Origin of the sequence: Pseudomonas simiae (assembly GCF_000934565.1) — a bacterium.
Classification (GTDB): Bacteria; Pseudomonadota; Gammaproteobacteria; order Pseudomonadales; family Pseudomonadaceae; genus Aquipseudomonas; species Aquipseudomonas simiae.
Genome location: NZ_CP010896.1, coordinates 1033641 through 1956386, shown reverse-complemented (window position 1 = coordinate 1956386; position 922746 = coordinate 1033641). Strand labels below are relative to the sequence as shown.

The 922746-nt window shown below is 60.2% G+C and carries 860 protein-coding genes, 3 tRNA genes and 5 pseudogenes (2 of these 868 running past the window's edge); 388 read left to right on the top strand and 480 right to left on the bottom strand.

The genetic code is table 11. From position 1 onward, the window contains the following. The 7 genes from lpdA to sdhC all read right to left on the bottom strand — a co-directional run. On the bottom strand, positions 1–568 hold the start of the coding sequence (gene lpdA, locus PF1751_RS08935; RefSeq protein ID WP_010211733.1) for a dihydrolipoyl dehydrogenase. It extends 869 nt beyond the left edge of the window; only the first 568 of its 1437 coding nucleotides appear in the window; the start codon lies at positions 566–568; the stop codon falls past the left edge of the window. A gap of 100 nt (positions 569–668) precedes the next feature. Beyond that, on the bottom strand, positions 669–1895 hold the full coding sequence (gene odhB, locus PF1751_RS08930; RefSeq protein ID WP_010211736.1) for a 2-oxoglutarate dehydrogenase complex dihydrolipoyllysine-residue succinyltransferase: 1227 nt from the start codon (positions 1893–1895) through the stop codon (positions 669–671). 44 nt (positions 1896–1939) lie between these two features. Then, a complete protein-coding gene (locus PF1751_RS08925) occupies positions 1940–4771 on the bottom strand; it encodes a 2-oxoglutarate dehydrogenase E1 component (RefSeq protein ID WP_010211737.1) in 2832 nt (943 codons plus the stop codon). Positions 4772–5033: 262 nt separating this feature from the next. Further along, positions 5034–5738, bottom strand: coding sequence for a succinate dehydrogenase iron-sulfur subunit (locus PF1751_RS08920; protein ID WP_003172807.1), 705 nt, complete (start codon positions 5736–5738; stop codon positions 5034–5036). Between the two features lie 11 nt (positions 5739–5749). Continuing rightward, on the bottom strand, positions 5750–7522 hold the full coding sequence (sdhA, locus tag PF1751_RS08915; protein ID WP_010211741.1) for a succinate dehydrogenase flavoprotein subunit: 1773 nt from the start codon (positions 7520–7522) through the stop codon (positions 5750–5752). A gap of 3 nt (positions 7523–7525) precedes the next feature. Further along, complete coding sequence (gene sdhD, locus PF1751_RS08910) at positions 7526–7894, bottom strand: succinate dehydrogenase, hydrophobic membrane anchor protein (RefSeq protein WP_003172805.1); 369 nt, start codon at positions 7892–7894, stop codon at positions 7526–7528. Continuing rightward, complete coding sequence (sdhC, locus tag PF1751_RS08905) at positions 7888–8262, bottom strand: succinate dehydrogenase, cytochrome b556 subunit (protein ID WP_003172804.1); 375 nt, start codon at positions 8260–8262, stop codon at positions 7888–7890. Before sdhC ends, sdhD begins: the two co-directional genes overlap by 7 nt. Before the next feature lie 364 nt (positions 8263–8626). On the opposite strand from sdhC, the gene gltA reads away from it, so the two are divergent. Continuing rightward, positions 8627–9916, top strand: coding sequence for a citrate synthase (gene gltA / locus PF1751_RS08900; RefSeq protein WP_003204440.1), 1290 nt, complete (start codon positions 8627–8629; stop codon positions 9914–9916). Positions 9917–10219: 303 nt separating this feature from the next. Here gltA and PF1751_RS08895 read toward each other — a convergent pair whose 3' ends face one another. From PF1751_RS08895 to PF1751_RS08885, 3 genes are all read right to left on the bottom strand, one after another. Continuing rightward, positions 10220–11878, bottom strand: coding sequence for a cation acetate symporter (locus PF1751_RS08895; protein ID WP_010211744.1), 1659 nt, complete (start codon positions 11876–11878; stop codon positions 10220–10222). After that, positions 11875–12186: a DUF485 domain-containing protein gene (locus PF1751_RS08890; protein WP_010211745.1), complete on the bottom strand. Its 312-nt coding sequence runs from the start codon at positions 12184–12186 to the stop codon at positions 11875–11877. The genes PF1751_RS08895 and PF1751_RS08890 overlap by 4 nt, the downstream gene beginning before the upstream one ends. Before the next feature lie 255 nt (positions 12187–12441). Beyond that, positions 12442–13293, bottom strand: a complete 852-nt coding sequence (locus tag PF1751_RS08885) for a glycine betaine ABC transporter substrate-binding protein (RefSeq protein ID WP_044286888.1) — start codon at positions 13291–13293, stop codon at positions 12442–12444. A gap of 332 nt (positions 13294–13625) precedes the next feature. Between PF1751_RS08885 and PF1751_RS08880 the strand changes: the two genes are divergently transcribed. Next, entirely contained in the window at positions 13626–15179 is a 1554-nt protein-coding gene (locus PF1751_RS08880) for a glycoside hydrolase family 17 protein (protein WP_044286886.1), read from the top strand. 65 nt (positions 15180–15244) lie between these two features. Here PF1751_RS08880 and PF1751_RS08875 read toward each other — a convergent pair whose 3' ends face one another. Further along, positions 15245–15613 carry a hypothetical protein gene (locus PF1751_RS08875; protein WP_010211750.1) on the bottom strand — a complete coding sequence of 123 codons (369 nt, stop codon included), beginning with the start codon at positions 15611–15613 and terminating at the stop codon, positions 15245–15247. A 236-nt stretch (positions 15614–15849) separates the two neighbouring features. Here PF1751_RS08875 and PF1751_RS08870 point away from each other — a divergent pair, with 236 nt between their 5' ends. Both PF1751_RS08870 and PF1751_RS08865 read left to right on the top strand, forming a co-directional pair. Further along, a complete protein-coding gene (locus PF1751_RS08870) occupies positions 15850–17148 on the top strand; it encodes a serine protein kinase PrkA (RefSeq protein WP_010211752.1) in 1299 nt (432 codons plus the stop codon). After that, a complete protein-coding gene (locus tag PF1751_RS08865; protein WP_010211753.1) occupies positions 17141–17929 on the top strand; it encodes an MlaA family lipoprotein in 789 nt (262 codons plus the stop codon). The genes PF1751_RS08870 and PF1751_RS08865 overlap by 8 nt, the downstream gene beginning before the upstream one ends. Before the next feature lie 50 nt (positions 17930–17979). On the opposite strand, the gene PF1751_RS08860 is transcribed toward PF1751_RS08865, so the two are convergent. Continuing rightward, positions 17980–18894, bottom strand: coding sequence for a DUF808 domain-containing protein (locus tag PF1751_RS08860; protein ID WP_042570804.1), 915 nt, complete (start codon positions 18892–18894; stop codon positions 17980–17982). Between the two features lie 134 nt (positions 18895–19028). Here PF1751_RS08860 and PF1751_RS08855 point away from each other — a divergent pair, with 134 nt between their 5' ends. Together PF1751_RS08855 and PF1751_RS08850 are read left to right on the top strand one after the other, a co-directional pair. Beyond that, entirely contained in the window at positions 19029–19634 is a 606-nt protein-coding gene (locus PF1751_RS08855) for a TetR/AcrR family transcriptional regulator (RefSeq protein WP_010211756.1), read from the top strand. Positions 19635–19782: 148 nt separating this feature from the next. Beyond that, entirely contained in the window at positions 19783–20241 is a 459-nt protein-coding gene (locus PF1751_RS08850; RefSeq protein WP_010211757.1) for an REP-associated tyrosine transposase, read from the top strand. A 134-nt stretch (positions 20242–20375) separates the two neighbouring features. On the opposite strand, the gene PF1751_RS08845 is transcribed toward PF1751_RS08850, so the two are convergent. Then, complete coding sequence (locus PF1751_RS08845) at positions 20376–20816, bottom strand: GlcG/HbpS family heme-binding protein (protein WP_044286883.1); 441 nt, start codon at positions 20814–20816, stop codon at positions 20376–20378. A 256-nt stretch (positions 20817–21072) separates the two neighbouring features. Here PF1751_RS08845 and gcl point away from each other — a divergent pair, with 256 nt between their 5' ends. The 8 genes from gcl to PF1751_RS08805 all read left to right on the top strand — a co-directional run bounded on the left by gcl (position 21073) and on the right by PF1751_RS08805 (position 30544). After that, complete coding sequence (gcl, locus tag PF1751_RS08840; protein WP_038453017.1) at positions 21073–22848, top strand: glyoxylate carboligase; 1776 nt, start codon at positions 21073–21075, stop codon at positions 22846–22848. A 10-nt stretch (positions 22849–22858) separates the two neighbouring features. Further along, positions 22859–23641 carry a hydroxypyruvate isomerase gene (gene hyi / locus PF1751_RS08835; protein WP_010211763.1) on the top strand — a complete coding sequence of 261 codons (783 nt, stop codon included), beginning with the start codon at positions 22859–22861 and terminating at the stop codon, positions 23639–23641. Between the two features lie 165 nt (positions 23642–23806). Next, positions 23807–24697, top strand: coding sequence for a 2-hydroxy-3-oxopropionate reductase (locus tag PF1751_RS08830; RefSeq protein ID WP_010211764.1), 891 nt, complete (start codon positions 23807–23809; stop codon positions 24695–24697). A 189-nt stretch (positions 24698–24886) separates the two neighbouring features. Next, positions 24887–26167 carry a glycerate kinase type-2 family protein gene (locus tag PF1751_RS08825; protein WP_044286882.1) on the top strand — a complete coding sequence of 427 codons (1281 nt, stop codon included), beginning with the start codon at positions 24887–24889 and terminating at the stop codon, positions 26165–26167. Then, the gene (gene pyk, locus PF1751_RS08820; protein WP_044286879.1) at positions 26157–27572 is read left to right on the top strand and encodes a pyruvate kinase; all 1416 of its coding nucleotides are present in this window, start codon (positions 26157–26159) and stop codon (positions 27570–27572) included. The genes PF1751_RS08825 and pyk overlap by 11 nt, the downstream gene beginning before the upstream one ends. Before the next feature lie 130 nt (positions 27573–27702). After that, a complete protein-coding gene (locus PF1751_RS08815; RefSeq protein WP_010211768.1) occupies positions 27703–28578 on the top strand; it encodes an urea transporter in 876 nt (291 codons plus the stop codon). A gap of 31 nt (positions 28579–28609) precedes the next feature. Continuing rightward, positions 28610–29434 carry an ion transporter gene (locus PF1751_RS08810; protein ID WP_010211769.1) on the top strand — a complete coding sequence of 275 codons (825 nt, stop codon included), beginning with the start codon at positions 28610–28612 and terminating at the stop codon, positions 29432–29434. 105 nt (positions 29435–29539) lie between these two features. Next, positions 29540–30544 (top strand): sulfate ABC transporter substrate-binding protein, encoded by a 1005-nt coding sequence (locus PF1751_RS08805; protein WP_010211770.1) that lies wholly within the window; start codon positions 29540–29542, stop codon positions 30542–30544. Positions 30545–30673: 129 nt separating this feature from the next. Here the strand turns inward: PF1751_RS08805 and PF1751_RS08800 are convergent, their stop codons facing one another. Then, positions 30674–31288, bottom strand: a complete 615-nt coding sequence (locus PF1751_RS08800; protein ID WP_021492218.1) for a DUF5666 domain-containing protein — start codon at positions 31286–31288, stop codon at positions 30674–30676. 176 nt (positions 31289–31464) lie between these two features. Between PF1751_RS08800 and PF1751_RS08795 the strand changes: the two genes are divergently transcribed. Next, positions 31465–32661 carry an MFS transporter gene (locus PF1751_RS08795; RefSeq protein WP_080923188.1) on the top strand — a complete coding sequence of 399 codons (1197 nt, stop codon included), beginning with the start codon at positions 31465–31467 and terminating at the stop codon, positions 32659–32661. A 9-nt stretch (positions 32662–32670) separates the two neighbouring features. Here PF1751_RS08795 and PF1751_RS08790 read toward each other — a convergent pair whose 3' ends face one another. The 3 genes from PF1751_RS08790 to PF1751_RS08780 all read right to left on the bottom strand — a co-directional run bounded on the left by PF1751_RS08790 (position 32671) and on the right by PF1751_RS08780 (position 35137). Further along, the gene (locus tag PF1751_RS08790) at positions 32671–34227 is read right to left on the bottom strand and encodes a M10 family metallopeptidase C-terminal domain-containing protein (protein ID WP_044286877.1); all 1557 of its coding nucleotides are present in this window, start codon (positions 34225–34227) and stop codon (positions 32671–32673) included. 305 nt (positions 34228–34532) lie between these two features. After that, positions 34533–34937, bottom strand: coding sequence for a type II toxin-antitoxin system HicB family antitoxin (locus tag PF1751_RS08785; protein WP_010211776.1), 405 nt, complete (start codon positions 34935–34937; stop codon positions 34533–34535). An 11-nt stretch (positions 34938–34948) separates the two neighbouring features. Beyond that, the gene (locus tag PF1751_RS08780; RefSeq protein ID WP_010211777.1) at positions 34949–35137 is read right to left on the bottom strand and encodes a type II toxin-antitoxin system HicA family toxin; all 189 of its coding nucleotides are present in this window, start codon (positions 35135–35137) and stop codon (positions 34949–34951) included. 319 nt (positions 35138–35456) lie between these two features. Between PF1751_RS08780 and PF1751_RS08775 the strand changes: the two genes are divergently transcribed. Beyond that, positions 35457–35933 carry a GNAT family N-acetyltransferase gene (locus tag PF1751_RS08775; RefSeq protein ID WP_010211779.1) on the top strand — a complete coding sequence of 159 codons (477 nt, stop codon included), beginning with the start codon at positions 35457–35459 and terminating at the stop codon, positions 35931–35933. A gap of 24 nt (positions 35934–35957) precedes the next feature. Here PF1751_RS08775 and phnN read toward each other — a convergent pair whose 3' ends face one another. The 12 genes and pseudogenes from phnN to ccmA form a co-directional block, all read right to left on the bottom strand. Continuing rightward, positions 35958–36530, bottom strand: coding sequence for a phosphonate metabolism protein/1,5-bisphosphokinase (PRPP-forming) PhnN (gene phnN / locus PF1751_RS08770; RefSeq protein ID WP_010211780.1), 573 nt, complete (start codon positions 36528–36530; stop codon positions 35958–35960). After that, a pseudogene (locus PF1751_RS28240) lies at positions 36530–36720 on the bottom strand (alpha-D-ribose 1-methylphosphonate 5-triphosphate diphosphatase); the annotation flags it as partial. The pseudogene PF1751_RS28240 and the gene phnN, both read right to left, overlap by 1 nt. 88 nt (positions 36721–36808) lie before the next feature. Beyond that, entirely contained in the window at positions 36809–37204 is a 396-nt protein-coding gene (locus tag PF1751_RS08765; protein WP_010211781.1) for a hypothetical protein, read from the bottom strand. 16 nt (positions 37205–37220) lie between these two features. Next, the gene (gene ccmI, locus PF1751_RS08760) at positions 37221–38408 is read right to left on the bottom strand and encodes a c-type cytochrome biogenesis protein CcmI (RefSeq protein WP_010211782.1); all 1188 of its coding nucleotides are present in this window, start codon (positions 38406–38408) and stop codon (positions 37221–37223) included. Next, a complete protein-coding gene (locus PF1751_RS08755; RefSeq protein WP_010211783.1) occupies positions 38401–38874 on the bottom strand; it encodes a cytochrome c-type biogenesis protein in 474 nt (157 codons plus the stop codon). The genes ccmI and PF1751_RS08755 overlap by 8 nt, the downstream gene beginning before the upstream one ends. Beyond that, on the bottom strand, positions 38871–39407 hold the full coding sequence (locus PF1751_RS08750) for a DsbE family thiol:disulfide interchange protein (RefSeq protein WP_010211784.1): 537 nt from the start codon (positions 39405–39407) through the stop codon (positions 38871–38873). Before PF1751_RS08750 ends, PF1751_RS08755 begins: the two co-directional genes overlap by 4 nt. Continuing rightward, on the bottom strand, positions 39404–41392 hold the full coding sequence (locus PF1751_RS08745) for a heme lyase CcmF/NrfE family subunit (protein ID WP_010211787.1): 1989 nt from the start codon (positions 41390–41392) through the stop codon (positions 39404–39406). Before PF1751_RS08745 ends, PF1751_RS08750 begins: the two co-directional genes overlap by 4 nt. 3 nt (positions 41393–41395) lie before the next feature. Next, on the bottom strand, positions 41396–41851 hold the full coding sequence (gene ccmE / locus PF1751_RS08740; protein ID WP_042570794.1) for a cytochrome c maturation protein CcmE: 456 nt from the start codon (positions 41849–41851) through the stop codon (positions 41396–41398). After that, positions 41848–42024 (bottom strand): heme exporter protein CcmD, encoded by a 177-nt coding sequence (gene ccmD, locus PF1751_RS08735; protein WP_010211791.1) that lies wholly within the window; start codon positions 42022–42024, stop codon positions 41848–41850. The genes ccmE and ccmD overlap by 4 nt, the downstream gene beginning before the upstream one ends. Then, a complete protein-coding gene (locus tag PF1751_RS08730) occupies positions 42021–42776 on the bottom strand; it encodes a heme ABC transporter permease (protein ID WP_044286875.1) in 756 nt (251 codons plus the stop codon). Before PF1751_RS08730 ends, ccmD begins: the two co-directional genes overlap by 4 nt. A gap of 83 nt (positions 42777–42859) precedes the next feature. Next, positions 42860–43528, bottom strand: coding sequence for a heme exporter protein CcmB (gene ccmB / locus PF1751_RS08725; protein WP_003189951.1), 669 nt, complete (start codon positions 43526–43528; stop codon positions 42860–42862). Continuing rightward, a complete protein-coding gene (gene ccmA / locus PF1751_RS08720) occupies positions 43525–44160 on the bottom strand; it encodes a cytochrome c biogenesis heme-transporting ATPase CcmA (protein ID WP_044286874.1) in 636 nt (211 codons plus the stop codon). The genes ccmB and ccmA overlap by 4 nt, the downstream gene beginning before the upstream one ends. Before the next feature lie 200 nt (positions 44161–44360). Here ccmA and fliK point away from each other — a divergent pair, with 200 nt between their 5' ends. Then, positions 44361–45938, top strand: coding sequence for a flagellar hook-length control protein FliK (gene fliK / locus PF1751_RS08715; protein ID WP_044286870.1), 1578 nt, complete (start codon positions 44361–44363; stop codon positions 45936–45938). Continuing rightward, positions 45935–46264 (top strand): EscU/YscU/HrcU family type III secretion system export apparatus switch protein, encoded by a 330-nt coding sequence (locus tag PF1751_RS08710; protein ID WP_010211799.1) that lies wholly within the window; start codon positions 45935–45937, stop codon positions 46262–46264. Before fliK ends, PF1751_RS08710 begins: the two co-directional genes overlap by 4 nt. Before the next feature lie 128 nt (positions 46265–46392). On the opposite strand, the gene PF1751_RS08705 is transcribed toward PF1751_RS08710, so the two are convergent. After that, complete coding sequence (locus tag PF1751_RS08705) at positions 46393–47619, bottom strand: molybdopterin molybdotransferase MoeA (protein WP_044286869.1); 1227 nt, start codon at positions 47617–47619, stop codon at positions 46393–46395. Continuing rightward, on the bottom strand, positions 47603–48142 hold the full coding sequence (gene moaB / locus PF1751_RS08700; protein WP_010211803.1) for a molybdenum cofactor biosynthesis protein B: 540 nt from the start codon (positions 48140–48142) through the stop codon (positions 47603–47605). Before moaB ends, PF1751_RS08705 begins: the two co-directional genes overlap by 17 nt. A 76-nt stretch (positions 48143–48218) precedes the next feature. Here moaB and mobA point away from each other — a divergent pair, with 76 nt between their 5' ends. Together mobA and PF1751_RS08690 are read left to right on the top strand one after the other, a co-directional pair. Beyond that, positions 48219–48821: a molybdenum cofactor guanylyltransferase MobA gene (mobA, locus tag PF1751_RS08695; protein ID WP_021492229.1), complete on the top strand. Its 603-nt coding sequence runs from the start codon at positions 48219–48221 to the stop codon at positions 48819–48821. Positions 48822–48900: 79 nt separating this feature from the next. Beyond that, a complete protein-coding gene (locus PF1751_RS08690; RefSeq protein ID WP_010211805.1) occupies positions 48901–49122 on the top strand; it encodes a YgdI/YgdR family lipoprotein in 222 nt (73 codons plus the stop codon). Between the two features lie 55 nt (positions 49123–49177). Here PF1751_RS08690 and PF1751_RS08685 read toward each other — a convergent pair whose 3' ends face one another. The 3 genes from PF1751_RS08685 to PF1751_RS08675 all read right to left on the bottom strand — a co-directional run bounded on the left by PF1751_RS08685 (position 49178) and on the right by PF1751_RS08675 (position 50788). Then, positions 49178–50068 carry a pseudouridine synthase gene (locus PF1751_RS08685; RefSeq protein WP_010211806.1) on the bottom strand — a complete coding sequence of 297 codons (891 nt, stop codon included), beginning with the start codon at positions 50066–50068 and terminating at the stop codon, positions 49178–49180. A 73-nt stretch (positions 50069–50141) separates the two neighbouring features. After that, the gene (locus tag PF1751_RS08680; protein ID WP_021492231.1) at positions 50142–50477 is read right to left on the bottom strand and encodes a hypothetical protein; all 336 of its coding nucleotides are present in this window, start codon (positions 50475–50477) and stop codon (positions 50142–50144) included. A gap of 74 nt (positions 50478–50551) precedes the next feature. Then, positions 50552–50788, bottom strand: a complete 237-nt coding sequence (locus PF1751_RS08675) for a glutaredoxin family protein (protein ID WP_044286868.1) — start codon at positions 50786–50788, stop codon at positions 50552–50554. 150 nt (positions 50789–50938) lie between these two features. Between PF1751_RS08675 and PF1751_RS08670 the strand changes: the two genes are divergently transcribed. After that, positions 50939–52675, top strand: coding sequence for a cation:proton antiporter (locus tag PF1751_RS08670; protein WP_021492232.1), 1737 nt, complete (start codon positions 50939–50941; stop codon positions 52673–52675). Here PF1751_RS08670 and PF1751_RS08665 read toward each other — a convergent pair. Then, a complete protein-coding gene (locus tag PF1751_RS08665; protein WP_044288112.1) occupies positions 52662–53870 on the bottom strand; it encodes an ammonium transporter in 1209 nt (402 codons plus the stop codon). The two genes, PF1751_RS08670 and PF1751_RS08665, sit on opposite strands and share 14 nt — an antisense overlap. A gap of 342 nt (positions 53871–54212) precedes the next feature. On the opposite strand from PF1751_RS08665, the gene PF1751_RS08660 reads away from it, so the two are divergent. The 8 genes from PF1751_RS08660 to PF1751_RS08625 all read left to right on the top strand — a co-directional run bounded on the left by PF1751_RS08660 (position 54213) and on the right by PF1751_RS08625 (position 62955). Next, on the top strand, positions 54213–54527 hold the full coding sequence (locus PF1751_RS08660; RefSeq protein ID WP_010211812.1) for an ElaB/YgaM/YqjD family protein: 315 nt from the start codon (positions 54213–54215) through the stop codon (positions 54525–54527). Between the two features lie 2 nt (positions 54528–54529). Beyond that, a complete protein-coding gene (locus PF1751_RS08655; protein WP_021492234.1) occupies positions 54530–54913 on the top strand; it encodes a phage holin family protein in 384 nt (127 codons plus the stop codon). After that, entirely contained in the window at positions 54910–55251 is a 342-nt protein-coding gene (locus PF1751_RS08650) for a hypothetical protein (protein ID WP_010206381.1), read from the top strand. Before PF1751_RS08655 ends, PF1751_RS08650 begins: the two co-directional genes overlap by 4 nt. 91 nt (positions 55252–55342) lie before the next feature. Continuing rightward, on the top strand, positions 55343–56506 hold the full coding sequence (locus tag PF1751_RS08645) for an EAL domain-containing protein (protein WP_038452997.1): 1164 nt from the start codon (positions 55343–55345) through the stop codon (positions 56504–56506). 71 nt (positions 56507–56577) lie between these two features. Next, positions 56578–57909 (top strand): deoxyguanosinetriphosphate triphosphohydrolase, encoded by a 1332-nt coding sequence (locus PF1751_RS08640; protein WP_010211819.1) that lies wholly within the window; start codon positions 56578–56580, stop codon positions 57907–57909. Between the two features lie 148 nt (positions 57910–58057). After that, on the top strand, positions 58058–58447 hold the full coding sequence (locus PF1751_RS08635; protein WP_021492236.1) for a response regulator: 390 nt from the start codon (positions 58058–58060) through the stop codon (positions 58445–58447). 240 nt (positions 58448–58687) lie between these two features. Then, a complete protein-coding gene (locus PF1751_RS08630; protein ID WP_010211823.1) occupies positions 58688–59311 on the top strand; it encodes a response regulator transcription factor in 624 nt (207 codons plus the stop codon). Positions 59312–59319: 8 nt separating this feature from the next. Continuing rightward, positions 59320–62955: a transporter substrate-binding domain-containing protein gene (locus PF1751_RS08625; RefSeq protein ID WP_044286867.1), complete on the top strand. Its 3636-nt coding sequence runs from the start codon at positions 59320–59322 to the stop codon at positions 62953–62955. 38 nt (positions 62956–62993) lie between these two features. Here the strand turns inward: PF1751_RS08625 and PF1751_RS08620 are convergent, their stop codons facing one another. Together PF1751_RS08620 and PF1751_RS08615 are read right to left on the bottom strand one after the other, a co-directional pair. Further along, positions 62994–63476 carry a GAF domain-containing protein gene (locus PF1751_RS08620; RefSeq protein ID WP_010211827.1) on the bottom strand — a complete coding sequence of 161 codons (483 nt, stop codon included), beginning with the start codon at positions 63474–63476 and terminating at the stop codon, positions 62994–62996. Further along, positions 63473–64363 (bottom strand): ATP-binding protein, encoded by an 891-nt coding sequence (locus PF1751_RS08615; RefSeq protein WP_044286866.1) that lies wholly within the window; start codon positions 64361–64363, stop codon positions 63473–63475. Before PF1751_RS08615 ends, PF1751_RS08620 begins: the two co-directional genes overlap by 4 nt. A gap of 164 nt (positions 64364–64527) precedes the next feature. On the opposite strand from PF1751_RS08615, the gene PF1751_RS08610 reads away from it, so the two are divergent. Then, the gene (locus PF1751_RS08610) at positions 64528–66837 is read left to right on the top strand and encodes a hybrid sensor histidine kinase/response regulator (protein WP_029529199.1); all 2310 of its coding nucleotides are present in this window, start codon (positions 64528–64530) and stop codon (positions 66835–66837) included. Here the strand turns inward: PF1751_RS08610 and PF1751_RS08605 are convergent. The 3 genes from PF1751_RS08605 to msrB all read right to left on the bottom strand — a co-directional run bounded on the left by PF1751_RS08605 (position 66791) and on the right by msrB (position 68293). Continuing rightward, positions 66791–67270, bottom strand: coding sequence for a MarR family winged helix-turn-helix transcriptional regulator (locus PF1751_RS08605; protein ID WP_010211832.1), 480 nt, complete (start codon positions 67268–67270; stop codon positions 66791–66793). The two genes, PF1751_RS08610 and PF1751_RS08605, sit on opposite strands and share 47 nt — an antisense overlap. Then, positions 67267–67752 carry a glutathione peroxidase gene (locus PF1751_RS08600; protein ID WP_010211834.1) on the bottom strand — a complete coding sequence of 162 codons (486 nt, stop codon included), beginning with the start codon at positions 67750–67752 and terminating at the stop codon, positions 67267–67269. Before PF1751_RS08600 ends, PF1751_RS08605 begins: the two co-directional genes overlap by 4 nt. Positions 67753–67900: 148 nt before the next feature. Beyond that, the gene (gene msrB / locus PF1751_RS08595) at positions 67901–68293 is read right to left on the bottom strand and encodes a peptide-methionine (R)-S-oxide reductase MsrB (protein WP_044286865.1); all 393 of its coding nucleotides are present in this window, start codon (positions 68291–68293) and stop codon (positions 67901–67903) included. A gap of 202 nt (positions 68294–68495) precedes the next feature. Here msrB and PF1751_RS08590 point away from each other — a divergent pair, with 202 nt between their 5' ends. Next, a complete protein-coding gene (locus tag PF1751_RS08590; protein WP_010211837.1) occupies positions 68496–69707 on the top strand; it encodes a pyridoxal phosphate-dependent aminotransferase in 1212 nt (403 codons plus the stop codon). 304 nt (positions 69708–70011) lie between these two features. After that, a complete protein-coding gene (gene htpX, locus PF1751_RS08585) occupies positions 70012–70899 on the top strand; it encodes a protease HtpX (RefSeq protein ID WP_010211838.1) in 888 nt (295 codons plus the stop codon). A gap of 56 nt (positions 70900–70955) precedes the next feature. Here htpX and PF1751_RS08580 read toward each other — a convergent pair whose 3' ends face one another. Further along, the gene (locus tag PF1751_RS08580) at positions 70956–71612 is read right to left on the bottom strand and encodes a thiopurine S-methyltransferase (protein ID WP_010211839.1); all 657 of its coding nucleotides are present in this window, start codon (positions 71610–71612) and stop codon (positions 70956–70958) included. A gap of 103 nt (positions 71613–71715) precedes the next feature. Between PF1751_RS08580 and PF1751_RS08575 the strand changes: the two genes are divergently transcribed. Next, the gene (locus PF1751_RS08575) at positions 71716–72483 is read left to right on the top strand and encodes a DODA-type extradiol aromatic ring-opening family dioxygenase (RefSeq protein WP_010211840.1); all 768 of its coding nucleotides are present in this window, start codon (positions 71716–71718) and stop codon (positions 72481–72483) included. 96 nt (positions 72484–72579) lie between these two features. On the opposite strand, the gene PF1751_RS08570 is transcribed toward PF1751_RS08575, so the two are convergent. Continuing rightward, positions 72580–74253, bottom strand: coding sequence for a DEAD/DEAH box helicase (locus PF1751_RS08570; RefSeq protein WP_010211841.1), 1674 nt, complete (start codon positions 74251–74253; stop codon positions 72580–72582). A gap of 422 nt (positions 74254–74675) precedes the next feature. Between PF1751_RS08570 and PF1751_RS08565 the strand changes: the two genes are divergently transcribed. Next, the gene (locus PF1751_RS08565) at positions 74676–75467 is read left to right on the top strand and encodes a crotonase/enoyl-CoA hydratase family protein (RefSeq protein WP_021492240.1); all 792 of its coding nucleotides are present in this window, start codon (positions 74676–74678) and stop codon (positions 75465–75467) included. 118 nt (positions 75468–75585) lie between these two features. Here PF1751_RS08565 and PF1751_RS08560 read toward each other — a convergent pair whose 3' ends face one another. Continuing rightward, on the bottom strand, positions 75586–76341 hold the full coding sequence (locus PF1751_RS08560; RefSeq protein WP_010211844.1) for a spermidine synthase: 756 nt from the start codon (positions 76339–76341) through the stop codon (positions 75586–75588). Between the two features lie 123 nt (positions 76342–76464). Between PF1751_RS08560 and PF1751_RS08555 the strand changes: the two genes are divergently transcribed. Continuing rightward, complete coding sequence (locus PF1751_RS08555) at positions 76465–77811, top strand: class II 3-deoxy-7-phosphoheptulonate synthase (RefSeq protein WP_010211845.1); 1347 nt, start codon at positions 76465–76467, stop codon at positions 77809–77811. 114 nt (positions 77812–77925) lie between these two features. On the opposite strand, the gene PF1751_RS08550 is transcribed toward PF1751_RS08555, so the two are convergent. Together PF1751_RS08550 and PF1751_RS08545 are read right to left on the bottom strand one after the other, a co-directional pair. Continuing rightward, complete coding sequence (locus PF1751_RS08550) at positions 77926–79152, bottom strand: winged helix-turn-helix domain-containing protein (RefSeq protein WP_044286863.1); 1227 nt, start codon at positions 79150–79152, stop codon at positions 77926–77928. Between the two features lie 45 nt (positions 79153–79197). Continuing rightward, a complete protein-coding gene (locus PF1751_RS08545) occupies positions 79198–79404 on the bottom strand; it encodes a DUF1127 domain-containing protein (RefSeq protein ID WP_010211847.1) in 207 nt (68 codons plus the stop codon). A 70-nt stretch (positions 79405–79474) separates the two neighbouring features. Here PF1751_RS08545 and PF1751_RS08540 point away from each other — a divergent pair, with 70 nt between their 5' ends. After that, positions 79475–80356, top strand: coding sequence for a LysR family transcriptional regulator (locus PF1751_RS08540; RefSeq protein ID WP_032882913.1), 882 nt, complete (start codon positions 79475–79477; stop codon positions 80354–80356). Here the strand turns inward: PF1751_RS08540 and PF1751_RS08535 are convergent. Next, positions 80346–81095, bottom strand: a complete 750-nt coding sequence (locus tag PF1751_RS08535) for a sulfite exporter TauE/SafE family protein (RefSeq protein ID WP_010211849.1) — start codon at positions 81093–81095, stop codon at positions 80346–80348. The genes PF1751_RS08540 and PF1751_RS08535 overlap by 11 nt on opposite strands. A gap of 108 nt (positions 81096–81203) precedes the next feature. On the opposite strand from PF1751_RS08535, the gene PF1751_RS08530 reads away from it, so the two are divergent. From PF1751_RS08530 to PF1751_RS08515, 4 genes are all read left to right on the top strand, one after another. Further along, positions 81204–82154 (top strand): LysR family transcriptional regulator, encoded by a 951-nt coding sequence (locus tag PF1751_RS08530; protein WP_010211850.1) that lies wholly within the window; start codon positions 81204–81206, stop codon positions 82152–82154. Between the two features lie 80 nt (positions 82155–82234). Next, a complete protein-coding gene (locus tag PF1751_RS08525) occupies positions 82235–82687 on the top strand; it encodes a MarR family winged helix-turn-helix transcriptional regulator (protein ID WP_010211851.1) in 453 nt (150 codons plus the stop codon). Positions 82688–82862: 175 nt separating this feature from the next. Next, the gene (locus PF1751_RS08520) at positions 82863–83282 is read left to right on the top strand and encodes an organic hydroperoxide resistance protein (RefSeq protein WP_010211852.1); all 420 of its coding nucleotides are present in this window, start codon (positions 82863–82865) and stop codon (positions 83280–83282) included. Between the two features lie 28 nt (positions 83283–83310). Further along, positions 83311–84327, top strand: coding sequence for an alpha/beta hydrolase (locus PF1751_RS08515; RefSeq protein WP_044286862.1), 1017 nt, complete (start codon positions 83311–83313; stop codon positions 84325–84327). Between the two features lie 64 nt (positions 84328–84391). Here the strand turns inward: PF1751_RS08515 and PF1751_RS08510 are convergent, their stop codons facing one another. Continuing rightward, positions 84392–84964, bottom strand: coding sequence for an elongation factor P (locus tag PF1751_RS08510; RefSeq protein ID WP_003172723.1), 573 nt, complete (start codon positions 84962–84964; stop codon positions 84392–84394). Between the two features lie 49 nt (positions 84965–85013). Continuing rightward, a complete protein-coding gene (gene earP / locus PF1751_RS08505) occupies positions 85014–86147 on the bottom strand; it encodes an elongation factor P maturation arginine rhamnosyltransferase EarP (RefSeq protein WP_044286861.1) in 1134 nt (377 codons plus the stop codon). Positions 86148–86279: 132 nt separating this feature from the next. On the opposite strand from earP, the gene PF1751_RS08500 reads away from it, so the two are divergent. Together PF1751_RS08500 and PF1751_RS08495 are read left to right on the top strand one after the other, a co-directional pair. After that, positions 86280–86648, top strand: coding sequence for a hypothetical protein (locus PF1751_RS08500; RefSeq protein ID WP_044286860.1), 369 nt, complete (start codon positions 86280–86282; stop codon positions 86646–86648). Positions 86649–86653: 5 nt separating this feature from the next. After that, positions 86654–87136, top strand: a complete 483-nt coding sequence (locus PF1751_RS08495; protein WP_031290914.1) for a GreA/GreB family elongation factor — start codon at positions 86654–86656, stop codon at positions 87134–87136. A 121-nt stretch (positions 87137–87257) separates the two neighbouring features. Here PF1751_RS08495 and cysB read toward each other — a convergent pair whose 3' ends face one another. From cysB to PF1751_RS08470, 5 genes are all read right to left on the bottom strand, one after another. Further along, complete coding sequence (gene cysB, locus PF1751_RS08490) at positions 87258–88232, bottom strand: HTH-type transcriptional regulator CysB (protein ID WP_010211864.1); 975 nt, start codon at positions 88230–88232, stop codon at positions 87258–87260. A 103-nt stretch (positions 88233–88335) separates the two neighbouring features. Then, complete coding sequence (locus tag PF1751_RS08485) at positions 88336–88836, bottom strand: universal stress protein (protein ID WP_010211866.1); 501 nt, start codon at positions 88834–88836, stop codon at positions 88336–88338. 70 nt (positions 88837–88906) lie between these two features. Next, positions 88907–89812, bottom strand: coding sequence for a 5'-nucleotidase (locus PF1751_RS08480; RefSeq protein WP_010211867.1), 906 nt, complete (start codon positions 89810–89812; stop codon positions 88907–88909). A 15-nt stretch (positions 89813–89827) separates the two neighbouring features. Further along, the gene (locus PF1751_RS08475) at positions 89828–90790 is read right to left on the bottom strand and encodes a putative 2-dehydropantoate 2-reductase (RefSeq protein WP_021492248.1); all 963 of its coding nucleotides are present in this window, start codon (positions 90788–90790) and stop codon (positions 89828–89830) included. Continuing rightward, positions 90787–91173, bottom strand: coding sequence for a YbbN family protein (locus PF1751_RS08470; protein WP_010211871.1), 387 nt, complete (start codon positions 91171–91173; stop codon positions 90787–90789). Before PF1751_RS08470 ends, PF1751_RS08475 begins: the two co-directional genes overlap by 4 nt. Between PF1751_RS08470 and PF1751_RS08465 the strand changes: the two genes are divergently transcribed. Both PF1751_RS08465 and PF1751_RS08460 read left to right on the top strand, forming a co-directional pair. Continuing rightward, complete coding sequence (locus tag PF1751_RS08465) at positions 91172–91606, top strand: PilZ domain-containing protein (RefSeq protein WP_042570783.1); 435 nt, start codon at positions 91172–91174, stop codon at positions 91604–91606. The genes PF1751_RS08470 and PF1751_RS08465 overlap by 2 nt on opposite strands. A gap of 130 nt (positions 91607–91736) precedes the next feature. Beyond that, entirely contained in the window at positions 91737–92813 is a 1077-nt protein-coding gene (locus PF1751_RS08460) for a 3-deoxy-7-phosphoheptulonate synthase (protein WP_010211874.1), read from the top strand. A 63-nt stretch (positions 92814–92876) separates the two neighbouring features. On the opposite strand, the gene PF1751_RS08455 is transcribed toward PF1751_RS08460, so the two are convergent. After that, complete coding sequence (locus PF1751_RS08455; RefSeq protein ID WP_003189869.1) at positions 92877–93158, bottom strand: GNAT family N-acetyltransferase; 282 nt, start codon at positions 93156–93158, stop codon at positions 92877–92879. Between the two features lie 612 nt (positions 93159–93770). Here PF1751_RS08455 and oprI point away from each other — a divergent pair. Next, positions 93771–94022, top strand: a complete 252-nt coding sequence (gene oprI, locus PF1751_RS08450; protein ID WP_003172710.1) for an outer membrane lipoprotei OprI — start codon at positions 93771–93773, stop codon at positions 94020–94022. Between the two features lie 134 nt (positions 94023–94156). On the opposite strand, the gene PF1751_RS08445 is transcribed toward oprI, so the two are convergent. From PF1751_RS08445 to PF1751_RS08435, 3 genes are all read right to left on the bottom strand, one after another. Next, positions 94157–95125, bottom strand: coding sequence for a L,D-transpeptidase family protein (locus PF1751_RS08445; RefSeq protein ID WP_010211877.1), 969 nt, complete (start codon positions 95123–95125; stop codon positions 94157–94159). Positions 95126–95197: 72 nt separating this feature from the next. Further along, positions 95198–95491, bottom strand: coding sequence for a hypothetical protein (locus PF1751_RS08440; RefSeq protein WP_010211879.1), 294 nt, complete (start codon positions 95489–95491; stop codon positions 95198–95200). A gap of 58 nt (positions 95492–95549) precedes the next feature. Then, a complete protein-coding gene (locus tag PF1751_RS08435; RefSeq protein WP_010211880.1) occupies positions 95550–96155 on the bottom strand; it encodes an arylesterase in 606 nt (201 codons plus the stop codon). A gap of 10 nt (positions 96156–96165) precedes the next feature. On the opposite strand from PF1751_RS08435, the gene PF1751_RS08430 reads away from it, so the two are divergent. Together PF1751_RS08430 and PF1751_RS08425 are read left to right on the top strand one after the other, a co-directional pair. Beyond that, a complete protein-coding gene (locus tag PF1751_RS08430; RefSeq protein ID WP_005786391.1) occupies positions 96166–96849 on the top strand; it encodes an ABC transporter ATP-binding protein in 684 nt (227 codons plus the stop codon). Then, positions 96849–99359, top strand: a complete 2511-nt coding sequence (locus PF1751_RS08425) for an ABC transporter permease (protein WP_010211881.1) — start codon at positions 96849–96851, stop codon at positions 99357–99359. The genes PF1751_RS08430 and PF1751_RS08425 overlap by 1 nt, the downstream gene beginning before the upstream one ends. A gap of 45 nt (positions 99360–99404) precedes the next feature. On the opposite strand, the gene greB is transcribed toward PF1751_RS08425, so the two are convergent. Together greB and PF1751_RS08415 are read right to left on the bottom strand one after the other, a co-directional pair. Then, on the bottom strand, positions 99405–99878 hold the full coding sequence (gene greB / locus PF1751_RS08420) for a transcription elongation factor GreB (RefSeq protein WP_010211882.1): 474 nt from the start codon (positions 99876–99878) through the stop codon (positions 99405–99407). Between the two features lie 113 nt (positions 99879–99991). Then, positions 99992–100963 (bottom strand): hypothetical protein, encoded by a 972-nt coding sequence (locus PF1751_RS08415; protein ID WP_042570781.1) that lies wholly within the window; start codon positions 100961–100963, stop codon positions 99992–99994. Positions 100964–101182: 219 nt separating this feature from the next. On the opposite strand from PF1751_RS08415, the gene PF1751_RS08410 reads away from it, so the two are divergent. Genes PF1751_RS08410 through PF1751_RS08400 form a run of 3 tightly spaced genes read left to right on the top strand, consistent with a single transcriptional unit; the run spans position 101183 to position 104577 of the window. Then, positions 101183–102109, top strand: coding sequence for an ABC transporter ATP-binding protein (locus PF1751_RS08410; RefSeq protein ID WP_044286858.1), 927 nt, complete (start codon positions 101183–101185; stop codon positions 102107–102109). Further along, the gene (locus tag PF1751_RS08405; protein ID WP_044286856.1) at positions 102106–102831 is read left to right on the top strand and encodes an ABC transporter permease; all 726 of its coding nucleotides are present in this window, start codon (positions 102106–102108) and stop codon (positions 102829–102831) included. The genes PF1751_RS08410 and PF1751_RS08405 overlap by 4 nt, the downstream gene beginning before the upstream one ends. 15 nt (positions 102832–102846) lie before the next feature. After that, on the top strand, positions 102847–104577 hold the full coding sequence (locus PF1751_RS08400) for a Gldg family protein (protein WP_044286855.1): 1731 nt from the start codon (positions 102847–102849) through the stop codon (positions 104575–104577). 4 nt (positions 104578–104581) lie between these two features. Here PF1751_RS08400 and PF1751_RS08395 read toward each other — a convergent pair whose 3' ends face one another. The 3 genes from PF1751_RS08395 to PF1751_RS08385 all read right to left on the bottom strand — a co-directional run bounded on the left by PF1751_RS08395 (position 104582) and on the right by PF1751_RS08385 (position 107097). Continuing rightward, a complete protein-coding gene (locus tag PF1751_RS08395) occupies positions 104582–104890 on the bottom strand; it encodes a hypothetical protein (protein WP_010211889.1) in 309 nt (102 codons plus the stop codon). A gap of 247 nt (positions 104891–105137) precedes the next feature. Beyond that, complete coding sequence (locus PF1751_RS08390) at positions 105138–105572, bottom strand: DoxX family protein (RefSeq protein WP_010211891.1); 435 nt, start codon at positions 105570–105572, stop codon at positions 105138–105140. A gap of 103 nt (positions 105573–105675) precedes the next feature. Next, complete coding sequence (locus PF1751_RS08385) at positions 105676–107097, bottom strand: MltF family protein (RefSeq protein WP_038452984.1); 1422 nt, start codon at positions 107095–107097, stop codon at positions 105676–105678. Positions 107098–107333: 236 nt separating this feature from the next. Here PF1751_RS08385 and PF1751_RS08380 point away from each other — a divergent pair, with 236 nt between their 5' ends. From PF1751_RS08380 to PF1751_RS08360, 6 genes and pseudogenes are all read left to right on the top strand, one after another. Beyond that, positions 107334–108140 carry a TatD family hydrolase gene (locus PF1751_RS08380; RefSeq protein WP_010211895.1) on the top strand — a complete coding sequence of 269 codons (807 nt, stop codon included), beginning with the start codon at positions 107334–107336 and terminating at the stop codon, positions 108138–108140. 51 nt (positions 108141–108191) lie between these two features. Next, positions 108192–108848 (top strand): annotated as a pseudogene (locus PF1751_RS29795) (HAMP domain-containing protein); the annotation flags it as partial. Continuing rightward, a complete protein-coding gene (locus PF1751_RS29790; RefSeq protein WP_373422441.1) occupies positions 108834–109718 on the top strand; it encodes a methyl-accepting chemotaxis protein in 885 nt (294 codons plus the stop codon). The pseudogene PF1751_RS29795 and the gene PF1751_RS29790, both read left to right, overlap by 15 nt. 198 nt (positions 109719–109916) lie before the next feature. Next, entirely contained in the window at positions 109917–114635 is a 4719-nt protein-coding gene (locus PF1751_RS08370; RefSeq protein ID WP_044286854.1) for an RHS repeat-associated core domain-containing protein, read from the top strand. After that, the gene (locus tag PF1751_RS08365) at positions 114632–115057 is read left to right on the top strand and encodes an Imm50 family immunity protein (RefSeq protein WP_044286853.1); all 426 of its coding nucleotides are present in this window, start codon (positions 114632–114634) and stop codon (positions 115055–115057) included. The genes PF1751_RS08370 and PF1751_RS08365 overlap by 4 nt, the downstream gene beginning before the upstream one ends. Before the next feature lie 123 nt (positions 115058–115180). Next, on the top strand, positions 115181–115543 hold the full coding sequence (locus PF1751_RS08360) for an Mpo1-like protein (RefSeq protein ID WP_010211905.1): 363 nt from the start codon (positions 115181–115183) through the stop codon (positions 115541–115543). Positions 115544–115545: 2 nt separating this feature from the next. Here PF1751_RS08360 and PF1751_RS08355 read toward each other — a convergent pair whose 3' ends face one another. From PF1751_RS08355 to PF1751_RS08345, 3 genes are all read right to left on the bottom strand, one after another. Beyond that, positions 115546–116343 (bottom strand): acyl-CoA thioesterase, encoded by a 798-nt coding sequence (locus PF1751_RS08355; protein WP_044286852.1) that lies wholly within the window; start codon positions 116341–116343, stop codon positions 115546–115548. Positions 116344–116433: 90 nt separating this feature from the next. After that, positions 116434–117195: a CHAD domain-containing protein gene (locus tag PF1751_RS08350; protein ID WP_044286851.1), complete on the bottom strand. Its 762-nt coding sequence runs from the start codon at positions 117193–117195 to the stop codon at positions 116434–116436. Between the two features lie 44 nt (positions 117196–117239). Continuing rightward, a complete protein-coding gene (locus PF1751_RS08345) occupies positions 117240–117518 on the bottom strand; it encodes a hypothetical protein (RefSeq protein WP_003172685.1) in 279 nt (92 codons plus the stop codon). A 216-nt stretch (positions 117519–117734) separates the two neighbouring features. Between PF1751_RS08345 and PF1751_RS08340 the strand changes: the two genes are divergently transcribed. Then, positions 117735–118772, top strand: coding sequence for a patatin-like phospholipase family protein (locus PF1751_RS08340; protein WP_010211909.1), 1038 nt, complete (start codon positions 117735–117737; stop codon positions 118770–118772). A gap of 131 nt (positions 118773–118903) precedes the next feature. Here the strand turns inward: PF1751_RS08340 and PF1751_RS08335 are convergent, their stop codons facing one another. The 6 genes from PF1751_RS08335 to kdpF form a co-directional block, all read right to left on the bottom strand. Continuing rightward, positions 118904–119593 carry a response regulator gene (locus PF1751_RS08335; protein WP_010211910.1) on the bottom strand — a complete coding sequence of 230 codons (690 nt, stop codon included), beginning with the start codon at positions 119591–119593 and terminating at the stop codon, positions 118904–118906. A gap of 37 nt (positions 119594–119630) precedes the next feature. Continuing rightward, positions 119631–122282, bottom strand: a complete 2652-nt coding sequence (locus PF1751_RS08330) for a sensor histidine kinase (protein WP_044286850.1) — start codon at positions 122280–122282, stop codon at positions 119631–119633. A 146-nt stretch (positions 122283–122428) separates the two neighbouring features. Next, positions 122429–122974, bottom strand: coding sequence for a potassium-transporting ATPase subunit KdpC (kdpC, locus tag PF1751_RS08325; protein ID WP_010211912.1), 546 nt, complete (start codon positions 122972–122974; stop codon positions 122429–122431). Positions 122975–123038: 64 nt separating this feature from the next. Beyond that, complete coding sequence (gene kdpB, locus PF1751_RS08320) at positions 123039–125096, bottom strand: potassium-transporting ATPase subunit KdpB (protein ID WP_010211913.1); 2058 nt, start codon at positions 125094–125096, stop codon at positions 123039–123041. Between the two features lie 12 nt (positions 125097–125108). After that, complete coding sequence (kdpA, locus tag PF1751_RS08315) at positions 125109–126803, bottom strand: potassium-transporting ATPase subunit KdpA (RefSeq protein ID WP_044286849.1); 1695 nt, start codon at positions 126801–126803, stop codon at positions 125109–125111. Between the two features lie 9 nt (positions 126804–126812). Beyond that, a complete protein-coding gene (gene kdpF, locus PF1751_RS08310) occupies positions 126813–126902 on the bottom strand; it encodes a K(+)-transporting ATPase subunit F (protein WP_010211917.1) in 90 nt (29 codons plus the stop codon). A 394-nt stretch (positions 126903–127296) separates the two neighbouring features. Between kdpF and eat the strand changes: the two genes are divergently transcribed. Beyond that, a complete protein-coding gene (eat, locus tag PF1751_RS08305) occupies positions 127297–128661 on the top strand; it encodes an ethanolamine permease (protein WP_010211919.1) in 1365 nt (454 codons plus the stop codon). A gap of 112 nt (positions 128662–128773) precedes the next feature. After that, entirely contained in the window at positions 128774–128941 is a 168-nt protein-coding gene (locus tag PF1751_RS28235; RefSeq protein WP_003172675.1) for a DUF2897 family protein, read from the top strand. An 8-nt stretch (positions 128942–128949) separates the two neighbouring features. Here PF1751_RS28235 and PF1751_RS08300 read toward each other — a convergent pair whose 3' ends face one another. Both PF1751_RS08300 and PF1751_RS08295 read right to left on the bottom strand, forming a co-directional pair. Further along, positions 128950–129798 carry an urea carboxylase-associated family protein gene (locus tag PF1751_RS08300; protein ID WP_010211920.1) on the bottom strand — a complete coding sequence of 283 codons (849 nt, stop codon included), beginning with the start codon at positions 129796–129798 and terminating at the stop codon, positions 128950–128952. 15 nt (positions 129799–129813) lie between these two features. Beyond that, positions 129814–130458 carry a GntR family transcriptional regulator gene (locus tag PF1751_RS08295; RefSeq protein WP_029529202.1) on the bottom strand — a complete coding sequence of 215 codons (645 nt, stop codon included), beginning with the start codon at positions 130456–130458 and terminating at the stop codon, positions 129814–129816. A gap of 120 nt (positions 130459–130578) precedes the next feature. Between PF1751_RS08295 and PF1751_RS08290 the strand changes: the two genes are divergently transcribed. Then, complete coding sequence (locus PF1751_RS08290; RefSeq protein ID WP_010211924.1) at positions 130579–131157, top strand: TetR/AcrR family transcriptional regulator; 579 nt, start codon at positions 130579–130581, stop codon at positions 131155–131157. Positions 131158–131175: 18 nt separating this feature from the next. Here PF1751_RS08290 and PF1751_RS08285 read toward each other — a convergent pair whose 3' ends face one another. Further along, positions 131176–131508, bottom strand: coding sequence for a ComEA family DNA-binding protein (locus PF1751_RS08285; protein WP_010211925.1), 333 nt, complete (start codon positions 131506–131508; stop codon positions 131176–131178). A 559-nt stretch (positions 131509–132067) separates the two neighbouring features. On the opposite strand from PF1751_RS08285, the gene PF1751_RS08280 reads away from it, so the two are divergent. Genes PF1751_RS08280 through PF1751_RS08230 form a run of 11 tightly spaced genes read left to right on the top strand, consistent with a single transcriptional unit; the run spans position 132068 to position 143942 of the window. After that, positions 132068–133057 carry an FAD-binding oxidoreductase gene (locus PF1751_RS08280; protein WP_010211926.1) on the top strand — a complete coding sequence of 330 codons (990 nt, stop codon included), beginning with the start codon at positions 132068–132070 and terminating at the stop codon, positions 133055–133057. Between the two features lie 12 nt (positions 133058–133069). Beyond that, positions 133070–133843 carry a glucose-1-phosphate cytidylyltransferase gene (rfbF, locus tag PF1751_RS08275; protein ID WP_010211927.1) on the top strand — a complete coding sequence of 258 codons (774 nt, stop codon included), beginning with the start codon at positions 133070–133072 and terminating at the stop codon, positions 133841–133843. Positions 133844–133845: 2 nt separating this feature from the next. Further along, positions 133846–134931 carry a CDP-glucose 4,6-dehydratase gene (rfbG, locus tag PF1751_RS08270; protein ID WP_021490938.1) on the top strand — a complete coding sequence of 362 codons (1086 nt, stop codon included), beginning with the start codon at positions 133846–133848 and terminating at the stop codon, positions 134929–134931. Between the two features lie 24 nt (positions 134932–134955). After that, positions 134956–136269 carry a lipopolysaccharide biosynthesis protein RfbH gene (rfbH, locus tag PF1751_RS08265; RefSeq protein ID WP_021490939.1) on the top strand — a complete coding sequence of 438 codons (1314 nt, stop codon included), beginning with the start codon at positions 134956–134958 and terminating at the stop codon, positions 136267–136269. Between the two features lie 3 nt (positions 136270–136272). Beyond that, the gene (locus PF1751_RS08260; RefSeq protein WP_042570769.1) at positions 136273–137988 is read left to right on the top strand and encodes a thiamine pyrophosphate-binding protein; all 1716 of its coding nucleotides are present in this window, start codon (positions 136273–136275) and stop codon (positions 137986–137988) included. Then, a complete protein-coding gene (locus PF1751_RS08255; protein ID WP_038452977.1) occupies positions 137988–138920 on the top strand; it encodes an NAD-dependent epimerase/dehydratase family protein in 933 nt (310 codons plus the stop codon). Before PF1751_RS08260 ends, PF1751_RS08255 begins: the two co-directional genes overlap by 1 nt. After that, positions 138902–140227, top strand: a complete 1326-nt coding sequence (locus tag PF1751_RS08250) for a hypothetical protein (protein WP_226994543.1) — start codon at positions 138902–138904, stop codon at positions 140225–140227. Before PF1751_RS08255 ends, PF1751_RS08250 begins: the two co-directional genes overlap by 19 nt. Further along, positions 140224–141204, top strand: coding sequence for a glycosyltransferase family 2 protein (locus tag PF1751_RS08245; RefSeq protein ID WP_021490942.1), 981 nt, complete (start codon positions 140224–140226; stop codon positions 141202–141204). The genes PF1751_RS08250 and PF1751_RS08245 overlap by 4 nt, the downstream gene beginning before the upstream one ends. A gap of 43 nt (positions 141205–141247) precedes the next feature. Then, positions 141248–141892, top strand: coding sequence for a DapH/DapD/GlmU-related protein (locus tag PF1751_RS08240; RefSeq protein WP_010211938.1), 645 nt, complete (start codon positions 141248–141250; stop codon positions 141890–141892). 42 nt (positions 141893–141934) lie between these two features. Continuing rightward, complete coding sequence (locus PF1751_RS08235) at positions 141935–142732, top strand: glycosyltransferase (RefSeq protein WP_010211940.1); 798 nt, start codon at positions 141935–141937, stop codon at positions 142730–142732. Beyond that, positions 142725–143942 carry a glycosyltransferase family protein gene (locus PF1751_RS08230; protein WP_010211941.1) on the top strand — a complete coding sequence of 406 codons (1218 nt, stop codon included), beginning with the start codon at positions 142725–142727 and terminating at the stop codon, positions 143940–143942. The genes PF1751_RS08235 and PF1751_RS08230 overlap by 8 nt, the downstream gene beginning before the upstream one ends. A gap of 73 nt (positions 143943–144015) precedes the next feature. Here the strand turns inward: PF1751_RS08230 and PF1751_RS08225 are convergent, their stop codons facing one another. The 17 genes from PF1751_RS08225 to mtnA form a co-directional block, all read right to left on the bottom strand. Next, positions 144016–146010: a polysaccharide biosynthesis protein gene (locus PF1751_RS08225; protein WP_010211942.1), complete on the bottom strand. Its 1995-nt coding sequence runs from the start codon at positions 146008–146010 to the stop codon at positions 144016–144018. A 96-nt stretch (positions 146011–146106) separates the two neighbouring features. Beyond that, positions 146107–147120: an MraY family glycosyltransferase gene (locus PF1751_RS08220; RefSeq protein WP_010211944.1), complete on the bottom strand. Its 1014-nt coding sequence runs from the start codon at positions 147118–147120 to the stop codon at positions 146107–146109. 128 nt (positions 147121–147248) lie between these two features. Continuing rightward, a complete protein-coding gene (locus tag PF1751_RS08215; RefSeq protein ID WP_031290440.1) occupies positions 147249–148508 on the bottom strand; it encodes a glycosyltransferase family 4 protein in 1260 nt (419 codons plus the stop codon). Positions 148509–148514: 6 nt separating this feature from the next. Continuing rightward, positions 148515–149645: a non-hydrolyzing UDP-N-acetylglucosamine 2-epimerase gene (gene wecB, locus PF1751_RS08210; protein WP_010211946.1), complete on the bottom strand. Its 1131-nt coding sequence runs from the start codon at positions 149643–149645 to the stop codon at positions 148515–148517. 68 nt (positions 149646–149713) lie between these two features. Next, positions 149714–150832, bottom strand: coding sequence for a UDP-2-acetamido-2,6-beta-L-arabino-hexul-4-ose reductase (wbjC, locus tag PF1751_RS08205; RefSeq protein ID WP_038452973.1), 1119 nt, complete (start codon positions 150830–150832; stop codon positions 149714–149716). 3 nt (positions 150833–150835) lie between these two features. After that, positions 150836–151870: a polysaccharide biosynthesis protein gene (locus PF1751_RS08200; RefSeq protein ID WP_010211948.1), complete on the bottom strand. Its 1035-nt coding sequence runs from the start codon at positions 151868–151870 to the stop codon at positions 150836–150838. A gap of 510 nt (positions 151871–152380) precedes the next feature. Next, positions 152381–152611 carry a lipopolysaccharide assembly protein LapA domain-containing protein gene (locus PF1751_RS08195; protein WP_010211950.1) on the bottom strand — a complete coding sequence of 77 codons (231 nt, stop codon included), beginning with the start codon at positions 152609–152611 and terminating at the stop codon, positions 152381–152383. A gap of 20 nt (positions 152612–152631) precedes the next feature. Then, the gene (ihfB, locus tag PF1751_RS08190; RefSeq protein WP_003218804.1) at positions 152632–152928 is read right to left on the bottom strand and encodes an integration host factor subunit beta; all 297 of its coding nucleotides are present in this window, start codon (positions 152926–152928) and stop codon (positions 152632–152634) included. Positions 152929–153060: 132 nt separating this feature from the next. Beyond that, entirely contained in the window at positions 153061–153345 is a 285-nt protein-coding gene (locus PF1751_RS08185; RefSeq protein ID WP_042570764.1) for a lipoprotein, read from the bottom strand. Between the two features lie 162 nt (positions 153346–153507). Then, positions 153508–155193 carry a 30S ribosomal protein S1 gene (rpsA, locus tag PF1751_RS08180; RefSeq protein WP_010211953.1) on the bottom strand — a complete coding sequence of 562 codons (1686 nt, stop codon included), beginning with the start codon at positions 155191–155193 and terminating at the stop codon, positions 153508–153510. Positions 155194–155313: 120 nt separating this feature from the next. Further along, the gene (gene cmk / locus PF1751_RS08175) at positions 155314–156003 is read right to left on the bottom strand and encodes a (d)CMP kinase (RefSeq protein WP_010211955.1); all 690 of its coding nucleotides are present in this window, start codon (positions 156001–156003) and stop codon (positions 155314–155316) included. Further along, entirely contained in the window at positions 156000–158210 is a 2211-nt protein-coding gene (locus PF1751_RS08170) for a bifunctional prephenate dehydrogenase/3-phosphoshikimate 1-carboxyvinyltransferase (protein WP_038452970.1), read from the bottom strand. Before PF1751_RS08170 ends, cmk begins: the two co-directional genes overlap by 4 nt. A 28-nt stretch (positions 158211–158238) precedes the next feature. Next, positions 158239–159351, bottom strand: a complete 1113-nt coding sequence (gene hisC, locus PF1751_RS08165) for a histidinol-phosphate transaminase (protein ID WP_010211961.1) — start codon at positions 159349–159351, stop codon at positions 158239–158241. A 9-nt stretch (positions 159352–159360) separates the two neighbouring features. Continuing rightward, complete coding sequence (pheA, locus tag PF1751_RS08160; protein WP_003172650.1) at positions 159361–160455, bottom strand: prephenate dehydratase; 1095 nt, start codon at positions 160453–160455, stop codon at positions 159361–159363. Then, entirely contained in the window at positions 160455–161540 is a 1086-nt protein-coding gene (gene serC / locus PF1751_RS08155; RefSeq protein ID WP_010211962.1) for a 3-phosphoserine/phosphohydroxythreonine transaminase, read from the bottom strand. The genes pheA and serC overlap by 1 nt, the downstream gene beginning before the upstream one ends. A gap of 243 nt (positions 161541–161783) precedes the next feature. Continuing rightward, a complete protein-coding gene (gene gyrA / locus PF1751_RS08150; RefSeq protein ID WP_010211963.1) occupies positions 161784–164438 on the bottom strand; it encodes a DNA gyrase subunit A in 2655 nt (884 codons plus the stop codon). A 424-nt stretch (positions 164439–164862) separates the two neighbouring features. Further along, complete coding sequence (mtnA, locus tag PF1751_RS08145; RefSeq protein WP_021490949.1) at positions 164863–165939, bottom strand: S-methyl-5-thioribose-1-phosphate isomerase; 1077 nt, start codon at positions 165937–165939, stop codon at positions 164863–164865. A 108-nt stretch (positions 165940–166047) separates the two neighbouring features. Between mtnA and PF1751_RS08140 the strand changes: the two genes are divergently transcribed. The 4 genes from PF1751_RS08140 (at position 166048) to PF1751_RS08125 (ending at position 169736) form a co-directional block, all read left to right on the top strand. Continuing rightward, positions 166048–167379, top strand: a complete 1332-nt coding sequence (locus tag PF1751_RS08140) for a TRZ/ATZ family hydrolase (protein WP_044286847.1) — start codon at positions 166048–166050, stop codon at positions 167377–167379. Positions 167380–167443: 64 nt separating this feature from the next. Beyond that, on the top strand, positions 167444–168142 hold the full coding sequence (gene ubiG / locus PF1751_RS08135) for a bifunctional 2-polyprenyl-6-hydroxyphenol methylase/3-demethylubiquinol 3-O-methyltransferase UbiG (protein WP_010211967.1): 699 nt from the start codon (positions 167444–167446) through the stop codon (positions 168140–168142). Between the two features lie 4 nt (positions 168143–168146). Beyond that, positions 168147–168818 carry an N-acetylmuramic acid 6-phosphate phosphatase MupP gene (mupP, locus tag PF1751_RS08130; RefSeq protein WP_021490951.1) on the top strand — a complete coding sequence of 224 codons (672 nt, stop codon included), beginning with the start codon at positions 168147–168149 and terminating at the stop codon, positions 168816–168818. A 177-nt stretch (positions 168819–168995) separates the two neighbouring features. Continuing rightward, entirely contained in the window at positions 168996–169736 is a 741-nt protein-coding gene (locus PF1751_RS08125; protein ID WP_010211973.1) for a YciK family oxidoreductase, read from the top strand. Between the two features lie 137 nt (positions 169737–169873). On the opposite strand, the gene PF1751_RS08120 is transcribed toward PF1751_RS08125, so the two are convergent. From PF1751_RS08120 to PF1751_RS08095, 6 genes are read right to left on the bottom strand one after another with little or no spacing between them, the layout of a single operon-like run. Next, the gene (locus tag PF1751_RS08120; RefSeq protein WP_010211974.1) at positions 169874–171388 is read right to left on the bottom strand and encodes an ABC transporter substrate-binding protein; all 1515 of its coding nucleotides are present in this window, start codon (positions 171386–171388) and stop codon (positions 169874–169876) included. Between the two features lie 32 nt (positions 171389–171420). Next, positions 171421–172392, bottom strand: coding sequence for an ABC transporter ATP-binding protein (locus tag PF1751_RS08115; protein ID WP_042570758.1), 972 nt, complete (start codon positions 172390–172392; stop codon positions 171421–171423). Continuing rightward, positions 172389–173345: an ABC transporter ATP-binding protein gene (locus PF1751_RS08110; protein WP_044286846.1), complete on the bottom strand. Its 957-nt coding sequence runs from the start codon at positions 173343–173345 to the stop codon at positions 172389–172391. Before PF1751_RS08110 ends, PF1751_RS08115 begins: the two co-directional genes overlap by 4 nt. After that, positions 173342–174199 carry an ABC transporter permease gene (locus PF1751_RS08105; RefSeq protein WP_044286844.1) on the bottom strand — a complete coding sequence of 286 codons (858 nt, stop codon included), beginning with the start codon at positions 174197–174199 and terminating at the stop codon, positions 173342–173344. Before PF1751_RS08105 ends, PF1751_RS08110 begins: the two co-directional genes overlap by 4 nt. Beyond that, positions 174196–175143 (bottom strand): ABC transporter permease, encoded by a 948-nt coding sequence (locus PF1751_RS08100; RefSeq protein ID WP_021490955.1) that lies wholly within the window; start codon positions 175141–175143, stop codon positions 174196–174198. Before PF1751_RS08100 ends, PF1751_RS08105 begins: the two co-directional genes overlap by 4 nt. A 3-nt stretch (positions 175144–175146) precedes the next feature. Beyond that, on the bottom strand, positions 175147–176034 hold the full coding sequence (locus PF1751_RS08095; protein WP_010211983.1) for a proline iminopeptidase-family hydrolase: 888 nt from the start codon (positions 176032–176034) through the stop codon (positions 175147–175149). 183 nt (positions 176035–176217) lie between these two features. Between PF1751_RS08095 and PF1751_RS08090 the strand changes: the two genes are divergently transcribed. Both PF1751_RS08090 and PF1751_RS08085 read left to right on the top strand, forming a co-directional pair. Next, complete coding sequence (locus tag PF1751_RS08090) at positions 176218–176982, top strand: LuxR family transcriptional regulator (protein WP_010211985.1); 765 nt, start codon at positions 176218–176220, stop codon at positions 176980–176982. A gap of 91 nt (positions 176983–177073) precedes the next feature. Continuing rightward, positions 177074–178006: a proline iminopeptidase-family hydrolase gene (locus PF1751_RS08085; RefSeq protein ID WP_010211986.1), complete on the top strand. Its 933-nt coding sequence runs from the start codon at positions 177074–177076 to the stop codon at positions 178004–178006. 97 nt (positions 178007–178103) lie between these two features. On the opposite strand, the gene PF1751_RS08080 is transcribed toward PF1751_RS08085, so the two are convergent. Next, positions 178104–179606, bottom strand: a complete 1503-nt coding sequence (locus tag PF1751_RS08080) for a nucleobase:cation symporter-2 family protein (RefSeq protein ID WP_010211987.1) — start codon at positions 179604–179606, stop codon at positions 178104–178106. A 158-nt stretch (positions 179607–179764) separates the two neighbouring features. Between PF1751_RS08080 and PF1751_RS08075 the strand changes: the two genes are divergently transcribed. Further along, positions 179765–180598, top strand: coding sequence for a hypothetical protein (locus PF1751_RS08075; protein ID WP_044286843.1), 834 nt, complete (start codon positions 179765–179767; stop codon positions 180596–180598). Between the two features lie 122 nt (positions 180599–180720). Here the strand turns inward: PF1751_RS08075 and punC are convergent, their stop codons facing one another. Continuing rightward, positions 180721–181911 (bottom strand): purine nucleoside transporter PunC, encoded by a 1191-nt coding sequence (gene punC, locus PF1751_RS08070; RefSeq protein ID WP_044286842.1) that lies wholly within the window; start codon positions 181909–181911, stop codon positions 180721–180723. Between the two features lie 122 nt (positions 181912–182033). Between punC and punR the strand changes: the two genes are divergently transcribed. Then, the gene (gene punR / locus PF1751_RS08065; RefSeq protein WP_044286841.1) at positions 182034–182957 is read left to right on the top strand and encodes a DNA-binding transcriptional activator PunR; all 924 of its coding nucleotides are present in this window, start codon (positions 182034–182036) and stop codon (positions 182955–182957) included. Here punR and PF1751_RS08060 read toward each other — a convergent pair. Beyond that, on the bottom strand, positions 182938–184107 hold the full coding sequence (locus PF1751_RS08060) for an aspartate aminotransferase family protein (protein WP_010211993.1): 1170 nt from the start codon (positions 184105–184107) through the stop codon (positions 182938–182940). The genes punR and PF1751_RS08060 overlap by 20 nt on opposite strands. Positions 184108–184209: 102 nt before the next feature. On the opposite strand from PF1751_RS08060, the gene PF1751_RS08055 reads away from it, so the two are divergent. After that, positions 184210–185115 (top strand): LysR family transcriptional regulator, encoded by a 906-nt coding sequence (locus PF1751_RS08055; RefSeq protein ID WP_010211994.1) that lies wholly within the window; start codon positions 184210–184212, stop codon positions 185113–185115. On the opposite strand, the gene PF1751_RS08050 is transcribed toward PF1751_RS08055, so the two are convergent. Then, positions 185112–185735 carry an HAD family hydrolase gene (locus PF1751_RS08050; RefSeq protein WP_010211995.1) on the bottom strand — a complete coding sequence of 208 codons (624 nt, stop codon included), beginning with the start codon at positions 185733–185735 and terminating at the stop codon, positions 185112–185114. The genes PF1751_RS08055 and PF1751_RS08050 overlap by 4 nt on opposite strands. 301 nt (positions 185736–186036) lie before the next feature. Here PF1751_RS08050 and PF1751_RS08045 point away from each other — a divergent pair, with 301 nt between their 5' ends. Next, positions 186037–187272: an anthrax toxin-like adenylyl cyclase domain-containing protein gene (locus PF1751_RS08045; protein ID WP_010211997.1), complete on the top strand. Its 1236-nt coding sequence runs from the start codon at positions 186037–186039 to the stop codon at positions 187270–187272. 68 nt (positions 187273–187340) lie between these two features. Here the strand turns inward: PF1751_RS08045 and fabV are convergent, their stop codons facing one another. Continuing rightward, positions 187341–188534 (bottom strand): enoyl-ACP reductase FabV, encoded by a 1194-nt coding sequence (gene fabV / locus PF1751_RS08040; protein WP_010211998.1) that lies wholly within the window; start codon positions 188532–188534, stop codon positions 187341–187343. Between the two features lie 309 nt (positions 188535–188843). Between fabV and PF1751_RS08035 the strand changes: the two genes are divergently transcribed. Both PF1751_RS08035 and ppnN read left to right on the top strand, forming a co-directional pair. Further along, on the top strand, positions 188844–189668 hold the full coding sequence (locus PF1751_RS08035; protein ID WP_010211999.1) for an aspartyl/asparaginyl beta-hydroxylase domain-containing protein: 825 nt from the start codon (positions 188844–188846) through the stop codon (positions 189666–189668). 150 nt (positions 189669–189818) lie between these two features. Continuing rightward, positions 189819–191192 (top strand): nucleotide 5'-monophosphate nucleosidase PpnN, encoded by a 1374-nt coding sequence (ppnN, locus tag PF1751_RS08030; protein WP_010212000.1) that lies wholly within the window; start codon positions 189819–189821, stop codon positions 191190–191192. A 1-nt stretch (position 191193) separates the two neighbouring features. Here the strand turns inward: ppnN and PF1751_RS08025 are convergent, their stop codons facing one another. Further along, the gene (locus PF1751_RS08025) at positions 191194–191586 is read right to left on the bottom strand and encodes a RidA family protein (RefSeq protein WP_010212001.1); all 393 of its coding nucleotides are present in this window, start codon (positions 191584–191586) and stop codon (positions 191194–191196) included. Positions 191587–191740: 154 nt separating this feature from the next. Between PF1751_RS08025 and PF1751_RS08020 the strand changes: the two genes are divergently transcribed. The 3 genes from PF1751_RS08020 to PF1751_RS08010 all read left to right on the top strand — a co-directional run bounded on the left by PF1751_RS08020 (position 191741) and on the right by PF1751_RS08010 (position 192836). Continuing rightward, a complete protein-coding gene (locus PF1751_RS08020; protein ID WP_042570752.1) occupies positions 191741–191998 on the top strand; it encodes an AbrB/MazE/SpoVT family DNA-binding domain-containing protein in 258 nt (85 codons plus the stop codon). Further along, complete coding sequence (locus PF1751_RS08015; protein WP_010212003.1) at positions 191995–192390, top strand: PIN domain-containing protein; 396 nt, start codon at positions 191995–191997, stop codon at positions 192388–192390. Before PF1751_RS08020 ends, PF1751_RS08015 begins: the two co-directional genes overlap by 4 nt. Before the next feature lie 71 nt (positions 192391–192461). After that, on the top strand, positions 192462–192836 hold the full coding sequence (locus PF1751_RS08010; protein WP_010212004.1) for a hypothetical protein: 375 nt from the start codon (positions 192462–192464) through the stop codon (positions 192834–192836). Between the two features lie 6 nt (positions 192837–192842). On the opposite strand, the gene PF1751_RS08005 is transcribed toward PF1751_RS08010, so the two are convergent. After that, positions 192843–193172, bottom strand: coding sequence for a YXWGXW repeat-containing protein (locus PF1751_RS08005; RefSeq protein ID WP_010212005.1), 330 nt, complete (start codon positions 193170–193172; stop codon positions 192843–192845). Positions 193173–193302: 130 nt separating this feature from the next. Further along, positions 193303–194202, bottom strand: a complete 900-nt coding sequence (locus PF1751_RS08000) for a DMT family transporter (protein WP_010212007.1) — start codon at positions 194200–194202, stop codon at positions 193303–193305. 99 nt (positions 194203–194301) lie between these two features. Between PF1751_RS08000 and PF1751_RS07995 the strand changes: the two genes are divergently transcribed. Beyond that, positions 194302–195138 carry a LysR substrate-binding domain-containing protein gene (locus PF1751_RS07995; RefSeq protein WP_010212009.1) on the top strand — a complete coding sequence of 279 codons (837 nt, stop codon included), beginning with the start codon at positions 194302–194304 and terminating at the stop codon, positions 195136–195138. A gap of 65 nt (positions 195139–195203) precedes the next feature. Here PF1751_RS07995 and mqo read toward each other — a convergent pair whose 3' ends face one another. Next, the gene (mqo, locus tag PF1751_RS07990) at positions 195204–196850 is read right to left on the bottom strand and encodes a malate dehydrogenase (quinone) (RefSeq protein WP_010212011.1); all 1647 of its coding nucleotides are present in this window, start codon (positions 196848–196850) and stop codon (positions 195204–195206) included. 483 nt (positions 196851–197333) lie between these two features. Here mqo and PF1751_RS07985 point away from each other — a divergent pair, with 483 nt between their 5' ends. Continuing rightward, positions 197334–198521: an MFS transporter gene (locus PF1751_RS07985; protein ID WP_038452963.1), complete on the top strand. Its 1188-nt coding sequence runs from the start codon at positions 197334–197336 to the stop codon at positions 198519–198521. Positions 198522–198626: 105 nt separating this feature from the next. On the opposite strand, the gene PF1751_RS07980 is transcribed toward PF1751_RS07985, so the two are convergent. After that, positions 198627–198848: a hypothetical protein gene (locus tag PF1751_RS07980; RefSeq protein WP_021490975.1), complete on the bottom strand. Its 222-nt coding sequence runs from the start codon at positions 198846–198848 to the stop codon at positions 198627–198629. A gap of 112 nt (positions 198849–198960) precedes the next feature. Here PF1751_RS07980 and PF1751_RS29415 point away from each other — a divergent pair, with 112 nt between their 5' ends. Then, positions 198961–199173, top strand: coding sequence for a hypothetical protein (locus tag PF1751_RS29415; protein ID WP_021490976.1), 213 nt, complete (start codon positions 198961–198963; stop codon positions 199171–199173). Positions 199174–199735: 562 nt separating this feature from the next. Here the strand turns inward: PF1751_RS29415 and PF1751_RS07970 are convergent. The 3 genes and pseudogenes from PF1751_RS07970 to PF1751_RS07960 all read right to left on the bottom strand — a co-directional run. Beyond that, positions 199736–200011: a hypothetical protein gene (locus PF1751_RS07970; RefSeq protein ID WP_010212016.1), complete on the bottom strand. Its 276-nt coding sequence runs from the start codon at positions 200009–200011 to the stop codon at positions 199736–199738. 1 nt (position 200012) lies between these two features. Beyond that, positions 200013–201557 carry an S-type pyocin domain-containing protein gene (locus PF1751_RS07965; protein WP_010212017.1) on the bottom strand — a complete coding sequence of 515 codons (1545 nt, stop codon included), beginning with the start codon at positions 201555–201557 and terminating at the stop codon, positions 200013–200015. A gap of 692 nt (positions 201558–202249) precedes the next feature. Next, a pseudogene (locus PF1751_RS07960) lies at positions 202250–202795 on the bottom strand (site-specific integrase); the annotation flags it as partial. A gap of 101 nt (positions 202796–202896) precedes the next feature. Here PF1751_RS07960 and dusA point away from each other — a divergent pair. Further along, on the top strand, positions 202897–203907 hold the full coding sequence (gene dusA, locus PF1751_RS07955; protein ID WP_010212019.1) for a tRNA dihydrouridine(20/20a) synthase DusA: 1011 nt from the start codon (positions 202897–202899) through the stop codon (positions 203905–203907). A 140-nt stretch (positions 203908–204047) separates the two neighbouring features. Here the strand turns inward: dusA and PF1751_RS07950 are convergent, their stop codons facing one another. Further along, the gene (locus tag PF1751_RS07950; protein ID WP_010212021.1) at positions 204048–204716 is read right to left on the bottom strand and encodes a class I SAM-dependent methyltransferase; all 669 of its coding nucleotides are present in this window, start codon (positions 204714–204716) and stop codon (positions 204048–204050) included. A 387-nt stretch (positions 204717–205103) separates the two neighbouring features. Here PF1751_RS07950 and tal point away from each other — a divergent pair, with 387 nt between their 5' ends. Next, the gene (tal, locus tag PF1751_RS07945; protein ID WP_010212023.1) at positions 205104–206030 is read left to right on the top strand and encodes a transaldolase; all 927 of its coding nucleotides are present in this window, start codon (positions 205104–205106) and stop codon (positions 206028–206030) included. A 212-nt stretch (positions 206031–206242) separates the two neighbouring features. Here the strand turns inward: tal and rssC are convergent, their stop codons facing one another. Further along, positions 206243–206725, bottom strand: coding sequence for an anti-sigma factor antagonist RssC (rssC, locus tag PF1751_RS07940; protein WP_010212025.1), 483 nt, complete (start codon positions 206723–206725; stop codon positions 206243–206245). Then, the gene (gene rssB / locus PF1751_RS07935) at positions 206725–207906 is read right to left on the bottom strand and encodes a two-component system response regulator RssB (protein ID WP_010212027.1); all 1182 of its coding nucleotides are present in this window, start codon (positions 207904–207906) and stop codon (positions 206725–206727) included. The genes rssC and rssB overlap by 1 nt, the downstream gene beginning before the upstream one ends. Positions 207907–208182: 276 nt before the next feature. On the opposite strand from rssB, the gene PF1751_RS07930 reads away from it, so the two are divergent. Beyond that, positions 208183–208479: a PilZ domain-containing protein gene (locus tag PF1751_RS07930; protein ID WP_010212028.1), complete on the top strand. Its 297-nt coding sequence runs from the start codon at positions 208183–208185 to the stop codon at positions 208477–208479. 60 nt (positions 208480–208539) lie between these two features. On the opposite strand, the gene PF1751_RS07925 is transcribed toward PF1751_RS07930, so the two are convergent. Beyond that, a complete protein-coding gene (locus PF1751_RS07925) occupies positions 208540–209229 on the bottom strand; it encodes an MlaA family lipoprotein (protein ID WP_010212030.1) in 690 nt (229 codons plus the stop codon). Between the two features lie 195 nt (positions 209230–209424). Between PF1751_RS07925 and PF1751_RS07920 the strand changes: the two genes are divergently transcribed. Together PF1751_RS07920 and PF1751_RS07915 are read left to right on the top strand one after the other, a co-directional pair. After that, positions 209425–210033 carry an HAD superfamily inactivated hydrolase PcrP gene (locus tag PF1751_RS07920; protein WP_010212032.1) on the top strand — a complete coding sequence of 203 codons (609 nt, stop codon included), beginning with the start codon at positions 209425–209427 and terminating at the stop codon, positions 210031–210033. A 110-nt stretch (positions 210034–210143) separates the two neighbouring features. Beyond that, positions 210144–210410: a DUF4404 family protein gene (locus PF1751_RS07915; RefSeq protein ID WP_010212034.1), complete on the top strand. Its 267-nt coding sequence runs from the start codon at positions 210144–210146 to the stop codon at positions 210408–210410. Between the two features lie 136 nt (positions 210411–210546). Here the strand turns inward: PF1751_RS07915 and queF are convergent, their stop codons facing one another. Together queF and copI are read right to left on the bottom strand one after the other, a co-directional pair. Beyond that, the gene (queF, locus tag PF1751_RS07910) at positions 210547–211377 is read right to left on the bottom strand and encodes an NADPH-dependent 7-cyano-7-deazaguanine reductase QueF (RefSeq protein WP_021490981.1); all 831 of its coding nucleotides are present in this window, start codon (positions 211375–211377) and stop codon (positions 210547–210549) included. Positions 211378–211446: 69 nt separating this feature from the next. After that, complete coding sequence (copI, locus tag PF1751_RS07905; protein ID WP_010212040.1) at positions 211447–211959, bottom strand: copper-resistant cuproprotein CopI; 513 nt, start codon at positions 211957–211959, stop codon at positions 211447–211449. Between the two features lie 155 nt (positions 211960–212114). Here copI and PF1751_RS07900 point away from each other — a divergent pair, with 155 nt between their 5' ends. After that, the gene (locus PF1751_RS07900) at positions 212115–212795 is read left to right on the top strand and encodes a heavy metal response regulator transcription factor (protein WP_010212042.1); all 681 of its coding nucleotides are present in this window, start codon (positions 212115–212117) and stop codon (positions 212793–212795) included. Beyond that, the gene (locus PF1751_RS07895; protein WP_021490983.1) at positions 212792–214138 is read left to right on the top strand and encodes a heavy metal sensor histidine kinase; all 1347 of its coding nucleotides are present in this window, start codon (positions 212792–212794) and stop codon (positions 214136–214138) included. The genes PF1751_RS07900 and PF1751_RS07895 overlap by 4 nt, the downstream gene beginning before the upstream one ends. A gap of 106 nt (positions 214139–214244) precedes the next feature. On the opposite strand, the gene PF1751_RS07890 is transcribed toward PF1751_RS07895, so the two are convergent. The 3 genes from PF1751_RS07890 to PF1751_RS07880 all read right to left on the bottom strand — a co-directional run bounded on the left by PF1751_RS07890 (position 214245) and on the right by PF1751_RS07880 (position 217492). Further along, positions 214245–215489 (bottom strand): lipoprotein-releasing ABC transporter permease subunit, encoded by a 1245-nt coding sequence (locus PF1751_RS07890; protein ID WP_010212046.1) that lies wholly within the window; start codon positions 215487–215489, stop codon positions 214245–214247. Between the two features lie 61 nt (positions 215490–215550). Next, positions 215551–216234 carry a lipoprotein-releasing ABC transporter ATP-binding protein LolD gene (gene lolD / locus PF1751_RS07885; protein WP_017477213.1) on the bottom strand — a complete coding sequence of 228 codons (684 nt, stop codon included), beginning with the start codon at positions 216232–216234 and terminating at the stop codon, positions 215551–215553. A 7-nt stretch (positions 216235–216241) separates the two neighbouring features. Next, on the bottom strand, positions 216242–217492 hold the full coding sequence (locus PF1751_RS07880; RefSeq protein WP_010212047.1) for a lipoprotein-releasing ABC transporter permease subunit: 1251 nt from the start codon (positions 217490–217492) through the stop codon (positions 216242–216244). 94 nt (positions 217493–217586) lie between these two features. Between PF1751_RS07880 and PF1751_RS07875 the strand changes: the two genes are divergently transcribed. Both PF1751_RS07875 and PF1751_RS07870 read left to right on the top strand, forming a co-directional pair. Beyond that, positions 217587–218171 carry a PilZ domain-containing protein gene (locus tag PF1751_RS07875; RefSeq protein ID WP_010212049.1) on the top strand — a complete coding sequence of 195 codons (585 nt, stop codon included), beginning with the start codon at positions 217587–217589 and terminating at the stop codon, positions 218169–218171. 46 nt (positions 218172–218217) lie between these two features. Continuing rightward, complete coding sequence (locus PF1751_RS07870; RefSeq protein WP_010212050.1) at positions 218218–218940, top strand: glycerophosphodiester phosphodiesterase; 723 nt, start codon at positions 218218–218220, stop codon at positions 218938–218940. A gap of 42 nt (positions 218941–218982) precedes the next feature. Here PF1751_RS07870 and sthA read toward each other — a convergent pair whose 3' ends face one another. Continuing rightward, positions 218983–220377: a Si-specific NAD(P)(+) transhydrogenase gene (sthA, locus tag PF1751_RS07865; RefSeq protein ID WP_010212052.1), complete on the bottom strand. Its 1395-nt coding sequence runs from the start codon at positions 220375–220377 to the stop codon at positions 218983–218985. Between the two features lie 234 nt (positions 220378–220611). Here sthA and PF1751_RS07860 point away from each other — a divergent pair, with 234 nt between their 5' ends. Then, positions 220612–221145, top strand: a complete 534-nt coding sequence (locus PF1751_RS07860) for a chalcone isomerase family protein (RefSeq protein ID WP_044286840.1) — start codon at positions 220612–220614, stop codon at positions 221143–221145. A gap of 161 nt (positions 221146–221306) precedes the next feature. Here PF1751_RS07860 and PF1751_RS07855 read toward each other — a convergent pair whose 3' ends face one another. Next, positions 221307–222770 (bottom strand): glyceraldehyde-3-phosphate dehydrogenase, encoded by a 1464-nt coding sequence (locus PF1751_RS07855; protein WP_021490985.1) that lies wholly within the window; start codon positions 222768–222770, stop codon positions 221307–221309. Between the two features lie 340 nt (positions 222771–223110). Here PF1751_RS07855 and mfd point away from each other — a divergent pair, with 340 nt between their 5' ends. The 3 genes from mfd to PF1751_RS07840 are packed head-to-tail and all read left to right on the top strand — an operon-like array spanning position 223111 to position 229841. Then, positions 223111–226560, top strand: a complete 3450-nt coding sequence (gene mfd, locus PF1751_RS07850) for a transcription-repair coupling factor (RefSeq protein ID WP_021490986.1) — start codon at positions 223111–223113, stop codon at positions 226558–226560. 11 nt (positions 226561–226571) lie between these two features. After that, positions 226572–227138, top strand: a complete 567-nt coding sequence (locus PF1751_RS07845) for a CsiV family protein (protein ID WP_042570741.1) — start codon at positions 226572–226574, stop codon at positions 227136–227138. Between the two features lie 9 nt (positions 227139–227147). Continuing rightward, positions 227148–229841, top strand: coding sequence for a DEAD/DEAH box helicase (locus tag PF1751_RS07840; protein WP_044286839.1), 2694 nt, complete (start codon positions 227148–227150; stop codon positions 229839–229841). 49 nt (positions 229842–229890) lie between these two features. Here PF1751_RS07840 and nagZ read toward each other — a convergent pair whose 3' ends face one another. After that, positions 229891–230901, bottom strand: coding sequence for a beta-N-acetylhexosaminidase (gene nagZ / locus PF1751_RS07835; RefSeq protein ID WP_010212060.1), 1011 nt, complete (start codon positions 230899–230901; stop codon positions 229891–229893). A 136-nt stretch (positions 230902–231037) separates the two neighbouring features. Continuing rightward, positions 231038–231745 carry a TetR/AcrR family transcriptional regulator gene (locus tag PF1751_RS07830; RefSeq protein WP_010212061.1) on the bottom strand — a complete coding sequence of 236 codons (708 nt, stop codon included), beginning with the start codon at positions 231743–231745 and terminating at the stop codon, positions 231038–231040. Between the two features lie 263 nt (positions 231746–232008). On the opposite strand from PF1751_RS07830, the gene lexA reads away from it, so the two are divergent. Together lexA and sulA are read left to right on the top strand one after the other, a co-directional pair. Beyond that, the gene (gene lexA, locus PF1751_RS07825; protein WP_003172575.1) at positions 232009–232617 is read left to right on the top strand and encodes a transcriptional repressor LexA; all 609 of its coding nucleotides are present in this window, start codon (positions 232009–232011) and stop codon (positions 232615–232617) included. A gap of 10 nt (positions 232618–232627) precedes the next feature. Further along, a complete protein-coding gene (gene sulA, locus PF1751_RS07820; RefSeq protein ID WP_010212066.1) occupies positions 232628–233101 on the top strand; it encodes an SOS-induced cell division inhibitor SulA in 474 nt (157 codons plus the stop codon). Between the two features lie 119 nt (positions 233102–233220). Here sulA and PF1751_RS07815 read toward each other — a convergent pair whose 3' ends face one another. From PF1751_RS07815 to PF1751_RS07785, 7 genes are all read right to left on the bottom strand, one after another. Then, complete coding sequence (locus PF1751_RS07815; RefSeq protein ID WP_010212068.1) at positions 233221–233454, bottom strand: hypothetical protein; 234 nt, start codon at positions 233452–233454, stop codon at positions 233221–233223. 167 nt (positions 233455–233621) lie between these two features. Beyond that, positions 233622–234143 (bottom strand): DUF6586 family protein, encoded by a 522-nt coding sequence (locus tag PF1751_RS07810; protein ID WP_044286838.1) that lies wholly within the window; start codon positions 234141–234143, stop codon positions 233622–233624. 248 nt (positions 234144–234391) lie between these two features. Continuing rightward, the gene (gene topA, locus PF1751_RS07805) at positions 234392–237013 is read right to left on the bottom strand and encodes a type I DNA topoisomerase (protein ID WP_044286837.1); all 2622 of its coding nucleotides are present in this window, start codon (positions 237011–237013) and stop codon (positions 234392–234394) included. A 114-nt stretch (positions 237014–237127) separates the two neighbouring features. Continuing rightward, complete coding sequence (locus PF1751_RS07800) at positions 237128–237364, bottom strand: DUF1653 domain-containing protein (RefSeq protein WP_010212074.1); 237 nt, start codon at positions 237362–237364, stop codon at positions 237128–237130. Positions 237365–237461: 97 nt separating this feature from the next. Further along, positions 237462–238637, bottom strand: a complete 1176-nt coding sequence (gene fadA / locus PF1751_RS07795; protein ID WP_021490991.1) for an acetyl-CoA C-acyltransferase FadA — start codon at positions 238635–238637, stop codon at positions 237462–237464. Positions 238638–238666: 29 nt separating this feature from the next. Further along, positions 238667–240814: a fatty acid oxidation complex subunit alpha FadB gene (fadB, locus tag PF1751_RS07790; RefSeq protein ID WP_005786151.1), complete on the bottom strand. Its 2148-nt coding sequence runs from the start codon at positions 240812–240814 to the stop codon at positions 238667–238669. Between the two features lie 481 nt (positions 240815–241295). Next, the gene (locus tag PF1751_RS07785) at positions 241296–241733 is read right to left on the bottom strand and encodes a hypothetical protein (protein ID WP_010212076.1); all 438 of its coding nucleotides are present in this window, start codon (positions 241731–241733) and stop codon (positions 241296–241298) included. A gap of 105 nt (positions 241734–241838) precedes the next feature. On the opposite strand from PF1751_RS07785, the gene PF1751_RS07780 reads away from it, so the two are divergent. After that, the gene (locus PF1751_RS07780) at positions 241839–242279 is read left to right on the top strand and encodes a universal stress protein (RefSeq protein ID WP_044286836.1); all 441 of its coding nucleotides are present in this window, start codon (positions 241839–241841) and stop codon (positions 242277–242279) included. Positions 242280–242360: 81 nt separating this feature from the next. On the opposite strand, the gene PF1751_RS07775 is transcribed toward PF1751_RS07780, so the two are convergent. Continuing rightward, positions 242361–244280 (bottom strand): ATP-binding cassette domain-containing protein, encoded by a 1920-nt coding sequence (locus PF1751_RS07775; RefSeq protein ID WP_010212078.1) that lies wholly within the window; start codon positions 244278–244280, stop codon positions 242361–242363. Positions 244281–244493: 213 nt separating this feature from the next. Between PF1751_RS07775 and PF1751_RS07770 the strand changes: the two genes are divergently transcribed. Beyond that, on the top strand, positions 244494–246422 hold the full coding sequence (locus PF1751_RS07770; protein ID WP_021490993.1) for a transglycosylase SLT domain-containing protein: 1929 nt from the start codon (positions 244494–244496) through the stop codon (positions 246420–246422). 91 nt (positions 246423–246513) lie between these two features. Here the strand turns inward: PF1751_RS07770 and PF1751_RS07765 are convergent, their stop codons facing one another. After that, positions 246514–248298, bottom strand: coding sequence for an ABC transporter transmembrane domain-containing protein (locus PF1751_RS07765; protein ID WP_162484835.1), 1785 nt, complete (start codon positions 248296–248298; stop codon positions 246514–246516). Positions 248299–248556: 258 nt separating this feature from the next. Between PF1751_RS07765 and PF1751_RS29210 the strand changes: the two genes are divergently transcribed. Then, positions 248557–248730, top strand: a complete 174-nt coding sequence (locus PF1751_RS29210) for a PA1571 family protein (protein ID WP_010212086.1) — start codon at positions 248557–248559, stop codon at positions 248728–248730. A 53-nt stretch (positions 248731–248783) separates the two neighbouring features. Here PF1751_RS29210 and pdxB read toward each other — a convergent pair whose 3' ends face one another. Next, positions 248784–249926 (bottom strand): 4-phosphoerythronate dehydrogenase PdxB, encoded by a 1143-nt coding sequence (gene pdxB, locus PF1751_RS07755; RefSeq protein WP_021490995.1) that lies wholly within the window; start codon positions 249924–249926, stop codon positions 248784–248786. Positions 249927–250066: 140 nt separating this feature from the next. Here pdxB and PF1751_RS07750 point away from each other — a divergent pair, with 140 nt between their 5' ends. Further along, positions 250067–251461 carry an MATE family efflux transporter gene (locus PF1751_RS07750; RefSeq protein WP_044286834.1) on the top strand — a complete coding sequence of 465 codons (1395 nt, stop codon included), beginning with the start codon at positions 250067–250069 and terminating at the stop codon, positions 251459–251461. Positions 251462–251474: 13 nt separating this feature from the next. Here the strand turns inward: PF1751_RS07750 and tusA are convergent, their stop codons facing one another. Then, positions 251475–251726 carry a sulfurtransferase TusA gene (tusA, locus tag PF1751_RS07745; RefSeq protein WP_010212093.1) on the bottom strand — a complete coding sequence of 84 codons (252 nt, stop codon included), beginning with the start codon at positions 251724–251726 and terminating at the stop codon, positions 251475–251477. A 134-nt stretch (positions 251727–251860) separates the two neighbouring features. Beyond that, a complete protein-coding gene (gene rlmM / locus PF1751_RS07740; protein WP_021490997.1) occupies positions 251861–252937 on the bottom strand; it encodes a 23S rRNA (cytidine(2498)-2'-O)-methyltransferase RlmM in 1077 nt (358 codons plus the stop codon). Between the two features lie 191 nt (positions 252938–253128). Between rlmM and acnA the strand changes: the two genes are divergently transcribed. Continuing rightward, positions 253129–255870, top strand: a complete 2742-nt coding sequence (gene acnA, locus PF1751_RS07735) for an aconitate hydratase AcnA (protein WP_010212095.1) — start codon at positions 253129–253131, stop codon at positions 255868–255870. A gap of 188 nt (positions 255871–256058) precedes the next feature. Here acnA and PF1751_RS07730 read toward each other — a convergent pair whose 3' ends face one another. Together PF1751_RS07730 and cysK are read right to left on the bottom strand one after the other, a co-directional pair. Beyond that, the gene (locus PF1751_RS07730) at positions 256059–256997 is read right to left on the bottom strand and encodes an aspartyl/asparaginyl beta-hydroxylase domain-containing protein (protein ID WP_010212097.1); all 939 of its coding nucleotides are present in this window, start codon (positions 256995–256997) and stop codon (positions 256059–256061) included. A gap of 109 nt (positions 256998–257106) precedes the next feature. Further along, positions 257107–258081, bottom strand: coding sequence for a cysteine synthase A (gene cysK, locus PF1751_RS07725; protein ID WP_044286832.1), 975 nt, complete (start codon positions 258079–258081; stop codon positions 257107–257109). 126 nt (positions 258082–258207) lie between these two features. Between cysK and PF1751_RS07720 the strand changes: the two genes are divergently transcribed. The 3 genes from PF1751_RS07720 to PF1751_RS07710 all read left to right on the top strand — a co-directional run bounded on the left by PF1751_RS07720 (position 258208) and on the right by PF1751_RS07710 (position 261407). Next, positions 258208–259284, top strand: coding sequence for a DUF748 domain-containing protein (locus tag PF1751_RS07720; RefSeq protein ID WP_010212099.1), 1077 nt, complete (start codon positions 258208–258210; stop codon positions 259282–259284). Positions 259285–259383: 99 nt separating this feature from the next. Continuing rightward, positions 259384–260229, top strand: a complete 846-nt coding sequence (locus tag PF1751_RS07715) for an AAA family ATPase (protein WP_003210690.1) — start codon at positions 259384–259386, stop codon at positions 260227–260229. Then, positions 260229–261407 carry a vWA domain-containing protein gene (locus tag PF1751_RS07710; protein WP_010212101.1) on the top strand — a complete coding sequence of 393 codons (1179 nt, stop codon included), beginning with the start codon at positions 260229–260231 and terminating at the stop codon, positions 261405–261407. The genes PF1751_RS07715 and PF1751_RS07710 overlap by 1 nt, the downstream gene beginning before the upstream one ends. A 41-nt stretch (positions 261408–261448) precedes the next feature. Here PF1751_RS07710 and PF1751_RS07705 read toward each other — a convergent pair whose 3' ends face one another. The 4 genes from PF1751_RS07705 to PF1751_RS07690 form a co-directional block, all read right to left on the bottom strand. Continuing rightward, positions 261449–261988 (bottom strand): hypothetical protein, encoded by a 540-nt coding sequence (locus tag PF1751_RS07705; protein WP_010212102.1) that lies wholly within the window; start codon positions 261986–261988, stop codon positions 261449–261451. A gap of 117 nt (positions 261989–262105) precedes the next feature. Beyond that, the gene (locus PF1751_RS07700; RefSeq protein WP_044286831.1) at positions 262106–263014 is read right to left on the bottom strand and encodes a 5-oxoprolinase subunit C family protein; all 909 of its coding nucleotides are present in this window, start codon (positions 263012–263014) and stop codon (positions 262106–262108) included. After that, positions 263011–263715, bottom strand: coding sequence for a 5-oxoprolinase subunit PxpB (gene pxpB / locus PF1751_RS07695; protein WP_010212105.1), 705 nt, complete (start codon positions 263713–263715; stop codon positions 263011–263013). The genes PF1751_RS07700 and pxpB overlap by 4 nt, the downstream gene beginning before the upstream one ends. Further along, a complete protein-coding gene (locus tag PF1751_RS07690; RefSeq protein WP_044286830.1) occupies positions 263712–264452 on the bottom strand; it encodes a 5-oxoprolinase subunit PxpA in 741 nt (246 codons plus the stop codon). The genes pxpB and PF1751_RS07690 overlap by 4 nt, the downstream gene beginning before the upstream one ends. 176 nt (positions 264453–264628) lie before the next feature. Between PF1751_RS07690 and PF1751_RS07685 the strand changes: the two genes are divergently transcribed. Continuing rightward, a complete protein-coding gene (locus tag PF1751_RS07685; protein WP_010212109.1) occupies positions 264629–265567 on the top strand; it encodes a LysR family transcriptional regulator in 939 nt (312 codons plus the stop codon). 110 nt (positions 265568–265677) lie between these two features. On the opposite strand, the gene PF1751_RS07680 is transcribed toward PF1751_RS07685, so the two are convergent. Genes PF1751_RS07680 through PF1751_RS07670 form a run of 3 tightly spaced genes read right to left on the bottom strand, consistent with a single transcriptional unit; the run spans position 265678 to position 267575 of the window. Continuing rightward, complete coding sequence (locus PF1751_RS07680; RefSeq protein ID WP_010212110.1) at positions 265678–266220, bottom strand: DUF2937 family protein; 543 nt, start codon at positions 266218–266220, stop codon at positions 265678–265680. 11 nt (positions 266221–266231) lie between these two features. After that, positions 266232–267008, bottom strand: coding sequence for a class II glutamine amidotransferase (locus PF1751_RS07675; protein WP_010212112.1), 777 nt, complete (start codon positions 267006–267008; stop codon positions 266232–266234). Positions 267009–267038: 30 nt separating this feature from the next. Further along, positions 267039–267575, bottom strand: coding sequence for a hypothetical protein (locus tag PF1751_RS07670; protein WP_010212114.1), 537 nt, complete (start codon positions 267573–267575; stop codon positions 267039–267041). 25 nt (positions 267576–267600) lie between these two features. Between PF1751_RS07670 and PF1751_RS07665 the strand changes: the two genes are divergently transcribed. Both PF1751_RS07665 and PF1751_RS07660 read left to right on the top strand, forming a co-directional pair. After that, positions 267601–269643 (top strand): S9 family peptidase, encoded by a 2043-nt coding sequence (locus PF1751_RS07665; protein ID WP_042570733.1) that lies wholly within the window; start codon positions 267601–267603, stop codon positions 269641–269643. Between the two features lie 68 nt (positions 269644–269711). Beyond that, complete coding sequence (locus tag PF1751_RS07660; protein ID WP_021491003.1) at positions 269712–270197, top strand: cyclic nucleotide-binding domain-containing protein; 486 nt, start codon at positions 269712–269714, stop codon at positions 270195–270197. Here the strand turns inward: PF1751_RS07660 and PF1751_RS07655 are convergent. Beyond that, the gene (locus tag PF1751_RS07655; protein ID WP_010212119.1) at positions 270194–270469 is read right to left on the bottom strand and encodes a hypothetical protein; all 276 of its coding nucleotides are present in this window, start codon (positions 270467–270469) and stop codon (positions 270194–270196) included. The two genes, PF1751_RS07660 and PF1751_RS07655, sit on opposite strands and share 4 nt — an antisense overlap. 78 nt (positions 270470–270547) lie before the next feature. On the opposite strand from PF1751_RS07655, the gene PF1751_RS07650 reads away from it, so the two are divergent. Continuing rightward, positions 270548–271234, top strand: a complete 687-nt coding sequence (locus PF1751_RS07650) for a spermine/spermidine synthase domain-containing protein (RefSeq protein WP_010212120.1) — start codon at positions 270548–270550, stop codon at positions 271232–271234. A gap of 119 nt (positions 271235–271353) precedes the next feature. On the opposite strand, the gene PF1751_RS07645 is transcribed toward PF1751_RS07650, so the two are convergent. After that, a complete protein-coding gene (locus PF1751_RS07645; protein WP_010212121.1) occupies positions 271354–272274 on the bottom strand; it encodes a ParB/Srx family N-terminal domain-containing protein in 921 nt (306 codons plus the stop codon). A gap of 98 nt (positions 272275–272372) precedes the next feature. Here PF1751_RS07645 and PF1751_RS07640 point away from each other — a divergent pair, with 98 nt between their 5' ends. From PF1751_RS07640 to PF1751_RS07630, 3 genes are all read left to right on the top strand, one after another. Then, complete coding sequence (locus PF1751_RS07640) at positions 272373–272747, top strand: YajD family HNH nuclease (RefSeq protein ID WP_010212122.1); 375 nt, start codon at positions 272373–272375, stop codon at positions 272745–272747. Positions 272748–272916: 169 nt separating this feature from the next. Continuing rightward, positions 272917–273384 carry an RNA methyltransferase gene (locus PF1751_RS07635; RefSeq protein WP_010212123.1) on the top strand — a complete coding sequence of 156 codons (468 nt, stop codon included), beginning with the start codon at positions 272917–272919 and terminating at the stop codon, positions 273382–273384. Between the two features lie 68 nt (positions 273385–273452). Beyond that, on the top strand, positions 273453–273803 hold the full coding sequence (locus tag PF1751_RS07630; RefSeq protein WP_021491006.1) for a YgaP family membrane protein: 351 nt from the start codon (positions 273453–273455) through the stop codon (positions 273801–273803). Between the two features lie 43 nt (positions 273804–273846). On the opposite strand, the gene PF1751_RS07625 is transcribed toward PF1751_RS07630, so the two are convergent. Together PF1751_RS07625 and PF1751_RS07620 are read right to left on the bottom strand one after the other, a co-directional pair. Beyond that, positions 273847–275067 (bottom strand): hypothetical protein, encoded by a 1221-nt coding sequence (locus PF1751_RS07625; RefSeq protein WP_029529208.1) that lies wholly within the window; start codon positions 275065–275067, stop codon positions 273847–273849. Between the two features lie 12 nt (positions 275068–275079). Further along, positions 275080–275529 (bottom strand): YcgN family cysteine cluster protein, encoded by a 450-nt coding sequence (locus tag PF1751_RS07620; RefSeq protein WP_044286829.1) that lies wholly within the window; start codon positions 275527–275529, stop codon positions 275080–275082. Positions 275530–275683: 154 nt separating this feature from the next. Here PF1751_RS07620 and PF1751_RS07615 point away from each other — a divergent pair, with 154 nt between their 5' ends. After that, positions 275684–276268: a nitroreductase family protein gene (locus PF1751_RS07615; RefSeq protein WP_044286828.1), complete on the top strand. Its 585-nt coding sequence runs from the start codon at positions 275684–275686 to the stop codon at positions 276266–276268. Positions 276269–276336: 68 nt separating this feature from the next. Here the strand turns inward: PF1751_RS07615 and PF1751_RS07610 are convergent, their stop codons facing one another. The 6 genes from PF1751_RS07610 to PF1751_RS07585 form a co-directional block, all read right to left on the bottom strand. Then, positions 276337–279846: an OspG family effector kinase gene (locus PF1751_RS07610; RefSeq protein ID WP_044286827.1), complete on the bottom strand. Its 3510-nt coding sequence runs from the start codon at positions 279844–279846 to the stop codon at positions 276337–276339. 164 nt (positions 279847–280010) lie between these two features. Further along, positions 280011–280943, bottom strand: a complete 933-nt coding sequence (locus PF1751_RS07605; protein ID WP_010212132.1) for a D-2-hydroxyacid dehydrogenase — start codon at positions 280941–280943, stop codon at positions 280011–280013. A gap of 107 nt (positions 280944–281050) precedes the next feature. Next, positions 281051–281344, bottom strand: coding sequence for a YcgL domain-containing protein (locus PF1751_RS07600; protein WP_010212133.1), 294 nt, complete (start codon positions 281342–281344; stop codon positions 281051–281053). Continuing rightward, positions 281341–282474, bottom strand: a complete 1134-nt coding sequence (rnd, locus tag PF1751_RS07595) for a ribonuclease D (RefSeq protein ID WP_010212135.1) — start codon at positions 282472–282474, stop codon at positions 281341–281343. Before rnd ends, PF1751_RS07600 begins: the two co-directional genes overlap by 4 nt. A gap of 122 nt (positions 282475–282596) precedes the next feature. After that, complete coding sequence (locus tag PF1751_RS07590; RefSeq protein ID WP_010212136.1) at positions 282597–283196, bottom strand: class I SAM-dependent methyltransferase; 600 nt, start codon at positions 283194–283196, stop codon at positions 282597–282599. Positions 283197–283296: 100 nt separating this feature from the next. Beyond that, the gene (locus PF1751_RS07585) at positions 283297–284667 is read right to left on the bottom strand and encodes a glutamine synthetase family protein (RefSeq protein WP_044286826.1); all 1371 of its coding nucleotides are present in this window, start codon (positions 284665–284667) and stop codon (positions 283297–283299) included. 342 nt (positions 284668–285009) lie between these two features. Between PF1751_RS07585 and PF1751_RS07575 the strand changes: the two genes are divergently transcribed. After that, on the top strand, positions 285010–285783 hold the full coding sequence (locus tag PF1751_RS07575) for a transporter substrate-binding domain-containing protein (protein WP_042570728.1): 774 nt from the start codon (positions 285010–285012) through the stop codon (positions 285781–285783). Here PF1751_RS07575 and cynR read toward each other — a convergent pair. Beyond that, complete coding sequence (gene cynR / locus PF1751_RS07570) at positions 285758–286624, bottom strand: transcriptional regulator CynR (protein WP_044286824.1); 867 nt, start codon at positions 286622–286624, stop codon at positions 285758–285760. The genes PF1751_RS07575 and cynR overlap by 26 nt on opposite strands. A 112-nt stretch (positions 286625–286736) precedes the next feature. On the opposite strand from cynR, the gene PF1751_RS07565 reads away from it, so the two are divergent. The 3 genes from PF1751_RS07565 to PF1751_RS07555 are packed head-to-tail and all read left to right on the top strand — an operon-like array spanning position 286737 to position 288764. Then, on the top strand, positions 286737–287369 hold the full coding sequence (locus PF1751_RS07565; RefSeq protein ID WP_010212144.1) for a carbonic anhydrase: 633 nt from the start codon (positions 286737–286739) through the stop codon (positions 287367–287369). 30 nt (positions 287370–287399) lie between these two features. Continuing rightward, a complete protein-coding gene (gene cynS / locus PF1751_RS07560; RefSeq protein ID WP_010212145.1) occupies positions 287400–287870 on the top strand; it encodes a cyanase in 471 nt (156 codons plus the stop codon). Positions 287871–287924: 54 nt separating this feature from the next. Further along, a complete protein-coding gene (locus PF1751_RS07555; protein ID WP_010212147.1) occupies positions 287925–288764 on the top strand; it encodes a cache domain-containing protein in 840 nt (279 codons plus the stop codon). A gap of 132 nt (positions 288765–288896) precedes the next feature. Here PF1751_RS07555 and PF1751_RS07550 read toward each other — a convergent pair whose 3' ends face one another. Both PF1751_RS07550 and pobA read right to left on the bottom strand, forming a co-directional pair. After that, on the bottom strand, positions 288897–290414 hold the full coding sequence (locus PF1751_RS07550; protein WP_044288111.1) for an MDR family MFS transporter: 1518 nt from the start codon (positions 290412–290414) through the stop codon (positions 288897–288899). A 66-nt stretch (positions 290415–290480) separates the two neighbouring features. Continuing rightward, on the bottom strand, positions 290481–291665 hold the full coding sequence (gene pobA, locus PF1751_RS07545) for a 4-hydroxybenzoate 3-monooxygenase (protein WP_175439680.1): 1185 nt from the start codon (positions 291663–291665) through the stop codon (positions 290481–290483). Positions 291666–291854: 189 nt separating this feature from the next. Here pobA and PF1751_RS07540 point away from each other — a divergent pair, with 189 nt between their 5' ends. After that, positions 291855–292733 (top strand): helix-turn-helix domain-containing protein, encoded by an 879-nt coding sequence (locus tag PF1751_RS07540; protein ID WP_010212151.1) that lies wholly within the window; start codon positions 291855–291857, stop codon positions 292731–292733. Between the two features lie 43 nt (positions 292734–292776). On the opposite strand, the gene PF1751_RS29205 is transcribed toward PF1751_RS07540, so the two are convergent. Then, complete coding sequence (locus PF1751_RS29205; protein ID WP_021491014.1) at positions 292777–292953, bottom strand: hypothetical protein; 177 nt, start codon at positions 292951–292953, stop codon at positions 292777–292779. Positions 292954–293051: 98 nt separating this feature from the next. Beyond that, positions 293052–293957, bottom strand: a complete 906-nt coding sequence (locus PF1751_RS07535) for a LysR family transcriptional regulator (protein ID WP_010212155.1) — start codon at positions 293955–293957, stop codon at positions 293052–293054. 104 nt (positions 293958–294061) lie between these two features. On the opposite strand from PF1751_RS07535, the gene PF1751_RS07530 reads away from it, so the two are divergent. Both PF1751_RS07530 and PF1751_RS07525 read left to right on the top strand, forming a co-directional pair. Further along, a complete protein-coding gene (locus PF1751_RS07530; RefSeq protein WP_010212157.1) occupies positions 294062–294928 on the top strand; it encodes an MBL fold metallo-hydrolase in 867 nt (288 codons plus the stop codon). Between the two features lie 34 nt (positions 294929–294962). Continuing rightward, positions 294963–295577 carry an NAD(P)-dependent oxidoreductase gene (locus PF1751_RS07525; RefSeq protein ID WP_021491016.1) on the top strand — a complete coding sequence of 205 codons (615 nt, stop codon included), beginning with the start codon at positions 294963–294965 and terminating at the stop codon, positions 295575–295577. A gap of 55 nt (positions 295578–295632) precedes the next feature. Here PF1751_RS07525 and PF1751_RS07520 read toward each other — a convergent pair whose 3' ends face one another. After that, positions 295633–296511, bottom strand: a complete 879-nt coding sequence (locus tag PF1751_RS07520) for a LysR substrate-binding domain-containing protein (protein ID WP_042570720.1) — start codon at positions 296509–296511, stop codon at positions 295633–295635. 111 nt (positions 296512–296622) lie between these two features. Here PF1751_RS07520 and PF1751_RS07515 point away from each other — a divergent pair, with 111 nt between their 5' ends. The 4 genes from PF1751_RS07515 (at position 296623) to PF1751_RS07500 (ending at position 302161) form a co-directional block, all read left to right on the top strand. Further along, entirely contained in the window at positions 296623–298248 is a 1626-nt protein-coding gene (locus tag PF1751_RS07515; protein WP_044286823.1) for a 5-guanidino-2-oxopentanoate decarboxylase, read from the top strand. Next, entirely contained in the window at positions 298245–299687 is a 1443-nt protein-coding gene (locus PF1751_RS07510; protein WP_044286822.1) for an aldehyde dehydrogenase family protein, read from the top strand. The genes PF1751_RS07515 and PF1751_RS07510 overlap by 4 nt, the downstream gene beginning before the upstream one ends. 213 nt (positions 299688–299900) lie before the next feature. Then, the gene (locus tag PF1751_RS07505) at positions 299901–301088 is read left to right on the top strand and encodes a cyanate transporter (protein WP_044286821.1); all 1188 of its coding nucleotides are present in this window, start codon (positions 299901–299903) and stop codon (positions 301086–301088) included. 137 nt (positions 301089–301225) lie between these two features. Beyond that, positions 301226–302161 carry a LysR family transcriptional regulator gene (locus PF1751_RS07500; protein WP_021491021.1) on the top strand — a complete coding sequence of 312 codons (936 nt, stop codon included), beginning with the start codon at positions 301226–301228 and terminating at the stop codon, positions 302159–302161. A 13-nt stretch (positions 302162–302174) separates the two neighbouring features. Here PF1751_RS07500 and PF1751_RS07495 read toward each other — a convergent pair whose 3' ends face one another. The 9 genes from PF1751_RS07495 to PF1751_RS29200 all read right to left on the bottom strand — a co-directional run bounded on the left by PF1751_RS07495 (position 302175) and on the right by PF1751_RS29200 (position 310139). After that, positions 302175–302537, bottom strand: a complete 363-nt coding sequence (locus PF1751_RS07495) for a 5-carboxymethyl-2-hydroxymuconate Delta-isomerase (protein ID WP_010212167.1) — start codon at positions 302535–302537, stop codon at positions 302175–302177. A gap of 48 nt (positions 302538–302585) precedes the next feature. Further along, on the bottom strand, positions 302586–303509 hold the full coding sequence (locus PF1751_RS07490) for a LysR substrate-binding domain-containing protein (RefSeq protein WP_010212169.1): 924 nt from the start codon (positions 303507–303509) through the stop codon (positions 302586–302588). Between the two features lie 57 nt (positions 303510–303566). Continuing rightward, positions 303567–304883 carry an MFS transporter gene (locus tag PF1751_RS07485; RefSeq protein ID WP_010212170.1) on the bottom strand — a complete coding sequence of 439 codons (1317 nt, stop codon included), beginning with the start codon at positions 304881–304883 and terminating at the stop codon, positions 303567–303569. A 55-nt stretch (positions 304884–304938) separates the two neighbouring features. Next, on the bottom strand, positions 304939–306261 hold the full coding sequence (locus PF1751_RS07480) for an MFS transporter (RefSeq protein WP_044286820.1): 1323 nt from the start codon (positions 306259–306261) through the stop codon (positions 304939–304941). Positions 306262–306334: 73 nt separating this feature from the next. After that, complete coding sequence (locus PF1751_RS07475; protein WP_042570717.1) at positions 306335–307213, bottom strand: SMP-30/gluconolactonase/LRE family protein; 879 nt, start codon at positions 307211–307213, stop codon at positions 306335–306337. Positions 307214–307278: 65 nt separating this feature from the next. After that, complete coding sequence (gene kce, locus PF1751_RS07470) at positions 307279–308211, bottom strand: 3,5-dioxohexanoate:acetyl-CoA acetone transferase (protein ID WP_010212174.1); 933 nt, start codon at positions 308209–308211, stop codon at positions 307279–307281. A 67-nt stretch (positions 308212–308278) separates the two neighbouring features. Next, complete coding sequence (locus PF1751_RS07465; RefSeq protein ID WP_010212176.1) at positions 308279–309067, bottom strand: SDR family oxidoreductase; 789 nt, start codon at positions 309065–309067, stop codon at positions 308279–308281. Further along, a complete protein-coding gene (locus PF1751_RS07460; RefSeq protein WP_010212177.1) occupies positions 309064–309786 on the bottom strand; it encodes a GntR family transcriptional regulator in 723 nt (240 codons plus the stop codon). The genes PF1751_RS07465 and PF1751_RS07460 overlap by 4 nt, the downstream gene beginning before the upstream one ends. Positions 309787–309995: 209 nt before the next feature. Then, positions 309996–310139 carry a hypothetical protein gene (locus PF1751_RS29200; protein ID WP_010212178.1) on the bottom strand — a complete coding sequence of 48 codons (144 nt, stop codon included), beginning with the start codon at positions 310137–310139 and terminating at the stop codon, positions 309996–309998. 197 nt (positions 310140–310336) lie between these two features. Here PF1751_RS29200 and tcuC point away from each other — a divergent pair, with 197 nt between their 5' ends. Next, positions 310337–311644, top strand: coding sequence for an MFS transporter (gene tcuC / locus PF1751_RS07450; protein ID WP_038452843.1), 1308 nt, complete (start codon positions 310337–310339; stop codon positions 311642–311644). Next, positions 311641–312399 carry a substrate-binding domain-containing protein gene (locus PF1751_RS07445; protein ID WP_042570716.1) on the top strand — a complete coding sequence of 253 codons (759 nt, stop codon included), beginning with the start codon at positions 311641–311643 and terminating at the stop codon, positions 312397–312399. Before tcuC ends, PF1751_RS07445 begins: the two co-directional genes overlap by 4 nt. Here the strand turns inward: PF1751_RS07445 and PF1751_RS07440 are convergent. From PF1751_RS07440 to PF1751_RS07425, 4 genes are all read right to left on the bottom strand, one after another. Continuing rightward, complete coding sequence (locus PF1751_RS07440; RefSeq protein WP_010212183.1) at positions 312391–313293, bottom strand: LysR family transcriptional regulator; 903 nt, start codon at positions 313291–313293, stop codon at positions 312391–312393. The genes PF1751_RS07445 and PF1751_RS07440 overlap by 9 nt on opposite strands. Positions 313294–313448: 155 nt before the next feature. Next, a complete protein-coding gene (locus PF1751_RS07435) occupies positions 313449–314477 on the bottom strand; it encodes a histone deacetylase family protein (RefSeq protein ID WP_021491028.1) in 1029 nt (342 codons plus the stop codon). Between the two features lie 11 nt (positions 314478–314488). Then, positions 314489–315718, bottom strand: coding sequence for a Zn-dependent hydrolase (locus tag PF1751_RS07430; RefSeq protein ID WP_044286819.1), 1230 nt, complete (start codon positions 315716–315718; stop codon positions 314489–314491). 13 nt (positions 315719–315731) lie between these two features. Beyond that, a complete protein-coding gene (locus PF1751_RS07425) occupies positions 315732–317051 on the bottom strand; it encodes an MFS transporter (protein ID WP_010212187.1) in 1320 nt (439 codons plus the stop codon). A gap of 158 nt (positions 317052–317209) precedes the next feature. On the opposite strand from PF1751_RS07425, the gene PF1751_RS07420 reads away from it, so the two are divergent. Further along, on the top strand, positions 317210–318175 hold the full coding sequence (locus tag PF1751_RS07420) for a LysR family transcriptional regulator (RefSeq protein ID WP_044286817.1): 966 nt from the start codon (positions 317210–317212) through the stop codon (positions 318173–318175). Positions 318176–318225: 50 nt separating this feature from the next. Here the strand turns inward: PF1751_RS07420 and PF1751_RS07415 are convergent, their stop codons facing one another. Next, positions 318226–318480: a hypothetical protein gene (locus tag PF1751_RS07415; RefSeq protein ID WP_021491030.1), complete on the bottom strand. Its 255-nt coding sequence runs from the start codon at positions 318478–318480 to the stop codon at positions 318226–318228. Between the two features lie 282 nt (positions 318481–318762). Between PF1751_RS07415 and PF1751_RS07410 the strand changes: the two genes are divergently transcribed. After that, positions 318763–319989, top strand: coding sequence for an MFS transporter (locus PF1751_RS07410; protein ID WP_021491031.1), 1227 nt, complete (start codon positions 318763–318765; stop codon positions 319987–319989). 567 nt (positions 319990–320556) lie between these two features. On the opposite strand, the gene PF1751_RS07405 is transcribed toward PF1751_RS07410, so the two are convergent. Further along, complete coding sequence (locus tag PF1751_RS07405; RefSeq protein WP_044286816.1) at positions 320557–320979, bottom strand: response regulator; 423 nt, start codon at positions 320977–320979, stop codon at positions 320557–320559. Between the two features lie 155 nt (positions 320980–321134). On the opposite strand from PF1751_RS07405, the gene PF1751_RS29075 reads away from it, so the two are divergent. The 5 genes from PF1751_RS29075 (at position 321135) to PF1751_RS28030 (ending at position 325119) form a co-directional block, all read left to right on the top strand. Beyond that, positions 321135–321205: transfer RNA gene (locus PF1751_RS29075), tRNA-Ser, on the top strand. Positions 321206–321746: 541 nt separating this feature from the next. Continuing rightward, positions 321747–321962, top strand: coding sequence for a hypothetical protein (locus PF1751_RS07400; RefSeq protein WP_044288109.1), 216 nt, complete (start codon positions 321747–321749; stop codon positions 321960–321962). 312 nt (positions 321963–322274) lie between these two features. Then, entirely contained in the window at positions 322275–323366 is a 1092-nt protein-coding gene (locus PF1751_RS07395; protein ID WP_044286815.1) for a ParA family protein, read from the top strand. A gap of 8 nt (positions 323367–323374) precedes the next feature. Then, on the top strand, positions 323375–324046 hold the full coding sequence (locus PF1751_RS28810) for a hypothetical protein (RefSeq protein ID WP_144407255.1): 672 nt from the start codon (positions 323375–323377) through the stop codon (positions 324044–324046). 221 nt (positions 324047–324267) lie between these two features. Then, positions 324268–325119: a hypothetical protein gene (locus PF1751_RS28030; protein ID WP_052806505.1), complete on the top strand. Its 852-nt coding sequence runs from the start codon at positions 324268–324270 to the stop codon at positions 325117–325119. A gap of 66 nt (positions 325120–325185) precedes the next feature. Here PF1751_RS28030 and umuC read toward each other — a convergent pair whose 3' ends face one another. Then, a complete protein-coding gene (gene umuC / locus PF1751_RS07385) occupies positions 325186–326460 on the bottom strand; it encodes a translesion error-prone DNA polymerase V subunit UmuC (protein WP_044286814.1) in 1275 nt (424 codons plus the stop codon). Beyond that, the gene (locus tag PF1751_RS07380; RefSeq protein ID WP_044286813.1) at positions 326453–326878 is read right to left on the bottom strand and encodes a LexA family protein; all 426 of its coding nucleotides are present in this window, start codon (positions 326876–326878) and stop codon (positions 326453–326455) included. The genes umuC and PF1751_RS07380 overlap by 8 nt, the downstream gene beginning before the upstream one ends. Before the next feature lie 101 nt (positions 326879–326979). Between PF1751_RS07380 and PF1751_RS07375 the strand changes: the two genes are divergently transcribed. Further along, positions 326980–327729, top strand: coding sequence for an SOS response-associated peptidase family protein (locus tag PF1751_RS07375; protein ID WP_044286812.1), 750 nt, complete (start codon positions 326980–326982; stop codon positions 327727–327729). 123 nt (positions 327730–327852) lie between these two features. Here the strand turns inward: PF1751_RS07375 and PF1751_RS07370 are convergent, their stop codons facing one another. The 33 genes from PF1751_RS07370 to PF1751_RS07210 all read right to left on the bottom strand — a co-directional run bounded on the left by PF1751_RS07370 (position 327853) and on the right by PF1751_RS07210 (position 355374). Then, positions 327853–328647, bottom strand: a complete 795-nt coding sequence (locus PF1751_RS07370) for a DNA adenine methylase (RefSeq protein ID WP_044286811.1) — start codon at positions 328645–328647, stop codon at positions 327853–327855. 149 nt (positions 328648–328796) lie between these two features. Further along, a complete protein-coding gene (locus PF1751_RS07365; protein ID WP_044286810.1) occupies positions 328797–329339 on the bottom strand; it encodes a lysis system spanin subunit in 543 nt (180 codons plus the stop codon). Then, complete coding sequence (locus PF1751_RS07360; protein WP_044286809.1) at positions 329321–329884, bottom strand: glycoside hydrolase family 19 protein; 564 nt, start codon at positions 329882–329884, stop codon at positions 329321–329323. The genes PF1751_RS07365 and PF1751_RS07360 overlap by 19 nt, the downstream gene beginning before the upstream one ends. A 63-nt stretch (positions 329885–329947) precedes the next feature. Beyond that, positions 329948–330991: a phage late control D family protein gene (locus PF1751_RS07355; RefSeq protein WP_044286808.1), complete on the bottom strand. Its 1044-nt coding sequence runs from the start codon at positions 330989–330991 to the stop codon at positions 329948–329950. A 16-nt stretch (positions 330992–331007) separates the two neighbouring features. Next, positions 331008–331214, bottom strand: a complete 207-nt coding sequence (locus PF1751_RS07350; RefSeq protein ID WP_044288107.1) for a tail protein X — start codon at positions 331212–331214, stop codon at positions 331008–331010. Then, complete coding sequence (locus PF1751_RS07345; RefSeq protein WP_044286807.1) at positions 331189–332034, bottom strand: phage tail protein; 846 nt, start codon at positions 332032–332034, stop codon at positions 331189–331191. The genes PF1751_RS07350 and PF1751_RS07345 overlap by 26 nt, the downstream gene beginning before the upstream one ends. A 9-nt stretch (positions 332035–332043) precedes the next feature. Continuing rightward, positions 332044–334527, bottom strand: coding sequence for a phage tail tape measure protein (locus tag PF1751_RS07340; protein WP_044286806.1), 2484 nt, complete (start codon positions 334525–334527; stop codon positions 332044–332046). A 140-nt stretch (positions 334528–334667) separates the two neighbouring features. Further along, positions 334668–334970, bottom strand: a complete 303-nt coding sequence (locus tag PF1751_RS07335; RefSeq protein WP_044286805.1) for a phage tail assembly protein — start codon at positions 334968–334970, stop codon at positions 334668–334670. 14 nt (positions 334971–334984) lie between these two features. After that, the gene (locus PF1751_RS07330) at positions 334985–335488 is read right to left on the bottom strand and encodes a phage major tail tube protein (protein WP_044286804.1); all 504 of its coding nucleotides are present in this window, start codon (positions 335486–335488) and stop codon (positions 334985–334987) included. A gap of 13 nt (positions 335489–335501) precedes the next feature. Next, positions 335502–336668, bottom strand: a complete 1167-nt coding sequence (locus PF1751_RS07325) for a phage tail sheath subtilisin-like domain-containing protein (protein WP_044286803.1) — start codon at positions 336666–336668, stop codon at positions 335502–335504. Between the two features lie 98 nt (positions 336669–336766). Continuing rightward, positions 336767–337438, bottom strand: a complete 672-nt coding sequence (locus PF1751_RS29410; RefSeq protein ID WP_226994542.1) for a tail fiber assembly protein — start codon at positions 337436–337438, stop codon at positions 336767–336769. A 3-nt stretch (positions 337439–337441) separates the two neighbouring features. Then, positions 337442–339508 carry a phage tail protein gene (locus PF1751_RS29345; protein ID WP_080923186.1) on the bottom strand — a complete coding sequence of 689 codons (2067 nt, stop codon included), beginning with the start codon at positions 339506–339508 and terminating at the stop codon, positions 337442–337444. After that, the gene (locus tag PF1751_RS07310; protein WP_044286802.1) at positions 339505–340110 is read right to left on the bottom strand and encodes a phage tail protein I; all 606 of its coding nucleotides are present in this window, start codon (positions 340108–340110) and stop codon (positions 339505–339507) included. Before PF1751_RS07310 ends, PF1751_RS29345 begins: the two co-directional genes overlap by 4 nt. Continuing rightward, the gene (locus PF1751_RS07305) at positions 340107–340994 is read right to left on the bottom strand and encodes a baseplate assembly protein (protein WP_044286801.1); all 888 of its coding nucleotides are present in this window, start codon (positions 340992–340994) and stop codon (positions 340107–340109) included. The genes PF1751_RS07310 and PF1751_RS07305 overlap by 4 nt, the downstream gene beginning before the upstream one ends. Next, entirely contained in the window at positions 340991–341317 is a 327-nt protein-coding gene (locus PF1751_RS07300) for a GPW/gp25 family protein (protein WP_044286800.1), read from the bottom strand. The genes PF1751_RS07305 and PF1751_RS07300 overlap by 4 nt, the downstream gene beginning before the upstream one ends. A gap of 5 nt (positions 341318–341322) precedes the next feature. Next, positions 341323–341514, bottom strand: a complete 192-nt coding sequence (locus tag PF1751_RS07295; protein WP_044286799.1) for a hypothetical protein — start codon at positions 341512–341514, stop codon at positions 341323–341325. A gap of 46 nt (positions 341515–341560) precedes the next feature. Then, a complete protein-coding gene (locus PF1751_RS07290; RefSeq protein ID WP_044286797.1) occupies positions 341561–342136 on the bottom strand; it encodes a phage baseplate assembly protein V in 576 nt (191 codons plus the stop codon). Next, on the bottom strand, positions 342133–342651 hold the full coding sequence (locus tag PF1751_RS07285; RefSeq protein ID WP_044286795.1) for a hypothetical protein: 519 nt from the start codon (positions 342649–342651) through the stop codon (positions 342133–342135). Before PF1751_RS07285 ends, PF1751_RS07290 begins: the two co-directional genes overlap by 4 nt. Continuing rightward, complete coding sequence (locus tag PF1751_RS07280) at positions 342644–343300, bottom strand: hypothetical protein (RefSeq protein WP_044286794.1); 657 nt, start codon at positions 343298–343300, stop codon at positions 342644–342646. Before PF1751_RS07280 ends, PF1751_RS07285 begins: the two co-directional genes overlap by 8 nt. Then, entirely contained in the window at positions 343297–343617 is a 321-nt protein-coding gene (locus tag PF1751_RS07275) for a head-tail joining protein (protein ID WP_032889615.1), read from the bottom strand. Before PF1751_RS07275 ends, PF1751_RS07280 begins: the two co-directional genes overlap by 4 nt. 2 nt (positions 343618–343619) lie before the next feature. Further along, a complete protein-coding gene (locus PF1751_RS07270) occupies positions 343620–344615 on the bottom strand; it encodes a major capsid protein (protein WP_044286793.1) in 996 nt (331 codons plus the stop codon). A 63-nt stretch (positions 344616–344678) separates the two neighbouring features. Next, positions 344679–345017, bottom strand: a complete 339-nt coding sequence (locus PF1751_RS07265; RefSeq protein WP_044286792.1) for a head decoration protein — start codon at positions 345015–345017, stop codon at positions 344679–344681. Then, on the bottom strand, positions 345014–346144 hold the full coding sequence (locus PF1751_RS07260) for a head maturation protease, ClpP-related (RefSeq protein WP_044286790.1): 1131 nt from the start codon (positions 346142–346144) through the stop codon (positions 345014–345016). Before PF1751_RS07260 ends, PF1751_RS07265 begins: the two co-directional genes overlap by 4 nt. Then, complete coding sequence (locus PF1751_RS07255; RefSeq protein ID WP_044286789.1) at positions 346141–347622, bottom strand: phage portal protein; 1482 nt, start codon at positions 347620–347622, stop codon at positions 346141–346143. The genes PF1751_RS07260 and PF1751_RS07255 overlap by 4 nt, the downstream gene beginning before the upstream one ends. Beyond that, entirely contained in the window at positions 347622–347828 is a 207-nt protein-coding gene (locus tag PF1751_RS07250; RefSeq protein WP_044286788.1) for a phage head-tail joining protein, read from the bottom strand. The genes PF1751_RS07255 and PF1751_RS07250 overlap by 1 nt, the downstream gene beginning before the upstream one ends. A 1-nt stretch (position 347829) precedes the next feature. Further along, positions 347830–349854 carry a phage terminase large subunit family protein gene (locus tag PF1751_RS07245; RefSeq protein WP_044286787.1) on the bottom strand — a complete coding sequence of 675 codons (2025 nt, stop codon included), beginning with the start codon at positions 349852–349854 and terminating at the stop codon, positions 347830–347832. Between the two features lie 4 nt (positions 349855–349858). Next, complete coding sequence (locus PF1751_RS07240) at positions 349859–350416, bottom strand: hypothetical protein (RefSeq protein ID WP_044286786.1); 558 nt, start codon at positions 350414–350416, stop codon at positions 349859–349861. Positions 350417–350610: 194 nt separating this feature from the next. Continuing rightward, complete coding sequence (locus tag PF1751_RS07235; protein ID WP_044286785.1) at positions 350611–350955, bottom strand: phage holin family protein; 345 nt, start codon at positions 350953–350955, stop codon at positions 350611–350613. A gap of 527 nt (positions 350956–351482) precedes the next feature. Further along, complete coding sequence (locus PF1751_RS07230; protein ID WP_044286784.1) at positions 351483–351848, bottom strand: PA0613 family protein; 366 nt, start codon at positions 351846–351848, stop codon at positions 351483–351485. Then, entirely contained in the window at positions 351841–354057 is a 2217-nt protein-coding gene (locus tag PF1751_RS07225; RefSeq protein WP_044286783.1) for a VapE domain-containing protein, read from the bottom strand. The genes PF1751_RS07230 and PF1751_RS07225 overlap by 8 nt, the downstream gene beginning before the upstream one ends. After that, positions 354047–354385 carry a TraR/DksA family transcriptional regulator gene (locus PF1751_RS28225; protein ID WP_476726662.1) on the bottom strand — a complete coding sequence of 113 codons (339 nt, stop codon included), beginning with the start codon at positions 354383–354385 and terminating at the stop codon, positions 354047–354049. The genes PF1751_RS07225 and PF1751_RS28225 overlap by 11 nt, the downstream gene beginning before the upstream one ends. After that, complete coding sequence (locus PF1751_RS07215; RefSeq protein ID WP_032889628.1) at positions 354267–354785, bottom strand: phage regulatory CII family protein; 519 nt, start codon at positions 354783–354785, stop codon at positions 354267–354269. Before PF1751_RS07215 ends, PF1751_RS28225 begins: the two co-directional genes overlap by 119 nt. Positions 354786–355113: 328 nt before the next feature. Then, entirely contained in the window at positions 355114–355374 is a 261-nt protein-coding gene (locus tag PF1751_RS07210; protein ID WP_044286779.1) for a hypothetical protein, read from the bottom strand. A 78-nt stretch (positions 355375–355452) separates the two neighbouring features. On the opposite strand from PF1751_RS07210, the gene PF1751_RS28220 reads away from it, so the two are divergent. Beyond that, a complete protein-coding gene (locus tag PF1751_RS28220) occupies positions 355453–356184 on the top strand; it encodes a LexA family protein (RefSeq protein ID WP_044286778.1) in 732 nt (243 codons plus the stop codon). Between the two features lie 8 nt (positions 356185–356192). Here the strand turns inward: PF1751_RS28220 and PF1751_RS07200 are convergent, their stop codons facing one another. Then, positions 356193–357215 (bottom strand): hypothetical protein, encoded by a 1023-nt coding sequence (locus PF1751_RS07200; RefSeq protein ID WP_044286776.1) that lies wholly within the window; start codon positions 357213–357215, stop codon positions 356193–356195. A 210-nt stretch (positions 357216–357425) separates the two neighbouring features. Here PF1751_RS07200 and PF1751_RS29190 point away from each other — a divergent pair, with 210 nt between their 5' ends. The 11 genes from PF1751_RS29190 (at position 357426) to PF1751_RS07150 (ending at position 364266) form a co-directional block, all read left to right on the top strand. After that, positions 357426–357602, top strand: a complete 177-nt coding sequence (locus tag PF1751_RS29190; RefSeq protein ID WP_167337364.1) for a hypothetical protein — start codon at positions 357426–357428, stop codon at positions 357600–357602. After that, positions 357599–358180, top strand: coding sequence for a hypothetical protein (locus PF1751_RS07195; RefSeq protein ID WP_044286775.1), 582 nt, complete (start codon positions 357599–357601; stop codon positions 358178–358180). Before PF1751_RS29190 ends, PF1751_RS07195 begins: the two co-directional genes overlap by 4 nt. 9 nt (positions 358181–358189) lie before the next feature. Further along, complete coding sequence (locus tag PF1751_RS07190; RefSeq protein WP_044286774.1) at positions 358190–358474, top strand: phage antirepressor KilAC domain-containing protein; 285 nt, start codon at positions 358190–358192, stop codon at positions 358472–358474. Positions 358475–358629: 155 nt separating this feature from the next. Next, on the top strand, positions 358630–358956 hold the full coding sequence (locus PF1751_RS07185; protein ID WP_044286773.1) for a pyocin activator PrtN family protein: 327 nt from the start codon (positions 358630–358632) through the stop codon (positions 358954–358956). A 46-nt stretch (positions 358957–359002) separates the two neighbouring features. Continuing rightward, positions 359003–359404 carry a hypothetical protein gene (locus PF1751_RS07180; protein ID WP_044286772.1) on the top strand — a complete coding sequence of 134 codons (402 nt, stop codon included), beginning with the start codon at positions 359003–359005 and terminating at the stop codon, positions 359402–359404. Next, positions 359401–359622 carry a hypothetical protein gene (locus tag PF1751_RS07175; protein WP_044286771.1) on the top strand — a complete coding sequence of 74 codons (222 nt, stop codon included), beginning with the start codon at positions 359401–359403 and terminating at the stop codon, positions 359620–359622. Before PF1751_RS07180 ends, PF1751_RS07175 begins: the two co-directional genes overlap by 4 nt. Then, complete coding sequence (locus tag PF1751_RS07170; protein WP_044286770.1) at positions 359619–360161, top strand: phosphohydrolase; 543 nt, start codon at positions 359619–359621, stop codon at positions 360159–360161. The genes PF1751_RS07175 and PF1751_RS07170 overlap by 4 nt, the downstream gene beginning before the upstream one ends. Beyond that, positions 360158–360727 carry a hypothetical protein gene (locus tag PF1751_RS29405; RefSeq protein WP_226994541.1) on the top strand — a complete coding sequence of 190 codons (570 nt, stop codon included), beginning with the start codon at positions 360158–360160 and terminating at the stop codon, positions 360725–360727. The genes PF1751_RS07170 and PF1751_RS29405 overlap by 4 nt, the downstream gene beginning before the upstream one ends. Beyond that, entirely contained in the window at positions 360724–362673 is a 1950-nt protein-coding gene (locus PF1751_RS07160; RefSeq protein ID WP_044286769.1) for a DNA cytosine methyltransferase, read from the top strand. The genes PF1751_RS29405 and PF1751_RS07160 overlap by 4 nt, the downstream gene beginning before the upstream one ends. A 166-nt stretch (positions 362674–362839) precedes the next feature. Next, the gene (gene xisR / locus PF1751_RS07155; protein WP_008036021.1) at positions 362840–363055 is read left to right on the top strand and encodes an excisionase family protein; all 216 of its coding nucleotides are present in this window, start codon (positions 362840–362842) and stop codon (positions 363053–363055) included. After that, positions 363052–364266, top strand: a complete 1215-nt coding sequence (locus PF1751_RS07150) for an Arm DNA-binding domain-containing protein (protein WP_044286768.1) — start codon at positions 363052–363054, stop codon at positions 364264–364266. The genes xisR and PF1751_RS07150 overlap by 4 nt, the downstream gene beginning before the upstream one ends. 17 nt (positions 364267–364283) lie before the next feature. Here PF1751_RS07150 and PF1751_RS07145 read toward each other — a convergent pair whose 3' ends face one another. The 6 genes from PF1751_RS07145 to dapA all read right to left on the bottom strand — a co-directional run bounded on the left by PF1751_RS07145 (position 364284) and on the right by dapA (position 369539). After that, positions 364284–365180: an SDH family Clp fold serine proteinase gene (locus tag PF1751_RS07145; protein WP_044286767.1), complete on the bottom strand. Its 897-nt coding sequence runs from the start codon at positions 365178–365180 to the stop codon at positions 364284–364286. Between the two features lie 670 nt (positions 365181–365850). After that, a tRNA-Ser gene (locus PF1751_RS07140) sits at positions 365851–365940 on the bottom strand. An 83-nt stretch (positions 365941–366023) separates the two neighbouring features. Then, on the bottom strand, positions 366024–366737 hold the full coding sequence (gene purC / locus PF1751_RS07135) for a phosphoribosylaminoimidazolesuccinocarboxamide synthase (protein WP_010212191.1): 714 nt from the start codon (positions 366735–366737) through the stop codon (positions 366024–366026). Between the two features lie 27 nt (positions 366738–366764). Then, entirely contained in the window at positions 366765–367523 is a 759-nt protein-coding gene (locus PF1751_RS07130; protein ID WP_021491032.1) for an MBL fold metallo-hydrolase, read from the bottom strand. Between the two features lie 4 nt (positions 367524–367527). Next, positions 367528–368643: an outer membrane protein assembly factor BamC gene (gene bamC, locus PF1751_RS07125; RefSeq protein ID WP_010212194.1), complete on the bottom strand. Its 1116-nt coding sequence runs from the start codon at positions 368641–368643 to the stop codon at positions 367528–367530. A 17-nt stretch (positions 368644–368660) separates the two neighbouring features. Continuing rightward, positions 368661–369539 carry a 4-hydroxy-tetrahydrodipicolinate synthase gene (gene dapA, locus PF1751_RS07120; RefSeq protein WP_010212195.1) on the bottom strand — a complete coding sequence of 293 codons (879 nt, stop codon included), beginning with the start codon at positions 369537–369539 and terminating at the stop codon, positions 368661–368663. Between the two features lie 273 nt (positions 369540–369812). Here dapA and PF1751_RS07115 point away from each other — a divergent pair, with 273 nt between their 5' ends. Both PF1751_RS07115 and PF1751_RS07110 read left to right on the top strand, forming a co-directional pair. Next, positions 369813–370373: a glycine cleavage system transcriptional repressor gene (locus PF1751_RS07115; protein ID WP_003172487.1), complete on the top strand. Its 561-nt coding sequence runs from the start codon at positions 369813–369815 to the stop codon at positions 370371–370373. 10 nt (positions 370374–370383) lie between these two features. Further along, positions 370384–370857, top strand: coding sequence for a peroxiredoxin (locus tag PF1751_RS07110; RefSeq protein ID WP_010212196.1), 474 nt, complete (start codon positions 370384–370386; stop codon positions 370855–370857). A gap of 52 nt (positions 370858–370909) precedes the next feature. Here PF1751_RS07110 and PF1751_RS07105 read toward each other — a convergent pair whose 3' ends face one another. Together PF1751_RS07105 and PF1751_RS07100 are read right to left on the bottom strand one after the other, a co-directional pair. Next, the gene (locus PF1751_RS07105; protein WP_010212197.1) at positions 370910–371980 is read right to left on the bottom strand and encodes an AI-2E family transporter; all 1071 of its coding nucleotides are present in this window, start codon (positions 371978–371980) and stop codon (positions 370910–370912) included. 30 nt (positions 371981–372010) lie between these two features. After that, a complete protein-coding gene (locus PF1751_RS07100) occupies positions 372011–372250 on the bottom strand; it encodes a sulfurtransferase TusA family protein (RefSeq protein WP_042570712.1) in 240 nt (79 codons plus the stop codon). A gap of 94 nt (positions 372251–372344) precedes the next feature. Here PF1751_RS07100 and PF1751_RS07095 point away from each other — a divergent pair, with 94 nt between their 5' ends. Next, on the top strand, positions 372345–373778 hold the full coding sequence (locus PF1751_RS07095; RefSeq protein WP_010212199.1) for a M48 family metalloprotease: 1434 nt from the start codon (positions 372345–372347) through the stop codon (positions 373776–373778). A 65-nt stretch (positions 373779–373843) separates the two neighbouring features. On the opposite strand, the gene PF1751_RS07090 is transcribed toward PF1751_RS07095, so the two are convergent. The 4 genes from PF1751_RS07090 to rpoE form a co-directional block, all read right to left on the bottom strand. Next, a complete protein-coding gene (locus PF1751_RS07090; protein WP_010212202.1) occupies positions 373844–375283 on the bottom strand; it encodes a DegQ family serine endoprotease in 1440 nt (479 codons plus the stop codon). 234 nt (positions 375284–375517) lie between these two features. Further along, complete coding sequence (locus PF1751_RS07085) at positions 375518–376480, bottom strand: MucB/RseB C-terminal domain-containing protein (RefSeq protein WP_010212204.1); 963 nt, start codon at positions 376478–376480, stop codon at positions 375518–375520. 15 nt (positions 376481–376495) lie between these two features. Beyond that, the gene (locus tag PF1751_RS07080; protein ID WP_003172479.1) at positions 376496–377083 is read right to left on the bottom strand and encodes a sigma-E factor negative regulatory protein; all 588 of its coding nucleotides are present in this window, start codon (positions 377081–377083) and stop codon (positions 376496–376498) included. Positions 377084–377115: 32 nt separating this feature from the next. Further along, positions 377116–377697, bottom strand: coding sequence for an RNA polymerase sigma factor RpoE/AlgU (rpoE, locus tag PF1751_RS07075; protein WP_003172477.1), 582 nt, complete (start codon positions 377695–377697; stop codon positions 377116–377118). Between the two features lie 462 nt (positions 377698–378159). On the opposite strand from rpoE, the gene nadB reads away from it, so the two are divergent. Continuing rightward, on the top strand, positions 378160–379776 hold the full coding sequence (nadB, locus tag PF1751_RS07070) for an L-aspartate oxidase (protein WP_021491034.1): 1617 nt from the start codon (positions 378160–378162) through the stop codon (positions 379774–379776). Here the strand turns inward: nadB and PF1751_RS07065 are convergent. Next, positions 379745–380191 carry a protein YgfX gene (locus PF1751_RS07065; RefSeq protein WP_042570710.1) on the bottom strand — a complete coding sequence of 149 codons (447 nt, stop codon included), beginning with the start codon at positions 380189–380191 and terminating at the stop codon, positions 379745–379747. The genes nadB and PF1751_RS07065 overlap by 32 nt on opposite strands. Further along, the gene (locus tag PF1751_RS07060) at positions 380175–380429 is read right to left on the bottom strand and encodes an FAD assembly factor SdhE (RefSeq protein ID WP_044286766.1); all 255 of its coding nucleotides are present in this window, start codon (positions 380427–380429) and stop codon (positions 380175–380177) included. Before PF1751_RS07060 ends, PF1751_RS07065 begins: the two co-directional genes overlap by 17 nt. Before the next feature lie 140 nt (positions 380430–380569). Between PF1751_RS07060 and ygfZ the strand changes: the two genes are divergently transcribed. Beyond that, positions 380570–381511: a CAF17-like 4Fe-4S cluster assembly/insertion protein YgfZ gene (ygfZ, locus tag PF1751_RS07055; RefSeq protein WP_044286765.1), complete on the top strand. Its 942-nt coding sequence runs from the start codon at positions 380570–380572 to the stop codon at positions 381509–381511. 36 nt (positions 381512–381547) lie between these two features. Beyond that, positions 381548–382369, top strand: a complete 822-nt coding sequence (locus PF1751_RS07050; protein WP_021491036.1) for an HDOD domain-containing protein — start codon at positions 381548–381550, stop codon at positions 382367–382369. Here PF1751_RS07050 and PF1751_RS07045 read toward each other — a convergent pair whose 3' ends face one another. Together PF1751_RS07045 and PF1751_RS07040 are read right to left on the bottom strand one after the other, a co-directional pair. After that, entirely contained in the window at positions 382370–383755 is a 1386-nt protein-coding gene (locus tag PF1751_RS07045; RefSeq protein WP_010212218.1) for a sensor histidine kinase, read from the bottom strand. Continuing rightward, positions 383748–384419, bottom strand: a complete 672-nt coding sequence (locus tag PF1751_RS07040; RefSeq protein ID WP_010212220.1) for a response regulator — start codon at positions 384417–384419, stop codon at positions 383748–383750. Before PF1751_RS07040 ends, PF1751_RS07045 begins: the two co-directional genes overlap by 8 nt. Before the next feature lie 234 nt (positions 384420–384653). On the opposite strand from PF1751_RS07040, the gene PF1751_RS07035 reads away from it, so the two are divergent. The 6 genes from PF1751_RS07035 (at position 384654) to PF1751_RS07010 (ending at position 393454) form a co-directional block, all read left to right on the top strand. After that, a complete protein-coding gene (locus tag PF1751_RS07035; protein ID WP_044286763.1) occupies positions 384654–385946 on the top strand; it encodes an OprD family porin in 1293 nt (430 codons plus the stop codon). 33 nt (positions 385947–385979) lie between these two features. Further along, on the top strand, positions 385980–386963 hold the full coding sequence (locus PF1751_RS07030) for a Bug family tripartite tricarboxylate transporter substrate binding protein (RefSeq protein ID WP_010212225.1): 984 nt from the start codon (positions 385980–385982) through the stop codon (positions 386961–386963). A 164-nt stretch (positions 386964–387127) separates the two neighbouring features. Next, positions 387128–387586 (top strand): tripartite tricarboxylate transporter TctB family protein, encoded by a 459-nt coding sequence (locus PF1751_RS07025; protein WP_010212226.1) that lies wholly within the window; start codon positions 387128–387130, stop codon positions 387584–387586. A 1-nt stretch (position 387587) separates the two neighbouring features. Next, positions 387588–389102 carry a tripartite tricarboxylate transporter permease gene (locus PF1751_RS07020; RefSeq protein ID WP_010212228.1) on the top strand — a complete coding sequence of 505 codons (1515 nt, stop codon included), beginning with the start codon at positions 387588–387590 and terminating at the stop codon, positions 389100–389102. Further along, positions 389095–390123: an AbrB family transcriptional regulator gene (locus PF1751_RS07015; RefSeq protein ID WP_010212230.1), complete on the top strand. Its 1029-nt coding sequence runs from the start codon at positions 389095–389097 to the stop codon at positions 390121–390123. Before PF1751_RS07020 ends, PF1751_RS07015 begins: the two co-directional genes overlap by 8 nt. Positions 390124–390292: 169 nt before the next feature. After that, a complete protein-coding gene (locus tag PF1751_RS07010; RefSeq protein WP_044286762.1) occupies positions 390293–393454 on the top strand; it encodes a hypothetical protein in 3162 nt (1053 codons plus the stop codon). A 525-nt stretch (positions 393455–393979) separates the two neighbouring features. Here PF1751_RS07010 and PF1751_RS07005 read toward each other — a convergent pair. From PF1751_RS07005 to ung, 4 genes are all read right to left on the bottom strand, one after another. Continuing rightward, positions 393980–396271, bottom strand: a complete 2292-nt coding sequence (locus PF1751_RS07005) for an autotransporter outer membrane beta-barrel domain-containing protein (RefSeq protein ID WP_044286761.1) — start codon at positions 396269–396271, stop codon at positions 393980–393982. A 198-nt stretch (positions 396272–396469) separates the two neighbouring features. Beyond that, entirely contained in the window at positions 396470–398431 is a 1962-nt protein-coding gene (locus PF1751_RS07000; protein ID WP_044286760.1) for a hypothetical protein, read from the bottom strand. A gap of 193 nt (positions 398432–398624) precedes the next feature. After that, positions 398625–400646 (bottom strand): hypothetical protein, encoded by a 2022-nt coding sequence (locus PF1751_RS06995; RefSeq protein ID WP_044286759.1) that lies wholly within the window; start codon positions 400644–400646, stop codon positions 398625–398627. A 212-nt stretch (positions 400647–400858) separates the two neighbouring features. Beyond that, positions 400859–401551 carry a uracil-DNA glycosylase gene (gene ung / locus PF1751_RS06990; RefSeq protein ID WP_010212240.1) on the bottom strand — a complete coding sequence of 231 codons (693 nt, stop codon included), beginning with the start codon at positions 401549–401551 and terminating at the stop codon, positions 400859–400861. A gap of 136 nt (positions 401552–401687) precedes the next feature. Between ung and PF1751_RS06985 the strand changes: the two genes are divergently transcribed. Next, positions 401688–402800, top strand: a complete 1113-nt coding sequence (locus PF1751_RS06985; protein ID WP_044286758.1) for an enoyl-CoA hydratase/isomerase family protein — start codon at positions 401688–401690, stop codon at positions 402798–402800. Positions 402801–402852: 52 nt separating this feature from the next. Here the strand turns inward: PF1751_RS06985 and PF1751_RS06980 are convergent, their stop codons facing one another. Then, positions 402853–403218 carry a hypothetical protein gene (locus PF1751_RS06980; protein WP_010212242.1) on the bottom strand — a complete coding sequence of 122 codons (366 nt, stop codon included), beginning with the start codon at positions 403216–403218 and terminating at the stop codon, positions 402853–402855. Between the two features lie 262 nt (positions 403219–403480). Between PF1751_RS06980 and PF1751_RS06975 the strand changes: the two genes are divergently transcribed. The 8 genes from PF1751_RS06975 to PF1751_RS06945 all read left to right on the top strand — a co-directional run bounded on the left by PF1751_RS06975 (position 403481) and on the right by PF1751_RS06945 (position 408607). Then, positions 403481–405103: a methyl-accepting chemotaxis protein gene (locus PF1751_RS06975; RefSeq protein WP_010212243.1), complete on the top strand. Its 1623-nt coding sequence runs from the start codon at positions 403481–403483 to the stop codon at positions 405101–405103. Between the two features lie 84 nt (positions 405104–405187). Then, complete coding sequence (locus tag PF1751_RS06970) at positions 405188–405400, top strand: cysteine-rich CWC family protein (protein ID WP_010212244.1); 213 nt, start codon at positions 405188–405190, stop codon at positions 405398–405400. Beyond that, on the top strand, positions 405400–406092 hold the full coding sequence (locus PF1751_RS06965; protein WP_010212245.1) for a pseudouridine synthase: 693 nt from the start codon (positions 405400–405402) through the stop codon (positions 406090–406092). Before PF1751_RS06970 ends, PF1751_RS06965 begins: the two co-directional genes overlap by 1 nt. 304 nt (positions 406093–406396) lie before the next feature. Further along, positions 406397–407281, top strand: coding sequence for an alpha/beta fold hydrolase (locus PF1751_RS06960; RefSeq protein ID WP_044286757.1), 885 nt, complete (start codon positions 406397–406399; stop codon positions 407279–407281). A gap of 25 nt (positions 407282–407306) precedes the next feature. Beyond that, positions 407307–407501 carry a hypothetical protein gene (locus tag PF1751_RS28210; RefSeq protein ID WP_080923184.1) on the top strand — a complete coding sequence of 65 codons (195 nt, stop codon included), beginning with the start codon at positions 407307–407309 and terminating at the stop codon, positions 407499–407501. Next, a tRNA-Gly gene (locus PF1751_RS06955) sits at positions 407492–407565 on the top strand. Before PF1751_RS28210 ends, PF1751_RS06955 begins: the two co-directional genes overlap by 10 nt. A gap of 188 nt (positions 407566–407753) precedes the next feature. Then, positions 407754–408278 carry a DUF3833 domain-containing protein gene (locus tag PF1751_RS06950; RefSeq protein WP_021491043.1) on the top strand — a complete coding sequence of 175 codons (525 nt, stop codon included), beginning with the start codon at positions 407754–407756 and terminating at the stop codon, positions 408276–408278. A gap of 23 nt (positions 408279–408301) precedes the next feature. Continuing rightward, entirely contained in the window at positions 408302–408607 is a 306-nt protein-coding gene (locus PF1751_RS06945; protein WP_010212252.1) for a DUF6482 family protein, read from the top strand. Positions 408608–408682: 75 nt separating this feature from the next. Here the strand turns inward: PF1751_RS06945 and PF1751_RS06940 are convergent, their stop codons facing one another. Further along, positions 408683–409867 (bottom strand): MFS transporter, encoded by a 1185-nt coding sequence (locus tag PF1751_RS06940; RefSeq protein WP_044286756.1) that lies wholly within the window; start codon positions 409865–409867, stop codon positions 408683–408685. Beyond that, positions 409864–411027: an MFS transporter gene (locus PF1751_RS06935; RefSeq protein WP_044286755.1), complete on the bottom strand. Its 1164-nt coding sequence runs from the start codon at positions 411025–411027 to the stop codon at positions 409864–409866. The genes PF1751_RS06940 and PF1751_RS06935 overlap by 4 nt, the downstream gene beginning before the upstream one ends. 95 nt (positions 411028–411122) lie before the next feature. Here PF1751_RS06935 and PF1751_RS06930 point away from each other — a divergent pair, with 95 nt between their 5' ends. From PF1751_RS06930 to PF1751_RS06920, 3 genes are all read left to right on the top strand, one after another. Further along, a complete protein-coding gene (locus tag PF1751_RS06930; RefSeq protein WP_021492355.1) occupies positions 411123–412016 on the top strand; it encodes a LysR family transcriptional regulator in 894 nt (297 codons plus the stop codon). Positions 412017–412266: 250 nt separating this feature from the next. Then, positions 412267–412767, top strand: coding sequence for a methylated-DNA--[protein]-cysteine S-methyltransferase (locus tag PF1751_RS06925; protein WP_010212257.1), 501 nt, complete (start codon positions 412267–412269; stop codon positions 412765–412767). Positions 412768–412851: 84 nt separating this feature from the next. Continuing rightward, positions 412852–413277 carry a low affinity iron permease family protein gene (locus tag PF1751_RS06920; RefSeq protein ID WP_010212258.1) on the top strand — a complete coding sequence of 142 codons (426 nt, stop codon included), beginning with the start codon at positions 412852–412854 and terminating at the stop codon, positions 413275–413277. Positions 413278–413331: 54 nt separating this feature from the next. Here PF1751_RS06920 and PF1751_RS06915 read toward each other — a convergent pair whose 3' ends face one another. Then, on the bottom strand, positions 413332–413859 hold the full coding sequence (locus PF1751_RS06915) for a DUF4142 domain-containing protein (RefSeq protein WP_005785958.1): 528 nt from the start codon (positions 413857–413859) through the stop codon (positions 413332–413334). Between the two features lie 204 nt (positions 413860–414063). Further along, positions 414064–414981, bottom strand: coding sequence for a LysR family transcriptional regulator (locus tag PF1751_RS06910; RefSeq protein ID WP_010212259.1), 918 nt, complete (start codon positions 414979–414981; stop codon positions 414064–414066). A 77-nt stretch (positions 414982–415058) separates the two neighbouring features. Between PF1751_RS06910 and PF1751_RS06905 the strand changes: the two genes are divergently transcribed. Then, complete coding sequence (locus PF1751_RS06905; RefSeq protein ID WP_010212261.1) at positions 415059–415547, top strand: DMT family transporter; 489 nt, start codon at positions 415059–415061, stop codon at positions 415545–415547. Here the strand turns inward: PF1751_RS06905 and PF1751_RS06900 are convergent, their stop codons facing one another. The 5 genes from PF1751_RS06900 to PF1751_RS06880 form a co-directional block, all read right to left on the bottom strand. Further along, entirely contained in the window at positions 415548–416879 is a 1332-nt protein-coding gene (locus tag PF1751_RS06900) for an MFS transporter (protein ID WP_010212262.1), read from the bottom strand. It lies immediately after the preceding gene. A 59-nt stretch (positions 416880–416938) separates the two neighbouring features. Beyond that, entirely contained in the window at positions 416939–417880 is a 942-nt protein-coding gene (locus PF1751_RS06895) for a hydroxymethylglutaryl-CoA lyase (RefSeq protein ID WP_044286754.1), read from the bottom strand. After that, positions 417877–419070 carry a CaiB/BaiF CoA transferase family protein gene (locus PF1751_RS06890; RefSeq protein WP_010212266.1) on the bottom strand — a complete coding sequence of 398 codons (1194 nt, stop codon included), beginning with the start codon at positions 419068–419070 and terminating at the stop codon, positions 417877–417879. The genes PF1751_RS06895 and PF1751_RS06890 overlap by 4 nt, the downstream gene beginning before the upstream one ends. Positions 419071–419159: 89 nt before the next feature. Continuing rightward, on the bottom strand, positions 419160–420068 hold the full coding sequence (locus PF1751_RS06885) for a LysR family transcriptional regulator (RefSeq protein ID WP_010212267.1): 909 nt from the start codon (positions 420066–420068) through the stop codon (positions 419160–419162). Then, the gene (locus tag PF1751_RS06880) at positions 420068–420742 is read right to left on the bottom strand and encodes an NAD(P)H-binding protein (protein ID WP_010212268.1); all 675 of its coding nucleotides are present in this window, start codon (positions 420740–420742) and stop codon (positions 420068–420070) included. The genes PF1751_RS06885 and PF1751_RS06880 overlap by 1 nt, the downstream gene beginning before the upstream one ends. Positions 420743–421079: 337 nt before the next feature. Here PF1751_RS06880 and PF1751_RS06875 point away from each other — a divergent pair, with 337 nt between their 5' ends. Continuing rightward, the gene (locus tag PF1751_RS06875) at positions 421080–422306 is read left to right on the top strand and encodes an aminotransferase class I/II-fold pyridoxal phosphate-dependent enzyme (RefSeq protein WP_044286753.1); all 1227 of its coding nucleotides are present in this window, start codon (positions 421080–421082) and stop codon (positions 422304–422306) included. Positions 422307–422409: 103 nt separating this feature from the next. Continuing rightward, positions 422410–423597, top strand: coding sequence for an MFS transporter (locus PF1751_RS06870; RefSeq protein WP_010212270.1), 1188 nt, complete (start codon positions 422410–422412; stop codon positions 423595–423597). Here PF1751_RS06870 and yiaY read toward each other — a convergent pair. Beyond that, a complete protein-coding gene (gene yiaY, locus PF1751_RS06865; RefSeq protein WP_010212271.1) occupies positions 423564–424712 on the bottom strand; it encodes an L-threonine dehydrogenase in 1149 nt (382 codons plus the stop codon). The genes PF1751_RS06870 and yiaY overlap by 34 nt on opposite strands. 123 nt (positions 424713–424835) lie before the next feature. Here yiaY and PF1751_RS06860 point away from each other — a divergent pair, with 123 nt between their 5' ends. Further along, entirely contained in the window at positions 424836–425852 is a 1017-nt protein-coding gene (locus PF1751_RS06860) for a DUF4917 family protein (RefSeq protein ID WP_044286751.1), read from the top strand. A gap of 139 nt (positions 425853–425991) precedes the next feature. Here the strand turns inward: PF1751_RS06860 and PF1751_RS06855 are convergent, their stop codons facing one another. Further along, complete coding sequence (locus PF1751_RS06855; protein WP_010212274.1) at positions 425992–426519, bottom strand: helix-turn-helix domain-containing protein; 528 nt, start codon at positions 426517–426519, stop codon at positions 425992–425994. Between the two features lie 105 nt (positions 426520–426624). Between PF1751_RS06855 and PF1751_RS06850 the strand changes: the two genes are divergently transcribed. The 6 genes from PF1751_RS06850 (at position 426625) to PF1751_RS06825 (ending at position 433823) form a co-directional block, all read left to right on the top strand. After that, positions 426625–427407: an aldolase gene (locus PF1751_RS06850; protein ID WP_010212275.1), complete on the top strand. Its 783-nt coding sequence runs from the start codon at positions 426625–426627 to the stop codon at positions 427405–427407. Positions 427408–427435: 28 nt separating this feature from the next. After that, on the top strand, positions 427436–428308 hold the full coding sequence (locus PF1751_RS06845) for a dihydrodipicolinate synthase family protein (RefSeq protein ID WP_010212276.1): 873 nt from the start codon (positions 427436–427438) through the stop codon (positions 428306–428308). Between the two features lie 200 nt (positions 428309–428508). Next, positions 428509–429048: an RNA polymerase sigma factor gene (locus tag PF1751_RS06840; RefSeq protein WP_021492365.1), complete on the top strand. Its 540-nt coding sequence runs from the start codon at positions 428509–428511 to the stop codon at positions 429046–429048. Next, the gene (locus PF1751_RS06835; RefSeq protein WP_044286750.1) at positions 429045–430016 is read left to right on the top strand and encodes a FecR family protein; all 972 of its coding nucleotides are present in this window, start codon (positions 429045–429047) and stop codon (positions 430014–430016) included. The genes PF1751_RS06840 and PF1751_RS06835 overlap by 4 nt, the downstream gene beginning before the upstream one ends. Before the next feature lie 128 nt (positions 430017–430144). Then, positions 430145–432703, top strand: coding sequence for a TonB-dependent receptor (locus PF1751_RS06830; RefSeq protein ID WP_010212279.1), 2559 nt, complete (start codon positions 430145–430147; stop codon positions 432701–432703). A 220-nt stretch (positions 432704–432923) separates the two neighbouring features. Further along, positions 432924–433823, top strand: a complete 900-nt coding sequence (locus PF1751_RS06825; RefSeq protein WP_042570696.1) for a DMT family transporter — start codon at positions 432924–432926, stop codon at positions 433821–433823. Between the two features lie 13 nt (positions 433824–433836). Here the strand turns inward: PF1751_RS06825 and PF1751_RS06820 are convergent, their stop codons facing one another. From PF1751_RS06820 to PF1751_RS06805, 4 genes are all read right to left on the bottom strand, one after another. Continuing rightward, positions 433837–435054 (bottom strand): class I SAM-dependent methyltransferase, encoded by a 1218-nt coding sequence (locus PF1751_RS06820; RefSeq protein WP_044286749.1) that lies wholly within the window; start codon positions 435052–435054, stop codon positions 433837–433839. A 130-nt stretch (positions 435055–435184) separates the two neighbouring features. Continuing rightward, positions 435185–435802: a TPM domain-containing protein gene (locus tag PF1751_RS06815; RefSeq protein ID WP_010212282.1), complete on the bottom strand. Its 618-nt coding sequence runs from the start codon at positions 435800–435802 to the stop codon at positions 435185–435187. Positions 435803–435830: 28 nt separating this feature from the next. Continuing rightward, entirely contained in the window at positions 435831–436559 is a 729-nt protein-coding gene (locus PF1751_RS29630; RefSeq protein ID WP_010212285.1) for a TPM domain-containing protein, read from the bottom strand. 18 nt (positions 436560–436577) lie between these two features. Continuing rightward, on the bottom strand, positions 436578–437189 hold the full coding sequence (locus PF1751_RS06805) for a LemA family protein (RefSeq protein ID WP_010212287.1): 612 nt from the start codon (positions 437187–437189) through the stop codon (positions 436578–436580). Positions 437190–437427: 238 nt separating this feature from the next. Here PF1751_RS06805 and bglX point away from each other — a divergent pair, with 238 nt between their 5' ends. Then, entirely contained in the window at positions 437428–439719 is a 2292-nt protein-coding gene (gene bglX, locus PF1751_RS06800) for a beta-glucosidase BglX (protein WP_010212288.1), read from the top strand. A 130-nt stretch (positions 439720–439849) separates the two neighbouring features. Here the strand turns inward: bglX and PF1751_RS06795 are convergent, their stop codons facing one another. Both PF1751_RS06795 and PF1751_RS06790 read right to left on the bottom strand, forming a co-directional pair. Beyond that, positions 439850–441007 carry a phospholipase D-like domain-containing protein gene (locus tag PF1751_RS06795; protein WP_021492369.1) on the bottom strand — a complete coding sequence of 386 codons (1158 nt, stop codon included), beginning with the start codon at positions 441005–441007 and terminating at the stop codon, positions 439850–439852. Position 441008: 1 nt separating this feature from the next. Beyond that, a complete protein-coding gene (locus tag PF1751_RS06790; protein WP_010212292.1) occupies positions 441009–441599 on the bottom strand; it encodes a YceI family protein in 591 nt (196 codons plus the stop codon). A gap of 290 nt (positions 441600–441889) precedes the next feature. Between PF1751_RS06790 and PF1751_RS06785 the strand changes: the two genes are divergently transcribed. Beyond that, positions 441890–442180, top strand: coding sequence for a DUF3077 domain-containing protein (locus PF1751_RS06785; RefSeq protein WP_010212293.1), 291 nt, complete (start codon positions 441890–441892; stop codon positions 442178–442180). 183 nt (positions 442181–442363) lie between these two features. Here the strand turns inward: PF1751_RS06785 and PF1751_RS06780 are convergent, their stop codons facing one another. Beyond that, positions 442364–442678: a hypothetical protein gene (locus PF1751_RS06780; protein WP_010212295.1), complete on the bottom strand. Its 315-nt coding sequence runs from the start codon at positions 442676–442678 to the stop codon at positions 442364–442366. Next, positions 442675–443748, bottom strand: a complete 1074-nt coding sequence (locus PF1751_RS06775) for a serine hydrolase domain-containing protein (RefSeq protein WP_044286748.1) — start codon at positions 443746–443748, stop codon at positions 442675–442677. Before PF1751_RS06775 ends, PF1751_RS06780 begins: the two co-directional genes overlap by 4 nt. Before the next feature lie 186 nt (positions 443749–443934). On the opposite strand from PF1751_RS06775, the gene olsB reads away from it, so the two are divergent. Together olsB and PF1751_RS06765 are read left to right on the top strand one after the other, a co-directional pair. Further along, positions 443935–444690 (top strand): L-ornithine N(alpha)-acyltransferase, encoded by a 756-nt coding sequence (gene olsB / locus PF1751_RS06770; protein ID WP_003172415.1) that lies wholly within the window; start codon positions 443935–443937, stop codon positions 444688–444690. Then, the gene (locus PF1751_RS06765) at positions 444690–445481 is read left to right on the top strand and encodes a lysophospholipid acyltransferase family protein (protein ID WP_010212301.1); all 792 of its coding nucleotides are present in this window, start codon (positions 444690–444692) and stop codon (positions 445479–445481) included. The genes olsB and PF1751_RS06765 overlap by 1 nt, the downstream gene beginning before the upstream one ends. Before the next feature lie 106 nt (positions 445482–445587). Here PF1751_RS06765 and PF1751_RS06760 read toward each other — a convergent pair whose 3' ends face one another. Next, positions 445588–446172 (bottom strand): acyl carrier protein phosphodiesterase, encoded by a 585-nt coding sequence (locus tag PF1751_RS06760; protein WP_044286747.1) that lies wholly within the window; start codon positions 446170–446172, stop codon positions 445588–445590. 154 nt (positions 446173–446326) lie between these two features. Here PF1751_RS06760 and PF1751_RS06755 point away from each other — a divergent pair, with 154 nt between their 5' ends. Genes PF1751_RS06755 through PF1751_RS06745 form a run of 3 tightly spaced genes read left to right on the top strand, consistent with a single transcriptional unit; the run spans position 446327 to position 448918 of the window. Next, complete coding sequence (locus PF1751_RS06755) at positions 446327–446653, top strand: ArsR/SmtB family transcription factor (RefSeq protein WP_010212305.1); 327 nt, start codon at positions 446327–446329, stop codon at positions 446651–446653. Between the two features lie 13 nt (positions 446654–446666). Further along, entirely contained in the window at positions 446667–447833 is a 1167-nt protein-coding gene (locus PF1751_RS06750; protein WP_010212307.1) for an MFS transporter, read from the top strand. Between the two features lie 29 nt (positions 447834–447862). Beyond that, positions 447863–448918 carry an alkene reductase gene (locus tag PF1751_RS06745; RefSeq protein ID WP_010212309.1) on the top strand — a complete coding sequence of 352 codons (1056 nt, stop codon included), beginning with the start codon at positions 447863–447865 and terminating at the stop codon, positions 448916–448918. A gap of 255 nt (positions 448919–449173) precedes the next feature. Here the strand turns inward: PF1751_RS06745 and PF1751_RS06740 are convergent, their stop codons facing one another. Next, positions 449174–449806, bottom strand: a complete 633-nt coding sequence (locus tag PF1751_RS06740) for a TetR family transcriptional regulator (RefSeq protein ID WP_010212311.1) — start codon at positions 449804–449806, stop codon at positions 449174–449176. A gap of 286 nt (positions 449807–450092) precedes the next feature. Here PF1751_RS06740 and PF1751_RS06735 point away from each other — a divergent pair, with 286 nt between their 5' ends. The 6 genes from PF1751_RS06735 to PF1751_RS06710 all read left to right on the top strand — a co-directional run bounded on the left by PF1751_RS06735 (position 450093) and on the right by PF1751_RS06710 (position 459927). After that, positions 450093–451247: an efflux RND transporter periplasmic adaptor subunit gene (locus PF1751_RS06735; protein WP_010212312.1), complete on the top strand. Its 1155-nt coding sequence runs from the start codon at positions 450093–450095 to the stop codon at positions 451245–451247. A gap of 3 nt (positions 451248–451250) precedes the next feature. Beyond that, complete coding sequence (locus tag PF1751_RS06730) at positions 451251–454412, top strand: efflux RND transporter permease subunit (RefSeq protein WP_010212313.1); 3162 nt, start codon at positions 451251–451253, stop codon at positions 454410–454412. Next, positions 454409–455866, top strand: coding sequence for an AdeC/AdeK/OprM family multidrug efflux complex outer membrane factor (gene adeC, locus PF1751_RS06725; RefSeq protein WP_010212314.1), 1458 nt, complete (start codon positions 454409–454411; stop codon positions 455864–455866). Before PF1751_RS06730 ends, adeC begins: the two co-directional genes overlap by 4 nt. 199 nt (positions 455867–456065) lie before the next feature. Next, positions 456066–457316 (top strand): OprD family porin, encoded by a 1251-nt coding sequence (locus PF1751_RS06720; RefSeq protein WP_010212315.1) that lies wholly within the window; start codon positions 456066–456068, stop codon positions 457314–457316. A 90-nt stretch (positions 457317–457406) separates the two neighbouring features. Beyond that, entirely contained in the window at positions 457407–458909 is a 1503-nt protein-coding gene (locus PF1751_RS06715; protein WP_080923183.1) for a M91 family zinc metallopeptidase, read from the top strand. A gap of 118 nt (positions 458910–459027) precedes the next feature. After that, positions 459028–459927: a polysaccharide deacetylase family protein gene (locus PF1751_RS06710; protein WP_044286746.1), complete on the top strand. Its 900-nt coding sequence runs from the start codon at positions 459028–459030 to the stop codon at positions 459925–459927. 133 nt (positions 459928–460060) lie between these two features. Here PF1751_RS06710 and pcaC read toward each other — a convergent pair whose 3' ends face one another. The 11 genes from pcaC to pcaR all read right to left on the bottom strand — a co-directional run bounded on the left by pcaC (position 460061) and on the right by pcaR (position 470755). Beyond that, positions 460061–460459 carry a 4-carboxymuconolactone decarboxylase gene (gene pcaC / locus PF1751_RS06705; protein ID WP_010212318.1) on the bottom strand — a complete coding sequence of 133 codons (399 nt, stop codon included), beginning with the start codon at positions 460457–460459 and terminating at the stop codon, positions 460061–460063. 10 nt (positions 460460–460469) lie between these two features. Then, complete coding sequence (gene pcaD / locus PF1751_RS06700) at positions 460470–461261, bottom strand: 3-oxoadipate enol-lactonase (protein WP_021492378.1); 792 nt, start codon at positions 461259–461261, stop codon at positions 460470–460472. A 10-nt stretch (positions 461262–461271) separates the two neighbouring features. After that, on the bottom strand, positions 461272–462627 hold the full coding sequence (locus PF1751_RS06695; protein WP_044286745.1) for a 3-carboxy-cis,cis-muconate cycloisomerase: 1356 nt from the start codon (positions 462625–462627) through the stop codon (positions 461272–461274). 10 nt (positions 462628–462637) lie between these two features. Next, positions 462638–463933, bottom strand: coding sequence for an MFS family transporter (locus PF1751_RS06690; protein ID WP_010212323.1), 1296 nt, complete (start codon positions 463931–463933; stop codon positions 462638–462640). Between the two features lie 137 nt (positions 463934–464070). Next, positions 464071–464637 (bottom strand): protocatechuate 3,4-dioxygenase subunit alpha, encoded by a 567-nt coding sequence (gene pcaG / locus PF1751_RS06685; protein WP_021492379.1) that lies wholly within the window; start codon positions 464635–464637, stop codon positions 464071–464073. A 1-nt stretch (position 464638) separates the two neighbouring features. Then, positions 464639–465343, bottom strand: coding sequence for a protocatechuate 3,4-dioxygenase subunit beta (pcaH, locus tag PF1751_RS06680; protein WP_010212326.1), 705 nt, complete (start codon positions 465341–465343; stop codon positions 464639–464641). A 17-nt stretch (positions 465344–465360) separates the two neighbouring features. After that, positions 465361–466566, bottom strand: a complete 1206-nt coding sequence (gene pcaF, locus PF1751_RS06675; RefSeq protein WP_175439626.1) for a 3-oxoadipyl-CoA thiolase — start codon at positions 466564–466566, stop codon at positions 465361–465363. Continuing rightward, the gene (locus PF1751_RS06670; RefSeq protein ID WP_175439627.1) at positions 466563–467345 is read right to left on the bottom strand and encodes a CoA-transferase subunit beta; all 783 of its coding nucleotides are present in this window, start codon (positions 467343–467345) and stop codon (positions 466563–466565) included. Before PF1751_RS06670 ends, pcaF begins: the two co-directional genes overlap by 4 nt. Beyond that, the gene (locus tag PF1751_RS06665) at positions 467342–468199 is read right to left on the bottom strand and encodes a CoA transferase subunit A (protein WP_010212331.1); all 858 of its coding nucleotides are present in this window, start codon (positions 468197–468199) and stop codon (positions 467342–467344) included. The genes PF1751_RS06670 and PF1751_RS06665 overlap by 4 nt, the downstream gene beginning before the upstream one ends. Before the next feature lie 227 nt (positions 468200–468426). Next, on the bottom strand, positions 468427–469767 hold the full coding sequence (gene pcaK / locus PF1751_RS06660) for a 4-hydroxybenzoate transporter PcaK (protein ID WP_010212334.1): 1341 nt from the start codon (positions 469765–469767) through the stop codon (positions 468427–468429). A 145-nt stretch (positions 469768–469912) separates the two neighbouring features. Then, the gene (pcaR, locus tag PF1751_RS06655; protein ID WP_010212335.1) at positions 469913–470755 is read right to left on the bottom strand and encodes a pca regulon transcriptional regulator PcaR; all 843 of its coding nucleotides are present in this window, start codon (positions 470753–470755) and stop codon (positions 469913–469915) included. Positions 470756–471302: 547 nt separating this feature from the next. On the opposite strand from pcaR, the gene PF1751_RS06650 reads away from it, so the two are divergent. After that, on the top strand, positions 471303–471503 hold the full coding sequence (locus tag PF1751_RS06650; RefSeq protein WP_003189295.1) for a hypothetical protein: 201 nt from the start codon (positions 471303–471305) through the stop codon (positions 471501–471503). 313 nt (positions 471504–471816) lie between these two features. Continuing rightward, on the top strand, positions 471817–473292 hold the full coding sequence (locus tag PF1751_RS06645; protein ID WP_010212339.1) for an inorganic phosphate transporter: 1476 nt from the start codon (positions 471817–471819) through the stop codon (positions 473290–473292). Between the two features lie 169 nt (positions 473293–473461). Here PF1751_RS06645 and ccoM read toward each other — a convergent pair whose 3' ends face one another. Both ccoM and PF1751_RS29185 read right to left on the bottom strand, forming a co-directional pair. Then, complete coding sequence (gene ccoM / locus PF1751_RS29720; protein ID WP_010212341.1) at positions 473462–473578, bottom strand: cytochrome c oxidase subunit CcoM; 117 nt, start codon at positions 473576–473578, stop codon at positions 473462–473464. Between the two features lie 143 nt (positions 473579–473721). Then, positions 473722–473883 carry a hypothetical protein gene (locus PF1751_RS29185; protein WP_010212343.1) on the bottom strand — a complete coding sequence of 54 codons (162 nt, stop codon included), beginning with the start codon at positions 473881–473883 and terminating at the stop codon, positions 473722–473724. Between the two features lie 131 nt (positions 473884–474014). On the opposite strand from PF1751_RS29185, the gene PF1751_RS06630 reads away from it, so the two are divergent. From PF1751_RS06630 to PF1751_RS06620, 3 genes are all read left to right on the top strand, one after another. Beyond that, the gene (locus tag PF1751_RS06630; RefSeq protein ID WP_010212345.1) at positions 474015–474881 is read left to right on the top strand and encodes a LysR substrate-binding domain-containing protein; all 867 of its coding nucleotides are present in this window, start codon (positions 474015–474017) and stop codon (positions 474879–474881) included. A gap of 90 nt (positions 474882–474971) precedes the next feature. After that, positions 474972–475442: a RidA family protein gene (locus PF1751_RS06625; RefSeq protein ID WP_010212347.1), complete on the top strand. Its 471-nt coding sequence runs from the start codon at positions 474972–474974 to the stop codon at positions 475440–475442. Next, positions 475439–476620, top strand: coding sequence for an aminotransferase class V-fold PLP-dependent enzyme (locus PF1751_RS06620; RefSeq protein WP_044286743.1), 1182 nt, complete (start codon positions 475439–475441; stop codon positions 476618–476620). Before PF1751_RS06625 ends, PF1751_RS06620 begins: the two co-directional genes overlap by 4 nt. On the opposite strand, the gene PF1751_RS06615 is transcribed toward PF1751_RS06620, so the two are convergent. Next, the gene (locus tag PF1751_RS06615) at positions 476617–476958 is read right to left on the bottom strand and encodes a hypothetical protein (RefSeq protein WP_010212350.1); all 342 of its coding nucleotides are present in this window, start codon (positions 476956–476958) and stop codon (positions 476617–476619) included. The two genes, PF1751_RS06620 and PF1751_RS06615, sit on opposite strands and share 4 nt — an antisense overlap. Positions 476959–477177: 219 nt before the next feature. Here PF1751_RS06615 and rapA point away from each other — a divergent pair, with 219 nt between their 5' ends. Further along, entirely contained in the window at positions 477178–480024 is a 2847-nt protein-coding gene (gene rapA, locus PF1751_RS06610; RefSeq protein ID WP_010212351.1) for an RNA polymerase-associated protein RapA, read from the top strand. A 180-nt stretch (positions 480025–480204) separates the two neighbouring features. Here the strand turns inward: rapA and PF1751_RS06605 are convergent, their stop codons facing one another. Further along, the gene (locus PF1751_RS06605) at positions 480205–481551 is read right to left on the bottom strand and encodes a spinster family MFS transporter (protein WP_010212352.1); all 1347 of its coding nucleotides are present in this window, start codon (positions 481549–481551) and stop codon (positions 480205–480207) included. Positions 481552–481802: 251 nt separating this feature from the next. Between PF1751_RS06605 and PF1751_RS06600 the strand changes: the two genes are divergently transcribed. The 3 genes from PF1751_RS06600 to PF1751_RS06590 all read left to right on the top strand — a co-directional run bounded on the left by PF1751_RS06600 (position 481803) and on the right by PF1751_RS06590 (position 486954). Further along, positions 481803–482168: a YkgJ family cysteine cluster protein gene (locus tag PF1751_RS06600; protein WP_021492384.1), complete on the top strand. Its 366-nt coding sequence runs from the start codon at positions 481803–481805 to the stop codon at positions 482166–482168. Between the two features lie 140 nt (positions 482169–482308). Next, the gene (locus PF1751_RS06595) at positions 482309–484573 is read left to right on the top strand and encodes a putative bifunctional diguanylate cyclase/phosphodiesterase (protein WP_010212354.1); all 2265 of its coding nucleotides are present in this window, start codon (positions 482309–482311) and stop codon (positions 484571–484573) included. A gap of 203 nt (positions 484574–484776) precedes the next feature. Next, entirely contained in the window at positions 484777–486954 is a 2178-nt protein-coding gene (locus tag PF1751_RS06590) for a hypothetical protein (RefSeq protein WP_044286741.1), read from the top strand. A 309-nt stretch (positions 486955–487263) separates the two neighbouring features. Here PF1751_RS06590 and PF1751_RS06585 read toward each other — a convergent pair whose 3' ends face one another. Continuing rightward, the gene (locus PF1751_RS06585; RefSeq protein ID WP_010212359.1) at positions 487264–487566 is read right to left on the bottom strand and encodes a DUF2288 domain-containing protein; all 303 of its coding nucleotides are present in this window, start codon (positions 487564–487566) and stop codon (positions 487264–487266) included. 341 nt (positions 487567–487907) lie between these two features. Here PF1751_RS06585 and PF1751_RS06580 point away from each other — a divergent pair, with 341 nt between their 5' ends. From PF1751_RS06580 to PF1751_RS06540, 9 genes are all read left to right on the top strand, one after another. Then, on the top strand, positions 487908–489035 hold the full coding sequence (locus tag PF1751_RS06580) for a branched-chain amino acid ABC transporter substrate-binding protein (protein ID WP_010212361.1): 1128 nt from the start codon (positions 487908–487910) through the stop codon (positions 489033–489035). Between the two features lie 229 nt (positions 489036–489264). Further along, positions 489265–490188, top strand: a complete 924-nt coding sequence (gene livH, locus PF1751_RS06575; RefSeq protein ID WP_003172375.1) for a high-affinity branched-chain amino acid ABC transporter permease LivH — start codon at positions 489265–489267, stop codon at positions 490186–490188. Further along, positions 490185–491438: a high-affinity branched-chain amino acid ABC transporter permease LivM gene (locus PF1751_RS06570; protein WP_010212364.1), complete on the top strand. Its 1254-nt coding sequence runs from the start codon at positions 490185–490187 to the stop codon at positions 491436–491438. Before livH ends, PF1751_RS06570 begins: the two co-directional genes overlap by 4 nt. Continuing rightward, complete coding sequence (livG, locus tag PF1751_RS06565) at positions 491435–492202, top strand: high-affinity branched-chain amino acid ABC transporter ATP-binding protein LivG (RefSeq protein WP_044286740.1); 768 nt, start codon at positions 491435–491437, stop codon at positions 492200–492202. The genes PF1751_RS06570 and livG overlap by 4 nt, the downstream gene beginning before the upstream one ends. Before the next feature lies 1 nt (position 492203). After that, the gene (locus PF1751_RS06560) at positions 492204–492905 is read left to right on the top strand and encodes an ABC transporter ATP-binding protein (RefSeq protein WP_010212366.1); all 702 of its coding nucleotides are present in this window, start codon (positions 492204–492206) and stop codon (positions 492903–492905) included. 260 nt (positions 492906–493165) lie between these two features. Beyond that, positions 493166–493462, top strand: a complete 297-nt coding sequence (locus tag PF1751_RS06555) for a BufA1 family periplasmic bufferin-type metallophore (protein WP_010212367.1) — start codon at positions 493166–493168, stop codon at positions 493460–493462. A gap of 23 nt (positions 493463–493485) precedes the next feature. Then, positions 493486–494364, top strand: a complete 879-nt coding sequence (bufB, locus tag PF1751_RS06550; RefSeq protein ID WP_021492388.1) for an MNIO family bufferin maturase — start codon at positions 493486–493488, stop codon at positions 494362–494364. Beyond that, complete coding sequence (locus tag PF1751_RS06545) at positions 494361–495137, top strand: HvfC/BufC N-terminal domain-containing protein (RefSeq protein ID WP_042570683.1); 777 nt, start codon at positions 494361–494363, stop codon at positions 495135–495137. Before bufB ends, PF1751_RS06545 begins: the two co-directional genes overlap by 4 nt. After that, a complete protein-coding gene (locus PF1751_RS06540) occupies positions 495134–495619 on the top strand; it encodes a DoxX family protein (RefSeq protein WP_010212370.1) in 486 nt (161 codons plus the stop codon). The genes PF1751_RS06545 and PF1751_RS06540 overlap by 4 nt, the downstream gene beginning before the upstream one ends. On the opposite strand, the gene PF1751_RS06535 is transcribed toward PF1751_RS06540, so the two are convergent. Then, positions 495616–496524 (bottom strand): LysR family transcriptional regulator, encoded by a 909-nt coding sequence (locus PF1751_RS06535; protein ID WP_021492390.1) that lies wholly within the window; start codon positions 496522–496524, stop codon positions 495616–495618. The two genes, PF1751_RS06540 and PF1751_RS06535, sit on opposite strands and share 4 nt — an antisense overlap. A 105-nt stretch (positions 496525–496629) precedes the next feature. Between PF1751_RS06535 and PF1751_RS06530 the strand changes: the two genes are divergently transcribed. The 3 genes from PF1751_RS06530 (at position 496630) to PF1751_RS06520 (ending at position 499717) form a co-directional block, all read left to right on the top strand. Further along, the gene (locus PF1751_RS06530) at positions 496630–497229 is read left to right on the top strand and encodes a short chain dehydrogenase (protein ID WP_010212372.1); all 600 of its coding nucleotides are present in this window, start codon (positions 496630–496632) and stop codon (positions 497227–497229) included. Between the two features lie 96 nt (positions 497230–497325). Next, positions 497326–497997 carry a COG3650 family protein gene (locus tag PF1751_RS06525; protein WP_021492391.1) on the top strand — a complete coding sequence of 224 codons (672 nt, stop codon included), beginning with the start codon at positions 497326–497328 and terminating at the stop codon, positions 497995–497997. Positions 497998–498103: 106 nt separating this feature from the next. Next, on the top strand, positions 498104–499717 hold the full coding sequence (locus PF1751_RS06520) for an NAD(P)/FAD-dependent oxidoreductase (protein WP_010212374.1): 1614 nt from the start codon (positions 498104–498106) through the stop codon (positions 499715–499717). 43 nt (positions 499718–499760) lie between these two features. On the opposite strand, the gene PF1751_RS06515 is transcribed toward PF1751_RS06520, so the two are convergent. Then, positions 499761–500855: a PLP-dependent cysteine synthase family protein gene (locus PF1751_RS06515; RefSeq protein ID WP_010212375.1), complete on the bottom strand. Its 1095-nt coding sequence runs from the start codon at positions 500853–500855 to the stop codon at positions 499761–499763. Positions 500856–501072: 217 nt separating this feature from the next. Here PF1751_RS06515 and nhaA point away from each other — a divergent pair, with 217 nt between their 5' ends. Then, positions 501073–502266, top strand: a complete 1194-nt coding sequence (nhaA, locus tag PF1751_RS06510; protein WP_010212376.1) for a Na+/H+ antiporter NhaA — start codon at positions 501073–501075, stop codon at positions 502264–502266. Positions 502267–502991: 725 nt separating this feature from the next. Here the strand turns inward: nhaA and PF1751_RS06505 are convergent. The 6 genes from PF1751_RS06505 to dinG form a co-directional block, all read right to left on the bottom strand. Beyond that, the gene (locus tag PF1751_RS06505) at positions 502992–503456 is read right to left on the bottom strand and encodes an outer membrane lipoprotein (protein ID WP_003189251.1); all 465 of its coding nucleotides are present in this window, start codon (positions 503454–503456) and stop codon (positions 502992–502994) included. Positions 503457–503725: 269 nt separating this feature from the next. Then, entirely contained in the window at positions 503726–504373 is a 648-nt protein-coding gene (gene pdxH, locus PF1751_RS06500) for a pyridoxamine 5'-phosphate oxidase (RefSeq protein WP_021492392.1), read from the bottom strand. Positions 504374–504400: 27 nt separating this feature from the next. After that, positions 504401–505543, bottom strand: a complete 1143-nt coding sequence (locus PF1751_RS06495; protein ID WP_021492393.1) for an OmpA family protein — start codon at positions 505541–505543, stop codon at positions 504401–504403. Between the two features lie 143 nt (positions 505544–505686). Further along, positions 505687–506832: an EstA family serine hydrolase gene (locus PF1751_RS06490; protein WP_021492394.1), complete on the bottom strand. Its 1146-nt coding sequence runs from the start codon at positions 506830–506832 to the stop codon at positions 505687–505689. Positions 506833–506912: 80 nt separating this feature from the next. Then, complete coding sequence (locus PF1751_RS06485; RefSeq protein ID WP_010212382.1) at positions 506913–509210, bottom strand: beta-galactosidase; 2298 nt, start codon at positions 509208–509210, stop codon at positions 506913–506915. A gap of 89 nt (positions 509211–509299) precedes the next feature. Further along, the gene (gene dinG / locus PF1751_RS06480; protein ID WP_010212383.1) at positions 509300–511444 is read right to left on the bottom strand and encodes an ATP-dependent DNA helicase DinG; all 2145 of its coding nucleotides are present in this window, start codon (positions 511442–511444) and stop codon (positions 509300–509302) included. A gap of 99 nt (positions 511445–511543) precedes the next feature. Here dinG and PF1751_RS06475 point away from each other — a divergent pair, with 99 nt between their 5' ends. Further along, the gene (locus tag PF1751_RS06475) at positions 511544–512008 is read left to right on the top strand and encodes a CopD family protein (protein ID WP_042570682.1); all 465 of its coding nucleotides are present in this window, start codon (positions 511544–511546) and stop codon (positions 512006–512008) included. Positions 512009–512127: 119 nt separating this feature from the next. Here the strand turns inward: PF1751_RS06475 and PF1751_RS06470 are convergent, their stop codons facing one another. Together PF1751_RS06470 and PF1751_RS06465 are read right to left on the bottom strand one after the other, a co-directional pair. Then, positions 512128–512886 (bottom strand): hypothetical protein, encoded by a 759-nt coding sequence (locus PF1751_RS06470; RefSeq protein WP_010212385.1) that lies wholly within the window; start codon positions 512884–512886, stop codon positions 512128–512130. A gap of 160 nt (positions 512887–513046) precedes the next feature. Beyond that, a complete protein-coding gene (locus PF1751_RS06465; RefSeq protein ID WP_042570681.1) occupies positions 513047–513742 on the bottom strand; it encodes a PA1041 family peptidoglycan-binding anchor lipoprotein in 696 nt (231 codons plus the stop codon). Between the two features lie 190 nt (positions 513743–513932). On the opposite strand from PF1751_RS06465, the gene PF1751_RS06460 reads away from it, so the two are divergent. The 4 genes from PF1751_RS06460 to PF1751_RS06445 are packed head-to-tail and all read left to right on the top strand — an operon-like array spanning position 513933 to position 515605. Next, entirely contained in the window at positions 513933–514430 is a 498-nt protein-coding gene (locus PF1751_RS06460) for a DUF6231 family protein (RefSeq protein ID WP_010212387.1), read from the top strand. 4 nt (positions 514431–514434) lie between these two features. After that, the gene (locus tag PF1751_RS06455; RefSeq protein ID WP_010212389.1) at positions 514435–514905 is read left to right on the top strand and encodes a YchJ family protein; all 471 of its coding nucleotides are present in this window, start codon (positions 514435–514437) and stop codon (positions 514903–514905) included. 20 nt (positions 514906–514925) lie between these two features. Beyond that, positions 514926–515408, top strand: coding sequence for an LEA/WHy family protein (locus tag PF1751_RS06450; RefSeq protein ID WP_021492408.1), 483 nt, complete (start codon positions 514926–514928; stop codon positions 515406–515408). After that, on the top strand, positions 515405–515605 hold the full coding sequence (locus PF1751_RS06445; protein ID WP_003189235.1) for an SEC-C metal-binding domain-containing protein: 201 nt from the start codon (positions 515405–515407) through the stop codon (positions 515603–515605). Before PF1751_RS06450 ends, PF1751_RS06445 begins: the two co-directional genes overlap by 4 nt. A 131-nt stretch (positions 515606–515736) precedes the next feature. Here the strand turns inward: PF1751_RS06445 and PF1751_RS06440 are convergent, their stop codons facing one another. Both PF1751_RS06440 and PF1751_RS06435 read right to left on the bottom strand, forming a co-directional pair. Beyond that, the gene (locus tag PF1751_RS06440) at positions 515737–517122 is read right to left on the bottom strand and encodes an ATP-binding protein (RefSeq protein ID WP_021492409.1); all 1386 of its coding nucleotides are present in this window, start codon (positions 517120–517122) and stop codon (positions 515737–515739) included. Then, positions 517119–517829 carry a response regulator gene (locus PF1751_RS06435; RefSeq protein ID WP_010212395.1) on the bottom strand — a complete coding sequence of 237 codons (711 nt, stop codon included), beginning with the start codon at positions 517827–517829 and terminating at the stop codon, positions 517119–517121. Before PF1751_RS06435 ends, PF1751_RS06440 begins: the two co-directional genes overlap by 4 nt. Positions 517830–518027: 198 nt before the next feature. Between PF1751_RS06435 and PF1751_RS06430 the strand changes: the two genes are divergently transcribed. From PF1751_RS06430 to pdeM, 16 genes are all read left to right on the top strand, one after another. Then, positions 518028–520409 carry a TonB-dependent receptor gene (locus tag PF1751_RS06430; RefSeq protein ID WP_044286739.1) on the top strand — a complete coding sequence of 794 codons (2382 nt, stop codon included), beginning with the start codon at positions 518028–518030 and terminating at the stop codon, positions 520407–520409. 3 nt (positions 520410–520412) lie between these two features. Then, a complete protein-coding gene (locus tag PF1751_RS06425; RefSeq protein WP_042570677.1) occupies positions 520413–521093 on the top strand; it encodes a Fe2+-dependent dioxygenase in 681 nt (226 codons plus the stop codon). Between the two features lie 28 nt (positions 521094–521121). After that, the gene (locus PF1751_RS06420) at positions 521122–522237 is read left to right on the top strand and encodes an ABC transporter substrate-binding protein (protein ID WP_044286738.1); all 1116 of its coding nucleotides are present in this window, start codon (positions 521122–521124) and stop codon (positions 522235–522237) included. A 94-nt stretch (positions 522238–522331) separates the two neighbouring features. Beyond that, the gene (locus PF1751_RS06415) at positions 522332–523390 is read left to right on the top strand and encodes a FecCD family ABC transporter permease (RefSeq protein ID WP_044286737.1); all 1059 of its coding nucleotides are present in this window, start codon (positions 522332–522334) and stop codon (positions 523388–523390) included. Then, on the top strand, positions 523387–524172 hold the full coding sequence (locus PF1751_RS06410; protein ID WP_044286735.1) for an ABC transporter ATP-binding protein: 786 nt from the start codon (positions 523387–523389) through the stop codon (positions 524170–524172). The genes PF1751_RS06415 and PF1751_RS06410 overlap by 4 nt, the downstream gene beginning before the upstream one ends. Before the next feature lie 105 nt (positions 524173–524277). Next, entirely contained in the window at positions 524278–524922 is a 645-nt protein-coding gene (locus PF1751_RS06405) for a glutathione binding-like protein (RefSeq protein WP_010212403.1), read from the top strand. A gap of 101 nt (positions 524923–525023) precedes the next feature. Then, positions 525024–527465, top strand: coding sequence for a penicillin acylase family protein (locus PF1751_RS06400; protein WP_044286734.1), 2442 nt, complete (start codon positions 525024–525026; stop codon positions 527463–527465). A gap of 122 nt (positions 527466–527587) precedes the next feature. Continuing rightward, entirely contained in the window at positions 527588–528592 is a 1005-nt protein-coding gene (locus PF1751_RS06395; protein ID WP_010212407.1) for a ligase-associated DNA damage response exonuclease, read from the top strand. Next, positions 528589–530223, top strand: coding sequence for an ATP-dependent DNA ligase (locus PF1751_RS06390; RefSeq protein ID WP_010212409.1), 1635 nt, complete (start codon positions 528589–528591; stop codon positions 530221–530223). Before PF1751_RS06395 ends, PF1751_RS06390 begins: the two co-directional genes overlap by 4 nt. A gap of 240 nt (positions 530224–530463) precedes the next feature. After that, positions 530464–531243 carry a transporter substrate-binding domain-containing protein gene (locus PF1751_RS06385; RefSeq protein ID WP_021492416.1) on the top strand — a complete coding sequence of 260 codons (780 nt, stop codon included), beginning with the start codon at positions 530464–530466 and terminating at the stop codon, positions 531241–531243. A gap of 57 nt (positions 531244–531300) precedes the next feature. Next, entirely contained in the window at positions 531301–532029 is a 729-nt protein-coding gene (locus tag PF1751_RS06380) for an ABC transporter permease (RefSeq protein WP_010212412.1), read from the top strand. Next, complete coding sequence (locus tag PF1751_RS06375; RefSeq protein ID WP_044286733.1) at positions 532026–532736, top strand: ABC transporter permease; 711 nt, start codon at positions 532026–532028, stop codon at positions 532734–532736. The genes PF1751_RS06380 and PF1751_RS06375 overlap by 4 nt, the downstream gene beginning before the upstream one ends. A gap of 26 nt (positions 532737–532762) precedes the next feature. Further along, positions 532763–533881: a succinylglutamate desuccinylase/aspartoacylase family protein gene (locus tag PF1751_RS06370; protein WP_021492417.1), complete on the top strand. Its 1119-nt coding sequence runs from the start codon at positions 532763–532765 to the stop codon at positions 533879–533881. Positions 533882–533894: 13 nt separating this feature from the next. Beyond that, the gene (locus tag PF1751_RS06365) at positions 533895–534659 is read left to right on the top strand and encodes an ABC transporter ATP-binding protein (RefSeq protein ID WP_010212416.1); all 765 of its coding nucleotides are present in this window, start codon (positions 533895–533897) and stop codon (positions 534657–534659) included. Positions 534660–534716: 57 nt separating this feature from the next. Next, positions 534717–537197, top strand: a complete 2481-nt coding sequence (locus PF1751_RS06360; protein WP_044286732.1) for a ligase-associated DNA damage response DEXH box helicase — start codon at positions 534717–534719, stop codon at positions 537195–537197. Then, the gene (gene pdeM / locus PF1751_RS06355; protein WP_010212418.1) at positions 537197–537847 is read left to right on the top strand and encodes a ligase-associated DNA damage response endonuclease PdeM; all 651 of its coding nucleotides are present in this window, start codon (positions 537197–537199) and stop codon (positions 537845–537847) included. The genes PF1751_RS06360 and pdeM overlap by 1 nt, the downstream gene beginning before the upstream one ends. A gap of 3 nt (positions 537848–537850) precedes the next feature. On the opposite strand, the gene PF1751_RS06350 is transcribed toward pdeM, so the two are convergent. Next, positions 537851–538048, bottom strand: coding sequence for a hypothetical protein (locus tag PF1751_RS06350; RefSeq protein ID WP_010212420.1), 198 nt, complete (start codon positions 538046–538048; stop codon positions 537851–537853). Between the two features lie 108 nt (positions 538049–538156). Continuing rightward, complete coding sequence (dcd, locus tag PF1751_RS06345) at positions 538157–538723, bottom strand: dCTP deaminase (RefSeq protein ID WP_010212421.1); 567 nt, start codon at positions 538721–538723, stop codon at positions 538157–538159. A gap of 388 nt (positions 538724–539111) precedes the next feature. Between dcd and PF1751_RS06340 the strand changes: the two genes are divergently transcribed. After that, on the top strand, positions 539112–539321 hold the full coding sequence (locus PF1751_RS06340; protein WP_002554837.1) for a cold-shock protein: 210 nt from the start codon (positions 539112–539114) through the stop codon (positions 539319–539321). A gap of 206 nt (positions 539322–539527) precedes the next feature. Here the strand turns inward: PF1751_RS06340 and rpoS are convergent, their stop codons facing one another. From rpoS to PF1751_RS06300, 8 genes are all read right to left on the bottom strand, one after another. After that, positions 539528–540532: an RNA polymerase sigma factor RpoS gene (rpoS, locus tag PF1751_RS06335; RefSeq protein ID WP_042570670.1), complete on the bottom strand. Its 1005-nt coding sequence runs from the start codon at positions 540530–540532 to the stop codon at positions 539528–539530. A gap of 106 nt (positions 540533–540638) precedes the next feature. Beyond that, positions 540639–541475, bottom strand: a complete 837-nt coding sequence (locus PF1751_RS28200) for a peptidoglycan DD-metalloendopeptidase family protein (protein ID WP_044286731.1) — start codon at positions 541473–541475, stop codon at positions 540639–540641. A 209-nt stretch (positions 541476–541684) separates the two neighbouring features. Further along, entirely contained in the window at positions 541685–542320 is a 636-nt protein-coding gene (locus PF1751_RS06325) for a protein-L-isoaspartate(D-aspartate) O-methyltransferase (protein WP_010212427.1), read from the bottom strand. Positions 542321–542361: 41 nt separating this feature from the next. After that, positions 542362–543111 carry a 5'/3'-nucleotidase SurE gene (gene surE, locus PF1751_RS06320; RefSeq protein ID WP_021492421.1) on the bottom strand — a complete coding sequence of 250 codons (750 nt, stop codon included), beginning with the start codon at positions 543109–543111 and terminating at the stop codon, positions 542362–542364. Beyond that, positions 543099–544157 carry a tRNA pseudouridine(13) synthase TruD gene (gene truD / locus PF1751_RS06315; protein WP_044286730.1) on the bottom strand — a complete coding sequence of 353 codons (1059 nt, stop codon included), beginning with the start codon at positions 544155–544157 and terminating at the stop codon, positions 543099–543101. The genes surE and truD overlap by 13 nt, the downstream gene beginning before the upstream one ends. Continuing rightward, a complete protein-coding gene (gene ispF, locus PF1751_RS06310) occupies positions 544154–544627 on the bottom strand; it encodes a 2-C-methyl-D-erythritol 2,4-cyclodiphosphate synthase (RefSeq protein ID WP_010212431.1) in 474 nt (157 codons plus the stop codon). The genes truD and ispF overlap by 4 nt, the downstream gene beginning before the upstream one ends. Positions 544628–544681: 54 nt before the next feature. Further along, a complete protein-coding gene (fghA, locus tag PF1751_RS06305; protein ID WP_010212433.1) occupies positions 544682–545527 on the bottom strand; it encodes an S-formylglutathione hydrolase in 846 nt (281 codons plus the stop codon). A gap of 8 nt (positions 545528–545535) precedes the next feature. After that, positions 545536–546648, bottom strand: coding sequence for an S-(hydroxymethyl)glutathione dehydrogenase/class III alcohol dehydrogenase (locus tag PF1751_RS06300; RefSeq protein ID WP_010212435.1), 1113 nt, complete (start codon positions 546646–546648; stop codon positions 545536–545538). Between the two features lie 109 nt (positions 546649–546757). Between PF1751_RS06300 and PF1751_RS06295 the strand changes: the two genes are divergently transcribed. Further along, positions 546758–547654: a LysR substrate-binding domain-containing protein gene (locus PF1751_RS06295; RefSeq protein WP_010212436.1), complete on the top strand. Its 897-nt coding sequence runs from the start codon at positions 546758–546760 to the stop codon at positions 547652–547654. A gap of 129 nt (positions 547655–547783) precedes the next feature. Here PF1751_RS06295 and ispD read toward each other — a convergent pair whose 3' ends face one another. The 23 genes from ispD to rpsB all read right to left on the bottom strand — a co-directional run bounded on the left by ispD (position 547784) and on the right by rpsB (position 573980). Beyond that, positions 547784–548491, bottom strand: a complete 708-nt coding sequence (gene ispD / locus PF1751_RS06290) for a 2-C-methyl-D-erythritol 4-phosphate cytidylyltransferase (protein ID WP_010212439.1) — start codon at positions 548489–548491, stop codon at positions 547784–547786. Continuing rightward, a complete protein-coding gene (gene ftsB, locus PF1751_RS06285) occupies positions 548488–548766 on the bottom strand; it encodes a cell division protein FtsB (RefSeq protein WP_003231201.1) in 279 nt (92 codons plus the stop codon). Before ftsB ends, ispD begins: the two co-directional genes overlap by 4 nt. A gap of 184 nt (positions 548767–548950) precedes the next feature. Beyond that, the gene (gene eno, locus PF1751_RS06280) at positions 548951–550240 is read right to left on the bottom strand and encodes a phosphopyruvate hydratase (RefSeq protein WP_003189193.1); all 1290 of its coding nucleotides are present in this window, start codon (positions 550238–550240) and stop codon (positions 548951–548953) included. 157 nt (positions 550241–550397) lie between these two features. Beyond that, complete coding sequence (kdsA, locus tag PF1751_RS06275) at positions 550398–551243, bottom strand: 3-deoxy-8-phosphooctulonate synthase (protein ID WP_010212442.1); 846 nt, start codon at positions 551241–551243, stop codon at positions 550398–550400. Between the two features lie 5 nt (positions 551244–551248). Next, positions 551249–552880, bottom strand: coding sequence for a CTP synthase (locus PF1751_RS06270; RefSeq protein ID WP_010212443.1), 1632 nt, complete (start codon positions 552878–552880; stop codon positions 551249–551251). Between the two features lie 273 nt (positions 552881–553153). Further along, positions 553154–554473: a tRNA lysidine(34) synthetase TilS gene (gene tilS / locus PF1751_RS06265; protein WP_044286729.1), complete on the bottom strand. Its 1320-nt coding sequence runs from the start codon at positions 554471–554473 to the stop codon at positions 553154–553156. Positions 554474–554647: 174 nt separating this feature from the next. Beyond that, positions 554648–555595, bottom strand: coding sequence for an acetyl-CoA carboxylase carboxyltransferase subunit alpha (locus tag PF1751_RS06260; RefSeq protein WP_010212445.1), 948 nt, complete (start codon positions 555593–555595; stop codon positions 554648–554650). 137 nt (positions 555596–555732) lie between these two features. Then, positions 555733–559254 (bottom strand): DNA polymerase III subunit alpha, encoded by a 3522-nt coding sequence (gene dnaE, locus PF1751_RS06255; RefSeq protein ID WP_042570667.1) that lies wholly within the window; start codon positions 559252–559254, stop codon positions 555733–555735. Between the two features lie 73 nt (positions 559255–559327). Further along, entirely contained in the window at positions 559328–559954 is a 627-nt protein-coding gene (gene rnhB, locus PF1751_RS06250; protein WP_162484837.1) for a ribonuclease HII, read from the bottom strand. A 2-nt stretch (positions 559955–559956) separates the two neighbouring features. Continuing rightward, complete coding sequence (gene lpxB, locus PF1751_RS06245; protein WP_021492425.1) at positions 559957–561096, bottom strand: lipid-A-disaccharide synthase; 1140 nt, start codon at positions 561094–561096, stop codon at positions 559957–559959. 2 nt (positions 561097–561098) lie between these two features. Beyond that, a complete protein-coding gene (gene lpxA, locus PF1751_RS06240) occupies positions 561099–561875 on the bottom strand; it encodes an acyl-ACP--UDP-N-acetylglucosamine O-acyltransferase (RefSeq protein ID WP_010212450.1) in 777 nt (258 codons plus the stop codon). Beyond that, positions 561872–562312 carry a 3-hydroxyacyl-ACP dehydratase FabZ gene (gene fabZ, locus PF1751_RS06235; RefSeq protein WP_003172281.1) on the bottom strand — a complete coding sequence of 147 codons (441 nt, stop codon included), beginning with the start codon at positions 562310–562312 and terminating at the stop codon, positions 561872–561874. Before fabZ ends, lpxA begins: the two co-directional genes overlap by 4 nt. 111 nt (positions 562313–562423) lie before the next feature. Further along, a complete protein-coding gene (gene lpxD / locus PF1751_RS06230; RefSeq protein ID WP_010212451.1) occupies positions 562424–563479 on the bottom strand; it encodes a UDP-3-O-(3-hydroxymyristoyl)glucosamine N-acyltransferase in 1056 nt (351 codons plus the stop codon). A gap of 3 nt (positions 563480–563482) precedes the next feature. Next, a complete protein-coding gene (locus tag PF1751_RS06225) occupies positions 563483–563986 on the bottom strand; it encodes an OmpH/Skp family outer membrane protein (protein ID WP_003219314.1) in 504 nt (167 codons plus the stop codon). A 45-nt stretch (positions 563987–564031) separates the two neighbouring features. Further along, entirely contained in the window at positions 564032–566419 is a 2388-nt protein-coding gene (gene bamA, locus PF1751_RS06220) for an outer membrane protein assembly factor BamA (RefSeq protein WP_044286727.1), read from the bottom strand. A gap of 74 nt (positions 566420–566493) precedes the next feature. After that, entirely contained in the window at positions 566494–567846 is a 1353-nt protein-coding gene (gene rseP, locus PF1751_RS06215; protein WP_044286726.1) for a sigma E protease regulator RseP, read from the bottom strand. 53 nt (positions 567847–567899) lie between these two features. Continuing rightward, positions 567900–569090: a 1-deoxy-D-xylulose-5-phosphate reductoisomerase gene (gene ispC, locus PF1751_RS06210; protein ID WP_044286725.1), complete on the bottom strand. Its 1191-nt coding sequence runs from the start codon at positions 569088–569090 to the stop codon at positions 567900–567902. Next, positions 569087–569893, bottom strand: a complete 807-nt coding sequence (locus tag PF1751_RS06205; RefSeq protein WP_010212458.1) for a phosphatidate cytidylyltransferase — start codon at positions 569891–569893, stop codon at positions 569087–569089. Before PF1751_RS06205 ends, ispC begins: the two co-directional genes overlap by 4 nt. After that, positions 569894–570649: a polyprenyl diphosphate synthase gene (gene uppS, locus PF1751_RS06200; RefSeq protein WP_010212460.1), complete on the bottom strand. Its 756-nt coding sequence runs from the start codon at positions 570647–570649 to the stop codon at positions 569894–569896. A 17-nt stretch (positions 570650–570666) separates the two neighbouring features. Next, a complete protein-coding gene (gene frr, locus PF1751_RS06195; RefSeq protein ID WP_010212461.1) occupies positions 570667–571224 on the bottom strand; it encodes a ribosome recycling factor in 558 nt (185 codons plus the stop codon). After that, positions 571221–571964, bottom strand: coding sequence for a UMP kinase (pyrH, locus tag PF1751_RS06190; protein ID WP_003172271.1), 744 nt, complete (start codon positions 571962–571964; stop codon positions 571221–571223). The genes frr and pyrH overlap by 4 nt, the downstream gene beginning before the upstream one ends. 211 nt (positions 571965–572175) lie before the next feature. Beyond that, positions 572176–573039, bottom strand: a complete 864-nt coding sequence (tsf, locus tag PF1751_RS06185; RefSeq protein ID WP_010212467.1) for a translation elongation factor Ts — start codon at positions 573037–573039, stop codon at positions 572176–572178. A 203-nt stretch (positions 573040–573242) separates the two neighbouring features. Next, entirely contained in the window at positions 573243–573980 is a 738-nt protein-coding gene (gene rpsB, locus PF1751_RS06180; RefSeq protein WP_003189158.1) for a 30S ribosomal protein S2, read from the bottom strand. 387 nt (positions 573981–574367) lie between these two features. Between rpsB and map the strand changes: the two genes are divergently transcribed. The 3 genes from map to dapC all read left to right on the top strand — a co-directional run bounded on the left by map (position 574368) and on the right by dapC (position 579281). Then, on the top strand, positions 574368–575156 hold the full coding sequence (gene map, locus PF1751_RS06175; RefSeq protein WP_010212469.1) for a type I methionyl aminopeptidase: 789 nt from the start codon (positions 574368–574370) through the stop codon (positions 575154–575156). A 73-nt stretch (positions 575157–575229) separates the two neighbouring features. Further along, on the top strand, positions 575230–577932 hold the full coding sequence (locus PF1751_RS06170) for a [protein-PII] uridylyltransferase (RefSeq protein WP_021492430.1): 2703 nt from the start codon (positions 575230–575232) through the stop codon (positions 577930–577932). 149 nt (positions 577933–578081) lie between these two features. Further along, entirely contained in the window at positions 578082–579281 is a 1200-nt protein-coding gene (dapC, locus tag PF1751_RS06165; protein WP_010212472.1) for a succinyldiaminopimelate transaminase, read from the top strand. 13 nt (positions 579282–579294) lie between these two features. On the opposite strand, the gene PF1751_RS06160 is transcribed toward dapC, so the two are convergent. Beyond that, positions 579295–580938: a Na+/H+ antiporter gene (locus PF1751_RS06160; protein ID WP_021492431.1), complete on the bottom strand. Its 1644-nt coding sequence runs from the start codon at positions 580936–580938 to the stop codon at positions 579295–579297. A 267-nt stretch (positions 580939–581205) separates the two neighbouring features. On the opposite strand from PF1751_RS06160, the gene PF1751_RS06155 reads away from it, so the two are divergent. The 4 genes from PF1751_RS06155 to PF1751_RS06140 all read left to right on the top strand — a co-directional run bounded on the left by PF1751_RS06155 (position 581206) and on the right by PF1751_RS06140 (position 584262). Further along, the gene (locus PF1751_RS06155) at positions 581206–581514 is read left to right on the top strand and encodes an arsenate reductase (RefSeq protein ID WP_231501198.1); all 309 of its coding nucleotides are present in this window, start codon (positions 581206–581208) and stop codon (positions 581512–581514) included. A gap of 33 nt (positions 581515–581547) precedes the next feature. Then, positions 581548–582582 carry a 2,3,4,5-tetrahydropyridine-2,6-dicarboxylate N-succinyltransferase gene (dapD, locus tag PF1751_RS06150; protein ID WP_010212585.1) on the top strand — a complete coding sequence of 345 codons (1035 nt, stop codon included), beginning with the start codon at positions 581548–581550 and terminating at the stop codon, positions 582580–582582. 64 nt (positions 582583–582646) lie between these two features. Further along, positions 582647–583852 carry an aminotransferase class V-fold PLP-dependent enzyme gene (locus tag PF1751_RS06145; protein WP_010212587.1) on the top strand — a complete coding sequence of 402 codons (1206 nt, stop codon included), beginning with the start codon at positions 582647–582649 and terminating at the stop codon, positions 583850–583852. After that, positions 583849–584262, top strand: a complete 414-nt coding sequence (locus PF1751_RS06140; protein WP_010212588.1) for a SufE family protein — start codon at positions 583849–583851, stop codon at positions 584260–584262. Before PF1751_RS06145 ends, PF1751_RS06140 begins: the two co-directional genes overlap by 4 nt. Before the next feature lie 112 nt (positions 584263–584374). On the opposite strand, the gene tcdA is transcribed toward PF1751_RS06140, so the two are convergent. Continuing rightward, positions 584375–585184 carry a tRNA cyclic N6-threonylcarbamoyladenosine(37) synthase TcdA gene (gene tcdA, locus PF1751_RS06135; RefSeq protein WP_010212589.1) on the bottom strand — a complete coding sequence of 270 codons (810 nt, stop codon included), beginning with the start codon at positions 585182–585184 and terminating at the stop codon, positions 584375–584377. Positions 585185–585401: 217 nt separating this feature from the next. Here tcdA and PF1751_RS06130 point away from each other — a divergent pair, with 217 nt between their 5' ends. From PF1751_RS06130 to PF1751_RS06115, 4 genes are all read left to right on the top strand, one after another. Beyond that, positions 585402–587993 (top strand): glycosyltransferase, encoded by a 2592-nt coding sequence (locus PF1751_RS06130; RefSeq protein WP_010212591.1) that lies wholly within the window; start codon positions 585402–585404, stop codon positions 587991–587993. Positions 587994–588248: 255 nt separating this feature from the next. Beyond that, the gene (dapE, locus tag PF1751_RS06125; protein ID WP_010212593.1) at positions 588249–589400 is read left to right on the top strand and encodes a succinyl-diaminopimelate desuccinylase; all 1152 of its coding nucleotides are present in this window, start codon (positions 588249–588251) and stop codon (positions 589398–589400) included. Beyond that, on the top strand, positions 589400–590209 hold the full coding sequence (locus tag PF1751_RS06120) for a putative RNA methyltransferase (RefSeq protein ID WP_010212595.1): 810 nt from the start codon (positions 589400–589402) through the stop codon (positions 590207–590209). The genes dapE and PF1751_RS06120 overlap by 1 nt, the downstream gene beginning before the upstream one ends. Positions 590210–590263: 54 nt before the next feature. Beyond that, positions 590264–590641, top strand: coding sequence for a hypothetical protein (locus PF1751_RS06115; RefSeq protein WP_010212596.1), 378 nt, complete (start codon positions 590264–590266; stop codon positions 590639–590641). A 140-nt stretch (positions 590642–590781) separates the two neighbouring features. Here the strand turns inward: PF1751_RS06115 and PF1751_RS06110 are convergent, their stop codons facing one another. Beyond that, positions 590782–590991, bottom strand: coding sequence for a cold-shock protein (locus tag PF1751_RS06110; RefSeq protein WP_003219353.1), 210 nt, complete (start codon positions 590989–590991; stop codon positions 590782–590784). A 182-nt stretch (positions 590992–591173) separates the two neighbouring features. Between PF1751_RS06110 and plsB the strand changes: the two genes are divergently transcribed. Genes plsB through PF1751_RS06095 form a run of 3 tightly spaced genes read left to right on the top strand, consistent with a single transcriptional unit; the run spans position 591174 to position 594876 of the window. Beyond that, positions 591174–593693: a glycerol-3-phosphate 1-O-acyltransferase PlsB gene (plsB, locus tag PF1751_RS06105; RefSeq protein ID WP_021492436.1), complete on the top strand. Its 2520-nt coding sequence runs from the start codon at positions 591174–591176 to the stop codon at positions 593691–593693. Positions 593694–593744: 51 nt separating this feature from the next. Further along, positions 593745–594146: a YbaY family lipoprotein gene (locus tag PF1751_RS06100; RefSeq protein WP_010212599.1), complete on the top strand. Its 402-nt coding sequence runs from the start codon at positions 593745–593747 to the stop codon at positions 594144–594146. A gap of 40 nt (positions 594147–594186) precedes the next feature. Beyond that, positions 594187–594876 (top strand): DUF4197 domain-containing protein, encoded by a 690-nt coding sequence (locus PF1751_RS06095; protein ID WP_010212601.1) that lies wholly within the window; start codon positions 594187–594189, stop codon positions 594874–594876. Between the two features lie 437 nt (positions 594877–595313). Here PF1751_RS06095 and PF1751_RS06085 read toward each other — a convergent pair whose 3' ends face one another. Next, on the bottom strand, positions 595314–598379 hold the full coding sequence (locus PF1751_RS06085) for an efflux RND transporter permease subunit (protein WP_010212605.1): 3066 nt from the start codon (positions 598377–598379) through the stop codon (positions 595314–595316). A 6-nt stretch (positions 598380–598385) separates the two neighbouring features. Next, complete coding sequence (locus PF1751_RS06080) at positions 598386–599486, bottom strand: efflux RND transporter periplasmic adaptor subunit (RefSeq protein WP_021492439.1); 1101 nt, start codon at positions 599484–599486, stop codon at positions 598386–598388. A gap of 93 nt (positions 599487–599579) precedes the next feature. Here PF1751_RS06080 and PF1751_RS06075 point away from each other — a divergent pair, with 93 nt between their 5' ends. Continuing rightward, on the top strand, positions 599580–600215 hold the full coding sequence (locus tag PF1751_RS06075) for a TetR/AcrR family transcriptional regulator (RefSeq protein ID WP_010212608.1): 636 nt from the start codon (positions 599580–599582) through the stop codon (positions 600213–600215). A gap of 190 nt (positions 600216–600405) precedes the next feature. Here the strand turns inward: PF1751_RS06075 and PF1751_RS06070 are convergent, their stop codons facing one another. Then, complete coding sequence (locus tag PF1751_RS06070) at positions 600406–601188, bottom strand: class I SAM-dependent methyltransferase (RefSeq protein ID WP_021492440.1); 783 nt, start codon at positions 601186–601188, stop codon at positions 600406–600408. Between the two features lie 96 nt (positions 601189–601284). Here PF1751_RS06070 and PF1751_RS06065 point away from each other — a divergent pair, with 96 nt between their 5' ends. Beyond that, positions 601285–601905, top strand: coding sequence for a hypothetical protein (locus PF1751_RS06065; RefSeq protein WP_044286722.1), 621 nt, complete (start codon positions 601285–601287; stop codon positions 601903–601905). A gap of 3 nt (positions 601906–601908) precedes the next feature. On the opposite strand, the gene PF1751_RS06060 is transcribed toward PF1751_RS06065, so the two are convergent. The 7 genes from PF1751_RS06060 to ppc all read right to left on the bottom strand — a co-directional run bounded on the left by PF1751_RS06060 (position 601909) and on the right by ppc (position 609126). Continuing rightward, positions 601909–602607 (bottom strand): extensin-like domain-containing protein, encoded by a 699-nt coding sequence (locus tag PF1751_RS06060; protein ID WP_044286721.1) that lies wholly within the window; start codon positions 602605–602607, stop codon positions 601909–601911. Positions 602608–602610: 3 nt separating this feature from the next. Next, on the bottom strand, positions 602611–603438 hold the full coding sequence (locus PF1751_RS06055) for an isocitrate lyase/PEP mutase family protein (RefSeq protein WP_044286720.1): 828 nt from the start codon (positions 603436–603438) through the stop codon (positions 602611–602613). A gap of 27 nt (positions 603439–603465) precedes the next feature. Further along, the gene (locus PF1751_RS06050; protein WP_044286719.1) at positions 603466–604326 is read right to left on the bottom strand and encodes a DUF72 domain-containing protein; all 861 of its coding nucleotides are present in this window, start codon (positions 604324–604326) and stop codon (positions 603466–603468) included. Further along, positions 604326–604616: a hypothetical protein gene (locus tag PF1751_RS06045; RefSeq protein WP_016979856.1), complete on the bottom strand. Its 291-nt coding sequence runs from the start codon at positions 604614–604616 to the stop codon at positions 604326–604328. Before PF1751_RS06045 ends, PF1751_RS06050 begins: the two co-directional genes overlap by 1 nt. A gap of 160 nt (positions 604617–604776) precedes the next feature. Then, positions 604777–605463, bottom strand: coding sequence for a tRNA (adenosine(37)-N6)-threonylcarbamoyltransferase complex dimerization subunit type 1 TsaB (gene tsaB / locus PF1751_RS06040; protein WP_044286717.1), 687 nt, complete (start codon positions 605461–605463; stop codon positions 604777–604779). Between the two features lie 90 nt (positions 605464–605553). Further along, positions 605554–606201 (bottom strand): adenylate kinase, encoded by a 648-nt coding sequence (gene adk / locus PF1751_RS06035; RefSeq protein WP_010212617.1) that lies wholly within the window; start codon positions 606199–606201, stop codon positions 605554–605556. Positions 606202–606498: 297 nt separating this feature from the next. Next, the gene (gene ppc / locus PF1751_RS06030; RefSeq protein ID WP_042571737.1) at positions 606499–609126 is read right to left on the bottom strand and encodes a phosphoenolpyruvate carboxylase; all 2628 of its coding nucleotides are present in this window, start codon (positions 609124–609126) and stop codon (positions 606499–606501) included. A gap of 185 nt (positions 609127–609311) precedes the next feature. On the opposite strand from ppc, the gene PF1751_RS06025 reads away from it, so the two are divergent. From PF1751_RS06025 to lptF (PF1751_RS06015), 3 genes are all read left to right on the top strand, one after another. Further along, complete coding sequence (locus PF1751_RS06025; protein WP_010212620.1) at positions 609312–609656, top strand: hypothetical protein; 345 nt, start codon at positions 609312–609314, stop codon at positions 609654–609656. A gap of 270 nt (positions 609657–609926) precedes the next feature. Further along, the gene (locus PF1751_RS06020) at positions 609927–610352 is read left to right on the top strand and encodes a DUF4398 domain-containing protein (RefSeq protein WP_010212621.1); all 426 of its coding nucleotides are present in this window, start codon (positions 609927–609929) and stop codon (positions 610350–610352) included. 55 nt (positions 610353–610407) lie between these two features. After that, positions 610408–611193 (top strand): lipotoxin F family OmpA-related lipoprotein LptF, encoded by a 786-nt coding sequence (gene lptF / locus PF1751_RS06015; RefSeq protein WP_010212622.1) that lies wholly within the window; start codon positions 610408–610410, stop codon positions 611191–611193. 29 nt (positions 611194–611222) lie between these two features. Here the strand turns inward: lptF (PF1751_RS06015) and PF1751_RS06010 are convergent, their stop codons facing one another. From PF1751_RS06010 to PF1751_RS05925, 17 genes are all read right to left on the bottom strand, one after another. Next, the gene (locus PF1751_RS06010) at positions 611223–611417 is read right to left on the bottom strand and encodes a hypothetical protein (protein ID WP_021492447.1); all 195 of its coding nucleotides are present in this window, start codon (positions 611415–611417) and stop codon (positions 611223–611225) included. 185 nt (positions 611418–611602) lie between these two features. Next, entirely contained in the window at positions 611603–611947 is a 345-nt protein-coding gene (locus PF1751_RS06005) for a hypothetical protein (RefSeq protein ID WP_010212624.1), read from the bottom strand. 168 nt (positions 611948–612115) lie between these two features. Next, positions 612116–612442 (bottom strand): PA3694 family proteiin, encoded by a 327-nt coding sequence (locus PF1751_RS06000; protein WP_010212625.1) that lies wholly within the window; start codon positions 612440–612442, stop codon positions 612116–612118. After that, positions 612439–613344, bottom strand: coding sequence for an alpha/beta hydrolase (locus PF1751_RS05995; protein WP_010212627.1), 906 nt, complete (start codon positions 613342–613344; stop codon positions 612439–612441). The genes PF1751_RS06000 and PF1751_RS05995 overlap by 4 nt, the downstream gene beginning before the upstream one ends. 156 nt (positions 613345–613500) lie before the next feature. Then, a complete protein-coding gene (locus PF1751_RS05990; RefSeq protein ID WP_010212629.1) occupies positions 613501–614778 on the bottom strand; it encodes a flavohemoglobin expression-modulating QEGLA motif protein in 1278 nt (425 codons plus the stop codon). A gap of 21 nt (positions 614779–614799) precedes the next feature. Then, positions 614800–615348: a hypothetical protein gene (locus PF1751_RS05985; protein WP_021492448.1), complete on the bottom strand. Its 549-nt coding sequence runs from the start codon at positions 615346–615348 to the stop codon at positions 614800–614802. A 145-nt stretch (positions 615349–615493) separates the two neighbouring features. Then, positions 615494–616210 carry a TetR/AcrR family transcriptional regulator gene (locus tag PF1751_RS05980; RefSeq protein ID WP_016979842.1) on the bottom strand — a complete coding sequence of 239 codons (717 nt, stop codon included), beginning with the start codon at positions 616208–616210 and terminating at the stop codon, positions 615494–615496. A gap of 106 nt (positions 616211–616316) precedes the next feature. Next, positions 616317–617816, bottom strand: coding sequence for a lysine--tRNA ligase (gene lysS, locus PF1751_RS05975; protein ID WP_044286716.1), 1500 nt, complete (start codon positions 617814–617816; stop codon positions 616317–616319). A gap of 83 nt (positions 617817–617899) precedes the next feature. Further along, positions 617900–618995 (bottom strand): peptide chain release factor 2 gene (gene prfB, locus PF1751_RS05970; protein ID WP_100215725.1). Its coding sequence is split into 2 segments (ribosomal slippage): positions 617900–618922 and positions 618924–618995, totalling 1095 coding nucleotides; the frame shifts between segments, so codons are not numbered across the junction. Between the two features lie 239 nt (positions 618996–619234). Beyond that, positions 619235–620236 carry a response regulator gene (locus PF1751_RS05960; RefSeq protein WP_010212639.1) on the bottom strand — a complete coding sequence of 334 codons (1002 nt, stop codon included), beginning with the start codon at positions 620234–620236 and terminating at the stop codon, positions 619235–619237. A gap of 51 nt (positions 620237–620287) precedes the next feature. After that, positions 620288–621298, bottom strand: coding sequence for a chemotaxis response regulator protein-glutamate methylesterase (gene cheB, locus PF1751_RS05955; RefSeq protein ID WP_010212641.1), 1011 nt, complete (start codon positions 621296–621298; stop codon positions 620288–620290). Next, entirely contained in the window at positions 621295–623559 is a 2265-nt protein-coding gene (locus PF1751_RS05950) for a hybrid sensor histidine kinase/response regulator (protein WP_044286715.1), read from the bottom strand. The genes cheB and PF1751_RS05950 overlap by 4 nt, the downstream gene beginning before the upstream one ends. Then, positions 623556–624257, bottom strand: coding sequence for a chemotaxis protein CheW (locus PF1751_RS05945; RefSeq protein WP_010212644.1), 702 nt, complete (start codon positions 624255–624257; stop codon positions 623556–623558). The genes PF1751_RS05950 and PF1751_RS05945 overlap by 4 nt, the downstream gene beginning before the upstream one ends. After that, on the bottom strand, positions 624254–625513 hold the full coding sequence (locus PF1751_RS05940; protein WP_010212645.1) for a CheR family methyltransferase: 1260 nt from the start codon (positions 625511–625513) through the stop codon (positions 624254–624256). The genes PF1751_RS05945 and PF1751_RS05940 overlap by 4 nt, the downstream gene beginning before the upstream one ends. Beyond that, positions 625510–626022, bottom strand: a complete 513-nt coding sequence (locus PF1751_RS05935; RefSeq protein WP_010212647.1) for a chemotaxis protein CheW — start codon at positions 626020–626022, stop codon at positions 625510–625512. The genes PF1751_RS05940 and PF1751_RS05935 overlap by 4 nt, the downstream gene beginning before the upstream one ends. After that, positions 626022–627644, bottom strand: coding sequence for a methyl-accepting chemotaxis protein (locus PF1751_RS05930; RefSeq protein WP_010212648.1), 1623 nt, complete (start codon positions 627642–627644; stop codon positions 626022–626024). Before PF1751_RS05930 ends, PF1751_RS05935 begins: the two co-directional genes overlap by 1 nt. A 148-nt stretch (positions 627645–627792) precedes the next feature. Continuing rightward, entirely contained in the window at positions 627793–628503 is a 711-nt protein-coding gene (locus tag PF1751_RS05925; protein WP_010212650.1) for a tellurite resistance TerB family protein, read from the bottom strand. Between the two features lie 168 nt (positions 628504–628671). On the opposite strand from PF1751_RS05925, the gene PF1751_RS05920 reads away from it, so the two are divergent. From PF1751_RS05920 to PF1751_RS05880, 9 genes are all read left to right on the top strand, one after another. Then, positions 628672–629583, top strand: coding sequence for a LysR family transcriptional regulator (locus PF1751_RS05920; RefSeq protein WP_010212651.1), 912 nt, complete (start codon positions 628672–628674; stop codon positions 629581–629583). 133 nt (positions 629584–629716) lie between these two features. Beyond that, positions 629717–631174 (top strand): gamma-aminobutyraldehyde dehydrogenase, encoded by a 1458-nt coding sequence (locus tag PF1751_RS05915; RefSeq protein ID WP_010212652.1) that lies wholly within the window; start codon positions 629717–629719, stop codon positions 631172–631174. Positions 631175–631246: 72 nt separating this feature from the next. Next, a complete protein-coding gene (gene ydcS, locus PF1751_RS05910) occupies positions 631247–632398 on the top strand; it encodes a putative ABC transporter substrate-binding protein YdcS (RefSeq protein WP_010212653.1) in 1152 nt (383 codons plus the stop codon). 201 nt (positions 632399–632599) lie between these two features. Beyond that, on the top strand, positions 632600–633634 hold the full coding sequence (locus PF1751_RS05905; protein ID WP_010212654.1) for an ABC transporter ATP-binding protein: 1035 nt from the start codon (positions 632600–632602) through the stop codon (positions 633632–633634). Between the two features lies 1 nt (position 633635). Beyond that, the gene (locus PF1751_RS05900) at positions 633636–634565 is read left to right on the top strand and encodes an ABC transporter permease (RefSeq protein ID WP_010212656.1); all 930 of its coding nucleotides are present in this window, start codon (positions 633636–633638) and stop codon (positions 634563–634565) included. Beyond that, positions 634555–635364 (top strand): ABC transporter permease, encoded by an 810-nt coding sequence (locus tag PF1751_RS05895; protein WP_021492451.1) that lies wholly within the window; start codon positions 634555–634557, stop codon positions 635362–635364. Before PF1751_RS05900 ends, PF1751_RS05895 begins: the two co-directional genes overlap by 11 nt. Positions 635365–635541: 177 nt before the next feature. After that, entirely contained in the window at positions 635542–636966 is a 1425-nt protein-coding gene (locus tag PF1751_RS05890; protein ID WP_010212660.1) for a gamma-aminobutyraldehyde dehydrogenase, read from the top strand. A 63-nt stretch (positions 636967–637029) separates the two neighbouring features. Next, complete coding sequence (locus tag PF1751_RS05885) at positions 637030–638892, top strand: flavin monoamine oxidase family protein (RefSeq protein ID WP_010212662.1); 1863 nt, start codon at positions 637030–637032, stop codon at positions 638890–638892. A gap of 345 nt (positions 638893–639237) precedes the next feature. Then, entirely contained in the window at positions 639238–640863 is a 1626-nt protein-coding gene (locus PF1751_RS05880) for a glucan biosynthesis protein D (RefSeq protein ID WP_044286714.1), read from the top strand. 100 nt (positions 640864–640963) lie between these two features. Here the strand turns inward: PF1751_RS05880 and PF1751_RS05875 are convergent, their stop codons facing one another. Next, positions 640964–641149: a hypothetical protein gene (locus PF1751_RS05875; protein WP_010212665.1), complete on the bottom strand. Its 186-nt coding sequence runs from the start codon at positions 641147–641149 to the stop codon at positions 640964–640966. Positions 641150–641404: 255 nt separating this feature from the next. Between PF1751_RS05875 and PF1751_RS05870 the strand changes: the two genes are divergently transcribed. Beyond that, entirely contained in the window at positions 641405–642001 is a 597-nt protein-coding gene (locus PF1751_RS05870; RefSeq protein ID WP_021492454.1) for a TetR/AcrR family transcriptional regulator, read from the top strand. Positions 642002–642003: 2 nt separating this feature from the next. After that, entirely contained in the window at positions 642004–643173 is a 1170-nt protein-coding gene (locus tag PF1751_RS05865) for a DUF418 domain-containing protein (RefSeq protein ID WP_044286712.1), read from the top strand. A 47-nt stretch (positions 643174–643220) separates the two neighbouring features. On the opposite strand, the gene PF1751_RS05860 is transcribed toward PF1751_RS05865, so the two are convergent. Both PF1751_RS05860 and PF1751_RS05855 read right to left on the bottom strand, forming a co-directional pair. Further along, positions 643221–644327 (bottom strand): NADH:flavin oxidoreductase/NADH oxidase, encoded by a 1107-nt coding sequence (locus PF1751_RS05860; RefSeq protein WP_010212669.1) that lies wholly within the window; start codon positions 644325–644327, stop codon positions 643221–643223. Between the two features lie 127 nt (positions 644328–644454). Next, on the bottom strand, positions 644455–646356 hold the full coding sequence (locus PF1751_RS05855) for a potassium transporter Kup (protein WP_010212670.1): 1902 nt from the start codon (positions 646354–646356) through the stop codon (positions 644455–644457). Between the two features lie 288 nt (positions 646357–646644). Between PF1751_RS05855 and rimO the strand changes: the two genes are divergently transcribed. The 5 genes from rimO (at position 646645) to tsaA (ending at position 650615) form a co-directional block, all read left to right on the top strand. Continuing rightward, positions 646645–647985, top strand: coding sequence for a 30S ribosomal protein S12 methylthiotransferase RimO (rimO, locus tag PF1751_RS05850; RefSeq protein ID WP_005785474.1), 1341 nt, complete (start codon positions 646645–646647; stop codon positions 647983–647985). Positions 647986–648082: 97 nt separating this feature from the next. After that, positions 648083–648553, top strand: a complete 471-nt coding sequence (locus PF1751_RS05845; protein WP_021492456.1) for a GNAT family N-acetyltransferase — start codon at positions 648083–648085, stop codon at positions 648551–648553. Between the two features lie 125 nt (positions 648554–648678). After that, positions 648679–649389, top strand: a complete 711-nt coding sequence (locus PF1751_RS05840; protein ID WP_010212674.1) for an rRNA pseudouridine synthase — start codon at positions 648679–648681, stop codon at positions 649387–649389. Between the two features lie 65 nt (positions 649390–649454). Then, positions 649455–649916 carry a YehS family protein gene (locus PF1751_RS05835; protein ID WP_010212675.1) on the top strand — a complete coding sequence of 154 codons (462 nt, stop codon included), beginning with the start codon at positions 649455–649457 and terminating at the stop codon, positions 649914–649916. Between the two features lie 3 nt (positions 649917–649919). After that, entirely contained in the window at positions 649920–650615 is a 696-nt protein-coding gene (gene tsaA / locus PF1751_RS05830) for a tRNA (N6-threonylcarbamoyladenosine(37)-N6)-methyltransferase TrmO (protein WP_010212676.1), read from the top strand. Positions 650616–650762: 147 nt separating this feature from the next. Here tsaA and fpr read toward each other — a convergent pair whose 3' ends face one another. Further along, positions 650763–651542: a ferredoxin-NADP reductase gene (gene fpr, locus PF1751_RS05825; RefSeq protein WP_003189055.1), complete on the bottom strand. Its 780-nt coding sequence runs from the start codon at positions 651540–651542 to the stop codon at positions 650763–650765. A 123-nt stretch (positions 651543–651665) separates the two neighbouring features. On the opposite strand from fpr, the gene PF1751_RS05820 reads away from it, so the two are divergent. Next, positions 651666–652592, top strand: coding sequence for a LysR family transcriptional regulator (locus tag PF1751_RS05820; protein ID WP_010212678.1), 927 nt, complete (start codon positions 651666–651668; stop codon positions 652590–652592). A 3-nt stretch (positions 652593–652595) separates the two neighbouring features. On the opposite strand, the gene PF1751_RS05815 is transcribed toward PF1751_RS05820, so the two are convergent. From PF1751_RS05815 to PF1751_RS05805, 3 genes are all read right to left on the bottom strand, one after another. Further along, positions 652596–652958, bottom strand: coding sequence for a diacylglycerol kinase (locus PF1751_RS05815; protein ID WP_003172176.1), 363 nt, complete (start codon positions 652956–652958; stop codon positions 652596–652598). A gap of 75 nt (positions 652959–653033) precedes the next feature. Next, a complete protein-coding gene (erdR, locus tag PF1751_RS05810; RefSeq protein ID WP_010212680.1) occupies positions 653034–653684 on the bottom strand; it encodes a response regulator transcription factor ErdR in 651 nt (216 codons plus the stop codon). 138 nt (positions 653685–653822) lie between these two features. Next, positions 653823–654542 carry a tRNA-uridine aminocarboxypropyltransferase gene (locus PF1751_RS05805; RefSeq protein WP_042571731.1) on the bottom strand — a complete coding sequence of 240 codons (720 nt, stop codon included), beginning with the start codon at positions 654540–654542 and terminating at the stop codon, positions 653823–653825. Between the two features lie 179 nt (positions 654543–654721). On the opposite strand from PF1751_RS05805, the gene PF1751_RS05800 reads away from it, so the two are divergent. After that, positions 654722–655162 carry a PA3611 family quorum-sensing-regulated virulence factor gene (locus PF1751_RS05800; protein WP_010212685.1) on the top strand — a complete coding sequence of 147 codons (441 nt, stop codon included), beginning with the start codon at positions 654722–654724 and terminating at the stop codon, positions 655160–655162. Positions 655163–655438: 276 nt separating this feature from the next. After that, positions 655439–656551, top strand: coding sequence for an LOG family protein (locus PF1751_RS05795; protein ID WP_010212688.1), 1113 nt, complete (start codon positions 655439–655441; stop codon positions 656549–656551). Positions 656552–656612: 61 nt separating this feature from the next. On the opposite strand, the gene recX is transcribed toward PF1751_RS05795, so the two are convergent. The 25 genes from recX to PF1751_RS05675 all read right to left on the bottom strand — a co-directional run bounded on the left by recX (position 656613) and on the right by PF1751_RS05675 (position 671988). Further along, positions 656613–657080 carry a recombination regulator RecX gene (recX, locus tag PF1751_RS05790; protein ID WP_021492459.1) on the bottom strand — a complete coding sequence of 156 codons (468 nt, stop codon included), beginning with the start codon at positions 657078–657080 and terminating at the stop codon, positions 656613–656615. 8 nt (positions 657081–657088) lie between these two features. Then, positions 657089–658147, bottom strand: a complete 1059-nt coding sequence (recA, locus tag PF1751_RS05785) for a recombinase RecA (RefSeq protein ID WP_003189042.1) — start codon at positions 658145–658147, stop codon at positions 657089–657091. Positions 658148–658231: 84 nt separating this feature from the next. Then, positions 658232–658732 carry a CinA family protein gene (locus tag PF1751_RS05780; RefSeq protein WP_010212691.1) on the bottom strand — a complete coding sequence of 167 codons (501 nt, stop codon included), beginning with the start codon at positions 658730–658732 and terminating at the stop codon, positions 658232–658234. Between the two features lie 81 nt (positions 658733–658813). Beyond that, positions 658814–659308, bottom strand: coding sequence for a lysis system i-spanin subunit Rz (locus PF1751_RS05775; RefSeq protein WP_010212694.1), 495 nt, complete (start codon positions 659306–659308; stop codon positions 658814–658816). Further along, a complete protein-coding gene (locus tag PF1751_RS05770) occupies positions 659272–659829 on the bottom strand; it encodes a glycoside hydrolase family 19 protein (RefSeq protein ID WP_010212696.1) in 558 nt (185 codons plus the stop codon). The genes PF1751_RS05775 and PF1751_RS05770 overlap by 37 nt, the downstream gene beginning before the upstream one ends. 6 nt (positions 659830–659835) lie before the next feature. Beyond that, positions 659836–660843, bottom strand: coding sequence for a contractile injection system protein, VgrG/Pvc8 family (locus tag PF1751_RS05765; protein ID WP_044286711.1), 1008 nt, complete (start codon positions 660841–660843; stop codon positions 659836–659838). Positions 660844–660852: 9 nt separating this feature from the next. Further along, positions 660853–661065, bottom strand: coding sequence for a tail protein X (locus PF1751_RS05760; RefSeq protein ID WP_010212700.1), 213 nt, complete (start codon positions 661063–661065; stop codon positions 660853–660855). Then, positions 661058–661441: a phage tail protein gene (locus PF1751_RS05755; RefSeq protein ID WP_010212701.1), complete on the bottom strand. Its 384-nt coding sequence runs from the start codon at positions 661439–661441 to the stop codon at positions 661058–661060. Before PF1751_RS05755 ends, PF1751_RS05760 begins: the two co-directional genes overlap by 8 nt. Continuing rightward, positions 661441–662901, bottom strand: a complete 1461-nt coding sequence (locus tag PF1751_RS05750; protein ID WP_044286710.1) for a tail tape measure protein — start codon at positions 662899–662901, stop codon at positions 661441–661443. Before PF1751_RS05750 ends, PF1751_RS05755 begins: the two co-directional genes overlap by 1 nt. A gap of 5 nt (positions 662902–662906) precedes the next feature. After that, complete coding sequence (locus PF1751_RS29620) at positions 662907–663032, bottom strand: hypothetical protein (RefSeq protein WP_010212704.1); 126 nt, start codon at positions 663030–663032, stop codon at positions 662907–662909. Then, positions 663029–663601: a phage tail assembly protein gene (locus tag PF1751_RS05740; RefSeq protein ID WP_010212706.1), complete on the bottom strand. Its 573-nt coding sequence runs from the start codon at positions 663599–663601 to the stop codon at positions 663029–663031. The genes PF1751_RS29620 and PF1751_RS05740 overlap by 4 nt, the downstream gene beginning before the upstream one ends. Positions 663602–663653: 52 nt before the next feature. Next, positions 663654–664160, bottom strand: coding sequence for a phage major tail tube protein (locus PF1751_RS05735; protein ID WP_010212707.1), 507 nt, complete (start codon positions 664158–664160; stop codon positions 663654–663656). Continuing rightward, positions 664160–665326, bottom strand: a complete 1167-nt coding sequence (locus PF1751_RS05730; RefSeq protein WP_021492463.1) for a phage tail sheath protein — start codon at positions 665324–665326, stop codon at positions 664160–664162. Before PF1751_RS05730 ends, PF1751_RS05735 begins: the two co-directional genes overlap by 1 nt. 2 nt (positions 665327–665328) lie before the next feature. After that, positions 665329–665502 carry a hypothetical protein gene (locus PF1751_RS29180; RefSeq protein ID WP_021492464.1) on the bottom strand — a complete coding sequence of 58 codons (174 nt, stop codon included), beginning with the start codon at positions 665500–665502 and terminating at the stop codon, positions 665329–665331. Positions 665503–665587: 85 nt separating this feature from the next. Then, positions 665588–665824, bottom strand: a complete 237-nt coding sequence (locus PF1751_RS05725) for a tail fiber assembly protein (protein ID WP_021492465.1) — start codon at positions 665822–665824, stop codon at positions 665588–665590. A gap of 9 nt (positions 665825–665833) precedes the next feature. Then, complete coding sequence (locus tag PF1751_RS05720; protein ID WP_021492466.1) at positions 665834–666586, bottom strand: hypothetical protein; 753 nt, start codon at positions 666584–666586, stop codon at positions 665834–665836. A 68-nt stretch (positions 666587–666654) separates the two neighbouring features. Further along, positions 666655–667194, bottom strand: a complete 540-nt coding sequence (locus PF1751_RS05715; RefSeq protein ID WP_044286708.1) for a tail fiber protein — start codon at positions 667192–667194, stop codon at positions 666655–666657. Further along, on the bottom strand, positions 667191–667829 hold the full coding sequence (locus PF1751_RS05710) for a phage tail protein I (protein WP_021492468.1): 639 nt from the start codon (positions 667827–667829) through the stop codon (positions 667191–667193). The genes PF1751_RS05715 and PF1751_RS05710 overlap by 4 nt, the downstream gene beginning before the upstream one ends. After that, positions 667826–668821 carry a baseplate J/gp47 family protein gene (locus PF1751_RS05705; RefSeq protein ID WP_044286706.1) on the bottom strand — a complete coding sequence of 332 codons (996 nt, stop codon included), beginning with the start codon at positions 668819–668821 and terminating at the stop codon, positions 667826–667828. Before PF1751_RS05705 ends, PF1751_RS05710 begins: the two co-directional genes overlap by 4 nt. Then, positions 668818–669150: a phage baseplate protein gene (locus tag PF1751_RS05700; protein ID WP_010212717.1), complete on the bottom strand. Its 333-nt coding sequence runs from the start codon at positions 669148–669150 to the stop codon at positions 668818–668820. Before PF1751_RS05700 ends, PF1751_RS05705 begins: the two co-directional genes overlap by 4 nt. A gap of 9 nt (positions 669151–669159) precedes the next feature. Beyond that, on the bottom strand, positions 669160–669771 hold the full coding sequence (locus tag PF1751_RS05695; RefSeq protein WP_010212718.1) for a phage baseplate assembly protein V: 612 nt from the start codon (positions 669769–669771) through the stop codon (positions 669160–669162). Between the two features lie 3 nt (positions 669772–669774). Continuing rightward, positions 669775–670290, bottom strand: a complete 516-nt coding sequence (locus tag PF1751_RS05690) for a hypothetical protein (RefSeq protein WP_010212719.1) — start codon at positions 670288–670290, stop codon at positions 669775–669777. A gap of 21 nt (positions 670291–670311) precedes the next feature. Continuing rightward, positions 670312–670656, bottom strand: a complete 345-nt coding sequence (locus PF1751_RS05685) for a phage holin family protein (protein ID WP_010212721.1) — start codon at positions 670654–670656, stop codon at positions 670312–670314. Between the two features lie 250 nt (positions 670657–670906). Further along, positions 670907–671104: a hypothetical protein gene (locus tag PF1751_RS29165; RefSeq protein WP_021492473.1), complete on the bottom strand. Its 198-nt coding sequence runs from the start codon at positions 671102–671104 to the stop codon at positions 670907–670909. Positions 671105–671253: 149 nt separating this feature from the next. Next, complete coding sequence (locus PF1751_RS05675; RefSeq protein WP_010212723.1) at positions 671254–671988, bottom strand: LexA family transcriptional regulator; 735 nt, start codon at positions 671986–671988, stop codon at positions 671254–671256. A 267-nt stretch (positions 671989–672255) separates the two neighbouring features. Between PF1751_RS05675 and PF1751_RS05670 the strand changes: the two genes are divergently transcribed. From PF1751_RS05670 to fdxA, 4 genes are all read left to right on the top strand, one after another. Further along, complete coding sequence (locus tag PF1751_RS05670; protein ID WP_010212724.1) at positions 672256–672744, top strand: Panacea domain-containing protein; 489 nt, start codon at positions 672256–672258, stop codon at positions 672742–672744. After that, positions 672737–673108: a hypothetical protein gene (locus PF1751_RS05665; RefSeq protein ID WP_010212726.1), complete on the top strand. Its 372-nt coding sequence runs from the start codon at positions 672737–672739 to the stop codon at positions 673106–673108. Before PF1751_RS05670 ends, PF1751_RS05665 begins: the two co-directional genes overlap by 8 nt. A gap of 169 nt (positions 673109–673277) precedes the next feature. Continuing rightward, positions 673278–675869 carry a DNA mismatch repair protein MutS gene (gene mutS / locus PF1751_RS05660; RefSeq protein ID WP_042571726.1) on the top strand — a complete coding sequence of 864 codons (2592 nt, stop codon included), beginning with the start codon at positions 673278–673280 and terminating at the stop codon, positions 675867–675869. 142 nt (positions 675870–676011) lie between these two features. Then, entirely contained in the window at positions 676012–676335 is a 324-nt protein-coding gene (fdxA, locus tag PF1751_RS05655) for a ferredoxin FdxA (RefSeq protein WP_003208688.1), read from the top strand. 490 nt (positions 676336–676825) lie between these two features. On the opposite strand, the gene apbC is transcribed toward fdxA, so the two are convergent. Continuing rightward, positions 676826–677920 (bottom strand): iron-sulfur cluster carrier protein ApbC, encoded by a 1095-nt coding sequence (apbC, locus tag PF1751_RS05650; RefSeq protein ID WP_010212730.1) that lies wholly within the window; start codon positions 677918–677920, stop codon positions 676826–676828. 171 nt (positions 677921–678091) lie between these two features. Here apbC and metG point away from each other — a divergent pair, with 171 nt between their 5' ends. The 4 genes from metG to PF1751_RS05630 all read left to right on the top strand — a co-directional run bounded on the left by metG (position 678092) and on the right by PF1751_RS05630 (position 682305). Beyond that, entirely contained in the window at positions 678092–680143 is a 2052-nt protein-coding gene (gene metG / locus PF1751_RS05645) for a methionine--tRNA ligase (RefSeq protein WP_021492527.1), read from the top strand. 214 nt (positions 680144–680357) lie between these two features. Next, positions 680358–681311: an electron transport complex subunit RsxB gene (gene rsxB / locus PF1751_RS05640; protein ID WP_010212733.1), complete on the top strand. Its 954-nt coding sequence runs from the start codon at positions 680358–680360 to the stop codon at positions 681309–681311. 65 nt (positions 681312–681376) lie between these two features. Next, entirely contained in the window at positions 681377–682015 is a 639-nt protein-coding gene (gene nth / locus PF1751_RS05635) for an endonuclease III (RefSeq protein WP_010212734.1), read from the top strand. 107 nt (positions 682016–682122) lie between these two features. Next, a complete protein-coding gene (locus tag PF1751_RS05630) occupies positions 682123–682305 on the top strand; it encodes a PA3496 family putative envelope integrity protein (protein WP_010212735.1) in 183 nt (60 codons plus the stop codon). Positions 682306–682389: 84 nt separating this feature from the next. On the opposite strand, the gene PF1751_RS05625 is transcribed toward PF1751_RS05630, so the two are convergent. The 3 genes from PF1751_RS05625 to PF1751_RS05615 form a co-directional block, all read right to left on the bottom strand. Next, positions 682390–683022 (bottom strand): response regulator transcription factor, encoded by a 633-nt coding sequence (locus PF1751_RS05625; protein ID WP_010212736.1) that lies wholly within the window; start codon positions 683020–683022, stop codon positions 682390–682392. A 623-nt stretch (positions 683023–683645) separates the two neighbouring features. Beyond that, a complete protein-coding gene (locus PF1751_RS05620; protein WP_010212738.1) occupies positions 683646–684863 on the bottom strand; it encodes an argininosuccinate synthase in 1218 nt (405 codons plus the stop codon). Positions 684864–684992: 129 nt separating this feature from the next. Further along, the gene (locus PF1751_RS05615; RefSeq protein ID WP_044286705.1) at positions 684993–685901 is read right to left on the bottom strand and encodes a flagellar protein MotY; all 909 of its coding nucleotides are present in this window, start codon (positions 685899–685901) and stop codon (positions 684993–684995) included. Between the two features lie 156 nt (positions 685902–686057). On the opposite strand from PF1751_RS05615, the gene pyrC reads away from it, so the two are divergent. Beyond that, a complete protein-coding gene (gene pyrC, locus PF1751_RS05610) occupies positions 686058–687104 on the top strand; it encodes a dihydroorotase (protein WP_010212741.1) in 1047 nt (348 codons plus the stop codon). Further along, complete coding sequence (rnt, locus tag PF1751_RS05605) at positions 687101–687772, top strand: ribonuclease T (protein ID WP_010212742.1); 672 nt, start codon at positions 687101–687103, stop codon at positions 687770–687772. Before pyrC ends, rnt begins: the two co-directional genes overlap by 4 nt. Before the next feature lie 106 nt (positions 687773–687878). Here the strand turns inward: rnt and PF1751_RS05600 are convergent, their stop codons facing one another. Next, complete coding sequence (locus PF1751_RS05600) at positions 687879–688481, bottom strand: peroxiredoxin (RefSeq protein ID WP_003172097.1); 603 nt, start codon at positions 688479–688481, stop codon at positions 687879–687881. A gap of 244 nt (positions 688482–688725) precedes the next feature. Here PF1751_RS05600 and PF1751_RS05595 point away from each other — a divergent pair, with 244 nt between their 5' ends. Both PF1751_RS05595 and bfr read left to right on the top strand, forming a co-directional pair. Then, on the top strand, positions 688726–688944 hold the full coding sequence (locus PF1751_RS05595; protein WP_003208706.1) for a bacterioferritin-associated ferredoxin: 219 nt from the start codon (positions 688726–688728) through the stop codon (positions 688942–688944). A 201-nt stretch (positions 688945–689145) separates the two neighbouring features. After that, positions 689146–689616, top strand: a complete 471-nt coding sequence (bfr, locus tag PF1751_RS05590) for a bacterioferritin (RefSeq protein ID WP_010212744.1) — start codon at positions 689146–689148, stop codon at positions 689614–689616. A 69-nt stretch (positions 689617–689685) separates the two neighbouring features. Here the strand turns inward: bfr and grxD are convergent, their stop codons facing one another. Next, positions 689686–690024, bottom strand: coding sequence for a Grx4 family monothiol glutaredoxin (gene grxD, locus PF1751_RS05585; protein ID WP_010212745.1), 339 nt, complete (start codon positions 690022–690024; stop codon positions 689686–689688). 77 nt (positions 690025–690101) lie between these two features. Next, the gene (locus PF1751_RS05580) at positions 690102–692210 is read right to left on the bottom strand and encodes a molybdopterin oxidoreductase family protein (RefSeq protein ID WP_044286704.1); all 2109 of its coding nucleotides are present in this window, start codon (positions 692208–692210) and stop codon (positions 690102–690104) included. Positions 692211–692645: 435 nt separating this feature from the next. On the opposite strand from PF1751_RS05580, the gene argF reads away from it, so the two are divergent. Beyond that, positions 692646–693566 carry an ornithine carbamoyltransferase gene (gene argF / locus PF1751_RS05575; RefSeq protein ID WP_010212747.1) on the top strand — a complete coding sequence of 307 codons (921 nt, stop codon included), beginning with the start codon at positions 692646–692648 and terminating at the stop codon, positions 693564–693566. Continuing rightward, on the top strand, positions 693563–694672 hold the full coding sequence (locus PF1751_RS05570; RefSeq protein WP_010212748.1) for an ABC transporter ATP-binding protein: 1110 nt from the start codon (positions 693563–693565) through the stop codon (positions 694670–694672). The genes argF and PF1751_RS05570 overlap by 4 nt, the downstream gene beginning before the upstream one ends. Before the next feature lie 142 nt (positions 694673–694814). Here the strand turns inward: PF1751_RS05570 and ybaK are convergent, their stop codons facing one another. Beyond that, positions 694815–695285 carry a Cys-tRNA(Pro) deacylase gene (ybaK, locus tag PF1751_RS05565; protein ID WP_010212749.1) on the bottom strand — a complete coding sequence of 157 codons (471 nt, stop codon included), beginning with the start codon at positions 695283–695285 and terminating at the stop codon, positions 694815–694817. Positions 695286–695612: 327 nt separating this feature from the next. Between ybaK and PF1751_RS05560 the strand changes: the two genes are divergently transcribed. The 11 genes from PF1751_RS05560 (at position 695613) to PF1751_RS05510 (ending at position 708049) form a co-directional block, all read left to right on the top strand. Further along, positions 695613–696470: an MIP/aquaporin family protein gene (locus PF1751_RS05560; protein WP_010212751.1), complete on the top strand. Its 858-nt coding sequence runs from the start codon at positions 695613–695615 to the stop codon at positions 696468–696470. A 78-nt stretch (positions 696471–696548) separates the two neighbouring features. Next, entirely contained in the window at positions 696549–698054 is a 1506-nt protein-coding gene (glpK, locus tag PF1751_RS05555) for a glycerol kinase GlpK (protein ID WP_010212752.1), read from the top strand. Between the two features lie 83 nt (positions 698055–698137). Continuing rightward, on the top strand, positions 698138–698893 hold the full coding sequence (locus PF1751_RS05550; RefSeq protein WP_010212755.1) for a DeoR/GlpR family transcriptional regulator: 756 nt from the start codon (positions 698138–698140) through the stop codon (positions 698891–698893). Between the two features lie 299 nt (positions 698894–699192). Continuing rightward, positions 699193–700731: a glycerol-3-phosphate dehydrogenase gene (gene glpD / locus PF1751_RS05545; RefSeq protein ID WP_010212758.1), complete on the top strand. Its 1539-nt coding sequence runs from the start codon at positions 699193–699195 to the stop codon at positions 700729–700731. Positions 700732–701036: 305 nt separating this feature from the next. Further along, a complete protein-coding gene (locus PF1751_RS05540) occupies positions 701037–701963 on the top strand; it encodes a glutamate/aspartate ABC transporter substrate-binding protein (protein WP_010212760.1) in 927 nt (308 codons plus the stop codon). 193 nt (positions 701964–702156) lie between these two features. Then, positions 702157–702903: an amino acid ABC transporter permease gene (locus PF1751_RS05535; protein WP_010212762.1), complete on the top strand. Its 747-nt coding sequence runs from the start codon at positions 702157–702159 to the stop codon at positions 702901–702903. Beyond that, positions 702903–703574: an amino acid ABC transporter permease gene (locus PF1751_RS05530; RefSeq protein ID WP_010212763.1), complete on the top strand. Its 672-nt coding sequence runs from the start codon at positions 702903–702905 to the stop codon at positions 703572–703574. The genes PF1751_RS05535 and PF1751_RS05530 overlap by 1 nt, the downstream gene beginning before the upstream one ends. Then, positions 703571–704305 (top strand): amino acid ABC transporter ATP-binding protein, encoded by a 735-nt coding sequence (locus tag PF1751_RS05525; protein ID WP_010212765.1) that lies wholly within the window; start codon positions 703571–703573, stop codon positions 704303–704305. Before PF1751_RS05530 ends, PF1751_RS05525 begins: the two co-directional genes overlap by 4 nt. A 158-nt stretch (positions 704306–704463) precedes the next feature. After that, on the top strand, positions 704464–706365 hold the full coding sequence (aauS, locus tag PF1751_RS05520) for a two-component sensor histidine kinase AauS (RefSeq protein ID WP_044286703.1): 1902 nt from the start codon (positions 704464–704466) through the stop codon (positions 706363–706365). Next, on the top strand, positions 706362–707711 hold the full coding sequence (gene aauR, locus PF1751_RS05515; RefSeq protein WP_010212769.1) for a two-component response regulator AauR: 1350 nt from the start codon (positions 706362–706364) through the stop codon (positions 707709–707711). Before aauS ends, aauR begins: the two co-directional genes overlap by 4 nt. A gap of 8 nt (positions 707712–707719) precedes the next feature. Continuing rightward, positions 707720–708049, top strand: coding sequence for a GlpM family protein (locus PF1751_RS05510; protein WP_193387814.1), 330 nt, complete (start codon positions 707720–707722; stop codon positions 708047–708049). Between the two features lie 34 nt (positions 708050–708083). On the opposite strand, the gene PF1751_RS05505 is transcribed toward PF1751_RS05510, so the two are convergent. Genes PF1751_RS05505 through PF1751_RS05480 form a run of 6 tightly spaced genes read right to left on the bottom strand, consistent with a single transcriptional unit; the run spans position 708084 to position 715431 of the window. Then, on the bottom strand, positions 708084–709481 hold the full coding sequence (locus PF1751_RS05505) for a sigma-54-dependent transcriptional regulator (protein WP_010212772.1): 1398 nt from the start codon (positions 709479–709481) through the stop codon (positions 708084–708086). Beyond that, positions 709471–711240: a sensor histidine kinase gene (locus PF1751_RS05500; protein WP_010212774.1), complete on the bottom strand. Its 1770-nt coding sequence runs from the start codon at positions 711238–711240 to the stop codon at positions 709471–709473. Before PF1751_RS05500 ends, PF1751_RS05505 begins: the two co-directional genes overlap by 11 nt. After that, positions 711240–712364, bottom strand: coding sequence for a GNAT family N-acetyltransferase (locus PF1751_RS05495; protein ID WP_010212776.1), 1125 nt, complete (start codon positions 712362–712364; stop codon positions 711240–711242). The genes PF1751_RS05500 and PF1751_RS05495 overlap by 1 nt, the downstream gene beginning before the upstream one ends. A 31-nt stretch (positions 712365–712395) precedes the next feature. Continuing rightward, positions 712396–713346: an alpha/beta hydrolase gene (locus PF1751_RS05490; protein WP_044286701.1), complete on the bottom strand. Its 951-nt coding sequence runs from the start codon at positions 713344–713346 to the stop codon at positions 712396–712398. Further along, entirely contained in the window at positions 713343–714737 is a 1395-nt protein-coding gene (locus PF1751_RS05485; protein ID WP_044286700.1) for an aspartate aminotransferase family protein, read from the bottom strand. Before PF1751_RS05485 ends, PF1751_RS05490 begins: the two co-directional genes overlap by 4 nt. Beyond that, entirely contained in the window at positions 714730–715431 is a 702-nt protein-coding gene (locus PF1751_RS05480) for an MtnX-like HAD-IB family phosphatase (protein WP_021492535.1), read from the bottom strand. The genes PF1751_RS05485 and PF1751_RS05480 overlap by 8 nt, the downstream gene beginning before the upstream one ends. Before the next feature lie 228 nt (positions 715432–715659). On the opposite strand from PF1751_RS05480, the gene PF1751_RS05475 reads away from it, so the two are divergent. Both PF1751_RS05475 and PF1751_RS05470 read left to right on the top strand, forming a co-directional pair. Further along, positions 715660–716430: a MipA/OmpV family protein gene (locus tag PF1751_RS05475; RefSeq protein ID WP_010212785.1), complete on the top strand. Its 771-nt coding sequence runs from the start codon at positions 715660–715662 to the stop codon at positions 716428–716430. Between the two features lie 55 nt (positions 716431–716485). After that, complete coding sequence (locus tag PF1751_RS05470; protein WP_010212787.1) at positions 716486–717358, top strand: fatty acid desaturase; 873 nt, start codon at positions 716486–716488, stop codon at positions 717356–717358. 80 nt (positions 717359–717438) lie between these two features. Here the strand turns inward: PF1751_RS05470 and PF1751_RS05465 are convergent, their stop codons facing one another. The 5 genes from PF1751_RS05465 to PF1751_RS05445 form a co-directional block, all read right to left on the bottom strand. After that, positions 717439–717843, bottom strand: coding sequence for a DMT family transporter (locus tag PF1751_RS05465; RefSeq protein ID WP_010212788.1), 405 nt, complete (start codon positions 717841–717843; stop codon positions 717439–717441). Next, on the bottom strand, positions 717840–718220 hold the full coding sequence (locus tag PF1751_RS05460) for a DMT family transporter (RefSeq protein WP_010212789.1): 381 nt from the start codon (positions 718218–718220) through the stop codon (positions 717840–717842). Before PF1751_RS05460 ends, PF1751_RS05465 begins: the two co-directional genes overlap by 4 nt. Continuing rightward, positions 718217–719137 (bottom strand): arginase family protein, encoded by a 921-nt coding sequence (locus PF1751_RS05455; protein WP_010212790.1) that lies wholly within the window; start codon positions 719135–719137, stop codon positions 718217–718219. The genes PF1751_RS05460 and PF1751_RS05455 overlap by 4 nt, the downstream gene beginning before the upstream one ends. An 82-nt stretch (positions 719138–719219) precedes the next feature. After that, positions 719220–719873 (bottom strand): DsbA family oxidoreductase, encoded by a 654-nt coding sequence (locus PF1751_RS05450; RefSeq protein ID WP_044286699.1) that lies wholly within the window; start codon positions 719871–719873, stop codon positions 719220–719222. 55 nt (positions 719874–719928) lie between these two features. Further along, the gene (locus tag PF1751_RS05445) at positions 719929–720948 is read right to left on the bottom strand and encodes an alpha/beta fold hydrolase (protein ID WP_010212792.1); all 1020 of its coding nucleotides are present in this window, start codon (positions 720946–720948) and stop codon (positions 719929–719931) included. Between the two features lie 206 nt (positions 720949–721154). Here PF1751_RS05445 and PF1751_RS05440 point away from each other — a divergent pair, with 206 nt between their 5' ends. Both PF1751_RS05440 and metR read left to right on the top strand, forming a co-directional pair. Next, the gene (locus PF1751_RS05440; protein WP_044286698.1) at positions 721155–726806 is read left to right on the top strand and encodes a dermonecrotic toxin domain-containing protein; all 5652 of its coding nucleotides are present in this window, start codon (positions 721155–721157) and stop codon (positions 726804–726806) included. 209 nt (positions 726807–727015) lie between these two features. After that, complete coding sequence (gene metR, locus PF1751_RS05435; protein WP_021492540.1) at positions 727016–727933, top strand: transcriptional regulator MetR; 918 nt, start codon at positions 727016–727018, stop codon at positions 727931–727933. On the opposite strand, the gene PF1751_RS05430 is transcribed toward metR, so the two are convergent. The 3 genes from PF1751_RS05430 to nosR are packed head-to-tail and all read right to left on the bottom strand — an operon-like array spanning position 727930 to position 730193. Beyond that, positions 727930–728442 carry a GNAT family N-acetyltransferase gene (locus PF1751_RS05430; RefSeq protein ID WP_010212799.1) on the bottom strand — a complete coding sequence of 171 codons (513 nt, stop codon included), beginning with the start codon at positions 728440–728442 and terminating at the stop codon, positions 727930–727932. The two genes, metR and PF1751_RS05430, sit on opposite strands and share 4 nt — an antisense overlap. Continuing rightward, positions 728439–728846: an NUDIX hydrolase gene (locus tag PF1751_RS05425; protein ID WP_010212801.1), complete on the bottom strand. Its 408-nt coding sequence runs from the start codon at positions 728844–728846 to the stop codon at positions 728439–728441. The genes PF1751_RS05430 and PF1751_RS05425 overlap by 4 nt, the downstream gene beginning before the upstream one ends. A 45-nt stretch (positions 728847–728891) precedes the next feature. Then, positions 728892–730193 (bottom strand): response regulator c-di-GMP phosphodiesterase, NosR family, encoded by a 1302-nt coding sequence (gene nosR, locus PF1751_RS05420; protein ID WP_010212802.1) that lies wholly within the window; start codon positions 730191–730193, stop codon positions 728892–728894. 216 nt (positions 730194–730409) lie between these two features. Between nosR and PF1751_RS05415 the strand changes: the two genes are divergently transcribed. The 7 genes and pseudogenes from PF1751_RS05415 (at position 730410) to PF1751_RS05390 (ending at position 739686) form a co-directional block, all read left to right on the top strand. Beyond that, entirely contained in the window at positions 730410–732284 is a 1875-nt protein-coding gene (locus PF1751_RS05415) for a putative bifunctional diguanylate cyclase/phosphodiesterase (RefSeq protein WP_042571717.1), read from the top strand. A 58-nt stretch (positions 732285–732342) separates the two neighbouring features. Then, on the top strand, positions 732343–733278 hold the full coding sequence (locus tag PF1751_RS05410) for a cytochrome-c peroxidase (RefSeq protein ID WP_226994552.1): 936 nt from the start codon (positions 732343–732345) through the stop codon (positions 733276–733278). Continuing rightward, positions 733275–735092, top strand: coding sequence for a DAHL domain-containing protein (locus tag PF1751_RS05405; protein ID WP_044286697.1), 1818 nt, complete (start codon positions 733275–733277; stop codon positions 735090–735092). The genes PF1751_RS05410 and PF1751_RS05405 overlap by 4 nt, the downstream gene beginning before the upstream one ends. Next, positions 735089–736489 (top strand): ATP-binding protein, encoded by a 1401-nt coding sequence (locus PF1751_RS05400; RefSeq protein ID WP_010212808.1) that lies wholly within the window; start codon positions 735089–735091, stop codon positions 736487–736489. Before PF1751_RS05405 ends, PF1751_RS05400 begins: the two co-directional genes overlap by 4 nt. 104 nt (positions 736490–736593) lie before the next feature. After that, positions 736594–738213, top strand: coding sequence for an FMN-binding glutamate synthase family protein (locus PF1751_RS05395; RefSeq protein ID WP_044286696.1), 1620 nt, complete (start codon positions 736594–736596; stop codon positions 738211–738213). Between the two features lie 93 nt (positions 738214–738306). Continuing rightward, positions 738307–738405: pseudogene (locus tag PF1751_RS29390) on the top strand (cupin domain-containing protein); the annotation flags it as partial. A 132-nt stretch (positions 738406–738537) separates the two neighbouring features. Next, positions 738538–739686 (top strand): OpgC family protein, encoded by a 1149-nt coding sequence (locus PF1751_RS05390; RefSeq protein ID WP_010212810.1) that lies wholly within the window; start codon positions 738538–738540, stop codon positions 739684–739686. A 96-nt stretch (positions 739687–739782) separates the two neighbouring features. On the opposite strand, the gene PF1751_RS05385 is transcribed toward PF1751_RS05390, so the two are convergent. Next, positions 739783–741201 (bottom strand): amino acid permease, encoded by a 1419-nt coding sequence (locus PF1751_RS05385; RefSeq protein WP_010212811.1) that lies wholly within the window; start codon positions 741199–741201, stop codon positions 739783–739785. Positions 741202–741680: 479 nt separating this feature from the next. Here PF1751_RS05385 and PF1751_RS05380 point away from each other — a divergent pair, with 479 nt between their 5' ends. The 3 genes from PF1751_RS05380 (at position 741681) to PF1751_RS05370 (ending at position 750704) form a co-directional block, all read left to right on the top strand. Beyond that, a complete protein-coding gene (locus PF1751_RS05380; RefSeq protein WP_226994540.1) occupies positions 741681–742349 on the top strand; it encodes a hypothetical protein in 669 nt (222 codons plus the stop codon). 73 nt (positions 742350–742422) lie between these two features. Then, positions 742423–745524, top strand: a complete 3102-nt coding sequence (locus PF1751_RS05375) for a transglycosylase domain-containing protein (protein ID WP_044286694.1) — start codon at positions 742423–742425, stop codon at positions 745522–745524. 83 nt (positions 745525–745607) lie between these two features. Further along, entirely contained in the window at positions 745608–750704 is a 5097-nt protein-coding gene (locus tag PF1751_RS05370; RefSeq protein ID WP_044286693.1) for a dermonecrotic toxin domain-containing protein, read from the top strand. 42 nt (positions 750705–750746) lie between these two features. Here the strand turns inward: PF1751_RS05370 and PF1751_RS05365 are convergent, their stop codons facing one another. Continuing rightward, complete coding sequence (locus PF1751_RS05365) at positions 750747–754832, bottom strand: hypothetical protein (protein ID WP_044286691.1); 4086 nt, start codon at positions 754830–754832, stop codon at positions 750747–750749. Between the two features lie 431 nt (positions 754833–755263). Beyond that, entirely contained in the window at positions 755264–760966 is a 5703-nt protein-coding gene (locus PF1751_RS05360; RefSeq protein WP_044286689.1) for a membrane-targeted effector domain-containing toxin, read from the bottom strand. 158 nt (positions 760967–761124) lie between these two features. Here PF1751_RS05360 and PF1751_RS05355 point away from each other — a divergent pair, with 158 nt between their 5' ends. Then, positions 761125–761694: a PadR family transcriptional regulator gene (locus tag PF1751_RS05355; RefSeq protein ID WP_044286688.1), complete on the top strand. Its 570-nt coding sequence runs from the start codon at positions 761125–761127 to the stop codon at positions 761692–761694. Further along, a complete protein-coding gene (locus PF1751_RS05350) occupies positions 761691–762458 on the top strand; it encodes a siderophore-interacting protein (RefSeq protein WP_021492549.1) in 768 nt (255 codons plus the stop codon). Before PF1751_RS05355 ends, PF1751_RS05350 begins: the two co-directional genes overlap by 4 nt. A gap of 14 nt (positions 762459–762472) precedes the next feature. Here the strand turns inward: PF1751_RS05350 and PF1751_RS05345 are convergent, their stop codons facing one another. From PF1751_RS05345 to PF1751_RS05295, 11 genes are all read right to left on the bottom strand, one after another. Further along, positions 762473–763438 (bottom strand): fimbrial protein, encoded by a 966-nt coding sequence (locus PF1751_RS05345; RefSeq protein ID WP_044286687.1) that lies wholly within the window; start codon positions 763436–763438, stop codon positions 762473–762475. Positions 763439–763536: 98 nt separating this feature from the next. Beyond that, a complete protein-coding gene (locus PF1751_RS05340) occupies positions 763537–764085 on the bottom strand; it encodes a fimbrial protein (protein ID WP_021491808.1) in 549 nt (182 codons plus the stop codon). 11 nt (positions 764086–764096) lie between these two features. Next, positions 764097–764576: a fimbrial protein gene (locus tag PF1751_RS05335; protein WP_010212829.1), complete on the bottom strand. Its 480-nt coding sequence runs from the start codon at positions 764574–764576 to the stop codon at positions 764097–764099. A gap of 13 nt (positions 764577–764589) precedes the next feature. Continuing rightward, on the bottom strand, positions 764590–765084 hold the full coding sequence (locus PF1751_RS05330) for a fimbrial protein (protein WP_010212830.1): 495 nt from the start codon (positions 765082–765084) through the stop codon (positions 764590–764592). Positions 765085–765094: 10 nt separating this feature from the next. Further along, positions 765095–765667, bottom strand: coding sequence for a fimbrial protein (locus PF1751_RS05325; RefSeq protein WP_010212831.1), 573 nt, complete (start codon positions 765665–765667; stop codon positions 765095–765097). Positions 765668–765688: 21 nt separating this feature from the next. Further along, the gene (locus tag PF1751_RS05320) at positions 765689–766450 is read right to left on the bottom strand and encodes a fimbria/pilus periplasmic chaperone (protein ID WP_010212832.1); all 762 of its coding nucleotides are present in this window, start codon (positions 766448–766450) and stop codon (positions 765689–765691) included. Continuing rightward, a complete protein-coding gene (locus PF1751_RS05315) occupies positions 766447–769050 on the bottom strand; it encodes an outer membrane usher protein (protein WP_021491809.1) in 2604 nt (867 codons plus the stop codon). The genes PF1751_RS05320 and PF1751_RS05315 overlap by 4 nt, the downstream gene beginning before the upstream one ends. Before the next feature lie 19 nt (positions 769051–769069). Beyond that, positions 769070–769630 carry a fimbrial protein gene (locus PF1751_RS05310; protein ID WP_010212835.1) on the bottom strand — a complete coding sequence of 187 codons (561 nt, stop codon included), beginning with the start codon at positions 769628–769630 and terminating at the stop codon, positions 769070–769072. A gap of 50 nt (positions 769631–769680) precedes the next feature. After that, the gene (locus PF1751_RS05305) at positions 769681–770190 is read right to left on the bottom strand and encodes a fimbrial protein (RefSeq protein ID WP_032883091.1); all 510 of its coding nucleotides are present in this window, start codon (positions 770188–770190) and stop codon (positions 769681–769683) included. 702 nt (positions 770191–770892) lie between these two features. Then, complete coding sequence (locus PF1751_RS05300) at positions 770893–771516, bottom strand: Pr6Pr family membrane protein (RefSeq protein ID WP_010212837.1); 624 nt, start codon at positions 771514–771516, stop codon at positions 770893–770895. A gap of 4 nt (positions 771517–771520) precedes the next feature. Then, positions 771521–771754, bottom strand: a complete 234-nt coding sequence (locus PF1751_RS05295; protein ID WP_010212838.1) for a VF530 family protein — start codon at positions 771752–771754, stop codon at positions 771521–771523. A gap of 140 nt (positions 771755–771894) precedes the next feature. Between PF1751_RS05295 and PF1751_RS05290 the strand changes: the two genes are divergently transcribed. Both PF1751_RS05290 and PF1751_RS05285 read left to right on the top strand, forming a co-directional pair. Further along, the gene (locus PF1751_RS05290; RefSeq protein ID WP_044286686.1) at positions 771895–773913 is read left to right on the top strand and encodes a TonB-dependent receptor; all 2019 of its coding nucleotides are present in this window, start codon (positions 771895–771897) and stop codon (positions 773911–773913) included. A 380-nt stretch (positions 773914–774293) separates the two neighbouring features. Continuing rightward, positions 774294–776711 carry a glucose/quinate/shikimate family membrane-bound PQQ-dependent dehydrogenase gene (locus PF1751_RS05285; RefSeq protein WP_044286685.1) on the top strand — a complete coding sequence of 806 codons (2418 nt, stop codon included), beginning with the start codon at positions 774294–774296 and terminating at the stop codon, positions 776709–776711. 61 nt (positions 776712–776772) lie between these two features. Here PF1751_RS05285 and PF1751_RS05280 read toward each other — a convergent pair whose 3' ends face one another. The 9 genes from PF1751_RS05280 to PF1751_RS05240 form a co-directional block, all read right to left on the bottom strand. Continuing rightward, positions 776773–779109: a putative bifunctional diguanylate cyclase/phosphodiesterase gene (locus PF1751_RS05280; RefSeq protein ID WP_021491812.1), complete on the bottom strand. Its 2337-nt coding sequence runs from the start codon at positions 779107–779109 to the stop codon at positions 776773–776775. A gap of 935 nt (positions 779110–780044) precedes the next feature. Continuing rightward, positions 780045–781220 (bottom strand): ABC transporter substrate-binding protein, encoded by a 1176-nt coding sequence (locus PF1751_RS05275; RefSeq protein ID WP_021491813.1) that lies wholly within the window; start codon positions 781218–781220, stop codon positions 780045–780047. Next, complete coding sequence (locus tag PF1751_RS05270) at positions 781217–782191, bottom strand: CobW family GTP-binding protein (protein WP_038452746.1); 975 nt, start codon at positions 782189–782191, stop codon at positions 781217–781219. Before PF1751_RS05270 ends, PF1751_RS05275 begins: the two co-directional genes overlap by 4 nt. Before the next feature lie 87 nt (positions 782192–782278). Continuing rightward, positions 782279–782572 (bottom strand): hypothetical protein, encoded by a 294-nt coding sequence (locus tag PF1751_RS05265; protein ID WP_021491815.1) that lies wholly within the window; start codon positions 782570–782572, stop codon positions 782279–782281. Between the two features lie 13 nt (positions 782573–782585). Then, positions 782586–783335: an SDR family NAD(P)-dependent oxidoreductase gene (locus tag PF1751_RS05260; protein WP_010212852.1), complete on the bottom strand. Its 750-nt coding sequence runs from the start codon at positions 783333–783335 to the stop codon at positions 782586–782588. Between the two features lie 42 nt (positions 783336–783377). Further along, entirely contained in the window at positions 783378–784139 is a 762-nt protein-coding gene (locus PF1751_RS05255) for an SDR family NAD(P)-dependent oxidoreductase (RefSeq protein ID WP_042571706.1), read from the bottom strand. A gap of 10 nt (positions 784140–784149) precedes the next feature. Next, positions 784150–785490: an MFS transporter gene (locus tag PF1751_RS05250; protein ID WP_010212856.1), complete on the bottom strand. Its 1341-nt coding sequence runs from the start codon at positions 785488–785490 to the stop codon at positions 784150–784152. A 140-nt stretch (positions 785491–785630) separates the two neighbouring features. After that, positions 785631–786509 (bottom strand): polysaccharide deacetylase family protein, encoded by an 879-nt coding sequence (locus tag PF1751_RS05245; RefSeq protein ID WP_010212857.1) that lies wholly within the window; start codon positions 786507–786509, stop codon positions 785631–785633. A gap of 11 nt (positions 786510–786520) precedes the next feature. Further along, positions 786521–787843, bottom strand: a complete 1323-nt coding sequence (locus tag PF1751_RS05240) for an amidase (protein WP_044286684.1) — start codon at positions 787841–787843, stop codon at positions 786521–786523. Positions 787844–788180: 337 nt separating this feature from the next. Here PF1751_RS05240 and PF1751_RS05235 point away from each other — a divergent pair, with 337 nt between their 5' ends. From PF1751_RS05235 to cmoB, 6 genes are all read left to right on the top strand, one after another. Beyond that, a complete protein-coding gene (locus PF1751_RS05235) occupies positions 788181–789170 on the top strand; it encodes a GntR family transcriptional regulator (protein WP_042571704.1) in 990 nt (329 codons plus the stop codon). A 92-nt stretch (positions 789171–789262) separates the two neighbouring features. Continuing rightward, positions 789263–791683 (top strand): endopeptidase La, encoded by a 2421-nt coding sequence (gene lon, locus PF1751_RS05230; protein ID WP_010212861.1) that lies wholly within the window; start codon positions 789263–789265, stop codon positions 791681–791683. A gap of 192 nt (positions 791684–791875) precedes the next feature. Beyond that, positions 791876–792265 (top strand): protease inhibitor I42 family protein, encoded by a 390-nt coding sequence (locus tag PF1751_RS05225; RefSeq protein ID WP_042571703.1) that lies wholly within the window; start codon positions 791876–791878, stop codon positions 792263–792265. Between the two features lies 1 nt (position 792266). Beyond that, positions 792267–792923, top strand: coding sequence for a lysoplasmalogenase (locus PF1751_RS05220; protein ID WP_042571702.1), 657 nt, complete (start codon positions 792267–792269; stop codon positions 792921–792923). 36 nt (positions 792924–792959) lie between these two features. Beyond that, entirely contained in the window at positions 792960–793703 is a 744-nt protein-coding gene (gene cmoA / locus PF1751_RS05215) for a carboxy-S-adenosyl-L-methionine synthase CmoA (RefSeq protein ID WP_010212868.1), read from the top strand. After that, positions 793700–794656 carry a tRNA 5-methoxyuridine(34)/uridine 5-oxyacetic acid(34) synthase CmoB gene (gene cmoB / locus PF1751_RS05210; protein ID WP_010212870.1) on the top strand — a complete coding sequence of 319 codons (957 nt, stop codon included), beginning with the start codon at positions 793700–793702 and terminating at the stop codon, positions 794654–794656. Before cmoA ends, cmoB begins: the two co-directional genes overlap by 4 nt. 79 nt (positions 794657–794735) lie before the next feature. On the opposite strand, the gene tadA is transcribed toward cmoB, so the two are convergent. The 10 genes from tadA to lptF (PF1751_RS05160) form a co-directional block, all read right to left on the bottom strand. Continuing rightward, the gene (tadA, locus tag PF1751_RS05205; protein ID WP_010212871.1) at positions 794736–795233 is read right to left on the bottom strand and encodes a tRNA adenosine(34) deaminase TadA; all 498 of its coding nucleotides are present in this window, start codon (positions 795231–795233) and stop codon (positions 794736–794738) included. Continuing rightward, complete coding sequence (locus PF1751_RS05200; RefSeq protein WP_029529236.1) at positions 795233–796609, bottom strand: multicopper oxidase family protein; 1377 nt, start codon at positions 796607–796609, stop codon at positions 795233–795235. Before PF1751_RS05200 ends, tadA begins: the two co-directional genes overlap by 1 nt. A 277-nt stretch (positions 796610–796886) precedes the next feature. Continuing rightward, on the bottom strand, positions 796887–797630 hold the full coding sequence (gene pdxJ / locus PF1751_RS05195; RefSeq protein ID WP_021491822.1) for a pyridoxine 5'-phosphate synthase: 744 nt from the start codon (positions 797628–797630) through the stop codon (positions 796887–796889). 51 nt (positions 797631–797681) lie between these two features. Further along, complete coding sequence (gene recO, locus PF1751_RS05190; RefSeq protein ID WP_021491823.1) at positions 797682–798368, bottom strand: DNA repair protein RecO; 687 nt, start codon at positions 798366–798368, stop codon at positions 797682–797684. A 165-nt stretch (positions 798369–798533) separates the two neighbouring features. Next, positions 798534–799436 carry a GTPase Era gene (gene era, locus PF1751_RS05185; RefSeq protein WP_010212878.1) on the bottom strand — a complete coding sequence of 301 codons (903 nt, stop codon included), beginning with the start codon at positions 799434–799436 and terminating at the stop codon, positions 798534–798536. Beyond that, positions 799429–800118 (bottom strand): ribonuclease III, encoded by a 690-nt coding sequence (gene rnc / locus PF1751_RS05180; protein ID WP_010212880.1) that lies wholly within the window; start codon positions 800116–800118, stop codon positions 799429–799431. Before rnc ends, era begins: the two co-directional genes overlap by 8 nt. Positions 800119–800268: 150 nt before the next feature. Then, positions 800269–801123: a signal peptidase I gene (lepB, locus tag PF1751_RS05175; protein ID WP_010212881.1), complete on the bottom strand. Its 855-nt coding sequence runs from the start codon at positions 801121–801123 to the stop codon at positions 800269–800271. Positions 801124–801128: 5 nt separating this feature from the next. Then, positions 801129–802928 (bottom strand): translation elongation factor 4, encoded by a 1800-nt coding sequence (gene lepA / locus PF1751_RS05170; RefSeq protein WP_003188853.1) that lies wholly within the window; start codon positions 802926–802928, stop codon positions 801129–801131. A 151-nt stretch (positions 802929–803079) separates the two neighbouring features. Then, a complete protein-coding gene (gene lptG, locus PF1751_RS05165) occupies positions 803080–804159 on the bottom strand; it encodes an LPS export ABC transporter permease LptG (RefSeq protein ID WP_044286683.1) in 1080 nt (359 codons plus the stop codon). Beyond that, positions 804152–805270, bottom strand: coding sequence for an LPS export ABC transporter permease LptF (gene lptF, locus PF1751_RS05160; protein ID WP_042571699.1), 1119 nt, complete (start codon positions 805268–805270; stop codon positions 804152–804154). The genes lptG and lptF (PF1751_RS05160) overlap by 8 nt, the downstream gene beginning before the upstream one ends. A 283-nt stretch (positions 805271–805553) precedes the next feature. Between lptF (PF1751_RS05160) and PF1751_RS05155 the strand changes: the two genes are divergently transcribed. The 5 genes from PF1751_RS05155 (at position 805554) to rlmF (ending at position 812245) form a co-directional block, all read left to right on the top strand. Further along, on the top strand, positions 805554–807044 hold the full coding sequence (locus tag PF1751_RS05155; protein ID WP_010212886.1) for a leucyl aminopeptidase: 1491 nt from the start codon (positions 805554–805556) through the stop codon (positions 807042–807044). Between the two features lie 67 nt (positions 807045–807111). After that, positions 807112–807540, top strand: coding sequence for a DNA polymerase III subunit chi (locus tag PF1751_RS05150; RefSeq protein ID WP_010212887.1), 429 nt, complete (start codon positions 807112–807114; stop codon positions 807538–807540). Positions 807541–807547: 7 nt separating this feature from the next. Next, positions 807548–807931: a hypothetical protein gene (locus tag PF1751_RS05145; protein WP_010212888.1), complete on the top strand. Its 384-nt coding sequence runs from the start codon at positions 807548–807550 to the stop codon at positions 807929–807931. A gap of 212 nt (positions 807932–808143) precedes the next feature. Next, on the top strand, positions 808144–810990 hold the full coding sequence (locus PF1751_RS05140; protein WP_044286682.1) for a valine--tRNA ligase: 2847 nt from the start codon (positions 808144–808146) through the stop codon (positions 810988–810990). Positions 810991–811228: 238 nt separating this feature from the next. After that, positions 811229–812245, top strand: coding sequence for a 23S rRNA (adenine(1618)-N(6))-methyltransferase RlmF (gene rlmF / locus PF1751_RS05135; protein ID WP_010212891.1), 1017 nt, complete (start codon positions 811229–811231; stop codon positions 812243–812245). Between the two features lie 66 nt (positions 812246–812311). Here the strand turns inward: rlmF and PF1751_RS05130 are convergent, their stop codons facing one another. Beyond that, a complete protein-coding gene (locus PF1751_RS05130) occupies positions 812312–812593 on the bottom strand; it encodes an HU family DNA-binding protein (protein WP_005785131.1) in 282 nt (93 codons plus the stop codon). A 396-nt stretch (positions 812594–812989) separates the two neighbouring features. Here PF1751_RS05130 and yejK point away from each other — a divergent pair, with 396 nt between their 5' ends. Continuing rightward, complete coding sequence (gene yejK / locus PF1751_RS05125) at positions 812990–813994, top strand: nucleoid-associated protein YejK (protein WP_010212893.1); 1005 nt, start codon at positions 812990–812992, stop codon at positions 813992–813994. Next, positions 813994–814344: a glutaredoxin family protein gene (locus tag PF1751_RS05120; RefSeq protein WP_010212895.1), complete on the top strand. Its 351-nt coding sequence runs from the start codon at positions 813994–813996 to the stop codon at positions 814342–814344. The genes yejK and PF1751_RS05120 overlap by 1 nt, the downstream gene beginning before the upstream one ends. Here PF1751_RS05120 and PF1751_RS05115 read toward each other — a convergent pair whose 3' ends face one another. The 5 genes from PF1751_RS05115 to PF1751_RS05095 are packed head-to-tail and all read right to left on the bottom strand — an operon-like array spanning position 814345 to position 818106. Beyond that, positions 814345–815322 carry a FecR family protein gene (locus PF1751_RS05115; protein WP_044286681.1) on the bottom strand — a complete coding sequence of 326 codons (978 nt, stop codon included), beginning with the start codon at positions 815320–815322 and terminating at the stop codon, positions 814345–814347. Continuing rightward, on the bottom strand, positions 815319–815897 hold the full coding sequence (locus PF1751_RS05110) for an RNA polymerase sigma factor (protein ID WP_010212898.1): 579 nt from the start codon (positions 815895–815897) through the stop codon (positions 815319–815321). Before PF1751_RS05110 ends, PF1751_RS05115 begins: the two co-directional genes overlap by 4 nt. An 8-nt stretch (positions 815898–815905) precedes the next feature. Then, positions 815906–816232, bottom strand: coding sequence for a DUF3325 domain-containing protein (locus tag PF1751_RS05105; RefSeq protein WP_021491827.1), 327 nt, complete (start codon positions 816230–816232; stop codon positions 815906–815908). Then, positions 816233–817807: a PepSY-associated TM helix domain-containing protein gene (locus PF1751_RS05100; RefSeq protein WP_044286680.1), complete on the bottom strand. Its 1575-nt coding sequence runs from the start codon at positions 817805–817807 to the stop codon at positions 816233–816235. Continuing rightward, a complete protein-coding gene (locus PF1751_RS05095) occupies positions 817804–818106 on the bottom strand; it encodes a DUF3649 domain-containing protein (RefSeq protein WP_010212901.1) in 303 nt (100 codons plus the stop codon). Before PF1751_RS05095 ends, PF1751_RS05100 begins: the two co-directional genes overlap by 4 nt. Before the next feature lie 170 nt (positions 818107–818276). On the opposite strand from PF1751_RS05095, the gene PF1751_RS05090 reads away from it, so the two are divergent. From PF1751_RS05090 to fecA, 3 genes are all read left to right on the top strand, one after another. Beyond that, positions 818277–818765 (top strand): sigma-70 family RNA polymerase sigma factor, encoded by a 489-nt coding sequence (locus tag PF1751_RS05090; protein ID WP_010212902.1) that lies wholly within the window; start codon positions 818277–818279, stop codon positions 818763–818765. After that, on the top strand, positions 818762–819703 hold the full coding sequence (locus PF1751_RS05085; protein WP_010212903.1) for a FecR domain-containing protein: 942 nt from the start codon (positions 818762–818764) through the stop codon (positions 819701–819703). Before PF1751_RS05090 ends, PF1751_RS05085 begins: the two co-directional genes overlap by 4 nt. A 91-nt stretch (positions 819704–819794) precedes the next feature. After that, positions 819795–822131, top strand: coding sequence for a TonB-dependent Fe(3+) dicitrate receptor FecA (gene fecA / locus PF1751_RS05080; RefSeq protein ID WP_044286679.1), 2337 nt, complete (start codon positions 819795–819797; stop codon positions 822129–822131). A 64-nt stretch (positions 822132–822195) separates the two neighbouring features. Here the strand turns inward: fecA and PF1751_RS05075 are convergent, their stop codons facing one another. Together PF1751_RS05075 and PF1751_RS05070 are read right to left on the bottom strand one after the other, a co-directional pair. Further along, entirely contained in the window at positions 822196–822606 is a 411-nt protein-coding gene (locus PF1751_RS05075; protein ID WP_010212906.1) for an HPF/RaiA family ribosome-associated protein, read from the bottom strand. A 212-nt stretch (positions 822607–822818) separates the two neighbouring features. Beyond that, positions 822819–823766, bottom strand: a complete 948-nt coding sequence (locus tag PF1751_RS05070) for a LysR substrate-binding domain-containing protein (protein ID WP_010212907.1) — start codon at positions 823764–823766, stop codon at positions 822819–822821. Positions 823767–823903: 137 nt separating this feature from the next. Between PF1751_RS05070 and PF1751_RS05065 the strand changes: the two genes are divergently transcribed. The 3 genes from PF1751_RS05065 to PF1751_RS05055 all read left to right on the top strand — a co-directional run bounded on the left by PF1751_RS05065 (position 823904) and on the right by PF1751_RS05055 (position 827220). Beyond that, positions 823904–825280 (top strand): L-serine ammonia-lyase, encoded by a 1377-nt coding sequence (locus PF1751_RS05065; protein ID WP_044286678.1) that lies wholly within the window; start codon positions 823904–823906, stop codon positions 825278–825280. 61 nt (positions 825281–825341) lie between these two features. Then, positions 825342–826628 carry a serine/threonine transporter gene (locus PF1751_RS05060; RefSeq protein ID WP_044286677.1) on the top strand — a complete coding sequence of 429 codons (1287 nt, stop codon included), beginning with the start codon at positions 825342–825344 and terminating at the stop codon, positions 826626–826628. 277 nt (positions 826629–826905) lie between these two features. Further along, positions 826906–827220, top strand: coding sequence for a DUF3509 domain-containing protein (locus PF1751_RS05055; protein WP_010212911.1), 315 nt, complete (start codon positions 826906–826908; stop codon positions 827218–827220). Here the strand turns inward: PF1751_RS05055 and PF1751_RS05050 are convergent. Continuing rightward, positions 827217–827705 (bottom strand): phosphate-starvation-inducible protein PsiE, encoded by a 489-nt coding sequence (locus tag PF1751_RS05050; protein ID WP_010212913.1) that lies wholly within the window; start codon positions 827703–827705, stop codon positions 827217–827219. The genes PF1751_RS05055 and PF1751_RS05050 overlap by 4 nt on opposite strands. 274 nt (positions 827706–827979) lie before the next feature. On the opposite strand from PF1751_RS05050, the gene PF1751_RS05045 reads away from it, so the two are divergent. Then, positions 827980–828240, top strand: a complete 261-nt coding sequence (locus tag PF1751_RS05045; RefSeq protein ID WP_010212914.1) for a YebG family protein — start codon at positions 827980–827982, stop codon at positions 828238–828240. Between the two features lie 89 nt (positions 828241–828329). Here the strand turns inward: PF1751_RS05045 and PF1751_RS05040 are convergent, their stop codons facing one another. Further along, the gene (locus PF1751_RS05040) at positions 828330–829043 is read right to left on the bottom strand and encodes a dienelactone hydrolase family protein (protein WP_021491833.1); all 714 of its coding nucleotides are present in this window, start codon (positions 829041–829043) and stop codon (positions 828330–828332) included. A gap of 247 nt (positions 829044–829290) precedes the next feature. Here PF1751_RS05040 and PF1751_RS05035 point away from each other — a divergent pair, with 247 nt between their 5' ends. Next, positions 829291–830598, top strand: coding sequence for an acetamidase/formamidase family protein (locus PF1751_RS05035; RefSeq protein ID WP_010212917.1), 1308 nt, complete (start codon positions 829291–829293; stop codon positions 830596–830598). Between the two features lie 8 nt (positions 830599–830606). Here the strand turns inward: PF1751_RS05035 and PF1751_RS05030 are convergent, their stop codons facing one another. Then, a complete protein-coding gene (locus PF1751_RS05030) occupies positions 830607–831626 on the bottom strand; it encodes a Leu/Phe/Val dehydrogenase (RefSeq protein WP_044286676.1) in 1020 nt (339 codons plus the stop codon). A gap of 187 nt (positions 831627–831813) precedes the next feature. Between PF1751_RS05030 and PF1751_RS05025 the strand changes: the two genes are divergently transcribed. After that, positions 831814–832617 carry a SirB1 family protein gene (locus PF1751_RS05025; protein WP_021491835.1) on the top strand — a complete coding sequence of 268 codons (804 nt, stop codon included), beginning with the start codon at positions 831814–831816 and terminating at the stop codon, positions 832615–832617. Here PF1751_RS05025 and PF1751_RS05020 read toward each other — a convergent pair. From PF1751_RS05020 to hmgA, 4 genes are read right to left on the bottom strand one after another with little or no spacing between them, the layout of a single operon-like run. Further along, positions 832614–833981, bottom strand: a complete 1368-nt coding sequence (locus tag PF1751_RS05020; RefSeq protein WP_044286675.1) for an MFS transporter — start codon at positions 833979–833981, stop codon at positions 832614–832616. The genes PF1751_RS05025 and PF1751_RS05020 overlap by 4 nt on opposite strands. 39 nt (positions 833982–834020) lie before the next feature. After that, positions 834021–834662 (bottom strand): maleylacetoacetate isomerase, encoded by a 642-nt coding sequence (gene maiA, locus PF1751_RS05015; protein WP_044286674.1) that lies wholly within the window; start codon positions 834660–834662, stop codon positions 834021–834023. Between the two features lie 12 nt (positions 834663–834674). Continuing rightward, the gene (gene fahA / locus PF1751_RS05010) at positions 834675–835961 is read right to left on the bottom strand and encodes a fumarylacetoacetase (RefSeq protein WP_044286673.1); all 1287 of its coding nucleotides are present in this window, start codon (positions 835959–835961) and stop codon (positions 834675–834677) included. A 3-nt stretch (positions 835962–835964) separates the two neighbouring features. Continuing rightward, positions 835965–837248 carry a homogentisate 1,2-dioxygenase gene (hmgA, locus tag PF1751_RS05005; RefSeq protein ID WP_044286672.1) on the bottom strand — a complete coding sequence of 428 codons (1284 nt, stop codon included), beginning with the start codon at positions 837246–837248 and terminating at the stop codon, positions 835965–835967. A gap of 120 nt (positions 837249–837368) precedes the next feature. On the opposite strand from hmgA, the gene PF1751_RS05000 reads away from it, so the two are divergent. Beyond that, the gene (locus PF1751_RS05000) at positions 837369–838148 is read left to right on the top strand and encodes an IclR family transcriptional regulator (protein ID WP_010212925.1); all 780 of its coding nucleotides are present in this window, start codon (positions 837369–837371) and stop codon (positions 838146–838148) included. A gap of 1 nt (position 838149) precedes the next feature. Here PF1751_RS05000 and dacB read toward each other — a convergent pair whose 3' ends face one another. The 7 genes from dacB to PF1751_RS04965 form a co-directional block, all read right to left on the bottom strand. Further along, positions 838150–839595 (bottom strand): D-alanyl-D-alanine carboxypeptidase/D-alanyl-D-alanine endopeptidase, encoded by a 1446-nt coding sequence (gene dacB, locus PF1751_RS04995; RefSeq protein ID WP_042571690.1) that lies wholly within the window; start codon positions 839593–839595, stop codon positions 838150–838152. 51 nt (positions 839596–839646) lie between these two features. Next, entirely contained in the window at positions 839647–842085 is a 2439-nt protein-coding gene (locus tag PF1751_RS04990) for a TonB-dependent siderophore receptor (RefSeq protein ID WP_080923182.1), read from the bottom strand. Positions 842086–842193: 108 nt separating this feature from the next. After that, positions 842194–843129 (bottom strand): glutathione S-transferase family protein, encoded by a 936-nt coding sequence (locus PF1751_RS04985; protein WP_044286670.1) that lies wholly within the window; start codon positions 843127–843129, stop codon positions 842194–842196. A 75-nt stretch (positions 843130–843204) separates the two neighbouring features. Beyond that, the gene (locus PF1751_RS04980) at positions 843205–843480 is read right to left on the bottom strand and encodes a GIY-YIG nuclease family protein (protein ID WP_010212929.1); all 276 of its coding nucleotides are present in this window, start codon (positions 843478–843480) and stop codon (positions 843205–843207) included. Positions 843481–843516: 36 nt separating this feature from the next. Then, positions 843517–843987, bottom strand: a complete 471-nt coding sequence (locus PF1751_RS04975) for a nuclear transport factor 2 family protein (protein WP_010212931.1) — start codon at positions 843985–843987, stop codon at positions 843517–843519. Positions 843988–844091: 104 nt separating this feature from the next. Next, positions 844092–844727: a response regulator gene (locus PF1751_RS04970; RefSeq protein ID WP_029529239.1), complete on the bottom strand. Its 636-nt coding sequence runs from the start codon at positions 844725–844727 to the stop codon at positions 844092–844094. A gap of 181 nt (positions 844728–844908) precedes the next feature. After that, positions 844909–845736, bottom strand: a complete 828-nt coding sequence (locus PF1751_RS04965; protein ID WP_021491839.1) for a response regulator — start codon at positions 845734–845736, stop codon at positions 844909–844911. 417 nt (positions 845737–846153) lie between these two features. Here PF1751_RS04965 and PF1751_RS04960 point away from each other — a divergent pair, with 417 nt between their 5' ends. The 9 genes from PF1751_RS04960 (at position 846154) to PF1751_RS04920 (ending at position 854662) form a co-directional block, all read left to right on the top strand. Further along, entirely contained in the window at positions 846154–846783 is a 630-nt protein-coding gene (locus PF1751_RS04960) for a DUF1120 domain-containing protein (RefSeq protein ID WP_010212935.1), read from the top strand. A 41-nt stretch (positions 846784–846824) separates the two neighbouring features. Further along, positions 846825–847445, top strand: a complete 621-nt coding sequence (locus PF1751_RS04955) for a DUF1120 domain-containing protein (RefSeq protein WP_010212936.1) — start codon at positions 846825–846827, stop codon at positions 847443–847445. Between the two features lie 46 nt (positions 847446–847491). Further along, positions 847492–848118, top strand: coding sequence for a DUF1120 domain-containing protein (locus PF1751_RS04950; protein WP_044286669.1), 627 nt, complete (start codon positions 847492–847494; stop codon positions 848116–848118). An 82-nt stretch (positions 848119–848200) separates the two neighbouring features. Next, the gene (locus PF1751_RS04945) at positions 848201–848824 is read left to right on the top strand and encodes a DUF1120 domain-containing protein (protein ID WP_044286668.1); all 624 of its coding nucleotides are present in this window, start codon (positions 848201–848203) and stop codon (positions 848822–848824) included. A gap of 52 nt (positions 848825–848876) precedes the next feature. Continuing rightward, positions 848877–849503, top strand: coding sequence for a DUF1120 domain-containing protein (locus PF1751_RS04940; RefSeq protein ID WP_010212939.1), 627 nt, complete (start codon positions 848877–848879; stop codon positions 849501–849503). A 79-nt stretch (positions 849504–849582) separates the two neighbouring features. Beyond that, complete coding sequence (locus PF1751_RS04935; RefSeq protein ID WP_080923181.1) at positions 849583–850305, top strand: fimbria/pilus chaperone family protein; 723 nt, start codon at positions 849583–849585, stop codon at positions 850303–850305. A 124-nt stretch (positions 850306–850429) separates the two neighbouring features. Then, positions 850430–852871, top strand: coding sequence for a fimbria/pilus outer membrane usher protein (locus PF1751_RS04930; RefSeq protein WP_042571684.1), 2442 nt, complete (start codon positions 850430–850432; stop codon positions 852869–852871). Between the two features lie 10 nt (positions 852872–852881). Continuing rightward, a complete protein-coding gene (locus PF1751_RS04925; protein ID WP_042571683.1) occupies positions 852882–854006 on the top strand; it encodes a DUF1120 domain-containing protein in 1125 nt (374 codons plus the stop codon). Between the two features lie 17 nt (positions 854007–854023). Beyond that, entirely contained in the window at positions 854024–854662 is a 639-nt protein-coding gene (locus tag PF1751_RS04920) for a DUF1120 domain-containing protein (RefSeq protein WP_021491842.1), read from the top strand. Here PF1751_RS04920 and PF1751_RS04915 read toward each other — a convergent pair. From PF1751_RS04915 to PF1751_RS04890, 6 genes are all read right to left on the bottom strand, one after another. Then, the gene (locus tag PF1751_RS04915; protein ID WP_021491843.1) at positions 854659–855924 is read right to left on the bottom strand and encodes a CynX/NimT family MFS transporter; all 1266 of its coding nucleotides are present in this window, start codon (positions 855922–855924) and stop codon (positions 854659–854661) included. The genes PF1751_RS04920 and PF1751_RS04915 overlap by 4 nt on opposite strands. Beyond that, positions 855914–856573 carry a FadR/GntR family transcriptional regulator gene (locus tag PF1751_RS04910; protein WP_010212949.1) on the bottom strand — a complete coding sequence of 220 codons (660 nt, stop codon included), beginning with the start codon at positions 856571–856573 and terminating at the stop codon, positions 855914–855916. Before PF1751_RS04910 ends, PF1751_RS04915 begins: the two co-directional genes overlap by 11 nt. A gap of 212 nt (positions 856574–856785) precedes the next feature. Further along, the gene (locus tag PF1751_RS04905; RefSeq protein WP_003171943.1) at positions 856786–857550 is read right to left on the bottom strand and encodes an amino acid ABC transporter ATP-binding protein; all 765 of its coding nucleotides are present in this window, start codon (positions 857548–857550) and stop codon (positions 856786–856788) included. A gap of 11 nt (positions 857551–857561) precedes the next feature. After that, complete coding sequence (locus PF1751_RS04900; RefSeq protein WP_021491844.1) at positions 857562–858659, bottom strand: amino acid ABC transporter permease; 1098 nt, start codon at positions 858657–858659, stop codon at positions 857562–857564. A gap of 10 nt (positions 858660–858669) precedes the next feature. Beyond that, positions 858670–859851: an amino acid ABC transporter permease gene (locus PF1751_RS04895; protein ID WP_010212953.1), complete on the bottom strand. Its 1182-nt coding sequence runs from the start codon at positions 859849–859851 to the stop codon at positions 858670–858672. 72 nt (positions 859852–859923) lie between these two features. Next, positions 859924–860955 carry an amino acid ABC transporter substrate-binding protein gene (locus PF1751_RS04890; RefSeq protein ID WP_010212954.1) on the bottom strand — a complete coding sequence of 344 codons (1032 nt, stop codon included), beginning with the start codon at positions 860953–860955 and terminating at the stop codon, positions 859924–859926. A gap of 346 nt (positions 860956–861301) precedes the next feature. Here PF1751_RS04890 and PF1751_RS04885 point away from each other — a divergent pair, with 346 nt between their 5' ends. Both PF1751_RS04885 and rhlB read left to right on the top strand, forming a co-directional pair. Next, positions 861302–861958, top strand: coding sequence for an alpha/beta hydrolase (locus PF1751_RS04885; RefSeq protein WP_010212955.1), 657 nt, complete (start codon positions 861302–861304; stop codon positions 861956–861958). A 102-nt stretch (positions 861959–862060) separates the two neighbouring features. Continuing rightward, positions 862061–863524: an ATP-dependent RNA helicase RhlB gene (rhlB, locus tag PF1751_RS04880; protein ID WP_010212956.1), complete on the top strand. Its 1464-nt coding sequence runs from the start codon at positions 862061–862063 to the stop codon at positions 863522–863524. Between the two features lie 115 nt (positions 863525–863639). Here rhlB and PF1751_RS04875 read toward each other — a convergent pair whose 3' ends face one another. From PF1751_RS04875 to PF1751_RS04845, 7 genes are all read right to left on the bottom strand, one after another. Further along, positions 863640–868409 carry an RHS repeat domain-containing protein gene (locus PF1751_RS04875; RefSeq protein WP_044286666.1) on the bottom strand — a complete coding sequence of 1590 codons (4770 nt, stop codon included), beginning with the start codon at positions 868407–868409 and terminating at the stop codon, positions 863640–863642. Positions 868410–868462: 53 nt separating this feature from the next. Continuing rightward, on the bottom strand, positions 868463–869434 hold the full coding sequence (locus PF1751_RS04870) for a hypothetical protein (protein ID WP_021491846.1): 972 nt from the start codon (positions 869432–869434) through the stop codon (positions 868463–868465). A 246-nt stretch (positions 869435–869680) separates the two neighbouring features. Beyond that, on the bottom strand, positions 869681–870130 hold the full coding sequence (gene moaE / locus PF1751_RS04865; RefSeq protein WP_021491847.1) for a molybdopterin synthase catalytic subunit MoaE: 450 nt from the start codon (positions 870128–870130) through the stop codon (positions 869681–869683). 2 nt (positions 870131–870132) lie between these two features. Next, positions 870133–870375 (bottom strand): molybdopterin converting factor subunit 1, encoded by a 243-nt coding sequence (moaD, locus tag PF1751_RS04860; protein ID WP_010212960.1) that lies wholly within the window; start codon positions 870373–870375, stop codon positions 870133–870135. Continuing rightward, positions 870372–870845, bottom strand: a complete 474-nt coding sequence (moaC, locus tag PF1751_RS04855; protein WP_010212961.1) for a cyclic pyranopterin monophosphate synthase MoaC — start codon at positions 870843–870845, stop codon at positions 870372–870374. Before moaC ends, moaD begins: the two co-directional genes overlap by 4 nt. Positions 870846–871012: 167 nt before the next feature. Next, entirely contained in the window at positions 871013–872407 is a 1395-nt protein-coding gene (locus PF1751_RS04850) for a PhoH family protein (protein ID WP_005785025.1), read from the bottom strand. A 339-nt stretch (positions 872408–872746) separates the two neighbouring features. Next, on the bottom strand, positions 872747–873871 hold the full coding sequence (locus tag PF1751_RS04845) for a polysaccharide deacetylase family protein (protein WP_044286665.1): 1125 nt from the start codon (positions 873869–873871) through the stop codon (positions 872747–872749). 169 nt (positions 873872–874040) lie between these two features. Between PF1751_RS04845 and yaaA the strand changes: the two are divergent. The 13 genes and pseudogenes from yaaA to PF1751_RS04780 all read left to right on the top strand — a co-directional run bounded on the left by yaaA (position 874041) and on the right by PF1751_RS04780 (position 892162). Then, positions 874041–874822 (top strand): annotated as a pseudogene (yaaA, locus tag PF1751_RS04840) (peroxide stress protein YaaA). A gap of 835 nt (positions 874823–875657) precedes the next feature. After that, positions 875658–876974: a nucleotide sugar dehydrogenase gene (locus PF1751_RS04835; protein WP_021491850.1), complete on the top strand. Its 1317-nt coding sequence runs from the start codon at positions 875658–875660 to the stop codon at positions 876972–876974. Between the two features lie 83 nt (positions 876975–877057). Continuing rightward, positions 877058–878539, top strand: a complete 1482-nt coding sequence (gene alg8, locus PF1751_RS04830; protein WP_032882964.1) for a mannuronan synthase — start codon at positions 877058–877060, stop codon at positions 878537–878539. A gap of 38 nt (positions 878540–878577) precedes the next feature. Continuing rightward, the gene (locus tag PF1751_RS04825; RefSeq protein WP_010212971.1) at positions 878578–879744 is read left to right on the top strand and encodes an alginate biosynthesis protein Alg44; all 1167 of its coding nucleotides are present in this window, start codon (positions 878578–878580) and stop codon (positions 879742–879744) included. Between the two features lie 89 nt (positions 879745–879833). Continuing rightward, on the top strand, positions 879834–881258 hold the full coding sequence (algK, locus tag PF1751_RS04820) for an alginate biosynthesis TPR repeat lipoprotein AlgK (protein ID WP_392397716.1): 1425 nt from the start codon (positions 879834–879836) through the stop codon (positions 881256–881258). Then, positions 881255–882742: an alginate export family protein gene (locus tag PF1751_RS04815; protein ID WP_010212974.1), complete on the top strand. Its 1488-nt coding sequence runs from the start codon at positions 881255–881257 to the stop codon at positions 882740–882742. Before algK ends, PF1751_RS04815 begins: the two co-directional genes overlap by 4 nt. Next, entirely contained in the window at positions 882742–884331 is a 1590-nt protein-coding gene (gene algG / locus PF1751_RS04810; protein WP_021491854.1) for a mannuronan 5-epimerase AlgG, read from the top strand. The genes PF1751_RS04815 and algG overlap by 1 nt, the downstream gene beginning before the upstream one ends. Positions 884332–884342: 11 nt before the next feature. Continuing rightward, a complete protein-coding gene (locus PF1751_RS04805) occupies positions 884343–885791 on the top strand; it encodes an alginate O-acetyltransferase (protein WP_010212978.1) in 1449 nt (482 codons plus the stop codon). Between the two features lie 8 nt (positions 885792–885799). Further along, positions 885800–886909, top strand: a complete 1110-nt coding sequence (locus PF1751_RS04800) for a mannuronate-specific alginate lyase (RefSeq protein WP_080923180.1) — start codon at positions 885800–885802, stop codon at positions 886907–886909. A 226-nt stretch (positions 886910–887135) separates the two neighbouring features. Further along, entirely contained in the window at positions 887136–888668 is a 1533-nt protein-coding gene (locus PF1751_RS04795) for an MBOAT family O-acyltransferase (protein WP_010212981.1), read from the top strand. 11 nt (positions 888669–888679) lie between these two features. Then, complete coding sequence (locus tag PF1751_RS04790; protein ID WP_010212982.1) at positions 888680–889864, top strand: alginate O-acetyltransferase; 1185 nt, start codon at positions 888680–888682, stop codon at positions 889862–889864. Between the two features lie 16 nt (positions 889865–889880). Continuing rightward, positions 889881–890537 carry an alginate O-acetyltransferase AlgF gene (locus tag PF1751_RS04785; RefSeq protein ID WP_044286663.1) on the top strand — a complete coding sequence of 219 codons (657 nt, stop codon included), beginning with the start codon at positions 889881–889883 and terminating at the stop codon, positions 890535–890537. 173 nt (positions 890538–890710) lie between these two features. Beyond that, on the top strand, positions 890711–892162 hold the full coding sequence (locus PF1751_RS04780) for a mannose-1-phosphate guanylyltransferase/mannose-6-phosphate isomerase (RefSeq protein ID WP_010212986.1): 1452 nt from the start codon (positions 890711–890713) through the stop codon (positions 892160–892162). A 90-nt stretch (positions 892163–892252) separates the two neighbouring features. Here the strand turns inward: PF1751_RS04780 and PF1751_RS04775 are convergent, their stop codons facing one another. After that, positions 892253–892582, bottom strand: coding sequence for a hypothetical protein (locus tag PF1751_RS04775; RefSeq protein WP_010212989.1), 330 nt, complete (start codon positions 892580–892582; stop codon positions 892253–892255). Positions 892583–892911: 329 nt separating this feature from the next. On the opposite strand from PF1751_RS04775, the gene PF1751_RS04770 reads away from it, so the two are divergent. After that, entirely contained in the window at positions 892912–893376 is a 465-nt protein-coding gene (locus PF1751_RS04770) for a hypothetical protein (protein ID WP_010212990.1), read from the top strand. 14 nt (positions 893377–893390) lie between these two features. Continuing rightward, positions 893391–894203: an SDR family oxidoreductase gene (locus PF1751_RS04765; RefSeq protein ID WP_044286662.1), complete on the top strand. Its 813-nt coding sequence runs from the start codon at positions 893391–893393 to the stop codon at positions 894201–894203. Here the strand turns inward: PF1751_RS04765 and PF1751_RS04760 are convergent. Beyond that, positions 894200–895057: a LysR family transcriptional regulator gene (locus tag PF1751_RS04760; protein ID WP_044286661.1), complete on the bottom strand. Its 858-nt coding sequence runs from the start codon at positions 895055–895057 to the stop codon at positions 894200–894202. The genes PF1751_RS04765 and PF1751_RS04760 overlap by 4 nt on opposite strands. Positions 895058–895168: 111 nt before the next feature. Between PF1751_RS04760 and PF1751_RS04755 the strand changes: the two genes are divergently transcribed. Together PF1751_RS04755 and PF1751_RS04750 are read left to right on the top strand one after the other, a co-directional pair. Continuing rightward, on the top strand, positions 895169–896353 hold the full coding sequence (locus tag PF1751_RS04755) for an MFS transporter (protein WP_021491859.1): 1185 nt from the start codon (positions 895169–895171) through the stop codon (positions 896351–896353). Next, positions 896350–896751 carry a hypothetical protein gene (locus tag PF1751_RS04750; protein WP_021491860.1) on the top strand — a complete coding sequence of 134 codons (402 nt, stop codon included), beginning with the start codon at positions 896350–896352 and terminating at the stop codon, positions 896749–896751. Before PF1751_RS04755 ends, PF1751_RS04750 begins: the two co-directional genes overlap by 4 nt. A gap of 7 nt (positions 896752–896758) precedes the next feature. On the opposite strand, the gene PF1751_RS04745 is transcribed toward PF1751_RS04750, so the two are convergent. From PF1751_RS04745 to PF1751_RS04730, 4 genes are read right to left on the bottom strand one after another with little or no spacing between them, the layout of a single operon-like run. Beyond that, entirely contained in the window at positions 896759–897619 is an 861-nt protein-coding gene (locus PF1751_RS04745) for an efflux RND transporter periplasmic adaptor subunit (RefSeq protein ID WP_021491861.1), read from the bottom strand. A 10-nt stretch (positions 897620–897629) separates the two neighbouring features. Beyond that, a complete protein-coding gene (locus PF1751_RS04740) occupies positions 897630–897830 on the bottom strand; it encodes a DUF1656 domain-containing protein (protein ID WP_010213002.1) in 201 nt (66 codons plus the stop codon). Beyond that, positions 897820–900006, bottom strand: a complete 2187-nt coding sequence (locus PF1751_RS04735) for an FUSC family protein (protein ID WP_044286660.1) — start codon at positions 900004–900006, stop codon at positions 897820–897822. The genes PF1751_RS04740 and PF1751_RS04735 overlap by 11 nt, the downstream gene beginning before the upstream one ends. 10 nt (positions 900007–900016) lie before the next feature. Continuing rightward, positions 900017–901528 carry an efflux transporter outer membrane subunit gene (locus PF1751_RS04730; protein WP_044286659.1) on the bottom strand — a complete coding sequence of 504 codons (1512 nt, stop codon included), beginning with the start codon at positions 901526–901528 and terminating at the stop codon, positions 900017–900019. Between the two features lie 180 nt (positions 901529–901708). Here PF1751_RS04730 and PF1751_RS04725 point away from each other — a divergent pair, with 180 nt between their 5' ends. The 5 genes from PF1751_RS04725 (at position 901709) to PF1751_RS04705 (ending at position 906132) form a co-directional block, all read left to right on the top strand. Continuing rightward, positions 901709–902677 carry a LysR family transcriptional regulator gene (locus tag PF1751_RS04725; RefSeq protein ID WP_010213008.1) on the top strand — a complete coding sequence of 323 codons (969 nt, stop codon included), beginning with the start codon at positions 901709–901711 and terminating at the stop codon, positions 902675–902677. Positions 902678–902801: 124 nt separating this feature from the next. After that, on the top strand, positions 902802–903776 hold the full coding sequence (locus PF1751_RS04720) for a 2-hydroxyacid dehydrogenase (RefSeq protein WP_042571676.1): 975 nt from the start codon (positions 902802–902804) through the stop codon (positions 903774–903776). A gap of 123 nt (positions 903777–903899) precedes the next feature. Further along, positions 903900–904802: a chemotaxis protein CheV gene (locus PF1751_RS04715; RefSeq protein WP_016974976.1), complete on the top strand. Its 903-nt coding sequence runs from the start codon at positions 903900–903902 to the stop codon at positions 904800–904802. Then, positions 904799–905281, top strand: coding sequence for a GNAT family N-acetyltransferase (locus PF1751_RS04710; RefSeq protein WP_021491863.1), 483 nt, complete (start codon positions 904799–904801; stop codon positions 905279–905281). The genes PF1751_RS04715 and PF1751_RS04710 overlap by 4 nt, the downstream gene beginning before the upstream one ends. A gap of 107 nt (positions 905282–905388) precedes the next feature. Then, positions 905389–906132 carry a YkgJ family cysteine cluster protein gene (locus PF1751_RS04705; RefSeq protein ID WP_044286658.1) on the top strand — a complete coding sequence of 248 codons (744 nt, stop codon included), beginning with the start codon at positions 905389–905391 and terminating at the stop codon, positions 906130–906132. A 43-nt stretch (positions 906133–906175) separates the two neighbouring features. Here the strand turns inward: PF1751_RS04705 and PF1751_RS04700 are convergent, their stop codons facing one another. After that, positions 906176–906946, bottom strand: a complete 771-nt coding sequence (locus tag PF1751_RS04700) for a transporter substrate-binding domain-containing protein (protein WP_042571675.1) — start codon at positions 906944–906946, stop codon at positions 906176–906178. A gap of 163 nt (positions 906947–907109) precedes the next feature. Then, complete coding sequence (locus PF1751_RS04695; protein WP_010213018.1) at positions 907110–907343, bottom strand: hypothetical protein; 234 nt, start codon at positions 907341–907343, stop codon at positions 907110–907112. Between the two features lie 214 nt (positions 907344–907557). Here PF1751_RS04695 and PF1751_RS04690 point away from each other — a divergent pair, with 214 nt between their 5' ends. The 6 genes from PF1751_RS04690 to PF1751_RS04665 all read left to right on the top strand — a co-directional run bounded on the left by PF1751_RS04690 (position 907558) and on the right by PF1751_RS04665 (position 917045). Continuing rightward, entirely contained in the window at positions 907558–908724 is a 1167-nt protein-coding gene (locus tag PF1751_RS04690) for an efflux RND transporter periplasmic adaptor subunit (RefSeq protein ID WP_044286657.1), read from the top strand. Then, entirely contained in the window at positions 908721–911810 is a 3090-nt protein-coding gene (locus tag PF1751_RS04685) for a multidrug efflux RND transporter permease subunit (protein WP_010213022.1), read from the top strand. Before PF1751_RS04690 ends, PF1751_RS04685 begins: the two co-directional genes overlap by 4 nt. A gap of 31 nt (positions 911811–911841) precedes the next feature. Further along, entirely contained in the window at positions 911842–912519 is a 678-nt protein-coding gene (locus PF1751_RS04680; RefSeq protein ID WP_010213025.1) for a heavy metal response regulator transcription factor, read from the top strand. Next, positions 912509–913873, top strand: coding sequence for a heavy metal sensor histidine kinase (locus tag PF1751_RS04675; protein ID WP_044286656.1), 1365 nt, complete (start codon positions 912509–912511; stop codon positions 913871–913873). Before PF1751_RS04680 ends, PF1751_RS04675 begins: the two co-directional genes overlap by 11 nt. Before the next feature lie 264 nt (positions 913874–914137). After that, positions 914138–915460 carry an OprD family porin gene (locus tag PF1751_RS04670; protein WP_044286655.1) on the top strand — a complete coding sequence of 441 codons (1323 nt, stop codon included), beginning with the start codon at positions 914138–914140 and terminating at the stop codon, positions 915458–915460. Between the two features lie 85 nt (positions 915461–915545). After that, positions 915546–917045 (top strand): sensor domain-containing diguanylate cyclase, encoded by a 1500-nt coding sequence (locus PF1751_RS04665; protein WP_010213028.1) that lies wholly within the window; start codon positions 915546–915548, stop codon positions 917043–917045. Between the two features lie 77 nt (positions 917046–917122). On the opposite strand, the gene lpxC is transcribed toward PF1751_RS04665, so the two are convergent. From lpxC to murC, 6 genes are all read right to left on the bottom strand, one after another. Further along, positions 917123–918034 (bottom strand): UDP-3-O-acyl-N-acetylglucosamine deacetylase, encoded by a 912-nt coding sequence (lpxC, locus tag PF1751_RS04660; protein ID WP_003171886.1) that lies wholly within the window; start codon positions 918032–918034, stop codon positions 917123–917125. Between the two features lie 112 nt (positions 918035–918146). Continuing rightward, positions 918147–919343, bottom strand: a complete 1197-nt coding sequence (ftsZ, locus tag PF1751_RS04655) for a cell division protein FtsZ (RefSeq protein WP_010213029.1) — start codon at positions 919341–919343, stop codon at positions 918147–918149. A 74-nt stretch (positions 919344–919417) separates the two neighbouring features. Further along, positions 919418–920680, bottom strand: a complete 1263-nt coding sequence (gene ftsA / locus PF1751_RS04650) for a cell division protein FtsA (RefSeq protein WP_010213031.1) — start codon at positions 920678–920680, stop codon at positions 919418–919420. A 15-nt stretch (positions 920681–920695) separates the two neighbouring features. Further along, a complete protein-coding gene (locus PF1751_RS04645; protein ID WP_010213032.1) occupies positions 920696–921565 on the bottom strand; it encodes a cell division protein FtsQ/DivIB in 870 nt (289 codons plus the stop codon). Between the two features lie 4 nt (positions 921566–921569). Continuing rightward, positions 921570–922526 (bottom strand): D-alanine--D-alanine ligase, encoded by a 957-nt coding sequence (locus PF1751_RS04640; RefSeq protein ID WP_044286654.1) that lies wholly within the window; start codon positions 922524–922526, stop codon positions 921570–921572. Next, positions 922523–922746 carry the 3' portion of a UDP-N-acetylmuramate--L-alanine ligase gene (gene murC, locus PF1751_RS04635; protein WP_010213034.1) on the bottom strand. Its footprint extends 1222 nt past the window's final position, so the window shows 224 of its 1446 coding nt (coding positions 1223–1446); its start codon lies beyond the right edge, outside the window; its stop codon occupies positions 922523–922525. Before murC ends, PF1751_RS04640 begins: the two co-directional genes overlap by 4 nt.

The following is a 922746-nucleotide window of genomic DNA, read 5'->3' as shown; positions in this document are numbered from 1 at the left end:
CAGCGCCGATCACGCCCAGGCGCTTAGGCACGGCTTGGAATTCCAGGGCACCGGTCGAATCAACGATCACGTTCTGGTCAACTGGAGCAGGCGGAATGTCGATTGGACGGGAGCCTGGAGCCAGGATCACGTTCTCGGCTTCGATGATCTCGGTCGAACCGTCTGGCTTGGTGATTTCAACTTTCTTACCGGCCAGCAGCTTGCCGTGGCCTTGCAGGGAAGTCACACCGTTGGCCTTGAACAAGGTGGCAACGCCGGAAGTCAGGCCTTTGACGATGTTGGCTTTACGGCCGACCATTGCAGGTACGTCCATGGTCACGCCAGCATGGTGGATGCCGTGGATCGCGAAGCCGTCTTGGGCTTCGTGGAATTTCCAGGAGCTGTCCAGCAGCGCCTTGGAAGGAATGCAACCAACGTTCAGGCAAGTACCGCCCAATGCCAGTTTGCCTTCCTTGTCGGTGTATTTTTCGATGCAAGCAGTCGAGAGGCCCAATTGTGCGGCCTTGATGGCGGCAACGTAGCCGCCAGGACCTGCACCAATCACTACGACGTCAAATTTCTGTGTCATGAAAATAGATCCTCTATTTGCGACAAGCTTTTAGCCGCAAGCGGCAAGCCAAGCTGCTTTTTTCTTACAGCTTGCAGCTCGCAACTTGCAGCTGCTTCAATCAGATATCCAGCAACAGACGAGCCGGGTCTTCCAGCAGGTTCTTGATGGTCACCAGGAAAGTCACGGCTTCTTTACCATCGATCAGGCGGTGATCGTACGACAGCGCCAGGTACATCATTGGGCGGATCACGACTTGGCCGTTGATGGCCATCGGACGCTGGATGATGTTGTGCATGCCCAGGATCGCGGCTTGCGGTGGGTTGACGATCGGGGTCGACATCATCGAACCGAAGGTACCACCGTTGGTGATGGTGAAGGTACCGCCGGTCATCTCGTCGATGGTCAGCTTGCCGTCACGGGCTTTCTTGCCGAAGGTGGCGATGCCGCCTTCGATTTCGGCCAGGCTCATCAGCTCGGCGTTACGCAGTACTGGAACCACCAGGCCACGGTCGCTGGACACGGCAACGCCGATGTCTGCGTAGCCATGGTAAACGATGTCGTTGCCGTCGATGGAAGCGTTCACTGCCGGGAAGCGTTTCAGCGCTTCGGTGGCGGCTTTCACGAAGAAGGACATGAAGCCCAGGCGCACGCCGTTGTGGGACTTCTCGAACAGATCCTTGTACTTCGAACGCAGGGCCATGACTTCGGTCATGTCGACTTCGTTGAAGGTGGTCAGCATCGCCATGTTCGACTGTGCTTCAACCAGACGCTTGGCCACGGTGGCACGTACACGAGTCATCGGTACACGCTTCTCGGTGCGGTCGCCAGCGGCGAACACTGGAGCAGCGGCAGCCGGGGCAGCAGCCTTGGCAGGTGCGGCAGCTGGAGCGTTTTTCTTGGCTTCAACAGCGGCAACCACGTCTTCCTTGGTCACACGGCCGTCTTTGCCGGTGCCCTTGATGGAAGCCAGGTTGATGCCATTCTCTTCAGCCAACTGACGGGCAGCCGGTGCAGCGATTGGATCTTCACCACCAGCAGCCGGAGCAGCGGCTGGAGCCGAAGCAGCAGCTGGTGCAGCGGCAGCGGCAGGAGCGGCAGCAGCAGCGCTGCCCTCTTCGATCGAGCCCAGTACCTGGTTCGACAGCACGGTAGCGCCTTCTTCGGCAACGATTGCGCCCAGCACGCCGTCAGCTTCGGCCAACACTTCCAGCACGACTTTGTCGGTCTCGATGTCGACGATCAGGTCGTCACGCTTTACAGCGTCGCCTGGTTTTTTGTGCCAGGTGGCAACGGTGCCATCGGCAACCGATTCCGGGAATGACGGGGCTTTGATTTCGATAGCCATTATCTGTGGGTCCTTAAAATTCGGTTTCAGTCAGCGCGAAGGCGTTAAACAGTGAAAGCATCTTGCAGCAGTTTTTCCTGCTGCTCGGCGTGCATCGACGCATAACCACACGCAGGTGCAGCGGAAGCATCACGGCCGGCATATTCAAGGCCCAGGGCCTTGTTGTGGTTGCCGATGCTGCGACGCAGGTGATGCTGGCTGCTGTACCACGCGCCCTGGTTCATCGGTTCTTCCTGGCACCACACCACATTAGTGAGGTTGGTGTAAGGCGCGATGGCCTCCATCAGGTCGTCTTCCGGGAACGGGTAAAGCTGCTCGATACGCACGATGGCGATGTCTTCGCGGCCTTCGGCACGGCGTTTTTCCAGCAGGTCGTAGTAGACCTTGCCGCTGCACAGGACCAGGCGCGTCACTTTTGCCGCGTCCAACGCGTCGATTTCCGGGATCACGGTCTGGAACGAACCATCCGCCAGATCTTCCAGGGTCGAGATGGCCAATTTATGACGCAGCAGCGACTTCGGCGTCAGCACTACCAGCGGCTTGCGCAGTGGGCGGATCACCTGGCGACGCAGCAAGTGGTAGATCTGGGCCGGCGTAGTCGGCACGCACACCTGGATGTTGTGCTCGGCGCACAGCTGCAGGTAACGCTCCAGACGGGCCGAGGAGTGCTCAGGACCCTGACCTTCATAACCGTGTGGCAGCAGCATGGTCAGACCGCACAGGCGACCCCACTTGTGCTCGCCGCTGGTGATGAACTGGTCGATAACCACTTGGGCACCGTTGGCGAAGTCGCCGAACTGAGCTTCCCAGATCACCAGCGCGTTTGGCGTGGTGGTCGAGTAACCGTATTCGAACGCCAGAACCGCTTCTTCGGACAGGAACGAGTCGTACAAGTCGAAACGTGGCTGGCCTTCATACAGGTTCTGCAACGGGATATAGGTGCCCGCGTCTTTCTGGTTGTGCAATACCGCGTGACGGTGCGAGAACGTACCACGGCCGATGTCCTGGCCGGTCATGCGGATCGGGTGACCTTCGAACGCCAGGGTCGCGTACGCCATGGTTTCGGCGTAACCCCAGTTGATCGGCAGGCCGCCGGCTTGCATCTTCTGGCGGTCTTCGTAGATCTTCGCCACTTGGCGCTGGACCACGAAACCTTCAGGAATTTCCAGCAGTTTGGCGGACAATTCCTGCAAGGTCTTCAGATCGAACGACGTATCGTGACGCGCAGTCCAGGCGTGGCCCAGGTATGGACGCCAATCAACGAACAGCTCTTTGTTCGGCTCTTTAACCAGGCTTTTTACTACATGCAGACCGTTGTCCAGCGCGTTGCGGTATTCATCGACTTTGGCCTGAACACGTGCATCGTCAACCACACCGGCCTTGGTCAGGCTTTCGGCGTACAGCTCACGGGTGGTGCGCTGCTTGGTGATCTGCTGGTACATCAACGGCTGGGTGCCGCTTGGTTCGTCGGCTTCGTTGTGACCGCGACGACGGTAGCAAACCAGATCGATCACTACGTCACGCTTGAACTGCATGCGATAGTCGATAGCAAGCTGGGTCACGAACAGCACGGCTTCCGGATCATCACCATTCACATGGAGAATCGGCGCCTGGATCATCTTGGCAACGTCGGTAGCGTACTCGGTAGAGCGCGCGTCCAGCGGGTTGCTGATGGTGAAGCCAACCTGGTTGTTGATGACGATGTGAACGGTACCGCCGGTCTTGAAGCCGCGGGTCTGCGACATCTGGAAAGTTTCCAGGACCACGCCTTGACCGGCGAATGCCGCGTCACCGTGGATGGAAATCGGCAGGACCTTTTCACCGGTGGTGTCGTTACGACGATCCTGGCGGGCACGGACCGAACCCTCGACCACTGGAGAAACGATTTCCAGGTGGGATGGGTTGAAGGCCATGGCCAGGTGAACTTCACCGCCGGTGGTCATCACGTTGGACGAGAAGCCCTGGTGGTATTTGACGTCACCGGAACCCAACTCGACTTTCTTCTTGCCTTCGAACTCGTCGAACAGCTCACGCGGGTTCTTGCCGAAGGTGTTGACCAACACGTTCAGGCGACCACGGTGAGCCATGCCGATCACGATTTCCTTGGTGCCGTAGGAACCGGAACGCTGGATCAGCTCGTCGAGCATCGGGATCAGGCTTTCGCCGCCTTCCAGGCCGAAACGCTTGGTGCCCGGGTATTTGGTGCCCAGGTATTTTTCCAGGCCTTCGGCAGCGGTGACGCGCTCGAGCAGGTGGCTGCGTACGTCGGCAGACAGCACCGGACGACCACGCACACCTTCCAGGCGATGCTGGAACCAGTGGCGTTGCTCGGAATCGGTGATGTGCGTGAACTCAGCGCCAATGGTGCGGCAATATGTCTGCTGCAACGCTTCGTGAATTTCGCGTAGGCTCGCTTCCTCTTTGCCGATGAACAGGTCGCCGGCACGGAAGGTCGTATCAAGATCGGCATTGGTCAAGCCGTAATGATTGATCGACAGGTCAGCAGGTGCAGGACGCTTCCAGAGCCCCAGCGGGTCAAGCTGGGCCGCCTGGTGGCCACGCATCCGGTAGGCCTGGATCAGTCGCAATACTTCAACTTGCTTCTTCTCATGCTCACTGCTCACGCTGCCGGCGGAAACCGGTTGGGCGCGGCGCTGGTTCTTTGCCAGCAGCACGAACTGATCGCGAATTGTTGCGTGCGATACATCGGTGGCAGCGTTGCCGTCTGAAGACAACGTCTGAAATTTGGTGCGCCATTCTTCTGGCACAGCGTTAGGGTCGTGCAGGTAGAGCTCATAAAGCTCTTCCACATAGGCAGCGTTACCACCTGAAAGATAGCCGCTGTTCCACATGCGCTGCATCACGCTTTCTTGCATGCTTGGTCACCCTCGATTTGGGGACACCACCGGCGAAAACACCGAGTTTGCTTGCAAAAGGCCAAGTGCAGCGACCAAAACAAGCCACTTAGGATCACGCTGATAGTTCGGGTACCAACCCGAATGCCCCTGCTTGTCTCATTTCTTCAAAATAAGAGCCGCGGCTTTGTAAGTCGCTGCTCAAGTTAAAACTACGGCGCCGGTTGAAGCCTGCGCCGTAGCATTTACGGGCACAACGGTCCTGCCTTTACTACAACGTCGGTTACACGCCGCTCTGCAGCAGCATGTTACGGATGTGACCAATGGCCTTAGTCGGGTTCAGGCCTTTGGGACATACGTTGACGCAGTTCATGATCCCGCGGCAGCGGAATACGCTGAACGGGTCATCCAGCGAAGCCAGACGCTCGGACGTCTTGGTATCACGGCTGTCTGCCAGGAAGCGGTAGGCTTGCAGCAGGGCAGCTGGACCCAGGAACTTGTCCGGGTTCCACCAGAAGGACGGGCACGAAGTCGAGCAGCAAGCGCACAGGATGCACTCGTACAGACCGTCGAGCTTCTCGCGCTCTTCCGGGGACTGCAGACGCTCGATGGCCGGAGCCGGCGTGTCGTTCTGCAGGAACGGCTTAACTTTCTCGTATTGCTTGTAGAAGATGCTCATATCGACGACCAGGTCACGGATAACCGGCAAACCTGGCAGTGGACGAACGATCAGCTTGTTGCCTTTGACCACGGCGGACAGCGGCGTGATGCACGCCAAGCCGTTTTTGCCGTTGATGTTCATGCCGTCGGAACCGCACACACCTTCACGGCAAGAGCGACGATAGGAGAAACCTTCGTCCTGCTCTTTGATCAGTGCCAGTACATCCAGCACCATCAAGTCTTTACCACCGGTATCGACCTGGAATTCCTGCATGAACGGCGCAGCGTCCTGATCAGGGTTGTAGCGGTAAACACTGACTTTCAACATGGCAGCCACCCTTAGTAAGTCCGAATCTTCGGTTCAAACGTCGGAACCGTCTTCGGCGAGAAATTCACGGCACGCTTGGTCACGCGCTTGTCACCCGGGAAGTACAGGGTGTGGCACAACCAGTTTTCGTCGTCGCGATCTTCAAAGTCTTCACGGGCGTGAGCACCACGGGACTCCTTGCGAACCTCGGCAGCGATTGCGGTCGCTTCGGCCACTTCCAGCAGGTTTTGCAGCTCAAGGGCTTCGATACGAGCAGTGTTGAACGCCTGGCTCTTATCGTTGATCTTGACGTTGGCGATGCGCTTGCGCAGATCGGCCAGCTGGGCAATACCCTTCTGCATGTATTCGCCGGTACGGAATACACCGAAGTAGTTCTGCATGCAGCTTTGCAGCTCGCGACGCAGGGTAGCCACGTCTTCGCCATCGGTGCGCTCGTTCAGAGCGTTCAGGCGAGCCAGTGCAGCCTCGATGTTGGCATCGGTCGCGTCATCGTATTCGATGCCGTCGGTCAGCGCCTTTTCCAGGTGCAGGCCGGCAGCGCGGCCGAATACCACCAGGTCGAGCAGCGAGTTGCCGCCCAGACGGTTGGCACCGTGCACCGATACGCAAGCCACTTCGCCTACAGCGAACAGACCGTGGATGATCTCGTCCTCGCCTTCGGCGTTCTGGGTGATCGCCTGGCCGTGGATGTTGGTCGGCACGCCGCCCATCATATAGTGGCAGGTTGGAACAACCGGAACCGGAGCAACCACCGGGTCAACGTGAGCAAAAGTCTTGGACAGCTCGCAGATACCTGGCAGACGGCTGTGCAGCACTTCTTCGCCCAGGTGATCGAGCTTCAGCAGCACGTGGTCGCCATTCGGGCCACAGCCATTACCGGCGATGATCTCTTTAACCATCGAACGGGCAACAACGTCACGACCAGCAAGGTCTTTCGCGTTCGGAGCGTAACGCTCCATGAAACGCTCGCCGTGCTTGTTGATCAGGTAGCCACCTTCACCACGGCAACCTTCGGTCACCAGTACACCAGCGCCGGCGATGCCGGTCGGGTGGAACTGCCACATTTCGATGTCTTGCACCGGTACGCCGGCACGCAGTGCCATGCCGACGCCGTCACCGGTGTTGATCAGGGCATTGGTGGTCGACGCGTAGATACGGCCTGCACCGCCAGTCGCCAGCACGGTAGCCTTGGCGCGGATGTAGGTGGTTTCACCGGTTTCGATGCAGATGGCGATCACACCGACGAACTCGCCTTGCGCGTTCTTCACCAGATCGACCGCGTAGTACTCGTTCAGGAACGTGGTACCGGCTTTCAGGTTGCCCTGATAAAGGGTGTGCAGCAGCGCGTGACCGGTACGGTCGGAAGCGGCGCAAGTACGGGCAGCCTGCCCGCCTTTACCGTAATCCTTCGACTGACCGCCGAATGGACGCTGGTAGATACGGCCTTGCTCGGTGCGGGAGAACGGCAGACCCATGTGGTCCAGCTCGAACACCGCGGCCGGGCCTTCCTGACACATATATTCGATAGCGTCCTGGTCACCGATGTAGTCGGAACCCTTGACGGTATCGTACATGTGCCAGCGCCAGTCATCGTTCGGGTCGGCGGAGGCGATGGCGCAGGTGATGCCACCCTGGGCCGATACGGTGTGGGAACGGGTCGGGAACACCTTGGTGATCACGGCAGTCTTGTGACCGCCCTGGGCCAGCTGCAGCGCAGCGCGCATGCCAGCACCGCCGCCACCAATGATGATGGCGTCGAATGAAATAGTTGGAATGTTAGCCATGAATCAGATACCCCAAAGAATCTGCACACCCCAGACGAAGTAAGCGAACATCGCGACGCCGCAGACTGCCTGGAAGAGGAAACGTACTGCGGTCGCGGACTTGCCCAGCGCCATCGGCGTCAGGTAGTCGGTCGCGATGGTCCACATGCCGACCCAGGCGTGTGCGCCCAGGGCAACAAGGGCCAGCAGACTGAAGATTCGCATTGCATTGTGGGAGAACAGGCCATGCCATTGCTCATAGCCGATACCCGGATTTGCAACGAGGTATCCGATCAGGAAAATGAAATAAGCCGCGAGAACGACCGCAGACACACGCTGTGCCATCCAGTCATAGAGGCCCGAACGCGACAGATTCGTAACGCTGGTTACCATATCCAAACTCCTGCCAGAACGATCAGCACCACGGAAATGGCGATGATGATTTTCGAGCCCAGGCGGCCGCCTTCCAGCGTCTCACCGATGCCCATATCCATGATCAAGTGGCGCACACCGGCTACCAGGTGATACAGCAGAGCGGACAGGAGGCCCCATGCTACGAACTTGGCCAGCGGGCTGGTCAAGCATGCCTTCACCTCGGCGTATCCTTCCTCGGAACCCAGGGATTTGCTCAATGCATAAAGCATGATGCCCAAGCCCAGGAACAGGATGATGCCGGAAACACGGTGCAGGAACGACGTAACGCCGGTGATGGGGAGTTTGATGGTCCTTAGGTCTAGGTTTACAGGTCGTTGGCTATTCACGGCTTTTTTTCACACTGAAGAGCCCCTAACAATCAGGGCAAAGTTGTTGGGGAGTGCACTGGTCAGGTAAGCACCACCCAGGGAGTGCGACCCCCAATGAAAGCAAGCCCAAAAGCCCTTGGCGGTCGGTGGCCGAGTATAGACAGTTAGGTTACTAATGACAACGCGCACTCCTCACCCTAATAGCGGATTGCGCTGGGGGAATAAAAGGCGTAAACGGCAGTCAATTTCGAGGAAAAAGTACGGTTAAAGCCTTCTGCTGCAAGACTTTAGGCAAATTGACATCTGGATTTATATCAATATAGTGGTGCGGGCCCTGCGTGGGGGGTCTGTCTGATGATTTGAAGCATAAATAGGAGGCCACATGGCTGACAAAAAAGCGCAGTTGATCATCGAGGGCGCAGCCCCCGTCGAGCTGCCCATTTTAACCGGCACCGTTGGTCCCGATGTTATCGACGTACGGGGCCTGACGGCCACGGGCCGTTTCACATTCGACCCAGGCTTCATGTCGACCGCCTCTTGCGAGTCGAAGATCACCTACATCGATGGTGATAATGGCATTTTGCTGCATCGCGGCTACCCGATCGAGCAACTGGCCGAGAAATCGGACTATCTGGAAACCTGCTACCTGCTGCTAAATGGCGAATTGCCAACAGCCGAGCAGAAAGCCCAGTTTGTCAGCACCGTGAAGAACCACACCATGGTTCACGAGCAGTTGAAGACCTTCTTCAACGGCTTCCGTCGCGACGCCCACCCGATGGCCGTCATGTGCGGCGTGGTCGGCGCCCTGTCGGCCTTCTATCACGACTCCCTCGACATCAATAACCCGCAGCATCGCGAAATCTCCGCGATCCGCCTGGTTGCCAAGATGCCGACCCTGGCCGCAATGGTTTACAAGTACTCCATGGGCCAACCCATGATGTACCCGCGCAACGACCTGACGTACGCGGAAAACTTCCTGCACATGATGTTCAACACGCCGTGCGAGATCAAACCGATCAGCCCGGTGCTGGCCAAGGCCATGGACCGGATCTTCATCCTCCATGCCGACCACGAACAGAACGCCTCCACCTCTACCGTCCGCCTGGCAGGCTCTTCGGGTGCCAACCCGTTCGCCTGTATCGCCGCCGGTATCGCCGCACTGTGGGGCCCTGCCCACGGCGGTGCGAACGAAGCCGTATTGACCATGCTCGATGAAATCGGCGATGTCTCGAACATCGACAAGTTCATCGCCAAGGCCAAGGACAAGAACGATCCGTTCAAGTTGATGGGCTTCGGTCACCGGGTCTACAAGAACCGCGACCCGCGCGCCACCGTGATGAAGCAGACCTGCGACGAAGTGTTGAAGGAACTGGGCATCAAGAACGATCCGCAACTCGAACTGGCCATGCGCCTGGAAGAGATCGCCCTGACCGACCCGTACTTCATCGAACGCTCGCTGTACCCGAACGTCGACTTCTACTCGGGGATCATCCTCAAGGCGATCGGCATTCCAACCAGCATGTTCACCGTGATCTTCGCCCTTGCGCGGACCGTGGGCTGGATCTCCCACTGGAAAGAAATGCTCTCCAGCCCGTACAAGATTGGCCGCCCACGCCAGCTGTACACCGGCTACGAGTCGCGTGACATCACCCAGTTGGAAGATCGCAAGTAAGCATTCAACCGCTTAGTTGCACTGAATAAGGCCTCCTCTGGAGGCCTTATTTGTTTCTGCCAGCACCGACCTCCGCAGGCGTTGGCTTGCCAGCGATGAGGCCCACAAGCATAGCTCCAGGTTCAAGGAGGGCTATCGTCGGCAAGCCGGCCACTAGAATGGATCGTGGTTGACCCAGCCAAGGTGAAGGCACTTTTATTGATACAGGATTTGAGAAACAGTTTTGTGGAATCCGTTACCAATAAAAGCAAAAAAATGCCCCGATCTCACGACCGGGGCATTTTTTTGTAGCGGTTACAGCGGTTAGTGGCTAACAGCCCCACTCGACCCCAGGCCAGTCTGCGAACGCACAAACTGCGGGAAGTACAGCGCACGTTCTTTCTCTGCCGCCGACGACTTGTCGGTGATGGAGAAGAACCAGATGCCGACGAACGCAATGATCATCGAGAACAGCGCCGGGTACTCATAAGGGAAGATGGCTTTTTCATGGTGCAGGATCGACACCCAGATGGTCGGGCCCAGCACCATCAGGCCAACGGCACTGACCAGCCCCAGCCAACCACCAATCATCGCACCACGGGTGGTGAGGTTTTTCCAGTACATGGAAAGCAGCAACACCGGGAAGTTACAACTGGCAGCAATGGAGAACGCCAGGCCGACCATGAACGCAATGTTCTGGCTTTCGAACAGGATACCCAGGCCGATAGCCAAGACGCCCAAGGCAATCGTGGTGATCTTCGAGACGCGAATCTCGTCCTTGTCGTTGGCCTTGCCTTTCTTGATCACGCTGGCGTACAGGTCATGGGACACCGCCGAAGCACCGGCCAGGGTCAGACCGGCAACCACCGCGAGAATGGTGGCGAAGGCCACGGCCGAGATGAAGCCCAGGAAGATACTGCCACCCACCGCGTTGGCCAGGTGCACTGCCGCCATGTTGTTGCCGCCCATCAAGGCGCCTGCTGCATCCTTGAACGCCGGATTGGTGCTGACCAGCAGGATCGCGCCAAAGCCGATGATGAAGGTCAGGATGTAGAAGTAACCGATGAAACCTGTGGCGTAGAACACGCTCTTGCGCGCTTCTTTAGCGTCGCTGACGGTGAAGAAGCGCATCAGGATGTGTGGCAGGCCAGCCGTACCGAACATCAACGCAAGCCCGAGGGAGAACGCTGAAATCGGGTCTTTCACCAAGCCGCCGGGGCTCATGATCGCCTCACCTTTAGGGTGAACCTTGATCGCCTCGGAGAACAGGGCATTGAAGTCGAAGTTGACATGCTTCATCACCATCAGCGCCATGAACGAGGCCCCCGACAGCAACAGCACGGCCTTGATGATTTGTACCCAAGTGGTCGCCAGCATGCCGCCGAACAGCACATAGAGCACCATCAGGATACCCACCAGGATCACCGCTACATGGTAGTCCAGGCCGAACAGCAGTTGAATCAGCTTGCCCGCACCAACCATCTGCGCGATCAGGTAGAACGCCACCACCACCAGCGAACCACAAGCCGACAGGCTGCGGATCTGGGTCTGGCCCAAGCGATAGGACGCCACGTCGGCAAAGGTGTACTTGCCCAGGTTACGCAGGCGCTCGGCGATCAGGAACAGAATGATCGGCCAGCCCACCAGGAAGCCGATCGAATAGATCAGGCCGTCATAACCGGAGGTGTAGACCAGCGCGGAAATCCCCAGGAAGGACGCCGCCGACATGTAGTCACCGGCAATCGCCAGGCCGTTCTGGAAACCGGTGATCTTGCCGCCGGCCGCGTAGTAGTCGGCTGCCGACTTGTTGCGCTTGGAGGCCCAATAGGTGATGCACAGGGTGGCGCCGACAAACACGACGAACATCACGATGGCCGAAACGTTCAGGGGTTGCTTGTGCACTTCACCGGTCAATGCGTCCGCCGCCCAAACGGCTGGAGCAAAGATCGAAGCACCCAATATTGCCAGTAGACGCCGGATCATTGCGCAGCCTCCTTGAGAATCGCATTGTTCAGGTCGTCAAACTCGCCATTGGCCCGACGCACATAGATGCCGGTCAGGACGAAAGCGGACACAATCAGCCCGACGCCCAGGGGAATGCCCCAGGTGATCGACGAACCGGGGCTGATCTTGGCCCCCAGTAATTGTGGCCCATAGGCGATCAACAGGATGAAAGCGGAGTAAAGCCCTAGCATGATCGCCGAGAGAATCCAGGCGAACCTTTCCCTTTTTCTCACCAGCTCCTTGAAACGCGGGCTGTTTTGAATCGAGAGGTAAATGCTGTCGTTCATTGTTTTTATCCTCGCAGCACAGCTTTTTTATTATTGGAACGTATCCACTGTATGCGGCTGCGGAACAGGTTCCAGACGACCTTAGTATTAGAGGGAGTGTAGCGAGGGTTTGCGCGAGCACAGGAAGATTTGCGAGGCGTGAAATTAATGTGGGAGGGGGGCTTGCCCCCGATGGCGGAGCGTCAGTCAAAAACACTCTGACTGGACCATCGCCATCGGGGGCAAGCCCCCTCCCACAGGGTTGTAACTGGGGTTCTACTTACCGACCCATTCGGCGACACGCTCAGGGTGCTTGGCAACCCAGTCCTTGGCCGCGGCATCAGGCTTGGCGCCTTCTTGAATCGCCAGCATCACTTCGCCGATTTCGTCCTTGGAGGACCACTGGAATTTCTTCAGGAAGGCCGCGACTTCCGGCGCTTTCTTCTCCAGGCCTTTGCTGCCGATGCTGTTGACGGTTTCAGCAGCGCCATAAATTCCTTTTGGATCGTCCAGGAAACGCAGTTTCCACTTGGCGAACATCCAGTGTGGCACCCAACCGGTGACCGCAATGGACTCCTGTTTGTCTTCGGCACGGGTCAACTCGGCGATCATTGCCGCGCCCGAACTGGCTTGCAGTTTGTAATCGAGGCCGTACTGCTTGATGGCTTCGTCGGTCTTGAGCATCACGCCCGAACCGGCGTCGATACCGACGATTTTGTTCTTGAAGGTGGTGTCGGTCTTGAGGTCTTCGATGGACTTGGCCTTGACGTACTCCGGCACGATCAGGCCGATCTTCGCGTCTTTGAAGTTGGGGCCGTAGTCGACCACCTTGTCCTTGTTCTTGGCCCAGTACTCGCCGTGGGTGACGGGCAGCCAGGCGGAGAGCATGGCGTCGAGCTTACCGGTGGCCACGCCCTGCCACATGATCCCGGTGGCGACGGCTTGCAGTTTCACGTCATAACCGAGCTTGGACTTGATCACTTCTGCCGCCACGTGGGTGGTGGCCACGCTGTCGGACCAGCCATCCACATAGCCGATGCTCAGGGTCTTGCTGTCGGCGCTGGCCAGTGTGGAGCTCATCGCAACTACCAGAGTGGCAGCTGCGCCCAAGAGTCGTCGCATCTTCATAGTACTTCCCCGAAAGTGCTGCGCCCGGCGAATGCCGAGCGACGTCAACCTGTTGTTATGTGGTGCACCGCGCCCCCTTCACGCGCATCGATCACGGTAGTGCGCCGTCAGCGGAGTACTGACACCTCGATCATCAACCTGCCCGGGTGTTCGACCTGCTCTGTCAACGACATCCTGCAAGCAAGGAACGACATCACATCGCCAGTAGGATGTTTTGTAGGACCCTGCGTCAAAATCCCGCCTGAACTTTGCATGTCAAAATTATGCATCCCCACTGAGAAGGGGAAAATCCGGGTAAGATGCGCGCCTTTGCTCCTCCAGATAAGCCGACCATGCCTGCGACTGCCCGCTTCCCTGCCCTGCCCTATTGCTTCGCCTTGATCCTCGGCCTGCTGGCCCTCTTTGCTTATTGGTATGGCCTCGGCCGGCCCGTCGTGCTGCCCGATGTCGCCAGCGCCACGCACAAGATGCAGTGCGCGTCCTATACCCCGTTCGATAAGGATCAATCGCCGTTCGACCAGCCGTTCGCCCTGCGCCCCGAACGCATGGACGCCGACCTTGCCCTGCTTGCCACCCGCTTCGAGTGCATTCGCACCTATTCCATGACCGGCCTGGAAGCCTTGCCGGACATGGCGCGCAAGCATGGACTGAAGGTGATGGCCGGGGCCTGGGTGAGCAGCGACCCGGTAGCGACCGCAAAGGAAATCGACGAACTGATCGCCTCGGCCAACGCCCACCCGGATGTGGTCACCGCCGTGATCGTCGGCAACGAAGCGCTGCTGCGCAAGGAAGTCACCGCCGCACAGCTGGTGAAGCTGATCAAGACCGTCAAAAGCCAGATCAAGCAGCCGGTGACCTACGCGGATGTGTGGGAGTTCTGGCTGCAACACCCGGAAATCGCCCCGGCGGTGGATTTCCTCACTATCCACCTGTTGCCGTACTGGGAAGATGATCCATCGGGCATCGATCAGGCCCTCAAGCACGTGGGCGATGTGCGCCAGACCTTCGGCAACAAGTTTGCACCCAAGGACATCTTGATCGGTGAAACCGGCTGGCCAAGCGAAGGCCGCCAGCGCGAGACCGCCGTACCGAGCCGGGTCAATGAGGCCAAGTTCATGCGCGGTTTTGTAGCCATGGCTGAGGCGAATGGCTGGCACTACAACCTGATTGAAGCCTTTGACCAACCCTGGAAACGTGCGAGCGAAGGCGCCGTGGGCGGTTACTGGGGCCTGTTCGATGCGGATCGCCAGGACAAGGGCATCCTCGCCGGGGCGGTGACCAACGTGCCGTACTGGCCGCTATGGCTGGGCGTCGGCGGGATTATCCTGTTGGGCACTCTGGTGCTGGGGGGGCGTGTACGCAGCCCGCGTGCCGCTATTGCCCTGCCGCTGTTGGGTGCAGTGGCGGCTTGCTCCATCGGCACCTGGGCCGAGCTGACCCGCGTGACGGCGCGCTTTAATGATGAATGGGTGTGGGCGGGGTTGCTGCTGGTGTTGAACCTGCTGGTGCTGGCTCACGCGGCATTGGCGTTGAGCGCACGGGAAGGTTGGCGTGAGCGGGCATTCGACTGGCTGGAGCAGCGCGCAGGCTGGCTGGTGGCGATTGCCGGGTTCGCGGGTGCGGTGATGATGCTGACGTTGGTGTTTGATCCGCGCTATCGCAGCTTCCCAAGCGCGGCGCTGCTGTTGCCAGCCTTGGTGTACCTGGTGCGACCGGTGACGGGACCGCGTCGGGAGATTGCGCTGCTGGCCTTTATCATCGGTGCTGGCGTTGCGCCACAACTGTACCGTGAAGGCTTGCTGAACCAGCAGGCGTGGGGCTGGGCCGTGGTCAGCCTGCTCATGGTTGCAGCCTTGTGGCGTTGCCTGCGGGTGCGCAAGGCTTAAGACCGCTTTCGCGAGCAAGTCGAAGCGTCGAACCGCCGCTTCGACTTGCCTGCGAAGAGGTTCTATCAAGCAGCCCGAGGCTTCCTGACCAACCGCAACCCCGCAATCACCACCGCAAACACCGCAAACGTGGTGTTGTACAACGCCAGCGCCGGCAGGCCGAACACCATCCCCAGCACCGCCAACCCCCACCCCGCCCGCCCCGGCACGAAAAACGCCAGCACCGACGTGATCAACGCCGCCCAGCCCAACACCTTGAAGTGAATCATCAACCCCAGGTTTGAACGCAGCTGGCATTCCCAGCGGCTGGCCTCATCCGCGCAGATCCCCACCCACTGGCCATCTTCCATAAAGCCGTAGCGTGCGCCATAACTGGCGGCCAGCCACAGCGGCAGGGCAATTAGCAGCAGTATCAACGGAAAACGATGGGACATTGGGGGCACTCCAATAGGCAAAAACGGCGCTCAGCTTAATGCGCCAGAGGCCGTTGGCAAGGCGCATACACACAATTAATTTTTACCTATACGTGTCAACGTGTATCGTCTGGCTACTATTACCCCGATTCCGCCTTTTTTCCGACATTTCGTGCCGCGTGATGGCACTTCGGCGAGTGGACGGCGGTCATAGCCTGCGAACTTCATTAAGTACGTTTCCTCCTAGGGATTAAGTCATGCTCCGTTCCTTGCGCTGCGCTGCCTTGCTGGGCAGCCTTTTTTTGAGTGCGTCAGCACTGGCCGTCGATATCGACCAGGCCACCTATGGCTTCCCTTTGACGAATCCGTTCGAAGCGACCATCGCCACTACCCCGCCTGACCTTCGGCCGAAATTGCCGAGCGATGACGAGATCAACCAGTCCGACTACACCCTGAACATGCGCCCCGAGCGCGAGTTCAGCCTGCCGGACAACTTCTGGGCGGTGAAGAAACTCACCTACCGCATCGCCAAACAGGATCGCGCCGCGCCGTTGATCTTCCTGATCGCGGGCACCGGTGCGCGGTTTGACAGCAGCATCAACGAATACCTTAAAAAGCTGTATTACCAAGCCGGCTACCACGTGGTGCAACTGTCGTCGCCCACCAGCTTCGACTTCATCAGCGCCGCCTCGCGCTTCGCCACCCCGGGTATCACCCAGGAAGACGCCGAAGACATGTACCGCGTGATGCAAGCCGTGCGTGCGCAGAACGCTTCGCTGCCGGTGACCGACTTCTACCTCACCGGCTACAGCCTCGGCGCGCTGGATGCGGCGTTCGTCAGCAAGCTCGACGAGACCCGTCGCAGCTTCAACTTCAAGAAAGTCTTGCTGCTCAACCCGCCGGTCAACCTCTACACCTCGATCACCAACCTCGACAAGCTGGTGCAGACCGAGGTGAAAGGCATCAACAACACCACCACCTTCTATGAATTGGTGCTGAGCAAGCTGACCCGCTACTTCCAGCAAAAGGGCTACATCGACCTGAACGATGCCCTGCTCTACGACTTCCAGCAATCCAAGCAGCACCTGACCAACGAACAAATGGCCATGCTGATCGGTACCTCGTTCCGCTTCTCGGCGGCCGACATCGCCTTCACTTCGGACCTGATCAACCGCCGCGGCCTGATCATCCCGCCGAAGTACCCGATCACCGAAGGCACCAGCCTGACGCCGTTCCTCAAGCGTGCGCTGCAGTGCGACTTCGATTGCTACCTCACCGAACAAGTGATTCCGATGTGGCGCGCCCGCTCCGACGGCGGCAGCCTGTTGCAACTGGTTGACCAAGTCAGCCTGTACGCCCTCAAGGACTACCTGCACACCAACCCGAAGATCGCCGTGATGCACAACGCCGACGACGTGATTCTTGGCCCAGGCGACCTCGGCTTCCTGCGTAAAACCTTCGGCGATCGCTTGACCGTCTACCCCCTGGGCGGCCATTGCGGCAACCTCAATTACCGCGTCAACGCCGACGCCATGCTGGAGTTCTTCCGTGGCTAAATATCTTCTGCTGCTTGCCGCCTTGATGTGCGCAGGCGTGGCCAATGCCGACAACAGCAAGGCCCATGAGCCGGTCAATGTCGACGCCGATGGGTTCAAGGAACCGCTGACCAAACTCAAGTTCAACCCGGGCCTGGATCAGCGTGAGTTCGAGCGTTCGTCGCTCACTGCACTCAACGTGTATGACCCGCTGGAGTCGTGGAACCGTCGCGTGTACCACTTCAACTACCGCTTCGACCAATGGGTGTTCCTGCCGGTGGTCAACGGCTACACCTACGTGACGCCCAGCTTCCTGCGCACCGGCGTGAGCAACTTCTTCAACAACCTGGGCGATGTGCCCAACCTGTTGAACAGCCTGCTGCAGCTCAAAGGCCATCGCTCCCTGGAAACCACCGGCCGCCTGCTGGTCAACACCACCATCGGCATCGCCGGCCTGTGGGACCCGGCTACCGCCATGGGCCTGCCACGCCAGAGCGAAGACTTTGGCCAGACCCTGGGGTTCTACGGCGTGCCAGGCGGTGCGTACCTGGTGCTACCGATCTTTGGCCCGTCGAACCTGCGCGACACCGGCGGCCTGATCGTCGACTACGGCGCGGAAACCCAGATCAACTTCCTCAACGTGTCGGAAGTCAGCTCCAACCACCCGGAAATCTGGGCGTTGCGTGCGGTAGACAAGCGTTACCAGACCAGCTTTCGGTATGGCCAGATGAACTCGCCGTTCGAGTATGAGAAGGTGCGGTACATCTATACGGAATCACGCAAGTTGCAGATTGCCGAGTAAACGCCCACAAAAAAGGCCATTCGATTGAATGGCCTTTTTTTATTGCGCGATCAAGCCTTCGCGGTGTTCCAGAGCTTGCCCACCCCGCTGACCACCGCCAGCACCACCGCGCCGGCGATGATCCCCGCCACGCCATTGAGCAACGTCGGCACCAACCACGCCATCCCGCCAGCACTCTGGCTGACCGTCTCGATCCAGTGATGCACCACCGGCACGCCGTGGGTAAGGATCCCGCCACCCACCAGGAACATCGCCGCCGTACCGATCACCGACAGGCTCTTCATCATGTAAGGCGCCGCGCGCAGGATAGCGCCACCGATACTGCGCGCCGCCTGGCCAGGCTTCTGGGTGAGCCACAGGCCCAGGTCATCCAGCTTGACGATACCGGCCACCAGCCCGTAGACGCCCACGGTCATGACGATGGCGATACCGGACAGTACGATCACCTGCTGCGTCAATGGCGCATCGGCCACGGTGCCGAGGGTAATGGCGATGATCTCGGCCGAAAGGATGAAATCAGTGCGAATGGCGCCTTTGATCTTGTCCTTTTCAAAGGCCACCAGGTCGATGGCCGGATCGGCCACAGCCTTGACCAATTGCGCATGTTCGGCGTGGTCTTCGACCTTGCTGTGTAGGAACTTGTGCGCGAGTTTCTCGAAACCTTCGAAACACAGGTAGGCCCCGCCAAGCATCAGCAGCGGCGTCACCGCCCACGGCGCAAACGCACTGATCAACAAGGCGGTTGGCACCAGGATCAACTTGTTGACGAAGGAACCCTTGGCCACCGCCCACACCACGGGAATTTCCCGCTCGGCGCGCACCCCGGAGACCTGTTGGGCATTGAGCGCCAAGTCATCACCCAGCACGCCGGCGGTCTTTTTCGCCGCCATTTTCGTCATCAGGGCAACGTCATCGAGTACTGCGGCGATATCGTCGATCAACACCAACAAACTGCTTCCTGCCATGAATCGGGCTTCCATTAGAGAGGGATGGACCGAGCATAGCGCGGCGCAACGCTTTATGGGCACATTGTTGAGGCGCGCGGATGGCCGGTGCTACCATGCGCAACCGCCTGTACTGGCAAGGAAACCTCTGGTTCATGAGCACCATTCGCGAGCGCAACAAAGAAAAAATCCTGCGGGCGGCCAGCGAGGAGTTTGCCGACAAGGGCTTCGCCGCGACCAAAACCAGCGACATCGCCGCCAAGGCCGGGCTGCCCAAGCCCAACGTCTATTACTACTTCAAGTCCAAGGACAACCTCTACCGCGAGGTGCTCGAAAGCATTATCGAGCCGATCCTGGCTGCTTCCACGCCGTTCAACCCGGACGGCGAGCCCTCGGTGGTCCTGAGCAACTACATCCGTTCCAAGATCCGCATCTCCCGCGACCTGCCCTTCGCCTCCAAAGTGTTCGCCAGTGAAATCATGCACGGCGCGCCGCACCTCAGTGCGGACCAGGTCGAGCAGCTCAACGCCCAGGCCAAGCACAATATCGCGTGCATCCAAAGCTGGGTGGATCGTGGCCTGATTGCGCCGATTGACCCCAATCACTTGATGTTCAGCATCTGGGCGGCGACGCAGACCTATGCGGATTTTGATTGGCAGATCTCGGCGGTAACCGGGAAGGCCAAGCTGGATGAGGCGGATTATGAGGCGGCGGCGCAAACGATTATCAGACTGGTGCTCAAGGGGTGTGAGCCGGACTGACATAAATAGCAAGAACACTGCCACCCCCCTGTGGGAGCGGGCTTGCTCGCGAAAGCGCCCTCCCAGACACATCCTGCCAAAAGCCTGCCGATCGGCATTAACTAGCTGATCTAGCCTCTCAGAACTCCATCTGAAGAGAGGCTAAGGAATGCCTGATCCAGCCAAATCACACCGCCTGCGCATCGGGCGGTTTAGCGAACCCAGCCGTATCTATCTGATTACCACCAACACTCACGAACGTGCGCCGATATTCAGTGATTTTCATCTAGGCCGTTTGGTCGTCTGGCAATTCAGGCTTGCCCAGTCTCAAGGACTGGCAAACTCGCTGGCGTGGGTGGTGATGCCAGATCATTTCCACTGGCTGGTCGAGCTACAAAAAGGCTCGCTGGGGGATCTGATGTGCCAAGTGAAATCCAAGAGCACTCGAAGCGTGAACGGTGCTACTGGTCGCAAAGGTAGGCTTTGGCAAACCAGCTTTCATGATCGCGCGCTGCGCAAGGAAGATGATCTGGTCAAAATGGCCAGGTATGTGGTGGCCAATCCCCTACGGGCGGGACTGGTGGAGCGGATTGGCGACTATCCGTTGTGGGACGCGATTTGGTTGTAGAGTCGATACCGAGTTGCCCTCTTCGCGAGCAAGCCCGCTCCCACATTTGACCGTATTCACCCATATAAATGTGTGAACCCAATTGAGTGTGGGAGCGGGCTTGCTCGCGAAGGGGACCTATCAGTCACCTCAAATCAGGCCGACACCCCCGCATCCGCCATCAACCCCACCCCCTCGATCGCCGTAATCGCGCACTGCTCATCAATATCCGACGTATCCCCGCTGATTCCAATCGCCCCCAGCACCACGCCCTCCTGACTCCGAATCAACACCCCGCCCGGCGCGGGCACCACGCTGCCCTGCCCCAGGCTATTCAACGCCGCGATAAACGCCGGGCGCTGCTGCGCGTCCAGCGCCAGCAGACGTGAGCCCTTGCCCAGGGCGATCGCGCCCCAGGCCTTGCCGATGGCGATCTGCGGGCGCAGCAGGCTGGCGCCATCTTCGCGTTGCAGGGTGACCAGATGGCCGCCGCTGTCGAGCACGGCGATGGTCAGCGGTGCGGCTGAGATGGTGCGCCCGGCGCTGAGGGCCTGGCTGGCCAGTTGGGTGGCGAGTTTCAAGGTTAAAGCGCTCATGGTGCCGTCCTTCTTTTGTTATTGGGAAAGCGGTGGAGGTCTGAATGATCAGATGCTCGATCAAACAAATAGAACACAATGACTTTTAGTTTTGTATACAATATTTTCGCACAAAGGCTCCATACGTCGAAAAAAGCTGTTCCGACGAACGTAAAGACCCGTGCATAAAATGCATTGACCTGCGCCGCTCGCCGTGAATACACTTTGACCAGACACCACTTGTATACAATTACAAAACGCAAGAGGCACCAAAATTATGAGCAAAATGAGAGCAATCGAAGCCGCTGTCCTGGTGATGCGCCGCGAAGGTGTGGACACCGCCTTCGGCATCCCGGGCGCCGCGATCAACCCGCTGTATTCGGCCTTGCAGAAGGTGGGTGGCATCGATCACGTCCTTGCTCGCCACGTTGAAGGCGCCTCCCACATGGCCGAGGGTTACACCCGCACCAAGGCCGGCAATATCGGCGTGTGCATCGGCACCTCAGGCCCGGCGGGCACTGACATGGTCACCGGCCTGTACAGCGCCTCGGCCGACTCAATCCCGATCCTGTGCATTACCGGCCAGGCACCCCGCGCCCGCATGCACAAGGAAGACTTCCAGGCCGTGGACATCACCAGCATCGTCAAGCCGGTGACGAAGTGGGCGACCACCGTCCTCGAACCCGGCCAAGTGCCGTACGCCTTCCAAAAAGCCTTCTACGAAATGCGCTCCGGCCGCCCGGGCCCCGTGCTGATCGACCTGCCGTTCGACGTGCAGATGGCCGAGATCGAATTCGACATCGACGCCTACCAGCCACTCCCCCTGGCCAAGCCACTGGCAACCCGCGTGCAGGTGGAAAAAGCCCTGGCGCTGCTGGACAAGGCTGAACGCCCACTGCTGGTGAGCGGTGGGGGCGTGATCAACGCCGACGCCAGCGAGCTGCTGGTTGAATTCGCTGAACTGACCGGCATCCCGGTGATTCCGACCCTGATGGGCTGGGGCACCATTCCGGACGATCACCCACAGATGGTCGGCATGGTCGGTTTGCAGACGTCCCACCGTTATGGCAACGCGACGATGCTCAAGTCGGACGTGGTGCTGGGCATCGGTAACCGCTGGGCCAACCGCCACACCGGCTCGGTGGAGGTGTACACCGAGGGTCGCACGTTCATTCACGTCGACATCGAGCCGACGCAGATCGGCCGCGTTTTCACCCCGGACCTGGGCATCGTCTCCGACGCCGGCTCCGCCCTGACGATGTTCATTGAAGTGGCCCGCGAGTGGAAAGCCGCCGGCAAGTTGAAGGACCGCAGCGCCTGGCTGAACGACTGCCAGCAACGCAAAGCCACCCTGCACCGCAAGACTCACTTCGACAACGTGCCAGTCAAGCCACAGCGCGTTTACGAAGAAATGAACCAGGTGTTCGGCAAAGACACCTGCTACGTCAGCACCATCGGCTTATCGCAAATTGCCGGCGCGCAATTCCTGCACGTGTACAAGCCGCGGCATTGGATCAACTGCGGCCAGGCCGGCCCGTTGGGTTGGACCATTCCCGCCGCGCTCGGCGTGGTCAAGGCTGACCCGAGCCGCAAGGTGGTGGCACTGTCGGGCGACTATGACTTCCAGTTCATGATCGAAGAACTGGCCGTGGGCGCGCAGTTCAAGCTGCCATACATCCACGTGGTGGTGAACAATTCCTACCTCGGTCTGATCCGCCAGGCCCAGCGCGGGTTTGAAATGGACTACTGCGTGCAGCTGTCCTTTGACAACCTCAACGCCCCGGAACTCAACGGCTATGGTGTAGACCACGTCGCCGTCGCCGAAGGCCTGGGTTGCAAGGCCCTGCGCGTATTCGAACCAAGCCAGATCGCGCCGGCCCTGCGTCGCGCCGAGGAGATGATCGAAGAATTCAAGGTTCCAGTGATCGTTGAGATTATTCTGGAGCGCGTCACCAATATTTCCATGGGCACCGAGATCAACGCCGTCAACGAATTCGAAGATCTGGCACTGGTCGGCAACGATGCGCCGACTGCCATTTCCCTGCTCGATTAAGGAGAACCTTATGCCGCGTTTCGCCGCCAACCTGTCCATGCTGTTTACCGAACAGGACTTTCTTGCCCGTTTCAAAGCGGCCGCCGATGCGGGCTTCGAAGGTGTCGAGTACCTGTTCCCCTATGAGTTCAGCTCTGCCGAAATCAAGGCGCAACTTGACGCCCACGGCCTGACCCAGGTGCTGTTCAACCTGCCGGCCGGCGACTGGGCCAAGGGCGAACGCGGCCTGGCGTGCCACCCCGACCGGGTCGAGGAGTTTCGTGCCGGGGTCAAGCTGGCGATCGCCTACGCCCAAGTGCTGGGCAACACCCAGATCAACTGCCTGGCAGGCATCCGGCCACAAGGCATTGACGACGAGATCCTGGAAAAGACCTTCGTCGCCAACCTCAAGTACGCCGCCGAAAAACTGCAAGCCGTGGGCATCAAGCTGGTGATGGAAGCGATCAACACCCGTGACATCCCAGGCTTCTATCTGAACAACACGGCGCAAGCCCTGTCGATTCGCGAACAGGTGGGCAGCGACAACCTGTTCCTGCAATACGACATCTACCACATGCAAATCATGGAAGGCGATCTGGCCCGCACCATGGCCGCGCACCTGGGTGAGATCAACCACATCCAGCTGGCGGATAACCCAGGGCGCAACGAGCCGGGCACCGGCGAGATCAACTACCGCTTCCTGTTCGAACATTTGGACCGCATCGGCTACACGGGTTGGGTCGGCTGTGAATACAAGCCGTTGACCACCACCGAAGCCGGTTTGGGTTGGCTCAAAACCCACAACGCGATCTAACAGACACAACACAAACCCCAAATGTGGGAGCGGGCTTGCTCGCGAAAGCGGTGTATCAGTCGACGCCAATGTTGAATGAAATACCTTCGCGAGCAAGCCCGCTCCCACATTGGACCTGCGGCGTTTGACAGGTCGCTACATACCGAATAACAAGAGGCTTTTCTCATGGCAAAAATCGGATTTATCGGCACCGGCATCATGGGTCAACCCATGGCCGCCAACCTGCAGAAAGCAGGTCACCAACTGTTCCTCTCCGAGCACCACGGCAAGGCTGCGCAGGCCCTGGTCGACGCGGGCGCCGTGGCCTTGGCCAACCCTCAGCAAGTGGCGCAGGAGGCCGAGTTCATCATCGTGATGGTGCCGGACACCCCGCAGGTCGACGACGTGCTGTTCCGCAAAGACGGCGTCGCGGCGGGCCTGTCGCCGAACAAAGTCGTGATCGACATGAGCTCGATCTCCCCCACCGCCACCAAGGCGTTCGCAGCAAAGATCAACGAAACCGGCGCGCAGTACCTGGATGCACCGGTGTCCGGCGGTGAGGTCGGTGCCAAGGCCGGCACCCTGAGCATCATGATCGGCGGCGAACCGCAGACCTTCGAACGCGCCCTGCCGCTATTCCAGGCCATGGGCAAGAACATCACCCTGGTGGGCGGCAATGGTGATGGGCAGACCGCCAAGGTCGCCAACCAGATCATCGTGGCGCTGAATATCCAGGCGGTGGCCGAAGCGCTGCTGTTCGCCTCCAAGAACGGCGCCGACCCGGCCAAGGTGCGTGAAGCGCTGATGGGCGGGTTCGCTTCGTCGAAAATCCTTGAGGTGCATGGCGAGCGCATGATCAAGGGCACCTTCGACCCGGGCTTCCGTATCAACCTGCACCAGAAAGACCTCAACCTGGCCCTGGCCGGTGCCAAGGAATTGGGGATCAACCTGCCGAACACCGCCGGTACGCAGCAAGTCTTCAGCACCTGCACCGCGATTGGCGGCGGTAACTGGGACCACTCGGCGCTGATCAAGGGCCTGGAACATATGGCGAATTTCTCGATTCGCGATAAATAACCCCGCTTCACCGCACCTTTGAAATTCGGTCGAGTGTGGGAGCGGGCTTGCTCGCGAAAGAGGTCGATCAGTCAGCATGGATGTTGGATGTCAGACCGCATTCGCGAGCAAGCCCGCTCCCACATTTGATCGCATTCCGATCCGAAACGTGATGCACCTCTAATAACAAGAATCCCCGGGAGCCCGCTTATGTCGGTCGATCCGCAACACCTGCTTCGCGAGCTGTTTGCCACAGCCATCGACGCCGCCCACCCCCGGCAAGTCCTTGAACCCTACCTGCCCGCCGACCGCAGCGGTCGTGTGATCGTGATCGGCGCTGGCAAAGCGGCTGCCGCCATGGCCCTGGTCGTGGAAAACGTCTGGCAGGGTGAAGTCACCGGCCTGGTCGTGACCCGCTACGGGCACGGCGCGCCGTGCCAGAAAATCGAAGTCGTCGAAGCCGCTCACCCGGTGCCCGATGCCGCCGGCCTGGCCGTGGCCCAGCGCGTGCTGGCACTGATCAGCAACCTGACGGAGCACGACCGCGTTATCTTCCTGTTGTCCGGCGGTGGCTCTGCCCTGCTGGCGCTGCCCGCCGAGGGCATCACCCTGGCCGACAAACAGGCCATCAACAAAGCCCTGCTCAAATCCGGTGCCACCATTGGCGAGATGAATTGCGTGCGCAAGCACCTGTCGGCCATCAAAGGCGGTCGATTGGCGAAAGCGGCATGGCCGGCCACTGTATACACCTACGCGATTTCCGACGTGCCGGGCGACCAGGCCACGGTGATCGCCTCCGGCCCGACGGTCGGAGACCCCAGCACCTCGCAACAAGCCCTGGCGATCCTCAAGCGCTACAACATCGACGCCCCCGCTTCGGTGCGCAGCTGGTTGCAAAACCCCGCCTCGGAAACCGTCAAGCCCGGCGACCCGGTGCTCGCCCGTAGCCACTTCCAATTGATCGCCCGCCCCCAGCAATCCCTGGAGGCAGTCGCCGTAAAAGTGCGCCAGGCCGGGTTCAGTCCATTAATCCTCGGCGACCTGGAAGGCGAAGCGCGGGACGTGGCTAAAGTGCACGCCGGCATCGCCCGACAGATCGTGCAACACGGCCAGCCGCTGGCAGCGCCGTGCGTGATTCTCTCCGGCGGCGAAACCACCGTGACGGTACATGGCAATGGTCGTGGCGGACGCAATGCAGAGTTCCTGCTGAGCCTCACCGACAGCCTAAAGGGCCTGCCCGGCGCGTACGCCCTGGCCGGTGACACCGACGGCATCGACGGCTCGGAAGACAACGCCGGCGCCATCATGACGCCGTGCAGTTATTCGCGCGCCGAAGCCCTCGGCCTGTCGGCCAGCGACGAGCTGGATAACAACAACGGCTACGGCTATTTCGCCGCCCTCGACGGTTTGATCATCACCGAGCCCACGCGCACCAACGTCAACGACTTCCGCGCCATCCTGATCCTTGAGACTGCCAAACATGACGCCTGACAAGAAGGTCAAAATCCTCGCCACCCTGGGCCCGGCCACCGACGGTATCGACGACATCCGCGAGCTGGTGGAAGCTGGCGTGAACATCTTCCGGCTCAATTTCAGCCACGGCGACCACGCCGACCACGCCCAGCGCTACCAGTGGATTCGCCAGGTCGAGCGTCAGCTGAATTACCCGCTGGGTATCCTCATGGACCTGCAAGGGCCGAAGCTGCGGGTCGGGCGCTTTGCCGAGGGCAAGGTGCAACTGGTGCGTGGCCAGGCATTGCGCCTGGACCTGGACGAAACACCGGGCGACCAGCGTCGGGTCAACCTGCCCCACCCGGAAATCATCGCGGCGCTGGAACCCGGCATGGACCTGCTGCTGGACGATGGCAAGCTGCGCCTGCGGGTCATCACCAAACATGCCGACGCCATCGACACCACCGTACTGAACGGCGGCGAATTGTCTGACCGCAAAGGCGTGAACGTCCCACAAGCCCTGCTGGAGCTCAGCCCATTGACCACCAAGGATCGGCGCGATTTGAGCTTCGGCCTGGAGCTGGGCGTGGACTGGGTGGCACTGTCGTTCGTACAGCGCCCGGAAGATATCCGCGAAGCCCGCGAGCTGATCGGCGACAAGGCCTTCCTGATGGCCAAGATCGAGAAGCCCTCGGCCGTGCAGCGCCTGCAGGAAATCGCCGAACTGAGCGACGCGATCATGGTGGCCAGAGGCGACCTGGGCGTGGAAGTGCCCGCCGAGAGTGTGCCGCAGATCCAGAAAGACATCATCAGTACCTGCCGCCAACTGGGCAAACCGGTGGTGGTGGCGACCCAGATGCTGGAGTCGATGCGCTTCTCACCGGCTCCGACCCGCGCCGAAGTCACCGATGTCGCCAATGCCGTGGCCGAAGGCGCGGACGCGGTGATGCTGTCGGCGGAAACCGCATCCGGCGAATACCCGCTGGAAGCCGTGCAGATGATGAGCAAGATCATCCGCCAGGTGGAGAACGGCCCGGATTACCAGGCTCAGCTCGACGTCAGTCGACCGAAGGCGGATGCCACCGTATCGGACGCCATCAGCTGCGCAATCCGCCGCATCAGCAGCATCCTGCCGGTGGCAGTGCTGGTGAACTACAGCGAGTCGGGCAGTTCCAGTCTGCGCGCGGCGCGGGAACGGCCGGTGTCGCCGATCCTCAACCTCACGCCGAACCTGTCCACGGCGCGGCGGTTGAGCGTGGCGTGGGGCGTGCATTCGGTGGTCAATGACAGGCTGCGCCAAGTAGACGAGGTGTGTTCCACGGCGCTGGAGATTGCCCAGGCGCAGGGGATGGCGGAGCGTGGGGATACCTTGGTGATTACGGCGGGGGTGCCGTTCGGGCAGCCGGGGTCGACGAACTCATTGCGTATCGAGACGTTGATTTAGCGTCTGTAAGGGCCTCATCGCGGGCAAGCCCGCTCCCACATTTGATCGATGTTCGACATGAAAACTCGGTCAACTGTGGGAGCTGGCTTGCCTGCGATAAGGGCAACTCGGCCTGATTGAATGACCCCAAATGCACAACCCAACCTGTCCCGACTGGGCCGAAGCCCTGCTTAACGGCTTCAGCCAGATCTTCCTGCAGCGCCAGCCGCTGTGTGGCCTGCTGTGCCTGCTGGCGATCCTGATCGGCGCGCCGACCTTGCTTGGCGGCGCGCTGCTGGGAGGCCTGGCGGGGTTGCTCACGGCCCAGCGCCGGGGCTATCCCAAGGCCGAACGCCAGGCAGGGCTGTACAGCTACAACGGCGTGTTGCTGGGGTTGTTGATCAGCCAGCACTTCGCCTGGTCAGCCGTGTTGCCGCCGCTGATCCTGGCGTGCGGTGGCTTGAGTGCGATCCTGACGCGGCAATGGTTGAAACGCGCCACTCAGCCCAGTGATTTGCCCGCCTACACCGCACCGTTTGTCGGCCTGGGTTGGTTGCTGCTGGGCACCGTGCCGGAGCGCGCATTTGCCCTGAACGTACCCGACGCCTCGGCCATCTTCACCGCGCCTTTTACCGGGCTCGCCCAAATCATGCTGCTGGACCAGCCTGTGGCCGGCGCCTTGATTGCGTTGGGCCTGTGGTTGGCCAACCGCCGCGCGGCCACCTGGGCGTTGATCGGCGCCAGTGTCGGCGTACTGATCGCGCTGTGGCTGGACGAACCCGCCACTGCCCTCCTTGGCCTGCACAGCTACAACCCGGCGCTGGCTGCCGTGGCGTTGAGCCAAATACGTCGCCAACCCTGGCTGCCGCTGCTCGGCATCCTGCTGGCGATCACCCTCACCCCAGGCTTTGCCGCCCTGCATCTGCCTGCGTTGACCGCGCCGTTCATCCTCGCCTGCTGGCTGGTGCGCGCTGGCGCTCGGGTGCTGCGCAAACCCCGCATGGACAGGCCCTTCGAATCCCCCTAGGCTTGCTCGATATTCGTTTCAGGCGGGATTTATGGACAGCAATAACGACTGGCGCCAGCGGCTCTACGTCATGGTTTTTCAAAGTGACACGGTCGCCGGGCGGCGCTTTGACGGCATCTTGCTGCTGATCATCCTCGCCAGCCTGGTGATCGTGATGCTCGACAGCATCGACCAGATACACCAGAACTACGCCGATGTGCTGGCCTATATCGAATGGGGCTTCACGCTGATCTTCCTGATCGAATACGGGTTGCGCCTGTATTGCTCGCCCAAGCCGTTACGCTATGCCTTCAGCTTTTATGGGCTGGTGGACTTGCTGGCCATCGTGCCCGGCATCCTCGCGCTGTATTACAGCGATGCGCAGTACCTGCTGATCATCCGCATCATCCGAATGCTGCGGATCTTCCGCGTGCTCAAGCTCAGCCCCTACCTCAAGCAGGCCAACTACCTGATGTCGGCGTTGCGGGGCAGCAAGCAGAAGATCGTGGTGTTCCTGGTCAGCGTGTGCACGCTGGTCACGGTGTTCGGCACCTTGATGTACGTGATCGAAGGTCCGGAGCACGGCTTTACCAGCATCCCCAAGGGCATCTACTGGGCCATCGTGACCCTGACCACCGTGGGCTTTGGCGACATTGTGCCGAAGACGCCGTTGGGCCAGGTGATTTCATCGCTGGTGATGATCACCGGTTATTCGATCATCGCCGTGCCCACCGGGATTTTTACCGCTGAACTGGCGAGCGCAATGCGGGGCGAACAGCTGCAAACCGACTGCCCGGTGTGCAAGAAGAACAGCCATGAGCCAAATGCCGCCTTCTGCTCGCGCTGCGGGAGCAACCTTTTCCATAAAGTGGAATAAGCAAAGTACGTTTTAATCTTTAAGCGTCTATGCGGCGCCAGCTATAGTCGCTGGCAAATTGCCCCTACTCAATTGACAACCGTCTCGAACAACAAGGAATGAGCAGTGAAAAAACTCGTTAGCGCCTCTCTCCTGGCCGCCGGCCTTGCCCTGGCGGGCGCCGTCCAGGCCGCACCCGTCACACTGCTCAACGTCTCCTACGACGTAATGCGCGATTTCTACAAGGACTACAACGCCGCTTTCCAGAAGCACTGGGAAGCCGAACACCCGAACGACAAGCTGACCCTGCAGATGTCCTTCGGTGGTTCCAGCAAACAAGCGCGCTCGGTGATCGACGGCCTGCCGGCTGACGTGATCACCATGAACATGGCCACCGACATCAACGCCCTGGTCGACAATGGAAAGCTGGTGCCGGACAACTGGGTCACTCGCCTGCCGAACAACAGCGCGCCGTTTACTTCCGCCACGGTCTTCATCGTGCGCAAAGGCAACCCAAAAGCCCTGAAGGACTGGCCGGACCTGTTGAAAGACGGCGTGCAGGTGATCGTGCCCAACCCGAAAACCTCGGGTAACGGCCGCTACACCTACCTGTCGGCCTGGGGCTATGTGCTGAAGAACGGCGGCGATGAAAACAAGGCCAAGGCCTTTGTCGGCAAGCTATTCAAACAGGCACCGGTGCTGGATACCGGTGGCCGTGCGGCCACCACCACCTTCATGACCAACCAGATCGGCGACGTGCTGGTGACGTTCGAGAACGAGGCGGAAATGATCGCCCGTGAATTCGGTCGCGATCAGTTCGAAGTGGTCTATCCAAGCGTCTCCGCCGAAGCCGAGCCACCGGTGTCGGTGGTCGACAAGGTGGTCGAGAAGAAAGGCACCCGCGTGGCCGCCGAAGACTACCTGAAGTACCTGTGGTCGCCGGAAGGTCAGGAAATCGCGGCGAACAACTACCTGCGTCCACGTGACCCGAAAGTGCTGGCCAAATACACTGACCGCTTCCCGAAAGTCGACTTCCTGTCGGTAGAGAAGACCTTTGGTGACTGGCGCACGGTGCAGAAGACCCACTTTAATGATGGTGGGGTGTTTGATCAGGTTTACTCGGGTCAATAACTGACGCAACGCACTAAACCTGTGTGAGCGGGCTTGCTCGCGGATGCGGTGTATCAGCCAACTGATTCAGTGACTGATACTCCCCATTCGCGAGCAAGCCCGCTCCCACATTGGGTTCTGCGCCAGACTTTACATCGGTGGTGTCACGCCATCCTTGCCGGCTGAGATAGCCTGGGCAGTGATGATCCCATCCGCCCCCTGCGCCGCAAACATCACCACCTTCACCCCTGGCTTGAGCAAGCTGCGATCGCCAGGTTCCAGGTTGACGATCGGCACATCCTCCGGCACCACGATCTTCTGTTCGCCGCCTTTGTATTTCACCGTCAACGTCCGCCCGTTGCTGACCACCAGGTCGCCGACGGTGCCGTTGGTCATGCTGCTGCCTTCCTTCAAGTCAAACGCGCGATGCCCGTCGCCCGTGCCGGCCATGGCCGGTGGGAACACGTGCACTTCCAGCGCCGTCAGGCTGCCATCGGCGTTGGGCATGGCGGCGGAGCCAATGTAGCTGCCCGGCTTGATCTCATCGATCTTGGCCAGGGTGACCGCGCGCACCTGAGTGCTTGGGGTCAGGTGCACGATGACGTCCTCGCCGCTGTTGACCTTGACGTGCATCGCGTCGCCCTCCATCGCCGTGATGGCGCCGCGTACGCCCACCCGCGGGACATCCTCGGCCTGGGCCAGGCCCACGGCCATGGCGGCGGCAAGCGTGGAAGCCAGGAGCATCTTGTTCAATGTGATTTTCATGACCTTCAATTTCCTGTTTCGGCAGTTGTGCCTGAATGTATCATCACCCTTCGCGCCGAAAGTTAACGATTCACTCATCATTACTGGGCATGAGTGTTATCACTGCAAGCGGCCTACCCGGTCTACGGTGTTGTCTTTAGGCTCGCCTCACTTTCATTCGCTTTTATGAGAACACCATGAACGCTACCTCCCACGCTACAACCACCATGACCCGGAGCATGGTGATGCTGTTCGCGTTTTGCTGCGGCGCCATCGTTGCCAACATTTACTATGCACAACCGATCATCGAGCTGATCGCGCCGGACATCGGCCTGACGCCCGCCATGGCCAGCCTGATCGTCTCGTTGACACAAATTGGTTACGCCCTGGGCCTGTTTTTCCTGGTACCGCTGGGTGACCTGCTGGAAAACCGCAAGCTGATGATCGCCACCACCGTGCTGGCCATCGCCAGCCTGTTGGGGGCGGCATCTACCGAACAACCGAACCTGTTCCTGCTGGTGTCGCTGCTGATCGGCTTCAGCTCGGTGTCGGTGCAGATCCTGATCCCGCTGGCCGCGCACCTGGCACCCGCCGAGTCCCGAGGCCGCGTGGTCGGCAGCATCATGGGCGGTCTGTTGTTGGGCATCCTGCTGGCTCGGCCCGTGTCCAGCGTGGTGGCGGACCACTTCGGTTGGCGCGCAATGTTCATGGCCGCTGCGGCGTTGATGGCGTTAATCAGCGTGGTGTTGCTGATCACCATCCCCAAGCGCCAGCCCGACCACAGTGCCACCTATGGCCAGTTGCTGCGCTCCCTCGGCACGTTGCTGCGTGAGCAACCGGTATTGCGCCAACGGGCGTTCTATCAGGGTTGCATGTTCGCCACCTTCAGCCTGTTCTGGACCGCTGCCCCACTGGAACTGGCGCGTAACCACGGCCTGAGCCAAAGCGAGATCGCGCTGTTTGCACTGGTCGGTGCGCTGGGCGCCATTGCGGCGCCCGTCGCCGGTCGCCTGGCCGATGCCGGGCATACCCATCGCGCTTCGTTGCTGGCCATGCTGTTTGCGGCGTTGAGTTTCCTGCCGGCCTTTGTACACCCGTTGTACAGCGTGATCGGCCTGGCCGTGACCGGTGTGGTCCTGGACTTCTGCGTGCAGATGAATATGGTGCTCGGCCAGCGCGCTATCTACGCCCTCGACGCCAACAGCCGCAGCCGCCTGAACGCGCTGTACATGACCAGCATCTTTATTGGCGGCGCCTTCGGCTCGGCGATTGCCAGCAGCGTGTATGAACACGGCGGCTGGCTGGGCGTGATGCTGGTGGGCAGCGCATTCCCTCTGATTGCGTTACTGCGGTTCCTCAGTGCTTCACGCCAGGCCACAGTCGCCACTGCTTGAGGCAGCGGTTCAAGACTGGTTTTTTTCCGCGGATGCTTGGCCGGACGGCGATGTCAGCCGGCTCAGCAACTGCGAGAAAAATGCTAGCAGGGTGGTGGCGAACATCTGAATCAAGCCGGCGGCGTGTTCCTGTGCCTTATCCGGCAACGGGGAGGGAGCGGGTGTTGGGACCGGAGGCGGTGTCGGTGTCGGCGTCGGCGTGGGTGTCGGCGTGGGTGTCGGCACGGGTGCAGGTGCAGGCTGAACCTCAGGCGCTTGACCGCCCCACTGCACATCAGTTGGCTTGATCGCGCCCTTGCTCTTGATCAATAGGTCCGCGTTGCCCGTTCCCTTCAGGTCAATGGCCAGGCTTGAAAGGCCTGTGCCGGGGTCATGCTTGAGCACCGCTTCACCGGCTCGCCCCGTGAACCGATCAGTGAAGGCCAGGCCGCTCAGCCCAGCGCCCTTCAAGGCGCCCGACACATCGATCTTGTCCGTACCGCTGGTGAAATCCTGGATCATGTCCGGGTCAGTCGGCGTGGAGTCGCTGGCCTTGTCGTAGACAAAGGTGTCCGCGCCGCCACCGCCTCTCAGGGTGTCGCCCCCTCCGCCGCCCTTGAGCCGATTCGCGGCCTCATTGCCCGACACAGTGTCCCGGCCAGAGCCGCCAATCGCGTTTTCAATCGTGCAGCCCTTGGCAATGGACACATTGCCCTTCAGCCCGCCCACATCGGAAAACGATTCGGCTTTCAGGTTGATGTTCTGATCCTGGGAGAACCCGGAGAAGTCCATCGTGTCGACGCCACCACCGTCCCAGACACAGAAAACCGGTTTGTCAGCAGCGCTCTTGAGGCTCATCGCCTCGCGCTCAGTATTGGAGTTGAAGCCATAGGTGGTATTGGTGTTACGGGTTTGGTGATTGGCCCCGTACAAGCGTTGTGCCGCTGCAATATCGTCCATCATCGGCGCGGACGGATTCTGCCCTTTGAAGTCGTGTCCCTTCTGGTTTTTTTCCGACCAATAACTCATCACCGTACGCGCCTTGGTATCCTCGGCGTAGACCGCGCTGTTCAGGTAATCGAAACCGTTCCCGTTGTAGTTCCCTGGATGCTGCAGGCCAATGGCGTGGCCGATCTCATGGATAGCCGTTATCGAAAACTGACTGCCCAATGCCGGTGCCCCGTTTTCTCTGCGCGTGCCAATCGTGGCTGAAGTCTGGGTAGTGAAACGGCCAGGAAAGGTGGCCACCCCTCGATCACCGCCCGGATTGTTGCGAATGTTGAGAGTGCCGTCCGTCCCACTCGCCTGCTCGCGAAAGTTGATATTGGCGACATCCTGCCAGGACTGCACTGCCTGGCGGACGCGCCCCTGCTGCTGGTGGGTGAAGCTGTTGTCCACCGTGTAATTCACATCGACTTTCGAATCACCATTACGGTCATGAAAACGCAGGTTTTCCCGGGTAAGTTGATTAGCCGCCTGGTCCGTTGTGTAAGACGGTTTACTCCCAGCCCCCACACCCAACGGGCCGAAGTCCGCTACCGGCACGCTATTCAGAGAACTCCTACTGCGCAGGTCATAATTATTCATTGTGCGACACCTTTGGTTTCAATAACGGGAGCCGGTCAAGCGATCGTTGACCAACCCTTCCAGAGGTAAATTCGCACGCTGAAAAATCCGATACCAACGCAGATTTGGTTCTAACCGCAACACCTGCGCGCGTCGAAACAGGAGGCGATACAACCAGGTATTCCGTTGCAATTTAAACACCCGACAACACAAAATCCCCGGCGGCATCGAGTTGTTTTAACAAGAAAAAAACAAAATCTAAAAAAGCACTTCGGGTGCCAGTACGCTATTTTCCCAACGATCAGGACATATCCCTTAAATCTTCCTCAGGACCGCACCAGCTTCTCCAGCGCGGCATCCGCCAGAAAGGAAGAGCGACTCTTGACCTTGTGCTCACGCACATAACGGTCGATGCGCTGGATGACATAACCGGGCAAGGTCACATTGACCTTCTCGGTCTTGCCCAGGTAGGGCGAGATGTCCAACTCCAACATCCCCCAGCCCATGCCGGCGTAATCTTCGTGCGCATGATGGTTGGCCACCGACGTTGGCAGGGGAATCGGTCCACCCTCTGCGGCAATCTCTTGCAGCATGATGTGGGCGACTTCCACCGCAGCGTTATAGGCCTCCTCAAAACTGTCCCCAGCGGTGACTGCGCCAGGGATGTCGGGGATCTGAATACCGGTGGCGGTGAAGTCATCGCCCCATTCGATACAGATTGGGTATTGCATGAATGTTCTCCTTAAAACTGAAACAAGCCGGCGCGTTTCCTGATGCTTTTGACAGTGCCCAGCGGCAGGTCCTTTTTTGGGTGGGGTACCGGAATGGTGTACGGGTTATAGCGGTGAGTAAAAATATGATGACTGCCCGCGACCCGGTCCAACACCCAACCCGCCTCTTGCAGTTCTTTGATCAATAACCTGCTTTGCACCCCTGCCTCCTTGGCTTGGCCTGAATAAAAGTAACCCTAGAGTTATCTTTACTCAAGCACAAAAGACGCGGGGCTGACTGACGGCTGTTTTACGGGATATTGAAAACCTGCCTGCTCGACACCGTAAACACATGAGAAGACATCGACGTCGCCCTGCGCATCGGTGAACTGGTCTGGAATAGGTGGACGGGTTTACTGAGGCGCGCCCCACATAACACGGCTGAACGGCGTGTAGTTGAGTAGAACCTGCGTAGATGCCTGGATACTCTTGAAGTACCGATGGGCCAATGTTCTGCCTGTCTCCCATAAGGAAAGCAAAATGACCGTGACCATACGACCCCTGCAGGAAAACGATCGAGCACCGGTGATTGCCATGCTCAAGGAGGGCGTTGCATTCAAACACTTTCTACCCACTGCCTACACCCAAGCGAACGCGTTGCTTGGCGCCGCACTTTCTGGCGTACCTTTCACGATGATCAAGTTGAGGGCGGGACAAACGCGTCCCCATCAAGTCACTTCCAGAGCCTGGGTGGCCGAAGTCAACTCCGTGCCTGCGGCGTTCGCACTGTCGCTGGTGGATGCTAATGAAATCGAAATCCACCTGGCCTGGACGCTGAAAGCGTTACGCCGGACAGGGTGCATGACAGCGCTGATTCAACACGAAATCACTTTGAACAATGGCCAGAAGCGTATCTACGCACGGTGCTATAAAAAGTCCACATGGGCGGTGAGTTGCTTCCAGAAAAACGGGTTCACCCTCGCCAACACGGGTGATCCCGTCGAGTTAACCCTATAGCCTCAATACTGCACAACGCCCGCGTCAGGCGCATGCCGAGTGCCCGTGGTCGAGGCAGCACAGCAGGCGCTCGACCGTATGTTCCAGGGGACCGGAGTTGTCCAGCACGAACAACCCCGCCCCATTCCCCGCGATCAACTCGGCAGTGAACCGCGCATTGCGTGCCAGGCGGGCGTCGATATCCACCAGTGCCTCACGCCCGCGTGCGATCAAGCGCTGGCGTAGTACCGCCTGATCCACCGTCAGCAGCAACACCAGCGACGTCGGATAACGCTCGCGGGTCTGTGCCAGGTGCGCACGGGAGCCGTTGACCAGCACGTCGTCACCTGCCGCCAACCAATCGTCGATCACTTTCGGAATGCCATAGGACAAGCCATTCGCCTGCCAGCTGAGGGCAAATGCGCCCTCGGCCTGCATCGAGGCAAACTGCTCCGGGCTAACCCCTTGCGCCGCCTCGCCCACCGCTTCCGCCGAGCGAGTGATAACGCGGCGCACAATGCGACAACCGCGCTCGGCCAGACGTGGGCGTGCGGCATCCAGCAGGCTGTCCTTGCCCGAGCCGGAGGGCCCGATGAGATAGATCAACCTGCCTGCCATCAAAACACCCTCTTCGCTTGTCGCCCTGCTTGTTGCACTACCGGAAGCCCAGGCTAATCATCTTGACTGCTCGCCAGAGGCTGGCCGGGTAATAGTCACTGGAAAGTATACCCAGCAATCCCTCAGCCGCCAGGCCGGCGGCGGCCACATTACCCGAGTCCCACCCGCCGCGCACCACGTTTGGCGCGCCCTCTTACCTGGGCGACGTTAAGTGGGGGGTTGATGGCCAGGTTGGCTGTTGAGAATAAAAAAGGCGACCTTTCAAAGGTCGCCTTTTGTCATTGCGCGTATTGCTTGCTCAACCCCGGCGGCACGCCTTGCACGTCGGTTTCTTCCCATGGGCCGTTCGGGCTGATGGAGCGGCTCCAGCCGTTGCTCCAGCGGTAGTAGGTGCGCTGGCGGTAGAAGGTGTCGGGCTGTTCGTCGAGCACATACACCTGCATCCTGCCGTCCCAGTGGCTCACCGCGCCCGGCGGTGGGGCGAACGTCGCTGACTTAGTCGGCACTGGCTTCGGCGCTGGGGTCACCGGGCCGGACGGCTTGGTGCTCGGCTGGGTCGACGGGCCCGACGGTGGAATGGTCGGGCCGGTGGGCGCAGGAGGTGGGCGGTGGACCGCACAAGCGCTCAGGCCCAATACCAGGCTGAGCAGGGTGATTCTTGCGAGTGCGGTCATAGGCGTTTCCTCGAAATTACTTATCCGGACTGTCGATGGTCAGCTGCTGCAGCGCAGTGGTGGTGCTGGCCAAGGGTTGGCTGCGGCCGATCCATTCGCCAGCTGTCGGAACACCTGCCCGGGATATGCGCGCAACCAGTTGGACTTCGGGGAAGTTCGACAGTTTCAACTGCGGCATCATTGCGTCGGCATCGCCCAGTTCGACGGTGATCGGCAGTTCGGCGACGGTGACGCGTTTGGCTGCCAACGGTGCCGGCGGGCCTTTCACGGCGCGGGCGAAGATGAATACGCTGTCGGTGGGCAGGGCTTTGGCCTTCACGTCGGCGCTCAGATCCACACGAACTTTCATCGCGGCTTTTTGAGGGGCGACGGTGCCACCGCTCTCTTTGAGTTTTTCGGCAGCACGGTCGATACCGCCTTGCAACGCCGCACGGGAGTTGTCTTCCGGTGGCAGCTGGGCCAGCAGACGGTTCCAGTAGTCGATAGCCTCCTGATAACGCTGGCCTTCAAACGCAGCGATACCCAGCAGGCCAAGGCTGGTGACTTCCTTCGGATCAAGCTTCAAGGCCTCGTCCGTCAACGCCTGAACCTTGGGCGACCACTGTTTGTTGTCGGCAAAGTACTGCGCCTGGGCCCATTGGCCGAGCAGTTCCGGCTGACGACCGGCCAGCGCCACGGTGCGTTCGAACACGTTGGCGGCATCGGCGGACCGGTCCTGGGCCATGTAGGCACGGCCCAGAAAGTACAGGCCTTCTGCCGAATCCGGCTGGGCGGCAGCGGCGCGTTCCAAGCGCTGGGTCATGTCTTCCATGGACACCGGTGGCTGGGCGAATTCGCGGGTGAGTTCAACCTTGTCGCTGGCCCCGTAATGCAGGTACAGCGCAACACCCAGGACTGGCACCAAAAACGCGGCCATAAATGGCAGCGGCTTGCCCAGGCGCGATTCACGGGGCTTTTCTACACCTTCAGTGTCGGCCAGCAATTCACGCGCCGCTTCGGCGCGGCCGGTGTCGAGTTGCGCGGCGTTGAGCACGCCTTCGTCCTGCTGCACTTGCAGCTCGGCGACACGCTCTTGGTACAGCGCCACGTTCAACGCGGTGCGGTCCTCTTCACGCTGGGCACGGCGGCCGCGCAGTATAGGGATCAACAGGAAACTCAGGGCAATCAGAAGCAGCAAGCCGGCTGCGAGCCAGAAATCAATCATCAGTCTTGGTGTCCAGCAATTGGTCGAGGCGTTTACGCTCTTCAGGGGACAGCGCGTCGGAACCATCGGTCGGCGCGGCGCGGCGGCGGCGCACAATCACGGCCATCACCACCACGCCAGTCAGCAACAGCCCGGCGGGGCCGAACCAGAGCAGCGCGGTCTTGCCGGTGAGGGCCGGTTTGTAGCGCACGAAATCACCGTAGCGGTCGACCATGAAGTCGATGATCTGCTGGTTGTCCTTGCCCTCCCCCAGCATGCGGAAGATCTCTTTGCGCAGGTCGGCGGCGATGGGTGCGTTGGAGTCGGCGATGTCCTGGTTCTGGCACTTGGGGCAGCGCAGTTCCTTGGTCAGTTCGCGAAAGCGCTCGCGATCACCGTCCTTGGCGAACTCGTAGGTGTCGATGGCGGCATGGGCCACGCCGACCAGTCCAAGCGCCAGGACTGCAGCGGCTAACAGACGCTTCATGGCTTGGCCTCATCGACCAGTGCCTGGTACTTGGCGGCCAGTTGCTCGCGCCAGACCACTTCGTCAATCACGCCGACGTACTTGTCACGGATCACGCCCTTGGCATCGATGAAAAAGGTTTCCGGGGCACCGTAGACGCCGAGGTTCAGGCCGAGGTTGCCGTCTTCATCACGGATATCCAGCTGATAAGGGTTGTGGAACTCGGCCAGCCATTTCAAGGCCGCCGCATTGTCGTCCTTGTAGTTGATGCCGTAGATCACCACGCCCTTCTCGGCCAGCTTGTTCAGCACCGGGTGTTCGACACGGCAGGAGATGCACCAGGTGCCCCACACGTTGACCAGCGCCGGTTTGCCTAGCAAGTCAGCTTGAGTCAGGGTCTTGTCGCCCTGCACGGTCGGCAGTGAAAACGCCGGGAACGGCTTGCCGATCATCGCTGAGGGCAGCTCGGCCGGGTCCAGATACAGGCCGCGATACAGGAACACGGCGACCACCAGGAACAACGCCAGCGGCACAACCATCAACCAACGCTTCATACCGCCGCTCCTTGCAGACCGAGGGCTTCACGCACCCGGCTCTTGACCTTGACCCGATAACGCCGGTCCAGCGCAGCCAGCAAACCACCGAAACCGGTGAGCAAGCCGCCGAACCAGATCCAGCGTACAAACGGTTTCACATGCACACGCACCGCCCAGGCACCGTCGCCCAAGGGTTCACCCAGCGCCACATACAGGTCGCGGGTGAAACCGGCGTCGATACCGGCCTCGGTCATCATCGAACTCTGCACGGTGTACAGACGTTTTTCCGGGTGCAGCACGGCGATTTCCTTACCGTTGCGGACTACACGAACGGTGCCTTTGTCTGACGTGAAGTTCGGCCCTTCGAAGTGCTTGGCGCCTTCAAAAATGAAGTGGTAACCGGCCAGGTCCATGGACTCTCCCGGTGCCAGGCGCAGGTCGCGCTCGGCGCTGTTCTGACTGGAGAGCACCACACCCAGGGCGCACACGGCGATGCCGATGTGGGCGATCTGCATGCCCCAATAGCTGCGGGTCAGGGTTGGCAGGCCTTTGATCAGGCCTTTGTGGCGAGTCTTGTCAAAGATGTCACGCACGCCGGCCAGCAATACCCAGGCGGCGAGCAGGAAGGTGGCGAGCACTGCCCAGTTGAAATCGCCGTAGGCAACCCAGGCGATCACGGCCAAGGCCACGCTACCGAGCAGCACCGGCATCAGCATGCCCACCAGCCATTTCACCGGGGTGTCTTTCCAGCGCACCAGCACGCCAACGGCCATCACCACCATCAACAGGCCCATCAACGGGATAAACAACGCGTTGAAGTACGGCGGGCCCACGGACAGCTTGGCGCCGCTCAAGGCATCCAGCACCAGCGGGTACAGGGTGCCGAGCAGGATCATCGACGCGGCCACCACCAGCACCAGGTTATTGCCCAGCAACAGGGTTTCCCGCGACCACAGGTTGAAGCCGACCCGGCTCTTGACCACTGGCGCACGCAACGCAAACAACGTCAGGGAACCCCCCACCACAAACAGCAGGAAGATCAGGATGAAAACGCCGCGCTCAGGGTCGGACGCGAACGCATGCACCGAGGTCAGCACGCCCGAACGCACGAGGAATGTGCCGAGCAGGCTGAGGGAAAACGCCGCGATGGCCAGCAGCACGGTCCAGCTCTTGAACACGCCGCGTTTTTCGGTGACGGCCAGCGAGTGAATCAGCGCGGTGCCGACCAGCCAGGGCATGAAGGAGGCGTTTTCCACCGGGTCCCAGAACCACCAGCCGCCCCAGCCGAGTTCGTAGTAGGCCCACCAGGACCCCAAGGTGATACCGATGCCGAGGAACGCCCAGGCCACGATGGTCCACGGCCGCGACCAGCGCGCCCAGGCCGCATCGAGACGTCCGCCGAGCAAGGCGGCGATGGCAAAGGCGAAGGCCACCGAGAACCCCACGTAACCCATGTAGAGCATCGGCGGGTGCACGATCAGGCCGATGTCCTGCAGCAGTGGGTTGAGGTCGTGCCCGTCCGCCGGGATCTGCGGCAGGATGCGGCTGAACGGGTTGGAGGTCATGATCAGGAACAGCAGGAAGCCGATGCTGATCATGCCCATCACCGCCAGCACGCGAGCCAGCATCACTTGCGGCAGTTGCCGTGAGAACACCGACACGGCGAAGGTCCAGCCGCCGAGGATCAACGCCCACAGCAGCAGCGAACCTTCATGGGCGCCCCACACGGCACTGAACTTGTAGTACCAAGGCAACGCCGTGTTGGAGTTGTTGGCGACGTAGGCGACGGAAAAGTCGTCGGTCATGAAGGCGTAGGTCAGGCAGCCAAACGCGAACAGCAGGAACGCAAACTGGCCCCAGGCCGCAGGCTGCGCCAGGCTCATCCACAAGCGATCACCGCGCCAGGCGCCGAGCAATGGCACCACGGCCTGGACGATGGCAAAGCACAGGGCGAGGATCATCGCCAACTGACCCAGCTCCGGAATAAACAGTGCGGACGTCATGGCTTAGCCCTCCTTGGCAGGCGTTGGCGCGGATTGGCCGCTGTCTTTCAGGGCCTTGGTGACTTCCGGCGGCATGTATTTCTCATCGTGCTTGGCCAGCACTTCGTCGGCCACCACCACGCCGTCGGCATTGAGCTTGCCCAGGGCGACGATGCCCTGGCCTTCGCGGAACAGGTCCGGGAGGATGCCGCGGTAGGTGATGGTCACGGCCTTGTTGAAGTCGGTGACCACGAAGGTCACGTCGAGGGAATCACCGGAACGCTTCAGTGAGCCCTTTTCAACCATGCCGCCGGCGCGGATCCGTGTGTCCACCGGCGCTTCGCCATTGGCGATCTGGGTCGGGGTGTAGAACAGGTTGATGTTCTGCTGCAGGGCGCTCAAGGCCAGGCCGACGGCAATGCCGACGCCCACCAGAATCGCAAGGATGATCAACAGACGCTTTCTACGCAGCGGATTCACTTATCGGTCTCCCGGCGCAGACGACGCGCCTCTTGTTGCAGGTAACGCTTGCGGGCCAGGATCGGCGCGGCGACGTTGAGGGCCAGCACTGCCAGGCAGATGCCATAGGCCGTCCAGACATACAGGCCGTGATGGCCCATGGCGAGAAACTCGCTGAAAGAAGCAAAACTCATGCGCGCGCTCCCAGGCTGCTTTGTACTTCGGCCTTGACCCAACGGGTGCGCGATTCACGCTTGAGCACTTCGAGGCGCATGCGCATCAGCAGCACGGCGCCGAAGAAACAGTAGAACCCCAGCACCATCAACAGAAGCGGCGCCCACATCTCTACGGGCATTGCCGGCTTTTCGGTGAGCGTGAAGGTGGCGCCCTGGTGCAGGGTGTTCCACCACTCTACCGAGTATTTGATGATCGGGATGTTGATCACGCCGACAATCGCCAGCACCGCGCAGGCTTTGGCAGCGCTGTCACGATTGCTGATCGCGTTGCCCAGGGCAATCAGACCGAAGTACAGGAACAGCAGGATCAACATGGACGTTAGTCGTGCATCCCACACCCACCACGAGCCCCAGGTGGGTTTGCCCCAGATCGCGCCCGTGACCAGCGCCACGGCAGTCATCCACGCACCAATCGGCGCAGCGCATTGCAGGGCCACGTCCGCCAGTTTCATCTTCCACACCAGGCCGACGATGCCGCACACCGCCAGCATCACGTAGCAGGACTGGGCCAGCATCGCGGCGGGAACGTGGATATAGATGATGCGAAAGCTGTTGCCTTGCTGGTAGTCCGGCGGCGCGAAGGCCAGGCCCCAGACCAGGCCGATGCCGATCAGCAACACGGCGGCGACGCTCAGCCACGGCAGCAGCTTGCCGCTGATGCCATAGAACCATTTGGGCGAGCCGATCTTGTGAAACCAGGTCCAGTTCATTGCTGTATCCATCACGGTAGCTTTTCGTCGTTGCGAAAAGCTTAGGGTCTTTACTGGTTAAGACAACGCTTAACCAGACCTCATTATTCGCCGACGCTGATCTTCAGGCCGGCGGCTATAGCAAAGGGTGTCAGGGTTACCGCCAGGGCGGTCAGGCTACCAAGCCACAAGAGGTAACCAGTCGCCGGCATGCCCATGAGCGCGGCCTGCAAAGCACCACTGCCCAGGATCAATACCGGGATGTACAAAGGCAGAATCAACAGGGCCAGCAACAGGCCACCCCGCTTCAAACCCACGGTCAACGCTGCGCCCACCGCCCCCAACAGGCTGAGCACCGGCGTACCGAGCAACAAGGACAGGAGCAACACCGGCAGGCATTCGACGGGCAAGCCCAGCATCATCGCCAGCAGCGGCGAGAGCAAGACTAGCGCCAGGCCGGAAAAAGCCCAGTGTGCCAGCACCTTGGCCAGTACCAGAAGTGGCAGGGGGTGCGACGAAAGGACCCACTGTTCTAGGGAACCGTCTTCGAAATCACTGCGAAACAACCCGTCCAGCGAGAGCAGAACCGATAAAAGCGCGGCCACCCACACCAGTCCTGGGGACAAGGTTTGCAACAGTTTAGTCTCAGGGCCGACCGCCAGCGGGAACAACGCGATGACAATCGCGAAAAACACCAGCGGGTTGGCCAGTTCGGCCGGCCGACGGCACAGCAACCGCGCTTCGCGGGCGACCAACAGGGCGAATACGCTCATGCTGACCACTCCCCCAGGTCAAGATCACGGTAGCCGGCGGGCATACGCGTCAGGGTGTGGTGGGTGGTGAGCAATACCGTGCCGCCCTGTTCGCAATGCCGCGCCAAGTGCTCTTCAAGCTGGGCGACGCCTTGTTTATCCAGGGCGGTGAAGGGCTCGTCGAGAATCCATAACGGCGGGCCCGGCAGATACAAACGCGCCAGAGCCACGCGGCGCTGTTGACCGGCGGACAAGGTGTGACAGGGAACATCTTCAAAGCCTTTGAGGCCGACGGCGGCCAGAGCCTGCCAGATGGCATCGCGGGATACGGGATGATGCAGGGCGCTGAGCCAGCTGAGATTTTCTTCGGCGGTGAGCACGTCTTTGATCCCGGCGGCGTGGCCGATCCAAATGAGGTTGCGTGCCAGTTCGGTGCGTTGTTCGTTGAGGGGTTTGCCATTCAGTCGAACTTCACCAGCCGTGGGTTGCATCAACCCCGCCAGCAGGCGCAGCAAACTGGTCTTGCCGCTGCCGTTGGGCCCGCTGACCTGCACCATGTCACCGCCCGTCAGCCGCAATTCGAGGTGCTCGAACAGCAGGCGCAGGTCGCGTTCACAGGAGAGCGCTACGGCTTCAAGAAGAGGGCTGGTCAAAAGATCGCGGGCCTTTACGGTTCAAGTCGGCGGTGCAGCGGCCGTTAAAGAGAAATGCACAATAACGGCTTTGGCGACCGATTTTAGAGAGCTGGATCAAATAGTTGTGAGGTTTTTACCGCTCTCTTTGCAGACGGGCGGCATTATACATGTGATGCCCTACTCTAAAGAGGGCAATTTCCCCAGAGACGACGCGCGCGATGACCGGTGAGATCAACCTTCCTACGCTTCCACCTGCTCCGGCAGCCGGGCCCGGCCCTGCGCCTGTGGCCGGCGAACTGTTGAAACTGCTGGAGCCGCAGATCGGCCTGATCGACCCAGGCAAAACCGCGAATGCCGAGGTCATCGCCCTGAAACAAGGCGGTGAAGCCTTTCAGTTGTTGCTCAAGTTGACCCTCGAGGGCGGTCGCCAGACATTGGTGCAGGCAAGCAGCCCGCAGCCGCTGCCGCTGGGCAGCAACGTGGCGGTGAGCCAGACGCCCACCGGCAACCTGACCCTCAGCCTGCAACAAGCCTTGAGCGCCAATGTCGCCGCCCTCACCCGCATCGACACGGATCAGATGCCGGTGGGCACACTGTTGCAGGCCAAGGTGCTGACCACCCAGATGCTGCCCCAGGGCACGGCGCAACCGGCGATCTATCGGTCATTGGTCACCGTGCTCAACAGCGCGCTGGCCGGCGCGACCCTGAGCGTGGAAAGCCCCCAGCCACTGCGCGTCGGCAGCCTGCTCAGCGCTGTGGTGCAGAATACGCAGACCTTGAGCTTTGTGCCGTTGAGCGGGCTCAAGGATCAGTTGGCCGTCACGCAGCAACTGTCGACCCAGCAAAGTCGCCAGGGCTCGCTGGATGCGGTCTTCACCGCGCTGCAAAACCTGCCGCGCGGCGACACGACCTCCGCCGAGCTGCGCGACGCCGCCGAGCGTTTGCTTGCCGCCCTGCCCGACCTGGCCCAGGTCAGCAATCCCAAGGTACTGGCGCAAGTCATCCAGAACAGCGGCGCGTTTCTTGAAGCCAAGCTGCTTGCCGGGCAAAACCCACAGATCCCGCCTCTGGATATGAAAGGCGCCTTGCTGCGCCTGGTCGCCGATTTGCTGCCAGCCCTACCCGCCAACACCAATATGAATGCCATCCTCGCCGCCAACACCCTGGCCCAGGTGCTGCCCAACTTCGTGCGCAGTCCACTGAATACGCTCGGCCAGGTCAGCGCGCGCCAGATGCCCGCCGGCTTCCCACTGCCCGAACGGTTGATGGCAAAACTGGAAGGCGAAGGCGACCTGGAAAACCTGCTGCGCCTGGCCGCCGGGGCGATCTCGCGGTTGCAAAGCCATCAGCTGTCGAGCCTGGAACAAACAGGCACCACCGCCGACGGCCGCCTGCAAACCACCTGGCAGTTGGAAATCCCCATGCGCACCCTGCAGGACATCGTGCCGTTGCAGGTCAAGTTCCAACGCGAAGAGCCGGCGCCGGACAAGGATCAGCCCGATCGCAAAGAAAAAAAGGACGCCAAACAGATGCTCTGGCGCGTCGAGTTGGCTTTCGACATGGAGCCGCTGGGGCCTTTGCAGGTCCAGGCGCAATTGAGCCAGGGCAAACTGTCCAGCCAGTTGTGGGCCTCCCGGCCCTTTACCGCCAGCTTGATCGAAAGCCACTTGGGCAACCTGCGCGAACGCCTGGTGACATCGGGCATCAATGTCGGCGACCTCGATTGCCACCTCGGCACCCCGCCGCGCGGGCCTAAAACCGGACTGGAGCAACGCTGGGTGGATGAGACCGCATGAAAAACCCTACGCCACCGCGCCAGGCGATCGCCCTCAAGTACGACGGCCAGCAGGCACCAACCCTGACCGCCAAGGGCGACGATGCCCTGGCCGAGGCCATCCTGAAGCTGGCGCGGGAAAACGAAGTGCCCATCTATGAAAACGCCGAGCTGGTGAAGCTGCTGGCGCGGATGGAACTGGGTGACAGCATTCCAGAGGAGTTGTACCGCACGATTGCCGAGATCATTGCGTTTGCATGGACATTGAAGGGCAAGTTCCCGGTGGGGTATGACCCGGATGCGGGCCCGGTGGAGCGGGATGTGACGGAGCGTGGGGATGACTACTGACTCACAGACAAACACAAAACAAACTGTGGGAGCGGGCTTGCTCGCGAATGTGGTGTGTCAGCCACTCAATGCGCTGGCTGATCCAACGCATTCGCGAGCAAGCCCGCTCCCACTTTTTTGACCTGTGTTCAGTTCAGAACTTCACTTAGAGGAATGAAATTGACCCGGTCACCCATCTCCAGCGTCGTCCCCTCCAACACCTCCACAAACCCCTCCGCCCACGCCGCACTGCGCAGCACGCCGGAGCTCTGGTTGCGGTAGATGATCGCCTTGCCCTGCTCGATACGACCGCGCAGGTATTCGCGGCGATTGCCCGGCTTGGACCAGGTGAACCCCACTGGCACTGCAAAACGTAATGGCTCGACATCCTGCACACCTTGGCGGCGCAGCAAGTAAGGGCGTGCCAGCAGCGCGAACGTCACCAACGTCGACGCCGGGTTGCCTGGCAGGCCGATCACCGGTACGCCACGGAAGTGGCCGAAGGTCAGCGGCTTGCCGGGTTTGATAGCCAGCTTCCACAACGCCAGCTCACCCTCTTCACGCAGGGCGATCCCAAGAAAGTCCGCTTCGCCCACCGACACACCGCCCGTCGACAGGATCAAGTCGACACTGCCCAAACCGCCCAGACGTGTGCGGGTCTGCTCCAGATCGTCCGGCAAGATGCCGGCGTCGATCACTTCGCAACCCATGCGCGCCAGCCATGAGCACAGCACCCGTCGGTTGCTGTTGTAGATCTGCCCCGGCCCCAGCGGCAAGCCCGGCTCGATCAGTTCATCACCGGTGGACAAAACCGCCACGCGCGGGCGGCGTACCACCGCCAGGCGATCACGACCGAGGGACGCCGCCAGCCCCAGTTCAATCGGGCCCAGGCGCGTGCCGGCCGACAACACTAACTCGCCAACCGTGGTTTCCTGGCCCTGGGGGCGGATGTTCTGGCCGGCGTGCAGAGGTTCGGTGAAGCTCACGCGCTCATCGGCGTGAACCACGGCGTTTTCCTGCATTTCCACGCAGTCGGCCCCTTCCGGCACCGGGGCGCCGGTGAAGATGCGGGCGCAGGTGCCCGCCGCCAGAGGCTGTGGCGCCTGGCCTGCGAAAATCCGCTGGCTGACCACCAACGGCTCCCCCGTCCAGTCCGCCAGGCGTACGGCGTAACCGTCCATGGCGCTGTTTGGCCACGGCGGCAGGTCGAGGGTGGAGATCAGGTCTTGCGCCAGTACACGGCTGTCGCAGTCCGCCAGCAGCAGCGTTTCCTGCTCGCGGATCGGCGCGGCTTCGGCCATGGCCAGCAGCTGTGCCAACGCGTCTTCCACCGGCAGCAGAGCGCCGGTCTTGCCGGGCTTACCCACGGGACTCACAAGGCTCAGCCTGTTTCAGGTGCGGTACGAAATTGCACGGGCGGTGACGGTTGTCCAGTTGCTCGGCGAGGATGCCATCCCAACCGGTGCGCACCGCATTGGTGGAACCCGGCAGGCAGCACACCAGGGTGCCATTGGCCAGGCCGGCCAGGGCACGGGATTGCACGGTGGACGTGCCAATGTCGGCCACGGAAATCTGACGGAACAGTTCACCAAAGCCATCGACCTGTTTGTCCAGCAGGCAGCTCACCGCTTCGGGGGTGCTGTCGCGGCCGGTGAAGCCGGTGCCGCCGGTGATCAGCACGACTTGCACCACGTCTTCGGCGATCCAGTGAGCGACCTGGGCGCGGATCTTGTAGAGGTCGTCCTTGAGCAGCACGCGCTCGGCCAGGTGGTGGCCGGCGGCAGTCAGGCGGTCGACGAAGACCTGGCCGGAGGTATCGGTGTCGAGGGTACGGGTGTCGCTGACGGTCAATACAGCGATATTCAGGGGTACGAAGGGCGCATCTGCCTTGGCTTTCATGGCACGGTCCGGTTGTCGAAGGAACAGCCCGATGTTATATCACAGGCCCCCCTTTTGCTGCCGCTGCGGAACCGTTATGCCTATCGATTCATCCCTCCTGCCCTGCTCGGTGCTGCTGCTGTCCGGCGGGCGCGGCCAACGTATGGGCGGCCAGGACAAAGGCTTGCTGGAATGGCGCGGCCAGCCCTTGATCGCGCACGTGCAACGTTTGGTGCGACCGCTCACGGATGACCTGATCATCTCGTGCAACCGCAACCCGCAACACTATGCCGCCTACGCCGACCAGTTGGTGAATGACGACAGCCCGGACTTCCCCGGCCCGCTCGCCGGTATCCGGGCGGGGCTCGCCGCCGCACGTCATGCGCACCTGCTGATACTGCCGTGCGATGTGCCGCATATCGACGCAGGGCTGATCCAGGCGCTGCGTGAAACCGCGCAACGCAACCCGCGGCTGCCGGTGATGGTGCGCCATGGTGCGTTCTGGGAACCGTTGATCTGCATCGTCCCCACCGGCCTGCGCGACGCGGTAGACAGCGCGTGGCACGCCGGTGAGCGCAGCCCGCGCAAGCTGTTTCTACAACTGGGCGGCGTGGGTCTGGAATGCCCGGCGGATGACCCTCGCCTGGCCAACCTTAATACGCCGGAGCTGTTACAGACGCCATCGGGCGTGTCAGAATGAACCTCGCACAAGGAACTTTGTCGGCGCTGCACGCGTCACAAGGTCAGCTATTAAAAAGTATTCTCTCGGAGACAGACTCATGACTCAACGGACCATCGCCGCTCTCATGCTTGCACTGGGCCTCGCCACCCTCGCCGGTTGCGCCTCGCCAACAGTGATCACCTTGAATGACGGTCGCGAAATCCAGGCCGTCGACACCCCGAAATACAATGAAGATTCGGGTTTCTACGAATTCGAACAACTTGACGGCAAGCGCACCCGCATCAACAAAGACCAGGTTCGCACCGTCAAAGACTTGTAAGTCTTAACGTTTGCCATCAAGGCCCGCCTCGCGCGGGCCTTGTCGTTTCCGGGGGTTACCAGTCGAGGGTGATCCGACTGCGGAAACTGCGCTCTTCACCCGTGACCGGGTCAATGAACCGCACACCCTGGGCGAGCAGTTTGAGGGGGTTGGCGTAGTCGTCTACCGCGTCCTTGATCACCTCTGGGTAGAACGGGTCGTTACAGATACTCGCGCCGAGGGCGGTCATGTGCACGCGCAACTGGTGTTTCTTGCCCGTCACCGGGAACAGGCCATAACGCCACAAATCGCCCTTTTTCTCGCGCACCTCCACGGCCGTTTCGGTGTTGGCGACACCCTGACCTTCCTGCATGCGAAAGAACGGTTCGCCATCGACCAGCCGGCTTTTATGCACCCTGGGGAACGTCAGGTCCGGCAGCGCTGGCGCAATGGCTTCGTAGAATTTATCGATCTGGCGCGTGGGAAACAGTTGCTGGTAAGCCGAGCGACTGGCCGGGTTGGCCGAGAACAGGACCAGCCCCGCGGTGTGCCGATCGATACGGTGTAACGGCACCAGCGATGGATTATCCAGGCGGCGAATCAAACGGCGCAGCAGGGTTTGCTCGACGTATTCACCGGCCGGGGTCACGGGCAGGAAGTGCGGTTTGTCGGCGACCACCAGATGCTCGTCGGCATACAGGATGGTTTCCTGCACCGGGATGACTTTCTCGTTTGGCACTTCGCGGAAATAGTAGATGCACAAGCCTTCCTTGTAGGCCAGGTCCAGGGCGATCGGGCTGCCGTTGATATCCAGCACTCGGCCTCGCGCGATGCGATCCAGCCAGTGTTCGCGGCCGATGGCCGGAAAGTGCTCGCACAGGCAATCCAGCACCGTCACCCAAGGGCCGGGGGGCAGATACAACGTGCTGGCTTGGTGTTGGGACGCGGAAAAACCGGAGGTGGACATGAAATGCTCGACGCCTTTGACCAAACAGGCGGGCATTATCCCGCATGCAGCGGGATTGAGCCTAGGGCCGATCTCAGGCCTTGGCCAACTCCGCCCGCAGGATCGGCGAGGCACTGGCGGCCTCGGTGAATTCCTTGAGCCAGCGCAGCACATCCACCGCTTCCCAACGGCCCGGATCGTACAACGCGTACAACAACCCCTGGTACCCCACCACATCCAGCTGCTTGTGGTAGCCGGCGCGCTGGAACAGCGCCTCGATCTCGGCAAAACAGGTATTGAAGTGCACTTTGTTGAACGGCGTCTTGCCTTCCGTGACCAGACCATCGAGGCACAGCTCCTTCACCGCATCGCGCACCACGTCGGCGGACATGCGATTGACGCTGCTTTTCAGTTGTTCGACATTCACCACGGGCGTTCCCTCTATTTCAATCGCTGTACAAACATACAGTAACTTAATATTTGGAAACCTGCCATCGCATAAACCTAACGAAGGAAGGCAACAACCTGTTGTGTGTCGAATGGCCAATCCAGTTCCGCACCGCTGTCCACCCGACGCAGCACCGGAATCCGCAGGCCATAGACGTCGGTCAGGTCCTCGGGGTCGGTGATATCCACCAGTTCGACCAGCAACCCGTTATCGACGAGCGGCATGATTTCGGCTTCGGCAATCTCACAAAGATGGCAACCCACGGTGCCTAATAGCTGGCATTCAGGAAGCATGACGAATGGACCTGATCAGAAAGTAGGTCAACATTCTATGCCCGGTGGCGGCATGAAGCCCACCACCACAAAAACCCTGACCCAGGTCACCATGGCCTATAACTGATTCACCGACTCTTGCGGCTTTTTGCCTGCCCCCTTGCAACGGAGATGCGTGTGTTTGCCAACCTGCTGATCATTCTGGCCTCATCCCTGGTGGTGATTGCGCTGTTTCGCCGGCTGCAGTTGCCGCCCGTGCTGGGCTACCTCTGCGTCGGCCTGGCCGTGGGGCCCACCGCGCTGGACTGGGTGAATGACAGCGAAGAGTTGCCCGACCTTGCCGAGCTGGGCGTGGTGTTCCTGCTGTTCTCCCTGGGCCTGGAGTTTTCCTTGACCAAGATGCTGGCCCTGCGCCGTGTGGTGTTTGGCCTGGGCAGCCTGCAGGTGTTGGGGTGCGGGGTGCTACTGGGGCTGTTGCTGATGATCCTGGGCGTGGCGCCGGGTATCGCCCTGTTGCTGGGGGCTGGGCTGGCGCTGTCATCCACGGCCATCGTCAGCAAGGAGCTGACCAGCCTCGGGGAAATCTTCAGCAGTCATGGCCAGAACGCCATTGGCGTGTTGCTGTTCCAGGATGTGGTAGCGGTGTTACTGCTGACCTTGGTGCCGGTGTTCGCCGGCACTGGCGAGCAAGCCTGGTATTGGGCGCTGCCACTGACCCTGGGCAAGACCGTGGTGTTGTTTGTCGGCCTGCTGCTCGCCAGTCGCTGGTTATTGCCACGGCTGTTTCATGAAGTGGCGGCCTCCCATTCAGCGGAGTTGTTTGTGCTGCTGGCGCTGGTGATCGTGTTGCTGACCGCCTGGCTCACTCACCTCTTGGGGCTCTCCCCGGCTCTTGGGGCGTTCCTGGCCGGCATGTTGTTGGGCGAAAGCCACTACCGTCACCAGATCGAGGCGGATATCCGGCCCTTTCGCGACATCCTGCTAGGGTTGTTTTTCGTCAGCATCGGCATGCTCATCGACTTGCAATTGTTTGTCAGCCACAGCCTGCTCATCCTCGGCCTGACCCTTACCTTGATGCTGGTCAAAGGCTGCGTGGTCGCCGTGCTGGTCAAGCTGCGCGGCAGCGACAGTGAAACAGCCTGGCGCAGCGGCCTGGCCCTGGCCCAGGGTGGCGAGTTCTGCTTTGCATTGATGGCACAGATGCAGCAGAGCCGGTTGATCCCTGACGAATTCAACGGTTTGTTGCTCGCGGCGACCTTCTGCTCGATGTTGCTCACGCCGCTGCTGTTGCGCGCCGCACCTGGCATCGCCCTGCGCCTGCACCGCAAACCCAACCAGCAAGTGCAACTGGAAGAAATCACTGCGCTGAACGCCGAGCTGCGCGGGCACGCAGTGATCTGCGGCTATGGCCGCGTCGGCCAATCGATCGGGCGTTTTCTGCGCAAGGAACAACAGGCATATATCGCCCTGGATGACGACCCGGAGCGCGTACAGGAAGCAGCCACCGAAGACAGCAGCGTGCATTACGGCGACTGTCGGCGCGGCGCCCTGCTCAGCGCGGTCGGCGTGGAACGTGCGCGGCTGGTGGTGATTGCCGTGGACAACAGCGATGTCGCCTTGGCGGTGTTGAAAGAGGCGCGCCGGATCAACGCCGAAGTGCCGATCCTGGTGCGCACTCGCGATGACAGCCAGCTCGCGGAACTGAAAGCCGCGGGCGCCAGCGAAGTGGTGCCCGAGCTGTTGGAGTCGAGCCTGATGCTCGCCTCCCACGCCCTGATCCTGCTAGGCCTGCCGGACCAACAGGTCCAGGCGCGAGTCGATGAGGTGCGGCAGAACCGCTATCGCCTGCTGCACGGCTTTTACTCACACCCGGACGCCGCTGACGAGGCGCCGATCAATCCTGACTGACCGCGCCGATCTTGTGGATCGACAGGTCCGCACCGTAGTACTCCTCTTCCTGGCTCAGGCGCAGCCCATGCACGCGCTTGATCACGCCGTATACCAGCAGGCCGCCCACCAACGCCACCAGCACGCCAAGGGCCGTGCCGATCAACTGGCTGATCAGGCTGACGCCGCCCAATCCACCCAGGGCTGTCTGGCCGAAAATGCCGCAGGCAATGCCGCCCCACACGCCGCACAGGCCGTGCAAGGGCCACACACCCAGCACGTCGTCGATCTTCCAGCGATCCTGGGCCGCGATGAAGAACCACACAAACAAGCCGCCAGCGACTGCACCCGTGACCAGCGCGCCCACCGGATGCATCAGGTCGGAACCGGCGCAGATCGCCACCAACCCGGCCAGTGGGCCGTTATGCAGGAAGCCTGGGTCGTTGCGGCCGATGATCAGGGCCGCAACCGTGCCACCCACCATGGCCATCAGCGAGTTGACCGCCACCAGGCCGCTGACGCTGTTCAGGGTCTGCGCGCTCATCACGTTGAAGCCAAACCAGCCGACGATCAGAATCCAAGAACCCAACGCCAGGAACGGAATGCTTGACGGCGCGAACGCCACCAAGCGCCCCTCGCGGTAACGTCCGTTGCGCGGACCAAGCAGCAACACCGCCGCCAGCGCCAGCCACCCGCCCATGGCATGCACCACCACGGAGCCAGCAAAGTCATGGAAGCTGGCACCGAAGGTCGCGAGCAGCCAGGCCTGCAGACCGAAATTGCCGTTCCACACCAGGCCTTCGAAAAACGGATAGATAAATGCCACGATCAACGCCGTAGCGCAGAGTTGTGGAGCAAACCGTGCACGCTCGGCAATGCCCCCGGAAATGATGGCTGGGATCGCCGCCGCAAAGGTCAGCAGGAAGAAAAACTTCACCAGACCATAGCCATGGTCGGCACTGATCACCGCCGCCGGTTGCATGAAGCTCACACCGTAGGAGATCCAATAGCCTATAAAGAAATAGGTCAACGTAGAGATAGCGAAGTCGCTGAGGATCTTCGACAGCGCGTTGACCTGGTTTTTCTGGCGTACCGTACCGACTTCAAGGAACGCGAAGCCCGCGTGCATCGCCAGGACCATGACCGCGCCGATCAGGATAAACAGGGTATTGGAACTGTGGACGAGCGTGTCCACTGCACTGTGCAAATTTTCCATGGAGGTTGGCAGGCCTGCAATAAAGGCAAAAAGCACCAAAGCGGTTCAATCCGGGGTTGCGCGCACTAAATTGGCACCGCCGGCCCCACCCCTCTTAAGAGGGCGTGAACCGCTTTAGCGCAGCGATCAACACAACAAGCCGATACCGATAGGGTTTTTCCGCGAATTTCAGTTATTTAGGGTAAGGTTTTTCAAGGCTTCCTGCCCGACCGCCCAGATTCAGCGCAGGCCTCAGGGCCTGCGCACCAAGGCAAAGCAAAAGCTGTACCACACAATTGCACTGAACCTTCACCGAAGCCGGTGACTCGAAAACGTACAGATCAGCCAATCACGGAGATACCCATGGCCAGAAGAACTGCAAAGACTGCTCAAGAAATACTGATGGCGGATTTTCAAACCCTGGTCAGCGACACTGAAAAGTTGCTGGATGACACCAAGGTGCTGGCGGGTGACCAGGCTGACGAGCTGCGCAGCAAGATCCACGAAAGCCTGCTCAAGGCCCGCGAAACCCTGCAATTGACCGAGGACTCCCTGCGCGAACGCGGGCAGGCGGCGGTCACTGCGACCGAAGATTACGTGCAAGCCAACCCTTGGCAGTCGGTGGGCATTGCTGCCGGCGTGGGCTTTCTGATCGGCCTGCTGGCCACAAGGCGCTAATCATGTCTATCGGCGAAACGGGCTCGTCCACGGGCACCACCTCAAGACGTCTGGGCGCGGCCGTACTGGGCTTGCTGCACAGCCACGTCGAATTGTTTGGCATCGAATTGCAGGAACAGAAAGCCCGCACCGTCAGCCTGCTGCTGTTTGCCGGCCTGGCGCTGGTGTTTGCGCTGCTGTTGCTGGTGGGCCTGTCCACGCTGGTGATGATCCTCGTCTGGGACACCGGTTATCGCCTGACCGGGATCATCAGCCTGTGCGTGTTCTACACCCTGGCCGCAGCGTTTTGCGGCGTGCGCTTAAAAGCGGCGGTGTTTGATGAGTCCACGCCGTTCCACGCCACCCTCGAAGAGCTGGCCAATGACCGGGAGCGCCTGCTGCCATGAGCATCACTGAAATCCCGAAAACCACCTCCCGCCGGGAAATGCGCAAGGCGTTGATTCGTCTGCGCATGGAAATGCACCGTCAGGAGATTCGCCACGAGTCCCAGCAGTTGATGCTGCCTTTGAACAAGGTGCGCAACATGGGCCATAACTGGCAAGACAGCCTCGGCCTCAAGCACGCGCCGCTGTGGGGCGTGGCCGCGGTGACGCTGATGGGCTTCTTTACCGGCAAAGGCGCCAAGGGCGGTGGTATCGGCAGCCTGACGCGCCTGGTGCGCCTCGGTGCCGGCTTGATCCCGCTGATCAAACTGGCCATGCAGGGCTCTTCGCGTAAAAGTTGAGCCTGGCTGGCTGCATTCTTGCTAACAGAAACGGCCCGGCCCTCATTTCGAGGGTCGGGCCTTTTTTCGCCAACCATTCTAAGGAGGCGCCGTGATCGACGGGCAACCGCTCGCCTGCTTCCAGCCGTTTATCGACACTGCCACGGGCCGCATCGCCGGCGTCGAGGCCCTGGGCCGTCTGCGTCAGGCTGACGGTCGCCTGCAGTCCGTAGGCCCGCTGTTCGCTGACCCGCGCACACCGGGCGCAACCTTGCGCCGACTCGACCGACAGATTCGCGACAATGCGCTGAGCCGCTTGCATGAAGCCCCCAAAGACTGGTTCCTGAGCCTGAACATCTCGCCACGTTGGATCAATCGCCTGCGACCGGGCCAGGCCCTGCCGAGCCTCAAACAGATCCAGCACCATGGCGTCGATCCGCAGCGCATCGTGTTCGAGATCACCGAGCTGGGTGGCGACATCCGTCGCCTGGCTGACGTGGTGGCGCGCTATCGCGAAGCCGGTGCGCGCATCGCCATCGACGACTTTGGCGCCGGCTATTCCCAGCTCGACCGGGTGCTGGCGTTGCAGCCGGATATCCTCAAGCTGGACATGCGCCTGTTCCAGGAAGCTGCCCGTGGTGGGCCGAGCAGTGAAGTGGTGCGGGCCCTGGCGCAAATGGCCGAGAAGACCGGCTGCTGGATCATTGCCGAAGGTGTGGAAACCGAGGCGCAGTTGCGCTTTGCCTTGGAGTGCGGCTCGCGCTATGTACAGGGTTATCTGTTTGCCCCGGCCCGGTTGGACTGGTTCGCCGCCGACGCCTTCGTCCCGCGCTTCGCCCAATTGCGCGCGGCCTATGTCCAGCAGAAGCTGGCGGAGCGCGGGCGGATCATGCAGCTGCGCCATCAACTGGTCGAACTGATGAAGATCCTGCAAACCTGGGCCCAGGCCCAGGCACCGTTGAGCAAACTGCCGCAACTGCCGGCGTTTCCCTGGCTGCTGCGCTTCTACCAGTGTGACCGGCATGGCACCCAACTGACACCCAACTTCGAGTGGCGCCAGGATGCCTGGCAGTCCGACAGCCGCTACCTGGGCCACAACTGGTCATGGCGCCCCTACTTCTATCACTTGCTGGCCGAAGGCTGGGAAGAACGTCGCCTGACCCTGTCCTCGACCTACCGCGACGCCACCACCAACCAGTATTGCCTCACGGCCGGACAATTCTTCGAAAACGGTCAGCGTTTGCTGTTAATCGATATCGACGCGGCCGGGCTGTAGATTTTCGCTTGCCCAGGGCACGCTGAACCGGGAAGCTGGGAGGGTCATTCACCGCACGGAGAGTACCCGCCTTGGATTGGCCCACCCTGTTGACTCGCGAACGTCTTGGCAAACCGCTGCACAGCCCGGAAGAACTGGGGCGTAGCCCGTTTCACAAAGACCATGACCGTATTATCTTCTCCGGCGCCTTTCGTCGCCTGGGGCGCAAGACCCAAGTGCACCCTGTCTCCAGCAACGACCATATCCACACGCGCCTGACCCACTCCCTGGAAGTGAGCTGCGTGGGTCGCTCCCTCGGCATGCGCGTCGGTGAAACCCTGCGCAACGCCCTGCCCGACTGGTGTGACCCCAGCGACCTGGGCATGGTGGTGCAATCGGCCTGCCTGGCCCATGACATCGGCAACCCACCGTTCGGGCACTCTGGCGAAGACGCCATCCGCCACTGGTTTCAACAAGCCGCAGGACGCGGCTGGCTGGACGACATGAGTAGCGCCGAGCGTAACGACTTCCTCAACTTCGAAGGCAACGCCCAAGGTTTCCGCGTATTGACCCAGCTGGAATACCACCAGTTCGACGGCGGCACCCGGCTGACCTATGCGACCCTGGGCACCTACCTGAAATACCCATGGACCGCCCGCCACGCGGACTCCCTGGGTTACAAGAAGCACAAGTTCGGCTGCTACCAGAGCGAACTGCCGATCCTCGAGCAGATCGCCCACAAGCTCGGCCTGCCGCAACTCGAAGAACAACGCTGGGCCCGACACCCGCTGGTGTACTTGATGGAGGCGGCGGATGATATCTGCTACGCCTTGATCGACCTGGAAGACGGCCTGGAAATGGAGTTGCTGGAATACGCCGAAGTCGAGTCGCTGCTACTGAACCTGGTGGGCGACGATCTGCCCCAAACCTATCGCCAACTGGGCGCCCATGACTCGCGCCGACGCAAATTGGCAATCCTGCGCGGCAAGGCCATCGAACATCTGACCAACGCAGCCGCACAGGCCTTCGTCGAACAGCAGGACGCCCTGCTCGCCGGCACCCTGCCCGGCGACTTGGTAGAACATATGCACGGCCCGGCCAAGCGCTGTGTGCTGGATGCCAAGGACATGGCGCGCAAGAAGATCTTCCAGGACAAGCGCAAGACGCTGCACGAGATCGGCGCCTACACCACCCTGGAAATTCTCCTGAATGCGTTCTGCGGTGCGGCCCTGGAGCAGCACGGCGGACGCACGCCGTCGTTCAAGAACCGACGCATCCTCGATCTGCTGGGCAACAACGCGCCAGACCCGGCGTGGCCGCTGCACACCTCGTTCCTGCGAATGATCGACTTTATCGCCGGCATGACCGACAGCTACGCCACCGAGATGGCCCGTGAGATGACCGGGCGCTCTAGCCCTCAATAGCGTTTGATCAACCGCCTGCTCCCTGAAAGGAAGCTACCTACGAAGGGAACAGAGCGGCCTGATCGAATTCGTACAAGCATACGATGAACAATCGCGCACGCTTTTACGTCGTGCCCAATCGCCATCTGACTCACCGTGTGCCCATCCTATGCTCAAGTCCAACCTTCGACTCCTGGTGGTGGAGGATCACCCCTTTCAGCGCCTTGCCACCCAGTGCCTGCTCAAGAGCTTTGGCTTCGACCAATTGACGCTGGCTGAAAACGCTGAACAAGCGATCCAACTGATGACGCAGGGCGAAGCCCCCTTCGATCTCATGCTGTGCGATCAATGCCTGCCCGACCTGCCTGGACTGGAGTTGATAGAAATAGCCAGCCGCCAATGTTTTATAGCAGGTGCCATTTTACTCAGTGGTTTACCCGTGATCGAATTGGAGTATCTGAGCAAGCAAGCCTTTCGGCGGAATCTGCCGCTGCTGGGTTACTTATCAAAACCGCTGAACCAGGACGAACTCATGGCTTTCATCAATGTAGGAAATTAAACATCCTGCCTTAAGAGAACTTACCGAGATTGGCTAGATAACATCAGGCATGCGGTTTACCCTTCAAATAACCTGAGGCGCCGACATGAACGCCCACAAAGCCTTCGCAATGCGTGAGCCTAAGCCGTTTTTGTTGTAGGACTTTTCCTGTTTTGCACCTTCCCCCCCGCTGCTTCATCCTCCCACCTCAACTTCTGAGCTAATGTGCCCGCTTTATTTGCACTTGCGTGGAATATGATTATGAACACAGTTTTCATCATCGATGATCACCCTGTAATCAGGCTGGCCATTCGAATGCTGCTGGAACACGAAGGCTATAAAGTCGTCGGCGAAACCGATAATGGCTGTGATGCGATACAAATGGTTCGCGAGTGCCTTCCGGACTTGATCATTCTGGACATCGGAATCCCAAAACTGGATGGGCTCGAAGTGCTATGCCGCTTCAACTCCATGAATACCTCCATGAAGACCCTTATCCTCACGGCGCAAACCCCCACCCTGTTTGCTACTCGCTGCATGCGCTCAGGTGCTGATGGTTATGTGTGCAAGGAAGGTGATCTGAGTGAATTGCTGAGTGCGATCCGCGCCGTATTATCCGGTTATAACTACTTTCCCAGCCAGGCCTTGAATACGAGCGGACCGGAAGCAAACTACGAAGAGTTGGAGCTGTTCAAAACAGTGAATGATCGAGAGTTAATGGTATTGCAACTTTTTGCACAAGGCCGTACCAACAAGGAAATTGCCAAAGGAATGTTTTTAAGTAACAAAACCGTCAGCACGTATAAAAAGAGGCTTATGCAAAAACTGAAAGCAAAGTCCTTGGTAGAACTTATCGAGCTGGCAAAACGAAACGCGCTGGTGTGAGAAAGCGGATGCCGAAGTGTATAAAGGACTATCTCATTATTTTGAGCGCAGGCGTGTGCCTGAGCACCACTGTGCTCGCCGCTGCAACACAACCGGAGCACTATAATTTACTGAGCCGCGCAGGGAACGTCCAACTGGACACGCCAATGGACGCCACTCAACGCCGGTGGCTGCAGAACAAACGTGAGCTGATCCTGGGTACGGCAGCCCCCGACTACCCGCCGTTCGATATCACGTCGAGCGGGTACGACTATGAAGGCATCACCGCCGATTACGCCGGGGTGTTGGCCAAGGCACTGGCGTTACCCGTCAGGGTGCAACGCTACCCGACCCGGGAGGCGTCCATCCAGGCACTGGAGTCAGGTGAAATCGACCTGCTGGGTTCTTCCAACGGTTTTGAAGCCACCCATCCATTGCTCACCCTTTCGGCACCGTATGCCGTGGACCAGCCTGTTCTGGTAACACGCGAAGGAGAAACCCGCAGCCTCAGCGATGGCCTGGCCGGTCTTCGCTTGAGCCTGGTCTACCACTACCTGCCCCTGGAGGAGGTACAAAAGCTGTATCCAAAGGCCATTATTCGTGCCTATCCCTCCTATCAGAATGCGTTGAATGCCGTCGCATTCGACCAGGCCGATGTGTTTCTTGGCGATACCATTTCCACCCATTACATGATCAACAAGGGTTACCTGAAAAATATCCATATGGCCAACTTCGGCAAGCACGAAGCCTACGGATTTAGTTTTGCCCTGCGCCAGGACCAGCCCATCCTTTTGAACATCGTAAACGCCGTGCTGGCAGCACTGCCCACCCATGAACGGGAAAACATCGCCAAACGCTGGAGTGCCGGCAGCGACATTCTGCTGACCGATCAGAAGCTGCAACTGACCCAACGCGAAGAGCGTTGGCTCAAGGCACACCCCGTGGTCACGGTCATCGCCAACGAAACCTTTGCGCCGCTGACGTTCTTTGATGCCGACGGCAATTTCCGCGGCATTACAGCCGACCTCCTGGAACTGATACGCCTGCGTACCGGGCTACGCTTCGAGATTCAACGCGGGCGTGACATCAACGCGATGATCGAACAAATCGACACCGGCAAAGTCGATATCATCGGCGCCATTGTGCCCAGCAGTGAGCGAGAGACGCAGTTGAATTTCAGCCGTCCCTACCTGGAAAACTCCTACGTACTGCTGACGCGCAAAGAGCCTGACGCCCCGTTGGACCTGGAACAAATGGCCGGCAAACGTCTGGCGATCACCCAGGGTAACCCGCTCGAAGTCACTCTTCGCAAGGACTTCCCACATATCCAACTGGTGGAAACCAGTGACACCTTCAAGGCTGCGGAATTACTCGCGCAAGGCCACGTTGAGGGTGCGGTGAACTCACTGGTGGTCGCCAACTACTTGCTGTCTTCACACGTCTTCCAGGACAGATTACAGATCGGCACCAGCATCGGCACCCTGCCAGCCCTTTTCGCGCTGGCCACCTCACGCGACGCCACGGAATTGAGCTCGATCCTGGACAAGGCGCTGCTCAGTATCGCTCCGGATGAGCTCGGTGTGATCAACAGCCGCTGGCGAGGCTACACCGCCGCCTCCGACAGCTACTGGCGCGATTACCACGACTTGATTGCCCAGATCATCATCGGCACCGGGCTGCTGCTATTGATCTCGCTGGCCTGGAACGCCTACATGCGCCGCCAGATAAAACATCGCAGGATGGCCGAGCGCGCTCTCAACGATCAGTTCGAATTCATGCGCGCGCTGGTCAATGAAACGCCTCATCCGATTTACGTACGCGACCGCAACGGCCTGTTGCAGACCTGTAACGACAGCTACCTGCAGGTATTCGACGTCAAGCGTGAGGACGTCATCGGAAAAAGTGCCCTTCAGATCAGTACGGCACTGGAAACAGAAGCGTCGCAATACCACGCTGACTATCAGCGTGTGGTCGCGCAAGGCAACCCGCTGATCGTGGATCGCCCCCTGCATATTCGCGGAAAAAAACTGACGATCTATCACTGGATCCTCCCCTATCGCGACTCGACCGGCGAAGTCCAGGGCATCATCGGAGGCTGGATCGACATCAGCGAACGGCGCCAACTGTTCGATGAGCTGCGCGCGGCCAAGGAGCGTGCCGATGAGGCCAACCGCGCCAAAAGTACCTTCCTTGCGACCATGAGCCACGAAATACGCACACCGATGAACGCCGTCATCGGCATGCTGGAACTGACCCTCAAGCGAGCAGATCAGGGCCATCTGGATCGCCCGGCCATCGAGGTTGCCTACCACTCGGCCAAGGACCTGCTGGAGCTGATCGGCGATATCCTCGACATCGCGCGCATCGAGTCAGGCCGACTGAGCCTGTCCCCCGAGCGGGTAAACCTGAAGGACGTGATTGAGTCGGTGGTCCGCGTGTTCGACGGCCTGGCGCGCCAGAAGACGCTCAGTTTGCTGCTGGAGTTCAAACCTGGGCTTGACGACACCGACGTCCTGATCGACCCGCTGCGCTTCAAACAAGTGCTGTCGAACCTGGTGAGCAATGCCATCAAATTCACCGAGCGCGGTGAGGTGAAGGTCAAGGTGGAGGTGCACGCTACCGACCTGCCGCAGCAAGTCGAAATGAAGCTGGTGGTCGAGGACACGGGTATAGGCATCAGCCGAGAAGACCAATTGCGCTTGTTCGAACCCTTCTCCCAGGCCGACAACTCGGGGCACCTGGCCCGCAGCGGGGCGGGCCTGGGGTTGGTGATCTGCCGCAGCCTGTGCGCAATGATGGGCGGGCAATTGAGCCTGAGCAGCGTTCCCATGGTGGGCACGCAGGTGTACGTAAGCCTTAAGATGCACAGCCTGCAGCCCGTGCATGCGGTGGAAGAACCCAAGCCGGCAACCCCCACGCCTGCGCCGGTGCTCAATGTGCTGGTGGTAGATGATCACCCCGCGAACCGCTTGCTGATGTGCCAGCAACTGGGTTACCTCGGCCACCAGTTCACGGCTGCCCAGCATGGCGCGGCCGGCTTCCAGGCTTGGCGCCAGGAACACTTCGACCTGGTCATCGCCGACTGCAACATGCCCATCATGAACGGTTATGAGTTAAGCCGGTCCATCCGTGAATACGAACAACGCGAGCAGTTGCCCCCTTGCGTCATACTGGGTTTCACGGCCAATGCCCAACCGGAAGAGAAGCGGCGCTGCGCTGAAGCGGGAATGAACGACTGCCTGTTCAAACCCATCAGCCTCACGATACTGGAGCGACAGCTGGCGCAGATCGGTCCACACCCCACCAGTACACTGCTGGATCTGAGCAGCTTGGACGCGTTGACGGGAGGCGACCCGCAACTGAGCCGGCGCCTGCTGGAGGAGTTGTTGAGCAGCAGCGCGCATGACCGCCAGGAAATAATTGCGCTAGTAGCTCGACAGGCGCCACTCCAAGACATCATCGAACAGGCGCACAAGATCAAGGGCGCCGCGCGCATTGTGCAAGCCAGCGTACTGGCCGCTCAGTGCGAAGCGCTGGAACAGGGGTGTGCCCGAGGTGATGAACTGCCACTGATCGAAACCGGCATCAAGACTCTGGAAAAATGCATGCTTGAACTGGAAAGGCAGCTGCGAATGCAACTGGACAGTTTAACGACAGAGCAATAGGCGGGAGCGAGCCTCCCGGCTCGCCCCCGATGGAACCGTCAGCAGTCGGTCAATTTCAGGAAAATCGCCGCCAGTTGTTCAATACCCGCCTGGTCCTCAAGGGTAAAACGCGACAGCGATGGGCTGTCGAGGTCAAGGACGCCAATCAGCTTGCCGTCCTTGACCAGAGGCACCACCAGTTCGCTGTTCGAGGCGCTGTCACAGGCAATATGCCCGGGAAACTCGTGCACGTCCTCCACACGCTGGGTTTGGCGCGTTGCCGCTGCCGCGCCGCACACGCCACGGCCGAATGGAATGCGCACACAGGCGATCTGGCCCTGGAACGGGCCCAGCACCAGTTCTTCGTTACGGTTGAGGTAGAAACCGGCCCAGTTCAAGTCGTCCAGCTGGTTGAACAGGAACGCAGAGAACTGCGCGCTATTGGCGATGAAATCCCGCTCATCGGCCAGCAGCGACTCCAACTGCGCGCACAGCATGGCATAGCCATTCAGGCCGGTACCGGCGCTTTGTAGGTCGATCATGATTGACGCTCCAGCAATTTAAGGCCCACCCAGTAACGGGCGAACTGGTAAGCGCAGCGGCCGTTGCGGTTGCCACGGCCGGTTGCCCAGCGTACGGCGAGGATGTCGAGGGCTTCATCGCGCTGCCACTGCAAACCGGCCTTGCTCGCCAGCTCGCCGATCCAGTGCTCCACCACATCCAGGAAATGCTCCTGGGTAAACGGATAGAACGACAGCCACAAACCAAACCGATCGGACAAGGCAATCTTGTCCTCTACCGCTTCGCTTGGGTGCAACTCACCATCCACGCGTTTCCAGTTGTCGTTGTCGCTCTGGTTTTCCGGCACCAGGTGGCGGCGGTTGGAGGTGGCATACAGCAGCACGTTTTCCGGGGCCTGTTCGAGTGAGCCGTCCAGTACGCTTTTCAGTACGCGGTAATCGCCTTCACCGGCCTCGAATGACAGGTCATCGCAGAACAGGATAAACCGCTGCGGCAGCTTGACCAGTTGCTCGACCACACGCGGCAGGTCGGCCAAATGGTCGCGCTCGATTTCGATCAGGCGCAAACCGGCCTTGGCATGCTGGGCGAGCAAGGCACGCACCATGGACGATTTGCCAGTGCCACGCGAACCCCACAGCAAGGCGTGGTTGGCGGGCAGGCCGTCGATGAATTGCTGAGTGTTGCGTGCCAGTGTTTCACGTTGCTTGTCCACACCGATCAGGTCGGACAGGCGCATCTCCAGGCTCACGTCCAGCGGCAACAAGAAACCACTGCGGCCCTCACGCTGCCAGCGGGCAGCCAGGCACTGGTTCCAATCAATGGTTTGGCGCGGCGCGGGCAACAAGGGTTCCAGGCGGGCTAGCACTGCGTCGGCCCGTTCAAGAAAGGCATCCAATCGAGAGTCCACGATTATTCCTCTGGCAAGTTCTTGCAAAAGATGGCGTATTGGCAACCCTGCGGCAGACCGCACGAGGCTGCGTAAAAAAACGATTCATGCCAGGTAAGCCAGAGCCTGTGGATGTTCAGCTATGCTTGCCGGGCGAAGGGAAACGTGAAGTGGTTCAACACTCGATGGATATCAAGTTCGCCCACCGCTTGTCTTATAAACAAGCCAGATTGACTGTGCTGGTCGGTTTCGTCTTGGGAACCTTGCTCAGCCTGATCCAAATCGGCATTGATTATGCCAGCGAAGACGCATCCATCAACCGCGAAATTCGCTCGCTGATCGAAATCAGCCATAACCCCGCCTCACGCATCGCCTATAACATCGACGCCGAACTGGCCCAGGAACTGACCCTGGGCCTGCTGCACTCCCCCGCCATCATTCATGCCCAGTTGATCGACAACAACGGTGTGGTGTTGGCCGATGTCGACCGCCCACGCAAAGAAAGCTCCTACCGCCCGGTCAGCGACTTCCTGTTCGGTGCCAACCGCCAGTTTGAAGACCGATTGTTCCTCAGCCATATGCCCAACGAGTCCCTCGGCGTGCTACGCCTGGACGTGGACACCTATGCCTTTGGCAGCCGCTTCCTGCGCCGCGCGGAGGTCACCCTCCTCAACGGCTTCGTCCGCAGCCTGTTACTGACCGGCATCTTGCTGGGTTTGTTCTACGTGATGTTGACCCAGCCCCTGGTACGTATCATCCGCGAATTGAGCAACCGCAAACAGGCACGCCTGGATTGCCCACCGGGCCATGAGCACGACGAAATCGGCGTGCTGGTGAACGTTGCCAATCAGCAGTTTGAAAACATGGAGACGGAGATCCAGCAACGTCGTCACGCTGAAGATCGGCTCACCGAATACCTCGGGCAACTGGAAGACATCGTCTCTGCCCGTACCCTGGAGCTCAAAGCCAGCAACCAGCGGCTGAGCCAGTCCAACGATGAACTGGAAGCGGCGAAGATGCATGCATTGGGCATGGCCCAGGCACGGGCGGCGTTCCTGGCCAACATGAGCCACGAAATCCGCACACCGCTCAACGGCCTGCTGGGGATGATCGCGTTGTCACTCGACAGCCCACTCAACGCCGAACAGCGCCAGCAACTGTCTATAGCCCATGACTCGGGCAAGGTGCTGGTGGAGTTGCTCAACGATATCCTCGACCTGTCCAAGTTCGACGCTGGCCAGTTGGAGTTGGAGCGCATCCCGTTCGACCTGGGTTCGCTGGTGGAAGACACCGCCAACCTGTTGTCGCAGAACGCCGCGCCGAGCGTCGAGCTGACGTGCCTGATCGACCCGCAGTTTCCGGCCCAGGTCCTGGGCGACCCGACCCGTGTACGGCAGATCGTCAGCAACCTGCTGTCCAACGCCTTGAAGTTCACGCGCTTCGGCCGCGTGGATGTTCGCCTCAGCGCGCATGAAGGCCAGGTACGTATCGAGGTCTGCGATACCGGCATCGGTATTGCGCAGGAAGCCCAGGTGAAGATCTTCCAACCCTTCACCCAGGCCGGCGCCGGTATCACTCGCCAGTTCGGCGGCACGGGCCTGGGTCTGGCGCTGACACATAACCTGTGTGAAGCCATGAAAGGCCGGCTGAGCATCAGCTCCGAAGTGGGGTTCGGTAGCCAGTTCTGCGCCGACCTGCCGCTGCCCACCCATCTTCCCGCAATACAACCCGCACCGCTCAAGGGTGAAGTGATCGCCATCACCAGCACCGGCAGCGGCCTGACGGAACTGCTCACCACCCTGCTGCCCCACTGGGGGCTGACACCCCGATGCTACCCGCGTGATGAAGATTTAAGCGGGCAAACCCCCGACCTGCTGATCACCGACTGCCCGGAATGCCTGTTTCGCCTGCGCCCCACCATCACGGCACCGATCCTGGTGGTGACCGCCTATGGCAATTTCATGCCCAGTGAAGAAGTCGCCGCACTCGCACCGCTGCAACAACAGGCGCGCCCGCTGAGCCGCAATGCGCTGTATCAGATACTGCAACGTAACTTGCGCAGCGACGCGCAACTGATCCTCGACCCGATCCAGATGGAAACCGCGCCCCTGGTGCACAGGGCACGCATCCTGCTAGTGGAGGACAACCCGGTCAACCAGCTGGTGGCCAAGGGTATGCTCAGCAAACTGGGGTGTGAGGTGATCGTGGCCGCCCACGGTGGCGAGGCACTCAAGTTTCTTGAGGAACAACACTTCGACCTGGTGTTGATGGACTGCAATATGCCGGTGATGGACGGCTACGAAGCCAGCCGGCAGATTCGTCGCAGCGGGCGCTGGCCGGACCTGCCGATTGTCGCGTTGACCGCCAACGCGCTGTCCGAAGAGCGCGAACGTTGCCGGGCCGCGGGCATGAACGACTACCTGGCCAAGCCGTTCCGTCGCGAAGAACTCAGTGGCCTGCTGGAGCTGTGGGTGCCGAAGACGACAAGTCTCTGATCTGCCGAAGCAACTGATCCAGGCCATCGCGCAGGGCGTCGGCCTGGTTCAGGTCGATGCCGCTGTCACACAGCAGCCGGGTCTTGAGCCCATGAGCCTGGTCGCGCAACTGCACACCGGTTTCGCTCAAGCTCAGGTGCACCTCCCGCTCATCCTTGGCGCTGCGCTGGCGCTTGACCAAACCGAGTTGCTCAAGGCGCTTGAGCAGCGGCGTCAGCGTGCCCGAATCCAGCATCAAGCGCTCACCCAACGCCTTGACCGTGGGTTGCGCCGGCGTGGCGGCGTGCCACTCCCATAACACCAGCATCACCAGGTATTGCGGATAAGTCAGGCCCAATTGATCGAGCATCGGCTTGTATGCGCGAGTCACCGCCCTGGACGCGGCGTAGAGCTTGAAACACAGTTGGTTGTCGAGAGCCAGGGAGACGGTCATTTGAGCAGGGCTTCGATCTCTTGGGTCAGGTCCTGCGGCTTAGTGGTCGGCGCAAAGCGTTTGACCACCTGGCCGTCACGGCCGATGAGGAACTTGGTGAAGTTCCACTTGATGCCCTTGGAGCCCAGCAGGCCCGGCGCCTGTTCTTTCAGTTGCACGAACAACGGGTGGGCGTCGCTGCCATTCACGTCGATCTTCTTGAACAGCGGGAAGCTGACGCCGAAATTCAGCTCGCAGAACTCGGAAATTGCGCCTTCGTTACCGGGCTCTTGCTTGCCGAACTGGTTGCAGGGGAAGCCCAACACCACTAATCCCTGGTCCTTGTACTGCTGCCAGAGCTGTTCCAGCCCCTTGTATTGCGGGGTGAAGCCACATTTGCTCGCGGTGTTGACCACGAGGATGGCCTTGCCGGCGAAATCGGCCAAGGTCTTTTGCTCACCCTTGATGGTGGTGCAAGGGATGCTCAGCAGGTTGTTGCTCATGGCAATGCCTCGATCGGGAGAAAAGAACAACAAACATAGTAAGCAATTTAATTGCGTGCAATTTAATTGACGATATTGATGCCGTGATATCAACCCACACCTGTAGGAGCAAGCGGGCTCGCTCCTACAGGGCGCCACGCGATTCAATTCAGCGCGGGACGAGGTTCAGGCACACCGAGTTGATGCAGTAACGCAGGCCGGTCGGCGGCGGACCGTCCGGAAACACGTGCCCCAGGTGGGCATCGCATTTGGCGCAGGTGACTTCGGTGCGGATCATGCCGTGGCTGACGTCACGGATCTCGACCATGGCGCTGTCGGCGATCGGCGCATAGAAGCTCGGCCAGCCGCAGCCGGAGTCGAACTTGGTCTTGGCGTCGAACAACGGCTCGTTGCAGCAAATGCAGTGGTACACACCGTCGGTCTTGGTGCCATTGTACTTGCCGCTGAAGGGTCGCTCGGTGCCCTTGAGACGGCACACGTTGTATTGCTCCGGATCGAGCATCGCCTTCCATTCTTCAACGGTTTTCTGCAACTTTTCCATCGGTACACCTCGGCAACTGAAAAAGCCTGATCTGTGTCTTTTCCATGGATCAGGCGGCACGTATGATTGCGCCTCTTCAAAACGCCAGTCTGGCACCCGCGCTACCGGCATTCAAACGTATTTATGGGTGCGGGCCCCGCAGGATTCGCAGTACGGTAGTGTCCCCACCGTCTGGATCGTTCATTTTCAGGATCACATCGCCATGCAGGTCAGCAAATCGAACAAGCTCGCCAACGTCTGCTACGACATTCGCGGCCCAGTGCTCAAGCACGCCAAACGCCTGGAGGAGGAAGGCCATCGCATCCTCAAGCTGAACATCGGCAACCCGGCGCCTTTTGGTTTCGAAGCGCCGGACGAAATCCTCCAGGACGTGATCCGCAACCTGCCCACCGCCCAGGGCTACAGCGACTCCAAGGGCCTGTTCAGCGCACGCAAGGCGGTGATGCAGTACTACCAACAAAAGCAGGTGGAAGGTGTCGGCATCGAAGACATCTACCTGGGCAACGGCGTGTCCGAGCTGATCGTGATGTCCATGCAGGCCTTGCTCAACAACGGCGACGAAGTGCTGGTGCCGGCGCCCGACTACCCACTGTGGACCGCCGCTGTGACCCTGGCCGGCGGCCATCCGGTGCACTACCTGTGTGACGAAGGCGCCGACTGGTTCCCGGACCTGGCCGACATCAAGGCCAAGATCACCCCGAACACCAAGGCTCTGGTGATCATCAACCCGAACAACCCGACCGGTGCGGTGTACTCCAGGGAAGTCTTGCTGGGCATGCTCGAACTGGCACGCCAGCACAACCTGGTGGTGTTCTCCGACGAGATCTACGACAAGATCCTCTACGATGACGCTGTACACGTGTGCACCGCCTCCCTGGCGCCGGACCTGCTGTGCCTGACCTTCAACGGCCTGTCCAAGTCCTACCGCGTGGCGGGCTTCCGTTCCGGCTGGATCGCGATCTCCGGCCCCAAGCACAACGCCCAGAGCTACATCGAAGGTATCGACATACTGGCCAACATGCGCCTGTGCGCCAACGTACCGAGCCAGCACGCCATCCAGACCGCCCTGGGCGGCTACCAGAGCATCAATGATCTGGTTCTGCCCCAAGGCCGGCTGCTGGAACAGCGCAACCGCACCTGGGAACTGCTCAACGCAATCCCGGGCGTGAGCTGTGTGAAACCCATGGGTGCGCTGTACGCCTTCCCGCGGATCGACCCAAAGGTGTGCCCGATCCTCAACGATGAGAAATTCGTGCTCGACCTGCTGCTGTCGGAAAAGCTGCTGGTGGTGCAAGGCACCGCATTCAACTGGCCGTGGCCGGATCACTTCCGCGTGGTGACGCTGCCGCGTGTGGACGATCTGGAAATGGCCATTGGTCGCATCGGCAACTTCCTCAAGTCCTATCGCCAGTAATGGAAACGGCGCTGTACGACCGACAATCGGTCGTACAGCGAGTATCTGGCAACACTTCTCTGCCTTTCCCACAGACAGGCAGTTCGCGGTCAGCGCAAAAGCCACCTACCCCCCGTAATTACAGGGCTGCGAGGCTACGGAAAACCGATTCAGCCGTCTTTCCCCTATCGGAAATGCCCTTCAAGGCTCTACATTCAAGCTGTAGGACACAGTTTGAAATAGTCGCTCGGTTGAATCACCCCATGCCGCACCTTATATACCCCGCAGTACGCGACATATTAAGCATGAGGAGAATTCTACAACCATGATGCGCATCCTGCTGTTCTTGGCCACTAACCTTGCGGTCGTGCTGATTGCCAGCATCACCTTGAGCCTTTTCGGCTTCAATGGGTTCATGGCGGCCAACGGGGTTGACCTGAACCTCAATCAGCTGCTGATTTTCTGTGCGGTCTTTGGTTTTGCCGGCTCGCTGTTCTCGCTGTTCATCTCCAAGTGGATGGCGAAGATGAGCACCAGCACCCAGGTGATCACCCAACCCCGTACCCGGCACGAGCAATGGTTGCTGCAGACCGTTGAGGAGTTATCCCGCGAAGCCGGTATCAAAATGCCTGAAGTCGGGATCTTCCCGGCTTATGAAGCCAACGCCTTTGCGACCGGCTGGAACAAGAACGACGCACTCGTTGCGGTTAGCCAGGGCATGCTGGAACGCTTCTCGTACGATGAAGTGAAGGCCGTACTGGCCCACGAGATCGGCCACGTGGCCAACGGTGACATGGTCACCCTGGCGCTGGTACAAGGCGTGGTGAACACCTTCGTGATGTTTTTTGCGCGGATCATCGGCAACTTTGTCGACAAGGTGATCTTCAAGAACGAAGGCGGCCGCGGCATTGCCTACTTCGTGGCGACCATCTTCGCCGAGTTGGTACTGGGCTTCCTGGCCAGCGCAATCACTATGTGGTTCTCACGCAAGAGAGAGTTCCGTGCAGATGAAGCCGGTGCCCGCCTGGCCGGTACCGGGGCGATGATCGCAGCGCTGCAACACCTGCGCTCCGAGCAGGGCCTGCCGGTGCACATGCCGGACAGCCTGACCGCCTTCGGCATCAACGGTGGCATCAAGCAGGGCATGGCTCGCCTGTTCATGAGCCACCCGCCGCTGGAAGAGCGTATCGACGCACTGCGTCGCATGGGCTGATAACCCGCATTGCAAAAAAGGGGCGATTGGATCGCCCCTTTTTTTATGGACAAGGTTTACGCCCTGCCCAGCCAATAAACCCGCTCATCAAGCCGCGTGACACCCTCCTGAACAAACTTCCAGCTCTCCCCCAGGACGTCTTGCTCTTGCAGCGTCTTCACGGTCCAGTCCGAGCCGAACAGCACCTTGACTTCATCATCCGTCACAGCAAACGGTGGCCCGGCTTTTTGCGACTGGTCGTAATCAAGGGTGATCAGCAGTCCCTGGCAACCCGAAGGCAGCAGGCGACTCAAATGCTCGGCGTACTGCGCACGCATCAGCGGCGGCAAGGCGATCAGGGCGGCGCGGTCATATAATGCGGTGCAACCGGCCAAGGCTTCGGCGTCCAGAGCGAAGAAGTCGCCGCACCACACTTCGATCAGATCAGTCTGGTACACCGTAAAGGCATCCCGCCGAGTGATACGTGGCACAAGGTTCTGTTCGCTGAAAAACGCCTCCACGGCCTGCTCCGACAGCTCCACCCCCATCACCCGCAGCCCATGACTGGCCAACCACATCAGGTCCAGGCTCTTGCCGCACAAGGGCACCAGCACCCTGGCGCCCTCGACGAGCGCCAGCTGCGACCAATGCCGTTGCAGGTAAGGGTTGACCTCGGGCAGATGAAAGCCGATCTGATTGCGCGCCCAGCGCTCCTGCCAAAACTCAGGTTCCATAGATCCTCCATAAAATTCGATCAAATGGTGCTAAAACTTATATTAGATTTAGATCAATGATCTGACTGAAGATGGGCCCATGTTAACGCTCAGGACCCCACTTATGCTCCCCAGCCTGTTTATCTCCCACGGTTCGCCCATGCTTGCCCTGCAACCCGGTGCCAGCGGCCCGGCCCTGCAGCGTCTTGCTGCCGAGTTGCCACGCCCGAAGGCCATCGTGGTGGTGTCGGCGCACTGGGAAAGCGACGAACTCCTGGTCAGCGGCAGCGCCACGCCTGAAACCTGGCACGACTTCGGCGGATTCCCCCGCGAATTGTTTGCCGTGCAGTACCCGGCGCCGGGCGACCCGCAACTGGCCGGTAGGATTGTCGAGTTGCTGAAGGCCGACGGTCTGAATGCCCGCACCGATGACCGTCGTCCATTCGACCACGGCACTTGGGTGCCGCTGTCGCTGATGTACCCAACGGCCGATATCCCGGTGGTGCAGGTGTCCCTGCCCAGCCGCATGGGCCCTGCCCTGCAGACCCGTGTCGGGCATGCCCTTGCCAGCCTGCGCGAGCACGGCGTACTGCTGATCGGCTCGGGCAGCATCACCCACAACCTGGGCGAGTTGGACTGGCATGCAGGGCCTGAAAGCATCGAGCCATGGGCGCGAGACTTCCGGGACTGGGTGGTCGATAAGCTGGCAGCCGACGATGAAGCCGCCCTGCACGACTATCGGCGCCAGGCGCCGAATGCCGTACGCAGCCATCCCAGTGACGAGCACCTGCTGCCGCTGTACTTCGCACGTGGCGCTGGGGGTGATTTCAGCATCGCGCACCAAGGCTTCACTATGGGCGCGTTGGGCATGGACATCTACCGCTTCGGCTAACGCCCCTTGCCGTCGCCTACAGGCGAATTTCAGCCAAAAAAAATCCCCGAACCAGTCGGGGATTTTTTATGTGCGATCAATCAGCCCAGGGGCGGATCAATCTTCGCGGTAGCGACGCAGCTTCAGCTGCTTACCGGCAACGCGAGTGTCTTTCAGCTTGGCCAGCAGTTTTTCCAGACCGTCTTCCGGCAGCTCCACCAGGGAGAAGCTGTCACGAACCTGGATGCGACCGATGGCTTCACGTGCCAGGCCACCCTCATTGAGGATAGCGCCCAGCAGGTTCTTGGCAGCGATACCATCACGCGCGCCCAGCGCGGTACGGCAACGAGCACGGCCTTCAGCCAATGGCACTGGAGCACGACGCTCGCGATCACCACGGTCTGGACGGTCGCCGGAACGCTCTGGACGATCACCGCGCGGCGCGCTGTTCGGCACCAGTGGACGTTCTTTCTCGATAGCTGCCAGGGTCAAGGCTTGACCATTGGTCGCCTTGCGCAGCAGGGCTGCAGCCAGGGCACGCGGGGTGCAACCGATATCGGCGGTCAGGCGGTCCAGCAGGTCGCCGTGGGTCGATTCAGCGTCAGCCACCAGTGGCGACAGGCTGTTGGTCAGTTTCTTGATGCGAGCATCCAGAACGGCTTGGGCATCCGGCAGGCGGACTTCGGCAACTTTCTGACCGGTTACACGCTCGATCACTTGCAGCATGCGGCGCTCGCGTGGAGTCACCAGCAGCAGTGCACGACCTTCGCGACCGGCACGGCCAGTACGGCCGATACGGTGAACGTAGGACTCTGGGTCGTACGGCATGTCAACGTTGAACACGTGGGTGATACGTGGAACGTCGAGGCCACGGGCGGCAACGTCGGTCGCCACAACGATGTCCAGACGGCCATCCTTGAGAGAGTCGATCACGCGCTCACGTTGGTTCTGGGCGATGTCACCGTTCAGCGCAGCGGCTTTGTAGCCTTTGGCTTCTAGGGCACTGGCCAGGTCCAGGGTCGCTTGCTTGGTGCGCACGAACATGATCAGGGCGTCGAAGTCTTCGACTTCCAGCAGGCTCAATACAGCCGAGGTCTTCTGGTCAGCGTGAACCAACAGGTGAGCCTGTTCGATCGCGGTAACGGTCTGAGTCTTGGTCTGGATCTTCACGTGCTCTGGATCGCGCAGGTGACGCTCGGCAATGGCACGGATCGACTGCGGCAGGGTGGCCGAGAACAGAACGGTCTGACGGGTCGGTGGCAGCGCCTTGAAGATGACTTCCAGGTCATCCATGAAGCCCAGCTTCAACATTTCGTCAGCTTCGTCCAGAACCAGGTGGTTCACGGTCGACAGGACTTTCTCGTCACGACGCAGGTGGTCGCACAGACGGCCCGGCGTGGCGACAACGATCTGTGCGCCATTACGGATTGCTTTCAGTTGTGGGCCCATAGGCGCGCCGCCGTAAACGGCCACAACGGTTACGCCCGGCATTTGCTTGGCGTAGGTTTCAAAAGCGGTTGCTACTTGCAGCGCCAACTCACGGGTTGGCGCCAGGATCAGGGCTTGCGGTTCGCGCTTGGCAGGATCGATGCAATGCAGGATAGGCAAAGCGAACGCGGCGGTTTTGCCGGTACCGGTTTGCGCCTGGCCGATCATGTCCTTGCCGGCCATGATGATCGGGATCGATTGCTGCTGAATCGCCGAAGGCTCTTCGTAGCCGGTCGCTGCGACGGCTGCAAGAATATTCGGGTTAAGATTAAAAGCGGCGAAGCCGCCGGTTTCCTGGGTCATGGGTCTGCCTCTAAGTGCATCCGCAAAGACCCATGCTCCAAAGCTGCGCATGCCGTGTTGAGACTCAAGAGTCGCCCTGGCTGCTTTGTCGGCGGGGATTTGCGAAAACGAATGAATGAAAAAGATTCGTCAAGGGAGAGTCCGCTGTGCGGACGTGCAGCCGAAGCTGACTTCGGGGAATTGCGCTACCTAAACGCGGCCCGGTTAAAGGCCGGCGCGCACTATACCGGAAATAGCTGAAAAAGGGAGCTTTTTTTATCGCAAAGCACCGACAAACCGCGCTGTGTCACAGCCTTTGCAGATAACACCGGCAAGGTCTATTTTTCAAAGGCCCGGCCCTGCTGGTCATAACACTTAAACGTTTCACCTTACCTTTCGGCCCCTTTGGTCCGAAATCCTTCCCTGCGCCCGAGGGCACACCCATGAATCAAGCCAGTACCAGCCGCGTCAGCCGTGAACTCCAGGGTCATGTCTTGCTTTTAGGCCTGGACCGGGTGGCCAAACGCAACGCGTTCGATCTGGATCTGCTCAATGAGCTGAGCCTGGCGTATGGCGAATTTGATCGAAACACCGACGCGCGGGTCGCCGTGGTGTTCGCCCATGGCGATCACTTCACCGCCGGGCTCGATCTGGCCAATGTCAGCGGGGTGATGGCCGGTGGCTGGCAGCCGCCCTTGGGCGGCTGCGATCCCTGGGGCGTGTTTGCCGGCCCACGCGTGAGCAAACCGGTGATCGTCGCGGCCCAGGGTTACTGCCTGACTATCGGGATAGAGCTGATGCTGGCTGCAGATATCAACCTCTGCGCCAGCAATACGCGCTTTGCGCAGATGGAAGTTCAGCGTGGGATCTTTCCGTTTGGCGGCGCGACGTTGCGCTTTCATCAGATTGCCGGCTGGGGCAACGCCATGCGCTGGCTGTTGACCGGCGACGAGTTCGACGCCCATGACGCCCTGCGCCTGGGCCTGGTGCAGGAAGTGATGGCCAGCGAAGACCTGCTGCCCCGCGCCGTCGAACTGGCCAACCGTATCGCCCGCCAGGCACCTCTGGGCGTACAGGCCACGTTGATGTCGGCACGGCTGGCGCGGGTGGAAGGTGAGACCGTGGCGGCTGCGGCTTTGCCGCCGATGGTGGATAAACTGCTCAACAGCGAGGATGCCAAGGAAGGCGTGCGGGCGATGATCGAGAAGCGCCCTGGGGTGTTCAAGGGTATTTGAACGGGCAGTACCGGCCTCTTCGCGGGCAAGCCCGCTCCTACAGGGGAATGCATTTCAACAGGGAAATGCGGTCAAAATGTGGGAGCGGGCTTGCCGGCGATGGCGTTGTTACAGGCGACTAGGTTGCGGGACGAATCGCCTTGATCAACGGCTGCAACGAGTATCCCAACCGCGGCGCCAACGCTTCGGCACGCGCCGAAAGCGCACCCAGGTCCAATACCTGATCCAGCTCCGACGGCACCAGCAGAATCACATTGCCCTCCTTCACCGGCAGTTCCCAGTAATGCCGGTGGTACAAGCCACGCAACAACGCCGCCCCCAGGGGCTTGCCGTCATCGGTGGCCCACTGGTTGATCACCAGCCAACCACCGGGATTGAGTTTTTTCTGGCAGTTTTCCAGGAAGGTCCAGGCCAGGTGCCCGACACCGGGGCCGACGTCGGTATAGAGGTCAACAAAGATCAAGTCGGCCGCTTCGGCGCTGTCGAGCAATTGCAGGGCATCGCCAATGCGAATATACAGCCGCGGGTCGTCGTCCAGCCCCAAGTACTCGATGGCCAGGCGCGGCACATCGGGGCGCAGCTCGATGGCTTCCACGTCTTCCAGCGGCAGGAACTTGAGACAGGCCTGGGTCAGCGTGCCGGCGCCCAACCCAAGGAACAGCGCGCTTTCCGGTTGCTCATGGCACAACGCGCCGATCAGCATGGCGCGGGTGTAGTCGTACTCCAGCCAGCTTGGGTCGGCGGTAAATACGCAGCTCTGTTCGATGGCATCTCCGAATTCCAGAAACCGGTAATCCGCCACTTCGAGCACACGGATCATGCCGAAATCATCATGGACTTCGGCCAGCAGGCGCTCGACACGCTCCTCGGTCATCACTACTCCTAACGGTTTACCGCACGGCAAAGGCGCGATTGTCGGCCAACCGGCGGCAACAGGTCACGCACTAATTGCTGATAACATTGGCGCCCGATCTCTAATCAGCCAATCGAGTTCATGATGAGCCAACCCTGGAGCCCCGACAGCTGGCGCGCCCTGCCGATCCAGCAACAACCCCAGTACCCGGACGCTGCGCACTTGCTGCAAGTAGAGCAGAACCTGGCCAGCTACCCGCCACTGGTGTTTGCCGGGGAAGCCCGCGAGTTGCGTCGCCAGTTTGCCGAGGTGACCCAGGGCCGCGCATTCCTGCTGCAAGGCGGCGATTGCGCCGAGAGTTTTGCCGAGTTCTCCGCCGCGAAAATCCGCGACACCTTCAAGGTACTGCTGCAGATGGCCATCGTGATGACCTTCGCCGCCGGTTGCCCGGTGGTCAAGGTCGGGCGCATGGCTGGCCAGTTCGCCAAGCCGCGCTCGGCCAACGATGAAACCATCGACGGCATCACCCTGCCCGCTTACCGTGGCGACATCGTCAACGGTATCGGCTTCGACGAAACAAGCCGCGTGCCGGACCCGGACCGCCTGTTGCAGTCCTACCACCAGTCCACCGCCACCCTTAACCTGCTGCGCGCCTTTGCCCAGGGCGGTTTTGCCGACCTGCACCAAGTGCACAAGTGGAACCTGGACTTCATCGCCAACTCCGCGCTGGCCGAGAAATACAGCCAACTGGCCGACCGCATCGATGAGACGCTGGCCTTCATGCGCGCCTGCGGTATGGACAGCTCGCCGCAACTGCGCGAAACCAGTTTCTTCACCGCCCACGAAGCGTTGCTGCTCAACTACGAGCAAGCGTTCGTGCGCCGCGACAGCCTGACCAACGACTACTACGATTGCTCGGCGCACATGCTGTGGATCGGCGACCGCACCCGCCAACTGGATGGCGCCCACGTCGAGTTCCTGCGTGGAGTGAACAATCCGATCGGGGTCAAGGTCGGCCCGAGCATGAACCCGGATGACCTGATCCGCTTGATCGACATCCTCAACCCGGACAACGACCCCGGCCGCCTCAACCTGATCGCACGCATGGGTGCAGGCAAGGTCGGCGACCATCTGCCAGGCCTGATTCGCGCCGTGCAGCGCGAAGGCAAGCAGGTGCTGTGGAGTTCCGACCCGATGCACGGCAACACCATCAAGGCCAGCAGCGGCTACAAGACCCGCGACTTTGCGCAGATCCTGGGCGAGGTGAAGGAGTTCTTCCAGGTGCACCAGGCCGAGGGGACTTATGCCGGCGGGATTCACATCGAGATGACCGGGCAAAACGTCACCGAGTGCATCGGCGGCGCGCGGCCGATCACCGAGGATGGATTGTCGGACCGCTACCACACCCACTGCGACCCACGGATGAATGCCGATCAGTCGCTGGAATTGGCGTTTCTGATTGCCGAGACGCTTAAACAAGTCAAACGCTGAGATTTAAGTCGCCTGCACTGACGCCTTCACGAGCACGCCCGCTCCCACATTCGACGGCATTCCTACAGGATCTACGCGGTCACATGTGGGAGCGGGCTTGCTCGCGAAGAGGCCCTAAAGCCCACCCCTATCAAGCATTGCCGCCCTTAACCGGTCGGCACTCGGCCGCTGGCAATTGAGCTGCACCTGTTCCAGTCCCAGCCAACCGGCCATTTGCAACAGGTTCTGCGCCAGCGCCTGCATACCCTCATCATCGAGTCCCGACTCTTCTTCGTGCACCGCATGCACCGCCAGGCGTCCATTGGCGCGTTCGGCGCGCAGGTCGACGCGTGCAGCGATCCGTTCGTTGTACAGAAACGGCAGCACGTAGTAGCCGTACACTCGCTTGTCTTGCGGGGTATAAATCTCCAGGCGGTATCGGAAGTCGAACAGACGCTCGGTGCGGTTGCGCTCCCAGACCAGCGAGTCGAACGGCGACAGCAGAGCGCTGGCCGGCACGTTGCGTGGCACTTTCGGGTCAGGCAGGCAGTAAGCCGGTTGCTTCCAACCTTGTACTTGGCAAACCCGCAGTTGGCCGTCTTCCACCAGTTCGGCGAGGCGAGAGCGGCTGTCGGCAGGGTCGAGACGGAAGTAATCGCGCAGGTCCTTCTCGGTGCCCACGCCCAGCGCCGTAGCGCTGTGCAGCAGCAAACCGCGCTGGGCTTGCGCCTCAGTCACAGAGGTTTGAAGGATATCGCTGGGAATGACCCGCTCTGGCAGATCGTAGAGACGTTCAAAGCCGCGTCGGCCTGCAACAGTCACCAGGCCGGCAGCAAACAGCCATTCCAGCGCGTGTTTCTCATCGCTCCAGTCCCACCAAGGACCGGCACGTTCCGCACGGGTCGACAAACTACCAGCACCCAACGCGCCTTGCTGCTCGACGGTCTGCAAGACCCGCCGGATCGTGGCCTGCTGCTCACGCCCAAAACGCGCCATTTGCGAATAAATTCCCTGCCCCTGCTGCGCCCGCGCCATGCGCCAACGCATCAACGGGTAAAGCGCCAGCGGCAACAGCGAAGCCTCATGCCCCCAGTATTCGAACAACGAACGCCGCCGGCCCTGGCTCCAGGCCGCCTGCTCAAGGAGTAAAGGGGAGTAATGACCCAAACGGGAAAACAGCGGCAGGTAATGCGAGCGCACCACGGCATTCACTGAATCGATCTGCAATACACCCAGACGCTCGATCATCCGGTTGAGATGCGCAGCCTTAATCAGTGCAGGCGCCTGGCGCCCGGAAAAACCCTGGGCCGCCAGCGCCATGCGCCGAGCTTGCTTGAGTGAAAAAGACAGGTCGGCGGGCATGGGAATCTCCGTATGGGCGCGCCCCCCACCCTACTGCATCTGCGATCATTTTCGCAGCGGGTCTTGCCAGAAATGCAGCTGCCGCTCCTGCTCTACGTCGCCGCGATTGAGCCCGATATCCTTGAGTGCATCATCGCTCAAGGTTGCCAGCATCTGGCGTTCCGCATGCACCACCTGCCAACGGGCAATCTTGTGAAACAGCCCGGCAAACGGACGTTTCGCCATCAACACAAAACCTCTTTGACCTTTCATCTTCGCGCCCTCCAGTGGGGATGGCGCAAGTGTGTGCCTGGGCTTATGATCAATCCAACGAATGTTTTTTATGCAATACATCTCAGAGATTGATCAATTGTCCAGCTTTCCGAGCATCGACACAGAAGTGCTGCGCACCTTCGTCGCCATTGCCGACCAGGGAGGTTTCACCCGCGCAGGTGAATTGGTCAACCGCACCCAATCGGCGGTGAGCATGCAGATGAAGCGCCTGGAAGAAGACGTGTTGCAGCGCAAGCTGTTCGAGCGTGATGGTCGGCAGGTGCGACTGACGCCCGAGGGCCAGGTGTTGCTGGGCTATGCACGGCGCATCCTGAAACTGCACAGTGAGGTGTTCAACACCCTGCGTGAGCCGCACATGGTGGGGTTGGTGCGCATCGGCACGCCAGATGATTACGTGATGCGTTTCCTACCGGGAATTCTCAAGCAGTTTTCCAAGGCCTACCCGCTGATTCAGATCGAGATGCACTGCGAATCTTCATCAGTGCTGATGCAGCGGCGGGATTTGGCGTTGACCGTCGTCAGCCGCGAGCCAGGCAATGAAATCGGTGAGCTGTTGCGCACAGAACGCATGGTGTGGGTGGCAGCGCCCTGCTTTTGCACGGACGAGCATGATGCCCTGCCACTGGCGATGTCCGGTGTCGACTGTCTCTATACCCAGTGGGCGCGCTCAGCACTGGAGGCAGCCGGGCGGGATTATCGCCTCGCCTATCACAGCTCCAACGTGGCGGCGATCCAGGCAGTGGTCAACGCCGGCCTGGCGGTGATGGTCAGCATGGAAAGCCTGGTGACTGAAGACCTGCGGGTGCTGGGCAAGGACGAGGGCCTGCCCCCCCTGCCCTCGATGAACCTGCACTTGTTGCGCAACCCCCAGATGAATTCGCCCATCACCGACTGCCTGGCGGAATACATCATCGAAGGTTTCAGACCTTAAAGGTCAGCATCACCGCGCACACCACCAGAAAGCCGCAGAACAGGCCGCGCAGTACACGCTCCGGGAGGGCGTGGGCGACTTTCACGCCCCAACTGATACTGAGCAAACCGCCGATGGCCAAGGGGACGCCGATCATCCAGTCCACTTCCTGGTGCCAGGCGTAGGTGACCAGAGTTACACCGGTACTCGGCAGTGCCAGGGCCAGGGACAGGCCTTGGGCAACCACCTGGCTAGTGCCGAACACACTGGTCAGCACCGGCGTGGCAACCACTGCGCCACCCACACCGAATAAACCGCCCATGGAACCGGATGCCGCACCCAGCACCCCGAGCCACGGCCAGGAGTAACGCATCTGCGCCGTCGGCGGTGCGTTGCGGGTGAACATGCGCACCAGGTTGTAGGCCGAGAGCGTCAGCAGGAAGGCAATAAAGCCGATGCGCATGGCGCCCGCATCCAGGCCCACGGCCCAGATCGAACCGAGCCAGGCGAAACTGAAACCCATCACGCCCAACGGCAACGCATGGCGCAGTTCAATGCGGTTGCGCTGGTGGTAGCGCCACAGCGCTAGCATCACATTGGGCACGACCATCACCAGTGCCGTGCCCTGGGCCAGTTGCTGATCCAGGCCGAACAACACGCCCAGCACCGGGATCGCGATCAGCCCGCCGCCAATGCCGAACAGCCCACCCACTGTGCCGAGGGCCGCGCCCAATACCAGGTACATCATTAAATCCAACACAGCTTGTCACTCCTCAATCACAGGCCTTGCATCCTACGCAGTCGACTCTGGCGCGGAAACGCACAGCAACGCACAATGGCTATGCCAATCTCGCATAAGCGTTCGTTTATGAACCCCAATACTCTGACTAATCAACTGAGCCTGTTTCTCGATGTGTTGGAAACCGGCAGTTTTTCCGCGGCAGCACGCCGTCATCCCTTGACGCCCTCCGCGGTGGCGCGGCGGATCGACAGCCTGGAAAGCTCGGTGGGCAGCCGCCTATTCCAGCGCAGCACCCACGCGGTAGTGCCGACCCCGGCGGGTGTGGCGTTTGCCGAGCGGGCGCGGCGGATCGTCAGCGAGTTGCAATTAGCACGGGCCGAAGCCGTGTCGTTGAGCCATGCGCCGGAGGGTCTGATTCGGGTGGATGCGCCGGCGGCGTTCGGTCGACGGCACCTGGCGCCGGTGATTGCGGACTTCCTGAATGTCTACCCAGGGCTGGATGTGCACCTGCATCTGATCGACAGTTTTGTGGACATGCAGGGCGCGCACCTGGGCAAGGTTGACCTGGTACTGCGCGCCGGGCATATCGTCGACACGCGGTTGATAGCTACCCCACTGGCGAGCATCGTGCGCGTCGCCTGCGCCAGCCCGGCCTATCTGAAGAGCCGAGGCACGCCAAACCACCCTCAGGAGCTGAGCGAACACGACGGGCTGGACTGGGATGGCCTGGCGCCAACATTCGCCTGGCGATTCGAGCTGGATGGGCGCCGTGCTACCTATCGCCCACGTCGCATCCGCATGAGTGCAAATAACGCCGAAGCCTTGCTGTCCGGTGCCCTGGCCGGACTGGGCATTGCCCACCTGCCCACCTGGCTGGCCAGTGAATACCTGGTGCGCGGCGAACTGCTGCCATTGTTTTGCGAAAATGGCCTGCCCAGCCCCGAAACCACCGGGATCTATGCACTACGCCTGGAACAGCAACCCAACGCACGCAGCCGCTTGTTGCTGGAATACCTCAAAACCCGCTTCAGCCCCGTGCCGCCGTGGGACCTGGCATTGCAAAGTGGCTTGGTCTGACCGCTCGGACAGAATTATCTGGCGCATTAAAGATTTGCCCGCTAGATTCCAGCCCAGAGACGTTTTCCGGAGGCAACGCCATGAGCAAAAATCCCGATCCTTGCGAATCCCTGATGCTGGATAACCAGCTGTGCTTCGCCCTGCACTCCACCTCGCTGCTGATGACCAAGGTCTACAAGCCACTGCTGCAAGCGCTGGGCCTGACCTACCCGCAGTACCTGGCCATGATGGTGCTGTGGGAAGAGGATGGTTTGACCGTTGGCGAAATCAGCAGTCGCCTGCTGACTGATCCGGGCTCGCTGACACCGCTGCTCAAGCGCCTGGAAGTCGAAGGCCTGCTCAGCCGTACCCGCAGCCGCGAAGATGAGCGCGTGGTGGTCGTGGAATTGACCGCCGCCGGCCGCGCCCTGCAAGACCGGGCCATGGGAATTCCCCACTGCATCCTCGGTGCAAGCGGCCTGGAGTTGGACCAATTGCGTAAGTTGCAGGGCGACCTGATTGCGTTGCGCGCTAACCTGCAAGCCAGCATTTAAACCCCTTCCCCCTCAAGGGCGTCGACTCCGCTGCGCCCGCAGACAATGACCGTTCGTACCGCCCCCTGAAAAATTTTATAAATTTATCTTGCGCGCAAAACATTAGCGCTATACATTCACCTCACCAACTACTTAGCGCGCAAACATTTAGCGCTAAAACAAAGAGGAAAACGCCATGCAAACGCTCTATACCGCAGTAGCTACCGCCACCGGCGGCCGTGATGGCCGTGCTGTTTCCAACGACAACATCCTCGACGTCAAACTCTCCACCCCTAAAGAACTGGGTGGCGCCGGCGGCCAGGCCACCAACCCTGAGCAACTGTTCGCTGCCGGCTACTCGGCCTGCTTCATCGGCGCCCTGAAATTCGTCGCCAGCCAGACAAAACGCAAAATCCCGGATGACGCCTCGATCACCGCCCACGTCGGTATCGGCCAGATTCCTGGTGGTTTCGGCCTGGATATCGACCTGCACATCAGCCTGCCGGGCCTGGCTCAAGACGACGCGCAAAGCCTGGTCGACGCCGCTCACCAAGTCTGCCCGTACTCCAACGCCACCCGTGGCAACGTTGATGTACGCCTGCACGTGACTGTCTAAATGACCTCGGCCGCCCCTGGAGAACGGAATGAACACAATTGGTAAAGCACTCACCGGCACCCTGCTCGCCTTGTCCATCACCAACGCCTTTGCTGCGTCAGGTGAAGTCGAACACTCCACCCAAGCTTTTCTGGACGTGTTGAACGCCGGCACCGGCAAACCGATGGAACAACTGACGCCAAAGGACGCCCGTGCCGTACTGACCGGCGCCCAGGCCGGTGTGAAGCTGACCTTGCCCAAAGCGGATGTGAGCCAGAAGACCATCCAGGTCGATGGCAAGCCGCTGGACCTGACCATCGTGCGTCCGGCCGGGGTCAAGGGCACATTGCCGGTGTTCATGTTCTTCCACGGCGGCGGCTGGGTGCTTGGGGACTATCCGACCCATGAACGCCTGGTGCGGGATCTGGTGGTGGGTTCGGGGGCGGTGGCGGTGTTCGTCAACTACACACCTTCGCCGGAAGCGCACTACCCGGTGGCGATCAACCAAGCCTACGGCGCGACAAAATGGGTGGCCGAGCACGACCAAGAGATCAACGTCGATGGCAAGCGCCTGGCGGTAGCGGGCAACAGTGTCGGCGGCAATATGGCGGCAGTGGTCAGCCTGATGGCCAAGGACAAGGGCACACCGGCGATCAAGTTCCAAGTGCTGTTATGGCCGGTGACCGACGCCAATTTCGACACAGGGTCCTATAACCAATACGCCGAAGGGCACTTCCTCACCCGCAACATGATGAAGTGGTTCTGGGACAACTACACCATCGACGCCAACCAGCGCGCCGAGATCTACGCCTCGCCGCTGCGGGCGACCCTTGATCAGTTGAAAGGCTTGCCGCCCGCGCTGATTCAAACAGCCGGCGCCGACGTGTTACGCGATGAAGGCGAAGCCTATGCCCGCAAGCTGGACGCAGCCGGTGTAGCGGTCACCGCCGTACGTTACAACGGCATGATCCACGACTACGGTTTGCTCAACGTGGTCAGCCAAGTCCCAGCAGTCCGCTCCGCGCTGCTCCAGGCCTCGGATGAGCTGAAGCAACACTTGAAGTAAAACGTAACGCGCATAAAAAAGCCCGACGCATGGTCGGGCTTTTTTCGTATCGGCAGGGCCAGAATTACTTCTTGGCGCGACCTTTGTACGAACCACCTTCGCGGGTGTCGATTTCGATCAGGTCGTCGATTTCGATGAAATCGGCCACTTGCAGTTCGGTACCGTTGCTCAGCTTGGCAGGCTTCATCACCTTGCCCGAAGTGTCGCCGCGAGCGGAACCTTCGGTGTAGGCCACTTTACGCACGATGGTGGTCGGCAGCTCTACGGAAACCAGGCGCTCTTCGAAGAAAATAGCTTCGCAGACGTCTTCCATGCCTTCTTCGATGAACGGCAGAACGGCTTCGATATCTTCAGCGTTCAGCTCGTACATGGTGTAGTCAGTGGTGTCCATGAACGTGTAGGTGTCGCCGCTGATGAAGGACAGGGTCGCTTCTTTGCGGTCGAGGATTACGTCGTCCAGTTTGTCATCGGCGCTGTAGACGATCTCGGTCTTGTAACCGGTCAGCAGGTTCTTCAGCTTGGTCTTCATGATTGCGCTGTTACGACCAGACTTGGTGAACTCAGCTTTCTGAACCAGCCAAGGGTCGTTTTCGAGACGGATCACTGTACCGGGTTTCAGTTCTTTACCAGTTTTCATTGCATATATCCGAAATTTGGATGGGATTTACAAAATTCAAGGTGGCGTATCATATCCAACTTTCATAAAACTTCACCAGCGCCGTCGCAAGATCGGCCTGCAAACCCTGTTCCAGACACCATGTTTCGGCGCGCTGGCTCACCTCCGGCCAGTGCTCCAGCAGCATTTTCCACGGTTGAGCCATATCGGCCTCCGTGTTCCAGGCTTGCCAGAGACCGATCAACGCCGCGCTTGCCGCCGCTGATAAGTCGGCGGTGTACAGCTCCAGGAAGGCGTCGAGCTTGTCGAGATGGATGTCTTCGTCCTGACGGTAGATGTGCCACAACAACGGCCGCCCGGCCCATTGGGCGCGCACGAACGAGTCTTCGCCGCGCACGGCATTGAAGTCGCAGCACCACAGTAGACGGTCGTATTGTCCCTGGCGCACGAACGCGATGACCTGCACCGTCAGCGATCCGCGTTGCTGGATATCGCCCGCGACCAGCCGTTCCACATCGAGCCAGCGCTGCACGTCGCCCAGAATACGCCCCTCCGGAACCAGCAGATGAGTGGCACGCCCGTCCGTCGATAACACGTCGAGCCAGCTGGCGAGGCCAGCATTTTCGTAGGCGAACAGAGAGATCAGCCGCGCATCGACTGCGGGAACTATGCCCAAGGCTTGTAGGAAGTCTCGTTGTGCACCGGCATCCTGCTGAAACGCATTACGTTGTTCCAGCAACCGCGCCTCACGCAATAACCCGCCAGTGCCGGTGCGGAACCCGGGAAAGAAGAAGTACTTCTGCACGCCCTTGAATTTCACCGATGGCAGCCGATGACAGCCCACCACCCACTCTTCAGCACTCAGGTAATCCAGGTTCATCCACAACGGCGTACGTTCGCGTTCAGCCATGGCTTCCATATAGTCGGGCGGTAACTGGCAGGCGAACGCGGCGATCACCACATCCGCTGCCGGTACACTCACCCACTCGGCCGGCCAATGGCGCACTTCGACGCCTTCCTGCCATTGCAGGTCTTGCTCCACATCGATGTCCGGACACATGCGTTCGAACGCGCGCAGGTCGTCGACCCACAAGCGCACATCGCAGGCGTGCTCCGCGACCAATTGCCGGGCCAGGCGCCAGGTCACGCCGATGTCGCCGTAGTTGTCGACGACACTACAAAAAATATCCCAGCGGGCTTTCATTCCGGGCTCCAACGCTCAAAGGCTCGATTGTCCGCATAAATGCGCGGATGCAGAAGACTTGATCGCGATTATTCTGCACGGTGGCTGTGCGACAATTGCCGCCACGCCGTCAATGCCTGCCAGGAGGCCATCATGTCTGATCGTCCGTTGTCGCTGTTCAAGCTCAGTGCTTCCATCGCGTTTGGGGTGTGGTTGGGGTTTATCGCCATCGCGCTAACGGCTTGGCTGGCATCGCGCTACCTGTTCCCGCAGAGCCTGGCACCGGTGGCCCAGGCCGTGCAGCAATTGGGCAAGCCTGCGGTGGTAGTACCTGAACCGCCGAACCGCATGTTCGAGCAGTACCAGCAAAACCTGCAGAAGCAGGAACAACAACAAACCCTGGACCAGGCCCGCAACAATGCGCGTAACTTGTCCAATCCCAAATGCCAGTTCTGGCTGCAACAGGACCAGAACGCCCCCAACGAAAAGACCCGGGCCAATGTCCTGCAATTCTGCGATTGATGACCATGAATAAACACGCCGTGCACCAGCTCGTACTGGAAAAGCTCACCCTCGACCTCGACATTGCCCAACGCGCCGCGCAGACCGCCTACGAAACCGCGACCCACGAAGAAAACATCGCAGAGAACAAATACGACACGCTGGGGTTGGAAGCATCCTACCTGGCGGCGGGGCAAGCCAAACGCGTGGAGGAGATCAAGCAAGCGTTGGCGCTGTGCCAGAACATGCAACTGCGTGCTTACGATGATCAGCGGGGCATTGAAATCGGCGCGCTACTGGGCCTGGAAGACGAAAACGGTCGCCAGCAGTGGCTGTTCCTGGCGCCGGACGCGGCAGGCTTGAAGGTCGATGTGGTCGGGCAACCGGTGACCGTCATCACCCCGCGCTCGCCACTGGGCAAAAGCTTGCTGGGTAAGTTCGAAGGCGATGAGGTGGAGATTCTGGTGGCGGGCGCTCGGCAACATTTTACAGTTACCGAGGCTAGATAACCTGTAGGAGCGAGTTTGCTCGCGAAGCACACAAGCACGCCGCGTTAATCCTGGCGCCCTGCGTTATCGTTGACGATTGTCGCGAGCGGGCTAGCTCCTACAGGGGATCGCATTCATTCACTTAATGGACGGGCAGCTCAACGCCATCAAACAACGCTTCCAGCTCCTGCTTATTGTGGCACTGGATCGCCTTGGCCATGACCTCACGGGTCAGGTGCGGCGCAAACTTCTCGATGAAGTCGCACATGAAGCCCCGCAGGAAGGTGCCACGACGGAAGCCAATCTTGGTCACGCTGGACTCGAACAGCTCGCTGGCATCCAGCACCACCAGGTCTTTGTCGAGCGCAGTGTCGACCGCCATCTTGGCGACGATGCCCACGCCCAGCCCCAGGCGCACGTATGTCTTGATCACGTCGGCGTCGGCTGCGGTGAACACCACTTTCGGCGTAAGACCGCGATGGCTGAAGGCTTCGTCAAGCTTGGAACGGCCGGTAAAACCAAATACGTAAGTCACGATCGGGTATTCAGCCAGGGCTTCCAGGGTCAACTTCGGCAGCTTGGCCAACGGGTGACCTTGAGGCACGACGACGCAACGGTTCCAGCGGTAGCACGGCATCATCACCAGGTCGCCGAACAGCTCCAGGGCCTCGGTGGCGATGGCGAAATCGACGGTGCCGTCAGCGGCCATCTCGGCGATCTGCATCGGCGAACCCTGGTGCATGTGCAGGGCCACGTCCGGGTACTGCTTGATGAAATCGCGGATCACCGGCGGCAACGCATAACGCGCCTGGGTGTGGGTGGTGGCGATGGACAGGGTGCCCTTCTTCTCGTTGGAGAATTCCTGGGCGATCTGCTTGATGCTTTCGACTTTGCGCAGGATCTCGCCAGCGGTGGTGATGATGCGCTCACCGGCCGGGGTGACACGGGTGAGGTGCTTGCCACTGCGCGCGAACACTTCAACGCCCAGCTCGTCTTCGAGCAGGCGGATCTGCTTGCTGATACCGGGTTGCGAGGTGTAAAGGCTTTGAGCGGTAGCGGAAACGTTGAGGTCGTGGTGCGCCACTTCCCAGATGTAGCGCAGTTGTTGAAGCTTCATATGTGTCCCTCAAAGCAGATAGACGCCACGGGTATCAGCGACGGTATATAACTATATTAAAGGTTCGATGGATAAATCTAGAACTTTTTATCGTTCCCAACCATCACACGTCCTCACTGCGTCGACGCTGCAACGAAGGCACCAGGTAAACCGGCACCGTAGACAACTGCAGCACCCGAGCAGCCGTGCGCCCCAACGGGGTGGCCGCCGCGGTTGCATGGCTATGACTACCTACGATCAACAGGTCTACGGAAAGTTTGCGCAGTTGGTCGAGTATCACCTCACACGGGTCCCCCTGGATCACCCGTACCGAGCGAATCAACTTCAGGTCTTGCTCCCCGTCACCCAACTCCTCGCGAAAACTGTCCAGCACCCGCTGTTCGATCGTCGCCATGACCGTGGTCACCCCCTGACTTTGCCACTCACTCAGGGCCTTCTCATCAAGGTAGCTCTGTAACACCGATTCGGCGAACAGCCCGATGGGCTCGACTACGTGAATCACATACAGGTCCGCCTTGAACGTCCGCGCCAGCGCCAGCGCATGCTGCATCACATAAGGCGCATACAGACCGAGGTCCGTGGCGTACAGCATCGAACGAATCATAGAACCTCCTGGGCGGCCAGGATGGCGGAGATGAAATCAGCTTAGCAGCGCCTCGCTGACTTCGACTGACTTACAGCTTCACCTCATTACTGATGCCATGGGGCACATGCCCGGTGGCGACAAACTCCATGGCTTTCTCGCAATGCCCGGCCTGGTCATCGAAGAACACATCGGCAGCAAACGCCTCCAGGAACGCGGATTTTTCCAGGCCGCCCAGGAACAACGACTCGTCCAGGCGAATATCCCATTCACGCAAGGTGCGAATCACCCGCTCGTGTGACGGCGCCGAACGGGCAGTGACCAAGGCGGTGCGGATCGGGCAGGCCTCATCGGGAAACTCGCGCTGCAATAAGTTGAGTGCCGCCAGAAACCCTTTGAAAGGACCGCCGTGCAAAGGCTGGCGCGCCGACTCCCGCTCATTGGCCTGGAACGCCTCCAGCCCCCCGGCCTGGTACACGCGTTCCGACTCATCGGAGAACAGCACCGCGTCGCCGTCGAAGGCAATGCGCAGTTCTTCGCTGGAGGCACGGTTCGGACCGCCGGACAGAATCGTCGCCGCTGCAAACCCGGCATCGAGGGCACTGCGCACGTCTTCAGCGTGGGTTGAAAGAAACAGATGGCAACCAAACGCTGCCAGATAAGGATAAGGACTACGCCCGCCTACGAAAGCGGCGCGGGAAATATCCAGGCCGTAATGCTGGATTGAATTGAACACGCGCAGGCCAGTGTCGGCACTGTTGCGCGACACCAACACCACTTCGACCCGGGCACGGCCGAGACGGGCATTGAGGCTCAGCAGCTTCTTGACCAGCGGGAAAGCGTCACCGGGCTCGAGGATTTCCTCCTCGTGTTCGATCTGGTACTGGCGGTAAGTCTCGACCCCTTCGGCCAGGTAGACCTTGTGGCTTTCACTCAAGTCAAAGAGTGCCCGCGACGAGATCGCCAGCACCAGTTTGTCGCCCAATCCCTTTGCCATCGTGTGCCCTCGAACTCAGCGGTTATGTCGATCAATGAAACTCAAGGCTTGGTACAGCGCCTGCACCCGCGGCAGTTCGCACCCGGCAGCCTTGGCGGCAGCGAGTGGCCGGGCGTAGATCGCCGCCAGTTCCAGCGGGCGTTTGTGCACGTGATCGTGGTACATGCTCGGCAGATAGTCGTCCATGGTTTCGGTCATGGTGAACATCTGCTCGGCGTAGCTTTGCGGGATGTCATGACCACAGGCGTGGGCACCCTGTATCACTTCGGCCATCAGCGCCTGGATCAGCGCGCGACTGGACTCGTCGGCCATCATGGCCGTGGTGCCCGCGCCCAATAATACCGAGAGGCCGTTGTAGGGCACGTTCCACACCAGTTTGTGCCAACGGGCCTGATGCACGCTGGCCATGGCCTGGGACTCAATGCCAGCTTTGTGAAACAGCGCTGCGCCGGCTTCGACGATCGCCTGTTGGGCGGCACCATCATTGGCCGCCGTGCCACTGTGATAACCCAGGTTGACCCGGCCTAACGCCTGATGCTCGATCACGCCGGGGGCAGAGCGGTGCACGCCGATGTAGCACAGGCCACCCAGCAGGTGCAGCGATGCGGGCAGGTGCTGACGCAGGCTGTCTTCGACATCGAGGCCGTTTTGCAGCAGCACCACCTTGGCATCCGGCGCGGCCACCTGGGCGAGGGTCGGGGCCAGCTCGAGGTTGCCGGTCGACTTGGTGCCTACCAGCAACCAGTCGCACGGCGGCATATCGGCCGCACGGGCATACGCTTGTACCGGATGCAGGTGCAAGGGGCCATGCACCGTGCTGTTCAGATGCAGGCCGTGCTCGCTGACCGCCGCGTATTCACTGCGCAACAGGAAGTGCACATCGAAACCGGCGCGCGCCAGCATCAAGCCGTAGAAACCGCCGATGGCGCCGGTGCCGATGATGCCGATCCGCGGCGACTGGGGTGTAACTGCTGTCATGGCAATTCCTCAGGTGGACGGGTGAGTGCCTGTTTTACTGAGTCGAAAACGTCGTCACGCGTAAGACGTGTGTGTATTTGCCCCAGGAATTGACCCTCGCACACCACGAACAGCGCCGGCAAATGAAAGATCTGGTAGCGTTCGACCGCCCCACCGTTCTGCCCGGCGTCCACCCAGCACACGCGGTCCACTGGCAACGGCCAGCCCGGCAACTGTTGGCGCGCCCAACGGCAACTGGAACACCCCTGGCTCGTAAACACGACGAGCGAAATACCTGGCAATCCCAGCAATTGCTGGTCAATATCCAGGTCGGTCAATTCCAGTTCCTTCACTATACTGCTGCCACCGCCGTCAATTGGACGGTGCTCGGAGTCCGTGTACATGGGTCGTTTTGTACCTCACCCTGATGATGTCGCTGTCGAGTTAATCCAACGCCCCTCTCCTGCTATCCCCCGCCAACGCCTGCACACCAGCGGCCTGGGCGGCATCGCCTGCGATTGGCCACGTGCCTGGCGCGAAGGCACGGCGGTTGATCTGCACATCCCCTCCCTGGGCGCCAGCGCGCGTTATCCGGGCTATGTGGCGTGGTGCCGCAAGGTGGAAACCGGCTACCGCGTCGGTATCTCGTTTACCGACGAACATGCCTTGTTCGGTGCCCGCATGGGTGAGCAAGCATGCCGGATACAGCGCTATTGCCGCCAGCACGAAGATGCCGAGCCGACACCCCAGCAACTCGAAGCCCTCGCCCGCGAGTGGGTATCGCGCCATGCGGGCGAGTTCTCCCATGAGGCCTTTGTGGCGCCAGCACTGGATTAAAGCGGGCTTTGCCCATTGTCGCGGGCCCGTGTTACGCGCTAAGGTTCCTCCCCCTGCATTCAAATCATGCTGTGCTCCGCCGCACGGGGATGGCTGGCGGCCGGCACCCGTGACCCTGACGAGTAACACGATGGCTGATTTACCGATCAATGACCTAAACGTCGAATCCAACGAGACCCTGATCACACCCGATCAGCTCAAGCGCGAAATCCCCCTGAGCGACGCTGCCCTGCAGACCGTCACCAAGGGCCGCGAAGTCATCCGTGACATTCTCGACGGCACCGACCACCGCCTGTTCGTTGTCATCGGGCCTTGCTCGATCCACGACCTGAAGGCTGCCCACGAGTACGCCGAACGCCTGAAAGTACTGGCGGCGGAAGTGTCCGACACGCTGTACCTGGTGATGCGCGTCTATTTCGAAAAACCGCGCACCACCGTCGGCTGGAAAGGCTTGATCAACGACCCGTACCTGGACGACTCGTTCAAGATCCAGGACGGCTTGCACATCGGTCGTCAATTGCTGCTGGACCTGGCCGAGATGGGCCTGCCCACTGCCACCGAAGCCCTGGACCCGATCTCCCCGCAGTACCTGCAGGACCTGATCAGTTGGTCGGCCATCGGCGCACGTACCACCGAATCCCAGACTCACCGTGAAATGGCGTCCGGCCTGTCCTCGGCCGTGGGCTTCAAGAACGGCACCGATGGCGGTCTGACCGTGGCGATCAACGCGCTGCAATCGGTCTCCAGCCCACACCGCTTCCTGGGTATCAACCAGGAAGGTGGCGTGTCCATCGTCACCACCAAGGGCAACGCCTACGGTCACGTGGTATTGCGTGGCGGCAACGGCAAGCCCAACTATGATTCGGTCAGCGTTGCGCTGTGCGAGCAGGCGTTGAACAAGGCGAAGATCAAGCCGAACATCATGGTCGACTGCAGCCACGCCAACTCCAACAAGGACCCGGCTCTGCAGCCGTTGGTGATGGAAAACGTTGCCAACCAGATCCTGGAAGGCAACCAGTCGATCATCGGCCTGATGGTCGAGAGCCACCTGAACTGGGGTTGCCAGGCGATTCCAAAAGACCTGGCCGACTTGCAGTACGGCGTGTCGATCACCGATGCCTGCATCGACTGGTCCGCCACCGAAAACACCCTGCGCAGCATGCACGCCAAGCTCAAGGACGTATTGCCTAAGCGCAAACGCACCTGATTTAAACTGCGCACACAAAAACGCCGGGCTCAGCCCGGCGTTTTTCATTGCATTGTCTATGTCTTACAGCTTGGCGGCATGGCGCTGGTGGCGCTCCATGTAGCGTTCGACGTAGGAGCAGGACGGGATCACCGTGTAACCGGCCTCTTCGGCGAACTTCAAGGCTTCCTCGGTCAATGCCGCCGCAATCCCACGGCCCCGCAGTGCGTTGGGCACGAAGGTCCGATAGATGTCCAGGGTCTGTTTGCCGAGGTCCATATAGGTCAGATAGGCACGATGACCGTCCACATTGGTCTCGAACTGATGACCAGCCTGGTCATGGTGGATGGACAACGCCTCGCTCATCACTACTCCTCGCGGGTCTTGGTTTCTGACCCCTACCTTACCGATGTTTTTCCGGCGAAGGAACATCTACGCCACCCCGTGCCGGTTTCGACAACGAGAAAACCCTGAGCGCTTACAACCAGCACGTAGGGAATAGTAGGCACCAATCCTGAAATTGCTCAAGGCGCACTCGTCATCCGCTGCCGCTGGTGGATATAGAAAGGGCTCCGATCAACCTGGGATCGAAAGCCTGAACATTGCCGGCACTTGAACCTTAAGACGAACAGGCGCTCTTAAAGTCACCTCTACATGCGTAAAAGATGCAGGACAACGCAAAGCCATGCTGAACGGAAGTATCAGCGTGGATATATAAAATTTCATCTGTTTGCAAGGCTTAACACATGCGGGCCGGCCCTTTCAGCCTGGATCCAATTTTTGCCTGTTCGAAAAAATTGGACGGTTTTTATACAAACCTCCAAAAGATTAGCCAAAATAGATTCGGCGCGAGAATTTTTTTTGCTTCTTGCGCTACGTCAGTTTACTTACTACAAGTAATGGGTAGTATGTACGCCGGCTATTAGCTCACTCTGGGCGAACTAGCTATCTAATAGAAAGTCCTTGAAGGGGAACACGATGAACAACGTTCTGAAATTCTCTGCTCTGGCTCTGGCCGCAGTTCTGGCTACCGGTTGCAGCAGCGTCTCCAAAGAAACCGAAGCTCGTCTGACTGCAACTGAAGACGCAGCAGCTCGCTCCCAGGCCCGTGCAGACGAAGCCTACCGTAAAGCTGATGAAGCTCTGGCTGCTGCTCAAAAAGCACAACAGACTGCTGACGAAGCTAACGAGCGCGCTCTGCGTATGCTTGAAAAAGCTAGCCGCAAGTAATAATCCCTCGGGGTTGTTATCAAGCCGATCCATTTATGGGTCGGCTTTTTTATTGCCTGGGGTGTGTACCTCAATCTCGGGCAATAAAAAGCCCGCCCCGGCGCAAGACCGTGGCGGGCTTATGATCGAGCGACTTATTGCTGCAGGTCGATCGGCGCGCTCACGGCGACCGAGGCCGCGCCAGGCTCGCCGATCTCCGTCGGCAAACCATCTTCCGCCGCGACCACGTCGCGCACCTGGTCCCAGTTCACCCGCAATTGATTGGCCAAGTCTTCACGCTTGAGCAAGGCGTTGATGACAGCGGTGTGTTTATCGACCACCGACGGCGTCCCGTCATCATTCAACGGCGTATGTGCTTCCAGGTAGACCTTGCCACCACTGCGACCGAATTTATAGGCATCGTTGATGATGCGCACCGACGTCCCCACCGGCACCATGCCCGCCATCTCCAACACGTTGTTGTTGAACATACGGAAGCAGCCGTGACTTGTACGCGTGCCGATACCAAATTTCATGTTGGAACCGTGGATCAGGTAACCCGGCGTGCCCAGGGTGAACTTGAACGGGCCCAGCGGATTGTCCGGGCCGGCCGGCACCACGTTGGGCAGCGGGTCACCATTGGCGGCGTGCTCGGCCTTGATCGACGCGGGCGGCGTCCAGGTCGGGTTGGGTGTCTTGGCGATGATGCTGGTGTGGGCAATAGGAGAACCCCAGCCTTCACGACCGATCCCCAACGGGAACGTGTAGACCACGTTCTGGCCCTTGGGGAAGTAGTAGAGTCGGTATTCCGCCAGATTGATCACGATGCCTTCGCGCGGGCCCGGCGGCAGGATGAAGCGCGTCGGCAGCACGATCTCGGTGCCCGCGCCCGGCAACCATGCATCCACGCCGGGGTTGGCGGCGACCATCTCCGAGTAACCCAGGTCATAGGTGGTGCCCAGGTCGGCAAAGGTGTCTTCGTACTTGGCCTTGATCACCTGGACCTGGCCGACGATGTCTTCACCCGGCGGTGGCAAGGGCAACTGCAGGGCTGACGCAGAACCGGCCGCACAGAGTGCAGCGAGAGACAGGCAGCAGGTGACGACGGAAAGGCGCGACAACATCCGGTAAATCCTTCGCAGACGACGGGTAGGTAAACATCGATTGTATACGTGAAGCGCGCTTCTAGCTGCCCCCTACAACTCGAAACGCAGCTCCGGCCAGATCGGCGGCGTACCCCGCTTCTGGGACTCCAGGATCGCACGGCACAAAGGGCACAGGCGCTGGTCCTGGAAAATCGAACGATCCACCCGCGACCAGCGCGGTTGCGCAGGCAAGAGCGTGCCGCAGAGTGTGCGATCGATGGAGCCCCCCAGCTCAAGTTGACGCGCCACCAGATGCACCCGCACTTCCTGACAGGCGAACAGGTCCAGCTGCTCGTCCGGCTCGATCAGTTGGTAGTTAAACAGGGACCAGGCAGGACGCGACATCGGGGGCTCCAAATCGGGGGGGCGCCACCTTAGCCGAAAGCCTGCCGGTAGAAAAGCGTCATAACAGCGGTTTTAGCGTCGGCCAGACATTTTCCAGCAACTTATTCTGGGCGCCGACCGCCGGGTGAAGTTGATCGGCCTGCATCAGCTCCGGATGCCCGCCCACGCCGTCGAGGAAAAACGGCACCAGCGGGACGTTTTTTTGCTTGGCCAACGCACCATAGACCTCGGCAAATGCGGTGGTGTATCGCGGGCCATAGTTGGGTGGCAGTTGCATCCCCAACAACAGCACCTTGGCCCCGCCGGCCTTGGACTGATCAATCATCGACGCAAGATTTTGTTGCAATTGCGCGGGTGGCTGGCCGCGCAAGCCATCGTTGCCACCCAACTCGATCACCACCACGTCCGGCTTATGCTCTGCAAGCGCCGCCGGCAGCCGCGCCAGGCCTCCGGCGCTGGTATCCCCGCTGATGGAAGCATTGACCACTTTATCGTCGAAACCTTCCTGTTTGAGCCGTTGTTGCAGCAGGGCAACCCACCCTTTGCTGGTATCCAGGCCGAAACCGGCACTGATACTATCGCCAACGATCAGGACTGTACCCGCCGCTGCGTTCTGGGCCATGCACATCAAGGCCAGGCCAGCACTCAAAAACCACATTCGCATCGGATTCTCCATGGGCGCAAGCATTCTCACCGCGCGGAACCTTAGCAAAGTGGTTCCCAGCGCGGAAGGTGAACTGACTATCCTGCACGAACTGAGCCTGGAACTGAACAAGGGCGATAGCCTGGCTATCGTCGGCAGCTCCGGCTCCGGCAAATCCACCCTCCTCGGCCTGCTGGCCGGCCTGGACCTGCCCAGCAGCGGCGAAGTCACCCTCGCCGGGCAAGCCCTCAGCACCCTCGACGAAGACCAGCGCGCACGCATCCGTGCCGAGCACGTGGGCTTCGTGTTCCAGTCGTTCCAACTGCTCGACAGCCTCAACGCGCTGGAAAACGTCATGCTGCCGCTGGAACTGGACGGCCGCAAAGACGCCCGAGAACGCGCCCGACACTTGCTTGAGCGTGTCGGACTGGGCCAACGCCTGACCCACTCGCCGCGCCAACTTTCCGGTGGCGAGCAACAACGGGTGGCGATTGCCCGCGCCTTTGCCGCAGAACCGGACGTGCTGTTTGCCGATGAACCCACCGGCAACCTCGACAGCCACACCGGCGAGCGCATCAGCGACCTGCTGTTCGAACTCAACAAAGAGAGCGGCACGACCCTGGTGCTGGTCACCCACGACGAGCGTCTGGCCCACCGTTGCCGACGCCTGATCCGCCTTGAAGCCGGCCTGATGGTCGCGCCCCTGGAGCCTTGATGGCACGTTTGCCGCTGTTGCGCCTGTTCAGCCTTGCCATGCGCCAATTGCTGCGCGACGCCCGCGCCGGCGAATTGCGCGTGTTGTTCTTCGCCCTGCTGGTGGCCGTGGCAGCCAGCACCGCCATCGGTTACTTCGGTGCGCGTCTCAATGGCGCCATGTTGTTGCGCGCCACCGAGTTCCTCGGCGCCGACCTGGTACTGGAAGGCAGCTCGCCCGCACGACCGGAGCAAATCCGCTCAGGCACCGAACTGGGCCTGGATCACGCCCGCATCGTGGAATTTTCCAGCGTCATTGCCACCGATAACGGCATCCAGCTCTCCAGCATCAAGGCAGTCAACGAGCAGTACCCGTTGCGCGGTGAACTGAAAAGCGCGGCGGCCCCCTTTGGCGCTGAAACCCCAGGCGGCGGACCAAAACCCGGTGAAGCCTGGGTGGAAGCGCGCCTGCTGACCGCGCTGGACCTCAAGGTTGGCGACAGCATCGATGTGGGTATGAAGACGCTGCGCCTGGCCCGCGTGCTGACCTACGAGCCGGACCGCGCCGGCAACTTCTACAGCCTGACGCCAAGGGTGATGATCAACCTGGCAGACCTGGACGCCACCGGTGTGGTGCAGCCCGGCAGCCGCGTGAGTTATCGCGAATTGTGGCGCGGCCCACAGGGCAGCACCGTGCTGCAGACCTATCGAGACCTGGTCAAGCCAGGCCTCGCCGCCAACCAACGCTTGCAGGACTCCCGGGACGGCAACCAGCAGATCGGCGGCGCCCTGGGCAAGGCCGAGCGCTACCTGAACATGGCCAGCCTGGTGGCCGTGCTGTTGGCCGGTGTGGCCGTGGCGCTGTCGGCCAACCGCTTCGCAACCCGACGTTTTGACGCCAGTGCGTTGCTGCGCTGCCTGGGATTATCGCGACGCGAAGCCATGTTGCTGTTCAGCCTGCAATTGAGCGTACTGGGATTGCTGGCGAGCCTCACCGGCGCCGTGCTCGGCTGGCTGGCGCAGTTTGGCCTGTTCTATTTCCTCCACGACCTGCTGCCGGCGGACGTGCCACCCGGTGGGCTGCTGCCGGCGATCGCCGGGATCGGTACAGGGCTGGTCGCCCTCGCCGGTTTCGCCCTACCGCCCCTGGCCGCACTGGGTCGTGTGCCACCGCTGCGGGTATTGCGTCGCGACATGCTGCCGATTCCTTCCAGTACCTGGATGGTCTATGGCGCGGCGCTGTTTGCCTTGGGCCTGATCATGTGGCGCCTGAGCCTCGACCTGGTGCTGACCTTCGCCCTGCTGGGCGGCGGCGTGGTCGCTGCGCTGATACTCGGCGGCTTGCTCCTGCTGCTGTTGCAAAGCCTGCGTCGCCTGCTGGCCCGCGCGTCACTGCCTTGGCGCCTGGGCCTGGGCCAACTGTTGCGTCACCCACTGGCGGCGGCGGGTCAATCCCTGGCCTTCGGCTTGATCCTGCTGTCCATGGGCTTGATCGCCCTGTTGCGCGGCGAGTTGCTCGACACCTGGCAAAACCAGTTGCCCAAGGATGCGCCCAACTATTTCGCCTTGAATATCCTGCCAGCCGACAAGGACGCCTTTGGCGCCCGCCTGCTGGAACTGCAAGCGCAATCCGCACCGCTGTATCCGGTGGTGCCGGGACGTTTGATCAGTATTAACGGCGAACCCGTACAGGAAATCGTCAGCAAGGACTCCAGCGGTGATCGCGCGGTGCAACGCGACCTGAGCCTCACCTGGGCCGCCGAACTGCCGCCGGGCAACGCCCTGACCGCGGGCTCGTGGTGGTCACAACAACCCACCGATGAAGTCCCTGGCGTCTCTGTCGAAGCCAAGGTGGCGGAAAGCCTCAAGCTCAAGCTCGACGACCACCTGGTGTTCACGGTCGGCGGTGAAAATCGTGAAGCGCGGGTAACGAGCCTGCGGACCATCAACTGGGACAACTTCCAGCCCAACTTCTTCATGATCTTCCAACCGGGCACCTTGAAGGATCTGCCGACCACCTACCTGACCAGCTTCTACCTGGCGCCAGGGCATGACCAGCAGATCGTCGACCTGTCGCGGGCATTCCCGGCGGTGACCATCTTGCAGGTTGAGGCGCTGCTGGAGCAGTTGCGCAGCATCCTTGCGCAAGTGACCCTTGCGGTGGAATACGTGCTGCTGTTTGTGTTGGCGGCGGGGATGGCGGTGCTGTTCTCCGGCCTGCAAGCCACCTTGGATGAGCGCATCCGACAAGGGGCACTGCTGCGCGCACTGGGCGCCGAGCGCAAGCTATTGGTCAAGGCCAGGCGCATCGAGTTCGGTTTGCTGGGTGCCGTGAGTGGCCTGCTCGCAGCGCTCGGGACCGAGTTGGTGACCTTTGTGTTGTATCGCTATGCGTTTGACCTGGCCTGGCAGCCTCATCCGTGGCTGTTGCTGCTGCCGGTGATCGGTGCCGTACTGATCGGTGGTGCAGGTGTGTTTGGCACTCGTCGTGCGCTCAATGCCAGCCCACTGACCGTGCTACGCGAAGGCTGAAACGCAGTCGGCCCGCGTTCATTACTGAATGCGGGCCGACTTCGCTCACTTCACATATTCGATGCGGGTGATCCACCAGCACACTTCTCCGCTCGGGGTCTGCACGATAGCCTCATCGTCTACCTGCTTGCGCAACAACGCACGCGCCATGGGTGAATCGATGGAGATGTAGTCCATTCGATCATAAATCTCGTCATAGCCGACAATGCGAAAACGCTTGGTCTCACCCTGCTCGTTTTCGATGTCTACCCAAGCACCGAAGAACACCTTGCCCTCTTGCTCGGGCATGTACTCCACCACACGCATGTCTTCCAGGCGCTTGCGCAGGTAGCGCACGCGACGGTCGATCTCACGCAGCAGCTTCTTGTTGTACTGGTAATCGGCGTTTTCGCTGCGATCTCCCAGCGAGGCCGCCCAGGTCACTTTGCGCGTGGTGTCCGGGCGCTTTTCGCGCCACAGGTAATCCAGCTCCTTCTTCAGCGCTTCATGACCTTCTTTGGTAATCAGCTTGGTACTCAAACGCTTGCATCCCGAGGCAATGTCCATAGGTGCCGATCCGCCTGTGCTCAAAGCCCAGGCGCCGGCTGGCTGGCGTTGATGATAAATGAACCGGCGAAAGTAGCCAGGCCAGTCTAGCCATCCAACGCCTGATCCAGCTCAAGCAGTACTCCCCGCAAACTCTGTCGCAAGCCCGATACCTGCGACGTCATCACCTTCAGGGCTTCGGTCCTCTGGCTGACGGCAAGCGAATGATCATGCAATTGAGTGGTGCGTTGTTCCAACTCTCGAACCTTCTGATCCAATTGTTCCTGCTCCTGCTGCAATCGCGCCTGCCATTGCTCAAGTGCCGATTCCCGTTCGATGGCTGCCAACTTTTGCTGAGTCAGCTCTTGAGCAACGCGGGCCAGATTGGTCAATGTGCTGTCCACTTCGAACAGCGTACTGGGGTCTTCGGGCGGTGGGCGTTTCGGTGGTTCCAACCCATCGGCCGGTGAGGCCGGCGCCATCATTGAGGGAGCCTCGACAGGTAGCTGTCGGCTTTCCTCAACGGACTGTTGATGCACAGGTGCCCGGACGGGCTCGGAAGGGGTCATCGCTTTGGGAGATGAACTCATTTGCGACGAGAAACGAATGGATGGCACGATCACTGAAGCGCTTTCGATCGCCGGCAGCGTCGGCGCAGACATGCCCAGGGTGATCACCTTCATCACCAGCGCCTTCTTGATGATCACCGAATGATGGTCCTCGGGCCTGGCAGGCGGCAGCTTGCAGCCTTTCAAATCAACAAAATGATAGGGCACCTGGGTTTCCGTAACCCCGCCCGCCTTCATTCCCGAAGCGGCCAACGTCAGAATTTGCTTAAACACATGTAATGCCAACTGCAGATCTTCCCTGGACTCAACCGCGCCCAGGAAGTAGCGATCAACTTTCTTACGTAACACGGCGATATAAACCCTGGAACTTTCCGGCTCTACTTCCTCATCCATACTGTAGACAAGAAAGTTAGAGGCCGTCTGACCTACGGCAAACCCACAGAGCAGTGCACCGTTAACTGGAGCATCTTGACCGTTGCGCTCAAGAACAAGGGTACGTAGCAACATCATGGCATTCAGGCCTCATTGTGCAGGGCAGAAGTTTATCTAAACAATAAATAAACATTCAAAAATTGGACATTCCGAAACCTAGCACATTGTTTCAGCGGCCTGTCTAACCGGCGCGTAGGACTTCTCTTAATAAGCGTTATCGACATTCCCAAAAGTGGCCATTACCCGTACCCTTTTTTCACGCCCCTTACGTCATGCCAAACTTTTTCGGTAAAAAAAATGATCGAAATAAGCAACCTGACAAAACACACGGGTAACACAACCATACTCAGCGACCTTTCATTCAGCGCCACTCAACAAGAATGCCTGGGATTATTCGGGCAGGATCATACGGCGAAAACTACCCTGCTCGACCTATTAGCAGGTTCAACGCAGCCGTCCAGCGGTCATATAAAAATCCAGGGGTTCGATATACAAACCCACGCACTTAAAGCAAAACAACGCGTTGGCTATCAACTGTCCATGGACCTTGGCCATCCAACGATGTCCGTCAGCGCGTTCCTTAAATTCATCGCGGCCGTTCGCGGCCTCCACGGCGCAGACAAACGCGCGCGGCTGGAACAGGCGGTAGCGCGACTGGATCTGTTTGCGGTGCTCAATGCCCCCCTCGATGCGCTCTCCATCGGCTGGAAACGCAAAGTCGCCATCGCCCAGGCCATCCTGCACAGCCCTGCCCTACTCCTGCTGGATGAACCAACCGAAGGGCTCGCGCCTGATCAGAAGCATTCATTCAGGGGGCTTATCCAGTCATTGACGCAAGAAATGACAGTGATCATCGCCTCTCGTCATTGCGATGAACTGTCCGAGTTCTGCACACGTGCACTTGTCATCGCGGGTGGTCGCCTGGTCGCCGACACCCCACTGCCTGATCTACAACGCGACTCGCGTCATTTCCAGGCCGTCACCTTGGCCGCGGACACCCCACTGGACCTGCTGGCGCTGGCCGTACTGCCCGGCGTGGCTGGCATCGAAGAGCATCGACATGCACCCGGCACGGTGACCGTTCTCGCCATGCCGGGGCACACCATCTATCCCCATATCAACACGCTGATTGCCAGTCGCCGCTGGAAAATCAACTCATTGAGCCTGGAACCAGGTCGCTTGAATGATGTGGTCCACCACCTGAGCCAGGAGGCGCCCCGTTGAAATTATTACCGATCATTTTAAGGCGCCAGCTCGCCAGTTATGCCTGCACACCCAGTACTTACCTGCACATTGCCGTCTTCCTGATACTGTCAGTGACATTGGGAAGATACGTAAGCCCGTGGCCAGAACAGAACAGCAGTGACTTGCAGGTTTTCTTCCAGTTTCACCCCTGGTTGTACTTGTTACTGACGCCTGCCTTGGCCACGCAACTCTGGGCGGATGAATCCAGTGCAGGTTTTCTCGGGCTGATGAAAACCATGCCCATCACAACCTATGAATGGGTGATCGGAAAATTCCTCGCCGCCTGGCTCGTAGCAGGCACAGCCCTGTTACTGATGTTTCCTCTGGTCATCATCGCCAACTACTTGGGCAAGCCCGACAACAGCGTTATTGCTTCGCAATGGGTCGTTAGTTGGTTACTCGCGGGCAGTTACTTGTCGGTGGGTTGTTTTATTTGTGCATTTGTACGCCAACGCACCGTCGTTTTCGGATTGACCCTGGGCCTGCTTCTGACAGCCAGCGGGCTTTCTGCCATCTTGGATGCGCTTGAACATCAAGCCCCTATCGCGCTGATTGACAGCTTGGCAGCACTTAGCCCTACGTTGCGATTCAGCAACATCGATGATGGGAAACTCACACTTCGGGACACGCTTTACTTCATCAGTATGATTCTCGCCTTTCTCACTGCGACGACTGTCACCCTCAACTACAAACACAGCTGAGAAGGGAAACTCTTAATGCGGTCCTCGCTGCGCAACAGCATGACACTCACCGTCACCCTCCTGCTTTTCCTGGCGTTCAATCTGGTTTGGGTAGGCAAACTGCCTGATCTACGGTGGGACCTTTCCGAGCAAAAAATCCACACTTTAGCGCCTGCCGTAAAACAGCTGCTGACTGCACTGGAAGACCCGGTGGACTTGTATTATTTCAACTCCAACAACAACCTGAAAAGAAGCTACGCGCTACAACGCTACAGCAAGCGCATTGAAGACCTGCTCAAGGAATATGAGGAAACGGCCAATGGCATGATCAACCTGCACCTTATTGAACCGGCCCCTTTTTCGGAGGACGCCTACAAAGCCCGACTGTCAGGACTTGACGACAATGCGGGTTTTCTCGGCCTCATCGGCACCCGTGTCGGTCACGGTGTGCGGCGCATCGGCGCCTTCAGCCTCGACCAAGAGCCTTTGCTTGAGTATGAAATCGGCCATCTGCTTTATAAATTGCAGCACCCGGAGCGCCCGGTCGTTGCGTTACTGTCGGGGCTGGCGATGGACGAATCTGCGAGCCGGCTGTTGCAGGAACTGCGGCAGGCGTTCGACCTGGTCAACCTGGAGCCGAGTGCCGCATCCGTCCCCCAGCCGATCAAAACGCTGCTGGTCGTGCACCCACAGGCGTTGTCTGAGCGAGCCCTGTATGCAATAGAACAATTTGTCTTGAGGGGCGGCAGATTGATGATGTTTATCGACCCGTTGACTGAACAACGTTCAAACCTTCCCCCCGAAAACACTCGACTGAACGAGTTGCTGGCGGCCTGGGGTATCCAGATGCCGACGAACAAGCTGGTGGTCGACGACCTCTACACGCCACGGGAAACCCCGGGCGCGCCCAATCAGGTGCGATTGAACCTGCCCCGCCAGGCGATGAACACAAATGACATCAGTACCTGGAACCTCAATAGGGTGACGGTATCGAGCAGTGGCGCCCTCTCCCAACTGGGCAAGAGCCGCACGACCTTCACCCCGATCCTACAAAGTTCCGAACAGTCTGTCCTGTTGGATGCCAATAGCCTCACGAGCGCAGCCAAGATCGACGCATTGATGGAAGAGGCGTCGAATCAGGAACGATCTCATGTGATTGCTGCGCGTATCGAGGGGCCGAGCTATTCGGTGTTTCCCGATGGCATCAACGGGCTGCCGCCCGGTTTGCAAAAAGCGGCCAATATTCATGTCGTGGTGGTTGCTGACACGGACATGCTCATGGACAAGGTCAACAACTCCGCGCCGGACGGCAACGCGCTGTTTGTCTTGAATACGCTGGACAACCTGTCCGCCCCCGACACACTCGCCGCCATTCGCCCGCGCGTGGCGCAGGAACGTTCGTCAAACCGGCTGGAAGCTATGCGCAAAGTCGCGAAGCAGGCCTATCGCGTGAAAGCCGGCGAACTGGAGCGGCGTCTGCAACGCACGGAACAAGAATGGCAACGGCTCAGCCCGTGGACAACCGCCCTCGGCACCCAGGCAGTGGATACCACCACGCGGTTGCAGGCGCTCAACAAGGAGCGTCTGCGCCTGCCCATGGAGCTGCATGCCCTGGAGCTCGAAGCTTATGCCCAGGTACGCCATATGGAGTGGGCTATAAAACTGGTCGTGACCTTTGCGATACCCCTGACGTTATGCCTGATCGCCTGGATGGTCTTTCTGGGCCAACGCCGTCGTCGGCTCAAAGCCGGCAGTATGATTCACTGAACGCTCAACGACGGGCGATCAGCCCTTGCCGAGCAATGCGGGTCAACTGACGGATGACCTCATCGGCGTCGCTTGCACTTGGCGCCTGGATAACGGCAAGGTCGAAACTGTTGCTGGCAAACCGCGCAAGGGAATCGCCATCTTCGACAAACTGGATCAGGAACGCGGAAGGTCGGCCCGTACGACGCGGCCAGCCGTCCAGGTAACGCAACAGCGTCGGCTGGTGCTTGCCGCCCAGGAGGATTTTAGGATTGCGTTGAGTGAGGTCCGCAGTGATCGGAGCCAGGCGTATCAGGGGGCGTAGTGCATTCATCGTGTCGTGTCTCTGCCTCAAAAGTCTGCGGGCAGGTGAGAGGCAACACCGAACCAGCGCTTTAGCGGAATTTCGAAGCATGGAGCATGCTTCTGTCGGGACCGATAACGATCACCCATGGCGCCCCGCAATTAGCTGTTTAAATCGGCGCATGAGCGGCATCCTAGAGAAGCCGGAGGGGCGGTGTCAAGAATCCAGATCAGCAAAAAGCCCGCACATGGCGGGCCTCTTGAAGGTTCTACGGGGATCAGTTGGCGATGGCGCGATCCGCAGACAGCTTTCCGGCGCCTTCCAGCAGCACCGCCAGCGAACCACCGAGCAAGGCCAGCGCGAACTCATAACCGTTGTTGGCCATGAACAGGCCGTTATGGATATGCACCGAGAAGATCGCCACCAGCGACAGGATGGTCAGGCCCAGTGCCGCAGGGCGAGCCAGCAGGCCGATAATCAACGCCAGGCCAGCAAAGAACTCGGTGCCGCCCGACAACAGCGCCATCAGAGTACCCGGCGCCAGGCCGATGCTTTCCATCCACTGGGCTGTACCGGCCAGACCGTAGCCGCCAAACCAGCCGAAGAGTTTCTGCGAACCGTGGGCGGCAAAAATGATGCCGACGACAATGCGCAAAATGGTCAGGCCGTAACCGGCGCGGGTGGCCAGGATGCTGTTGATCAGTGGGCTCATGGTGATAATCCTTTTCTAAGTAGGGGGTGGTTGGCCGCTATATTAATCAGTTTAGGCAATGATAAAAGCCGAAAAAATGCCTGATTAATATCGATTAAATCGATTACTTACGTGAGGCGATTTTCGGCGCTGGCGGCTCCAGGGACTCTCGCTCCCTCTCGAACGCCAAATAGTACTTGTTGACGCTATTAACATAGCTGACGCCGCCCATCCCTACTTGCTCCATGGCGATGCGTTCAACCTGGAAGAACCACTGATTCGGGTTCAGCCCCCGGCGCTTGGCTTCGGTGCGCATGCCCTGCACCCGCTCCGGCCCCATGTTGTAGGCCGCCAGTACAAACGCCATCCGCTCGCGCTCGTTGAGCTTGGGACTGGCAAAGAACTTGCGGCGGATCATCGCCAGGTAGCGCGCACCCGCCTGCACATTGCTATCAAGGCTCTCGATATTGTTGACCCCCACTCGCTGCGCCGCGGACGGCGTGATCTGCATGAGGCCGGTGGGACCACCACTGTTGCGTGCACCCGGATCAAGCGCCGACTCTTTGAAGGCGAGTGCCGCCAGGTTCAACCAATCCATGCCTTGCTCGCGGGCATGTTTTTGTAATACCGGGCGCAGTTTTTCCAGGCGTTGGCGGTCAACGCGTGCCAGGGGGTTGCGTACTTGATAGAGACGCCGGTAAATACGCTGGAACGCCACATCCTGGTCGGCCGGCGTCCGGTAGGTCTTGAGGAATCGATCAATACTGGCCCGCAGCATCGAGGCATCCTGGCGCACGAACCAGTATTCGTCGCCCGGTTCGCTGATCGCTACCTGCTTATCAAATCGCAACTTGGGCAGGATCTTCGACCAGCGTTCGGCAATCGGCTTTTCAACAATAGTCAGATGAAAAATGCCGGCCTGGACCATTTCCAGTACATCTTCCACAGCCAGGGTCGGGTCCACCCACTCCACTTTCACCGGCGGTTGCTTGTGCAACGCCAGCTTCTGATTGACCTGGCTGATGGCATCCGCCGCCGCGCTCCCGGTGGTCAGCGCCAGGGTGCGACCGGACAGTTGCTCCAGTTTGGTGAACCGCCGCTCGCCCTTCACACCCACCAGCCACAGCGGCACATCGCTGACAATCGGATCGCTGGCGCTGATCTTGTGCGCCGCCTTCACATCAAGCAATTCACCCGGTGCCACCAGGTCACCTTCGCCACGGGCCAGGGCGCCGAGCAACTGGTCCTTGGCCTTGGGAATGATCTTGAGGTTGATTTCCTGGCCATCACGGGCATGACCATTGAGGTATTGCTCGAAGGCGCGCAGGCGATGGTACTCGACGCCGATGGCCTGGCCCTGGACCTCGCCGGAGCTGTTACGGCTCTGATTGACCAATACGCGCAGGGTGCGACTGGAGCGAATCTCTGCCAGGTCGCGGACCTTGCCGGGCTTGGTCACTTCCAGCGGCCCGTCCAGACGCGCAACCGCCGCCACGGGCAGCAGCAACGTCAGGCACAACATAAGCAACGCCGAGGGTCGGATCATCCGCTCTCCGGAAAAGAATACTGGCCAACGCGCTCGCGAAAAACGAGGCGGTGGGTGTCAGAAACAGAGCGCTTTATGCGCAGGCTTTGCGCGCAACGGTGGCACAGGGTAAGGCGTTCGGCCCACCACAATGAACTTGCGACGTTCAAAGACAGCTATAACTCGTTGTAGTTCTTCGTTTTTCTTATAAATCTACAGCTCTGATATGCTTTCCGGCCGCAGGCGGAGATAGCACCATGCAACTCATTGATATCGGCGTCAACCTGACCAACTCCAGTTTCGACGAGAAGCACCAGGCTGTACTCGACCGAGCCTACGCCGCCGGCGTACAGCAATTGGTGCTCACCGGCACCCACATTGAGGGCAGCGAACAGGCCTTGGAGTTATGCGAAAAACTGGATGAAAGCGGCCAACGCCTGTTCAGCACCGCGGGTATCCACCCCCACTCCGCCAGCGACTGGAACGGCGACAGCGCCAAGCGTCTGCGCGGTTTGCTCAGCGAAAGCCGCGTACGGGCTGTGGGTGAATGCGGGCTGGATTTCAACCGGGATTTCTCCCCGCGACCGCAGCAGGAAAAAGTCCTGGAAGAACACTTGGCCCTGGCCGTCGAGCTGAAGTTGCCGGTGTTCCTCCACGAACGTGACGCCAACCAGCGCCTGTTGGAAATTCTCAAGGACTACCGCGACCATCTCACGGCCGCCGTGGTGCATTGCTTTACCGGCGAACAGCAGGCGTTGTTCAGCTACCTCGACCTGGACTTGCACATCGGCATCACCGGCTGGATCTGCGACGAACGCCGTGGGACACACCTGCACCCACTTGTCAGGGAAATTCCTCGTGAGCGTCTGATGCTGGAAAGCGACGCCCCTTATCTGCTGCCACGCACCCTGCGCCCCAAGCCGAAAAATGGCCGGAATGAGCCGGCGTACCTACCGGAAGTCCTGCGCGAAGTCGCCCTGCATCGAAACGAAAGCATGGAAGACCTCGCCCGCCACAGCACGGCATGCGCCCGTCGCTTTTTTGGACTGCCTGAAGTGGATTGATGCGGTGCATTGACCCACGTCAAAACCGTTTGACTCGATAGCGGCACAATAATGGCACCTTGCCAATGCTGTTTCCGCTATCAGAGAAAACCTTCCATGGGTGCCTGGCTTAGCAATATCTCGCTGAAGTACAAATTCTGGGCCGTCAACGCGGTCGCCTTCATCACTACTTTGTTGCTGGTGCTGTATGCCGTGCAACTTGAACAACAGGCGCGCAGCACGGCCTCCCACGCCTCGGCGCAGGCACAAGCGCGGCTGCTAGACGCCTGGCCGGCTGGGGAAACACTGCCCAAGGGCGAGCACTGGCTGACGTTCAAGCGCGGCCAAATCCCACAATTGGCCGATCAGGATCTGTCAGCCCTGGGCAGCGCCACGGGTTGGGTCGAGTTCAACCCTATGCCCGTGTTCGGTGATAACCCGCTGCTGGGCGCTGAAGTCGTCGCCCGCCCTGATGGTCAATACATTGCCGTCCTTGCCTACGCGCCCAGCTTGAGCCAAGTGTTCGAGGAACGCTTCGCCAACTATGCAGTGGCGGTCCTGATCCTGATGCTGGCGATGCTCGGCGCGTCGCAATTGCTGATCCGCTTCCTGCTCAGCCAGCTCAACACCCTCAAGGACGTGATGCTGCACGTAGAGAAAACCGGCGATCTGTCGGCTCGCGTACCCTTGGCGTGCAAGGACGAAGTCGGCCAGATGGCCAGCGCGTTCAACGCGATGCAGGCCGGTTACCAGCGCGTCGTGAACACCGTGGCGCACACCGCCCGGCAACTGGACGATGGCGCCGCACGGCTGGCCAGCAGCATGAACGAGGTACAGCACGGCATGCTCGGCCAGCAAAGTGAAACCGACCAGGCCGCCACCGCCATCAACGAGATGACTGCAACGGTTCATCACATTGCCCAACACGCAGGCGCCACAAGGGATCTCTCCCAGACCGCCGATACCCTCGCCGGCAGCGGCCAGGAAGTGGTCACCCGGGTACAACGCTCGATCGCCGGCCTGTCCACCGGCGTGCAACAAACCGCCGTAATGATCCAGAAGCTCGCCGAAGACAGCCAGAAAATCAACGGCGTGGTCAGCGTGATCCACAGCATCGCCGAGCAGACCAACCTGCTCGCCCTCAACGCCGCCATCGAAGCCGCCCGCGCCGGAGAAATGGGCCGTGGCTTCGCCGTGGTCGCCGACGAAGTGCGCAACCTGGCCAAGCGCGTGCAAAGCTCCACCGATGAAATCACCCGCATGGTCTCGGCTCTGCAAGCGGGCACCCGCGACGCGGTGGACTTCATGCAGGAAAGCTCATTCAAGGCCGACGACTGCGTGCATCAAGCCCAGGAGGCCGGCGCCGCGCTCGCCGAAATCACCGGTGCCGTGGCGCAGATGCGCGAAAGCAACACCCAGATCGCCGTCGCCGCCGAACAGCAAAGCCACGTGGCCGAAGAAATGAATCGCGCGGTCGTCAGCATTCGCGACGTGACCGAGAACACGGTGCAGCAGACCGTCGACTCGGCGACCACCAGCAATCAACTGGCCACCCTGGCCGGAGAACTGAGCAAGGCGATTGGGCAGTTGAAGCTGTAGGACTGTTCAACCTGTAATCTCCCTCCTACAACCGAGCCTCGGTTTACCCGAGGTCTTGGCGAAACTTCCTAGCCTTCCTGGCGAATAACGCCGACTTCTTTTCCCTGCCAACCTCTCCAAAGTCTCTCGCCTGACCAATCAGCGCGAGGGACCGCCGATGCTCTTCTCTATCAGTGCCCCACTCAATGGGGCCGTTTCATGATTCCCGTTATTGCGCAGTTCGTCCTCTACCCCATGGATGCCGAAACGCCGGACGTGGAAACCGTCTTTCGTGACTTCAGGTCGTGCCTGAACTCATTTGACGAATGGGCCGAGAGCTTCTGGAGTGGTTCAGCGCTGGACGTGGAGCAAGTATTCAGAGTCGGGGAAGACGTTGCCCTCGTCGCTCCCGCGTCCTCCAAAAAACCCAATCGCACGGTCGCCGTCTGCAAGGCTCAGGGCTCATTGACCCTGGTGCACATGTTTGAAAGCACGCGGTTTGTTCCTATCGGCAATACGCCGGTGATGCTGCAAGCCATCGGATCGGACGGCAAGCCGTTCGGTGCCCCTATCCGACGAACCATCGATGCCAGCGGCATTCTTGAAGTCAACGAGTGCGTCCGCGATCAACGCTACCAGGTCACCTTTTACCCCAACGTTTCCAAGGCACACGTCAAGGCGCTGTATGCGTCTTATCAGTCGGTGATCGCCGGGCTGGAACATCGCCTGCGTGATGAATGGACGAAGACCTTCAAGCCGCGATGGAAAGACTTCGCCAGCGCCACGCCGTTCGAGCGAAGTGCGATGCAGGGCGTGGCGTTTGCGGGTGGGATCGGTAAGGCGCTCTATAACCTCTGGGATAACGTCACGCAACTGTACGACCTGTTGGCGGACCTCAAGGCCAATAGCGAGAAATTGCTGCAGTACATCACCCAGGCCGAACTGGACGAGCTGCTAAAACTGGGCAAGGACGCCATCGCCCATGGCCTGCTGATGCTGAGCGATGAGCCACTGTTGTTCATCTATCTGTCGGCAATGGTCGCCTGGATACGCATGCTTGCGCCGCCAGAGATGTATGAACTGGCGGGCGAAATCACCGGTGAGGTGCTGATCAATCTGTTTTTGATCTGGACGACGCGGGGCATGGGCGTACACGTTCGACTGGGTCTGCAGGTGTTGGGGCCTATCAAGTCGGGTCGCGTGCGTAGATGGCTGGAAAGGCTGGTCGATCAGCTCGTCGGGCCTCGGTTGGACGCGCATGTCGAAGCGGCCAAGCCGTTGTTGCTGGGCAGCGCGGCGACGCCGATCAGAGTAATTCCGGATGTGCCATTGAAGGTTGGGGATCAGGTGGTTGCCAACCCGGTACCGCTGGTTCGGGACAAGGCCACGCAACGGACGGTGTTGGTTCGGCAGGAGACTGTCGACGATGTGCCTGCTTCTGCTCGAAACCCGGCTGGGAATGTCGCTGCGTCTTCGGACAAGACCGCCACCAACGGGTGCCCGGTGTCCATGGTCACGGGCGAGGAACTGCTGACCCTCACCGATGGAACGCTGGACGGGCTCTTGCCGTTTGAGTGGACCCGCTTGTACCGCACCAGTGCGGTGGAAATGGACTGCGGGTTGGGGTTTGGCTGGAGTCACTCGCTGGCGCATCGGCTGAGTGTTTCCGGGGATGCGGTGGTGTGGACCGATCATGAAAATCGCTCGACCACCCTGCCCCTGCCCACCGCTTCTCGGCCCGCGATCACCAACAGCCTGGCCGAAGCGGCGATCTACCTGGGGGCTGTGCCCGATGAGTTAGTCCTGTCTCAAGGGTCACGTTTCTACCACTTCCACGACGGTGTGCTGACAGCGATCAGCGATGCCTATGACAACCGGCTGCGCATTTCCCGTAATTACCTGGGGCAGATTGAGCGGTTGGATAACGGCGTCGGGCGCTCGTTGTTTTTGCGCTATGCGTCGGGCCGCATTGTGGCGGTGGATTACCAGATTGAGCGGGCTGTGGATGACGGCCCGTTTGTCTGGGTGACGGAGCAGAACGTTGTTTCCTACGCCTATGACGCTGGTGGACGACTGGTTTGTGCGACCAACGCTGTAGGCGAAAGCGAGGTTTATCGGTACGACGAGCAGCACGTGATTCTTGAGCGTGGCTTGGCCGGTGGAGCGAGTTTCTTTTGGGCGTGGGAACGGGCTGGCAAGGCCGCTCGGTGTGTCCGGCATTGGGCCAGTTTCACGCAGATGGACACGCGGTACGCCTGGGATGACAACGGGCAGGTCACGGTGTTTAACGCCGACGGAAGCCAGGAAGTCTACGTGCATGACCAGCGGGCGCGGCTGGTGCAGCGCGTGGACCCTGACGGTGCCCAACACTTTAAATCCTACGATGACAAAGGCCGACTGACGGTTGAGCAGGATCCGCTGGGAGCGATCACGGCGTATCAGTACGACGAAGCCGGGCGTTTGGTGGCGCTGTTTCCGGGGGACGATGAGCCGACGACCTACGAGCATGACAATGGATTCGTACGGGTTGTAAGGCGGGGTCAGGCGGTCTGGAAATACGAGCGTAATGACCAGGGCGACGTGACGCGCAAGACCGATCCTGACGGCAACGCTACTGACTACAGCTACAACAAATATGGGCAACTGGTTGGTGTCTGGTACCCGGATCACAGCTGTCATCGGCTGGTGTGGAATGAGCGTGGGCAGTTGCTTGAGGAGCAGTTGCCGAACGGCGTCATCAAGCGCTATTGCTATGACGACCTTGGGCGACAGGTTGCCCGTGAAGATGCACAGGGGGCGCTAACCCAGTATCAATGGGACAGCGTGGGTCGGTTGATCCGTGTTGTGCTACCGGGCGGTGCCACACGGGAATACAGCTACAACGCTTACGGAAAAATCACCTCCGAACGTAATGAACTCGGCCACGTCACCCGCTACGAATACGCCGACGGCCTGCACCTGATCAGCCGTCGCATCAACGCTGATGGCACTCAGGTCAAATACCGGTACGACAACGTTAGGTTATTGCTGACCGAGATCGAAAACGAGGTGGGCGAAACCTACCGACTCCAGTATCACGCCAATGGCCTGATCCAACAGGAAACAGGATTTGACGGCCAGCGCACCGCTTACGTCTATGACCTCAACGGCAACCTGCAGGAGAAGACCGAACACGGCGATGACGGCAGTCAGCTGGTTACCCGTTACGAGCGTGACCATGCCGGTCGACTCGTAAGAAAAACCCTGCCCGACGGCAACCAAGTCGATTACGCCTACGACCGCCAAGGCAACCTCTTAAGCGTCGAGGATGGCCACTGGGCGCTGGCCTACGAGTACGACAGCCAAAACCGCCTCACCGCCGAGCACCAAGGCTGGGGCACCCTGCGCTACGGCTACGACGCCTGTGACAACCTGCAAACCTTGCGCCTACCGGACAACAACCGGGTGACGTTCAATCATGCCAAAGGCGGCCTGCTTGGGAAGGTCGAGGTAAATGGCCAAACGCTCACCGCTCATCTATTCGACACCGGTCGAGAACACCAAAGAGGCCAGGGAAAGCTGCTCAGCAGTTACCAGTACGACACTCAGGGGCGCCTGTTCAACCACGGACTGTGCAACGTCGAAGGTGCCATTTACCAGCGCCAGTATCACTACGACACATGCGGCAACCTCACCCGGCGCCTAGATACCCGTAAAGGTGAACACCACTACCACTATGACGCACTGAGCCGCCTCATCCGCGCCGACCACTCCCAAGGTGAGCAGGAACGCTTCGCCCACGACCCCGCCGGCAACCTGCTCATGCAAAACCGCCCCGGCCCCGACATCGTCGCCGGCAACCGCCTGATGATCCAAGGTGACCATCACTACGACTACGACGCCTTCGGCAACCTCATCCGCGAACGACGTGGCAAGGGCCACACCCTCGTCACCGAATACCGCTACGACTGCCAGCATCGCCTGATCGGCACCACCCAACCCAACGGCCAAACCGCCAGCTACCGCTACGACCCGTTTGGGCGGCGTATCAGCAAAACCGTTGACGGCATCACTACGGAGTTTTTCTGGCAGGGCGACACACTCATCGCCGAGCACCACGCGAACCGCCATCGCAGTTACCTCTACGAACCGGACACCTTTCGCCCGCTGGCCCTGCTGGAAGGCTTCGGCCCAAAGGAAACCAAGGCCTACCACTACCAACTCGACCACCTCGGCACCCCACAGGAACTCACCAACCCCGACGGCGAAATCGTCTGGTCCGCGCACTACCGTGCTTACGGTGAAATCACCCGCGTCGATATCGGAAAAGTCGACAACCCGCTGCGCTTCCAAGGCCAATACTTCGACCAAGAAAGCGGGCTGCACTACAACCGCCATCGCTACTACAATCCGGATATCGGCCGTTACCTGACGCCGGACCCGGTGAAGCTGGCGGGTGGGATCAACACGTACCAGTACGCGCCCAATCCTACGGGTTGGGTGGACCCCCTTGGGCTAAATGCTAACTGCACTGGCTCAGTAAAGAAAAACCCAACCTGCGCTGTACCTGTTGAACCTGACGTACCTGATATATCTCGTAAAGGAGCGTTCCGCGAAGCAAAAAGAGACGCCAATATACCGATGGCACAACAACCTGATGTAATTACCGCTCCGAGGTCTGGCACAAAAAAACAATACAGCATTGTGAAAATGTCAGATATAAACGGAAAAGCAATTTTAGATAGCTCGGGAAAACCTATTCACACGAGGGTCTACCAATATACGAGGGCTGATGGATCCAAAGTGTTAATACAAGACCATTCAGCCGGGCATAAATTCGGCGCTCCAAACGGAGCTGGCAATCAAGGCGCTCACTTCAATCTGCGTCCATTTGAGACACCGCGAACCGGCAGTGTTCCGGGAACAAAAGACCATTACGTATTCAAGGATAAAAAATGAAACACTGGAACGATCTTGACGGGAGTATATTTTTTAACAAAGTGTTCAGCCAACCGATTGAAATCGGCAAAGCTTACATTCATTCACTGGGCATAGAAAATGACCAACCCTCTTTTGGAATAGGTTTTGACATACCAGACTTCCCTGATGTGTTGCCTGAAAAATGGAAGAACAAAGGATATAACACGTGCAGAATTGCACTAAGCTGCTCCGAGGTTAGCAACTTAAAAATAGTAAACCTCCCGCACAGGGACATATTTATAATAAATATAAAGCGAGAAAACGGGTACTTCTTGCTCACCGCAAACTCAAAAAATGCTTCTATTGAACTCACAGCCAAGTGGCTTTCCATGGAAGGGCCGACAGTGTATATAAATAACCCCGAACCAAGAGACTATAACTGGGCAGACAATACTCTATAAAAATCAAAAACGTGAATTACGCAACCGGTCCTATGAACGCTATAGCGAACGCCAATTCGCCCACCCGACCAACCCCACCTAAACTCTCTCCATGCCATTTCAACGGACAGAGGATTCACCACCATGGGCAAACGTCACCCCAACCTTCCCGCCTGGCAATGGCGTAACTACCCGCAGAACCATCAGCACCCGACCAATCTGGCGTTGCACCTGATTGCCGTGCCGCTGTTCATCATCGGGTTTCTGTTGATCGTGTCCGGGGTTTTCAGCCTGAGTCTGGCCAGTTTCGCCGTGGGTGTGGTCGGGATCCTGGCCGGTTTGGCGTTGCAGCGTCATGGCCATAGCCTGGAAGCCGAGGCCAGTGAGCCGTTCAGTGATCGTAAAGATGCGGTGCAGCGACTGGTGGTCGAGCAGTTCGTGACCTTTCCGCGTTTTGTCCTAAGTGGTGGCTGGTGGCGCGCCTGGCGACAACGCCACCGGCATTGAGGTCAGGCAAAGACCACTACGGTCTGGCGGCTGATGGCGATCAACTCGCCGCTCGGGCTCCAAAGGGCGGCGGCGGCGTGGCCGTAGCCGTCGCGGGCGTGCTCGATGGTGACGTGGTACTGGCACCAATTGAGGGTCGTCAGATCCTGCAAGGGCTGGATAAATTCGATGGTCCAAGTCAGGGTGCTGCCGGGTGCCGGCTTTTTCAGGTGCGGCAGCAAAGCCGGAGGCCAGGCATCGACCAGGGCGAGGATATGCGCTTCAGTCAGTGGCTCTTCTTTGACATCTCCGCGTAAGCGAACCCAACCGCCCATGTAACGGGATTTATTGCCGGTGAAGGGTAAGCCGCCGACACTCCAGCGCATCGCCAGGTGGCGCATGAATTCGGGGGTGACGCCCTTGATGTAGGGCAGCTCCTGGCATTCATCCCAATGTTTGAACACCGGTGGCGCTGCGCTCTCGACAGCAATTTCCGACTCACGGGACGCACCGAAACTGGCCTGTACCAATGTCGCCACTTCACCGTTCTGCACCACACGGCCAAGCAATTGGCTGACGGCCTTGCCTTCGCGCAACACTTCGACTTGGTAACTGGCAGGAACGTCCGGCGCTACAGGGCCGACAAAGGTGATGGCCAGCGACCGTAGCGGACGCTCGGCGGGCACCTGGGCACGCAGCGCTTCGTATTGCAATGCGGCCACCAGGCCACCAAAGGTCGCGCGGCCCTGGGCCCATTCGGCAGGGATAATGACATCCAGCGGGTTGCTGCGGGCAGCGTCGAGTAAATCACTAAAGCGCATGGCGGTCTCACATCAACAGGAACAGATGAGCGATCTTAACCATCGGGCTAGCCAGGTACAGCGCCTATTCCGGCCAAAAGCCGGACCGGTTCAGAAACAATCGGCGCTGAGTTTTTCCAGCACGCGGTCCGCCTGCCCTTCAGCCTTGGCCATGGTGCGCTGCCAGACCGCAACACAAGGTCGCAAGTCCACCTGCTGCTCAGCCTGGGCCAGCCATTGCCAGCAATCATGCCAATCCCCTAAAGCGCCCTGCGCGTTTTTCAGACGTGACATCGCGTTGGCAGGCAACTTATCCAATTCGGGATAGGCTTCGGCGGCATAGCGCACCCGCTTGATCAACAACCGCAGGCGGTGCCGGTCATGGTCAGGGTCTTTCAAGGCCTTACCGAGTTGCTGCCATTGCTTGGCCAGACGTTTTTCAATGCGCGGGCGCAGGCCTTTGAGCAATTTCTGATGTTCAGAAGCACGGATAAAACGCGGAAAGGCATCCAGGATCAGCAGCAAATGCGCAAGCTCAGGGCTTTTCGCCACCTGGCGATAGGCCTCAGGTTGCAGACGCAAGCGTCGGTTGGCGGCCTCGTGATGACCGTGTTGGTGCAAATACGCCGCCAGCACCTCGCGGTCGCGTAGCGGCGTCGTCAGTTGGCCGACGGTGCTGGCGGCCAACTCAAGCTGTTCCACCCCCGGCAACCCGCGCAAGGGGCGCAACAGGCTGCGCAGACGGCGCACGGTGGTGCGCAGGTCATGCAGGGCTTCATCGTCGGTAACGGCGGCGAGGCGAGCCTGGCAGCTCAGTAACCCTACTTCCAGGCCAATGACCTGAGCAACTAGCTGATCGACCAAAGCTGACATCCTGCCCTCACTTCCAGATGAAAAGTCCTACTCGCTGCTGCAGGTCAACGCCCGGCGCGAGACTCACGAATATAGAACCGCGCTTTCTCGGCCTTGTTGGAGCAGCCTTCAAACGCTTCAAATTGTTGCTGGGTCTTGGCGCCCGTCAATAACGATAGCGCTTTAGAGTAGCTCACCGTGCCAGCAAAGCCTTCAGCCTTGGCAAGATCCAGCTCTTTCCAGGCAGCGTCCAATTGGCTGCCGCAGCTGTCGCGGTATGCGGTCTTACCAGCACAACCGGCCAGGGCCAGCATGATCACAGGTACACACATCCAGGCTTTCATTGATGACACCTCAAAAAGAAAAAACAGTCGTACGTTGTAGACGTTGCCTACATGGAAAAGTGCCTGTCCCTAGCCTGAAATCGATAGTACCTACATACCAGAGCATACCCGAGCACCGTGGCTATTCTGGAAAAATATCGCAGGTCGCCTGCGAAGATTGAAGCCGCCCCCTCAATGGGTGCATTGTGGGACCCTGCCTTGGGGAGGACATGGACCATGAAAAAACGTGTTGCCTTGGTGCTGGGCTCCGGCGGGGCTCGTGGTTACGCCCACATCGGCGTGATCGAAGAGATCGAACGGCGCGGCTATGACATCGCCTGTATCGCCGGGTGCTCCATGGGTGCCGTCGTGGGCGGGATCTACGCCGCCGGCAAGCTGGATGACTATCGGAACTGGATTGAAAGCCTCGATTATCTCGACGTACTGCGCCTGGTGGACGTGAGTTTTCGCCTGGGCGCGATTCGCGGTGAGAAGGTCTTCGGCCAGATCCGCAAGATCGTCGGCGAGATCAATATCGAAGAACTGCGCATCCCCTACACCGCCGTCGCCACCGACCTGACCAACCAGCAGGAAATCTGGTTCCAGGAAGGCTGCCTGCACCAGGCCATGCGCGCCTCGGCGGCGATTCCCAGCCTGTTCACCCCGGTGATGCAGGGCAACCGCATGCTGGTGGACGGCGGCCTGCTCAACCCACTGCCCATCGTGCCGGTGGTGTCGAGCCATTGCGACTTGATCATCGCGGTCAACCTCAACGCCACCAACCAGAAGCACTACCAATTGCCAGTGATCCAGCGCCCGCCCGCCTTCAAGAGTCGCTTCAACAACCTGGCGAAATCACTCGGTTCGCACTTGCCGTTCCGGCGCAAGCAGGCCGAACAATTGATGAAGCTGGAGCAAGAGGCATTGGAAGCGCAGGCGGCGGAGATCAACCCTTGGCTGGACTCCGCCGAGCCGGAATCCCAGCAACCCGCCGCCGCACCGGAAAAACCCGGCGCACCAAAGTCAGCGACCGGGTCATTTATCATCGATAACGTCGGCCCGGCATCGCTCCTCGACTTGATCAACCAGAGCTTCGAGGTGATGCAGACGTCGCTGGCGCAGTACAAGATTGCTGGCTACCCGCCTGACGTGTTGATCAACGTGCCGAAACGGGTGTGTCGTTTTTTCGAGTTTTACAAGGCGCCGGAGTTGATCGCGCTGGGTCGGGAGATTGCCAGCGATACGCTGGATCGGTATGAGAGTGAGCAGAGTTGAAACCTGTGGTGCTGCTGATAGCCTCTTCGCGAGCAAGCCCGCTCCCACATTCGACCGCATTTCAAAGGCGGAACTCGTTCAAGTGTGGGAGCGGGCTTGCTCGCGAAGAGGCCCTGCCAGACGCCAAAAATCTAGGCACTCAGCAACCGGTAACCCACCCCCGCCTCAGTCACGATAAACCGTGGCTGTGTAGGATCATCCGCCAACTTCTGCCGCAGATGCCCCACCACGATCCGCAGATAGTGGCTGTCTTCGGTATGGGTCGGCCCCCAGATATCCTTGAGCAATTGCTGCTGGGTAATCACTCGCCCCGGATGCCGCGCCAATTGGGCCAGCACCGCGTATTCCTTGCGGGTCAGCGCCACTTCGGCACCGTCCAGGAGCACACGGCGATAGGCCAGATCCACGGTCAGCGGACCAAAACGCAAGGCCGCTTCCTGGGCTTCCCCCGCTGGAGCCTGACGCAGCAGCGCGCGCACCCGGGCGAGAAACTCCTGGATGCCAAAGGGTTTGGTCACGTAATCATTGGCTCCGCCGTCAAGCGCCTCGACCTTTTGCCCTTCACTGGCCCGCACCGACAGCACCAACACCGGCACCGTCGACCACTCGCGAAACTCGCGCAGCACCTGCTGCCCGTCCATGTCCGGCAGGCCAAGGTCGAGCACGAGCAAGTCCGGCTTGCTCAGCGCCGCCTGGGCCAGACCTTCGTTGCCGGTGCCGGCCTCTATCACTTTGTAGCCCTGGGAGGCCAGGCTGATGCGCAGGAATTTGCGGATCTGCGGCTCGTCATCAATGACCAAAATCGTCGCGGTCTGGCTCATGGTGTCCCATCAAAATCCGTGAAGAAAACAGGGTAGCTCATGCCTCGCGTTCCAGGCCAGGTTGTGTCGGCAAAGGCAGGAACAAGGTGATGCAGGTGCCACGCCCGTCGATCCCGTCGGCCACGCTGATATGCCCACCATGGGCACCGACCATGCCCTGACAGATCGCCAGGCCCAGTCCTGTGCCCTGCCCGCCGCGATCGCCTCGGGCGGCGGTGTAGAACATGTCGAAAATCTTTGCGCGCTCCTCCTCGGGAATACCCGGTCCTTCATCGGCCACGGCGAAAAACAACTGGTTATCCGACACGCCGGCACTCAACTGCAAGCGGCCTTGCGGCGGCGAAAAGCGCGCGGCGTTTTCCAACACATTGACCAGCGCTTGTTCGATCAACGCGGCGTGCACATACAACAATGGCAACTCAGCGGGCACGTCGGTACTCACCTTTAACGGTGCCAGCACCGCACGCAGGCGGCCCAGGGCGCTGCCGACAATATCGCCCGGCGACACCCAATCCCGCGCCAGTTTCAACGCGCCGTGGCCGAGGCGCGTCATGTCCAGCAAGTTTTGGATGTACCTATCGAGACGTTCGGCCTCATCACGTGTGCCTTCGAGCAACTCGCGGCGGTCCTCCAATGGAATGGCCTCACCGAGCGCCAGCAGGCTATCGATGCTGCCGCGCATAGAGGTCAAGGGCGTGCGCAGATCGTGGGACACCGACGCCAGCAAGGCACTGCGCAGTTGCTCGGTCTCACCGTGCAGCCTGGCAGACTCCAACTCCTGGGCCAGTTGCGCCCGCGCCAAAGCCTGGGCCAGCGGTTGGCTCAAGGCGGTGAGCAAGCGACGGCGTTGCCCACTTAACTCCAGTCCAGGCTTGGGACTGACGCCCAGCAACCCCAGCGGGCCCTCCTCGCCCGACAACGGCCACCACCACCAACGCCCGAACGGCAAGGTACCGGTGCCCATGCCCGCCGGCTGGTCATGTTGCCAAGCCCAATCAGCCGCGGCGCGCTCGGCTTCGGTGAGCGTCAGCGGGCCGCCGGTCTCGATCGTCCAACCACCCTGCCCATCGCGATTGACCAGGCACAGGTCCAGGTCGCTCCAGCCTTCCAAGTGATGCGCAGCGGCGCTGACCACCGCCTGACGATCAGTAGCAGCGGTGAGTTTGCGTGACAGGTCGAGCAGTTCGCTGGTTTCTTCCTGGGTATCGCGCAACGCCTGCAACTGCCGGCGTTGACGCGCGGCCAGGTTGCCGGTCAACGCCGCCATCAACAGGAAGAACAACAGGGTCAGCACGTCCTCTTCGCGTTGGATCGAGAAAGAAAAATTCGGCGGAATGAACAGAAAGTCATAGGTCAGGAACGACAACGCCGCGCACACCAGCGATGGACCCAGGCTGCTGCGCACCGCCACCAGCAACACAGCGGCGAGAAACACCAGCGAGATATTCGGCAGCGGCAGGACGCTGGACACTGCCCACGCCACCGCCGCCGCCACCACCGTCGCCACGACCGCCAGCGCATAGTCGAACCACACCAGCCCACGCACATCGGGCAACCTTGGCGGTGCCGGGATATCATCGCTGTCGAGCACGTTGATTTCCAAGCCACGCGCATTACGCAGCAAACGCGCGGCCAGGCCACCACCGAACAGTCGGCGACGCCAACGCATTCGTGACTGGCCGACCAGCACCAGGCTGGCACGGCGCTCGGCGGCGTGCTGGATCAGGGTTTTGGCCACCTCCCCCGCCCGCAGCAACACCACCTCGCCCCCCAGACGCTCGGCCAGTTGCTGGGCATTCTGCAAGCGCAAGCGAAACTGCTCGTCCCGCGGGCGGCCGTTATCGATATGCACCAGGGTCCACGGCAAATGTCGACGCTGCGCGACGCGGCTGGCATGGCGCACCAGGCGCTCGGCCTGCGCATCACCATCCACCCCCACCAGCAGGCGACCGCGCACCGCCGGCGCGGCCTGGCCGAGCTGGCGATAGCCTTGGGCCAAATCGTCATCGACGTGGGCGGCGGCGGTTTGCATCGCCAGCTCACGCAAGGCCATGAGGTTGGTCTGGGTGAAAAACGCATCGATGGCCGCGCGGGCCTGCTCCGGCACGTAGACCTTGCCGTCGCGCAGACGCTCCAGCAGCTCGCGGGACGGCAGGTCGATCAGCAGCAGTTCGTCGGCCTCTTGCAACACCCAGTCCGGCAGGGTTTCGCGCACCTGCACGCCGGTAATGCCGCGTACCTGGTCATTGAGGCTCTCCAGGTGCTGGACGTTGACCGTGGTGAATACGTTGATGCCGGCAGCGAGCAATTCCTGGATGTCTTGCCAGCGCTTTTCATGGCGACTGCCGGGCGCGTTGCTGTGGGCCAGTTCGTCCACCAGCACCAGCCTGGGCTTGGCGGCAAGCAGGCCGTCGAGGTCCATTTCTTCGAGCATCACGCCGCGGTATTCGCTGCGCAGCAAGGGTTGCTGCGGTAAGCCGCTGAGCAAGGCTTCGGTCTCGGCGCGGCCGTGGGTTTCGACCACACCAGCGATCAACTTCACGCCTTGGCGCAGCTGGGTGTGCGCGGCCTGGAGCATGGCGTAGGTCTTGCCCACACCGGGTGCAGCACCGAGGAATACTTTGAGTCGGCCACGGCCGTCCCGGGGCAGATCGGCTAGCAGGGCATCGGCGCGGCCGGAGTCGCTCATGCTTGGGGGTTCCTTCAGGTATTCAAGTATTCGGGCCCACTGAAGATCCAATGTGGGAGCGGGCTTGCTCGCGAAAGCGGTCTATCAGTAACAAATACATTGGCTGATACATCGCTTTCGCGAGCAAGCCCGCACCCACAGGAGGTTCAGAGTTTTTCCAGCGCCATGTTCAGCGCCAGCACGTTCACCACCGGCGGGCCCACCAGCGGGCTTTCGATATGCTCATCGAGCAACCGCTGCAGGGTCGACACCGGCACATTCCGCGCCGCCGCCACCCGCGCCAGTTGATAGGCAATCGCCTGCGGTGGCAAGTGTGGATCAAGACCGCTGCCAGAGGTAGTCAGCGATGCCAAAGGCACCGGCCCTTGGCTGCGCACCCACTGCTTGTTCGCGTCATCAAAAATGCGCGTCGCCAGCGCCGGGTTGCTGGGGCCAAGGTTACTGGCACTGCTGGAAACCGTCGCGAAAGCGCCGGCCGATGGACGTGGGTGGAACCAGCTGTCGCCGGTAAAATCCTGGGCGATCAGGCTGGAGCCGCGCACCTTGCCACTGTCGTCGCGCACCAGGCTGCCATTGGCCTGGTCCGGGAAAGCGACCTGGGCGACGCCGGTCACCACCAGTGGGTAGGCGACGCCAGTGATCAGGGTCATGAGCACCAGCAGGCTCAGGGCCGGACGGATCATGTTGGACATTTGGGATTCCTCAATTCGGTCATTGCAACCTGTGGGCACCCATCGGGTACCCGCAGGATTCGGGTCAAACCAGGTGCAACGCAGTCAGTAGCATGTCGATCGCCTTGATCCCCACGAACGGCACAAGGATCCCGCCCACCCCGTAGATCAGCAGGTTGCGACGCAGCAGCGCCGCCGCACTCGCCGCTTGCACACGCACACCGCGCAGCGCCAATGGAATCAGCACCACAATGATCAACGCGTTGAACACGATGGCCGAGAGAATCGCGCTCTGTGGGCTTTGCAGGTGCATCACGTTGAGCGCGCCCAGTTGCGGATAGATCGAGGCGAACAGTGCCGGCAGGATCGCGAAGTACTTGGCCACGTCGTTGGCGATGGAAAAGGTGGTCAGCGCGCCACGGGTCACCAGCAATTCCTTGCCGATCTGCACCACATCCAACAGTTTGGTCGGGTCACTGTCGAGGTCGACCATGTTGGCGGCTTCGCGAGCGGCCTGGGTGCCGTCATTCATTGCCATGCCGACGTCGGCCTGGGCCAGCGCCGGGGCATCGTTGGCACCGTCGCCGCACATTGCCACCAGGCGACCGTCGTTTTGTTCATGGCGAATGCGCGCGAGTTTTTTCTCCGGCGTGGCTTCGGCCAGCACGTCGTCCACGCCCGCTTCAGCAGCAATCGCAGCGGCGGTCAGCGGGTTGTCGCCGGTGACCATCACGGTGCGAATGCCCAGTTTGCGCAGCTCGGCGAAACGCTCACGGATGCCGGGCTTGACCACGTCTTTGAGGTGGATCGCACCGAGCAACTTGCCATCAGCACACACCAGCAACGGGGTGCCGCCGCTTTGGGCAATCTTGTCGATTTCCCGCGACAGTGCCGGTTGCAAGTCGCGGCGTGGCTGACCGATAAACGCCAACAGCGAATCCACCGCGCCTTTGCGGAACACACGACCCTGGTAGTCGACACCGGACAACCGGGTTTCCGCGCTGAACGGCACGGCGGTCAGCTCATCCGCAGAAGGTTCGGCCTGAGGGTGCAAGGCGCGCAGGTATTCGACGATGGATTTGCCTTCCGCAGTGTCATCCGCCAGGGAGGCAAACAACGCGCCCTCGGCCACTTCCTTGCCGCTGACGCCAGGCGCCGCGACTACCGCCGCACACCGACGGTTACCGAAGGTGATGGTGCCGGTCTTGTCCAGCAGCAACACGTGCACGTCACCTGCCGCTTCCACGGCACGGCCGGACTTGGCGATCACATTGAGGCGCACCAGGCGGTCCATGCCGGCAATACCGATGGCCGACAACAAGCCGCCGATGGTCGTAGGAATCAGCGTCACCAGCAGTGCGACCAGGAACACCAGGGGCAAGCTGCCGCTGGCGAAATGGGCGAACGGCTGCAGGGTCACCACCACCAGCAGGAAAATCAGGGTCAGGCCGATCAGCAGGATATCCAGCGCGACTTCGTTAGGGGTTTTCTGGCGTTTGGCACCTTCCACCAGGGCGATCATGCGGTCGAGGGTCGACTCACCAGGGTTGGCGGTGATGCGGATCAACAGCCAGTCCGACACCAGCCGGGTGTTACCGGTGACGGCCGAACGGTCGCCGCCGGACTCGCGGATCACCGGTGCGGACTCACCGGTGATCGCGGCTTCATTGACCGCCGCAATCCCTTCGATGACTTCGCCGTCACCGGGGATCATTTCCCCGGCGGCGACGCGCACTACATCGCCTTTGCGCAGGCTGGTGGCCGGCACGACCTTGAAGCTGCCATCGGCCTCCTTGCGGCGAGCGCTCAGGCCTTCGCTGCCGGCCTTGAGGCTGTCGGCACGCGCCTTGCCACGCCCTTCGGCCAAGGCTTCGGCGAAGTTGGCGAACAGCACGGTGAACCACAGCCACACCGCGATCTGCACGGCGACATAGGTTGGCACGGTGGTATCGGGCACGAAGCACAACACGGTGGTGAGGATCGCGGTCAGTTCGACCACCAGCATCACCGGCGAGCGTTGCAGTTGGCGGGGATCCAGCTTGACGAAAGCCTGGACCAGCGCCGGGCGCCACAGGGCGGAGATGGCGGTTTTGGCGGGTTCCTGGGTTTGCACCGGAGCCGCGTTTTTTGCAGGCATATTCATTTTCATATCCCCTTAGAAGCCCATGCTCATGTGTTCAGCAATAGGGCCCAGTGCCAGCGTCGGCAGGAAGCTCAGGCCGCCCACCAGCAAAATGGTCACGGTCAACAGGGTCACGAACAGCGGGCCATGCGTCGGGAAGCTGTTCTGGCCGATCGGTGCGGTCTTCTTCATCGCCAGGCTGCCGGCCAGGGCCAGTACCGGGAGGATGTAGCCGAAGCGGCCGATCAACATACCCAAGCCCAGCATCAGGTTGTGGAACGGGGTGTTGGCGCTGAAGCCGCCGAACGCCGAACCGTTGTTGGCACTGGCCGAGGTGTAGGCATAGAGCAATTGGCTGAAACCGTGGGGGCCGGGGTTACTGATGGCACCGGCCGGGCCTGGCAGGCTAGCGGCGATGGCACCGAGTACCAGCACACCTACCGGCATCACCAGCAAGGTCACCACCAGCAATTGCACTTCCTTGGCCTGCAACTTCTTGCCCAGGTATTCCGGGGTGCGACCGATCATCAGACCGGCGAGAAACACGGCGATCAACACGTTGAGCAACATGCCGTACATACCGGCGCCGACGCCGCCGAAGATCACCTCGCCCACCATCATGTTGACCAGCGCAACCATGCCGCTGAGGGGGCTGAGGCTGTCCTGCATGCCGTTGACCGAACCGTTGGACGCCGCGGTGGTTGTCACCGACCACAACACCGTACCGGTGGTGCCGAAGCGTGCTTCCTTACCTTCCAATGGAGCGGTCTGCTCCACGGCTGGGTTGTTCAGGGTCGGATTGGGCTGGTATTCAGACCACAACGAGGTCGCGCCGCCGATCAGGAACAGCGCCAGCATGCAGCCGAGGATTGCGCGGCTTTGGCGCAGGTCTTTGACGTAGTGGCCGAAGGTGAACACCAGCGCCACCGGGATCAGGATGATCGATGCCACTTCGAACAGGTTGGCCCAGGCAGTCGGGTCTTCAAACGGGTGCGCCGAGTTGACACCAAAGAAGCCACCGCCATTGGTGCCCAATTGCTTGATCGCAATCTGGCTGGCTGCGGGGCCCAGAGGGATCACTTGATCCACGCCTTGCAGGGTGACGGCATCGACATAGTGGGCGAAGGTTTGCGGAACGCCCTGCCACACCAGTAACAACGCCAGCACCAGGCACAACGGCAGCAGGCCGTAGAGGGTGGCACGGGTCATATCAACCCAGAAGTTGCCCAAGGTCTGGGCCGATTTGCGACCAATCCCACGGCAAAGAGCGACCAAGACTGCCAGGCCGGTGGCGGCACTGACGAAGTTCTGCACGGTCAGGCCGGCCATCTGGCTGAGGTAGCTCAGGGACGCTTCACCGCTGTAGGACTGCCAGTTGGTGTTGGTCATGAAACTGACCGCGGTGTTGAAGGCCAAAGTCCATTCCTGACCCGGCAATTTCTGCGGGTTCAGTGGGAGATAGTCCTGGAACACCAGGATCGAGAACAACAGCAAAAAGCCCGCGAGGTTGAAGGCGAGCAAGGCCAGCATGTATTTCTGCCAGCTTTGTTCCTGATGCTCGTCCACGCCCGACAGGCGATAACAGGCGCGCTCCACCGGGCCGAATACCGGCGTGAGCCAGGTGCGCTGCCCTTCCATCACCTTGTAATAGAACCGCCCCAGGAACGGAGCCGGCACCAGCACCACCGCAAAGAAGGCAATGATCAGCCAATAGTCATAACTGTGCATGGCCTGCTCCTAGGTCCGATCCGCGCGTAACAGCGCAACCAGCAAATAAATGAACAGCGCCACGGCCAATAGCAGTGACACCCCGTCCAGAACGCTCATGGAAGTCTCTCCGTTTAGCGGCGAGTGCCGCGTGTGGAGCAATTGTCCGCAGGAGTGGTGTAAAGGAACGAGAGCGAGGGGGTGGGTGGGGCGTAAAGACGGCGTAAAGAGTGGGTTTATGCGGGGTTTACAGGGGGGATTAGCCGTTAGGAAGGCCTCAGCGCGGGCAAACCCGGCTACCACATCGGTATGCGGTCAACCTGTGGGAGCCGGGCTTGCCCGCGATGACGGCAGTTGCAACCCCACCGCACTCAACTGGTGCGAGGCTGGAAAAATTCAAACACTAAACCATCCCACGCACGACACTTGCTCCGCTTTACGACAATGATGCTCAGCCTGGCATGTCCGCTGCAACACCTTGAATCATTCCAAACGGTTCAGGGAGAGCAACACGATGAACACACAACTCAAACCCACTTTAGGCACCCTGCACTTGTGGGGCATCGCCGTCGGGCTGGTGATCTCCGGTGAATACTTCGGCTGGAGCTATGGCTGGGGCGTCGCAGGGACCCTGGGCTTTCTGGTGACCTCATTGATGGTCGCCGCGATGTACACCTGTTTCATCTTCAGTTTCACTGAACTGACCACCGCCATTCCTCATGCTGGCGGCCCTTTTGCCTACAGCCGCCGTGCCTTTGGTGAGAAAGGCGGCTTGATCGCCGGGCTCGCGACCTTGATCGAATTCGTCTTCGCACCGCCTGCGATCGCCTTGGCCATTGGCGCTTATCTTAATGTGCAATTTCCCGCACTCGATCCGAAACACGCGGCCGTCGGTGCTTATATTGTGTTCATGGGCCTGAACATCCTCGGCGTCAAACTCGCCGCCACCTTTGAACTGGTGGTGTGTGTGCTCGCCGTCGCCGAGTTGCTGGTGTTCATGGGCGTCGTCGCACCTGCATTCAGCTTCAGCAACTTCGCCCTGAACGGCTGGGCCGGCTCAGACACCTTTGGCGCACCCGCGATTGCCGGCATGTTTGCCGCGATCCCTTTCGCCATCTGGTTCTTCCTCGCCATCGAAGGCGCGGCCATGGCTGCTGAAGAAGCGAAAGATCCGAAGCGCACCATTCCAAAGGCCTACATCAGCGGCATCCTGACCCTGGTGATCCTGGCCATGGGCGTGATGTTCTTTGCTGGCGGCGTGGGTGATTGGCGCACCCTGTCCAACATCAACGACCCCTTGCCGCAAGCCATGAAAACCGTGGTCGGCGACAGCTCAGGCTGGCTGCACATGTTGGTGTGGATCGGCCTGTTCGGCCTGGTGGCAAGCTTCCACGGCATCATCCTCGGCTACTCGCGTCAGTTCTTCGCCCTGGCCCGCGCCGGTTACCTGCCGTCTTTCCTCGCCAAACTGTCGCGTTTTCAGACACCCCACCGCGCAATTATCGCCGGTGGCGTGGTCGGCATCGCGGCTATCTATAGCGATGGCCTGATCAACCTGGGCGGCATGACACTGACCGCAGCGATGATCACCATGGCGGTGTTCGGTGCCATTGTGATGTACATCATGAGCATGCTCAGTCTGTTCAAACTGCGTAAGACCGAACCGCTGCTGGAACGCACCTTTCGCGCACCAGGCTACCCGATCGTGCCGGGTATTGCGCTGGTACTGGCGGTGGTGTGCCTGGTAGCCATGGCGTGGTTCAACGCGCTGATCGGGCTGATCTTCCTGGGCTTCATGGTGGTGGGATTCGCCTACTTCCAGATGACTGCGCAAGACCGCGCCGATGCACCGGCAGATGCGATGTTGACCGGGCTCTGATCTACTGAGAGGCAGAACGGGCCTACACTGAACTAGTGAGAAAGCCCGTCACTCAAAGCAGTTATTCCCGTGGGAAAGTTCTCCCACGGCAATCTGCCTCAAGGAGAGCCTTATGCCGTGGTATGCGTGGTTGATTATGGTAGTTGCGATCGGGTCGATCGTCGGTGGGCTGATGATGCTGCGCGACAGCGCCAACAAAGTCGAACTCACCGACGAACAACGCAAGCGCGTGGCCGAGCGCAATGCCCAGGCGGATGCCAAGGACGCGCAGGATCGCTGAACCTTGGGCTATTCCCAGGACGCCTTGGCAATATGCAACCCGTGCTGCCCCTTATAGGCAGCACGTTCGGGCTGACTCCAACCGCTCAGAAGCTCATCCTCCAACGTATAGACCTCAACCCCCAGCGGGCGGCATACCGTCAGCGGGTCCTGTGCATCCGGCCCCCACATCGGCAACGACAGATCCCCACCCGGGCACGTCGACAGCGCGCACAACAAATCAATCTCGGCAAAAAACTCCAGGTAATCGCCCTTCTGCGCCGGGCAGGCTTTCATGAAGTACATATCGTCGTGATTGAGGCCCGTGCACTGGAAAATATTCAGCACGTCATGCACGTCGAATTCCGTCAGACCGTGGGGCAAAACTGCACGGGTCAGGTTCGAATGGCAATGGTGGTGAAAGTCTTCGCCGGTGAGCATGCGGTTCACATAGGGATCGCAACGCGTACCGAGCAAGTCATGCAGACGCCCGCCGTGCTCATCGATGCCGTAACCGGCCAGGCTGTCATCGGTGATCGTCACCAAAGGCCGCAGAAATGGCAGGTTCGACCACAGCCGGTCATGAGTGCTGACATGCGCGCCCTGCAACTGACGCGTACGCGCCGCCCACAAACGCTCGCGGGGGTCATTGGCGTTCCACACGTTGAAATCCCCCACCTGCGGACCGACTGGCGTGGTCACACGGAATACATGCCCGGCCGGCACCTTCCACGCCCTGCCCGTGCGAATCGGCACCTCAAACGCCTCAATCAAGCGCCGTTGATCTTTTCGATCACGAATGCGCTCGTAAAACGCCGCATCGACCTGCAGCGCCGAACCTTTACTGACCTGATAAGCGGCCGGATAGTCTTTGTACATGGTGCAGATCCTCGATCAGGGATGGTTGAACAGGGCCAGGGACACGCGTTCCGAGTCATCCAGGTACAGGCTCATCGCCTCCCCTGCCGCCGGTTTATCCTGCTGGACCAATAACGTGTAAATCTCACGATCACGCTCCAACCACGGCGATTGGAAGCGTTGCTCATCAGGCGCAGCGCAGAACACCAGACGCAACTGGGCGATGACCTGGGCAAAAAACTCATCGAACAAAGGGCTGCGCATCAACCCTACGATCTGCTGATGAAACATCAGGCTGTGGGTGGCGACCGCCCGCCAGTCTTCGCGCTCACGGGCCAGGGTGGTGGCGTCGATGGCGTTTTGCATGCGTTCGGATTGGGCTTCTGTCAGAGGACCACTCTGGGCGATGGCCTGCAGTTCCAGGGTGCGACGAACGACAAATAAGTCACGCACTTCCTCACACTCCAGCCGCCGCACCATAACCCCCTTGTTGCGCACATAACGGGTCAAGCCTTCTTGCCCTAAACGGTGCAACGCTTCACGGATGGTATTGCGCGATGCGTTATAGGCTTTCACCAGCTCCACTTCGATCAACGGCATGCCTGGTAGCAGCCGCCCACCGATGATGTCAGCGCGAAGCTCCAAGGCAATCTGGTCGGCTAACGACAAGCTGAGCGTCATGGTCACCTCACGATTGTTGAACAATCTTTTACGTTTAGGTAATCACGTTTCATGCCAACGTGCAGATGTGTAAAAAGATTCAAGTTGGTTAGAATGCCAACCTGTCACTGAGGCCGTCCCATGCGTTACTCACCCGACCACAAAGCCCAGACCCATCAACGTATCATCAAGGAAGCCTCCGTACGCTTTCGACGCGACGGCATCGGCGCGACTGGTTTACAGCCATTGATGAAGGCGCTGAACCTGACGCATGGTGGGTTTTATGCGCACTTCAAATCCAAGGATGAGTTGGTGGAGAAGGCGCTGCAGGCGGCTGCGGCAGAGCTGGATGCTCATTGCGAAATGCTGTTCAGCCAGGAGCGGCCGCTGGAAGCCTTTATCGACAGTTACCTCTCGAAATGGCACATGACGTCTCCGGACCAAGGCTGCCCACTGCCTACCATGTCCTCCGAACTCGGCCTAAGGGGCCAGCACAGTACAACAACGGACGCAGTACTCGACGCGCGGCTAAAGCAGATTGATACGGCTTTAGCGGATGGACGGAGTGATGAACAAAGCCTGGTGATGATGTCGACGCTGGTCGGAGCATTGGTGCTCGCCAGGAGTGTCGAAGATCCGGCATTGGCTATGCGAATCTTGGAGGTTGTGCGCGCGCGTTTGAAAACCCAGGTTTCAACGCGTGAAAAAGCCGGTCAGTGACCGGCTTTCTCGCCTGACTTAATTGATCACCAGCCTTTCGCGGTTCTTCTCCAGCAAAGCCTTACCAATCCCCTTCACTTCCAACAACTCATCTACCGCCGTGAACGGCCCATTGCTTTCGCGATACGCAACGATCGCCCTGGCCTTGGCAGCCCCGATGCCGAAGAGATCACGGCGCAGGGTTTCGGCATCGGCGGCGTTCAGGTTGACCTTGGCGGATTGCTCGGCCTTGGACATCTGAGTGGCGATAGGGGTTGGGGCTTCGGGCTTGATGGAAGGGGCTGCGGTGGTCGTAGCGGAGATGCTGGTGAGAAACGCGAAGATAAGGGCGCAGATGTAGGTGTTTTGCATTGGTGACGCTCCATGACATCGATGAGGGAAAAGCAGCTTTCCTAAGCTGCCTCCCAAACTTAGGTGATGTTGGGTAGGAGTCAAAAACGGGTGGGTTACAGAGTATGACCGCAACCCGCAAGGCCAGTGAGACGGCCTGCTCAGGCCTCGTCCATCCTGCATTTCCAGTTAAGGTCCCAAACAGGTAGAATTGCCGCCACTTATGGGCAGCCCGGCCGCAATGCGAACTTAAACGCCGGTCGACACAGTGCAAGCCTCATCGGGTCGTTCACTATTAAATACACGGCAACTCACTGCGATGTTGCCGTTTGTTATGTATGCGATTCAACGGTGGGGCGTTAGCGCTGGTTGCTTCTATCCGCTTTGAACTCTACTAAAAATGCCCCTCATCAGGGGTGTAGTCTGCGCGTTGAATGCGGTATGACGTTCGGCGTAATGACGACAGGAGATGTAAACGTACATGGGTATCAAAAGCTTCGGGCAGAGGTGCACCGCTCCCCACATGTCAGGGGATGAATTGAATCCTTGTGACGTCAACGTTGAGCGTGGTGCCTGACGCATGTCTATTGTCACGCTGTCGAACCACAAGTCATTCACGGGTGAATCCGGCAAAAGCCTTCTGGAGTGTGCAAAGTCACAAGGTACCGTACTGGAATACAGCTGCCGTACCGGTCGTTGCGGCGTCTGCAAGGCCAACGTGCTCCAGGGTGATACAGAGGTGATGCAACCAGAACTCGCCCTTACGGACGAAGAGCGTGCCAACGGCGCCATCCTGACGTGCTGCCGAGCAGCGTTGACTGATGTTGAACTGGATATCGAAGACTTGGGCTTGCTGGCCGACATCCAGATCAAAACCATGCCTTGCCGCCTCGATACACTGGAGCGCCTAGCGGACGACGTGGTACGGGTCGTCCTCAGGACACCGCCCAAAAGCGCGCTGTTCTACCTTCCTGGGCAGTACATCGACGTCATAGGCAAAGACGGTGTGCGCCGCAGTTATTCGATTGCCAACGCCGTACGCGAGGATGCCAAGCTCGAACTGCATATCCGCCAAGTACCTGATGGAGTGATGAGCCAGTATTGGTTTGGTGAAGCCCAAGTCAATGACCTGCTGAGGCTGGAAGGCCCACTTGGCACCTTCTGCCTGCGTAACGCCAGCACTACAAACTTGGTGTTCATGGCGACAGGTACCGGGATCGCCCCCGTAAAGGCCATGCTCGAAGCCTTGGCGAGTACATCCGAACCCCTCATCGGCAAGCGCGTTTACGTTTATTGGGGGGGGCGTACGGAAAACGACTTGTACTGGCTCCCTGACTTCCCGACGCTGGGCATGACTTACCGCCCCGTGCTTTCACGCGCGGGTAAACACTGGCCAGGCGCCACCGGATACGTTCAACAGGCCGTCCTTGCAGAAAACCTTGACCTGGCCGATACCTCGGTCTATGCCTGTGGCTCTGAAGCCATGATCCATACGGCGCGCGAGATGCTGACACAGGCTGGCCTGCCCCTCAAACATTTCCATTCTGATGCCTTTGTAAGCTCGAATTGACCCGGAGACAGCATGAAAGCAGTTATTTTGGCCGGTGGCCTGGGAACACGGCTAAGCGAAGAAACCAGCGTGCGCCCCAAACCCATGGTCGAGATCGGCGGCAAACCCATCCTCTGGCACATCCTGAAGATGTACTCCGCGCATGGCATCAATGACTTCATTATCTGCTGCGGCTACAAGGGCTATGTGATCAAGGAGTATTTTGCCAACTACTTCCTGCACATGTCCGACGTCACGTTCAACATGCGCGACAACACCATGAAAGTGCACGACCAACGTGCTGAAGACTGGAACATCACCCTGGTCGATACTGGCGACGAGTCCATGACTGGCGGTCGCCTGCGTCGTGTCGCCGACTACGTCAAGGACGAAGAAGCCTTTTGCTTCACTTATGGCGATGGTGTCAGCGATCTTGATATCAGCGCGACCCTGGCCTTTCACAAGGCACATGGCAAGGCGGCAACGCTCACCGCAACGTTCCCCCCCGGCCGTTTTGGCGCACTGGATATCCAGAAAGGCCAAGTGCTGAACTTCAAGGAAAAACCCAAAGGAGATGGCGCGCTGATCAACGGCGGCTTCTTCGTCTTGAGCCCCACGGTTCTCCAGTACCTGGAGGACGACAGCACAACCTGGGAACAAGAGCCGCTGATGAAGCTTGCAGCCGAGGGCCAACTCATGGCCTACGAACACCCGGGGTTCTGGCAACCTATGGATACGCTGCGTGACAAACACTACCTGGAAGATCTTTGGCAGTCTGGCAAAGCTCCCTGGAAATCCTGGGACTGAATATGAAGTCGACCGTTTCTCCTACCTTCTGGCAAGGCAAAAGAGTCTTCCTGACCGGCCATACCGGGTTCAAAGGTAGCTGGCTGGCGCTATGGCTAACGAGCATGGGCGCGCAGGTTAAGGGGTTTGCCCTGGCGCCACCGACACACCCTGCCCTGTTCGTCGAGGCCAAGGTGGCCCAAGGCATGGAGTCGGAGCAAGGCGATATTCGTGATCGCGCAGTAATCGCCCAAAGCATGGTGAGCTTCAACCCCGACGTGTTGATCCACATGGCGGCGCAGCCGTTGGTCCGTTTGTCCTATCGCGAACCCGTCGAGACCTACGCCACTAACGTAATGGGCACCCTGCATGTGCTGGAAGCCGCACGCCAATGCCCCAACCTGCGGGCTATCGTCAACGTCACCACCGACAAATGCTATGAAAACCGTGAGTGGGAATGGGGCTATCGTGAAGACGAACCCATGGGTGGTCACGACCCGTACAGCAACAGCAAAGGCTGCGTGGAGCTGATCACCAGCGCCTACCGCAAGTCATTTTTCAATGACCCGCAAGGTGCTGCGTTGGCGTCCGGCAGGGCCGGCAATGTGATTGGCGGCGGCGATTGGGCGGAAGACCGGCTGATACCTGATATTCTCGGTGCCTTCGAGAAGGGTCAGCCCGTCACGATACGCAATCCGAAGTCCACCCGGCCGTGGCAACACGTGCTGGAGCCGCTGAGCGGTTACCTTGTGTTGGCACAACATCTCTGGACCCATGGGCATCGTTTTGCCCAGGGCTGGAATTTCGGTCCCAAGGATGAAGATGCACGCCCTGTGGAGTGGATCCTCGATCACATGGTACAGGCTTGGGGTACAGGTGCCCGTTGGCAACTGGACCAGGACCCGCAACCGCATGAGGCCAACTACCTCAAGCTAGATATTTCCAAGGCGCGCGCCCACTTGCACTGGGCCCCCAGCTGGAACCTCGAAACCACGCTCGCCCGGATTGTTACCTGGCATCGTGCCTGGTTGAGCGGCAACGACATGCAGGCCCTTTGCCTGGAAGAAATCAATGCCTACATGCTCGCCATGCATGCCAGCAGCAACTAACTCTATTTTTTAGCAGGATTTTTCATGACACCCGATATGCTCCGCCAGGAAATCAGCAAGCTCGTCGAGCAGTACGCCAACATTGCATTGGCGAGCAAGCCGTTCGTGGCCGGCGAAACTGTCATTCCACCGTCCGGCAAAGTGATCGGTGCGCGGGAGTTGCAGTTGATGGTCGAGGCCTCCCTGGATGGATGGCTGACCACTGGCCGTTTCAATGCCGAATTCGAGAAAAAGCTCGCTGAGTTCATCGGTGTCAAATTCCTACTGTCGGTCAACTCCGGCTCTTCCGCCAACCTGGTTGCCTTCAGCACCCTGACCTCACCCAAACTCGGTGAGCGCGCGATCAAGAAAGGCGATGAAGTGATTGGCGTGGCTGCGGGCTTCCCGACCACGGTCAACCCCATCGTTCAATTCGGCGCGATCCCGGTGTTCGTTGACGTTGACATGGCCACCCACAACATCAACGCCGACCTGATCGAAGCGGCCATCACGCCAAAAACCAAGGCAATCATGCTTGCCCACACCCTAGGCAACCCATTCAACCTGGGCAAGGTCAAAGCCCTGTGCGAAAAGTACAACCTGTGGCTGGTGGAGGACTGCTGTGATGCCTTGGGTGCAACCTATGACGGTAAGCTGGTAGGCACTTTCGGTGACATCGCCACCCTCAGCTTCTACCCCGCGCACCACATCACCATGGGCGAAGGTGGTGCAGTGTTCACCAACAACCCGATGCTCAAGGTGATTGCCGAGTCGTTCCGCGACTGGGGCCGCGATTGCTACTGCGCACCGGGTTGTGACAACACCTGCGGCGACCGTTTCGGCCAGCAATATGGCAGCTTGCCCCAAGGTTATGACCACAAGTACGTGTACGCGCATTTGGGCTACAACCTGAAAATCACCGACATGCAAGCCGCCTGCGGCCTGGCCCAGCTCGAACGCGCCCAGGACTTCATCGATACGCGCAAGCGCAACTTCGCGCTGCTCAAGGAGCGCTTGTCCAGCCTGTCCGAATTCCTCGAAATTGCCGAGGCAACCCCTAACAGCGACCCATCGTGGTTCGGTTTCCCGGTGACGCTCAAGGAAAGCAGCGGGGTCAAACGAGTCGACCTGCTCAAGTACCTTGACCAGCACAAAATCGGCACGCGCCTGCTATTCGCCGGCAACCTGACACGCCAGCCTTACTTCCAGAACCTGGAGTACCGTGTGGTTGGCGAACTGACGAATACCGACCGCACCATGAATCAGACCTTCTGGCTCGGTGTACAGCCTTCGTTGGGCCAGGAACATTTCGATTTTGTGGGTGAAAAGCTGGAAGAGTTTTTCGGGATCGGTTTCTAAACAATGAAAGCATCAGATGCGGTAGCGTTGGTTCTTGCGCAGAACAAGGTTCTGTATGGTTATGAGTTGATCGGCGGAATGATCACGCACCTGGTTGACAGCATCAATCAGTTGGGCAAGACCAAGCTGGTCTCGGTTCACCATGAACAAGGGGCCGCGTTTGCTGCATCCGCAGTTTCCCGCGCCACACATCACGAAGTGCTCGGCGTCGCCCTGGGCACAAGTGGTCCCGGCGCCACCAACCTGATCACCGGCATCGCCGATTGCTGGCTTGATAGCCATCCGTGTCTTTTCTTGACGGGCCAGGTCAACACCTACGAACTCAAGGGCGAGAGAAATATCCGCCAACAGGGTTTCCAGGAGCTGGATAGCGTGGCGCTGGTCAGCAGTATTACCAAGTACGCCTATCAGGTCAGGCATGTAGACGAGTTGCTTCCGTGCTTACAAAAGGCTATCGACCTCGCCAGGGAAGGACGACCAGGCCCGGTACTGCTGGATATCCCGATGGATATTCAGCGAACCGACATCGATGATGCCGCGGTCAGCGCGTTTTTGTTGCCTTGCGCGCAACAGATTGCAGCGCCACTGCAAGCAGCCGACCTCGAGACGATCAGCAATGCACTGGCTTGCGCTCGGAACCCGTTGATCCTGCTGGGCGGGGGGGCCGTCAACACGCCTAACTTCGCACATTGGCTCAATCAGTTGGAGACGTCTGGTATCCCTTACGTAGCCAGCTTGAAAGGGGCTGAAAAGATCCCGGCGAGCGCCAATTACCTGGGCATGCTCGGCGCTTATGGAACGCGTGCAGCCAATCATGCCGTGCAGAATTGCGACTTTCTGCTGGTACTGGGCAGCCGCCTGGATGTTCGGCAAACCGGTGCCAAACCCGAGGACTTCGCCCGCAAAGCCAAGGTTTTCCAGATCGACCTGATGGAAGGGCAACTGAACAACCGCGTTAAGGCGCACGCCTCCTACGTGATGGAACTGAACACCTTCTTCGCAGACTTCCCCCTTTGCGAAGTGCAAGAAAACGCGGCATGGGCTGCCTGGGCTGCTGATTTGCGAGCTGATTTCGATCAGAGCTTTGTCGATGAATACACTGATTGGTCAGTGAGCCCCTTCGTCATCTGCTCAACCCTTGGCGCTTTGACCAAAGGGCATGGTGTCGATTTCGTCGCCGACGTCGGCAACAATCAGATGTGGGCAGCACACACGTTGCGATTGAGCCCTGGCCAATCCATGCACCACTCAGGTGGCCTGGGCACCATGGGGTTCGCGATCCCCGCGGCCATTGGCGCCTGCAATGCAGGCAACAAACCTGTCATTGTCATAACAGGTGACGGGGGCGCCCAGCTCAATATCCAGGAACTGGATATCATCGCCCGCGATCAACTGCCCGTCTTGATCATTGTGCTTAACAATCACTCTCTGGGAATGGTCCGCGGGTTCCAGGAAATGTATTTCGAAGGCCGTAACTCGTCGACCTACTGGAACGGCTACACCTCACAGTTCAAAGCCATTGGTGAGGCTTACGGCATCAGCTCCACGGTCGTGAGCACCCATGAGGAATTTGCGGCGCAGGTCGGGATGTTTATTGAATCACCCCGTCCCGCACTGATCGAACTGATGATGCCCGACGCCCGAGAATGCCGTCCTCGGCTGGAATTTGGCCGCTCGATTGATCAGCAGTTGCCTGAAAAAACGCGGACAGCACGCTGATGCACATCGCAATATTCGGCGCGAACAGCCAAATTGCCCAGGACCTGACCCGTTCACTCGCCGCAGCTCGAACGTTCGACCTGAGCCTGTTCGTGCGGGACAAAAACAAACTCGACACATCGGCATTGATACCCACAGGACAACGAAGTATCAAAATCTTTGAATACGCCGATTTCGATCGCAACACTGCGTTCGATGCAATCATTAACTTTGTAGGGGTCGGTGACCCTGCAGTGGCATCGAAAATGGGGTCTGCCATTTTCGATATCACCTATGAGTATGACAAACTCGCACTCGACTATCTCAAAGCCAACAACAAGTGCCGCTATATATTTCTGAGCAGTGGTGCAGCTTATGGCGGTGATTTCGAAACCCCCGCGCAAGCCCAGACACTCGCCACGTTTGACATAAACAATTTGAAAACAACGGATTGGTACGCTGTCGCAAAGTTTTATGCCGAGACGAGGCACCGAGCGCTTCAGGGTCTTAGCATTGTGGATATCCGGGTATTCAACTACTTCAGTCACACACAAGACTTGAGTGCACGTTACTTCATGACCGACGCTGTCCGCGCAATCAAGGACAACACCGTACTGACGACGTCTCCCGCCAACATGTTTCGTGACTACATAACCCCTTTGGACTTTTACACGCTGATATCCAAGGCATTGGCCTTCAATGGCGACCTCAATATAGCTGTCGATTGCTATACCAAAGCCCCAGCCGACAAGTTCTCAATACTCGACCATCTTCAGAGTAATTTCGGCCTGCAATACACCACCGAAAAAGCCACCCAACACATTAATGCTACCGGCGCAAAGCAGCACTATTACTCCGAAAACAGAATGGCATCGACATTGGGCTACACCCCACATTTCAATTCCATTGAAGGATTGACTCATGAAATCGAAAGATGTCAATTCATCAAATGAACTATAAAAAAATATTCGATCATGACTTTCGCAACACTGCAATAAATCAGTTATGGCGATTACTCTCGGGACCTGCGTTGCTCATCCTAGTCCCCCTTTACCTGTCGTCCGAAGCCCAAGGATACTGGTACACCTTCATCAGTATGGCCGCACTTGCCGTGTTCGCAGACATGGGATTTTCTGCCGTACTGCTATTGTTCGCCTCGCATGAGTTTGCACACCTCAAGTTCAACAATCAGAAAGAACTTTGTGGCACACCTGAGCACATCAGCCGATTGGCGACATTATTATCGTTCGCCATGCGCTGGGCCGGCGCCATGGCGCTCGTTGTTTTCCCGGCCGTGCTGTTGATCGGGTATTTCATACTCAATGGAAAGACCTCCCTGGTCAACTGGCAACTACCGTGGTTGGTGTACGGTGTGGCATCCGTCATTGTATTCATTAATAGCATTGCACTGTCATTCATCGAAGGATGCGACAGTGTTGGTGACATTCAGAAAATTCGTTTCCACATCAGCGTGATCAGTGTGTGCGTGACCGTCATCCTGCTGATCAGCGGCGCAGACTTGTATGCTCTGGCCTTTTCGTTATTAGCCGGTGCACTGGCAGGCACCTCAATAATCCTTCATCGCTACAAAGCCATGTTGGGACAGCTTTATAAACTGACAAAAGTCAACAGCCACCCTTGGTTCAAGGAAATAATGCCGCTCCTGTGGCGCTTCGCATTGAGCTGGATCAGCGGCTATTTTGTACTGTCTATATTTACCCCCCTGTCCTTCAGCTATCACGGGGCCGTACAAGCGGGCCAAGTTGGCTTTTCAATGGCGATTTGCATGGCCATGTTCAGCATCGCGAACATATGGGTAACCATTATCACCCCAAAAATAAATATGTATGCGGCCCATCGTAATACAACGGCGCTCGATCAAGCCTTCAAAAAAGGCTTAGCACTGGCAATAGCGACTTATGCAATGGGTATGGTAACGCTCTTCACTGGCCTATGGCTGATGGAGGGCCAGCCGTTGATAGAGAACCGCCTGCTGCCCACCCTCCCTCTGTTGATGGTCAGTACAGGATGGCTGATGCAGTTAATCGTCAATGCAATGGCGATCTACATGAGGGCCTATAAAAAAGAACCATTGGTCGTGGTATCGGTCGTCAACGGGCTATATGTCGCGATCACTACCTTGCTGGCTGCGAAGTACCTTCCATTTGAATACCTGTTCTCTGGCTTCACAAGTGCGTACGTCTTGGTCTTGCCGTGGGTTTATTGGATTTTTAGATCTTTCAAAAGGCGTTCATCATGAGTCTTCAGCCTAACCCTGTATTGTCCATTGCACTGCCTACCTACAACCGAGCGGACTTCCTTGACAGTTCGCTGGCCGCACACCTGCCGATACTAAAGCACCACAACATTCAAATTTTCATTTCCGATAATGCCTCGACAGATGAAACCTTTCAGGTTGTCGAGAAATGGAAAGCCGAATACCCCCTGTTGCACTACTCACGTAACCACGAAAACCTGGGTGCTGATTTAAACTTTGAAAAAGCACTGTCTTTATCGGACACCGCGTACACATGGCTGTTGGGCGATACCTCTCAATTCTGTGCCGACGACCTCGACAAGGTATTGACTCGCTTAAATACAAACACCCCTTACGACGCCGTACTGGTAAATCTGGTAGGCAAGATTGAAACGCCAGAATCCACCTATCAAGACGCCAATGCATTGTTACAAGATCTCGCAGGGCTCATGAGCTGCATGAGTTGCTTGATCTATAGCAAAGCACTGATAAATGATGCCAACTTTTCTCGCTATCACGATTCAAACTTCATACAAACAGGTATCATCTTCGAGTCTATTGCGAACCGCCCCTTTCAAATTCATTGGTTACCCCAGGTGTCCATTACGTCACTTGAAAGCCCGCACCTCACAAAAACCAGCTGGGCCCACACAGACAAAATATTCAAGATCGGCCTGACCTGCTGGGTAAACTTTATATTTTCGTTACCGGTCAGCTATTCATTGCAAGGAAAACTTGAAGCCTGCACCCGCTTTGGCCAAGTATCCGGCGCGTTCACGATCAAGGGTATGCTGTCTCTGAGGGCCAGGGGGTTGTTAAACTACGGCATCTATAAAGCGTACCGACCGGACCTCAGGCTTTCCGTAGCCTACCCTAGCTGGATCGTCATGGTGATATCAGTCGTACCAAGATCGATGCTCAGCAAGGTGGTCAACCTCTATCTCAAACGCACACGCACTCTACCGGTGACAAACCAATAGTTTGCTTCCACCTGTTTACGCCAGCCAACATGAGTAGACCGCGGTGTCCTATTTTTTAAAAAAACTCAAGCAACATCACGTCTTTATCGTTCCTATGGTGTTCGGGCAATGTCTTTTAGTATGGCGAGCGTTTATTCATCTCAGAGCCTTCCCAGCCCCCGGGCGACGTGCCTACCTTGGCCGTGCGCCCAAGGTCTTTGGCCTGGAACACATTACGCTGGGTAATAACTTCAGGGTAGGTGAAGGGCTCTGGCTACACGCGATCTCTCAATACCTTACGTTCAAGTACCAGCCGCAGGTCGACATTGGTGAGAACTTCTCCGCCAGCGACCATTTGCATATAGCGTGTTGCAACAAAATAACGATTGGTCGCAATGTCTTGATGGGCAGCAAGATTCACATCACCGACCATTCCCACGGCGCCTACTCGGGGGAGAACCAATCCAGCCCCTACGAAACACCTTTTGAAAGAAAGCTGGCCAGCAGCGGCCCCGTGACCATTGGCGATAACGTATGGATCGGGGACAATGTCGTCGTACTGCCGAACACCTCTATTGGCAATGGGTCGATCATCGGCGCCAACAGCATTGTCACCAAAGATATCCCCAGTCATGTCATTGCTGTGGGCTGCCCTGCCAGGGTCGTGAAAGTCTGGAGCGATAAAGAGAGCAAATGGTTGAATGTTTAAGCGTGACCCAGCACAGGCGGCTCCACACATCAAAGGTATGGCATGACGCGTAAGATTGCAGTAGGTATTGTTGTCTATCACGCAGGCGCTGAATTATTGCGCAGGCTCGAATTGACGTCGTCGAATGGATTTGAAGTCTACGTGTTCGACAACTCACCTGACGTTACCAACGTGCGAGAACTCGCTGAGCCTGACCCGCGCATCCATTATTTCACCTGTGGCAAAAATCTGGGGCTGGGCATCGGCATTTCAACAGTGTGTGCCAATGCCTACCAACAAGGTCATTCAGCGCTGCTGTTTTTTGATCAGGACACCGGGTTCAGCAGCGAAACACTGTCTTATATAGAAAACAACTATGCCGACAACATCGACGCCTACAGCGAGTTCAGCGCAATTGCCTTTAAAGCCGATGGAAGCGCCCGGGTACGGGATGTACCTTTACTTATCAACAGCGGCAGCCTTTACTTTCTGGATAAACTCAATGCCCTTGATTGGATGGACTGCAGCTACTTCGTCGACAGTGTGGATTATAAGCTCTGCCTGGATTCGTTAAACAAGGGCTATCGCATTGGCGTCTGCGGTGCCACACCGGGTTTCGATCATGTCACGGAGCAGGCTGATAGTCGCTATCGCATCGCGGGCCGCACGTATTCAATGCGGGCCTATTCAGGGTCCAGAATAAAAGACACTGTTGCTTCGAATCTCAAACTTATCTTTTCTGCGCTCAAGAGCCGCCAGGTTGGTTTCGCGCTGAGAATAACTAGATTACTGACCCTCTATTGCGCCTCCCAGATCCTCGTCAGGGTAATCAATACATTAGGAATTTTTAAACGTGACTGATGAAAAAGGCATGACCGGCGAGCGCTCAGCCATTTTTACCGTATGTAATCTGGCTTATTTATCCAAGGCGCTGGTGCTGGCCGAGTCATTGGATAAATTCGATCAGCCGAAACTGAAGATCTATATTTTTGATCGCAAGGTCGAGATAGACCTCCCGACCGACCTGGCGGAGTTTTATTGGGTTGAAGAGATCGGATTGGCCGACGTACGGCACTACGCCTTCAAATACGACATCGTCGAGTTCAGCACCAGCCTCAAGCCCTGGATCACCTTAAAGCTCCTTGAGCAGCACGACAAGGTGGTCTTCCTGGACCCGGATACCTGCGTATTTAGCCGCCTCGATGGCTTATGGAGAGAGCTCGACACGCGGGATATCATTCTAACGCCCCACTACGTCACACCTCATGTTGAAGGTGATATCGGGATGCTGCGCTTTGGCTCCTTCAACCTGGGCTTCTACGCGGTTTCCAATACCTCAGAAGGCATACGGTTTCTCCAGTGGTGGAATGAGCGCTGCCTGGAGCACTGCTATTTCGAAACGCAATTCGGACTTTCGACAGATCAGAAATGGGTCAGTATCGCTCCCTGTTTCTTCCCGACCCTGCACGTGTCATTCAATCTTGGTTACAACGTGGCTTTTTGGAATAGCCATGAACGAACCCTCTCGCCTGACGGCCGGGGTGGCTATACAGTAAACGGGGAATGCCCACTGGTTTTCTTCCATTTCAGTTCGTTTGACGAGAAGAACCCGGCACTGTTGAGCAAGCGTGCATTTGCGGGAAGAGAGAAAAAACGTGAAGACCTTCAGGAAGTTAGTTTCTATTACAAAGAACGACTCTCCAACTTCTCATCCTTCCCCTCCAGCGCAGCCTATGCATTTGATTACATGAGCGATGGAAAATACATATCCCCCACGCTGAGAAGGGCCTACGCCAGCGTACTGGATGAGCTACCCACCGGCCATGACCCCTTTGATGCCAACGGCCCTGTTTACACATTTGCCAAGAAGAACTACTTGTTCGAGGCAGGTGGGCAATACAAACCCGCCGGGTTTGGCGATGCGCAAACTCACTCCGGAAAGCTCCAGATCATCAATTCTTTACTGAAGGGAATTCTGTACGTGGTAGGCCCCAATCGGTTCATGAACCTATCGAGGCTGTTCGTCTACCTGTCGAGCTTCCGACTGAACAAAAAGTTGTGGAAGCTCTAATGTAAAGGCTATCGCGCTCTATTGTGAGCTCTGATGGACCGGAAGACAGGCCCATCAGAGCGGCATGGCGATGTCAGACTTCGCGGTGTCGCTGAATGTGCATCCAGTCGACAATTTCACCTTCCGGACTGTAGCCACTGACGGTGTTTTTCAAGAGCTGCCTGACGAGCGCAAAATCACCCGCTTCAACCGCCGTCAACAACCCGTGCAACCGGGCTTTGAGCACTTCCCACCCCAACAGTTCTTCATTGGCCCGCATGATCATCGGATGACGAGTAGCAGCCACGTTGTCGCCGATCAACAATTCTTCATACAGTTTTTCACCGGGCCGCAGCCCACTGAAATTGATCAGGATATCCCCATGCGGATTGGTGTCGGAGCGGATACTCAGGCCTGATAGATGAATCATCTTCTCGGCAAGCTCTACGATTTTCACAGGCTCGCCCATGTCGAGCACGAAGACATCCCCCCCCTGCCCCATCGAACCCGCTTGAATAACCAGCTGTGCCGCCTCGGGTATCGTCATGAAATAGCGGGTTATTTTCGGATGGGTCACTGTCAAGGGCCCGCCGGCCTGGATCTGCTTATGGAACAGCGGAATGACCGAACCTGACGAGCCCAGCACGTTGCCAAAGCGAACCATGGTGAAACGGGTCTTGTTGACCCGCGAGATGTTCGAGGCATCACCAAACAACGTCGGTGCCACTTCTTTGCTCAAGGCTTGCAGAACAAGTTCCGCCAACCGTTTGGTGCTACCCATGACGTTGGTTGGCCGCACGGCCTTGTCGGTCGAAATAAGTACAAAGTTCTCGACACCCGCCTGCAGGGCGGCCTGAGCGGTATTAAGGGTGCCAATTACATTATTGAGAATACCTTCGGCAATATTGTGCTCCACCATAGGCACATGTTTATAGGCTGCTGCATGGTAGACCGTATCGACCGACCAGGTATTCATGACCTCCAGCAGTTTGTCCTGATGCCGCACCGAACCCAGTATCGGCAGCAGCGTTACATTCAATGATTCTGATTGAACGCGCTGTTCAAGTTCGGAGAGGATGCAGTAAAGGTTGTACTCACTGTGATCGAACAACAACAGGCTGGTAGGCTCCAGCGTCAGAATCTGGCGGCAGAGTTCCGATCCGATCGAGCCACCCGCGCCGGACACCATCACGACACGGTGCTTGATGCAGCGCTCCAGCAACTCAGGCTGCGCCGGGACGGGATCTCTGCCCAGCAGGTCAGCAATGTCCACTTCCTGGATATCGTCGACTTTGACTCGACCGCTGGCCAAGTCCATAAAACCGGGAACACTGCGTACATGCAGCGGGTAACCCTCCAGATAACCCAGTATCTCTCTGCGACGAGCCCGCGTGGATGACGGTATCGCCAGCAGCAGTTCCTCAGCGCCAGTCTCGTCGATCATCTGCTGGATACGTTTGGGTTTGTACACCTGCAACCCCGAAATGATGCGATCCGAGATGCCACTGTCATCATCGATAAAAGCGACCGGACGCATTACCCGCCCCATGCGTAAGGCCGCTACCAATTGATTACCCGCCGCACCGGCCCCGTAGATAGCCACCTTGATAAGGCCATCATCACGACTGGTGAAAGGCACGTGCTGCGCAGCGGTAAACCAGTCCCCCTGAAAGTACTGACGCATTGCCAAACGCAAGCCGCCAATGATGACCATGCTTAGCCACCAATAGTTGAATACGATTGAACGTGGCACCACCGTCTGGTGATTGCTGTACAAGTACACCACAAGGGCCAGCAACAACGCGGAGAGACTAACGGCCTTGATGATCGCAATAAGCGCATCATTGCCGAAATAACGCATGACTGCCCGGTACATGCCAAAGTGGATAAAAAGCGGGATGGCAATCACCGGCGCACTGAGAAAGAGCCACAAATGGACTACGAAGGGGTTGTTGAGGTCATCAAACCCGAGGCGCACGACAAATGCCAACCATAACGCCGCCCATACCAGAACGATGTCGGTCGCCACTTGCAAGAAACGTTTCTGCCTGCGCGGCAAGCCCACCAATCGGGCACGTAAACTATCCATAAACCCTTTTATACCTCAGTCCCTAGTACTGCCAGCAAAAAACGACAGTCATGTGAGTGTGCAGCAGCCCCATGAAACTACAGCGCCAGTCAATTATCACGCTTTCTCAAGCTCCCCCGCGTGAAACTTGATAGCCAGCAACACCAACGGAATATACGCCACCAGCAGCCCCAAAACGCCGTCAAACCCCAGGCCGACAAAGAGGGCGATAGGCAATAGCCACAACAAATTAATCGCCATCACCGTCAGCGTAACCGGCAAATGGCGCCCCGCCACGCGGGATGCAAACTGATAGGCGTGACTGCGATGCGCTTCATAGACCTTGTCCCCACGCAACAGGCGTCGACCTAAAGTGAAGGTCGCATCAACAACGAATACGCCCAGCAAAATCAACCAGACCCAAAGCATCTCAGGTGCAGCCCACGCCGCCTGAAGCGACAAGATGCCAATCACCACTCCCAGGAAGCCACTCCCAGCATCGCCCATGAAAATGCGGGCGGGAGGGAAGTTCCAGTATAAAAACCCAAGCACCGCAACCGCCAACAGCATCGGTGCAAGCATGAGGTTTTCATGACCAGTCAGCCAGTACACCAGGCACGCGCCTGCACAAGCGCAGACGGCCTCGATGCTGGCAATACCGTCAATACCGTCCATGAAGTTATACAAGTTCAGCATCCAGACCAGATACAAGGCTGCCAGTAAGTGCCCGAACCAGCCAAGGTCCAATTCATTGCCGAAAAGACTGATCGTGGGCAGTCCTCCCATCCAGGCCAACGCCCAGATCGCTGCGCCAAAGTGGGCCAATAGACGCCAGCGCGCTGCGATATGACCATGATCGTCGAGAAAACCAACGACCGCGATCAACGCCCCAGCCCCCAACAATGGCCACGCGACACCCCAACTGATCCAGCCAGCAATAGCTACGACTACCAACGCCACCAGGTAGGTCAGTACGATTGCGACTCCCCCCCCTCGCGGCGTCGGTACAGAATGCGAACTGCGACCATTGGGAATGTCCATCAAACTACGCGATAGGGCATAACGGCGTAGGACCCAAGTCAATAGAAGCGATGCTGAGAGCACGGCGGTAAACACTAACCAAATGGTCATGTAGGAAACAGTTCCTGAAACAGATGCGGGCAAAAGGGCTTAGCATTCATTGCTGATCGACACTGACTGGCGCAGGCATCGCCCAGGCTGTACTGCCAAGAGCGGTGCCGGTGAGCATAGATTTCCGGTCATTTTTCGTTCCGCCTCAACGTCGCCTTCCTGAAAAGTGCTTCAAGGCGGTCGAACAAGTTCTCTTTGGAAAAATGCTCAAGGTAGTAACGCCTTCCCAAAAGGCCCATGCTCTCGAGCTCGGACTTGGGCAAGGCGCCCATGGTACGCACGATACTTGCCAGTCCCTGGGCATCGCCTGAACCACAGACCATGCCTGCCCCCGACCTGGTAACGACGTTGGCCGCTTCGCCGTCAATCATGGCGATCACGGGTTTTCCCGATGCCAGGTAAGCCTGGACCTTACCCGGGATGGTTTTCTCGAAAACGTCGTTTGTCCTTAACGAAACCAGCAGTGCGTCAGCCACGGCGAACAGCGCCGGCATTTTTTCCAAAGGGTGCCGGCCGAGCAGCAAGACGTTGTCCATGCGGTTTTCCGCCACATGCTTGGCCAACCATTGACTGGCTCGGCCATCCCCCACAATTACCCAGCGCACGGGTAGGTCTGTCTTCACAGCCTTGACTGCAGCCATGATGGCCGGAAAATCCTGAGCATCACCGATATTGCCGGCAAAGAGGATCGTAAACACGGCATCGTCGCTCTGTAGCAGATCGGAAGACGCCTGTACCTCGCCGGAAAAATCATCCTCAGCCCAACTGGGAAAATACACGAGCCGATCTGCGCCCATTGCACGTGTACAGTATTGTTTGACGTTCTCCTCGAACGACCGCGACTGTAACAACAAGTAATCGGTACGGTTGTAGATCCAGGACACCACTTTGCCGACAAGCCCAAGCAGTCTGGGACTCTTGACAACCCCAACCGCCCTCAGGCTCTCCGGCCACAGATCCAACACCCAAATGAGTACCGGGGCCTTTTTCAAGCGGCCAAGCAACAGGGCCGGGATCGCCCCCATGATTGGCGATACCCCATACACAAAAATCGAATCGAATGACTCACCACGCAGTTTGTAACTGCCCACGATAGAGGCACTGCTGAAATACGAAAGGTAATTCAAGGCCAGCGTGAAGTTGCCCTTGCCGCGCGCCAGCATCGGCACCCTGATCACACGAGCCCCTCGAAAGTTCGAAAACTGCGCGGGCTCACGCCGAAAATCGGTAAAGACCTGCCCTTCCGGATAATTGGGCACACCTGTGAGCACTGTCACCGCATGGCCTTTGGCGACAAAGCCTTCGACCATGTTGTTGATGCGCATATTTTCGGGCCAGAAGTACTGGGTCACCACCAGAATCTTGAGTGGCTTTTGCTGGGAGAGCATGTCCACTCAATATTGCTTCCATACAGTGCGCATGACGTAGTCACGGTAACTATGGATGATCCGAACGACTTTTTCAGCGACATTGGGCATGCTGTAATCCGCGACAAGCCGTAACGTCCGTTCTTGCCCCGCGGCCTGGCTTTCCAGAAGCTGCAAGCCTTGCATGGCGCGCTCGACTTCCAGACCGACCATCATGACCGCCGCCTCTTCCATCCCTTCCGGCCGCTCATGGGCCTCACGCAGATTCAGCGCGGGGAAATTGAGGATCGATGATTCTTCGTTGATGGTGCCGCTGTCCGACAACACCACTTTGGCTGTCAGTTGCAACTTGTTGTAGTCCTTGAACCCCAACGGCTTGAGCAATTGCACATTCTTGTGGAAGCTAACGCCCATGGCATCGACGCGCTTTTGCGTACGAGGGTGAGTGGTCACGATCACCGGCAAGTCGTAATGCGCAGCAACGGTGTTCAATACTTCGACCAACTTGAGGAAGTTCTTGTCGGAATCAATATTCTCTTCGCGATGCGCACTCACGACGAAAAACTTGCCGGCCTCCAAGTCAAGCCGCCCCAGTACATCCGAAGCCTCGATGCCATCGCGGTAGTAATTGAGCACTTCAAACATAGGACTGCCCGTCTTTATCACCCTGTCCGGCGGCAGCCCTTCGCTCAACAGGTAATCACGCGCAATGCTGCTGTAGGTCAGGTTGATGTCAGCGGTGTGATCAACGATGCGGCGATTGATTTCTTCAGGCACGCGCATGTCAAAACAGCGATTGCCGGCTTCCATGTGAAATGTCGGGATCTTACGACGCTTGGCCGGGATCACAGCCATGCAGCTGTTGGTATCACCGAGGATCAAGAGGGCTTCGGGTTTCACCTCCTCCAGCACCTGATCCACCGCAATGATCACGTTGCCGATCGTTTGCGCACCACTTGCGCCAGCAGCGTTGAGAAAATGGTCAGGCTTGCGAATACCGAGGTCCTGGAAAAAAATCTCGTTCAATTCGTAATCGTAGTTCTGCCCGGTATGCACCAGAATGTGTTCACAGTGTTCGTCAAGCTTGGCAATCACTCGTGACAATCGAATGATTTCAGGGCGTGTCCCCACAACCGTGACAACTTTCATTTTTTTCATTTCAACACTCTTCCAGAATCATTGGCATCGGCGCCGTCCGCCCCATGCATTGCCTGATGCACCCATGCTCAGGCTTGAGTACCCACCGGCATTGCAAAGGTGTCCGGGCGCTCACGATCAAAGATCTCGTTGGCCCAGAGCATGACAATCATCTCTTCCTCCCCGACATTGGTAATGTCGTGAGTCCAGCCTGGCACCGTTTCCACTATCCGCGGCTGCTCACCCTCGGTAAACAGCTCATAAAACTCCCCTGATACTATATGGCGAAAGCGAAAGCAGGCCTTGCCTTTGATTACCAGGAATTTCTCGGTCTTGGAGTGGTGGTAATGACCGCCACGCGTCACGCCAGGGTGGGCGGTGAAATAAGAAAATTGCCCACTGTCCCGCGTCTTCAGCATTTCAACAAAAACACCGCGCGGGTCACCGTACTTCGGAACGTCGTAGGTAAATTGCTCGACCGGCAGGTAACTGACGTAGGTCGAGTAAAGTGCTCGCACGAGGCCTGTGCCCACAGCCTCGCTGATCAGCGTGTCGCGACTGTCGCGAAACGCATGCAACTGATCCGCCAACTCGCCCACAGAAATGCTGTACACCGGGGACACCTGAGCAACTGAGTCCTGAGGCGAGCCGGCGTCCATTAGCTGAGTGAAACAGTCGACCACATCGTCGATGTAAACCAGGCTGACCATCGCGTGTCGATCATTGACCTGGATCGGCAGACCTCGGGTGATGTTGTGGCAGAAAGTCGCCACGGCCGAGTTGTAATCAGGCCGAGCCCATTTTCCAAACACGTTGGGCAGGCGCAGGACATGAACCTTGGAACCGTGGCTCGCCTGTAGATCGTGCAACGCATGCTCAGCAGCCAGCTTGCTGATACCGTAAGGATTATCTCGATCCGCCTGCGTCGAGGAGGTGTAAAGCACGGGAGTGGGCTTGCCACTCATTTTGATCGCGTCGCACAGGGCCAAGGTCAAGTCAGTGTTGCCCACCTTGAACTCATCGGACGATTGCGGACGATTGACCCCTGCAAGGTGGAAGACAAAATCGACCTCGGCAACCAGCGCGGGCAATTGAGAGATGCTGTTATCACGGGTGAAGGCGACCACGTCGATATCATTGCGCTCACTTAAATGCGCAATCAGGTTCCTACCGACAAAACCGTTGGCGCCGGTGATCAGTACCTTCATCACTCACTCCTCCGGCGTAGCGAGTTCGCCACGCTGGATCGCCTTCATGAACTCAAGTTTGAGCAGCAGCCGTTGCATGCCGGCCACATCCAACCTCTCGGTGTTATGAGAGTTGTAGTCTTCCGTGCGAGAGATTTTTTCTTCCCCCTGCTCCACGAATTTCGAATAGTTCAAGTCACGCAGATCAGGGGGGATGCGGTAGTAATCACCCTTGTCTTCAGCGCAAGCCATTTCTTCACGGCTCAGCAACGCTTCAAACAACTTTTCGCCATGACGAGTGCCGATAACCTGAATAGGATGCTCAGGCTTGCCGACCATTGCGGTCAAGGCCTTGGCCAGGGTTTCAACTGTCGCCGCCGGTGCCTTCTGAACAAAAAGATCACCATTGCGACCATGTTCAAAAGCATACAACACAAGGTCTACGGCATCAGCCAGCGTCATCATGAAGCGAGTCATGCTCGGGTCGGTCAACGTCAACGCGTTACCTGCACGAATCTGCTCGATGAACAAAGGAATTACAGAACCCCGTGACGCCATGACGTTACCGTAGCGAGTACCGCAGATAACTGTCTTTGCATCATCCACGTTACGAGATTTGGCAATCATGACTTTTTCCATCATGGCCTTGGAGATACCCATGGCATTGATGGGGTAGACAGCCTTGTCGGTACTCAGGCAAACCACTCGTTTGACCGAATTCTGGATAGCGGCTTCCAGGACATTTTCAGTGCCAATAACGTTGGTCTTGACCGCCTCCATGGGATGAAACTCACAGGAAGGCACCTGCTTCAGCGCGGCAGCGTGAAAAATGTAATCCACGCCGCGAGTGGCATTGAGAACGCTCTGGTAGTCGCGCACATCACCTATGTAAAACTTCAGCTTGGTGTCGGCATAGCGCTTGCGCATGTCGTCCTGCTTCTTCTCATCGCGACTGAAGATGCGGATTTCTGCGATACCACTGTCGAGGAAACGCTTGAGGACGGCGTTGCCGAATGAACCGGTGCCACCGGTGATTAGAAGCGTTTTTCCGCTGAACATAGTAAGTCCTAAAGCAACGCGCACAGCACGACAAGCTTCTAGTCGGCCACTCACCTCAATGCCTGCAGACCAACAAAGCCAACATGCCGCCCCGGAATACTCAACGGTGAAGAGGTTCAAGGAAAACGTCGAAGCTCGTTAGCAAACAGCCCGAAAAATAAGCTTTGTGTGGTGCAGTTAAAGATGAAGGGCATGGAAATTGGTGGCTATTTTAAGGCCTGCGTCCTTAAAGTCAAAAGCGAACACAGATGCGTGAGGGCATGCCTCAACGGTAATGAGAGGACGGGAACCAGACCCGACACCTTGGGGGATTAACGCCTACTGGTTATTGATGTGACATGACGAAAGTTTTCATACAGATAAACGCTCAACAGCCTGATCAGTACAGTAAAGACTCTCACCTTAAAACAGGAGGAATAACTCAGACTTATGTCAGGTTACGTCTACCAAGAGAATAGAACGCCGCAGGGTTCAAGCATTAGACTACGGCAGCCCCCAAGCACATACCGATCAAGCCTTCTGACGGGTTTTCTTACGACCGAACACGACCGCTATCGCCGGACCAACGATCATTCCCACCAGCAACGCCAATAAGGTGAAAACTGAAACTGGCAGCTCAACCGTGGACCAACCGAAAAACGACAGTGTTGCACCTTGCTGATTCTCGAGCACAAAAAAAACGACGACGAGCGCGAAGAACAAAACAGATACAATCGATGCAAAGCGCCTGAGTCTAGCCATAACGTTCTCCTGAAAGTCAATCAGACGCCTTCTTCCTCGTCTTCGTTCACCCGATCACGCAATTCCTTCCCCGGCTTGAAATGAGGTACGAATTTGCCGTCAAGACTGACGGACTGGCCGGTTTTTGGATTACGACCCACACGAGGTGCGCGATAGTGAAGTGAAAAACTCCCAAACCCACGGATCTCAATGCGATCACCGGTCGCCAGGCATTGGGACATTTGCTCAAGCATAGTCTTGATAGCCAGCTCGACATCCTTGGATGAGAGCAGCCCTTGATGGGTGACAATTCGTTCGATCAACTCCGACTTCGTCATATTTTTCCCTTCTTTTTCAAGCAGCTAGGAAAAGCGCTTCGAAGGTTTTAGCATGACTTGATGAATTTGAACAGCCCGTTAGACAACTTATCTGCAGGACCGATGGCAACCTCCTATAGGCGCATTCCATCATCAATTACAGATAACCAGCATGGTGCGAGTTACTGCGCCGGCGGGGTTCCAGCCGAACAGGTAGTCGCCCTCTTCGTCCGCGGCGTCGCTGGACTTGGTGATGACCCTGTACCCCTGCATCTTGCACTCTCGTGCAGCGCGCTTTTCACACTTCTCCCACTTGTTACCCAGGCCCGAGCAATCGATCTCGATGCCGCCGACGCCGCGCTTGGCGTGGGTCTTCGCGCTGGTGGTGGAGCAGCCCGCAAGCACGACCACTGCGAGCATTACGATAAGCCTGTTCATTCAAATCCTTATTGAAGCGACAACACGAGAACCGCTTTTTTCTTAAGACTACAATCAGTTCTGACACTGAGCTATACGCCTTGGTTCTCGGTGTTGATTCAACGAATTTCAGGCACAAAAAAGGGCGACCGAAGTCGCCCTTTTTCTATGGCCTGACAGAACTTAGTTCTGCTTAGCCATTGCTTCGCGCAGCAGGGAGGCCATGGTGGTCTCGCCTGGTGCAGCTTCCGGAGCCGATTTCAGGCTCTGGATTGCTTCTTTCTCTTCCACTTCGTCTTTCGACTTGATGGAGAGTTGGATTACGCGGCTCTTGCGGTCAACGCTGATGATCTTGGCTTCTACTTCCTGGCCTTCCTTCAGAACGTTGCGCGCGTCTTCAACGCGGTCACGGCTGATTTCGGAGGCTTTCAGAGTCGCTTCGATATCGTCGGCCAGAACGATGATGGCGCCTTTGGCGTCAACTTCTTTCACAGTGCCTTTAACGATGGCGCCTTTGTCGTTCTCTTGAACGTACTCGGAGAACGGATCGCTTTCCAGTTGCTTGATGCCCAGGGAGATGCGCTCGCGCTCTGGGTCAACCGACAGGATAACGGTGTCCAGCTCGTCGCCCTTCTTGAAACGACGAACAGCTTCTTCGCCCACTTCGTTCCAGGAGATGTCGGACAGGTGAACCAGGCCGTCGATGCCGCCGTCCAGACCAATGAAGATACCGAAATCGGTGATCGACTTGATGGTGCCGGAGATTTTATCGCCCTTGTTGAACTGGCCAGAGAAATCTTCCCATGGGTTAGATTTGCACTGCTTGATGCCCAGGGAGATACGACGACGCTCTTCGTCGATGTCCAGAACCATAACTTCCACTTCGTCGCCGACTTGTACGACTTTCGAAGGGTGGATGTTTTTGTTGGTCCAGTCCATTTCGGAAACGTGTACCAGGCCTTCCACGCCTTCTTCCAGCTCAGCGAAGCAGCCGTAGTCGGTCAGGTTGGTCACACGCGCGGTAACGCGAGTGCTTTCTGGGTAACGGGCTTTGATAGCAACCCATGGATCTTCACCCAGTTGCTTCAGGCCCAGGGAAACACGGTTGCGCTCGCGATCGTATTTCAGAACCTTGACATCGATCTCGTCGCCAACGTTGACGATTTCGGAAGGATGCTTGATACGCTTCCAAGCCATGTCGGTAATGTGCAGCAGGCCATCGACGCCACCCAGATCGACGAATGCGCCGTAATCGGTGAGGTTCTTGACGATACCTTTGACTTGTTGGCCTTCCTGCAGGGATTCCAGCAGAGCTTCACGCTCGGCGGAGTTCTCTGCTTCCAGGACGCTGCGACGGGAAACGACAACGTTGTTGCGCTTCTGGTCGAGTTTGATGACCTTGAATTCGAGTTCTTTGCCTTCCAGGTGCGTGGTGTCGCGCACAGGACGAACGTCGACCAAAGAACCTGGCAGGAACGCACGGATGCCGTTAACGTCGACAGTGAAGCCGCCTTTAACCTTACCGTTGATAACGCCCTTGACCACTTCTTCAGCTGCGAAGGCTGCTTCGAGAACAATCCAGCATTCAGCGCGCTTGGCTTTTTCACGGGACAGCTTGGTTTCACCGAAACCGTCTTCAACCGAGTCCAGAGCAACGTGAACTTCGTCACCGACATTGATTGTCAGATCACCAGCATCGTTGTAGAACTGTTCCAGCGGGATCAGAGCTTCAGACTTCAGACCAGCGTGAACGGTTACCCAGCGAGCTTGGTAATCGATATCAACGATAACACCGGTGATGATGGAGCCTGCCTGAAGGTTCAGGGTTTTTAGGCTTTCTTCAAAGAGTTCCGCAAAGCTTTCGCTCATTTTAATTCCTGTTGATAAGGGCGAAGAATACGCCCATCTCCACACCCCAGACGGTGTGGGTCAGTTTCAGTTAAAAGAAGCCACCGCAGGACTATGACTGGTCCCCTGCGGCCTTCTTGATCACCCGGCGATATCGCGAATGGCGATTTCACTCAAGATGCGTTCCAGCACCTGCTCGATGGACAGCTCCGTGGAATCCAGCTGTATGGCATCAGCCGCCGGCTTGAGCGGGGCTACTGCGCGCTGGGTATCACGCTCATCGCGTGCACGGATCTCATCTAGCAGACTCGACAGACTAACACCATCGACTTTGCCCTTCAACTGCAAGTAGCGGCGGCGAGCCCGCTCCTCGGCGCTGGCGGTCAAGAAAATCTTCAAGGGTGCCTCGGGAAACACCACGGTTCCCATGTCACGGCCATCGGCGACCAGGCCCGGCGGCTCCTGGAACGCCCGCTGGCGCTGCAGCAGCGCATCACGCACGGCCGGCAGCGCGGCAACCTGGGAAGCCCACGAACCGACTTGTTCGTTACGCAGGTCATCCGTCACATCGTCTCCTTCGAGGATGATGCGCTGGGGATGACCTTCCGTCGCACCGACGAACTGCACATCGAGGTGCGCTGCCAGCAGCTTCAGGGATTCTTCGTTGGTCAGGTCGACGCCATGGTTGCGTGCGGCGAATGCCAGCAGGCGGTACAGCGCGCCGGAATCCAGCAGGCACCAGCCCAGGCGCTCGGCCAGGATGCCGGCGATCGTGCCTTTGCCCGAGCCGCTTGGCCCGTCGATGGTAATCACCGGTGCTTTGATATTCACAATTGAGCCTCTTGGGCAACACGGATGCCGACTTGGGCACACAGTGTAAGAAAGTTCGGAAAAGACGTAGCAACATTGGCGCAGTCACGGATACGAATCGGCGTCGCCGCCCGCAGGGAGGCCACACTGAACGCCATGGCAATCCGGTGATCACCATGGGCATGGACTTCACCACCGCCTATCAGGCCACCGTCAATGATAATCCCATCGGCGGTGGGTTCACACTTCACCCCCAGCGCCAACAGACCATCGGCCATGACCTGGATACGGTCGGACTCCTTCACGCGCAGCTCTTGAGCCCCACGCAACACGGTTCGCCCCTCGGCACAGGCCGCCGCGACGAAGAGCACCGGAAATTCATCGATCGCCAACGGCACCAGCGCTTCGGGAATCTCGATCCCCTTCAACGCTGCCGCGCGCACCCGCAGATCTGCGACGGGCTCGCCACCTACCTCACGCTGGTTTTCCAGCGTGATATCCGCGCCCATCAGCCGCAGAATATCGATCACGCCGGTACGCGTCGGATTGACACCGACGTGCTCCAGCAGCAGCTCAGAACCCTCGGCAATCGAAGCCGCCACCAGAAAGAACGCCGAAGAAGATATATCCCCCGGCACTTCAATATGGGTAGCCGCCAGCGCATGACCGGACTCCACGGACGCCGTCGCCCCCTCCACCGCCACCGGATAACCAAAACCGCGCAACATGCGTTCAGTATGGTCACGGGTCGGAGCAGGCTCGGCCACCACAGTTTTACCTTCAGCGTACAACCCGGCCAGCAGCAGGCAGGATTTGACCTGGGCACTGGCCATCGGCATCGCGTAAGCCAGGCCTTTCAACGACTGCCCACCACGAATGGTCAGCGGCGGACGCCCTTCCGGCCCCGTCTCGATCACCGCGCCCATTTCCCGCAGAGGCTTGGCCACGCGACTCATCGGGCGCTTGGACAGGGACGCGTCGCCGGTCAGCACACTGTCAAAGCTCTGCGCTGCCAACAAACCAGACAGCAACCGCATGGAAGTACCGGAGTTACCGAGATAAATCGGCCCCGGCGCCGGTTTCAAGCCATGCAGCCCCACGCCATGAATGGTCACACGCCCATGGTGCGGACCTTCGATCACCACGCCCATGTCGCGAAACGCCTGCAAGGTCGCCAGGGCATCTTCGCCCTCAAGGAAACCTTCGACCTCAGTCACACCCTCAGCCAACGAACCCAGCATGATCGACCGATGGGAGATCGACTTGTCGCCCGGCACCCGAATGCGCCCGCTCAAGCGGCCACCCGGTTCGGCGAGGAAGGTCAGCTCATCAGCGGTCACAGCGGTTTCCATGTAGGCCCGGCGCGCCAGGATCTTGCTGAAATGCTCACGCGCCACCCGCGCACGGGTAAACACGCCCAATAATTGATGGCCATCTCCGGCATCAACTGCGTCGCGCAAGGCGTCGAGGTCGCTGCGGAAGGTGTCCAGGGTGCGCAACACCGCTTCGCGATTGGCGAGGAAGATGTCGTGCCACATCACCGGGTCGCTGCCGGCAATCCGCGTGAAGTCGCGAAAACCACCGGCGGCGTAACGGAAAATATCGAGGTTCTCGTTGCGCTTGGCCAACGAGTCCACCAGGCCAAATGCGAGCAAATGCGGCAGATGGCTGGTTGCGGCCAACACTTCGTCGTGACGCTCGACCTGCATATGCTCGACATCCGCACCCAGCTCACGCCACAGACGGTCCACCACCGCCAGTGCAGCCGGATCGGTCTGTTCCAGCGGCGTCAGGATGACTTTATGGCGACGGAACAGCTGCGCATTGGACGCCTCTACTCCGCTCTGTTCGGAGCCCGCAATCGGATGACCCGGCACGAAGCGCGCCGGCATACCACCAAAGGCCCGTTGCGCCGCGCGCACCACATTGCCTTTGGCACTGCCGACATCCGTCAGTATCGCCTGCCCCAAGTCCATGCCGGCCAGTACGCCGAGCAATTTCTCCATGGCCAGGATCGGCACGGCCAACTGGATCACATCAGCGCCCTGGCAGGCGAGCGCCAGGTCCGCTTCACAGCGATCCACCACCCCCAACTCAACCGCCAACTTGCGCGATTGCGGGTCCAGGTCCACACCAACCACTTCGCTACACAGCCCACTTTCACGCAGGCCTTTGGCGAAGGAGCCGCCGATCAACCCCAGACCGATCACCACCAGGCGACCGATCATAGGCACAGCAGGTTTCAATGCAGTGACATCAACCACGGGCCAGAACCTTGGCCAGCGCCTCCAGGAAGCGGGCGTTTTCTGCCGGCAGACCGATGGTAATGCGCAGGTGGTTCGGCATGCCGTAGTTGGCGGTCGGACGCACAATGACGCCTTCGCGCAACAGGCCCTGGAATACCGGCGCAGCGACCTGGCCGAGGTCGACACAAATGAAGTTGCCCTTGGACGGAATCCAGCCCAGGCCCAACTCACGGAAGCCTTCCTGCAACTGCAGCATGCCGCTTTCGTTGAGGCGACGGCCTTCTTCCAGGTACTCGGCATCCTTCACCGCCGCACAGGCTGCAGCCAGCGCGAGGCTGTTGACGTTGAACGGCTGACGCACACGGTTCAGCACGTCGGCAACCACTGCCGTGGACAAACCGTAGCCGACTCGCAGCGATGCCAGGCCATAAGCCTTGGAGAACGTGCGCGAAACCAGCAGGTTCGGGTACGCCGCCAGGAAATCCAGGCCGTTCGGCAGATCACTGCCTTTGGCGTACTCGATGTATGCCTCGTCCAGCACGACCAACACATGCTCCGGCACGTCTTGCAGGAAGTCGCTCAGCGCTTGCGCGTCGAACCAGGTGCCGGTCGGGTTGTTAGGGTTCGCAATAAACACGACGCGGGTCTGGGCATCAATGGCCGCCAGCATGGCCGGCAGGTCATGACCCCACTCTTTCGCGGGGACCACTTTCGCATCAGCGCCCACCGCCTGGGTCACGATCGGATAGACCGCAAACGCATGCTCGCTGAACACCGCATTCAAACCTGGCGCCAGATACGCACGACCAACCAGCTCAAGAATGTCGTTGGAGCCATTGCCCAGGGTGACCTGGTTCAGCTCGACACCGCACTTTTGTGCCAGCAGAGACTTCAAGGCAAAGCCGTTACCATCGGGATAGCGGGTCAGCTCAGCCAACTCTTCACGAATCGCCGCCAACACCTTCGGGCTCGGGCCCAGCGGGTTTTCGTTACTGGCCAGCTTGACGATGTTCGCCGGATCCAGGTTCAACTCACGCGCCAGCTCATCCACAGGCTTGCCCGGAACGTAAGGCGACAGTTGTTGCACGCCCGGCTGAGCCAGGGTGAGGAAGTTACCACTCATGTTAAAGCCTCACAAAACCGCTTTCGGGTAAGAGCCCAGCACCTTGAGTGCCACGGCTTCCTGACTGATTTTCTCCAGCACACCCTTGACCAGCGGGTCGCGGTGATGGCCGATGAAGTCGATAAAGAACACGTAAGTCCATTTACCGCTGCGCGAAGGACGAGTCTCGATGCGCGTCAGGTCAATCCCGTTATCATGGAACGGCACCAGCAGCTCATGCAGCGCGCCAGGCTTGTTGCTCATGGAGACAATGATCGAGGTCTTGTCGTCGCCAGTGGGCGGCACTTCCTGGCTGCCGATCATCAGGAAGCGCGTGGAGTTGTCCGGGCGGTCCTCGATTTTCTCGGCCAGGCGCGTCAGGCCGTACAGCCCAGCGGCCATATCACCGGCGATGGCCGCCGAATTCCACTCACCCTTGACCCGCTTGGCGGCCTCGGCGTTGCTGGAGACAGCTACCCGCTCGACATTCGGATAATGCGCGTCCAGCCACTTGCGGCACTGGGCCAGGGACTGGGCGTGGGAGTAGATGCGGCTGATACTGTCGGTCTTGGTATTCTCGCCCACCAGCAGGTGATGGTGGATGCGCAGCTCGACTTCGCCGCAGATGACCATGTCGTGTTCGAGGAAGCTGTCCAGCGTGTGGTTGACCGCGCCTTCGGTGGAGTTTTCCACCGGCACCACGCCAAAATTCACCGCGCCGGCCGCCACTTCACGGAACACTTCATCGATCGCCGCCATTGGCTTGCTGATCACCGCGTGACCGAAGTGCTTCATGGCCGCCGCTTGGGTGAAAGTGCCCTCGGGACCCAGATAAGCCACTTTCAGCGGTTGTTCCAGCGCCAGGCACGAAGACATGATTTCGCGGAACAACCGCGCCATCTCTTCGTTGCCCAGTGGGCCCTTATTACGCTCCATGACACGCTTGAGCACCTGGGCTTCACGCTCGGGACGGTAGAACACCGGCACTTCGCCTTCGGCCAGGGAGGCCATCTTCACCCGTGCCACTTCCTGGGCGCACCGCGCGCGCTCACTGATCAGCTCCAGGACTTTCTCGTCCAGGCTGTCAATGCGCACGCGCAGGGCCTTGAGTTCTTGCTCAGACATTAGCCGTGTTCCTTTTCGAACGCTGCCATGTACTCAACCAGCGCGTTGATCGCGTGGATGTCGACGGCATTGTAGATGGAGGCGCGCATGCCACCGACCGAACGGTGCCCCTTGAGGTTCAGCAGGCCACGCTCTTCGGCACCGACCAGGAACGGCTTGTCCAGGCGATCATCAGCCAGGCGGAACGGCACGTTCATCCACGAGCGATCAGTCAGGTTGATCGGGTTGCTGTACAGGCCGCTGGCGTCGATGAAGTCGTACAGGACGCGCTTCTTCTCTTCGTTGAGCTTGCCCATGGCGGCGACACCGCCCTGCTCTTTCAGCCATTCGAACACCAGGCCGGAGAGGTACCAGGCAAACGCTGGCGGAGTGTTGTACATCGAGCCGTTATCGGCCGCGACCTTGTAGTTGAGCATGGTCGGGCACAGCGAACGGGCGCGACCCAACAGGTCCTCACGGATGATGTTGACCAGGATGCCGCTCGGACCGATGTTCTTCTGGGCGCCGGCGTAGATCATGCCGTACTTGGACACATCGATAGGGCGCGAGAGAATGTCCGAGGACATGTCGCACACCAGCGGAACGTCACCGACTTCCGGCACCCAATCAAACTCCAGGCCGCCGATGGTTTCGTTCGCGACGTAGTGCACGTAGGCCGCGTCCTTCGACAGCTTCCACTCATTCTGACCGGGAATGGCGAAGTAGTCGTACGGCTTGGCGGTACCCGCGACATTGACGTGACCGTAACGCGAGGCCTCTTCAATAGCCTTCTGACCCCAGATACCCGTGTCGATATAGTCAGCCGTGCCGTCTTCCGGCAGCAGGTTCAGCGGGATCTGGGCGAACTGCTGGCTGGCGCCGCCCTGCAGGAACAACACTTTGTAGTTGGATGGGATGTCCAGCAAGTCACGCAGATCCTGCTCGGCCTTGGTGGCGATGGACACGAACTCATCGCTGCGATGGCTCATTTCCATCACGGAGAGGCCTTTTCCATGCCAGTCGAGGAGTTCACCCTGCGCACGCTGCAGGACTGCTTCAGGAAGCGCCGCGGGACCGGCACAGAAGTTATAGGCTCTCTTGCTCACATCCAATCTCACTCTGATTTGGTGGGGCTGCAATCATGTTCGGCAACAACCTTTCTCTGGAGCGAACCCTTGTGGGAGCTGGCTTGCCTGCGATAAGGGCACCTCGGTAGCGCAGTGATACCGCGGCGCTGCCATCGCAGGCAAGCCAGCTCCCACATTGACCGCGTCCAGCCAAAGGACGTGCTATTTCACAAGGGACAAACAACAAGGGGGCGAATCTTCATCCGCCCCCTGTGTGTCCGCTTATTCCTGCGGTTCTTCTTCGTCTGCGGCAGCGTCGAGGGTTGGCTCGTCGACGTTGTCATCGCCTGCTGCGATCACCTCGCCTTCGAATTCCTCGCCTTCCAGCTCTTCGCCTTCGACTTCCGATGGCTCCTGGACACGCTCCAGGCCGACCAGTTTCTCGTCCTTGGCCAGCTTGATCAGGGTGACGCCCTGGGTATTACGGCCCAGGCTCGACACTTCAGCCACACGGGTACGTACCAGGGTGCCCTGGTCGGAAATCAGCATGATCTCCTCGCCATCGAGCACCTGGACCGCGCCGACCAGACGGCCATTGCGGTCGTTGCTGACCATGGCGATCACGCCTTGGCCGCCACGCTTATACTCCGGGAACTCGCTGATGGCGGTGCGTTTGCCATAACCGCGCTCGGAAGCGGTGAGGATCTGGCTGCCTTCTTCCGGGATCAGCATCGAAATCAGCTTCTGCCCTTCTGGCAGGCGCATGCCGCGCACACCGCGGGCGGTACGGCCCATGGCGCGAACGTCGGATTCCTTGAAGCGCGTGACCTTGCCGCCGTCGGAGAACAGCATGACTTCACGCTCGCCATCGGTGATGGCCGCAGAGATCAGCACGTCGCCTTCGTCCAGCTCCAGGGCGATCAGGCCCACGCTGCGCTGACGGCTGAAGGATTCCAGCGGGGTCTTCTTCACGGTGCCTTTGGCGGTGGCCATGAAGATGAAGTGACCTTCGGTGTATTCCTCGACCGGCAGCATGGTGGTGATGTATTCATCACTGTCCAGTGGCAGCAGGTTGACCAGTGGGCGACCACGGGCAGCACGGGACGCTTCCGGGATTTCGTAGGTTTTCAGCCAGTACACCTTGCCTTTGCTGGAGAACAGCAGCAGCGTGGTGTGGCTGTTGGCGACCAACAGGTGAGCAATGTAGTCCTCATCCTTCACGCCGGTCGCCGATTTACCTTTACCACCACGACGCTGGGCCTGGTACGCAGCCAATGGCTGGGTCTTGGCGTAGCCACCGTGGGAGATGGTCACCACACGCTCTTCTTCCGGGATCATGTCACCCAGGGTCAGGTCGAGGCGCGCATCGAGGATTTCGGTACGGCGCACGTCACCGTATTCGGCGCGGATCACTTCCAGTTCTTCGCGGATCACTTCCATCAGGCGCACGGCGCTGCTGAGGATGCGGATCAACTCGCCGATCTGGTTGAGGATCTCCTGGTACTCGGCCAGCAGCTTCTCGTGCTCCAGACCGGTCAGGCGGTGCAGGCGCAACTCCAGGATGGCCTGGGCCTGTTCCGGCGACAGGAAGTACTTGCCTTCGCGCAGACCGTATTGCGGGTCCAGGGTCTCCGGACGGCACGAGTCGGCGCCGGCACGTTCAACCATGGCCACCACGGCGCTGGATTCCCAAGGCGTGCTGATCAACGCTTCCTTGGCTTCCGACGGGGTTGGCGAGGCCTTGATCAGGGCGATTACCGGGTCGATGTTCGACAGCGCAACTGCCTGGCCTTCCAGGATGTGGCCGCGCTCGCGGGCCTTGCGCAGTTCGAACACGGTGCGGCGTGTGACCACTTCGCGACGGTGACGCACGAAGGCTTCCAGCAGGTCCTTGAGGTTCAGGATGCGCGGGCGGCCGTCGATCAGCGCAACCACGTTGATACCAAACACGCTTTGCAGCTGGGTCTGGGCATAGAGGTTGTTGAGGATCACCTCAGGCACTTCGCCACGACGCAGCTCGATCACCACGCGCATACCGTCTTTGTCGGACTCGTCGCGCAGTTCGGTGATGCCTTCGAGCTTCTTCTCTTTGACCAGCTCGGCGATCTTCTCGATCAGGCGCGCCTTGTTCAGCTGGTACGGCAGTTCGGTGATAACGATCTGCTGGCGGCCACCGACCTTGTCGATGTCTTCGATGATCGAGCGGGCGCGCATGTAAATGCGGCCGCGACCGGTGCGGTAGGCTTCGATGATGCCGGCGCGACCGTTGATGATCGCGGCAGTCGGGAAGTCCGGGCCGGGGATGTATTGCATCAGCTCATCGACGGTCAGCTCCGGGTTGTCGATGAGGGCCAGGCAACCGTCGATGACTTCACCGAGGTTGTGCGGCGGGATGTTGGTGGCCATGCCCACGGCGATACCGCTGGAACCGTTGACCAGCAGGTTGGGGATCTTGGTCGGCATGACCGCCGGGATCATTTCGGTGCCGTCGTAGTTCGGCACCCAGTCCACGGTTTCTTTATGCAGGTCGGCCAGCAGCTCATGCGCCAGCTTGGTCATGCGCACTTCGGTGTATCGCATGGCCGCGGCGTTGTCGCCGTCGACCGAACCGAAGTTGCCCTGGCCGTCTACCAGCAGGTAGCGCAGGGAAAACGGCTGGGCCATCCGAACGATGGTGTCGTACACCGCAGTGTCGCCGTGAGGGTGATACTTACCGATCACGTCACCGACAACACGGGCAGATTTCTTGTACGGCTTGTTCCAGTCGTTACCCAGCTCGCTCATCGCGAACAGCACACGCCGGTGCACGGGCTTCAAGCCATCGCGCGCATCAGGCAGTGCCCGACCGACAATTACGCTCATCGCGTAGTCGAGGTAGGACTGTTTCAGCTCGTCTTCGATATTGACCGGGAGGATTTCTTTGGCCAGTTCGCCCATGAGAAGCCTGATTCCTTTTTCGGGTGAAACCTCGTCACATCCATATGGGACGAACGAAGCTCGCCGCTGCCGGCAGAGTGCCTGACAACGACTTACGACAAATCAACGAGTTATGACACGGATCTGCACGTTATAGGCCACCCCTCGGGGCGACCCTGGAAACCGCCGGATGTTATCACAATCGCCGCCACGCACCTATCCCCCTGATGCGCATGGAGCATAGTAAGTTGACGGATGACAGGCTTGAGGGCGACGAGAGGGGCTCAGAGGCAGGGTCGTGCTATTTTTTGAAGGCAGATCCGAAGGTTTTCTTGACTTATAGACCCCTTCGCGAGCAAGCCCGCGCCCACATTTGAGTGGTGAACACATTCAAAATGTGGGAGCGGGCTTGCTCGCGAATGCAATCGGACAGGCGCCAACGCCCTCAATGCAGGCGTTTACGGCACATCAACTTGGCCAGCTTGGCGGTGTCCGGCCGTTCGACGATGCCTTTTTCGGTCACGATCACGTCAATCAGGTCGGCCGGGGTCACGTCAAACACTGGATTGAAGGCGACGACATCCGCGGCGAAGCGCTGGCCGGCGACTTCCAGCAACTCACCGGCGTCGCGCTCTTCCAGCGCTACGTCATCGCCAGTTGCCATCATCATGTCCAGGGTCGAACTCGGCGCCACCACCATGAACCGCACGCCGTGGTGCATGGCACACACTGCCAACTGGTACGTCCCGATCTTGCTGATCACGTCGCCATTGGCGGCAATGCAATCAGCACCGACGATCACCCAGGTCACGCCTTTGGTCTTGAGGATATGCGCGCCAGCGGAATCGGCATTCACCGTCACAGGGATGCCCTCGCCCGCCAGCTCCCAGGCGGTCAGCCGCGAACCTTGCAGCCAGGGCCGGGTTTCATTGACGTAGACCTGCTCGACCATGCCTTCCAGATAGGCCGCACGAATCACCCCGAGCGCCGTACCCACACCGCCGGTCGCCAGGGCGCCAGCGTTGCCGTGGGTGAGGATCGCCTGGGCATTGCCCTGGTGCTTGCGGATCAAATCGACCCCCAGTTGAGCCATGGTGAGATTGGCTTCGCGATCACTTTCATGGATGGCAATGGCTTCTGCTTCAAGCACCGCCAGCGGGTCGGCGTGCTTTTTGACGCGATCCAGGCGGTCACGCATGCGTTTCAACGCCCAGAACAGGTTCGACGCGGTCGGTCGGGTATCGGCTAACAGTGCATAGTCTTCTTCCCACGCTGCCTGCCAGTCACCGCCCTCGGCGATCCGCTCACGCGCCGCCAGCACCAGGCCATACGCCGCGCTGATACCAATGGCCGGTGCACCGCGCACCACCATCGAACGAATGGCCGCCGCCACATCATCGACCGTAGAGCAAGCCACCCAGCTTTCCCGGGATGGCAAGGCACGCTGATCGAGCAGGTACAGCGCGCCATCACGCCAATCGATGGCCTTCACTTTCTCCGCTGCCAACAGTCGATCGCGCATCCCTTACTCCGCACTCATAAACAAAGCCGCCGATTATAGCGATCCGCCAGCCAGGACGCTCGGGTATACTTCGCCCTTCTTTTATAGCTGCCTGGGAAGAAGCCTGCGATGACCGCCACTGCCGCCCCGCTCGACTTATTGTTGCTGCCTACATGGCTGGTACCTGTCGAACCCGCTGGCGTGGTGCTCAAGGAACATGGCCTGGGCATTCGCGATGGGCGCATTGCCTTTATCGGGCCACGGGCGGCAGCGCTCAAGCTGGTGGCCAACGAAGTGCGCGAACTGCCGGGCATGCTGCTCAGCCCCGGCCTGATCAACGCCCACGGACATGCGGCGATGAGCCTGTTTCGCGGCATGGCCGACGACCTGCCGCTGATGACCTGGCTGGAAAAACACATCTGGCCTGCCGAGGCCAAGTGGGTCGATGAAGCCTTTGTGCGCGATGGCACCGACCTGGCCATCGCCGAACAGCTCAAGGGCGGCATCACCTGCTTCTCCGACATGTACTTCTACCCCAAAGTCGCCAGTGACTGCGTGCACAACAGCGGCATCCGCGCGCAGATCGCAATTCCGATCCTCGACTTCCCGATCCCCGGCGCCAGTACGCCCGACGAGGCGATTCGCCAAGGCGTCGAGCTGTTCGGCGATCTCAAGCACCACCCACGCATCAAGATCACCTTCGGCCCGCACGCGCCTTACACCGTGTGTGATGACAACCTGGAGAAAATCCGGGTGATCGCCGAAGAGCTGGACGCCGCGATCCACATGCATGTTCACGAAACCGCCTCTGAAGTGCAGCAAGCGGTCGAGCAGACTGGCGAACGGCCATTGGCGCGTCTGGGTCGCCTCGGGCTGTTGGGGCCGCGCTTCCAGGCCGTTCATATGACCCAAATCAGCGAGGATGACCTGGCTTTGCTGGTAGAAAGCAACACCAGCATCGTTCACTGTCCGGAATCCAACCTGAAATTGGCCAGCGGCTTTTGCCCGGTGGAGCGTCTGTGGCAGGCTGGCGTGAACGTGGCCATCGGCACCGATGGCGCTGCCAGTAACAATGACCTCGACCTGCTGGGCGAAACCCGCACCGCCGCACTGTTGGCCAAGGCCGTCGCCGGCTCGGCCACCGCGCTGGATGCCCATCGCGCCTTGCGCATGGCGACGCTCAACGGTGCGCGGGCCATGGGCCTGGAAAGCAAAATTGGCTCGCTGGAGGTCGGCAAGGCGGCGGATATCGTGGCCTTCGATCTTTCCGGGCTGGCGCAACAACCGATCTACGATCCGGTCTCACAGCTTATATATGCCACCGGACGCGATTGCGTGAAACACCTTTGGGTCGCCGGCAAGCAATTGCTCGACGACCGGCAATTGACCCGCATGGATGAACAACAGTTGACCGCCACGGCCATCGCCTGGGGCCAGCGCATCAGCAGGCACCACGAATAACGAAGGTTTTGAACCCTGAGGTTCAGGACTGACAAACCGATTTATCAGATTTAGAGGATTCACCATGAGCAACGTCGACCACGCCGAAATCGCCAAATTCGAAGCCCTGGCTCACCGCTGGTGGGACCGTGAGAGTGAGTTCAAGCCCCTGCACGACATCAACCCGCTGCGGGTCAACTGGATTGATGAACGCGTCAACCTGGCCGGCAAGAAGGTGCTGGATGTAGGCTGCGGCGGCGGCATTCTCAGCGAGGCCATGGCGCAGCGCGGCGCCACCGTAATGGGCATCGACATGGGCGAAGCGCCCCTGGCCGTGGCCCAGCTGCACCAGCTGGAATCCGGCGTGAACGTGGAATACCGCCAGATCACCGCCGAGGCCCTGGCCGAAGAGATGCCCGAGCAGTTCGACGTGGTTACCTGCCTGGAAATGCTGGAACACGTACCGGACCCGTCCTCGGTGATCCGCGCCTGCTTCCGCATGGTCAAGCCGGGGGGCCAGGTGTTCTTCTCCACCATCAACCGCAACCCCAAGGCCTACCTGTTCGCGATCATCGGCGCCGAATACATCATGAAGCTGCTGCCGCGCGGCACCCATGACTTCAAGAAATTCATCCGCCCGTCCGAGCTGGGTGCCTGGAGCCGCCAGGCCGGGCTGACCGTCAAGGACATCATCGGCCTCACCTACAACCCGCTGACCAAGCACTACAAGCTGGCCAACGACGTTGACGTCAACTACATGATCCAGACCCTGCGCGAGGAGTGAGCCTGTGAAGTTGCGAGCGGTTCTCTTCGACATGGACGGTACCCTGCTGGATACCGCGCCGGACTTTATCGCCATCTGCCAGGCCATGCGCGCCGACCGCGACCTGGCGCCGATCAACCCCCAGCACATCCGCGATGAAATCTCCGGCGGTGCGCGGGCGATGGTGGCCGTGACCTTCTCGATGGACCCGGAATCTCCAGGCTTTGAAGAACTGCGCCAGGAATTCCTCGAACGCTACCTTGTGGGCTGCGCGGTCCACAGCAAACTGTTCGACGGCATGGCCGAGCTGCTGGAGGACATCGAGAAGTCCAAGCTGATCTGGGGCGTGGTGACCAACAAGCCACTGCGCTTTGCCGAGCCGATCATGCAGCAACTGGGCCTGGCCGAGCGCTCGGCGCTGCTGATCTGCCCGGATCACGTGAAGAACAGCAAGCCGGACCCGGAGCCGATGATCCTGGCGTGCAAGATGCTCGACCTGGACCCGGCCAGCGTGCTGTTCGTGGGTGATGACCTGCGCGATATCGAATCCGGCCGCGACGCCGGCACGCGCACTGCAGCGGTCACCTACGGCTACATCCACCCGGACGACAACCCACGCCATTGGGGCGCCGATGTGGTGGTGGATCACCCGTTGGAACTGCGCAAGGTATTGGATAACGCGCTGTGCAGCTGCTAATTGTTTGCCGCCCCTGCAAACACTGAGGTCAATGTGGGAGCTGGCTTGCCTGCGATAGCGCAGTGTCAGCCAGCACATATGCCAGCTTACAGACCGCTATCGCAGGCAAGCCAGCTCCCACAGGAATTGGATTCCACATTGAGAGCTGTATCACCTTGAATTTTGTCGAGGCTATTTATGTTTGATTACTCCGCACGTCCAGAACTGCTCAAAGGCCGGGTGATCCTGGTGACCGGTGCCGGTCGCGGGATCGGCGCGGCGGCGGCGAAAACCTATGCCGCCCATGGTGCCACGGTGCTGTTGCTGGGCAAGACCGAAGCCAACCTGGCCCAGGTGTATGACGAAATCGAAGCGGCGGGCCAGCCGCAACCGGTGGTGATCCCGTTCAACCTGGAGACCGCCCTGCCCCATCAGTACGATGAACTGGCCGCGATGATCGAAAAGGAATTCGGCCACCTCGACGGCCTGCTGCACAACGCCTCGATCATCGGCCCACGCACGCCGATCGAGCAATTGTCCGGCGAGAATTTCATGCGCGTGATGCACGTGAACGTCAACGCGATGTTCATGTTGACCAGCACGCTGCTGCCGCTGCTCAAGTTGTCCCAGGATGCGTCGGTGGTGTTCACTTCCAGCAGTGTCGGGCGCAAGGGTCGGGCTTACTGGGGCGCCTATGGTGTGTCGAAGTTTGCCACCGAAGGCTTGATGCAAACCCTGGCCGATGAACTGGAGGATGTGGCCGCGGTACGCGCCAACAGCATCAACCCCGGCGGCACTCGCACCAGCATGCGGGCCCAGGCGTATCCGGGGGAAAACCCGATGGAAAGGCCGGCGCCGGAAGAGATCATGCCGGTGTACCTGTACCTGATGGGGCCGGACAGTACCGGCATCAATGGGCAGGCGTTTGACGCGCAGTAACAACTGACACAACCGGAACTAAATGTGGGAGGGGGCTTGCCCCCGATTGCAGGGTGTCAGTCACTGTATCTGTGATTGACCCACCGCTATCGGGGGCAAGCCCCCTCCCACATTTGTATTGCGGTGTTCTCTGGCTCTTAGTTCTTCACTACTTCCTCAAGGGTGAAGCGCCCCAACGGGTTCTGCAGGAAGTTGCTCACGTTCTTGCGTGAGATGTTGATGTAGGGGCTGTAGTACAGGTCGATCCAGTTCACATCCTGTTTCGCCAGTTTCTGCAGTTCCACATACATCTGCTCACGCTTGACCGGGTCAGCCTCGATGCGTGCTTGCGCCACCAGTGCCTTGACCTTGTCGTTCTTGTAACGGGTCATGTAGTTCTGGTTGGTGTCGTGGCCCAGCACGAAGGTGGTCTTCTGGTCCGGGTCGAGGATGTCGTTGGTCCAGTACATCACCGAAATATCGTACTCACCGTCCACCAGCATCTGCCAGCTCTGGGTCGGGTCGACCTTTTGCAGGTTGGCAGTCACGCCGACCTTCGCCAATTGATCCTTGATGATCACCGCAATCTGCTCGTCGGCTTCGTTGCCGGCATTGACCACGTAGTTGAGCTTCAAGTCCTTGGCACCGGCCTGCTCCAGCAGCTTCTTGGCGGCGGTCGGGTCGTACGGGCGTTGCAGGTTGTTGGCGTAGTGGTACAGCGAGCCCTTTGGAATGTAGGAATAAGCCACGGTGCCTTGACCGTAAGTGGCGGTCTTCACCAGCGATTGTTTGTCGATGGCCATGTCCAGTGCCTGACGTACTTCTGGCTTGGCCAGCAGGCCATGCTCGTGGTTGATCAGCAGGTGATCTTCACGGGTGGACGGGTCGGCATGGATCACCACGTTCTTGTCTTTCTTCAGCTCTTCAACCCGCGAGAACGGTACGAAGATCGCCGTGTCCAGCTCGTTGTTCTGCACCATGCGCATGCGCGTATTGTCGTCGGTGACGGAGACCCACTCCACGCCATCCAGGCTCACGTTCTTGGCCTGCCAGAAGTTCGGGTTCTTTTTCAGGATGACGCGATCACCCTTGCGCCACTCGTCCACGGTAAACGCGCCGGAGGTCACGGGGTTTTCCGAGTAGGCGTCTTCGCCCATCTTGGTCATGGCTTTTTCCGACAGGATCGACACCGTCGGCGACGCCAGTTGCGAGAGAAAGGCCACAGCCGGGGTCTTCAGGGTGACCACCAGGGTTTTCGGATCTGACGCCTTGGCCGTGTTGATCAGGTTGAAAGGGTCTGCCCACAGCGAGGCTTTGTTGTCGCGGATGCGCAGCAGGCTGAACGCTGCATCATCGGCGGTGATCGCCGAACCGTCGGAGAACTTCGCATCACGCAGCTTGAAGGTGTAGGTCAGGCCATCCTTGGAAATGTCCCAGCTTTCTGCCAGGCCCGGCTCCATCTTGGTGCCCAGGTTATCGACGCGCACCAGGGTGTCGTAGACGTTGGCGAAGACCCAGGTGTCGCGGTTTTGCGCGCTTTTGATCGGGTCGAACGTGGTGCTGTCCTCACGGCAGCCGATGGTCAGTACACCGGCGGCTTGCGCCAGGCCGGCAGTCAGGGACCATGCGGTCAATGTAGCGGCGGCGAGCAACTTCAAGTGGCGCGATTGCATATCACAACTCCTTGTTAATGAATGGCAGAGGGTTAAAGCAAAGGTTCTTCAAGCACGCAACTGTACCGATGCTCGTGCAGGAAATGCGTCGGCGGCAACACCACGGAACACATGGTCCGGGCATGCCGACAACGTGGGTGAAAGGCGCAGCCTGCAGGCAAGTTCAGCGGGCTCGGGGGTTCACCCGGCAAGGGCTCTGTCGGCAACGGCCGATGCGGATCGATCTCGGGAATCGCCTGGATCAACGCCGCCGTGTACGGGTGGCGTGGCGCCGTGAAGACCGACTCCACCGGCCCCTCCTCAACGATCTTGCCCAGGTACATCACCGCCACGCGATCGCACAGGCGACGCACGATAGCCAGGTCATGGGCGATGAACAGGATCGCCAGGTGCATGCGCTGCTGCAGTTCCAGCAACAGGTTGATGATCTGGCCCTGGATCGACACGTCCAGCGCCGCCACGCACTCGTCGGCGATGATCAGGCGCGGCTCCACCGCCAAGGCCCGGGCGATGCCGACGCGCTGGCACTGACCGCCGCTGAGTGAGCCGGGTTTACGACTGGCCAATTCGGGCCGCAGGCCGACCAGATCGAGTAGTTCATTGACGCGATCTGATATCCGCTCCGGCGCAACCTTGCGTTGCACGCGTAGTACTTCGGCAATCGTTTCGCCGATGGTATGCCGCGGGTTCAGTGCGGCGTACGGGTCCTGGAAGATCATTGCGGTTTCATGGCGCAGCCGGGTGATGTCGATGGCGCTGCCGTGGGCCATGTCGATGCCATCAAACAGCACCTGTCCGGCGCTGATCGGGTTGAGGTGCAAAATGGCGCGGCCCAAGGTGCTTTTACCGCTGCCGGACTCACCGACCAACCCGAGGGTTTCACCCGCCGCCAAGCTCAGCGATACACCGTTCACCGCCCTCACCCACTGTTTGTTCAAGCCGAACAAGCCGGTGCCGGACGCGGCGAACTTCACCTCAAGGTCCTTGATCTGCAACAGGCTCATGGCTGCGCTCCCAACGGGTAATGACAGGCGACTCGCTGGCCTTCCGGCAGCACTTCGGTGCACAAGGCCCCGACTTGCGGGCAGCGCGGGTTGAACCGGCAGCCGGCAGGCAAGGCGTCCAGCAGCGGCGGCTGCCCGGGAATCGTGCGCAGCAAAGCGTGGCCGCTGCTGTGAGCAGGTTGGCAGTCGATCAAGCCGGCGGTGTACGGGTGCTGCGGTTGCGCCAGCACATCGTATTTGCTGCCGTGCTCGCACAGGCGCCCCGCGTACATCACGGCGATGGCGTCACAGGTTTGCGCAACCACGCCAAGGTCGTGGGTAATCATGATGATCGACAGGCCACGCTGGTCGCGCAGTTCCAGCAACAGCCGCAGGATTTGCGCCTGCACCGTCACATCCAGCGCCGTGGTCGGCTCGTCAGCGATCAGCACTTTCGGGTTGCAGCCCAAGGCGACTGCGATCATCGCGCGCTGGCGCATGCCGCCGGAAAACTCTTGGGGGTAGTTGTCGACCCGCGCCTGGGGATCGGGGATGCCCACTTGGCGCAGTATCTCGATGGCCTGCAGGCGCGCGTCTTTTTTCGACGCACCTTGATGCAGGCGGATGCCCTCGGCAATCTGCTCGCCGATGCGCATCAGCGGGTCGAGGTGGCTGCTGGGGTTCTGGAAAATCATGCCCAACTGACCGCCACGCACCGCCCGCATGCCAGCGTCATCCAATGACAGCAGGTCCTGGCCGCCCAGCCGGACCGCACCGCCTTGCACGCGCAGGTTGGGCGATGGCAGCAGGCGCATCAAACCGCGACAGGCCATGGTCTTGCCCGAGCCGCTTTCCCCCACCAGCCCGAGGATCTCGCCCTCGGCCAAATCGAAAGACACGCGATCGACCAAGGTCACATCACGCCCTGCGTTGTTGGCAATCACACTGAGGTCGCGCACTTGCAACAGGCTCATGAGCGATCCCCCAACACTTGCGCCACGCCATCGGCGAGCAGGCTGAACCCCATGGCCAAGGTCACGATGGCCAGCCCCGGAAAGGTGCAGATCCACCAGGCAGTGGTGATGAAGGCCTGTCCTTCGGCCACCATCGTGCCCCATTCGGCGGTCGGCGGTTGCACGCCCAGGCCCAGGTAACTCACGGCGGCGCCATTGAGCAGCACCAACACCGCGTCCGACATGGAAAACACGATGGAGCCGAACATCGCATTGGGCAGCAGGTGCCGGAACAGAATCCGCCCATGGCCAAAGCCCAGGCTTTTGGCGGCCAGGGCAAAGTCGCTTTCCTTGAGCACCAGGATCTGCGAGCGGATAAGCCGCGCGTAGGACACCCAGCCCACCAAGGCCATGGCGATGTAGAAGCTCTTCAAGCCTGGGCCGAGAATGGCCATGATCGCCAGCATCAGCACCAGGAACGGGAAGGCCAGGATCACATCGATCACACGCATGCAGACACTGTCGAAACGCCCGCCGATGTAACCGGAGACCGCGCCGATGAAGGTGCCGATCATGAACGGGAAGATCACCCCGACGATGGCTAACTGGAGGTCTATACGCGCGCCCCAGATAACCCTCGAAAGAATGTCCCTTCCGTAGTTATCGGTGCCAAATGGATGAGCAAGGCTGGGGCCGAGCAAACTGAAATCGGTGTTCTGCGCAATCGGGTCATATGGCGCGATCCACGGTGCAAACAGCGCAAGCACCAGCCATGCCAGCAGAATCAACAAACCCCACGCAGCCGTCAGCCGGCCATTGCGCAAACCAAAGCGCAGGCGCAAGCGCCAAGGGGCAATCAACAGACGACTGCTCATTGCATCTTCACTCGCGGGTCGAGGGCCACGGTCACGACGTCAGCGATGAAGTTGACGATCACCGTCGCGCAAGCCAGCACCATGGCCACGCCCTGCACCACCATGTAATCGCGGGTGAAGATCCCGCGTACCAACAATTGGCCGATGCCGGGGATGGCGAACAGGCTTTCGATCACCACCGTGCCGCTGATCAGCCAACCGATGTTCACCGCCAGCAGATTGACCGCCGGCACCAGGGAATTGGGTAGCACATGACGGCGAAACACTGCGGCTTCCGACAACCCACGCGCCCGGGCGGCGGTCACGTGGTCGGCCTGCAGTTCCATCAACATGCTCGCCCGCAAGTTGCGCACCAGCACCGCCGACAGTGCCAGGGCAATCGTCAGGCATGGCAGCACCATGTGATGCGCTTTATCCAACCAGGTCCGGCCGTAACCGGATACTGGAAACAGGCCCCACTGCACACTCAGCAACAGGATCAGCATCAAGCCCAGCCAGAACGCCGGCATGCCAAGGCCAACCGTGGTGAACACGCGAATCAGGTTATCCGCCCAGCCACCCTTGTTGCGTGCGGCGAAGGTCGCCAACGGCACGGCGATCAGCAGCGCCAGCACCACACTGCCGAGCACCAGTACCAGGGTGGGTTCAATACGCGTGACGATCAGCTTGAGCGCATCGACCTTGTACAGCAGCGATTGGCCAAGGTCGCCCTTGAGCAGGTTCTTCAGAAAGTAGAAATATTGCAGCCACAACGGCTGGTCGAGGCCGTACTGGGCGCGGATTTTCAGCAAAGCGTCCGGCGTGCTGCGCGAACCCAGCAAAGCACGCGCCGGGTCGCCGGGAATCGAGCGCACCAGCACAAAGGTGATCAGGCTGATGCCAAACAGCACCGGCAGCAATTGCAGCGGCCGGTACAAGACAAAACGGTAGCGCGCCAGGTTCATCCGTCAGCCCCGATGACGCGCAAGGAAGTCCAGCAACACCGGAAAATACGCATGGGGCTCCTCATAGAAAGGCATATGGCTGCTGTTGGGGAACACGTGCAGTTCGGCGTGTCGGGCCGCCAGTTTCATGCGCATGGCGCAGGCTGGGGTGAGTTCGTCATGCTGGCCGGTGGTGATCAGGATCGGCATCTTGAAATCGGCCATCTCAGGGATGCGGTTCCAGTCCTTGAGGTTGCCGATGTAGAGGAATTCGTTGGGGCCTTGCATGGTTTCGTAGGGGCCCATGTTCCAGTCGTCAAGGGAGCGTTTGACCGGTGCGGGCCACTCGTCCAGGCGGCACACGTGACGATAGTTGAGCAAGGTGATCGCGGCCTGGTACTGCGGGTGGTCCAGGGTGCCCATGGCTTCGTGGCGTTGCATCATGGCTACCGTCTCGCTGCCAAGGGCGCCGCGCAGGCGTTCCAGCTCTTGGGACAGGTGCGGAATGTCGCCAACGGTATTTTCCAGGATCAGGCTTTTCAGCGCGTCGGGATAATGGATGGCATATTCGATACCGAGCCAGCCGCCCCAGGAATGCCCGAGCAGGTGCACGCGACCGAGATCCAGGGCCTGGCGCACGGTTTCGACTTCTTCGACATAACGGCGGATTTCCCACAGAGAAACGTCGGTGGGCCTGGCTGATGCGCCCGTGCCAAGCTGGTCGAATGCAACCACTCGCAGGTTATGGTCTTTGAGCCAGCCATGGGCGTCTCGCAAGTAGTCACACGGCAAGCCTGGCCCGCCGTTGAGGCACAACAGCACCTCATCGCCTTCGCCAAAGCTGTAAACCACGAGGTTATGGCCGTCGACTTGCACGTTGTACTGCTGGTCGGGGGCAATTTCACGCCACATGCATACATTCCTTGTCTAGTGTCGGGCTGGCAGGCAGCGGCCGTTGATCAGACCAACACTACCTAGGATGTCGTGCGGCCATAACCTAGTATTTCTTATAGGTTTAGCCTGGCAGTCCTTCGCCGGGGCGTGGCATTCTACTTGCAGCAAGTCGAGATTCAAATGAATTCGGGAGCAGAACGGATGCTGGCCAAGCTGACTGCGTTAAATCACCGTCTGATGCCGGGCAGGAGCCTGGATGAGCAGATGGACAATACGTTTATCCTCGCCCAGCAACTGGGCTTCGATGCATTGGTGTATGACTACACCCCCGTGCCGATCGATCAGGATGGCGCATTGATCACACCCTCGGTGCTCGCACTGCGCAATACGCCGCCCGACTGGCACGCCTTGTGGTGCAGCGAAGGGTTCTACCAGATCGACCCGGTGCAACATCTGGCCCTGAGTACGGTGTCACCGTTCGTATGGTCCTACGACGTCAAGGTCGATACCCCGCTGCAAAAGATCATCGATCCCTGCCATGCGCCGGTGTCGTCCTACTTGCACGACCAGGAATTGACCTGCGGCGTCAGCGTACCGATCCACCTGCCTCGGGGCGGCTTCGCGTCGCTGACCGGACTACGAACGGGCAAGGCCCGCAGCGTGCTGCAGGATGTGCAGCAGACCTTGTCGGATTTCAGCCTGATTTCCCATGCCTTGCAGGAAGCAGCCTACCCGCTGTTTAGCAAGGAACTGCGCACTTATCCGCATATCCACCTGACCAAACGCGAACGCGAGTGCCTCAAATGGGCCGCCGATGGCCTGACCGCTGCCGAAATCGCCACGCAATTGAGCCGCTCTCTGGCGGTGGTCACCTTGCACCTGGCCTCGGCGATGCACAAGCTGGGGGCCAAGAACCGCGTGCAGGCGGTGGTGCGCGCCACCCATTACCGCCTGCTAGACGACTGACCACCGGCAAAACCTAGCTGTTTTGCTAGTTACTTAAATTTCGCCCACGCATTATCGTGTCCCTGAGCCTTTTTTCAGAGCAGGGTACGAAATGGAATTCATCGAAAAAATCCGCGAAGGGTATGCGGCGTTTGGCGCCTACCAGACCTGGTACCGCGTCACCGGTGACTTGTCGAGCGGTCGCACTCCCCTGGTGGTTATCCACGGTGGCCCCGGTTGCACCCATGATTACGTTGACGCGTTCAAGGACGTCGCCGCCAGCGGCCACGCCGTGATCCACTATGACCAGTTGGGCAACGGCCGCTCTACTCATCTACCCGAAAAAGATCCGTCCTTCTGGACCGTGGGCCTGTTCCTCGAAGAACTCAACAACCTGCTGGACCACCTGCAGATCAGCGATAACTACGCGATTCTCGGCCAATCCTGGGGCGGCATGCTCGGCAGTGAACACGCGATCCTGCAGCCCAAGGGCTTGCGCGCGTTCATCCCGGCCAACTCGCCGACCTGCATGCGCACTTGGGTCAGCGAAGCCAACCGACTGCGCAAATTGTTGCCGGAAGGTGTGCATGAAACCCTGCTCAAGCACGAGGCCACCGGCACTTACCTGGACCCGGAATACCTCGCCGCCTCAAGGGTGTTTTATGACCAGCACGTGTGCCGAGTCATCCCGTGGCCGGAGGAAGTGGCGCGCACGTTCGCCGCGGTCGATTCAGACCCGACGGTGTACCACGCCATGAGCGGCCCGACCGAATTCCACGTGATAGGCAGCTTGAAAGACTGGACTTCCATTGGCCGTCTGTCGGCGATTAACGTGCCCACGCTGGTGATCTCCGGCCGACACGACGAAGCCACGCCACGGGTGGTCAAACCGTTCCTGGATGAAATCGCCGATGTGCGCTGGGCACTGTTTGAAGACTCCAGCCACATGCCCCATGTGGAGGAGCGCCAGGCGTGCATGGGCACCGTGGTGAAGTTTCTGGATGAGGTGTGTTCTGTGCATTACAAAGAACACAAGGCCGGATAGTTTCCAATATGGGAGCTGGCTTGTCTGCGATGACGGCGGTGAATTCGCCCTTGCTATCGCAGGCAAGTCAGCTCCCACACTGCGCCCCTGTTCGGCGTCAGACCTCGGTGGTCTCTGCCTTGTGCGCTTTCCTCGACACATCCGCCACCAACGGAATCTCTCTCCCTTCGGCATCAAACAACTTGCCGCCCTTGAAGTAATCCCCATCACGCAGTTCCGACACATCTCGGAAGCACAGACTGCGCTCGGTTCCCGCCACAAACACTGACTGCTGGTCCGAATTACCGGCGGTGAAGTGGTTGAACGCCAGGTTCAACAGGATCGCCATGATCGCCGACGAGCTGATACCCGAATGGAAAATGGTCGCGAACCAGCTCGGGAAGTGATCATAGAAGCTCGGTGCCGCAATTGGGATCATGCCAAAACCGATGGAAGTGGCCACGATAATCAAGTTCATGTTGTTGCGGTAATCCACCTTCGACAGCGTGCGGATACCACTGGCCGCCACGGTGCCGAACAGCACTATCCCGGCACCGCCCAACACGGAGGTCGGCACCGCCGCGATCACCCTGCCCATGAAGGGCAGCAGCCCAAGAATCACCAGAAACAGCCCACCGGTGGCCACCACAAAGCGGCTCTTGACCCCGGTAACCGCCACCAGCCCGACGTTCTGGGCGAACGCACTCTGGGTAAACGAACCGAAGATCGGTGCAAACATGCTCGACAGCATATCGGCGCGCAGGCCGTTACCCAGGCGTTTGGAATCGACCTTGGTGTCGATGATCTCGCCCACCGCCAGGATGTCCGCCGAGGTCTCGACCAGGGTCACCATCACCACGATGCACATGGAGATGATCGCAGCAACGTGGAAGGTTGGCATGCCGAAATGGAATGGCGCTGGGAAACCGAACATCGGCCCCTGAGTCACGCCGGAGAAGTCGGCCATGCCAAGGAACACCGCAATCACCGTGCCGATAACCATCGCCAGCAGGATCGACAAGCGCGAGATGGTTGCGCTGCCGATTTTGCTCAGCAGCAACACCAGCACCAGGGTCAACGCCGCAAGGCCGATGTTGGACATGCTGCCGAAATCCGCCGCGCGACTGTTGCCGCCCATGGCCCAGCGCGCCGCAACGGGCATCAGGGTCAGGCCGATGGTCGTGATCACAATGCCAGTGACCAACGGCGGGAAAAACTTGGTGATCCGTGAAAAAACGGGGGTTATCAATAACCCGATAAACGACGCGGCCATCACCGCCCCAAGAATCGCCGGCACACCGCCGGCGCCATCACTGCCGACAATCGCCACCATGGTTGCCACGCCGGCAAACGACACGCCCTGCACCAGCGGCAATTGACAGCCAAAAAACGGTAGACCCAAGGTCTGCAGCAGCGTGGCCAGGCCGCCGGCAAACAGCGACGCAGCGATCAGCAGGCCGATATCCGCCGGGGACAACCCGGCCGCCTGGCCGACAATCAGGGGGACCGCAACGATTCCGCCGTACATCGTGAGTACATGTTGCAGACCGTAAGCCATGTTGGCGGCGACGCCGAGATTCTCATCTTCTGGCCGCTGCGGTGACGCCTTCGGGATAGTCATGGTGAGGGGTTCTCTGTTTTTGTTGTGCGGCCACTGTATGCAATGTTTGGAGTGGATGTCCATAGAGTTGTATACAATCAATCAGACAAGTTACCCTCCAACGGCGTTACAAAAACAATCCGACCGTGATGAGCCAGAACGCCAAAGGACCCATAACAATGAAAAAGGCACTACAGGGCGCCACCGTCGCGCTTACCCTTCTCGGCGGCGGGGAGGCCGTCGCAGTAGAGTGGATGAACAACAGCGTAGGATTTCGCTACGGCCAGCAGTTCACCAATCCGAATAACCCCGACGAATTCAGCAAGCGCATCTACAGCTTCACTCACGCAAGCGGCTACCAGTACGGCAGCAATTTCCTCAACCTCGATGTGTTTCTGTCCGACAGCCGCGACCCGCGCAAGGGCACCGATCATGGCGGGAGTGAGGTGTATGCGGTGTACCGCCACCAGCTGTATGCGTCGCGGGTATTCGATGTGCCGCTCGGCACCGGCCTGGTCAAGGACTACGCGCTGACGCTGGGTTTTGACGCCAACCGCAACAACAACTTCGCCTCAGCCAAAAAACGCGCGCTGGTGATCGGCCCGACGTTGAAGTTCAACACTGTCGGCGTACTCGACCTGAGCCTGATGTACTACAAGGAAAGGAACCACACTGGCATCCCCGGCGCGCAGGAGTCGAACCACACCTTCGACGACACTTACCTGCTCAACTTGACGTGGATGCGCCCATTCGAAATCGCCAGCCATGCGGCGAAATTCCAGGGGTTTATCAATTACGTCGGGGAAAAAGGCGACGACTACCACGGCCGCGACACCGCGCCGGAGGCCCTGATGCGCACCGCGCTAATGGTGGCGGTGCGACCGGGCAAAAGCGTCAAGCCGAACCTGTACCTTGGGGTGGGTTACGAGTATTGGCATAACAAGTTTGGCGTGGATGGCGGCCGGGGTAGCCGCACATCGACGCCGACGGTGAACCTGGAAGTGACGTTTTAACTGAAGAAGCCCGATCAAACCGTGGGAGCTGGTTTGCCTGCGATGCGGGCGACTGGGTGTGTCAGGTACACCGAGCCGATGCTATTGCAGGCAAGCCAGCCCCCACAGTGTTGACCGCGTTGTTACTTCAGATTCGGTGCCAGGGCTGAATTGTCGGCTTTCGGCCGCGCCAGCCAGTAGCCCAGCACGGCCAGCGGCGCGGTCGCCAGCATCACGATCGCGGTAATCAGCAGCGGCTGGTCAAGCATCGACGACACCACCAGGCTGCTGAGAAAACACAGGCCCAGTTGCAGGGTGTTTTGCAATGCCGCCGCCTTGCCGGAATTTTCCGAAAACGGCATCAGCGCATTCGCCACCACGATGGGGTAACTGGCACCGTTGCACAGCGCCATCAGGCAGAACGGAATCAACAAGGTGGTGAGGGTTGGCACCGTCAAGGTGGCGACCAGGTACAGCGCCACCATGCTGATGCAGTACGCCAGCAGCAACCAGGGCAACAGCGTCTTGCCCTGGAAGCGCTGCAAGGCGCTGCGGCAACTGTAGCCACCGACCAGGAACGCCAACGTAGGCAATACGTAACTCAGGCCAATATCATTCGGGCTGTAGCCCATGCCGCCGAGGATGAAGGGCGACGCCGTCAGCCAGGCGAAGAAGCTGGCCGAGCAGGCGGCAAAAATCATCACATTCCCCGTAAATACGCGGGACGTGAGCAACTGTCCATAACCGAGGCGCACCGGCTCGCGCCCCTCCGTCGGGCGTTTCGGCATGCCACGCAGGAATACGGTCGGCAGCAGCAACAGCACCGACACCCCCAGCAACACGCCGAAGATCGCCTGCCAACCGAAGTGATTCAGCACCATCGCGCCCAACAGCGGCGCCAGCGCTGGCGACAACGACATCAGCGGCATGATGCTGGCGAACACGCGATGGGCCTTGTCGGCCGGGTAGCGATCAATCACCAGTGCCTGCCAACTCACGGCGGCGGAACACACACCAATCGCCTGGATAAAGCGCAGCGCCAGCAATTGCGGCGCGGTCTCGACCCAGAACATCCCCGCGCAGCCCAACACAAACAGGCTCAGGCCGGCGAGCAGGATGGGTTTTCGCCCCAAGCGGTCGGACAACGGCCCCCACAACAACTGCCCCACCGCAAAGCCGGCGAGGAAAATACTCAAGCTGGCACCCACTGCGCCAGCGCCAATCTGCAACTGCTCGCCCATGGCACCAAATGCCGGCAAGTACATGTCCATGGCGAGGTAACCGAGCATGCTCAGTCCCGCCAGATACCAAGTGAAGCCAAAAGAGTTTTTCATTGAAGCCTTGTTCATTCTGCCATCAAACTATTTGCTGACTGGCGCCCATTATGAAGCTGACAGATTCTCTGTGAAGCGATAATAATTGGACACTCTTATCAATAAATTTGAAGGCAGTCAGCATGTGGTCCGAATATTCCCTGGATGTGGTTGACGCCGTGGCACGCCATGGCAGCTTCAGCGCCGCAGCCCAGGAACTGCATCGAGTGCCGTCGGCCGTCAGCTATACCGTGCGCCAGCTGGAAGAGTGGCTAGCGGTGCCCTTGTTCGTGCGACGCCACCGAGACGTGGAACTGACGCCCGCCGGCCGCTTGTTTATCGACGAAGCCCGTGGCGTGATGAAGAAAATGCTCGGCACCCGGCGCCTGTGTCAGCAGGTCGCCAATGGCTGGAGTGGCCAGTTGAAGGTCGCGGTGGACTCCATCGTCAAACCCCAACGCTGTCGGCAGCTGGTGCTGGACTTCTATCGACAGTTTCCCGAGGTCGAGTTGCTGCTGGAGTACGAAGTGTACAACGGCGTGTGGGATGCCCTGGCAGATGAACGCACCGACATTGTGATCGGCGCGACCAGCGCGGTGCCGGTGGCCAGCCACTTCACCTTCCGCGATATGGGTTTGTTGAATTGGCTGTGCGTGGTCAGCGCGCGACACCCGCTGGCCAGCGTCGAAGGATTATTGAGCGACGATCAGCTGCGTCCCTTTGCCTCCCTGTGCATGACCGACACCTCGCGCAACCTACCCAAGCGTGACACCTGGACACTGGATAACCAGCGTCGGCTGGTGGTGCCGAATTGGGCATCCGCGATCGATTGCTTGCGCGACGGTCTGTGTGTAGGCATGGCGCCGGCGCATCAGGTGTTGCCGTGGATCGAACGCGGTGAGCTGGTGGCGCTGCAATTGAGCCGGCCGTTTCCGGCCAGCCCGTCTTGCGTGGCGTGGGCACAGAACAAGCTGTCCCCGGCCATGGCTTGGCTGCTGGAGTACCTGGGCGATACCGAGACCCTGAACCAGGAGTGGCTTAACGGCCCTACGCCAGTAACCGGGTAATGGCCCGCACGATCATCTCGACCTCCTGAGTATCCAGGGTCAGCGGCGGCAGCAGGCGAATGATCTTGCCCCGCGTGACGTTGATCAGCAACCCGTGCTCCTGGGCGGCGCGCTGAGCCAGGTCCCGGCAGGGGCTGGCCAACTCGATACCGATCATCAGCCCCTGGCCACGAATCGCCACGACCTGCGCATGCTCATTCAATTCCACGCGTAACCGGGCCAACAGGCGTTCGCCCTGTTGTGCTGCGTTCTGCAGCAAGCCTTGTTCTTCGATGATGTCCAGCACGGTGCATCCGACCCGACACGCCAGCGGATTGCCGCCGAACGTGCTGCCATGACTGCCCGGTGTAAACAATTGGGCCACCGCGGCCCGAGCCAGGCACGCGCCGATCGGCACGCCATTGCCCAGGCCTTTGGCCAGGGTCATCACGTCCGGGACGATGCCTTCATGCTGGAAGGCGAACCAGGTGCCGGTGCGGCCGATGCCGGTCTGGATCTCGTCAAGCATCATCAGCCAGCCCTGGCGTGTGCAGTGATCGCGCAAGGCTTGCAGGTAACCCGACGGTGCCGGCAGCACACCACTTTCACCCTGGATCGGTTCCAGCAGCACCGCGGTGATGCGCGGACCAAATGCCTTGGTGATCGCTTCCAGTGCCGCCAGATCACCAAAGCGTACCTTGAGAAAATCCCCCGGTAACTGTTGGAAGCCCAGGCGGACCGAGGGGCCATCGCTCGCGGCCAGGGTGCCGAGGGTTCGGCCATGAAAGGCGTTCTCCATCACCACCACCAACGGCGCTTCAATGCCCTTTTTCCAGCCATGCAGGCGCGCCAGCTTAAGCGCGGTTTCGTTGGCCTCGGCGCCGGAATTATTGAAGAACGCGCGATCCAGGCCTGACAACTGAGTGAGGCGCTGGGCCAGCCGTTGTTGCCAGTCGATGCTGTAAAGATTGGACGTGTGCAACAGCAAGCCCGCCTGCTCGCTGATAGCCGCCACCAGCCTGGGGTGCGAATGGCCGACATTGGTCACCGCCACACCGGCCACCGCATCCAGGTATTCGCGACCTTGCTGGTCCCATAGGCGCGTACCCAAGCCGCGGGTAAAGCTCAGGGCCAAGGGTTGATAAGTGGTCATCAGGCAGGCGGCGGTCATGGTGCGGGCTCCAGTGCATCGTAGTGATGACTGCAGTATCGTTAGCCACCTGAGCTGGATAAACTGCGCATTCCTGCAATGACTTTAAACCAGGGCTTGATAATGGATCTGTTCCAGGCAATGTCGGTGTACGTGAAAGTGGTCGAGACCGGCAGCATGACGGCGGCAGCCCAAGCCTGCGGGATGTCTACCACCATGGTCGGCAACCACCTACGTGCGCTGGAGCAGCGGCTGGGCGTCAGCCTGCTCAAACGCACCACACGCAAACAAAGTCTCACTGAATTTGGTGGCCAGTATTACCAGCGTTGCCTGGAAGTACTGGGGCTGGTAGCCGACTCCGAACAGCTTGCCGAGCAAGCCCACAGTGATGTCCCCAAAGGCACCCTGCGCATCACCGCGCCCCCCGTGTTCGGCACCGAACGCCTTACACCGGCCTTGAGCGAATTTTCCCGACGCTACCCATTGATCAATCTGTACGTGGTACTGAGCAATGAGCGGATGGACTTGGTCGACAGCGGCTTCGACGCGGCGATTCGCCTTGGCGAACTGGAAACATCCAGTCTGATCGCCAGGCCAATGCAGGCCTACACCCTCACCCTCTGCGCGTCACCTGATTACCTGGCGCGACGTGGTACACCTCAGACCCCCGATGACCTGCAGCACCACGACTGCCTGGCGTTCGCCTACCCGGCGAGTGACAACTGGCGCGACGCCGACAAACTGTGGCGCATGACCGGCGAGAGCGGCGAGGTGGAGGTTCCAGTATCCGGCTCTTTGACCATCAACAGCTCGCAAGGCCTACGCCAGGCGGCCGTCAACGGCATGGGCATCATCATGCTGGCCGATGCCCTGGTGCAGCCGGATCTGGAGAGCGGCAAGCTGGTGGCCTTGCTCACCACCTATCGACTCCCCAGCCGCCCCATGCATCTGCTCTACGGCCAGGACCGTTATCGGCTGCCCAAGCTGCGCGCCTTCGTGGATTTCGCCATGGAAAAATGGGCGCGCTAAAAGCCCACGCCCCATTCTCGCAATTGAGCGGCAGTGCGCTCGGCGGACACATGATGAATCCCCCGCCAACCGAGGGCGATGGCTGCTTCGATGTTGCCGGCAACATCATCGATAAACACCACTTCCGCCGCCTGGATATCTGGCAGGTGGGCCCGTACCTGGCTGAGGCTGGCGTCGTAGATCGCTGCGTCAGGCTTGATGAGTTTCAACTCGCCGGACACCACGATATCGCGAAAAAATTGGAGGAAGGGGTAGTTGGCCCGCGCATACGGGAAGGTCTCAGCCGACCAGTTGGTGAGCCCGAACAGCGGCATATCGGCCTGGTGCAGCGCCTCGAGGATCGCCACGCCTTCCGTCAACGGGCCACGCAGCATTTCGTGCCAGCGATCGTAATAGGCTTGGATCAGGCGTTCATGATGCGGGTGTTGCTCGATCAGGCTGCGGGTGCCTTCGGTCAGGGAGCGACCGGCATCCTGCTCGGTGTTCCACGCCTGGGTACAGATATTCTCGAGAAACCACTGCCGTTCGCCATCATCGGCAATCAGCGTGCGGTAAAGGTGCTGCGGGCTCCAATCGAACAGAACCCCGCCGAAATCAAAAACCACTGCACGCACGGTCATATGCGCCTCCCAATTAACTAATGTGCTGCGACAGTCTCCTACAGCAATGACACGCGGCGGCAAGCAATCAACTGTAGGCCCCTTCCGATAATGTCATGGAACGCGCACTACCAGCAGCGCTGTAACCCCCGGCATTCGAGACTTGCACCGTCTTTCGTCGATTCGGCGCCGTACAGCCAGACATACTTTTTTCGCCCCGCCCCTAAAAAATGGCTCTAGTGTCTGCCCTGCAATCGAGGGAATGCTCGGGTCTGGAAGGGATCATCCAACATGCCGATGAAACATGACTTGGAGACATTCAATGAGAGACATCATCTCCCCTGCTATTTCACCTTCCGCACTCAGCCTGCACGTAGTACTGAGCGCTCAAGCCAGTCGGTCGACTGGCATCGCCCAAGAGACGAACAACTCGGTAAATCTCGCACTTGAACGCGTCAGGGGGCAGACCGGAATAGTGCCGAGCCATCTTGCGCCCTTGCAAAATATCGCGGTGGATACCAACTCCATCATCGGTGTACGTCCCGTAGAAACCGTGGCTACCGGGTTGATAGAGGCCGGCCACCCCACCAAGGATTTTCACATCAAGGGAAAAAGTGCCAACTGGGGACCGCAGGCTGGCCTGATCTGTACGAACCAAGCGTTCAGCAAGCTTGAAAAACTCAAGGAGGACGCGCCCGCAAAAGTGACTCGCGCCAACGAACAAATCCAGGAGTGCATCCGCGATGGACATGCCGTCGCAGTGCCTCTGAGTATTTCGAGCCACCGCCTCGGCGAACTGATGAAACTCGGCCAGATCACCGACCTGACAACAAAGACACACAGCGACACGCTGCGTTTCAGTGCCCAAGGCCCCAGCCAGCAGATGTATGCATTCGAAGGCAAACGCACATCGCCCTCAGAAGATAGCTATCTGATCTTCCACGAAGGCAAACCCATTGAAGTGCTGGCAAAACGCGAAGGAGGCAAGGCACTGACGGCCGATTATGACCTGCACATGGTCGCGCCCCACCTCAGCGATTTTGGCCCACAGGACAGAATCCCGGTGCCCGACATAGCGCACAGTGTTTTCACTCACCGAATCGATCGCTACAGGCAGCAACGACCTGACCCCAGCACCTTTCAAGTGCCGCAAGCGTTACGCGCAGACTATGAAAGCGCCGCACACTTCTATCAAAAGGAAGACCCCGATCTGGGCAATGCCACGCCACGGATAAAGCAAATGATTGAGCTGATCAATCACCGTTTGGTCGGCAATGGAGAGCGGGTGGTACACCACAATGCGGACTCCGGTAGCCCCGCGACGGAAGTCGCCGCCAACTACCCGGCAACCTTCTTTCTACCCACAAAGCTTGGGCGCTTTGACGAGGTCAGCATCATCAACAACAGCAAGGAAATGGCGGAACTGATAACAACAGCCAAAGACAGCGGCTATCACGTTGCTGTTAATCCGCTTTGGGAGAAAGAAGTAACTGGCATCAAACGCTCTGGTTTCACCCATGCGCAGGAGCGGCTGGCGTCGACCTTTCGCCAAGATTGAGCACCTTGGGCGCAAACCAGACAGCAGCCTGATAACAGATTTATCGAGGCTGCTGTCGACCCCCGCGATTATGCCGAGATGAGACCGTTGATCTTCACGGTCGGGTTCACGTCAGCATCGTAGTCCACGCCATCGATTTCAAAACCGAACAAGCGCAGGAATTCAGCCTTGTAGCCGGCAAAATCGCTGATCTCGTTGACGTTGTCGTCGGTGACCTGGTTCCACAGGGCTGCCACGGCGTCCTGGACCTTCGGTTCCAGCTCGGCCAGGTCGGCACGCAGGCGGCCGTCGGCGTCGAGTTTCGGCTGGCTGCCGTACAGGCTGTCCTTGAACAGGCCGTAGACCTGCTCGATGCAACCTTCGTGGGTGCCCTGCTCTTTCATCACTTTGAACAGCAGAGACAGGTACAGCGGCATGATCGGGATGGCCGAGCTGGCCTGGGTGACCACGGCCTTGAGCACCGATACACGGGCATCGCCCTTGAGTGCAGCGAGGTTGTCGCGCAGGGTCAGGACTTTCTTGTCGAGGTCTTTCTTGGCTTCGCCGATGGAGCCGTTCCAGTAGATGTCCTGGGTCAGCTTCTCGCCAAGGTAGGTGAACGCGGTGGTCTTGGCGCCTTCGGCCAGCACGTCGGCGTCACGCAGGGCGTCGATCCACAGCTGCCAATCTTCGCCGCCCATCACTTTGACGGTGCCGTCGATTTCTTCCTGGGTTGCAGGCTCCAGGGTGGTGTCGACCACAACGCCCTTGTCGGTGTTGATACCACGCAGGGTCACAGCTTTGCCGATCGGCTTAAGGGTGGAATTGTGCACCACGCCTTGCGGGTCGGTACGGCGTGGCGCGGCCAGGCTGTAGACGACCAGGTCGATCTTGCCCAGGTCTTTCTTGATGGTTTCGATGGTCAGGCGCTTGATCTCGTCAGAGAACGCGTCGCCGTTGATGCTCTTGGCGTAAAGGCCTTTCTCGACTGCAAATTTCTCGAATGCGGCGCTGTTGTACCAGCCGGCGGAACTCAGCTTGCCTTCTTCGCCTTCTTTCTCAAAAAACACGCCCAGGGTATCGGCGCCGCAGCCAAACGCAGCGCTGATGCGCGCGGCCAGGCCGTAACCGGTGGATGCACCGAGGACCAGGACCTTTTTCGGGCCGCCTTCGATGACGCCGTGCTGAGTGACGTAGTCGATCTGCTCTTTGACGTTCGCTTCACAGCCAACAGGGTGAGCGGTCACACAGATGAAGCCACGAACCCGCGGTTTGATGATCATAAAATTTCTGCCTCTTCCAAGGTGCCGAAGGCCAGTGGTGGCCATTCAACTTCAATCGTACCGGTCTATGACGTCCAAAAAACCGAAGCGTCACGATAGTCGCAAATCTTCTGTTTACAAAATCCAATCCGCTCAACGCAGCCAGCGTTAAAAACTGTGTAGAGCCTTCACAATTTTGCAATATTTAAAACGCCTCTCCAGCGCCGAACGCCTTATCATGACGCAGTTGTTTCAATATGTTTCAAAACCCCACCACTCGCGGCCACGGATCCGGACCTGTCGAATGGCGTCCTGCTGGAGCTGAGTGTCATGAACAAGCCTGCTTTGCGTAAAAAAGCGGCATCGGTCGCCTGGGTACTCGGCGTCCTGCTGATTATTGATATGTTCCCCGAAACCACATTGGTATTTCTCGGGCTGGTGGTGATCTGCGGTATTTACGACTTCCTGCGCAATGGCCTGTACGACGCGCCCACCATCAAGAAATATTTTATCGGCAGCGGCCGCAACACCTGGCTGCTGGCGCCGTTCAATACCCTGTTCGACCTGTTGAGCTCGCGTAACCGACACGTTTACACCATGGCCGACCTACCGCCAGCCTGGCGTGAAGAGCTGCAACAGGTGATCGAAGACGCCATGGCCCACAAGGACGAAATCATTGGTTACCTGGACGAACGCATGGCCGAGAAGAAGCGCGGCATGTTGTTTTTCCAGTGGTATGGCCAACCCATCGAGACCACCCTCGACATTCCGAGACTGCGCAGAAAACTACCGTTCGTGAAAACCATTGGCGTGTCGGTATTCAATGAAAACCGCTCCACCTCATTTCATTTCGGCCCCCTGCGCATGATGTTCCGCGTGCTCTACAACATGGCACCGGCGCCCCATCACGAGGGCGTCTACATCCAGGTGGGCAGGCACAAGCATTACTGGCACGACGACCCGCTGTTTATTTTCGATGACACCCTGATGCACGCCTCTTTCAACAAAAATGATGCCAAGCGTTACTGCCTGTTTATCGATATCGTGCGACCGACACCGGTGCCCCAGGTTCTCAACGCCGTGATCGCGGGGTTTGCCGGCATGGCCTTTACCCTGCGTCGGGTTTTCTACAAAAACTGGAAGCTGATTCAGTAAGTTCTGCGGCATGATGGTGTTGGACGGTGTTTGCGCTCTGCCTTGCGCCTGAGGTAAATATCCGTCTCGAGCGACCGAATTCGGCGCCCATCATTCTCAAGCCATCGCGGCCCCTCGTGGGTGCGGTGGCTGCGCTTTCAAGGAATCAGAATGCCCCAACGTCAAGTCATCAATGCGTCCGTCAGCCCCAAAGGCAGCCTCGAAACCCTGTCCCAACGTGAAGTCCAGCAACTGAGCGAAGCCGGTACCGGCAGCATCTACACCCTATTCCGCCAGTGCGCCCTGGCGATCCTCAACACCGGCGCGCACATCGACAACGCCAAGACCATTCTCGACGCCTACAAAGACTTCGAAGTGCGCATTCATCAACAGGACCGTGGCGTGCGCCTGGAATTGCTGAACGCCCCCGCCGATGCCTTCGTCGATGGCGAAATGATCGCCAGCACCCGCGAAATGCTGTTCAGCGCCCTGCGTGACATCGTCTACACCGAAAACGAGTTGGACAGCCAGCGCATCGACCTGAGCAACTCCCAGGGCATCACAGACTATGTGTTCCACCTGCTGCGCAACGCCCGTACGCTACGCCCCGGTGTCGAGCCGAAAATCGTGGTGTGCTGGGGCGGGCACTCGATCAATACCGAAGAATACAAATACACCAAGAAAGTCGGCCACGAACTGGGCCTGCGCAGCCTCGACGTGTGCACGGGCTGCGGCCCCGGCGTGATGAAAGGTCCTATGAAAGGCGCGACCATTTCCCACGCCAAGCAACGCATTACCGGCGGGCGCTACCTTGGCCTGACCGAGCCGGGCATCATCGCCGCCGAAGCGCCGAACCCGATCGTCAATGAGCTGGTGATCCTGCCGGACATCGAAAAACGCCTGGAAGCCTTCGTTCGCGTCGGCCACGGCATCATCATCTTCCCGGGCGGTGCGGGCACGGCCGAAGAGTTCCTGTACCTGCTGGGTATCCTGATGCACCCGGACAACCGCGACCTGCCCTTCCCGGTCATCCTCACCGGGCCGAAACATGCCGCGCCGTACCTGCAACAGTTGCACGCATTCGTCGGTGCCACCCTGGGCGAAGCGGCGCAAGCGCACTACCAGATCATCATCGATGACCCGGCCGAAGTGGCGCGCCAGATGACCGTCGGCCTCAAGGCCGTGAAGCAGTTCCGCCGCGAGCGCAACGACGCGTTCCACTTCAACTGGCTACTGAAGATCGACGAAGGCTTCCAGCGCCCGTTCGACCCGACCCACGAGAACATGGCGAGCCTGCAACTGAGCCACGCATTGCCGCCCCACGAACTCGCCGCCAACTTGCGCCGTGCGTTCTCCGGGATCGTGGCCGGTAACGTAAAGGACAAAGGCATCCGCCTGATCGAGCAGAACGGTCCTTACGAAATCCACGGTGACCCGGCCATCATGAAACCGCTGGACGAGCTGCTACAGGCGTTTGTCGCCCAGCACCGCATGAAGCTGCCAGGCGGCGCGGCGTATGTGCCGTGTTATCGAGTGGTTCAGTAAGCTAGCGCTGCACCGCCACGCATTTGATTTCCACCAGCAGACCGGGGTGTGCCAGTTCGGACACCCCGATGGTGGTCCAGGCGCAATGCCCGCGTGGGAACAGGCTGTTTTTCACGTCACGGAAAACTGCCATGTGCTGGCTCATGTTGACGTGGTAGGTCGTCATGTCCACCACGTCTTCGAAGCGGCAACCACCCTCCTCCAATACTTCCCGCAGGTTTCCCCAGGCGGCGATGAATTGCGCCTCGGGATCTTCGATCACGGCCAGTTGCGGAGTGCGGCCGACCTGGCCCGCGCAGTAAAGAGTGTTGCCAACCTTTACCGCTGGCACGTAGCCGGCGCGCTCGACAATGGGTTGCATGGTGGCAGGAATGATCAGATGGCGGTCGGTCATAGCTTGTATCTCTTTGGGCCTGAGGCGGGCGTGTGAGCGTGCAACGTTCGAGCTAGGGTTTTACCTGTTCCCACCTACTCACACCAGCGAGCGACCTATGGACCAACGGATCTTGCCCTTCATAAATCCTTACCTTAGGGTAAGGAATATCACGATGGAGATTTTCACGATGTCGACCGCCACACTGACCTCAAAAGGGCAAATCACCATCCCTGTAAAAGTGCGCACCGCACTTGGCCTGGAAACGGGCGACCGGGTTGAATTTGTCGAAACGGAAGACGGCACGTTTTCCATTATTGCCGCGAGCAGAACCGTCCAGGATCTCAAGGGGCTTATCCGCAAGCCCGCACAGGCCGTATCGATCGCAGACATGAACCGCGCCATCGCCGTGCAGGGAGCCAAGGCCGGATGATTGGGCTCGATACCAATGTGCTGGTGCGTTACGTCACCCAGGATGACCCCGTGCAATCACCCAAGGCCTCTGCCTTGATCGAATCGCTGACCACCGTTTCACCGGGCTTCGTCAGCCTGGTGTCCGTGGTGGAGTTGGTCTGGGTGCTGCAAAGCTGCTATCAATCGACCAAAAGCGACGTGGTGACGGTGCTGGAAACGCTGCTGCGTACCCGTGAGCTGACCGTTGAGCATGCCGAAATCATCTGGCAGGCGCTGCGCCGATTCACGGCCGGTAAAGCCGATTTCGCCGACTACCTGATCGAACGCTGCGCCCATGCGGCAGGCTGTGAGTACACCGCCACCTTTGACCTCGACGCGGCCAAGGGAACGGGCATGAAACGCCTCGCCTGAAGCCTCCGCGTTGCGGGGAGTTCCGGGCTTTGGTAAAAAACGCCTCTACTCCGATCAAGAGAACGACCAACGTGCGCACGCTGCTTCTCGCCGCCATGGCCCTGGCGCCAACCCTCGCCCTGGCCGACACCATCGCCTGGCCCGACTTGCCCAAAACCTGCTTCGTCAGCGGGCGCGCCGCCACAAGTGCAGATATCGACAGCGGCTGCGCGGCGTTCCTGATCAATGTGCAAGGCAAACCGGCGGGAACACCGATCAACGTGGATGTCCCGCAGTACGCCCTGCACGTAGACGAGGCCACCGGCAAGGAAACGCCGGTGATCATCATCCAGGCTGAAGAGAACGGCGCGACCAGGATAGTGGGCTACCAGGAACTGGGCAGCGATCAACTCGGTGCTGCACTGCTGCGGGAGGTTCGGCTCCTGGGCACCCAAAAGCCGATTTAGCCTGACTCAGCGAACCCAGCCCCCACCCTGCCAGTGATACCCATCATTACGCTGCACCCAATGCGGATGCACGTAGCGGTACCCCTCGCGCACCGGCTCCCAGTGGCCATGCACCGCGACATAGCGTCCGCCTTCCCAACGCCAGTAACCGCGCGACCATATATAGCCGTAGCGCACCGGCGGCTCGACTTCGATCACTTGCACTGGCGGCGGTTGCGGCGCGACGACTTCGACATACTCACGTTGCACCGGCCTGCGCTCGTGCACGACGCGCTCTTGCACACACCCGGATGCCGCGACGACCATGGCTACCAATGCTGCATAACGTAGCAACATAAAAAACCCTCGGGCGTTGACGCCCACTACCTGCACCGTTAAAAAATGCCCCCTTGTTTCAACCTCGCTCCTGCTCGGCCCTGAGTATTTTTAACAGGTGATGTCTGTCAGCTTGCTGAACCCGCAGTCCTCAAGAGGCGCAGGCGACGGTCGGTCGCTTGCGGCGTATCAACAACAGCCCGCCGACGACCACGGCAATGCCGGCGTAGGTCGAGACCTGGATCACGTCGCCAAACATCAGCGCCGCCCATACCAGGGTGACCGGCGGTTCCAGGTAGACCAGCGCCGCCACCTGGGTCGCGGTCATCACGCGCAGCAGCATCCACAGGCTCAAATAGGCGACGAAGGTGGAGAACAGGGTGAGCCAGACAATTGAGATCAACACGTCAGGGTCGTGGGGAATACTTAGCGTATCGGTGTAGAGCACGGCGCCGGTAAAACCGATCAAGGTCAGCAACGACTGGATGAACAGCGGCAGCACCAAGCCTGCGTCCTGGCGTTGAACGGTGCGGCGCTCATACAGGGTAGCCAGCGTCAGCCCCAACGCGGCGGCCAGGGGCAACAGGTACATGACCAGGCCGACGCCCTCCCCACCACCGCCGTACTGCCCAGCGATCACGATGGATACGCCTACGAAGCTGATCATCAGCCCCGTCCACTGCCAGCCGCCACTGCGTTCAGCCGCGCTGCCACTCGACAGCGCCGCCGTCATTAACGGTTGCGTCGCCGCGATGATTGCAGCGATGCCGGGAGACAAACCATTCTGGATCGCGACGTAGAGGCAACTCAGGTACAGGAACTGCGAGAGAAATCCGATGACGGCGTAATGGCGAACCTGCACCCAAGAAACCTTCAGTAACCTGACGTTCAATAACAGCCCCAGGCACAGCGAGACCAGCAGGAAGCGCCAGAACAGCAGATTGAAGGCACCGCCGCCTTGCGTACCCAGTTTGGCGCCGATATAGCCAGAGCTCCATGAAAGTACAAATGCCACCTGCAACAACAGCCGCTTTAAGGTTGGTCGCGTCATGAAGCCTGCCCGTCAGTCCAAGTTGACTGAAAGGCTAAGGGCAGCACATGCTTCTGTATATTTGAATAAACTGCACTATCAATTCGCAATAGTGGAATCATGGCCAAACAACTGAATATCGACCTGTTGCGAACGTTCCATGCCGTGGCGCGCTTTGGGCGGTTCAACGAAGCAGCCGAGCATGTGCACCGCAGTGCCTCCACCGTGACGACACAGATACAAAAGTTGGAGGATCAGGTCGGCCAACGCCTGTTCAGCCGTAGCAATCAAGGCGTTGAGCTGACCCTGTACGGCAGGAAACTGCTGGTCGAAACCACCGAATTCCTCAAGAGTCATGACCGCCTGCTGATCTCGCTGATGCCACAGCGCATGCAGGGAAAAATTCGCTTGGGCATTCCCGACACCTACGCACCGGCGTTTATGCAGGATTTGCTGCCGCAGTTGATCGCTGACAACCCGTTGCTGGAGCTGGAAGTCGAAGCGCGTACCAGCGGTGAACTGTTGAATTTGTTTATGGCCAACCAGCTCGACCTAGCTATCACCGTCAGTGCCCAACCACTGGCACAGGGCGAGCGCCTGGGGCCGGTTCAGCCGCTGTGGGTGGCGGCCGAGCATTTCAGTTATCCGCCGAACGCGGCGCTGCCGATCACCGTGCCTGTCGTCGGCTGCCCGTATCGTGCGGCGGCCTTGCAGGCGTTGAAAGACCATGGGATTTTCCACCGTGTGCTGCTGGAAAGCCCCAACTCATCAGCGGTCGAAGCCTGCGTGCGCAGTGGCGTGGCGGTGGGCCTGATGGAAGAAAGCCGTATGGGCGAAGGGCTGATGCACATGACAGAGCTGCCGCCTCTGCCGGCGCAGCATCTGTACCTGCTGTGCGATACCGGTAATGCGCTGGCGTTGCACTTGCACGAGCAAGTCAGGCATTTCAAGGTCTGAACGGCACGCCTAAAAAAGCCCGCTGACCGTTACCGGTCAGCGGGCTTTTTAACATCAGGCTTGGCTTACAGCGCCAGGTCAGACGCCGGCTTGCTCGGCTCAGCCGCAGGCTTGGCAGCCTCGGTGGCCTTTGGTGCAGCCACTTGCGGAATCACAGGCGGTGTAGGCAGTTGCAGGATCTCGGCGGTGTAGGCCCATTCCTTGGCGACCGCTTCAGGGCTGTCGTTCAGCTTGGTGCCGTAGCTCGGTACGATCTGGTGCAGCTTGGTCTGCCACTCAGGGGTCGCCACCTTGTCCTTGAACACTTTCTGCAGCACGGTCAGCATGATCGGAGCCGCGGTGGACGCGCCTGGCGATGCGCCCAACAGGCCGGCAATGGTGTTGTCGGCGGAGCTGACGACTTCGGTGCCGAGTTTCAGCACGCCGCCCTGCTCTTCGTCACGCTTGATGATCTGCACGCGCTGACCGGCTTGCCACAGGCGCCAGTCGGATTGCTTGGCGTTCGGGAAGTACTCTTGCAGCGCCTTGAAGCGGTCGTCGTCCGACAGCATCAGTTGGCCGGCGAGGTACTCGACCAGTGGGTATTCGCGAATACCGACTTTGGTCATTGGCCAGATGTTGTGGGTGGTGGTGCTGGTCAGCAGGTCCAGGTACGAGCCTTCTTTCAAGAACTTGGTCGAGAAGGTGGCGAATGGGCCAAACAGGATCACGCGCTTGCCATCCAGAACACGGGTATCCAGGTGCGGAACCGACATCGGCGGTGCGCCAACCGAAGCTTTACCGTAGGCCTTGGCCAGGTGTTGCTCGGCCACGGTTGGGTTATCGGTCACCAGGAACGAGCCGCCTACCGGGAAGCCAGCGTATTCCTTGGCTTCAGGAATGCCCGACTTTTGCAGCAAGTGCAGTGCACCGCCGCCCGCGCCGATGAACACAAACTTGGCGTCGGTCTCGGTCTTGGTGCCGTCTTTCAGGTTTTTGTAGCTCACACGCCACGAACCGTCGGCGTTCTTGGTGATGTCCTGCACTTCGCTCGACAGTTTCAGGTCGAACTTAGGGGTGGTTTGCAGGTGAGCGACGAACTGGCGGGTGATCTCGCCGAAGTTCATGTCGGTACCCAGCGGGCTCCAGGTGGCCGCGATTTTCTGGTTCGGGTCACGCCCTTCCATCATCAGCGGAACCCACTTGGCGATCTGCGCCGGGTCTTCGGAGTACTGCATGCCGGCGAACAGCGGGCTGGCTTTCAGGGCTTCGTAGCGTTTTTTCAGGAACTTGATGTTGTCATCGCCCCACACAAAACTCATGTGCGGTGTGGTGTTGATGAACGAACGCGGGTCCTTCAGCACGCCCTGACGGACCTGCCAGGCCCAGAACTGACGGGAGATCTGGAACGCTTCGTTGATCTCGACCGCTTTCGGGATCTCAACGTTGCCGTTCTTGTCTTCAGGGGTGTAGTTCAGCTCAGCCAGGGCCGAGTGACCGGTACCGGCGTTGTTCCAGCCGTTGGAGCTTTCTTCGGCGACGCCGTCGAGGCGCTCGACCATTTCCATCGACCAACCCGGCTCCAGCTCATTGAGCCATACACCCAGGGTCGCACTCATAATGCCGCCGCCGATCAGCAGCACATCGACTTTCTTTGCCTCTTCCGCGTGAACGGAGCTGATCCCCAGCGACAAAGCCAGCCCCAGCAGGGCAGTGTTTACTTTTTTAAACATCAGTAGCACCTATGATAAAACGCCATCCGCCCTACCGCCCCTGATCATGGGCAACCCTCTATCACGCTGCGCCAGGCAACGCACCGCGGGGTTTGCACATTCACGAGAGAGCCGCAGGGTGGGCACACAAGGCCGACGTATCGACCTCACTGTTTATGTCCCTTCTGCGCTGACTTCTTATCATTATTGGCTTCAGCTACCTGGGCGAGAGCCAATCGCTGGGACGTATACGGATGTACGCACCAGAGAAAGACTAGACCAAGACGGCGCGCAGAATATCACGGCAAAAGGCCGTTATGCGCTGTTTGGCCAATTGACAGCTCTAAATCGCGGGTTTTAACCCGTCGATGTCAAGCGTGGCAGGCGCGACCTGAGGTCACAGGCCTGGAACTCTCACGCAAAAGGCTGTTCTAGACACCTTTGCCGCTGCTTGCGTAGCATCGGCGGCTCTCCTTCGTGCAATCCATCCCAATAGAGTTACCCATGACTATCCAGCAAACACCCGGGCACGTGCTGCCCGCGCGCAGCGCCGCCAAAATGGAAGCGGCCATGGCCGTGGGCGCCTTCGCGATCGGTACTGGCGAATTTGCCATCATGGGGTTGATGCCCGACATCGCCCAAAACCTGGGTTTGAGCGAACCCCAGGTCGGCCACGCCATCAGCGCCTACGCCCTGGGCGTCATGGTTGGTGCCCCGCTGCTGGCCATCCTCGGTGCCAAGCTGCTGCGTAAACACATGCTGCTGTTGCTGATGGGCCTGTACGCCCTCGGCAACCTGGCCACTGCGTTCACCCCGACCTTCGGTTCGCTGGTGGCCTTTCGCTTCATCAGCGGCCTGCCCCACGGCGCCTACTTCGGCATCGCTGCCGTCGTCGCGTCCAGCATGGTACCCAACGACAAACGCGCCGGCGCCGTGGCCCGCGTGATGATGGGCTTGACCCTGGCCATGCTGCTCGGCAACCCCATCGCCACCTTCCTTGGCCAGCACCTTGGCTGGCGCTCGGCATTTGCGCTGGTCAGCGTGATTGCCCTGTGCACCATCGCGCTCGTCTGGCAGTACGTGCCCCATCGCCACGACGAACAACGCAGCGACCCACGCAAGGAGATGCGCGCTTTCACCAAGCCTCAAGTGTGGATGGCCTTGTCGATTGGTGCGATTGGGTTTGCCGGGATGTTCTGCGTGTTCAGCTACCTGGCGCCGACGATGCTGGAAGTGACCAAAGTGTCGCCGCAGTGGATTCCCTTCGGCCTGGCGGCGTTTGGCGTGGGCGGCATCATCGGCAACATTGCCGGTGGCAAACTGTTCGATCGCATGCAGTTCCGTGCAGTGGGCTTGATCCTGGTGTGGTCGATGGCCGTGCTGCTGTTCTTCCCCTTCGCGGTATCGTCGCTATGGGGCGTGCTGCTGAGCATGGGTCTGGTCGGCACCATGGTGGCCCTGGCCGCACCGCTGCAAATCCGCCTGATGGATATTGCCCACGAAGCCCCGAGCCTGGCGGCAGCGTCCAACCACGCGGCGTTCAACCTGGCAAACGCACTGGGGCCATGGTTCGGCGGCATGGCGATTACGGCCGGGTACGGCTGGACCAGCACCGGCTACATCGGCGCCGCGACAGCGCTGGTTGGCTTGGGCATCTACCTGATAGCCCGCCGCATGAAAGGCGGGCACTGACACTTCCCAGACCACCACAGCCCTAATGTGGGCACTCTGATGTGGGAGCGTGCTTGCCCGCGATAGCGGTGGGCCAGTTCAATACATAATGACTGCCCGCCCCCATCAATCATCATGCAACAACCCCGCCCCATACTCCCCATAACTACTCCCCAGCCCACTGCCGCCAAAATTCATCTTGGCGGCCTTGCTGGGGCTGCGGTCCCCAAACGCCTGGCATCCGCCTGAAAAGCACGGATCGCTGTTCAAGCCTGATGAGCCCGACGAACAAGCGGCTAACAGCAACGTGCCAGCAATCATCGCGACTTTGACGAAGTTGGAGATCATATCTTCAGTTCCCTGTGGACGGGAGGCGCGGAGGTCCTCTCTTAAGCAGGAGCGTAGTCCTCAACGGCGCAGGGAATTATGAAACTTTGCAGGGGGACAGCGTGGGTTCAGGTTGCCGCCTTGGGGTCTTGCCGACCTGGTCAAAACCAACGGCCAGACTCTGAGTGACCTGGCGATGGAGGTTCTGCACGACGACATCGAGCACGAAAAAACGCCGACAGCTCAGATCGAGTTGGCAGTGAAAGAAGCCGAGCTAGGCAAATTCGCCACCGATGACCATATGGCAACTAGGCGCGTTCAGAGCTGGCGTCGGCATGCGAGTTGAGTGGCTTGAAAGCGCACTCAAGCATCTGGAAGACGAAGCAAACTATATCGGACTCGAAAATCCACAGGCGGCTACCGTTCCCGTTCGAAGTGTTGAATGCGCGAAACAGTGCTCTCGGACAGCCAAGATGCATCCCTGATAAACTGCGCGATATTCGCCTCGTTGACTCAGACCCCAAATGCCCCTACAAACCGCCACCCTCTCCCGCCGCTTCTCCGTAGCTCCCATGATGGATTTGAACTGCTAATTCTACAGACATTGTAATACGTGCCCTGTAGCGCACGATAAAAACCCCGTACCACTTTCGTACCACTCCCCTCCTGAAATAGCCCTCGCCTGGCCGACAAAACCACACGTAAGGCACGGTGCTTATCGCCAATGCCTGTCGCTCCAATCCCAACCTCCCCTTCAAACGTCAACATCTGACGCTGTGTGGGTATCCATGACCCATTTGGGTATACCTAAAAAGCACAAGCATCAAGAGTATCCAGAATACGGAGAGGAATAACTTTTCAAAATCCAAGCAAAAAAAACCCAGCTTGAGCTGGGTTTTTTTGCAGACCTAAATATCACTCAACGTATACTTATTCTCAATCATGAATGCTGGCGCACTCCAGTTTGGACCTTTTCTTATTCCTCCATCAACATGTTCAACCACCCCTTCGAGCTCCATATTTTCAATAAGCTTCAAAAGCTCCAAGTTATTTGAAATATTGGCCCACCCATTCCTGCTGTAGAGTCGATCCAGCATTGGATACGAAATTGGTTTGTTTCTTACAATAAAAAGAACTACATCCCTTGGTGCTTCAGCGACTACCACGTCATTAATGTTACTCATTTTACTCTCCATATACTTGTTTAATTTCTGCAGCAATGGCTTCAGGCGTATAGAACAAATCGTCAGCATCCCTCAGCTTATAGTCTTCTAAGGTTGCAGCATGAGCATTATTCCAAACATTTCCTTCTACCCCATCAGCTACCCCGAGCGCCCTGTAACGTTCTAACTCTCGAATTTCATGGGTGTAAAATCGTTTATCAACATCCGTAACAGGGATCTGACCACTTAGTATCTTTTCTAGCCGTTCAATCATAATCTTATTAGCATCAGAAGGTACGAATCGTGACGTATGCAATTTAACCAGATCAATACCTTCCTGAGTCACCGTTGCCGTTGCCCAATCAAGATCTTGGATTGGACCTCCGGCTTTATCAGGATTGTACATCCGTCCGCTGTGTACACCTTTAGTGGTAGCACCGTCGTACGGACTATTAAATACCGCATAAATCGGTGGCAAACCCGAATCCGCGGGGTAAACGTAAATAGCGTCTCGGATGCTCAATTGGCTGGCAATCGGAAACGGCTCAGCTTTGACGTCAATTAGGGTCAGAGTGATGCCTGTGTATACCGGAGTCTCCACGGGCTGTACCGGAGTTGCCGTTGAGCTATTTCCTGGTACTGCAATAGGGAATGCCAGGGTGATCGGCGGTGTATCGGTTGTAGTAAACGTATAGGCGTTGGCCACAGGATCAAGCACCAATGCCCTTACCGGAACAGTTGGGGCTAGTCCACCAGTGACCTGGGTGGCCACTACCGAATACTTCGATTGATCACCATAAAGCCGATATAGCACATCAACCGTCCCACCAGCCGCCGCTACCTCGAGAAGATTATCAGGCAGGCTAGGCGCCAGTTCCTTAGCGGGCAGATCCAGCATTGTCGCGGGCAGCTCCCCGTTGCCAAGGGACTCTGAATACGTCAAAGCTCCAATACCGACTGCCGTGGCCGCACTCACAACTGTACTCAGCGCTACCTTAGCCGCTTGAATCGCCGCCTCCAACGTAACGCCTGAACCTGCCGTGACGGCAATAGAGCCTGCAGCCGTACTCAGTTGCATAGCACCGGCTGCGGGAAGCCTGAACGTGTGAGCTGCTTTAAGTGCTGCGGCTTCAGCAGCTACCCTAGCAGCCTCAGCTGCTGCCGCCTCATCGGCAAAACGTTTGGCCTCAGCGTCTGCACGTGCTTGGTTAGCCTGTGCTTGAAGATTCTGCTTCAGGACATTTAAATAATCGATCTCCCGATTGATATATTTTGCAGCATACGCAGCCTCAAGTGAGGTGTACCATTCTTTATAATTTTTATCTGGAGGGTAGTTTGTCTTGCTCCCGCTGATTGCATCTTTAATAAATTGCATAGTCGGGAAACGAAAGAAATCTCCATAGTAGTACTTATCAGCAATCGCTTTTTGAGCAGCAGCAGCCTGTGATTTTTGAGTGATTAGCGTATCTACCGAACGAATATGCTGTTCGATTTTCTCGACTTCGCCCGCGGGACCGCCGTCATTTTGTTCTATTGCAGTAATGCTTTTTGCAATAGATTCGGGCATCAACTGAAGATTCGTTGCAAAGCTCGCCTCTTGATCCTTAACATTTTTGGAAATAATGGGGGGGGTATGTGCTAAGTATATAAGTACGCGTTGCAACGTTAATTAGCTGTCCAGTGTGACTATGTGAGAAATCACTGTCACCACCTCCGCCTCCGAATGTCTGTGGTTCATATATTATTAATATCGTTGATTTTAATTTCTGGAAGATAAAGCGTGTCGCCAATCATAGGCATAGTGAATTTCCTTTTCGCTATATTCAGTACGATAGCTCTCATATTTCAGTAAAGTGAACGGCTGATTACCCCATCACCTTACTACCCTCTGATGAACGGCTTCGGCTCTGAAGCTCTCTGTTTCTGAGAAGCTCAACGAACAAAAATCCCCGTCTGCTGCACTCTTCATCATGCCGCACACACACTGTATGCATACACAGCAAAGACCGCAACAAAAAATATGCATTTATGCATATCCAGACTGGCAAACGGGGGATATCGGGGTCAGACCACGATATCTAACGTACTGGCCTCCCTCCGATCCGGCACATTCCACACGTAGCAATGTGCAACGCGAGGTGGTGAGAAGCGCACAAGCCTCTCCCACACCCTAGACCCATCCCTGATAAACTGCGCCCCATTCGCCTCGCTGGCTCAGACACCCCAATACCCCTACAAACCGCTCCCCTCTCCCGCCGCTTCACGCTCGCGGCTTTTTAGGTTGTAGCCCAGCTTGCGCAGTACTCGGCGGGCGCCGCCCATGGCGAGCGGATCGACCTGGTAACCCCAAGCATCTTTGGCGATCGCCAGAACGGCGCCGAGGTGCGTCAGGTCGTTGCCGGCAGTTTGTGGCTGAACGCCGCCGCCCTCGCGGCTCATTCGGAAGAGTGCAAAGTCGACCAGGCATTGGGTGGTGACGTCGATATCGTTCAGTTGGCCGATGTCCATCTTGCCGATGGCTTCAAGCGTGGCCTTCTTGGTTTTGCCCAACGGCCTGGCCTTTCCCACTTCCAACAGGTACTGGTCGATCATGTCTTTGACGGTGACGCCCTACCGGCTGGCCCGCTCGATCGCACCTGGCTGGTCCAGCTCCGATTCGCGCTTGCGCGTCCACGCCTGGGCAGCCTGTTTACGGGCGAAGGTCTGGCTCTCTTGGTAGACTTGCACTCCGTCGCGTTTGATGCGGATTTGAGCCGTGTAGCTCACAGTCCCATCCGCCAGTTTTCTTGCCCTGATAGTTGCCATTTTGAAAGTGGTACGCGTCAGTTTTGAGGTGGTACATCGTACCACCGAGCCTAAAAACGCCTGAAAACGCCCTAAAACTCGCCAAGAACACGTTGAGTAAAATGCTAGATAAACAGAGCTTTAGCCCAGCAGAATCAAGCCCCGCACTGTCTCGGCGCTTTAGCGTTGCACCTATGATGGACTGGACCGACCGCCACTGCCGGTTCTTCCTGCGCCTGCTCTCCAAGCACGCCCTGCTCTACACCGAGATGGTCACCACCGGCGCGATCCTCCATGGCGACCATGACCGTTTCCTGCGCCACAACGAAGCCGAGCACCCGCTTGCACTGCAACTGGGCGGCAGTGTCCCCGCCGATTTGGCCGCCTGCGCGCGCATGGCCGAGGCCGCTGGCTACGATGAAGTGAACCTGAACGTCGGCTGCCCCAGCGATCGGGTGCAGAACAACATGATCGGCGCGATCCTGATGGCGCATCCGGCGTTGGTGGCGGAGTGTGTGAAGGCGATGCGCGATGCGGTGTCGATTCCGGTGACGGTGAAACATCGCATCGGGATCAATGGGCGGGACAGTTATGCGCAGTTGTGTGATTTCGTCGGGACGGTGAAGGACGCAGGCTGCACCAGTTTCACCGTGCATGCGCGGATTGCGATTCTGGAGGGGTTGTCGCCGAAGGAGAACCGCGACATTCCGCCGTTGCGGTATGACGTGGCGGCTCAGTTGAAGCGGGACTTTCCAGAGCTGGAGATTGTGCTCAACGGTGGGATCAAGACATTGGAGCAGTGTCACGAGCATTTGCAGGTGTTTGATGGGGTGATGCTGGGCCGGGAGGCTTATCACAATCCCTATTTGCTGGCAGAAGTGGATCAGCAGTTGTTTGGTAGTGAGGCGCCGGTGATCAGTCGCGCAGAGGCGTTGGTGCAGTTGCGGCCTTATATTGCGGAGCATTTGGCTTCGGGTGGGTCGATGCACCATATCACTCGGCATATCCTGGGGCTGGGCACCGGTTTCCCGGGGGCGCGCAAGTTCAGGCAGTTATTGTCGGTGGATATTCATAAGGCACGTGATCCGTTGGCGTTGCTGGATCAGGCGGGGGCTTTGCTGGAAGGGCGGTAATGCATTGGCTTGTGTCATTGCGTGAGCAGCCCCGTTCTCACCGTCTTGACGACACGGGGCGCTATCGGAGTTAGCCCCGCTACCCTTGCAAGCGCCAGTAGTCAGTGCGGAGCCCCCGTCCACCTACTTACTACCTACGCTTACATGCGCTGTAGAACATAACTGTTTTCAAAGCCATGAACACTGCCCAGTATGTTGAAGCCTTGAAAGAAACCGGCGGCCCTGAGCAGGTCGACTGCAGGCCCCACTTCAGGCGAATGCTTGAAATCGCGGTAATCGTCCAACACGATGAAGCCTCCCGGCACCACGCTCGGCGAATACAGCAGGAAATCCAGCAACACGTTGCGCGCGGTGTGGCCACCATCGATATGCAACAGCGCAACCTTGGGCGCAAGGTTGTAGAAACGCTCGGCACTCAGTTCCGAAAAGCCGCGTATCACCTCTGCATTGGGCAGCATCAGTTCCTTATAGTGACTGAACTCTTCGAACTGGTTCGGCAACTCGAACGGGTCGATCCCGATGATACGGCGTTCGCAATTGCACACCTCGTTCATCAGCATCAACGACTTGCCCTTCCACACGCCAATTTCCACCACATCGCCTGGCAGCTCGGCAATCAGAAGAGACAGGTAGCCCAAGAGGCGTACATGTTCATGGAACGACAACTCAGTACGCACCATTGCATGTTCAGGCACCAAGTTGGCCTGCGCCTGTTCGAAATGCTGGCCGATCAATTCCCACACCTGCGCGATGCTGTTAGTCAATTCCGGGTTGCTGGTGAAGTCATTGAGCTCTTGGATAGTTAGCATGTTTTCCCTGATTACTGCGAGAGGCTAGTTGAGAGACCGTATTTGAAAATACCCTGGTGTCCAGCCCTGAACGGAGGGTGCATCATCATGCATGACATGAGTATTAGACCAGAATAGAGATGTCCTTGAATCGCGACAAGAAACGTCCAGTGCCGGCAAGGATGTTTTCAAACCCGCTCACAAAGGTGTCGCTATCGTCGTTGGGTGGGCATACGGCAATTGGGTTGAACCTGCCACCGATTTTGCCCTCCTATTCAATAGCAAGGCCCGCCATTCAAACGCCTGTTTTCAGGTTGTTGCCCTCGCAAACGATCGAACGCATTTGCGCCCTTGAGCGCCTGCCGGCGCTCGGGTAATGTCATCAGACCCACAGGACAGAGCACGCCCATGACTTCCAAGCTGGAACAACTCAAGCAATTCACCACCGTCGTAGCCGATACCGGCGATTTTTCTACCCTCGCCAAGCTCAAGCCGCAAGATGCCACCACTAACCCTTCCCTGCTGCTCAAGGCCGCTTCGATCCCAGGCTATGCCAAGCTGCTGGATGAGTGCGTAAAGGACTGCAACGGTGATGTGGGCCTGGCCAGCGACCGCTTTGCGGTGGCGGTAGGTCAAGAGATCCTCAAAGTGGTGCCGGGCCGTATTTCCACTGAAGTGGATGCCCGCCTGTCGTTCGACACTGACGCCGTACTCAAGCGCGCGCACCGTCTGATCGACCTGTACGACAAAGCCGGCGTTGGCCGCGACCGCGTACTGATCAAGATCGCCTCCACCTGGGAAGGCATCCGCGCCGCCGAGCAGCTGGAAAAAGAAGGCATCCAGACCAACCTGACGCTGTTGTTCTCCTTCGCCCAGGCCGTGGCCTGTGCAGAGGCTGGCGTGTTCCTGATCTCGCCGTTCGTGGGTCGAATCTACGATTGGTACAAAAAGGCCAACGGCAACGACTACACCGGTGCTGAAGACCCGGGCGTGCAGTCGGTGACGCGCATCTACAACTACTACAAGGCCAACGGCTACAAGACCGTGGTGATGGGCGCGAGCTTCCGCAACCTGAGCCAGATCGAAGAGCTGGCTGGGTGTGATCGCCTGACCATCAGCCCGGACTTGCTGGAGAAGCTGGCGGCGGATGAAGGCAAGCTGGAGCGCAAGTTGTCGCCAGGCCATGCCGGTGAAGCCCGCGTGCATCTGACTGAAGCGCAGTTCCGTTGGGAGTCCAACGAGGACGCGATGGCGACTGAGAAGCTGGCGGAAGGTATTCGTCAGTTTGCTCGGGACCAGGAGAAGCTGGAGGCGCTGCTGTCGGCCAAGCTGTAAGGGCAGATAGCAGCAAAAAGGGCGGCACCTTGGCGGGTGTCGCCCTTTTTTGTGCTGCCAATTTCAAGCCAGTCACAAATCCAATGTGGGAGGGGCGGTGCGACGATTCGACTTGCTCCCGATGGCGGTGGGTCAGTCAGCATATTTATGACTGACATACCGCAATCGGGGGCAAGCCCCCTCCCCCATTTTGATCACATTTCAATTGAGGATCAGTGGCGCTCGAGGGCGTTGACGAGGTCGTGGAAGGCTTCGCGGTTGGACTCGTTGAGGCCCATGAGGATCTTGTGCGCTTCCAGCACCTTGACCCGTACGATCTCTTCGGACTGGTCTTGCGACGGCAGGTCGGTGAGGCATTCCGGGCAGGGAATTGGGCGGTCAACGATGTTGAACACCTGGTCAAAGCCCATCGACTGCAATAGACGGGTGATGTCTTCGTGGGTGGTGACCACAGTCGGCAACAGGCCGACCTTCTGCCGAGACAGAATGGACAACTTGGCCAGCAGGCCAAGAGTGGTGCTATCGATGCTGCGGGTTTCGGTCAGATCGATCACGATCGCCGAGAAGTTCAGCGCTGTGAAGATCCGCTCAATCGTCGCATCCAGCGCCGAACACAAGGTCAGGCGCACTTCGCCGACAAACTTCAGGACAAACGTCCCGTCTTGCTCGGCGAATTGGATTCTTCCGGTACTCATCAAAGATTCCTGCTCAACACCAATAGGGCGATATCATCCGGCATCTCCCCTAGCGTGGCCAATCCAAAAACCTGCCGCAGGCCATCCAGGCTGCCGCCCGCCGACTTGACCTTTTGGGGCAAGGCGGCTTCTTTCTCTTTGAGTGTAGGCTCTGGAAGAAGGTCCAGGATGCCGTCTGACATCAGCGTGAGGCTGAACGTCGGCGGCAGCTCCAGGATGTGGTCTTCGTAGGTGGCTTCGTTGAACAAGCCTACCGGCAGACCACGCCCCTCCAGGTAACGCACACTGTCTGGAGTGTATAAAACCGGCATCGGCAGGTGACCGCCAATGCTGTAGGTCAAAAGACCGGTTTCTTCATCAATCACGCCGCCGACCATCGTCACGTGCTTGCCCAGCTTGCAGCTGATCAGGCCCCGGTTGATGTGGCCCAGTACCTCGGAGGGCGTGAACTCCGGCAAGGTGCCATTGCGCTTGGATTCGAACAACAACCGCGTGGTCATGAACTTCAACAACACGGTGACAAAAGCAGAGGAAGCGCCATGGCCGGAGACATCGGCCAGGTAGAACGCCACACGTCGCTCATCCACACGGAAGTAATCGACAAAATCACCCGACAAGTACAGTGACGGGATGATCTGGTGGGCAAACTGGAAGTCGTCGATGGTCCAGGGGCTGACCGGCAGCATGTTCATTTGCACCTGGCGACCGGCATTCTGGTCTTCCTGGAGCAGGTTGAGGCTGGCTTCGAGTTCGCGGTTGGCGGTTTCGAGCTTTTCGCGGTAGCGCTGGTTTTCCACCAACAGGCGCGCACGATCCAGGGCACGGCGCACCGAGTGCTCCAGCACCGCCAGGTCTTCCAGGGGTTTGATCAGATAATCGGCGGCACCCAGGCGCAAGGCTTCGACAGCATCGTTCATCACCCCGGCGCCCGACACGACAATCACCGGCGTCTGCGGGGCGAGCTCAGTCACCTGGCGAATCAGCTCCAGGCCGCCCATCTGGGGCATGCGCAGGTCGCAGATCACAAGGTCGGGCTGGTCGCGCTCGAATACCTGGAGACCCTGTTGGCCATTACCGGCCTGCAGGACGCTGAAGCCACTGTCTTCCAAATAGGCCGCGAGGCTCGCGCGCACTACTTCGTCGTCATCGATTATCAGCAGCGTGGCACTGGTTTTTTGCATGTGGGCAAACGGCGCCAGAATTAGGTTGGCGTAGGTGGCGCGACAAGGGTCGGGCGCACGTACTGGATTCGCTTTCTAGCCTCTCTGTCCTACAAAGCATTGGGATTTTCCCCATGCACAACGGTAAAGCAGAGGTGCCCTTCTAAGGCGCAGACGGTACTCCCATCCGTCAGGGGTTTCAAGCTCATGCCGATGGTCGCCGAGCGTCTTTACACCGCAAATCACCGGGAGTTATAAGAACAGGCACGACCACAACACAAAGTAAGGATGAAGCCCATGAGCGAACACGAGCGCGACTACGCCGAAAAACGCGATTTCATCCGCATGCGCGTGGATGCCGATGTGTCGCTGATCCACGCAGGACAAGAGATCGCCGGGGTGTGCGTGGACCTGTCCAGCTCCGGCATGCAGGTGCAGGCGCCACGCCAGTTCAATGTAGGCGACCTGTTGACCGTGCGCATCGATTCGGAGCACGCGGCACTGAAAGGCCTGGAGGCCGATACCCAGGTGGTGTGGACCAGGGCCACAGGCGAAGACCAGCACCTGGGCCTCAAGATCCTGAAAATGCGCTGAAACCGCGCACAAAAAAGGCGACCCAAGTGGGTCGCCTTTTTCATTTCAAAACGTCACAGCTTAAAAGTCGTCAACGACCTTGCCGTCCTTGACCTTGAACTCACGGTTCTGCAGGTAAGCGTTACGAATGAAGGTGTACTTGTCACCAGTGATCAGCTTCTCGCTGTCGAGCAGGCTGGCACGGGTGTCGACGATGTTCAGGCCAAAGGTGCTGTTGCGCCAGCCGATATCGTTCATGTAGCGGTACGGTTGGGTGTAGCTGTCCACGTACTTGGACGGCGCGTCACGCAAGGTGCTTGGGCCCAACAGTGGCAGCATCACGTACGGACCGCTGCCGACACCCCAGTAGCCGAGGGTCTGGCCGAAGTCTTCGTCGCTGCGTTGCAGCCCCATTTTGGTGCCGACATCGATGAAGCCCAGCACGCCGAAGGTGGTGTTGACCAGCAAACGGGCGGTGTCGACACCGGCATTATGCGGCTTGAGTTGCAGCACGTTGTTGGCCAGGTTGCCCACATCGCCAATGTTGCGGAAGAAGTTGTGAATGCCATCCTGCACGAACTGCGGAGTCACGAACTGATAGCCCTGGGCCAATGGCTTGAGCGCATAGGTATCAACGGTGTCGTTAAAGGTAAAGATCGGGCGGTTGACGCTTTCCCATGGATCGTCTTCCGATGCAGCCTGTGCGGCGAAAGGCGCCAGTAAGACAGTGGCACACACCGACAACTGAGCGAAATAGTGGCTCCAGCGCATAGCTTTTGCTCCTTGAATGGTCTGTCATGGGCGCTATGCCCTGAATAAGGCCGTCAGTATATGACGGAAGTCGCCAATTAGGCAGCAACTAGGAATCGTCAGACCTAAAATGGACAAAATTCCTACAATTAACAATCCTGTCATCGACTTGTCATCCCGGCTCGATAGCGTTGGCGCTATTTCAGGGATGTCGACATGCCTCACGCCGAGATAGCCATCGCCAGCGCTCCCACTTTGACTGCCGTCCTGTTTGGCCTGAGTGGCTGCCTGGTGGACTTCGGTTCCCGGGCGCGCACCGACTCGCCCTCCCCGGACTCCCAAGCCACACCGGGCGCGCTGAAAATCCTGCGAGCCCTCAAGGAGCAAGGCGTACCCTGCGCCTGGCTGGATGAACTCCCCCCCTCCATCACTACCCCACTCGCCGCCGGACTGCCCGACTGGCTCAAGGCGACGTCGCCCTCCTCCATTCGCTGGCCCGCGCCCCACGCCTGCTGGCAAGCCTTGATGGAACTGAACATCGAACGCCTGGAAGGCTGCGTATTGGTCAGTGGCGAACCGCGCCTGTTGCAATCAGGGCTCAATGCCGGGCTGTGGACCATCGGCCTGGCCTCCTGCGGCTCATTGTGCGGCATGGCGCCCGAACAATGGCAGGCGCTGAGCGAACAGGAACGCGAACATAAGCGCGGCAAGGCCACCGTTGCCCTTTACGGGCTGGGCGTGCACTCGGTAATCGATCACTTGGGCGAACTCGGCACATGCCTCGCCGATATCAGCCTGCGCCAGCTCAAAGGCGAAAAGCCCTGACACGGATCATGCACAGTCGACGCCAGTGGATTAATCTAAAGGTCAGCCCGTAGACCTTTCTCGGCGTGCCGCGGTCTATGCCAGTGCCTATCGATAAAAGGAAACACGTCATGCCTGATCGCAAAAAACTGGAAGAACAGGTCGAGATCCTGCGCGGGCAGTTGGAACAGGAACCGCCGCTGTCGGAAGAGAAACGTGATGCATTGGAAGCCTTGATTGCCAAGTTCGAATTACAACTCGAATTGGAACCGGCTACGCAAACCCCCAGTATTTCCGACGATGTGAATCAAGCGGCCATCGAGTTCGATGCTGAGCACCCGGTGATTTCCGGGACCTTGCGCAATATCATGATCACCTTGGGCAATATCGGGATCTAAACCAATCCCCAAGGCAATCACAGAAACCAATGTGGGAGCTGGCATGCCCGCGATAGCGATCATTCAGTCATCCATCAGGTGACTGATACACCGCCCTCGCAGGCAAGCCCGCTCCCACATTTGATTTGCGTGATAGCTACTGACGAGCCAGGCGCACGTTCTGGAACGCCACATCCTCAGTGCTGCGATACGGGTTGATATCCAGCCCGCCGCGCCGCACATAGCGCGCATACACCGTCAACTTCTCCGGCTTCAGCAAACGCTGCAAGTCCAAAAAGATGCGTTCCACACACTGTTCGTGGAAGTCCGAGTGCTGGCGAAAGCTCACGATGTATTCCAGCAGGCTGGCGTGATCCAGCGCCGAACCGCGATATTCCACCACGACACTGCCCCAGTCCGGTTGGCTGGTCACGGGGCAGTTGGATTTAAGCAGGTGGCTGTGCACGCTCTCCTCGACAACACGTGAGTCATCGCAACGCAGCAGTTCCGGGCGCGGATGCTCATAGTTGCTGACACTGATATCCAACTCATCGATGCACACACCTGGCAAGGCCATCACACCTTCGGCCTCGATCTCGGCCAGGCTGCGGATACGCACGCTCACCGGCTTGCCGGCGGCAGCACTGAGGTCAGTGCGCAAAGCGGCTTCCAGGCTGGTCGTATCGGCAAACGCAGTCTGGTTCAACGAGTTGAGGTACAACTTGAACGACTTGGACTCGATGATGTTCGGCGAGTCGGCCGGGATGCTGAACTCACCGATGGCCACCACCGGCTTGCCCGACGGGAGCAGCCAGGACAGTTCGAAGCAGTTCCAGAAATCCACACCCTTGTAAGGCAGGGTCTCGGCGCTCAGGCCAAGCTCGGCCCATTTGGCGGCACGCGGGATCGGGAACAGCAACGAAGGGGTGTAGGTGGAGATGTATTCACTGGACTTGCCCAGCGGCGAATGTTCGGCTGCGGGATGCATGGCGGAAACCTGGCTAAATTAACCGCACCAGTCTACCAGCCTTTGCCCCCGCGCCTAAGCGCCAGCGGATCAATCGACGTTGAGCTTGCCGACCATGCCCGCCTGGTAGTGCCCCGGAAGGTTGCAGGCAAACTCCAGGCCCGTGGCCTGGGTGAACGTCCAGGTCAGCTCGGCAGTTTTACCGGGCTCGACCAATACGCTATTGGGATCATCGTGTTTCATCGCACCATGCCCCATTGCTGCATGGTCCATCTTGCCCATGCCCGTGGCGGTCAGCATGCCGCTGGCCTGCATCTGCAGCATTTCCTTCTGGTGTTCGGCATGCATGGCCGCGTCGCCCAGGTTGAATTCGTGAAGCAACTGGCCCTTGTTGACCAGCACGAAGCGCACCGTCTCACCGGCTTTCACGTCCAGGGACTTGGGCGAAAAGGAAATGTCCTGCAACGTCACTTCTACTGTACGCGTGGCTTTGCTCGCCGGCGCCGCTTCACCGAAAGCATAGGTGTGGGCGGCATCGGCCATTGCTTCAACACTCAACGCCAGCAGGCAACTTGCCAATAACAGGGGTGTGCGCAACGCCATCTGTCTTCTCCTGAAATATATGAACAGCTTGGGCAGCACTCTAAGATTGCGCCGCTGCCAGCCAGCTGACTGCTAGATTACAACTTTGTCAGGTTGGTCCCCTGCCCTGGCACTCAAGGTATAAAGCCGTCGTCCACCGTTGCCAAGAGCCGCCCATGAAACTGCTGATCGTCGAAGACCAACCCAAAACCGGCCATTACCTGCGCCAGGGCCTGGCCGAGGCGGGTTTTACCACCGAACTGGTGGCCGACGGCACCAGCGGCCAGCACCTGGCGCTGACCGGTGACTACGATCTGTTGATCCTCGACGTGATGCTGCCGGGCCGTGACGGCTGGCAGATTCTCCAGGCTGTGCGCAGCGCCGGGCTGGATATCCCAGTGCTATTCCTCACCGCCCGCGACGCCGTGGAAGACCGCGTGCATGGCCTGGAGCTGGGCGCCGACGATTACCTGGTCAAGCCCTTCGCCTTTTCCGAACTGCTGGCGCGGGTGCGCAGCCTGTTGCGCCGAGGCAGCAGCACGCCCCAGGAAACCGCGCTGCAACTGGCCGACCTGCGCCTGGACCTGATCCGCCGCCGCGTTGAACGGGACGGCCAGCGCATCGACCTGACAGCCAAGGAATTTTCCCTGCTGGAACTGCTGCTTCGGCGCCAGGGCGAGGTGCTACCCAAATCGCTGATCGCCTCCCAGGTGTGGGACATGAACTTCGACAGCGACACCAATATCATCGAAGTGGCGATCCGCCGCTTGCGCCTGAAAGTCGACGATAACTTCCCCAATAAACTGATCCACACCGTACGTGGCATGGGTTATGTGCTGGAGGAGCGGTTCAATTGATCAAGCGTCTGTCCCTCGCCAGCCGCCTGGCGCTGCTGTTTGCTGCCTGCACCGCGGTGGTGTCGCTGATCGCCGGGGTGCTGTTCAACCACGCCAGCGAGGCGCACTTCATTGAGTTGGACCAGCAACAACTCGACAGCCAACTGGTGGCGCTGCGCGGTACGTTGCAGGGTGTCGACTCGCCGGGCACCTTCGCCAGACGTGAAGCGCAACTGCGCGCCGAACTCAATCACCAGCCCGAGCTGCGGGTGCGTATCACCGCCGCCGGCCAGCGTTGGCTGGACGATGCGCCAGGCGTGAACTTGCCCGACGCGCCCGGCCTGCACAGCCTGCAAAATGCCGGCACCGACTATCGGGTGTACAACGCGCCACTCACGCCAGGCCAACCCGACTCCCCCCTGCTGACGCTGATGCTCGACATCACCCACCACCAGCATTTCCTGCAGCGCATGCAGCACCTGATCTGGCTCACCGTCGGCCTGTCAGCCCTGGCGACCGCCCTGCTCGGCGCCTGGGCCGCGCGCAGTGGGTTGCAGCCGTTGCGACGCATGGGTGAAGTGGCCGCCAGTGTGTCGGCTCACTCCCTGACCCAGCGTTTGCCCCAGCAACACATGCCCGTAGAACTGGCCGAACTGGCCCAAGCCTTCAACGCCATGCTGGGTCGACTGGACGATGGGTTCCAGCGCCTCTCGGCGTTCTCCGCCGACATCGCCCATGAACTGCGCACGCCGCTGTCGAACCTGCTCACCCAGACCCAAGTCATCCTGACCCAGCCGCGCCCGCTGGAGGATTACCGCGAGGCGCTGCACAGCAACCTGGAAGAGCTGCAATGGATGGCGCAATTGGTCAATGACATGCTGTACCTGGCCAAGGCAGACCATGGCTTGCTCATGCCTAAACGCGTGCCTTTGGCGCTGGCAGATGAGGTGGATGCCTTGCTTGAGTTTTTCGCATTACTGGCGGAAGACGCTCAAGTCAGCCTGATTCGCGAAGGTACTGCCCATACCCTGGGTGATCGCGGCATGCTGCGCCGGGCCCTGTCGAACTTGCTGGATAACGCGCTGCGGTTCACGCCAGCGGGCGGCGAAGTGCGGGTGCGGATGACGGAAGGTGTGACGTTGACGGTTGAGAACACGGGGGAAGGCATTCCACCGGAGCTGTTACCGAAGTTGTTTGACCGCTTTTATCGGGCGGATCCCGCACGGCGTGAAGGTAGCAGCGAGCATGCGGGACTGGGGTTGGCGATTACCCAGTCGATTGTGCGGGCGCACGGGGGGAGGATTTTTTGTGAGTCTGAGGTGGGGTTGACGCGGTTTGTGATCGAGTTGCCCAAGGGGGATTGATGCAAGCTGGGCCAGCCCTTTCGCAGGCAAGCCAGCTCACACATTTTGAATGTATTCACAAGTCAAAGTGTGGGAGCTGGCTTGCCTGCGATAGCGATCTAAAGCTTCAGGAATACCTCAGCGCATGCGCCGGCTCTATCTTCGCCGCCCGATACGCCGGATACAGCGTCGCCAGGAAGCTCAACACAAACCCCGCCGTGCAAATCAGCACCACATCCCCACCTTGCAGTTCAGAAGGCAGGTTGCTGACAAAATACACATCCGAACTGAAAATATGCTGCCCGGTGACCCGCTCGACCCAGCCCACCAGCTCGCTCACGTTCAGCGCCGCAATCACGCCCAGTACGCCGCCAATCAAGGTACCGACGATACCGATCACTGTGCCCTGCACCATGAAGATCGCCATGATCTGCCGTGGCGTGGCGCCGATGGTGCGCAAAATCGCAATGTCCGCGCCCTTGTCGTTCACCACCATGATCAAGGTAGCAATGATGTTGAACGCCGCCACGGCGACGATCATCAGCAACAGCAGGCCGATCATGGTCTTTTCCATCTTCATCGCGCTGAACAGGCTGCCCTGGGTGTGGGTCCAGTCGTCAGGTTTGTAGGCGGCGCCCAGGCTGGCGGCGATGTCCGACGAGACCTTGGGGGCTGCGTAAAGGTCTTTCACCGCCAGGCGCACGCTTTGTACCTGGTTCGGTTGCCAATGCTGGATCTCTGCGGCGTCGGCCATGTGGATCATGGCCATGGACCCATCCAGCTCGGCGCCCACCTTGAAAATGCCCACGACATTCAAACGCTGCATACGTGGCGTGATGCCACCCGGTGCGGTGCTGATTTCCGGCACGATCAAGGTGAGCTTGTCGCCCACATTCAGGCGGAAACGCCGGGCAGTGATTTCGCCGACCACCACGCCAAACTCGCCAGGTTTCAGGTCATCCAGTTTGCCCCGCACGATGTGCTGGGCCACGATCGACACCTTGCCCTCCTGCGCCGGGTCAATGCCGCTGATCTCGATCGGTTGCATCGCGCCCTTGTAGGAGAACATGCCGTCCATCTGCGTGAAGGGGACTGCGGCAGTCACTTGCGGATTCTTCATCGCGGCGGCGGCCACGGGCTGCCAATCGTCGATCGGGTTCACGCCGACGATGGTCGCATGGGGCACCATGCCGAGGATGCGCGAGCTCATTTCGCGCTGGAAGCCGTTCATCACCGACAACACCACGATCATCGCCAAGACGCCCAGGGCGAGGCCGATCATCGAGGTCATCGAGATAAACGAGACAAAACGGTTGCGGCGCTTGGCGCGGGTATAGCGCGTGCCGATAAAAATCGATAACGGTCTGAACATTCGCGGGCACCGTTGAAAAAATGAAAAAGCCCGACGCTTGAAGCGCCGGGCTTGAAACGGGTCAGATGGCGACCAGATGACCTTCCTGCAGGTGCAACACGCGGTCCATCTGGCGGGCCATGCTCATGTCATGGGTCACCACCAGGAACGCGGTGCGCATCTGGGTGCTCAGTTCCAGCATCAAGTCCTTGATGCCCTGGGCGGTATGGGAGTCGAGGTTGCCGGTCGGCTCATCGAGCATCACCAGCCCTGGGTTGTTCACCAAGGCGCGGGCGATGGCCACACGCTGGCGCTCGCCGCCGGACAATTCAGCCGGTTTGTGCTCAAGGCGATGACCGAGGCCGACGCGCTCCAGCAGGGCCTTGGCGCGCTGGCGGGCTTCCGGGATTGCGGTCTTGCCGATCAACAACGGCATACACACGTTTTCCAGCGCGGTGAATTCCGGCAACAGGTGGTGGAACTGGTACACAAAGCCCAGCGAACGGTTGCGCAACTGGCCGCGGGCCTTTTCACCCAGGGCCGACAGCTCTTCGCCGGCCAGCCATACACTGCCCTGGGACGGCGTATCAAGGCCGCCCAGCAGGTTCAGCAAGGTGCTTTTGCCGGAACCGGAACTGCCGACGATCGCCACGCGTTCGCCCGGATGCAGTTCGAGTTGCAGGTTGGACAGCACCACCACCGATTCCGGGCCTTCCTCGTAGGATTTGCCCAGGTTGCGGCAGCTCAGGATTGCTTTTTCACTCATGCCCGATTCACTCATAACGTAAGGCCTGTGCTGGCTGGGTACGTGCCGCGCGCCAGGCTGGATACAGGGTGGCAAGGAAACTCAGGACCAACGCGGCGCCGCCCACCATCAACACGTCCTGGGCCTGAACCTGGGACGGCAAGTAGTCGATGAAGTAAACGTCGGCGTTGAGAAACTTGTGGCCGATCAGGGTTTCGAGGCCAGCGATGGCCGCACTGACGTTCAGCGCGGCCAGAATGCCGACGGCCGTGCCGATCAAGGTGCCGACCACGCCGATCACGGTGCCCTGCACCATGAAGATCGCCATGATCTGCCCCGGCGTGGCGCCGAGGGTACGCAGGATGGCGATATCGCCCTTCTTGTCGTTCACCACCATCACCAGCGTGGAGATGATGTTGAAGGCCGCCACGGCGACAATCAGCAGCAACAACAGGCCGATCATGGCTTTTTCCATGCGAATGGCCTGGTACAGGTTGCCGTGGGTACGGGTCCAGTCGCGGGCGTAGTACTGGGACTCGCCCAGGTGCTGGGCAATTTCCCAGGCGCCGCGCGGCGCATCGAACAGGTCGGCAAACTTCAGGCGCAGGCCCTGCACCTGGTCCGGCTGCCAGCGATGCAGGCGCGCCAGGTCCGTGAGGTTGGTCAGGCCGAGGTAGCCGTCGATCTCGCCGGCGCCGACGTGGAAGGTGCCGACAACGGTGAAGCGCTTCATGCGCGGGAACATGCCGGCCGGGGTCACAGTGACTTCCGGCGCGACGAAGGTCAGCTTGTCGCCAAGGCCCACGCCGAGCTTGGCCGCGGCCTTGTCGCCGATGACAATGCCGAAGCTGCCGGGCGCCAGGTCATCGAGTTTGCCCGACAACATGAACTTGTCGATGATCGAGACGTTGCGTTCCTGGGCCGGGTCGATGCCATTGAGCAGGATCTTCTGCACCTTGCCATCGTTGGTCAGCAACCCCTGCATCTGGGTGAACGGCGCTACGGCCAGCACCTTGGGGTTCTGCTTGACCTTGTCGGCCAGGCTCTGCCAGTCGCTGATGGGCGCATCGCCCTCGATGGTCGCGTGGGGCACCATGCCCAGCACGCGGGTACGCATCTCATGATCGAAGCCATTCATCACCGACAGCACCACGATCATCACGACCACGCCCAAGGCGAGCCCGATCATCGACGTCAGGGAAATGAACGACACAAAATGATTGCGACGCTTTGCACGGGTATAACGCGTGCCGATAAATACGAAGAGAGGTCTGAACATGTCGGGGCTTGTTCGGAGGAAAAGAAGACGTCCCGGTGGCGGGGTCTGGTAAGCAGCTTTACACTCTGACCATTACCGCTAGCTGGGGTTCGCCATGTCGACATTAGATGAAGAAGAACGCCGCGAATACTACCGTATCGACGACATGATCGCACTTCAAATCAAAAGCCTGTCTGCCCCCGAGGCGGCGAGCAAGGAAGTGTTGCTGGATGATTCTCCACTGTTCAATTTACTCAGTGAATTGCACCTGAGTGAATTCGAAGCCCAGCACCTGCTGCGCCAGCTCAGTGAGAAGGATCGCACCCTCGCGGCCTTCCTCCGCGTGCAGAACAAACGCCTGGATCTGCTCAGCCAGATCATGGCGCGCGGCCTGCTGGATGAGGTCGGCGCACCGCAACCGGTGATCATTTCCGAAGGTGGCATCGATTTCCAGCACCCCACCCCCCTGCCGGCCGGCGCACACCTGGCGGTCAAGCTGGTGCTAATGCCCCAGGCGCTCGGCCTGCTGCTGCGCGCGCGAGTCACGCATTGCGAACCCAAAGGCGCAGGCTTTGACGTCGGCACGGAATTCGAAGCCATGACCGACGCCCAACGCCAACTGCTGGCGCGCTACATCCTGCAGAAACAGGCCCAGGAACGGCGCTTGGCGCGGGAACAGAGCGACGCCCAAGACATTTGAATTCTCGCACTCACCCCGCCAGACGATCTGGCGTAAAGGAGCAACTGTGACCCTGATCTACGGCCACCGCGGTGCCAAAGGCGAAGCACCGGAAAACACCCTGACCAGCTTCCAGGAGTGCCTCAAGCACGGCGTACGCCGCTGCGAACTGGATTTGCACCTGTCCATGGACGGCGAGCTGATGGTCATCCACGACCCGACCCTCAAGCGCACCGCCGACCGGCGCGGCAAAGTCGTCGAGTACTCGGCGGCGGACCTGGTGAAAATGGACGCGCGCAAGGGTGGACCGGGCTGGGTCAACCCTTGCCCGATCCCGCGCCTGGAAGAGCTGTTCGAAAAGTGCGATTTCGATCACTGGCAACTGGAGGTCAAAAGCGCTTCACGCACCCGCGCCGCCACCACCGTGCTGGCGATTCGCGAAATGGCCGTGCGCTTTGGCTTGATGGACAAAGTCACCGTCACCTCAAGTTCGCGGGAAGTGTTGAAAGCAGCCGTTGAACTCACCCCCGACCTGTCACGCGGCCTGGTCGCAGAATACGCCTGGCTCGACCCGCTAAAGGTCGCGCAGAACTACGGCTGTGAGATTCTGGCGCTGAACTGGACGTTGTGCACCCCTGAACGTCTGGAAAAAGCCCAGCGCCAGGGCTTGCACGTGTCCGTGTGGACAGTCAACGAACCTGCGCTGATGCGCAGGCTCGCCGACTTCGGCGTAGATAGCCTGATTACAGACTTTCCCGGTTTGGCCACTGCCACCCTCGGGAATTACTGAAATCGGTCTCCCCGGCCGGCTCAGGCCACCGGCCGGAGCCGCTCAAAAAAGCCGGTTGAGGCCGTCGTAGGCCGCTACCCGATAGGCTTCCGCCATGGTCGGGTAGTTGAACGTGGTGTTGACGAAGTACTTGAGGGTATTGAGTTCGCCCGGCTGGTTCATGATCGCCTGGCCGATATGCACGATCTCCGAGGCCTGGTAGCCGAAGCAATGCACGCCGAGGACTTCCAGGGTTTCACGGTGGAACAGGATCTTCAGCATGCCTTGCGGCTCACCGGCGATCTGCGCACGCGCCATGCTCTTGAAGAACGCCTTGCCCACTTCGTAAGGCACCTTGGCCTTGGTCAGTTCGTGCTCGTTCTTACCGATCGAGCTGATCTCCGGAATGGTGTAGATCCCGGTCGGTACGTCGTTCACATAGCGCCAGCTGCCATTGTCGACAATGCTGCCAGCGGCTGAACGGCCCTGGTCATGGGCGGCACTGGCCAGGCTCGGCCAGCCAATCACATCACCGGCGCCGTAAATGTTGGTCACGCAGGTGCGGTAGTTCTCATCGACTTCGATCTGGCCACGGCTGTTGACCTTGACCCCGATGTTTTCCATGCCCAGCTTGTCGGTGTTACCAGTGCGGCCGTTGCACCACAGCAAGGCGTCGGCCTTGATCTTCTTGCCGGACTTGAGGTGCAGGATCACGCCGTTATCCAGGCCTTCGACCCGCTCGTACTCTTCGTTGTGGCGCACAGTGATGTTGTTGTTGCTGAAGTGGTAGCTCAACGCCTGGGAAATTTCCGAGTCGAGGAAGCTCAGCAACTGGTCGCGGTTGTCCACCAGTTCGACCAGTACACCCAGGCCGCTGAAGATCGAGGCGTATTCACAGCCGATCACCCCGGCGCCGTAGATGATCAGTTTGCGCGGGGTGTGGCCCAGGCTCAGGATGGTGTCGCTATCGTAGATACGCGGGTGGTGGAAATCGATGTCTGCCGGACGATACGGACGCGAACCCGTGGCGATGATGATGTGTTTGGCCACCAGCTTCTCGACCACGCCGTTGGGGCAGACCACTTCGATGGTTTGCTCGTCGGCGAAGCTGCCGGTGCCAAAGAACAAGTCGACGCGGTTACGGGCGTAGTAGCCGGTACGCGAGGCGACTTGCTTGGAGATGACTTTCTCGGCGCTTTTGAGCACGTCCGGGAACGAGAACCAGCGCGGCTCACCAATGGCCCGGAACATCGGGTTGGTATTGAACTGCATGATCTGGCGCACGGAGTGACGCAAGGCCTTGGACGGGATGGTGCCCAGGTGGGTGCAGTTACCGCCGACCTGGCGACGGCTATCGACCATCGCCACCTTGCGCCCCGCTTTGGCGGCGTTCATCGCCGCACCTTCTCCAGCCGGGCCGGAACCCAGTACCACCACGTCGTAGTTGTAGACAGCCATGCGTACTCCTCAGAACAGGCCAGGCGTACGGTTGGACGCCGGGCTAAATCATGCCGCGGCCAGCGGTCATGAAGGACAATTTGGCTCAAGTGTGTGAACCGGGGCACAGTCTATATAAGGCTCAACGCCGCGAACATTAACCCTTGGTCGCGTCGTAGGCCAGTCTTGCCTTTACTACAACATCAGGAATTTGCAATTACACTGCCGACAAGCACCCTTACAGGACGGGCAATTATGCGACACGTCGTTTTCTGTTTATTACTGATGCTGTCCATCATGGTGCAGGCCAATGAGGCGGATCGGCTGAAGCAGGCCGATTTTCCGGCGCAGTCCCAGCAACTGACGTTGAAAAACCAGGCGGTGCTCACTTACCTCTGGGCGGATGTTTACGCGGCTGCGCTGTATGCCCCGTCCGACCTGAGCGCCAAGCAGGCTTGGGCACAACAAAAAGCGCTGCGCCTGACGCTGTATTACTTTCGCGACATCGACCGCAATGACGTGATCAAGGCGGCTAATACAACGCTGGAACGCCAGCAAGCCAACGCGAGCTTGAAGCCGGAACTGGAAAAACTGCATGCTCGCTTTCGTAATATTCAAGCCGGTGATCGATACGCCCTGGATTATCGACCAGGGCGTGGCTTGCACCTGGAGATCAATGGGCAAGTGGTGTTCAGCAGCCGCGATGACGCGCTGGCGCGGGCATACCTCGGGATTTGGTTGGCGCCCGAGGGGTTGTCCGCCAGCCTGCGCAACAAGCTTTTGGACTGAAGGCCCCATCGCAGGCAAGCCAGCTCCCACATTTGAATGTATGCACCTATGAGAATGTGGGAGCTGGCTTGCCTGCGAAGAGGCCCCACCAAACAACACAAAACCCCCAGCCATAAAAAAAGCCCCGAACCAGTCGGGGCTTTTTCATTCAACGCTAATGCTTAGCGCGGGAACGCAGGCGGGTTGACCCCGGCCATGTCTTCCATCACGCGAACCACCTGGCAGCTGTAGCCGAACTCGTTGTCGTACCACACGTACAGTACAACGCGGTTGTCCTGGGTAATGGTCGCTTCGGCGTCCACCACACCGGCGTGGCGCGAGCCCACGAAGTCGGTGGAGACCACTTCCTGCGAGTTGACGAAGTCGATTTGCTTATGCAGATCGGAGTGCAGCGCCATGTAGCGCAGGTACTCGTTCATCTCTTCACGGGTAGCGGCTTTCTCAAGGTTCAGGTTGAGAATGGCCATCGACACGTTTGGCGTCGGAACGCGGATCGCATTACCGGTCAGTTTGCCGGCCAGCTCAGGCAAGGCCTTGGCAGCAGCGGTGGCAGCACCGGTCTCGGTGATCACCATGTTCAACGCAGCGCTGCGGCCACGGCGATCGCCTTTGTGGAAGTTGTCGATCAGGTTCTGGTCGTTGGTGTACGAGTGAACGGTTTCAACGTGGCCGTTGACGATGCCGAACTTGTCATTCACAGCCTTCAGCACCGGCACGATGGCGTTGGTGGTGCAGGAAGCGGCGGAAACGATCTTGTCGTCAGCGGTGATTTCAGCGTGGTTGATGCCGTGAACGATGTTCTTCAGCTTGCCTTTGCCAGGCGCGGTCAGGACAACGCGGTCAACACCCGGGCAGGCCAAGTGCTGGCCCAGACCTTCGGCGTCACGCCATACACCGGTGTTGTCCACCAGCAGGGCGTCCTTGATGCCGTACTGGGTGTAATCCACCTCGGACGGGTTCTTCGCGTAGATCACCTGGATCAGGTTACCGTTGGCGGTGATGGTGTTGTTTTCTTCGTCGATGACGATGGTGCCGTTGAACGGGCCGTGTACCGAATCGCGGCGCAGCAGGCTGGCACGCTTGGTCAGGTCGTTCTCGGCGCCTTTACGCACCACGATGGCCCGCAGGCGCAGGCCGTCGCCGCCACCGGTTTTTTCGATCAGGATGCGTGCCAGCAGGCGGCCGATACGACCGAAGCCGTACAGCACAACGTCGGTGCCTTTGCGGGCAGCGGCGTTTTGCTGGCCAACCACATCGGCCATTTCTTCACGCACGAACTGCTCGGCGGTACGGCCGGCGCCTTCCTTGCGGAATTTGTAGGCCAGCTTGCCCAGGTCTACCGATGCCGCGCCGAGCTTGAGCTCGCTCATGGCCTTAAGCAGTGGGAATGTTTCGTGGACGGAGAGTTCGCTGTCGTCGGCGGAACGGTGACGCGCAAAGCGGTGGGCTTTGAGAATCGCGATGACGGACTGGTTGATCAGGCTGCGGCCATAGATCGAGCTCACCACATTGTTATTGCGGTACAGCTGACCGATAAGCGGGATCATCGCTTCTGCGAGTGCTTCACGGTCGATCCATTCACCAAGACACTGGTCGGGCTTCTGAGTCACGGGAACCTTCCACATGTAGGGGCTGAAAAAAGGGGCTACATTATGCCGCCCGACCGCCCCCGGAGCAATGCGCCTTCAGCAACAAAAAGCCCTTGCGGAAAATTGACACCCCGCTACAGCCCAGTAAATACGCGGGTTCCAGAAGGCCACTAATGGCACGCGCAAGACAACTTGTCCGTAACCCTCCGAAAAACGCGTACATTTTGGCACTACATATTGAGTCAAAACCCGCCATTGTTTGTCTTAGCCACTACATTTCCCATAAACCGTAATAGGCTCAGTCAGAAACTGACAGGCGGCACCTTGGGCCGTTACAATTACCGACTTTGTCGCAACGCTTGGAGCTCAACCTTCCGTGCCCGTTCTGCGTCTACCGCTTCTCCCTGCCGCGGCAGGTAAACAGCACTGGGGCAACCTGCCCGGTGCCGCCCTGAGCCTGGCCATCGCCGAGGCTGCCAGCGCAGCCAAGCGCTTTACCCTGCTGCTCACCGCCGACAGCCAAAGCGCCGAACGGTTGGAGCAGGAGCTGAGCTTCTTCGCCCCCGATTTGCCGGTGCTGCACTTCCCCGACTGGGAAACCCTGCCCTACGACCTGTTCTCGCCGCACCAGGACATCATCTCCCAGCGTATCGCCAGCCTGTACCGCCTGCCGGAACTGGCCCATGGCGTGCTGGTGGTGCCTATTACCACGGCGCTGCATCGTCTGGCGCCGACCAAGTTCCTGCTGGGCAGCAGCCTGGTGCTGGATATCGGTCAGAAGCTCGACGTGGAACAGATGCGCACGCGCCTGGAAGCCAGCGGCTACCGCTGCGTGGACACGGTGTACGAGCACGGCGAATTCGCCGTGCGCGGGGCGCTGATCGACCTGTTCCCGATGGGCAGCAAGTTGCCGTACCGCATCGACCTGTTCGATGACGAAATCGAGACCCTGCGTACCTTCGATCCGGAAAACCAGCGCTCCATTGATAAAGTCGACTCGGTCAAGCTGCTCCCCGCGCGGGAATTCCCGCTGCAAAAAGACGCGGTCACCCGCTTCAAGGCGCGCTTCCGTGAACGCTTCGACGTGGACTTCCGCCGCTGCCCGATCTTCCAGGACCTCAGCAGCGGGATTACCCCGGCCGGTATCGAGTACTACCTGCCGTTGTTCTTTGACGAAACCTCCACCCTTTTCGATTACCTGCCCCAGGACACCCAGGTGTTCTCGCTGCCGGGTATCGAACAGGCCGCAGAAAACTTCTGGAACGACGTGCGTAACCGCTATGAAGAGCGCCGCGTCGATCCGTCCCGTCCTTTATTGCCGCCTGCAGAACTGTTCCTGCCAGTGGAAGACTGCTTCGCGCGCCTGAAAAGCTGGCCGCGTGTGGTCGCCAGCCAACAGGATGTGGAAACCGGCGCTGGCCGTGAACGCTTCCCGGCGGCAACACTGCCGGACCTGGCGATCCAGGCCAAAGCCACGCAACCGCTGGAAGCGCTGTCCAACTTCCTCGGCGACTTCCCTGGCCGCGTGCTGTTTACCGCCGAATCCGCAGGCCGTCGCGAAGTGCTGCTGGAACTGCTCGAACGCCTGAAGCTGCGACCGAAAACCGTCGACAGCTGGCCCGATTTTGTCAAAAGCAAAGAGCGCCTGGCGATCACCATCGCGCCACTGGACGAAGGCCTGTTGCTGGATGATCCGGCTCTAGCGCTGATTGCCGAAAGCCCGCTGTTCGGCCAGCGTGTGATGCAGCGCCGCCGTCGTGAAAAACGCGCCGATGCCAACAACGATGCCGTGATCAAGAACCTCACCGAGCTGCGCGAAGGCGCGCCGGTGGTGCATATCGACCACGGCGTCGGCCGCTACCTGGGCTTGCAGACCCTGGAGATCGACAACCAGGCCGCCGAATTCCTCACCATGGAATACGCCGAGGGCGCCAAGCTCTATGTACCGGTGGCCAACCTGCATTTGATCGCCCGCTACACTGGCAGCGACGACGCCCTGGCGCCGTTGCACCGCTTGGGCTCGGAGACCTGGCAGAAAGCCAAGCGCAAGGCCGCCGAACAAGTGCGCGACGTCGCCGCCGAACTGCTCGACATCTATGCACGCCGCGCGGCGCGCGAAGGTTACGCGTTTGCCGACCCGAAAGCCGACTACGCCACCTTCAGCGCCGGCTTCGCTTTCGAGGAAACCCCGGACCAGCAAACCACCATCGAAGCCGTGCGCGCCGACATGCTCGCGCCCAAGCCCATGGACCGCCTGGTCTGCGGCGACGTGGGCTTCGGCAAGACCGAAGTGGCCATGCGCGCCGCTTTTATTGCCGTGCATGGCGGCAAGCAAGTAGCGATTCTGGTCCCCACCACCTTGCTCGCCCAGCAGCACTACAACAGCTTCCGCGACCGCTTTGCCGACTGGCCAGTGACCGTGGAAGTCATGAGCCGCTTCAAATCGGCCAAGGAAGTGAATGCGGCCATCGCCGATTTGGCCGAAGGCAAGATCGACATCGTGATCGGCACGCACAAGCTGCTGTCGGACGACGTGAAGATCAAGAACCTGGGCCTGGTGATCATCGACGAAGAACACCGCTTTGGTGTGCGTCAGAAAGAACAGCTCAAGGCCCTGCGCAGCGAAGTCGACATCCTCACCCTCACCGCCACACCGATTCCGCGCACGCTGAACATGGCGGTGTCGGGCATGCGCGATCTGTCGATCATCGCCACGCCGCCGGCACGTCGCCTGTCGGTGCGCACCTTCGTGATGGAGCAGAACAAGAGCACGGTCAAGGAAGCGCTGTTGCGCGAACTGCTGCGCGGCGGGCAGGTTTACTACCTGCACAACGACGTAAAAACCATCGAGAAATGCGCCGCCGACCTCGCCGAGCTGGTGCCGGAGGCGCGTATCGCCATCGGCCACGGCCAAATGCGCGAGCGCGAACTCGAACAGGTGATGAGCGACTTCTACCACAAGCGCTTCAACGTGCTGATCGCCTCGACCATCATCGAGACCGGTATCGACGTGCCAAGCGCGAACACCATCATCATCGAACGGGCGGACAAGTTCGGCCTGGCCCAACTGCACCAACTGCGCGGCCGGGTGGGGCGTAGTCACCACCAGGCGTATGCCTACCTGCTGACGCCGCCGCGCCAACAGATCACCTCCGACGCCGAAAAGCGCCTGGAAGCCATCGCCAACACCCAGGACCTGGGCGCCGGTTTTGTACTGGCCACCAACGACCTGGAAATCCGTGGTGCCGGTGAACTGTTGGGCGACGGCCAGAGCGGGCAGATCCAGGCGGTCGGTTTCACCCTGTATATGGAGATGCTTGAGCGCGCGGTGAAAGCCATCCGCAAAGGCGAGCAACCGAACCTCGATCAACCGCTGGGCGGCGGTCCGGAGATCAACCTGCGCTTGCCGGCGTTGATTCCCGAAGACTACCTGCCGGATGTGCATGCGCGGCTGATCCTGTACAAACGCATCGCCTCGGCCACCGACGAAGAAGGTCTCAAGGACCTGCAGGTGGAGATGATCGACCGCTTCGGCCTGTTGCCGGAACCGACCAAGAACCTGGTGCGCCTGACCCTGCTGAAATTGCAGGCCGAGCAGCTTGGCATCAAGAAAGTCGACGCCGGGCCGCAGGGTGGGCGCATCGAGTTCGAGGCGCAGACACCGGTGGATCCACTGGTGCTGATCAAGCTGATCCAGGGCCAGCCCAACCGCTACAAGTTCGAAGGGGCTACGCTGTTCAAGTTCATGGTGCCGATGGAACGTGCCGAAGAACGCTTTAATACATTGGAGGCGTTGTTCGAGCGCCTCATCCCGAAATCTGCTTGAAGGACGCCCCGATGCGCCTGTTCCGCATTTTGAGCCTGTTGTTGGTGGTAGCGGCACCTGCGGCGTTCGCCGACAGCCCCTACCAGGTGGAAATGATCCTGGTGCGCCAGAACGCGGAGCCGGTGATCAACAGCCGCGCCGCGCCGGAAAACTGGGATGCCGGCGCCGTGCGCCTGGGTGATAAATGGAGTCCGCCGCGCCTGAGTAATATCGTCGACAAGCTGCGTGCCGACTCAAGCTACACGGTGCTGGCGCACAAGGCCTGGGAGCAGAACCTCGGCGATCAGCCGGTCAAAGTCGCCATCACCGACGGCCAGGAGCAGTTCGGCCAGTTTCCCATCGAGGGCGTGTTGAGCCTGCAATTGGGGCGTTTTACCGATATCGATGCGAACTTCTGGATCAACCAGTTCGACGCCAACGGCAGCGTGATCGCCAGCGAACACTTGAGCCAGACCGATGTGCGCACCAAGAACAACCAGCTCAACTACCTGGACGGCGGCCACCTGGCGTTGCTGATCAAGATCACCTCGCTGACCGCCAAGCCCCCCAGCGCGCCACCGCCCGACATCCAGGACTGATCCAGCGCCATGCCCCTGACAGCGTCGCTGACCAAACCCCTGGCCCCTTCGTGGGCCAATCGCTTTAAAGAGCAAAGCCTGGAGCGCGGGCGACGTTATGCCCTGGAGAACCGGGTGCGCATTGTCGAGTGCGGTGACAGCACCATTGTCGCCAGTTGCGAAGGCTCGGGCGGCAACGTCTACCGGCAGACCATTTCGCTGCGCGAATCGGCCAAAGGCACGCTGATCCTGGTGGACAGCCGCTGCACTTGCCCGGTGCACACCAACTGCAAACATATCGCGGCGGTGCTGCTCAAGGTCCAGGAAACCCTGGCCTACCCGGCCGCTGCACAAGATGCCGAGCTGCTGGAAAAACTCCAGGCCGTGCTGGAAAACCGGGTGGCGTTGCCGCAGGTGGTGATGGAGGATGTCGTGCCCGTGCCGCGCTTGTGGCTCGCCAGTGTCGAGTTCAGTGCCTTTGAACCGCGCAACGGCAAGATGCAGCGCTATATCCAGCATCGCGCGGCGCTGTCGTTCAACTACTTGGGCAACTATGTCAGCGGGCAGAAAAACGCCGACATCATCGTGCGCCAGGAAACCCAAAGCCTGCGCATCAAGCGGCATCCGGAGCTTGAGCAGCCGTACCGTGAACAACTGCGCCTACTGGGTTTCAAGATCGCCACGCGCCAGAGCAAGGCGCTGCCGGAAAGCGCCGGCGAGCTGTTCGAGATGGTCAATGACAGCGCCTGGCTGAACTTCACCCTCAATGCATCACCGACCTTGCGCGCCGAGGGTTGGGAGTTGCAGATCGATGAGGATTTCGGCTTCGACCTGAGCGCCGTCGATGACTGGTACGCCACCGTCGATGAAGGCCCGGAGCGCGATTGGTTCGACCTGGAGCTGGGAATTATCGTCAACGGTGAGCGGCTGAGCCTGCTGCCGATCCTGCTGAACCTGATGCGCTCCCACACCGAGATCCTCAACCCGGAAAAACTCGCACGCCGCCGCGATGATGAACTGATCCTGGTGAACATCCCCGGCCTGCCCAATGGCGGGCATGGTCCGCTGCAAGTCGCCCTGCCCTACGGTCGTCTGAAACCGGTGCTGGCTACCCTCGGCGAGTTCTACCTGCAGGACGCCGGTACCACCACACTGCGCCTGGCGAAGGCCGACGCGATTCGGTTGAACCCGCTGGAAGATCTACCGCTGCAATGGGAAGGTGGCGAGAAGATCCGCAACTTTGCCCAGCGCCTCCGAGACATCAAGGACTTCACCTGCGTGGCCCCCGAAGGGCTGAACGCGACCTTGCGTCCGTACCAGCTGGAAGGCTTGAGCTGGATGCAGTCACTGCGCCAGCTGGAGGTTGGCGGGATACTGGCGGATGACATGGGACTGGGCAAAACCCTGCAGACCCTGGCGCATATTCTCACGGAGAAAATCGCCGGGCGCCTGGATCGACCGTGCATGGTGGTAATGCCCACCAGCCTGATTCCCAACTGGCTGGATGAGGCAGCGCACTTCACACCGCAACTCAACGTGTTGGCACTGTATGGCGCAGCACGTAAGAAACATTTCGCGACCCTGCAGGACTATGACCTGCTGCTGACCACCTACGCCCTGCTGCCCAAGGACATCGAACAGCTCTCAGCCCTGCCCCTGCATGTGCTGATCCTCGATGAGGCCCAGTACATCAAGAACCCGTCCAGCAAGGCGGCCCAGGCCGCACGTGAGCTGAATGCACGACAGCGCCTGTGCCTGAGCGGCACGCCGCTGGAAAACCATTTGGGCGAACTCTGGTCGCTGTTCCACTTCCTGCTCCCAGGCTGGCTGGGCGACGTAAAAAGCTTCAACCGCGACTACCGCACGCCCATCGAAAAGCGCGCCAGCGATGTGCGATTGCAACACCTGAACGGTCGGATAAAACCCTTCCTGCTGCGCCGCACCAAAGAGCAGGTGGCAACAGAGCTGCCACCCAAGACCGAGATCATCCACTGGGTCGACCTCAATGAGGCCCAGCGCGACGTGTACGAAACCATGCGCCTGGCCATGGACAAAAAGGTGCGCGACGAGATCACTCGCAAGGGCGTGGCACGTAGCCAGATCATCATTCTTGAGGCACTGCTGAAGCTGCGCCAGGTGTGCTGCGACCTGCGCCTGGTCAACGATGCAACCCTGCCCGCCCGTGGCAGCAGCTCGGGCAAGCTTGATAGCTTGATGGAAATGCTTGCGGAGCTGTTTGAGGAAGGCCGGCGGATCCTGCTGTTTTCCCAGTTCACCTCGATGTTGAGCCTGATCGAAGTCGAGCTGAAAAAACGTGGCGTGGCCTACGCACTGCTCACCGGCCAGACAAGGGATCGACGCACACCGGTGAAGGATTTCCAGAGCGGCAAGCTACAGATTTTTCTGATCAGCTTGAAGGCCGGGGGCGTCGGCCTGAACTTGACCGAAGCCGATACGGTGATCCACTACGATCCTTGGTGGAACCCGGCCACGGAAAACCAGGCCACCGACCGCGCCTATCGCATCGGTCAGGAGAAGCCGGTGTTCGTCTACAAGATGATTGCCCGAGGCACGGTGGAGGAGAAAATCCAACACCTGCAGAAGGAGAAATCCGACCTGGCAGCGGGGGTACTGGACGGGCGCACCACCGGGGACTGGCAACTGGGCAATGAGGACATTGAAGCGTTGTTTGCGCCATTGCCGCACAAGCAAGAGAAGCGTTGACGGTTAGACCGCTATCGCAGGCAAGCCTGCGATAGCCGCGACGCGGTGTTCAGCCGATCAACTGAGCATCCCGCAACGCGGTAAGCGCCGCCAACCAGCGCGGGTCCTGCTTGTAGTCCGTCGACGCAATCGCCTGGCCGCGCATGCGTGCGATTCGAGCTGATGGCTTGACCTTCATGCGCTGGGCGGCGGTCAGCGCCAGCTCAGCAGCCGCGCGATCATTGCATACCAACCCCATGTCGCAACCTGCCGACAGCGCCGCTTCGATGCGACTGGCGGCATCGCCCACCACATGGGCACCGGCCATGGACAGGTCATCGCTGAAAATCACCCCATCGAACTGCAATTCGCCGCGCAGGATGTCCTGCAACCAGCGGCGTGAGAACCCGGCTGGCTGGGCATCGACTTGCGGGTAGATGACGTGGGCCGGCATCACCGCCGCCAATTGCTTGCTCAAGCGCGCGAAAGGCACCAGATCATGCGCACGAATCTGCTCAAGACTGCGTTCATCATTGGGAATGGCAACGTGGGAATCGGCCTCGGCCCAACCGTGACCAGGAAAATGCTTGCCGGTGGCCGCCATGCCGGCACTGTTCATGCCACGGATAAAGGCACCGGCCAGCACGGCGGCGCGCACGGGGTCGCCTTCGAAGGAGCGGGTGCCGACCACGGCGCTGCGTTGGTAGTCCAGGTCCAGCACCGGGGCGAAGCTCAGGTCCAAGCCAACGGCCAACACTTCAGTCGCCATAATCCAGCCGCATTGTTCGGCCAGGTATTCGGCGTTGGGGTTATCCGCCAAGGCACGCATGGCCGGCAAGCGCACAAACCCCTGACGCAGACGCTGTACGCGGCCACCTTCCTGATCGACGGCCAACAGCAGGTCCGGACGCACGGCACGAATCGCCGCACTCAACGCCCGCACCTGACGCGGATGCTCGATGTTGCGCGCAAAGATAATCAGGCCACCCACTTCAGGCTGGCGCAGCAGGTGGCGGTCCTCGGCCGTGAGCCAGGTGCCGGCAACGTCGACCATCAAAGAACCTTGCAGGGCAGCAGTCATAAACCTTCCTTAAATAACGCACACAACCCGTTGCCCTCACCAGGCACGGTGAGCACAACGGGTTGCGAGTAAATAGCTGAATTCGGCATGGGCCGCTAGCTTAGCGGATGCAAGCGGCCGCGCCCACCCGGCGCGGTCAAACCTTGGCGGGTGTTGGCACGGACTTGCTGCGTGGACGCAATTGGGCGGCGGCCATGGCGGCGTCGGTCACACCGGTTTCGGCGCGCATGCCGGCAGCCAGGAACGGCACCATCAGGCGCATGACCTGTTCAATGGAGGTGTTGACGCCGAAATCAGTCTCGGCAATCGCCCGCAACGCCTTGATCCCGGACATGCTGAACGCGGCGGCACCGAGCATGAAGTGCACGCGCCAGAACAGCTCAATCGGTGGAATACGCGGAGCGGCTTCGTTGACCAGCAACATATAGCGACGAAATACCTTGCCGTACATGTCTTCCAGATAACGCCGCAGGTGCCCCTGGCTCTGGCTGAACGCCAGGCCCAGCAGGCGCATGAAGATCGACAAATCGTTGCCGCTCCTGGGCTGAACCACCAGGGCCTGCTCAACGAGGATTTCCAGCAATTCTTCCAGGGTCGGCTTGTGGTCAGCCTTGGCCTGGCGACGCTCAAGCTCACGGTCAAGGCTGGTGCAGAACGGCCCCAGGAAGCGCGAAAACACCGCCTGGATCAGGGCCTTTTTCGAACCGAAATGGTAGTTCACAGCAGCGAGGTTAACCCCAGCCTTGCTGGTGATCAGCCGCAACGACGTTTCAGCAAATCCTTTTTCCGCAAACAATTGCTCGGCAGCATCGAGAATGCGTTCAACGGTTTCCGACTGGGCCATGGCTACTCCGCCTGACAAACACTTGTTTGAAACATACGTTTCAGGTTGTGTCTTGTCAAGCCTGCGGGTTCGCTTTCCGGCCGGGCAGTCATGTATTTCATCGCTATTTAATCACATCCTTACGCCTCTGTAGGCAGCGCTATCTCTGGCGTGTGGGAAGCCTGCACGATGACCGTCCAGCGGCGCACTCGAAAAGGAGGATTGCCAAGCGCAGTACACTGTATATAATCCCAGTCACTGTATAAAAAGACAGAGCGATCAACATGCTAAAACTGACGCCACGCCAAGCTGAGATTCTGGCTTTTATCAAGCGCTGCCTCGATGACAACGGCTACCCGCCGACGCGAGCGGAAATTGCGCTGGAACTGGGGTTCAAGTCCCCCAATGCCGCCGAAGAACACCTCAAGGCCCTCGCTCGCAAAGGCGCGATCGAGATGACCCCCGGTGCCTCGCGCGGTATCCGCATCCCTGGCTTCGAAGCCAAGGCCGACGAATCGACCCTGCCGATCATCGGTCGCGTCGCTGCCGGTGCGCCGATCCTGGCGCAGCAGCACGTCGAGGAATCCTGCAACATCAACCCGACCTTCTTCCATCCGCGCGCCGACTACCTCTTGCGGGTCCATGGCATGAGCATGAAGGACGTGGGCATCTTCGATGGCGACCTGCTGGCCGTCCACACCACCCGCGAAGCCCGTAATGGCCAGATCGTCGTCGCCCGTATCGGCGATGAAGTCACCGTCAAACGCTTCAAGCGCGAAGGCAGCAAGGTCTGGCTCCTGGCCGAGAACCCTGAGTTCGCCCCGATTGAAGTGAACCTGAAAGATCAGGACCTGGTGATCGAAGGCTTGAGCGTCGGCGTCATTCGCCGCTAAAGGAGGCATCATGCAGCTCGTCCACACCCCACAACACACACAACTGTCGCTGTTCGAGGCCTTCATGGCCCAACCCCTTGCGCCCATTCTCAAGGAAACGGTCGAAGCGCCCTGGAGCGCCGAGCCTGAGGCGTTCAGTGAATTGTCGTTGCGCGGTGCAGCGGGGAGCTGCCTGAGCCTGCTGGCGCCGATCCTACGCGAATTGAGCGAAGAGCAGGACGCGCGCTGGCTGACGCTGATCGCCCCACCCGCCAGCCTGACCCAAGCCTGGCTACGGGACGCCGGCCTCAACCGCGAGCGCATCCTGCTGCTGCAACCGCGCGGCGCGCAAAGTGCGCAGCAATTGACCTGCGAAGCCCTGCGTCTGGGCCGTAGCCATACGGTGGTGAGCTGGTTGAATCCACTGAGTGTCAGTGCCAAGCAACAACTGATCAGTGCCGCGCGCACGGGCGATGCTCAGAGCTTGAATATTCGATTGGGATAAGTACTGAGCGGCGAAAGCCCTGTAGACAATCCCGCACTCCACGAACGTCCGTGGTGAGCGGGATTCTGCAGTGAGCCAGCTTGCCCGCTCACCACAGCACGTCCTCTTCTCACTGGAACTCAGTGAAGAACGCGCGGCCCGTCTTCTTTCTCCGGCTCGCCTTCTGCCAGGCGACCTGCCATCTGCACGCCCACGCTCAACATGGCTTTAGCCACTTCCACGTGCTGGCCCTGCAGGAACACTTTGGCGTCCTCGGAAAAATCCAGAATGACCAGAGAACCCTCGTCCTCAGCCCGACGCAGCTCGATTCGGCCGTCAGGCAACTCAACAATTTCCAGAAAGGACGTCGGCATAAAAGTCTGTTCTCCACGAAAGGCCGGGATTATATCAGTCATCCGCTGCGTTTCGCTGAGGATCTGGCCAGGTTTCGTTGCGGCTTGATGAATGGTGCCAGGATGACCCGGTTCACATGTGGGAGCGAGCTCCCACAGATTGATCGGTGTAAATCAGTGACGCCGCCTCAGCACTCGTTGAGGCCTTCGCGAAAGCGCAGCGCCATCTTTTTCAGTGCCTGGCGCCAGCTTTCCAGCTCTTCCCGGCTCAACGGCTTGGGCTCATCCTCTTCAACCGCAACCGCCACGATCAACGGTTGAGTCACATCGCCCTTGGGCACATGGGGAATACGCGGCGGTTGGAACATATCGGCATGCGCCTTGAGCAGGCGTGAGACCCAGCTGTCGGGGCTTTGGGCCATTTCAACCAGCTCAGCCAGCTCAGGAATCGCCATCGAGTCCAGCACTTCGCGGTTCATGATCATCTCTGCACGAGGCGAACCCGCCTGGGGCAAACGGTAGAACCCGGCGATTTCATGGCACAGGCCCAGCAAGGCACCGTACAGGTGGAACAATGCCGCTTCACGCCCCGCCTGGACCAGCGCGATGGCATTCATCTCTTTCCCCTCCTCGGCGCGGCCAAGGGCTTCCAGGGACAAACCCGCGAAGTAAATTTTCTGGTTGGTACGGGTATAGAGTTCGTTGGCCATAACGGCAATCTCCACAACGAATAAGCGTGATGCTGGCTGAACAGTGTCACGGATCAGCCGAGCCTACTGCAAGTGCAATAAACCGCTGCTTATGGGGGGCAAAACTCGACGTTCAGATCCAGACTGATCCAAATGTGGGAGGGGGCTTGCCCCCCGATTGCGGCGCATCAGTCATACACATGTCGACTGATATACCGCTATCGGGGGCAAGCCCCCTCCCACATTGGATCTTCAGCGCATCCGACGGGTCAAGCGCCCTGGCGCTTGTCCTCGACCTTCCACTTGCCGCCGTCGTAGAACGCTTTCCAGCCAGTAGGCTTGCCGTCCACTTCGGTCTGCACGTACTGCTCCTTGGTCTTGCGGCTGTAACGGATCACGGCTGGGCGACCATCCGGATCCTTCTTCGGCGCTTCACACAGGAAGTGGTACTTCGGATCGATCTCGTCCTTGTGCGGCACGATCTCCAGCACCAGCGGTGCACGGGTCTCGCGGTTTTTCGGGAACTGGCTGGCAGCCAGGAACAGCCCCGAAGCGCCGTCACGCAGGATGTAGGTGTCGTTGACCTTCTCACACTTGAGTTCAGGCATCTTCACCGGGTCCATCTTCGGCGGCGCCGCGTCACCGCTTTTCAGCAGTTTGCGGGTGTTCTTGCACGTCGGGTTGGTGCAGCCGAAGAACTTGCCGAAACGGCCAGTCTTGAGCTGCATCTCGCTGCCACACTTGTCGCATTCCAGGCTCGGACCTTCGTAGCCTTTGATGCGATAGGTGCCCTCTTCAATCTCGTAGCCGTTGCAATCCGGGTTGTTACCGCAGATATGCAGCTTGTGCTTTTCATCCAGCAGGTAGGCGTCCATCGCCGTGCTGCAGATTGGGCAACGGTGCTTGCCACGCAGTACCAGCGACTCGGATTCCCCCTCGTCATCGGCAGCGATTTCGTCACCCGGCACCAGGTTGACGGTGGCCTTGCAGCGCTCTTTCGGCGGCAGGCTGTAGCCCGAGCAACCGAGGAACACGCCGGTGGACGCCGTACGAATCTGCATCGGGCGGCCGCAGGTCTGGCACGGGATGTCAGTCATCACCGGCTGATTGGCGCGCATACCGCTTTCAGGGCTTTCAGCTACTTCGAGTTTTTTCTTGAAGTCGCCGTAGAACTCGTCCAGCACGTTTTTCCAATCGCGTTCGCCCTGGGCCACGTCATCGAGGTTCTCTTCCATGCCGGCGGTGAAGCCGTAGTCCATCAGGTTGGAGAAGCTTTCCGACAGGCGTTCGGTGACGATGTCGCCCATCTTTTCCGAATAGAAACGACGGTTGTGCAGCGCAACGTAGCCACGGTCCTGAATGGTGGAGATGATCGCCGCGTAGGTCGAAGGACGACCGATACCGCGTTTTTCCATCTCTTTCACCAGGCTGGCTTCCGAATAACGCGCCGGCGGCTTGGTGAAGTGCTGGGACGGGTCGAGCGTGATCAGCTTCAGCGTATCGCCCTGGGCCATGTCCGGCAGCACATCGTCATCGCCAGGCTTGGCGATTTGCGGCATCACACGGGTATAGCCGTCGAACTTGAGGATACGGCCCTTGGCACGCAGCTCGAAGTCAGAAGCCGCCACCGTGACGGTGGTGGACAGGTATTGCGCCGGCAGCATCTGGCAGGCCAGGAACTGGCGCCAGATCAGCTCGTAGAGGCGCTCAGCGTCGCGCTCCATGCCGCTCAGCTTGGCAGGCGTGGTATTGGCGTCGGAAGGACGGATCGCTTCGTGAGCCTCTTGTGCGCCTTCCTTGCTGCTGTAGACGTTCGGTTTCTCGGGCAGGTACTTCTTGCCGAACTCTTCTTCAATATAAGTACGCGCCATCGCGACCGCGTCCACCGACAGGTTGGTGGAGTCGGTACGCATGTAAGTGATGTAGCCGGCTTCGTACAAGCGCTGGGCCATCATCATGGTTTTCTTCACCCCAAAGCCCAGGCGGTTGCTCGCGGCCTGTTGCAGGGTGGAGGTGATGAACGGTGCCGATGGCTTGCTGCTGGTCGGCTTGTCCTCACGCTTGACGATGCTGTAACTGGAAGACTTGAGCTTTTCCAGCGCCGCCATGGCCTGGGCTTCGTTCAGCGGCTTGAAGGCCTCGCCTTTCTCGCGGGCCACTTCAAAGCGCACGTTGGCGCCCTTGGCAGTGCCCAGATCGGCGTGGACTTCCCAGTACTCTTCGGGGATGAACGCACGGATTTCGCGCTCACGCTCCACCACCAGCTTCACCGCAACCGATTGCACACGGCCGGCGGACAGCCCACGGGCGATCTTGGCCCACAGCAGTGGCGAGACCATGTAACCCACGACGCGGTCGAGGAAACGACGGGCCTGTTGGGCGTTGACGCGGTCGATGTCCAGTTCGCCGGGTTTGGAGAAGGCCTCTTGGATGGCCTTCTTGGTGATTTCGTTGAACACCACACGCTTGTAGCGGCTGTCGTCGCCGCCGATGGCTTCCCGCAGGTGCCAGGCAATGGCTTCCCCTTCGCGGTCCAAGTCCGTTGCGAGATAGATGGTGTCGGCATCCTTGGCGAGCCGGCGCAGCTCTTCGATGACCTTTTCCTTGCCTGGAAGGATTTCGTACTTGGCCTTCCAGCCATGATCCGGGTCCACACCCATGCGCGAGACCAGCTGCTTGCGCGCTTTCTCTTTAGGGCTGAGCACCGGACCTTCGCCCGCAGCCGCCTTGCCGCGCTTGGCGGCTGGCTCCTTACTGGCGCTAGCCGAACCGCTGGTGGGCAGGTCTCGGATATGGCCGATACTCGACTTCACCACGTACTCGTTGCCCAAGTACTTGTTGATGGTCTTGGCCTTAGCCGGGGATTCCACAATGACCAGCGATTTGCCCATGGATCGGAAAATTCCTGAATTCGAGAAGTGAAAGGCAGTTGGCGCCTGTCGCGGCAACGCTATATATAGTGGCAACAAGGTGAGGTCAAGCGCAGCATTCTGCGCGACCCGCCGTTATTGCCCTGAAAAAAGACTGGGTTCGGCCTGGACCAAAGCAAAGCGCGGGACCTGCTCGCCGTCAACTTCGACGGTCTCCAGGAACATGCTCAAAGGACGCACCCAAAAGCCGTAATCGCCATACAGTGCTTGGTAGAACACCACTTCTTCTTCGGTCTCGGAGTGGCGCGCCACACTGAAAACACGGTACTGCGGACCTTTATAATGCTGGTAGAGCCCTGGTTCGACTTTCATGCTCTGGCCCTCTTACAAAATTTGTTAAAAAAAAAATACAAAACCACCCAAAAACAAAAACCGGGGCACTGGGCCCCGGCTTCCGTCAACCCAACGCTTAGACGCGTTCGAAGACGGTGGAAATGCCTTGGCCGAGACCAATGCACATGGTGGCTACCCCGAGGTTGCCGCCATTTTGCTTCATCACGTTAAGCAAAGTGCCGGAGATACGTGCACCGGAGCAACCAAATGGGTGGCCCAGGGCAATCGCGCCGCCGTGCAGGTTAACCTTCTCATTCATCTTGTCGAGTACTTTCAAATCTTTCAGCACCGGCAGGGCCTGTGCGGCGAAAGCTTCGTTGAGCTCGAAGAAGTCGATGTCGTTGATGGTCAGGCCCGCGCGCTTCAAGGCTTTTTGTGTGGCCGGTACTGGACCATAGCCCATGATTGCCGGGTCCACACCCGCCACGGCCATCGAACGGATCACGGCCAGCGGTTGGATACCCAAGTCCTGGGCACGCTGCGCCGACATCACGATCATGCACGAAGCACCGTCGGTGATTTGCGACGAAGTACCGGCTGTCACGGTGCCGCCCTTTGGATTGAACGCTGGCTTGAGGGCCGCCAGGCTTTCCAGGGTGGTATCCGGACGAATGGTTTCGTCGTAGTCGAACAGTTTCAGGAAACCGTTCTCGTCATAACCGTTCATCGGGATGATTTCATCCTTGAACTTGCCTTCCAGGGTCGCCTTGTGGGCGAGCTGGTGGGAACGCAAGCCGAACGCGTCCTGGGCTTCGCGGGTAATGCCGTGCATTTTGCCAAGCATTTCTGCGGTCAGGCCCATCATGCCCGAGGCTTTCGCCGCGTACAGCGACATGTGCGGGTTAGGATCGACGCCGTGCATCATGCTGACATGGCCCATGTGCTCCACACCACCGACCACGAACACATCACCGTTGCCGGTCATGATCGCCTGGGCGGCGGTGTGCAGCGCGCTCATCGACGAACCGCACAGACGGCTCACGGTCTGGCCCGCGGCAGTGTGCGGGATCTGGGTCATCAGCGACGCCATGCGCGCGATGTTCCAACCCTGCTCCAGGGTCTGGTTGACGCAGCCCCAGATCACGTCCTCGACTTCGTTCGGGTCGACCTTGGTGTTGCGCTCCAGCACTTTGCTGATCAAGTGTGCCGACATGTCTTCGGCACGGGTGTTGCGGTGCATGCCGCCCTTGGAGCGGCCCATCGGTGTGCGACCGAAGTCGACAATCACCACGTCTCTTGGATTCAAGCTCATAAATATTCTCGCTCTAGTCGTCTGGGCGCTTAACCGAAGAAGCTCTGGCCGTTCTTGGCCATTTCACGCAGCTTCGCGGTCGGGTGGTACAGCGGGCCCAAATCAGCGTATTTGTCAGCCAGGGCAACGAACTCAGCCACACCGATCGAGTCGATGTAACGCAGTGCACCACCACGGAATGGAGGGAAACCAATACCGTACACCAGGCCCATATCGGCTTCGGCGGCGGTCTCGACGATGCCGTCTTCCAGGCAACGCACGGTTTCCAGGCACAGGGCGATCATCATCCAGTTGATGATGTCCTCGTCGGACACCTCACGCTGTTCGTAGATGACCGGAGCGAGCACTTCGTGCACCGACGGATCGGCCACTTTCTTCTGCTTGCCCTTCTTGTCAGCCTCGTAGGCGTAGAAGCCCTTACCGTTCTTCTGGCCCAGGCGCTTGGCCTCGTACAGCGCGTCGATCGCCGAGCGGCGGTCGTCTTTCATGCGATCCGGGAAGCCTTCAGCCATGACGTCGCGACCGTGGTGGCCGGTGTCGATGCCGACCACGTCCATCAGGTATGCCGGGCCCATTGGCCAGCCGAATTTTTCCATGACTTTGTCGATGCGCACAAAGTCCACACCAGCGCTGACCAGCTTGGCGAAACCGCCGAAGTACGGGAACAGCACGCGATTGACCAGGAAGCCCGGGCAGTCATTGACCACGATCGGGTTCTTGCCCATTTTCTTGGCGTAGGCAACGGTGGTGGCAACGGCCAGCTCGCTGGACTTCTCGCCACGGATCACTTCTACCAGCGGCATCATGTGCACCGGGTTGAAGAAGTGCATGCCGACGAAGTTTTCCGGACGCTTGAGGGCCTTGGCCAGCAGCGAGATGGAAATGGTCGAGGTGTTGGAGGCCAGGATGGTGTCGTCTTTGACCTGGGCTTCCACTTCAGCCAGTACGGCTTGCTTGACCTTAGGGTTCTCGACAACCGCTTCGACCACCAGGTCGACATGACCGAAATCGCCGTAGGACAGCGTAGGACGAATGCCGTTGAGCACTTCAGCCATTTTCGCGGCGGTCATGCGACCTTTGTCCACGCGACCGACCAGCAGCTTGGCGGCTTCCGCCAGGCCTTGCTCGATCCCGTGTTCGTTGATGTCTTTCATCAGGATCGGCGTGCCTTTGGACGCCGACTGGTAAGCGATACCGCCGCCCATGATACCGGCGCCGAGTACGGCAGCCTGTTTCACGTCCTTGGCGATTTCGTCGTAGGCCTTGGCCTTTTTCTTCAGTTCCTGATCGTTCAGGAACAGGCCGATCAGGCTCTGGGCTGCGGAGGTTTTCGCCAGTTTGACGAAGCCAGCCGCTTCCACTTCCAGGGCTTTGTCGCGACCGAAGTTCGCGGCTTTCTGGATGGTCTTGATCGCTTCAACCGGCGCCGGGTAGTTCGGGCCGGCCTGTCCAGCCACGAAACCTTTGGCGGTTTCGAACGACATCATTTGTTCGATGGCGTTGAGCTTGAGTTTTTCCAGCTTCGGCTGACGCTTGGCCTTGTAGTCAAATTCGCCGCTGATGGCGCCCTTGATCAGGTTCAGTGCGGCTTCGGCCAGTTTATCCGGGGCAACTACAGCGTCGACAGCACCGACTTTCAGGGCGTCTTCAGCCTTGTTTTCCTTACCGGCGGCGATCCATTCGATAGCGTTGTCGGCACCGATCAGACGCGGCAGGCGTACGGTGCCGCCGAAACCTGGGTAGATGCCCAGTTTGACTTCAGGCAGGCCGATCTTGGCAGTGGCCGACATGACGCGGAAGTCCGCCGCCAGGCACATTTCCAGGCCACCGCCCAACGCGATGCCGTTGATCGCGGCGACGGTCGGTACGTTGAGGTCTTCAAAATCGCTGAAGATCTTGTTGGCTTCGAGGTTGCCAGCCACCAGCTCGGCATCGGGCAGCTTGAAGTTGTCGACGAATTCGGTGATGTCAGCGCCGACGATGAACACGTCCTTGCCGCTGGAGACGATCACGCCCTTGACCGAAGCATCAGCTTTGATGGTGTCTACGGCCTGACGCAATTCATTCAGGGTTAGACGGTTGAACTTGTTGACGGACTCACCCTTGAGGTCGAATTTCAGTTCGACGATGCCACTTTCAAGAGCCTTAACCGTGATGGCTTTACCTTCGTAAATCATCAACTGATCTCCACGATATGGAAGCTGAACAGTACACATTGGACGCTGGCCTCTGGCTGGACATTGATGAATTCGCCAATGTTCACGCCAATCCGCCAGGCACACCCGCCAATGCGATAGTCGGGATTCTGTATGAGTCGTCTGACAGACAAACGCTCAATTCATACGCCCGTTTGATTTGGGTACGCCACCTTCATCCAATTCCGGGCAATTGTCAATCGCTCGAAAGGCTAGGAAAAACGCGACTTTCCAGTCATTTCAGAACCCCGACCATAAGCCCGTGATTCGTCAATATTCAACTATTCACGAAATCAATAATAGAAAAGATCGGGGAAAAGGCTGTACAGAACGGGATATACCGCTAGGCTAGCGACAACCCTGACGCGCCTGGATGAACATCCGACGCGGGAAACACAGATTTACCGGCCTGCCTGGCCAACTCCAGCCCGATGATGATGTCGGGCTTTTTATTGCCTGGCTTTTAGGCAAGCGCCTTGAGCAACACATCGATATCTTTCAACACACTCGCCTCGCCCTTCTCGCCCCAATACAACGCAATCATCTGCTTGTCGGCCTCGACCTTGTAGACGTTGGTCGGCAGCTTTGCAAAATGCGGCAACAACTTCTCATCGACACACACTTCACGCCACTGATTGACCCACACACCCGGCTCCAACTGCCAGTAACTCCAGATGGCCGGCGTGCTCCCGCGCCGTGGCCGGCAGTACTGCGCACAGGGGCTCGGCGGCTCCTGCTTGAGCCAATGGGGCCACTCCTGGGGCGCCAACTGCATGGCCAGGCCGATACGGCGTGCTTCCATGCGCAGGGCCATGCGCCCGCTCTGATGGCGCGACGGGCGCAGCCATGCCAGAGGGCTCAGAACCACCACAAGGATTGACACCACTATCCAGACCGTCATATGTGTACTCCCGAATTTCTAGATGAGCGGATTTGATCTGACGCAACCCCATCCGCTTGAAAGCAGCCATACTGAACTTATTGCAGTCCCCTGGAGGAACGCCCCATGTCCTACGAACATATTCTGGTCGCTGTCGACCTGACCGAAGAGTGCGATCCAGTCATCAAGCGCGCCCGCGCCTTCGCGATCGCCAGCGGTGCCAAACTGTCGCTGGTGCATATCGTCGAACCAATGGCCATGGCCTTTGGGGGTGACGTGCCCATGGACCTTTCCCAGTTGCAGCAACAACAGTTCGATCAGGCCAAAGAGCGCCTGGACCGGTTGATTCTCAAATACCCCGAAGTGACCAAGGAAAACTCCCACCTCACTTACGGCCAACCGCGCCAGGAAATCCACCATCTGGCCAAGGAACAAAACTGCGACCTGATCGTGGTGGGCAGCCATGGCCGGCATGGCCTGGCGTTATTGCTGGGCTCCACTGCCAATGATGTATTGCATGGCGCGCCGTGTGATGTGCTGGCCGTGAAGCTGGTGAAACCCTCTTAAGCACATTTTCAACTGTATTTCATATAAAAAACCCGGTGCTCATGAAAATGAACACCGGGTTTTTTATTACGTGCAGATCACTCAGGCATCCAGCTCGGCCCAACGCTCAACCAGCACTTCCAACTCCTGATTCAGTTTCTCCAGGGAAGCAATCACCTTGGCAGTTTCCGCCGCCGGACGCAGGTAGAAACCGGCGTCAGCCATCTCCGCTTCTACCGCGGCAATCTGCTGTTCCTTGGCGTCGATATCACCCGGCAAGGCTTCCAGCTCACGCTGCAGCTTGTAGCTGAGCTTCTTCTTGCCAACCGGCGCCGACTCCACAACCGGCGTAGCAGCCGCCACCGGCGCCACCACCGCCGAATTCAGGTCAGCTTTGCCGGACTTGCTCTCGGTCACGCCCAGCAGACGCGGCGAGCCGCCCTGACGCAGCCAGTCCTGGTAACCACCGACGTATTCACGCACCTTGCCTTCGCCTTCGAAGACCAGGGTGCTGGTGACCACGTTGTCGAGGAATGCCCGGTCGTGGCTGACCATCAGCACAGTGCCGTTGAAGGTCAGCAGCACTTCTTCCAACAGCTCGAGGGTTTCCACGTCGAGGTCGTTGGTCGGTTCGTCGAGGACCAGCAGGTTGGCCGGCTTACTGAACAGCTTGGCCAGCAGCAGGCGCGCACGCTCTCCCCCGGACAAGGCTTTCACCGGTGTACGTGCACGCTGCGGGCTGAACAGGAAGTCGCCCAAGTAGCTTAGGACGTGGCGGCTCTGGCCGTCGATATCGATGAAGTCGCGACCTTCGGCGACGTTATCGATCACGGTTTTTTCCAGGTCCAACTGGTGGCGCAACTGGTCGAAGTAAGCCACGTCGATGCGCGTGCCCTCTTCCACGGTGCCGCTGGTCGGCTGCAGACCGCTGAGCATCAGCTTGAGCAATGTGGTCTTGCCGGTGCCGTTGGCGCCCAGCAGGCCGATACGGTCGCCGCGCTGCAGGACCATGGAGAAGTCCTTGATCAGGAACGGGCCGTCCGGGTGATGGAAGCTGACGTTCTCCAGCACCATCACCTGCTTACCCGACTTGTCGGCGGTGTCCAGCTGGATATTGGCCTTGCCGGTGCGCTCGCGACGCTCGCTGCGCTCGACCCGCAGGGCTTTCAGGGCACGTACGCGACCTTCGTTACGGGTGCGGCGGGCCTTGATGCCTTGACGGATCCAGACTTCTTCCTGGGCCAGCTTCTTGTCGAACAGCGCGTTGGCGGTTTCTTCGGCGGCCAGCGCGGCTTCCTTGTGTACCAGGAAGCTGGCGTAGTCGCCGTTCCAGTCGATCAGACCACCACGGTCCAACTCAAGGATGCGGGTCGCCAGATTCTGCAGGAAGGAACGATCGTGCGTGATGAACAGCACAGCGCCCTGGAACTCCTTGAGGGCTTCCTCCAGCCAGGCAATCGCGCCGATGTCCAGGTGGTTGGTCGGTTCATCGAGCAACAACAGGTCCGGCTCGGAAACCAGGGCCTGGGCCAGCAGCACACGACGACGCCAGCCACCGGACAACTCGGCGAGCGTCTTGTCGGCCGGCAGTTGCAGGCGGCTCAAGGTGCTGTCGACCAGTTGCTGCAAGCGCCAGCCATCACGGGCTTCGAGGTCTTGCTGGACGTGCATCAGCTTGTTCAGGTCGTCTTCGGTGACACAGTTTTGTGCCAGGTGATGGTATTCGGCGAGCAGCGCGCCGACGCCGTCGAGGCCTTCGGCAACCACGTCGAACACTGTCCGTCCGTCGGCCACCGGCAATTCTTGCGGCAATTCGCCGATCTTGAGGCCCGGCGCGCGCCATACGGAGCCGTCATCGGGCTTCTGGTCGCCTTTGACCAGCTTCATCATGCTGGATTTGCCGGTGCCGTTGCGGCCGATGATGCACACCCGCTCACCACGGGCGATCTGCCAGGACACCTTGTCCAACAACGGCATAGCGCCGAAAGCAAGGGACACATCGCTGAATTTGAGCAGGGTCATACGCTTCTCCAAAAACTGGGCGCGCATTCTACCTGAGTTAGGGGTGGGATGCGGCTGGCATTTTCGCTACCGACACGTTCTGTAGGACATTTCCAACGAACTTGAACGAACCGCCCGGCAAAGCTTTCGTCTGCGTTGGGCAAAAGGCTAAGCTAGGGGCAATCAGTGTCGGCGGTGCCGATGCTAGTCGTGATTTCTCTGCACGGACGTCTCATGCGCAGCCGCCTTTTCAACTTTTTATCTTGTCTGCTTCTTTCCGCCACCGCCGTTCAATCCGCACAGGCCGTGGACCTCACCACCCAACGTCAATATTACGATGAAGCCAAACGCGCCTTGGCCAAGGGCGATACCGGGCCTTACATGCAATACAGCCAAGCCCTGGCCGACTACCCGCTGACACCGTACCTGGCCTATGACGAACTGACGGCACGCCTGAAAACCGCGAGCAACCAGGAAATCGAGCAGTTCCTCGCCAAAAACGGCGACCTGCCCCAGGCCAATTGGATGAAGCTGCGCTGGTTGCGCTGGTTGGCCGAGCGTGGCGACTGGCAGACCTTTGAAAAGTACTACGACGCCAAGCTCAATTTCGTCGAACTCGACTGCCTGCATGGCCAGTTCCAGCTCACCCACAACCTGAAAGCGGAAGGCTACAAGACCGCCGAAAAACTGTGGATGACCGGCAAGTCCCAACCGGCGGCCTGCGATGTCACCTTCGGGCAGTGGGCGGCTGACGGCCAACTCACTGAACAGAAGATCTGGGATCGCGCCAAACTCGCCGCCGAAGCGCGCAACTACGCGCTGGCCAACAGCCTGGTGAAAACCCTGCCCACCCTCGGCGCCCAAGGCCGCTTGATGGTGGACGTGGCGCAGAAGCCCGACATGCTCAGCGACCCTTCACGCTTCCTGCCGGCCACTGAGGCCATGTCTGACGCCGTGGGCCTGGGCCTGCGCCGCCTGGCACGCCAGGATCCCGACAAGGCCATGGCCCTGCTCGACGGCTACGCCAGCAGCATGCACTTCTCCCGTGACGAAAAAGTGTCGATCGCCCGCGAAATCGGTCTCACCCTGGCCAAGCGCTATGACCCGCGCGCCCTTGAGGTGATGACCAAGTACGATCCCGAACTGCGCGACAACACCGTCTCCGAGTGGCGCCTGCGCCTGCTGCTGCGCCTGGCGCGCTGGGAAGACGCCTACCAGTTGACCCGCAAGCTTCCCCAGGACCTGGCTACCACCAACCGCTGGCGCTACTGGCAGGCCCGCAGTCTGGAATTGGCCGAGCCGAAGAACCCGCAAGCGCTGGTCCTGTACAAACACTTGGCGCAAGAACGCGATTTCTACGGGTTCCTGGCGGCGGATCGCTCCAAGGCCCCGTACCAGCTGAAGAACAAACCGCTGCTAATGAGCCAGGCACTGGTCAGCAAGGTGCGTAACACCCCGGGCGTACGTCGTGCCCTGGAGTTCTACGCACGTGGCCAGGTGGTGGATGGCCGCCGTGAGTGGTACCACGTGAGCCGTCACTTCAACCGCGACGAGATGGTTGCCCAGGCCAAGCTGGCCTACGACATGAAATGGTACTTCCCGGCGATCCGCACCATCAGCCAGGCGCAGTACTGGGATGACCTGGACATCCGCTTCCCGATGGCGCACCGCGACACCCTGGTGCGCGAAGCCAAGGTGCGCGGCCTGCACTCCAGCTGGGTGTTCGCGATTACCCGTCAGGAAAGCGCCTTCATGGATGACGCCCGCTCTGGCGTCGGCGCCAGCGGCCTGATGCAACTGATGCCCGGTACCGCCAAGGAAACCGCACGCAAGTTCAGCATCCCCCTGGCCTCCCCCGCCCAAGTGCTGGACCCGGACAAAAACATCCAGCTCGGCGCCGCCTACCTGAGCCAGGTGCACAGCCAGTTCAACGGTAACCGTGTGCTCGCCTCCGCCGCCTACAACGCCGGCCCCGGCCGCGTGCGCCAATGGCTGCGCGGCGCGGATCACCTGAGTTTTGACGTGTGGGTGGAAAGCATCCCGTTCGACGAAACCCGCCAGTATGTGCAGAACGTGCTGTCTTATTCGGTGATCTACGGCCAGAAGCTCAACTCACCACAGCCGCTGGTGGATTGGCATGAGCGGTATTTTGACGATCAGTAATAAAGGCAGCTTTAAACAGCAAGTTTGAAGCTGCACGCCATATAAAAATGCCCGCATTTCTCAATGCGGGCATTTTTTTTGGGGGTGAGATTTAGTGCGAGGCGCTTTCCTCCACCCCATCACTGAACTGCAACGCTGCCAACCGCGCATACAGCGGATTGCTCGCAATCAACTGCTGATGCGTGCCTACCGCCACCAGCTTGCCCTGGTCCATCACCGCAATGCGGTCGGCGTTCTTCACCGTGGCCAGTCGATGGGCGATCACCAGCGTGGTACGCCCTTGCATCAATTGCGGCAAGGCCTGCTGGATCAGGTGTTCGCTCTGGGCATCGAGGGCGCTGGTGGCCTCGTCCAGCAGCAGAATCGGCGCGTCCACCAGCAGCGCCCGAGCGATGGCCAAGCGTTGGCGTTGGCCGCCGGAGAGGCCCATGCCGCCATCGCCCAGGTGGGTTTGGTAGCCGTCGGGCATTTGCAGGATGAAGTCATGGGCGTGGGCAATGCGCGCGGCGGCCTCGACCTGCTCGGCGGTGGCCGTCGGGTTGCCGTAGCGGATGTTCTCTTCGACGTTGCCGAAAAACAACGCCGGGCTCTGGGACACCAGGGCGAAATGACGGCGCAGGTCCATGGGGTCGAGTTCGGTCAGCGGGTGGCCCTCCAGCAGGATGCGGCCTTGCTGGGGGTCGTAGAAGCGCAGCAACAGATCAAAAATCGTCGATTTGCCCGCGCCGGACGGGCCGACCAAGGCCAGGGTTTCACCGGGGTTGATGGTCAGGTTCAGGCCATCGATGGCATAGCTGTCGGGACGTGAGGGATAGGAAAACCGCAGGTCTTGCAACGCCATGCGCCCGCTGACCCGCTCCGGCAGTTGGACGGTGCCGGTGGCGGGCGCCTGGATTTCGTTGCTCGACTGCAACAACTCGCCAATGCGCTCGGCGGCACCAGCGGCGCGTTGCAACTCGCCGAGCACTTCGCTCAGGGTGCCGACCGCGCTGCCGACGATCAGGCTATAGAACACAAACGCCGCCAGCTCACCGCCGGAAATGCGCCCGTTGATCACATCCATGCCACCGACCCACAGCATCACCCCGACGGCGCCGAGCACCAGCATGATCACCAGGGTAATCAGCCAGGCGCGCTGGGCGATGCGTTTGCGCGCGGTGGTAAAGGCCTCTTCCACGGTCACGGCGAAACGCTGTTCGTCCTGCACCTGGTGGTTGTAGGCCTGCACGGTTTTGATCTGGCCGAGGGTCTCGGACACATAGCTGCCCACGTCGGCGATGCGGTCCTGGCTTTGGCGCGACAGGCTGCGTACACGTCGGCCGAAGATCAGGATCGGCGCCAGCACCAGTGGCAGTGCCACCACCACGATACTGGTGAGCTTGGGGTTGGTGACAAACAGCAACACGATGCCACCGATGACCATCAAGGCATTACGCAGGAACAACGATAAAGACGAGCCGATTACCGATTGCAGCAACGTGGTGTCAGTGGTCAGCCGCGACTGGATCTCCGAACTGCGATTGTTCTCGTAAAAGCCCGGATGCAGATAAATCAGGTGGTTGAACACTTGCCGACGGATGTCCGCCACCACCCGCTCGCCGATCCACGAGACCAGGTAAAACCGCGCAAACGTACCCACTGCCAACCCCAGCACCAGCATCATGAACAGGCCGATGGACTGGTTGAGCAGGTGCGGCGACTGGGTCATGAAACCCTGGTCCACGAGCAATCGGATGCCCTGCCCCATCGACAAGGTAATACCGGCGGTGACGATAAGCGCCAACAGCGCGCCGAGCGCGTGCCAGCGGTAGGGCGCAATGAAGCGGCTGGCCAGGCGAATCGCACGGCGTTGACGGACTGAGAACATGGAGGGCATCACCTGCGCAGGGGAGATAAGTGTCTACCTCACAACATTGGGGGAACTTGGGTAAATAACAATGAGTCAGGTTAATTATGCCCGCCGATGCTGATCCCTAGAGGCTATCGGTCTAACCCCCAGCTGGAAATTTGTAGCGGTTTCTGGTGGACTGGGTGTTCGAACCGCTGACCCGACAGGGAGTTGTAACAGCCTGGTCACGCGGGCGGCTTAGAGTAATAAGCAGAGTAGGTACACAACCTGATGAGGAGACAGGCCATGACCTTGCAAAATAGCAGCGATGCCAAGATTGAAGTGATCCGCCAGCCGCAGCAATTGCCTTGCTCGTATATCGACGCCCAAGGCCGCGAAGTGCAGATTACCGAAGAGATGATCCAGCAAGCGTGCAGCGAACTGGAACAGCGACTGGTTAAGCCTGCCCGGCAAGGCTGAAGCGCCGACGCTCTTTCAAACCCGGCCCAGGTGGCCGGGTTTTTTATCGGGGTCTAAACGCCCGCGGCGCCCAATGCGCTGACGATGTTCGACAACGCGGCCGACTCACCGTTGATGCTCACCCTCAAGCCATCAATCTCACGGCGCTCAGGGTAGTTTTTGCGCAGCAGGTCAAACGCCTTGCGCTGTTCTTCCACCGTTCCTACCAGGCTACGCCGGAAATCCGCATCATCGCGACGCGGGTCGTACACGCTGCGGCACAGGGTCGCCAGCGCCCAGGCCGGGTCAGTGGACGCATTCAACTGCACCTCGGCCAACCACGGCTGCGGCAGCAAATCACTCAACTGGATGCCGGGTTCCTGACCCAGGTGCGTGCAGAACGCTTGATAAATCTGCGCGGTGCCGCGTTGCTTGCCGTCCAGGCTGTAGCCAGCGATGTGCGGCGTGGCCAGCACGCAGAGGTCCGCCAGGTCCACGTCCACTTCAGGCTCGCCCTCCCACACATCCAGCACCGCTTGCAGGTCTTCGCGCGCCAGCAACACCTCGCGCAGGGCGGCGTTGTCCACCACCGGGCCACGGCTGGCATTGATCAGCCAAGTGCCGGGCTTGAGCTGGTTGAGCCGCTGACGATCGAACAAATGCCAAGTGGAACCGTTGCCGGATTTGGTCAGCGGGGTGTGCAGGCTGATCACATCGCATTGCTCGATGATCTGGTCCAGGCTGACGTAATCGCCGTCCTCGGCGATCTGCCGTGGCGGGTCGCAGACCAGCACGTTCCAACCCAGCCCTTTGAGCACCTTGACCAGCCGTCCGCCGACTTCACCGGCGCCAACCACGCCATAGGTGCGGTGATTGAGGTCGGCGCCTTCGATTTCAGCCAGGGTCATCAGGCTGCCCAGCACATAGTCCACCACGCCACGGGCGTTGCAGCCGGGGGCACTGGACCACTGGATGCCGGCCTGCTTGAAGTAATCGAGGTCCAAGTGGTCGGTGCCGATGGTGCAGGTGCCGACGAAGCGCACCTTCGTCCCCTCCAGCAGGGCGCGGTTGACGTTGGTCACCGAGCGCACCAGCAGCACGTCGGCCTGCTCGACCGTGGCGCGGTCGATGGAACGGCCGGGGACGCGGCGAATCTCGCCAAATCCCTGGAAGAATGCATCGAGCAGCGGAATATTTTCGTCGGCAACAATCAGCATGGCAGGCTCCTTTGGCGGACCCGCAGTGTACAGGGATCGCAGCCCTCGCTTACAAATCGCTAACACAGGTTTTTTCCTGACCGATGCGTCAACGCGTAGAATCCGCCGTCCTTGCGCTTCCTTCTATTGGACACCTGTACGTGAACACTGCTACCGCCACCCTCACCCGTCCCGCCCGCATCAGCCGGGAAGTGCGCGGCCTGTTGACGCTCGCCTTGCCGATCATGATCGGCCAACTGGCGACGACCGCGATGAGCTTTGTCGATGCGGTGATGGCCGGGCGCGTCAGCCCTCAGGACCTGGCGGCCGTGGGCCTGGGCAACTCGATCTGGATCCCGGTGTACCTGCTGATGACCGGCACGCTACTGGCCACCACGCCCAAAGTCGCGCAGCGCTACGGGGCCGGCCAGTTCAGTGAGATCGGGCCGCTGGTGCGTCAATCCTTGTGGCTGGCAGTGGTGGTCGGCATCACTGCATCGCTGTTGCTGCTGTGCGCCGAACCGATCCTGCATGTGATGAACGTGGAGCCGGACCTGATCGAGCCCTCAATGGGCTACTTGCACGGCATCGCCGCTGGCATGCCGGCCATTGCGCTGTATTACGTGCTGCGCTGTTTCAGTGACGGCCTGGGCCGCACGCGGCCGAGCATGGTGATGGGCCTGTGTGGCCTGGCATTGAATATCCCGCTGAACTACATCTTCATCTACGGCCACCTGGGTGTGCCGGCCATGGGCGGCGTCGGTTGCGGCTGGGCCACAGCCATTGCGATGTGGGTGATGATGCTCGGCCTGGCCGTCTGGACCCGCTGGGGCCCGGCTTACCAGAGCAGCGAACTGTACAAGCGTTTCGACTGGCCGCAATGGGCGGTGATCAAGCGTGTATTGAGCATCGGCCTGCCCATCGGCATCGCGATCTTTGCCGAATCGAGCATCTTCGCGGTGATTGCCCTGCTGATTGGCAGCCTGGGCGCCACCGTGGTCTCAGGTCATCAGATCGCGCTGAACGTCAGCTCGCTGGTGTTCATGATCCCCTACTCCCTGAGCATGGCCGTCACCGTGCGGGTCGGCCAGGCCCTCGGGCGTGGCGAACCGCGTGAAGCGCGCTTCGCGGCTGGCGTCGGCATGGGCACGGCGCTGGCCTACGCCTGCCTGTCCTGCAGCCTGATGCTGCTGTTTCGCGAGCAGATCGCGGCGATCTACACACCAGACCCGGTCGTCATTCACTTGGCTTCGATGCTGATCGTGTTCTCGGCACTGTTCCAGTTCAGCGACTCGATCCAAGTCACGGCCGCCGGTGCACTGCGCGGCTACCAAGACACACGCGTGACCATGGTACTGACCTTGTTCGCCTATTGGGGCGTAGGCCTGCCGGTGGGTTATGCCCTGGGGCTGACAAACTGGCTGGGCGAGCCAAGCGGCCCAAGCGGCTTATGGCAAGGGCTGATCGTGGGCCTGAGCTGTGCCGCAGGAATGTTGCTGGTGCGCCTGGCGCGCAGCGCACGCCGGCGCATTCGCGCCGATAAAGCACGGGGCTGAATCGATCGTGTGATCAGTCGGCTTTTTTGCGGATCCAGTACAGGTATGTACCGGCCTGCTCCTGCTGATCCACCAGCTCGTGGTCAAGGAACACGCAGAACTTGGGGATATCGCGGCGCGTGGACGGGTCGGTCGCGATCACCTTGAGCAAACCGCCTGGTGGCAGGTCGCGGATGTGCTGGTGCAGCATCATCACCGGCTCCGGGCAGTTGAGGCCGGTGGCGTCCAAGGTGCCGTCGACGGGCAGTTCTTCTGCATGACTCATACTTCACTCCTGAAACTAACCCGATCTCCTGTGGGAGCGCGAAGACGCGGGCACATTCACCATAAATTTCGACAGTTATACCGCTTTCGCGAGCAAGCTCGCTCCCCCATGGGCCCTGTGATCACCTCAAGGGCTCAGCGGGCCTTGGTTTTCTTCACATCCACCAACCGACGCAAATGGCAGGTCACTTCCTCACGGTCGTGGTACAGCTGCTTGCAGCCGATCTCCACGCGGATGCCGCGTGCCTTGAAGCCGTCTTCGATACGCTCCAGCAGGCGCTTCACCTCGGCGTAGCGCTGCTTCATCGGCAGCTTCAGGTTCACCACCGCCTCGCGGCAATACCCCTCGCCGATCCAGGTTTCGAGCAACGCCGCGTTACGCGCCGGCTTTTCGACGATATCGCAGACCATCCAGTCCACCGGCTGCTTGGGGACGAAGGTAAAACCGTCGGCCATCAAATGCTGCACCAGACCAGTGTCCATCAGGCTTTCAGCCATCGGCCCGTTGTCGATGGCCGTCACCAGCATGCCGCGGTTGACCAGTTGCCAGGTCCAGCCGCCGGGCGCTGCGCCGAGGTCGACACCGGTCATGTCGCCGTGCAGACGCTCGTCCCACTGGTCGCGGGGGATGAAGTGGTGCCAGGCCTCTTCCAGCTTGAGGGTGGAACGGCTCGGCGCTTCACGGGGGAACTTGAGGCGCGGGATGCCCATCGGCCACATCGCCGAGTTGTTCGATTCGGCTAGGCCCATGAACACTTCGCGGCCGCTCTTGAAGGTCAGCAGCAGGCGCGGTTTGCTCGGGTCGTCCACCAGTTTGCCGGCGTTCAACAGGGCTTTGCGCAGGTGCACTTCGAATTTTTTGCAGAAGTTCGACAGTTCCTTGCCGTCGTTGGTGTCGACCATCTCCAGCCACAGGCTGCCACACACCGGGAATTCGCGCAGGTGGGCGAGGATCACGCTGATCCGGTCGGTTTCCGGCAGGTCGATGAACACTCCGCGCGCCCACTGCCGTGGAAAGATCAGCTCGGCAAAACGCTGGCCGTGCATCAGGCGCTGGGCGCCGTCTTCTTCGGTGCAGACAAATTCGGCGCAGGCGCTGCCGGTCTTGGCCTTGGCGTAGCCGGAAACGTTCAGGCGCGCGGCGTGCTCCGCGATCTCGGAACAGACTTCGCCTTCAAAACCCGGGCGGCAGTGCATAAAAAGGGTGTTCATTGAATCTCCTGGCAACTGGGCTTGCTGTAGCGCAAGTCCTGTCATGAAAACGCGCGCATGATAGCCGAGTTCGGAACCTTGGACTTAACGATAGAGTCCAGTTATTAGCCTGCTAATGAAAACAGGGCTAAGTTGATAGCTCTGTTCGTCCCGTCAGGTCCGTAGCCGTGCGGACCATAAGGAGTCGTGTCATGTCATCGCTTGATAGCCTGAGAACCCTTAAGACCCTTGAAATAGACAGTAAAACCTACCACTACTTCAGCCTGCCCGAAGCCGCCAAGAGCCTGGGTGACCTGGACAAGCTGCCGATGTCACTCAAGGTGCTGCTGGAAAACCTGCTGCGCTGGGAAGACAACAAGACTGTCACCGGCGCCGACCTCAAGGCCATTGCCGCCTGGCTCAAGGAACGCCAGTCCGACCGTGAGATCCAGTACCGCCCCGCCCGCGTATTGATGCAAGACTTTACCGGCGTACCCGCCGTGGTCGACCTGGCCGCCATGCGCGCCGCCGTGGCCAAGGCCGGGGGCGACCCGCAGCGCATCAACCCGCTGTCCCCCGTAGACCTGGTGATTGACCACTCGGTGATGGTCGACAAGTTTGGCACCACCGGCGCTTTCGAGCAGAACGTCGACATCGAAATGCAGCGCAACGGCGAACGCTACGCCTTCCTGCGCTGGGGCCAGAGCGCCTTTGACAACTTCAGCGTGGTGCCACCGGGCACGGGCATTTGCCACCAGGTCAACCTCGAATACCTCGGCCGCACGGTCTGGACCAAAGACGAGGACGGCCGCACCTACGCCTTCCCAGACACCCTGGTCGGCACCGATTCCCACACCACCATGATCAACGGCCTCGGCGTACTCGGCTGGGGCGTGGGCGGGATCGAGGCAGAAGCGGCGATGCTTGGCCAACCGGTGTCGATGCTGATCCCGGAAGTGATCGGCTTCAAGCTCACGGGCAAATTGAAGGAAGGCATCACCGCCACTGACTTGGTGCTGACCGTGACCCAGATGCTGCGCAAAAAAGGCGTCGTGGGTAAATTCGTCGAATTCTATGGCGACGGCCTGGCCGACCTGCCCTTGGCCGACCGCGCCACCATCGCCAACATGGCCCCGGAATATGGCGCCACCTGCGGCTTTTTCCCGGTGGACGAGGTGACGCTGGACTACTTGCGCCTTTCCGGCCGTCCAACCGAAACCGTCAAGCTGGTCGAGGCTTACACCAAGGCCCAAGGCCTGTGGCGTAACGCCGGCCAGGAGCCGGTGTTCACCGACAGCCTGGCCTTGGACATGGGCAGCGTCGAAGCCAGCCTGGCCGGACCAAAACGCCCACAGGACCGTGTCGCCCTGCCGAATGTCGGGCAGGCCTTCAGCGACTTCCTCGACCTGCAATTCAAACCCACCAACAAGGAAGAGGGCCGCCTGGAAAGCGAAGGCGGCGGCGGGGTTGCCGTGGGCAATGCCGACCTGGTGGGCGAAACCGACTATGAATACGACGGCCAGACCTATCGCCTGAAAAACGGCGCGGTGGTGATCGCTGCAATCACCTCCTGCACCAACACCTCCAACCCCAGCGTGATGATGGCGGCCGGGCTGCTGGCGAAAAAGGCCGTGGAAAAGGGCCTGACGCGCAAACCTTGGGTTAAAACCTCCCTGGCCCCAGGCTCCAAAGTGGTCACCGACTACTACAAGGCAGCGGGCCTTACCCAGTACCTGGACAAGCTGGGCTTCGACCTGGTGGGTTACGGCTGCACCACCTGCATCGGTAACTCGGGTCCGCTGCCCGAGCCGATCGAGAAAGCCATCCAGAAGGCCGATCTTGCCGTGGCTTCGGTGCTGTCGGGTAACCGCAACTTTGAAGGCCGCGTGCACCCGCTGGTGAAAACCAACTGGCTGGCGTCGCCGCCGCTGGTGGTGGCCTACGCCTTGGCGGGCACCGTGCGCATCGATATCAGCAGCGAACCGTTGGGCAACGATCAGCACGGTCATCCGGTGTACCTCAAGGACATCTGGCCCACCAGCCAGGAAATCGCCGACGCCGTTGCTCAAGTCACGACAGGCATGTTCCACAAGGAATACGCTGAAGTGTTTGCCGGTGACGAGCAGTGGCAAGCGATTGAAGTGCCACAAGCTGCGACCTACGTGTGGCAGAAAGACTCCACCTACATCCAGCACCCGCCGTTCTTCGACGACATTGCCGGGCCTCTGCCGGTGATCAAGGACGTCAAGGGCGCGAATGTGCTGGCGTTGCTGGGAGACTCGGTCACCACCGACCACATCTCCCCGGCCGGCAACATCAAGACCGACAGCCCCGCCGGCCGCTACCTGCGCGAACAAGGCGTGGAACCGCGCGACTTCAACTCCTACGGTTCACGCCGCGGCAACCATGAAGTGATGATGCGCGGCACTTTTGCCAACATCCGTATCCGCAATGAGATGCTCGGCGGTGAGGAAGGCGGCAATACGCTGTACATCCCCACCGGCGAGAAAATGCCAATCTACGACGCCTCGATGAAATACCAGGCCTCAGGCACGCCGCTGGTGGTGGTGGCCGGCCAGGAATATGGCACCGGCTCAAGCCGTGACTGGGCGGCCAAGGGTACCAACCTGCTGGGCGTCAAGGCGGTGATCGCCGAGAGTTTCGAGCGGATTCACCGCTCCAACCTGGTGGGCATGGGTGTGCTGCCGTTGCAGTTCAAGCTGGATCAGAACCGCAAGTCGCTCAAGCTGACGGGTAAGGAGAAGATCGACATTCTTGGGCTGACCGACGTGGAGATCGTGCCACGGATGAACCTGACGCTGGTGATTACGCGGGAGGATGGCAGTAGCGAGAAGGTCGAAGTGCTGTGCCGGATCGATACGCTCAATGAAGTGGAGTACTTCAAGTCGGGGGGCATCCTGCACTACGTGCTGCGCCAACTGATCGCGTCCTAAGAGGCTCTCTAAAACAATGGAGATCTAATGTGGGAGCTGGCTTGCCTGCGATGGCGGCGGGTCAGCCAGCCTATCTGCAACTGACACACCGCTATCGCAGGCAAGCCAGCTCCCACAGTTTTGGTCGCATTTCAGGCATAAAAAAAGCGCTGCATCGCGAGATACAGCGCTTTTTTACGCAGTGCCTGTCAGCCGAACAGCCACTTCCACAGCAGCACCAGCACCACTACGGCCAGCACTGGCCGCGCAATGCGGTAAGCCTTCGGATGCTTGCGCTTCCACTGCTTGACCACACCGCTGAACTTGTCGCTGAACGTCTTGCTCCAGGCATACGCCTGGTTGATCCCGCCCACACGCTCGTCATCCAGGTTCTGCGGCGCAGTCGCGCGCCCCAACTGCTTGCTGACCCAACGGTTGATACGGGTCATCACGCGGTTGCTCAGCGGACGCTCGATGTCACAGAACAGAATCACACGGGTCTGCTCAGTCTCGTTCTTGACCCAGTGCACGTAGGTTTCGTCGAACATCACGTCGTCACCGTCGCGCCAGGCGTACTCCTCGCCATCGACAAAGATACGACAGGCGTCGGAGTTCGGCGTGGACAGGCCCAAGTGATAACGCAGGGAACCGGCAAACGGGTCGCGGTGCGGGTTGAGGTGGCTGCCGCCCGGCAACAGCGCGAACATCGCGCCTTTCACGTTAGGAATGCTGCTCACCAACGCCACGGTTTTCGGACACAGCGCCTCCGCCGATGGCAGGGGTTTGTCGTACCACTTGAGGTAGAAACGCTTCCAGCCCTTCTTGAAGAACGAGCCGAAACCGGCGTCGTTGTTCTTTTCGGCCGCGCGGATGTAACCCTCGTCGAACAGGTGCATGGCCTCTTCGCGGATCACTTCCCAGTTGTCCTTGAGCACATCCAGTTCCGGGAATTTGCTGCGGTCCAGGTACGGCTTGGACGGCACCGCCGAAAACAGGTACATCAGGGCGTTATAGGGGGCGAACAGCGCCGAATGGTTAACGAACTGGCGCAACATCGGCAAACGCGCCTTGCCGCGCAGGTGCACATACAACGTGCTGCCGATAAACAACGCCAGCACCGACAGCTTGGCGGCCAAAGAAAAGGTCATGCAGCAACTCCTGGAAATAAGCGCCTGGCCAACAGCAGACGTAGCAGCCGGCCATGATAAACAGTTGGGCCATTATGCAGAAGGCCCGGGTGTTCGGCGCTGACTCAAATCAAGCCTGGTTTTCTTGCTCGGTAAACAAATCGCTGAACAGCATGCTCGACAGGTAGCGCTCACCGGAGTCGGGCAGAATCACCACGATGGTCTTGCCCTGCATCTCCGGTTTCTCGGCCAGGCGCACTGCCACAGCCATCGCGGCGCCACAGGAGATACCGCACAGAATCCCTTCTTCCTGCATCAGGCGCAGAGCCATGGCCTTGGATTCGTCGTCGGTCACCAGCTCCACGCGGTCGACCATCGATAGATCGAGGTTCTTCGGTACGAAACCGGCGCCAATACCCTGGATCTTGTGCGGGCTGGGCTTGATCTCTTCACCGGCCAGCGCCTGGGTGATCACTGGCGATGCGATCGGCTCGACGGCCACCGACAGGATCGGCTTGCCCGCGATGTTCTTGATATAGCGTGAAACACCGGTGATGGTGCCGCCAGTGCCCACGCCCGCGACCAGCACATCCACGGCGCCGTCGGTGTCGTTCCAGATTTCCGGACCAGTGGTTTTCTCATGGATGGCCGGGTTGGCCGGGTTTTCGAACTGAGCCGGCATGAAGTAAGTGGCCGGGTCGCTGGCGACGATTTCGCCGGCTTTTTCGATCGCGCCCTTCATGCCCTTGGCCGGCTCGGTCAGCACCAATTCGGCGCCGAGGGCCTTGAGCACCTTGCGCCGCTCGATGCTCATGGAGGCCGGCATGGTCAGCAGCAACTTATAGCCACGGGCCGCAGCGACAAACGCCAGGCCAATACCGGTGTTGCCGGAGGTGGGTTCGACAATGGTCATGCCCGGCTTGAGTTTGCCGGTGCTTTCAGCGTCCCAGATCATGTTTGCGCCAATGCGGCATTTCACCGAGTAGCCTGGGTTACGCCCTTCGATCTTGGCCAGGATGGTCACGCCACGCGGTGCGATCCGGTTGATCTGAACCAGGGGCGTGTTACCGATGGAGTGCGCGTTGTCTGCAAAGATGCGGCTCATGACGGGTCCTATTGGGCAGTCTTCAGGAAGGCAACAAGGGTATGCCTCGTGCCGCGAAGCGTCCAGTCGGAGGAACGTTGCGCCCCTCGCAACAGTCCACCTCCTATACGGACAGAGGACCTCCCCATGAAACGTCGCTACAGCTGGCCACTATGGACCGTTGCCGGAATACTGGTGCTACTGGTCGCCTTGAGCATCGCCCTGCCCTATCTGGTGCGTAACTATTTGAATGACAAGCTCGCCAACATGGGCGACTACCGTGGCCAGGTGACCGACGTGGACCTGGCCCTGTGGCGCGGTGCCTACCGGATCAACGGCCTGGAGATCATCAAGGTCGACGGTAAAGTGCCCGTACCGTTCGTCAAGGCGCCGTTGGTCGACCTGGCGGTGAGCTGGCATTCACTGTGGTACGACCATGCGGTGGTGGCCAAGGTGCTGTTTATCCAGCCTGAAGTGAACTTCGTCGACGGCGGCGCCAACCAGCAGGCGTCCCAGACCGGTAAAGGCACCGACTGGCGCGAGCAGTTGAGCAAGCTGGCGCCCATCACACTCGACGAAGTGCGCATCGAAGACGGCAAGATCGCCTTTCACAACTTCAACTCCAAACCACCGGTCAACATCAACGCCACGGACGTCAACGCGAGCTTCTACAACCTGACCAACGTGGTCGACGTCAAAGGCAAGCGAGACGCCCGCTTTGAGGGCAAGGCGCTGCTTCAGGGCCAGGCACCGCTGGAAGCGACCGCCACGTTCGACCCGCTGAGTGATTTCGAGAATTTCGAATTCCGTTTCCGCGCCAAAGACTTGCAGCTCAAGCGCATGAATGACTTCGCGTCGGCCTACGGCAAATTCGACTTCAAGGCCGGCACCGGCGACGTGGTGATCGAAGCCCAGGCGGAAAAAGGTCAGTTGACCGGCTACATCAAACCGCTGATGCGCGATGTAGAAGTGTTCGATTGGCAACAGGATGTGGAAAACAAAGACAAAAACATCTTCCGCTCGATCTGGGAGGCCGTGGTCGGCGCCAGCGAAACCGTGTTGAAAAACCAGGCGAAAAACCAGTTTGCCACCCGCGTTGAACTCAGTGGCAGCGTGCACCAGCAAAATGTCAGCGCGTTTTCCGCATTTTTGGCGATTTTGCGCAACGGGTTCATCCAGGCGTTCAATGCCCGCTATGAACAACCCAAGCCCTCGGCGGACTGAAGGTGACTGGTCATTCAGAGACTGAATAAGCCGCCTGCGTTCACAGTCGCCGGGGCTGCGCGGTATAGTCCGGGCATTGATGAATGCGAGGAGACACCGATGAAGTTCGAAGGCACCCAGGCCTATGTGGCTACCGATGACCTGAAACTGGCCGTCAACGCCGCCATTACCCTGGAGCGGCCGTTGCTGGTCAAGGGCGAGCCTGGCACCGGCAAGACGATGCTCGCCGAGCAATTGGCCGAGTCCTTCGGCGCCAAGCTGATCACCTGGCACATCAAGTCCACCACCAAGGCCCACCAAGGCCTGTACGAGTACGACGCGGTCAGCCGCCTGCGCGACTCGCAACTGGGCGTGGACAAGGTGCATGACGTGCGCAATTACTTGAAGAAGGGCAAGCTCTGGGAAGCGTTCGAATCCGAAGAGCGGGTGATCCTGTTGATCGATGAAATCGACAAGGCCGACATCGAGTTCCCCAACGACCTGCTGCAGGAACTCGACAAGATGGAGTTCTACGTCTACGAAATCGACGAGACCATCAAGGCCAAGAAACGCCCGATCATCATCATTACCTCCAATAACGAAAAAGAGCTGCCGGACGCGTTCCTGCGCCGCTGTTTCTTTCACTACATCGCCTTCCCCGACCGCACCACCCTGCAAAAAATCGTCGATGTGCATTACCCCGACATCAAGAAAGACCTCGTCAGCGAAGCGCTGGACGTGTTCTTCGACGTACGCAAAGTGCCGGGCCTGAAGAAAAAGCCCTCCACCTCGGAGTTGGTCGACTGGCTCAAGCTGCTGATGGCCGACAACATCGGCGAAGCCGTGCTGCGCGAACGCGACCCGACCAAAGCCATCCCACCGCTGGCCGGTGCGCTGGTCAAGAACGAGCAGGACGTACAGTTGCTGGAGCGTCTGGCGTTCATGAGCCGTCGCGGTAATCGCTGATGTTGCTCAACCTGTTCAACGAGATGCGCGCCGCCAAGGTGCCGGTGTCGGTGCGCGAGCTGCTCGACCTGATCAACGCGCTGAAACAGCGCGTGACCTTCGCTGACATGGACGAGTTTTACTACTTGGCCCGGGCGATATTGGTCAAGGACGAGCGGCATTTCGACAAGTTCGACCGGGCGTTCGGTGCGTATTTCAACGGCCTGGAAAAACTCGACGACCACCTGCAGGCACTGATCCCCGAAGACTGGCTGCGCAAGGAGTTCGAACGCTCGCTGAGCGATGAAGAACGCGCGCAGATCCAGTCCCTTGGCGGCCTCGACAAGCTGATCGAAGCCTTCAAGAAACGCCTGGAAGAACAGAAAGAACGCCATGCCGGCGGCAACAAGTGGATCGGCACCGGCGGCACCAGCCCGTTCGGTTCCGGCGGCTACAACCCGGAAGGCATCCGTGTCGGTGATGCCGGCAAGCGTCAGGGCAAGGCCGTGAAGGTGTGGGACCAGCGCGAGTACAAGAACCTCGACGATCAGGTGGAACTGGGCACGCGCAACATCAAGGTCGCCCTGCGTCGCCTGCGCAAATTCGCACGCCAGGGTGCGGCCGAAGAGCTGGACATCGACGGCACCATCGACCACACCGCCCGCGACGCCGGGTTGCTGAATATTCAGATGCGCCCCGAGCGGCGCAACACCATCAAGCTGCTGTTGCTGTTTGACATCGGCGGCTCGATGGATGCCCACGTGAAGATCTGCGAAGAGCTGTTCTCGGCGTGCAAGACCGAGTTCAAGCACCTGGAGTACTTCTACTTTCACAATTTCGTGTACGAATCAGTGTGGAAGAACAACCAGCGCCGCACCTCGGAACGTACTTCCACCCAGGACGTGCTGCACAAGTACGGTGCGGACTACAAAGTGATTTTTATCGGCGATGCGTCGATGGCGCCGTATGAAATCACCCAGGCCGGCGGCAGCGTCGAGCACTGGAATGAAGAGCCGGGGTATGTGTGGATGCAGCGCTTCATGGCCAAGTACAAGAAGCTGATCTGGATTAACCCGTATCCGAAGGACACTTGGGGGTATACAGCGTCGACCGGGATTGTGCGGGAGTTGGTGGAAGATCAGATGTATCCGCTGACCCTGCGCGGGTTGGAAGAAGGGATGCGCTTCTTGTCGAAGTAGCCTGCTCCCTGTAGCCGCACGCTGCGGCTACAGGTCTGCCATCAAGCGGTCCCAGCGTCGATCCAGCCGCACTTCAGGAACAGCGCGGAAAACTGTTTGACCAGCTCGGCGTCCTTTCTGTCGACCTTACGGTCATTGTTGACGTCCTGGTTGATCGAAACGCCGGCAAGGCCATTTCCATCGGCATAAATCGCTGCGGTGTAGGCAATACTCTCATCGGTCGGTGCGCCCTCGCCTTGATGAAAATGCAGCCGCACGGTGTCAGGCACGCCATTACCATCAAAATCTCGGGCAAATACTTTCAAATATTTATCGAAAGGTTCGTCGAGACTGAACCAATTGAACTCAAGAAACAGTTGGGCCAGCTCAATCGCTTGTGCACGGTCGACAGCATCGACGACGCCGTCCTGATTCACATCATCGGCGATCACCCAGTCCAACTGCCCGTCATCAGTGATATCGAACGTCGTGGCTTGATGAACAAGCGTCGGCGTGCAGGTGTCGTCGTGAAACTCAAGTGTGACCACATCGGGTACATCGTTATCGAGCACGTCGTGTGCGTAGATCTTCATGTAGCGCATGTTGAATCCTGATAGTGAATGCACCCTCAAGACTTCCATGCGCCACCTTGCAAACCAATACGGCAAAGGACTCAGGTAGTGTGGGATATCTCTGCGAGTGTCCCACTGCCTCAGCGGTCAAATGAACTGGCGTAGACATTCAAGTTGCTGACGATGCGCCGTCTCCTGCACCACTGGCGTCAAGCGTACTTTCTCTCCTGGCAGGCATTGCGCCAGCCGCGCCAGCGACAGAGGCGTCAGTGCCCCCAGACGCGGGTAGCCACCGATGGTCTGCCGATCATTGAGCAACACAATCGGCTGCCCATCCGGCGGCACTTGGATCGCCCCCAACGGAATGCCTTCGGAGATCAACGACGGCCCCTGATACTGCAACGGCGTGCCCAACAAACGCATGCCCATGCGGTCGGCGCGGCTGTCGAGGGCCCACTCTGTGTTGAATGCATCGAACAGGCTTTGCCCACTGAACTGGCCGATTTGTGCGCCGACAATCACGTCCAACGGTGCTTTGGTTGGCAGGGTTAAATCGCTGAGAACCTTCATTGCGCCGCCTGTGCCGGAATACGCCAAGCGCCCGCCTTCGGCCAATGCCTTGCCAAAGCCGTCCACCCCGCCCAGTTCCTCGCGCACAACGGTGGCGCAACTGCCCAGCACATCCGGCGCATCAAAGCCGCCCGGTGCGGCCAGATAGGCCCGCGCCCCCTTGAATGGCTGGGTGAAACGCAGGCGCTGGCCCTTTTGCAGGATGAAACTGCGGCCGGGGCTGATGGGGCGTTCGTCGATGTACGCGCCCAAGTCCGCTCCGGCCAGGGCCAGCAGGCAATAATCGTCGGCTTGCACGGTAAAACCGCCCAGGGTGATTTCCACCACCGGCGCGTCCAGCGCATTGCCCAGCAGCCAGTTGGCCCAGGACATCGACACCCAGTCCAGCGCTCCGCCCTGGGTCACGCCAAGGTGACGCACGCCAAAACGGCCGCCGTCCTGCAACAGGCACAGCGGCGTGCTGGCCTCAATGATCAAGCGGCTCATGCCTGCGCCTCCAACGGCGTGTCATCGCCACCTAATGTGATGAATTGAGCGTGATCGACGGGCTCGAAGCGCACCGTGTCACCAGGCTGCATCAGGCTGTAGCCCTCGCGCTCGCGGTCAAAGAGTCGGGCCGGGGTGCGGCCTATCAGGTTCCAGCCGCCCGGCGAGACCACCGGGTAAGCGGCGGTTTGCCGTTCGGCGATGCCGACACTGCCGGCCGCCACGCGTTTGCGTGGGGTGTTCAGACGTGGCGCGGCGAGTCTTTCATCCACCAGGCCCATAAAGGCAAAGCCGGGGGCGAAGCCGAGGGCAAACACCTGGTATTCGTGGGCGCTGTGGCGGCGGATCACTTCATCCACCGACAGGCCACTGCGCTGGCTAAGCAGGGTCAGTTCGGGGCCGACGCTCAGGTCGTACCACACCGGCAGCACATGGCACTGGCCACTGCCTTGGGCCTGTGGCTGCAGGTCGGTGAGGGCCAGGTCGATCAACTCCCGCGCCTGGGCCGGGCTCAATGCCGTCAGGTCGTAATGCACCATCAACGTGGTGTAGGACGGCACCAGGTCCACCAAGGCCGCACCAAAATCGCTGCGCAAGCGCTGGGTGGCGGCAAGCATCCACGGCATATTGGCTTCGGCGATTGCATCAAATAGGCGCACCATCAGGCAGTCGATGGCCACCACTTCAATCCGAGGCTTCATGCTGGCTTCAATGCCTCGCAGATGCGTTGCACGGCGGCGACCGAGCTGGCGTTGTCGCCGTGTACGCACAAGGTATTGGCCTGCAGGACCAACGGGCTGCCGTCGCTGGCGGTGAGCGGTTCACCCCGGGAAATGGTCAGGGCTTGCTGCAGGATGGTGTCGGAATCGTGGTGCACGGCGCCGGGCAACTGGCGCGAGACCAGGTGGCCCTTGTTATCGTAGGCCCGGTCGGCGAAGGCTTCGAACCACAGGGTTACACCGTATTCATCGCCCAAGGCCTGGGCCGCGCTGTTGTCGCGCGTGGCTAGCAGCATCAGTGGCAGGTCGCCGTAGGCGGCCACCGCCTGCATCACCGCACGCAACTGTGCGGGGTTGGCCATCATGTCGTTGTACATCGCTCCGTGAGGCTTCACGTAGCTGACACGCCCGCCTTGTGCCCGGCAGATGCCGTCGAGGGCACCGATCTGATAGTGCAACAGATCCTGGATTTCCTGAGGGGTGTAGGCCATCGAGCGACGGCCAAAGCCTTGCAGGTCCTGATAGGCCGGGTGCGCACCGACTTGCACACCCTGTTTGAACGCCAGGGTGACCGTCTTGCGCATGATGCTCGGGTCGCCGGCATGGAAACCGCACGCCACGTTGGCGCAATCAATGAACGGCATGACCTCGGCGTCCAGACCCATGGTCCAGTTGCCAAAGCTTTCGCCAATATCGCAATTGAGTAAAAGACGGCTCACGGACTGTCGCTCCTGTAGGCTTTATTTTTTTGTAGTGTGGGATTATTTACGCAGAACTCGCAACTTGTCCTGACACCCCAACGGCGCTTATCGTGGAATGGCTCGATTTTTGGCGCTGGCCCGGTACGGCGTCCAACTAATAAAAACCGATCCATGCATAAGAAAAAGTTGATCCCATGAATTTGAAGTTCCTCGAAACCTTCGTCTGGGTAGCCAAGCTCAAGAGTTTCCGCCTGACCGCCGAGAAGTTGTTCACCACCCAGGCGTCGATCTCCAGCCGTATTGCGGTGCTGGAAAGCGAACTGGGGGTGAAGTTGTTTCTACGCGACTCACGCGGCGTGAGCCTGACCCCTGAGGGTTTGAAAGTGCTCGATTATGCCGAGCAGATGATGGTGACCATGCAGGGCCTGAAACAGTCCCTGGAGACCACCAGCAGCAAGGTCGGGCGCATTCGGATAGGCGCGATGGACACGGTTATCCACACCTGGCTCAGCCCGCTGGTGGCGGAACTGATGGACCACTTCCCCCTGGTAGAAATCGAATTGGTCGCCGATACCGCGCTGAACCTCAGCGATCAGCTGCAAAAAGGCTTCCTCGACCTGATCCTGCAAACAGACCTGGTGCGCCTCGAAACCGTACGCAGCCTGGAATTGGCCAGCCACCCCATGGCCTGGATCGTCGCCAGCCAGTCGATCTACAACCGTGACTACGCCTCCCTCGCAGAACTGGCCCAGGAACGCATCATCACCTACTCGAAAAACTCCCACCCGCACCAGGACGTCATCAGCCTGATGCAAGCCAACGGCGTGGCCGCGCCACGGATGAACTGCGTGAATTCAGTATCGGCCATCACCCGCTTGCTGCGCGATGGTTTCGGTATAGGCGCGCTGCCGCCGGTGCTGGTCAGCGAAGAACTGGCGCGTGGGGAATTGGTGATGTTGCCGATGGCGCAGAAACTGCCGAACTTGCAGGTGGTGGTGTCGTGGCGCGTAGGGGTGGAGTTGGTGGAGGAGATTGTGGGGTTGTGCCAGAAGGTGGTGGCGCGGTATGCCGAAGAAGTCGGTGAAGAGCGGATGGTACTGAGCACACCAACCTTACTGAGGAAACCGGATTAAACATGTGGGAGCGGGCTTGCTCGCGAATGCGGCGTGTCAGTCAAAGATGTTGTGACTGATCTACCGCATTCGCGAGCAAGCCCGCTCCCACAGTTGGATCTGCGTATGGTTTACAAACCTTTCAGGTCGCGCTCTTCGATCGGCCGGCTTTGGCGCAGGCGCTTGCCGCCCAGCACGACCCAGTCGATCAGGCGGAACAGGCATTCGATGCCAAACGACAACAGCATCGCCCCGCCCAACCCCCAGCCCATGGCCTCAGGCGTGAGCAGGATCTGGTAGCTGTAGCCGTTCCAGGTTTCCTGGCGGATATCCGGGTCCGCCGCCACCGCCACTTGCAGGGCGCGGATGTACCACGGGCCTTGCATGGCCTGGAATTGCTTGTCCAACGCCACCTGGCGATCCAGCATGGCGCCCAGGCTGTTGGCGTCACTCTGGAACACCGGGTCATCGCTGGCGCGGTAGTGCGCGACCAACGCCTTCAAGTCACCGTTGAAGAACTGCCGGGCAGTGGTCTCAAACCCACTGAGACCGGTCTGGGCCTCGATCAAATGAGCTTCGACGCGCTTGGCGTAGTCGTTGATGAAGCCCGGCACTTGCACGCCGACCAACAGGCCAATCGCAAACAGCACCAACCGCAGATAACTGAGCAACATGGTCGATATCCTTACTCGGTGATGCCCTGGCTGACGCATTCACCGCGTCGCCACAGGCTCCATTGGCCCGGTTCGTAGCGGGTCCAGTTTTCGTTATCGGTCAAAGGTTCGGTGGCAATCACGGTCACCACGTCATTAGGCGTGGTTTCGGCCTGAAAATCGACGATCACGTCGACATCTTTCAAGCGTGCCGGACCAAACGGGGCGCGACGGGTGATCTGGGCCAATTTGGTCGAGCAATAGCAAAACAGCCAGTCGCCGTCGCTGAGCAGGCAGTTGAACACACCTTTGCTGCGGTATTCGGCACAGGCGGCGATCAGGTCCGGCAGGACGTCTTCAATGTCCACCGGCTCAGGGAAGGCTTCGCGCACACGGTTGAGCAAATCGCAGAAGGCCGCTTCGCTGTCGGTATCGCCCACCGGGCGGTAGAAAGTGGCGCGTGGGGTGAAGTCGGCCAGTTGGCCGTTGTGGGCAAAGCACCAGTTACGGCCCCACAGTTCGCGAACGAACGGGTGAGTGTTGGCCAAACTGACCTTGCCGACGTTGGCCTGGCGGATATGGCCAATCACCACTTCACTTTTGATCGGGTAACGCTGCACCAGCAGCGCGACTTCCGATTCACTGCTGGCGGCCGGGTCCTGGAACAGGCGCAGGCCACGGCCTTCGTAGAAGGCGATGCCCCAACCGTCACGGTGCGGACCGGTGCGCCCACCGCGCTGCATCAGCCCGGTGAAGCTGAACACGATATCGGTGGGGACGTTGGCACTCATGCCCAATAATTCACACATGCCAGGGCTCTCGCAGCAGGGCGGACAACGTTAAAGGCGCGGTTCGACGCGCATACCGCTCACCGGCGCAGGACGCCGCATAGGCACGTCATCGTCATCTTGATCCGGCTCGGCGGCCAGGGCGGCATCAGCAGCGGCCTTGCGCTCACGGCGGGCGTTGGCGGCCCGTTCGATGGGCCAGCGGATCAGCGCAAACACCAGGTACACGCCAAAGGCGATCATGGTGTACATGAACAGATCGGAAATGGCCCGCCAGGCGTTGTTGCCGACCTTGAGCACCAGGTCCAGGGCCGTGATCGCCACGGCCGGCGCGAACTGGGTCTTGACCGGGTCGACAATGGTCGGGCTGAAGAGCAGCACCGCCATCAGCAATAGCAGCGGCTCGCGCAGCCAGCGCCAGATCCAGCGGGTCATGCGCCACCACACCAACAGGCAGCCCAAAGCGGCGAAGGCGTAAAGGCCCCAAGCGATCAGATAGTCGTTCTCGGTCATGGTGTCCATGGCAAGGTTGGCAAACAGGCGGCTATGATAACGGCTTTTGCGTGTCGCGGCTGCAATGCCTGCCACCGTCCGCCCGATAGAGAATAATCCCATGCCCGTATCGACCGCTCCGATTGCCCGCAAGGCCCAAGGCCCAGACCCGTACGCCTGGCTGCAAGTGCGCGACAGTGCTGAGGTGCTCGATTACCTCAAGGCTGAAAACGCCTGGCAGGAAGCCCAGCTCGCCGACCAGGCAGCGCTGCGCGAAACCCTGTTCGAGGAGATCAAGGGCCGCATTCTCGAAACCGATCTGTCGTTGCCTTCGCCGTGGGGCCCGTATTTGTATTACACCCGCACCACCGCCGGTGACGAATACGCCCGCCACTACCGCTGCCGTCGCCCGGCCGACGACAGCAACCAGGTGGATGACAGCAGCGAAGAATTGCTGCTGGACCCGAACGAGCTAGCCAATGGTGGCTTCTTCTCCCTTGGCGCGTTCAGCATCAGCCCCGACCACCAGCGCCTGGCCTACAGCCTCGATACCAGCGGTGAAGAGATCTACACCCTCTACGTGAAGGAATTGGCCACCGGTAAAGTCAGCGAACTGGAGTTTGAACACTGCGACGGCAGCATGACCTGGGCCAACGACAGCCTGACCCTGTTCTTCGGCGAGCTGGACGACACCCACCGCCCGCACAAACTGTATCGCTATCGCCTGGACGGCACGGCAGCGCAGGAAGTGTTCCATGAGCCGGACGGACGCTTCTTCCTGCATTGCTACCGTTCCAGCTCCGAGCGCCAGCTGCTGCTGTCACTGGGCAGCAAGACCACCAGCGAAGTCTGGGCCCTGGACGCCGATCAGCCGCAGCTGGACTTTACGTGCCTGGCGCCACGGGTCGAGGACCACGAATACGATGTCGATCACGGCCAGCTGAATGGCGCGTGGACCTGGTTTATCCGCAGCAACCGCGATGGCATCAACTACGCTCTGTTCGTGGCGACCGACATTGGCGATGTGCCGACCGAAGCTGAGTGGCAGAACCTGATCCCCCACAGCGACGAGGTGATGCTCGACGGCGTGAGCCTCAACACCCACGCCATGACCCTGAGCCTGCGCATCGGTGGCCTGCCGGTGATCGAAGTGCATCCACAGGGCTTGCCGGCCTATCGCGTGGAATTACCTGACGCCGCCTACAGCCTCTACGTACAGAACAGCCTGGAGTTTGTCAGCGACAAGATCCGCCTGCGCTATGAAGCCCTGAACCGCCCGGCCCAGGTTCGTCAGTTGGAACTGGCCAGCGGCGCGCAACAGGTGCTCAAGGAAACCCCGGTACTCGGCGTGTTCAACGCCGACGATTACGTGAGCCAACGGCTGTGGGCCACCTCGGCGGATGGCACCCAGGTGCCGATCAGCCTGGTGGTCAAGCGCGACCAGTTGGGTAAACCCACGCCACTGTATCTGTACGGCTATGGCGCCTACGGTTCGAGCCTGGACCCGTGGTTCTCCCACGCACGCCTGAGCCTGCTGGAGCGAGGCGTGGCGTTTGCCATCGCCCACGTGCGTGGCGGCGGGGAGTTGGGCGAAGCCTGGTACCGCAATGGCAAGCAGGCGCACAAACAGAACACGTTCAGTGACTTTATCGCCTGTGCCGAACACCTGATCGCCGAGGGTCTGACCACCTCCAAGCAACTGGCCATCAGCGGCGGCAGTGCCGGTGGCCTGTTGATCGGCGCGGTGCTCAATCAGCGCCCTGAGCTGTTCCAGGCGGCGATTGCCGAAGTGCCCTTCGTCGACGTGCTCAACACCATGCTCGACCCGGAACTGCCGTTGACCATCACCGAGTACGACGAGTGGGGCAACCCTGAAGAACCGGACGTCTACGCACGCATCAAGGCCTATGCGCCCTACGAAAACGTTCGCGCCCAGGGCTACCCGCACCTGCTGGTGATCGCCGGCTACAACGACAGCCGCGTGCAATATTGGGAAGCCGCCAAGTGGGTGGCCAAGTTGCGCGACACCAAGACCGACGACAACCTTCTGTTGCTCAAGACCGAACTGGGCGCCGGCCACGGTGGCATGAGCGGTCGTTACCAGGGATTACGTGACGTAGCACTCGAATATGGCTTTGTGTTCAAGGCGCTGGGGCTGGTTTAAGGAACTTAGCGGGGCGGTCCTGTCTGAACACAGGACTGCCTACTGATTGATGGATCAAGATTGCTGCCATGGCATTACCGACACTCATGAGCTCTTCTTTACAAACCGAAATCCGCGACATGCTTATGGATTGCGGCCTGTTCGACCCGCTGTTGCCGGAAGACTTTCATGTCGCCGCCGGCTATTTCAATATCAGCAGCATTGCCCGCGATGAGGTGATTTTCCTTGAGGGCGATGCCGGCACCTTCATGTGCATCCTCCACAGCGGCCAGGTGGCGGTGCAGAAAACCAACCACGAAGGTCAGCGCCTGACCATCGCGACCCTGCGCAGCGGCCGGGCCTTTGGCGAGATGGCCGTACTCGACGGCGAGCGGCGTTCCGCCAGTTGCGTAGCGGCCAGTGACTGCGTGCTGCTGAACCTGGGCAAGGACTCCCTGGAAAAGATGCTCAACGAGGCGCCCAGGGTCGCCGCCAAGATCATCCGCGCGATAGCTATCGCCCTGTCCAAGCGCCTGCGCATGGCCGACGGACAATTACTCTCGCAACAGATCTAACCGCCAGGCGTCTTCGGCTTGCTGTCATTTTGCAGGCCCGGCACCGTCTGGTCCTTGGGTGGCGTTGGCAGCACGATAGGCACCAAGGGTGGCGAGCCATTGGTCTTGGGCACGGCGGGCGGGGTGACTTGCGGGTATAACGTCGGCGTCGGAGTGCCCGGCGCGCCTGGGGTTGGGGCGGGCGCGACCGGTACGGTTTGCAACTCCTGAGCCTGCGCCGCACCTGAGGCGAGCGCGCTCAACACAATGACCGTTAGAATGCTGCACTTCATCGATGGCTCCATGGCCTGACCGGAATATCGTAAGGCTACTCCCAACCGCGCAAGAATGCCCTTCCCAATGAGATTCCCATGAAACGTTTCGTTCTGCTGGACACCACCCCGATCCCCGATAACGGCGGTGCCTTGTGCCTGTTCGAATACGGTGAAGATTTCGTCATCAAGATCCAGGGCGGCGACGGTGGCCAGTTGATGAACACGCGCATGCACGGCTCTGAAGATGCGCTGGCGGAAATCCCCTGCCGCAAAGTCGCTGGGCGCCCCGGCTCACGGGTATTGATTGGTGGCTTGGGCATGGGCTTTACCCTGGCGTCAGCCCTCAAGCACTTGGGCAAGAGCGCTGAAGTGGTCGTCGCAGAACTGGTGCCGGGCGTCGTGGAATGGAACCGGGGGCCGCTGGGCGAAAAATCCGGCCGACCGTTGCTGGACCCGCGCACGGTGATCCGCATGGAAGACGTGGCCAAGGTGCTGCAAGCCGAGCCCCAAGGCTTTGACGCAATCATGCTGGACGTGGACAACGGCCCCGAAGGCCTCACGCAAAAGGCCAACAGTTGGCTCTACTCGGCCGCTGGCCTGGCCGCCTGCGCCAAGGCCCTGCGCCCCAAAGGCGTGCTGGCCGTGTGGTCAGCCAGCGCCGACAAGCTGTTCAGCGACAAACTGCGCAAGGCCGGTTTCAAGGCCGAGGAAGTGCAGGTGTTTGCCCACGGCAACAAGGGCACACGGCACACCATCTGGATTGCGGAGAAGCTCAAGGGCTGATCACACTGCAGGTCTAATGTGGGAGCGGGCTTGCTCGCGAATGCGGTGTGTCATTCAGCACATCAGTGACTGAAACACCGCATTCGCGAGCAAGCCCGCTCCCACATTGTTGATCTGCGCTATTGTTGGGAATTACGGTAATCGATCACGTACGGCACTTTTTTGTCGAACGTTTTCTCCAATTCATCGCGGTCCAGCGTCGTCATGCCGCCCAGTTGATGGGCGGTGAAACCGCTGTCGCCGACCGGTGAGCCCGGGGCCAGGCTGACCATGCGCTTGGCGACGGCTTCTATCGCGTCCTTGTAGCCAGCCTTCTTGTTCAGGTTGTACTTGCCCAGATCAATTTGCGTGCGCAGCCAGTTGCCCCAATAGAACTCCAGGAACTCCGGCGCGATCTCGCCAGCATCAGGTTTGCCATACGCGGCCTTGCGGGTGAAATACACCAGGCTGCGGAAGGTGTCGTCCTGCAGGTTCTTGAAGCCCAGGTGCGCCGGCAACTGCTCGGGCGGCAGGGTCTGGCCCTGATTGTCCTTGAGCCAGACCTTGCGCGCGGCCTCCATGCGCTGCCAGAAGTTGGCCATGGTCGGGCTGTTGCTGAAGTCGTCGGTGACCCTGACCCACATGTTCAGGCGAGGTCCGCCGCCGGGCGCTTCCCACAAGGTGGTGAAGCTGTGGTGACCGTCGGTCAGGTACAACTGGCCGCCGGGGCCGACTACCACGGTTTTCATGTCGTCAGGATGGGTGCCCACCGGATCCTTGCAGGTGAAGCTCGCCGGCTTTTGCAGGTCCGCGCCCTTGGGCACGTTGTCGGCCTCGCCCTGGCCGTTGGTTTCGCAGTATTCATCGAAGACCTTGTTGGGTTTATCGGCGAACAGGCCAAGGCTGTAGTAGATCTGATCGAAACCCACCACGGCCTGGGTCGGGTGCAATTGCTCCAGGGCCACCTCGATCACCTGACCGGGCTGAGGGGTAGAGAACGCTTGGGCTTGGGCCGTGAGCCCACACAGCAACAGTGCAACAGTCCATGAATGCAGACGCATGAGTTTCAGATCCTTATCGATAAAGTGAAGCGGTTATTTGCAACGCGAGCGGCTAGAATCAACCCTATCCGTGAACCATCAAATAGCCAGGAGCCATGATGAGCTCGACCAACCCGCCCTCCCACACCGCCAAGCTGGATCGCATCCTTGCCGATGCCCAGCGCGACCGGGAAATGGGCTACCGCGACAAAGCCTTGAAGATGTACCCCCACGTGTGCGGCCGCTGCGCCCGTGAGTTCTCCGGCAAACGCCTGAGTGAGCTGACCGTACACCACCGCAACCACAATCATGATGACAATCCCCAGGACGGTTCCAACTGGGAGTTGCTGTGCCTGTATTGCCACGACAACGAACACTCGCGCTATACCGACCAGCAATACTTCGGCGACGGCTCCACCAGCAGCCCGACGATTGCCAAGGCCACGCATAATCCGTTTGCGGCGTTGGCCGGTCTGATGAAGAAGGACGACTGAAGGCCTTCGTCGGCTGTAACGGCCTCATCGCAGGCAAGCCAGCTCCCACACTTTTGGTCTGTGAACACATTCAAATGTGAGAGCGGGCTTGCTCGCGAAGGCGATCGGCCAACCACGGCATCACTCCAAGGCCGTATAATCGCCGTTTTCCTCCAAGGCACCCTTCCCCGTGGGCAATAAACGCTACAGCTGCATCGGTCTGTATAACCCCAAATCCCCCGAAAACGTCGGTTCGGTCATGCGTGCCGCCGGCTGCTACGGCGTGGCCTCGGTGTTTTACACCGGCGTGCGTTACGAGCGCGCGCGGGACTTCATCACCGACACCAAGAAGGTCCACCACGACATTCCGCTGATCGGCATCGATGACCTGAAAAAGATCCTGCCCCTGGGCTGCATCCCCGTCGCCGTGGAGCTGGTGGAAGGCGCTCGCCCCCTGCCCGAATACACCCACCCTGACCGCGCGCTGTACATCTTCGGCCCGGAAGACGGCTCCCTCGACAAAGAGATCCGCGACTGGTGCGAAGACGTGATCTACATCCCGACCACCGGCTGCATGAACCTCGCCGCCACCGTCAACGTGGTGCTCTATGACCGCTTGGCCAAGGGCAACAACACCCGTTCGGGCCCCAAATACTGATATTTTCGGAACATCCGGCACCTGCGGGCAGTCAGCTATTTATCACTAGCCCTCGTTGGAGACAGATCATGAGCGACAGCAAAACCTTGCGACCTATCATCGAGCACACCCCGTTTGAAACGCAGCCGCAGCAAAACGTGCACGGCTGGGAGCGCATCGGCTCGGTGGCCGGTGGCGTGATGATGGTGGGCAAAGGCCTGCGCCGTGGCGGGATTTTCGGCTTGATCCAGGTGGCGATCGGCGGTGTGGCGCTGGTGCGGGGTGTCACCGGGCACAGTTCGCTCAAGGACAAGCTGGCGCAAGGTCGTCAGGAGATGAACACCGTGCGGACGAAGATCGAACGTGCCGGGGCAGAGCTACAGAACTTGAAGACCAAGGCGGAAGTGGCGGCTGAGAAGGCGGTTAAAACCTCAGTCTGATCTTCCATGTGATGGAGATCAAACTGTGGGAGCGGGCTTAGGATCAGCGCAGCAGTTTGGAATCCAGCACCACTGAGGGCTCGCCGATAATGCTCTCGGCCAGCTGCACGAACTCCGCGGTGGTGATGCGGTTGGCCCGCATCACCGCTTGCGCGAGGTCATCCAGCGACCGCTTGTTATGAGTCTTCACGCGGATCTCGCGGTCCAGTTCCTGCAACACCACCACCGCCCGCGACACCGTCGCGCCACTGACGTGCTCGCCGCGCAGGCTGGTCACGCCCTTACCTTCCTTTGCCAATCGCGCCTGTATTGCCTGATAGCGCTCGTCGGTGATGCCACCGGCCCGACGCATCAGCTCAATGGCGTAATACTCGGCCAGTCCTTCGCTGATCCAGTCACTGGTGTCGTGGTCATTGAAACGCCCGACCGCCTGTACCACTTCGCGTAACAACGGGCTGCTGCCGTTTTCGCTGACCAGCGGCGTGCGGCTGCTGAGGTAGATCGAGTCCCGCGCCGAGAACGCGCCACGGCGCATCGGGTCGCTGGCGCCCACCACCAGCAGCTTGGTCGGATGCCGTGGGAAAGCCGCCTCCACTTGGGGCCAAACGAATGTCAGCAACGTCAACACATCCATCCGGCGCATGGCCTGGCCCTTGGGCGAAGCCACGGTCACTTCCGTCTCGCCCAAACGCACACGGCGGCTACCGAGGTTGCCGGCGAGCATCCAGCCGGTGGGCCGGTCGAACAGGCGGGAGACGTTGTCGATACGGAATGTGTTCTTGCCGATGCGCGGCCAGGCGGTTTCGATGCTTTTCCAGCCGGCCGGCAGTTCGAAGACCAGGCGTGAGACCAATTCAACGCCGTCCTGCTGATCGAGGCGCGCGGTCGGCACCAGGTCTTCACCGCGAAACAGCGCCCAGCTCGGCGTCATCCGCGCTTCATAGATACCGGCCTTGCGCGCATGGGTGAGGCGTACGCGGTAGGTCAGGCTGGCTTTGTCGGCGCTGGGTTGCCATAGGCCGCGATGTTCGGTGATGCTCCACTGGCCGTCAGCCTTGAAATCGCTGTAGTCACCGTCGGAGCCAAGGTCGAAGTTCAAACTGCGCACCGCCGAACCCTTGGACAGGCTCACCCGCACTTCGGCCTGATCACTCAGGGGTAAGAGTTTGACGTGATAATCCAGGTCGACTTTCTTTGCGCACCATGCAGACGTGCTCAGCGTCAGCAACACCATAGATGCTGCCAACTTGATTGCCCCCCTCATACACACTCCTTCTCAGCCCGCGCGGAAAATCAGGTAGTCCTCCCAGTCATCCTCCGGCACGCTGCCTTCGCTGAGCATGCGCCCGGACTGGGAAATGCGTTCGTGGTGCACGGCATCGCGGTCGCCGCAGACCAGGTGGTGCCACAGTGGCAGGTCCTTGCGTTCGCTGACCAGGCGATAACCACAGGTGGGCGGCAACCATTTGAACTGGTCGGCCTGACCCGGCGTGAGCTGGATGCAGTCGGGCACCGATGCACGACGGTTGGGGTAGTCGGTGCATTGGCAGGTTTTCAGGTCGAGCAGTTTGCAGGCGATCCGCGTGTAATAGACGCTGTTGTCGTCTTCGTCCTCGAGCTTTTGCAGGCAGCACAGGCCACAGCCGTCGCACAACGACTCCCACTCCTCCTGGTCGAGGTGATCAAGGGTTTTGCGTATCCAGAAAGGTTCGACTTTGGCGGCCATGGCTCTGCATCGGTATCGGTGGGTGAAAAGGCCGCCAGTCTAGTGCCCAAGGCCTCTGGGGCCAAGCGCTTACGACTGGCGGTGTCACAACACTTGTCAGTCTAGTGGCCGCGCAGTAGCTTTGAGCGCCGAATTGACGATCAGGAACTGCTCCATGACACGTGTTGCCGACTATCCGATCCACACCCAATTCACCGACCGCTGGTCGCCCCGTGCCTTCACCGGCGAGAGCATCTCCCAGGAAACCCTGCTGAGTTTCTTCGAAGCCGCGCGCTGGGCGCCGTCCGCCTACAACTCGCAGCCATGGCGCTTTCTCTACGCCCGCCGCGACACGCCGGATTGGGAGCGTTTCCTGGGTTTGCTGAATGAATTCAACCGTGGCTGGGCGCAACACGCGTCGGCCCTGGTGATCATCGCCTCGAAAACCGACTTCACTGCCCCCGGCGCCAGCGAAGAAACCCCGGCCCTGTGGCACACCTTCGACACGGGCTCGGCCTGGGGCCACCTGGCGCTGCAGGCCAGTCTCAGCGGCTGGCACACCCACGGCATGGCCGGTTTCGATCAGGAACTGACCCGCAAAGAGCTGAAAATCCCGCAAGGGCATGCGCTGCATGCCGCCGTGGCCGTGGGCAAGCTGGGCGATAAGTCGACCCTGCCTGAATACCTGCAAGGTCGCGAAACACCCAGCCCGCGCAAGCCGTTGAGCGAGCTGGTTTGCGAGGGCGATTTCAGCCTCTGAGGCCGATGGAGCTGACAGTGAGTTGCCAGGCGATGGCAACTCACTGAGGGGTTATTGGATCCAATGGCTCACGGCGCTTTAGCGACAAGTGCCGCATATTGCTTGAGTAACCTCTGCTTCTTCCTTTCATAGTCCTGCATCAAGAACGAGACCATGAACTCAGAGGACAACGCGTCCATATCCACCGGGTAAATTTTATTGTCGTTCGCGCTGTACATGAAGTTTTTCAACTGTAAATCGTTGTGGTAAATATCCTTCGCCTCCATCTCTGCGAACGTATCCGCCAGCAGTGAGCGGGCCTCCGGCGGTAAACTGTTCTTGTTGATGTGCGCAAGGTCCACCCCTTCGATCCTGCCCATGACCAGATACCTGCGACCGTCCTCGACGATTGTGCGTGCAAACCCATCGCCATAGTATTTATTCAAATATTGAACGTCGGATAATTCGATGTTATCCGAGGGCGTGTATCGCGTCGGTCCTAAATCCTTATAGGCGCGCTTCCCATCAAGACTGGCGTAGACGACGCCCTCGCCCCCTCTGCCAATCACCGGCCCGCAGTCTGCCTTGATCGACGTTGGAGCACCGCCCTGGAGTCCCAGGCGTCGCCATTGATCACCCTGGACATGCTCGACCAGCAACCCGGTTTGTCGGTTGTTGTGATAGACCCGGGCCTGTACTTTTCCGTCGGCTGTACGCGCCACTTGCCGTACTTCGTAAAGGGCGGTTCGGCCACTGCCGTCGGTATGGCGGATATGCGACAGGTGGCCGTCAGCAGCGACATATACGCCCTGACTGTTGCGTGAGAGCCCGGTAATTCTTGACCGAGGCACGCTGAATTGACGAAACATCCCATTGCTCAGTTCGCCCTCGGGTACGGTCGGCAAGTGGGTAATCTTGCCATCCACCGCGCGGACCCCGGGAGCGAAGTCGTGAATAGGTCGGTCGTAGGGGCGCATGGTTTGCGTATCCAGGGCGTACCATTTGCGCCTGTGCTGCACGGCAACGCCCTCAACATTTTCGCCCGCCACCTTGAAGACCCCGATGGCCGCGTCCCCATGCTGCTTGCTAGCGGCCTTGAGCAGGTCATAACCGCCGGCCGTGCCCCTGAGCACATTGAACTGGCGGACCAGATAACGGCCACCGCCAACCGCCAACCTGCCGCCCCCCACCAGCAGCTCGCCGATGCCACTCAAGGGGTTGAATGCCTCAACGACCTTTGCGCCGATAAACCTCGCAGCCTTGGCCGCCTGACTCGCCGTTGAAAGCCCTTTGCCCAGCACCTTGCCTGCCTGCGCAGCCTTGCCCGCGCCTAAGGTGACCAAGCCCACGACGTCTAGGGCCAGGTCGAAGAGGCCCTGGCCGACATTGCCATGTTTAAAGTTGACGATGGCCGAACGCAATGGGATCAGGCTGCGAAAAAACTCAGCAATCGCCTCATTCCGGGCACTGTCCTGGTCAAACGAGGTCATGCCCCTGGCCTCGTTCAACAGGTCATCGTTCTTCAGGTCGAGGGACTTCACGAATACGTCGGCGATAGCATGACTGCGCTCGGAGTTGAAGCTGTCAGGCGGCTGCGTACCTTCAGGCTGGGCCAGGAACCGCCGGGCGGGCTTATCGTTGCCAGGTTCAAACAGCGCGGTACGAGAGAGGATGTTAGCGTCGCGCTCTTCCATTTTGTCGGCGGTATAGGGTTCAGTGCGGCGACGTTTCAGGAAGTTCTGTTTTTCAATAGAGCCTTGGCGCGTATCGATCAGATAAATATCCACCTGACCATTAGTTTGCGTCGCTTTCACCTCCAGCGTATGCCCTCGGACGTGCAGAGCAGGCGGGGTCAATAAATCACCGGCAATTTTGTATTGGTGGGTGTGAAAGAACTCCAGCTTGCCGAACTCCAGGTTCTTGCGGTCTTCCAAGGGCAATGTCGAAATCAGGTGCCTGACCAGGCCTTGCTGGCCCTCGCCTTGCGCTTGTATAGCACTGTCGTAGGCTGTCTTGAACGGGGTGGCGACCCCTAGTTTGCCGGCCCAATACAGATTACAGAACTTATCGACGGGGAGGCGTTTGTCATTGGATACCCAATGATCTTCAGGCCCCAGCGCTCCCCCTTCCATGACGATATCCAGCATCGAACGCATGCCGGGATAAACGCCGGGCCGCCCTTCCTTTAACCTTGCCTTCTGAATATTCTTCACTTCGAACAAGCGGGGGTCCAGCTCGGGGAATGCCGCTTGAAGTTGCGCAATGCCCATCGCTGAACGACTGGGGATTGCGGTTTGCAGCGCGTCGCTGGTGGTCTTCAGTGAACTCAGGTGACTGTTGAATGCAGTCCTCACACGCTCCATGGCACTCGCCGAGGGTGCCTCTTCGGTATCGATGAGCAGTCCATTGACGGTGCCCCAGTCCTTGAGTGCCTGATAGTCGATCTGTTGGCAGAGCTCTTCGTCGACAGGGAGCGTCTCGGCGCCCAGCAAAATCTCGGCGTACCCCATGCCCAGTGTTCGGCCCGGGGTTTGCGCTTCGATCCTGGCCACTGCCATCGCCAGTTGAGCCCAGAGCACGCTGCCATAGGTCACACTCGCCGGAATGTCTTTGACCAGATACTCAGGTGCCGTCCTGGCCAACAACAGATAGGCCGCCAGAGGGGCGGTTTGTGCGTTGGCCCGGCCTTTTTCAACCAGGTGTTTACCCAACCCCTCAATGACCACCGTGGCCGGCTGCCCCCAATGCTGGCTGCGCGCCAGATCATACCCGGCGACGCTGTTGCGAGCCGGATCAGCCTGACTTTCGGGGTCAAGACCCAGATGGATGGCGGTCAACACATAGTCGTTGTTGGCCACACCCGTCGGGATACCCTCCAGCCTCGACTGGATCGCCTGCCCCAGGGCCTGGGCCTTGGGTGAACCGAGCAGTTTTTCCATCGCGACGATAGGCGTTTTCAAGTCGGCCTCGGACACCGCGCTGCCGCTCATCAAATACCCCAGGGCGCCCTTCTCACGCTCCGCCAACGGCAGACCGGGCAAACCGCTGGCGTTGCTTTGAAGCAGGGCGAGCACAGCCTCCTGGTCGTTGCTGGCCATGGGCTGCGGCCAGGACAGCGCGCCACTGAGGTTGCCCAGGGGATGGACCTGCGCCTGCAGGACGCTCGAATCTTTCAGCGTTACCAGCGCTTCGAGGGTTTTCGGTACCTGCAGGCCGCAGCCAAGCAGGTAGTCCTCAAGGCTGACCATGCGGTTCTCAGGCAGAGTCGGGCCTGGCCACGAGGAGTCTTCGCACACAAACAGTGTTGTACTTTTAAGATGCGACGCCAGCGCCGTTTCCATCCGCTTCCGGGCCTTGGATGCCGACTCATCGGGAACGAGCTGCTGAGTGAGGTCTTGAATCAGACGCTGGAGTGATTGCGCCAGGGCAAGCTGGTTACAGCGGTCTCCCAACGCTTTCTGCAATGCCGATGAAGGCTTGGGTACAGGGGCGTCGGTTGCCGCTGTCCCCCCTTGGCGCTGCAAGGCAACGGGCGGGGCGGCGCTATTGGGAAGCACCAATGGCTGGGTATAAACAACGGGCGAATTCAGAGTGGTCATGTTGTTAGCTGTCCTTAGTCAAGAAGATGTCCTACAAAGTGCGCGCGTCAGCGTTCTTTGCCATCTCTGCGTGGAGCCCCTTGAAAAAAGGTTCCATCTTGACTGTCAGACGGTATGTACATGACCCAAGGTAAACGAGTGCGCCCGGCGGGCGGGCGCTGCCGTCAGTAACCGCGCTCGAAATCCACTTCCCCGCGCAGCGCTTGCTTGGCCTGATACGCCCGCAGGTTTTGCACAAACAGCTCGACCATCAACTCCGGCGACGTCGGCGCCGAGCTGTGGCCGGTCAGCAACAGGCCCCAGGCGGTCCAGAACGGATGGCGCTGCGGCAACGGCTCCTGACGGCAGACGTCGATCACCGCGCCCGCCAAATGGCCCTCTTTCAACGCCTCGACCAGGTCGGCATCCACCACCGCCACCCCGCGCCCGACGTTGATGAACAAGCCGGTCGGCTTGAATTGCTTGAACAGCGCCGCGTCGTACAGATCATGGGTACTTGGCGTGTTGGGCAGCAGGTTGATCACGTAGTCCACCTCCCCCACCATCCGGCCCAACTGGTCGAGCCCGGCCACTTCGATAAACGGCGCCTGCTCGCGTGCGGTGCTGGCGATGCCGTACAGCTTCACGCCGAACGGCACCAGGAACTCGGCCACACGTTGGCCGATATCGCCGGTACCGACGATCAGCGCCTTGCGCCCCGCCAGGCTCTGGCCCATGCGGTTGTCCCATTTGCGCTCGACCTGGCTGACCAGCCGCGCCAAGACCTCGCGCTCATGGCCGAGCATGTAGGTAAGGACAAACTCGGCCATGACCTGGCCAAAGATGCCGACTGCACGGGTCAGGCGATAGTCACGGGGCAAGCCTTCAGCCAGCAACGGCGTGATGCCGGCCCAGGTCGATTGCAGCCATTGCGGGCGATGGCCTTGGCGCAGCAGCGTCGCCAACAGGTCCGGCTGGCCCAGCCAGACCGGGCAATCGGCGGCCAGGCGCGACAGTTCGGCCGAGTCGCCGCTGGTCAGCACTTCAAGGTCCGGTGCCGCTTCGCCGAGCAATTGGGCGTAGAGCGGGTGATCCTGTTCAGCAATCAGAACACGCATGCATAAAACCTTTCAAAAACAGTACGGACGGCCGCCCGCATCCTTACGGCCACCGCCCACTTATACGATTCCATTGAAGCAAGTGCCCCGGACGGAGCACCGGTCGATCACATCGGGTCGTTGCGGCGCAGCAGCTCTTCGGGCAAGTGTTCGATGTACTCGTCCTCGGGGGGCGGCATTTGCAGGTGGTAACCCTGCTTGTCGAGGTTTTCCAGCACCTGCACGATGTCTTCCTGTTGCAGCTTGCGCTCAGGCGTAAGCACCAGGTTGAACGCGTGTACCGGCTTGCCGAACACGCTGAGCAGGCCTTCAGGCACACGCTCAAGGGCGTCGCTTTTCAGGACATAAAGGTACATGCCGGCGCGTTTAGGGCTGCGGTAGATGGAGCAGATACGTTTCAAGGCTGTTCTCCGGCGGAGGCCAGGCTGTCGAGCAGCGCCTGGCCCATCAACTCGCGGCGCCAGCCACGCAACGAGTCTGGCAATTGATAAGGACCATCGGGATAGCCACTTTTGACCAGGGCTTCGAGGGTTTTCTTGCGTAGCATCAGTTCCGGCGCCATCTCCAGGCGTTCGGCTTCAGCCTGGCCAATCGCGCGCAGTTGCTTGATCAGTGCAGCGGCATCCACCGGCAACGGTTCGGCAACGGCGGGCGGCCATTGGTCCATCGGTACGCTGCCGGCACGCTTGATCAGGTCGAGCAGGAACTGGCCGTCCTGACGCACGGTACGCGGGTGCATGTCTTCGATCTTGCCCAGGGCGGCGAGGTTATCCGGCTGGGATTTGGCCAGGGGCCATAACGAGTGCTCACGAATGATGCGGTTGCGCGGCAGGTCACGGGCGCGGGCCTGCTGCTCGCGCCAGGCGCACAGTTCACGCAGCACGGCGAGCTGGGCGCGCGACAGCTTCCACGCCAGCTTGGCGTCGCGGTACACCTCGTACGGGTCGACTTCGCGGCGCAGGTTGGCGACCAACTCCGCACCGTCTTCCAACACCCAGGCGTACTTGTCGTCCGACAGCTGCGGACGCAGACGCGTGTAGACCTCGGCCAAGTGCACCGCGTCTTCGGCGGCATAGCTGACTTGCGTCTCCGACAATGGCCGCTGCAGCCAGTCCGAACGGGTCTCGCCCTTGGGCAGCTCGATATCCAGCACGGCTTGCACCAGGCGCGAGTAGCCCATGGAGAAACCGAGGTTCAGATAGGCGGCGGCCAATTGAGTGTCGAACAACGGCACTGGCAGGCTACCGGTCAAGCGCAGCAACACTTCCAGGTCTTCACTGCAGGCATGCACCACCTTGATCACCGCCGGGTTCTCCAGCAAGGCGGCCAAGGGTTGCCAGTTGTCGATGGTCAGGGGATCGATCAGGTAAGCGCTTACGCCATCACCAATCTGGATCAGCCCGGCAATGGGATAAAAGGTATCGACCCGCATGAATTCGGTGTCGAGGGCGACGAATGGCAACTGCTGCCATTCGGCGCAATGCTGGCCGAGGCTATCGTTGTCGCAGATCCAGTGAATATCGATGGCCACACGGCTCTCCCTTGAAGAATGGCGCGCAGTATATATCGCGAAAGGGGCTAGCGAGCATCCGCAGTGCACAGGCGACCATGAAAACTCAGACAAGAGATGAAGAATAGTCCGACAGGCGGGAGTTATCCTCTCTTACGTAACACGTAAACCCGCCACAGGCTTGAGCCCGGCATGAATTCCTGGTGATGCAGGACCTTGAAACCCGCCTGGCGGAACTCGTCCTCTACGGCGGTACGGGAATTGACCGAGACAATCACCGTGTCACGGCTGACCCGGTGGAACTCGCGCAGCAGGGCCAATCGCCCTTCGCTGCTGGGCACATGGCGAAACAATTCCAGGCAGAAAATGCAATCCACCGCATTTGCCGACAACCCGATGGTAAACGCCGAGCCGTGGAAGGTCTTGACCCGCTTGAGTAGGGACGCCGGGTGGTGGGTGCGGGCGTGGTCGAGCATGCTCTGGGAGTTGTCGGACGCCAGGATCACCCGGTTGATGTGTTCGGCCAGCACCGGCCAGAAGCGTCCCGAGCCACAGGCCAGGTCCAGCACCAACCCAGGCTCACCGGCGACTTTCAGCGCGTGGCGCACCAGCCACTCGTCGCGCCACGATGCCAGTCGCTGCCGCAGCCTTGGCGGGCGTGTATCGCCGCAGACCCTGGCGTGCTCGCGGTCACAGCGTTCGGCGTATTCAATCTCGATGGAGGATGGTGGTTGTGGCGACATCGCAGGCTCATGTGGCTGAAACGGTAGTGAACGACCTTGATTCGCAGCTTAACCACTGCGATGTCAAAAAAAGGTCGAAGCATTCACCACCGCAGCCCGATCACGCCTGATGCAGATACCAACGCCAGTCCTGCGCTCCCACCTCGCCCATGAACTGGCGGTATTCAGCGCGCTTGACCGCCAGGTACACGTCCAGGAATTCAGTGCCAAATGCTTCTCGCGCCCAGCTCGAACCTTCCAGGGCGCGTAACGTGGTGAGCCAGTCGGTAGGCAGCAACGCTGTGGCCTGGGCGTAGCCGTTGCCTTCTACTGGAGCGCCGGGGTCGCGCTGTTCGCGGATGCCGCGATGGATACCGGCCAGAATCGCAGCGGCGGCCAGATAGGGGTTGGCGTCGGCGCCGCAGATACGGTGTTCGATATGCCGGGAGTTCGCCGGCCCGCCCGGCACGCGCAGGCTGACGGTGCGGTTGTCGACGCCCCAGGTGGCGGCCAGCGGCGCATAGCTGTTGGTCTGGAAGCGGCGGTAGGAGTTGGCGTTGGGGCAAAACATCAGCAGTGAATCGAGCAAGGTGCTGAGCATGCCGCCCACCGCCTGGCGCAACAGCGGCGTGCCATCGGTGGCTTCGCTGGCGAACAGGTTATTGCCCTGGGCATCCGCCAGGCTCACGTGCATGTGCATGCCGGTGCCGGCCAGGTCGTCGAACGGCTTGGCCATGAAGCAGGCGGTCATCCCGTGTTGATGCGCCACGCCTTTGACCAGGCGCTTGTAGCGCACTGCTTCGTCCATGGCTTGCAGCGCGTCGGAGCGGTGCTCAAGGGTAATTTCCACCTGGCCCGGCGCGTACTCGGAAATCGCCGTGCGCGCCGGGATGCCCTGCAGTTTGCAGGCGCTGTAGAGGTCGGCGAGGAAGGGTTCGATCTGCTCCAATTCGCGCAGGCCGTAAACCTGAGTCGAACGTGGGCGGCCGCCGTCCACATCCCGCGCCGGTTGCGGGCGGCCGTTGCTGTCGGGCTTCTGGTCGAGCAGATAGAACTCCAGCTCCGCCGCCATCACCGGGTAATAACCGTCGGCCTTGAGCGCGTCGATCACCTTGGCCAGCAAATGCCGGGGATCGGCGACGGTGGCGGGCAGGCCTTCAGTCGGGTGCATGCTGACTTGCACGGCCGCCGTCGGAATCAGGCGCCACGGCATGCGCTGCAAACTGCCGCTGATCGGGTAGGCGCGGCAGTCGATATCGCCCACCTCCCACACCAGACCGGAGTTTTCCACGTCGTCGCCATTGATGGTCAGGCCAAGGATGGTGCTGGGCAAAGGCCGGCCACTTTCGTACACCGCCAGCAACTCATCGCGGTGCAGCAACTTGCCGCGCGGCACGCCATTGTTGTCGAGGATAAACAGCTCGAACATCTCGATGTCCGGGTTTTGTTCAAGGAAGGATTGGGCTTCGTGCAGGCAGGCAAAAACACTCATGGGCATTCTCATACGTAGGGGGCCGGCAGGCGCGCAGGTGCGCGCCATCGAGGGGATGGATCAACGTAGGAATGCGGTATCTGGTGGGCGTGCGTGTCGGCAGTGGAACAAGGCCCAGAACGCGAGATCGGACGGCAGTGTCGCGGTGTGTGTGTCGGAGGAGCCGTCCATGCGGGAATCACAGTGCTAGAGATAACCGCCAGCGTCACACGCCTGCACAGGTGATTAAATTCAGGGTTGACGGAGTTTGGTTGCAACTTGGCTAAACATTCGCCACACCTTGCCACGTTGCCCAACGCTGGAAATAATGAGCCCCCGCCCAAGCCCCAAGGACTCGACCGCATGAAAGCGCCTTTCGCCCTCTGTGTACTGGCAAGTTTGGCAACCAGCGCCCTGGCGGACACCACGCCTTCGCACCTTGACCAGGTGTTGCAGCGCGGCACGCTGACCGTGTGCACCACCGGCGACTACAAGCCCTACACCTCGCTGCGCGCCGATGGCAGCTATGAAGGCATCGACATCGCCATGGCCGAGTCCCTGGCCAAGAGCCTCAACGCAAAAATCCAATGGGTGCCCACCACCTGGAAAACCCTGATGCCGGACTTTCTGGCCCAGCGCTGTGACATTGCCGTGGGCGGGATTTCGGTGTCGCTGGAGCGCCAGAAAAAAGCCTTCTTCAGCCAATCCCTGGGCGTCGACGGCAAGATCCCGTTGGTCCGCTGTGCCGACGTGCAGCGTTACCAGACCGTCGACCAGATCAACCAGCCCCAGGTACGCGTGATCGAACCGGCCGGCGGCACCAATGAAGTGTTCGCCCGCGCCCACTTGGGCCAGGCGCAGATCCGCCTGCATGACAACGTGACCATCTTCGACGAACTGCTGGCGGGCAAGGCCGATGTGATGATCACCGACGCCAGCGAGGCGCGTTACCAGCAAAAGCTCAAGCCAGGGCTGTGTGCGGTCAACCCCGAGCGGCAGATGCAGTACAGCGAAAAAGCCTTCTTGTTGCCGCGTGATGATGTGGCCTGGAAAAGCTACGTCGACCAATGGCTGCACCTGAGCCAGGCCACGGGAGCCTATGACGCTATCGTCAGCCAGTGGCTGGCCACGCCTTGATCAATGCCACAAACGCACGGCACGCGGCACTGCGATAGGCGCCCTTGCGGCTCAGCAGTGCCACGGTGCGTTGGGGCAACGCCGGGCTGATTGCCACCGCGTTTAACCCTGGCTGGGCCTGGGCGATTGCGCTGGGCAGGAGGGTCGCCAGCGCCGTGCTGCGCACGATTTCGATGATCGCGCTGATGGAGTTGGCCTCCATTGCAATCACAGGGTTTATCCCTTGGGTACGACAGTAGTCATCGATGTAGCGCCGGGTCGCAAAGCCCTGGTTCAACAACACCAGTGGTTGCGTCAGCCACTGCCGGCTGTCCAACCCCGGATGGTTTGCGCCGACCACCCCACTCAGCGTTTCCACAAACAGCCCTTCGCACTCGATGTCCGGCAGATGCTCGCCGGTAAAACCAATGCCGATATCCAGCGCGTCTTCCGCCAGGGCGGTTTCCATGCGGTCCTGGGTCAACTCCTCGATGCTGACCGTAATCCCCGGATGCCGCTGGTTGAACTGGGCCAGCAACGGCCCGACCAGGTAGGCGGTAAACGTCGGCGTCATCGCCAGGCGCAGGTTGCCCCGGCTCAAGTCCTGCACGTCATGCATGGCACGGGTGCCGGCCTGCAGGTCCTGCAAGGCCAGACGCGCAAAACGGACATAGGCCTCGCCGGCATCGGTCAGGCGGACACTGCGCCCGGAGCGGTCCAGCAGCGGTGCACCCAGGGTGTCTTCCAACTGCTTGATCTGCTGCGACAAGGTCGGCTGTGACACATGCAGCGCCTCGGCGGCGCGGGTGAAGTTGCGGTGTTCGGCCACCGCCAGCAGGTAACGGATATGGCGCAGCAGCATCGAAGCCCCCAACTATAGGCATGACCAATAGCAACCATCATAAACCGGTCTTGGACGCTATAACTTAAAACTTCCATCCTTGCCCCCATCAGCGACGCAAGGAGAACCTCCCATGCAACATCTCATCGACGGCTTCCGTAAATTCCAGGCCGAAGCCTTTGGCCAACGCAGCGACTTGTTCAAGCACCTGGCCACCACCCAAACCCCCGGCACGCTGTTTGTGTCCTGCTCTGACAGCCGCGTCGTCCCCGAGCTGCTGACCCAGCAGGAACCGGGCGACCTGTTCGTGATCCGCAATGCGGGCAATATCGTGCCGTCCTACGGCCCGGAGCCAGGCGGCGTATCGGCTACCGTCGAATACGCGGTGGCGGTGCTGGGGGTCAGTGACATTGTGATCTGCGGCCATTCCGACTGCGGCGCGATGACTGCCATCTCCACCTGCAAATGCCTGGACCATCTGCCCGCCGTGGCCAATTGGCTGCGCCATGCCGAGTCGGCCAAGGTGATCAACGCCGCCCGCCAGCACGCATCGGACGCCGCCCGCCTGGATTCACTGGTGCGTGAAAACGTGATCGCCCAATTGGCCAATCTCAAAACCCACCCTTGTGTCGCCCTGGGCCTGGAACAAGGCCGGCTGAGGTTGCACGGCTGGGTGTACGACATCGAAACCGGCGCCATCGACGCCCTGGACAGCCGCAGCGGGCACTTCGTTTCGCTGCTCGGCCAGCCCACTCACGCTGCCTGATCCCCCTTTTCCAACCCAGAGGACCTCACCATGTTGCAATCCAACTTCTCGCAAACCCCACGCCTGGCCCTGGCCGATACCGTTATCGACCTCAAGGCACGCAAGAACCTGTCCTGGCAGGACCTCACCGACGGCACCGGGCTGAGCCTGGCGTTCGTCACCGCCGCCCTGCTCGGCCAGCACCCGCTGCCCAAGGAGGCTGCAGACGTGGTCTGCGACAAGCTCGGCCTGGACCAGGATGCCAGCCGACTGCTGCAAAGCGTGCCCCTGCGCGGCAGCTTTCCCGGCGGCGTGCCAACGGACCCGACGATGTACCGCTTCTACGAAATGCTCCAGGTCTACGGCTCCACCCTCAAGGCACTGGTGCATGAGCAATTTGGCGACGGCATCATCAGTGCAATCAACTTCAAGCTGGACATCAAGAAGGTCGAGGACCCGGACGGCGGCTCCCGCGCGGTAATCACCCTGGACGGCAAGTACCTGCCGACCAAACCCTTCTGAGTCGCCCGCGACCGTCTACGCTCTTGTCACATCAACAAGAACGAGGGACGGGTAATGAAGGTATTGTTCCGACTCACCTGGCTGCTGCTGTTGTGTTTCAGCCAGGTGCACGCCACAACGACTCAGGATGAAGACGCCAAGGCGGCCAAGGCGCTGCTGGAAAAAGCCTTGGCCTACTACCACAGCAATGGCGACAAAGCGTTTGCCGCCTTCAGCCGACAGGGCGAATTCATCGACCACGACCGCTATGTGTTCGTGGTCGACACCCAAGGCGTGCTGCTGGCCAGCGGTGGCCCCTCCTCCGCCTTGATCGGCCGTGATGTGTCCGAAGTGCTGGGGCCGGATTTGCGCCAATCCTTCAAGGATGCGCTCAAGGTGTCGGAAGATCAGGGCATCCAGCAGGCCGACTATCGCTGGCAGAATTGGAACGATGGCAAGGTTGAACACAAGCATGTGTTCTATCAGCGCGTGGGCGAACGCATCCTCGCGGTAGGTTATTACCTGCCAAGGGCCACGCCGGAACAGGCCCGGGCCCTGCGCGACAAGGCCGCGACGGCCTTGCTCAAGGATGAAACCGGCACGCTCAAGGCGATCAACTCACTGCAGGGCGGTTTCCTGCAGGATGACCTCTATGTGTTCGTGGTGGATCTCGATACCCAGCGCTATGTGGCCCATGGCACCAACCTGCGCCTGGTCAACACCGACTTCAGCAAGATCAAGGACCCGGACGGCAAGCCGGTGGGCGAGCCGATCCTCAAGTTGATGGCCGAGCAGCACCAGGGCGAATACACATACCGCTGGAAAAATCCGGTCACCGACAAGGTCGAGAACAAGCATGCGTATATGCGCAAGGCCGGGCATTTCATGGTGGCGGTCGGGTATTACAGTCCGTAATAAGGAGTGCAATGCTATTCATTGCAAGAGCTGGCTTGCCTGCGATGGCGGTTCATCAGTTACAGAGGTACTAACTGCCCCACCACCATCGCAGGCAAACCAGCGCCCGCCTTTGAATCTTCAGGGTGTCCGTTATTTTGCCTTGTCGTCACGGCCGCGCAGCACCCGATTCGGCATCGCAATCGCCGCCGCCAACCCCAACAGGGATACCGCCGCACTCACCATCAACAAATGCCGGAACGTCACCGCCAACTCCCCGCGCAAGGCATCCTGCGCCGGGCCAGGGGCGGCATTGAGGCCGTCGAGCAGCACGTTACCGGAACTGCCCTCGGCCACCCGCGCGCCGCTGGCCAGGTGAGCAAAACTGGAATCCTGCAACAGCGCCAGCAACAGTGCCGACATGCACGCCACCCCGACTGCCCCGCCCAGGGAACGGAACAAGTTGGTGGTGCTGGTGGCGACGCCGATGTCGCGCTGTTCCACCGAGTTTTGCGTGCCGACCAGCGAAGTCGGAAACTGCATGCCGGCCGCGATCCCACACAGCAGCATGAACACGGCCGTCAGCCCCACTGCCTGGGGCGCGCTCAGGGCCATGCCGAGGATCGCAAACGGGCTCAGCAATGCACCGCTGAGGATCATCGGTTTATAGCGCCCGGTCACCGAGGTCATGCGCCCGGCAAAATAGGCACCCATTGGCAGGCCCATGGCCAATGGCAGCAAGTGCAGGGCCGCGCTGTCCGCGCCGGAGCCGGTCACCGTCTGATAACGCAGCGGCATCAACACCGTCAGGGAAATCGCCTGGAAGCTGGTGAAAAAGATCGTACACCAGCACAACACCGCACTGCGGTTGGCGAACAAATGCATCGGCAACAACGGCTCCCGCGCCCGGCGCTCGTGCCAGACAAACACCGTCAACGCCACCAGAGCAATCATCAACAGCCCCAGCACTTCGTCGTCACGCCAATGATGACCCTGACCGATTTCGGTGATACCCAACAGCAAGGCGGTCAAGCCGATGATCATCAGAACAGTGCCGAGGTAATCGATGATCGGCTTGCGCTGCGGCACCGGCAGCCCCACCAGCGTGCGATGGGCCACGTACCAGGCGCCGGCGCCCAAGGGCAGGTTGATCAGGAACACCCAGCGCCACGACAGGTACTCGGTCATGTAGCCGCCGAGCACCGGCCCGGCTACGCTGGCGACCGCGTACATGCTGCTGAAATAGCCCTGGTAGCGGCCACGCTCACGGGGCGCGATGATGTCGCCGATGATCGCCTGGCTCACCGAGATCATGCCGCCGGCGCCGATGCCCTGGAGGATCCGCGCCAGCACCAGTTGCTCCATGCTTTGCGCCATGCCGCAGAACAGCGAGGCCAGGGTGAACAGGCCCATGCCGATCAGCATCATCGGCCGCCGCCCGTACAGGTCGCCGAGCTTGCCGTAGATCGGCACCGCCACGGTCATCGCCACCATGTAGCCCGAGATGACCCAGGCCAGCAGGTTGACGTCGTGGAACTGCGCGGAAATAGCAGGCATGGACACGGCGACAATGGTCTGGTCCAAAGCCCCCAGGAAGATCGCCATCATCAGTGAGGCGAGGATGCTGCGCACAGCGGGCAGTGGCGGAGCAGGCTGATTGAGGTGCGTCACGGCAAGACCTTCGAGCAGGGCCCGCGGGAAAAGGCGGCCCACGGGAATGCTCGATACGATAGCAGGCTATTCGATAGCTTCGTAAGGAAGTCCGACGTAATTTTCTGCGATGGTTTTGCGACCTGCCTCGGAGTGGATGAAGTACTCAAGCTCACTCTCGGCGATGCGCTGGGTGAAACCGTCGGCCTCGGGAAACTGATGCAACATCGAGGTCATCCACCAGGAAAACCGTTCGGCCTTCCACACCCGCCGCAGGCAGATGGCGGAATAACGCTCCAGCAGATCCACGCGCCCTTCGCCGTAGACCTTGAGCAGAATCCGGTACAGCGTACTCACATCACTGGCCGCCAGGTTCAAACCCTTGGCCCCGGTGGGCGGCACGATATGCGCCGCGTCGCCGAGCAGGAACAGGCGTCCGTACTGCATCGGCTCCACAACAAAACTGCGCAACGGCGCGATGCTTTTTTCGATCGACGGGCCCGTCACCAACTGTTCGGCGAGATGGCTGGGCAGGCGGGTTTTCAGTTCGTCCCAGAAGCGTGCGTCGGACCATTCGTCAATCGGTTCCTCCACCGGCACTTGCAGGTAATAGCGACTGCGCGTCGGCGAACGCATGCTGCACAGCGCAAAACCGCGCGAGTGCTTGGCGTACACCAATTCAGCGTGTACCGGTGGGGTGTCGGCGAGGATGCCCAGCCAACCGAAGGGATAGACCCGTTCGAAGACCTTGAGCGATTCAGCCGGGATCGACTGGCGCGCAACGCCGTGGTAACCGTCGCAACCGGCGATGTAGTCACACTCCAGGCGAAAGGCTTCGCCCTGATGTTCGAAGGTCAGCCAGGGTCGATCACTTTTGAGGCCGTGGGGCTGCACGTTGCGCGCTTCATACAGGGTGGTGGCGCCTGCGGCGGTACGGGCGGCCATCAGGTCGCGGGTGACTTCGGTCTGGCCGTAGATCATCACCGACTGGCCGCCGGTCAAGCCCTTGAGGTCGATGTGCGTCAGTTGGTCGTTCAGTGCCAACTCAAAACCGTCATGCACCAGGCCTTCGCTGTCCATGCGCCGGCTGACGCCCGCCTGCCGCAGCAGGTCGACCATGCCTTGTTCCAGCACCCCGGCACGGATGCGGCCTTGCACGTAATCGGCGCTCTGGCGCTCTAGGATAAGGGTTTCGATCCCCGCTTCATGGAGCAGTTGACCGAGCAGCAATCCGGAAGGACCGGCGCCGATAATGGCGACTTGGGTTTTCAGCGTTTTCATTATTTTTATGGCCCGCAATTTCCACCCGAACGGATCGGGTGAAAGAGTTGTCATTGGTCTTGTTGCTGACATTTTTCACTTGAGTGAGCGGCATAAGAAGGTGAAAACTGAGCCAAAGCCTGCGCTTTTTGCCAATCGGGGCGATTACCGCACCACTCTGCCGAGTATCGGGTTGAAACCATGACCAAAACCGCAATTCCGGTCTTCAAGCTTTACGGGGAACACCAGCAATGGCCCACCCCCGATTTGTTGCACTGCGAAACCATTTCCCGGCGCAGTCGGGAATACCAGTGGGAAATCCAACCCCACCGGCACGCGGATCTTTGCCAATTGCTGTACGTGCACAAAGGCCAGGCACAGTTGGAAATCGAAGGTCAGCGCACCACGCTGAATGAGGCGACCTTGCAGGTATTGCCGCCACTGTGTGTACACGGCTTCCGCTTTCCCGAAGACGTTGAAGGCTACGTAGTGACACTGTCGGCGCCGTTGGTCAGCCACCTGCAAGCACAGCTGGGCACAACGGTGGATGGTTTGCAGACACTCGGCAGCTACCCGGCAGGTAAAGACAGTGATTACCTCAATAGCCTGTTCGCCCGCTTGCAGGACGAATACGCCGATGAACAACCGGCACGGGACATGATGATGCACGCGTTGGTCAGCGTGTTGCTGGTGTGGATCAGCCGCCAGGCCATCCAGCGTCGTCACCCGCGGGCGCCGAGGGGGCGTGAATACTTCCGGCGTTTTACCCAGTTGGTCGAGCAGCATTACCGCGAACACCCGAAGATCGAAGACCTGGCCCACAAACTGGGGATCTCGGTCTCACACTTGAACGGGACGTGCCGGGAGTTGGGTGGGCAACCTGCGCTGCAGATCATGCATGACCGCCAATTGCTGGAAGCCAAGCGCCTGCTGACTTACACCAGCATGACCATCAATGAAATGTCAGAGGTGCTGGGCTTTTCCGATCCGACCAACTTCTCTCGGCTGTTTCGCCGACGGGTCGGGTTCTCGCCCAAGGCGTTTCGCGAACAGCTGAAGGCCGAAGCGCCACACAGCTAAGGTTGGAAACCGATATCTGTGGAAACTCTACACAGCCTCACTGCTAGCGCAAGGCACTGAAACTGCCGGTACGCGGAACGCATTGATCCTGATGGCAGCTGATCGCAAAGGTCGGCTGCATACGGGTCTGCTCCACGCGGTAGGCGGCGGCCCCGTAGAGTGCGCTGGCAAGGGCGCACAGGCTGAAAATCATCAGGTACTTCCTGGTTTTAATGCTCATGGCACAGACCTCTGCGGATCTACAGGGTGCTGTCTAAAGCATAGGTCAACCCCGCCGAGTTGCCATTATCGGGCGACATTCAACAGGGTTATGTCGAGCTAAAGACCCACATCCCACGCCGGTTCCTCCGGGAACCGCAGCACCAGGAAATCCAACAGGCTGCGCAACGCCGAGGGCATGTGCTTGCGCGAGGCGTACACCGCGTAGATGTTCATCTGCCGCGGCTCGGCCTCGGGCAACAAGCGCACCAGTTCGCCACGACGGATGTAATCGCCCGCCTGGTAAGTGGGCAACATCGATACCCCAGCCCCGGCCAACGTCACACGCAACAGCGTGCTGGCCTCGTTGGAGGTGATATTGCCGTTGATCGGCACCGAGACATGCTCGCCCCGCTCTTCGAAATGCCACAGGCTTTTACCGAAATAGGAATGGGTGAGGCAATTGTGCGCGGCCAGGTCTTCGACTTTCTGCGGGGCCGGATGCGAAAGCAGGTAGGCCGGCGAAGCACACACCACTGAGCGGCACACCGTCAGGCGCCGGGCAATCAAGTTGGGATCCAGGTCATTGCTGGTACGGATGGCCAGGTCGATGCGCTCATCCACCAGGTTCACCGTACGATCGAGCATCTGCAGGTCGACTGTCACCAGCGGGTAGCGCTTGACGTACTCGGCAATGGCCTCAGCCAATTGCGCCTGGCCGAAAGACGTACTCACACTCAGACGCAGCAGGCCACGGGGGGCGTCGTCGGGCTCGCTGACGGCGGCCTGCATATCGCCGCACAGTTCCAGCAATTGCCGACAGCGTGGCAGGGTTTCACTGCCGGCCGCCGTGAGGCTGAGCTTGCGCGTGGTGCGGTGCAGCAAACGTGCACCGACCCAGTCTTCCAACTCGGCCAGGTAACGCGACACTACCGGCCGTGACAGGTCCAGATGATCGGCTGCAGCGGACTGGCTGCCCAAGTCCACCACGGTGACAAACACACGCATTGCTTGAAGACGATCCATGATCTGCCCGATTTCAGAAACAAACTATGTCCCAGCATCGCATTTTTAGTCTGGTTTTGTGCAACTAAGCTCTGTGCATCCTTTAACGATGCTGGAGCTGCCCGATGTTCTCAACCTTCAAGCGCTTGACCCTGGCCACCGCCGCCCTGGCCTTCGCCGCCCATGCGGCAGCGGCCGACCTGAGTCTGGACGTGTACAACCCAGGCGAAGCCGCGATCTTCCCGGTCAGCTCGGTGCTGGTCAGCGGTGCCAAAGACGCGATCCTGGTGGACGCCCAATTCGGCAAAGGTCAGGCCGAGCAACTGGTGCAGAAGATCCGCGCCAGCGGCAAACACCTGACCACTATCTACATCAGCCATGGCGACCCGGACTACTACTTCGGCCTCGACACGCTCACCGCTGCCTTCCCTGACGCCAAGGTGCTGGCCCCGCAACCGGTGGTCGACCACATCAAGGCCACCGTGGCCGGCAAGCTTGAGTTCTGGGGCCCGAAAATGGGCGCCGACAAGCCCGCCAAAACCATCGTGCCGCAGGCACTCGAAGGCTCCAGCCTGAGCCTGGAAGGCCAACAGCTTGAGGTGATCGGCCTGGAGGGCCCGCAGCCAGACCGCAGCTTTGTCTGGATCCCGTCGATCAAGGCCGTGGTCGGTGGTGTGGTTGTCGCCGAAAACATTCACCTGTGGATGGCCGACACCCAGAGCGCGCAGTCCCACAAAGATTGGCTCGCCACCCTGCAACGCATCGAACAGCTGAAGCCGCGCACGGTGGTGCCAGGCCATTACCTGGGCACGCCGACACTCGCTTCCGTGGCCTTTACCGCCGACTACATCAAAGCCTTCGACACCGAGACCGCCAAGGCCAAGGATTCTGCCGCCCTGATCGCGGCCATGAAAAAGCGTTACCCCACCCTCGCCGACGAAAGCTCGCTGGAACTGAGCGCCAAAGTCGCCAAGGGCGAAATGAAGTGGTGAAGGGTGTTTAAACCCCAACGTACTGGAGAACGTCATGAGCAAGATTGCAATCATTGGTGCCACCGGCCGTGCCGGTAGCCAACTGCTGGAGGAAGCCCTGCGCCGCGGGCATAGCGTTGTGTCGATCGCACGTCACACCGACACGCTGGCGGAGCGCCCTGGCGTGATCGCCAAGCAAGTGGATGCGCTGGATGCACACGCCCTGCAGCAGGCCGTGAGCGGCAGCGATGTGGTGATCAGTGCAGCGCACTTCGCCACCCTGCCCGCCAGCGCCGTGATCGGGCCGGTGAAGAAAGCCGGGGTGAAACGCCTGCTGGTGGTGGGCGGTGCCGGGTCACTGTTGCTGCCGGGTGGCGGTCGGGTGATCGACAGCGAAGGTTTCCCGGCTGAGTACAAAGCCGAAGCCAGTGCGGGGGCTGCGTTTCTCGATGCGCTGCGTCAGGAGAAGGAACTGGATTGGACCTTCCTGTCGCCGTCGGCGGAGTTCGTTGAGACCGAACGCACCGGCACCTTCCGTCTGGGCCAGGATGAACTGCTGGTGAGCAGTGAAGGCCGCAGTTGGATCAGCTTTGCCGACTATGCCATCGCCTTGATCGACGAAGTGGAATCGCCAAAGCACTCCCGCCAGCGTTTCACCGTGGGCTACTGACTCAACGCGGTTTAAAACGGTGGGAGCTGGTTTGCCTGCTCCCACCGTTTGATCTTCAGTGTTGCGAGAGTTGCGCTTGGCTGACCAACCAATCCATCAGGGCTTCAAGCCCGGCGGAAGGCTTCGTCCCCGGCGGATACACCAGGTAATACCCCATCCCCGTCGGCACCCGCAGTTCAAACGGCATCACCAACCGCCCCGCCTTCACATCCTCGCCAATCAACGCACTGTCGCCAATCGCCACACCGGAACCCTGGGACGCCACCGTCATCGCCAGGTCCAGCGTTTCAAAATGATGCCCCTGGCTCAGATTGCCCAGCCGTGTATTCGCCGCCTTCAGCCACAACGCCCAGTCGCGTTCATCCCGCGTGGGGTGCAGCAAGACCTGTTGCTGCAAATCTGCCGGTGTGCACACGCCATTGAGCAGTGCCGGGGCGCACACCGGCGTGAGCTGTTCATCGAACAGATGCCGCGCCTCGGCCGATTGCTCGGCGATGGGCGCATAGATCACCGCCGCATCGAATTGTTCGCGGCGAAAGTCCACCGTGTAGGCCACGGTCGTGGTGAGTTCCACCGGCACGTCCGGGCGTTCCTTCTGCCAATGCATAAGGCGTGGCAGTAGCCAGCGCATCACACACGTGGAAGCCTTGAGTTGCAGGGTCTGGCGGCGACTGCCGATCTGCTCCACCGCCTCGCCGAGCAGGTCAAACACCTGCTGTGCGCGCAGTGACCACTCGCGCCCCTCTTCGGTCAGCCTCAAGCCCCGCGCCTGGCGTTGGAACAGTGCGTAGCCCAGATGGCCTTCCAGCCCCGCGATCTGCCGGCTCACCGCGCCTTGGGTGATGTGCAACTGCTCGGCGGCGCGGGTGAAGTTGCAGCACTGGGCCGTGACCCAGAAGGTGTGCAGCGCGGGCAGTGGCGGGAGGCGTTTCATAGGAACGGAGCCATGACGTGAGGACATGGCTAGTATGACTTTTTATCGATTGTTGCCGCTACGGCCCAGCCGGTCCAATAACGCCTTACCTCAACAATAAGAGCGACATGTATGGCGACCTGCGGCGAAGTATTGGTCAAGCTCCTGGAAGGCTACGGCGTGGACCAGGTGTTTGGCATCCCCGGCGTGCACACCGTGGAGCTGTACCGCGGCCTGGCCCGCTCCAGCATCCGTCACGTCACCCCGCGCCACGAACAGGGCGCCGGCTTCATGGCCGACGGTTATGCACGCACCCGCGGCAAACCCGGCGTGTGCTTCATCATCACCGGCCCCGGCATGACCAATATCACCACCGCCATGGGCCAGGCCTACGCCGACTCGATCCCAATGCTGGTGATTTCCAGCGTGCAGTCGCGCAGCCAATTGGGTGGCGGACGCGGCAAGTTGCATGAGTTGCCGAACCAGAGCGCGATGATGGCCGGCGTGGCGGCGTTCTCCCATACCCTGATGTCAGCGGCGCAATTGCCGGGCGTGTTGGCGCGGGCGTTTGCGTTGTTCCAGGCCGGACGGCCGCGCCCGGTGCACATCGAAATCCCGCTGGATGTGCTGGTAGAAAATGCCGACGCACTGCTGGGCAGTGAACCGGTCAGCGTGGCCCGAGCCGGTGCGGCGCCTTCAGCGGTCAAGCACATGAGCCAGCTGCTCGCGGCGGCCAAGAAACCCTTGATCCTGGCCGGTGGTGGCGCCATCGACGCCGCCCCGGAACTGACCCGACTGGCCGAGGTACTCGGCGCGCCGGTGGCCCTGACCATCAACGCCAAAGGCCTGCTGCCCTCCAGCCATCCGCTGCTGATCGGCTCGACCCAGACCCTGGTGGCCACCCGCGCGTTGGTGGCCGAAGCGGACGTGGTATTGGCCATCGGTACCGAGCTGGCGGAAACCGACTACGACGTGACCTTCGCCGGTGGTTTCGAGATCCCCGGCGCCCTGTTGCGCGTCGACATCGACCCCGACCAGACCGTGCGCAACTACCCGCCGCAAGTAGCACTGGTGGCCGATGCGCAAATCGCCGCGCAAGCGCTGTTGACCGAGTTGGGCAGCGAACCCTTGCCAGCGCGTAACAGCGCGTGGGGCGCTCAACGTGTCGCCCACTTGTGGGCTGAACTGACACCCACCTGGGACACCGCCACCCGCGCGCAAACCCTGTTCCTCAACACCGTCCTGGAAACGCTGCCCAATGCCGTACTGGTCGGCGACTCCACCCAGCCGGTGTACAGCGGCAACCTGACCCTGAACCTCGATCACCCGCGCCGCTGGTTCAACGCGTCCACCGGCTACGGCACCTTGGGCTACGCCCTGCCCGCCGCCATCGGCGCCTGGCTGGGGCGTGGCGATGGGCAGCCAGTGGTGTGCCTGATCGGCGACGGCGGCCTGCAATTCACCCTGCCGGAACTGGCCAGTGCCGTGGAGGCGCGCACGCCGGTGATCGTGTTGCTGTGGAATAACCACGGCTATGAAGAGATCAAGAAATACATGGTCAACCGCGCCATCGAGCCGGTCGGCGTGGACATCTACACGCCGGACTTTATCGGTGCGGCCAAGGCACTGGGTTGCGCCGCCGAAAGCATTCAAGGTGTTGAGTCGCTACGCGTGGCATTACGCGCCGCATCTGATCGCCAAGGGCCGACGTTGATTGAAATCAACCAGGGGCTGTGGATGAAGGCGGTGACGGTATGAACGCGGTATTGAACGGTGTGTATATCAATGGGGCATGGCGTGCCGGGCATGCCTCGCTTGAGGTGATCAACCCCGCGACTGAGGCCGTCCTGGCCCATGTCAGTATTGGCGACGCGAACGCGGTGTCTGAGGCGGTCGAGGCCGCCAGCGCCGCCTTCAGCGCCTGGTCGAAAAGCACCGGCCGCGATCGCGCCGCGCTGTTACGCACGATCGCCCAAGGCGTGGGCGAGCAGCGCGAACACCTGATGCACCTGCAGTCGAGCAATAACGGCAAACCGCTGTTTGAAGCCGCGATTGATGTGGACGATGTGATCGCCACCTTCGACTACTACGCCAGCGTGGCCGAGGCGATGGATGCCAGCCAGGATCGCCCGGTGGAGCTGCCCAGCACTGACTTCAGCGCCCGCCTGCGCCGTGAGCCATGCGGCGTGGTGGGGCTGATCGTGCCGTGGAATTTCCCGATGGTGACCACTGCCTGGAAACTCGCCCCGGCGCTGGCGGCCGGCTGCTGCGTGGTGCTCAAGCCTTCGGAAGTCACGCCGTTGGCGGAGTTGCAACTGGCGCGGATCATTGCCGAGGCCGGCTTGCCGACCGGGGTATTCAACCTGGTGTGCGGCACGGGCCTGGACGTCGGCGCGCCGCTGGCGGCGGATCGCCGCGTGGCGAAGATTTCCTTCACGGGCAGCAACGCCGTCGGCGTGCAGGTGATGCAGCGCGCCGCCGAAACCATCAAGGGTGTGAGCCTGGAACTGGGCGGCAAATCCTCCCTGCTGGTGTTGGCCGATGCCGACCTCGACCTGGCGGTGGAGCTGGCCTGCGGCGGTGGCTTCTTCAACGCAGGGCAGATGTGTTCGGCCACCAGTCGTGTGTTGGTAGCCGACAGCCTGGCGGATGAGTTCCTTCGACGTCTGCAGGCGCGGGCCGAAGGCATTCGCGTGGCTGACCCCTTTGCCGATGACGTGGAAATGGGCGCGCTGATCAACCGCGTGCACTATCAACGTGTGCGGGGGCATATCCAGCGCGGCGTTGAAGATGGCGCACGCCTGCTGTGCGGCGGCGACCGCCCGGTGGATCTGCCGAAAGGTTTTTTCATTCGCCCGACCGTGTTCACCGACGTACCGCTGGACAGCGCGTTGTGGAACGAAGAGATCTTTGGCCCGGTGCTCTGCGTACGACGTTTTACCTGCGAAGCCGAGGCCATCGCCTTGGCCAACGACAGCGATTTCGGCCTGGTGGCGAGTGTGGTCAGCGCCAGCACGGAAACCGCCGAGCGTGTGGCGAATGCCTTGCAGGCCGGGCTGGTGTGGATCAATGCGCCGCAAGTCATCTTCCCGCACACCGCGTGGGGCGGCTACAAGCAGAGCAGCATTGGTCGCGAGTTGGGGCCGTGGGGCCTGGCAGCGTTTCAGGAGATCAAGCACGTGATCAGGTCCAACTAACACCGAAGATCCCCTCTGGGAGCGGGCTTGTTCGCGAAGCGGTGCGTCAGTCGATGAATGCATTGGCTGAATCACCGCTTTCGAGAGCAAGCCCGCTTTTTGATCAGCGGTGAATCCGTCACCTGCAATTTTTCAATAGCCTCTGCGACTTTCTCATTTGCCCCCTCCTCCCACCCATGGCCTGATTCCCCCTTGTTCTTTCAAGGCCGTCCCATGGAAACCGTTCAAACAAAACCCATTACCGCCGCCTGGCTGATGATCAGCGTCGTACTGGTCGCCCTTAACCTACGCCCGTCGATGGCCGCTGTCGGCCCCCTGTTGTCCTCGATTCGCGGCGACGTGCCATTAAGTTTCAGCAGCGCAGCCCTACTCACCATGTTGCCGGTGATGGCCATGGGCTTGGCGATGTTCTTTGGCATGGGCCTGGCCAAGCGCTTTGGCGAGCACCGCAGCATCGGGGTGTCGCTGGTGGTAATTGGCGTGGCGACGTTGTCGCGGCTGTTCCTGGATTCGGCGCTGGAGTTGATTGTCAGCGCCGTCGCCGCCGGCGTGGGGATCGCGATGATCCAGGCGCTGATGCCGGCGCTGATCAAGTCGCGGTTCAGTGACAACGTCTCGCTGTTCATGGGCCTTTACGTCACCGCAATCATGGGGGGCGCAGCGCTGGCGGCATCGTTTGCACCGTTCGTGCAGGTGCAGACCGGCAGCTGGCGCATCGGCCTGGCGATTTGGGCCGTGCTGGCACTGTTGGCCTTGGTGTTTTGGTACGCCCAGCGCTCAGCGTTGCCGCCACTGCCCCAAGCCGGCGCCGGACCTCAAGCATCATTTTTTGGTAACGGGCGCGCGTGGTTGCTGGCGGTGTTTTTCGGCCTCGGCACCGCGTCCTACACCTGCGTTCTCGCCTGGCTGGCGCCCTACTACGTGGAGCAAGGGTGGAGCGAGCAAAACGCCGGCTTGCTGCTGGGTTTCCTGACGGCCATGGAAGTCGTGTCCGGTCTGGTCACCCCCGCCATCGCCAACCGTCGCCAGGATAAACGCGGCGTGGTGGCGGTGCTGCTGGTGCTGATCATCCTCGGTTTCTGCGGCCTGATTCTGAGCCCGCAACACCTGAGCCTGCTGTGGCCTTGCCTGCTCGGCCTGGGCATCGGCGGCTTGTTCCCGATGAGCCTGATCCTGTCCCTCGACCACCTGGACAACCCGCGCCGCGCCGGTGGCCTCACCGCGTTTGTGCAGGGCATCGGCTACTTGATTGCCGGGGTGTCGCCACTGATCGCCGGGATCATTCGTGACCAACTGGGCAGCTTCGAATGGGCCTGGTGGTCGCTGACGGCGGTAATCGGGCTGATGCTGTTGATCGTCACGCGTTTCAACCCAAGGCATTACGCGCGACATATCCGTTGAGGTCGTGTTGCAAACAATATTTGTCTCACCCCAAACATAGAAACGTCCTACAGAGCATTCTATTGGCACGCTCGTTCCGTTAAGCTTTTATGCTGTCTTGTACTGAGTTCGGTACAACGGGTTTACGGACGAAACCGATGTTAAACAGTAACTTGCTCAGAAAGCTCGATATGCAGGACTTGATGGTGTTTATCGCCGTCTATGACCAGAGCAGCGTTACCGAGGTGTCTGAAACGCTGTTTGTCAGCCAGTCCACCGTGAGCTACAGCCTGAAGAAGCTGCGTACCAGTTTTGAAGACGAGCTGTTTATCAACACGCGGGCCGGCATGCGGCCGACGTACAAGGCCACCACCATGTACGGCCATGTGCAGAAAATCCTCGAAAGCATCAACCTGTGCCACGCCGGTGGCCAGGCCTTCGATCCGACGCAGAAGGCCGTGACCTTTAACGTGTGCGCACCGGAATATTTCGAGCAATTGATCCTGCCGCGCCTGCTGAAGAACTTCGATCACGCCGACCTGCCGGTGATCGTCAATGTGCAAAAGCTGGAAACCGACATCCCCGCCGACGCCTTGCGTGAAGGTCGCCTCGACCTGGTGATCTGCTTCGGCCCCAACTTCCACCGTGCCCACAAAGACTTCCGCACCCAGATGCTGCTGGAAGACGACCTGGTGTGCGTATTCGACAAACGCTCGGCACCGCGGGAGCCGGCCTTCAGCCTGCATTCCTTCGTTGAACGACGCCACGTGTTTCCCACGCCGTGGACCTCCGATACCAACATGATCGACGGCTGGCTCGCGCGTCAGGCCCACAAGCGCCAAGTGATCGCCCGCGCCAACAGCTACAGCGCGGCGCTGAAAATGATCACGGGCACCGACTTCATCGTCACACTGCCCCGTCGTGTGCAAAAACTGTTGGCACCGGCCACAGTGTTCGGCCATTGCGAAGCGCCGAACGGCTTGCCGGGGTTCACGCTGGAAATGCAGTGGAACGAAACCAGTGAACAGGACAGTGCCAATACCTGGTTCAGGGAACAGGTGGTCAAAGTCTGCGCGGATCAGGGTTTACTTTGAAGCGTGCGGTGGGTCAGCCGATGGCGACTTTGCTGTAGGAATCGCGATCCATGTCTACCAACTGGACACTCAGTTGAACCTGCACACCTTCCGGCCAATCGCCCAGATCCTGCAGTGCCGCCAGCAGGCTTTGCGACAGCTGCTGCTTGACCTGCGGCGACCGCCCGCTGAGCAGCGATAGCTTCACCGCGATAAAACCGCGTGGGTCGAGGGACGTGCCCACTTGGAACGTCTCGACCTTGACTGCACGGCTTTTGATATCGAACTCGGAACCGAACTGGCCGGACCCCATCAGCACATTGTTGAGCCGCAACAGGGTTTTCTCGACGGCAAGGCCGGTCAGGTTGGCGGTGTATTCCAGGTGCAGGTGTGGCATGGAGGGCTCCGAGTTTTTTGTAGGAAGATACCTAGATATACCACGGAGTCAGGCCTTGGTCGCCAAACCTCGATCACTCATGAACGCTTCCAGTCGCGAGCGTACCCAACGCTCGGCAGGGTCGGTGTCCACATGGCTGAGCCAGACCATGGACAAATCCAGGGTCGGCGTCTCGAACGGGAACGGCTCACAGAACAGGTGGCCCGACACGGCCATGGCCTCGGCGGTGTAGTCCGGCAAGCTGGCGATCAGGTCGGTGCCGGCGAGCAAAGCCGGCAATGCACTGTATTGCGGCACCGACAACACCACCTGACGCTTGCGGCCGATTTCCGCCAGCCACTCATCGGCGAACCCCGCCACGTTGGCGGTGTGGGACACCAGCACATGAGGGCGTGAGCAATATTCATCGAGGGTCAGCGGTGTTTCCGAGGCATCGGCACGCAAGATGCGCGGGCGGATATGGCGCAGCAGCTTGCGCTTGGCGTTCGCCGGCAGGCCACGGGTCTGGGTGATGCCCACGGTGATATCACCGGAGGCCAGCAGGTCGGGAATGCGCCAGTAGTCCACATGTTGCACCACGAACACGACTTGCGGCGCTTCCTGGCGCAGCGAGCGCAGCAGCGGCGGTAACAGGCCGAACTCGACGTCATCGGACAGGCCGATGCGAAAGGTCATGGTGCTGATGGACGGGTCGAAGTCGTGGGTCAGGCTCAGGGCCGAGGACAACGAATCCAGCGCCGGCGACAGATGCTGGATGATTTCCTCGGCCCGCGCCGTGGGCTCCATGCGGTGGCCGACGCGAATGAACAGCGGGTCGTTGAACAACGTGCGCAAACGATTGAGGGCCGAACTGATGGTCGGCTGGCCGAGAAACAGCTTCTCCGCCACACGCGTCACGTTGCGCTCCAGCATCAGCGCTTCGAACACCACCATCAGGTTGATGTCGGCCTTGCGTAATTCATTGCGATTCATCGGCGCCTGCCCATTTCCCAAGACAAGCCGCAGTGTAGAAAGCCCCGTAGCCGGCGTCTACGTGTAGGACGCTTCGCTGGCCTGTGCGCCACGCTCAGGCTCATGCCCCATGCGCAAACGCAATGCCGCCAGCGCTGCGACCACCAACACCAGCGCAATCACTTTCAAGCCATTCATCGCGTTGCCGGTGCTTTGCTCGATCACCCCCATCACCGAGGGCCCGACAAACCCACCGAGCAGTCCGCACGCGTTGACGAAACCCAGCCCGCCCGCCAGCGCAACGCCTTTGAGGCGTGAAGCCGGGTACAGAAAAATGATCGACTGCACCACGAAGAACATCACCGCCGACAGGCAAAACCCGAGCAGGCTGAACACCGGCCCCGACACCGACGCAATGCCCAGGCCCAAGGCCATGGTCAATAACCCCGTGACCAACAACCGCCGGCAACGTCCGGGCGTGGTGGCAAAACGCGGAATCAGCAAGGCACCGAGTGCCGCCGCGATCCACGGCAACGAGGTCAGCAGGCCGACGCTCATGGTGCTCAGTTCGCCGTATTTGCTGATAATGCTCGGCAGGAAAAAGATCACGGTATAGATAGTGATCTGGTGACAGAAGTACACAAAGATCGCCAGCAGGATTTGCGGGGTCAGCCAGTTTTTCAACGAGTGACCGCCCTCGCCCGCGCCCTCCTCGGTTTCCTGGGCGATGCGCTGTTCGATCCCGCGTGCTTCCTCGGCCGACAGCCACGGCGCCTTGCTCGGGCGGTCCGGCAGTTTGCGCCAGACCACCCAGGCAAACGCCACCGCCGGCAAGCCTTCCAGCATGAACATCCACTGCCAGCCGTGCCAGCCAAGCATCCCGTCCATGCGCATCAAGGCCGCGCCCACCGGGCCGCCGATGATGTTGGCGAAGCACACGCCGAGCAGGAAATAACCGGTGGCGCGCGCCCGTTGTTCACGGTTGAACCAGTAGGTCAGGTAGAGCATGACACCCGGAAACAAGCCGGCCTCGGCAATGCCCAACAACAGGCGCAGCACGTAGAACGAGGTCTCGCCTTGTACAAAGGCCATGGCCGCTGAAATCAGGCCCCAGGTCACCATGATCCGCGCGATCCAGAACCGTGCGCCCACCTTGTGCATGATCAGGTTGCTGGGGATTTCCGACAGCGCATAGGTCAGGAAAAACAGCCCCGCGCCCAAGCCATACGCTGCGGCGGAAATGCCCAGGTCGACGTCCAGGTGATGCTTGGCCAGGGCGATGTTGGTGCGGTCCAGAAAGCTGAGGATGTAGGCAATGATCAGCAAGGGCATCAGCTTGACGAACATCAGTTTGTTCAACGCCTGCGGTGTACGGGCGGAGGGGGTGGTAGTCATCGGCAATTCCTCTTGGCGCCCCGCCAGCCGGGCTGGGGGACGCATCGATGTTGTTCTAGGAGTCGAGTTGCACAACCAAGGCCTGGGGGCGATGGGAAAACAGTTGCAGCAGCGCGCCGCCCAGGGCGCAGCCGGCCATCACAAAGAAACACACGGTGTAGCCGTGCAGCGTGGTCCAGCCGCCGCCCATGGCGATCAGGCTGCCCATCAGCACGGGCGCCAGGCCGCCCCCGATGAACATTGCGGTGGTGATGATGCCGTTGGCGGTCGACGTTGCCGACGGTTCGGCGGAGTCACAGGCCACTGCGTAGTAGATCGGCCACACCGCATTGGCCACCAGGCCGAACAGCAGTTGCACGACCACGATCAATGTCAGGGTGTTGGCGAAATAGAACGCGCCCACACTCGCCGCCATCCATAGCCCGCAGATGATCAGGGTGGTGCGTCGGCCGATGATGTCCGACAGCGACGGCCACACCAGTTGCCCGAGAATGCCGGTGAGGGTGAACACCACACTCATCCCCGCCGACTCGGCCAGGGACAGCCCGGCGATGTTGTACAGGTAGGCCGGCAGCACGATGTTGACGCCCATGTACACCACTTGGGTAAGCATCGTATTACCGGCCGTAAGGGCGATATTGCGGTTGCGCAAGGTGGCGACGAAGGTCCGCCAGGCTTCACCCTTTACCGAACTGGCCGGGGCGTTGTCCGGTGGGGTCATGCCTTTGGCGGCGATGTCGACGTACAGCGCGGAGATGCGTTCAGCGGTGGAATAACGCGCCCAGAAGATCATCAGCGGCAACGCCACCACGAAGGCGAAGAAGAACACATAGCGCCAGTTCTCCTCACCGAACACGGTGATGACGAAACTCGCAACAATCCCGCTGAGCATCGCGCCGATCGGATAACCGGTGTGGTGCGCACCCAAGGCAAACCCGCGACGCTCCACCGGCCACCATTCGGCGGTATTGCTCACCCCTACCGGTTCGCCCCAGCCGGCGCCGAGGTTGACGCCGACGCGCAGGGCAATGAAGGTGGCGAGGTTGCCGCTCAAGGCCTTGAAGCCGGACAAAAACGAAATGGCGGTGTAGCCCAGCACCAACGGCACCTGAAAGCGCGCACGTTTCCAGCCGCCACCGTATCGGTCGCTCCACATCGAACCGGGGATATCCAGCAGCGCCAGGGCCAGCATGACCACCGTGGCCACGGTACCCCACTGGTCGGCGGATAAATCGAAATGCTTGGAGATGGTCGGCCCCAGGCGCAACACGATCTCACGGTCGTAGGCGTTAAGGATCCAGATCATCCAGCAGACCAGCAGCGATACCCAGGAATGCCGGTGAATGCTGCGCAGCGACGCTTTTTTTATAGTTGCCATGGGCCTCTCCAGGCGCGCGAGGGCGCGCACTGACACAAGGTTGCGAAGGAATATGCCTTGTCACACACACGCGCTAGCTGGCGAACCGTCGCTCGGCTATTCCTTGCACGCCCAACCCGGTAATGGCGAACAGCGCTCCGCGCTGCTGGCCGTCTGCCGGAAAACGCGGCAACGGCGGCTTGGCCATGGAAGTCACAAACAGGGTGTCCAGATTCGGCCCGCCAAAAGTCAGGCTGGTGACCTTTTTCACCGGCATCTGGATGATGCGGTCGACAAAACCTTCTGGGGTATAGCGCACCAGCTTCCCGGCATAGACCAACGCCTGCCATAGGCAGCCTTCGGCATCCACGGTGCAACCATCGGCGGCGCCCCCGCCGCGGGTATCGACCTTGGCGAAGGTGCGGCGGTTGCTCACGTTGCCGGTGGCGAGGTCGTAGTCGTAGGCCCAGATCTCGCCGGACCAGGTGTCGCAGAAGTAGAAGGTGTCACCCGACGGGCTCCAGCACGGGCCGTTGGACACGATGATGCCTTCGTCCAGGGTGTGCAGGCTCAGGTCGGCGTCCAGGCGGTAAAGCTTGGCGCTGGCGTTGTCTTCCTGGGTGTCCATGGAGCCGAAGATAAAGCGGCCCTGGCGGTCGACCTTGCCGTCGTTGAGGCGGTTGTCTGGCAGATGCGGTTCCGGATCAGCGATCAGGTTGAGTTCACCGCTCTTGAGGTCGAGTGTGTGCACGCCGTTTTGCAGGGCGACAATGGCCGACTCACCGTCCTGGCGCAGGGCCATGGAGCCGATTTTCTGGCCCACCTCCCAGGCGCGCAGTTCGCGGCCGTCGTCGGTGCAGCGCAGGATGCGGCCGTCGGCGCTGTCGATCCAATACAAGCGTTGTTGCTCGACGTCCCACACCGGGCCTTCGCCCAGGGTGGTCTTGACGTCGACAAGCACTTCGATACGCATGGTGTGATCCCCTTATTGTTGTTGTGCGGGATGCAGGCCGCGCCTTGACGCGGCGGTTAGTCGGGTTAGAAATTGACCTGGTCGCGCCCTTTGAGCCCGAGGATTTCCCGCGCTTCATCCGGCGTGGCGACGCGGTGCCCCAGCGCTTCGATCACCGTACGAATGCGCCGGACCTGATCGGCATTCGACGCCGCCAGTTTGCCCGGGCCATCCCACAGCGAATCCTCAAGCCCCACTCGCGCGTTGCTGCCCATGGACAGGCCCATGGTCGCCAGCGGAATCTGCCCACGCCCGGCGCCGAGGATCGACCACACGTAGTCGCTGCCAAACAGACGGTCGGCGGTACGGCGCATGTGCGCCAGGTCTTCCGGGTGCCCGCCGATACCGCCGCGCAGGCCGAACACCGACTGGATGAACAGCGGTGGCTTGAGCAGGCCGCGCTCCAGAAAATGCGCGGCGGTGTAGAGGTGGCCGATGTCGTAGCACTCAATCTCAAAACGGGTGCGGTTTTCGGCGCAGGCATTGAGGATGTGGGTGATGTCGCGGAAGGTGTTGCGGAAGATTCGGTCGTCACTCTCTTCCAGGTACGGCCGCTCCCAATCGTGCTTGAAGTCGGTGAAGCGGTTGAGCATTTCGTACAGGCCGAAGTTCATCGAGCCCATGTTCAGCGAGGCCAATTCCGGCTTGAACTGCATCACCGGCTGCAGGCGCTCTTCCACCCCCATGGTCGGCGCACCGCCGGTGGTGATGTTGATTACCACGTCGCTGGCGGCCTTGATCTGCGGCAGGAATTCGGCGAACAGTGCCGGGTCCTGGCTGGGGCGACCGTCGTTGGGATCACGGGCATGCAGGTGCACAATCGCGGCGCCGGCTTCAGCGGCACCGATGGCGGCGTCGGCAATTTCCTGGGCGGTGATCGGCAGATGCGGCGACATCGACGGCGTATGAATCGCACCGGTAACGGCGCAGGTAATGATGACAGGACGATTTTTGGACATGACGAATCTCCGACTTTTATTCTTATGAAAAAAATCCTGGGTATTGCGCGATGTGGTCTTGCGTGGCTTACAGGTACTCGACGTTACCGTCGACGCTGATCGCCTGGCCGGTCACGTTGCGTGCGGCGGGCGAACAGAGGAACAAGGCCATGGCTGCCACGTCTTCGGCGGTGACCATGCGCTTGAGGGAAATCTTGTTGAGGTATTCCTGGCGCATCTCGGCTTCGGGCACGCCGACCTGTTCGGCACGCGCACGGATCACGCCGTCCATACGCGGGCCTTCGACGATGCCGGGCAGCAAGGCGTTGACGCGGATATCGCTCTCGCCCAGCTCCGAAGCCAGGGATTTCATCAAGCCGACGATCGCCCATTTGGTTGCCGCATAGGGCGTGCGCCACGCGTAACCCAAGCGCCCCGCCACCGAGGCGATATGCAGCAGATGGCCGTGGGACGATTCCTTGAGCATCGGCACTGCGTGGTGGGCAAACCGGTATTGCGCGGTGAGATTGATGTTGATAGTGGCTTGCCACTCGGCGTCGCTGATCGCATCGATCCCGCCGGTGGGCCCGGCGATCCCGGCGTTGTTGACCAACACATCGAGGCCACCGAAATGCTCGCGCTGCACCTTGAACACCGCCTCGATCTGCGCGGCGTCGCTGACATCGGCGCGGGTGGCGACGGTGCCTGGGTATTTGTCGCGAAACACCGCCAGGGCCGACTCGCTCACATCACACACATGCACCTGGGCACCGGCTTCCAGATACGCCGCCGCCAGCACTTCACCAATGCCGGCAGCCCCGCCGGAAATCAACACACGTAACCCAGGATAGGGCTGCAGCCGTTGTAGGACACTCATGCACGTTTACCTCCTGAAACAGACGACCGCGAACGGTCGTTCTTGACGAGCAGGCGCGCGAGGGAGTCGGCGGCCTGCATGATGTCATCGGTCACCGCTGCGCGCGCGCCCCCGCCATCGCGGGCAGCCAGGGCTTCGACGATGCGCGTGTGCGCCTCCATCGAGCGTTGCAGGTGAGCTTTATCCGGGGCGACCAGCGCAAAGCACGGGCCCATGTGCAGCCAGAAGTTTTCCACGGCGGCCATGGTCAACTCGGCCTGGGCCACCGCGTAGATGCGCCGGTGAAAGGCAAAGTTGGTCCACAGGTAGCGGGACACGTCGACTTCGTCGGCGGCGTGCTGCATTTGCTGGCACAGGTCAGTGATTTCATCGAGGTCGGCCTTTTGCAGGAGCAGCACGGCTTTTTCCGCCAGCAGCCCTTCGAGGGCGACCCGGGCATCGCGAATTTCCCGCAGGCGTTCGACCGTCATCAAGCGGACGCGCAGACGGGAGGTCTCGGTGACTTCAAAAGCGTTTTCGGCGCTGAGGCGCTGCAGGGCTTCACGCACCGGCATGGGACTGGAACCGAGGGCTTCGGCAAGGCCGCGGATGGTGAGCTTCTGGCCGGGTTGGAAACGGCCACTCATCAAGGCTTCGCGGATCTGGCGGTAGACCTGGTCTTGCAAGGTATCGCGGGACACCTGGCGCAGGGTGGGCAGGAGAAGCGGACCATCTGTCATGAGGCAAAACCTGTGTTGTCGTTCTTATGGCCTCAATATGTGATCACAAATCAAATATGTCAAATATTTTCCCACCCCGATAGCGCACATCACAACTGTGGGAGCGGGCTTGCTCGCGAAAGCGGTGGGCCCGCCAACACATTGGTTGACTGACGCACAGCGTTCGCCAGCAAGCCCGCTCCCACAGTTTGACCCTATCTAACCTGGGACTACGGCTTGAGTGGACGCTCCTGATCCCGCTCGGAAAGCTCTGTCCCATCATCGGGATGTTTCCAGGTCTGCGGTTTTTCTTCCTCCCGCTGCCGGGTCTGCTCACGCTCCCGCTCATCCCGTTGCTTCTGTTGGTCAGTCATCGCCACCTCCCGTCCGTAAGACTTGGTCAAACCTTCAGCATAGAACAGCGAATGCTGTTGTTGATTTATTACCGATTGATAGCAATGGCACATCAATGCATCCAAATTTGTCACTTATCATTTCTAAATGTGTCAGCCACTATTCTCGGTCTTAGGCGAAACAAGCACTTTAAAAAGAACGCTGGAGACACAAAACCATGACTAGCCCTACCCGACCCGACTCTGCCCGCTCGAAAGTGGGTGCGGTATTCCGCGTTACTTCGGGCAACTTCCTCGAACAATTCGACTTCTTCCTGTTCGGTTTTTACGCCACCTACATCGCTGCCGCATTCTTCCCTGCCGCTAATGAGTTTGCGTCATTAATGATGACCTTCGCCGTGTTCGGTGCAGGCTTCCTGATGCGTCCGTTGGGCGCGATCATCCTGGGGGCCTACATCGATGACGTCGGTCGCCGCAAAGGGTTGATCGTGACGCTGTCGATCATGGCCAGCGGCACGCTGCTGATCGTGCTGGTCCCCAGCTATCACACCATCGGCCTGTGGGCGCCGTTGCTGGTGCTGCTCGGTCGCCTGTTGCAAGGCTTCTCGGCCGGCGCTGAACTGGGCGGTGTGTCGGTGTACCTGTCCGAAATGGCTACGCCCGGCCGCAAAGGCTTCTACACCAGCTGGCAATCGGGCAGCCAACAGATCTCCATCGTGGTCGCCGCCGCGCTGGGTTATGGCCTGAACGTGTGGATGGAACCCGCCGTGGTAGCGGATTGGGGCTGGCGCATTCCGTTCGCCATCGGCTGCGTGATCATTCCGTTCATCTTCATCCTGCGTCGCAGCCTGCAGGAAACCGAAGAGTTCGCCAACCGCAAGCATCGCCCGACCATGCGCGAAGTGCTGGCGACCCTGGTGAAGAACTGGACCGTGGTGATTGGCGGCATGCTGATGGTGGCCATGACCACTACCGCGTTCTACCTGATCACGGTGTATGCGCCGACCTTCGGCAAGACCGTGCTGCAATTGAGCACGTCCGACGCTCTGTTAGTGACCCTGCTGGTGGCAGTGTCGAACTTTATCTGGCTGCCGATCGGTGGCACCCTCAGCGACCGTTTCGGCCGCAAGCCGGTGCTGATCGCCATGACCGTGCTGACGGTTCTGACCGCTTATCCAGCGCTGTCCTACGTGGTAAATGCACCGAGCTTTGCCCATATGCTGGAAACCCTGCTGTGGTTCTCCTTCCTCTACGGCCTGTACAACGGCGCAATGATCCCGGCGCTTACCGAAATCATGCCGGTGGAAGTGCGCGTGGCGGGTTTCTCCCTGGCCTACAGCCTGGCCACCGCGATTTTCGGTGGTTTTACCCCGGCGATCTCTACCTGGTTCATCCACATCACCGAAGACAAAGCCTCGCCGGCCTACTGGATGATGTTCGCCGCAGCGTGTGCGCTGTGCTCGACGCTGGCGCTGTATCGTCGCGCCAATGCTCGCGGACAAGTCATGCAGGGGGCGGCGCAATGAAGACGTTGTATAAAACCCTATCGGCGCTGGCCCTTGGCGTCCTGTCGCTGTCGGTCCAGGCCGAACAGCTCAAGGTGATGACCTCCGGTGGCTTCACCGCCGCGTATAAAGTGCTCGGCCCGCAGTACGCCAAGCAAAGCGGCGACAGCCTCGAAACCATTTTGGGTCCGTCCATGGGCAAGGCGCCGGAAGCGATTCCCAACCGCCTGGCCCGTGGCGAACACGCCGACGTGGTGATCATGGTCGGTTACGCCCTGGATGAGCTGATCAAACAAGGTAAGGTCGACCCGGCCTCCCGTGTGGAACTGGCGGACTCGCGTATCGGCCTGGTGGTGAAGGCCGGCGCGGTCAAACCTGCGATCGGTACTGACGCCGAGCTGAAAGCCGTGCTGAGCAAGGCCAAATCCGTGGCTTACTCGGACAGCGCCAGCGGTGTGTATGTCGAGAAGGAGCTGTTCAAGAAGCTCGGCATGCCGGCCAAAGGCACCATGATCGAACGCCTGCCGGTGGCCGAGCAGGTGGCCAAGGGCGACTACGAGGTGGGCTTGCAGCAGGTCGCGGAACTGTTGCCGGTGCCGGGTGTGACCTACGTCGGCAAGATTCCGGAAGACGTGCAATCGGTGACGCGCTTCGCGGCGGGCATTCCGCTCAACGCCGAACACCCGGAGCAGGCCAAGGCGTTGTTGCAGTATCTGGCGTCGCCCCAGGCGCAACCGGTGGTACAAGCCACCGGCCTGGACTCGGTGTCACCCTGACCGAAACGGCATCTCCCGCACCAACCGCTCCAACTCCAGCGCCGCTGGCGGCAAGGTCCGCCCGCGGCGTTTGATCAACCCCACATTGCGCATCACCTGAGGCTCCACCAGCGGCACACTCACCAGAATCGGGTGCTCGACCGCCGGCATCGCAATCGACGGCACCATCGCCACCCCCAGCCCCGCCTCCACCAGCCCGATCATGGTGGTCACGTGGTGCGTCTCGCAGATACTCGGCTTTTTCACCCGTACGCCGCGCAAGGCCTGATCGAGCAGGAAGCGGTTGCCGGAGGTCTTGTCCACGGTGATGTAGTCGTGTTCATAGGCCTCGGACCAGGGCACGCTGTCGCGCTGTGCCAGTGGGTGATCGCGGCGACAGGCCAGCACGTAGCGCTCCTGCAGCAGCAGTTCGAACTCCACGTCATCGGCCAGGCTGCCGCTGAAACTCACACCGAAATCCGCCTCGCCACTTTCTACGGCATTGCACACTTCACCGGCACTGGCGTCCAGCACCCGCAGGCGAATCTTTGGATACAGCTTGTGGAATTCGGAGATCACGTGGGGCATGAAGTAGTACGCCGTCGACGGCACGCAAGCGATGGTGACATTGCCCATGCGTGTGGACGCGACATTGCTGATGCCCATGAGCGCGAGATCGAGATCGTCGAGCATGCGCTCGACCTTAGGCAGGAAGGCACGGCCGACCATGGTCAGGCTGACGCGCCGCGTGGTGCGTTCGAACAGCTTCACATCCAGGGCGGTCTCAAGCTTTTCGATACGCCGGCTGAGGGCCGGCTGCGAAATCCGGATGGCTTCGGCGGCACCGCGAAAACTGCCCTTGTCTACCACGGCGCGAAAGGCTTGGAGGTCGTTGAGGTCGAAGTTGATGATCACGGGAGGGCCAATGTGGTCGAGGTAGCGGGCATTATCGTACGGGAGCCGATGGGGCGCCATGCATGCCGGGATCAGCTTGTCGTAATACCCCTGCTACCCGCCTCCCCGTGAACCCTTACCGTAAATCACCCCGGCGTCGAGTCGGTGCAAACAGGTTAAAGCCGCTGCCAAACCTGCGGCCCATTAAAAAACGCCTGCGCATTGCTATCCAGCGTCTCCAGGTGATACCCACCCTCCTGCACGATCACACAGGGCAATCCCAACCTGCGAATGCACTCACCCAACCGCGCGAACCCCTCGCGCGTTACTGCGACTTTGCTCTGCGGGTCCAGCTCGTAGATATCGAAACCCAGTGACAGCACCAGCACCTCTGCCGAGAAGTTCTTCACCGCCGCCAAAGCCAGTTCCAGTTTTTCGAAGAACACGGCCTCACTGGCACCGTGGGGCATCGGCAGGTTGAGGTTGAAGCCTTGGCCTGCTGCGTTACCGCGCTCTTCGACGAAGCCGGCAACGCCAGGGTAGAAATTGGTGGGGTCACCGTGAATCGAAACGTAAAGCACGTCGTCACGGTCGTAGAAAATCTCTTGGATGCCTTGGCCGTGGTGCATGTCGGTGTCGAGCACGGCGACGCGCTGGAAACCTTGGCGCAATGCCTGCGCTGCTACCGCAGCGTTGTTGATGTAACAGAATCCCCCCGCTGCATCGTAACGAGCATGATGTCCCGGTGGACGACAGAGCGCGTAGGCCGCCGGGGCGCCCTCAAGAATGTCCTTGGCGGCAGCAACGGCGCTCTGGGCCGACCAGTAGGCCGAGCGCCACGTCAGCTCACCGATCGGGCAACTGCCATCCGCCAGGTAGCGCGCAGCCTGGGCAAGGATGCCGCGCAGGGCGTTGGGCTCGCGCACGAAGATATTGGACATGACTTCGTCGCCCCAGTCTTCGGGGATTTCCTGCCAACGTTGGTGGGCCTCCTGCAGAAATGCCAGGTAAGGCGCACCGTGTACCGCCAGCAGTGGATCGAGGCCGTAGTCCTGCGGCTGCTGGATGTCAAAACCCAAGGTGCGTGCCGCCAACAGCAGATGACGGGCACGCTCGGGGACCTCCTGCGGCGTACGCATCTGGCCACGGGAGTAGTAGCTGCGCGGATGATGCAGAAGTTGTTCGGGATGAAAAAACGTACGCATGAAAAATCTCCTTACTGAACCTGGCCGGCGCGCTTCAACACGGCATTGAGCAATACGTCGGTGCCCTGGCGCACGTCCTCGGGCAACACGTCTTCGGCTTCGTTGTGACTGAGGCCGCCGACGCAAGGGATGAAGATCATCGCCGTCGGGCAATAGCGCGCCAGGTGGATGGCGTCGTGACCGGCACCGCTGACGATAGTTTGCTGGCTGTAACCCAGGGCATCCACGGCGGCTTGTACGCAGGTGACGCAGTCGGCGTCGAAGGGCGTGGCCGGGCTGATCCAGTGTGGGCTGACGGTCACGGACAGTCCGCGTTGCTCGGCGATGGCCTGCAACTGTCGGCGCACCTGTTGTTCCATGGCGTCGATATCGTCGTCGCGGTGATGACGCAAATCGACGGTGAAATTCAGCAGACCAGGGATGGTGTTGCGCGACGATTTGGCGATGCTTAATTCACCTACAGTGGTCAGGCCTTCCGGGGCAAAATCCGCCGCCAGTTTCTCCAGCGCCTGGATCATTTGTGCGGCGCCATACAACGCGTCTTTACGCAGCGGCATCGGCGTAGTGCCGGCGTGGGCAGCCATACCTTCGACGCGCACATCCAGCCAGCGAATTGCCTGTCCACCGGTGACCACACCGATGCTCTTGGCATTGTCTTCAAGGATCGGGCCCTGTTCGATATGCGCTTCGAAATACGCATCCACCGCGCCACCCAGTGGGCGTGAACCGTTGTAGCCAGTTGCACGCAAGGCCTCGGCCACGCTGATACCATCGACGTCGGCAGTGGCCAGGGCCTTGTCCAGCGCCAGGGTGCCGGTGAATACCGCCGAACCGAGCATGGCGGGTGTAAAACGGGCGCCCTCCTCGTTGGTCCATACCGCAATTTCCAGTGGTTTGCGTGTCTGGATCCCGTGATCGTCCAGGCTGCGAATCACCTCCAGACCCGCCAATACACCGTAGACACCGTCGAAGCGGCCGCCCTCGGGTTGTGTGTCGAGGTGACTGCCCATCATCACCGGTGCCGCGTCCTTGTCCGTACCGGCACGGCGGGCGAACAGATTGCCGATGGCATCCACGCTCAGGCTCAACCCGGCGGCCGCGCACCAGTGGCTGAACAGTTCGCGACCGGCTTGGTCTTCGCCGCTCAAGGCCAAGCGACAACTGCCACCGCGCGCCGTGGCGCCAATCTCGGCCATGGCCATCAGGCTGGCCCACAGGCGCTCGCCGTTGATCTTCAACATTACAATCACTCCCTCAAACGCTATGGGCCATTTCAAGACGGTGCGCGGAGGCATGGCGGCGCGACAACGCCAGCACACACACCAGCGAGACCGCCGCGATCAAGCTGTAAAACACTGCCATTGGCCACCATTGGCCTTGGTATTCGTGGGCCAGCCAGGTTCCGATCAATGGCGTAAGGCCACCCGCCAGGGCGCCGCACACCTGGTACGCCAGGGAAATCGCGGTGTAACGCACGCGGGTTTCAAACAGGCCGCTGACGAAGCCGGCGATCACGGCATAAAACGACGCCATGCACACCACTGCCAGGGCGATGCCGAGGATGATCAAAGGCGCCTGGCCGCTGCTGACCAGGACAAACATGGGGTAAGGCGAAGCCATGGCCAATACGGTCATCGCGCACAGGAAACGCGTGGCACCGACCTTCTCCGCCACCCAGGCAGCCAACGGCTGGACGCAGAACTGGATGATGGCGACAAAGAACAGGCACTCCAAAATCAACGAGCGCGGCAGGCCCAGTTGCTGAGTGCTGTAGGCAATCATGAAGGTGTTGGTGAAATACACGCCAGCGATGCCCAGGGTGTTGGCACCGATGCACAGCAGCAGCGGACGCCAGGCGGTTCGCAGCACTTCAATGACGGGCGCCTGGTCTTTCTTGATCGCCCGCGCTTTTTCCGCCAGGGCTTTGTCTTCAAGAAACTCCGGCGACTCGTTCACGCCCAGGCGAATCGCCAGGCCGACCACCAACAGCAACGCACTGGCCAGGAACGGCACGCGCCAGCCCCAGCTCAATAGCTCGTCTTCCGGCAGGCGGGTTACCGCACTGAACGCCAACAGTGACAGGATCAACCCAGCCGGGCTGCCCAATTGCGCGAAGGAAGCAAAGAAGTTGCGCCGGCCTTTGGGCGCATGCTCGCCCGCCATCAGCACCGCGCCGCCCCACTCACCGCCGACGGCAATACCCTGCACCACGCGGAGCAGGACCAGCAGTACTGGCGCAGCGGCACCGATCTGCGCGTAGGTCGGTAGCAGACCGATACACACGGTGACCACGCCCATCATCACCAGGGTAATCACCAGGGATTTTTTGCGGCCAATCCGGTCACCGATGTGCCCGAACACAATGCCGCCCAACGGCCGCGCAAAGAAACCCACGGCAAAGGTGCCAAACGCAGCCATGGTGCTAAAGAGCTTGTCGTCAGAAGGGAAAAACAGTTGGCCAAACACCAGCGCCGCGGCGGTGGCGTAGATGTAAAAGTCGTACCACTCGATCATGGTGCCGATAAAAGCGGCGGCCGCAGCACGGCGAGGCTGGGGCGAAGCGGAAGGCTTCATGGGGCTGGCTCCTTTGGTTATTTTTTTGGCAGGAGAAAGGTCGAACGCATGCGCTCTGATGGCGCTTGTTGAGGGTGATTTATCGTCTTGGGGCTATGATTAGTCAATTTTCTATTTATTATTCCAATTATAAATCCTGCTTATTATCGAGCTTCACCATGCCCGACGCCCGCCGCGACATTCACCCTTTGCTCAACGACCGCCTGGACTGGAACCTGCTGCGCACGTTCCGCGTGATCGGCCAGGAGCTGAGCATCAGCCGCGCCGCCGCCCGTCTGCACTTGACCCAACCGGCGATCAGCCAGGCACTCAAGCGGCTGGAAGAACAACTCGATTGCCAACTCATCGTTCGCCGGGGTCCACGCTTTGTGCTGACGGAGGCCGGTGAGCAGATCTTCGCCATCGCCGGCGAGATGTATGGCCAGGTGTCGCAGATGAGTAACGCCCTGCAAAAACCCGGTGATGAAGTGATCGGCAAAGTGCGATTGCTGATGATCAGCCGGATCAACTCGGACACCTTCGATGAATACCTGGCGGACTTTCATCGTGAACACCCTCGGGTAGACCTGGAAGTCGAGGTGATGCGCAGTTCGGACATCGTCGCCGCGCTCCTGGAAAAAACCGCGACGCTGGGCCTGAGCCTTAACCGTCGGCCACAGCCACGTCTGGAACAACACCTGCTCCTGCGCCAGCGTTATGCGTTTTTTTGTGGGCGACACCATCCGCTGTTCGGGCGCATCGGTTTGGCGGAGGGGGACCTGCAATCGGAGAACTTCGTCAGTTTTACCAGCGACCAGATTGGCGGGATGCTCTCACCGTTGACGATTTTCCGCGACCAGCAAGGGTTCAGTGGGCGGATTGTGGCGTCGTCTTCAAGCCTGGAAGAAGTGCGGCGTTTGGTGATCGCCGGCTTCGGCCTGGGCTGCCTGCCGATCCATGTGGTCGCGGATGATGTGAAAAACGGGCTGCTCTGGCGGTTACCGCCGGATGGGGGAATAACGGACGTGGACATTCACCTACTGTGGAATCGAGAGCAGAAGATGAGCCGCGCGGAAACCGTGTTTATTCAGAGCCTGACAGCGCGCCTGGCTGACCACGGCGCGCACGCTTCTAAAAGTGGATGAACGCCTCTCTGAAGGGAGTGGTCAAGCCAGAACAACAGGGAACCTTTTACTCAGCGTCCCCGTTCTTTATTGGCTTGGGAGAGAACCGAGGCCGCAAGGGATTTTGCAGCCTCACTGTACTGGTCGCTTTGAAGCACTTTCCCCGCCTTCTCCTCCAGCACAGCGCTTGTCTGCTTCTCGGTACTGCGCTGAGCCAACGCTGAAGCGGCAAGGCTTTTGGCAATGACCGAAGCGTCTGGATTATTGAGGGTGTCGGCCGCCAGGGTAGCTATCTTGCCGGAGGTTTTTTTCGTGTTCTTGCTCATGATGCAATTCCTTTGCAGTGGTTAGCGCCTGATCGAGTGCGCTATCACAACGTAATAAACTGCAGGAGCCACTGCAATGCGCTGCCTGTAGGCAACGTTTTGCAAGTCCGTGAGAAAGGTGCATCGGTCATGCAGTGCGTGCTAGAGCGTCGCATCGATAGCACTGATGATTACTATCGAAACGAGCGCCTGCTCGATTTTCAGCACTGATTCCTATAATCGCTTCCTAATTCCCTCCCCCTCGCCTGGCTTCGGGCGACGTTCACCCTGGAACCCAACACTATGCCAAGTGCCAGCCAGGCCCCTCGCGGCCTTCCCGAACATAATCAACAGAGCGTCAAACAGCAGTGGCTGGCGATTCTCTCAGTCGCCGTGGGCGCCTTTGCCTTGGTGACCAGCGAGTTTCTGCCAGTGGGCGTACTCAACGATGTCGCTGCGGACCTGAGCATCAGTGCCGGTCACGCCGGCCTGATGGTCACCCTGCCCGGCATCATGGCCGCGCTCGCCGCCCCCCTGCTGTCGGTGATCATTGGCGCCATGGACCGCCGTTATCTGCTGATCGGCCTGACGCTGATCATGATCATCGCCAACATGGTGGTGGCCTTCGCCAGTGATTTCAGCCTTCTGCTATTCGGTCGCGTATTGCTGGGTATCAGCATCGGCGGTTTCTGGGCCACAGCCATCGCCCTCAGCGGCCGCCTGGCACCCAAAGGCGTGGATGTCGCGAAGGCCACCTCGATCATCATGATGGGCGTGACACTGGCCACCGTACTCGGCGTGCCCGTAGGCACATGGCTAAGTGGCTTGATGGGCTGGCGCATGACTTTCCTGGTCACCGCGTTGCTGGGCTTACCGGTGCTGCTGGCACAGGTCCTCCTGCTCCCCATACTCAAGCCGGAAAAACCCATTCTTGTCAGCGACCTGCCGGCGTTGTTCATCAATCCACGGGCTCGGGTCGGTTTGATCGCGGTATTGCTGATCGGTCTTGCACACTTTGCCGCGTACACCTACGTCGCGCCTTTCTTCAAGAACAGCTCCGGCTTCGATGGTCCGACCATCGGCTCGCTGCTGCTGATGTTTGGCGTGGCCGGTGTAGCAGGTAACATCTTTGCCGGTTTCGCCGCCAACCGCAGCGTGCGCTACACCCTGCTGCTGGTCGCGCTGATGATCGGCACCAGCACCGCCCTGTTCCCCTACTTCGCCACCGGCCTGACCGGCGCCTCCATGCTGATCGCACTCTGGGGCTTCGCCTTCGGCGCCTTCCCGGCCTGCGCCAGTATCTGGATGTTTGTCGTAGCGCCCAAGGATGTGGAGCGTGGCATGCCGCTGTTCGTTGCGTTGTTCCAGGTGATTATTGCGCTGGGCTCGTTCTTCGGCGGACGGATCGTCGACCAGATGGGCAGCGCCGTGCTGTTGAGCCTCGCGACCGCATTGGTAGGCGTGGGTTTTGTGACGGTGCTGGTGCTGGGGCGGAATGTGAGCAATAGCTTGGCAGCGCAGCCTGCCTGACCGGGAACGTAGTCACTGAAAAGCCTGCTGGGTGTTGAGCTCAGCGGGCTTTTTCGTTTAATGGGGGTAAGCGATGACCGCTATTCCCGGAGATCAGCACCGGGAATCTGCATCAAGGCGTTCGGAGCCATTAAACGACGGCAAGGGAAGCGTCGATAACTCAATCTCTGACAGCCGGAAACCTTCTCGCCTCTATCCGTTGCGACGGATCTGGGCTCTCCAGGCGTCACCGCGTTTCTCGTATTAGGCTATTTACGGATATTGGCGGGTGCTTGGGGGGCGCGAAAGAGAAGGCATTTCCCCAAACACAAAAAAGCCCCGAGGCGGTTAAGCGCTCGGGGCTTTTTAAATATGGCGGAGAGATAGGGATTCGAACCCCTTCTCATATCTCTAAGGACCGCTCCCGGCCAGCAAATTCGGTGTTTTCTCGCGCCGCATATGGCGTATCAAGGTCTACAGCGGTCCTGAGTTTGCCCTAATTATGCCCTAAATCCTTCCGTCTGACTGGCACTGCCCCGCTGAACTCGGCCGGTGCTACTCCGATAGCACCCGGCAACCTCACCGTTATCAAAAACCGTCACGACGTTTTCCGAGGGGGGCCCCAGGTTGAAGCAGGTTTGCAACTGCCATCACCAAATCATTCAAAGACCAGGGCTTGTTCAGGTACGTCGTTGGAGAGGGCACAATGGAGGGCTCAAGCGCGTAGCCGGACGTGAGAATCGTAGCGGTAGAGGGCCATTTCGCCTTCACCATTTCTATGAATTCCGCACCTTGGAGTTGACCTGGCAAACCATGATCCGCGATAACCAGCGGACACCCCTCCGGCATGCTCAGTAGATAAATCAAAGCGTCATCGGCGGTTTCGAAGTCAACTGAATGAAGACCGATCTCGGTCATGATATCGACCATCAAAATGCGAAGAGTTGGATCGTCCTCGACCACGATCACCCGTCCTGTGACTGGCGAGAGTTTTTCCCATTCTAGATACACTATTTGATTCCTAGCCGAGGTCAGAATTCCGCTTGAGGGAGGTATTAACCTGTACATTGTAGGCGCATTTTGGGGGAGGAAATATGACTTCTAACGGATGAGAAATGCACCAATTTTTAAGGGTGATTCTTCATTGCTGGGCTTTGCAAACGGCAGCGGTGTAGTCAAAAATAACCGTAGACAGCTTTCCAAGCTGATAACGAGGGTTCGATTCCCTTCACCCGCTCCGCTATTTTTCAAGGCCTCCAGCCTAACCCGCCTCCACCAGGCGTCTGTTTGTATTTTTTGCAGGCTCCTGACGTTTTGTAACAAACACCAGCGGCTAGACATTCCGTCACACTGAAGTGTCCCGACGTAACGCCATCCATTCCCCGCTTCAGACCCATCATGCTAGACAGCTCTGATTCTGATCCTACCGCAACCCCCCATTGTGTATGGGTATGTAAGGGATTTTTGGGGATAGGCCCGAGGTTGCTGGCCGTAATGCGTGCATGCATCCGATTGCATAAGCGCATATTCGGCATTAGATGGCATAGATTGGCGTATGGTTTGCCCCATTTTTGCCCCACGCTCGGCGATTGAGGCTTTAGAGAAACGATCCGCCCGATGATGGATTGGGCGTAGCCCTCCTCCAACGCACCCGCCAACTTGGCTAACCCGCCGTAGTCTCTCTGCTTTTGTAGCAATTTCTAAGCAATCCGCGATTCCTGCCTGACAAAGGCACTACCCGTACTATGCTTGTACTTTTCTGGAAAAGAGTCGACGCCATGCTAGGTGATTATTCCCTGTCAGATGTACTGGAGAGGCTGTACACCAACCAGCTGGCCCTTGAGGCCGCCTTGATGGAACTGACACTACATGTCGAACAGCAGGGGGAGTCAGACCTTGGGGATAATATCCGCGGAGCATTGCAAACGATTGGTGAAAACGCTGGCCACATCAAACAGGGTCTAGCCAAGCTCAAGGGTTCAGGTGCCGGCTAAGCCACTTCTATGTCCTTTCAGAATCGCAGCGGGCAAGCCTGGTGATGGTTAATATTAATTTGTATGACACGCTATTTTAAGTAAAAGGCAGTCGATGCTCCCCTAAGGTTGCTTAGGCCAAAATCTGATATTCGTCACGTCAATCACGAATCGGTCTCCCCTCGGGGCGATTTTCTCAGTGGGAGCCTCTGGAAAACTCCCTGGCTAACCCTGATCCTGAAATCTGTGTTAAAAAGCTCACCAGTGGCCATTGGCTAGTGTGATTTATTCATAAATGCAATGAATACCCTAAACGGGAAAAGGAATAACCCTTTGAAAATTATTACTTTGTATAACCATAAAGGCGGTGTATCCAAAACCACGACCACCTTTAATATCGCGACTTATTTGGCCAACTCCGGCAAAAAAGTACTCATGGTCGATGCCGACCCCCAGTGCAACCTTACCGAAATCGCACTGGCTCGAACTATACAAAGTCTTGATGCGGCCGCAGCGAAATCTGCAAATCACAAAGTAAGCGAATTACCCGGGACTAGTATACTTGATGCTCTGAATCAGAGAATAAAAGGTGATGCGGCATTTATTGATATAAACAAGGTTAAAACAGTAGAAGTACACAAAAACCTGTATTTAATTAGAGGTGCCGTTGACTTAAGCTCTATTGAGGATGATTTAGCAGAAGCACATGTTCAAAGAATGAGCATGAGAACAAACCTTATGCGGACCTATGTCGCAATTGGTGACTTTCTCATCCGGCTTGCGAAAAAAGAAAAGTTTGATTATATCTTTATAGATGTTGGCCCTAGTTCAGGAGCCTTAACAAGAGCCTTTTTTCTTGTGTGTGATGGTTTCTTTATTCCGGTCGCACCTGATCGTTTTAATGTGCAAGCCATCGGAACTCTTTCGCACATTTTGCAGCGTTGGATGAAGGAACATCAGCAAGTAGTTTCGCAATACGAATCTTTAGACATGCCCATTCGCTCAGGTAAGCCGGCATTTCTTGGTGCTGTCGTTCAAGCCTTCAAGAAATATGCGGGTGAAGCGAAGCCAGGCTTCAAACTTTGGATGCAACGTCTCCCCCTGGAGATTGATGAAAAACTAAAACCGATTTACTTCAATGACCCCATCAGCGAACCCTTGTATTTGCCTACGCAAAAAGTAAAGTCTGCGGATTATTCAATATCAGTTGAAATACCTGACTTCAACCAACTTGCCCCGCTTATGCAGGAGGTAGGAAAGGCCGTTTTTAATATTGATCAAGCTGACACAGCACTGATCACCAAAAGCCTTAAGCCTTGGAAGGGAAATAACTGGAGCGGCGCACAAAAAAGAATGGCAACTTATAAAACTCTTTTTGGATCGATTTCAGATATTATCAATGAGTTTGATGCGAAGAAGCCATGAATACAACCATGAAGATCCACTTCGTAGCTTTCCTTGATATTCTTGGATTTAAAGCCTTGGTAGATAGGGAAGTTCGCTCAGGCTCTGGAGAGCATCTTGAAAAGCTTCTGCGTTGTCATCAAAAATGTGCAGAGATCTTCAAGTCAGATCCAGATCTGAACATAATCCAATTTTCGGACTCAATAGTAATTTCTCGCCCATATGACGCATCGCATTTCATACCCTTTATCACGAGTATCGCTGAATATCAAAGATATCTACTTGATGAACAACTGCTATGCAGGGGAGGTGTAGCAGTAAATCAACACTTTACAAATGGAACCTTTACGTTTAGCGCAGGCCTTATCGATGCGTACAATGTGGAAAGTAAATCAGCACGCTATCCCCGAGTGGTCATCGCACCAGATGTAATTGATCTTATATACCCCAACTCTTCTCCTTCTGTTGAGATAGTGAAGGAAGATGATGGATTGTACTTCATAGATTATATTGGCATAACTAAAGACAAACGACCGCGCCTGCTTAAACAATCAATCCGAAATGTTGTTAACTCCCTAAAATTCAGTGACACATCTTCCATCAGGGAGAAGGGGATATGGCTTGCTAATTACTCAGATGCAATTTTAAGAACAAATCACACGCCTCCAAAATTTGAGGGAGGCCGAATTCAAATAATTTGAAATTCAAAATAACTAACAAAACAATCACAATATACTCGGCACTCGCCTATAGACATCGTTTATGGGGGAACTTAACTAAGCCAATGAGCACGCTGGCTCTCACATGGGAGTAAAAGTCTATTGTTGGCCGATAACTGTCTTCCGTGAGTAGTGGTACTCGCCTTCACAATCCCTGCCGACTACTTCTCAGAAGCGGGCAAAGCTCATCCAGGATGGACACCATGCGCGACCTTCGATTCAGCCGTACCTTTACCTTGCTTCAGCAGGAGGGACATCTCGCTAGAGCATCATTACTGTCGGGAATCGACTTGCTTTTAAAAGCGAATCTTGACGAGAGCAAAATAGGAAATTTTTACTCAGCATTCTTTCAACTCACAATAGGATTCGAGCGAATTCTGAAGCTTGTGGTTATTACTAATCACATGCTCGAAAATAACTATACACCTCCGACAGATGAAGAATTACGCAGAAAATACGGTCACAACATTAAGTCAACTTATCTGCATGCGCTTAAAGTGCGCAATAAATGGGGGTACGAGAAGGTTGTCGCACCGGTTTCCGGCAGCGTAGAAGACAAAATTCTAGACTTTTTGGAAAGCTTTGGGAATAAGGCTCGATATTACAATCTTCGCGAACTCAACAACACCACAGCAGATCGCGGACCTTTGGGCAACTGGTACACAATATGTAAAGAAGCAGCGAGAACCGAAATAGGGTATGTAAAACTCGACAAGGATGCCGAAAGAATTATGTACCAAATGGATCAAGCAGGGTTAGTCGGCTACTCTGCGAGGTTCGATTTCGATGGCCATCCGATGACCCTGTTCGACGATTACTGGAGAATGCACTTAATCCAGAAAGTTTCCCCGCACCTAGTTTGGAAAATAGTAAAATTCATTACTCCGCTGTATAACGCTCTCAGATATATCGCTGATGAAGCTATGGACTACGAGCGCAGACACCAGCTCGAACTTCCGGTTATTCCACACCTGTACGAGTTCTTTGTTTTCTCACTTGCAACAAAGTCAGACACTCTACGTAGAAAAACATGGGCTCGACTTTTTCTCGGTTAACTAAGCTCAGAAAAACGGAGTAACATTAGTTACTGCTGGCCGGCAGCTATTGGCCGAAAGCTGCCGCTACCTACAGACTACAGACCATAGTTGATCAAGCTTCGTCGTGTAACTCTGGCTCATCATATCGCGACGCATGCCCCAATCAGGATCTGCCGGCACACAAGCCGAACGCAAAGTGCCCCTACCCCATCGCTCATTGATCTGGTCCATGACTGTCATCACCCGAGTTGCCTCAGCCGGCTGAGATATAGCAAACAAATCATCGGTGTACTCACCTGGCTGACAAAGATTGAGCAGCATTACCTCAGCCTTGCTGTACTTAAAGCCCGGTCGAAATATCCGATCAAGCGCACCCACCGCTGCTTGAGTAAGCAGCCGCACATCATCAGTGGGGTACGGCATATCCACCACAACCCCGTTGGCATACTTCGCCTCCTCTGGGTTGAACATGCCAGTGCGGATGCACACCCGCACCTTCTTGCACAGCGAGCCCTGGGCGCGGAGCTTCTCAGAGGCGCGCATCATGTAGGTGGCCACCGCCTCCTTTATGGGCGACAGCTCGGTCAGCCGCGTGCCGAACATGCGGCTGCAGCAGATCTCCTGCTTTGGCGGATCTGGCTCATCCAGCTCCAGGCAAGGCGTGCCGCCCAACTCCCTGGCGGTCTTCTCGATCACAACGCTGAACTTCTTACGGAGCGTCCACGGATCGGCCTTAGCCAGGTCCATAGCCGACTTGATACCCATGGCATCAAGATGGAGTTTCATCTTGCGACCGACACCCCACACCTCCGCCACGTCCGTATTGCGTAGCACCCAGTCACGCTTAACCGAATCGGTGATGTTGACTACTCCACCAGTTTGGGCCTGCAGGCGCTTCGCGGTGTGGTTTGCCAGCTTCGCCAGGGTCTTTGTGTGAGCGATACCAACGCCGACAGGGATACCGGTGCAGCGAAGCACCTGAGCGCGAATCTGTCGGCCTAATACATCCAGCTCACCGATACCAGTCAGGTCGGCGAACGCCTCGTCGATGCTGTACACCTCCACTGCCGGCACCATCGCCTCGATCAGGCTCATCACGCGCTCGCTCATGTCGCCGTAAAGTGCATAGTTGGAGGAGAACGGGACGATGCCGTGCTGCTTGAGCTTATGCTTGATCTGGAAATACGGCTCGCCCATCTTGATAAAGGGTTTGGCGTCGTAGCTCCGGGCGATAACACAGCCGTCGTTATTGCTCAGTACCACGACGGGCACCTTCGCCAGGTCGGGCCGGAATACCCGCTCGCAACTGGCATAGAAGCTGTTGCAGTCGATCAGTGCGAAGGTTGGCTGCTTAGACATGGCTGCGCACTGTGCTGGTGATCACGCCCCAGATCGACAGTTCGTCGCCTTCGAGAACGTAGCGCGCCGGGAACTTGGGGTTTTCGGAAAGCAGGACCACCTCCCGGCCGCGCTTGCATAGGCGCTTGCACACAGGCTCGTTGTTGAGCAGCGCCACGACCACGTGCCCATGGATCGGCTCGATGGCACGATCCACCACGGCCAAGTCACCATCGAAGATCCCGACGCCTTGCATGCTCTCACCGGTGATTGCCACCAGGTACACGTGGGGCGCACGGATATTCAGGACCTCATCCAATGAGATGTGCTGCTCAATGTGATCCGCTGCCGGCGACGGGAAGCCGGCCGGAACCTGGAACGAGCACAACGGCAACTTCGCGCCGACCTCAGCGATGGGACCTAGAATGGTAAAGCTCATGATGCGGCCTTTTACAATTACTGTATGAATGTACAGTTAACTTCGTAGGACGCCTGCGGTCAATTTTTCTGTAGGGGATTTCGACAAGCGGAGAAGTGCGTATGTGTGGGCGATTCGTGCAATACGAAGGGATGGCGATCTTCATTGAAGAGCTGAGCCCGCAGATAGAGCTGTTCAGCGGGTATGACGCTCAGCCTATTGATCGCTACAACGTCGCACCGTCGACGCGGGTGCAGGTTCTACACACTTTAGAGGATGGGCTGCATATCGATGCAGTGAAATGGGGATGGGCGCCATTCTGGGCGACGGGAAAACGTCCGGATCCGATTAACGCTAGGGTTGAGACGGTCACCACCGGGAAGTTCTTCAAACAGCTCTGGCCGAATGGCCGGGCCATTGTGCCCAGTGAAGGCTGGTATGAATGGGTAAAAGATCCGGACGATCCGAAGAAGAAGCAGCCCTACTTCATCCGCCTGAAGAGCCGGCGTCCGATGTTCTTCGGAGCGCTTGCCCAGGTCAATCCAGGGTTGGAGCCTCATGAGGGCGATGGTTTTGTCATTATCACCGCCGCAAGCGATCAGGGCATGGTCGATATCCACGACCGGCGCCCTTTGGTGCTGACGCCAGAGCATGCCAACGAGTGGCTTGATCACGGCATAACCCCATCGCGAGCGGAGGAAATTGCAAAGGAGCTGTGCCAACCCACGGAAGAGTTTGAATGGTTTCCCGTAGGCAAGACCGTAGGGAATGTTAGAAATCAGGGCCCAGAACTGATTGAGCCAGACAGATCAGCTCAGATACCACATCACGAAGGCGACTGCAGAGATCCACACCAGGGTAAGCAGAAATGAAAGACCCGCGAGTTGCTTATCCATCTGCTACCCAATGTGAGGTTAAAAGACTGCAATACGAGCTACAGGAGCAACTTTAGTTCAGTGAGGGCAACGCGCCACCGTTCAAAACGGCGGCACCTATCAGAACAGCCCACCCAACGCTGCCGGCTCCCAATTCATGATTACCAACTCACCGCTGATCTCGGCTTTGCCTTGGCGCTGGTTAGCTGTGCTGTATCGAATATCTACCGTCTCGAAGTGAAAGCCTTCAAACACGCGACGGATATCCGGGTGGTCGTTGATGCTGACCATCACCTTTCCTTTACACCGTCGCATGAAGTCGGCCATGCGCTCGTAGTTTTCAAAGGGGAAATCCACACCATAACCGGCCGTCTGCCAGTAAGGCGGATCCATGTAGTGGAAAGTGTGTGCACGGTCATAGCGCTCAGCGCAGTCCAGCCACGGCAGGTTCTCCACATAGGTGCCGGACAACCGCTGCCAAGCTGCAGAAAGGTTCTCCTCGATCCGCAGCAGGTTGATGGCCGGGCCTGTGGTCGCGGTACCAAACGTCTGCCCAGTGACTTTGCCGGCAAAAGCATGGTGCTGCAGATAGAAAAACCGGGCGGCGCGCTGGATGTCGGTGAGGGTTTCAGGGCGGGTCATCTTCTGCCACTCGAATACCTGGCGGGAGCTGAGCGCCCATTTGAACTGGCGCACGAACTCCTCCAGATGGTTTTGCACGACGCGGTATAGCGTCACCAGGTCGCCGTTGATGTCGTTGAGGACTTCAACCGGTGCAGCCTGGGGACGCATGAAATAAAGCGCGGCGCCGCCGGCAAAGACTTCGACGTAGCATTCGTGGGGTGGGAAGAGCGGAATAAGGCGGTCGGCCAGACGGCGTTTGCCGCCCATCCAAGGGATGATGGGTGTGGACATGTATAAGCAAGACCTTTGCTGTATGGATAAACAGTGCTAGGCTCGCTCCGCTTTGTGCACGAAGCAGGAGCCTTGGCTGGACTTGCAGGGTCGATCTGCGGGGAAGGTGGCCGGGTTGGATGTTGACGCATCCTGCCCGGCCGCTCCTTTTACTTCGATGTAGAGACTTCTTTTGCGTAGGCCTGACAGGCCCGCAGGGCGATCAATCCTTGGTCGCCGGCATCGGTGATTCCGATAATTCGTTGAGCATGCGCTGGGTCAAGTTGGGCTCTTGTGGGGCCATGAACCACGCGGGCGGTGGCGGTGGTGGTTCGCACTGCACAGTTGCCGGTGGTTTCGGTGGCGGCGAGAACGACTGACAGCCGCAGATCAGCAGTAGCCAGGCGATCACGCAGACGAGCCTGCTTCGTTTGCTCATCGGTCAATTCCTTGTGGTGGGTTTCGTCGTTGTTGTGCAGGCGCTGCTCCAGGGCAAAGCGCTTGTCCTGCTCTTTGCGCTGCAGGGCGGCAGCGGCCTGGGATAACTCGCCGAGGGTGTCGGCATGGAGCCGGGCCTGGTGCTCCAACTGCTTGCCATAGCGCCAGTCTTGAGCGGTCCAGGCCAGGGCAGCCGATCCGGCGGCCAACATCACCAGCAGCAGGCCGACCGCCGCAATCCGGTATTGCGTGGGGATCAGGTCGAAGAGACGCATAACACCACCCTCGCCCTGGCCCACAGTTGCAAACGATCTTCCAAACCGTTGAGCCCGCCGTTGATCCGCCGGGTGATGGTGTTGAATTGCTCTTGATCCGCGAGCGCGTTTAATCCGTTAATCGACCAGAACCACGCGGCCGACTCGGCGGCCCATTGCGGTAGTTCGAGCAGCTCCGGCGTGCGCAGCAATCGCTCATCGCCGAACAGCGCCAGGCTGCAACGCAGATAGTTGTCGTGGCCGGTGATCTGGATCAGCCCACGGCCGCGGTACCGCTGCCCGTCACCATCAGCAGCAGGCGTGTTCCCCAGCTTTGCAGCCAGCGGGCCGGTATCGTACTTGCTGAGGTATTGATCGCTCCCCAGTTCACGCACGTACTGCAGTTGGCCGGACTCGTGACCGACCTGGGCGAGGAATGCTGCCTGACGCTTTGGCGTATCGATCTTGCGATTGGTCATGGCTGCGTTTAGCGCGGATACAAAAAAGCCCGCTTGGCGGCGGGCGTTGGGCATGATGCGTTGGAGTTGTTGCTCGGTAATGGACATCGCTTTTTCCCAGGCAAAAAAAGACCGCTCGATGGCGGCGGGTGGTGAAGCAGGTACGGGCAGTTACAGTTCCAGGACTTTGACCTCCTTGGACTTCTTCGTTTTCTTACCGGCCGCCTTGGCCTTTCCCTTCTTCCCTGCGTTGCATTCCACGGTCGTGCTCCAGCCGGACTGGGTGAACACCTGTTCCACCGAGTCGACAAGAAACTCGCTGTCCAAGCCTTCCTTGAAGCCCTGCGCGTTGATCTGCCGCTCAGCGAACAGATCGGTGCGCCCTACCATCTCCAGGCGAACCTCGGCGGTGGAGCGGTTGAATGCCGCGAGTCGGGCTTTGGCCGTCTGCTCAGCGGCGGATTTATTCGGATGGATATGCCGGTCGGTATGAACGGGTGGCAACCCTGCAGGCGCGTCGTCGTTGTCCAGGGTCAGATTGACCAGTTCGCCGGTTTTCTTGTCTTGGTACCTCGCCTTGACGGCTTTCTGCGTGGTGCGGTCGGTGAAGCGGAACTGCCAGCGGCTGACGTCACTGCGGCGGATGGTGATCGCTGGCAGGCTCTTACCGCTGGCGGTCTGTCCACTTTGGCGAGGCAGCACCAGAAGCTTGCTGTAGGCGACCTTAGCCGTGCAGTCGTGATCCTTGGCGAGCCGGGTGATGAAGTTGAAGTCCGATTCATTCAACTGGTCCGCCCGAGGCACCACCGTGGCGACTGAACATTCAGGCTTCCAGCCGTTGCGAGCGGCAATGTCGCTGACGATCCTGGACAGCGGCACATTTTCCCAACTGCCGCTGCGGGTGGTCTTGCCGCTGCCACGCATGTCGCTGGCCTTGCCGCGAATGACCAGGGTGTCAGGTGGGCCGGAGACCTCAATATCGTCGACGGTGTAGCGCCCCAGGCGGGCCAGTGCTTTGCTGTCGTAGCCCAGGTAGACCTCAATCGCAGCCCCTTTCTTTGGAAGGGACACGGCGCCGTCACGGTCATCAATGCGCAACTCAAACTCGTCCGACTCCATGCCGGGCTTGTCCAGCGTGCGCAACAGCAAAAGGCGGTCGTTGATAAGGGCTGTGATATCAGCCCCATCGGCCACAATTCGAAAGACGGGTTTCATGGATACTCTCCGAGATTCAATCCCACAACTGCACCTGCTCGCCCACAGGCTCAGGGAGATCAGGAAAGGTAATCAGCAACCCAGTGCGTAAAGGCTGCGGCTCATCCGCCAACAACCGATTGACAGCCAGCACCGCCTCGATCGTACCGTTCAGGTGCCCATAATGCTGGTAACACAACGTATCCAACAGGTCGCCATCAGACGTTCTGCATATCATCGCCATAGCGTGTGAACTCCAAACTGAAAGTTTGCTTGCGCGGGATCCCGCCAGCCAGCAACGCGCCCTGCTCTTCCTCCAGGCTGCGCAAGCACCAGGTGCCGAGGACTACGCCGTAGCCGGTGGTCAGGTTCAACGGCAGTAACTGGGCACCGATGGAGCGAAGGGTGTCCAGCTGCTTGAGGCCGCCTTTGAACGTGGGGAAGATCGCACCCTTGAGGCTGAGCTTTTCCTCCCCCATGCCCACGGCCTGCTGCGCCGGTCGACGACTGAGGCGCTCTTGCGAGGCCCAGCGGAATTCCGTCTGCCGGCGCAGTTCGTCGAACGCCGCCGTGTCTAGGTTGAAGTAGAACGGCTGGGCGTTGGTTTGCAGCGGCTGCAGGATCAACAGATGCGGGAACGACTTCACCGCTTCCGCCAAGGGCGTGGCGTTTGGCGCCAAGGCGCTGGTGGGCAAAATGTTCGCCAGGCTTGGGCTGACCTTGCCCGCCACCTGGTTGATCGCCGTGCTGGCCCGGGCGGCTTGTTCCTTCAAGGTGCCCAGCCGCTCATCAATGGCCGATATTGCACGGGTCGTTTTGCTGTAGGTCGACAAGACCGCGCCGACCTTGGACTGCGCCGCATCAATCCCGCGCATCACCCGCTGCAGCTTTTCGCCCACGTCCGGCGGAACACCGGGAATGCTGGAGAGTTCATCAGCCGCCCCGGTGATTTCGCCAATGGCACCGTTCACCGGCCCGATCATGCCGTCGATGCTGTGCCGGCCTGCCTCCCCGGCCTGGACCAGGGATTTGAAGCCGGATTGCAGTTGCTCCATGTAAGCCATAAGAACTCCTTAAACGTGAGGGGCATCGAACAAGTTGCGCCGCGCCTGCTCCCGGCTGAACTCCTCGAACAGCTGACGCATGTACGGCATCATTTCCTGCGCCAGTTGCCGTGGATCCTTAACGTCACCCTGCACTGTCACCGGCATGGTTGGGGCGAACGTCCAGGCCTGCTCAACGCGAGCAGGATCCGGCCTCGCGGCGGCGCCGGCACTGAGCAACGCAGGCACTACCGCTGCTGATGGTGCCGGCGCCAAAGAACGGGCAACATCCCCCATCAATGGACCGGTAGCCGGAGTCGGCGCCAGTTGCGCAAACCGTGTAATGCCTGGTCCGCTGGGCTTCGGCAGCAGCAATGGCGAAGGCTGAGCCAAGCGTTCTATCGGCTTATCCGGTCCACCGAAGGCAGCCTTGCCTACCGCACTACCCAGCTCGCCGCCGCCCCAGCTACCGAGGAACCCGCCAATCAATCCGCCGACGACGGTGCCGATCACGGGCACCACCGACCCAATGGCGGCACCTGCAGCAGCACCGGCCAGCGTGCCGGCCAATGTCCCAGCAGCGTTGCCGTAACCTTCGGCTTTTTCGTCGCGGGTCTCTGCATTCTGATAGGTATCAGCAGCGATCAACCCAGCCTCGATCAGCGCCATGGGCGCCCCGACCTTGGCGAACCCGAGCCCCCTGCCCATCATGGCCTTGGGCGCGAAACGACTAGCAGTAGCGCCAAGCGGCGCTGCAGCCGCAGCGGTGCTGGCGGCAGCCCCTCGACCACCGCGCCCACGCTTACCCTTGCCACGGCGCCGCTTCCCATCCCCACCATCGATCCCACCAGCGCCACCGGAGGGGTTAGTAACGAACACCCGCTGGATCACATTCGGATTGCCCATCAACGAACCACGTCCAACGTTCAGTAATCCCTTGCCGATCTTGATTGCGTTGATCGCAGCGCCCAGGCCGACAACACCGGCCGCCAGCACCGTCGCACCGCTGATGACGGTAGGAAACTTCCCTGCCAACTCCCCAAGCCCATACGCCACTTTCGCCAGCCCGTCCGCCGCGATGTCCGTCAGCGGCCGCACCGCATCACCGATACGCGTCATCGATGATTCAATGCCGGCAGTCGCGGAGGCCCACTTCCGGTTGGACGTTTCTCGCGCTTTCGCCGCGTCAGCCTCGATCTTGGCCTTGCCATCCGTGTCTTTGATGGTCGACATATCCGCCTTGATCTTGTCGCCATATTTGATCTGCGCGAGCAGACCCGCACTAGCGCTTTGATCGCTGACGATGTTCGCCAATCCGGCGGCCTCGGTCAGAGCGATCATGGCCTGCTCTTCCTCGGCACTGCCATCCGCCGAAGCCTTTATCTTGGCCTTGAGCGCCTCGATTTTCTTGGCCTTGGCCGGATCCTGTTTCTTGATTAACTGCTCGCTGAGCATGATGAACGCGTCGACCGGGTTCGCCGCCTTACCGCTTTTGGTCGCGGCGAGAATCGAGCCGGCCAGGTCGTAGCCTTTCTTGGCGAACCGTTCCTGGCTGGTGCTGCTGATCACGGCGTTGAGCAGGTTGTTCATGTTGGTGGCCGCCGCCGCCGCGTCCTGGGTTTGCGAGAACTGCGACTGCAAGCTGGCCCCGAGGAAGCGCACCGCCTCGGGGCCTTCCATGCCCAGGCGCTTGATGTTGCCGAGCATGGCCGGCAGATACCGCGCCATCTCTTTGGGACCGAACGCGCCGATGTCACCTGCCGCTGCAACCTGGCCCAGCATCGCCGCCATGTCGCCCTGCTTGACTCCCGCCTCCTTGAAGGAGTTGATCAGGGTCGCGATGGTTTCAGGCTCCATGCCCTGGCCGTCGATCAGGTCGGCGATCTGCCCGGCATAGGCGGTGGCCACGTCCCAGTCCACGCCTTTCTCGATCAAAGCGCCGACCGATTTCGCGAGCAGTTGCTGGCTCATGCCCTTTGCTGCAGCGACCTTGCTGATGCTCTCCGCCAGTTTCGCCTCATCGCCGGTACCGGCGGTGTGTGCCCACAACGACATCTGGCGGATCTGCGCCTGGTAATCGCCAGAGACCTTGGTCGGAATCGCCAACGACGCAGTAAGCGCCGCTGCTTTGCCGAGGGAGTTCTTCATGCCCTCCTTGCCCTGCTGGATCTGCGAGTGGCCCAGCGCCTTAAGTTCGGCGCCACGCGCTACCTGGCCGAGGGCCTGGTATTCCTTACGCAGATTGCCGACTTCAATACCCTGCTCTTTCAGGGTTTTGAGGTTGTTTTCCAGCTTTCGCAACAGACCGTCAGCCGACGCCGCACCGGTGTCGTGGGCCTTTTTCCATTCGTCTCGCAGGCGGATCGTGTCGCCGATGGTGCTCTGCAGTACGCGGGCCTTGGCGCCGGTCTCGCCAAGCTTCTTGATGCGGCCCTCAACATCCTTGAAGGCAGCGCCGACCGTGGAGCTGACGGCGCCGCCGATGACCAGGCCGAGCGCCAGGTTATTTGCCATGTGATCACTCCGGGCAGGGATGCGGGGCTCAGTCCGTGAGCCACCAGATCATCGTGGAAAAGGGCATGGTCTCGATTTCGCTGGCCGCAAATGAATACTGCGTTGCCAATCGTTTCGCGACCGTCTTCTGCAGATCGGCGTTAAACCCCGTCGTCCTGCACCAGGCGAAAATAGGCGGCCTGCAACCGCTGGTAGTCCGTCAGTTTTAGCCCCTCCAGATCCTTGGCACCGGCTTCAGAGAGGGAGGCGAACAAATGCATCTCGCGCAGTTCATCGTCGCCGCCGCTCGTGGCGTTAGCAGCACGCACTTCGCGCACAGTGGGGGAGCGTAGAGTCAGGCGGTCGACCATAACGCCATTGATTTCGCTTGGGCGAGACAGCGTGATGGCGGCGCTTTCAGAGGTGATGGTCAGCCAGGTAGGTAGTTTTTTCAAAGTGCTCATGATGAGAGTTTTCCTTACAGGCCGAGGTCGCGGCGGACGCTGGCAAGTTGATCGACACCGTTGATAACCCGGACGCAGTTGACCGGATCGATCTCGTACATCAGGCGACCGGCGACTTCGAGCTTGTAATAACTGACCGCTACGGCGTACTTGAACTCCCCCGTTTCTCCGGCTTTCCAGTCACCAGAATCGATCTCTTTCAGCATGCCGCGAAGGGTGGCAACCACCGCAGTGGTCGCGCCTCTCTGACCTTTGAAGGAGCCACGGAACACCGCGTTGAATGCAGTCTGATCAGCCAGGCCGTAAAACTTCATCGCCTCAGGGCGTACACCCTTTCCGGCGAAACTAGCCTCCAGTTTCTCCATGCCCTGATCCATCTCGACCGGGGCATCCATCCCCCCGGCGCGATGCTCTTCGGTTTTCAAGGTCATCTTGGGAAGGGTCACACTGGTGATATCCCCAGCAAAGCTGACGCCATCGATATGGGCGTTCATGTTGTAGAGCGTTTGCGGAACCATCGTCGGCTCTCCTTTATGCGTTGGTGTCGAGAACTTCGGTCAGCCACTGGTTGGTGACCTCGACGCGGAAGTTAGGGTTTTCTGCCGGCGGTACATCGGTGAAGCGGATGTTCCAGTACACCTTGCCCTGCTCCAGCTGGCTGGCCGTGTTCAGTACGGGGTCAGCGAACACCTCGAAGTTGATCACTGCCCCCTGGTTTTTCAGGTCACGCATGAACGCCGCGAGGCCTTCGGTCACGTCGCTGACGTAGGTCTTGGTGATCGAGCGGTCGACCGCCCATTTGTGGCCGTAGAGGATCGCGTCCATCACGATGTCCATGGTCCGAACACGGGTAACGAACGCCCACTTCGGATCGCTGGAACAGGTGCGGTTGCCCCACAGGCGGTAGCCGTCATCACGGATGATGGTGGTGATCTGCGCGTTGTTGAGCAGGTTCGCCCGGCAGGTTTCGTCCCCATCTAGGAACTCAATTGGTCGGCCCGTACCGGTGACGCCGACGAACTCTTTATTCGACGGCGAGGCCCAGAAGCCGTACTCAGAATCGGTCCAGGCGAAGAGCCCGGCGACCCAAGCAGAACTGGGTGCGTCGATGGTGGCACTGAGCGCGGTGTCCCAGTACTGCACGCCAGGGTCAACCAGGAAAACGCGCTTGCTGCCGAAGTTTTCGCGGTACTCCATGGCCGCTTCGTCAGTTGTGTTGGGGCCGTCGATGATCGCCAGGGCACGCAACTTGTCACTCAGGGCCACAAGCGCCGTGGCGGCGGCCAGCGTCGCAGTGTGTTTGGGCGCGGCCAGCAAACGAGGCTGCGCGTTAAAGCGGCTTTTGCCGTCGAGCAGCGCCTGCATCCCGGTTCGCGTGCCATTTGCCAGGACGCCGCCAATGATGGCCGATGTCTGTGCGGCGGCGTCGGCCAGCTTTTCCACACCGCAGGCGACGATCACGGCCTTGGAGCGAACATAGATGGCCTTGACCGCCTTGGTGATCGCCGCATCTGGCCCCCAGGCGGCGATGGCTTCGCTCTCGCGGGTGATCAGCATCAGTTGATTGGGCAAGGCGCTGGCATTGGGACCAGGCGTGAAGGTGTCGCAAAGCCCGATGATGGACGAGGACGGCACCGCGATAGGCCGCGTGCCGGTGTCGACGTTGGTCACGGTGACGCCGTGAAAGAATCCACTCATGATTGAACTCCAGAAACGAGAAAGCCCCGCATAAGCGAGGCCGTAGGTTGTTCGTGTTACGCGTAACGGAAAAGAAAACGCCCCGTCAGTGCGGGGCGTTATTGGATCAACTCAGCCAGCCATGCCGGCTGTACCGGCCGGTACTCGACTGCCGGGAAATGTTCCGATTCGGGCCAGTCGCGCAGATCCTGGCGGTAGCCCTGCAACTGCTTGTACTGCTCGGCAGTGAGGGTTGTAGGGCGCTCGGCCTCCAGTTCGTCACGATGACGCGAGATCAGCGGATCAGTCTGCAGCAACGCCCGGTCACGGAGGGCACGCCCGCGGTTTTTCAGATCCTCTACTGTAGGCGGCGGCGCTGGTGCTGTACTCGGACGCCCCTTTTTGTCAGGTACAAGGATCGACCCGCCCAGCGAAAGTACCCGGTAGATTTCGTCATGTTCTTCCTGAGAAACGTCCACTAGCTCGGATTCTAGCGGCAACAAACACTTGGGGTTGGGCACTACAATCAACGGCGGTACAGCGCTGTAATCTGGCGTTTCAATTAACGGCACCACTGCGTCAGGATCAGGCACAAAAATAGTTTGACCTACTGATTCATCCCCCTCGATCCAGGCAGGGTTTGGAACTGAAACAGTTGGCTGAATCCACTCAGGATCGGGAACGCGGGTAATTGGCTGTATCCAATTCGGATCGGGAACTGTAATTGTTCGAGTTCCGTGTAACACCTCGTTGAAGAACGCATTTTCTTTACAGCTATAGAATATTTTCACGTGTTAATCACCTCGCGCCTCAACAATTGCAACCATCCCCGTTTGAAGCACCGACGCCCACTCCTCCACGCGCATCATGCAACCCGTGGGGGTAGCATCATAATAAGTGCCTACTGCCGTACACCAGCCAGTACTTGAAGGAATCCTAAAAGTAATCTGCGCATTTAAAAATCGGTTGGGAAATTTAAAAGGCCACGCTACGCTCAAGGTTTTCGTAGATGAAATATCATCGACTATGACCTCAACCCATTGCTTGATTTCTCCAGTGTCTGCGTTCTTACTCCAGCCGTTAGCAGCGAGAAGCGCAGTGTCTTTCGGCCTGTTACCGGAGTGCCAAAGCGTGTGGGCCACCAGGCCCATAGATGCGCCACCAACCTTAAACTGATTGTCCGTATCAAGACCCAAATAGGCTGCATAGACGCCCGCACGGTGAAAGCATATAGACGCTGATGCGGCTGCATTGCCCTCGTTGGAAACTTGAAAAGAACCCGTATTAACCGTGTTAACTGTACCTATAGCGCCAGTATTCCCCGAACCAAAGGTCGGATTTGAAAACGAGGGGACGTTTTGTCCTTTTTTAATGTATTCAGATGGCTTGAAGTTGTTTTCACACCAAATGAATCCAAGATCGCTTTCATCTACTGTTGCTTTAAGTCCATTAGAGGACCACCCAATTTTAACTTTATTAGTGGCCTGCCCGATCCCGCCGCCCTGTTGAACAGGTGTAAAGTCAAGACGCCTTTGCAAAAAAATAGCAGCATTGGCAGTCTTGCTCCAAATGTACGGGTATTCAATGTTTGCCGACGCAAACCCTACGCCAGTAGCGTCATCCCCGTTTACTTTTGAGTCCGGAGTAAAGTTGCCAGAGTGCCACAGAACACGATAAGCAGCGGGCCCACCGGCGCCCGTGTACCTAATTCTAAAATCCTCCGCAGTAACACTTGATACAATATCGAGACAGTAAGCCCCAGCCGGACCCGGATACTTTATATGCAGACCTACTGCATAGGTCATACTTGCCGGAATATCAGTAGTGTTACCTTCCGAAGCCGCAAAAAACTGAGTTGTAGGAAGGCCTGAGATTGCGCCCGCGACCATCGGAGCGCTGGTCATCAAACCACCCGTCCCAATCGGCATGGCATCCGTAATACCCGCGCCAGCGAGTGTCGTGGGGTTCGTTCCCGCAATAACGCGACCGAGCTTGTCCACGGTCACGCTACGGTAGGTACCCGCCACAATGCCCGTGCGCCCGGCGACCATCTCGAACACCAGCGGCGTAGTGCCCAGGACAATCGGGGCATCCGTCACCAGTTGCCAGACGCTGTCACCGTTGGCGGTACCTTTCTCAACGTGCACAAACAAGCCCGGTGTCATCTCGACACTCGTGTCAGCATCTTGGGCACGCTTCCAGGCACCGCTGGCCGATACGATGTAAATCCCGTTGTCCTTCGCCAGTGTCCGATTTTTCACCAAAACACGATCGGCATCTGACAACAACACATCATCGACAGTCTGAATGCCACTCAAAACGATGTTGGTCGTGGTGGCCACCAACACTGAATGCTTGAAGTCCTGCTTGTTGATCGCCTCGGTGATCGCTAGATCAACCCACTCGCGAGTCGCCAGGACGATGGCGGGGTCGATCTTCAACACGATGTTGTTGATGCTTGAAACAATGAAGTTCATCCGCACAATCTGTGTGCGGCCTGATCCCTGGTCCAGCAACGATTTGTAGCTAGGCGCACAATTGGAAACCGCGACCAGGTCGCCGTCCGAATCGTACACACCGATTTCGCGAATCCACCAGCCGCCGACGTCTGCCGGGATCACCTGCTCGGCAATGATCACCGCCGCGTTAACCGGATCGACGCGCAGTTGATTCAGTGGCGCCCGCCGCTGCTCGTTGATCAGCTTGGTCTGGGTTGCACTTGGGATTGGGTCAGTGCCGTTGGCATCCCCCACCCCCAGCGCAGTGAGATTCCAAGGAATGCCCAGGGCGTTGGCGTTCGCCAGCTTCGCGGCCCCCACGTTGGTGAGGATCGCCATAAATTGCGAGTTGCGATCAATCATGGGTAAACGTCCAGAGTGTCTATGCTGTGTTCGCGCCCGACCACGCCGATGTAGCCCGTGACTTCGATGTCACGTTGCACGGGTGGGTAGACGTCGATTACGTCGCCTTCGTAGAGGGCGACACCGATGTTTGTGGCGCCTTGGGTTTCGAGGCTAATCGCGAGTCCGGTCAACGGCCGACTGACGGGTTTGGCGTCGTCGATCAGACGCTCCAGCTCCAGGTACATCTCTTCGGTGATGCCGGTATCCAGCACGCCGACCTTCAAGGCGAAAGTGCCGGGAATGCCCTTGGGCGTGGTCTGCCACCACTCCAGCACCTCGATTAGGTAGCCGAGCGGCTCGACCACCCTGCGCAACGCGCCGATGGTGCCCTTGTGGGCATGCACGTAAAACGCGGAGCGGATGGCGGAACGCTTAACGGCTTCCGACCATTTGTTGTCCCAGCGGTCGACCGACCAGGTCCAGGCCAGCCAAGGCAGCAGATGCGCCGGACAGGTGTCAGGGTTATATAGGGTACGGAGCGGGATCTCGGTTTTCTCAGCCAGGGCGGCCTCAATGGCGCGCTCCAGTTGTGTACTGTTCAAGGGAAGCAGACTGGTCATGTGGAGCCCCCTAGGACAACGCTGAAACCTGTGCAATAGGCGGCTTGGAACTTGGTCGGTTTCAGGTCGACCCAGTTTTTAAGCTCGACCCGGCCGACGCCACCGACATGCAGCTGCGCGTCGATAGCAGATCGGGCGACTTCCAGAGCCAGGCGTTTACGCGGATTGATCCAGGCCGCGAGGCGCTTGATCGCCTCAGCCAAGAAGGCGTCGTTTTCAGGACCGGCACCGGTCATATGCAACACCGCATCAATCCGGTACTCCAGGATCTGTGCGCTTTGCACCGTAAGGCGGTCACCCACCGGACGAATGTCATCATCACTAAGCCTGGCGTATACCTGGTCGAGCAGAGCCCGGTCGGCTTTGCCGTTGCCGGCGAGGCTCAGCACAGTCACCACCACTACGGCCGGTGATGGGCTTTCTGCCGTGGCATCGGCCACCAGCGCCGAGGCGTTGCGCGCATGGAAGATGTAGCTGTTGCGCGGGCCGGCGGTGGTCAGCCCTTCATACACCAGTTGGATACGCTCACGCAGGGCATCGTCCGATTCCCTGACCTCCTCCACTGGAGGCACCGCCTGCAGGTTGGCCGGTTGAATCACTAGGCGCTGGAGTTTGACGTTGGCTGCAAGCTGGTCCAGATCGTCCTTCTCGGCGTACGCCAACATCAGCGCCTTGGCCGCATCGTTAACCCGCGCCCGGTTCTGCATCTTGCAGTACGCCCCCAGCTCCACCAGCTTGACCACCGGGTCGCTCTCCAGCGCTGCCGACCAGTTGTCGCCCATGTGCCCACGAAAGGCTGCAAGCCCTTCTTCGTACAACGCTTCGTAGTCCAAGGCCTCCAGCACCTGCGGCGCCGGCAGTGCCGATAAATCCACTGTGCTCATGCCGACACCTCCAGCAGCAGGCGTTCGCCCTGGTATTCACCGGTTAATTTGAAGTCGATGCGCCCGCCGACAATGGCGACGACCTGCACCTGTTCGAGCTTTAGCCGCGGCTCCCAGCGCTCCAACGAGCGAGCCGCCTCGGCCTGTACCGCACTCTTCCAACCAGCGTTAACCGGCAAGTCGACAAAGCGCCGGATCTGGCTACCGTATTCAGGTCGCATCCGCCGACTGCCGACCGGCGTGGAGAGAATGTCCCCGATGGACTGCCGGAGATGGTCGAGCCCGGACAGCGGTTGACCGGTGCGGCGATCCATTCCGATCATCAGGGTTACTCCTGCACCATTTCCGGGTGGGTCATAAGGAAAGCGAGCTGCTCGTCGGTGGTGGCCGTCACGCGGGCCTTGCTCACGGCCATAGTGCTGCCATCGGGCAGCACCAATGTGCGGGAGGTAAAGAGCGTGTCGCGAAACACGCGGCCGGGCCCAATCTCGTCCTGGCTGTCGGGTTTGTTCCTGCTCATCAATGGATGCTCCTAAAACGAAAAACCCGCACTAGGCGGGTCGGGATCAGTGTTTATGGTTCGGCGTGTTGCCGCCGACGTCGATGACCTTTCCAGCACTGTTGATGTCGCCGGTCGTATTCAACTTGCCGTTAATCTGGGTTGTACCGTCGATGGTGATGGTGCCCACCAGATTGATCTCGCCCGACACCAAGCGCGTGCTGTCCGGCGTCATCTCAAGCACAGACCCGCCGACCTTGACCGTGACGTTGCCCACCGGCAGGTCGATGGTGTAGCTATGGGCCTGCCAGTCGTAGACCAACGAACCACCGTCGTCGAAACGCCACACCTCGACGTGGTCGCGGTTGTCCGGCTGGGCGCCTGCATTGCCGTACAAGCCAGGGATGAAGGTACCCATCGCCGGCTCACCGCTTGGGCTGATCAACACGCCCTGCTCTTTCAGGCTCGGCACTCGCCAGTGGCGCGCCTTACCTGCCGCCTGGCTGTGCCAACGCACCCAGGCGCTGGTCCAGTCACCCGACTGCACACGCACCATGGCGGTGGTCAGATCCACCGCCACCACCACGCAGGGCATCACCGTCGAGGCAATCATGCGGTCATGCTGGGCACTGGCGTAGCTCATTGCAGATCCTCCGGTTTGATCTGCCCAACCCCCGGTCCCATGTCGATGACCAATGAACCCGGCGGTTCATCCGGCCACGGCCATTCCTCGGCCCCCAGGTAAACCGTCTGGTCCCACTCCACCAGCCAGACGAAGTAGCCATCCAGTTCGGGCTTGGTCCAATCCTGGGAGGATCGAACAAACTCGGCGCAGTCGACCTCCAACCCCCAGCTCTGCCCACGCAGAAGCACCGCAAGTTGGGAGGCCAACTGCACGGCCTGCCGTTGCGGATCTCCGCTGATCGAATCGACGATGATCCGCGCCTCGAACTTGCAGGTCAGCGAGGTTTCACCGGTACCGATATCCGGTGCGGGTTCCATCTCGGCCATTTCCAGCAGCACCACAGGCGTGGGGATGCTGGTGTCAGCCGACAGATCCGGCCAGAACGATGCGCCCTGGATCCCCGGCAATTTCTCCTGCAGGTGCTGCTCGATGGCCTCATACAGCCTTTCGAGGCTAAAAGGTTGATCAGACACGGGCGGTCCCCTTGAGGTACTTCTGCAATTCAAAGTTAAGCTCTTGCTTGAGGATCTCCAGCAAGCGCTCGTCAGCGCGTTTCACCCAGCTGTCGAAGTGCGGTCGCACCTGGTCCAGCGAGACCTTGGCTTTCGCCAGTGGGAAGCGGTTGTCGCTCTCCGCGATAAAGCCCGAGCTGCGCCGGCCCAGAGTGCTGCCGGGGTAGTCCGAGGCGCTGAAGTGCTTGCTCGACGTGCGGATCCAGATGTCAGGACTGCTTCCATACACTTGCTTGAAGAACGCCCCCTGATAACGCCGCCCAGCCACCGAGACGCCAGCACGGGTTTGCCGGGCCTTACCGATCCGGCTTGCCTCGATGGCATTGACCCCAAACCACAACTTGCCGCGCATTGCCCCGCCGCTGACCGGGTATGCCCGCAGGCGTTGACGGACAGCGCCGATGGCGATGCGTTCCTGCTTGCCCACGGCGCGGGCGATGTGGGTACGCAGCCATCCCAGTGTCTTGTTGATCGCACGACGCTGAGCCGCCGCTGCAGCCTTGGGCACCAACTGCCCGAACTCGCGCAAGGCCTGGGAATGCACCGCTGACGGCTGAATGTTGATCATCCCGCTGTCGCGCTTGTGCTGAACGTAAGTGCCGACACTCATGGACGCTTCCTCAGAATCAGGGCAACCAGGCCATCGCCACCGGGCTCCAGCTGCAGCAGGTCGTAGTCGCCCCCGCCGTCCAGTGTCGGCAAGTCGATGGTGACCCGCAGGCCCTTGCTCAGGCCGTCCGAATCTTTCACGCGAATCTCAAAGCGAGGCTCGCGTAATCCGGTGTGGACCTTGCCGAACTGCGGCGCTTTCCAGGGCGCCGCGAACATGCCTAGCACCGGCTCGGCGCGGCCCTCGATCAGGGCACTGTCGCCCAAGGTGTCGAACACCACGTCGTCGATGTCGTCGATCAGCTCGCGGAAGGCCACGGTCAGAGTTCCAGCAGGATCTGCGCCCGAGGTCGTGTGCACAAGTGCAGCGGGTTGGACTGGGCTTCACCGGCCACGCCCTTGCCGAACTGCATTGGCTCGATCTTGCTGTAGTACGGGATGCCCTGGGTGTTGACCGTTTCCATGTAGTCGGCCGGCGCGAAGCACGAGATGTACAAATCCGGCACGCCCTCAGGGATCAGCAGGGCCTTGTCGTCGTGGACGAAAGCAACACCCGCTACCTTGCCGCGATAACGCTCCCAGACGATCCCGCCGAACTCGAAGCTTTCACGGGCATCACCGCGCAGCGCAGCGGCCTGCTGACTATTAAGATAGGTCTCCTTGACCGACTTATGCACGATGAGCTTGTTCCAGAAGTTCTTGCCACACATCGCGCGGGAGCCGCTGCTGGTGACGCTGCCGAGGGCTTCCTCCTGCATGTCCAGCGCTTCGCCGCATTTGACCCGCAGCTCGGTGTCTTGACTGTTCAGCCCCATCTGCAGCTTCTGGCGATTCACGCCGAAGGATTTATAAATGTCCAACAGCACTGTCTTGCCATCGGCGTCCAGTACCTGACCGTTCAACGCCCCCATGCGCTGGAACTCGTGGGTGGCATCCAACTGGCGGCGCGCTTTCGCGAGGCGCTTGTTGACCACGTCCTGCACGGCCTGCAACTCACTTCGGGTACCAAACGCGCGAATGCCCTGGATCTCGTCGGCCTTGATGGTGAAGCGTTCCGGCAGGTGCACGGTGTTGAACGGAATCAACTGACGCTTGGTCGCACCGACCACCATGCCCGAAGTGCCACGCTCACCCGCCGGCACCAGGGCCAGAGTGTCGCCGTCCTTCTCGATCTGCACAGTCAGGGTGCTGATGCCCTCTTCGCGGAACAGGCCGAGGCTGCTGATGCGGCCCGGCAGGTATTCCTGATCATTGATTGCAGCGGTCAACGAGGAAACGCTGAACGCATCGTCTTCAAAAATGGCGATATCGGCCATGGGGTACTCTCCAGAAACGAAAAATCCCGCACTGGGCGGGATGCATAAATAGGGGGGAACGTCTTAGCGAACGATCAGGTGTTGAGCGTTCAAGGCTTTTTCGGCCGCAGGGTCGAGGCCGGTCAAATGCGCTTCACTGACCTCCGCCAACCGTACGATGGCACGACCGCGCCGCACAACATCCGACTCGCTCAAAGGTCCATAGAGGATCGCGACAGCGTTCTCGCTGCCATCCTCAGCCGTCGGTTTATACGGCGCAAACTCACCAGTGGCAGTGACCAGGCCCAGGATCTGACCCGGCTCCAGAGCGGCACCGGCGGCGACGTTGATCGCTTCGCGGGAGATGTTGCCTGCGCCCTCGGACAGCAGGAACTCGCCTGCGTGCATCGATTCAGTTTTCATGCTCTTGCTCCTTTCGAGTTACCGTTTTGTGCCGCCTGACGGCTGGACCAGATTGATTGGGTGTCGACCTGCTTGGCCTTGATCGCCGGGGCTGGATCATCGTCCAGCGGCAGGCTGTTGTTGATTTCGAACCCCCCGCCGCTGCCTACCAGCTTGTCGAAGAGACGCGCACGGACTGCAGCTTCATCGAGTCCGGCGGTTATAAATTCGCCCGTCAGCTCTGGCAGGCGTGCCGCGACACAGAGGCCGTGCAAGGCTTTTGCATTGGTCAGTGCTGCCTGGATCACCGCTTCGCTTTCCAGCTTCGTCGCAGCGAGTATCGGATCCACCAGGTTACCAATGCCCGCAGCAGCACAACCCTGTGTGACCATCAGCGCCAGCTTGGCCGCATCCAGTACGGGGATAGGATCGGGCTCCTGTTGTTCAACTTCCGGCTCTTCGTCCAATTGGGCGAGCAATTCAGGCGGGGCATTCTGGAAACGCTGCAGGACGCTACCCTGGCCTAGACAGGCGCTGACCTTGAGGCCGTCGCCCACTTCATCGGCCAGGCCCAGCGCTACCGCCTCGTTGGCCGTGAGCCAGGTTTCAGCGTTGACCATGCGCCGCAGCTCGGCTTCGTCGATGTCGGGCGCCTTGGCTTTGTAGGCAGCGATGATTGCTTCCAGCGTTTGGTCCAACACATCGGCGACGCGGCGGAAGTCTTCAGCATCTCCACCGGTGAAGGTGTAGGGGTTGTGGATCATCAGCATGGCGTTGGCCGCGATCACTACCCGGTGAGCGCCGCACACCGCAACACTGGCCGCGCTCGCCGCGAGGGCATCAATACGACCCGTACAGCGCTCGCCCAGCCGGGACAACGCGTTGTGGATCGCGAGACCGTCGAAGAGATCACCGCCAATGCTGTTGAACGCGACTATCACCGGGGACGCGCCGTCATCCATGGCGCGCAGATCCTGCACGAATTGATTAGCAGTGACGCCCCAGGCTCCGATCTCGCCGTACACGAAAATCTCGATATTGCGTTGCTCAGCCTCGCCGCTGGCCTGGAGCGTGTACCAGCTTTTGTCGGCGACCTTGACCTGCTTGCCCGCCATGTCATAAACGCGGGGCTTGGCTTTTTTGCTCATGGTTGTTCCTTGTCATCAATAGGCTCGATGGCATCAAGAGTCGTGTAGTTGAGTCCGAGATCCGTGGACCTAGCGAGGTCGGCAGCGTTTTCAGCGTCGATGGTTTCCGCGTCGTAGCCGTTGCGCAGACACATCTCACTGCGTGAACCAAAGCCCGCTTGCACTTCCATGCGTCGCGCCTGTACGTCCTGAACCGGCTGTATGTAGGCCCAGCCTTGCGGCACCCAACGTGTGCGGAGGTATTCGCGGCGGCGTTGCGCGTAGTCCGGCAGCACCAGGGCGCCGGACAAGACCGCCATGTCCATCCAGGCAGCGCGAACCGGGCGACACAGCTGGTGCACATACACGCCGAATTGCAGTTGCTCCAGACGGCGCCGGAATTCGTTGAGCACCACGCGCAGCGCCCGGTCGTTGACCTCCCGCATGTCGCCGGTGAGGATCTCGTAAGGCGTGCCCGAACCCGCCGCCGCAGCCATAAGTTGCTGACGCATGAAGTCCGGGTAGTTGTTGCCGGCGTCTGGTGGCTTGGAGAACTCCACTTCTTCACCTGGCCCCAGCTCCTGCATGGTGCCGGGCTCCAGGGCAACCATCGGCGTGAAGCCGTCGCGGTCAGTGGTCAGCAGTTGCCCGGTGACAGGGTCGCGTGGTTGCTGCCCGCTGTCCGGGGCTGGCCGCTTGATGAAGCCGGCGAACAGATTCGCCACCTCCTGGCGGAACAGCACCGCGTCGTCGTAGTTGTCCAGGCTGCGCAGGCGCTTAAGCACCGGGGCCAAACGTGGCACGCCGCGCAACTGCCCCGGTTCCATCGGTTCAAAGATGTGCAGCACCTGCGCCGCCGGAACACGCACCAACTGGTTGTAACCGACATTCAACGACGACGAATCGCGTGGGTGCGACAGGTACATCCAATACGCCACACGCTTGCCGGCCGGGTTGAACTCGATCCCGGCGCGGATCACGTTGCCGTTTTTGGCCGTCTCGAACTTGTCGTGTGGGACAAACTCAGGGGCCAGCGCCTGCAGCTGCAGCGGCACCGCCAAACCTTCACTTGGGCTGCGCGGTCGCAACCGCACAAAGCACTCGCCGGCCGTTTCCACGGTGCGCGCCACCAGGGCCTGCATGCCGTAGAAGTCGGTCAGCTCATCGGCGTCCGCTTCGTCCACCCAGTCATCCCAGAGCTGCTGCTGGAGTTTGCGCAGATCTGCGTCTTCAGTCGCAGGCCTGGGCGTGATGCCCGTGCCGATCAGGTTGCTGACGCGCTTGTCGATGACGTTGAACGCATACGGGTCATTGCGCACCGCCGCCCGCGAACGTGCCCGCAGGTTGCGCAACGCCGGGGTGTTGATGCTGTTGATGCCGTTGTCGGTGGCTTCCCAACTGGCCGAGCGTCGGCCCTCACCGGCGCCTTCGTAACTGGCCTTAATATTCGACGGCAGCAAGAATCCGTTACGGGTCAGCGTCGGATAATGTCGGGCCATTAGATTCCCTTGCCTCCGTGGGTAAGCCGGATCACGCGAGAGCGCGGCCCGGCGGATTGGCTCAGCGACGTGCGGATCTCGTCACGGGCCTTGAGCAGTTCGTCGATAGAGCGGTACTCCACCGTGCGGTCGCTGTAGCGCACGGTCTTTTCACCGCGTGCAATGGCGCGCTCGATGACTTCGAGGTGCTTGGGGGTAAACGACATATCAGCGTCTCTTCAGGTAACCGCTGGTGGAGCTGCGGCGTTGAGGGGGGTCAGCGGGTCGCGATTGGGCGACAGGTGCAGCAGGTGGCGGTGCGGGTAGCGACTGACGCGCCGCAACTGGTTCCGGTGTTTCGTCAGCGTCGAAGCGCTTGCCCTGCACGGGCTTGACGCCCAACACATCGTCGAACAAACCGGCTTGCGCCAGCGCTTGTCGCACCCGCTCCCAGTCGTGTTCCTGGTAGCGGTTGATGCCGAGGTAATGCGCCATCGCCAGGCAATACACCATCAGGTCGAGCGCTTCGTTGCGCTCAGCCTTGCCCTTGACCCACTCGATGCGCTTGTGGCCCTTGATGTAGCGGGTAACCTTACGTTCAACAACGCATTGTTCGAAAAACTCATCTGGCAAGTCGTTGGCAAAGTGCAAAGCCCCTGGGCCTGACTCGAACGAGTAACGGTTGTAGATCCAGTCCTTGGCGGTGTCGGTACCAACGAACCATAATTCAACGCCGTTACGCTCCGTCTGCCCTTTCCAGGTCACGTCCATCATCGAAGGACGTTGCGCGATTACGTTCCTGCCGGGCTTGCTCGCCCCCTTGACCGCTAACACGTTGCGCCAGCGACGCAGGCGGCAGAACTGGTAAACCTCGTCGGTGTGGTGACCACCGGAGTCGACCGCTGTAGCGAGGATCGCCAAGCCCACACCGCACGGATGCCGGTAGCGAACCTTGAGCTTGTCATCAAGCACAGACCAGGTGCTTTCATTCGCCGGATCGCCCCAAATGACCTGGTGGTCAATGACCCATCGTTCCATACCAACCCCGAAGCCCATGACCATCAGTTCCAGGCGATTAGCCTGGACGTCGACAGAGGCAGTCAGCATCAGTACACCCAACGGCATCGAGCCGACCCCATAGGTCTCCAGCCGTGCCCGTGCAATGAGGACGGCAGCCTTAGTTTGTTCCTGCGCGCTGTCCCAGACCTTAGCAAGACGTGTGTTGTAGAACACTTGCATGGGCTCCAGGTCGCCTTTGACCTGCGCCTTTTTGGCCTTTTCAAATTGCTTGGCGAGAGACTTCCAATCCATCCAGCCCAGTGGCGAATACAACGCATTGAGGTGAAAACCAACCGTCTCTCCATCGCCCTGGGCATGGGCGCGCCACTCGCCACGGGCAAGCATGTCACCCTTGTGGTGTTCCTCAATCAGCACATCACAATCCGGCGCCGCGCACTCGTAATGCACGACTCTGTAGTCTTTCGAATAGTGGAGCCGCTCCCATTCCAACGTTTGCATGTGCCCGCATGTCGGGCACGGTACGTAGAAATAACGCTGGTCACTGCCCTCGAACAGATCGTCGATGCGCGAGGCGCCCTTGATCGTTGGCGAACTGGAGAAGTAGAACTTGGCATTGCGGCCAAAGGTGCTGCCCCGTGTTTCTGCCAGCTCAATAGGATCCCCCTCCTCACCGATATCCACTTCCCAGCGGTCGATCTCATCGCCATATACATACCGCGCCGACAATTCTGAAAGGTTGGCAGCGGAGCCTGCGGTGGTGACATACAACGCCCCACCCTCGAACTCTTTAGTGTCCATGGTATTGCGTGAGTCTCGCGACCGACTTGAGGCAACACGCTCACGCAGCACAGGCGTAGCCTTGATGGTCTTGCTGATTCGGGACGAAACCCGTTTAGCCAATCCAAGGCTAGGCAGCAGCGCAAGGATGTTTGATGGTGCCATATGGATCAGGCCGCCGATCCAATTCAATCCGATCTGCGTTTTCATCAACTGCGAGGCGACCATCGTGATTACGCGTTTGCAGGGGTGAGCCGGCGAAAGGCAACGCATCGGTTCCCTGGCATATGGTGTGCGCGATGTGCGGTACTGTCCTGGTTCAGCGGCCCCCGTATCACGCGGGATCCGCATGTACTCGTCAGCCCACTGGTCAATCCAAACATCCGGATCGGGCTGCAGGCCACGGAAATACGCCTCACGGTACACCTCCGCACCATCAGAAATTTCCGTGTGCATGGGCTTAACTCGTCGTCAGTGCATGTTCAAAGTCAGAGGAAGACATACGATCAGCGTCTTCCAGCGAACGCCGTATGGCGGCGGTCAGATGCCTTTCAATTTGCCAAGGGTCAGTCATTGCAGCCAGCTCCGGCGCGAGTTGTGGCGACATCCCTAGCAGTTGGTCACGCAACAGACGACCCGCATTGAAGGCGCCGATTTCCACTGCTTCGCGGTCCACCAAGGTGCCTTGCTGTTTGCGATAGTTGTCTCGCTCCTGAAGTGCAAGATAGTGCTCTCGCAGGGCACGAGACTTCTGAAAGTCTGCCGCCTGCCCAACTTGCGGCACCGCAGGTTCTTCGGCGGCTGTTTGCGCCTCTCGCTCAAGGCGAAGCCGGTTGTGGCGGTCGGCAACGGCGGCTTTGCTGGGGTCCGCCGACTCAGCCAGCAGCGCTTCAGTGGCTTCCAGTTCGACCTTGCCGTCATCGGTCAGCACCAGGCGATCCTGATTAGCCAACTTGGAAACATAAGATTTGGCCCAACCACGTCGTGCCGCAAACTCCGTTTTGCTGATTACGGTCATGATGGAATCTCCTGTTCACCCAGTGAATCCGGGGTAGTTCACCTGTTCACCTCAGTTCACTAAGCTGGTGAACTGTCCGCTAACACTTTCCCGCGGGTTTCATGCCCCGTGTCCCTCGAATGCCGCCAGGGTCCCCGGCGACTTTTCGACGCCCGATTTTGGTGCAGGCCACGTATTCCGTGGCCTCCAGCGCATCACCCCTGACTACTACCCGAGGGTGGCACGTCGCACACGCCCAACCGCTTGGCGGCCCAGCGTTCGTACAAGCCGATGGCGACATCGGCCCCGGCCATCGCGGTAAGGCAGCCGATGCTCCCCGCCGCCAGGACCGACATGCCCGAGGCGTGCAACAACATCATGGTGGAAAGCCCGCAGACCACACAGGCCCCTGAGCGGAGTACCAAGCGGCGAACCAAGGACCAACCGCTCACCCCCGCTTTGTCGGCCCGCCATGCCTCGCCGGAAATCCCGCCGACCAGGGACAGTACGATCACCATCCAGATCGGCATCTCAATAAGCGCTTGCTGCTCGTTTGTCATCGCCCTACCCCATAAACGCAAAAACCCGGCGCAATGGCCGGGTTCAGTGTGGTGGTGAGTCCCGCTGCTTGCGGTCGCACCTATCGAAGATGGGTACTTTTTACAGGTCGATTCCGGTGGCAGCAAGCGGGTTTTAATGCCATGGCGCAATACGGGTGCAATACAGGTATGACGCAGGTGTAACGCAGGGACAACGCATTCAATCGGCTATCGCTTCTGGTGCCCTGTCTGACCTGTCCCACTATTCTGGATCGAAGTAGGACAGCTACAGGCGCCTGAATACGGGGCTCTGCCCTACTGCCTTACCTTTTTTACTTTTCTCTTGTGTATAGAGAGAAAGCTAAAAGCACGCGTGCGCGCCATGGGCGCGATTACGTACCCGCTATGCTCATGTGTGCGTGGGGCGGGTGAAGGTTGGACGGTAGGACAGGCCAGCAACGACGCGGCCTGCGCCTGTCCAACTGCGCTAAATAGCAGTCGGACAACGCGGGACAGTAGGACAAGGGCACGCGGAGTGACGCCGAGGGTCATGCAGCCTTCCCCATCAGCATGCCGGCGATGTGCAGGTGTGCTTCGTGCAACCGCTGATAGTAGGTATCCCGACTGCATCCGCAGTGGGTGTACTTCTGCGACAGGAAGCTCTCCTGGTTGCAATAGTGCTCGCGCACGACGACCGACAGCTGCGGCGGCAAGTGCTTGTTGACGATCAGCTCAATGTCGGCCGACTCGTCCAGCAGCACCCGACTACCCCGCGTACCGCGTATCAACTCCCCTTTGCACTCCATCAGCATGGCGATCATGTTGCCGCCACTCGGTCCACCCGCGCCGTCCGGCACAGGCGAATGCAGATCCTGCGCCCAGAGCTTGAGCATCTCGTCGATTCGCTTAATCAAAGCAAGGCTCCTCGATCACCGACTGCTGCAACGCAGGCGCACGCCCCCAGCCCGCAGGCTTTTCGTAGGCCCAGGGCCGCACCCCGCTTTTTGCCAAAGCCGGCATGCGTCGCTTACGCCAACCCAGCCGGTGCATGATCGCCCCGACTCGCATCTGCTCGGGCTTGCCCCAATGACCGAAGTCGAGCTTCAGCGCCTGGGTCAGGATCTCGTTGCCGGTGGCGGTTTCGCCGATCTGCGACTCTTCCATCCAGGCGAGGATTGGCCCCTCCCATTCATCCACCACAAAGCGCTCGTCCTGCGCCTCGGCGAACATCCACGATTCGTCCTTAGTCACCCACCAAATGTCGCCGGCCTCGAAGCAGAACAACGCCTCGGCCCACAACTGATCGCGGATCTCGCGCAGTTGCTCCAGTTCGACCTTGTTACAGAACACCGGCCAGTAACGACGGTTGCCCGTGGCGTCCTTGAGATATTCCTCTTGGTTGGTGGTACCCACGAAAACACACTGGCGTGGCACGTCGTTCGTCCTGCGGCCGTAGCTCTCGCGGTAGGTGTCGGTGGACGCAGAGAAAAACTGCTTGGCCTTGGTGCTTTCCGCCTTGTTGAAGCTGTCCAACTCCCCCAGCTCAACGATCCACTTGCCGCGAATCGCCTGGAAGCTGTCCTTGTCACCGAGGGCAAAAGGCGTGTCCATGAACCACTCGCCACCGAGGACGCCCATAGCCGTGGACTTACCGGCGCCCTGCCCGCCTTCGAGGATCATCACCGAGTCGGCCTTGCAGCCTGGGCGCATCACCCGAGCAACTGCGGAGATCAGCCAGCGCTTGCCGACCTTGGCGGAATATTCGCTGGCATGGACACCCAACACATCGGTCAGCCAGGTTTCAATGCGGGGTACGCGGTCCCACTCCAGCCTCTCCAGGTACTCGCGCACCGGGTGAAAGGCGTGGTCGTGGGCAACCACACTGACCGCCTCGATCACATGGGAGGCTTTGACCCGCAGGTTGTATTGCTGCGCGAGCCACTTCATCACTCGCATGTCGTCAATGTCGGCCCAATCGCCGGCACCGCCACCGAAGGGCGCGGAACGTAGCTTGACGATCTTGGAGCTGAACACGCTGTAACCAATGACCCCGGCCCAGCGCTCGTCATTACCCAGGATCAGCTCGACGTTTTGCATGTGCGCGATCAGCGAGCCGTTTTCGGTGCGGGCGAGCTGGTCTTTCCAGCCACCCGCTGCAGGAGGCTTTACCACCGCCAGCACCTGACGGCGGACGGCCTCCAAACCTTCGGCGACGTGCAGGTCATTGAAGTCGGTCCACTTGATCTCGCGCTCGCCGGAGAACACCGGCGCAACCACCTGGCCGCCGACTATCAGCGCGGCGTTGGCGGCTTTCTCTTCGCCGGGGTTCCAGGGTTCACCGTTAGGGCGCTTGGTCCTCCAGTCATCGTCGCGGCAGATGATCAGCGGGCAACCGGGAAAGCGCTCGCGCATCGCCTTCGAGACCGGCAGTAGGTTGCCCGCATCGAAGGCGATGGCGACAGTGAGCGACGTCGCCATGTGCAGGCTTGCGCCCGTGGCGTAGCCCTCACACACCAGCACCGGCTCGCCGGGTTCAGGGTGCGGGCCGATCAGGTGGAAGGCGCCCTCTTTCGACATGCCGTAGGGCCAGTAGGCTTTGTCGCGCCCGGTGTCCTCTTGCTTGACCGGGAAGATCACCTGTAGGCCGACGATCTGGTCGCGCACGTTGCACATGGGCACTAAAAATGCGCCGGTACGGGGCGCATAGCGGACTTTGAAGCCGACGATCTGCTTTCGATCCAAGTAGGCGCTCTTGCCCTTCTCGGGCATGCGTTTGAACAGGCTGGCAGCACGGTTGGCGGCCCGACGCGACGCATTGGCGGCGACCTCGGCAGCCTTGCGTTTGGCCTCTTCCTGCCGAGCGCGCATGACTTCGCGTTCTTCAGGGCTCATGCGCCCGGCCTTGACCTTGATCTTCTGGGTGTCACCAGAGCGCCAGTCACCGAAGCTGCCGAAGATCAGCGTTTCGTTTTTCTCGGTTCGGTGTTCATGGACAATGTACCAGCCGTTTTTTTCCTTGCCTTTGTCCTGAGTGGTTTTGCAACGGGTGAGCTTGCCGAACACCAAAGGTTGGTCGGGCTCAAGGCCGTAGTCCGCGAACTGGATGATTACTTCATCGAGCATAACGCGAAGCCCTCAGATCATCAGCGGCCTGACATTCAATGCAGTGGGTGCACCCAGGCTGCGCCAATCGGCGACCTTCCGGGATCGGCTCATCACATTCATCACAGAACATTAGGGAATGCAGAGCCGTGGCGCGCTTAAGAGCAGCGCGTGCGGCTTGAGCCTGATCAAGCCGCTCCTGCACCAGGTCATTTGCAAAGTCAGCAATATCAGCCACGTTCCACCCCGCGAGTCGTCTGGTTGACGTAACGGGCGCGGTTGTACATGCCCAACAATCCCTGAATGCCGCGAAACACCAACTGACGTATCTCGGCCAACTCGCCGTCATCGACCTTGCCGTCGCCAATGTGCTTGGCCCAGGTCTCGGACAAATCCGCGACCTGCCGAAAGAACTGCGCGATGCCCGTGGTTAGGGTTTCGGGCATGTCATTGGTGTACGCCTCGGCCAACTCCTGCCAGATCGTGTCACCGACAAGGCCATGCACTGCATCGAGAATGCGGCGGTCCTTGGTGAGTTCGAGAATCTCGCCAAACTCCTGGATGTTGACCGTATGCGAGGGGTGTGTGGGAGATAACTTGTGCTGCAGCGTGGTGGCATTTCTACCAGTGGTGGCGGCGATTGCAGCGGCACCGCCGGGATAGTCCCGTGCGGCGTGGTACAAGGCTAATTCGAGCGTCAGTACTTCCCTTTGCGCTCGATCAACACAGCTTAAAGCTACTCGGCTCATGGCATTAATCCTACGAAGTTGCCAGTGCCCCGCGACATGCAGTGGTGTTACATTTGCCGCGTGGCTTGAAAGGGCCCAAACGCCGGCTAGATCTGTGGATCAAAACCGGCACCGTGCCGAGGCGAACAATCCGTTGCTCACCTCTGGCGCAACAGCTGCCTAATCTGTGGTGGAAAAGGCAGCAACCCAAGACATCCGTGTCTTGGCAGCGCGATAAAGGGAGGTGGTTTGCATGTGGTGTGCCCTCCTACCTTCGTCGCGACCCGACAGCACTGTGGTGGTGTGTGCCGGGAGGAACTGGGCGGCCCTTGGGTCGCCTTTTTTCTATCTACATTGCAGCTTTCTGCGGGGCCGATGCATGGAGCAACCAGGCAGCGTCAAACGCGTTGCCCTTCTGCTCTGCAGCGGTCGCCAAAAGTTTTGCGTAGTGGGTTTCACCGGTGTAATCGGTGCGGGGAAGGCTGGCAGCCAAGCGCCACTTATTGAGCGCCTGATAACTCCTTTCACACACCTTGGCGGCGGCACCAATTCCGCCTACTGCTTCAAATGCGAACGCGATGGCGTTCGGAAAATCTGCGGGGTCCAACATGGCAACCTCCATTTATCAACTCGCGGTTGATATTAACATCAACTGACTATTGCGCAACCCCTGTGAGAGTATCAACTCATGGTTGATAAGAACGAGCTACGGGCAGCTTTCACGGCGCGCCTTCACGAAGCACTCGACGATGCCGGTGTACGCACCCGGGGACGTGGCGTGGATATTCATAAGCATTTGAGGAGTGCTGGTGTTAACAAGAGCCCACAAGCAATCAGCAAATGGCTGAATGGCGATGCCATCGCTGAAGCAGACAGCATGGTTGAGCTATGCTCATGGTTGCAAATTAGGCGAGAGTGGTTGGAGTACGGAGTAAAACCTAAAAACTTAAGCGACACTCACAAGTCGGTTGTCTTAGAAAGTAAAGAAGATAGCAATATAAGAGAGATAGCTCAAAAATTTGGAAAAGTACCGTTAATTTCTTGGGTCCAAGCAGGCGCTTGGTGTGAAACCCCATCAAACTTCGAATACTACGAAGCTGACAGTTGGCTCTCGTGTCCCGTATCTATAAGTAATCAAGGTTACGCATTGAAGGTTCAAGGCGATTCCATGACGAATCCAGGGCCAGGCCGAAGCTACCCAACAGGCTGTATTATTTTTGTTGATCCTGAAGCGGAAACACGACCAGGAGACCGAGTGATAGCAAGGGTACCAAGAACGAATGAGGCTACCTTCAAAGTTCTTGTTGAAGATACTGGACGTCAGTTTCTCAAGCCTATAAACCCTCAATATCCGATAATCGAAATAACCGAAGAAACCCACATCTGTGGAAAAGTAGTGGGCTCATTCATACCAGAGTGACTACAGTATTATTGAACAGCTCTGAGCGGCATGCTTATTTCCGACGCAACTAACTGTTCCTCTGAAGACACCCCCTTACCATCGAAAGAGTGAGGGATTGATATTAAGATAGATACACCGACTCCTTCCTTGATCCATTGATGGCATGCGATGTTAAGCTCTTGCGGGCTATCCGAGTCAACGTGATAAGCGTTTCCATCATCAAAAACACAGTGCTTTCTAACTTCAAGCCCGTTAGTGCAAATAAGGTTCAATCTAAACCCATCGGTAGGCTGCAACGCCTTGAATGTAAACATAAACCAATGATCTAGGCCGTACTCAAGCACATGAATTTCGATATCTAAATGATCTTGACCTTTTCCTATTTCCTCAGTAGCCACCGATCCCAACCTGTCGTGTGCCCCTACGTTTTCCTGTGGAAAAAGCTCAATTGCCTCGAATACTCGCCTTTCGCCGTTTGGTTTGTGTACGATCACTCTCTCTATGCGGGAGTGAATATCACCTTCATCAAACCCAACCTTGATCGGCTGATATCCCGTAGCACCTGGAAAGAGCCTGTATGAATAAATACCACTAACGGCAACTAACTTTTTACTATTGTCATAAAAAGCCCTAGCCGTTATCGTGTAATTACTCCTTACACACTTCTCCCTAATTTCAAGAGTTTTACTTACATGATGGGAATAGAACCTTGTAATATTGGAGTATATTTTACTTTCCGCGTCACTCGCCTTAAGTATCGCATGCAGGGCCTCCTCTTTATCTTTGGAACTTAAATTTCCAAGAAAGCGCCTGCTTACAACCACATCCTCTAGCAGATCTTTTATTTTATCAACAAATTCAGCGGTACCCATTGTATAAGTAAAAATCGAAGCAACAATAATTGCGACCGCAACACTTTGGATAAGCTGTATCACAACATAAGGCAAAAAGCCTGCCTGTCCAAAATACTTATTAAAAATAATTGCGATCAGAAGCAGGATAACTCCTAGCCAAAGATATTTTGAAAAAAGTAACGGCAAGTGCTTCATCGATTGAGGACCAGTATAGGTTATTTTAATTAGAAAGCTTTATCGAAACTCTTTAAAGCGCGCAGAGTAGAAATGTGATGTCAATATGATGCTAATTCGATTTCGCTTTAAACTCAACAGAACCGACAAATATCAACCAATGGTTGTTGACAAAAATAAACCAACGGTTGATATTGCTCTCACTCTTTCACCACAGAGCGAGGCAACACTATGCACACCACAGCCACCCTGCACGTCCACCCGGCCGCTGCTAACCCCTCCCGCATCTTCGAAATCCGCCGCCTGGCACAAGACTGCGGTTGCGCCTTCATCGCATCCAAACCCAAGCTGAAACAGCGCTACGCACCCGCCCCCTTCGATCCAAACGGCGGAGGGCATGCGGCATGAAAAAGTACCAACTCGACAACCGCACCCTGACCTTGCTCAAGGCCCAGGTCAGCCTGACCCAAACCTTCAACCACCTGCTGCGCGCCGAAACACAGCGTGAGGCTCTGGCCTTTCGCCTGAACGTCGAGCGCCGCAAAGTCGACACGCACTTCACCGTTGAACTGGGTAGTGAACGCCACACGCTGACCCTGACCAATACCAAGAAGATGCACCTCAAGCTTGCGGACTTCATTGAGGAGATCGTCAACGGGCCAACCACCTCTGCCGATCCGTCGTCTCTGCCGCATGCAGAACGCAGCTATGGCGTGTTCGCGACCGGCCACAGGCAACAGGTCTTCAACCTAGTGCAAACCGGCGGCGCCCTCAGCCTCGACATGGGCTTCGAGCAACCGATCAACCTGGCAATTCACCGCAACAAAACCCGCGCTGGCATCACCACCATCATGAGCATCGGCGTCAGAAAGCCACGCACTAAGTGCTTCACGGTGTACGGCAGTGACGTGGAGATCTACTCCATGGTGGCCGAGTCCATCACCCATCTGGCTGCCGTGGCGACTCCCGCCGCGCATGCAGCCTAGGAGGTTGCGATGGAACGTAGCCTGGAAAAAGCCGCCAAGTACTTCGGTCTCACCCGCCCCAAGCTGATCGCGCTCATGCGTGAAAAGGGCTTGCTCAATGACAGCAACTTACCGGCCTTCCCCGTCCGTGATCGCGAGTACCTGCGGGTCAAGGACAGCAACTGGTACCACGAGAAAGCCGGCATGCAGTACAGCCAGTCAACCAAGGTCCGACAAGCCGGCATGCCCTGGCTGGCGAATCAGCTCGGCCTCGAACTGCCAGCCGTCCCGGCAGATAACCGTGACGTGGCCTAGGGAGTACGCCCGCCAGATCGTCGCCATGGGCACACGCGAGGAGCGCAACGCTGCGCTCCTCGAAGTGCCGGAGCATCTGCGGGAGCTGACCAAACGCCATTGCCTAAATGCCTGGAACCACCCTTCACGACTCAAACGTAAGGAGGCCGCTGCCCATGAGCAACATCAGTCAAACACCGCTACGACTGCAACCCGCACCGGATAGCGCGACCGTCGAGATGCTTCACCAACTCTTCGGCGACGTGCTTATCCCACTGGAAAAGCTGCGCGTGCATTACTTCAAGAACCTCAACGAAAAGACCTTCACTGAGGCGATCAACAGCGGGCGTATTCAACTGCCGGTAACGACCCTCGATCACAGCGTCAAGGCGTTGCGGTATGCCCACATAAAGCATGTCGCAGCACTGATCGACATCCGCGCCTACAAGGCGGACGAGGATATGCCGCGACCGCAAAACGATTCATGCGAGCAAGACAAGTAACTCAGATGGCTGCCACCACCAGCCAACACCACCAGGAGCACACCACATGACTGCAATTCAAATCTGCGCATTGATCAGTATCGTTATCGCCGCCGCGACTCTTTATTGGGTCGGATACCGCGGCGGGCTGGCCGATGGCCGAGAGGATGGCTACGGCGAAGGGCACTCTCACGGATACACCATGGGGCGGGACGAAGCTTCAGCGGCATACGCAACCTCTCTCCAAAAAATGTCAGACCAATGCCGACGCACTGAGCTTTTGTTGAGTAGGGAGCCACAAGACCGCTACACCCTTCTCGCCATCGCCGAGAAACTGAAGCTCGCCGCTGACACCTTCCGCGCCGTTAGATCCGAAAGCCAAGCAACGCAGGCACTTGCCCTACGTGACCAGGCGCTAGACATGGCTGCGCTAATGGATCACTTCGAGCTGAAGGGGGATGCAGCATGAGCCGCGCCATCCCCATGCTGCGCCTAACCCCTCAAGCCGCCGGCACACTGCAGCAGCAACACGCCAAAACCACCAACGAACTGCGAGCCCTGACCCGCTACAACAAAGAGCTCGACCGGCAGTTGAAAGCTCTGATCGGCTACGAGGCTCTGCGCCAATTGCACAAGGCAACCGACAACGCCCTGCTGCTCGCCGATCTCGTGAGGGAAGCCGCATGAACTGGATCCTCACCTCTACCGGCAAGCGCTTCGACCTGTTCGAACCTGACGCCGACATGATCGACCCACGGGACATCTCGCACTCGCTGGCCCATCTGTGCCGCTTCAACGGCCATACCCGCGAGTTCTACAGCGTGGCCCAGCACAGCTGCATCGTCGCCGAGCTGGTGCCGGAAGAACACAAACTCGCGGCCTTGCTGCACGACGCCGCCGAGGCGTACGTGGGCGACATGACGCGGCCACTCAAGCAGTGGATTAGCGCCTACCAGCACTTCGAGGATTGCATCTGGTGGCGCATTTGCGAGCGGTTCGACATCGCTCCAGAACTCCCCGCCTGCATCTACAAGGCCGACCTGATTGCACTGGCGACAGAGCGCCGCGACCTCATGCCAACCGATCCGGCTATCTGGGATTGCTTGGTCGGCATCGAACCCATGGCCGAAACCATCCGCCCATGGCCTGCAGCAGAAGCTCGACTCACCTATCACCAGCGCCTGATGGACCAACTCGCAATCGAACACCGGAGGAAAGCGGCATGAAGAACCACCAGGACAACGCCAACGCCCAGCCCGCTTTGCTCCGCGCTGCAGGTGGCGTCGACACGCTAGAAACAAACAGTCTCTGCTGCGCAGCAGCAGGCATTATTGCCCCATCCAGTGCCACTGCCGAGGCACTTATACCCCACGAAAAGCTGCGCGGGGCAGCGCTCGCTGATGCAACGCTAAACGCTCAGGAACGCCCGCCCGCGCAGCCTGTCGTGGGGTATACGCAAGCTTCGGGCAATCTGGATGCCGTTGCGAAGGGCGAGCAGTTGCTAGCCCCAACCATAATGCTCGGAACCCAGGATCAGAACGACTTTACGACCATACACAACGCCGAGGAGATGCTGAGAAGTGCGCAAATGGGGCTTTCCAAAGCAATTCAAAGTGCGTTCCCAGTCGGCAGTAAGCTACGAGTCAGCATAGGTCACATGGAACTCACCGTAGCAGTTACCAGCCACAGCCAAATATGGTGGCGACGCCCCGATGAGTTCTACGCCAAGAACGTAGAAACTGGGAAGCGGCAAATCTTTAGCCACCACCAAGTTCTAGAGGTTCTGTCATGACCACCCTCAGAACGCAACCGCTCGACCTTAAGACGCAGTACCGCCTGGGCTTCTCCCCTCTGGACGACGAAATCGTTGTCGACTTCTTCTGTGGTGGCGGCGGGGCTGGTACAGGCCTGGAGATTGGTCTGGGCCGGGCAGTGAACGTGGCGAAGAACCACAGTCCGCAGGCGATCAGCATGCACACCGTGAACCACCCCGGCGCCCGGCACTTCACCACCGACGTGTTCGAGGGTGACCCTGACATCGAGTGCGGCGGCAAAGCCGTAGGCTGGTTCCACATGTCGCCAGATTGCACGCACCACTCCCAGGCCGCCGGCGGCCAGCCGCGCAAGCGCGAGATCCGCAACTTGTCGTGGATCGGCCTCAAGTGGGCAGGCATGAAGCGGCCCCGGGTGATCAGCCTGGAAAACGTGAAGCAGATCCTGCAGTGGGGTCGACTGATCGCCAAGCGCGACAAGGCCACCGGGCGCGTGGTGAAGCTAGGCGGCGACGTTGCCGCACCTGGTGAGGTTGTGCCGGTGGGCCAGCAATTCCTGATCCCTGACCCAAAACAGCGCGGCCGTACCTGGCGCCGATTTGTGGCCTTGCTGGAAGGCATGGGCTACGTCGTGGAGTGGAAGGTGATCCGGGCATGCGACTTCGGCGCGCCCACCAGCAGGGAACGCCTGTTCATGATCGCCCGGTGCGATGGGCAGCCGATTGTGTGGCCGGAGGCGACACACGCCAAGAACCCCAACAAGGGCCAGCAGAAGTGGAAAACAGCCGCTGACTGCATCGACTTTACCGACCCGGGCAAAAGCATCTTCGGCCGCAAGAAGAACCTGGCCCCGGCCACCCTGCGCCGCGTTGCAAAGGGGATGAAGAAATTCGTCATCGATAGCGCAGCACCGTTCATTGTGCCGATCGCCAACTGGTCCGGTGAGGCAGTGCAGTCCGCCGATGAGCCGCTGCGGACAATCACCTCCTATCCGAAGGGCGGCGCCTTCTCGGTGGTCAGCCCCACGCTGATTCAGTCAGGTTACGGCGAACGCCCAGGGCAAGAGCCACGGGTGCCGGGCGTGGATCAGCCGCTGGGGACCGTTGTCGCCGGGGGCGTCAAACACGCACTGGCTTCCGCCTGCATTGTCCAGGCCGGGCACGGCGACGGTTCCGGCGCAAACAAACGCCGCTCCCACGGGGTCAACGACATCTGGGGGCCGATCGGCACCGTAACCGCGAGCGGAGGCGGCCAGTCCGTCAGCGCCGCGGTGATGATCCAGGCCAATGGCGGATTCAACACCGTACACGCCAAGGACATACTCGACCCGATGACCACGGTGACCAACACCGGCAGCCAGCAGCAACTGGCGACAGCGAACCTGGTGCACTTTCGCGGCAACTGTGACGCACGGGACGCCAACGACCCACTGCACACCATAAGCGCCGGCGGCCAGCACCACGGGTTGGTCAGCGCGTTCATGGAGCGGGCATTCGGCGGCAGCGTCGGCCAGGGCCTGGATGATCCGGCGCCGACCATCACTGCCGGTGGCGGCGGCAAGAGTTCGCTGGTGTCGCTTACCCTCTCGCCTGAACACGAAGCTGGTGCCCTGCGGATCGCTGCCTTCCTGATCAGCTACTACGGCACCGAGAACATCAGCGCTTGCGACTCACCAGCACCAACCATCACCACCAAGGACCGGCTCGCAATGGTCACCGTGATGGTGAAGGGCATGCCGTACGTGATCGTCGATATCCGCCTGCGGATGCTGAAGCCGTCCGAGCTGTACAAGGCTCAAGGCTTCCCGGCCGACTACATCATCAGCCACGGCGCCGACGGTAAGCCGTTCACCAAGACCCAACAAGTGCACATGTGCGGCAACAGCGTCAGCCCGCCGCCGATGGCAGCACTGGCTCGAGCGAACAACCCGTGGCGCCAAGCAGAAGCGCTGAAGGAGGCCGCATGACTGCGCTTCGTCGAACAGTCCGGATCCGGCGCGGGCAGATGCCCCCGCTCGATTTACAAACCATCTGCGACAAATGCAATAAGTCGCGGGCACACGGTAGCCACGAACAATACAGCAAGCAGCGCCAGGCCGAAGGCATCACCCGGCGCGCAGGGGACAGATCACAATGAGCGCAGCAGAGAAACTCGACTTCCACATTACACCGGGCGCCTGGTTCCGCCAGGACCTGCTGTATCCAGTCTTCGGCTTAAGCACCGAAGCAGTTCGCAAATACCGCACCCGTGGCCTATGGCTCGAGGGCAAGCACTGGCGTTACGACCCAGCCAACGTGATCGTCTACAACCGCGCGGCCATTGAGCGCTGGATGGAAGGAAAACCATGATCGACAAAATGCCGACCGGCGTTGAGATGAATGGCAAGCAGCTACGCATCTGGTTCATCTTTAACGGTCAACGGTGCCGGGAACCCTTGGAAGGGATCTCGAAAGTCAACAAAGCCGCGATCGCCTATGCAGACAACAAGCGCCGCACCATCCTTGCAGAAATTAAAGAGGGCCGCTTCGACTACGCGGCCCACTTTCCGAACTCGCCTAGGGCTGCCATGTTCACGGGGACTGGCGGCCCTTCGCTAAAGCGCACAGTGAAGGAAGGCATTGATCGCTGGCTGGAGGTTCAGCGCGCGCTCAAAGCTTCGAGCACCGTCGTCAACTACGTCAGCAAGGCCGTTCACGTCGAGAAGAAATTCGGCAAGCGCCGGATCGTCGACATCAGCAAGAGCGACATCGAGTTGTTTCAAGCGCAGTTGCTCAAGCAAGGCTTAGCCCCAAAGACTGTGAACGACATTTTTACCGTTGTCCGCGGGGTCTGGGCCGACGCTTTCGGCGATGGCATCTTGAAAGCCAACCCACTCGACAGGATCAGCAACGTTGGATCTGACGTTGACCTGGAGCATGCCGACCCCTTCAGTCGCGCCGAGATCGAGTTGATCGGCAAAGCAGATCCCAACCGGCGTGCTGACGCCCGGATGATTGAGTTCAACTGCTGGGCCGGGCTGTCCCTGTCCGAACTCATCGGGCTCGCCGTTGAAGACGTCGACCTCGAAGCCGGCCTGGTACACGTCCGCCGGGCATTGGTCGTCGGTGAATTCAAAGTCCCCAAAGAGCGCTCCAGGGTTCGAGTCGTGGAGCTGATCGACCCAGCTCTCAAGTTGATGCGAGAAATTGTCGCCGCTGCCAAGGAAGCACCGACTGTTGATATCACCATCATCCAGCGCGACAACATCACGTCGAAGAAGATGAAAGTCAGGTTTCTTTTTCGTAGCTCCACCAGCGGTTTGCTCTGGAATGGCAAGACAGTGAGCAACTGGTTTACAGCTCACTTGCAAAAGGCAGAAGTCCGCCATCGAGGAGCCAACCAGTGTCGCCACACATTTGCCAGTCAGATGCTGTCGAGCTATGTTCCGGTCGAATGGGTCGCCAGGCAACTGGGGCACGCCGACACGACGATGGTCAGAAAGCACTACGGCAGATGGATACCGAGAGATACCAAGAGCATGGCAGGTATGGTCTCTGCCATGCTGGGATTTCGGTCCTAATCTAAAGGCTCAACTGATCATTGAGAAAACAGAACGATAGCGCTGCCGTTATGGTTCTCAATGATCTTGCCTGCAGGCGAGTTTGCAAATGTATGCATATAAGCGTGATGCACTGTAAGCACCAAATCCTGCAGCTCTTCGTCATCTTCCAGCTTCACCACCTTCAGACCAAAACCCACCGCATCCTCAACATGCAAATGCCGGGAATGAGTCTTGGTTCCAGCGTGATCATTCAGCGCAAGGACGATGTTATCCGCTTTTGCGACCGCATCCGCATCGCCTTTAAACATGCCACTCACGAGCCAATTTTTAACAATGAGATCTGCTAGCTCAATTGCCTTCTCACACTCCCCCAAAAAGGTAGGATGGTACTTATTGATGATTGCCTGCCAGATCGGTGTGGAACCGGGATCGCGCTTAACCGCCTCGATAGCGTTATCGAACTCCTCAAGAACCCCGTGTGCCGGAATGCCGCCAAACTGCGGGTCAAATGGCCCGATATTTGATTGCTTGCCCATAATAATTTCAGAACACGCACAGGCGATCATAGTGCCGGCCGACATCGCTAGCTGCGGAATCACCGCCCGAATATCGGTTCCATACATTTGACGCAGGTAATGAACAATAGATTCCGCAGCGGACAAGTCGCCACCCGGGGTGTGTAGGATCAAATCCAAACCTTGACTGCGATCCAGGCCGTGAACCGCATTCATAAATCCATTTTTATCGTCATCGTTCACTTGCCCGAACGCATAACCCGGCTTCTGAAGGAAGCCGGAGTAATAGGCAATGACGTTACGGCCTGTCTTCTTCTGCAAAAGCCCCAGGTACTTTCTGCGTACTTCGTCAACAGCGTTCGTGCTCGACTGAGCCTTGATAACGATCTCTTCTAAAACCTGGGTCCAATTTGGCATATAAGCGTCCATAAAAAAGCCCGGCTGAATACCGGGCTTTTGAGAGAATACTGAATTACTTTTTGGATATGACTTTCGCCGCGCTGCCTGCAGAAGTGGCAGCGTAACCTACGCTAGCCTCAGTCAGAATCGAACATTTCTTGAACTGACGAGCGTAGCTATGTGCGCCCTGATAAGCAGCGCCAGGGGAAGGATTCAACCCTAGAAGTGCGAAACCAGCCTCGAAATCAGTACGATTTGTTTGCATATGCAGCTCCGATAAAGTCTCGTATCCATACGAGCCCAAAAATTTGGTACGAGATGCTAGCAAATGGCTACAGACATTTGAAGCACCAAACGTACATTCTTAATGTATCCGATAGTCGTAACGACGAATGGTTCCGGCGTTCGGATCTTGAATTCCTAGGCAAATATTGCGCTTTTCATCTGCAATCAGAATCTAGCTGATGGCAACGTGATGCGCCATTGCATTTTTTTATCAAGCGCCGCCGATAATGCAGTTCCGACGATAAGTATTCTTTGCCCTGTACGGACCCCATGTCGGCGCTGAGCGTCCTTGAGCGGTGTACAGCGTCGAAATACTGCCCTAAAAATGCCCTCATTAAGTCATCAGAAACGAAAAAGCCCCTGTAATCTTCAACGATTACAGGGGCTTAGACGTATTCAATAATGGCGGAGAGATAGGGATTCGAACCCTAGGTACCGGTGAAGGTACAACGGATTTCGAATCCGTCCCATTCGGCCACTCTGGCATCTCTCCAACGGCGCGCATCATAACAGCGTGGATCAGGAAAGCAAAGCGCCGAAGCGATTTTTTTCCGTGCTATCAGATGCTTGCGTCGATTAAAGCGGTACGCCCAGACGGTTGGCGACTTCTTCGTAGGCTTCGATGACGTCACCGAGGCCCTGGCGGAAGCGGTCCTTGTCCATCTTCTTCTTGGTGTCTTTGTCCCACAGGCGGCAGCCATCAGGACTGAATTCGTCGCCCAGGACGATGGAGCCGTCGTGGAAGACCCCGAATTCGAGCTTGAAGTCCACCAGCAGCAGGCCAGCGTCGTCGAACAGCTTGCTCAGCACGTCGTTGACCTTGAGGGACAACTCCTTCATGCGCGCCAGTTGCTCAGCGGTGCCCCAGCCGAATGCCACGACGTGGGATTCGTTGATGAACGGGTCGCCCTTGGCGTCGTCCTTCAGGAACAGTTCAAAGGTGTAAGGGTTGAGCTTGAGGCCCTCTTCCACGCCCAAACGCTTGACCAGGCTGCCGGCCGCGTAGTTACGCACGACGCATTCAACCGGGATCATGTCGAGCTTCTTGACCAGGCACTCGTTGTCGCCCAGCAGTTTGTCGAATTGGGTCGGAATGCCGGCCGCTTCGAGCTTCTGCATGATGAAGGCGTTGAACTTGTTGTTCACCATGCCTTTGCGATCAAGTTGTTCGATGCGCTTGCCGTCGAACGCCGAGGTGTCGTTGCGAAACAGCAGGATCAGGCGGTTGGCGTCGTCGGTCTTGTACACCGACTTGGCTTTGCCGCGGTAGAGTTCTTCACGTTTTTCCATGATGGGCTCCGCTTGCTAAATGGTGGGCTAGGCGATGTGTCGCCAATCGAGCCCTGAATCTTGATCGGCCAGTTGCAGCCAGTCCGGGTCGCACCCGAGGGTGTCGACAAAACATTGCCGGGCCAGCTGCGGCAGGTTGTTCTTGCTGCTCAGGTGGGCCAGGACCAGGTGTTGCAAGTCTTGCCAGCCCAACTCATACACCAGGTACGCCGCCTGGTGGTTGTTCAAATGCCCCAGCTCGCCGCCCACCCGTTGCTTGAGAAAGTACGGGTAATGACCACGCGCCAGCAGGTCTCGGCAGTGGTTGGACTCGATCATCAATGCATCCAGGTCACGGTAACCGTCCAGCACCTTTGAGCAGTAGGAACCCAGGTCGGTGAGCACGCCGAAACGCCGCTCACCGTCACTGAATACGTACTGCGTCGGCTCCTGAGCGTCGTGCGCTACGGCAATCACATTGATGCTCAACGCACCAATCTGCAGCGTCTCGCCACCAGCCAGGAAACCTGCAGGTTCGATGGGTTTGCGCATCCCGCGCAAGGTACCGCGACTGAGGTACACCGGGAGATTGTAGCGCCGAGACAGCAAACCCACGCCATGCACGTGGTCGGCATGTTCGTGGGTCACCAGAATCGCGCTCAGCTGCGCGGGGTGAACCCCCAGTCGCAGCAGGCGCCGCTCGGTTTCCCGTAACGAGAAACCACAATCCACCAGCACGTACGTGTCGTCGTGGGCGACCAGCGTACCGTTCCCTTGGCTACCGCTGCCGAGAACGGCAAAACGCACCGGATCAGCCCAGGTTGTCTTGAATCACGCCCAACACTTTGCGCGCTGTTTCAGCGGGCGCAACGGTGTTGATGTTCTTCTCGACGGTGACCTGCACGCTTTCGCCTACCTTGCTCAAACGAACCTGATAACGCTCGGCGCGGGTCTCGATCTCTTCCTTGGTCGGTTTGCTGCCGAACAGCTTGCCGAAGAAACCTGGCTCGTCGTCTTTGCGCTCGGCTTTTTCAGCCACGTTGATGTAGTACAGGCCCAGACTGCGGTTGATGTCTTCTACACGCCAAGGGCCCTGTTCCAATGCACGGCCAACGCTGGCCCAGGCACGGTCGAGGTCTTCACCCAGGTTCAACACCACGTTGCCGCTGCCATCTTCGGTGAGGCTGACGCGGCTTGGGGTGTCGTAATCACGTGCGGCGAGCAGGGAAACCGAACCGCCCTTCTCGGAGATACGGCTCATGCTGGCCAGCATCTCGTCGACCAGTGCCGAGTCGACACCGGTGTTGACCGAACGGTTGGTGAAATCAACGTTGGCGGTGCTGCCGGCCGGACGCTCGGCGCTGACCACATAGACTTCACTGGTATTACGCTGCACGCCTGGCTCGATGCGCACGCGCACACGGGCCTCGCTGTCGGCGGCTACACCACCGGCCTGCAGGCGCTTGGCCATGGTGGCGGACAGTTCGCTGCCCTGCTGCCATGCGGTGGTGAATTCACCGGTCTGCGGGCGCTGCTCGTCGATGCGGAAGCCGTTGTCCTGGAAGAACTGCACGGCCACTGGCCAGACTTCGGCAGGTGGGCGCTGAGCCACGATCCAGCGGGAGTCACCACTCTTCTGCAGACTGTAGTCGCTGGCATCCGCCACGGCCGAGATCGGCTGTGGACGCGGCACCACGTACTCACCCTTGGCGGTGTCGTCGGCGACATTGCGCGGAATCGGCAGCAACGGGTCAAGTCGCTTGGCGACGTTGACGCCCGGCGGCAGCTCCATAGGTTTGGTAGGTTGTGCTTCCAGGTAATCGCTACCGCGGTCACGGAAGTAGCCTTCCGGGCCCCAGATCCAACCGCAGCCACTGGTGCTGGAGATAATCAAGGCAAGTGCGGAAAGTCCGGCCAATCGCTTCATGCGTAGTGCTTCCTCAATTAAACCAGGACGCCGGACTGGCGCAGGGCCTGTCGCAGCGGTTCGTGACAGGCTTCGCTGAGACGGGTGAGCGGCAGACGGATACCGTCCGGCATCATGCCCATTTCAGTCAGCGCCCATTTCACGGGAATAGGGTTGGATTCGATAAACAGTGTCTTGTTGAGCGGCATCAGCTTCTCGTGGATCGCACGGGCGGTCACGGCGTCGCCGGCAATGGCGGCGGCGCACATTTCGCTCATGGCCCGCGGGGCCACGTTGGCGGTCACGGAGATGTTGCCCTTGCCGCCCAGCAGGATCAGCTCGACAGCGGTGGCGTCGTCACCGGAATACACCAGGAAATCGCTGCTCACGCCGGCCAGGATGTCCTTGGCGCGTTGCAGGTCGCCAGTGGCTTCCTTGATACCGATGATGTTCGGCACGGTGGACAGGCGGATCACGGTCGCGGCCTGCATGTCGCACGCGGTGCGACCCGGCACGTTATAGAGGATCTGCGGAATATCGACCGCTTCGGCAATCGCGCGGAAGTGCTGGTACAAGCCTTCCTGGGTCGGCTTGTTGTAGTACGGGGTCACCAGCAGGCAGGCATCGGCGCCGGCTTTCTTGGCGTTTTTGGTCAGCTCGATCGCTTCTCGCGTCGAGTTGGCGCCCGTACCGGCGATCACGGCGATACGGCCCGCGACACGCTTGACCACGAATTCGATCACCTGGATGTGTTCTTCCACATCGAGGGTGGCCGATTCACCGGTGGTGCCGACCGCCACGATGGCGTTGGTGCCTTCTTGCAGGTGGAAGTCCACCAGTTTGCCCAGGCTGTCCCAGTCGAGATGACCTTGTGCATCCATGGGTGTGACCAGTGCCACCATACTGCCCGCAATCATGCAACCGCTCCTGCCGGAAAAAGAGAGCCGTAATGGTACTGGCGCCAAGATGCTTGCACAAGCGAAGTACCGCCTGAGGATGCGTTCTGGCGCAACTAAACGACGGGCAATGCCATCATTGGGCCAAAGCCTGCCCAGAAGCACGATGAAATCGAGCCGATCACGCAATGAAAACGCCACCTCCTATCCCTTGGCGACGGTTTTCGCTACCCTTCATCCTTTGATCGATACAGCCCGCACAGTATCGACCGCTCATCGTTTTAGGAAGGCTGCATGTCCACCCCCACAGTTCGCGAACAATTCCTTGTTATCAGTGCCCTCGGCGCCAACCCCATGGAGCTGACCAACGTCCTGTGCCGCGCCAGCCATGAAAACCGCTGCGCCGTCGTGACCTCCCGCCTCACCCGCCATGGCGAGTGCAGCGCGTTGGTCCTGCAGATCTCCGGCACCTGGGATGCCCTGGCGCGCCTGGAGACCGGCCTGCCAGGCCTGGCTAAAAAGCACGACTTCACCGTCAATGTGGTGCGCAGCGCCGCCCTGGAGAATCGTCCCCAAGCCCTGCCTTATGTAGCGTATGTCAGTTCCGCCTACCGTTCGGACATCGTCAACGAACTGTGCCAGTTCTTCATCGACCACAACGTCGAGCTGGAGAACCTGACCTGCGACACCTACCAGGCCCCGCAAACCGGCGGCACCATGCTGAACGCAACGTTCACCGTGACGTTGCCGGCTGGCGTGCAGATCAGCTGGCTGCGCGACCAGTTCCTGGATTTCGCCGATGCCCTGAACCTCGACGCCTTGATCGAGCCATGGCGCCCACAGAACCCAATGTAAGGAAGTTTTCATGGCGGTAGTCATCGACAAACCCGTAGCCGATTTCGAAGCCCAGGCCACCAGCGGCCAGACCTTCAGCCTCGCTGCCCTCAAGGGCAAGCAAGTGGTGATCTACTTCTACCCGAAGGACAGCACGCCAGGCTGCACCACCGAAGGCCAGGGCTTTCGCGACCAATACGCAGCATTCAAAGCGGCTAACACCGAAGTGTTTGGCGTGTCGCGGGACAGCGTGAAGTCTCACGAGAACTTCAAGGGCAAGCAGGCATTCCCCTTCGAGCTGATCAGCGACAAGGACGAGGCGGTCTGCCAACTGTTCGACGTGATCAAGTTGAAGAAGCTGTACGGCAAGGAATACCTGGGCGTGGATCGCAGCACCTTCCTGATCGACAAGGAGGGCGTGTTGCGTCAGGAATGGCGTGGCGTAAAGGTGCCGGGGCATGTGGATGCCGTCCTGGCGGCAGCGCAGGCGCTAAGCAAAGGCTGAAACGCAGCGAGCTCTTGTGGTGAGCGGGTTTGCCCCGCTCAACCACAAAAAATCACAGCAACGGCGCCACCACTGGCTCCTGCCGTGGCCACGCATCCAGCACCGCCTTGAACAGCGTCGCCAGCGGGATCGCAAAGAACACCCCCCAGAACCCCCACAGCCCACCGAACAACAACACCGCGCAGATGATCGCCACCGGGTGCAGGTTGACGGCCTCCGAGAACAGCAGCGGCACCAGCACGTTGCCATCCAGCGTCTGGATGATCCCGTACACCGCCATCAAATAGATGAACTGGTCACTCCAGCCCCACTGGAACAGCGCAATCAGCGCCACCGGCACAGTCACCACCACCGCGCCGACATACGGCACCACCACCGAAATACCTACCAGCAACGCCAGCAAGGCCGCGTAGTTCAGGTCCAGGGCAATAAAGGCGATGTAGGTCACGCCGCCGCAGATAATGATCTCGATGACCTTGCCGCGAATGTAGTTGGCGATCTGCCGATTCATTTCCTCGGCCACCCGGGTAATCAGTGCACGCTCGCGTGGCAGATAGCCACGTACCCAGCGGCCGATCATGACGCGGTCCTTGAGGAAGAAGAACACCAGGATCGGCACCAGCACCAGGTAGATCATGATATTGACCAGCAGCGGCAGGCTGGACAGGGAAAAGGTCAGCGCCCATTGCCCGAACTTTCCGATCTCGCCGCGCGCCGCTTCGATGGCCTGCAACACCTGTTCGTCCGACACCAGGTGCGGGTAGCGCTCCGGCAACAGCAGCAACAGCGATTGCCACTTGGCGAGCATGCCCGGCAGCTCGTTGAACAGCGTGATCAATTGATGCCACAACAGCGGTAATACCACCACGATAAACAGCACCAGCAGCCCCATGAACAAGGCGAATACCAGCCCCACGGCGGCTCCACCCGGCAAGCGCAAACGCTCCAGCGTGGTGACCAAACCTTGCATCAGATACGCCAGTACCATCCCAGCCAATACCGGCGCCAGCATGCCGCCCAAGGTGAGCACGGCCGTGAAGGCCAGAAACAGCAGGACCGCCAGTACCACGGCCTCCTCGTCGGAGAAGTAGCGCTGGATCCAGTCTCGTAACACTTTGAACATCAATCAACCTCGGGTGGTGGAGCGAACGGTTCAGGCCTTGCGCAACCAGTAACGGTACACACCGGCGGCGTCTTCTTCATGCAACAGCGTGTGGCCGGCCAGCTTGGCAAAGGTGCGGAAGTCACGCTGGGAGCCCGCGTCCGTGGCGATCACCTTGAGCACTGCGCCACTGGCCAGACGATTGAGTTCCAGCTTGGCCTTGAGCAAGGGTAACGGGCAATTGAGGCCGGTGGCATCGAGTTCGGCATCAAAGGCGACAGCGTCGGTCATGGTTTACTCCGGGCAAGCATTGGGGATGCTTAGAATATCTGGTCCGAAGCTCAGTGTCCGGCTACAGTAAGCTCTTTGTCGAAAGGCTCTGTGCATGACTTTTTTGCGCCCCACCCTGCTGACGCTGGCTTGCCTGCTGGCCTCCCCAGGCTTCGCTGACGACCTGCCGTCACTCGGCGACGCCAGTTCTGCCATTGTCTCGCCACAACAGGAATACCAGTTGGGTCGCGCCTGGCTGGCGTACCTGCGGGGCCAGGTCTCGCAACTCAACGACCCGCAGCTCAAGGATTACGTCGAAACCAGCGTCTACAAGTTGGTGGAGACCAGCCAGGTCAACGACCGGCGCCTGGAGTTCATCCTGATCAACAGCCCGCAACTGAACGCTTTCGCCGCGCCCGGCGGGATTGTCGGGGTCAACGGCGGCCTGTTCCTCAATGCCCAGACCGAAGGGGAATATGCCTCGGTACTGGCGCACGAATTGGCGCACTTGTCCCAACGCCACTTCGCCCGTGGCGTGGAAGCCCAACAGCGCATGCAACTCCCGATGATGGCCGCGCTGCTGGGCGGCATCATTGCCGCAGCAGCTGGCGCGGGTGACGCTGGTATTGCCGCTATTGCCGGCACCCAGGCGGCTGCGATCCAGGAACAGCGCCGGTTCTCGCGTCAGAACGAGCAAGAGGCTGACCGCATCGGCATCCTCAACCTCGAAAAAGCCGGTTACGATCCGCGCTCCATGCCGACCATGTTCGAACGCCTGATGCGTCAATACCGCTTCGACGCCAAGCCGCCGGAATTCCTGCTGACGCACCCGGTGACCGAATCGCGAATCGCCGACACCCGCAACCGCGCCGAGCAAGCCAAAACCGGCGGCAAGGAAGACAGCCTGCGCTATCAACTGATCCGCGCACGGGTGCAGCTGCAGTACGAAGACACCTCCGGCCTCGCCGCCAAACGCTTCCAGGCGCAGTTGGACGAAAACCCGAAGAACGATGTGGCGCGCTATGGCCTGGCCATTGCCCAGATCAAGGGCTCCCAGTTCAAACAGGCACGGGAAAACCTGGCGCCCCTGCTTGCGAAGACACCCAACGACATCACTTACAACCTGGCGCAGATCCAGCTGGACATTGACAACGGCCGCTTGCCTGACGCCCAGCAACGTACGGACAAGATGCTGACTCAGTATCCGGGCAACTACCCGCTGAATCAGATACGCGTGGATCTTCTGCTCAAGCAGAACCGTACCGCCGATGCGGAAAAGGCGTTGGACAGCTTGCTCAAATCTCGTCCGGACGACCCTGACGTGTGGTACCAGGTCGCAGAGACACGCGGCTTGTCCGGCAACATTATCGGCCTGCACCAAGCCCGCGCCGAGTACTTTGCGCTGGTGGGGGATTTCCAGCAGGCCATCCAGCAGTTGGATTTCGCCAAGCGTCGCGCCGGCAACAACTTCCCGTTGTCTTCGCGGATCGACGCCCGTCAACGCGAGCTGATCGAACAGGAACGCCTGGTCAAAGGGATGATGAGCTAACTCCATCGCCCACAAAAAAGCCCCGCCTTCATTCAACGAAGGCGGGGCTTTTTGTTTCTACCGACTTACTCGGCGAGCTTGAACGTAATGAAGCTTGCACGCCCCTGACGCAGCACTCGCATCGACACCGAACGATTCTTCGGCAACGCCTTGGCGATGTCGGTGAACTGCTTGGTGCTGTCGATGGCCTGGTTATTCAGGTGGGTAATCACGTCACCCGGCTGCAGGCCGATCAGAGAGGCAGGGCCGTCCTGCACTTCCTTGATCACCACGCCACTCTTGAGGTCGAAGGTCTTCTTCTGCTCAGCGGTCAACTCAGCCACGGCAATGCCCAGGCGGTTGCTGCTACGCTCGGCACCTGGCTTGGTGTTGCCCAGGGCATCCAGGGTTGCGCCCTCCTCAGGGATGGCACCGACCGTCAGTTCAACGGTCTGGCGCTTGCCTTCACGGATCACTTCCAGCTTGGCCTTGCTGCCGGCCTTGAGTGCGCCCACCAGGTGTGGCAGGTCGGCCGACATGACGATCGGCTGGCCATTCATGCTCAGGATCACGTCGCCGACATGCAGGCCGCCTTTGGCAGCAGGGCCGTCGTCCTGGATCTGCGCGACCAGGGCACCGGCCGGCTTGTCGAGACCGAAGGATTCCGCCAGGTCTTTGTTCACTTCCTGGATCACCACACCCAACCAGCCACGGCTAACCTTGCCGCCGCTTTTCAGCTGGTTGGAAACGTCCATCGCCACGTCGATCGGGATAGCGAACGACACGCCCATGAATCCGCCGGAACGGGTGTAGATCTGCGAGTTGATCCCCACCACTTCACCCGCCAGGTTGAACAGCGGACCACCCGAGTTACCCGGGTTGATCGGCACGTCGGTCTGGATGAACGGCACGTAGTTCTCGTTCGGCAGACTGCGGCCGATGGCGCTGACGATACCTTGGGTCACAGTGTGGTCAAAACCAAACGGCGAACCGATGGCAACGACCCACTGCCCAGCCTTCAGGTCCTGGGATTTACCCAGCTTCAGCACCGGCAGGTCTTTGCCTTCGATTTTCAGCAGCGCCACGTCGGAACGTGGATCGGTGCCCACCAGCTTGGCTTTCAACTCACTACGGTCAGCCAGGCGCACGAGAATTTCGTCGGCGTCTGCAATCACGTGGTTGTTGGTAAGGATGTAGCCATCCGACGAGATGATGAAGCCCGAGCCCAGGGACTGAGCCTCACGCTGGCCACCGCCACCGCCACGGGGGGCGCGCGGTTGCGGCATGCCGCGCTCGAAGAACTCGCGCAGCATCGGCGGCAGGCCTTCCAGGTCCGGCATCTGCTGGTTGGAGACTTTGCGCTCCGGCAGTTTTTGCGTGGTACTGATGTTCACCACGGCCGGCGAGGCTTGCTCAACCAATTGGGTGAAGTCAGGCAACTCGACCGCTTGCGCGGGCAAGGCCTGACCTAGCACCAATACCGTGGCGACTATGGATAGGTAAGACTTCAAACGTGGTATCGACATACAGCTCCCGTTACGACGAGCAGGGTTGAGCGACAGGGTTCAAGAAACGCCGAAAACTGCGACCGACATCTTTGTTCCGCGAACAAAACAAGGCCAGAGCCGACAAGCCCTGACCTATAAAAAACATAAGAGATTTTTGCAAGTGAAAATGCTGATCCAGACATTTCATGCTCTCGGCAGCCAACCTGGCATGCAAATACAGTGAAACGTCAGGATGAACATAGGATTAACGACTCACGGCTGCACGGCTGGCTTTTTTTCACCACGCACCGACAACGCGATACGTTCTGCAGTGCCGATCGGGATTTCGCCCACCACCGTCACCATCATCTCGCCATCCACTGTATTGAGGCGACGGGATACAGCGACCGTAGGGCCCAGTTGCGTGCGCGTTTCGGTGACACTCGCATCGCTGATTGGCTCAAGGAACACTGAGAAACGCGCCAGCCCATCCTCATACATCAGGCTGTCGACTGTCGCCTTGGTCTGGGTGTCTTTACGCGAGCTGGTGCTGGTCAGCTGAAAGCCCGGCGGCAACCATTCCAGATGCCACGCCTCAGTAGGCTGCACGACGGGGGCTTTTTCATTGGCGACGGAGAGAGGTGCGCACTCGCTACTGGGCTGCAGATCGCGATCATCCGGCACAACCGAAGTGTTCAATCGCGTGAACTGGAAGCGCTCAAGCAACTGCCCCTGATCATTCAGCAAAAGGGATTTGAGCGGCAGCGCGGTTTCGCGATCCAGGTGCAGTTCAAAACCGTAGCGATACTGGTCACGCGGCGTGATCGACACGATCACCGCATTACGCCCGGCCACGCGGGATTTGCCAATGACGGCCAGTTCGTAGAATTGCTTGAGTTTTTGCGGATCCAGCGCACGGGATGGCGCATCGCGCGAGTTGCCCAGGCCTGCGACGAGAGTGCCGCTGACACATTGGGTCCGGCCATCCAGCCGCACGACTTCCTGGGCAGAACCATCGAGCTGCAAGAGCCGCTCACGGACCTGACCCTCCTGGACACGATGCCAGATGTCATGGGTAGAAAAACTGCCGTTACGTTCATAGACGAACGTACCTTGAAAGCTTTGCTGCTGCTCTGCACGCCCAAGTCGAGTCAGCCAGTCTTGGGCTTCGTCGGCGTGGGCGGGGAGTGCAAAACAACCACTGAGCAAAAGCGTAAGGAGCGGTATGGCTCGCATAGAGCTCCTTACGGATTAGCGGTTTTCCAAACTGGCTGCACGCGCATAAGGCAGAGCGCTTTCAGTGCCCTTCAGAGCCGATTCCTGTGCATGTTGGCGCAGGTAGCCTGGAAGACGCTGGTCCTGCCAGCCGGATTGCCCTTGCAATACACCGTTGGCCATCGGGCCTGTGGTGTCAGAGCTTTCCTTGTAGCCGGCCAGTACCGCTGGGCCTTTGACCTGAGGGCCTGCCATCACCGGCTGTTGAGTCTGCTGGGCCAGTTCGGCACCGGCGATCTCGTCCTGGTTGTACAGGCGAACACCGGCCAACACCGCAACAGTCACCGAAGCAGCAACTGCCAGGCGACCCAGGCTACGCCATGGTCCACGAGCAGCTTTTGCCGGAACGGCTTCATCAGCCAGCGCGGCAGAAACGGCCGCAGCAATATCCAGACGAGGGATTAGAAGATCCTTGTGCATCACCGCCCGAGCGACTTGGTAACGAGACCAGGTATCACGGGTTTCGGCGTCATCAAATGCGTTGAGCACTCGACGAAGTTCCAGTTCATCCGCTTCGTTATCCATCACTGCGGACAGCGATTCCTGCAGGGCATCACGACTCATGGCGGTTCCTCTCTTGGCTGTCGCCGCTGTCTTTAGTTCTCTTGCAACAACGGTTGCAAGGCTTTATCGATGGCTTCCCGGGCCCGGAAAATCCGTGACCTTACAGTCCCCACCGGACACTGCATGACGCTCGCAATGTCTTCGTAACTCAGACCATCGAATTCACGTAAAGTTAACGCCGTACGCAAATCTTCTGGCAGTTGCTGAATTGTGCGATGAACGGTGCCTTCGATCTCGTCGCGCAGCAATGCACGCTCCGGCGACTCGAGATCCTTGAGGCCGTGATCACCATCGTAAAATTCTGCATCTTCTGAACTTACATCGCTATCCGGTGGGCGGCGTCCGCGAGACACCAGATAGTTCTTCGCCGTGTTGATGGCGATCCGGTATAGCCACGTGTAAAACGCGCTATCACCGCGAAAGTTACCAAGTGCACGGTAAGCCTTGATAAAGGCTTCCTGTGCAACGTCCTGCGCTTCATGGGTGTCGTGCACAAACCGCACGATCAACCCGAGAATTTTGTGCTGGTATTTCAGCACTAGCAGATCAAAAGCTCGCTTGTCGCCGCGTTGGACGCGCTCGACCAGCTGCTGATCCTCTTCCTGGGTTAGCATGAACACTCCTCGTTGTACTTTAAGGAGGCTTGCATAACTAAACGATCAGGCTTGCAAACATAGACTCGGTCTTTTCGCAAAAGTTCTCCCCCTTCAAGCAAGTTTCCGGCACGCACTGATTTGGCACACACGAAAAACGCAGTACGGGCATAGCCGACTGCGCGAATAATCTTGTCGCCGGTTTTCTGACGCGTCCAATGCTCCCGACGGGCCAATAAACTCAACGTTTTCCCAGCTTTCGGGCAACCTGCTATTGAGTCGGGGCTCATGCAAAAAGTTCCCGTTTCAATAACCTGCCGATTTTACCCAAGCCGCGCACCGTAATCTCACATTGCCACGAATGCCCGGCTATTGTGCCGCTCCACCCCTCTATATACTAGTAGCCCGTGTGACCCTTTGATTCGCCGACCCAGGCGTCCTGTTTGCGCCACCTCTTCGGATCGCTTTTGCGGAATCCCTCAAATGAGCCAACAGTTTCAACACGATGTCCTGGTGATCGGCAGCGGCGCGGCCGGCCTGAGCCTTGCGCTGACCCTTCCCAGCCACCTGCGCATTGCGGTACTGAGCAAGGGCGACCTGGCCAACGGCTCGACATTCTGGGCCCAGGGCGGTGTCGCCGCGGTGCTGGACGACACCGACACCGTGCAATCCCACGTCGAAGACACCCTCAATGCCGGGGGTGGCCTATGCAATGAAGAGGCCGTGCGTTTCACCGTCGAGCACAGCCGCGAGGCCATCCAATGGCTGATCGATCAAGGCGTCCCCTTTACCCGTGATGAACACGCGGGGAGCGACGACGGCGGCTTCGAGTTCCACCTGACCCGCGAGGGCGGCCACAGCCACCGCCGCATCATCCATGCTGCCGACGCCACCGGCGCCGCCATCTTCAAGACGCTTCTCGAACAAGCCCGCCAACGCCCCAACATCGAATTGCTGGAACAACGCGTCGCCGTCGACCTGATCACCGAAAAACGCCTAGGCCTGGACGGCGAGCGCTGCCTCGGCGCCTATGTGCTCAACCGCGCCAGCGGCGAAGTCGACACCTACGGCGCGCGCTTCACCCTCCTCGCTTCGGGGGGTGCAGCCAAGGTCTACCTCTATACCAGCAACCCCGACGGAGCCTGTGGCGATGGCATTGCCATGGCCTGGCGCTCGGGCTGCCGGGTGGCCAACCTGGAATTCAACCAGTTCCACCCTACTTGCCTGTATCACCCACAGGCGAAGAGTTTCCTGATCACCGAAGCCCTGCGCGGCGAAGGTGCCCACTTGAAACTGCCCAACGGCGAACGCTTCATGCAGCGCTTCGACCCACGCGCCGAACTGGCCCCGCGCGACATCGTCGCCCGCGCCATCGACCATGAAATGAAGCGCCTGGGCATCGACTGCGTCTACCTGGACATCAGCCACAAACCCGAAGCTTTTATCAAGGCGCACTTCCCTACCGTGTACGAGCGCTGCCTGACGTTCAACATCGACATCACCAAAGGCCCGATCCCCGTGGTGCCCGCCGCGCACTACACCTGCGGCGGCGTGATGGTCGACCAGCACGGGCGCACCGACGTACCGGGCTTGTATGCCATTGGCGAAACCAGCTTCACCGGCCTGCATGGCGCCAACCGCATGGCCAGCAACTCGCTGCTCGAATGTTTCGTCTATGCGCGCTCAGCGGCGGCGGACATTCTCGAACAACTGCCACGCGTTCCGGTGCCGGCAGCCCTGCCCCGCTGGGACGCCAGCCAGGTTACCGATTCGGACGAAGACGTGATCATCGCCCATAACTGGGACGAGCTGCGCCGCTTCATGTGGGACTACGTGGGGATCGTACGCACCAACAAGCGCCTGCAGCGCGCGCAGCACCGAGTGCGATTGCTGTTGGATGAAATCGACGAGTTCTACAGTAACTACAAGGTCAGCCGCGACTTGATCGAACTGCGCAACCTGGCCCAGGTGGCGGAGCTGATGATCCGCTCGGCCATGGAACGCAAGGAAAGCCGCGGCCTGCATTACACCCTCGACTACCCGCAGATGCTGCCCGAGGCCCGCGACACTATCCTGGTGCCAACCACCTACGGCGGCTGAACTTCAGGCGTACCCGCAGGCGCCGATGCACATCGGCGTCCTGCGAATCCCTGGGTACACACACCGAACGGACCCGCCATTCGCCCTGCACCCGGTAACGCAGAACGACGATCAATGGCAAGGCGAGGCTGTCCGGACGCAACTGCACGCTGTGCCAGCCCCGCTCCGCACTGAGCAACTGCCAACCATCAGTGTCACGGCGCAGACCACGAATCGACGAACGGTGGGTCAGCAGAATAAAGCGCGGCAAAACCCAAGCGGCGTGCAACAGACACACCAGCAGGCCAAGGCTTGAATAGGACAGATCAAGAAACAAAAACGCACCCAGCGCGAACAGCTGGGCGAGGAGATACGCCGCCAGCAACAGCCGTGAGGCCTGCCAGCGGCATTCAAAGGTATTACTTGGGCTGGACACGGTCCAGGATCATCCTGACCATGCGCTGCAACTCTGGGTCTTCGGATTCGGCGCGCTCCATGAACCAGCCGAACATGTCCTGGTCTTCACAAGTCAGCAGCCTGACGTAGAGGTCGCGATCCACCTTACTGAGCGTTGCGTAGACCTCTTTGGTGAAAGGCACCAGCAACACATCAAGCTCAAGCATGCCACGACGGCTGTGCCAGTAGAGACGATTGATTTCTACATCTTCGACCATGGAGCGCTCCTCAAATAGGCGGCAAGTATACAGGGCCGACGGCACCGGAACAGTCGGCTTTGGTCGCCCCATACGGAAACTATCCATTTGCCGGGCGCCCCTCTATGATGCACCCATGACTTTTTGACCTGCGATGACCCATGGCCGACTCTGCTTTCTTCTGCCCCCTGTCCCACGAAGGCGTTCTCGCCGTCCGCGGTGCCGACGCCGCCAAATTCCTTCAGGGCCAACTGACCTGCAACCTCAATTACCTGAGCGATACCCAGGCCAGCCTCGGCGCGCGCTGCACGCAAAAAGGGCGCATGCAATCGAGCTTCCGCATCCTGCTGCAAGGTGACGGCGTGGTGCTGGCCATGGCCACCGAGCTACTGGAACCCCAGCTGGCCGACCTGAAGAAGTACGCCGTGTTCTCCAAATCCAAACTGACCGACGAAAGCGCCGCCTGGGTGCGCTTCGGTCTGATGAATGCGGAGCCGGCCCTGACCAGCCTTGGCCTTGAACTGCCCGCCGAGACCGACAGCGTCGTTCGCAGCGATACCTTGATCGCCATCCGCGTCTCCCCTGACCGCGCTGAACTTTGGGTGCCTGCCGAGCAAGGCGACGCCGTACGCAATCAATTGGCTGCAACCCTTGAACAAACCGATCTGAATGAATGGCTGCTGGGGCAGATCCGCGCCGGCATCGGCCAGGTCATGCCGCAAACCCGCGAACTGTTCATCCCGCAGATGCTCAACCTGCAGGCCGTGGGCGGCGTGAGTTTCAAGAAAGGCTGCTACACCGGCCAGGAAATCGTCGCGCGCATGCAGTACCTGGGCAAACTCAAACGTCGCCTGTACCGATTGAGCCTTGATGCGCCTGAAATGCCCGAGCCAGGCACTCCGCTGTTTTCGCCCAGCCACACCAGCGCGATCGGCGAAGTGGTCATTGCGGCAAAAACTGACCAAACCGTTGAACTTCTGGCCGTGTTGCAAGCCGAAGCTGCCGATAGTGGCGATGTGCATGTAGGTACGCCGGAAGGCCCCCGTTTGCACCTGCTCGACCTGCCTTACACGCTCGACCGTGATCGAGAGATCCAGCGCTGATCGCCGTACCTTTTTGCAACACCCTAGAGAGCATGAATGAACACGCTGGCGGAAAAAGTCCAACAGGCTTTAGTGAGGGCCATCGACAACGATGAGCTGGTTCTGCCGACATTGCCGGAAGTGGCCCTGAATATTCGCCAGGCCGCCGAGGACCCGGAGATCAGCATCAGCCACTTGAGCAAAGTGATCGGTCGCGACACCGCGCTGTCGGCGCGCCTGATCAAAGTGGTCAACAGCCCGTTGTTGCGCGCCACCCAGGAAGTCACCGACCTGCACACCGCCATCACCCGGCTGGGCACCAACTACAGCAGCAACCTGGCAATCGGCCTGGTGATGGAGCAAATTTTCCACGCCCGCTCCGACGTGGTCGAACAAAAGATGCGTGATGTATGGCGCCGCAGCCTGGAAGTGGCGGGCGTCAGTTACGCCCTGTGCCGCAGCCACAGCCAGCTCAAGCCAGACCAGGCGGCACTCGGCGGCCTGGTGCATCAGATCGGCGTATTGCCGATCCTGACGTACGCCGAGGACCACTACGAGTTGCTCGCAGACCCGGTCAGCCTCAACCATGTCATCGAGAGTATCCACCCGTTACTGGGCGACAAACTGTTGGGAGTCTGGGACTTCCCGGAAATGCTGGCGAAACTGCCCGGCCAATACCTGGACCTGGAACGCGACTCGCCCAAGCTCGACTACATCGACCTGGTGCAGATCGCCGTGTTGTATTGCCATCGCGGCACCGATCATCCCTTGGCCAGCGTACCGGTCTCGACCTTGCCGGCGCTCAAGAAACTGCGGGTCGACCCCTACAGCGATGCGTTGCGCGCCGAGCTGGATGAAGCCCGCTCGATGTTCTACTGATCAACCCGCGATAAAACTCACCCGCACCTTCAAGCCGGCCTGCTCGCCATCGTGCAGGCTGATCTGGGCCAAGTGCGCCCGACAAATCTCACCGACAATCGCCAACCCCAGGCCAGACCCCATCCCCTGCTGGCTGCGACGGTAGAAGCGCTCGAAAACGCGGTCCCGCTCATCCAGCGGGATCCCAGGGCCATCGTCCTCCACTTCCAACACGGCGGGCGCCGTCACCCGCAGGATCACATTGCCCCCCGGAGACGTGTGAGCCAGTGCGTTATCCACCAGGTTGCTCAGCAACTCATTCAATAAGGTTGGCTCACCGCGCAGCCACACGGGCTCGTCGGCCTCCAACGCCAGCGCCACGCCGCGCGCGTGGGCCAACGGGGCCATGGCCATACCCAGCTCCCGCGCCAACTGGCTGAGGTCCAGCAATTGCGCGCCGCCTTCGGCAATCGCGCGGGCACCGTTTTCAATGCGTGCCAGCGACAACAACTGATTGGCCAGATGCGTCAGGCGGTCAGTGCCCTGGGCTGCGGTTTCCAGGGTGCTGCGCCAAGTAGCGGGATCCTCGGCGCGCAACCCCAGCTCCAGCCGGGCCTTGAGGGCCGCCAGCGGGGTACGCAGTTCATGGGCTGCATCGGCGATGAACTGCGCTTGACGTTCGAATTGGCCGCGCAGGCGCTCGGTGAAATGGTTGAGGGAGCGCACCAGCGGCCCAAACTCATGCTGCACTTCCACCAAGGGCAATGGCCGCAAGTCGTCTGGCTGACGTTCTTCTACCGCCGTGCGCAGGCGCTCCAGCGGGCGCAACGCGGCACTGACGGCAAACCACACCAACAACAATGCGCCGACCGCAAGCATCCCCAGGCGCAGCAACGTGTCCGCCATCAGACTGCGGGCCATGCTCACCCGCGCTTCATCGGTTTCAGCGACACGGATCTCCGCCATGCCGTTCATATTCGGTTCGGAGACCGCCTTGAGCAGGCTCACCACCCGCACCTGCTGGCCCTGGTACATGGCGTCATAGAAGCGTGCCAGCGCCGGATAGTCATCGGTACGCGGCGTGCCAGGCGGCGGGCCGGGGAGGTTTTCGTAGCCGGAGATCAGCTTCTGATGGATGTCATTGACCTGGTAATAAATGCGCCCGGCGCTGTCGTAGGCGAACGTATCCAGGGCCACATACGGAACGTTCGCACTCAAGGTGCCATCCACCTGGGTCAAGCCTGCGGCAATGGTGCGCGCCGAGGCCAGCAGCGTGCGGTCGTACGCGGTGTCGGCGGCCTCGCGGCCGTTCCAGTAGGCGCTCATGCCGCTGGCGAGCATCAACAGCACCAGCAACAGCGCCAGGTTCCACAGCAGGCGCCAACGCAGGCTGCTGGGCTTATGCATCGCGGGCTTCCAGCAAGTAGCCGAGGCCGCGGAAGGTCACGATGGCGATGGGCTGGCCATCGAGTTTCTTGCGCAGGCGGTGCACGTAGATTTCGATGGCATCGGGGCTGGCTTCTTCGTCCAGGCCGAACACTTGGGAAGCCAGCTGCTCCTTGCTCATCACCCGGCCCGGTCGTGCAATCAGCGCCTCAAGCACTGCTTGCTCACGGGAGGTCAGCGTCATCAGCTCGCCGCCCACGGTGAAACGCCGGGTGTCGAGGTCATAGACCAACACGCCGCAGGCCTGCTGGCGCTCGCCGCCCAACACACTGCGCCGCAACAGTGCCTTGACCCGCGCCTCCAACTCCGTGAGCTCGAAAGGTTTGGCGAGGTAATCGTCGGCGCCAAGATTGAGGCCGTGCACACGGTCCTTCACATCACTGCGCGCGGTCAGCATCAACACCGGAAGATTTTTTCCACGGGCGCGCAAACGTGCGAGCACCTCGAAACCGTCCATGCGTGGCAACCCCACATCGAGGATCGCCGCCGCGTACTCCTCGCTGCTCAGGGCCAGGTCCGCCGCCACTCCATCGTGCAGCACGTCAACGGTCAAACCCGTGCTCTTGAGCGCTTGCGCGACGCTTTCGGCAAGTTGCAGATGGTCTTCAACCAGCAAGACACGCATGGATTTCTACCTCGTTCAGGGGTGGTCGGCGCCACGCTTTGGCGGGCAGTTTACAGGCGCCGCCTGCCCTGTGAAGCCCGAAAACATTGAAAGGCCGTTGAAAGGTTAGTGAAAGCTTCGCCCTTTAGCATCCAGCTACGGTGGTCTATGCCCGCCGAGCGACCTCAACGTCGCGCCCGAAAAACGCCTCGAAGCGTTTTCGCCAAAATAAGAACAATAACGGAGTACACAACGATGCTGTCGACACAGCCCCAGGCCTCCTCGCCTGTTCGTTTTTCTCGTCTGACCCAGATCGCCCTCGCCAGTGCTGCTACGCTTGCCGGCTTTTCGCCGCTTAGCCAGGCTGCCTTCTTCGAAGACAGTAGCGCGACCCTGGAAACCCGCAACATGTACTTCAACCGCGATTTCCGCGACGGCACCAGTGCGCAGCAATCCAAGCGCGACGAATGGGCCCAGGGCTTCATGCTCAATCTGCAATCGGGCTACACCGACGGCACCGTCGGCTTTGGTGTGGACGCGCTGGGCATGCTCGGGGTCAAGCTCGACTCCAGCCCCGACCGCACCGGCACCGGCCTATTGCCCACCCATGACGACGGCCGTGCCGCCGACGAGTACTCCAAGCTGGGCCTGACCGGCAAAGTGAAGATCTCGGCCACCGAGCTGAAAATCGGCTCGCTGATTCCCGAATTGCCGATCCTCAAGCCCAACGACGGGCGCATCCTGCCGCAGACCTTCAATGGCGGCCTGATCACCTCGAAAGAATTCAAGAACCTGGTATTCACCGGTGGGCGCCTGGACAAAGCCAAGGACCGTGACGACACCAATTACGAAGACATCGCCCTCAACAACAAGAACAGCCGCTTCGTCAGCGGCGCCACCGGCAAGCACTTCAACTTCGGCGGCGCGGACTACAAGTTCGCTGACAAGATCACCGGCAGCTACCACTTCGCCCAGCTGGATGACGTGTACCGCCAGCACTTCCTCGGCCTGGTGGCCTCGCGCCCGATGGGGCCTGGCACCTTCGGCACCGACCTGCGCCTGGCCATCAGCGATGATACCGGCGCAGCACGCGGCGGCAAGATCGACAACACCTCCCTCAACGGTCTGTTCAGCTATGCCCTCAATGGCCATAAGCTCAGTGCCGGTTACCAGCACATGTCCGGCGACAGCGCCTTCCCGTATGTGGATGGCAGCGACCCGTACCTGGTCAACTTCGTGCAGATCAACGACTTTGCCGGCGCCGAAGAGCGTTCCTGGCAGGCGCGCTACGACTTCGACTTCGCCAAGCTGGGCATCCCCGGCCTGAGCTTCATGAGCCGTTACCTCTCGGGTGACAACATCAAGCTCAAGAACGGCGAGACTGGCAAGGAGTGGGAACGCAACAGCGAGATCAAGTACGTGGTGCAAACCGGCACGTTCAAGGATGTGGCGGTGCGCCTGCGCAACGCCACCTACCGTTCCAACTACTCCGCCCGTGATGCGGATGAAATGCGCTTGCTGGTCAGCTATAGCGTTGCGCTCTGGTAGTAACCCCTCATAACAACAAAGACGGAGATAACCATGACCCCTTCACTGCGTAAATTAGCCCTCGCCGCCGGCTGCATGCTGTTCGCCGGCCAACTGTTGGCCGCCGATGAACCCAAGCGCCCGGAATGCATCGCCCCGGCCTCGCCTGGCGGTGGGTTTGACCTGACCTGCAAACTGGCGCAAAGCGCGCTGGTCAACGAGAAACTGCTGAGCAAGCCAATGCGCGTGACCTACATGCCAGGTGGCGTGGGCGCAGTGGCCTACAACGCCGTAGTCGCCCAGCGCCCTGCCGATGCCGGTACGCTGGTGGCCTGGTCCAGCGGTTCGCTGTTGAACCTGGCCCAGGGCAAGTTCGGTCGCTTCGATGAAAGTGCCGTGCGCTGGTTGGCGGCGGTGGGCACCAGCTACGGGGCTATCGCCGTGAAAGCCGACTCGCCCTACAAGACCCTCGACGATCTGGTCAAAGCCTTGAAGAAAGATCCGGGCAGCGTCGTAATCGGTTCCGGCGGCACCGTCGGCAGCCAGGACTGGATGCAAACCGCGCTGATCGCCAAGGCGGCCGGGATCAACCCGCGTGAACTGCGTTACGTGGCACTCGAAGGCGGCGGCGAAATTGCCACGGCCCTGCTCGGTGGCCATATCCAGGTGGGCAGTACCGACATCTCCGACTCCATGCCGCACATCCTGAGCGGCGACATGCGCCTGCTGGCGGTGTTCTCCGAGCAGCGCCTGGACGAGCCGGAAATGAAAGACATTCCGACTGCCAAGGAACAAGGCTACGACATCGTCTGGCCAGTGGTGCGCGGTTTCTACCTCGGGCCAAAAGTCAGCGATGCCGACTACGCCTGGTGGAAAGACGCGTTCGACAAGCTGCTGGCCTCCGACGAGTTCGCCAAGCTGCGTGACCAGCGCGAGCTGTTCCCGTTCGCCATGACCGGCCCGGAGCTGGACACCTACGTGAAGAAACAGGTGGCTGACTACAAAGTGCTGGCCAAAGAGTTCGGCCTGATCCAGTAATTGCCCCTCTGTAGGAGCGAGCTTGCTCGCGAAAAACGCAACGACACCGCGCTTATCCAGGCAGCACGCAGCCTCGTTGACGTTCTTCGTAAGCAAGCTCGCTCCTATAGCGTCGCCATATTCCGTAGCCGCGCCCCGTTCGGGGCGCGATCCAGGAGTTCCCTATGCTCTTACAACGCATTTTCGCCGCCGTGTTGCTGCTGGCTTGTGCCGGCCTCGCGCTGATGGCCTGGCCGTATCAAGCGTCGTTTTCCTACGAGCCGGTAGGACCTCGCGCCTACCCGCTGCTGATGCTCGGGCTGATGAGCCTGGCACTGATCTACATGCTGTTCCGCCCCCAGCCGACCAAGCACACGGAAGAAGAACCCGCGCTGGACCGCGAAACCCTGATCAAGATCGGCGTGTGCGTCGCGCTGTTGATCGTGTTTGCCGGCACCTTCGAACCCCTGGGTTTCATCCTCAGCAGCATGCTGATCGGCATCCCGATGGCGCGCCTGTATGGCGGCCGCTGGTTGCCCAGTGCAGTGATCGTCGGCCTGATGGCGATTGGTCTTTACCTGCTGTTCGATAAAGCCATGGATGTGCCGCTGCCCCTCGGCCTGCTCGACGTTCTGGAGAATTGATATGGATACTTTCGGCTACTTGGGCCAGGGCTTCGGCGTTGCACTGTCCCCTTACAACCTGGTGACCGCGCTGTGCGGCACCCTGATCGGCACCGTGGTCGGCCTATTGCCAGGCCTGGGCCCGATCAACGGCGTGGCGCTGTTGATCCCCATCGCCTTCGCCCTGGGCCTGCCACCCGAATCGGCGCTGATCCTACTGGCAGCCGTGTACCTGGGCTGTGAATACGGCGGCCGTATCAGCTCGATCCTGCTGAACATCCCGGGCGAAGCGTCCACCGTGATGACCACCCTTGACGGCTACCCAATGGCCCGCAAAGGCTTGGCTGGCGTGGCGCTGTCGTTGTCGGCGTGGAGTTCGTTCATCGGCGCGTTTATCGCCACCTGCGGCATGGTGCTGTTTGCGCCGTTGCTGGCCCAATGGGCGATTGCCTTCGGTCCGGCGGAATATTTCGTACTGATGGTGTTTGCGATTGTCTGTCTCGGCGGCATGGCCGGTGACAAACCCTTGAAGACGTTCGTGGCGGCGCTGATCGGCCTGTTCCTGTCGGCGGTCGGCATCGACGCCAACAGCGGCGTGTATCGCTTTACCGGGGATAACATCCACCTGACTGACGGCATCCAATTTGTGGTGCTGGTGCTGGGCCTGTTCTCCATCAGCGAGATCCTGTTGCTGCTGGAAAAAACCCACCGTGGCCAGGAAGCGGTCAAAGCCACCGGGCGCATGATGTTTAACTTGAAGGAAGCTGGCGCGGTGTTCGTCGTCAACATCCGCTGTGGGTTGCTTGGTTTCATCATGGGCGTATTGCCAGGTGCCGGTGCGACGCTGGCGTCAGCCGTTGCCTACATGACCGAAAAACGCCTGGCCGGTGCCAGCGGTAAATTCGGTCAGGGCGACATGCGCGGCCTCGCCGCTCCGGAAACCGCCATCGGCGCGTCCGCCTGCGGTGCCCTGGTGCCAATGCTGACCCTCGGCGTACCAGGTTCGGGCACCACGGCCGTGATGATCGGCGCACTGTCGCTGTACAACATCACCCCTGGCCCGCTGCTGTTCCAACAGCAACCGGACATCGTCTGGGGCCTGATCGCCTCGTTGTTCGTCGCCAACATCATGCTGGTGATCCTCAACATCCCGATGATCCGCATCTTCACCCGCATCCTTGCCGTGCCGAACTGGGCGCTGGTACCGGTGATCGCCATCATCACGGCGATTGGCGTGTACGCGGTTCACGCCACCACCTTCGACCTGTTCCTGATGGTCGGTATCGGCATCTTCGGCTACATCCTGCGCAAGCTCGATTTCCCGCTGTCGCCGGTGCTGCTGGGCTTTATCCTCGGTGGCTTGATGGAGCAGAACCTGCGTCGTGCGCTGTCGATTTCCAACGGTGACCTGCAGATCCTCTGGTCGAGCCCGATCACCTTTGGTGTGTGGGTACTGACCGCGCTGATGCTGGCCTTCCCGCTGATCCGCATCTACCGCAAACGTGCCTTGCAGCGTCGTGCCGTGGCCGATGTCTGAGGTCACCTTTAAACATTGGTGGGGAACACCGCTGGTCGGCCTGGCCGGCGGTTACCTGGCCAGCCTCGTCGGCTGGCCTTTGCCGTACATGGTCGGCTCATTGCTGGCGATCATCCTGGTGCGCTGCCTCACGCCGTGGCAGTTGGCGGAGATTCCCGGCGGGCGCAAATGCGGCCAATGGGTGGTGGGCATCGGCATCGGCCTGCACTTCACGCCGGTGGTGATCGAACAGGTGATGAGCCACTTCGGGCTGATCTTTTTCGGCGCACTGGTCACCAGTATGTCGAGCGTGGTTGGCGTGTGGTTGATGCGCCGCAGCGGTGAAGACCGCGCCACGGCGTTTTTCTCCAGCATGCCGGGCGGTTCCGGTGAGATGGTCAACCTCGGCGCACGCAATGGCGCCGTGCTCAGCCGTGTCGCGGCGGGGCAGAGTCTGCGCGTGTTGGTGGTGGTGCTGTGTGTACCGGCGATCTTCAAGTATCTGCTGGAAGGCGGTACACCGCAGTTTCATCCGGCGCCCGTGAGCTGGCCGTGGCTGTTAGCGCTGTTTCCGATGGGCGCACTGGTCGCCTGGGGTTGGCAGCGTTTGCGTCAGCCGAACCCGTGGTTGTTCGGCCCCTTGCTGGTGAGCGCCACTGCCAGTGTGATCTGGGACCTGCATATCGGCCTGCCCGACGGCGGCAGCCAAATCGGCCAATGGTTGATCGGCAGCGGTCTGGGTTGCCACTTCAACCGGCAGTTCTTCCGTCGGGCACCGTCATTCATGGGTCGCACCCTGATCGGCACAGCCCTGACCATGGCGCTGGCGACATTGGCAGCGGTGGGCTTGAGTGCCTTGACCCACCTGGACCTGCGCTCGCTGACGTTGGGCATGATGCCGGGGGGGATTGCCGAGATGAGCCTGACCGCCGAGACGCTGCAGTTGTCCGTTCCCCTGGTGACGGCCATGCAGGTGATGCGTTTGTTGTTCGTCCTGTTCCTCGCCGAACCTCTGTTCCGGCACTGGAACCGTCAACCCTGACCCTCGGTAACGTGAGCGGCTCGCGTGCGGGCCGCTGCCGTTTGTCGGCACTGTCAATTCTCACAGCTGGTTGCTCCCCAGCTTCCGCGTTACACCTCTTCGCAACTACTCCCACTCAGTAAATGGGCCGTAGACATTGAGTTCCTCAATAACTGCAGAGGCTTCCACCATGGGTAACGACGAAGAGCTTTCCAAAAATCCAGACCAGCGTTTGATCAAGCTCTCAGAGGGGCGCTCACTGCTTACGCCTTACTCAAGCACGCGCCCCCTCAAAAAGACGCCATCGGTGCAGCGTACGTTCATCGACCGTCGTTACTTGGTGCCGCCCCCGTCCGACCTGTCGCTCAACTCGACGCAAGCCTTCAAAAAGGTTCACCTCGAAGATTTGGTACTGTACATCCCTGCAAGTACCCGGCCGGTGCAAGGCTACGATGCAGGTATCAACCTCGTCGCAATCACCACGCATGAGGAGGGACTACTGATCGGCTTGCTGCCATTTCTGGAGGCGGCAGCCCTGGATTTCGTGGAGCTGTTCTGGGGCTCTCTGACCGACCCCGTCGCCTCCACCACCATCCAACAGCATGAAGTGGATAACGCTGAGGTGATTCCCCTGTTCGTACCGTCAAGTTCGATCACCGACGGTAATACCTATCCAGTGTTCTTCAGGGTGACACGCCTCGGCCAGGCGGTAGGAGAAACAAGAAAATTCGCACTGAAGGTCGATAAGGTGAAACCCGGCGGGGACAATCCGGACGGGGACAGATTTGTAAACACGAACCTGCTCAAGCCGATCATTCCCCAAGAATTTCTCGACTTTGGCGTTACAGAAGACGACGCCCAAAACTGCATAGAGATTCGCGTCCCCTACTACCCTGCCGATACCTCACTGTCACCCCGCACTTACCGGGCGGTGCGGGATGTTGTTCGCCTGAAAATCGGCGATGCATTATTCGAACACTCAGTGTCGCAGGAGGAACAGGGTAACCATGACGACATTGTTTTCAAGCTGTGCATTGAACATTGGCGCCAGATCGGCAGCGGCCATCACGTCGCTGAGTGGAGCGTGATTGATGAATGCGGAAACTATTCCGACGGCTGGTCGGTCGCCGAATTCCTCCTGGTCTACCTGAACGATGGTTCAGAGCCATTGTTGCCCCATTGTTTCTTCAGTGAGGCTCCGGAAGACATCCTAGATCTCGACCACGTGGTTGGCGATTTCGTGAACATCGTCGTTCTAATCGCGAATAACGGCTACCAATTGGGCGACGTGATCAAGGTGACCCTCATCGGCAAGACGTTGCGTGGGCAAACGGTGAGGAAAACCTACAGCTCTGATCCACTGACATCCACCACGACGCGCCAGCTCAAAATTCCATGCCCGGTAAGCGACCTGATACCGTTGATCAAAGGTGAGGCTCGACTTAGCTATGAGCGAATTCGCTTTGGCGCGCAGAATAGAGGCTCACACCTCACGCCGGTCACTATTATCGGCACCGCCATTCCCGGCGGACTTCGCGCCCCGATTTTTCGCGAGGCTGTCGATGGAATACTGCCTGCCGATACCACCATCATCAACATCGACATCCTTAAATATGACGACCAGGACTACTTTGACCGCATCACGCTGAAGCTGTTGGGTCGCTACCCTAACGGCAAGTTTTACTACCACGAAGAATCCAAAAATGCAGGCGTAGGCAATGTGGTGTTCTCGATTATCAATGGCCCCGAGGGTGACATTGCCAAATTGGCAGGTGGCAGCCTGACTGCCTCTTATACCCGTCAGAATAGCGAGGGACCACTACCATCCCCGGACACAACAGTTAGTATCAGTGCCTCTACGGCTGTACTGCCAGAACCGCGAGTGCATGAGGCGCCACCGCCTGATTACGTGTTTGATTCGAACCAGTCCACCGGTGATGCCACCATTGAGGTCGACCCCCACAGCGACATCATCGAGGGGGATACGGTCATCCTGCATGCTGAAGGCTATGTGCCAGGTGGCAGCGCGCCGCCCCAACCCTTCTTTGTCTCAGACACTTGGAAAGACCGGCCACTGCCTTTCACGCTTAAGCGCCAGTACATCCTGCTCAATCAAAATATGAATATTTTCTACGAGCGCTCGCGTCCAGGCGTTGCACCACGCATCTCGAACACCGTGCACATGAGAGTCCTCGCTGCGCGCCATTTGCCCGCGCCTTTCGTTTATAACAGCACACCCGTGGACGACGAAAACGCGACTATCAACCCGGTCATTGCTGATAACACTGCGCAGGTGACGGTTCGCGTGCAATTTGCACCGATGTCTTCGAACGATCTCATCAAACTCGAACTGCAGGGCAACCCCGGTGCGACGCTACCGTCCATAGCACCTCAATACGGCAACCCAACTGCGGGTTTTGTCGATTTCAAATTCTCTAACAGCGTGATCGGCGACCACATTGGGAGCGTCCTGCGTCTTCAGTATCACGTCACAACCAATGGCATCACCGATGACTCAAGGGTACTGAACCTGCGCGTACTGGACTTCGATGAAGTACCCGGCGGCAATCCACTGCCGCAGCCAAGGCTCAATGGCCTGCCACCCGGCTCAAAAATAGACTTGAATGCGTTCAACACCGATTGCTGGGTGAGCCTGGCGCCCTGGACGTTAAGCCGCAAGGACCAACGGATCTGGCTCAAGCTCCATAGTGTTGGCGCAACCCCCTTGACACTGTTGAACGGCCATCTGATCGACCAGACCCAAGCCGACAACGGGATAGTGAATGAAAAGGCAATGCGCAGCTGGTTTACCGCACTGACGGATGAAAGCAAGGTGACGGTAAGTGCAGCCGTCACTTTCAATGGCGATACTAATGAACTGAACGCCAAACCCTTTCCGTCGAGCAACTACTTCATCCAAGCGCTTCGGTTCTATGATTTGACGGACTTTGAGTTATTAAGCTGGAATCAGTGGGTCAACATCGTCAGCAGTCTGGGCCTGATCAGAAACGTCAACAACAACAATTTCTGGTTTGTAAAACTCAACAATGGCAGCCCTATCACTCCCGGCGTCATTAAATCCTTTTTTATCAAAAGCGGTAAAACCTACGACTTGAGTTTCAAAATGAAGGTGGATTTGAACCCCTATCAACCCTTTGTTTACATGGAGTTCGGCACTCAGTCAGAACATTTCCTGCATAACAATCCCGGAGTATGGACCTCACACTCCCGGACCTTTGCATTGCCTGCCGGGGTTCCGTCTCAGTTCTTGCCTATACGCATCTATTTCAAGAGTGGTTTCTCAGGGGCCGAGTTTTCACTGGATGATATTTTGGTTGTGGAGCGGCCATAGACTCATTGTTCAAGACCGGTGCCGGGTGGTGACATTGCTACCCGACACCACCACTTTTGATGCAATAAAAAAGCCTCTCTACCGTCAGGAAGAGAGGCTCGCTGATTTGTTATTTTCTGGGTACACACTTTTTCAGAGTGTCATCAAAATCTTGTCCAGCCGGGCACTGCATCGGGTATTTTATCCATCGATTGATATTGACGTGGTATATACACCGATAATACCAACCGGGCGATACGCTTTTGAAATAGCCGGCGCTAGTGCAAGCTGGATCCCCCCCCGGGTACTCACTCGAAATCGTCTCGGTAGGGCCGCTGGAACAAGCGGCGAGCAGTACAGCAACACCTGCCGCCAGTAATACCTTGGGGACGGTACGCATAACTTTTTTACTTGTAAGACGCTGCATGGGAATCTCCTGATAAGGAATGCCCATCCAGTTAGCCCCCAAAAAAACAAACCGCCTACTGTCAGATTTGACAGGTTGGCGGTTTGCCCGACGAACGGAGAGTCCTGCACCGGCAACGTTTAGAACGCGTAGCGCAGCCCCACATTCACCCCCAGGGGTTGCTTGATGTTCTTGCCCACGCTCCGCTCCAGGTCCGCATGCATGCTCAGGTTCTGCGACACCGACATCGCTACACCCGCTCCCAGCTTCAAGCGTGAGCCCGACAGGTCGTTGTTGAACGAGTTATCGTTGACGAACACTTTGTTGCTCTGGTCGAACTCATGGGCGACCGCAGCTTTCAAGTAGGGCTGCAGCACGCCGCCGCTGTCGAGTTGGATGTTATTGCCGGCAGTGACGCCCAACTCACCGATCACCGAACTCGAACGGTCCCCCTTGGCTTCCAGGCCGTTGTCCAGTGTGTAACTCTGGGCCTGGGTGATCACCGCCGCCAATTGGCCGTAGGGCTCGACGAAATAGCCGTCATCCAGCGTGATGTGACGACCAAATTCGGCCGAAGCGCCCATGGCATTTTGCGTGTAGTTGCCCTTGCTCTTCTTGCCGTCGCTCATGGCCACGTTGGACTCATTGTGGAGGCGGTTGAACTTGAGCACGCCGTCGAAGTAAAAGCCGCTTTCGCTGTCCAGCCACGTTGCATAGCCGCCCACATAGTAACTGTTGATGGTGGCCTTGCTGCCCAGGTTCAGGTCCAGGTCCGATTGGCTGTGGCCGGCCATTGCACCGATCAGCCACTGCCCATCGCCGGCCTCCAGCGGTGCATCCGCACCCAGGGTGAAACCGCGCTGACTCTGGTTGTAACCCAGACCAGTCTTGTCGTTGGACACTTCATACTTGTTGCCGTAGGCGCGAGTCCACAAACCCGCGGTCTGGCCGCCGTTGAAACGCAGTTCGCCCATGCGCGTCCGCAGGTTGGTCATTTCCCCCAGCAGCACACTCGGCGCTGCGTTGAACAACGCCAGCACTGAGTTGGTGCTCGGGCTGATGACCTTGCTATCCGGGTCCAGGTACCAATCGTGATTCTGGTTATCCGCCGCCAGGTCGTAAGAATAGGTACCGCGGTCGACCCGACCACCCACCAGGCTGAAACTCGCCACACCGTCGGCGGTGTGCACCATGTGCAGGCGCTCGTTCAACGGGTCGGCCCCCGTGGCCGCGAGCAGCAACTGATGGTGACCGGCAGACGTGCCCGTTACATTCAGGAAGTCGCCGGTCAGCGAGCCGAAATCCGCCTTCATGATGAACGTACCGCCGGTGCCGGACAGGTTGGCCACGTCCAACTTATAGAAGGCTCCGGACTCGCCGAACTTGACGTTACCGCCATTCATCGACAATGCGTTGAGGGCCTGTTGGCCATCCACCATCACCCAGGTGGCGTCGCTGTTGACCGACAGTTTGTCGACATTGTCCAGGCGCCCGGTCAGTACCGAGCCATTGTTCAGACCCACGTTGGCGCTGCCGCCGCTGTTGACGATGTCGCCGTTCATGAAGGCGACATCCAGGTTCAGGTCCAGAGCGCTGTCTTTGCCCACCTGGATATTGCCGTCGAGCGCACTGTTATTCACGCGCATGTTGGCCGAGCCACCACCGCTCAGTTCCAGCATATTGCCGTTCTTGCCGCTCAAGGATGAACCATTGGTTACATCAATTTCGGCCATGATCGGGCTCAACACTGAGATTGCCGGGCCGCCAAGCCCCTCGACGCGTGAACCGTCCAGGGTCAAGTGAGGAGACTCAATGGCCGTCGAACTCTCACGTGCCATGACGACACCGGTTGTCGCCCCCGTGATTTCACTGTTCCTGGCAATGGCTGCGCCCCCCAACAGCCTTAGACCCTGCTGGCTGCTGCCGGTCACCTTGGAGTCATTCAACTCCAACAGACTATGGGAAGTAACGTTGGCGCCGTAAGTCGCACCGGTAATTTCACTCCTGCTGACTTGAGCGTGAGAGCCGATGGTGGTGCCTGGTTGGTGAGCAACGTTCAAGCCGCCACTGGTGTAGCTGGTCACACTCGCGTCGGTGATCGTGGCGTTCGATTCACTCAGTGCGACAGCTGCCTGGAATCTGTGCGTCGAGGTCACCGTAGCCGACTTAATGGTCAGTGTAGAGCCGTTGGTCGCCTGTATTTCTTGAACGATGGCATTGTCGTGGATGTTGAGGGCCGCATTATTCTGCGCGATATAGGCCAGCGCACCTGACCCGGGATAGACGTCAAGTTGGCCGGTGCCAACATTGCCGTCCACGGTGACAGCCGATAGCGCATGTTCACTCAAAAGATACAGTGGCCCGACAGCCATGAGTTTTATAGTTTTGAATAAACGCGAATAACGAAAATGATGGGGATTAATAGATTTCATGCTTTGTAGCCTCAGAAGTAAATACCAGTTCGAACCCGGAACCCGTATCGAATAGGTCTCCGTTTTCCACGGCGCTGAGACTAAAGAGCTGAATCCCCCGAACACGTAGGACTTTTCTTAATATCCCCTGCTTAACGGCTATAGGTTGTTGCAGTAAAAGGCCCCACCGCCTCACAAAGGCGAGTGGGGCCAAGGCAATCAGAGTGTCCCGCTACGGCGTGTTGCGCCTGGCACACAGGTAGGAGGTGTGCCAGAAGCAACCAGGTCCCAAAGCGCCCTGACTTCCATGGAATTCCCACGATCCCCTGTGGACGGCCGGAAGAGTGTCCAACGCACACCGACATAGCCCCGACCTGAGGTACCCGTATAGTCCCTGAACCAGGCGCTCAAATCCAAAGGCACGATCAAGCCCAGGTTTACATGGCTACTGTCGATATCGAAATCAGCACTTATCACCGGGGACCCGATAGGTGCGCCGAGAGGCGTTCCAGCGGGGACATAGGCGTATCGGTAGGCCTCGATCTTGACCTTATCCCCCACTTGGAGTATCGCCGGGTCCAGGACTTTGATTGGAACACCCAGCCATGGACTCCGTGAACAATTGATGAAGTAACCGGCATGTGGGTGAGATGGCAAGACTGCTGCGTTGTTGAAACTAGGATCGGCCAACCCCGCCAGATTGAAAATTTCAACCACCACATTTTGAGTCGGGGTGTGTTTGTAGTTGATCGCATCGCGGATCTTGCAATAAATCGGGAGGGCAGAGCTATTGCCAAACGATTCGATGAGCGTCCAGTCAACGGTAAAAGGCACCTGAAAACCCGCTGGCTCCGAGCCTGTGGCGGCATAGGTGGACGCGACATCTCCGTTGGGGCCATAGATCAGGTCGATGAAGTCGCCCGTTGTCAATCCCGCAGGCAACGCTAGAGTAGCCGTTGCATCAAAGCCACGATCCTTTTCAGAGATACGGTTGTCTGGACGCGGCAGAGGCCCGCCGCCCAACAGTACGGGCATGGCGAGCGTCGGATCCACAGGACCTGGGCCGGGGTTTTGGCTGTCACCTGGCTCACGCAGGTCGACATCCACTTGAACGACGACTGACGGGAAGGTGGGGCTGTCAGCGCGATCCACAAAAAGCTGAATATCAGCAGTGTAAAAACTACCACCCGTCGCAATGGCAGCATAACGGGCGGGAATATCAATCGGCCCACTGATCGAGCCGATGGATTGGTTGTAGATCTCTACCGTTCCCCACGTCACTCTCAGGAAATACGTGGGCAAGTGGCCTGTAATGCTTTCCAGCCGTACTGTTGCACCATTGCGGGCTTCTTCTTTGTCGACCAGCGGCGCCTCCAAAACTCTGATAGCGCCGAACACCGGCGGATTGTTGAGCCTTACGCGCACATAGGCCGGATCAGAGAGGTTCGTCTGGTTTCCTGAACGATCAATTAGCCGGTAGGTATTCTCGATTGTACCGGCTCTTTCCAGGATCACTGCAGTGGGGATGATCGCCGTAATGGCGCCAGTCAAGGGGACGTCACCTTCAATGTGCGTCGTGGAGGTGCCCACATGAATACTGTACTTGTCCCCGCCCCGCCGCTCTGCAGGCTCGGGAATGGTGCATTCCAGACCCAGCTTACCCTCTAGGTATGTGGGGGTGAGTTCCGCGCCATAGTTTTCAAATTCAAGCGGGGCAGGCTGTTTATTACCATTAGGATCCCGTGCATCCACATACACTCGCCTGACGTTGTAGTTGATGACGTTTTCGCTTGCGTTAACCACAACGACTCTGATGTCCTTGAGCCCATTTTCTTTAAGCGCATCTCGAGGCCCCAAGTTGATAACCACAGGATCAGGTAGATTGACGCTGGTTTCAAAGCTCGTGATGAATTCAGGCCGGTCATTAACCAATACGGTGAGCGGCTCGAACGCATTGAAAAGCCCGCGCTCCCAAGGCCGTATTTGCAGCACCAAACCCGTCTGTTGCAGCGCCCGCGGCACTACATCACGGTGCGTATCACCCACGATAGCCTGTAACAGACCCTCGATAATTGGCGGCGGCGAAAAAGAAGGGTTCTCGATGGGGTCCTCCCAGTCCTCCAAAGGCCCTAGCTCTTGAACGCTGCTTTTGTTGATGGGTTTCTGTGTATTACTGGACATAACTCTAACTCCTGATAAGGATAGGTATCTGTCCGGGTATACAAGGCATGCTTGACCACACACCCGGCTGTCATTACTCAAGGAAACAACTGACGTTCAACTGGTATGGCTTCACAAACCTGATGATGTCTCGTTCATTGAATAGACTTTGAGAAGGTTGCATAACTGTCAAATCTGACAGTTATGCAACGTTTTAATCATCCGAAAGACAAGGCGGCTGGCCAGCCAGGCGAGTCAACTTGATGTACACCAACTTGCGACCGGAATAGCCCATGCCTGCGCCAAAGGGCCTGATGACCTGGTAGCGTGCGACAGCCGAGCCATGGCGAGGCTCAGTCTGGCCCGGCGCAGGCTCTACCAGACCGGGTGCCTTGATGTACGGAACGAACGGCACCTGAAAGGTATATCCGTCACGGTGTTCATTCCCGGTCAGCGTATGCTTGAAGGTCTGGATGGTTTCAGGGATGACCGCACCGGAAAAGCCGGCGGGATGCGCATAACTGGCCCAGTGTAATTTCAGCTCATCGCCTGGGGCCAACCGGCTCTCATCCCCAGGAATCTTGACGCCCACGCCGTTAACCCACGGCCGCAAAGAGCAACTGATAAACCCGGAATCCGGGCCTGTGTCGTAGGTCACCCCGACATACTCGAGGTCTTTCAACCCCACAATCGGGATGATGTTGATTAATACCGGCGTATCCCGTGCTCGCTGCCTGTTAACGCCGTTGAAGGTCCAATAAAAGAACGGAACCAGCCCGCCCGCCAGAATCTCGATGAAGGCCCAGTCGACAAACCATTCGACTTCCTTCCCGGCCGTGTCCCCCAGTTTCACTTCATACGTCGCAATCGGTCCTGGATGGGTGCCCGCCATCAACTCCAGCAATTCACCTGGTTTCGGATTGTTGTATAGAGGGGCCACCACACGTACGCGCAGCCCTTCATCATTCACGCTCAACTGGTTGTCACCATCTTTACCTTTGACGGTCACCACCGGCAGCAAGTGGTTGGTCGGTTTCGGATTGTCAGGGCTCACATCCCCTGCCACGGTCAGGTTAACCGGAACAAACCGGGTGGCCGAAGGCCTCGCGGGCGCAGTCCCCCGCTGCCAGTTGTATTCTGCTCGGATCACCCCTGGTGTGTACTCATAACCGCCACTGGCCAACACTGAATACGGAATGCGGACGGTGATAGGCCACGCCTGAATCTCGGTAATCTGGATAGAAGCCAGGGGTATACGGTCCCAGAAAGGATGCAAAAAATCCCCCGGCGCGGCGCCGTATACTTCGAGGATTTGCATGTACACGCCATCCGGTTTTTGGCGGGCGTCATCGAGGTTTATCAGGCCGTCCGCCAATTGAGGTATCTGAACAGGACGCAGCTCGACGGGCGTCGGCGTCAAACTGATCAATAGAGGGGAAGTAAGGGAAGGGCCAGACTCGCGGCCCGAGCGGTCGCGCAGATAATAGAGGCCGTTGTACTCGGCATTTTTCAACCCGCGCAGATAGTCGCCGGGAAAATGTAATTCAACAGGTCGAGTCCCGTTTTTGTGCTCTTGTGTGATCTCTGTCGTGGCAACAATGTCCAGACGGCGGCTACGTTTGCGCGCAGGTTTGTGGAAGGGCAATAGGGTCAGATAACCCTCGACAACGTCACCTAAACGGGCGTCCAACCACAGAGGAGCGATAGTGCCGATCACCTGATTTCCATTGGCTGGATCATCCAGGTATGCGTCGGTGACGCCTTCGGCATCGATCTGCGCAGAAAACCGCAACCGCGGTCCGCGCTGCCCCTGATTCGGGCCGACCCTGTCGCTGTCCAACAGGGTTATGAATGAGGCAACGCCAGGGTTGCCGCTGCTTTCTCTCAAGACCACTTCGTATTTCAGACGATGCAGCCCGCCGACATCCATAAGATACGAAGGCACCACGGCATCGACATCAGGCAGGTCGGATTCGTCATAGGGCGCCTCCAGCTTTTTGGTCTCAAACAGAGCGTCATCCCAATACCACTTGAATACCGTTATATCGCCCGGATCGAGACTATCACTGCCGGGCGGAAGTTCAGGCACCTCAACGCGCAGTCCCGTGCTTTGAAACGACACAGGTATTTTCCGGCCGTCATCGTCAGGCATCAAATCCAGTGAGTCAGGCGCCAACGGTGCGTGCAACTCCAGAATGCCGGCGTTTGTCACTCCAATGGGTTCAGGTTTTGGCATGTCTACTCTCCTCGGCAAGCCTCAGTGAGGGTTATTGGCCATCGGTTACAGAGACCAGAGAGAGGAGTTAATGCGATTGAAGCCGAAACGGATACTGTCAGAACTAACAGGTACGGCCGGGCCGAAAGTGCTTGGTTTGCGTGAAACGCACGACCAAAGCACCGTCAAACAATGACTTGCGGGAGCGGGGGAAACTTGCCCCCGCACAACCATCAGACAGGCGGCAACCGCCACTCGATCGGCGTCTCGCCATTCTGCTCAAGAAACTTGTTGGTGCGACTGAAATGCCCGCAACCCAAAAACCCGCGATACGCCGACAGTGGCGACGGGTGCACCGAGGTCAGCACCAGGTGCTTGGTGGCATCGATCAGCTTCTGCTTGCCTTGGGCATGAGCGCCCCAGAGCAAAAACACCAGGTGCGGCTGATGTTCGCTGACCACCTCGATAATCCGATCGGTAAAGAACTGCCAGCCCTTGCCCGCATGGGCGTTGGCGTTGGCGCGCTCGACGGTCATGGTGGTGTTGAGCATCAGCACGCCCTGGTCGGCCCAGCTTTGCAGGTAGCCGTGATTGGGGATGTCGATGTTCAGGTCGCGCTTGAGCTCTTTATAGATATTGACCAGTGACGGCGGCGCCGGCACACCCGGTTGCACCGAGAAGCACAGGCCGTGGGCCTGGCCGGGGCCGTGGTACGGGTCCTGGCCGAGGATCACGACTTTGACCTTATCCAACGGCGTGGAATTGAGCGCGTTGAAAATCAGCGGGCCGGGCGGGTAGATCTCTTTGCCGGCGGCATGTTCCTGGCGCAGGAACTCGCGCAGTTGGGCCATGTACGGCTGCTCGAACTGATCCCGCAGGGCGTGTTTCCAGCTGGGTTCGAGTTTGATACGGTCGTCTTCGGTCATGGTTGAATGGTCTTGTCAAAAAGAATGAGGCGAACCCTAGGAAAGCCGACCCCGCTTGTCAATTGATCTGACACACCACCGACACTTTCCTACGAAGCGATCATACTCATCCTTCAACGTATCGATTGAGGTCACGATGAACCTGCACTTCGAAGAACTGACCGGCAGCGACGGTGCCCGCATCGGTATCGCCAGCCTCGATGCTGAAACGTCCCTCAATGCGCTCTCCTTGCCGATGATCCTCGCCCTGGGCGAACGCCTGGACACCTGGGCCAAGGATCCGAACATTGTCTGCGTGCTGCTGCGTGGCAACGGCCCCAAGGCATTTTGCGCCGGAGGTGAAGTGCGCAGCCTGGTTCAGGCTTGCAGGGAACAGCCAGGCGCTGTCCCGCCCCTGGCTGCGCAGTTCTTTGCGGCGGAATACCGCCTTGATTATCGCCTGCACACCTACCCGAAACCGCTGATTTGCTGGGGCCACGGCTACGTACTGGGGGGTGGGATGGGCCTGCTGCAAAGTGCGGCGGTGCGCATCGTCACGCCGAGCAGTCGGTTGGCCATGCCAGAGATCAGCATCGGGCTGTACCCGGACGTCGGCGCCAGTTGGTTCCTGTCGCGGCTGCCAGGCAAGCTCGGGTTGTTCCTGGGCCTCACGGGCGCCCATATCAACGGCCGCGACGCTTTGGACCTGGGACTGGCCGACCGCTTCTTGCGCGACGACCAGCAAGACGAACTGCTCGACGGCCTGCTACAACTGAACTGGCAGGAGCAAACCTCAATGCAGCTCAACAGCCTCCTCAAGGCGTTGGCCCAGGAAGCTGTCGAGCAACAACCGCAGGCACAATGGCTGCCACGCCGGGCACAGATCGACGAATGGCTGGACGTAGGCGATGTGCGCTGTGCCTGGCGGGCCTTGAGCCAACTGCGCGAACACGCTGACCCGCTGTTCAGCCGGGCCGGCAAGACGCTCAGCGAAGGCTGCCCGTTGACCGCGCACCTGGTGTGGGAACAGATCCAGCGCGGCCGGCATTTGTCCCTGGCCCAAGTGTTCCAGATGGAATACACCATAAGCCTCAATTGCTGCCGTCACCCGGAATTCAGCGAAGGCGTGCGTGCGCGGTTGATCGACAAGGACCAGACGCCCCATTGGCACTGGCCGGATATCAACGCGATTCCGGATGCGGTGGTGCAGGCGCATTTCAATAAGGCCTGGGAAGGTCGCCACCCCCTGGCCGACCTGTCCGATTACTAGCAGTTGCCCATAAAAAAGCGGCGCTTCGTGCGCCGCTTGCAATGCAGACGTGTCAACGGTGACCGCCGCGACCACCTCCATGGTCGGAACCGCGGCCGTGCCCGCCATTCCCCCAACGGTTACCGCCGCCCCAGCCTTGGTTCGGGTAAGGCCGGTAACCGGCGCGCGGTCCGTAATAACGCGGGGCCGGCTGGTAATAACGCGGCGCTGAGTAGTAGCGCGGTTGTGGCGCGTAATAGCGCGGTGCAGGGTAGTAGTCACGCCGATACGGGTACGCCGTACCACCACCGTAGTAATACACCGGCGCCGGTGATGTGTAGACCTCGGACCGATAGTAGCTCTGGCCTCCATCGTAATAAGGCACACAAGCGGAAAGGGTCAGACCGAGTAAAGCGCTGAGCAGCAGTCGTCGATACATGGCGGCCTCCTGGACCGCGGAAGAGCGCCTCCAGCGACGCGGGAGGGCGGCATTCAGCTTTCACTGAATGACGAGACATCTGACATCAAAAACGGAATCTGGTGCGTTTTCGCAACAGCTTGATACATCTGCGCCAGCTTTATCGGTTCAGTAAATTTGTCTGGCTCGCAACTTTCTCAATTGCGATGATGTCACTATGACATCGCACAAAGCCAGGGAGGCTCTAGCGTGCGCCCTTCGCTACCCTGTTCGGACCTGACCCATGAAGATTTCAACCAAACTGCTGCTCTCGTTTCTACTGTGTGCGCTGGTCACCCTAGCGGTAGGCCTGCTGGGAATCAAAGGGGTGGTTCGCCTCTCCACGGCATTGGAACTGACGTTTTCCAACAACCTGGTTTCGGTGAGCAACACGGCCGCCACCCTCAACGGCCTGGTGGCCCACAACCGCGGCCTGTACCGCTTGATGGATGCCAGCAAGGGTGACGTCTCCCCGCAGGATCGCGACCGCGTGCGCCAGGATATAGCCCAGGAACTCAAGCGCAGTCAGGCGTCCTACGCCACCTACCGCGCAACCCCGCTGGAAGATGACGAACGGGCGGCGGGCGACAAACTCGACCAGATCTGGCCCACCTACATCAGCAGTTCCGAACGCATCATGGCACTGCTCGATGGCGGCCAAGTCGACCAGGCCCGTGCCCAGCTCAACACCAGCAACAATGAACTGTTCCGCCAGGCGCGTGAGCTGATCCGCGTGATGATCGAGTCCAATAACCGCCAGATCAAGGAAGGCGCGGTCGCCGCCGATGAGCTGCGCAACAGCGCGTTGACGTGGATGATCAGCGGCATTGTGCTGGCCTTCCTCATTGCGATCATCATCGGTGTGTTGATCACCCGCCTGATCACCCGTCCCATCGCTCAAGCCGTACAGAGCGCACAACGCATTGCCCAGGGCGACCTGACCCAGGCCATCATCACCGAGCGCACCGACGAAGCCGGGCAACTGCTGATGGCGTTGTCGGACATGCAAGGCGGCCTGAAAAGCACCCTCGTGGAAATCGCCAACGCGTCCGACCAACTTGCATCGGCGGCTGAGGAACTGAGTGCGGTCACTGATGAAAGCAGCCGCGGCCTGACCCGCCAGAACGATGAAATCCAACAAGCAGCCACCGCCGTCAACCAGATGACCGCCGCCGTGGACGAAGTGGCCAGCAACGCCGTCTCCACCTCCGAAGCCTCGCGCCAGGCCACCACCGAGGCCGAAGATGGCCGCCAGCAAGTGGAGCAGGCAGTGTCCGGCATGAGTTCGATGGTGGTCGAGATCAACGACTCCACACAATCGGTTGCAGACCTCGCCGGCCAAGTGCGAGAAATCGGCAAGGTCATCGATGTGATCCGCGGCATCGCCGACCAGACCAACCTGCTGGCCCTCAACGCGGCCATTGAAGCCGCCCGCGCGGGTGAGCAAGGACGTGGTTTCGCGGTGGTCGCCGATGAAGTGCGGGCGCTGGCCCACCGCACCCAGATATCCACGGTCGATATCGAAAAGATGATTGGTGATGTGCAGACCGGCGCCGACGATGCAGTCGCGGCAATGAACAAGAGCCTGACGTGGGCCAACAACACCCAGACCCTGGCGCAGAACGCCGGCGAAGCGCTGCAACGAATCACCGCCAGTGTAGCGAAGATCAATGAGCGTAACCTGGTGATCGCCTCGGCCTCGGAGGAGCAGGCCCAGGTGGCCCGCGAAGTGGACCGCAACTTGCTGAACATCCAGGACTTGTCCACTCAGACGGCGGCCGGCGCCCATCAGACCAACGCGTCCAGCCAGGACCTGTCGCGCCTGGCCACTTCGTTCAACGTACTGGTCAGCAAGTTCCAGCTCTAAGTAGCCTGGGCAGGGGCGGCCCTGTATCGTACAAGGCATACCGGGATTCTCCGGAACCTTGCCCGATCCAGCCTGAACCTGCCCATGACCACGCCAACCCTTTGCCCCGCCTGCGGCGCCCGCAACGACTGCTCCCTGGCTGACCCACGTACGGTCGACCAGGCGTGCTGGTGCTACAGCGTCACCATCGACCCGGCAGTCCTCCAGGCCTTGCCCGACGAATTGCGCAACAAGGCTTGCCTGTGCCCGCGTTGCGCCCAGGTCGATGAACAACTGCGTGGCGTTGAGCCGACGTAATGCGGGTCGATCGTTTCCTCAGTAACCTGCCGCGTTTCAATCGCAAGCAAGTGCGCCTGTTGCTGGTTGAGCAGCGGGTGTCGGTCGATGGCGTGGCGGTCAGCGATCCCCATCATGAGGTGCGCGCATTCAGCCGCGTATGCGTTGACGATGAGGTGCTGCAGGCGGGCAAACCGGCACGCTATTTCATGCTGCACAAGCCCCAGGGTTGCGTGAGCGCCACGGCGGATCCGCAACACCCGACGGTGCTGGATTTACTCGATGAGCCGGACAAAGATGAATTGCACATTGCCGGTCGCCTGGACTTCAACACCACCGGTCTGATGCTGATCACCAACGACGGCCAATGGTCGCGTCGCCTGACGCAGCCGCAGACCAAACTGCCCAAGGTCTACCTTGTGGAGACCGAGCAGGACATCGGGTCGGACTACGCCGCAACGTTTGCCCGCGGCCTGTATTTCGCCTTCGAAGACCTGACTACCCAACCCGCCGAACTGGTGTTGCTGGGACCGAGAACTGCGCGGCTGAGCATCATCGAAGGGCGCTATCACCAGGTGAAGCGCATGTTCGGGCACTTTGATAACAAGGTCGTCGGCCTGCATCGCGAGCGCATGGGGCCCTTGGTGCTGGATGCCGCCCTTGCACCGGGTGAGTATCGAGCACTTACCGACGACGAAATCCGAATGGTCTGATGACCGTTCAGCCGGTGATGGCAAAAAACCGCTTCACCGCCTTGCGAGGTGCCCGCTCTGCTGCTTGAATCAGGATCACCAGTTCAAATATGACTGGCGAGTCGCCTATAACCTCCAAGAAACACCTTGCCCCGCCCGCGCTTGATCCACGGGCTTTCCCGGCAAACAGCCCGCCCTAACAACACCCGTCGGCCAGCCGTCATTGGATCGACATGGGCCTCCTTTTCCAGGCGTATGCCTACCTGTCACAAAGCTCGTGCAGAGTGATCTGCGCGCCCTACCCGCTTGCCAGGAGTCTTACGACATGAGGCCAGAAATCGCTGTGTTGGATATACAGGGTCAGTATCGGGTTTACACGGAGTTCTATCGCGCGGACGCTGCTGAAAAGACCATCATCCTGGTCAACGGCTCCATGGCCACCACGGCATCCTTCGCCCAAACCGTGAAAAGCCTGTACCCGCAATTCAATGTGGTTTTGTACGACCAGCCCTATGCTGGCCGCTCCAAAACCCACAACCGTCATGAGCAGATGCTGACCAAGGAAATCGAAGGCCAGATCTTGCTTGAGCTCATCGACCACTTCGCCGCCGAACACGTACTGTCCTTTTCCTGGGGCGGTGCCGCTGCCCTGGTCGCCCTTGCCCACCGCCCTCGTCGCGTGGAAAAGGCGGTGATCAGCTCATTCTCCCCGGTGATCAACGCACCGATGCGCGACTACCTGGAACGCGGCGTCGACTACCTCGGCAACCTCGACCGCGACCGCGTCGGCCATTTGGTCAACAGCACCATCGGCAAACACCTGCCGTCATTGTTCAAGCGTTTCAACTACCGGCACGTGAGCAGTCTGGCCGAACATGAATATGGGCAGATGCACTTTCACATCAGCCATGTGCTGAACAGTGATCGCCTGTGCTACCTCAAGGCGGCCAGGCAGATCGACATTCCGGTGTTGTTTCTGAATGGTGAATGGGACGAATACACCAGCGCCCAGGACGCCAAGCTGTTTGGCCAGCACGTGGCGAACAGCCGCTTCAGCACCATTCAGGCGACGGGGCATTTCCTGGATATGGAGCACAAGGCGGCGTGCCGAGATAGTCGGGACGCAGTCGTGGGCTTCTTGAAACCGGAGCGGCAGGTCAGCCGGTTGCGCTATCAACAGGGCCAGACACAGCATGCCTTCGCACTCTGAAATACGCTCCCTTGCAGGAGCGAACTTGCTCGCGAAGAACGTCAAGGATAACGCTCGCTTCCTGGAGGAACGCGGCGCGCTTGAGTCTTTCGCGAGCAAGCTCGCTCCTACACTGGGTCAGTTCGTCCAGTGTGACACCTGTAACCCACACATTTTTGAAGAAAAACTTCAAATCCCGGCGAACATCTGGTACAAAGTCAGCCGCTCTGAGCGGGTATAGTTTAATGGTAGAACAGTAGCTTCCCAAGCTTCCGACGAGGGTTCGATTCCCTCTACCCGCTCCACTCAAATTCGCGTTCCGCGTCAGGTTGTTTTTGACGGGGGATGCCTAAAGAAACCGGTCCTTTGAGACCGGTTTTTTTGTGGCTGCGATTTACGGTAGCAGTCATGCCTGTCGGACATACCTGTACAAATTAATATTTTTGTACAACTATCACTGCAACGCGCCGAGGCACGATCAAGGAGCCAAGCAATGACACGTCTATTGGTTTCATTGTTGCTGATGTTGAGCTTGAGCAGTTGCGCCAACGTAGGCGTCAAGCACTACGCTGACCAGCAACCGCAATTGGACCTGGAGCGGTTCTTCAGCAAGCCCGTCAAGGCCTGGGGGATTTTCCAGAAGCGCTCGGGCGAGGTGGCCAAGCGTTTTGAAGTAGATATAGCCAGCCGGCGCGAAGGTAACGCCTTGATTCTCGACGAACGCTTCCTGTACAGCGACGGCACGCGTCAGCGGCGGGTGTGGACGCTGACACCCGACGGTCCGGGGCGTTGGCGCGGTCGGGCGGGTGATGTGGTCGGCGAGGCCATCGGCGAGGTCGCGGGGAACGCGCTGCGTTGGCGCTACCGACTCAACCTGCCGGTAGACGGTTCTGTCTACGAGGTGAGCTTTGATGACTGGATGTACCTGATGGACGAAGACACCCTGATCAATCGCTCCAGCATGACCAAGTTCGGCGTCGAATGGGGCCAGGTCACGTTGTTCTTTCGTCGCCAGTGAATGACCTGCAACGGAGGTGAATCATGCATCTGCAGAAACTGACTGAATGGGCGGTAAACGGAGAAGTTCGCGAGCTGCAGTTGCAGTCGCTGGAGGGTGGCTTCTATATCGCGCGTGTCAGGCTGGATGATGTCGAAATGACGTTGCTGGGCGATGATAACCAGCCGCTGCGCATCCGCTCCACCACGCACTTGCGCGACTTGTTGCAACGGGTTCCGCCGTTTCCCTGTGTGCTGGTGCAACAGTGCGTGCACGATGAAATGTGCGGAGTTCGGGAAGGCCCCATTGGCGCATTGCGGATTCCGTTTACGCTGGATGCGTCCTTTTAAGGCGGTGCAGGTATTGAGGTCGTTCCTATCCTCCAGGTTCGAATGGATCGATTTCGCACTGTGTAATCGCGAGCGTCAATCCGGCTCAGTCATCCCCCGCTGCCCCCCCCACGCCAACGGCAACGTCACCAACAACACCCCCGCCAGCACCATCACCGCCACCGGCACGCCCAACGCATCCCCCACGCCACCAAACACCACGGGCGCCAACGCTCCGCCACCAATCGTGCCGGTGTAGAACACGGCAAATGCCTGCTCGCGCTTCTCGGCTCCCGCCAGGTCCGGCACAGCCCCGTAAAGCACTGAAGACGTGCCATTGAGCACCAGCCCCAACAGCGGCAACATCACCATCAGCCCAGTCAGCGGCAAATACACCGCAGCGACGATCAGCAAGGCCGTGCTGCTCTCCGTCAGCCATACGGTCCTCATCATGCCGATGCGCGCCCCCAGGTAGCCGCAGAATAATTTGCCGAACGCGCCGCCGATAAACAGCAGGGTCAAGGCCAGGCCAATACCAGCAGTGCCGGCGCCCTTGGCGGCCAGCAGAAACGGCAGGAAGGTGAGAAACCCCATGCGCACGGCGCTGTCGAGGGTGCCGGTGAGGATCAGCGCGCGCAGGCCCGTGGTGGAGCCGGTTCCGATGGGCGACTTGGTTTTTTGGGGCGCGACCGAGGTGCGCGACTGGCTGGGAATCAACCACCACAACAGGCCCGCCGCAGCCAACCCCAGCCATCCCAGGAACGTGGCACTGGCGCGCCAACTGATGACCGTGAGCGACAGACCGACCAGCCCCGGAACCAGGGTTTTGCCGATATCGCCGGAAAAGTTGTACTGGGACAGTGCCTGCTTGATTCCACCGCCGTCCTCGTAGGCATCGCTGATCATCGAAGAAGCCAACGGGTGTTGAGTGCTGGCGCCCAAGCCACCTAACATCAGTGCCATTAACAGCATCGTCAGCCCGGTCGCTTGGCCTGCCAACACGTACGCCGCACCGGCGAGCGCGGTGCCGCCCACCAGCATCGGCACACGTCCCCAGCGTTTCGCAGCACGGCTGGCCATGAGCTGGAACACCGCCATCATCCCGGAATAGGCACCGCGTAAAAGTCCGATCTGAGCGTAGGACAGCGCAAACTGCGCCTGCCAGATCGGCAGTAGCACGTAGATGACATCGGTAAGACCATCATGCACGGCATGGGCGCTGCAGCCGGCGATCAGCGTGCGGCGGCGTGTGGAAACAGGCATGGCGACGGCGTGATTCATGGTGTCGGGATCAGTTCAGGTTTAACGGGCTTCCAGCCGGTCAGGGCGATCAGCAAGGTCAGTATCTGGAAGGCAATAATCAGCGTCACGCACCCGGCCCAGCCCCAACGCTCCCAGATCAACGCCGGGACAATCGCACCACAACTGCCGCCCAGGTAATAAAACGTGAGGTACATGCCCACGGCGCCGGCTTTGTTGTCGCCGGCGGTAGCGGCGGTGAAGGCGTTGGCCGCCGCCTGGGCGAGAAACACCCCGGTAGAACTGAGGGCCAGGCCCACCACGATGCACCACAACGAGGGCACCAGCGTCAGCGCTGAACCGCTGATGCCCAGCCCGGCAGCGACGCTGAGCAGTTCAGCGTGAGGCCGGGACTTGCTGAGGCGGCCGGCGACGGGGATCACGATCAGTGCCAGCAGAAACACCGTATACAGCGTCCCCAACGCTGCAGGCCCCAGGCCGAAAGGCGGTAATCCGAGGTACAAACCTGCGTAGGTAAACGCCGCCACTTGGGAAAACAACACGCAAAAACCTACAGCGTAGGCCGCCAACAAAGGCTTACGAAAAACCGCCGAGAAAGCGGTTTCACCCCTCAACGATCGCCCACGGCTGGCAGGCAACAGGAACTGGATAAACCCGCCCACCATCAAACTCAGCACCGCCAGCAGTTCAAACGCTTCGCGCCAGCCTGCGTATTCGGTCATCACCCCCGTGACAAAGCGTCCGGCAAACCCACCCAACACGGTGCCCGCCACGTACAGGCTGGTGACTTCGGTGACCGTGCCACCTCTCCAGCGGTCGCCGATATACGCCACGCTGGTGGCAAACACCACCGGGATCAACATCCCTTCGACAAACCGCCACACCAGCACCTCGGCAAAGCTGTCGGCATAGGCTGTCATCAGCGCCGGCACCGCCAGCAGCAAGGCCGCCACGCTGATCACCGTGCGCTGCTCGAAGCGTCCGGTCAGCCGGCTGACAAACGGCGCGGTGATCGCCACGGCCAGCGTCGTCACGGTGATGCTCCACCCCGCCATCTTGGCGCTGATGTGAAACTGCGTGGCAAAGGTCTGCAGAATGCTCTGGGTGGCATACAGGTTGAGAAACGCCGCGCAGCCACACAGGAACAGGGCTAGGCGGGCACAATGCAGGCGCGGTTTCATGAAACCTCTCGTTTTATTTTGTGAGGTCTTTATAGAATGGCCGGCAGGTCTGAAACCAATACCGATTTCGGACCGATCAATACCCAAGGATCAGGATGCTCGACCTACGCAAGCTGCGTTACTTTCTGACGGTCGCCGAAGAGTTGCACTTCGGCCGCGCCGCCATTCGCCTGCACCTGGCGCAGCCGCCGCTGACACGGCAGATATCGGCGCTGGAGACCGAGTTGGGCTTCAAGCTATTCGATCGCACCAGCCGCACGGTCAGCCTTACCGCGCAAGGCCGGTCGTTCCTGCCCTACGCCCGCGGCGTGCTGGAGCAGGTGGAATTGGCGCAAGTGATCGCGGGCAAACTGGCGGCGGGCACCGCAGGGCAGCTAACGTTGGGTTATGTGAGTTCGATTGCCCTGTCGGACCTGTTCAGCCAGGCGATCCAGGCGTTTGCCCAGCGCTTTCCCGATGTGCAGTTGACGCTGGTGGAATGCGCCTCCGGCAGCCTGGGCGCGCAAGTGGCGGATGGGCGGCTGGATCTCGGTTTGAGTCGCTTGTTGCCGCAAGACGAAGCGGTGCAAGCGCTGTCGCTGGGCGAAGAACGGTTGGTGGCCGCCGTGTCCAGTGAAAGCCCGTTGGCGCGCCAGCCAAGCGTCAACCTGGCGCAGCTCAGTGCCTACCCGTTGATTCTGTTTCCTGCAGATTATGGATCGGGGCTCAACCAGTCCATCGAACAGCTTTATCGGCATCACGGCCAGCCTTTACGCCTTGGACCGACCGGGCGGCAGATCACGTCGATCATTGCGCTGGTGGCTGCCGGACAAGGTGTGGCGTTGGTGCCGGAATGTACCCAGAGCCTGATGAATAAGGGCGTGACGTACAGGCCGTTGGTGGAAGTGGACGCCTGTGCCCAGTTGTTGGTGTTGACCCGGACTGCAACAAAAAGTGTGCTGGTTGATGCGTTCCTCGCCGTCATTGCGCAGCCCCTGCACATGCGGTAACTCGATCGCAACACCTCTCCCGGACGCCATTCCTATGCGCTCACACATGCCAACTACCGCCGCCCCAAAAAGACCGGTCATCGACCCCCACGGGGTTGATGGCCCTTGGTTACATCGCGTGGTTGTACGCTTATCCGGCGTTCTCGGAATGGCGCGACTGGCGGCGCTGAATTTGACCGCAAGAAACGTAGTTTGCCCATAGGGCCGCCGGTCTAGACTCCCCCTACACCCACCTTCAGGAGCCCTGATCATGGCCTACGAATACAAGCTCATGCCCTCCCCTGTCGGCCAGCTCACCCTGGTGGCGCGCAACGATAAACTCGGCGCCATCCTGTGGGCTACCGAGCGCGCCAACCGTGTGCGTCTGGGCGACTTGTACGAAGCGCCTGAAAGCCCGGTGCTGTTGGAAACCGAATGCCAGTTGCAGGAATACTTCGCGGGTACCCGCACACATTTCGAGCTGGAACTGGACTTCGCCGGCACCGACTTCCAGAAACAGGTCTGGCAGGCGTTGCTGACCATTCCCTTCGGCGAAACCCGCAGCTACAGCCAGATCGCCCAGCAGATTGGCAACCCCAAAGCCGTACGCGCAGTGGGGGCGGCCAATGGGCGTAACCCCATCTCGATCATTGCGCCGTGCCATCGGGTCATTGGCGCATCGGGCGGGTTGACCGGCTTTGCGGGCGGGTTGGAAGCCAAGCAGTATTTACTGACGCTGGAAGGGACAGGCCAGGCCGAACTGGTGTTCTAAAAACGCGGATCAAATGTAAAAAGAAATTTCAAAGCCACCGTGCGGTCCATTATTTCATCACCCCCTTACAAAGGAAAAACGGTCATGAAATTCTCCGCAGTCTCTCAATCCCTGTCCCGTTGGGCCGGCAGCCCGCGCACGTTTTACGCGGCAGTGGCGTTGATCCTGGCATGGAGTCTGAGCGGGCCGTATTTCCACTACAACGACACGTGGCAACTGATCATCAATACCTCAACCACCATCATCACGTTCCTGATGGTGTTCCTGATCCAGAACACGCAGAACCGCGACAACGACATCCTGCATATCAAGATCGATGAACTGCTACGTGTGTCCAAGGATGCGCAGAATGCCGTACTCAGCCTGGATGGACTGGATCGCAAGGAACTGGAAAAACTGCGCCAGGAATACCGCAGCATCGGCAACGCGGGCACGGTGAGTCTGAACAGCAGTTGCGGTCATGCTGCCGACGATGCGGCACCGATCAAAACCGATTTGAACCAGGCATGAAAAAACGGCGGTTGGAACAGGTCCAACCGCCGTTTTTTACTTCAAGTCATGGCTTCAACCGTCGCCTTGATGACCTTTACCGTAAGTCGATGCCAAGGCGCGAGCCTTTTGCAGACGCTCTTCCAACTTGGGCAGCGTCTCATCCACCAGGGCTTTTATTTCCGGCACATCCGACGCTGCACCTTCCTTCTTGAACAGGGCAATGGCGTCTTCGTTTTCCTTGACCTGTTGCGCCGTATAGGCCGCATCAAAGGAGTCGCCGTCCTTGAGTTCGGGCATCAAGGTTTCGGCTTTGTCGACGATCTTTTCCCGAGGCGCCACCGGCAGGTCAAGCTTCTTCGCGATAGCCGCCAGGTGCTGGTTGGCCAGGGTGCGTTCGTTGATCACCTCGATGGTGTAATCCTTGATCTCCTGGGACGAGGTCTTGGCGTGAGCCATGCGACTGGTTTCGATATCGGCCATCCCTTTGGCCGAAGCCTGCTCGATGAATTCAGCAGGCGACTGGGCGAAGGCATTGCTGGCGCCGAGGCCCAGCAGCATCGCGAAACTGGCGGTGCGTAACCGGATAGCCATGCGGCTCATGATGGGTTCCTCCAGGCTAAAAATAAGGGCGGGGGAACACACCCCGCCCTCAATTCGAATTTTCAGGGCGGCAAAGGTTTAGAAAAAACTCGCCAGTGCGACGAACGGTCATCGTCAAATCCAGCGGGCTTGTTGCCAAAAGAGCCCCGGCAGTGAGAGGTAGGCGAGGTGGGTGAAGCCGCAGCGCAGGGTGTTGTTGTCCTGTCAGCAGTGGCCTTCGGACAATACACCCTGCACCTGCCCAATCAACCACTGCAACCCCGAATCCCCACCCCGCCGTGCATGCCACGCCAGCTCAAATGCAAACGAAGGGATATGAAACGGCGCGGGCACCGCCAGCAAGTGCTGGTGATCAATATTCAGCAGGCCACGGGACGATACGGTAAGGATCAGGTCGGTGCCTTGAATCAGTTGCGGCGCTACACCCCAGTGCGGCAGGCTGATCGCCACATGCCGACGTTCCCGAATCGTTGTCAGTGCCCGCTCGATTTCCGGAGTGCCACTGCCGCGCATTTCCAGCAATACATGGGGGCGTGACAGGTAGGTCGGCAGATCCAGTGTGCCGCTTGCCGGCAGGCTATCGCGGTCCACAAGGCACGTGTAGTGCTCTTCAAACAACGGCGTAGTCCGCAGTTCGGCAGGCATATCGGGAAAAACACCCGCCGCCAAGTCGAGGTCGCCATTGAGCACCCCGTCCACCATGCCCTCACGACTGGCCTGGATGATTTGCAGATCGATACCCGGCGCTTCGCGGCGCAGCGTTCGCACCAGGTCGGGTAGGAAAATCGCCGCACTGTAATCGGACATCGCCACCCGAAACCTGCGCTTGGCCGACGCCGGGTCAAAGCGGTTCGGCGCCAGCAACGCCTGTACCTGGCCGAGCGCTTCTGTCAGCGGCGGGGCCAACTCCAGCGCGCGAGCAGTCGGCACCAGACTGCCACCTTGGCGTACCAGCAGCGGGTCACCCAGCAGGTCACGCAAGCGTGCCAACGCGTGACTGACCGCCGGTTGGCTCAGGTGCAAGCGCTCAGCCGCACGGGTGACGTGTTGCTCGCTGAGCAAGGCGTCGAGGATCACCAGCAGGTTGAGGTCAATGCGGCGCAGATCATTCATCAGCTGCATGCTCTGCATAAGAAATTGGAATTTAAATTTGCGCGACGAATAGCCTAGAGTCCAGCAAAACCTCTGGGAGATTCGACATGACAACGTTGCATTGGGTGGGTTTATTCGCGCTGGCGGTCATCGCGGGGGCGGTGGTGCCGTTTCAGAGTGCGATAAACGCCAACCTCGGGCGCGGGCTTGGTCACCCGCTGTGGGCCACGCTGGCGTCGTTGCTGGTGAGCATCATCGTGTTGCTGCCGGTGATTCTGGCGCTGCGCCTCCCGCTGCCGAGCCTGGCGTTTATCAGCAAGGCACCGCTGTGGATGTGGGCCGGTGGCGCGTTTGGCGTGTGTTTTATTTCCCTGGCGTTGATGCTGTTGCCCAAGCTTGGCGCCTCGGGGTTTATCGCACTGGCCATGGCCGGGCAGATTCTGGCGTCGCTGGTGCTGGATCACTTCGGTCTGTTCGGCCTGGTGGAACGCCAACTGACAACGCCCCGCGTACTGGGGGCGTTGTTGTTGATCGGCGGCGTGGTGTTGATTCAGTTCAGTGCCACACCTGCCCGGGCGTTGGCAACCGCAGGCTGATCAACCCTTATCGAGGGTGCGCAGTTTCTGCGGCAGGCCCCACAGCAGCAATGCTGCCGCCAACAGCGCACACACGCCAATCACGTACAGAGCGGGTGTGGTACTGCCGGTGAGGTCCTTGATGCGCCCCACCATCACCGGGCTGACAATGCCACCGAATTGCCCGAGGGTGTTGATCACCGCAATACCGCCCGCCGCGCCTGCACCGGCACCGGCCAGCAACTTGGGCGGCAGCGTCCAGAAGGTCGGGATCGAGGCAATGATGCCCGCGCCCAGCATGCCCAGGGCAATGATCAGGAAGGTGGTGTGGTCGGCAAAAATGCCAGCACTGAAGAAGCCCACTGCCCCGAGCACCACCAGGCCGCAGACGAACTTGCGGCGCTCACCCGTAGCATCCGACAGCCGCCCGATCACTACCATGCTGATGGCGCCACACACATAAGGAATCGCCGTGAGCAGGCCGATCATCACCGGGCTCTGGGTGCCCGCGCTGCGGATCAACTGCGGCGCCCAGAAGTTGAGGCCGTAGGATGCCACCTGGATCAGGAAGTAGATGAAGCCGAGCATCAGGAACCCTGGAATACGGATTGCCGACAACAGCGAGCCACCGTGCTGGTTCGGCTCATGCTTGGCGATGCGGCTCGACAGCAGGGTCTTCTCCGCCGCCGTCAACCAGTGGGCGTCTTCGATGCGATCCTTGAGCAGCGTCAGCACCAGAAACCCCAGGCCGATGCATGGCAAGCCGCCGAGCAGGAACAACCAGTGCCAGCCGCGCATCTGCAACACACCGTCGAGGTGTTCCAGCACCAGGCCGGAAAACGGTGCGCCCACCAGGCCCGCAAACGCCGACGCCAGGAACAGCATCGAGGTGATGCGTCCTCGGAAATGCTGCGGGAACCACAGGGTCAGGTAATACAGCACACCCGGCGCGAACCCCGCCTCCATCGCGCCGATCAGAAAGCGCAGCGCATAGAACTGCCACTCAGCCGTGACAAACACCATGGCCGCCGTCGCCAGGCCCCACGACATCATGATCCGTGCAATCCAGCGCCGGGCGCCGACCTTGTACAGCATCATGTTGCTCGGCACTTCAAAGATCACATACCCCACCACGAACAGCCCGGCCCCCAGGCCATAGGCGGTGTCGCTCAGGCTCAGGTCCGCCTGCAGTTGGAACTTGGCAAAGCTGATGTTGATCCGGTCAAAAAACGCGAACAGGTAGCACACCATGATCAGCGGCATCAGGCGCCAGGCGACCTTGCTGACCAGGGCTTTTTCGGCATCGATTTCAGCGGCCGGGCGCGCGCCGGCCTCCAACGTATTAGTGCTCATGGTTTCTCTCCAGCGGGCTGCTCACAGGCGCCCGATTGTTTTTGTTGTCTGGTGCGGCGTTACAGCGTGGCGATGTACGCCGGGGGTGGATGCAGGTCGCAATTGCGTCCGGCCTTGGCTACCTGGCCGGGCAACTCGTGTCCAAGCAACGCGGGAAGACGGCGGGACATATTCAGCAGGTGCGGCAGGTCGATGCCGGTGTGAATCCCGACTTCATCACACAGGTTCACCAGGTCTTCGGTGCAGATATTGCCCGACGCCCCCGGCGCAAACGGGCAGCCACCCAAGCCACCGAGCGCCGCGTCAAAACGACGGGCGCCGGCCTCATAGGCGGCCAGCACATTGCACAGGCCCAGGCCGCGGGTGTTGTGGAAATGCAGGGTCAGATCACTGGCGGACACGCGCTCCAGCACGCGTTTGACCAAGCGTTCCACTTTGCGCGGGTTGGCCATGCCAGTCGTGTCCGCGAGGCTGATGCCCCGGATACCCAGTGCTTGATACGCCTCGACAATCTGCAACACGCGGTCTTCATCGATCTTGCCTTCGAACGGGCAACCGAAGGTGGTAGCGATGCTGGCGTTGAGCCTCACCGGGAAATCGCCGGCAAAACTGACGATGTCACCAAACGCCGCCAACGACGCCTCGCAGCGCATGCGCATATTGGCCAGGTTGTGGGTCTGGCTGGCGGACATCACCAGGTTCAGTTCATCGGCGCAAGACTCAATGGCACGCTGCGCGCCCTTGAGGTTGGGGATCAGCGCCACGTAGATCACACCGGCCTTGCGCTCAATGCCCTTGAACACTTGCTCACCATCGCGCAACGCCGGAATGGCCTTGGGCGAGACGAACGAACCCGCCTCGATCCGCGAAAAACCGGCGAGGGAAAGCTGGTCGATGAGGGCGATCTTGTCGGCCGTCTCGACCCAGGTCGGCTCGATCTGCAGGCCGTCGCGCGGCGACACTTCCTGCACGATCAGCGCGTCGCAGTAGTCGGAAATCATTGCACCACTCCCGCGGTTTTCAGGCGTTGGATATCAGCGCCGGTGAGGCCCAGGCTACCGAGAATATCGTCGGTGTGCTGGCCCAACGTCGGGCCCTGCCAATTCACGCCGCCAGGGGTTTCCGAGAGCTTGGGGACGATGCCGGGCATCTTCACCGACACACCGCCGGGCAGCTCGGCATTGAGCAACATGTCACGCGCCTGGTAGTGCGGGTCGCTGACGATATCGGCTACGGAGTAGATACGCCCGGCCGGTACTTCAGCGGCCTCCAGAGCGCTGAGCACTTGCTCGATGGGCCGGCTGCTGGTCCAGTGCGTGATCGCGGCGTCGAGTAACCCACTCTTGGCGGCCCGACCATCGTTGTGGACGAATTCAGGCGCTTCGGCCAGATCGGCACGGCCAATGGTGGTCATCAACCGCTTGTAGATCGGATCACTGTTGCCGGCGATTACCACGTAGGCACCGTCGGCCGTCAGGTAAGTGTTGGACGGTGCAATGCCCGGCAAGGCGCCGCCGCTGCGTTCGCGCACATGGCCGAGCATGTCGTATTCCGGCACCAGGCTTTCCATCAGGTTGAACACACTTTCGGCCAGCGACACATCGACAATCTGCCCGTCGCCCTGCCCCGTCTTGACCCGCAGCAACGACATCAGTGCGCCAATCACACCGTGCAACGAAGCCAGCGAATCCCCCAGGCTCACGCCCACTCGCGCTGGCGGCGAATCCGGATTGCCGGTGGTGTAGCGAATCCCGCCCATGGCCTCGCCAATCGCACCAAAGCCCGGACGGTCACGATAAGGGCCGGTCTGGCCGTAGCCGGAGATGCGCACCAGGGTCAACTTGGGGTTGAGGGCATGCAACACGTCCCAGCCGAGGCCGAGTTTCTCCAGGCCGCCGGGGCGCAGGTTTTCGATGAGGACGTCGGCGTCGCCGAGCAATTGCTTGATCAGGTCCAGGCCTTCCGGCGACTTGAGGTCCAGCGCCAGCGACTTCTTGTTGCGCGATTGCAGGTACCACCATAGCGAGGTGCCTTCGTGCAGCTTTCGCCATTTGCGAAGCGGATCGCCTTGGCCCATGGCTTCGATCTTGATCACCTCGGCACCAAACTCGGCCATCATCCGGGCGGCAAACGGCGCGGCAATCAAGGTGCCGATCTCGACCACCTTGATACCGCTCAGGGGAGCCGTCATGGGGTGTACCTCTTGTTCTTGGAATGTGACGCCAAGACTAGAGGCCAGAGGCCGGAGAAATCCAACCGTCAGTTGGCAAGGAGCGTTCGCTAAACGCGAACACTCAGATAATCGAACAGCAGCCGGCTGACCGGCGACAACTGCGCCTCATCGCGCACTACCAGGATCAGGCTGCGATCCGACCAGTCGTCCGTCAGCGGCACGGCATGCAAACCCAAGGCACGCCCAAACAGTTCGTACGCTTTCTGCGGCAGGATGCCGATGCCCATATTCGCCTGGACCATCCGGCACATCGCATCGAACCCCGGCACATGAATGCGCAGGCGCAGCATCTTGCCCGCCTCGCGTGCGGCGGCGTGGGTGCGCATATTGATCGAGCTGGCAGCGTGCAGGCCCACGTAATCACTGTCCAGGGTGTCGGCAAATGCCAGGTTTTTGCGCGCCGCCAATGGGTGATCCGCCGGCATCAGCACCACCAGTTTGTCGTGGCGATAGGTCACGCTGGGCAGGCCTTTGGTATCGGTGTCACTGGAGCAGATGCCCAGGTCCGCCACGCCATCCAGCACGCCTTGCACCACGCCATTGCTGGGGCGTTCCTCCAGGTCGGTTTTCACTTCGGGATGCCGTTCGGAAAAATCCCGCAGGTCTTCCGGAAGAAACTGAATGATTGCCGACAGGTTGGCCAGCATCCGCACATAACCGCGCACGCCGTGGCTGTGCTCGCCCAGCTCCAGGCCCATCTTCTCGACGTTGAACAGCATCTGCCGCGCATGGTGCAACAGCGTTTCGCCGGCCGCCGTCAGGTCCATGCCCTTGGCCCGTCGCACGAACAGACTGACGCCCAGCACCTGCTCAAGCTCCATCAGCCGCTTGCTGGCGGCCGACACGGCAATGGCTTCACGGTTGGCGGCGCGGGTCAGCGTACCTTCCTCAAACACCGCAACGAACAGCTGCAGCGTGATCAAGTCCAGCCGACGCACCAGGCTCTTGTGCAACATCAGCGACGCTCGCTGGCCAGCCGATTGATCTCGGCCTGCTCCACCACCGGCTGCGGCGCACCTTGGCTTGCCACCTGCAACATCGCCCGGCCCACCGTCTCGGTGCTCACGACCCAACCCGGCTTCAGCCGCCGCACCAACGACAACAACGGCCCAAGCACTGAGTAGAAGGTCTGGTACAACGGCGTCTTCGAACGCACGCCATGCAACGGCTGGATCACTCCCGGCCGAAACAGATACACGGCCTTGAACGGCAGGCGCAGCAACGCGTTCTCGGTCTTGCCCTTGATCCGCGCCCACATCGACTTGCCCGCCTCGGAGCTATCCGTACCGGCGCCGGACACATAGATAAACGTCATCTGCGGATTGAGCCGCGCCAGCGTACTGGCGGCGACCAGGGTGAGGTCATAGGTGAGTTGGGTGTACTGGGTTTCATTCATCCCCGCCGACGAAACGCCGAGGCAGAAGAAACACGCATCAAAGCCTTGCAGCAGATTTTCCAGGGGCTGGAAATCCAGCATGTCGCTGTGCAACACCTGATGCAGCTTACCGTGCTCCTGGGTCAAGGGCGTGCGGGCGACGGCGACGACTTCCTGCACGTCGGCGGCCAACAGGCACTCGCGTAGCACGCCCTGGCCGACCATGCCGGTGGCACCGAATAATAGAACTCTCATCTAGTACTCCCTTCATCCCGCCAGTTTGACTACCTGAGAGACAGGCCTTCGAAAGCCATCGTCACATCCGTCCTCAACACTGCCACCTTACTCAATATAGTGAGAGGCGACCTCAACAAATCGCAAGCCCCCTCAAACGCTTAGCTCGACACACCACAATAAAATACTCCTCGCCCCCATTACTACATAGACGCAAACATTGATTTGCCATTAAACCTCGTAGGAAATTACTCACACTAAAATATTCGCCTGGCATTGATCGTATAGGAAGCGCCTGACTTAACCTTCAAAACTTTTCCCGTTACTGTTTCCGCCCATCACCTCCAAGGACGAAAAAATGGAAACCCCACAAGTCACACATAAATTCTCAAACCACAAAAAGATAATCGCGCTCTCTGATAAAGACTGGCAATCAGCCAAAACCGGACGAATTTGTGAACTTAATGCAACCGTAAAGAAACCCAACTATTTTACTGACCAATATGGACGAGACCTTCACCACTTCTGCACCACCTCATATCTTGGTCTTGACTACCACCCACAAATATTGGAAGGCGCGATCCAAGGCATAACGACCGCTAAGACATTACGAATCGCAAATTCAAAAAATCGATGCAAGCTAGACATACTTGAGCAATACGAAACAACGCTATCAACTCTATTAAACTCAACATATCTAAGCACCTTGTCCTGCAGTGCAGCCAGTGCCGGCTTATTGCCCTTACTTGCTAGTGGCGCCTTCACTGATAACACGCCCCCGACAATGGTATTCGACAAACACTCTCATTATTCGATGAACCATATTAAAGCTTCCTGTGCAGATGAGACAGACGTAACAACCGCACCTCACAATGACATATGTTTTATTGAAGACTTATGTAAGACGCGCAAACACGTCGCTTACATAGCGGACGGCATCTACAGCATGGGTGGACAAGCGGATATTGACAGCTTGCTCTATCTTAAATCGCGGTATGGGCTATTTCTTTATCTGGACGACTCTCACGCTTTATCTGCATTTGGAGAGAAAGGAAGAGGATTCATCCGACCACACTTTCAATCGCTAGACGATCAAACTTTGATTGTCGCGTCTCTCGGCAAGTCATTCGGTGCCAGCGGAGGATTAGTGATGTTTGGTAGTGAAAAACAAAAGAGCCTCATGTATCGATACGGCGGTCCTAGCAACTGGTCCCAAAGTTTAAATTCCGCCTCTATCGGCGCAGGCCTAGCCTCTATAAAAATCCATCAAACGAATGAGTTACTTATACTCCAGGAAAGGCTCCTCGCCAACATACAGCTATTTGACAGCCTTATAGAGACGGAGCAGCAAGGTACGCGCACTGCTATCCGTTTGATACCCTGTGGCGAGGCGGAAAAAGCGAACATAATCGCTGCACAACTCGCTAACAGTGGCTTCTTCACTTCGGCCGTGTTTTTCCCCGTGGTGCCCCGAGGGAACGCGGCAATTCGCGTAACGCTCCGAGCGGACATGGCCCATGAAACAATACTTTCATTTTGCTCAAGGCTCATGAGTCTGATAGAAGAAAATAAAATCGACCTTTAATCTTTGTGCTTTCCAATAATTCAGAGTTTCTAACAATGCGGCTCGTTCTAACAGTTGGGTTTTCGATGACTTGCTCAACACTCGCAATGACGGATGCCCATTCTTGAAAAACTCGACCACCCTCACCCTAGCCTGCAGTGCCGCCTTCCTCGCCCAAGTCGGAATCAGCAGCTACCTGCCCGCCGTGCCAGCAATCGCACGTTCCCTCCCCGCCGCCGAAGGCCACGTCGCGCTGGCCCTAGCGATCTACTTGGTCGGCATGGCTTTGCCGATGTTGTTGTGGGGCCACCTGAGCGAACGCTTTGGGCGCAAGCCTGTGCTGTTGGCAGCGCTTGCCGTGTATGCGTTGGCGAGTGCAGCAATCCCTTCAGCGTTCAACGTTGAAGCGTTCCTGGCATTGCGGCTGGTTCAAGGGCTGGGCGCGGGCGGTGTTTCGGTGATGGCGCGAGTATTGGTGCGTGATAGTTTCAGCGGTGCTTTGCTGGCAAAGGGTTTGTCGTGGCTGGGCATGACCTTTGTGATTGCCTTGGGTATCGGCCAATTCGCAGGTTCGTTGTTGCAGGTGATCTTGGGCTGGGAGGCGATCTTCTACGGGTTGGCGATTGGCGCGCTCGGGTTGATGCTGGTGTTGCAGCGGGTGATGTTCCCGGCACTGGTGAAAGCTGACGAGTCTCTATCCGCCTGGCGCATCTATGCCACGATCGTGCGGCATCCACCGTTTCTGTACCCAGCCTTGGCCGGTGGCCTGGGTTATGGGGTGATCATTGCCTTCAACACCTGTGCACCGTTGATACTGCAAGGGCGTTTCGAGTGGAGCGCGGCGCAATATGGTGGGTTGGGTTGGCCAATCAGCGCGGCTTATCTGGCGGGGGCATTGATGGTCAACCGCTTTGTGGCGCGCTCGGGTCGATTAACGATGATGGGCTGGGGCGTAGCCCTGTTGCTGACAGGAACGGCAGTGATGCTTTTAGGCAGTGTGTTTGCTGGCGGGCTCGCCATCTTGTTGTGGCTGCCGTATTGCGTGGCAGTGCTGGGGCAGTCGATGAGTTACCCAATCAGTTTGTCCGTGGCCAACGATGAGTCGCCGGTGAGTGGTTCCTACGCCATGGCGTTGAGCGGTTTCATGCACCAACTCATGGCGGCGTTGATTGGCGGTATGGCGAGCCTGCTAGTGAGTCAGCAGGCATGGTCGTTGGCGGCTTTATGTATGGCGTTGGCGGGCGCCGCGTGGGTGTGCGTCGCCCGCTGCCGGGCAGATCAAAACGCGCTGCGGAAGATCTCCTCAATCTGACGTTGATCCGCCCGCCGAGGGTTGGTCAGTCCGCAGGCATCCTTCAGTGCGTTGGTCGCCAGCAATGGAATGTCCTGCAACTTGGCACCCAGCTCGCGCAATCCGGCGGGAATCTCAACGTCATGGGCCAGGCTACGAATCGCGGCGATGGCGGCCTGGGCGCCCTCTTCGTCGCTGAAACCCTTGACGTCGGCGCCCAAAGCGCGGCCTACGTCGCTCAGGCGTTTGGCGCTGACGCTGGCGTTGAAGCTTTGCACGTGGGGCAGCAACACCGCGTTGCACACGCCGTGCGGCAGGTCGTAGAAACCGCCCAACTGGTGCGCCATGGCGTGCACAAAACCCAGGGACGCGTTGTTGAAGGCCATGCCGGCGAGGAATTGCGCATAGGCCATATTCTCCCGCGCGGCTTTGTCGCTGCCATCGCGTACCGCCAGGCGCAGGTTGGCGCTGATCAGTTCGATGGCCTTGATCGCGCAAGCGTCGGTGATCGGATTGGCGGCGGTGGACACGTAGGCTTCGATGGCATGAGTCAGCGCGTCCATGCCGGTGGCGGCGGTGAGGCCCTTGGGCATGCCGACCATCAGGCTCGGGTCGTTGACCGACAGCAGCGGCGTGACGTTGCGGTCGACGATGGCCATTTTCACATGGCGGGTTTCGTCGGTAATGATGCAGAAACGGGTCATCTCGCTGGCGGTGCCGGCGGTGGTGTTGATGGCCACCAGGGGCAGTTGCGGTTTGCTGGACTGGTCGACGCCTTCGTAGTCGCCGATATGCCCGCCGTTGGTCGCGCACAGGGCGATACCCTTGGCGCAGTCATGGGGTGAGCCGCCGCCCAGGGACACCACAAAATCACAGGCGCTTTCCTGCAACAGGGTCAGGCCTTTTTCGACGTTTTCAACGTTGGGGTTGGGCTTGGCGCCATCGTAGATCACCGAGTCGATGTCCTGCATCGCCAGTTTCTCGGCGATCATGCTCGCAACGCCCGCCTTGGCCAGGCCGGCGTCAGTGACGATCAGCGCCTTGCGAAAACCATAGTTGCGGATGGCGATCATGGCTTCGTCGAGGCAGTCGGTGCCCATGATGTTGACGGCGGGGATGAAGAAGGTGCTGCTCATGGCGAATCCTCAGAGGCTTTATACCTACAGCATCAACCTGCGCCCTCTGCGGCATCTTGATCAGGATCAACGTCGACCCGTGATAAAGTCACCGCTCAGCCGATTTCGAGTAGACCCGCCGCAATGAAGGATTTCCAGGATATTGACGCCCACCTTGAAGACTGGAGCGCAGTGCGCAGCAGCACCGACTTCAGCGGGATTCTGATCGGCAATGGCGCGAGCCGTACGATTTGGGAAGACTTTGCCTACGACTCGCTGTTGGAAAACGCCCGTACAGTCGAAGAAAAACCCCTCAGCCAATCCGAACTCAGCGTGTTCGACGCCCTGCAAACCCGCAGCTTCGAGCAAGCCCTGGGCGCGTTGAAGACCACCAGCCGGGTCAACAAAGCCCTGGCCGTCAGCTCAGCGGCGCCGCGCAATCGTTATTACGCGATCAAGGAAGCCTTGATCAATACCATCCACGCGGTGCATATCCCGTGGCGCCTGGTGCAGCCGTCGACGCTGGCGACGATCAACGATGAGCTGAAGCATTACGCCACCGTGTTCACCAGCAACTACGACTTGCTCAACTATTGGGCGATCCTGCACACACCAGGCATCGACGACCTGTTCCGCAGCGCCGACGCCAGCTTCGACCTGCGCAATACCCGCACCGATACCACGCGCATCCTCTACCTGCACGGCGGCCTGCACCTGGTGCGCAACCTCGATGGCACCGCACGCAAATTGCCGACCACCGACAGCACCTTGCTCAGCAGTTTTGCGATCAACAACACGATCAAGACCCTTGATGATGTGCCGCTGTTCGTCAGTGAGGGCAAGGTGGAAGAGAAGCTCAAGACCATCCGCAGTTCGGATTATTTGTCGTTCTGCTATGAGCAGTTGCTGAGCCACGAAGGGGCGCTGTGCATCTTCGGGCATGAGTTGGGCCCACAGGATAAACACCTGGTGGATGCGATTCGCCAGGCCAACGTGACGACGCTGGCGATCTCGGTGTCGGGGCGCAGTGATGGGTTCATCCGCCAGCAGAAGCGGCGGTATTCGGAATTGTTCGATGGGACTGGCGTGGCACTGAAGTTCTTTGCGGCGCGGACGCATCCATTGGGTCATCCTGCGCTGTCAGTGCCTGTCGAACGCTGATTTTTTGTGCGACTTCGATCCATTGTGGGAGCTGGCTTGCCTGCGATACAGGCACCGCGGTCTGTCAGCTGAATCGAGGTGATGCTATCGCAGGCAAGCCCACTCCCACATTGACCGCGTTCACAAGGCCAGCGCGACGTCAGTCTTCCGCGCTGTGCACCACCACCAGCAATTGCGCCTGCACATCCCCCACCGAACGCAGCCGATGGGGCTTCTGCGCATTGAAGTGCAGCGCATCGCCACGCTCCAGGATCACCCGTTCGTTCATGAAATCCACCTCCACCTGGCCTTCGTGCACAAACAGAAACTCTTCCCCCAGATGCTCCTTGAAGGTCTTGTCGGTGAACTCCGCCGGCGGATAGATGATGAACGGCAGCAGGCTGCGTTCACTGACCTGATGGGCCAGCACCGCATAACCGGGTGACGTGTCAGGCCGTTCATGGCTGCGCACCAGGCTGTAGCTGTCGAGGCTGACGCTGTCTTCGCTGAACAGCTCTTCGACCTTCACGTTCAGCGCCTTGGCCAGCTTCAGCGCGGCGGCAATCGAAGGCGTGTTGAGCCCGCGCTCCACCTTGGACAGGTAACTCTTGGTCATCCCGGACTTTTCAGCCAGGGCTTCCAAAGTAACACCAAGTTTTTTTCTCAATAATTTCAAACGGATAGACATGCGCTGCGATTTATCCATGCAGTAAGCGATGAGCTGTGCTTGCCAATGACACAAAGTGTCATATAGCATCATTAGTGTCATTAGCAGCCACCCAGGACACCCGATATGGCCAAGACATTAGCACTCCCAAAAGACCAACTGGTCAAGCAAGCACTCGTCCAGATGCAAAACACCCTGGCAGATAATACGTGGACTGACCGGCAAAAGCTGGCGCTCACTTGCCGCATCCTGTTCGAGAACGGCCACGACTCTGGCCTCGCCGGGCAGATCACCGCGCGCGGGCCGGAACAGGGCACCTATTACACTCAGCAATTGGGCCTGGGTTTTGATGAGATCACCGCCAGCAACCTGTTGCTGGTAAACGAGGATCTTGAAGTACTGGAAGGCCACGGCATCCCCAACCCCGCCAACCGTTTTCACAGCTGGGTCTACCGTGGGCGGCCGGACGTAAACTGCATCATCCACACTCATCCCACCCATATCGCCGCGCTGTCGATGCTGGAAGTGCCGCTGCAGGTGTCCCATATGGACCTTTGCCCGCTGTACGAAGACTGCGCCTTCCTGGAGGCTTGGCCGGGCGTACCGGTGGGCAATGAAGAAGGCGAAATCATTACCACGGCACTGGGTGACAAACGCGCGATCCTGCTTTCGCACCACGGTCAGTTGTCCACCGGGGCGAGCATTGAGGAGGCCTGCGTGATCGCGCAGTTGATCGAGCGCGCGGCCAAATTGCAGTTGCTGGCGATGTCGGCCGGCACCATCAAGCCGATCCTGCCGGAGCTGGGACGCGAGGCCCACGACTGGATCTCCCGACCCAAGCGCCATGGCGCCGCGTTCAACTACTACGCCCGGCAGAACCTGCGTCAACACGCCGATTGCCTGAACTGAATTGCCCTTTTCCGACCGGAGATTTTCCATGTCCAGCCCTAACATTCACGGCATCATCGGCTACACCATCACCCCGTTCAGCACCGACGGCCAACGCATTGACCTCAACACACTGGGTCGCTCCATCGACCGCCTGATCGAGGGGGGTGTGCACGCCATTGCGCCACTGGGCAGCACCGGTGAAGGTGCGTACTTGAGCGACGCCGAGTGGGACGAAGTCAGCGCCTACAGCCTGGCAAAAATCGCCCGTCGCGTGCCGACCATCGTCAGCGTATCCGACCTCACCACCGCCAAAGCCGTACGCCGCGCCCGCTACGCCGAAGCCAATGGCGCCGATGTGGTGATGGTGCTGCCGACGTCTTACTGGAAACTCAGCGAAGCGGAAATCCTCGCCCACTACGCCGCGATCGGCGACAGCATCGGCGTACCGATCATGCTCTACAACAACCCGGCCACCAGTGGCACGGACATGTCGGTGGACCTGATCCTGCGCATCATCAAGCAGGTCCCCAACGTGACCATGGTCAAGGAGAGCACCGGGGATATCCAGCGCATGCACCACCTGCATCGCCAGAGCGACGTGCCGTTCTACAACGGCTGCAACCCCTTGGCGCTGGAAGCCTTCGCGGCGGGCGCCAAGGGTTGGTGCACGGCGGCGCCGAACCTGATCCCAGAGCTCAATCTGGCGTTATATGAGGCGGTATTGGCGAATGACCTGACCCAGGCGCGGGAAGTGTTTTACCGCCAGTTGCCGTTGCTGGACTTCATCCTCAAGGGTGGATTGCCAGCCACAATCAAAGCCGGGCTGCGGTTGACCGGATTGGAAGCCGGTGATCCTCGGTTGCCGGTGTTCCCGCTGGGTGAAGTGGGGATCGAACAACTGAAAACATTACTGCGCTAACCACGACTCCCTGTGGGAGCGGGCTTGCTCGCGAATGCAGTGCGCCAGTCAATGGATAAATCGACTGACACACCGCTTTCGCGAGCAAGCCCGCTCCCACATTTTTTACTGGGTACATCCGTAAAATAGAGACAAATGACAATGGTTCTCGATACCATTCGCGACTTTCTCCAAGTCGTGCTTCGTCAAGAAGGATATCCATGTCTCGTCCCAAGCCCGACCCGCTGTCGGCCGATGCCTTTCGCGGGTTCTATACAGATATTCTGTATTTCCTGCGCAAGCGCACAGACAACGCCAGCGACGCCGCGGACATGACCCAGGATGTCTTCACTCAGTGGCTGGACTACCGCGACCGCGCCAAGGTCGAGCAGCCACGGGCGTTTCTGTTCCAGATGGCGCGCAACCTGCTGCGTGATCACTGGCGCAAACAGAAGGTACGGCACACCGTCCACTCTGATCAGGCCGACATGGACGCCGAGCCTGCCACCGACGAGCAAAACGATCCCATGGCCGCCGTGCAACGCCTGCAACGCCTGGAACAGTTGAAAGAAGTCCTCGCCGAACTCTCGCCCCGCCGGCGAGAAGCCCTTATGCTGCACCGCTTCGAAGGCTTGAGCCAGGCGCAGATCGCCGAGCGCATGGGCATATCGACCAGCATGGTGGAAAAGCACATCGCTTTTGCCCTGCTGCATTGCAAGCGACGCCTTCAACACGAACCCGGCACGGAGCAGCCAGAATGAACCGCCTGAGCGACACCGACTTGCTGGACATCAAGGACAGTGACTCCATCGATGCCCAAGCCGCCAGCTGGTTTGCCCGCAACCGCAATAATGACGTGGGGCGTGCCGACCGCAAGGCCTTTGCCGCCTGGCAAGCCGAGCCCGCCCATGCCCGCGCCTATGCCGAATTCGAGCAACTGTGGTCAGACCTGGCCCAGCTGCAGCAACTGAACAAGCCCACGGCACTGCCCAAACGCAAACCGTCGGTGTGGCGCCCAGCCCTGGCCGTGGCGGCCGCGTTGTTGTGCGCGGTAATGGCCCCCCACCTCGGCGCGCCCCGTGAGCTGTATCACACCCAGGTCGCAGCCCACGCCAAAGGCATGCGCACGCTCAACCTGCCCGATGGCAGCAGCGTGTATGTAAATGCCAACACCCGCGTGCGCGTGGATTTCACCGCGCACCAGCGCATCGTGCACCTGGACAAGGGCCAGCTGTACCTCGAAGTGGCCGCCGACAAAGAACGGCCGCTGTTCGTGCAAGCGGGCGAGGCCAATATCCGCGTGGTCGGCACCGGCTTCGATGTGCGGCGCAGCCAACAGCAACTGGTGGTCAGCGTCGCCCATGGCCAGGTCGCGTTCGAGCCTGATGCAAAAATCCCGGTCACCCTGCTGGGCGCCCAGCAACGCGCGATCTTCAGTTACGCCAAGGGCACGGTACAGCAGCAAACGCTCACCGCCGGAGAGGTTGCCGACTGGCGCAGCGGTCACCTGTCGTTTCGCAACCGCGACCTCGCCAGCCTGATCGATGAGCTGAGCCTGTACCGCCCCCAGGCACCGTTGCAGGTCAGCAACGCCGTGGCGCACCTGAAGGTCTCGGGCAATCTGGATGTGAATGATCCCGACGCCCTGCTCAACGCCCTGCCTGCGCTGTTGCCGGTCAAAACCGTGACGTCGGCAGATGGCATCGTACGCATCGAACCGAGCAAATAACCCGACAGAATTCTTATTTGAGAATATTTTGCATTCGCGGGTGTGGATTTTTCCGCCAGCCCCGTCTTCCTCCGGTCTGAGTTCGATACGTACACCTTTTCGGCCATTTGGCCACACCGGGGGATTTCATGTTTCGCGCGCCTTGCCACGCTTCGCACCTGTTCTTTCGACCGACGCTCATCGCTAGCTGCCTGGTATTCAGCCTCAATGCACAGGCCGAGTCGCTCACGCTGCAACTGCCGGCGCAGCCGCTGGCGACATCCTTGAGCCAGGTGGCGCAGCAGGCGAAAATCCAGCTGTTGTTCGATGAAGAACTGCTCAAGAACGTGCAGGCGCCGGCACTCAACGGCAACTTCACGCCGGAAGTGGCGATTCGCACCCTGCTGAAAAACGGTGAGCTCACCTTGATCAAGGTCGGCAGCACCTACGTCGTGCGCCCCGATGAAGGCACCACCACCCAGAGCGGCGTGATCCAATTGGACGCTCTGAGCGTGATCGGCACAGGTACCGAGGTCAATTCCAGCACCGTCGGCCGCTCCACCCTGAGCCAGGAAGACATCGACCGTTACCAGTCCAATAACATCCCCAGCCTGCTGCAGACCCTGCCGGGCGTTAGCCAGGGCGGCTCGCTGAAACCTGGCGGCCAGACCATCAATATCCGCGGGTTCGGTGATGCCGAAGACGTACCGCTGACCGTCGATGGGGCCACCAAGAGCGGCTTTGAGCGCTATCAGCAAGGCACAGTCTTCATCGAGCCCGAGCTGATCAAAAGCATTGAGGTGGAGAAAGGCCCCAACTCCCCCTTCACCGGCAACGGCGGGTTTGGCGGTACGGTCAACATGACCACCAAGGATGCCCCCGACCTGCTCAAGGACGGTCGCAACAGTGGCGCGATGCTCAAATACGGTTACTCCAGCAACGACCATGAGCAGGTCTACAGCAGCGCCGTGTTCGGACGTACCGACGATGGTCGTTTCGACGCACTGGCCTACCTGACCCAACGCGACGGCGACGACATGAAGGTCGCCGCCAAACTGCCCAACGAAAACAATCAGTACCCAATCAACCCTCAGCGCCTGCCGAACTCCGCCCAGAATGTCGACGGCAAGCTGTTCAAGGTCAACGCCCACTTCACCGAAGAGCACGCCGTTGGCTTGTCCTACTCGCGGTCACACAGCAACCGCTGGACGCCGTTCTCAGCGGCCAGCTACCCGACGCCGCCCACCCAGGCCAACATTGACCGCTATGGCTACGAAGCAGCGCTGAAGCGTTTTCTGGCCCATCGCGACACGGTCGACACCACTTGGTCGGGCAAATACGAATACACACCCGTGGATAACCCGCTGGTGGACCTGACCGTCAAATACTCCCAGTCCAACACCGACCAGACCGACGAACGCGACGCCACGGCATTTTTTCAACTGGCCACCGGCGGGCGCAAAATGGACACCGCCTACACCGACAAAAACCTCGACGTGCGCAACGTCAGCTTGTTTGACACTGGCCCGTTGCAACATGCCGTCACCGTGGGCGGGCAGATCCGCAAGCACATCCGCGAGACCGAGATGTGGATGCCGGGTACCACCTACAACACCCCGCGTTACAACTACGGGCATTTCCAGCCGGGCTTCATGCCCCACGGCAAAGTCGATACCAACAGTTTCTTCGTGCAGGATGCGGTGACCCTGGGCGACGTCACCATCACGCCATCGATGCGCTACGACCACGTCCGCAACCGCGGCGAAGCCAACGATGCGCCGTACTACAGCAACCCCGATCCGTCCATTGGCCACGACTACAGCGACCGCACCTACACCGGCTGGTCGCCGCGCCTGGCAGTGTTCTGGACCGTCAACCCGAACCTCGGGCTGTTCGCCAACTGGAGCAAGACCTGGCGCGCGCCAGTGATCGACGAACAGTACGAAGTCCAAGGCCTGGGCAGCCGCACCGCCACCAGTGTCGACCTCGACCCGGAACGCATCACCTCGATCAGCGTGGGCAGCGTCAGCAGCTTCGACAACCTGATCGCCCACGACGACAACCTGCAACTGCGCACCACCTTCTTCCACAACAAAGTCGAAGACGAAATCTTCAAGGCTACAGGCGTCGGCTGCCAGAACCAGGCCATTAACGGCGGCAGCATCTCCACGGCTTGCCCGCCGGGCGCCCTGTCCAACTATCGCAACATCGGTGGCCTGACCATCAAGGGCTTCGAGCTCGAATCTTTCTACAATTCCACCTACCTGTTTGGCTCGGTGTCGTTCGCCTATGCCAAGGGTGATCATGAAGGCGCCTACACCAACCCCTGGGGTCCGGATGTGGCGGCACGGGATATCCCGCCGACCAAATGGGTACTGGTGCTTGGCACCCATATTCCCGCCTGGGATGCCCAGGTCGGCTGGACCGGCCAGTTCATCGGCGCGACCTCCCGTTTGCCCAGCGACAACTATTCCGGCGGCCCGGGCAGCGGCGTGGGCGACCTGTTCTACGACCAGTACGGCAACAAGCGCTACAACACTCAGGGCCTGTTCGCCAAATGGAAACCACAACAGGCCTACCTGAAAGGCACTGAGGTGAACTTCACCGTGGACAACGTGTTCAACAACAACTTCCGCCCGGCCCTGAGTGGCGACCGCGCCTACACCAAAGGCCGCGACGCGAAGATCAGCGTCACGCGCTTCTTCTAAAACGGGCACGGCCGTTGTGGGAGCCGGGCGTGCCCGCGAGGGAGGCGACGCGTTTTTTGCGTAAAACTGCGGTGCGCCCATCGCAGCCTCGCGAACGCTCGACAGCTCCCACCCGACAGCAACTGTACGGATAAATCCGCACGCAGCTGTAGACCCTTGATCGGTGAGGGATGTGGCTAGATGGGCTTCCCTTGAAGCCCTCTAGATTCGGTTCTTCTCCATGAGCTCGCGCGAAAACACCGGCATGGCCCTCGGCCTGCTGGGCGTCATCATCTTCAGCCTGACCCTGCCCTTCACCCGCATCGTGGTGCAGGAAATCCATCCGTTACTCAACGGCCTGGGCCGTGCGTTGTTCGCGGCGATCCCGGCGGCGGCGCTGTTGCTGTGGCGTCGCGAACGCTGGCCGACCTGGCGTCAGGTGCGTGGGCTGTGCCTGGTGATCGCGGGCGTGATCCTGGGTTTCCCGGTGCTGTCAGCGTGGGCCATGCAGACCCTGCCGGCATCCCATGGCGCACTGGTCAACGGCCTGCAACCGCTGTGCGTGGCGCTGTACGCGGCGTGGCTGTCCCATGAACGACCGTCGAAAGCCTTTTGGGCCTGTGCGGCACTGGGCAGTGGGTTGGTATTGAGTTATGCGTTGATCACCGGCGCCGGCAGTATCCAGGCGGGTGATTTGCTGATGCTGGGCGCGATTGCCGTGGGTGGGCTGGGTTACGCAGAAGGCGGCCGACTGGCCAAGGAAATGGGCGGCTGGCAGGTGATCTGCTGGGCGCTGGTGCTGTCGACGCCCGTGCTGATCGGGCCGGTGTGGTACCTGGCGGCGCAGCATCAAGGCGCGATTTCCATGCGCGCCTGGTGGGCATTCGGCTACGTGTCGCTGTTTTCGCAATTCCTCGGGTTCTTCGCCTGGTACGCCGGGTTGGCCATGGGCGGGATTGCGCGAGTCAGCCAGATCCAGCTGTTGCAGATCTTCTTCACCATCGCGTTTTCGGCGCTGTTCTTTGGTGAACACATCGAGCCGATTACCTGGCTGTTTGCGTGTGGGGTGATCGTGACGGTGATGCTGGGGCGCAAGACGGCGGTGCAGCCTGCGCCAGCCCCCAAGGCTGCCACTCTTTAAATCGCATCGTGCTTCAGGCCAGGTAGCCATCCGCGCGCAGCAGGGTTTCCAGGCAGTGTTCGGTGATGTGGTAGAAGGCCTTGAGCTCCTGGATTTTCTCCAGCAACTGCGCGTTGTCCACAGGCTCGGCGCGTTTGACCGCAAGAATCATCTTGTTCTTGTTGGTGTGCTCCAGTGAGATGAACTCGAACACCTTGGTCTCATAACCACAGGCTTCGAGGAACAACGCACGCAAGCTGTCGGTGACCATTTCCGCCTGCTGGCCCAGGTGCAGGCCGTATTGCAGCATCGGCTTGAGCAGCGCCGGGCTCTGGATCTGCAGGCGGATCTGCTTGTGGCAGCACGGCGAGCACATGATGATCGACGCGCCGGAACGGATGCCGGTGTGGATCGCGTAGTCCGTGGCAATGTCGCAGGCATGCAGGGCGATCATCACGTCCAGCTCGCTGGGCGCCACGCTGCGCACATCACCGCATTTGAACACCAGCCCCGGATGCTCCAGGCGGGCGGCGGCGGTGTTGCAGAGGGTCACCATGTCTTCGCGCAGCTCGACGCCGGTCACTTCGCCTTCGGCCTTGAGGGTGTTGCGCAGGTAGTCGTGAATGGCAAAGGTCAGGTAGCCCTTGCCCGAGCCGAAGTCGGCGACGCGCACCGGCTGGTCCAGCTTCAAGGGTGACGAGGTGAGCGCATGGCTGAACACTTCGATGAACTTGTTGATCTGCTTCCACTTGCGCGACATCGACGGGATCAGCGCCTGCTTGGCGTCGGTCACGCCCAGGTCGGCGAGAAAGGGTCGGCTCAGATCGAGGAATCGATTCTTCTCACGGTTATGTTCAGCCGACGGCGCTTCACGCAGTTGCTGCGGCTTGCTTTTGAACAGTGAGCTTTTGTTCTTTTTGCTGTATTCCAACTGGGCTTCGTCAGTCAGCGACAGCAGGTGCGCATTCTTGAACGAGGTTGGCAGCAACTCGGCAATCGCCGCCACACCTTCCGCCAGCAGGAAGTTCTTGGTGATGTCGCGGGTCTTGTAGCGGTAGACGAAGGACAGGCACGCCTGTTCCTTGACCGTGACCGGCTTGATGATCAGCCGATGCAACTCGGCTTCCTCACCGACGTACTTGGCCAGCACCAGCTTGATAAAGGCGTTCTGCGCGAGGCTTGCGCTGAGCAGTTCGACGAACTGGGCATGATGATCCGGCGCAGGACGGGCAGGTTGAGCGGTGACAGACATGAACTAAAACGCCTCGGGCAGGGAATGCCGGGCATTTTAGGGGGGATAGCGGTTCAGGGCACGGGGTTATTTGACTAACGGTCAGTGTATTGCCGACACAAAACCCACATTTAGAACTGCACTGTCTGGATTACTCGAGTACGACCAATCGATTCGGCAGTTCGTTACGCGTCTGCGTCACCGGCACATGCACCTTCAACAACTCGCCACAGGCCTCGATGCAACTGATAAACCCAGCCAGTGTCTGCCCCTGTTTCACCTGCTGGGTAAACGCCTTGACGATCACATCCCAGCTGCTGTCATCCAGGCGTTTGGAAATGCCGTCATCCACCAGGATCTCCACGTACCGCTCTGCCTCGCTGACAAAGATCAGCACGCCGGTGCTGCCCAGCGTGTGGTGCAGGTTCTGCTCCAGGAACTGCCGCCGCGCCAGGTTGGACGCACGCCAGTGGCGCACCGAACGGGGGATCAACCGCGTGGTGACCTTGGGCAGGCGGAACACCAGGCACAACACGATGAATGTCGCCCATTGCGCCAGCAACAAGGTGTACATGGTCAGGTAACCCGACAGGTAATGCACCACACCGGGCACCACCAACGCGATCAGGCTGGCCCACAACAGTGGGATGTAGGCGTAGTCGTCGGCGCGGGCGGCCAACACGGTCACCAGTTCCGCGTCGGTGGTTTTCTCGACGCGGGCGATCGCTTCCGCGACTTGGCGCTGCTCGTGTTCAGTCAGTAATGCCATGGTTGTCGTTGCTCTCTCATTATTATCATCACCAGCCGCCTGAAGCCCCGCCGCCGCCAAAGCCGCCACCGCCGCCCCGGAAACCACCACCGCCGCCCCCGCCACCACCGCCACGGCCGCTGCTGCTGAGAATCGCCAGCAAGATAGCGCCCACCGGCAGCCCCATGCGATTGCACAGCCACAACACGCCGATCAGCAGGATAAACAGGCCAATGGAAAACCCGGGATTATCCTTGGCAAAGTTGGCATCCGCCACATGCGCCGGCACGGCCAGCGGCTCGCCGCCCACCACCTGCACCATCGCCGAAACGCCGTCGCTGATGCCCTGGCTGTAATTACCGGCCTTGAACTTAGGCGCGATCACTTGGTTGATGATCACCCAGGACTGCGCATCGGTCAGCGTGCCTTCGAGGCCATAGCCGACTTCGATGCGCAATTTGCGCTCATCCCGGGCGACGATCAACAGCGCGCCGTTGTCCTTGCCCTTCTGGCCGATGCCCCATTGGCGGCCGAGTTGATAACCGTAATCCTCAATGGGCACGCCCTGCAGGTCTGGCACCGTGACCACCACGATCTGGTCGCCACGGGTTTGCTCCAGTGCCTGCAATTGCTGGGTAATCTGCTCGCGCACCGCCGGGTCGATCATCTGGGCGGTGTCCACCACCCGCCCGCTCAACGCCGGGAAGCTCAGCGCCGCCTGGGCCACGCCCACGCAGGCCAACAACCACAGCGCCAGGCCTATCCGTAATAAACGCATCGACACCTCAGTGCAGCCTTATTTGAACTTCACTTGCGGCGCTTTATCGGCATCGGCGCTGGTGGCTTCAAACGTGGCGCGGATCGGCAAGTCGCTGTACATCACGCTGTGCCACAGGCGGCCCGGGAAGGTGCGGATCTCGGTGTTGTAGGCCTGCACTGCCTGGATAAAGTCGCGGCGGGCCACGGCGATACGGTTTTCAGTGCCTTCAAGCTGGGATTGCAGGGCCAGGAAGTTCTGGTTGGCCTTCAGGTCCGGGTAGCGCTCGGACACCACCATCAAGCGGCTGAGTGCACCGCTCAAGCCGTCCTGGGCCTGTTGGAACTGCTTGAGTTTTTCCGGATTGTCGAGGGTGCTCGCATCCACTTGGATCGAGGTGGCCTTGGCCCGTGCTTCAATCACGGCGGTGAGGGTGTCCTGCTCATGGGCAGCGTAGCCCTTGACCACTTCCACCAGGTTGGGGATCAGGTCGGCGCGGCGTTGGTATTGGTTTTGCACCTGACCCCAGGCGGCTTTGGCCTGTTCGTCCAGGGTCGGGATGTTATTGATGCCACAACCGCTCAGCACTGTGCTGATCAATAGCAGCGCCGCGGCTTTCAAGCCCCAGCGGTAACCTTGTGCTGCTTGCATGGTGTTTCTCCTGCCCAATCTTGATGGAATGTTACGACTAACCCTATACACCGCGCGCTTGGGGCATAATCCGCCACCACTGGAATGCATCGAACCAATCAGCTACAAAGATGCCCAGCGCGAAAAAGAGTTCAGAGTGTGCTGCATTTATCTGAACAACACCCGAACAACAATAGACGCTCCCCACATTTTGGCCGATCAGCGTAATTGCTGTGCAGTGAGCCGAAAAAGGATATTCATGAAGAAGCTGTGTTTGCTCGGCCTTGTTGCCACTCTGGCCACCCATCCCGTCTGGGCAGAAACAAAGCCTGCTGCGCTTAAGGACAAGGACGCCTTCGTCAGCGACCTGCTCAAGCAGATGACCCTGGATGAAAAGATCGGCCAATTGCGCCTGATCAGCATCGGCCCCGAGATGCCCCGTGAGCTGATCCGCAAGGAAATCGCCGCCGGTCGCATCGGCGGCACGTTCAACTCCATCACCCGCCCGGAAAACCGTCCGATGCAGGACGCGGCCATGCGCAGCCGCTTGAAGATCCCGATGTTCTTCGCCTACGACGTGATCCACGGCCACCGCACGATTTTCCCGATCAGCCTGGCGCTTGCCTCCAGCTGGGACATGGACGCCATCGGCCGCTCCGGGCGCATCGCCGCCCAGGAAGCCGCCGCCGACAGCCTCGACATCACCTTCGCGCCGATGGTCGACATCTCCCGCGACCCACGCTGGGGTCGTACGTCCGAGGGCTTCGGTGAAGACACCTACCTGGTCTCGCGCATTGCCGAAGTGATGGTCAAGGCGTTCCAGGGCGTGAGCCCCGCGAATGCCGACAGCATCATGGCCAGCGTCAAGCACTTCGCCCTGTACGGCGCGGTGGAAGGCGGCCGCGATTACAACGTGGTCGACATGAGCCCGGTCAAGATGTACCAGGACTACCTGCCGCCGTACCACGCGGCGATCAAGGCCGGTTCCGGCGGCGTGATGGTGGCGCTGAACTCGATCAACGGCGTACCCGCCACCGCCAACACCTGGCTGATGAACGACCTGCTGCGCAAGGACTGGGGCTTCAAGGGCCTGGCCGTGAGCGACCATGGCGCGATCTTCGAACTGATCAAGCACGGCGTGGCCAAGGATGGGCGCGAAGCCGCCAAGCTGGCAATCAAGGCCGGCATCGACATGAGCATGAACGACTCGCTGTACGGCAAGGAATTGCCGGGGCTGCTCAAGTCCGGCGAGATCGAACAGAGCGACATTGATAACGCCGTTCGCGAAGTGCTCGGCGCCAAGTACGACATGGGCCTGTTCAAGGACCCCTACCTGCGTATCGGCAAAGCCGAGGACGACCCGGCCGACACCTACGCCGAAAGCCGCCTGCACCGCGCAGAAGCCCGCGACATCGCGCGCCGCAGCCTGGTGCTGCTGAAAAACCAGAACAACACCCTGCCACTGAAAAAATCCGCGACCATCGCCCTGGTCGGCCCGCTGGCCAAGGCGCCGATCGACATGATGGGCAGTTGGGCCGCTGCCGGCAAACCGGAACAATCGGTCACCCTGCTCGACGGCCTCAACGCGGTGATTGGCGAAAAAGGCAAGATCATCTATGCCCGTGGCGCCAACATCACCCAGGATAAGGCCGTGGTCGACTACCTGAACTTCCTCAACTTCGATGCCCCTGAAGTGGTGGATGACACCCGCCCTGCCCAGGTGATGATCGACGAAGCGGTCAAGGCCGCCAAGGAGGCCGATGTGGTGGTCGCCGCCGTGGGTGAGTCCCGTGGCATGTCCCACGAATCCTCGAGCCGCACCGACCTGAACATCCCGCAGAGCCAGCGCGACCTGATCAAGGCCCTGAAGGCTACCGGCAAGCCGCTGGTGTTGGTGCTGATGAACGGCCGTCCACTGTCGATCCTCGAAGAGAACCAACAGGCCGACGCGATCCTGGAAACCTGGTTCGCCGGCACCGAAGGCGGCAACGCGATTGCCGACGTGCTGTTTGGTGACTACAACCCGTCAGGCAAGCTGCCGATCACCTTCCCACGCTCGGTGGGGCAGATTCCCACCTACTACAACCACCTGACCATCGGCCGGCCGTTCACCCCAGGCAAGCCGGGCAACTACACCTCGCAGTACTTCGATGACACCACCGGGCCGCTGTTCCCATTCGGATATGGCTTGAGCTACACCACGTTCAGCCTGTCGGACATGGCGCTGTCGTCCACCACGCTGAACAAGACCGGCAAGCTCGATGCCAGTGTCACCGTGAAAAACACCGGCAAGGTGGATGGGGAAACCGTCGTCCAGCTGTACATCCAAGACGTGGCCGGCTCGATGATCCGCCCGATCAAGGAGCTGAAGAACTTCCAGAAGGTCATGCTCAAGGCGGGTGAAGAGCGCACGCTGCACTTCACCATCACCGAGGAGGACTTGAAGTTCTACAATACCCAGCTCAAGTTCGCGGCAGAGCCGGGTGAGTTCAATGTGCAGATCGGGTTGGATTCCCAGGATGTGCAGCAGCAGACCTTCGAACTGCTCTAACGCCTGATGCGGTCAGAACATGTGGGAGCGGGCGTGCTCGCGAATGCGGTGGATCAGTCACTGTTTTTAGTAACTGACACGCAGCCTTCGCGAGCACGCCTGCTCCCACATTTCGATCGAGGTGACCTGATTAGCCGCGTCGGTCAAGCAAGTTGACCACCAACCGATCAATCCAGCCCCACACCCGCTGCTTCACCCGTCGCCACAACGGCCGCGACTTCCACGCCTCCAGGCTGACCGCCTGGCTCTGGGTAAAATCCCGTTCGAAACTGCCCGCCACGGCCTCGGTCAATGCCGGGTCCAGCGCTTCCAGGTTGGCTTCCAGGTTGAAGCGCAAATTCCAGTGATCAAAATTGCACGAGCCGATGCTTACCCAATCGTCCACCAGCACCATTTTCAAGTGCAGGAAGCACGGCTGGTATTCAAAGATCTGCACGCCCGAACGCAGCAAGCGCGGGTAATAACGGTGGCCGGCGTAACGCACGGACGGGTGATCGGTGCGCGGGCCGGTGAGCAACAAACGCACGTCGACGCCGCGCCCGGCGGCACGGCGCAAGGCACGGCGCACGCTCCAGGTCGGCAGGAAGTACGGTGTGGCCAGCCAGATACGCTGCTGGCTGCTGTTCAAGGCGCGGATCAGCGATTGCAGGATATCGCGGTGCTGGCGGGCATCGGCATAGGCCACCCGACCCAGGCCGGGGCCCGTCGCCGGCACCTTGGGCAACCGCGGCAAACCGAAATGGGTGGCGGGTTTCCACTCCCGACGAGCTGCATTGGCATGCCATTGGCGATCGAACAGCGCCTGCCAGTCCAAAACCAGCGGCCCGCTGATCTGCACCATGACTTCATGCCAGTCGGCGCTGTCGTTGCCTGGCGTCCAGAATTCATCGGTCACCCCGGTGCCGCCCACAAAGGCCATGTCCTGGTCAATCAACAGCAGTTTGCGATGATCGCGGTACAGGTTGCGCATCCAGCGGCGCCAATTCAGACGATTGTAGAAACGCAGCTCCACACCCGCGTCCGTCAAGCGTTTGCGCAACCCGAGGGTAAACGCCAGGCTGCCGTAATCATCGAAGAGGCAGCGCACCCGCACGCCGCGCTCAGCGGCGAGGACCAGTGCCTGCACCATCGCTTCGGCGCAGGCACCGGCTTCCACCAGGTACAACTCCAGCTCGACCTGCCGCTCGGCGCGGGCAATGCCCACCAGCATCTGCGGAAAAAAATTCGGCCCATCGATCAGCAATTCGAAACGGTTGGCGCTGCGCCATGGGAACACCGCGCCGCTCATGTCAGCGCGCCGTGAAAATCAGCACCGCACCCACCGGCACCGACAGACTGATCGACTTGAGCCCCGCCGCCTTGCGCAACGCTGCCACGCCCGGCGCCAGGTCGAAGTCCTCGGCATGCACCACCAGCGGTTCCAGGGTCACCACCTGGAAACGCCGGTCATCCAGGCGCGTCGCCAGCAGCTCGGCGCTGTAGGTCTGGGTCTTGCCGTGCAGGGTCACGGACAACGGCAGGCGCAATTCCAATTGCGCACCAGGGGCCAAATCGTTGATCGGTTGCAGGTTGATCTGCGCGTTGATCAGCGCGTCTGGAAACGTCTTGATCTCGAACAACTGATTGCGCATGCGCTCGTCGCGCAGCGGAACGCCGCTGTTGACCGACTCCAGCTCCACCTCCAGTTGCGCCGCGCCCTTGCTGTCGACTTTGCCGTGCAACACCAGGAAGCGCTGCACTTCGGCGATTTCGGTGTTCTTGGTGGTGACGAACGACAGGCGCGAGGACTCGTTATCCAGATACCAGTCGGCATGGGCAGGCACAGCGGCGGCGGCCAAGAGGGCGAAGGCCAGGGGTTTGATCACAGAAGCGTTGAACATTGAAAACTCGCGGGGCGAAAAACCTGAACGAACCTTAACCGTCCATTGGAGCGGAAGCAAAGTCTGTGATGAGCGGGCGTGGAATCCCGGGAAAGAACACGCGACAGCGTCGTCAAACAATTAGTCGGCGCTTTTTTGTGCCTGCTGTTTGTGCTTTATCGCGACTGTACGTGGGAGGCCTTGTGCCTGCCGAGTTGCTTCTTCTCGGATTCCAACCTGCGTACAGCTGCCACCCCCACGCTTGGAATCGTGACTGGCAGCTCTTTTTGGTTGTACCAAAGGAGCAAGCTATGCCGTACGAAATACCCTCAGCCGAAACTATCGGCGCCGCGACCTTTGCAGATTGCGGAGAAAACAAAAGCCATTTGAAAGTGTTCCGTGTCAACGCAGGGGTTCCGCTGCTGGAAGCCCTTGAACACGCCTCGCACGTGCTTTATTACGCAAAAATGCTCTCGCTTGAGGCCGCCATGGACCCCAAGGCGGAGAAGTTCGCTTTCGCCTCGCACTATTTGGGTGAAATGGGCAAAGCGATCATTGATGATCTGCTGTTGGCTATGCAACCTGGCAGCCCAGCCACGTAGTAAGTCGTTCGCGCCCGATGCAGTGCATCGGGCGCCTACCAGTGCTTCTCTCATTTCCAATGATTAGTGCAAATCCCCTGTGGGAGCTGGCTTGCCTGCGATAGCGGCAGGTCAGTCAACATCACTATCGCCTGTGCCGCCATCATCGCAGGCAAGCCAGCTCCCACATGGGGTCGCGGTGTGTCAGGGGTTCAAGCGGCAGCCCTGCCGATCCCCCAACCACCGTGCACTGTGCGTACGCCCCAAACCGCTGGCCGTGACTTCACTGCGCTCGGGGTTATCGGTAAAGGCACTGGTGGGCACGTACTGCTTCACATACCCCCGGCAATACTCCGCCGGGTTGTTCGCCACATACCGACACGAGCAATACTCCTTGGCCGTATACGCCGCGATGATGTCGGGGAAAGCTTGCAGGTTGACGCGCTCGTGCCAGATCCACCCCAGCAGGGCGAGCAACAGCAGCAGAAACAGGCTGGTAAACGGACGACGACGGATCATGGCTGCACCGCCGCAAGCACGCGTTTAAGCAGTTCGTTGTGGCGATAGCTGCCATCGCGATCATCGCCGTAGCGTACGATCACTAGATGTTCTTCAGGCATCACAAACAGCGCCTGACCCCAATGGCCGAGGGCCGCAAAGGTGTCGGCGGGCGCGTCTGGCCAGGGCCGTGGCGCACCTTGGTTAAGCCACCAGTGACCGCCGGGAACGGCTTCGTCCTGGCCGGCTTTGTAGTTATCGAACGGCTGACGGTTGAAGGCAACCCAGTCTCTGGGCAGCAACTGGTGTTCCCCCCAACGGCCGTCCCGTGCCATCAACAGGCCGACACGCGCCAGGTCGCGAGCCGTGAGGTAGGCGTAAGAGGAAGCGACGAAGGTTTCATCGGCGTCGGTTTCCCAGGTGGCATTGCGGATCCCCAATGGCTTGAACAACGCATCCCACGGGTAACTCATATACGCCTTATGCCCGAGCATGCCTTTGAGGGTGGCGGACAGGATGTTGGTGTCACCGCTGGAGTACCGGAACACCTGGCCCGGTGCAGTGGCGGCCTCGGTATCGGCGGCAAAGTCAGCCATGTCGCCGCGGCCACGGGTGTAAAGCATCGCCACCACCGAAGATTTCAGTGGCGCGTATTCATAGTCTTCCTGCCAGTCGAGGCCCGAGGCCCAGTGCAGCAAGTCGGCCATGGTCACAGTCGGGTGCTGCTTCATCGACGGGTAAAAACGCGCGGCGGGGTCGGTCAATTTGAAGCGGTTTTCGCCGTAGGCCACGCCCAGCACGGTCGCCATCAGGCTTTTGCTGACGGACCAGGTGAGGTGCGGAGTGCTGGCGGTGGTGGGCGTGGCATAGCGTTCGTAGACGACCTGGCCGTCGCGGATCACCAACAATGCGTCAGTGCGGATGCCTTGGCGGGTGGCGTCGTCTCGCGCCGGAAAAGCGTAAGCATCCAGAGCATCAACTGCGGGACCCGAGAGCGGTGTGCCCTTGGCCCATTCCTTATCGGGCCAGGTTTCGGCGTAAGCGGCAACGGTGACGAACAACAGGGCAACGCACAACAGGCCTCTGACCATGGACGCAAACTCAAGGGGGCATTCAAGCCCGCGAGCCTAGCCGAGGGTGATGACAGATTTGCGACATGGAGGGCTGTCATCCAAGCGTCACCATAACTTCATGGAGATGACACCGGGCCTCCATAGCCTGACTTTGGACAACAAAGTCGACCGGCCGAAATCGTGGCCGGCACTCGGAGACTCGCCATGACTCAGATCGCCCGCATCAGCGACACCGGCAATGAACGCCGTCTGCAAGCCGAACGCCTGGTTGGCGCGCAGGCGTTGCAGGAAGCCCAGGCCCTGCGGTTCAACGTGTTCAGCGGCGAATTCAACGCCAAGCTGAAAGGCGCGGAACTGGGCCTGGACATGGATGACTATGATGTTCACTGCAGCCACATCGGCGTGCGGGACTTGAACAGCGGTCGACTGGTGGCCACCACTCGCTTGCTGGACCACCAGGCTGCCAGCACCTTGGGTCGGTTCTACAGCGAAGAAGAATTCAGCCTGCATGGCTTGCTCCACCTGCAAGGCCCGATCCTGGAAATCGGCCGCACTTGCGTCGATCCGGCCTACCGCAACGGTGGCACCATTGCCGTGTTGTGGGGCGAGTTGGCCGAAGTGCTCAACCAGGGTGGCTACAGCTACTTGATGGGCTGCGCGAGCATCCCGATGCACGACGGCGGCATCCAGGCTCACGCGATCATGCAGCGCCTGCGCGAACGCTACCTGTGCAATGAACACCTGCGCGCCGAACCGAAAAAACCCCTGCCGGCGCTGGACCTGCCGTCCAACGTGATCGCCGAAATGCCGCCACTGCTCAAGGCTTACATGCGCCTGGGGGCGAAGATCTGCGGCGAGCCGTGCTGGGATGAAGATTTCCAGGTGGCCGACGTGTTTATCCTGCTCAAGCGCGATGAGCTATGCCCGCGCTATGCACGCCACTTCAAGGCGGCCATGTGATGAGCCGCCTGCGCGTGTACGGGCGCATTGCCCGCGTACTGCTAGTGGTGGCACTGGGCTTGAGCATGGCCAGTGTATTCGGCGTGTTCGAACGGTTGGGCGTGGCCAACTCGATGGTGCGCCGCCAGCGCTGGTCGCGGTTCTTCATGGCGCGGCTGACCAACGCCCTGCCCTTTCGCGTGACGGTGCACGGTGAGTTGCCGCAAACGCCGATGCTGTGGGTGAGCAATCACGTGTCCTGGACCGACATTCCCCTGCTGGGCATGGTGACGCCGATGTCGTTCCTGTCCAAGGCCGAAGTGCGTACCTGGCCGGTGGCAGGCTGGCTGGCGGCCAAAGCCGGCAGCTTGTTTATCCGCCGGGGTTCGGGCGATAGCCAGTTGATCCGCAAGCAGATGACCCGTCACCTGGAGCAACAACACCCGCTGCTGATGTTCCCCGAAGGCACCACCACCGACGGGCGCAGCCTGCGCACTTTCCACGGGCGTTTGCTGGCCAGTGCGATCGATGCGGATGTATGCCTGCAACCGGTGGCGATCCGTTATCTGCGTGAGGGGCAAGTGGACCCGCTGGCGCCTTTTATTGGCGATGATGATTTGTTGTCGCACCTGATGCGCTTATTTGCCAACGACCAGGGCGATGTGGAAATCCATGTGCTCAAGCCAATTGCCTGTGCCGGGCAGGAACGCGCGGCGCTGGCGTATCAGGCGCAGCAGGCGGTGCAAAAGGCGTTGTTTGGGCCCTTGCCCGAGGCAGAACAGATCGCGGCTCGACCGGCATTCGCGGCATAAAGCGGGCATGGTCAACGTGTGGGAGCTGACTTGCCTGCGATAGCGGTGGGTCAGCAACACATGTATCAACTGGCAGACTGCAATCGCAGGCAAGCCAGCTCCCACCTTAAATCGATGGCGTCAGTCGGGAGTGTGCAAAGGCCTGCAGCTCGGGATAGAGCAACCGGAAGTCTTCACTCAGCGGCTCATACAACTCGCGCAATTCCTGCATGGCATGCCCCAGTTCCTCGGGCTGTGTCAGGCGCCGGGCGATCCCGCGCAACACCTGCTCCATCACCGCAAACTCGCGGTAGGAGCCCAGCCAGTCATCCGCCGCCATATACGGTGCAATCTGCGCCAGCCGCCCCGGCAACTGCGGCTCGGCCGCCAGCACGCGGTAAACCTGCGACGTGAAATGCTCAAGGGGCTGGTCGGCATACAAGGTCCAGTCCCGCGCCAGGCAGTGATCGAAAAACACATCGAGGACGATCCCGGCATAGCGTCTACGGGTAAGGCTGAAGCGCGACAGCGCCTCCCCCACCAGCGGGTGGCTGTCGGTGAAGCGGTCGATGGAACGATGCAGCTGGATCGCCGATTCAATTTGCGGGCTGAACTGGCCCTGCAGGCGGCCTTTGACGAAGTCGCCATACAGGCTGCCCAGCAGTTGCGCAGGAAGTTGGCCGCCCAGGTGCAGATGTGCGAGATAATTCATGGCGCGCAGTCTATCACTGCCCTCAACGTATCGTTATAACCCGATATACCGATTAAGCCTAGGCTCAGACCAAAATCATATTGGTCTATCGGGATAGACCGATATAAAGTTCGCCTCATCGCGATATAACGCTGTACAAAACCGAGCATCTGCCATGTCCATCGACCTCGACGAAATAATAAAAGCCCTGGCACACCCAGTACGACGAGACATCCTCACCTGGCTGAAAGACCCCAAAGTGCAGTTCCCCGAACAATTGCACAACCACGAATACGGCATCTGCGCCGGGCAGATCGACCAACGCTGCGGCTTGTCCCAGTCGACCGTGTCAGCCCACCTGGCCACCCTCCAACGCGCCGGGTTGATCAGCAGCCAGAAGGCCGGCCAGTGGCACTTTTTCAAACGCAACGAGGACACCATCCAGGCGTTCCTCGCGGCGCTCACCACCGAACTCAGCGCGGACGACAACGCCGCGTTGTAACAAGGAAACGATAATGCCCCTCTCGCTACTCATACTGGCCCTCAGTGCCTTCGCCATCGGCACCACCGAGTTCGTCATCATGGGCTTGCTGCCCGATGTGGCAGCGGACCTGGGTGTGTCAATTCCCGGCGCCGGCTGGCTGGTGACCGGCTACGCCCTGGGCGTGGCCATCGGCGCGCCCTTCATGGCGCTGGCCACCGCCAAGCTGCCTCGCAAGGCGGCCCTGGTAGCGTTGATGGGTATCTTCATTATCGGCAACCTGCTCTGCGCCCTGGCCAGTGACTACAACGTGCTGATGTTTGCCCGTGTCGTCACCGCGCTGTGCCACGGTGCGTTCTTTGGTATTGGTTCGGTGGTCGCCGCCAACCTGGTGCCCGCCAACAAGCGAGCTTCGGCCGTGGCCCTGATGTTCACCGGCCTGACCCTGGCCAACGTGCTCGGCGTACCGCTGGGTACCGCACTCGGCCAGGAAGCCGGCTGGCGCTCGACCTTCTGGGCAGTGACGGTGATTGGTGTGGTGGCGTTGATCGGCCTGATCCGCTTCCTGCCCGCCAAGCGTGATGAAGAGAAACTCGACATGCGCGCCGAACTGGCCGCCCTCAAGGGCGCCGGCATCTGGCTGTCGCTGAGCATGACCGCGCTGTTTGCCGCGTCCATGTTCACCCTCTTCACCTACGTAGCGCCGCTGCTCGGCGATGTCACCGGCGTGTCGCCCAAGGGCGTGACCTGGACCCTGCTGCTGATCGGCCTGGGTCTCACCGTGGGCAACATCATCGGCGGCAAATTGGCGGACAAACGCCTGGCGGCCACCTTGATCGGCGTGTTCATCAGCATGGCGGTGGTCTCCACGGCTCTGACCTGGACCAGCGTCGCCGTGATCCCGACCGAAATCACCCTGTTCCTGTGGGCCACCGCGTCGTTCGCCGCCGTGCCGGCGTTGCAGATCAACGTGGTGACCTTCGGCAAGGCCGCACCGAACCTGGTGTCCACCTTGAACATCGGCGCTTTCAACATCGGCAATGCCCTCGGCGCCTGGGTGGGCGGCAGTGTGATTGCCCACGGTTTCGGCCTGACCCGCGTGCCCTTGGCCGCAGCGGTCCTGGCGATCCTCGCGCTGTTGGTGACCCTGATTACTTTCCGCCAGACCGGCGATGCCGACCTGGCCCCTGCGACCCACTGATCCACTTCAAAGACAAAGGTGCTTTCCCCATGACGACTATTTTCGATCCGATCAAACTGGGCGACCTGGAACTGTCGAACCGCATCATCATGGCGCCGCTGACCCGCTGCCGTGCCGACGCCGGTCGTGTGCCCAACGCGCTGATGGCCGAGTACTACGTGCAACGCGCCTCCGCCGGGCTGATCCTCAGCGAAGCCACGTCCGTGACGCCGTTGGGCGTAGGCTACCCGGACACACCGGGCATCTGGTCCAACGATCAGGTGCGCGGCTGGGCCAACGTCACCAAGGCGGTTCATGGCGCGGGCGGCAAGATCTTCCTGCAACTGTGGCACGTGGGCCGTATTTCCCATGAGTCGTACCTGAACGGCGAAACCCCGGTGGCCCCGAGCGCAATCCAGCCTAAAGGCCACGTCAGCCTGGTGCGCCCATTGGCCGACTACCCGACCCCCCGCGCCTTGGAAACCGCTGAAATCGCCGACATCGTCGACGCCTACCGCACCGGTGCCGAGAACGCCAAGGCCGCCGGTTTCGACGGCGTGGAAATCCACGGCGCCAACGGATACCTGCTCGACCAGTTCCTGCAGAGCAGCACCAATAAGCGCACTGACCAGTACGGCGGCTCCCTGGAAAACCGCGCTCGCCTGTTGCTGGAAGTCACCGATGCAGCCATCGAAGTCTGGGGCGCTGGCCGTGTGGGTGTGCACCTGGCACCGCGGGCCGACGCCCACGACATGGGCGACGACAACCTGGCGGAAACCTTCACCTACGTCGCCAGCGAACTCGGCAAGCGTGGCATTGCGTTCATCTGCTCCCGTGAGAAAGAAGCCGGCGACAGCCTCGGCCCACAACTCAAGAAAGCCTTCGGCGGCGTGTACATCGCCAACGAACGCTTCACCAAGGACAGCGCCAACACCTGGCTGGCTTCGGGCAAAGCGGATGCGGTGGCCTTCGGTGTGCCGTTTATTGCCAACCCGGATTTGCCAGCACGCTTGAAGGCAGATGCGCCGCTGAACGAAGCGCATCCGGAAACCTTCTATGGCAAAGGCCCAGTCGGCTACATCGACTACCCGACCCTGGCGCTGTGAGGTAAAAACTGAAATGAAAAAGCCCCGGTTCGCAGGAACCGGGGCTTTTTTACGCCTATCTTGTCGAGTACGCGGGACCTGAGAGCAATACTCCTTCACAACCGTGCAACAAAATCGCTACAAAATACTTAGGCGGCTACCTATCAACCGCTGGACAGCCCGTATATAAAGTCACCCCACTAATCAGGCGGAAGGACGATTGACTGTCCTTGGGCTTTACTGTTGACACAACCTGATGCAATTACGCATTTTGTCTTAATTGCGCAGACTGGGGCTCCAACGCAGCATGTCCAGCCCCGCATCCACCCAGCGTTCGGCTTCCTGATGTAACTGGAAGCTGTCGGGAACCAGCAGCCACTGGCCGATCAGCCCGTTGATGTAGGCATGGATGCACACCGCGCCACGGGTGGTATCAAGATTTTCCGGAAGTTGCCCGCGGTGGACCGCGTTACGCAAGGTCAGGCCGATGCGCAGGTTGCATTCGAGGCTATGGGTCTGACGTTGGCGACGCATGTCGCACATTTCATCGGTGAATTCGCACTTATGAAACAAGATCTCGTTGATGCGCCGGGTTTTCGGGTCCAGGGCCACTTGATGAAACAAATGAATCAACAGTTTGCGCATGCAGCCCAGCGGGTCGAGTTCGTCCTCGCTTTCACTGGCCCTGGCCAACTCGTCCAGCGGCTCATGCAGCGTGTCGAGCAGCGCCTGCAGCAAATCGGATTTGTTACTGAAATGCCAGTAGATGGCACCCCGCGTCACACCGGCCAGCGCGGCGATGTCCGCCAGCGTGGTCCGCGCGACGCCGCGTTCATAGAACGCTTGCTCGGCGGCTTGAAGAATCTGGCTGCGCGTTTCCTGAGCTTCCTCTTTGGTGCGACGAACCATGGCAGTACAACCTCAATCAGGACACTTGGGACTATCGTTAACGCAGAATTAACCGCCAGTACCGATAATCCGAATATTTGTGGGACGACACCGTCATGGGTGCCGAACGTAATGGAATCGAGGCTTTGGGCGTTGCTTTGTCAACACTCCGCGCAGCCTGTCAAGAGTTTACAAACAACCATGAACGTAAGTATATTGCGTAGCAAGCTACTTATCTACTCAGTGTTTGTTTTTTACCCTTCCACCCTTCTTGTGCGCATCCTGCGCGCCTGACCCGAGGATCTTCATGCAACTTAAGCCAGCTGTTACCGCTCTGGTCACTGCCGTCGCCCTGGCATCGCTGCTCAGCGGATGTAAAAAGGAAGAAGCGGCTCCGCCCGCTCAAATCCCTCAGGTCGGCGTGGTCACTATCCAACCGCAAGCCTTTACGCTCACCTCCGAATTGCCGGGTCGCACCACCGCGTACCGCATTGCGGAAGTGCGACCGCAGGTCAACGGCATCATTCTCAAGCGCCTGTTCAAGGAAGGCGGCGACGTGAAGGAAGGGCAACAGCTCTACCAGATCGACCCTTCGGTGTATGAAGCCACCCTGAAAAGTGCACAAGCGAGCCTGACCCAGAGCAAGTCGATCAGCGACCGCTACAAGCAGTTGGTCGATGAGCAAGCCGTCAGCCGTCAGGAGTACGACACTGCCGTCGCCAACCGCATGACGTCGGAAGCCAACGTGCAAACCGCCCAGATCAACGTGCGTTACACCAAAGTGTTCGCGCCGATCTCCGGGCGTATTGGTCGTTCTTCGGTGACCGAAGGCGCACTGGTCAGCAACGGCCAGGCCGATGCCATGGCCGTGATCCAGCAACTGGACCCGATCTACGTCGACGTCACACAGTCTTCGGCAGAAATGCTGAAACTGCGCCGCGACCTGGCCAGCGGCCAACTGGAAAAAGCCGGCGACAACGCCGCCAAAGTCAAGCTGACCCTGGAAGACGGCAGCGCCTATGGCGTGGATGGCAAGCTGGAGTTCTCCGAAGTGTCGGTCGACCAGACCACCGGTTCCGTGACCCTGCGCGCCGTGTTCCCGAACCCTGACCACACCTTGCTGCCGGGCATGTTCGTTCACGCCCAGTTGCAAGCCGGTGTGAACAGCAAGGCAATCCTGGCCCCGCAGCAAGGCGTAACCCGTGACCTGAAGGGCACTCCAACAGCGCTGGTCGTCAACGCCGACAACAAGGTCGAGCAGCGCGAACTGGTGGCCAACCGTACTTACGGCGCCTACTGGCTGGTGGAAAAGGGCTTGAACGCCGGCGACCGTGTGATCACAGAAGGCTTGCAGTACGTCAAGCCGGGCGCCGAGGTCAAGGTCAAGGCGGCCGACAACGCCAAACCTGCTGACGCCGGCAGTGCTGCTGCTCCTGCTGCCGCTGCTGGCAAAGGGGAGTAATCCATGTCGAAATTTTTTATCGACCGCCCCATTTTCGCCTGGGTTATTGCCCTGGTGATCATGCTGGTCGGGGCACTGTCGATCCTGAAGTTGCCCATCAACCAATACCCGGCCATCGCGCCGACCGCCATCGACATCCAGGTGACCTACCCAGGCGCGTCCGCACAAACCGTGCAGGACACCGTGGTGCAGGTCATCGAGCAACAGCTCAACGGTATCGACAACCTGCGTTATGTTTCCTCGGACAGTAACTCCGACGGCAGCATGACCATCACCGTAACGTTCAACCAGGGTACCAACCCGGACATCGCCCAGGTTCAGGTGCAGAACAAACTGAACCTGGCGACTCCACTGCTGCCGCAAGAAGTGCAGCAGCAGGGTATCCGCGTGACCAAGTCGGTGAAGAACTTCCTGATGGTGATCGGTCTGGTGTCGGAAGACGGCAGCATGACCAAGGACGACCTGTCCAACTACATCGTGTCGAACATCCAGGACCCGATTTCCCGGACCGCAGGTGTCGGTGACTTCCAGGTGTTTGGTTCGCAGTACGCCATGCGCATCTGGCTTGACCCAAGCAAGCTGAACAATTACCAGCTCACGCCAGTGGATGTCAGCACCGCGATCTCCGCACAGAACGTGCAGGTGGCTACCGGCCAACTGGGTGGCCTGCCTGCCCTGCCCGGCACTCAGTTGAACGCGACCATCATTGGCAAGACGCGCCTGCAGACGGCGGAGCAGTTCGGCAACATCCTCATGAAAGTCAATACAGACGGCTCCCAGGTACGCCTGAAGGATGTCGCGCGTATTGAGCTGGGTGGCCAGAACTACAGCATCGCTGCACAGTTCAACGGCAAGCCGGCTTCCGGTATGGCGATCAAGCTGGCTTCGGGCGCCAACGCCCTGGACACCGGCAAAGCAATCCGTGCCACCGTAGCGCAGCTCGAACCGTTCTTCCCGCCAGGCATGAAGGCGGTGGTGCCGTATGACACCACCCCGGTCGTGACCGAATCGATCTCCGGTGTAGTCCATACCCTGGTCGAAGCGATCGTGCTGGTGTTCCTGGTGATGTTCCTGTTCCTGCAGAACTTCCGTGCCACCATCATCACCACCATGACCGTACCGGTGGTGCTGTTGGGTACCTTCGGGATCCTGGCGGCGTTCGGTTTCACCATCAACACCTTGACCATGTTCGGCATGATCCTGGCCATCGGCTTGCTGGTGGATGACGCCATCGTCGTGGTGGAAAACGTCGAGCGGGTGATGGCCGAGGAACACCTGTCGCCCAAAGAAGCGACGGTCAAGTCCATGGGCCAGATCCAGGGTGCCCTGGTGGGTATTGCCCTGGTACTGTCGGCGGTACTGTTGCCGATGGCATTCTTCGGTGGTTCCACCGGTGTGATCTACAAACAGTTCTCCATCACCATCGTTTCGGCCATGGCGTTGTCGGTACTGGTTGCGCTGATCTTCACCCCGGCCTTGTGCGCCACCATGCTCAAGCCGATCGACCCGGAAAAACACGGCCAACCCAAGCGTGGTTTCTTCGGCTGGTTCAACCGCACCTTCGACCGTGGCGTACTGAGCTACGAGCGCGGCGTGGGTAACATGATCAAGCACAAGATCCCGGCGTTCCTGGTGTACGCACTGGTTATCGCCGGCATGATCTGGCTGTTCATGCGCATCCCTGCGGCGTTCCTGCCCGATGAAGACCAGGGCGTGATCTTTGCCCAGGTACAGACGCCGGTCGGTTCTACGGCTGAACGGACGCAAAAAGTCATCGACGATATGCGCATCTTCCTGCTCAACGACAAGGAAGGCGAGCCGGGCGAAGGCAAAGGCGTGAAATCGGTATTTACCGTAAACGGCTTCAACTTCGCCGGTCGTGGCCAAAGCTCGGGCCTGGCCTTTGTGATGCTCAAGCCGTGGGACGAACGTGACGCCTCCACCTCGGTGTTCGAGATCGCCAAGCGCGCCCAGGGCTACTTCATGCAGACCTTCAAGGACGCCATGGTATTTGCCATCGTGCCGCCGTCTGTACTGGAACTGGGTAACGCCACGGGCTTCGACGTGTTCCTGCAAGACCAGGGCGGGGTCGGCCACGATAAATTGATGGCGGCGCGTAACCAGTTCCTCGGTATGGCAGCACAAAGCAAGATTCTGGCAGGTGTGCGCCCCAACGGCGTGAACGATGAGCCGCAGTACGAGCTCACCGTCGACGACGAGAAGGCCAGTGCCCAAGGCATCACCCTGTCGAGCATCAACCAGACCCTGGCGATTGCCCTGGGTGGCAGCTACGTCAACGACTTCATCGACCGCGGTCGGGTGAAGAAGGTGTACGTACAAGGTGAAGCCGCCAGCCGCATGTCGCCTGAAGACCTGAACAAATGGTACGTGCGCAGCGACTCCGGGAAGATGGTGCCGTTGTCCGCCATCGCGTCGGGCAAGTGGATCTTCGGTTCGCCGAAACTCTCGCGCTACAACGGTGTAGCGGCGATGGAAATCCTCGGTACTCCGGCACCGGGTTACAGTACCGGTGACGCCATGGCCGAAGTCGAGCGTATTGCCAAGCAACTGCCGGCAGGTATTGGCTATGCGTGGACCGGTCTGTCGTACGAAGAACGTCTGTCCGGCTCCCAGGCACCTGCGCTGTACGCCCTGTCGCTGCTGGTAGTGTTCCTCTGCCTCGCGGCACTGTACGAAAGCTGGTCGATCCCGATCGCGGTGATCCTGGTAGTGCCCCTGGGGGTTGTGGGTGCGTTGATAGCGACCAGCATGCGCGGGTTGTCCAACGACGTGTTCTTCCAGGTGGGCCTGTTGGTGACGGTGGGCTTGGCGGCGAAAAACGCCATCCTGATCGTGGAGTTTGCCAAAGAGCTCCACGAACAAGGCAAAGGCATCGTCGAGGCGGCCATCGAGGCGTCACGCATGCGTCTGCGGCCGATCATCATGACCTCCATGGCGTTCATCCTCGGCGTATTGCCGCTGGCGATCTCCTCGGGCGCAGGTTCGGGTAGCCAGCACGCCATCGGTACCGGTGTCATCGGCGGTATGATCACGGCCACTGTATTGGCGATCTTCTGGGTGCCGTTGTTCTTCGCAACCGTATCCGCTGCTGGCGAGCGTAAAAAGACTGACACAACTGAAACCCCTAAAGAGGCTGGCCAATGAGCAAGTCGCTACTTTCCCTAGCCGTCACGGCATTCGTGCTCAGTGGCTGCTCGCTGATACCTGACTATCAGCGCCCCGAAGCGCCGGTGGCCGCACAGTTCCCGCAGGGGCCGGCGTATTCGTCGGCCCAGGCGCCGAGCCAGGCCGCTGCCGAGCAGGGCTGGAAGCAGTTTTTCCATGACCCTGCCCTGCAACAGCTGATCCAGACCGCGCTGGTGAACAACCGTGACCTGAGGGTCGCGGCCCTGAACATCGACGCGTATGCCGCGCAATACCAGATCCAGCGCGCCGACCTGTTCCCGGCCGTTTCGGCCACGGGCAGCGGCAGCCGTTCGCGCACTCCGGCCCGCCTGTCGCAGACTGGCGAGTCGACCATCAGCAGCCAATACTCGGCCGGTCTCGGGATCAGTTCTTATGAGCTGGACCTGTTCGGTCGCGTGCGCAGCCTGAGTGAAGAAGCCCTGCAAAAGTACTTCGCCACTGAAGAAGCGCGGCGCAGCACCCAGATCAGCCTGGTGGCCAGCGTGGCCAATGCCTACCTGACCTGGCAGGCCGACAAGGAACTGCTCAAGCTCACCCAGGACACCCTGGATGCCTACGAGCAGAGCTTCAAGCTCACCTCGCGCAGCAACGAAGTCGGCGTGGCCTCGGCCCTCGACCTGAGCCAGTCGCGGACCTCGGTGGAAAACGCCCGGGTTGCCCTGGCACGCTATACCCGCCAGGTGGCCCAGGACGAAAACAGCCTGACCCTGCTGCTGGGCACCGGCCTGCCGGCGAATATCACCAGCAAGCCGCTGTCGGATGACCTGCTCAGCGAAGTGCCGGCCGGCTTGCCATCGGACCTGCTGCAACGTCGTCCCGACATTGTGCAAGCCGAGTACAACCTCAAGGCGGCCAATGCCAACATCGGCGCGGCGCGTGCCGCGTTCTTCCCGAGCATCACCCTGACCGCCAGCGCCGGCACCGCAAGCCCGAACCTGGGCGGTTTGTTCAAGGGCGGTTCGGGCACCTGGTCGTTCGCCCCGCAGATCAACATCCCGATCTTCAACGCCGGCAGCCTGCGCGCCAGCCTGGACTATTCGAAGATCCAGAAAGAGATCAATGTGGCGAACTACGAGAAGGCGATCCAGACCGGCTTCCAGGAAGTGTCCGACGGCCTCGCCGCACGTGAAACCTACAAGCAGCAACTGGATGCCCAACGCGGATTCGTCGCAGCCAACCAGGATTACTACCGCCTGGCCGAGCGTCGCTACCGCATTGGTGTCGACAGCAACCTGACGTTCCTCGATGCCCAACGCCAACTGTTCAGTGCCCAGCAATCGCTGATCACCGACCGCCTGGCGCAGCTGACCAGCGAGGTCAACCTGTACAAAGCCCTCGGCGGCGGCTGGAACGAGCAGACCGCGAAGAACGAGCCGTTGAAAGAAGAAGCACCGGCACTGAAGTTGTTCTGATGGTGTTGTAAAAAGTCGCACCGCTGCAAAAAAAACCGCTTCCCTCACCGGAAGCGGTTTTTTTATGCCTCACTTTTGCCCTGATAACTTGCGTTCGATCATCGCCCACAACCCGCCCTTCCCCACTTTCCTCGCCCCCGCACCGCCCCGCACCATGGCCGCCACCTGCATAAACCCAATAACAACAGGTCCTTTCGCCATGAGCACTTTCCACCCGCGCCGGCTGCTGCTGGCAACCGCTGTCGCCAGTCTCGCCCTGCCCGTCGTCGCCGAAGAACACGGTTTTCTCGAAGACGCCAGCGCCAACCTCAACCTGCGCAATTTCTTCTTCAACCGCAATTACACCAACCCCACCAAGGCCCAGGGGGGTGCGCAGGAGTGGACCCAGAGCTTCATCCTCGACGCCAAGTCCGGCTTTACCCAGGGCACTGTAGGTTTCGGCGTGGATGTGCTGGGGTTGTATTCGTTGAAGCTCGATGGCGGACGCGGCACCGGGGGCACCCAACTGCTGCCGTTGGATCATGATGGCCGCCCTGCGGATGAATTCGGGCGCCTGGGCGTGGCGTTCAAGGCGCGCATTTCCAAGACGGAAGTGAAGGTCGGCGAGTGGATGCCGGTGCTGCCGATCCTGCGCTCAGACGACGGCCGCTCCCTGCCGCAAACCCTGCGCGGCGGCCAGATCACTTCCAAAGAAATCGATGGCCTGACCCTCTACGGCGGCCAGTTTCGTGCCAACAGCCCGCGGGACGACAGCAGCATGAACGACCTGTCGATGTTCGGTAAAACCGCGTTCACCTCCGACCGCTTCAACTTCCAGGGCGCCGAGTACGCGTTCAACGACAAGCGCACCCAGATCGGCCTGTGGAATGCCCAACTCAAAGACATCTACAGCCAGCAGTTCATCAACCTGATCCACAGCCAACCGCTGGGCAACTGGACCCTGGGCGCCAACCTCGGTTTTTTCTACGGCAAGGACGACGGCAGCGCCCGCGCCGGCGAGCTGGACAACAAGACCTGGTCGGGCCTGTTCTCCGCCAAGTACGGCGGCAACACCTTCTACCTCGGCCTGCAGAAACTCACCGGCAACAGCGCCTGGATGCGCGTTAACGGAACCAGCGGCGGCACCCTGGCCAACGACAGCTACAACGCCAGCTACGACAACGCCCAGGAGAAATCCTGGCAAGTACGCCACGACTACAACTTCGCCGCCCTCGGTGTGCCGGGCCTGACCCTGATGAACCGCTACATCAGCGGCAGCAACGTGCACACCGGCACCGTCACCGACGGCAAGGAATGGGGCCGCGAAAGCGAACTGGGCTACACCGTGCAAAGTGGCAGCCTGAAAAACCTGACGGTGCGCCTGCGTAATTCCAGCATGCGCCGTGACTACAGCAACAATGAGTTCGATGAAAACCGGTTGATCGTCAGTTACCCGATCAGCCTGCTGTAAGACCGAATTACATTTCTGGAGGAACCATCTGAAGCGTCAGGACAATTCCAGGAGACAGGGTCAATACCAGGCCCCCTATAGGGATTACACATGGACGTTTCAAACCGTATTGCACACGCTCAACCCAACCTGCCTGCCGGGGCGCACAGTTCGACGACTGCGCGCCCTACAGCCTTCAACAATAGCCACTATGGCCTTGTATTACGCCCCCGCCCGGTACTCACGCCCGACAAACCGGTCCAAGCTCACCGACACCCCTTTCTGGATGACGGCAATTTAAAAGCCAGCGGCCAGTCAGTGTGGGAGCAAGACAACTCCTTCAGCCTGAACAACAGTCTGATTCTTGAAACCGGCGACAAGGCCGACCGGGTCCATATCAGCCAGACGTACTCCGGCCAACTGGATGTTCGGGTCAACGGCCGGTTATATCGTTTTGACAGTCAGGATAAAGACGGTAAAGCACTCACCTTTCATCTCAAGACCCACGGCGGTAACGACAACATCCGCATCGACGCCAACGTGACGCAGCCCGTCATCGTGGAGGCCGGCGACGGCAATGACCGTGTGCAGGCCGGCGCGGGCTACACCCGCCTGTTCGGTGGTAAAGGCGACGATGTGCTGCGCCTGGGTAGCGGCCTTGGCTATGCCGAAGGTAACGACGGTGACGACACACTCATCGGCGGTACGGGCGACAACGTGATGTACGGCAACAACGGCAATGACCGCCTCTACGCCGGTGCGGGTGCAAAAAGCAAAACCAGCTACCTGGATGGCGGTAACGGTAAGGATTTACTGTACGCGGGCAACGGTCATACCGTGTTGCATGGAGGGCCCGGTGACGATCGCTTGATCGGCCACGATCGCAGCACGTTCTACACCGGCAGTGGCTGCGACAAGGTGATTGCCAATCGCCCTGGCGACCGGATCTACGCTCAAGCGGGCGATACGATCAAGCGCCTCAACGGCTCGGTGTTGACCACCGTCACAACCGACCAGTCGTCGCTTGTAGGTTTTCGCATCAAGGGCTCTGCCGATTTTATTCAAAGGGTCGAAGACGATCTGGCCTTGCTGCGCAGTTCCCCCCAGGGCAAACAGATGCTGGCCGAGATGAATGCGATCGCCCTACGTAACGGCGCACCGGTGATGCTTGTGGAGGATCGGGTCGACGTGGGTAGCGGCTACGTTTATGGCAGTCAGGAACTTAAGGCATTGCTGCAATACGAACGGCCCCCCGTGGTGGGGGACGACCCCAAGTGGGGGTTTATGGTCGACGGTGTGCCGGGGTCTCGGGCTGATCGAGCTGAAATCATCTACAACCGTTCCGCCCTGAACGTACTGGGTGCCAGCACGTACTCGCCGATCACGACGCTCTATCACGAAATGGTTCATGCCTATAACGCTGGTAACGGCACGGCTTTATCGGGCTCGACCACTGAAACATTCGAGGGCGAGCAACACGATGTCCCCAACAGCGAACGTCAGGCCGTAGGGCTGCCCACCACACCCGCGACCACCCCCAACCCCAAACCCTTCACTGAAAACGCCTTGCTTGAAGAGATGGGCAAGCCACTGCGCACACAATACGTGGGCTGATCCTTAGCGATGCTCGTTTGTCAGCCTGTAACCTCCCACCGCCCATCTTGCTGTATGGTGCGCGCCTGCCGCTGCTGATCCACCCCGCAGCGGCCTTCCATTCGAGCCCGCGCACACCATGAAATCCTTCGCCATCGCATCCGCCATGCTGACCCTGGCCTTGAGCCTCAGCGGTTGCATTGGCTCGCCCATCGCCCTGACGCCAGAGACCGAACAGCGCCTGCAAACCCAGGCGCAGATCCGCTTCCTGCTGACCTTCGATGACGGCCCGAGTGCGTCGGGCTACAACAACCCGAGCCGGTCGGTGATAGCCGACCTGGCGCAGAACCCGGTGCTGCCGCAGATCAAGGCGGTGTTCTTCCTGCAGACCGAAGCGGCTCGCTCCGGCGGCAGCTCACGGGGTCGCAAGACCATGGAGCGCGAGTATGCGGCCGGTCACATCCTGGCCTTCCACACCGCCACGGGGTTTCACACCAACCACCGCTGGCTGAACGACGCGGAACTGGAAAGCACCCTCACCCGAGGCGCGGCCGATATTGCCGCGATCACCGGCAGCCTGCCGGTGCTGGTGCGCCCGCCGTTCTGGAATTACGACCGCCGCACCTTCGCCGCCTACCAGCGCCATGGCATGCACGTGCTGCTCACGGATTTAAGTGCCAATGACGGCAAGATCTGGGGCTTCAACGGCAGCCCGCGCAGGCGCGCCAATCTGTATCGACAGTTGTCGGTAGTGCGCGAGCGCATTGCGTTGGGTGAGTTGCCGACGGTGGACGGTGTGATACCGGTGGTGGTGACCTTCCACGACATCAACCGCTACACCGCGCGGCATATGCAGGAGTACCTGCAGATCCTGCTGGACAGCGCCCGGATCAACGGCCTGAAGACGTCCGCGGAGCCCTTCTACACCGACACGGCCCAGCTTCAGCGCGCGGCGCTGGCGCGTACGGTCAAGGATGTGAGTGAAGAGGTGCATCTGCCAGGCGTGTGGAATTGGGTGTGGGACGCCGACTCCCACTGATGTTTAAAACCCGGTAAAGACTAGCGGTGGGAGCGGGCTTGCTCGCGAATGCGATGTGTCAGTCAGCACAGGTATTAACTGAACCACCGCTTTCGCGAGCAAGCCCGCTCCCACGTTTTGACCGTATTTCAACTCAGTCAGCCTGGCGCGACTCGACGCCCAGCTCATCCCACACCGATTCCGCCAGGTGAAACGTCGCGTTCGCTGCCGGGATCCCGCAGTAGATCGCGCTCTGCATCAGCACTTCCTTGATCTCGGCGCGGGTGACGCCATTGCTCGCGGCGGCGCGCAGGTGCAGCTTGAGTTCTTCACTGCGGTTCATGCCGATCAGCATCGCGATGGTGATCAGGCTACGGGTGTGCCGGGGCAGACCGGGACGGGTCCAGATGTCACCCCAGGCATGGCGGGTGATCATTTCCTGGAACTCGCTGTTGAATTCGGTCAGGGCATTGAGGCTGCGGTCGACATGGGCGTCGCCCAGCACTTCGCGGCGCACCTGCAGGCCCTCGGCATAACGTTGTTTCTCGTCCACGAAAAGCTCCTCAGTAGCCCAACAAGAATTCAATGACGCAGTCGCTGAACGCCGCACCGGCCTGCACATTGGACAAGTGCGCCGCATAGAACTCGGCGTACTCGGCGCCCTGTACATGGTTCTGGATAAAGTGGCTGCCCGCAGGCGGTGTGACGGCATCTTCAGTGCCGGCAATGACCAGGGTCGGTACTGTGATCGAAGCCAGTTGCTCGCGGAAATCCGCGTCACGTACCGCTGCACAATTGGCGGCATAACCTTCGGGCGATGTGGCCGCCAGCATGTCGGTAATCTGCTTGGCCTGGTACGGGTTGGCGGCCGCAAAGTCCGCGGTGAACCAGCGTGCAATCGATGCATCGCGCAGCGCTACCATCGCCGCTGCGCCATCACGCAGCACCATTTCAATGCGCGGGTTCCACACCTCGGGCGTGCCGATCTTGGCGGCGGTGTTGCACACCACCAGGCGCTGCAAACGCTGCCCGGCATTGATACCAAGCCATTGGCCAATCAGGCCGCCCATGGACAGCCCGCAAAAATGCGCGCGTTGGATATCCAGTGCATCCAGCAGCGCGATCACATCCTGACCGAGTTGCTCAATGCTGTAGGGGCCTGGGGTAACCAGGGATTTGCCATGGCCACGGGTATCGAAACGCAGCACGCGAAAATGCTGGGTGAAGGCCGGGATCTGGAGGTCCCACATGTGCAGGTCGGTGCCCAGCGAGTTGGAGAGCACCAGTACTGGCGCACCCTCAGGCCCGTCCAATTGGTAATGCAGTTCGCCCTCGGCGAGTTGTACAAATGCCACGGTGGTCTCCTCAAGCAAAGTGTTCGGCTACGGCGCGGGTGACCCAGGTGTGGGCCTGGCCCAGGTAGTGGGCAGGATCAAGCAAACGGTCCAGCTCAATCGCGGACAGTTCGGCGGTGACTTGCGGCTCATCCGCCAGGACCGCACGCAGGTGACGCCCCTCTGCGACGGCACGCTTGCAGCACTGCTCCAGCAGATGGTGGGCGGTTTCGCGACCGAGGCGCTGGGCAAGCACGATGCTGACGGCCTCGGCCAGTACCAGGCCGTGGGTCAGGTCGAGGTTTTGCGCCATGCGCTGCGGATCGACTTCCAGGCCTTCGCTCACCAGCAACGCCTGATGTAAAGCGCCGGACACCAAACGGCAGATCTCCGGCAGGGTTTCCCATTCCGCATGCCACAGGCCCAGGCTGCGTTCGTGCTCTTGGGGCATGGCGCTGAACATCGTCGAGACCAGGCCCGGCACTCGGGTAGCGGCGCTGATCAGCACGGCCGCACCCACCGGGTTGCGCTTGTGCGGCATGGTGGACGAGCCGCCCTTGCCCGGAGCCGACGGCTCGAACACCTCGGCAGCTTCGGTCTGCATCAACAAACTGATATCACGGCCCAATTTGCCCAGGCTGCCGGCGATCAGGCCGAGCACGCTGGCGAACTCTACCAAGCGATCCCGTTGGGTGTGCCAGGGTTGCTCGGGCAAGCTCAGTTGCAACTCAGCCGCCAGCGCTTCGGCCACCGGCATGGCCTGCTCACCAAGCGCTGCCAGGGTTCCGGATGCGCCACCGAATTGCAGCACCAGCAAGCGCGGTTTCAGCGCCGTCAGGCGCTGGCGGTTGCGGGTAACCGCGCCCAGCCAGCCGGCGATTTTCATCCCCAGGGTGACCGGCGTTGCATGCTGCAACCAGGTACGCCCGGCCAAAGGCACGTCGGCATATCGCTGGGCCTGGGCGGCAAGCCTATCCCCCAGGCGCACCAAATCCGCCTCGATCAACTCCACCGCCCGCCGCAGTTGCAGCACCAGGCCGGTGTCCATCACATCCTGGCTGGTCGCCCCCAGATGCACGTAGCGCTCAGCCCCGGCATCTTCACTGGCAATCAACTTACCCAGCGCCTTCACCAGCGGAATCGCCGAATTACCCGCCGTGGCAATCGCCGCGCCGAGGGCATCCACGTCATACAACGAGGCCAGGCACGCCTGGGCGATCGGTGCGACGGCGGCCTGGGGAATCACCCCGACCTGGGCCTGGGCCCGGGCCAAGCCCGCTTCAACATCCAGCATGCCCTGCAAGCGTCCCTGGTCGCAGAACACCTCGGCCATGCTGCCCCCCGTGAAGTAAGCGTCGAACAATTGATTGCTCGTGCGCAAAGTCATAACGCGTCCCTTATAGATCGTGGTGCAAGTACTCCGCCTGTTTCGGCAGACGCAAGCTGAACAGGAAGGCCACCGCCATCATGCCGGTGACGTACCAGTAGAAGGTGTTTTCCATGCCCATGGATTTGAGGCCCAGGGCCACGTATTCCGCCGAACCACCGAAGATCGCGTTGGCCACCGCGTAGGCCAGGCCTACCCCCAGGGCACGCACGTGAGGCGGGAACATTTCCGCTTTCACCAAGCCGCTGATGGAGGTGTAGAAACTCACAATGGCCAGGGCCAGGGAGATCAACACAAAGGCCAGGAATGGGTTGGTGACGGTTTTCAAGGTCAGCAGAATCGGCACCGTGCACAGGGTGCCGAGGGCGCCGAACCAGAGCATCGAGTTACGACGGCCGATCTTGTCCGAGAGCATGCCGAACAGCGGCTGCATGCACATGTACACAAAGAGCGCGCCGGTCATGATGTAGCTGGCGGTCTTGGCGTGCATGCCGGCCGTGTTCACCAGGTATTTCTGCATGTACGTGGTAAAGGTGTAGAAAATCAGCGAGCCGCCGGCGGTGTAGCCGAGCACGGTGATAAACGCCGCCTTGTGGTTGCGGAACAACGCAGCCACGCTGCCGGCGTCCTTGTCCTGGCGGGTTTCCTTGCTGGTGGTTTCCTTGAGGGTGCGACGCAGCAGCAGGGAGATCACCGCCGCAATGGCGCCGATCACGAACGGAATCCGCCAGCCCCAGGCGCGCAATTCTTCTTCGGTAAGGATCTGTTGCAAGATCACCACCACCAAAACCGCCAGCAGTTGCCCGCCGATCAGGGTCACGTACTGGAACGAGGCGAAGAAGCCGCGCTGGCCCTTGAGTGCGACTTCACTCATGTAGGTCGCGGTGGTGCCGTATTCGCCACCCACCGACAAGCCCTGGAACAGCCGCGCCACCAACAGCAACGCCGGGGCCCAGGCGCCGATGTCTTTGTAGGTGGGCAGGAAGGCGATCACCAGGGAACCGGCGCACATCATCAGCACCGAGATCATCATCGAGTTCTTGCGCCCGTGCTTGTCGGCCACCCGGCCAAACAGCCAGCCGCCGATCGGGCGCATCAGGAAGCCGGCGGCGAACACGCCGGCGGTGTTAAGCAGTTGGACCGTGGGGTCGTCCGACGGGAAGAACGCCGGCGCAAAATAAATGGCGCAGAAGGCATAGACGTAGAAGTCGAACCATTCGACGAGGTTGCCGGAGGATGCCCCTACGATCGCAAAAATCCGTTTGCTGCGTTCTTCTCCGGTGTAGTGGCTCGTTGTTGTTGTCATGTTTTTTCACTCAGTGGGAACGGTTATAGCCTAGACATACTTTGCAACAACCATGTCATGCAAGCGGACTTTTGGATATGTGTTGCCTGGTAGAGCCCTATCGGTGGGCTTTCCTCCGATAGGGCCCTAAGGTCAACTCAATAATCGAAGAACACCGTTTCCTTCTCTGTCCCCTGCAAAATCACATTCCACTGATACACCCCCGCCGCATCCTGCTGGGCAATCAAGGTACTGCGACGCTCGGCTGGCACACATGCCAGCAACGGGTCATCACCGTTCAGCGCCTCGCCCTCGAAATAAATCCGCGTCAGCAGGTGTTTCACCAAACCCCGGGCAAACACCAGCACTACTAGGTGCGGCGCCTGGGTAGTGCCCTTCAAGCCCGGCACGGCACCCGGCTTGATGGTGGTAAAGCGAAACCGCCCTTCGGCGTCCACCGGCACCCGGCCGAAACCTTCGAAGTTCGGATCGACGGCTTTGTCCTGCTCGTCTTCCGGATGGTCATATTTGCCGGCGGCATTGGCCTGCCAGACTTCGAGCATGGCGTCATTGACGACATCGCCGTTGCCATCCACCACTTGCCCGCTGATCGCCACGCGTTCGCCGAGGGTGGCGCTCACGGTCAGGTCTTCGCGGTTCAGCCAGGTCAGGCCGATGTGGTAGTACGGCCCGACGGTGTGGGACGTGGTCGCGTTGAGTGTCATCTCATTTCTCCATCGGCGTGGCGTCGCGGCCGCGCAGGACGATGTCCCAGCGGTAGCCGAGGGCATAGGAAGGAATGGTTTTTTCCAGGTCGAAACGGGCGATCAAGCGTTCCTTGGCCGAGGTGTCCGGCACGCAGTTGTAGATCGGGTCGTATTCCAGCAGCGGGTCGCCGGGGAAGTACATCTGTGTGACCAGTCGCGTCAGCACACTCGGGCCGAACAGCGAAAAGTGGATATGCGCCGGGCGCCACGCGTTGTGGTGGTTTCCCCACGGGTAGGCGCCGGGCTTGATGGTCTGGAACTGGTACCAGCCATCGGCGTCGGTGACGGTGCGACCGGTGCCGGTGAAGTTCGGGTCCAGCGGCGCGTCGTGCAGGTCGCGCTTGTGGTTGTAGCGGCCGGCAGCGTTGGCCTGCCAGATTTCCACCAGAATGCCCGGCACCGGCAAACCGTTTTCGTCCAGTACGCGGCCATGAATGATGATGCGTTCGCCTTGAGGCTCGCCGTCATGCTGGGCAGTGAGGTCGTTGTCCTTGGCGTTGACACGCTCGGCGCCGATGGTCGGGCCGGTGATTTCCGACAAGGAATGGGGCAGGAACACCAACGGCTGGGACGGCGAACGCAGGTTCGTCGACTGGTAGGCCGGGTGCAGGTAATCAGGTTGAGTGCCCGCTTGCGGGCGCCGGTATCCAGGCTTGTCACTCATGGTGCAGTCCTCTCTTATTAGATGCGTTCAATCGCCAGGGCCAAGCCTTGGCCGACGCCCACGCACATGGTCGCCAGGCCTTTGCTGCCGCCGGTTTTTTCGAGTTGGTGCAGGGCTGTCAGCACCAGACGCGCGCCGCTCATGCCCAGCGGGTGGCCAAGGGCGATGGCGCCGCCGTTCGGGTTGACCTGGGGTGCGTCGTCAGCGATGCCCAGTTCACGCAGCACGGCCAGGCCTTGGCTGGCGAAGGCTTCGTTGAGTTCGATGACGTCAAAATCGGTGACCGCCAGGCCGAGGCGCTCGACCAGCTTGCGCACGGCCGGCACCGGGCCGATGCCCATCACTCGCGGTGCGACACCGGCGCTGGCCATGCCCAATACACGGGCGCGGGCGGTCAGGCCGTGTTTCTTGACGGCTTCGGCGGAGGCCAGGATCAGCGCCGCCGCACCGTCGTTCACGCCCGAGGCATTGCCGGCGGTGACGGTCTTGTCGGGGCCATTGACCGGTTTGAGCTTGGTCAGGGCTTCCAGGGTGGTGTCCGCGCGCGGGTGTTCATCCTGTTCGACGACGGTTTCGCCTTTTTTATGGGCGACCCGTACCGGCACAATTTCTTCGGCGAAAAAGCCAGCGGCCTGGGCCGCTGCGGTGCGTTGCTGGCTGCGCAGGGCAAAGGCGTCCTGGTCGGCGCGGGACACGTGGTAATCGTCGGCGACATTATCGGCGGTCTGCGGCATGGCATCCACGCCGTACTGCGCCTTCATCAACGGGTTGATAAAACGCCAGCCGATGGTGGTGTCCTCCAGCTTCATAGTGCGCGAAAACGCTGCGTCGGCCTTGCCCATCACGAACGGCGCGCGGGACATCGACTCGACGCCACCGGCAATCGCCAGCTCCATTTCGCCGCTGGCGATGGCGCGGAAGGCGGTACCGATCGCGTCCATGCCCGAGGCGCACAAGCGGTTGAGGGTCACGCCGGGAATGCTTTCCGGCAGGCCCGCCAGCAACAGCGCCATGCGCGCCACGTTGCGGTTGTCTTCACCGGCCTGGTTGGCGCAGCCGAGGAAAACCTCGTCGACTGCCGTCCAATCCACCGAAGGATTGCGCTCAATCAGCGCCTTGATCGGCAACGCTGCCAGGTCATCGGCACGCACGGTGGACAGGCCACCGCCGAAACGACCGATGGGAGTGCGGATGGCATCACAGATAAATACATCGCGCATCAGGCTTCTCCCGGCGCTTGGCCATGGGCGGCCGCGGTGCGTGCTTCAAGGTCACGCAGGGCGGTCAGCTCTACGTCTGTCGGTTCGGCGGTGGTGTCGACCTGGTCGGCAAAACGAATCGCCCAACCGGTGGCGGCCACCACTTGCTCACGGGTCACGCCAGGGTGCAACGCGGTGACCACGAACTCATGGGTGCCCGCTTCCGGCTCCATGATGCACAGGTCGGTAATAATCCCTACAGGCCCCGCCCCTGGCAGACCCAGGCGTTTGCGCGAATCGCCGCCTTCGCCATGGCCGACCGAGGTGATGAAGTCGAGCTTGTCGACAAACGAACGCGCCGACTGCTTGAGGATGATCAGCACGCTCTTGGCCGAACCGGCGATTTCCGGCGCGCCACCGGCACCCGGCAGGCGTACTTTAGGCTGATGGTAGTCACCGACCACGGTAGTGTTGATGTTGCCGAAACGATCGACCTGGGCCGCGCCGAGAAAGCCCACGTCGATGCGCCCGCCTTGCAGCCAATAGCGAAAGATCTCACCGGTCGGTACGACGGTGTCGGCGGTTTCCGCCAGCTCGCCATCACCGATGGACAGTGGCAGTACCGACGGCTTGGCGCCAATCGGGCCAGACTCGTAGATCAACACCACGTCTGGCGACGAGGTCAGGCGCGCCAAGTTGGCCGCCTTGGACGGCAGGCCGATGCCGACAAAGCACACGGAACCGTTCTTGAGGCGGCGCGCAGCGGCGACGGTCATCATTTCATTGGTCGAGTAAGCCATTATTTGGCCTCCTGCGCGGTGGCCAGCTTGGCCTGGAATTCGGTGAAGTCGGCAGTGCCGTGGATGTATTCGTTGATCCAGGCGGTGAAAGTCCCACGGTCGCGGGCGATCGGGTCCCACGCCTGGTAGAAGCGGTTATCACGCTCGTTGTAGCCATGGGCGTAGGACGGATGCGCGCCACCCGGCACATGGCACACCGCGGTCAGCGCCCAGGTCGGGAGCACGCAGCTGTTCATCGGCGCATTCAGGTCATCGACAATTTCTTCAACGGTGACGATGCAGCGCTTGGCGGCCAGGGCCGCTTCTTTCTGCACACCGAGAATGCCCCACAGCAACACATTGCCCTTGCGGTCGGCCTTTTGTGCGTGGATTACGGTGACATCCGGACGCACCGACGGCACCGCCGCCAGCACTTCGCCCGTGAACGGGCAGGTGACGGTCTTGATCAGCGGGTTGACCTTGGGCAAGTCGGAGCCGGCGTAGGCGCGCAGTACCGCGAACGGCAGGCCCGAGGCACCGGCGACGTAGGCATTGGCCAGGTCGGCATGGCTGTGTTCTTCGATTTCCAGCGGTTGCGGCCATTGCTTCTCGACCGCGTCCCGCAGGCGATGCAGGGAGCCCACGCCAGGGTTTCCGCCCCAGGAGAAAATCAGCTTGCGGGCGCAGCCGGCACCGATCAACTGGTCGTAGATCAGGTCAGGCGTCATACGCACCAGCGTCAGGTCTTTCTTGCCCTGACGAATGATTTCATGACCCGCTGCCGTAGGGATCAGATGGGTGAAGCCTTCCAGTGCGACGGTGTCGCCGTCGTTCACAAATTGCTTCACCGCGTCACGCAGCGCGAGGATTTCAGCCATGGGTTTCGGGCTCCCGGTATGGATCGAAAAAGGCGCTGAGGGGGCGCCGAAGTGCTTGAAGATTAAGCCGGGGAAATGGGCCAAACAATCCGATAATCGACTCAGCGTTCGATTATCGAACGGATTGTTGCCTGGCTAATCATCTGGAGGAACGCGGTAAATGTGGGAGCTGGCTTGCCTGCGACAGCATCGCCGGCCAGCCAGCTCCCACAGGGGCAGCGGTATCCTCAGGTAGCGTCGGCGTGGCTGACCATGCCTTTGATGACGACAGCGGCGGTTGCCAACGCAGCGGGGATCACCAACGCCGTGAGCACTTGTTCGAAGTTCCAGCCCAGGCCCAGTAAGGTCGCCCCCATCCAGGCGCCGAGAATCGCGCCGAAGCGACCGATGCCAAGCATCCACGACACGCCCGTGGCGCGGCCCTGGGTCGGATAGAAACGTGCAGCCAATGAAGGCATCGCCGACTGGGCACCGTTGACGCACATCCCGGCAATCAGCACCAGGGTTGCCAGTAGGGTGATATTGCCCAGGCTCTGGCCTACCGCGTAGGCAAACACCCCGGCCAGCAGGTAGAAGCTGCCGATGACCTTGTGCGGATTGAACCTGTCCATCGCCCAGCCCACGCCCACCGCACTCAGCACGCCACCAAACTGGAACAAGGCGCCGATGAATGCGGCCTGTTCCAGGCTGGCCCCGCTGTCACGCATCAGGGTCGGCAACCAACTGGTGAGCAGATAGACGATCACCAAGCCCATGAAGTAGGTGAGCCACAGCAGCAACGTACCGGCGCTGTAGGTGCCGGAGAAGATCACCGCAAACACGTTGCGCGCCTTGACGGTTTTTTGCTCGGGTACGCTGAAGCTGGTGGCTTGGCCGACGATAACGGGATCAATGGGAGACAGGGTTTTGCGCACCTTGTCGGTGCCGCGATTGCGCACCACCAGGTAGCGTGCCGACTCCGGTAGCCACAGCATCAGCACCACCACCAGGATCAATGGCAGGATGCCGCCGATCAGCAACAAAGCATGCCAGCCAAACGCCGGGATCAGCTTGGCCGAGATAAACCCGCCACCGGCCATGCCCAGGTTGAAGCCGCAGAACATACTGGTCACCAACAGCGACTTGTGGCGTTCCGGCGTGTATTCGGACAGCAGCGTCGTGGCATTCGGCATGCCGGCGCCCAGTCCCAGTCCAGTGAGAAAACGCAGCACCAGCAACTGATCGACGTTGCTGCTGTAGGCGGAGGCCAAGCTGAACGCGCCAAACACCAGTACCGCGCCCACCAGCACCACTTTACGGCCGAAGCGGTCGGCCAATGGTCCGGAACCCAGGGCACCAAACACCATGCCGATCAACGCGGCACTCATCACCGGGCCGAGGCTGGCGCGGTCGATGCCCCAGTCCTGGGACAGCGCCGGCGCGATAAAGCCCATGGCGGCGGTGTCGAGGCCATCGAGGAACACAATCAGGAAACACAGGATCACCACGCGCCACTGATAACGTGACAGTGGCTGGGCGTTGATGAAGGACTGAACGTCTAATGGGGTACCGACAGAAGGCTGATTCATTGTTTTTATTTCCACACCGATGGCGGGCTGACGACCTGGGGTCGTCATTATTATTGGTGCGCTTGAACAGCGCTGCCGCACATTAATAAGCCGGGGGAAACACCGTCAATTGAGCAAACCGGGATCTGTGCGGTGACCGAACAGCTTAGGCGAACAGTTGCGCGCTCAACTCACGGCTAGCGCTGAGCATGTTCGGCAGAAAGCGCTGTTCCAGCTCACTGCGGCTGACGCGTCCGGCATGGGTGCTGACGTTCAGCGCGGCCAGCACCTGACCCGATGCGTCATACACCGGCACCGCGATGGATCGCAGGCCTTGCTCCAACTCCTGGTCGACGATGCACCAGCCCTGCTGACGCACTTGTTGCAGGCATTCGAACAGCGCCGCGGGTGTGGTCAGGGTGCGGCTGGTCTTGGTTTGCAGGTCGGCATGGTCGAGGTAATCCTGCAGCGAGGCGTCGTCCAGCGCGGCAAGCAGGATGCGTCCCATGGAGGTGCAATAGGCCGGCAGGCGCCCACCCACCGACAGGTCCACGGAAATCAGGCGCTGGGTGGTGGCCGAACGGGCAATGTACAGAATGTCGTCGCCTTCGAGGGTGGCCATGTTGCAGGCTTCGTGGAGCTGCTCGCTCATGCGGTCCAGATAGGGCTGGGCCGACACGGCCAACGGCGTGGAAGACAAATAGGCATGGCCGAGGGTCAGGACTTTGGGCAGCAGCGAATAGGTCCGCCCGTCGGTAGTGGCGTAGCCGAGCTTGATCAGGGTATGCAGGCAACGTCGCACGGCGGCGCGGGGGATTTCCGTGCGGTGGCTGATCTGGGCGATGGTGAGGTGGCGCTTGCGTTCCTGGAATGCCTGCACCACGGCCAAGCCGCGGGCCAGGGACGTCATGAAGTCCGGATCACCGGTAAATGCCTGGATACGCTTGGCCGGAGAGGCAACGATCGGCGGCGCTACTGACGCGAAAGAGTTGCGCAATTGATCGTTCATGTCGGGATCCTTTCTCTTATTGTCGACCGCAAGGGAGGTTCGGCTGCTATTACAAGCCGCGTCAGCCGGGATGCACAAGGCAGCGCTGACAACATTGTGCGATTATCGGACGATCATTCGATTATCGCAATTTTCCGGTTCGCGCCGTAGGCCAGCCCGCAGGATTGGGTAAAAGCAAACGGTGCTTATTAACCTGTTAAGTTGGGTAGAATTTATGACGCCAGAATTCACGCAATTACCCGCGCGACGGTGTAACAAAACGCTCACACAAAGTTGACGGTTTTTAACTTTAAGCTGATAGTGTTATTCGAACGCGCCGCTATAATGTGCGCTATGCGCAGGTTCACCTGGTTTGTTTATCAGGTCGGGGCCACGCCAGATGATGCACCCGCTGTGCATGGTCGAAACTACATGCCTTGAATGCCCCCGCTAAACAAGTGGCCGCGTGTGCTTATTCCAAACTTGAACGTTTCAACTTGGAACACGCGAGGAAGCATTCCGGCATAAAGCTGCAACGTATTAACACTCAACTCAATTAGGTAGCAATGTGACGAAAGATGAACTGCGCGCGGAACTTGAGCGCCAGGAGCAACGTTACAAGGACGTTTACGGCGGGGAAGTCACCACCTACGCCGCCCAGCCTGAGCCTGAACGCAAACCCTGGCGCAAGCGAGCCAGCCTGCTCGACCAGGCATTTGCCCAGGAAATCCAAAAGATTGAACAAGAGCTGAAAACCGAAGAGCCATAAGCGATCCGGTCTGAGCCACAAGGTTCTGCCTCGGCTGCCGGCACATAGCCAGCAGCCGGCAACCTTGAATCCCACCACCATCGGTAAAATTTCATACAAATGTTTCAGGCGTGACGTTTTTGTGACAAAACCCCGCCCTGAGGCCTCTGCGCTTTATAAATCAAAGACTTGCCAAAGCCCCGAAAACCCTGGGATGCACGCCTTTCACGGTGTTTTTTTCGGTGAAGATTGTTACCGATGAGCAGCTAGTGCATCGATTACTGAGGTTTTCTGGCATAATCGCGCCCCCTTACGACCGGGTCAGAAAACCTTCATGATCGATTTATTCAGCGGACTGGATGCTTGGGTTCTCGTGAGCCTGTTGCTCGCCCTGGCCTTTGTCCTCGCCTTCGAGTTCATCAATGGCTTTCATGACACCGCTAACGCGGTGGCCACAGTCATCTATACCAAAGCCATGCCGCCGCACTTGGCCGTGTTCTTCTCCGGGGTGTTCAACTTCCTCGGCGTGTTGCTCGGTGGTGTCGGCGTCGCCTACGCCATCGTGCACTTGCTGCCGGTGGAGTTGCTGATCAATGTGAACACCGGCCATGGCTTGGCGATGGTCTTCTCTTTATTGGCGGCGGCGATCACCTGGAACCTGGGCACCTGGTACTTCGGTATCCCGGCTTCCAGCTCCCACACCCTGATCGGTTCGATCCTCGGTGTCGGCCTGGCCAATGCCCTGATCAACGATATTCCCCTGGCTGACGGTGTGAACTGGCAGAAAGCCGTGGATATCGGCGCCTCGCTGGTGTTCTCGCCAATGGCCGGCTTCCTGGTCGCAGCCCTGGTGCTGATCGGCCTGAAGTGGTGGCGTCCGCTGTCGAAGATGCACAAGACCCCGGACCAGCGCCGCAAGCTCGACGACAAGAAACACCCGCCGTTCTGGAACCGCCTGGTGCTGGTGATTTCCGCCATGGCCGTGAGTTTCGTACACGGTTCCAACGACGGCCAGAAAGGCATCGGCCTGATCATGCTGGTGCTGATCGGTATCGTACCGGCGCAGTTCGTCCTCGACCTGGGCAGCACCACATACCAGATCGAACGTACCCGCGATGCGACCGTGCATCTGAGCCAGTTCTACCAGCGCAATAACGCCACGCTCGGTGAGTTCCTGGCCCTGGGCAAAAGCGTGAAAAATGACCTGCCGGGCAAGTTCCAGTGCAACCCGCAACAGACCGAGCCCACCATCAACGCGCTGGTCGACACCTTGAAAGGCGTGTCCGACTATCATTCGCTGACCTCTGACCAGCGTATTGAAGTGCGTCGCTATTTGCTCTGCCTGGATGACACCGCGAAAAAAGTCGGCAAGCTGCCAGGCTTGGATGCACGTGAAAAGTCCGACCTCGACAAGCTGCGCAAAGACTTGACCGCCACCACCGAGTACGCCCCGTTCTGGGTCATCCTCGCCGTTGCACTGGCCCTGGGCCTGGGCACCATGGTGGGCTGGAAGCGCGTCGTACTGACCATCGGTGAGAAGATCGGCAAGCAAGGCATGACCTATGCCCAGGGCATGTCGGCGCAGATCACCACCGCGACCATGATTGGCTTCGCCAACATCTTTGCGCTGCCGGTCTCCACCACCCACGTGCTGTCTTCCGGCGTGGCCGGCACCATGGTCGCGAATAAAAGCGGTCTGCAAGGTGGCACGGTGAAGACCATCCTGATGGCCTGGGTCCTGACCCTTCCGGCCACCGTGGCCTTGTCGGCCGGGTTGTTCTGGTTGGCATCCAAAGCGCTGGGTAGTTGATAACCTGCCTGTCATAAAAAAGGTGCGATCCGCGAGGATCGCACCTTTTTTTATGTTCGTATTTCTGTAGAAGCCGGCTCCTACAGGGAATGGCGTTAATTCGAACGCAAAAAAAAGGGCGACCGAAGTCGCCCAAAATGCCTTGCGTGCTCATGTAATCTGGAAAGACCTATGGTTTTTTACGCTTGTTCGCGTCTTTCCAGATAAAAATTCCAAATCCTACAAAAAACATCACCATGAGGCTTACAGTCAGCACTCCGGCAAACACCACATTATCGATAAACATGACCGGCCTCCTGTGCTTGCCCTGTTGCGATAGGGCTAAGTTAATGGAGAACGCGGATTGGAAAATTGACGGGGATCAATGTTGCCCGCGACGGGGCATAAAGAAGGGCAATAACTGACCTGCATCAGCAGATGCAGGCTGTTTCAACGCTTTTTCGGTTTGTTCTTCGGTTTTTTCTTCACTTTGCTGAGCGGCATTGCCTGTTCGAATGCCTGGCGCACTTCATTCAGGCGCTTGTCATTGAGGTCATGCACGCGCTTGGCACGTTCGGCATTCAGGTCGATCAGCTTGTCGTCTTCACTCATGGCTTGGCTTACGTCGTGGAGGGAATGGCCCAATAATGCGGGCTCAAGCGGCCAACGGCAAATCAGCGGGCGACAAAAGGCAAGGCATCGCACAAAATCGAGGCCTTTCCCAAACCCGGAGACGCCCTCAGGTGGCACTGCACAAGGACCTTCCGCCGTTGCTGGCACTGCGTGCCTTTGAAGCCGTGGCGCGGCATCTGAGTTTTATCAAGGCCGCCAGCGAGTTGTCGGTGACCCAGAGCGCCCTCAGCCACCAGGTGCAAAAACTTGAGCAGCACCTGGGCAAACCACTGTTTATCCGACGCACCCGCGCGATCGATCTGACCGCCGACGGCCAACAGTACTACGACGAAATCCGCCCTGCCCTCGATGCCATCGCTGCCGCCACTCGCACCCAACGGGTTGCCCCCCGCGCCACTGTCTTGCGCATCGGCTTGTTGGCCTCCTTTGCCACGCTGTGGCTGGCGCCGCGTCTGGCCGGGTTTCTAACCCGTTACCCGCATATCCAGGTTGAGTTGTTGCCGTCTATTCAACTGGCCAACGTCGCTGCGGCCGAGGTCGACCTCGCCATCCGATACGGCAAGGGAGATTGGCCTGATGTCCAGGCCACGCGACTGATGCAGGAAGTCATCTCCCCGGTGTGCAGCCCTACATTCAAAGCCATGCAGGACAGCCCACTATTAATGGCCACTTCGCACCGGCCGTTCGAGTGGACCGACTGGTCCGCGCACTACCAGGTCGACCTCGCCCACCACCCCCGCGTGATGCTGCACGACTACAACATCGTGGTCGAAGCCGCCGTGGCTGGCCAAGGTATCGCGATGGGCCGGCATCGCCTGATCGAACGCCGGCTGCAGGACGGCAGCCTGGTGGAGGCCTTCGACTGGCCGCCCTATCACAGCGACATCGGCTATTGGCTCATCGCTCCCCAGGGCAGCACCAACGAAGCCGCCGCGTGCTTCAGCCGGTGGCTGAAGGAAGTCTGCGCCGACGGGTGAGTTATTTCGATACGTTGCGTGAGATCTATCCGTTTGTCGCTCACCCAGGCAACGCACATGCTGAAACCTCCTGAACAGAGAGGATTGATCATGAGCGACTCCATCCGCCAACGCGTGCAAGCCTTGGGCCTCACGCTGCCCACCCCCAGCCAGCCGATTGCCAACTACGTCAATCATGTCATCAGCCAGAACCAGCTGTTCGTCTCCGGGCAGATTCCGCTGGTAGATGGCAAACCAGCCTACGTCGGCCGCTTGGGCGAGTCCGTCAGCGATGAAGAAGGCGCACACGCGGCGGAACTGGCAGCCCTGGGCCTGCTGGGCCAATTGAGCGATGCCTTGGGTGATGACTTGTCACGCCTGGTACGCACCGTGCGCCTGGGTGTGTTTATCGCCAGCAGCGCTGATTTCAAACAACAAAGCGTGGTCGCCAACGGCGCGTCCAATCTACTGGTCAACGCACTGGGCGAAAAAGGCCGACATGTGCGCACCGCCGTGGGTGTTTCAAGCCTGCCGGCCGGCGTGGCGGTGGAGGTTGATGCCATTTTCGAGCTGCGTCCGTGAGCCCGCTCGAAGTCCAGCGCCTGCGAGATGACACGCCGGGTTGCCAATCCGGCATCGTGCACTTCAACCCTGCCGGCGCCTCCCTGCCCAGCCAGGCAACCCTCGATGCGATCATCGAACACCTGCAACGCGAAGCCCGGGACGGCCCAATGGAAGCCGGTGAACATGGCGCCGTGCTGGTGGAAAAAGCCCGTCGCGCCGCCGCGCAATTGCTCAACGCCCCCGCTTCATCAATCGCGTTTGCCAGCAGTGGCTCGACCGCCTGGAGCCTGGCGTTTCAGGCCTTGGGGCCTTGGCAGGCGGGCGATCGTATTCTGGTGGGCCGCCATGAATGGGGTGGCAATCTGGCCAGCATGGAGCTGGCTGTACAAGCCGGTGCCCGAGTGGAAACCATCCCCTGCGATGACAGCGGCGCGGTCTGCCCGCTGGCGCTGGAATCGATGATCGATACACACGTCAAGCTGATCGACCTCACTTGGCTCCCGGCCAATGGCGGCCTGATCAACCCCGCCCAGGCCATCGGTGAAGTGGCGAGACGTCATGCCATCCCCTACTTCATCGACGCCGGCCAAGCCGTCGGCCAGGTGCCCGTGGATGTGCAGGCGTTGCAGTGCGACGTGCTCAAGTCCGCCGGACGCAAACACCTGCGCGGCCCACGGGGCACCGCACTGCTGTATGTGCGGCCGGATTTTCTTGAACAGTTGAACCCGGCCCAGCGTGACGTATTTTCAGCGCCATGGACGGCCCGGGGTTTTGACCTGCGCAATGACGCCCGTCGCTTCGAAACCAGCGAGACCTCCTTCGCCTTACTGGCTGGCCTGGGCAACGCATTGCAAGAGATGAATCGTCTGGGCATCGAGCGCGTCTGGGAAAGGGTGTCGCAAACCGCCGAGCAAATCCGCGACGCATTGCGTGGGATTGCGGGTATTACCCTGCATGACCTGGGCACCCATCAATCAGGCTTGATCGCCTTCAACCTGGCGGGCTGGGATGCCTTCGAACTGAAACGGCGACTGGGCTTGAAGCGCATCAATATCGGCGCCAACGGCATGGCCTACACGCCGCTGGATATGCAGGCGCGGGGCCTGAAAAGCGTGGCGCGGGTCTCGGTCAGCCCGCTCAACACCGAGCACGATATCGAGTTGTTGATCGCGGCCCTGCGCGAGTTGTGCGACTAAACCTCGACGTCTACCCACAAGCCCTGGCGCGGGGCATCTTCGATCAGCGGCACCACCGGCACGGTGTTGTCGGCATTGAGCACATCCCCCGGAATGGCCAGGTGCTGCTCCGGGTCTTCATCGGCCTCACGCCGGCGTTTCTGTTGTTCCTGCTGGCGGCGTTGTTCTTCGCGCAGCAAAAAGGTCGACGTCTCGGCGTCGCCTTTTTTCAGGTCGATGGTGCTCTCGTTGGAGCCGGGTTGAACTGGCACCACGGGCGGGATATCCGGCTTCTGTCGCACCGGATCGAGTTGTGACGTGACCGGCACAACGCTGACGGGCAGCATGGGTGGCAGCATAGTGATTATTCTCCTGATCAACAGGCTGTCGGCGGGTTGCCGGGCGACTTGAGCGCAGGCTCGCCAACCTGTGACCCAGTCGACACTGTCAAGTGCCCGCCACCCGTCGATTCAACTTCCGATACGCCGCGCCAACGGAGTAGTTTTTCTCAGAGTCCTTGGGCGTGGGGGCTTGTTCCGTTAAGATAGTCGGCTTTTTCACGGCGGGAGTCAGGCAGCATGGCGCAGCAGTATCAACCGGGGCAACGCTGGATTAGTGACAGCGAAGCAGAGCTGGGGTTAGGCACCGTTCTGGCACAGGACGGCCGCTTATTGACCGTGCTCTATCCGGCCACTGGCGACACTCGCCAGTATGCGCTACGGAATGCGCCCCTCACTCGCGTGAGGTTTTCGCCGGGTGACAGCATCACCCACTTCGAAGGCTGGAAAATGACCGTTCAGGAAGTCGACGATGTCGACGGCTTGCTGGTGTACCACGGCCTCAATGGGCAGAACGAGCAGGTCACCCTGCCGGAAACCCAACTCTCGAACTTCATCCAGTTCCGCCTGGCCAGCGACCGCCTGTTCGCCGGGCAGATCGACCCGCTGGCCTGGTTCTCGCTGCGCTACCACACCCTGGAACACACCAGCCGCCAATTGCAGTCCTCGTTGTGGGGCTTGGGTGGCGTGCGTGCACAACCGATCGCGCACCAGTTGCACATCGCCCGTGAGGTCGCTGACCGTATCGCGCCACGGGTATTGCTGGCTGACGAAGTGGGCTTGGGCAAGACCATCGAAGCCGGCCTGGTAATCCATCGCCAACTGCTGTCGGGCCGCGCCAACCGCGTGCTGATCCTGGTCCCGGAAAACCTGCAGCACCAATGGCTGGTGGAAATGCGCCGCCGCTTCAACCTGCAGGTTGCGCTGTTCGACGAAGAACGCTTTATCGAAAGCGATGCCACCAACCCGTTCGAAGACACCCAACTGGCTCTGGTTGCGCTGGAATGGCTGGTGGACGACGAAAAGGCCCAGGACGCGCTGTTCGCCGCCGGTTGGGACCTGTTGGTGGTCGATGAAGCTCACCACCTGGTATGGCATGAAGACAAGGTCAGCCCGGAATACGCGCTGGTCGAGCAACTGGCCGAAGTGATCCCTGGCGTATTGCTGCTCACCGCCACCCCGGAGCAATTGGGCCAGGACAGCCACTTCGCGCGTCTGCGCCTGCTCGACCCGAATCGCTTCCACGACCTGCAAGCCTTCCGCGCCGAGAGCGAGAACTATCGCCCGGTCGCCGAAGCCGTGCAGGAGCTGCTGGACAAAGGTCGTCTCTCCCCTGCCGCGCACAAGACCATCCAGGGTTTCCTCGGCAACGAAGGTGAAGCGCTGCTGACCGCCGTCAACGATGGCGACACCGAAGCCAGCGCACGCCTGGTACGCGAGCTGCTCGACCGCCACGGCACGGGCCGCGTGCTGTTTCGCAACACCCGTGCCGCTGTGCAAGGTTTCCCAGAGCGCAAACTGCACGCCTACCCGCTGCCGAACCCGGACGAATACCTCGAGTTGCCGCTGGGCGAACACGCCGAACTGTACCCGGAAGTCAGCTTCCAGTCGCAGCCGGACATCGAAGAAGAAAACCGCTGGTGGCGCTTCGACCCGCGCGTCGAATGGCTGATCGACCAGCTAAAAATGCTCAAGCGCACCAAGGTCCTGGTGATCTGCGCCCACGCCGAAACCGCCATGGACCTGGAAGACGCCCTGCGCGTGCGCTCCGGCATTCCGGCCACGGTGTTCCACGAGGGCATGAACATCCTCGAGCGTGACCGCGCCGCCGCTTACTTCGCCGATGAAGAGTTTGGCGCCCAAGTGCTGATCTGTTCGGAAATCGGCAGTGAAGGCCGTAACTTCCAGTTCTCCCACCACCTGGTGCTGTTCGACCTGCCGTCCCACCCCGATTTGCTGGAACAGCGCATCGGCCGACTGGACCGGATCGGCCAGAAACACGTGATCGAACTGCACGTGCCGTACCTGGAAACCAGCCCGCAAGAGCGCCTGTTCCAGTGGTACCACGAAGCGCTCAACGCCTTCCTCAACACCTGCCCGACCGGCAACGCCTTGCAGCATCAGTTCGGCCCACGCCTGCTGCCGCTGCTGGAAAACGCCGATGACGGCGAGTGGCAAGCCTTGATCGACGAGGCCCGCGCCGAGCGTGAGCGCCTGGAAGAAGAACTGCACACCGGTCGCGACCGCCTGCTGGAACTCAACTCCGGCGGCGCGGGTGAAGGCGATGCACTGGTGGAAGACATCCTTGAGCAAGACGACCAGTTCGCCCTGCCGATCTACATGGAAACCCTGTTCGACGCCTTCGGCATCGACAGCGAAGACCATTCGGAAAACGCGCTGATCCTCAAGCCCAGCGAAAAGATGCTCGACGCCAGTTTCCCCCTGGGTGACGACGAAGGTGTGACCATTACCTACGACCGTAACCAGGCGCTGTCCCGCGAAGACATGCAGTTCATCACCTGGGAACACCCGATGGTGCAGGGCGGCATGGACCTGGTGTTGTCCGGTTCCATGGGCAACACCGCCGTGGCGCTGATCAAGAACAAGGCGCTGAAGCCAGGCACCGTGTTGCTGGAACTGCTCTACGTCAGCGAAGTGGTTGCCCCGCGCTCGCTGCAACTGGGCCGTTACCTGCCGCCGGCAGCCCTGCGCTGCCTGCTGGATGCCAATGGCAACGACCTGTCGAGCCGTGTGTCTTTCGTGACCCTCAACGACCAATTGGAAAGCGTGCCACGGGCCAGCGCCAACAAGTTCATCCAGGCCCAGCGCGACCAGCTGACGCCACGGATCAACGCGGGCGAAGAGAAGATCACCCCGCAACATGCCGAGCGCGTGGCCGAGGCCAAGCGTCGCCTGGCGGCGGACACCGACGAAGAACTGGCACGCCTGACCGCCTTGCAAGCGGTCAACCCGACTGTGCGCGACAGCGAGCTGGTGGCCCTGCGCACCCAACGCGAGCAAGGCCTGGCCATGCTGGATAAGGCGGCGCTGCGACTGGAAGCGATTCGGGTTCTGGTAGCAGGTTAATCGTGGTTTGAAGCACAAAAAAGGCCCGCGCAATGCGGGCCTTTTTTCGCTTGTCGCGGCCCCGGTGTGGTGGGTGCCGGCCTCTTCGCAGGCAAGCCAGCTCCCACAGTTGACCGAGTTGTCATGTCGATAACCGTTCAATGTGGGAGCTGGCTCGCCTGCGAAGGGGTCAACCCGATCTCAGGCGGGAACCCCGGCAGCCGGCACCTGCACGTCCCCCAATCCTTCCTTCATCTTCTTGGCATCGCGCACAAAGCTGCGCGACGCCTGGAACAGAAACAGCATGGTCAAGAACAGCGCCACCGGGATCAGGTACATGGCGTCATGCAACCCCACCGCTTTATATGCTTCGGTCATCTGCTCCGCCCCCGCTGCGTACATCGCCGAATGGGCAAAATGATCGGAGAGCCCGCCCACCACGATCGGCCCCATGCCCCCCCCCAACAAGTACAACCCGGCAAAAAACAGCGCCATCGCCGTGGCGCGCAGGCGCGGTTCGACCACGTCCTGAATCGCCGTGTACACGCAGGTGTAGAAGTTATAGGCAAACAACCAGCCCACGCTGAACAGCGCCACGAACACACCAATCTCAATGCGCCCGGCGTGCAACGCCCAGGCGGTGGTCACGGTGGAGATAATCAGGCTGAACGCGGCGAACAACAGCCGACCATTGGCAACCCGCTGATGGATCTTGTCGGCGACCCAGCCCCCCAACGTCAGGCCCACCAGGCCGGTCAAACCGACGATCACGCCAGTGGCGACGGCGGCTTCCTGCAACGGCATCAGGAAATAACGCTGCAGCATCGGCACCAGGAACGAGTTGCAGGCATAGGTCGCAAAGTTGAAGCACAACCCGGCCAGCACCAGCCACAGAAAGGTCGGCACCGCCAACACACGGCGGATCGGGCGGTCGACGCGTTCTTGGGACACCTGCACGGTTTCGGCGGCGCCGCGCTTGGGCTCCTTGATATAGAACATGAACACCGCCAGGATCATGCCCGGTACCGCCGCAATAAAGAACGGTGCGCGCCAGCTGTCGAACGCCTTGACCATCCAGCCGATGGTAAAGAATGCCAGCAACAGCCCCAACGGCAGGCCCAGCATGAAAATGCCCATGGCCCGCGCGCGACGGTGCGCCGGAAACAGGTCGCCAATCAGCGAGTTGGCCGCCGGTGCATAGCTGGCTTCGCCAATGCCGATGCCCATGCGCACCAACAGAAACGTCCAGAAACTGCCGACCATGCCATTGACCGCCGTCAGCCCGCTCCAGGCGAACAAGCCCCAGCCCATCAGTTTGCTGCGCGAGCCGGTATCGGCCAGGCGCCCGAGGGGCAAGCCGGCAATGGCGTAGACGATGGTGAAGGCGGTGCCGATGATGCCGAGCTGGAAGTCGCTCAGGTGCCATTCCATGCGGATTGGCTCGATGATGATCGCCGGAATCGTGCGATCGAAGAAATTGAACAGGTTGGCGAGGAACAGCAGGAGCAGAATGCGCCAGGCATTCGCCGCTTGGGTCGAGTTCTGCATGGGTCCGTCTCTTTTATTGTTATGAGAGCTGCGATGCCCGATGCATCCTGCCCGGTACCTGCAACATAGTCAGACAGCACCCGGTTGTCTGTAATGATTCGTAAAGCTGATAGGGCATGATTTCGCCCGGCAGCACGGGACTTCGCCCACAAAAATATAAGTGCCTGCCCCCCTTCCCAACGGCCATGGCCCGGATAGAATGGCGAGCCTTCCGTAACACCCCAACCCTACTTTTCTTATCGATGACGCCCATGTCCGAAGCCAGTCCGTGTCTGAATTGCGGTGCCTGCTGTTCACACTTTCGTGTGTCTTTCTTTTGGGGAGAGTGCGCCTCGTCGGGGGGCACGGTGCCCGATGACCTGGTGGTGCAGATCAACCCCACCCGCGTGGCGATGATCGGCACCGACCAGAAGCCGGCGCGCTGTTGCAGCCTTGAAGGAGAAGTGGGCCAAGGCACCCGCTGCACGATTTACGAACAACGCTCCAGTGTGTGCCGCGAATTCGAGGCCTCCTGGTATGGGGGCGAACACAACGCCGATTGCGATGCAGCCCGCGCCGCGTTTGGCCTGGCGCCTCTGGAAGCACCGTTCGAACTGGACCTGCCCATCAGCGCTTAGCATCAAACGCTATGGGTGGCATGCCAAAATCGTAGAGAATCAAAGTGCCATTACTCCTTGGCGAATTCTCCTAGCCGTCTACACTCGTTCTCATTGGTCATCGCCGTAGGCAGTGACGTGACGCTATGACGGGACATGCTATGGAATGGCTGGGTCTGCATTTTTTTACCGAACTTCCAGCGAGCGGGCACTTATTACTCAATTGCAGTCATAACCCCTTCCTGGTGTTGCTCGCCTACCTGGTTGCGTGTGCGGCGGGCTTTGGCACACTGGACATGGCCGAACGCGTCGGCCATGTCGAAGACCCTACCGCGCGGCGCCATTGGCGCTGGCTCGGTGCCGGTTGCCTGGCAGGCGGGATCTGGTCCACCCATTTCATCAGCATGCTGGCCTTCCAGGCCCCGATTGTGATCCATTACGAACTGTTCATGACGTTCGCATCCTTGCTGATCGCGCTGATCGCGTCGTTGATCGCCATGCAAACCCTCAGTCACTCCAACCTGCGCTTTCACCAGTATTTGCTGGCGTCCATCTGGATGGGCATCGGCATCGCCTTGATGCATTACGTTGGCATGTCGGCCATGCGCTCCCAGGCCCAGATGTATTTCGATTCGGGACTGTTCCTGGCCTCGGTTGGCATTGCCATGGGTGCCAGCCTCGCGGCGTTGTTGCTGTCGAGTTACCTGCGCACGGGCACGGGCGTGTTCCATCAACTGCTCAAATACGCCGCCAGCCTGGTCTTGGGCGCGGGGATCCTGAGCATGCATTTTACGGGCATGGCCGCTCTGCAATTAATCGTCCCCACCGGCGCTGACCTCTCACTGGCAGTGGATAACAACCCCATTCAACTGGGCCTGTCGGTGGCCGTCATCACCCTGCTGGTGATCGGCAGCAGCATCAGCGCCGCTCTGGCCGACAAGAAACTGCAGCACAAGGAACGTGACCTGCGCCGGGTCAATGCACTGCTCAGCGAACTGGACCAGGCTCGCGCCTCGCTGCAACAAGTAGCCCATTACGACGCCCTGACCAGCCTGCTCAATCGCCGAGGGTTCAACCAGATTTTTGCGGAGAAGCTCGCCGAAAAAACCGCCTCCAACGGCATGATGGCCGTGATATTCCTCGATATTGATCACTTCAAGCGCATCAATGACAGCCTCGGGCATGACGCCGGCGACCAGTTACTCAGCGTGCTGGCCGGGCATATCAAGGGCTCGGTGCGCAGCCACGCGGATGTGGTCGCACGGTTTGGCGGCGATGAGTTTTGCATCCTGATCAGCATTCACCACCGCGACGAAGCCCGGCACCTGGCCCAGCGCATCATGCAACAGATGAAAGAGCCCATCGAATTGGCCGGCCGACGCATGGTGATGACCACTAGCATTGGTATCAGCCTGTTCCCCGACGACGGCCTGACTTGCGAAGAACTGCTGAAAACCGCCGATCTGGCGCTGTACCAGTCCAAGGATGCCGGGCGCAACAATCTCAACTTTTTCAGTTCCAACCTGAAAACTCGCGCCTTCCTCGAACTGCAACTGGAAGAGGAATTACGCGGAGCGCTGCGCACCCATAACCAACTGGTGTTGTTCTATCAACCGATCTTCGACATGAAATTGGGCAAGGTCACGCGGCTCGAAGCCCTAGTGCGCTGGCAACATCCACAGCACGGCTTGCTGGCCCCGGACCGCTTTATCGGCATCGCCGAAAGCAACGGTCTGATTGCCGAACTGGACCACTGGGTGTTGCGCCAAGCCTGTCATGACCTGAGCCTGCTGGCTGACCGCGGCTACACCGACTTGACCATGTCAGTGAACTGCTCGGCCCTTAACCTGGCGCGCGATGAGCTGGCGGATGAAATCGAAGACGCGTTGCGCTTCAGCGGGATCGGCGCCAACCGCCTGGAGCTGGAAGTCACCGAAAACGCACTGATGGGCAACATCAGCAGCACCTTGGCGTTGCTGCGGCAGATCCGCGCGCTGGGCGTGTCGCTGGCCATCGACGACTTCGGCACGGGCTACTCGTCCCTCGCTTATCTCAAACGCTTGCCACTCAACACCCTGAAGATAGACCGCTCGTTTATCCAGGACATTCCCAAGTCCACCGCCGATATCGAGATCGTCCAGGCGGTGATCGGCATGGCTCACACCCTGCACTTGCAGGTGGTGACCGAAGGCGTGGAAACCCAGGCCCAATTCGAGGTGCTACTCAAGCATGGCTGCGATTTCGTGCAGGGTTACCTGCTAAGTCCGGCGGTGCCGGCCAGTGAGATCATCGGCGTGATGCAGGGCATCAACCAGCGCAACCCTCTCCCTGCGCACAGAGGGGTGGGCAGCAAGGACAGCAGTTCGACGAAAGACCCCTCCCCAAACCGTGGCAGCTCCACGTCGATCGTCAGGCCAATTCGTTGACGTCGAATCCTTGGCATTTAGCCATCATTTGCCTAAAGAACCCCGACAAACGGCCGATTCATCAGAGTCCGGCCAGGTTTTCCCTGAAAACACTCGGGTTTAGCCCACTCGCCCAGGACAAGGACGCGCAGTAAAGTCGCGAACTCCCACTCCGTGATGGCTACTTGATACTCTTTAGCCGTCCGCCCAGGCACATGGCGCAAATGACCTCTAAAAATAACTCTGCCACCCTGATATCCGACGTGTTGCCCCCAGCGCCTGCGGACAAACCCTCAGGTTCAACGTCATTGAGCACCACCCGCCCGTCGGCCACCCAGCAATACCTGTACTTCACCGAAACCAATACCGACCGTATCCTCGACAACCTCGACGGCCTGCGCGACATGGTGTTCCCGCGCCCGCCCCACTTGGAAGGCGACACCGACCCGCGCAACGAGCAGGAATTTCCCTCGGTATGCCTGATCGGCCTGGGCCGCTGCGGTTCGAACATCGCACTGGACGTGGCGGAGTTGGTGTACAACGCGCGCAAGTTCTACCTGAACGAATTCAGTAACGAAGACAAATCGCAGGACAAGGGCTACAGCCCGGCCCAGTGGATCCGCAACAATCTGCGCCTGGGCGGCGGCAAGGCCAGCAAACCCGTGTTCCTGGTGGAGCCGCTGGTCATGCTCGGCGACCTGGACAAGGACATCGCCGGGCGCATCCGTTTCTCGCGCAAGGGCGAAAAAAGCGGCTTCCTGCGCGACTACAGCAAAATGAAGATCATGGACTTGTCGGAGGTCCATGCCGGTGGTGCCGGTAACGCGCCGATCCTCGGCCAGTACCTGGCCAAGATCATCCTCAACAAAGACACCCAGCGCTTTTCCAGCCCCGATTGGAAGATGATCCACTCGTACCTGATCGACTCTTGCGGTATCAAAGCCAACCAGTCGCGCCTGTACTTCTCGATCTTCAGCGCCGGCGGCGGCACCGGTTCGGGCATGGCCTCCGAATTCGGCCTGGCCCAGCAGCACTCGTACATGAACAAAACGTTCGACACCAAGCCCGCCGACGAGCACGACAGCAAAAGCGGCCATGCCTTTGTGTTCGAGCCGATCTTCACCAGCGGCATCTGCGTGCTGCCGAATATTTCCGACCACCGCAGTGAAATGTCCGAGGCGCTGCACATCAACGCCGGGCGACTGCTGTGCAAATACCTGTCGGAAGAATGGGATTTCTCGTACAACTTTGCCAACGAAGACAGCAGCGAAGCCAGCGTGAAGGGGCGTATCCGGCCGTGGAACGCGATGATGCTGATCTCCAACGACATCATGCGTTATGCCGAAGAAAGCGATGACGGCAATATCCAGAACATTGACGTCAATGCGATGGAAAAACACGCCAACCAGTACATTTCCCAGCAGATCTTCAACATCCTCACGGCCCAGGCCGTGACCACCGACTACGACCAGAACTACTTCCGTCGTGCCGGTATCGACATCGGCGAAACCATTCGCCTGGATGCCAACGACCTGTTCATGAGCCTGGCCGGCCCGGTGGCGATTGCCTATGCCGAATCCGTCGTCCCGGAAACCCCGGCGCCGTCGAGCGACAAGTTCAAGGTATTCGACAAAGAGCCGCAGCGCCTGAACATCGACGACCTGTTCTTCCGCTCCATCGACCTGCCGCACTTCAACAAGGTCACCCAAGCCATCGAAGGCATCAGCCTGCTGCCGATCGAGTCCAAGCGCTACAAGGCGTCGCTGGAGCAGTACAAGAATTCGGGCTACGACGCGGCCGCGTTGCACGACCTGCACTTCTTCAAAAACTGTTCGTCGGTGGTGTCGATCGTTTCATTGCCCAAGGACTACAAGCTGTCCTACATGGACCTGAACCGGCTCAAGACCCACCTCAACAGCCTGTTCCCCAATACCACCCTCAAGCGCTATGCCCTGGTGATCGGCGCTTCGGCCAACTTGTCGCTGACCACCCTGATCGCCAAGAGCCCGTGCCTGTCGGACGACTTTCTTACGCTGATCGTGGCATTCATCAAACGTTGCTTTGCGCGCAACCCGTACCGCTTCGATGACACGCTGGACAATTCGATCCTGGACTTCATCATCCACGAGGACTTCGACGAAGACCGTATCGACGAGCTGCTCAACGAGTTCGAAAACCCGGCGAAGATCCTCGATACCAACTGGTACGCGATCAAACCGATGTATGAGAAGAAGTACCGCGAGTTGATCAACGACAAAGAGAAGTTTGTGTCGATCAATGACATCCGCCTGTCACGGGATTGCGTGAAGAAGGCGATCAAGTACCTGCGCGAGATTTACCGTCACCGGATTGGGAAGACCAAGGTTATTTCGTTGAATAACCATACCGGGAAAACCGCCTAGGCCGCGTTGCCCTCTTCGCGAGCAAGCCCGCTCCCACAGTTGACCGTGTGCATCCTGCACAAATGCGGTCGCATGTGGGAGCGGGCTTGCTCGCGAATGCGGCAGTCCAGACAACAGATACCTTCAGTCCTGGCACACCTGGAAACAATTGCGCAGCGATTCGGCCAGCGCCCTAACTGTTCCCATGACGTGCACGTCACCCTCACCTGTGACCTTTCTCTACGGCAACGTGCCATCACGGCGTCAGCAGTTACTCCGCTACACACTTAAGACAGCAAAAACCACGCACCTTTTTCGGGCAATCTTTTCTTACACTGCCCTTTCCTGGATCAGAATCCACGGCGATACCACCACCGCCCACAGGCTCGGATCACGCTCAACCAGGTCCAATGCCCGCGTCGCAGACACTTCGCCAAGGCTCCCGGCGGCCAGCCAGGCAGCGACTTTGTCGCGATTATCTTCGGCCATGCCTTCGGCGGCCTCGATCAAATCCAGGCCGGCGTCGACCCACAATAGGGCACCCTTGGCAAAGAACGGCTCAAGCTCCTTCCAGGATATTTCGGCGGTTTCACCGAGCAGCTTGGCATAGAGGGTGCTAGGTTCTTGCGTCATGGGAGTTCACCTTGGGAAAAAATCGGCGCAATCATAGCGTCACACCTCAAGCAGAAAAACCCAGTTGCAAATGAGTCACCGATAGAAAGTGTCAGGAAAGCCAAGGATTGCCTGAAACTCCGGCATAACCCCGCCGCAATTCTGTCTTTTTCTTTCATTTAAGCGACATACCCGGGTTTTGCCCCCAGCAGCCAGCTTTTCAAGCGATCAACCGGCGCTCTACACTGTACCGGTACAGTTGCCAGGGCACTGCCGGGGGGATATCCGAGATATCTGATCCGGTTCTGCAGCTCACAAGGCCGCTAGAACTATAAAAAATACAACAGTAAGAGTGGAGCACTATGAATAAGGCTACTAAGCAGATTTCCAAACTGTTTGCCGCTATGGTCCTGGCTGGGGTTGCCGGCCATTCGTTCGCAGCCGACACCATCAAGATCGGTATCGCAGGTCCTAAGACCGGTCCAGTGACGCAATACGGCGACATGCAATTCATGGGTGCCAAGCAAGCCATCGCCGACATCAACGCCAAAGGCGGCGTCGACGGAAAAATGCTTGAAGCCAAGGAATACGACGACGCTTGCGATCCTAAACAAGCCGTTGCCGTCGCCAACAAAGTGGTCAACGACGGCGTCAAGTTCGTGGTCGGTCACCTCTGCTCCAGCTCCACTCAACCTGCCTCCGACATCTATGAAGATGAAGGCGTGATCATGATTACCCCGGCTGCCACCAGCCCGGAAATCACCGCGCGTGGCTACAAGCTGATCTTCCGCACCATCGGCCTGGACAGCGCTCAAGGCCCAGCCGCCGGCAACTACATCGCCGACCACGTGAAGCCGAAGATCGTGGCCGTACTGCACGACAAGCAGCAATACGGTGAAGGCATCGCCACCGCCGTCAAACAGACCCTCGAGAAGAAAGGCACCAAGGTTGCCGTCTTCGAAGGCCTGAACGCCGGCGACAAAGACTTCTCCTCGATCATCCAGAAACTCAAGCAAGCCAACGTCGACTTCGTCTACTACGGCGGCTACCACCCTGAGCTGGGCCTGATCCTGCGCCAAGCCAAGGAAAAAGGCCTGAACGCCAAGTTCATGGGGCCAGAAGGCGTCGGCAACGACTCCATCTCGCAAATCGCCCAGGGCGCTTCCGAAGGCCTGCTGGTGACCCTGCCTAAATCCTTCGACACCGACCCGGCCAACAAAGCCATCGTTGAAGAGTTCGCGAAGAACAAGCAGGACCCAACCGGTCCATTTGTGTTCCCAGCCTACTCGGCCATTGAAGTGATCGCCGGCGGTATCAAGGCTGCGAAGAGCGAAGACACCGCCAAGGTGGCCGAAGCCATCCACGCGGGCACCTTCAAGACCCCTACCGGCGACCTGAGCTTCGACGCCAAGGGCGACCTGAAGGACTTCAAGTTCGTGGTGTACGAATGGCACTTCGGTAAACCAAAAACCGAAGTTTCCCCTCAGTAAGCCAGGCATTACTGGTCCAACAAGCCCACTGTGAGAGCAGTGGGCTTTGTTTTACGAGGTTTATGGGCCTGACACCCGCGATCCGGGCGCTGGCTCACCTGAAAATCTTAAAACCGTCACCAGCGGTTCGCTGGCAAACGCTTTGTGCAAATGTGCTCACAGAACACAGCACGGGGCCGGAACATGACTCCACCAGTGAAATGCGTATCGGGTTTTTAGGAGCGCTGTAATGCCTGAGATCTATCATTTTTTCCAACAGCTGGTTAATGGCCTGACCATTGGCAGCACCTATGCCTTGATAGCCATTGGCTACACAATGGTTTACGGCATCATTGGAATGATTAACTTCGCCCATGGCGAGGTCTACATGATTGGTTCCTACGTGGCCTTTATCGCCCTTGCCGGGTTGGCCATGATGGGTATCCACTCCCTGCCGCTGTTGATGACCGCTGCGTTCCTTGCGTCGATCGTCGTAACCAGTGCCTATGGCTACAGTATCGAGCGCGTTGCCTATCGCCCCTTGCGTGGCAGCAACCGTTTGATCCCGCTGATTTCCGCCATTGGCATGTCGATTTTCCTACAGAACACCGTATTGCTGTCCCAGGATTCCAAGGACAAGTCCATTCCCAACCTGATCCCGGGGAGCTTCTCCTTCGGTCCGGGTGGTGCGGAAGAAGTCCTGATTTCCTACATGCAGATCCTGGTTTTCGTCGTCACTCTGGTGGCGATGCTGGGCCTGACCCTGTTCATCTCCCGCTCCCGTCTGGGGCGCGCCTGTCGGGCCTGCGCCGAAGACATCAAGATGGCCAACCTGCTGGGCATCAACACCAACAACATCATCGCCCTGACCTTCGTGATCGGCGCCGCGCTGGCCGCCGTTGCAGCGGTGCTGCTGAGCATGCAGTACGGCGTGATCAACCCTAATGCCGGTTTCCTGGTAGGCCTCAAGGCCTTTACCGCGGCGGTATTGGGCGGCATCGGCAGTATTCCGGGCGCGATGCTCGGTGGCCTGGTGCTGGGTGTGGCCGAAGCCTTTGGCGCCGATATCTTCGGCGACCAGTACAAGGACGTCGTGGCGTTCGGCCTGTTGGTTCTGGTGCTGTTGTTCCGTCCGACCGGCATCCTGGGCCGTCCGGAGGTTGAGAAAGTATGAGCAGATATCTTAAATCGGCGTTCTTCAGCGCCTTGCTGGTATGGGCCGTGGCCTTTCCGGTACTCGGTCTCAAGCTGAGCATTGTCGGCATCAATCTGGAAGTGCATGGCACCGGTCCCGTGACCCTGACCATCATTGCCCTCTGCTCGGTGCTGATGTTCCTGCGCGTGCTGTTCACCCAGCAGGTCGGTGCCCTGTTCAAGAGCAACCGTGGTCCGTTGGTGTCGCCCAAGGTCAGCCAATTCCTGACCCTGCCACGCACGCAGCGCTACATCATCATTGCCCTGATCATCGCCGCACTCATTTGGCCGTTCTTCGGCTCGCGCGGCGCGGTCGATATCGCCACCCTGATCCTGATCTACGTGTTGCTGGGCCTTGGCCTGAACATCGTGGTCGGCCTGGCCGGCCTGCTCGATCTGGGTTACGTGGGCTTCTATGCCGTGGGTGCCTACACCTACGCACTGCTCTCGCATTACCTGGGCTGGAGTTTCTGGATCTGCCTGCCATTGGCGGGCATGGCGGCGGCCACGTTCGGCTTCCTGCTGGGCTTCCCGGTACTGCGCCTGCGCGGTGACTACCTGGCGATCGTGACCCTGGGCTTCGGTGAAATCATCCGTCTGTTCCTGCGTAACCTCACCGACATCACCGGCGGCCCCAACGGTATCAGCAGCATCCCCAAGCCGACGTTCTTCGGGCTGTCGTTCGACCGTACCGCCGCTGAAGGCATGCAGACCTTCCACGAATACTTCGGGATCGACTACAACCCCGTGAGCAAAGTGGTGTTCCTGTACCTGGTGGCGCTGTTACTGGCATTGGCCGCCTTGTTCGTGATCAACCGCCTGCTGCGCATGCCGATCGGCCGCGCGTGGGAAGCGTTGCGCGAAGATGAGATCGCCTGCCGCGCACTGGGCCTGAACCCGACCATCATCAAACTCTCCGCGTTCACCCTGGGGGCTGCGTTCGCCGGTTTCGCCGGCAGCTTCTTCGCCGCTCGCCAAGGCCTGGTGACCCCGGAGTCGTTCACCTTCATCGAGTCGGCGATCATCCTCGCCATCGTGGTATTGGGTGGCATGGGCTCGCAACTGGGCGTGATCCTGGCGGCGATCGTGATGATCCTGCTGCCGGAAATGATGCGTGAGTTCAGCGAATACCGCATGTTGATGTTCGGCGCCATGATGGTGCTGATGATGATCTGGCGTCCTCAAGGCCTGCTGCCCATGCAACGTCCACACATGGAGCTGCGCAAATGAGCCGCGAGATCCTGAAAGTCGAAAATCTGAGCATGCGCTTCGGCGGTTTGCTAGCGGTCAACGGCGTAGCCCTGACCGTCAAAGAAAAACAAGTCGTCGCGCTGATCGGCCCCAACGGCGCCGGCAAGACCACGGTGTTCAACTGCCTCACCGGTTTCTACAAGCCGAGCGGTGGCAGCATCCTGCTGGACGGCCAACCGATCCAGGGCCTGGCCGGTCACGAGATCGCCCGCAAAGGCGTGGTGCGGACCTTCCAGAACGTGCGGTTGTTCAAGGACATGACGGCGGTCGAGAACCTGCTGATCGCCCAGCACCGTCACCTGAACACCAATTTCTTCGCAGGCTTGTTCAAGACCCCGGCGTTCCGCAAGAGCGAGCGCGAGGCCATGGAATATGCGGAGTACTGGCTGGACAAGGTCAACCTCACCGAGTTCGCCAACCGCCCCGCCGGCACCCTGGCCTATGGGCAGCAACGTCGCCTGGAAATCGCCCGTTGCATGATGACCCGTCCGCGGATCCTCATGCTCGACGAACCCGCGGCCGGCCTGAACCCCAAGGAAACCGAAGACCTCAAGGCCCTGATCGGCGTATTGCGTGAGGAAAACAACGCCACCGTGCTGTTGATCGAACACGACATGAAACTGGTCATGAGCATTTCCGACCACATCGTGGTGATCAACCAGGGCACACCTTTGGCCAACGGCACGCCGGAGCAGATCCGCGACAATCCTGAAGTGATCAAAGCCTATTTGGGGGAAGCGTAAAATGCTGCAATTCGAAAACGTTTCCACTTTCTACGGCAAGATCCAGGCCCTGCACAGCGTCAACGTGGAAGTGCGCCAAGGCGAGATCGTCACGCTGATCGGCGCCAACGGTGCCGGCAAATCGACCTTGCTGATGACCCTGTGCGGTTCGCCGCAAGCCCACAGCGGCAGCATCCGCTACATGGGCGAAGAACTGGTGGGCCAGCAGTCGTCGCAGATCATGCGCAAGAGCATTGCGGTGGTGCCGGAAGGCCGTCGCGTGTTCTCGCGCCTGACCGTGGAAGAGAACCTGGCCATGGGCGGGTTCTTCACCGACAAGGGCGACTACCAGGAGCAGATGGACAAGGTGTTGCACCTGTTCCCGAGGCTCAAGGAACGCTTCAGTCAACGCGGCGGCACCATGTCCGGCGGTGAGCAGCAAATGCTCGCCATCGGCCGTGCGCTGATGAGCAAGCCCAAGCTGTTGCTGCTGGACGAACCTTCACTGGGCCTGGCGCCGATCATCATCCAGCAGATCTTCGACATCATCGAACAACTGCGCAAGGACGGTGTGACGGTGTTCCTGGTGGAACAGAATGCCAACCAGGCCTTGAAGATCGCTGACCGCGCCTATGTGCTGGAAAACGGCCGGGTGGTGATGCAAGGGACTGGCGAGCAGTTGCTGACCGATCCCAAGGTGCGCGAGGCGTACCTGGGCGGTTAAGAGACGGTTGCTGTAGGAACCCGATCAAAAATGTGGGAGCGGGCTTGCTCGCGAATAAAGTGGATCAGTCAGCACATTCAGTGACTGAAACACCGCATTCGCGAGCAAGCCCGCTCCCACATTTTGCTTTGTGTGATCCCTGAAACTTTCATTGTTTGAAATTATTTTCAAGCGATGTGTAACGAATCTCACCTTCCCGCCTCTAGTGGTGCAAGCAGGCACTCAAGCCCGCCAATTCAACCCACTGCTGGAGATTCAACATGACTACCAAACTGTCCGCCGCCACCCTCGTCCTGGCCCTCGGTTCCGCCCTGAGCCTGTCCACCCTGGCCACCACCGCCCACGCTGCCGACGACATGCAGAAATGCTTTGGCGTCGCCGAAGCTGGCAAGAACGATTGCGCCGCGGGTGCCGGCACTTCCTGCGCCGGCACCTCGAAAACCAAAGACCAGGCCAACGCCTGGAAACTGGTCCCGGCCGGCACCTGCCTCAAGACCCCAAGCTCCACCTCGCCGACCGGATTCGGCCAGGAAGCGGCCTTCACTGCCAAGTCCTGATCCCTCGCAAAACCTGAGTACTGATGATGACTCTTTCATCCCTGCACGCCATCTCCCAGGCTCAGGCGCCCGGCCTCCCCCGCCGGGCCGGGCTGGGGCTCAAGCATGAGCATTTCCTTGAAGTGCTGGAGACCTCACCCGACATCGGTTTTTTTGAAGTGCACGCCGAAAACTACATGGTGGCCGGCGGCCCGTTTCATCATTACCTGGGGTTGATCCGCGAACAGTACCCGTTGTCCTTGCACGGTGTGGGCCTGTCCATTGGCGGCGAACACCCGCTGGACCGTGAGCACCTGGCACGGTTGGCCACGCTGATCGATCGCTATCAACCCCAGTCTTTTTCCGAACACCTGGCCTGGTCGAGCCATGGCCCGGTGTTCCTCAATGACCTGCTGCCCCTGGCCTACGACAGCGCGACCCTGCAACGGGTGTGCGAACACATTGACCAGGTACAGAGCACCTTGAAGCGCCCAATGCTGCTGGAAAACCCGTCGACTTATCTGCAATTCCAGCGCTCGACCCTGGACGAGACCGACTTCATCAGCGAAATCATCCGCCGCACCGGCTGTGGTTTGCTGCTGGACGTCAACAACGTCTATGTGTCGTGCATCAACCATCAGCGCGATCCACTCGCCTACATCGATGCCCTGCCGCTGCAGGCCGTCGGCGAAATTCATCTGGCCGGTTTTGCCGAAGACACTGACAGCCTCGGTGATCGCTTGCTGATCGATGATCACGGCGCGCCAATCGATAACGCCGTGTGGCAGCTGTACGAAAAAGTACTGGCACACGTTGGCTCGGTTGCGACCCTGATCGAGCGGGATAACCAGGTGCCAGCATTCGGCGCACTGCTGGCCGAGGCTCAACAGGCCGAATGGCATCTGTCGCAGGTGACCCCATGAGCCTGCATGACGAGTTCGCCGAGGCCTTGTTGGCGCCGGATCTGGCCTGCCCCGATGGCCTGTTCAGCAGCAATGGCGCCGACCCTGCCAGCCGCTTTGTGGTGTATCGCAACAACGTGCACAGCGCGTTGATCAACGCACTGGCAACGGCTTACCCGGTGACATTACAACTGGTGGGCGAGGAATTTTTCCGCGCAATGGCCGGCCTGTTTGTGCAGGCTTGCCCACCCACCAGCCCGTTGATCAGCGAGTACGGCAGTGCGTTCGCGGCGTTTATCCAGGACTTCGAGCCTGCCGCCAGCGTGCCCTACCTGGCCGATGTCGCACGCCTGGAACGCTTGCGCGTGCGTGCCTACCACGCAGCAGATACCCAGCCGCTGGAACAGCAGGCGGTTCTCCAAGCACTGCAAGGCCAGTCAGCCCTGGGGAAATTGCGCCTGCAACTGCACCCCTCCCTTGCCACATTGAATTCAACTTATGCGGTGGTAGCCATCTGGGCCGCACACCAGCTCGAAGGTGGCCTGGCCACCCTGAATCCCTGGCACGCCCAGGGTGCGCTGGTCATGCGTCAGGGCCTGAAGGTCCAGGTCTTTGCTATCGACCACGGTTCAGCCACGTTTATCGACAGCCTGGCCCATGGCACGCCCTTGGAAATAGCCGTGGAGCAGGCGCTTGAAGTGTCAGTCGAGTTCGACCTGCACCAATGCCTGACGCTGCTGATCAGCCACAACGCCATCACTCATTTGTATCCAGAACAAAAGGTATCGCCATGAATACTCGTCCGTCGTACCTGATCAATCGGGTCATCGCGCTTTTCGAGCAGATCCCCTACAGCCTGATCGCCTTTCTCGCACGTTTTTCCATTGCCGCGGTGTTCTGGAAATCCGGGCAAACCAAAGTCGAAGGCTTCGCGATTGATTTGATCAGCGGCACCTTCCAACTGGGTGAACCCAAACTGGCAGCCTCAACGTTGCCGTTGTTTCGCAGCGAATACCACGTGCCCCTGTTATCGCCCGAAGTCGCAGCGCCAATGGCCGCATTTGCCGAGCACTTTTTCCCGGTATTGATCCTGGTGGGCTTTGCCACACGCTTCTCGGCCTTGGCCCTGATCGGCATGACCCTGGTGATTCAGCTGTTCGTCTACCCGGACGCCTACCCGACCCACGGGACCTGGATCGCGCTGCTATTGTTGCTGGTGGCCAAAGGGCCGGGACGCCTGTCCATCGATCACCTGATCGCCCGTCGCTATGCTTAAAGCCGATCCAGGGCCTCGCCGCTGCGCTTGAACCAACCCACCAGATAATCGGCTAACACCTGGGTGCGGCGCGGCAAACCGCCCTGATAGGGATGCACCAGGTACATCGGCATGCTCCGCGTCTGATAATCGCGCAGGAGCCAGCGCAAACGGCCGTCCGCTAATTCCGCGGGGAGAACATAGGACGGCAGCCGCGCAATACCGGCGCCCACCAATGCGGCCTTTTTCAACAGGTTGTAGTGGTTGGAGGCGAATGTGCCGCTGACCCGCACCCGCAGCAATTCGTGCTGCTGGTGATACAGCCACTCTTCACGCCCGCTGTAATGGCTGTTGAGCAGGCAGGTGTGCGCGGCCAGGTCGGACGGGGTCTGCGGCTCGCCATGCTCCTCAAGGTAGGCTGGGCTGGCGCAGGTCATCTCATGCCAGGCCAACAACGGCTTGGCCACCAGGCGCTCATTCTCGATCGCGCCTAAGCGTACCCCCAGGTCAAAGCCATCCCGCGCCAGGTCGCGGTAGCTGTTGTTGAGCTCCAGCTCGATCTGTACCTGCGGGTACTGCTTGGAAAACTCCAGCAACAATCCGTCGAAGAAGGTCTCGCCCAGCGACACCGGCACCGTCATGCGTACCGGCCCAGCCAGATCATCCTTGAGCCGGGCCAACGCCTGTCGGGCACGATCCACCTGCACCACCAATGCCTGGGCCTGGGGCAGCAACGCTGCGCCGGCCGCGGTCAGGCTAAGCTTGCGGGTGGTGCGGTGCAGCAATACCACGGAAAACCGCGCTTCCAACTGGCTGATCCGCTTGGACAACTGCCCTTTGCTGCAGCCCAATTGCTCGGCGGCCACGGTAAAACTACCGGCTTCGATCAGCACCGCAAACGCGGCCAGGTCATCCATGTCACTCACGGATTGTTTCCATTTGAAAACCAAAGGTTGCCTATTAGCACGTTTATTCGCCAAAAAAGCCACTCTAGACTGAACCCTCACTTAACTCCCTGGAGGAACAGCACCATGAAAATCCTATTGATTGGCGCCAGCGGCACTGTCGGTTCAGCGATCAAGGCGGAACTGGCCCAGCGTCACGACGTGATCAGCATCGGCCGCAACAGCGGTGACTTCCAGGTGGATATCAGCGACAGCGCGTCGATCCGCAAACTGTTCGAACAGACCGGCAAGTTCGATGCCCTGGTCTGTGCGGCAGGCAGCGTGAAGTTCGTGGCGCTAGGCGAGATGAGCGAAGGCGATTTCGAACTGGGCCTGCGTGACAAACTGATGGGCCAGGTCAACCTGCTGCTGATCGGCCGCGAATACGCCAACGATGGCGCCTCATTCACCTTCACCAGTGGCATTCTGAACCGCGACCCGATTCGCACCGGGGCTTCAGCTGCGCTGGTCAATGGTGCGCTGGATGCTTTCGTCAAAGCAGCGGCAATCGAGCTGCCACGTGGCCTGCGTGTCAACTCGGTGAGCCCGACGGTGTTACTGGAAGCCATGGACAGCTACGCACCGTACTTCCGTGGCTACAAACCGGCGCCGGGCGCCGACGTGGCATTGGCCTACGCAAAAAGTGTGGAAGGCTTGCAGACCGGCCAGACGTTTATCGTGGGGTGATCAGGCTGCCTGTCAGAATTACCTGAAGCTAACGGGCGGGGTTGTGATGCAGCGCAGGCCTGCGTAACGTGGCGGCACTTGTCTGGAGACCCGATAATGCGTGCCGCCCATACCCTTGCCCTACTTGCCTTGTTTCCCCTGTTTGGCGCCTGCCAGATGTTCGATAACGATCCGGCCAAGCCTTCTACGGCCGGGCTGACCCGAATGCAGGGCGAACTCACCGCAGTCGGCGGCAAACTGCTGTTCCAGCCGTGCAATGACAAACGCAACTACGTGGTCAACGACACCGGCGGCACCAGCATCCTGCAGGAAGCGGCCTCCCTCGCCGGCGAGCAAGGCGCGTTGTTTGCCGACCTGCGTGGCAAGTTCTCCGGGGTCGCCAGCGGCACCCAGGGCAGCGTCGACCTGCAACAACTCTACCGCGTCGAGCGCTCGACGTCGGCCTGCGACGACCCGGACTTCAAACGCATGATCCTGCGCGCCAACGGCCACAAACCGACCTGGGTGATGAACGTCACCGCCAAGGGCCTGGTGCTGGAGCGCGAAGGCCAGCCGCCACTGGCGGTGCCCTATGTGGAAGAACAAATCGGTGACGGCCGCTTCAACCTGATGACCGAAGCCAACAACCAGCACGTGGAATTGTGGGTAGCCCCGCAGCGTTGCGTCGACCCGGTCAGCGGCAGCCTGCAACACATGACCGCCGAGTTGCGCGTCAACGGCCAGGTGCAGCGCGGTTGCGCGTCGTTCGGCGGCTCGCGCGACGACTGACGCGACCCCACGCTGTTTTAACATGACGGGAAACCGCCATTGAGGCTTATAATCGCCGGTTTGCAAAACAGCCGGCCTCCGAGCCCGCCGCCTACCGGATCCTGTCATGTTACGAATCACCGAACTCAAGCTGCCCATCGACCATCCCGAAGAAGACCTGCGGCCCGCCATCGTGCAGCGCCTGGGCATCGCCAGTGATGACCTGCTCGATTTCACCCTGTTCAAGCGTAGCTACGACGCCCGCAAGAAATCGTCGGAGCTGTGCTTCATCTACACCGTCGACTTGAATGTTAAGGGCGAAGCCGCCCTGCTGCTCAAGTTCGCCGATGATCGCAACGTCAACCCCGCGCCAGATGTCAGCTACAAAGTCGTGGGCCAGGCGCCGGAAGGCCTGGTTGAACGGCCGATCGTAGTGGGTTTCGGCCCATGCGGGATCTTTGCCGGGCTGTTGTTGGCACAAATGGGCTTCAAGCCGATCATCCTTGAGCGCGGCAAGGAAGTACGCCAGCGCACCAAGGACACTTGGGGCCTGTGGCGCAAAAGCGTGCTCAACCCAGAGTCCAACGTGCAGTTCGGGGAAGGTGGCGCCGGGACCTTTTCCGACGGCAAGCTGTACAGCCAGATCAAAGACCCGAAATTCCACGGCCGCAAAGTCCTGCACGAGTTCGTCAAGGCCGGTGCACCGGAAGAAATCCTCTACGTCAGCAAGCCGCATATCGGTACGTTCCGCCTGACCGGTGTGGTAGAGAACATGCGCGAGCAGATCATCGCCCTCGGCGGTGAAGTGCGTTTCGAGCAGCGGGTTACCGACGTGCTGATCGAGGACGGCCAGTTGAACGGCGTGGTCGTCGATGGTGGCGAGCAAATCCTGTCCAAGCACGTGATCCTGGCCCTGGGTCACAGCGCCCGCGACACCTTCCGCATGCTCCACGGCCGTGGTGTGTACATGGAAGCCAAGCCGTTTTCGGTGGGTTTCCGCATCGAGCACCCGCAATCACTGATCGACGCCGCGCGCCTGGGCAAATACGCCGGGCATCCGAAACTTGGCGCCGCCGACTACAAGCTGGTGCACCACGCCAAGAACGGCCGCTCGGTCTACAGCTTTTGCATGTGCCCAGGCGGCACCGTGGTCGCGGCGACTTCCGAGCCGAACCGCGTGGTCACCAACGGCATGAGCCAATATTCGCGCAACGAGCGCAATGCCAACTCCGGCATCGTGGTCGGCATCACTCCGGAGGTGGATTACCCGGGCGGTCCGCTGGCAGGTATCGAGCTGCAGGAGCGCCTGGAGTCCCACGCTTATGTCCTCGGTGGCAGCAACTACGAGGCGCCGGCGCAGTTGGTGGGTGACTTCATCGCCGGCAAGCCGTCCACAGCGATCGGCAGCGTGGAACCGTCCTACAAACCAGGCGTTTCCCTGGGCGACTTGGCGCTGGCCTTGCCGGACTTCGCCATCGAAGCGATCCGCGAAGCCCTGCCGGCGTTCGAGAAGCAGATCAAAGGCTACTCGCTGCACGATGCCGTGTTGACCGGCATTGAAACGCGCACTTCGTCGCCGCTGCGGATTACCCGTAACGAATCGATGCAGAGCTTGAACGTGAAAGGTCTGTTCCCGGCGGGGGAAGGCGCCGGTTATGCCGGAGGGATTCTGTCGGCAGGTGTGGATGGGATTCGCATTGCCGAGGCGTTGGCGCGGGACATGTTGGGCCTGCAAGCCTGACACATTCCCTTGTAGAAGCCCGGCTCGCCGGGCTTCTACAACGTTAAATGTTGGCGCGCAGAATACTGTCCGGCAACGGCTCGCCGCGCTCGACACTGGCCGCAACCGCTGCAATTAACCCGTCCAGCGCATACCCCTGCCCCGCCAGCCAGGCCTGATCGTAGTAAGTTGTGGCGTAGCGCTCACCGCCATCACACAAGATCGCCACAATCGAGCCCGACTCTCCCGCCGCTCTCATCTGCTGCGCCGCCACCAAAGCGCCAACCAGGTTAGTCCCGCTCGAACCGCCGACCCGCCGCCCCAACCGCTCGGCCAGGTAGTGCATGGCCGCCAGCGACAGTGCATCCGGCACCTTGACCATCGCATCGATCACCTTGGGCAAAAACGATGCCTCGACCCGTGGCCGACCAATGCCCTCAATCCGCGAACCGCAGTCCAGGCGCAAACTGGCATCACCACTCTGGTAGAAATCAAAGAACACCGAGCGTTCGGCATCGGCACACAACACGCGGGTGCAATGCTGGCGATAACGTACATAACGACCGAGGGTCGCGGTGGTGCCGCCCGTACCGGGGCTGGAGATCAACCAGCTCGGTTCTGGATGTTGCTCGAAACGCATCTGCTGGAAGATCGACTCAGCGATGTTGTTGTTTGCCCGCCAGTCGGTGGCGCGCTCAGCGTAGGTGAACTGGTCCATGAAGTGACCGCCACTTTCCCGCGCCAGACGTTCGGATTCGGCATAGATCTGCGTGGGATCCTGTACCAGGTGGCTCTTGCCGCCGTAGAAGGCAATCTGCGCGATTTTCTCCTGGGACGTGGTGGCCGGCATCACCGCAATAAACGGCAGACCGAGCAGGCGCGCGAAGTAGGCTTCAGAAATCGCCGTCGAACCGCTGGATGCTTCGATCACCGGCGCGCCCGGCTTGAGCCAGCCATTGCACAGCGCGTAGAGAAACAGCGAACGCGCCAGCCGATGCTTCAGGCTACCGGTGGGGTGGCTGGACTCGTCCTTGAAGTAAAGCTCGATGCCCGGCAACCCCGGCAGCGGCAAAGGGATCAAGTGCGTGTCCGCGCTGCGCTGGAAGTCAGCTTCAATGATGCGAATGGCTTCGCGAGCCCAGGGACGATGGTCACTCATGGAGAGTTTCTCTAAAGGGTGTAAGCCCTGATTTTAGGGGGTTTCCTACGTGTCACACAGATACAGTACCGATTCAATCGGGCGCACAATTGCTAGGTTCAATCGCAACGTCATTCCAAACCGTCGCTTATAACAAATAAGAATATAACTTTTGTTTTAACAACTAACGGTACGGGTTAGGGTACCCACCTATTGAATCTGGATTGGAGAGCATCCCTTGCCTCTGCGTAGCACTTTTACCCGTTTCTTCCAGCTGGAAGCCGCCAGCGGTCTGTTATTGATCGCGGCTGCGGCACTGGCGTTGATCATCAACAACTCCCCTTTGTCGCACCTGTACGCTGCGTTTCTTGATGTACCGGTGGTGGCGCAGATCGGTGCGTTGAAAATCGCCAAACCGGCCTTGCTGTGGATCAACGATGGCCTGATGGCCCTGTTCTTCCTGTTGATCGGTCTGGAGGTCAAACGTGAGTTGCTCGACGGCCACCTGTCAAAGCCCTCGCAAGTGGTACTGCCCGGCGCAGCGGCTATCGGCGGCATGGTCGTGCCGGCGTTGATCTACTGGGCGATCAACAAGGATTACCCCGCCGCACTCTCCGGCTGGGCGATTCCCATGGCGACCGACATCGCCTTCGCCCTCGGCGTGCTGGCCTTGCTGGGCAAGCGCGTGCCGGTGTCGCTGAAGCTGTTCCTGATGACCTTGGCGATCATTGACGACCTTGGCGCGATCATCGTGATTGCCGTGTTCTATTCCGCCGACCTGTCCGGCGCCGCCCTGGCGGGCGCAGCTGCCTGTCTGGTTGCCTTGATTGCGATGAACCGCCTGGGCGTCATCAAGCTCGGACCATACCTGATCATTGGGCTGATCCTGTGGGTGTGCGTACTCAAGAGCGGTGTTCACGCGACGCTTGCGGGTGTGACATTGGCATTCTGCATCCCGATGCGCACCAAGAACGCCGAGCCCTCACCGCTGCTCACGCTGGAACACGCGCTTCACCCGTGGGTGGCCTACGGTATTTTGCCGCTGTTTGCCTTCGCCAACGCCGGCGTATCCCTGACCGGCGTCAGCCTGGAAAGCTTCACTCACCATGTGCCGATGGGCATTGCCGCCGGTTTGTTGATCGGCAAGACCGTGGGTGTGTTTGGCCTCACCTGGCTGGCCATCAAGACCGGCCTCGCTGCCTTGCCCAACGGCGCCAACTGGGGCCAGGTGTTTGGTGTGGCGATCCTCTGCGGCATCGGCTTTACCATGAGCCTGTTTGTCGGTTCGCTGGCGTTTGTGCCGGGTGCCAGTGAGTTTGCTGGGGAGGACCGGATGGGGATTCTGACGGGGTCGATATTGGCCGCGTGTATTGGTTATGCGGTGACGGCGATGGCGAGTCGCAAGAAGGCCGAAACTTCAGGTTTGAACTGACAGCGCCGAAAACCAAAAAGCCGCCTCGGCTTAAACCGAGGCGGCTCCACTTTTCAGACCTTACCGGTCATCGAAGCTGTCCCGCAGAAATACCCACACGTGGTAGACACGCAGGCTATTCACTACGAGGTTCCACGTACGTCGTGCAAACTTCGACATACTCGGCCCTCCTAACGTTAGGCCTTACCTCCAGCGCACTTACCGGAACACGTGAGCCTTTGGATGCAGGTCAATGCATCTTTGAGGCGGCCGGGTTGATGGGCTTCCCGCATGAATCCGGCACGGCTTACTAGCCCGTGGCGATCAGTCCAAAAATTCGCGCGCGTACCCGGCTCGCCTATTAGCGAAAAACGTAGAACAAGGGGGAGCCTAACGAATCTCCCGAATGAAGGTGTGACGAAAAGTGGTTAAATATCCAGTACTGCTTATGAGATCTATTGCAATTTTTTGCAGTAAAAATTGAAAACAGAAAAGCGTCAAGAATGGCCTTCGTCGACTTCTCTCAACCTTGCATGACGGTGTGACCGGAGGTACTATCCCGGCCGCAGGTCAATGCATCTTTGAAGTCGCAGCCCCGTCAATAATGGGGTTCGCAATAAAAAACCGCCCTACTAAGGCGGTTTTTTAATGCCTGCATTTTTTGCAGTTCAACCCGGCCACACCCCATAAAACCAAAAACCCCAACCGGTCACCCGGCTGGGGTTTTGTAGTTCTACAACCAGCGCTTAACGCGTAACGCGGCTAGTACCATCAACAGTCATGATGCGCACACGGTCACCAATGCGGAAGATTTCATTCTCCTGCACAGCCTGCACGTAGGCACGCATGCTGCCGTCGTCTTCGCGAACGGTGATTTCTACACCTTGAGTGCGAGTCAGGCCTTCTTCGGTGGCCGAACCCAGCAGGCCGCCAGCGACGGCGCCGATCACTGCGGTCACGATGCTGCCACGGCCGCCGCCGATGGCGCTGCCGCCAACGCCGCCGATGACTGCGCCGGCTGCACCGCCGATTGGGGTCTTGGTACCTTCGATTTTTACCGGACGCAGGGATTCGATGGTCCCCATGCGCACGGTCTGTACACGACGCGCTTCGTCACGGGAATACGAGTCGCCGGTCAGACTCGAGGCGCAGCCACCCAGCAGCAACGACAGGGTGGTAAAGCAGGCAACCAGTAAAACTGACTTACGCATAGCATCAACTCCAAAGGACAGGTGGTCATTAAACGCTGCAGCTTGACGCCTGTCACGGCAAGCACCGCAAAAAATTGCTTTCATTCAGCCTTAGTACAGACTGCCCACACCAGAAAACTCGACGAACGGTAGTTCTACCTTCAAGGTTTACATTGATTGTAGTCGCAACGGTCGCCGAGAACTCGGCGCGGCAGTACACGTCCGACGTCTCTGGAATAGAGACGTCGGAGTGACGGGATGCATTCAACGGAAATGACGAAAGGTGCAGCTCAGGGCGCCAGGCGTTCGCGGGTCCAGTCGGCCCCTTGCAGGCGGTAGTTCAGACGGTCATGCAAACGGCTGGCACGACCCTGCCAGAACTCGATTCGCTCCGGCAGCAAGCGATAGCCACCCCAATGCTCAGGGCAGTCGGGCTGGGTGTCGCTGAAACGCTGTTCGGTGGCCTTCAGCAGGTCCTGCAGTTCCTCTCGATCACGAATGACCTGGCTCTGCGGCGACGCCCAGGCGCCCAGCCGGCTCCCCAGCGGGCGGACCTGATAATAAGCGTCCGACTCTTCAGCCGTGACTTTCACCACCCGCCCCTCGATCCGCACTTGGCGCTCCAGGGTCGGCCAGAAGAAGGTCATGGCCGCAAACGGCCGCGCCGCGAGCTGCTGGCCCTTAGCACTCTGATAGTTGGTGAAGAAGGTAAAACCCTGCGCGTCCAGGCCCTTGAGCAGCAGGATGCGGCAGTGCGGGCGACCGTCCTGGTCAACCGTGGCCAGGGTCATGGCATTGGCCTCCACCGGTGGCTGCTCGGTTTTCACCGCGTCAGCAAACCACTGATGGAACAAGGCAAATGGCTCGCTCGGGGCCTGGGCCTCGCTCAAACCATCCCGTGTGTAGTCACGGCGCATATCGGCCAGTGCCTGGGTCATGCGGCTTTATCCTTCTGGTTCAGCGGATCAGTTTTTGGCCTGGTCGTTAGCCGGTGCCGCAGCCTTGGCTTTGGCCGGCGCAGGCTTTTTGGCAGCAGGCTTGGCCGGGGCTTTCTTGGCGGCTGGCTTGGCGGCGGCTTTCTTGGCTGGCGCCTTTTTAGCCGTAGCTTTGGCAGCTGGAGCCGGAGCCGGAGCGGGAACATTCTGCACAGCAACCATCTCGGCGACAGGCGGGGTCTTGCCCGACTGGTACTTGCTCAGCAGCGCCAGCATGGTGGTGCGCTGGGTCAACATGATTTCCATGCGACGGTTCAGGGCACGGCCCTGATTGCTGTCGTTGGCGGCACGGGGCATCAGGTCGCCCATGCCACGCAACATCAGGCGATCCTGCTTCAGGCCGCTGAGGCTGAAGATCGAAGCGATGGATTGTGCACGCTCTTTGGTCAGCGCTTGGCTGGCCGGGGCGGTGCCGGTGGCATCCACATGGCCGAGTACCAGCACGGCGGTCTTGGGATCGGCTTCAACAGCCTTGGCAACGCGCGTGAACGGACCGAGGGTGACCGGCAGCAGCATGGTCGGGCGTTTCGGGTTGTAGGAACCGTCTACCGGCGCAATCACGACGAGCACGTTGTCGCGCCGCTCCAGTTGCAGGTTGCTGTCCTTGATGGCGGCGCGCAGGCGCGGCTCATAGTCGTCCAACCAGGCCTGGGTGATTTTCGGGTCAGGCATTGGCACGTTGGTCACGTCGACCTTGGCCAATGGCTTGGGTTTGCTTTCGAACGGCCACCACCAGCGGGTTTCGCTGTCTGTCTTGGCGACGGCCGGAGCAGTTGCAGGCTCGGCGGCCTTGAGATCGGCTTTCAGGTCAGCCTTGGCATCGGCGGCCTTTTCGTCGGCGCTCTTGGAAGAGAACGGCCACCAGCTGGAGCCGGTGTCAGCCTTGGCGGCTGGCGCCGGCGCGGCGGTGGCGGCTACCGGCGCTACAGGCTTGGCACCCGCAGCCGGCTTGGCGTCTGGCTTGGCGTCGGTTTGGGTCACTGCGTCCTTGGTCGCGGCCTTGTCAGATCCAAATGACCACCAATGCCCGCCCTCGGCATCATTTTGTGGAGTTTGTGCGCAGCCGGTAATAGTGAGGCATAGCGCCAGTGCCAAGGACTTGTTCGATAACATGAGATATCCACAAAATGAGAAAAGAAACGGGGGTCTGGATGACCCGTTAAACAGACGCTTACAGAACATCAAAGTTAGATCATTTCGTTCAGCGTCTTCTTATACTTGCCTTTGTAACAAAAAATCGTGAAACAGCAAGAGGTTTACAGACAACCGGCCAATATTCCGACCAACTTCTGCGCCCGGGGGTCCATAAGTACATAAGGTCCCAATGTATTAGTCACGAAACCAAACGCTACATCATGCTCTGGGTCGGCAAAGCCTACCGAGCCGCCTGCGCCGGGATGCCCGAATGCACGCGGGCCAAGGCCGAAGGTGGCATTGGGCAGCTGCGGTTGGTCCAACATGCAGCCCAGGCCAAAACGGGTTTGTGTCAATAATGTTTTATCCGGCCCGATACTGTGTTCGCGGGTCAATTGTTCAAGCATATCGGCTTCAAGCAAACTACCGTCCAATAAACCACTATAAAAGCCTGCCAGGCTGCGTGCATTACCGTGACCATTTGCCGCCGGCTGCTGCATGCGGCGCCATTCAGGTTTATTAGTACTGGTCAGAATAGACGGCGGATTGGCAAATGCACGTGTGGTCATGGCCGAAGGTTCACGCATCATTACTTGCAGTAAACGTTGTGCGGCTTCATCGCCCATATTGCCTTTGCTGCGCGCTATATGTGCCACGCGATAAAACTCTGCATCCGCCAGGCCCACATGGAAGTCCAGCCCAAGTGGCCGTGCAACCCGCGCCACGATTGACTCTCCCGGCCCGCGCCCATCGGCGCGACGCAGCAATTCACCCACCAGCCAGCCGTAGGTGATCGCCTCGTAGCCGTGGCCTTGGCCGGGCGTCCACCACGGGGCTTCTGCCGCCAGGGTGTCGACCATCAGTTGCCAGTCGTACAGTGCCTCGGTGGGGAGCATTTCGCGGATCGCCGGTAAACCAGCCTGGTGGCAGAGCAAGTGGCGCAGGGTAATGGTTTCTTTCCCGGCCGCAGCAAATTCCGGCCAATAGTTGGCCACGGGTGCGTCCAGTTGCAACTTGCCTTCGGCCACCAGCTGCAGGGCCGTCACGGCTGTGAAGGTCTTGGTGCAGGAGAACAGGTTGACGATAGTGTCGCTGTGCCACGCTTCGACACCGTCCTTGTCGGCGGTACCGGCCCACAGGTCGACAACGGTTTCACCGCCGATCTGGATGCAGAGCCCGGCACCACGCTCCTGAGGGTCATCGAACAAGGCGGCGAAGGCTTCACGTACCGCTTCGAACTGGAGTTCGTAATGACCCTGAATCTGCACCTGAGCGCCCTCGAAAACATCAAAAAAGTGGCCGACATTGTTCCAGCCCTTGTGGGTTTTGTGAACCCGTCAGCACTCAATCAATGACCATTTCCAGAGTGCCCGCCCGCATGTCCGGCGCCCTGCCCCGGGCCTTTGCCCTCGTGTCCGGCCCTGCCGCCTTCGCTTTCACGCACAGCCCCCGCTGCCTTGGCCTTTTCCGCTTCCTTGCCCAGTTGATCGACGGCCGCCAGGTTGCTTTTGCGTACGCTGTCGACAAAGCCCTGGAACGGCACGTCGGTGATGCCTACCAGGCCAAAATGGCCGTTTTCACCGTCCAGCAAACGCCCGGTGGCCGGCTGATCCAGGTACTGGAACCAATGCACGCCAACGATCGACGGCTCGGCCATGGCCTGCTTCAAGAAGTTGCCATAGGCCGCGCCACGGTCTTCCTCACGGGCCAGCTGCGTCACGCCCCCCCAGAAAGGCCCACGGTCGGCCGAGCCGAAGTTGAATTCGGTGATCAACACCGGCTTGTCCAGCGCACGCAGGGCGGCGAAGTCGTAACCGTCCTGCGGCTTGAGGGTGTACATGTTGAAGCTCAGCACATCGCAATACTGTGCACAGGACGCCACGGCTTCCGGTGTGCTGACCGCAAAACGACCGCCTAATAGCAGTTGATTCGGCGCATGCCACTTCAGCGAATCGGAAATGGTCTTGAAATAGGCATCGGCGAAGGTCTTCTGGAAGTACTTGAAGTCCGCTTCGATTTCCGGGTGCTCAGGGTTGGGCACCGGCGGTTCGAAGCCCGGGTCTTCCATCAGTTCCCACCCCTTCAATTCGATGCCCCAGGCTTTCGACAGGCCTTCCTCATTACGGTATTTGTCGCGCAGTTGCTTGAGAAACGCACGCTTGGCCGGGACGTCGGTGGTCATGCGCAAGGTGCCATAGGCCAAGGCATAGCGGGACTTCGGATCATCACCTGGGCCGGCCCAAGCCAACTCGTTGTCGGCAAAGAAACCGATCAGCCACGGATCATCGCGATGATCGCGAGCAGCGATGGCCACGGCGCGCTCAGTGGCCATGGCAAAGCGCGGGTCGAACGGGTCGGGCATGCCGCCCCACCAGTCAGTGCCAGTACTGATGCTGGTGTAGTCGCCGACGATCGACAGCGGCAAGGTATAGGGTACGCGGTCGGCGCTGGCCAGGTCGCCATCGCTCCAGTTGCCCACGGTATTGAAACCCCAGGCTTGCAGGCGGTCGAGGGTGTGAGTGGTCCAGCGTTTCTGGTCAAAACCTTCACCGCCATAGGTGCGCTGCAGGTTGGCGCCGTAGAAATCGTACCAGCGCCCGGCGCCAAAGCTGCGGCCCTCACCTGCGCCATTGCCCGTGCGGTTGTCACCACTGCCGTAATACTTGTCGAACGGTTCGCCGGCCTTGGGCAGCGCCGCAAACATCCATTCACGACCGGACACGTAGGTCTGGTTGTTGTCCGGGGCCACGGTATTGACGCCCAGGGAGTAGAACGGATGCCCCTCCGGCGTCACCAGGTACCAGCGCCCGTCGCGCTTCTCGGTGCGGAAAAAACCGCTGGCGTCGAACGCGGGGCCCTTGTTCCAGCCGCCGTACTGATCCAGGGCGGACTTATCCCGCGTGGCCAGCCAGCCCTGGAGCTGCTGTTGCTCCTTGGCGGAGGCAGCCTTGAGCTGCTCGTCGCTGCTGACTTTTTCCGGCCAGCGCGCACGGGTGGATTGACCATAGGCATCCACCAATTCGCTGTAGGCAGCCTTCAATACGGGCTCGCTGTCCTGCACGCCAAAGCGCTCCAGCAAGATACTCTGGGCGGCGTTGGGCTTGATCATCGACAAAGTCACCGAAACCACCTGGCTGCGGTCGATTTCACCCGCGCTGCTGGCCAGCAATACCCGCTGGCCGTCCACAGTGATCGGCATCGGCGGACCGGCCTTCATGCCCTGGCTCAATGGTGAATTGGCTTGCAATGGGACCAGCAGGGTCTGCGCCGGACCCGCCGGCAGGTCGATGCGGCTGACCAGGGTACGGCCGTCGTTGCTCTGCACCTTGACGTAGAGCGTCAATGCCCAATCCATCGCACTCTGGATGCGCAGGCTCATAGCCCCCGACTGGGACCAGTCCCAGGCGCCGGTCTGTGGGCTGAGGACCAGGCTCGGTTCGGCAGCCGGGTTGAACGTGATACGGCGCAGCACTTCGCCTTCAGGCGTCTGTTCGGCGTTGTATTGCGGCAGGCTGGCGTCCTGGGTCGCCACCTTGACCACATCGGCAGGCCGGACGAAATTGAACAGGGTCTGTTGCCCTGCAGGCGCGGCCATCAAGGGCGCGGCGAACAGCAGGGCAAAAAGGGCGGGCAGCGTGCGAATCATACGAGCAAGGTTCTCCCAGGCGGCCGATGAATGGCCTGATGAATGACAGTCAGATAGACCACGAAGTGGGCGAATCCGCCCACTGTGGCTTAAGAAATTTCGCGCCTGAACGGCGGCAAGGCATTAAGGATAGCCTTGCCATAGCGCTGGGTGACCAAACGGCGGTCAAGCAAGGTGATGGTGCCTCGGTCTTCCTCGGTACGCAGCAAGCGACCGCAGGCCTGGACCAGCTTCAGGGAAGCATCCGGCACCGAGATTTCCATGAACGGGTTGCCGCCCCGTGCTTCGATCCATTCGGCCAAGGCCGCCTCGACCGGATCGTCCGGCACCGAGAACGGAATCTTGGCGATCACCACGTGCTCGCAGTAGGCACCCGGCAAGTCCACACCTTCAGCAAAACTCGCCAGGCCGAACAGTACGCTGGAGTCCCCACCATCAACGCGCGCCTTGTGCTTGTTCAGGGTTTCCTGCTTGGACAGGTTGCCTTGGATAAACACCTGCTTGCGCCAGTCACGGTCGAGGCCGTCGAACACGTCCTGCATCTGTTTGCGCGACGAGAACAGCACCAGCGTACCGCGTGAACCCTCTACCAGCTCTGGCAGGTCACGGATGATCGCAGCGGTGTGGGCCGCCGCATCCCGTGGATCAGCCTTGAGGTCCGGCACCCGTAACACACCGGCGTCGGCGTGATGGAACGGGCTGGGCACCACCGCGGTGACGGCCTTTTTCGGCAGGCCGGCGCGCATGCGGAAGCGGTCGAAAGTGCCCAGGGCCGTCAGCGTGGCCGAGGTGACCAGGCAGCCGTAGGCCACGTTCCACAGGTTGCGGCGCAACATCTCGGCGGCCAGGATCGGGCTCGCGTTGACCTCGATGTCGAACAGCGCACCGCTTTCCGACAGGGTCAACCAACGCGCCATGGGCGGGTTGTCTTCCGGGTCTTCAACAGTAAAGGCCGTCCACAACTCCCAGTTGCCCTGGGAACGGGACAACAGGCTGCCGAACAACGGATACCATTCCTCGGCCTGGTTGCTGGCGATGCCGATATTGACCTCGCCGTCCATGCCCTCTTTGAGCAGGTCGGTGAGACGGGTGAACAGGTCGGTCAGGCGTGAAAAACCCTTCTTCAGCTCGATGCCCATTTCGCGCATGTGCTCGGGAATCAACCCGCCGACAAAACGGTGACGCGGCCGCTCACGGCCCTCGACGTCTTCGCCGGGTTTGAAATCAGCCACCTGCTCGCAGGCGCTGAACATGAATTGCTGCTGGGTCTTGATCTCCCGCGCCAGCTCCGGCACCTGTTCGATCAGCTTGCCCAGGTCACCGGGCAGCGGGTGCTGGGCCAGCAACTTGGTGAGATTCTTCGCGGTGGTTTCCAGCCAGTCGGCAGTGGAGCGCAGGCGCGTGTAGTGGGCGAAGTGGCCGATGGCCTTGTCGGGCAGGTGGTGCCCTTCGTCGAAGACATAGAGGGTGTCACGCGGGTCCGGCAATACTGCGCCGCCGCCCAGGGCCAGGTCAGCCAGGACCATGTCGTGGTTGGTGACGATCACATCGACCTTGCCCATGCCTTCGCGGGCCTTGTAGAAGGCGCACTGACCGAAGTTGGGGCAATGGCGGTTGGTGCATTGGCTGTGGTCGGTGGTCAAGCGTGCCCAGTCGGCGTCTTCCAGGGCGGTGGGCCAACTGTCGCGGTCGCCGTCCCATTTATTGCCGGCCAGTTTCTCGATCATGCTGGTGAACAGCTTCTGGCTGGCCTCATCGACTTCGATCTTGAAGCCTTCTTCTTCGAACAGCTGGGCAGTGGCGGTCTGCGCATGGCCTTCCTGCAACAGTACGTCGAGCTTGGACAGGCACATGTAGCGGCCACGGCCCTTGGCCAGGGCGAAGGTGAAGTTCAGGCCGCTGTTGCGCATCAGGTCGGGCAGGTCTTTGTAGACAATCTGCTCTTGCAGGGCGACGGTGGCGGTGGCGATCACTAGGCGCTTGCCGGCGGCCTTGGCGGTGGGGATCGCGGCCAGGCTGTAGGCCACGGTCTTGCCGGTGCCGGTGCCAGCCTCGACCGCCACGACCGCGGGCTCACCCTCGCGGCGACCTTCGTCGTCGGTGTCGATATCCCCGAGGACCTTGGCCACTTCGGCGATCATCAGGCGTTGGCCGTAGCGCGGTTTCAAGCTCTTGGCTTCGAGAAAACGCGAGTAGGCGCCCTGGATCGTGGTTTTGAGTTCAGTGCTGATCATGGATAGTCGGGCGCAAAAAACGCTGGATAAATTTTCAGTGGTTCGGATCGGCGGCTATCATACCCCGCTAATGAATCCCGCGCAGAACGGAGTACCACAATGACCGCGTTTAGCCTCGTTTACACCCTGCATGTATTGGCCGCCCTGGTATGGGTCGGCGGTATGTTTTTCGCCTGGATGATCCTGCGCCCCGCCGCTGTCGCGGCACTTGAGGGCCCGGCCCGCCTCAGGTTATGGGCGAATGTGTTTCAACGTTTTTTCGTATGGGTGTGGGTCGCGGTGGCGATTTTGCCGATCAGCGGCATTGGCTTGCTGCAATTGCGCTTCAACGGGTTTGAGACGGCACCGCGGTATGTGCAGGTGATGATGGGGTTGTATCTGGTGATGACGGCGTTGTTTATCCGTATCCAGGCGTTGAAATTCCCGGAATTGCGCACGGCGGTGGCGGCTGAGGATTGGCCGGCAGGGGCTGCGGTGCTGGGCCAGATCCGCCGGTTGGTGGGGATCAATTTGATCGTGGGGTTGGTGGTGGTGGCGATTGCTTCGGCTCGGCCGATGTTATAAGGGTGTTCTTCAGGGCCTCTTCGCGGGCAAGCCCGCTCCCACAGTTGACCGAGTTCCAACATGAGAATGCGGTCGAATGTGGGAGCGGGCTTGCTCGCGAAGACGTCAGCCCAAACGACTCACAGCCGCTGAATTGTCACAGTGCCTGCAGGCCCAGCCGGCCCTGGCTGCCCTTCCAACCCTGGGCGGCCTTTCTCGCCGCCATCAGCGCGGTACACCAGGCAGCCTTTGGACTGGCCACCCTTGCCGGGCTTGCCCGCTGTGCCAGCCAAACCTCCGGCACCGCCATCCACCCACACCTTGATCTGCTGCGCCGGGAAGTCCTGCGGCAGTTCGACCCGCACCTGCGCACCCGCCGCGCCTGGCAAACCGTCACCGCCGTTATCGCCATTGGCGCCACGACCGGCCGAGCCCCAGGTGCAGCCCGGGTCTTCGCCATTGGCGCCATCCAGCCCGGCATAACCTTGGGCACCGGCGCCGCCACGGGCGTCCACCGACAGTTCTTCGGCTACCAGAGAATTGATGCGCAACGTCAGGTCACGCCCGGCCTTGGCCGGCTTTTCGTGGGTGCCGGGAGCGCCGCGTGAGGTGATCTGGCTGCCGTGATCCAACTGCGCATGGCGCACTTGCAATTGCAGCGCAGTGTTACCGGGCACGATGGCGATACGGGCGTCGCGGCCCAGATGCAGTTCATCCACGGTGACTTGGCTGATGGTGGCCGGAATCAACAACGTGCCGTAGTCCGCCACGTCCAAGCGCTCCAGTTGCAACACACTGGTGCTGCTGGGCAGGCGCATCAACGAGTTGGTTTCAACACTGACGCTCTGGGCCAGGGCAACGGGGCTGACCAACAGGGCCAGCAATAGAACCTTACGCATCGTGGAGCTCCCCTGAAAATTTTCAAAAAATATTTCTAGTTTTTCTTTGGACGCACAGTAACGACTTCCACAGGCGCTTTGCCAGTGAAGGATCAAAAAAGATGATAAAGGGGGAGGATTGGCAGCAATGCCCCTGTGGATCCCACAGGGGCAAGGGCCGTCAGCGGTTGATCTGGATTTCGGTGCGGCGGTTCAAGGCGCGGCCTTCAGCGGTTTTGTTATCCGCTACAGGATGGCTTTCACCTGCGCCGGTCACCGATACGAAATTGCTGCGCGGCACACCGGCACCGATCAGGTAGTCCGTCACCGAATGGGCGCGTTTGTCCGAAAGCTTCTGGTTGTAGGCGTCGTTGCCGACGCTGTCGGTGTGCCCACTGACCCGCAACTGGGCGGTCGGGGCTTCCTGTTTCAAGCGCGTGGCGATGGTGTCGAGATTGGTTTTGTCCGCCGCCGTCAGCTTGGCCGAGTCGAACTGGAAGTGCACATCGCGGATCACGATGGTTTCTTCCTTGACCACCACCACTTCCTCAACCACGGCCGGTGGCGGTGTCGGTGGGCAACCATTGGCATCCACCTGCACACCTTTTGGCGTGCCTGGGCACTTGTCGCGGCTATCCGGCACACCATCACCGTCTTCATCACCATCGCCGTGCACCCAGCAATAGGCACCGGCCATGCCGCCGATCAGCAGCGCACCAGCGCCCGCATAGGCCGAGCTTTCAGTGGCACCGATCGCCGCACCGGTCACACCGCCAATGGCGGCGCAGGTGGGCCAATCGGTTTTTTGCAAACCTGCGCAACCTGTCAATACTCCGGTTAGCAGAACCAAGGGTAGAGCTGTCCGCATGATGCTCATCTGATTTCTCCTGAGGGGATCGGCGGGGGCCGATGGGTGGAGTAAAGACGGCTCTTTTCATCTGCGCCACTACGCCGCGCCCCTGTATTCATTGAGGATCGCCGCATTCGTAGGACTTTTCGCCGCCACCCGCTCTAGGCCCGCACGCTCAGCCGCGCTAGTCTCTATGGTCCCGATGTGAGGATCTCTGATGACCGCTGGTATTTCTGCCCGTACACCTCAGCAAGCCTTGGCCGCCTTGCTCGATCTGCACCAGCCCAAACGCCTGCTGCTGTTGGGCGCCAGCCAGTTCCCGGCGCTGGAGGCTTTTCAAAAAGCCCACCCGGACACTCAGGTGTCCGTCGCGGCACCGGGCGCGTTGCCCACAGAGCTTGCCGCACAGCGGTTTGACCTGGCGCTGGTGGTGGACTGCCTGGAGCACCTGTCAAAACCGCAAGGCCTGACGCTGCTCGGCGGCATCCGTAACCTGAATGCCAGCCGCATTGCGGTGCTGGTGGACCTGGGCGCCTGCGACTGGAAGGACACGGACTTTTTCTCCCTGGCCCTGCAGGCCGGTGAGCGATTCCAGCGCGACGAGCAGGTTCTCACGCTGTTTACCTATGATCTGCTTGACTATAAACAGGTGCCGGACTGGCTCAACGCCCGCTTCTGGGCCAACCCGGAAAACTTCGGAAAGTATTGGTGGTAACCTGATGAGTACATCCATTTGCCCCTGCGGCAGTGGCAACCTGCTGGATGCCTGCTGCGGCCATTATCACGCCGGCCACCCGGCACCCTGCGCCACCGCGTTGATGCGTTCGCGTTATAGCGCCTACGTCTTGGGCCTGGTGGATTACCTGATCGCCACCACCCTGCCCGCGCAACAAGCCGGGCTGGACCGAAATGCCATCGCCGCCTGGAGTGCCCAGAGCACCTGGCTCGGCCTTGAGGTGGAAAGCTCCGAGGTGTTCGGCGGCCAGCCGGAACACGCGTTCGTGACCTTCACCGCGCGCTGGCACGACAGCAACGGCGAACATAGCCACCGCGAGCAGTCTTCTTTCGTACAGAATGACGGGCGCTGGTACTTCATCGACCCGACCGTGGAAGTGAAGGCCGGACGCAACGATGCCTGCCTGTGTGGCAGTGGGCAGAAATTCAAGAAGTGCTGTTCCAGCTACCTCTAAAAACGCTAAGGATTAACGCCATGCTTCGGATGTACAGCTTGATGCTGGCGTTAGCCCTCGGTTTGAGCGGTTGCGCGTCGTGGTTTGAAGACGACTCCCCCCCGCCCCACGTGTCGCTGGTGAAAGTCGAAGTGGTGCGCGCCAAGTTGCTGGAGCAGAAATTCAAGCTGTACTTTCGCGTGGATAACCGCGACGACGCCGACCTGACTGTGCGCGGTTTGATTTACAAGGTCACCCTGGGCGACTTCGTGCTGACTGAGGGCGAGTCCAATGAATGGCTCACCGTGCCGCCGCGCAGTCATAAGTTTTTCCGGGTGTCGGTGCGCACCAACCTCTGGCCGCAGATCCGTGATGTGGTGCAGATGCTGAAAAATCCCGACCGGCCTGTGCCGTATCGCTTGGATGGCGAGCTGAAAACCGGATTATTCATCGGTTATGACGTGCAGGTGAACCACAATGGCGAGATAATCCCCGGCGATTTTATTCCGGAGCGACATCGATGACTCAGCAACCCCATGTCCATGGTCCTGACTGCAACCACGATCACGATCACCATGATCACGACCACGGCCATGTCCACGGCCCGAACTGCGGCCATGCTCACCAGGAGCCCGTGCGCAACGCCTTGAAGGACGTGGGTCGCAATGATCCTTGCCCGTGCGGCAGCGAGAAGAAATTCAAGAAGTGCCACGGGGCGTAAGGCCCAAATGTGAGCGGGCTTGTGTGGGAGCGGGCTTGCTCGCGAATACGGTGTGTCAGTCACCTGATGCATCGACTGAAAGTCCGCTTTCGCGAGCAAGCCCGCTCCCACATTTAGATTGCGTTTCACATTCAGGATTTGCTTTGGAATCGCAGCTCCGCCTCAAGGCCCCCACCTTCCCGATTACGCAAGCTCAACCGCCCGTCATGCGCCTTGGCGATGGTGTGAGCGATGCTCAAACCCAACCCATACCCGCCGGTCTCGGCATTGCGTGAGCCTTCTACCCGATAAAACGGCTCCATCACCTGCTCCAGCTGTGCCTGGGGAATCCCCGGCCCTCGGTCGCTGATAATGATCGTCAAGCTATCCGCCTGGTCCTCGACCCGCACCGTCACATCGCGGCCATAACGCACCGCGTTCTCCAGCAGGTTCTGCACACACCGCTTGAGGCTGCGGGCGTACCCCGGCAGTGGCTGTTTTGCGCGGCCTTCGATCACCACGTTCTCGCCCACATCCTGCAGATCCGCCTGCAAGCTTTGCAGCAAGGCATTGATGTCGATGTTCTGCCGTGACTCGTTGATTTCACCGCTGCTGACAAAATCCAGCGTACTGGCCACCATCTGTTCCATTTCCTCCAAGTCACTGCGAAAACGTTCCTTGGTGCGGTTGTCCTCAAGCATCTCGGTGCGCAGGCGCAGGCGTGTGATCGGTGAACGCAGGTCGTGGGAAATAGCCGCAAGAAACCGCGTGCGCTCGGCGATGTTGGCGATCAGCCGCTGCTGCATGGCATTGAAGGCCTGGGCGGCACGGCGCACTTCGGTAGGGCCATCCACCGACAACGGCGGACGCTGGATATCCCTGCCCAGGGCTTCGGCCGCCTTGGCCAACGCGTTGAGCGGGCGGATCGCCAGGCGCACCGCCACCAGAGCGATCAGCACCAATACCAGTACCCGCAGCAAATAAATGCGCATAACGTAATCGAACAACAGGTCCAGCGGTGAGGTGCTGGTCCAGCCCTGTTCTTCGCTGGCATCCACCTGCAACCAGCGGCCGTCGGGCAGGCGCAGGTCGATCAGAAACTGCCCCACCACCGGTTTTGAACCCAGCAGGGTCGACAGCCCGGCGGTTTGCCCTTCGGCATCCACCAGCGACAGGCGCAACAGGATCAGCGTCTGGGCGTAACCGGTTTTTTCCGACAATACCTTCTTGATCAACCGTTCGGTGGGCCGGTCGCTGTCGTGAAGCGTGCTAGGCGTATTACTGGCCTGGTCGCTGAGGGTCAGGCGGAAGGTCGGCGTGTCGAGCATCTTGATCAGCAGGTCCGCCTGTTGCGGGTCGCCGTGCACCAGCCGCACCACGTCCGCCAAGCGCGTGGCGATCAAGCGCGCAGGGATTTCCAGCACCTGCCCGTGGCGCCGGTCGTACCAGATGCTGCTGGTCAGCGCCTGCGCCGCGAGCATGCCGCTGACCAAAATCAGCACCAACCGCCCGAACAGCGAACGCGGCAGCAGTCTCACGATTCCAGCACAACGTCGTCGGCGGTGAGCATGTAGCCTTCGTTGCGCACGGTCTTGATCACATTGGCCGGCAGTTGCGAGCGCAGACGGCTGACGCACACATCGATGGAACGGTCGAACGGCGTGCTGTCCTTGTCGAACACGTGATTGAGCAGGAAGTCGCGGCTCAACGGGCGATTGGGGTGCTGCAACAGCAGGCGCAACACGCGGTAATCGGAGTTGCCCAGGCTGACCACCACCCCCTCCGGCGACAGTAACTGCCGCGCTCGCGTGTCGAGCTGCCAGCCTGCGAAACGGATGCTCGGCGCTTCATCCAGGCGCGCACGGTCGGGAAAGCTCTGCACCCGGCGCAACACCACCTTGATCCGCACCAGCAGTTCGCGTGGGTCGAACGGTTTGGGCAGGTAATCGTCGGCGCCGATCTCCAGGCCGACGATGCGGTCGATCAACGAACCTTTTGCCGTGAGCATCACCACCGGCGTGTTTGAGTTCACCCGCAATTCGCGGCACAGGCTCAGGCCGTCTTCACCGGGCAGCATCAGGTCGAGAACGATCAGGTCGATGACATTCAGCGCCAGGCGGCGGCGCATTTCCTTGCCGTCGGCCGCAGTGGAGACCTGGAAGCCGGCGTCGCTCAGGTAGTCGCAGAGCAACTGGCGGATTTGCGGATCGTCATCAACGATCAGCAGGTGGTCTTGCTTGGCCATGGGCAGTCAATCCAAAAAACAATGAAACGCAGCAAATAGCCGAAAGTTCAGCCAGCCGTGCAGGCAAATGTAATGGAATGTTGTAGGAAACCATAATCACGCATCAGCGATACAAACCCGGGGCATGGCAGGGGAAAACGCTCTTTAGACTACCGAACCTAAATGAGAGTAATTGTAATTTAGACTCGGAAGTTGCCCATGTCATCGCCCACACCTCGCAGCCACACGCTGCACACCACCCTGGCACCGATGTTCGGCCTACTGGCTGCCGGCGGCGTCGTCCCGGTCGCCTTGGCTGGCGCGCCAGCGGCCAAGTCCAACGATTCGGTGCTGAGCCTGCCGGAAATCAAGGTCGATGGTGAAGCCACTTCCACGTTCAAAGTAGGCCGGGTGACCTCGGCAAAAATCAGCCAACCGCTGCTGGACGCCCCGCAAAGCGTGACCATCGTGCCGCAGCAGGTGCTCAAGGAGCAGAATGCGCAGACCTTGCAGGAAGTGTTGCGCAACGTGCCGGGGATTACCTTCATGTCCGGCGAAGGCAACCTGGGGTGGGGCGACCTGTTTTCGATTCGCGGGTTTTCTTCCGAACAAAGCCTGACCGTCGATGGCGTGCGCGATGCGGGCATGTCCACGCGCACCGACACCTTCAACCTGCAACAGGCGGAAGTGTTCAAGGGCACTGGCTCCATCGAATCCGGCGTGTCCGCCGTGGGGGGCAGCGTCAATCTGGTGAGTAAAGAAGCGCACCTGGGCGATGCCAACCGCGTCTCGGCCGGTATCGGCACCGATGCCTACCGCCGCCTCACCGCTGACCTGAATAAACAGATCAACGACACCACTGCCCTACGTATCAACCTGATGAAGCACTACAACCAAGTGGCCGAACGTGACGACGTGGACTACGACCGCTGGGGCATTGCCACCTCGTTCGGCTTTGGCCTGGGCACCGACACGCGCTTTTTCCTCGACACCTTCTACCAGAAAGACACCAATACGCCGGACGGCGGCGTGCCGATCCAGCGTGGGACGAATGGCGATCGCATGCCCGGCGTGAAGCGCTCCAACGGGTACGGCGACTCGAGCCTCTACACCCAAGAGAACAAAACCACTTCGCTCACGGCGCGCTTCGAGCATGACTTCGACTGGAATGACGCCAACCTGCGCAACCAGACGCGTTGGGAACGCAGCGACAATTTTGCCGTGCTCTCCCCGGCGCGCTTCTTCGCCGCCAACGCCAACGGCCAGAAGACCTGCACCGGCACCCGTTGTGCGACCTTGGGCTACACCGGTGTAGGACCGATCAGCCAAGTGCCGGGCAGCACGGTGAATGCCTACTCCGACTACGTGAACAACAGCAATACCGCCTACGGCATCCTGCGCGGCAGCGATTTCGGCTTGTCCAAGCGCTACACCATCCTCGACAACCAGACCGACTTCAATTTCAACCTCACCACCGGCAGCCTGCAACACGCCGTGGTCAGCGGCTTGGCGTTCTATCACGAGACTTACGGCGGCCTGAAACGCAGCGCCAAAGTGCCGGCCGGCGACATGTTGTTCGACATGAACGCCCCCAACCACAGCTTCGCCAGCACCTACGTGACCAAAGGCGAAGGCGACCCGCGCTCAGTGATCGACAACGCCGGGATCTACCTGGGCGACACCATCACCCTCAACGATCAGTGGCAAGTGCTCGGGTCGCTGCGCTACGACAACTGGCGTGCCCAGACCAGCCAACGCGGTCAAGCCAGCATCAGCAGCACCGACGGTGCCGTCAGCGGTCGGGTTGGCGCGGTGTTCAAGCCGTTGCCCCACGGCAGCCTCTATGTGTCCTACAGCGAAGCGGCGCAGCCGTCCGCGTTGGGTGCGTCGACCAATAACCAGATCTACGGCACGGCGAGCACCCGCAACTACAGCCCGGCCAAGTCCAAGACCTATGAATTGGGCACCAAGTGGGACATTGCCCACGATATGCTCAACGTCACAGCAGCGATCTTCCGCACCGAACTGGACAATGCCTGGGAATACCAGGACGGCGAATCCGCCCCGGTACGCGCCCTACCCGCCAAACGGGTCGACGGCATCGAACTGGGCCTGCAAGGCAATATCACCCCGCGCTGGACCGCCTACAGTGGTTTCTCGGCCCTCAAAAGCACGCAGACCAAAGGCATCAACAAGGGCGCCGAAGCCAAGAACGTGCCCGACCTGACCGCCAATCTGTGGACCACCTACGCCGTCACTGACGCCCTGAGCCTCAGCTACGGCGAGCAATACGTGGGCCGCCGCCGTTACACCGACAACAAATACGTCGGCGGCTTGAACAACAACAGCAGTTACGCCAACGGCCCGTCCGGCGTGTACGCGATCTACACCCGCGACCACGAAAAAGCCCCCGGCTACTGGCTGAGCAACCTGGCCGCGCAATACAAAGTGAACAAGGACACCACGGTCAACCTCAACCTCAACAACGTGTTCAACAAGTTCTACTACAGCCAGGTCGGCGCCTCCCTCGACGGCTTCCAGCTCTACGGCATCCCAGGTGCCGGGCGCACCCTCACCGCCAGCGTCGACTATGAGTTCTGAACCGTGCTGATCGAAATCCCGGCGCTGTTCAGTGCCAGCGAAGTCGACGCCACCGTGGCCACCTTGCTCGATCAGCCCTGGGTTGACGGCAAGGTGACCGCCGGACAGCGCTCGGCCATGGCGAAAAATAACCGGCAGTTGTCGGAGGATTCGCCAGTGGCCCATCGCATCGGTGAGCAGATTCTGGCGCGGCTGTCGGACAACGCGCTGTTTATGTCCGCCGCCTTGCCCAAGCGCATCTACCCGCCGCTGTTCAACCGCTACAGCGGTGGTGAAGGGTTCGACTGGCATATCGACAACGCCATTCGCGGCATCAAGGGCGTGCGCGAGCGTGTGCGCACCGACATCTCCGCCACGCTGTTCCTGGCCGACCCGGCCAGCTACGACGGCGGTGAATTGGTGATCCGCGACACCTTCGGCGAACACGCTGTGAAGCTGCCCGCCGGCCATTTGCTGATCTACCCCGGCAGCAGCCTGCACAAGATCAACCCAGTGACGCGCGGTGAGCGCATCGCCAGTTTTTTCTGGATCGAAAGCCTGGTGCGCGAAGACAGCCAGCGCCAGTTGCTATTGGACATGGACGTGGCGATCCAGACCCTCACCGCCCAAGACGCCGATCACCACGCGCTGCTGCAACTGAGCGGCGCTTACCACAACCTGTTGCGGCGCTGGAGCGATGGCTGATGCGCCGCCTTCACCTGGAGTCCCTGCCATGTTGAAACCCCGTAATGTGCTCACGCTCGGCGTGCTGTTTGCCGCGCTGGTCCTGGGCCATGCTGAAACCGCTGCCGCCCATGAAGTCACCGATGTGCTGGGCCGCAAGGTCGAAGTGGCTGACACCGTAAAGCGCGTTGTCCTGGGTGAAGGCCGGCTGATTTCGGCGTTTGCGTTGCTGGACAAGGACGCGCCCTTCCAGCGCATCGTCGGCTGGCAGAACGATTTGCGCTTGCTCGACCAACACACCTACAGCACCTACGTGGCGAAATTTCCGGCAGTGAAAGACATCCCGCTGATCGGGCAAGCGTCGGAACAAAGTGTCAGCGCCGAGGAAATCCTCTCGCTGAAACCTGACCTGGCAGTGTTCAGCATTTCCGGTCACGGCCCCACCGAACACAGCCCGGTCGCCGATGTGCTGGCCCAGGCGGGCATTCCGGTGGTGTTCGTCGACTTCCGCATCAACCCGGTGCAGGGTACTCACACCAGCATGACCGCGCTGGGCCAGGCATTGGGGCGTGAAGCCCAGGCCAAGGCGTTCCTGGATTTCTATGACCAGCACATCAAGGTGATCACCGATGCGGTCGCCACCTTGCCGGCGGGGCCGCGCCCGAGTGTGTTCCTCGAACTGCTGGCCGGCGTTTGGCAAGCGCCGGGGCATACCACCGGCAAGAGTGGCATGGGCGAACTGATCGCACTGGTTGGCGGGCGCAATATCGCCGCTGGCGTGGTGCCGGGTGCGCTGGGCGATATCAGCGTCGAGTACGCGCTCAAGGCCGACCCGGATGTGTATATAGCCACCGGCAACCGCAAGCCCGGCTTGATCTTGGGCGCGGGTGTCGGCGCAGATGAAGCCCACGAGGCGCTGGACCGGGTATTGGCGCGTCCCGAATTCGCCAATCTTCGTGCAATCCGTGAGGGCAATGCCCACGGCCTGTGGCATGACTTCTACAACTCGCCGTACAACCTGCTGGCGATTGAATCGTTGGCCAAATGGGTGCACCCGGAGCTGTTCGCCCAGCTGGATCCGCAGACGACCATGGACCAGATCAACGCGCAATTCCTGGGGATGCCGTTGCAGGGTGCCTATTGGATCGACAGCAAGCCCAAGTAACGTTGATCGCCCTATTGGAATGCAGTCAGTGTGGGAGCAGGCTTGCCAGCTCCCACATTTGGATCCTCTTCGCTTTCAAGATTGTGTGAGTTCAATGACCACTCAAACCCTCGACCTCGCCAGCGCCACCCATGGCTATCGCCGTCTGCTGGCGCGGCGCGCCTGGCTGCTTGGCCTGCTCGGTACGGCGCTGGTGTGCGCCATCCTCGTGGACCTTGCCAGCGGCCCCTCGGGCATGGGCCTGCTGGCCTTGCTGGACGGAATCCTGCACCCGTCCCACCTCAGCGTCACCGACCAGGTGATCATCTGGAACGTGCGCCTGCCCTATGCACTCATGGCAGTGCTGGTGGGCTGCGCGCTGTCGCTGGCCGGGGCCGAAATGCAGGCGATCCTGAACAACCCGCTGGCCAGCCCGTTCACCTTGGGCGTGTCGTCGGCGGCGGCCTTGGGCGCGTCCCTGGTGATTGTGTTTCCGGTGACGACACTGTGGGTCTCGGCCAATACGGCGATTTCCATCTCGGCATTTATCTTCGCGGCGGCGTCGGTATTTTTGCTGCAAGCCATGTCGCGTTTGCGCGGCGCCGGGGTGGAAAGCCTGGTGCTGTTCGGCATCGCCCTGGTGTTTAGTTGCAACGCGGTGGTGGCGCTGCTGCAACTGGTGGCCACCGAAGATGTGTTGCAACAGTTGGTGTTCTGGACGTTGGGCAGTGTGACCCGTGCCAACTGGGACAAGCTCGGCATCCTGGCGCTGGTGGTCGCGGTAGTGCTGCCGTTTTCCTTTGCCGCCGCACCGCGCCTGACCCTGTTGCGCATGGGCGAGGACCGTGCGCAAAGCTTTGGCGTGGACGTGCAGCGCCTGCGGTTTTTCTCACTGCTGCGCATCAGTCTGCTGTCGGCCACCGCCGTGGCCTTTGTAGGCACCATCGGTTTTATCGGCCTGGTGGGTCCGCATATCGCGCGGATTCTGGTGGGCGAAGATCAACGCTTCCTGCTACCGGCCAGCGCCTTGACCGGCGCGTTGCTGCTGGCGCTGTCGTCGATTGCCAGCAAGCTGATCATGCCCGGCGTGATCGTGCCGGTGGGCATCGTCACCGCGTTGGTGGGCGTGCCGATTTTCGTGGTGTTGGTGTTCAAGCGGGGGAGGCAGTTATGAGCGAAGGGTTGAGCGTACACAATGCCCAGGTAAGTTACGGGCGCCGCCAGATCGTGCACGACCTGAGCCTGCCCACCCTGCCCCACGGCAGCATCACCGCTCTGATCGGCCCCAACGGCGCGGGTAAATCCACCTTGCTACGTGCCGTGGCCGGGCTGGAAAAGATGCAAGGCGTTGTGCGATTGGGTGACCTCGACCTGTCGGCCATGTCCGTCGCCGAGCGCGCGCGGCGTGTGACCTACATGCCGCAAAACTTGCCACCGGGACTGAGCCTCAGCGTGATGGAAAGTGTGATCGCCGCCCTGCGCGTGGCGAATGTCGAGGTCATCCCGTTGTCCAGCGACGCCTGCCTGCGTGAAGCCTTCGACGCCTTGCAGCACATTGGCATCGCGCATTTGGCCGATCAGTTGCTGAGCACCCTATCCGGCGGCCAACGCCAACTGGTCAGCCTCGCCCAACTCATCGCCCGTCGCCCGCAGGTGATGCTGCTGGACGAACCCACCAGCGCCCTCGACCTCAATTACCAACTGAAAGTCATGGATTGCGTGCGCGATTTGGTGCGCGAACACAACCTGATTGCCGTGGTGGTGCTGCACGACATCAACCTCGCCGCGCGCTTCGCCGACCATATTGCCGTGCTGCGCCAGGGACGGTTGTATGCCAGCGGTGCAGCGGACGACGTGCTCAACCCACTGCTGTTTGCCGAGGTGTATCGCGTGCGGGCACGCATCGAGCGCTGTTCGCAGCAGACGGTGCAGGTGTTGGTGGACGGCGCCTTTTAATTTGCTTCTATGGGTATGCGCAAATGTTTCATTGAAACTTCGCACACCCAACATTACCTATACCTACAGGCATTCGCTCAAGCATCACCACTTTTGGAGAGCTTCATGATCGACCTGTATTACTGGACTACCCCTAACGGTCACAAAGTATCGCTGTTCCTGGAAGAAGCCGGCCTGCCCTACAAGGTGCACCCGATCAACATCGGCCAGGGCGACCAGTTCAAGCCTGACTTCCTGAAGATCGCTCCCAACAACCGCATTCCGGCCATCGTCGATCAGAACCCGACCGACGGTGGCGCGCCGATTTCGCTGTTTGAATCCGGCGCGATCCTGCTGTACCTCGCGGAAAAAACCGGCCAGTTCATTCCAAAAGACCTACGCGGTCGCCAGGAAACACTGCAGTGGTTGTTCTGGCAAATGGGCGGCCTGGGGCCGATGGCCGGTCAGAATCATCACTTCAGCCAGTTCGCACCGGAAAAAATTCCGTATGCGATCAAGCGTTATGTGGACGAGACCGCTCGCCTTTACGGTGTGCTGGATCGGCGTCTGGCAGACCGCGCGTTCGTGGCGGGTGAGGCCTACAGCATTGCTGACATGGCGATCTACCCGTGGATTGTTTCCCACAAGTGGCAGAGCCAACGGCTGGAAGATTTCCCACACCTGCACCGCTGGTTCAACAGGATCAAGGAGCGGCCGGCGACGGTCCGCGCGTATGAGCTGGTGCAGAAAGTGAACCCGCCCAAGTCTTGATACGCATTTCCTGAAAATAAGGCATAGCTCCTGCTTGCGTCGTTTCGCCGCGCTCACTAACGTAGCGCCTTTACTGACGCTACCCCCGCAGGAGCTTTGCCATGGCCTCGCCAGCCCTCTCACATTTTCTTCCCCGGTTCGGCGTTGCCGCGGCAGTGGCCAGTGCGTTAAGCCTGGCCGGTTGCCAGCTCCAGAGCACCCAGGACACCCTGCCCCCGGTCGCCGGCGTGCAGCCGCTCAAAGGCCTGGCACAGAATGTTTCCGTGCGCCGCAATGCCCAAGGCATGCCGCTGATCGAAAGCAACACGTTCCATGACGCACTGTTCAGCCTCGGTTATGTGCACGCCAGTGATCGCATCACACAGATGGTCACCCTGCGCCTGTTGGCTCAGGGCCGCCTGGCGGAAATGTCCGGGCCCGAGGTGCTGGATGTCGATCGATTCATGCGCGCGGTCAACCTGAAGAAAAGCGCGGGCGAGCTGTATAACGCATCGAGCCCGCGCCTCAAGCGCTTCTTCGAAGTGTATGCCCGTGGCGTCAATGCCTACCTGTTCCGCTACCGCGACAAGCTACCGCCAGACCTGGCCCAGACCGGGTACAAGCCCGAGTACTGGAAGCCGGAAGATTCGGCGCTGCTGTTCTGCCTGCTGAACTTCAGTGAATCGGTCAACCTGCAGGAGGAAATCGCATCCTTGGTGCTGGCACAGAAAGTCGGCGTCGACAAACTCGCCTGGCTCACCCCAAGTGCGCCGGATGAAGCGATCCCGGTGGCCGAGGCCGAGAAACTCAAGGGCGTGAATTTCAGCCAGATTACCGGCCTCGCCGGCCTGGACGCGGTCGGCCAGCAACTGAGCAGCCTCAACTCGCTGGCAGTGACCACATCGAGCAACTGGGCCATTGGCCCGCAACGCAGCCGCAGCGGTAAAAGCCTGTTGGCAGGCGACCTCGCCGCCCAGCCGCAAGCACCGTCTCCGTGGAGCTACGTGCAGATCCGCGCGCCGAAGTACCAGGCCGTGGGCGCCTCGATTGCCGGCCTGCCGACACTGCTGTCCGGCTTCAACGGCAAAGTCGCGTGGAGCATGAGCACGGTCAAGGGCGACACCCAGGACCTGTTCCTGGAAAAGGTCAAACGCCAGGGCAGCGCGTTGTATTACGAGAACAACGGAAAATGGCTACCCGCTGGTGTGCGTAACGAAACCTTCTTCGTCAAAGGCCAACGCTCGATTCGTGAAGTGGTGTACGAAACCCGCCACGGCGCCCTGCTCAACAGCAGCCAGGCGCTGACCACCGGTTTGGGTCTGGCGCTGCAAACCGCCGAACTCAAGGATGACAAGAGCCTGGACGCGTTCTTCGACCTGTCCCGTGCACAAAACGCCGGCAAGGCCTCGGACGCGACGCGCGAGATTCGCGCCATTGCCCTGAACATGATCTTCGCCGACGCCAGCAACATTGGTTGGCAAGTCACCGGGCGCTTCCCCAACCGTCGCGAAGGCGAAGGCCTGCTGCCGTCGCCCGGCTGGGACACGCGGTTTGACTGGGATGGCTACGCCGACGCGATGCTGCACCCCTATGACCAGGACCCGGCCCAAGGCTGGATCGGCACCGCCAACCAACGCACCGCACCGCGCGGTTATGGTATGCAGTTGTCCAACTCCTGGGATGCACCGGAGCGCAGTGAGCGCCTGGCGCAACTGGCCAATGCCGGCAAGCATGACAGCCGCAGCATGATCGCCATGCAGTACGACCAGACCACCACCTTCGCCGCCAAGCTCAAGACAATGTTCCAGGCGCCAGGCATGGCCCAGCCGCTGAAACAGGCGATCGACGCACTGCCGGCGCCCGAACAGACCAAGGCACGGGAAGCGCTGGGGCGTCTGATGGCCTTTGACGGTCGCCTGGCGTCCACCTCCGCCGACGCGGCGATTTATGAACTGTTCCTGCAAGAAAGCGCCAAGCAGATCTTCCTTGACGAACTCGGCCCGGAAAACAGCGCCAGCTGGAAGGCGTTTGTCAGCAATGCCAGCCTGTCCTACGCCGCCCAGGCCGACCACTTGCTGGGCCGCGAAGACAGCCCGTTCTGGGATGACGTGCGTACCCCGCAAAAAGAAGACAAACCGGCGATCCTCGCCCGCAGCCTGGCCGCCGCGATCAGCGCGGGGGATAGCCAGTTGGGCGCCGATCACAAGGCCTGGCAGTGGGGCAAACTGCACACCACCACCTGGAAAAACACCAACGGCCAGGCGATCCGCGGCCCGCTGGCCTCCGGTGGCGACCACAACACCCTGAACCCTGCGCCTTACAGCTGGGGCCAGGACTTCACCACCACCCAAGTGTCGGCCCTGCGCATGATCGTCGACTTCGGCCAAGTGGAACCGATGATGGGCCAGGCTGGCATCGGCCAGTCCGGCAACCCGGCCAGCCCTAACTATGCCAATGGCATCGACCCGTCGCTCAAGGCCCAATACCTGAGCTTCCCGATGCAGCCGCAGAACTTCGAGAAGGTGTATGGAAAAGCCAGATTGACCCTGACGCCCGGTAAATAACCGGATCAACATGTGGGAGTGGCTTGCTGTGGTGAGCAAGCCCGATCACTGCAAATAGTTAATCGAACTTCTCCTCTGCCAACTGCCTCCTACCTGATAAGCCCATCGCCCCCGGCACGCCCATGGACCTTGTCATCGCCCGCCCCGAAGGCCTCTACTGCCCCGCCGGAGATTTCTACATTGACCCCTGGCGCCCGGTGGAACGCTCGGTCATCACCCACGCCCATGGCGACCATGCCCGCACCGGGAACCAGCACTACCTGGCCGCCGCCCCTGGCGAAGGCATCCTGCGTTCGCGGCTGGGACAGGACATCAACCTGCAGACCCTGGCCTACGGCGAACAATTGCTCCACCACGGCGTCACCCTGAGTTTTCACCCCGCCGGGCATGTATTGGGTTCGGCCCAGGTTCGCCTGGAATACAGGGGCGAAGTCTGGGTCGCATCCGGCGACTACAAGGTCGAACCCGACGGCACCTGCGCGCCCTTCGAGCCGGTGCGCTGCCACACCTTTATCACCGAATCCACCTTTGGCCTGCCGATCTATCGCTGGCAGCCCCAGGCGCAGATTTTTGCCGGGATCAACGCCTGGTGGCAGGCGAATATCGCAGCCGGCAAAGCCAGCGTGTTGTTCTGTTACTCCTTCGGCAAGGCTCAGCGCATCCTGCATGGCATCGACGCCAGCATCGGCCCGATCCTCAGCCATGGCGCGGTCGAACCATTGAATCGGGTGTACCGCGAGGCCGGCATTTATATCCCTGAAACCCTATACGCCGGTGACTTCAAGAAAACCGACCCGCTGCTGCGCCAGGCCTTGATCATCGCGCCGCCTTCCGCCGGCGGCAGCAGTTGGATCAAGCGCTTCGGCGACTACAGCGACGCTTTCGCCAGCGGCTGGATGCGCCTGCGCGGCACCCGACGCAGGCGCGGCGTGGACCGGGGGTTTGTGCTATCGGACCACGCCGATTGGCCTGGCCTGCTGTGGGCCATCGAGCAAACCGGCGCCGAGCGGGTGATGGTCACTCACGGGTCTGTCGGCGTTCTGGTGCGCCATCTGCGGGAAAAAGGCCTGGATGCCCAGGGCTTCACGACTGAATACGGTGATGACGAAGAAGAGGCCAGCGCATGAAGGCCTTTGCCGAGTTGTACGCCAACCTAGACGCCACGACCTCCAGCAACGCCAAGCTTGCCGCGCTGCAAGCCTACTTCCAGGATGCCGCACCGGAGGATGCCGCCTGGGCGGTGTATTTCCTGTCCGGCGGGCGACCTCGGCAACTGGTGCCGACGCGCCTGTTGCGCGATATGGCCACCGAAGCGTCCGGCATCGAGCCGTGGTTGTTCGAAGAAAGCTACCAGTCGGTGGGCGACCTGGCGGAGACCATTTCCCTGCTGCTGCCGGAATCTACCTACACCTCGGAGGACGGCTTGGCAGTGTGGCTGGAGGAAAAACTCCTGCCCCTGCGTGGTCTGCCGCCATTGGAATTGGCCGAACGTCTACCGGCGTTATGGTCACAACTGGATCAGCCCAGCCTGATGGTGTGCATCAAGTTGATCACCGGCAGCTTTCGCGTTGGCGTGTCCAAACTGCTGGTCACCCGCGCACTCGCCGCGATGGCCGATCTGGACAGTAAGCGCGTGGCGCAACGGTTGGTGGGCTACACCGACTTATCCAACCGTCCTACGGCCCAAGGCTACCTCAAGTTGATCGCCGCCGAATCGCCCGACGAACATGCACAACGGGGCGGACAGCCTTATCCGTTTTTTCTCGCCCATGGTTTGTCACAACCGGTGGAGCAATTCCACGATTTGCTGGGCTCCCCCGCCGATTGGCAAGTGGAATGGAAGTGGGATGGCATCCGCGCGCAGCTGGTGAAACGCGAGGGCCGCCTGTGGATCTGGTCCCGTGGCGAAGAATTGGTAACCGAGCGTTTCCCAGAACTGCACAGCCTGGTGAGCGGCTTGCCCGATGGCACGGTGATCGACGGTGAAATCGTGGTATGGAAAGACACGGTGCAACCCTTCGCGCTGCTGCAACAGCGAATTGGCCGCAAGACCCTGAGCAAAAAAGTGCTGGAAGATGCTCCGGTTGCGGTACTGGCCTACGACCTGCTGGAACACCAGGGCGACGATTGGCGCAACCACACCCAGGCTGAGCGTCGCACGCAGCTTGAGCGGGTGATTGCCCAGTGCAATCAGCCCGTACTAGTGGCGTCTGCGCTGTTGACCGGCGCGACCTGGGAAGCGCTGGCCAAACAACGCGAAGCCTCCCGCAGCCTCGGCGTGGAAGGCATGATGCTCAAGGCGCGGGATGGCCTCTACGGCGTCGGCCGCACCAAGGACATGGGCGTGTGGTGGAAGTGGAAGGTCGACCCGTTCAGCGTCGACGCGGTGTTGATCTATGCCCAGCGCGGTCATGGTCGGCGCGCCAGCCTCTACAGCGACTACACCTTCGCCGTGTGGGACGGACCGCCCGGCAGCGAACGCACCCTGGTGCCGTTTGCCAAGGCCTACTCCGGCCTGACCGACGAAGAAATGCGCAAGGTTGACGCCATTGTGCGCAAGACCACGGTGGAAAAATTCGGCCCGGTCAGCAGCGTGACGCCGAGCATGGTGTTTGAACTGGGGTTCGAGGGCATTGCCCTGTCCAAGCGACACAAAAGTGGGATTGCGGTGCGGTTTCCGCGGATGTTGCGCTGGCGGCAGGACAAATCCGTGGAAGAGGCTGACAACCTTGCCACCCTGCAAAACCTTCTGACCTGATTGTTTGGCAACAAATACCAGCTCCCACATTCTTGAGGTGTGCCAGACCCAACTTGGTGCAGTGTTTTTTGTGCGCCCATTTTCGGGCATCTCCTACACTCACTTCTTCCTTGTCTCACCTTTTAAAACGCTCATTCGGAACTATGGTGCAGAAATTGCTACTTGTGATCCGTCTGACACCGTTCAGTAACAGTCCTAAACGCGCCACAAGCGCTTATCTTGGTTTCCAGGGATTACATAATGAAAAAAGCATTGCTGACCCTTTCTGCACTGGCCCTGTGCATGGCCGCCGGTTCCGCGCTGGCCAAGGAATACAAGGAATTGCGTTTTGGTGTCGATCCGTCCTACGCACCGTTCGAGTCCAAGGCCGCCGACGGCAGCCTGGTAGGCTTCGATATCGACCTGGGCAATGCGATCTGCGCCGAGCTGAAAGTGAAGTGCAAGTGGGTAGAAAGTGACTTCGACGGCATGATTCCAGGCCTGAAAGCCAACAAATTCGATGGCGTGATTTCGTCCATGACCGTGACCCCAGTGCGCGAGAAAGCCATCGACTTCTCCAGCGAACTGTTCTCCGGCCCTACTTCGTTGGTGTTCAAGAAAGGCGCAGGCTACTCGACGCCTGAGTCCCTCAAGGGCAAGTCTGTGGGCTACGAGCAAGGCACCATCCAGGAAGCCTATGCCAAGGCCGTACTGGATAAAGCCGGCGTGACCACCAAGGCCTACGCCAACCAGGACCAGGTGTATGCCGACCTGACCTCCGGCCGTCTCGACGCTTCTGTGCAGGACATGCTGCAAGCCGAGCTGGGCTTCCTGAAGTCGCCGGCCGGTGCCGGTTATGAAGTCAGCGCGGCGATTGACGACCCGCTGCTGCCGTCGAAAACCGCGATCGGTATCAAAAAAGGTAACACTGAACTGAAGGCGCTTTTGGATAAAGGTATCAAAGCGTTACACGATGATGGCACCTACGCCACCATTCAGAAGAAACACTTTGGCGATCTGAACCTGTACAGCGGCAAGTAATGCCTGGAGCGCCCCTCCCCTGGAGGGGCGCTTTTTTATCGCCATAGGTCCCGATTTATGTTCGAAGAACTGTTGCAAACCCTCGGCCTGAGCGCGCTCAGCCTGAAGGGTTTCGGCCCGCTGTTGCTGCAAGGCACCTGGATGACTATCAAGTTGTCGGTGCTGTCCCTGGCCGTCAGCGTGTTGCTGGGCCTGCTCGGCGCCAGCGCCAAACTGTCCAGCCTGCCCTTCCTGCGCATTCCCGCCCAGCTCTACACCACGCTGATCCGCGGTGTGCCCGACCTGGTGCTGATGCTGCTGATTTTCTACAGCCTGCAAACTTGGCTGACCGGCCTCACCGACTTCATGGAATGGGAATACATCGAGATCGACCCCTTCAGCGCCGGGGTGATCACGCTCGGGTTTATCTACGGTGCGTACTTCACCGAGACTTTTCGCGGCGCGATCCTCGCGGTGCCGCGTGGTCAGCTGGAAGCCGCCACGGCCTATGGGCTCAAGCGCGGCCAGCGGTTTCGCTACGTGACCTTCCCGCAGATGATGCGCTTTGCCCTGCCGGGTATCGGCAATAACTGGATGGTGATGCTCAAGGCCACGGCCCTGGTGTCGATCATCGGCCTGGCCGACCTGGTCAAGGCCGCCCAGGATGCCGGCAAGAGCACCTATCAGCTGTTTTACTTTTTGGTACTCGCGGCATTGATCTACCTGTTGATCACCAGCGCGTCCAACTTCGTCTTGCGCCGCCTTGAACGTCGCTACTCCGCTGGCGCCCGGGAGGCCGTGCGATGATCGAACTCTTGCAGGAATACTGGCGCCCCTTCCTTTATAGCGATGGCCAGCACATCACCGGCCTCGCCATGACCATGTGGTTGCTCACCACCGCCTTGGTCATTGGCTTCCTGGTGTCGATCCCGTTGTCCATCGCCCGCGTGTCGCGCAAGCGCCTGGTACGTTGGCCAGTGCAGTTCTACACCTACCTGTTCCGGGGCACGCCGCTCTACATCCAGCTGCTGATCTGCTACACCGGCATCTACAGCATTGCCGCCGTGCGCGAACAGCCGTTGCTGGATGCGTTCTTCCGCGACGCGATGAACTGCACCATCCTGGCCTTCGCCCTCAACACCTGCGCCTACACCACGGAGATTTTCGCCGGGGCGATCCGCAGCATGGCCCATGGTGAGGTCGAAGCGGCCAAGGCCTACGGCTTGAGCGGGTGGAAGCTCTACGCCTACGTGATCATGCCGTCGGCGTTGCGTCGCTCGCTGCCGTACTACAGTAATGAAGTGATCCTGATGCTGCACTCGACCACGGTGGCCTTCACCGCGACGATTCCAGACATCCTCAAAGTGGCGCGGGATGCCAACTCGGCCACCTTCATGACCTTTCAATCCTTCGGTATCGCTGCGCTGATCTACCTGACCGTGACCTTTGCCCTGGTCGGTCTGTTCCGGTTGGCGGAGCGTCGCTGGCTGGCCTTCCTCGGGCCGAGCCATTAAGCCGTTTTTTATGTTCAGGAGCTTTCATGCGACATCAAGTCCATGAACTGATCGCGCCGGTGCCAGGAACGGCGCGGCAGATTCACAGTTTTCACTTCGGCCCGGATCAGGCCGCGGGCAAAATCTACATTCAGTCGTCACTGCATGCCGACGAGCTGCCGGGCATGCTGGTGGCTTGGCACCTCAAGGTGCGACTGGCTGAACTGGCGGCGGCCGGTCGCCTGCGCAGCGAGATTGTGCTGGTGCCCATTGCCAACCCCGCGGGCCTGGAACAGGTGCTGATGGATATTCCCCTGGGCCGCTACGAGCTGGAAAGCGGACAGAACTTCAATCGTCTGTTTGTCGACCTCAGTGAAGCGGTGGGTAATCAAGTCGAGGACCTGCTTGGGGACGATCCCCAGCACAACGTCGAGTTGATCCGCGCGGCACTGTCTACCGCCCTCGCCGCACAAAGCGCTGAGACCCAATTGCACTCCCAGCGCCTGGTCTTGCAACGCCTGGCGTGCAATGCCGATATGGTGCTGGACCTGCATTGCGACTTCGAAGCCGTGGCGCACTTGTACACCACGCCCGAGGCCTGGCCGCAGGTGGAGCCGTTGGCGCGTTACATCGGTTCGCAGGCCAATCTGCTGGCGACCGACTCCGGCGGGCAGTCCTTCGATGAGTGTTTCACCCTGGTGTGGTGGCAGTTGCAGCAACGCTTCGGTGAGCGCTTCCCGATCCCCATGGGCAGTTTTTCGGTCACCGTCGAACTGCGTGGCCAAGGTGACGTCAACCACGGCCTGGCCGCCCTCGACTGCCAGGCGATCATCGATTACCTGATCCACTTCGGCGCCATCGCCGGTGACGTTGCACCGCTGCCCGACCTGCCTTACCCGGCCACACCGCTGGCGGGTGTTGAACCCGTGGCAACGCCTGTGGGCGGCCTGCTGGTATTTTGCGCCCTGCCGGGTGAATACCTGGAAGCCGGACAACTGATCGCTGAAATCATCGACCCCCTTTCCGACCGCGTAACGCCCGTGCATTGCCGCAATGCCGGCCTGCTCTACGCCCGTTCGCTGCGCCGCATGGCCACTGCCGGGATGGTCATCGCCCATGTCGCAGGCACCGAGGCCTACCGCAGCGGCTATCTACTTTCGCCTTGAGGATGCACGCCCCATGTACAAATTGACCGTTGAAGGCCTGCATAAAAGCTATGGCGACAATGAGGTGCTCAAAGGTGTTTCGCTCAAGGCCAAGACCGGTGACGTGATCAGCCTGATCGGCGCCAGCGGCTCGGGCAAGAGCACCTTTTTGCGCTGCATCAACTTCCTGGAAACCCCCAACGACGGCGCCATGACCCTCGACGGCCAGCCGATCCGCATGGTCAGCGACAGACACGGCATGCGCGTGGCTGATGACGCCGAATTACAGCGCCTGCGTACGCGCCTGGCCATGGTGTTCCAGCACTTCAACCTGTGGAGCCATATGAGCGTGCTGGAGAACATCACCATGGCCCCGCGCCGGGTGCTGGGGTGCAGCAAGAAGGACGCCGAAGACCGCGCGCGTCGTTACTTGGACAAGGTGGGCCTGCCCGCACGCGTGGCTGATCAATACCCGGCGTTCCTCTCCGGCGGCCAGCAACAGCGCGTCGCCATCGCCCGCGCCTTGGCCATGGAACCGGAAGTGATGCTGTTCGACGAGCCCACCTCAGCCCTCGACCCGGAGTTGGTGGGTGAAGTGTTGAAGGTGATCCAGGGGTTGGCCGAGGAAGGCCGCACCATGATCATGGTCACTCACGAAATGAGCTTTGCACGCAAAGTGTCCAGCCAGGTGTTGTTCCTGCACCAGGGGCTGGTGGAAGAGCAAGGTCCGCCGGAAGAGGTGCTGGGCAATCCGAAGAGCGAGCGCTTGCAGCAGTTCTTGAGTGGCAATTTGAAGTAAACCTTTGGTCGCTCTGGAGGGTCTGTGGAATAGGCCTTCCAGAGTGTCAGCAGCCCCATGGCAAAAGCCACCGATTTCGCCAAACGCTGGTTCGCCGCCAAAGGCTGGAAGCCGTTTGCCTTTCAGAAAGAGGTATGGGCGGCGGTCAAGAGCGGTCAATCGGGGTTGCTGCACGCCAGCACCGGTGCGGGTAAAACCTATGCGCTGTGGTTCGCCGCCCTCAATCGCTTCGCCATCGCTCGCCCGCCTGTTACCGCTAAACGCAAACCGCCCGCTGAGCCGCTGACGGTGTTGTGGATCACGCCCATGCGTGCGCTGGCCGCCGACACCGCCCGCGCCCTTGAAGCCCCGCTTGAGGCGTTACAGATTCCCTGGAGTGTCGGCCTGCGCACTGGCGACACCAGCAGCAGCGAGCGCGCACGCCAGACCCGGCGCCAGCCCACCGTACTGGTCACCACCCCGGAAAGCCTGACGCTGATGCTCGCCCGCGCCGACAGCGAAGTGAGCCTTGCGCACCTGCGCATGGTGGTGGTGGATGAATGGCATGAGCTGATTGGCAATAAACGCGGTGTGCAAGTGCAATTGGCACTGGCGCGACTGCGGCGCTGGCACCCTGATTTGATGGTATGGGGGATTTCGGCGACCTTGGGTAATCAAGCTCACGCGCTGGAAGTCTTGGTCCCACAAGGTGACGGGATCAATGTGCAGGGGCAAACGGCTAAACAGTTGATCATCGATACGTTGTTGCCACCCGTGACTGAACGCTTTCCGTGGGCCGGGCATATCGGTTTGAAGATGTTGCCCCAGGTAGTGGCTGAAGTGGACGCCAGCAGCAGTTGCCTGGTGTTTACCAATACACGGGCGCAGTCGGAGATCTGGTTTCAGGCGTTGCTGGACGCACGCCCCGATTGGGCCGGGGTGATTGCGCTGCACCATGGCTCGCTGTCCCGAGAGACCCGTGACTGGGTGGAGCGGGCCTTGAAAGACGGCCAGCTCAAGGCAGTGGTGTGCACCTCGAGCCTGGACCTGGGGGTGGACTTCCTGCCGGTGGAACGCGTGCTGCAGATCGGCTCGGCCAAAGGCGTGGCGCGTTTGATGCAACGCGCCGGTCGCTCGGGGCATGCGCCAGGACGGCCGTCGCGGGTGACGCTGGTGCCGACCCACAGCCTGGAGCTGGTGGAAGCTGCCGCCGCTCAAGATGCGATTGCGCAACGGCGTATCGAAGCACGGGAATCGCCTTACAAGCCTTTGGATGTACTCGTACAGCACTTGGTCAGCATGGCATTGGGCGGCGGCTACAAGCCCGACGACTTACTGGTGGAAGTGCGGGGTGCCTGGGCCTACCACGACCTGACGGATGAAGACTGGGCCTGGGCCCTGGGTTTTGTGCGTCATGGTGGGCTGTCGTTGACCGCCTATCCGGATTACCGCCGCGTGGAACCGGACGAGCACGGCATCTGGCGCGTCCCGGATGCCCGGCTGGCACGGCGTCACCGAATGAGCGTGGGCACGATCGTCAGTGATGCGAGCATCCATCTGAAATTCTGGAGCAAAGGCGGAGGTGGCAAGAACCTTGGCAGTGTCGAGGAAGGGTTTATTGCCCGGCTGAAGCCGGGAGATGGCTTCCTGTTCGCCGGCCGCCTGCTTGAGCTGGTGAGGGTAGAAAACATGACGGCCTATGTGCGCCGCAGCAACGCTAAAAAAGCTGCCGTTCCACGCTGGAATGGCGGGCGCATGCCGCTTTCCAACGAGCTGGCGCAAGCGGTTGTAGAGCGCTTTGATGCAGCGGCTCAGGGGCACTTCGAGGGGCCGGAGATGCAGGCGGTACGCCCTTTGTTGCAGACGCAGGTGCGCTGGTCCGGCTTGCCGACCCGCGAACACCTGCTGGCGGAAGCGCTGAAGTCACGGGAAGGCTGGCACCTGTTTCTCTATCCCTTTGCCGGACGCCAGGTGCATTTGGGGCTGGCGAGCCTGTTGGCGTGGCGTGTGAGCCAGGGGCAGGCCGTCACCTTCTCGATTGCAGTCAATGATTATGGACTGGAGCTGTTGAGTGCCACTGAAGTGAATTGGCCGGCATTGCTGAATGAAGCACTACTGAGCCCTGAACATTTGCTGGAAGACGTGGTGGCCAGCCTGAATGCCGGGGAACTGGCCCTGCGTCGTTTTCGCGAGATCGCACGGATCGCCGGGCTGGTGTTTGCCGGGTATCCGGGCGCCCCCAAAAGTACCCGTCAGGTGCAGGCGTCCAGTGGGTTGTTCTTTGAGGTGTTCAAGCAATATGACCCGCAGAACCTGTTGCTGACCCAGGCCGGCGAAGAAGTCCTGCGCGATGAGCTGGACATTCGTCGACTGGAGCAAACCTTACGTCATCTTTGCGCGCTGAAACTGGAGTTGCATCGGATCCAGCGGCCCACGCCCCTGGCCTTCCCATTGCTGGTTGAACGGATGCGCGAAAGCATGAGTTCGGAAAAACTCTCGGAGCGCATCGCACGGATGGTCAAGGACCTGGAAAAAGTCGCGGACAACGGGAAACGCTGATGCTGTGCACGGTGGAGCTAGAGGGTGAGGAGCTGTGGCTGCTGGCGGACAAGGCTGTCTACTGGCCAGCGCGCCAATGCCTGATGATCGCCGATGCACATTTCGGTAAGGCCTCGGCGTATCGCAGCCTGGGACAACCGGTGCCGCAAGGGACCACCACGGAAAACCTGCAGCGCCTGGATCGGTTGCTCTCGGCGCTGCCCTGCACGCAGGTGATCTTTCTTGGCGACTTCCTGCACGGCCCGGGCTCGCACGCCAGCGGCACGCTGGGCGCATTGAGAAGCTGGCGAGCCCTCAATCCTGACCTGCCCATGACCTTGATTCGCGGCAATCACGATAAACGCGCAGGCGACCCGCCCGAGGACCTGAACATAAACGTGGTCACAGAGCCGCTGCTGATAGGCCCTTTTGCCCTGCAGCACGAACCTGACGCCCATCCCAGCCACCACGTGCTGGCGGGGCATGTGCATCCGGTGTATCGATTACGTGGCAAGGGTCGGCAGAGCTTACGTTTGCCGTGTTTTGTGATCGGCGTCCGAGTCAGCCTGCTGCCGGCGTTCGGCGCATTTACCGGCGGGCATGGGGTGGAACAGGACAATGACCGCCAAATCTATGTGATTGGCGATCATGACGTCTGGCCAGTGGGCTAGGGATCAGGCAACCGGTGCGGGTGGTGGCTCGTCCGGCAATGTCGGCTCACCAGGTTCGGTAGGTTGTGGGTAATCCGGCTCGGGTTGGCCGGGGATGCCGCCCGCATAAGCAGGATCGGCCATCAGGGACCAGGCCAGAACGCCAATCTGATTGGGTTCAAGCCGGGCAAGTTCTGCGCTGATTCGCGGGTCGATCTTCATAAGGTACTCCTCAAGCGTGGCTCGGCGCGTTTTACACGTGCCGAGGCAGTACACCTAGATAGAGTCACTTTATGCAGACTAATTCCCTTTGCGCGTAGGTGCTTTCGATCAAGCGCGTGGGAGGGTGACGCCGCGCTGGCCCTGATACTTGCCTGCACGGTCTTTGTAGGACACTTCACAGGCTTCATCGGACTGCAGGAACAGCATCTGTGCCACGCCTTCGTTGGCGTAGATTTTCGCCGGCAGCGTGGTGGTGTTGGAGAATTCCAGGGTCACGTGGCCCTCCCACTCGGGTTCAAGCGGAGTCACGTTGACGATGATGCCGCAACGCGCATAAGTGCTTTTACCCAGGCAGATGGTCAGCACGTCGCGGGGAATACGGAAGAATTCCACGGTGCGCGCCAGGGCGAAGGAGTTCGGCGGAATGATGCACACGTCGCTCTTGACGTCGACGAAGCTCTTTTCGTCGAAGTTCTTTGGATCGACAATCGCTGAATTGATGTTGGTGAACACCTTGAACTCATCGGCGCAGCGCACATCGTAGCCGTAGCTGGAAACGCCGTAGGAAATCACCGGTGCATCGCCTTGGCCACGGATCTGGCGCTCGACGAACGGTTCGATCATGCCGTGTTCCTGCGCCATGCGGCGAATCCACTTGTCCGATTTGATGCTCATGGCGTGTGTCCTGAATAGCGAGGTGGAAAAATTCTGTGGGGCATCTTACCGGGGCCGGCGTTGGGGTTCAAAGGCCGCGGGCCTTTTCTTGACGAATGCGCCGCCTGCCATAAGCCGCAGCTAGCGGGGCCGGGATATGTATGGGCATGCCAGTGAGCAGAAATACCACCGCCAGTCACGAATTTGGAGAAACCTTCGGAAATATCATTGGCACGTCCCGGAAAAAGGGTTAAGGTGGCGCCACTGTGCTGCTTGTGTCACTGAGAATCTCTACACGATATGTTGAATTTCGATCCAACCATCTCCAAGAATTTTTCCTGCTCTTTGCACTCAGTCTCGGCCAGGGCTTTTCCTGAGTCGCAGTTAACTTTGTCCAAGGAGATACACCATGTCTAATCGCCAAACTGGTACCGTTAAGTGGTTCAACGATGAAAAAGGCTTCGGCTTCATCACTCCACAATCCGGTGACGACCTGTTCGTTCACTTCAAAGCTATCCAATCCGACGGCTTCAAAAGCCTGAAAGAAGGCCAACAGGTTTCTTTCATCGCTACCCGCGGTCAGAAAGGCATGCAAGCTGAAGAAGTTCAAGTTATCTAACTTGTACTGACTTAGTCGAAAAGACCCCGCCCTTAAAAGCGGGGTTTTTTTATGCCTGTCATTCGGTGCTGCTTGCGATGTAATGGCCGAGCACAAAAAAATGTGGGAGCGGGCTTGCTCGCGAAGGCGGTGCGTCAGTTACAGATGTACTGACTGATCCATCGCCTTCGCGAGCAAGCCCGCTCCCACATTGGGTCCTGCGTCGTCTATTGAAACAACGACTCACTCGACAAGCCATTCTTCTCGAGGATCTCACGCAGACGCTTGAGCCCCTCCACCTGGATCTGCCGCACCCGCTCACGGGTCAGGCCGATCTCCAGACCTACGTCTTCCAGGGTGCTGCTCTCATGGCCGCGCAGGCCGAAGCGGCGAATCACCACCTCACGCTGCTTGTCCGTGAGTTCCGACAGCCACTGGTCAATGCTTTGGGAAAGATCATCGTCCTGCAACAGCTCGCAAGGATCGGTAGGACGATCATCCGTCAGGGTGTCCAGCAGGGTTTTATCCGAATCCGGACCCAGCGAGACATCGACCGAAGACACCCGCTCATTGAGACCCAGCATGCGCTTGACCTCCCCTACCGGTTTTTCCAGCAGGTTGGCGATTTCTTCGGGCGAAGGTTCATGATCGAGTTTTTGGGTAAGCTCACGTGCCGCCCGCAGGTAGACGTTGAGCTCCTTGACCACATGGATCGGCAACCGGATCGTGCGGGTCTGATTCATGATCGCCCGTTCGATGGTCTGGCGAATCCACCAGGTGGCATAGGTTGAAAAGCGGAAGCCCCGCTCAGGGTCGAACTTCTCCACCGCCCGGATCAAGCCCAGGTTGCCTTCCTCGATCAAGTCCAACAGGGACAGCCCACGATTGACATAGCGTCGGGCGATTTTCACCACCAGGCGCAGGTTGCTTTCAATCATGCGCTTGCGCCCAGCCGGATCGCCCTTTTGCGACAAGCGCGCAAAATGGACTTCTTCTTCGGGGGTAAGCAGAGGGGAAAAACCGATTTCATTGAGGTACAGCTGGGTCGCATCGAGCGCCCGCGTGTAGTCAATGTACTTGTGTTGCTTTAATGCGGTGGCGTTCTTGGATTTGGTGCGAACTGAAGGTACAGCTGGTCCCTCATTCGACATCGATTCCGTATCGATACCGGCCTCCATAAGGAGAACCTCATCGTCGATGTCAAACTCCGGCGCTTCTTTACTGAGAGCCATTGTTATAGTCCTTTGGTGAGTTCGACCTCAAGCTCAAGCGGCGCCTTTATCCTTGGCAACGCTGGAGCCTGTTCCTTCTACGTGAGGGAACAGGCTGTGCAACACATCAACGACGGGGTAGGAATTGCAGAGGATCTACAGGCTTCCCTTGGCGGCGAATCTCAAAGTGCAGTTTCACCCGGTCTGTACCAGTTGACCCCATTTCAGCAATTGTCTGTCCGACCTTGACCTGCTGCCCCTCCCGAACCAACAGCCTACGGTTGTGGCCGTAAGCACTGACGTAGGTATCACTGTGTTTGATGATGACCAGCTCGCCGTAGCCCCGTAAACCACTCCCGGCGTACACCACTGTCCCATCAGACGCAGCTAAAACAGGCTGTCCCAAATCCCCGGCGATATCAATGCCTTTATTCAAACTACCGTTTGAAGAGAATTTTCCAATCAACACGCCGTTCGAGGGCCATCCCCAACCGGTCGGCGCAGGCCCGGCAGGCGGCAACGGCGCGGGTGCCGGCTTGGCCGCAGACGCCGGTTTGGCGGTACCTGCAGGCCTAGTGATAATGGTGGTTTTGCTCGAAGACGACGGCGAAGATCCGGTGTTTGTCACAACTGTCGTAGGGGTCGAACCGGTGCGGCCGTCGAAACGAATCGTCTGACCCGGATGTATCGTGTAGGGCACGGGAATATTGTTACGAGCTGCAAGCGCCTTGTAATCCCAGCCATAACGGAAGGCGATCGAGAACATCGTATCGCCCTTGCGCACCACGTATTGCCCGGTGGTCACCGTCGGCTTTTGCGGTACCGCATTGTTACGGTCAACCACCCGTGCGCCGCTGCTTGGCGAGCTGGAGCACCCGACCAACACGGAACTGAAGACGAGGCCAAGCACCAGTCGATGAAAGCTTGTTTTACTCAGACGCTGCGCAAGACCTGTGAGACTCACCCGCCGCTCCCTTTGTGGTGGCTGAATATGAACGCCTGTATCAGGCTTGAAATATGACGCAAGTATAACTGGGCATTGGCTTTTTACCGGCATACGACTGAAACGAAACATTCATCGTGTTTAATGCCGGCGCCCGATCATGTTGACTCGATAGACCCCGCCGTAAGACACATCCGCGCCAACAGAATTCACTGCCTGCGAACAAATGATCAGGCCAGCGGGCCATTGAGCAGCGGCACGAAGCGCACGGCGCCCAGTACGTGCCGGGAAAAGCCTTCTTCCTCACGGATAATGAGCATCAATTGTTGCACTTCACCGGAGCCCACCGGGATGACCAGACGCCCACCCGGAGCGAGTTGATCGAGCAACGCCTGGGGCACATCGGTGGCCACGGCGGTCACGATGATGCCGTTGTACGGCGCCAGCGCCGGCCAGCCTTCCCAGCCATCACCCCAGCGGAACACCACGTTGCGCAGGTTCAACTCCACCAGACGCTCCTTGGCACGGTCTTGCAGCACCTTGATGCGCTCGACCGAGAACACCCGCTCCACCAGTTGTGCCAGCACGGCGGTCTGGTAGCCGGAGCCGGTGCCGATTTCCAGCACCTTGTCCAATGGACCCGCCGCCAGCAATAGCTCGCTCATGCGCGCCACCATGTAAGGCTGGGAGATGGTCTGGTTGTGGCCGATGGGCAGCGCCGTGTCTTCGTAGGCACGATGAGCCAGGGCTTCATCGACAAACAGGTGCCGAGGCGTGCGCCGGATCACTTCCAGCACCTGGGCGTTGGACAAGCCCTCTTCGTAAAGGCGCTGGATCAAGCGTTCGCGGGTACGCTGGGAGGTCATCCCGATACCCCGACGCAGCAAGTCGTCTTGTTCACGGCCCATCAGCGCAGCCCCTCCAGCCAGCCATCGAGACCACTGAAGGCATCGCTGAAGGTGCGATCGAACTGCAACGGAGTAATCGACACATAGCCTTGCATCACGGCATGAAAGTCCGTGCCTTCCCCGCCATCTTCGGCATCTCCCGCTGCAGCAATCCAATAACCTTCCTTGCCACGCGGGTCGACCACCTTCAACGGCGCCGCCGCACGGGCACGATGGCCCAGGCGTGTCAGCTGGATGCCGCGGATATGGTCGAGGGGCAAGTTGGGGATATTGACGTTGAGCACGGTGCGCGGAGGCAGGTTCAAGGAGCCATGGGCTTGCACCAGCTTGCGCGCAAAATACGCAGCAGTCGGCAAGTTATCCAGTTGGCGCGAAGCAAACGAAAAGGCGAACGCCGTACGCCCCAGGAAACGGCCTTCGAGAGCCGCCGCCACGGTGCCGGAATACAGCACGTCATCGCCCAGGTTGGCACCGAGGTTGATACCCGACACCACCAGGTCCGGCTCCTGATCCAGCAGGCTGTTGATCGCCAGGTGGACACAGTCGGTGGGGGTGCCGTTCACGCTGATAAAGCCATTGGCCAGGACGTGCGGGTGCAACGGACGGTCGAGCGTCAGCGAACTGCTGGCGCCGCTCTTGTCCTGGTCGGGGGCAACCACCACGCACTCGGCGTAATCTTCCAGCGCAGCATAGAGCGCGGCAAGACCGGGTGCGGTGGCACCGTCATCGTTTGATATCAGAATACGCATGGGTTGTCCGTCTGCCCCACCGGCACCAGATCCACAAGCTCGCGCACCAAGACAGTGGCGAAGCATCCGGCCGGCAGGACGAATTCCAATTGCAGAATGTCCAGCGAGGGATAATGCCACGTCAAACCGCCAATGGGCAGTCGCAGAATGCGACGTTCCTGGCTCATACCGGCATTCACCAGCCAATCGCGCAGGTCGGCTTCACCGGCGGCAACGGCCTGTTCAAGCTCAAAGGTTGCACCACTGGCCGGCGAATCGCCCTCACCCCACTGTGGCCCGGTCGGGTGCAGGTCCAGGATCGCCAGGCGTGGGTCGCTGCATTCGGCCTCCCCCGCCGGGAAAAAACTGCGGCTGTCGGTAAAGGCGAGCAAATCGCCGACCTGGGCACGCTGCCAAGATCCATCGGCCACACGCGCCGCCAACACTTTGTTGAACAGGAAGCTGCGCGCCGTGGAGAGCAAACGCGAACGCACGTTGCGCTGCTCCGGCAACGCCCTGCGCGCGGCCCACTCACGGGCGTCCACCACGTTGCCGCCGTTGTGGCCAAAACGCTGGGCGCCGAAATAGTTGGGAATGCCGTGCTGTGCAATCAGTTGCAACCGCGCGTCGATGGCTGCGGTATCACCGGCCAACTGGGTCAGGCGCAAGGTGAAACCATTGGCTGAGTGTGCACCGCGCTGCAGCTTGCGCTTGTGGCGGGCGGTCTTGAGGATCTTGAGCGTGTCATTCTCCGCCGCGCTCATGTCCGGATCGGCCTTGCCGGGCAGCTGCACGCTGAACCATTGGCGGGTCAACGCCTGGCGGTCCTTGAGCCCGGCATAGCTGACGGTGCGCAACGGCACGCCAGCCGCTTTGGCAATCCGCCGCGCAGCTTCCTCGGTGTTGAGCCCGCGCTTCTCCACCCACAACCACAGGTGTTCACCCTCGCCGGTCAGCGGGATATCCAGCACCTCGTCGACCTGGAAGTCTTCGGCCGTTGCCTTCAGCACCGCACGGCCCAAGGCCTCGCCATAGGCCCGTGGACCCAATAGTTGCAAGTCATTCATGCGCGCAGCAACAAGGCGACAGAGTGCACGGCAATGCCCTCTTCACGACCGGTGAAGCCGAGCTTTTCGGTAGTGGTGGCTTTCACGTTCACTTGGTCCAGTTCAATGTGCAGGTCGGCGGCAATCAGCGCGCGCATCGACTCGATATGGGGGGCCATCTTCGGCGCCTGGGCCACGATGGTGTTGTCGACGTTGCCGACCTTCCAGCCTTTGGCGTGGATCAGGCCGACCACATGACGCAGCAGTACGCGGCTATCCGCGCCCTTGAAGGTCGGGTCGGTGTCCGGAAAGTGCTTGCCGATATCGCCCAACGCCGCGGCACCGAGCAAGGCATCGCTCAAGGCGTGCAACACAACGTCGCCGTCGGAATGAGCCAGCAAACCCTGGTGATGTGCAATGCGCACACCGCCCAGGGTGATGAAATCGCCTTCAGCGAAACGGTGCACATCGTAGCCGTGGCCAATACGCATAAAAAAACGCCCCGATTTAATTCAGGGCGTGATTCTACCTACTTTTGCCTCACATTAACCGAGCAAAGCGCGGCCATGGTGTCGCAAATGGTCTTCGATGAAGCTGGCGATAAAGAAGTAGCTGTGGTCATAGCCAGGTTGCAGGCGCAGCTCCAGCGGATGGTTGGCCGCCTTGGCCGCTTGCTGCAGGGCTTCAGGCTTGAGTTGCACGGCGAGAAAATCGTCGCGATCGCCCTGGTCCACCAGCAGCGGCAGCTTTTCCGAGGCTTCGCTGATCAGCACGCAGGCGTCCCACTCACGCCACTTCGAACGCTCTTCGCCCAAATAACGCGAGAAGGCTTTCTGACCCCACGGGCAATCCATCGGGTTGTTGATCGGCGAAAAGGCCGACACCGACAGGTAACGTCCTGGGTTGCGCAATGCGCACACCAGCGCCCCGTGGCCGCCCATGGAGTGGCCGCTGATGCCGCGTTTGTCCGAAGCCGGAAAATGCGCTTCAACCAATGCAGGCAATTCCTGCACCACGTAGTCATGCATCCGATAGTGCTTGGCCCACGGCTCCTGCGTGGCATTCAGATAGAAGCCGGCACCGAGGCCGAAATCCCAAGCATTATCCGGATCGCCCGGCACACCCGGCCCACGCGGGCTGGTGTCCGGCGCAACGATGATCAACCCCAGTTCGGCAGCCATGCGCTGGGCGCCGGCCTTCTGCATGAAGTTCTCATCGGTGCAGGTGAGACCGGACAGCCAGTACAGCACCGGCAACTTGCTGCCCTGCTCCGCTTGCGGCGGCAGGTAGACGGCGAACGTCATGTCGCAACCGAGCACATCGGAATGATGCTTGTAGCGTTTGTGCCAGCCGCCGAAGCTTTTCTGGCACGACAGGTTTTCCAGACTCATGGCCGACCTCAGAAGTGGATGACGGTACGAATGCTCTTGCCTTCATGCATCAGGTCAAACGCTTTGTTGATGTCTTCCAGGCCCATGGTGTGGGTGATGAAGGTGTCCAGCGGGATCTCGCCGGTCTGGGCCATTTCCACGTAGCTCGGCAGTTCGCTGCGGCCGCGCACGCCGCCGAATGCCGAACCGCGCCAGACGCGACCGGTCACCAGTTGGAAGGGACGGGTGGCGATTTCCTGGCCTGCACCGGCCACGCCAATGATCACCGACTCGCCCCAGCCTTTATGGCAGCACTCAAGGGCGGCGCGCATCAGTTGCACGTTGCCGATGCATTCGAAGGAGAAGTCCACGCCGCCGTCGGTGAGGTCGACGATCACGTCCTGGATTGGGCGATCGTAGTCTTTCGGGTTGATGCAGTCGGTGGCGCCCAGTTGCTTGGCGATTTCGAACTTGGCTGGGTTGATGTCGATAGCAATGATGCGGCCAGCCTTGGCCTTGACCGCGCCGATCACCGCCGACAGGCCGATGCCGCCAAGGCCGAAGATCGCCACGGTGTCGCCCGGCTTGACCTTGGCGGTGTTGATCACCGCGCCGATACCGGTGGTGACGCCGCAGCCGAGCAGGCAGACTTTTTCCAGCGGCGCTTCTTTAGGAATCTTGGCCACGGAAATTTCCGGCAGCACGGTGTACTCGGAGAAGGTCGAGGTGCCCATGTAGTGGAAAATTGGCTGGCCTTTGTAGGAAAAACGCGTGGTGCCGTCCGGCATCAGGCCTTTGCCCTGCGTGGAGCGAATGGCCTGGCACAGGTTGGTCTTGCCCGACAGGCAGAATTTGCACTTGCCACATTCCGGGGTGTACAGCGGGATCACGTGATCGCCCACGGCCACCGACGTTACGCCCTCGCCAATCGCTTCAACCACCGCACCGCCTTCATGGCCGAGGATCGATGGGAAGATGCCTTCCGGGTCGGCGCCCGACAGGGTATACGCGTCGGTATGGCACACGCCGGAAGCGACCACGCGCAACAGCACTTCGCCAGCCTTGGGCATGGCGACATCCACTTCGACGATCTCAAGGGGCTTTTTGGCTTCGAAAGCTACGGCGGCGCGGGACTTGATCATCCGGGTTTCTCCAGGGAGTTGAAAACTGAGAAGGTGAGTGTAAAACATGGCTGACTGATGAATAATCCAGACAAAAGCAAAACTTTATTGCTGTACAGGGACAATCGACGTGCTTGAGAACCGCTGGGAAGGTATCGATGAGTTTGTCGCCGTGGCCGAATGCAGCCAATTCACGGCCGCGGCAGAGCGACTGGGAGTGTCGTCGTCTCACATCAGCCGGCAGGTGGCGCGCCTGGAAGAACGCCTGCAAACACGTTTGCTGTACCGCAGTACGCGCAAGGTGACCCTGACTGAAGCGGGCCAGACCTTCCTGCAACATTGCCAGCGCCTGCAGGACGGTCGCGAAGAAGCCTTGCGCGCGGTCGGCGACCTCACCAGCGAACCCAAGGGCATGTTGCGCATGACCTGCGCCGTGGCTTACGGCGAGCGCTTTATCGTGCCGCTGGTCACGCGGTTCATGGGGCTCTATCCGCAGTTGCGGGTGGATATCGAGCTGAGCAACCGCCAGCTGGACCTGGTACACGAGGGCCTCGACCTGGCGATCCGCCTGGGGCGTCTACAGGATTCGCGCATGGTCGCCAGCCGCCTCGCACCTCGGCGCATGTACTTGTGTGCATCACCGTCCTACCTCGCTCGGTACGGTCGGCCGCATAGCTTGTCGGAATTGAGCCGGCATAACTGCCTGATCGGCAGCTCGGATATCTGGCAACTGGCCCAGGACGGGCGGGAATTTTCCCAGCGCGTGCAGGGAAACTGGCGCTGCAACAGTGGGCAGGCTGTGTTGGATGCGGCGTTGCAGGGCGTGGGATTGTGCCAACTGCCGGACTATTACGTGCTGGAGCATCTGCACAGTGGCGCGTTGGTGTCGTTGCTGGAGGCGCATCAGCCGCCGAATACGGCGGTATGGGCGTTGTATCCCCAGCAGCGGCATTTGTCGCCGAAGGTTCGCAAGCTGGTGGATTTTTTGAAGGTAGGGTTGGCTGAAAAGCCGGAGTACAGCGGTTGATTACTCAGTGTTTGCACTGGCCTCTTCGCGAGCAAGCCCGCTCCCACACTTGGCCGCGTTTCCCCAGTGGTAACACGGTCAGAGGTGGGAGCGGGCTTGCTCGCGAAGGGGTCGACTCGATGTCACTGACTACCGCCGGTTCGCCCACCGCAACCGTAACCACTCCAAATCCTCCGGCCGGGTCACCTTGATATTGTCCGAGCGCCCTTCAATCAGGCGCGGAGCCTGGCCGGACCATTCCATGGCCGAAGCTTCATCGGTAATCACGGCATCGGCCACCAGGCTGTCAGCCAAAGCACGATGCAAAGCACCCAGGCGGAACATCTGCGGTGTATAAGCCTGCCAGATCAGGCTGCGATCGACGGTCTCGACCACACGACCGTGCTTGTCGACGCGCTTGAGCGTGTCGCGGGCCGGCACGGCCAGCAAGCCGCCCACCGGGTCATCCGCCAGATCAAACAGAAGTTTGTCGAGGTCTTCACGACTCAAATTGGGGCGCGCAGCATCGTGCACCAACACCCAATCGTCATCGCTGGCACCTAGGGCATTGAGCTGCAGCAACGCATTGAGCACAGACCCCGAACGCTCGTCGCCTCCGTCCGCACGCACAATGCGTGGGTCGTTGGCGCAAGGCAGGTTTGGCCAATAAGGATCATCTACAGCAAGACTGACCACCAACCCTTTAAGGTCTGGATGATCAAGAAAGCAGCCAAGGCTGTGTTCGAGAATAGTGCGCCCGCCCAACTGCAAATATTGCTTGGGACGGTCCGCGGCCATACGGGCACCGACGCCCGCGGCAGGAATCACGGCCCAGAAGGCCGGCAAACTGCGATTCATTGGGCCAACTGGTAGAGGGTTTCGCCCTCCTTGACCATGCCCAGTTCATGACGGGCCCGCTCTTCAACGGTCTCCGTACCTTTTTTCAGCTCAAGCACTTCGGCATCGAGGACGCGGTTGCGCTCCAGCAAGATCTCGTTTTCGGCGTGCTGTGCAGCAATTTGCTCGGTCAGGTCTTTTACCTGCGCAAAGCTGCCATTACCCACCCATAGGCGGTACTGCAGGCCAGCCAGCAACAAGAGCAAGACGAGGAACAACCAATTGGGACTGCGCATCGAATATCGGGTATCCAGTGAAAAAAGACAGCCATGCAAAACTTTTGAAACAACTGATAGCACGAAGCCTGGAAGAACCAGGCTTGTGCTTGATAGCCATCAGATTAGCGTCGAAATACACACTGTCGTGAGTTTTCCGACGCAATCCGCCGACTTTTTAGCATGTTTTACCATCAAGTAGCGATCAGCCGCGAAACTCGCCGCGACCGTTGTACTTGGCCTTGCCTGCCAGTTGCTCTTCGATACGCAGCAATTGGTTGTACTTGGAAACACGGTCGGAACGGCACAGGGAACCGGTCTTGATCTGGCCCGCCGAGGTGCCCACGGCCAGGTCGGCAATGGTCGAATCTTCGGTTTCGCCGGAGCGGTGGGAGATCACGGCGGTGTAGCCCGCAGCCTTGGCCATCTGGATCGCTTCCAGGGTTTCGGTCAGGGTGCCGATCTGGTTGAACTTGATCAGGATCGAGTTGGCGATCTTTTTATCGATGCCTTCTTTCAGGATCTTGGTGTTGGTCACGAACAGGTCGTCGCCCACCAGTTGGATTTTCTCGCCGATCTTGTCGGTGAGGATTTTCCAGCCGTCCCAGTCGGACTCGTCCAGGCCGTCCTCGATCGAGATGATCGGGTAGCGCTGGGTCAGGCCCTTCAGGTATTCCGCAAAACCTTCGGAGTTGAACACTTGGCCTTCGCCGGACAGGTTGTATTTACCGTCCTCGTAGAATTCGCTGGCCGCGCAGTCCAGGGCCAGGGTCACGTCGGTGCCCAGCTTGTAGCCAGCGTTGGCCACGGCTTCGGAGATCACTTTCAGTGCATCTTCGTTGGACGCCAGGTTCGGTGCGAAACCACCTTCGTCACCCACGGCAGTGCTCAGGCCACGGGCCTTCAGTACGGCTTTGAGGTGATGGAAAATCTCGGTGCCCATGCGCAGGCCTTCGGAGAAGGACTTGGCACCCACCGGCTGCACCATGAATTCCTGGATGTCGACGTTGTTATCGGCGTGCTCGCCACCGTTGATGATGTTCATCATCGGCACCGGCATCGAGTACACACCCGGAGTACCGTTCAGGTTGGCAATGTGCGCGTACAGCGGCAGGTCCTGGTCCTGGGCAGCGGCCTTGGCAGCGGCCAGGGACACAGCGAGGATAGCGTTGGCGCCCAGGCTGCCTTTGTTTTCGGTGCCGTCGAGCTTGATCATCGCGTGGTCCAGGGCTTTCTGGTCCAGCGGGTCCTTGCCCAGCAGCAGGTCACGGATCGGGCCATTGATGTTGGCTACCGCCTTGAGTACACCCTTGCCCAGGTAACGGCTCTTGTCGCCATCACGCAGTTCCAGCGCTTCGCGCGAACCGGTAGAAGCACCGGACGGCGCGCAGGCGCTGCCGATGATGCCGTTATCGAGAAGCACGTCGGCTTCGACGGTGGGGTTGCCACGGGAGTCGAGAACTTCACGACCTTTGATGTCGACGATTTTTGCCATTGTTGTAAACACTCCAAAGTTGACGAAAACGACGCAGCTGAAGGGAATCTTTTGACCGACCGCAAGGGTGGAACAACGGGGCAGGCTTGCAGGCGACAAGGCTCAGGCCCGCAGGCCTGAGCGTAAAGCGTGGGAAAGTCTACCGGAGAAACGACGCTTACGCGGTCTCTACCGTCGGAAAACTCTTGACCAGTTCGTCCAACTGCTTGAGCTGGGCCAGGAATGGCTCCAGCTTGTCCAGGCGCAGGGCGCATGGGCCGTCGCATTTGGCGTTGTCCGGATCCGGGTGGGCTTCCAGGAACAGGCCTGCCAGAGACTGGCTGATGCCCGCCTTGGCTAGGTCCAGTACCTGGGCACGACGCCCGCCAGCGGAGTCGGCGCGACCACCGGGCATTTGCAATGCATGGGTCACGTCGAAGAACACCGGGTATTCGAACTGTTTCATGATGCCGAAACCGAGCATGTCCACCACGAGGTTGTTGTAGCCGAAGCTCGAACCCCGCTCGCAGAGGATCAACTGGTCGTTACCCGCTTCCACGCACTTGTTCAGGATGTGTTTCATCTCCTGGGGCGCGAGGAACTGGGCTTTCTTGATATTGATCACAGCGCCGGTCTTGGCCATCGCAACGACCAGGTCGGTCTGGCGCGACAGGAAGGCCGGCAACTGGATGATGTCGCACACCTCGGCGACCACGGCAGCCTGTTCAGGCTCGTGGACGTCGGTGATGATTGGCACGCCGAAGGCTTGCTTGATGTCCTGGAAGATCCGCATGCCTTCTTCAAGGCCCGGGCCGCGATAGGAGGTCACGGACGAACGGTTGGCCTTGTCGAAGCTGGCCTTGAATACGTAAGGGATACCGAGTTTCTCGGTGACCTTTACGTACTCTTCACAGACCTGCATCGCCATGTCGCGGCTTTCCAGCACGTTCATGCCGCCAAACAGCACCATGGGCTTGTCGTTGGCAATCTCGATGTCGCCTACGCGAATGATCTTCTGGGCCATCAGGGTTACGCCTTCTTCTGATGTTGCGTCAGTGCTGCTTTGACGAAACCGCTGAACAACGGGTGACCGTCGCGCGGCGTCGAGGTGAACTCAGGGTGGAACTGGCACGCCACGAACCACGGATGATCCGGCGCCTCAACCACTTCAACCAGCGCGCCATCACCGGAGCGACCGGAGATTTTCAGGCCAGCCTCTTTGATCTGCGGCAACAGGTTGTTGTTCACTTCGTAGCGGTGACGGTGACGCTCGACGATCACGTCCTTGCCGTAGCAGTCGTGAACCAGCGAGCCCGGCTCCAGCAGGCAGTCTTGCGCGCCGAGGCGCATGGTGCCGCCCAGGTCGGAGGCTTCGGTACGGGTTTCGACTGCGCCGGTGGCATCTTCCCACTCGGTGATCAGGCCCACGACCGGGTGGCCGCTCTTGCTGTCGAACTCGGTGGAGTTGGCGTCTTTCCAGCCCAGCACGTTTCGGGCGAACTCGATGACGGCCACTTGCATGCCCAGGCAGATACCCAGGTACGGCACCTTGTTCTCGCGAGCATATTGAACAGCCGTGATCTTGCCTTCCACGCCGCGCAGGCCGAAACCGCCTGGCACGAGGATAGCGTCCACACCTTCGAGCAGCGCAGTGCCCTGGTTCTCGATGTCTTCAGAGTCGATATAGCGCAGGTTGACCTTGGTACGGTTGCTGATACCGGCGTGGCTCATCGCTTCGATCAGCGACTTGTAAGCGTCCAGCAGCTCCATGTACTTGCCGACCATGGCGATGGTGACTTCATGCTCAGGGTTGAGCTTGGCGTCGACCACGGCTTCCCACTCGGACAGGTCCGCGCCATTGCATTGCAGGCCGAAACGCTCGACCACAAAATCGTCCAGGCCTTGGGAGTGCAGGATGCCCGGGATTTTGTAGATGGTGTCGGCGTCTTCCAGCGCGATCACCGCACGTTCTTCAACGTTGGTGAATTGCGCGATCTTGCGACGCGAGGAAATGTCGATCGGGTGATCGGAGCGGCATACCAGCACGTCCGGCTGCAGGCCGATGGAACGCAGTTCCTTGACCGAGTGCTGGGTAGGCTTGGTTTTGGTTTCGCCGGCCGTGGCGATGTACGGCACCAACGTCAGGTGCATCAGCATCGCGCGCTTGGCGCCGACTTCGAAACGCAGCTGGCGGATGGCTTCGAGGAACGGTTGGGATTCGATGTCACCCACGGTGCCACCGATCTCGACCATCGCCACGTCGGCATCGCCTGCACCCTTGATGATGCGGCGTTTGATTTCGTCGGTGATGTGCGGGATCACCTGGATGGTTGCACCCAGGTAGTCACCACGGCGCTCCTTGCGCAGCACGTGCTCGTAGACACGGCCGGTGGTGAAGTTGTTGTTCTGGGTCATGGTCGTGCGGATGAACCGCTCGTAGTGGCCCAGGTCCAGGTCGGTCTCGGCGCCGTCGTGGGTGACGAACACTTCACCGTGCTGGAACGGGCTCATGGTGCCCGGGTCAACGTTGATGTACGGGTCCAGCTTGAGCATGGTGACCTTAAGTCCCCGCGCCTCCAGGATGGCCGCCAATGAAGCGGAGGCAATGCCTTTCCCCAATGAAGAAACAACACCGCCCGTGACGAATATGTAGCGCGTCATGAAAAACCCTAGAAGTCTGCGTTAAAGCGGTCCGAGCCGCCGGGGAAAGCGAAGGAAGGCCGAAGCCCCCGATCACCTGCATTAATCACAGTGCACCTTTCAAAAAAACCGCCGCGTTGTGACAGACCAGCAATGGAACACCGGTACGTTGATCGCTACACATTTTTTGGAATCGCCCAGCAAAGACTGCTTGGTAATCGGCAACTGCTGCGATTCAGTTGAATCCACAGAAGTTGTATCAAGAAGGGAGCGTAGTCTACCGGAAAGGCTCTATCAGCTCAAACCTTGATCGCAGGTCTGTGGCATCCAATGTAATTGCCGGTCATCCGTTGAGCTGGCCCATGCCCCCGCGACGGTTGGGACAGCCAGCAATTGCTCGCCCCGATAGACCAGCGGCAATCTGCCACGGACGAAGCCCGGCAAACCACTTTCATTCAGCAGGCGCTTCAGGTCGCGCCGGCCTCGACCTGGCACTTCGACGATTTCGCCCCCCTGGCGATAGCGGATCACCAATGGGCATTCGGGGACGTTGCCGATAAATCTCAGCTGACCGTTGCCCGGTAACTCTAGTGGGTTTTGCGGATCGGGCCAGCGCACCGATGCGTCAGAAAACGCCGACCACGCTGAAGGTAACCACCAGATGCGCTCACCACAACGATGCAGTTGTCCGTCGGCCAGGTGCCACACGGGTTGTGCATCGCCTTTGGCATCACGCAGGGCATACCAACTGGCCCAGTGGTCGGTGTCAGGCATTCGAGTCAGCGGAGCCAACCAATGCCGCAAGGCATTGCACTGGCGGGCATCGGAAAGTTCTCGTAATGGCGCAAGCGCCAATGAAGGCAAAGGCAACCAGGCAAACGCTGAAGGCTGATCGGCAGCCCGCAGATCCATCTGCGCCAACTCGTCAAGCAGACCCTGTGCCTCGGCCAAGTGTTCGGCCGTGCGCGCCAGGCTGGAGACTGCCTGGGGCCAGCGTTGCGTCAGGGTCGGGAATACATGATGGCGCAGGTAATTGCGGGAAAAACGTGGATCGGCGTTGGAGGGATCTTCGATCCACTTCAATTGATGCTGGTGGGCGTAGGCCTCCAATTCACCACGGGAGGTATTCAACAATGGCCTCACCACATGCCCGCCCGACAATGGGCGATACCCAGGCATGGCCGCCAACCCTCGCACCCCTGCCCCGCGCAAGAGACGAAAGAGCAGGGTTTCGGCCTGATCGTCGCGATGCTGGCCGGTGAAAAGCACCTCCCCTGCCCCTATTACCTGCATGAACGCCTGGTAACGCGCATCGCGGGCCGCACGTTCAAGGCTCGCACCAGGACTGACTTGCACGCGCATGACCCGCAAGGGCACGCCCAGGCTGTCGCAGACCGATTGGCAATGCGCGGGCCACGCATCGGCAGCAGCTTGCAGGCCATGGTGGATATGGACAGCACTGAGAACAGGCAGATTTTCAAGTTTGGCCAGCGAGGCCAGAAGGTGCAACAGGACGGTGGAGTCGAGACCGCCGGAGAATGCGATATGCCAGGCCGGCGCGTTGCGCCAGGGGGCCAGGGTACGCAGGAATGTGGCCGGCAGGGTTGGTTTCATCACACGTCACCACTGCAAAGCTGGAATACGTTCGTCAGCATACACAAAACAAATGTGGGAGCCGGGCTTGCCCGCGATGCAGGCACCTCGGTCTATCAGTGATACCAAGGTGATGCTATCGCAGGCAAGCCAGCTCCCACACAAGCCGACTCCCACATTGGGTACAGCGTCGGCTTAGAGACCGTAGCTCATCAGACGCTCGTAACGACGAGCCAGCAGCGCTTCGTTATCCAGCTTCTTGAGCATCGCCAACTGCGAACCCAGTTCAGCGCGGATAGTCGCGGCAGCCGCAGCCGGGTCACGATGGGCACCGCCCAGAGGCTCGGCGATCACTTTGTCCACGATACCCAGGCCTTTGAGGCGATCGGCGGTGATGCCCATGGCTTCGGCAGCGTCCGGCGCTTTTTCGGCGGTTTTCCACAGGATCGAGGCGCAACCTTCCGGCGAAATCACCGCGTAGGTCGAGTATTGCAGCATGTTCAGCTGGTCGCAGACGCCGATGGCCAGAGCGCCGCCGGATCCCCCTTCACCAATCACGGTGGCGATGATCGGGGTTTTCAGGCGGGCCATGACGCGCAGGTTCCAGGCGATAGCCTCGCTCTGGTTGCGCTCTTCAGCGTCAATACCTGGGTAGGCACCCGGGGTGTCGATGAAGGTCAGGATCGGCATCTTGAAGCGCTCGGCCATTTCCATCAGGCGGCACGCCTTGCGGTAGCCTTCAGGACGCGGCATGCCGAAGTTGCGGCGGACCTTCTCGCGCACTTCACGGCCTTTCTGGTGACCGATCACCATCACCGGCTGGTCGTCCAGGCGAGCGATACCGCCCACGATGGCCGCGTCGTCGGAGAAGTGGCGGTCGCCGTGCAACTCGTCGAACTCGGTGAAGATGTGCTGAATATAGTCCAGCGTGTACGGACGGCGCGGGTGGCGAGCCAGGCGCGCGATCTGCCAACTGGTCAGCTTGCCGAAGATGTCTTCGGTGAGCGAGCTGCTCTTGTCTTGCAGGCGAGCGATCTCATCGCCGATATTCAGCGAATTGTCATTGCCGACCAGGCGCAGCTCTTCGATCTTGGCTTGCAGGTCAGCGATCGGCTGTTCGAAATCAAGAAAATTCGGGTTCATAAGCGTCCGTCTTGGGTCGACGGCCAGGGAGTGCCTGGCCAGCCGGTTGTCTGTTCGCGCCCTACCTTAAGGGAGAGGCGCGTCCAGGTCGAGATTAAATGTTTCGTCGAGAACAGGCGAATTGCGGTGCCTGGCCGTCAACGGTATTGGAGGAAGACGTTGTCACGGCCGAACTGGTCACGCAATGCTTGAATCAAGCCATCAGCCGGATCGATTCGCCAGGTCTCCCCAAACTGCAACATGGCCTTGGCGTCACTGCCGGTGTACTCCATGGTCACCGGGCACGCGCCACGGTGGCGTTTGAGCAACTCACCCAACCAGCGTAGCTGATCGCCCTTGAGCGCCTCGGTTTTCACCTTCAAGCGCAGGCTTTCGGCCAGATTGGTGCGCGCGTCTTCCATGCTCATCACCCGCTTGATCCGCAGGCGCAGGCCGCCGGAGAAGTCATCGTTGCTGACCTCCCCTTCCACTACCACCATGGCGTCGGTCTGCAACAGCGACTGCGCGGAGTGGAACGCGTCGGCGAACAGCGAGGCTTCGATGCGCCCCGAACGGTCGTCGAGGGTGATGAACCCCATCTTGTCGCCCTTTTTATTCTTCATCACCCGCAGGGCGATGATCATGCCGGCGACGGTCTGGGTATCCCGCGCAGGTTTCAGGTCGATGATTCGCTGACGGGCGAAACGGCGGATTTCACCTTCGTATTCGTCAATCGGGTGGCCGGTGAGGTACAGGCCCAGGGTGTCTTTCTCACCCTTGAGGCGCTCCTTGAGCGTCAGCTCCTTGGCCTTGCGATGGTTGCCATATACATCGGCATCCTCTTCGACGAACAAACCGCCAAACAGATCGGCGTGGCCGCTGTCGTGGGTACGGGCGGTTTGTTCGGCGGCCTTGATCGCTTCTTCCATGGCGGTGAGCAATACCGCACGGTTCCGGTCGATATTCGCCTGGTAAGCCTTGGGCTCGTCGTAAAAATACGGGCCGAGACGGTCGAGCGCACCGCTACGGATCAGACCATCGAGGGTCCGTTTGTTGATGCGCTTGAGGTCAACCCGCGCGCAGAAGTCGAACAGATCCTTGAAGGGTCCGTCCTGGCGCGCTTCGGTGATGGCTTCCACCGGGCCTTCACCCACCCCCTTGATCGCGCCCAACCCATAAATAATGCGGCCTTCGTCGTTTACCGTGAATTTGAACTCCGAGGCGTTCACGTCCGGTGCGTCGAGACGCAGCTTCATGGTGCGCACTTCCTCGATCAAGGTCACGACCTTGTCGGTGTTGTGCATATCCGCCGAGAGTACCGCCGCCATGAAAGGCGCCGGGTAGTGCGCTTTTAGCCAGGCGGTCTGGTACGACACCAGGCCGTACGCGGCGGAGTGGGATTTGTTGAAGCCATAACCGGCGAATTTTTCCACCAGGTCGAAAATGTTACCGGCCAGGTCCGCGTCGATATTGTTGGTCGCGCAACCCTCAATGAAACCGCCGCGCTGCTTGGCCATCTCTTCGGGTTTTTTCTTACCCATGGCTCGACGCAGCATGTCCGCGCCGCCGAGGGTATAGCCGGCCATCACCTGGGCGATCTGCATCACCTGTTCCTGATACAGGATGATGCCGTAGGTCGGCGCCAGTACTGGCTTGAGGCCTTCGTACTGGTAGTCGGAGTGCGGATACGCCAGCTCCGCGCGACCGTGCTTACGGTTGATGAAGTCGTCCACCATGCCGGACTGCAGCGGACCCGGACGGAACAGGGCCACCAGTGCGATCAAGTCTTCCAGGCAGTCGGGCTTGAGCTTTTTGATCAGCTCTTTCATGCCCCGCGACTCAAGCTGGAACACCGCCGTGGTTTCGGCTTTTTGCAGCAAGGTGTAAGTCGGTTTGTCGTCCAGCGGGATAAACGCGATATCCAGCGGCTCTTCATTGACCTTGGCGCGGTCGCGGTTGATGGTCTTGAGCGCCCAGTCGATGATCGTCAGGGTTCGCAGGCCAAGGAAGTCGAACTTCACCAGGCCGGCCGCCTCCACGTCGTCCTTGTCGAACTGGGTGACCAGGCCGCCGCCTTCCTCATCGCAATAAATCGGCGAAAAGTCGGTGAGTTTTGTAGGCGCGATCACCACACCGCCGGCGTGTTTACCGACGTTACGCACCACGCCTTCAAGCTTGCGGGCCATGTCCCAGATTTCGGCGGCCTCTTCATCGATCTTGATGAAGTCGCGCAGGATCTCTTCCTGCTCGTAGGCTTTTTCCAGGGTCATGCCGACTTCGAACGGGATCATCTTCGACAGACGATCCGCCAGGCCGTAGGACTTGCCCTGAACGCGCGCCACGTCGCGAATTACAGCCTTCGCCGCCATGGAACCGAAGGTGATGATCTGGCTTACCGCGTTGCGGCCGTATTTCTCGGCCACGTATTCGATCACGCGGTCACGGCCGTCCATGCAGAAGTCGACGTCGAAGTCGGGCATGGAAACCCGTTCCGGGTTCAGGAACCGCTCGAACAGCAGGTCATATTCTAGCGGATCCAGGTCGGTAATCTTCTGCACGTAGGCCACCAGCGAGCCGGCACCCGACCCCCGGCCCGGCCCTACCGGTACGCCGTTGTTTTTGGCCCACTGGATAAAGTCCATTACGATCAGGAAGTAACCGGGGAAGCCCATCTGGATGATGATATCCAGCTCGAAATTCAGCCGATCGACATAAACCTGGCGCTTGGCCTCGTAATCTTCGGTGGTGTCCTTGGGCAGCAGGACGGAAAGACGCTCCTCCAGACCATCAAACGACACCTTGCGGAAGTACTCATCGATGGTCATGCCATCGGGAATCGGGAAGTTGGGCAAAAAGTGTTTGCCCAGCTTCACTTCGATATTGCAGCGTTTGGCGATTTCGACGGAGTTTTCCAGGGCCTCGGGCAGGTCGCTGAACAGCTCGGCCATCTCCTCCGCGCTCTTGAGGTACTGCTCTTCGCTGTAGTTCTTGGAGCGGCGCGGGTCATCCAGGGCCCGGCCTTCACCGATGCACACGCGGGTTTCGTGGGCCTCGAAATCTTCCTTCTTGATAAAGCGCACGTCGTTGGTGGCGACCAGTGGCGCCCCCAGCTTGTCGGCCAGGGCCACGGCGGCGTGCAGGTGCTCTTCATCGTTGGGGCGATTGGTGCGCTGGACTTCCAGGTAAAAGCGATCGGGGAAGACCTGCATCCACTCCTTGGCCAGTACTTCAGCTTCCTGGGGGTTGCCACCCAGCAGCGCGATACCGATCTCGCCCTCTTTGGCGGCCGACAGCATGATCAGGCCTTCGCTGGCCTCGGCAACCCATTCGCGCTCGATGATGATCGAACCATTGCGCTGGCCATCGATGAAACCGCGGGAAATCAGTTCGGTAAGGTTGCGATAACCCACGCCGTTCATCGCCAACAGGCTGATACGGCTCAGGGGGTTATCCGGGTCTTTGTTGGACAGCCACAGGTCAGCGCCGCAGATCGGCTTGATACCGGCGCCCATGGCGTTCTTGTAGAACTTGACCAGGGAACACATGTTGTTCTGATCGGTCACCGCGACCGCAGGCATGTTCATACCCACCAGGGTTTTGACCAGCGGTTTGATCCGTACCAGGCCGTCGACCAGGGAGTATTCAGTGTGCAGGCGTAGGTGAACGAATGAAGCCGGCATAGTGATCTCTTATACGTGGAAAACAACAAGGCCCGGATTGTACCGGGCCTTGAGCAAAACATCAGCCTTGCGACTACACCTCGTTGAGGCTCTCGCGCAACTCGTAGGCCTGGCGAACCGGGGCGAACGAGCGGCGGTGAATCGGCGTCGGACCCAGGCGAGCCAGGGCTTCCAGATGAACGGGCGTCGGGTAGCCTTTATGGCCGCCAATGCCGTAGCCTGGATAGATCAGTTCGAACGCGGCCATTTCACGATCACGGCTGACTTTGGCCAGGATCGAGGCGGCCGCGATAGCAGGCACTTTGCTATCCCCCTTCACCACCGCCTCAGAAGGCATGGCCAGCTTGGGGCAACGGTTACCATCGATCATCGCCATTTTTGGCGTGATATGCAGGCCTTCAACCGCACGCTGCATCGCGAGCATGGTGGCGTGGAGAATGTTCAGTTCGTCGATTTCTTCGACTTCAGCCCGGGCGATATGCCAGCTCAGGGCTTTCTCAATGATCTCGTCGTAAAGCTTTTCACGGCGCGCTTCGGTGAGTTTCTTCGAGTCGTTGAGGCCGAGGATCGGGTGGTTCGGATCGAGGATCACCGCCGCCGTGACCACCGCACCGCACAAAGGCCCACGCCCGACTTCGTCAACGCCGGCCACCAGCTCATGGGCTTGTGCGACCAGGCTGAAATCCAGGCCCATTTGCATCGTCATAGGCTTTCCTGTTTATGGCCGATCAGGGTCAGCACGGCGTCGGCCGCCTGGTTCGAGGCATCACGGCGCAGTATGCGGTGAATATCGTCGAAACCACGGGTCTGTTCTTCGCCACCGTCGATCAAGGGTAATAGCGTTTGTGCGAGCGCCTCGGGCGTTGCATCGTCCTGCAACAACTCCGGCACCAACAGGCGCTGGGCCAGCAGATTGGGCAGGGAGATGTAAGGACTTTTGACCATGCGCTTGAGAATCCAGAACGTCAGCGGCGCCAGGCGGTAGGCCACTACCATTGGGCGCTTGTACAGCAAGGCCTCCAGGGTAGCGGTACCCGAAGCGATCAGCACCGCATCACAGGCCGCCAGGGCCAGGTGTGACTGGCCGTCGAGCAAGGTCAACGGCAGGTTGCGGCCTTCCAGCAGTGTTTCGATCTGCGCGCGCCGTTGCGGGCTGGCGCAAGGCAGCACGAAACGTACACCCGGCTTCAAGGCCAGCAGGCGTTCGGCAGCGTCAAAAAACACCGAGGCCAGACGGCCGACTTCGCCGCCACGGCTGCCAGGCATCAGCGCGACCAGCGGGCCATCGGGCAAGCCCAACTCGGCACGCGCAGCGGCGCGATCAGCCTGCAGCGGAATCGCGTCGGCCAGGGTATGCCCGACAAACCGCACCGGCACGCCCTTCTCTTCATAGAACCGGGCCTCAAACGGCAGCAGAGTCAGCATCAGATCACAACCTTCGCGGATCTTCAGCACGCGTTTCTGCCGCCACGCCCACACAGACGGGCTGACGTAGTGCACGGTCTTGATCCCGGCCTGACGTAACTTGAGTTCGATATTGAGGGTGAAGTCCGGCGCGTCGATGCCGATGAACACGTCGGGTTTTTCTTCGATCAGCGTCTGGATCAGCAGCTTGCGACGGGCCAGCAGCTCGCGCAGGCGACCCAGCACCTCGACCAGCCCCATGACCGACAAACGTTCCATGGGAAAGTAGGACGTAAGCCCTTCAGCCTGCATCAGCGGACCACCGACGCCAATGAACTCCACCGCCGGGTGCTGGGCCTTGAGGGCCCGCATGAGACCTGCGCCCAGAATGTCGCCGGAAGCTTCCCCGGCCACCAGTGCGATACGCAGATTGGCCATGATTAGCGGGTGATGCCGCGAGTCGACGCCTGGATTGAGTCACGGAACACCGCGACTTCCGGGAACAGCGCTGCCGGCTCGGCCAGTTGGGTCAATGCCTGCTCAACGGTGAGCCCTTGGCGGTAAACCACCTTGTAGGCACGTCGCAGGGCATGGATGGCGTCTTCACTGAACCCGCGACGGCGCATGCCTTCGAAGTTCATGCTGCGTGCTTCCGCCGGGTTACCGAATACCGTGACGAATGCCGGAACATCTTTGCCAATGGCCGTGCCCATGCCGGAAAAGCTATGAGCGCCGATATGGCAGTACTGATGCACCAGGGTGAACCCGGACAGGATCGCCCAATCGTCAACGTGCACATGCCCGGCCAACGCGGTGTTGTTGACCAGGATGCAGTGGTTGCCGATGACGCTGTCGTGACCGATGTGCGCGTAAGCCATGACCAGGTTGTGATCACCCAGGGTGGTTTCGGCCCGATCCTGAACGGTGCCACGGTGAATGGTCACGCCTTCACGGATGATGTTGTGATCACCGATGACCAGGCGAGTCTCTTCGCCCTTGTACTTCATGTCCGGGGTGTCTTCGCCTACCGAGGAGAACTGGTAGATGCGATTGTGTTTGCCAATGCGGGTCGGACCTTTGAGGATCACGTGCGGCCCGATGACAGTCCCCTCGCCGATTTCCACACCTGCGCCGATGATCGACCAGGGGCCGACCTCAACGTCGGCGGCCAGAACGGCCGACGGATCGATGATTGCGCGAGGGTCAATCAAACTCATAGTTTGCGTTCCGCACAGATGATCTCAGCGGAGCACACCGGCTTGCCGTCCACCGAGGCCTGGCATTCGAACTTCCAGATCTGGCGCTTGCAGCTGATGAACTTGGCTTCCAGGATCAACTGGTCGCCAGGGGTCACCGGATTGCGGAAACGCAACTTGTCGGAGCCCACGAAATAGTAAAGCGTGCCGTCGGCAGGCTTGAGGTCGAGCATTTTGAAACCAAGGATACCGGCAGCCTGGGCCATCGCTTCGATGATCAACACACCCGGCATGATGGGATGCGCGGGAAAGTGACCGTTGAAGAACGGTTCGTTGATGCTGACATTCTTGTAGGCACGAATGCGCTTTTCCTCGACGTTGAGGTCCACTACGCGATCCACCAGCAGGAACGGGTAACGGTGAGGCAGGTATTCGCGAATCTCGTTGATGTCCATCATTTCGGGGGGAAGCCTGTAATAAAGATTGGGGGCGGGCGAACTAAAAGCACGCCCCGCTAGCAAATCAAGGAGGCAGTCTAGCGGCTGTGCACACTTGATATGGAAATGGTATCAGCCTTCTGATGAAGCATTACCGCCAGGGGTCACGTCCCCAACACGCTTTTCCAGCTGTTTGAGACGTCGAGCCATGTCGTCAAGCTGCCTCAACCGAGCTGCACTCTTGCGCCATTCAGCCGCGGGCTGCATGGCGGTACCGGAAGAGTAGGCCCCAGGCTCGGTAATCGAGTGAGTGACCATGGTCATGCCGGTGATGAAGACGTTGTCGCAAATATCGATATGCCCGACCAACCCGACGCCACCGGCGAGCATGCAATGCTTGCCGATCTTGGTACTGCCGGAGATACCCACGCAGGCCGCCATGGCGGTGTGATCGCCAATCTGCACGTTGTGGGCGATCTGGATCTGGTTGTCGAGCTTCACGCCGTTGCCGATCACGGTATCGGCCAGGGCCCCGCGATCGACAGCGGTGTTCACGCCAATCTCCACGTCGTCGCCGATCAATACGCCACCGACCTGGGCGATCTTGTTCCAGATACCCTTGGCGTTGGCAAAGCCGAAGCCTTCACCGCCAATTACGGCACCCGACTGAATGACCACGCGCTCACCGATACGCACATCGTGGTACAGGGTCACGCGGGGAGCCAGCCAACCGCCGGCGCCGATTTCGCAGCGCGCACCGATAAAGCAATGGGCACCGACCGTGACACCGGCCGCGATGCGTGCACCGCTCTCAATCACCGCAAAGGCACCGATGCTGGCCGCAGGATCAACCTGGGCATCGTCGGCAACCACCGCAGACGGATGAATACCGGCGGCAGCCTTGGGTTTGGGATCGAACAGATGCGAAACCCGCGCATACGCGAGGTACGGATCGGGCACCACCAGTGCATCCCCGGCAAACCCTTCGGCGTCAGCGGCTTTCAGCAACACGGCTGCAGCTTGGCTGTCGACCAGGTATTTACGGTATTGGGGGTTTGCGAGGAAGCTCAACTGAGCTGGGCCAGCCTCCTGCAAGGTGGCTAGCCCAGTGATTTCCTTCTCCGGGGAGCCACGCAAGGTGGCCCCCAGGAACTCGGCCAACTCGCCGAGCTTGATAGTCGCGGTCATGGCTTACTTCAGCTGGTTCATGCGCTCGATCACCTGACGGGTGATGTCGTATTGAGGCTTGACGTCGATCACAGCGCCACGCTCGAACACCAGGTCAAAGGCACCTTTCTTGATGACTTCTTCCACAGCGCTATCGAGCTTCGGCTTCAGTTGTTTCAGCATTTCACGGTCAGCAACAGCCTTGGCTTCGTTCAGTTCCTTGGATTGGAACTGGTAGTCACGGGCCTTTTGCTTGAACTCAAGCTCCAGACGCTCGCGTTCGCCTTGCTGCATCTTGTCGCCACCGGCCACCAGACGATCCTGGATGCCCTTGGCGCTGCTTTCCAGGGTCTTGAGCTTGGTCAGTTGCGGGCCGAATTTCTTCTCGGCATCCACGGCGTATTTCTTGGCCGCATCGGATTCCAAGAGGGCCATCTGATAGTTCAGGACGGCGATTTTCATTTCGGCGAAGGCCGGGGTCGCTACCAACACAGTTGCCAGCAGCACCAATTGAGTCAACTTACGCACGATGTACTCCTACAGAATCCGTTGTCGTTATCTTGGGTCAGACGCTTAGAACGTCTGGCCGAGGGAGAATTGGAAAATCTGGGTTTCAGCGTTATCCGGTTTCTTGATCGGCATGGCCAGAGCAAAGCTCAATGGGCCAAGCGCAGTCACCCAGGTCACACCCACACCCACGGAGCTTGCCAGGTTGCTCAGGCTCACATCGTTGCACTGGGTGTTGGACTTCACACCACTCGGGTTTTTGATCTGCTCGCACTTGGAATCGAACACGTTACCCACGTCCCAGAAGACCGAAGTCCGTAGGGAACGCTGATCCTTCACGAACGGCAGCGGGAACAGGATTTCCGCACCGCCCTGGATCAAGACGTTACCACCGAATGGCAGCGGGTCATTGTCCGAGTCAGCCACAGTGCCCTGGTTACCGGTTACGCCAACACCACGACTTGGAGTACCACGTGGGCCCAAGGTGCTGTCTTTGAAACCACGTACGGAGTTGAAGCCACCCGCATAGTAGTTCTCGTAGAACGGTAGACCATTGGTGGAGCCATAACCATCGCCATAACCCAGCTCAGTGTGCAGGCGCATGGTGTAGTTGTCGCTCAACGGCGTGAACAACTGGCCACGGTAGTCGAGCTTGAAGAACGACAGGTCGCTGCCCGGCGTGGTGGTTTCCAGGGTCAGGCTCTGGGAATGGCCACGGGTCGCCAGTACGCCCTTGTTCAGGGTCGACTCGGACCAGCCGGCAGACGCCTTGAAGTTCAGGAACTTGTCACCTTCACGACGGGTGAAGTCAAAGATTTCGTCCACGGTGTACACACCGGTCTTGATCTCATCCTGCTGTGCAGTGAGGCCGAAGGTCAGGCGCGACGTTTCGCTGATCGGGTAACCCACGTTGACACCGGCACCGAGGCTGTCGATCGCATAGCTTGCAACGTCAACGTCGAGGTCTTTGTAGTCGGTGGTGCGGTAGAAGGCGTTGTAGCCCAGGCTCACACCGTCAGCAGTCCAGTAGGGGTCGGTATAGCCGAAGTTGTATCGGCTCTGGTATTCGCTTCGGGTCAGGCCGATGGACACCCGGTTACCGGTACCCAGGAAGTTGTTCTGGGTGATCGAACCACCGAGGATCAGACCGGCGCTCTGTGCGAAGCCGACGCTGGCGGTGATCGAACCCGATGCCTGCTCTTCCACGGCGTAGTTCACGTCAACCTGGTCATCCACACCCGGTACGGCCGGGGTTTCGACGTTGACTTCCTTGAAGAAGCCCAGGCGCTCAAGACGGGTCTTGGACTGGTCGATCAAGTAAGTCGACGCCCAGCCGCCCTCCATCTGACGCATTTCACGACGCAGCACTTCGTCCGCAGACTTGGTGTTGCCGCGGAAGTTGATACGGTTCACATAAGCACGCTTGCCGGGGTCGACCACGAAAGTGATGTCCACGGTGTGGTCATCATCATGAGCCGTCGGCACGCCATTGACGTTGGCGAAGGTGTAGCCTTCGTTGCCCAGGCGGCGGGTAATGAGTTCGGAGGTGGTCGTCATCAGCTTGCGCGAGAACACCTGATCCTTCTGCACCAGCAGCAGCGCCTTGACCTGGTCTTCAGGTACTTTAAGGTCACCGCTCAGTTTTACGTCACGAACCTTGTACTTCTCGCCTTCGTTGACGTTGACCGTGATGTAGACGTGCTTCTTGTCCGGGGTGATGGACACCTGGGTCGAAGCGATATCCATGTTGATATAGCCACGGTCCAGGTAGTAGGAACGCAGGCGCTCCAGGTCACCGGACAGCTTTTCACGGGCGTACTTGTCATCGTTCTTGAAGAACGACAACCAGTTGGTGGTCTTGAGCTCGAACAGGTCGATCAGGTCTTCATCAGCGAACTTGGTGTTACCCACCACGTTGATGTGCTGAATCGCCGCCACGGTGCCTTCGTTGATGTTGACCTTGAGGCCGACACGGTTACGCGGTTGCGGTACCACTTCCGTTTCCACGGTTGCGGAGTAGCGACCCTGGGCAACGTACTGGCGTTGCAGTTCGTTACGCACACCTTCGAGGGTGGCGCGCTGGAAGATCTCGCCTTCGGCCAGGCCAGACTGTTTCAGGCCTTTCATCAGGTCTTCAGTAGAGATCGCCTTGTTACCTTCGATCTCGATACTGGCGACGGAAGGTCGCTCGACCACGGTGATGACCAGGACGTTGCCTTCGCGACCCAGTTGGATGTCTTGAAAGAAACCGGTTTTGAACAGCGCACGAGTGGATTCCACCAGGCGACGGTCATCAGCCTGTTCACCGACGTTCAACGGTAATGCACCAAAGACGCTACCCGCGGAAACCCGCTGGAGGCCATTGACGCGAATATCGGAGATGGTGAAGGACTCGGCGTGAACTTCGGCGATCATCAATACGGTGAGAACCGCAGTTAGCAGCAGACGTTTCATGAAGTCCTTTCTTATTCCAACTGGCAATAAACAAACTGCCGCAAAATGCGGCAGATTCGCAATTCAGCGAAGCGTTACAGTCGACCCAGATCGTTGACCAAGGCTAATAACATCACCCCGACCACCAAACTGATACCGATCTGTATCCCCCAACCCTGCACCCGATCCGACAAGGGGCGACCACGCACCCACTCGACCAGATAAAACAACAGATGCCCCCCATCCAGTACAGGAATGGGCAACAAATTCAGAACACCCAGGCTAATACTCAGATAAGCCAAGAAATTCAGGAAATCCGCGACACCCGACTGGGCAGAAGCGCCCGCCACTTTAGCAATGGTTATCGGTCCACTCAAGTTTTTTACCGAGAGCTCGCCGAACAACATTTTCTTGAGGGATTCGAGGGTCAGCACACTCATGGTCCAAGTGCGTTTTGCACCTTCGCCAATTGCAGCCAACGGCCCGTAACTCACCTCACGCACCATCGATGGCGGCCAATCGACACCTTTGACCCCGGCACCCAGGTAACCCCCGGCCGCCTTGGCCTCCCCACGAACCGACAAGGTCACGGGGACGTCGATTTGAGCACCGTCGCGCTCAACTTTCAGCATAATTTTAGTATCAGGACGTACACGGACCAGGTCGACCACCTGCTGCCAGTCGCCCAGCGGCTGACCATCGAGGGCCAACAGGCGATCACCGGTTTTCAGGCCGGCAGCCTGGGCCGGACCTTTCGGGTCCAGCTCCGCGAGGACCGGTGGCAAGGCCGGACGCCATGGACGTATGCCCAGAGACTTGATCGGATCAGGCTCATCAGCGCCCTTGAGCCAATGGTCGAGGGCCAGCTCACGCGGGGTTTCGCGGGTGGAATCCTGCTCGCGCACCACCACCTTGACGATGCCGCTTTCACCCAGGCGACGCACCAACTGCAAATTGACCGCACCCCAGCCCGTGGTGGGTTCGCCATCAATAGATACAATTTCCTGCCCGACAACCAACCCTGCCTTGGCGGCAATACTGTCCGACTCGACCGCACCGATGACCGGACGCACCTGCTGGCTGCCCAGCATGGCCAAGACCCAGAAAAACACCATCGCCAACAGAAAGTTGGCGATCGGACCGGCGGCGACGATGGCAATGCGCTGACGAACGGTCTTGCGATTGAACGATTGGTCTAACTGATCTGCCGGCACTTCGCCTTCGCGCTCGTCGAGCATCTTGACGTAGCCGCCCAAAGGAATGGCCGCAATCACGAACTCGGTGCCGTGACGGTCGTGCCAGCGCACCAGCGGCATGCCGAAACCGACGGAAAAGCGCAGTACCTTGACGCCGCAACGACGCGCCACCCAGAAGTGGCCGAATTCGTGGAAGGTAACCAGCACACCCAGAGCAACCAGGGTGCCGACAATCATGTAAAGCGCACTCATCTAATTTCTCCGCATTCCAATCCAGTGCCTGAAGGCTCAAACCTGCCCACAGACTAACGCGCGTTGCGGTTCAACCATTTTTCTGCCAAGGCTCGGGCCTTGGTGTCAGCCTCGAATACCGCCGCCAGATCATTGACCGCCACAACAGGCTCAAGCGCCAGGACGTCTTCGATGATACTCGCGATCTGCGGAAAGCGGATGCGCCGTTCGAGAAACGCTGCCACAGCCACTTCATTGGCCGCGTTCAACATCGCCGGTGCGCTGTTACCCGCTTCAGCCGCTTGCCGCGCCAGGCGCAGGCAAGGAAAGCGCTGTTCATCCGGGGCCTCAAAGTCCAGCCGGGCCACCGCAAACAGATCCAATGGCGCTACGCCCGAGTCGATCCGCTCCGGCCAGGCCAGGGCATTGGCAATCGGCGTGCGCATGTCGGGGTTACCCAACTGCGCCAGGACCGACCCGTCCACGTAGTCGACCAGGGAATGAATCACACTTTGCGGGTGAATCACCACCTCGACCTGATCCGGGCGCGCATCGAACAACCAGCACGCCTCGATCAGCTCCAGCCCCTTGTTCATCATGCTTGCCGAATCCACGGAGATTTTACGCCCCATGGACCAGTTCGGATGAGCGCACGCCTGGTCGGGCGATACATGCTCCAGCTCGGCCAGTGGAGTCTGCCGGAATGGGCCACCGGAGGCGGTCAGCAGGATCCGACGCACCCCCATCTGGCTCAGGCCACGCGCAAAATCGCCGGGCATGCATTGGAAAATTGCATTGTGCTCGCTGTCCAGTGGCAGCAGCACCGCACCGCTCTTGCGCACCGCCTGCATGAAGAGCGCACCGGACATGACCAGCGCTTCTTTATTGGCCAACAGGATCTTCTTGCCAGCATCCACGGCAGCCAAGGTTGGGCGCAGGCCCGCAGCGCCGACAATAGCGGCGACCACGGTATCCACCTCGGCGTCGGCCGAGACCTGGCACAACCCCTGCTCCCCTACCAGCACTTGAGTGGCAAGCCCGGCAGCCCGCAGATCATCCTGCAGGCCACGGGCCGCTGCGCCCTCAGGCACCACGGCGAAGCGCGGCGCGTGACGCAGACATAAGGCCAGCAACTCACTCAGACGGGTAAACCCGGTCAGGGCGAAGACTTGATAGCGATCAGGGTGACGAGCAATCACGTCCAGGGTGCTCAACCCCACCGAGCCGGTTGCACCCAGCACGGTGACTTGCTGCAGGCGGCTCACGAAGCGGTCATCCACAACAGTACGGCGAAGATCGGAATGGCAGCGGTCAGGCTGTCGATACGGTCCAGCACGCCGCCGTGACCCGGCAGCAGGTTGCTGCTGTCCTTGATCCCGGCCTGACGCTTGAACATGCTCTCGGTGAGGTCACCCACCACCGAAATAAATACCACAATGGCAGTGGCCAGCAGCGCCAGGAAGATGTCCTTCACCGACCAGCCACGCACCACACCGACCACCAGCGCGATCACCAGCGTCAACGCCAACCCGCCATACACGCCCTCCCAGCTCTTTCCCGGACTGACCGCCGGCGCCAGCTTGCGCTTGCCGAAGGCCCGGCCGGAGAAGTAGGCACCGATATCAGCACCCCATACCAGCACCATGACCGCCAGGATCAGCCAGTTACCCATTGGATAACGCTTGATCTCCACCAACCCTTGCCACGCCGGCAACAAGATCAGCAAACCAATCACCAGCTTGCAGGCCACACTGGACCACTTCCCACTGGTGCGTGGATAGGTCAACACCAGGAATGTCGCCAGCGCCCACCACAGCACCGCCGCCCCCAACACCCACGGCGCAATGTCCGGCAGGATGTACAGGAGGAATGCCAAGGCAGCCACCACAGCGGCGTACACAACGCGCGGCAATTGCGTGTTGAAACCCGCCAGGCGCGCCCACTCCCAGGCCCCCAGGGTGACCACCAGGCCGATAAACAGCGCAAAGGCAGAACCGTCGAGCAGGAAAAACCCACACAAGGCGATCGGCAACAGGATCAGTGCTGTGATGATTCGTTGTTTAAGCATTTAAACCCGGGCTCCAGCTTCGATCTGCTCGCTCGTTTTACCAAAGCGACGCTGACGGGAAGCGAAATCGGCCAGTGCTTTACGCATGGCATCGTGTTTGAAGTCCGGCCAGAACAGGTCGGAGAAGTACAATTCGGTATAGGCTAGCTGCCACAACAGGAAATTGCTGATGCGGTGCTCACCCCCGGTACGGATGCACAAGTCAGGCAGCGGCAGGTCGCCAGTCACCAGGCAGGTTTGCAACAGTTCGGGCGTAATGTCGTCCGGCCGTAGATGACCGGCCTGCACTTCGCGCGCCAGACGCTGTGCAGCCTGGGCGATATCCCACTGGCCACCGTAGTTGGCGGCGATCTGCAGCACAAATCGGTTGGCACCCGCTGTAATCGCCTCGGCTTCGCGCATGGCGGTTTGCAGTTCGGGGTGGAAGCGGGAGCGATCGCCGATGATGCGCAGGCTGATGTTATTGTCGTTGAGCCGCTTGGCTTCACGACGCAAGGCCTTGAAGAACAGGTCCATCAAGGCACTGACTTCTTCGGCGGGCCGCTGCCAGTTCTCACTGGAGAAGGCGAACAAGGTCAACACTTCGACCTTGGCCTCGGCGCATACCTCGATCACAGCCCGAACCGCATCGACACCCGCTTTATGCCCGGCAACACCCGGCATAAAGCGTTTCTTCGCCCAGCGATTATTCCCATCCATGATGATCGCGACGTGGCGCGGCACCACAGAGGGCACAGTCTGCTTGGTCTTTTCCATGAAGGCGTCCTGACCCCTTATACGGCCATCAGGTCCTTTTCTTTTTCTTCCGTGGCCTTGGTGATCTGGGCCTCGGCATCTTTGGTCAGCTTGTCGATATCAGCGACGGCACGACGCTCTTCGTCTTCGCTGATTTCCTTGTCCTTGACCAGCTTCTTCAGGTCACCCAGGGCATCGCGACGGATGTTGCGCACGGCAACACGCGCGTCCTCGGCTGCGCTGCGCGCCTGCTTGGTGAAGCCCTTACGGGTTTCTTCGGTCAGGGCCGGCATGGAGATCAGTAGCAGCTCACCCAGGTTGGTCGGGTTGAGGTTCAAACCGGCGCTCTGGATGGCCTTGTCGACAGCACCCAGCATGTTGCGCTCGAACGCTACGACTTGCAGGGTGCGCGAGTCTTTAACGGTAATGTTGGCAACGCTGCTGATAGGGGTATCGGAACCGTAGTAAGGCACCATCACGCTGCCCAGGATGCTTGGGTGCGCCTTGCCGGTACGGATCTGGCCGAATGCATGGCTCAGGGATTCCAGGGATTTGTGCATACGCGCCTGGGCGTCTTTCTTGATTTCGTTGATCATTGTTGGCCTTCCTCGATCAGAGTCCCTTCTGCGCCGCCGTGTACGATGTTCAGCAGGGCGCCGGGCTTGTTCATGTTAAATACGCGCAGCGGCATCTTGTGGTCGCGGCACAGGCAAATAGCCGTCAGGTCCATCACGCCCAGCTTGCGATCCAGTACTTCATCGTAGGTCAGATGATCGAACTTCTCGGCATGCGGATCTTTGAATGGGTCTGCGGTGTACACGCCATCGACCTTGGTCGCCTTGAGCACCACGTCAGCATCGATCTCAATGGCGCGCAGGCACGCTGCCGAGTCGGTGGTGAAGAACGGGTTACCCGTGCCAGCGGCGAAGATCACCACTTCCTTGGCGTTCAGGTGGCGCATGGCTTTGCGGCGGTCATAGTGATCGGTCACGCCGACCATGGAAATAGCCGACATCACGATAGCCGAGATATTGGCGCGTTCCAGGGCGTCGCGCATGGCCAGGGCGTTCATCACAGTGGCCAGCATGCCCATGTGGTCGCCAGTGACCCGATCCATGCCAGCAGCGCTCAGTGCCGCACCACGGAACAGGTTGCCGCCGCCGATCACCAGGCCGACCTGTACGCCGATACCGACCAGTTGGCCGACTTCCAGCGCCATGCGGTCGAGGACTTTGGGATCGATCCCGAACTCTTCCGAGCCCATCAGGGCCTCGCCGCTAAGCTTGAGTAGAATGCGTTTATAGCGAGCCTGATAACCACTGCCCTGCTGAGCCATTGCGAATCTCTCCTGCGGCGTATTTTTCAAAAATTCTTGGCGAGCCGTTTACGGCTTGCGTTCACTCTAGCTGGACGCTGCTACAGCGCCATCGGAACACGGCTTTGTAAGCCAGTTCCGAAGGGAAGCCAATTAAAATCGGCCTTCCCATTTGAAAAGAGGCTGCGCGCGTGAGCGGGCAGCCTCTCTTGGGCGACAGTTTAAAACTGTCTTATTGCTTGGCGGCAGCCAGCTGGGCAGCAACTTCTTCAGCAAAGTTGTCGACCGGCTTCTCGATGCCTTCGCCTACTTTGTAGTAAGTGAAGGAAACGATTTCAGCACCGGCTTTCTTGGCCAGTTCGCCAACCTTGACTTCAGGGTTCTTGACGAACGCCTGCTCAACCAGGCTCGCTTCAGCCAGGAACTTGCTGATACGGCCTTTGATCATGTTTTCAACGATGTTTTCTGGCTTGCCGGCGATCTTGTCGGCGTTCAGGCTCAGGAACACAGCTTTTTCGCGCTCGATTGCTTCCTCGGAAACTTCCGAAGGCAGCAGGAACTCAGGGTTGCTTGCAGCAACGTGCATAGCGATGTCTTTGGCCAGCTCAACGTTGCCGCCTTTCAGAACAACAGCTACACCGATCTTGTTGCCGTGCAGGTAACCGCCAACAACATCACCTTCAACGCGAGTCAGGCGACGGATATTGACGTTTTCGCCAACCTTGCCGACCAGTACCAGGCGATCAGCTTCTTGAGCTTCGATCAGAGGCTCGACAGTGGTCAGCTTCTCGTCGAATGCTTTCTTGACGCTGGAAGCAACGAATGCCTTGAAGTCGTCTTGCAGGGCAAGGAAGTCGGTCTGCGAGTTCACTTCCAGCAGAACGGCGGCTTTACCGTCTTCTACCAGGGCGATAGCGCCTTCAGCAGCGACGTTGCCGGCTTTCTTGGCGGCCTTGATGGCGCCCGAGGCACGCATGTCGTCGATGGCTTTTTCGATGTCGCCGCCGGCCTTGGTCAAGGCCTTTTTGCAATCCATCATGCCTTCGCCGGTACGCTCACGCAGTTCTTTAACCAACGCTGCAGTAATCTCTGCCATTTCAAAATCCTCTTGGATAGGTTTTCAACCATTCCACCCGATCAAACGGGCGATCAATTCTTCCCGAATCTCCGTTGTAGGCTGCTGCACGTTACAGTCGCTAGGTTGCGCCATCATACGTGAGCGCCGACAAACGGTTTTCGAGGTGGCAAAAAGGGGGCCAAGCCCCCTTTTTGCTTACTGAGTCAACGCCAGGGCGTCAATTACTCAGCGGCAGCTACCGGAGCTTCTTCAACGAACTGCTCGGTACCACCAGCAACGTGGTTACGACCACGGATTACAGCGTCAGCCATCGAACCCATGTACAGCTGGATAGCGCGGATTGCGTCATCGTTGCCTGGGATGATGTAGTCAACGCCTTCCGGGCTGCTGTTGGTATCGACTACGCCGATAACAGGGATGCCCAGCTTGTTGGCTTCGGTGATCGCGATGCGCTCGTGATCAACGTCGATAACGAACAGTGCGTCAGGCAGACCGCCCATGTCCTTGATACCACCCAGGGAACGATCGAGCTTTTCCAGGTCACGGGAGCGCATCAGCGCTTCTTTCTTGGTCAGCTTGGCGAAAGTACCGTCTTCGGCTTGTACTTCAAGGTCACGCAGACGCTTGATGGAAGCACGGATGGTTTTGAAGTTGGTCAGCATGCCGCCCAACCAGCGGTGATCGACGTACGGCGAACCGCAACGTGCTGCTTCTTCAGCAACGATCTTGCCAGCGGAACGCTTGGTGCCGACGAACAGAATCTTGTTTTTGCCCTGGGCCAGGCGCTCTACGAAAGTCAGAGCTTCGTTGAACATTGGCAGGGTTTTTTCAAGGTTGATAATGTGGATCTTGTTACGCGCGCCGAAAATGTATTTACCCATTTTCGGGTTCCAGTAACGGGTCTGGTGACCGAAGTGCACACCGGCCTTCAGCATATCGCGCATGTTGACTTGGGACATGATAGTTCCTTAATAAGTCGGGTTTGGCCTCCACGTATCCCAATGACCAACCAGCGACTTCAAAGCCTCCGGCACCCAGGTCATCGTGTCGACACGTGTGTGGATTTAAGCCTTTCGGGGCATCCCCGGAAAGCGGCGCATTTTATACCACAGCATCGGCAAAAACGGAACACGCAATCACATTTGCCGCCGTCCGCGTTCGTGTAACCCCTTGAATAGAGCCAACATAGCCCTACCTTATAGAAAGAAGCGATCATCAGAGGCTCATGATTTGATGCCATCGTCTGTTAGAATCGCGTTTTCTGTGGCTTGTGCGAATTCTGCAACCTTTTGTCGCACGCCCGTAAACCGTATTGATTTCAGCGCGTCGCGCTAGAGAGAGCCTGTATGACCGTTAGTTTGAAAACCGCCGAAGACATCGCTGGCATGCGCATCGCCGGCAAACTGGCTGCCGACGTGCTGGAGATGATCGCCGAACACGTCAAGCCCGGCGTGACCACCGAAACCCTGAACCAGATCTGCCACGACTATATAGTCAACGTACAGGGCGCCATCCCTGCGCCGCTGAACTACAAGGGCTTTCCCAAGTCGATCTGCACCTCGGTCAACCACGTGGTCTGCCACGGGATTCCAGGTGACAAGCCATTGAAGGACGGCGACACGCTGAACATCGACGTCACCGTGATCAAGGACCGCTACTTCGGCGACACCAGCCGCATGTTCCACGTCGGCAACGTGCCGGTCTGGGCCGAGCGCCTGTCCCAGGTGACCCAGGAATGCATGTACAAGGCCATCGAGATCGTGAAACCCGGCTGCCGCCTGGGCGACATCGGTGAAGTGATCCAGAAGCATGCTGAAAAGAATGGTTTCTCGGTGGTGCGCGAATTCTGCGGCCACGGTATCGGCACCGTGTTCCACGAAGAGCCGCAGATCCTGCACTACGGCCGCGCCGGCACCGGCATGGAGCTGAAAGCAGGCATGACCTTTACCATCGAGCCGATGATCAACCAGGGCAAGGCCGACACCAAGGTACTGGGCGACGGCTGGACCGCCATCACCAAGGACCGCAAGCTCTCGGCCCAGTGGGAACACACCCTGCTGGTCACCGAAACCGGTTACGAAATCTTCACCCTGCGCGCCGACGATACGATCCCACGCGTCTCGGGTGCCGCTTAGGTGTAGGCAACGTTGCTTTGGTTTTCCCACGCCATGTTGTGACTGACTGATAGATAGAAAGGAAAGCCGATCAATGCCCCAGGTGGATCCCGAACTCTTCGACCGTGGCCAGTTCCAGGCCGAACTGGCCCTGAAGGCGAGCCCTATCGCCGCGTTCAAGAAGGCCATCCGCCAGGCCCGCGAGGTGCTTGATCAGCGTTTTCGCAGTGGCCGGGATATCCGCCGACTGATCGAGGACCGCGCCTGGTTCGTCGATAACATTCTGCAAAAGGCCTGGGAGCAGTTCAGTTGGAGCGAAGACGCCGACATCGCCCTGGTGGCGGTCGGCGGCTACGGGCGTGGCGAGTTGCACCCCTATTCCGACATCGACCTGTTGATTCTGCTGGACAGCGCCGACCATGAGATCTTTCGCGATTCCATCGAGCGTTTTCTGACGCTGTTGTGGGACATTGGCCTGGAAGTCGGCCAAAGCGTGCGCTCGGTCGACGAGTGCGCCGAAGAGGCCCGCGCCGACCTCACCGTCATCACCAACCTCATGGAAAGCCGCACCATCGCCGGCCCCGAGCGCCTGCGCCAGCGCATGCTCGAAGTCACCAGCACCGCGCACATGTGGCCGAGCAAGGACTTCTTCCTGGCCAAGCGTGCCGAGCAGAAGGCCCGGCACCACAAGTACAACGACACCGAATACAACCTGGAACCCAACGTCAAAGGCTCGCCCGGCGGCCTGCGGGATATCCAGACGATTTTGTGGGTGGCCCGTCGCCAATACGGCACCCTTAACCTGCGCGCCCTGGCTGGCGAAGGTTTTCTGGTAGAGAGCGAAAACGCCCTGCTGGCCTCGTCCCAGGAATTCCTGTGGAAGGTGCGCTACGCCTTGCACATGCTCGCCGGGCGTTCCGAAGACCGGCTGCTGTTCGACCACCAGCGCTCCATCGCCACCCTGCTGGGCTTTGAAGGCGAGGACGCGAAGACCAGCATCGAAAGCTTCATGCAGCAGTATTACCGGGTGGTCATGAGCATTGCCCAGCTCAGCGACCTGATCATCCAGCACTTCGAAGAGGTGATCCTGGCCCCCGAAGACGAAGCGCCGCCGCAGCCGATCAACGCACGCTTCCAACTGCATGACGGCTATATCGAGGCTCGCAACGACAACGTGTTCCGCCGCACGCCGTTCGCCATGCTGGAAATCTTCGTACTGATGGCCCAGCAGCCGGAAATCAAAGGCGTGCGCGCCGACACCATTCGCCTGCTGCGGGAGAACCGTCACCTGATCGACGACGATTTCCGCAACGATATCCGCAACACCAGCCTGTTTATCGAGCTGTTCAAATGCAAGATCGGTATCCACCGCAACCTGCGGCGCATGAACCGTTACGGCATCCTCGGGCGCTACCTCCCAGAGTTCGGCTTTATCGTCGGGCAGATGCAGCACGACCTGTTCCATATCTATACCGTGGACGCCCACACCCTGAACCTGATCAAGCACCTGCGTAAGCTGCAGTACACCCAGGTGTCAGAGAAATTCCCGCTGGCCAGCAAACTCATGGCCAAACTGCCCAAGCCCGAGCTGATCTACCTGGCCGGCCTCTACCACGATATCGGCAAGGGCCGGCATGGCGACCACTCAGAGGTGGGTGCAGTTGACGCCGAGGCTTTCTGCCAACGCCACCAGTTGCCCGTGTGGGACAGCCGCCTGATCGTCTGGCTGGTGCAGAACCACCTGGTGATGTCGACCACAGCCCAGCGCAAGGACTTGTCCGATCCGCAGGTGATCCACGACTTTGCGCAGACCGTCGGCGATGAAACCCGTCTCGACTACCTGTACGTGCTGACCGTCTCGGATATCAATGCCACCAACCCCACGCTGTGGAACTCTTGGCGCGCCAGCCTGTTGCGCCAGCTGTACACCGAGACCAAGCGCGCCCTGCGCCGAGGCCTGGAAAACCCGGTGGACCGCGAAGAGCAGATCCGTCGCACCCAGAGCGCGGCCCTGGATATATTGGTACGCGGCGGCAACGATCCGGACGACGTCGAGCAGTTGTGGTCGCAGTTGGGGGATGACTACTTCCTGCGCCACACCGCGGGCGATGTCGCCTGGCACACTGACGCAATCCTGCAACAGCCCGCCGATGGCGGCCCGCTGGTACTGATCAAGGAAACCACCCAACGCGAATTCGAAGGCGGTACGCAAATCTTCATCTATGCGCCCGACCAGCACGACTTCTTCGCCGTGACCGTGGCAGCCATGGACCAGCTCAACCTGAACATCCATGACGCCCGTGTCATCACCTCCAGCAGCCAGTTCACCCTCGACACCTATATCGTGCTCGACACCGATGGCGACTCGATTGGTGACAATCCGGCACGGGTGAAAAAGATCCGCGAAGGCCTGACCGAGGCCCTGCGCAACCCTGACGAATACCCGACCATCATCCAGCGTCGGGTGCCGCGCCAACTCAAGCACTTTGCGTTTGCGCCCCAGGTGACCATTTCCAACGACGCCCAACGACCGGTGACGGTGTTGGAGCTCAGCGCCCCGGATCGCCCAGGCCTGCTGGCCCGCATCGGCGGGATTTTCCTGGAGTTCGACCTGTCGTTGCAGAACGCCAAGATCGCGACCCTCGGCGAGCGTGTGGAAGACGTGTTCTTCATCACCGATGCCGACAACCAGCCGTTGTCCGACCCGGAACTGTGCCTGCGCTTGCAGGAAGCCATCGTCCAGCAGCTGAGCGTTACCCAGGAACCCGGCGTCGAGCTGACCAGACTGACCATTTGAATTAATTTAACGTCCCAGTGGGCACGGTCCCTGTGGGAGCTGGCTTGCCTGCGATGGCATCGACTCGGTATGGCTGATACTCCGAGTGTACGCATCGCAGGTAAGCCAGCTCCCACAAAAAAGCCGTCCTCCTCCTGATCGAGGCCCTCATGAACAACGCCCTGAACCAGCTACAGCCCTACCCGTTCGAGAAACTGCGCGCCCTGCTGGGCAGCGTCACGCCCAACCCGGACAAGCGCCCTATCGCGCTCTCCATCGGCGAACCGAAACATAAATCGCCAACCTTCGTGGCCGAAGCGCTGAGCAACAACCTCGACCAGATGGCCGTGTACCCGACCACCCTGGGCATCCCGGCCCTGCGCGAAGCCATCGGTGCCTGGTGTGAGCGTCGCTTCAACGTGCCCAAGGGCTGGCTCGACCCGGCGCGCAATATCCTGCCGGTCAATGGCACCCGTGAAGCACTGTTCGCCTTCACCCAGACCGTGGTCAACCGTGGCGACGACGCGTTGGTGGTGAGCCCGAACCCGTTCTACCAGATCTACGAAGGCGCCGCGTTCCTGGCCGGGGCCAAACCGCACTACCTGCCGTGCCTGGACGCCAACGGCTTCAACCCGGACTTCGAGGCCGTGACACCGGACATCTGGAAACGCTGCCAGATTCTGTTCCTGTGCTCGCCCGGCAACCCGACCGGCGCGCTGATCCCGGTCGACACCCTGAAAAAACTCATCGCCCTGGCCGACGAATACGACTTCGTCATCGCCGCCGACGAGTGCTACAGCGAGTTGTACTTCGACGAACAAAGCCCGCCGCCGGGCCTGTTGAGTGCCTGCGTCGAACTGGGCCGCCAGGACTTCAAACGCTGCGTGGTGTTTCACAGCCTGTCTAAGCGCTCCAACCTGCCGGGCCTGCGCTCCGGTTTCGTGGCCGGCGACGCAGACATCCTCAAGGCTTTCCTGCTGTACCGCACCTACCACGGCTGTGCGATGCCAGTGCAAACGCAACTGGCCAGTATTGCTGCCTGGCAGGACGAAGCCCACGTGCTCGCCAATCGTGACCTGTACCGCGAGAAGTTCGATGCGGTGCTGGCGATTCTCAAACCGGTGCTGGACGTCGAGAGCCCGGATGGCGGCTTCTACTTGTGGCCGAATGTGAATGGCGACGACGCCGGGTTCTGCCGTGACCTGTTTGTGGAAGAACACGTGACCGTAGTGCCGGGTTCGTACCTGTCGCGGGAAGTGGACGGCTTCAACCCTGGCGCCGGCCGTGTGCGCCTGGCACTGGTCGCGCCGTTGGCGGAGTGTGTGGAAGCGGCGGAGCGGATTCGGGATTTCATCCAGCGTCGCCGCTAAGACCTGACCGGGTTCACTTCACCTGGCCCAGATTCGCCTCACTCATATCCAGCTCCGCCAACACCTCCCTCAGCACGTCATCACCAATCTGGTGATGACGGCTCAGGCTGTACAACTCCAACCGCTGCGCCCGCAGGGCCTTGAGGCGCAGCTTTCGCTCCAGCAAGTCCATCTGCTGCGCCAGCGCCTGGGCTTCGGCGGAGTCGTTGAACACTTCTAACTGATGGCGATATTCCGACATCAGCCGTGCCTTGAGCTCAGTGGCGAGCGCGGCCTGGGCGGCGTCCTGAGTTTCGACTTCTGCGGGTTCCTCCGCTTCAAGCGCGTGAATTGCCGCAACGGCAGTTTTCTTCCAGGCTTCACGCACCTCCTTGTGGCGCTTCTCGTCCGGGCTCTTTTCAATGCCCCGCAGCAACAATGGCAAGGTGATACAGGCGGCGATCAGCGATAACAGAATCACCCCGGCGGCGATAAAGATCAGCAAGTCACGCTCCGGAAAATCCTGTCCAGGCGCCAGCAACAATGGCACCGACATCACACCCGCCAACGTCACCGCACCGCGTACCCCACCGACCGTCAACAACCAGCAGGAACGGGCCGTCGGCACCAGCGTCAATTCACTTTTCCCACGCAGCCTGCGCAGCAAGCCCGACAACCGCCAGATGCTCTGCACCCAGATAAAGCGCAACACCACCAGCACCAGGAAGATCGCGACCACATCCAGGCAGCGATAAAACAAGGTCGGCCACAGCGTCGGCTCATGGCTGACCACCGCCTTGATGATGTCCGGCAGTTGCAGGCCCAGCAGCAGGAAAATCAAACCATTGAAAGCAAACTCCAGCAGTGACCACACGCTGCGATTGAGCAAGCGCGTACTGGTCTGGCGTGGCAGCAGGTCGAGCCAGCTTTGCATCATGCCCGCCGCCACCGCCGACAAAATGCCCGATGCCCCCAGGCGCTCGGCCAGCACATAGGCCGCAAACGGTAACAACAACATGAACACCACGTGGGTCGCCGGGTCGTCCCAGCCGCGGGCGATCATCCACGCGCGCAGGCGGCCGACCAGCCAGCTCAGGGCCACGCCTACCGCCAGGCCACCCACTGCCACCAAGACAAACGTGAGGCTGGCATCCGCCAGGGAAAACACACCTGTCAGCGCTGCCGCCAGGGCGAACTTGAAGGTCACCAGGCCCGATGCATCATTCATCAAGGCCTCGCCCTGGAGCATGTGCATCAGCGGCGTGGGCAAACGATTCTGGGAAATGGCCGACACTGCCACGGCATCCGTCGGCGACAACACGGCCGCCAGGGCGAAGGCCACCGGCAGCGGGATCGTAGGCAAGAGCCAATGGATGAAGTAACCGGCGCCGACCACCGTAAACAGCACCAGGCCCACCGCCAACGTCAGGATCGGCCCGCGCAGCCGCCACAATTCCCGCTTGGGCATGCGCCAGCCATCGGAGAACAGCAACGGCGGCAGAAACAGAAACAGGAACAACTCGGGGTCCAGCGCTACGTGCAGGCCAAGCGTAGGCCAGGCGAGCAAGGCACCGGCGGCAATCTGGACCAGAGGCAACGGCAGAGGAATGACACGCCCGACAAGACGCGAAACGCTGACCAGCATCAGCAGGATAAGAACGGTGTAGGCGGTTTGCATAAAGCGGGTTTCCCGGACAATCGACTTGCAACGACACACATCAGGCAACAACTCGCCTTTGAAGTGCCATATTACCCAGCTATGTTACCGCCCATGCTGCCGGCCGGCATTTGCACATACGTCGCACACCAGCATGACGAGGGGCACCAGCCCGCTGGTCATGGCATAATCCGTGACCTTTCGTTTCCACTTGGTCCAAAGGGGGGCAATTCCTTGACCGCTTCAAGCAAAACGTTGCACCTTTTCGGCATCAAAGCCTGCGACACCATGAAAAAGGCGCGCACCTGGCTCGATGAGCACGGCGTCAACTATGAGTTCCACGATTACAAAACGGCCGGTATCGACCGCGAACACTTGACCCAATGGTGCAACGAGCACGGTTGGCAGGTGGTTTTGAACCGTGCGGGCACCACCTTTCGCAAACTCGAAGACGAACGCAAAGCCGATCTCGATCAGTCGAAAGCCATTGAATTGATGCTCGCACAACCCTCGATGATCAAGCGCCCGGTGCTTGATCTCGGTGACAGAACCCTGATTGGCTTCAAGCCAGATAGTTATTCGGCGGCCCTCAAGTAGGCCAGCCCTTACCATTTTTGTAGAGGTAACAGCATGTCCCATTCCCTGTTCAGCCTGGGCTTCGGCGTTGGCACTCAGAACCGCCAAGGTGCTTGGCTGGAAGTGTTTTACGCACAACCGCTGCTCAACCCGTCGGCAGAAATCGTCGCCGCCGTTGCGCCGATCCTCGGCTACACCGAAGGCAACCAGGCCATCACTTTCACCATCAGCCAAGCGCTGCAACTGGCTGATGCACTGAAGAATGTCGACGCTACCCAAGCCGCGTTGCTCAATCGCCTGGCCGAAAGCCACACGCCGCTGGTCGCCACCCTGCTGGCCGAAGACGCCGCACTGACCTCCACGCCTGAGGCTTACCTCAAGCTGCACCTGCTGTCCCACCGCCTGGTCAAGCCTCATGGCCTGAGCCTGGCCGGTGTATTCCCGCAGTTGCCGAACGTAGCCTGGACCAGCCAAGGCGCGATCGACATCGCCGAACTGGCCGAACGCCAGCTGGAAGCGCGCCTGCGTGGCGAACTGCTGGAAGTGTTCTCGGTGGACAAGTTCCCGAAAATGACCGACTACGTGGTGCCGAGCGGTGTACGTATCGCTGATGCCGCGCGTATCCGCCTGGGTGCCTACGTGGGCGAAGGCACTACCGTGATGCACGAAGGCTTCGTCAACTTCAACGCCGGCACCGAAGGCCCGGGCATGATCGAAGGCCGTGTATCGGCAGGCGTGTTCGTCGGCAAGGGTTCGGACCTGGGTGGCGGTTGCTCCACCATGGGCACGCTGTCGGGCGGCGGCAATATCGTGATCAAGGTCGGTGAAGGCTGCCTGATCGGCGCCAACGCCGGTATCGGTATCCCGTTGGGCGACCGTAACACCGTGGAGTCGGGCCTTTACGTCACCGCCGGCACCAAGGTTGCGCTGCTGGACGAGCAGAACCAACTGGTCAAAGTGGTCAAGGCTCGCGAGCTGGCCGGCCAGTCGGACCTGCTGTTCCGTCGCAACTCCGAGACCGGTGCCGTGGAGTGCAAAACCCACAAATCGGCCATCGAACTGAACGAAGCGCTGCACGCTCACAACTAAGCAGCCACTCGATGCCACTAGCGGGCCCCGACCCTGGGGCTCGCTTATACGAGTCTTGAACACCATGCTAGTGCCCTCCCCCTGGCGCGCCGACTTCCCGGCCATCGCCACCCTGCAGCGGCAAGACCAGACTTACCTGGACAACGCCGCCACCACGCAAAAGCCCCAGGCCTTGTTGGATGCCATCAGCCATTACTACGCCAACGGCGCAGCCAATGTGCACCGTGCCCAGCATTTGCCAGGTGCCCATGCGACCCAGGCGTTCGAAGACAGCCGCAGCAAGGTCGCGCAGTGGTTGAATGCAGGCGACAGCGGGCAGATTGTGTTTACCCACGGCGCGACGTCTGCGCTGAACCTCTTGGCTTATGGCCTTGAGCACTTATTCAACGCGGGCGATGAAATTGTCATCAGCGCCCTGGAACACCACGCCAACCTGTTGCCCTGGCAGCAACTGGCCAAGCGACGCGCACTGACGCTGGTGGTGTTGCCACTGGGTGATGACGGCGTCATCGACCTGCACGCCGCCGCCGAGTTGATCGGCCCGCGCACGCGCCTGCTGGCAGTGAGCCAGTTGTCCAACGTGCTCGGCGCCTGGCAGCCGCTGGAAGCCCTGCTGGCATTGGCCCAGCCACACGGTGCCCTGACCGTGATCGACGGCGCCCAAGGCATCGTTCATGGCCGCCATGACGTACAGGCCCTGGGTTGCGACTTCTATGTGTTTTCCAGCCACAAGCTGTACGGCCCGGACGGCGTCGGCGTGCTGTTTGGGCGCAATGAAGCCCTGCACCACCTGCGCCACTGGCAGTTCGGCGGCGAGATGGTGCAGCAGGCCGATTACCACAGCGCCAGCTTCCGCCCCGCGCCGCTGGGTTTTGAGGCCGGCACACCGCCGATTGCCAGCGTGATTGGCCTGGGCGCCAGCCTGGATTACCTGAGTTCGCTGGATCAGCAGGCAGTGATCGCCCATGAAGCGGCGTTGCATGACTACCTGTTGCGCGGGCTGAAAGCCCGCAATGGCGTACACGTGCTGGGTTCGCCCCAAGTGGCGTTGGTCAGTTTTGTCGTCGAAGGTGTGCATAACGCCGACCTCGCGCACCTGCTCACCGAGCAAGGCATTGCCGTGCGCGCCGGTCATCACTGCGCCATGCCGCTGCTCAAAGCGATGCACTTGTCGGGGGCGATCCGTGTGTCCCTGGCGCTGTATAACGATTCCGACGATCTGGAGCGTTTCTTTGAAGCGCTGGACCAAGCCTTGGATATGTTGCGATGAGCCTACCGGTTGATGCAGTGGCTGCACTGGAAGCTTTTCAGGCCGTCGGCAGTTGGGAGCAACGCGCGCGGATGCTGATGCAATGGGGCGAGCGTCTGCCTGCCATGGCCGATGAGGATAAAGTCGAGGCTAATCTCGTGCAGGGCTGCGAGAGCCTGGTGTGGCTGGTCGGCCGCTTGGACGATGGCCACTGGCAGTTCGCCGCCAGCAGCGAGGCACGCATGATCCGCGGGTTGGTGGCGTTGCTGTTGGCGCGGGTCAATGGGTTGTCTGCCACAGAATTGCAGGCGGTGGATCTGCCTGACTGGTTCAACCAGTTGGGCCTGTCCCGCCAACTCTCACCGTCGCGCAGCAATGGCCTGAATGCCGTGCTGCAGCGCATGCGAGCACTAAGCCATACACCAAACTAAGTGGGAGCTGGCTTGCCTGCGATGCAGGCAACTCGGTCTGTCAGTCAGACCGCAGTGATGCTATCGCAGGCAAGCCAGCTCCCACATTTCAAGCGGTGCACGGCATTAAGATTTAAGTGGGCTTGACCCGCTCGGATGGCCTGCGTACACCGGCCACGATCTTATCGACCGCCTTGGTGGCCGCGACCATGCCGAAGGTGGCCGTCACCATCATCACCGCACCAAACCCACCCGCGCAGTCCAGTTTCACGCCGTCCCCGACAAAACTCTTCTGCAAACAAATGCTGCCGTCCGGCTTGGGATAGCGCAGTTGTTCGGTTGAAAACACGCACGGCACGCTGTAATGGCGAGTCACGGTACGTGAGAACCCATAGTCGCGACGCAAGGTGGAACGCACTTTCGAGGCCAGCGGATCATTGAACGTACGGTTCAAGTCGCAGACCTGGATCAGTGTCGGGTCGATCTGCCCGCCGGCGCCGCCGGTGGTGATGATCTGGATCTTGCGGCGCTTGCACCAGGCGATCAACGCAGCCTTGGCGTTGACCGCGTCGATGCAGTCGATCACGCAATCAATAGTGGGCGTGATGTATTCAGCCATGGTGTCGCGGGTCACGAAGTCCGCCACCGCATGCACCGTGCAATCCGGATTGATGCCGCGCAGGCGTTCTGCCATCACCTCGACCTTGGGCTTGCCCACGGTGCTGTCCAGCGCGTGCAACTGGCGGTTGCTGTTGCTGACGCAGACATCATCCAAATCAAACAGCGAGATCTCACCCACCCCACAACGGGCGATGGCTTCCGCCGCCCACGAGCCCACGCCGCCGACGCCGACGATCGCCACATGGGCTGCTTTCAAGCGCTCCAGGCCTTCAATGCCATACAAGCGGGCGACGCCTGCAAACCGTGGATCTTCTGTACTCATGACCATTACCCCAAAAACTGGCGCGCATTATGGACTACAGAGCGACAAGTTCGAAGCGACAAGCTACAAGTAAAGAACTTAGATGGCCTTTCGCTGACTAATGTCCGGTTTTTCTCTGCTTGCTGTACGGTCAGGGAGGGGCCGGTGTAGGATGCGCGCCGTTCGGCGCAGGCCGACACCTCTTTTCGTTCCACACCCTTTGGAACCCGAAATAGCCATGGCATCGCGTAAATTTGGACTCAACCTGGTGATCGTGTTGGCAATTGCCGCGCTGTTCACCGGTTTCTGGGCGCTGATCAACCGCCCCGTCACCACCCCCAACTGGCCTGAACAGATCTCCGGTTTTTCCTACTCGCCGTTCCAGCAAGGCCAGTACCCCCAGAAAAATCAATTCCCGACCGACGATCAGATGCGTCGTGACCTTGAGATCATGAGCAAGCTGACGGACAACATCCGTACTTATTCGGTCGACGGCACCCTGGGGGATATCCCCAAGTTGGCGGAAGAATTCGGCCTGCGCGTGACCCTCGGGATCTGGATCAGCCCGGACCTTGAGCGCAACGAGCGGGAAATCCAGCGAGCCATCGAAATCGCCAACACCTCGCGCAGCGTAGTGCGGGTGGTGGTCGGTAACGAGGCGGTGTTCCGTAAGGACATCACGCCAGAAGCGCTGATCGTGCTGCTGGATCGAGTGCGCGCCGCTGTAAAAGTGCCGGTGACAACCTCCGAGCAATGGGACATCTGGGAGAAGAACCCACAACTGGCCAAGCACGTCGACCTGATCGCCGCGCACATCCTGCCGTTCTGGGAATACATCCCGATGGACAAGGCCGGCCAGTACGTACTCGACCGCGCCCGGGACCTGAAGAAACTGTTCCCGAAAAAGCCGCTGCTGCTCTCGGAAGTAGGCTGGCCGAGCAACGGCCGCATGCGCGGAGGCAATGAAACCTCCCCGGCCGACCAGGCGATCTACCTGCGTACGCTGGTGAACAAACTGAACCGCCAGGGCTTCAACTACTTCGTGATCGAGGCCTTCGATCAGCCGTGGAAAGTCAGCGACGAAGGCTCGGCGGGTGCTTACTGGGGCGTGTACAACGCTGCACGCCAGCAGAAATTCAACTTTGAAGGGCCCGTGGTCGCGATTCCGCAATGGCGTGTGCTGGCCATCGGTTCGGTGGTACTCGCGCTGCTGTCCCTGACCCTGTTGATGATCGACGGCTCGGCCTTGCGCCAGCGTGGTCGCACCTTCCTGACCTTTATCGCGTTCCTCTGCGGTTCGGTGCTGGTGTGGATCGGCTACGACTACAGCCAGCAATACAGCACCTGGTTCAGTGTCACCGTGGGCATCCTTCTCGCGCTCGGCGCCCTGGGTGTGTTTATCGTGTTGCTGACCGAAGCCCACGAACTGGCGGAAGCGGTGTGGACCCACAAGCGTCGGCGTGAATTCCTGCCGGTTGAAGGGGATTCGGACTACCGCCCGAAAGTGTCGATCCATGTGCCGTGCTACAACGAGCCGCCGGAAATGGTCAAACAGACCCTCGACGCCCTGGCCGCCCTCGATTACCCGGACTACGAAGTCCTGATCATCGACAACAACACCAAGGACCCGGCGGTATGGGAACCGGTGCGCGACTACTGCGAAACCCTGGGCCCGCGCTTCAAGTTCTTCCACGTCGCGCCTTTGGCTGGCTTCAAGGGTGGCGCGCTGAACTACCTGATCCCGCACACCGCCAAGGATGCCGAAGTGATCGCAGTGATCGACTCCGACTACTGCGTGTCGCCAAACTGGCTCAAGCACATGGTGCCGCACTTCGCCGATCCGAAAATCGCCGTGGTGCAATCGCCGCAGGACTACCGCGACCAGAACGAAAGCACCTTCAAGAAGCTCTGCTACGCGGAATACAAGGGCTTCTTCCATATCGGCATGGTCACCCGCAACGACCGTGACGCGATCATCCAGCACGGCACCATGACCATGACCCGTCGCTCGGTGCTTGAGGAATTGGGATGGGCTGACTGGTGCATCTGCGAAGATGCCGAACTGGGCCTACGCGTATTCGAGAAGGGTCTGTCGGCGGCGTATTACCACGACAGCTACGGCAAAGGCTTGATGCCGGATACCTTTATCGACTTCAAAAAACAGCGTTTCCGCTGGGCCTACGGCGCGATCCAGATCATCAAGCGCCACACCGCCAGCCTGCTGCGCGGCAAGGACACCGAGCTGACCCGTGGCCAGCGCTACCACTTCCTCGCGGGCTGGTTGCCGTGGGTGGCGGATGGCATGAATATCTTCTTCACCGTTGGCGCGTTGTTATGGTCGGCGGCAATGATCATTGTGCCGACGCGGGTTGATCCGCCGCTGCTGATTTTCGCAATCCCGCCGTTGGCGTTGTTTGTGTTCAAGGTGGGCAAGATCATCTTCCTCTACCGTCGAGCGGTAGGCGTGAACTTGAAGGATGCGTTCTGTGCGGCCCTGGCCGGTCTGGCGTTGTCGCACACCATCGCCAAAGCGGTGCTGTACGGTTTCTTCACCACCAGCATTCCGTTCTTCCGCACACCGAAAAACGCGGATAACCACGGCTTCTGGGTAGCCATCTCCGAAGCCCGCGAAGAGATGTTCATCATGCTGCTGTTGTGGGGCGCGGCACTGGGGATCTACCTGGTGCAGGGCCTGCCAAGCAATGACATCCGCTTCTGGGTGGTGATGCTGCTGGTGCAGTCGCTGCCGTACGTGGCGGCGCTGATCATGGCGTTCCTGTCGTCGCTGCCGAAACCTTCGGCGAAGGCTGAGCCCGTCACAGCCGCGTAAAAACTTGCGCAATGCACTAAACGGCGGCCTCTGGCCGCCGTTTTGCTATAAGATAACGGCCGTTTTGCAAGACTTGGCCTGGACCACTGCTTTCCTGTGGGAGCGGGCTTGCCCGCGATAGCATCACCGCGTTCTGACTGATAGACCGAGGTGTCTGCATCGCAGGCAAGCCAGCTCCCACCTGGCTCTGCGCCGCTTCACAGGTTGTATTTCACATTCGTCCTGCGCCCATTACACGCTTTCCGGAGTTTCCCCATGACGGCCCATGCCGACCTTTCGCCGACCCTTCAACTTGCCATCGACCTGATCCGTCGCCCCTCCGTGACGCCGATCGACGCCGATTGCCAGAAGCTGATGATGCAGCGCCTGGGCGACGCCGGTTTTGCGCTGGAACCGATGCGCATCGAGGACGTGGACAACTTCTGGGCCACCCATGGCAAACACGATGGCCCGGTGCTGTGTTTTGCCGGCCACACCGACGTGGTACCGACCGGCCCGGTGCAGGCGTGGCAGAACGATCCGTTCGACGCACTGATCGATGAAAACGGCATGCTCTGCGGGCGTGGCGCGGCGGACATGAAAGGCAGCCTGGCGGCCATGTTGGTGGCGGCTGAACGTTTCGTCACCGATTACCCGGACCACAAGGGCTCGGTGGCTTTCCTGATCACCAGCGATGAAGAAGGTCCGGCGCACCACGGCACCAAGGCCGTGATCGAACGCCTGGCCGCACGCAAGGAGCGCCTGGACTGGTGCATCGTTGGCGAACCGTCGAGCACCACGCTGGTGGGCGATGTGGTCAAGAACGGTCGTCGCGGTTCCCTCGGTGCCACGCTGACGGTACGCGGTATCCAAGGCCACGTGGCCTACCCGCACCTGGCGAAGAACCCGATCCACTTGGCGGCGCCGGCCCTGGCCGAATTGGCCGCCGAGCACTGGGATGACGGCAACGCCTTCTTCCCACCCACCAGCTTCCAGATCTCCAACCTCAATTCCGGCACCGGCGCGACCAACGTGATCCCCGGTGACCTGAAGGCGGTGTTCAACTTCCGCTTCTCCACCGAATCCACCGTCGAAGGCCTGCAGCAGCGGGTTGCCGAGATTCTCGACAAACACGGCCTGGACTGGCACGTGGAGTGGGCGCTGTCGGGCCTGCCGTTCCTCACCGAACCGGGTGCGCTACTGGATGCCGTGTCGGCCAGCATCAAGGCGATCACCGGTCGCGAAACCCAGGCGTCCACCAGCGGCGGTACCTCCGATGGGCGATTCATCGCCACATTGGGCACCCAAGTGGTCGAGCTGGGCCCGGTCAACGCGACGATCCACCAGGTCAATGAACGCATCCTCGCCAGCGACCTCGATGTGCTGACCGAAATCTACTACCAGACCCTGATCAAGTTGCTCGCCTGATGCTGGCCTGCCCCATTTGCAGCGCACCGCTGAACGCGGTGGACAATGGTGTGGCGTGCCCGGCAGGGCATCGTTTCGACCGCGCACGCCAGGGTTACCTGAACCTGTTGCCGGTGCAGCACAAGAACAGCCGCGACCCCGGCGATAACCTGGCGATGGTGGAAGCGCGCCGCGACTTCCTCAACGCCGGGCACTACGCGCCAGTGGCCCAGCGCCTGGCCGAGCTGGCCGCTGAACGTGCGCCGGCGCGCTGGGTCGACATCGGCTGTGGCGAGGGTTACTACACCGCGCAGATCGCCGACGCCTTGCCCCACGCCGACGGCTATGCACTGGATATCTCCAAGGAAGCGGTCAAGCGTGCCTGCAAGCGCAACCCGGCGCTGACCTGGTTGATCGCCAGCATGGCCCGTGTGCCGTTGGCGTCAGGCAGTTGCCAGTTCCTCGCCAGCGTGTTCAGCCCACTGGACTGGGAAGAGGCCAAGCGCCTGCTCAGCCCCGGTGGCGGCTTGATGAAAGTCGGCCCGACCAGCGGCCACCTGATGGAGCTGCGCGAGCGTCTGTACGACGAAGTGCGTGAGTACACCGACGACAAGCACCTGGCCCTGGTGCCGGACGGTATGAGCCTGGCGCACAGCGAGACGTTGGCGTTCACCCTGAGCCTGGCCGAGCCCCAGGACCGCGCCAACCTGCTGGCCATGACCCCGCACGGCTGGCGTGCCAGCGCCGAGCGCCGCGCACAGGTGATCGAGGCGGCCGAGCCGCTGGTGGTCACTGTGTCGATGCGCTACGACTATTTCGTGCTTCAATAAATAACTTTCCAGCATCCGCGAATGGATTTTCGAATCCCGCAACGAGGAACATCCATGCGCCAACCCGATATCGAGATTTACCTGAAGGACGCCGACGTCGACCACAAGGCCATCGCCGCCTGGCTGGGCGCCGCCCTGGGTCCGTGCTCCGACTGGGTCCAGAAAGGCCAGACGTACAAATGCAAGGCCGGCAACGTGCCTGTCACCTGGCTGCCGAAAGCTGTCGGCAAATGGAACAGTCTGTACCTGGAAAGCGACCAGACCCCATGGGATGACGACATCGCCTGCGCCCGCGCTGCATTTGTTGCGCTGAACGTGGAAGTGCGTTGTGCACCGGGGACCTGGGTTGAGGAAGAAGGTGAGGAAAGCGCTGACACCTGGATTCGGATCAGCGAAGACGGTGAAGAACAGATCACCTGGAAAACTGCCTGATCCTGAATGGTGAACCCAATCAAACTGTGGGAGCTGGCTTGCCTGCGATGGCATCACTACGGTCTTACTGAATAGACCGAGGTGTCTGCATCGCAGGCAAGCCAGCTCCCACAGTTGGTTGGGTTACCCAGCCAGGGGCTTTATAGACCGACCACATCCTCCGCCTGCAACCCCTTCTCGCCGGTCACCACGGCGTATTCCACCTGCTGGCCCTCGGCCAGGGAGCGGTGGCCTTCGCCGCGAATGGCGCGATAGTGCACAAACACGTCCTTACCGTCTTCGCGCTGGATAAACCCATAGCCCTTTGCATCGTTGAACCACTTCACATTGCCGGTTTCACGCGTTGCCATCTGTCTTACTCCCACATGCATTTTTATTGTTGAGCCGCTCGCATTGAACTGCCGAGTATAAGACAGGCTCAAAAACGATCAACTCAAGTTTACATCGCTGCTTTTTTGCCGATTTTCGGCGAATACGGCACACTACTCGCCCGAGCGCCTGCTCGGTTTTTTCCACTTGAAGCAGCACGCCTATGACCCGTTCCCCGTTTCGCCGTCTAGTGTTCGGCACCTTGCGCCGACTGTTGTACCTCTGGGTCCGCTCGGAGACGATCAACCAGTCGTCCCTGACCCTTAACCTGGACCGCAGCCGGCCGGTGTTCTATGTCCTGCAATCACCCTCCCTCACCGAATTGGCCGTGGTCGATGCCGAGTGCACCAAGGCCGGCCTGCCGCGCCCGGTGCTGCCGGTCTCGGTCGGCCCGTTGATGGAACCCGCGGCGTTCTTCTACCTGACGCCGGAGCCGGACTGGCTCGGCCGCCAGGACAAGCGCGGCGCGCCGCCCACACTGACCCGTTTGGTCGGCACCCTCACCGAGCACGCCGAAGAGAATGCACAAATCATTCCGGTCAGCGTGTTCTGGGGCCAATCCCCCGAGAGCGAGTCCAGCCCGTGGAAGCTGTTGTTTGCCGACAGCTGGGCGGTCACCGGGCGTCTACGCCGCTTGTTAAGCATCCTGATCCTGGGTCGCAAGACTCGGGTGCAATTCTCCGCGCCTATCAACCTGCGTGAATTGATCGAGCACAATAAAGGCCACGAACGTACCGTGCGCATGGCCCAACGCATCCTGCGCGTGCACTTTCGTAACCTGAAGACGGCGGTGATCGGTCCCGATTTGTCACACCGCCGCAACCTGGTGAAGGGCTTGGTCAACATGCCGCTGGTGCGCCAGGCCATTGCCGATGAGGCCGAACGGGAGAAGATCAGCCCGGAAAAAGCCAAGGCCCAGGCCCTGCGCTACGGCAACGAGATCGCCTCGGACTACACCTACACCGCAATCCGCTTCCTCGAAGTGGTGCTGAGCTGGTTCTGGAACAAGATCTACGACGGCATCAAGGTCAACAACATCGAGGGTGTGCAAAAGGTTGCCCAGGGTTACGAGGTGATCTACGTACCGTGCCACCGCAGCCACATCGACTACCTGTTGCTGTCCTACCTGCTGTTCAAGAATGGCCTGACCCCACCGCACATCGCCGCCGGCATCAACCTGAACATGCCGGTGATCGGCAGCCTGCTGCGCCGTGGCGGTGCGTTTTTCATGCGCCGCACCTTCAAGGGCAACCCGCTGTACACCTCAGTGTTCAACGAATACCTGCACACCTTGTTCACCAAGGGCTTCCCGGTGGAGTACTTCGTCGAAGGCGGCCGTTCGCGCACCGGGCGCATGCTGCAACCAAAGACCGGAATGCTGGCGATCACCCTGCGCAGCTTCTTGCGTTCTTCGCGCATGCCCATCGTATTTGTGCCGGTTTACATCGGTTATGAGCGCGTACTGGAAGGCCGCACCTACCTGGGTGAGCTACGCGGTGCGAGCAAGAAGAAAGAGTCGATCTTCGACATCTTCAAGGTAGTCGGCGCGCTCAAGCAGCGTTTTGGTCAGGTTGCGGTCAACTTCGGCGAACCGATCAAGCTGGCCGAATTCCTCGACAGCGAACAACCGGGCTGGCGCGCCCAGGACCTGGCCCCGAACTACAAACCGGCCTGGCTCAACGAAACCACCAACCGCCTCGGCGAACAAGTGGCACGCCACTTGAACGAAGCCGCGGCGGTAAACCCGGTCAACCTGGTGGCCCTGGCATTGCTGTCCACCACCCGCCTGGCCCTGGACGAACAAGCCATGGCGCGCCAACTGGACCTGTACCTGGCGCTGCTGCGCCGCGTGCCCTACTCGCCCCACACCACCCTGCCCGACGGCGATGGCCTGGCGCTGATCAAGCACGTCAAGGACATGGACCTGCTGTCGGAACAGAGCGACGCCCTGGGCAAGATTCTGTACCTGGACGAGCAGAATGCCGTCCTGATGACCTATTACCGCAACAACGTGCTGCACATCTTTGCCCTGCCGGCGCTGCTGGCGAGCTTCTTCCAGAGCAGCTCGCGGATGAGCCGCGAGCAGATCCTGCGTTACACCCACGCGCTGTACCCGTACCTGCAATCGGAACTGTTCATTCGCTGGTCGCTGGAAGAGCTGGACACGGTGATCGACCAATGGCTGGAGGCCTTTGTCGAGCAAGGGCTGCTGCGCTTCGAGAACAACGTGTACCTGCGCCCGGCGCCGAGTTCGCGGCATTTTGTGCTGTTGACCCTGCTGTCCAAAACCATCGCGCAAACCCTGCAACGCTTCTACATGGCGATTTCGCTGCTGCTCAACAGCGGCCAGAACAGCATCAGCGCCGAAGAACTGGAAGACCTGTGCACGATCATGGCCCAGCGCCTGTCGATCCTGCATGGCCTCAACGCCCCGGAATTCTTCGACAAGAGCCTTTTCCGACATTTCATCCAGACCTTGCTGGAGCAAGATGTGCTGCGCCGCGACGAGGCCGGCAAACTGAGTTATCACGACCTGCTCGGCGAACTGGCCGAAGGCGCGGCCAAACGCGTGCTGCCGGCGGAGATTCGCCTGTCGATCCGCCAAGTGGCATTGCATCGCGTGGACGGCGCCGCCGAGGCACCCGTCGACCCCGAAGCCACTGCACCTGAAGAAACCCGCTAGATTTAAACAGGCGCCGGATGGATTCCGGCGCCGTTGAAAAGGAGCAACACCATGAAAAAAATCATCCTCCTGGGCCTGACTGCCCTGCTCGGAGCCTGCCAATCCATGAACCCCGCCCCCAAAGCCAGCCTCGACGGCGAAGTGTTCTATCTGCAACGCATCGCCCTGCCGCCCACCGCGACCTTGAGCGTCAGCCTGCAGGACGTGTCGCTGATGGATGCGCCGGCCGTGACCCTGGCTGAGCAGAAAGGCCCGGTCAAAGGCCAGGTGCCGCTGCCGTTTCACCTGAGCTATGACCCGGCGCAAGTCAAACCTGGCCACACTTATTCGGTGAGCGCTCGCATCGAAGTGGATGGCAAGCTACTGTTTATCACCACCGAACGGCACGCTGTGCAGCTCAATGGCCAAGACGCGCAACCCCTGCGCCTGCGGGTTGATGCTGTCGCCCACTGATAGTCTCCAGAACTTAAGCCAGATTAAAAAGGAAGCGCCCATGCTCCGTAACTCCCTTCGTTTCACTGCCCTGTGTGCCGGCCTGCTGCTCGGTGCCAACGCCATGGCCCTGGACTTGAGCAGCCTGTCCCAGGGCGACGCCAGTGGCGGCCTCAAGGACGCCCTGACCCAAGGCGCGCAGATCGCCGTGAAGCAACTGGGCGTACCGGGTGGTTTCAGCAACAACCCGGAAGTGAAGATCGGTCTGCCTGGCAAGCTGGGCAAAGTCGCCGACAAACTGAAAATGTTCGGCATGGGTGACCAGGTGACCCAGTTGGAAACCAGCATGAACAAGGCCGCCGAAACCGCCGTGACCCAGGCCCAGCCGATCCTGGTCAACGCCGTAAAGAACATGAGCGTGACTGACGCCAAGGGCATCCTCAGTGGTGGCCAGGACTCGGCCACCCAGTACCTGAACAAAAGCAGCCGCGAACAGATCCGCGCCAAGTTCTTGCCGATCGTCAAGGCCGCGACCGACAAGGTCGGCGTCGCCCAGCAATACAATGCCCTGGCCGGCAAAGCCGCTGCCTTTGGCGCAGTGGACGCCAAGAGCGCCAACGTCGAAAACTACGTGACCGAACAGGCGCTGGATGGGTTGTTCAAGATGATTGCAAAGCAGGAAGAAACCATTCGCGAGAACCCTGCGGCCGCCGCGACCAGCCTGGCGAAGAAAGTCTTCGGCGCACTGTAAAACCGGGAATGAATCCAGGCAGGTGTGGGGGGCTCACCTGCCCGGTTCCAAGCAGTTCTTCTACGATCAGAAGAACTTTCCTAAACCAAAACCACCGAATGCGATCATGCCTAGGGGCATCACACCGAAGCCTATGGTCATACTCTTGTTGGGCTTGCAAGAGTCCTTGCAAGGATCCTTGCAAGGGTTGGTAGGCTTGGCAGGTTCAGGCTTGCTAGGCCCGCAAGGATTACAACCCCAGCTCGACTTAGACGCGCTGATATTGATATTAAGCATTCCCATAAGCACTCCTTGAATCATTGAATTGAAGCGTCCACCAACAGGCGTGAACCCTGATTGGCGAAAGACCTGACAATCAGGTAATCAATGAGTGGCCCCACACCTTGGAAGCGTTCCCGCCTCCGCATCCCCTTTGTGAAAAACCCTACGACAACTCTTTACCCAGCCTGTGGTTTGACCCGGAACCATGCTGCGTACAAGGCCGGCAAAAACAACAGCGTCAGCGCCGTCGCCACAATCAGACCGCCCATGATGGCCACGGCCATTGGCCCGAAGAACACACTGCGTGACAGTGGGATCATGGCCAGCACTGCTGCGAGGGCTGTCAGCACAATCGGGCGGAAGCGTCGGACCGTGGCTTCGATAATCGCCTGCCAGGGCGCCAGGCCCGCCTTGATGTCCTGTTCAATCTGGTCGACCAGAATCACCGAGTTGCGCATGATCATCCCGGACAGCGCGATGGTGCCCAGCATGGCCACGAAGCCGAACGGCTGGCGGAATACCAGCAGGAACAGCGTCACGCCAATCAGGCCCAGCGGCGCTGTCAGGAACACCATCGCAGTGCGTGAGAAACTGCGCAGTTGCAGCATCAACAGGGTCAGCACCACCACGATAAACAATGGCACGCCGGCTTTGACCGAGTTCTGGCCACGGGCGGAATCTTCCACCGTACCGCCGACATCCAGCAGGTAACCATCCGGCAGTTCAGCACGCACGCCTTCAAGGGTCGGCAGGATCTGCTGGACCAGCGTCGCCGGCTGCTCCTTGCCATAGATGTCCGCGCGAATGGTCACCGTGGGCAGACGGTTGCGGTGCCAGATGATGCCTTCTTCAAAACCGTATTCGAGGGTGGCGATCTGCGACAGTGCTACGCTTTTGCCATTGTCGGTCGGCACCGCCAGGCTGGGCAGCAACGACAGTTCGGTGCGTTCATGCACGGTGCCGCGCAGGAGGATTTCGATCAACTCGTTGTCCTCGCGGTACTGGCTGACGCTGGAACCGGTCAACGAGCTCTGCAGGAATTTCGACAGGTTGGCCGTGCTCACGCCGAGGGCGCGGGCGCGGTCCTGATCGATATTGAGGTAGACGATCTTGCTCGGCTCTTCCCAGTCGAGGTGCACGTTGGCCACGTGGGGATTTTCGCGAACCTTCACCGCGACTTTCCGAGCCAGGGCGCGGACTTCCTCGATATGTTCGCCAGTCACGCGGAACTGCACCGGATAGCCCACAGGCGGGCCGTTCTCCAGGCGTGTGACCCGTGAGCGCAGGTCAGGGAACTGTTCGTTCAGGGTTTGGATCAGCCAGGTGCGCAGGCTTTCGCGCTCCTCGATGGTTTTGGCCAGCACGACAAACTGGGCAAAGCTGGCGGCCGGCAGTTGTTGGTCCAGCGGCAAGTAGAAACGCGGCGAACCGGTGCCGACGTAGGCCACGTAGTTGTCGATGCCCGCGTGTTCCTTGAGCAAGGCTTCCAGGCGCTTGACCTGGTCGGCGGTGTTGCTCAGGGAGGCGCCTTCCGCCAGCTTCAGATCCACCATCAGCTCCAGACGGCCAGATGCCGGGAAGAACTGCTGCGGCACAAAACGGAACAGCGCCACCGAGCCGATAAACAGCAGCAGGGTGAGGACGATCACGGTTTTGCGCCGGCGCACGCACCACTCCACCATGCGTCTTACGCGCTGATAGAAGGGTGTGCCGTAGGGATCCGGCCCATCGGTGCCGTGCTTGGCCGCATGAATCTTCGCCAGGTCCGGCAGGAGCTTTTCCCCCAGGTAGGGCACGAACACCACCGCAGCCACCCAGGAGGCGAGCAACGCAATGGTCACTACCTGAAAGATCGAACGGGTGTATTCGCCAGTGCTCGATTGCGCGGTGGCAATCGGCAGGAAGCCCGCTGCGGTGATCAGCGTACCGGTGAGCATCGGGAACGCGGTGCTGGTCCAGGCGAAACTCGCGGCCTTGAGCCGGTCGTAACCTTGCTCCATTTTGATCGCCATCATTTCCACGGCGATGATCGCGTCGTCCACCAACAAACCCAACGCCAGCACCAAAGCACCGAGGGAAATCTTGTGCAAGCCGATGCCGAGGTAGTACATGGTGGCAAACGTCATCGCCAGCACCAGCGGAATCGCCAGGGCCACTACCATGCCGGTACGCACACCGAGGGAGAAGAAGCTCACCAGCAACACGATGGCCAGTGCTTCGGCCAGCACTTGCACGAATTCGCCGACGCTGGTTTTCACCGCTGCCGGTTGGTCTGACACCTTGCGCAGCTCCATGCCGGCCGGAAGGTTCTTCTGCAGGCGTGCGAATTCACCTTCCAGGGCTTTACCCAACACCAGAATGTCGCCGCCATCACGCATGGCCACGGCCAGACCGATCGCGTCTGCCCCCATGTAGCGCATGCGCGGTGCCGGTGGGTCGTTGAAGCCGCGGTGGATGTCGGCTACGTCGCCGATGCGGAAGGTACGGTCGCCCACGCGAATCGGGAAGTTGCGGATTTCTTCCACCGTCTTGAAGTTACCCGACACGCGCAGTTGCACACGTTCGCTCGGGGTTTCAAAGAAACCGGCCGTGGAAACAGCATTCTGCTCCTGCAACGCCTGCTGGACTGCCGCCAGCGGTAAACCGAGGGTCGCCAGCTTGAGGTTGGACAGTTCGATCCAGATTTTTTCGTCCTGTAGGCCTAGCAGCTCGACCTTGCCCACATCCGCCACGCGCTGCAGCTGAATCTGGATACGGTCGGCGTAGTCCTTGAGTACGGCGTAGTCAAAGCCGTCGCCGGTCAGGGCATAGATATTGCCGAAGGTGGTGCCGAACTCATCATTGAAAAACGGCCCCTGGATATCCGGCGGCAAGGTCTGGCGGATATCGCTGATCTTCTTGCGCACCTGGTACCACAGCTCAGGAATCTGCGCTGAATGCATGGAGTCACGGGCGATAAAGGTGACCTGGGATTCGCCGGGGCGCGAGAACGAGACGATGCGCTCGTACTCACCGGTTTCCATGAGTTTTTTCTCGATGCGCTCGGTGACTTGCCGCGACACTTCCTGGGCCGTGGCGCCAGGCCAATTGGTCTTGATCACCATGGCCTTGAAGGTGAACGGCGGGTCTTCGCTTTGTCCCAGCTTGGAGTAGGACAAGGTGCCAACCACTGCCAGCAGGATCATCAGGAACAGAACGATCTGGCGATTACGCAACGCCCATTCGGAAAGATTGAAACCCATCGGGGACTACTCCTTGGCCGCCAGATTCACCACACGGTTGGAGCGATCCACCGGGCGCACCTGCTGGCCCTCGTGGAGCACATGCACACCCGCAGCAATGACCCAATCCGTAGGGCTTAACCCTTCCAGTACCGGTACGGTTTTTTCACCGAAAGCACCGATGCGTACCGGTGTGCGCTTAAGGGTATTGTCGGGCTGCACACGCCAGACGTAGGACGCACCGTTCTCCGCACTGAGAGCCGACAGTGGGACCGAGAGAGGAATATCGCCGTCGACCTGTATGAATACACGTGCGCTCTGACCCAGTTCCGCCGGGACTTTGCCGCCGGTGAATGCCACGCGGGCAGCAAACGTACGCGACTTTGGATCGGCGGCCGGTGACAGTTCACGAATGCGGCCGGTGAAGCGCTGGTCAGGCTGGCTCCACAGCTCGACCGACACCGGCTGGCCGATCTTGAAACGGCCAAAACCCTGCTCCGGCAGGCTGATCAGCACTTCGCGCTCGCCATCGGTCGCCAAGGTAAACACGGTCTGGCCGGCGGACACCACCTGGCCAACTTCTACCGCACGCTTGGCCACCACCCCATCCTGTGGCGCACGCAGCACCGCATAGCCGGCCTGGTTGCTGGCCACGTCGAACTCGGCCTTGATCTGCTTGAGACGAGCAACACCGGCTCGGTAGAGATTTTCGGAATTGTCGTACTGGGAGCGGCTGACCATCTGACGGTCCATCAGGGTCTTGTAGCGGTCACGCTCGGCGCGCACCAGGCTCAGGTTGGCCTCGGCGGCGGCGACTTGGGCACGGGTGGCTTCCAGTTGCAGGCGCACATCTTGCGGGTCGAGTTCGGCCAGCGCCTGGTTGGCCTTGACCCGCTCGCCCTCTTCCACTAACCGCTTGCTGACTTTGCCACCGATGCGAAAGGCCAGGTCCGGTTCATAACGGGCGCGCACTTCACCGGGGTAGCTGTCCATCGACTGTGAAGAAGGTTGTGGCTGCACCACCATGGCCGGACGGATGGTGGTCTGGGCCGCTTCTTCATGGCCGCATCCGGCCAACAGGAAGACCAGACTGACAGGCAACGCAAAGGGCAGGAAAGTACTGCGCATGCTGTAGGACCTTTCGCAAATGGAGCTAAGAATAATTATACTGGCGGGTATGTTATTAATACCAAACTCACCAGTCCAGTATTAAAGGTGAAAATGTCCGACAATCCTGTGAACACCAATAGCCCCGGGCGTCCCAAGGACATGGCAAAACGCCAGGCAATCCTCGAAGCAGCGAAAATCCTGTTTTTGAGCAATGGCTACGCCAGTACCAGCATGGATGCCGTGGCCCTTGAGGCCGGCGTGTCGAAACTGACCGTGTACAGCCACTTCAACGATAAAGAGACCTTGTTCACCGCCGCGGTGGTGGCCAAGTGCGAAGAACAACTGCCGGTGATGTACTTCGAGCTGCCTGCGGGCATGCCCGTGGAGACTGTGTTGCTGAATATCGCGCGGGGGTTCCACCGCCTGATCAACAGCGAGGAGTCGGTCAACCTGCATCGCCTGATGATGACTACTGGCAATCAGGACGTGAAACTCTCGCAGATCTTCTTCGAGGCGGGCCCGATGCGCATGTTGCAAGGCATGGAGCGCCTGCTTGGCAAAATCGACCAGAGCGGCGCCCTGAGCATCGACAAACCGTTCACGGCAGCCGAGCACTTCTTCTGCCTGCTCAAGGGCACGGCGAACTTTTGCTTGCTGTATGGCTGCGGCGGGCAACTGAGCGAAGAAGCTGCCGAAGCCCATGTGCAGGACGTGGTGGGGTTGTTTATGCGGGCTTATCGGCCCTGAATCTTCATTGACCTTAAGGGCCTCATCGCAGGCAAGCCAGCCCCCACATTTTCGACCGATTTACACCTGACAGGGCTCGGGCGACTATCAGGCCGTCATGGGAGCAAGCTCCCTCGCCACGGGCCCAGCGCCACACCGACAAGTGTGTAGACATCTATGCGGCGATGAGGGCCTCAAACCTAAAGCAGCTTCAGGGTTTGAGGGCTTTCTTGGGGTAGATGTCATACCGGCTGGACTTGCCATCCAGCGCATGGCTCGGCTTGGGCCCGTCAATGCACGGTGCCTTGCGCGGGCGCTTCACCACCACGCGGTGGCTGGCCAGGGCCAGGGCCGCAGCCAACAGCGCCGGCGCGTCCGGATCATCGCCCACCAGCGGTCGGAACAGGCGCATTTCCTTCTTCACCAGGGCGGTTTTCTCACGGTGCGGGAACATCGGGTCGAGGTAGATCACCTGGGGCGGCTCGCCTTCCCAGTTGAGCATCACGTCGATGGAGTTGCCCTTGAGCAACTTCATGCGCGCCACAATCGGTGCCACCTCAAAATCATCCGCGCCACGTGCCAAACCATCTTCGAGCAAGGCGCCGATCAACGGTTGGCGCTCGATCAGGCTCATCTCGCAGCCCAAGCTGGCCAGCACAAAAGCGTCCTTGCCCAGGCCGGCTGTGGCGTCCAGCACCCTGGGGCGCACGCCTTGGGCGATGCCCACGGCCTTGGCGATCATCTGCCCGCTGCCACCACCGTACAGGCGCCGGTGCGCTGCCCCGCCTTCGACAAAGTCCACCCGCACCGGTCCAGGCGCGTCGGGCCCGAGCTGTTGCAGCTGTAGGCCGTGTTCCCCCACTTGCAAGGAAAAGTCCGCATCCGCCACGTGCATCGGCAAACCCAGCAGTGACGCCCACTGTTCGGCACGGCCCTGGAAACCTTCGCCCAAGGCCTCGACCTGGATGCGGCTGGCCGCTGGTTGTTCGCTCATCAATCACTACGCTCAAAAATATTAAGGATCGGCAAACAGCGGCCGATAAAAACAACAGTCAGGTATTTTGCCAGAGCTGAGCGTCGACCGAGAAAAATGTCAGACATTCTTCCCCTAACCATCGGTGTACTGCCGACCCATAACCACTACGGCCTGCGCAATACTCAAGCGCTGGCCGGGGTGAGTCATGTGTGGCAGGACTTCTTCGCCCGTGCATTGGCCGAGCAGCTCGGCGATACGCCGGACGCGCTGGCTGTGCAGGCGCCGGTACCGGCGGATCCAGCGGTAGAGCCCAGCGAAGGCGCCGATCTGTTGGCGCAGATCCTCACCCAGCGCGAATGCGATGTGAGAGACACCGAGATCGCCCCACCGGAACCGCTGTTCCTGCCGATCGCCGAGCTCGAGACCGGCTTGCTGCCACCTGCCGCCCCGCCGTTCCCTGAAGAAGAAATCGTCGCCCAGCAGCGCCAGCAGAACTTCGAAAGCGGTTGGGTGCGCCCGATCGTGCTGACCGCCGGCCAACCATTGCCGGAGCCTGGCCCGGCGCCGGAGCCACGCCCACTGCACCTGCCTATCGCCGAGTTCGAACTCGACCTGCTGCCGCCCGCTGCCACGCCGTACCCGACCGAAGAACTGGTTGCGCAACAAAAGGCGCTGGACTTCGACTACTACTGGGCTCGCCCGCTGGTCACCCAAAACCTGCGTCTGGCCGCCTGACACTCAGCGACACACCCACCAACGCCCCATATCCAGATGAAAATGGTTGCGGTGCGCGGCGTTGTAGTCCGGGCTCAGTACCACGTTGAAATCATCGCAGGCGCTATCGCGGACCTCTCGCAAGAACCGCGCCTTCTCCCCCTCCCCCGGCCAATCCCTGAGCACGCTGACAGTGCGACCGTCCGCCAGGCGGAAACCGGCAATGTCCAGGGCATTGGCCGACGCATGCTGGCTGAGTCGCCCTTCGGCGCGGTTATACATATTGCGGCAGGCAAAGCTGCCTAGATGATCGACCCGCGCCACCGCCTGGCCGAACACGGCCTGGGCCGCCGGTTGCAGGCTGTGGCGCTCGAACAGCGCGAATGCCACCGCCAGCGGGCAACTGGCGAGAAAACTGCTGCTGAGTCCAACTGCCGCCCCCTGAACGCGTAAGGTATTGCGCAGCGGACACGCGGCATCGGCGGGCGTATCGGCTTGATGGCTGACGCGCAGGCCCGAGGTTACCAGCACCTGGTCGCACAACGCCGGGTCATCCTGCAGACGCCCCAGCTTGTAGCGCGTCAACAGATTCGGGCTAGCGCGCACATCCAACGGTGCCCACGGGTTCCAATCGGCCGGCAGCGGCACCCAGCCACGCCAAACGCCAACGGCACAGGCGCCGGCCAGGATCAGCAACACGCCTGTCACTTTGAAAAAACTCACCCCTTAGCCCTTGAAGAACTGATTGGCCTGCCTGAACGGCATCTTGCGCTCGGTAAAGGTGAACGTGCCCAGTTCGTACACTTCCTGGGCTGCGCGATAGAACTCACCATAGGCAGCCAACGCCAGGGCCGAGCCGACGCTGATGCGCCGCACACCCATCGCGCTGAGCTGCGCGACGCTGAGGTTCAAGCCGCCAGACATCAATACGTTCACCGGTTTGGGCGCCACCGCCTTGACCACCGCCAGCACTTCCTCGGCACTGCGCAGGGCCGGCGCATACAGCACGTCGGCACCGGCTTCGGCGTAGGCTTGCAGACGGCGGATGGTGTCGGGTAAATCCAGGCGACCATGCAGGAGATTTTCCGCGCGGGCGGTCAGGGTAAAGGGAAATGGCAAGCTGCGCGCGGCGGCCACCGCAGCTTCGACGCGCTCCACGGACAGGTCGAAAGGATAGATCGGGTCAGCGGCAATGCCCGTCGCGTCTTCGATGGAACCGCCGACGACACCGGTGGCAGCGGCACGCAGGATGGTCTGGGCGCAGCCTTTCGGGGTGTCGCTGAAGCCGTTCTCCAGATCCGCCGATACCGGCAACACCGTGGCCTTGGCAATCATGCTGGCATTGATCAGGGTGTCTTCCAGGGACAACGCCCCTTCCGCGTCCGGGCGCGCCAGGCTGAACGCGTAGCCCGCACTGGTGGTGGCGAGGGCTTCGAACCCCAAGCTGGCCAGCATCACGGCAGAGCCTGCATCCCACGGGTTGGGCATCACGAACGCACGGTCACGCTCATGCAAGGCCTTGAAGGTTTCGGCGCGAAGGGTTTGGGCATCCATGTCTGGCTCCTGGCGGGGAAAGGAGCCCTAGAGTAACCCCAGTTGCTCCACGGCGGGGGCACGATCCAGCACAGTTAAGGCTGGCAGACCGGGCAGACGCGCCATCAACTGGTCATGAAAACGCAGGGCCAGTTGGGCGGCGAGGCGGTTATCCGAGGTGTGCAGGAATACGTAGGGGGTGCGGCCTTCTTCGATCCAACCTGCGACTTTTTCCACCCAAGGCACCAGGAACGGATCGTTGGCTTCCAGTTCGGGATGACCGATAAAACGCACCTGAGGGAACTGCGTCAGTGCCGCCGGCCGGGGGGGCACCTTGGGTTTTTTCGACTGGGCGTGCAGTACGGCAGCCGATGTAGAGGTGCAACTGAACAACGCGCGCGGGTCCAGGCAGATACGCTCCACGCCCCGATCCCGTAACAAGCGGTTAAGCATGCGCTCCGCGTCGCCTTTGGCGAAGAACGCCTGATGGCGTACTTCCACCGCCAGGGGCCGCTCCAAACCATCAATGAAACCTGCCAACTCCCCCAGACGCTGCGGTGTGAACGTCGCGGGCAGCTGCAACCACAGCGGCGATACGCGCTCACCCAATGGGCTCATCAAGCCCACAAAGCTTTCCGCAGCCGGTAGCTGTTCAATCAGGTTGCCGCTGTGGCTGATATCACCGGGAAACTTGGCCGTGAAACGGAAATCGTCGGGCATGATCTCAGCCCAGCGTTGCACCGTGGCGGTCGATGGGCGGGCATAGAACGTGGTGTTGCCTTCAACGGCGTTGAAGACCTGGGCGTAAAGCGCAAGGTAGTCGCTGGAACGGGCATCGGCGGGGTACAGGTACTCGCGCCAGGCGTTTTCACTCCAGGACGGGCAACCGAGGTAGTAAGGCAGACGCATCAGATGTGGATGTCGAGGCCCAGCACTTCCATATCCCATTCGACAAAACCGGCGGTGGTCAGGTAGCTGGCCAGGGCGGTGGCGACGCTTTTGCTCATGGAGCGCGGGAAGACCATGTCTTGCTGACGGGCGGGAAGACCACTGATGCGTGCTTGAGCGTTGGCCTGCGCGTCGGACTGGACCTCGATGAAGTCCGGCGAATCCTCGACGGACTCGTCTACCGTGACGTTTGCCTTACGCGGCTTGCGCTTGATTGGGTAGGACTGTGAGGAAAAGCCATCAATACGCATGGGCGCGAACTCGCTATCAGTAGTGGCATTTTGGCAGCATCATCCGTGGTGCGCAAATGCTCTGGTGATAACTAGAACACATAATTTGAAAAAGGTTTTAAATCGGGGGCAAATTCTGACGATTGGTGAAGTTAGCCCCAAACTGCCATCATTTTTGGCGTCAAATAATCCCGCGTTCGGCCTTGGTCTGCGCCACTTTATCGCGCAGGTACACAGGTGCAGCCTGGTCTGCAGGAATCGCCTCGCCGCGTTCGAACGCGAAGCGCGCGAGGGTCAACAAGTCTTCACCGTGGGGCAACATCGCCGCATCCTGGCCCACCAACGGCACAGCGATGCGCTCGCCATAACCCCAGCCGGTGCCAGCACCGAACCAGTCGCCGCTGGCATCGACAGGCAATACCGATGACTCCGGTGCCTGCACGGCTTCCACACCGACCAGGCGCATTTCACCCGCTGTTTCGCGGTAGCAGCCCCAATAGACTTCATCCATACGCGCATCGATGGCCGCTGCCACCTGCTGGGCGCCGTGTTCACGCAAGGCGCGCTGCGCCAGCATGGCAAGGTTGGACACCGGCAGCACCGGGCGCTCCAGGGCAAACGCCAGGCCCTGCACCACGCCGATAGCGATACGCACACCGGTAAACGCACCCGGGCCACGGCCGAAGGCGATGGCATCTACCGCTGCCAGCGTAGTGCCGGCGTCTTCCAGCAGTTGCTTGATCATTGGCAACAGCTTCTGCGCATGCAGGCGCGGGATCACCTCGTAGTGGCTCGTTACCTTGCCATCGTGCAGCAAGGCAACGGAGCAAGCTTCAGTCGCGGTGTCCAGGGCCAGCAGGGTGCTCATCGGTGTAGGTGTCCAAGTCGAAAAAAAGTGCGCCAGTATAAACAACAACGGCCCGCAAGCGGGCCGTTATCCGTGTAGCCGGCAGAGGGATCAGCTGAGTGCTTGCAGCACTTTGGCGGTGATCGCTTCAACCGAGCCGACGCCAGGAATGTGGCTGTACTTCGGCTTGCCCTGGGCGGCGGACAGCTTCTGGTAGAAATCCACCAGCGGCTTGGTCTGGGAATGGTAGACCGACAGGCGATGACGCACGGTTTCTTCGGTGTCGTCCTTGCGCTGCACCAGGTCTTCGCCGGTCACATCGTCCTTGCCTTCCACTTTTGGCGGGTTGTAGACGGTGTGATACACGCGGCCAGAGGCTTCGTGAACGCGACGACCGGCAATACGCTGGACGATCTCTTCATCTTCCACCGCGATTTCAACCACGGCATCCAGCTCAACGCCGGCCTTCACCAGGGCTTCAGCCTGGGGAATGGTGCGGGGGAAGCCGTCGAACAGGAAACCGTTCTTGCAGTCTTCCTGGCTGATGCGTTCCTTGACCAGGTTGATGATCAAGTCATCGGAAACCAGGCCACCGCTGTCCATCACGCTCTTGGCGATCAGGCCCAGCTCGGTACCAGCCTTGACGGCCGCACGCAGCATGTCGCCGGTGGAGATTTGTGGAATGCCGAATTTTTCAGTGATGAACTTTGCCTGAGTACCTTTACCGGCCCCGGGAGCTCCCAGCAGAATGACGCGCATCGATGTGCTCCTCAATTTTTTATATAGAGATGACGCTCGGATTCGCCGCGTGGGGGCAAATCTCGTAGAAGTGTGGCTCGTAAAAATAGAATTCGGGCCGCCCAAACGGCCAAAGGCTGATCAAGATACACAGCAGGCCTTAACCACACAAGCCGCCAAAAGTCGCAGGAACCCGCGCAGCGCTTACGTCATAGGTAGGGTGTGCCTGGGTGCAACCCGGCCCCATAAACGCCGGCCGCCCGTTTCAGGGCGGCCGCCGTGGTTTATCTGCAAGCTATTGAGAACACGCAAAAAACCCTAGCCAGTGTTACGCAAACCAGCGGCGATACCGGCCACGGAGACCAGCAGCGCCTGTTCCAGAGGGCTGTCCTGTGCCGCTTCCTGCTGGCGTGAGCGCGCCAGCAACTCGGCCTGCAGCAAGTGCAAGGGGTCAAGGTAGGTGTTGCGCAATCGGATGAACTCCAGGGTGTCCGGGCTATGGGCCAACAGTTGCGACTGGCCGGTCAGGCCAAGCACCACGCTGCACGCCTGCGACAATAGGTCGCGCAGATGTGCACCCAATGGCAGCAGGTCCGGCTGCACCAGGCGCTCGTCATACAGGCGGGCGATATCGGCATCGGCTTTGGCCAGCACCATTTCCAACATGTCGATGCGGGTACGGAAGAACGGCCACTGCTCGCGCATCTGCCCCAGCAGCTCGCCTTCTCCGCGTTCCAGCGCCTTGCTCAGCGCCGCCTCCCACCCGAGCCAGGCCGGCAGCATCAGGCGAGTCTGGGTCCAGCCGAAGATCCAGGGAATCGCACGCAAGCTTTCAATTCCACCCGCACGGCGTTTGGCCGGGCGACTGCCCAGAGGCAAGCGACCCAGCTCCTGTTCCGGCGTGGATTGGCGGAAATACTCGACGAACTGCGGATTTTCCCGCACCACGGCGCGGTAAGCGCTGACACCGTCTGCCGCCAATTCATCCATCAAATGGCGCCAGGCCGGCTCTGGCGGCGGTGGTGGCAGCAGGGTCGCTTCCAATACCGCAGCCAGATAGAGATTGAGGTTCTGCTCGGCGATATCCGGCAGGCCGAACTTGAAGCGGATCATCTCGCCCTGTTCGGTGGTGCGGAACCGCCCCGCCACCGAACCCGGTGGCTGCGACAGGATCGCAGCGTGGGCCGGGCCGCCGCCACGGCCAACGGTGCCGCCCCGACCGTGGAACAACAGCAGCTCCACCTGCTGCTCGCGGCAGATATCCACCAGCCGTTCCTGCGCGCGGTACTGTGCCCAGGCTGCCGCGGTAGTGCCGGCGTCCTTGGCCGAGTCCGAGTAGCCGATCATCACTTCCTGCGGCCCCTGCAAACGCGCGCGATAGCCCGGCAACAGCAACAGTTGCTCGATCACCGGGCCGGCGTTATCCAGGTCGGCCAGGGTTTCGAACAGTGGCACCACACGCATCGGCCGTTGCACGCCCGACTCTTTAAGCAACAGTTGCACTGCAAGCACGTCCGAGGCAGCGCCGGCCATGGAGATGACATAAGAGCCCAACGATGCAGCCGGTGCGGCGGCGATTTCCTTACAGGTGTTGAGCACCTCGGCAGTGTCCGCCGACGGCTTGAAATAGCCCGGCAGCAGGGGTCTACGGTTAGCCAGTTCCTTCATCAGGAAACTGATACGGGCCTCTTCGTCCCAGTCCTCGTACCGACCCAGGCCGAGGTAATCGGTGATTTCCGTCATGGCGGCCGAATGGCGACTGGAATCCTGACGCACATCCAGACGCACCAGGAACAGCCCGAACGTCACCGCCCGACGCAGGCAGTCGAGCAACGGGCCATCGGCAATCACCCCCATGCCGCACGCGTGTAGCGAGTGATAGCACAGCTCCAGCGGCTCCAGCAGGTCACGGTTGTTCTGCAATACGTCGGCCGGCGCCGGGGTACTGCTGCTCAACGCGGTGTGCGCCCATTGGCGCGTCGCCCGCAGGCGCTCGCGCAGTTGCTTGAGCAAGGCGCGATAAGGTTCGACGCTATCACCGACCTTGGCCTGCAACGCCGGGCTGGCTTGCTGCATCGACAGCTCGGAGGCCAAGTGGTCGATATCGCGCAGGTAGAGGTCGGCAGCCATCCAACGCGCCAACAGTAAGACTTCACGGGTGACCGGCGCCGTGACATTCGGGTTGCCGTCACGGTCGCCGCCCATCCACGAGGCAAAGCGGATCGGCGCGGCTTCCAGGGGCAAGCGCAAACCGGTGGCGGCATGCAGCGCCTGATCGGCCTTGCGCAGATAATTGGGTATCGCGTGCCACAGCGAATGCTCGATCACCGCAAAGCCCCACTTGGCTTCGTCCACCGGCGTAGGCCGGGTGCGGCGGATTTCTTCGGTGTGCCAGGCCTCGGCGATCAAGCGTTGCAGGCGCTGGCGGATCTGCTCGCGCTCTGCGGTGGTGAGGTCGCGGTGATCTTGCGCCGCCAGTTGGGCGGCGATGGCATCGTATTTCTGGATCAGGGTGCGACGCGCCACTTCGGTAGGGTGGGCGGTGAGCACCAGTTCGATCTCCAGGCGCCCCAACTGGCGGGCCAGGGATTCGTTGCTGTGGCCTTCGCTTTGCAGGCGCGCCAGCAACTCGGGCAATACGCGGGACTCGAACGGTGCCGGCTGGGACTCATCACGCCGGTGGATCAGTTGGTACTGCTCGGCGATGTTGGCCAGGTTGAGAAACTGGTTGAACGCCCGTGCTACCGGCAACAGTTCATTTTCCTGCAACTGGTTGAGGCGGGTGCTCAGCTCATCCCCGGCCCCCCGACGGTCCGCCTTGGCGCCTTTGCGGATCTGCTCGATCTTGTCGAGGAAATCATCGCCGTACTGCTCTCGAATGGTGTTGCCCAACAGCTCACCCAGCAGGTGAACATCCTCACGCAAGCGTGCATCGATATCACTCATCAGCCAATCTCCAGCCAGAAATCCGGGACGCGCAGGTTTGCCAGAGTGCCGCCAGCATCAATTTATGACAAGACTTTAAACCTTGTGAGTTGCGGCTAGTCTCAAGGTTAAGTCGTCGCGTTTATCCACGCAGGCGACTGGACACTCATCACCGCCTGCTAAACGCGGGCTTCATTGAGGTTGCCATGAAAATTCGAGAACTGGCCCAGCACTGGGAAGAGAACGCCAAGGGTCGCCTGACCAAGACCGAATACGCCATCCATCTGGATATGGAGTCCGCCGCGCGGCTGGCGGCCATTACCGAGATGTACCCCAAACGCCACCCTGAAGAATTGCTCGGTGAGTTGATCGGTGCCGCCCTTGAAGAGCTGGAAGCCAGCTTCCCTTACATCAAGGGCCAGCAGGTGATTGCCACCGATGAAGAAGGCGATCCGCTGTACGAGGACGTCGGCCCTACCCCACGTTTTCTGACGCTGTCGCGCCGCTATCTGCATGATTTGTCGGCGAGCACTGACGAACAGAAACACTGACACCCTTACCAAACCCCTGTATTCCGGGCTCCTGACGGGCCCGGCGTACCACTGCGCAACGCAGAAGTTCCAATTTTTTATGCTGACCAATCAGTCAGATATTTTTTTAGGCAAATCGCCATCTTCTCTGAACTTTTGAAAAAAGCCTCCGGTCACAGCCAGTAAGCCATCACTTGGAACGGTCGTTTTAAAGGGCAATTTGTGCACCAGTGCCAGCCCCGCCGCCGCAGACCAGTGACATGGATTTTAATGTTTTTCAGGAGTTATCCAATGGAGTTGAAGACGATGAAGACCAGCACTGCCAAATCCTCGTTTAACCACCTGCGCGGGCTTAAATTGGCCGCGCTGGCAATCGGCACCAGCTTCGTCCTGGCGGGCTGCGCCGGCAACCCTCCGACCGAGCAGTACGCGGTCACCCAGTCCGCCGTGAACAGCGCCGTCAGCGCTGGCGGCACTGAGTACGCGGCTGTGGAAATGAAGTCGGCCCAGGACAAGCTCAAAGAAGCCGAAATTGCCATGCACGACAAGAACTACGACAAAGCTCGCCAGTTGGCTGAACAAGCCGAGTGGGACGCTCGCGTCGCAGAACGCAAGGCTCAAGCCGCCAAGGCTGAACAGGCTGTGAAGGATTCCCAGAAGGCTGTTGATGAGTTGCGTAAGGAAGGCATGCGTCCGGCTGCTATCCAGCAGAAGTAAGACGCTTCCTGTGACCAAATCGCACCTGATATCGAATTGAAAGGACGACACGACTATGCGTAAACAATTGATGATCCCTGCCCTGCTGGCGATGAGCGTTGCACTGGCGGCCTGCTCCACCCCGCCAAACGCGAACCTGGAAAATGCACGGACCAACTTCTCGTCCCTGCAGACCAACCCGCAAGCCACTAAGCTCGCGGCCCTGGAAACCAAGGACGCCAGCGAATGGCTGGACAAGGCTGACAAGGCCTACCGCGACAAGGAAGACGAGAAGAAAGTCGACCAACTGGCTTACCTGACCAACCAGCGCGTTGAAGTGGCCAAAGACACCATCGTGCTGCGTGAATCCGAAGCCAAGCTGAAAAACGCTGGCGACGAGCGTGCCCGCGCCTTGCTGGATGCCCGCGATGCGCAGATCAAGCAACTGCAGGACAGCCTGAACGCCAAGCAGACCGATCGCGGTACGCTGGTGACCTTCGGTGACGTGCTGTTCGCCACCAACAAGTCTGACCTGAAATCCAGCGGCCTGGTGAACATCACCAAACTGGCTCAGTTCCTGCGCGACAACCCGGATCGCAAAGTGATCGTCGAAGGCTACACCGACAGCACCGGTTCCGATTCGTACAACCAGAGCCTGTCCGAGCGTCGTGCGGCTTCGGTACAACGCGCACTGGCTCAACAAGGCGTGGATATCTCGCGCATCGTGACCCAGGGCTACGGCAAGGAATACCCGGTTGCCGACAACGGCAGCGTGTCGGGCCGTGCCATGAACCGTCGCGTTGAAGTGACTATCTCCAACGACAACCAGCCGGTCAAGCCACGGTCTTCCGTTGCTAACTGATTGATTGGCATTGGTTAAAAAAACCCACCTCACGGTGGGTTTTTTTTTGGCTCATCAAACTGAATAGTGCGATTCGTGTCCTCGGCTGGCATTTCAATCTTCGCGCCCGCCTGCTCATCCACCCGTTGATCGCGCTTGTACTTGCGAGCGGCTTCCTGTTCCAGCGCTACATGCTGCCTTGCCATGGCCAACATGTTTTCCAACACAGGAATGTGTATTTTCATCCTCGACCCAATCTAGGTAGGTTTCAGCATTTTATGTGGCATTTAAGTCGAAGCGGTTCCAGACATTTCCATTTCAGTTGCATGACATGCGGCAGCCTGCATTACGCCCCCCACGTCGCTACAGGCTGAATAGCTGATCAGCACGAAAAAACCGCCCCGAAAGGGCGGTTTTTGAGAGGTGCCGTTCAACCACCGACCTTACCGGTGCCCTGGGTCTCCGGCATTTGGATCTGGCCCTGTCCCTGGCCGCTACCTTGACCATCTTGGGCGCCTTGATCACCTTGCGCGCCCTGTGCGCCTTGATCATTTTTTTGCTTAAGCAGCTTTTCCAGTAGTTTCATCAGTTCGTCGAGCTCACCTCCGCCCTGGCTACCCTGACCACCTTTAGCACCTTGTGACTGCATATCTTTGATTTTACTTTGGACGTCCTGGATCTGCTGATCGAGGCCTTGGCCTGATGAGGCACCCCCGCCGACATTCCCACCATTGCCCATGTTTCCTACACCCGATACTCCGTTTATACCCGCCATATAGGCTCACTCCAGACTAATGAAAAAATGGACCGATCAGCAAAGCCAATCAGTCCATGATCTGTGGTGAGCGCACCCGGCCGGTTCCGGTCGGCCGAGCGCCTGGCATGCGTTAAATCATTAGTCGGTACTCAAAACGGAGCTTTCCCACAGTGGGAAAAACAGCGTTCACTCCTGTAATTGCGGGGTTTCCTGCCCCATGCAACGCACGGCCTGCTTCTTGTTGTTCACCAGCACACCGCTGAGGCCTTTCTGCTCGGTGTCGAACATCACCAGCACGCCATCCACGCACTGCGCCACTTGCGCGGCCGGGGTCAAGGAGATCTTGTAGTCCTCGCCTGGCACCGTTTTGAGCATGGTGAAATCGCTGAGCAGCAGGGCGTCTTCCGGCTTGGCGAAGTGCAGGTAACCGTAGAACCACAGGCAACCGACGGTGCCGATGATGGTGCCAATGCCGGTGAGGATCAGCGGGATCATGTTGCGTTCTTCGCTCATTGCGGGCTCTCTGATGAATCAACTTTAGGAATGGGGTAGTTCGGAATTTCGCCCAGGCGGCGCAGGCCGTTGAAGTGTTGCGGGTCATCCAGGTAGCGCAGCATCACGGTTTGCCAGGTCTTGTCGGCAAAAGTCTGCACATGCCCGCCCCGGGTCAACTGCAACACCCGTGGCGGCGGTGCGGCCTGGTACAGGCGGATGCCATTTGCCACCGGCACGATCGGGTCATCCAGGCTATGAAACAGCAGCTTGGGCACGCCAGTGAGCCGGGGCATGGCATGGATTGCACTGTCAGCATCCGGCACCAGCCAGGACAGGGGCACCTGCAATGGCCATGTTAACCAGGAGGTGCTCAGGGCGAATTGTCCTACGTCACGATAACTGGCAGGCACGCCGTCCAGCACCAGGGCTTTGAGCTGGGATTGGCGCTCCGGGTGAGCGGCCAGGTAGTGCACCGCCAGCGCCCCGCCCAGGCTTTGACCGAGGACGATCAGCGGCTGGCCCTGGGTTTCAGGCGCCTTGTCGATCCAGCTGAAGGCCGCATCCACATCCTGGTAGATCGCTGGCAGCGAGGGTTTGCCTTCCGACAAGCCGTAGCCTCGATAGTCCAGTAGCAGCACTTGGTAACCCTGCTCTGGCAGCCACCAACTGCCGCCCAGATGCCAGGCCAGGTTGCCGCCGTTACCATGCAAATGCAGCACCGTGCCCTTGAGCGGCACACCGGGCTTGGCCGGCAACCACCAGGCGTGGAGCTTCACGCCGTCGGCGCTGGTCAAGGTGACATCACGGTACTGCAGGTGTGCTTTTTCCGGCGTGAACGGCAGGCCGGGTTCGGGATAGAACAGCAATGAGCTGCAGCCGTTCAATGTGAGTAGCAGGCACAAAATGCCGAGGATTCTCATCCGTTGAAGCCTCGCTATTATTCGAAATTTTAAATCTTTCAGCGATTCAAAGGTGGGAGCGGGCTTGCTCGCGAAAGCCGTGTGTCAGTCAACTTATGTATATCTGATGTTCCGCTTTCGCGAACAAGCCCGCTCCCACCGGTCGATCCGGTTTCGTCAAAGGATATTCGAGTAATCCGCCTCGATCCGATCCAGGCTCAAATGGTTGAGGAAGTTGGAGAAGCACATCCACGCCGCCAGTGCGTTCATGTCGCGGAACTGCTCTGGCAGGTACTTGGGCGGCACCACCAGGCCTTCGTCCACCAGTTGGCGCAGGGTACGCATGTCTTCCAGGGTGGTCTTGCCGCAGAACAGCAGCGGCACTTGTTCCAGCTTGCCTTTGCGCACGGCGAGCTGGATGTAGTTGTAGACCATGATGAAGCCCTTGAGGTAGGACAGGTCCTTGGTAAACGGCAGACCAGTCGGCACTGAACCTCGGAAAACCCGACTGGCGTTGCCGTAACTTTCGGCCATCTCAAAGCCTTGCTCGCGGAAGAACTCGAACACCTGCAGGAAGTCGGCCCCCTCTTCCACCATGTGGATAGCGCGGGTGCGGTTGGTCAGCTTGCGCAGACGGCTCGGGTAGGAGGCGAAGGTGATGATTTCCATCAGGATCGCCAGGCCTTCCTGGGTCACGGTAGACGACGGCGGGCCTTTGGACAGGAACGTGCAGATCGGCTGGTTCTGGCCATTCAACGTGGTGCCCACGTGCACCAGGCCTTCATGCACTTCCAGGGCGCGTACGTCGCGGTCGTTGAACATCGCATCGGCGCGGATCTTGATGTAGTCCGCACCCGCCGCCGCGTCGGCGACGATACCGTCGGACTCAAACACGCGAATAGTCTCTTCGGCCTCGCCGAACACCTTGTTCAGGCGGGTTTGCAGCAGGGCCACGGCGTCCTTGGCGGTGAGGGTCTTGGCCTCATCCTTCAAGTCCCCACGGCCATCGATGTTGTTCAGATAGTCCGAAAGCATCAGGCCCAGATCGGCCAGGGTCGGGTCACCCGCGTGGAACGCATCGGAAGCAGCGCCATAAAGCTCTTGTGAAATCAGGCCGAAATCCTCGGTGCCGCGTGCTTCGAGCATGCGCACCACCATGCGGTATTCCTTGCACATGCGGCGCATGATCTGCCCCACCGGACTGAACTGGCCGAGACGACGGGTGATGTCGCGCTCGATGTTCTGGAACTCCAGCTTCACCGCGCTGGAATCGAACGACAGCGGCCGGTTGAGGTAGTAGTCGCGGCTGACCGCCGGCATTTCCTTGCCCTTGGCCTTGAGGAACCCCTGGCGAATGTTCTCGTCCCACTTCACGGCGTCGAGGACGCGAATCGGTGTTTGCGCCAGCACAATGCGATCAGACAAGGTGCGTATCGTCTGCTGGTAATCGTCCACCCGGTGCTTCCTCTTTAAACGTTATTTGCCCGCACGCTGGTAGCGCACGGCTTCCACGAATACATCGGCGTTGGCCGGGTCATCCAGGTAGGCAAACACCTGGTCCAGCGGGCCGTCGACCAGCACCCCGGGCCCTTCGACGGTTTCCACCGTGCTGCCCTGTAACGCCTTTTGGCCTATGGCTTGATGGATCTGCTCCAGGTCGAGGTTGTAGACCACCAATTCATGCTTTTCGTTGATTTCGAAGCCCGCAAGGATGAAATGCCCGCCGAGCTTGGCCGGCAGCGGCGCCGACAAGTACCAGCGGTTGCCATGCCGGGACACAGTAAACAAGTACTCATCACGCTGGTTCGGCTTGGCTGTAGGGTAGCTCACGGCTTTATAACGGTGTTCACCGACGCGCGTGATTCGCAGGTTGAGCGGCTCGCCCCAGGCGTTTTTGCTCGACCATTTCCCCAGCAAGCCCGCGGGTGCGGCTTCACGGGCCGGCATCGGGTCCTTGAAGGTCACCAGGCAGCCGCTGAGCAGCAGGAATGACAAGGCAATTACCGCGATTCGCCAGGCTTTCATCGAGTACTCCACGGGGTATGGGTGGAACCGTTTTGTGTGGGAGCGGGCTTGCTCGCGAAAGCGGTGGCTCAGCCAAATGTGTATCGACTGACACTGCGCATTCGCGAGCAAGCCCGCTCCCACATAAAGCACGTTCCGTAAATGACTACACCGAGGCCAAGACCAAATGCATGTAACGCTTGAGGATCTCAAGCATTTCTTCACCGGTCAGAGGCTCTGCGCCGCCCAGCAGGCCCTGATATTCCATCCGACTGATTATCGCCGTCAACACTTTGGCATCCTGTTGTGGCTCGCGGGAGCCCAACACCTGGAAAAACTGCCCGGTGCCTTGCAACAGAATCTGCTGGTGGGAACGCACCAACTCGGCCAGGCGCGGGTTGAGCAAGGCTTCCTGACGGAACGCCTGCTCGGCCATCAGGTGTTCACGACGGTTGGTCAGTTGCCGCAAGACGTAATCGGCGGTCAGCCGCGCAATGTCATCGGCCAGTTGCGAGCGTGACTGCGGGCTGCCATCGCCATAGGCGACCATCTCGCGCAAAAGGCCTTCGTTACGCACCCACAGTTTGCCCATGAACGCTGCACTGCGCTCGACGTATTGGGCGAAGGTGTCGGTGAGCAGATCGTCGATGTCCTTGAAATAGTAGGTGGTGGCCGACAAGGGCACCCCCGCCTCCGCCGCCACCGCGCGATGGCGCACGGCGCGCACGCCATCGCGCACTACGATGCGCATGGCTGCATCGAGAATGTCTTGCCTGCGTTGCTCGCTACCCCGACGGCTGGCCTTGCGGCCTTGGTACTGGACGCTTTCAGCCACGGCAGCGGCAATGCCGGCGGCGCCTTCTTGAGCGGTTACGCGGTTCACGACTCACATCCTTGAATAGATCAAAACCTGGCGCTGTTTGCTTGACGCTTATTGACGCCACATAAAAAAGCCGCCTTATAAAAGGCGGCTTCGGATTTCGCTTCGGTTACGCTTGCGGCCGCATGTGCGGGAACAAGATCACGTCGCGGATCGACGGCGAGTTGGTCAACAGCATCACCAGACGGTCGATGCCGATACCTTCACCGGCCGTTGGCGGCATGCCGTATTCCAGGGCGCGGACGAAGTCAGCGTCGTAGTGCATGGCTTCGTCGTCGCCGGCGTCCTTGTCGGCCACCTGGGCCATGAAGCGCTCGGCCTGGTCTTCCGCGTCGTTAAGCTCGGAGTAGGCGTTGGCAATCTCGCGACCACCGATGAACAGTTCGAAACGATCGGTGACGTTCGGGTTCTCGTCGTTGCGACGGGCCAGCGGCGACACTTCGAACGGGTACTGGGTAATGAAGTGCGGCTGTTCCAGCTTGTGCTCCACCAGCTCCTCGAAAATCATCACCTGCAGTTTGCCCAGGCCCTCGAAGCCCAGCACCTTGGCACCGGCTTTCTTGGCGATCGCACGGGCCTTGTCGATGTCGTTCAGGTCGTCGGCGGTCAGCTCAGGGTTGTACTTGAGGATCGAGTCGAATACCGACAGGCGCACGAACGGCTCGCCAAAATGGAACACCTTGTCGCCATACGGCACGTCGGTGCTGCCCAGGACCAGCTGCGCCAGCTCGCGGAACAGTTCTTCGGTCAGGTCCATGTTGTCTTCGTAGTCGGCGTAGGCCTGGTAGAACTCCAACATGGTGAATTCTGGGTTGTGACGCGTCGAAACGCCTTCGTTACGGAAGTTGCGGTTGATCTCGAACACTTTTTCGAAGCCGCCAACAACGAGGCGCTTGAGGTACAGCTCCGGCGCGATACGCAGGAACATTTCCATGTCCAGTGCGTTGTGGTGAGTTTCGAACGGCTTGGCTGCGGCACCACCGGGGATGGTTTGCAGCATTGGGGTTTCCACTTCCAGGAAGTCGCGCTGCATCAGGAAGGTACGGATGTGCGCGATCACTTGCGAACGCACACGGAACGTGTGGCGCACTTCTTCGTTGACGATCAGGTCAACATAGCGCTGGCGGTAGCGCTGCTCGGTGTCGGTCAGGCCGTGGTGCTTGTCCGGCAGCGGGCGCAGCGACTTGGTCAGCAGGCGCACGTGGGTCATCTCGACGTACAGGTCGCCCTTGCCGGAACGGGCCAGGGTGCCTTCGGCGGCGATGATGTCGCCCATGTCCCAGGTTTTCACCGAGGCCAGGGTTTCTTCAGGCAAGGTCTTGCGGTTGACGTAGACCTGGATGCGACCGGTCATGTCCTGGATCACCATGAACGAGCCACGGTTGAGCATGATGCGACCTGCCACCTTGACCGGGATCGCAGCCTCTGCCAGCTCTTCCTTGGTCTTGTCCGCGTACTGTTTCTGCAAGGCATCGCAGTAGTTTTCGCGACGGAAGTCGTTGGGGAAGGCATTGCCCTTGGCGCGCTCGGCAGCAAGCTTTTCCTTGCGCAGGGCGATCAGGGAGTTTTCTTCCTGTTGCAGGGCCTGGTCGAGTTGTTGGTCGCTCATGTCTTTAAATTTTCCATCACAGGTTCGTTGCCCCCAGGCCTGCGGCCTGGGGATCGCGGGCAAGCCCGCTCCCACATAGGGTGTTACAGGCCGGATTTCAGGCTGGCTTCCAGGTATTCGTCGATATCACCGTCGAGCACCTTGTCACAGTCACTGCGTTCGATGTTAGTGCGCAGATCCTTGATCCGCGACGCATCGAGCACATAAGAGCGGATCTGGTGACCCCAGCCGATATCCGACTTGGTGTCTTCGAGCGCTTGGGACGCGGCATTGCGTTTCTGCATTTCCTGCTCGTACAACTTGGCCCGCAGCATTTTCATGGCGGTGTCCTTGTTGGCATGCTGGGAACGTTCGTTCTGGCAGCTGACCACGGTGTTGGTCGGTACGTGGGTAATACGTACGGCCGAGTCGGTGGTGTTTACGTGCTGACCACCGGCACCGGAGGAACGGTAGGTGTCGATGCGCAGGTCGGCCGGGTTGATTTCGATCTCGACCTTGTCGTCGATCTCTGGGGAGACGAACACCGCAGAGAACGAAGTGTGACGACGGTTGCCGGAGTCGAACGGACTCTTGCGCACCAGGCGGTGCACGCCAATCTCGGTGCGCAACCAGCCAAAGGCGTATTCACCCTTGATGTGCACGGTCGCGCCCTTGATACCGGCGACTTCACCGGCGGACAGTTCCATGATGGTCGCTTCGAAACCGCGTTTGTCCGCCCAGCGCAGGTACATGCGCAACAGGATGTTGGCCCAGTCCTGGGCCTCGGTGCCGCCGGAACCGGCCTGGATGTCGAGGTAGGCGTTGTTCGGGTCCATCTCGTGGCTGAACATGCGGCGGAATTCGAGTTTGGCGAGGTTTTCCTCGAGACGGGCCAGCTCGGCGACGACATCGCCCACTGCGCCTTCGTCGTTTTCTTCGACGGCCATGTCCAGCAGGTCACGGCAATCGGCCAGGCCGGTGTTCAGTTCGTCGAGGGTGTCGACGATCTGCGCCAGCGCAGCGCGCTCGCGACCCAGTTCCTGGGCGTATTCAGGTTTGTTCCAGACAGCAGGATCTTCAAGCTCGCGATTGACTTCGGTCAGACGCTCATGCTTTTGATCGTAGTCAAAGATACCCCCGAATAGTTTCGGAGCGCTCGGACAGGTCCTTGATGGTGTTAAGGATCGGGTTGATTTCCATGGCGGGCAGCACTCGTTGGCGAACTTTTGAAAGCCGGCGAGTATAACGGCAAATGGGGGGGAACGGCAGTCCGCTTGGCGAAAAGGCGTGGGGTTTGTACACGATCCGTAGAACGATACGGATCAAATGTGGGAGCCGGCTTGCTTGCGAATGCGGCGGGTCAGTCACGGATATATCAACCGACCCAGCGCATTCGCGAGCAAGCCCGCTCCCACATTTAGATGTCCAGCGCCTTCAGGTCACTCGATCCCCACCTGATTGCGCCCATTATGCTTGGCCGTATACAACCCCTTATCCGCCGCCATGATCAATTGACGACAGTCCGTGCCCTGCACCGGCGTCAGGGTCGAGAGCCCAATGCTGATGGTCAGACTTGAGCCCTCGGTCGGTGCGTTATGCGGGATTTTCAGCGCGGCAACCGCCATGCGCAGCTTTTCAGCCACCAACCGAGCACCGCCCGGCGAGGTATTCGGCAGCACCAGAGCAAACTCTTCACCGCCGTAGCGAGCCGGCAGATCCGAGGGGCGGCTGCTGGCTTCGCGGATGGCGGCGGCAACCTTGCGCAAGGCCTCGTCACCTTCGACATGCCCAAAGCTGTCGTTGTAGGTCTTGAAGAAGTCCACGTCGATCATCAGCAGCGACAATTGAGTCTGGTCACGCATGGCACGGCGCCATTCCAGTTCCAGGTACTCATCGAAATGACGCCGGTTGGACAGCCCGGTAAGACCATCGGAGTTCATCAACCGCTGCAGCACCAGGTTAGTGTCCAGCAACTGTTGCTGGCTGACCCGCAGCGCGCGATAGGCTGCATCCCGTTGCAACAAGGTCATGTACGAGCGCGAGTGATAGCGGATCCGCGCCACCAGTTCGATATTGTCCGGCAGCTTGACCAGGTAGTCGTTGGCACCCGCCGAGAACGCCGCGCTCTTGATCAGCGGGTCCTCCTTGGTGGAAAGCACGATGATAGGGATGTTCTGCGTGGCCGGGTGATTGCGGTATTCACGCACCAGGGTCAGGCCGTCGAGGCCGGGCATCACCAGATCCTGCAGGATAACGGTCGGTTTGATGCGGATCGCCTGGGCAATCGCCTGGTGCGGGTCGGCGCAGAAGTGAAAGTCGATGTTTTCTTCATGAGCCAGGCCACGCCGCACGGCTTCGCCGATCATGGCCTGGTCGTCGACCAGCAACACCATGGCAGCATTTTCGTCGGTCTTGATGTCGTCGATCTGTAAATCATTCATGTGCAGTCACCTGAATTACTGCCGGCAAGCCGGTGCTGCGGGAGGTCGTGTTCATTTGGCGAATACCTCCAGCAGTCGGGGCGCAATTCTATCCAGTGGGCGAATTTCAACAGCAGCATCAATCGCCGCCGCCGCTTTGGGCATGCCATACACCGCCGAGCTTTGCTGATCCTGGGCGATGGTCAAATAACCTTGTTCACGCAGTAACTTGAGGCCCTGGGCCCCGTCGCGCCCCATGCCGGTCAACAGTACGCCGACGGCATCGCCATTCCAGTGGCTGGCCACGCTTTCGAAAAACACGTCGATCGAAGGCCGGTAAATCTCGTTCACCGGCTCTGCGGTATAGGCTAGCGTGCCGTTCTTCAATAAACGAATGTGGTGGTTGGTGCCGGCCAGCAGCACCACGCCGCTTTGCGGTGGCTCACCTTCGCGGGCCAGGCGCACCGGCAAGCCGGAGGCGCTGCTCAGCCACTCGGCCATGCCGGCAGCGAACACCTGGTCGACATGCTGCACCAGCACGATGGCCGCGGGAAAGTCACGGGGCAAGCCCTTGAGCAGGATTTCCAGGGCGGCCGGGCCGCCCGCAGAGGACCCGATGGCCACCAGGCTCTGGCGTTTGCCGGTGATGCGCGGGGCCAAAGCTTCCGCACGCACGCGGCTGCCGCGCTGACCGATCAGCCAGCCGATGTTGAGGATCTTGCGCAACAGCGGCGCCGCCGCATCCTTGGGGTTGCCCACGCCCAGGGTCGGGGTGTCCACTACGTCGAGGGCGCCGTGGCCCATGGCTTCGAACACTCGGCTCACGTTGGCCTGGCGGTCGACGGTGACGATAAGGATGGCGCACGGGGTCTGGGCCATGATCTGGCGGGTGGCTTCCACGCCGTCCATCACCGGCATGATCAGGTCCATCAGGATCAGGTCCGGCGTCAGTTCAGCGCAGCGCTGCACCGCTTCCAGGCCATTGGCGGCCACCCAGACAACTTGATGCGCGGGCTCGAAGCTCAAGGCGCGGCGCAAGGCCTCCACCGCCAGGGGCATGTCATTGACGATCGCAATCCTCATGCCCGCGCGCCTCCGATCAGTTCCATCACGGCGTCCAACAGGGCGTCATCATGAAAACTGGCTTTGGCTAAATAATAGTCGGCGCCGGCGTCCAGTCCACGGCGTCGGTCTTCTTCGCGATCCTTGTAGGACACCACCATCACCGGCAACGATTGCAGGCGACTGTCACGGCGCAAGAGTGTGACCAATTCAATACCGTCCATACGAGGCATATCAATATCAGTGATCAACAGGTCAAAGTCTTCGGAGCGCAAGGCGTTCCAGCCGTCCATGCCATCGACCGCCACGGCCACTTCATAACCACGATTAAGTAACAATTTGCGTTGCAGCTCGCGCACGGTCAGTGAGTCATCCACCACCAACACCCGTTTACGCGGAGCCTCGGTGCTTTGTTGGCTGCGCCGGGCAATCCGTTCCAATCGGCCGGTGTTCAGCAGCTTATCCACCGAACGCAGCATGTCTTCAACGTCGACGATCAACACCACCGAGCCGTCATCCAGCAACGCGCCGGCGGAAATATCCTGGACCTTGCCCAGGCGATCATCCAGCGGCAAGACCACCAGGGTACGCTCGCCGATAAAGCGCTCCACGGCAATCCCATACACAGCATCGCGCTCGCGGATCACCACGACTTTCAAAGTGTCCGACGGGTTCTGCCCCGTCGGGCGCTGCAACAACTGGCTGGCGGCAACCAGGCCAACATGCCGGCCCTCGTGCCAGAAATGCTGGCGACCTTCCAGTTGCACGATGTCGTCCGGCGCCAGGTCGCACATGCGCTCGATGTGAGCCAGTGGGAACGCGTAGGCTTCTTCGCCGACTTCCACCACCAGACTGCGCACCACCGACAGGGTCAAGGGTACTTCCAGGTGGAAACGACTGCCCTGCCCTGCCGTCTGCTCCAACACCACCGCACCGCGCAGCTGGCGGACCATATGCTGCACCGCATCCAGGCCGACGCCGCGCCCGGACACCTCGGTGACCTTGTCGCGCAGGCTGAACCCCGGCAAGAACAGGAACGTCAGCAACTCTTCTTCGCTCAGGCGCTGGGCCGTTTCCAGCGGCGACAGATGCCGGTCGACGATGGTGCCGCGCAGGCGTTCCAGGTCGACGCCATTACCGTCATCGCTCAATTCCAGCACCAGCAGACCGGCCTGATGGGACGCGCGCAGGCGGATCAGGCCTTCAGCCGGCTTGCCTGCGAGCAGGCGTTGTTCGGGCATTTCGATGCCGTGGTCGACGGCATTGCGCAATAAATGCGTGAGCGGCGCTTCAAGTTTTTCCAGCACGTCACGGTCGACCTGGGTCTTGTCACCCTCGATCTCCAGGCGTACCTGCTTGCCGAGGCTGCGGCCCAGGTCACGCACCATGCGCACCTGACCGGCCAGCACATCGGCAAACGGACGCATGCGGCAGGCCAGCGCGGTGTCATACAACACCTGGGCGCGCTGCCCGGCCTGCCAGCCGAATTCATCCAGTTCGGCGGTCTTTTCCGCCAACAAGGCCTGGGCTTCGCTGAGCAGGCGACGCGTATCGGCCAGGGCCTCTTGAGCTTCGAGGTTCAAATTCTCAGTCTTGAGTTGCCCGTCCAGCGTGTCCAGGGCCCTTACGCTCTGGCTTTGAATGCGTTTGAGGCGCTGCAGGCTAGCCAGGTACGGTTTGAGCCGCTGGGTTTCCACCAGGGATTTGCTCGACAGATCCAGCAGACTGTTCAAGCGCTCGGCCGTCACACGCAGCACGCGCTCGCCGCCTTCGGTCATGCGTTTGTTGTGACGCGGCGGCTCGGCGACCACCGGCGGCGCGGGCTCAGGCTCCGGCGGCAGTGCTTCAACGACAGGCACAGGCTCCGGCGGCGGCGCCTTGACCGGCGCCTGGGACGGGTCCAACAGGCGCTCCATCAACGCCACATAGGCTTCGATATCGGCCGGCCCCACGTTATTGCCGGGCGTGGCGATGCGCATCAGCAGGTCGGTGCCTTGCAACAACGCGTCAATATGTTCAGGTTGCAGGTACAGGCGGCTTTCCTGGGCAATGACCAGGCAATCTTCCATGACATGGGAGACGCTGACCCCGGCGTCTACCCCGACGATACGCGCCGCGCCCTTGAGCGAGTGGGCGGCGCGCATGCAGGCTTCGAGCTGGTCGGCCTGGGTGGGGTTGCGCTCCAGGGCCAGCAGGCCCGCGCTCAGTACCTGGGTCTGCGCGTCGGCTTCCAGGCTGAACAGTTCCAGCAGCGAGGCATCGCGCATCTGGTCGGGGGTCATGTGAGGCTCCGGGTCACGGCGGACAACAATTGCGCCTCGTCCAGCCAACGCAGGCTGCGGCCTTTCCACTGCAACACGCCTTGGGTGTAGCGTGCGCTGGCCTGAGGGCCGGAGGCCGAAGCCGCCTTCAAGGTGCGCTCATCGATGGCGTGGATACCGTCGACTTCATCCACTGGCACCACCACCGGGCCATCCTCTGCCGCAATGATCAACATGCGCGGCATGATGCGCCCACCGCTGGCGCCGTTGCTGGTCACGTCCAGGCCCAACAGTTCCACCAACGACAGGCACGCCACCAGCGCGCCGCGCACGTTGGCCACGCCAAGCAAGGCGCGCGAGCGTTGGTGCGGCAGGGAATGGATCGGTTGCAGCGGCGCCACTTCCACCAGGCAACGCGTGGCGATGCCCAGCCATTCTTCGCCGAGACGGAATATCAGCAACGAACGGGTGACCACGTCTTCACCCAACTCGACAGCGGCATGCGGGCGATGCGCGTCCTGCTGCAAGGCGTAGCGATCCAGCAAACGCGTGGCCGCCGCCGAGTACACCGAGCAGTTGCGGCAATGGATATGGTCCGCCAGCAGCGGGCAGGATTTGTCGCCATGGATGCCGATGCGGTTCCAGCAGTCATCGATGGCTTGGGTGTCGGCCAAGGTCAGGTCCAGGCCCCCGGTGTCGAGCGCGTCGGTGTTACTCATCGTTTGGACTCACTGTCAGCTCGCTCGCTACGGGCGGCCCGCGCCTGCAAGCGGCGCGCTCCCGCACTGTCGCCCTGGGATTCGAGCAATGCCGCCAAGTGCATCAAGGCCTGCGGGTGCTGGGGTTCCAGGTACAAGGCTTTTCGATAATAGCCCTGGGCTTCCAGGGCGCTGCCGGCCACGTCGCTGAGCAACCCGAGCCAGTAGAACACCTGGGCGGCCGGCGGGTGATTGCTCAAATACTGTTCGCACGCGGCACGGGCTTCGGCACTCTTGCCTTCATTGGCCAGGGTGGCGATGCGACCGAGCAGGTCGCCCGCGTCGGTGTGCGGCGCCTTGATCGGCACCACCTGGGCCCTGGCCGTGCTGAACGGCCGAGGCTTGGTCGGAATCGGAGCCGCACTGCGTGGCGGGATGGGCGCGGCGATCGGCACAAACACGGGTTCCGGCTTGACCGGCTCGGCATGCCGACTGAACGCAAAGGACTGCGGCACCCCAATCGAACGCATGCCATGACGCCCCAGCAGGCTGCCCTCGGCCGGGCCGATGAACAGCACGCCGTCCACGTGCGTCAGGCCCTTGAGCACATCGAACACTTGCTTCTGGGTCGGTTGGTCGAAGTAGATCAGCAGGTTGCGACAGAACACGAAGTCATAGCTCGCCTCATTCGCCAGCAGGCCAGGATCGAGCAGGTTGCCCACTTGCAGGCGCACCTGCTCGCGCACGCGCTCGGCAATGTGGTAACCGTCGTCATACTCGGTGAAATGGCGGTCGCGAAAGGCAATATCGCCACCACGGAAAGAATTTCTGCCATACACCCCGCGCCGCGCGCGCTCTACCGACAGCGGGCTGACATCCAGGCCCAGCACCTTGAACTGGTGCGGCGCCAGGCCAGCATCCAGCAAGGCCATGGCAATCGAATACGGTTCTTCACCGGTAGAGCATGGCAGGCTGAGGATGCGCAGGGCGCGCATCTGCTTGATCTCGGCAAGTCGCGCCTTGGCCAGACGGGCCAGGGTCGCGAACGATTCGGGATAACGGAAAAACCAGGTTTCCGGAACGATCACCGCTTCGATCAGCGCCTGTTGCTCATCCTCGGAGCTTTGCAGGTGCTGCCAGTACTCACCGGCCGTTTGCGCATTAACGGCCTGGCTGCGTTGGCGCACCGCACGCTGGATGATGGCTTCGCCGACCGACGCGACATCCAGGCCGATGCGCTCTTTGAGGAAGGCAAAGAAACGCGGATCGCTGCTCATAGGCTCAGCTCGGCAGAAAACAGCAAGGCGCGCACGTCATCGGTGAGCAGTTCGTTGACGCCAATCCATTGCATCAATCCCAAGGCATCTTCACGCACCAGCCCCAGATACGGCGCCTCGCGGTTGTCCAGGCCGTAGGGCTTGAACTCCCCCAGGTCGCAACGCAGGGTGTCGGTGGCTTGCTCCAGGATCAGTCCCAACCTGCGGGGTTCAACCCAAGGCTGCGGCTGGTAATTGACCAGCACCAGGCGCGTACTGGTACGGGCCTGGGCCGGCTTGCCGAACGTCAGGGCGCTAAGGTCAATGACCGGTACCAGCGTGCCGCGGTGGGCAAAAATGCCCGCCACCCATACTGGCGCATGGGCAATGGGTTTGAGCGGCAGGCGCGGCAGCACCTCGGCCACTTCCGTGGCCTTGAGGGCGTAACGTTCGTCGCCGATGTGGAACACCAGAAACAACGCTTTCTTCGCTGCCGGGACGGCGCCGCTTTTAGCCGCGAGGTCGCTCATCAGACTTTGAAACGCGACACGCCGCTGCGCAGACCGACCGCGACCTGGCTCAGCTCATCAATGGCAAAGCTGGCTTGACGCAGGGACTCGACAGTCTGGCTGCTGGCATCGCCCAGTTGCACCAGGGCGTGGTTGATCTGCTCGGCGCCCGTAGCCTGGGCCTGCATGCCTTCGTTGACCATCAACACCCGCGGCGCCAGGGCCTGCACCTGATGGATGATCTGCGACAACTGCTCGCCCACTTGCTGCACTTCGAACATGCCGCGACGCACTTCCTCGGAGAACTTGTCCATGCCCATCACGCCAGCGGACACCGCCGACTGGATCTCGCGCACCATTTGTTCGATGTCGTAGGTGGCGACAGCCGTCTGGTCGGCCAAGCGACGCACTTCGGTGGCCACCACGGCGAAGCCACGCCCATATTCACCGGCTTTTTCGGCCTCGATCGCGGCATTGAGCGACAGCAGGTTGGTCTGGTCCGCGACCTTGACGATAGTCACCACCACCTGGTTGATGTTGCCGGCCTTCTCATTGAGGATCGCCAGCTTGGCGTTGACCAGGTCGGCGGCGCCCATGACCGAGTGCATGGTTTCTTCCATGCGCGCCAGGCCTTGCTGGCCGGAACCGGCGGCAACCGACGCCTGGTCGGCGGCAGTGGACACTTCGGTCATGGTGCGTACCAGGTCCTTGGACGTGGCCGCGATCTCGCGGGAGGTGGCGCCGATTTCGGTGGTGGTGGCCGCGGTTTCAGTGGCGGTGGCCTGTTGCTGCTTGGAGGTGGCGGCAATCTCGGTCACCGAGGTGGTGACCTGCACCGACGAACGCTGAGCCTGGGAGACCAGGGCGGTCAGCTCGGTCATCATGTCATTGAAGCCGGTTTCCACTGCGCCAAACTCGTCTTTGCGCTCCAGGCTCAAGCGTTTGCTCAGGTCGCCGTCGCGCATGGTTTCGAGGATGTCGACGATGCGCTGCATCGGCGCCATGATCGCGCGCATCAGCAGCAGGCCGCACAGGCCGGCGGCGAGGACGGCGATGACCAACGACACGGCCATGCTGACCTTGGCCGACAGCACCGACTCGTCGATTGCCGCGGTGGCGCGGTCGGAGACGTTCTTGTTTTCGGTAATGATGTCGTTGAGCTTCATGCGCCCTTCGACCCAGATCGGCGTCAATTGCTCTTCCAGCAACGTACGCGCACCCGGCAGGTCACCGGCATCGACACGCTCCAGCAGTTGCGCGAGCACTTTGTTGTAGGTGATATGCGCTGCCTTGAAGTTATCGAACTCCATTCGGTCGGCCTGACCATGAATGGTTTTTTCATAGGTGGCCATCTGCTGCGCAATACGCGCCTCGAAGGACTTGTAGTCCGACTTATCCGAATTGGTAAGGTCTTTTTCGTCGCGCAGGCCGATGATATCGATGGTCTCCAAATAGCTATCGACCCAGGCGCTGCGGATCATCGAACTGAGGTAGACCCCCGGCACCGCATCGTCCCGGACTGCTTCCTGGCTTGCTTCGATCTTCAGCAACCGCGAGTAGGACACCACGACCATCAGCAGCATGATCGCGATAATGACCGCAAAGCTCGCCAAGATCCGTTGGCGCAAGGTCCAGTTCTTCACAGTAATTCCTCGAAGGGCCATTCAAATGGGGGGAGTATAGCTGAGCGCAAGCCCTCATTTATCAACGGGTTTTGATGTAGCGCTCACAGAATGCAAAAACACCCCGGGCCATGCTGGCAACCGGGGTGTTGGTGGTCAGGCGGCAGCCTCAGAGGGTGGCTTGGCGTACCTGTTTTTCCAGCTCCAGCTTCAAGCCTGGCTCCAGTTTCAGTTGGCGTGCCAGCTCGTCGAGGTAGGCCTTCTCCATGAAGTTTTCCTCGTCCACTAGCATCACGCTGGCGATGTACATCTCGGCCGCCATTTCCGGCGTGCCGGCGGCCCGCGCCACGTCGGCGGGGTCCAGGGGCTTGTTCAGTTCGGCATGCAGCCAGCTGTGCAACTCGCGGTCGTTATCCAGCTTGGTGAATTCGCCCTCGATCAGTTCGCGCTCGCGCTCATCCACATGGCCGTCGGCCTTGGCGGCGGCGACCAGCGCCTTGAGGATGCCCTGGCTGTGTTGCTCGACCTGCGCCGGTGGCAAGCGGTCGATGGTCTGCGGTTCGCCTTGGGGCGCATTGGCCTGGCTGGCCTGCCAGTTGCCGTAGGCTTTGTAGGCGATAACGCCCAATGCCGCCAAGCCGCCGTAGGTCAGGGCCTTGCCGCCGAACTTGCGGGCTTTCTTGTTGCCCAGCAGCAGACCCATCGCGCCGGCCGCCAGGGCGCCGCCGCCCGCACCACCGAGCAGGCTGCCCAGGCCACCACCGCCAAGCAAACCGCCCAACGCACCTTTGTCGTCCTGTTTACGCTGGCCGCCAGCCTTGTTTTGCAACATGTCCTGGCCGGACTTGAGCAACTGATCGAGCAATCCACGGGTATTCATTCGTAGCCTCCAGACACTAGGGTTCATAAGACCAATAGGCTCCCAGCGTAAAACTAAGTGCCAAAAAGCCCCGATCTAGAGTGCTTCCAGATGTAACGCAGCCGCCCTTCGCTTAAATCGATATACACTCGAACACATCTATAAAAATAGCTCACTGGTAATTCCAGCATGATGACCTTGCGTCAAATCCGGCACTTTATTGCAGTGGCCGAGACCGGCTCGATCTCTGCCGCCGCGCAGACCGCGTTTATTTCCCAGTCCACCCTGACCCTGGCGATCCAGCAATTGGAGCAGGAAATCGGCGTCAACCTGTTCAACCGTCACGCCAAGGGCATGACCCTGACCCACCAGGGCCATCAATTCCTGCGCCAGGCACACCTCATTCTGGCCACCGTCGACAACGCCAAGCGCAGCCTGCAACAGAGCACCGATCAAGTCGCCGGACAGTTGACCATCGGCGTGACCAGCCTGGTGGCGGGCTATTACCTCGCGGACCTGCTGACCCGCTTCCAGCGCGCCTATCCTAATGTGGAAATCCGCGTGATGGAGGATGAACGCCCGTATATCGAGCATTTGCTGGTCAGCGGCGAAATCGACGTGGGCGTGCTGATTCTCTCCAACCTGGAAGACCGCCACGCCCTGCAGACCGAAGTCCTTACCCATTCGCCCCACCGTTTGTGGCTACCGGCGCAACATCCATTGCTGGAACACGACAGTATCAACCTGGCCGATGTGGCGCGTGAGCCGCTGATTCAGCTGAACGTCGACGAAATGGGCCACAACGCCCAGCGCATGTGGACGAGTGCGGGCCTGCAACCCCGCGTGACCTTGCGCACCGCCTCTACCGAGGCCGTTCGCAGCCTGGTGGCCGCCGGCCTGGGCGTGTCGATCCAGCCGGACATGACCTACCGGCCCTGGTCGCTTGAGGGCGACATCATTGAAGCGCGGCCGATTGCCGACCTCAGCCAGACCCTTGATGTCGGCCTGGCGTGGCGCCGTGGCACCGCGCGTCCGACGCTGGTGGACCCGTTCCTGACCGTCGCCCGCGAACAGCCGCACCCACGCAAGCCATCTATTTAATCGAATGCTGCATTCAGTATTTAGTATTTGTTGACCTCGCGCCTGACCTCTAGTCTCTGTTCATCCCATAAGAGAAGGTCAGGCGCCTTGTAAGAGAACGCCCATGGCCACACAAGAAAAGAGATCGCGAAAAATGCCCGGCGCGCCCACCCCGCTACTCACTGCGTTGCTGATCGACGGCGAACTGGTTCATGGCCAGGGTTTTGCCGAGCCGATTCTCAACCCGGCCACCGGTGAAGTGCTTACCCAAATCGCCGAAGCCAGCGCCGAGCAGGTGGAAACCGCGATCCTCGCCGCCCACCGCGCCTTTGCCGGTTGGTCGCGTACCACGCCGCAGCAACGCTCGAACATCCTGCTCGGCATTGCCGACGCCATCGAAAAACAAGCCGACTACCTGGCCCGCCTGGAGTCCCTGAACTGCGGCAAGCCGTTGCACCTGGCCCGCCAGGATGACTTGAGCGCCACCGTCGACGTGTTCCGTTTCTTCGCCGGCGCCGTGCGCTGCCAGACCGGACAACTGAGCGGTGAATACCTGCCGGGCTACACCAGCATGGTGCGTCGCGACCCGATTGGCGTGGTGGCATCCATTGCGCCGTGGAACTACCCGCTGATGATGGCTGCGTGGAAAATCGCCCCAGCCCTGGCCGCCGGTAATACGTTGGTGTTCAAACCATCGGAACACACGCCGCTGTCGATCCTGGCCCTGGCTCCGGTCCTGAAAGAACTGTTGCCACGCGGCGTGATCAACATTCTGTGCGGCGGCGGCGAAGGCGTTGGCAGTCACTTGGTCAGCCATCCCAAAGTGCGCATGGTTTCGTTGACCGGCGATATCGTCACCGGGCAGAAGATTCTGCAAGCCGCCTCAAAAACCCTAAAACGCACGCACCTGGAACTGGGCGGCAAGGCCCCGGTGATCGTATGCAACGACGCCGACCTGCACGCCGTGGTCGACGGGGTACGCGCCTACGGCTATTACAACGCCGGTCAGGACTGCACTGCCGCGTGCCGCATCTACGCCCAGGCCGGTATCCACGACAAACTGGTCGCCGAGCTGGGCGCAGCGGTCAGCAGCCTGCGTTTTGCCGGTAAACGTGATGCCGACAATGAACTCGGCCCGCTGATCAGCACGCGCCAGCGCGACCGGGTCGCCAGTTTTGTCGAGCGTGCCCTCGGCCAACCGCATATCGAACGCATCACCGGTGCCGCCGTGCATTCCGGCGCGGGCTTCTATTACCAGCCCACCCTGCTCGCCGGCTGTAAACAAAACGACGAAATCGTGCAGCGCGAAGTGTTCGGCCCGGTGGTCACGGTGACGCGCTTCGATGAGCTGGAACAGGCGGTGGACTGGGCCAACGATTCCGAATACGGCCTGGCGTCCTCGGTATGGACCCAGAACCTTGATAAGGCCATGCAGGTGGCGGCGCGCCTGCAATACGGCTGCACCTGGATCAACAGCCATTTCATGCTGGTCAGCGAAATGCCCCACGGCGGCTTGAAGCGCTCGGGGTATGGGAAAGATCTGTCCAGCGATTCGCTGCAGGACTACAGCGTGGTGCGCCACATCATGGCGCGCCACGGCCAGCATCTTTAAAACAACAATTAAGCGTTTGCGTTACCGGCTTCAAACACTGCCCCGACCATAATTAAAGAAGAGGGAACCCCCATGTCTGCGCACAAGACTGCACTGCTCAGTGCCCTGACCACCGCGCTGCTGGCCAGCGCCAGCCTCCAGGCCGCCGAACCGCTCAAAGCGGTGGGCGCCGGTGAAGGCCAGCTGGATATCGTCGCCTGGCCCGGCTATATCGAACGTGGCGAAAGTGACAAGGCCTACGACTGGGTCACCGGTTTCGAGAAGGAAACCGGCTGCAAGGTCAATGTGAAAACCGCCGCCACCTCTGACGAAATGGTCAGCCTGATGGCCAAGGGCGGGTATGACCTGGTGACCGCGTCGGGCGATGCGTCACTGCGGTTGATCGTCGGCAAGCGCGTGCAGCCGATCAACACCGCGCTGATTCCCAATTGGAAGAACATCGACCCACGCCTGAAAGATGCGCCGTGGTACGTGGTCGGCCAACAAACCTATGGCACCCCGTACCAGTGGGGCCCGAACGTGTTGATGTACAACACCAACGTGTTCAAGACCGCGCCCACCAGTTGGAATGTCATTTTCGACCCGCAGAACCTGCCGGACGGCAAGCCGAACAAAGGCCGCGTGCAAGCGTATGACGGCCCGATCTACATCGCCGATGCGGCGCTGTACCTCAAATCGACCAAGCCGGAACTGGGCATCCAGAACCCCTACGAACTGACCGAAACCCAGTACAAGGCCGTGCTCGAACTGCTGCGCGCCCAGCAACCGCTGATCCACCGCTACTGGCACGACACCACCGTGCAAATGAGTGACTTCAAGAACGAAGGTGTGGTGGCCTCCAGCGCCTGGCCGTATCAGGTCAACGGCCTGCAGAACGAGAAGCAGCCGATTGCCTCGACCATTCCTAAGGAAGGCGCCACTGGCTGGGCCGACACCACCATGTTGCACACCGAGGCCAAGCACCCGAACTGCGCCTACAAGTGGATGGACTGGTCGCTGCAGCCAAAAGTCCAGGGCGACGTTGCCGCCTGGTTCGGTTCGCTGCCGGCGGTGCCCGCGGCGTGCAAGGAAAGCGAGTTGCTCGGCGCCGAGGGTTGCAAGACCAACGGTTTCGACCAGTTCGAAAAGATCGCCTTCTGGAAAACCCCGCAGGCTGAAGGCGGCAAGTTCGTGCCGTACAGCCGCTGGACCCAGGATTACATCGCGATCATGGGTGGCCGCTAAGCCTTCCTGACAACGCAGGACAAAAGGTGGGAGCGGGCTTGCTCGCGAAAGCGGTGGGTCAGTTACAGATGTGTTGGCTGAAACACCACATTCGCGAGCAAGCCCGCTCCCACATTTTGACCGCGTACACCGCTACCCCGTTTTTTCAGAAGTCCAGGCCGGGCCGCTGCGACGACCCGCGCCTTTTTGGAGCACCGCACCATGACGCTTGCAGTCCAATTCACTCACGTTTCCCGTCAGTTCGGCGAAGTGAAAGCCGTTGACCGGGTTTCCATCGATATCCAGGACGGCGAGTTCTTTTCCATGCTCGGCCCTTCCGGCTCGGGCAAGACCACCTGCCTGCGCCTGATAGCCGGGTTCGAGCAGCCGAGCGCGGGCTCGATCCGCATCCATGGCGAGGAAGCCGCGGGGTTGCCGCCGTATCAGCGTGACGTCAACACTGTATTCCAGGATTACGCACTGTTCCCCCATATGAATGTGCGCGACAACGTGGCCTACGGCCTCAAGGTCAAGGGCGTGGGCAAGACCGAGCGTATGAACCGTGCCGAAGAAGCCCTGGGAATGGTCGCCCTCGGCGGCTATGGCGACCGCAAGCCGGTACAGCTCTCCGGCGGCCAACGCCAACGTGTCGCCCTGGCTCGCGCTCTGGTCAACCGCCCACGGGTGTTGCTGCTCGATGAACCCCTGGGAGCCCTCGACCTCAAGCTGCGCGAGCAGATGCAAAGTGAGTTGAAGAAGCTGCAACGCCAACTGGGCATCACCTTTATCTTCGTGACCCACGACCAGACCGAAGCGTTGTCGATGTCCGACCGCGTAGCGGTGTTCAACAAAGGCCGCATCGAACAGGTCGACACGCCGCGCAACCTCTATATGAAACCGGCCACGTCGTTCGTCGCCGAGTTCGTCGGCACCTCCAACGTGATTCGTGGCGAGCTGGCCCAGCGCCTCGGCGGCACCGCGCAACCCTTCTCGATCCGCCCGGAACATGTGCGGTTTGCCGAAGGCCCGCTGGGCACCGGCGAAGTGGAAATCAGCGGTTTGCTCCACGATATCCAGTACCAGGGCAGCGCCACCCGCTATGAATTGAAGCTGGAAAACGGCCAGGCCCTGAATATCAGCCGCGCCAACAACCAGTGGCTGGACACCACTGCCGGCCACCAGGTCGGCCAGACCCTCACCGCGCGCTGGGCCCGTGAAGCCATGGTGCCGCTGACCGATATCGCAGGCGAGGTGTGACATGAGCCTGGCCCTTTCCCAACCGCCGATGCGCAGGTTTTCCAACCTGCTGTACCGCAAGCCCAACCTCTACCTGGCGATGCTGCTGGTGCCGCCGTTGATCTGGTTCGGCGCGATCTACCTGGGTTCGCTGCTGACCCTGCTGTGGCAAGGCTTCTATACGTTTGACGACTTCACCATGGCGGTCACGCCGGACCTGACCCTGGCCAACTTCGCCGCGCTGTTCCAGCCGTCGAACTTCGACATCATCGTGCGCACCCTGAGCATGGCGATCGCGGTGTCGATCGCCAGCGCCATCGTTGCTTTCCCGATTGCCTACTACATGGCGCGCTACACCACGGGCAAGACCAAGGCGTTTTTCTACATCGCGGTGATGATGCCGATGTGGGCCAGCTACATCGTCAAGGCCTATGCCTGGACCTTGCTGCTGGCCAAGGGCGGCGTAGCGCAGTGGTTCGTGCAGCACCTGGGCCTGGAGCCGGTGTTGCAGTTCGTGCTGGGCATTCCCGGCGTGGGCGGCAGCACCTTGAGCACCTCGCACCTGGGGCGCTTCATGGTGTTCGTTTACATCTGGCTGCCGTTCATGATCCTGCCGATCCAGGCGTCCCTGGAACGACTGCCGCCGTCGTTGCTGCAAGCCTCGGCGGATCTTGGCGCCAAGCCGCGTCAGACCTTCATGCAGGTGATCCTGCCACTGTCGATTCCGGGGATTGCCGCCGGCTCCATCTTTACCTTCTCGCTGACGCTGGGCGACTTCATCGTGCCGCAATTGGTGGGCCCGCCCGGCTACTTCGTCGGCGGCATGGTCTACGCCCAGCAAGGCGCCATCGGCAACATGCCCATGGCGGCGGCGTTCACTCTGGTACCGATCGTGCTGATCGCGGTTTACCTGTCCATCGTCAAACGCCTGGGGGCCTTCGATGCACTCTGAAAAATCAAGTATGAGTCTGAAGATTGCAGCCTGGGGCGGGTTGGTGTTTCTGCACTTCCCGATCCTGATCATCTTTCTCTACGCCTTCAATACCGAAGAAGCCGCGTTCAGCTTTCCGCCCCAGGGCTTCACCCTGAAGTGGTTCAGCGTGGCGTTCGCCCGGCCGGACGTGCTGGAAGCCATCAAGCTGTCGTTGCAGATTGCGGCCATCGCTACCCTGATCGCCATGGTGCTCGGCACCCTGGCCTCGGCTGCGCTGTATCGCCGCGAGTTCTTCGGCAAGCAAGGTGTGTCGCTGATGTTGATCCTGCCGATTGCGCTGCCGGGGATCATCACCGGTATCGCGTTGCTGGCGACTTTCAAGACGCTGGGCATCGAGCCGGGGATGTTCACCATCATCGTCGGCCACGCGACCTTCTGCGTAGTGATCGTCTACAACAACGTCATCGCACGCTTGCGCCGCACCTCCCACAGCCTGATCGAAGCGTCGATGGACCTGGGTGCCGACGGCTGGCAGACCTTCCGCTACATCATCATGCCCAACCTGGGCTCGGCACTGCTGGCCGGCGGCATGCTCGCCTTTGCGCTGTCGTTCGACGAAATCATCGTCACCACCTTCACCGCCGGCCACGAACGCACCTTGCCCTTGTGGCTGCTCAACCAGCTCAGCCGCCCACGGGATGTGCCGGTGACCAACGTGGTCGCCATGCTGGTGATGCTGGTGACGATGTTCCCGATTCTCGGTGCCTATTACCTGACCCGCGGCGGTGAAAGCGTGGCGGGGAGTGGCGGTAAATAACTGACAAGACCCTGCCACTGAAGAAACACGGATCAGTGTGGGAGCTGGCTTGCCTGCGATCGCAGGCTGTCAGTTGATGAATCGGCTGGCTGATCCACCGCTATCGCGGGCAAGCCAGCGCCCACATTTGAACCGTATTTGCTCAGGGGTAAACACTCGTTTTAGGAGAGCTGAACCATGCAAACCAAACTGCTGATCAACGGCCAACTGGTAGAAGGCGAAGGCCCGGCCCAGGCTGTATTCAACCCGGCGCTCGGCCGCGTGCTGGTGGAAATCAACGAAGCCAGCGAAGCCCAGGTCGACGCCGCCGTGCGCGCAGCCGATGCGGCGTTCGAAAGCTGGTCGCAAACCGCACCCAAAGACCGCTCGCTGTTGCTGCTGAAACTGGCGGACGTGATCGAAGCCCACGGCGAAGAGCTGGCCCAGCTGGAATCGGACAACTGCGGCAAGCCCTACAGCGCCGCCTTGAATGATGAGATCCCGGCGATTGCCGATGTATTCCGTTTCTTTGCCGGCGCCAGCCGTTGCATGAGCGGTTCGGCAGGCGGTGAATACCTGCCCGGCCACACCTCGATGATCCGCCGCGACCCGGTGGGCGTGATTGCGTCCATCGCACCGTGGAACTACCCACTGATGATGGTTGCCTGGAAAATCGCCCCGGCCCTCGCCGCCGGCAATACCGTGGTGCTCAAGCCGTCGGAACAAACCCCGCTGACGGCCCTGCGCATGGTCGAACTGGCCGCTGACCTCTTCCCGGCCGGTGTGCTCAACCTGGTGTTCGGCCGCGGGCCAACCGTCGGCAGCCCGCTGGTGAACCACCCGAAAGTGCGCATGGTGTCGCTGACCGGCTCCATCGCCACCGGCGCAAACATCATCTCCAGCACCGCCGACAGCGTGAAGCGCATGCACATGGAGCTGGGTGGCAAGGCGCCAGTGATCATCTTCAGCGACGCGGACATCGACGCCGCCGTGGAAGGCATCCGCACCTTCGGCTTCTATAACGCCGGTCAGGATTGCACCGCAGCCTGTCGGATTTACGCGCAAGCGGAGATCTACGAGCAGTTTGTCGAGAAACTCGGCGCGGCGGTCGCCAGCATCAAGTACGGCTTGCAGGATGACCCGGCCACCGAGCTGGGCCCATTGATTACCGCGCAGCATCGCGACCGTGTCGCAGGTTTCGTCGAACGCGCCGTGGCGCAGTCGCACATTCGCCTGGTCACCGGCGGCAAGGCGGTGGAAGGCAATGGCTTCTTCTTTGAACCGACCGTGCTGGCCGACGCGCAGCAGGACGATGAGATCGTGCGCCGCGAAGTGTTCGGGCCGGTGGTATCGGTGACCCGGTTCACTGATGAAGCGCAGGTGCTCGGTTGGGCCAACGATTCGGACTACGGCCTGGCGTCGTCCGTGTGGACCGCCGATGTAGGACGCGCCCACCGCTTGGCCGCACGCCTGCAGTACGGCTGCACGTGGGTGAATACCCACTTCATGCTCGTCAGCGAAATGCCCCACGGCGGTCAGAAACTGTCCGGGTATGGCAAGGACATGTCCATGTATGGGTTGGAGGACTACACCAGCGTGCGCCATGTGATGTTCAAGCACTGACGATTTAACCCGGCATCCGTTCTGGATGCCGGGAACCTATAACAATAATTTTCAGGATCTCCCATGGATATCACCCGCCGCGACTTCCTCAACGGCGTCGCCATCACGATTGCCGCTGGCATGACCCCGCTGCAAATCCTGCAAGCCGCCCCCGATGGCCGTTACTACCCACCTGCCCTCACCGGCCTGCGCGGCAGCCATGCCGGCTCGTTCGAAGTGGCGCACCAGATGGGCTGGGAAAAGAAGGTGTTCGACACCGACAAACTGCCGATCACCGAGGATTACGACCTGGTGGTGGTCGGTGGTGGCTTGAGTGGTTTGTCGGCGGCGTGGTTCTACCGCGAAAAACACCCCAAGGCGAAGATCCTGATCCTGGAAAACCACGACGACTTCGGCGGCCACGCCAAGCGCAACGAATTCCAGGCCGGTGGCCGCATGATCATCGGCTACGGCGGGAGCGAGGCTTTCCAGTCGCCCAACCACCTGTACAGCAAGGAAGTGAACGGGCTGTTGAAAACGCTCGGGGTGAATATAAAGCGCTTTGAAACCGCCTTCGATCGCCAGTTCTACCCAGGCCTGGGACTGTCGCGCGGGGTGTTCTTCGACAAGGAAAACTTCGGCGAAGACAAACTGGTGACCGGCGACCCGACCCCGATGGTGGCTGACGATGTTGCACCAGGCCAGCTGAATGCCCGCGCCATCCGCGATTTCATCAATGACTTCCCATTGCCAGCGGCAGACCGCCAGGCCCTGATCGAGCTGCACATGGCGCCCAAGGATTACCTGCCGGGCAAGACTGCCGAAGAAAAGGCCGACTACTTGGCAGCAACCAGCTACCGCGACTTTCTGCTCAAGAACGTAGGATTATCGGAAGGCGCGGTGAAGTATTTCCAGAGCCGCACCAATGACTTCATGGCGTTGAGCATTGATGCCGTCGCTTCGGCTGACGCCTACAGCGTGGGTTTCCCAGGCTTTGCCGGGATGAACCTGGCGCCCATCAGCGAAGAAGCGGCAGCGGAAATGGAAGAGCCCTACATCTACCACTTCCCCGATGGAAATGCCTCGGTGGCGCGCTTGCTGGTGCGCAGCCTGATCCCGGGCGTGGCGCCAGGGCATACCATGGACGATATCGTGCTGGCGACGTTCGACTACGCCAAGCTCGACCAGCCCAAGGCAGCCGTGCGATTGCGCTTGAACAGCACGGCGGTCAGCGTGCGTAACGTCGACAACGGCGTGCATATCGGCTACAGCCGTGGCGGACAACTCGCACAGGTGCGCGGCAAACGCTGCATCCTGGCCTGCTACAACATGATGATCCCGTACCTGTTGAAGGATCTGCCGGCGCCGCAGGCCCATGCCCTGAGCCAGAACGTAAAATACCCGCTGGTGTACACCAAGGTGGTGATCCGTAATTGGCAGTCGTTCCAGACACTGGGCGTGCATGAGATCTACGCGGCGACCCAGCCTTACAGCCGCATCAAGTTGGACTACCCGGTGAGCATGGGAGGCTACGACCACCCGCGCGACCCGACACAGCCGATCGGCTTGCACATGGTCTACGTGCCCACCAGCCCCAACAGCGGCATGAACGCCCGCGACCAGGCCCGTGCCGGGCGGGGCAAACTGTATGGGCAGACGTTCGAGCAGTTGGAAGCGCAGTTGCGTGATCAGTTGCAACGTATGCTCGGGCCGGGTGGGTTCAACCATGAGACCGACATCCTGGCGATCACTGTCAACCGCTGGTCACACGGTTATGCGACCTTCTCCAACAGCTTGTTCGATGATGCCGATGAAAGCGAAGCGTTGATGAAGCTGGCGAAAAAGCCGGTGGGGCATGTGAGTATCGCTAACTCGGATGCGGCGTGGAGTGCGTATGCCCATGCGGCGATTGATGAGGCGTACAGGGCAGCGGGCGAAGTGGCCTGAACGTGACCTGACGCCTGAACCTAATGGGGGAGCGGGCTTGCCTGCGATGCGGTCGACTCGGCCTCCAGTCTGACCGAGCTGATGCCATCGCAGGCAAGCCCGCTCCTACATGGGGTCGTCTTCTTTCCTGAGGAGTGTGTTCGCTCGCCCCCCCTGCAACACCTTGTTTCACTTGCAACGCCATCACCCCGCCATCAATCAATTTTCCTACGTCATCGAACCGCTTAAGCTATCCAGCGTCTGTTTAATGTCCGTTGCGTTTGGTCGAAGGCATGTCCGAACCGTAATTTCTGATCCAGCACGTGCCAGGAACGGCGCGGGATTTGCTCACGACAGGTTGTCTCTATGCACCGCAGGAATTTGCTCAAAGCGTCCATGGCCATTGCGGCTTACACCGGTTTGTCGGCCAGCGGCCTGCTCGCCGCCCAAGCCTGGGCGGGGAACCGTGCTGCCGATGGCAAGGCCGTGGCGTTCGACTTCGAATCGCTCAAGGCCCAGGCCAAACAACTCGCCGGGACCGCTTACAAGGACACCAAACAGGTACTGCCGCCGACACTGGCGACCATGACGCCCCAGAATTTCAACGCCATCGGCTACGACGGTAACCATTCGCTGTGGAAGGAATTGAACGGCCAATTGGACGTGCAGTTCTTCCACGTCGGCATGGGCTTCAAGACCCCGGTGCGCATGCACAGTGTTGACCCCAAGACCCGCGAAGCGCGAGAGGTACATTTCCGGCCGTCGCTGTTCAACTATGAAAAGACCACCGTCGACACCCAGCAACTGACTGGCGACCTGGGCTTTTCCGGCTTCAAGCTGTTCAAGGCGCCGGAGCTGGACCGTCATGACGTGCTGTCGTTTCTCGGCGCCAGCTACTTCCGCGCGGTGGACAGTACCGGGCAGTACGGCCTTTCCGCCCGTGGCCTGGCCATCGACACCTACGCAAAAAAACGCGAGGAGTTTCCCGACTTCACGCAGTTCTGGTTTGAAACCCCGGACAAGAACGCCACACGCTTCGTGGTCTATGCCCTGCTCGATTCGCCGAGCGCTACCGGCGCCTACCGCTTCGATATCGACTGCCAGGCCAACCAGGTGGTGATGGCGATCGACGCGCACATCAATGCGCGTACCACCATTGAACAACTGGGTATCGCACCAATGACCAGCATGTTCAGCTGCGGCACTCACGAACGCCGTATGTGCGACACCATCCACCCGCAGATCCACGATTCGGACCGCCTGGCGATGTGGCGCGGCAACGGCGAGTGGATCTGCCGCCCGCTGAACAACCCGGCCAAGTTGCAATTCAACGCGTTCGCCGACAAAGACCCGAAAGGCTTCGGCCTGGTGCAGACCGACCATGAGTTCGCCAGCTACCAGGACACTGTGGACTGGTACAGCAAGCGCCCAAGCCTGTGGGTCGAACCGACCACTGCCTGGGGCGAAGGCTCCATCGACCTGTTGGAAATTCCTACAACCGGCGAAACCCTCGACAACATCGTGGCCTTCTGGACCCCGAAAAAACCCGTGGCGGCCGGCGACTCGCTCAACTACGGCTACAAGCTGTACTGGAGCGCGCTGCCGCCGGTAAGCACACCGTTGGCGCAAGTCGACGCTACTCGTTCGGGGATGGGAGGCTTTACCGAAGGTTGGGCACCAGGTGAACACTACCCACCGGTGTGGGCGCGCCGTTTTGCCGTGGACTTCAAGGGCGGCGGCCTGGATCGCCTGCCATCGGGCACCGGGATCGAGCCGGTGGTGACGTGCTCCCACGGTCAGGTCAAGGATTTCAGCGTGCTGGTGCTGGATAACATTAAGGGCTACCGCATTCTGTTTGACTGGTACCCGACCAGCGACAGCGTGGAGCCGGTGGAACTGCGCTTGTTTATCCGCACCCAGGACCGCACCTTGAGTGAAACCTGGTTGTATCAGTACTTCCCGCCGGCACCGGACCAGCGTAAGTACACCTGATCGTCCCTTGTAGACGTTGGCTTGCCGGCGCTGGCATCACTGCGGTGCGACTGACGCATCGCGGTGCCTGCATCGCTGGCAAGCCAGCGCCTACAGGTGCTCAAAACCGCGACACACTCTTCATCGCCCCCATCAAATAGCGCATCGCCACCTGATCGCTCTCGGTCAGGGCGCGATACTGCGTCAGCAGTTCCACTTCATCCGAACTCAGCCTTCGGCCCCGTAAAGACACACTGCGGGCCAGAAACGACGCCACCACCCCCGCTACACCATAGGACTTGGCCATGGACTGCTTCTCCTGATATCCATCAAATACTCCCTTTGCCCATAACCGCCGCCCATGAAGCGCAATGCCTCAGTGAACAAACCGACTGACTTCCTGGGCCAGAAATCAGACTTACTCTAAGCGTAGAAACGATCTTGCCAAGCGTGGGATTTTTTAGAGTAAAAACTTAAATGATGGGTTTTGAGCAAAAAGCTTGCAGTATTTTCCTACGCACCATTTAATTGAGTGACCACTCAATTAATTAATGAACCCACTATGCGCACCGTCGATCCGCAACAACGCGAAACCAAGCGCATGGCGCTGCTTGATGCCGCATCCCGGTGTTTCGCCGAAGCCGGGTTTGTCGCTACCCGCACAGCCGACATCTGCACCGCCGCCGGAATGAGCGCCGGTAACCTGTTCCATTACTTCGCCAGCAAGCATGAAGTGCTGCTGGCGTTGGTGGCGCGCGAAGGTGAGCAGATTCGGCAGGGCATGGCACCTCTGGCCGACGCCGAAGACCCGATGGCGACTTTGCTGGCGTTTGTCGACCACACCTGCCATTTGGCCTGCGACCGCCACTACGCCGGCCTGGCCTTGGAGATTTCCGCTTTGGGCCACCGCGATGAAGCGGTGGCACACCTGATGAAGGCCAACGACCGCTATTTGCGCGAAGGCCTGGAAGCGCTGATCAAAGCCGCCGACCGCGCCGGGCAACTTCACACATCACTCTCTGCGCCTGAAGCCGCCAGTTGGCTGGCCACCCTGATCGATGGCATGTTCGCCCGCGTCGCAGCCGATGCGGACTTCCACCCGGACCAACAGACGCAAGTGCTGCGCGGCCTGGTGGTGCACCTGCTGCAAGGGCGCTGAAGATGACCCCGACACGCTTGGTGCACGTCGATGCGTTACGCGGCTTTGCCCTGTTTGGCATTCTGGCCGTGAATATCTGCGCGTTCGCCGACCCTTATTACGCATCAACCCTCACCAACCCCGACTATGCCGGCACCGTCGACCACGTGGTCCGGTTTGTCATTTCGCTGCTGTTCGAAACCAAGTTCTACCTGCTGTTTTCCTTTCTGTTCGGCTACAGCTTTACCTTACAGATGGCCGCCGCCGAACGTGCCAATGCTGCTTTCGCACCGCGAATGGTGCGCCGGCAATTGGCCCTGCTGGCCCTGGGGCTGGCCCACGGCGCTGCACTGTATTACGGGGAGATTCTTTCCACCTATGCCTTGCTCGGCCTGGTGCTATTGGCGGCTCGCAACCTGTCTCCGGCCAAGGCGTACCGTTGGGGCATTTGCCTGGTGGTGACCGCCTGTTCGGCGTGGATGCTGCTGGGTGTGCTGCAAGCATTGGAAGGCAACCTGACCGGGGTCTCAAGCCCCGACGCCGCAGACAAACTCGTGGCGTTTACTGGCAGTGCAGTGGATACCCTGCGTTTTCACAGTGGCCATCTGTGGAGCACCGTGCAGGCGTTATGGTTGTTGCAAGGGCCTAGCGCCCTGGCGATGTTCTTCTTCGGTTATGCCGCCGGACGACGCCAGCTGTTGGTAGCCCCGTACGCCTGGCAGCCGCGCCTGAGCCGCTTGCTGCTCATCACACTGCCCGCAGGCCTGTTGGGCGCAATGATCTATGCCTTGAGCGCCGCCTATGCCCCCGGTGGCGGCCTGGAAACCTTTGCCTTTGGCGTGGGGCAACTCACGGCACCGTTGTTGAGCGCCGCCTATGCCCTGCTTATGCTCGCACTGTTCAGCTCTGCCGCCGGGCCTTGGCTGTGCCACTGGCTGGCCCCGGTGGGCAAGATGGCCCTGAGCAACTACCTGCTGCAATCGGTACTGCTGGGGTTGCTGTTCAGCGGCTATGGCGAAGGCCTGATCAACACGCTCGCCCCGCTGCTGATGTTGCCTGTGGCACTTGGGATCTTTGCCCTGCAACTGTGGCTGAGTGCACGCTGGCTGCGTACCCACCCTTATGGGCCGATGGAGTGGCTGCTACGCGCGGCGACGCTGTGGGCCTGGCCGAACTGGCGGCGCACGGCCTAGAAAAAACCCACCGTGGTCAGCGGTGGGTTATGGCAGAGCCCAGAAGGTCAATCGCGCAGGTCCGACTCATGAATCGGCTGATCCCGGTGCGTCGCTCGCTGATATTGCGCCGGCCAGATGGCCTTGCGCCCGCCCAGGTCATCATCGGCATGCAACGGCCAGTACGGGTCACGCAACAGCTCGCGGGCCAGGAAGATGATATCCGCCTGACAGGTGCGCAGGATGTGCTCGGCCTGGGCTGGCTCGGTGATCATGCCAACGGTGCCGGTGGCCATGCCCGACTCTTTGCGCACGCGCTCGGCGAAGCGGGTCTGGTAGCCGGGGCCGGTGGGGATTTCGGCGTTGGCGGCGGTGCCACCAGACGAGACGTCGATCAGGTCCACCCCCAAGTCCTTCAGGCGACGCGCCAGCTCCACGGTTTCATCGGGGTTCCAGCCGTCTTCCACCCAGTCGGTCGCCGAGACCCGCACAAACAGCGGCAGCTCCTGGGGCCAGACATCACGCACAGCCTGGGTCACTTGCAGCACCAGGCGGATGCGGTTTTCGAACGAGCCGCCGTACTGGTCCTGGCGCTGGTTGCTGATGGGTGAGAGAAATTGATGCAGCAGATAACCATGAGCCGCGTGGATTTCCACCACTTCGAAGCCTGCGGTCAACGCGCGCTTGGCGGCGGCGACGAAGTCGGCGATCACTTGCTGGATCTGGCCTTCGTCCAACTGCTTGGGTGGGGTGTGCTGGGGGTCGAAGGCAATGGGTGATGGCCCCACCGGTGTCCAGCCGCCCTCTTCCACTTTGACGCTGCCATGCTTGCCGATCCAAGGCCGATGAGTGCTGGCCTTGCGCCCGGCGTGGGCCAGTTGAATACCGGCCACCGCGCCTTGGGCAGCGATGAAACGCGTGATGCGTTGCAGCGGTTCGATCTGTGCGTCATTCCACAACCCAAGGTCCTGGGCGGTAATGCGGCCATCGGCAGTTACGGCGGTGGCTTCGGTGAAAATCAGCCCGGCACCACCGACGGCACGGCTGCCAAGGTGCACCAGGTGCCAATCATTGGCCAGGCCATCTTGCGCCGAGTATTGGCACATCGGCGAGACCGCGATGCGGTTTAGCAGGGTCAATTGACGGAGCGTGTAGGGTTCGAGCAGCTGACTCATGGCGCACCTCTTCTGGGTTCTGTGGGCACTATTCAAACGGTGCTTAGAGCCTAGTCGACAACGCTGGATTGCACAGGGTTCAGAAAGGAAAGCGGGAGCCGATTGCCGGCCCCCGTGCAGCAACAGCTTACATTTCGACCTGGGTACCCAGTTCGATCACCCGGTTTACCGGGAGTTTGAAGAAGCGCAGGTTGCCGTTGGCGTTCTTCAACATGAAGGCGAACAACCCCTCACGCCAGCGGGCCATGCCCTTGATCCGCGAGGCGATCACCGTTTCGCGGCTGAGGAAGTAGGTGGTGCGCATCGGGCTGAAGTCCAGGTCATCGAGGTGACACAACTTCAGCGCTTCGGGCACGTCCGGCTCGTCGGTAAAACCAAAGTGCAGGATCACGCGGAAAAAGCCTTCGCCGTAGGCGTCCACCTCGAACCGCCGTGCGGCCGGCACGCGGGGAATATCCTCGTAGACCACCGTCAGCAGCACCACTTGCTCATGCAGCACCTGATTGTGCAGCAGGTTGTGCAACAGCGCGTGGGGCACGGCGTCCGGGCGCGCGGTGAGGAACACGGCGGTGCCCTGCACGCGATGGGGCGGCTGCACGCGGATACTGCCGATAAAGATCGGCAACGGCAGGCCGCCCTCGTCGAGGCGGTCCACCAGCAATTGCTTGCCGCGTTTCCAGGTTGTCATCAGCACAAACAGCACGATCCCCGCCAGCACCGGAAAGGCGCCGCCCTGGATGATCTTCGGCACGTTGGCAGCGAAGTACAGGCCGTCCACCAACAGGCAGCAGACCAGGACCGGCACGGCCAGAATCGGAGGCCACTTCCACAGCAGCAGCATCACTGCCGACACCAGGATGGTGGTCATCAGCATGGTGCCGGTCACCGCCACGCCGTAGGCCGATGCCAATGCGTTGGACGATTCGAAGCCCAGTACCAGCAGGATCACACCGACCATCAGCGACCAGTTCACCGCGCCGATGTAGATCTGGCCCTGTTCGGCGCTGGAAGTGTGCTGGATATGCATGCGCGGGATGTAGCCCAGCTGGATCGCCTGGCGCGTCAACGAGAACGCACCGGAAATCACCGCCTGGGACGCAATCACCGTGGCCAGGGTGGACAACACCACCAGCGGGATCAGCGCCCAGCTAGGCGCCAGCAAGTAGAACGGGTTGCGCGCGGCTTCCGGATCACCGAGCAGCATGGCGCCCTGGCCGAAATAATTGAGCACCAACGCCGGCAACACCAGCATGAACCAGGCGCGAGCGATGGGTTTGCGGCCAAAGTGGCCCATGTCGGCGTAGAGGGCTTCGGCGCCGGTCAGTGCCAGCACCACCGCGCCGAGGATGGCCACGCCAATCCCAGGATGAGCCTCGAAGAAGCGCACCGCCCAGATCGGGTTCATGGCACTGAGCACTTCAGGGTGCAGGGTGATGCCATACACACCCAAACCACCCAGCACCAGGAACCAGGTCACCATCACCGGACCGAACAGCTTGCCGATATGGTCGGTGCCATGTTTCTGGATCAGGAACAGCGCGACCAGAACCACCAGGGCGATCGGCACTACCCATTTTTCCAGGCCGTCGAAGGCCAGCTCCAAGCCCTCAACAGCGGACAAGACGGAAATCGCCGGGGTGATCATGCTGTCGCCGTAGAACAGCGCCGCGCCGCACAGGCCACACACCACCAGGAAACTGCGCAACTTCTTGCGCTCCCCCGCCGCCCGTCGTGCCAGTGCGGTGAGCGCCATGATGCCGCCCTCGCCCTGGTTATCGGCGCGCAGCACGAACAGCATGTATTTGATCGACACCACCCAGATCAGCGACCAGAAGATCAGCGCCAGGATCCCCAGCACGCCGTCATGATTGACCTGAACCCCATAACCGCCGTTGAACACCTCTTTAAGGGTGTAGAGCGGGCTGGTCCCGATATCGCCATAAACCACCCCAACCGCTGCCACCAGCATACCAATCGGCTTGGCGTTTGAATGCTCGGCACCTGCTGCCTGATTACTCGCGTGACCCATCAACAACTCCTGCACTTTGACCTGCGGTCTTTTATTACAACGCGTCTAAGCTGACCCTAGCATGCGCTGTTTTACTTCTCGTAACAGACGTTTTGTTGACCTTAGGACTTTACCTACGCGCAACGGCGCGAAGCATAGCGCAGCACTCGTCGCATTTCCCTGCATAAAGCTGGTCAAGTGCGTTGCCCGTCGCTAGAATTGCGCACTTTTTGATCAGAGGCGCACCAAGCGCCCGTCCGCAGCCCTGTCGTGCCCGACTGGCGGCGTCATTCAATACCGAGGTTAGACATGTCCACCACCATCGCAAAGGCCAACCCCAAGGTTGGCTTTGTTTCCCTGGGTTGCCCGAAGGCTCTGGTCGACTCCGAGCGCATCCTCACGCAACTGCGTATGGAAGGCTATGACGTTGTGTCCACTTACCAGGACGCCGACGTGGTGGTGGTCAACACCTGCGGCTTTATCGATTCGGCCAAGGCGGAATCCCTGGAAGTGATCGGCGAAGCGATCAAGGAAAACGGCAAGGTCATCGTGACCGGCTGCATGGGCGTGGAAGAAGGCAATATCCGCAACGTGCACCCGAGCGTGCTGGCGGTGACCGGCCCGCAGCAGTACGAGCAGGTAGTCAACGCGGTGCACGACGTGGTGCCACCGCGCCAGGACCACAACCCGCTGATCGACCTGGTGCCGCCGCAGGGCATCAAGCTGACACCACGCCATTACGCATACCTGAAGATTTCCGAAGGCTGCAACCACAGCTGCAGCTTCTGCATCATTCCATCGATGCGCGGCAAGCTGGTCAGCCGCCCGGTCGGCGACGTACTGGACGAGGCCCAGCGCCTGGTCAAATCCGGCGTCAAAGAGCTGTTGGTGATCTCCCAGGACACCAGCGCCTACGGCGTCGACGTGAAATACCGCACCGGTTTCTGGAACGGCGCGCCGGTAAAAACCCGCATGACCGAACTGTGCGAAGCCCTCAGCAGCCTGGGTGTGTGGGTGCGCCTGCACTATGTCTACCCGTACCCGCATGTGGACGAGCTGATCCCGCTGATGGCCGCCGGCAAGATCCTGCCATACCTGGACATCCCGTTCCAGCACGCCAGCCCGAAAGTGCTCAAGGCCATGAAACGCCCGGCTTTCGAAGACAAGACCCTGGCGCGCATCAAGAACTGGCGCGAGATCTGCCCGGAACTGATCATCCGCTCGACGTTCATCGTCGGCTTCCCCGGCGAAACCGAGGAAGACTTCCAGTACCTGCTGGACTGGCTGACCGAGGCCCAACTGGACCGCGTCGGCTGCTTCCAGTATTCGCCGGTTGAAGGTGCCCCGGCCAACCTGCTGGACCTGGCCGTGGTGCCGGACGACGTCAAGCAGGACCGTTGGGAGCGTTTCATGGCGCACCAGCAGGCCATCAGCTCGGCGCGCCTGCAACTGCGCATCGGCAAGGAAATCGAAGTCCTGATCGACGAAGTCGATGAACAAGGCGCGGTTGGTCGTTGCTTCTTCGATGCACCGGAAATCGACGGTAACGTGTTTATCGACGACGCCAGCGGCCTGAAGCCGGGCGACAAGGTCTGGTGCACCGTGACCGATGCCGACGAATACGACCTGTGGGCTGAAAAGCGCGACTGATCGGTAACACTGTAAAAAGCCCTGCATCTGATCAAGATGTGGGGCTTTTTTAGGTCTATCGTTTGCCCATCGCCAATCATCGGCAGGGGCAGCAAGCATGCGTCGGCATTCGGTTATCCACACACCTAAATCCAGCGATTATCAAAAACTGACTGAAATCTGGGAGTCCTCGGTGCGGGCTACCCATGATTTCCTGCCGGACAGCTACATCGAGCTACTGAGGAACCTCGTGCTGACTCACTATCTGGACACGGTGATGCTGATTTGCACCAAAGACTCGCACCAACGCATCACCGGGTTTGCCGGCGTCGCCGCAGGCAAGGTCGAGATGCTGTTTATCGACCCGCAGCACCGTGGCCAGGGCCTTGGCCGGCAATTGCTGCGCTATGCGATCGAGCATATGAATGCCGACGAGCTGGAAGTGAACGAGCAGAATCCCCAGGCCTTGGGCTTCTACCTCAAACAGGGGTTCGAGGTGATCGGGCGCACGGAGCATGACGGCCTGGGCCAGCCCTATCCGTTGCTGCATATGCGTTTGCGCCAGCAGCAACACCTGCGCAGTGGCTGACGAACCGAGGCGATGCCATCGCAGGCAAGCCAGCGCCCACAAAAAGCGACGGCACTGAAATGGGGCCGGGATTAACCGGCGCCAGGCAGGTACAATAGCTGCCCCCTTTTGCTACGGCCCATGTCATGACTGACCCCATACGCCTCTCCAAACGCCTTATCGAACTGGTCGGTTGCTCCCGTCGGGAGGCTGAGCTGTTCATCGAAGGCGGCTGGGTCTCGGTGGACGGTGAAGTGATCGACGAACCACAGTTCAAGGTCACCACCCAGAAGGTCGCACTCGACCCGGACGCCAAGGCCACCGTGCCCGAGCCGGTGACCATCTTGCTGCACGCCCCGGCCGGCGTAGATGCCGAGACGGCCATGGCGTCGATCAGCGCCGAGACGCTCTCGGAGGAACACCGCTTCGGCAAGCGCCCGCTCAAGGGCCACTTCCTGCGCCTCACCGCCAGTGCCGACCTGCAAGCCAAGGCCAGCGGCCTGCTGGTGTTTACCCAGGACTGGAAGATTCTGCGCAAGTTGACCGCCGATGCCGCCAAGATCGAGCAGGAGTATGTGGTGGAAGTCGAAGGCGACATGGTTGCCCACGGCCTCAATCGCCTGAACCACGGCCTGACCTACAAAGGCAAGGAACTGCCGGCGGTCAAAGCCAGCTGGCAGAACGAAAACCGCCTGCGCTTCGCGATGAAAAACCCGCAGCCAGGCGTGATCGCGCTGTTCTGTGAAGCGGTTGGCCTCAAAGTCATCGCCATTCGTCGTATCCGCATCGGCGGCGTGTCCATCGGCAAGGTGCCGGTCGGCCAATGGCGTTACCTGTCCGGCAAAGAGAAGTTCTAAGCCGCCCTTTTTCCCGGCGCCGCCTGATGGGCGGCGCCCTCAGTTGAATACCAGGATTGCCCACCATGATTCACAACGACGTACTGCGCAGCGTGCGCTACATGCTCGACATCAGCGACAACAAGATGGTCGAGATCATCAAGCTCGGCGGCATGGACGTGACCAAGGACGACCTGCTGACCTACCTCAAGAAAGATGAGGAAGAAGGCTTCGTGTTCTGCCCGGATGAAGTCATGGCGCACTTCCTCGATGGCCTGGTGATCTTCAAGCGCGGCAAGGACGAAAGCCGTCCGCCACAGCCGATCGAAACCCCGGTGACCAATAACATCATCCTCAAGAAGCTGCGCGTGGCCTTCGAGCTGAAGGAAGACGACATGCACGCCATCCTCAAAGCCGCCGAGTTCCCGGTGTCCAAGCCTGAGCTGAGCGCGCTGTTCCGCAAGTTCGGCCACACCAACTATCGCCCATGCGGCGACCAGTTGCTGCGCAACTTCCTCAAGGGCCTGACCCTGCGGGTTCGCGCGTAAGCCATGAGTTACAACGTCTCGCCCGTCGGCTTCGTGCGCTCCTGCTTCAAGGAGAAGTTTGCCATCCCACGCCAACCGCAACTGGCACCGGCCGCCCGTGGCGTGCTGGAGCTGGTGGCGCCGTTCGACGGTGGCGAGGCAGTACAGGGCCTGGAGCAGGTCAGCCATGTGTGGTTGCTGTTCCTGTTCCACCAAGCTCTGGAAGACAAGCCCCGCCTGAAAGTGCGCCCGCCTCGCCTGGGTGGCAATACGTCCATGGGCGTGTTCGCCACCCGCGCCACGCACCGCCCGAATGGCATCGGCCAGTCAGTGGTGAAGCTGGACAAGGTGGAGCCGGGGCGGCTGTGGATCTCCGGGATTGATCTGCTCGATGGCACACCGGTGCTGGATATCAAGCCGTATGTGCCGTATGCCGACATCGTCGACACGGCCACCAACGACATCGCCAGCGGCGCGCCGCAGCTGATCCCCGTGCAGTGGCTGAAGACTGCCCTGCAACAGGCACAAGGCCATGCCCAGCGCCTTGGCGAGCCACTGGTGGAACTGATCGATCAGTGCCTGGCACAGGATCCACGGCCGGCGTACCAGACGCCAGGGCCAGAACGGGAATATGGCGCACAGTTCTGGGACGTGGATGTGCGTTGGCACTATCCCGAGGCTGGGGTGATTTGTGTGCTGGAAGTGCTTCCAGCGGGATAAACCCCGAAAACCAGTGTGGGAGCTGCTTTTTGTGGGAGCTGGCTTGCCTGCGATTGCATCACCTCGGTTTAACTAAAGACCGAGGCGTCTGCATCGCAGGCAAGCCTGCTCCCACACAAGCTGGCTCCCACATTTTTGGATCAGTGTTTATTTCTCGACGAACGCCCGCTCGATCAAGTAATCACCCGGCTCACGCATCCGTGGCGAAACTTTCAGGCCGAAGCTGTTCAACACTTCGCTGGTTTCGTCCAGCATGCTTGGGCTGCCACACAGCATCGCGCGGTCATCCTCGGGGTTGATCGGCGGCAGTCCGATGTCGCTGAACAGCTTGCCGCTGCGCATCAGGTCGGTCAGGCGCCCTTCGTTTTCGAACGGCTCGCGGGTCACGGTCGGGTAGTAGATCAACTTGTCGCGCAGGGCTTCGCCGAAGAACTCGTTCTGCGGCAGGTGCTCTGTGATGAATTCGCGATACGCGACTTCGTTGACGTAACGCACGCCGTGGCACAGGATCACTTTTTCAAAGCGCTCGTAGGTTTCCGGGTCCTGGATCACGCTCATGAAGGGAGCCAGGCCAGTGCCCGTGCTGAGCAGGTACAGGTGTTTGCCCGGCTTCAAATCGTCAAGCACCAGGGTGCCTGTCGGTTTTTTGCTGATGATGATCTCGTCGCCTTCCTTCAAGTGCTGCAATTGGGAAGTCAGCGGGCCATCCGGCACCTTGATGCTGAAGAACTCCAGATGCTCTTCCCAGTTCGGGCTGGCAATGGAGTAAGCGCGCATGAGCGGGCGGCCGTTGGGTTGTTGCAGGCCGATCATCACGAACTGACCGTTCTCGAAGCGCAGGCCCGGATCGCGGGTGCACTTGAAGCTGAACAGAGTGTCGTTCCAGTGATGAACACTGAGGACACGCTCGTGGTTCATGTTGCTCATGTACGGGGGACTCCTGGAAATGGGTCTGCGCCAAATGTAGTTGCGCAATTGCACAGCATTCTAATGGCGGCGACAATATCTGTTAACTGGATTATTAAGATAAGGGTTATCGGTTATATCGATATGCGATTTACTCTCCGTCAACTGCAAGTCTTCGTCGCCGTCGCCCAGCAGGAAAGCGTCTCGCGCGCTGCTGGCCTTCTGGCCTTATCTCAATCCGCCGCCAGCACCTCGATCACTGAGCTGGAGCGCCAATCCAGCTGCCAATTATTCGACCGCGCGGGTAAGCGCCTGAGCCTCAACGCGCTCGGTCATCAGCTTTTGCCCCAGGCGGTGGCGCTGCTGGACCAGGCCAAGGAGATCGAGGACTTGCTCAACGGCAAATCCGGCTTCGGTTCCTTGGCGGTCGGCGCCACCCTCACCATCGGCAATTACCTGGCGACCCTGTTGATTGGCAGCTTCATGCAGCAACATCCCGAGAGCCAGGTGAAGCTGCATGTGCAGAACACTGCCCATATCGTGCACCAGGTAGCGCACTACGAAATTGACCTGGGTCTAATAGAAGGCGACTGCAGCCACCCGGACATCGAGGTGCAAACCTGGGTGGAAGATGAACTGGTGGTGTTTTGCGCGCCGCAGCATCACCTGGCCAAGCGTGGCGTGGCGAGCATGGACGAGTTGACCCATGAGGCGTGGATCCTGCGGGAACAAGGCTCAGGCACACGCCTGACCTTTGACCAAGCCATGCGCCATCACCGTAGCGCGCTGAATATCCGCCTGGAGCTGGAGCATACCGAGGCGATCAAACGAGCGGTGGAGTCAGGGCTGGGGATTGGCTGCATTTCACGGCTGGCGCTGCGTGACGCGTTTCGCCGTGGCAGCCTGGTGCCGGTGGAAACCCCGGATCTCGACCTGGCCCGGCAGTTCTACTTCATTTGGCACAAACAGAAGTACCAGACCTCGGCGATGCGAGAATTCCTGGAGCTGTGCCGCGCCTTCACCGCTGGGGTGCAGCGCAGCGACGAGATCGTGCTGCCGAGCATTGCCTGAGGGTTAGATCAGGATCACGGCCCAGACCAGGGTGATCATGGTCAGCGCGACGAATTGGGCGGCGCTGCCCATGTCCTTGGCGTTTTTCGACAGCGGGTGTCGATCCAGGGAGATGCGGTCGATCGCCGCCTCCACCGCCGAATTGAGCAACTCGACGATCAACGCCAGCAGGCACACCGCGATGAGCAAGGCACGCTCGACCCGGCTGACATTCAGGAAAAAACTCAGCGGGATCAGGATGACGTTGAGCAACACCAACTGACGGAACGCCGCCTCGCCAGTGAATGCTGCGCGCAGGCCATCGAGGGAATACCCCCCTGCATTGAAGATACGTTTGATACCGGTTTGACCCTTGAAAGGCGACATAGACGTAGGCAACTGAACCAAAGGAGTGGGGAAACTAGATCACGCAAAGTCAAAAAAGCGTGAATCGGGGGCCGCTTAGTGCTGCGAAATTGACTCAAGTTGTTGCAAGAGCAGCGCCGCCTGGGTACGCGTTCGCACGCCCAACTTGCGGAAAATCGCCGTCACATGGGCCTTGATCGTCGCTTCCGACACGCTCAGCTCATAGGCAATCTGCTTGTTCAACAAGCCTTCGCAGACCATAGTCAGCACGCGGAACTGCTGCGGTGTCAGGCTGGCAAGACCATCACGGGCAGCCTTGGCTTCGTCGGACACGTTGATTTCTTCAAACGCTTGCGGCGGCCAGGACACATCGCCATCGAGCACGGTGCGCACGGCTTTCTGGATATCTTCCATCGCACTGGACTTGGGAATGAAACCACTGGCGCCAAACTCCTTGGAACGCACCACCACGTCGGCCTCTTCCTGGGCCGAGACCATCACCACGGGGATCTGAGGATATTGACCGCGTAACAGCACCAATCCCGAGAAACCGTAGGCGCCGGGCATGTTCAGGTCGAGCAGCACCAGGTCCCAGTCGGATTTTTCGGTGAGGCGGGCTTCCAGCTCGGCAATGCTGGCCACTTCGACCAGGCGTACGTCCGAACCAAGGCCCAAGGTCACGGCCTGGTGCAGTGCACTGCGAAACAGCGGGTGGTCATCGGCTATCAGGATTTCGTATGTGGCCATTGATTAAATGATCCTGTTTTCAGGGGTGCCCTGATCGGCGCCCAGCATGCCCAGCGAAGCCTGGAGGGTCAAGCGCTACGCCCGTGGGGATTTTAGCGGGTTGCGGGTTCGTGGTGCCATCATGCAAACGTCGACTGGTTATACCGTCGGAATATAGGGAGCAAGGCGCGCATGAACAGAGTCCGCCGGATCCAGCGGCATCTGGAACTTGGCGGCCAGGTAATGGGTGCTGAATACATCCAGGTAGGCGTCCAGGACTTCACTGGCTACCCGATCATCCGCCAATTCAAGACACAGAGCGGCGACTTCGGCGGTGCAGAAGTGGTCGTCGCGCTTGGAACGCCGCAACTTGTAGCGCGACAGCTGTTCCGGCGCCAGGCTGAGCACCGGCAAATGCTCCAGGTAGGGGCTTTTGCGGAACATTTTGCGCGCCTCACTCCAGGTGCCGTCCAGCAGGATGAACAGCGGGCGCTTGCTCTGTCCCACCTTCACTTCACTGACCACACGCTCCGGCGCGACGAATTCGCCGGGGAATACGATATAGGGCTGCCACTGCGGGTCAGCCAGCAAGGTCAGCAGGTCAGGATCGACCTCGGTGCGCGACCAGGCGAACGCCGTGGTGTCGTCGATCACATCGGCGATCAGCCAACCGGTATTGCTGGGTTTCATGGGTTCCACGTCATGCATCAGCAGGCACATCGCTGAGGTTGCGGCGATTTTGGGTCGCCAGGCACACAGGCAATACTCAGGAATGACCCGGCAGCCGGGGCAGCGCTCGGCACGCGAACCACGATTGAGGAACGGACGGACGGCACGGGCCAGGCGCTGGGTGCGCAGTCGGGAAACGGCGTGGCTCATTGGATGCGCCGGTGGAACGGGTAAATCGACACGGAGAAAACTCGTGGACGGCTGAAGTGGCGGCAGTTTACCAGCGATACGCCTGGCTGTAGTGGCCAGGGCTCACCTATAATTGCGCGCCACTGAACGCACAGCGCAGTGGCTGGTCTATGCACCAGTAACCGAATCAGGAGAGTTTCATGCTGCGTTCCATGCTGCGTCTTGTCGCCCCATCCGTCGCCCTCGCGCTGGTATTGCCCGTGTGCGCCCAGGCGGCCTCGCTGCTGGAGGCCCAAATGAACCGGAAGCTGCAAAGCGTTGCGGCTGAGAGCAACAAAGACCTGCCCCGGGAAATCGACGAAAAAACCCTGGAAGTGGCCTACACCGTTGAAGGCATGCAACTGATCGATCACCTGAGCGTCTTGCCTGATCGCGCCGAACAGATGCGCGCCAACCCCAAGGCTGTGTATTTCCAGCTCGGCCAGAGCGTATGCCTGAACAAGGGCTACCGCGAGCTGATGGCCAAGGGTGCGGTGATGCGTTACGAAATCACTGAGAACAAGACCAACCGTCCTGTGGCTTCAGTAAAGTTCGTGGAAGCGGATTGCCCGGCACCGGCTGCGGCAAAAAAGAAAAAGTAACGGCTTGACCTTCGCGCGCTACCGTCCGGTGGCGCGCACTCCCCCCGCTTCAAGTCCTACCAGGCAGCTAGACTCCCTACTGGGCGGCCAATAAGTGGTTGCCAGCCAAGGGTTTTCCGGCCCATGATCAAGTCATCCCGACCTTTCATTCACAGCGCTTTTCATGCTGTTCTGTAACATTTTCAGGGCAAAAGAAGGTTGCCTCCCTGCGGCAAACAGCGACACAAGCAGTGTCGTAGCCTCCGGCGAAGGTGCCCTGCAAGAAGGAGAAGTTGAATGCCTTACGAACCGAATGACCGCCTGCTCCGACATTTTGAACAACACGGTACCGACCTCACGCAGCAGGTCGACGCACAACTCCAGCTGATCGCCCCCAACAGCCCGAACATCCCCTTGTATCGCGACATGATCCTCACCGTGCTGCGCATGGCCCAGGACGACCGCAATCGCTGGAACGCCAAGATCACCTTGCAAGCCATCCGCGAACTGGACAATGCCTTCCGCGTACTCGAACAGTTCAAGGGTCGCCGCAAGGTGACGGTATTCGGCTCGGCTCGCACCCCGGTGGAAAGCCCGTTGTATGCACTGGCCCGGGAAGTCGGCGCGGCACTGGCGCGCTCGGACCTGATGGTGATCACCGGCGGTGGGGGCGGCATCATGGCCGCCGCCCACGAAGGCGCGGGCCTGGAACACAGCCTGGGATTCAACATTACCCTGCCGTTTGAACAACATGCCAACCCAACGATTGATGGCACTGAGAACCTGCTGTCCTTCCACTTCTTCTTTACCCGCAAGCTGTTCTTCGTCAAGGAAGCCGATGCCCTGGTGCTGTGCCCAGGCGGCTTCGGCACCCTGGATGAAGCACTGGAAGTGCTGACCCTGATTCAAACCGGCAAGAGCCCTCTGGTCCCGGTGGTGCTGCTGGACGCACCCGGTGGCGGGTTCTGGCAAGGCGCCCTGGACTTTATCCGCAGCCAGCTGGAAGCCAATCGCTACATCCTTCCCACTGACCTCAAGCTGATACGCCTGGTGTACAGCGCCGAAGAGGCGGTGGACGAGATCAACCAGTTTTATGCCAACTTCCACTCCACCCGCTGGCTGAAACGCGAGTTTGTGGTGCGCATGAACCACCCACTCAGTGAACGAGCATTGGCCCATTTACAGAGCGAGTTTGCCAGCCTGCGGCTGAGTGGAGAGTTCCAACAGCTGGCGTATACCGGCGAGGAACATGATGAACCGAGGTTCAGCCATTTGACGCGGCTGGTGTTCAACTTCAACGGGCGCGATCAGGGCCGGCTACGGGAGCTGGTGGACTACATCAACCTGCCGGAGAACTGGGCTCAGGCTCAGGGCAAGGCACAGCAACGGGTGGCGCCGGAGCCGGCGTGATTTTCTGAGGCAAAAAAAAGACCCACTATTTTCATAGTGGGTCTTTTGCTTGTTCAAGAGATCAGTCGTCCAAATCCCTGCCGCTCAATAATCGGCTGATCATCTCCATCGAAAACCCCCGATAGCTCAGGAATCGCCCCTGCTTCGCCCGTTCCTTGGCATCAATCGGTAGATGGCCAGAGAACTTGCGCCGCCAGGTGTCTTCCAACTGCGCCTGCCAGCTGATCCCGCACTCTCGCAGGGCAAGGTCGATATCGGCGCGTTGCAGGCCACGCTGGCTCAGCTCCTCGCGAATCCGCGCCGGGCCGTAGCCGGAGCGGGCTCGGTAGGAGACAAAGCTTTCGAGGTATCTGGATTCGGAAAGCAGTCCCTCTTCCGTCAGGCGGTCAAGGGCGGTTTCAATCATTTCGGGCTCCGCGCCGCGCTGACGCAGTTTACGCGTCAGCTCGACTCGACCATGCTCGCGGCGAGCGAGCAGGTCCATCGCAGTGCGCCGAACGGCGACGAGTGTATCCAGTACAACTGTCATCGCGTGCTTCAGATGTCAGTATCAGCTTCTTCCACTTCTTCAACCGGCTCGCGGTTGGCGGCAGCTTTCACGTCTGGAGCGGCGGTCAGCAGCTTGTCGCGAATCTGCTTTTCAAGTGTGGCAGCAATGTCCGGGTTGTCCGCCAGGAACTTGGCCGAGTTGGCCTTGCCTTGGCCGATCTTGCTGCCGTTGTAGGCATACCAGGCACCCGATTTCTCGACGAAACCGTGCAACACGCCCAGGTCGATCATCTCGCCGTTCAGGTAGATACCCTTGCCGTAGAGAATCTGGAACTCGGCCTGACGGAAAGGCGGAGCCACTTTGTTCTTCACGACTTTGACGCGGGTTTCGCTACCCACAACCTCGTCACCTTCTTTCACCGCGCCAGTACGGCGGATATCCAGACGGACCGAAGCGTAGAACTTCAGCGCGTTACCACCGGTGGTGGTTTCCGGGCTGCCGAACATCACGCCGATCTTCATACGGATCTGGTTGATGAAGATCACCAGGCAGTTGGCGTTCTTGATGTTACCGGTGATTTTACGCAGCGCCTGGGACATCAGACGGGCTTGCAGGCCCACGTGCATATCACCCATTTCGCCTTCGATTTCAGCCTTAGGCACCAGGGCAGCCACGGAGTCGACCACGATCACGTCGATGGCGTTGGAGCGCACCAGCATGTCGGTGATTTCCAGGGCTTGCTCACCGGTGTCTGGCTGGGAAACCAGCAGGTCGTCAACGTTGACGCCCAGTTTGCCGGCGTATTCAGGGTCCAGGGCGTGCTCGGCGTCGACGAACGCACAGGTGGCGCCCATTTTCTGCGCCTGGGCAATGACCGACAGGGTCAGGGTGGTTTTACCGGAAGATTCAGGACCGTAGATTTCAACGATACGGCCTTTTGGCAGGCCGCCAATGCCGAGCGCGATGTCCAGACCCAGAGAGCCAGTGGAAATAGCCGGGATCGCCTGACGGTCGTGATCGCCCATACGCATTACGGCACCCTTGCCGAATTGACGTTCGATCTGACCCAGGGCCGCAGCCAAGGCTTTCTTCTTGTTGTCGTCCATTAAAGTCCTCACGTAATCAATAAGGCCGGGGCGGCCAACACCTGTATAAGTAGACAGTATTGTTCCACAAAGATCGGAGATCGCCTACCCCTGATTTTCTATTTCTGCTGCAGCTCGTCGCAACAAGCCCTCTAGCGCGGCCTTTACCGTTTGTCGGCGGACCTCGTCGCGGTTGCCGGTGAAGTGTTCAACTTCGGCCGTGACGTCCTCGCCCACGCCGAAAGCCAGCCATACAGTGCCCACCGGTTTGTCCGGCGAACCGCCATCCGGCCCCGCCACACCGCTGACGGCAACAGCAAAACGCGCCAGGCTTTTTTCCTGTGCGCCGCGGACCATCGCTTCCACCACTTCCCGACTGACAGCGCCGACTTTTGAAAACAGCATTTCCGGCACATTCAGCTGCCGGGTCTTCTGACGGTTGGAATAGGTGACATACCCCGCCTCGAACCAGGCCGAACTCCCCGGAATCCGCGTGATGGCTTCCGCGATTCCACCGCCGGTGCAGGACTCGGCAGTGGTGACATGGGCATTGAGCACCTGCAAGCGGCGCCCCAATTCAGCAGCCAGTTGAGTGATTTCCTTCACGGTCGTCTCCAGACGTGGGCGGGGGTTCGCCTACCCTACAGGAGCCGCTCGCACGCGCAAGTGACGGACTGTCTCAAGACGCTAACGGGCGACGGCACGCACGTAAGCCTGGCACGCGCGCAAGGCGATCAAGGCGCTGTCACCGTCGTCGGTGATGCCGATAATTCGCTGAGCATGCGCCGGGTCAAGTCGGGCTCGCGGGGCTGCATGAACCACGCTGCCGGGGGCGGTGGAGGCTGGCACCGGACAGCCACTGGAAGCGTCGAGAAGGACTGACAACCGCACATCAGCAGTGGCCAGGCGGTCGCGCAAAATAGCTTGGTTACGTTGGGCATCGCTCAACTCCCGGGCATGTCGTTGATCATCGGCACTGAGCTGTTGCTCAAGGGCCAGCCGCTTATCCTGCTCGACCTGCTTCTGGTACAGGGCTGCCTGCGTCTGCGCTGCCGACAAATGTGCGATCTGCGCCGCGTACCGCCAGGCCTGTACCTGCCACACAACCGCCATCAGCAGGCATACACCGATCAAGCGGCACGCGCCTAAGAAACGCACAACACCGCCTTCGCCCGCGCCCATAACCGCAAGCGATCCTCCAGCCCATTGAGCCCGCCATTGATACGTCGCGTGATCGCAGTGAATTGATCCTTGTCGGCCAGTTCGTTCAGGCCGTTGCGTTGCCAGAACCAAGCCGCCGACTCGGCCGCCCATTGCGGCTGCTCCAGCAACGTCGGTTCCCGCAACAAACGATCATCGCCGAACAGTGCCTGGCTGCAAGACAGGTAATTGCGGCGTCCGGTAATCTGGATCAGCCCCCTGCCCCGGTATTTCTGGCCGTCGCCGTCGGCTTCGGGTGTGTTGCCCAGGCGTGCGGCCAATGCGCCAGTATCGTACTTGCTCAAATATTCATCACTGCCCAGTTCACGCACGTAACGCAATTCGCCGGACTCATGACCGACCTGGGCGAGAAACGCAGCAATGCGCTTGGGTTGACCGATCTCAAACCTGGACATTGCCATGTTCAGTGCGGGCAAAAAAGAGCCCGCTCCAAGGCGGGCTCCCGGCAGGATTTGAAGCAGTTGGGGCAGTGTTATCAGCATGGTTCCTCACTCGGCCGGGGACAAACCACTGGCCTTGATCGCACATCGGTAGCTCTCTTTGCGCTTGCCGCTGGCAGTCACACTGTCGATCGACCAACGACCCCGCATAAAGCCAGGCCAGGACTCGTCCAACAGCAACAGCCCTTCGGCGCCAAATGAGGGGTTTCCAGGGCAGATCACACTGACCTGCAAGCCCTCACGGCCCACTCGACGCATCTCGCCCTCAGCGGCAGTTCTGGCTTCAGCCTCGCTCTGGTAACGCTGCGTCATGACCTTGAACGGCGCGCCCCCCACCTCCACCATGTGTTGTTTACCGGCGGCTGCATCCCACCAGCGCGCTTGGGCGCCGGAGTAGGTCGCGCGGCTGGTTTCAGTAAAGCTGGCGGAAACAAACGCACGATCTCCCGGACGGTTATCACGGGTGATCGACAGCTGCACATCCGGCAAAACCTTGCCAGACAGCGACTTGATCTGCCCTTTGCGGCCCAGCACATACAGCTCGTCGACGGGTTTGGCCACCGCATCGAACCGCTTGGCCAACCGCGTCAAAAACGCCATGTCGCTTTCATTGGTCTGGTCGATATGCTGGATCTGTTCGCCTTCCAAGTCATGTGCCACACGCGGTGAGAAGCCATGGCGAGTGGTCAACTGGCGAAACAGCGCCCCCAGGCTGATCGGCCCGTGACTGGCGGTTCGTCGCTTCTTGAACTCGGGTTCATCAAAAGGCGCTGCCGTCGCCACCAGCACCACGCGCAGCGGAAACAGCGACGGCGTACGCTGAGTGATCTTGAAACGCCCTTTATCCACCAGGCCGGATTCCCGGTAGCCAACGCGCAGGCCGATATGCCCGCCCAAGCCAGGCAACCCTTCAAGGCCTTCGATGTCGAGGGTCAACTTCAACTGATCGGACACGAAACCCGCCAAATCGGTGTGTTCCCACTCCAGTAGCCGCTCGTTGAGCAGCGCGGCGTTGTCGCCGTAAATTTCCACCACCGGTGTAAATCCAAGTGTCATGGTGACTCCTTAATCCCAGGCCGAAACCGGCTGATTGGCGGTCGGTTGTGTCTCCAGTTCAGGCACAATCACGTTGACGCCCGCAGGCAATACCGCGCCCTGTTCGGCCAATTCAGGATTCAAGCGCCACAACACTTCCTCGGCCGCATCATCACAGCGCCCTAGCTCGCGGTAGAGCAGCAGGTTCACCGAATCACCCGCAATACTTCGTACCCTACGCATTGACGAACTCCTCCAGTACCACCGACCAATTGATCACCATCGCCGTACCGTCATCGATGACGCTGGACTGTTTTTCGTCCACCGACTTGATGGTCCACAGCCCCCAACTGAGGCCTACGCCGTCGACCAAAGGCAACGGCACACGAAGGGCTTGCAGCGCACGCAACTCATCCAGCCGCGCCATACCCTGTGCCCGTGCGGCCTTGCCACCAAAGGCGAGCGTTTCGAGCGCCTGGCCGACCTGGCTGGACTTGGGTTTACCGGCCACGATCTCCAGGCTGACCCAACCACCACTGCTTGCACGGTCCAGGGTGTCGTAGGCAAACCCACGGGACAGCCCAAAAATAAAGGTGCCCAATGCCATCTGTTGTCGCATCACGCTACTCCTGTATCAGTCAGGGCCGAGTCACGTCGCGTCGCCAGCAAGCTGTCCATCGGCAACGGCGTGAATTGAGCCTCAATCTGTTGCACCACCAGCGCAGCCAGTTGCTGATAGCTGGCCTGTTCAGGTGCGTTGATCGTGATGTGCGGGGAGAAGGTGAGTTGGCGGTTGTCAGCCTGGGCGTTGCTCAGGTGCTTGCCGACATCTGCAGGCGCCGGCAGACGGTCCCTAGGCCCGAACAGCTTGTCACCGAGCCAAGCGCCCGCCTCACTGCCGAGCAAGCCTCCGATTGCTCCGCCGACAGCAGTCCCCACACCGGGGAAAACCAGCGTGCCGATGGCTGCACCCGCAGAGGCTCCAGCCCAGGCGCCACCGGCCGTGCTGAGGCCGGCGCCGATGGCCTTGACGTCGCCATTGCGTACGCCTTGGGCCACATCCATGGCCGTGTCGACATACCTCAACGGGCCAAGACGGCGGACGGCGGATGACTCCAACTTCGCCAGAGTGCCCGACAACCCGGCCGCCAGGCCTTTGCCCGCACCGCGCATCAGGGGACGGGATGTCGGAAGTGCTGCGGAGGAGGCAAACGACCGACCGGGAAGACCGGTCGCGGCCTGACTCGCACGCGTGCCCTCGAATGGAAGCTGCCGCTGGACCACGACATTGAGTGGAGGCGACACCTTGGCCGCAGGCACAGCACGTGGCGACTTGAGATCCATGGCCCTTCTGACCACGCTGGTCTTGACCTCGCGCGAGCTGGATTGACGGGTCTTGCTACGCGGGCCACGCGGTTTTTTCCGTGTGTCTTTAGGGCGCGCTTTTTCTTGCTCCCTGGCGGTCTTGCCCACACCCTCAGGCACCTGTGACTGCACCGGCTCCAATGATCCGCGAATATCCGGAGGAAGGGCTCCCGTGCAGCAGCACTCCTTACCTTTGTTACCGTCCTTGTCCTCTTTAAGCCACTTCGCGGCCGTGGGATACCCGTCCGCCACGGCATCAAGCGCTTTGCCTGAAAGCCTGTCTTTGGCCTTATCCCACAAACCGCTGACCACCTCCTTGCCGACGAACTTAACGGCATCGGTTCCCATCTCAAGCCCCTGCTCGCGCCAGGAACGGGTAGCAGGCTCGGGCTTTTTTGGCTCACTTGCGCCAGGTGCAGCAGTGACATCAGCTGTCTTGGTTGCCAGCGTTTGTTCGCGGGCGGACAGTGTGCTGTTGAGGGTCTCCAGCGTCTCGCGCAGCCGGACTTGCTCTTGCGTCAAGGCATTGAGGCCGGTACTGACAGTCATCAGCGCCGAAGTGAGCGGCGGCTGCGGCTGCGGCGCAGCCTCCAGGCTCACCGGTGCGGCAAGACCTGCGGTAAACGGTGTGAGCACACTGCCGAGGTCCGCATCGCCGATCATCCAGCGTAAATCCTCCTGGACGAGCCGGACCCCATATTTAGTCTCTTGCATCCCGCTTACTCCTGTTTAACGCCAAGGCGAGTGATCGCGATGTCGTAGCGGCGCAATGCTTTTGCGGCATCCCAATCCAGGATCTCCGCCTCATTGACCGAGTAAACCAGCGGCACCACATCGAGGATCACGTCGATGTCGCGTTGCGAAAGAAAGCCGCCGGTTGATTTAAAAAATCGTCGATGCGCTCCTGCAATTCGGTCCAGTCGGGCACAGTCAGGTTGGCGAGATCGGGGATCATCAGGCCGCTGCAATGAGCGGTGATGAACTCGGCGCGCTCTTTGTTGGTGGCGAGTTTTTTCATCACCTTGGTGGCGCGCAGGGCGGGCATTTCCAGGGACAGCTCGGTGAAGGTACGGCCAGCAGCGTCGAGGGGCTGCAACAGTTGGATGGGCTGGTCGTGGGTCGATTCCGCCTGCCCGTCGAGGAAGAACGATGCAGGACGTGTCGACATCTCATGTACGTATTGGGCGATGGTCACGTAGTCCGGACGCTTGAGTTGGTCGAGCTCTTTTTCCGACAGGCCGGTGGCGAGTTTCGCCAGTTCGAAGAACTGGTCGTCCTCGTCATCACCGGCCCGGGCCAGCGCCTCTTTTTGCGCGGCGTAGTACAGCGGCTTGAGTTGCACCTGCTCGATCGTCGCGCCGGTGTCGGCGGTGATCGGCGAGAGCAGGGGGTGCAGCGGTGGCATCCAGGCCATGGGGTAGCTCCTTGGTGAAGTATGGGGGCGAGCGAACCCGCCCCCGGAGGCATTACGGCATCAGCACGGCGCGGCGCGCATCGCCGAGGATGTCGACGCCGTTGAGCACGAATTTCTGGGTGCGTACGTCGATGTCGATCACCGGAATGCCGTTTTCCAGACGGTTGTAGGTGCGGCAGGAGAGTTCCAGGGTGGTGGTGGCCTTCTCACCCATTTTCAGCTTCGCTTCCTCGAGGGATTTGAGCTTGCCGCCCACGGTGTGATAGGTGAAGTAGGTCTTGCCATCCTGGTCCTGACCGGCCTCGCGAACGTTCAGCAGGATGTCATCACCCAGGCGCACGCCCAACGCCAGCATGATTTCCGGGCCCGCACCTTGGAGGATCAACTTGGCGCCCAGCACCTTGCCGCTCTTGGCCATTTCCTCGGCAATGAAGCGCCCGCCGGACATGGGCTCCATGTCGAACTCAATCTTCGGAGGGGTAAATTCTTCCACCGTCGCGGACAACGGCAGGCCTTGAAGGGTGGCGGCAATGGCCTGTCTGACTCGGTTGGTAAACATTAGAGAACGTCCTCCAGGAACTGCTCGATGATTTCATCGCGGGCATTGAGTTGATAAATCATGTGTTCGTTCGGCGCGTACCGCCCGTAGTCGATGACGATGAACCAGGTGCCGTTCTTGTATTTCTCGACACTGTTCAATTCCGGGTGCAAGTACACGCTGCCGCCGGGGATGGTTTCGTCGGCGACCAGGGTTTGCAGCCAATCGTTGATGCGCTTGACCTCCTGGTCCATGAAGGACTTGGTGAGGTTCTTGGCCATGGCTTTCTGGCCGGCCTTGACCAGCTTGCGGCTGATCGCGTCCTCCAGGCCGACGTAGCTGATGAACTTGCCGGTGATGGAACGGTTACCCAGCAGCGAGAAGCCGCCAAGGATCGTGCGAGCGTAATAGCTCACGCCGTAGCGATTGAGCAGGTCGCCTTCGGTGGACGTGTCGAGGATGTTGTACTCGACGACGCGGGAAACATCCTCTGCGAACGTCACCTGATTGCCTGGGCTTTCCCACTGCTTGACCTTGGCCAGCGCAGCGATCGCCAGGGACGACGGCGCAAGGAACACGTTTTTCTTCGCCGCCTTGGAGTACACCGACGGCATGTTGTGCACCAGCAGGCAACGGTCGAAACCTAGGTCGGCACCGCCCAGCTCGCCGCTGTAGGTCACTTGGTCGGCGACGCTTGCGTCTTTGCCGTCCAGCACCACACGCGCTTTGATGCGCTTGCCGAAGGAGGCAAACTCACCGGCTACAGCTTTAGTGCCGGTGAAGCCTGGGGCACCGATGATGGTCAGGTCTTCCGGCACGCTGGCCAGCGCGGCCAGGCCGAGCTTGCGACCGGTGACCGGCTCATCGCCGCCGATCACATTGTTGATCGTGTCAGCCGGGGTGGCGCCCTCCTCCACGATCACGACGTAGACCGGCACCTTCACGACCTTGAGGATCTGATACACGGCATGAAACAACGTGCCCGACTCAGTACCCGTGGGGTCCAGCAGCGCCTGGGTGGTGAAACTGTTGATGCGGAACGGCGCGTTTTTAGGGATCGACGCGTGTGCCTTCGGCGCAGTGCCGACCAGGCCGATGACATTATCGCCGAGGCCACCCATGGCCTCGGGGGATTCGGTGGCATTCACGGTGATGCCGTTGTGCTCGAAGTTAAGAACCTCAGTCATGGTTAGTCAGCCTTCTTGGGGGTGGAGTTGAGGACGCTGGTCAGTTCCAGACGGCCGGCGGTGCGCAGGGCGGATGCTTCGACGTCCAGCAGTTGCAGTTCCTCGCCGGCGGTGGACCAATGGCCGTTACCGATGGGGAATGGGATGAGGACGGTGTAGGTTTTGCGGTCAGACATGAGTGGAATTCTCCGTGTGTAAAACACCAAAGCCCCTGCGAGGAGGGGCTTTGGGGAGGCGAAAAAAAACCGCTTTCGCGGTGGGTTATTTCAGGAAGGCGGGTTTTTCCGGCCAAATCACCCCATCAGGGTCGGAGCCTTGATCAGGGATATCACGAAGCCCCTGACGATAGGCCACAAACGCAGCGTTATTTTCATCCAACATTGGATAGTCGGGCATCGCCGCATAATCACTGTTAGATAAATCCTGATCACGGGCACTACGAATGACCTGCCACTTAATAAGTGGATGAAGTTCTGCAGGCACAAAAATGGGTTTCATAGTTTCTCCTTAGCTCAAAGCCAACATAGTTCCCCAGTCGCCTGGGCTGGTAACAACACCCGTGCACGCGCCTGCCAACATGACCTCAACGATACCGGAAGCAGAGGTCCGCATTGGATGAAGGTGGTAATAGGCGCCGAACAGGTCACTGGGGGCCACAACCGTAGAGCACCAGCGCCATTTACCCTTTTCTGCCCCAGTACTCCAGGCACCCGCAATGGAACCCTCCAATACCCGGACAAAAGCGCCCAACGTGATATAGGAATTAAGCGGCACCGCGCCCGTTCCATTAGCGAGCGCAGTATCGACCGTATAAGGGAACGCGAGCCAAGGACTAACATCTGCACTTGCCCACTTCAATTGCCACACATTGACAATAGTGCGCCAGTACTCACTGGCCCTGATATCAAACCCAGGATATTGCTCGCGCACATCCGACTGGACCTGAAGCATAAAGTCCACGTCCGCTTGTGGGCGCCCTGTAGCTTGAGAGGTAGTGGTGATTGAACGAAGCTTGTTGCTGGTAACCTCGCTGTGAATACCCCAGTTTTCGATCAACTTCCCATCGGCACTAGGGTACAAGTTGAAGTTTTTGGTCACTGCAAGCCTGGGCAAACGGCTTTTCAGATCTAAAAGTTGTGCATCGTAGGCACGGCGAGCATCCGCAATCGCCTTATCTATCTCACCCACCTTACCAGTGATGACACTGGTCAGATTATTTGCCGCGCTAACGACGGAAGCCAGTTGCTGTTCTGTACTCAAAATATGAACTCCTTATCTGCTTTGATCACTTAGTGACTCCTCAATGGCCAACACTAAAACACTCACCATCAAACACCGGCCTTGCTCTCAAGTTTCATTACTCGAAACAAGAGCCCGACACCTCTGGCCATATTGTCAACACTGGCAGCCGAGAGCGTCGCCAACTCATCGACGAGCAATACATTGAGGTTTTCACTCCCCACCACAATCGTCACGCTGTCCGCCGGCAACGGCGAAATATCCAACGTGAACTTTTGCAGTACTCTCGCCGCTGCCGCTTTATACGTCAGCAACTTCCCTGCCACGGAGTACACCGCCAGCAAAGTCCCGCTGGCGAGATAAAACCCGAACTCGCCAATTTCATACTCACCCTCGCCATCAAACAGCGCGGCCATCCTGAGTTGTCGGTCGCCCAGGTCCTCGTAATCCACGATGGCGACCCGTTGGCGCTCATCACGCAGCGCCACTTCCGTGCCGTCCGGGTTGTAGCGACCGGTGCCGGCGCCGATGTGGGTGATTTCGCCTTTCAGGCCCTGGTTCTTTGCCTGCAGCACTTCATCCAAACCTTTGGAGGTGAAGCGCACCAGGCGCGTAATGTCATCTGTCATGGCTGCGCCCTGAGGTCGTAGTCGTTAATGGTGTAGTGCTGGGCAGCCCCAGCACTGTTCAGTCGGGCAACCAACGCCAACTCCGGCAACGCGCCGTGCAGGCACAGCTCGCCATCGCTCAAAAGGGCGTGGAGGACCTGAGTGAGCGCAATTCGACCTTCGGTTTCATGCACGATGGTGATCGTCGCCTGGTCCCGCTCGCTCTTGGCTGCGTTGATACGACGGATCAGTCGATTGTGATCGCCACGGGACCAACTGCGCCCGATGATGGCCTGCACGTCGAAGGTGTAAGGCTTCTCCATCGGACGCTGCTGATACCACGCGCTGATGTTGGGCGTGAACCCCAGCGATTCCACCGCATAACTCAACGCTTTCGGCGTGCCGGCTTGGCGCTGGATCTGCCAGGACAAGGCCACAGTGATGCGCTTTTCGGTGGCGCTGGCATCCGCATCCCACTCACTCACCCCTCGATCGGCGGCAAGGTAAGGAAGAAACTCGGCAGGCGTTTGCAGTGGATCCATCAACGCCGGAAACGGCGGCATTACGCGGTCGAGCAGCTTGCCAAACCCCAGGTCCAACGCCTTTTCCAACGGAGAGCTATTGGCCGGCAACAAGCTCGCTTTAGGCTCACTCATAGCGTACGCACCTCCACTTCGACACCCGTGCAATACGGCGCCTGGAACGCGCTGCCAATAACCGGCACCAGAGGCTCAAGAATCTGCAGCTGCGCAGCCCCTGCACTGTGAATCGCATAGTCAATCCAACTCGGATCCACCCGCCCTTCCAGCCGATGACAAGACTCTGCGTAGTCCTGCAGCAGTTTCTGCGCAGCGACTTGAGTGAGTCCCGAATCCGGGCCGGCGTTGATCTTGGCGACCACACGGATTTTGTACGGCAGGATTTGCGCACTTTGCACGCTGACCAAGTCAGTCTCCGGTCGCACATCCGGCCGTGCGAAATGGCGACGAACGCCGTCAAGCAAATCGGCAGATGGCGTACCGTCGCCCTCACGAGAAAGCACGGTGACCATGACTTCGCCGGGCGCTGTTCGACGCCCATTGCCATCTTTGACCTGGGCCGCATAGCCGTCCGGATCAAAGGTGTAGCTGACCGTCACCACGCCCGGCGTTGCGCTTTGCACTTTCACCGACGGCCGCTCGCCGAGGGTGAACACCTCGCGCCGATACTGCATCCGCGAGCCCGCCGCCGGAGCATGGGGCGCCAGGTAGTAACGCAGGCGAGCGTCGTCATCACTTTCCAACGTCGGCGGCACAGGCGGGAAAGCGGCCGGGTCGCCGGGGTCGAGCACCTGGCGTTCCAGGCCCATGTCGGCCAGTCGAGCATCCAGGTTACTGCCAGTGGCCCACCACGCCAGCATCTGCTTGATGCGGGCGTTGTACTTGCGTTCGTGGGTTTGCAGGCGCACGCAAAACGCTTCCAGGGCCAGGGTCAGCAGTTCGCTTTCATTGTCGAGGCTGACCTTGAGTTTGGCCGCGCTTTGCGGCGCACGGTTGGCGACGTAGTCGACGACGAAGGCCTTGAACTCGGCCAACAACGGTTCGAACTCATCCACGGCGATGATGGCCGGTTCCGCCAGTTGGTTCTGGCCAGGGATCAACATGCTCATGTCGCGACCTCAAAGGTTTGTTGGCGGTTTTTCCAGGTACCGGCAAAACGCAGCAACAGCCCGGCGCCCTGACGGGTGGCGACGATGATCTGGGGTTGAAAGTCGGCGATGCCGTTCTGGGTGTTGTAGAACGCCTGCGCGGCGTGGCTTTGGGCGAGGATCAGCAGGTCATCCCCCAGGTTCTGGCCAAGCAGTTGCGGGATCAGCGAGCCGTACAGCGGGCGTTTCTGGCGAGTGCCCAGGGGGGTGGTCAGCGCTCGGGTGGCGCGCTGTACGAATTGCAGCCAGTCGTCGACGACTGCCCCGGTGTTCCTATCGATTCCGATCATGGCAACTCCTTATGCGCGGCTGATCACGCGGCCCTGGTGATCCACCACCGGGCCGCTCAAATGTACACCGGCGGCATCCAGCAACACGCCGGTGACGCCGAGTTGCAGGGTGATGCTCTGGGCATTCAGGGTCAGGCTGGCGGCGCCAACCTTGACGTCGACCTGCTCGCGAGAGCCACTGAACGTAGTCGGGCCGTTGACCCAGTTGAAAATGTGACTGGCGTCGTCGTAGTCACTTTGGGTGCCGTCCTGATGGCGACGCCGCGTCAGCGAGGCAACGTCGGACACGGGTGGAAAGAGACTACTGTTGAGGCCGAACAAGGCGACGGACTGCGCGCCTCCTTCCCCGCCGCCGTAATTGAGCAGCAGGCATTGTTCGCCCACAGAGGGGATGCGGGTTTCGGTTTGCGCCCCCGCACTCGGGTTGAAAAACTGGATCGCCGGGCTGAGCAAATCACCGTGGCTGACCTTGCAGGTATTAGTCGCGGCGTCGACCTCCTGGCACACGCCAATCCGGCAGAAGCTATCTGCACGTCGATACAGGTCTTCCAACTGGGCTTCCATTTCTGCCAGGCGCTCGACAATCGGCCCGAGTTGCATGCGTAGCAATGCATCAAACATGGATTACTCCTGCAGTGGGCGATATTGATCCGGATCGTTGATGTCAGAGACTTCCCAGGTGCGGGCAAATAACGGCTTGCCTGTAGGATCCTCGAGCAGCAACGGACCGAGATAGAGGTTTTGGGTAAAGGAAACCGTCCAGGTGTCATAGTCCGTTTCCGCACCGGAGCGCGCGGAAGGGGCAGCGACAATTGCGGTAGGCAGGTCGCACTGATCAGGCGGCAGGCCCCAGCGGTTATCCAGGGCCAGGTCCATCAGTTGGCTGGCCAGATCGCAAGCATCAAAAGGTGCCGACCCACCGGCAACCATGACCCTGAGTGAAACCGACAAGGCGTGCGCCTTGCGCCCTGCAAGCGAGCGAATGCCAGGGCCGTTGCGCTCCACGCTGATCAAAATGCCAGTTTTATCGCCCGTTCCAGGAAAGTCATGGTGATTGCCTACGCGCAGTTGTGGGAAAGCGCTCTTCAGCGCCTCCCCAATCGCCACGGGCAGTTGGGAAGGTTTTTCGAGAAGTGTCATCTGCTTGCATCCTTGCAGCGGTTACTGCTGATCCGGGCGAGAAGTTGGGGTCTCGTCGACCCCGATGCGCTTGGCGGCCCAGCGTTCATAAAGGCCGATGGCCATGTCGGCGCCGGCCATAGCGGTCAGGCAGCCAATGGCGCCGGCGGTCCAGATCGACATGCCGGCGGCGTAGCACAGCATCAACGCTGAAACGCCGCAGACCATGCATGCTCCGGACCGCAAGGCCAGGCGCCGTACCAGTGACCAACCGCGGGCTCCCTCCTTGTCGGCGCGCCACATTTCGCCGGATACACCACCGATCAGGGCCAGTACGATCACCAGCCAGATAGGCATTTCCGCTAACGCTTGCTGCTCGTTTGTCATGTCACGCCTCCTGGCTGAGCACTCCCGGCACAGGGCCGGCTCTTGGGTAAATCCATTTATAGGTAGGCATTCCAAAAAGCCCGGTCGCCCGGGCTTTTCAGTAATGCGGTCCATATTCGAACGTTCGGCGCTACTGGCGCGGTACGGTTCTTTCCTGAGATGTTTTTCCGACCACGATCCTTGTCTGCCGGATAACTGCTTCTGGTGCTTTACGCTGCACACCCGGGTCAGTTGCCAACCCTCTGAACCGTTAAGGCCGGTTCATCGCTGCCTGTTCTTTTAAAGCGGTGAAACTAAAGAGCGTCGGCATCCTTGCCGGTGTTGCTGGCTTCCTTGCCATCGCTCGGATGGCGTCCTTGCCGGTGTTGCGTGCCTTCCTTGTCTTCCTTGGCAGCATCCTTGCCGCCTCCACCACCTTGTTGGCTGGCTTGAGACGAAGAATATGCATGTATGCATATACAGTCAATGCACAAATGCATTTATTTTTACCGCACAAATGCACGAATGCATTTTCGACCTTATGGGCAGCGGGTTTGGTGGTTTTTCACAGACGAAAAAAAGCCCGCTCGTTGGCGGGCTTCGTCTTACAGAAGAAGGTTAACGCGCGTACATGCCCCACCAGAACACATGGCCGAGGATGCTGATCTGCTCATCCTGAATATCCTGGAAGCTATAGTCCTCATCCGGGTGCTCATCGCGATTGAAACTGCGCAGGCGAATCCCGGAAGGCAGGCGATAGAGCTGTTTCACCCGTAACTGGCCGTTGTGGTTGATGGCATACAAGTCGCCATCAACGATATCGCCAATGCCACTCTTGCCCGCATTCACCCCGACCGTCGCGCCATCACGCAGCACCGGCAACATGCTGTTGCCACGCACCGTCACACACTTGGCCTGGTCGAACTGCACGCCGTTATGACGCAGGCTGCGCTTGCCGAACCGCAAGCTGGCCTTCTCGCTTTCCTCGATGACGAATCTTCCTGATCCAGCAGCCAATTCAACCTCGCGCAGAAAGGGGATCGACACCTCGTCGTCGTTAACGGGCGTGTCGTCATCCCACAGGCTTATGTCCTTGAGTTCCGAATGCATCGGGTCGCGACCGTCCTCCCGCGAAACGCCAACTGCCGCGCGCCCGCGCAGCTGGTCAGTGCTGACGCGGAAGTACTCTGCGATGCGGGAAATATGCTTGTCCGACGGATCAACGATCTTGCCGCTGAGGATCCGGGACAGCGTGGATTGAGGCACGCCGGTACGCCGGTGAAGCTCCGTGGGGGAGATCCGGTCGCGGTCCAGCAGTTCGCGTAAGACGATAGAAACGTTGCGTTTTTGCATAACGTGGATAGTGCCGGGGGTTTTTAGCATTGGCAAATGCTAATTTGCATAATTTATGCATTCATCCCTATTGCGCTGGAATTTGACACAAAATACTGGCTATGCAAACAGTGGTCTACTCACTACTATCCACCACACTGGATACAGCTTTTCAAACCAGGCCGGGAAACAACACGACATCAGTCAGCCGACGTCATTGCATGTCGACAAGCCCGAGCCTATATATGAGACTCTGTAATAACGTAGCCAGCCATTCCGGAGGTGCTCATGGCCTATTCAGCTCTAGCTGTTGCTAACGCCTTCATTGAACGCGCCAAGGAAGGCAAGCTTGCAGGCTTGACGCCCATGAAGCTTCAAAAGCTGCTGTTTTACACCCAGTCCTGGCATCTGCGTGAAAGGGAGCTCCCCCTTATGGATGACCACTTTGCCCGCTGGCAATACGGCCCGGTCATTCCATCGCTTTATCATGAGCTGAAATCCTACGGCAGCCGCCCGGTGACGTCGCTGCTCAGCAACCTTAAGCCCGACGTCGAAGACATCGTCTTCGTAACCCCGAGAATTCCTGAAAGCGACACCTACGCCCATCGTTTGATTGACCGCATTATCAATAAATACGGCAAGTGGTCGGGCACCCAACTGTCCAACCTCTCCCACGAGGAAGGTACCGCCTGGGCACTCAGGGGCGCGGATGGTTCCGCCATTGACTGGAAGGAAATGGCGCAGCTCATTCACCCAAAGAGCCGCAACCGTGAATGAGGAACTCGACACCCTGGAACTGACCCTGCCCCCCGCATCAGGGCCCGACCAGGACTCCCAACCCGGAGGCGAGCAGGCAGTAGGCGCTGACGACGAAAGAAACCAAAACCTGAAAGATCAGAAGGCTGAACGGCTGCTGCGCAAGAAATATGCGGGGCGTGCTTTCTGGTTTGCTGCGTGCGGCGTGATCTTTTGGGCGGTGTTACTTGTGTGGAATGGTTGGTCAACGTACTACTCCGGCAAAGCTCCCTTTTCCGATAACGTGTTGATTGCTATTACTACCGCAACCTCAATCAACTTGTTTGCCGCTTTTCTCGGCGTTATCCGAGGCTTGTTCCCCGCCAGTGGCCGCAGGGCAAAATAGCGGCTCTTACAACCTGCTCTCCGCCCCTGACTTTCGTCCTGCACTTTACTAACCGTACGCGACCTGCGAAGCCCCGACCTCGCGTGTTAACCTTGCGCCCATCGCAAAATCGCAGGGCGGAATGCCCCACATTTGCCCCACTCCTTTCAACGAATTTGCCTACGACCCAATGAGTAAAACCACTTCAGACCTGTCCTCCCACACCCCAATGATGCAGCAGTACTGGCGCCTCAAGAACCAGCACCCTGATCAGCTGATGTTCTACCGCATGGGCGACTTCTACGAGATCTTCTACGAAGACGCGAAGAAGGCCGCCAAGTTGCTGGATATCACCCTGACAGCGCGCGGGCAGTCGGCAGGGCAGTCGATTCCGATGTGTGGGATTCCCTATCATTCGTTGGAAGGCTATCTGGTCAAACTGGTGAAATTGGGCGAGTCCGTGGTGATCTGTGAGCAGATCGGCGATCCGGCCACCAGCAAGGGGCCGGTGGAACGTCAGGTGGTGCGCATTATTACGCCGGGGACGGTGAGTGATGAGGCGCTGCTGGATGAGCGCCGCGACAACCTGATTGCAGCGGTGTTGGGCGACGAGCGCCTGTTCGGCCTGTCGGTGCTGGACATCACCAGTGGCAACTTCAGCGTGCTGGAGATCAAAGGCTGGGAGAACCTGCTGGCGGAGCTGGAGCGTATCAACCCCGTGGAGTTGTTGATCCCGGATGATTGGCCGAAGGATCTGCCGGCTGAAAAACGCCGTGGGGCCAAGCGCCGTGCGCCGTGGGACTTCGAACGCGATTCGGCGCTGAAAAGCCTGTGCCAGCAGTTCTCGGTGCAGGACCTTAAAGGCTTCGGTTGTGAAACCTTGACCCTGGCCATCGGTGCAGCAGGTTGCTTGCTGGGCTATGCCAAGGAAACCCAGCGCACGGCCCTGCCGCATTTGCGCAGCCTGCGTCATGAGCGTCTGGACGATACCGTGGTGCTCGATGGCGCAAGCCGTCGCAATCTGGAGCTGGACACCAACCTGGCCGGCGGGCGTGACAACACCCTGCAATCGGTGGTCGACCGTTGCCAGACGGCCATGGGTAGCCGCTTGCTGACCCGCTGGCTGAACCGTCCGCTGCGCGACTTGAGCGTGCTGCAGGCGCGTCAGACGTCTATTACTTGCCTGCTGGACGGCTATCGCTTTGAAAAGCTGCAGCCACAGCTGAAGGAAATCGGCGATATCGAGCGCATCCTGGCGCGTATCGGTCTGCGTAATGCGCGCCCGCGCGACTTGGCGCGCCTGCGTGATGCCCTCGCAGCCTTGCCACAGTTGCAAGCGGCGATGACCGAACTGGATACGCCGCACCTGCAACAGCTCGCGGTCACGGCCGGTACTTACCCGGAACTGGCGGCGTTGCTGGGAAAAGCCATCATCGACAACCCGCCGGCAATCATCCGCGACGGCGGCGTATTGAAGACCGGTTACGACAGCGAGCTGGACGAACTCCAAGCCCTGAGCGAGAACGCCGGGCAATTCCTGATTGACCTGGAAGCCCGCGAGAAAGCCCGTACCGGCCTGGCCAACCTGAAAGTCGGCTACAACCGCGTGCACGGTTATTTCATCGAGTTACCGAGCAAGCAGGCCGAGTCGGCGCCGATCGACTATCAACGTCGCCAGACACTGAAAGGTGCCGAACGGTTTATCACTCCCGAACTGAAAGAATTCGAAGACAAGGCGCTGTCGGCGAAGAGCCGCGCCCTGGCTCGGGAGAAGATGCTCTATGAAAACCTGCTTGAAGACCTGATCAGCCAGTTGGCGCCGCTGCAGGACACCGCCAGCGCCCTGGCCGAACTGGATGTTCTGAGCAACCTGGCCGAACGTGCATTGAACCTTGACCTGAACTGCCCGCGTTTTGTCAGCGAGCCGTGCATGCGCATCGTGCAAGGTCGCCACCCGGTCGTAGAGCAGGTGCTGACCACGCCGTTCGTCGCCAACGATCTGTCGCTGGACGACGATACCCGCATGCTGGTGATCACCGGTCCGAACATGGGCGGTAAATCCACCTACATGCGCCAGACCGCTTTGATCGTGCTCCTGGCGCATATCGGCAGCTTTGTGCCGGCGGCCAGTTGCGAGCTGTCCCTGGTGGATCGCATTTTCACCCGGATCGGTTCCAGCGACGACCTGGCCGGTGGCCGTTCGACGTTTATGGTGGAAATGAGCGAGACCGCCAACATCTTGCACAACGCCACCGAACGCAGCCTGGTGTTGATGGACGAAGTGGGCCGGGGCACCAGCACCTTCGACGGCCTGTCCCTGGCCTGGGCGGCGGCCGAGCGCCTGGCGCACTTGCGTGCCTACACCCTGTTTGCCACCCACTACTTCGAGCTGACTGTTTTGCCGGAGAGCGAACCGCTGGTGGCCAACGTGCATCTGAACGCCACCGAGCACAACGAGCGTATCGTGTTCCTGCACCACGTACTGCCGGGGCCGGCCAGCCAGAGTTACGGCCTGGCCGTGGCCCAACTGGCGGGTGTGCCGAATGACGTGATCACCCGCGCCCGCGAACACCTCAGCCGCCTGGAAACCACGGCCCTGCCCCATGAAACGGCGGTAGCCAGCCCCGCCAAAGCCTCCAGCAAACCGGCCGCACCGCATCAAAGCGACATGTTCGCCAGCCTGCCCCATCCGGTACTGGATGAGCTGGCAAAGCTTGACCTGGATGACTTGACGCCGCGAAAAGCGCTCGAAATGTTATATGCACTGAAGACTCGGATATAACGCTAAGGCTTGCAAGCTGGTAGACTCTCGCGCGGTTTGGGATGCTGCGGGCTTTTAGCCTGGCCTGCAGACTATCGCTCCCGAACCTCGCGAGCCCTGCCACAAAGGGTTTCGCTGCCGCCGCCTGAGGAGAAAATTAGAAATGACCTTCGTCGTTACCGACAACTGCATCAAGTGCAAGTACACCGACTGCGTCGAAGTGTGTCCGGTGGACTGCTTCTACGAAGGCCCGAATTTCCTGGTTATCCACCCGGATGAGTGCATCGACTGCGCCCTGTGTGAGCCTGAATGCCCGGCCGTCGCTATTTTCTCCGAGGATGAAGTCCCGGCAGAGATGCAGGAATTCATTCAGTTGAACGTCGAGCTGGCGGAAATCTGGCCGAATATCACTGAACGCAAAGACCCGATGCCGGATGCAGCGGAGTGGGATGGCAAAAAAGGTAAGATTGCAGACCTCGAACGCTGATAGCGTCGCCTCCCAAAAGGCCCCTTGCGGGCCTTTTTGCGTTTCTGGAAGGTGGGTTTCACTTTCCTGCAGGCAAAAAAAAGGGGCGGTATGACCCGCCCACATTTTTTCCCTAGTCCCTGTATTCCTTTTCATCATCCTGATGAATCGCATCCTGCGACGTTCCTTCAACCATCGGTCCTTGATGGCTGTGCCAATCCGTGGACACAGGACTGATGTTAGAGAGTTCCAAAGGAAGTTCAACGGGTTCCATTCCTATGGCAGGCAGACTTTCGCGCTCAACACCCGTTAATTAATTGTTATCTTTCAATAAGATAGAAAAATCTTTCGACTAAATAGGACGTACTTGGCGGGTAAAAAAACCAAACGCTTACGAAAAAGTAAGCAAATGCTTACACGACCAATTGCGTAAATGAGAAATCTCTCCCTTTGTCGCCGTCCAGACATGAAAAAGCCCCGACGCTGTCGAGGCTCTTTCCCTTCCAGATTCTCAGTCGTCGCTGACCGTGATCGTCGGCATCGCTGGCGCTGCGGCTTCCTGCAGCACAATACGTGCGCCCACATGACGGGCAAGCTCTTGATACACCATAGCGATCTGGCCATCAGGCTCCGCCGCAACAGTCGGCTTGCCGCCGTCAGCCTGCTCACGAATCCCCCTCGACAATGGCAGTGAAGCCAGCAACTCCACGCCGTACTGGGTGGCCAGCTTCTCGCCACCACCTTCGCCGAACAAGTGCTCGGCGTGGCCGCAGTTGGAGCAGATGTGCACCGCCATGTTCTCCACCACGCCCAGCACCGGGATATTGACCTTGCGGAACATCTCCACGCCTTTCCTTGCGTCGAGCAACGCCAGGTCCTGGGGCGTGGTGACGATCACCGAACCGGCGACCGGGACTTTCTGTGCCAGGGTCAGCTGGATATCACCCGTGCCTGGCGGCATGTCGATCACCAGGTAATCAAGGTCGCCCCAGGCGGTCTGGGTGACCAATTGCAGCAAGGCGCCGGAGACCATCGGTCCACGCCAGACCATCGGCGTGTTGTCATCGGTGAGGAAGGCCATGGACATCACTTCCACGCCCAGGGACTCGATCGGCACGAACCACTTCTGGTCCTTGACCTTCGGTCGGGTGCCCTCGGCGATGCCGAACATCACGCCTTGGCTCGGGCCGTAGATATCCGCGTCGAGAATGCCCACGCGTGCGCCTTCGCGGGCCAGGGCCAGGGCCAGGTTGGCGGCCGTGGTGGATTTACCCACGCCGCCCTTGCCGGAGGCCACAGCCACCACGTTCTTGACGTTGGCCAGGCCCGGGATCTGCGCCTGGGCCTTGTGCGCGGCGATTACGCATTGGATATCGACCTTGGCAGAACGCACGCCGTCCAAGCCTTCGATGGCCATCTGCAACATCTGCGCCCAGCCGCTCTTGAACAGGCCGGCGGCGTAGCCCAGTTCCAGCTGGACCGACACCTGGTCGCCCTGGACGTCGATGGAACGCACACAGCCGGCACTGACCGGGTCCTGGTTCAAATAGGGGTCGGTGTATTGGCGAAGCACGGCTTCCACCGCTGCGCGATTGACGGCGCTCATGGGCTACTCCCGAAAAAGACTGACTGAAACAGGCGGCTATCCTAACCGTTCCAGCGGCGTAACGGCATGCTTTCGCAGGTCAGGAAGATTCTGAAACAGCGTCACGGGGTGAAATATATTTCCCGGCGCTTTATAGTGGCCGACCTCCGTTTCATCAAGTAGCCGAGCCCCATGTCCGAGCCACGCAAGATCCTCGTCACCAGCGCCCTGCCCTATGCCAATGGTTCCATCCATCTTGGCCATATGCTTGAGTACATCCAGACCGATATGTGGGTGCGCTTCCAGAAGCATCGCGGCAATCAATGCATTTATGTCTGCGCGGACGACGCCCACGGTTCGGCCATCATGTTGCGCGCCGAAAAGGAAGGGATCACCCCGGAACAACTGATCGCCAACGTGCAGGCTGAACACAGCGCCGACTTTGCCGAGTTCCTGGTGGATTTCGACAACTTCCATTCGACCCACTCCGAAGAAAACCGCGAGCTGTCGAGCCAGATCTACCTGCGCTTGAAAGAAGCCGGGCATATCGACCAGCGTTCGGTGACCCAGTATTTCGACCCGGAAAAGAAAATGTTCCTGGCCGACCGCTTCATCAAGGGCACCTGCCCGAAATGCGGCACTGAAGACCAGTACGGCGACAACTGCGAGAAATGTGGTGCGACGTACGCGCCCACCGAACTGAAGAACCCCAAGTCGGCGATCTCTGGCGCCACCCCGGTGCTCAAGGACTCCCAGCACTTCTTCTTCAAGCTTCCGGATTTCCAGCAGATGCTGCAAACCTGGACCCGCAGCGGCACCTTGCAGGACGCCGTCGCCAACAAGATCGCCGAATGGCTGGACGCCGGGCTGCAGCAGTGGGACATCTCCCGCGATGCGCCGTACTTCGGCTTCGAGATCCCGGGCGAGCCGGGCAAGTACTTCTACGTGTGGCTGGACGCGCCGATCGGCTACATGGCCAGTTTCAAGAACCTCTGCGACCGCACGCCGGAGCTGGACTTCGACGCGTTCTGGAACAAGGACTCCACGGCCGAGCTGTACCACTTCATCGGCAAGGACATCGTCAACTTCCACGCACTGTTCTGGCCGGCGATGCTTGAAGGTTCGGGCTACCGCAAACCGACGGGCATTGCGGTGCACGGCTACCTGACGGTCAACGGACAGAAGATGTCCAAGTCTCGTGGCACCTTCATCAAGGCGCGCACCTACCTGGACCACTTGTCGCCGGAATACCTGCGCTATTACTACGCTTCCAAGCTGGGCCGTGGCGTCGACGACCTCGACCTGAACCTGGAAGACTTCGTGCAGAAGGTCAACTCGGACCTGGTCGGCAAGGTCGTCAACATTGCCAGCCGTTGTGCCGGATTTATCCACAAGGGCAACGCAGGCCTGCTGGTGGCCGAGAACGCTGCGCCGGAACTGACCGACGCTTTCCTGGCCGCCGCACCCAGCATTGCCGATGCTTATGAAGCCCGCGACTTTGCCCGCGCCATGCGCGAGATCATGGGCCTGGCCGACCGCGCCAACGCCTGGATCGCCGACAAGGCGCCGTGGTCGCTGAACAAGCAGGAAGGCAAGCAGGCGGAAGTCCAGGCGATCTGCGCCACGGGTGTCAACCTGTTCCGCCAACTGGTGATCTTCCTCAAGCCGGTGCTGCCGCTGCTGGCTGCCGACGCCGAGGCGTTCCTCAATGTGGCGCCACTGACCTGGAACGATCACGCCACCTTGCTCAGCAACCATCAGTTGAACGAGTTCAAGCCACTGATGACCCGCATCGACCCGGTCAAAGTCCAGGCCATGACCGACGCTTCGAAAGAAGACCTGGTCGCCAGCCAGACCGATACCGGTTCGGCTGCACCCGTTGGCAATGGCGAGTTGGCCAAAGACCCGATCTCTGCGGAAATCGACTTTGACGCTTTCGCCGCGGTGGACTTGCGTGTCGCGCTGATCGTGAAAGCTGAAGCCGTGGAAGGTGCCGACAAGCTGCTGCGCCTGACCCTGGACCTCGGTGGCGAGCAACGCAACGTGTTCTCCGGGATCAAGAGCGCTTATCCGGACCCGTCCAAGCTCGATGGTCGCCTGACCATGATGATCGCCAACCTCAAGCCTCGAAAAATGAAATTCGGCGTGTCCGAAGGCATGGTGATGGCGGCCGGCCCTGGTGGGGAAGAGATCTACCTGCTCAGCCCTGACAGCGGCGCCAAGCCGGGTCAGCGCATCAAGTAATCCTGCAAGGTCTGTAGGTGTGGTTGTGGTGAGCGGGCTTGCCCGCGCTGGGTCGCGAAGCGGCCCTACACCACGCACCCGGTTCTATCTGTAAAACCGCGCTGGCAATGATAGGCTGCTCTGCAGCCCATCGCGGGGCAAGCCCGCTCGCCACAAGAACGCTCAACCACGCACTAAGCCCAGTTTGCTTAACCGGCATGCCCATGATCACAGCATGAACCTCATTCAACGTATCGACGCGCTGCTGCCTCAGACCCAATGCGGCAAATGCGGGCACCCAGGCTGCAAGCCTTACGCCGAGGGTATTGCTCAAGGCGAAGCGATCAACAAGTGCCCGCCTGGCGGCCAGGAGACGCTTGCAGGTCTTGCGCAATTGCTGCGCGTGCCGGTGCTGGAACTCGATACCAGTCGAGGAGAAGCCCCGGCACAGATCGCCTATATCCGCGAAGCCGAGTGCATCGGCTGCACCAAGTGCATTCAGGCCTGCCCGGTGGACGCCATTGTCGGCGCCGCCAAGCTGATGCACACGGTCATCGTCGATGAGTGCACCGGTTGCGACCTGTGCGTCGCGCCCTGCCCCGTTGACTGCATTGAAATGCGCCCGACAACCACCGTACTGATCGTGGGAGACCTGACCATCACAGATCAGCAACGCCATGAGCGCAGCCTCAAACGCGACCGGGCAAGGCGGCGTTATGAGCAACGTAATGCGCGACTGCAACGGGAAGAAGCGCAAAAGCTTGCTGAACGCGTGGCTCGGGCCAAACGCTCAGTGCCGGTTTTACCTGTGCAGGCGGCTACAGCACAGGATGCTGCGATCAAAAAAGCCAAAATTGCGGTCGCTATGAGTCGCGCCCAACTGCATAAATCCTTGAAGGCCTTCGGTCACCCTCCCACCTTTGAACAGCAGTCACAGTTGATCGTCTTGCAGCAGCAGTTCGAAGCGGCAGAACACGCGCTGACGGCCCTGGAGCTGGGCACCAAAACGAAGGCAGCGGGTACAGCGGTGAGTACTGGCGACCTGAAACGCGCCAAAATCCAACTGGCGATGCGCCGCGCGGAATTGAAGAAGGCCAAGGACTTGAACGCCAGCCCGCAGCAACTGGCCGAGGCGCAACACCACTTAGACGAGGCGCAGCGCCAAGTGGATGCCCACGGCAACACCTGACCTGCATAACCTGCTGTGTGTCTTGTTACAATCCCGCCGATAGACTGCCAGGAAAACCCCACCCCATGAACGCCGCAAAACGCCTGGAAATTTTCCGCAGGCTCCACGAAGACAATCCAGAACCCAAAACCGAACTGGCCTACACCACGCCGTTCGAGTTGCTGATTGCGGTGATACTGTCGGCTCAATCCACGGACGTCGGGGTGAACAAGGCCACAGCAAAGCTCTATCCCGTTGCGAATACCCCCGAAGCGATCTATGCCTTGGGGGTGGACGGGCTGTCGGAGTACATCAAGACCATCGGCCTGTACAACAGCAAAGCCAAGAACGTCATCGAAACCTGCCGCTTGTTGGTGGAGCTGCACGGCAGCGAAGTACCGCAAACCCGTGAAGCCTTGGAAGCGCTGCCTGGCGTCGGCCGCAAAACCGCCAACGTGGTACTCAACACCGCGTTCCGGCAACTGACCATGGCCGTGGACACCCATATTTTCCGGGTCAGCAACCGCACCGGCATCGCCCGTGGCAAGAACGTGGTGGAGGTGGAAAAGCAGCTGATGAAGTTCGTGCCCAAGCCGTATCTGCTGGACTCCCACCACTGGCTGATCCTTCACGGACGCTATGTTTGCCAGGCGCGCAAGCCACGCTGCGGCAGCTGTCGCATCGAAGACCTGTGCGAATACAAGGACAAGACGTCCGACGATTGACGGATCATTGGTTTTCCCAATCAGTCGATTGAAAAAATCTTTTTTACCGGATCATGGATTATCGTTATAAGGAGCGCCAACGGCAGTCTTAGCCCGGAGTGAACCTTATGAGCACTGGCAAAGAGCAACTGGAAGTGGAAGACGACCTCGTTGAGTCGGACGACGATGTAGCAGAGGCACCTGAGGCAGAGGTCGCCAAGACCAATTTGAGCAAACGCCGTACTATCGATAATCTGCTGGAAGAACGACGCTTGCAAAAACAGCTGGCCGATTACGACTTCGATTTCTGATCGAGCGATCGACAGCCGGAAGCCTCCTTCACGGAGGCTTTTTTCTGCCGGTTACCCGGGCAATGCGCTGTACGATGTCCTCCTCTATACCAAGCCGTTACGCTGGGCCAGTTCGATCAGGTCCACCAGCGAACGCGCATTGAGCTTGAGCAGCAAACGCGTCTTGTAGGTGCTCACGGTCTTATTGCTGAGGAACATGCCGTCGGCAATCTCCTTGTTGGTCCTGCCCCGCGCCAACTGCTGCAATACCATCATTTCCCGCCCGGAGAGGCGCTCGACCATATCGGCCTCGCTGGCATTGCCCATGGTGGAGCGTACCGAGTTGAGCGCCTGGTTCGGGAAGTAGCTGTAGCCCGACAAGACCGCCTTGATGGCACTCAGCAACTCGGTGAGGTCCTGTTGCTTGCACACGTAGCCCGCAGCCCCCGCCTGCATGCAGCGCATGGAAAAATGTCCAGGTGCCTGGGACGTCAACACCAGCACCTTGAACGGTGCAGGCTGCTTGGTAGAAGACAGTCGACAAATAACTTCCAGCCCATCAAGTTTTGGAATCCCGATATCCAGTATCACAATATCCGGCATATGCTCCCGTGCAAGTTGCAACGCATCGACACCGTTATCGGTCTCGGCAACGACCTCATAACCATGACGCTCCATTAGCATACGCACAGCAAGACGAATGACGGGATGATCATCCACGATCAGCACTTTATTCATGAGAAAGTCCAATTTCGCTGTTCGAATTATTTAGAGCAAGCACAATAGCCTAGTCGTTTCCTAGTTGGCATAGCGTTCCCCCCCAAGCAACAGCAAGCAGAGACCCACCCCACAGCGATAAAAGAATTGCCCTACAAAAAAACGCCATCTCGGAGGCATCCGGTTTTATGGAGCCTTTCAGACCTTTCCTGGGACTTACATACTTTGAGTGAAATATCCTTGGCTTATAGGGGGTTGGGTAAACGTGCCGCACATGACTCTCAGGAAATGCCCCTTGCCTCTCGCTTGCAGCGGGGAAAAACGGCCAGAACGATCCGTCTGCTTTAGTTCCATTCAACATATTTTCTTACATCCTTGATTCCTACAGACTATTCAGTGTTTTGCATCTTCGCCGCACTTGTATGAGTGAATTATCTGTAAGACCAGTTCCTACAAAGATGTAAAAAATTCATTCCCCCTACAAACTTTCAACAACAATTCATTCAAACCCACCGTTGATAAAGATTTCGAGAAAAAATATCCACACCTGTTTAAACGTCATAAACATCAAAAGACGATACAAAACCACAGGCAAAAAAAATGGCCCCTTGAACAAGGGGCCATTTTTCATAACACGCTGAGACTTAGAACAGCGAGCGACCTTTGTTGGCTGCAATGCGCATGCGCAATGCGTTCAACTTGATGAAGCCTGCTGCGTCTGCCTGGTTGTAAGCACCGCCGTCTTCTTCGAAGGTGGCGATGTTGGCGTCGAACAGCGACTCGTCAGACTTGCGACCGGTCACGATCACGTTGCCCTTGTACAGCTTCAGGCGCACGACGCCGTTCACGTGGACCTGGGAGGCGTCGATCATCTGCTGCAGCATCAGACGCTCAGGGCTCCACCAGTAGCCGGTGTAGATCAGGCTGGCGTACTTGGGCATCAGCTCATCTTTGAGGTGAGCCACTTCGCGGTCCAGGGTGATGGACTCGATGGCGCGGTGGGCGCGCAGCATGATGGTGCCGCCTGGGGTTTCGTAGCAGCCGCGGGACTTCATGCCCACATAACGGTTCTCGACGATGTCGAGACGGCCGATACCGTGTTCACCACCAATACGGTTCAGGGTCGCCAGCACGGTGGCCGGGGTCATCTCGACGCCGTCCAGCGCGACGATGTCGCCGTTGCGGTAGGTCAGCTCCAGGTATTGCGGCTTGTCGGGCGCGTTCTCCGGGGAGACGGTCCACTTCCACATGTCTTCTTCGTGCTCGGTCCAGGTGTCTTCCAGCACGCCGCCTTCATAGGAGATGTGCAGCAGGTTGGCGTCCATCGAGTACGGGGACTTCTTCTTGCCGTGACGTTCGATCGGGATTGCATGCTTTTCAGCGTAATCCATCAGCTTTTCACGGGACAGCAGGTCCCATTCACGCCAAGGGGCAATCACTTTCACGCCTGGCTTGAGTGCATAGGCACCCAGTTCGAAACGTACCTGGTCGTTGCCCTTGCCGGTAGCGCCATGGGAAATGGCGTCGGCGCCGGTTTCGTTGGCGATTTCGATCAGGCGCTTGGCGATCAGCGGACGTGCGATGGAGGTACCCAGCAGGTACTCGCCTTCGTAGACGGTGTTGGCGCGAAACATCGGGAAAACGAAATCGCGGACGAACTCTTCGCGCAGGTCGTCAATGTAGATCTCTTTCACGCCCATGGCTTGCGCCTTGGCACGTGCAGGTTCGACCTCTTCACCCTGACCCAGGTCAGCGGTGAAGGTCACCACTTCACAGTTATAAGTATCCTGCAGCCACTTGAGGATCACCGAAGTGTCCAGGCCGCCGGAATACGCGAGAACGACCTTGTTTACGTCGGCCATGCCATCACTCCACGGGGTTGTACGGAAAGGCGTCGATTCTACCGACCAAAACCGTGGATTTACAGGGGCGCGACAGCAAATGAAGATAAAGCGACAGATTATGTCGAGCGGGCGACCGATGGTCGCACCTTATGACGTGTGCGCGGCGTTACTGGGACCGGTGGCCTGAGGCGCCGGTTTCTCGGGGGCTGCCACGCGTTCAAGCTGGATATTCACGCGCCGGTTGCGTGCCCGGTTGGCCGCATTGGTGTTGGGCGCCAGTGGGTAGCTTTCGCCGTGGAACCGCAGAGTGATCTGCGATTCCTGGATTCCATTGGCCTTGAAGTAGTCCATGACCGCCAGGCCGCGACGGCGCGAGACGTCGCGATTGGTGAGGCGGTTGCCACTGTTGTCCGAATGGCCGTTCAACTCGATATGGTTAACGGTCGGGTCGGCTTTCATGAACGCGAGGATCACGTCGAGTTTCTTCTTGGCGGCCGCGTCCAGCTCGATCCCACCACCGGGGAAGCCGACTTCGGTCTGTTTCACCTGGTCATAATTCATCGGCAACAGCTTGGCGGTACACAGTTGGTAATCGTTGTAGGCCTTGTTGAACTTGACCGGCAGCAGGCGAATTTCCGAATAGCCACCTTCACGCCCATAGTGCCGCACGGTCGGGCTGCGCCCTTCCAGCAAGCCGTTGAAAAGACGCCCGGCCTGGGCCTGGGAACTGTTGAACAATACGTCGCCACTGCCGGCACGTACGGCGCCGAGGTTGATATCACCCCGCCCCGGCTGCCACGGCGCAGCGGCCGCCAGCAACGTGGCCGAACCGGCACCCAGCGAGCCGTTGTAGGCTTTCAGACGAAACGTCGCCTGCTCGCCAGCCCGGCGCACGAACTCACCCGAACCGAAATCGGTGATCGGCTGGGTCAGTCGGCACTCAAACTGGTCGCCTTCCACCTTCCACTCAATATTCTCCAGACGCGTCTGGAACGTGAGGGCCATTGCAGGGAGGCTGGCGAACACACTGAGCAGGGCTAGATATTGCTGGCGCACGGGAGGCTCCATTGGTTTCTACAACACTTCAAAGCGTCATACATCGATAAGGCATACCCCAGGCTATCGGTTGCATCCTGCAAAACTTGATAGCGAGTGCCTGATAGAGTCTTTTCCGGTAGCATTCCCACCAGATTGACCCGCCTGGAATCCCCAATGTCCGACCGCCTGACCCTGCTGCGTCCCGACGACTGGCATATTCATCTTCGCGATGGTGCTGCGTTACCCCACACCGTGGCCGATGTAGCGCGCACGTTTGGCCGCGCCATCATCATGCCTAACCTGGTACCTCCGGTGCGTAATGCCGAGCAAGCCGATGCCTATCGCCAGCGTATCCTCGCTGCACGACCGGCCGGCAGCCGCTTCGAACCGTTGATGGTGCTCTACCTCACCGACCGCACCCAGCCCGAAGAGATTCGTGAGGCCAAGGCCAGCGGTTTCGTGCACGCCGCCAAACTGTACCCGGCCGGCGCGACCACCAACTCCGACTCCGGCGTGACCAGTATCGACAAGATCCTGCCGGCGATCGAAGCCATGGCCGAAGTCGGCATGCCGCTGCTGATCCACGGTGAAGTCACCCGTGGCGACGTGGACGTGTTCGACCGCGAGAAAATCTTCATCGACGAGCATATGCGCCGCGTGGTCGAGTTGTTCCCGACCCTCAAGGTGGTGTTCGAGCACATCACCACTGCCGATGCCGTGCAGTTCGTCAGCGAGGCCTCGGCCAACGTCGGCGCGACCATCACCGCGCATCACCTGCTATACAACCGCAACCACATGCTGGTGGGCGGGATTCGGCCGCACTTCTATTGCTTGCCGATCCTCAAGCGCAACACCCACCAGGTGGCCTTGCTGGATGCGGCGACGAGCGGCAATCCGAAGTTCTTCCTCGGCACCGACTCCGCCCCTCACGCCGTGCACGCCAAAGAAGCGGCGTGTGGTTGTGCCGGCTGCTACACCGCCTATGCAGCGATCGAGTTGTACGCCGAAGCGTTCGAACAACGTAACGCCCTGGACAAGCTTGAAGGCTTCGCCAGCCTCAACGGCCCGCGTTTCTACGGCCTGCCGGCGAACACCGACCGCATCACCCTGGTCCGTGAAGACTGGACCGCCCCTGCCAGCCTGCCGTTTGGCGAGCTGACTGTCATCCCGCTGCGCGCCGGTGAAACACTGCGCTGGCGCCTGCTGGAGGAAAGCAAGTGAGTGAAGACCATTACGACGACGAACACGAGCACAGCGGTGGCGGTTCCCGTCACCCGATGGCCGAGCGGTTTCGTGGCTATCTGCCGGTTGTCATCGACGTAGAAACCGGTGGTTTCAACTGCGCTACCGACGCACTGCTGGAAATCGCCGCGACCACCATCGGCATGGATGAACAGGGTTTCGTGTTCCCGGAACACACCCACTTCTTCCGCGTCGAGCCGTTCGAAGGCGCGAATATCGAAGCCGCCGCTTTGGAATTTACGGGCATCAAGCTCGATCACCCACTGCGCATGGCAGTGAGTGAAGAGGCTGCACTGACCGACATCTTCCGTGGCGTGCGCAAGGCGTTGAAAGCCAATGGCTGCAAACGCGCGATCCTGGTCGGCCACAACAGCAGCTTCGATCTGGGCTTCTTGAACGCCGCCGTGGCGCGGCTGGACATGAAGCGCAACCCGTTCCACCCCTTCTCCAGCTTCGACACGGCCACCCTCGCCGGCCTGGCGTATGGCCAGACCGTGCTGGCGAAAGCCTGTCAGGCAGCCGGTATCGACTTTGACGGCCGTGAGGCCCACTCGGCTCGCTACGACACCGAGAAGACCGCCGAGCTGTTCTGCGGCATCGTCAACCGCTGGAAAGACATGGGCGGCTGGGAAGACTTCAACGACTGAGCAAAGCTCGTGTGGTGAGCGAGCTTGCCCCGCTCACCACGGGTCATACCCCGCACATAAAAAAACCGGCCTTCTCAGGCCGGTTTTTTTGTACCTCGAACCAGGCTTACAGCTTGCCAGCGTTCTCGGTCAGGTAAGCGGCAACGCCTTCTGGCGAAGCGTTCATGCCTTTGTCGCCTTTTTTCCAGTTGGCTGGGCAGACTTCGCCGTGCTCTTCGTGGAATTGCAGGGCGTCAACCAGGCGGATCAGCTCTTCCATGTTACGGCCCAGTGGCAGGTCGTTGATGATCTGGGAGCGGACAACGCCCTTGTCGTCGATCAGGAACGCGCCACGGAAAGCCACGCCGCCTTCGGACTCAACGTCGTAGGCCTTGGCGATGTCGTGCTTCATGTCGGCAGCCATGGTGTATTTGACTTTGCCGATGCCACCATCATTGATGGCGGTGTTGCGCCAGGCGTTGTGGGTGAAATGGGAGTCGATGGAAACCGCTACCACTTCAACGTTGCGTGCCTTGAAATCGTCCATGCGGTGGTCCAGAGCGATCAGCTCCGAAGGGCAGACGAAGGTGAAGTCCAGCGGGTAGAAGAACACCAGGCCGTATTTGCCTTTGATGGCTTCAGACAGTTTGAAGCTGTCTACGATTTCGCCATTGCCGAGGACGGCTGGGACGTCGAAATCCGGGGCTTGTTTGCCGACGAGTACGCTCATTGGATATCTCCTGATGTAGGGGTGACGATTGAAGTAAAAGGACCGGCCCCGAGTCTGCCGTGAATAAGCGACAGCCCTGTGACGCAGTCACGCTTCGTGAAGATCGACCATCATACACTGAAAAAACCGTTCGTCAGTGAGGGCGCGATGCCAGCAAATACCCTGCGAATCAACTTTGACAATCATTCTCGTTAACATTAAGATCCATCGCACTTAAGCCTTAAACCCGCGACGGTTCTCCCTTATGTATGTGTGCCTCTGTACTGGCGTCACCGACGGACAAATCCGCGAAGCAATCTATGAAGGTTGCTGCAGCTACAAGGAAGTGCGTGAAACCACCGGCGTTGCCAGCCAGTGCGGCAAATGTGCCTGCCTCGCCAAGCAAGTGGTACGGGAAACCCTGACGCAGCTGCAGACAGCCCAGGCCGCGATCCCCTATTCAGCAGAATTTACACACGCCTGATTTGGCGTGTTTTAAAGAGCCGGACTTAGTGTCCGGTTTTTTTATGCCCGCAATTCAATTAGTTAGCGTCAAGACGCGGAACACAAACATTCTTATTCCGATTAATTTTCATTTATTATTCAATAACTTAGGTTTGACACTAGGGGTTTCGCCGCTCAAACTCCGCCCTATACACAGCTATTACAGGGCAGGACCCCAGTCATGAAAGGCGACATCTCAGTCATCCAGCAACTCAACAAAATCCTTGCCAATGAACTGGTCGCGATCAATCAGTACTTTCTGCATGCGCGCATGTATGACGATTGGGGCCTGGAAAAGCTGGGCAAGCGTGAATACAAAGAATCCATCAAGGCCATGAAAGACGCGGACGCGCTGATCAAGCGCATCCTGTTTCTGGAAGGTCTGCCGAACGTGCAGGACCTGGGCAAGCTGAACATTGGCGAGCACACCCAGGAAATGCTCGGCAGTGACCTGGGTTTCGAGCGCAAGAGCCACAGCGACCTCAAGGCCGCCATCGCTCACTGCGAGACCAAGGGCGACTTCGGTAGCCGTGAGCTGCTGGAAGACATCCTGGAAGACCAGGAAGAACACATCGACTGGCTGGAAACCCAACTGGGCCTGATCGACAAAGTCAGCCTGGAAAACTACCTGCAATCGCAGATGGGTGAATAACCCCGTCGCTCACAGGTACAAAAAAGCCCCGCTCTCTCACGAGAAGCGGGGCTTTTTATTGCCGGCGAATCAAGCGTCGGTCTTGGCTGCCGCGTTTGCCGCTGCATCTTTGATCAACGCCTGCAACGAACCATCAGCGGCCATTTCAGTGATGATATCGCTACCGCCGACCAGCTCACCGGCTACCCACAGTTGTGGGAAAGTAGGCCAATTGGCGTACTTGGGCAGGTTGGCGCGGATTTCCGGGTTTTGCAGGATATCCACGTAAGCGAATTTCTCGCCACACGCCATGATGGCCTGGGACGCCTTCGCGGAGAAACCGCACTGAGGAGCGTTTGGTGCGCCCTTCATGTAAAGCAGAATGGTGTTGTTGGCAATCTGCTCTTTGATCGTTTCGATGATATCCATGGAACACCTCGGCTGGAACTTTGCGACTCACAGGTCGGCACGGTGGCGCATTGTAACGCAAAATTCCAGCGTGGTGCTCAGGCGGCTGCTACCTGCACGGGCACGCCATTCAAGGCGGCATTGCCCGACAGCTCGTCCAACTGCCGTTCGTCGGTCAAATCGTTGGCACTCGCCCCCGGCTGCCCGCTGGCGATCGTCATCTGCACGCCTGGGCGCCCATGGCCCCAACCGTGGGGCAGGCTGACCACACCGGGCATCATGTCCAGGCTGGCCACCACTTCCACTTCGATCATGCCGATGCGCGAACTGACACGTACCCGCTGGCCATCGCTCAACTGCCGACTGGCCAGGTCATCCGGATGCATCAGCAATTGATGGCGCGGCTTGCCCTTCACCAGCCGGTGATAGTTATGCATCCAGGAATTATTACTGCGCACATGCCGGCGGCCGATCAGCAGCAGTTCGTCGACCACAGGCACCGGTTGCGCGGCAAAGCGCGCCAGGTCGGCGAGGATCACCGCGGGTGCCGCTTGCACCTTGCCGTCAGCGGTTTTCAAACGCGCGAAAAGGTTGGGTTGCAGCGGCCCAAGGTCCACGCCGTGCGGGTGATCCGCCAGCATGGCCACGGACAACTTGTGGCTGGATGCATCACCGTACACCCCGGCGCGCAGGCCGAAATCGATCATGTGCGAAGGCGGCATCGTTGGCTTGAGCGTCGCGCCAGTCTGCGCGGCAAACGCCTGGGCAAGGCCGACAAAGATCTCCCAGTCATGCAGCGCGCCCACCGGTTTGGGCAGAATCGCCCGGTTGAAACGGGTGACATTACGCACCGCAAACATATTGAAGGTGGTGTCGTAATGGTCGTTTTCCAGCGCCGACGTGGAGGGCAGGATCAGGTCGGCGTAGCGCGTGGTCTCGTTGATATAGAGGTCGATGCTGACCATGAACTCCAGACCATCAAGGGCTTGTTCCAGTTGCCGGCCATTTGGCGTCGACAACACCGGATTACCCGCCACCGTCACCAATGCACGGATTTGTCCTTCACCTTCGGTAAGCATTTCCTCAGCCAAAGCCGACACAGGCAACTCGCCACCGTACTCCGGACGCCCGGAAACCCGGCTTTGCCAGCGATTGAAATGACCGCCACCGGTCGATGCCACCAGGTCCACCGCCGGCGTGGTGCACAGTGCGCCGCCGACACGGTCAAGGTTACCCGTCACCAGATTGATCAATTGCACCAGCCAATGACACAGCGTGCCGAATACCTGGGTCGACACGCCCATGCGCCCGTAGCACACAGCCTTGTCCGCTGCAGCAAAGTCCCGTGCCAACTGGCGGATCTGTTCGGCAGGCACCGCACATTGGCGGCTCATGGCCTCGGCGGTAAACCCGGCGATGGCAAGACGCACCTCCTCAAGGCCTTCAATGGCTAGATGGCTGTCGCGGGTCAGGTGCTCGCTAAACAAGGTGTTAAGCACCCCAAACAACAAGGCCGCATCCCCCCCAGGACGCACGAACAGATGCTGGTCGGCCATCGCCGCCGTCTCACTGCGCCGTGGGTCGACCACCACCACTTTGCCGCCCCGTGCCTGGATCGCCTTCAAGCGTTTCTCCACATCGGGCACGGTCATAATGCTGCCGTTTGACGCGAGCGGATTGCCTCCCAAAATCAGCATGAAGTCGGTGTGATCGATGTCCGGGATCGGCAGCAACAGGCCGTGGCCGTACATGAGGTAGCTGGTGAGGTGATGGGGCAACTGATCCACCGACGTCGCAGAAAACCGATTGCGCGTCTTCAACTGGCCCAGGAAGTAGTTGCTGTGGGTCATCAGCCCATAGTTGTGCACGCTGGGGTTGCCCTGGTACACCGCCACCGCATTCTGTCCGTGCCGCGCCTGAATGCCTGACAGCCGCTCGGCTACAAGCACAAAGGCGTCTTCCCACGCAATCGGCTGCCATTCGCTGCCGACTCGCAACAGGGGTTGGTGCAGCCGATCGGGATCGTTCTGGATATCCTGCAACGCGACGGCCTTGGGGCAGATGTGCCCACGACTGAAGCTGTCCTGGGCGTCACCCTTGATCGAGGTAATCGCCAGGCTGCCATCATCCGCTTGGGTGGTTTCCAGGGTCAGGCCACAAATGGCTTCACACAGATGGCAGGCACGGTGGTGGAGAGTCTTGGTCATGGCCAGTCTCTTTATAGGGGCTTTGATCCCACTATGGGTCGAGACCGACGTGGGCGCCACCAACGTTCGTCCCGTGAATCGACCAGCATCAGGCCTGACCATGGCCAAGCGTGAGCAAATGTTTCAAAACCCGGCATACCGCCCTCTGAAACCGACGCTGCCTGGCTTGCGCCCGCCCCTGCACGTTGCAAAAGGTCTCGGCGCCAGTGTACAAATGGCTCGCTGCTGTCTGGAAATTGTCTTCAAAAGCGCTCCGGCGCCCTTCTTGAACACCCTTAAAAACCGTAGCCCTATTGGTAAGACGCGACATTTAATTATAAGATCGCGCCTTCCCCTATTTCGTCGCCCCGTGCGGCTTTCGCCGCAGGTCTCGCCCGTTGTCACAATAAACAAGGCTTTGAGTATCTGCGGTCTGTTGCAAAAAGGTAGTTAATGATGAGCGCAAGGCACTTTCTCTCCCTGATGGATTGCACGCCCGAAGAGCTGGTCAGCGTGATCCGTCGAGGCATTGAGCTTAAAGACCTGCGTAACCGCGGCGTACTGTTCGAGCCTTTGAAAAACCGCGTGCTCGGCATGATCTTCGAGAAGTCGTCGACCCGCACCCGCGTGTCGTTCGAAGCCGGCATGATCCAACTGGGTGGCCAAGCCATCTTCTTGTCTTCGCGCGACACCCAACTGGGTCGTGGCGAGCCGATCGCCGACAGCGCAAAGGTGATGTCGAGCATGCTCGACGCCGTGATGATCCGTACCTTTGCCCATAGCACTGTGACCGAATTTTCCGCCAACTCCCGCGTACCGGTGATCAACGGCCTGTCCGACGATCTGCACCCGTGCCAATTGCTGGCTGACATGCAGACCTTCCTTGAGCACCGAGGCTCGATCCAGGGCAAGACCGTGGCCTGGATCGGCGACGGCAACAACATGTGCAATAGCTATATAGAAGCGGCGATCCAGTTCGATTTCCAACTGCGCGTTGCCTGCCCGGAAGGCTACGAGCCTGACGCGCGCTTCCTGGCACAGGCCGGCGACCGCGTGACCTTGGTCCGCGACCCGCGTGACGCCGTGATCGGCGCGCACCTGGTGAGCACCGACGTCTGGACCTCCATGGGCCAGGAAGACGAAACCGCCAAGCGCCTGGCCCTGTTCGCCCCGTACCAGGTGACCCGCGCCCTGCTCGACCTGGCCGCGCCAGACGTGCTGTTCATGCACTGCCTGCCGGCCCACCGTGGCGAAGAGATCAGCACCGACCTGCTCGACGACCCACGCTCGGTCGCTTGGGACCAGGCTGAAAACCGCCTGCATGCGCAAAAAGCGCTGCTCGAATTCCTCGTTCCGCCGTCGTACCACCACGCATGAGCCATTCATTACTGCTGAACCTGCGCAATCTGGCATGCGGCTATCAAGATCAACGGGTGGTGCAGAATCTCAACCTGCACCTCAATGCCGGTGACATTGGCTGCCTGTTGGGCTCTTCGGGTTGCGGCAAGACCACCACATTACGCGCGATTGCCGGGTTTGAGCCGGTACACGATGGCGAGATCAGCCTCGCGGGCGAAGTGATTTCCAGTGCCGGTTTCACCCTGGCACCGGAAAAACGCCGTATTGGCATGGTGTTCCAGGACTACGCGCTGTTTCCTCACCTGAGCGTGGCCGACAACATCGCCTTTGGTATTCGCAAACACCCGCAGAAAGACCGCGTGGTGGCCGAGTTGCTGGAGCTGGTCAACCTGAAGAACCTGGGCAAGCGTTTCCCCCATGAGCTTTCCGGCGGCCAGCAACAACGCGTCGCCCTCGCCCGCGCCCTGGCGCCGGAACCGGCCCTGTTGCTGCTGGATGAGCCGTTTTCCAACCTGGACGGCGAACTGCGCCGCAAGCTCAGTCATGAGGTGCGCGACATCCTCAAGGCACGCGGCACCAGTGCGATCCTGGTGACCCACGACCAGGAGGAGGCCTTTGCCGTCAGCGACCAGGTCGGGGTTTTCAAGGAGGGCCGTCTTGAGCAGTGGGACACGCCCTACAACCTCTATCACGAACCGCAGACGCCTTACGTTGCCAGCTTTATCGGCCAGGGTTACTTCATCCGTGGCCAATTGAGTTCGCCGGAATCGGTCAGCACCGAACTGGGCGAGTTGCGCGGCAACCGCGCCTACACCTGGCCTATCGGCGGCGCAGTGGATGTGCTGCTGCGCCCGGACGATATCGTCTACGCGCCTGACAGCGCGTTGAAAGCGCGGATCATCGGCAAGACCTTTCTTGGCGCGTCGACCTTGTACCGCCTGCAACTGCCGACCGGCGCGCTATTGGAGTCGATTTTCCCCAGCCATGCCGATCATCAGGTCGGCGCGGATGTGGGGATCCGTGTGGCGGCCGAACACTTGGTGCTGTTCCAGGCCTCAGGCAGCACCGCCGCGCAGATTCCTCAGAGCGAGTCCGGCGTGCGGCGCCACAGCCCCGCCCACTGAATAGCTGACGAAACCGGCTTAACCATGTGGGAGCGGGCTTGCTCGCGAATGCGGAAATTCAGTCAGCACATCTTTGACTGATACACCGCATTCGCGAGCAAGCCCGCTCCCACATTTTCATTTCATGCGTTTCAAACGAGATTCAGGCCCGGCCAATCGGCGCGAATTTGGCCTGGGTATGTTCAGCCAACACCGCCGCCGGCAACTCCACTTCCAACCCTCGCCTCCCCGCACTGACAAAAATCGTCGCAAACGGCTCAGCCGTCACATCGATAAACGTGCGCAATCGCTTCTTCTGCCCCAACGGACTGATGCCGCCCAACAGGTAACCGGTTGAACGCTGCGCTGCCGCCGGGTCGGCCATTTCGACTTTCTTGACGCCCGCAGCGTGAGCCAGGGCCTTCAGATCCAGACTTCCGACGACCGGCACCACCGCCACCAACAATTCGCCCTTCTCGCTGCTCGCCAACAAGGTCTTGAACACCTGCGCCGGGTCGAGCCCCAACTTTTCCGCGGCCTCCAGCCCATAGGAAGCCGCCTTCGGGTCGTGTTCATAACTGTGGATACGATGTTCGGCGCGAACTTTTTTCAACAGGTCCAATGCGGGGGTCATGACGTCTCCGGGCGTGGCAAACAGATGGCCAATTCTAGGCCAAGCCCACGCAAAACGCTCTAGTCCGCCCACTCTTAAGGTGCAGGCACCTTGTGGCAAGTGTGATCATTCACCAGACCAATAGTTTGAAAGTGACTGGCGGTTCACTTTCGACCTTTGACAGCCGTCATTCTTGTCTATATTTTTTCGTTTCCGAATACTGTAGGAATACACCTGCAGCACCGAAGCAGTAAGCCGTGACCGGGATGGGGATCCTTGCCACGGTGAAAATCGCGCAACAATCCGTTGAGGTTGTGCGCCAGACAAGAACAACAACTGAGGTTTTCCATGACAACTGCTCTTCAACAACCTTCACTTTCGAGCCAATGCATGGCCGAATTTCTGGGGACTGCGCTTCTGATCTTCTTCGGTACAGGATGTGTCGCTGCGCTCAAGGTCGCGGGTGCCAGCTTTGGCTTGTGGGAGATCAGTATCATCTGGGGGGTCGGCGTCAGCATGGCGATCTACCTGAGCGCCGGGATTTCCGGGGCCCACCTTAACCCCGCCGTCAGTATTGCCCTGTGTATTTTCGCTGACTTCGACAAGCGCAAACTGCCCTTCTATATCCTTGCCCAGATTGCCGGCGCCTTCTGCTCGGCGGCCTTGGTGTACACGCTCTACAGCAACCTGTTTTTCGATTACGAACAAACCCACCACATGGTCCGCGGCTCCCAGGCCAGCCTGGAGTTGGCGTCGGTGTTCTCTACTTACCCCCATGCACTGCTGAGCACCGCCCAGGCGTTCCTGGTGGAAATGGTCATCACTGCCATCCTGATGGGCGTGATCATGGCCCTGACCGACGACAACAACGGCCTGCCCCGCGGCCCGCTGGCCCCGCTGCTGATCGGCCTGCTGATCGCGGTGATCGGCAGCGCCATGGGCCCGTTGACAGGCTTTGCGATGAACCCCGCGCGGGATTTCGGGCCCAAGCTGATGACCTTTTTCGCGGGCTGGGGTGAAATGGCCTTTACCGGTGGCCGCGATATTCCTTACTTCCTGGTGCCGATTTTCGCGCCGATCGTTGGCGCATGCCTCGGTGCTGCAGCCTATCGCGGGCTGATTGCCCGTCATCTGCCGAGCGCCGCACCTGCTATAGATGAAGAAACACCTGACACGGCTGTCAACGGCAAGACCCGTATTTCCTGATAGCGCCAGCCTGGACGCACCTGCCCTTTTTGCGGCCCAGGCTGATTACCGATTTTCTTATTTTCCAAGGCATTCGACATGACCGATATTCAGAATAAGAACTACATCATCGCCCTTGACCAAGGCACCACCAGTTCCCGGGCGATCATCTTTGATCGTGACGCCAACGTGGTCTGCACTGCCCAGCGTGAATTCGCCCAGCATTACCCACAAGCAGGCTGGGTCGAACATGACCCGATGGAAATCTTCGCCACCCAGAGCGCCGTGATGGTCGAAGCCCTGGCCCAGGCCGGCCTGCACCATGATCAGGTCGCGGCCATCGGCATCACCAACCAGCGTGAAACCACCGTGGTGTGGGATAAGGTCACCGGTCGCCCGATCTACAACGCGATCGTCTGGCAGTGCCGCCGCAGCACCGAGATCTGCCAGCAGCTCAAGCGCGATGGCCACGAGCAGTACATCAGCGACACCACCGGTCTGGTTACCGACCCTTACTTCTCCGGCACCAAGCTCAAGTGGATCCTCGACAACGTCGAAGGCAGCCGCGAGCGTGCGCGCAACGGCGAACTGCTGTTCGGCACCGTCGACAGCTGGCTGATCTGGAAATTTACCGGCGGCAAGACCCACGTCACCGACTACACCAACGCCTCGCGCACCATGCTCTTCAACATCCACACCCTGGAGTGGGATGCGAAGATGCTGGAAATCCTCGACATCCCGCGCGAGATGTTGCCGGAAGTGAAGTCTTCCTCCGAAATCTACGGCCGCACCAAAAGCGGCATTGCCATCGGCGGTATCGCCGGTGACCAGCAGGCCGCGCTGTTCGGCCAGATGTGCGTCGAAGCCGGCCAAGCCAAGAACACCTACGGCACCGGCTGCTTCCTGTTGATGAACACCGGCGACAAAGCGGTTAAATCCAAGCACGGCATGCTCACTACCATTGCTTGCGGCCCGCGTGGCGAAGTGGCCTACGCTCTGGAAGGCGCCGTGTTCAATGGTGGTTCCACCGTGCAGTGGCTGCGTGATGAGTTGAAAATCATCAACGACGCCCACGACACCGAATATTTCGCGGGCAAGGTCAAGGACAGCAACGGCGTGTACCTGGTGCCCGCCTTCACCGGCCTGGGCGCCCCGTACTGGGACCCCTACGCCCGTGGCGCACTGTTCGGTCTGACCCGTGGCGTACGCGTGGACCACATTATTCGTGCAGCCCTGGAGTCGATTGCCTACCAGACCCGCGATGTACTCGACGCCATGCAACAGGATTCGGGCGAACGCCTCAAAGCCCTGCGCGTGGACGGCGGCGCAGTGGCCAACAACTTCCTGATGCAATTCCAGGCCGACATCCTCGGCACCCAGGTCGAGCGCCCGCAAATGCGCGAGACCACCGCACTGGGCGCGGCCTACCTGGCAGGCCTGGCGTGCGGCTTCTGGGGCAGCCTGGAAGAGTTGCGCGGCAAGGCCGTTATCGAGCGCGAATTCGAACCGCAGTTGGACGAAGCGGCCAAAGAGAAGCTCTATGCCGGCTGGCAAAAAGCAGTCAGCCGCACCCGTGACTGGGAGCCCCACGAAGGGGCTGAATAAGCCAACATCCGGTTGTAACTGGCAGGGAGCGGATTCCTGCGTCATCATGGGCCACTTTTGTATGGCAGCCCAAAGGACGCCCCATGAATCTGCCTCCCCGCCAACAACAAATCCTCGAGTTGGTCCGCGAACGCGGTTACGTCAGCATCGAGGAAATGGCGCAGCTGTTCGTTGTCACCCCGCAAACCATCCGCCGCGATATCAACCAGCTGGCGGATGCCAATCTGCTGCGCCGCTACCACGGTGGCGCGGCCTATGACTCCAGTGTCGAGAACACTGCGTACGCCATGCGTGCTGACCAGATGCGCGACGAGAAACAGCGTATTGGCGAAGCGATTGCCGCGCAGATCCCCGATCACGCCTCGCTGTTCATCAATATCGGTACCACCACCGAATCCATCGCCCGTGCGTTGCTCAACCACAATCACCTGAAAATCATCACCAACAACCTCAACGTCGCCACCATGCTCAGCGCCAAGGACGACTTCGACGTGCTGCTGACCGGCGGTAACGTGCGCCGTGACGGCGGCGTGGTGGGCCAGGCGAGTGTCGACTTCATCAACCAGTTCAAGGTCGACTTTGCTCTGGTGGGCATCAGTGGTATCGATGAAGACGGCAGCCTGCTGGATTTCGACTACCAGGAAGTGCGGGTTTCCCAGGCGATCATCGCCAATGCGCGTCAGGTGATCCTGGCGGCAGACTCCAGCAAATTCGGGCGCAATGCCATGATTCGACTGGGCCCGATCAGCCTGGTGGATTGCCTGGTGACCGATCAACAGCCGGTGCCGGCGTTGGTGCAGTTATTGAATCAGCACAAGGTTCGGTTGGAAGTGGTTTAAACACTGGATATCTCTGGCGCCTGTACCGCCGCCTTCGCGAGCAAGCCCGCTCCCACATTTGACCGGATTCTCATGCTGGAACTCGGTCAATGTGGGAGCGGGCTTGCTCGCGAAGGCTATCTATCCCCCCATTTCCTCAAGCCTGTCCCCGGCTCATGTTCACAAATTTTCCTTTTCCCGCCCTTCGATGAGTTTTTTCAATCGAAGTCGGCTGGCTGCGCGCGCGTTTATCAGCTACCATTTTCGCAAATGAACATTAATGTTCGAATTCCAAGACAAAAAAATCGCGAGGCCAGCCGATGAACCCTTCCACCTTGCCTGCTCCACCGCTTGCCGAAGTCTATGACGTTGCCGTTATCGGCGGCGGGATCAATGGCGTCGGCATTGCAGCGGACGCAGCCGGTCGCGGTTTGTCGGTATTCCTTTGCGAAAAGGACGACCTGGCCAGCCACACCTCATCCGCCAGCAGCAAGCTGATCCACGGCGGCCTGCGCTACCTCGAACATTATGAATTCCGCCTGGTGCGCGAAGCGCTGGCCGAACGTGAAGTGCTGCTGGCCAAGGCCCCGCACATCGTCAAGCAGATGCGCTTCGTGTTGCCGCATCGCCCACACCTGCGTCCGGCATGGATGATCCGCGCCGGCCTGTTCCTCTACGACAACCTCGGCAAGCGCGAAAAACTTGAGGGTTCCAAAAGCCTGAAGTTCGGCCCCGACAGCCCGCTGAAAAGCGAAATCACCAAGGGCTTCGAATACTCCGACTGCTGGGTCGATGACGCCCGCCTCGTCGTGCTGAACGCCATGGCCGCCCGTGAAAAAGGGGCGCACATCCACACCCAGACCCGCTGCATCAGCGCACACCGCAGCAACGGCATGTGGGAAATGAACATGGAACGCGCCGATGGCAGCCTGTTCTCAATCCGTGCCCGCGCACTGGTGAACGCCGCCGGCCCATGGGTCGCCAAGTTCATCAAGGACGATCTGAAGCTGGATTCGCCTTACGGCATCCGCCTGATCCAGGGCAGCCACCTGATCGTACCGAAACTGTACGAAGGCGCCCACGCGCACATCCTGCAGAACGAAGACCAACGCATCGTCTTCACCATTCCGTACCTGAACCACTTGACCATCATCGGCACCACCGACCGCGAATACACCGGTGACCCAGCAAAAGTGGCGATCACCGAAGGTGAAACGGACTATATGCTCAAGGTGGTCAACGCGCACTTCAAGAAACAACTGAGCCGCGACGACATCGTCCACACTTACTCCGGCGTGCGTCCACTGTGCAACGACGAATCGGACAACCCGTCGGCCATTACCCGCGACTACACCCTGGCACTGTCCGGCGGCACAGGCGAAGCGCCGATCCTGTCGGTGTTTGGCGGCAAGTTGACCACGTATCGCAAGCTTGCCGAATCGGCGATGGCGCAGTTGGCACCGTATTTCACTCAGATGCGCCCAAGCTGGACCGCCAAGGCCAGCCTGCCTGGCGGCGAAGACATGACCACGCCAGAGGCCCTGGCCGAGGCCATTCGCAGCAAATTCGACTGGGTGCCAAGTGAGATCGCGCGCCGCTGGTCCACCACCTACGGCAGCCGCACCTGGCGCTTGCTGGAAGGCGTGCAGTCGTTGGCGGACCTGGGCGAACACCTGGGCGGTGGCCTCTATACCCGTGAGGTTGATTACCTGTGCGCTGAGGAATGGGCGACCCAGCCTCAGGACGTGCTGTGGCGCCGCACCAAGCTGGGTCTGTTCACCACGCCGGCAGAACAGGCCAACGTGCAGCGCTACTTGTCGACCGTTGAGCAGAATCGCAGCAAGATCGAAGCCGCCTGACGGATCGCTACTATAAAAAGCCCCTGCGCTGAAAGGCTCAGGGGCTTTTTTTCGCATTCGGTTTTCCGAACGTCACAGTGCCATCTATTCGGTTTGCCGGACCTCAGTCCTGAAAAAACATCGTCACACAAACTTAATCACCCTATAAATCATAGAGTTAACCTTTTATCTCGGGCCTGGCACGACTCATGCTCTACACTCTTGGACGATTGCCTGGAACGCTTCAGGAGCCGTCACGGGCATTCGCTGTACAAGAGAGCCGTTTAGCCGGCTTCATAAAAAAAACAAATGTCGAGGAAGTATTGATGCGCATCGTTCCCCATATTCTGGGCGCAGCTATCGCTGCTGCTCTGATCAGCACTCCAGTTTTCGCCGCCGAACTCACCGGCACGCTGAAAAAGATCAACGACTCCGGCACCATCACTCTCGCTCACCGCGACAGCTCCATTCCGTTTTCCTACATCGCGGATGGTTCGGGCAAACCCGTGGGCTACTCCCACGACATTCAGTTGGCCGTCGTCGAGCAACTGAAAAAAGACCTGAACAAACCCGACTTGAAAGCCAAGTACAACCTGGTCACTTCACAAACCCGTATTCCGCTGATCCAGAACGGCACCGCGGACCTCGAGTGCGGCTCCACCACCAACAACGCCGAACGCGCCCAGCAAGTTGATTTCACCGTCAACATCTTCGAAATCGGCACCCGTCTGCTGGTCAAGAAAGACAAGGATGGCAAGCCGTCCTACGCTGACTTTGCCGACCTGAAAGGCAAGAACGTCGTGACCACCGCCGGCACCACGTCCGAGCGCATCATCAAAGCGATGAACGCCGACAAGCAAATGGGCATGAACGTCATCTCCGCCAAAGACCATGGCGAATCCTTCCAGATGCTGGAAAGCGGCCGCGCCGTTGCCTTCATGATGGACGACGCCCTGCTGGCCGGTGAAGAAGCCAAGGCCAAGAAGCCGGACGACTGGGTCATCACCGGTACTCCGCAGTCCTTCGAAGCCTACGCATGCATGGTGCGTAAAGACGACCCGGCCTTCAAGAAAGCGGTCGATGACGCCATCGTTGCCCTGTACAAATCCGGCGAAATCAACAAGATCTACAGCAAGTGGTTCGAGAGCCCGATCCCACCAAAAGGCCTGAACCTGAACTTCCCGATGAGCGACAAGGTGAAGGAACTGATCGCCAACCCAAGCGACAAGCCAGCGCCTGACGTAAAAATCTGATACCTGACTAAGCTTATCTCCTGAGGGAGCCAACCCTCCCTCAGGCGTCTGTTACTACCTGCTGGCTTTAATTGGAACACTCGACCTGGCGGTTTTCGAGCCGATCGTGTGTGCCTGGCGTTCACCGTCAGGCGGGAAAGGATCTTCCCCAAGCGGGTGCTTGTACATCGATCGATTTCGAGGGGAGACCCTAATGAATTACAACTGGGACTGGGGCGTGTTCTTCAAGTCCACTGGCGTGGGCAGCGAGACTTATCTCGACTGGTACATCGCCGGCTTGGGCTGGACCATCGCCATCGCTGTCGTGGCATGGATTATCGCCTTGCTGCTGGGGTCCATTCTGGGCGTCATGCGCACCGTGCCAAACCGCATCGTATCGGGCATCGCGACCTGCTACGTGGAACTGTTTCGTAACGTGCCGTTGCTGGTGCAGCTGTTCATCTGGTACTTCCTGGTACCCGACATGCTGCCGCAGAACCTGCAGGACTGGTACAAACAAGACCTCAACCCGACCACCTCGGCCTACCTGAGCGTTGTCGTGTGCCTGGGCCTGTTCACCGCCGCCCGTGTGTGTGAGCAGGTGCGTACCGGTATCCAGGCGCTGCCACGCGGCCAGGAATCCGCCGCGCGCGCCATGGGCTTCAAGCTGCCGCAGATCTATTGGAACGTGCTGCTGCCGCAGGCCTACCGAATCATCATTCCACCGCTCACCTCGGAATTCCTCAACGTCTTCAAGAACTCCTCCGTGGCGTCCTTGATCGGCCTGATGGAACTGCTGGCGCAAACCAAACAGACCGCCGAGTTCTCGGCCAACCTGTTTGAAGCCTTCACCCTGGCCACGCTGATCTATTTCACCCTGAACATGAGCCTGATGCTGCTCATGCGCCTGGTCGAGAAGAAAGTCGCAGTGCCCGGCCTGATCTCCGTGGGGGGTAAATAATGGACTTCGATTTCAGCGGCATCATCCCCGCTATCCCAGGCCTGTGGAACGGCATGGTCATGACCTTGCAGTTGATGGTCATGGGGGTAGTCGGCGGCATTGCGCTGGGTACGGTCCTGGCGCTGATGCGCCTGTCGTCCAGCAAACTGCTGTCCCGCGTGGCCGGCGCTTATGTGAACTACTTCCGCTCGATCCCGCTGCTGCTGGTGATCACCTGGTTTTACCTGGCGGTGCCGTTCGTATTGCGCTGGATCACCGGCGAAGACACCCCGATCGGTGCGTTCACCTCCTGCGTCGTGGCCTTCATGATGTTCGAAGCCGCGTACTTCTGCGAGATCGTACGGGCCGGCGTGCAGTCGATCCCCAAAGGCCAGATGGCAGCAGCACAGGCCATGGGCATGACCTACGGCCAGACCATGCGCCTGATCATCCTGCCCCAGGCGTTCCGCAAGATGACCCCGTTGCTGCTGCAACAGTCGATCATCCTGTTCCAGGACACCTCGCTGGTCTACACCGTGGGCCTGGTGGACTTCCTCAACTCCGCCCGCTCCAACGGCGACATCATCGGCCGCTCCAATGAGTTCTTGATCTTCGCCGGTGTCGTCTACTTCATCATCAGCTTTTCCGCCTCGCTGCTGGTCAAGCGTCTGCAAAAAAGGTTTGCCGTATGATCTCTATCAAGAATATCAACAAGTGGTATGGCGACTTCCAGGTGCTGACCGATTGCAGCACCGATGTCAAAAAAGGCGAAGTGATCGTGGTGTGCGGGCCGTCGGGCTCGGGTAAGTCCACCCTGATCAAGTGCGTCAATGCGCTGGAACCGTTCCAGAAGGGCGACATCGTGGTCGACGGCACCTCCATCGCCGACCCGAAGACCAACCTGCCGCAGCTGCGTTCGCGCGTGGGCATGGTGTTCCAGCACTTCGAACTGTTCCCGCACCTGACCATCACCGAGAACCTGACCATCGCGCAGATCAAGGTACTCGGTCGCAGCAAGGAAGAAGCGACCAAGAAAGGCCTGCAACTGCTTGAGCGTGTGGGCCTGTCGGCACACGCCCACAAGCACCCGGGCCAGCTTTCCGGCGGCCAGCAACAACGTGTGGCAATTGCCCGCGCCCTGGCCATGGACCCGATCGTCATGCTGTTCGACGAACCGACCTCGGCCCTCGATCCGGAAATGGTCAACGAAGTACTCGACGTAATGGTGCAGCTGGCCCAAGAAGGCATGACCATGATGTGCGTGACCCACGAAATGGGCTTCGCCCGCAAAGTGGCCGACCGCGTGATCTTCATGGACGCCGGCAAGATCATCGAAGACTGCCCGAAAGAAGAGTTTTTCGGCGACATCAGCGCCCGCTCCGAACGCGCGCAGCACTTCCTTGAGAAAATCCTGCAGCACTAAAAAAGCCACAGCTTGCTCCTCCTGTAGGAGCGAGCTTGCTCGCGAAAAAGGCAACGATGACGCGCACATCCTGGATGAACGCGATGCCCTTGGTTTTTTCGCGAGCAAGCTCGCTCCTACAGGAAGGGGTGAGCGGTAGCTGACCCAAGGCATCTGTGATGAAATGCGACCCCAACCAATTTCGCGCCGCACCGCCATCACTTGCCGTGAAACCACGCCTGATCCGCCAACTGTTCCTGCCGCCGTTGATCATCGCCCTGATGATCGGCCTGGGTTATATCGGCTTCTGGGTCAGCGAGTACTACGGCATCCGCACCCTCAGCGACACTGGCGAACGCCAGCTGGAGCTGCATGCCCGCACCGTCGAAAGCGAACTGAGCAAATACACCTACTTGCCCAGCCTGTTGGAACTGGAGTCCAGCGTCTCCGCGCTGCTGGCCGACCCCAATCAGGAAACCCGCAAGACCGTCAACGATTACCTCGAAGGCCTGAACCGACGCAGTCGCAGCCGGGCCATCTACGTGATGGACACCACCGGCCGCGTGCTGGCCACCAGTAACTGGCGCGATGCCGACAGTTACCAGGGTGAAGACCTGTCCTTCCGCGCCTATTTCCAGAACGCCGTGCGTGGCCAGCCTGGCCGTTTCTACGGCATCGGCAGCACCAACGGCGAACCCGGCTACTACTTGGCCCACGGTCTGGAAGAGCATGGCAAGATCATCGGCGTCGCCGTGGTCAAGGTGCGCCTCGAAGCCCTGGAGGAACGCTGGCAACGCGCGCGCCTCGAAGCCTTTGTGAGCGACGAGAACGGCATCATCATCCTCTCCAGCGACCCGGCCCGCCGCCTCAAGGCTGTGCGTCCGCTGAGCGATGACGTCAAGGAACGCCTGGCCCACAGCCTGCAATACTACTGGGCGACGTTGAACGAGCTGGAACCCCTGGCCCGCGAGCGCCTCAACGAAGGTACCGAGAAACTGACCTTCCCGGCCAACAGCGAAGTGGTGAACGACGAGCACGAAGTCAGCTACCTGGCGCAAACCCGCCCGCTGAATGACACACCGTGGAGTTTCACCCTGCTCACCCCGCTCAACGACCTGCGCCGTGCGGCGATCAACCAAGGCATTTTGGTGGCCGTCGCGTTTGGCCTGGTGGCGTTTTTGCTGATTGCCTGGAACGAGCGACGCAAAGTCATCGCCACCCGCCTCGCCGCGCGGGAAGCCCTGCAGGAAGCCAACAGCCAGCTGGAACGACGGATTGCCGAACGCACCGCCGACCTGCGCGCCAGCAACGAACGGCTCAAGGGCCAGATCCGCGAACGGCGCCAGGCCGAGGAGACGCTGCGCCGCGCCCAGGATGAACTGGTGCAGGCCGGCAAGCTGGCGGCCATCGGCCAGATGTCGACCAGCATCGCCCACGAATTGAACCAGCCCCTGGCAGCCCTGCGCACCCTGTCCGGCAACACCGTACGCTTCCTGGAGCGCGGCGCCCTGGACACCGCCAGTGCCAACCTCAAAACCATCAACGAACTGATCGACCGCATGGGTCGCATCACCGCCAGCCTGCGCTCCTTCGCCCGGCGCGGCGATGACCAGGGCGAAGCCAGCCTGGCCAAAGCGGTAGACGCGGCTTTCCAAGTACTCGGCGCACGCATGGACAGCCTACCGCTGACCCTGCACCGCGACTTTTCCCACGCGCAATTGCAAATCGACCAGACGCGCCTGGAGCAGATCCTGGTCAACCTGATCGGCAATGCCCTCGACGCTATGCAGGCTCAGCCGGCTCCCGAGCTGTGGCTGGAAGGCAGCAGCGCCGACGGTAAATACCGCCTGCACGTGCGCGACAATGGCCACGGTATCGACCCGGAGGCGCGCAAGCATTTGTTTGAACCGTTCTTCACCACCAAGCCCGGCGAGCAAGGCCTGGGCCTGGGCCTGACCCTCTCCGCCAGCCTGGCGGCGGCCACCGGCGGCAACCTTGCCGTGGAACACCCGGCCAGTGGTGGAACGGCCTTTGTCTTGTGCCTGCCGTTGGCGGGCGCTCAAAAAGCTGAGTCGACATGAATACAGACGCTAAAGCCATTAAAGACGAGCTCACGGTGCTGATCGTCGAAGACGACCCCCATGTACTGCTCGGCTGCCAGCAGGCCCTGGCCCTGGAAGACATTCCCAGTGTCGGCGTAGGCAGCGCTGAAGAGGCGTTGAAGCGCATCGGCGAGAACTTCGCCGGCATTGTGATCAGCGACATCCGCTTGCCCGGCATTGACGGCCTGGAGCTGCTCACCCGTCTCAAGGCTTTGGATAAAAGCTTGCCGGTGGTGCTGATCACCGGGCACGGCGACATCTCCATGGCCGTCGGCGCCATGCGCAACGGCGCCTATGACTTCATGGAAAAACCCTTCTCCCCCGAACGCCTGGTGGACGTGGCCCGCCGCGCCCTTGAACAGCGCGGACTGGCGAGGGAAGTCTGGTCGCTGCGCCGCCAATTGGCTGAGCGCGATTCGCTGGAAGGCCGCATCATCGGCCGCTCACCGGCCATGCAGAACCTGCGCGAGCTGATCGCCAACGTGGCCGACACCTCGGCCAACGTGCTGATCGAAGGCGAGACTGGCACCGGCAAGGAACTGGTTGCGCGCTGCCTGCATGATTTCAGCCGGCGTCATGCTCACCAGTTCGTCGCGCTGAACTGCGGCGGCCTACCGGAGAACCTGTTCGAAAGCGAGATTTTCGGTCACGAAGCCAATGCCTTCACCGGCGCCGGCAAACGTCGTATCGGTAAGATCGAACACGCCCACGAAGGCACGCTGTTCCTCGATGAAGTGGAAAGCATGCCGATCAACCTGCAGATCAAGCTACTGCGAGTTTTGCAGGAGCGTACCCTGGAACGCCTGGGGTCGAACCAGAGCGTGGCGGTGGATTGCCGGGTGATCGCCGCCACCAAGTCTGACCTCGATGAACTGAGCCGTGCCAATCAGTTCCGCAGCGACCTGTACTATCGCCTCAACGTGGTGACCCTGGAGCTGCCGCCGTTGCGCGAGCGCCGCGAAGACATCCTGCAGCTGTTCGAACATTTCCTTCAGCAGTCGTCGCTGCGTTTTGACCGCAGTGTGCCGGAGCTGGACAACCAGACCCTGTCGAGCCTGATGAGCCACGACTGGCCGGGCAACGTGCGTGAACTGCGCAACGTCGCCGAACGCTTCGCCCTCGGCCTGCCGGCCTTCAAGAAAAGCGGCACCAGCAGCGGCAGCCAAGGCCTGGCTTTCACCGAGGCAGTGGAAGCGTTCGAACGCAACCTGCTCAACGACGCCTTGCAACGCAGCGGCGGCAACCTGACCCAGGCCAGTCAGGAACTGGGGATGGCCAAGACCACGCTGTTCGATAAAGTCAAAAAATACGGGTTGAGCCACTGATGGATCTGGTGTTGAAGGCCGCTCTTGGCGCGGGGGTGGTGTTGATTCTGGCCGCGCTGGCCAAGACCAAAAACTACTACATCGCTGGTTTGGTGCCGCTGTTTCCGACCTTTGCGTTGATCGCCCATTACATCGTCGGCAAGGGCCGCTCGGTGGAGGATTTGAAGACCACGATCCTGTTCGGGATGTGGTCGATCATTCCGTATTTTGTGTATTTGGCGACGTTGTATGTGGTGGTGGATCGGATGCGGTTGGAGGCGTCGCTGGCCGTGGCGGCTGTCGCCTGGTTGATGGCGGCAACCGTGTTAGTGAGCATCTGGGTACGCGTTCATACCTGACACACCACATTTGAATTGAGGTGTGCCGGAAAGATCAGCGGACTATTTTGTCGACCTGAATGCCCAGCTTCTTGAGGCGGTACCAGAAGCTGCGCTCCGAAATCCCGATCTTCGCCGCCGCCGCCGCTTGCACGCCATTGCTCTCCTGCAACGCCGCAAGTATGTAGGCCTTTTCCACTTCCGCCAGTGCCGCATCCAGGTCTTGGGGAATGCCCGGCCCGTCGCTGAGGATCGCCGTCACGTCGCCCTGGTTCGGTTTGGACGCAAACAGGTAGCCCGGCAAGTCGATGTCTTCGATCACCGGCGACGCCGCCACAATGGTCGCGCGCTCTACGCAGTTCTGCAGTTCACGGATATTGCCTGGCCAGTGGTAGGCCGCCATGGCCTGCAACGCTTCAGCACTGAAACCGGTGATGCGTTTACCGGCAGTGGCGCTGAGGGTCTGGGCGAAGTGACGGGCCAGGGGCGCGATGTCTTCCACCCGTTCGCGCAATGACGGCAAGGGAATCGGGAACACGTTGAGGCGGTAGTACAGGTCTTCGCGAAATTCCTTGTTGGCCACCGCGTCCAGCAGGTTCTTGTTGGTCGCGGCGATCACTCGCACATCCACCTTGCGCTCGCGGGGATCGCCCACCGGTTCGATCACCCGCTCCTGCAACGCGCGCAGGATCTTGGCCTGCAACGCCAGGGGCATGTCGCCCACTTCATCGAGAAACAGCGTGCCTTTGTCGGCCTGTTGGAAGCGCCCTACCCGGTCAGCCACGGCACCGGTGAACGCGCCTTTGCGGTGGCCGAACATTTCGCTTTCCAGCAGCCCTTCCGGGATGGCCGCGCAATTGACCGCCACGAAGGGTTTGTCGGCACGGCTGCCATGTTTGTGAATGGCGCGGGCGACCATTTCCTTGCCGGTGCCGCTTTCGCCGGTCAGCAGGATGGTGGCGCTGCTGTCGCGCACCGAGTCCACGGCTTGCAGCACTTTGCGAAACGCCGGGCTGTCGCCTACCAGGCTGTCGAATTGCGCGTGCTCGTCCAGCTCGGCACGCAGGCGTGCGTTGTCGCGCATGATGTCGCGAAACTGCAGGGCCTTGGCCACGGTGATGTCCAGCTCGTCGATGTCGAACGGCTTGGCGATGTAGTCGTAGGCGCCGTTGCGCATCGACTGCACAGCGTTCTTCACCGTGCTGTAGGCGGTCATCACGATCACCGGCACATGGGGGTAGCGCACCTTGATCTCGGCCAGCAGCGCCGGACCGTCCATGCCCGGCATGCGCCAGTCGCTGATCACCAGGTCGATGTCTTCCTGTTCCAGCACCTTGAGCGCATGCAGGCCGTTGCCGGCGATGAACACCTGCACATCGTTCTGCCCCAGGGCCGATGCCAGCAAGTCGCAGAGCTTGGGTTCGTCGTCGACTACCAGAATGTTATGCGTCATGACTGTCCTCGTCGTCTTCGCCACTCGCCGGAATGTACAGGCTGAAGGTGGCGCCGGCATCTTTTTCACTGGCACATTCGATGCTGCCGTCGTGACTTTCCATGATCGAATAGACTTTAGCCAGGCCCAGGCCGGTGCCGGAGGCCTTGGTGGTAACGAAAGGCGTGAAGATGCGCTCGATCATGTCCGCCGGAATACCCTGGCCGGTGTCGGCGATGCTGATCACCGTGTTCTCGCCGTCCGCGCGAATCCCCAGGGTCAGGCGCCCGCCTTCGGGCATCGCGTCGATGGCGTTGAGAATCAGGTTGAGGCACGCCTGCTTGAGCTGTTTGGCATCTGCGTAGATCGTCGCTCCCGGCGCCTGGTCGTCGATCTGCGCATCGATAGTATGCGTGGCCAGCTCCGGGGCGCAGAAGCCGAGGATTTCCTCGACCAACGGGCGCGCCGGCAGCAATACGCGCAACGGCGGGTTGGGCTTGGCAAAGTCGAGGAATTCGGTAATCAGGTCGTTGATACGGCTGACTTCACTGATCACGTATTCCAGGTGGCGCTTGTCGGTGTCCGCCAGATCGGCGCGGCGGTGCAGCAACTGCGTTGCCGTCTTGATGATGCCCAGCGGGTTGCGGATCTCGTGGGCCAGGCCCATGGCGACTTCACCCAGGGCATGCAGGCGATCACGTCGACGCAGCTGCGCTTCAAGGTGATGCAACTCACCCAGGCGCTCGGTCATATGGTTGAAGGTACTGCTCAACTGCGCCAGTTCATCACCACCGCTGACCACCACGCGGTGCGCGTAGTCGCCGGAAATCACCGCGCTCACACCCTGGGACAGGTCCCGCAGCGGCTTGGTCAAACGTCGCGACACCAATACCCCGGCAGCCAGCGACAAGGCCGAGCTGAGCAGGAAGATCAACACAAACAGATTGCTCTGGTTTACCAGCCCCACCAGGCTGGTGTGGCGCAGCAAGCCACTGAAGATCACACCTTGCAGGTCACCGGCATCGTTGAAGATCGGCCAGTACAACCCGCTGTAGTTGTTGGTGAACTGCTCGCTGGGCTGCCTGGTGGCGCGCATCGCGGTTTCGACGCTCTTGGGGATGCGCGAAGGGTGATCCTCAAAACGTTGGGTCGAGAAAATCTCAGAGAAACCTTCGGGGTTCGCCAGGTACAGGCGCAGGTCGAGGGAATGCACGTCGGCCACGCTGGTGAGGAAACTGCTGTCCAGGTAAGTCCCGACCAGCAGCTCGTAATCGACGCCGTCCTGGGAGGTCTCGAAAGTCGAGACCACGATGCCGGTGGACGCGCCCCCTACCTGCACAGTCTGCAACACCGTATTTTTGGCCAGGCTGATCTGCTTGACGATGTCGGATGCCGCGGTGCTGAACACGATTTTTTGGTCACTGGTGCGAATCAACGCCACCACATCAATATCGGTGGCATCGGCAATGTCGGCGGTCAGCCGGTCGTGTTTGGCCGCTTGCTTGCTCGCAGGCGGGCTGGTGTAGCGCAAAAACAATTTAGCCATGCGTGCGTTGTCATGAAGGATATCGCCGATCTCGTCCTTGACGATCTTGGTCGACTCTTGCAGCCAGATGCGCACGTTGCTGTCGAAGATCTGCGACAGCGTGGTGGCCGCCAGTTCGGCGGCGATCATGGTGGGAATCACACTGACCAACCAGAACGCCAGCACCAGCTTGCGCTGGACGCTCCAACGCGAAATGGCAAAGGGGCGGGCTTTCTGGCGGGTCTTGGTGATCATCAGGTTTCGCTTATCGCAGCAGCCATGGCAGGGTCGGAACGATCCGGTCGAATAAACAGTTTTACAAGCTTGAGCAGGCCGTTGACCAGCCGGTTGCGGTGGCGGAAAAACACGCTGTTGCCTTGGAACTCGCAGCCCAGGCGTAGCTTACTGGCATACCCGGCCTGGCCGCACTCATACACGGCAATATTGTGTTGAATACAGTAGTCGACGTTGGTCAGCCAGCTACGGAAGTACAGGTTGTAGTCGCGAGTGAACTCAACGTCATGCCCGAAAAACTTGTCCACCAGTCGGTGTTCGTCCACCAGGATCAGGTTGAACGCCACCAGTTGCTCGTCCACCCAGTAAAGAACACAGACCGCGCGCTCATCAAGGCGTTCGAGCACACCGGTGAAGTAGCCGGCGGGCAGCCGCTCGAACTGCAACTCGGCACGCGTCAGCGTAGCCTCGTACAGGCGCATGACCTGCGGCAGCACGTCGTCGATATTGCGCCGCCATTCCACCCGTGGCCCCGGCGCGCGCAGTTTGCGGCGCAGGTCCTTGCGCGTGGATTTTCCCAAGGAGCCCAAGTAAGCGTCCACCGAGCCGTACGGCAGCGGCAATACCCCCGTGGGCAAGCTCGGCATGCTCTGGAAGCCAGCAGCCCGGCAACTTTCGACCCAATCCGGGTCTTTGCTCGGCGCATCCTTGACCGCCACCAGGCCGATACCAAAGTCATCGGCATCCTGGCGCGCGGCTGCCAGCAGGTGTTTGAGCAACAGCGGTCGGCGCCCATCCGCCACGCCACTGGCAAAACCGACGTCGCAACGCTCAGCCACCGGGGAACCGAGGGCATACAGCCCCAATTGCAATAGCCCCGGCCACAAGCGCTCGACACGCTCGGTCACGCGCTTGCCGGCGCCCGACACCGTCGTGTCGAGGCGATAATGGGTGATGAACGCCGCCGCCACAGCCGCCAGCGTTCCATCTTCGTAAACCGCCAGGTAACGCCACTGGAAATCTTCGATGGCGGCGTTCTCCACGGCGACGTAATAGTCCCAATCCTCCAGGGCACCCGCAAAACAGTCGTTCCAGGCACTGCGCTGGATGGCCCGAATAGTCGGGAAGGCTTGGGTGGTGATCACAGGTTTCCCTTATTTCTGGGGTGAGCGCCGATCAAACGTGGGAGCTGTCGAGCTCCGGCGAGGCTGCGATGGCATCACCTCGGTGCATTTGAAAGACCGAGGCGCCTGCATCGCTGCCTCGCTGAAGTCCCACCTCGACCTGCATGGGTTTGAGGCCCGCGTGCTGCTCGACGAAGTCGGCACTCAACTCGATCACGCGGCGGTATTGCAGGTCGACGGTGATCATGTGGTAGCAGTTGTCCAACAGGATCTTGGTCACGGGCCCGCCCAGATGGCGCTCCACATAGTCCGCGTTCCAACGGCTGGTGATGTCGTCCTCGATGGAGTGCAACACCAGCGCCGGCACGTTGATCTGCGGCATGCGCTTCTTGACCACAGCGTTCATCCGGTGCAATTCGCGCACGGTGATGCCCTCCATGGTCAACAACCCCGCCTCGCTGCTCTCGCCTTCCTTCATCTGCCGCTCGACGATGCCGCGCAGGCGCTCGTTCTTGATGCCGTACGGCGGCTTCTCTTCGAAGCGGCAGAGATGCACGCCGAAGGGGATTTTCATCAACAACGGCGTGAGGAATGCCAGCTTGTTGATGCTCCAACCGTCGTACTTCAAGGTGGTGGAATACATCAGCAGCCCGGCGACTTGCCCAGGGTGCTCGGCGGCCACATACATCGACATCACCGCGCCCATGGACAAGCCACCGACAAACACCTGTTCATGGCGCTGCTTCACGCCCGCGAAGGTCTTGCGCACGCCTTCGTACCAGTCTCGCCAGCCGGTGGCTTGCAGGTCGCTGTTGTCACCGCAATGCCCGGCCAGGGTGGGCACGTACACCGTGCAGTTGCCCACCTTGACCAGGCCCTTGGCGACCTGGCGCAACTCCGTCGGGGTGCCGGTCAGGCCGTGGATCAACAGGATCCCGACCGGACCATCACCGAGAACGAAACCGGCATCACCCTCACCGAGGTCGATCTCTACTGTGTTCACCGGTTGGTCGCTCGCACCAGCAGTTGCTCAAGCAGCTTCAGGCCCAGTTCGATTTCCGGGTAGCTGATTTCCAGGGACGGTGCCAGGGTGATCACGTTTTTGTAGTAACCGCCCACGTCGAGGATCAGACCCAGCTTCTGACCGTCCACCACCATGTCGCCCTTCATGCCTTCCTCGACCATGTAGTCCAGGGTCGCCTTGTCCGGTGTGAAGCCATCCGGGCCGCAGATTTCGCAGCGCAGGGCCAGGCCCAGGCCGTCGACGTCGCCGATGATCGGGAAGCGTTTCTGCAGGTCTTGCAGGCCGTCGAGGAAGAACTTGCCCTTGGCCATGACCATCGCGCCGTAGTCGACTTCGTTGGTCATCTTGAACATTTCCAAGCCTACCGCCGTGCCCAACGGGTTGGAGGCGAAGGTGGAGTGGGTCGAACCTGGCGGGAAGATCTTCGGGTTGATCAACTCTTCACGGGCCCAGATGCCGCCCAGTGGGTTGAGGCCGTTGGTCAGCGCCTTACCGAACACGATCACGTCCGGTTGCACGTCGAAGTGCTCGATCGACCACAGTTTGCCGGTGCGGTAGAAGCCCATCTGGATTTCGTCGGAGACCATCAGGATGCCGTGCTGATCCAGCACGTGCTTCAACTCACGGTAGAAGTTCATCGGCGGGATCACATAACCACCGGTGCCCTGGATCGGCTCGACGTAGAACGCAGCGTACTCACTCTGGCCGACTTTCGGGTCCCACACGCCGTTGTATTCGGTTTCGAACAGACGGGCGAACTGCTGCACGCAGTGGCTGCCGTATTCTTCCTTGGTCATGCCTTTAGGGCCACGGAAGTGGTACGGGAATGGGATGAACTGCGCGCGCTCGCCGAAGTGGCCATAGCGACGACGGTAGCGGTAACTGGACGTAATCGACGACGCGCCGAGGGTACGCCCGTGGTAGCCGCCCTCGAAGGCGAACATCAGGCTCTTGCCGTTGGTGGCGTTACGCACCACCTTCAGGGAGTCTTCGATGGACTGCGAACCGCCGACGTTGAAGTGCACGCGACCGTCGAGGCCGAACTTCTTCTTGGCGTCGACCGCGATCATTTCCGACAGCTCGATCTTGCCCTTGTGCAAGTACTGGCTGGCGATCTGCGGCAGGGTGTCGATCTGCTGCTTCAGCGCATTGTTCAGGCGTGGGTTGGCGTAGCCGAAGTTGACCGCCGAGTACCACATTTGCAGGTCGAGGTAGGCCTGGTCTTCGGTGTCCCACACGTAGGAGCCTTCGCAACGGCTGAAAATACGCGGCGGTTCGATGTAGTGGACGGTGTCGCCGTAGGAGCAGTATTTGGCTTCTTTATCCAGAAGGATCTGGTCTTCGGCGGTAGCGATACGGATATCAGACATGGTGGAAGAGTTCCTGATTGTCAGCAGCAGTAAAGGTGGTGGCGTTGGCGGCGAGGCTTTGTGGCAGTTGAGCCAGCAGCGCCGTCACTTCGGCAAAGGTGTCGAAGCGCGCATGAGGAATGTGGTTGGCGACGCAGTAGTCGGCGAGGCTGCCCTTGGCGAACACGAAGTCGGCAGTGGAGGCCACGCACATGTCGGACTTGCCGTCGCCGATCACCAGCACGCGCTTGTGGCGCGGGGTGGACTTGCACTTGCAGTTGCCGGAGGCGGCACGGCAGGCATCGCTGGAATACGGGAAGTCGATGCGCCAGCTGTTCTGATCGACCTGGCGCAGGCGGTTGGCGAGGATCGGCAGCAAGGTCACGTAGTTGCGCGACAGGATTCGCGCGATGCCCTGCTCGATGCCATCACTGACCACTTCGATGGACGCGCCCAGGCCGATCACGTGGTCGACGAAGTCCGGGAAGTCCGGGTCGATCTCGACGCTGTCGAAATACGCCAACAGTTCGGAGGGGGTCGCCTTGATCAGCGCCAGTTGGCGGCTCAGGCATTCGCGTGAACCGATATGCCCATCCAGCCATTCCTGTTCGATGGTTTCCCACTCGGGGCCGGCGAAGCGTTGGAGGACGTTGTCGATGACATCGGTGGGGGTGATGGTCCCGTCGAAGTCACACACGATATGCCATTGGATCATCGTTGTTTACCTTGGAAGAGCGCGCTGTGTGCGCTTGCAACAAGGGGTAGAGCAGGGAGTGTGCCAACTGGCGCAGGCCCAGCGGGGCTGGGGCTTTGCTCGGCATGGAGGGCGATTTGTGTCGTGGAAGCTACAATTTTTGTAGCTTGCTACAAACAAGATGAGTGCTTGCGCGAGGTCGACGCTTTGCGCGTTCATGCGCACGTAATCAATCAAGGAACAGTGACCATGTTGAGGATCACTTGCGCTGCACTGGCCGGTTTATTGGGCCTCTGGAGCGTTTCGAACGCGGCTCAGGCCGAGGGTATCACCGGCGAAGTCGGCGCAGGCGTCAGCTACCAGCCCCATGACCCTACCGGCAGCCGCTACGAAACGCGGCCCGTTCCCTATTTCGACTTGGACTGGGGCGATGTCAGCCTGAGTACCGACGACGGCCTGACCTGGAGCGCGTTGAACAGCAATGGCTTTACCGCCGGCCCGTATATCAATTATCTGCAGGGGCGCACCTCGAACGGCTCGCTGCAGGGGTTGCGTAATGTGTCGGACATGGCCGAGGTGGGCGGTTTTGTCCAATACGCACCGGCTGATTTCTGGCGGGTGTATGCACAGCTGGGCCAGGCCGTCGGCGGCGGCCACGCGCAGAGCGGCACGCTGGGCAAGGTCGGCGGCGAACTGGGCTACCCGCTGGGCAACGGGATCATCGGCAGCAGCGGGCTGGTGGCGCACTTCGCCGATGCCCGCCAAACCCAGACCTTTTTCGGCGTGGATGACAACGAGGCAGCCGCGTCGGGCTTTCGGCCGTACAACGCCAGCGGCGGCTTCCAGAACGTGACGCTGACCCAGAGTTTCGAGTTTCCCCTGGCTGCCAAATGGTCGTTGCTGACCAGCGCGAGCTGGGTGCATCTGGTGGGTTCGGCGGCGGACAGCAGCATCGTCCGGCAGACTGGCGACGTTAACCAGGGCCAGGTGCAGACGGCCATCAGCTATAAGTTCGATTAGGTTGGTCTGGGGTTTGCAATGAGGTCCTGGAATCCATTTTTCCAGGACACTCTTCATGGCTCGCCCTGCTTACCGTTTGCTGCATCACTCGCTCTGGGACCTGGTGCCCATCGCCCTGGGCCTGGGGCATTTTGCCTTTGTCGTCTGGCTGGTTGCCGCCTTCCATAGCCTGAGCTGGTGGGCCCTGGTGCCCCTGGCACTGGTCTACGCGATCAGCATGTCGTGGAGCATCAACAGCATCTCCCACAACCAGATCCACAATGCCTACTTCAGCCATCGCGCAATGAACCGCGCCTTCGACCTGCTGCTGTCGGTGACCATCGGTTTTTCCCAGACGCTCTACCGCGATATCCACAACCGCCATCACCGTGGCAACGCCGACCTGCCGGGCCCAGATGGCAAAACCATCGACCCGCTGTCGATCTACCAGCGCGGGAAGCAGGGTCAGCCGGAAAACCCGTGGGCCTATACCTTCCTGAGTTTTTTTCGCGACGATCCCAAGCCGTTCTATGACGAGATGAAGCGCAAGCGCCCGGCGGATGCGCGCTGGGTCAAGGTTGAGATCGCAGTGACTGTGGCGTTCTATATCGCCCTGGCGCTCTACAACTGGCAGGCGGTGCTGTGGCTGTTGCCGTTCTGGTACCTGGGCCAGTGCCTGTCATCACTCAATGGCTACTACGAGCACTTCGGCGGCAACCCGGACCTGCCGATCGCCTGGGGCGTGAGTTCCTATAGCGTGCTGTACAACCTGATCTGGATGAACAACGGCTACCACGCCGAGCACCACTACCGGCCGAAGATGCACTGGACCAAGGTGAAGGCGTTTCATCGGGAGATTGCCGAGCAGCAGCGTGAGGCGGGGGTGAAGCAGATTTCGGTATCACACGGTCTGGGCTTCCTGGTGGCGCACCGCAAACGCCAGGGCTGAACCCCAGCTCTTGCGGTGAGCGGGCTTGCCCCGCGCGAGATAAGCTCGCTCACCACAACGATCAGCCCAGGCCAGCGTGATCAGTTTTCTTCGCCTTCGGCCAACAGGGCAATACCCCCGATAATCACCGCGACGCCCACCCAGTGCAGCGGGCTGATATGTTCCCCCAGCCCCAGCCACGAACCCAGCAGCACCACCACAAACACCAGCGAACTCAGCGGAAACGCCAGGGACAGACTGCTGCGCCGCAGGATCAGCATCCACACGAAAAACGCGCCGATGTAGCTAGCAATAGCCGCCACGATCCCGGGGTTGCGCGCCACGTCAGCCAGCCATTGCCAGCTTAGATCCATTTGCCCCAGTTGGTCCCCGGCCACTTTGGTAAACAACTGGCCGGCGCTCTCGGTGCAAATCAGCAAGGCCCACAGCACCACCGTGCCGAAACGCCCGTGTAGCCACCCGTTGTTCATCGTCTGCGTACTCATGCCTGACTCCCTGCAATCGCTACCAACATCACACCCAGGGTGATCACCAGCGTGCCCAACCAACGACGGCGACTGACGGTTTCCCCCAGCACCACCTTGCCCGCCAACACCACCCCGCAATAGGCCAGCGCCGCCGCCGGGAACAACAGGCTCAACGGCGCACGGGACAAGGCTTCAAGCCACACGAAGAACTCGATGGCATACGCGCCGATCCCGGCCCACAGCAGCGGCGCATTGAACACCTGGCCCCAGAAGGCATTCAGGCGGAAACCGCCGTCCAACTCGGGCAAACGGTCCAGGCCGATCTTGAAACACAGCTGGCCGATCACATCGAGCACGATGGAAAACGCCACCAGCAACACCACGGTCAACGTCACGGGAACAACTCCTCAAACAGGTCGATCAGGGCTTCATTGGTGGCGGCGTTGCGCTGCAGATCTTCGGCGCTCCAACGCTCGGGCGGCGGCTGGTCGGACTTGGCTTCCCAGCGCTTGAACGCATTGCTGAAGGCGGGCGTGGCGAACTCACCACATACGTCAATGCCGATGATGCGTTTGCGCGCCGCCAACGCCCGCAAAGCTTGCAGCAAGTGGGTCAGGCGCATGCCGCCCTGGTCCCAGTTGGTGGCCGCGTCTTCACTGGCGAGTACGTCTTTGTCGATGGTGATCCAGATGGCTTCGGTGGGCAGGCTGGTGATCATCTGATCGAGGAACGCCGCCCAATCCAGCTCGGCCAGGTTGCGCCAATACAGGTGATTTTCCTGCTGCTGGTGACCGGCACCGTCCCCTACCCTGCCCCAGACTTTCGACGGCGGATGCTGCCAGGGAAACAGCTGCAAGTGCCCGCGCTTGAGGGCTGCAAGGTTGCCACCGCGCAGTTGCGGGTTATGCAGGTCGTCGCTGCACGGGCCGAGGGTGACGATGCGCTTGATCGCCGGCATCTTCAGCGCGCGGTTGACCCACGATCCGCAATGACGCTTGGGCGCAAAGCGCACCCAGTCGGGGTGATTGTCGAAGTGGATCAGGCTGATGGGCTCTTTCAAATCGGCGAGGAACGCCGGCGTGAGGTGGTGATAGTCGCCAGAGCCGACAAACAGGATTTCCGGTCGCGCATCGGTGGGCCGAGGCCGTTGGGCCAGGCGTTCGGCGAAGCGTCTCCAGGTTTTCTCGGTGGACCATAGGCGCAGCTTCGGGCCCAGGTCCAGCAGGTCGATACGGGTGGCACGGCCACTGGCCAGACGCCGGGCAATCGGTGCCTGGCCGGTGAGGCTGTGGTCAAGGTCAAGAATATTCAAGGTAATGTTTCACCCCTAATGGCAGCGCCCATCCGGATACCGGACGGGCTTTAGGGGGTCAATGCAAGGGACGGGCCAGCGCTTAGCCTTTGGCCTCTTGGATGATCTGGCGGATCGCTCCCACAAAAGCTTCCGCCGGCTGCCCACCGCTGACGGCGTACTGGTCGTTGAACACGATGGTCGGCACCGAGGTCACGCCACGGGAGATCCACAGCTGCTCTTGTTCACGGACTTCAGCGGCGTATTCATCGGAGGCGAGAATCTCGGCCGCACGCTGGATATCCAAGCCGACGCTTTCGGCGATGATCGCCAGGGTGGCGTGGTCGGACGGGTTCTGGCCGTCAGTGAAGTACGCCTTGAACAGCGCTTCCTTGAGGTTGTACTGCAAGCCTTCCAACCCGGCCCAATGCAACAGGCGATGTGCATCAAAGGTGTTGTAGATACGGCTTTGGCCATCGGTACGAAAGGCAAAACCCAACCCGGCGCCCATGTCGCGGATACGTTCGCGGTTGGCCTGGGATTGCTCGGCGGTGGAGCCGTATTTTTCGGTGATGTGCTCGACGATGTTCTGCCCCTCGGCGGGCATGTTCGGGTTCAGTTCGAACGGCTGGAAATGAATCTCAGCCTGCACCTCGGCGCCAAGCTGGTCGAGGGCTTCGGTCAGGCCGCGCAGGCCGATGATGCACCAGGGGCAGGACACGTCGCTGACGAAATCGATTTTCAGGGGGGTACTCATGACAGGCAACCTCGCTGGCTTGAATGGGCCACAAAGGTTGCACGATACACCAATGTCACAACACCTTCGAAGGCTCGCCCCGGTCAATCTGCGCCCAGTGCGCCGCGTCCTCGCGATGGGCTTGCAGGTAAGGCAGCACCGCCGTCAGCAGCGGCGCCTTGAACGCCTCCTGGAAACGATGGGCCATGCCGGGAATCAATTTCAACTGGCTGCCCTGGATATGCGCCGCCAGGTGCACGCCGTGCATCACCGGCAACAGCGGGTCGGCGGTGCCGTGCACCACCAGGGTTGGCACACGCAGCTGATTGAGCAACGGCACGCGGCTCGGTTCGGCGAGGATTGCCATGATCTGGCGCTTCACGCCGTCCGGGTTGAAGGCACGGTCGTAGGACAGCGCCGCCTGGTGCAACAGCGCCTGGCGATCATCCGTCACGTTCGGGCTGCCCAGCGCCGCCAGCAGATCGGCCTGCTGCTCCAGAGCCACTTCACGATTCGGTGCGCTGCGCCGCGACAGCAGTTGCACCAACGCCGCATTCGGCGCAGGCAAGCCTTCGGCGCCGGAGCTGGTCATGATCAGCGTGAGGCTCTCGACCCGTTGCGGTGCCATGGCCGCCAGGTGCTGGGCGATCATGCCGCCCATGCTTGCGCCCAGTACGTGGAATTGCTGGATCTGCAAGGCATCCATCAAGCCGATGGCGTCATCGGCCATGTCAGTCAGCGTGTAAGGCGCCGCCACCGGCAGGCCGAGCTTGTAGCGCAGCACTTCAAAGGTCAGGTTGGCATTGGCCGGCGCCTGGCGCCAAGTGGACAGGCCTACATCACGGTTGTCGTAGCGGATCACTCGGAACCCTTGTTCGCACAGCGCGACCACCACTTCATCCGGCCAGTGGATTAGCTGCCCGCCCAAGCCCATCACCAGCAGCAAGGCAGGGTCGGACGCACGGCCGATACTCTGGTAGGCGATGCTCACCTGAGCCAGGTCGACCGTTTGGGTCGGGACATTGACGTCACATCGAGAAGCCGCAAAGGACGGCAGGCCGAACAACAGAGCGGCCAGTAAATACAACACGCGCATGAAAAACACCGAAACGCAGAACCCCAGTAGAGCGCGAGTCTGATGAAGTTTGTTCAAGCGCGCTGCCACAGTTGCGTGACAGTTTGATGAATATCGCTCAACGGTCGGCCCACTAACTATCTATCCCTACGCGCCGCGTTCCCCACCTTTAAATAGGGCACCGACCGGTAAAGCACCGTTCTGCCCCTTTTTTTGAGTGCCGTCACATGACCGATACACCCAACCCGCTCTCCCCCCTTGCCGTGCGCGATTTCCTGCCGCTCTCCCCCGCGCCGTTTCGCCCGTTGAATGAAAGCCTGCTGCTGGAAGCCACGGCCCGCTGGCACGCCAGCCGGGAACACATGCTCACGCTCACCGCCGCCGCCCCCAGCATTCGCGCCGCCCTCACGGCGTTCATCCAAGAGCAACTGGGCCTGGACGGCGACAGCGTGCAGCTGCATTTCGCGGCAACTGTCGACCAGCCACCGCGTCACGTCACGCTGACCCAGGCCTGCGCCTTTGTTCATCAAATCCCCGTCCCCAGCTCGCTCGCGCAACGTTGTCGGGTCATCGGCCTGCCGGTGGGCAAAACCCAGTACGCGGCGCAACCGTTCGAGCTGCTAAAACCCTTTACCCAGCTCAATGTGCAACAGGCCCTGCGAACCGCCTGGGTGCGCTACTGGTGGTTCACGCGCGCGCCCGGCACGTCGGTTTCACGCCGTGATCACGCGGTCGCGCAGTACAGCAGCCACCTCCAGGCGGCCGCTCAGTTGGCCTGTGCCTGTGGGGTGATCACCGCCGATCAATTGAAACCGTTGCTGACGGTGCTCGACCCGCCGAGCGGCGCGCTGCAGCTTGACGGTCAGAAGATCTACACCGAGCAACTGCTGCTCAAGCGCACGGGCTTGGCCGATGCCGAGATACCCGGTGCGCTGGTCATCACCCTGGATGCCGAGATCGTCCTCCAGCTGTTGTACCTGCCCTCTGAGGAACCGGCGCTGAACCTGTTCAACAGCCGCGTCAGCATGGAGCAATGGTTGCTCGATCACCCCACGCTGTTCCCCGGTGTGACGGCAATCACCCGAGACAACCAGATCGACTACCGCGAGGTCAACGACCCCTTGCAAGCCGGCGTGACGCATCTGCTGGAACATCGCCTCAGAGAAAAACAGGCGAGCTTGGCCTACCCCCACGGCAGAGACCTCGCCGAGCATGGTCACAGAGCGCTGGATGCGGCCGATCAGGTTGACCGGCACCAGCACAGCCAGGGTTTTTTCGCCTTGCCGCGCGCTGCCGAACTGACTGCCGTTGAGAGCGATGTCGCCCGCGACACTCCCCCCATGCTCTTCGCCGGACTGACCGCCGACCTGCCCCTGGCCCAGCGCCGCCACGCACTGTCACGGCAACAGCAGCCGCTCTTCGGTGCCGAGCACGCGTCCGCCCTGCTGCCGCCGCCGAACGATGAGCAACTGGCCACATTACGCAGCCAACTCAACCGCTTGCACGAGGCGCAACAGCAGGCCCATGAAGCCGCCACCGCGCTGTGGGGTCAATCCCAGCACCAACTGCTGGAGCTGTCCCAGCAAGCGAACCCCGATTACCACACCTTGCTCCAGGCACGCCTGAACGGGCTGCTTGCCGAGGCCGGCCTGCAGCGTCAACTCAACCAGATCAGCCAGGCCGGGCACGACATGCTTCTGGCCGCGCTTGACCCGCTCAACGCGCCAGACCCCGAACTCAAGGTGTCGGTGGCAACCTTGACCCTGTCGATCAGCGAGCGCAGCAACGGCGCGGTCAACATCCAGCGCAAAGAGCTGGACGGCGTGCTGCTGATCACCCTGGAAGCGGCGCTGCTCGATGCTTCAACACCTCAGGACCTGTTGCTGTACTGGCCGGGCAGCCAGGGCGGGCTGCAGCATTTCGCCTCGCTGCAGGCGCTTGAACAGTGGCTTGGCGTAACGCCGTCGGACGCTGCGTCGCTGGAACTGGCCCTGCTCAATCAGACCCCGTTCGAGTACAGCCTCACCGTGCAACTCGATGGTTGGGTCACCCAGATCGAAGCGATGCTTCAGCGTGCCCCGGACGACACCGAGCGCCAAGCCCGGGAACTGGAACCCCTGCGCGTGCAAGCGATCCAGGAACTGGGCGTATCGACCCACAGCGTGCGCGAACTGGCCTATGCGCAGCTTCTGGAACAGAACCAGAGCGGCGCCCTGGCCGCACAACTGCCGGCCTGGCTCGGCCAGGTGTCGGCTGCCGACAGGGTCGAACTCAAGGCCCTGCTGGAACGCTACATCCTCGCGTTCGAGCGCGCCGACGAGGCCTTGAACCTGAAGCTGCCGCTGATCAGTAGCTTTTGCAAAAAACGCCTGCACGCACGGCTGTCCCGGGACTTCTCGCTCAAGCAACCGTTCCACGTTCAGCTCGACGTCCCGGAATCGGTCACGCATCAACAGCATTTCGTCGAAGCCCCCGGCGCGCCCGGCACCCCGACCAAGACCGTACCGGTGCCCAGCGCCACCCGGGTCAAAATGAGCCTGGATGAGCTGGCGCTGAGCAACATCGATACGCCGACCTCCGAACGCTTGACGTTCATGAAGGTCGAGGTCAGCACCCAGGACGCCACCGAAGGCCAGGCCCTCACCGCCGGGCTCAGCGCCAACTACCTGCGCCGGCTGGTGCCGGAACTGGACCTGGCCCAAGCGTATGAAGACCTGATCGTCGAGGCTTACCAAGGCTCGGATCGCGAAGCGGACTTCAGCCGTGAGTATCGCCTCGAATGCCTGCTCGAACCTCATCGCCTGCTGCTCACCCTTCAGGGGCGCCTGGCGTTCCTGCAAAAGCACATCACCGCCACCGAACTGAACACCTTCAACATCGCCGTGAATGCCAGCACCGCTCAAGCCTGGCGCGCCGATGGCAATGACATTGAGCTGCTTCCCGCTCACCTCAGCGTCGGCGGCCCAGACACCCAGGACGGCTCAAGCACCTTGTCCGGGGTCACCTTCATCCGTCAGAAAAATTCCGGGAGCACCCTGCTCTATCTGCCCGAGAGCCCGGACGGCCAGGCCCTGCGCAGTTACAACAGCCTTGAGGCGGCGCGACTGGCGCTGTTCCGCCTGTGCCTGAACACCGCGATGGTCAACTACCTGGCTGGCCGCGCCTTGCTCGGTAACATGGCCAACCACGTCAGCCGGATCAATCAAGCGGTACTCCGGCATTTCGACGCGCTGATCGGCGTCGGCACCGCCTGGCCCGTCACCACGTCGCTGGCCAGCCATCTGCTCAACGCGCAAATGGGCCGCGTCAAGGAGGCCCACCGCGCCAGTGCCCGTTCCAACAGCGATCTGTACCTGGAACGCTATGCCATCAAAGGCGTGCAGGCCTTCAGCTATATCAAGATGGCACTCGGCGTGGTCCCAGTGGTGGGCAGCGTGATCGGCCTTTACGATGGCTGGGTCAGCGCCAATGACGCGGTGGCTGCGTTTCGCCGCGGTGATCATGTGCAAGGCATGCACGCCATCACCCAAGTCCTGCAATCATTGATCGACGCCGGCATCGATGTGGCCGGCGGGGTGCTGATCACACCCAATGCAGCGCGCACGCGCACGTTTGGGCGCCAGTTGCGCAATGCCTTCAAGGGTGGCCGTTACCTGCAACCGCCCATGAGCCGCAAGGCGCGCCGCATCGCCGAGCGCTTCAGCGGGTATGAATATGGCAAGGAGATCGCCCTGGCCCATCTGACCCCGGCGAGCCACGGTGTTTATCGCAACGTCTACCGCCATACCGACGGCGACTTCATTGTGCGGCAGGGCAGCGTCTATCAGGTCGAACTGCAGAACGGGCATTGGCGCTTGAGTGGCAACACGCTTAAGACCTACAAACAGCCGATTGCCCTGGATGAAGCCGGCCAATGGGACACCCACTTCGGCGTCTACGGCACCGCGCAACCGGTCGGCCTGGCGGGCGGCGGCGGCGTGCTCGGGCACCTGGCGGACACCCTCGAACCGCTCTGGCCGATGGCGATTCGACAACGGCTGCCGATCTGGTGGACCGATCATGTGCTGCGCCGCCAACTGGCGCTCAACGATGCGATCAATACGCTGAGCAGTCGGCTCGATGCTCAACTGGCCGCGACCAGCAACCTGCAACACCTGTCCAACCAAAGCGACATCGCCACCCGCAAAACCTTGCAACCGACCCTGGATGAGGCCTACGCCAAAGACATCGAGCTGGCGATTGAGCAGGCCAACGCCGTTCAGGACGTGATCGCCTTCACCCCCAACAGAGAGCACCTGGCCCTCAAAGGCATGCAGAGCCGCGCCGCCCTGATTGTCACCAGCAGAGCCGTGGAGCGCTTGAAAGTCGCCGCGGCCGCGCTGCAGGGGTTGACCGGGCAATTCGGCGACCTCCAAGTGCCGCCGACGCGCCCGGCCGCCATTTTGCAGTTTCTGCAAACCCGCAAAGGTCTCAGCCAGAACATCGTGCAGGCACTCGACCGGATCGACCGCCTCTTCCTGGTCATGAACGAATGGAGCGCCAATATCAACCTAATGGCGCAGGAAGCCGATATACGCCTGCACGGCAGAAGTACGCGCAGGACCGCGCAACAGATCGACGCGGATCTTCACAACACGCGCACGATGGTGGGCGAGGCTCGCGACGACGCGGCGCGCTGGAACGAACTGTACGATGAAGGCTTTCGCACGCACCTGCGCACCGTCCACAGCATCGACACGTTCAACCGCTACGATCACGTCACCGATCCTTCCTGGTTGTACTTGCAAAGTGAGGTCAATCGCGTCTATCTCGACGCCCACCTGGCCCTGAACACGCATTTTGCACTGACAAATACGCCCACCACGGTCAGCCAGCGCACGCGAATACTCAATGAATGTATCGATGCCTACGCGCGCTTCAGCCTCAGCGTTAAAACCTTGAGCGCAGGCTACCCGCAACATTTTGACCTGGATAACCTGAGCGCCTTGCTGAACAACCTCGAGCGCATGACTCAACTGGCCCGTCAGCGCATCGGCACGCCCGCTCGCCTGCATCGCCCGCGGCCCGACGAACCACGAGGAACAGTGTTTGAAACCGATGACAACCGGATGCTGATCGGCATAAAAAGCACCGACCCACGCACCAACACCACGCGCTACACCATCGACAACCTCAGCGGCCACACCGAGACCTGGGAGCAACGCCCAAACGGTCGGGCTCAACGCCAATCGGCACCACCGGTGGCGCTCCCACCCGAGGCGAACGTGAAGTCGGTGATGGTGAACGAAGCCCAGAGCCGCCTGCGCGCCGTGCCGGTGTACCAGGCTAAAGTCGAAGCCTACGCCCGCCAAGGCATGTTGCCGGTGGACCTTGAACACATGCTGGTCAGCGAAGCCGCCGAACTCACCCTGCGCTCGAACCGCATCGCACGCCTTGACCCCGAGGAGCCGAGCATCCAGCCATTGCGCACGACCGCCACCGAGCTGACCGCCGCGGGCCGCACCCTGCGCACCCGCCAATCATTGGCCAGCCGCCAACCCACCGACGGCATGCTTGATGATCTGGCCAGGCATCACGTGGTCGAGGTGCGTCGAACCGCGTCGATGACCGAGCTGGCGAGGCGTGCGAACGGGCACCGCGACTTCATGCAGGAATATGAAGTCTGGGACCTGACCGCCACCCCACCGCGTCCCTTGTGGTACGCGCACTTTCATTACAACCGCCGCACGGCTACCTTCGATGAGTTCGAAAAGGCCCACTTGAAACTGCCGGAGCATCGCTACTTGACCCATGCCGACGACCCGTCACTGCCATTCTCGGACATCGGCAAGCAGTCCGCCGCGTTGTCGCATATCCGGCCGCTGTGGGTTGCCCTCTAGCCGCGCAGGCCCGCGGCTGTCTCGGCCACCAGGACTTTCGGGGTCTTGGTGCGCTGCGGCGGGATCTTCAGTTCGCTGCCGTGTAGAGATTGCGCGGCGAACCTTTGGCCGGGTACATCCCGCCCAGGCCTGCATGTCGACAACGCACACAACATGAGACAAACTCACTCCATTCGTATTAATCATCAATATTTCTCATGGAGGCCACGGTGCTGGAAATCCGTCACCTGAAAACCCTGCACGCCCTGCGCGAGGCCGACAGCCTGGTCGAAGCCGCCGAACGCCTGCATTTGACGCAGTCCGCCCTGTCCCACCAGTTCAAAGAGCTGGAAGAGCGCCTGGGGGTGCCGCTGTTCGTGCGCAAGACCAAGCCGCTGCGTTTCACCAGCGCCGGCCTGCGCCTGCTGCAACTGGCCGACGCAACGCTGCCGCTGCTGCGCGGCGCAGAGCGTGATATTGCGCGCCTGGTCGGTGGGACCGCCGGGCGTTTGCACATGGCCATCGAATGCCACAGTTGCTTCCAGTGGCTGATGCCGACCATCGATCAGTTCCGCGACGCCTGGCCGGAAGTCGAACTGGACCTGGCCTCCGGCTTCGCTTTTGCCCCGCTGCCAGCTCTGGCCCGAGGCGACCTGGACCTGGTGGTGACCTCCGACCCGCTGGAGTTGCCGGGCATCACCTATGTGCCGCTGTTCACCTACGAAGCCATGCTCGCGGTCGCCAACCAGCATGCGCTGGCGAATAAGGCGTACATCGTGCCGGAAGACTTGTTGACCGAAACACTGATCACCTACCCGGTGGAACGCGACCGCCTGGACATCTTCACCCGCTTCCTCGAGCCTGCCGATGTGGAACCGGCCCAGGTGCGTACATCGGAGCTGTCGGTGATGATGATGCAACTGGTGGCCAGCGGCCGTGGTGTGTGCGGCATGCCCCATTGGGCGCTGCATGAGTACAGCGCGCGCGGCTATGTGAAGGCCAAGCGGTTGGGCGAGAAAGGGTTGTTTGCGACGCTATATGCGGGGATTCGTGCAGACATGCTGGATGCACCGTACATGCGCGATTTCTTGCTGACGGCCAAGGACACGTCGTTTTCCACCCTGGATGGGGTCAGCGCGGTGCGCTAATTGCAGGAGCCCGGCAATTCGCGCCACATGTGGATCTTGTCGAAATAATCGACCCCGACCCGCACTGCCAGCGGCTCCAGGCCGTATTGGACGAAGCCGCAGCGTTGATACAGGGCAAAGGCCGCGTCATTGCCGGCGGTGACCGTAAGCTGGATCACTTTGAGGCGCGGCTGTTTGCGTGCTTCGTCCAGTGCGGCCTCGACCAACTGACGACCCAGGCCCTGTTGCTGATAGGCCTCGTTCACGTACATGCCGAACAGCGTCACCTTGTGCCGCGCTTTCTCTCGCGGCTCATACGCCAGGCCGACAATGCCGGCCAGTTCGTCACCGACAAAAACGCCGAGCAAGCAATCCAAGGGGCTGCTCAAGCGTTTTTCCCACCAGCTCAGCGGCATCGCCGCACGCTCCGCCACGCTGGAGGTGAATGCCTGGGGATAGGCGCCATAGGCCTCAAGCATCAACGCCCGATAAGCCTCGGCGTCGCTGGCCCCCAGCGTGCGAATGATCATGCCGTCAGCGAGGCGCGGTAAAACGGCAGGATCAGATCGCGCGTCAGCGGGGCCAATTGCAGGCCACCGTCACCGGCCGGGTCGATCCAGCGCACTTCCTCGATCTCGGCGGCGGGGGTCACCGCCACGTCGATAGTGACCTGAAACAATTCGGCCTCCACCGTAAAGCCGGGCTCGTTGGCCGCCGGGGCCGAGAAGTGGCCCAGGTAAGCGGCATCGCTGGGGTTGATGCGCAGGTTCAGTTCCTCGAACAACTCTCGGGCCAATGCCTCGGCGGGTTGCTCGCCTGCGTCGATTTTGCCGCCGGGCTGCATGAAGGCCTGGGTGCCGCGCTTGCGCACCAGCAGGGTGTGGCCGTCGCCACCGATCAGGAGGGCGGCGGCGATGCGGATAGTCGTGGACATGCAGTAAAAGCCTTGAATTGGGTCAGTGAAAATAACCGGCAAGGCTTACGCCTCGTCCGGCGCCTTGATAAATACGTTGTACTTCGCCCCTTCCATCGCCTCAAACGCAATCAGCTTGTCCACCAGCGGCAGGTTCAGCACCTTGCCGGCATTGAGCAGTAACATGCCGTTGTCGGCGTTGAGGTTGCGAGCCAGCACCATGCCGTCGGCCAGTTCGCGCGTGGTCAGGACCTTGACGGTGGGATCGCCCAGCGTCACATCACTGAGGAATGTGGCGCAGGCCAGAACGAAATCCTCGACCAGCTCGGGATCATAGAGGCGCCCGGCATATTTGCGGATATAGAGCAGCGCTTCGTCACTGTTCATCTGCCGCTCGAGAATCAGCCCCTTCTGCAACTCGATGAAGTCCACCGCCAGTTTCAAAAGGCGCGAACCGAACGGAATCGCATCGCCCTTGAGGTGGTCGGGAAAACCGCTGCCATCCCAGCGCTCCTGATGGTGACGAATGATGCGCGCCGCATCTTTCATCGGCTCCAAGGTCATCAACAACGATTCGCTCTGGGTCGGATAGCTGCGGTAGCGCTCGCGATCCGTGCTGTGCAGCTTATCGGCCGGTTCGATCAGCATGCTGTCGCTCCAGCTCAGTTTGCCAATGTTGTACAACGCAGCGGCCATCGTCAGGTCACGCGAACTGGCGTCGTCGATAGACTGGGCGGCGCAATAGACCCGCACCAATTCGATCAGCGAGCGGTTGGTCTGCTTGTTCTTGGGCAAGCGCAGGTTGGCCAACAGCGAAAACACTTCGGTACCGGTCACGTAGCTGTGCTTGAGTTCGTCGTAGGCCAGGTCGAGCATGTCGGCGGTCTGCTGCAGCTCACTGGTACGCGCCGCTACGCGTTTTTCCAGGGTGGCGTTCAGTTGCTTGAGCTGATCGTTCTGCACCTGGGTCAGGCGCTCCAGGCGCTGGTGCTCCAGGGTCTGGCGCAAGACCAGCTGCAGCTCCTCGTCATTCCAGGGCTTGCTGATGTAGCGGTGGATCTGCCCTTCGTTGATGGCCTTGACGATCGTCGGCAGGTCGGCGTAACCGGTGAGCAGAATGCGACTGGTGGCCGGATACAGCCGATGCACCTCGGCCAGCAGCTGCGCACCGTCCATACCGGGCATACGAGCGTCGCTCATCACCAGGTCGATGGGTTGGGCGGCCATGATCTCCAAGGCCTGGGCACCGCTGCCGGCCAGGACTACATCGAAGGGCTGCCCGCGCAATAAGCGGCGCAGGCTGTTGAGGATCGATTCTTCATCGTCGACCAGTAATATCGTGGGTTTCGTCGCAAGTTGTTCGTCCATGCCTGCTGCGCCTTCAAATTGAACTGAATGGAACCACATTTGACCATCGTGCCAAGCCATCTTCCCTCGACCGCGGCGCGGGGGTCGATTTGACGCCAACTGGCCTTCGATTTCAAGGCACTCGACTATGCTGTCACAGTAGACAACTTCGCTCAGCCGCAGAATCAGGGAAGGAATCATTATGCCGTCGAGCCTTTTGCAATCGCGGAGTGCGTCATGACCCCGGACTCAGCGCGGGCCAACCGGCGTATTCTGATCGTCGATGACAGCGCGTCGATCCATGATGACTTTCGCAAGATCCTGTGTGCCAACGCCCAGGGCGAGAAATCCCTGGACAGTCTTGAGGAAACCCTGTTCGGCACCACCGCCACCCCGCGCCACGCATTCGTGCTGGATTCGGCCTACCAGGGCCAGGAAGCGCTGGAACTGGTGGCCCGGTCCCTGGCCGCCAACGCTCCGTATGCCATGGTGTTCATCGATATGCGCATGCCGCCCGGCTGGGACGGCCTGCAAACCATCGAACAGCTGTGGAACGTCGACCCCAATCTGCAGATCGCCCTGTGCACCGCGTATTCCGACTATTCGTTCGAAGCGATCGAGGCGCGATTGAAATACAACGATCAGTTGCTGATTCTGAAGAAACCCTTCGACCATCTGGAGATCCGCCAGATGGCCAGTGCCCTGACGTGGAAATGGCAGCTGGCCCAGGATGTCGCCCTGAAAGTGGTGGCACTGGAGCGCACCATCGAAGAACGTGTGCAGGAACTGCTGAAGGTCTCGCATCTGTTGCAATACGATGCGCTGACGGAACTGCCCAACAGCACGCTGCTCGGCGACCGCCTCAGCCAGGCCATAGCCCTTGGTCGGCGGCATGACACGCAACTGGCGGTGATATTTATCGGGCTCGATCGTTTCAAACGCATCAACAATGCCCTGGGTTACCCGGTGGGCGACGAGGTGCTCCAACATGTCAGCCACAGCCTGGTAGCAACAGTGCGCAGCTCCGACTCGGTGTTTCGCTACGGCTCCGATGAGTTCGTGATCCTGCTCCACGACGTGCAGCACCCGCAGCAGACCCAGCACATCGCGCACAAAGTGCTCAAGGCCATCAGTGCCACACGCCATGTGGCCGGGCATGACTTGAGCATCACGGCGAGCCTGGGCATCAGCATCTACCCCAATGACAGCTACAACACAGTGGAGTTGATCAAGCACGCCGAAACCGCCATGCATACCAGCAAGGAACGCGGCCCCAACGATTTCAGTTTCTACACCGAAGACATGAACCTGCGCGCCCGGCGCCAGCAAAATCTGGAGAGCGCGATCCGCCTGGCCTTGGAGCTGGATGAATTCGTACTGCACTACCAACCCAAGCTGGACCTCAACTCCGGGCGAATCGTCGGCGCGGAGGCGCTGATACGCTGGTTTCAGCCGCGCTCGGGGTGGGTCAGCCCGAGCGATTTCATTCCGGTGGCCGAAGACAGCGGGCTGATCGTGCCCTTGACGCAGTGGGTGCTGCACCAGGCCTGCGAACAGGCGCAGGCCTGGCGCGGCATGGGCCTGCCACCGCTGTACATGGCGGTGAATGTATCGGCCATCGACTTTCGCCAGCATGACTTCGTCGACAACCTGGCCGCGATCCTCAAGCAGACCGGCCTGCCGCCCGCCTGGCTGGAGCTGGAAATCACCGAAAACGTACTGATGCAGAATGTCGACGACACGGTGCAGATCCTGCAAACAATCAAGGCCATGGGCGTGCGCCTGGCGCTGGATGACTTCGGCACGGGCTACTCGAGCCTGAGTTACCTGCGACGCTTTCCCATCGATGTGTTGAAAATCGACCAGTCGTTCGTGCGTGGGCTGAACGAGAATAACCAGGATGCCCAGCTGATAAGCGCTATCATCGGCATGGGCAAGAGCCTGGAGTTGAACATCATCGCCGAGGGGGTGGAGACCGTCGAACAGCTGAATTTCCTGAAAAGCCAGCAGTGTGAAGAGGGTCAGGGCTTTTTGTTCAGCAAGGCGGTGCCGCCGAAGGATTTCGCCCGGTTGCTGCAAGTGGGCAGCGCCACACTGATGCCTGCCCAATAGCCGCGTGCCTGCAAGGAGTGCTCGCTTGAGCAAAGTCTCACGTTACCGTTTCGGCGTTCTGCTGGTGGTGTGGTCGGGGCTGGCCCAGCCGTTGCTGGCCGCGCCGTTGAACGAAGCGCTCAAACCACTGCCACCGGTGCCCGTATTGGACCCGGCCAGAGTCGAGTTGGGTCGCCAGCTGTTCAATGAGCCGCGCCTGTCGGTCAATAACACACTGTCCTGTGCCAGCTGCCATCGACTGGCGTCCGGAGGTGCAGACAACCAGCCGTTTTCCCTGGGTTTCAACGGCAAGCCGGTGCCAATCAACACCCCTTCCGTGTTCAACGCCAGCCTGAACTTCAAGCAGTTCTGGAATGGCCGGTCGGACACCCTGCAAGCACAGGTCGAACAGGTAGTGATCAGCCCCCTGGAAATGGGCAGCGATTGGAATACCGTAGTGCAGAACCTGTCCGCCCTGCCCACCTACCAGACCGCCTTCAAACAGGCCTACCCCGATGGCATCACCGCCGCCAACGTGCAGGACGCCTTGGCCACCTATGAGCAAACACTGCTGAGCCCCAACTCGCGGTTCGACCAATACCTGCTCGGTAACACCGATATCCTGACAATCCAGGAAAAATATGGCTACCAGCGCTTCAAGGACTACGGCTGTATAGCCTGCCATCAGGGCATCAATATCGGCGGTAATATGTTCCAGAAATTCGGTGTGATGGGCGACTACTTCAAGGCCCGAGGCAACCCGGTCGAAGCCGACCTGGGCCGCTATCTGGTGACCCAGGACGAAGAGGACCGCCATGTGTTCAAGGTGCCCAGCCTGCGCAACGTGGCGGTGACCGCGCCGTACTTTCACGATGCGTCGGCCAAGACCCTGGAAGAAGCCGTCGATGTGATGTTCAAGTACCAGTTGGGGCGCAATCCGAATAAGGAAGACAGGGACTTGATCGTGCAGTTTCTCAAAACCCTGACCGGCGAATGGGCAGGCAAGCCGCTATGACCTCTCACTCCCGTCGCCGCTTTACCCAGATTGTACTTGGCCTGGTGACCCTGCTGCTGGCCTCGACCCTGGTGTTTTTGTACCTCAAGGCTTCCCGTGATCAGACCGCCAGCTACACCCAGTCGCGGGATCTGATCCGCCAACTGCAGCAGCTCAATGCGCAGTGGGACAGCGAGGTCCTCAAGGCCCGGATCGCGATCACCCACAACTACGACCCGCTGGTCACGCCACTCACGCAGATGACCCGAATATGGGCCGAACTGAACAGCCGCGACACCTACCACAACCCGTCCAACCTGAGCGGCTGGCAGGCCACGCAAACGGCTTACCAGACGGCGATCCAGGAAAAAGCCCGCCTGGTGGACCAATTCAAATCCCACAACGCGCTGCTGCGTAATTCACTGGCGTTCCTGCCGACCGCCGAAGACGACATCCAGGCGCAGTTCAACCGCCTTGACGCTGAAGGCCGCCTGCAATTGCAAGACGTGGCCACCGACACCTATGACCTGTTGCTCAGCAGCCTGGAGTTCGCCCAAGTCACCAGCGACGATCGCGCCGCCGATATCCTGGTGGGGCTGGGCAAACTGGCGATCAATAAGGAGCAACTGCCCAGCGAGTTCCAAGGGCCGGTGGACATACTCAGCAATCACATTTCGCTGATCCTGCGCGAACAGCCCGTGGTCAACGACCTGCTCGAGCGCATTGCCACGGTGCCCGTCGCCGAACACCTGGACGCACTGACCACCCACCTCGACCAGGACCAGCAAGCGGCAGACCTGATCGACCATCAATACCATCGCTACCTGCTGATCTTCTCGACCTTGCTGGTGGGGTTGCTGCTCTATCTGGCGGTGCGCCTGTTGCGCAGCTTTGCCGAAATCAACCGGGTCAATCGCGCGTTGCACGCTGCCAACGAAACCCTGGAGCAGCGCGTGGAGCGACGCACCCGGCAGCTCAAGGATGCGCAGAGCGAATTACTCGACAGCGCACGCCAGGCCGGCATGGCCGAAATCGCGACCAATGTGCTGCACAACGTGGGCAACGTACTCAACAGCGTGAACATCTCCGCCGAACTGGTCACGCGCAAGCTGCGCAGCAGCAAGGCCCTGGGGCTGGGCAAAGCCATGCAGTTGATCAATGAGCACAAGGACGACCTGGGCACCTTCCTTACCGAAGATGAGAAAGGCAAGCTGCTGCCCGGCTATCTCAACCAACTGGTGGACGCCATCGCCGTTGAGCAGCAGGGCATGACCGACGAGTTGGCGCAGTTGAGTAAAAGCGTGGACCACATCAAGGACATCGTCTCCACCCAGCAATCCTATGCCGGCGCCGCCACACTGCTGGAGCCGGTGCACATCAGCGGCCTGATGGAAGATGCATTGCGCATGAACGCCGGAGCCCTGAGTCGTCACCACGTCACGGTGGTCAAGGAATATGCGCAGGTGCCGGAAATCCTCGCCGACAAACACCGCTTGCTATTGATCATGGTCAACCTGATCAGCAACGCCAAGTACGCCATGTCCAACCTCAGTGACCGACCCCGGCAGATGACCCTGAAGGTCCAGCCCCTGGAGGACAATACCTTGCAGATCAGCGTCAAGGACGATGGCGAGGGCATTCCCGCGGAAAACATGACGCGGATCTTCACCCACGGTTTTACCACTCGCAAGGAAGGCCACGGCTTCGGCCTGCACAGCTGCGCGCTGGCCGCCGTAGAAATGAATGGTCAGCTCAGTGCCCACAGCGACGGGCCTGGCCTGGGCGCGGTGTTTACCTTGACGATCCCTATGACCCCTGCCGGAAGTCCCGCATGAATCAGCCTCCCAATCGGCGCATCCTGTTGATCGACGACACGCCGTCGATTCACGACGATTTTCGCAAAATCCTGATGCCGACCGTCGAGACCAACCAGGCCCTCGACGATATGGAGTCAGCGCTGTTCGGCGACACCAGCAAGCCCGAGGTGCGTACCTTCGAGCTGCATTCGGCGTATGGCGGCGAAGAAGGCCTGCAATTGCTCACCACCGCCATGGCGGAAAAACGCCCCTACGCCCTGGCATTCGTCGACATGCGCATGCCGCAAGGTTGGGACGGCGCAAAGACCATCGAAGAGCTATGGACCGTCGACCCCGGCCTGCAAGTGGTGGTGTGCACCGCGTATACGGATTACTCCTGGGATGAATTGCTGTATCGCCTCAACGGCCATGACCGGTTGCTGATCCTGAAAAAGCCCTTCGATAACATCGAGGTGCAACAGATGGCCAACATGCTTGCCAACAAATGGGACATGGCCCGCCGCGCCTCGCTGCAAACCATACACCTGGAGCAACTGGTGGCGCAGCGCACCCAGGCACTGACCCAGGCCAGCGAGGCGTTGCAACTGGAAATCGACGAGCGCAAGCAGCTGGAAAGCCAACTGGTGCAATCGGAAAAACTCGCGTCGCTGGGGCAACTGGCAGCTGGCGTCGCTCATGAGATCAACAACCCCGTAGGCTTCATCTCCTCCAACCTGAGCACCCTCGACAGCTACTTCAACCAACTGCAGCGGATGCTGGACGCCTACCGGCAGCTCGAAGAAAGCCCCGCCGCGGCCGAGCAGTGCGCCGCGCTCAAGGCCTTGCGTGCTGAACTGGAGCTGGATTTCCTCAGGGAAGACATCCCCATCCTGATCAGGGAATCCAAGGAAGGCATCGGCCGGGTGGTGCAGATAGTCAAGGACCTGAAGAACTTCTCGCGGGTCGACAACGACCAGACCTGGCAATTCGCCAACCTGCAACAGGGCATCGACTCAACGCTGAACATCGTCGCCAGCGAACTCAAGTACAAGGCCGACGTCGTGAAAAATTACACACCGCTGCCTGAAATCGAATGCCTGGCCTCACAGCTCAACCAGGTGGTGATGAACCTGGTTATCAACGCCGCCCAGGCCATGGGCCCGGAGCGCGGCACCATCACCATCAGCAATGGCGTGCAAGGCGATAACATCTGGCTGGAAGTCGCGGACAACGGCTGTGGCATTCCCCCGGAGACCGTGCAGAAAATCTTCGACCCGTTCTTCACCACCAAGCCGGTGGGCGAAGGCACGGGGCTCGGGTTGTCGTTGTCCTACGGCATTATCAAGAAGCACCACGGCGATATTTGCGTGAGCAGCGAACCGGGAAAAGGCACGACCTTTCGCGTGGTGTTGCCGATTCGGCAGACGGCCGCCTAGGGCGCAGGAGCGGACCGTATCCGCCCGGCAAAGGTTGTCTGGGGTTTGCCGACAGGCGCAGAATGCGGCACCGACCTGTAAGAGTCCGATTTCAAGGAAACCGTATGAGCCTGTCTTTGCTAAGCCGTTACGCCTTCTTTGCCGTGTGCGTCATCTTCACCCTCGCCAGCCTCCCCTTTATCGAACACGAATGGCTGTGGCCGATCACCCTGGTCACGGGCGTGTTGAGCCTGATCGGTATGTTCGACCTGCTGCAAAGCCCCCACGCCGTACGCCGCAACTATCCAATCCTGGGCAATATCCGTTACCTGGTCGAAGCCATCCGCCCGGAAATCCGCCAGTACCTGCTGGAGTCCGACAGCGACGCCCTGCCCTTCTCCCGGGCCCAGCGTTCACTGGTCTATTCCCGCGCCAAAAATGAAACTGCCGACAAACCCTTCGGTACCCTGATCGACGTGTACCAGTCGGGCTTCGAATTTATCGGCCACTCCATGCGCCCGGCGCCGCTCAGCGACCCCAGCGCGTTTCGTGTGATGGTCGGCGGCCCGCAATGCACGCAGCCGTATTCGGCATCGGTATTCAATATCTCGGCGATGAGCTTTGGCTCGTTGAGCGCCAACGCCATTCGTGCGTTGAACCAAGGCGCCAAACTGGGCAATTTTGCCCATGACACCGGCGAAGGCAGCATCAGCCCCTACCACCGGGAGAACGGCGGCGACCTGACCTGGGAGTTGGGCAACGGCTACTTCGGCTGTCGCACCAGCGACGGCCGCTTCGATCCGGAACGCTTCGCCGTGCAGGCGCAGAACCCGCAAGTGCGCATGATCGAAATCAAGATGAGCCAGGGCGCCAAACCCGGCCATGGTGGGATCCTGCCCAAGCACAAGGTCACCCAGGAAATCGCCGACACCCGCGGCATCCTGATGGGTGAAGACTGTATCTCGCCGTCGCGCCACAGCGCGTTTTCCACCCCGATCGAACTGATGCACTTCATCGCCCAACTGCGTGAGCTGTCTGGTGGCAAACCGGTGGGTTTCAAGTTCTGCCTCGGCCACCCCTGGGAATTCATGGGCATCGCCAAGGCCATGCTGGAGACCGGCATCCTCCCCGACTTTATCGTGGTGGACGGCAAGGAAGGCGGCACCGGCGCCGCGCCAGTGGAGTTCACCGACCATATCGGTGTGCCGCTGCGTGAAGGCCTGCTGTTTGTGCACAACACCCTGGTGGGCTTGAACCTGCGCGACAAGATCAAGCTCGGTGCCAGCGGCAAGATCGTCAGCGCATTCGATATCGCCAGCGTCCTGGCCATCGGCGCGGACTGGGCCAACTCGGCGCGTGGCTTCATGTTTGCCATTGGCTGCATTCAGTCCCAGAGCTGCCACACCAACAAATGCCCGACCGGCGTCGCGACCCAAGATCCGCTGCGCCAACGCGCCCTGGTGGTGCCGGACAAAGCCCAGCGCGTGTTCAACTTCCACCGCAATACCCTCAAGGCCTTGGCCGAAATGCTCGCCGCCGCCGGCCTGGATCATCCATCGCAACTGTCGGCCAAGCATCTGGTGCGGCGCATGTCGGCGACCGAGATCAAGCTGTTTTCGCAATTGCATGTGTTCCTCAAACCTGGCGAGTTGCTCACCGGTGAGGTGAATGGCGAGTTCTATTCGCGCATGTGGCAGATGGCACGGGCCGACAGCTTTGAACCCCATGAAGCGGCTGCCGCCTGATCAATAAACCCTCCCTGTTTGCTGAACCGGACCACCGACGGCATCGTTGAAACGAGGTGATTCACGCGCCAGGGCCAGGTTGGTCCGGCGTGGATCAGGGTCGGCGCGGGTCAGATGTATCTGGTGGAAGCCGGCACCGCCCATGCCGTGCATGCAGGCAGCCAAGGCACTCTGGTTACCCTGGATGTCTAGAGACATCCAGTAATACCCAACCTTTGCAATTACTTACGAATAACGCCAACCTGCCCCCGCCCGACGTGCGGCGTACGACTTCACCCGCGTTCGCCTGTCATTACTAAACCTTTCGTACAAGAGCCCGCTGCCATGCTGAACGGACGCGACCCACGCATCGATTTTTTTCGGGGCCTGGCGTTGATCTTCATTTTCTGGGATCACGTCCCCCACAACCCCCTCGGCCAGATCACCTTGCGCAACATCGGTTTCAGCGATGCCGCGGAGGTGTTTGTTTTTCTCGCCGGCTACGCCGCCGTACTGGCCTACGGCAAGATCCTGCAGCGCGACGGCTACTGGATTGCCTCGTTGAAGATCCTGCGGCGCGCCTGGGTGCTGTACGTGGTGCATATCTTCCTGCTGGCGATGCTGATGGGCATCGTGTTCTTCGCCAACAGTCATGTGGAAACCCGCGACCTTGTCGAGGAGATGGGACTGACGCACTTCGTCACCCACCCGCAACAGGCGCTCACCGATGAGTTGCTGCTGCGCTTCAAGCCCAACCTGATGGACCCGCTACCGCTGTATATCGTGCTGTTGAGCGGTTTGCCGTTGGTGCTGCCGCTGCTGCTGCGCAAGACCTGGGCGGTGGTGGGCGTTTCGTTGACTGTGTACCTGCTGGCACCGTGGATGGGCTGGAACCTGCGGGCGATTGCCGATGGCGTGTGGTATTTCAATCCCGTCACCTGGCAATTGCTGTTCGTGCTCGGCGGCGCGGCGGCGATTCATGCGCGCCAACCACGTCCTGTCGAGACGCGTGGGCTGCTGCGCCAGCCGTTGTTCGTCGCAGCGGCGGCCTACTCGGTCATGGCCGGGATCATCACGATTTCCTGGCGCTGGCCCGAGGCGCATGACGCATGGATGCCATCGCCGCTCAGCGACCTGTTGTATCCCATCAGCAAGACTGACCTGTCACCCGTGCGCCTGTTGCACTTCCTGGCCCTGGCCTATGTCACCGCCAAGCTTTTGCCCGGCATGGGCTGGACCCGCCACTGGCTGGCGCAACAAAGTTGCCGCATGGGCCGCTATTCCCTGGAGGTGTTCTGCCTCGGTGTGCTGCTGGCGCCGTTGGCGGACATGCTCAATGCCCTCGCGGGCGATGCGCTGGCCATGCAGTTGTTCAGTGCAACAGTGGGCGTGGTGCTGATGGGGCTGCTGGCAGCCTGGCTGGAGTTCAACAAGCGGCTGGATAAGTCACTGCAAGACCGCCGCGTCTTAGCCATGCCGTCATCCACTGGTTAACCCAGGCAGCCGCGTTGGTGGTGCGGCGCTTTCCCGAATCGGGCACTTGCAAAAGGAGGCGAGGGAGCTTGCCCCCTCGCCACACAGTGTTTGCCATTAGACCGGGCGGGCTTCGCCCTGAGCAACCTGGGTCGGTTGCAACTTGAACACGTAGAACAGCACCGTCAGCAGCACCAGGAATACCGGGCCGACATACAGCGCGATGCGGGTGTCCGGGAAGTACGCCATCAGGCCCACGACCAGCAACAGGAACGCCAGCGCCAGGTAGGAACTGACCGGGTACAGCCACATGCGGTACTTGAGTCCCGCCTGTTCCGCCGGGCTCAGGCTCTTACGGAACTTGAGCTGCGCCAGCAGGATCATCAGCCAGGTCCAGATCGCGCCGAAGGTGGCGATGGACGTCACCCAGACGAAGACTTTCTCCGGCACCAGGTAGTTGAGCAACACCCCCAGCAACAACGCGAAGATCGACAACAGCAGCGCTTTGCGCGGCACGCCATTACTGGAGGTCTTGGCGAACGTGGCCGGTGCCTGGCCGTTCTGCGCCAGGCTGTAGAGCATGCGCCCGGTGCTGAAAATGCCGCCGTTGCAAGACGACAGCGCGGCGGTGATCACGACAAAGTTGATGATGCCGGCGGCGGTCTTGATGCCGAGCCGTTCGAACGTCATCACAAACGGGCTGCCCTGGGTGCCGATTTCATTCCACGGGTAGATCGACAGGATCACGAACAACGCCCCCACGTAGAACAGCAGGATGCGCCAGAACACCGAGCCGATGGCACTCGGAATAGTCTTCTGCGGGTTCTTCGCTTCACCGGCGGTAAGGCCGATCATCTCCACACCCAGGTAGGCGAACATCACCATTTGCAGGGACATCAACACGCCTTGCACGCCGTTGGGCATAAAGCCGCCGTGGGCCCACAGGTTGGAGATACCCAGCGCCACGCCGTCATTGCCGAAGCCGAACGCGATGATGCCGACGCCGCCGATCACCATCGCAATGATGGTGACGATCTTGATCAAGGCAAACCAGAACTCGAACTCACCAAAGGCCTTGACCGCGATCAGGTTGATGCTGCCCATGCTGATCAAGGCCGCCAGGGCCCAGATCCAGCGCGGCGTGTCGGGAAACCAGACGCCCATGTACACGGCCACGGCGGTGATTTCTGCCACGCAGGTCACCAGCCACAGGAACCAGTAGTTCCAGCCGGTGAGAAAGCCCGCCAACGGGCCGAGATAGTCTTGGGCGTAACGGCTGAAGGAGCCGGCGACGGGGTTGTGCACCGCCATCTCGCCGAGGGCGCGCATGATCACCAGGATCGCCAGGCCGCCAATGATGTAGGACAGCATGATCGCCGGGCCGGCCATTTCAATGGCCTTGGCCGAGCCCAGGAACAGGCCGACACCGATGCAGGCGCCGAGGGCCATCAGGCGAATATGCCGCTCACCCAGTTCACGTTTCAGCGGGCCGCCCTGAGCGGTCTCGCCATGGGGCAGGTGGTTGCCAACTGGCATAGGGGTACAACCTCGTCTTGTTATTGGATTGATCACCGAGTGCTCGGCGCCACGGCGGGTCTGCCATGACGCCCTACACCGTGCCGGCCTCATGGGCCAACACGTCTGGCACGGCCAGATCAGCGGGGGTGCAGTATAAAAAGCCCAACCCAGGGTTTTTCACTCAATAAACGCCAAGATTCAGCGAGAAGTCGCGGTAAAAGCCGCTTTCATGGAGGGGCATTACCTGGATAGCGGAGGGTTTTTCTCCGTTTGATGCGCGCCGAGTATTGCACAGCTTTGGTGCAGCGTCATGCCCCTACCTAGGCCGTATATACCCAGCGGAAGGCTCTGCTTCAATGCTTTCAGACCATCAGGCAGGCAATGCGGAAGCCGGCCACGGTCGGACGAGAAGCATCGCCCTATCAGCGGCCGCGACGTCCATTCACCATGGGACGCTCCGACTGCCAGGACGGCAATCCCAGCGAAAGGATCTCCCCATGCCAACCCCCTTCGACGTACTCCAGCAAGGTCGAACGCAACGCCTGGCCGCCGATGGCCAATTGATCAGCGACACTTGCAGGCCTGGACCATGCGCCAGCCGGTGGAGCTGGCGGGCTTGGGCGTGCCACTCGGGCGCTCGATCAATGGTCAAGGCCACCGGCATCGGCCCGTCCAACGTCGCGGGGGTGGGGGTCGACGAGTTAGAACGGCTGTCCATCGCCGAATCGCAGGTGATGTGGCAGTGCAGCCGGGCCGGGCAGCCCAACTACACCGAAGTGCTCCTCAAGACCGGCGCGGGCAATTGCGATCAGATTACCCATGTGGCGAACGAATTGATCCGTTTCAACGGCGGTGCCTCGCGTGTTTGGGGCACCAGCCCACCGGCTCACGCGTTTGTGGTGGTGGGTATAACGCCCCCGACATTGGGTTTGACGCTGGACTTCAGCGAAGCGGGCTGGAGGGGCCTGTGGATATGTGACCCCTGGGCGGCCATCGTCTGCCCGGCAAGCGAATACCTTCGCGAGCTCAACATCAAAATGCTCGCCTGGCACCTGGCGGACATTTCGGTGTTATTCAACGACCACGGCACCTACCGTTGGGGCCGGGCCAACGACCGCAACTGGCTGACCCTGCTACGCAGCGCAGTGAAACGCCCACCGCCGTGAACCGACACATTTCGCAACTAACGACTAAGCTTCACCCAAGTCCGATCAATCTACGTCAATGGATCAATCGACTATGGGCGCTTTATGGCAAACCGATTCGAAGCAGGCTGCGCTGCCACCTGACAGCCCGGATCAACCGCCATTGCCACACAGCGCCCGCACGCGAACAGCGTGGTGGCGACTGGTGTGGTTGGTGCTGTTGCTCGCCCTATGCGCGTTGGGCTGGGCCGCCAGCGTGGAAATGCGCACCTCGCGCCTGCAGGCCCGCTACCTGAGCCCGTTGGCCGCATCGCTCAGTTATCGCCTGGAACCCGGCGCCAGCGATGCCATCGTGTATCCCGGCGACGGCCCGTTCGACCGGCGCCTGGGCTACAGCGCGCTGAACGAATTCCTGCCGCGCCTGCTCAAGCGCAATTACTTGATCCAGGCACAAACGCGCTTCTCACCGGCCTTGATGGACTATGCCGAGCGCGGGCTGTTCGTGCCCTACGCAGAAAAAGTCCAGGCGGGCCTGAGCATCACCGATTGCCGCGCCGCGCCGCTGTACACCTTCACCTACCCGCAACAGCTCTACACCCGCTTTGCCGCAATCCCGCCGCTGGTGGTGCAAAGCCTGTTGTTCATTGAAGACCGCGACCTGCTCGACCCCACGCAACCGCTGGCCAACCCGTCGGTGGACTGGCCGCGCTTTGCCAAGGCCGCCTGGTCGCAAGTGGCCAAGCTCGTGCAATTGCCGGGGCAGACCGCCGGCGGCAGCACCCTGGCCACGCAGCTGGAAAAATATCGCCATTCGCCCGACGGCTTGACCGTGTCCGGCGGCGAGAAAATTCGCCAGATGCTGTCCGCCAGCGTCCGGGCCTACCAGGCCGGGCCGGACACCCTGGGCAGTCGGCAGAATATCGTGCGCGACTATCTCAACAGCGTGCCGTTGTCCGCCGTGCCGGGCCACGGCGAAGTGCATGGCTTGGCGGAAGGCCTGCGGGTCTGGTACGGCGCCGACTTCAACCAGGTCAATCAGGCCTTGAGCGACAGCGCGCAAGACCCGGCGAGCCTGGCCAGACGTGGCCTGGCCCTGCGCCAGGTGCTGTCGCTGATGATTGCCCAACGCCGGCCCTCCCACTACCTGACCAAAGGCCGCGAAGAACTGGCGCAATTGACCGACAGCCATCTGCGCCTGCTCGCGCAGAACCAGGTGATCCCCGCCACGTTGTCCGCCGCCGCCCTCGCCAGCTCGGTGACCTACCGCGACTGGCAGCAGCAGCCGACCGTCCAGCCAGTGGAAACCAACAAGGCCATCAACGTCGCCCGCAGCCGTCTCGCCAGCCTGCTCGACCGCTCGCTGTATGACCTCGACCGCCTCGACCTGTCGGCCACCAGCACCTTGCACTACGCGCTGCAAACCCAGGCCACCGACTACCTCAAGCACCTGGCCGACCCGACGTTCGCCGCGCAAATGGGCCTGCTCGGCCCGCGCCTGCTGACGCCACAAAGCACGCCGCAGGTGCGCTACAGCTTCACCCTCTACGAACTGACACCCGATGGCGCACGCGTGCGGGTGCAGACCGACAACACCGACCAGCCGTTCGACATCAACGAAGGCAGCAAGCTGGAACTGGGCTCCACCGCCAAACTGCGGGTGCTGACCACCTACCTGCAAATCATCACCGAGCTGCATGAACGCTATCAGGCACGCACGCCCGCCGAGCTGAAAAACGTCGAACTGCCCGAGCAGGATGTGCTCTCGCGCTGGGCGCTGAATTACTTGACCCAGCACAGCGACCGCGACCTGGCGAAGATGCTCGACGCCGCCCTCGACCGCACCTACTCGGCCAACCCCGGCGAGGCGTTTTTCACCGGCGGCGGCCTGCATCGCTTCCATAACTTTCGAAACGAAGACAACGGCCGCAACCCGACCTTGCGCGATGCCCTGCGCGAGTCGATCAACCTGCCGTTCATTCGCCTGATGCGCGACCTGGTGCGCTACACCACTTACTCTGGCGAAAACAACAGTGCGCGCCTGCTCAAGGACGACAACGACCCGCGCCGCCAGGAATACCTGGCCAAATTCGCCGACCATGAAGGCACCGCGTTCCTGCTCAAGTTCTGGAAAAAATACCGCCACAAAGACACCCAGGCCCGGCTTGACACTTTCATGGACAGCCTGCACCCCACCGCGATCCGCCTGGCCGCCGTCCACCGCTACCTGCTGCCCCAGGCCAGCCAGGAAAGTTTCAACGGCTTCGTGCGCTCGCACCTGAAAAACCTGAAAACCACCGATAAGCTCACCGACGAGCGCCTCGAACGGCTCTACCAGAGCTACGGCCCCGGCGCCTACGACCTGCCGGACCAGGGCTATATCGCCAAGGTGCATCCGCTGGACCTGTGGTTGCTGGGCTACCTGCTCAACCACCCCGAAGCGACCTTCGACGAGATCGTCAAAGCCAGTGAATTCGAGCGCCAAGAGGTCTACAGCTGGTTGTTCAAGAGCCGTCACCAGAGTGCGCGCGACAGCCGGATCCGCACCATGCTGGAGATCGAAGCGTTCCTCGATATCCACCAGCGCTGGCAGGCCGTGGGCTACCCGTTCGACCACCTGGTGCCGTCGCTGGCCACCGCCATCGGTAGCTCCGGCGACCGCCCCGCCGCTCTCGCGGAACTGATGGGGATCATCCTCAACGACGGCGTGCGCCTGCCCGTGTTGCGTATCGACAGCCTGCAATTCGCCCGCGGCACGCCCTACGAAACCCACGTCGCCAACGACCCGAACCGTGGCAAACGGGTGCTGCGCAGTGAAGTTGCCACGGCGTTGCGCGGCGCGCTGTCGCAAGTGGTCGACGCCGGCACCGCCAAGCGCGTGGCCGGCAGCTTCAAACTGGCCGACGGCACTGCGCTGGCGATGGGCGGCAAAACCGGTACCGGCGATAACCGCATCGAAGCCATGGGGGCCGGCGGGCGCATGCTCAGTTCCAAATCGATCAACCGCACCGCGACCTTCGTGTTCTACATCGGCGCCCATCACTTCGGCACCCTCACCGCGTTTGTGCCGGGGGCGTCGGCGCAGCACTTCACCTTCACCTCGGCCTTGCCGGTGCAGGTGCTCAAGGGCATGGCGCCGCTGCTCAACCCGCTGCTGCAACCGGGCGACCCGGCGTTGTGCCTGGCGGGCAAACACTGACGCGCGGCTGCACTACCTATCTGCCACCCCAGCGCGGCAGCGTTGAACACACTCCTGGATCACCCTTTGACAGGACCTGATCCGTGCCCGAATTACCCCAACCCAACAGCGCCTTCCACGGCGCCCACTACACACACATCCGCGACGCCCTGCCAGACTGGCTCACCCAGGCCACGCCGGGACGCCTCGGCGCACTGAAAGCCGCAGGCGTCAAACACCTGACCGCGCCAGCCCCGCTCAAGGCCGCCATTGCCGAGCATTGGCAACAACAAAACCGCCTGGACCAACGCCTCGCCGGCTTGAACGACGTGTACGCCTTCGCCGAACCCTTGCTCAAACACGCCCTGCGCGACTACGGCAACCTGGATGTACGCAACACCTACCTGCGCCTCTACGTCGACGCCAAGACAAGTGGGTGGAAGCTCAATGTGACCGGCGCCCAGGTGAGCAAGACCTTTTCGTTGCTCGATGCGGCGCTGTACAACTTCGCCGCCGACCAGACCTTTCTCGACTTCGCCTTCCTCGGTCCGACCGATGCGCGCGGGCAACGCGACGTGCTCTCGATCACCCACCGCCGCAGCGGCACGCGGCTCACCGCGCAACAGTTCAAAGACATTTGCCGCCAGCTGGATATCGGCGCGCAGTATCAACTCAAGCTCAGCCAGGCCCTCGGTTTCAAGAACCCGGCACTCGCCCGCACCCTGCACGGCGAAGTCACGGCACGCCACAAGGCCGCGCTGAAAAGCGCCGCGCACCTGGCCCTGGCCAAGGCCGACCTGAAGCCCGATGCCCATGCCGCGATGCTCAATCTGGTGGACGACCAGCCGACCCCGCGGCTCGACGGCGCCGCGCTCCAGGCCTACACCCTCAGCGTGATGAACATCGCCCTGGTGGGCATCGTGCTGTTTATCGCCGCGCCCAGCCCGCGGGTGATCGCCTACGTCGCCGAAGACCCCGCGCACCCGCTCAAGGAATACCCTTCGCCCCAGGCGTTCATGCAGGAACTGACCCGCCAATTGCGGGATAAGGCGCGCTACCAAGTGTTCTTCAGCCAGTTCGTGCCCCATGCCAAACGCGCGGCCTTTTTCGCCGGGATCAATGCGCGCCTGAGCCACATCCAATGGCATCAGAAACAGCCCACCGACAGCGGGCCGAGCTGGCAAGACACGCCGATCAGCGATCCCAACCTGCACTTCAGCCTGCACGCCTGGCAGGACGACTATCGCCAACGCCCGCCTTCGCCGGCCGCCGATACGCTGTGGGACTACCTGTTTCGCACCCAACTGAACAAAATCGTCAACGACGCACGCAACATCGCGCTGTCCACCGTCGACGTCGACCGCCGTGCCCGCTGGGCCTGGTGGGACAACCTGGAGCAGATGCTCGCCGACATCCTCAACGCGGCGTTGCTGGTGGTCACGCCCTTCGTGCCGGTACTCGGCGAATTGATGCTGGTCTACAGCGCGTACCAGGTCATGGACGAGGTGTTCGAAGGCATCGTCGATTGGAGCGAAGGCCTGCGCACCGAAGCCTGGGAACATGTGGTGGGGGTGGCCGACAGCGTGATCCAGTTCGCCCTGTTCGCGGCGGGCGCCAGCATCGGTCAGTTGGCGCGGCTCAAGCTCTCGCCGTTTGTCGAGGGCCTGGTGCCGGTGCAACGGGCCGACGGCTCACGGCGCTTGTGGAACCCGGATATCAGCGCGTTCGCCCAGCAAGACCTGATCCCCGAAGGCTCGACTCCCGCGCCCTCGGGCTTGCACACACACCAAGGCAAAACCCTGCTGGCGCTGGACGGCCATCACCTGGAGGTGCATTACGACCCGCTCAGCGACGTGCACCGCGTGGTCCACCCCGAACGCGCGGACGCCTACCGGCCGCGCCTGCAATTGAATGGCGACGGCGCCGTGACCCACGAGGGCGAACGCCCGCGCACCTGGGAGCGCCCGCGGCTGCTGCGGCGTCTCGGGCATCGGGTGCAACCGTTCAGTGACACGCAACTGGAACAGCTCAGGGTCGCCAGCGCCACCGAAGACGGCGCGTTGCGTCGTGTGTACGAGCACAACGAAGCGCTGCCGCCGCTCCTCGATGCCGGCCTCAAACGCCTCGAAGCGGCCGAATCGATCCAGGTCGCCAGTGACAGAATCCGTGCGGGGCAAGCCTTGAGCGCCGACCCCAGCTCGGATTGGTTCGAGCAAATGGTCACCGAACTCGATGGCTGGCCCCAGGACAAAGCGCTGCAAGTGTTCCTCAAGCCCGACCTGAGCGGCAGCTCGCACCGCTACGGCGCCGCGCAAGCCGGCCCCGCCGACACCTTGCGCATCAGCCTCGGCGACGTGCTGTCCGGGCACTTGCCGGAGCGGGTGCTGGGCTTTCTCGATGAAGCGGCGATCACCCTCCTGCTCGGCGCCGAAGTGCCGGAATCGCAGCGGGTACAAGCATTGCGCGATCTGCTGGCCAACTACGTACTGAGCCAGAGCCGCGATATCGCCCCGGCGGTCTACCGCGCCCGCGAACAGAGCGACGCCCCCGGCATCATCGGCCTGCGCCGGGACCATCCCGACCTCGACCTGAGCCTGGCCCGCCGCCTGCTGGAGCGCGCCCGTCCCCACGAACGCGAGGCCTTGGCGAACGACCGGCATGCGCCCCTGCGCCTGCGCAATCAAGCCAGCGAATTGCAGCTGGCGGCTGACTCGGTGCATGCCTACGAAGGCTTTTATCCACCGGCCATGCCCAACCCGGCGACTGAACACCTGCTGCTCAAGAGCCTGCTGTTCAATACCGATGCGCTCACCGATCTGCACCTTGAAATCCGCGAAGCCACGGTCACGGGCTCCCTGCGCAGCCAGGCCGGTTCGGACACGGCTGCCACACGCCGGGTGCTGGTTCACACCCGCCTGGGCTATTCGGTCTACGACAATGCCGGCCAACCGTTACACCGCCCGGCCAGCCTGTATGAAGCCGTGTTGCTCGCACTGCCCAGCGAGCCACGCACCGCCCTGGGCTACCAACCCGGCGAGGGCGAAGACTTCAAGCACTGGCTGATGACCCACCTTGAACCCCTGGCCGAGCGACGCAAGGTGCTCGCCGGGCCCGACACCCACCGCGTCATGGAGCGGGAAACCGCGCAATTGCTCGGCGGCCCGCTGCTCAGCCGCTGCCGTCCCGCCCCGGCCGAGAACCACACGGCGTTTGCCAGGGACGTCCTGCAACGCTTGTTTCCGAGCCTCAGCGAACAACGCCTGAACCGCTTTATCGAGGACATCCCCGCCGACCAATTGAGCAGCACCCTGAACGAACTGACCTTGCAGAAACACACCCTGAACACCCAGCTGCAAACCTGGAAGCAATCGCCCACCCATCACCCCAAAGGCAGCGCCCAGGAACGGCAACAACTGGCCGCCCGCAGACGCCTGGCCCTCCAGCTGGAACAGTGCTGGGGCGAACGCTACGCCGATTACACCGACGATTGGGGCAGGACCCAATCCGGCGCGCGGGTCGATCTGGACGGCATGCCGTTACCCGAGTCGCTGCCCGCGCTGACCGTCAATTTTGAACATGTGACGTTCCTGAATCTGAGCCAGAGCAGCGTCGGGCAATCCCATTGCGGTTTGCTCAAACACTTCCCGGCGCTGCGCTCCCTGGACCTGAGCCACAACCACCTGACGAGCTTGCCGGTCGAACTGACGGCGCTGCGGCAGTTGCGCAACCTGAACCTGTCGAACAACCGCATGGTGCTGTTCCCAGAAGACGTGACGCGCCTGCGCAATCTGCGGCGCCTGCACATTGCGATTCTGGACCACAACCCCCTCACCGCCGCACCGGATATCACGCGCATGCCCAACCTGCGCCGCCTCGACTTGAACCACACGCAAATCCACCAATGGCCCATCGGCCTGTTCGCGCACGCCAGGAACGAGCTGTTCGACCTGAACCTGAGCGGCAACCCGATCACCACCCTGCCCGCACTGACCGCCGAGCCGACGGCCGCGCGCACCGTGGCGCGCACGCGGCTGGACCGCCACACGCTGAACGACGATCAGCGCGCCCTGTACGAACGCTACCGCACCGAGGCCGGGCTGGACCCGTATCGCACCTATGAACCGCAGGGCAACAGCGACCCGTGGCTGGTAGACGCCGATGCGGGCACCCGCGTGGTGCGCGAGCACCTGTGGGACGCCGTCGAAGACGAGCACGGCTCCCAAGGCTTTTTTGAGGTTATCAAGTACCTGGAGCCCCCCGAGTTCTTTGAAAACCCCCAAGACCGGCAGCGCCACGCCGCCAACCAGGCCGGGTTGACCCAGCGGGTCTGGCGCTTGATCAACGCCGCCCACGCCGACAGCGCCCTGCGCGAGCGCCTGTTCAAGCTGTCGAGCTTCCCCGGCTTGTGTGGCGATGGCGGCGCGCAAATTTTCAATGAAATGGGGATCGAGGTCATGGCCAGCGAAGCGCGGCGTTTTTCAACGACCTTGCCTGAACTCGAAGGCCGCCTGGTGACCCTGGCCAAGGGCGCGGCGCGGCTCAAGCAGCTCAATCAGGTGGCCCAGGAAGAAGTCGCCCGGCGTCTGCGACCCAAAGCGGCCGGCGGCGAAGGCCAGCGCCTGCGCTCAGAAGTGCTGAACGGCGAAGCGGGCGAGGTGGACGAAGTGGACATCCATTTGGCCTACCAGACCTCGTTGGCCAACGAGCTGGACCTGCCCTGGCTGTCGGACCATATGCTCTACCGCGACACCGCCGACGTCAGCGCGAGCCGTATCCAACAGGCGCGCATCAGCGTCATGGAGTTGGGCCGGGGCGATGGCCTGGTCAACCAGATGTTACTGGAGCCGTACTGGGAGACCTTCCTGCAGGAAACCTACGACAGCCTTTATCAACAGAATCTCACCGAATACACCGAGAAGTTCTACCGCCTGGACGACCTTCAAACCCTGCAGGCGCAATGGCATGCCGAACAGGAGCCGCAGCAGAAAGCCCGGCTCAGGGAACAGCTCAAGGCCCTGGCCGACGAACTGCACACGCAGGAAAGCGTGGTGTTCGCCGACACGCCGATCAGCGACGCGCTGTACAACCGCCTGCTCAATGACCTGGGCTACAACGAGAAGGAATGGATGCGCGGCCTGACACGCGAGGCGCTGAAAAAGGCGCACCTGCGCCGTAACCGCGAGCCTCTGCCCACACAGTGAGGCCAGTGCAGGCGCGAGCATGTTCGCGCCTGCCCTCGTTGCTCAGCGGGTATCGGCATCGGCCATCCAGCGACAGGTCTGGGACCGGCTGACCTGACGCCGATGGTCGGCCAGTATTGTCGCCGCCGTCGGGGTCATCCAGCGCGAAAATGACAGCGGCAGCTCGGTTTGCCGGGTCGCGTGGTGCTGCTCGGGGGTCTTCAGATACGCAGCGGTAAACAAGTCGTCCCGACCGACAGCCTGCTGATAGTACAGGTGGATATACCCCTCTGGCTGTCGGGTATGAACGTCCACGACCTGGCAGAACTGCACATAATCATCCGCAGCGTCGTCCACCCGATACCGCCCCGGCCGGTTGACCAACTGCACCTCATGGCCCGCCAGGAGCGCGTCGACCCCGGCCTGGACCGGTGCGCGTGCCTTGATCACCGCGATCCTGGCATGCACCCCCTGTTCATACAAACGGGCCGCCGCCGCGCGCCAATCCGCTTCAATGCGTTGCGCCGTGCTGCGGTGCTTCACCGGCCAGCGGGCAGCGCTCGCTTGCGCCAACTTGCGACGCATCGCTTCGGCGCACTCAAGCAAGAAAAACGCCGGCACCGCGAGCACGTCTTGCAGCGAATGAGCCCTTTTGGCCGTGGGGACCATCCTCAACACCTGGGCGATCATGCGCTCGACACCGGCCACCGTTTGCTTGCCGTGCTCGATCATCTCAACCAAGGTGCCGGCCCTTGCACAGCCGAGCGTGGCGGGTGCTCGCTCCAGCGGGTCCCACAAACCATCGGCCGCCTGTTTGAAGGAGGCAATCAACTCATCCGCGCGGTCATGCACTTGAGCGATGCGCGCGGGCTGTGCGTGAGTCGGCTCAACGATACGCCCCCGATAAACGTCGCCGCCGCGGGTACGAATCAGGCTGTTGCGCGGCGCGCCGACAGCTGCAGCCGGGGCGTTGTCCATCAGCGCCTCCAGCAGATTTTTTTCGGCGGTGGCGTGCAGCTCGTCGATCAAGGTTTGAAGCTCATGCAGGTAGTCCAGATCAAACGCTTGCGGCGTAATGGCCCTGCAAAACGCCAACCGGTCGGCGGTATCGCCATACACCTGCAGCACGCTGTCGAACAACTCGATCCGCTCGGCTTGCGTCAGCGCCATGAATCCTGCATGGGACTGACTCGCGCACGCGACGCGCTGAAGGGTCTGTGCCAGCATCCCGGCAAACATCGCGTCGCTTCCCGAATCCTCGGCGCGCCAGGCCGCCTGCCACAAACGCCGGACCTGCTGCGCCTGCAGTGCCAGCACCGAGGCTGGCGCAACGGCCAGCGTGAGGGCCTGGCCCTTATCGGCGCCACAGCCGATGACCGCCGTCAACTCATCGAGGTGACGGTTTTCCAGTTCACGCCAGTGAATCGCCCCATTGTAGGCGGCCAAGCGGTTGCGCCGGTTCTCGCTCACTTGCTCTTGCGACATCGACGCCAGCGAGGTATCGAGTGACGCGATGTAGCGTGCTTCCAGACTACCGAGGGTGCGTGCCGTGCCCACCAGAGACTCAAGCAGCGCACAGACTTGCACCTCATAGCCCAGGCGCGGTGCCAGGGCGCGCAGCTGCCGGAGCGCGTGTAATTGCTGGGACAGCGCCTTCAACTTGACCTGCAAAATCTGGTGATATTGCTCACGCACCTGGTCGGCCGCAGCATCTGCAAGGTTGTCGACAATGCTGTCCACCAGACTCGACAGCACGCTCACTCGGCTCTCAGCCTCAGCACGTGTGCTGTCGGCGCCATCGTAGAGCGCTTGCCACTCTTCAAGACGCAGATCCGTCTGTAGCCGAGCCTGCTGAATGAGCGCCTTCACACGGAGAACGGAGCCCCATTTATCCGGCTGCTTGAACTGCTTGGGCGCTGGGATACGGGTCAACTCCAACGGATTTTGCACCCTCTGCGGCGTCGCAAACATCAGCGCTGACAGGTCCAGTTGCAACTGCACGTTGGCCGGCGAAACCCGCTGCGCGAGCACCCACGCCAGGTTGCCCAGCACGTCGACACCCCTGGTAGCCCCGACATCCTGGCGCACAGTGTCCATCAACTGCCCCAGCCACCCGGTCAGCGTGTCCACGCCCTGCACCAGTGGCATCAGCCCATCGGTCAGCGACCAGCCTGCCTCTTTGAAGCAGGCCCAATGCCGTGCATCACCACCCGATACGGGCCATTCACTCAAGGTTTCCAGCGCGAGATAGAACGCCTCGCGCAGGGAATGCACCGACTCGAGGTCCTCGCTCACCTCCACCGCCAGCGCCGCGTTGTCATCGACCGGCAGGGCGCTGAGCAGCGGCTCGAACACCGCTCGGTGACTCGTCGGCAGCCATGCCAGGACACTGTCGCGCAAGGCACCAGGCGCCTTGATCGCTGCGTGCAGATCCTCCAGCGAGGCAAATTCCTGTACGACCGGATTCAACAGCGGTCGATACAACAGGCACGCGCCCGGTGGCGCCTGCCGGGGCATCAACAGGTGCATGTGCTGCACAACGGCCGTCTGCCCTTGAGGCATGGCCTTGAGCGTCAGCGGCAACAGACGGGAGGATGCCCGCAGCCCCGCGGCACGCTCGCTAATGAGGCGATAGCCCTGCTGGGTCAGCCCGTGCAGCCCCTGGATTTTGTATGCCATTGCCAGCATCTTCAGCTGTGACAGCACCTGATCGCCGGCCAGGTCCCGGTCCCAGTCTTTGGCGGCGTTGCCCTTGGCCAACCGTTGCCTCAGAACCGCGCCGTAAGTCTTGGCGATATCGGCTTTGACCAGCCAGTCTCTGAGCAAGGGCTCGGTCAGCCAGGCGGGTGCGGGGGCGCCTTTGAGCGTGACAGTGGTGGGGCTCGGCGTGAACCCGCCCAGGGTTTCCAGCGCCCATTCGGTCAGGGTCAACTCAAGGGGCGCAGCGCTCGGCGGGCCGAACACCCCATGGATATCCAGGACCTTGAGCTCGACCGCGCGTGGCTCGTTGTCCAGACAGTCTTGCAACGCTGTTTCGGCAAACGCCACCAGAGACGGGACTTCGGGGAAAAACCGCTTGCCCGCGCCCTGGTTCAAGTGGCGCACCTGCTCGACCAGCAGACGCCCATATTGAAGTCGATCAGTTTGCGCGGCGTTGAACAGCCACGCCGGGATGGCCTCGTGAACGCCTTGTCCGAACGCTGTCAGGGGGGACACAAACCAGCGACGCGTGTCGGTGATGGCATTGAGCAGCGCCTGATACTGTTGCGCGGTTCTACGCACCGTGGGGTCGATGGCGGCAATTTCACTCAACTGGCGTGCCAAGTAACCGCTTGCCAGCGATTCAGGGGCCAGGCCTGCGTGCTCGACGACAAACCACTCACCTGCCGGTTCATCCAACAACGGGCTCAGGTGATCGGCCAGCAACGGCCCGATATCGTCCAACTGGTCGATCAACTGCACGCCCATCGCCGGGCTGTAGAGTGCCATGTCCGTGGAATGCGTTGCCTGGAGCAACCACAGGGGCAGGATTTCGCCCGAATCGTCGTCTCCCGCATCCTCGCGGCGCAGGTGAACCGTAGAGACGCGCAACGGACCGGCCGGAGCGGCCAGCTCCCCGCCGGGGTTAGTGAAAGACAGCGAAAAGAACGTATCAAGATGGCGCTGGCTCATGCCAGGCTGCCTGGGCGTATCGCTGACGACGCCCATCAACGCCTCGACCAGCGGCCACCAGCGCGTTTTCCACCAGGCCTGCAACTGCTCCCGGTAAGACGCCAACAACAGCGCGCCGCGCTCATTGACCAGCACTTCACACTCGAACAGATCCAGTGTGCTCGGCTCATAGTCATCCCCCACCCGCTGGACACTCTCATGGTGGCCCGGCACGTAGAGCACCGGTTCACCATTGACCAGCCGCGCCACCAGTGCGTCCGCCAACGCGGTGTAGTCATACGTCGCGGTCTGGCTCGCCAGCGGCGTGCGCAGGTAAAGCTGCTCGACGGCCAGTGTACGCGCCGCGAAGTGCTCGTCCAGATGGGCCTGGGCACTGGCCTGGGCCACCGCCCGCAGGGACGGTGGATCGGCGAACAGGGCGTGGATCGTATCGATGTGAGTCTGACGCAGCAGCGCCGTGGGATTGGCTTGTGTCACAAAACTAGCTCCTTGCCTGGTGAGTCGACGACTCACCCAAGCCTGGGAAACTAGTTCCGCAGCCATGGGCAACGGCGGTAGACAGTTAGTCCCGGATCACCGTGACGTGTGGTTTATGCGCACCGGCTTCACTCGTCCTCGATACGGCGCGCCGCTCATGGGTACCACGCGCAAGGCGTCAAGCCCCAGTTTCGGTGGGTTGCAGGTGACTTTGAGCGCAATGTTGTCGCGGCCGTTGAACAACACCGGCGGCGAGGTAAGCGTCCACCGCGCTCAGGGTTTCAGTCACCGGGTTTGAACGCATGGTTTGCTCGCGCCGGCAACACAGGCCTTGCAGCCAATCCGGGATAAACGGTGTGGGCAAGATTCGCTCTGAGCCGAACGGCAATTCGCGCTTTCCCCCTGCCGCATGCCGACAGGGGGCGCCAGGCCTACTGGACGTGCGTGAGCTTGAGCACCTGATCAAGGGCGCTGAGCAGTCGTTCGAACACGGTAAAGCGCTCGTCCTTCAGTTCTGCCCAGCGCTCGATGAAGAAGCGGCCTTGATCGTCGATCTGGATCGGCGTGGAGAGGATCTCGCCACTGCGCGAGTGATGCACCAGGTTCACTTCGTGGGGTGAACGCTGCTCGACCATGAACTGCCCCGGTCGCGTCAAGCGTGAACGATCGGCGGGCACATAGGCGGGAGGAGGACGCTTGCCAGGAATGCCGACACTCAAGGTGAAGTCGCTGCGGATCGCCGTCAGCCGGTTGGGGTACAACGACGAGCCGTAGGCCACTGTCCACTCCAGCCCTGAACGCAACTCGGTGGTCGTGCCCGTCGGTACATCGAATGTCCGCAGGCTGATCGCGCCTTGCGTTTGGGCCACCCCGGCAATCCCTTCGACCGGAAACACATGGCCGTTCCCCATGTGCGCCACCCACTTGTGCGCGCCCTGGGCGACCTGGTCTTGACGGATGACCTCGCTGGCGAAGAAGTTGAACATCGACGTCCGCGACGTGCTCGGTTCGCTCATGCCCTTGGTGTAGTAGCTCGATACGCAATCCAATGCGCGGATGCGCAGGCCGTGTTTGCCCGCCACTTCCACCACGCTGGTGTAGGTGTGCGGCCCCTGGTACTCGATCATGTGGCCACGGTCTAAGGTCCACAGGTGGTCTTTGAGCGGTTTGGCCAACACCCCGGTTTGATGGAAGGCATCCAGGTGCGCCTGGTGCAGGTCGGTGAACAGGTGCTCCATGTACAGGGTTTTGACCCCCTGCGCCTTGAGTACGCTCATCTGATCGATCAGCAGGGCTTTGCTCGATTGCTCGGCGTGGCTCTCGCAGATGATCAGCCCTGGGGCGTGTTGGTAGCTGCGCTCGATAAAGTCGGCGGGCGTGGTGCTCGCCGGCAGGTCCGGCAAGGTGGGCCGGGGTGGCAGTTCATGGGTTTTGAAGAACTCCTGCGCGCGCTTATTCAGACGGTCGCGGGTTTTCCGGAAGGCGTTTTCGGCGGCGGCGATTTTCGGGTTGAGCGAGCCGTAACGGGTGTCGAACGGATGCGGGTCTTTGCCCATTTCGTGCAGTTCTTGGGTGAATCGTGGGTCGATATCGAAGTCGCTGAAGGTGTTAGCCGCGCGGGGTGCGCTGACGAACACAGGGGGCGCGCTATAGGAGGTTTGCAGGGTCAGCTTGAAATCGGCTTTGGCCAACGGATCGTCGGCGATCGAGCCGGGCACGTCGTTCCAGATGCCTACCGGCTGGCCGGCAGCGACGTCTTCGACGCGCACACTCAGGGTCTTTTGCAGGTCCGCCAACCCTGGGGTCTGTGTGTGCGTGTTGAGGCGGCGGCTGTCGACCAGCGCGACCCAACCTTCGCTGGGTTTTTCGGCGAGGTCGGTCTCGATCAGTTTGTGGGAATAAAAATTGCGCTGGGCGTTGGGTCGCGGGCTGACCATCGCACCGTTGCTCAGGTTGAAGGCTTTGTCCACCTCGTAGCCGGTGGACGCATCCAGCGCACAGACGGCGATTTTTTCGCGGCGTGCCGCCAGGATCAGGGCGCGATAGGAGTGCGGCGAGTCTTTGGCGATCCCCAGGGCTGTCTCGATTTTTTTCAAATAGTCGCCGATGTGCCTGTAGCTGCCGCCGGCGTTGAACTTGTCCAGTTTGGCCCGGAACAAGTCGCCCGGCAGGTATTCGATATACAGGCGTCGCACGCCCTGCTCGTAGAGGGTGGGCATGTTGTCGATCAGCAGCTGTTTGGCGGCGAGCGAGCCAGGCACCGCGCCCAGCACCAAGCCTTGGTTTTCCTTGAAGGCACTTTCCAGGATATGCCGATGGCTCGCGTTCACTTGCAAGGCCAGCACATCGGCCCTGGGGACGATGGGTTTGAGCTGAGCGAAGAAGGTGTCGGCGTCGCTGCGCAACTGCAGGTATGCCTTTAAATACGGAGCCCGTAGCGGGCTCATTTCATAGGTCAGCAGGCTGTCGCGTGTGCCCTCGCCCAACAACTGATCGACACTGGAGTGTTGCCCAAACTCCAATGTCATCAGGGTTTCGTAGTCCTTGGCCTGTTCGATCGGCACTTCATAGCGCTGCAACGCATGGGGTGTCGGCAGCGCACGTTTCGGCGCGCCGCCGGTGAGGCCCGAGCGCACCCAGCGCCCCTCGACCGTCTGGTTGACCAGGCGCGCAGTCGACAACAGTTTGCCGCTTACCGGGTCTTGGCGAAACAGCAGATAGCGGCCCAAGGCATCGGGTTGCTTGGGCGCCCATACCGGCCGGCCTTCGAATAGTACGGCCTGCATAGCGGCGGGCGCGGGGGGCGGTGGCTGCAGTTGTTTGATCAGCGCCATGGCCTCGCGCGGCGCGGCTGGGCGCATAAGGTGGCGCATCGGCCGCACCAGCGGGCCGATGGACTTGAGTGCCGGGCGCAGGTCGGTGAACACCGCGCCAAGGCTGTTGCTCAGGTAGCCGACGAAGTGTTGCAGCGCGGCGTCGGTGTCGCCCTGGTTGTAGGCGTGCAGGGCGAGCATGCCGTCCTTGAGCGCCAGCAGCAGGCCCAGGCTCAGGCTCAACACCGGGAACGGCGCGGTCGCAATCGCGATCAGCGGTTCGAGGCAACGCCAGACCAGGCCCATGATCATGTCGGTGCGATTGACCGTGGTGGCGGCGACGTCGTCGATCTTGCGTTGCAGCTTCATGTCGTGCAGCAGGTGACGCAGGTCGAGCACGGGCGGCACGCGCTCGATCGTGTCGTAGCGCGCCAGGCTCAGGTCGGTGCTGTTGAGGTCCGCGGGCAGGCCGGCCTGGGCGGTTTGCAGAAAATGCCGCACGCGCACCTGAGACTGCACCGCGACGCGGGTGCAGAAGTAGTCGAGCATGCCGTCGACTTTTTTCAGCAGGTAGTTGAACTGCCTGGCTTCACGGAAGAACACGCCGTCCGGGGCCTGCGGTGTATAGAGCAACACCGGGTTCGCGGCGTGGCTGAACAGCAGGGTGTCGATCACCCAGTCGCCGTCGACCATCAGGCGATGCACGCGGTAGGTGCTGCGCGTCTCGACCGAGGTGTCGTCCAGGCTCTGGACGGCGCGCTCGAACCAATCCAGATCGGCCTGGACGATATGGCCTTTGAGGCGCGACTCCAGCGCCGCGTTGCGCAACTGCAACTGGTTGATGGCCAGCGTTGCATCGCGGCGCAGGGCGTAACCGGGGCTGGTGGGGTTTTGCAGTTTGGCCTGGACTTCATTGGCGTAGCGCTGGCCGATCCACACGCCGCGCACTGACAGCCCGACATTGCGCGGCGTGAGCTTGCTCAGGTCGACCCCGGCCGGGCCCATGAAGGTGGCGACGGTTTCGAACTTCGCGTCGAGAAACCCCAGCGACTCCTCATAACCATCGCGATACAGCCGGGTATAAGTCACGGACGCGGGGCGCGTTAACGCCGGGAAGTTTTTGGGGTAATGCATCCACACCGTATCGGGGTCGACATCGTTTTGCCGCTGGCGGCCAAGCAGGGTATTGAGCTGTACCTTGGCCTGGGCATGCAGGAACCGCTCGAAGGTGATGAAGCTGGCGTCGGACAACGGGTGCTGCGCGTAGGTGTTGGCGGCGCCTTCGGCCTGCTCGGCCAACAGCGTCAATTGTCGGCGCTGGGCCTCGCTGGCCGCGCGGTACCATGTTGGGGTGCCCCAGTGGTAATCGTCGGTCTGCACCGCCAGCAGCTGGCCGCGCAAGGTCTTGAGGCAGTCGGCGTGGCTGCTCGCCTCGCTGAAGGTGACGTGACGGTATTCCTGGTGTGCCGGGATAAAGCCCAGGCCGGTCATGAAGGTGTTCAGGCCCGCACGGGACTTGAGGGGTACTTGCTCCAGCAGATACGCGCGCATGGCGTCGTCTGCACACCACGCGAGGAGGTGGGCCTGGCACAGCACTTCTGAGTCGAAACCATGAAACTGCTGGGCCTGGGGCGCTTCGGGGGTACACAGCAGCAAGCGCGTGAGGCCGCCCTGCTCGTCGCTTTCGCGCAGCAGCCAGAGGTCTTTGAGCACGTAGCCATTGAGCGCAACGCTGCTCGCGCGCAGTTGCGCGTCGGTGCCGCGACGCAGGCGGGTGAAGCGTTGATAGTCGGCCGCGGTGATGTGGCGTTGCAGCTTAGCGGTGTAGGCCAGGGCGTTGAGGCGGCGGTCGAGCAACTGTTCGATGGCGGCATGGATCTCGGGTTTGGCGTAGTACTCGCGGCGCACGGTTTCAAACGCCACACGCGGCTTGAGGGTGTCGAGCAGGCCGACCAGATAGTCGGCGGTCAAGTCTTGATAAGCCTCGGGCAGCGGCGCGTCGGCATAGGTGAAGGAGGTATTGAGCAAAAACGTCGACCCGGCCAGTTCGTCGCCGCTGTGCAGGCCGCGCAGCGCCAGCTCGGTCAGGCTGTGTTTTTGTTCGTAGGTGCCGACCCTGGCCACGCTGCGACGCGTGCGCACGTGCAGGCGGTCGGGGTCAAGGTCGTTGATTTCCAGGTCAGTGGCCAGTTGTTCGAGCAACTGATAGCGCGCCAGGGTCTGCGGCGAGGCGGCATGGCCGAACAGGTTCAGCAGGGTTTGCCGGGCCTCGTCGTACTCGGCCAGGTGCCGCGCCAGAGCCTCGCGTTGGTGGCTGGGGGCGTTGCGGTACCAGGCCGGGGCGCTGTGTTCCAGGCAGCGGTCCAGCAGGCGTTGGGCGCGCAATTCCAGGCGCTGACTGAAGTCGGGCAACGCGGCGCGTATCGCAGCGTCCAGCTCGGCAAGCAGGTGTTGGGCGCTGGGGCCGGGGTTGCTCAGGGCCCAGTCGATATCCAGCGCGCGCTTGGCCAGCCGGGCGTCGTAGGTGTGTTCGCACAGCGGTTCGCCATCGATGGACGTCAACAGCAGAGGCCAGACGCCCATGGCGGACAGCCCCTGGTATTGGCGCGGCAGCAGGGTCATGAACTCCTTGCGCCAACTGCCGACCGCCATTGCTTCGCGCAGTTGGCTGTTCATCTCGGCCAGCGTGCCGAACGACTCAAAGCCACGGGCTGGGGTAAACAGCACCACGTAGCCGACGTCCTCCGCAGCGGTCAACTGCGTGACCACGGGGGTGTTTTTTTCGGTCAGCACAAAGGCCCCGGCGAATTCGATCGTCTGCGTTTGGTAGGTGAAGGTCAGCGCATAGATGCCCGGTCGAAAGCTCGGCCCCAGTCCCAGGTTCTGCACCAGCCGGGCTTCTTCACGATGCAGCAGATAGTCCTGAATGTTGAGCCTGGCTTCCAGTTCCAACGCAACCAGGCCCGCGTCGTTGGCCATGAACGTGCGCAGGCTTTTGCTGCCCAGCACACCGACTTCGTCCAGCTTCTGCAACTGCGGGGTGAGGTCGCGTTTGAGCGTCGCCAGCCGTCGCTTGCCCTCGTCACTCTGCAGGTCGACCTGGGCCACATCGGCGTACAGCGCACGATTTTCTTCAACATGCGCTTGCGTGTATGCCTTGAGCGTCTGGTTGAGTTTTTCCAACTGCTGCAACTCGATGGGGAGCGGCCGTTTGGACAGCAAAGGGGTGTCGGTTTCGAGCAACTGGTGACCGATCTGATGCAGATAGCCCCGTATTTCCAAGGAGGTCGGCGAGTAAGGGGGAGAAATCAATGTGCTCATCGCACTGGCTCCATGCACATGGGAAGGGCTATCAGCATGCTGGGCGCATCACGCGAGGCGGTGGTAGTTAAGTAGGGCCGCGACCATTGGTCGACTGATCTTGAACAGCCTTAAGATATATCTTAAGTTATATCTTAACCAGAACGGAGAGGCCCAAAATGAGAGAGCATCATTCCCACCACCACGGCGACGGCCGCGACGGCTTCGAAAAACGCCCCGGCCGAGAACGCGGCGGCCGCGGCCCACGCGTGTTCGCCCCCGGCGACCTGAAGTTGCTGTTGCTGGCGTTGATCGCCGAACAGGCGTGCCACGGCTACGACTTAATCCGCCAGATCGAAGGCCTGTTCGACGGTGCCTACAGTCCCAGCCCCGGCGTGATCTACCCCACCCTGACCTTTCTTGAAGAAAGCGAATTGATCAGCGGCGACGCCGAAGGTGGAAAAAAACGCTACACCCTCACCGACGCCGGTCGTCTTTCTTTAGGTGAGCAGGCGATTGCACTGGAAGGCGTGCGCATGCGCATCGATGTCAGCAAACGCTCGCTGCGCGGCCATGATCGCCCGCCGGAAATCCACGAGGCGGTGCATAACCTGCGCCATGCCCTGCAACTGCACCATGGGCGCTGGAGCGCCGAAGAAATCACGCGCGTCGCCGCGTTGCTCAACAGCACCGCCCGGGCCATCGTCGACGGCCCGGCCGTTCAACCTGTCCAGGGGGACTCCCAATGAATACGCCCGTCATCCATCGCGTCACCCACGAAATCAAACGCCGTCGCCTCGACGTGCTACGGGTGGTCGATATCACCCCGCGCATGCGCCGCATCACCCTCGGCGGGCCTGAGCTGGCGGGGTTTGTCAGCCTGGGCAGTGACGATCACATCAAGCTGATGTTCCCGCAAAACGCCGCCGAGCAGGCCGCGCTGCAAAGCCCGACGTTCAGCATCAAGGGCGATGGCCCGCAGCCGGCGATGCGCGACTACACGCCACGGCGTTTCGACCTCAGCCTTGGCGAATTGGATATCGACTTCGTGCTGCACGGCGATGGCCCCGCCTCCACCTGGGCCGAACAGGCCCAAGTCGGCCAGCACCTGTACATCGGCGGCCCACGGGGCTCGATGATCGTGCCGGATATCTTCGACAGTTACCTGCTGATCGGCGACGAAACCGCCCTGCCCGCCATCGCCCGCCGCCTCGAAGAACTGCCGGCCGGGCGCAAGGTGCTGGCGGTGATTGAAATCGCCGATGCGGCCGAGCAACAGGCGCTGCAAAGCGCGGCCGAGTTGGAAGTGATCTGGGTGCTACGCGGCCAGGTTGACCTGCTCGACACCGTGCGCACACTGACGTTGCCGAGCGGCGCGCTGTACACCTTCGTCGCGATGGAAACCAAGCTGTCGCGTCAGGTGCGTCGGGTGTTGCTGGACACGCACAAGGTCGATGAAGCGTTCCTCAAGGCCGTCGGTTATTGGCGTGCCGAGGGCAGTGAGGAAGAATGAGCCTGGTGCGGGTGTTACGGCACCCCCATCACCAATACCCCGCTGCCGTTGGTGGCGCCAGCGGCAGGTAGCGACCCCGCGCGCCGAACCAGAGAAAACGTCACATCGTCGCCCCCCACGCTGTTGGTAATGTGGGTCAGGAACGAACCGTTGACTGGAACCGCAGATCCCGCACGAATAAGGGCCGTGCCCACGTCCGGGTTGGACATCATCAGCAGGCGTGTGTCGAACGACGACGGGCTGCCTTTGTAGGAAATAGTTATCGGCGTGGTAATCCCGCCGTCCGGGCATGAGTAGGTAAGCCTGCGGTCGCTACGGATCGTCGTGGTCAACGGATCGGCGCCGATGGCCCGCTGGTGAACGTTGCCGAAATTGATCTCGATCGGGTTGTTATTGTTGATCGTGCAGGTTGACGGTGTGATGGTGAAGTTGTTGGCGGCGGTGTAGGTAACCGAGATCCTTGCCGTATTGGCGTTGTAGTTGTTCGTGGCGGTGAGACGCAGGATTCCCAGCGTATCCCCTACTCGAATATCGATCGGATTGGACGGATTGTTGCGCAGCAGAATATAGGGCGTGACATCGATCGGATAACCTCTCAGGTCGTCAGGCAGTGTGGCGAACCTTATTCCGTTCGGGATAGGGTTATTTCGGTACGTTCCATTGATTCGTAAACCAGCCCCTTCCTGGCTGAATTTGATACCCGGTACCCAGGGGGTCCCCGCCGAGCTACCCGTTGCCCAGTAGTCCCGCCGGGAAGACGGGCTCTGCGAGCCTCTGGAGAACCCACATTCAAGCCGTGCGCCTTCCATCATTATCCGTGTACGATCTGCGGCCAAGGTCACCGTAACAGGGACCCGTAGGGGGAGTTCCCCGACTATCTCTGTCCACTGTCCGCCATTCACACGGCATGTAGCGGCGCTTGCGATCGTACTGAAACCCATCAGGACGAACAGCGCCATCGCACTATAGAGTTGTTTCATTTTGATCTCTCTTGCTGCTCTACCCATGCATTGCCCCGCGAACATTCAGCCCACGCTTTAACGCCGCCCAGGGGAGAGTTGAGGCTTGTCTGAGGCGGTTACGGGTAGTCCAGCGTAAACGTCGAGGTCACTGTGAACAGGCCATGCCCGATGGTTTGATCCCTGATCGCATCCGGCTCACCCTGCACATAGGCCTTGAGTTCAATGACATTGTTGCCATTACTCAGCACCTGTTCATCGCTGACGGTATTGAGCGGCAATGGCTTGTTGCTCGGCGTCTCTAAACCGACGCCAATACCTGATGCACCGCTTCCACCGTCCAGCGCGAACAATCCAGGGAGCGCCATGTTTTCCCTACCGCCGAACGTGATGGTGACCGTGTTGCCAATCGTGGTGTCGCAATCCTCCAGGTGCAGTTTGAAACCCTTCCCCTGTGAGCGCGTGTTGATATAGAGGTGCTTGCTGGTAACGTCCCAGAGTTCCAAGGTGATGGCCTCGTCGCCAGGGCGGATCGTACAAGCCTCTTCAACCAGATTGCCCTTGAAACTCAGGTTGTCCGCCGCCTGCCCCGCCGGGATCAGGCCGAAGATCAACAGGCATGCCAGCCCGGCACATGCCCAGCCTTTATGAAGCATTTCATGTCGCATGGGCTCAACTCCTACTCGTATTCGGCCAATAGCGTGGCCACCGCCGTAAACCTTGCCGGGGCCAGAATGGCGCCCAGCGGTTTGACCGGTACGACTTCCAACACCGGCGGCGACGACAGGGTTATCTCCAGTGGCGTATTGAGTGGAAACGGCAGGTTATTCTGAAAAATCCGAATGCCCAGTTCAGGCACATTGGTCTGCACCGCCGAGCCGTCGAACACCGTGGGCGTGCCGTTCACACTCAACTTCAGCTCCCAAGGGAGCGTGGCAGGGCTGCAACTGATGGTGTAACCGAGCCCCCTGCGATATTTCACGCCATCGACTCGCTTGACGCCGACGTCCCCAAAGTCGACTTCGATGGTGTTGCCGCCATCGATCGTGCAAGGAGGAGGCTCGTTCAGCGTTCCGCTAAAGGTCAGGTTGGCCGAAGCACCACTGCAAAGGCCGATGGACCACCAGACGAGCAACGCTCGCGGTTGCCAAAATGTCATTGATCGTTCCTCTTCATTGGTAATCGACCACAAGGGTGGCGGTCGCATCAAATGCGCCTCCCGTCAGCGTGCTGCCCGCCCGTTTGACCGGCACCGCCTGCACCACCGGAAAGTTCGGATAGGTAAAATTCACCGCCGTATTCAGCGGCCAGTCAGCCCCGTTCACGAACAGCTTGACCCCAAGATCCGGTTTGCGGGTCACCAGCACACGATTGTCGAACGCAGCCCCCGAGCCCTTGAGTTCGAGGGTCAACGCGTTGCTGAAGGGGGAGTCGCACCTGACGGTGTAAGGCACGTCTCGACGATAATTGACCCCGTCCACCCGCGACGTCAGCAGGTCGTTCCCAAACGGCACATCGAGCGTACTGCCGTTGTTAATGACACAGGGCGGCGGCGCGATGATGACCGCGCGGATGGTCAGGCTGGTTTCAGCCTGCACGCCTTGGCCGACAGCCCACAGCAGGCTGCCAGCGATAAGAATGGCCCACGGGCCGGTTGAGGTTGCCATCACTCTGCCCCTACTCATAATTGAGCCTGAAATCCACCACGGCCCGAAACGCCCCACTGGTCAACGCCGCGGAAGTGCGCGTGGGTTGAACGTTCCAGGTCTGGACATTGCCGCCCAGGGGTAAAAACAACGGTTCGCCCCTGGCGCCCAACTGCACATCCCGCCCCAGTGCATCGGTCAATTGCAGGCCCATCCCGGTGACGCCTTGCACTTTGACCAACCGCGGATCATCAGCATCGGCGGGTGCGGAAAACGCCACCGACAGCACGGGTTGAAAGGCACTCCAGGTCAGGTTCCCGGTACGTTCACTGCGGATGCTGCCTGCGGTGCGGTGGCAATCGGTAAACCGCAGCTGAAACGCCACCGGTTTTGCCTGATCGCCGGGACGCTGCAACTGGCTGGTCGACACGGCGCCCAGGTCAACCGTTTGATGGAGTGAGGCCATCTCCAGGCTGCAGGGGGTTTCATGCATGGCCCCGGAAATGTTCAGCAGCCCATTCATGCCCTCGACATCCTCGGCCTGTGCGCCCCCCGCAAAGACCAGCAACAGGCCGCCCAAGACCTTCACATTGCGCGACTTCATGACGTTCTCCAGCAGCAGGCACTATTCATTAGGCGTCGATACTTGCGAGTTGACCTTGCAAGTATTGCCACCGCAGGTGAATGCCAGTACCGGACGCCCGCCGTAATCATTCACATAGGCCAAATAAGGCGTTGTGCCGAGTACGGTGGCCGTTGGCCCCAAGGTCAGCGTGCCTTTGGGCGGAACCATCAGGGGTTCGAAGCCCGGCACGGTTTTACCGTCCTTGGTGCTGCGTGCATCCACCAGGGTCACGTAGTAAGGCGTAGGGTTATTCACCTGGTAACGCTCGCCTTCGCGGGTAAGGGTCAGTTTTTCCTGCCACGGGTTGGATAAGTCTTGCTGGCTTGGCGCAATGGCTTGCGGCCGATAGAACAATTTAATCCGAGTCTGCAGCGCAATTTGCAGGGTGTTGGCCTTATCGCTGCGCGGCGGAATTTCCCGCAGGTTGAAGTAGTAGACCGTCTCTCGATCCTGCGGTAACGATTTGGCCGCCGGCAACGCCTGAACTTTCACCTGGCTTTGCTTCCCTGGCTCCAGGCGTTGAACCGGCGGGAGTACGATCAACGGCGAGGTGATTTTTTTGCCCGCCTCGTCCTCGATCCAGCCCTGAGCCAAATAGGGCAACTGGGTGTTGTTGTTGGTGATGTTCACGCTGGTGGCCTCTTTGCCACCATCAAAAATCACTCGGGTACGATCCAGGCCAACCGCCGCGTTGGCGCTCTGGCTCAAGCCCAGGGCCAGCAGCGTAAAGGCTTGGAGTGTGAGGCGCGTTTTGAGCATCATGAGGATGTGTTCTCCATATCGGTAGGCTTCCCGGTCAGCTTGGCTGGCTCGGGCAAGGATTGATCAGTGGCTACCCTGCGGCAGCCCAGTTGCAGGGCATGGGTCAAGCCATCGGCCGGCAAAACACCTGGCAGCGTGAGGACACATCGCTCGGCCCCACCCCAACTGACGATCATCTCTTCGCCGGGCTGAATACCGCTGAGGTAGACATTGCCGCCGTCATTCACAATCCCGGTGTCCTGCTGTTTGACGTTCTTCACCGTCGCGCCGAAGGGCGGGGAACTGCCATCCGGCAGGCGCAGAACGGCCATGGCCTTCTGGCCGGAAATCACGTCCAGGAATCGATATCCGATCGCCCCTTCGGTGAGCGTCAGTTGCGTGACGGATTGAGTGGCTTCGACATTGCTCGGCAAACTCTCCAGATCGACACTGGCCGCCGTGCGCTGATAGCTGCCGATATCGGAAATGACCGCTTTGCCGAAGGCGTTGCTGCGCGTCGGCGCGCCATAACCCCGCACAGGCACATCGGGCACACCGGCGGTATCGACCATCAGGCGCGTACCGCCCGTGCTGTTGGTACGATGCAATGCCGCACCGTGAGCGGTGAGTGTGCCGCCGCCACGCGCCGAGACACTGAGGCTGGTGTAATCGCCTTGTTGCTTACTGGCAGCGAGATCGATGTCTGCCTGGTCACCGATATGACTCAGATAACCACTGGCAGCGTTATCGCTGGCACTGAGCTGGTAGCTATTACGCTCATCGAGGCGATCACTGTAGCGCGTCGAAAAACTGTTCTTGCCTGCTGCCCTATTGGCATCCAGCGACAGCGTGCCGCTGCGCCCCAACGGCAGACTGACCGTCAGCGCCATGCCGTTATCCTTATAGTTGTACTCCTGAGTGCGATACATGTTCAGCGAAACGCTCAAGTTCTTGACGCTACCCACATTGAAGTAGCGTGACATCGACACGTTCCAACGCTGAGTGGCCGGGCGCTCCCAATATGTTTGTTTGTTGTAACTCAGGTAAACCGTGGCCCCCAGATCCCGAAACTGCTTATTCAGCGTGGCCGTATAAAGTGCCTTGCTGCCCCCAATCGGTTTCCAACTGCCGCTGTACTCACTTTCTTTGTCGAGCCCGGCGAGTTCGCCGTTTCTCCCGTAATGTCGAGCATCGAGGTATTCACTCATGCTCAAGTAGTTCTTCTCGGAAAAGCGATAACCGGCAAAGGTGACTTGGCTGTCGTATTCTTCAAACTTCTTGGAGTATTGAAGGCGGTAGGATTTCCCCGAGAGCGTCTCATTCCACACACTCGCGTGCGACTGAGTTGCATCCAGTGACACAGCACCGAACGCCAACAGGTCACGACCGGCACCGACCGACAGCGCACGGTAGTTGTTATCGGTTATACCGCCGCCATACAACGACCAGCCGTTACTGATGCCCCACGAAAACTCGCCACTGCCGAAGAAGTCACCATCACCGCCGTACTGAAGATTCGACGGTCGCCCGCTCGCCAGTTTGTAACGCACTTGTCCAGGCCGCGTCAGGTAGGGCACGCCTGCCGTATCGATCTGGAACGTGTGGACCGAACCATCCTGCTCTTCGACCCGCACATCGAGCCTGCCGCTCACGGCGTCATTCAGGTCCTGAATACGAAAAGGTCCGGCCGCGACCAGCGTTTCATACAGCACACGCCCCTGCTGGCTGATGATGACCCTTGCATTGGTCTTGGCGACCCCGACCACTTCAGGTGCGTAACCGCGCAAGTTGGGTGGCAGCTGACTTTCATCCGAGTTGAGTGCAGCACCGGTAAAACGGAAGCTGTCGAACAGCTCCGAATACAGGTAGTCCTCACCCAGTACCAGGCGCGCTTTGAGCGCAGGAATGGCGCGATAGGCATAGTAGCGGCTCCACTCCAGTGTCGGATGCCTGGCCGCCTGATCGCGGTCTCTGTCGACACGCCCCTGCCAGTCCGCCCGCAGGCGCCAGGCCCCGGCATTGGCGCCCACGGTGCCGTTGCCACTGAAGTTATGGCGGACACTGTCATTCTTTTGGTGACTGGCTTGCGCCGTCACGTTGTAGTCAACCAGCAACCCCGGCACCCCCTCGTCCCAGCGGGAGGGTGGGTCCCAGTTGATGGCGCTGTATTCAAGGTAGGCCTGGGGGAGGTTGATGCTCAGGGTGGAGGTGGCCAGATCGCCAGCGACTTCCATACCCGGCAAGCCTTGAATATCCAGACACTCCCCGCCTTTCCACCAAGTAAGCCCGGCAGCGCCGGAGGCCTTGAGGCCCAACTCCTCCACAAGCGCGCGCGACACACAGGCCTGACTGCCTTTGGGATCATCATCGGGGGGATAGAACGCCACCGATTGCTCAGAAATAGGCTGGCTATTGATCTGCACAACCATCGAGTAAGTGCCCGGCAGAATAAACCCACTGCGAGCAAACTGAGACAAGTCAATATTGGTGCGGTCAACGAGATCAAGAACATCGGTATTAAACTCGATATCCCCTGCACCCAATGCCGTTCCCACCGCTGACATCAACCCGCCAAACAGGCTTGGGCGGAGCGTTTTTTTGATCTTCGACGCATTCAACATGAAAACAACCCATCACTGTTCAAAAGTATTCCAACTTGAACCGCACCGCAGCAAGGTGAGCGCCAGGCACCAGCGGCAGTCCGTTTCCAATCAGGCGAAGCGTGTAGTGAAGTGTCATGTCACCTTCAGCCAACGGCAGCAGAGGCATCGGCTCACCCGGAACACTCTCTTGACCAGCCGCATCCCAGATATGAAGGGCAATCCCCTCTGAATCGCCGAAGGCAGCAAAGGAGCGACCGTTTCTATCGCGAGCCCCGTCAAAGGTCACTTGCAGATGCTGCCAATCCGGCAAACTGACGCCTGGCCGCGACGGGTCGGGGCGACTCAATGAGCAATTGACCAGACGCAATTGGAAGGGGTGTGGTTCGCCCATCGTATTTCGCAAGAGCCGACCTATGGGTTCGGGCGCCATCTCGATGGATTGATCGGCACTGACCAATTCCAGCCCGCAAGCTGAGTCAATGATCTCCCCTCCCAACGTGACGACCCCGGCGCCTTGCGCAGGCTCCTGCGCGAACACGCTAGGGTTGATGAAAATCGTCAATGAAGAGGTGATAGCAAGGCGTATGAATGTATTCACCGTTTTCTCCCGCCAGCGTCCCCCGCCACCTTAAGTGGCGGGGGGAAAACTCACTGATAAGCCAAGGTGAAATTGGTTACCGCGCTGAAACTGCCAGGGACGATCGGGTCCGCAGCGGCGCCTTGTACATAGGCACCGAACTCCAGGGTGTTATCACCGACGACAATGGCCTGCGGAGCCGTAGGGACACCCAGCTCAACGAGTTTGTTGCCATGCGTCATCATGATGCCGATACCACCCGCACCGCCGACCGTGCCGATCGCGCCAGGCACAGCGCCCGAGGGTGCCCCGGTGAAGGTGGTCGTCACGGTGTTATCAGTGAGGCCAGTCAAATCGCAGCCTTCAAGTTCAATAAGCACACGTCGGGCCTCAGACTTGCCTCCGCTCTGCAACTGATGCTTTGCGATCGCCCCCAGGTGAACAGTCTGATCGACGGAGTCAGGCTTAATAGAGCAAGCACCCGAGTGGACCGACCCGATAAACGTAACCGTTCCATCCGCCGCATGAACCATGGACGCCGAACCCAGCAACAGCCCGACAGACAACAGTGCAGTTTTCATTTTGCTTTTCATTTTCCAGTACTCACACATTAATAATTTTCATTAAGACCCCCTGCAACAACAGTGCTACAGGACTTACTAAGCGAGCGACGAACAGGGTGTAGCGCCTGATTTATCTCGGTAAAAGTTTGGATCACGCGATTGTGCGTAAAACGGCTTTTCCAACTATTTGCATTGCTTAATCAGGATGTTGTTCGAAGCAGCGCAAGTTTCCCCCGTCGCCATTAAGAAGTAAGCCGTCCGATTCGCAAACGTGCGTAGCTTTGTTACACGCAGACACATAGGAAAATAATGGCAACTTGCCAAAACTTTAAAACCATCCGTAAGAAACAGACTACATGCAAGTTAATGAGCATCCATCAACTACAAACAGGTATGTAAGAACGGGATTACAAGCGTAGAAAAATAACAGCCTCTACCGGGCCAAACCCACTAACTAATTAAGACACGAGCGTGTAGAGGCAGCCGATTGTGCCTCGGCGAGTTAGTTATCGGTTTCGTGCGACCAGACGCTGATTCAGCGTCCATCCGTTGCCGCGCGGTGCGCTGTATACCTTCGTCACGATGGAAACCAAGCCAGGGGCGAGCGACGCGCAGAGAGCTGTCAGCGGCGGCGCATACGGCGGGTGGAGACTTAGGGGTGCAGAGGTTTGACAGGGAAGGTGTTCGGGCAGGCGTGATCGCGGGCAAGCCCGCGCTTTTTTACTGTGCCCGCGTGAGCCATTTGTCCAAGCCCACCACCGCCAACGCGATCAGCACAAACCCCGTCAAAATCCCCCCGGCATTCACAAACACCTGTGGATAACCAAGGGTACCGACGTCGATGAACGGGTACTGGTACTGCCCGAGCAAATCCCCGCGCAGCAACACATAGGCGAAGTACGCCAGCGGGTACAACACCCACAGGCCAATGTGCTTGAACCGCAAGGCGCCCTTGGGCACGCAGCGCCACCAGTAGACGACAAACAGCAGCGGCATCACGTCGTGAAGCAATTCGTCGGCGATGAACTGGAACCCCTCGGGCTGCCACAAATGCCGTAGCAACACGTTATAGGCCAGGCTCACCAGCACAATGTTGACGGCAATCGCGCTGCTGACCCCGGGCGCCAGAAAATACCGCTTCACCGCTGAATCACGATGAACCACGGCATAACTCAGCACCACCGCCACCAGGGTGTTGGTCAGCACCGTAAAGAAGCTGAAGAAGTTGACCAGCCCGCCCAACAGACTGGCGCCTGTCGACCAGCGCGAATGGAAAATCAGGTACTGCTGAATCGCCAGCCCCACCCAACCGGCCAAGGCGGCCGCCGCTACACAGCGCTTCATAGGTTCAGTCCAGCGGACGTTTGGTGCGCATCAGTTTTACGTAGAGGCCTTCGACTTTCTCCCGCGCCCAAGGGGTCTTGCGCAGGAACGTGAGGCTCGACTTGATGCTGGGGTCGCTCTTGAAACAGCGCACATCAATGCGTTCGGCCAGACCGCTCCATTCGTAATGTTCCACCAGGGTGGTGAGGACGTGTTGCAGGGTCACGCCGTGGAGTGGGTCGTTGCTTGTCGCGGTCATGCCGGGCCTTTTGCAGTAAGTAGAAATACAGCCGGTCACTTTAGCACGAACAAAAAAGTTCCCGCTCTCAGTCAAAAAGGAATGTTATATTGTAACCATGAATTTCAGATCTTTAGTCGTTTTGCCAAGGAATGTGTTTGATGCCCTTCTCTTCTGTATGGCGCTTGTCCCCGCTTGCCGCCGCCCTGCTGATCTGCTCCGAAGCCCACGCCCTGGAGCTGCAACCCCAAGTCATTACCGGCAACCCGCTGGGCAGCGAACAACTCGCCTCGCCGACCACGGTACTGGAGGGCGATGACCTGACCCTGCAACAAAAAGGCAGCCTTGGTGAAACCCTGAATAAGCAGCCGGGTGTTTCATCGTCGTACTTTGGCCCCGGCGCCAGCCGCCCCATCATCCGTGGCCAGGATGGCGACCGCATTCGCATCCTGCGCAACGGCGTGGGCGCGCTGGATGCCTCGTCGCTGTCCTACGATCACGCAGTGCCGCTGGACCCGGTCAACGTCGACCGCATCGAAATCGTGCGCGGGCCGGCCGCGTTGTTGTATGGCGGCAGCGCCATCGGCGGCGTGGTCAATACCTTCGACAACCGCATCCCTACCGAGGCCATCGAAGGCATCCACGGTGCCGGTGAACTGCGCTACGGCGGCGCCGACACCACCCGCAGCAGCGCGGGCAAATTGGAAGCCGGCAACGGTACGTTCGCCTTACACCTGGATGCCAATGCGCGGGCCTTCAACGACCTGAAAATCCCCGGCCAGGCACGCAGCCGTCACGCCCCGGAAACCGAAGACGCCCCCGGCAAAAACGGTCGCCTGGGCAACAGCGACGGACGCCAGGATGGCGGTGCCGTGGGCGGTTCCTACACCTGGGACGACGGCTATGCTGGTTTGTCCTACAGCAATTACGACGCGAACTATGGCTCCCCGGCCGAGCAGGACGTACGCATCCGCATGAAGCAGGATCATTACGCCTTCGCGTCGGAAATCCGCAACCTGCAAGGCCCGTTTACCTCGGTAAAACTCGACGCCGGCTACACCGACTACGAACACCGCGAAATCGAAGGCGGCGAAACCGGTACGATCTTCAAGAACAAAGGCTATGAAGCACGCGTCGAAGCACGCCACCAACCCATTGGTCCGTTCGACGGTGTGGTCGGCGCGCAAGTGACCCGCAACGAGTTCTCGGCCCTGGGTGAAGAAGCCTTTGTCCCGCAGACCAACACCAATGCCGGCGCACTGTTCATCCTTGAAGAAATGCAGGCCACTGAACGCCTGAAACTCAGCCTCGGCGGACGCCTGGAACACACCAACGTCGACCCGGATGCCAAGGGCAACGCACGTTTTGCCGGTGCCGATAAATCCAACGATTTCACCGCCGGGAGCCTGTCTTCCGGTGCGGTCTACACCCTCACGCCGGTTTGGTCCCTGGCCGCAACCCTGGGCTACACCGAACGCGCACCGACGTTCTACGAGCTGTATGCCAATGGCGCCCACGTCGCCACCGGCACCTACGAGTTGGGCGATGCCAACCTCAAGAAAGAAAAAGCCGTGTCCAGCGACCTGGCGCTGCGCTTTGACAATGGCACTCATAAGGGCAGCTTCGGCATGTTCTACAGCCGCTTCTCCAACTACATCGGCCTGCTGGGCAGCGGTCGCACGCTGAACGATGAAGGCGAAGAAGACGCTGGCGGCATCCCCGAGTACACATACTCCGGCGTGCGCGCCCGTTTCGCTGGCTTCGAAGCCCAGGATCACTGGAAACTTGGCGAAAGCGCCTACGGCAAGTTCGCACTGGAACTGTCGGGCGACTACACCCGCGCCACCAACCTGGACACCGGCGAAGCCCTGCCGCGTATTGCACCGCTGCGCTTGAACAGCGGTTTGCTGTGGGAACTGGACCGCTGGCAGGCGCGCATCGACGTGGAACATGCCGCAGGCCAGGGCCGTGTGCCGGATAACGAGAGCGGCACCGATGGCTACACCACGTTGGGGGCAAGCGCGGGTTATCGCTTCAATGTCGGTGGCAGCCAGTGGCTGGCGTTTGTGAACGGTGAAAACTTGACCAATCAAACTGTGCGCTATGCCAGTTCGATCCTGCGCGATATTGCGCCGGCACCGGGTCGAAGCGTGCAGTTCGGCATTCGCACCACGTTCTAACTCACACCCTATGCCCCCTGTGGGAGCGGGCGTGCTCGCTCCCACATTGGTTTTGCAGCGACACTTGGTCACTGTTACCAATTCAGAAATGATGCATATCGCGATTCGTCCTTTCTCTCCAAGAAAACTCCCTTTATCCTTGCCCGCAATAATCTGAAACGTTTCACCTCCCGGTCGACCCCATCTTGCTGCTTCAAACCGCCTATCAAGACAGCGCTGTCTTACCCAGACCTGCGCCTGAGGATAAATCGCCCGCCTGTGGATAACCCTACTTATCCCCAGAAAATCCGAATTAACGCTGAACCAAGCCCGTGTCGAATCGTCATCTACAGTGAAGAAACACGGGGATACATAATTCCAACGTCACGGAGAAACACACTATGAGCACTGATGGTGCTTCAAGCCCAAGCCGCCTGCTGCCCAGGTTGCTAGGCGTCTTGCTGCTGATCATGGGCCTGGCCTTGCTGGCCGGGGGTATCAAGCTGACGATGCTTGGCGGGTCGCTGTACTACCTGCTGGCGGGTATCGGCATCACCCTGACCGGCGTCCTGCTGCTGGCCACCCGCCGCGCTGCACTGGGCCTGTATGCACTGGTGCTGTTCGCCAGCACCGTATGGGCCTTGTGGGAAGTCGGCCTGGATTGGTGGCAGTTGGTGCCGCGCCTGGCGCTGCTGTTCGCCCTGGGCATCGTCATGCTGCTTCCGTGGTTTCGCCGTCCGTTGCTGCGTGGCCAACCTGCCCCGCTGGGCACTGGCGCACTGAGTGTGGCCGTGGTGCTGGCGGGTGCTACCGCCCTGGCCAGCCAATTCACCAACCCAGGTGAAATGGTCAAGACCGGCCAACTGGACCGCGACGCAGTACCTGGCATGGCCAGTGCTGCGCCGTCCCAGGCTGAGGGTGACTGGAACTCCTACGGCCGTTCGGCCTACGGCGATCGCTACTCGCCACTGGCGCAGATCACCCCGGAAAACGCCCACAAGCTGGTGCCGGCGTGGACGTATCGCACCGGTGACATCCCTGGCCCGAACGATCCAGGCGAAACCACCGCGGAAAACACCCCGCTGAAAGTCAACGGCATGCTCTACGTGTGCACGCCACACAGCCAAGTGATTGCCCTGGACCCGGACACCGGCAAGGAAATCTGGCGCTTCGATCCGAAGATCAGCAGCATGGGTGCCGAGAACTTCAAGGGTTGGGCGCACATGACTTGCCGTGGCGTGTCGTACCACGATGACGCCGCCTACGCTTCCGAGCAGAGCCCAACCGGTAGCGCCAGCCCGGCTGCCGCACCGAATGCCTGCCCGAAACGCATCTTTGTACCGACTGCCGACACCCGCTTGATCGCCCTCAACGCCGACACCGGCAAGATGTGCGAAGACTTCGGTGACAAAGGCCAAGTCGACCTGCGCGCGAACATCGGGGGCTTCGCCCCAGGCGGTTACTACTCCACCTCGCCACCGGCCGTGACCAAGAACCTGGTCGTGATCGGCGGTCACGTGACCGATAACGTCTCCACCGACGAGCCGAGCGGCGTGATCCGTGCGTTCGACGTGCACACCGGCAAATTGGTGTGGAACTGGGACAGCGGCAACCCGGACGACACCACCCCGTTGGCCGAAGGCAAGACCTACACCCGCAACTCGCCGAACATGTGGTCCATGTTCGCCGTGGATGAAAAACTCGGCATGCTCTACCTGCCGATGGGCAACCAGATGCCCGACCAATACGGCGGCGACCGTACCGACGATTCCGAGAAATACGCTGCCGGCCTCACCGCCCTGGACATCGACACTGGCCACGTGAAGTGGACCTTCCAGTTCACTCACCACGACCTGTGGGACATGGACGTGGGCGGCCAGCCTTCGCTGATCGACATCAAGACCGAAGCCGGCGTGAAGCAGGCAGTGATGGCGTCGACCAAACAAGGCAGCATCTACGTGCTGGACCGCGCCACCGGCCAACCGGTCGTGCCGATCCACGAAGTGGCGGTACCGCAAGGCGCAGTGGCGGGCGACCGCACCTCCCCGACCCAACCGAAGTCCGACCTGAACTTCATGCCACCGCCGCTCAAAGAGCGTGACATGTGGGGCGTGACACCGTTCGACCAACTGCTGTGCCGGATTGATTTCAAATCCATGCGTTACGACGGTGCTTTCACGCCGCCTTCGCTGCAAGGTTCGATCGTTTACCCAGGCAACTTCGGCGTGTTCGACTGGGGTGGCATTTCCGTCGACCCGGTGCGCCAGATCGCCTTCGTGAACCCAAGCTACATGGCGTTCAAATCCAAGCTGATCCCGGCCGCCGACATCGCCAAGCAAGGCCCACGCGTCAGCGAAACCGAAGGCGTGCAGCCAAACAAAGGCGCGCCATACGGTGTGATCCTCGAAGCCATGTTGTCGCCAATGGGCCTGCCGTGCCAGGCGCCGGCATGGGGTTATGTAGCGGCGGTCGACCTGACTACCCACAAGACCATCTGGATGCACAAGAACGGCACCGTGCGTGACAGCGCGCCGGTTCCAATTCCGTTGACCATGGGCGTACCTAGCCTGGGCGGCACCTTCACCACCGCCGGTGGTGTTGCGTTCCTCAGCGGTACCCTCGACCAGTACCTGCGTGCCTATGATGTGAAAAACGGCAAGCAACTGTGGGAAGGCCGCCTGCCAGCAGGCGCGCAAACCACGCCGATGACCTACACCGGTAAAGACGGCAAGCAGTACGTGCTGGTCATGGCCGGCGGTCACGGCTCCCTGGGCACCAAACAGGGTGACTACGTGATGGCGTTCAAACTGCCGGAATAAGCGTCACCGGCGGTAAAACAAAGGCGGCTACCTGTGAAGGTAGCCGCCTTTTTTATGCCGGTTAAAGCGGCACCCGCTCCCGGCGCATCCACATCTCGAACGCCATCGCATTCAACGGCCGACTGATCAGATAACCCTGGGCGGTGTCGCAATTCCATTGTTTGAGCAGTTTCAGGCTGGGGGCGAATTCCACGCCTTCGGCCACCACCTTGAGCCCAAGGTTATGGCTCATCTCGATGGTGGAGCGCACGATCACCCCGTCACCACTGGTGCTGTCGAGGTTGCGCACGAAGGACTGGTCGATCTTCAACTCCTGCACCGGCAGGCGCTGCAATTGCGCCAGGGACGAATAGCCGGTGCCAAAGTCATCCACCGAGAGGCTGATACCGCAGCCGCGCAGTTGCTCCAGGACGCTGAGCGCCTGTTGCGGGTTGTGCATGATCGCGCTCTCGGTGATCTCGAAAATCAGTTGCTCGGCCTCCACCTGGTACGTCATCAAGAGCGCGGTGACACGAATCGCCAGGTCATCATCAGCCAGATCGTCCACTGAAATATTCACCGACAGCTGGATCAGCATGCCGCGCTGCGCCCACTCGGCGATCTGGCGGATGGCTTCTTCGATCACCCACAGCGTCAGGCTGCGCATGCTGCCGGTACGTTCGGCCAGGGGGATGAATTCGACGGGAGAGACTTGGCCCAGGGTCGGATGCTGCCAGCGCAACAAGGCTTCGGCCTGGCATACATGGCCGTGCTTGAGGTCGAGCTTGGGCTGGTAACACAGGAACAATTCGCCCTCGATGGCGGCACGCCGCAGGTCGCGGATCAAGGTGATCTGGCGTTGATGGGCCAGGTCGCGGTCCTGCTGGTAGATCTGCAAATGCCCCGGCAGGCTGGCCGCGTCATGCCGGGCGATGGCGGCGCGGCTGATCAACTCTTCCACTTGCTGGCCGTCTGCCGGGTAGGCGGCAATCCCCATGCTCACCTCGTGGCGCAGTTCGTCATTGCCGATGCGCTGGGGCTCGGTGAGCAGCGCGTAGAGGCGGTCGGCACGGGCCACAGCGCGGTCAACCTCGGTGTTTTCCAACAACAGCAGGAATTCGCTGCCGGCGATACGCGCCGCCGTATCACTGGCCAACAGGCTGATGGACAGGCAACGGCTGGCTTCGCGCAGCATCTCTTCCACGCCCTGGGGGCCGAAACCTTCGTTGATCACCCGGTAGTTCTCGATCCCCAGGTACAGCAACACCACCGGCCGGCGCGCACTGATCGCGCTGCCCAGGCGCTCCATGGCCAGGGCCCGATTGGGCAGGCCGGTGAGCGGGTCGTGCAGCGCGTTGTGCGCCAATTGCCGCTCGCGCACGGCGATACCGCTTTGCATGGCGTTGAAAGCGCGGGCCAACAGACCGAATTCATCGTGGCTGCGCACGCGCACCGGCGTGCGGTAATCACCGGCGCCGATACGCTCGGCCGCCTGCACCAGGGCGTTGAGCGGGCGCGACACCCGTCGCGCCAGAAACAACGCGGCGGCCAACGACACCAGCAGCACCGCCAGGGCAATCCCGAGGAACTGCCGGTCCAGCGGTGCAAAGGATTCCAGGGCATGGTCCAGCGGGCTTTGCAGCAGCACACGCACTTCATCGCCATTGCCGGTATTGGCCAGCGGCAATACCAGGCTGAGCACACGCTGACCGTAGAACATATGGATTTTCGGTTCGGGGTCGACATGCCCTTCGCGCAACAGGCTAAGCGTACCGGCCTGGTAAGCCTGCGGCTGGGTGCTGAACAGCGGGCCGGGCGTGTCATTTTGCACGCTGAGGAACGACACCTCCAGGTTGCTCATGGAGCGCAGCTCACTGGCGAACAGCTTATCCATGGGAAAGCCCATGACGACGCGCGCAATGGGTAAATCGTCGATCACTTCGCGCTGCACCAACAGATAGGGCCGCCCATCCAGGGCCACGATCAGCATCTGCAGGCCCGTACGCCGGGCGTGGCGCAAGGCGTCGTCATAGGGAAAAGACTGACCGCGCACGAAGATTGGCAAGGTGCTGACCATGACCTTGCCATCCAGCCCCAGTACAAACACTTCGCTGGAACGGATGCCCGTGCCGTGGCGACGCAATGCAGCGAGAACCGGCCCGGTCTTGCCTTCGGCCACGGCATGTTTGAATGGGAGATCGGCGGTCAGCCAGTCCAGGCCGTACTGCAGGCGACGCCCGCGCAGGTCGAGCAGGCGCTCGAATACCTGGCTGCCGGTTTGCAGTTGGACTCGCGCCTGGTTTTCCACGGCGCGGGTGGTGGCGGTCTTGACGGCGAAATATGTGGCGGCGACGACCACCAGCAGCAACAGAGCCAGCACCCCGGCAATGCGGGTTTGGAACGTATGGCGCCACCTCATTGCAGTGCCCTCTGGCAGCGTTCGCCTCTCTCTGCCACTACGTCCCTTTGTCATGTGCATTCCCTGCGACCGCTGACCTGGCGTCAAAAAAACATCTATTTTGAGTGGATATTAGGTTTTAGGAGATTAGCTGGGAGTAGGGTTAAGTGCACCCAATAAAAACGGGGAGTTTTGTGGCGGTTTTTTGGCGACAATGGGTTGACTGAAGGGCTCGGCGGCTCGGGGGGGGACGCGGGGTTGAGTACATATCCTTTATTTAGGTTATGGCGACTATGGGTTCCGCTCTTACAGCGGGTCACTTTGGAAAAGCCCCAAAGTAACCAAAAGGCTCTTGCCCCAACACTCGGCACCTCGCTCACGCTCGGTGTGCCCGTAATCCGACAGTGATTTGGGGGGCCGCCGCCACGCGCCATCCATGGCGCGGGGCGGCTAAGCCGGCATCCCTGCCGGTTTACCCCCCAAATCCCTGCCGAATTCCGGCCAGCGTGTTTGACGGGGCGCCTGAGATCAAAAGCAAAGCAAAAGCAAAAACAAAAGCACGGCGCCCTGACAGCCAGCCCGAGTGGTTGGATCAAAGGCTGTTACCTGTAGGAGCTGGCTTGCCGGCGATGCGAACGACTCGGTACCGCAGGCACACCCCGGTGATGCCATCGCAGGCAAGCCAGCTCCCACATTTGACCGCGTACGCCTCCCCAAACCGGTCGGCTCTAAGGCCGCCGCGCTTTTGCTTTTGATCTGGGGCGCCCCGTCAAACAAGCCGGAGTGAGGGCATGCCGAGCCTAGGTGAGGCACCGAGTGTTGGGGCGAAGCGTTTTTGGTTACTTTTTGCGCTCTTCAAAAAGTGACCCGCTGTAAGAGCGGAACCCATAGTCGCCGTTACCAAAGAAACGGATATGTACTCAATCAATCAATCAATCAATCAATCAATCAATCAATCAAAGACAGCGAGCCCGCATAAAATCCCCCCACCGCCGCACCAAATAATTATGCTCATCCATCACCGAATTCCACACCGCAATATGCCCCATACGCTGCTCATAAGAACCCCCATCCCGCACTTCCCCGACATCAATCAACGGCAACCCATCACTCCCCAGCAACTCCTCCCGCGCCGGCTCCCCCGCGTACCAATAATCCCACTCCGCACTGCTCAAGTGATCCCGCGTACGCGCCGGGTTCCCAATGTAGTAACCCTGGCGCGCCATCACCGCCCCAGGCCACCCCGACAACCACCAATTCAAATACGCATACGCCGCATCCAACACTGCGCCCTTGGCATGCCGCGACAACGACAACCCACCAAACCACGCGCGATACCCTTCACGCGGCACCGCCAAGCGGTATTTCACCCCCGCGCGATGCAGCCGCATCAAGGTCGGCGACCACAGGCTCTGGATATCGATACTCGGGCTGAGCATCAATTGCGCGGCCTCTTCATCATCGGACCAGAACGCCGCAAAGTGCCCCTCCTTCTGCTTGCGCACCAGGATGTCAGCAAGCACGTCGATCTCTTCAATGCTCATGTTGCCGATGTCCCTGAAGCTCGCCAGTCCCGCGCCCTGCACCGCCAACGCCGCATCCAACGCACCGATGGCGGCGTCACTCTGCAAGGCCGTGCGCGCACGCCAAGCGGGGTCCAAAAGCCAGCCCCAGCTTTCGTTACCGTGGCAAAAGCCTTCGGGCAACCGTTCGGGGCGGTAGGCGAAACTGTCGGCGTTGTGGGTCAGGGGTAACATGCTGATGCGGTCGGTGACCGTGCTGCCGAGGCTGCCATCGTGCTGCACGAACAACCGTTCACTGGGCACACTGCCGCTGCCCAAGCGGTCATCGGGTGACAGGCGACCGCGCTTGGGCAGATCATTGATTTCGTGCCACAGCGCGATGCGTCGGGTGTCGATGGGCTGGATCGCCCGGGCCGGCCACACGAAGTCAACGTTGTGGAACCACTGGTCGTACAGGTCGTAGCTGTCGGGTTGCATCACCGCGATACGCTGGGCCTGTTCGACGTCGTGCACCTGATAGATCAGGCGAATGCCCAGCTCCTGCTCAGCGCGCACGCGCAAGCATTCAAGCAGGGTGACCGAAGTACCGAGGACTCTTAACGTGATCATGCCGCAAACCGTCGTGAAAACACGTTGAAGGAACGTCGCAACAGTTCGGGGTCGAGGCCGCGCAGGATAAACACCAGGCGCGATTGCCGATCACTGCCCGGCCACGCAGGCAGGTGCACCGGCGCATGCAGGCAATGCTGCACACCATGAATGACGATGGGGGCGTTACTGGCGTTCACGTTGAGCAGCCCTTTGACACGGAGGATCCGTTCGCCGTGGCATCTTAACAGCATCGACAACCACACCCCGAACCCCACCCAGTCCAGGGGCTGGTCGAAGGTCAGGCTGCACACTTGTGCGGCGCCGTGGGTGGCGGTGGTGGTGCGATGCAGTTGCCAGCGACTGACCTCCACAGCGGGTTCGGGGCTGCGCAGGCCTTCGCCGAGCAGCAGTTGATCGCCGCTGTGGATCTCGTGGGTATCGAGAATCGGCGTGCCGGCATTCAGCGCCTGCAAATGGGCGCGCAACGCCGTGCAATCGCCGGCCAGATCGGTCTTGCTCAGCAGCAGGCGATCCGCCGCCGCCACTTGCGCCAGCCATTCCGGGTGCAGGCGTTCTTGCACAGAGGCGTGGCTGGCATCGACGAGGGTAATCACCAAGCCAACATGGAAACGCCCGCGCAGTTGCACGTCGTTGTTCAAGGTGGCAAGAATCGGTGCCGGGTCGGCCAGGCCGGTGGTCTCCAGGATCACCCGCTTGAAGGCCGGAATTTCACCCCGTTCGCGACGCTGCAGCAGGCCGAGCAGTGCGTCTTTCAACTCGCCACGGATCGAACAGCACACGCATCCGCTGGGCAACAATACGGTGTCCGGTGCCACCTCTTCCACCAATAGGTGGTCAATGCCAACATCGCCGAATTCGTTGATCAGCAGCGCGGTGTCGCCCAGGCTTTCGCCTTGCAGCAGGCGCTTGAGCAAGGTGGTCTTGCCGCTGCCAAGGAAGCCGGTGATCACATTCAGAGCCATGCTCATTGTTTACTACCTCAATGATGCCCCTGTAGGAGCCCGGCTTGCCGGCGATGGCGTCCTTCAGAATGCCATCGCCGGCAAGCCGGGCGCCTACAAGTCCAGGTGATCCAGCAAGTGGGGGTCGAGGGGGTCCAGCGGGCGGCCGAGCATGCTCTCGGCCGCCTGCCAGAGTTGATCCAGGCCGCTGGCCAGCGCCTGTTTGCCGGTGGCGCCCAACAGCAAATACGACGCGCCCTGGAAATCTTCGACCTTGAGCCGGAACACTGCCAGCACCTGGTTTATCGCAGCAATCCGGCGCAGGCGTTCGCGGCGCCGGGGCAGTTCATCGCCCAGGGGATCGCTCCAGTGCAGGTCTTCGCCAAGCAGTCCGCAGAGTCCGCACATGGCTACACCCCACTCATGGCATGACATCGCCGGAGTTCGGGCCCAGGGTCTGGCCGACGAACAGGTTGCCACCGGGCTCGCTGGCGAGCAGCACCGCCGTTGGCGCAACTTCATCAGCCAGACCGAAGCGACCCAGGGGCAGTTCCTTGGCCTTGGCGCGCTTCCAGTCGTCGCTGATACCGCCTACCAGCGGCGTCTCGATCGGGCCTGGCGCGATGGCGTTGACCAGCACATTGTCCTTGGCCACTTCCAGGGCCAGGGACTTGGTGAAACCGATCACCCCGGCCTTGGCTGCGGCGTAATGGGTCAGCTCGGCGCCGCCCTTGATACCTAGTTGCGACGCGACGTTGATGATCCGCCCCCAACGTTGCGCGAGCATGTGCGGCAAGGCGCGCTGGCTGGCGACGAACACACTGGTGAGGTCGACACGCAGCATGTCGTTCCACATCTCAATGGACAGGTCGACGCAGCGTGCCTGGGTGAGCATGCCCGCGTTGTTGACCAGGATATCGATTCCGCCGAAGTGTTCGATGCAGCAATCGACACTGGCCTGGGCGCCTTCGACGGTGCCGACGTCAGCCAGGCACTCGAACACCTCGGCACCGAGGTTGCGGCAGGTGATCGCCGTTTCCGCGAGGCTGGCGGCGTTGCGGTCGGCCAGTACCAGGCGCGCGCCTTCAGTGGCGTAGGCATGGGCGATGGCGGCACCGATGCCGCTGCCGGCGCCGGTGATGACGGCGCGGCGGTGGATGAGTTGGGGCATGTAAATTCTCCCGAGACAAACACAGTTCTGATGTGGGTACAGTCAATCGGGCCAGCGCACGGTCAGGCCACCGTCGATGACGATGCTTTGCCCGGTCAGATAGCTCGATGCGTCACTGGTCAAAAACTGCACCAGAGACGCCACTTCATCCGCCCGCCCTACCCGGCCCAACGGAATCGCGCGCGCCGCTTTCGCCAAGCCTTCCGGCCCCAACGAGTTCTTCGCATCCAGCGATTGCGGCGTCTCGATCAACCCTGGGATCACCGCATTGCAACGGATGCCCTTGGCCGCCAACTCCACCGCCAGCGACCGGCACAACCCCGGCACGCCGGCCTTGGCCGCCGCGTAATGGCTGTGCTCCTGCCAGCCATACACACCGCCGGCAATCGACGAAATCGCCACCAGCGCACCGCCTTCCTGCATGTGCCGGGTCGCCGCGCGGAAGGTGCGCATCACCCCCGTCAGGTCGACGTTGAGCATTTCGTCCCACAGCGCGTCGGTCATCTCCAGCAACGGTGCGCGACGCAGCAGGCCGGCGTTGGCCACGGCGTAATCCAGTCGACCGAAATGCTGGATGGCTTGCGCGGCCAGGGCATCGACTGAAGCGGTGTCACCCACGTCCAACGGCAGCATCAGGCACTCGCCACCGGCCTCTTCTACCAGGCTGACGGTGGTCTGCGGGTCATGGGGATCGGCCGGGTAATACCCGCCGACCACCGCCACGCCGTTACGGGCATAGGCCACGGCGAGGGCTTGGCCGATGCCGCTGGCGGCACCGGTAATCAAGGCGACTTTACGGCTCATCACACACTCCTTACTGAACGGTTTCCGGGCGCACATGGCGTGCGGCAAACATCAAGGCGCCGGACAGGAAACACGGCAGCGCACCGAACCACAGCGCGGCGGTCTGCCAGTCGCTGCCGGCAGACAACACCTGGGTTGCGCCAAAGCCTGCAACCACCGCACCGATCGGCCCCATGGCGTGGATGATTGCGCCTCCAGTGGCGCGGATGCTGGTGGGGAAACTCTCGCTGATAAAGAACAACGCCGCCGAATATGGACCGATCAGGAAGAACAGGCCCAGGCTGTACAGCCCGACTACCATCGGCATATTGCTCGGGCCAAACAGCATCCCGGCGAACGACAGGCCGCCGAGCATCCAGCCCAGGCCAATCACGTTGCGACGGCCGATCTTGTCACCCATCCAGCCGTGGCTGAGGTAACCGCAGTAACCCACCAGGTTCGACAGCACCAGGATGATCAACGAATTCTCGAACGAGATATGGTGCACGCTGACGATCACCGACGTACCGAGCACGCTGAACACCTGGATCGCCGCCCAGTTGAGCAACAGTGCCGCGCCGATCACTAACGTGGCGCGCCGCGCCGGGCCCCGGAACGCGGCCTTGAGGCCGGCCTTGCTGTGTTCGTCATAGTCCACGCCGTAGGTCACGGCAACGTTTTGCGCTTCCTTCACTGCGCCGCTTTTACGCAGTTCGCTGATGCGCTGGTGGATCTGGAACTGCGGGCTCTCCTTGAGCTTGCGCGCCATGATCGCGATGACAATCGCCGGGATCGCGGCGAAGATGAAGCAGCCCTGCCAGCCAATGATCGGCAGCAACAGCGCGGTCAACCCGGCGGCAATCAAAGCCCCCACCGGCCAGCCGCCTTGCACTAGGCTATAGATAAAACCACGGCGTTTGGTCAGTCGCGGATCTTCCGAGGCGCCATACAACTCACTCAAGTACGTCGCGTTGACGGTTTCTTCGGCATACCCCAAGCCACCCAACGAACGGATCAGAATCAGCGGCGACTTGCCCCACGCACCGCCGATCGCGGTGAGTGCCGAGCACAGCGCGGAGCCGGCCACCGTGAAGATAATGCCGGTACGCCGCCCCAATTTGTCCACGACCGGGCCGATGGCAAACGCAACCACCGCCGTGCCGACCGCCACCCACGTCGCGATTTCAGCTTGCTCCACTTCACCCCAGCCAAAATGCCGGCCGATCTCCGGCAGCAAGGTGCCGAACAGGATGAAGTCATACACCGCAAACACCCAGGCGAAAAACGCGATCCAGGTGGCAAATCGCACCTCCTTGGACGTCAGTTGCCGGGGTTTCCAGCCAGTCAGGTCAAGCTTGTTGTAGATGGACATGGGTCGCGCCTCAAGGGTTAGTGGCCCTCCGTAGGAGCGAACGTGCTCGCGAAGAACGCCTCGACACCGCGTTCATCCAGGATGCCCGCGTCATCGTTGACGGTTTCCGCGGGCAAGCCCGCTGCTACAGGTGGGGTGTGTCAGGTACGGGGTTGGCGGCGGATGAAGTCGTCGGCGATTTCGTCGAAGGTCACGAAGCGCACACCGGCATGGCTCTGGATGTGTTCGATCAGGCGCTCAAGCATCAGCAGCACTTGCGGACGGCCGGAGACGTCGGGGTGGATGGTCATGGTGAACACGGCGTGTTCGTGTTCGCGATACACCCAGTCGAACTGGTCGCGCCACATTTCTTCGAGGTGACGCGGGTTGACGAAGCCGTGGCTGTTGGGGGCTTTCTTGATGAACATCATTGGCGGCAGGTCGTCGAGGTACCAGTTGGCCGGGATCTCCACCAGGTCGGTTTCTTCGCCGCGCACTAGGGGTTTCATCCAGGTGTCGGGGTGCTGGCTGTAGTCGATCTTGGTCCAGCTGTCGCCCTTGCGCACGTAGTAGGGATGGAAGTCGTTGTGCATCAGGCTGTGGTCGTACTTGATGCCTTTTTTCAGCAGCAGTTCGTTGGTGACCTTGCTGAATTCCCACCACGGCGCCACGTAACCCGTCGGGCGCTTGCCGGTGACTTGGGTGATCAGCTCGATGGATTTATCCAGGACAATTTCTTCCTGCTCGGCCGTCATGGCGATGGGGTTTTCATGGCTGTAGCCGTGCACACCGATTTCGTGACCGGCGTCGGCCACGGCCTTCATCTGCTCGGGGAAGGTTTCCATCGAGTGGCCAGGGATGAACCAGGTGGTACGCAGGCCATAGCGTTCGAACAGCTTGAGCAGGCGCGGCGCGCCGACTTCGCCGGCGAACAGGCCACGGGAGATGTCGTCCGGCGAGTCTTCGCCGCCGTAGGAACCGAGCCAGCCGGCGACGGCGTCAACGTCGACGCCGAATGCACAGAGAATGTCTTTAGCCATGATGTGTCTCCTTAAACGTTGAGTACGGATTCGACGGATAGCGCCGCGCGCAACAGGCGAGCGTCTTCCCCCGTCGGGGCGCTGAGCAGCAGCCCGGTGGGCAGGCCCTGGGCATCACGGCCGCTGGGCAGGGTCACGCCCGGCATGTCGAGCAAACTGCCGGGCATGGTCAGGCGCAGGGTGGCGAGGTTGGTTTTGACGAACAGCTCGTCATCGGCTTCCAGCGGTGCCAACGCCGGAGCGACATGGGCGATGGTGGGGGTGATCAGGAGGGCGCCGTCGAGGTCGGCCATCAATTGCTGTTGCAGGCGGCGACGGGCGTCGAACAAGTGGAGCAGTTGGCTGGCCGGCAGCGCGCGCGCGGCTTCGAGGCGGCGGCGTACACGGGGGTCGAGTTGTTCGGCGTCGGGGCTGTCGAGCAAGGCTTCGTGCAAGGCGAAGGCTTCGAAGGAACCCAGCCAGCCATGGTGCTTGATCAGGTCCAAGGTGGCCTGGAAGGTCGGGCACTCGCGTTCTTCGATCAACGCGCCGTGGGCCTTGAGTTGCTCCACTGCGCGCAGCAGGTTGTTGCGTACAGCGGGTTCGACATCTTGCTGCGCCAACACAAAACGCTGGCCCTTGAGGCTGCGGGCGATGTGCGTTTGGCGACGGCCATGCAGCAGATCGTCGATGGCCAGGGCATCACGCACGCTGCGCGTCAGCGGACCCAGGCTGTCGAGGGTGTGGGCCAGGGGGAACACGCCGTCGCGGCTATAGCGTCGGCTGCTGCTGCGGTAACCCACCAGGCCGTTGAACGCCGAGGGGATGCGGATGGAACCGGCGGTGTCGGTCCCCATGGCGATGGGCACAATTGCGGCAGCGACGGCCACGGCTGAACCGGACGACGAGCCGCCGGGAATGCGTGGCTGGTCAGTGCCATGGGGATTGTGTGGCGTGCCGAAATGCGGGTTCAGGCCCAGGCCGGAATACGCCAATTCGCTGAGGTTGGTCTTGCCCACGCTGACCATCCCGGCGCGGCACAGCAAGCCGACCGTCGGTGCGTCGAGCAATGCGGCAGGCGCGTTGCGGCGGTAGGCGGCGCCAGCAGTGGTAATGCTGCCGGCCACGTCGAACAGATCCTTCCAGGCCAAGGGTACGCCGTCGAATACACTCAAAGGCTGGCCGGCGCGCCAACGGGCGGCAGCGGCTTCAGCTTCCCGGCGCGCGCGCTCGGCAGTCAAGCTGATGAACACGGCCGGGACCTGGCTCGCCTTCTCGAGTGCCTGTTCAAGGACTTGCACCGGGTCGCTGCGACCGCTGGCGAAATCCTCGGCCATTGAAGTGGCGTCTGACATCAGGTTGCCCCTTATAAAACGTACATATTAATAAAATATACATTTTACAAAGGCAGCTTTCGTGCCAGTCTCTGTTTGACGGGCTCTACGCAAACCGTGGATTTTGCCCAGAGCTACGGGATAGAAGGTTTTAAACAGCGCAAAAAAAGGACGGGAGCACGCCGGAAAGCGTGCCGAATGAAATAATGTATCTTTTATTAATAAGTACATTTTGGTGCAGAAAAGTAACATCACCACATTTCAAGCCCCAAAAAAGTGCCGCCGCTGTGGCGCAGGGTGACAGGCGCAACTTATGAGAGAATCCCCGGCCACCGTCCTACAAGCCCCAGAGAAAGCGATGAAAGCAGTGTCCGCCTCGGCCTCCCGTTACGCGATGATTCACCAGGTATTGCGTGATGCGATCGTCAACGGCACCGCACGCCACGGCCTGGTCTTGCTGGAAGCGCCGCTGGCCGAATTGTTCGGCACCAGTCGCGTGCCGGTTCGCCGAGCCCTCGACCTGCTGCATGAGGAAGGGCTGATCTGTCGCTTCAACGGCCGGGGTTACCTGATCAACCCCGAAGGCCTGGCGCTGGAACCGCTGCGCCTACCCTTGAGCCATGCGCACTTGGGCCTCAACGGGGAAGATGAGTTGGTGGACACGCGGCCCCTGGGCGAGCGCATCGTCGAGGAAATCGGCGCTGCGCTGTCCACCTGCATTGCCTTCGGTCACTACCGCCTGGACGAGCAAGCCGCCGCCGACCACTACGGCGTCAGCCGCGCAGTGGTGCGCGAAGCGCTGATGCGCCTGCGCGACCGAGGCCTGGTGGAAAAAGAGCCCTACTCTCAATGGCTGGCAGGACCGCTGACCGCCCGCGAAGTCACCGAAGACTACGAGCTGCGCGCCTGCCTGGAACCTGAAGCCCTGCGCCAGAGCGCGCCTCACCTCGACCGCGAATTGCTGGAGGCCATGTTGCAACGCGTGCTCGATGCCCAGGACAGCCCCCACTGCAGCTTGGAGGCCATCGAACAGATCGAGGAGGACCTGCACCAGCGCTGCCTAGCCGGCCTGCAGAATCGCAAGATCGCGGCACTGATTCGCCAAGGACAGAGCCCGATGATCATCAGCCGGATTTTCTACCGTTTGCTGGGGATCGGCGCCGATCCAGCCATGCTGGCCGAACATCGGCTGATTCTAGAGTTGTTGTTGCATGGCGCATTTGACGCAGCGGCGCTGAACCTGCGCGAGCATTTGCAACGCGCACGGCAGCGTATGCTGCAGCGGTTGAAAGTGTTGTCAGTGCTGCCGGAGCAGCCATTGCCGAGCTACCTGCACAAAATCAGCTGAATTCATGCAATTTGTTGCTAACTTCACCCGACCATTGAAACCACCGCTACCCCGCCCCATCTAACTTGCATACTTCCTTATGCAGGTGCCCCATGAGCGACCAGCAAGAATTCCCTGATTACGACCTCAACGACTACGCCGACCCCGAAAACGCTGAATCCGCCTCGTCCAATACCGGCCTGGCCCTGCCTGGGCAAAACCTGCCGGACAAGGTCTACATCATTCCGATCCACAACCGGCCCTTCTTCCCTGCGCAAGTGCTGCCGGTGATCGTCAACGAAGAGCCGTGGGCCGAGACCCTGGAGTTGGTGAGCAAATCCGACCACCACTCCCTGGCCCTGTTCTTCATGGACACGCCGCCGGAAGACCCACGCCACTTCGACACCTCAGCCCTGCCGCTGTACGGCACCCTGGTGAAGGTGCACCACGCCAGCCGCGAGAACGGCAAGCTGCAATTCGTGGCCCAGGGCCTGACCCGTGTGCGCATCAAAACCTGGCTCAAGCACCACCGCCCGCCCTATCTGGTGGAAGTCGAATACCCGCACCAGCCGAGCGAGCCGACCGACGAGGTCAAGGCCTACGGCATGGCGCTGATCAATGCGATCAAGGAACTGCTGCCACTCAATCCGCTGTACAGCGAAGAGTTGAAGAACTACCTCAACCGCTTCAGCCCCAACGACCCATCGCCACTGACAGACTTCGCCGCTGCGCTGACCTCGGCCACCGGTAATGAGTTGCAGGAAGTGCTGGACTGCGTGCCCATGCTCAAGCGCATGGAAAAAGTGCTGCCGATGCTGCGCAAAGAAGTCGAAGTCGCGCGCCTGCAAAAAGAACTGTCCGCCGAGGTGAACCGCAAGATCGGTGAACACCAGCGCGAGTTCTTCCTCAAGGAACAGCTCAAGGTCATCCAGCAAGAACTGGGGCTGACCAAGGACGATCGCAGTGCGGACGTCGAACAGTTCGAGCAACGCCTGGAAGGCAAAGCACTGCCGGCCCAGGCGAAAAAACGCATCGATGAAGAACTGAACAAATTGTCGATCCTCGAAACCGGCTCGCCGGAATACGCGGTGACACGCAACTACCTGGACTGGGCCACGTCGGTGCCATGGGGCGTGTATGGCGAGGATAAGCTCGACCTGAAACATGCGCGAAAAGTGTTGGATAAACACCACGCGGGCCTGGATGACATCAAGAGCCGCATCCTCGAATTCCTGGCGGTGGGTGCCTACAAGGGCGAAGTCGCCGGCTCCATCGTGCTGCTGGTCGGCCCGCCGGGCGTGGGCAAGACCAGCGTGGGTAAATCCATCGCCGAGTCCCTGGGGCGGCCGTTCTATCGCTTCAGCGTCGGCGGTATGCGCGACGAGGCCGAGATCAAGGGCCATCGCCGCACCTACATCGGCGCCATGCCCGGCAAGCTGGTGCAGGCGCTTAAAGATGTGGAAGTGATGAACCCGGTGATCATGCTCGACGAGATCGACAAGATGGGCCAGAGCTTCCAGGGCGACCCGGCGTCGGCGCTGCTGGAAACCCTCGACCCGGAACAGAACGTCGAATTCCTCGACCACTACCTGGACCTGCGCCTGGACCTGTCCAAAGTGCTGTTCGTGTGCACCGCCAACACCCTGGACTCCATCCCCGGCCCGTTGCTGGACCGTATGGAAGTGATCCGCCTGTCGGGCTATATCACCGAAGAGAAAGTCGCCATCGCCAAGCGCCACCTGTGGCCGAAACAGCTGGAAAAAGCCGGCGTGTCAAAAAACACCCTGACCATCAGCGATGGCGCGCTGCGTGCGTTGATCGACGGCTATGCGCGAGAGGCCGGCGTACGTCAGCTGGAGAAACAGCTGGGCAAACTGGTGCGCAAGGCGGTGGTCAAGTTGCTGGATGAGCCGGACTCGGTGATCAAGATCGGCAACAAGGACCTGGAAAGCTCCCTGGGCGTGCCGGTGTTCCGCAATGAGCAAGTGCTGTCCGGCACCGGCGTCATCACCGGCCTGGCCTGGACCAGCATGGGCGGCGCGACCCTGCCGATCGAGGCGACGCGTATCCATACCCTCAATCGCGGCTTCAAGCTCACTGGGCAATTGGGTGAGGTGATGAAGGAGTCCGCGGAGATTGCCTACAGCTACATCAGCTCGAACCTGAAGTCGTTTGGCGGTGATCCGAAGTTCTTCGACGAAGCCTTCGTGCACTTGCACGTGCCGGAAGGCGCCACGCCGAAAGACGGCCCAAGCGCCGGGGTAACCATGGCCAGTGCGCTTCTGTCCCTGGCACGCAACCAGCCGCCGAAAAAAGGCGTGGCGATGACCGGCGAGCTGACACTGACCGGGCATGTGCTGCCGATTGGCGGGGTGCGCGAGAAGGTGATTGCGGCGCGGCGCCAGAAGATCCATGAGCTGATCTTGCCGGAGCCGAATCGCGGGAGCTTTGAAGAGTTGCCGGAGTACCTGAAAGAAGGCATGACGGTGCACTTTGCCAAGCGATTTGCGGATGTGGCCAAAGTGCTGTTCTGATCGTTATGTAGCGCCTGGACCGGCCTCTTCGCGAGCAAGCCCGCTCCTCCATGTTGACCGCGTACGCGGTCGACAGGTGGGAGCGGGCTTGCTCGCGAAAGGGCAGGCCCGGTCACCACAAGTTCCCATCCAGTCACACCTTGTCTCATCTTCGGTTATGCTCGGTCTTCGTCGCCCAACAACGGAGCCCCCATGATCGCTGCCCGCCTGCTTCTCCCCTTGAGCCTCACCCTGCTGACCGCGTGCGCCAGTGCACCGAAGCAAAACGTCACCGTGGACAATCAGAGCGCCTGCCCGCTGCAGCTTAAAAGCGGACAAAACCTGATCCTGACGCTGCCGAGCAACCCCACCACTGGCTACCGCTGGGCGATCCAGGACTCCGCCGGCGGCGTGTTGCGTGCGTTGAGCCCGGAGGTCTACAGCAGCTCGGAATCCGGCGTGATCGGTGGCGGCGGCCAGTCGACCTGGCGCTTCCAGGCGTTCGCCACCGGGCAGGGCCGTTTGCGCCTGACCTCCCAACAACCCTGGGAGCCGGAAGCCGAACCCGTCGAGACCTTTGACTGCGCTATCACGGTGAACTGATATGCCATGGCTGATTCTTGCGTTGATGGGCGCCGGCACCTTTATCTACGGCCTGACCACCCATGCCACGTTGCTGTGCCTGCTGGTCAAGCCGCTGCCAGTACTGGCGCTGCTGGGCTGGCTGCATGATGCGCCACCCACCGACTATCGACGCTGGATCAGCCTGGGGCTGATTTTTTCCCTGGTGGGCGATGTGCTGCTTGCCTGGCCGGGTGACCTGTTCATCTTTGGCTTGGGTGCATTTCTGTTGGCGCACCTGGCCTACCTCAAAGCCTATTTCAGTGACTGTCGCCGCTTGGCGCTGCTGCCGCTGGTATTGGCGCTGGCCGTGGGCGCGATCCTGCTGAGCATCCTGATTTCCCATGGGCTGGGCGACCTGCTGATTCCAGTGGTGGTGTATGCCCTGGTAATCAGCGCCATGCTCTGGCGCGCATTGGCCCGGCTAGGCAGCGATGTGCCAAAGCGTTCGGCAGGGTTGGCGGCTGCGGGCGCGGCGTCGTTCGTGTTTTCCGACACGCTGATCGGCATCAACCGGTTTGTGGTGGCGTTCGATGCAGCGCCGTATTTGCTGATCACGACGTATTGGCTCGGCCAATGGGGCATCACGGCCTCGGCTTTCCATCAGACAACCCGCGCACATGAGGGCCAAGTTGGCTAAAATGCCGGCCTTTCCCCCTTCGTCGCCGGAACAACCGTGAGCAAAGAACCCGATCGCCTATTCGCCCAGCCCCTGCCCCAGGTGCCGGACTTCGCCTTTAACGAGGACGTGGTGCGGGTGTTCCCGGACATGATCAAGCGCTCGGTACCGGGTTACCCGACCATCGTCGAGAACCTTGGCGTACTCGCCGCGCAGTTCGCCCAACCCAACAGCGTGCTGTATGACCTGGGGTCATCCCTCGGCGCAGTGACCCAGGCCTTGCGCCGTCATGTGCGCACCGACGGTTGCCGAGTGATCGCGGTGGATAACTCGGCGGCGATGGTCGAGCGTTGCCGTGAATACCTCAATGGCCAGGACTCGATGTTCCAGGAGTTGCTGCCGGTTGAAGTGATCGAGGGCGATATCCTCGCGCTGCAATTTCAGCCGGCGTCAGTGGTCGCGCTGAATTTCACCCTGCAATTCATCGCGCCCGATGAGCGCCTGGCGCTGCTCTCGCGCATCCGCCAATCGCTGTTGCCGGGCGGTGCGCTGATCCTTTCGGAGAAGCTGCGTTTCAACGATGCGCAAGAACATGCGCTGCTCACCGACCTGCATATCGCGTTCAAACGCGCCAACGGCTACAGCGAACTGGAAATCGCCCAGAAGCGCAGCGCCATCGAAAACGTCATGAAGCCCGACAGCCTCGAAGAACATCGCGAACGCCTGTTGGCGGCCGGGTTCTCGACAGTCGTGCCATGGTTCCAGTGTCTTAACTTTGCCTCGTTGATTGCCTTGCCATGATTGATCTGTCCCCCCTCGCCCGCCACCTGGTCGGCACTCCCCTGGCCGTGTGGGCCCAGGGCCTGCAAGCGCAACTCGATAGCAAGATGGAAAAGGGTCATGGCGACCTGGAGCGCTGGCAGAGTGCGCTGGATGCGTTGCCAAAGATCCAACCCAGCGAAGTGGATTTGCTCAACGGCCTGACACTCGATACCCACTGCGACGATGACACCCGCGCGCAGATGCATACCGCGCTGATGGGCCTGAGCCCTTGGCGCAAAGGACCATTCAACCTATTCGGCGTGCATGTGGATACTGAGTGGCGCTCGGACTGGAAGTGGTCCCGCGTTGCACCGCACTTGAACCTGAAGGGCAAGCGCATCCTCGACGTGGGCTGCGGCAACGGTTACTACATGTGGCGCATGCTCGGCGCCGGCGCCGATAGCGTGATTGGCGTTGATCCCAACTGGCTGTTCTTCTGCCAGTTCCAGGCGGTGCAGCGCTACCTGTCCGAGCCCAAGGCCTGGCACCTGCCGTTTCCGTTCGAAGACCTGCCGTCGAACCTGGAAGGCTTTGATACGGTGTTTTCCATGGGCGTGTTCTACCACCGTCGTTCGCCCATCGAGCATCTGCTTGCACTGAAAGATACACTGGTCAAAGGCGGCGAACTGGTCCTGGAAACCCTGGTGGTGGAAGGCGATCAGCAACAGGTGCTGGTGCCGGAAGATCGCTACGCGCAAATGCGTAACGTATGGTTCCTGCCCTCGGTGCCGGCCTTGATGCTGTGGCTGCGGCGTGCAGGTTTCAGCGACGTACGGTGCGTGGATGTGAGTGTGACCACGGTTGAGGAACAGCGTGGGACGCAGTGGATGAAGTACCAGTCCCTCAGCGATTTCCTGGACCCGGAAGATCACAGCAAGACCATCGAAGGGCTGCCGGCGCCAATGCGGGCGGTGATCATCGCCAAGAAATAGTCCCGATCGCCCTGAAGAAACACAGGGCCAAATGTGGCAGGGGGCAAGCCCCCTCCCACATTTTTGTCCTCAGTGTTCTTTAGCGTGGTGGTTTGGCCCGGCGAGCCTTGAAGAACTCACTCAACACCGTGCCGCACTCCTCGGCCAGCACGCCGCCTTCAAACAGCACCTTATGATTGAGAAAGCCCTGGGTAAAAAACTGCCCCTGGCTTTGCACGATCCCCGCCTTGGGCTCCAGCGCGCCGTACACCACCCGCGCAATCCGTGAGTGCACGATCAAGCCCGCGCACATGCTGCAGGGTTCCAACGTCACATACAGCGTGCTGCCCACCAGGCGGTAGTTGCTGATGGCTTGCGCGGCGGCGCGGATGGCGACCATTTCGGCGTGGGCACTGGGGTCGTTGCCGCTGATGGGGCAGTTGAAGCCACGGCCGATGATTTCACCGTCCTGCACCAGCACTGCACCGACGGGCACTTCACCCAATGCAGCACCTTGGGCGGCAAGGGCCAGGGCTTCGCGCATGAAGTCCTGGTCGCGGCTGCGGTCGATGATCGCGGGGGGGCGAAACTGGCGCATCACGCCACCTCGATGGCGGCCATCAGGCCGGTTTCCATATGGTCGATCACGTGGCAATGGAACATCCACACGCCTGGGTTATCCGCCACCAACGCCACGCGGGCGCGTTCGTTCTTGCCCAACAGGTAGGTGTCGGTGAAGTACGGGATCACCTTGTGGCGGTTCGACGCGATCACCTTGAAGCTCATGCCGTGCAGGTGGATCGGGTGCTGGTACTGGGTCATGTTCTTCAATTCGAAAATATAGCTCTTGCCCTTCTCAAGCTTGGCAATCGGGCGGTCGGCGCAGGTCTTGTCAGTGATGTCCCAGGCCTTGCCGTTGATCTGCCACAGGCTGGGTGGCTTGCCGTCATCGACTGAAACGGTGCCAACCCATTCGAAATTGAAGTTGAGTTTCTCCGCATTGGCCAGGTCCGGTTCGCTGATCGGATTGGCGGGCAATGCGGGCGGCCACGCAGTCGGTGCATCGGAGTTGGCCACCGAACGAAACGTACCGAGGCGCACCGGGCCGTTGCGAATCGACAGTTCCTCACCGGCAGGCGGTGCCTTGATCGCCAGGCAGATGCGCATGCCCGGGCCCAGCCAGTATTCCTTGCCCAGCGGGCGCGGCTCGATGGGGTTGCCGTCCAGCGCGTAGATCTGCGCTTCGACATCCGGGATGTTGATGCGATAGGTCAGGGTGTTGTCGAGGTTGAGCAGGCGCACGCGGGTGATCTGCCCGGCGGGCAGATCGATGACGGCCTGGGACACGCCATTGATCGTCGACAACCGCCCGGCGGTGCCGCCACGCGCCGCTTCACGGGGAATGCTGAAGGCCACGAAAGCGCCCTCTTCGTCCACGTGCCAGCTTTTTAGGCTCAGGGTGCGTTCATATTTGAAACCGGTGGGCTCGCGCTCTTCGATGATCAGCGGGCCAACCAGGCCGCGGCCGAGTTCTTCGCTGCTGTTCACATGGGGGTGATACCAGTAGCTCCCAGCGTCGGGCACGCGAAACTTGTAGTCGAAGTATTCGCCGGGCAGCACCGGCAATTGCGAGACGTAAGGCACGCCGTCCATTTCCAGCGGGAGGCGGATGCCATGCCAGTGGATGGTGGTGGCGACCGGCAAGTGGTTGATGAAGCGCACTCGCAGCCATTCGCCCTGGCGCACGCGCAGCTCGGTGCCAGGCGCCGAAGGGCCGAATGCCCAGGCTTCGGTCTTGTGACCCGGCACCAGTTCCACGTCCAGCGGCGCGGCAATCAATTGGTAATCGCTTCCTGCGTTGGCATCGGCAACCTTGCCCAGCCAGTAGCGGTAGGCGCCACCGGCACCCACACCGACTACTGCCAGGCCGGCAAGGCCACCGAGAATCTGTCGACGGGAAAACGATTGGGACACAACAACCTCACGTATCTGCAGCAGGCACGAGGCCTGCAAAGGGCAGATACGATACACCCGCGGGCGCTAAACAGTAAGGGTTCGCATTGCCGCACAGCTGAATTCAAAGGGTTTAGCTGGGTGGTCAGGACTCTGGATACACTGAAGATCCAGTGTGGGAGCGGGCTTGCTCGCGAAGGCGACAGGTCAGTGAATACATCTTTGACTGAGCCACTGCATTCGCGAGCAAGCCCGCTCCCACATTGTTGATCTTCAGCGTTCTTTAGACTGTGTTCGCTTAAGTCCTGGCGGCGGCCAGGATCAGGGCCTTCATCTCGGCAACCGCACCTTTGAAACCGACGAACAGCGCATGCGCCACCAGCGCATGGCCGATGTTCAGCTCGTTGATGCCCTTGATCGCCGCCACTGCCTCGACGTTGTGGTAATGCAGGCCATGGCCGGCGTTGACGATCAGGCCTTCCTTGAGACCGCAGCTCACACCGTCGATGATGCGTTGCAGCTCATCAGCCACTTCGGTCGGCGTGGTGGCATCGGCGTAACGGCCAGTGTGCAGTTCGATAGCCGGTGCGCCGACACGACGCGAGGCTTCGATCTGGCGCTCGTCGGCGTCGATGAACAGCGACACTTCGCTGCCGATCTTCGACAGGCGCTCCACGGCGGCCTTGATCCGCGCTTCCTGGCCGGCCACGTCGAGGCCGCCTTCGGTGGTGAGTTCCTGACGGGTTTCCGGCACCAGGCAGATGTGCGCGGGGCGGATGCGCTCGGCGAACTGCATCATTTCTTCGGTGACGCCCATTTCGAAGTTCATGCGGGTTTGCAGCACATCCTTGAGCACGAGCACATCACGCTCCTGGATATGACGGCGGTCTTCGCGCAGGTGCACGGTGATGCCGTCGGCGCCCGCTTCTTCGGCGTCCAGCGCGGCCTTGACCGGGTCCGGGTAACGGGTGCCCCGGGCCTGGCGCAGGGTAGCGACGTGGTCGATGTTGACGCCAAGAAGAATGCGATTGCTGGTGGTCACGGAAGCGCTCCTGAATAGGGAAAGAAACGCTGCACAGCATACACGGGGTTGTCAGGGCTTTCGAAACAACTCGCGACTGACCAGCGGCCGTCCGCCCAAGTGCACGGCCAGGGCCTGGCGCATCAGGCGCTTGGCGGCAGAAAGCGCACCGGGTGCGGTCCAGTCCGCCTCGCTCATGGCCAACAGTTCGGTGCCCTGGAACAGGCCCGGCTGCAACAGGTACACGCGCTCCAGGCCGGCGTCGACTTGCAGGCGATACATGCCATCGGCGGCGACAGGATCGCCGTGCAGGTCGTTGGCCAGTTCGAAGCCGTAACCCAGGTCGTCGAGCAGACGCCATTCGAAGGCGCGCAGCAGCGGTTCCAGGGGACGCCCTTCGGCCAGGGCGAGCAAGGTGGCGGCGTAATGATCGAAGACCGCCGGGTGTGGGTCTTCGGCGGGCAGCAGGCGAATCAGCAATTCGTTGAGGTAGAGGCCGCTGAACAGCGCCTCACCATTAAGCCAGGCAGAAGTGCCGACACTTTCCATGCGCCCGACGTTTTTCAGCTCGCCTTTGCCGCGAAACTCCACGTCCAAGGCCACAAAGGGTCGCGCCAACGTGCCCGCCTTGCCCCGCGCACTGCGCAATACTGCGCGCAGGCGGCCCTGGGGCGTGAGGAAGTCCACCAGGGCGCTGGTCTCGCGGTAGGCGCGGCTGTGCAGGACGTAGGCGGGCTGGCTGGGGGGGGATTGGGACATTGGGTTCTCGCTGCGGGAACACGGTCTGGAAAACAACGACTATCCAATGTGGGAGCGGGCTTGCTCGCGAATGCGGTGGGTCAGCCAAGCATCCGGTGACTGATCCACTGCATTCGCGAGCAAGCCCGCTCCCACATTTTGTCCTGCGGTGTTACTGGAGGCCGATTACAGGTCGCCGTAGCCCAGAGAGCGCAATGCACGCTCATCATCGGACCAGCCACCCTTCACCTTCACCCACAGGTTGAGCATGATCTTGGAGTCGAACAGCAACTCCATGTCCTTGCGCGCCTCGGTGCCGATACGCTTGATGCGCTCGCCCTTGTCGCCAATGATGATCTTCTTCTGGCCGTCACGTTCGACGAGGATCAGTGCATGGATGTGCAGGGTCTTGCCTTGCTGCTTGAACTCTTCGATCTCGACGGTGATCTGGTACGGCAGCTCGGCGCCCATCTGGCGCATGATTTTTTCGCGCACCAGTTCGGCGGCGAGGAAGCGGCTGCTGCGGTCGGTGATCTGGTCTTCCGGGAAGAAGTGCTCGTTCTCCGGCAGGTGCTCGGCGATCACACGTTCCAGGGCGTCCAGGTTGTGGCCGTGCTGGGCGGAGATCGGGATGATCTGGGCGTTCGGCAGCTGTTCCTGCAGCCAGCTCAGGTGCGGCATCAGCTCGGCTTTGTCTTCGATGCGATCAGTCTTGTTCAGCGCGACGATCAGTGGGCCGGTGACGTACTGCACACGCTCCAGGACCATCTGGTCTTCGTCGGTCCACTTGGTGCGGTCGACCACGAAGATCACCACGTCGACGTCTTTCAACGCCGCCGAAGCGGTCTTGTTCATGTAGCGGTTCAGGGCTTTTTCGCCACCTTTGTGCATGCCCGGGGTATCGACGTAGACCGCTTGCACGTTGCCTTCGGTCTTGATGCCCAGCATGTTATGGCGGGTGGTCTGCGGCTTGCGCGAGGTGATCGCGAGCTTCTGGCCAAGGATGTGGTTCAGCAGCGTGGACTTGCCCACGTTCGGGCGGCCGACGATGGCAACATAGCCACAGCGTGTTGCGTTTGAATCAGTCATGGCCATTCTCCACGCCCAGGGCAATCAGTGCTGCAGCGGCCGCTACCTGTTCGGCAATACGACGGCTCACACCCTGACCTCGGCTTTTTTCGTTCAGTAAGGTGATTTCACATTCCACGAAGAACACGCGGCAATGCGGCTCACCCTGGATATCCACCACTTCATAGCGTGGCAGGTCGCAACCGCGCGATTGCAGGAATTCCTGCAAGCGGGTCTTGGGGTCTTTGTTGGTGTCGACCAGCGTGAGGCTTTCGATCTCGGAGGTCAGCCACGCGGTGACACGTTCCTTGGCTGCTTCCATACCTGCATCGAGGTAGATGGCACCGATCAGCGCTTCGAGGGCGTCGGCCAGGATCGATTCACGGCGGAAACCGCCGCTCTTCAGCTCACCGGAGCCCAGGCGCAGGTACTCGCCCAGGCCGAAGCCACGGGCCAGCACGGCCAGGGTCTCGCCCTTCACCAGGCGTGCGCGCAAGCGCGACAGCTGGCCTTCACGGGCTTGGGGGAAGCGCTCGAAAAGAGCTTCACCGGCGACGAAATTGAGGATGGCATCACCGAGAAATTCCAGGCGCTCGTTATTGCGCCCTGCAAAGCTGCGGTGTGTAAGGGCAAGGACCATCAATTCCTGGTCCTTGAAGGTGTAGCCGAGCTGGCGCTCGAGACGACTTAGAGAAACGCTCACGGTTTACCCATATCTGTTTGGTGGCACCGGCGGCCATCGACGATTGACGCAGTGTTCAAATTCAAATCCTGGTTGGTGCAGCATGAGGCAGGACCGATTTGTCCCCACCCCAGAAAAGCATTCGGCGCTGTGTTCACAGCGCCGCCTGTATTACTTGATCAGCCCGACCCGCGAGAAGTTCGGCAGGTGGCTGAGTTTGGGTTCCGGCCAGCTCATCCAGACCGCGAAGGCCTTGCCGACGATATTCTGGTCGGGAACCATGCCCAGCAGGTCCTTGGGAATGTTGGGGTCATCCCAGTACCGGCTGTCATTGGAGTTGTCGCGGTTGTCGCCCATCATGAAGTAGTGCCCGGCCGGCACTTTCCACTGGCCGTCTGGCTGGGCACGGTAGCGGCTCATTTCCTTACGGATTTCATGCTCCACCGCACCGAGTTTTTCCTGGTACAGCTCGGCGCTGCCCAGGCTGTTCGGCTCGGAGCCGACCAGTTTCTCGGCCACCGACTCACCGTTGATGAACAGGCGCTTGTCGCTGGTGTAACGGATCACGTCGCCCGGCAGGCCAACCACACGCTTGATGTAGTTGACGTTCGGGTCGCTCGGGTAGCGGAACACCATCACATCGCCACGCTGTGGGTCACCGATTTCGATGACCTTCTTGTCGATCACCGGCAGGCGGATCCCGTAGGAAAACTTGTTCACCAGGATGAAGTCGCCCACGTCCAGGGTGGGTTTCATCGACCCCGAAGGAATCTGAAACGGTTCCACCAGGAACGAACGCAGCACCAGCACGATGAACAACACCGGGAAGAACGACTTGCCATATTCAACCAGCAAGGGCTCTTTGTTCAGCTTCTCGATCACCACGCCATCGGGCTGGCTGACGCTGCCCTGATAGGACGCGATAGCCGCCCGCCGACGCGGGGCGAAGAACACCAGATCGAGCAACGCCAGGAGGCCGCAAACGGCAACGGCGATGACCAGCAACAGCGGGAAATTTAGCGACATAGGACCTAACTATCCAACCTGAGCACCGCAAGGAAGGCTTCTTGTGGAACTTCCACGTTACCTACTTGCTTCATGCGTTTTTTACCGGCCTTTTGCTTCTCAAGCAGCTTGCGCTTACGGCTTACGTCACCGCCGTAGCATTTGGCCAGTACGTTCTTTCTGAGTGCCTTGACGGAGGTCCGCGCAATGATCTGCCCGCCAATGGCGGCCTGGATCGCGACGTCGAACATCTGGCGCGGAATCAGCTCTTTCATCTTCTCGGTCAACTGGCGACCTTTGTAGTGCGCGTTGTCCTTGTGCACGATCAGTGCCAGGGCATCGACCTTGTCGCCGTTGATCAATACATCCAGTTTCACCAGATTAGCCGATTGGTAACGGTCAAAATGGTAATCCAGCGAAGCATAGCCGCGACTGGTGGATTTGAGGCGGTCGAAGAAGTCCAATACCACTTCGTTCATCGGCATGTCGTAGGTCACTTGGACCTGGGTGCCGAGGAACAGCATGTCGCGCTGGACGCCACGCTTTTCGATACACAGCGTAATGACGTTGCCCAGGTGCTCCTGCGGCACCAGGATATTGGCCCGCACGATAGGCTCGCGCATGTCTTCGATCGCCGAGAGATCCGGGAGCTTGGACGGGTTGTCGACGTAAATCGTTTCACCGGTTTTCAGCAACAACTCGAAAATAACGGTCGGCGCGGTGGTGATCAGGTCCAGGTCGTATTCGCGCTCAAGGCGCTCCTGGATGATTTCCATGTGCAGCATGCCCAGGAAGCCGCAGCGGAAGCCGAAGCCCAGTGCGTCGGAGCTTTCCGGGGTGTACTGCAACGACGAGTCGTTGAGGGTCAACTTCTGCAGGGCTTCGCGGAAATCTTCGAAGTCATCGGAGCTGACCGGGAACAGACCGGCGTAGACCTGCGGCTGGATGCGCTTGAAGCCTGGCAGCACGTCGACGTCCGGCGTGGAGCTCAGGGTCAGGGTGTCACCCACCGGTGCACCGTGAATGTCCTTGATGCCGGCGATGATGAAGCCTACTTCACCGGCTTTCAGATCAACGGTCGCGGTGTGCTTGGGGTTGAATACACCGACGCTGTCCACCAGGTGGATCTTGCCGGTGGACTTGACCAGGATCTTGTCGCCCTTCTTCACGCGGCCGTGACGAACGCGAACCAGGGACACAACGCCCAGGTAGTTGTCGAACCAGGAGTCGATGATCAACGCTTGCAGCGGATCTTCGTAGTTGCCGGTCGGGGCTGGAATGGTGTGCACCAGGCGTTCGAGCACTTCGTCGACACCCAGGCCGGTCTTGGCGCTGCAGGTAACGGCGTCGGTGGCGTCGATGCCGATGATCTTCTCGATCTCTTCCTTGACGCGCTCAGGCTCGGCCTGGGGCAGGTCGATCTTGTTCAGCACGGGCATGACTTCCAGGCCCTGCTCGATCGCGGTGTAGCAGTTGGCAACCGACTGCGCTTCAACGCCCTGGCCGGCGTCGACCACCAGCAAGGCACCTTCACAGGCCGCCAGGGAACGGCTGACTTCGTAGGTGAAGTCAACGTGGCCCGGGGTGTCAATGAAGTTCAGCTGGTAGGTGATGCCGTCTTTGGCTTTGTAATACAGCGTAACGCTGTGGGCCTTGATGGTGATCCCGCGCTCGCGCTCGAGGTCCATGGAGTCCAGGACCTGGGCTTCCATTTCACGCTCGGCAAGGCCGCCGCACATCTGGATGAATCGATCGGCCAGCGTCGACTTGCCATGGTCAATGTGGGCGATGATGGAGAAATTGCGGATATGACTCAAATCACTCACGGATCAACACTCAAAAAGGCTGCAGGCAGATTGCCCGCTGAAAAATAGCCGGGAATTGTACCTGATGCTCAGGCCAGACGTCATCTTTGCTGACCAGAACAAAAATGCCCCGATCTACCGACCGGGGCATTTTTTGTTCATAAGCGCGGAATCAACCGGCCCGGCGCAGTAGCCAGAAGCCGGCCAGGGCGCAAATCGCCGTGGGCACCAGCACCGCAAACAGCGGCGAGAAGCCGAACACCAGGCTCGATGGGCCCAGCAGGTCCTGGGCGATGCGGAACGTGAAGCCCACCAGTACACCCGTGAATACGCGCTGCCCCAGCGTTACGGAACGCAGCGGACCAAAGATGAAGGAAATCGCCATCAGCACCAACGCGGCAGTCACCACGGGTTGCAACACCTTGACCCAAAATGCCAGCCAATAACGGCCGTTGTTCAAGCCTTGGTCCTTCAGGTAGTGGATATAACCCCACAGCCCGGAGATCGGCAGACTTTCAGGGATCATCACCACGGTATTCAACAATTCCGGCTTGAGGGCAATGTCCCACTCCTGGCTCGGCACATTGATCACTTCGGTGCTGGCCTTGGTGCCTTGGCCGACATTACGGAAGTTGGTGGTGGTAACGTCGCTGAGTTGCCATTTTTCGCCGCTGTACTGCGCACGTTTGGCGAAGCTGGACTCCAGCAAATGACGTTCTTTGTCGAACGTGTAGCGGGTCACACCAATCAACAGGCCGCCCGGCTGCACGGCGTTGATATGGATGAATTCATCACCCTGGCGGTGCCACAGGCCGTGCTTGGCGCTTTGCGCATCGCCCGAACCCTGGGCCAGGGCGCGATTGGCCTGGGCCGTGGTTTCCGCCGGTGGGGCCACGTATTCGCCGATCAGTACGCTGCACGCCATCAGCAGCAGCATGGGCTTCATGACCGCCCATACGATACGACCGATGGAAACGCCGGCGGCGCGCATGATGGTCAGTTCGCTGTTGCTGGCCAGGCTGCCCAGGCCGATCAGGCAGCCGATCAGCGCGGCCATCGGCATCATGTCGTACAGACGGCGCGGCGCGGTGAGGCCCACATAGCTCAGCACGTCCCACACGGTGTAGGTGTCGGTGACGTTGCCGACTTCATCGATGAAGGCGAACAACGATGCCAGCCCGAGGATGATGCCCAGTACCGCCAGGATGGCGATCAGTACGCTGCTACCAATGTAGCGATCGAGCTTAGCCACGAGCCAACTCCTTCTGGCCACGACGGCTCTTCATTTTCAAACGGATCGGTTCCCAATACAGCAGGCCCAGGCCAATCACCAGGAAGATCCCGTGCACCCACCACAGCCCCAGGGTCGGCGACAGCTTGCCTTTCTCCAGGGAGCCACGGGCGGAAATCAGAATGGTGAGGTACGCCATGTACAGCAGGATCGCCGGTAACAGCTTGAGGAAGCGACCCTGACGTGGGTTGACGCGGGACAGCGGCACCGCCATCAAGGTCACGATGAACACCAGCAACGGCAAGGAAATCCGCCATTGCAACTCGGCGATCGAGCGCAGTTCCTTGCTACCGAACAGCTCGGTGGTCGGGATGGCGTCGCGGTCGGTGACTTCGTCGCTGATATCCGGACGAGCCAGCATCACCCCATAGGTGTCGTACTTGATCGCACGGTAATCAGCCATGCCCGGACTGCCATCGTAGCGATAGCCATTTTCCAGGATCAGGTAGCGACTGCCGTCAGGACGCACTTCCTGGCGACCTGAATCGGCCACCAGCACGGAAATACCACGATCTTTCTTGTCCTGACCCAGACGCTTCTCGGAGATGAACACACCGCCCAGGTTGGCGCGGTCGTCGGTCATGGTTTCGGTGTAGGTCACACGCGAACCGTCATTGAGCGCCTGGAAGCGGCCCGGTTCGAGGGTGTCGAACTCGGTCATCGCGTCCTGTTTGTTCAGGACCAGCTGGAACTGCATGGCGCCCTGGGGGGCCAGGCTCAGGCTCAGCCAGGCCACGATCAGCGCGACGCCGGCGGCCGGGATCATGGTCATGCCCAGCAGGCGCTGCTGGCTCATGCCGGTGGCCGAAAGCACGGTCATTTCGCTTTCGAGGTACAGGCGGCCGTAAGCCAGCAGGATCCCGAGGAACAGGCCGAGCGGCAGGATCAGCTGCAGGAAGCCCGGCAGGCGAAAGCCCATGATCAGGAACAGCGAGCCCGGATCCAGGGCGCCCGAGGCGGCTTGAGCCAGGTATTTGACGAAACGACCACTCATGATGATGACCAGCAACACCGCACTCACGGCACTCAGGGTCAACAGGACTTCGCGGGACAGATAACGGAAGACGATCAAACCAGACACTCCAGGGTTGTCAGGCTAAGGCGGCCAAACAAGCAAGCATACCGAGCCAGCCCATTTGCAGGGGCCGACTAAAAAGATGGCGCATTATCCTGTGATTGACCGCGCCTGTCACTGCGCAACCTCATGCGCATGCACAAAGCGGGTGACAAGGGTTGTCAGGCTCCGCCGGCGAGGTTCAAACTGCGGCCTTTGTCGCCGGCGGCTTACACAGCTGCCTGGTATTAAAGCCGGAGTACAGACTCCTGGCTAACCGACCTTTATAAGGGACCCGAAAATGGAATTGGTTGTAAAAAGCGTTAGCCCCGAAACGTTGAAAACCGCCACCCTCGTGGTCGCCATCGGCGAAGGCCGCAAGCTCGGCGTTGCCGCCAAGCAACTCGACGAACTCAGCGGCGGCGCCATCAGCGCAGTGCTCAAGCGCGGCGACCTGGCCGGCAAAGTCGGCCAGAGCCTGCTGCTGCAGAGCCTGCCTAACCTCAAGGCCGACCGCGTATTACTGGTGGGCGTGGGCAAGGACGCTGAACTGGGCGACCGTCCATTCCGCAAAATCATCAGCGGCATCCTCACCACCCTCAAGGGCCTGGGCGGCACTGACGCCGCGCTGGCGCTCGACGAAGTCGTGGTCAAAGGCCGCGACAGCTATGGCAAGACTCGCCTGCTGGCCGAGAGCCTGGTGGATGGCGGTTATGTCTTCGACCAGTTCAAGAGCACCAAAGCCGAACCCCGCGCGCTGAAAAAAATCACCCTGCTGACCATCAAGGCCGCCCAGGCTGAAGTCGAGCGCGCCGTGACCCACGCACAAGCGATCGCCAACGGCATGTCGTTCACCCGCGACCTGGGCAACTTGCCGCCGAACATTTGCCACCCGACCTTCCTCGGCGAACAAGCCAAGGCGCTGGGCAAAGAGTTCAAGGGCCTGAAAGTCGAAGTGCTGGACGAGAAGAAGATCAAGGAACTGGGCATGGGCTCGTTCTATGCCGTGGGCCAGGGCAGCGACCAGCCGCCACGCCTGATCGTCATGCAATACAACGGCGGCAAGAAGTCCGAGAAGCCTTACGCACTGGTCGGTAAAGGCATCACCTTCGACACCGGCGGCATCAGCCTCAAGCCGGGCCTGGGCATGGACGAGATGAAGTACGACATGGGCGGCGCCGCCAGCGTGTTCGGCACCCTGCGTGCTGTGCTGGAACTCAAGCTGCCGATCAACCTGGTGTGCATCCTGGCCTGCGCCGAGAACATGCCGAGCGGCGGCGCGACCCGTCCGGGCGACATCGTCACCACCCTGAGCGGCCAGACCGTCGAAATCCTCAACACCGACGCCGAAGGCCGCCTGGTGCTGTGCGACGCGCTGACCTACGCCGAGCGCTTCAAGCCACAGGCCGTGATCGACATCGCGACCCTGACCGGTGCCTGCATCGTCGCCCTGGGTTCCCACACTTCGGGCCTGTTGGGCAACAGCGACGAACTGATCGAGCAACTGCTCAGCGCCGGTAAAGCCGCTGACGACCGTGCCTGGCAATTGCCGCTGTTCGATGAGTACCAGGAACAACTGGACAGCCCGTTCGCCGACATCGCCAACATCGGCGGCCCGAAAGCCGGCACCATCACTGCTGCTTGCTTCCTGTCGCGCTTTGCCAAGAACTTCAACTGGGCCCACCTGGACATCGCGGGCACGGCCTGGACCAGCGGCGGCAAGGACAAGGGCGCCACCGGCCGTCCGGTTCCCCTGCTGACCCAGTACCTGCTGGACCGCGCCAAGGCCTAAACGCAATCCCCCTGCAGGAGCCGGCTTGCCCGGTCCTGCGGGGGGATGCGCAAGCCCAGGAAATGCAATGACCCAAGTCGACTTCTATATATTGCCCAGCGCCGACCCGCTCGCGCGCCTGGACTTTGCCTGCAAACTCACCGAAAAAGCCTGGCGCATGGGCCACCGCATCTACCTGCATTGCAGCGATGCCGCCCAACGCGATGAGCTGGATGCCCGCCTCTGGCGTTTCAAGGGCGAAAGCTTCGTGCCCCACGGCCCCGCCGAATCTGAACCTGAAGGCCTGGTTGTCCTGGGTTTGGGAGACAGTTGCGGCGACCACCAGGACCTGCTGGTCAACCTGGACCTGAAAGTACCGCCGTTCGCCAAGGCATTCGCCCGTGTGGCGGAAGTGGTGGTTGAGGATCCGGCTATTCGTCAGGCCGCGCGGGAGAGTTTCCGTTTCTACCGCGAACAGGGCTATCCTCTGCAGGATCACCGGCTACAACGACTTTGAGCACACGATGGACACTCCAAACCCTCTAAAAAAAGATGACCACCTGCTGGACGACCTCGAGTCGATCCGTCAGTTGCTGGGTGATGATGACTTGCAACCGCCGCTGTTGACCGAACCGGTCGAGGGCGAGGTACAGATTCCGCTGTTGTTCGACATGGTCGGCGGCAAACCCGTCGCGCCGGAGCCCGTCGCCGTGGCCCCCGCCGTCGAACCTGCGCCTGCTGAAAAAGGCCCAGATGCCCTGCTGCTGCACCTGGACAACGAACTGCGCGCTGCCGCGCAACTGATCATGCAAGACGTGATCGACGACTTTGCCCCGCATATCGAAACCGAGATCAAGCGCCGGCTGGATGCGCGCATGGAGCGGTTGCTCAGCCAATACCAGTCTTAAGCCATACACGTCACCCTGCGGGAGCGGGCTTGCTGGCGAAAGCGCTGGATCAGTCAACGCCTGAGCTGACTGCCACACCGCTTTCGCCAGCAAGCCCGCTGCCACATTTGCTCTGCGTACATCTCAAGCCTGTCTTCACCTCGCCCTGCGCCCTATCCCCCGTTATACTTGTCGGCTTTCCTGAATTAATGCCAACTAGGGTCCCGCCGCGCATGGATAAGACCTACCAGCCGCACGCTATTGAAACTTCCTGGTACCAGACCTGGGAGTCCGAGAATTATTTCGCCCCGCAAGGCGCGGGCGATTCCTACACCATCATGATTCCGCCACCGAACGTCACTGGCAGCCTGCACATGGGCCATGGCTTCAACAATGCGATCATGGATGCGTTGATACGTTTCCGCCGTATGCAGGGCCGCAACACCCTGTGGCAACCGGGCACCGACCACGCCGGTATCGCCACCCAGATGCTGGTGGAACGCCAACTCGAAGCCACCGGCCAGAGTCGCCACGACTTGGGGCGCGAGAAATTCCTGGAAAAGATCTGGGAATGGAAGGACCAATCCGGCGGCAATATCAGCCGTCAGATTCGTCGCCTGGGCTCGTCCGTGGACTGGAGCCGCGAGCGCTTCACCATGGACGACGGCCTGTCGGAAGCCGTGAAAGAAGCCTTCGTGCGTCTGCATGAAGACGGACTGATCTACCGCGGCAAGCGTCTGGTCAACTGGGACACCAAGCTGCACACGGCGATTTCCGACCTCGAAGTGGAAAACCACGATGAGAAAGGCTTCCTGTGGAACCTCAAGTACCCGCTGGCCGACGGCGCCAAGACCGCTGAAGGCAACGACTACCTGATCGTCGCCACCACCCGTCCGGAAACCATGCTCGGCGATGCCGCCGTTGCAGTTAACCCGACTGACGAGCGCTACCAGGCGCTGATCGGCAAGTTCGTCGAGCTGCCATTGGTCGGCCGGCGCATCCCGATCATTGCAGACGACTACTGCGACCCTGAATTCGGCACCGGCTGCGTGAAAATCACCCCGGCCCACGATTTCAACGACTACGAAGTCGGCAAGCGCCACAACCTGCCGCTGCTGAATATCTTCGACAAAAACGCCGCCGTACTGCCGGCCTGCCAGGTGTTCAACCTGGACGGCACGCTGAACGACAGCATCGACGGCAAGATTCCGGCCGAATACGCAGGCCTCGACCGTTTCGAAGCACGCAAGCAGATCGTCGCTGCCTTCGACGCTGCCGGTTTGCTGGTCAGCGTTGACGACCACGCCCTGAAAGTGCCGAAGGGCGACCGCTCCGGCACCGTGATCGAGCCGTGGCTGACCGACCAGTGGTACGTCTCCACCAAGCCGTTGGCAGAACCTGCCATCGCCGCCGTGGAAGATGGCCGCATCCAGTTCGTGCCGAAACAGTACGAGAACATGTATTTCTCGTGGATGCGTGACATCCAGGATTGGTGCATCAGCCGTCAACTGTGGTGGGGCCACCGCATTCCGGCCTGGTACGACGAGTCGGGCAAGGTCTACGTAGGCCGTGACGAAGCTGAAGTGCGCGCCAAGCACAACCTCGGTGCCGACATTGCGCTGCAACAGGACAACGACGTACTGGACACATGGTTCAGCTCGGGCCTGTGGACCTTCTCCACCCTGGGCTGGCCGCAGCAGACCGAATTCCTCAAGAAATTCCACTCCACCGACGTGCTGGTCACCGGTTTCGACATCATTTTCTTCTGGGTTGCCCGGATGATCATGCTGACCATGCACCTGGTGAAAAACGAGGATGGCACGCCGCAAGTGCCGTTCAAGACCGTGTACGTGCACGGCCTGGTGCGTGATGGCCAGGGCCAGAAGATGTCCAAGTCCAAGGGCAATGTGCTGGACCCGCTGGACATCATCGACGGTATCGACCTGGAAACCCTGGTGCAGAAACGCACCTCGGGCCTGATGCAGCCGAAACTGGCGAAGAAGATCGAGAAGCAAACCCGCGACGAATTTGCCGACGGCATCGCCAGCTACGGCACCGACGCCCTGCGCTTCACGTTCTGCTCACTGGCGTCCACCGGTCGCGACATCAAGTTCGACATGGGCCGCGTCGAAGGCTATCGCAACTTCTGCAACAAGATCTGGAACGCGGCGCGCTACGTATTGGACAAAGGCGAAGACTGCGGCCAGAACGGCGAAGCCTATGAGTTGAGCCTGGCCGACCGCTGGATCATCTCGCAGCTGCAGCGCACCGAAGCCGAAGTGACCCGCCAACTCGACCAGTTCCGTTTCGACCTGGCCGCACAGGCCTTGTACGAGTTCATCTGGAACCAGTATTGCGACTGGTACCTGGAACTGTCCAAGCCGGTACTGTGGGACGAAAACGCGCCGGTCGAGCGCCAGCGCGGCACCCGTCGCACCCTGGTGCGCGTGCTGGAAGTGGCGCTGCGCCTGGCCCACCCGTTCATGCCATTCATCACCGAAGAAATCTGGCAGCGCCTGGCGCCGCTGGCCGGTATCGAAGGCAAGACCATCATGCTGCAACCTTGGCCAGTGGCCAACGAAGCACGCATCGATGAAGCGGCCGAAAGCGATATCGAATGGCTCAAGACCCTGATGATGGGCACGCGTAACATCCGCGCCGAAATGAACATCGGGCCGGGCAAGCCATTGGCCGTGTTTGTGAAGAACGCCAGTGCGGAAGATCAGCGTCGCCTCACCGAAAATGATCCACTGCTCAAGAAGCTGGCGAAGCTGGAATCGATCACCGTCTTGGCGGCCGACGCCGAAGCACCGCTGTCCGCCACCGCGCTGGTTGGCGAGATGGAAGTGTTGGTGCCGATGGCGGGCCTGATCGACAAGGGCGCCGAACTGGCACGTCTCGACAAGGAAATCGGCCGCCTGCAAGGCGAAGTGCAACGAGTGGGCGGCAAGCTGTCCAACGCGGCCTTCGTCGACAAGGCCCCAGCTGAAGTGATCGAGAAAGAACGCGCCAAGCTGGCCGAGGCTGAACAGGCCCTGGGCAAGCTGGCGGAGCAACATGCGCGGATCTCCAGCCTGTAAGGTGTGAGCCGTGTGAAAAAAGAGACCTTCGGGTCTCTTTTTTTTGCCTGGACATTTCCGATCTCCTGCTGGCAACGCGGTCAATGTGGGAGCGGGTTTGCTCGCGAAAGCGCTGGGTCAGTCACTGAATGTGTATCCGATATACTGCCTTCGCGAGCAAGCCCGCGCCCACATTTGACCGAGTTGCGCTCAAGATGTGTGACAATGCCCACCACTTTGAGCCAACACCAGAATCATCATGACCGCCCCCAGCACGCCAAAACCTCCGCGCAAGAAGCCTAAAACCGCAGCCACGACCAAGCCCGTTGTGCCGCGCAAGGAGGCCACCCTGCATCCGCGCAACCGCCACACAGGCCGTTACGACTTCCCGGCGCTGATCAAGACCACGCCGGAACTGGCGCAATTCGTGATCATCAACCCATACGGCAAGGAAAGTATCGACTTTGCCAGCCCGGATGCAGTGCGTGTGTTCAACCGAGCGCTGCTGAAAGCGTTCTATGGCATCCAGCACTGGGACATCCCGGCCGACTACCTGTGCCCGCCGGTACCGGGGCGTGCAGACTACGTGCACTTCCTCGCCGACCTGCTGGCCAGTACCAACGACGGCAAGATCCCGCGCGGCTCTATCGTCAAGGTGCTGGACATCGGCATGGGCGCCAACTGCGTCTACCCGCTGATTGGCTACATGGAATACCGTTGGAATTTCCTCGGTTCGGAAGTCGACCCTATAGCCGTCGCCGCAGCCAGGGCCATCGTGCAGTCCAACGACCTGAGCAAGGTCATCCAATTGCGCCAGCAAACCAATCCCAAACAGATCCTGCTGGGCTTGCTGGAGCCGGGCGAGCGCTTTGACCTGACCATGTGCAACCCGCCCTTCCACGCGTCGATGGATGAGGCGACCAAGGGCAGCGAACGCAAGTGGCGCGCCTTGGGCAAGGCGGATCCCAAGCGCAAGTTGCCGGTGCTGAACTTTGGTGGCCAATCGGCCGAGCTGTGGTGTGAAGGCGGTGAAGCGCGCTTTGTGACGCAACTCATTGCCGAGAGCGCACACTTTGCTCATAAAGTGCTGTGGTTCAGCACCCTTGTGTCAAAAGCGTCGAACTTGCCCGCGATCGAGACAGCCCTGAAAAAAGCCGGTGTTCTGGAAAGCCAGGTAGTGGAAATGTCCCAGGGCCAGAAGCAGAGCCGTTTCGTGGCATGGACCTTCCAGACCAAGAACGAACAGCAGATCTGGCGTCAGCGCTGGGTGCGTTAAGCACAAATCCCAGGCAACAAAAAACCGTGCCCGGATCACTCCGGTGCACGGTTTTTTTACCGCATCTTACTTGTTAACAGCGTCGGTCAGGCCTTTGGCCACAACCAGCTTGATAACTTTCTTGGCAGCGATTTCGATGGCAGCGCCAGTCGAAGGGTTACGGCCAGTACGGGCAGGACGCTCGGTCACTTTCAGCTTGCCGATACCTGGCAGAGTGATTTCGCCGCCGTTTTCCAGCTGATCGGCAACGATCTGGCCCAGTTGGTCCAGAGCTGCGCGCGCGGTGGTTTTCGGCGCGTCGATAGCTTCAGCGATATCAGCGATCAGTTGGTCTTTAGTCAAAGCCATTGTGGTGTTCCTTCCCTATCAAATTCATATGGATTGCAGAGTGCAGTGTCAGCCGTCGAGCCTGACCGTCATGGCCTGGCACCCCCGGCTATAACCACGGAGATCGGGGTTATAGATGCTTGAAACGGGGATTGGTTCGACCTGACAGATGCTGAATGCACGCTTATCGCCGAGACTTGGCGTAAGACGGGGCAAAACTAGCACAGAGACGGGGAAATATCCGCTTCTACCTACCCATTTGGTCAGCTTTATCGCTCTAAACCGTGAAAAAAAGGCATATAGACCGTCGGAGGGTGCCCAAAACCGCCTTCGAAGCGTGTCTTGGCCAATGGGTGCGGTACACTGGGCGACTTTTCGGGGAGGCCAACTGCTCCCCTTCAACCAGCCGAGAAGCCTATGCCGATCCGTCATTGCATCGTCCACCTGATCGACAAAAAACCCGACGGCACACCCGCAGTTCTCCACGCCCGCGACTCCGAGCTTGCCGAGTCGGCCGCCATCGAGAACATGCTTGCCGACCTCAACGAGAGCTACAACGCCAAACAAGGCAAGGCCTGGGGTTTCTTCCACGCCGAGTCCGGCGCGCACCCGTTCAGCGGCTGGTTGAAGGAGTATTTCGACGGTGGCCAGGATTTCACCACCTTCAGTCGCACGGCGGTCGAGCACCTGCAAAAACTGATGGAAGAGTCCAACCTCTCCACCGGCGGCCATGTGTTGTTTGCCCACTACCAGCAAGGCATGACCGACTACCTGGCCATCGCCCTGCTGCACCACAGCGAAGGCGTGGCGGTGACCGACGAGCTGGACGTGACCCCGTCGCGCCACCTGGACCTCGGCCAGCTGCACCTGGCGGCACGCATCAACGTGTCCGAGTGGCAGAACAACAAGCAGTCCAAGCAGTACATTTCCTTTATCAAGGGCAAGAACGGCAAGAAGGTCTCGGAGTATTTCCGCGACTTCATCGGCTGCCAGGAAGGCGTCGACGGTCCGGGCGAGACCCGTACCCTGCTCAAGGCGTTCAGCGACTTCGTCGAAAGCGAAGATTTGCCGGACGAGTCCGCTCGCGAGAAAACCAAGACCTTGGTGGACTACGCCAGCAGCCAGGCCAAGCTCGGCGAGCCGATGGGCCTGGAAGAACTGTCGGGGTTGATCGATGAAGATCGGCCTAAGGCGTTCTATGACCATATCCGCAACAAGGACTACGGCCTGTCGCCGGAGATCCCGGCGGATAAGCGCACGCTCAACCAGTTCCGCCGTTTCACCGGCCGCGCCGAGGGTTTGTCCATCAGCTTTGAAGCCCATCTGCTGGGCGACAAGATCGAATACGACGAAGCCGCCGGCACCTTGATCATCAAGGGCCTGCCGACTCAACTGACTGATCAGCTCAAGCGCCGTAACTGATGCTTGGCGGGGTTTTCAAGAAAGTCCTGCTGGTGTTGCTGGTGGTGGTAGTGATCCAGAACTGGGGCAAGATCGAGCGGGTGTTCAACCCGTCGCAGGTGGCGCCGGAGCACGTGCGCACTTCGGCGCGTGTGGTGCTCTATTCCACCGAGTGGTGCGGGTACTGCAAGCAGATCCGCCGCTTTCTGGACCAGAAGGGCATTCCCTACCAGGCGTTCGATATCGAGAAAGATGCCCAGGCGCGCAAGGCGTATGAGGCGTTGGGCGGGGGCGGAATTCCGTTCGTGGACGTGAACGGCACGCTGATTCGCGATTACGCACCGGAAAAAATCATGGCGGCGCTGAAATAATCAGCGCACCACGATCATCCGTCCCAATAATGTGTGCTGTTCGAAGCCAAGCACGGCTTGCAACGCATTCAACACGGCCTGCGGGTCCTTGCTCGGGAAACTGCCGCTGACGCGCTTGGCACCCATCTCTTTGTTGAGCAACAGAATGCGACCTGGGTAATAACGCTCCAGGTCCTTGACCACGTCCGCCAACGGCGCTTTGTAATAGTTGAGCCAACCGTCGCGCCAGGCCAGGCGTGATTCGCTGTCGACCGCGTGCAGGGCGTCGGCGACGCCCTCGGCGTAGGCCACCTGCTGCCCTGCCGTAAGAATTTGCTGTTGACCCTGCTTGGACGGCGTCACGCCAACCCGCCCGGACAACACCGTCACCTCAGCGCCTGCCGGCTGCAGGCGCACTTCAAATTGTGTACCCAGCACCCGCGCTTCACCACTGCCCGCCTCCACCACAAAAGATTGCCCGGTGTGGGTCACGCTGAAAAAGCCGGCCCCGCGGCGCAACTGGATATGCCGTTCGCCCTGGGTGAAGTCCACGGCGATGGCGCTGTCGGCATCAAGGGTCACTTGGGATTGGTCGGCCAGCGTGACGGTTTTGACTTCGCCCGGCGCCGTCACGTAGTCGGCGCCGAAATCATCAACCCAGCGTGACGGCTGCCATCCGACGCCCATGGACACCATCAACAGCAGACAGGCGGCCATCGCCAACGCGCCAGACCAACGCGCCACCCGCGAGCGCTTCGAAGGGTTCATCGCGTTGAGATAACCCTGCAACACCAACGCCTCTTCGTCCGCGAGCTTGCGCGCTGGCACTTCGCTCAACTCCCACAGCACCTGGGCCTGGGCATAGGCCTCGACGTGCGCCGGGTCAGCCCGCAGCCACTGGCTGAACGTGGCCTGGTCACCACCGCTGGGCTGGTCATGCAGCAGACTCAGCCAGGCCAGTGCTGCTTGTTCCTGGGCGGGCGTAGGGGTGACGTTCACGGTGCTTTCCCTGGCGTGCGTGGGGATGAGGGTTCGCGAAGGCTGGCTTTGCAGGCTTCGAGGGCACGCATCATATGTTTTTCCACGGCGCTTTGGGACAGGCCCATCGCCTTGGCGATTTGCGCGTACTTGCGGCCATGGATGCGGTTGAGCAGGAAAATCTGCCGCGTGCGCTCGGGCAGGCTGCGCAAGGCCGCTTCGACGTGACGCAGATCATTGCCGGCTTCCAGTGCCGCCTGGGGTTCTGAACCTTGGTTGTCTTGCTGTTCGGGCAACCAGCCTTCACTGCTGCGCGCCCGCGCGCCTTCGCTGCGCAGGTGATCGATGGCGATGTTGCCGGCGCAGCGCAGCAGGTAAGTGCTGAGTTCCTCGACCTGTACCAAAGGCCGGCGCCAGAAACGCAGGAACAGATCCTGCACCAGGTCGGCCGCCGTGGCGCGGCAGCCGACGCGGCGACTCACCAAGGCCTCCATCTGCGAACGCTGGGACAAAAACACCTGCAGAAAATGCGCACGCCCGCCTGCCGCGTCAGCGTGCTGGCTGTCCTGGGATTCGGGTGGCGTGCTGATCATCATGGGCGGGCTCAGAGGGTGGCGAAGGCTGCAACAGGGCTGGCGAGCAGGCCGACGCCCGCCAGGATCAAGGCCAGCCGTGGCCGATACGGCAACAACAGCACCAGCAGCAATGCGCTGAGCATCAGCACGGCGCACCACTCCACCAGGCCCTGGCCCCATCCGGCGACGTCCACCGCCGGCCAGATCGACACCACCAGCAGCATCCAACCGATCACACGCAAGCCCAGGCGTCGACGGGGCGAGGGTTTGCGGCGCAGTAACTCGCCGTGGTGACGGTCGGTGGACAGGCAGAGTGCGGTGAATCCGGCATAGCACATCAGCAGTGCGAGGAGCATTCAGTTGGCCTCCTGCTTCAGCGTCAATGGGCGTGCGCGCGCAGCCTTGGTCGCAGGCGCGGTGCGATGCTGCATCTTCCAGGCGGCCCACGCGAGGAACACACCGCTGGCCAGACACGTCAGGTCGAAACCCGCCATGGCCCAGTCGCCGGTTCTCAACGAAACACCGAGGTGGTGCGACGTCGTCAAGGCGTTGAGCAATGGAATGGCGCTAAACAGCAGCGCGCCAACGCTCAGTTGCTCGACCCAGCCCGGACGGCCTCGGCGCAGGACCGCATGCAACAGGCTCAGGCCCCAGGCGATGAAGAAGGTCTGCACTTCCCAGTCGGAACGCTCGGCGAAACTGACCGGCAACAACCGGTTAGCCCAGAAAAACGCCGCGATGGCGATCATCAACCCGGACATGCTGGCGATGTTCAGGACTTCCACCAAGCGTAATTCAAAAGGCATTGCCGCCGCTTTGGCATGTTTGAGCTGGCGCTTGCCGAGCCAGATCACCAGACCGGTGCCGATCATCGCCGTGCCCGCCAGGCCGCAGATAAAGTACAACCAGCGCAGCACCGGCCCGGCGAAATGCCCCATGTGCAGGCCATAGAACGTGCCGCCGATGGCAGCAGGAAGCGACTGCCCGCCACTGACCCGCAACAGCTCGCCGGTGGTGCCGTTGAAGGAGACGGTGCTGCCGAAGTCATGCACCACGCTGTCGGAACCCGCGCGGAACACATTGACCGAGGCGTTCACATCACTGGGGTTGTTCACAGCGACGCGCCCCACGTGGCCACCGTCCCATTGCGCCCGTGCTTGCTCGTACATCGGCGTCAGCGGCAGCAATGTGCCTGGCTGGCCCAGGGCTGGCGCGTTGTTGGTATTCGGAAACACTTCGCTGAAAAAGGCCCGGCTGTCATTGCCATAGGAAGCAATGATCGGGGCCGGCATCACCATGCTCATGAAGATCACCAGACTGCTGTAGGTAATCATCAGGTGGAAGGGCAATACCAGCACCCCCACCGCGTTATGCCCGTCGAGCCAGGAACGCTGGCCCTTGCGGGGGCGGAAGGTGAAGAAGTCCTTGAAGATTTTCTTGTGCGTGATGATGCCGGTGATCAAGGCGACGAACATCACCATCGCGGCGATGGTCGAGAGCCAGCGGCCCCAGGGATGGGGCATTTGCAGCTGGAAGTGGAACCGATAGAAGAATTCGCCGCCCATGCTTTCACGGGCTTCCACGGCCTGGCCCGTGACAGGGTCGAGGGTTTTCTGGATGAAGTTGCCGCGTTTGCCAGGGTCGACCTTGTCTTGCCACATCACCGACAGACCGGGGTCGCGGCTGTCCGGCAGGGTGATGAACCAACGCGCAGCGGTCGGCGCGACCTGCTGCAAATAGGTCTGGGCGGCCGTCAGACTGCGTGCATCGTCCAGGGCACGGGCCTGCACTTCAGGCTGCATCCAATGGCTGATCTCATCCTTGAAATACGCCAAGGTGCCTGTCAGGAAAATCGCAAACAGCAGCCAGCCAAAGATCAGGCCCGCCCAAGTGTGCAACCAGGCCATGGCCTGGCGGAAACCCTCTTTCATGTGCGCGCCATCCAGAAGCCCACACCCGCCAGGGTGGCAAATGCCGCGCTCGGTAACATCACGCCAAACCAGGCGCGCGCGGCGCTGCGGCAGGCGAAACACCAGAGCACGGCGAGCAGGTAGAACACGAACGAACTCATCATCCCGGTGATCACGGCATCAGCGCGGGAAGTGGGTATCCACAGCGCCAGGCAGATACTGGCCAGGGAGGCCATCAGATAACCGCCCACCACGGCAGCCAGCACGCGCGAGGTGACGGCGAGACGATAGGAGACGGGCAGCGAGGTTTTGCTTTTCATGCGGGAGGCGCCAGGTTCATCAGGTCGCAATATTAATGATAAATATTCTCATAAGCAAAACAGAACGGATGAAAGACCTGTCCCGACGGATTGCCGAAGCCAGTCTCCGCCCCTACAATGCGAACAATTCTTGTTCTCTAAAGCATGGCGATGCTTGTGGAGTGTCCGCGTTGAGCCCGCCCAATACCGTCGAAGTGTTGTACAACGACCATCACCACTGGCTCACCGGCTGGTTGCGACGCAAGCTCGGCTGCCCGGAAAGCGCCGCCGACCTGGCCCAGGACACCTTCATGCGCGTGCTCACCGCGCGGGAAGCACCTACGCTGATCGAGCCCCGCGCGTTCCTCACCACGGTCGCCAAGCGCGTGCTGTTCAACTTCTACCGCCGCCAGGACCTTGAGCGCGCCTACCTCGACGCCTTGGCGCAGATGCCCGAGCACGTGGCACCGTCGGAAGAAGAACGCGCAATCATCCTGCAAACCCTGGTCGAACTGGACCAACTGCTCGATGGCCTGCCCGTCCAGGTCAAGCGTGCGTTCCTGCTGGCCCAATGCGATGGCCTGACCTACGCGCAAATCGGCGCTGAACTGGGTATTTCCATTGCCACCGTCAAACGCCACCTGAGCAAAGCGGCCATGCGCTGCTACTTCGCCCTATGAACTTCTCCACTCAAGTCGCCGAACAAGCCGTGCATTGGCTGGTGGAAATGCAGCACGGCGCGCTGAACCCACGCCAGCAAGCCGCCTGGCAGCAATGGTTGAACGCCCACAGCGAACACCAGCGCGCCTGGGACCACATGCAACGCGTCAACCAGCGCCTGCGCGGCATGCCCTCGCCACTGGCCCATGCGGCGTTGAATGCACCAACCTCCACCAGCCGTCGCCAGGCGTTGAAACTGCTGTTGATACTCGGCGCCGGTTCCGCTGCCGCCTGGAGCCTTCGCCAGCAACATATCCTGCCGCCACTGACCGCCGACTACCGCAGCCCCGTTGGCCAGCGACGCAAGGTGCAATTGGCCGACGGCAGCCAGTTGCAGCTCAATACCGGCAGCGCGGTGGATGTGCATTTCGATGGCCGACAACGGCTGATCCGCCTGCTTGAAGGCGAGATACTGCTCACCGGCCACGCAGCCGGTACGCCGCTGCAGGTGCTGACCGGCCAGGGGTTGCTCACCAGCCAGGCGGCACGCATGAACGTGCGCCAGTTCAACGACCATACCCAACTGGCGGTCTTGGACGGTCGCGTCGAGGTGATGCCCACTACATACAGCGGCCTGCCGCTGGCGGTCGACGCCACGCGCCAAGTCAATTTTACGCGCAAAGGCTGGGACACTCCGCGCCCCACCGACGCCAACAGCGGCGCCTGGGCGGACGGCATGCTGGTCGCCGCGCACATGCGCCTGGAAGATTTCCTTGGCGAACTGGGCCGTTATCGTCGTGGCCAGGTCAATTGCGATCCGCAGGTGGCCAACTTGTTGATCTCCGGCAGCTACCCTCTGGACGACAGCGAACGCATTCTCGACCTGCTGGAAGTCAGCCTGCCCGTGAAAGTGCGGCGCTTTACGCGGTATTGGGTGACGGTGCAGGCACGCGCCTGAAATTTATTTCAAAAACACTGAGCCGTTTTCCACCCCTCGCGTGACAGAGAAGGAAAGCCACCTTGATCCTTCCTTCTCAGGACCGCTCTTCATGCCCCAGCAACCGACGCTTCTTGCCCGCACTCTGCGCCAACTCCTACTCGGCGCCAGCTTGAGTCTTACGGCACTTCCCCCTGTGATGGCGGCCGATGCCAAGCCGTATCACATCGCCCCGACGTCGCTGGAAGCTGCGCTGAACCAGTTTGGGCGCGAAGCGGGCGTGCTGATTTCGTTCGGTTCAGAAGTCACGGCGGGCATGCAGAGCCGCGGTTTGTCCGGTCATTACGGCGCCGCGGACGGCCTGCAAAAGCTGCTGGAAGGCACCGGCCTGCAAGCCCGCGCCGAAGGCGACAATGCCTACAGCCTGCAACCGGCCACGGCACCGGCCAGTATCGAATTGGGCACGTCCAGCGTCGTCGGCGACTGGCTGGGTGACGCGGCGCAAACCCATGTGTTCGAACACCCCGGCGCCCGCGATGTGATCCGCCGTGAAGAGTTCGAACGCCAGGGCGCGACCCAAGCCAAGGACGTGCTCAACCGCATTCCCGGCGTAAATGCCCCGGACAACAACGGCACCGGCAGCCACGACATGGCATTGAACTTCGGCATTCGTGGCCTCAACCCGCGCCTGGCATCGCGCTCCACGGTGCTGATGGATGGCATTCCGGTGCCGTTCGCGCCCTACGGCCAGCCGCAGCTTTCCTTTGCGCCGATCAGCATGGGCAATATGGACGCGGTCGACGTGGTGCGCGGCGGCGGTGCGGTGCGCTACGGCCCGCAGAACGTCGGTGGTGTGGTCAACTTCGTGACCCGTGCGATCCCGGATGCCCCCACGGTCAAAGGCGGCTTGCAGACCGAAACCAGCCCGTCCTCCAGCCACGACGGCTTCAAGACCACCGGCAACCTGCTGGCCGGCGGCACCGCCGACAATGGTTTGGGTGGCGCGATTCTGTACTCCGGAACCCGTGGTGGTGACTGGCGCGAGAACAGCAACACGCGCATCGACGACCTGATCCTCAAGGGCAAATACCAACTGGATGACGCCAACAGCTTTAACGCCATGGCGCAGTACTACGAAGGCCAGGCCGATATGCCGGGTGGCTTGAACGTCGCGGACTACAAGGCGGACCCCTACCAGTCCACCCGCCCCTACGACAAATTCTGGGGCCGCCGTACGATGTTCAACGTCGGCTATCGCTATGAGCAGGACCGCCGTGAATTCACTGTGAACAGTTTCTTCACCAAGACCTTGCGCAGCGGTTACCTGGACCAGGGCACGTTCCTCTCGTTGTCCCCGCGTGAATACTGGGTGCGTGGCATCGAGACCCGCTTCGCCCAAGGCTTTGACCTGGGCCCGACCAGCCACGAAGTGGGCGTCGGCTACCGATACATCAACGAGGCCGGCCACGAGCTGCGTTACCGCACGCCGATTGCCGCCAACCAGCAGATCCCCACTACCAACAGCCGCAACGACCGCGACACCCGTGGCGGCACCGAGGCCAATGCCTTCTTCGTCGATGACCGGATCGATATCGGCAAGTGGACCATCACCCCGGGCATTCGCTACGAGATTATCGAGTCGCAGCAGACGAACAACCTGACCAACGTCAAATACAAGGGCGACTACAACACCGCGCTGCCGGCGCTGAATGTGCTCTACCACCTCACCGACAACTGGAACCTCTACGCCAACACCGAAGGTTCGTTCGGCAGCGTGCAGTACAGCCAGATGCCGAACCGCGTGACCAGCGGCGAAGTGAAACCGGAAAAAGCCCGTACCTGGGAATTGGGTACCCGCTACGACGACGGCACCTTGCGTGCGGAAATCGGCGCGTTCCTGATCAACTTCGACAACCAATACGAAAGCAACCAGACCAATGACTCGGTAATTGCCCGTGGCGAAACCCGTCACCAGGGGATCGAGACCAGCATCAATTACGCGCTTGATGGTTTGAGCCCGGCGCTGGCGGGGTTCGATGTGTATGCCACCTACGCCTACGTCGACGCCACCATTCGCGAAGACGGCCCGAACAAAGGCAACCGCGTGCCCTTCTCCTCCAAGCACAAAGGCACCCTCGGCGTGGGCTACACCGAAGGCCGCTGGAAGCTCAACCTGGACAGCAGCTACCAGAGCAGCCAGTTCGCCGACAACGCCAACACCGAGAAGGAAACCGCCAACGGCGCCAACGGACGCATCCCTGGCTACATGCTGTTCAGCAGCCGTGCGGCCTATGACTTCGGCCCGCAGCTGTCGGACCTGAATGTGGCAGTGGGTGTGAAAAACATCTTCAACACCCAGTACTTCACCCGCTCGTTCGACGATAACAACAAGGGCAAATACGTAGGCGAACCACGCACGGTCTACGTGCAGACCTCTATCGCGTTCTAACGCCGCCCAAACGAAAACGGGCCTGCATATGCAGGCCCGTTTTTAGTGGAGCGTGATAAATCTATCAGCCGTTGAACACAGCGCGTTCTTTTTCCAGAAACTCCTGCTCAAGCTCGTCTTCGTTGACTTTGGTGGTCGGCTGGTTTTTCCCGGCAGCGCGTGGCTTGCCTTGCAGTTTACCAAACAGATGTTCCAACGCATGTTCCAGCTTGGTGGCCGCACCGTCGATCGCCTGTTCCAGGGTATCGGCTTTGTGCAGCACGGACAGCGGTTGATGGCCTTTTGGCCGCGCTTCCAGGCGGCAACTTAAATCGTGGGGACCGGGCTTATCGCCGTTCTCATCCCGCAGGTAGACCTCCACTCGGGTCAGGTCTTCTTCGTAACGTTCGAGCGTGCTCTCAATGGTAGTACGTACCCACTCCTCCAGTCGGATGCTGCTTTCAATATGGTTATCGCTATTGACTTGGATTTGCATAGTTCTTCCCTTATTTCAGCTAGCTCGCGAGAGGTCACAACTGCAACACCGGGTCGGTGAAACCATGACCTCTTAACTACACAATTGAGCAGTCAGCAGAACAATTCAACCCCTTTGCAAAGATAAATCCCACATTACAAATTAAGTCTGACTACGAGCAAAAACACTGTTAGGGTGGGGAGTTAGTTACATCTTCTTACGCCCTGCAAACCTCATAATTGCCCCTCTCCCAACGGGTGCAATCCCCGGAAAATCCCCGCTTCTTCAACCAGCCAATCATGCACCGCGCGTACGCCCGGATGGCTCAGTGCGCCTGGCGCATACAGCAACACGTAACGCTTGTAGTTAGGCACGGCAAGCCCGAAGGGTACGATCAAGGTGCCACGCTCCAGCTCATCGTTGAGCAAGGTGCGTCGCGCAATGGCCACGCCCATACCGGCGATGGCGGCTTCGATGGTCAGGTGGTTGCGGTTGAAGGTGTGACCGCGTCGCACGTCGGCGTGGTGATAGCCGATAGCATTCAGGTAGAACTCCCACTCGGCGTACTCATAACTCCCACGCCAGGCGGTGATGTCGTGCAGCAACGGAAAATGCACCAGGTCGGCGGGACCATGCAGCGGCGGTCTGCCGCGCAGCAGGCTCGGGGCACAGACGGGGAAAATCTGCTCGTCCAACAGGGCTGTGGATAACAAGCCAGGGTAGCTGCCGTCGTTCAAGTCGATGGCCAGGTCGAAGTCGCCCTCATGCAGGGCGATGCTGCTGTCTTCAGCGACCATGCGCAGCTGGATATCCGGAAAGCGCTGCTGCAAACGCGGCAGGCGCGGGGTCAGCCACTTACCGAGAAACGACGGGATCGAGCGCAGGCGCAAGGTGCCGCTGATCATCCCTGCATCCAGGCGCTGCAACTCCGCGTCGATGCTGCCGTAGGCCTCGCCCACCGTGGCCGCCAACCGCTGCCCCTCGGCACTCAGCTCCACCCCACGCGCGCGCCGATGAAACAAGCGGAAACCCAATCGCTCCTCCAACTGGCGAATCTGCTGGCTCACCGCACCCGGTGTGATGTGCAGTTCCTCGGCACAGCGGGTGAACGACAAATGCCGCGCAGCACAGGAAAAAACGTGCAACCAGACATAAGTCTGGCCATGGAGGGGCCGGGTCATAGCGTTTAGTCCTGCTAAAGAGTGTCTTAGGATAATTCGTTGGTCAGTGCCGTTCCAGAGGCTCAGTATCACGCCAATTCCGCTCGCTCTACAAAACATGGCAGCGATTCCTACTCCATTGCTTGTAAGGCTTTAGCATGGCTATCAGTGTTTTCGATCTATTCAAAGTGGGCATCGGCCCTTCCAGCTCCCACACTGTCGGCCCGATGCGGGCGGCGGCAACCTTTGCCCAGGCCCTGATCGATCAACAATTACTGAGCCAGACTCGTCGTGTGGAAGTGCGCCTGTATGGCTCACTGTCCGCTACCGGTGTCGGCCATGCCACCGACCGTGCCTGCGTGATGGGCCTGATGGGCGAATGGCCGGACCGGGTCGACCCCACCTCGATCAATGCACGCATCCAGCAATTGCGCGAATCCGGCCGACTCTTACTCGCAGGCCTGCAGGACATTGCCTTCAACTGGCAACAGGATCTCCGACTACTGGACGAAAGCCTGCCCTACCACCCCAACGCCATGTCCCTGCACGCCTACGGCGAAAACGGCCTGCTGAGCGAGCAGACGTATTACTCGGTGGGCGGCGGTTTCATCATCGAAGCGGCGGAAGCGGCCTCGGGCATTGCGCCGACCAGCGATGTGGAATTGCCCTACGACTTTTCCAGCGCCGTAGAACTGCTGGCGTTGTGCAACAAGCATGGCTTGCGGGTTTCCGAGCTGATGATGGCCAACGAACGCGCCTGGCGCAGCGAGGCCGACATTCGCAGTGGCTTGCTGCATATCTGGTCGGTAATGCGTGAATGCGTGGAACAGGGCCTGCGCGATGAAGGCATCTTGCCGGGAGGCCTGGACGTGCCCCGTCGCGCGGCGAAACTGCACCGCAGCCTGCTGGAAATCGGCAAGCCGAATGTCATCACCTCGACCTTGTCGGCCATGGAGTGGGTCAACCTGTTCGCCCTCGCCGTCAACGAAGAAAACGCCGCCGGTGGGCGCATGGTCACCGCACCGACCAATGGTGCTGCGGGCATCATCCCCGCTGTGCTGCATTACTACATCAAGTTCAACGCCGAGGCGTCCGACGACGACGTGGTGAATTTCTTCCTGGCTGCCGCCGCCGTCGGCATCCTCTGCAAGAAAAACGCCTCGATCTCCGGCGCCGAAGTCGGCTGCCAGGGCGAGGTGGGCTCTGCCTGCGCCATGGCCGCGGCCGGCTTGGCCGATGTCCTCGGCGCCACCCCCGAGCAACTGGAAAACGCCGCCGAAATCGGCCTGGAGCACAACCTCGGCCTCACCTGCGACCCGGTCGGCGGCCTGGTGCAAGTGCCCTGCATCGAGCGCAATGCCATCGCGGCGGTCAAGGCAATCAACGCCACGCAAATGGCCCTGCGCGGTGACGGCAAACACTTCATTTCTCTCGACCGGGTGATCCGCACCATGCGTGATACCGGCGCCGATATGCATGACAAATACAAAGAAACTTCACGGGGCGGCCTGGCGGTCAGCTGGGTGGAGTGCTGATCGGAGCACCTCTACCCGCCCCAACGTGAGCCCGCGCAAAAATAATAACGAGGCAATACCGATGACCGATGTACGTACACCTGCGGCTGAAAATCCCGCGACCACAACAACCGTGACCACCGGCTGGACCCAATACGACACCACCTGGATGCTGGGCCTCTACGGCACCGCCATCGGTGCCGGCACCCTGTTCCTGCCGATCAACGCCGGCGTCGGCGGCTTCTGGCCGCTGATCGTGCTGGCACTGCTGGCCTTCCCGATGACCTTCTTCGCCCACCGTGGGCTGACGCGCTTTGTGTTGTCGGGCAAATCAGGCGACATCACCGAAGTGGTCGAAGAGCACTTTGGCGTCGGTGCGGGCAAGCTGATCACCCTGCTGTATTTCTTCGCCATTTTCCCGATCCTGCTGGTGTACAGCGTGGCGCTGACCAACACCCTGGGCAGTTTCATGGAACACCAACTGCACATGACCCCACCGCCTCGGGCGATTCTGTCGCTGGTGCTGATTCTTGGCCTGATGGCCATCGTGCGCTGCGGCCAGGGCGTGATCGTCAAGGCCATGAGCGTGTTGGTGTACCCGTTCGTCGCGTCCCTGCTGTTGCTTGCGTTCAGCCTGATTCCCAACTGGAACGGCGCATTCTTCGCCTCCGCCGGTGATGGCATGCCCATGCCGCTGTTCTTCAAGACCCTGTGGCTGGCAATTCCGGTGATGGTATTTTCCTTCAACCACTCGCCGATCATCTCCGCGTTCGCCGTCGACCAGAAACGCGTGTACGGCGCGCAGGCCGAGCGCAAAAGCAGCGGCATCCTGGCCACGGCCCACGGCATGATGGTGCTGACCGTGATGTTCTTCTGCTTCAGCTGCGTACTGGCACTGTCGCCGGCCGACCTGGCAGCCGCCAAGGCCCAGAACATCTCGATCCTGTCTTACCTCGCCAACCACTTCCAGACGCCAGTGATCGCCTACGCCGCACCGCTGATCGCGCTGGTGGCCATTACTAAATCCTTTCTCGGCCACTACATAGGCGCCAGCGAAGGTTTCCAGGGCTTGATCGTCAAATCCCTACGGGGGCGCAATCGCTCGATGTCGGCCAAATGGCTGGAGCGTTGCACCGCGCTGTTCATGGTGCTGACCTGCTGGGCCGTCGCCACCTTCAACCCGAGCATCCTGCGCATGATTGAAACCATGGGCGGGCCGATCATCGCGTGCCTGTTGTTCCTGATGCCGATGTACGCGATTCGCCGCGTGCCATCTCTGCGCAAGTACTCGGGCCAGGTCTCCAACGTATTTGTGGTGGTGATTGGATTGATTGCGCTGTCTGCGATCGTTTTTTCCGTCCTGCCCTGAAACAGATCACTGACCGAAACGACAATACCGAACAAATGTGGGAGCGGGCTTGCTCGCGAACGCGGTGTATCAGCTAATGAATACTCGGCTGAAGGACCGCATTCGCGAGCAAGCCCGCTCCCACATTGGCCCCTTACCGCCTGAAAGATCTCTATACGGCACGGCCCTTGCTGTACAGCTTATGAGGGAAACGGAATTTGGCCGATGGTCAGGAGACGCGAACTAATCCCGACACCGGTCGTCAATGACTGCATGTTCTTATTAGGCGGTACGCACCATGGACAATCCTTTTCAGATCATCACCGACACATTCACTCCCGAATATCGCGTCAACCTGAGCATCCAACGCTTGGACGGCAGCATCATGCTGACCCTCTCCAACGAACAAGGCGTGGTGGCCAAGCGCATGATCAGCGCCGAACAGCGCAATGACCCAAAGCGGCTAAAACGCCTGGTGCAAAGCATCCAGTTCGGCATCGCCATCGAACAGGGCCACAGCGCCATGGAGATCCTGGCGATGATGACGGATGGCGATCACAAGGTCCTACAGCGACCGCCGACCCGCGCCCTGCCGTTCAGCGTCGGGCTTTAAAGCTCGCCCTTCTCGGTCTCCTGGCTCGCCTCGCCCTTGCGACGCGGGCCTTCGACCTTCACCGATGGGAAGGCTGACGACGCGTAACGCACGACCAGAATCGCAAACGCCAACAGCAGAATCCCACCGCACAAGTAGATGATTCCCACATCAGGTGGGTTGTGGTGCGACACGTTGGAGATCAGCAGACGCGTCAGCGCGGTGATCGCCACGTAGATCAGGAAGCGCACCGGCATGTGGTTGGTCTTGAAATAAATCCCGACCATAGCGCCCAGTTCCAGGTAGATGAACAGCAACAAGATGTCATCGATCTTGATGTGCCCGTTCTCCAGCATCCCCAAAAATTCCATCACCGCCGCCCAGGCCGTCACCGCACCAATGGCGAACAGCGCCAGGTAGTGAAACGACTCGACAAACAGATTGCCCAGTGACTCGGCCAGCCCGTGTACTTGCTGGCGCAGCCTTTCGGCCCAATTGATCTTCACGATGATGCTTCCTTAGGTCGACTCGACCGGATAATGCGGGTTAGACGTGACGGTTGTTCTGCATGCAGAAAAAAGGCCAGGGGCAGGTATAAGATGATGGCGGGGTGACATGAGGCACTCCAAACCTGTATTTACGGGCTACATTAAAAAACTGCTACCCAAACCCGAGGGTTTGGCTTACTCTTTTTACTGTATATAAATACAGCACTCTAGCGACACCCGAACACAAGGGCTACTCCCCTTCACTACTGCACCCTGATGACGAGGCCAAAAAATGGCTGTTGAAACCCTGTATCGCAGTACCCGCGACTTGGAGACTACATTCGTGGACCGCAAACTTGCCGACGCACACGACCAGATGCTCGAACTGGCAGAGTCCCTGATGGAAGTCCTGTTGAAAAACGTGGAAGGCTTGACTGAAAAGCAGGCAGAAGACGCCGGTATTTTCATGGCCAAGAACCGCGCCGCCTTTGCAGCAGCGTTCAAGAACAACGCCAGCGCCCTGGCCGAGATCGGGCAGCCAGAGGCAGAGTAAGGAGGCCGGCCCGCCTCCGTTGATTCAGGGTGAACCAACAGGTTCAGGCAGACCGGCAACTCATCGTTTTACCGAAGGCTATTTGCGCCTTACGCCTGCCACAGGGTTTTACCGAAGAAGGTCAACGTGCGGTCCCACGCCAGTTGCGACCATGCGGCGTCGTATTGCGTGTCGGGGATACGGCCGTTGCCGATCGCTGTTTCGTTGGCAAAGGCATGGCGCGCCAGGTAACGGTAGAAGGTCGCGTCCACACCTGCCGCGTGCAGCGTTGACTCCAGCTCCGCGACGGTTTCGATGTTGAAAAAAGCATCCTGTGTGCCCCAATGGCCAATCAGCGGTGCTTTGATTTTTGCCGCATCCAGATATTCAAGCGGTGGGAAGCCATACCAGACCACACCCGCAGCCAGCTCCGGAATTGCATTGAGCGCCAACAGCGTCAACGCCCCGCCCATGCAGTAGCCGGTCACGCCCACTTTTTGCGAGTCGGCCTGCAGGTAGCGCACCGCGCCCTTGATGTCCTGGGATACTGCATCGCCAAAATCCAGGCTGTCCATCAGGTGATGGGCTTCTTCCTCTTCCACGGTCGAGGCGCCGCGATAAAGGTCCGGCACCAGCACCCGGTAACCGCACTCGGCCAGGCGGATGGCCACGCCCTTGATCTGCTCGTTCAGCCCCCACCACTCTTGAATCAATACGATGGCCGGCGCCCCTTCCAGCACAGCCGGGCTGGCCAGATAGCCATTGACCTCGGCGCCGTCCGGACGCTTGAACGTTACGGAATGGGCTGTTGCTTGATTGGACATGAATATTCTCCGCAGCAAGTAGGAAAACGATAGCTGAGCAAGCACCTCAAAGCGCCAGCCCACAGAACCCTATCAGGATTTTTGCAGTTACAAACCCTCCTCTCCCATCGTTATGTACCACTGTGTATTAGCGCACCCGCGCGACATATTCGGGATACAAAACACCGGTCTACTGGGCCTGCCTGAACCTTCCCTGATCAATAAGCCGTGACCGAAGGTTCAATCACATAGGACCCGGAGAATAAAAATGCACCACTCAGCACCGGTTGATCGCCTGATCGTCAACACCTACACCAATGGCCTCATCGGCCCCAGCCAGAAGATGCTCGGCCCGCTCGCCGATGGCGGCACGCTTATCACCGGTACTCCGCCGGGGTGTTGGGGCCCAATGATCACGCCCGCATTTGAGGGTGGTCATGAGGTGACTCAACCCGTATTCATCGCCGGCGCAGAGGTTGGTGACGCCGTGGCCCTGAAGATCAAACGCATGCGCGTGACGTCTCTGGCCACTTCGTCAGGTGTCATGCGTTTTGTTGAGGGGCGTTATCATGGCGATCCCTTTGTCGCCAAGTTCTGTTCCAACTGTGGGCAGGAGCATCCCGCCAGCCATGTCGACGGCATCGGCGCCGACGCCATTCGTTGCAACGCCTGCGGGGCGGAGGTCAGCGCATTTCGTTTCAGCCATGGCTACGTCATCGTGTTCGATGCCGAGCATCAGCTGAGCCTGACCGTGAACCAGTTGGTAGCCGACCGCCTCGCCGGCCAGGCACCGGATATGGCGGCGTTGCCGGAGATGTCCGCCCAGCATTCGATTCTGTCCCTGGCCCGCGCCGATATCCCCGGCCTTGCCGCGCACATGCGGCCGTTCCTGGGCAATATTGGCACCACGCCTTCACGGGATCTGCCGGATTCCCACAACTGTGCCGACTTCGGCCAGTACCTGGTCGGCGCGCCCCATCGCTACGGCATGACCCATGACCAACTGCATGCCGCGAAAACCGACGGGCACATGGACACCAACTCGGTACGTGAAGGTTGCGTGCTGATTTGCCCGGTGAGAGTCCCCGGCGCCGGGGTTTACATGGGCGATATGCACGCCCAGCAAGGCAACGGCGAAATTGCCGGGCATGCCACCGATGTATCGGGTGAAACCGAACTGACCGCCCATGTGATCAAGGGGTTGGCACTCGACGGCCCGATCCTGCTGCAGAACCTTGATGACCTGCCGCCCATGGCTCGTCCGATGACTGCCGAGCAACGGTTGCATGTCAAGGCATTGGGCGAGCGCTGGGGGCAGTTCGAGATAGAAGACAACGGACCCATTACGTTTATCGGCAGTGGCGCCGACCTCAACTTAGCGACGGAAAACGGCCTGGAGCGCGCAGCGGCCGTCACGGGGCTGTCAATGGATGAGGTGCGCAACCGCGCAACGCTTAACGGCTCGATTGAAATCAGTCGGCTACCGGGGACCGTCCGCGTCACGCTCCTGTGTCCGATGCACATTCTGGATCGCATGGGGGTCGGCTCACTGGTGCGTGAGAAGTATCAACTCTGACCGGTGTATCAGCGGTACAGCAAACGCTCGGCCAGCTCATCCGCCACCCGTGCGGGTGAGCGTTTTTCCGCCTGGGCGTGAGCGAAGATCTCGGTGAGGCGCGTGCCGATGTTGGACAGGTGCGCGGTAATCGTTGGCAGTTCCGCTCCGCCGTGCTTGAGCGCGACGTAGATCAGGCCGCCGGAGTTGATCACGTAGTCGGGGGCGTAGAGGATGCCGCGGCCTTCCAGTTGGTCGGCCACTTGCAGGTTGGTCAGTTGCGCACTGGCGGAACCGGCCACGGCGGCGCAGCGCAACTGGCCAACGCTCTGACGGTTGAGCACGGCGCCCAGGCCGCAGGGCGCGAGGATATCGCACGGCGTGCTCAGCAACGCGTCGTTGGCGATGGGGTGCGCGCCCAACTGCTCCATGGCCAGTTGCACCTTGCCATGATCGATGTCGCTCACCAGCAGTTCCGCGCCGGCGGCGTGCAGCTGTTCAGCCAGGGCGTAACCGACATTGCCCAGCCCCTGAACCGCCACGCGCAGGCCTTCGAGGTTGTCGCTGCCAAGGCGCGCCATGGCGGTGGTGCGGATGCCGGCGAACACGCCCATTGCCGCATAGGGCGAAGGATCGCCTGCGGCAGTGGTGCTGGTGACGTAGCGGGTTTGTTGGGCGATGCAATCCATGTCGGCCACCGAGGTGCCGCTGTCGGTGGCGGTGATGTAGCGGCCGTCGAGTTGCTCGATGCAACGGCCGAAGGCTTCAAACAGGGCCGCGCGATTTTCCACGTGGCCAGGGCGCAGGATCACGGCGGTGCCACCGCCTACCGGCAAACCGGCCAGGGCCGCCTTGTAGCTCATGCCTTGGGCCAGGCGCGCGGCATCGGCCACGGCACTTTCGTCGTCGGGGTAGGAAAGATAGCGACAGCCACCCAGGGCCGGGCCCAGGCGACTGCTATGGATGGCGATGACCGCCTTCAGCCCGGTGACCGGGTCGACGCTCAAGTGCAGCGATTCAAGGCGGGTGCTGTGCATGAGAGCAAACATCGTCAAGCTCCCGAATCACTTCTGGTAGTGGGCCAAGTATAGGCTTGCGGCAGAAAACTGCCGGACCACGCTGGAATAAGACGCCCGTTTTCGCAGAACTTGCGACATAAGCGAGCAGGATATTCTTTAAGCCACTGGACGAAAATTCCCAGCAAGGCTAAAACGGGGGCATACGCCGGAGAATGCAATGAATCCCCGCAAAGCCTTTTTCGCCTGCCTGGAACGCTCCCCACCTGCGCTGTTTGAAGCGGCGTTGTGGATTGCTGCCGAGCATGACCCGGCCGTACAACCCTCGCAGACCCTGCAGGAACTGACCTTGCTGCAACAACAGGTGAGCCAGGGCATGCCCCTGTTGCCGGCGGATGAACTCGGCCAGCCGCTGTTGCGACGCCTGAATGACCTGGGATTTGCCCAGGATGAATTCACCCCTTTGCGCCCCGCCGCCGCCCTGCTGGACAAAGTCTTGCAGCGCAAACGTGGGCAACCCCTGGCTATGGGCCTGATCGCCCTTGAGCTGGCGCGCCGCCTGGAAATCCCCATGGTCGGCGTGAATTTCCCCGGCCATTTCCTGCTGCGGGTACCCGGCGCCGATCACCTGCTGGATCCCTGCGGCGGTCGGCGGTTGTACCCCAACGATTGCCGCGACCTGTTGCAGCGCCAATACGGCCCCAACCTCAAGCTGCAGGCCGATCACCTGCACACCGCAGATCCACGTTCGATCCTGCAACGGTTGTCACGCAACCTGCGACAACTGCACCTTTCCAACGACATTCCACTCCAGGCCTTGATCGACGCCGAGCGCGTGCTGGAACTGGGCAATGCCAGCGCCGCCGATTACCTGGCACGGGCGAGCCTGTATCAGCGCCTCGACTGCCCCAACGCCGAACGCTTCGACCTGGAACATGCGCTGATGCTCAGCGAAGACCCGATCCAGCGCCTGCGCCTGACCGAGCGCCTGGGGCACCTGCCGCCTAATTCAGTGGTGCATTAGGCCTGTGGCGCCTTGAGGGCAGCCCCAGCCAACGGGCTCTTCGAACCTTCAGCTTCGGGCGAACGCACCTGAATGATCAACAAAGCCGCGATCACCGCCGGGATCGCGCAGAAAAAGAAAATCTGCTGCACGGGGATATGCATCGCCAGCAACAGGCTGCCAAACAACGGTCCCAGGATTGAACCAAAACGCCCCACTCCCAGCGCCCACCCCGTACCGGTGGCACGTACATGCGCGGGGTAGAAGTTACTGGCGAAGGCATTGAGGGTCAGTTGACCACCGATGATGCAAAAACCGGCCGCAACGACACAGGCCACCAAGTAGCGCGGGTTGTCATGGTTCAGGCCGAGCAGAAGCGTGCACACCGCTGCGGCGGCCAGTACGCCGGACAACAGCCGCACTTTGCGTTTCAAGCGGTCGGCGAACCAGGCCATGGCGATGGCACCCAAAGTACCGGCGAACAGGAACATCGAGGTCACCAGGTTGGCCTCTTTCAACGCCAACCCACTCTCCAGCAGTAACGACGGAAGCCAACTGATCATGAAATACAGCAGGATCAGGCTGACAAAAAACGTCGACCAGATCAGCAGCGTCGGACGTGCGTAGCCATTGCGGAACAGTTCCACCACCGTCAGTTTGCTGCCCTGCTCCTGTTGGTTTTCGGCCTCGGTCGCCAGCGGCGGTTGCCAGCCCGGCAGCATGCGTGACGTCACGTTCTGCAACCGTGCATAGGGTGGTGCATCACGCAGCAAACGCGGCAATGATTCCGGCAGCAGCCATACCAGAAACGGGAACAACAGCAATGGCGTCACGCCACCCGCCAGAAACACCGCCTGCCACCCAAAGCCTTCGATAAACCCCGCCGCCACAAACCCGCCCGCCGCACCGCCGAACGAGAAGCCACACGCCGCCAAGGTCACCATCAAGGTACGCAGGCGCGGCGGCGAGTATTCCGACATCAACGCCATCGCACTCGGCATCGCGCCCCCCATACCGATGCCGCAGATAAACCGGGCGGCCATCAGTGTGGTCAGCGAGTTGGCGAACACCATCAACACGGTGAGGCTGGCGTAGATCAGCACACAGCCGAGCAGGATGCGCCGCACGCCGAACCGATCCGCCAGCGGCGTCACCAGCAACGACCCCAAGGTAAGCCCCAGCAGGTTGGCGCTGAAGACCGGGCCAAATGCAGCCTTTTCCAGCCCCCAGTCCTGGGCCAGCGCCGGCACCACGTAACCCAGCACTTGGGCGTCATAGCCGTCGGTCACCAGCAGCAGCGCCAGCAACAGGAGAATCAACCACTGATAGCGCGACACCGGACGGGCGTCGAGTGCCGCGCGAAAGCTGGCAAGCTGATTGTGCATCGCAAGTACCTGTTTTTTATTTTTATGGAACAGCAGGAATCAGGCAGCGGGTGTATCCGGTTGATTGGCGGGGTGTGCCCGCACAAATGCCGGGTGCTGGGCCGCCAACGCCGCCACCCGTCCAATGCGCGGGTAACTGGCCAACGGCACCTTGAAGCGCTCGGCCGCATACATTTGCGGGATCAGGAACGTATCGGCCAACCCCGGCTGCTCGCCGAAGCAAAACCCTTGGTCGCCGATCAACTGTTCCACCGCGCCCAAGCCCTGGCTGATCCAATGCCCGATCCACTCCAACAGTTGCGCCTCGTCATGCCCCCATTGGCGCAGCAGATTCTGGGTGCTGGAGTTATGCAGCGGATGGATATCGCAGCCGATGATCGAGGCCACCGCACGCTCATGAGCGCGGGTCGCCAGGTCCCTGGAGAGCAGCGGCGCCTGTGGATAACGTTCGTCGAGGTACTCGATGATCGCCGGCGACTGAATCAACAGTTCGCCCTCCTCGGTACGCAAGGCCGGGACACGACCTTGCGGGTTGATCGCCAGGTACTCGGGCTGGCGATGGGCACCGCCCGCCGGCACCAGCAGGTTGACCGGCACGGCGGTGAAGTCCAGGCCCTTGAGCGCCAGGGCAATGCGCACCCGATACGACGAGGTGGACCGGTAGTAGGTGTAGAGTTCCATCGCCCTGCCCTCCTAGCGTGCCGCGATCACGGTGCCGCGGCATTCGCCGAAGCCGATGGAGGCGAAGCCTTCACGGTTGCAGCGCGCACGCAGGATGATTTCATCACCGTCTTCGAGGAACTTGCGCACCTCACCGGACGGTAATTCGACCGGCTTTTTACCGCCTTCGGTCATTTCCAGCAGGCTGCCGAACTGGCCGGCTTGCGGGCCGGACAAGGTGCCCGAACCAAACAGATCGCCCGCCTGCAATTGGCAACCGTTGACGCTGTGGTGCGCCACCAATTGCGCGACAGTCCAGTACATGTGCAGGCTGTTGCTCAGGGCCAGGCGATGGGCCGGCAGGTTCTGCTCGCGCATGGCGGCGGTGGTGAGCAGTACTTCCAGCTCGATATCCAGCGCACCTGCGGCCTGGTCACGTTTATCCAGCAGATACGACAGCGGCTGCGGGTCGCCTTCAGGGCGCGCCGGCTGCGCTTTGCGGAACGGTTCCAGGGCTTCGGCCGTCACCACCCAAGGCGAGATAGTGGTGATAAAGCTTTTCGACAGGAACGGCCCCAACGGCTGGTATTCCCAGGCCTGGATATCCCGTGCCGACCAGTCATTGAGCAAACAGAAACCGGCGATGTGATCGGCCGCATCGCCAATGGCAATCGAATCACCCATCTCATTGCCCTGGCCGATCCAGATGCCCAGCTCCAATTCGTAATCAAGGCGTGCGCACGGGCCGAAGGTCGGCTCGCTCTGGCCGGCCGGCAGGGTTTGGCCTTTGGGGCGGCGTACATCGGTGCCCGAGGTGCGAATAGTCGAAGCACGGCCGTGGTATCCAATCGGCACGTACTTGTAGTTGGGCAGCAGAGGATTGTCGGGGCGGAAGAGTTTGCCGACGTTTTGCGCGTGCTCGATGCCGACGTAGAAGTCGGTGTAGTCATTGATCCGCGCCGGAACGTGCATCTGGCAATCGGCAGCGCGATGCAGCACCTGCGCTTCACGGGTGTGCAACGTGCTGCCTTCGGCCAGCAACTCCAACAGACGCTCGCGCAAGGCCACGCGCGGGCCGCGGCCCAGTGCAAAAAACGCGTTCAGTTGGCCACCCGCGGTCGCTTCGACCGCACGGCGGGCTTCACCGTCAAACTCATCGATGGCGGCTTGCAGATCCAGGATCGAGTCGCCGATCGCCACGCCAGCACGCGGGGTCGAACCGTTGACGCTGAACACGCCCAACGGCAGGTTTTGCAGGGGAAAATCGGTGTGACCATTGGCGGAGGCCACCCAGCTGCGGGTAAGTGTAGGCTGAGTCATGGGTTATCTCCGGTTCGGGTTGAAGGTGGCGGGCAGCGAGGCCCAGCACGCGTCGTAAGTGTTTTGCAGTTGCGGGCAGTCCAGGGCGAACTGGGTGGGACGCAGCACTTGGCTGGTCTCAAACATGAAGGCCATGGTGTTATCGATCTTGTGCGGCGCCAGGTCCACGTTGATGGCCTTGGTGCAGGTCTCGCCGTCCGGGCCGTGGGCGCTCATACAGCTGTGCAGCGACGCGCCACCGGGCAGGAAGCCTTCGGCCTTGGCGTCGTAGGCCCCCTGGATCAGGCCCATGTATTCGTTCATCAGGTTGCGGTGGAACCACGGCGGACGGAAGGTGTTCTCAGCCACCATCCAACGTGGCGGGAAGATCACGAAGTCGAGGTTGGCCAGGCCGTGGGTGCTGGTAGGTGAGGTCAACACAGTGAAGATGGACGGATCCGGGTGGTCAAAGCTCACGGTGCCAAGGGTGTTGAAGCGGCGCAGATCGTATTTGTACGGCACGTTGTTGCCGTGCCAGGCGACCACGTTGAGTGGCGAATGGTCCAGCTCACAGGCCCAGAGTTCGCCGAGGAATTTCTGCACCAGCGTTGTTGGTTTTTTCACATCTTCGTAGTGGGCAACCGGCGTCAGGAAGTCGCGTGGATTGGCCAGGCCATTGCTGCCGATAGGGCCCAGGTCCGGCAGACGCAGCGGCGCACCATGGTTCTCGGCGACGTAACCGCGCGCTTGCGTATCCAGCAACTCGACGCGGAATTTCAGGCCACGAGGCAACACGACGATTTCCAGCGGCTCCACCTCCAGCACGCCAAGCTCGGTAGCAATACGCAGGCGACCCAGCTCCGGCACAATCAACAACTCGCCATCAGCGTTGAAGAACACACGCTCCATGGAACGGTTGGCGCGGTAGGTGTAGATGCTGATGCCTGAGGGCTTTTCTGCCCCTGAATTGGCGACCATTCCTACAAGCCCATCGATGAAGTCCGTCGGTTCGCTCGGCATATCCAACGGGTTCCAGCGCAAGCGATTAGGCGTTACCGCCCCCAACGGCCCCCCGGCCAGTTGCCGCTCAAGCTTGATGAATGCCGGGTGATTGGCCGACGGCTGAATGCGGTACAGCCAGGTCCGCCGGGCTTCACTGCGCACCATGGTGAACGCAGTGCCAGAGAACAGTTCGGTGTACAGCCCGTAGGGCGCTTTTTGCGGGGAGTTCTGGCCGATCGGCAGCGCGCCGGGCAAGGCTTCGCTGGCGAATTCATTGCCGAAGCCCGACAGGTATTCGAGGTTCATGGATCGTCCTCTACACGGAAGTTGTTTTTATCGTAATCCAGTTACGCATAACGTAATTTGATCACCATCGACCGTCAAGCTATAAAGACGCCCATTCATCTCTCGGATTCTCGCCCTTCCATGGAAAAGCCCCGCGACACCGGTAAACAGAAAGTCCGCTCGGCCGAAGTCGGCACCGATATCCTCAAGGCTCTGGCCGAACTGTCGCCGGCCACTTCGCTGTCACGCCTGGCCGAGCACGTGCAGATGCCGGCGAGCAAGGTGCACCGCTATTTACAGGCGCTGATCGCCTCGGGTTTTGCCGAACAGAACACCGCCACCAACCACTACGGCCTGGGCCGTGAAGCGTTGCGCGTGGGCTTGGCGGCGCTGGGCAGCATGGATGTGTTGAAAGTCGGCGCGATGCCCCTGGCGGAGCTGCGCGATGAACTGAATGAAACCTGCTTTTTAGCCGTGTGGGGCAACCAGGGCGCCACCGTCGTGCAGATTGAGCCGGCGGTGCGCGCGGTAACAGTGGTCACGCAATTGGGCTCGGTGCTGCCTCTGCTCAGCTCGTCCACCGGGCTGGTGTTCAGCGCTTACCTGCCGTCGCGGGAAACCGTGGAGCTGCGTGAGCGGGAAATCCAGGCCGGCATCGCTCATGCCCTGGCGGATGACCAGGCCTACGCCACCACCTGCGAGCAGATCCGCAGCCGTGGTCTGCACTTCGTGCACGGGTTGTTGATGCCCGGCGTCGATGCCCTGTCGGCGCCGGTCTTCAATGCCATCGGCCAAGTGGCGGCGGTGATGACCGTCGTTGGCCCCACCTCGTTGTTCCATGCCGACGAAGATGGCCCGGCGGCGCAGCACTTGCTGGCGGCGACCCGGGCCGTGAGTTGGCGCATGGGCTATCAGCCCTGAACTAGTCGTGCCACTGGACCAGGGCCAGCGCCACGCGGTTTTCCAGGGCGCGGATCGGTGCGGCGGTACTCAGGTAGTTGTTGCTGATAATAGAAAACACCAGGCGCCGGCCCTGGGCGTCGGTGATGTAGCCGCTCAACGATGACACGCCGGCCATGGAGCCGGTCTTGGCATGCAGGTTATTTTCCGCCGGCGTCCCGCGCAGTCGATAACGCAGGCTGCCGCCGCTTATGCGATCGGTGTTACCGGCGATCGGCAAGGCGTTGTACCAGGCCTCGAACCAGGGTTGTTTGGCCGTCGCCAGCAGCAGATCGGTGAGGTTTTGCGACGACACCAGATTGCGCCGCGACAAGCCCGAACCATCGACCTGGCTCAGCGTCATCGGGTCCAAACCTTGGCGCCGCATAAAGTCTGCCACTGCCGCGACACCGGCCTGCGCCGTGCCTGCATTGGACGCCTTGCGGCCCATGGCCTTGAGGAAGGCTTCGGACATGTTGTTATTCGACAGTTTGAGCAGCGGTGTGAGCAGTGCCTGCAGCGGCGCCGATTGATGCTCGGCCAGCACCCTGGCCGTGACCGGACTTGCGCCACCGATCACACGCCGCCCCAGCACCTGAATGCCCTGCTGCGCCAACGCCTGCTCAAACAGATTGGCCACCAGTTGCGTCGGCTCCCACACACTCACCCACTGTCGACTTTGCTTGCCCGGCGCCAGCGTGCCGGTGAGCTGCAACAGATTGGTGCCATGCTGGCGGGTGATGCCGTAGTTGTTGCCGGGGCCGCTGACAGCACGGTTGCTCAGTTGCACGTAGTCGGTAGACGGGCTCACCACCACGCTGACCGGTTGGCCAACCCCGCTAGGGGCCTTCGCCGTGACCAGCAACGTCCCCGCATCAAAATCCGTGTTCGGCGATACGGTCAACGCTGAAATCTGCGCACCGTAATAGGTACTTTCATCGTCGTGAGCCCAGTCCACACCCAGGCGCTCGGCGTCGAAAAAGGTATCGTCGAAAACCAGGTCGCCCTGGACCTGACGCACGCCTTGGGCTGCAAGCTGTGCCGCCAATGCCTGGTAATCAGCGAACTGCGTGGTCGGATCACCCAGGCCCTTGAGGTACAGGTTACCGGTGAGGCGCTCGCCTTGCAGCGTGCCATTACTCAGCAATTGGGTAGAAAAACGGTACTGCGGCCCCAGCACATCCATCGCCGCTGCGGTGGTGAGCAATTTGAGATTGGACGCGGGGATCAACCGTGTACGCGAGTTGTGTTGATAGAGCGTGCTACCGCTACGGGCATCACGCACCATCAGGGAAACAGTGGCGCCGTTGAGGGCCGGGTCAGCCAGGAGTTGCTCCAGGGTTGCCGGGGTGGAAGTCGGTGAAACACTCGCGCAACCACCCAGCAAAAAGCTCAAGCACAGCAGATGTAGCCATCGTCCAAAATGCATCAGTATCGTTTCCGCCAAGACATCAATGGCGGCAACGCTACCACAACCCCCTTAGAACTCCAGGGTGCTGGACACCGACACCTGCCGTGCATCGCCCATGGACACAAACAAGCGGCTGGCCGCCGAGGTGTAGTAGACGCGGTCGAACATGTTCTTCACGTTGAGCTGGAACTTGACCTTCTGCCCATCGATCTTGGTGTCGTAGGTGGCGAACGCATCCGCCACGGTATACCCCGGCAAGGTGAAATCGTTGGCCGCATCGCCTGCGCGTGCACCGACGTAACGTGCACCGGTCCCCACCCGCAACTGGTCGCCACCAAAGATGTTGCCGAAGTCATAGGCGACAGCCAACGAGCCGGTGTGCTTGGCGACGTTTTGCAGACGGTTGCCTTCCAGGGTCGGGTCCTTGTCCTTGACGTCCAGCGCATCGGTGTAAGCGTAGCTGCCGATCAGGCTCACCTTGTCGGTCAACTGCCCGGTAGCGTCGAGTTCCAGGCCACGGGAACGCACCTGGCCGGCAATGCTGTAGACGGTGTTGGCGCCTGAGCCAACAGAGACGAGCACGTTGCGCTTGTCGATATTGAACAACGCCGCGCTGGCGGTGATGCGTCCCGGAATGTCGAGCTTGGCCCCCAGTTCCCAGGACTTGGACTCCTCGGGCGTGAGGTCGCCGGTCAAGGTGCTGCCATCGGCCAAGGCGGCGATGGTGGAATTGGGTTTGAACGACTCGGTGTAGCTGCCGTAGAACGACAACTCATCGGTGTAGCGATACACCAGGCCCGCGCGCGGCACCCAGGCCTGGCCGTTGCCGTTGGTGTTGGCCTTGAACGGTACGCCTTTGCCGGCGTATTGGTCATACATCTGGTAGCGCGCGCCGGCGACAAAAATCCACTGTTCGTTCAGGTGGATGGCGTCCTGGAAGAACAACGAATCGCTGCGCAGCAGGTCGGTCTGGGCACTGTCGGCGGGGCTGACGGTCGTGCCCGCCACTTCGTTGCCGTACACCGGATTGTTGTAGTTGAAGCTGGTGGCGCGCGAACTCTGGCGGATCAGGTCGGCGCGGTAGATCTTGCGGTACTCGTCATCCAGGCCGAACACCACATCGTTTTGCAGGCCGAACACATTGACTTTGCCTTCCAGACTCGCCGTGGCGAAGCGGTCCGTAGTGATCGCGCCCTGGGTGCCGTCCATCTTGCGGGTCAGCGTGCCGTTGGCGTTCACCGCACTCACACGCACTTGACTGGCGTCGTAGGTCTCGCGGTTCCAGCTGTAGCCGAAATGGGCTTTCCAATCATCGTTCAGGTCATGATCGGCTTCGAAGCGGTACAGGTCGGAACGGCCTTCCATGTTGTTGAAAGGTTCATCCAGACGGCGTGTGGCTGGGATGTCCAGCGGGTGATTGGTCTTGGGATCGATGGCGGTGCCACGGTCGAACGGCGTGAGAAATTCGCGGTGTTCGTAGGCAAACAGCAATTGGGTGCTGTCACCGTACCAGGCCAGGGACGGCGCGATCAGGCTCTCACGGTGAGTGCCGAAGTTGCGCCAGTAATCTTCGTCTTCATGGTCGACGATCAGCCGGTAGGCCAAGCCGCTGTCGCCAATCGGGCCGGTGGTGTCGAGGCTGCCGCCGCTGCCGTTCTTGCCGTCACCAAAGGTAGAGCCGCGCACGGTCAGGGCAGTGGAGCGCATCAGCTCCGGCTTTTTGCTGACGATGTTCACCACGCCGCCCGGGTCCTGAATACCGTACAGCAGCGACGACGGGCCCTTGAGCACTTCGACGCGCTCGGCCGTAGCATTCAGCGCGCGCCCCTGCACGATGGGCATGCCGTCGCGCATGATCGAACCGTTACGGTTGTCGCCGAAGCCCCGCAGCATCACGGCGTCCTGGGTGCTGGCCAAGGTATTGGCCTGGGTGATGCCGCTGATGTTGGCGAGGGCGTCATCCAGATTACGCGGGGTCTGGTCACGCAGTACTTGGGCAGGCACCACGTTGACGGTTTGCGGGGTTTCCAGCAGCAGCGCGTGGGAGCGCATCACCGAACTGGTGGGCGGTGGCTGGTAGCTGGTGCTGTCCTCGACTTGCTGGCCGACACCGCTGATGGTGGTTGCGCCGAGGTTGACCGCGCCCTCCGTCGGCACCGGCTCAAGCGCCAGGGTGCGGGCATCGATCTGACGGAAGGTGAAGCCGGTGTTGCTCAGCAGCCGTTGCAGGGCCTGGGTCGCGCTCATTTGCCCGCTGACCGCCGGGGCACTGAGGCCGTAGGGCGCTTCATCGGTGTAGATCACGCTGATGCCGGTGACGCGGCTGAAATCGCTCAAGGCCTGGGGCAGCGGCTTGGCCGTCAGGGCGAAGTTGAACCGGGCGCTTTGCTGCTCCTGCGCCTGCGCCTGCGCCTGCGCCACACTCAAGGGCAGCAGCGCCAGCCCCGATACCGCCAATACCGAGGCTCCCAGCCACTGTTTAACCCAACCGCCCGCCGTCGACTTCATGCTGTGAGAACCCGTGTAGAAAACGCTGTTAATGCGAATAGATCGCAGTTTCAAGCACTACACGGATGGGCCGTGGATTTACCTCACTTTTATTTGCAACTTTTTTGTTTATTGCGCCTGGATGCAAAACCCCATGCGCGGGAAATGCACATGCAAGGTGCCGCCACGTTCGTCGGTACGGCGCAGGATCAGCTCTTCGCGCCCGGCGAACAGCAGTTCCCCAGCGACCGGGTCGGTGCCGTAGTCGGTGGCGGAAATGGTCACCTGCTGGCCGGCCTTGAAGCCGTTCAAGTCCTCGAACACTTCTTCAGGCAAAACAGCCGGTGCAGCGTTACGCGATACCTCCAAGGCTTGCTCGGCGCTCATCTGGATAGAGGTACCATGGCCGAACCCCAGCACACGGTCCAGCCAGGCAGCGACGGTCGGATAGAAGTCCACCAACGGCGACGTCACTGAAGAGCCTTTGAGGAACCACAGTGGGTGGGCCAGGGCAAAGTCGGCAATCGACGGCTCGCCGAACAGGAAATCCTCCGCCGGGTGCTGCAACTGCTGATGGATGCGATGGATGATCGTCGGCCACTGGTGCTTGGCCTGGTCCAATTGCACACGGGTTGCGGTGCCGCCGCTGAACAGCTTGCTGCGATCCGCCACCAACACCTGGATCATTTCCGGCGGCACCTTGGCAAATTTCACCGCCAGGGATTCCGGCTGGAACACCAGCGCCACAGCATGGGAAAACACCACCGAGTCCGCCCAGGCCGCGAAGCCTTGAGTGACCAGTTCCAGGCCTTGGGGGAACAGTGCCGGCGCAGACTTTTCCTGCTCCAGGCGACGGGCAATCAAGGCGGTGTCACAGTAGATATCTGCGCCGACCTGCAACACCGGGGTCTTGCGATAACCGCCGGTGAGGGCTGTCAGGTCAGGCTTGGGCATGACGGGCGAGATATGCACCGAGTGCCAGGACAATCCCTTGAAACCCAGAAGCAGGCGGGCTTTTTCAGCAAAGGGGGACTGCGGGTAATGGTGGAGGATTAACTCAGACATGCCAGGCTCCGCGCTAGAAATGAACCGCTAGCTTAGCCTGCAACCACAGGAAACGGGGCGATGGGAACCCATCAGTCAAATCAATGAGCCACTGGCCGCCAGGCACTCCTTGGCGCTCTTCTTCAACTTCTTGATCAGGCGTTCCTGGCGCAGCGCTTCGCCCTTGGACGCGCATTGCTCGGTGTACACCAACGCCACGGCAGGGCTCGACAAAAAGAACCGGGCGCCCTTGCCGCTCTGGTGCGAGGCAAAGCGGCGCACCGGGTCATTGCTGATGCCGCAATACAGGGAACCATTGGCGGCGCGCACCAGGTAGACGAACCAGGGTTTGGGTGCGGAAGGATCAGTCACGGGCGATGTCTGCAAACCAGAGGAACGCTAATCTTATCAACGACCGGCCTGGAATGCCTTCAACCCTTTGAGCGCCTGGGCGCGCACGGCGTTTTTCAGCGCAGGCGACCAGCCCAGCAGCAGGCCTTTCAAGCCCAGGGCCTGGCGCGACCAACGCCACAGATCGAAGTGGTCGTGGTGCTCGCAGATTTTGCCATCGCGAAACACGAACCGCGCACCGATGTCGTTGACCACCGTATTGCCGGTGGCGCTGAACAGGTACGTCGCTACCCAATGCGCACTGCCGGTGCTGTCATCGCTGCGCACATGGTCGAAGGTCAGGGAGAAGTCCTTGGCGCGGGTGGTGAGCATGCGCCACATATCCCCGGCATCGCGGCCACGCAGCTCGCCAAAGGCCGGGTCGCTGAACACCACGTCGTCGGTGTAGCAGGCGGCCATGGCTTCGGCGTCCAGGCGCTGGAAGGCGCTGTAGAACTCGGTGATCAGGGCGTTATGGGCATCACTCATGGGCAGGGTCCGCTGGCGTCGAAAAGATAGCCGCACGATAAGCCGCCGGCAGCGCCAAGGCTAGCAACATTCGCCGCGCAAATGGGCGGCTTGCCGCGCCGGGCTCAGGGCACCATGCCGCTGCTGCGGGCATAGGCGAACAGATCCACATCGGTAGAAATGCACAGCCGGTTCATCGCCGTGCTTTTCTGCTTGCTGATGGTCGAAATGCTGCGGTTGACCCGCGCCGCGATCTGGCTGACGGTCATACCGCTGGCGAGCATGCGCACCACTTCGCGCTCCTTGCAGGACAACTGCGGCACGGCTTGCTGGTTACCCGTCCCGGCCTCCGCCAGTTGCGCACGCAAACATTCGCTGACGAAGGTGCGCCCTTCACTGACGGCGGCAATCGCCAGCGGCAGTTCACGGGCCGACGCGCTTTTGGCCAGGACCGCCCGGGCCCCCTGGGCAAACGATTCGCGCAAGGTGGCGACACTGGCAAACATGGTTACCAGAATCACCGGCAAGTCCGGATGCCGGCGCTGCATCAGGCCCAGCAAGCTATAACCGTCGGCTTGCTGGTTACCCGGCATGGCAAAGTCCGTGACCAGGATGTCGCACGGCGTGCTGTCCACCAGCGCCAGCAACTGATCCGGACCGTCGGCCTCGGCAACGACTTTGCATCGGCCATTGGCTTCTATCACCACTTTCTGCCCGATACGCACAATGGGATGATCGTCAGCAATAATTACGCGAAGCATGAGCACCACCATGATGGCAACTTGAATCCGCGCAAAATACTCCCGGATCGGATCAGCAACAACCGCCCCTGAAAGCAGTAATGGCAGATAGCCCAGCAATCCCTGGAAACAGGATTTTGCCCTACAGAAAAAAAGGAAATACCCCACTCCGAAGACCTACAACACGCATCAGCATGAGCTGTCATCCATTTCCTAACGCCGACAAATAGTTCAAATACCCGATCAAGTCACTGCGCAATGCGAGCAAGCGCGGAAGGTGCATGGCCACGCCGTCGCGGTTGATCGCTTCGATCAACAGTTGACCACGCCTTTCCAGCGGTGTGGCACCGAAGAATGCCACGCTACCGATCAAGCGGTGCAAGTGCTCGACCGTTGCCTGCGCGTGCAGGCCGTCGGCGGCCTGGGCCAGCGCATGCAGATCGATCTCGGCTTCGTACACCAGGCTCGCCAGGATGCCGGGCAACGCCTCCGGGCATCCGAACAGTTGACCCAGCCGTGCGCGACTCGGCCAGCGCCCTTCGACCGCCACCATCGGCTGCACCGCCTCGCTGATACGTGGGCCGGGCAGCCAGTCGCCGAGCACCTGGCGCAGTTGTTGGAAAGTCACCGGTTTGTCCAACCAGGCATCCATGCCGGCGGCCTGGCACTGCTGGATTTCATGCGCGCCCAGCTTGCCGGTGAACGCGATGACCGGCACGCCCTGCGTTCCGGCGCGCTGTTCGCGGCGGCGCAGTTCGCGCGTCATGGCAAAGCCGTCCATCACCGGCATTTGGCAGTCGCTGAAAATCAGGTCGACACAGGTAACGTCCAGAAACGCCAGCGCGGCCTGGCCATGTGCGCACACTTCAAAAGCCAGCCCCAGCCGCTCGAACATGGCGCCCATCAGCAGGCAGTATGCGGGGTGATCGTCCACCAACAACACTTTGAGCTCACGCCAATGCACGGTCGACGGGGGCTGCGCGACCCGGTCATCCCCTGCTTGGTCGCCTGGGATAGGGTCTGAAGACATGACTACCTCAACTTCAAAAAGCGCGCGGCGCCGGAATCGGCAACCTCAACGGCTGGCACACCATCCACCGACGGAGGGGCCGCGGTTCAAGCGCTGACGCTCAGACCTGTTCGAATGTGCTGTGGAAAAACTATCGGCCGGAACGCTAGTTGAATGAGCGCGCTGAAGCGATACAACAACTACGAAATCCTTAAATTTCCTACACACACTAAAACGAGTTCCGACAAGTCGATTGGGCGTGTGCGACACCCGTTCATTGTCGTATTTGTTGTATTTGCCAGACGCCTTCCCCCCGATAAATTGCCCGGCATCCCCTAAGCGGGACGCGACCGGCCACTCCAGGCGTTCGCCACCTCGTTGCCGACGCGTCCTCCCTTGACCCCTCGGCAATCAGCTTTGCACTGGAAGCTCGATCACATGAAAAAGCCCTTAGCCGCCCTCACCGCCGCCGTCGCCCTTGTCTGCAGCGGCATGACGTTTGCCGCCAGCACCGTGGAACTGGCGGTCGTTGGCGTGATTACCCCGAGTGCCTGCACACCGACGTTGTCCGGCAATGGCCTGGTGGATCACGGCAAGCTCTCGGCCAAAGACCTGAACCTCACCACGGCGACCAACCTGCCCACCGCCCGGCTGCAATTCAACGTCGACTGCGAAGCCCAGACCCTGTTTGCGCTGCGCACCACCGACAACCGCGCCGGGTCGTCGACCAGCAGCTACGGTTACGGCCTGGGCTTGATCAACAACCTGCAAAAAATCGGCACGTTCTGGATTTCCCTCAGGAGCCCGGTGGCCGACAACGTCGCCGCCGAGCCCATCGAGTCATTGGACGGCGTGAGCTGGCGCCCCATCGACGATGTGATGTGGCAGAGCCAGTACCTGGCGGCGTTCGGCGACGGTTCGACGGGGCAAAACCGTAAGCCGATCCCGCTCAAAAACGTGATCGTCGACCTGTTGGTCGACACCCAGATCGCCGCCGCCAACAGCCTGGACCTGAGCAATGAAGTGCTGATCGACGGCTCCACCACGATCGAAGTCAAGTACCTGTGACCCATCCACTCAGGACATTACCCAGAGAGGTTGTTCGTTCCATGGATAAATATGTCCCAGCGCTGCTGGCGAGCCTGTTACTGGCCACTGTGCCCAGCGCCTTGGCTGGCAGCCAAACCGACCTGCGCGTGACCGGCGCGATCACGCCCAAAGCCTGTATCACGGGCTTGTCGAACGACGGCGTGATCGACCACGGCAAAGTCACCGTGCGCGACCTCAACCCGGACCGACACACGCTGTTGCCCCCCAATTCCCTGCACCTGAGCGTGCAATGCGAGGGCTCGACGCTCTTTGCCTTGACCACCATCGACAACCGTCAAGGCACCGCGGTGATTCCCAACCATCACGGCCTGGGCACGACGTCCCAAGGCGAGAACCTGGGCAGCGTGTCCCTGGCTTTGAGCAACCCGGTGGCGGATGAGGCGGCCGCGCGCACCATCGTGTCACTGGATGGCGGCACCAGTTGGGCCGCCGGAACCCAGCTGAGCCACCTCAACCTGCTCGCGGCTGCTTCGGCCGACAACACCACCCGGCCCATGGCGGTGACGCGTTTCGACGCGGACGTTGCGCTCTACACCCGGATCGCCCGCGCCGACGGCCTGACCCTGACCGATGAAGCCCCCCTCGACGGGCACGTGACCGTCGAGGTGCGTTACCTGTAACCCCTGCACCCCCTGTATGCCTATCCTTCCCTGGAGCTTTACCCGCATGAAAAAGTTACTCCACACCAGCGTTGCCGGTCTGTTGATCGCCAGCGCATTACCGGCACTCGCCGCGTCCACCGTGGACCTGACCGTCAAGGGCCTGATTGTGCCCTCGGCGTGTACGCCAAGCCTGTCGGCCAACACCGTCGACATGGGCCGGGTGTCGGTCAAGGACCTTAATCAGGAAAGCCGCACCCTGCTGAACCCGAGCACCTTGTCGCTGAGCGTCGACTGCGAGACCGCGACGATGTTCGCCATGAAGGCCACCGACAACCGCACTGATTCCAGTGCCAACGCCGGCGAGTTTGGTATCGGCAAGACCGCCGCCGGCGAACCGATCGGCGGCTACGGTCTGTTTCTCGACAACGCCGTGGCCGACGCGGTCGCCGTCCAAACCATTGTTTCTTACAACGGCGGCACCACCTGGTTCACTCATTATGAAGACGACCTTTGGCAATCCACGAGTCTGATCTCGATCAAGGCAATCGGTACGGCGTCAACACCCATCCCGGCCAAGAACACGCTGATGGCGCTTTCCGTCAACCCGTTCATCCACCCGGCAAAGAACGTGACCATCAGCGAAGACACCGCGATCGATGGTTTGGCCACCATCGAAGTCAAGTACCTGTAACGCCACTGCCCTTCCCGAAGCCCGTATCGCCGTTCACCTGTATGGGCTGGGCATGCCCCCTTTCCCTGGAGCTTTACCCGTGATGAAAAAACTACTCAGCACCAGCGTTGCCGGCCTGTTGATCGCCAGCGCATTCCCGGCATTCGCCGCATCCACCGTCGACCTGAGCGTCAAGGGCCTGATCGTACCCTCGGCGTGTACACCAAGCCTGTCGGCCACCACCGTCGACGTCGGCCGGATTTCGGTCAAAGACCTGAACCCGGAGGCGTCAACCTGGCTGACCCCGGCCACCCTGCAATTGGGCATCGACTGCGAGGCACCGACACTGTTTGCCATGCAGACCACTGACAACCGGGCAGACTCCGGTGACATCGGCCGATATGGCATCGGCAAGACGCTCGCGGGTGAGCGTATCGGTGGTTACATCATGCTCCTCGACAAAGGGGTCGCCGACGGGGCTGCCGTCACACATATCTTCTCGATGGACAACGGCGCCAGTTGGGGCACCCATGATCCGGACACTAACTGGTCAAAAAACCTCATTATTTCAATCCGCGACCCCAACGCAGGGCGCATCCCTGTCGCGGCCAAGAACACCGCGATGGAGCTCGCGGTAAGGCCGTTCATCCTGGCGGCAAAGAACCTGACGCTCACAGACGATACCCCGATTGATGGCTCGGTCACGATCCAAGTCAAGTACCTGTAACGCCGCCTGAGCCGATGCCCGTACCACCGTTCAACACCAGGTAACTCACGCCATGACCCTGCTTATTCGCTTGCCGGCCCTCGCCTCGCTGTTGCTGACGACGCCCTTGGCCTTCGCCCTCTCGACTGTGGAGTTGGACGTCAACGGGCGAATAACCCCCAGCGCCTGCACCGTATCGTTGTCGGACAACGGCCTTGTCGACCACGGCAGGATCCTCGCGACGACACTGCACCCCAGTGAGTACACCGTGCTGCCGAATCAGCAAATGGGCTTGAGCATCAGTTGCGAAGGACCGGTGTTGTTCGCTCTGGTGGGCATCGACAACAAACGCGAGTCATCGCTGGCGCCGGACTACTTCTATGGGCTGGGCATGAACCCCCACGCCCCCGACGAACGCCTCGGCTCGGTCAGCCTGTCATTGCGCGGGCCGGTTGGCGATTCGCAGTTGATGCAGACCCTGACCTCATCCGACCAGGGCGCCACCTGGAAACCCGAGCCTTACGTGTACCCCGGCCTGTTCATGGGCTTCGCCCACGCTGGCGATGCGTTGCCCGCGCCGATCCGGCTGCTGGTGGCCTCTCTGCGGGTCGACACCTCGATCAGCCCGGCCAACACCTTGACGCTCCACGAAGAGGTGCCCCTCGATGGCTCGATCACGCTGAACCTGCGTTACCTCTGACCCTGCGTCGTCAGCGCCCCGGTCACATGCCGAGCACATGGCGACCCCCTTGAAGCACCTTGTATTGAAGAGCCCTGTTATGAACCTGTTTCTTTCCGTTTGGCGTGCGATGCCGCGCCTCTGCTGCGTAGCACTGGCCGTCTTCGGCGCAACCGTCGCGCGTGCCGACGGCATGGTCCCGGACACCTCGGTGGTGATCGTCAACGAGGCCGACGGCGAGGCTACGGTCTCGGTCACCAACACCGACAACAAAATGGCCCTGCTGCACGTCACCCTCGAAAACATTCCCGAGGACAGCGACACCTTGCTGTTCGTGACCCCACCCCTGACCCGCGTCGAAGCGTCCAAGAGCCAGCTGGTGCGCTTCATCCTGCAAACCCAGGCGCCGCTGCAAACCCAGCGCCTCAAGCGCGCGATATTCGAAGGCATGCCCGCCCAACGCGACCCGGCCCAGGCCGGGCGCGCGCAAGTGGGCGTGACCGTACGCCAGAACCTGCCGGTGATCATTCATCCCAAGGGGCTGGCACCGAATCGCACACCGTGGCTGGGCCTGAGCTGGACCTTGAAGGCCGACCAACTCAGCGTCCACAACCCTACCCCGTATGTAGTGCGCCTGGCCCAGGAGCTGCAACTGCTGCCCGGCAATGCCTCGGCGATGCTGCCGCGCACCTACGTGCTGCCCGGCGAAACACTGACCATGACCGCCAGCGGCACCGGCACCGGCGCCACCCGCGTGCGCCTGCAACCGGCCACCGTGTATGGCTTTGCCGTCGAGCCCCACGACGCGCCCATAACCCTGTGATGCAACGGCGCCCAGGGATGCAACGGCGCCACGATAACGAAGTGGCCACCCACTGAAGGCCACCGGGAAGACCTGACGCGATAGGGAATCACGCCGGGTACTTCCATCATCCGAGTGCATTTGTGTGAACACAGTCATTCATTACCGTGACGGCAAAGCCGTGCCCGGCGTTTCACCGCACCTCGCCTTGCTTGTGCTGACACTCAGCCTGGGGTTGCCGACAAACCTGGCCTGGGCACAGACGCCGTCGTCGAGCGATTCCTTTGACCCACAGACCCTGCTCCAGCGCGGCATCGACCCTGAACTCGCGAGCCTGCTGATGCAGGCCCCGCGGTTTACCCAAGGCCGCCACGCGCTCAACCTGACGGTCAACGGCCAGCGGCGCGGGCGCGTCGATGTGAGCATCGATCAGCACGGCGCAACCTGCTTCGACCCGCCGCTGCTGAACGCCGCGCAGTTGGTGACGCCGTCTTCGGGCCCGGCCGAGGAAAGCCGTTGCTACGACTTTCTCCAGCAATACCCGCAAACCGTGATTGAGCATGACCCGGCCAACCTGAACCTGAACCTGGTGGTACCGACCCAGGCGCTGCGCCCGGTCACCCAGGACATTTCCGGCTATCAGACCGGCGGGTTTGCCGCGCTGCTCAACTACGACGTGACCGGCCTGTACAACCACTACGGCGACGACGCCAGCCGCTTCGGCTCAGCCAATACCGAGGTCGGCTTCAATGCCGGCGACTGGATCGTGCGCAGCCGCCAGGTGCAGACCTGGCAAGACAGCACCTCAAGCACCACCCACCTGGACGCCTACGCCCAGCGCACCTTCGCCAGCCACCAGGCGGTGTTGCAGGCCGGGCAGATCAACCTCTACAACCCGGTGCTCGCCGGGGCACAAATCACCGGCGTGCAAGTGCTCACCGAACAGGCCCTGCAAGATCAGAACCAGGGCGCGACCATCGATGGCATCGCCAATGGCCCGGCCCAGGTGGAAGTGCGCCAGAACGGCACGTTGATTCACTCCACGGTGGTGCCCGCCGGTCCGTTCAGCCTGAGCAATGTGCCGCGCCTGAATGGGCGCTCCGACGTCGAAGTCACGGTCAAGGAAAGCAACGGCGAGGAACGCCGGTTCACCGTGCCCGCCGCCATGCTCGGCCTGGGCCTGCCCGCGCCTGGTTACTCGGTGGCGGCCGGGCGGGTGCGCAATATCGGCGACGGCCCAGGCGCTGAACCCTGGGTGGTGAGTGCGGGCTGGAGCGCCTCGCCGCATCCGCAGGTCAGCTTCGGCAGCGGGCTGTTGGCGGCCGAGGATTATCGCTCGGCGGGCCTGAGCCTGGGGCTGTTGCCTTGGCAGGATAGCCAGGTGCAAGTCGCCGTGGTCGCCTCCGAAGCCTCGCGGCGCACCCAGGAGCGCGGTGTGCAGACCGACCTGTCGTGGTCGCAGAAACTGAGCGAGCGCTGGGCCTTCACGGCGGCCAATTCCTGGCGCACCTTGGGCTACCGCGACCTCAGCGAGTCGACCTACGTCGTCGACACCCGCGAGCAGCAACGCACGCGCTACCGCGACCAGCAGAGCGCCACCACCTCGTGGTCGCATCCGTGGCTGGGCGCCTTCAGCGCGGGGTTTTCGCGTTCGTCCTCGTTCCAGGGCGACAGCAGCAGCCGTGCCCTGGCGTCCTGGGGCACGCAAATCGCCGGCATGTCGGTGTCCGCCACCGCCGAATGGCACATGGGCGGGCGTCGCTATAACGAAGACAGCCTGTACCTGACGGTCAGTCTGCCCCTGGGCGAAAGCCGCCGAGGCCGCGCGTGGGTGCGCAATTCCGGTGGCGAGCACCGCACCGGGCTTGGGCTCAACGAACAGATCAACGACCATTTGGCGTATCGGGTCGGCGTCGAACATGACACCCGCGACCGCGAGGTCGAGTCGTCCCTGGGCGTTTCGGCCCTGCCGTTCTACAGCCAGCTGGACTTCAACTACACCCGCTCCGACGCCGAACGCTCCAGCTACCAGGGCGGCGCACGCGGCGCGGTGGTACTGCACAGCGACGGGTTGACGTTCTCGCCCTACCCGGTGCGCGACACCTTTGCCGTGCTGTCGGTGGGCGACATGGCCGGGATCAAGGTCAATACCCCCAGCGGCCCGGTGTGGACCGACTGGCAGGGTCAGGCCGTCGCGCCCCAGCTCAGCGCCTATGGGCGCAGCCCGCTGGAAGTGCAAACCCGCTCGCTGCCGCGCAATGCCGACATCCACAACGGGCTCGCGGTGGTCTCGGCAGGGCGCGGCGCGGTGGACCGCATCGAGTTCGGCGTGTCGCTCACCCGCCGCGCGCTGCTGACCCTGGACACCCCGATGCCACGCGGCTCGACCGTGACCACCGAGGACGGCGAGTTCATCACGCTGGTCCAGGAAGGCAACCAAGTGTTCTTGTCCGACGTGCTCGACACCCGTTCGCTTTGGATCAAGGCCGCCGATCAGCCGCGCTGCCACTTGCGCTTTGAACTGCCGGCCAAGGCCGACCCCCACGTGTATTTCGAAACCGCCCCGGCCCGCTGCCAGCGGCCTTGAGGAACGCCCCATGAAACGTCACCACTGCCTGGCAGCCCTGCTGCTGTGTACCGGCACCGCCCTGGCCCAGGACGACTGCCGCCTGGACCTGAGCGAATCGCGCCTGGATTTTGGCCTGATGAACCGCGCCATTGCGTCAACGCCGACCGCCGAGCGACTGCTCGGTGAACGACGCCTGTCCTTGACCCTCAACTGCCCGGAAACCGCCGACATGAGCCTGTTCTACCGCGCCCTGGCCGCCGGCACCGAGCGTTTGCGCTTCACCGACGGTGGCAGTTACCGCGTGCAAGTGCATGACGCCGTGCTCGATGGCCGCGCGGTGCAACTGGGCCTGCTCGCCGGCCCCGGCCAGGCGCCCGCCCAGGTGGCGGCGAGCCTGACTTGGCGCGCCGACCATGGCATCGTCCCGCTGCACGACGGCCAGCCCGTCGCCGGGCGCAGTTTTTCTGCACAACTGCAGGTCAATGCCTGGGCCCGGGAAGAGGCGTTTCGGGTGCGCGATGCCGAGACCTGGGACGCCTCGGCGCTGGTCGATGCCCCCGCGTCCGGACGCTCGCGCGAGCTGCATCTGCAAGCGCGCTTCGCGCCAGCGGCCTGCACGCCCACCCTGGCCAACAACGGCACGGTGGACTTTGGCAAGTTGTCGTTCAGCGATTTGCGTCGCGACAAAGACACCGCCCTGCCCGCCCGCGCGTTGGGTCTCACGGTCAGCTGTGACGGCCCGACCCCGTTTGCCCTGGTCATGCACGACAACCGCGCCGGCTCAGCCACCGGCGGCATCGATGAAACCGCCTACGGCCTGGGCCTGGATGCACGCGGGCAGAAAATCGGCCGCTATTACCTGTTGGTCGACCCCGCCCAGGCCAGCGCCGACAACCTGCCACAGCTGTATCGCACCGACTCCACCACCGGCGGCGCCGCCTGGAGCAACGCCAGCGCCAGCACAATTCCCCTGGGCGCACGCAGCCTCCTGGGGTTTACCGCCACAACCGGCAGCACAGAAGGCCCGACGGCCCTGCAAAACCTCAGCGCGCTACTCAGCCTGAAAGCCTTTGTCGCGCCGCTCGACAGCCTGGACCTGAGCAGTGAAGTGCGGCTCGACGGTTCGGCGACCCTGGAAATCACCTACTTCTAAGCACCTCGGAGGCTCCCATGATTACTCGCTACCTGATCCTCGTACCCCTGCTGTTCAGCCAACCGGCGCAGGCCGCCGCTGTCGACCTGAACGTCAACGCCACAATCACCCCGGCGTCCTGTGTGCCGAGCCTGTCGGACAACGGGCAGGTGGACTTCGGCAAGATCGCCCAGCAAGACCTCAACCTCACGACGGGCACGCGGCTGCCGCTTAAGTCCCTGGGCCTGACGGTGACCTGCAACGGCCCGGTGCGTTACGCATTGCGCATGCGCGACAACCGCGACGGCACCGCCTACGTCAACAGCGAGATTTATTACGGATTGGGCCTGGACAACAGCGCGAACAAGATCGGCGTGTACTCAGTGACGTTCGATCCAACGCTGACCGTGGTGGACGCCGTGGCCGAGGTCTACGGCACCGAATCCACCACCGGCGGCCTGGCCTGGCGCACGGCCAACCGCAACCCGATCGACGTGGGCGCCAAAAGCCTGCTGGGCTTCACCGATACTGCGGGCAGCACCGCCGGCCCCATGGCGATCCAGAACCTGACCAGCACGCTGACCCTGGAGACGGTGATCAACGCCAAACAGAATCTGGACCTGAGTACCGACATCCTCATGGACGGTTCGGCGACCCTGGAGGTGGTGTACCTCTAGACTTTTTCGCTGCACACGCCGACGTACTTCGCCCGCCCCGCACCGAGACCGGCGACGATGGCGCCCAGGCCGATCACCGCGAAAACCCAGCCGGTGGCGGCCCAGCCACCGGTCCAATCGTGAATCAGGCCCACCGCGAGCGGGCCAAGGGACGCCAGGGTGTAACCGATACCTTGGGCCATGCCCGACAGGTTGGCGGCGACGTGGGCATCCCGCGAACGCAGCACGATCAAGGTCAGCGCAAGGCTGAACGTGCCGCCCTGCCCCAGGCCCAGCAGGATCGCCCAGCCCCACAGCCCGTCGAGCGGCGCATACAGGCAGCCCATCAGCCCGCCGAGGGTCAGCAGCATCACCACCACGATGGCCAGGCGCTGGTCCTTGCCGCGCGTGGCCAGCCACGGCGCGGTGAGGGCGCTGAGCAATTGCACGATGATCGAACCGGACAGCGCCAGCCCGGCGTCGGTGGCGCTCAGGCCGCGGTCGATGAGGATCGACGGCACCCAGCCGAACACGATGTAGGCCAGGGACGATTGCAGGCCCATGTACAAGGTCACTTGCCAGGCCAGCGGATCACGCAGCAAGCCCTTCACCCGGTAGGCAACGCGATGCGCGCCATGCTTGTGCCCGATTTGCGGCAACCAGCACAACGCGGCCAGCAACGCCGGCAGCATCCAGAAGCCCAACCCGATGCTCCAACGGTGGCCGAAGTAGTCGCTCAAGGGCACCGAGGCCCCCGCCGCCAACGCCGCGCCCAGGCACAGCGCCATGGTGTAGACCCCGGTCATGGTGCCCGCCTGTTTGGCGAAGTCGCGCTTGACGATACCGGGCAACAACACGCCGATGATGCCGATGCTGGCGCCGGCGATCAGGCTGCCAACAAACAAGCCGACTTCTCCGAACGCACTGCGCAGCACAATACCGCCGGCCAGCATCAGCAAAATCCCCAGCACCACCCGCTCGGCGCCGAAACGCCGGGCAAGGATCGGCGCCAGCGGCGCGAACAGACCCAGGCACAGCACCGGCAAGGTGGTCAGCAAACCGGCCCTGGCCGCCGACAACCCCAGGCTGCTGGAAACCTCACTGAGTAGCGGCGACAGGCTCGACAGGGCCGGGCGCAGGTTCAGCGCCACCAGCACCAGGCCCAGCAGCAATAGCCACGGCCGGCTCACTGGCGGGGGGCTGTGCTGGACCTCATCGTCATCGGCCTCGGCGTCAATCAGCAGTTGTTCCAACTCAGGCGTGCGTGGGGCATCAGGGTTCATTGATCAACTGCCGGCAAAGGGATTTGGCGCGCTCCGCATCTTGCTGTGCGACGGCATCAAGCAGGGCGGTGTGCAGGTCGAACACCGCTTGGCGGCGCGGCGAGAGGTTCAGGGTCTGGCGCAGTTGCGCGCCGATGATGCTGGAAAAGTATTGGTACAACTCGCTCAACGCCGGGTTGTGCGCCGCGTCCACCAACTGTTGGTGGAATACCAGATCGGCGCTGATGTAGGCCTCCAGTTCCCCGTGGTACAGCGCGGCGCTGGTGTCGAGCGCCGCGCGCAACCGATGCAGGTCTTGCTCGGTACGACGCAGGGCGGCCAGGCCGATGGCCTCCACTTCCAGGATCTGCCGCGTCTCCTGCGCCTGCTCCAGAGTGCAATGGGACAACGCGCGCATGGCGCCCAGCGGGTCGGTCATCGAGCGCAGGTAACTGCCGTCGCCCTGACGGATCTCGATCAAGCCGGAAAACGCCAATACGCGCATGGCTTCGCGCACGGTATTGCGGCTGATGCCCAACTCTGCGGAAAGCTCGGGCTCGGTGGGCAGGCGCTCGCCGATGGCCCATATGCCCTGGCTGATGCGCTGGCGCAGTTGCTCCAGGGCCTGGTCGACCAGAGAGCGTTTGATCAGGGGGGCGATGTCTGTCATAGGATTTTGCGCTTTCGTCCCATCATAGGATGAATTTTCCTACAGCCTATTCGGACTGACCTACAAAGGCAACGCACTAGGGGTTCTTAGGTAGGAAAAAGGAGCGGTATTTTCGATTGACGCACAACAACTCGCCCTACAAGCCTCCTGAAAATTTTCAGCAGGCAAAAATAAACCCGGCACTTGGCCGGGTTTATTTTTTCAGACATCGATCAATGCAAAATCTGGCTCAAGAACAACTTGGTCCGGTCATTCTGCGGGTTGTCGAAGAAGTCATTTGGCGCCGCCTGTTCCACGATCTCGCCCTTGTCCATGAAGATCACACGGTTGGCCACGGTGCGCGCAAAGCCCATTTCGTGGGTCACGCACAACATGGTCATGCCGTCTTCAGCCAGACCGATCATGGTGTCCAGAACTTCCTTCACCATTTCCGGATCGAGTGCCGAAGTCGGCTCATCGAACAGCATGATTTTCGGCTTCATGCACAGTGCACGGGCAATCGCCACACGCTGTTGCTGGCCGCCAGAGAGCTGGCCCGGAAACTTGTGCGCCTGCTCCGGGATGCGCACGCGCTCCAGGTAGTGCATGGCGATTTCCTCGGCCTTGCGCTTAGGCATCTTGCGCACCCACATCGGCGCCAGCGTGCAGTTCTGCAGGATGGTCAGGTGTGGGAACAGGTTGAAGTGCTGGAACACCATACCCACTTCACGGCGGATCGCTTCGATCTGCTTGAGGTCGTTGGTCAGCTCCACGCCATCGACCACGATGCGGCCCTGCTGGTGCTCTTCCAGACGGTTGAGGCAGCGGATGGTGGTGGACTTGCCCGAACCCGACGGGCCGCACAGCACGATACGCTCGCCTTGCTTGACGTTGAGGTTGATGTCTTTCAACACGTGGAACTGGCCGTACCACTTGTTGACGCCCTGCATCTGGATAATGCCTTCAGGGCTCACAGGCTGTTTGATCGCTTCGCTCATAACATCAACTCCTAACGCTTGTGGCCAGTGTCGAGCTTGTGTTCCAAATGAATGGAATAGCGCGACATACCAAAACAGAAAATCCAGAACACCAGGGCCGCGAACACGTAGCCTTCAGTGGCCATGCCCAACCATTTCGGGTCGGCGGCGGCTTGCTTGACGCTGTTGAGCAGGTCGAACAGGCCGATGATGATCACCAGGCTGGTGTCCTTGAACAACGCGATAAAGGTGTTAACGATGCCGGGGATCACCATCTTCAGGGCTTGCGGCAGAATCACCAGGCCCATCGAACGCCAGTAGCCGAGGCCCATCGCAGCGGCCGCTTCGTACTGACCTTTGGGAATCGCCTGCAAGCCACCGCGCACCACTTCAGCCACGTAGGCCGACTGGAACAGGATCACGCCGATCAGCGCCCGCAGCAGTTTGTCGATGCCCATGCCTTCCGGCAGGAACAACGGCAGCATCACCGAGGACATGAACAGCACAGTGATCAACGGTACACCGCGCCAGAACTCGATGAAGGTCACGCAGACCACCCGAATCGCCGGCATGTTCGAGCGCCGCCCCAACGCGAGCATGATGCCCAGCGGCAAGGCGCCGGCGATGCCGACAGTGGCGATTACCAGGGTCAGCATCAGGCCGCCCCATTGGCTGGTCGCCACGTTGGTCAGGCCAAACGCCCCGCCGTGTAGCAGGAAGAACGCGATGATCGGGTACAGCACCAGGAAACCCAGGCCGTAGACCGCCTTGCGCTGGAAACGCGAGATAAACAACGGCGCCACACCGACGATGGCCAGCCACACGGTCAGGTCCACGCGCCAGCGCAGGTCGCCGGGGTAGTAGCCGTACATGAACTGCCCGAAGCGCTGTTGGATAAACACCCAGCAGGCGCCCTCTTTGGTGCAATCGGCACGCGTGGTGCCAACCCAGTTGGCGTCGATGATCGCCCAGCTCAGGATCGGCGGCACCACCAGGTAGATCAGGTAGAACGCCAACAGCGTCAGCAGGGTGTTGAGCCAGCTGGAAAACAGGTTGGCGCGCATCCATGCCATCGGCCCGAACACTTTGTTCGGCGGCGGCATATCCGGTTTGAAAGTATGTGAACTCATGGGCGTTTCCTCACCGCTCGATCAGCGCAATGCGCTTGTTGTACCAGTTCATCAGCAGGGAAATGCTGATGCTGATCGCCAGGTACACGCTCATGGTGATGGCAATGACTTCGATGGCCTGGCCGGTCTGGTTGAGCACCGTGCCGGCAAACAACGAAACCATTTCCGGGTAACCGATACCGGCCGCCAGCGACGAGTTTTTCGCCAGGTTCAGGTATTGGCTGGTCAGCGGGGGAATGATCACCCGCAGGGCCTGCGGAATGATGACCTTGCGCAGCGTCGGCCCAGGGCGCAGGCCCAGTGAGCGCGCGGCTTCGGTCTGGCCGTGGCTGACGGACTTGATACCCGAACGCACGATCTCGGCGATAAACGCTGCCGTGTACACGGTAAGCGCCAGGGTCAGTGCCAGCAGTTCAGGGATCAGTACCCAGCCGCCGACAAAGTTGAAACCTTGCAGCTTGGGCATTTCCCAGTGCAGCGGTGCACCGAAGATCAAGGCGCACAACGCCGGGATCACGATGAACAACGCCAGGCCCGCCCAGAACTTATGGAACGGTACGCCGGTGGCTTCAAAGCGCTTGTTGGCCCAACGCGCCATCAGCACGATTGCCACGATGGCAACCACGATGCTGACCACAAATGGCCAGAAACCGTCAGCGGCAATCGCTGCCGGCATGTTCAGGCCACGGCTGCTGACAAAGAAGGTGTCGCCGAAGTTGTGGCTGTTGCGTGGCCCCGGCATGGTCAGGAACACCGCGAAGTACCAGAACAGGATTTGCAGCAGCGGCGGGATGTTGCGGAACACTTCCACATACACGGTCGCCAGCTTGTTGATCATCCAGTTCGGCGACAACCGCGCCACGCCGATGACGAACCCGAGCAGCGTCGCCAGGATCACGCCGATAAAAGTCACTAGCAAGGTGTTGAGCAAACCGATCACAAACACCCGGGCATAACTGTCCGATTCGGTGTAGTCGATCAAATGCTGCGCGATGCCGAAGCCGGCACTGCGTTCAAGAAAGTCGAAACCCGAGGTAATGCCTCGGTGCTGAAGGTTGGTCTGGGTGTTGTTGAAGAGGTACCAGCCCAGCGAGACCACCGCCACAATCGTGATGATCTGGAAGAGCCACGCACGCAATTTGGGATCGCTGAAGCTGAGCTTCTGCTTGGGTGCGCCGATTTGTTTTTGCATGAAATGCCCCGAAAATAATGGAACAGAACATCACCCGGCGGTTGGCCCACCGGGTGACAGAACCATCAGCGATCAGCGCACAGGGGGTGCGTATTGAATGCCGCCGTTGTTCCACAGCGCGTTCAGGCCACGGTCGATTTCCAGCGGGGTGCTCTTGCCCAGGTTGCGCTCAAACACTTCACCGTAGTTACCGACTTGCTTGACGATCTGTACGACCCAGTCTTTCTTCACTTTCAGGTCTTTGCCGTATTCGCCGTCAGCACCGAGCAGACGTGCAACGTCCGGGTTCTTGGTGGACTTGGCTTCAGCTTCAACGTTTTTCGAAGTGATGCCGGCTTCTTCAGCGTTGAGCATGGCGTAGCCAACCCAGCGCACGATGGCCAGCCACTCGTCGTCGCCGTTACGCACGACGGGGCCCAATGGCTCTTTGGAAATGGTTTCCGGCAGTACCACGTAGTCTTTCGGTGCGGCCAGCTTGCTGCGCTGGGCGAACAGTTGGGACTTGTCGGAGGTCAGCACGTCGCAACGCCCGGACTCCAGCGACTTGGCGCTTTCGTCGGAGGTATCGAAGGTGATCGGGGTGTATTTCAGGTTGTTGCCGCGGAAGTAGTCGGAAACGTTCAGCTCAGTGGTGGTACCGGCCTGGATGCAGATGGTTGCACCGTCCAGCTCTTTGGCACTTTTCACGCCCAGCTTGTTGTTTACCAGGAAGCCGATGCCATCGTAATAAGTGATGAAGCCTGGGAATTTCAAGCCCATGCCGGCGTCGCGGGAGCTGGTCATGGTCGTGTTACGGGACAGAATGTCGACTTCGCCGGACTGAAGCGCGGTGAAACGCTCCTTGGCATTCAACTGGCTGAATTTGACCTTGGTAGCGTCGCCGAAAACGGCAGCGGCCACGGCGCGGCACACATCAGCGTCGATCCCGAGGATCTTGCCGCTGGCATCCGGCACCGAGAAACCCGGCAGGCCGTCACTCACGCCACATTGCACAAAGCCTTTCTTCTGCACGGCATCCAGAGTGGCGCCGGCTTGGGCGAAACCGCTGACACCCAGAACGGCCGCCGCGGAAACGATGGCCAGGGTGGATTTCAATACCTTCATTCAAACCTCCAGTTTGCTCTTGTTGTGTCGGAGCTCGAACCTCAGCGCACCCTTATGAGGCGATATCGACCCGTGTTGGCTTTTTTTAGGGTCAAGCGGCATGAAGTTGTCGCAGTAATTCCAGCTTGTTTCCTACAAGCGGCATGCACTGATAGTGTTACCGCTTGAGGAAAGTTCTGACATCGACCTACACGTAGCAAGGCGCGTACCAGAGTGCTGGCTGAGCCGTTTCAGCCCATGATCAAGTGCAAAAGATTCAACCTTGCGACATTCTCTTAACAGATCGACAAGCCACGCACCGTTCCGTCGCACTTAATCGGAGCGCACGCACATTAATGGAGCAGACATGACCGACCCCTTGATTCTTCAGCCCGCCAAGCCCGCAGATGCCTGCGTAATCTGGTTGCATGGCCTGGGTGCCGATCGCTACGACTTCCTGCCGGTGGCCGAGGCGCTACAAGAAAGCTTGCTGACCACTCGCTTCGTTTTGCCTCAGGCACCGACCCGTCCGGTGACGATCAACGGGGGCTATGAAATGCCCAGTTGGTACGACATCAAGGCCATGAGCCCGGCCCGTTCGATCAGCCTGGAAGAACTGGAAGCATCATCAAAAATGGTCACGGACCTGATCGAAGCGCAGAAGAGAACCGGAATAGACGCTTCGCGAATTTTCCTCGCCGGTTTTTCCCAGGGCGGCGCCGTGGTTTTCCACACCGCATTCCTGAACTGGGAAGGTCCCTTGGGTGGCGTGATCGCCCTCTCCACCTATGCCCCTACGTTCAGCGACGAGCTGGAATTATCAGCCAGCCAACAGCGCATTCCCGCCCTGTGCCTGCACGGCCAGTACGACGATGTGGTACAGAACGCCATGGGCCGCAGCGCTTACGAGCATTTGAAAACCCGTGGTGTCACCGTGACATGGCAGGAATACCCAATGGGCCACGAAGTGTTACCCGAGGAGATACGCGATATCGGTGCCTGGTTGACCGTTCGCCTGGGCTGAAAACCACAGTTTATGTAGCTGTATGACAGACGCACTACGCCGCGCCCGATTCTTGCATTACACTGGCCGGCGTACATTCCTTAACCAATTAATGAGATCACCGTGCTCAAAGCACTCAAGAAGATGTTCGGCAAAAGCGAGGCTGAGCCGCTCGCGCCTGATTCCAGTGCTCCTGCTCCGACAGCCGGTAGCCGCAATGACGGCAAACAGCCCGCACGGCACGCACCGGCTGCCCAGCCAAAGAAGCCAACGGTGACACCGCCTGAACAGGCAAAGCCGGTTGAACCCGCTGCCGCGCCAGTGGCACCGAAGCCACGTCGCGAACGTGCGCCAACGCCGCCGGTGATCCCATGGAAACTCGAAGACTTCGTCGTCGAGCCGCAGGAAGGCAAGACGCGCTTCCACGATTTCAAATTGGCGCCTGAACTGATGCACGCCATCCAGGACCTGGGATTCCCGTACTGCACACCGATCCAAGCGCAGGTGCTGGGCTTCACCCTGGCCGGCAAAGACGCCATCGGTCGCGCACAGACCGGCACCGGCAAGACCGCCGCGTTCCTGATCTCGATCATTACCCAGTTGCTGCAGACGCCGCCGCCGAAAGAACGCTACATGGGTGAGCCGCGCGCGCTGATCATCGCCCCGACCCGGGAGCTGGTGGTACAGATTGCCAAGGACGCCGCAGACCTGACCAAGTACACCGGCCTTAACGTAATGACGTTCGTCGGCGGCATGGACTTCGATAAACAGCTCAAGCACCTCGAAGCCCGTCACTGCGACATTCTGGTAGCCACGCCGGGCCGACTGCTGGACTTCAACCAGCGCGGCGACGTGCACCTGGACATGGTAGAAGTGATGGTACTGGACGAAGCCGACCGCATGCTCGACATGGGTTTCATCCCACAAGTGCGTCAGATCATTCGCCAGACCCCGCCGAAATCCGAGCGTCAGACCCTGCTGTTCTCCGCGACCTTCACCGAGGACGTGATGAACCTCGCCAAGCAGTGGACCACCGACCCGTCCATCGTCGAGATCGAAGCGGAAAACGTCGCCAGCGAGAACGTCGAGCAACACATCTATGCCGTGGCCGGTGCCGACAAGTACAAGCTGCTCTACAACCTGGTCAACGACAACGGTTGGGAGCGCGTGATGGTGTTTGCCAACCGCAAGGACGAAGTGCGCCGCATCGAAGAACGCCTGGTGCGTGACGGCGTCAACGCTGCGCAACTGTCGGGCGATGTGCCACAGCACAAGCGCATCAAGACCCTCGAAGGCTTCCGCGAAGGCAAGATCCGCGTGCTGGTGGCCACCGACGTGGCCGGTCGCGGGATTCACATCGATGGCATCAGCCATGTGATCAACTTCACCCTGCCGGAAGTGCCGGACGATTACGTACACCGTATCGGCCGTACCGGTCGTGCCGGGGCGGCGGGTGTATCGATCAGCTTTGCCGGGGAAGATGACTCGTATCAGTTGCCGTCGATCGAGACGCTGCTGGGGCGCAAGATCAGCTGTGAAACGCCGCCGACGCACCTGTTGCGCCCTGTCGAGCGCAAACGCCCGTAAGCCTGAACCAAGGACGAAGAAGCAGGGCTTTATGTACCTGCTTTTTTGTCCACTATTTCCTGCGGAGCGACATCGCCGCAACGCTTTCCACGTTGCTGATGTGTTTGAATCACCCTTACCGTTGTGGTGCCGCCTGGTAAAGCTCACTCAGGATCGGCTGACGAATACGTAAAGCCTCCTCCCTGAACGCCTGATAAAACCGGTTTGCGGTGTCTGGCATGTCGGCGATGTGCGCCAGCTCCGAACGTGATTGCGACTGCGCCTCACGTCTTTCCCCCTTAGTCGCGTCGTCCACTTCGGAAGGGGAGTCGAGAGCGTCGTAACGCGCCACCAACGAGCGCATCAAATTAGCCGTTCTGACAAATGCTCGTGTGGAACCGAACGCCTTACTGCTAGTGGTCACCGCTTTACCGAATTTAAAGGTTCGACCCAAGATTAATTTGCTCCCACTCCTCAGCGCCTCACGCAGTGGGACGTCGACAACAAAACCAGCTGTGTTCTTCCCTACATCCACCCCCGTCTTCGCCGCGCCATACGCTTTACTCGCAGCCCCCCAGGCGTTGTATCCACTGGCTGACCAACTGGCGATGGAAAAGGAGAAAGACGCCCACCCCAGATTTTTAATGTGATGGGAGCGATCCCATCCGTTTGCGTTATCAACCGCTTCTATACTCAGTGCGGTCACCCCTAAGATGTTGCCAATGACACCCATCGTCGCTCCGACGACGGCTACTATCTGGGCCGAGGTAACGGCGGCTAAACCAGCAGCAGCAATGCCTGCCAAACCTGCCCCCAGTGTCACAACGCCAAACGCCAACGCAGCCCCTGTGAAAGCCCACTTCAACCAGGTCGGCCACAACCCGCTGGGGTCCATCATGTTGGTCGGATTACACGCAGCGTACCCATAACCATTGACCCCACCTTCATCGAAAGGGCTCAGCGGATCAGCCTGCAGAAATATCATCAGGCGCGGGTCATAGGCGCGCACGCCGCTGCCGAGGACGTAGAGGTTGGTCGCTACGTCCAGTCGCTGGCCATTGATTCCAGGTAGTTGCAGGTCGGCCATGCTGCGGGCCTTACCATCGTCCAGCGATATCGTCGTATCGCCATAGGGCGTGTAGTGTCGCCGCACATGAGCCTCGCTTGGGGCGGTTATGCCGCGCACGCTGCCAGAGGCATCGTTGGCATACAACTGCACCCCATCCACCCCACCGCTGAGTGCCATCACTTGATCATCGCCGTTGGCGTAACGGATGGTTTTGTTCCCCTCAACCAGTAGTTCAAGGCGTTCGCCGCTATAGGCCAACCTCACTGGCGGCTCATCGCCCCGGGATGCAACGACCTGTCGGGAGTCGGCATCGTACTGGTAGCTGTACTGGTCGGAACCGGCGTGCACACCTGTCAGTTGCTCAAAGGCATTGTACGTATAGACCTGCCCAGACGGTCCTGCCTGCAGGTTGCCCGCCGCATCGTACGTCAGGGTCACATCTTGTGGTGGTGCCGTATGGGTCAGGCGAGTCAATTGTGTCGGATCGGCGCCGGTGAAAAATCGCTCGCAGATGTCCTGCGTGCCATCGACAAAGGTGGTCACTACGCCGGTGATATTGTTGAGGCCATCTAAGCTGAAGTCCTGCCCGACAATGCCTCTCCCCAAATGATCCTGAGGCTGTTCGAGGCCTTCGCAACGGTAGGTTTTCAACCGTAAGAAAGCGTCGTAGGTGAACGTTTCACCAATCACCACCCGCGAACTCGCGTCTCGAAGAAAGCGGGTCGCCAACAGACTGTTGGCGTGATACGTATTGGTCATCACCTGCAGCAGTACACCGTTCTCCTCGAAGCGGCGTTCGGCTTCCCGTCCCCATGCATCATAAGACACCTTGGTCACCACCGTCGTGTCCTCATAGACCGTGGTCAGGTCCTGAGGCCGGCCAAGGGTATCGTAGCCTTGCTCGATCACCAGGGGCCCGGTGGTGATCCGGGAAAAACGCCCGTAAATATCGTACTCAAGCGTGCTGAGCTGACCATCGGCAGCCGTTTGATGCAACAGGCGCCCACCAGGAGAATGGCTATACAGCGCAGTGAGTGACGCACCGTTGGCGGTTTGAATATCCTTTTCTGGATGGCCATTCGTGTCCTGAAAATACTCGTGAATCAGGCCATCGGTTTCCGAGCGGGTCAACATGCTGGTAGTTGCATCATGTCGGTAGGCGCTCACCGGAAGCCCTGTCATCTCTCTACGGATCGGTACACCCAACTCTTTATCGTAAGTCAGCGTCTGACGATGACCCCGTGGGGAAGTCATGGCGACAGGCTCAGTCCATCCAGGCTCATACTCCCAGGTTGTGGCCTGCCCCGTCCCGCGCGTCTGACTGGTCAAGCGGCCCAGGCTGTCATAAGTACGGGCCCCCAGACACTTGCCATCGACCGCCAACGCACTGATCATTGCGTCGCTGGTGCCGGGGGCATAGTCCGTTTTTTGCAGCCTTTGCGGCGTGCCATCAAGCGGTATTTCAAGGGTCGTCATTAACCGGTCGAAGGCATCATAGGTAAACTCGGTGCGCTTGTTGCCCATATTATCCAGTACCGACAGGCAGCGCCCCAAGCCATCGTAGGTGCGCGACTCCACTTCGACAGTCGCGCCGCCTGCGTCGAGACGTTCCACTTTTACCGGCTGATTGTGCTCATTGAAGTAACGCCTCAAGCGCTCGCCGCCTTCAACTCCTTCGACCCTGAGGTTGAGCAGTGGATCGTACTCATCGATCTGCACACTGCCATCGGCGCGGGTCACACGACTGGAGTTGCCCCAATGGTTATAGGAGTAGGTGCTTTTCAATGAGCGCTGCCCATCGGTCAGGTAATCGTGCTTGACCACTTCCGATAGTTGCTCCAACGCGTCGTAACGCCACGTTCTGGTGACACGCTCCTGGTCACGGTTGGTACCGATCAATTGAGCTTCGGACACTTGGCGCCCGACACCATCAAAGTAGGTAATGACCTGGTTATTTTGCGCATCAGTGGTGATCAAATGAGCACGTTTTTCCGGCGTCGCAAAATGATAGGCGTAACGCCGCCCGGCTTGCTGGGGTTTGCCGAGAGAAACTGTTTCCGCTGTCAAACGGCCACTGACATCGAACGCCAGATCCAGTGAGCAACCACCGTCTCGAGTCATCGACAGCAACCGCCGATTGACCAGCGAGAGCGTGCGTGCCGACTCAAGCCATTGCCCTTCACGCCCCATCATGCGCCGGGTCTCAACAAGGTTGCCCGCCGCAACGGTGTAGGTGAAGTGACTGGTCAACGCAAGCTCGTCGATTGTATTGGACGTGCTTTTCAATCGACCAACCAACAAGACGGGTGTGTCGTAGTAGGTATGCCGCGTGCTGAACAGGTCAGGTTGAGTCACCGCCTCCTGCACCACAAAGTAGCTGTTACCCGTCTGTGGCACACGGGTATGTGTGTACTCGGTGAGTCGTGCGGCTGGCGTATCGCCTGCGGCAACAAGGCGCTCTTGCTTCACGAAGCGCTGGAACAAACCATGGGGGTCGGCCGGACACTTTCCCGCCTCGCCCGCGACCGGGTAATAGCTGCGTTCGACACAAACGCCAGAGGCTTCGGTACGACTTAGCTCGTTGCCATAGTCATCGGTCTCCATGGTTTGCACTTCTTCACGAGCGTTGCCGCCAGCAACCAATTCGAAGCGTCTGACCACCTGCCGAGGCAATTGCAGGTTGGGCGGCTGATCAGGGAACAATTTTCCAGGGAGGATGTTATAGGCAAGACTTGTGGTGGTTCGGGTCCCTTCGCGGGTCACGCGCTCCTCGGTCAACAGGTGGAACTTGTTATAGGTCATGCGGGTGGCATACAACGGGGCATCATTGTTGCTCACATCAATGACCGTCTCTTCGCCCCAATAGGCATAGTCACCGGCAATCAGGTACATGTTTTCTTCACCCGGAGTGAAGCCACCCGAGTAGGGATAACCTGTGAAGTTAGTCCCCGCACTGTAACTGTACTTACGACCGATCGGTGGCTGATTACCCCCCGGGGTTTGCCGCCACCCCACCACGCGCGGGATGTACTGATTGTTTGCGTATTGATGGCCATTCTCTTCGTAGCTGATGAGTGTGTTACCCCCCATCGGTGAGTTGACTTCGCTGATCGCGATGAGGCCGTTGCGAAACGGTCTGTGGTAGACAAATGTATAGGCCGCAGTTTCCGGAGCCTGTGTACGATCGTAAGGGACAGTGACGCGCACTAGTTGGTTGTTAACATTCCCATAGGCAATTCGAGTACGGGCATACCGGCCACCGTCAATCAAAATGTCGGCCTCCACAAGTAAGGCGCCCATGTAGGTCAACACCAACAAGTCTTGCCCTTGATCGTTCTGAATGCGCTCCAACGGCCCCCCCTGGAGATAAGAAAAGCGCAAGCGCTCACCGTTTTCAAACTGAATGGCTGTGATCTTGTAAGGCCCAGAGCTACTCGGGCGCCCTAGGATTTCAAGGGTGCCGTCCTTATAAATCACATGAAGCGTGGACTCGCCGACACGCTGGACCACCAGGTCCTTGAGCTTTCGGTCCTTGATCACCAATGTGCGCCCCACAGACGGCAGCCCATGGGTTTGGTATTGCTCACCTGTCAACAACGTCAGCTTTGAAGTCGCCAGATCAAACTCCGTGTTGTCAAGGCGCCACCCGGCGCCATAGTTACCTGAGACATCTGAGTTCAATAGGGAGAAGGAGAGTGCAATTTCACGACTTATTTCCAACGGCCCCTGCGGGTAGAGTGTGGCCAGTGCAATACGGCAAACGTACTGACCAGTGCGCGTGTCGACAACGCCATTGAGGCGGCTATTGAAGTTAAAAGCATTGGAGTAAACGTTCATAAAAGTGAAAGCCCCTATTCAAAATAGATGCGCGTCACAACCCCAATCAACAACTAAGTTCTTAACACCAGCACATTTCCTTTGTCGGTGAAGCCAATATAAAAAACGTGCTCACACCCATAGTTATCCCACAGACGCCATCCACTTTGCCGGTTGTCATCGGGAGTATTGATCCACCCTCTATATCGCGCAGCACGCATAATGGTAGACATCTTATTATAAAGAACTTCCCCCGAACCATTGTCCTTCTGAATTTTATCCACTGTTAACCTACCGCTCTCAACCATTACAACACCACCTTTAAACCGGATCCCATCGTTCGTATGCTGAACATACGAGGTATGAAAATGTGACCCTTCTCCCTCGACAACCACGGGCGAATCCAAACCCCGATTTTCAACAAAACGAATACCTTTAACGGTTGGCGTCATATAATAGATATCTATATCGACTTTATTGTGGTTGTGGGAGTACGCATCAAGGTCGACATAGGTACTCAGCTCGTTAATCTCTAACCGGTAGGGTCTAGTGAGTTGGATATCCACGTAACTCTGAAAGGGTACCCCCCCCACCGATCCATTGGTGGTATACGTTTTTCCCCCTACGTAAATTTTTGCCATTAACCTTTCGGTCCCTATGGACGCGCTCGTACCGGCTCTCATATACAACTTTATCAATTCAAAACTACTGTCAACAGGGTCGAATTCTGCCCTAGGCTCTTCCGCGGAGTCTTCCGTGCCTAGCGGCCGCAGGCCTACGTCGAATTGGTTTTTAGTTTTATCGCACGACCACCCCCGAGGAAGTACGGATTCAGGGAAACCATAAGCCGTAATTGTTGCGCTATTGCGCTCAGTTGTAGTTAACGGAGTTTCAATATAGTTGCCATTGGCATCTTCGACTTCTTTCTTTATCAATATATTTAACTGGCATTGATGCCGACCGTTGGCATAAAGCTCATTAGTCCAGTTCTGCCCGTTAGGCAGCTTCACCTCAAAGGCTCTTATAACAATGTCGCCCGCGGCCATAACGCTCTCCTTCACGCATGCCTCATGCTGTCGCACTGGCGGCATGACCATCAAAGTAAATTTAACTACCTAGACTTATTTAATATTCAGCGCGGCACCGTGCCTACTGTCAGAACTGACAGGCAAACGGTGTTTTTCAGATTAGTTTTGAATTAAAAGACTGTCGCTCAGAGCGTTTCAACTGAGCCATGTGCTCAAACCTCGTTATCACCTTGAGCATGTATTAACGAGGTTTTTAACCTTGCATTACTTCCAGCGCAGCGCCGCATCATGGTCGCTACTTCGACCTTCTACCCAGCGGGTGCCCTGAGGCGTATTTTCCTTCTTCCAGAACGGCGCCCGCGTCTTCAAGTAATCCATCACAAACGCACAGGCATCAAACGCTGCCTGACGATGGGCACTGGCTGCCGCGACAAACACAATCGGCTCGCCCGGCTCCAGCGCGCCGATGCGGTGAAGCACTTCCAGCTTGAGCAACGGCCAGCGCTGCTCGGCTTCGACGGTGATCTTGGCCAGGGCTTTTTCGGTCATGCCGGGGTAGTGTTCAAGGAACATTCCCGCCACATCCAGGCCGTCGTTGAAGTCGCGCACATACCCAACAAAGCTCACCACCGCCCCCACGCCGACATTGGCCGCGTGCATGGCATTCACCTCGACGCCCGGATCAAACGCCTGGGCTTGCACACGAACGGCCATGGTCAGCCTCCCGTCACGGGGGGGAAGAACGCCACGTCATCACCCGCCTGCACCGGCTCCTCGAGGTCGCACAACTCTTCGTTGCGCGCGCACATCAGGCTGGTCTCGTTGAGTACCGCAAACGCAGGGTCGCTGGCCAACGCGAGGCGCACAGCATCGACGGTGGCGAAATCGCCCTCCATCTCCAGCGAATCAAAGCCCACAGCCTCTGCGTAACGCGCAAAAAACAATACGTTGATGCTCATGCCTGATCCGCCTTGAAATGCCCGCTTTTACCGCCGAGCTTTTCCAGCAGGCGGATGTTTTCGATGGTCATGCCGCGGTCCACGGCCTTGCACATGTCGTAGAGGGTCAATGCGGCGACACTGGCGGCCGTCAGCGCTTCCATCTCCACGCCGGTCTGCCCCGAGAGTTTGCAGCGCGCCACAATGTGTACGGAGTCTGCGCCCTCGGCGCTCAATTCGACCTTGACGCCGGTCAGCATCAGCGGATGGCACAGCGGGATAAGGTCACTGGTTTTTTTCGCGGCCTGGATCCCGGCAATGCGGGCCACGGCAAACACGTCGCCCTTGGGATGGGCGCCGTCGACAATCATTTGCAGGGTCTCGGGCAACATGCGCACGCGCGCTTCGGCCACCGCCTCGCGGAACGTCACGGACTTGTCGGTGACGTCGACCATATGGGCGCGACCTTGGGAATCGAGATGAGTCAGCACGGGGATACTCCTGATCAGGAGCGTCGATTGTAAACCTAACACCGATCAAAATGTGGCAGCAGCCTTACGTGAGAGCGGACTTGCTCCCGAATGCGGCGTGTCAGCCAATAAAGCCGGCGACTGACACACCGTTTTCGCGAGCAAGCCCGCTCCCACAGTGATTGCGTTTACAAATGCGATTCGGCGTATTCAGCCAGAATCGAACGAGGTACCCCTTGCAGCGCAATATGCACGCCGTTCGGGAAGTCCTTGAAGCGTTCCGTCAGGTAGGTCAGCCCGGAGCTGGTCGCGGACAGGTAGGGGGTGTCGATCTGTGCCAGGTTACCCAGGCACACCACTTTGGAACCGGCGCCGGCACGGGTGATGATGGTTTTCATCTGGTGCGGGGTGAGGTTCTGGCATTCATCGATCAAAATCAGGCTCTGCTGGAAGCTGCGACCTCGGATGTAGTTGAGGGATTTGAACTGCAACGGCACTTTGCTGAGTATGTAGTCGACGCTGCCATGGGTGTTTTCGTCATCCATGTGCAAGGCTTCGAGGTTGTCGGTAATCGCCCCCAGCCACGGTTCCATTTTTTCCGCTTCGGTGCCGGGCAGGAAGCCGATTTCCTGGTCCAGGCCCTGCACACTGCGGGTGGCGATGATGCGGCGATAGCGCTTGGTCACCATGGTCTGCTCGATGGCGGCAGCCAGGGCAAGAATGGTTTTACCGGAACCGGCAGCACCGGTCAGGTTGACCAGGTGGATGTCCGGGTCGAGCAGCGCATACAGCGCCAGGCTCTGGTAGATGTCACGCGGTTTCAGGCCCCAGGCTTCCTGGTGCAACAGGGGTTCCTGATGCAGGTCGAGGATCAGCAGCTTGTCGACCTGGATCTCTTTGATCCAGCCCACGAAGCCTTGTTCGTCGACGATGAATTCATTGATGTGCACGGCCGGCAGGTTGTCGATCAACTGCACCTGGTGCCAAGTGCGGCCATGGTCCTGGCGGGTTTCGACCTTGCTGACGCGGTCCCAGAATGAGCCAGTCATCATGTGATAACCACGGGACAGCATCGACACGTCGTCGACCAGTTGGTCGGTACTGTAGTCCTCGGCCGCGATCCCACACGCTCGGGCCTTGAGACGCATATTGATGTCTTTGGTCACCAGCACCACGCGCAGGTCCTTGTCGCGGGCGTGCAGGTCGATCAATTGGTTGATGATTTTGTTGTCGTTCAGATTCTCCGGCAGCAGGCTGTTGGGCTCGCTGCGCTTGCTCATCAGAATCGACAGCAAGCCCTTGGGCCCGCTTTTGCCGCGCTGGATCGGTACGCCGACTTCGACGTCCTCCGGCGACGCTTCGCCCAATGTCTTGTCGATCAGGCGGATGGCCTGGCGGCATTCGGCGGCAACGCTGTGGTGCCCACTTTTGAGTTTGTCGAGCTCCTCAAGCACGATCATCGGGATGGCGACGTGGTGTTCTTCGAAGTTGAGCAGTGCGTTTGGATCGTGAATCAGTACGTTGGTATCAAGCACATAAAGGATTGGCTGGTCGGAAGAAGGGTTACGTCCATGATCATCCATACTCGGTCACCTTTGTGGGAGCCAGTCGACGCAATACCTGGGCGGTGCTGCGCCTCGATTCGACCACCGACTGCACCTGAGTGACGTCAAGCGCAGTGCCCACCTGAGGAGTCTTGGAAGACGCCACCTGTGCTGCAGGTTTCGGCGATCTGACTTCGTAATACCGCAAAACGTGTGACAGAAAAAAGCACTTTGACGTTTTTTTGAAGTTTATTTTTCAGGATGACGAATAGCACTAGCCGCGTGCCACGTACCCCGCTAAAGTCGGAAGTCCGCCTGCATCGAAATCTCGCACAAAATCACCCCGAAATCGCCTCACACTCAACAGGGCCGGGCACTTCAGCGAAATGCCTCCCGGCAGTCCTGCCAACCCAGACCACTCTGCGCCGTCGCCTGCAACAGCATGGGTAATGCTACCCGCGCCTTGTCCTGGGTGTCGTGAAACACAATCACGCCTTTGCGCCACAGCAGCATCAACGTCAGCACCCGCTGCGCCGACTCATCGGCCTTGAGCTTGCCCGGCTCGTCCTGGGAATCGATGTCCCACAATGCCACTTGCAAGCCTTGGGCTTGAAAGAAACCCTGGCTGTCTGCGCGACGTTGACCATAGGGAGGACGGAACAGCGGCACGTAGTTTTCCGGCATCAGGTTTTGCGCCAGTGTCGCGCTGCGGGTGATGGAACTCTGCCAGTCCACCCAATGGCTGTGGGAGCGGTACTGCCAACCCTGGGTGCCCACGCACTGACCCTGGTACAGCGCCTGCACATCGGCAACCGAACTGCGTTCGACACGGGTTTGCAGGCTGCTGCCGAGGGCGAAGAACGTGGCGTTCATCTTCTGCTTGCGCAGGTAGTCGGTGAGCCAGTCGGTATTGCCGCCGACCGGGGCCGGGCCGCCGTCAAAGGTGAGCAGGAACAGGCGATCGTTGAATTCATCCCCATTGCGCTCATGGTCGCCAAAGCGCGCGACTTCACTGCTGATCTGCGGAAACAGCGCGGCCTTGCGCAGCAGCTCGTCCAGATAGCGCTCATGAAAGTGCCGGCTGGGGTCGGCCCAGCCTATATAGAAGGAATCTGCACTGACCTCGAACTTGCCCGCCTGCTCGCGCAGGTCGTCCATGCTCTCTACCAGGTAGCAGAATGAGGCATCTACCTCGCAGCTCTGCTGGGCAAAAGTGTAGTTCTCCAACAATCGCTGCCAGAGCTGGCGACGCAGGTCGTCAATGGCGGAGAGGTTAATGATCTTCAGGCCCAGGCGCTGCTTGAGCGCGGCTTCGTCCTGATTCTCGCTGGCCAGCAGGCTGTGGGCGAACATCAGGATTTCGGCGCGTGAGGCCACGTCGAACAACGCCGGGCTGCCGAGTTTTTCGGGCCAGGTGCCACGGTCCAGGCTGGCCACATCCACGGGCGCCGCCCGGGCATTCAGGCACAACATACAAGCCAACAACAAAAGCGCTATTCGCACACGGGGTCTCCCTCTCCAGAGTCACCGGCCATCATAGCGGACTAACTGCCGATTATCGTCGGCGCGCGCTTGCTCGCGCCTACAGAAATCGGGGTATCTATGGGCTTCATAGGTGGAGTCAAAACGCCCCAGCCCCTAGAATCCCTTCACGATTACAGGAGACGACTTCATGCTGATGGTGATTTCACCCGCCAAGACCCTCGATTTCGAGACCGCGCCTGCGACCCAGCGCTTTACACAGCCGCAGTACCTGGACCACTCTCAGGAGCTCATCGAGCAACTGCGCGAGTTCAGCCCGGCGCAAATCAGCGAATTGATGCACGTATCCGACAAGATCGGCGGCCTCAACGCCGCCCGTTTCGGCAGCTGGACCCCGGCGTTCACCCCCGCCAATGCCAAAAGCAAGCGCTGCTGGCGTTCAAAGGCGACGTATACACCGGGCTGAATGCCGACACTTTCAGCGATGCCGACTTCTCCTACGCCCAGGACCACCTGCGCATGCTCTCGGGCCTGTACGGTCTGCTGCGCCCCCTGGACTTGATGATGCCGTACCGCCTGGAGATGGGCACCAAGCTGCCCAATGCCCGTGGCAAGGACCTGTACGCGTTCTGGGGCACACGTATCAGCGAATGGCTGAACGAAGCGTTGGCTGAACAAGGCGATGACGTTCTGTTGAACCTGGCCTCCAACGAGTACTTCTCGGCGGTCAAGCGTACGGCCCTGAACGCGCGGATCATCAACACCGAGTTCAAGGACCTGAAGAACGGCCAGTACAAGATCATCAGCTTCTATGCCAAGAAAGCACGGGGCATGATGAGCCGCTTTGTGATCGAAGAACGCATCAATGACCCGGCCAAGCTCAAGGCGTTTGATGTGCAGGGCTATCGCTTCAATGCCGAGCAGTCGAAGCCGGACAACCTGGTGTTTTTGCGCGATCACGCACCGGAATAAGGCGGCTCCGCCCGTCACCGCACGGAATATCAACTGTGGGAGCAGGTAAGCCAGCTCCCACTTTTTTATTCAGCTCACTCAGAAAATAGTCATTATTTTGACGTCAAAAAATATTCCGAAACCTCTCTAACAATTCTTTCACTCGACATTCGTCGTTTTTTTTCGTAGTGGCACCACTTTTTTTAAAGTGTAGTGGCACAAAACTATCTCCCTGTACCAACTCCCCACAACTACTGGCCCAAGTAGCAAGTGCTATCAATATAGTACCAGTGCCATCTTTCCTAATATTTCAAGAAATTTCCGGAAACAGGATGAGCGGCCTGGAACTTCGTCTAAACGCACGGCTCATACCACCGGTAACGAAATTCTCTGTTTCTGTAGGAGATGACTTACACCATGACCCAAGGAAGTAGCAAAGTTGCCCCATCAACTTTGACTCATGGGTCATAACATCAACTGATATGAGTTGAGGGCGGCGATAAGGATGAATTGCTATCCCCTATAGGCCAAGGGAGCGCTTACCCAAATGTGTCAGTGATGACACCCAAGGTGTTGATAGTTAAAGGCTTAAAGCTTCTATCTGCACCCTGAGGCACTGGCGTCGGCACCTTCCACCAGGAAGGCCGGCTGCATTTCAGGGCAAGCCCCAATAACAAGGCCAAGTTGCGCACAACTTGAGTGCAATAGTTAGTCACTCACTAATTAACATGCCTGTACGCGGTAAGTCGGCGTCTATTCGCCCAACTTCCGTGGCATCAGTGACGCTTGCAAACATGAACTCCGGCCATTAATTGGCATGATTAATACAGTCTTCAATGACAAAGAGGTAAATGCGATGCGCATCAGCATATTTGGTCTCGGTTACGTTGGCGCAGTCTGTGCCGGTTGCCTGTCTGCCCGTGGCCACGAAGTGGTTGGCGTAGACATCTCCAAGGACAAGATTGACCTGATCAATGCCGGCAAATCGCCAATCGTTGAACCGGGTCTGGGCGAGTTGTTGAGCCAGGGTATCGAAACCGGCCGACTACGCGGCACGACCAACTTCGCCGAAGCCATCCGTGATACCGACCTGTCGATGATTTGCGTCGGTACGCCGAGCAAGAAAAACGGCGATCTGGAACTGGACTACATCGAAGCGGTATGCCGCGAAATCGGCCTGGTCCTGCGTGACAAAGCCACCCGCCACACCGTGGTCGTGCGCAGCACCGTACTGCCGGGCACCGTGGCCAACGTGGTAATCCCGATTCTCGAAGACTGCTCCGGCAAAAAAGCCGGCGTCGACTTCGGTGTCGCGGTCAACCCGGAATTCCTGCGTGAATCCACCGCCATCGCCGACTACGACCTGCCACCGATGACGGTCATTGGCGAACTCGACAAAGCCTCCGGCGATGTCCTGCAGTCGCTGTACGAAGAACTCGACGCACCGATCATCCGCAAGGACATCGCCGTTGCCGAGATGATCAAGTACACCTGCAACGTGTGGCACGCCACCAAAGTGACCTTCGCCAACGAGATCGGCAACATTGCCAAGGCCGTCGGCGTCGACGGTCGCGAAGTGATGGAAGTGGTTTGCCAGGACAAGACCCTCAACCTGTCCCAGTACTACATGCGCCCTGGCTTCGCCTTCGGTGGTTCGTGCCTGCCTAAAGACGTGCGTGCCCTCACCTACCGCGCCAGTTCCCTGGATGTGGAAGCACCGCTGCTCAACTCGCTGATGCGCAGCAACGAATCTCAGGTACAGAACGCCTTCGACATCGTTTCCAGCCACGATAAACGCAAAGTCGCGCTGCTGGGCCTGAGCTTCAAGGCCGGCACCGATGACCTGCGCGAAAGCCCATTGGTGGAGCTGGCCGAAATGCTGATCGGCAAAGGCTTCGATCTGAGCATCTACGACAGCAACGTCGAGTACGCCCGTGTCCACGGCGCGAACAAAGACTACATCGAAGGCAAGATCCCGCACGTGTCGTCCCTGCTCAACTCGGACTTCGACGACGTGATCAACAACTCCGACGTGATCATCCTGGGCAACCGCGATGAGAAGTTCCGTGCCCTGGCGCATAACGCACCGCACGGCAAGCAAGTGATCGACCTGGTGGGCTTCATGGCCAATGCCACCAGCGCCGGTAGCCGCACCGAAGGTATTTGCTGGTAAGAGCAACGGCAAGTTCCGGGCTGCAAGCGTACCCATCCCCAGCGCTTGCAGCCTGGAGCCTTCTTCACCTTCGGATGACGCTTATGTCCAAGTTAAAACACGTACTGCTCCAATCCGCCGGCTGGCTGTTCTTTCTGAGCCTGCTGATGGGACTCGCCCTGCTTTTGCCGGCGAGTACGTTCGACTCCGAGTCGAAGAATTTTATTTTCCTGATTGGCGCCGTCGGCATCTGGCGCTACTCGATGGGTGCTACGCATTTCTTTCGCGGCATGCTGTTTCTCTACGTGGTCTACCCACACCTGCGCCGTAAAGTGCGCAAGCTGGGCAAAGCTGCCGACCCATCCCATGTGTTCCTGATGGTCACCAGTTTCCGTATCGATGCGCTGACCACCGCGCAGGTCTACAGCTCGGTGATCCGTGAAGCCATCGAATGTGGCTTTCCCACCACCGTGGTCTGCTCGCTGGTGGAAATGTCCGATGAGCTGCTGGTGAAAAGCCTGTGGGAACGCATGAACCCGCCGGAACACGTGAAGCTCGATTTTGTGCGTATCGCCGGTACCGGCAAGCGCGACGGCCTGGCCTTCGGTTTCCGCGCCATCTCCCGCCACCTGCCGGATGACCGCGCAGTGGTTGCGGTGATCGATGGCGACACCGTGCTCGCCGAAGGCGTGGTACGCAAAACCGTGCCGTGGTTCCAGCTGTTCGACAATGTCGGCGGCCTGACCACCAACGAGTTCTGCGAAGTGCGCGGCGGCTACATCATGAGCGAGTGGCACAAGCTGCGCTTCGCCCAGCGCCACATCAACATGTGCTCCATGGCCCTGTCCAAGCGCGTACTGACCATGACCGGTCGTATGTCAGTGTTCCGCGCCAGTGTAGTGACCGACCCGGGCTTTATCGCCGACGTGGAAAGCGACTCGCTGCAACACTGGCGCCTGGGCCGCTTCAAGTTCCTGACCGGTGATGACAAGTCCAGCTGGTTCAGCCTGATGCGCCTGGGCTACGACACGTTCTACGTGCCGGACGCGGCGATCCACACCGTGGAACACCCGCCGGAAAAGAGCTTCATCAAGGCGAGCCGCAAACTGATGTTCCGCTGGTACGGCAACAACCTGCGCCAGAACTCCCGTGCCCTGGGCCTGGGTATGCGTCGGTTGGGCCTGTTCACCAGCATCGTGTTGTTCGACCAGCGCGTCTCGATGTGGACCTCCCTGCTCGGCCTGACCGTGGCAATTATCGCCACCTTCAAGTACGGCGGCGCGTTCATCCTCGCGTACCTGCTGTGGATCGGCATCACCCGTCTGATTCTGACCCTGCTGCTGTCGTGCTCCGGCCACAAGATCGGCCCGGCGTACCCGGTGATTCTCTATTACAACCAGATCATGGGCGCGCTGGTGAAGATCTACGTGTTCTTCCGCCTTGATCAACAGTCCTGGACCCGCCAGGACACCAAACTGACCCGCGATTTGGCCAGCTTTCAACGTTGGTTCAACACCTGGTCGTCTCGGACCATGACCTTCTCCGCCGGCAGCATTTTCGTCGCCGTGTTGCTGATGATGGTCTGACCCTGCCAAGCCTGAATTAACCAAGGAATTACACCGTCATGAACAGCCAAGTAAACGCCAACGTTGTCCACGAATCCGAAGCCCAGCGCCAACATGCCCGGGTAAAAATCCCGGCCAAGCTGCGCTTCTTCAACACCGACCGCACCCAGACCGAAGCACGGGTCATCGACCTGTCGGCTGGCGGCCTGGCGTTCACCGCCACGCAGCCGCTGACCGTGGGGGAAGTGCACAAGGGTCGTCTGCAATTCGTCATCGACAACCTCGGCCTGGCCATGGATGTGGAGTTGCAGATCCGCTCCTACGATCGCCAGAGCGGCCGTACCGGTTGCCAGTTCCAGAACCTCGACGCTCAGGACATTTCCACCCTGCGCCACCTGATCACCTCGCACCTGTCCGGTGACATCGTGACCATGGGCGACGTGCTGGCGACCCTGCAACGCGACAACTTCACCAAGGCGCGCAAGGTCAAGGACGGCGGCAGCAACATGAGCGCCTTCGGCCGCCTGCGCGCCGTGACGTTCAGCCTGGCGATCTTCCTGGTCGGCCTCGCCGCGTTCGGTTTTGTCTTCAAGTCGATCTACGGAATGTACTTCGTCAGCCACGCCCAGGCAGGCCTGGTCAACGTACCCGGCATGAACGTGACCATGCCGCGCGACGGCACTGTGCAAAGCCTGCTCAAGGGTGACGGGATCGCTGCCAAAGGCGCGCCATTGGCGACCTTCAGCACCAGCATGCTGGACGTGCTCAAGGGTCACCTGGACGAAGACCAACTGCAACCGGCCAAGGTTGAAGAGCTGTTCGGCAAGCAAATGACCGGCACCCTGACGTCGCCCTGCGATTGCGTGGTGGCCCAGCAAATGGTCGCGGACGGTCAGTACGCCAACAAAGGTGATGTGATCTTCCAACTGGTGCCGCGCGGCAGCCTCGCCAATGTTGAAGCGCGCTTCACCTATCGCCAGTTCGCCGACGTTCGCCCAGGTACACCGGTGAGCTTCCAGGTGGCCGACGAAGAACAGATCCGTACCGGCACCATCGTCAGCAGCACCAGCCTGAACAGCGCCGACCTGTCCTCCGACATTCGCGTGCAGATCAAGCCTGACGCACCGCTGGACAGCACCTACGCCGGTCGCCCGGTGGAAGTGACCAGCGACCGTGGCCCGTCCCTGAACTGGCTGATCGATAAAGCCATGGCCCACGGTCTGTAAGCGAGGACATGCCTGTGACGACTTTCTCAAAAACACCGCAATCCCTGTGGGAGCGGGCTTGCTCGCGAAAGCAGTGTGTCAGCCAGCACATGCATCAACTGACAGGGCCCCTTCGCGAACAAGCCCGCTCCCACATGGGTACTGCGGCGTTGCTAGCTGTTGCAGTCAGCCTCGCCGGTTGCGCCGGCCTGCCCGACCAACGCCTGGCTAACGAAGCGTTGAAACGTGGCGACACCGTCACCGCCCAGCAGAATTACCAGCAACTGGCAGACCTGGGTTACAGCGAGGCCCAGGTGGGCCTGGCTGACATCCAGGTCGGCACCCGCGATCCGGCGCAAATCAAACAGGCTGAAGCCACCTACCGCGCCGCGGCGGACACTTCGCCCCGCGCCCAGGCCCGTCTCGGTCGCCTGCTGGTGGCCAAGCCTGGCAGCACCGAAGCCGAACACCATGAAGCCGAAGGCCTGCTGAAAAAAGCCTTTGCCAATGGCGAAGGCAACACCCTGATTCCACTGGCGATGCTGTACCTGCAATACCCGCACAGCTTCCCGAATGTGAATGCCCAGCAGCAGATCAGCCAATGGCAGGCCGCCGGTTACCCGGAAGCCGGCCTCGCCCAAGTGCTGCTGTACCGCACTCAGGACACTTACGACCAGCATCTGGATGACGTGGAGCGCATCTGCAAGGCCGCGCTGAATACCACCGATATCTGCTACGTCGAGTTGGCCACGGTTTACCAGAAAAAAGCCGAGCCGGAAAAGCAGGCCGAGCTGCTCAAGCAGATGGAAGCCGGCTACAGCCGTGGCACCGTCACTGCACAACGCGTCGACAGCGTAGCCCGTGTATTGGGTGACGCATCGCTTGGCAAGACCGACGAAAAAACCGCCCAGGCGCTGCTGGAAAAAATCGCCCCCGGCTACCCGGCTTCGTGGGTCAGCCTGGCACAACTGCTATACGACTTCCCCGAACTGGGCGATGTCGACCAGATGATGAAGTACCTGGACAACGGCCGCGCCGCCGACCAACCGCGCGCCGAGCTGTTGCTGGGCAAGCTCTACTACGAAGGCAAGTGGGTGCCCGCCGACGCCAAGGCCGCCGAAGCACACTTCGAAAAAGCCGTGGGCAAGGAAGTGGCCGCCGATTACTACCTCGGCCAGATCTATCGCCGTGGCTACCTGGGCAAGGTCTACCCGCAAAAAGCCCTGGACCACTTACTGACCGCTGCGCGCAATGGCCAGAACAGCGCCGATTTCGCGATTGCCCAATTGTTTTCCCAAGGCAAGGGCACCAAGCCCGACCCATTGAATGCCTATGTCTTCAGCCAGTTGGCTAAAGCCCAAGACACGCCAGAGGCCAATGACTTGGCCACGCAGCTGGAAACCCCACTGACTCCGGAGCAACGCGCCCAAGGCCAACGCCTGGTGCAACAGGAACTGGCCGCTCGCGGCACCCTGGCTCAGAGCACGCTGCAACTGCACGCCCTGGAAGAAGAAGACGGCGAGGAATCCCTATGAAGCTCAACCCATTCGTCAAGGCCGGCATCGGCCTGACCTTCGCCCTGCTGTGGTCGTGCCCTACCCTGGCCGCGCTGACCGAAGCCAAAAACTTCGGCCTGGAAGTCAAAGCCACCGCCCAGTCCGAAGATGACCGCGACCTCGGCACGCAGAAAGGCGGCGACGTCAACGGTATCGGCCTCGACCTGCGCCCGTGGATCTACGGTGAAAGCGGCGCGTGGAGCGCCTATGCCATGGGCCAGGCGGTGGTATCGAGCGACATCATCGAGACCGACACGCTGCAGCAGTCGGCGGATGACGAAAACCAGCAGACCACCAACAACGACCGCAAAACTAAGAAAAACTACTTGGCCATGCGTGAGTTCTGGGTCGGCTACAGCGGCTTCACGCCTTACCCTGGCGAGATCCTCAAGTTGGGCCGCCAACGCCTGCGCAATGACGACGGCCAATGGCGCGACACCAACATCGAAGCGCTGAACTGGACCTTCGACACCACCTTGCTCAAGGCCAACGTCGGCGTCGCTGAACGCTTCAGCGAATACCGCACCGACCTCAAGGAACTGTCGCCCAAGGATAAGGACCGTCAGCACCTCTACGCCGACGCCGCCTACCAGTGGACGCCAGGCCAGTGGATCGGCCTGCGCGCTCACCACACCCATGACGACGGCAAGCTGGACTACCCGGAACCGGGCGTCGCCACTGACTCGCTGGACAAGCGCGAGAACGGCGACCTGACCTGGCTCGGCATCGAAGCCAACAGCGACGCCTACAACTGGCGCAACACCAACACCGTCAACTATTGGGCGAGCATCACCGGTATGCAGGGCGACCGCGACACGGTCAACGCCTTGAACGCCGACGGCACCCGTCCGACCACGGCCAAGCGCAGCGATGACGTGAATGGCTGGGCCACCGACCTGGGTATCCGCCTGCGCCTGGACCCACAGTGGCAAGTCGGTGCGGCCTACTCCCGCGCCAGCGCCGAATACGAGCAGAACGGCCTGCAAAGCAACCGTTCGAACTGGACCGGCACCCAGTCCCGCGTGCACCGCTTCGGCGAAGCCTTCCGTGGCGAGATGAACAACATGCAGTCCATGAGCCTGTTCGGCTCCTGGCAGCTGCGCGAGGACTACGACGCCAGCCTGGTGTACCACAAGTTCTGGCGCGTCGACGGTAACAAGCCGGTGGGCAGCAACGGCATCGATGCCGTACAGAACAACACCGATGACGTGACCGGCGCGATCCTGTCCAGCACTTCCCTGCCGCTTGAAGACGGCAAGAAAGACCTGGGCCAAGAGATGGACCTGGTGGTCACCAAGTACTTCAAGACCGGCCTGTTGCCGGCTGCGCTCAGCCAGTCGATCGACGAGCCATCGGCCCTGGTGCGTTTCCGTGCAGGTGTGTTCAAGCCGGGCGACGCCTATGGCAGCCAGGTTGACTCGTACATGCATCGCGCCTTTGTCGACGTGATCTGGAAGTTCTGATGGGAGCCTGCGCAATGAACCCTCAAGCCCTCAAAGGCTCGGCCATGTTGGCGGCAGCGATGCTGCTGGCCAGCGCTGCTGCCATGGCCGATGTCGCGCCGCAGGCTAAAGCGCCGACCATCGCCAAAGAGCTGCAACAGGCCAAGACCTACACCATCTCCAGCCCGCCGACCGCGCCGCTGGAAATGGCCAAGCCGGCCCTGCCGGACCTGTCGGGCTATACCGACGCGGCGATGGAAAAAAAGATCGTGCGCGCCAAGCCAGGCAAGATCAGTATCCGCCGCATGATGCAGGAAGATGCCCTCAAGGACTTCATCGGCGGTGACAACAAGATGGCCGAATGGGTGGTGCGCCAGCACGGCATTCCCCAGGCGATCTTTGTCGACGACGGCTACATGAACCTCAAGGACTTGCTGGGCAAGGTGCCCAAACAGTACCTGAGCGAGACATCGCCGGGTGTATTCCTGGCCAAGTTGCCAATCGTGGTCGGTCGCAAGGGCATCCTGGAAATCGATAAAAAAACCCAGGAGTTGCGCCTGTCCCAGGAAAGCGGTTCGTTCCTGATCAACGACGGCCAGCTGTTTGTGCGTGACACCAAAGTCACCGGCTGGAGCGAAAAAGCCAACGGCCCGGCGCTGTTCAAGTCGCCGAAGGAATTCCGTCCGTTTCTACTGGCGTGGGGCGGCACCGAGACTTACATCTCCAACACCAAGATGGCCAGTTTCGGCTACGCCAACAGTAAGTCGTACGGGGTGAGTATTTCCCAGTACACGCCGAACATGGCCAAGGTGCTCAAGCGTCCAGAGCCGACCGGCTGGATCATCAACTCCGAGTTCTCGGACATGTGGTACGGCTTCTACTGCTACGAGACCACGAACTTCGTGATCAAGGGCAATACCTACAAAGACAACATCGTCTACGGCATTGACCCCCACGACCGTTCCCACGGCCTGATCATCGCGGACAACACCGTCTACGGCACCAAGAAGAAGCACGGCATCATCATTTCCCGGGAAGTGAACGACAGCTTCATCTTCAACAACCGCAGCTACGACAACAAGCTCTCCGGCCTGGTACTCGACCGTAACAGCGTCAACAACATCGTGGCCGACAACGAGTTCTACCGTAACCACACCGACGGCATCACCCTCTATGAGAGCGGCGACAACCTGCTGTGGGGCAACAAAGTGATTGCCAACCGTCGCCACGGTATTCGCGTGCGTAACAGCGTGAACATCAAGCTGTACGAAAACACCTCGATGGCCAACGGCCTGACCGGGCTTTACGGCCACATCAAGGACTTGACCGACACCGACCGCGACATCGCCCTCGACCCGTTCGACGCCAAGGTCTCGCTGATCGTGGTCGGTGGTGAACTGGCGGGTAACGGCAGCGGGCCGCTGTCCATCGACTCGCCGTTGAGCGTGGAGCTGTACCGCGTGTCGATGCTGGCGCCGACCAAATCCAGCGGCATCAGCTTCAACGGCGTGCTGGGCGATCGCCAGGAAGAGATTCTCGACCTGCTGGTACGCCAGCAGAAAGCCGTGCTGATCGACCCTGTCGAACGCCAGACCGAATTGCAGGACTGAGGATGACCCTTATGCACCCACACATGATCAAACTGTTGAGCCTCTCGGGTCTGACCCTCGGCCTGCTCGCGGCCAGCCAGGGCGTGCGCGCCGACGAAGTCAAGGCGCCGACCTTCACCGCCGAGCCGTGCTGCAGCCTGTGTCCGGCCGCCCACGATGCGCGCAACTACACCACGCGCTACCAGCAGAACTTCACCACCCTGGTGCAAGCCCAGGGCGACTGGTTGTTCCGGACCCAGGAAGACCTGCGCACCGAATTCGACACCACCCCCTCCGGCTACAAGCGCATGCAACAGCTGCACGATGCGTTCAAGGCCAAGGGCGTGGAACTGGTGGTGGTCTACCAGCCGACCCGTGGCCTGGTGAACCGCAACAAGCTCAACCCGGAAGAAAAAGCCAAGTTCGATTTCGACAAGGCACTGGCCAACTACAAGACCATGCTCGGCCGTTTCGCCAAGATGGGCTACGTGGTGCCGGACCTGTCGCCGTTGACCAACGAGCAACTGCCGGATGAGCTGCCAGCCCACGATTTCTACTTCCGTGGCGACCAGCACTGGACCCCGTATGGTGCCCAGCGCACGGCGAAAATCGTCGGCGCCAAAGTGCGTGCAATGCCTGAATTTGCCGATATTCCCAAGCGTGAATTCGAGACCAAAGTGTCCGGACGCATGGGCAAGACCGGCACCCTGCACAACATGGCCGGGCAACTGTGTGGCACCAGCTACGCGATCCAGTACATGGATCAGTTCTCCACCGAGCCCAAGGGCGAAGCGGGCGACGGCGACCTGTTCAGCGATTCGGGCAACCCGCAGATCACGCTGGTGGGCACCAGTCACAGTGGCAAGAACTACAACTTCGCCGGCTTCCTGGAGCAGGAAATCGGTGCTGACATCCTCAACGTCGCCTTCCCCGGCGGTGGCCTGGAAGGCTCGATGATCCAGTACCTGGGCAGCGAAGAGTTCCAGAAGACCCCGCCAAAGATTCTGATCTGGGAATTCTCGCCGCTGTATCGCCTGGACCAGGAGACCATCTACCGCCAGATGATGGCGCTGCTGGACAACGGCTGCGAAGGCAAGACCGCGCAGATGACCGCCAGCACGACATTGAAGCCCGGCAAGAACGAATTGCTGGTTAACAGTTCGAATAAAGACCTGCGCAACGCCAACCACCAGGTTGATATCCGCTTCGCCGACCCGTCGGTGAAAACCCTGCAAGCCACCCTCTGGTACATGAACGGGCGCCACGAGGACATCAAGATCGAAAAACCCGAAACATCCGATACAGACGGGCGTTTCGCCTTTGAACTGCGCACCGATGAAGACTGGGCCTCGCAGAACTTGCTGGCCGTGGAAGTGCAGGGTCCCGAAGCGGGCGCTGCCGCGCAGAAAGTCGAAGCGAAAATTTGCACACGCAACGTATTCCCAGCCGGTGGTCAACAGACCGCCTCAACTGGGCAATGAGGTTACTTATGCAGAAGTTATTGATTCCCACGTTACTCGGCCTGGCGATGTTCGCCGGCTCAGTCAACGCCGCCGCCCCACTGCGTCCACCCCAGGGTTATTTCGCACCGATTGAAGCGTTCAAGACCGGCGACTTCAAGAATGACTGCGACGCCATGCCCGCGCCGTACACCGGCTCGCTGCAATTTCGCAGCAAGTACGAAGGCTCGGACAAGGCCCGTTCCACGCTGAATGTGCAATCCGAAAAAGCCTTTCGTGACAGCACCGCCGACATCACCAAGCTGGAAAAAGACACCAGCAAGCGGGTGATGCAGTTCATGCGCGATGGCCGGCCCGAACAACTGGAATGCACGCTCAACTGGCTGGCTACATGGGCTCGGGCAGATGCGTTGATGTCCAAAGACTTCAACCACACCGGCAAGTCCATGCGCAAATGGGCACTGGGCAGCATGGCGTCGGCCTATGTGCGCTTGAAGTTCTCCGAGTCGCACCCGCTGGCCAACCACCAGCAGGAATCGCAGCTGATCGAAGCCTGGTTCAACAAACTGGCCGACCAGGTGGTGAGCGACTGGGACAACCTGCCGCTGGAAAAAACCAACAACCACTCTTACTGGGCCGCCTGGTCGGTGATGGCAACGTCCGTCGCCACCAACCGTCGCGACCTGTTCGACTGGGCCGTGAAGGAATACAAGGTCGGCGCGAATCAGGTCGACGACCAAGGCTTCCTGCCGAACGAATTGAAGCGCCAGCAACGCGCCCTGTCGTACCACAACTACGCCCTGCCGCCGCTGTCGATGATCGCCAGCTTTGCCTTGGTCAACGGTGTGGACCTGCGCCAGGAAAACAACAGCGCGCTCAAGCGCCTGGGCGAAAAAGTGCTGGCCGGGGTCAAGGATCCGGAGATCTTCGAACAGAAGAACGGCAAAGAGCAGGATATGAAGGACCTCAAGGAGGACATGAAATATGCCTGGCTTGAGCCGTTCTGCACCCTCTACAGCTGTGCGCCGGATGTGATCGAGCGCAAGCACGGGATGCAGCCTTTCAAGACGTTCCGCCTCGGGGGTGACCTGACCAAGGTCTACGACCCGGCGCACGAAAAAGGCAACAAAGGCAGCTGAAAAATCAACTGACGAAGCAGGGTCCCAATGTGGGAGCGGGCTTGCTCGCGAATGCGGTGTGTCAATCGACACATCTGTTACTGAACCACCGCATTCGCGAGCAAGCCCGCTCCCACGGTTAACCCGGTTTCGACAGTGAGAATGCAATACAGCCCTCCCCCGAAATCGTGGGGGGGTTTGGGGGGGCTCTGGCCCTTGACTGTTGGTTAAACATGGAGAGATCGGGATGGTTTTCTCGTCCAATGTGTTCCTGTTTCTGTTCTTGCCGATCTTTCTCGGCTTGTACTACTTGAGCGGGCAACGCTATCGCAACCTGCTGCTGCTACTGGCCAGCTACGTGTTCTACGCCTGGTGGCGAGTGGACTTCCTGGCGCTGTTCGCCGCCGTGACGCTGTGGAATTACTGGATCGGCCTCAAGGTCGGTGCGGCAGGCGTGCGCACCAAGCCGGCCCAGCGCTGGCTGCTGCTGGGCGTGGTGGTCGACCTGTGCATCCTCGGCTACTTCAAGTACGCCAACTTTGGCGTCGACAGCATCAACGTGATGATGAAGTCGGCCGGCCTGGAGCCGTTCATTCTCACCCACGTGCTGCTGCCGATCGGGATCTCGTTCTACATCTTCGAGTCCATCAGCTACATCATCGACGTGTATCGCGGTGATACCCCTGCAACCCGCAACCTGATCGACTTTGCGGCGTTCGTGGCGATCTTCCCGCACCTGATTGCCGGCCCGGTGTTGCGTTTCCGCGACCTGGCCGATCAGTTCAACAACCGCACCCACACCCTCGACAAGTTCTCCGAGGGCTGCACGCGGTTCATGCAGGGTTTCATCAAGAAGGTCTTCATCGCCGACACCCTGGCGGTGGTGGCCGACCATTGCTTCGCCCTGCAAAATCCGACGACGGGCGATGCCTGGCTCGGCGCGCTGGCCTATACCGCGCAGTTGTACTTCGACTTCTCCGGCTACAGCGACATGGCCATCGGCCTGGGCTTGATGATGGGCTTCCGTTTCATGGAGAACTTCAAGCAGCCGTACATCAGCCAGTCGATCACCGAGTTCTGGCGGCGCTGGCACATCAGCTTGTCCACCTGGCTGCGTGACTACCTGTACATCACCCTGGGCGGCAACCGTAAAGGCACGCTGACCACCTACCGCAACCTGTTCCTGACCATGCTGCTCGGCGGCCTGTGGCACGGTGCGAACATCACCTACATCGTGTGGGGTGCGTGGCACGGCATGTGGCTGGCGATTGAAAAAGCCATCGGCCTCAACACTTCGCCGCGCAGCTTCAACCCGGTGCGTTGGGCCTTCACCTTCCTGCTGGTGGTGATGGGCTGGGTGATCTTCCGCGCCGAGAACCTGCACGTCGCCGGCCGTATGTACGGTGCGATGTTCAGCTTTGGCGAGTGGTCGCTGTCGGAACTCAACCGCGCCAACCTCACCGGCCTGCAAGTGGCAACCCTGGTGGTGGCGTATGCAACCCTGGCGTTCTTCGGCCTGCGCGACTTCTACACCAATCGTCCTGCCGAGAAGACCAAACCGGCCGACCCTAGCCTGATCAAGGCTGTGCCGGGCGACAACCCAGGCAGCATCCACGAACCCGGTTTCACCGTGGGCAAAGATGCCGCCGTGCAACCGGCCTACTGGACCGCTGACTGGCCACGCTACGCGATGCGCGCTGCGGTGCTGCTGCTGTTCGTGGCGTCGATTCTCAAACTGTCGGCGCAGAGTTTCTCGCCGTTCCTTTACTTCCAATTTTGAGGGAGCCGACCATGACCCGTTCATTACGCGTCCTCTATATCGGCCTGTTCCTGGTGCTGCTGCTGGCCCTGGGCGCCTGGTCGCTGCGCAGTTTCTTCGGCTTCAGCACCAATGCCGACGCCACCGTGCTCAACGGTCGCTGGACCAAAGCCGTCGAGACCCACTACGACGACGAGTTCCCGATCAAGCGCATCGGCACCAACCTGTGGGCGGCGCTGGACTACAAGCTGTTCAATGAAGGCCGTCCCGGTGTGGTGCTGGGCCGCGATCACTGGCTGTACAGCGACGAGGAATTCAACCCCGCCGTCAACGAAGACCAGAACCTTGAAGGCAACTACGCGCTGGTCGAAGGCGTGCGCCAGAAACTCAAGGCCCAGGGCATTCAACTGGTGATGGCGATCGTGCCAGCCAAGGTGCGCCTTTACCCGGAACATTTGGGTGAAGTGAAACCGGCCAGCATCCACGCCAACCTGTACCAGGACTTCCACGCCCGTGTCGCGGCCGACAAGATCATCGCCCCGGACCTGCTCGGCCCATTGCAACAGGCCAAGCTCGGCGGCAAGCAAGTGTTCCTGCGCACCGACACCCACTGGACACCGGACGGTGCCGAAATCGCTGCCAAGCAGTTGGCCAAGACCATCGCCGACAAGACCCCGCTCCACGGCGAGCCGCAGCGTTTTATCACCGAAGCCGAGAAGACCGAGCCGCATAAAGGCGACCTGCGTCTGTTCCTGCCCCTGGACCCGCTGTTCGAAAACCTGATGCCGCCGAAAGAACCGCTGGAAAAACGCGTCACGCACCTGGCCGAAACCCAAGGTGACGATGCCCTGTTCAGCGACAGCGAAACCCCGGTGGCATTGGTGGGCACCAGCTACAGCGCCAACCCCAACTGGAACTTCGTCGGCGCCCTCAAGCAAGCCCTGGGCAGCGACGTGGTCAGCTACGCCGAAGACGGCCACGGCCCGATCCTGCCGATGCTCAGCTACCTCAAAAGCGATGACTTCAAGAACAGCCCGCCCCAGGTACTGATCTGGGAGTTTCCTGAACGTTATCTGCCCGTGAACAACGAAATCGGTGATGCCGACCCATCCTGGGTTGCGCAGCTTAAACAAGCCGGTTCGCGCCAACAGAACATGGCACTGAACACCCCAGTTAAAAACCAAAAATCCGAGACGCCCGACCGGGCGCAAAACTGAAAGAGAGGTAACTCACATGACTTTCACTACAACTCCTCGTCGTCTCGCTAAAACCCTGGCTATCGCAGCCGGCCTGAGCTTCGTATCGATGTCCGCCTTCGCCGGTGGCGACGCCGCCCTCTACGGCCCTACCGCGCCAAAAGGTTCGAGCTTCGTGCGGATCTACAACGCCAGCAATCAGGAAGTCAGCGCCACTGTCGGCGCCACCAACCTGAGCGATGTCGCACCACTGGCCAGCAGTGATTTCAGCTTCATGCCCGGCGGTGACTACAGCGCCAAGGTCGGCAGCCAGACCGTGCCGGTCAAACTCGCCGCCGACCACTATTACACCCTGGTCAACAGCGGCAGCGGCAAGCCACAGCTGATCGAGGAGCCACCGTTCAAGAACAAGCAGAAGTCCCTGGTGCGCGTGCAGAACCTCAGCGACAAGGCCCTGACCTTGAAGACCGCTGACGGCAAGACCGACGTGGTCAAGGCAGTCGCTGCCAAAGGCCGTGGCGAGCGCGAAATCAACCCGGTGAAGGTCAGCCTGGCGCTGTATGACGGCGACAAAAAAGTCGGCGACGTGAAGCCGGTGGCCCTGGAACGCGGTGAAGCGGCGGTGCTGTACGTCACCGGTTCCGGTTCGAGCCTGTCGCCAGTGTGGGTGAAACGCCCGGTGTCGACCCGCTGATTATTTCCCTGAGGGAGCCGGGCTTGCCCGCGATGCAGACGACTCGGTTTGTCAGATGCACCGAGCTGATGCCTTCGCGAGCAAGCCCGCTCCCACAGAGACCGAGACAAAAACAAGAGTGAAACGACAAACCTTCGTAGCTCTGACCCAAATCGATTCAAGGAGAAACACCCATGATTCCAGTCATCCTTTCCGGTGGTAGCGGCTCACGTCTTTGGCCGCTTTCGCGTAAACAGTTCCCTAAACAATTCCTGGCCCTGACCGGCGAGCACACGCTGTTCCAGCAAACCCTGGAGCGCCTGGTGTTTGAAGGCATGGACTCCCCAATCGTGGTCTGCAACAAGGACCACCGCTTCATCGTCAACGAGCAACTGGCCGCGCGTAAGCTCGAAAGCCAGCGCATCCTGATGGAACCGTTCGGCCGCAACACCGCGCCGGCCGTGGCCCTCACCGCGATGATGCTGGTCAATGAAGGCCGCGACGAGCTGATGCTGGTGTTGCCCGCCGACCACGTGATCGACGACCAGAAAGCCCTGCAGCGTGCGCTGGCCCTGGCCACCGTGGCCGCCGAGCGTGGCGAGATGGTGCTGTTCGGCGTGCCGGCCACCCGTCCGGAAACCGGTTATGGCTACATCAAGTCCACCAACGATTCGCTGCTGCCCGAAGGCGTGAGCCGCGTCGAGCAGTTCGTGGAAAAACCCAATGAAAAACGCGCCATGGAGTTCGTCAAGAGCGGCGGTTACTTCTGGAACAGCGGTATGTTCCTGTTCCGCGCCAGCCGCTTCCTCGAAGAGCTGAAAAAGCACGACCCGGACATCTACGACACCTGCCTGCTGACCCTTGAACGCAGCGAACAGACCGCCGACACGGTGTCCTTCGACGAAGCCACCTTCGCCTGCTGCCCGGACAACTCCATCGACTACGCCGTGATGGAAAAAACCCAGCGCGCCTGCGTGGTGCCGCTGAGCGCCGGTTGGAGCGACGTGGGTTGCTGGGCCTCGCTGTGGGCCGTCAACGACAAAGACGTCCACGGCAACGTCAGCAAAGGCGACGTGGTGATCCAGGACAGCCGCAACTGCATGATCCACGGCAACGGTAAACTGGTGTCGGTGATCGGCCTGGACAACATCGTGGTGGTGGAAACCAAGGACGCGATGATGATTGCCCACAAGGACAAGGTCCAGGGCGTCAAACAGATGGTCTCGACCCTCAACGACCAGGGCCGCAGCGAAACCCAGAACCACTGCGAAGTCTATCGCCCGTGGGGCTCCTACGACTCGGTGGACATGGGGGGGCGTTTCCAGGTCAAGCACATCTCGGTCAAGCCGGGCGCGTGCCTGTCGCTGCAGATGCACCACCACCGCGCCGAACACTGGATCGTGGTCAGCGGCACCGCTGAAGTCACCTGTGACGAGAACGTGTTCCTGCTCACCGAGAACCAGTCCACCTACATCCCGATCGCCTCGGTGCATCGCCTGCGCAACCCGGGCAAGATCCCGTTGGAGATCATCGAAGTGCAATCGGGCAGCTATTTGGGCGAAGACGACATCGAGCGCTTTGAAGATATCTACGGTCGCTCGACGCCGGTTGAACGTGGCGTGTCGGTGAAAACTATCGCGCAGTAAAACAGTCGTAAAAGAAGCCCCCGTCCAGTCGACTGCGTCCCCTATCCGCAGCCGGTTGGGCGGGGGCTTTTTTATTGCACCGCCAGCCCGTTACGACGCCGGCCTGCTCCCCCAATTCGACGGGGAGTAGGCGTTGTAGTTACCCGTGTTGTTCGTGGTGCTGTCCGCGCTGTCGTATCGGCTCTTGCCAAATTCCTGAGCAGCCCTGCCGCCATATACCAAACCGGCGCCAACGGCTTTGCTCAACAGACCACCACTCATGCCAAACCTTTTCCCAAGACCTTCTGCGGCAGCCCCACCCACCATCAGTCCAGCGCCCTTCGCCTTTTCTTCGGGGCCGCCACGTAACGCTGTGGGGAAAAGCGTCGCAGCCCCTTGCAGCAGCGTTTGCCCCAGGTTGGTCAATTGTTGGCTTTGCATGCGGGGCTGCGCTTGAGTGTCATGCTTTACGTTCGCTTGATTCGATGTTGCAGCGCTGCTCGGCGCTGGCGCAGATTGAGGCGTGAGAAGAGAGGAAGCCACTGACGACAGTGCGGACGTGGCAGCAGGTATAAGCACGGCTGAAACAATCATAGTTCGTCTCACTTGATCAGACTGGGGTTGATACCCTCCTGGGCAATCTGCATGTCCCTATGCTGGATTTGTGGAGAAAAGGCATTGTGCGGTTCCCTCATGAAAACAGAGACTCGCCATAGGCATCCAGGCCATCGCGCAGGTAGGATGGTTCATCCGCATACGAGACTGTCCTCATGTTCTTCGGCGTCCTACTGATCATCACCTGGTTGATCCTGCTGCTGCGCTACCCGGCCAAAGCCTTGCCGGTATCGTTGGCCGCCGCCGTTGGCCTGGGTTTCGTGGCCATCTGGGTCGTCTGGCTGGATAACCGCGAAGCCTCCCAACTGGCACGCCTGGAACTGCGCATCAGCTATGCTCCCCAGGAATGCCCTGCGGACCGTCCGCTGAAACTGACCCTCAACAATGGCAACGATGTGCCCCTCACTGAGCTGCGTTGGCGCGTCGCCGCCTATGCACCGGGCGACTCGGTCAACCTGGCCGACAACGTCTATGCCGCCCCACGCTATCGCGGCCCTGGCGAACTGCAAGCCGGCGGCACCTGGGACGATTGCTTGCCAACCCCACCTTTACGCCCCGGCTACCGCCCGCAAACCCTGGAGTTCCGTGCCGAGCACCTGCAAGGCAGTTTCTCGGACTGATGAAGGATCGATCCATGCCCAACGTACTGATCACCGGTTGCTCCAGCGGCATCGGCCGTGCCCTGGCTGACGCTTTCAAGGCCACAGGCTACCGCGTGTGGGCCAGCGCCCGCCGTGCGGAAGACGTCGCCGGTTTGTCGGCCGCAGGCTTTAACGCGGTGCAATTGGACGTCAACGACAGCACCGCCCTGCAACGGCTGGCCGAACAACTGGGCGAATTGGATGTGCTGGTTAACAACGCTGGATACGGCGCCATGGGCCCATTGCTCGACGGCGGCACCGAGGCGATGCAACGCCAATTCGAGACCAATGTGTTTTCCATCGTCGGCGTCACCCAGGCGCTGTTTCCGGCCCTGCGGCGCAGCAAGGGAGTGGTGGTGAACATCGGCAGTGTTTCCGGTGTGCTGGTGACCCCGTTTGCCGGCGCCTACTGCGCGTCCAAAGCGGCCGTGCATGCCTTGAGCGACGCACTGCGCATGGAACTGGGACCGTTTGGCGTGCGGGTCATGGAAGTGCAACCCGGCGCGATCAACACGAGTTTTGCGAAAAACGCCGGCGCCCAGGCCGAACTGTTGATCAATGAACAGTCGCCGTGGTGGCCGCTGCGCGATGGCATCCGGGCGCGCAGCCAGGCGTCCCAGGACAAGCCGACGCCGGCCAACGTGTTCGCGGCGGATGTATTGAAGGCCGTGCAACAACCACAACCGCCTCGCCTGCTGCGCTCGGGCAATGGCAGTCGCGCGTTACCGTTGATGGCAGCGTTGTTGCCCAAGGGGTTGCTGGAGAAGGTGTTGAAGAAGCGCTTCGGGCTGGCCGGTTCGCTCTAACCCTTCATGAAATCAATAAACGCCCGCACCTTCAGGGGCAAATGCCGAGTGTCCGGATACATCGCGTAGACCCCTTGCGGGGCAAAACGATGGTCCGCCAGCAAGCGCACCAGCCTCCCGGCCTCCAGATCATCCTTCACCAGCCATTGCGGCAACACTGCCACGCCATGTCCACGCACAGCGAAGGCCTGGAGCACGGCTGCGCTGTCGGCGACCAGTGACGCGTGGCCGGGGCGATAGAGATGTTCGCCGCCTTGGGGATCGGTCACGCGCAACTCCGTCAATCGGCCATGTCCCAGCTTGGGCAACTGTTCCAATTCATCCAGTGTACTCACCCCGCCCAACGATGGCGCCGCCACGGCAAACACGTCGAACGACGACAACTGCACCGCACGGTGATTGGAATCCAGCAGGCGTCCCAGCCGAATCGCCACGTCAAAACGCTCGGAGATCAGGTCTGCATGGGTCGAGGAGGTGGATAAGTGGATGTTCAGGTCTGGATGCAGGCGGCGGAAGGCTTCGACAGCCGGGGCAACCACGGCCAATGCGTATTCCACAGTGGTGGTAATGCGCAGCGTGCCTTTGAGTTGGGCATGCTCCGAACGCGCCTCTTCCACCGCCAACCGTGCTTCTTCGAGCATGCGTGTGCAGCGCACGTAGAAACGCTCGCCGGCATCGGTGAGCGCCAGTTGCCGGGTGTTACGGGTCAGCAGGGTGACGCCCAGCTCCGCTTCCAGGCGCTTGAGGTTGAAGCTGACCACGGCGCGGGTCTGGCCCAACAAGTCGGCGGCAGCGGTAAGCGAGCCGGCCTCGACCACGGCCTTGAAAGTGTCGAATCGGTCCAGGCTGACCATCGGCGGCGCCCTCCTTTGTCAAAATATTTTTGACAAACTAACAGGCAAACCGACGTTTCCCAAACAGCATGCGCGGCCTACCCTGCCCGCTTCATTCGCAGGATCGCGCTCATGACCTACCGCTCGAAAGTCGCCTGGATCTTTTTGCTGGGCTTTGCCCTGGACCTGGTGAACATGTTTGTCGCCACAGTCGCCTACCCGGATATTGCCCGCGAACTGCAGGCTTCGGTCACTCAACTGGCATGGATCAGCAACGCCTACCTGCTCGGCCTGACGGTGATCATTCCACTGAGTGTGTGGCTGGCGGCGCTGATGGGCGAAAGAGCCTTGATCGCCGCCAGCCTGCTGTTGTTCGCCGGCGCTTCGGTGATGGTGGGCCAGGCGAGTTCGATTGAAACGCTGATCGGCTGGCGCGCCCTACAGGGGCTGGGCGGCGGCTTGCTGATTCCGGTGGGACAGGCCATGGCTTACCGGCATTTCCCTGCGGCTGAGCGCAGCCAATTGACGGCGCGCGTGATGTCGGTAGCACTGCTGGTGCCGGCGCTGTCCCCGGCGTTGGGCGGGTTGATTGTCGACAGCCTGTCGTGGCGCTGGATCTTCTACGCCAACTTGCCCCTGGCGTTGATTACCTTGCTGCTAACCCTGCTGTGGATAACGCCCGATGTGACGGCCAAGCTTCGTCCGAAGCTGGACGTGGGCAGTATTTTCCAACAAGTGCGCAGCCCGATGTTGCGCACCGCCATGCTGATCTACCTGTGCATCCCCGGCGTATTCATCGGCACCAGCCTTATCGCCATCCTCTACTTGCGCGGACTCGGCTATGACGCGACACAAACCGGTGCGCTGATGTTGCCCTGGGCCCTGGCGTCGGCGCTGGCGATTTTCCTCAGCAAACAACTGTTCAACCGCTGTGGCCCTAAGCCGTTGTTGCTGGCGGGCATGGCGCTGCAATGCGTCGGCATATTGTTGCTCAACGCGCCAGCCCTGATCATCCCTGCCTACCTCTTGATGGGGTTGGGTGGCAGCCTGTGCAGCAGCACCGCGCAGACCCTGGCCTTTGTGGATATCCCCGCCGAACGCATGGGCCACGCCAGCGCCCTGTGGAACATCAATCGCCAAGTGAGCTTCTGCCTGGGCGCGGCAGCGCTGAGTGCATTGTTGTCGGCCTTGGATTCTTTCGCCATAACCTTCACGATGGCGGCAGCCTTGACCCTGCTGCCTCTTTTTGCGGTGCTGCGCCTGGATGCATCCAGAGTACGCTCACTGCTTCACCCTGCCAGCGAGCCTCACCGATGATTGATTACAGCGACTTTTTCGAAGAAGTGATCCAGACCCACGTCGAGATCGAGCAATGGTTTGCCGGGGTTGCGCCTGAGGGCACCTTGCAGACCTTGCTCGCTCGCTTCTCACCGGAATTCAGCATGGTTGCCCCGGCGACCGGCACACGGGTCAATGCCGCCGGGGTCAACGCCCTGTTCACGCGTTTGGGCGGCATGCGTCCAGGGTTGAAGATCACCTTGAGCGAAATGACCGGCATCGATCGGCATGCACGTGGCGCCACGGTGACCTATCGCGAACATCAGATCGACGACAGCGGCACCCGCACGGATCGCCGCGCCACGGTAGTGTTCGAAAAGCAGGCCAGTGGTGCGCTGCTGTGGCGCCATTTGCATGAAACGTTTATTAAGGCTTAGCGCCGGTTCAGTTTTGTGTCTGGTCCACAATCACGGTACAGGTGATGCCCGCCGCTAACAACACCCCTTCCGGCACCTCATCAATGTGAATCCGCACCGGCACCCGCTGGGCCAGCCGCACCCAGTTGAAGGTCGGGTTCACGTCGGCGATCAGCTCGCGGCTTTCGGGGTTGTCGCGGTCGTAGATACCACGTGAGATGCTTTCCACGTGGCCCTTCAGGGTCTCGCCGCTCATCAACTGCATATCGGCTTTGTCACCGACCTTGACGTGGGGCAGCTTGGTTTCTTCAAAGAAGCCGTAGACCCAGAACGAGTTCATATCCACCACGGCCATCTTGGCTTCGCCGATACGCGCATAGTCACCGCGATGCACATTCAGGTTGGTGACATAACCATCAACAGCCGCCACCACTTGCGTGCGCTTCAAATTGAGTTCGGCCGCTTCCAGTTGCGCCAGCGCGTGTTGGTAATCGGCCAGCGCTGAGTCGGCGATGTTGCTGGCGTCGTCGCGGTTTTCCTTGGAGATCACCAGGGCGTCCAAATCGGCGCGCCGATGAGCGTTGACCTTGCGCATTTCCCAAGTGGCTTTGCGCGAAGCCACCAGCGATTGCGCCTGCTTGACGGCAATGCGGTAGTGCTCGGGATCGATCTGCATCAGCAAGTCGCCCTTCTTCACCAACTGGTTGTCACGCACCGGCACGTCGACCACCTCACCGGTGACGTCGGCCGCGACGTTGATGATATCGGCGCGCACACGGCCGTCTCGGGTCCATGGGGTTTCCATGTAGTGCACCCACAGCGTACGGCCAATCCAGATCGCCAAAGCCAATACCAGCAAGGTCGCGAGCAGGCTGAAAAACTTTTTCATCGGGGGATTCTCAACGGTAGACGGTCAGCGCCAGGGCGCCGAACAGGCAAACAAACAGGCTCAGGCGCAGCAACGCCGGGTGCCAGAAAAAACGGTACAGGTCAAACCCGGCCAAACAGCGATCAAGCGCCCAGGCCAGCACAGCTGCGATCAGGAACATCAGGGTCATGGTCGGCATATACACGCCGTGGAAGGCGATTTCACGAGGCATGCGTGGCTCCTTGCGTGGCACCCTTAAGAGCGGCCAACGGCGATTGCGGGTCCAAAAGCGAGGTGCGGATAAAATGCAGGTAGCTTTTCACCCGGCGCAGGGCCGAGGTGTCGAAGTGCGGGGCGAAGGGTTCGTCGGTGGCCTGCACACGACTGATCGCATGGTCGACGGCGATCAGGCCACGCTCCAGGTTGCTCGCGCTGGGTTGCAGGAACAGCCGCACCAGCGAGCGGCCCATCACGCGGATGGCTTGGCGCCACGGCTGGGATTCGGCGTACGCCGGGTGCACCGGCAGCATCGCCTGTTCCTTGCGCAGTTCGATAATCGCGTGGCCAACCTCCAGCACCACGAACATCCAGCGCAGCAGGTCGCGCTGCACTTGCGGCTGGCCAACAGCAAGACCATAGGCCTGGTGCAGCAAATCACGGGTGCGGCTTTCAAAGCTCGACGCCAGCCCCTTGAGTTTGCCGCTGATCGCGTACACCACCTGCTCGCGCAGGTCCTGTTCGAGGCGGCGCCACAACCAGCGGCTGTTGGGCGGCAGAATGATCGCGCCCGCCGCCGCGCACACCAGCATGCCGAGGATCATGGCGATGTAGTCGTTGATAAAGGTGTAAGGGTTGTAGACCGTCAGGTTGTCCGGCACCGAGCCGGTGCTGAAAAAGATCAGCAGCCCTACGCCAACACCCGCGTATTGCGGGCGCGAAGCGAGGAACGCGCCAAAGATGATCACCGGAGCAAGCATCACGCACAGCAGCGGAAAGCCGTCGATCCAGGGGAACACGAAAAACATTTCGATAAAGCCCACCAGGGCCCCGATCAACGTTCCGCAAGCCATCTGGAACGCCATGCGTTTCGGGTTCGGCGTGGCGGCGGACAAGCCCACGGTGGCGGCGGCGATCAGGGTCATGGTCGCGCCGCTGGGCCAGGCGGTGGCCACCCAATAACTGCCCAGTACCATCAGGATGAATGACGCGCGAATCCCCGAGGCAGCGCAGGCCAGCCAGTTGGTCTTGGGGATAAAGGTTTCGTCCCATTGCTCGCGCTCATGGCTATGTTCCGCCAGGGAAGCGTGGGTTTGCGCGTAGTTGTGCAGGTCATCGACAAACCGGTAAAGCAGCTCGTAGGCGGTGTGGAAATCCAGCTGCTCGGCTTCGCTTGGGTGCTCTTCCTGAAAAGCCGCGCGCAGGCTGCGAACCTTGGCGGGCAGGCCGTCCTTATAGGCACTGAGTTGGTTGACCAGGCGCGCTGCATCGGGGCTGGTCAGCGCACGTCCGGAGAAACCATCGAGCAGTTCGGCAAGGTCTTGCACGCCGGGTCTGGCGGCGACAACAGGGGCCGCTTCATCCGCGCGCAACCGCTCCAGCAACTGATGCAAAGCATTGAAGCGCGTGGTGATGCTCATGAATTCGCTGTTGAGGCGACTGAGCCGGCCGTTGCGCCGACGCATGTGCGGGTCTTCAAACACCGTGACGCTGCGCAGTCCTTCAAGGCCCACCGCTTCAGCGATAAAACGCACGTTGCTGGCCTCGAAACCTTCACGTCGGCTGCGTCCGCGCAGGCCATCGGTGACGAACAGCGCGAATACGCCGAAGCGCTGGTACAAGGCGTTGCGCATGGCGGCGCTGCTGGTTTGCGGCAGAATCGCGGCGCTGACCAGCGTGGAGCACAGAATCCCCAGGGAAATTTCCAGCACCCGCCACACCGCCGCCATGAACGCGCCGTCCGGATGGGCCAGGGCCGGCAGGCCAACCATCGCCGCCGTATAACCGGCAAGCACAAACCCATAGGCGCGGAAGTTACGGTTGCGCGTCGCGCCGGCGGTGCAAATGCCCACCCAAATCGCCAGCGCGCCGAGGAATAACTCGGTGTTCTGCGCAAACAGGGCAATCAACAACACCATCACCGCCGACCCCGCCAGGGTGCCGAGGAAGCGATAAAAGCTCTTGGCGAACACCTGGCCGCTTTGGGGTTGCATCACGATAAACACGGTGATCATCGCCGTGCGCGGTTGCGGCAGTTCCAGGCGCATGGCCAGCCACAGCGTCAGGAACGCGGCGAGCAACACCTTGAAGATATACACCCAGGTCACGCCATCGCTGCGTGCCCAGTCGAAAAAGCCACGGCGCCATTCAAGGGAATGCAGCCAGCGCAGCGGTGCAGGCAAGGGAGTCATCGAATCCTACTCAGTGATCAAACACGGCCAGCGCCGCCGGGGTCTTGCTCGGGAGGGTCTTGGCATCTTGCGGTGCGTCGTCGCCGGCGCCGAGGCCGCCGCCCAGGGCCGTCACCAGTTCGGCGTGGGCGCTCAGGCGAGCGGCCTGCACCTGTTGCTCGATCTGTTGCTGATGAAACAGCAAGGTCTGCGCATTCAGCACATTCAGGTAATCGGTGAGGCCACGTTGATAGGCGATCATCGCGATGTCGTAGGTCTTCTGAGCCGAGGCCACCGACTGCGCGGCGAAGGTGGCTTGCTTATCCATGGATTCGCGGCGGATCAATTGGTCGCTGATACCCTTGAGGGCATTGACCAGGGTCTGGTTGTACTGGGCGACAGCGATGTCATAGCCCGCGCTGGCTTCGCCCAGTTCCGCACGCAGGCGGCCGCCGTCGAAGATCGGCAAGGTGATCGCAGGTCCCACGTTGTAGTTGAATTTCTTGCCCGCCAGGAATTCCAGCATGCCGCCACCGGTGGCCATGTAACCGAGGCTGCCGACCAGGTCGACATTGGGGTAGAAACCGGCGTGGGCCACATCGATGCCACGGGCCTGGGCCGCAACTTGCCAGCGGCGGGCAACCACGTCCGGGCGCTGGCCGAGCAATTGCGCGGGCAGGCTCGACGGCAATTTCAACGGCGCGGCCAGGGACAGGCTCGGGCGCTGCAACTGCGCGCCCTCCCCGGGTCCTTTGCCCGCCAGGGCTGCCAACTGGTTACGGCTCAGGGCGATCTCTTCGTCCAACGCATCCAGTTGGCGATGGGTTTCCGGCAACGGGGTTTCGGCCTGGCTGACATCGAAGTGGGTGCCGATCCCGGCGTTCAGGCGTGTGTTGGCCAGGTCGAGAATCTGTTGCTGTTGTGCCAGGGTCGCCGCGACGATATCGCGGTTGGCGTAATGCAACGACAACTGGATATAGGCGCGCACCACGTTGTTCTGCAATTCGAGCTGGGCCTGGCGCGCTTCGGCAGCGCTCATGTGCGCCAGGTCGACGGCACGCTCGGTGGCATTGCTTTCGCGGCCCCACAGGTCGAGGGCGTAACTCAGGCCCAGGCTGGCATTGTTGTCCCAGGTGTTGGCACCGCTCAGCTCGCCGGGACCATAGAACTGATCCTTGGGCCAATTGTGGCGCTTGAGGGTGGTGTCGCTATTGATCTGCAGCGATTCGGCCGACTCGGCGACCCCGGCCATGGCCCGCGCCTCGCGCACTCGCGCGGCAGCCATGGCCATGCTTGGGCTGTGCTGAGTGGCCAGGTCGACCCAACGGTTCAATTGCGGGTCGCCGTAGGCCTGCCACCATTGCCCGGTGGGCCAGTGGGCGTCTTGTGCAGCGTTTTGGATGGCGTCGTCGGTGGCCAGGGTATTGGCGTTGAGGGACTGGCCTTGTGGGGCAATTCCTCCGGTTCCGATGCAGCCGCTGATTGCTAACGATAAGGCCCAAACACTGAGAGTCTTCAGCTCTCTGCTGATGCGACGCGGCACGGCAAGCGACTTCCTGAGGTGATGCGGGGGTAGGTGGCGCAATTCTAGGGGGCGATAGGGAGGACGATAAGCTGGCATTCCTGTGAATCTTTGTTACCGTTCAGGCGATAATCCGTTGGTAGGGATCACTGGACGGCGCAACTTTCTGTCACAATTTGTTATCTCCCCTGAGAACACTCCATGGACACTTTGCAAAATATGCGCGCCTTCAGTTGCGTGGCCGAAGCCGGCAGCTTCACCGCCGCCGCCGTGCAACTGGATACCACCACCGCCAACGTGTCGCGCGCGGTCTCCAACCTTGAGGCCCATCTGCAAACCCGCTTGCTCAACCGTACCACCCGACGCATCGCGCTGACCGAGGCCGGTAAACGCTATCTGCTGCGCTGCGAGCAGATCCTGGCCTACGTCGAGGAAGCCGAGGCCGAAGCCAGCGACGCCCACGCGCGCCCGGCCGGGCAGCTGAAAGTGCACACCATGACCGGTATCGGCCAGCATTTCGTCATCGATGCAATTGCCCGTTACCGCCGCACCCACCCGGACGTCACCTTCGACCTGACCCTGGCCAACCGCGTGCCGGACTTGCTCGATGAGGGCTACGACGTGTCCATCGTGCTGGCCAGCGAGCTGCCGGACTCGGGCTTCGTGTCCCAGCGTCTGGGCATCACCTACAGCATCGCGTGCGCCTCGCCGGATTACGTCAAGGCCAAAGGTTGCGCGCAGCGCCCACAGGACTTGCTCAACCACGCCTGCCTGCGCCTGGTCAGCCCGGTGATCCAACTGGACAAGTGGACTTTCAACGGCCCCGAAGGCCAGGAAAGCGTGGCGATCAATACGTCGCCGTTCCTGGTGAACTCGGCCGACGCGATGAAAACCGCGATCACCAGCGGCATGGGCGTCGGCCTGTTGCCGGTGTACGCAGCCATCGAAGGCCTGCGCAACGGCACCCTGGTGCGGGTAATGCCCAACTACCGTTCCCAGGAGTTGAACCTGTACGCCATCTACCCATCGCGCCAATACCTGGATGCGAAGATCAAAACCTGGGTGGAATACCTGCGTGGCTCGCTGCCGGAGATTCTGGCGGCGCATCAGGCGGAGTTGGTGGCGTATGAATTGAGCGGCAGCCTCAGCGGCGCTCGGTTGGCGAACTGAGGGCTATCAAACAACAGCTCCCGCGTTTTGGACTGTGCCCACTTTGGTTCAGGGTGCCCTGACAATTGTCGGCAGGAATGTTAGCGTGCTTGGCATTCTTCCGTAGTCGATGAGCCCGCCTGCAATGAAAAAGACTGTCCTCGCCTTCAGCCGCGTCACCCCGGAAATGATCGAACGCCTGCAACAGGATTTCGAAGTGATCGCGCCCAACCCCAAGCTGGGCGACATCAGCGCTCAATTCAATGAAGCCCTGCCCCACGCCCACGGCCTGATCGGCGTGGGCCGCAAGCTGGGGCGCGAGCAGTTACAGGGCGCGAGCAAGCTGGAAGTGGTGTCCAGTGTGTCGGTGGGCTACGACAACTACGATGTGGCGTACTTCAACGAACGCGGGATCATGCTCACCAACACCCCCGATGTGCTCACCGAAAGCACCGCCGACCTGGCCTTTGCCCTGCTCATGAGCAGCGCCCGCCGGGTGGCCGAACTGGACGCCTGGACCAAGGCCGGCCAGTGGAAAGCCAGCGTCGGCGCGCCGTTGTTCGGTTGCGACGTGCATGGCAAGACCCTGGGCATCGTCGGCATGGGCAACATCGGCGCAGCCGTGGCCCGGCGTGGGCGCCTGGGGTTCAACATGCCGATCCTGTACAGCGGCAACAGCCGCAAGCCGGCACTGGAGCAGGAACTGGGCGCGCAGTTTCGCAGCCTGGATGAGCTGCTGGCCGAAGCGGATTTCGTGTGCCTGGTGGTGCCGTTGAGCGACAAGACCCGTCATCTGATCAGCACCCGCGAACTGGGTTTGATGAAATCCAGCGCGATCCTGATCAACATCTCCCGCGGCCCGGTGGTAGACGAGCCGGCGCTGATCGAAGCCCTGCAAAACCAGACCATCCGCGGTGCCGGGCTGGATGTGTACGAGCAGGAGCCGCTGGCCGAGTCGCCGCTGTTCCAACTGAGCAATGCCGTGACTCTGCCGCACATCGGCTCGGCCACCCACGAAACCCGTGAAGCCATGGCCAACCGTGCTCTGGACAACCTGCGCAGTGCTCTGCTGGGCCAACGCCCGCAGGACCTGGTCAATCCGCAAGTGTGGAAGGGCTGAAATAGGCCGTGTGTGGGAGCCCGCTCCCACACACCCGTCCCGATACAAAATCCGGTTAAAGCCTGGCCTCCCCAAGTCGATAACCCTCTATAGATCGTCATCCCTGATCCACAGAAGGTTTTTATGTCTACCACCAAAGCCCGCGCAGACTCACTTTCGCTTCTGCTCTTTACCTTGCGCAGCGGCAAGCTGATGGCGATCAACCTGCTGAAAGTCAGTGAAATCATTCCTTGCCCGCCGCTGACCAAGCTGCCGGAGTCCCACCCTCACGTCAAAGGCATCGCCACCCTGCGTGGCAACTCGCTGGCGGTGATCGACCTGAGCCGCGCTCTGGGCGAAATGCCCTTGGCTGACCCGGACGGCGGCTGCCTGATCGTCACCGACGTGAGCCGCTCCAAGCAGGGCCTGCATGTACAGGCGGTGAGCAAGATCGTGCATTGCCTGACCACCGACATCCGCCCGCCGCCCTATGGCTCCGGCGGTAACCGTGCGTTCATTACCGGGGTGACTCAAGTGGAAGGCGGTCTGGTGCAGGTACTGGATATCGAGAAAGTCATCCACGGCATCGCGCCGGCACCGATCGAAGCAGCGCCAACCGACCTGACCATGGAAGAAGCTGAAGTACTGGGCAACGCACGCATCCTGGTGGTGGACGACAGTCAGGTCGCCCTGCAGCAATCGGTGCACACCCTGCGCAACCTTGGCCTCACCTGCCACACCGCACGCAGCGCCAAGGAAGCCATCGATGTGCTGCTGGAGCTGCAAGGCACGGTCGAGCAGATCAATGTGGTGGTGTCGGATATCGAGATGTCGGAAATGGACGGCTACGCCTTGACTCGCACCCTGCGCGAAACCCCGGACTTCCAGCACCTCTACGTGCTGCTGCACACGTCCCTGGACAGCGCGATGAACAGCGAAAAAGCCCGGCTGGCCGGCGCCGACGCGGTGCTCACCAAATTCTCCTCGCCGGAACTGACTAAGTGCCTGGTAGTGGCCGCTCAAACGGTGGCACAAAAAGGCCTGTGAGCGACTATTTCCAACTGCTGCGTCGTGACCTCACCGACAGCCTGCCCGCCCCTCAGTGGCCGCCGGGTACGCGACTGGATCACTACCGCGACGACTTGGCTCCAGCGATTCATGCCGTGCTGTGCCTGACCCAGGATCAAGGCGGCGGTCGCGTTCCCAACCTGGACACCTGGCGGCACCAGTTCACCACTGACGCCGAGTTCGATCCCACCCTGTGCCTGGTGGTCAGCAACGATGAAGGCATTCTCGGTGTGGCCCAGTGCTGGACCAGCGCCTTTATCAAGAACCTCTCTATTCACCCCTGCGCCCAAGGCCAAGGGCTGGGGCGAGCCTTGTTGCTGCACAGCTTCCAGACGTTCAAGCAACGCGGCGAACCCTACGTGGACCTCAAGGTGCTGGAGAGCAATGTGCGTGCCCGCCAGCTGTATGAAAGCGCGGGCATGAAATTTGTCCTGCGCGACGTAGTACCTCAGGACTAACACACACTGGCGTGTAACTTGCTTCCAGAGAGCGAATTGGTGAACAGAGGTAAAAACCCGTCACCGTTCTTGCGTGCCCTCTGACCTAACCTGGTGACAGATCCGCCATGAATACTCAATTTTCCTGCGTCGGCTGCGGCAAATGCTGCTCCGACCATCACGTGCCCCTGACCCTGGAAGAGGCCCGGATGTGGGCGGCGGACGGCGGTAACGTCATTGTTCTGGTGGAAGGTTTCCTGGGCAATGGACTGGGCCTGCCCCAGCTGCAACGCGAACATGCCGAGCGCCGTTCGGTGGTGGTGCCCAGCGGCAACACCGAGGCGTTTGTGGCAATCACCTTTGCGGCCTACAACGCGGGGCGCTGCCGGAATCTTGACGAAAACAACCTGTGCCGTATCTATGCGCGCCGCCCGTTGGTGTGTCGCATCTATCCGATGGAAATCAACCCGCATATCCCGCTGAACCCCGCTGCCAAGGAATGTCCGCCGGAATCCTGGGAACAGGGGCCGGCGCTGATCGTCGGCGGTGAGCTGATGGACCAGGCGCTGGCTGAACTGATCCGTCGTTCGCGCCAGGCCGACCGCGACGATGTGCAGACCAAAGAGGCGGTGTGCGCATTACTGGGCATTCGCACCACGGCGCTCAAGGGCGATGGATATACCGCTTACCTGCCGGACATGGGGGCATTTGCCCAGGCGATCGAGTTGGCGATAAGTCAGCCGTCGGTGGCCAATGAGTGGGTGTTCCATGTGTCCGGACTGGACATCGCCGAGCAGGTGCTGGATGCCGGGGCGCAGATTGCGACCGAGGTGCCGGCCAACTACGCGTTTATCCCGTTACGCGCGGCTTAGTGCAAAACGCTCTCGCCCACTGACGCTACAACTGACTATGCCATCACGGCGCGTCCAGGCGATAAGGTGCAAGGATTCGCTGATATTCGCCGTTGTGCATAAGCTGTTCGAGGGCACGGTTAAGCTCAGTGCGCAGCCCCGTATCGGTGCTACGCAGCGCGATCGCCACACCGTCGCCCAGCAGTTCAGTAGACACGGCGGGGCCCAGAAAGTCGTAGTCCTGGCCGGCGGCAGTGTCGAGCAGCGCGTTGCGAATTTCCACGGTGCCCTGCAGGGTCGCGTCTATTTCACCCGCCAGCAGGCTGCGAACCAGTTCGTCGTTGAGCCAGAAGCTCCTGATGATCACGCCTTTTGGCCCCCATTGGGACCGGGCAAACGCTTCGCGGTTACTCCCCAGCAATACCCCGACCCGCTTGCCCTTGAGCGACGTTGGCGTTGGCAAAAGGCCTGAGGTTCGCAGCGCCACCAACCGTGTGGTGAAGGGGTAGAGGTTGTCGGTGAAACTCACCCGGCGCCGGCGCTGGGGGGTGGAGGCAATACCCATGATTGCATCGAATTGCCGGGCTTCAAGGCCTTCGAAGTTTTCGACCAGCACCTGGTCGACCCAGGTACAGCGCACATTCAATTGCTGGCAGAGCGCGTTACCCAACTCGATATTCAGACCGATCAACTGTCCTTGCGGGTTGCGACTCTGGAAAGGGGAAAACTGTGCGACGACAGCAAAGCGGATTTCGCGCCGTGGTTGATCAATGCCTGCAACGGCATCCACCGCGAGCGACAGGGCAAGCATTACACACAGGTGTATCAGGGCCACAGGAAACGTCCTTTTCCGGAAAGAGCACGCTGCGCTCCACCCCACTAAAAACCCAGGGAAGCGCAAAGGCTGTGCAGCTTTCAAGAAACAGTCGCCGGCCTACAATCAGAAACATCAGCGGAGGCTGTAGGCAACATCCGCCAAACATTACAACCGATTAATCTTAACGTTTACCCATGGAGCGGCGCGTACCCGGCGGGGCCATGCCCGGGGTCTTGGTGTGGCCGTTCTTGGCGCCGTTCTTGTACCAGGGCTGGGCGGCATTCTTGGCCCCCGCCAGTTCACCCGGTTTGAAGGGAAACTTGAACGCCGGGATCTCGGCTTTTTCAACGCCTTCGGCGCTGGCCGGATCGACGAGGTCGGCCGCTTCAACAGGGGGTTGTGTCGGGGAAGTCATGGAGGCTCCGGAGCGTGCAAAAAATGACGCGGGGCCAGCTTGCGGGCCACGCTGGCGCGCAGTATACCTGCCCGCCTCGGATCTTTAACCACCACCTGTACGAATGGTCGGTCTTTACTGACAGCGCTGTCAGTTAGCAGTCACCTTGCTGACCGGATTGGCGGGCTATAAAGGCCTCATCCACTTCCAATCCTTCGCCTTGGCACCTCACCCCATGCAAATTCAACGAAAAACCGCCCTGATCGTAGGTGTCCTCGTGGTGTTGGCTGTTGCGGCCTGGGCACTGACCCGCCCGGCCAAGTCCAAACTGGCGGCGCCCACTGCGATTCCGGTGAGGGTGGTGAGCGTGGCGCAGCAGGATATTCCACGCTTTGTCAGCGGGATCGGCTCAGTGCTGTCGTTGCACAGTGTGGTGATTCGCCCGCAAGTGGATGGCATCCTGACTAAATTGCTGGTCAAGGAAGGGCAACTGGTCAAGGCCGGTGACCTGCTGGCGACCATCGATGACCGCTCGATCCGCGCCAGCCTTGACCAGGCCAAGGCACAACTGGGCGAAAGCCAGGCACAGTTGCAGGTGGCGCTGGTCAACCTCAAGCGCTACAAGGCATTGAGCGTCGACGACGGCGTGTCCAAACAGACCTATGACCAGCAACAAGCGCTGGTCAACCAGCTAAAGGCCACGGCCCAAGGCAACCAGGCCGCGATCGATTCAGCCCAGGTACAACTTTCCTACACCCAAATTCGCTCACCGGTCAGTGGCCGCGTGGGTATTCGCACCGTGGATGAAGGCAACTTCCTGCGCACCAGCGATACCCAGGGCCTGTTTTCCGTGACCCAGATCGACCCGATTGCCGTCGAGTTCTCCCTGCCACAGCAGATGTTGCCCACCTTGCAAGGCTTGATCGCAGCGCCTACCCAGGCCAGCGTCGATGCCTACCTCGGCGCCGACACCGATGGCCAGACCGGCGACCTGCTCGGCGAAGGCCACTTGAGTCTGATCGACAACCAGATCAGTTCCACCACCGGCACTCTGCGCGCCAAGGCCGAGTTCAACAACGCCTCGCAACGCTTGTGGCCGGGACAACTGGTGACCATCAAGATCCAGACCGCCCTCGACAAAAACGCCTTGGTGGTGCCACCGACCGTGGTGCAGCGTGGCCTGGATTCGCACTTCGTATACCGGGTCAACGGTGACAAGGTCGACGTGGTACCGGTGCAAGTCACCTACCAGGACAGCGACGTGAACATCATCAAGGGCGTACAAGCCGGGGATGTGCTGGTCAGTGACGGCCAATCGCGACTCAAGGCAGGCGCCCAGGTGGAAGTCCTCAAGGAGCCGCCGCAGGTGATCCAGACCGTTGATGCCAAGGTGCAGCCATGAGCCGTTCGCCCTCAGCCTGGTGCGTCGACCACCCGGTTGCCACCCTTCTGCTGACCTTCGCCCTGGTGCTGCTCGGGCTGATTGCCTTCCCGCGCCTGGCCATCGCCCCACTGCCGGAAGCAGAATTTCCGACGATCCAGGTCACCGCCACCCTGCCCGGCGCCAGCCCGGACACCATGGCGTCATCCGTGGCAACGCCGCTGGAGGTGCAATTCAGCGCCATCCCCGGCATGACCCAAATGACGTCCAGCAGCGCACTGGGCTCCAGCCTGCTGACCCTGCAATTTACATTGACCAAGAGCATCGACACCGCTGCGCAAGAAGTGCAGGCGGCGATCAACACCGCGTCCGGCAAGCTGCCCAGCGATATGCCGAGCCTGCCGACCTGGAAGAAGGTCAACCCGGCGGACAGCCCGGTGCTGATCCTCAGCGTCAGCTCCAACAGCATGCCCAGCACCGAGCTGAGTGATTACGTGGAAACCCTGCTGGCCAGGCAGATCAGCCAGATCGACGGCGTTGGCCAGATCAACATCACCGGCCAGCAGCGCCCGGCGATTCGGGTGCAGGCATCCCCGGACAAACTCGCCGCCATCGGCCTGACCCTGGCCGATATTCGTTTGGCCATCCAGCAATCGAGCCTCAACCTGGCCAAGGGCGCGATCTACGGTGAGAACAGCGTGTCGACCCTGTCGACCAACGACCAGTTGTTCCACCCGGAGGACTACGCGCAGTTGATCGTGTCTTATAAGGACGGGGCACCGGTTCAGTTGCGGGATATCGCCAAAGTCATCAATGGTTCGGAAAACGCCTACGTACAGGCGTGGGCCGGCGACACGCCCGGGGTCAACCTGGTGATCTCGCGCCAGCCCGGGGCGAATATCGTCGAGACCGTGGACCGCATTCAAGCCGAATTGCCGCGCCTGCAAGCCATGCTCCCGGCGTCGGTGCAGGTCAGCGTACTGACCGACCGCACCAAGACCATCCGCGCGTCCCTGCATGAAGTGGAAGTGACGCTGCTGATCGCCATTCTGCTGGTGGTGGCGGTGATGGCGTTGTTCCTGCGCCAGTTGTCGGCAACGATGATCGTGTCCAGCGTGCTGGGGGTGTCGTTGGTTGCCAGCTTTGCGCTGATGTACCTGATGGGTTTCAGTTTGAACAACCTCACGCTGGTGGCGATCGTAATCGCCGTGGGGTTTGTCGTGGACGATGCCATCGTGGTGGTAGAGAACATTCACCGCCACTTGGAAGCCGGGCTCGACAAACGCGAAGCGGCGATCAAGGGCGCCGGTGAAATCGGCTTTACCGTGGTGTCCATCAGCTTCTCGCTGGTGGCCGCGTTTATTCCGCTGCTGTTCATGGGCGGCGTGGTCGGGCGGCTGTTCAAGGAGTTCGCCCTGACGGCCACCTCGACCATCCTGATTTCGGTGGTGGTCTCGCTGACGTTGGCACCGACGCTGGCTGCGCTGTTCATGCGCGCCCCCACCCATCATGCCCACGACAAACCCGGTTTCAGCGAGCGACTGCTGGCCGGCTATGCACGCAACCTGCGCCGTGCCCTGGCCCATCAACGCACCATGGCGGCAATCTTTGTAGTGACCCTGGCCTTGGCCGTGGTCGGCTATGTGTTTATCCCCAAGGGTTTCTTCCCCGTGCAGGACACCGGTTTTGTTCTGGGCACCAGCGAGGCGGCGGCCGATGTGTCCTACCCGGACATGGTCGCCAAACACAAAGCCCTCGCCGAGATCGTCAAGGCCGACCCAGCGGTGGCAGCATTTTCGCACTCGGTCGGCGTGACGGGCAGCAACCAGACCATCGCCAACGGCCGTTTCTGGATCGCCTTGAAAGACCGTGGCGACCGCGATGTGTCAGCCAGCCAGTTCATCGACCGTATCCGCCCTAAACTGGCGAAGGTGCCAGGCATTGTGCTGTACCTGCGCGCCGGTCAGGACATCAACTTGAGTTCCGGCCCCAGCCGCGCCCAGTATCAGTATGTGCTCAAGAGCAACGACGGGCCGACGCTCAACACCTGGACCCAGCGCCTCACCGAAAAACTGCGGGCCAACCCGGCGTTTCGCGACCTGTCCAATGACCTGCAACTGGGCGGCAGCATCACCCACATCAGCATCGACCGTCAGGCCGCCGCGCGCTTCGGCCTCACCGCCACCGATGTCGACCAGGCGCTGTACGACGCGTTCGGCCAACGCCAGATCAATGAGTTCCAGACCGAGATCAACCAGTACCAAGTGGTGCTGGAACTGGACACCCAGCAACGCGGCAAGGCCGAGAGCCTCAACTACTTTTATCTGCGCTCGCCGCTGACCAACGAGATGGTGCCGCTGTCGGCACTGGCCAAAGTCGATCCGCCCACCGTGGGCCCACTGTCGATCAGTCATGACGGCATGTTCCCGGCCGCCAACCTGTCATTCAACCTGGCGCCTGGGGTGGCACTGGGCGACGCGGTGATCATGCTCAACCAGGCCAAGAATGAAATCGGCATGCCGACCACCCTCATCGGCAACTTCCAGGGCGCGGCACAGGCCTTTCAGAGTTCGCTGGCCAGCCAGCCATGGCTGATCCTGGCGGCACTGGTGGCGGTCTACATTATCCTCGGCGTGCTGTACGAGAGTTTCGTGCACCCGTTGACGATCATCTCCACCTTGCCTTCGGCGGGGTTGGGTGCGCTGATCATGCTGTCGCTGATGGGCCAGGACTTTTCGATCATGGCGCTGATCGGCCTGGTGCTGTTGATCGGCATCGTGAAGAAGAACGGCATCCTAATGATCGACTTTGCCCTGGAGGCTCAGCGCGTCAGGGGCCTGTCGCCGGAGGATGCGATCTACGAAGCCTGCGTCACGCGGTTCCGACCGATCATCATGACCACCCTCGCCGCCCTGCTCGGCGCGGTGCCGCTGATGCTCGGTACCGGCCCCGGTGCGGAAATGCGCCAACCGCTGGGTATCGCAGTGGTCGGCGGGTTGCTGGTGAGCCAGGCACTGACGCTGTTCACCACGCCGGTCATATACTTGTACCTTGAGAAGTTTTTCCACAAGCCCAAACCAACGCCTGCATTGGCGACCACACATTGAGGCTGAGGCCCCGCCCTGGAGCAAAAGGCTGATGCGCGTCCTGATTATTGAAGATGAAGAAAAAACCGCGGATTACCTGCACCGCGGTCTGACGGAGCAAGGCTACACCGTCGATGTGGCGCGCGAAGGCGTCGAGGGGTTGCACCTGGCACTGGAAAACGACTACGCCGTGATCGTACTTGACGTGATGCTGCCCGGCCTCGACGGCTTTGGCGTGCTGCGCGCCTTGCGTGCGCGCAAGCAGACGCCGGTAATCATGCTCACCGCCCGCGAACGCGTGGAAGACCGCATCCGTGGCCTGCGCGAAGGCGCCGACGATTACCTGGGCAAGCCTTTCTCCTTCCTAGAACTGGTGGCCCGCCTGCAAGCCCTGACCCGCCGCAGCGGCGGCCACGAACCGGTGCAGGTGACAGTTGCCGACCTGTGGATCGACCTGATCAGCCGCAAGGCCAGCCGCAACGGCGTGCGCCTGGATCTGACCGCCAAGGAGTTCTCACTGCTCAGCGTATTGGCGCGGCGCCAGGGCGAGATCCTGTCCAAGACCGCGATTGCGGAAATGGTCTGGGACATCAATTTCGACAGCGACGCCAACGTGGTGGAAGTCGCGATCAAGCGCCTGCGCGCCAAACTCGACGGGCCGTTCGACACCAAGCTGCTGCACACCATCCGTGGCATGGGCTATGTGCTGGAGAGCCGAAGTGTCAGCTAACTCCATTGCCCTGCGCCTGAGCAGCATGTTCACCCTGGTGGCGCTGCTGATCTTCCTATTGATCGGCGGCGCGTTGTACCAGCAGGTGGACCGCAGCCTCGGCTTGTTGCCGGGCGCCGAGCTGGATGCGCGCTACAGCGTGCTGGAGTCTTCGGTGAACCGCTTCGGTACACCGGACCATTGGGTGAAGATTCAGGCCAAGCTCAAGTTGTTGGGTGAGGAAGACAAGCGCATCCGCTTCTGGGTCGTGAGCAGTGATCCGAACTATGAGTACGGCAACCCCGATGCGCAGATCCGTGCCTTCGCCGAAGGCCCGACGGGCAAGCGCGACCTGCGCCTGCCGGGGCGCGAATACCCGCTCAAGGTGCTGGTGAGCCAGTTCCCGGCCAAGGATCAGCGTCCGCCCTTGCGTTTCATGATCGCCATCGACACCGAGAATTTCCGCGCCACCCAGCACCACTTGCTGGTCGCGCTAGTCGCCCTCTCGTTGGTGGGCGTGGTGCTGGCGTCGTTGCTGGGCTTCTGGGTCGCGCGCATCGGCCTCAAACCCCTGGGGAAACTCTCGGATGAGGCACAGAAACTCGCCCCACCCAAGCTCTCCGGACGCCTGCAACTGTCACCGTTGCCGCCGGAGTTGAGCCAGTTCGTCAACTCGTTCAACTCCACCCTCGACCGCGTGGAGCAGGCTTACTCACGCCTTGAGTCGTTCAATGCCGACGTGGCCCACGAACTGCGCTCGCCACTGACCAACCTGATCGGCCAGACCCAGGTTGCGCTGACTCGCGGGCGCTCTGCCGAGCATTATTTCGAGGTGCTTCAATCCAACCTCGAAGAGCTGGAGCGCCTGCGCTCGATCATCAACGACATGCTGTTCCTGGCCAGCGCCGACCAAGGCAGCAAGGCCACCAAGCTGACCGAAAGCTCCCTGGCCGATGAAGTGGCAACCACCCTCGACTACCTGGACTTCATCCTCGAAGACGCCCAGGTCAAGGTGCAGGTACGCGGCGATGCCAGGGTGCAGATCGAAAAAGCCCACCTGCGCCGCGCACTGATCAATCTGCTGAGCAATGCGGTGCAACACACAGCACCCGATCAGGTGATCGTGGTGAGCATCGAGCGACAGGACCATCAGGTAGCAATCGGCGTGACCAACCCCGGTGACGCGATTGCCAGCGAACACTTGCCGCGCCTGTTCGAACGCTTCTATCGAGTTGATGCATCGCGCAGCAACAGTGGGGCCAATCACGGCCTGGGCCTGGCCATCGTCAAGGCGATTGCCCTGATGCACGGCGGCGATGTGTTCGTACGCAGCGACGGCGGTGGGAATACGTTTGGCATTACCCTGCCGGTCTAACGCCTGACTGTTGCGATTTGGGCAACAGTCATTATCTTGTTACACTCTGTATCGCACCGCTCGCCTGCGTTAATTTGACGCATCGATGAGCGCGACGGCAAAGGCAGTCTCCGCTTACCCGAATTTCCCTCGACTTTTTTCCAGGGCTCTACACTGGGAATCTGTCTTAAAGCCGCTGACTTCAGCGGCTTTTTTTTGCCGTAAAAAAGGCCAGGCACCCCCAACGACACTGGCCGTTTTCGATTGACCAAAGGAGCTCCACCGGTGAAGAACTCGCTGACGTTCACCCCGTTATTCCTCGCGATTGCAGCAACGATTGCCCCCCTTGCCCACGCGGCAGACTCCACCACCGCCGACGGTTTCGTCGAAGGTGCCCACCTCAATATCAACACCCGCAACTACTACATGAACCGCGACCGTCGCGATATTCACACCGATGACAGCAAGGAATGGGGCCAGGGGTTTCTCGGCATCTTCGAGTCCGGCTACACCCAGGGCACGGTCGGTTTCGGCCTGGACGCCCACGCCATGCTCGGCCTCAAACTGGACGGCGGTGGCGGCACCGATGGCTCCAGCATCCTTCCGTACGGCAGCGGCAACGGCAAGGCGCCCGGCTCGTTCTCGACGGCCGGTGGCACCTTGAAAATGCGCGCATTCGATACCGAGCTGAAAGCTGGCGACCTGTTCCTCAATAACCCGGTGATTGCCGGCGGCGCGACCCGCATGTTGCCGCAGACTTTCCGTGGCGTGAGCCTGACCAACCACAGCCTCGACGGTTGGATGTTCGAAGGTGGCCAGGCCAGCTTCACCAAGCTCTATAACCAGAGCGGCCACCGTCGCATCGGCACCAGCTACGGCGCGCTGCCCGAGCACACGGACAGCCAGCACATGAACTGGGCCGGCGTGTCGTTCAGCGGTATCGACGGGCTGACCAGCAACCTCTACGCCGCCGAACTCAAGGACGTGTGGAATCAGTACTACTACGACCTGGACTACACCTATGTGCTGAACGAGATGATCAGTCTCAACCCCGGTCTGCATTACTACCACACCCAGGACACCGGGCAGTCGCTGCTGGGGGATATCGACAACAACACCTACAGCCTGCACTTCACCGTGGACGTCGGCCATCACAGCGTCACTGCCGCGTACCAGAGGGTCAACGGCAACACGCCGTTCGACTACATCGCCCAGGGCGACAGCGTGTACCTGGACAACTCACAGCAATACTCCGACTTCAACGGCCCCAATGAGCGTTCCTGGAAACTCAAGTACGCCTATAACTTCGGTGGACTGGGCCTGCCCGGCTTGACCTCGGCGGTGTCCTACATCAGCGGCAAGACCGACCTGACCAAGGTCGACCCGCAAAGCCGGGGCTATAGCGCCTGGTACAGCGCTGACGGCAAAGACGCCAAACACTGGGAACGGGATATCGACCTCAAGTACGTGGTACAGGGTGGCAAAGCCAAAGACCTGGCCGTGCGCCTGCAGTGGGCGACCAATCGCGGCAGCAACGGCTACTCGGCGGTGGATCGAGACGTGGATGAATACCGAGTGATCGTCGATTACCCGATCAACGTGTTCTGACACCCAGATCTTTCTTTTTTATCGGGTATTTAATTTTCATCGGGTAGATCTAAACTGCCAGTATTGTCCCGCTGAAGTCTGCCCGATGAGTCCTCCCCGCGTTCGAAGCTTACCGGCACGCCCAGAGCTATTTCTGATTCTGGGCAGTGGCCTTACTGTCGTCCTGATCGTGGTCATCGTCGCGGTGTTGCTGATCCGCGAACACGCGAGCACCCTGCAGGCCGCGACGCGCTCAACCACCAATATTGCGCAGTTGATCAATGCCGACGTGCTGCGTAACGTCGAACTCTACGACCTGGCCCTCAAAGGGTTGATTGCTGCCAGGCAACGTGAGGACCTGGCCCAGGTTTCCGCAAATATCCAACACTTGGTGCAGTTTGACCTGTCCACCGCTGCGCCTTTCAAAGGTGAAGTGCTGTTGTTGGATGCCAATGGCACAGTGATCGCCGATTCTTCCACCCTGCAGCCCACCCCACGCAATTTTGCCAACCGCGATTACTTCCAGGTGCATACCAAGGACGCCCAGGCCGGCTTGTATATCAGCCGGCCGTTCAAGATTCATTGCGACTGCGACCAGGTCTGGCGCATGGCATTCAGCCGTCGAGTGTCGGGGCCCAACGGTGAGTTTGCTGGCGTTGCGGTCGCGACCATGCGCCTGGCGTATTTCGACCAGCTCTTCAACACCGTGACCATCGGCAACGGCAGCAGCGTCAACCTGCTTAATAACCAAGGTTTTTTATTGGCCCAGCAGCCGCTGCTCGAAAGCGACATGATCGACAAGGACCTGAGCGAGCGACCGAATTTCAAGCGAATACTGCGTGAAGGCAGTGGCACCTTCCAGGCGATCTCTGCCATCAGCGGCACGGAACGCCTGTACACCTTCACCAATGTGGGTGAGCTACCGCTGATCGTTGTGGTTGCACTGTCCAGCCAAGATGTATTCGCCCGCTGGCAACGCGCCGCGCTGTTGACCAGTGGCGCCACTGGCATCCTGTGTATCGGTTTGTTATGGCTGACCTGGATGCTGCGCCGCGAACTGCGACGCCGTTATCGCGCAGAGCGCGTGCTGTCAGAACTGGCAGCCGTCGACGCCCTGACCGGCTTGGCCAACCGTCGCATTCTGGACGAACGCCTGCGCCTTGAATGGGACCGCGCGCAACGCTCGCTCGAACCACTGACCGTGCTGATGATCGACGTCGACCACTTCAAAGCCTTTAACGACCGCCATGGCCATCACGGTGGAGACGCGGCATTGCGCACCGTGGCGCAAGTGATAGGCGCCAATATCCGCCGCCCGGCTGATCTCGCGGCGCGTTATGGCGGTGAGGAATTCGCGGTGGTGCTGCCCCACACGGACGCGAAGGGTGCCTGGGTCATCGCCGAGCATATCCGCAGCAGCATCGAGCATTTGCCAAGGGTGGCGGGGGATGCGCAACCGATTACGGCGAGCATCGGCATGAGCACCTGGGACAAGCGTAGCCGGCTGTCGCTGGAAGCGTTGTTACTGAGTGCGGATCAGGCGTTGTATGAAGCCAAGCACAGCGGCCGAAACCGCATTGTCGAGGCTCAAACCCCCTCACTCTAGGATCAACGTCGTAGCCGACACATAAAAAAAGGCCACCCGAAGGCGGCCTTTCAAAACGAAAGAAAGAGAGTTGTTACTTACACCGCCGCAACGGGACGCATGTAAGAGATCGGTGCGGTGCTGGCATCTTCGAAGGTCACAACTTCCCAAGCGTCTGTCTGCTCAATCAACTTGCGCAGCAGCTGGTTGTTAAGGGCGTGGCCCGACTTGAAGCCTTTGAACTCGCCTATCAGGCTATTGCCCAGCAGGTAGAGGTCACCGATTGCATCGAGGATCTTGTGCTTCACGAATTCGTCTTCGTAGCGAAGGCCGTCTTCGTTCAGTACACCATCCGCGTCGACCACAATGGCGTTTTCAACGCTGCCGCCGAGTGCGAGGTTGTGCTTGCGCAGGTACTCGATGTCACTCATGAAACCAAAGGTACGGGCGCGGCTGACTTCTTTTACGAACGAAGTGCTGGAAAAATCCACGCTTGCACTTTGGGTGCGGTCACGGAATACCGGGTGATCGAAATCGATCTCAAAGCTCACTTTGAAGCCTTCGAACGGGACGAAGGTGGCGCGCTTGTCGCCGTCTTCTACTGTCACTTCCCGCAGAATGCGAATGAACTTCTTGGCTGCGTCCTGTTCTTCCAGGCCGGCAGATTGAATCAAGAATACGAAGGGTCCAGCGCTGCCATCCATGATCGGGACTTCGGACGCGGAGAGCTCGACGTAGGCGTTATCGATGCCCAGGCCAGCCATGGCCGAGAGCAAGTGCTCCACCGTGTCCACTTTGACGTCACCGTTGACCAATGTGGTCGACATGGTGGTTTCGCCAACGTTTTCCGCGCGAGCAGGAATCTGCACCACAGGGTCCAGGTCGGCACGCACAAACACGATGCCGGTGTCGACAGGTGCAGGCTTGAGGGTCAGGTATACCTTCTCCCCGGAGTGCAGACCTACACCTGTGGCACGAATAATATTCTTCAGGGTGCGTTGTTTAATCATGGCTTGGACCGCTTCAGCGCAAATTGCGAACTGGTATCAACAAAGGCTGGCGATAATAGCAGACCAGACCTTTGCTGAACACCAATCACCTTCATAGCCCTGATACATTCCATTAATCGGCCTGACGACGCAGGAATGCCGGGATGTCCAGGTAGTCCAGATCATCTTGCGGATTCGGGCTACGGGACGCTGCAGCACCGGCCTGGGCCTGGTTGCGCATCACGGTCGGACGGTCCAGGTCACGGTAGTTCACAGACGGCAGTTCCTGGCGCGCAGGCGCTGGAGCGGCAGCTTGCTGGCTGGCATGGTTGGTATGGACGGTATTGTCGATGACCTTCACAGGCTTCTCGATTTTTGCGCCCAGGCCGGTCGCAACCACGGTTACATGCAGCTCGTCGCGCATGTCCGGATCGATCACGGTACCGACTTTGACCATGGCGTGCTCGGAAGCGAAGGCTTCGATAATGCTACCCACGTCGGAGTACTCACCCAGGGACAGGTCAGGACCGGCGGTGATATTCACCAGGATACCGCGTGCACCTTGCAGGTTCACGTCTTCCAGCAACGGGTTGCGGATGGCCGCTTCAGTGGCTTCACGCGCACGATTCGGACCGCTGGCGCAGCCAGTGCCCATCATCGCCATGCCCATTTCGCTCATCACGGTACGGACGTCGGCAAAGTCGACGTTGATCATGCCTGGGCGCTTGATGATGTCGGAGATACCGCGAACGGCACCGGCCAGTACATCGTCAGCCTTGGCGAAGGCGGACAGCAAGCTTGCGTCCTTGCCCAGGATGGTCAGCAACTTCTCGTTGGGGATGGTGATCAACGAGTCGACGCTTTCAGACAGCAGACGGATGCCTTCGTCGGCGATCTGCATGCGCTTGCGACCTTCGAACGGGAACGGACGGGTCACGACAGCCACCGTCAGAATGCCCATTTCCTTGGCCACTTCGGCAATGATCGGCGCAGCACCGGTACCGGTACCGCCGCCCATGCCGGTGGTGATGAACACCATGTTGGTGCCTTGCAGCACTTCGGCAATACGCTCGCGGTCTTCCAGCGCGGCTTGACGGCCGACTTCCGGGTTGGCGCCAGCGCCGAGGCCTTTGGTCACGGCTGTGCCCAATTGCAGGATGGTCCGCGCGCCGATGCTTTTCAGCGCCTGGGCATCAGTGTTGGCGCAAATGAATTCAACGCCTTCAATGTTGCTCTTGACCATGTGGTTGACAGCGTTGCCGCCGCCACCGCCGACACCGATCACTTTGATGACCGGGCTTGCGGGGATGTTGTCTACGAGTTCGAACATGTTCCCTCTCCTTTCGTTTTCTCTAGTTTTTTCGCCTACTGCTTATTGCGGTGCTGCGGTGTCGCGGTAAATCTTTAGAAGTTACCCTTGACCCATGCCTGCAACCGCTCGAACAACGGCGCTTTGGCCTCGTCGTCGCTGCGGTAGCTGTCACGGTTGCTTGGGCCCGACAGGGAAATGCCGTCGGTCTGCTTTTGCAGCCCGTACAACAGCAAGCCCACACCGGTGGAATAAATCGGGTTGCGTACCACGTCGCCCAGGCCTTTGACGCCATGGGGCACGCCCAGGCGAACCGGCATGTGGAAGATTTCCTCGGCCAACTCGACCGCGCCTTCCATCTTCGAGGTACCACCGGTCAGCACGATGCCGGCCGGGATCAGGTCTTCGTAGCCGCTGCGGCGCAGTTCAGCCTGGATCAGGGTGAACAGTTCGTCGTAGCGCGGCTCGACCACTTCGGCCAGGGCCTGGCGCGACAGTTCGCGCGGTGGACGGTCACCCACGCTCGGCACCTTGATGGTCTCGCCGGCACCGGCCAACTTGGCCAGGGCGCAGGCGTAGCGGATCTTGATTTCTTCGGCGTACTGGGTCGGTGTACGCAGCGCCATGGCGATGTCGTTGGTCACCTGGTCACCGGCAATCGGGATCACGGCGGTGTGACGGATCGCACCCTCGGTGAAGATCGCGATGTCGGTGGTGCCACCGCCGATGTCGACCAGGCAGACGCCCAGTTCTTTTTCGTCGTCGGTCAGTACCGAGTAGGCCGAGGCCAACTGCTCGAGAATGATGTCGTCGATTTCCAGACCGCAGCGGCGCACGCATTTTTCAATGTTCTGTGCGGCGTTGACGGCGCAAGTCACGACGTGAACCTTGGCCTCCAGACGTACCCCCGACATGCCCAGAGGCTCGCGAACGCCTTCCTGGTTGTCGATCACGTAGTCCTGCGGCAGGGTGTGCAGCACGCGCTGGTCCGCCGGGATCGCCACGGCCTGGGCGGCGTCGAGGACGCGCTCAAGGTCGGCGGAGCTGACTTCGCGGTCGCGGATCGCCACGATGCCGTGGGAGTTCAGGCTGCGGATATGGTTGCCCGCCACGCCGACGAACGCCGAGTGGATCCGGCAACCGGCCATCAGCTGCGCTTCTTCGATGGCGCGCTGGATCGATTGCACGGTGGACTCGATGTTCACCACCACGCCCTTCTTCAGGCCCCGGGACGGATGCGTGCCAATACCGACGATTTCGATGACGCCGTCTTCCCCGACCTCGCCCACCAGCGCCACCACTTTGGAGGTGCCGATATCGAGACCGACGATCATTTTTCCGCTTTGCACGTTTGCCATGGGTCCTGCCTCTTCTTAATTCTTCGCGACAGCGGGTTGCGCTGCCGTGGGCGCAGCCGGTTCACGCCAGCCGACGGCAAGGCCGTTGGCGTAACGCAGGTCGACGCTCGCAATGTTCGTAATCTGTTCTTTCAAGGTCTTGTCATAGATGGCAATGAAGCGGCGCATCTTTTCCACCAAGCGGTCGCGTCCCAGCAACAACTGGATGCCCGGGCCGGAACTGCCTGCCCCGGTCGTCAAAAACCAACTGCCCCGTTCACGCAATTCCAGGCGTGCGATGGAGAAACCCATTGGCCGCAGCATCTGGCTCAAGGCCTGGTACTGCTGCATCACTTGTTGCTGTGCCCGCTGCGGCCCGAACAGCTGCGGCAGGTGTTCATAGTTCGCCAGTTCACGCGGGGTGAACGCCTGGCCCTGGTTGTTCAACAGCGCTTCGTCACCCCAACGGGCCACCGGCAGCTGTTCTTCCAGGCGGATCGTCACCTGGTCCGGCCATACGCGGCGGACTTCGGCGTGGGCGATCCATGGCATCTGTTCCAGCTCCGAGCGCATGCCGGCCAGGTCGATGGTAAAGAAGCTCGCCGCCAGGTACGGGCCGATGCGCTGCTGTACCGCTTGCTGGCTGATGTAACTCAAGTCGCCCTGCACGCTGATCTTGGTGATCGGCCGGTCGGCATACGGCAACAGACGTTGCGCGCCTTCATAGGTTCCGAAGCCCAGCACCACCAGCAAAACCGGCCAGTACAGCGCCTTTAGGAAACCGAAGTTGGCTTTCGGCAGGCGCGCCGACATCGGCTCTTTAGCCACCATTCGACTGGCACCCCGCGGCACCGGCTTGCGGCTCGGTGCTTGTGGGGGCTGATGACGAAGCGATGCGCCTTTCATGTCCTTAGCCTCTTGGCTCAATGCTGTCGGCCAGGATCGCCAGCACTAACTGCTGGAAGTCCAAACCGGCCGCACGGGCTGCCATAGGTACCAAGCTGTGATCCGTCATGCCCGGTGCGGTGTTGACTTCCAGGAACCAGAAATCCCCTTGGTCATCCTGCATCACGTCTGCTCGCGCCCAACCGGCGATACCCAGCGCCTCACAGGCTTTCGCCGTGAGGTCCATCAATTCCTGTTCTTTGCTTGCGTCAAGGCCGCATGGGATCCGGTACTGGGTATCGGAAGCCAGGTACTTGGCGTCGTAGTCGTAAAAGGTGTGGGGCGTGCCCAATGCGATAGGCGGCAATACCTGGCCACGCAGGGTGGCGATGGTGTACTCGGGACCCTGGATCCACTGTTCCACCAACACTTGCGAATCGTAGGTACTTGCCGCTTTCCATGCGTCGATCAATTCGGCGGCCGAGTTCACTTTGGCCATGCCGATACTGGAGCCTTCATGGGCTGGTTTGACGATCAAAGGCAGGCCCAGTTCCTTGGCTGCAGAAATACAATCGTCTTCGCTGCACAGAACACTGTGACGCGGGGTCGGAATACCCAGGCTGTGCCACACCTGTTTGGTGCGCAACTTGTCCATCGCCAGCGCGGAAGCCAGGATGCCACTGCCGGTGTAGGGGATGCCGGCGCACTCCAGCAGGCCTTGCATGCTGCCGTCTTCACCGCCACGGCCGTGGAGGATGATGAAGGCGCGGTCGATCTTCTCGGCCTGCAGGCGGGCGATGAAGTCATCGCCCACGTCGATGCCGAAGGCGTTCACGCCTGCGGTTTGCAGGGCGTCGAGCACGGCGTTGCCGGACTTGAGCGAGACTTCGCGTTCAGCGCTTTTGCCACCGAACAACACCGCTACGCGACCAAAGTCGGCAGGTGCGATTGTCGAGAACAGGGAGCCGTAGTCGTTGATCATTTCGACTTCCCCTTGGCCGCTGCAAACAGCGGGCTCGCCAGCAACTTAGGCGCAAGACCACCGATATCACCGGCCCCCTGGCACAGCAAAATGTCACCGGCCCGCAGCAGCGGCTTGACGATGGGCGCCAGGTCCACACCACGCTCGATGTAGATCGGGTCCAACTGGCCACGCTGACGGATGCTGTTGCACAGCTTGCGGCTGTCGGCGCCCGGAATCG

What these genes read in the sequence shown, in the direction of transcription:
- odhB (WP_010211736.1), bottom strand. Translation starts at nt 1,895, where the DNA reads ATGGCTATCGAAATCAAAGCCCCGTCATTCCCGGAATCGGTTGCCGAT.
- PF1751_RS08925 (WP_010211737.1), bottom strand. Translation starts at nt 4,771, where the DNA reads ATGCAAGAAAGCGTGATGCAGCGCATGTGGAACAGCGGCTATCTTTCA.
- PF1751_RS08920 (WP_003172807.1), bottom strand. Translation starts at nt 5,738, where the DNA reads ATGTTGAAAGTCAGTGTTTACCGCTACAACCCTGATCAGGACGCTGCG.
- sdhA (WP_010211741.1), bottom strand. Translation starts at nt 7,522, where the DNA reads ATGGCTAACATTCCAACTATTTCATTCGACGCCATCATCATTGGTGGC.
- sdhD (WP_003172805.1), bottom strand. Translation starts at nt 7,894, where the DNA reads ATGGTAACCAGCGTTACGAATCTGTCGCGTTCGGGCCTCTATGACTGG.
- gltA (WP_003204440.1), top strand. Translation starts at nt 8,627, where the DNA reads ATGGCTGACAAAAAAGCGCAGTTGATCATCGAGGGCGCAGCCCCCGTC.
- PF1751_RS08895 (WP_010211744.1), bottom strand. Translation starts at nt 11,878, where the DNA reads ATGATCCGGCGTCTACTGGCAATATTGGGTGCTTCGATCTTTGCTCCA.
- PF1751_RS08890 (WP_010211745.1), bottom strand. Translation starts at nt 12,186, where the DNA reads ATGAACGACAGCATTTACCTCTCGATTCAAAACAGCCCGCGTTTCAAG.
- PF1751_RS08885 (WP_044286888.1), bottom strand. Translation starts at nt 13,293, where the DNA reads ATGAAGATGCGACGACTCTTGGGCGCAGCTGCCACTCTGGTAGTTGCG.
- PF1751_RS08880 (WP_044286886.1), top strand. Translation starts at nt 13,626, where the DNA reads ATGCCTGCGACTGCCCGCTTCCCTGCCCTGCCCTATTGCTTCGCCTTG.
- PF1751_RS08875 (WP_010211750.1), bottom strand. Translation starts at nt 15,613, where the DNA reads ATGTCCCATCGTTTTCCGTTGATACTGCTGCTAATTGCCCTGCCGCTG.
- PF1751_RS08870 (WP_010211752.1), top strand. Translation starts at nt 15,850, where the DNA reads ATGCTCCGTTCCTTGCGCTGCGCTGCCTTGCTGGGCAGCCTTTTTTTG.
- PF1751_RS08860 (WP_042570804.1), bottom strand. Translation starts at nt 18,894, where the DNA reads ATGGCAGGAAGCAGTTTGTTGGTGTTGATCGACGATATCGCCGCAGTA.
- PF1751_RS08855 (WP_010211756.1), top strand. Translation starts at nt 19,029, where the DNA reads ATGAGCACCATTCGCGAGCGCAACAAAGAAAAAATCCTGCGGGCGGCC.
- PF1751_RS08850 (WP_010211757.1), top strand. Translation starts at nt 19,783, where the DNA reads ATGCCTGATCCAGCCAAATCACACCGCCTGCGCATCGGGCGGTTTAGC.
- PF1751_RS08845 (WP_044286883.1), bottom strand. Translation starts at nt 20,816, where the DNA reads ATGAGCGCTTTAACCTTGAAACTCGCCACCCAACTGGCCAGCCAGGCC.
- gcl (WP_038453017.1), top strand. Translation starts at nt 21,073, where the DNA reads ATGAGCAAAATGAGAGCAATCGAAGCCGCTGTCCTGGTGATGCGCCGC.
- hyi (WP_010211763.1), top strand. Translation starts at nt 22,859, where the DNA reads ATGCCGCGTTTCGCCGCCAACCTGTCCATGCTGTTTACCGAACAGGAC.
- PF1751_RS08830 (WP_010211764.1), top strand. Translation starts at nt 23,807, where the DNA reads ATGGCAAAAATCGGATTTATCGGCACCGGCATCATGGGTCAACCCATG.
- PF1751_RS08825 (WP_044286882.1), top strand. Translation starts at nt 24,887, where the DNA reads ATGTCGGTCGATCCGCAACACCTGCTTCGCGAGCTGTTTGCCACAGCC.
- pyk (WP_044286879.1), top strand. Translation starts at nt 26,157, where the DNA reads ATGACGCCTGACAAGAAGGTCAAAATCCTCGCCACCCTGGGCCCGGCC.
- PF1751_RS08815 (WP_010211768.1), top strand. Translation starts at nt 27,703, where the DNA reads ATGCACAACCCAACCTGTCCCGACTGGGCCGAAGCCCTGCTTAACGGC.
- PF1751_RS08810 (WP_010211769.1), top strand. Translation starts at nt 28,610, where the DNA reads ATGGACAGCAATAACGACTGGCGCCAGCGGCTCTACGTCATGGTTTTT.
- PF1751_RS08800 (WP_021492218.1), bottom strand. Translation starts at nt 31,288, where the DNA reads ATGAAAATCACATTGAACAAGATGCTCCTGGCTTCCACGCTTGCCGCC.
- PF1751_RS08795 (WP_080923188.1), top strand. Translation starts at nt 31,465, where the DNA reads ATGAACGCTACCTCCCACGCTACAACCACCATGACCCGGAGCATGGTG.
- PF1751_RS08790 (WP_044286877.1), bottom strand. Translation starts at nt 34,227, where the DNA reads ATGAATAATTATGACCTGCGCAGTAGGAGTTCTCTGAATAGCGTGCCG.
- PF1751_RS08785 (WP_010211776.1), bottom strand. Translation starts at nt 34,937, where the DNA reads ATGCAATACCCAATCTGTATCGAATGGGGCGATGACTTCACCGCCACC.
- PF1751_RS08775 (WP_010211779.1), top strand. Translation starts at nt 35,457, where the DNA reads ATGACCGTGACCATACGACCCCTGCAGGAAAACGATCGAGCACCGGTG.
- phnN (WP_010211780.1), bottom strand. Translation starts at nt 36,530, where the DNA reads ATGGCAGGCAGGTTGATCTATCTCATCGGGCCCTCCGGCTCGGGCAAG.
- PF1751_RS08765 (WP_010211781.1), bottom strand. Translation starts at nt 37,204, where the DNA reads ATGACCGCACTCGCAAGAATCACCCTGCTCAGCCTGGTATTGGGCCTG.
- ccmI (WP_010211782.1), bottom strand. Translation starts at nt 38,408, where the DNA reads ATGATTGATTTCTGGCTCGCAGCCGGCTTGCTGCTTCTGATTGCCCTG.
- PF1751_RS08755 (WP_010211783.1), bottom strand. Translation starts at nt 38,874, where the DNA reads ATGAAGCGTCTGTTAGCCGCTGCAGTCCTGGCGCTTGGACTGGTCGGC.
- PF1751_RS08750 (WP_010211784.1), bottom strand. Translation starts at nt 39,407, where the DNA reads ATGAAGCGTTGGTTGATGGTTGTGCCGCTGGCGTTGTTCCTGGTGGTC.
- PF1751_RS08745 (WP_010211787.1), bottom strand. Translation starts at nt 41,392, where the DNA reads ATGACGTCCGCACTGTTTATTCCGGAGCTGGGTCAGTTGGCGATGATC.
- ccmD (WP_010211791.1), bottom strand. Translation starts at nt 42,024, where the DNA reads ATGAGTTTTGCTTCTTTCAGCGAGTTTCTCGCCATGGGCCATCACGGC.
- PF1751_RS08730 (WP_044286875.1), bottom strand. Translation starts at nt 42,776, where the DNA reads ATGAACTGGACCTGGTTTCACAAGATCGGCTCGCCCAAATGGTTCTAT.
- ccmB (WP_003189951.1), bottom strand. Translation starts at nt 43,528, where the DNA reads ATGAGCGTATTCGCCCTGTTGGTCGCCCGCGAAGCGCGGTTGCTGTGC.
- fliK (WP_044286870.1), top strand. Translation starts at nt 44,361, where the DNA reads ATGACCGGTGAGATCAACCTTCCTACGCTTCCACCTGCTCCGGCAGCC.
- PF1751_RS08710 (WP_010211799.1), top strand. Translation starts at nt 45,935, where the DNA reads ATGAAAAACCCTACGCCACCGCGCCAGGCGATCGCCCTCAAGTACGAC.
- moaB (WP_010211803.1), bottom strand. Translation starts at nt 48,142, where the DNA reads ATGAAAGCCAAGGCAGATGCGCCCTTCGTACCCCTGAATATCGCTGTA.
- mobA (WP_021492229.1), top strand. Translation starts at nt 48,219, where the DNA reads ATGCCTATCGATTCATCCCTCCTGCCCTGCTCGGTGCTGCTGCTGTCC.
- PF1751_RS08690 (WP_010211805.1), top strand. Translation starts at nt 48,901, where the DNA reads ATGACTCAACGGACCATCGCCGCTCTCATGCTTGCACTGGGCCTCGCC.
- PF1751_RS08685 (WP_010211806.1), bottom strand. Translation starts at nt 50,068, where the DNA reads ATGTCCACCTCCGGTTTTTCCGCGTCCCAACACCAAGCCAGCACGTTG.
- PF1751_RS08675 (WP_044286868.1), bottom strand. Translation starts at nt 50,788, where the DNA reads ATGCTTCCTGAATGCCAGCTATTAGGCACCGTGGGTTGCCATCTTTGT.
- PF1751_RS08670 (WP_021492232.1), top strand. Translation starts at nt 50,939, where the DNA reads ATGCGTGTGTTTGCCAACCTGCTGATCATTCTGGCCTCATCCCTGGTG.
- PF1751_RS08665 (WP_044288112.1), bottom strand. Translation starts at nt 53,870, where the DNA reads ATGGAAAATTTGCACAGTGCAGTGGACACGCTCGTCCACAGTTCCAAT.
- PF1751_RS08660 (WP_010211812.1), top strand. Translation starts at nt 54,213, where the DNA reads ATGGCCAGAAGAACTGCAAAGACTGCTCAAGAAATACTGATGGCGGAT.
- PF1751_RS08655 (WP_021492234.1), top strand. Translation starts at nt 54,530, where the DNA reads ATGTCTATCGGCGAAACGGGCTCGTCCACGGGCACCACCTCAAGACGT.
- PF1751_RS08650 (WP_010206381.1), top strand. Translation starts at nt 54,910, where the DNA reads ATGAGCATCACTGAAATCCCGAAAACCACCTCCCGCCGGGAAATGCGC.
- PF1751_RS08635 (WP_021492236.1), top strand. Translation starts at nt 58,058, where the DNA reads ATGCTCAAGTCCAACCTTCGACTCCTGGTGGTGGAGGATCACCCCTTT.
- PF1751_RS08630 (WP_010211823.1), top strand. Translation starts at nt 58,688, where the DNA reads ATGAACACAGTTTTCATCATCGATGATCACCCTGTAATCAGGCTGGCC.
- PF1751_RS08625 (WP_044286867.1), top strand. Translation starts at nt 59,320, where the DNA reads ATGCCGAAGTGTATAAAGGACTATCTCATTATTTTGAGCGCAGGCGTG.
- PF1751_RS08620 (WP_010211827.1), bottom strand. Translation starts at nt 63,476, where the DNA reads ATGATCGACCTACAAAGCGCCGGTACCGGCCTGAATGGCTATGCCATG.
- PF1751_RS08610 (WP_029529199.1), top strand. Translation starts at nt 64,528, where the DNA reads ATGGATATCAAGTTCGCCCACCGCTTGTCTTATAAACAAGCCAGATTG.
- PF1751_RS08605 (WP_010211832.1), bottom strand. Translation starts at nt 67,270, where the DNA reads ATGACCGTCTCCCTGGCTCTCGACAACCAACTGTGTTTCAAGCTCTAC.
- PF1751_RS08600 (WP_010211834.1), bottom strand. Translation starts at nt 67,752, where the DNA reads ATGAGCAACAACCTGCTGAGCATCCCTTGCACCACCATCAAGGGTGAG.
- msrB (WP_044286865.1), bottom strand. Translation starts at nt 68,293, where the DNA reads ATGGAAAAGTTGCAGAAAACCGTTGAAGAATGGAAGGCGATGCTCGAT.
- PF1751_RS08590 (WP_010211837.1), top strand. Translation starts at nt 68,496, where the DNA reads ATGCAGGTCAGCAAATCGAACAAGCTCGCCAACGTCTGCTACGACATT.
- htpX (WP_010211838.1), top strand. Translation starts at nt 70,012, where the DNA reads ATGATGCGCATCCTGCTGTTCTTGGCCACTAACCTTGCGGTCGTGCTG.
- PF1751_RS08580 (WP_010211839.1), bottom strand. Translation starts at nt 71,612, where the DNA reads ATGGAACCTGAGTTTTGGCAGGAGCGCTGGGCGCGCAATCAGATCGGC.
- PF1751_RS08575 (WP_010211840.1), top strand. Translation starts at nt 71,716, where the DNA reads ATGCTCCCCAGCCTGTTTATCTCCCACGGTTCGCCCATGCTTGCCCTG.
- PF1751_RS08570 (WP_010211841.1), bottom strand. Translation starts at nt 74,253, where the DNA reads ATGACCCAGGAAACCGGCGGCTTCGCCGCTTTTAATCTTAACCCGAAT.
- PF1751_RS08565 (WP_021492240.1), top strand. Translation starts at nt 74,676, where the DNA reads ATGAATCAAGCCAGTACCAGCCGCGTCAGCCGTGAACTCCAGGGTCAT.
- PF1751_RS08560 (WP_010211844.1), bottom strand. Translation starts at nt 76,341, where the DNA reads ATGACCGAGGAGCGTGTCGAGCGCCTGCTGGCCGAAGTCCATGATGAT.
- PF1751_RS08555 (WP_010211845.1), top strand. Translation starts at nt 76,465, where the DNA reads ATGAGCCAACCCTGGAGCCCCGACAGCTGGCGCGCCCTGCCGATCCAG.
- PF1751_RS08550 (WP_044286863.1), bottom strand. Translation starts at nt 79,152, where the DNA reads ATGCCCGCCGACCTGTCTTTTTCACTCAAGCAAGCTCGGCGCATGGCG.
- PF1751_RS08545 (WP_010211847.1), bottom strand. Translation starts at nt 79,404, where the DNA reads ATGAAAGGTCAAAGAGGTTTTGTGTTGATGGCGAAACGTCCGTTTGCC.
- PF1751_RS08540 (WP_032882913.1), top strand. Translation starts at nt 79,475, where the DNA reads ATGCAATACATCTCAGAGATTGATCAATTGTCCAGCTTTCCGAGCATC.
- PF1751_RS08530 (WP_010211850.1), top strand. Translation starts at nt 81,204, where the DNA reads ATGAACCCCAATACTCTGACTAATCAACTGAGCCTGTTTCTCGATGTG.
- PF1751_RS08525 (WP_010211851.1), top strand. Translation starts at nt 82,235, where the DNA reads ATGAGCAAAAATCCCGATCCTTGCGAATCCCTGATGCTGGATAACCAG.
- PF1751_RS08520 (WP_010211852.1), top strand. Translation starts at nt 82,863, where the DNA reads ATGCAAACGCTCTATACCGCAGTAGCTACCGCCACCGGCGGCCGTGAT.
- PF1751_RS08515 (WP_044286862.1), top strand. Translation starts at nt 83,311, where the DNA reads ATGAACACAATTGGTAAAGCACTCACCGGCACCCTGCTCGCCTTGTCC.
- PF1751_RS08510 (WP_003172723.1), bottom strand. Translation starts at nt 84,964, where the DNA reads ATGAAAACTGGTAAAGAACTGAAACCCGGTACAGTGATCCGTCTCGAA.
- earP (WP_044286861.1), bottom strand. Translation starts at nt 86,147, where the DNA reads ATGAAAGCCCGCTGGGATATTTTTTGTAGTGTCGTCGACAACTACGGC.
- PF1751_RS08500 (WP_044286860.1), top strand. Translation starts at nt 86,280, where the DNA reads ATGTCTGATCGTCCGTTGTCGCTGTTCAAGCTCAGTGCTTCCATCGCG.
- PF1751_RS08495 (WP_031290914.1), top strand. Translation starts at nt 86,654, where the DNA reads ATGAATAAACACGCCGTGCACCAGCTCGTACTGGAAAAGCTCACCCTC.
- cysB (WP_010211864.1), bottom strand. Translation starts at nt 88,232, where the DNA reads ATGAAGCTTCAACAACTGCGCTACATCTGGGAAGTGGCGCACCACGAC.
- PF1751_RS08485 (WP_010211866.1), bottom strand. Translation starts at nt 88,836, where the DNA reads ATGATTCGTTCGATGCTGTACGCCACGGACCTCGGTCTGTATGCGCCT.
- PF1751_RS08480 (WP_010211867.1), bottom strand. Translation starts at nt 89,812, where the DNA reads ATGGCAAAGGGATTGGGCGACAAACTGGTGCTGGCGATCTCGTCGCGG.
- PF1751_RS08475 (WP_021492248.1), bottom strand. Translation starts at nt 90,790, where the DNA reads ATGACAGCAGTTACACCCCAGTCGCCGCGGATCGGCATCATCGGCACC.
- PF1751_RS08465 (WP_042570783.1), top strand. Translation starts at nt 91,172, where the DNA reads ATGGGTCGTTTTGTACCTCACCCTGATGATGTCGCTGTCGAGTTAATC.
- PF1751_RS08470 (WP_010211871.1), bottom strand. Translation starts at nt 91,173, where the DNA reads ATGTACACGGACTCCGAGCACCGTCCAATTGACGGCGGTGGCAGCAGT.
- PF1751_RS08460 (WP_010211874.1), top strand. Translation starts at nt 91,737, where the DNA reads ATGGCTGATTTACCGATCAATGACCTAAACGTCGAATCCAACGAGACC.
- PF1751_RS08455 (WP_003189869.1), bottom strand. Translation starts at nt 93,158, where the DNA reads ATGAGCGAGGCGTTGTCCATCCACCATGACCAGGCTGGTCATCAGTTC.
- oprI (WP_003172710.1), top strand. Translation starts at nt 93,771, where the DNA reads ATGAACAACGTTCTGAAATTCTCTGCTCTGGCTCTGGCCGCAGTTCTG.
- PF1751_RS08445 (WP_010211877.1), bottom strand. Translation starts at nt 95,125, where the DNA reads ATGTTGTCGCGCCTTTCCGTCGTCACCTGCTGCCTGTCTCTCGCTGCA.
- PF1751_RS08440 (WP_010211879.1), bottom strand. Translation starts at nt 95,491, where the DNA reads ATGTCGCGTCCTGCCTGGTCCCTGTTTAACTACCAACTGATCGAGCCG.
- PF1751_RS08435 (WP_010211880.1), bottom strand. Translation starts at nt 96,155, where the DNA reads ATGCGAATGTGGTTTTTGAGTGCTGGCCTGGCCTTGATGTGCATGGCC.
- PF1751_RS08430 (WP_005786391.1), top strand. Translation starts at nt 96,166, where the DNA reads ATGGGCGCAAGCATTCTCACCGCGCGGAACCTTAGCAAAGTGGTTCCC.
- PF1751_RS08425 (WP_010211881.1), top strand. Translation starts at nt 96,849, where the DNA reads ATGGCACGTTTGCCGCTGTTGCGCCTGTTCAGCCTTGCCATGCGCCAA.
- PF1751_RS08415 (WP_042570781.1), bottom strand. Translation starts at nt 100,963, where the DNA reads ATGATGTTGCTACGTACCCTTGTTCTTGAGCGCAACGGTCAAGATGCT.
- PF1751_RS08410 (WP_044286858.1), top strand. Translation starts at nt 101,183, where the DNA reads ATGATCGAAATAAGCAACCTGACAAAACACACGGGTAACACAACCATA.
- PF1751_RS08400 (WP_044286855.1), top strand. Translation starts at nt 102,847, where the DNA reads ATGCGGTCCTCGCTGCGCAACAGCATGACACTCACCGTCACCCTCCTG.
- PF1751_RS08395 (WP_010211889.1), bottom strand. Translation starts at nt 104,890, where the DNA reads ATGAATGCACTACGCCCCCTGATACGCCTGGCTCCGATCACTGCGGAC.
- PF1751_RS08390 (WP_010211891.1), bottom strand. Translation starts at nt 105,572, where the DNA reads ATGAGCCCACTGATCAACAGCATCCTGGCCACCCGCGCCGGTTACGGC.
- PF1751_RS08385 (WP_038452984.1), bottom strand. Translation starts at nt 107,097, where the DNA reads ATGATCCGACCCTCGGCGTTGCTTATGTTGTGCCTGACGTTGCTGCTG.
- PF1751_RS08380 (WP_010211895.1), top strand. Translation starts at nt 107,334, where the DNA reads ATGCAACTCATTGATATCGGCGTCAACCTGACCAACTCCAGTTTCGAC.
- PF1751_RS29790 (WP_373422441.1), top strand. Translation starts at nt 108,834, where the DNA reads ATGGCCAGCGCGTTCAACGCGATGCAGGCCGGTTACCAGCGCGTCGTG.
- PF1751_RS08370 (WP_044286854.1), top strand. Translation starts at nt 109,917, where the DNA reads ATGATTCCCGTTATTGCGCAGTTCGTCCTCTACCCCATGGATGCCGAA.
- PF1751_RS08365 (WP_044286853.1), top strand. Translation starts at nt 114,632, where the DNA reads ATGAAACACTGGAACGATCTTGACGGGAGTATATTTTTTAACAAAGTG.
- PF1751_RS08360 (WP_010211905.1), top strand. Translation starts at nt 115,181, where the DNA reads ATGGGCAAACGTCACCCCAACCTTCCCGCCTGGCAATGGCGTAACTAC.
- PF1751_RS08355 (WP_044286852.1), bottom strand. Translation starts at nt 116,343, where the DNA reads ATGCGCTTTAGTGATTTACTCGACGCTGCCCGCAGCAACCCGCTGGAT.
- PF1751_RS08350 (WP_044286851.1), bottom strand. Translation starts at nt 117,195, where the DNA reads ATGTCAGCTTTGGTCGATCAGCTAGTTGCTCAGGTCATTGGCCTGGAA.
- PF1751_RS08345 (WP_003172685.1), bottom strand. Translation starts at nt 117,518, where the DNA reads ATGAAAGCCTGGATGTGTGTACCTGTGATCATGCTGGCCCTGGCCGGT.
- PF1751_RS08340 (WP_010211909.1), top strand. Translation starts at nt 117,735, where the DNA reads ATGAAAAAACGTGTTGCCTTGGTGCTGGGCTCCGGCGGGGCTCGTGGT.
- PF1751_RS08335 (WP_010211910.1), bottom strand. Translation starts at nt 119,593, where the DNA reads ATGAGCCAGACCGCGACGATTTTGGTCATTGATGACGAGCCGCAGATC.
- PF1751_RS08330 (WP_044286850.1), bottom strand. Translation starts at nt 122,282, where the DNA reads ATGAGCGACTCCGGCCGCGCCGATGCCCTGCTAGCCGATCTGCCCCGG.
- kdpC (WP_010211912.1), bottom strand. Translation starts at nt 122,974, where the DNA reads ATGTCCAACATGATCCGTCCGGCCCTGAGCCTGCTGGTGCTCATGACC.
- kdpB (WP_010211913.1), bottom strand. Translation starts at nt 125,096, where the DNA reads ATGAATATGCCTGCAAAAAACGCGGCTCCGGTGCAAACCCAGGAACCC.
- kdpA (WP_044286849.1), bottom strand. Translation starts at nt 126,803, where the DNA reads ATGCACAGTTATGACTATTGGCTGATCATTGCCTTCTTTGCGGTGGTG.
- kdpF (WP_010211917.1), bottom strand. Translation starts at nt 126,902, where the DNA reads ATGAGCGTTCTGGACGGGGTGTCACTGCTATTGGCCGTGGCGCTGTTC.
- eat (WP_010211919.1), top strand. Translation starts at nt 127,297, where the DNA reads ATGAACACACAACTCAAACCCACTTTAGGCACCCTGCACTTGTGGGGC.
- PF1751_RS28235 (WP_003172675.1), top strand. Translation starts at nt 128,774, where the DNA reads ATGCCGTGGTATGCGTGGTTGATTATGGTAGTTGCGATCGGGTCGATC.
- PF1751_RS08300 (WP_010211920.1), bottom strand. Translation starts at nt 129,798, where the DNA reads ATGTACAAAGACTATCCGGCCGCTTATCAGGTCAGTAAAGGTTCGGCG.
- PF1751_RS08295 (WP_029529202.1), bottom strand. Translation starts at nt 130,458, where the DNA reads ATGACGCTCAGCTTGTCGTTAGCCGACCAGATTGCCTTGGAGCTTCGC.
- PF1751_RS08290 (WP_010211924.1), top strand. Translation starts at nt 130,579, where the DNA reads ATGCGTTACTCACCCGACCACAAAGCCCAGACCCATCAACGTATCATC.
- PF1751_RS08285 (WP_010211925.1), bottom strand. Translation starts at nt 131,508, where the DNA reads ATGCAAAACACCTACATCTGCGCCCTTATCTTCGCGTTTCTCACCAGC.
- PF1751_RS08280 (WP_010211926.1), top strand. Translation starts at nt 132,068, where the DNA reads ATGTCTATTGTCACGCTGTCGAACCACAAGTCATTCACGGGTGAATCC.
- rfbF (WP_010211927.1), top strand. Translation starts at nt 133,070, where the DNA reads ATGAAAGCAGTTATTTTGGCCGGTGGCCTGGGAACACGGCTAAGCGAA.
- rfbG (WP_021490938.1), top strand. Translation starts at nt 133,846, where the DNA reads ATGAAGTCGACCGTTTCTCCTACCTTCTGGCAAGGCAAAAGAGTCTTC.
- rfbH (WP_021490939.1), top strand. Translation starts at nt 134,956, where the DNA reads ATGACACCCGATATGCTCCGCCAGGAAATCAGCAAGCTCGTCGAGCAG.
- PF1751_RS08260 (WP_042570769.1), top strand. Translation starts at nt 136,273, where the DNA reads ATGAAAGCATCAGATGCGGTAGCGTTGGTTCTTGCGCAGAACAAGGTT.
- PF1751_RS08255 (WP_038452977.1), top strand. Translation starts at nt 137,988, where the DNA reads ATGCACATCGCAATATTCGGCGCGAACAGCCAAATTGCCCAGGACCTG.
- PF1751_RS08250 (WP_226994543.1), top strand. Translation starts at nt 138,902, where the DNA reads ATGTCAATTCATCAAATGAACTATAAAAAAATATTCGATCATGACTTT.
- PF1751_RS08245 (WP_021490942.1), top strand. Translation starts at nt 140,224, where the DNA reads ATGAGTCTTCAGCCTAACCCTGTATTGTCCATTGCACTGCCTACCTAC.
- PF1751_RS08235 (WP_010211940.1), top strand. Translation starts at nt 141,935, where the DNA reads ATGACGCGTAAGATTGCAGTAGGTATTGTTGTCTATCACGCAGGCGCT.
- PF1751_RS08225 (WP_010211942.1), bottom strand. Translation starts at nt 146,010, where the DNA reads ATGGATAGTTTACGTGCCCGATTGGTGGGCTTGCCGCGCAGGCAGAAA.
- PF1751_RS08220 (WP_010211944.1), bottom strand. Translation starts at nt 147,120, where the DNA reads ATGACCATTTGGTTAGTGTTTACCGCCGTGCTCTCAGCATCGCTTCTA.
- PF1751_RS08215 (WP_031290440.1), bottom strand. Translation starts at nt 148,508, where the DNA reads ATGCTCTCCCAGCAAAAGCCACTCAAGATTCTGGTGGTGACCCAGTAC.
- wecB (WP_010211946.1), bottom strand. Translation starts at nt 149,645, where the DNA reads ATGAAAAAAATGAAAGTTGTCACGGTTGTGGGGACACGCCCTGAAATC.
- wbjC (WP_038452973.1), bottom strand. Translation starts at nt 150,832, where the DNA reads ATGAAGGTACTGATCACCGGCGCCAACGGTTTTGTCGGTAGGAACCTG.
- PF1751_RS08200 (WP_010211948.1), bottom strand. Translation starts at nt 151,870, where the DNA reads ATGTTCAGCGGAAAAACGCTTCTAATCACCGGTGGCACCGGTTCATTC.
- PF1751_RS08195 (WP_010211950.1), bottom strand. Translation starts at nt 152,611, where the DNA reads ATGGCTAGACTCAGGCGCTTTGCATCGATTGTATCTGTTTTGTTCTTC.
- ihfB (WP_003218804.1), bottom strand. Translation starts at nt 152,928, where the DNA reads ATGACGAAGTCGGAGTTGATCGAACGAATTGTCACCCATCAAGGGCTG.
- PF1751_RS08185 (WP_042570764.1), bottom strand. Translation starts at nt 153,345, where the DNA reads ATGAACAGGCTTATCGTAATGCTCGCAGTGGTCGTGCTTGCGGGCTGC.
- rpsA (WP_010211953.1), bottom strand. Translation starts at nt 155,193, where the DNA reads ATGAGCGAAAGCTTTGCGGAACTCTTTGAAGAAAGCCTAAAAACCCTG.
- PF1751_RS08170 (WP_038452970.1), bottom strand. Translation starts at nt 158,210, where the DNA reads ATGATCGGTCGCCTGGTGGTGATCGGTCTGGGGTTGATCGGCGGCTCC.
- hisC (WP_010211961.1), bottom strand. Translation starts at nt 159,351, where the DNA reads ATGAGTGGTAACTTCCTCACCCTGGCTCAGCCGGGCGTGCAACAACTG.
- pheA (WP_003172650.1), bottom strand. Translation starts at nt 160,455, where the DNA reads ATGTCTGAGCAAGAACTCAAGGCCCTGCGCGTGCGCATTGACAGCCTG.
- gyrA (WP_010211963.1), bottom strand. Translation starts at nt 164,438, where the DNA reads ATGGGCGAACTGGCCAAAGAAATCCTCCCGGTCAATATCGAAGACGAG.
- mtnA (WP_021490949.1), bottom strand. Translation starts at nt 165,939, where the DNA reads ATGCGCGATCGACTGTTGGCAGCGGAGAAAGTGAAGGCCATCGATTGG.
- PF1751_RS08140 (WP_044286847.1), top strand. Translation starts at nt 166,048, where the DNA reads ATGACCGCCACTGCCGCCCCGCTCGACTTATTGTTGCTGCCTACATGG.
- ubiG (WP_010211967.1), top strand. Translation starts at nt 167,444, where the DNA reads ATGAGCAACGTCGACCACGCCGAAATCGCCAAATTCGAAGCCCTGGCT.
- PF1751_RS08125 (WP_010211973.1), top strand. Translation starts at nt 168,996, where the DNA reads ATGTTTGATTACTCCGCACGTCCAGAACTGCTCAAAGGCCGGGTGATC.
- PF1751_RS08120 (WP_010211974.1), bottom strand. Translation starts at nt 171,388, where the DNA reads ATGCAATCGCGCCACTTGAAGTTGCTCGCCGCCGCTACATTGACCGCA.
- PF1751_RS08115 (WP_042570758.1), bottom strand. Translation starts at nt 172,392, where the DNA reads ATGAGCCTGTTGCAGATCAAGGACCTTGAGGTGAAGTTCGCCGCGTCC.
- PF1751_RS08110 (WP_044286846.1), bottom strand. Translation starts at nt 173,345, where the DNA reads ATGAGCCTGTTGCAAGTGCGCGACCTCAGTGTGATTGCCAACAACGCA.
- PF1751_RS08105 (WP_044286844.1), bottom strand. Translation starts at nt 174,199, where the DNA reads ATGAGCAGTCGTCTGTTGATTGCCCCTTGGCGCTTGCGCCTGCGCTTT.
- PF1751_RS08100 (WP_021490955.1), bottom strand. Translation starts at nt 175,143, where the DNA reads ATGAACCTGGCGCGCTACCGTTTTGTCTTGTACCGGCCGCTGCAATTG.
- PF1751_RS08095 (WP_010211983.1), bottom strand. Translation starts at nt 176,034, where the DNA reads ATGTGGCGTGAAATTGCCCCCGACCAGCAGTACAACGTGCAAGTCGAC.
- PF1751_RS08090 (WP_010211985.1), top strand. Translation starts at nt 176,218, where the DNA reads ATGCTGGCCAAGCTGACTGCGTTAAATCACCGTCTGATGCCGGGCAGG.
- PF1751_RS08085 (WP_010211986.1), top strand. Translation starts at nt 177,074, where the DNA reads ATGGAATTCATCGAAAAAATCCGCGAAGGGTATGCGGCGTTTGGCGCC.
- PF1751_RS08080 (WP_010211987.1), bottom strand. Translation starts at nt 179,606, where the DNA reads ATGACTATCCCGAAGGCGTCACCGCAGCGGCCAGAAGATGAGAATCTC.
- PF1751_RS08075 (WP_044286843.1), top strand. Translation starts at nt 179,765, where the DNA reads ATGAAAAAGGCACTACAGGGCGCCACCGTCGCGCTTACCCTTCTCGGC.
- punC (WP_044286842.1), bottom strand. Translation starts at nt 181,911, where the DNA reads ATGAAAAACTCTTTTGGCTTCACTTGGTATCTGGCGGGACTGAGCATG.
- punR (WP_044286841.1), top strand. Translation starts at nt 182,034, where the DNA reads ATGTGGTCCGAATATTCCCTGGATGTGGTTGACGCCGTGGCACGCCAT.
- PF1751_RS08060 (WP_010211993.1), bottom strand. Translation starts at nt 184,107, where the DNA reads ATGACCGCCGCCTGCCTGATGACCACTTATCAACCCTTGGCCCTGAGC.
- PF1751_RS08055 (WP_010211994.1), top strand. Translation starts at nt 184,210, where the DNA reads ATGGATCTGTTCCAGGCAATGTCGGTGTACGTGAAAGTGGTCGAGACC.
- PF1751_RS08050 (WP_010211995.1), bottom strand. Translation starts at nt 185,735, where the DNA reads ATGACCGTGCGTGCAGTGGTTTTTGATTTCGGCGGGGTTCTGTTCGAT.
- PF1751_RS08045 (WP_010211997.1), top strand. Translation starts at nt 186,037, where the DNA reads ATGAGAGACATCATCTCCCCTGCTATTTCACCTTCCGCACTCAGCCTG.
- fabV (WP_010211998.1), bottom strand. Translation starts at nt 188,534, where the DNA reads ATGATCATCAAACCGCGGGTTCGTGGCTTCATCTGTGTGACCGCTCAC.
- PF1751_RS08035 (WP_010211999.1), top strand. Translation starts at nt 188,844, where the DNA reads ATGAACAAGCCTGCTTTGCGTAAAAAAGCGGCATCGGTCGCCTGGGTA.
- ppnN (WP_010212000.1), top strand. Translation starts at nt 189,819, where the DNA reads ATGCCCCAACGTCAAGTCATCAATGCGTCCGTCAGCCCCAAAGGCAGC.
- PF1751_RS08025 (WP_010212001.1), bottom strand. Translation starts at nt 191,586, where the DNA reads ATGACCGACCGCCATCTGATCATTCCTGCCACCATGCAACCCATTGTC.
- PF1751_RS08020 (WP_042570752.1), top strand. Translation starts at nt 191,741, where the DNA reads ATGGAGATTTTCACGATGTCGACCGCCACACTGACCTCAAAAGGGCAA.
- PF1751_RS08015 (WP_010212003.1), top strand. Translation starts at nt 191,995, where the DNA reads ATGATTGGGCTCGATACCAATGTGCTGGTGCGTTACGTCACCCAGGAT.
- PF1751_RS08005 (WP_010212005.1), bottom strand. Translation starts at nt 193,172, where the DNA reads ATGTTGCTACGTTATGCAGCATTGGTAGCCATGGTCGTCGCGGCATCC.
- PF1751_RS08000 (WP_010212007.1), bottom strand. Translation starts at nt 194,202, where the DNA reads ATGACGCGACCAACCTTAAAGCGGCTGTTGTTGCAGGTGGCATTTGTA.
- PF1751_RS07995 (WP_010212009.1), top strand. Translation starts at nt 194,302, where the DNA reads ATGGCCAAACAACTGAATATCGACCTGTTGCGAACGTTCCATGCCGTG.
- mqo (WP_010212011.1), bottom strand. Translation starts at nt 196,850, where the DNA reads ATGTTTAAAAAAGTAAACACTGCCCTGCTGGGGCTGGCTTTGTCGCTG.
- PF1751_RS07985 (WP_038452963.1), top strand. Translation starts at nt 197,334, where the DNA reads ATGACTATCCAGCAAACACCCGGGCACGTGCTGCCCGCGCGCAGCGCC.
- PF1751_RS07980 (WP_021490975.1), bottom strand. Translation starts at nt 198,848, where the DNA reads ATGATCTCCAACTTCGTCAAAGTCGCGATGATTGCTGGCACGTTGCTG.
- PF1751_RS07970 (WP_010212016.1), bottom strand. Translation starts at nt 200,011, where the DNA reads ATGAGTAACATTAATGACGTGGTAGTCGCTGAAGCACCAAGGGATGTA.
- PF1751_RS07965 (WP_010212017.1), bottom strand. Translation starts at nt 201,557, where the DNA reads ATGCCCGAATCTATTGCAAAAAGCATTACTGCAATAGAACAAAATGAC.
- dusA (WP_010212019.1), top strand. Translation starts at nt 202,897, where the DNA reads ATGCTAGATAAACAGAGCTTTAGCCCAGCAGAATCAAGCCCCGCACTG.
- PF1751_RS07950 (WP_010212021.1), bottom strand. Translation starts at nt 204,716, where the DNA reads ATGCTAACTATCCAAGAGCTCAATGACTTCACCAGCAACCCGGAATTG.
- tal (WP_010212023.1), top strand. Translation starts at nt 205,104, where the DNA reads ATGACTTCCAAGCTGGAACAACTCAAGCAATTCACCACCGTCGTAGCC.
- rssC (WP_010212025.1), bottom strand. Translation starts at nt 206,725, where the DNA reads ATGAGTACCGGAAGAATCCAATTCGCCGAGCAAGACGGGACGTTTGTC.
- rssB (WP_010212027.1), bottom strand. Translation starts at nt 207,906, where the DNA reads ATGCAAAAAACCAGTGCCACGCTGCTGATAATCGATGACGACGAAGTA.
- PF1751_RS07930 (WP_010212028.1), top strand. Translation starts at nt 208,183, where the DNA reads ATGAGCGAACACGAGCGCGACTACGCCGAAAAACGCGATTTCATCCGC.
- PF1751_RS07925 (WP_010212030.1), bottom strand. Translation starts at nt 209,229, where the DNA reads ATGCGCTGGAGCCACTATTTCGCTCAGTTGTCGGTGTGTGCCACTGTC.
- PF1751_RS07920 (WP_010212032.1), top strand. Translation starts at nt 209,425, where the DNA reads ATGCCTCACGCCGAGATAGCCATCGCCAGCGCTCCCACTTTGACTGCC.
- PF1751_RS07915 (WP_010212034.1), top strand. Translation starts at nt 210,144, where the DNA reads ATGCCTGATCGCAAAAAACTGGAAGAACAGGTCGAGATCCTGCGCGGG.
- queF (WP_021490981.1), bottom strand. Translation starts at nt 211,377, where the DNA reads ATGCATCCCGCAGCCGAACATTCGCCGCTGGGCAAGTCCAGTGAATAC.
- copI (WP_010212040.1), bottom strand. Translation starts at nt 211,959, where the DNA reads ATGGCGTTGCGCACACCCCTGTTATTGGCAAGTTGCCTGCTGGCGTTG.
- PF1751_RS07900 (WP_010212042.1), top strand. Translation starts at nt 212,115, where the DNA reads ATGAAACTGCTGATCGTCGAAGACCAACCCAAAACCGGCCATTACCTG.
- PF1751_RS07890 (WP_010212046.1), bottom strand. Translation starts at nt 215,489, where the DNA reads ATGTTCAGACCGTTATCGATTTTTATCGGCACGCGCTATACCCGCGCC.
- lolD (WP_017477213.1), bottom strand. Translation starts at nt 216,234, where the DNA reads ATGAGTGAAAAAGCAATCCTGAGCTGCCGCAACCTGGGCAAATCCTAC.
- PF1751_RS07880 (WP_010212047.1), bottom strand. Translation starts at nt 217,492, where the DNA reads ATGTTCAGACCTCTCTTCGTATTTATCGGCACGCGTTATACCCGTGCA.
- PF1751_RS07875 (WP_010212049.1), top strand. Translation starts at nt 217,587, where the DNA reads ATGTCGACATTAGATGAAGAAGAACGCCGCGAATACTACCGTATCGAC.
- sthA (WP_010212052.1), bottom strand. Translation starts at nt 220,377, where the DNA reads ATGGCTGTCTACAACTACGACGTGGTGGTACTGGGTTCCGGCCCGGCT.
- PF1751_RS07860 (WP_044286840.1), top strand. Translation starts at nt 220,612, where the DNA reads ATGCGACACGTCGTTTTCTGTTTATTACTGATGCTGTCCATCATGGTG.
- PF1751_RS07855 (WP_021490985.1), bottom strand. Translation starts at nt 222,770, where the DNA reads ATGTGGAAGGTTCCCGTGACTCAGAAGCCCGACCAGTGTCTTGGTGAA.
- PF1751_RS07845 (WP_042570741.1), top strand. Translation starts at nt 226,572, where the DNA reads ATGCGCCTGTTCCGCATTTTGAGCCTGTTGTTGGTGGTAGCGGCACCT.
- PF1751_RS07840 (WP_044286839.1), top strand. Translation starts at nt 227,148, where the DNA reads ATGCCCCTGACAGCGTCGCTGACCAAACCCCTGGCCCCTTCGTGGGCC.
- nagZ (WP_010212060.1), bottom strand. Translation starts at nt 230,901, where the DNA reads ATGACTGCTGCCCTGCAAGGTTCTTTGATGGTCGACGTTGCCGGCACC.
- PF1751_RS07830 (WP_010212061.1), bottom strand. Translation starts at nt 231,745, where the DNA reads ATGGCCCAGTCGGAAACCGTTGAACGCATTCTCGATGCTGCCGAGCAA.
- lexA (WP_003172575.1), top strand. Translation starts at nt 232,009, where the DNA reads ATGCTAAAACTGACGCCACGCCAAGCTGAGATTCTGGCTTTTATCAAG.
- sulA (WP_010212066.1), top strand. Translation starts at nt 232,628, where the DNA reads ATGCAGCTCGTCCACACCCCACAACACACACAACTGTCGCTGTTCGAG.
- PF1751_RS07815 (WP_010212068.1), bottom strand. Translation starts at nt 233,454, where the DNA reads ATGCCGACGTCCTTTCTGGAAATTGTTGAGTTGCCTGACGGCCGAATC.
- PF1751_RS07810 (WP_044286838.1), bottom strand. Translation starts at nt 234,143, where the DNA reads ATGGCCAACGAACTCTATACCCGTACCAACCAGAAAATTTACTTCGCG.
- topA (WP_044286837.1), bottom strand. Translation starts at nt 237,013, where the DNA reads ATGGGCAAATCGCTGGTCATTGTGGAATCCCCGGCTAAGGCCAAGACC.
- PF1751_RS07800 (WP_010212074.1), bottom strand. Translation starts at nt 237,364, where the DNA reads ATGAAAGTCGAACCAGGGCTCTACCAGCATTATAAAGGTCCGCAGTAC.
- fadA (WP_021490991.1), bottom strand. Translation starts at nt 238,637, where the DNA reads ATGAGCTTGAATCCAAGAGACGTGGTGATTGTCGACTTCGGTCGCACA.
- fadB (WP_005786151.1), bottom strand. Translation starts at nt 240,814, where the DNA reads ATGATTTACGAAGGTAAAGCCATCACGGTTAAGGCTCTTGAAAGTGGC.
- PF1751_RS07785 (WP_010212076.1), bottom strand. Translation starts at nt 241,733, where the DNA reads ATGACGGTCTGGATAGTGGTGTCAATCCTTGTGGTGGTTCTGAGCCCT.
- PF1751_RS07780 (WP_044286836.1), top strand. Translation starts at nt 241,839, where the DNA reads ATGTCCTACGAACATATTCTGGTCGCTGTCGACCTGACCGAAGAGTGC.
- PF1751_RS07775 (WP_010212078.1), bottom strand. Translation starts at nt 244,280, where the DNA reads ATGACCCTGCTCAAATTCAGCGATGTGTCCCTTGCTTTCGGCGCTATG.
- PF1751_RS07770 (WP_021490993.1), top strand. Translation starts at nt 244,494, where the DNA reads ATGCGCAGCCGCCTTTTCAACTTTTTATCTTGTCTGCTTCTTTCCGCC.
- PF1751_RS07765 (WP_162484835.1), bottom strand. Translation starts at nt 248,298, where the DNA reads ATGCCCTCCATGTTCTCAGTCCGTCAACGCCGTGCGATTCGCCTGGCC.
- PF1751_RS29210 (WP_010212086.1), top strand. Translation starts at nt 248,557, where the DNA reads ATGACCTTGCAAAATAGCAGCGATGCCAAGATTGAAGTGATCCGCCAG.
- pdxB (WP_021490995.1), bottom strand. Translation starts at nt 249,926, where the DNA reads ATGCTGATTGTTGCCGACGAAAATATTCCGCTGCTCGATGCATTCTTC.
- tusA (WP_010212093.1), bottom strand. Translation starts at nt 251,726, where the DNA reads ATGAGTCATGCAGAAGAACTGCCCGTCGACGGCACCTTGGACGCCACC.
- rlmM (WP_021490997.1), bottom strand. Translation starts at nt 252,937, where the DNA reads ATGAACACCCTTTTTATGCACTGCCGCCCGGGTTTTGAAGGCGAAGTC.
- acnA (WP_010212095.1), top strand. Translation starts at nt 253,129, where the DNA reads ATGTCATCGCTTGATAGCCTGAGAACCCTTAAGACCCTTGAAATAGAC.
- PF1751_RS07730 (WP_010212097.1), bottom strand. Translation starts at nt 256,997, where the DNA reads ATGACCTTTTCTTTGGCCGCCAAGCTGTCGGTGCTGGCGTTGTTTATC.
- cysK (WP_044286832.1), bottom strand. Translation starts at nt 258,081, where the DNA reads ATGAGCCGCATCTTTGCAGACAACGCGCACTCCATCGGTAACACGCCC.
- PF1751_RS07720 (WP_010212099.1), top strand. Translation starts at nt 258,208, where the DNA reads ATGAAACGTCGCTACAGCTGGCCACTATGGACCGTTGCCGGAATACTG.
- PF1751_RS07715 (WP_003210690.1), top strand. Translation starts at nt 259,384, where the DNA reads ATGAAGTTCGAAGGCACCCAGGCCTATGTGGCTACCGATGACCTGAAA.
- PF1751_RS07710 (WP_010212101.1), top strand. Translation starts at nt 260,229, where the DNA reads ATGTTGCTCAACCTGTTCAACGAGATGCGCGCCGCCAAGGTGCCGGTG.
- PF1751_RS07705 (WP_010212102.1), bottom strand. Translation starts at nt 261,988, where the DNA reads ATGCGCTACATGAAGATCTACGCACACGACGTGCTCGATAACGATGTA.
- PF1751_RS07700 (WP_044286831.1), bottom strand. Translation starts at nt 263,014, where the DNA reads ATGAGCCGCTTGATCATTGAGGCCAGCACGCCGCTGTGCCTGTTGCAG.
- pxpB (WP_010212105.1), bottom strand. Translation starts at nt 263,715, where the DNA reads ATGAAGCCTCGGATTGAAGTGGTGGCCATCGACTGCCTGATGGTGCGC.
- PF1751_RS07685 (WP_010212109.1), top strand. Translation starts at nt 264,629, where the DNA reads ATGAATTTGAAGTTCCTCGAAACCTTCGTCTGGGTAGCCAAGCTCAAG.
- PF1751_RS07680 (WP_010212110.1), bottom strand. Translation starts at nt 266,220, where the DNA reads ATGTTGCTCAGTTATCTGCGGTTGGTGCTGTTTGCGATTGGCCTGTTG.
- PF1751_RS07675 (WP_010212112.1), bottom strand. Translation starts at nt 267,008, where the DNA reads ATGTGTGAATTATTGGGCATGAGTGCCAACGTCCCCACCGATATCGTG.
- PF1751_RS07665 (WP_042570733.1), top strand. Translation starts at nt 267,601, where the DNA reads ATGCCCGTATCGACCGCTCCGATTGCCCGCAAGGCCCAAGGCCCAGAC.
- PF1751_RS07660 (WP_021491003.1), top strand. Translation starts at nt 269,712, where the DNA reads ATGGCATTACCGACACTCATGAGCTCTTCTTTACAAACCGAAATCCGC.
- PF1751_RS07655 (WP_010212119.1), bottom strand. Translation starts at nt 270,469, where the DNA reads ATGAAGTGCAGCATTCTAACGGTCATTGTGTTGAGCGCGCTCGCCTCA.
- PF1751_RS07650 (WP_010212120.1), top strand. Translation starts at nt 270,548, where the DNA reads ATGAAACGTTTCGTTCTGCTGGACACCACCCCGATCCCCGATAACGGC.
- PF1751_RS07645 (WP_010212121.1), bottom strand. Translation starts at nt 272,274, where the DNA reads ATGCGTCTGCATTCATGGACTGTTGCACTGTTGCTGTGTGGGCTCACG.
- PF1751_RS07640 (WP_010212122.1), top strand. Translation starts at nt 272,373, where the DNA reads ATGAGCTCGACCAACCCGCCCTCCCACACCGCCAAGCTGGATCGCATC.
- PF1751_RS07630 (WP_021491006.1), top strand. Translation starts at nt 273,453, where the DNA reads ATGAGCGACAGCAAAACCTTGCGACCTATCATCGAGCACACCCCGTTT.
- PF1751_RS07625 (WP_029529208.1), bottom strand. Translation starts at nt 275,067, where the DNA reads ATGAGGGGGGCAATCAAGTTGGCAGCATCTATGGTGTTGCTGACGCTG.
- PF1751_RS07620 (WP_044286829.1), bottom strand. Translation starts at nt 275,529, where the DNA reads ATGGCCGCCAAAGTCGAACCTTTCTGGATACGCAAAACCCTTGATCAC.
- PF1751_RS07615 (WP_044286828.1), top strand. Translation starts at nt 275,684, where the DNA reads ATGACACGTGTTGCCGACTATCCGATCCACACCCAATTCACCGACCGC.
- PF1751_RS07610 (WP_044286827.1), bottom strand. Translation starts at nt 279,846, where the DNA reads ATGACCACTCTGAATTCGCCCGTTGTTTATACCCAGCCATTGGTGCTT.
- PF1751_RS07605 (WP_010212132.1), bottom strand. Translation starts at nt 280,943, where the DNA reads ATGCGTGTTCTGATTGCTGAACAGGATCACCCGCTCTACGCCCAATTG.
- PF1751_RS07590 (WP_010212136.1), bottom strand. Translation starts at nt 283,196, where the DNA reads ATGTCGCCACAACCACCATCCTCCATCGAGATTGAATACGCCGAACGC.
- PF1751_RS07585 (WP_044286826.1), bottom strand. Translation starts at nt 284,667, where the DNA reads ATGAGTGTTTTTGCCTGCCTGCACGAAGCCCAATCCTTCCTTGAACAA.
- PF1751_RS07575 (WP_042570728.1), top strand. Translation starts at nt 285,010, where the DNA reads ATGAAAGCGCCTTTCGCCCTCTGTGTACTGGCAAGTTTGGCAACCAGC.
- cynR (WP_044286824.1), bottom strand. Translation starts at nt 286,624, where the DNA reads ATGCTGCTGCGCCATATCCGTTACCTGCTGGCGGTGGCCGAACACCGC.
- PF1751_RS07565 (WP_010212144.1), top strand. Translation starts at nt 286,737, where the DNA reads ATGCAACATCTCATCGACGGCTTCCGTAAATTCCAGGCCGAAGCCTTT.
- cynS (WP_010212145.1), top strand. Translation starts at nt 287,400, where the DNA reads ATGTTGCAATCCAACTTCTCGCAAACCCCACGCCTGGCCCTGGCCGAT.
- PF1751_RS07555 (WP_010212147.1), top strand. Translation starts at nt 287,925, where the DNA reads ATGAAGGTATTGTTCCGACTCACCTGGCTGCTGCTGTTGTGTTTCAGC.
- PF1751_RS07540 (WP_010212151.1), top strand. Translation starts at nt 291,855, where the DNA reads ATGACCAAAACCGCAATTCCGGTCTTCAAGCTTTACGGGGAACACCAG.
- PF1751_RS29205 (WP_021491014.1), bottom strand. Translation starts at nt 292,953, where the DNA reads ATGAGCATTAAAACCAGGAAGTACCTGATGATTTTCAGCCTGTGCGCC.
- PF1751_RS07535 (WP_010212155.1), bottom strand. Translation starts at nt 293,957, where the DNA reads ATGGATCGTCTTCAAGCAATGCGTGTGTTTGTCACCGTGGTGGACTTG.
- PF1751_RS07530 (WP_010212157.1), top strand. Translation starts at nt 294,062, where the DNA reads ATGTTCTCAACCTTCAAGCGCTTGACCCTGGCCACCGCCGCCCTGGCC.
- PF1751_RS07525 (WP_021491016.1), top strand. Translation starts at nt 294,963, where the DNA reads ATGAGCAAGATTGCAATCATTGGTGCCACCGGCCGTGCCGGTAGCCAA.
- PF1751_RS07520 (WP_042570720.1), bottom strand. Translation starts at nt 296,511, where the DNA reads ATGAAACGCCTCCCGCCACTGCCCGCGCTGCACACCTTCTGGGTCACG.
- PF1751_RS07515 (WP_044286823.1), top strand. Translation starts at nt 296,623, where the DNA reads ATGGCGACCTGCGGCGAAGTATTGGTCAAGCTCCTGGAAGGCTACGGC.
- PF1751_RS07510 (WP_044286822.1), top strand. Translation starts at nt 298,245, where the DNA reads ATGAACGCGGTATTGAACGGTGTGTATATCAATGGGGCATGGCGTGCC.
- PF1751_RS07505 (WP_044286821.1), top strand. Translation starts at nt 299,901, where the DNA reads ATGGAAACCGTTCAAACAAAACCCATTACCGCCGCCTGGCTGATGATC.
- PF1751_RS07500 (WP_021491021.1), top strand. Translation starts at nt 301,226, where the DNA reads ATGTTAAACAGTAACTTGCTCAGAAAGCTCGATATGCAGGACTTGATG.
- PF1751_RS07495 (WP_010212167.1), bottom strand. Translation starts at nt 302,537, where the DNA reads ATGCCACACCTGCACCTGGAATACACCGCCAACCTGACCGGCCTTGCC.
- PF1751_RS07490 (WP_010212169.1), bottom strand. Translation starts at nt 303,509, where the DNA reads ATGAATCGCAATGAATTACGCAAGGCCGACATCAACCTGATGGTGGTG.
- PF1751_RS07485 (WP_010212170.1), bottom strand. Translation starts at nt 304,883, where the DNA reads ATGACTACCACCCCCTCCGCCCGTACACCGCAGGCGTTGAACAAACTG.
- PF1751_RS07480 (WP_044286820.1), bottom strand. Translation starts at nt 306,261, where the DNA reads ATGGCAACTATAAAAAAAGCGTCGCTGCGCAGCATTCACCGGCATTCC.
- PF1751_RS07475 (WP_042570717.1), bottom strand. Translation starts at nt 307,213, where the DNA reads ATGCGTATCGAAGTGCTTGTCGACGTCAAGACCACCCTGGGCGAAGGC.
- kce (WP_010212174.1), bottom strand. Translation starts at nt 308,211, where the DNA reads ATGTCCAAAAATCGTCCTGTCATCATTACCTGCGCCGTTACCGGTGCG.
- PF1751_RS07465 (WP_010212176.1), bottom strand. Translation starts at nt 309,067, where the DNA reads ATGAGTGTCCTACAACGGCTGCAGCCCTATCCTGGGTTACGTGTGTTG.
- PF1751_RS07460 (WP_010212177.1), bottom strand. Translation starts at nt 309,786, where the DNA reads ATGACAGATGGTCCGCTTCTCCTGCCCACCCTGCGCCAGGTGTCCCGC.
- PF1751_RS29200 (WP_010212178.1), bottom strand. Translation starts at nt 310,139, where the DNA reads ATGACTGACCAACAGAAGCAACGGGATGAGCGGGAGCGTGAGCAGACC.
- tcuC (WP_038452843.1), top strand. Translation starts at nt 310,337, where the DNA reads ATGACTAGCCCTACCCGACCCGACTCTGCCCGCTCGAAAGTGGGTGCG.
- PF1751_RS07445 (WP_042570716.1), top strand. Translation starts at nt 311,641, where the DNA reads ATGAAGACGTTGTATAAAACCCTATCGGCGCTGGCCCTTGGCGTCCTG.
- PF1751_RS07435 (WP_021491028.1), bottom strand. Translation starts at nt 314,477, where the DNA reads ATGCGTACGTTTTTTCATCCCGAACAACTTCTGCATCATCCGCGCAGC.
- PF1751_RS07430 (WP_044286819.1), bottom strand. Translation starts at nt 315,718, where the DNA reads ATGTTGAAGATCAACGGCGAGCGCCTGTGGGCCAGCCTGATGGCCATG.
- PF1751_RS07425 (WP_010212187.1), bottom strand. Translation starts at nt 317,051, where the DNA reads ATGAAGCCTTCCGCTTCGCCCCAGCCTCGCCGTGCTGCGGCCGCCGCT.
- PF1751_RS07420 (WP_044286817.1), top strand. Translation starts at nt 317,210, where the DNA reads ATGCCCGACGCCCGCCGCGACATTCACCCTTTGCTCAACGACCGCCTG.
- PF1751_RS07415 (WP_021491030.1), bottom strand. Translation starts at nt 318,480, where the DNA reads ATGAGCAAGAACACGAAAAAAACCTCCGGCAAGATAGCTACCCTGGCG.
- PF1751_RS07410 (WP_021491031.1), top strand. Translation starts at nt 318,763, where the DNA reads ATGCCAAGTGCCAGCCAGGCCCCTCGCGGCCTTCCCGAACATAATCAA.
- PF1751_RS07400 (WP_044288109.1), top strand. Translation starts at nt 321,747, where the DNA reads ATGCTAGGTGATTATTCCCTGTCAGATGTACTGGAGAGGCTGTACACC.
- PF1751_RS28810 (WP_144407255.1), top strand. Translation starts at nt 323,375, where the DNA reads ATGAAGATCCACTTCGTAGCTTTCCTTGATATTCTTGGATTTAAAGCC.
- PF1751_RS28030 (WP_052806505.1), top strand. Translation starts at nt 324,268, where the DNA reads ATGCGCGACCTTCGATTCAGCCGTACCTTTACCTTGCTTCAGCAGGAG.
- umuC (WP_044286814.1), bottom strand. Translation starts at nt 326,460, where the DNA reads ATGTCTAAGCAGCCAACCTTCGCACTGATCGACTGCAACAGCTTCTAT.
- PF1751_RS07380 (WP_044286813.1), bottom strand. Translation starts at nt 326,878, where the DNA reads ATGAGCTTTACCATTCTAGGTCCCATCGCTGAGGTCGGCGCGAAGTTG.
- PF1751_RS07375 (WP_044286812.1), top strand. Translation starts at nt 326,980, where the DNA reads ATGTGTGGGCGATTCGTGCAATACGAAGGGATGGCGATCTTCATTGAA.
- PF1751_RS07370 (WP_044286811.1), bottom strand. Translation starts at nt 328,647, where the DNA reads ATGTCCACACCCATCATCCCTTGGATGGGCGGCAAACGCCGTCTGGCC.
- PF1751_RS07365 (WP_044286810.1), bottom strand. Translation starts at nt 329,339, where the DNA reads ATGCGTCTCTTCGACCTGATCCCCACGCAATACCGGATTGCGGCGGTC.
- PF1751_RS07360 (WP_044286809.1), bottom strand. Translation starts at nt 329,884, where the DNA reads ATGTCCATTACCGAGCAACAACTCCAACGCATCATGCCCAACGCCCGC.
- PF1751_RS07355 (WP_044286808.1), bottom strand. Translation starts at nt 330,991, where the DNA reads ATGAAACCCGTCTTTCGAATTGTGGCCGATGGGGCTGATATCACAGCC.
- PF1751_RS07350 (WP_044288107.1), bottom strand. Translation starts at nt 331,214, where the DNA reads ATGGCGATGATATGCAGAACGTCTGATGGCGACCTGTTGGATACGTTG.
- PF1751_RS07345 (WP_044286807.1), bottom strand. Translation starts at nt 332,034, where the DNA reads ATGGCTTACATGGAGCAACTGCAATCCGGCTTCAAATCCCTGGTCCAG.
- PF1751_RS07340 (WP_044286806.1), bottom strand. Translation starts at nt 334,527, where the DNA reads ATGGCAAATAACCTGGCGCTCGGCCTGGTCATCGGCGGCGCCGTCAGC.
- PF1751_RS07335 (WP_044286805.1), bottom strand. Translation starts at nt 334,970, where the DNA reads ATGAGCACTTTGAAAAAACTACCTACCTGGCTGACCATCACCTCTGAA.
- PF1751_RS07330 (WP_044286804.1), bottom strand. Translation starts at nt 335,488, where the DNA reads ATGGTTCCGCAAACGCTCTACAACATGAACGCCCATATCGATGGCGTC.
- PF1751_RS07325 (WP_044286803.1), bottom strand. Translation starts at nt 336,668, where the DNA reads ATGAGTGGATTCTTTCACGGCGTCACCGTGACCAACGTCGACACCGGC.
- PF1751_RS29345 (WP_080923186.1), bottom strand. Translation starts at nt 339,508, where the DNA reads ATGATTGATCGCAACTCGCAATTTATGGCGATCCTCACCAACGTGGGG.
- PF1751_RS07310 (WP_044286802.1), bottom strand. Translation starts at nt 340,110, where the DNA reads ATGACCAGTCTGCTTCCCTTGAACAGTACACAACTGGAGCGCGCCATT.
- PF1751_RS07305 (WP_044286801.1), bottom strand. Translation starts at nt 340,994, where the DNA reads ATGAGCACAGTGGATTTATCGGCACTGCCGGCGCCGCAGGTGCTGGAG.
- PF1751_RS07300 (WP_044286800.1), bottom strand. Translation starts at nt 341,317, where the DNA reads ATGATCGGAATGGATCGCCGCACCGGTCAACCGCTGTCCGGGCTCGAC.
- PF1751_RS07295 (WP_044286799.1), bottom strand. Translation starts at nt 341,514, where the DNA reads ATGAGCAGGAACAAACCCGACAGCCAGGACGAGATTGGGCCCGGCCGC.
- PF1751_RS07290 (WP_044286797.1), bottom strand. Translation starts at nt 342,136, where the DNA reads ATGAGCTACGCCAGTGCCCAGCATGACCGCATGATTGCCTCGACGGTG.
- PF1751_RS07280 (WP_044286794.1), bottom strand. Translation starts at nt 343,300, where the DNA reads ATGAGTGTCGGCACTTACGTTCAGCACAAGCGCGACAGCGGGATGATC.
- PF1751_RS07270 (WP_044286793.1), bottom strand. Translation starts at nt 344,615, where the DNA reads ATGGCCGATATCGCCATTTTTGAAGACGATGCGTTCAGCGTTTCCTCG.
- PF1751_RS07265 (WP_044286792.1), bottom strand. Translation starts at nt 345,017, where the DNA reads ATGAAAACTGAATCGATGCACGCAGGCGAGTTCCTGCTGTCCGAGGGC.
- PF1751_RS07260 (WP_044286790.1), bottom strand. Translation starts at nt 346,144, where the DNA reads ATGAGCAAAAAAGCCAAGCCCCGCGTTTATGACATGGCGGGCAAGCAG.
- PF1751_RS07255 (WP_044286789.1), bottom strand. Translation starts at nt 347,622, where the DNA reads ATGGCCCGACATTATCCGACGCTGACCCGTAACGGATTCTTGCTGCCG.
- PF1751_RS07250 (WP_044286788.1), bottom strand. Translation starts at nt 347,828, where the DNA reads ATGTCGTTTACCCCCAAGCACCTCGAAGTCATCGAGCGCGCCATTGCA.
- PF1751_RS07245 (WP_044286787.1), bottom strand. Translation starts at nt 349,854, where the DNA reads ATGCACACGGAAATTTCTGATGGTGCGGAGGTGTACCGTGAGGCGTAT.
- PF1751_RS07240 (WP_044286786.1), bottom strand. Translation starts at nt 350,416, where the DNA reads ATGACCGTAATCAGCAAAACGGAGTTTGCGGCACGACGTGGTTGGGCC.
- PF1751_RS07235 (WP_044286785.1), bottom strand. Translation starts at nt 350,955, where the DNA reads ATGACAAACGAGCAGCAAGCGCTTATTGAGATGCCGATCTGGATGGTG.
- PF1751_RS07225 (WP_044286783.1), bottom strand. Translation starts at nt 354,057, where the DNA reads ATGCTCGATGAAGTAATCATCCAGTTCGCGGACTACGGCCTTGAGCCC.
- PF1751_RS28225 (WP_476726662.1), bottom strand. Translation starts at nt 354,385, where the DNA reads ATGACGGCGAGTTGGCCGAGATACGTCAGTTGGTGTTTCGCGGCATTC.
- PF1751_RS07215 (WP_032889628.1), bottom strand. Translation starts at nt 354,785, where the DNA reads ATGAGCCGAGTAGCTTTAAGCTGTGTTGATCGAGCGCAAAGGGAAGTA.
- PF1751_RS07210 (WP_044286779.1), bottom strand. Translation starts at nt 355,374, where the DNA reads ATGTTGGACCCCGCAGATTTTCCGAACGCCATCGCGTTCGCATTTGAA.
- PF1751_RS28220 (WP_044286778.1), top strand. Translation starts at nt 355,453, where the DNA reads ATGGTTGATAAGAACGAGCTACGGGCAGCTTTCACGGCGCGCCTTCAC.
- PF1751_RS07200 (WP_044286776.1), bottom strand. Translation starts at nt 357,215, where the DNA reads ATGAAGCACTTGCCGTTACTTTTTTCAAAATATCTTTGGCTAGGAGTT.
- PF1751_RS29190 (WP_167337364.1), top strand. Translation starts at nt 357,426, where the DNA reads ATGCACACCACAGCCACCCTGCACGTCCACCCGGCCGCTGCTAACCCC.
- PF1751_RS07195 (WP_044286775.1), top strand. Translation starts at nt 357,599, where the DNA reads ATGAAAAAGTACCAACTCGACAACCGCACCCTGACCTTGCTCAAGGCC.
- PF1751_RS07190 (WP_044286774.1), top strand. Translation starts at nt 358,190, where the DNA reads ATGGAACGTAGCCTGGAAAAAGCCGCCAAGTACTTCGGTCTCACCCGC.
- PF1751_RS07185 (WP_044286773.1), top strand. Translation starts at nt 358,630, where the DNA reads ATGAGCAACATCAGTCAAACACCGCTACGACTGCAACCCGCACCGGAT.
- PF1751_RS07180 (WP_044286772.1), top strand. Translation starts at nt 359,003, where the DNA reads ATGACTGCAATTCAAATCTGCGCATTGATCAGTATCGTTATCGCCGCC.
- PF1751_RS07175 (WP_044286771.1), top strand. Translation starts at nt 359,401, where the DNA reads ATGAGCCGCGCCATCCCCATGCTGCGCCTAACCCCTCAAGCCGCCGGC.
- PF1751_RS07170 (WP_044286770.1), top strand. Translation starts at nt 359,619, where the DNA reads ATGAACTGGATCCTCACCTCTACCGGCAAGCGCTTCGACCTGTTCGAA.
- PF1751_RS29405 (WP_226994541.1), top strand. Translation starts at nt 360,158, where the DNA reads ATGAAGAACCACCAGGACAACGCCAACGCCCAGCCCGCTTTGCTCCGC.
- PF1751_RS07160 (WP_044286769.1), top strand. Translation starts at nt 360,724, where the DNA reads ATGACCACCCTCAGAACGCAACCGCTCGACCTTAAGACGCAGTACCGC.
- xisR (WP_008036021.1), top strand. Translation starts at nt 362,840, where the DNA reads ATGAGCGCAGCAGAGAAACTCGACTTCCACATTACACCGGGCGCCTGG.
- PF1751_RS07150 (WP_044286768.1), top strand. Translation starts at nt 363,052, where the DNA reads ATGATCGACAAAATGCCGACCGGCGTTGAGATGAATGGCAAGCAGCTA.
- PF1751_RS07145 (WP_044286767.1), bottom strand. Translation starts at nt 365,180, where the DNA reads ATGCCAAATTGGACCCAGGTTTTAGAAGAGATCGTTATCAAGGCTCAG.
- purC (WP_010212191.1), bottom strand. Translation starts at nt 366,737, where the DNA reads ATGGAAAAACGTGAAGAACTCTACCGCGGCAAAGCCAAGTCGGTGTAC.
- bamC (WP_010212194.1), bottom strand. Translation starts at nt 368,643, where the DNA reads ATGAAGCGATTGGCCGGACTTTCCGCACTTGCCTTGATTATCTCCAGC.
- dapA (WP_010212195.1), bottom strand. Translation starts at nt 369,539, where the DNA reads ATGATTGCGGGCAGTATGGTGGCACTGGTCACACCCATGGATGCACAA.
- PF1751_RS07115 (WP_003172487.1), top strand. Translation starts at nt 369,813, where the DNA reads ATGTCCACCCCCACAGTTCGCGAACAATTCCTTGTTATCAGTGCCCTC.
- PF1751_RS07110 (WP_010212196.1), top strand. Translation starts at nt 370,384, where the DNA reads ATGGCGGTAGTCATCGACAAACCCGTAGCCGATTTCGAAGCCCAGGCC.
- PF1751_RS07105 (WP_010212197.1), bottom strand. Translation starts at nt 371,980, where the DNA reads ATGTTCAAAGTGTTACGAGACTGGATCCAGCGCTACTTCTCCGACGAG.
- PF1751_RS07100 (WP_042570712.1), bottom strand. Translation starts at nt 372,250, where the DNA reads ATGACCGACGCTGTCGCCTTTGATGCCGAACTCGATGCCACCGGCCTC.
- PF1751_RS07095 (WP_010212199.1), top strand. Translation starts at nt 372,345, where the DNA reads ATGACTTTTTTGCGCCCCACCCTGCTGACGCTGGCTTGCCTGCTGGCC.
- PF1751_RS07090 (WP_010212202.1), bottom strand. Translation starts at nt 375,283, where the DNA reads ATGTCGATACCACGTTTGAAGTCTTACCTATCCATAGTCGCCACGGTA.
- PF1751_RS07085 (WP_010212204.1), bottom strand. Translation starts at nt 376,480, where the DNA reads ATGCGAGCCATACCGCTCCTTACGCTTTTGCTCAGTGGTTGTTTTGCA.
- PF1751_RS07080 (WP_003172479.1), bottom strand. Translation starts at nt 377,083, where the DNA reads ATGAGTCGTGATGCCCTGCAGGAATCGCTGTCCGCAGTGATGGATAAC.
- rpoE (WP_003172477.1), bottom strand. Translation starts at nt 377,697, where the DNA reads ATGCTAACCCAGGAAGAGGATCAGCAGCTGGTCGAGCGCGTCCAACGC.
- nadB (WP_021491034.1), top strand. Translation starts at nt 378,160, where the DNA reads ATGAGCCAACAGTTTCAACACGATGTCCTGGTGATCGGCAGCGGCGCG.
- PF1751_RS07060 (WP_044286766.1), bottom strand. Translation starts at nt 380,429, where the DNA reads ATGGTCGAAGATGTAGAAATCAATCGTCTCTACTGGCACAGCCGTCGT.
- ygfZ (WP_044286765.1), top strand. Translation starts at nt 380,570, where the DNA reads ATGGCCGACTCTGCTTTCTTCTGCCCCCTGTCCCACGAAGGCGTTCTC.
- PF1751_RS07050 (WP_021491036.1), top strand. Translation starts at nt 381,548, where the DNA reads ATGAACACGCTGGCGGAAAAAGTCCAACAGGCTTTAGTGAGGGCCATC.
- PF1751_RS07045 (WP_010212218.1), bottom strand. Translation starts at nt 383,755, where the DNA reads ATGCATAAGCCCAGCAGCCTGCGTTGGCGCCTGCTGTGGAACCTGGCG.
- PF1751_RS07040 (WP_010212220.1), bottom strand. Translation starts at nt 384,419, where the DNA reads ATGCGTGTCTTGCTGGTTGAAGACCATCTGCAACTTGCCGAAAGCGTC.
- PF1751_RS07035 (WP_044286763.1), top strand. Translation starts at nt 384,654, where the DNA reads ATGCTGTCGACACAGCCCCAGGCCTCCTCGCCTGTTCGTTTTTCTCGT.
- PF1751_RS07030 (WP_010212225.1), top strand. Translation starts at nt 385,980, where the DNA reads ATGACCCCTTCACTGCGTAAATTAGCCCTCGCCGCCGGCTGCATGCTG.
- PF1751_RS07025 (WP_010212226.1), top strand. Translation starts at nt 387,128, where the DNA reads ATGCTCTTACAACGCATTTTCGCCGCCGTGTTGCTGCTGGCTTGTGCC.
- PF1751_RS07020 (WP_010212228.1), top strand. Translation starts at nt 387,588, where the DNA reads ATGGATACTTTCGGCTACTTGGGCCAGGGCTTCGGCGTTGCACTGTCC.
- PF1751_RS07015 (WP_010212230.1), top strand. Translation starts at nt 389,095, where the DNA reads ATGTCTGAGGTCACCTTTAAACATTGGTGGGGAACACCGCTGGTCGGC.
- PF1751_RS07010 (WP_044286762.1), top strand. Translation starts at nt 390,293, where the DNA reads ATGGGTAACGACGAAGAGCTTTCCAAAAATCCAGACCAGCGTTTGATC.
- PF1751_RS07005 (WP_044286761.1), bottom strand. Translation starts at nt 396,271, where the DNA reads ATGAAATCTATTAATCCCCATCATTTTCGTTATTCGCGTTTATTCAAA.
- PF1751_RS07000 (WP_044286760.1), bottom strand. Translation starts at nt 398,431, where the DNA reads ATGTCCAGTAATACACAGAAACCCATCAACAAAAGCAGCGTTCAAGAG.
- PF1751_RS06995 (WP_044286759.1), bottom strand. Translation starts at nt 400,646, where the DNA reads ATGCCAAAACCTGAACCCATTGGAGTGACAAACGCCGGCATTCTGGAG.
- ung (WP_010212240.1), bottom strand. Translation starts at nt 401,551, where the DNA reads ATGACCGAAGACGACCGTATCAAACTCGAACCCAGCTGGAAACACGCC.
- PF1751_RS06985 (WP_044286758.1), top strand. Translation starts at nt 401,688, where the DNA reads ATGAACCTGCACTTCGAAGAACTGACCGGCAGCGACGGTGCCCGCATC.
- PF1751_RS06980 (WP_010212242.1), bottom strand. Translation starts at nt 403,218, where the DNA reads ATGTATCGACGACTGCTGCTCAGCGCTTTACTCGGTCTGACCCTTTCC.
- PF1751_RS06975 (WP_010212243.1), top strand. Translation starts at nt 403,481, where the DNA reads ATGAAGATTTCAACCAAACTGCTGCTCTCGTTTCTACTGTGTGCGCTG.
- PF1751_RS06970 (WP_010212244.1), top strand. Translation starts at nt 405,188, where the DNA reads ATGACCACGCCAACCCTTTGCCCCGCCTGCGGCGCCCGCAACGACTGC.
- PF1751_RS06965 (WP_010212245.1), top strand. Translation starts at nt 405,400, where the DNA reads ATGCGGGTCGATCGTTTCCTCAGTAACCTGCCGCGTTTCAATCGCAAG.
- PF1751_RS06960 (WP_044286757.1), top strand. Translation starts at nt 406,397, where the DNA reads ATGAGGCCAGAAATCGCTGTGTTGGATATACAGGGTCAGTATCGGGTT.
- PF1751_RS06950 (WP_021491043.1), top strand. Translation starts at nt 407,754, where the DNA reads ATGACACGTCTATTGGTTTCATTGTTGCTGATGTTGAGCTTGAGCAGT.
- PF1751_RS06945 (WP_010212252.1), top strand. Translation starts at nt 408,302, where the DNA reads ATGCATCTGCAGAAACTGACTGAATGGGCGGTAAACGGAGAAGTTCGC.
- PF1751_RS06940 (WP_044286756.1), bottom strand. Translation starts at nt 409,867, where the DNA reads ATGAATCACGCCGTCGCCATGCCTGTTTCCACACGCCGCCGCACGCTG.
- PF1751_RS06935 (WP_044286755.1), bottom strand. Translation starts at nt 411,027, where the DNA reads ATGAAACCGCGCCTGCATTGTGCCCGCCTAGCCCTGTTCCTGTGTGGC.
- PF1751_RS06930 (WP_021492355.1), top strand. Translation starts at nt 411,123, where the DNA reads ATGCTCGACCTACGCAAGCTGCGTTACTTTCTGACGGTCGCCGAAGAG.
- PF1751_RS06925 (WP_010212257.1), top strand. Translation starts at nt 412,267, where the DNA reads ATGGCCTACGAATACAAGCTCATGCCCTCCCCTGTCGGCCAGCTCACC.
- PF1751_RS06920 (WP_010212258.1), top strand. Translation starts at nt 412,852, where the DNA reads ATGAAATTCTCCGCAGTCTCTCAATCCCTGTCCCGTTGGGCCGGCAGC.
- PF1751_RS06915 (WP_005785958.1), bottom strand. Translation starts at nt 413,859, where the DNA reads ATGAGCCGCATGGCTATCCGGTTACGCACCGCCAGTTTCGCGATGCTG.
- PF1751_RS06910 (WP_010212259.1), bottom strand. Translation starts at nt 414,981, where the DNA reads ATGCAGCTGATGAATGATCTGCGCCGCATTGACCTCAACCTGCTGGTG.
- PF1751_RS06905 (WP_010212261.1), top strand. Translation starts at nt 415,059, where the DNA reads ATGACAACGTTGCATTGGGTGGGTTTATTCGCGCTGGCGGTCATCGCG.
- PF1751_RS06900 (WP_010212262.1), bottom strand. Translation starts at nt 416,879, where the DNA reads ATGAGCACTAATACGTTGGAGGCCGGCGCGCGCCCGGCCGCTGAAATC.
- PF1751_RS06895 (WP_044286754.1), bottom strand. Translation starts at nt 417,880, where the DNA reads ATGATTTCCGACTACTGCGACGCGCTGATCGTGCAGGAAGTGTCGCCG.
- PF1751_RS06890 (WP_010212266.1), bottom strand. Translation starts at nt 419,070, where the DNA reads ATGACGGCTCCCCTGAGCGGTATCAAGGTGGTCGAGATCGGCACCTTG.
- PF1751_RS06885 (WP_010212267.1), bottom strand. Translation starts at nt 420,068, where the DNA reads ATGTTGCACAAGAGCCTGGTGCGTCGGCTGGACTTGATCACGCTGCAG.
- PF1751_RS06880 (WP_010212268.1), bottom strand. Translation starts at nt 420,742, where the DNA reads ATGAGAGTTCTATTATTCGGTGCCACCGGCATGGTCGGCCAGGGCGTG.
- PF1751_RS06875 (WP_044286753.1), top strand. Translation starts at nt 421,080, where the DNA reads ATGGAAACCCCACAAGTCACACATAAATTCTCAAACCACAAAAAGATA.
- yiaY (WP_010212271.1), bottom strand. Translation starts at nt 424,712, where the DNA reads ATGAGCAGCACCTTCTTCATCCCCGCCGTCAACATCATGGGCACCGAC.
- PF1751_RS06860 (WP_044286751.1), top strand. Translation starts at nt 424,836, where the DNA reads ATGAAGGATTTCCAGGATATTGACGCCCACCTTGAAGACTGGAGCGCA.
- PF1751_RS06855 (WP_010212274.1), bottom strand. Translation starts at nt 426,519, where the DNA reads ATGTCTATCCGTTTGAAATTATTGAGAAAAAAACTTGGTGTTACTTTG.
- PF1751_RS06850 (WP_010212275.1), top strand. Translation starts at nt 426,625, where the DNA reads ATGGCCAAGACATTAGCACTCCCAAAAGACCAACTGGTCAAGCAAGCA.
- PF1751_RS06845 (WP_010212276.1), top strand. Translation starts at nt 427,436, where the DNA reads ATGTCCAGCCCTAACATTCACGGCATCATCGGCTACACCATCACCCCG.
- PF1751_RS06840 (WP_021492365.1), top strand. Translation starts at nt 428,509, where the DNA reads ATGTCTCGTCCCAAGCCCGACCCGCTGTCGGCCGATGCCTTTCGCGGG.
- PF1751_RS06835 (WP_044286750.1), top strand. Translation starts at nt 429,045, where the DNA reads ATGAACCGCCTGAGCGACACCGACTTGCTGGACATCAAGGACAGTGAC.
- PF1751_RS06830 (WP_010212279.1), top strand. Translation starts at nt 430,145, where the DNA reads ATGTTTCGCGCGCCTTGCCACGCTTCGCACCTGTTCTTTCGACCGACG.
- PF1751_RS06825 (WP_042570696.1), top strand. Translation starts at nt 432,924, where the DNA reads ATGAGCTCGCGCGAAAACACCGGCATGGCCCTCGGCCTGCTGGGCGTC.
- PF1751_RS06820 (WP_044286749.1), bottom strand. Translation starts at nt 435,054, where the DNA reads ATGTCTGTCACCGCTCAACCTGCCCGTCCTGCGCCGGATCATCATGCC.
- PF1751_RS06815 (WP_010212282.1), bottom strand. Translation starts at nt 435,802, where the DNA reads ATGGCATTACTGACTGAACACGAGCAGCGCCAAGTCGCGGAAGCGATC.
- PF1751_RS29630 (WP_010212285.1), bottom strand. Translation starts at nt 436,559, where the DNA reads ATGCGTTTATTACGGATAGGCCTGGCGCTGTGGTTGTTGGCCTGCGTG.
- PF1751_RS06805 (WP_010212287.1), bottom strand. Translation starts at nt 437,189, where the DNA reads ATGCAAGCAGCACAAGGTTACCGCTGGGGCTTGAAAGCCGCGGCGCTG.
- bglX (WP_010212288.1), top strand. Translation starts at nt 437,428, where the DNA reads ATGAAGAAGCTGTGTTTGCTCGGCCTTGTTGCCACTCTGGCCACCCAT.
- PF1751_RS06795 (WP_021492369.1), bottom strand. Translation starts at nt 441,007, where the DNA reads ATGAGCGGCGCGGTGTTCCCATGGCGCAGCGCCAACCGTTTCGAATTG.
- PF1751_RS06790 (WP_010212292.1), bottom strand. Translation starts at nt 441,599, where the DNA reads ATGTTCAACGCTTCTGTGATCAAACCCCTGGCCTTCGCCCTCTTGGCC.
- PF1751_RS06785 (WP_010212293.1), top strand. Translation starts at nt 441,890, where the DNA reads ATGCCGTACGAAATACCCTCAGCCGAAACTATCGGCGCCGCGACCTTT.
- PF1751_RS06780 (WP_010212295.1), bottom strand. Translation starts at nt 442,678, where the DNA reads ATGATCCGTCGTCGTCCGTTTACCAGCCTGTTTCTGCTGCTGTTGCTC.
- PF1751_RS06775 (WP_044286748.1), bottom strand. Translation starts at nt 443,748, where the DNA reads ATGGTCAGAGGCCTGTTGTGCGTTGCCCTGTTGTTCGTCACCGTTGCC.
- olsB (WP_003172415.1), top strand. Translation starts at nt 443,935, where the DNA reads ATGACTCAGATCGCCCGCATCAGCGACACCGGCAATGAACGCCGTCTG.
- PF1751_RS06765 (WP_010212301.1), top strand. Translation starts at nt 444,690, where the DNA reads ATGAGCCGCCTGCGCGTGTACGGGCGCATTGCCCGCGTACTGCTAGTG.
- PF1751_RS06760 (WP_044286747.1), bottom strand. Translation starts at nt 446,172, where the DNA reads ATGAATTATCTCGCACATCTGCACCTGGGCGGCCAACTTCCTGCGCAA.
- PF1751_RS06755 (WP_010212305.1), top strand. Translation starts at nt 446,327, where the DNA reads ATGTCCATCGACCTCGACGAAATAATAAAAGCCCTGGCACACCCAGTA.
- PF1751_RS06750 (WP_010212307.1), top strand. Translation starts at nt 446,667, where the DNA reads ATGCCCCTCTCGCTACTCATACTGGCCCTCAGTGCCTTCGCCATCGGC.
- PF1751_RS06745 (WP_010212309.1), top strand. Translation starts at nt 447,863, where the DNA reads ATGACGACTATTTTCGATCCGATCAAACTGGGCGACCTGGAACTGTCG.
- PF1751_RS06740 (WP_010212311.1), bottom strand. Translation starts at nt 449,806, where the DNA reads ATGGTTCGTCGCACCAAAGAGGAAGCTCAGGAAACGCGCAGCCAGATT.
- PF1751_RS06735 (WP_010212312.1), top strand. Translation starts at nt 450,093, where the DNA reads ATGCAACTTAAGCCAGCTGTTACCGCTCTGGTCACTGCCGTCGCCCTG.
- PF1751_RS06730 (WP_010212313.1), top strand. Translation starts at nt 451,251, where the DNA reads ATGTCGAAATTTTTTATCGACCGCCCCATTTTCGCCTGGGTTATTGCC.
- adeC (WP_010212314.1), top strand. Translation starts at nt 454,409, where the DNA reads ATGAGCAAGTCGCTACTTTCCCTAGCCGTCACGGCATTCGTGCTCAGT.
- PF1751_RS06720 (WP_010212315.1), top strand. Translation starts at nt 456,066, where the DNA reads ATGAGCACTTTCCACCCGCGCCGGCTGCTGCTGGCAACCGCTGTCGCC.
- PF1751_RS06715 (WP_080923183.1), top strand. Translation starts at nt 457,407, where the DNA reads ATGGACGTTTCAAACCGTATTGCACACGCTCAACCCAACCTGCCTGCC.
- PF1751_RS06710 (WP_044286746.1), top strand. Translation starts at nt 459,028, where the DNA reads ATGAAATCCTTCGCCATCGCATCCGCCATGCTGACCCTGGCCTTGAGC.
- PF1751_RS06695 (WP_044286745.1), bottom strand. Translation starts at nt 462,627, where the DNA reads ATGACTTTGCGCACGAGCAATCAATTGTTCGACGCTTACTTCACGGGG.
- PF1751_RS06690 (WP_010212323.1), bottom strand. Translation starts at nt 463,933, where the DNA reads ATGACAACAACAACGAGCCACTACACCGGAGAAGAACGCAGCAAACGG.
- pcaG (WP_021492379.1), bottom strand. Translation starts at nt 464,637, where the DNA reads ATGACACTCAACGCGACCACGTCCCACACCGTCGGGCCGTACTACCAC.
- pcaH (WP_010212326.1), bottom strand. Translation starts at nt 465,343, where the DNA reads ATGAGTGACAAGCCTGGATACCGGCGCCCGCAAGCGGGCACTCAACCT.
- PF1751_RS06665 (WP_010212331.1), bottom strand. Translation starts at nt 468,199, where the DNA reads ATGGCTGAAATCCTCGCGCTGCGTGACGCGGTGAAGCAATTTGTGAAC.
- pcaK (WP_010212334.1), bottom strand. Translation starts at nt 469,767, where the DNA reads ATGAATCAGCCTTCTGTCGGTACCCCATTAGACGTTCAGTCCTTCATC.
- pcaR (WP_010212335.1), bottom strand. Translation starts at nt 470,755, where the DNA reads ATGAACGATCAATTGCGCAACTCTTTCGCGTCAGTAGCGCCGCCGATC.
- PF1751_RS06645 (WP_010212339.1), top strand. Translation starts at nt 471,817, where the DNA reads ATGATCGATTTATTCAGCGGACTGGATGCTTGGGTTCTCGTGAGCCTG.
- ccoM (WP_010212341.1), bottom strand. Translation starts at nt 473,578, where the DNA reads ATGTTTATCGATAATGTGGTGTTTGCCGGAGTGCTGACTGTAAGCCTC.
- PF1751_RS29185 (WP_010212343.1), bottom strand. Translation starts at nt 473,883, where the DNA reads ATGAGTGAAGACGACAAGCTGATCGACCTGAATGCCGAACGTGCCAAG.
- PF1751_RS06625 (WP_010212347.1), top strand. Translation starts at nt 474,972, where the DNA reads ATGAGCGACTCCATCCGCCAACGCGTGCAAGCCTTGGGCCTCACGCTG.
- PF1751_RS06615 (WP_010212350.1), bottom strand. Translation starts at nt 476,958, where the DNA reads ATGCTGCCACCCATGCTGCCCGTCAGCGTTGTGCCGGTCACGTCACAA.
- rapA (WP_010212351.1), top strand. Translation starts at nt 477,178, where the DNA reads ATGGCGCAGCAGTATCAACCGGGGCAACGCTGGATTAGTGACAGCGAA.
- PF1751_RS06605 (WP_010212352.1), bottom strand. Translation starts at nt 481,551, where the DNA reads ATGCAGAACTCGACCCAAGCGGCGAATGCCTGGCGCATTCTGCTCCTG.
- PF1751_RS06600 (WP_021492384.1), top strand. Translation starts at nt 481,803, where the DNA reads ATGTCCGAAGCCAGTCCGTGTCTGAATTGCGGTGCCTGCTGTTCACAC.
- PF1751_RS06595 (WP_010212354.1), top strand. Translation starts at nt 482,309, where the DNA reads ATGGAATGGCTGGGTCTGCATTTTTTTACCGAACTTCCAGCGAGCGGG.
- PF1751_RS06590 (WP_044286741.1), top strand. Translation starts at nt 484,777, where the DNA reads ATGACCTCTAAAAATAACTCTGCCACCCTGATATCCGACGTGTTGCCC.
- PF1751_RS06585 (WP_010212359.1), bottom strand. Translation starts at nt 487,566, where the DNA reads ATGACGCAAGAACCTAGCACCCTCTATGCCAAGCTGCTCGGTGAAACC.
- PF1751_RS06580 (WP_010212361.1), top strand. Translation starts at nt 487,908, where the DNA reads ATGAATAAGGCTACTAAGCAGATTTCCAAACTGTTTGCCGCTATGGTC.
- livH (WP_003172375.1), top strand. Translation starts at nt 489,265, where the DNA reads ATGCCTGAGATCTATCATTTTTTCCAACAGCTGGTTAATGGCCTGACC.
- PF1751_RS06570 (WP_010212364.1), top strand. Translation starts at nt 490,185, where the DNA reads ATGAGCAGATATCTTAAATCGGCGTTCTTCAGCGCCTTGCTGGTATGG.
- livG (WP_044286740.1), top strand. Translation starts at nt 491,435, where the DNA reads ATGAGCCGCGAGATCCTGAAAGTCGAAAATCTGAGCATGCGCTTCGGC.
- PF1751_RS06560 (WP_010212366.1), top strand. Translation starts at nt 492,204, where the DNA reads ATGCTGCAATTCGAAAACGTTTCCACTTTCTACGGCAAGATCCAGGCC.
- PF1751_RS06555 (WP_010212367.1), top strand. Translation starts at nt 493,166, where the DNA reads ATGACTACCAAACTGTCCGCCGCCACCCTCGTCCTGGCCCTCGGTTCC.
- bufB (WP_021492388.1), top strand. Translation starts at nt 493,486, where the DNA reads ATGATGACTCTTTCATCCCTGCACGCCATCTCCCAGGCTCAGGCGCCC.
- PF1751_RS06545 (WP_042570683.1), top strand. Translation starts at nt 494,361, where the DNA reads ATGAGCCTGCATGACGAGTTCGCCGAGGCCTTGTTGGCGCCGGATCTG.
- PF1751_RS06540 (WP_010212370.1), top strand. Translation starts at nt 495,134, where the DNA reads ATGAATACTCGTCCGTCGTACCTGATCAATCGGGTCATCGCGCTTTTC.
- PF1751_RS06530 (WP_010212372.1), top strand. Translation starts at nt 496,630, where the DNA reads ATGAAAATCCTATTGATTGGCGCCAGCGGCACTGTCGGTTCAGCGATC.
- PF1751_RS06525 (WP_021492391.1), top strand. Translation starts at nt 497,326, where the DNA reads ATGCGTGCCGCCCATACCCTTGCCCTACTTGCCTTGTTTCCCCTGTTT.
- PF1751_RS06520 (WP_010212374.1), top strand. Translation starts at nt 498,104, where the DNA reads ATGTTACGAATCACCGAACTCAAGCTGCCCATCGACCATCCCGAAGAA.
- PF1751_RS06515 (WP_010212375.1), bottom strand. Translation starts at nt 500,855, where the DNA reads ATGAGTGACCATCGTCCCTGGGCTCGCGAAGCCATTCGCATCATTGAA.
- PF1751_RS06505 (WP_003189251.1), bottom strand. Translation starts at nt 503,456, where the DNA reads ATGCGTAAGTCAGTTTTACTGGTTGCCTGCTTTACCACCCTGTCGTTG.
- pdxH (WP_021492392.1), bottom strand. Translation starts at nt 504,373, where the DNA reads ATGACCCAGGCACTGGCCGATATGCGCCGTGACTACACACGGGATGGT.
- PF1751_RS06495 (WP_021492393.1), bottom strand. Translation starts at nt 505,543, where the DNA reads ATGTTATCGAACAAGTCCTTGGCACTGGCGCTATGCCTCACTATTACC.
- PF1751_RS06485 (WP_010212382.1), bottom strand. Translation starts at nt 509,210, where the DNA reads ATGATTCGCACGCTGCCCGCCCTTTTTGCCCTGCTGTTCGCCGCGCCC.
- dinG (WP_010212383.1), bottom strand. Translation starts at nt 511,444, where the DNA reads ATGATCAGCACTGAACTCAAAACCACGATCCAGGGCGCCTACTCGCGT.
- PF1751_RS06475 (WP_042570682.1), top strand. Translation starts at nt 511,544, where the DNA reads ATGACCGCGTTTAGCCTCGTTTACACCCTGCATGTATTGGCCGCCCTG.
- PF1751_RS06470 (WP_010212385.1), bottom strand. Translation starts at nt 512,886, where the DNA reads ATGCGTAAGGTTCTATTGCTGGCCCTGTTGGTCAGCCCCGTTGCCCTG.
- PF1751_RS06465 (WP_042570681.1), bottom strand. Translation starts at nt 513,742, where the DNA reads ATGAGCATCATGCGGACAGCTCTACCCTTGGTTCTGCTAACCGGAGTA.
- PF1751_RS06460 (WP_010212387.1), top strand. Translation starts at nt 513,933, where the DNA reads ATGACCGCTGGTATTTCTGCCCGTACACCTCAGCAAGCCTTGGCCGCC.
- PF1751_RS06455 (WP_010212389.1), top strand. Translation starts at nt 514,435, where the DNA reads ATGAGTACATCCATTTGCCCCTGCGGCAGTGGCAACCTGCTGGATGCC.
- PF1751_RS06450 (WP_021492408.1), top strand. Translation starts at nt 514,926, where the DNA reads ATGCTTCGGATGTACAGCTTGATGCTGGCGTTAGCCCTCGGTTTGAGC.
- PF1751_RS06445 (WP_003189235.1), top strand. Translation starts at nt 515,405, where the DNA reads ATGACTCAGCAACCCCATGTCCATGGTCCTGACTGCAACCACGATCAC.
- PF1751_RS06435 (WP_010212395.1), bottom strand. Translation starts at nt 517,829, where the DNA reads ATGGCCAAGCAAGACCACCTGCTGATCGTTGATGACGATCCGCAAATC.
- PF1751_RS06430 (WP_044286739.1), top strand. Translation starts at nt 518,028, where the DNA reads ATGTCATCGCCCACACCTCGCAGCCACACGCTGCACACCACCCTGGCA.
- PF1751_RS06420 (WP_044286738.1), top strand. Translation starts at nt 521,122, where the DNA reads ATGTTGAAACCCCGTAATGTGCTCACGCTCGGCGTGCTGTTTGCCGCG.
- PF1751_RS06415 (WP_044286737.1), top strand. Translation starts at nt 522,332, where the DNA reads ATGACCACTCAAACCCTCGACCTCGCCAGCGCCACCCATGGCTATCGC.
- PF1751_RS06410 (WP_044286735.1), top strand. Translation starts at nt 523,387, where the DNA reads ATGAGCGAAGGGTTGAGCGTACACAATGCCCAGGTAAGTTACGGGCGC.
- PF1751_RS06405 (WP_010212403.1), top strand. Translation starts at nt 524,278, where the DNA reads ATGATCGACCTGTATTACTGGACTACCCCTAACGGTCACAAAGTATCG.
- PF1751_RS06400 (WP_044286734.1), top strand. Translation starts at nt 525,024, where the DNA reads ATGGCCTCGCCAGCCCTCTCACATTTTCTTCCCCGGTTCGGCGTTGCC.
- PF1751_RS06395 (WP_010212407.1), top strand. Translation starts at nt 527,588, where the DNA reads ATGGACCTTGTCATCGCCCGCCCCGAAGGCCTCTACTGCCCCGCCGGA.
- PF1751_RS06390 (WP_010212409.1), top strand. Translation starts at nt 528,589, where the DNA reads ATGAAGGCCTTTGCCGAGTTGTACGCCAACCTAGACGCCACGACCTCC.
- PF1751_RS06385 (WP_021492416.1), top strand. Translation starts at nt 530,464, where the DNA reads ATGAAAAAAGCATTGCTGACCCTTTCTGCACTGGCCCTGTGCATGGCC.
- PF1751_RS06380 (WP_010212412.1), top strand. Translation starts at nt 531,301, where the DNA reads ATGTTCGAAGAACTGTTGCAAACCCTCGGCCTGAGCGCGCTCAGCCTG.
- PF1751_RS06375 (WP_044286733.1), top strand. Translation starts at nt 532,026, where the DNA reads ATGATCGAACTCTTGCAGGAATACTGGCGCCCCTTCCTTTATAGCGAT.
- PF1751_RS06370 (WP_021492417.1), top strand. Translation starts at nt 532,763, where the DNA reads ATGCGACATCAAGTCCATGAACTGATCGCGCCGGTGCCAGGAACGGCG.
- PF1751_RS06365 (WP_010212416.1), top strand. Translation starts at nt 533,895, where the DNA reads ATGTACAAATTGACCGTTGAAGGCCTGCATAAAAGCTATGGCGACAAT.
- PF1751_RS06360 (WP_044286732.1), top strand. Translation starts at nt 534,717, where the DNA reads ATGGCAAAAGCCACCGATTTCGCCAAACGCTGGTTCGCCGCCAAAGGC.
- pdeM (WP_010212418.1), top strand. Translation starts at nt 537,197, where the DNA reads ATGCTGTGCACGGTGGAGCTAGAGGGTGAGGAGCTGTGGCTGCTGGCG.
- PF1751_RS06350 (WP_010212420.1), bottom strand. Translation starts at nt 538,048, where the DNA reads ATGAAGATCGACCCGCGAATCAGCGCAGAACTTGCCCGGCTTGAACCC.
- dcd (WP_010212421.1), bottom strand. Translation starts at nt 538,723, where the DNA reads ATGAGCATCAAATCGGACAAGTGGATTCGCCGCATGGCGCAGGAACAC.
- PF1751_RS06340 (WP_002554837.1), top strand. Translation starts at nt 539,112, where the DNA reads ATGTCTAATCGCCAAACTGGTACCGTTAAGTGGTTCAACGATGAAAAA.
- rpoS (WP_042570670.1), bottom strand. Translation starts at nt 540,532, where the DNA reads ATGGCTCTCAGTAAAGAAGCGCCGGAGTTTGACATCGACGATGAGGTT.
- PF1751_RS06325 (WP_010212427.1), bottom strand. Translation starts at nt 542,320, where the DNA reads ATGACCTCCCAGCGTACCCGCGAACGCTTGATCCAGCGCCTTTACGAA.
- surE (WP_021492421.1), bottom strand. Translation starts at nt 543,111, where the DNA reads ATGCGTATTCTGATATCAAACGATGACGGTGCCACCGCACCCGGTCTT.
- truD (WP_044286730.1), bottom strand. Translation starts at nt 544,157, where the DNA reads ATGAATGACTTGCAACTATTGGGTCCACGGGCCTATGGCGAGGCCTTG.
- ispF (WP_010212431.1), bottom strand. Translation starts at nt 544,627, where the DNA reads ATGCGTATTGGCCACGGCTACGATGTGCACCGTTTCGCTGAAGGCGAT.
- fghA (WP_010212433.1), bottom strand. Translation starts at nt 545,527, where the DNA reads ATGAGTCTGGAAAACCTGTCGTGCCAGAAAAGCTTCGGCGGCTGGCAC.
- PF1751_RS06300 (WP_010212435.1), bottom strand. Translation starts at nt 546,648, where the DNA reads ATGATCAAGTCCCGCGCCGCCGTAGCTTTCGAAGCCAAAAAGCCCCTT.
- ispD (WP_010212439.1), bottom strand. Translation starts at nt 548,491, where the DNA reads ATGAATCGCAGTTTGCCGGCCTTCTGGGCCGTGATTCCTGCCGCGGGC.
- ftsB (WP_003231201.1), bottom strand. Translation starts at nt 548,766, where the DNA reads ATGCGCAGTCCCAATTGGTTGTTCCTCGTCTTGCTCTTGTTGCTGGCT.
- eno (WP_003189193.1), bottom strand. Translation starts at nt 550,240, where the DNA reads ATGGCAAAAATCGTCGACATCAAAGGTCGTGAAGTTCTCGACTCCCGT.
- kdsA (WP_010212442.1), bottom strand. Translation starts at nt 551,243, where the DNA reads ATGGCCCAGAAGATCATTCGCGTAGGCGACATCGAGATTGCCAACGAC.
- PF1751_RS06270 (WP_010212443.1), bottom strand. Translation starts at nt 552,880, where the DNA reads ATGACGCGCTACATATTCGTCACGGGCGGTGTTGTTTCTTCATTGGGG.
- tilS (WP_044286729.1), bottom strand. Translation starts at nt 554,473, where the DNA reads ATGAAACCAACCCTGCCGGCCACATTCCTGCGTACCCTGGCCCCCTGG.
- PF1751_RS06260 (WP_010212445.1), bottom strand. Translation starts at nt 555,595, where the DNA reads ATGAACCCGAATTTTCTTGATTTCGAACAGCCGATCGCTGACCTGCAA.
- dnaE (WP_042570667.1), bottom strand. Translation starts at nt 559,254, where the DNA reads ATGCCGGCTTCATTCGTTCACCTACGCCTGCACACTGAATACTCCCTG.
- rnhB (WP_162484837.1), bottom strand. Translation starts at nt 559,954, where the DNA reads ATGCAAATGGGCCTGGATTTCAGCCTGGTCGCACAAGCCCATGAGCTG.
- lpxB (WP_021492425.1), bottom strand. Translation starts at nt 561,096, where the DNA reads ATGGCCAATCTGCGTATCGCACTGGTGGCCGGGGAAGCTTCCGGCGAC.
- lpxA (WP_010212450.1), bottom strand. Translation starts at nt 561,875, where the DNA reads ATGAGTTTGATTGACCCTCGCGCAATCATCGATCCGTCGGCCGTTCTG.
- fabZ (WP_003172281.1), bottom strand. Translation starts at nt 562,312, where the DNA reads ATGATGGACATCAACGAGATTCGCGAATACCTGCCTCACCGTTACCCG.
- lpxD (WP_010212451.1), bottom strand. Translation starts at nt 563,479, where the DNA reads ATGACCGCGACTATCAAGCTCGGCGAGTTGGCCGAGTTCCTGGGGGCC.
- bamA (WP_044286727.1), bottom strand. Translation starts at nt 566,419, where the DNA reads ATGAAACGTCTGCTGCTAACTGCGGTTCTCACCGTATTGATGATCGCC.
- rseP (WP_044286726.1), bottom strand. Translation starts at nt 567,846, where the DNA reads ATGAGTGCGCTTTACATGATTGTCGGCACCCTGGTTGCTCTGGGTGTG.
- PF1751_RS06205 (WP_010212458.1), bottom strand. Translation starts at nt 569,893, where the DNA reads ATGCTTAAACAACGAATCATCACAGCACTGATCCTGTTGCCGATCGCC.
- uppS (WP_010212460.1), bottom strand. Translation starts at nt 570,649, where the DNA reads ATGGAAAAGACCAAGCAGACTGTGCCCTCTGTGGTGCCGCGCCACGTC.
- frr (WP_010212461.1), bottom strand. Translation starts at nt 571,224, where the DNA reads ATGATCAACGAAATCAAGAAAGACGCCCAGGCGCGTATGCACAAATCC.
- pyrH (WP_003172271.1), bottom strand. Translation starts at nt 571,964, where the DNA reads ATGGCTCAGCAGGGCAGTGGTTATCAGGCTCGCTATAAACGCATTCTA.
- tsf (WP_010212467.1), bottom strand. Translation starts at nt 573,039, where the DNA reads ATGGCAGAGATTACTGCAGCGTTGGTTAAAGAACTGCGTGAGCGTACC.
- rpsB (WP_003189158.1), bottom strand. Translation starts at nt 573,980, where the DNA reads ATGTCCCAAGTCAACATGCGCGATATGCTGAAGGCCGGTGTGCACTTC.
- map (WP_010212469.1), top strand. Translation starts at nt 574,368, where the DNA reads ATGACCGTTAGTTTGAAAACCGCCGAAGACATCGCTGGCATGCGCATC.
- PF1751_RS06170 (WP_021492430.1), top strand. Translation starts at nt 575,230, where the DNA reads ATGCCCCAGGTGGATCCCGAACTCTTCGACCGTGGCCAGTTCCAGGCC.
- dapC (WP_010212472.1), top strand. Translation starts at nt 578,082, where the DNA reads ATGAACAACGCCCTGAACCAGCTACAGCCCTACCCGTTCGAGAAACTG.
- PF1751_RS06160 (WP_021492431.1), bottom strand. Translation starts at nt 580,938, where the DNA reads ATGCAAACCGCCTACACCGTTCTTATCCTGCTGATGCTGGTCAGCGTT.
- PF1751_RS06155 (WP_231501198.1), top strand. Translation starts at nt 581,206, where the DNA reads ATGAAAAAGGCGCGCACCTGGCTCGATGAGCACGGCGTCAACTATGAG.
- dapD (WP_010212585.1), top strand. Translation starts at nt 581,548, where the DNA reads ATGTCCCATTCCCTGTTCAGCCTGGGCTTCGGCGTTGGCACTCAGAAC.
- PF1751_RS06145 (WP_010212587.1), top strand. Translation starts at nt 582,647, where the DNA reads ATGCTAGTGCCCTCCCCCTGGCGCGCCGACTTCCCGGCCATCGCCACC.
- PF1751_RS06140 (WP_010212588.1), top strand. Translation starts at nt 583,849, where the DNA reads ATGAGCCTACCGGTTGATGCAGTGGCTGCACTGGAAGCTTTTCAGGCC.
- tcdA (WP_010212589.1), bottom strand. Translation starts at nt 585,184, where the DNA reads ATGAGTACAGAAGATCCACGGTTTGCAGGCGTCGCCCGCTTGTATGGC.
- PF1751_RS06130 (WP_010212591.1), top strand. Translation starts at nt 585,402, where the DNA reads ATGGCATCGCGTAAATTTGGACTCAACCTGGTGATCGTGTTGGCAATT.
- dapE (WP_010212593.1), top strand. Translation starts at nt 588,249, where the DNA reads ATGACGGCCCATGCCGACCTTTCGCCGACCCTTCAACTTGCCATCGAC.
- PF1751_RS06120 (WP_010212595.1), top strand. Translation starts at nt 589,400, where the DNA reads ATGCTGGCCTGCCCCATTTGCAGCGCACCGCTGAACGCGGTGGACAAT.
- PF1751_RS06115 (WP_010212596.1), top strand. Translation starts at nt 590,264, where the DNA reads ATGCGCCAACCCGATATCGAGATTTACCTGAAGGACGCCGACGTCGAC.
- PF1751_RS06110 (WP_003219353.1), bottom strand. Translation starts at nt 590,991, where the DNA reads ATGGCAACGCGTGAAACCGGCAATGTGAAGTGGTTCAACGATGCAAAG.
- plsB (WP_021492436.1), top strand. Translation starts at nt 591,174, where the DNA reads ATGACCCGTTCCCCGTTTCGCCGTCTAGTGTTCGGCACCTTGCGCCGA.
- PF1751_RS06100 (WP_010212599.1), top strand. Translation starts at nt 593,745, where the DNA reads ATGAAAAAAATCATCCTCCTGGGCCTGACTGCCCTGCTCGGAGCCTGC.
- PF1751_RS06095 (WP_010212601.1), top strand. Translation starts at nt 594,187, where the DNA reads ATGCTCCGTAACTCCCTTCGTTTCACTGCCCTGTGTGCCGGCCTGCTG.
- PF1751_RS06085 (WP_010212605.1), bottom strand. Translation starts at nt 598,379, where the DNA reads ATGGGTTTCAATCTTTCCGAATGGGCGTTGCGTAATCGCCAGATCGTT.
- PF1751_RS06080 (WP_021492439.1), bottom strand. Translation starts at nt 599,486, where the DNA reads ATGCGCAGTACTTTCCTGCCCTTTGCGTTGCCTGTCAGTCTGGTCTTC.
- PF1751_RS06075 (WP_010212608.1), top strand. Translation starts at nt 599,580, where the DNA reads ATGTCCGACAATCCTGTGAACACCAATAGCCCCGGGCGTCCCAAGGAC.
- PF1751_RS06070 (WP_021492440.1), bottom strand. Translation starts at nt 601,188, where the DNA reads ATGAGCGAACAACCAGCGGCCAGCCGCATCCAGGTCGAGGCCTTGGGC.
- PF1751_RS06065 (WP_044286722.1), top strand. Translation starts at nt 601,285, where the DNA reads ATGTCAGACATTCTTCCCCTAACCATCGGTGTACTGCCGACCCATAAC.
- PF1751_RS06055 (WP_044286720.1), bottom strand. Translation starts at nt 603,438, where the DNA reads ATGGATGCCCAAACCCTTCGCGCCGAAACCTTCAAGGCCTTGCATGAG.
- PF1751_RS06050 (WP_044286719.1), bottom strand. Translation starts at nt 604,326, where the DNA reads ATGCGTCTGCCTTACTACCTCGGTTGCCCGTCCTGGAGTGAAAACGCC.
- PF1751_RS06045 (WP_016979856.1), bottom strand. Translation starts at nt 604,616, where the DNA reads ATGCGTATTGATGGCTTTTCCTCACAGTCCTACCCAATCAAGCGCAAG.
- tsaB (WP_044286717.1), bottom strand. Translation starts at nt 605,463, where the DNA reads ATGAGCACCCTGCTGGCCCTGGACACCGCGACTGAAGCTTGCTCCGTT.
- adk (WP_010212617.1), bottom strand. Translation starts at nt 606,201, where the DNA reads ATGCGCGTCATTCTGCTGGGAGCTCCCGGGGCCGGTAAAGGTACTCAG.
- ppc (WP_042571737.1), bottom strand. Translation starts at nt 609,126, where the DNA reads ATGAGTGATATCGATGCACGCTTGCGTGAGGATGTTCACCTGCTGGGT.
- PF1751_RS06025 (WP_010212620.1), top strand. Translation starts at nt 609,312, where the DNA reads ATGAAAATTCGAGAACTGGCCCAGCACTGGGAAGAGAACGCCAAGGGT.
- PF1751_RS06020 (WP_010212621.1), top strand. Translation starts at nt 609,927, where the DNA reads ATGGAGTTGAAGACGATGAAGACCAGCACTGCCAAATCCTCGTTTAAC.
- lptF (WP_010212622.1), top strand. Translation starts at nt 610,408, where the DNA reads ATGCGTAAACAATTGATGATCCCTGCCCTGCTGGCGATGAGCGTTGCA.
- PF1751_RS06010 (WP_021492447.1), bottom strand. Translation starts at nt 611,417, where the DNA reads ATGAAAATACACATTCCTGTGTTGGAAAACATGTTGGCCATGGCAAGG.
- PF1751_RS06005 (WP_010212624.1), bottom strand. Translation starts at nt 611,947, where the DNA reads ATGGCGGGTATAAACGGAGTATCGGGTGTAGGAAACATGGGCAATGGT.
- PF1751_RS06000 (WP_010212625.1), bottom strand. Translation starts at nt 612,442, where the DNA reads ATGAGCGAAGAACGCAACATGATCCCGCTGATCCTCACCGGCATTGGC.
- PF1751_RS05995 (WP_010212627.1), bottom strand. Translation starts at nt 613,344, where the DNA reads ATGAGAATCCTCGGCATTTTGTGCCTGCTACTCACATTGAACGGCTGC.
- PF1751_RS05985 (WP_021492448.1), bottom strand. Translation starts at nt 615,348, where the DNA reads ATGAAAGCCTGGCGAATCGCGGTAATTGCCTTGTCATTCCTGCTGCTC.
- lysS (WP_044286716.1), bottom strand. Translation starts at nt 617,816, where the DNA reads ATGAGCGACCAACAACTCGACCAGGCCCTGCAACAGGAAGAAAACTCC.
- PF1751_RS05960 (WP_010212639.1), bottom strand. Translation starts at nt 620,236, where the DNA reads ATGAATGATTTACAGATCGACGACATCAAGACCGACGAAAATGCTGCC.
- cheB (WP_010212641.1), bottom strand. Translation starts at nt 621,298, where the DNA reads ATGAGGATTGCGATCGTCAATGACATGCCCCTGGCGGTGGAGGCCTTG.
- PF1751_RS05950 (WP_044286715.1), bottom strand. Translation starts at nt 623,559, where the DNA reads ATGACCCCCGACCAGATGCGCGATGCCTCGCTGCTGGAACTGTTCAGC.
- PF1751_RS05945 (WP_010212644.1), bottom strand. Translation starts at nt 624,257, where the DNA reads ATGAGTAACACCGACGCGCTCGACACCGGGGGCCTGGACCTGACCTTG.
- PF1751_RS05940 (WP_010212645.1), bottom strand. Translation starts at nt 625,513, where the DNA reads ATGAGCAGCGATCCGCGTTTCTTTGCCTTCCTCAAAGAGCGCATCGGC.
- PF1751_RS05935 (WP_010212647.1), bottom strand. Translation starts at nt 626,022, where the DNA reads ATGAGCGACCTCGCGGCTAAAAGCGGCGCCGTCCCGGCAGCGAAGAAA.
- PF1751_RS05925 (WP_010212650.1), bottom strand. Translation starts at nt 628,503, where the DNA reads ATGAATACCCGTGGATTGCTCGATCAGTTGCTCAAGTCCGGCCAGGAC.
- PF1751_RS05920 (WP_010212651.1), top strand. Translation starts at nt 628,672, where the DNA reads ATGATGACCTTGCGTCAAATCCGGCACTTTATTGCAGTGGCCGAGACC.
- PF1751_RS05915 (WP_010212652.1), top strand. Translation starts at nt 629,717, where the DNA reads ATGCCCGGCGCGCCCACCCCGCTACTCACTGCGTTGCTGATCGACGGC.
- ydcS (WP_010212653.1), top strand. Translation starts at nt 631,247, where the DNA reads ATGTCTGCGCACAAGACTGCACTGCTCAGTGCCCTGACCACCGCGCTG.
- PF1751_RS05905 (WP_010212654.1), top strand. Translation starts at nt 632,600, where the DNA reads ATGACGCTTGCAGTCCAATTCACTCACGTTTCCCGTCAGTTCGGCGAA.
- PF1751_RS05900 (WP_010212656.1), top strand. Translation starts at nt 633,636, where the DNA reads ATGAGCCTGGCCCTTTCCCAACCGCCGATGCGCAGGTTTTCCAACCTG.
- PF1751_RS05895 (WP_021492451.1), top strand. Translation starts at nt 634,555, where the DNA reads ATGCACTCTGAAAAATCAAGTATGAGTCTGAAGATTGCAGCCTGGGGC.
- PF1751_RS05890 (WP_010212660.1), top strand. Translation starts at nt 635,542, where the DNA reads ATGCAAACCAAACTGCTGATCAACGGCCAACTGGTAGAAGGCGAAGGC.
- PF1751_RS05885 (WP_010212662.1), top strand. Translation starts at nt 637,030, where the DNA reads ATGGATATCACCCGCCGCGACTTCCTCAACGGCGTCGCCATCACGATT.
- PF1751_RS05880 (WP_044286714.1), top strand. Translation starts at nt 639,238, where the DNA reads ATGCACCGCAGGAATTTGCTCAAAGCGTCCATGGCCATTGCGGCTTAC.
- PF1751_RS05875 (WP_010212665.1), bottom strand. Translation starts at nt 641,149, where the DNA reads ATGGCCAAGTCCTATGGTGTAGCGGGGGTGGTGGCGTCGTTTCTGGCC.
- PF1751_RS05870 (WP_021492454.1), top strand. Translation starts at nt 641,405, where the DNA reads ATGCGCACCGTCGATCCGCAACAACGCGAAACCAAGCGCATGGCGCTG.
- PF1751_RS05865 (WP_044286712.1), top strand. Translation starts at nt 642,004, where the DNA reads ATGACCCCGACACGCTTGGTGCACGTCGATGCGTTACGCGGCTTTGCC.
- PF1751_RS05860 (WP_010212669.1), bottom strand. Translation starts at nt 644,327, where the DNA reads ATGAGTCAGCTGCTCGAACCCTACACGCTCCGTCAATTGACCCTGCTA.
- PF1751_RS05855 (WP_010212670.1), bottom strand. Translation starts at nt 646,356, where the DNA reads ATGGGTCACGCGAGTAATCAGGCAGCAGGTGCCGAGCATTCAAACGCC.
- rimO (WP_005785474.1), top strand. Translation starts at nt 646,645, where the DNA reads ATGTCCACCACCATCGCAAAGGCCAACCCCAAGGTTGGCTTTGTTTCC.
- PF1751_RS05845 (WP_021492456.1), top strand. Translation starts at nt 648,083, where the DNA reads ATGCGTCGGCATTCGGTTATCCACACACCTAAATCCAGCGATTATCAA.
- PF1751_RS05840 (WP_010212674.1), top strand. Translation starts at nt 648,679, where the DNA reads ATGACTGACCCCATACGCCTCTCCAAACGCCTTATCGAACTGGTCGGT.
- PF1751_RS05835 (WP_010212675.1), top strand. Translation starts at nt 649,455, where the DNA reads ATGATTCACAACGACGTACTGCGCAGCGTGCGCTACATGCTCGACATC.
- tsaA (WP_010212676.1), top strand. Translation starts at nt 649,920, where the DNA reads ATGAGTTACAACGTCTCGCCCGTCGGCTTCGTGCGCTCCTGCTTCAAG.
- fpr (WP_003189055.1), bottom strand. Translation starts at nt 651,542, where the DNA reads ATGAGCAACATGAACCACGAGCGTGTCCTCAGTGTTCATCACTGGAAC.
- PF1751_RS05820 (WP_010212678.1), top strand. Translation starts at nt 651,666, where the DNA reads ATGCGATTTACTCTCCGTCAACTGCAAGTCTTCGTCGCCGTCGCCCAG.
- PF1751_RS05815 (WP_003172176.1), bottom strand. Translation starts at nt 652,958, where the DNA reads ATGTCGCCTTTCAAGGGTCAAACCGGTATCAAACGTATCTTCAATGCA.
- erdR (WP_010212680.1), bottom strand. Translation starts at nt 653,684, where the DNA reads ATGGCCACATACGAAATCCTGATAGCCGATGACCACCCGCTGTTTCGC.
- PF1751_RS05805 (WP_042571731.1), bottom strand. Translation starts at nt 654,542, where the DNA reads ATGAGCCACGCCGTTTCCCGACTGCGCACCCAGCGCCTGGCCCGTGCC.
- PF1751_RS05800 (WP_010212685.1), top strand. Translation starts at nt 654,722, where the DNA reads ATGCTGCGTTCCATGCTGCGTCTTGTCGCCCCATCCGTCGCCCTCGCG.
- PF1751_RS05795 (WP_010212688.1), top strand. Translation starts at nt 655,439, where the DNA reads ATGCCTTACGAACCGAATGACCGCCTGCTCCGACATTTTGAACAACAC.
- recX (WP_021492459.1), bottom strand. Translation starts at nt 657,080, where the DNA reads ATGACAGTTGTACTGGATACACTCGTCGCCGTTCGGCGCACTGCGATG.
- recA (WP_003189042.1), bottom strand. Translation starts at nt 658,147, where the DNA reads ATGGACGACAACAAGAAGAAAGCCTTGGCTGCGGCCCTGGGTCAGATC.
- PF1751_RS05775 (WP_010212694.1), bottom strand. Translation starts at nt 659,308, where the DNA reads ATGGGCGCGGGCGAAGGCGGTGTTGTGCGTTTCTTAGGCGCGTGCCGC.
- PF1751_RS05770 (WP_010212696.1), bottom strand. Translation starts at nt 659,829, where the DNA reads ATGCTGATAACACTGCCCCAACTGCTTCAAATCCTGCCGGGAGCCCGC.
- PF1751_RS05765 (WP_044286711.1), bottom strand. Translation starts at nt 660,843, where the DNA reads ATGACACTTGGATTTACACCGGTGGTGGAAATTTACGGCGACAACGCC.
- PF1751_RS05760 (WP_010212700.1), bottom strand. Translation starts at nt 661,065, where the DNA reads ATGCGTAGGGTACGAAGTATTGCGGGTGATTCGGTGAACCTGCTGCTC.
- PF1751_RS05755 (WP_010212701.1), bottom strand. Translation starts at nt 661,441, where the DNA reads ATGCGACAACAGATGGCATTGGGCACCTTTATTTTTGGGCTGTCCCGT.
- PF1751_RS05750 (WP_044286710.1), bottom strand. Translation starts at nt 662,901, where the DNA reads ATGCAAGAGACTAAATATGGGGTCCGGCTCGTCCAGGAGGATTTACGC.
- PF1751_RS05740 (WP_010212706.1), bottom strand. Translation starts at nt 663,601, where the DNA reads ATGGCCTGGATGCCACCGCTGCACCCCCTGCTCTCGCCGATCACCGCC.
- PF1751_RS05735 (WP_010212707.1), bottom strand. Translation starts at nt 664,160, where the DNA reads ATGTTTACCAACCGAGTCAGACAGGCCATTGCCGCCACCCTTCAAGGC.
- PF1751_RS05730 (WP_021492463.1), bottom strand. Translation starts at nt 665,326, where the DNA reads ATGACTGAGGTTCTTAACTTCGAGCACAACGGCATCACCGTGAATGCC.
- PF1751_RS29180 (WP_021492464.1), bottom strand. Translation starts at nt 665,502, where the DNA reads ATGTCTGACCGCAAAACCTACACCGTCCTCATCCCATTCCCCATCGGT.
- PF1751_RS05725 (WP_021492465.1), bottom strand. Translation starts at nt 665,824, where the DNA reads ATGAAACCCATTTTTGTGCCTGCAGAACTTCATCCACTTATTAAGTGG.
- PF1751_RS05715 (WP_044286708.1), bottom strand. Translation starts at nt 667,194, where the DNA reads ATGACAGATGACATTACGCGCCTGGTGCGCTTCACCTCCAAAGGTTTG.
- PF1751_RS05710 (WP_021492468.1), bottom strand. Translation starts at nt 667,829, where the DNA reads ATGAGTGAGCCTAAAGCGAGCTTGTTGCCGGCCAATAGCTCTCCGTTG.
- PF1751_RS05705 (WP_044286706.1), bottom strand. Translation starts at nt 668,821, where the DNA reads ATGAGCATGTTGATCCCTGGCCAGAACCAACTGGCGGAACCGGCCATC.
- PF1751_RS05700 (WP_010212717.1), bottom strand. Translation starts at nt 669,150, where the DNA reads ATGATCGGAATCGATAGGAACACCGGGGCAGTCGTCGACGACTGGCTG.
- PF1751_RS05695 (WP_010212718.1), bottom strand. Translation starts at nt 669,771, where the DNA reads ATGTTTGATGCATTGCTACGCATGCAACTCGGGCCGATTGTCGAGCGC.
- PF1751_RS05690 (WP_010212719.1), bottom strand. Translation starts at nt 670,290, where the DNA reads ATGACACTTCTCGAAAAACCTTCCCAACTGCCCGTGGCGATTGGGGAG.
- PF1751_RS05685 (WP_010212721.1), bottom strand. Translation starts at nt 670,656, where the DNA reads ATGACAAACGAGCAGCAAGCGTTAGCGGAAATGCCTATCTGGCTGGTG.
- PF1751_RS29165 (WP_021492473.1), bottom strand. Translation starts at nt 671,104, where the DNA reads ATGCATATTCTTCGTCTCAAGCCAGCCAACAAGGTGGTGGAGGCGGCA.
- PF1751_RS05675 (WP_010212723.1), bottom strand. Translation starts at nt 671,988, where the DNA reads ATGCAAAAACGCAACGTTTCTATCGTCTTACGCGAACTGCTGGACCGC.
- PF1751_RS05670 (WP_010212724.1), top strand. Translation starts at nt 672,256, where the DNA reads ATGGCCTATTCAGCTCTAGCTGTTGCTAACGCCTTCATTGAACGCGCC.
- mutS (WP_042571726.1), top strand. Translation starts at nt 673,278, where the DNA reads ATGAGTAAAACCACTTCAGACCTGTCCTCCCACACCCCAATGATGCAG.
- fdxA (WP_003208688.1), top strand. Translation starts at nt 676,012, where the DNA reads ATGACCTTCGTCGTTACCGACAACTGCATCAAGTGCAAGTACACCGAC.
- apbC (WP_010212730.1), bottom strand. Translation starts at nt 677,920, where the DNA reads ATGAGCGCCGTCAATCGCGCAGCGGTGGAAGCCGTGCTTCGCCAATAC.
- metG (WP_021492527.1), top strand. Translation starts at nt 678,092, where the DNA reads ATGTCCGAGCCACGCAAGATCCTCGTCACCAGCGCCCTGCCCTATGCC.
- rsxB (WP_010212733.1), top strand. Translation starts at nt 680,358, where the DNA reads ATGAACCTCATTCAACGTATCGACGCGCTGCTGCCTCAGACCCAATGC.
- nth (WP_010212734.1), top strand. Translation starts at nt 681,377, where the DNA reads ATGAACGCCGCAAAACGCCTGGAAATTTTCCGCAGGCTCCACGAAGAC.
- PF1751_RS05630 (WP_010212735.1), top strand. Translation starts at nt 682,123, where the DNA reads ATGAGCACTGGCAAAGAGCAACTGGAAGTGGAAGACGACCTCGTTGAG.
- PF1751_RS05625 (WP_010212736.1), bottom strand. Translation starts at nt 683,022, where the DNA reads ATGAATAAAGTGCTGATCGTGGATGATCATCCCGTCATTCGTCTTGCT.
- PF1751_RS05620 (WP_010212738.1), bottom strand. Translation starts at nt 684,863, where the DNA reads ATGGCCGACGTAAACAAGGTCGTTCTCGCGTATTCCGGCGGCCTGGAC.
- pyrC (WP_010212741.1), top strand. Translation starts at nt 686,058, where the DNA reads ATGTCCGACCGCCTGACCCTGCTGCGTCCCGACGACTGGCATATTCAT.
- PF1751_RS05600 (WP_003172097.1), bottom strand. Translation starts at nt 688,481, where the DNA reads ATGAGCGTACTCGTCGGCAAACAAGCCCCGGATTTCGACGTCCCAGCC.
- PF1751_RS05595 (WP_003208706.1), top strand. Translation starts at nt 688,726, where the DNA reads ATGTATGTGTGCCTCTGTACTGGCGTCACCGACGGACAAATCCGCGAA.
- bfr (WP_010212744.1), top strand. Translation starts at nt 689,146, where the DNA reads ATGAAAGGCGACATCTCAGTCATCCAGCAACTCAACAAAATCCTTGCC.
- grxD (WP_010212745.1), bottom strand. Translation starts at nt 690,024, where the DNA reads ATGGATATCATCGAAACGATCAAAGAGCAGATTGCCAACAACACCATT.
- PF1751_RS05580 (WP_044286704.1), bottom strand. Translation starts at nt 692,210, where the DNA reads ATGACCAAGACTCTCCACCACCGTGCCTGCCATCTGTGTGAAGCCATT.
- argF (WP_010212747.1), top strand. Translation starts at nt 692,646, where the DNA reads ATGAGCGCAAGGCACTTTCTCTCCCTGATGGATTGCACGCCCGAAGAG.
- PF1751_RS05570 (WP_010212748.1), top strand. Translation starts at nt 693,563, where the DNA reads ATGAGCCATTCATTACTGCTGAACCTGCGCAATCTGGCATGCGGCTAT.
- ybaK (WP_010212749.1), bottom strand. Translation starts at nt 695,285, where the DNA reads ATGACCCCCGCATTGGACCTGTTGAAAAAAGTTCGCGCCGAACATCGT.
- PF1751_RS05560 (WP_010212751.1), top strand. Translation starts at nt 695,613, where the DNA reads ATGACAACTGCTCTTCAACAACCTTCACTTTCGAGCCAATGCATGGCC.
- glpK (WP_010212752.1), top strand. Translation starts at nt 696,549, where the DNA reads ATGACCGATATTCAGAATAAGAACTACATCATCGCCCTTGACCAAGGC.
- PF1751_RS05550 (WP_010212755.1), top strand. Translation starts at nt 698,138, where the DNA reads ATGAATCTGCCTCCCCGCCAACAACAAATCCTCGAGTTGGTCCGCGAA.
- glpD (WP_010212758.1), top strand. Translation starts at nt 699,193, where the DNA reads ATGAACCCTTCCACCTTGCCTGCTCCACCGCTTGCCGAAGTCTATGAC.
- PF1751_RS05540 (WP_010212760.1), top strand. Translation starts at nt 701,037, where the DNA reads ATGCGCATCGTTCCCCATATTCTGGGCGCAGCTATCGCTGCTGCTCTG.
- PF1751_RS05535 (WP_010212762.1), top strand. Translation starts at nt 702,157, where the DNA reads ATGAATTACAACTGGGACTGGGGCGTGTTCTTCAAGTCCACTGGCGTG.
- PF1751_RS05530 (WP_010212763.1), top strand. Translation starts at nt 702,903, where the DNA reads ATGGACTTCGATTTCAGCGGCATCATCCCCGCTATCCCAGGCCTGTGG.
- PF1751_RS05525 (WP_010212765.1), top strand. Translation starts at nt 703,571, where the DNA reads ATGATCTCTATCAAGAATATCAACAAGTGGTATGGCGACTTCCAGGTG.
- aauS (WP_044286703.1), top strand. Translation starts at nt 704,464, where the DNA reads ATGAAATGCGACCCCAACCAATTTCGCGCCGCACCGCCATCACTTGCC.
- aauR (WP_010212769.1), top strand. Translation starts at nt 706,362, where the DNA reads ATGAATACAGACGCTAAAGCCATTAAAGACGAGCTCACGGTGCTGATC.
- PF1751_RS05505 (WP_010212772.1), bottom strand. Translation starts at nt 709,481, where the DNA reads ATGACGCATAACATTCTGGTAGTCGACGACGAACCCAAGCTCTGCGAC.
- PF1751_RS05500 (WP_010212774.1), bottom strand. Translation starts at nt 711,240, where the DNA reads ATGATCACCAAGACCCGCCAGAAAGCCCGCCCCTTTGCCATTTCGCGT.
- PF1751_RS05485 (WP_044286700.1), bottom strand. Translation starts at nt 714,737, where the DNA reads ATGTCTGATATCCGTATCGCTACCGCCGAAGACCAGATCCTTCTGGAT.
- PF1751_RS05480 (WP_021492535.1), bottom strand. Translation starts at nt 715,431, where the DNA reads ATGATCCAATGGCATATCGTGTGTGACTTCGACGGGACCATCACCCCC.
- PF1751_RS05475 (WP_010212785.1), top strand. Translation starts at nt 715,660, where the DNA reads ATGTTGAGGATCACTTGCGCTGCACTGGCCGGTTTATTGGGCCTCTGG.
- PF1751_RS05470 (WP_010212787.1), top strand. Translation starts at nt 716,486, where the DNA reads ATGGCTCGCCCTGCTTACCGTTTGCTGCATCACTCGCTCTGGGACCTG.
- PF1751_RS05465 (WP_010212788.1), bottom strand. Translation starts at nt 717,843, where the DNA reads ATGAGTACGCAGACGATGAACAACGGGTGGCTACACGGGCGTTTCGGC.
- PF1751_RS05450 (WP_044286699.1), bottom strand. Translation starts at nt 719,873, where the DNA reads ATGAGTACCCCCCTGAAAATCGATTTCGTCAGCGACGTGTCCTGCCCC.
- PF1751_RS05445 (WP_010212792.1), bottom strand. Translation starts at nt 720,948, where the DNA reads ATGCGCGTGTTGTATTTACTGGCCGCTCTGTTGTTCGGCCTGCCGTCC.
- PF1751_RS05440 (WP_044286698.1), top strand. Translation starts at nt 721,155, where the DNA reads ATGACCGATACACCCAACCCGCTCTCCCCCCTTGCCGTGCGCGATTTC.
- PF1751_RS05430 (WP_010212799.1), bottom strand. Translation starts at nt 728,442, where the DNA reads ATGATCATTCGCACGCTGGGGGCCAGCGACGCCGAGGCTTATCGGGCG.
- PF1751_RS05425 (WP_010212801.1), bottom strand. Translation starts at nt 728,846, where the DNA reads ATGTCCACGACTATCCGCATCGCCGCCGCCCTCCTGATCGGTGGCGAC.
- nosR (WP_010212802.1), bottom strand. Translation starts at nt 730,193, where the DNA reads ATGGACGAACAACTTGCGACGAAACCCACGATATTACTGGTCGACGAT.
- PF1751_RS05415 (WP_042571717.1), top strand. Translation starts at nt 730,410, where the DNA reads ATGACCCCGGACTCAGCGCGGGCCAACCGGCGTATTCTGATCGTCGAT.
- PF1751_RS05405 (WP_044286697.1), top strand. Translation starts at nt 733,275, where the DNA reads ATGACCTCTCACTCCCGTCGCCGCTTTACCCAGATTGTACTTGGCCTG.
- PF1751_RS05400 (WP_010212808.1), top strand. Translation starts at nt 735,089, where the DNA reads ATGAATCAGCCTCCCAATCGGCGCATCCTGTTGATCGACGACACGCCG.
- PF1751_RS05395 (WP_044286696.1), top strand. Translation starts at nt 736,594, where the DNA reads ATGAGCCTGTCTTTGCTAAGCCGTTACGCCTTCTTTGCCGTGTGCGTC.
- PF1751_RS05390 (WP_010212810.1), top strand. Translation starts at nt 738,538, where the DNA reads ATGCTGAACGGACGCGACCCACGCATCGATTTTTTTCGGGGCCTGGCG.
- PF1751_RS05385 (WP_010212811.1), bottom strand. Translation starts at nt 741,201, where the DNA reads ATGCCAGTTGGCAACCACCTGCCCCATGGCGAGACCGCTCAGGGCGGC.
- PF1751_RS05380 (WP_226994540.1), top strand. Translation starts at nt 741,681, where the DNA reads ATGCCAACCCCCTTCGACGTACTCCAGCAAGGTCGAACGCAACGCCTG.
- PF1751_RS05375 (WP_044286694.1), top strand. Translation starts at nt 742,423, where the DNA reads ATGGGCGCTTTATGGCAAACCGATTCGAAGCAGGCTGCGCTGCCACCT.
- PF1751_RS05360 (WP_044286689.1), bottom strand. Translation starts at nt 760,966, where the DNA reads ATGAGCACATTGATTTCTCCCCCTTACTCGCCGACCTCCTTGGAAATA.
- PF1751_RS05355 (WP_044286688.1), top strand. Translation starts at nt 761,125, where the DNA reads ATGAGAGAGCATCATTCCCACCACCACGGCGACGGCCGCGACGGCTTC.
- PF1751_RS05350 (WP_021492549.1), top strand. Translation starts at nt 761,691, where the DNA reads ATGAATACGCCCGTCATCCATCGCGTCACCCACGAAATCAAACGCCGT.
- PF1751_RS05345 (WP_044286687.1), bottom strand. Translation starts at nt 763,438, where the DNA reads ATGAAACAACTCTATAGTGCGATGGCGCTGTTCGTCCTGATGGGTTTC.
- PF1751_RS05340 (WP_021491808.1), bottom strand. Translation starts at nt 764,085, where the DNA reads ATGCGACATGAAATGCTTCATAAAGGCTGGGCATGTGCCGGGCTGGCA.
- PF1751_RS05335 (WP_010212829.1), bottom strand. Translation starts at nt 764,576, where the DNA reads ATGACATTTTGGCAACCGCGAGCGTTGCTCGTCTGGTGGTCCATCGGC.
- PF1751_RS05330 (WP_010212830.1), bottom strand. Translation starts at nt 765,084, where the DNA reads ATGGCAACCTCAACCGGCCCGTGGGCCATTCTTATCGCTGGCAGCCTG.
- PF1751_RS05325 (WP_010212831.1), bottom strand. Translation starts at nt 765,667, where the DNA reads ATGAAGTCGCGCAATGTGAAGGTCTTGGGCGGCCTGTTGCTGGTCTTT.
- PF1751_RS05320 (WP_010212832.1), bottom strand. Translation starts at nt 766,450, where the DNA reads ATGATGCTCAAAACGCGCCTCACACTCCAAGCCTTTACGCTGCTGGCC.
- PF1751_RS05315 (WP_021491809.1), bottom strand. Translation starts at nt 769,050, where the DNA reads ATGTTGAATGCGTCGAAGATCAAAAAAACGCTCCGCCCAAGCCTGTTT.
- PF1751_RS05305 (WP_032883091.1), bottom strand. Translation starts at nt 770,190, where the DNA reads ATGAAAACTGCACTGTTGTCTGTCGGGCTGTTGCTGGGTTCGGCGTCC.
- PF1751_RS05300 (WP_010212837.1), bottom strand. Translation starts at nt 771,516, where the DNA reads ATGAAGCGCTGTGTAGCGGCGGCCGCCTTGGCCGGTTGGGTGGGGCTG.
- PF1751_RS05295 (WP_010212838.1), bottom strand. Translation starts at nt 771,754, where the DNA reads ATGACCGCGACAAGCAACGACCCACTCCACGGCGTGACCCTGCAACAC.
- PF1751_RS05290 (WP_044286686.1), top strand. Translation starts at nt 771,895, where the DNA reads ATGCCCTTCTCTTCTGTATGGCGCTTGTCCCCGCTTGCCGCCGCCCTG.
- PF1751_RS05285 (WP_044286685.1), top strand. Translation starts at nt 774,294, where the DNA reads ATGAGCACTGATGGTGCTTCAAGCCCAAGCCGCCTGCTGCCCAGGTTG.
- PF1751_RS05280 (WP_021491812.1), bottom strand. Translation starts at nt 779,109, where the DNA reads ATGAGGTGGCGCCATACGTTCCAAACCCGCATTGCCGGGGTGCTGGCT.
- PF1751_RS05275 (WP_021491813.1), bottom strand. Translation starts at nt 781,220, where the DNA reads ATGATCACGTTAAGAGTCCTCGGTACTTCGGTCACCCTGCTTGAATGC.
- PF1751_RS05270 (WP_038452746.1), bottom strand. Translation starts at nt 782,191, where the DNA reads ATGAGCATGGCTCTGAATGTGATCACCGGCTTCCTTGGCAGCGGCAAG.
- PF1751_RS05265 (WP_021491815.1), bottom strand. Translation starts at nt 782,572, where the DNA reads ATGTGCGGACTCTGCGGACTGCTTGGCGAAGACCTGCACTGGAGCGAT.
- PF1751_RS05260 (WP_010212852.1), bottom strand. Translation starts at nt 783,335, where the DNA reads ATGCCCCAACTCATCCACCGCCGCGCCGTCATCACCGGCGCCGGCAGC.
- PF1751_RS05255 (WP_042571706.1), bottom strand. Translation starts at nt 784,139, where the DNA reads ATGAGCCGTAAAGTCGCCTTGATTACCGGTGCCGCCAGCGGCATCGGC.
- PF1751_RS05250 (WP_010212856.1), bottom strand. Translation starts at nt 785,490, where the DNA reads ATGTCCATCTACAACAAGCTTGACCTGACTGGCTGGAAACCCCGGCAA.
- PF1751_RS05245 (WP_010212857.1), bottom strand. Translation starts at nt 786,509, where the DNA reads ATGGCTAAAGACATTCTCTGTGCATTCGGCGTCGACGTTGACGCCGTC.
- PF1751_RS05240 (WP_044286684.1), bottom strand. Translation starts at nt 787,843, where the DNA reads ATGTCAGACGCCACTTCAATGGCCGAGGATTTCGCCAGCGGTCGCAGC.
- PF1751_RS05235 (WP_042571704.1), top strand. Translation starts at nt 788,181, where the DNA reads ATGAAAGCAGTGTCCGCCTCGGCCTCCCGTTACGCGATGATTCACCAG.
- lon (WP_010212861.1), top strand. Translation starts at nt 789,263, where the DNA reads ATGAGCGACCAGCAAGAATTCCCTGATTACGACCTCAACGACTACGCC.
- PF1751_RS05225 (WP_042571703.1), top strand. Translation starts at nt 791,876, where the DNA reads ATGATCGCTGCCCGCCTGCTTCTCCCCTTGAGCCTCACCCTGCTGACC.
- PF1751_RS05220 (WP_042571702.1), top strand. Translation starts at nt 792,267, where the DNA reads ATGCCATGGCTGATTCTTGCGTTGATGGGCGCCGGCACCTTTATCTAC.
- cmoB (WP_010212870.1), top strand. Translation starts at nt 793,700, where the DNA reads ATGATTGATCTGTCCCCCCTCGCCCGCCACCTGGTCGGCACTCCCCTG.
- tadA (WP_010212871.1), bottom strand. Translation starts at nt 795,233, where the DNA reads ATGCGCCAGTTTCGCCCCCCCGCGATCATCGACCGCAGCCGCGACCAG.
- recO (WP_021491823.1), bottom strand. Translation starts at nt 798,368, where the DNA reads ATGTCCCAATCCCCCCCCAGCCAGCCCGCCTACGTCCTGCACAGCCGC.
- era (WP_010212878.1), bottom strand. Translation starts at nt 799,436, where the DNA reads ATGACTGATTCAAACGCAACACGCTGTGGCTATGTTGCCATCGTCGGC.
- lepB (WP_010212881.1), bottom strand. Translation starts at nt 801,123, where the DNA reads ATGTCGCTAAATTTCCCGCTGTTGCTGGTCATCGCCGTTGCCGTTTGC.
- PF1751_RS05155 (WP_010212886.1), top strand. Translation starts at nt 805,554, where the DNA reads ATGGAATTGGTTGTAAAAAGCGTTAGCCCCGAAACGTTGAAAACCGCC.
- PF1751_RS05150 (WP_010212887.1), top strand. Translation starts at nt 807,112, where the DNA reads ATGACCCAAGTCGACTTCTATATATTGCCCAGCGCCGACCCGCTCGCG.
- PF1751_RS05145 (WP_010212888.1), top strand. Translation starts at nt 807,548, where the DNA reads ATGGACACTCCAAACCCTCTAAAAAAAGATGACCACCTGCTGGACGAC.
- PF1751_RS05140 (WP_044286682.1), top strand. Translation starts at nt 808,144, where the DNA reads ATGGATAAGACCTACCAGCCGCACGCTATTGAAACTTCCTGGTACCAG.
- rlmF (WP_010212891.1), top strand. Translation starts at nt 811,229, where the DNA reads ATGACCGCCCCCAGCACGCCAAAACCTCCGCGCAAGAAGCCTAAAACC.
- PF1751_RS05130 (WP_005785131.1), bottom strand. Translation starts at nt 812,593, where the DNA reads ATGGCTTTGACTAAAGACCAACTGATCGCTGATATCGCTGAAGCTATC.
- yejK (WP_010212893.1), top strand. Translation starts at nt 812,990, where the DNA reads ATGCCGATCCGTCATTGCATCGTCCACCTGATCGACAAAAAACCCGAC.
- PF1751_RS05120 (WP_010212895.1), top strand. Translation starts at nt 813,994, where the DNA reads ATGCTTGGCGGGGTTTTCAAGAAAGTCCTGCTGGTGTTGCTGGTGGTG.
- PF1751_RS05110 (WP_010212898.1), bottom strand. Translation starts at nt 815,897, where the DNA reads ATGATGATCAGCACGCCACCCGAATCCCAGGACAGCCAGCACGCTGAC.
- PF1751_RS05105 (WP_021491827.1), bottom strand. Translation starts at nt 816,232, where the DNA reads ATGCTCCTCGCACTGCTGATGTGCTATGCCGGATTCACCGCACTCTGC.
- PF1751_RS05100 (WP_044286680.1), bottom strand. Translation starts at nt 817,807, where the DNA reads ATGAAAGAGGGTTTCCGCCAGGCCATGGCCTGGTTGCACACTTGGGCG.
- PF1751_RS05095 (WP_010212901.1), bottom strand. Translation starts at nt 818,106, where the DNA reads ATGAAAAGCAAAACCTCGCTGCCCGTCTCCTATCGTCTCGCCGTCACC.
- PF1751_RS05085 (WP_010212903.1), top strand. Translation starts at nt 818,762, where the DNA reads ATGAACTTCTCCACTCAAGTCGCCGAACAAGCCGTGCATTGGCTGGTG.
- fecA (WP_044286679.1), top strand. Translation starts at nt 819,795, where the DNA reads ATGCCCCAGCAACCGACGCTTCTTGCCCGCACTCTGCGCCAACTCCTA.
- PF1751_RS05075 (WP_010212906.1), bottom strand. Translation starts at nt 822,606, where the DNA reads ATGCAAATCCAAGTCAATAGCGATAACCATATTGAAAGCAGCATCCGA.
- PF1751_RS05070 (WP_010212907.1), bottom strand. Translation starts at nt 823,766, where the DNA reads ATGACCCGGCCCCTCCATGGCCAGACTTATGTCTGGTTGCACGTTTTT.
- PF1751_RS05065 (WP_044286678.1), top strand. Translation starts at nt 823,904, where the DNA reads ATGGCTATCAGTGTTTTCGATCTATTCAAAGTGGGCATCGGCCCTTCC.
- PF1751_RS05060 (WP_044286677.1), top strand. Translation starts at nt 825,342, where the DNA reads ATGACCGATGTACGTACACCTGCGGCTGAAAATCCCGCGACCACAACA.
- PF1751_RS05055 (WP_010212911.1), top strand. Translation starts at nt 826,906, where the DNA reads ATGGACAATCCTTTTCAGATCATCACCGACACATTCACTCCCGAATAT.
- PF1751_RS05045 (WP_010212914.1), top strand. Translation starts at nt 827,980, where the DNA reads ATGGCTGTTGAAACCCTGTATCGCAGTACCCGCGACTTGGAGACTACA.
- PF1751_RS05040 (WP_021491833.1), bottom strand. Translation starts at nt 829,043, where the DNA reads ATGTCCAATCAAGCAACAGCCCATTCCGTAACGTTCAAGCGTCCGGAC.
- PF1751_RS05035 (WP_010212917.1), top strand. Translation starts at nt 829,291, where the DNA reads ATGCACCACTCAGCACCGGTTGATCGCCTGATCGTCAACACCTACACC.
- PF1751_RS05030 (WP_044286676.1), bottom strand. Translation starts at nt 831,626, where the DNA reads ATGTTTGCTCTCATGCACAGCACCCGCCTTGAATCGCTGCACTTGAGC.
- PF1751_RS05025 (WP_021491835.1), top strand. Translation starts at nt 831,814, where the DNA reads ATGAATCCCCGCAAAGCCTTTTTCGCCTGCCTGGAACGCTCCCCACCT.
- PF1751_RS05020 (WP_044286675.1), bottom strand. Translation starts at nt 833,981, where the DNA reads ATGCACAATCAGCTTGCCAGCTTTCGCGCGGCACTCGACGCCCGTCCG.
- maiA (WP_044286674.1), bottom strand. Translation starts at nt 834,662, where the DNA reads ATGGAACTCTACACCTACTACCGGTCCACCTCGTCGTATCGGGTGCGC.
- fahA (WP_044286673.1), bottom strand. Translation starts at nt 835,961, where the DNA reads ATGACTCAGCCTACACTTACCCGCAGCTGGGTGGCCTCCGCCAATGGT.
- hmgA (WP_044286672.1), bottom strand. Translation starts at nt 837,248, where the DNA reads ATGAACCTCGAATACCTGTCGGGCTTCGGCAATGAATTCGCCAGCGAA.
- PF1751_RS05000 (WP_010212925.1), top strand. Translation starts at nt 837,369, where the DNA reads ATGGAAAAGCCCCGCGACACCGGTAAACAGAAAGTCCGCTCGGCCGAA.
- dacB (WP_042571690.1), bottom strand. Translation starts at nt 839,595, where the DNA reads ATGCATTTTGGACGATGGCTACATCTGCTGTGCTTGAGCTTTTTGCTG.
- PF1751_RS04990 (WP_080923182.1), bottom strand. Translation starts at nt 842,085, where the DNA reads ATGAAGTCGACGGCGGGCGGTTGGGTTAAACAGTGGCTGGGAGCCTCG.
- PF1751_RS04985 (WP_044286670.1), bottom strand. Translation starts at nt 843,129, where the DNA reads ATGTCTGAGTTAATCCTCCACCATTACCCGCAGTCCCCCTTTGCTGAA.
- PF1751_RS04975 (WP_010212931.1), bottom strand. Translation starts at nt 843,987, where the DNA reads ATGAGTGATGCCCATAACGCCCTGATCACCGAGTTCTACAGCGCCTTC.
- PF1751_RS04970 (WP_029529239.1), bottom strand. Translation starts at nt 844,727, where the DNA reads ATGCTTCGCGTAATTATTGCTGACGATCATCCCATTGTGCGTATCGGG.
- PF1751_RS04965 (WP_021491839.1), bottom strand. Translation starts at nt 845,736, where the DNA reads ATGTCTTCAGACCCTATCCCAGGCGACCAAGCAGGGGATGACCGGGTC.
- PF1751_RS04960 (WP_010212935.1), top strand. Translation starts at nt 846,154, where the DNA reads ATGAAAAAGCCCTTAGCCGCCCTCACCGCCGCCGTCGCCCTTGTCTGC.
- PF1751_RS04955 (WP_010212936.1), top strand. Translation starts at nt 846,825, where the DNA reads ATGGATAAATATGTCCCAGCGCTGCTGGCGAGCCTGTTACTGGCCACT.
- PF1751_RS04950 (WP_044286669.1), top strand. Translation starts at nt 847,492, where the DNA reads ATGAAAAAGTTACTCCACACCAGCGTTGCCGGTCTGTTGATCGCCAGC.
- PF1751_RS04945 (WP_044286668.1), top strand. Translation starts at nt 848,201, where the DNA reads ATGAAAAAACTACTCAGCACCAGCGTTGCCGGCCTGTTGATCGCCAGC.
- PF1751_RS04940 (WP_010212939.1), top strand. Translation starts at nt 848,877, where the DNA reads ATGACCCTGCTTATTCGCTTGCCGGCCCTCGCCTCGCTGTTGCTGACG.
- PF1751_RS04935 (WP_080923181.1), top strand. Translation starts at nt 849,583, where the DNA reads ATGAACCTGTTTCTTTCCGTTTGGCGTGCGATGCCGCGCCTCTGCTGC.
- PF1751_RS04925 (WP_042571683.1), top strand. Translation starts at nt 852,882, where the DNA reads ATGAAACGTCACCACTGCCTGGCAGCCCTGCTGCTGTGTACCGGCACC.
- PF1751_RS04920 (WP_021491842.1), top strand. Translation starts at nt 854,024, where the DNA reads ATGATTACTCGCTACCTGATCCTCGTACCCCTGCTGTTCAGCCAACCG.
- PF1751_RS04915 (WP_021491843.1), bottom strand. Translation starts at nt 855,924, where the DNA reads ATGAACCCTGATGCCCCACGCACGCCTGAGTTGGAACAACTGCTGATT.
- PF1751_RS04910 (WP_010212949.1), bottom strand. Translation starts at nt 856,573, where the DNA reads ATGACAGACATCGCCCCCCTGATCAAACGCTCTCTGGTCGACCAGGCC.
- PF1751_RS04905 (WP_003171943.1), bottom strand. Translation starts at nt 857,550, where the DNA reads ATGAGCGAAGCGATCAAACAGCCTGTGAGCCCTGAAGGCATTATCCAG.
- PF1751_RS04900 (WP_021491844.1), bottom strand. Translation starts at nt 858,659, where the DNA reads ATGAGTTCACATACTTTCAAACCGGATATGCCGCCGCCGAACAAAGTG.
- PF1751_RS04895 (WP_010212953.1), bottom strand. Translation starts at nt 859,851, where the DNA reads ATGCAAAAACAAATCGGCGCACCCAAGCAGAAGCTCAGCTTCAGCGAT.
- PF1751_RS04890 (WP_010212954.1), bottom strand. Translation starts at nt 860,955, where the DNA reads ATGAAGGTATTGAAATCCACCCTGGCCATCGTTTCCGCGGCGGCCGTT.
- PF1751_RS04885 (WP_010212955.1), top strand. Translation starts at nt 861,302, where the DNA reads ATGACCGACCCCTTGATTCTTCAGCCCGCCAAGCCCGCAGATGCCTGC.
- PF1751_RS04875 (WP_044286666.1), bottom strand. Translation starts at nt 868,409, where the DNA reads ATGAACGTTTACTCCAATGCTTTTAACTTCAATAGCCGCCTCAATGGC.
- PF1751_RS04870 (WP_021491846.1), bottom strand. Translation starts at nt 869,434, where the DNA reads ATGGCCGCGGGCGACATTGTTATAAGAGCCTTTGAGGTGAAGCTGCCT.
- moaE (WP_021491847.1), bottom strand. Translation starts at nt 870,130, where the DNA reads ATGGCCGTTCGTGTGCAAGCCCAGGCGTTTGATCCGGGCGTCGAGGTG.
- moaD (WP_010212960.1), bottom strand. Translation starts at nt 870,375, where the DNA reads ATGAGCATCAACGTATTGTTTTTTGCGCGTTACGCAGAGGCTGTGGGC.
- PF1751_RS04850 (WP_005785025.1), bottom strand. Translation starts at nt 872,407, where the DNA reads ATGGATGATCATGGACGTAACCCTTCTTCCGACCAGCCAATCCTTTAT.
- PF1751_RS04835 (WP_021491850.1), top strand. Translation starts at nt 875,658, where the DNA reads ATGCGCATCAGCATATTTGGTCTCGGTTACGTTGGCGCAGTCTGTGCC.
- alg8 (WP_032882964.1), top strand. Translation starts at nt 877,058, where the DNA reads ATGTCCAAGTTAAAACACGTACTGCTCCAATCCGCCGGCTGGCTGTTC.
- PF1751_RS04825 (WP_010212971.1), top strand. Translation starts at nt 878,578, where the DNA reads ATGAACAGCCAAGTAAACGCCAACGTTGTCCACGAATCCGAAGCCCAG.
- algK (WP_392397716.1), top strand. Translation starts at nt 879,834, where the DNA reads ATGCATCAACTGACAGGGCCCCTTCGCGAACAAGCCCGCTCCCACATG.
- PF1751_RS04815 (WP_010212974.1), top strand. Translation starts at nt 881,255, where the DNA reads ATGAAGCTCAACCCATTCGTCAAGGCCGGCATCGGCCTGACCTTCGCC.
- algG (WP_021491854.1), top strand. Translation starts at nt 882,742, where the DNA reads ATGGGAGCCTGCGCAATGAACCCTCAAGCCCTCAAAGGCTCGGCCATG.
- PF1751_RS04805 (WP_010212978.1), top strand. Translation starts at nt 884,343, where the DNA reads ATGCACCCACACATGATCAAACTGTTGAGCCTCTCGGGTCTGACCCTC.
- PF1751_RS04800 (WP_080923180.1), top strand. Translation starts at nt 885,800, where the DNA reads ATGCAGAAGTTATTGATTCCCACGTTACTCGGCCTGGCGATGTTCGCC.
- PF1751_RS04795 (WP_010212981.1), top strand. Translation starts at nt 887,136, where the DNA reads ATGGTTTTCTCGTCCAATGTGTTCCTGTTTCTGTTCTTGCCGATCTTT.
- PF1751_RS04790 (WP_010212982.1), top strand. Translation starts at nt 888,680, where the DNA reads ATGACCCGTTCATTACGCGTCCTCTATATCGGCCTGTTCCTGGTGCTG.
- PF1751_RS04785 (WP_044286663.1), top strand. Translation starts at nt 889,881, where the DNA reads ATGACTTTCACTACAACTCCTCGTCGTCTCGCTAAAACCCTGGCTATC.
- PF1751_RS04780 (WP_010212986.1), top strand. Translation starts at nt 890,711, where the DNA reads ATGATTCCAGTCATCCTTTCCGGTGGTAGCGGCTCACGTCTTTGGCCG.
- PF1751_RS04775 (WP_010212989.1), bottom strand. Translation starts at nt 892,582, where the DNA reads ATGCAAAGCCAACAATTGACCAACCTGGGGCAAACGCTGCTGCAAGGG.
- PF1751_RS04770 (WP_010212990.1), top strand. Translation starts at nt 892,912, where the DNA reads ATGTTCTTCGGCGTCCTACTGATCATCACCTGGTTGATCCTGCTGCTG.
- PF1751_RS04765 (WP_044286662.1), top strand. Translation starts at nt 893,391, where the DNA reads ATGCCCAACGTACTGATCACCGGTTGCTCCAGCGGCATCGGCCGTGCC.
- PF1751_RS04760 (WP_044286661.1), bottom strand. Translation starts at nt 895,057, where the DNA reads ATGGTCAGCCTGGACCGATTCGACACTTTCAAGGCCGTGGTCGAGGCC.
- PF1751_RS04755 (WP_021491859.1), top strand. Translation starts at nt 895,169, where the DNA reads ATGACCTACCGCTCGAAAGTCGCCTGGATCTTTTTGCTGGGCTTTGCC.
- PF1751_RS04750 (WP_021491860.1), top strand. Translation starts at nt 896,350, where the DNA reads ATGATTGATTACAGCGACTTTTTCGAAGAAGTGATCCAGACCCACGTC.
- PF1751_RS04745 (WP_021491861.1), bottom strand. Translation starts at nt 897,619, where the DNA reads ATGAAAAAGTTTTTCAGCCTGCTCGCGACCTTGCTGGTATTGGCTTTG.
- PF1751_RS04740 (WP_010213002.1), bottom strand. Translation starts at nt 897,830, where the DNA reads ATGCCTCGTGAAATCGCCTTCCACGGCGTGTATATGCCGACCATGACC.
- PF1751_RS04735 (WP_044286660.1), bottom strand. Translation starts at nt 900,006, where the DNA reads ATGACTCCCTTGCCTGCACCGCTGCGCTGGCTGCATTCCCTTGAATGG.
- PF1751_RS04725 (WP_010213008.1), top strand. Translation starts at nt 901,709, where the DNA reads ATGGACACTTTGCAAAATATGCGCGCCTTCAGTTGCGTGGCCGAAGCC.
- PF1751_RS04720 (WP_042571676.1), top strand. Translation starts at nt 902,802, where the DNA reads ATGAAAAAGACTGTCCTCGCCTTCAGCCGCGTCACCCCGGAAATGATC.
- PF1751_RS04715 (WP_016974976.1), top strand. Translation starts at nt 903,900, where the DNA reads ATGTCTACCACCAAAGCCCGCGCAGACTCACTTTCGCTTCTGCTCTTT.
- PF1751_RS04705 (WP_044286658.1), top strand. Translation starts at nt 905,389, where the DNA reads ATGAATACTCAATTTTCCTGCGTCGGCTGCGGCAAATGCTGCTCCGAC.
- PF1751_RS04695 (WP_010213018.1), bottom strand. Translation starts at nt 907,343, where the DNA reads ATGACTTCCCCGACACAACCCCCTGTTGAAGCGGCCGACCTCGTCGAT.
- PF1751_RS04690 (WP_044286657.1), top strand. Translation starts at nt 907,558, where the DNA reads ATGCAAATTCAACGAAAAACCGCCCTGATCGTAGGTGTCCTCGTGGTG.
- PF1751_RS04685 (WP_010213022.1), top strand. Translation starts at nt 908,721, where the DNA reads ATGAGCCGTTCGCCCTCAGCCTGGTGCGTCGACCACCCGGTTGCCACC.
- PF1751_RS04680 (WP_010213025.1), top strand. Translation starts at nt 911,842, where the DNA reads ATGCGCGTCCTGATTATTGAAGATGAAGAAAAAACCGCGGATTACCTG.
- PF1751_RS04665 (WP_010213028.1), top strand. Translation starts at nt 915,546, where the DNA reads ATGAGTCCTCCCCGCGTTCGAAGCTTACCGGCACGCCCAGAGCTATTT.
- lpxC (WP_003171886.1), bottom strand. Translation starts at nt 918,034, where the DNA reads ATGATTAAACAACGCACCCTGAAGAATATTATTCGTGCCACAGGTGTA.
- ftsZ (WP_010213029.1), bottom strand. Translation starts at nt 919,343, where the DNA reads ATGTTCGAACTCGTAGACAACATCCCCGCAAGCCCGGTCATCAAAGTG.
- ftsA (WP_010213031.1), bottom strand. Translation starts at nt 920,680, where the DNA reads ATGGCAAACGTGCAAAGCGGAAAAATGATCGTCGGTCTCGATATCGGC.
- PF1751_RS04645 (WP_010213032.1), bottom strand. Translation starts at nt 921,565, where the DNA reads ATGAAAGGCGCATCGCTTCGTCATCAGCCCCCACAAGCACCGAGCCGC.
- PF1751_RS04640 (WP_044286654.1), bottom strand. Translation starts at nt 922,526, where the DNA reads ATGATCAACGACTACGGCTCCCTGTTCTCGACAATCGCACCTGCCGAC.